We start from the raw sequence: 922,746 nt of genomic DNA, 5'->3' as shown, positions 1-922,746 counted from the left end.
CAATCGCATGCGCCACCATGAGGCGCATGGCGATAGCGGGATGGTCGAGCAAGGTGGCGCGCACGGCGGCATGGCGATGCAGATCGACATAGTTCTGCATCGGGCCGGTGAGCTCAGGCCGCGACGGTTTGACGACCTGTTCGTCCGGCTCGCCGCCCTCGCCATCGGCGCGGGCGCGCCGCGCTTCCTTGCGCGACAGCCAGCCCTCGTGACACTCGACCTCGCCGCGATGCGAGACGGTGATGACGACCTTGCCGCCCTTCTTCTTCGGGGTTTTTTCGTGGTCCCAAGAATGGAAATACTGCCCCGGTTCGAGCAGCGTCACTTCGCTCCATCCGGCCTCGATATAGGCGTCGCGTCTGGCCGCGATCGCCTCGTTCTGCTTGAGCCAGAACAGGTCGGCATCGCCAAAATAGCTGTCCTCACCGAAGAGATCAGAGACGATGAGGCCGGGATAGTCCTCGATGGCGAAAAGCGCCACCTTGGTGGAAATCGACTGGCCGCCGAACAGCCATTGTTTCAGCTGGTAGCCGCGCGGCGCGTATTGCTCGGGGTCGGCATAAAGCGCCAGCCAGTCCTTCTGCTGCGCTTTCGAAGCCATGGTGAGATAGCGCGCCGTCTCGGCGTCGAGTTCCTCGCGGCGGTAGGCTTCGCGGATTTTGGGCAGAAGCTCGCCAAGTGCCAGGATGCGCTTCACCTGAAGCTCGCTGACGCCGAAGGTGGCGGCGATGTCGGCAATGGAGCGGCCTTCTTTGATCAGCCGCGAGAAGGTTTCCCATTGCGAGACCTCGTCGGGGTCGAGGCGCGCGATGTTTTCGATGAGCGAGGCTTCGAGCGCATCGGCGTCGTCGCCGTCCTCCATGATGGCGCAGGGCAAGGCGTCGCTCTCGCCGCGCTCGTCGGCGAGCGACTTGGCGGCGAAATAGCGTCGCCGTCCGGCGACGATTTCGAAGCTTTCCGGCGTTCCGTTGGGCCGCACCAGAAGCGGCACGAGAACGCCGCGCGCGCGAACGGACGGCAGGATGTCAGAGATATCCGGCGCGCGTTTGCCGTGGCGCATGTTGAGGGCGGAAATGTTAAGCCTATCAAGGGGAATATGAGCAAGCTGCATGATCTGTCTCCTTCGGTCTGGTTGAGGTTTTCCCGCCGCAAAGGCCGCAAGGCCGGCGCGGCGGGACGGTTTTCGCGCCCTAGCGGCGCGTCTGTTCCGCCGTGTCAGGCGGAAGCTCGGAATGGGGGCTTGCAAGCGCGTCTGCTGCCTGCCGCAGCAGCCGCTCATCCTCGGTAATGCGGCAACACAGCCGAGCGGCTTCGGCGTAGACGGAGAGCGGAAACTCGGCCTTGAAACAGCGGTCGCGCTCGATGCCGAGGCCAAGCCGGCCCTTGACGCTTTGCAGTTCGGCAAGGCTGACGCTGCCGAGTTCGGGAAAGCCGAAGCCGAGATCGCAAAGGCCGAACAGCGTGTCGCCGTCGGCGTCCAGTTCGCTCAACAGCCAGGTTGCTGCCCCGGTCGGATCGAACAGTTTTACGACCGGAACATGGTCGGTCTCGGTGTCGGAGGCGCCATTGGCGAGGAGACGGGCGCAAAGGTCGTCGGTGATCAGGATCATTGCGGAATTCCTCCAAAACGGTTCGGGTTGATTGAGAGCGGCTTTTTTGAAACAGGCGGATGCGAGCGGCTTCTGCGCCGAGCGCGCGCGCTCGGCGCGCCGTCAGAAGCGCAAGGCGGTCGTGCATGGCCAATCGAGCGCGCTCATGCGGCAATCTCGTCATGGGGCTTGCCTTCGTCGCCGGCGTTGAGGCCAAGCAGCAAATCGGCGGCTTTCGTGGCTTGGCTGGCGGCGCGGAATATGGCGCGGTTGTCCTGGCGCAGCACGGCGAGCCATGAGCCGATGTAGTCGGCATGGCGCACGGTCGGCTCGATGCCGAGAGAGCTGCAGACGAAGGCTGCGCAGATTTCTGCGACCAGTTCCTCGCGCGCATAGGCCTTCGAGCCGAAGGAGCCGGAAAGGTCGCGCGCAAGCCGGGTTGGATGGCCGGTCCAGTGGCCAAGCTCGTGGAAACAGGTGCGGTAATAGTCGATCTGGTGAAAGAAAGCGGGCTGCGGCGGCACTTGAATGAAGTCGCTGCCCGGCATGTAAAAAGCGCGATCGCCGCCGATGCGGAAGTCAGCGCCGCAGCTGTGAATCAGCGCCTCGGCCTGCGGGATGATCTGGCGCTCGGGCAGCGGCTCGGCGGCGGCATAGAGATGTTCGGGCAGGTTGTCGCATTGCGCGACATTGAAGACGGTGAAGCGCTTCAAAAAGGGGACGGCGTGCGGCTCATCGCCATCCGTCTTGGCGCGTTCCTTTTCTTCCTTGGGAACAAAGCGGTCAGCGTGGACGATGGTGGTGCCGTGTTCGCCCTTCCTGACATTGCCGCCAAGCGCGAGAGCCTGCCGGAAGGTCAGCCAGCTCTGGCTGGCATACCCGCGCTCGAAGACGGCGCCCCAAAGGATCAGGATGTTGATGCCGCAATAGCGGCGACCGGTGGCCGCGTTGCTGGGCAGGCCGAGACCGGCCTTCGCACTGCCCCATGGCTTGACCCATGGCACTGTGCCGCGCTCCAGCTCGGCGATGATGCGATCTGTGATTTCCTGATAAAGGCTCGCGCCCGTGCGCCCGCTCTTGCCTGAGCCAGCCTCTCGGCTACCGGAACGCTTGTATTTTGCACCCATCGTCTGGTCCTCCGCTCTTCAATCCCGCGCCCTCCCCGGAAGATCCCATGGGCGGTGGAGGCAGCGCTCGATCCCGATCTCGCGTGCCTGCCCCCGTGAGTGGGGTGGGCGGCAGAACGCGACTGGCTTGGCCCGCTGAACGAGGCAGGCCGCACCCGAAGGGCCGGAACGGAGTGGAGGATGTGAGCGGAGCGAACATTGCGGCCTGCCGCAGCGGGCCTAGAAAGGAGCGTCGCCCACCCCGCGAGCGGGGGCAGGCAACAACCAAAACCACATCGCGAAGCGATGACTGCAGCTGCGATCAACTCGCTTTGGCCGGCGTATTGCTCATGAACAACTTGGAGGGATAGAACACATGAAAGCTGAAAACGTGACTGAGATTGAAACCGATGCGGTCCATACGACACTCGGCGCTATCTTCCTGTCCCTGGAACTCAGTCGCTCGAGCTGGTTGGTGACAAGCTTGTTGCCGTGCAACGGAGAGAAGATGTCAAAGCGCGTCGTCAAGGCAGGCGATACGGCCGGATTGTTCGACCTTATCAGCCAGTTGAAGTCGACGGTTCGGCGCAGAACGGGCCGTGACGTGCCGATGATCGCAATCCAGGAGGCTGGCCTGGACGGCTTCTGGATACATCGGATCCTTGAGCGTGACGGTATCGAAAGCCATGTGGTTGATGCAGCATCCATTGCCACGTCACGCAGGAAGCGCCGGGCGAAGACGGACAAGCTGGATGGCGAGACCCTCCTTCGCGCCCTGCTTGCCTACAAGCGCGGCGAGCCGCGGGTATGCGCCATGGTCGTTCCGCCATCGCCCGAGCAAGAGGACCGAAAGCGCAACAGCCGTGAGCGACGCGCTCTCATCGCGGAGCGGATCAAGATCGTGAATCGGGTCAAGGGGCTCTTGTTCTCGCAGGGCATCGTTGGATTTGAGCCGCTGAAGCGGGACCGCCGCACTCGACTGGAAGAACTTAGGACCGGAGACGGTCGTGAACTACCGTCTAATCTCAAAGCGGAGATTGTCCGTGCACTGGACCGGATCGAGCTCGTGCTTCGGCAAATCAAGGACGTGGAAGCAGCGCGTGACGAAGTGGCTCGCAATGAATGCGACCCATCAAAAGTCGCCAATGGAATGTCGATGCTCAAGCAACTGCGCGGCGTGGGAGCGGACTTTGCCGAGGTGCTTTGGTCCGAGGGTCTGTATCGCGAATTTGCGAATCGAAGGCAGCTTGCCTCCTATGCCGGTCTGACGCCGACACCGTGGCAAAGCGGATCGATCAGCCGGGAACAGGGCGTATCGAAAGCGGGCAATCCGAGGCTGAGGACCGTGATGGTGCAATTGTCGTGGTTCTGGCTTTTGCATCAACCTCGATCGGCTTTAGCACAATGGTTCCAGGAGAGGGTCGCGCTCGACGGTGGCAGGCGCCGGAAGCCGGCCATTATTGCGCTCGCGAGAAAACTTCTGATCGCGCTATGGAAGTATGTTCATCATGGTGCTGTCATTGAGGGCGCTGTCATGAAGCCGGCATGATCAACGTACTCTTTTCCATCCGCCGGGATTGATCGCTCCCGGCTGATCCTGGGCGAACGAACCTCCCACCCCACTTGGCCTAAAATGCCGTCCGGAAGATTGGTCGCGTTCCCCTGAGCCTTACCGACGAAAGCGGGATGTTGGTGCAGCTGCCACAGCGCAGCGACCGTATGTGAGTTTGGACCGGTGTTATCACCGCGCCAAGACGACAGGCTCGGACCTAGGATCACAACGCATTGAGGTAGATATGCGAAGACAGCCTTGACGACAAAGTCCCCATGTGAGCGGGGTGGGCGGCGAAAGCGACCGGAAAGGCCCGACGTCCAAGGCGGGCCGCATCCGAAGGACCGGAACGAAGAGGAGGACCCGAAGCGTCAAGCGAAGGGTTGCGGGACGCCGCGGCGGGCCTAGAAGGGAGTGCCGCCCACCGCGCGCCACCGGGGAAGGCCAGTACAAGAAACGACGCCGGCCCATGGGCCGGCGACCGTCAGCAGCCGAGAGGCTGCCCGCGCCAGGGGGCGAAGCCGCATGGCCGAGACCGCCTGAGCTTGCCGAAGAAAAAGCGGGCTCGGTTCACGAGCACCCGACGCGCGCCTTCAGGCGCGCGGGCGCTGAGCAGTGCCAACGGCGTGAAGTCGACCGCTGCGAATTCGACCCCTTTGGCGGCCTTCAGGAACTTGCGGATTGTCGGCGAGGGGCGAAGCGGGGTGGTTGAGGAGTGCGGCGCGAGTTGGCCAGCCGCTCCCGGCCGTTTCGCCGCGCGGGCAATGTTCATGCGCGAGCAGAGAGCTGTGAGCAAGCCGTGAGCGTCACCGCAATCACCATTGCGCGCGATTGCCCACGCAGTGGCGATGAAAACGTCCGCTTGACCACGGCTTCGGCCGATATCTGGGGCCGCTGACGTGGAAGCGGGCGAAAACCTCGAGGCCTGCGGCGCTGAACATCGAGCAGCATGAAGAGGCCGGGTACGTCAACGGCTGTGACCATCAACCGGAGCCAGCCAAACCTGTTGCGTTGGTTGCCTGGCACGGCTCAAAGACGCTTTAGCTTACCGTGCGAGCGACATTCGCGCGCTCTCGCCACCGACATTTCTGCGCGACGCCAAGCCCAACGTCCACACTAGCCATCACGCCAGATGTCTCGAGTAGGTCTGTCGGCTTTGCAACAAAGTCAGAGGTCCGTCGGACATAGGGCGACTCACAATGTTGTAATTGAAAGCTTTTTCCTTTGGCAAGCTTCCTGCAACAGATGATCCTCAAACGTTGCAGGCAACAGCGACACACCGATGGCCGAATGCCGCCATCGGTCGCGCTGTCGATTTGTCTGGCGGCCAGACACAGGAACAGATGGAAGCAGGACTAATATCATTACGAAGTCGACCATACAAACCGGCCTTCCTCAAGAGCGAGCAGAGCGTGTTTTCACGTGGGAAAGGCTGAGCCCCAGCTTGAATACAGTTGCGACGCCTAATGCAGGTCGGCGGCGAAAAGGCAAGTATAGGCTGTGCGAATAAGACTGGCCGATCACGGTGGTCCGATGCAGAAGGAAAAAACTCGCAATGTCGATTCCGCGGGCTGAAGAGCGACACACCACCGTAAGCCAGCCGGCTTGGCTCGAACGCATCGAACTAGACAGAGGACAATGTCTGCCAGAACGTTCGGATCAGAAGCGGAAGTTAGGCGGCTCAATGGTGCTGACTTGTACAAAGGAATTCTCGCGATTTTCATGATCTGGCGGGACTGTTTCGTTTTTCAGCGACGCCGGGAGGCGAGCCGGCCGAGTGTGAGGTCGGGCTCTGGGCCGTTCGGGAAGACGACATGAACGGCAGGTTTTCGCGGCGCCAGTTCATAGCGGCGGCTGCCGGCGCGGGGATATCGGTCAAGATCGGGTTTCTGGGTCGGCCTGCGGCGGCGCTCATTGCCAATCGGTCGGACGGTTTGCCGAACTGGATCGGACCGGCTGGTCGGCCGCGCTTCCGGATCGACGCCGTAGCCAAGGTCACCGGCGACAAGACTTTCACCCGCGATTTTCGAGCCCGCGACGTGGCCGGCTGGCCGCAGGAACAGAGCCATGCTTTCCTTATTCGTGGAACTCGGGCCAACGCTCCGTTCGACGGACTGGACCTCTCATTGCTCGGCGAGGATCTCAAGCCCGACCGGCTCGTGCTTGGCGAAGACCTTGTCCGCGATGGCCTTGTGCCGCCGGAAACAGCGGCCCCGGGCTTTTACGGCGACATGTTCCTGGTGACAAAGGGATGCACGCCGCGTCTGCTCGGTCAGCCCGTTGCGCTCTTGATCTACAAGGATTTCGCGCGATTCGACGCCGCGAAGCGGCTGGTCCGTGTCGCCGAGGGGGTCGTGCGCTGGGGCGCGGTCGGCGGATACTGCACGCCGCCGCATTACGGCGCCGGCCGTGTCGTGCGCATCGTCGGCGCGACATCGGACGATGCCAACATTTTTGCTCCACTCGAAAAAGGCACGACGATCTACGGCGATTTCGACGGAGATCAGGTCGTCTGGCCGAAGCCGGATCAGAGCGGTGATGCCGAGGCCCGTGCCATGTGGGCGGCTGGCGAGATCGAGCGCGAGATCGCGGCCACCGGCGCCGACGCGTTGATCCTGAAGCGAAGTTATTTCTCGCAATCGATCGACGCCTCGGCGATGGAAGCCGACAACGGCAATATCTGGTTCGAGCCGGGCAGTTCGACGTTGCACGCAATCCTCGCGACCCAATCGCCTTACGAGGTGGCGACCTCGACGCTTGAAATGCTGTCGAAATCGCGGTTCGCAGTGAAGGCGCTCGATCTTTCGATCGGCCATACGGTCGGGTACGGCACTAAAAACCATTCGATCTTCCCTCACTACGCCGTCCTGGCAGGCCTCTATGGCGACGGGCGGCCGGTGCGTCTTGCCAACGATCGGTTCGAGCAGTTCCAGATGGGGTTGAAGCGCCATGCCTTCTGGATGGAGAACACGCTGGTCGTCGATCGCTCCACGCACGCCTTTCGCATCATGAAGGGGAGCTATCGCATGGACGCCGGCGGGCGGCGCAATGTCTCGCCCGATGTCGGCAATGTCGGCGCCAACGCGGCGCGCAGTATCTACTACGTGCCTAAGAGCGATTTCTCTGTCGAGGTCCGGGCCTCGCGCGCCGTTGACGCCGGCTCGACGCGTGGATACGGCGCGCTCCAGACCTTGGCAGCGACCGAGATGATGGTCGACGAGGCGGCCGAACTGCTCGGCATCGATCCGATCGAGCTTCGCCTCAAGAATGCGTTCAAGACTGGCATGAAGAACTCGCAGGGCGCCCGTCCCGGCGGGGTCCTGAGGACGGAGGAAATCCTGGAACGGGCCCGTGCCCATCCGCTCTGGAAGGGTCGCGCCGCGAAGAAAACGGCGTTCGACACCGCCAATCCGGGCAAGCGCTATGGCGTCGGTTTCGCGCAGGTGCAGAAGGATTACGGGACCAGAGCGGACGCAGCGGTGACCACGCTGTCGCTCGATCCGTCCGGCCAGCTCACCATGCGGCAGAACGGCAACGACATCGGTACGGGCCTGACCACGTCGCAGGCGGTCATGGTCGCCGACATCATCGGCCAGGTGCCGGACGACTGCGCCTTCGGCGTGGTCGAGTGGCCGGAAATGCCGCTCGTTTCTACCGAGGAGCCCTATACGACGCCACAGGACGAGGAGGACGCGCTGGCGCAGAACCCGCGCTGGACGCCCTCATTCATTTCACCGATGAGCGCCTCCAGCAGCGCGTGTTTCATCGGCCACGCAACGCGCACGGCGGCCCGCGCACTGCTGCGCCTGTCGCTCTGGCCGGCGGCAATCGCGCTCTGGTCGGGCGGGCCGGGTGGCGGGCAGGCGCGTCCGCTCGCGATCGATATCGCCGATGCGCGAGTCCTCGACGGCAAATTGACGGCAGATGGAATGGAGCCGCTTGGACTGGATCAGCTCGCGGCAGTGGCGCACAAGCTCGGTCTGGTCACCGGGGTCAGCGTCCATGTCTTCAATCGCTGGCAATGGGCCGAGGCGGTGTTCGACGTGCCGAACGTCGGCGCCGTCCGGTTGCCGGTCGATGCGCTTTCGGTCTGCTATGGCCGAAGCGCGCCAGCCGAGTTGAAGGCGCTGATGACCTCGGGCGGGTTCCATTTTCTCGACCGGCGCCAGGTCTTCTATCCGCCGCAGTGCCAGAACGGTGCCGGCACCTGTTATACTGGCATGGCGACGATCGCAGAGGTCGCCGTCGACACCTCCTCGGGCGACGTGAAGCTCCTATCACATCATTCTATCCTTGAATGCGGCACTCAAATCGTACCGGAACTCGTCTCCGGCCAGATCCAGGGCGGCCTCGCGATGGGAGTCGGCCATGCCTTGCTCGAGGAGTTGCCGCTCTATGAGGACGGCCCCGGTGACGGCACCTGGAACTGGAACCGCTATCGCCTGCCGCAAGCGACCGATGTCGCGGTCTGGACGCAGACGTCGGAGGTGCTGCCGCCACTATCTGAAACCGATCCGCCGAAGGGCATGGCCGAGGTCGTGATGATTGCGATCGTTCCGGCGGTTGCTAACGCCCTAAACCATGCCATCGGCAAGCGCTTCTATCAGACACCGATCACGCCCGAGAAGATCCTGGAGGCCCTGCTGTGAGCCTCGCCACGCGACCACTCTCCATGATCGTCAACAATCGCAAGGTCGGCCCGGTCGATGTGCCGGACGATCTGATGATGATCGACTTCCTGCACGAATATCTGAACCTTACAGGCTCGCGGCTCGGCTGCGGGGAAGGCATGTGCCACGCCTGCGCGATCATTCTCGATGGGCCGGACGGAAGTTCCCGCGAGATCCGGACCTGCATCACCGGCGCGCATTTGTTCGAGGGCAAGTCCGTCCGCACCATCGAAGCGCATGCCGAACGCGGCGCGAATGGCGATGTCATCCGGCTCTCCGCGATTCAGCAGGCCTTCGTCGAACATTTTTCGTTCCAGTGCGGCTATTGCACGCCGGGTTTTGTCACTGGTGCAACCGTGCTGGTTGAGCATCTAATGAGGAAGCCGATCCGCAGGGCCGAAGTCGAACGCACGATCGAGCAGGCGCTTGCGCAGCACATTTGTCGTTGCACCGGTTATGTCGGCTACTATGAGGCGGTTCGCGACGTGATCCTGAGCACGCCCGGACTGGTTCGGGGCTGAGTTTCGGGCGATGAGGCGCGCCTGGCGATTTAGCCTGCGGCATTTTCTCCTTCTCTTGCGGCCCTGGCGGTGTTCCTCGGTCGGTTCGAAAGGACCGCCGTCGGTGCGGTAATGAACAAACAGTAGTTGACAAGCCGCTGTCCGGTAATCTTGCCCAAGCGGCCGACTGGGCCGCCTGCCATATGGCGCCCGGCGCCGCGTCCGGCGCCGGTGGCCTAGCCTTCAACCACACTCATTCGGCGCCGCCGGAACACGAGCCGGGCCGATTGGTGCGCAGAGACTGGTCGCCGCGCCGATCAAGTCGGACACGTCGGCCCCGGTCGTCGCGAAAGAGGTGACGAACCTCACGATTCCGGACTGCCAGCGATCATGGTAGAAGCAGAATCCCATGTCGAGCAGCCCCCGGATCAGGGGCATGGGAAGCCGGCAGAACAATATATTGGCGTCGGGACGCTGCTGGATCTTTACAGCCGGCAGGGGAGCCAACCCCTGCGCGAGCTCCGACGCCATCGCATTGGCATGGGCCGCGTTGCGAAGCCAGACACCATCTCTCAGATAACCGTCCATTTGCGCCGCCATGAAGCGCATCTTGGAACTCAACTGGCCGGCCCGCTTTCGCCGAAAGGCGATCGTGCTCGCGAGATCTTTGCGGAACGAGACGACCGCATCGACCCCAAATGTTCCATTCTTCGTGGCGCCAAACGACAAAAGGTCGACGCCGGCTTTCCAAGTCATCTCGGCCGGCGAGCAGCCGAGAGTGACGAGAGCATTGGCGAAGCGGGCACCGTCCATGTGGAGCGGCAGGTTCGCCGACCGGCAGATATGGCCGATCGCCTTGATCTCATCAAGAGCGTAGACCGATCCGACCTCGGTCGCCTGCGTGATGCTGACGCTGGATGGCTGGACCGAGTGGACGTCGCCCACCATGCGCGTGGTACTGGCCGCCAAGGCGTCGATGTCGATTTTGCCGGCCTCACCCGGGAGCTGCACCAACTTTGCTCCCGCAGTATAGAACTCCGGCGCGCCGCACTCGTCGCGGTGGATGTGTGCATCGGCGTGCGAGAGGATGCTGCCCCATGGCGGCGTAATCGCCGCGAGCGCCAGTGCGTTCGCCGCAGACCCCGTCGAGACCAGGAACACGTCGACCTCATGCTCGAACATTGCGGCGAGCTGGCGCTCGACCGTGTGCGTCAGCTCATCATTGCCGTAGGGAAGCGCCTGACCCGAAGCGCACGCCGTGATTGCTGCGATAACCTCAGGGGAGGCTCCGGCGATGTTGTCGCTGGTGAAGCCGCGAGGGCGGGTCTGCTTGCTGTCGCTCATGGTCTTGACGCTCGTTTCATCCATTGAGCGTCCAAGTTAGACGGGTCGCCGAGCGCTTTATTGAACGATATTCAAATTGAGAGGTAACGTGCCGGCGTCACCCCCAATACGGCCTTGAACTGTCGGGTCAGGTGGCTCTGGTCTGCGAACCCGACCGCCACGGCTACCTCGGCGACGTTCTGACCTCGCCTCAGCAGCCGTCGCGCCTCGTCGATGCGGACCTGGATCAGGTAGCGGGTGGGAGGCACCCCGAAATGGGCCTTGAAGCCGTCGATCAGCGTCGCTTTGGAGCATCCGGCGAGGGCGGCAAGGGCGGCGAGCTGCAGGACTTCATCGGAGTGGGCATGGATGAAGTCGCGCACGTCGCGGAATCTGGGTGGCACGGATTTGCGCTCAGCAACGCGCGACCTGCCGACCTGTGCGAAGATGTAGGGCAGGCAACGGATCAGATGCTCCTCTATCTCCAGTGCCGAGCTGTGCTGATGTTCAAGCTGGCGCCAAAGCGCGCTGAGGCCGCGCGCAACTGCGGCATTCTCCTGGAACGGGCTCTTGAAGTCGATCGTTCCGGGTTCGGTTTGGCCGCTGTCCTCAAGCACCTGCCTGACAAGGCCTTCGGGTAGGTAGAAGATCTTCTGACTCCAGCCAAGATCGTCACCGGCACCCCCGAAATGCGGTTCGCCGGGCGCGAAGGTCGCGATGGTGCCGCTGCCGGCGTGCCACGTCTCGCCCCGGCACCAGACGTCATGGACGCCCCGCTCGATCAGGCCTACCAGATACTCGTTGTGGACGTGCCTGGAGAAGTCGTGCCGGTGATAATCCGCCGCGAGGTAGTCGAGCCCGCCAAGGACATCGGAGTGCTTCATCACCGCACGGTTGTGCGGCGGCCGACCCCGAAGAGAGGAACGGCCACGCACCTTTTGCCCATACTCGCCGGCGGTATTGGCCACTTATTGATCATCCAGCTTTCGCTCATCGTCGTGCATCAACCGGGCCAGTCGCCCGTGGACATGGCACGCATATTCACAGCATGGATGCAATATATCCAAACAATCAAGTTTACCGATGGGGCCTCATATTGCATAGCGCATTGCTTGAAAGCCTATGTTCCGTGCTTTCCATCTCACGTTTCCTCGGCTGTTCTAAGTTGTTCCACAGCTAACTTTGACATGGATCCATAATGCGAATTTGCGGCATCAAGCTCACGCACGACGGGGCAATCGCTGTCGTCGAGGACGGCCGATTGGTCTTTTGCATCGAGCAGGAGAAACTCGACAATAATCCACGATATCAATCGATCGATCGTCTTGAAACGATTGTTGCCGCCTTAGCGGAACATGGCCTGGATCCGCGCGATGTTGATCGGTTCGTCATCGATGGCTGGGACGGTGAGATCGAGTCGCAATTCCAGGTTGTTAGTGAGGGCACGCCGGTCACTCTCAACGGGGCACCATATATGGAGCGGGATCCTAAAAGTCCCCTGACAGCTTGTCACGGCTCAGGCCTCGTGCTGGGCGGCGGAGTATTTTCTTATGAAAGTTATCCGCATGTCCTTGGCCACGTAGCTTCCGCATACTGCACCAGCCCATTCGCTAAAGCCAAAGAACCTGCCCTTTGCCTGGTATGGGACGGCTTCATCTTTCCGCGGCTTTACTACGTGGAACCAAGCGGAGTGCGGTTTATCGAATGCCTGTTTCCGATGATGGGTCATGCCTATGCCGCCGCGGGCCAACACTTCGGTCCTTACAGGCAGGAAACGAGGACCGGCTGGAATCTGGATATTGCCGGCAAGCTGATGGCCTATATCGCGCTCGGATCTGTCAACGAAAAGATCGAGACAGTATTTGGGGAGCTTTACGACCAACATTTCGCTGGTGACACGAAGCGTGCAATTGAATATAGAAACAACAGCCGCTCCGAAGACGCATTACTCACGGCCGTGCATGATTTCTTCGATGCAGCCGAGTCACGGCTGGTCGCCGAGACACCTGAGGACATACTTGCTTCGTTTCATGCCTTTCTCGAGCGTCTTCTCGTTCGCGAGATGGCAATCGCGCTGCGTGGGCTCTCGGTTGCCGGAACGCGAAACCTGTGCATCGCCGGCGGATGCGGGCTGAATATCAAATGGAACAGCGCACTTCGGGCGAGCGGTTTGTTCGACACAGTTTGGGTGCCTCCGTTTCCAAACGACAGCGGGTCGGCGATCGGTGCTGCTTGCTGCGCGCTGTCTGCCGACAAAGGCCTCGTTCACCTCGATTGGTCGGTCTACAGCGGACCAAACATTAAGGATGGCCCTGTGCCTCCGGGATGGCAGGCTGCTCCATGCAGCGTGGCAGAACTGGCCAGCGTGCTCGCCGACGGCAAGCCCGTCGTTTTCCTCACCGGCCGTGCAGAGCTTGGTCCACGAGCCTTGGGAGGCAGAAGCATCCTGGCAGCCGCGACTTCGCCGCAAATGAAGGACCACCTCAATAAAGTGAAACGTCGAGAGCACTTCCGGCCGGTAGCGCCAATATGCTTGGAGGATCGTGCACATGAGATATTCGAACCTGGCACGCCGGATCCTTACATGCTGTTCGATCACCGAACACGTTCGGAGTGGAAAGAGAAAATCCCGGCAGTCGTTCATTTAGACGGGACGGCACGATTACAGACAGTGTCTAGAAAATCTGATCACCCTATTGCAGAGCTCCTGGAGAAATATGAACAACTCACCGGCATTCCGCTGCTCTGCAACACCAGTGCCAACCTTAACGGACGTGGGTTCTTTCCGGATGCCGCGGCGGCGTGCGAGTGGGGATGCGTGGACCACGTTTGGAGCAATGGGTTGCTGTTGACTAAGACAGGTTAGTCGCCGCTCCCGTCGTCAATAGCGCTGGCTGGGTCTACGGGGACGATCGCGCCCGGTTTGGCGCATACATGCTGTAGCATCGGGCAGCGTCACATGCCCGTGGCGATAGGGCATCAAGGCTCTCGTCGCGGTGTTTCGCGTCAGAATTCGACAGCGCCACGCCGTCTAATCGTTGGCCAATCACGGCTGAGCTTTATGAAGCACTGCTGACGTCTTCACTGACAAAATTGTCGAGGAAGTGATTGCCGTGTCATTTGCCTTTCATGCCCCCGTACGGGCAGACCGGCCGTGGCGATCTTTTGGTCGCTCTTGCGACATTCTCGTCCGCCTTGGGACACAACAACGTTTCCGGATAGGCGCACGGCCGAGCCGCGGGCAAACCGGCGCGCGCGGTGCTGATGGGGGGAGGCGTCAAAGACCCTCCTCGATAGCGGGAGCAGCAACAACGCGATGGTAGAGGTGCGATGCCCGCGTCCTCCAAGATCGGCGGCCTTCGGACGCAATTGCCCGCTAGAGACAAAGCCTTACGCGGTCGATGCAGGGCGGCGTGCGGCAATGCATCGGGCTCGGTGCCTTCCCGAGCCGGTGCCCGGCCAATACGCTCTTTTGATCGGTTCGGGTGACGAAATCGATGTGCGGCGCACTCGGTCTAGGTCAAGGCACCGCAGCCCTGCTCAAGCCAACAGGAATTCGGCAAAGACAGTCCGATTCGGTGCCTCCAAGCGAAATGGCATGGCGCTTGCTGTCACCCGTTAGAGCCCATCAACGCACGTAGAACAACAGAACCATGGCAAAACGCGAGCGCCCAAGGACCGTGCACATTTGCGCCGAACGTTTGCGTATCGCGAAGCGATGAACACCCCCTGCGTGCAACGCCCGAGCGGAAGGCCCTTCTGGCGTCAATGCGGGAGCGCAGCCTCGCCGATGTTGCAGCACGTCGAAACTGGAGACCCTGTTCATGACCGATTCGGCGACAGGCTTCATGGGCGGCGTTCTGCATGACCCGGAACAGCCAAATCAACGGGCGGGCCCCGCATGGGGTGCGGTCATTTCGCTTGCCTTGGGCACCTTCGGGCTTGTGACGGCAGAGTTTCTGCCTGCCAGCGTGCTGACGCCGCTCGCGCATGATCTCGGTATCACCGAGGGTGCAGCTGGACAGGCGCTGACAGCGACTGCAATCGTCGGTGCCGTCGCGGCGCCGATGATGGCCATCATCACAAATCGCCTGGACCGCAGGATCGTCATGTGGGCGATGACGCTGCTGCTGATCCTGTCGAACGTTCTGTCGGCCGTAGCGGGGTCGCTGCCGGTTCTCCTGACTGCCCGCGTCGTGCTCGGAATAGCGATTGGAGGCTTCTGGTCGATGTCGGCAGCGCTGGCGATGCGGCTCGTTCCAAGTGACCTCCTGCCGCGAGCCATGTCGATTATTCTCACCGGCGTTACCGTCGCTAACGTTTGCGCGGCTCCAATTGGCGCCTATGTCGGCGACATCTGGGGATGGCGAAGCGGCTTCATGCTCGCTGCAGTCGCAGGCGCCGCTACACTGGTAGTGCAACTCGTGACGCTTCCGAGGCTGCCTCCGATTGGAGCGGCCAGCTTTCGCAGTCTGCTGGATGTGGCCAGGACCCCGACCATCAAAGTCGCGATTTTGGTGGTCCTGCTGGCCGCTTCCGGGCACTTTGCCGCCTTCACCTATATCCGCGCCTTCCTTGAGGATGTTCCCGCGCTCGATATCGAGACAATCTCGCTCGTGTTGCTCGCCTTTGGCATCGGCGGCTTCTTCGGCAATCTAGCCGGCGGATTCTTGGCCGAGCACAGCCTCAAGGCAGTCGCGGCCCTGGCGCCCCTGATCATAACGACGGCCGCTGTCTCGCTGCTTACGCTGGGAGCATGGGCCTGGACCGCGGCGATTGCGGTTGCAGTATGGGGCTTCGCCTTCGGCGCGGTGCCGGTGGGACTGCAGACATGGATGGTGCTGCGCGCTGCTCCCGAGCAGGCGGAGAACGCCGGTGGGCTGATGGCCGCAACGTTCCAAGTGGCCATCGCAGCCGGCGCGGCTTTCGGCGGACTGCTCGTGGACACTGCCGGAGTGGCCAGTGTTTTTGCCTACAGCGCCGTAGCCTCGTTCCTCGCCGCCTTGACGGTGTTCTTGCTTGGCCCGAAGCGCGAACCCTAGACCGCTTGAAAGAGGCCGTCAGTGCAGTGCGGGGAAGATGCAAACACATCAGCCGCGCGGTCCGATCCTACGCACGATTTTTGGCGGTTGCAGGCTTGGTCTCTGCTAACGGCGGTATCTCAATCGCCGCCTGATCTTTCGGGAAGCACCCGGCTGCAGCGTCGGGAAATCAGCACCACACCTGGTCATGCAAAATCATCGAATCTCAGTCAGACCCGGTTTTTGCGGGTCGTTTGCACCCTACGAGGCGCTGAGTACCATCTGGACTTAGACCAGGAGCGCCCGCGACTTCACATGCGGGATGCCTCCTGCAACATTATCTGCCGCATCCAGGTGCTTGCCGGATCGCTGTTGTGAAGGGTGGGCCACTGGACGGCCTCGGTGAATGTGGGTAGTGGCCGCGGAAGTTCGACGATCCGCAGGGGGAAAGTCTTTTTGAAATGCTGAACCAGCCGGAATGGTATGGACGCTATACGAGATGTGCCTGAGACCATCGGCGGGATCATGCTGAAGGCCTGCACGATGATCTCCACACGTCTCTTCAGGCCATGCTCAAGCAAAAACCGTTCCTCGATGGAGGGCATCTGCGCACGGCCGAGCCTGAAGGCAACATGCCTCATCGACACGTACCTCTCGAATGTAATCTGCCCCGGCAGCTGCTTGTTCGTGGGGCAGCCTACGCACACGAATCTTTCGTCGAACAGCGGCGCTCTTGGATGCGCGCTCGACATGAACAATTCCGGAAGGATCAGGAAATCGACGTCACCGCGCCGGAGAAGGTCATCCGGATCGTCGTCGAGCGGCAGCAATTCGAAGCTGACGGCGGGTGCTTCGCGTGCAACACGCTCCACGACCTTTTCAAAAAACACGAGTGTGACGAAATCCGATGCCGTGATCCGGAAGCGGCGATCGGATTGAGCCGGTTTAAACGGCTCCCAAGAAATAATCGAGCACTGGATGTGCAGGAGTGCGCCGCGAACCGCGGGGGCGAGTGTTTCCGCACGTGGGGTTAGAACCCGTTCGCGGCCGCTCATCGTAAACAGTTCATCGTTGAAGTAATTACGCAGCCGGCCGACGGCGGCGCTCATGGCCGGCTGACTAAGGTTGATGCTGTTTGCCGCCGCCGTAAGGTTGCGCTCGGTCAGCAGCGCATCGAGCACGACGAGGAGGTTCAGATCAAGGCCTTTGAAACGCATGCCCTATCCGTCCGTAACGTGGTTGCTTGTCATCGCGACCATCGTGTGCGTTCGCGTACGGTCCAACTCAGAGGTGTTGTATCTCGACCTGCCGCCCACGCGTGTGGAGGACGTGCTCGTCGTGTTCATGCCGATTTCGCGGCAGATGAGCGAATGGCCGACATGAACAACAGTTGATCGGATAGGTCCGGAGCGATGAAAAGAATTTTTCACGTGGCTAGTTGCTTACAGATTGAGGTTTGAGCAGACTTGGGCGTGGCGTCGCTCCGACAACGGTGCGCGACACATATCCAAGGTCGCGCGCAATCTTTCGAATTGCCATCGCGATCAGGACGATGGCCACTCCAAGAACACCTGCGAACGCGATTCTGGTCGTGAGATTCCAGGCTTCCCCAAACTGTATAAAATCCGTGAGGCGAAACACGGCACCCTGAACCAGATAAAGCAGCAGCGTGCTCTGACCAAGCTCGACCGCGACAAAGCGAGCTATTCTGGTCGAATGGACATTTCTCCAGCATTGAAACATAAGCTGCACTGCCACTCCAGAAGCCGACACAGAGCCGGAAAACATCAGCAATACTTGCTTAGCTGACAGTTCATCATTGATGAACACGTGATTGTTGAAGGCGTAGGTCTGCTTATCCCACCATAGGAGGCATATGAGAGCTGCTATCGAGAGTAAAAATAAGAAAATTGATTTATTCGCCCAGATGATACTCTCCTGCCAGCCTTTAGATTGAGCAAAAAAGAACCCAAGACAATAAAATGGGTAAGTGTATCTTATCGACGGGATTATCGATGATGTGATGGGGGCGATTGCGATCGCAATTGCAGATGCGCCTATGATCCACATCGATAGACGATTGAAAGTTGTAAAAAACTTAACCAGGATGAACGAAATAAACGCAGCCCATATGAACCAGTATGTTCCAATGACCTCGGTTAACAGTCCCAAGAATCCATCAGTTACACTCTTCGGCGGAACCATCACGGTGGACTTTAGCGTCCAAATCAACGCACACCAGAAAAGCATTGGCAGCAGTAACTGGGTTGCTCGATCGCTGACCGCTTGAATGAACGGTTTTCGCAAAATTGCCCTGGAAGAGAGATAGCCGCTTATCGCCATAAAGAGAGGCATGTGAAATATGTATATCGACTTGTAATACGGCGACAGCCAAAAGGCGTCAGTGCCGCGGTAAATACAATATTGCAATAGGTGCCCAATTATCACCAAAGTAATGAGTATACCTTTGGCGAAATCAAAGCTTAGGTCTCGGTTGTTTACTCCTGCTCGGCGCGAGCCGCGTGCCTCCGCTCCGACTGTTATGTGATCAAGCATCAGACCTCAGCCTATCTATCGCAGTTGCTACTTGCCGCTTACGGGCACGGCGAGTGCGCCAGTTTCGGTGCAAAGGATCGAAATTGACGCGGATCGCGGGGTGGATTTGAGGGCCGACCGGGTGCAAGCGGACAAGTGCCTGATCGCAATCTCGACCGCAGTGGCGGTCGCGATCATGTGTGGCGACGCAGACGCCCGGCACTACGCCGTCTGTGCAGAACCTCTCAAGATGGTTCCGCGGCGCGTGCCGAACCGTGCCGAAGGCGAATGGAATGCCGAACTGCTGCAGCACCGGGCGCATGACGCGGATAGAATGGCTCATTCCGAGTCTCTCAAGATCCGGATGCACCGTGTACAATCCGAGTTCGCCTACCAAAAAATCAACCTCGCCAGCCGTGAGGAAACGGCGCAGCAGGTCCAAGTGAGCGGCTACGCCGTGCAGTGGCGTGATCGGTTGCATCTCAGGTGTCTATGCAGCGCCATGGAAGTTTGGTAAAATCGATTGTTTAGATCGCGAGCATCCACGCTATGGATAATTGAAAGCCATGCGCTTCAAGGGTCTTGATCTGAACCTCCTCGTCGTGCTCGACGCGCTGCTGACCCAGCGCAACCTCTCGGCGGCCGCAAACAGCATCAACCTAAGTCAGCCGGCCATGAGCGCGGCCGTCGCCCGGCTGCGCGATTATTTCAACGATGAACTGTTTACGATGAGCGGCCGCGAACGTGTTCTAACAGCGCGTGCGGAAACACTCGCCCCGGCAGTTCGCGGTGCACTCCTGAAAATCCAGTGCTCGATTATTTCCTGGGAGCCGTTTAACCCAGCTCAATCCGATCGCCGCTTCAGGATCGTTGTTTCCGATTTCGTCACACTTGTGTTTTTCGAAAAGGTCGTGGAGCGTGTTGCACGCGAAGCACCCGCCATCAGCTTCGAATTGCTGCCTCTCGACGACGAGCCCGATGAGCTTCTCCGGCGCGGCGACGTCGATTTTCTGATTTGTGCGGAATTTTCATGTCGAGCGCGCATCCAAGAGCGGCGCTGTTCGACGACACATTCGTATGCGTAGGCTGCCCCACGAACAAGCAGCTGCCAGGGAAGCTGACATTCGAGAGATACATGTCGATGAGGCACGTTGCGGTCAAGTTCGGGCGACTGCTGAAGCCCTCCATCGAGGAACGGTTCTTGCTTGAGCATGGCCTGAAGAGACGTATCGAGGTCGTCGTGCAGGCCTTCAGCATGATCCCGCCGATGGTTTCAGGCACAGCTCGTATAGGGAGCATGCCCTTCCGGCTGGTTAAATATTTCGAAAGAACCTTGCCCCTGCGGATCGTCGAACTGCCGCTGCCACTACCCACGTTCACTGAGGCCGTCCAATGGCCCGCCCTTCACAACAGCGATCCGGCAAGCATATGGATGCGGGAGGTATTGTTACAGGAGGCGTCTCGAATGACTTCTCTGCAGGACGCCAAAAGGCGTCGCAGGCACGCCTAATTTACTCCCGCGTCTTACGCCGCCACTCGCGTCAATAGTCCGTGTCGGACTAGATCAATGCTCGCTGCAAGTGAGCCTGCGAGGTCCTCCAGCGGGTCGGTTGCGTCGACAAAGGATGCCAATGAGAAGGGCCCCATAACCGCCATCAAGCAGGGCCCGGATCTGGCTGCCATTGTCGGAACCGGCTAGGACGCGATCCGGGTAAATCCAGTGAATTGGATCGTTCACTCTTGAAATGTGCACAAGACCGGTCAGGTCGCAGGAGAAGAACGTCTCCCCGGCGAGCGTGTGGTGGAACGTGTCGTGCACGAGGCGGAAGACTGACTGGCCATCAATCGCGGCAATGGCCTTAGCCGCTTCGTGCTTCGATCGAAGCGAGCAGGTTTGGAAGCCCAGCGGCTCGATGAGACCGATCAGACCGCGCGACTGGAGGATCGGCTTGAGCGCCTTCAAGGCGACGCGGAGATCGCCTCGGCGCTCGCCATTGGCAGGCCATGAGCCGTCGTTGACCGGCACTAACATGAGCATCTTGGCTCCGCAGGCCGCCGCATAATCGGCGAGCTTGCTCGCCTCGGCCTTGCGGGCGGGTGTCCACTCATTGAAGCGCTGCAGGGCATTGACGGAAATAATCCCAACGCCCGCCTCGGCGGCGGCAGACCGGACGTCTGCAGCGGGCATGCCGAGTGCAATATCGTTACCGCACAGCTGGCTGCGGATCTGGACATCGGTCAGGCCCTGGTCGCGGGCAAAAGCGAAAAGTGCCCTGACGTCAAGTCCGGGTGTCGCCATATGATCGAGTGCAAAGCGGGGCGATGCTTGGCCCATGGGCTGGTTTTCCTTCCATGAACGGGTTTCATTCTGGGCTGACATGGCTTTTACCGTGCGTTGATTCACGGCGAGTCAGTCGAACTCACGCTTGTCTAACTGTGGTGCCGCGCCTGCTGAGACATCGCCTGGTGCAATGACCGAAGCTGGTTCGCGGCCTTCCATCTGCTTCCGCAAGCTCACCCGCCTACACGGAGAGATGCCCAACCGATCGGATTCAAAGTTCAGCAGGAGGGTGCTTCGCGAGAGCCGAGGCCGACGCACAGCGCGACCATCGCGCCGCCCGACGCTTGCCTCAGGCGGCGGATCAACCCGGGACGCGCTGCCGCACCCTCTTGAATGCCGCTAGCCACGAAGGCAGCCCTGCGCCGTTGGTCGCGAAGGCACCTTGTGCTCGTCGCGGAAAGCGGTAGGGTCTACATCGCGAAACTCCTTGCGTTACCAGTCACATACCGGCAAGCTCGGCCTGCTGAAAACAGCCAGTCAGAAGCTATCGACGTGGTCCAGTTATGCTTGCACGTGATGCGCGCGCCTGGCTTGCTGCCGAAACGCTGTCTCGGGCATGCCCAGGTCATCACGACCTTCAACCTGCCCGTTGATCACGCAGGCCGGCAATTTACAGCTCCGCGAATTGTGCCATCGTGCTGTCGAACACGCGCTTTGCCATTTCATCGAGGCCCAGTTTGCGGTGGCGTGCCGACAGGATTTCTGTCCCGTAGACGCCTTTGTAACCAGCGGCCCGAATTTCTCGCAAGAACGCCGGGACATCGAGCTCTCCCTCACCGCAGAGTTCGCGATGATGGATGGTGTCTTCCCAAAGGTCGTCAACCGGCGGCACTTTCATGGCGTCGTCAACTTCTACCGCTTTGATAAAGCGGGTCGGGATCTTGCGGATATCGCTGAACGGAATCCCCCGCGTGCCAGATGCCAGATGTCGACAAGCAGGCCGCCGTTCGGTTGGTCTGCCTCGCTTACAATGGCAAGGCCAGTCTCGATCGTGCGAACGTTCGACCAAGGCATGATCTCCAACACGATATCTGCGCCATAGACCGCCGCCTCTTGGCACAGTTTTGCGAACTCAGCCGCCATAAGCGGGACATCCGCAGTCTGTTCGTGAAAACCGGGGCCGATCTTGATATCGCGCATACCGAGCTCTGCGGCGACATCGAACAACTGGCGGCGGAATTTATCCGACTCCTTCCGCTTCTCGTCGTTACGATACCAGTTCAACAAGAACTCGATTTCGAGATATTTCATCCCGTTTGCGTTGAGGATGCGCTTCATCTCGGCAAAGCCAATTTTGCTCTGCGTGGCTATCGTGTCCTCATAGTGAAGTCCGAAGCCTTTGAAGCCGGCTCGCGCTGCTGCCTCTACCCTGTCCTTGAATGGAAACGGGCTGATCTCGACAGGGCCGAGAGGATAAACGTCGCCCGAAAGGGCAAAATACGAGATCAGGAGTTCAACGTCTTGAGCCACGATGTTGCATCCTATCATTGAAATTTTGGCAGCCCCGTCCCGCCTGCCCAAGGGAATATCATGCCGAATTTAGAAAGAAAGGGAAGCGTTTAAGAAACACTTTTGCAGTTTTCGCAATAAGCGGTGTGGCGGGGGGTGGCCGGGGACTGCCGACGCCAGTGGCCGCCCGACACTAACCGCCTACTCCTCAGGCCTTTCTGTGGGCTTTTTGCGTTGGGAGCAACACTGTTTCCCTATCCATCGCCTTTATCCCACCTGATGGGAATGGCATGAATCTAGAGCCATCAAGGGAGGTAGATTGTGAATAAGCTGCACAGATCAATGCTCACCACGACGCTGCTCGTCTCAGCGGCTGCATTCGCGTCGCAATGTTATGCGGCCGAGAAAATGAAGCTCGGCCTCTCAATGCCTACGCTCAACACTCCGTTCTTCACCGTTCTGGTGAACGCAGCCACCGATGGGGCCACGTCGGTCGGTGGAGAGGTCGTGCAAACGACGAACGCAAACAGGGACGCGAGCCAGCAGGTAACGGATTTCCGCAACCTGATCAGTGCTGGCGCAAACGTGATCCTGGCCGGCGTCGTGGATCGCGCCGCCATCAAGCCAGCGCTCGACTACGCAAAGAGCCGCAAGGTTCCGGTGGTCATCGTCGACGATAAGCCTGCCGCCGGCGAGGTTTACGCCGTTGTGCGTGCCGACAATCTCGAGATGGGAGCGCGCGCAGCTGAAGCTCTCAAAGCCGCCATGGGCGACAAGAAAGGCACTGTTCTACAAATCACCGGAGCGCTGACGACCACCAACGGCCGCAATCGCAAGGACGGCTTCGACAAGGCGTTCAAAAAAGCCTCCGACGCAAAAATCATTGAACAGACCGCCAACTGGGACGGTCCGACAAGCGCGAACGTTGCGCTCACCGTCATGAGCGGCAATCCTGACATCGCCGGCATCTATCTGGCAACGGACACCCTCTACTATGATCCGGTTTCTTCGGCGCTGAAGTCCCGTGGCCGCCTCGTTCCGGCTGGCGAGTCGGGACACATCGCCATGGTTGCCATCGACGGCGGCTCGGGTGCCCTGAAGGCAATTCGCGCGGGTTTCCTGGACGCCACCATTTCTCAGCCTGTCGTGGACTACGCCAAGCACGGCGTCGAGTATCTCAATGCTGCACTCGAGGGAAAGCCGATGAAAGAAGGCCCGACCGATCACGGCAGCACGGTCGTGAGGGACGGCGCGTATTTCGTCGACGAACTGCCCTCGCCGATTATCACCAAAGCAAATGTCGACGACAAAACCCTCTGGGGCAACGCGAAGTAGTCATGGCCGCCCGCCCCGAATATTCGAATGCGTCGGCGGCGTCCGAGCAGATCGTCAAGATCGACGGCGCCGTCAAACGCTTCGGCGGGACCACCGCTCTCAATGGGTTGTCCATCGAGATTAGACGGGGCGAGTCGCATGGCCTGATCGGCCGCAATGGCGCGGGCAAGTCTACCCTCGTATCAGTCCTCACGGGCCTGAGGGCGATCGATTCCGGGACCTTCTTGCTGAATGGCTCAGCGCCGCCGGCGCTGAGCGATCGAAATGCGTGGCGCGAGGCGGTAGCCTGCGTCTATCAGCATCGAACTCTCGTTCCAGACCTCAGCGTCGCCGAGAATCTCTACCTTGGGCGCTACCAAGGCAAACGGATGATTTCCTGGCGCGCCTTGAACCGGGAAGCTGCAGCGGCCCTGGAGAGCTGGAACATTCCCATCCTCCCCACTACGCAGGTCAGAGACCTCGGCGTCGGGGAAGCGCAAATGGTGGAGATAGCGCGCGCCCTCAGCCAGGGGTCGCGGTTCGTTATCCTCGATGAACCGACTGCTCAGCTTATCACAAGCGAGATCGATCAGCTTATAACGCGGGTTAATGAACTTCGAGAGCGAGGGGTGACCTTCCTTTTTATCTCGCACCACTTGGATGAGGTGCCGCGCGTCTGTGACGCCGTGACTGTGCTCCGCAACGGTCGCGATGTTTTGCATGGAGACGCGCAAAAGCTCTCTACTGGCCAGATCGTGTCAGCCATGGTAGGGGATGAGGCGACCGGCATCGCTTTAACGGCCAGCGAGCACGTAGCGCGGCCGGCGCTCCCCCCCAAGACCCCTGTAGTGCTCAAGGCGCAAGTTAAGGTGGGCGCTTGCCAGGATGCCCTTGATCTCTCGCTCCGCGCTGGAGAGGTCGTCGGATTGGCCGGACATTCTGGCTCAGGTTCTCGCCATATGGCGCTCGCATTGGCGGGACACGTTTCGAGGTGGTCGGGCGAGATTGTGCTGAACGGTAAAACCGTTCCCAAGCCTTGGAATCCTGGGACAGCGGTCGCGCGAGGCATGGCGCTTTTGCCGGAGGATCGCATCAAAACCGGCCTCGTCGGCTCAATGTCCATCGAGGACAACATCACTCTACCGTCCCTCAAAGCATTTTCGAAACGCGTTCTCATTGACCGGCGGGCTCGCAAAAAATTTGCGGAAGACAATCGCGCAGATCTCGGAATTGTCTGTCATTCGATCAAGCAAGGCGTCGGAGAATTGAGTGGTGGCAACCAGCAAAAGGTGTTGCTGGGGTCGGCGCTCAGCAGCAACCCATCCGTGCTGATCCTCTTCCACCCAACCGCCGGCGTCGACATCGCCTCGAAGGCCACCATCCTCGAGATTGTCGAACGGCACCGTCGGGAGGGATTGGCCGTTGTCCTCGTCAGCGACGAACCCGAGGAACTTGCGTTCTGCGATCGTGTCCAAGTCTGGGTTCGCGGGCGAAAAGTCATCGAAAAAAGCGGGATGAGCGAGGAAGAGCTCGTGTCCGCAATGGAAGGGTTCCATCTGTCTCCGGAGTTACCATGACACACAACCCAATCGCAGGCGCGGTCGCGCCAAAAAGGGTTCTGAGCGATCTGCTCCAGCCGGAATGGGCAATCTTGCCGGTCCTGGTCGTCGTCATGATCGTCGGCGCCGCGCTGAACTCGTCTTTCCTGTCTTACGACAATTTTTATGGCGTGGTGCAGCAGGCCAGTGAGCTTGGGATTCTCACCATGGGCCTGACCGTGGTTCTCATCGCCGGCAAGTTCGACTTGTCGCTTGAATCCACTTTTGGGCTAGCGCCTATGGTCGGCGTCTATTGCCTTCTCGATGCAGGCGGTAGTGGCCTGAACCTCGCAGGCTCTCCGTTCCTGGCGCTTATCGCAATTTTCCTAACGGGCGCAGTGATCGGTGCATTCAACGGCATCTTGGTGGTCTATCTCAAGTTCAACGCCTTCATCGCCACCTTGGCCACCCTGATCCTGCTGCGCGGCATCAGCCTCGGGCTGACACGTGGCGAAACTCTTTCTGATTTGCCTCCGCTTCTGACATATCCCGGAGAAGCGACTGCTCTGGGAGCGCCGGTCTCCTTCTTGGTCGCCGTCGGCTTGCTGATCATTCTCACCGTATTCATGTCCCGGCACAGGATCGGGAGGATGCTCTACGCGGTTGGCGGCAACCCACAGGCAGCTCGGGTCGCAGGTATCCCGGTGGAGCGAATTCTGATGGGCGTATTCGTGGTAGCCGGCGTCCTCGCGGCGCTGGCAGGGTTGCTGCAGGCAGGACGAATTGCGTCAATCCCGTCATCTCTCGGACAGAACCTGATCTTCAATGCCTTCGCAGCCGCTGTCTTGGGCGGAGTAAGTTTGAACGGCGGGCGCGGTACCATCGCTGGCGCGTGTGGGGGTGTGCTTCTCCTTGTTCTGATCCAGGACGTGTTGGTCCTGTCCCAAGTCCCCGCATATTGGATCAATGCCACGACAGGCGGGATCATCCTCGTTGCGCTCTTCATCAGCAAAATAAGCGGAGCCGACAAGGCCAATTGAAACGGTCCACGGCACGACACGGGAGAAAAGACGATGCGTCTTAGGGACAAGGTGGCACTCATAACCGGCGGAGCACGAGGTATAGGCAAGGCTACTGTGGAGCTGTTTGAGAGGGAAGGCGCGAAGGTCCACGCATGCGATCTCAGTTTCGATGACGAACCCACCGGCAAGAGCGTGGTTCGACACAAGCTCGACGTTACAGAGTTTGAGAATTGGACTGCCGTCGTGGAAGCCATCATCGCTGAAGACGGCAGGATCGACATCCTTTTCAACAATGCGGGGACGGTTCTGTCCTACGAGGGGATCGCAGAGATCGCGATCGAGGACTGGAACAAAGTCATTGCCATCAATCAAACTGGCCCATTCTACGGAATGAAGGTCGTCATCCCTCACATGAAGGCAAATGGCGGCGGGTCAATTATCAACACGTCGTCGATCTGGGGAATTGCCGGAGCGGCAGGCGTGTCCGCCTATACCGCGTCCAAGGCCGCTGTCCGGCATATGAGTAAGAACGCGGCTCTGACCTATGTGGGCGACGGTATACGCGTCAATTCAATCCACCCGGGGATTATCAGCACGCCGATGATCGACGCCCAGGATTCGAGCATCACGGCGGCCATCGTCAATATCACACCCATGAAGCGGCTCGGGAGACCAGAAGAGATCGCCTACGGCGCATTGTTCCTGGCCAGTGACGAATCCAGCTTCATGACTGGCGCCGAGCTCGTCATTGATGGCGGCTACACTGCGCCATAGACCGATCGAAAACTCGGGAGATACAAGTTGCTCTTTGCCGTTCACTGCCTTGACCATGCAGATGCACTTCCGCGGCGTCTTGCAAATTACGACGCGCACAAGGCGTACCTTGCGAGCGGTTCCGTCGCGACCGTGATTTCCGGGCCGTTGGTCGCGCAGGACGGTGTGACCATGATTGGATCGCTCTTCGTTTTCTCGGCCAACGCTATCGACGACGTAAAGGCCTTTAACGCTGCAGATCCATTCGCTTCGGCCAATGTCTGGCAGAGCGTGAACATCCATCCCTTTCTGATGCGTGTGGACAACCGCCTCTGACGCGAAAGGAATGACAATGAAGACGTTCGTCTATAACGGCCAACCTGCTCGAGTGATCTTCGGCTCCGGCACGATCTCGACCCTGCCGGAAGAGGTCCAGCGGATGGGCCTGCAACGCGTTCTCGTGCTGGCGACCCCGCCGCAGGAGGCCGATGCCTTACGTCTTTCAGAGTCAATCGGGGAACGGGCTGCTGGTGTCTATGCAAAAGCAACAATGCATACGCCAGTTTCGGTCACGGAAGAGGCGATGCGCACGGTGGCCGATCTCAATATCGACGGGTTGGTTGCAGTTGGAGGTGGCTCAACCACGGGACTCGCCAAAGCAATCGCGCTGCGCACCGACTTGCCGCAGATCGTAGCCCCAACAACCTATGCTGGCTCGGAGATGACCCCGATCCTTGGTGAGACCAAAGACGGTGCGAAGATTACCCAATCGAGCCCGAAGGTCCTGCCAGAGGTTGTCATCTATGACGTGGAGCTCACGATGACACTTCCCGCCGCTATGTCTGGAACAAGCGGCATGAACGCGATTGCACACGCGGTTGAGGCCCTCTATGCCCGGGAAAGCAATCCGGTAATCAGCTTGATGGCGAAAGAAGCGATTGGTGCTCTCGCTGACGCTTTGCCGGTCATTGCGCTACGGCCGCAAGACCCAGAGGCGCGGTGGAAAGCGCTGTATGGCGCCTGGCTCTGTGGCATATGTCTTGGCTCGGTTGGAATGGCGTTGCATCACAAGCTCTGCCACACTTTGGGAGGCACCTTCGACCTGCCACATGCGGAGACCCACACGATCGTGTTGCCGCATGCGCTAGCCTACAACGCTCCTGCCATTCCGACGGTCGTCGACAATTTGCGTGCGATCCTGAAGGCCGATCCTGCGATGGCGCTCTATGACCTCGCCGGACAGATTGGGGCCAAACGTGCACTTTCGGACATCGGCATGCCGCAGAGCGGAATCGATATCGCAACCGACCGTGCGCTCGCAAATCCGTATTGGAATCCGCGCACCTTGGAGCGCGGTCCAATCAGGGAACTGATCGCCCGGGCCTATGCCGGAGAACCACCACAGGCTTGAAAAGTGTGGGCCGATCCTCCCTCGCCTTCGCGAGAGCAAGCCCGGTCCAAGAGGAGATGGTATGGACAAAACTATCGCGTCTCTGCGCGAAGCGGTGAGGGGCATCGAAGACGGCATGACGGTGATGATCGGCGGCTTCGGAGGGTCCGGGGCACCGATCGAGCTGATCCACGCTTTGATCGACCGTTTTGTGCAAACCGGCCATCCGACGAACTTGACGGTTGTGAACAACAACGCTGGCAACGGGCATGTCGGGCTCGCAGCCCTCATCGAACAGGGAATGGTGTCTAAACTGATCTGCTCGTTCCCGAGGTCGGCCGATCCGCGGGTTTTCACTGACCTCTATTTGGCCGGCAAGATCGAACTCGAACTCGTTCCGCAGGGCACACTCGCCGAACGTATTCGTGCGGGAGGCGCCGGCATCCCGGCCTTCTACACGCCAACAGGATACGGAACGGACCTTGCAAAGGGCAAGCCGGTCGAGGAGTTCGAGGGACGCGGCTACATCAGGGAGCGTTGGCTGAAGGCGGACTTCGCATTGGTGAAGGCGCATCTTGGCGACACGTTTGGCAACCTCACCTTCAACAAAGCCGCGCGAAATTTCAATCCGCTGATGTGTATGGCAGCCCAGACCACAATAGCCCAGGTCTCCAGCATTGTTCGCCCGGGAGACATCGATCCGGAGACCGTCGTTACTCCCGGCATTTTTGTGCAAGGCCTCGTGGAGGTTGCGGAGCCGGCGCAGGAGGAGACGCTTAACCGGGCAAATGCCGTCTACCCGGAGGCCGTCCAATGAACAAGTTGAACCCCACCCAGATCGCGTGGCGGGCTGCCCAGGACATAGCTGATGGCGCATACGTGAACCTCGGCATAGGGCTCCCTGAGCTCGTCGCGCGCTTTCAGCCGCCCGGACGCCAAGCGATCTTTCATACCGAAAATGGAATCCTGGGTTTCGGCGAAGCTCCTGCAGCAGGACAAGAGGACTGGGATTTGATCAATGCAGGTAAGAAGGCAGTGACACTGAACCCAGGGACCGCCTTCTTCCATCATGCCGACAGCTTCGCGATGGTTCGTGGCGGCCATCTGGATGTCGCTATTCTCGGTGCCTACGAAGTGGCTGAAAATGGCGATCTGGCAAATTGGTCGACCGGGCCAAGAGGTGTCCCCGCCGTCGGTGGGGCCATGGACCTGGTCCATGGCGCCAAACGGGTAGCGGTGATAACCGACCACATCACCAAGGATGGTAAGGCCAAACTCGTCAAGCGATGCAGTCTGCCGCTTACCGGTGTCCAGTGCGTGACACGCATCTACACCAGCCTGGCATTGATCGACGTCGAGGACGAGCACTTCGTGCTTCGTGAAAAACTGTCCTCCATTTCAATCGACGAATTGCAGGCGCTGACCGGCGCTGAATTGCACGTTGTCGGCGGGGTCGCCGACCTTATCGTTGCGGATGTTTGACATGAGCGAAGCGTTTATCTGCGACTACATTCGCACGCCGATCGGCCGCTTCGGCGGCGTGCTTTCGTCGGTGCGAGCTGACGACCTCGGAGCTGTTCCGCTGAAGGAACTGATGAAGCGACACGGGTCCCTCGACTGGCAAGCGGTGGATGAGGTGATATTCGGCTGCGCGAACCAAGCAGGCGAAGACAATCGCAACGTGGCAAGAATGTCGTTGCTGCTAGCCGGACTACCTGAAACGGTGCCCGGAACGACGATGAACCGCCTATGCGGCTCAGGCATGGATGCTCTGATCACCGCGGCCCGCGCTATCAAGGCAGGTGAAGCAGACCTTGTGATCGCAGGGGGCGTTGAGTCCATGTCGCGGGCGCCGTTCGTATTGCCCAAAGCAGAAACGGCATTCTCTCGACATGCAGAGGTCCACGACACGACGATCGGCTGGCGCTTCGTCAATCCAGCGATGGCGGGGCGCTACGGTGTCGATTCGATGCCGCAGACTGGCCAAAACGTTGCGGACGATTTCGGGATCAGCCGGGAGGATCAAGACCTGTTTGCGGTAGCTTCGCAGAACAAGGCGGCAAATGCTCAGTCGAATGGGCGCCTGGCGCGAGAAATCACGCCTGTCGTTATTCCCCAGCGCAAGGGCGACCCTGTGATGGTCGACCGCGACGAACATCCTCGCGCCACTACCTTCGAAACCCTTTCCAAACTGAAGCCGCTCTTCAATGGTGGCAGCGTGACAGCTGGCAACTCGTCAGGAGTAAATGACGGGGCCGCGGCCTTGATCATCGCAACCGAGACCGCCGCCAAAAAGAATGGACTGGCACCAATCGCGCGCATCGTGGCCGGCGCTACCGCGGGCGTTCCACCGCGGATCATGGGCATCGGCCCCGCGCCAGCATCTCAGAAGTTGATGAGCCGTTTGGGGTTAGTGGCGGACGATTTCGACGTCATCGAACTCAACGAGGCTTTTGCCTCGCAAGGTCTGGCGACGCTTCGTGAGCTAGGGGTAGCTCTGAATGATGATCGGGTTAACCGCAATGGCGGTGCGATCGCACTGGGTCATCCCTTGGGCATGTCGGGCGCCCGCATTGCCGGCACGGCAGCAATCGAGATGTCTCTGTCGGGCGGCAGGCGAGCCCTTGCTACCATGTGCGTCGGTGTCGGACAGGGGATCGCGGTGGCATTGGAGAGAACATAGGCAGTTGCCGCCAATGCCGGGCGTTCGTGCGACCCGAGGCACCAACACACGCTTAACTCGTCCAAATTTTTTCGTATTCGCCGACGCGGAAGCGTTCGACCAGGAAATCTATGAACAGGCGGGTTCGTGTTGGAAGCATGACCTTGGTAGGAAACGCGATGTTCATGGTAAGGCGGGGCAAGTCCCAGTCGTCCAAAACCCTGACGAGACGCCCGGCGTCCAGATCGGCCTGTATGATGTAGGCTGGCTGGGCCAGAATTCCCAACCCGTTTCGCGCAGCCACGCAGATCAACTGGCCATCATTTGCATTGATGATGCCGTCCACGTCGATCCTTAGTTGGTCGGCGCCCTTGCGGAAATTGAACTGGTTCCAGTTGTCGGCGAGTGTGTAGAGAATGAGATCATGATCGGCCAGATCACTGGGATGCTGGGGCGTGCCACGACGCTCCAGGTAGGCTGGAGACGCCGCCAAAAGACGCCGCGTCTCGGCTAGGCGTCTGATTGTGATGGAACTGTCCGCTTCTACACGGCGCGTTCTGATTGCGAGATCGAGGCCATTCTCGACGATGTCATAGTATCGGTTGGACGACACGATATCGATAATGACGTTGGGGTATCGATCGCGAAACTGTTGTACGACAGGCATCAGATGCAGCAAGGAGAATGAAAGAGAGGCTCCGACCCGCAGTCGACCATTCGGGCTAGCCGCTTTGGCTGACACGTTTGCTTCAGCATCGAGAAGGTTGTGGATGATTTCCCGTGCCTGTTCATAAAACTGCTCACCCTCGCTGGTGAGGCTCAATTGGCGGGTGGATCGCTGGACCAAGCGAACGCCGAGGCGTGTCTCCAAGTTCATCAGGTTGCGGCTTACGCTCGAAATAGACATTCCGAGCGTCTCGCCTGCTCGAGTTAGGCTCGCTTCCTCCGCGATCCTTACAAACACGTCCAGTTCGGTCCAGCGATCCATTTTTGCGCCCAGCGGGAAGGTGTTTTCTCGTTGGCAGTCTTTATCGTCTCTACGGCAAATGCAATTCCTGCTGACGATAATCAGTTGTCACACGCCTGAGAGGGTCGGATGGGTCTCCCCAGCATTGAAAACCGAACTGTTGGCGACTGTATAAAGCACATCGTCATGTGGAACGTTGCTGGCGCGAACGAGACCGAGAAGGATCAGGCTGCCGCTATAATAAAATTGAGGTTCGAGGGCCTCAGGGGCCTCATTCCCGGGCTCCTCCATCTGGAAATCGGTGTGGATTTCAGCCGGGTATCCTATGCCTGCGATGTGGTCCTGTATTCCGAGTTCAGCAGTAAGGAAGCACTTGCTGCATACGCGACCCACCCAGCTCATTTGAAAGTCCGAGATGAGTTGGAGGGTATGCGCATAGCGAGGCACCAAGTTGACTACGTCCAGGACGTAGAGGCAGTCGCCTCCTCTTCCAGGAGCGCGCTCTCAAGCACTGGTCGATCGCACAACGCCGTCGAATAGGCTTGAATCGCTTAGCCTTGCCGATCGCCGTTCGAAGTTGGAGGATATACATCAATGCCAACGCTCACCTTCGGATTGCCCGACCTAATCGTCGTTACCGGCACCGCGTCCGGGCTTGGGAGCGAGATCGCGACTTTGCTGCTGGATTGTGGATCGAAGGTCGTCGGAGTGGATCTGACGTCCTCCCGATTGTCTGAACGTGAAGGCTACACCCAGGTTCTAGGTTCTGTTTCCGACCGGAGCACCTGGACAAAGGTGAAAGACGCCATCAATTCCACGAGCTCCGGGAAGCTAGGTCTGGTTACCTCCGCAGCGATCCTCGACACAGGTTTCATACCGGACACAACCCCCGAGATTATCGCGCGTGCGATGGACGTGAACGTCACGGGCACTGCGCTTGCAATGGCCGCGTTGATCCCGCTGATGGAGAGGAGAGGGGGCTCAGTCGTTGCAGTAGCATCGGTAAATGCAGGTTTGGCCGAGCAGCAATTGGCTGTCTACAACGCAACCAAAGCTGCGGTAAGGCAACTTGCACGAACTGCAGCCCTGGACCATGCTCGCGCCGGTGTTCGCATCAACGTCCTCAGCCCCGGCCCTATGATGGCTGGACTGTTCAAGCGCCACCTCGAATCCGCGACCGACGGCGACAAATTCCTGGCGACGCGCTCCAACAGGCAGCCGGAGGGAAAGATCCTGGAGGCGGTCGAAGTCGCTCGAGCAGCGCTGTTCCTTTTGTCTGACGGCGCCCACGCGATCTTGGGTGCAGACCTCGTCGCAGACGGCGGCCTGACTGCTGGCTTTGACTTCCGCACCGGGGCCGAAGGGGCTTCAATCTAAGCGGGACCATATGGAGGAAGACAATGGAAACTGGTCTCAAAGGTAAAGTCGCGTTTATCACTGGCGGTGCGAACGGAATTGGTCGGTCCACGGCTATAGCGTTCGCGAAAGAGGGTGCGCACGTCGGCATCCTGGATATCGATGAGGCCGAAATGCAAAAGGTAGCCGAGGCTGCCAAGGCTCTCGGAGTCACGGTGCACACCGCGGCCGGAGATCTTTCGACCGCGCGCGGCGTATCCGATGGTATGGACACGTTACTCGCCGCCTTCGGCAATCGCATTGATATTCTGGTGAACAATGTCGGGTCGGGGGCCATCCGCTCCTTCGACGACGTCGATGATGCTGCTTGGGATGCTACCCTGGCCCTGAACTTCATGAGCTACGTGCGGGCCATCCGCAAAGTGTTGCCAATCCTTCGCGAAAAGGGCGGCGTGATCGTCAACAACGCATCCGATCTTGCCAGGCAACCTGAACCGGTGCCGATCGACTATTCGGTGTCGAAGGCTGCTGTGCTCTCCCTGACCAAAGCCCTTGCTCGCGCCGAAGGCCCTAAGATCCGCGTTAACGCAGTGGCACCCGGTCCCATCTGGACGCCGTTCTGGACAAAGCCTGGTGGATTCGCCGAGACGATGGGCAAGTATCACAAGATGGAGCCGCAAGCCGCCGTGGAGCATGAGATGAAGCTCCGCCAGCTGCCACTCCAGCGACTTGGCGATCCCGACGAGGTCGCAAATGTCCTCGTCTTCCTCGCTTCCGACCTTGCGAGTTTCGTCACTTCGGCCGTCTGGGGTGTCGATGGTGGATCGATCCGGTCGATTGTTTAACGACTAGAGCCGGCCGAGCAACAATGCGCCGCCGGTTGCTGGAACGGAGGCTCCGCATCTCCTTCGGCGAATTCGTGGAGGATACCTGACATGAAAGCAGCTCGGTTTCACGCGAAGGGCGATGTTCGCGTCGAGGAAGTAGAATTGCCAGCACAGCTCGCTCCCGACGAAGTTCTCGTTCGAAACCAACTCTGCGGAATCTGCGGGACCGACCTTCATGAGTTCGCTGCCGGTCCGATTTTCATCTCGCCTCAACCGAATGCATTTTCTGGCGCCTCTATTCCGCAAATCCTGGGACATGAGTTCAGCGCGATCGTCGAGAAGGTAGGCGGTGAAATCACCCACCTGAAACCCGGCGATCGCGTTTCGATCCAGCCCCACATGGGACCGCTTGATGGCTATTTTGGCGTTCGCGGATTGCATTTCCTGGGCACGCGCGGGGCCGCCACCGGACTAACCTGGCCTTGGGGCGGCTTCGCGCAATATGCGGTGATGAAGGGTTACGCCACCGTGAAAATGCCCGAGAAGCTGACGTTTCGCCAGGGCGCCCTGGTCGAACCCGCGGCTGTCGCGGTGACCGCGGTTGATCGAAGTGGACTACAGCCTGGGGGGTCGGTTCTAATCACTGGGGGCGGCCCAATCGGAGCGCTGACTGTCTTGGCGGCCCACGCCGCCGGAGCAGCGAAGATCTTCCTTAGTGAACCCAATGCATCAAGGCGTCGCCGCATAGAAAACCTCGGGGTTCCGGTTACGACGATCGACCCGACGCAATCCTCTCTGGCCTCGTCGATCAGCAGACAAACGTTCGAAGGGCTCGGTTGCGACGCCGCGATCGAATGCGCCGGCAACCCACGCGCGATCTCCGATTGTCTATCGGCCGTCCGACCGCAGGGAACAGTGGTGTTGATCGGCCTCACGAATGGCAAGGTCGAGGTCTCACCATTCGACCTCATTGTGCGGGATATCCGGCTGCAGGGCTCACTGTGTTACCCGACCTCGATGTGGCCACGGGTATTCTCGATGATAGAAAGCGGGCGGCTTCCAGTCGATCAACTGGTTGATGAGGTCATCTCGCTCGACGAGCTTGTGGACAAGGGTTTCCAACCACTGTTGGACCCGAGTGGAACGAAAATGAAAATTCTTGTAGACCTCAACGCCTAATCCCGAACGAGGCGTTCTACGCCGGGCGCTCTGACGACCTGACCTTAGAAGCAACGGTGCAATAGCCGTCGATCACGGTGGTGGTCGGCCGGGCTTCGCTTGCGCGATGCCCTTGCTTTGCAGCTCGCACGAAAGATCAAGTCAGGAAAAGCTTTTTGCAAGTAGTGCAAGACTGTTTCCTTGATTGCCCCGTTTATCCCGATTGCCGCTATCTGCATAAATGAACATACGTTGGACCTGGCAGCCGGGCTGCCCGGACAGCGGGGAGGTCGCTTCAAGCAACGTTGGGCAGAGCGACAGCAAGATTCCACCAGGGAGGATCCAATGAAATCTTCATTCAAGAACGCACTGCTTTCGGCCGTATTCACCGTCGCCACCGTCGGTTGGAATGTATCCGCTCATGCGGATGGCGAGAAATACGTCCTCATCGAGCATTCGCCCGATAGCGAGACCTTCTGGAACACCGTGAAGAACGGCGCCAGCTTGGCGGCTAAGGAAGTGGGAGCGGAGGTTACGTTCCGCAATCCGCCGACCGGCGATCTTGCCGACATGGTTCGCATCATTCAACAGACCACTGCAGAAGCGCCGAGTGGGATCATCGTAACGATTCCCGATGCCGACCTCGTCGGCGGCCCCATCGCTGATGCGGTCGCCAAGGGCATTCCGGTGGTGACGATGAACACCGGAACGGCCGAACAGTCGAAGAAGCTCGGAGCGCTTCTGCATGTGGGGCAACCAGAGTTCGACGCGGGCGAGGGCGCCGGTGAACGAGCGAAGGCTGCAGGCATCAAATCGTTCCTCTGCGTGAACAGCCTGTTTCCGAATGTCGCCGGCGAGCAGCGCTGCCAGGGCTTCGCGAAGGGTCTTGGCGTAGAACTCGGTAAGCAGATGATTGACTCTGGCACCGATGCCGCGGAGATCGCCAACAGGGTGAAGGCCTATCTCTCTGCCAACCCTGATACCGGCGCCGTCCTGGCGCTCGGCCCGATGACTGCGCTCCCGACCATCCAGGCCCTGAAGGACAACGGAATGGCGGGACAGATCTTCTTCGCGACCTTTGACTTGAACCCCGACATCTCCAAGGCCATCAAGGATGGCGTCATCAATTTCGCCATTGACCAGCAGCCCTTCCTGCAGGGCTACCTGCCGGTGATCACTCTGACCAACTACCTCCGTTACGGCGTCGTTCCGGCGAACTCGGTCCTCTCCGGACCCGGCTTCGTGACCAAGGACAACATCAAGTTGGTTGAATCCCTCGCGGGTCAGTACCGCTAGGGCAATCACCATCGAGCACGGCGGAGGCATGTGCTTCCGCCGCAGCTTTGCGGCAGGAGTTGGAATCATGACGAACGTCCAGACCAACGAGGCCCCACGGCCTACGCTCCCTAAAGACGAGCGCGTCAAAGAGCTGCATCGCCTCCACAAGGCGCTCATCCGCCCGGAGCTCGGGGCAATCTGTGGCACGATCGCGGTCTTTGTATTCTTCATGATCCTTGCTGGCGGCACGCAAATGTTCGCCCTCGAGGGAGTGATGAATTGGGGCACGGTTTCGGCTCAGTTCGTCGTGCTTGCAGTAGGTGTATGTCTTTTGATGATTGCGGGTGAATTCGACCTCTCGCTAGGCTCGATGGTCGGCTTCTCTGGGATGATATTTGCACTTCTTGTCATGAAGCTCGGCATTCCCGTTTGGGGAGGAATCCTGCTGACGATGATGCTCTGCGCTAGCCTAGGCATGATCAACGGCTGGCTTGTCATCCGAACCGGGCTGCCATCGTTCATCGTCACACTCGCTTTTCTTTTCATTCTTCGCGGCGCCACGATCTGGAGCGCCATTACATTCAACCGTCAGCCCGTTGTTTCGGGCGTTGGCGAAGTCGCGGCCGGAGATCCGATCGCCTGGCTCTTTGGAGGCGAGGCGTTCACAGGACTATTCCAGTGGCTTGGCCAGCAAGGCGTCATCGCGACCTTCACCAAGGGCACCCGCATGGGGCAGCCAGTCGTGAGCGGCATCCCCATGTTGATGGTCTGGGCCATCGTTTTCGTGCTTGTCGGGCAATGGGTTCTCACCCGGACCCGCTTCGGAAACTGGATTTTTGCTGCAGGCGGTGATCCGGAAGCTGCCCGATACGTTGGTGTTCCAGTTGCTCGCGTGAAGATACTCATGTTTATGGTTGCGGCCCTTTGTGCCGCGTTCCTCGGCATCGAGCAAGTCATCGAATTCGGTTCGGCAGCCTCTGATCGGGGAATCATGAAGGAGTTCGAGGCCATCATCTGCGTGGTGATCGGCGGCGCACTTCTGACCGGTGGCTACGGCTCTGTGGTCGGCGCCGCGCTGGGCGCGATTATTTTCGGTGTCGTCCAGCAAGGCCTGTTTTTCACCAACGTGGAGAGCTCGCTTTTCCGAGTGTTCCTAGGGAGCATCCTGCTTGCCGCGGTCCTGGCCAATACGTATGTCCGCCGCCTGATCACGGGAGAGAAGTGATGGCTGCCCCGATCCTCGAAATGGTCGACATTCGCAAGCAGTTTGGCCACATCATAGCCTTGTCTGGAGTGTCTTTCGGCGTGCAGGCTGGCGAGTGCCATTGCCTCCTCGGAGACAACGGCGCAGGCAAGTCGACTTTGATCAAAACTATGTCCGGCGTGCATGTGCCTTCCCAAGGGGAGATAAGAGTCGGAGGGCAGGTCGCCCACTTCACCACCCCTCGAGACGCAATGGCGGCGGGCATCGCAACGGTCTATCAGGACCTCGCGATGATCCCTCTGATGAGCGTCGCGCGAAACTTCTGGATGGGCAGGGAGCCCCAGAAGGGTTTTTGGCCTTTCCGTTGCTTCGACCTTGAAACGGCCGACACCATAACTATGCAGGAAATGCGGCATATGGGCATCAGTCTGCGCGAGCCTGGCCAGGCAGTGGGAACCCTTTCTGGCGGCGAGCGCCAAACCGTTGCCATCGCGCGCGCGGTTTACTTCGGTGCGAAGGTTCTCATTTTGGACGAGCCCACATCAGCCCTTGGGGTCCGGCAGACGGCCAATGTCCTCACCACCATCGATCATGTCCGAAAAAAGGGCATCGGTGTCGTGTTCATCACGCATAATGTTCGGCACGCACTTGCAGTCGGAGACCGCTTCACGGTCCTCAATCGGGGCAAGACCCTGGGGACAGCTGACCGGGGTCATATCAGCGCCGAAGAGCTGCAAAATTTGATGGCCGGCGGACAAGAGCTTGCCCAGTTGGAAGCATCACTGGGGGGAACGGTCTGACTTGGTCGACCAACGAGCAAGCGCGCAAATGGGAAGAGTGGAACATGGCGAAGTATCTGAACGAACACAACTCAGCCGAAACGGTCAACGCGCGTATGGGCAACAACGCCAACCCGCGCCTCCGCCAGGTTATGGGCTCCCTCGTTGCCCATCTGCACGCTTTCGTCAAAGACATCGAACCAACGGAAGAGGAATGGGGCCTTGCCATCGAATTCCTCACACGGACCGGGCAAATCTGCAGTCAATCGCGGCAAGAGTTCATCCTGCTCTCCGATGTGCTCGGCGTTTCAATGCTGGTTGACGCGATCAATCACCGGAGACCGAGCGGCGCGACGGAAAGCACTGTGTATGGCCCATTCCATGTTGATGGCGCCCCCGAAAGGCAGATGGGCGACAGTATCAACCTAGATGGCTTGGGGGAGCTTTGCCTCTATGAGGGGCGTGTTATCGACCTAGACGGAACGCCCATTGAAAACGCCTGCATTGACGTATGGTCTGACAATGAAGAGGGCTTTTACGATGTCCAGCAGCCGGACATCCAGCCGCCCTTTAACAACCGTGGCATCTTTAGGACCGGAGCGGACGGTCGCTATTTCTTCCGCGGCATCAAGCCTGTCTCCTATCCGATCCCCGACGACGGACCAGTCGGCCAGATGCTGGAGAAGCTGGGCCGCCATCCCTACCGGCCGGCACACGTGCATTTCCTATGCGGCGCGCCTGGGTATGATCGCGTTTGCACGCATATCTTCGTCGCGGGCGACCGCTATATCGAGTCGGATGCGGTGTTCGGCGTAAAGGATTCGCTGATCGTGGATTTCGTCAAGGTCGATGAGGGGGACGTCAAATGGAAAGCGCAGTTCGATTTCGTGCTGAAGAAGCAGTGACCCGCCCAGCGGAAGCCGATCGCGAGGATATCTCCCCCTCGCTCGAACTCGGCCCTTCGATAAAGAAGGCAGAAAGGTGCTCGGTGTTGTCCGCTCGCAGCGCTCGGTGCGGGTGTCTTGAACAATGTCGAGTTCAGACTACGACCGATAATTTTCTTCAGGCGGGGGTATGACTGCGGTCGGTCTGCGCCTTTCAAATTGCGTTATCTCAAGGCCAAAGCCGCTCCCCCCAAGTATTCTGGAAACACCGCCCGATGTGTGGTTCTTCCGCGCCGCCCCACATGAGCGCCAACATCAGCAAGCGCTGGTGCCCTGATGTGCCGGTCAGGCTTCAATAACGAGGAAGTGGGAGGACGGCGCGTTCGCGGGGGTGTGTCGCCGGTCTGGCGCGGGACGATCGTATACTATCCGACACTGTTCTGTCGCTTTTGTCGGGTCCCTGCCACCGGTCTTTTTCGCGGAGCTCTTGTCTGGCCTCACGCTAATCGGCTGAAAACAATCACAATGTTTTTTCTTCTGTCGGGTCGGCCAAATTGGCACGAGTTTTGAAACTCCTTCGTTGGGAGCCGGGGGCCGCCGACCGACCTTCATTCGTGGATGACACCGCGATCGGTGGAACGAAGAAAGAAAAGCAAATGTCAAATCCCCATCAGATAGCATTCTATGGCAGGGCGGCCTCGGCGAGACCGCCCCGTACCCAAACAGGCGCCGCCCTTGCCGACCCTTGCGCACGAAATCTTGATGGCCGGCTGCCACTCAAAGGCCGGCCTACCACACTCGCTTTATCCTGACATCAAAGGCGCAGGATGAGTTCTGCATCTCGCCCCGCGCGGTGCCTGCACAGTTATACCTTGGCCAATCTTGATAATCGCGCCGGCTACGCCGCGGAGGACGTCTACATGCCGTCTTACGTCATTCGCTGCCCGCAGCGCCTTCCGCCCTTCCATCGCTTAGAGAAGTGAAGTGCCACCATGTCCGAACACTCCTTGCCGACGCTGCCGATGTGGCGCGTCGATCACATCGAGCCCTCGCCCGAGATGTTGGCGCTACGCGCCAACGGTCCGATCCACCGCGTGCGCTTCCCGTCCGGGCACGAAGGCTGGTTGGTGACAGGCTACGACGAGGCCAAGGCGACGCTTTCCGACGCGGCGTTCCGACCCGGGGGAATGCCGCCGGCGGCATTCACCCCGGATTCGGTGATTCTCGGTTCGCCGGGGTGGCTGGTCTCCCACGAGGGGGCCGAGCACGATCGGTTACGTACGATCGTGGCGCCGGCCTTCAGCAACCGCAGGGTGAAGCTGCTCGCGCAGCAGGTCGAGGCGATCGCCGCGAAGTTGTTCGAGACGTTAGCTGTCCAGCCCCAGCCCGCCGACCTGAGGCGCCACTTCTCCTTTCCGCTTCCGGCCATGGTCATCAGCGCGCTGATTGGGGTGCTCTATGAGGATCACGCCTTTTTCGCCGGGCTGTCCGACGAGGTGATGACGCATCAGCATGAAAGCGGTCCGCGCAGCGCGTCTCGCCTGGCCTGGGAAGAACTGCGCGCCTACATTCGCGGCAAGATGTGGGACAAGCGCCAGGATCCGGGCGACAACCTGCTGACGGATCTGCTCTCGGCGGTCGACCAGGGCAAGGCGACCGAGGAAGAGGCGATCGGCCTGGCGGCGGGCATGCTGGTGGCTGGGCACGAGAGCACCGTCGCGCAGATCGAATTCGGCCTGCTGGCCATGTTCCGCCATCCGCAACAGCGCGAACGCCTGGTCGGCGATCCATCCCTGGTGGACAAGGCCGTGGAGGAAATCCTGCGCATGTACCCGCCGGGCGCGGGCTGGGACGGCATCATGCGCTATCCGAGGACCGACGTGACTATCGCGGGCGTGCATATCCCCGCGGAGAGCAAGGTGCTCGTCGGCCTGCCGGCGACGTCGTTCGACCCGCGCCATTTCGACGACCCGGAAATCTTCGATATTGGACGCGACGAAAATCCGCACCTGACGTTCTCGCACGGGCCGCACTACTGCATCGGCATGGCGCTGGCCAGGCTAGAACTCAAGGTGGTGTTCGGTTCGATCTTCCAGCGCTTTCCCGCGCTGCGCCTGGCCGTGGCGCCCGAAGCGCTAAAGTTGCGCAAGGAGATCATCACCGGCGGGTTCGAGGAGTTCCCGGTGCTCTGGTGATTCACCGACGCCGCCGGGAACCGCGATCTTAACTTGCCGGCGCCCCTGGCGCGCGCCGGTCAGATCTCCAGCCAACAGGTAACCAAGATGGACGTGCAAGAAACCATGGCAGCATGCCGGGACGCCTTTGCCGAACTGGCATCTCCAGCGTGCATCAACGACCCGTATCCATTCATGCGGTGGTTGCGCGAGCACGATCCGGTGCATCGCGCGGCGTCGGGCCTCTTTCTGTTGAGCCGCCACGCCGACATCTACTGGGTGCTCAAGGCCACGGGCGATGCGTTTCGGGGACCGGCTCCGGGCGAACTGGCGCGCTATTTCCCGCGCGCGGCGACCAGCCTCTCGCTCAGTCTGCTGGCGTCAACGCTGGCGATGAAGGAACCACCGACGCATACGCGTCTGCGCCGGCTGATCTCGCGCGATTTCACCATGCGCGAGATCGACAACCTGCGGCCGACCATCGCGCGCATCGTCGCAGCGCGCCTGGACGCCATGGCGCCCGCGCTGGAGCGCGGGGAGGCGGTGGACCTGCATCGGGAATTCGCTCTGGCCTTGCCCATGCTGGTCTTCGCCGAACTGTTCGGCATGCCCCAGGACGACATGTTCGGGCTCGCCGCCGGCATCGGCGCCATTCTGGAAGGCTTGAGCCCGCACGCCAGCGATCCCCAACTCGCCGCGGCGGACGCGGCCAGCACCAAGGTGCATGCCTACTTTGGCGACCTCATACAGCGCAAACGCACCGATCCCCGCCACGACATCGTGTCGATGCTGGTCGGCGCACACGACGACGATGCCGACACGCTGTCGGATGCGGAGTTGATCAGCATGCTGTGGGGCATGCTGCTGGGCGGCTTCGCCACCACTGCTTCGAGTATCGACCATGCGGTCTTGGCGATGCTGGCGTTTCCCGAACAGCGGCACTGGCTGCAGGGGGACGCCGTGGGAGTGAAGGCATTCGTCGAAGAAGTCCTGCGCTGCGACGCGCCCGCCATGTTCAGCTCCATTCCGCGTATCGCCCAGCGCGACATCGAACTGGGCGGCGTGGTAATCCCAAAGAACGCGGACGTGCGCGTGCTGATCGCGGCCGGCAATCGCGACCCGGACGCCTTCGCCGATCCCGACCGCTTCGATCCCGCGCGGTTCTACGGCACCAGTCCTGGCATGTCGAGCGATGGGAAGATCATGCTGAGCTTCGGCCACGGCATCCACTTCTGCCTCGGTGCGCAACTCGCCCGGGTGCAGTTGGCCGAGAGCCTGCCGCGGATCCAGGCGCGCTTCCCCACGCTGGCATTGGCCGAGCAGCCGACCCGGGAGCCCTCCGCGTTCCTTAGGACGTTCCGCGCGCTGCCGGTGCGGCTGCAAGCGCAGGGGGGCTGAGATGCGCGTCGTGGTCGACCAGGACCTGTGCGGAACCACCGGGCAGTGCGCGCTGACGCTGCCGGGCACCTTTCGCCAGCGCGAACCGGACGGAGTGGCCGAACTTTGCGTGGCAACGATTCCGCAGGCGCTGCACGCCGCCGTGCGACTCGCAGCCAGCCAGTGCCCAGTCGCCGCCATTCTGGTCATCGAAAGCGACGCTGGCGATGAGGAGCTCGCCAGCGCCGACCCTGCGCCTTCTCCGGTGGAGGTCGAGCGGCATGCCGCGAAAGACCAACGCAATCCAGGAGGACACGATGGGACGGTTTGAGGGCAAGGTGGCGGTGGTGACCGGCGCCGGCGCCGGCATCGGCAAGGCATGCGCCCTCGCCATCGCGCGCGAGGGCGGCAGAGTGGTGGTGGCCGACATTGATGCCTCGGCGGCCATCGCCTGCACCACGCAGATCGGGGCCGAAGCAGACCACACGCTGGCCCTGGCCATGGACATCGCCGATGCGCAGGCGGTGGCAGCGCTGTTCGAGACGGCGCAGCGGCACTTCGGTGGGGTCGACCTGCTGGTGAACAACGCGAGCGCCATGCATCTGACCCCGCGCGACTGCGCGATCCTCGACCTGGACCTGGCGGTCTGGGATCAGACCATGGCGACCAATCTGCGCGGCACGCTGCTCTGCTGCCGACAGGCCATCCCATTGATGATCGCCCGCGGCGGTGGTGCGATCGTCAACATGTCGTCGTGCCAGGGGCTCAGCGGTGACACCGCGCAGACGTCCTACGCCGCGTCGAAGGCGGCGCTGAACATGTTGTCGGCCTCGCTCGCCACGCAGTACGGTCATGCGCACATCCGCTGCAACGCCGTTGCGCCGGGTCTCATCATGACCGAGCGTCTCCTCGCCAAGCTTGACGAATGCATGCAACGGCATCTGCGCCGGCACCAGCTCCTGCCGCGTGTCGGCCGCCCCGAGGACGTGGCCGCGCTGGTGGCGTTCCTGCTCTCCGATGATGCTGCATTCATTACCGGGCAGGTCGTGTGCATCGACGGCGGCATGCTGGCGCATGTGCCGACATACGCTGACGGAGGCAACAGCGCCGCCGCGCGGCCTCCCGGCGGCATCGCCGAAGCGGCCGAGGAGCAGCACTGCTGATGGACATGCTCCTCAACCCCCTGAACCGTCGGCGCCGGTTGCGGCAAAACATCCCGGTCATGCCCGGCGCTTTCCCGCTGATCGGGCATCTTCCCGCCATCATCTGCGACCTGCCGCGCCTGCTGCGGCGCGCGGAACTGACGCTGGGCAGCCACTTCTGGCTGGATTTCGGCCCCGCCGGCCACCTGATGACCTGCATGGATCCGGATGCGTTCGCACTGCTCCGACACAAGGACGTGTCCTCGGCGCTGATCGAAGAGATCGCGCCCGAATTGCTTGGCGGAACGTTGGTCGCCCAGGACGGCGGCGCGCACCGGCAGGCGCGCGATGCGATCAAGGCGGCGTTCCTGCCGAAGGGGCTGACCCAGGCCGGGATCGGCGACCTGTTCGCGCCCGTCATCCGAGCGCGGGTGCAGGCGTGGCGCGACCGCGGCGACGTAACCATCCTGCGCGAAACCGGCGACTTGATGCTCAAGCTAATCTTCAGCCTCATGGGAATCCCCGCGCAGGACCTGCCGAGATGGCATCGCAAGTACCGGCAACTGCTGCAGTTGATCGTCGCGCCCCCCCTCGATCTCCCCGGACTGCCCTTGCGGCGCGGCCGCGCCGCCCGCGACTGGATCGACGCGCAGTTGCACCAGTTCGTCCGCGACGCGCGCGCGAATGCCGCGCGCACCGGGTTGATCAACGACATGGTGAGCGCCTTCGATCGCAGCGACGATGCGCTCTCCGATGACGTACTGGTCGCCAACATCCGCTTGCTGCTGCTCGCCGGTCACGACACCACCGCCTCGACAATGGCCTGGATGGTGATCGAGCTGGCGCGGCAGCCTATGCTGTGGGACGCCCTGGTCGAGGAAGCGCAACGCGTAGGCGCGGTGCCGACCCGGCACGCGGACCTGGCGCAGTGTCCGGTCGCCGAGGCGCTGTTCCGCGAGACGCTGCGAGTGCATCCGGCGACCACGCTCCTGCCGCGTCGCGCGCTGCAGGAACTGCAGCTCGGCCAACGGCGCATTCCCGCGGGCACCCATCTGTGCATCCCACTGCTGCATTTCTCGACCTCGGCGCTGCTGCACGAGGCGCCTGATCAGTTCCGCCTGGCACGGTGGCTGCAACGCACGGATCCGATCCGTCCGGTGGACATGCTGCAGTTCGGTACCGGCCCACACGTCTGCATCGGCTACCACTTGGTATGGCTGGAAATGGTGCAGTTCTGCATCGCCTTGGCGCTGACCATGCACGAGGCCGGAGTGCGGCCGCGTTTGCTGAGCGGCGTCGAAAAAGGCCGGCGCTATTACCCGACCGCACATCCGTCCATGACAGTCCGCATCGGTTTCTCATGAGCTGGCATGGCATGCCCCGTGTGGCGAGGCAGCGGCGCCGGCGACGGGCAGCATTGCAGCACTCGGCGCAACCGCTCGGCGCCGGCGACACTGCGGCTCGGCGCTCGCAGTGGCCGTGTCAGGTACAAGGACTATGAACAGCATGCAGACCGGTTCCACGCTACACGACGACCGAACTGGCGTTTCCGCGCTCGGCGGATTGGGCGCGCAGTCGCGCGGCGCATCCGGCGCGCTACCGCCGGAGATCTGGATGCAGGACGGCGCAAAGCGCGTCGAACAGGCGCTTGCGCGTCTTCTCTGCGCCGAAGATGACGGTGAGACCGAGCTGATGGCGGCCATGCGCTACGCCACCTTGCACGGCGGCAAGCGCACCCGCGCCTTGCTCTGTCTGGCTGCCGGCGCACTGGCCGATACGCCGGCGCACATGCTCGACGACGTCGGAGCCGCCATCGAGATGATGCACGCCTGTACCCTGGTCCACGATGACCTGCCCGCGATGGACAACGACGTGCTTCGCCGCGGCCTTCCGACCGTGCACGTCAAGTTCGGCGAAGCCACTGCGATCCTGGTCGGAGATGCGCTGCAGGCGCACGCCTTCCTGACCTTGGCGAGGCTGGATGCGCCAGGTAACAACCGTATAGCGATCGTGCGCGAACTGGCGCAGGCGGTGTCCGCCCAAGGTGCCGCAGGGGGGCAAGCCTTGGATCTGTCGCTAGTCGGAAAGCACGTCGAGCTGGACAGGATCGTGGCGATGCACCGGATGAAGAGCGGAGCGCTAGTACGCGCGTCCGTTCGCATGGGCGCGCTCTGTGCCATTGCGGAGGATACCCTGCACGCTGCGCTGTACTGTGCGCTCGATCGCTATAGCGCCTGTTTCGGACTCGCCTTGCAGGTGGTCGACGACATTCTCGACGCGACAGCGGATGCCGCGACGCTGGGCAAGACCCCTGGCAAGGACGCGGCGGCGCAGAAGCCGACCTGCGCGTCGATCATGGGGCTGCCGGCAGCGCGCCAGTTCGCGCTGGATCTGTTGCGCGACGCCGGGGAGGCCATCGCCCCGCTGGGGCCGCGTGCGGAACCGTTGGCGCAGATGCTGCAGCGGGCCAAAGCGTATCTCTTCAAGCACGCGTCATGCGCATGAGCGCGCCCGTCCGCATAAAGTCGCCCCTGTGCCGCTGCGATCGGCCGGGGCCACCGGTGCATGCTGCGCTGCGTCCGCGTCCGCGGCGATGGTCAGCGCTTGCCCAGCACGGTCGCGGCACACCGGCGCTCTGCGCGCAAGCCTATGCAGCGCACCGGCGCCAGCATCGGGGCGCGTCGCCGCGCCGCAGCAGGGCGGCCGCACGGCGTTGCACATGCGCCGGGCCGCGACGGGCCTGCGGCGAGGCGCGCGGCGTCTGCCCGATCTTGATTCTCGGTAACCGTCTGCCGAAGGAACATCCCGCGTGAACGCGCTGTCCGAACAGGTCCTTTCCGAACTGCGCCAGCTGCTGAGCGAGATGAGCGACGGCGGCGCCGTCGGTCCGTCCGTATACGACACGGCGCGAGCTCTGCATTTCCACGGCAACGTCACCGGTCGGCAGGAGGCCTACGCGTGGCTCATCGCGCAGCAACAGGCCGATGGCGGATGGGGAAACGCGGACTTCCCGCTGTTCCGCCATGCGCCCACGTGGGCGGCGTTGCTGGCACTGCAACGTGCCGATTCTATTCCCGACGCTGCCGACGCAGTCCAGGCTGCAACCCGATTCCTCGAGCGCCAGCCCGATCCCTACGCGGATGCGGTGCCGGAAGACGCGCCGATCGGGGCGGAGCTGATTCTGCCGCAGTTATCCGGCGAGGCTTCATCCCTGCTGGGCGGCGTGGCGTTTCCGCGCCACGCGGCGCTGTTGCCGTTGCGGCAAGCGTGCCTGGTCAAGCTGGGGGCGGTGGCGACGTTGCCGAGCGGCCATCCGTTGCTGCACTCCTGGGAAGCCTGGGGGACGTCGCCGACCACCGCATGCCCGGATGCCGACGGCAGCATCGGCATCAGTCCGGCGGCCACCGCCGCGTGGCGTGCGCAGGCCGTGAGACAAGGGAGCACGCCGCAAGTCGGGCGCGCCGACGCGTATCTGCAAACGGCATCGCGGGCGACACGCAGCGGCATCGAAGGTGTCGTTCCCAACGTCTGGCCGATCAATGTGTTCGAGCCATGCTGGTCGCTGTACACCCTGCATCTGGCCGGGCTGTTCGCGCATCCCGCGCTCGCCGAGATGGTGCGCGTGATCGTCGCGCAGCTCGAGGCCCGCCTGGGCGAGCGCGGTCTGGGCCCGGCCCTGCAGTTCGCGGCCGATGCGGACGACACCGCCGTTGCGTTGTGCGTCCTGCGCCTTGCAGGCCGCGACCCGGCGGTCGACACGTTGCGCCATTTCGAAATCGGCGAGCTATTCGTGACCTTCCCCGGCGAGCGTAATGCTTCGGTCTCGACCAACATCCATGCCCTGCATGCGTTGCGACTGTCGGGCAAGCCCGCCGCCGGCGCCAGCGCCTACGTCGAGGCCAATCGCAACCCGCACGGTCTATGGGACAACGAAAAATGGCATGTTTCTTGGCTGTATCCCACCGCGCATGCGGTCGCTGCGCTGGCGCAAGGCAAGCCCCACTGGCGCGACGAGCGCGCGGTGGCGGCGCTGCTGCAGGCGCAGCGCGACGACGGCGGCTGGGGCGCCGGTCGCGCGTCCACATTCGAGGAAACCGCCTATGCGCTGTTCGCGTTGCACGTGATGGACGGAAGCGAAGAGCCGATAGGGCGCCGACGCATCGCGCAGGCCGTGGCGCGTGCGCTGGAGTGGATGCTCGCCCGCTATAGGGCGCATGCATTGCGGCAGATGCCGCTGTGGATCGGCAAAGAACTGTATTGCCCAACCCGGGTGGTGCGCGTGGCCGAACTCGCCGGGTTGTGGCTGGCGCTTGGTTGGGGGCAGCGCGTGCTGGCCGAGGGAGCAGGAGCGGCGCCATGACCCAGACCGAACGCGCGCTGCAGCAGGTGCTGGAGTGGGGGCGTTCCCTGACCGGGTTCGCCGAGGAGCATGCCGTGGAAGCGGTCAGGGGCGGCCGGTACATCCTGCAGCGCATCGACCAGAGCCTGCGCGAAACCAGCGCCCGCACTGGCCGCGATCCGCAGGATGAAACGCTGATCGTGACGTTCTATCGCGAACTGGCGCTGCTGTTTTGGCTCGACGATTGCAATGACCTTGGGCTGATCGCGCCGGAGCAGCTCGCCGCGGTGGAGCAGGCGCTGGGGCAGGGCGTACCGTGCGCACTCCCAGGATTCGAGGGCTGCGCTGTGCTAAGCGCTTCGCTGGCCGCGCTCGCCTACGATCGTCGCGACTATGCTCAGCTTCTCGACGATACCCGGTGCTACTGCGCGGCGCTGCGCGCCGGAGAGGCGCAGGCAGCAGGGCGGAGCGCTGGTCCTACGCCGAGTACCTGCACAACGGCGTCGATTCGATCGCCTACAGGAACGTGTTGTGTTGCCTGTCGTTGTTGTGGGGGCTGGACATGGCTACTTTGCGCGCGCGTCCGGCGTTTCGCCAGGTCCTGCGGCTCATCTCCGCGATAGGGCGCCTGCAGAACGATCTGCATGGACGCGACAAGGACAGGTCGGCCGGCGAGGCCGACAACGCGGCGATTCTGCTGCTGCAGCGCTATCCGGCTATGCCTGTGGTGAAGTTCCTCAACGACGAGCTGGCCGGCCATACGCGCATGCTGCACCGAGTGATGGCGGAAGCAGGCTTTCCCGCGCCGTGGGGACCGTTGATCGAGGCCATGGCAGCCATCCGCACGCAGTACTACCAGACATCGGCAAGCCGCTACCGCACGGACACTGCGGGGGAGGCCAGGGACACTGCGGGGGAGGCCAGCGTGGGCCGGCCTGAAGGCGCGGGAGGCGGCGACGTGCGCGCGCTGCCGTCAGTCCGATCCGACGCAACGCCGTCGCCCGATGCGACCGATGGAGCGAGCATGAACGACACCACCCTGAGCCGCCGCAAGGACGACCATCTTGGCATCGTGCTGGATCGGCGAACGGCGCCGGCCACGGTCGCCGCCGGCTGGGAGTATATCCGTTTCGAACACTGCGCATTGCCCGAGTTGGACCTGACGCAGATCGACCTGCGCGCCTCGCTGCTAGGCAAGACCATGCGCGCGCCGCTGCTGATCAGCTCCATGACCGGCGGCACGCCGCGCGCCGAGGCCATCAACCGGCATCTGAGCGAGGCAGCTCAAGCCTTGGGGATTGCGATGTGCGTCGGTTCCCAGCGCGTTAGCCTGCAATCCCGCAACTCCCAAGGGCTGACGCGCGCGCTGCGACACCTGGCCCCAGACATCCCCCTGTTGGCCAATATCGGCGCCGCGCAACTGCGCGAGGCCGACGGCCTGGACTTGGCGCGCCGGGCGGTTGATGCGCTGGAGGCCGATGGACTGATCGTCCATCTCAATCCGCTGCAGGAATCGGTACAGCCGGAGGGCGACCGCGACTGGCGCGGCGTCCTGGCGCAGATCGCTCGTGCCGCGCGCAGCGTGGGCGTGCCGATCGTGGCCAAGGAAGTGGGGTCGGGCCTGTCCGCCTCGGTGGCCTCTGCGCTCGTCGAGGCGGGCGTGGCGATGATCGATGTCGCCGGCGCCGGCGGCACCAGTTGGGCCGCGGTGGAGGGCGAGCGGGCCCGCGATGCCGCCGACCGTGCAGTGGCGATGTCGTTCGCCGACTGGGGGATTCCGACCCCGGCCGGCGTGCAGGCGGTGCGTCGGGCGCTGCCAACGGTGAAGTTAATCGCGTCGGGCGGTATCCGAGACGGCGGCGACGTGGCCAAGGCCATCCGCCTGGGCGCGGACTTCGCCGGCCAGGCGGCCGGCGTGCTGCCCGCGGCGATGGTGTCCACCGAGGCGGTTGTCGCGCATTTCGAGATCGTCATCCGCCAGCTGGCAGTCGCCTGCTTCTGCACCGGCTCGGCTGATCTGGCGGCGTTGCGTCAGGCGCGCTTGTTGCCCTCGGCGCATCTGCCCGCCGGTTAATGCCGGCGTAGTCCGCACGTGGTTAAAGGCGGTGTTGAGCAGCTATCCAATTCTGCGCCGCCTGACTTCCATCTCGAACGGTGCGGGGAACGCCAGCGCGCGGGCTGCTTAGTGTAGCAGTTGCACTGCGCATGCTGTGTGGAGCTTCTCCAGTGCCTGCCTAATGTCATCTCCGGCGTTGTCCGGCAACGGCAAAATAGGGCGCGGTGGCTCGACGTGCGCCAGACCGAGGTATTCGGCGATGATGAACATAACGCGGAAGCTGCCGTAGTGCTTGAACAAGGTCCAGAGCGGCTCGAAAGCGCGGTTCAACCGAGCGGACTCCGCCACGTCGCCGGACTGCGCCGCACGCGTCAGCGCAAGCGCCGGGACCGCCAGCAAACCTGCCGCAACGCTGTACCAGGTGTCACATCCGGCGAGCAGGGCATCCGCCGCGCCCCAATCGCCGCTGTATCCGATTGTGAACGTGTCAGGCGTCATCGACCGCAAGCGTGCCAGTTCTCCCGTGTAATCCTCATTCGCCGCCAGAGGCATTTTCACGGCGACGATGTTGGACACCTCTGACAGCCGGGCGATCAATGCGTCGCTGAATGTGAAGCGCGTGGTGCTTGGATTGTTGTATATGCACAAAGGCAGTTCCCCCGCCTCGGCAACCGCGACGAAGTGCTGGAAGACTTCATCCTCATTCAGGGGAACGTAGGACATGGGTGCCAGGAGCAGGCCGTCAGCGCCAGCGGATTTTGCATCGCGCGCCAGAGCCTGAGCTTCGTCGGTACGCAATGCACCCACCCCCACGAAAAGAGGCGTTTTGCCGCCAATGCATTCCACGGCAGCCTGAACGGCGCGCTTGCGTTCTTCCCTCGTGAGGTAAGCATAGCCGCCCGTGCTCCCCAAAAGGCCGATGGAGTCTGCTCCCGCTCGTTGAATACGCTCGAGAAAACGAGCCAATGCCTCGGTGTCGACATGCCCTTTCGCATCGGTTGGCGTGAGGGGGAACGCCGACATGCCGCGAAACAAAGTCATCATCCATTCCTTTCGAAACTACATAGGGGAAAGCAGCATGCGCAGCCCGGCGAATACGAAGAACATTGCCAGCAGACTTTCGATCCAACGGCGACAGCGGCGATACAGAGCCACCATCGGCGGTGTGGAGAAGACAATGGCGTAGCCGCAGAATATCGTGACACTTAAGACGGCGCAGCCACCCAATATGGCCGCCATGGTCTGCCACGACGAATTCGGGCCGATTCCCAGTGTGACGAGCGCGATCCATGCCAGCACGGATTTTGGGTTCGCCAAATGCATCAGGAGGCCCCTTCCATAGAGCTTACCCCGTGAAAAAGCGACTTCGTCGGTCGAGGCGCGCACCGCCAGCTTCTCGTTCGACGTAAGCGCCGACCGTCCCGCCCTGAAGGCGAGTAATAGCAAGTAAAGGCCCCCGAAAACCTGCAGGACGAGTAGTGCCTGGGCGTACCTGGCCAAGAGGGCGGAGATGCCGGTCGAGGCCATAAAACCCCAGAAGATCGAGCCGCTGACGACGCCAGACGCGAGTATGAGCGCGGCACCCCTGCCGCGCGACATGGCAACCCCCATGATGCGCATGTTGCTCGGGCCGGGGCTCCCTGCGGCAATGACATATGCAGCAAAGACGATGAGTAACTGATGGAGATCGACATTCATTCTCTCAGCCCTTCATAATCTCGATCGGATCGATCGCACCGGATTGCCACGACCATGGATCCCTCGACCGGAAACGTCATCCGGGGGCAATTTCTTGGCTCGCATTGCATCAAGCATTCAATCTCCGACCAGGGCATTCGTCGCCTCCGCCAATGCGTCGTCCGGCACGGTCACCAACGCAGGTGACGCAAATGTCGTCGCGCCATCGTTGACTGCCTCTCCGTTCATCATTGTGTCGGGCATTCCACTCCCGTCAGAAGTGGCATCGACGTGGACGCTCACGGCTCTTAATCCCGGCGCAATATTCTCGATTCGACGTCGATGATGGGACCCTCAAACATCCAGGCAACTCCATCAATTCAAGCGCAAAGCATCCAAGAACGACGCGACCCGGTCCCGATCGCTTCCATGACTACAAGCCAAAATCGCAGTTCACTGGTTCAAGATAAACTGCCACTTTCTGAGATTTTCAGCGGTCCAGTATAGGAGGTTTCTCGCAGTACGGGAGCGACCGGTCCAATTAGCAATCCCTGCTCAAGAATGCGCCGCAAGAGCGGTCGCAGGTGGACAGCGCCATCACCCGCAGCGGCCGGGGTTTATTCATCCATAGCGTGGATGATAGCCATCCTAACAATCAATTTTACTGATCTCACTGGATTTCATTAGAAGATTCTAACTGAGCACGCCGGGCGCGTGTTCGTCCTCGTCTGCGTCGGCTGCCGGGAAGAATTCGGAGAAGAACATGTGCGGGATTGTTGGCATCGTTGGGCAACAGCCGGTGTCGGAGCGCCTGGTCGACGCGTTGAAGCGTCTGGAATATCGCGGCTATGATTCGGCCGGCATTGCGACGATCACCGAGGGCACCTTGCACCGCCGGCGCGCCGAGGGCAAGCTCGTCAATCTCGAGACGAGACTGAAGGAAGAGCCGCTGAGTGGCACCATCGGCATCGCCCACACCCGCTGGGCAACCCATGGGCCACCGACGGAACGCAATGCACACCCGCACTTCACGGACGGTGTGGCCGTCGTCCATAACGGCATCATCGAGAATTTCGCCGAACTGAAGGACGAATTGGCGGCGACGGGAACCGAGTTCCAGACCGACACCGACACTGAGGTCCTTGCGCATCTCTTGGCAGGACACCGCCGGGCGGGCATGGGGCGCGGTGAGGCGGTGCATGCCATGCTGAAAAGCGTCAGGGGTGCCTACGCGCTTGCCATCCTCTTTGAAGATGATCCGTCGACCATCATTGCGGCGCGCAATGGACCACCGCTGGCGATCGGTCATGGCGACGGCGAGATGTTCCTGGGCTCCGACGCGATCGCGCTTGCTCCATTCACGAATGAAATCACCTATCTCGTCGACGGCGACTGGGCCGTTGTCAGCAGACGGGCGCCGACATCTTTGATCAACGGACGGCTCGTGGCCCGGGCCGTCGTCCATAACGGCATCATCGAGAATTTCGCCGAACTGAAGGACGAATTGGCGGCGACGGGAACCGAGTTCCAGACCGACACCGACACTGAGGGTCCTTGCGCATCTCTTGGCAGGACACCGCCGGGCGGGCATGGGGCGCGGTGAGGCGGTGCATGCCATGCTGAAAAGCGTCAGGGGTGCCTACGCGCCTTGCCATCCTCTTTGAAGATGATCCGTCGACCATCATTGCGGCGCGCAATGGACCACCGCTGGCGATCGGTCATGGCGACGGCGAGATGTTCCTGGGCTCCGACGCGATCGCGCTTGCTCCATTCACGAATGAAATCACCTATCTCGTCGACGGCGACTGGGCCGTTGTCAGCAGGACGGGCGCCGACATCTTTGATAACGACGGCCTCCCCGTCGCGCGTCCGCGCCAGACCTCGATGGCTGCGGCCACTCTGGCCAACAAGGGCAACCATCGCCACTTCATGGAGAAGGAAATCCTCGAGCAGCCCGAGGTCATCGCCGATGCGCTCGGTCAGTATACCAATCTCATAGAAAATGGCGCCGATGCGGCATTTGGCATCGACTTCGCCAGGATCCCGAGCTTGGCGATCTCTGCCTGCGGCACCGCGTATCTCGCGGGACTGATCGGAAAATACTGGTTCGAGCGCTATGCGCGCCTGCCCGTCGAAATAGATGTTGCATCCGAATTCCGCTATCGCGAGATCCCGCTGTCTGCGCAGTCTGCGGCTCTTTTCATTTCACAGTCGGGCGAAACCGCCGATACGCTGGCATCGCTGAGGTACTGCAAGCAGCTTGGGCTGAAAATTGGCGCCGTCGTCAATGCGCGCGAATCGACCATCGCTCGGGAGGCCGATGTGGTCTTCCCGATCCTTGCCGGCCCGGAGATCGGTGTCGCCTCCACCAAGGCCTTCACCTGCCAGCTTGCCGTACTTGCAGCACTCGCCATCCACGCAGCCAAGGTCCGCGGAACCGTGACCGAAGATGAGGCGCAGGCGTTCGTCGGGAGCTTCACGGAAATGCCGCGCCTCATGAGGCAGGTGCTGAACAGCATCCAGCCGCAGATTGAGCTTCTGTCGCGCGAACTGTCAAAGTGTCATCATGTCCTGTACCTCGGCCGTGGCACAAATTTCCCACTCGCGATGGAAGGTGCGCTGAAGCTCAAGGAAATTTCCTACATCCACGCCGAGGGCTATGCGGCAGGTGAATTGAAGCACGGTCCTATCGCATTGATAGACTCGAACATGCCAGTGATCGTCATCGCGCCACATGATCGCTTTTTCGACAAGACCCTCTCAAACATGCAGGAAGTGGCCGCCCGCGGAGGGCGCATTATCCTCATCACCGATGGCAAAGGGGCAGCCGCATCGAAACTCGATACGATGCACACGATCGTGCTGCCGGCCACCGACGAGATTGTCGCGCCGATGATCTTCTCGCTGCCGATACAGCTTCTTGCGTATCACACGGCCGTCTGCGTGGGCACAGATCTCGACCAGCCACGCAACCTGGCGAAATCAGTCACAGTCGAATGATTGGGAGCCTTTCATAGGTCGCAACGCTCGCACCGTTGGGAAAACTCCAAGCCCTTCAACCGGCGCAAGCGCGCACCGCCTTGGTGGAGCATGCCGGTTAGCAACGATTGGTTATCCCTTTGGCCGCCCCTCACGCTGCTTGGCTGTGCCTACGGGCAACCCCGCCAGCGACGTGAACGGCGCCTTGACGTAAGTGATCTGCTTGTCCGAAGGATCCTGCGCGGCGAGCGCGGTCACGCCGGCGGCGGTCAGCGCGTCGAGGTCTTTGGACGCCAAGGTTGCATTGGAGTCGCCGCCCGATCCGGTCGATATCGAAGCTGGGATACTGGCCGAGCCCGCATCCGACTAGTCAGATGCGGCATGCCGCCTTCCAGCAGCGTCTCCTCGCCCAGGCGGACGCTGAAGGGAAGGGGATAAGATAGTAGCCCCAAACGTGTGCACGATCCTCTCGACGGGAAACCCATGGCGCTTGTCGCTGACCAGCGCGTCCTCATACCGTCGCTGTCCAGCCAAGGCTGAACAGCGCTTATCGCTGCGAATCAGACCGAAAGCGGAACGGCCTGATATAGCGCAAAGACACAGGAGAGCGCAGTGGTAAGGATGGAAGGCATCAACATGGGACGGTAACTATTGCAGACCACAAAAGATCGCGAGGTCCGCCTGCCTTGGTACACCATCTATCCGACTGTCTCGGAGTTCTCTGGGGCGGTCGGCGCCGAGGCTTATGAGGAATGGCTCAGGAACCTACCGACTGACGATCCGGCGTCACTTTACTTGCACGTTCCGTTCTGCCGATCAAAGTGCTGGTTTTGCGGCTTTCCCACCGCAATCACTCGCCATGATGCGCCGATCTTCAATTATCTGGCGGCGCTGCATGACGAGATACGTTTGGTCTCGGAGCACGCGCCGCAGGCGCTGCCCGTCAGCGATGTGCATTTTGGCGGGGGAACGCCAACTCTCATGGGGCCAGTAGAGTTCCTCGCCCTGATGGAGTTGCTGCGCCGCCGCTTTGCGCTCGAAAAAACGGCTACGATCGCCGTCGAGATCGACCCACGCACGTTCACGGCCGACATGGCCGAAGCCTTGGAAGCAGCAGGCGTGAACCGCGCGAGCCTCGGCGTGCAGAGCTTCGATCCCATTGTTCAAAAAGCGATCAACCGGGTCCAAACTGAGGCGCAAACCGCGGCTGCCGTCGAAATGCTGCGTCGGCATGGAGTGAGAAGCATCAACTTCGACCTCATCTTTGGTCTCCCGCATCAAACGGTGCAATCTTGCGTCGAGACCACGAGAGCGGCGGTCGCCATGCGCCCCAACCGGCTTGCGGCGTTCGGCTACTCCCACATCCCGTCCTTTATTAGGAATCAGCGCCTCATCGAGGAGGCATCTCTTCCAGGCAGCGCTGCCCGCGCCGAACAGGATGCGGCCATTGCTGTGACGCTGATTGCCGCCGGCTACCGAGAGATCGGGCTCGACCATTTCGCCTTGCCGGACGACGATCTCGCCCTGGCACAGAAAACCGGTCGCCTGCGGCGCAACTCGCTGGGTTACTCGGCCGACACCTGCAAAACCGTGATCGGTTTCGGCGCGTCGGCTATCGGGCGTGTCGGCGAGGGTTACGTCCAGAACGAGGTTACACGGGATTCCTACAGCCGGCACATCGCAGCTGGCCGTCTGGCGACGTCAAAGGGCTACCGTCTTACCGACGAAGACCGCGCGCGAGCCGCAATCATCGAGCGATTAATGTGCGATCTCGAGGCCGATGTGCCGGCAATCTGTGCCGCCCACGGGTCTGATCCGATCCATTTTCTCGAATCAGCTGAACGCTTGGCGATGCTTACTAAGGACGGAATTGTGGACATCGAAAAGGGTTTTGTCCGCGTATCGCGGCAGCATCGCTTTGCGATTCGCTCTGTTGCTGCCGCATTCGATGCTTTTCTCGACCGGGGTGCCCCGCGAGTCAACCAACGAGTGTGAGGGAGGCCAAGGCGACGCCGAAGGGAAAGTCGAAGCACATGCGGTTTGCCTTCTTGTAGGTCAGGATTTCTTAGCCGTCGCCGGCGTAGCGGGGCTCAAGCGGCTTCCCGCCCTCGAAGAAGGCCACGGTAAGGGCCCAACGAGCCTCGAGATCTGCGTCCGATAAGCGGACGGCTGCAGAGGCGAGGCGCAGATTGGCGAAGCGGCGCGGAAGCAAAAGTTTCTCAAGAGTGGTGCAGAAGCCGGGCCTCGTTAACGCCCGTGAGCGCCCCTCAGGAGCGGCAGCCAAGGAGCAGCCGTCTGTCGGCGGTCGACTAAAACGATCGGCGTGTGGAGTTGGTCGACACCTGTGAACAAGCCGTGTGCGACATTGCAATAATCCATCTAATGGCTCAACTGCCCACATGGCCGTGAATGAACTGGATTTGTTGGTTTTCCAGATGGCAGTGGAAAGCGTCCGCTCACTCTGCTTGAGCTTCAATGACAAAGCGGCGGAAATAGCAGCGAGGAGCCGCGGAACCCTGCTTTTCGACGCGCGGGTCGACGATGACGCCGACATCCAGCGGATCGCGGCCATCCGATATCGAGACGACCAGATGGGTGTGGTGGCGTTGGACAGACAAGGCCTTGTTAGCCGCTACTGCGTCGTAAATGGTACCTTTTCCCGCTTCATTGTGCCGTTGGAAACTTGGGCCAGCATGCCGGTGTCAATGCAGGCCAAAATCGATGTCACTCACCTAGCTAGCCTGTTCCTAGAGGCGTTGCGAAATGCGGGTCATATGCTTTGCAACTAGCGCTTGGCGGAACGCGTCTGTGGACATCCGCGTGGGCGTTGAAACGGTGGCCCATCGAGATTCTGCAGCGCGCCGATGTGCCACGGCCGGGGAGTGATCGCGGCCTCTGTTCGACAGCATCGCCGGCGAACCTTGCCACACAATGAATGTCGTCAATTCGGCGTCCGATAAGATCGCCCAAGATACACTCAGCGCCCAATATGTCCCAGCTCGCCTGAGAAATTCCCGTGGCGGGCAGCCGACCTCGCGAGCCGACCTCGATAGGCCTGTTGTACCTCAGATCGGGTTCGATGTTCAGGATTTCCTCAGCGGCTTGCCCGCACGCTACCGCCAGCTCCCCGACCAAATATCCGACGTGCTCACGAGAGCACGAACGATACCGGCCCCCCTCTGACACAGCAGTCAAGACTTGCTCGGGAATGCCCGAATATCGATACCCACCTCGAAGGAGAGCAACGGCGCGCCAAACCCTCTCATCGCACCAAGTCGTACATAGAGTGCATTCCTCTTCCGCCCGCCCCGGGCGATGCTCGATCCACCTCTCCAGAACAGCGGAGCAATCCAATGACGCCCACAAAGCTTCTGATTGGGCAGATCGCCATTGTGTTCGCCATCGTTCTGATCGGCGTGTGGGCTGCCACGCAATGGTGCGCTCAAATGCTGGCCTTTCAGGAACAACTCGGCGCGCCATGGTTTGTCGCGGCTGGCTGGCCGATCTACGAGCCGTGGAAACTGTTGGAATGGTGGTTCCAATTCGATGCCTATGCGCCCGAGGTATTCGACAAGGCGGGCATGCTTGCGGGCACCAGTGGATTGATGGGCTTTGCCGCTGCAATCGCTGGTTCCCTGTGGCGCGCGCGCCAGCGCGGGTTGGTTACTACCTATGGCTCCTCTCGATGGGCGGCGACGCGGGAGATCGACAAAGCAGGGCTGTTTCAGCCGGCCGGCGTCTTCCTTGGCAAACTGCAGGATCGGTATCTGCGTCATGACGGGCCGGAGCACGTCATGGCGTTTGCGCCGACACGTTCGGGCAAGGGCGTCGGACTGGTTGTCCCAACTCTTCTCTCCTGGTCCGGATCGGCCGTCATTCACGACATCAAAGGCGAGAACTGGCAGCTGACCTCCGGCTGGCGGTCGAAGTTCTCGTATTGCCTATTGTTCAATCCGACTGATCCGCGATCGGCCCGCTACAACCCACTCTTGGAAGTGCGCAAAGGTCCGAACGAGGTCCGCGACGTTCAGAACATCGCCGACATCTTGGTCGATCCTGAGGGCGCGCTGGAGCGGCGTAATCATTGGGAGAAGACCAGCCATTCACTCTTGGTCGGCGCCATCCTGCACGTCCTCTATGCCGAGGAGGAAAAGACACTCGCTCGGGTCGCCACGTTCTTGTCGGACCCGCAGCGCTCATTTGTTGCAACGCTACAGCGGATGATGACGACCAACCATCTGGGCGCGGCGGAAAGGCCTCAAGTACACCCCGTTGTGGCTTCTGCGGCGCGCGAGGTGCTGAACAAGTCGGAGAACGAGCGTTCAGGCGTCCTCTCGACCGCCATGTCTTTTCTCGGGCTCTACCATGATCCGACCGTGGCTGCAGCCACTTCGTCTTGTGACTGGCGGATCGCCGACTTGATGGATGCCGCGCGGCCTACATCGCTCTATCTGGTCGTGCCGCCATCTGACATTTCGCGCACCAAGCCTTTGGTGCGGCTGATCCTGAACCAGATCGGCAGACGGCTCACGGAGCGCCTCGAGGGTGACCCAAAGAAGGGTCGCAAGCATCAACTGCTCATGATGCTGGATGAGTTTCCGGCGCTCGGTCGCCTCGACTTCTTTGAGACCGCGCTCGCCTTTATGGCCGGTTACGGAATTCGCGCCTACTTGATCGCGCAATCGTTGAACCAGATCTCCAAAGCGTATGGCGAGAACAACGCCATTCTGGACAATTGCCATGTGCGAATTGCCTTTTCCTCCAACGATGAGCGCACGGCCAAGCGAATCTCGGACGCGCTTGGCACGGCCACGGAATTGAGATCGATGCGCAACTATGCGGGCCACCGGCTGGCGCCCTGGCTCTCGCATGTCATGGTGAGCCGCCAGGAAACCGCCCGGCAGCTGCTGACACCTGGCGAGGTGATGCAATTGCCGCCTTCGGACGAACTGGTGCTCGTTTCGGGATTGCCCCCCATCCGCGCCAAAAAGCTGCGCTACTACGAGGATCAGAATTTCACCGAACGGATGCTGCCTGCGCCGGTGCTGCATGACACTCTCTACGCAGACTCCCCTGCGCCGCGCCAAGACGACTGGACTGGCCAAGTACGCCGAGTCGACCGTCGTCTTGCCTCCGACGACGAAAACGCTGGCGCCGCGCTTGCCGACGAGGGAGGTGTTCAGCAGCAGCGCCATCCCGGCCTGCCCGAAGAACATACCGCCGTCACCCGGGAACCGGACCAGGACGATCTGTCCCCACCCGCAGATGATGATAGCGAGGCGATGGCCGACAAGCGCGTCATGGACCGGATCTCCACCGTCGGGCGTGCCTATGGCATCAACGAGGGAAGGGGCGACGACAAGGACATCGTGCCCGGCTTCTGAACGCCGGCGCGTAGCCGGCGTACTTCAGCGTAGATAACGGCCATAAGCGATTTCGGGGGTTTGGCCGATGCTTGTTCCCGTCGCCAACGCAACGCCGGCCCGTCGGAACAAGCCGCATGAAGACCCCCCGCATTCGTCACCAGTTTCTGCTCGAACCCGAATTGAGCGAGAGGCTGGAGAACCTCAGTCGCGATCCCTCGACGACCAAATCAGCCATTGTGGCCAAGGCGGTTGAGGCTTTTATCGAGCGGCGTGGCGAGAACGAGCTCGACCGGCGCTACGGTGTGCGGCTCGATCGTCTTTCACGCGACCTCGTTCAAGTCCGGCGCGATGCCGAAATGATCCTGGAGAGCCTGGCGCTCTTCATTCGCTTTTCGATCACGCTTCACGCGCACACGCCTGTCCCAGACAAGGCGACGCAAGCCATTGCCCAGGACCGTTTCGACAAATTCGTCGAGCAGGTCGGTCGCCAGATTGCTTCCGGGAAACGGTCGCTCGGCAAGGAGAACGGCAGGGGAGGGGAACGATGAGCTCTCATCCGGAGGCCGACCATCGTCGCCGCGCGATGCTGCGCACCGCCATGGGCCCTGCGATCACCGAGGCGCTCTCCGATTCATTGGTTATCGAGGTGATGGTCAATCCCGACGGCGCGCTGCGGCTCGACCGGTTGGGCGAAGGCCGGGTCGATACCGGCGTGCACATGCATCCTTCGGAGGCGGAGCGCATTATCCGCCTGGTCGCGTCCCATATGCGCGCCGAGGCCCATGCCGACAACCCGATCGTCAGTGCGGAACTGCCGTCGGGCGAACGATTCGAAGGACTGCTGCCGCCTGTGGTGCTGGCGCCGTGCTTCGCCATTCGCAAACCAGCGGCAAAACTCTACACGCTGGCCAACTATGTCGCCGACCGCATCATATCGCCGCTGCAGGCCGATGCGCTGAGGAAGGCAGTGCGCGAGCGGCGCAATATCCTGGTCGCAGGCGGCACGTCCTCGGGCAAGACGACCCTTGCCAATGCGCTGCTCACCGAAGTCGCCGACTGCGACGAGCGGGTGATCCTGATCGAGGATACGCGCGAGCTGCAATGCGCAGCAAAGGACTGCGTTGCCTTGAGAACGAGGCGTGGTTCTGTGACGCTTGCCGATCTCGTGCGCTCCACGCTCCGGCTCAGACCCGACCGCATCATTGTCGGCGAAGTGAGGGGCGCGGAAGCGCTCGATATGCTCAAGGCATGGAACACGGGCCACCCCGGCGGCATCGCCACGGTTCACGCCAATTCGGCGCGCTCCGCTCTTTACCGTATTGAGCAACTCGCTCAGGAGGCCGTCGTCACCGTTCCTCGACGCCTCATCGCCGATGCGATCGATCTGATCGTCTTCATCGCCGGGCGCGGATCATCGCGCCGCGTCGACGCGATTGCTGAGGTCACCGGTCTCGACGGCAGCGGCGATTACGCCGTCACCCAGCTCACGCCTCCTCAACTCCAGCAGCTTTGAAAGGTCACTTCATGCTCAAGAAGCTCCGCTTTCTTTCGTCCACCGCGCTCGCGCTTCTAGTCACCGCCCCGGCATACGCGGCTGGTTCCGGCATGCCCTGGGAACAACCGCTGCAGCAAATTTTGGAATCTGTGCAGGGCCCGGTCGCCAAGATCGTCGCGGTGATCATCATCATCACCACCGGCCTGACGCTCGCCTTTGGTGACACGGCAGGCGGTTTTCGCCGGCTTATCCAGATCGTCTTCGGGCTGTCGATCGCATTCGCGGCATCGAGTTTCTTCCTCTCCTTCTTCTCCTTCGGCGGCGGGGCACTCGTCTGATGGCCACCGGAGAACAGCATATCGAAGGCTTCGAGGTGCCGGTTCACCGCGCTTTGACCGAACCGATCCTGCTGGGCGGGGCGCCGCGAGCGGTAGCGATCCTCAACGGCACAGTTGCCGCAGCCATCGGGCTCGGCCTTCAGCAATGGATAGCGGGGCTGGTGCTCTGGACTGCCGGCCACACGCTGGCGGTCTTTGCCGCCCGCCGCGATCCGGACTTTGCCAGCGTGCTTGTCCGGCACCTTCGTCTGAGGGGGTGGCTGGCATGCTGAACCTTTCGGAATATCGCGGGAAGGCCGACCGGCTTGCCGACCATCTGCCCTGGGTCGCACTCGTCGCGCCGGGCATCGTGCTCAACAAGGACGGCAGCTTTCAGCGGACGCTGCGGTTCCGCGGCCCCGATCTCGAAAGCGCGACGGAAGCCGAACTTGTTGGCATTTGCGCGCGGGCAAACAATGCGTTGAGGCGACTTGGTTCCGGCTGGGCATTGTTCTTCGAGGCCGAACGCGTCGAAGCGTTGGGCTATCCTCAATCGCGTTTTCCCGACCCTGCCTCATGGTTGGTCGACGAAGAACGCCGCGCGGCCTTTGAGGGCAAGGTGGCGCATTTCGAAAGCCGCTATCACCTGACCTTGCTGTTCATGCCATCGCCCGACAGCCAAGCGCGGGCGGAAAGCGCGCTCGTCGACTCGCATCATTCCGAAGGCGAACGAGACTGGCGCCAGGAGATGACGCGGTTCCGTGATGAAACCGCGCGTGTGCTGGACCTTCTCTCCGGCTTCATGCCCGAAGTGCGCGGGCTCGAGGATGCCGAGACGCTAACCTACCTGCACGGCACAATCGCGACCCGCCGCCACCCGGTCACAGTGCCGGAAACGCCGATGTATCTCGACGGCTTCCTCGTCGACGTGCCGCTTACCGGCGGCCTGGAACCGATGCTGGGCGATCAGCATCTGCGTACCCTCACCATCCTCGGCTTCCCGAACCTCACCCGGCCCGGGATCCTCGACGCCCTCAATAATCAGGATTTTGCCTATCGCTGGGTGACGCGGTTCATTCCGCTCGACAAGACTGCCGCCACGAAGACGCTGACACGGTTGCGGCGGCAGTGGTTTGCCAAGCGCAAGTCAATCTCGGCCATCCTGCGCGAGGTTGTAACCAACGAGCCGGTCCCGCTGGTCGACAGCGATGCTGACAACAAGGCGCACGATGCCGACGAAGCCCTTCAGGCGTTGGGTGGCGATCACGTCGGCTTCGGCTATCTCACCACTACCGTGACGGTGTGGGACGAGGACCGCCAAGCCGCCGCGGAAAAACTTCGCGCCGTCGAGCGCGTCATCAATGGACTCGGCTTCACCACCATCCGCGAAAGCGTCAATGCGGTCGAGGCCTGGCTCGGCTCGTTGCCCGGTCATGTCTACGCCAATATTCGCCAGCCGCTCGTTCACACCCTGAACCTTGCCCACCTCATGCCGCTGTCGTCGGTGTGGGCCGGCCCGGCGACGAACGAGCATGTCGCGAAAGTCACCCAGACCGACGCCCCGCCGCTTCTCTTCGCCGAGACGAGCGGGTCAACTCCGTTCCGGCTTTCCACCCATGTCGACGATGTCGGTCACATGCTGATCGTCGGTCCGACCGGCGCCGGCAAGTCGGTGCTGCTTGCGCTGGTAGCTCTGCAGTTCCGACGCTATGCCGGCGCGCAGGTCTATGTCTTCGACAAAGGCAATTCCGCTCGTGCCGCAACGCTCGCCATGGGTGGAGAACACCACGCATTGGGGGCGGACGGTTCTCTTGCCTTCCAGCCGCTTCGCAATATCGGCGACCATGCCACGCGCAGCTGGGCCGCCGAATGGATCGCCGGCCTCATTGCTCATGAGAACGTAACTCTCACGCCCGAAGTGAAGGAGGCGGTCTGGTCGGCTCTCAGCAGCCTTGCCACTGCGCCAGCGCAAGAACGCACACTGACGGGCTTATCGGTCCTGCTTCAGTCAAACGCGCTAAAGTCCGCGCTGATGCCTTACACACTCGACGGTCCCTTCGGCCGGCTGCTCGATGCTGATGACGATCTGTTGGCCTTGTCGGATGTGCAGTGTTTCGAGACCGAGCAACTGATGCACAGCCAGGGCGCCGTCACGACGCCGGTGCTCACCTATCTCTTTCATCGTCTTGAGGAGCGGTTCGACGGACGGCCGACACTGCTCATGCTCGACGAGGCGTGGGTCTATCTCGACAATCCGTTCTTCGCCGCGCGGATCCGCGAATGGCTGAAGGTGCTGCGCAAAAAAAACGTGTCGGTCATCTTCGCCACGCAGTCGCTTGCCGATATCGCTGGTTCTTCAATCGCGCCGGCAATCATCGAGAGCTGCCCACAACGGATCTTTCTCCCCAACGATCGTGCCGTGGAACCGCAGGCGAGGGCAGCCTACGAACGCTTTGGTCTGAACGAACGGCAGATCGAACTGGTCGCCCGCGCTACGCCAAAGCGTCACTACTATTTGCAATCGCGCCGCGGTAATCGCCTCTTCGAGCTTGGCCTCGGTCCCATCACGCTTGCGCTTTGCGGCGCGTCCGATCCGGCCACGCAGACGCTCATCGATAGCGTGCTGTCCAAGCACGGGCAGGACAGCTTTGCCTCCCGATTCCTCGGTGCACGCGGCCTCGATTGGGCCGCCGAGCTTCTCCGGCAATTCCCTCAATCTGACATGGAGCAATCGTCATGATGCGACGCCGCTTTCTATCCAGCCTGATCACTCTTTCCCTGATCGCCAAGCCGATGGCTGACTATGTCCAGCCGGCTTACGCCCTGATCGTGTTCGATCCCTCCAACTATACGCAGAACGTACTCTCGGCGGCGCGCGCATTGGAGCAGATCAACAACCAGATCCAGTCGCTGCAAAACCAGGCCACCATGCTGCAGAACATGGCGCGCAACCTTCAGAGGCTGGATTTTTCCTCGGTCGGCCAACTTACCGGTTCGCTCCAACGGATCGACGGTTTGATGGACCAGGCGAGCGGCCTGAGCTTTGATCTCGGCAAGCTCCAGGACCAGTGGCGAGAGCAGTATCCGGAAAGCTACGATGCCACCATCAAAGTGAGCGATGCGGCCACCGCCGCACGTGAGCGTTGGCAGAGCGCCATGCAGGCATTCCGCCAGACCATGGGTGTGCAGTCGCAGATCGTCGAGAATGTCCGCGGCGACGGCGACCTGCTTGCCGATCTCGTCCGCCGCAGCCAAGGCGCGGCCGGTGCGCTTGAGGCAAGCCAGGCCACCAATCAGCTGATCGCGCTTTCGACCAAGCAGCAGATGCAGATCCAGACGCTGCTCGCGACGCAGTTCCGGGCCGAGGCCGAGGATGCCGCGCGCAAGGCGCAGTCCGAGGAAGCAGCCCGCCAGACGACGAAGCGCTTCCTGGGCACCGGCACGGCCTATCCGGCAACTGATCACTAGCACTTCAACATGAGGAAGGCGGCGGCATGAACGACCTTGGCGTCATCGATCGCTTCATGGAGACTTTTATCCGCTATATCGATAGCGGGTTCGGTCTGCTTTCGGTCGACGTCGCCTTCCTCACTACGATTCTAATTGGCATCGACGTCACCCTGGCAGGCCTCGCCTGGGCATTCGGGGGCGAGCCCAACATTCTCGGCCGCCTCCTCCGCAAGGTGCTCTATGTCGGCGTCTTCGCCTTCATCCTGAACAATTTCAAAACCCTTGCCGACATCATCTATCGGTCTTTTGCCGGTCTCGGCATCAATGCTTCTTCCGGCAATCTATCGGCCGACAATCTGCTGCATCCAGGCCGCATTGCCGCGACGGGCTTCGAGGGCGCGTGGCCGCTTCTCGATCAGGCGAGCCAGCTTCTTGGCTTCCCCGAAATTTTTGGCAACGCCCTCACCATCTTCGTGCTGCTCTTGGCCTGGTTCCTGGTCATCATCGCCTTTTTCATTCTCTCCATCCAGCTCTTCATCACCATCCTGGAATTCAAACTCACGACGTTGGCAGGCTTCGTTCTCGTGCCCTTCGCGCTGTGGAACCGCTCGTCGTTTCTCGCTGAACGCGTGCTCGGCAACGTGATCTCGTCGGGCATCAAGGTGATGGTGCTCGCCGTCATTGTCGGTATCGGCTCCACGCTCTTCGGCGAGTTCGCTTCGGCGCTCCAGGGCAAGGAGCCCGACCTGGCGGCGGCCATGTCACAGGTGCTGGGCGCGCTGGCGCTGCTTGGGCTCGGCATTTTCGGGCCTGGGATCGCCTCGGGTCTTGTCTCCGGCGCGCCACAACTTGGCGCGGGCGCAGCACTTGGGACTACCGCGGCGGCAGCCGGTGCGTCGCTGGTGGCCGGAGGTGCGGCATTCGCCGGCGCGCGCATGGCAACTGGCGGCGGGCTTACCGCCATCCGAGCCGGTACGACCATGGGCTCGGCGGTTTCCTCGGCGTGGCAGTTGGGACGAGCAACCTCGCCCGAGACCGGCCTGTCCGGCGTGGCTGCTGGAATGCAGGGCGTGGCGGGTGCCGCCAGCGGTACCGCGATGCGAGCGGCACGATCTGCTGGCGGAAGCTTCCGGCGCAGCGCTGATGCCGGACGCGAAGCCGCATGGACCGCCACCGGCGGCGCGCCGACCCCGTCGATGACCGGGGGCCCGTCCAGTACGGCCGCTGGCACCGCGCCCAATTGGGCAAAGCGCTTGCGTTCTGAACAGACTGCTCGTGCTCATCGCCACGCCGCCGTGCAAGCCGTCCGTGACGGTGACAGGCCTGGAGGCAGCGCCAATCCCTCTCTCAACGACAAGGACGACTAGATGCTCTTCAAGCGACCCGTTCAACGTTACGGCAAGACGCCCGAGCCGGTCACGCCGTATCAGAAGGCCGGCCAGCTCTGGGATGAGCGCATCGGCTCATCGCGGGTGCAGGCCCGGAACTGGCGCCTGATGGCTCTTGGCTGTCTGGCCATGGCGACTGGGCTCTCCGGCGGCCTCGTTTGGCAGTCGATGCAAAGTCGCGTTGTGCCTTACATCGTCGAGGTCGACCGCTTCGGCGAGGCGCGTGCCGTTGCGCGGGCAATCCGGGACTACGAGCCCACCGACGCGCAGATCGCGTGGCATCTTGGCCGCTTTATCCAGAATATCCGTTCCGTTTCCACCGATCCGGTGCTGGTGCGCCAGAACTGGCTGGCAGCTTACGATTTTGCCACCGACCGCGCCGCACGCTTCCTCAATGAGTATGCCAAGGCGGACGATCCCTTCGGTCAGATCGGCATGCGCAGCGTGTCGGTGCAGGTGACCAGCGTGGTCCGGGCTTCCGACAGCTCGTTCCAGGTCAAATGGACCGAGCAGGTTTTTGAGCGCGGCAGTCTCGCCAGCACGACGCGCTGGACTGCGATCCTCACCGTCGTGATCCGCCCGCCAAGCAATACGGACCAGCTGCGCAACAACCCGCTCGGCGTCTTCATCAACGCAATCGACTGGTCGCGCGAACTCGACAGCGTCGCGCCGACACCCGTTTCCCCGAAGGAGCCCGCCGATGACAAATAGAGCACCATCGTTCCGTGCAGCACTGATCCTGTCCGCGTCAGCAGTCGTCCTCTCCGCCTGCGCGTCGAAGCCGGTGCCGCCGCCTCAGATTTCCTATGACACTGCCGACTTCAAACCGGCTGCGGTCGAGAAACCGCCGGAGAAGCCGGTCAAGATCGTCGAGGTACCAAAGCCCCTGCCGCTGCCAGGCCAGTTGCAGCCTGACCCTGGCAAGATTGTCGACGACAAACGCTCTCCCGAAGAACGCGTCGCCGACGCCAACCAGGCGGCAACGCAGCAACCCACCAAGTATGGCTATGTCAATGCGGTTCAGGTCTATCCCTTCACAGATGGCGCGCTCTATCAGCTCTATGCCGCGCCGGGGCGTGTCACCGATATCGCCCTACAACCGGGCGAGAAGCTAACAGCCGTGTCGGCCGGCGACACGGTGCGCTGGGTCATCGGCGACACCGTCAGCGGCACCGGTGACAATCAGCGCACCCATGTGCTGGTCAAACCGTTCGCCCCGGCGCTTAGCACCAATCTGGTGATCACCACGGAACGGCGCACATACCATTTGCAGCTTCAAAGTACCGAGAAGACTGCCATGGCGGCGATCTCCTGGACCTACAGCGAAGACCAGATCATCGCGTTACGCCAGCGGAATACGCAGGCCGACGCCGCCATGCCGGCAGCTTCAAATGTGGCGCTCGAAAACATTCGCTTCCGCTACTCGATCAGCGGTGACACGCCGCCTTGGCGGCCGACGCGTGCCTTCGACGACGGCAACAAGGTTTACATCGAATTCCCGCGTCGCATCGATCAGGGCGAGGCGCCGCCACTCTTCATCGTCGGAGCCGACGGCAGCAACCAGCTCGTCAACTACCGCATGCGCGGCAACTACTACATCGTTGACCGTCTGTTCGCCGCGGCCGAACTGCGCCTGGGCAGCAAGCAGCAGCAAGTGGTCCGCATCATCAGGGTCGACGGCCGGCAACCGCCGCGGCGAATACCGCTCTTTGCGCGGTCCAGCAGGTGAGGGGAGCACTCATGACCGACAGTTTCCGACCAGATGCACCGCCGAAACTCGATCCCGAGCAGCTGCAGTTGCGGGCTTCTCCTCGCCGCGCGGTGCGGTTCAGGCGCGGCGTGATCGTCGCCATCGCTGCACTTGGGTCTGGCGCAATTCTGGGCGTCACGATGATAGCGCTTCAGGGGACGGCGTTGCGTATCAAAGAGCGGGCGGAAGACCTCTACAACACCGAGCGTAAGCCAACCGCAGAGGGACTTGAAACGCTCCCCAAGGATTATTCCGTAATGAAGCCGAAGCCTCCCGTGCTTGGGCCACCTCTGCCCGGCGATCTCGGCCGCCCCATTCTTGAACGCCAGCGACAGCTTGGCACCGCCCCGGGGCAGGCGGCCTCCGCCGAGGAGCAGCGGCTTGCCCAGCAGGCGATCGAGGCACGTGAGTCGCAAGTGATGTTCCGGATCGAGATCCGGCCCGGGGACACGAAGGTCGCCGACAATGCGCAGGGAGCGCGGCCGCCGTTTGAAGCACCACTTGCGCAACCCGATATGAAAGACGCAAGGGCTTCCGTTGCACCGGCTGAGGGTGATCAGAACAATCAGCAGCGCAAGCTCGACTTCGTCAGCCAGCAGAGCACAAATGGGATCTATAATCCGCACGCGCTGCAGACTCCGGCTTCGCCCCACCAGCTGATGGCCGGCAGCGTGATCGCCGCAAGCCTCATCACCGGGATCAATTCCGACCTGCCTGGCCTCGTGGTTGCACAGGTCACCGAGAATGTGGACGACACAGTCACCGGCAACACCTTGCTCATCCCGCAGGGCTCGCGGCTCATCGGCACCTATGACAGTGTCGTCGCTTTTGGACAGAAGCGCGCGTTGCTAGTCTGGCAGCGCATCGTGATGCCCGACGGGTCGTCGATTGAAATCGACAATCTGCCAGCGACAGATACTGCCGGCTATGCAGGGCTGGAGGACCAGGTGGATTTCCACACCTGGCAGCTGATCAAGGGAGTTGCTCTAGCCACGGTGTTGGGGGTCGGCACCGAGTTGAGCTTTGGGGACAACGAAAGCGATCTGCTCAAGGCAATCCGCGAATCCACTCAGCAGAACGTCAGTCAAGCTGGCCAGCGCATCACCGAAAAAAACCTCAATATTCAACCCACCATTATCGTCCGTCCTGGTTGGCCGCTGCGCGTCATCGTGCACAAGGACATCGTGCTACGACCATACACAAATTGAATAGGAGCCGCTCATGGCGAACCTGAAATTAGGAAAGCTTCCGGACCGGACGCCTTCCAAGATCACCATTACCGTCAGCGCGGGCCTCAGCCAAGCACTGAAGGACTACGCGGCGCTGTACCGTCAGACCTACAATGAGTCCGAGACAGTAGCTGAGCTCATTCCGTTCATGCTGGCCGGCTTCTTGGAAGGCGATCGCGCGTTTGCCAGGGCCAGAAAGGAAAGCTTGCCTGCCGCCGGCATGTCAGAGAAATCGCGACGCGTGTCAGGTTCAGGTTCCGAGTAATCGAAGGCTGAGTAGCGGACGCCGCAATCAGGGGTGCGTCGCTGACATTCAGTGAAAGAATGGCCCGAACAATCCAAGCTCCCGGGCGGACACAAACTGGAGCCCTGCCTGCGGGTTCCGGCGGGCCTCCTCTGCCATGCGACCCCCTATTGGGAAATACACGGCTCGTCACAGGATCATAAGTGGCGCCATATGTCTCGCCAAGCCTGGCAGCTAATTCCGGTCTCATTTGGTGGTCCGTGGTTTTTGCCTCCCCGGAAGTCTGGACTCGGTCGAAGAGTCAAAGCCCTGATTTCGGTCAGCCTCCAGGACGGACAAACTGCCGCAAGGATTTCTCTGCCATCGCTTGCTATCCTGCCGAACTTGGGATCGATGGCGCGAGCGTAATGACAGTACAGCAGGACATTCACAGTTCCGGCATTCCCGTTCTTTGCCTGTCTTGCGCCGCACGGCATCGCGGGATCTGTGGTGCGCTCGATCGAAACCATTTGGTTGGGCTCGCCAAGACTTCGTCTCGGCACAAAATCGAGCCGGGGGTCGAACTGATCGCCGACGCCGCGGCTGTCGACAGCTATTCAAACATGCTTTCAGGCGTTGTGAAGCTGACGAAGTGCCTTTCGGACGGCCGCCAGCAGATTGTCGGTCTTCGGTTCGCACCGGATTTTCTGGGCCGGCCCTTCAAGGTGAAAAGCACGATCAATGTGCAAGCGGCAACCTCCGTCTCGCTGTGCTCGTTTCCGAAGGCGGCCGTTGAACGGATAATGAAGGAATCACCGGAACTCCAGCTTCGCTTGCTCAAGCAGACGCTGAACGAACTCGACGAGGCACTTGAATGGATGGTGACGCTCGGGCGCAAGACCGCACCTGAGAAGGTGGCGAGCTTTCTCCTCATGATCGCCCAGAATATGGATTCCAGTATCGACCCGGCGGCTAGGTCCTCATGCTTCGACCTGCCCCTGACACGTGCCGACATCTCTGATTTCCTTGGACTGACGAACGAGACCGTGAGCCGCCAGCTTACGCGATTGCGGGCTGACGGCGTGATCCGGATCAAGAACAACCGCCATGTAACGGTGGACAGCATGAGCCGGCTGGAGCAGCGCTGCGGCGGCCGAGGCTCGCGGCAACCGGCCTTTGAGACCTAAGCGCCTACGTCGCTTATTGCGATCCGCGGCAGGACGTGCTCGCGTTCGAAAGCGATGTGTCGCCGCAAGCCTTCGAAGAAGCCTCGTAGCATGAACCCGACAGCTTCCGGACTCTCTATCGGATTACCATGACCTATCGCTAGGAGCGTTTCGGCCACCTCGCTAGCGAAGCATTGATCCTCAAGGTGCTCGACGCGCAACCGGCTGGTGGAGGCAAGTTTGGCCTCGGCCGGCGTCAACTGCGCCTCATACGCAGGGAAAATCACCGTCTCCTGAAGCCCATGAATGTCACGGAGCAGCGGAACGATTTTCTTGGCCGTTCCAAGACATTTGAGGCGGTCGACGTTCGGCAGTGCATCGGCAATGCTTTCCAGCGAGTCGCAGAGATTCAGCTACTCCCGATGGGCACGCTTCATGACCTCGCCCGGAATCGCCTCTGTGCCGGCCCGACGCGAGGAAGCTGCACTTGTCCATGAGTGGGGTGGCCCGTGCTGCGTCTCCTTGTTCAAATCGCCACCTTCTGATTCACCGAACTCGATGCTGCCCGAAGCAAAATCGTGCGGCTCTGACATGGATCAGGGCGAGCAGGCGGCAACTAGGGAATTAATGCATCGCGGATTTAGCGTCGCGCATTGGAATCCTGGTCGGGGACATGTCATGAAATTCGGCACGGAGATCATCCTTTTAAGCCTGTTTGCCTTTGCGGCCCTGGTGGCTGCCGGCTTCGGCGTAGAAGGGCCCTTCCGCCAGCACATGTGGGTTTTGTTCTTCGCACTGACTGGCTTCACCGCGATCTTGCTGCGTAATTGGGATTTCAAGCCCGCGGCGCCGAACCGCTCCGCCTACATGGATGGTCCGCTCCGCTATGGGGCCATCGCAACGGTGTTTTGGGGTATCGTCGGCATGCTGGTCGGCGTCATTATCGCGCTTCAACTCGCCTTCCCCGACCTTAACATCCCACCCTGGTTCAATTTCGGCCGTTTGCGCCCGCTGCACACATCGGGAGTCGTCTTCGCCTTCGGCGGCAACGCACTGCTTTGCACATCGCTGTATGTTGTCCAGCGCACCTGCCGCGCCCGGCTGTTTGGCGGCAATCTGGCCTGGTCTGTGTTCTGGGGTTACCAGCTGTTTATCGTCATGGCCGCGACCGGCTACCTGCTCGGCATCACCGAGGGCCGGGAATATGCCGAACCCGAATGGTATGTGGACCTCTTGCTGACCATCGTCTGGGTCGCCTATCTCATCGTGTTCCTCGGCACCATCCTGAAGCGCAAGGAACCGCATATCTACGTCGCCAACTGGTTCTATCTATCCTTCATCGTGACCATCGCGATGCTGCATGTGGTCAACAACCTGTCGATGCCGGCCTCTTTCCTCGGCTCGAAGAGCTACTCCGCCTTCTCCGGCGTCCAGGACGCCTTGACGCAATGGTGGTATGGCCACAATGCGGTCGGCTTCTTCCTGACGGCCGGCTTCCTCGGCATGATGTATTATTTCGTGCCCAAGCAGGCGAGCCGGCCGGTCTATTCCTACCGGCTGTCGATCATCCACTTCTGGGCGATCATTTTTCTCTACATCTGGGCCGGCCCGCACCACCTGCATTACACCGCCTTACCCGACTGGGCGCAGACGCTCGGGATGGTGTTCTCGATCATGCTGTGGATGCCATCATGGGGCGGCATGATCAACGGCCTGATGACGCTGTCGGGCGCCTGGGACAAGCTGCGCACTGATCCGATCATCCGCATGATGGTGATGGCAGTCGCCTTCTACGGCATGTCGACCTTCGAGGGTCCGATTATGTCGATCAAGACGGTCAATTCGCTGTCGCACTACACGGACTGGACCATCGGGCACGTCCACTCCGGCGCGCTCGGCTGGGTCGGCATGATCTCGTTCGGCGCGATCTACTACATGGTGCCGAAACTGTGGAACCGTGACCGACTCTATTCGCTGCGGCTCGTCACCTGGCATTTCTGGCTGGCAACGCTGGGTATCGTCGTCTACGCGGCGGTGATGTGGGTTTCCGGCATAATGCAGGGCCTCATGTGGCGCGAATACGACGAGCAGGGGTTCCTCGTCTACTCCTTCGCCGAAACCGTCGCGGCCATGCATCCCTACTACGTCATGCGTGCCATCGGCGGTGCGATGTACCTCTCCGGTGCCCTGATCATGGCCTGGAACATCACCATGACCATCCTCGGATACCAGCGCGAAGAACAGCCATTGCCGGGTTCCGAGCCCGCCCTCCGGCCTGCCGAATAGGGAGCCAGACAATGGGCTTGATCGACAAACACGCGATCATCGAGAAGAACGCCACGCTTCTCCTCGTTGGCTCGCTGCTCGTGGTGACTGTCGGCGGCATCGTCGAGATAGCGCCGCTCTTCTATCTCGACAACACAATCGAGAAGGTCGATGGCATGCGGCCCTACTCGCCGCTCGAACTCGCCGGACGCAACATCTACGTGCGCGAGGGCTGCTATCTCTGCCATAGCCAGATGATCCGGCCATTCCGCGATGAAGTCGAGCGTTATGGCCACTACAGCCTGGCGGCAGAGTCCATGTACGACCACCCGTTCCAGTGGGGGTCCAAGCGGACGGGACCCGATCTCGCGCGCGTCGGCGACCGCTACTCCAACAGCTGGCATGTCCAGCATCTCAGCGACCCGCGCTCCGTCGTGCCGGAGTCGATCATGCCCAACTATGCCTTTCTGAAAGACAAACCGATAGAGGTGAAGGACTTCTCGACGCATCTCATCGCCAACCGGCGCGTCGGCGTCCCCTACTCCGATGACATGATCGCCAATGCCAATGTCGACCTGATGGCGCAGGCCGACCCGAATGCCGACAGCTCCGGCCTCGAGAAACGCTATCCGAAAGCCAAGGTCGGCGACCTGGACGGTAACCCGCAGCAGGTGACCGAGATGGATGCCCTCGTCGCGTATCTGCAAATGCTGGGAACACTGGTCGATTTCAAGACCTATGACGATGCAGCCGGCTACCGCTGAGGGGGACGCGATGAGCTATGATTTGATGCGGGAATTCGCCGACAGCTGGGGTCTGCTTGCCATGGCGCTCTTCTTCGTCGGCAGCATTGCCTTTGCCTTGCGTCCAGGCGGCAAAACACAGGCCGAGCGAGCCGCCCAGATTCCACTCAAGGGCGACCGATCATGAGCGATGAGCACATCGACGAAGTCTCGGGCATCTCAACGACCGGTCATGAATGGGACGGGATAAGGGAGCTCAACCACCCATTGCCCCGATGGTGGGTGATAACCTTCTACATCACTGTCGGTTGGGCGGTGGCTTATACAATGGCGTATCCGGCTTGGCCCATGCTGTATTCTGCGACCAAGGGTGTGCTTGGGTATTCCAGCCGCAACGATGTCAAGAATGAACTGGCGGCGGCGGAAGCGGCGAAAGGCAAATACGCCGCGGCGGTGGAGTCGAAAAGCGTCGCTGAAATTACCTCGGACTATGCCTTGCGCGAATTCGCGGTCGCGGCCGGCGGCGCCGCATTCAAGGTCAACTGCACGCAGTGCCATGGCTCCGGCGCCGAAGGGTCGAAAGGTTTTCCAAACCTGAACGACGATGACTGGCTGTGGGGCGGCACGACCGAGCAGATCCAGCAAACGATCGCGCATGGCATCCGCTTCGCGTCAGATCCGGACACGCGCCTGTCGGAAATGCCGGCCTTCGGCGACGTCATCACCGCCGATCAGATCGCACAGGTGAGCGCCTACGTTGCCAGCCTGTCCGGCAAGGTCCGCGATGCAAGCCTTATTGAACCCGGCGCCAGGATCTTCGCCGAAAACTGCGTCGCCTGTCACGGCGACAATGCGAAAGGCAACAAGGAACTCGGCGCACCCGACCTGACGGACGCGATCTGGCTCTACGGGTCCGGCGAGACAGCCGTCGCCGTCCAGGTCCGTGCGCCGAAGCACGGCGTCATGCCGGCGTGGATCGGGCGTCTCGGCGAGACCAAGGTTAAGGAACTTGCGGTTTATGTTCATTCGCTTGGCGGCGGAGAATAGGAACGGAAGCCTATTCTCAGCCCTCCCCCGCCAAGCGACGAGGCCCGGCTTTGCCGGGCCTCGACACCATTCCGGCATGGGGCGATTGACCCTGCAAGGTGGCGCGGCCCCATTCGGCGAAGGGCTCGCTGCAGACCGGACGCCTGTCGACGCAGACAAGTCCGTCGCACAACGATGTCATAGGTCGCGGGCAAGTGGAGATACAGGTGCCGGATAAAACGCAGATGGAGCGGCTCGAGGCAAAGGTGGTTAACTCCGCCAAGACAACACGACAGCCGCTCTATGCACCGCGCAAGAAAATCTTCCCCAAGCGCGCCTCGGGTAGCTTCCGCCGCTTCAAGTGGCTGGTGATGGCCATCACGCTGGGCATCTACTATCTGACACCCTGGCTGCGCTGGAATCGAGGTCCGTTCGCTCCTGATCAGGCCGTGCTGATAGATCTTGCCAACCGCCGCTTCTACTTCTTCTTCGTCGAGATATGGCCGCAGGAATTCTACTATGTCGCCGGCCTTCTGGTGATGGCCGGCATCGGCCTCTTCCTGATCACGTCCACCGTCGGCCGCGCATGGTGCGGCTATATCTGCCCGCAGACTGTATGGGTCGATCTGTTCGTGGTGGTGGAGCGGGCAATCGAAGGCGATCGCAACGCCCGCATAAAGCTCGACGCCGGCCCATGGACGGTGCGCAAACTGGTACTGCGCCTAGCGAAGCACGCCATCTGGCTGGTCATAGCGGCAGCCACCGGCGGCGCTTGGATCCTCTATTTCGCCGACGCGCCAACGCTGATCAGCGAGGTATTCACCGGCACCACCGCACCGGTCGCCTACGTCACCATAGCGGTGCTGACAACGACCACCTACACGTTCGGCGGGCTGATGCGCGAGCAAGTCTGCACCTACATGTGCCCGTGGCCGCGCATCCAGGCTGTCATGCTCGACGAGAATTCGCTCACAGTAACCTACAATGACTGGCGCGGCGAACCTCGTTCGAGGCACGCCAAGAAGGCCCACGCGGCGGGGCAGCGGGTCGGCGACTGCATCGATTGCAACGCCTGTGTCGCGGTGTGCCCGATGGGGATCGACATTCGCGAAGGCCAGCAGCTCGAATGCATTACCTGCGCGTTGTGTATCGACGCCTGCGACCGCGTCATGGACAAGCTCGGCAAGGAGCGTGGGCTGATCTCCTACGCGACGCTCTTCGATTACAACGCCAACATGACGCTGGCGACGTCAGGCGGCTCCAGTTCGATCAATCCGTCGCTGGTCAGGACTGCTGTCGGCACCTTCTGCGATCAGGTGGTGTATTTTCACATTCGCAAGATCTTTCGGCCGCGCACTTACGTCTACATGGGCCTGTGGTCGCTGATCGGGCTGGGCCTGCTCTATTCGCTGCTGACGCGCGATCGGCTCGAACTGAACGTGCTGCATGACCGCAATCCACAGTTCGTCACGCTGTCCGACGGTTCGATCCGCAACGGCTATACCGTCAAACTGCTCAACATGATCCCCGAGCCAAGGACAATAATTGTCGCGATGCAGGGCTTGCAGGGAGCCGAAATGAGCGTCGTCGGCAGTGATCTGCCGCCAGACCGCTTCTTCGGCATCGCGGTCGAACCCGACCGGCTGAAGATGCTGAAAGTTTTCGTGCGCCAGCCAGCGGGTGAGGTGCGGCATCCTGCACAAACCTTCAAGTTCCGGGTCGAGGACAAGGCGAACTTCGAATCGGACGAATACACGGCCACCTTCAACGCACCGGAGATCGCCAGATGAGCACCAATACGCAAAAGACGCGCGAGTTCACCGGCAGGCACATGCTGCTCACCATTCTCGGCTTTTTCGGCGTGGTCATCGCCGTCAACCTGACCATGGCGACGCTCGCCAGCAAAAGCTGGACCGGCCTTGTCGTCGAGAACACCTATGTGGCCAGTCAGCAATTCAACAAAAAGGCCAAGGAAGGGCGCGCGCAGGCGGCACTCGGCTGGACCGGCAACCTGACGATCGCTCGGAGTGAGGTCCGCTACAGCTTGAGTGATGCCACCGGCAAGCCGGTGACCTTGCATGGCGTGAAGATACTGTTTCGTCATCCCGCTTATGAGGCCGAGGACAAGTGCATCACTCTTGCCCTTGCTTCGGCTCAGGAGTTTGCAGCACGGGACGTGCCCAAGGATGGCGTCTGGATCGTCGAAGTCGATGCCGACGCCGGTCTCGCCGAGCTCTATCGCGACATTCGCCGGATCATGATTTCGCAAGGAGCGCTGCAATGAGCTGCTGTGCACCCGGCGCGGAACTGGCGCTGGATTTGACCGGTACCACATCGGTCCTGCCGTCTGGCCAGGAGATCAGGTTGGCGAGCCGCTTTGTTGGCGATGGTCTTCGCCAGACCGACCTTTCGGTTCCGACGGTTCATTGCGCAGCCTGCATCCAGACGATCGAGAAGGCGTTGGGAAATCTCGATCGCGTCGAGAGCGCCCGCGTCAACCTGTCGACGAAACGGGTCTCGGTCAGGTGGCGTGGTGACGAGGTGCCACCGTTCGTCCGCGCGCTTGGACGGCTAGGCTATCAGGTGCATCTGTTCGACCCCGAGGTCGGCGGCAAAAACAAGACACTATCCGAACTGATCCGCGCGGTCGCGGTTGCTGGTTTTGCGACGGGCAACATCATGCTGCTTTCGGTCTCGGTCTCGGTCTGGTCCGGCGCCGAAGGCGCGACCCGCGACTTATTCCACTGGGTCTCTGCGCTGATCGCGATCCCGGCGCTTGCCTTCGCCGGGGGCATTTTCTTCCGCTCGGCCTGGAACGCGCTGCGCCACGGCCGCATGAACATGGATGTGCCGATCGCGGTCGGGATGTCGCTCGCCTACGCCATGAGCCTCTATGAGACGATCAATCACGGCGATCACGCCTATTTCGACGCGTCGGTATCGCTGCTGTTCTTCCTGTTAATCGGCCGTACGCTGGATCATGTCATGCGCGAGCGGGCCCGAACCGCCGTCAACGGCCTGTCGCAGCTGGCGGCGCGTGGTGCCATGGTGCTGCGCGGCGAGGGCGCGCGCGACTATCTGCCGGTTGCCGAGATCGAACCGGGAATGCAGCTGCTCATCGCAGCGGGCGAAAGGATTCCTGTCGACGGAAAGATCATTCGGGGATCATCTGATCTCGACTGCTCCCTGGTCTCCGGCGAAAGCACGCCCAGAAACGTGGCGCCAGGCATCCCCGTGCAGGCTGGGGTACTTAACCTTACCGGCTCGCTCACGATTGAGGCGACAGCCGCCGCGAAGGACTCGTTCCTGGCGGAGATGGTTCGATTGATGGAGGCGGCGGAGGGCGGCCGCTCGCCCTATCGACGCATCGCCGATCGCGTCTCCGCCCTCTATGCGCCGGTGGTCCATCTCACAGCTTTAATAACATTCATCGGTTGGATGGTTGCGGTTGGCGACTGGCACCTGGCAATGACGACTGCAATTGCCGTTCTCATCATCACGTGTCCATGTGCGCTCGGCCTCGCGGTGCCGATCGTGCAGGTGGTCGCGGCGCGGCGTCTGTTCGAAAGCGGCATCATGGTGAAGGACGGTTCGGCCATGGAGCGCCTGGCGACGATCGATACGGCGGTGTTCGACAAGACCGGAACGCTCACGCTCGGACAGCCCCGGCTCGTCAATGCGTCGTCGATCGACCCGGCCGTGCTGGCAATCGCCGCCGATATGGCCGCGCATTCGCGTCATCCGTTTTCAAAGGCCGTAGCCGGGTTTGCCGCTGCTGGCGGGCAGCACAAGTTCGATGCCGTCACAGAGCATCCGGGGTTTGGAATCGAAGCCACTGTCACTGGAAGTATCTGGCGACTGGGCCGGCGCGGGTGGGCTAGATGGAAGGCCCTAACCGATAGCGAAAGTGGGCATGGCGGAACAGTCCTGACGAAAGACGGCGGCATTGTCGCATCCTTCGTTTTCGAGGATGCGTTGCGGCCCGATGCCCGGGCCGGCTTGGCGCAGTTGAATGATGCCGGGGTCTCGGTCGAAATGCTGTCGGGCGATACCGCAGACGCCTGTGGCGATGTCGCAAGAATATTGGGAATCGACCGTTTTGTTTCGGCGCTGCTGCCGTCCGGGAAGGCTGAGCGGATCGAAGTGCTGACCAAGGCCGGCCATAAGGTCCTGATGGTGGGCGACGGGCTCAACGACAGCCCAGCGCTGGGCGCGGCGCACGTCTCGATCGCTCCAGCCACCGCCGCCCATGTCGGCCGCAACGCCGCCGATTTCGTGTTCCTGCGTGAAAGCCTTTCGGCGGTACCCCTTGCGCTGGACGTCTCGCAGAAGGCAAGGCGGCTGATCCGCCAGAACATAGCAATCGCGATCATCTACAACGCCGTTGCCGTTCCGCTCGCCATCCTCGGCCATGTCACACCGGTGATCGCGGCAGTCGCGATGTCCGCCTCATCGCTGCTGGTGATCGGAAACGCGCTGAGGCTGCACCGCTTTATGCCCGCCGAGCTGACAAGGGCTTCTTCGGCAACGCGTTCCGGCATACGCTCATCAGCGCGGCCGTCATGACGACACTCATCTACCTCATACCAGTCGCGCTATCTTTGGGCGCACTGGGGCTGTCTGGCTTCCTATGGGCGTTGAGAAGTGGCCAATATGAAGATCTTGATGGAGCCGTTGAGCGCATCCTCATCGACCAGGACGACAAGCCGGGACGCTGAGCCAGATCGCTGTCCCGACGCTGTGCGCATGCCGGCCATCAGCCAACACGGAAGAACGATTGAGGCTCCGCAACCAGCTAAACCACCCGTGACGTAGGTTTGTGAAAAGCCCCGTCGCTCGAAGGACTGCGTCGCCGGTTCCTCCCCACCAAAACAAATCGGGCTAGACCAAGTCCCTCACGCTCGCGCTTCTTGCACCCACCTATTCCCCCTAATCGATCTTTGCCTCGGGCGACCAAAATCCCGGGACTTCCCGGTTTGGTCGGTAGAATAGCTGAAAGTACCGCAGAGACTTTGGCTATTGATGTCGTGTGGGACCTCTTTCGATCAACAGCGAGATAGGTCTTATCATAGGGTTTCACTATGACGTCGAACGAGGTGAGCACGAAGACTTCAAGGCATCCGCCGAGAATGCCGAACGTGCGAGCGGCCAGAACAGCTTCCGGCCGAAATTGCGGTGGTAGTGATGCGCCGTGCCGGAAGCGGCCGTGGTGAATATTTCCGCCGCGTGCACCGCGGCGGAAGCCTGCGCCGGCGGAACACCGAAGGAGAGCAGCACGGTGGAGGAGATCGGGCCCTAGTCCATGCCTAATGCGCCGTCAACCGCCTCGGCGGGAAGCCGACCATGGCGAACAGAATGAAGTCAGTCATTGGTGTCCGCAGTGAATGTGCCGCCGTATGTAGCCTTGTGGATGGGCGATCGGCTTGGCTCCGCGTCAGAGAAAGGGCGGCATCGCTGCCGCCCTCGAGATTGTTGAGGTGCGTGGACCTTAGAAATCCATACCGCCCATACCACCCATGCCGCCGCCGGGCATGCCGCCAGGCATGCCCCCGCCAGCCGACTCCTTCTTCGGAGACTCGGCGATCATGGCTTCGGTGGTGACGAGCAGGCCGGCGACCGACGCCGCGTCCTGGAGAGCGGTGCGAACGACCTTGACCGGGTCGACAATGCCCATGACGATCATGTCGCCATACTCGCCGGTCTGGGCGTTGAAGCCGAAGGTAGCGCCCTTGTTCTCCAGGATCTTGCCGGCAACGATCGAAGCCTCGGCACCGGCGTTGGCCGCGATCTGACGGGCCGGAGCCTGCAGCGCGCGACGAACGATGGCGATGCCGGCGGTCTGGTCGGAGTTGGCGCCGTTGACAGTGAGGGCCAGCGAAGCGCGCAGCAGCGCGACGCCGCCGCCGGGAACGATGCCTTCTTCCACGGCCGCCCGGGTCGCGTTCAGAGCGTCGTCAACGCGGTCCTTCTTTTCCTTGACCTCGACCTCGGTCGCGCCGCCGACGCGGATCACGGCAACGCCGCCGGCGAGCTTCGCCAGACGCTCCTGCAGCTTCTCCTTGTCGTAGTCCGAGGTGGTCTCCTCGATCTGCTGCTTGATCTGGGCGACGCGGCCCTGGATTTCTTCTTTCTTGCCAGCACCGTCGACGATGGTGGTGTTTTCCTTCGAGATCGACACCTTCTTGGCACGGCCGAGCATGTTGAGGCCGACATTCTCGAGCTTGATGCCGAGGTCTTCCGAGATGACCTGGCCGCCGGTCAGGATGGCGATGTCTTCCAGCATGGCCTTGCGGCGGTCGCCGAAGCCCGGAGCCTTGACGGCGGCGATCTTCAGGCCGCCGCGCAGCTTGTTGACGACCAGCGTGGCCAGGGCCTCGCCTTCGACGTCTTCCGAGATGATGAGCAGCGGCTTCGAGGCTTGTACGACGGCTTCCAGCACCGGCAGCATGGCCTGCAGGTTGGAGAGCTTCTTCTCGTGCAGCAGGATGTAGGCGTCTTCCAGATCGGCGACCATCTTGTCGGCGTTGGTGACGAAGTAGGGCGAGAGATAGCCGCGGTCGAACTGCATGCCTTCGACGACTTCCAGCTCGGTCTCGGCGGTCTTGGCTTCCTCGACGGTGATGACGCCTTCGTTGCCGACCTTCTGCATCGCTTCCGCGATCATCTTGCCGACCGACTCGTCACCATTGCCGGCGATGGTGCCGACCTGGGCAACTTCCTCGGAGGTCTTGATCTTCTTGGCGGCCTTGCCGAGAGCGGCGACGACTTCACCGACGGCGAGGTCGATGCCGCGCTTGAGGTCCATCGGGTTCATGCCGGCGGAAACGGCCTTGTTGCCTTCCTGAACGATCGCCTGGGCGAGAACGGTGGCGGTGGTCGTGCCGTCGCCGGCGATGTCGTTGGTCTTCGAAGCGACTTCACGCACCATCTGGGCGCCCATGTTCTCGAACTTGTCCTCAAGCTCGATCTCCTTGGCGACGGTGACGCCGTCCTTGGTGATGCGCGGGGCGCCGAACGACTTGTCGATGACGACGTTGCGGCCCTTGGGGCCCAGCGTGACCTTCACCGCGTCGGCGAGGATGTTGACACCGCGCAGCATGCGCTCACGGGCGTCGCGGGAGAATTTTACGTCTTTTGCAGCCATGGTTAAGCTCCTGACAGGGGCTCGGGAAGAGCCCGAAAACTCAATTGATGGAGAGGCCGATGATCAGCCGATGATGCCCATGATGTCGGATTCCTTCATGATCAGAAGGTCTTCGCCATTGAGCTTGACTTCAGTGCCCGACCACTTGCCGAACAGGATGCGGTCGCCGGCCGTGACGTCCAGCGGCACGAGCTTGCCGGCTTCGTCACGGGCGCCGGAGCCGACGGCGATGATCTCGCCTTCCTGCGGCTTCTCCTTCGCCGTATCCGGGATGATGATCCCGCCCGCGGTCTTGGATTCGGATTCGACCCGACGAACGACCACGCGGTCATGCAGCGGCCGGAAATTCGACTTTGCCATTTTGGATATCCCTGGTGCGGAGGTTGAAAGGTTCTTCGTTGCCGGAGCCCGGTTAGCACTCGCCAGCGGGAAGTGCTAACCTTGCGGTGAGATAGGCTGTAGGTTCGTGCTGGTCAAGACGGATGAGCGGACAGCCGAAGAGCAAAAAGACTTGGAATCGACACGAAAGCCTGGCCTTCATTACGCGCGATCCCACTGCATAAGCGCGTTTTCGGCCGTCAGCTCGGGGCTGACTTTTGTGTCTTATTTGGAATGTGAAATTATGTGAAATTAACGGCCGAGCCGTCGGCGGCATCCATGAACTTGGGGTGGCAACGAGCGCCTCATCGCTTCGGCAGGCTCTTGCAGAGCACATTGGAATGTCTTTTTCTGAGGACGATGTTCCACCGGCAGCTTGCGCGGGTGCGCCAGCCGGACGAGCCTGCGCCAGATCGGGACGACCGACCCGTATGCTTGGAGAAATGGCAGGTCTCCAACGGTTATGGCAAACGCTCGCTGGTCGAGACCGCCATAGGGCGATACAAGTCCGCCATCGGGCGGCGTTTGCGGGCACGGTCGCTTCCCGTTCAGAAGACCGAAGTCGCCATCGGCTGCGCCGTCCTCAACCGCATGCTTGCCTGCGCACGCCCCGAAATCCGCCCGCCGCAAGGCGGCCACGGCATAGTCTGCCGCTTCAAAGATCGACATCCGATCAAGTCCGGACCCCATGCACCAACGCCTCGTTCATGGCGTATCGCTCTCTTTGAGAGGTTCTGGCAGGCTTCATCACCCGCCTCGATACGCCGCTCTCCTCAAACCGTCATCACCCAGTTTCCGCCATAGCTCCGGGAAGACACCAGCGATGCCGCAATGGCAGCCGTTGTCCGAAGGAACGCCACAAGCGTTGACGGCACTCATCGTGCGGCTGCTGGTGGACCCACGTCAACGGCGAGCGCCTCCAGTCGAAAGGGAGCGAAGGCGACAGGATCCGGTCGGGTGGCTCATTGCAGCATTTCGTGTCGATCTTCTCCGCCGTCCGAAACCTCTTCGTCCCATCCCAGACCAACCGCCCCGCGGCACAAATTCGAACCCATCGACCCCAGGCAATGGCCGCGTGGGAAGCCGTGAGTGCACGCCCCGCCTGAAAAGCGCAGGCTCGGCCTCACCTGGCCACATTTAAACAACGTGACAATGCCGCTAAAAGCTTAGCGACCTCGACTTGAGCGTTCTCTGCTTCTCATGGAAGACGCTAAATCCGCTCGTGCGTCACTGCCGGCTAGCAAAGGCTGCGGGGCGGCGGTGAGGGAGTCGAGGGGCGGCGGGCGTTCCGCTTCACCCAATGTTGCCGCCGGCGCCTGGATGGTTTCCACGACGCCCTCCCCGCAATTGGGATGATCACCGTGCAAGCACTGCGCTGTTGGGGACATGCTGGTGGCGGTGCCGGAAGCACGGGAGACATGTGATATCTCGGCAGCTGGCAATGCGGCTTTTCTGTCGCTGCCCAACGTTTCCCAATCTTCGATCTCCTCGCACCCCGGCGGCGAAGCCACGCGACTGAAGGCCTCCTGCGCGGGTGCCTGCAGTTCCCTCTGATCAGCCAGTGGAGCGCCCTTCATCTCCAGCGCATGTTTGCGCTTGTATAGATCATGGAATTGCTCCTTGAGCGCGAAGGTCTGCGGTGTATGGAACTGGATTTCCCAGAGCGCGCCTTTGGGACTGCGCAACGTGACGTTGACTGCCTTGAATGCCTGCCTGTGCTTCGTAAACGTGTTGGTCAACTTGACGCGCACATGCCCCTGATCGTCCAGCGAGGCCAGCACGCCACGCAGGCCGACGGTGAAGTCCTCCGGATTCAGTGCCACGCTGTAGCGCAGCGCGTCGTTTACGCCGGCCGTCGCTTCTTCCAGGGTCTGCTTTTTCAAAGCCATCTGCTGCTTGAGCTTTTCCTTCAGCGAGCCGTGCGACTTCAGTTGATGCTGTGTTCCCACCAGTCGCCCACCATAGGGCTGGGCCGCACGCTTCAGCATATCGGTGACCACGGGCTCCATATCGCGGGCGCGTGTCAGCAGGGATACGGCGTTAAGCGTGATGTCCTCGGTCCTTATGTCGCGCAGGCGCTCGACCGGTGGCGGTGGCGGACCGATCAGGCCCGCCTGCTGCAGCGCGTGCAGCGCATCCTGCATCACACCCGCGGCCATTGTGGGCATGTGCTGCAGGAGCCCCTTGGTCTGCTCAGCATCAAATCTTCCATCGTGCATGGCCCGGGCTGTCGCCTTGCTGTACGGCACCACGCGCACCCGCTCGGCGAACCCCCGCTCGGATCGTTCGCACGCCTCCACGATCTTGGCGAACAGCGCCGTGCCGGTGTCGGATTTCAGCGCATCGGTGCCTACCTTGATCGCAATGGTGAAAAGGTTGCGCATGGTCAGTTCCGGCTCGCCGGGGATGAGCCCCGGTTGTCCGGCAGGGAATTGCGCATGTGAGAGCCTGCACACAGGGTAGTTGTCGAGGATGGCGTGGATACGTGCCTCAGCAGAAGGCGCAGCAACGTACGCCTTGGCGAGGTTCGGGAAGGCCTCCGCCAGCGCATCGGGCAGCTGCGGCACGTCAGCGGAGGACACCCGCGGGTCAAGGCGAAACAGTTGCGCGTGCAGGAGTTGGGCGGCTTCACGCGCCTCAGGCATGTGGGCGCGTTCAATCGCATCGCCCGCATCGGCGCGTAGTTTCGCCAACACCTGTGGATCGCGGGCGTCACCTTCGAGTACCTCACGCAAGCCGGTGCGCAGATCGCGCTCAATGCCATCGTAGGTGCCGAACATCATGTTGCGCGCCATCGCCTCGCGTAATTGGTCGGGTTGCGCCATGAAGCGCGCCGCCAGGGTGCTGGCAGCGCCCATGATCTGACCGCCACGCCGCAGCGACATGATCTCGGACAGCCGCCCGGCCTTGTAATGACCGGTCTCACCATCAATGGCCGGCGTGGCCGTCTTCGGCGGCTTGAAGGACTGCGGCTGGCCGCGCCTGTCCTCACGATCGGCCATCTCGCGCGCGATCAGCGCCGCCAGCCTGGGGTAGCCCGCGTACACGAACGCGTCGTCGCCGTCGGTATCCATGTTGCGCTTGCGCAGCTCCCGAATCGGCAGTGCGCCCATGCGCCCGGGCTCCACGATGTCCTTTAGCCGCAGGCTGCCGGTGCTGAGCATGTCACGCGGCACGGCACTGCGGTCGCGCCCGGCCGTCCAGCACGACAGCGTCTTGAGGTCCTCCTTGGAGCAGACCAGGTCTGTGTTCACAAAATCGGCCGGCCAGTTCTTCTCCGGCACGATGATAAGCATGCCTTTGCTGTGCAGCATCTGGGCATCGTCGCCCGATCGGTCGTCGAATCCGGTGTAGCTGTACTGAATGCCGAAGGATTGCGAGAGGAACTCGGCGGTGGCATCCCCCTTCGCCACGGTCGCCACGCGTTCCTCTGGCACCGGTAGCAGATTCTCTTTGTCGTAGGGTGGCTTGCCGATCAGCAAGGGGCCGCCTGCGGCGTCGAAGGCCTGGCTGCGCTCGCGCGGCAGATGCACCTTGTCGTCGGCGGAGGGCACCGCCCGGACTCGCTGGCCCTGGTAGCCGCCACTGGTGGCCAGCTCGAATAGCGTGAGTTGGCTGAGCTCTGGCGGCAGCCCCTCAAGCCGGTGCCGCATCGCCTCATGCGCCTCCTGCAGCGCCGCCTCGTCGCGCGGGAAGTGCTGTAGCGCCTGCGGTGCCAGCCGCGTGGGGCCCTTGTCGTTTGCCAGAAGGTCACGCTGCTCTTCGCTGGCCTGACCAGCCTGCACTGCTTGCCAAGCATCATAGTGCTTGCGGAAGGCGGGGATGCACAAGGCTACCTCTAACTTTAAAAATCCGCAGCCATCGTTGGGGCACAGCGCCAGGGGCCGTCCGTCCACTGCCAAGGGTTTGAACGGGTGTGCAGGACCGCTGACGTCTTCAAAGAATCCCAGACGCAGTGTGCCCTCAATAACGTGATCGCTCGGTACCATCTCCAGTAGTGAACGCTGCATGCGCGACCAGTCTTCGCGCTGCGGGGCAAGCTTGGCGACGAGCGTCATCAAGCTACTGCCCGGCGTGGTGTCGGCGTAGCGAATTGCCGGCAGCAGCGACGGCGCCGCGGATGTGCCGGACAACAGCTGGGCGGGGCGGCTCATGTTGCCGCGCGTGGCGCGGCTGCCGCCGAACAAGTCGAAGCGCCAGGGCTCACCCTGATAGTTGAACGTACGCGCGAGCATGAACGTCGAAATCGCCCCGGGCAGCTGGACCTCCACCAGCGGCAGACCCGTCAGCCGCGCAAACAGCGAGTACTGCTGGTTCGTCTCAGTCGCATTGTTCGATACCTCCTTGCCCTGCAAGTCGACCACAAGATGGTTCGTGCTGCCGTTGCCGGGTGCCGGCACACGAGGCTGGCCGGGAACCGAGTGCATGCTCAAGCGCCCAACGTCCAGGTCGAAGCTGGTCGGTGGGTGGGCCTGAGTAATCGTCGGCGCCTCCTTCGCCATGCGCAGATCCAGGGCGTCAAACGTCTGGTCACCGGCCTCGATCTGCGCGATCAGGTTCCAGCTCATCTCGCCGAGGTCCGCCTCGATGGCCTCGCGCGTACGCTCCAGCGTCCGGTCCACCCATGTCGCCAGTTGGTCGCGGCGCTGGCGCAGTTCCTGGTGAGTGCCTTCGACGTGGCGCGGCTTCCATTGCCGGGACACCATGCTGTAGGCCTTGAGTACCTGGAAAAAGGTCAGTGCCGGGCATCGCGTTGCGTGCTGATCAATGTCGGTCGAAGACTGCGAATCACCGTCGGTCAGGTACAAGTCGATCTTGCGCTCGACGATAGGCTGCAACGTGTTGAACACCCGTAACGCGTGGCCCCGATGGCGAGAGTTCAGCTCCGGACTGCGAATCAACGGCAACAGTCCCATGCATAGGTTGCCGATACCCTCGAGGTTGGTCTCACGTAATCTGCCGTCCCCCACAAGGACCGAAACCCGCTCCAGCGCGGGCCGTGCCAGCGGACGCATCTGGCGATGAAGCCGCGCCGCTGCAAGGGCCTTGAAGAGCATCCCAATCTCCGGGACCGAGGCGGACTCAAAACGCTCGCGGTGCAACTCCAGGTGCCCGGCTATCGCCTGCAGCTTGGCGCCACCCAAGGTCTGGAGCTGTTCCTCGTCAGGGTGCAGCAGGCGGGACATCGCGTTGGCCACCATGGCGATCTCACCCATCTCGAACTGCTGCCATGGAAGTTCGGCCAAGCCTGCGCGCTCTGCGAGCAACAGCCCTGCTGTTTGGCACGCCGGCCTTCCGAGACATCTGCTAAGCGCATTGAGCGACACGCCCACCTGTTGCGCATCCATGGCTTGTCGCAGATCGTGGTCCTTAGCCAGCCGGCTGGCCAAGACGTCGATGGCATTCTCGCAGTTCGCACGTCGAGGCCATTTGCTCAGGGCGTTGAGCCCGGTGGCGACTTCTTGCGCGTTGAGGGTGTTGCGCAATGTGGGCTCGTCGACCAGCCGCCCGGCCAGTGCTTTGGCGGCCTCCGCACAGACGGCCGTGTCGGGCCATTTGCTCAGGGCGTTGAGCGCGCTGGCGACTTCTTGCGCGTTGAGGGTGTTGCGCAATGTGGGCTCGTCGACCAGCCGCCCGGCCAGTGCTTTGGCGGCCTCCGCACAGACCGCCGTGTCTGGCCATTTGCTCAGGGCGTTGAGCGCGGTGGCGACTTCTTGCGCGTTGAGGGTGTTGCGCAATGTGGGCTCGTCGACCAGCCGCCCGGCCAGTGCTTTGGCGGCCTCCGCACAGACCGCCGTGTCGGGCCATTTGCTCAGGGCGTTGAGCGCGTTGGCCACGCCTTGCGGGTCCAGGGCCTTGCGCAACCCGGGCTCGTCGGCCAGCCGCCCGGTCAGTGCTTTGGCGGCCTCCGCACAGACCGCCGTGTCGGGCCATTTGCTCAGGGCGTTGAGCGCGCTGGCCACGCCTAGTGGTTCCAGGGCCTTGCGCAACCCGGGCTCGTCGGCCAGCCCCCCGGCCAGTGCTTTGGCGGCCTCCGCACAGACCGCCGTGTCGGGCCATTTGCTCAGGGCGTTGAGCGCGTTGGCCACGCCTTGCGGGTCCAGGGCCTTGCGCAACCGGGGCTCGTCGGCCAGCCGCCCGGTCAGTGCTTTGGCGGCCTCCGCACAGACCGCCGTGTCGGGCCATTTGCTCAGGGCGTTGAGCGCGGTGGCCACGCCTTGCGGGTCCAGGGCCTTGCGCAACCGGGGCTCGTCGGCCAGCCGCCCGGTCAGTGCTTTGGCGGCCTCCGCACAGACCGCCGTGTCGGGCCATTTGCTCAGGGCGTTGAGCGCGTTGGCCACGCCTAGTGGTTCCAGGGCCTTGCGCAACCCGGGCTCGTCGACCAGCCGCCCGGCCAGTGCTTTGGCGGCCTCCGCACAGACCGCCGTGTCGGGCCATTTGCTCAGGGCGTTAAGCGTGTTCGCGACGCTCTGCGCATCCATCGCATGACGCAGGCGGCTTCCGCTGGCGAGAAGCGCGGCGAGCGAGTGCGCCATGGACTGGCAGTCCGGGTTATCGAACCACTTGCTGAAGGTATTGAGTGCCAGGCCGATGTCCTTCGAGTCCAGAGACTGTCGGGCCTGGTCGTCACGTTGCAGGTAACGTGCCAAACGAGCCACCGCGCGTTTACACCTGCCACTGTTGATGTTCTTGGCGAAGGCGTTCAGGAGTAGGACTGACGGGTAGCCACGCAGCCCCGATAGATCATCGGCCTGCTCGAGCTGTCCGGCGATCCACGCGATTGCATCCATGCACGCTTGCTGGTTCGGGTGCTTGCTCAGCTTGTTGCCCACATGAGCCAGCTGCTTCAGCGATACACCTTCGAACCACCCGGTCTCGCAGAGATACTGCGCCGCGAGCGCGGTGCAACGATCGAGATCGCGGTGCGTTATGCCTGCCCCCGTGGCCCGCCTCGCATTGACAATCATCTGAAGGTACTTGTCGAGCCGCTCTGCGTTGGTTTGCGCGTTGACGCTCCCTTCCAGGAAGGGCAATGCCAACCCGCCAGCGATGCGATGCGCCAGCTCGTTGTCCTTTGCCATGGACACGCACAGGCCGGCGTTATGGTTCTGAGCTATTCGGCTCAATTGTCGCTGATACCGCTCTCGCTCTGCCTGCAGCCTTTTTTTTGCCGCCGGGCCCAGCTGATGTTCGGCCAGGCGGAGATCCGCCGCCGTCAACTCCAAGCGATGCATCGGTCGCTTTCGCTGCCTGTACGGCTCTTCCCGCAGTCGTTTTCCTGCGGTCCGGTCGGACTGTTGTTCCGTCAGGCGAAGATCTGCCGTCGCCTCCAGACCATACGTTGGTCGTTGTGGCCCACGATGCGACGACGAAACGCTACCGTCAGCGGGCATTCTGTCCGGGCGCCGCTCGGGCGCGGTACCGCGTCGTTCGGTGGGATCATCGCGCCGGTGCGAGTGGGTGACCGCGTGTTGGCGAACGAGACTGTCCCATGCGCCTTCGCTGGCTACGCTTCGCGGATTCACAGACAAGGGTTGGCCGCGTCGTGTCGACGTCCCAGGTTCATCCGGCTCTATCCGCCGCCGTTTGGCCGGCGGCCGTCCAAGTGATTGATGGTTGCCCCTGGTGCTGGCTGCTGCCTCATCCTCTGTTGGCCTGGGCTGTTCCTCTTGAGAGTGAGGCCAGTTTGTAAGCAACGAGTTTGGATTGTCGTTAGAGGTTTTCATGCCTGAACTTTAGTCAATCCGCCTGCCAGCGGCCTGCTCGATACGAAGCCTTGAATCGCCCAGCTTTTGGCCCGTGCGCACCAAATTCACGATCTCCTGCTCTTGGCGCGCCTTGAGCTTGGGGCGGCGCCCCGCCAATGCGGCCATCCTTTCGTGCGGCGTCCAGACCATATTTTGTGCGTTCACGCAACTTGGCGCGCTCGAATTCGGCGAACGCTCCTACAACTGCATCATCATGCCCTCTTCCGGCGACGTGGTGTCGATCGCTTCCGTCAAACTCTGAAAGCCTGCACCGACGTACTGGATCTTCTCCATCAACGTGGCGTTGGTGCATGGGTCCGGACTTGAGGGATGTCGATCTTTGAAGCGGCAGACTATGCCGTGGCCGCCTTGCGGCGGGCGGATTTCGGGGCGTGCGCAGGCAAGCATGCGGTTGAGGACGGCGCAGCCGATGGCGACTTCGGTCTTCTGAACGGGAAGCGACCGTGCCCGCAAACGCCGCCCGATGGTGGACTTGTATCGCCCTATGGCGGTCTCGACCAGCGAGCGTTTGCCATAACCGTTGGAGACCTGCCATTTCATCCGGCCGTCTCTGCCGATTGCGGCGATATGCTGGTCCCTTTGGCCGGAAGGTCTATCGTCGAATGGTTCGACCGCGTTGACGCGAGGCGGAATGACGATTGCGGCGGCAGCGCTATGATCGATGACTGCGTCGTAAGTCGGTTTTCCGTCATAGGCGTCGTCAGCAGTAAACTGTCCGATCGGACCGCCAATCTGGTCGAGTAGTGGCTCAACTTGAGAGACATCGCCTGATCAGTCAGGGTATGGGCAATGATCTCGCCGCTGTCGGCATCCAGTGCCAGATGCAGCTTGCGCCAACTGCGACGGGATCTGGCGCCGTGGTTCTCCTTGAGCCACTGACCCGCGCCGTAGACCTGCACGCCGGTGCTGCCGACAAGAACATGCACTGGTCCCTCCGGCGGAACCTGGCGATCATGCCGTTTGTTGGGCGATTGCCATGTCCGCGCCCGACGGCTCAGGGTGGTATGATCGGGGACAGCGAGCGCCAGCCCCATCAGTTGCAGCACCGATTCCAGCAAGCCTTCTGCCTGGCGCAGCCGCAGGCATGGCCGCTCGATCCGCTCGCCAAGTCTGGGTCAAACGCATACGGCTCGCTGCAATCGTTCTAGCGCTGGTCGCCGCGGTTCTTGTGGTCGCAGTCTTCAGTGTGTTGCCGCACTGAATTGAGCCTATTCCGCGAAGGCCTGACGAAGGTTCATGGGCAAGGCGTCGAGCTTCTAACAGGGAATCTGGATTACCGAGGTTCCGTGCGGACCTCCTTTTCGATCGGATACCTTTTGGACATCTCGTGCGGCCTTGGCAGCATCGTCAATGCCACACCAGAATCTCATCAGATTAACTTGTTGTGTCGGCCATGGTCCGGAAGAAAAATCCCTATTAAACTGATCGGTGGAATATTCAGCAATTATTGAACCTTTACATTTATCCGGGTAATCAAAGGCGCCGTCGTCGGCCGGGTTCTGGGTATCACGGTCAGCCGGGATGCCGTGCGGAAACGACAGGAGCGGCGTAGCCCACGTCCAGAAGGAATGCAGGACAGAAAAGGTCAAGCCAGCGAGAGCGGCCGACGCCGCAAAGATCGCGAACCGGATCGTCTGGGCCATTTTTTCGTCGCTTGCGCCTCTGGGCGACTTGGCCCGGGTGCTGCGTTTCCCAAAGCTCAACGTCTCGTGCTGGTTCGATGGCAGTGAGCTCGTCGCGATCGAGCACTGGGGCTATCGCCGGCCGCAGTGGTGCATGAAGCACAGGCCAGCCGACTGGCAACCGCTGCCCGACGTCTATCGGCTCGAGCGGGAGCGCGCAGCAGGAAGCGCTCGACCGGGTGCGCATCGCCGTGCAGGCGCGAATGGTTGCCCAAATTCAGGCCGCCGGCAGGAGCGCGCCGGACGCTTCAGCGGTGTAGGACAGCGGCGAGAGGAACTCACGCCAATGTGAGTTGCCGCTGCAGCGAGGAACCCCGTTTCTGTCTCATGCGCTCGTCGACGTTTTTCATGTTGGTGCTCGCAACCCTGTCAGTGGCCGTCAAGCCTCCCATGGCTGGAGCGGCAGGATTGGCGTTCATACAGCCGGCTGGTACCTTATGGCAGACACCATCGGTGCTTAGGGCCGTGTCGCGATCACCCGTAGGGGCCCTGGCGCTGGCCAGGGAAGCCCACCAGAGGCGATCGAGGCGAGGGCGGCGTAGGATTCAGGTGAGCCTTCTCGGCCTATCCTTGCCTTCGCCTTCGGCCAGGAAGGCGGCCAGCGCGCCAACCAATGCTTCGGCGCTGTCCCTCTCGAGGTGAAGCTCGATCTCTTCGTCATCTTCCGTGATCAGCAGCAACTTGCCTATCAGCGGGTCGCGCGAGATGACCACTATATCATCATCCTGAAAGTCGGCTCCCTTGGGCATAGACGATCCTTGCTCTTTGATTGCGCCAGCATGCAGTGGGCCACAGGGAAGCGCCAGAGCGCACCGGACGCGGAGGCGGTGTAAACGCGCCTCTCCTAGTCGTAGATGATCTGGCTACGCTGTCCGTCCAACGTATACAAACTTGATATGGCGCCGATCTCGGTCGAACTCGCAGGCGCCGATCGGTCGACCTGGAGAACGCAATTTGTTGCGGGTCTCAACTCGATCGTCACGGTCGGCGGATCTCCCTGCTGTGTCGCCTTGATGAGGCTGTATTTCAGCCCTCCATGAAGGGGGAGCACGAACACGCGCAGGAAGCTTGTGCAACGTGCGATGGGGGTCTTGGCCGGCCCTGAGTGAGCCGGGGACAGCATCAGCGCATAAGCACATAGCGCAGCCATCAGGAGCCACGCCGCGCACCCAAGGAAGCTACCACGGCGAAAAGACCAGATCGCGCTGGCGAGCATCGCAAGGCCGATTGCGGCGATGTAGAGCGGGACGGCCATGGGCTGATTAATTATGCACTCCATGCGAACCCATTGTTGTAAGCTGTTATCTCCTCGGTCTCATCGGGAGAGCCCATTACCGGGAGGGCAGCCATGTCGACGGTTTTCGCCGAAGGCATAGATCCCACCAGCGCCAGCAGTTGCTGATTGCACTGGAACGCTATCATTCTGGCGATCACGTCGGGGCGGCCGCAATTAGTTGGCAGTATCTTGTTCATGGCGGCGGCAAGACAGGCTTCATAAGCCTCTTTCGGCGTTTCGGAGTGCGCCGCGCGGGCTACAGTCACCGCGGCGATGACCGAAGGCGCCATGCGCAGAAGACGAGCGCTCATTTTCCCCACCATCGAGTGCCGACACCAAGTTCATCAGGGATTGTAGCGGATTCATGGACAAAGGTGTCCCTCGCCCTAGGGAAGCCCGCCGGAGGGCGATCGAGGCGAGGGCGGCATAAGGCAGTGGCGGCAAAGATCGCGGTCAGTCGAGCGACCTTCTTTCCCATTAGGTGTCGCGTGTCACTCGCGAACTGAAGCGTTGCCTTCACACGCTCCATTTGGACTTTCGGGGCGATCGCTCGGTGGAGGGAACGCACAACTGTGAGACTTTCGTCCGTGAAGGGCAGCACCAAATGATAACCCGCGGGGTAGCGAAAATCGTGCAGCTTATTCATCGGCTCCATCTGCGCTACCAGTTCGCAAAGCAAATTGACCTCGGGCAGCCCCTTGGTCTTGCACCGCTTGAGTATCCTTTTGAGCCGGTGTCCCAGATCGAAGATGTCGGCCTTTGACGTCCCGCTGGCTGCAAGGAACGACTTCAGGGCCAACTCCAAGGAGTGAGCCAAGAGGAAGTGGCTCGCGAAATGGCGCACGGGCTGCGCAGGCTCCACCAGCACTTCGAACGCATCCAGGTACTCGACGCTGCGAATGAGGAGATCGCCAGCGAACAAGCCAAGGGGCTGAGGGATTTCAACGTCTGGCCGTCTCACTGCCGTTTATCTAAATCCGCGAAATATGCTTCGATGATCTCACCGCCTGCTTTGTCAATCTGTTCCGACGCCAGGTTGCGATACACCTTGATGTCATCTTTGTGATCGCCGCCATCTCCTCCCCGATCTCATCAAGCGGCGGCTCCGCTTTGCGCAGCCGGAATTCAGCCTGCAGATCGCAGATGGCCGGTAGTCTATCGACTCGTCACGGCTGGCGGCAGCGGCCATAGATTTGAACACGTCGATATAACCTGCCTTCAGTGCCGGCCGGCAGACTCTCATGCGCTCGCCCGGCTTCCACGTACGTCTTCACGTCTTCCATCTCACTCTTTGCGAGCGAGTGCTCCGCACTCTCACTCTCTTGGCGGGGCGTTGCCGGGCAGCCGGACCCGCAGAAGGGGGCGGCCGAGACCGCAGGCTCGGGCGCAGGCGACGGCTTTCCCCGCAAATCCGTGGCGTCGTTAATCCGCACAGCAGGATTTCGGGGCGCGAACGCGCCCTATGAAGCGCCTTACGCCACATCGGTGACGATCCTGCCGAATGCACGTCGATCGACATGTTCGAGAGCTGTGGCAAGTGCCGAGAGGGGATCGGAACAATTGATTCCGTTGAACACCGGACGCGCCGGATCATGACGGGCGAACGCTCCGGCAGACCGAGCACGCGGAAGCGCGATGACTAGACCGCGGGGAGACCTCGCGCGGTGACCTGTATTCGGACGTCTTCATTTCGCGCCTGTTCGCCGAACAGCCAAAGGCGCGCGCGAGCTGCACTTTCATAATTCAGGTCGTCGACCTCGAATGACTTGGCGGTCGTACTGTCGATGTCCTTGTCGTGGCGTTTGACCGAACTCCAAAGCGTGAGCGTGTGTGGAATCCCGCACGTTCCATCGGGCGATCGAGGAGGAAAGGCGTGGGCCTTTCGCTCCTCGCGCCGTCCCGTGCCCTTATCGAGAGCAGCCCTTATGCGGGAACACGCGGCTTTTTGGCAGGCGACTTTGCAACCGATGACTTAGTTGCTGCTGCCGCGGTACGGCCTCCGCTTTTTTTCTTGGGCTCATCGAGCGGTCCTGAAGGCTTTCGGCCCAGCCCGGCTGCTTTTGCCAGTGCAGAGCGGGCTGCAGCGTAGTTCGGTGCCACCATTGGATAATCAGAAGGCAATTTCCATTTCTGCCGATACTCATCCGGAGTGAGATTATAGTGGACGTTGAGATGGCGTCGCAGAGATTTGAATTTCTTTCCGTCCTCAAGGCAGACGATATGATCCGGTGTCACCGATCTCTTTATCGAAACCGCCGGCTCCTGCGGGGTGGCAGTCTCGGCATCAGGCGTACCGATCCGCTGTAAGGCAGCGTGAGTATCACCGATCAGATTTGGCAGTTCCGCTACTGGGACCGGATTGTTCGACACATAGGCCGAAACTATGTCAGCGGCGAGTGATATGAGATCGCCGTTCTCTTGCTGCTGAACGGATGTGGTCATGCTGCTTTCCCTTATTGTTCATCAGTTCCAGTGATCCCCCGTGTTGTGCAATCTGTGCAGGTACATTGTCGAGGCGATTTTCTCAATGACCAATGGCACCGGTTTAGTGGGTTTTCCAAATCCCTGATTGATTGCTTGGGTCACGCCGCGCATTATCGCGTTGGGTGGGGCTATGACAGAATTGCCGAACGTTGCTGGATTCAACTTTCTGGTGGAGGTTCCGCCACAGTTCGATAGATACGTCGCATCAGCAATGCTTCGGAACGCCATCGGAACCACGGTTCGAACCAGGCGACTGCCGCCGCTAAGCTGGAACACGAGTCCGCCGCAGATCGCCTGTTGGTAGAAGGACCGAAGGAGTTGGCAGGCAAACGTGGCGAGCGGCTCAAATGGACACCTATCGCTGTGGCGATACGAGCTACAAAGCCGGCCGCCACGCCGCGTTGGTCTGTAAAAGCGCTTTGACCGTTCGTACGCGTCCGGTATTCCGAGCTCCTTATCCTTTGGCCTGCCCCATGCGGCATGTACATGCAGCGAGTTCGGCCCCCATGAGCAGCAGGGTCACATAGATGCGAGTTTCTCGCTCGTGCCGGTCCGACCGGTAGCCGTTTCTTTTCGGCGAGGTTCCCCGCGACCGCCAAGTTCGAGCTTCACCCATGGGCAAGGAAATCTGTTGCAAATTTCGTTTGTACACGCGAACGCTTTGTCGCACTTCAGAGGGGGCATCCATTCATGAAATCGCTGGTCGACAACAAGCATATTGAAGAATTCAAGGCGTTGCTTTCCAAACCCGGCCGACAAGAGAACGCCATACAGGCTTTCCTCGAGCAACATACGACCTTTCTGCCGACGCCCGGTTTGCTCAACCACCGTCTTCACCTGAACAGCATTATTTCCAAATTCCCGATCGGGGAGCGAATTGCCGATTATGCCTATCTGGCGAAATCGTCGGATGAATGGAAACTCGTTCTTGTGGAACTCGAAGACGCAGGTAAGAAGCTCTTCACCCAATCCAGCAAGCATGTCGGCTTCACCGCTGAGATGAACGACGCGATCGCGCAGGTCGACGTATGGCGGGAATTCTGGAACGAAAACCGCCGAACTGTTCTGGACTCGCTTGAACATCTGCTCGTTCCGCCCGGCATGCGCCGGAACGCCGTATCGCTCGAATGTGTCCTGGTCATCGGCCGTTCAGCCGAAAAAGACAGCAACGAAGCCCGGCGAAAGCGTCTGGCCGCCTTGCGCGCCGACAAACAGATCCAGGTCATGACTTACGACACGATCCTGCGTGCAGTAGGCGCCGGCTTCGGCGAGGCACGCGCGATACTGACGAAGACCGGCTCTGGCTTCCGCCTCCGCTCCGTCGAAGGACTACCCAGCAACCTGTTCACCTATCTCCTGCCAGAGCATCTTTCTGTAGATCCGGATGTCGAAGTCACTTTGCCGGCTGAGGGATACGACATGGATGCGTGGCTGGCGAACTATCCGTTGGCCGTCAATGAGAAATGGCCGGATAAGGGTGCTTGGAAGCGTGCCGAGGAAGCAGGGATGCATCCCAATGTCGTTCGGCTGCTGAAGAGCTCGGAAGAACGGCGACGGGGATCGGAACCAGCCTCCTGACGGCGGGCTGGCTTCATTTAGAGACAATCGATTGTGCAGTGGGGGTAATGTGGGAAACTCGGGATCGCGATGGCTCCGGTGGGAGCCACATATTCATGCGCCGGGGACGGTGCTCAATGACCAGTTCAAAGGCTCGGACACCTGGGACCAATATCTTTCGAAAATCGAGGCGACAACGCCTGCGATCCGCGCGCTGGGTGTGACCGACTACTATCTGCTCGATACCTATAAGCGAGTTCGCGATGCGAAGTACCGTGATGGGCGTCTCGCCGGCGTCGATCTCGTATTTCCGAATGTCGAGCTGCGTTTGGCTTTCGGGACGGTGAAGGGCAACTGGGTTAATTGCCATCTTCTCGTCAGTCCCGAGGATCCGGATCACATCGGCGCGACACAGCGGTTCCTCTCACAGCTGACTTTTGAATATTCCGGAGACAGGTTCGCCTGTACGCCCGACGAATTGGCGCGCCTCGGTTCGAAAATCGACGCCGGCCTGGCGGGACGAGCCGCGCTCGCCCGCGGGGCACCCAATTCAAGGTCAGCTTCGAACAATTGGCGGAACTCTATCGCGCCATCGACTGGGCCAAAAACAACATTCTCATCGCTGTTGCCGGCAGCGAACATGACGGTACGTCCGGCATGCGGGGTGAGGCGGAGGGCGCTCAAAGACAAGAGGTCGAGCGGTTCGCGGACGTCATCTTCGCCAGCAGTGCCACTCAACGCGATTTCTGGTTGGGCAGAAAGGCAAGCGCCAGCCCCGATGATATCCGTTACCGGTATGGAGCTCTTAAGCCATGTCTGCATGGCAGCGACGCGCACGAGACAGGGAAAATCGGCGCGCCGGATGGCGATCGTTACTCCTGGGTTAAGGGCGGAGCGCATTTCGATTCTTTACGCCAAGCCGTGATTGACCCAGCTGGGCGAGCGTTCGTCGGCGCGGCGCCTCCCATTCGGGCGACGCCGTCGCAGGTGATTTCCCGCGTGGCGATCCGAGATGCCGCTTGGGCGGTGACACCAACGATAGAGCTCAATCCCGGCCTGGTCGCGATCATCGGTGCTCGCGGATCCGGCAAGACCGCGCTTGCTGACGCCATCGCCGCCGGCTGCGATGCGGCCTCCTAACATCTCAGCCCCGCTTCCTTTCTCGTTCGCGCCGGAGACCTTTTGAACGGCGCCAGTGTTAAGCTGGATTGGGGAAGTGGCGATCCTTCGTCGCGCGATCTGCTCGACTATGAATACGATCCAGAACTGGACGGACGGTTTCCCCGGGCACGATATCTTTCACAGAAGTTCGTCGAGGAACTTTGCTCAGCCGATGGCATAACCGATGCCCTGCTCAGAGAGATCGAGCGCGTAATCTTTGAGGCGCATCCAGAGAAGGATGGGACATTCCGGTTCGATCAGCTTCTCGATCTGCGCGCCACACGACATCGTCTGGCTCGTGAGCGCGAGGAAGAGGCCATCGGAACCTTGTCGGATGGGATCGGTCTCGAGCGTGAAAAAAGGCGCCAGATTCCGGGGCTCAAGCAGCAGCTCACCCAAAAGGAACAGACGGTCAAGGGCTTGGAAGCGGATCGGGACAAGCTCATTGTCAAAGGCAGCGAAGCGCGCGCCGACCGTCTCACCATCATCGCCAACGCGGCCGAAAAGGTCCGTTCCTATCTACGCTTCTTCGCAAATCAGGAAACGTCTCTTCTCGCCCTTCAGGATGAGGTGAAAGCGTTCCGGCAGAATAAGGCGCCCGAAGCGCTCCGCCAGACCAAGGCGAGTTTCGTTGCTGCTCGACTGGATGACGCCGACTGGAAGGCGTTCCTTCTCGAATATCATGGTGACGTCGATGCTGCGCTTGCGGCCCGGATCGACACCGCGCGCAAGAACGCGGCTGGTTGGCGCGGCGTTGCGCCAACGCCTCTGACCGACCCCAACCAATCATATCTCGCGGCGGATGCCGATCCCGAGAAAATGCCACTGGCAGTCCTTGAGGCAGAGGCAGTGCGATTACAGGCGCTCATCAACATCGACACCGAGACAGCGACCAAGTTCGGCAACCTTGTCAAGCGGATCGCGGAAGAAAATACGCAGATCGAGAACACGCGCCAAAGCCTATCGGATTGCGAAGGGGCGGCGGAACGGATGGCTGAACTAAGCAAGCAGCGGCGGGAAACCTATCTTCGCGTGTTGGGTTCGATCATCGCCGAAGAACAAGTCTTGCGCGACCTTTATAAGCCATTGGTTGATCGCCTTCAGACCGCGAAGGGCACGCTGCAGAAGCTCTCCTTTTCCGCAAAACGGCATGCCGATGTGAAGCAATGGGCTTCGCTTGGCGAGAAGCTCTTCGATCTTCGCCGCGCCGGTGATTTCAAGGGCAAGGGCACACTCGAACAGTGGGCAAACACCAATCTGCGGAAGGCGTGGGAGGAAGGGGACGTCGCCGTGGTTGACGAAGCGATCCAGCGCTTCACCGAGGCCTGGCAGGACGAGTTGCTCGCTGTCGCCAACGTGGCGTCCAATGATCAGGCGGCATACCGAGCCTGGCTGATGCGGTTTGCCAAGTGGCTGTTCAGCACCGATCACATTCAGATCGAGTACGGGATCGACTATGAGGGTACGGACATCACCAAGCTCTCGCCGGGCACACGCGGCATAGTCCTGCTGCTGCTTTATCTCGCGCTCGACGAAAGCGATCATCGGCCCTTGATCATCGATCAGCCGGAGGAAAATCTCGATCCGAAATCCATCTTCGATGAACTCGTCAGCCTGTTCATGTCGCCAAAGCGAAGCGCCAGGTCATCATGGTCACGCACAATGCCAATCTCGTTATAAACACGGACGCGGACCAGATCATCGTTGCAAATGCTGGCACCCACACCCTCGGCCAATTGCCGCCAATCACCTATGTTTCCGGCGGCCTCGAAGATGCCGACATGCGCAAGCAGGTCTGCGACATTCTGGAAGGCGGCGAGGAAGCCTTCAAGGAACGGGCGCGGCGGTTGAGGGTGAGGCTGGAGCGGTGAATTCGGCGGCGAAGGCCGAGGTACGTTTAACAGCGCGGCGAGACATAGTGAGCGAAGAGGGCTGTTAGGAACGCCGCTCGGCGCATGATGTTCCGGAGAAGTGAGTGTATGGACGAGCGTGATGTCGGCACAATAGGAGAAAACCAGTTTCTCAGCTGGTGCCAGCCGGAAGGGTTTCGCGCCCAGAAGTCCGCGGTCGACAGATTAGGTTGGGATTTTCTTCTCGAACGGGAACCTGTGCGAGCGTCGGACCGGCCGCTCGACGGACAAAACGACCTTGCGAAGTTTCTCGTCCAGGTCAAATCGACGGATCGGGCCGGGGAGGCACCCCGCATCAAGCTCTCGGCTTTAAAGCATCTGGTGGACGCAGATCTTCCAGCTGCCATCGTCGTGCTTGAATTCGGCGGCGGGAGCAGACTGCCGACCCGTAGTATGATCGTTCCGGTGGATGAGGTTATCATCCATAAAACATTGCGCCGGGTCAGACGGGAAGAGTCCCGCGGCAACCGCAAGCTTCACAAGATAACCGTTCCCGTACCCCTCGATCGTGCCGTTGAACTGGGGAACGCCGGCGAGGGATTATCGGACGCCCTCAATGTAATGATCTCGGGGTCGTATTCTACTTACATAGAAACAAAGATCCGCGAGCGGCAGACGTGTGGCTTTGAAGATGGCTCGATCCTCGGCAGTTTTTTTGTTCCCGGAGAGGATGGGCACGATAAGATTCACGACCTATTCCTGGGCAAACGGCGGGAAATCGATATCGAGCATCTGACCCTCGAGCGCCGGCGGTTTGGCATACCCCTCGACAACGATACCGATTTCTTCCAAAGGGCGATCCTTGAGTTTGACGCGCCACCACTCATGGCCGCATCGATTGAACTTCAGGACATCGAGGATGGAACTTGGACCAAGTTTGCGGTCAAGATGTATGTGGTGCCGCCCTTCGTCGAAGGGGGACAGAAAGCTCCAATACGACTTGCCAACAACTTCTTTGAGGTGAACCTCGATTTCGCGAACGAGCGGGCAGGTATCATTTTTGACTATGACGGATCCCGCTCTGTCGGATTGGACGAGGCAGTCACGATGATCGAGGTCGGTGCGATACTAGCGCGCTCGAAGAAAAAATTGAAGATCGAAGTTGGATCCGCAAGCTTGGAATTGCCGGCCGCAGAGGGTGAAAAGGGACCATTCCGAAACTGGATTCCGGTTGCTCCCATGCTTCGTCGGATGGCATCTGCTATCGATCGGCACAACAGGACGAGAAAGCCTAGACTTCTCCTGTCCGATTTCTATGACTGGATCGAAAGATACCAAGACTTCCTGGCATTAGGCTCAACTCCAGGTGCGAACCTCTTCATCCCACGCTGGGAGGACGACGCCGTCGTGGATAGGCAGGACACCCTTCTTGCGCCTCTCACGTTGGAGCTGGCTGCGGCTCAGTATACTGCTTTGATCGAGGTACCCATCGAGACAATAAAACGTGATGATCGGGAGTTCAGCATCATCGGGGGCCAGCCGCGGGTCGTCGACGATATCGCCCGTGCGCCGGGCGCAAGCACCATGGACTTCATCGACCGGGCTATCGAGAGATCGAAACGCGAGCGCCGAGCCATCGGTCCTGCACTCGTCGCCGCAGCATTTGAAAATTGGGCGATCGCGTCGGCATAGTGCTCTCTCAGCGACTGTTCTCCCGGCGTCCTTTAGCCACCCGGAACTTGTTCGAAGACGGCAATTGGCCGGACCTGGTTTCACAGCTTTCGTATCTTCGGTGATCGAAGGCGGTGTAAATCCATCTGAGATGGATGGTATCCGTGCAAAACTCAGGGAGCTCGGCCTTGAGCCCTATGACTGCCTCTCGGCACTCATGGATGTTATCGCGACATGGATGGCAAAGAAAAACGGCGTGCTGCGTTGATGAGAAGGGCGGGCTGGAGCGATCCGACCCGCCAGCTTATTTCTCTTTTTGTCAGCTACCGACCTGGAGATATTTCCTCGAAAAGCGCCAGCATGCCTGACTCGAGATGACGAGCTGCCGAGATTCCGCGTGGCGCTGACCTTCGGCAGGCCGGGTATTCCGCGAGATCGGTGCTCGGCGGCCGACAGTGGCCGTATCAAGGGGAGGGTATAGCACGATATAGACGCTGCATGCGCAAGGAGTTCAAGCAGAACTATCCCAACAAGCACCACTTCCTTCCGGTGTTCTACCTGAAGGAATGGGCTGGTGCTGATGGGCGCGTCGTTCAGTTCAGTAGGCCGAGGCCAAACGACAAGGAGGTCAAGGCCTTGCGCCGACATCCGAGTGCCGTTGGTTACATCAACGGCCTCTATGCCGTGGAGGGTTTGCCGGAGAAGGTCGCGAACCTCTTCGAGACAGAGTTCACTCGACCGGTCGACACGGAAGCGGCGGCTGCTATGCGGCGTCTGATGATGGGGAGGTTTGATAGCGATGCGACGCCCAAGGAAGCGGTAGCGTGGATCAAATACCTGCTTTCGCTGATGATGCGCATGCCGGCTGATATCAGACGGCTAAAGCACTACGTCAAGCACGATTGGTTTTCGGATCTCCCAAGCTTGCAGGCCGCTTTCAAGCGGTCCGGAATGATGGGCAACCCCCAAACGGTGGAGGATTATCTAAGGCTGCTCGGGCCGACGTTTGACGAGAGGGCTGCGATGATCGCGTTAAGCGGCATGATCCAAGTCGAAGCTGCGATTAAGGCCATAGGGCAATTGCAGTGGACGGCGAGCAATGTCTATGGCGAGCGTGAATTCGTCACCTCAGATCGTCCGATAATTGCCTCTGTCGGGATGACCGGCCCTAAGGCGCACATTATCCTGCCCATTGGCCCCCACCGGGTCTTCATAGCCACGAAGACGGAAGAGTTCAGGCGACATCTGTTTGATAAGCGGCCGTGGGACTTCGTGACAGCGGTTAATAAGCACATTGTGAACAATGCCACCGACTACGTGTACGGCAGTAACGCAGCTGCTTTGAGGTTCGTGCAGAAACACATGGGCGAGGGTCGAGAGGAGACCTTTCTAGAGAGGATCAACAAACTTCGCATGGCTGAGATTGCGAAACCTGCGTCGGAACGCGTTGATCTCGATCTCTAAGACAACAAATCGCAAAAGGGTTTTGGTTTCATTCAGCAGATCAGGGCGGCCCGGATGTATTCGTGCATATTTCTGCGGTGGAGCGCTCCGGCCTACGTGGCTTCAAGACAGGCAGAAGGTCAGTTACGAACTGGTGCAGGACAAACGTTCCGGAAAAACGTCGGCCGGCGAGCTTCGGGTGATCTGAGGGGCTGACCGGCTGCGCGCGGGTCGGTCATGCCTTCCACATTGTCGAGCGGAGAAGCGCCGGGACATGTTCCGGGTCGAGTTCGCCGCATATCTCGACTCCAGCAGATCCGGCCCTAGCCAAGCGATCACCCTCCTGAGCGGCCAGTAGGCGTGGGCCAGCTAGGGCCCCTTCCTCGGCTCGATTGGCTCTGTCGCAGTCGCGGGCTGCTTCCGCCATTTCGTGTTGCGCATCAGTCAGCTCTCGTAGTTCGTTGATGCGGCGACTTATCTCGGACGTGGTGAACTCTCCTCTTTGTTTCCTGGGCGGCACGTTCGGACGTCAGCAAAGACCTGCACCAAACACGAGCGTCATGCGTTAACGTCGGATGCAAAGCTCGTCCTTGGCCATTCTCTGGGAATGGGAACAAAAAGGGCGACGATTCGTTCATTTGTTTCGGTTATTTCGGATATTGCGATTGCTGATTCGTGGTGCTATATCCGTGGAACACAGGGAAGACGACCATGACTACGCTGCTCGAACGACCGATATTGCCTTCGGCCGACGATGCCGAATTGGCTGCGGAGGCCAGCCGCCACCTTTCTAGAGCCAAGCACGAGGATGCTGAATTGCGCATCCAAGTGGATGGGGGAGAGATGCTGCGCCTGCCTAAGGCAGTGAACGATCTTCTCTATCATTTGCTCACCGAAATGGCACAGGGTAATGCCGTTACCCTGTTCCCAATCCATGCCGAGCTGACCACACAGGAGGCTGCTGACTACCTGAATGTGTCACGTCCTTATCTTGTTCGACTCCTCGAGGAGGGTAAGGTCAAGTTCCATATGGTAGGAACTCATCGACGGGTCAAATTCCGAGATTTAGATGCATTCCGTAGGTCAACTGAGGAAGAGCGTCAGCGCGTAATGGATGAACTCGCAGCCCAAGCGCAGGATTTGGGGATGGGCTATTAGGGAGTCCAGTTACACCGTCATTCTCGACGCTTGCGTATTATACCCGGCCCCGCTGCGAGACTTCCTGATGGAGCTTGCAGCGGGAGGGCTATTTCGCGCGAAATGGACTGAACAAATCCATGACGAATGGATTCGCAACGTGCTTAAGAATCGCGAGGACCTTAAGCCCGAGCAGCTTTTGCGGACAAAACAACTGATGAACCAGGCAGTGCCTGACTGCACGGTTGAAGGCTACGAGGACCTGATTGAGGGTCTAAAACTACCTGACGGTGACGACAGACATGTTCTCGCAGCCGCTATCCATGCGGCTTGTGACGCCATCATCACTTTCAATCTGAAAGACTTTCCGCGTGACTATCTCGCCAAGTTCCAGATAGAGCTTCTGCATCCGGACGAATTTCTGTTCCATCAGTTTGGCCTGAATACAGCCGCCGTCGTGGTAGCGGCCCAGCGTTGTCGTAAACGTTTGAAAAACCCTCCGAGAACGGCAGAGGAATACCTCGATACCCTCGAGCGGCAAGGGCTCACCAAAACGGTGACCGAACTCCGAAACTACGCCTCGGTCATTTAGCCCCAGCGGCGCTCTGCAGAAGCCAGGAAGGCATGAGGTTCTTCGGTGGCGAAGGCGCATCGCTCTATCGAGCTTCGTCTGTGCGTTATTTCACGGCCGCAGCCGAGCAGGGGAGCTTTCGCAAGCCAGGTTTCGCGCTCGGCATTCAGGTATCGAACAATCAGGCGGCGCATCCGTGACCCTTTAGAACCAAACAACCTCTACATTCTGCCGTACGGGAGGCTGGCACGGTAGAGGGCGAGGCGGTGATCGCTGCCCCTGGATCATTGCCAAGATCGCGTTCTTGACGGCCGGCCAAAATGGTGCCCGGCAGGCCATATACGCGAGGCAGAGCATCCCGGTACTTTGCACCGATTGCGGACGTTGACTCGCTGCCCAAAAGCGGACCGGCCTCCAGATCCGTTCCACGGTGGGAAACGAACAAACTTGGACGCCACCGCTCAATCTTCATCTTCGAGTGGCCTGTTCCGCGGCGCTATCTGCTCTGCTATGGTCATGTTTGGCCACGCTACGGCCGGCACGGGCCGTGCGGGATGGCAATATCGATAACCGCAGCCACGATACGTTAGGATCACTTGAATAGGGTCCAAGTGTGCTCAAATCTCGACGGCAAACCATTTCTAACAGCTGCATATCATGAAATGCTGCACCAAAGTGACATTCGATTCCCTTCCAGGTGGCGCCCGACGCTGGTCAAGGCCCTTTTCAACCGCTAGCTGTGATGCTGACAAGACGATTGCAAGAATTGCTGAATGAAGTCAGAAGCGCGGGGGGAGAGCTATTCTCAGGCATAGGCGTGCTGGTGAGCAATGCTCCCGACGATTTGCCCATCATGCCACTCCGCCCGGCGTTCGAACCGTCGAACGATACGTGCACAACTAAGATTCTTACCGAAATCTCGCGCTTGACGTCTGATTACCATGACGGGTTTCATGTGCTCTCGTCTGATTTCCGCGTGTTGAGACTATCCGTCTACTTCTCACCACCGATAGCGCACGAAGCCGCAGCGGGGCCACGGGTGCATGGGGGCGGGCGCTATTGGGCTGCTCGATTCGGTTCGGCGTTACCGGCTGTCCTCGCGGCGGGCGTGGCTAGTACGCATTACGGCGTGGCGGTCTTCGAGAGAGGCCGCGAGGTTCACAACTTTTGACAAGGCGACCGATGAGCCCGAATAATAATGGTTCTGTGGTGCACGCGTTGGGCGATGCAAACCTTCCGAATATTGCTGGCCGCTGGAGCATGAACATTACATGGCAGCGTGGGGAGAAAACCGGCGATGTCAAAGCCGCCGCAATCATTCGCGAAGACTCAAACGGGATCAGCATGGAGGTGCAATCCAAGAACTCGGACTCACGCACAATCTTCGCACGCTACGGACGTGAGGGTTCGAGTGGTCCAGTACTTCATTATTTGTACGAAGTTGAGCCTAAGTTTCTTGAAGTGAACAATGATGGCCCGTACAAAGGCGCGGCTATATTGAGGTTCTACGAAGATGGTAACGAACTCCGCGGAAATTATTGGACGAGTCAATTATCAAAGGGGCACTTCCGGCTCCGACGTTGGACGCAAGCGGAGAGCGAGGTCATAGCCGGGGAGCGGACGGATGTTTTGCTGATTACAGCGATAGAGGAAGAGTTCGTAGCTGCAAAAGTCGCATTTACGGCGCTCATGCCGGGGCACAACGGCGTGCGCGAGTGGCGCCTTCGCGAGGATTCCAGTTCCTGCCATCTCGCTGGAACCTTCTTTTCGGGTGGTGAACCACTGTTCACTCTGGCTTTGGCAAAGCCCACGAGAATGGGGGCCAACCGGACAGGCGCCTTGGCGATGATGTTGGCGGAGCGCTTACGACCAAGGTATTTGGTGATGTGCGGCGTGTGCGCGGGTAACCCGGCGGATTTAGCGCTGGGCGACGTGGTTGTCTCCGAAATGACGTACCAGTATGACGAGGGCAAGGTCGATCAGTGCGGCTTCACCGGCGATCATCGACAGTCGCCTGTTTCTATTGACTGGCTACGGGCAGCCGATGCGCTCTCCGCCGAAGCGACGCCGAGCTACGGACGTCCGACCGATGCCGATGCACGCTTCTGGATCATGGAACGCCTCAATGGCGGGGGTGACCCAAAGAGGCATCCTGCTCGGCGACGCTATTTCGAACCGGGCAAATGGCGCGCTGCCGTTGAAGCGCTCGAAGCCGATGCGCTTGTCGTTGTAGAGGGCGACGCTCTTCGGCTAACCAGCAAAGGTGAGAACGAAGTTCGACGCTCGATACTCATGGATGTGGACCCGCCCGCGCGGTTGCCGTTTGCCATCAAGCGGGGCCCAATTGCGAGTGGAAATGTGGTTGTCAAGGACGGCCTAACCTGGGACATGCTCGCCCGCATGGGCGTGCGTTCGGTTCTCGGGCTTGAAATGGAGGCGGCTGTCATCGGAGAGGTGGCCCGAAGCGCCGGAATCGAGCGGTGGATCGTGATCAAAGGCGTCATGGACCATGCCGATCCGAAGAAAGATGATAGGTTCAAACCGTTCGCAGCTCGGGCTTCAGCTGAGGTCCTCCGAGTGTTCTTGATCGGCAGGTTCTCCGCATTGTCAGGTCACTCGGCCAATAGAAAAGGCCCGTCAGCCAGCCAGTCTGGTATCGACAAGTGAATAGTCCGAATGTGGATATTCTTCGTGTTCGGAAAGGGTCCGGCCGTCGACGGCGGAGCGCCCTCGTCCGTCAGGTACAGGATGATTTGCCCGATGGCATCCCCCTGCAGCCCATGGAATTTCAGCCCCTCGACTCACTTATTTTGTCAGGTGAATGCTGGGGTTTCACCGGTGGACATGAGAAACTTACCTTTCTGTTCCACGCCTCCGGTCGGCTCCGCCTCCCTCCGGCCCGTCACCGACGGAACAAACCTTCAACCGACATCATGAACCCGATGGGGGGCAGTTCTTCATGACACAAAGGGGGCAGTTCCGGATGGCGTTTGACAGGCGATGTGAATTTCAGCCTTTTCCGCATCGGCATATTGGGTGGGCAGAACTGTGCCGCGGCAACCTAGACCGGCCCAATATCCCCGTCTGCCTACAATCAGGAACAAGACGGGACCTTCTCGGTGGTGCCGCATCACATTGCTCCAGGTTCTGAGGTCGAGTCCTGATGGGGACGGATAGTCCTCTGGATGGGTATGCCATTCCCCGACGTAGGTTTCCGTGCGCTGGCTCTTCCGCCACGCCTCCTTGGCGGCCCGGTCATGGCCTGTATCCAATCGGTCGAACATGTAGCGCAGGCGTCGGTCTGCGGGCATTGGCACGGTACATTCGCAAATATCAATATGGCGGCCGCGATAGCTTCCGATAAGGATGCCGCCGGCCTCAGCTGCGTCCCTCCCTGTCTGCGCATGTGCGGATACCGCGTCGATGACATGATTTTCAACTACGACCAAGGTGTCGCGCGCGAAGCTCAGGATCAAGTCAGGCCTCCTGGCCGCAAGCTGGACAATTCGCAGCCTTAGCGGGGAGAGCGTCTTTCACCATGAATGCCTTATGTCGATCCAGCGTCGCCGATCGGAAGGTTGGCTCCCTCACACCATTCACCCAATCAATTGCGGCCTCGCAAGCCAGCGAAGCTGCTGCGACCGACCGCGACACGGGAAAGGGTACATATCGAGCATCGCCGCACGCCAGGTTGCGTTCGACCTCGGTCTCCACGCCCTTCTTAAGCGTGCGGAATCGAGGTTCGCCATTCAGTGCCGGCTTCAGGCATTTGAAGCAGGCACCGTCCGGGCCACAGACGAGTAGGCACTGCGCGGCGGCTCCATTGCCGATAAGCCAAACGAACAAGGCCGCAGGTGCATGCGGCCGCGAGCGAACGATTTTGTCGTTTATAGCGATCGACAAGGCCTCCTCTCCAGTTGCATCGACGAGCAGGTCGAAGCGGTTGAATGCCAAGTCCCTGTCAAACACGTCGCCGGCGGCTGCGCTGACCGACAACATAGGCAGTTGATCATAGAGGAAAGCGGCGCAGCCTTCCGCTTTGTTTTTCCCAAGATAGGGCGCTCCAAGCAGGTGCCGCCCCAGATTTTCCGTTTTCAAGGTATCACGATCGACGAGCGTGAGCTTTCCGCCTTGCGCCCCAGCGCCCGCCTGAGCAAGCTGATGCGCCAGAAATCCGCCGATGGTTCCGCAACCGATCAGTAGGATACGTTTGCCACTGAGATTCTTGATCCTGCTCATGTTGCGTCCGAATACGTATTGCGGGTCAGCCCGGTAGCCACTCGTCCTGTCCACCCCGATCTTGCTTGCGAAGCGCTCCAAGAGATAAGGGAGCGCCGCTCGCCGGGTTTTCAAAAACTCAGGCGTTCGGAAGCCCTTTGGCAATTCGATCCGGGCAATGAACACACCGTTCGCAGCGGCGATGGCGAGATATTGAACGCTGCCGTGGGACTGTCGGAGCGCTATCTCGATAGCGCCCACTAGACCCGGGTCGACCCATCTGAGCCAGACGTTTAAGTCCGCGAGAGTGTCAGGCGGCCAATGACCGTCCGGATTGATGGTGAGGCGCTTTTTCGTTCTCACGACCCGGCATGGCAAACCCTCGCTCGGCTTATACCTGCCCTTGCCAGGATCCGGCGCCTTTGTCAGCCAACTGGCTCCGCGCGTCAGGACGATCTGGGCCTCGCCCCTCCCGTCCGGCTCGCTGACGTTGATTTTGGCGTCCCCAGTGAAGCCCACGGGCAGGTCAATCATCACCGGAACCAGTCCCCAGTAGACCTGAAACTCATCGGCGAAATCGGCGTCAAGGCGACCCCGCATACCGTCGCGGAGTACTTTGTCGGCCTGCTCCAGGCACTGCAGCACGGTGCCAGTTGGATTGTAACGGTCGAGAATGACGGCACCCTGTTCGAAATAGCAAAGCGACAAATCGCTGCTCAGCAGGTGAGGTATCGTCCGCTTGATGTCTGCTTGATCTGCGAGCCGGATCGTCGGTGCACGCACGAAGTTGAGGTCCGTTACCTCGACTGTGGCCGATATCTTGAGGTCGGTCGGATCGAGCAATCCTACGTAGGTACCGCTGCCCCAATCACGCTTGAACTCCCGCTGGGAAAAGGCGTCATGAATGCGGCGCCTAATATCCCTTTCATCAGCCACTAGTGGAACGGCCCACAGTCGGAGCAGCCACGATCTTCGGCGCGTGGGAACGCACCTCAGCGCGAGCCGCTTCAGCGATGTTCACGAGGTCGGGGCGGTTAGGAATCCGGTCACCGAATGCCTCCTGCATGGCGGCGACAGCCTCCTGGCAGTTCGCCGAGTGATGAACCGCTTCCCGGACGTTAGCGTGCAGGCGCCGGGCTTCTGCGATGGCGACTTCGCGCTGCTCGCTGTCAAGCTTCGCATCTAGCTTCTCGCTACGATCGGCAGGGTTGAGCACCGGTCCTTCGAGCAGCTTTGGCAGCCGCTCGACGACCGTGAGCAACGCCAAATCCTCCCGCGTGGGCATATCGCGACGCCCCATCTCCTCAAATACCTCGAAAGCACAGGCCATGAGAATGATAGACGACACGCCATCAAGGGTCGGATGATTATAATCCCGCCAGCCCTTGAGGTAGCGGCACACTCGCCGTAGGATTTCGCCGTGTACCTCGACGGCGTCGACGAACCACTTCCTAATTTTCCTCGGATCGGATGCAATCCAATCCTTCTCGCGGTGAGCCAATAGGACACTGTCGGCCGGAAGGTCCTCCCACTTCAGTGCCGTGTCCCCGGCCGCCATCCGCTTAGTGACCATGTCAGCGCTGGCATGCGCCGCCTTTTCCAGCGTTTGAAATTCTCGGTCGGGAATGGCGTATAGGGGAATGTCCACGTGAGCGTCATCTGCGATGACGAGCCGGCAACACGTCGGTTTCTCGACGAATCGCCAGCCCTTTTCCTTCGCTAGATGGCGCAGCGCTTCATCGATGAATGCGAAGAAGAGGGTTGCCGCGTCGCTCGGCTGAGCACCGCGCACGAAGTTAAGTGGCAGATAGCACCCATCGTCCATGTCCATCTGCTGCTTGGGCACATAGATCGGATAATTGATGGTTTTGTAGGATACGCTCCCTTGAGTGAAGAATCTGGGTTCGATCACGAAGCCCAGCCCCTGCCGACTCCGCGCGGCGAACCATTCCTTGAGAAAAGCCCGGACATAAAGACGCGCCTCTCGAAGCTTCTCGACGTCCGACGTGTCGAGCGTCAGGTTCTCCAGAAATGTCTCCGGGTCGGTGGTCGTATGGAGCAGTTTCGATACATTTGCCAAAGGTGAACCCCACTGTCGGCGATCGTCTGATGGATCGATTGCGAAGGAACCCGAATCGTTGGTTAATCTTACTCGGATCCGCGGCATCTATGAAGAACATATTACGAACATAGGCTTCTTCTCCACGGATAAACGAGAAGCCGAGTGCAGGGAAAGAGATGCCATTTCAGATTCTTGCCCTGAGCGGCGGAGGCTATCGCGGGCTGTTCTCGACGCACATTTTCTCCAAGCTCGAGGAGCAAGCCGGGAGGCCAATTGGCGAGTGCTTCGACTTGATCGCTGGAACGTCCATCGGTGGCATTATCGCAATCGGCTTGGCGCTCGGAAAACCGGCTAAGGAAATTCGGGACGTCTTCGAGGAAAAAGGCGAGGACATTTTCACTAGAGGCGAACCAACTCGGAACCAATCAGGAACTCCTGGCGGTTCCTTCGGGGGATCGTAAAGCCCAGGTACGATGGGACCGAACTTCGTAAGGCTATCGAGGCCGTAGTAGGTGCGGACACATTGATAGGCGACGCCAAGACGCGTCTTCTGGTCCCCACGGTCAACATGACAAAAGGCAGTGTGCAGTTATTCAAAACCGCGCACCACCCCAACTTTATCAACGACTACAAGGTCAAGGCGATCGACGTGGCCATGGCGACCTCGGCGGCGCCGACCTTCTTTCCGATGGCCAAAATCGGTGCGAGTTACTTCGTCGACGGCGGCGTAGTGGCGAATACACCGGACCTTTGTGCGATCCATGAAGCCACTCATTTCCTTGGGATAGAAATCGACGACATTCGGGTGTTAAGCATCGGCACCATCACGACCGGGTTCTCTTTGCCAACTTCGCTTGGAGGCAATTTCGGCGCGAGTTCATGGATGAAGAACCAGCGATTGATCTCGATGATTTTTTCGTCCCAGCAGCAACTCGTCGATGTCATGGCTCGGCACCGGCTCGGTGGCCGCCATCTGAGGATGGATGACAAGCCGGGCCTGGAACAGAGTTCTGATCTCGGGCTTGACATAGCCTCAAAGAAACGACGGGAGACACTACTTGGGATGGCAGATGGCGTTCACCAGCAGTTTGGGGGTAGCGCCGAGATCCTCGCGATGTTGGACCACCAACCGATCAGACCGACCTTTTACAAACATAGAAAACCACTTCCTTAGAAGAGAGCAAGCCTCAGCAGTCGACCAAACTCCGAACTCGCAGCCAGTTGTCGAACCGGATATCCCAACATCGGACGTTCCATACGGGCGCTAAGGCCACTTCCACCCTAGGCTTCCACCGGCGGTGTGTCCGCTTCTCGTTGAACACTCCAACAGCGGGCTATCCGCTACCGGCCCAACATTGCCGTTGGCACAAGCGAGAGCCAGGGTAGTTGGCGCAGCCAACATTGGGACAGACGTTGTGGAAATCCCTGGCACGTCGGGGGCTTCAGGCTGAATGAGCCGCGGAACCATTTGGAACGATACGGGAAGCTCTCGATTTATGCCCGCGAAAAAGACAATAAAATCAGCGGCTTGAGTACATCCTCCGGGCCCACCAAATCCATCGCAACGACCCGGCCTATCGATCGTCGGGACGTTGCAAAATAGCCATACGCAGGGTGGGAAAGCCTGAATCAACCAAGAAGCACGGAGCCGCCTCGACGTTGCGCGGTGGATTGTCGATGCCTTAGGCCTAAGCAGCGGCAATCGCCAACTGCGAGGGTGCTACAATCTGTGACGCCTATTGTGATACAAATAGGACGCCGAAAAGGAAAAACTGAAGCAAAAACAATGGTATAGGCAACTACCCGATCCCAGCCAACGGTACCATCGCCTTCTAGCGTAAGTAACTGATTTTTCGATTTAAATTGGAAAGTTCGATCGTAAGCTCGCATCTGCTTGCGATTTTCCCCACAAATTGTGCTCCCCATTTTGGTGCAAACGGATGGTAGGGACGAACGCGCGAAGAGCGCGCTTTGGTCGCTGCATCCTCCTCCATCATAGTGGTCTACTGCGATCGCGCACCTTTCGATCCGGATTTACACGTCGCCGCCCATGGAAGTTCTCGAACAGGACGCGTCATAACGTGGACGGATCACGTTCGTGAAGCTCTCTTACCGCTGGCGGCGATATGGCCTTCATGCGCCCAGCAGGCGAGCCAGGGATGATGCGGCCCCGGTTCCGGCCAAGCCAAGGTCGCGGACGCTGCTCATGTGGTTGGCCCCTGCAAGGCTTGTGCGCGAGACGGCAAGCCCTTGCCCTTCGAAACGCTCCGCAAGCGTGGCGGCCTGGCTGTGGAAGGGCGGCGTTTCCTCGGCGCCGACGGATATCTCAACCGCCACGTCCGGATCGAAGCGATGATTTATCGGCGAGAACCGCTCAACCTCGTCGTCGGTGATCGCGATTTCGGCCGCGAGAAACGACTCCTGCAACGGTCTTAGATCGTAGACACCGCCGAGCAGGAGCGCGCCTTTGATGCCTGAAGGCCGGGTGTTGTCGTCAAAGAGCATTGTCGCGAGATGCGCCCCCGCGGAATGGCCGCTTACCGTCAGGTGGTCGGGATCGCCGCCATAGCTCGCGATATGGTCGTCTATCCATTGCCTCGCGCGGCGTATTTGATCGACGATCGTCGCCATTCTCACGCTCGGCATCAGTGCGTAATCCACGACGACGGCAATCGCTCCGGCGTTGGCGACGGTGTCCGCTACGTAGGAATAGTCGCGCTTGGAGAACATGCGCCAGTAGCCGCCGTGAATGAACATGTGCACCGGCAGGTGATCGCGTTTGCCCTGCGGGAAGAACAGGTCGACGGTCTCCGTGCCGTCCGGTCCGTAAGGCACGTCGGCGGCCATCGGTACCTTGGCCCTGGTCTCGGCGCTGCGCCGGACGATCTCGGCGACGATGTCGTCGAACTCGGGGACATGGTCGCGAATACGGAATGGATCTTTCGCCATCTGTCTCATCAGATCGTCACGGCGATGTATTTCGCCTCCATGAACTCGGCAATGCCGTGCTTCTGGCCGCCCTCGCGCCCAAGCCCGCTCTGCTTGACGCCGCCGAAGGGCGCGGCAGGGTCCGACATCAGGCCACGATTGAGCGCGATCATGCCGGACTCGATCTTCGACGCCATGCGCATGCCTTTCGCAAGATCGCGCGTGTAGATATAGGCGGCAAGGCCGTATTCGGTATCGTTCGCCCTTGCGATGACCTCCGCCTCGTCCTCGAAGCGGCTGATTGGCGCCACGGGACCGAATATCTCCTCATGAGCCATGGCGGCGTCGGCCGGCACGTCGCTCAGCACCGTGGGCGGATAGAAAAATCCTCGGCCCTCGGCGACCGCGCCGCCGCACAGAACCTTGGCGCCACGCGCGACCGCGTCCTGGACGAGCCGATCGATCTTGTCCACGGCTTTCCTGGTGATCATCGGTCCGCATTCGGTTTCCGAATCCGTGCCCGGGCCGATGGCGAGCGCCGCCATGCGTTTGCGCAGGCCTTCGGCGAATGCGTCATGGATGCCCGCCTGGACGTAGAGCCTGTTGGCCGCCGTGCAGGCCTCTCCGGCGTTGCGCATCTTGGCGATCATCGCGCCGTCGAGCGCCGCCTCGAGATCGGCGTCGTCGAGCACGATGAACGGCGCATTGCCGCCAAGCTCCATCGAGCAGGAAATGACGTGCTTCGCCGCCTCGGCAAGGAGCAAGCGGCCGATGCCGGTCGAGCCGGTGAAGGAGAGCTTGCGCACCCGCGCGTCGGCCAGCATGGCCGCAGTCACCGGCCCTGGATTCGAAGTGGTGATGACGTTGACGACGCCCGGCGGCACGCCGGCTTCCTCGTAGAGGGCGGCAAGCGCGTAGGCCGTCAGCGGCGTCTCGCTGGCCGGCTTCAGGATGACGGTGCAGCCGGCGGCAAGCGCCGGCGCGATCTTGCGCGTGGCCATCGCCGGGAAGTTCCACGGTGTTATCAGAACGCAAATGCCGATGGGCTGGAAGTCGACCACGATCCGGTTCGCGCCGGACGGCGCAAGGCCGAACTCGCCGCTGATGCGAACCGCTTCCTCCGCGTTCCAGCGGAAGAACTCGGCCGCATAGGCGACTTCGCCGCGCGCGTCACGCAGGGCCTTGCCGTTCTCCAGCGAAATCAATGCGGCCAAAGTCTCGGCACGTTCGGTCATCAGCTCGAAGCAGCGCCTCAGGATCTCCGACCGCTTGCGCGGCGGGGTCTCGCGCCAGCCCGCCGCCGCCTGTGCCGCCGCCTCGACCGCTGCCGCGGCGTCGGCGAGCGTCGCGTCCGGAATCGCGGCGATCACAGCCTCGGTCGATGGGTCAACCACTTCGATGACGCGGCCGTCGGAGGAGGGTCGCCATTTCCCGCCGATGTAAAGGCCTTGCGAGAACGGGATGTATTCGGACATGTCGGAATCCTGATCAACTGTTAGGTGGGAAATGTTCATTGCAATCGGGCTCCTTCCCTCACATTGCCGCGGCCGACATGTCGCCGCTGTAAGCAGCCCTGACCAGGCGCTGCATCGCGGGCAGGTCGAAGGGGCGGGGATTGTTCTTGATCAGCCGGTCGATGCCAAGCGCCTGTTCCGCCGTCCAGTCGATCTTGTCCTCGGCAAGACCGAGGTCAGCCAGCGTCCGGGTGATACCGATGGCGTTGAACAGTCGCGCGACTTCCGTGATTGCGGCATCGGCCAGCTGACCGGCATCGCGGTCCTGGCGCGGCAGGCCAAGCGCAATGCCGATTTCTGCGATCTCCGAGGTTGCCGCCGACAGGTTGTAGCGCATCACATAGGGGAGCATCGTGGCGACGCCCAGGCCATGCGGCGTGTGGGTGAGCGCGCCGACCGGATACTGCACCGCATGGGCGGCGGCGGTTCCCGCCGTGCCGAAGGCGCAGCCGGCGGCCAGCGCTCCCATCATGACATCGGCCCGTGCATTTTCGTTCGACCCATCGCGATAGGCTGCTTCGAGGCTGCGGCCGAGGAGCCTGATCGCCAGAAGGGCGAAATGATCGGTCAGCGCGCTCTTGCCGACGAAGACATGGTGTTGCGCCAGATCGGCATCGGCGCCGCGCCTTGCCGCGGTGAAGGCCTCGATCGCATGCGTCAGCGCGTCGGCACCGGCGATGGCGGTCAGTGATGGCGGGCAGGTCGCTGTCAGGTCCGGGTCGCACAGCGCAACCGCGGCGATGAGATGTGGGCTGGAGATACCGACCTTCAGCGTCCGCTCCGGGTCGGAGATCACCGCGACGGGAGTAACTTCGGAACCCGTGCCGGCCGTGGTCGGCACAGCGATAAGAGGAAGGGTAGGGCCCGGCACCTTGAACTCACCATAATAGTCCTGGAGCTTGCCGCCATGGCTGATGAGCAGCCCGGCGCATTTGGCCATGTCGAGGCAACTGCCGCCCCCGACGCCGATCACCATGTCCGGCCTGAAATCCTTCGCCTCCGCGATACAGGCGCCGACGCTGTCGCGCGGCACATCCGGCAAGGTGCGGTCGTGGACGAGCGTGTCGATCCCGGCAGCCTTCAACCCATCGAGCATCTCGATGAACTCAGGCGTGCCGGCGAGCCTTTCGTCGGTGCAGATGAATGCGCGCTGGCCATGCCGGCCGGCAATGGCAGGCAGCGCATGGCGCTGGCCTTTGCCGAAGAGGATTTCGCGCGGGAGGCGCGCGGCTGCAAAGAGGGTCATGGATCGAGATCTTTCGAAAGAGACTGATGAAAAAACGTCGTGATCATCGGTAGGGGCCGCCTTCAGTTCGCAGGCCGGTGATTTGTCGGCTTCTTGCCCGCGTCATTGAGTGCGGAGTGCGGTTCATAGCCCATCCGTTCGTATCCTCTATAAAATCGTATAGGATATCCTATTGAATTGGCCGGAGCATCATGTTAGGCCTTGCTCCTGTCAAGAGGTAACCGATGGAAAATCCCGACCTGACGGTTGAAACCGAAGCTCGCTCAAGCGGCCGCATCCAGCGCGCCAACAGCTTGGCGGGCGATGTTTACGAAGCAATCTTCGCGCAATTGATGTCGCTGAAGATTCCGCCGGGATCGCGCATCACCGTCGACAACCTCGTCAGGGAATTCGACGTTTCACACACGCCCATCCGCGAAGCGCTCGGGCGGTTGGAGGGGGAGGGCCTGGTGGTCAAAACCCACCTGATCGGCTATCGCGCCGCCCCGCAAATCACCCGGCGCCGGTTTGACGAGCTTTACGAGCTGCGCCTTCTGTTGGAGCCCGCTGCCGCCGCCAAGGCTACGGCAGCGCTGGACGAAGAGCGCCTCGCGGTGTTGCAGGAAGCGGCGGGCGTGATGGCGCGGCGGGTGGGGAAGGACGAGCGCCTGCGCTATTCCAATTTCGCGCGGCAGGACGCGATCTTCCACGACAAGATCATGGAGTTCGCGCAGAACGAGCTCATCCGCGAGACGCTGAACCACCAGCATACGCATTTCCACATTTTCCGCCTGATGTACCACTCGCGCGTCACCGAAGAAGCGCTGGATGAGCACGAGGCGATTCTCGCTGCTTTCGCGGCCGGCGACGCGCATGCCGCCGAGAAGGCGATGCACGTGCACATTGAGAATTCGCGGGACCGCCTCCTGCCCGCCTTCGAGTAACCGCTCCCATGTCCATTGCCGCCCGCATCGACGGAGATAGCGCTGTTGCGCCCGCAGCCGGCCTTCCGGTTGGCCCCGCGGTGCTGTGCGCCGAGGGGCTGTCCAAGCAGTACGGCGCCGTCACCGTGCTGTCGGATGTCACGCTCGACATCCAGCCCGGCGAGATCCATGCGATCATCGGCGAGAACGGCGCCGGTAAGTCGACATTCATGCGGCTGCTGTCCGGTTACATCGAGCCGACCGAAGGCACGTTGTCCATGGCGGGGCACCGGGTGCGCTTCAGCAGGCCGGACCAGGCTCAGGCCGCCGGCATCGCCCTGGTGCATCAGGAGATCCTGCTCGCCGATGCGCTGAGCGTCACCGACAATCTTTTCCTCGGCCGCGAGCTCACCAAGGGTGGCCTTGTCGATGATGCGCGCATGCGCCGCCTCGCTGCGGCAAAGCTCGCGGAGCTGGGCTGCGAGGTCTCGGCCACGTCTCTCGTGCGCGACATCTCGTTGGCGGATCGCCAACTGGTGCAGATAGCCCGTGCCTTGCTCGACGAGCATCGGGTGGTCATCTTCGATGAGCCGACAGCCGTGCTGACGGGGGGAGAAGTCGAGCGTCTCCTCACCATCATCTTCGAACTCAAGGCACGCGGCATCGCGGTCCTCTATATCAGCCACCGGCTCGACGAGGTGCAGCGGCTGGCCGACAAGGTCAGCGTCCTGCGCGACGGCAAATTGGTTGGCACCTATCCGGGCCATACACTGACGCAGATCGACATGGCGCGGCTGATGGTGGGCCGCGAGCTCAACGCGCTTTATCCCCAAAAGCAGGTGACGCGGACAAACGAGCCGATGCTGAGCGTCCGCAACGCCGTGGTTCCAGGCTTCGTCGAGGACGTGTCGTTCACCGTGCACAAAGGCGAGATTCTGGGCTTCGCCGGAATGATCGGCGCCGGGCGAACGGAGCTGTTCGAAGGAATGCTCGGACTCCGGCCGGGAATCGCTACGGTCGAACTCAACGGCGCTCCGGTTCGGATACGCTCCCAGCGCGAAGCCATAGAAGCCGGCATCGGTTATCTGACCGAGGACCGCAAGGGCAAGGGCCTGCTCCTGCAGGAGCGTCTCGGGCCGAACCTCACTCTGTCCGCCCTCGCCAGCTTCCATCCCGGTCTCATCGTAAGACGCGATCGCGAAGCGCGGGCCTTGGCGCAGGCAATCTCCAGCTACGACATTCGCCTGAAGAGCCTTGGCGCGCGGGCCGGGCAGCTCTCCGGCGGCAATCAGCAGAAGCTTCTGCTCGCCAAGGTGCTCCTGAGCGATCCGTCCGTCGTCATCATCGACGAGCCGACCCGCGGCATCGACATCGCCAACAAGGCGCAGATCTACGGCTTCATCCAGGATCTCGTGAGGCAGGGCAAAGCCTGCATCGTCATTTCCTCGGAGATGCAGGAACTGGTGGGCATCTGTGACCGCGTCATCGTCATGCGCGAGGGCAGGATCAGCGGCGAAGTCTCGGGCGAAACGATGACCGAGAGCAACATCGCGCTGCTGGCAACCAGCTCGCGTGCGCACGTCGCCCAGGGAGGAACAAAGTGACAGCGCTTACCCAGTCCGCGCCGGCGCGAAGCGAGCGGCAATACCAATTCTCATGGGCCGACGCCGGCCCGTTCCTTGCGCTTGCGGCGCTGCTTGCGCTGGGATTCCTGGTCAATCCCGACTTCCTGTCCGCAACGAACCTCAGCAACGTGATCACGCGCAGCGCCTATGTCGCCATCATCGCCGTTGGCGCGACATTCGTCATCTCGTCGGGCGGCCTGGACCTGTCCGTGGGCTCGATGGTGGCTTTCATTGCCGGCATCACCATCATGTTCATGAACATGATGGCGCCGAGCCTCGGCCTCTGGGCCATTCCGGCTGGAATGGCGATCGCGGTCGTGACGGGGCTGCTGTGCGGCCTGGCGAATGGCGTCATCGTCACCGTGGGCAAGATCGAGCCGTTCATCGCCACGCTCGGCACCATGGGCATCTTCCGGGCGCTTATCACCTACATGACCAACGGCGGCACGATCCCGATCGACAAGTCGCTGCGCGAGGCATACCGGCCGGTCTATTTCGGAACCCTGGGCGGGATCCCAATTCCTATCCTGATCTCCGCGATCGTCGCGGTGCTTGGCGCCTTTGTCCCTACAAGACCAAATATGGCCGCAGATGCGCCGCCGTTGGCGCCAACGAGGACGTGGCGCGCTACTCCGGCATCTCGGTCATCAAGACGCGCACCATTGCCTATGTCATCCAGGGAGCCTGCGTCGCCATCGCGGCCATCTGCTATGTGCCCCGGCTCGGCGCCGCCACACCCACCACAGGACAGCTCTGGGAGCTGCAGGTCCTCACCGCCGTCGTCATCGGCGGAACCGCGCTTCGCGGCGGCAAGGGGCGCATCTGGGGCACGATCGCCGGCGCGGTGATCCTGGAACTGATCGCCAACCTGATGGTGCTCTCCGACTTCGTTTCCGAATACCTCGTCGCCGCGGTTCAGGGCGTCATCATCATCATCGCCATGCTCGTGCAGCGCTTCTCCAAATAATCCGTCTCGGGACCGGGCGGATGCCTGTGTTTGATTGGTCCTCATCTCTGGGAGGTTTGTAATGTTCAGTAGAAAATGGTTTGCGGCCGTGGCCGTCGGCGCGTTGGTGGTCGCCGGCCAGGCGCTGGCGGCCGACAAGAAGGTGGTCGCCGTGTCAATCCCGGCGGCGGACCATGGCTGGACGGCTGGCGTGGTCTATCACGCCCAGGCCGCCGCCAAGGAAATCAACGCGGCCTTTCCCGATGTCGAGGTGGTGGTGAAGACCTCGCCGTCCGCGGCCGATCAGGTCAGCGCGCTGGAGGACCTTTCAGCCAGCCGCAAGCTCGATGCGCTGGTCATCCTGCCCTACACCTCGGAGGAGCTGACCCAGCCGGTCAAGGCGATCAAGGACATGGGCACCTTCATCACCGTCGTCGACCGCGGCCTGACCGATGCCTCGATCCAGGACCTGTACCTGGCCGGCGACAACATCGCGGTCGGCGCCAACACCGCGAAGTTCATGATCGACAAGCTCGGCGGCAAGGGCGACGTGGTCGTGCTGCGCGGCATCCCGACCGTGATCGACGACGAGCGCATCAAAGGTTTCCAGGACACGATCAAGGGCACCGGCATCAAGGTGCTCGACATCCAATACGCCCATTGGAACAGCGACGAGGCGTTCAAGCTGATGCAGGACTACCTCGCCAAATATCCGCATATCGATGCCGTCTGGGCCAATGACGACGACATGCTTCTCGGCGTGCTCGAGGCGGTCAAGCAGTCGGGCCGCACCGACATCAAGCTGGCGCTTGGCGGCAACGGCATGAAGGACATCGTCAAGAAGGTGATCGACGGTGACGCCGTGACGCCCGTCGAGACGCCTTATCCGCCTTCGATGATCAAGACGGCCGTCTACATGACTGTGGCCAATCTGATCGGCCAGGCCCCCGTTCGCGGCCACGTCAAGCTCGATGCGCCGCTGATCACCCAGGCCAATGCCAAGGAATACTACTTCCCGGATTCTCCCTTCTGACAATCGGCAAACCGAACTTTGCGACAGCCAGGGCGCGGCAGCGCCTTGGCATTCCCAAAATCGAAAGGACAAGTCATGCCAGCCAAGAAAATACTGATGCTGACCGGTGAGTTCACCGAGGAATACGAAATCTTTGTCTATCAGCAGGCTATGGAAGCCGTCGGTCACACCGTGCACGTCGTTTGCCCCGACAAGAATGCCGGCGACGTAATCAAGACCTCGCTGCACGATTTCGAGGGCGACCAGACCTATACCGAGAAGCTCGGCCACTATGCGCTGATCAACAAGACGTTCGCCGACGCGGAGAAGCAGCTCGATCAGTACGACGCCGTCTATTGCGCCGGCGGCCGCGGACCGGAATACATCCGCACCGACAAGCGCATTCAGGCGATGGTGCGTCATTTCCACGAAACGAAGAACCGATCTTCACCATCTGCCACGGCGTGCAGATCCTGATCGCGGTCGATGGCGTCGTACGCGGCAAGAAGGTCGGTGCGCTGGCGGCCTGCGAGCCGGAAGTGACGCTCGCCGGCGGCACCTATATCGACCTGTCTCCGACGGAGGCTTATGTCGACGGCACGATGGTTTCGGCCAAGGGCTGGACGGCTCTCGCCGCCTTCATCCGGGAATGCCTGAAAGTGCTCGGCACGGAAATCCGGCACGGGTAAAGCATGTCTCCCGAAAGTGGGAACCGGTTTCGGGATATAGACATGCGCAAATCAAAAACCTAAAGCGCACGGAGCGAATCTGAAAGATCGCGACGCGCTTTAGGATCCGGCGGGATGCAGAAAGACTTGGAGCGGGTGGCCGGTTCTGGATGGAAGGTTCGCCGCTCCAAGTGCCCAACGATTGCAATCCTTCATCTGTCGAAGAATGACCATTCTTCGACAGCAGCGGAACCGGGAATATCGAACCCTGGAATCTGGCCAGCCTTCCGGCCAACCAAATCGATGCTTGACCCGTCGTCGTTCAGAGCCGACAGATTCTAGACACCTGCAGCAAATCTCTCGCTTGCGACCCGGATATGCCGCTTCGCGCGGTCCATCGAACTCCGGATTGGAGTAGCTGGAGACAGTTGCAGGGAAACGACGCCTCATGACATCGGCCAATATTCTGATCTGCGATTTTGTCGGCCTCCGGTTTGGGGCCGATGGCAATCCCGACCATAGCGAGGTCAAGGCCTACATCGAGGCCAAGGGGGGCGTGTTCCACCAGACAGGCATCGCCAAGGCCGGCGCGCTTGACCCCGGCAAGCTGCATTTCTTCTACCAGCCGCAATTGAGCACGCGCGACGAATTGCTGGCCGAGGCCGGCGACGGCCGCTACGACGCCGTCATCGCCGCCGCGACGTTCATTCCGGCCGAGACCAGATTCCGGCTCGGCGGGGTGCGCATCGGCGCCGGCACCGGCAATATGGGCTCGGCATCCTGGGGCGGCGGCAGCGGCGAAGGCGGCGAAGCGCCGCTGATGAACACGCCCGGCATCAACAGCCGCGCCACCGCGCAGATGGCCATGAAGGCGCTGCTGAAAGTCAGGCCTGACCTTCCAGTTGACAAGCTCAACGCCCTCGTTGCCGGCGGGCAGTTCGATACGGGAAAGGACCTGCGCCATTACCCGACCGAGAAGCTCGAAGGCAAAAGACTGGCGGTGATCGGCTATGGCAATATCGGCCGGGAATTCGCCAGGCTCGGCCAGGCCTTCGGCATGCGGGTCGCCATTCATGCGCGGCCCCGTCACCAAAAATGGATCGAGCTGGAAGGCTTCGACTACGCCGCGACCATGGAAGACGCGGCGCGCGGCGCCGACGCTCTTTCAGTCCACCTTGGCCTCGGTGCTTTCGATCCCGGCGCGCAACGATACGCCAATGCCGGACTGATCGGAGATGAAGTCCTCTCCCTCCTCAATCACGGCGCCGTGCTTATCAACTATGATCGCGGCGAGCTGGTCGATGTTGCAGCGCTGGAGCGCGCGCTGGCGTCAGGGCGCGTTTCCCATGCGGCGATCGATGCGGACCTGTTCAAGAACGGCGGCAAGCTTTCAGGACCAATGCTGCCCTATCTCAAACTGGTCGAAGCCTATGGCCCGCGTCTGGAGCTCCTCCCGCATGCCGCGGCCGACACCGATCATCCCTCTCGCGTCGCCGGCGCCAAGCAGGCGGTCGACCAGATCCACGCGGTCATCACCGAGCGTCACGTCACCAATCTGAAAGGCTCGTTGCCTCCGGGTTTCGTCGATATGGGTGCGAAAGTCCCTCCCGGTATCGGCGGCATTACGCCCCGGCACCTCGCGGCACTCGCCGCGGACCAGGCGGTTGCCGCCGACTTGGCCGGTGCGGGCGCTGTGGTGGCCGGATTCTGGGAGCGTCTCCTGGCTGCATCCGTGCAAGAGCGGGAGGCGTTGCTCTCTTCGGAGGGCGAGGTTTTCGCCGAAGCCGCGAACCGGCTCTCTACCTTGCTGCGTAACCATCATCTTTCCGGGCCGTTCACGTCAAAATAATCCTTAGGTTTCGCTCTCAGTCTCCAGCGAGCACCAACTCGTCCTGGATGTGTTGCTGGCGCGCGACTCCGAACACGCCAGCGCTGGCATGCTGACGCATCTGAGGACCGTCGAACCAACCTTTTGGGGAGGTAGCCGCCCGGACGGCGGAGCCCCGAGTCGACATTGCAAGAGGATGTCACTATATAGCGCCTGCTCCGGCTCGGGCCGGGGCAGCGTTGACCGGGAAGCCGCGATACGGTTTGTGATGCAAATGCGCTGTCGAAATTAGAAAAAGGCAAGTAAAAACAACGACGACGGCCTTCTGTCGATCCCGGCCCATCATTCCATCATTCTCAATGATCTGAACGTGCACCTCGAACCCTTCCATTCCTGCGGCTCTGCGTCTCATGGCCAAGATGTCTTGTCTCATGGCCAAGATGTCTTGCCGGTCGGGGGCGACTCGGTTCGAATAGCGCATGCATCCTTTGCAGGGTGCGGACGTTCATGGCTACCAACCGGCTTTGCCGCCAGGGAAGAAGCAGTATGAGTGAACATGCGATCGAGTTCTTGCGCGGATGGATTGGCGAGAAAGTCCAATGCCAGCATTCGCCGATCCAGATCGAGCAGGCCGAGACTCTCGCCAAGGAGTGCTGCGCCAAAGCCGCCGAGGCAGGCATTCTGCTCGAGGACATCCAGGAAGAGGTCGGCGACATCCAGGAACTGATCGCGTCGCGCCTCGAGGAGGCCGCCGAAGAGGGCAACAGCGAAGCAAGGCCCGACAAGCCGGCGGAGTGAAAACGTGCCGGCGCGGGCAGACGGTATTTCTTAGCCGAATTTCTCCTTTAGCCAGTCCTTCGGCAGCGCCGGCACGAAATTGCCGTCGCGTCCCGTCATGTCCTCATTGGCGGTGAGCGCGTTGAGGATCGCCTCCTCGACGCCTTGCACGACCGCGTCGAAGAACGGATCGATGTCGACATCGGGGATGAACTCCGCGCGTCCGATGCGCCCGGAAGCGCCAAGCGCCGCCTCCGGATTGGCGGTCGAGAACGCCAGAAAGATATCGCCCGAACTGTGGTAGCCATAGCCGCCGGTCATGGCGATGCCGAGCGGCACGCGCCGGGCGAGCCGCTTCATCTGATGCGGTAGGAACGGGGCGTCGGTGGCGACCACGGCGATGATCGAACCCTTTTCGGCGCGCGCCGTCGCCTCGCGGATCGCCGGGTCGACAAGCTCCTGCCCGATGCGCCGGCCGCGAATGGTGAAATTGTGCCTCTTGCCGAAATTCGACTGCACGAAGACACCCAGCGTGTAGCGCTTGTCTTGCCATTCGACGATGCGCGAGGCGGTGCCTGATCCGGCCTTGAAGCCGAAGGTGATCATCCCGGTGCCGCCGCCGACGCTGCCTTCCTCGATGGCGCCGCCGCCGGCCCTGTCGAGCGCGGCGACGACATGCTCCACGCTCACATGATGGCCATTGATGTCGTTGAGGAAGCCGTCATAGGTCTCGGCCGCCACCGGCAGGCCCCAGCCTGTGTCGAGCGCGGCTGGCAGCACCTTGTGCATCCAGCGCAGCGTGGCGTCGCGGGTGACGCCGCAGGAATGCGTGTTGGTGATGGTGACCGGGAAGTTGAAGGCGCCGGTCTCCTCGATGATATGCGTTCCTGTCAGCTCGCCATTGCCGTTCTGGCTGAACACGCCGGCGAAAACCGGCGTCGCGAGTTCCTGAACCGGCCTTGGCAGGATCGCGGTGACGCCGGTGCGCACCGGTCCGTTGCCGACACGCAGCGGACCATCGCCGGAAATCAGCGTCGTGTAGCCCACCGACACGCCTGGAACGTCGGTGATGGCGTTGAAACGGCCTGGCGTGCCGTCGAGCGCGATGCCGAAGGAGCGCAGGCGCGGCTTGCCGGAAGGCGTGCGAAGATGCGGGTCGTGACTGCTCATGCGGTCCTCAGAACAACGAGCCCTGATTGCCCGGCTCCCTGGCCTTGGCGGACGGCTTCGCGGCCAGCTTCGGCCGCGCGACGCCGCTGGTGGCGATGGCCTCGGCAGTGCCGTCGGCGAATTCAAGCTGCAGCGCCGCGCCCGGCGCCAATTCCGCGACCCGCTTGATGACGGCGCCGTCGGCGTCCTTGACCAGCGCGAAGCCGCGCGCCAGCACGGCTTTGTGCGAAAGAGTGGATAGCAGCCGGTCGGCCTGGGTCAGCGCCGCGCGAATCCGGTCGAGCCGCCGTGCCAGCGCCTGGTCCTGCCTGCGCGACAGTCCGGCCAGCGCGTCGGCCTGCAGCTTCTGGCGCCGGGCGATCGGAGCCGGCGACAGGCGCGTCGAATTGCGCTGGAAGCGCTGGCGCCGCTCGCGCACGATGGCGAAGAACGCCGCCCGCGCCCGCGCGATGTCGCGGCCGGTCAGTGTGCGGGCCTCGTTGACGCGCCGCGACAGGGTCGCCGGCGTCAACCTTTGCCGCTCCAGCGTCGCCCGCTTGCGCTCGATATTCACCGTCAGCCCGCGGCCGAGGCGGCAGGTCGCATCGTCGAAACGGCGGCGCGGCAGCGCCAGCAACTGGTCGGGCGAGGGGAGCGCGCGCGCCGCCGCGCGCACCGCCTGGCGTTTGCGCTCCAGATGCCGCGAAGCGCAGGCATTGAGCCGCGCGCCAAGGCTGGCCAAGGTAGCCTCCAGGTCCGCCCTGACCGGCACGGCGATCTCGGCCGCGCCCGTCGGCGTTGGCGCGCGCCTATCGGCGACGAAGTCGATCAGAGTCGTATCGGTCTCGTGCCCGACGGCCGAGATCACGGGGATGGACGACGCCGCGACGGCACGTGCCAGCCCTTCGTCGTTGAAGCCCCAGAGGTCTTCGAGGCTGCCGCCGCCGCGCGCCACGATCAAAACGTCGGGCTGGCGGATAGGTCCGTCCCAAGTCAGCGCGTTGAAGCCGTTGACGGCCGCGGTGACTTCCTTGGCCGTCGTCTCGCCTTGGACCCGCACCGGCCAGACCAGCACATGGAGCGGAAACCGGTCCTTGATGCGATGAATGATGTCGCGGATCACCGAGCCCGTCGGCGAGGTGACGACGCCGATGACCTTGGGCATGAAGGGCAGCCGCCGCTTGCGGCCGGCGTCGAACAGGCCTTCGGCCTGCAGCCGGCGCTTGCGCTCTTCGAGCAGCGCCATCAGCGCGCCGGCGCCGGCCGGCTCAAGATTGTCGATGACGATCTGGTAGTTGGATTTGCCGGGATAGGTCGTCAGCCGGCCGCTGGCGATCACCTCCATGCCTTCCTCGGGGCGGAATTTCAGCCGCGCCATGGTGGTCTTCCAGACCACGGCATCGATCCGCGCCCGGTCGTCCTTCAGCGCGAAATAGGCGTGGCCGGACGAATGCGGGCCGCGATAGCCGGAAATCTCGCCGCGCACCCGCACATTACCGAAGGCGTCCTCGACAGTGCGCTTCAGCGCGCCGGAAATCTCGCTCACAGTGTATTCGGTGGCGTTGCTGCGTGATTCGGTTGCTGTTTCATTCATCGCCGGATTGGGGAACGCTTATCGGCTCGCGTCAAGCCGGGAGAACCCCTGCTAATATTATAACGTGATTTTAAGCCCGATTTGCTTTCACTGACGGCACAAGAGCCGGCCAGGAAACGCGATGAGCGCACGCCACGACAGCAGCCCGTTGCCGCACCAGGTCACGTTGACCGTGCTGACGCTTGCCGCTTTCGCGTTGGCGATTGTCGTCGGCTTCGGCTTCTACGCCGCCAATCAGGCCGACGAGGCTTCACTCGAACGGCAGAAGATTTTCATCGCCGATGGGCTGAACGACCAGATTGCCGCGGTCCAGCGCGAGCAGGAAAGCGTGACGGTCTGGGATGACTCGGTAACCAATGTGAGGGCGGGCAATCAGGCCTGGATCGAGGAAAACCTCAGCACCTGGATGTACAGCTACTACGGCCACAACCGGGTCTACATCCTTGACGCCGCCAACCATGCGATCCACGCCATGCGGGAAGGCAAAGTCGTTGCGGCGTCGGCTTTCGGCGAGGACGAGCCGGAATTGCGGCCGACCATCGACAAGCTGCGCCACATGTTGGGTGAGCCGCTGAAAGCCGACGCCTCCGGCCAGCCGGCCAAGATGGTCGCGCAGGATCTCGTCTCGCTCCAGGGAAAGCCCGCTATTTTGAGCGTCATGCCGCTGGTGCCGAGCTCGGATCGCGTCAGCCAGGCGCCTGGCACGGAATATCTGCATATCTCCGCCGAGTTCATCAACGATGCCGTCATCGGCAAGATCGCGGCAAAATACCTGCTCGATGGCGCGCGCCTGGTGCCGTTGTCCGAGCCGGTTGGCCCGGCCGCCGTGCCGCTGGTCGATTCGCGTGGTGTTATCCTCGGCTATATCGGCTGGGACCAGTTGCGGCCCGGCCTTACCTTGGTGCGCAAGATCGCTCCGGCCTTGGCGATCGCGCTGCTCGTGGCGGGCGGCGTTCTGGTGTTCCTGCTGCGCCGATTGCGTCGCGCCTCAGCCGCGCTGCAGACCAGCCAGGACCAGGCGCAATATCTCGCCTTCCACGACACGCTCACCGGCCTGCCTAACCGGGCGCTGTTCGAGGACCGGTTGCGGCGCATGCTGCTCTTCGCCGGCCAGGACGGAACGCACGTTGCGCTGCTTTACCTCGACCTCGATCGCTTCAAGCACATCAACGACACGCTCGGCCATCCGGCCGGCGACGAGCTCGTGCGCCAGACGGCGGCGCGGCTCAAGCATACGATCCGCGAAGCCGATACTGTCGCGCGGCTCGGCGGCGACGAGTTCGCTGTGATCCTGCTCGACATTCCCGACGCCGGAAGCGTCGAAGATATCGCCGAAAGGCTGCTTATGAAGCTGCGTGAGCCGTTCAGGCTCATTGGCGACCAGGTCTTCGTCGGCGCGAGCATCGGCATCGCACTCTCGTCCGGACCGGATACGGATGCCGACGACCTGCTGCGCAAGGCCGACATCGCGCTTTACGAGGCCAAGAAGAACGGTCGCGGCCGCTACGAGGTGTTCGCCGGCGACATGGACGATCTCTTGTTGCGCAAGCGCAAGGTCGAGTCGGAACTCCGCAAGGCGCTGGACGGCGACGGCGGCATAAAGCTCGCCTATCAGCCGGTTTTCGCGGCCGACGGCCGCCGGATTCTCGGGGCCGAAGCGCTGATCCGCTGGGGGCATGAGGTGCACGGCGCGTTGCCCGCGGCGCAGTTCATCGCGATTGCCGAAGAGCGCGGCCTCATCGGCGAGCTCGGCAAATGGGCGCTGAGCGAAGCGTGCCGCTTTGCCGCCGGGACCGAACTTCCCTGGATCGCCGTCAACATCTCGCCGATGCAACTGCGCGATGCCGGCTTTGCCGAACAGATCGCCGGCATCCTGAAGGAAACCGGACTCGACCCGTCCCGCCTGCAGCTCGAGACCACCGAGAGCGTTCTGCTCGAGCACAATGACACGATTGGCGCCGTGATTGCCGCGCTGCGCCAGTCCGGCGTGCGCATCGTGCTCGACGATTTCGGCACCGGCTACTCTTCCCTTAGCTATCTGCGTCGCCAGTCGATCGACAAGCTGAAGATCGACCGCTCCTTCGTGCGTCTGCTCGACGAGGACGAAAGCGCCCGCGCAATCGCCAAGACGCTGATCGAGTTGGCGCTGGCGCTCAAGGTGGAAGTGACCGCCGAAGGCGTCGAGACCGACGCGCAGAAGGCCTTGCTGGTCGGCATGGGTTGTCACCAGATCCAGGGCTATCTGCTGTCGCCGCCATTGGAGCCCGGCCAGTTGCTTGCGCTGCCGGGTGTTTCGTCAGCCGGCCCGGAGCGTTCCGTCGCTCGGGCCTAGAGCAGTTCGTCATTTCACGGAAACGGCGAACTGCTCTATCTATTTGTTTCAACGCAATTCCTGACGGAAAACCGCTTCACACTTTTCCTGGAATTGCTCCCGCCTTACCAGCCAGGCATGATCTGGTTTGCCTTGACCCTTTTCATCTTGGCAAAGGCGAGCGCGGCGAAGTCGAAGCTTCCCGCCTCTTCGCTCACCGGCACGGAAATGTTGTCGAGGCTTTCGGCGATGTGACGGGCCAAGGCGTCGACGATCTCCGGCTGTGAGGTCTGGCCGCGCATGATGCCGATGCGGCAGTCCGGCAATTGGCCGAAGCCGTCGGCCTCGCCGAGCACGCGCATGCCGGGCCTGAGCGCGCATTCCGGCAGCACCGAGACCGCCAGGCCTGAAAGCACGGCCGCGGTGATCACGGTGGCCGAGAAGCTGGAGAACAGCACGCGGTAGTCGCGGTTCTGCCGGTCGAGCACGTCGACAGCCGCACGCCGCCAGATGCAGTTCGGCCGGCCGAACGCCATCGGCAGGGTTTCCTGTTCATGCGTGGCGTGGTTGGCCGAGGTGACCCACAAAAGCGGCTCGCGACGCACCACTTCCGACTGGCCGCGCGTGTCGTTATGCGTGACCAGCGCGAGGTCGAGATTGCCGCGCTTGATGTGTTCGACAAGCCCCGGCGTCGGCTCGCAAACCACCGTCAGCTCGACACGCGGATTGGAGCGCGAGAAACGCGCCATGATCTCGGGCAGGAAGCGGTCGGCATAGTCGTCCGGCGTGCCGATGCGGATCGTACCTTCGAGGCGCTGGTCGTCGAAGGCCGCGAGCGTCTCGCGGTTGAGGTAGATCAGCCGCCGCGCGTAGGAAAGCAGCCGGTCGCCCTCCTCGGTCAGCTTGTTGGTGCGGCCGTCCTTTTCGAACAGTGGCTTGCCGATCCGCTCCTCCAGCCGCCGCATCTGCATCGACACGGCCGACTGCGTCCGGTGCACCTCCTCGGCCGCGCGGGTGAAGCTGCCGGTGTCGGCGATCGAGATGAAGGTTTGCAACTGATCGAGGTCAAGCGGCGCTTTCATCGGTCCAACCTATCATTGATGTTGATGCTAGAGATTAAAAACATTCGTTGGATTAATCAATCGCGCGATGGCAAATTGTCATTGTCCACATGAGAACAGTGCATGTCGCCCAGAAGTGGTTCCCGGTTCTGGGGACAACGACATGCATCACATCAATGAATGGAAACCGGAACGGCGCTTCTCCCAAGGCGCCGATTGGCTGGTTTCGTCCGCTCGACTCCTGGAAGGAGAGACTGAAATGACCACGATTGAATTCGCCTCCGAGACTCCGCGCATCACCACGCGTCCGGCCGTTGCGACGCTTGTGGTCAATGCCATCGCCAACAGCTACCGCGCCTGGAAAAACCGTCGCGCCTTCTATCGCCTCGGCGAGATGTCCGACGCCGAGCTGGCCGATATCGGCCTGACGCGCGCCGACCTCCATGTCGCCATCGGCGTGCCCTTCGGCCGCGATCCGACGGCGAAGCTGCGCGTGATCGCCAGCGAGCGCGCCGACACGATCGAGGACCTTGCTCGTAAGGTAGGCTGAAGGGCGGCGTTTCCTCGGATTTCCCGTCGCGCTGAACCTTTTCACGGCTCGGCGCGACCAAGCTTCATGCAGGCTCCCACACTCCCTGCCGGTTCCCCGCCGGCCAGCCTGCACATTGCCCGGTTCTCCTCCAGGACCGGGCATTTTTTATTTGCTTCGACACATGACGGAAGCGTTGGTTTCCGCCACACGCAATTTGGTGAAACCAGCAAGGCCGTTTAGGGACGCAGGCTCTAGTCTGGCGCCATCTGGCAATCGGGGCCGACCCACTTACCCGTGGTAATATCCAGCTCGGCATCCATGTTTGCGGCGCTGCACACGGGATAACGATCGTCACCCTGTCGGGCCTTGCTGCGGCTTCTGTATTGATTGACGAGGGTATCGTGGTCGGGCTGCTGCGAGCCTCCCTGCCGCAGTGAAAGCTGCATCATGCAATTGGCGAAAGCATCCGTACCTTGTTCAAAACCGAAGCCAACGCATTGCGCCTCGTTCTTCGAGCTTTGGCCGGCGTTTCCGTTGCTTGTTGTGCAGCCCATCAGCGATGCGGCAAACATCAGTAGCAACATAGAGGACGAAGGGCGCATCCCGCTTTTCCTTGTGATCCAGAATACTCGGTAGTGAGTTGTGGTCGAAAGCCCCTGCAAGCAGTCGCGGCGAGGATTGCGGCGCATCTGCTTGGGTCTCTTGCTCGCGGAACGCCGCTCCGGCGGCGTTCAGGGTTCACCGCCGGTCCATGTCGCGCTTGAACTGGTCGAAGATCGTCTCCAGGCCCTTTTGATATTCGTCGCGCTGCTGCGCACCGGTCTCGAACATCTTGCCGAAGATGTCGTCGAACGGGTTTCGCGGACGGCCGCTCGGGTTGGTTTGCGGCTGTTGCGGCGCGCTCTGCTGCGGTTGGCGCTGTTGCGGCTGCGGCGCCGGCTGCCCGCCGGGCACGCCGAAGCCGCCACCGCCCTGGCGCAGCATCTCCTCGAAGATCTTGCCGAGCGGATTGTCGCCATAGGGGCTTTGCGTCTGCTGCGGCTGGCCTTGCGGCTGCGCGCCGCCGCCGAACATGTCCTGCAACACCTTGCCGAGCGGATTCTCGCCATAGGGATTGGGCGCGGGTTGCGGCGTCTGGGGCGCTGGCGCGACGCCGCTTTGCCGCATCATCTGCTCGATGATCTCGCCGAGCGGATTGCCGCTGCCGCCGAAGCCGCCGGCGGCCTGCATCTGCCCCCCAGTCAACTGATTGTTGGTCTGCTTGAACAGCCCGCCCATCATCATCGAGGCCATGGCCGGCAGCATCTGCTGCAACACCTGCTGGCTGAGCCCCGTCGCCTGCGCGGCCTGGTTCGCCACGGCGCGCGACAGGTCCTTCGAGCCGAACAGATGGCCGAGAATGCCGTTGCCCTCATCGATGCCTTGCGGCGAAAAGGCTCTTGTCGCGTCCTCGAAATATTTGGCGTGCTGCCCACTCGCCATCGCCGTCATGAAGGCGCCCATCCCGTAGGGATCGGCGGTGTAGCGCTGGAGCCCCTGTGAGAAGGCGGGCAGCAGCGCCTGGACCGCGGCCTGCGTCTGCTGCATCGAAAGCCCATATTGCTGGGCCAGCGCCTGCATGCCGGCGCCATTCTGGGCTTGGGCAAAAATGTCGAACAGGGAAGGCATTGGGTTCTCCTCCGACAATATCCTCGTCGGAGAGCCTAGTTCGTTTCCATCACCGATTGAAGCGGCTTTTGCTGCCCAACCGCTCGGCGTACACCGGACAGTTAATAGGCATATTCCATGAACACCGGCTCGATCGAGCCGCCCCAGCGCGTGTGGTAGGCCGACAGCATCTCCTCGGCGCTGGTGGTGCCGCGCGAGACGACCTCGTCCAGCGTGTTGAGGAACGACGTCTCGTCATAACCGTCGCGGTTCTTCTTGCCGCGGTTCTTCAGGCCCATGCGCGAGATGGCGAGCACGTCGCGGGCGACGTCGCGCAAGGTGGCGTTGCGGAACGGCGCCGCGATGCCAAGCTCCGGCACGGCATTGCGCATCGCCAGCGCTTCCCGATAGGTCCAGCTTGCGGTCAGCGCCTCGACGGCGTCCAGCGCCTGCTCGTCATAGAGCAGCCCGACCCAGAAGGCGGGCAGGGCGCAGATGCGACGCCACGGGCCGCCATCGGCGCCGCGCATTTCGAGGAAACGCTTCAGCCGCACGTCGGGGAACAAGGTAGAGAGATGGTTCGCCCAGTCGCCCATGGTCGGCAGGCCGTCGGGGATTTCATTGCGCGCCGCACCCGCCATGAACTGGCGGAAGGTGTAGCGCGTCATGTCGTGATACTGGCCGTCGCGGATGACGAAATACATCGGCACGTCGAGCGCCCATTCGACATAGTCGGCAAAGCCGAAATCGGGCGAGAAGCAGAATTCAAGCATGCCGGAACGCTGGTTGTCGGTGTCGCGCCAGATGTCGCCGCGCCAGCTCTGCAGCCCGTTCGGCCGGCTCTCGGTGAAGGGCGAGTTGGCAAACAGCGCCGTCGACAGCGGCTGCAGCTTCAGCGACACCTGCATCTTGCGGCGCATGTCGGTCTCGCTCTCGAAGTCGAGGTTAACCTGGATCGTGCAGGTGCGGTACATCATGTCGAGGCCCTTGGTGCCGACCTTCGGCATGTAGCGCGTCATGATCTCGTAGCGCGATTTCGGCATTTTCGGCGTGTCGGCCAACGACCATTTCGGGCTGCCGCCAAGGCCGAGGAAGCGGATGCCGAGCGGCTCGGCGATCTCGCGCACCTGCGCCAGATGCGCGTTGCCCTCGCGACAGGTCTGGTGGATCGATTCCAGCGGCGCGCCGGAAAGCTCGAATTGGCCGCCTGGCTCCAGCGAGATCGCGCCCTGGCCGGTCGGCTCGACCAGGCCGATGATACGGCCGGCATCCATGATCGGGTCCCAACCAAGCTTTTGCTGCATGCCTTCCAGGATGGCGCGGATGCCGCGCTCGCCGCCATAGGGCACCGGCGCGTGGCCGTCGACATAGAAGGGGAATTTCTCGTGCTCGGTGCCAATGCGCCATTTGTCGCGCGGCTTGTTGCCGGCGGCCAGATAGCCGACCAGTTCGTCGGTTCCTTCGATGGGCTGGGTATCGGTCGTGTCGCGCGCCATGAGGCCCCTCCGAGCGCTTTGCCCCGGAAATCGGCATCGACTTCCGCCAGGCGTCCTGCACAGTTCCTAAGTGTTACAGCGCCCTTCGTGCGTCGAAAAGCATGCGCGGTGCTGCAGAGGCCGGACGGCCGCCGGCGCTAGATGGACGAAATGCCGGCAGCCGATCAAGCAAAAAATCCTGAGCCAGGCCTCAATGGGATTTGATTTACCAGTCGCCGATCGTCACCTGGATGGCGGCAAGCGCCGCCACTGCCGCCGTGTCGGCGCGCAGGATCCGCGGCCCGAGCGGGATGGCGGTGACGAAAGGCAAGGCCCTCAGCATCCTGCGCTCGTCCTCGGAAAATCCGCCTTCGGGACCGACCAGAAGCGCAAGTTTCTTCTCCCTTACCGCCTGCAGGGCCGGCAGCGGATTGTTGGTCGAAGCGTCCTCGTCGCAGAAGATCAGCCGCCGCTCCCTGTCCCAACTGGCGAGCAGCCGCTCCAGCTTCTCTGCTTCACGCACGTCCGGCACCGCGAGGATGCCGCATTGCTCGGCCGCCTCGACGACATTGGCGCGCAGCCGCTCGATGCCGGGCTTCGCCACCTGCGTGTGCTGGGTGATGACTGGCTGCAGCACGCCGGCGCCCATCTCGACCGCCTTCTGCACCAGGTAGTCGAGCCGCCCCTGCTTGAGCGGCGCGAAGCAATAGACGAGGTCGGGCAGCGGCGGCTGCGGCCGCTGCAGCTCCAGCACTTTCAACCGGACAGCCTTCTTGGATCTAGCGGCGATCGCAGCCGACCATTCGCCGTCGCGGCCGTTGAAAAGCAGCACCACGGCGCCTTCGCCGAGCCGCAGCACATGGGCGAGGTAATGGCTCTGCTGCTGTCCGGCATCGAATTCGACGCCTGAGCCTAGATCGTCCGGCACGAACAACCGCTGCATTTTGTAGTTGGCGCGCATGGCCCAGGCAGGTCCCGCAAAAGTGTCCCCGCGGTTTTGCGATCAGAACCTGCGAAAAACAAGGGAATCTAGGCAGATATTTGCGGGCCATCCCGCGAATATCTGCCGAGCAATGGGCGAGGCGATGGATATCGTCAAGTGTCGGCGGTCGGATGCCAGACAGGCGCAAAGCCTTGCCGCAGCACCGCGATGGTGGTCGCCGGCGTCAGCAGGCGCAGCGATCGGCCGGTGAAGCGATCGAAGCCGGTTTGACCGGCGAAACCCGCGAAGGACCATTCAAGTGCCTTTCCGGAACGCAGCGCGTAGGCGGTGTCGCCCTGCGCGATCATCGCTCCATCAGGCAAGCCGTCAAGCTCCGGCACGGTTACGCGAGGGGGCCGTCCACCCGAAGCCAGCCGTTCCCTGTGCAGCCGTTTGTCGACCATCGGCGCGCGGGGCTCTGCGATGCCGAAGGCCTTGCCGAAGCGGCCGACGAAATCGGTCGCCCGTTCGCGTCGGCAGAAGAAGCAGGGCCGGTGGCCGGCGGCCAACGCCGTCACCTCGTCAAGGAAGAACAATTCGGTCCAACCAGCCTTTCCTCCCCTGTTGCGGCCCATCGGCTCGCGCCGCACATTGCGGAACTCGCACACACAGATGATCCAGGCCGGCAAGGCCCAGCGCTTCCTCAGCAGAGTCTTGGTCTCCGGATCATGGATGATGCCGCGATTGCCGGTGAACAGGCCGCGTTCCGGCACGGCATGGATGGCGCCGAAGGGATCGACCCGGTTCTGCAGTGGCATAGCTTTCTCTCCCGCCGCGCATCTTGGCTGAAACACGGGCCGCATGATATCGCTCGCCCCAGCCTTTTCATGTCAGCAGGATTCTCGTTGCGCGTGCTGGTGGTCCAGAATTACGACAATACCGGCCTCGGTCAGGTCGGTGCCGCTCTGGCCGAAGCGGGCGCGGATGTCGACCTGCGGCGCCCATACCAGGGCGATACGTTGCCGCAGGACGCAGGCGGGCACGATGCGATGGTCTTGCTGGGCGGCGGGCAGAATGCGCTGGCCGACGAGGACTATCCCTATTTCCCGGCGCTGCTCGAGTTGACCCGCGATTTCGCCGATAAGGACCGCTCGGTGCTCGGCATCTGCCTCGGCGGTCAGCTCCTTGCCCGCGCATTTGGTGGCGACAACCATATCGGCGGCGCCACCGAATTCGGCTGGCACAAGGTCTCGCTGACGCCCGCCGCGAAGTCGGATCCGGTCCTGGCGGCGCTGCCCGAACAATTTCCGATCTTCGAATGGCACGACGACACTTTTGCGCTGCCTCAGAATGCCGTGCGGCTCGCCGGCAGCGCGGTCGCCGAAAACCAGGCCTTCCGCCTCGGCCGCGCCGTCTATGGCTTTCAGTTCCACTTCGAGGCCGACACGCCGATGGTGCGCCACTGGAGCACCTCCTTCGCGGCAACGATAGCCGAGCGCCATCCCGACTGGAACGACCGGCTCGACGACGAGTTGGCCGGTAACGGCCCCGAAGCCGATGCCGCCGGCCTGGCGATCGCCCGCGCCTGGGTGGCTACCATCTAAGGTACGTTGATATTCAGGTAAGGCCGGCCTGACCTGCATCTCGACACATCCGCGCGGACGCAGCGTGGCATAATTGGCACGCCTCAGCGCCTGCGCCTGGGGATAACGCTCTTCTTTCTTGGTTTGTGTCCGGCTGCTCCCCTAAGAGGGCGCGCTTTGTATCGCCGGTGCAACCGCCATGAACCTTTTGTGTGATCCAGCCGACACACCGGCGAAACAGAATCTGCTTAGAAGCGCGAAATCGTCGAAACATTGAGACGCATTTTATCGTTTCAACGCATTGGTAACCGCCTCGTGCCCAGATGCAGAAAGCTTAACCAGAGATGACGTCCGTGAAAGCAGCACTCCTGTCTTTTGTCATGCTGTCTGCCATCGTGCTCTGCGGCCTGGGCATCTATGCCGCCGACGCAGCAACCAACCACCGGGCCGTCGACGGCTACGGCGTGACGGCCTCGCTCGACTGAGCCCAATCAAAAATCGGAAGCGCGCCCGCGCCGAGATTGCGCCGAAGGCGTGTTGAGATTCAGGTCAAGGCCGAGTCGAAAATGGTGGTTTCCGAGAACCGGAGCGGAGCGTACTTAACGTACGTGAGCACCGGAAGCGCAGGAAAACACCATTTGCAGGCCGGCCTCACCTGAATATCAGCACGCCTTAAAGCGCTTTGCCTTGCACGTCGATGATGCGCTTGTCGCCGCCATTGACGGCGAGCGCGCTCAGCGTCCCCGATTTCCAGGCGAGCGTGTCGACATTGACGCGGTTGGCCTTCACTTCGGCCTCCGGGACGGGCGTGTGCCCGTGCACGATCACCTTTGAAAAAAGCTCCTGGTGATCGTGGAAGGCATCGCGGATCCAGATCAGGTCCAGCAGGTTCTGGCGGTCGAGCGGCACGCCCGGCCTTATCCCGGCATGGCAGAAGAAGAAGTCGCCGAAACTGACCGAAAACGTCAGCGACTGCAGGAAATCGACATGGCTGCGCGGCACCGCTTTCACCAGCGCAGCGTGTCCGCGCGCGATGGCTTCCGCCTTGCCGTACCAATGGGCGTCGCGGACAAGGTCCACGCCATAGGACTGCGCGGTCTGCACGCCGCCATAGTTCATGAACAGGCCGTCCGGCTCGGCATCGGCCAGGAATTCGAGCATGCCGATATCATGGTTGCCGGCCAGCATGATGTAGCGCGGATCGCGCTTGCGCGCCTCGATCAGAAAGTCGATGACGCTCTTTGAATCCGGGCCGCGGTCGACATAGTCGCCGAGATGGATGATGCGCCAGTCGGAGGCGGGCGCATGTTCCAGTTGGCTTTCGATGCGCCGGTGCATGGCGGCGAGCAGGTCATGGCGTCCATGTACGTCGCCGATGGCGTAGAGCCGCATGCCGTCCGGCCCGCGCCCGTCGAGATAGTGGATGCCGGTTTCGGTCAAGGTGAACATGTTCCCAAGGCACAGTTGGAGCCAAGCCTAGTGCCGATCGATGAACAACGCCCTAGCGACGCAACCGATCCGTGCGATCTTGGCTACTGCGTCCTAGCGGCGGAGCTGGTCCTTGCCCATGTCGGCGACGAGGCGCTTGCCGCACAGCGCCAGCGTGACGTCCATCTCCTTGCGGATGATTTCGAGCGCCTTGGTGACGCCGTCCTTGCCCATCGCGCCGAGGCCGTAAAGGAACGGCCTGCCGATATAGGTGCCCTTGGCGCCGAGGCAGAGCGCCTTGAGCACGTCCTGGCCGGAACGGATGCCGCCGTCCATATGGACTTCGATCCTGTCGCCGACCGCATCGGCGATCTCTTCCAGCACGGAGATCGAGGAGGGGGCGCCGTCGAGCTGCCGCCCGCCATGGTTTGAGACCACGATCGCGTCCGCCCCGGTCTCGGCCGCCATCAGCGCGTCTTCCGTGTCGAGGATGCCCTTCAGGATCAGCTTGCCGCCCCAGCGTTCCTTGATCCAGGCGACGTCCTTCCACGACAGGTGCGGATCGAATTGCTCATTCGTCCAGGACGATAGTGAGGAGACGTCGCCCACGCCCTTGGCGTGGCCGACGATGTTGCGGAAAGTGCGGCGCTTGGTTCCTGCGATGCCCAGGCACCAGCGCGGCTTCAGCGCAAGGTCGATGATGTTGGCAAGCGTCATCTTCGGCGGCGCCGAAAGCCCGTTGCGCACGTCCTTGTGGCGCTGTCCCAGGATCTGCAGGTCGAGTGTCAGCACCAGCGCCGAACATTTCGCCGCCTTGGCGCGGTCGATGAGGTTGAGCACGAAATCCTTGTCGCGCAGCACGTAGAGCTGAAACCAGAACGGCTTCTTGGTCACCGAGGCGACATCCTCGATCGAGCAGATGCTCATGGTGGACAGCGTGAACGGAACGCCGAACGCTTCCGCCGCCTGCGCCGCCAGCATCTCGCCGTCGGCATGCCGGTCAGCCCGGTCGGCGCCAGCGCCACCGGCATCGCCACCTTCTGGCCGATCATGGTCGATTCCAGCGAGCGGTTGCTCATGTCGACCAGCACGCGCTGGCGGAACTTGATCTTGCCGAAGTCCTCCTCGTTGGCGCGGTAGGTGCTCTCCGTCCATGCGCCGGAATCGGCATAGTCGAAGAACATCTTCGGCACCCTCCGGCGTGCCAGGTCCTTGAGGTCGGCGATGGTGAGGATTTCGCTCATGATGGGTCCCCGCTAAATCTGTGCTTAGGAGCGTTTGCGTGTGGGTTCGATATCGCCGGCATCGGAGCGCTGTCTCAGCCTCAGCCGGGAGACGCGCTGCCAGTCGCCGCTGCGCTCGGCTTCCGCCATCGAGCGCTCGACATAGGTGATGTGGTCCATCGCGGCCTTGCGCGCCGCGATCGGATCGCCGGCCTTGATCGCGGCATGGATCGCCCGGTGCTGCTCGAGCAGCGCCTCGCGCGCGCCCGGCACGCCGAACACCAGAAGCCGGTTCTGGAAAACGCCTTCCGACAACAGCCGGTAGCAGGAGCGCAGCGTGTGCAGCAGGATGATGTTGTGCGCGCATTCGCACACCGCATGATGGAATTCGACGTCGATCTCCGCCTCGTCGTCGAAGTCGCCGGTCCGGTGCGCCTCCTCCATGCGCGCCATGATGCGGTCGAGCAGCGCAAGGTCCTCCGGCGTCGCCCGCCGCGCCGCATATTCGGCCGCCACCGCCTCGATCTCGCGCCGGTACTCCAGATAGTCGGTCACCGCCTTGCGGTGCGTGGAGATGAGGTCCGTCACCGGCTTGGTGAAGAGCTGGCCGATGACGTCGGCGACATGCGTGCCGCCGCCGGGGCGCGTCGTCAGCAGTCCGCGTCCCTCCAGCGCCTTCAGCGCATCGCGCAGGATCGGCCGCGACACGTCGAACTGGCGCGCCAGCTCGCGCTCGCCCGGCAGCCGGTCACCGGTGCGCAGAACGCCTTCGAGGATCAGGCTCTCGATCTGCTGCACCACCTCGTCGGCGGTGCGCGAATGCTCGATCCTGGAGAAAATGTCGCTCAACGGAGACGCCTGGAGCTGGAACGGATGTCGCCCAGATTAAAGCGTCTGTCGCCAACTGGTCAAATTATTTATCCAATTCGCCCAATGTGGTCGGATCGCCTGCCGCGCGCCGTCATCGCCGGATGCTAATATTTGCTGTTTACGCGTCTCGCCGATTGCCGCAAGACCACCGGGTTGCACGAAGGGTCGAAAACAGGGGGACCAGCCGTGTCCGACGAGATGTCCAGTCTCGAATTCCAGCCGCGCGCCCAAGGCAGCGTCATGGGCTTTCCGGCGCATGAGGGGCGGCCCGGCGCGATCGGCGAGGTCCATGCCCGTCCGCACCCGCTGATCGAAAAGCCGCGCGTGCTGATCCAGCTTTCCTTCATGACCGAGGCCGGCGCCGCGGTCGACCATGCCGTGCTCTCGGAGCTTTCGCGGCGGCTGGGAATCGCAGCGCCTGAGCGGAACGCGCGCCACCATGCCATGAAATGGGGCAAGGGCTCGCTGCGTTGGGAGCGGCATACGGAATTCTCGACCTATCTGTGGGAAGGGCCGCTGGCCGAGAATGGCCGGGGGCAGGAAGATTCGCCCTTCGGTAACGGCTTCTCGCCCCCAGGCACGGTGATTTCCGGCATCCGGCTCGAAATCCGCAAATGGACGCAGGCGAGCGAAAGGCTGATCGCCGGCTTCGACCCCACCAGCCTTTGCTACTCGCTGGTCGAAAGGGGCGCCGCCGCCATCATCACCGATTTCCGCCAGGACGGCGACGGGCTGACCCGCATGCTGGTGCTCGATCGCGGCCTGACGCCGGCCAGCACCGGCGCTCTGTCGCAGCGGCTGATCGACATCGAGACCTATCGGACGCTGGCCATGCTCGGCCTGCCGCTGGCGTTGACGCTGTCCGGCCGCGCCCGCCGCATTGAGGACCGCCTGGCGCAGACCACGCTGGAAATGAAGGCCGTCGAAACTCGTGACAGCCAGACATTGCTCGCCGACCTCACCGAGCTCGCCGCCGAGCTCGAGGCCGACGCCGCATCCAGCCTCTACCGCTTCGGCGCCAGCCGCGCCTATGACGGCATCGTCACCGAAAGGCTGGAGGCGCTGGATGAAGAGCCGGTGCAGGGTTTTGATACCTGGGCGGGCTTCCTGCTGCGGCGCATGGCACCGGCCATGCGCACCTGCCGCTCGGTCGAGGAGCGCCAGGCCAACCTGTCGCGAAAACTCACCCGCGCCACCACGCTCTTACGCACCTGGGTCGACGTCGAAGTCGAGAAGCAGAACCGTGACCTGCTGGCATCGATGAACAACCGGGCCCGGCTGCAGCTGCGCCTGCAGCAAACTGTCGAAGGCCTGTCCGTGGCCGCTGTGTCATACTACGTCGTCGGCCTTATCGGCTATGTAGCCAAGGGCGCCTCGATCTTCGGTCACGTCTTCGCGCCAGAAGTCGTCACCGCAGCCTCCGTCCCCGTTGCCATCCTGCTGGTCTGGTGGGGTGTGCGCCGGGTGCGCAAGATGCATTCCGAGCCGGCGAAGCATCCGGGCGAGTAATCTTCCCCTCGATGCGAGGAAGCAGCGGCAGATTGCCGCTGCGGAAGCTGGGCATTACGGTCGCCGCCTTATTTGACCAAAGCAGCGTTTGCAACAAAACGGTCAAGCTGGTAAAAGATTTTGACCAGTCAAGCGGGATAACCGATGTCCGGCCTAGCCATGCCCAAGCCAGATGCCGAAACGCTGCGTCGGCGCGCCGAGATCGTCGCCGACATGCGCATCATCGTGCCGGGCGAGGGCGTCGTCGATACGGCCAATGAAATGCGCGCCTTCGAAAGCGACGGCCTGACCGCCTACCGGCAGTTGCCGCTGGTCGTCGTGCTGCCGGAAACGGTGGCTCAGGTCTCGCGGGTTCTCAAATACTGCAACGAGCGCAATATCCGCGTCGTGCCGCGCGGTTCCGGCACCTCGCTCTCCGGCGGCGCGCTGCCGCTGGAAGATGCGGTGCTGCTGGTGATGAGCCGCTTCAACCGCATCCTGGGGGTCGACTACCCGAACCGCATCGTGGTCGCTCAGCCGGGCGTCACCAATCTCGGCATCACCACCGCCGTCGAGCAGGAGGGCTTCTACTATGCCCCCGATCCATCCTCCCAGATCGCCTGCTCGATCGGCGGCAATGTCGCGGAAAATTCCGGCGGCGTGCACTGCCTGAAATACGGGCTCACCGCCAACAATGTGCTGGGCATCGAGATGGTCCTGATGAACGGCGAGGTCGTGCGCCTCGGCGGCAGTCATCTTGACCAGGAAGGTTACGACCTGCTCGGCGTCATGACCGGCTCCGAAGGCCTGCTCGGCGTCGTCACAGAGGTCACGGTGCGGATCCTGAAGAAGCCGGAGACGGCGCGCGCGCTGCTGATCGGCTTCCCGACCAGCGAACAGGGCGGCCAATGCGTCGCCGACATCATCGGCGCCGGCATCATCCCGGGCGGCATGGAGATGATGGATCGCCCGGCGATCCACGCGGCGGAGGATTTCGTCCAGGTGGGCTATCCGCTCGATGTCGAGGCGCTGCTTATCGTCGAGCTCGATGGGCCGAGTGTGGAGGTCGACCATCTGATCGGTCTCGTCGAGGCGATCGCCTACAGGAACGGCTCGACCACCTGCCGCATCTCGCAGTCCGAGCAGGAGCGGCTGAGCTTCTGGGCCGGCCGCAAGGCGGCTTTCCCGGCGGTCGGCCGCATCTCGCCCGACTATTACTGCATGGACGGCACTATCCCGCGCAAGGAACTGCCGCGCGTGCTCGCCGGCATGCGTGATCTCTCCGAGAAATATGGCCTCGGCGTCGCCAATGTCTTCCACGCCGGCGACGGCAATCTGCACCCGCTGATCCTCTACGACGCCAATGTGGCGGGCGAGCTCGACAAGGCCGAAAGCTTCGGCGCCGACATTTTGCGGCTTTGCGTCGAGGTCGGCGGCGTCTTGACCGGCGAGCACGGCGTCGGCGTCGAGAAGCGCGACCTGATGCCGGAAATGTTCAACCAAATCGACCTCGACCAGCAAATGCGCGTCAAATGCGCCTTCGATCCCAACCACCTGCTCAATCCAGGAAAAGTGTTTCCGCAGCTGCGCCGCTGCGCGGAGCTGGGAAGGATGCATGTGCATCGCGGGCAGGTGGCTTTTCCGGATATTCCGAGGTTTTGATGGGGGCTGAGGATCAAAGTTCCTCGCCCCCGCAAAGCGGGGGAGAGGTGGCTCGGGCGAAGCCCGAGACGGAGAGGGGGGACGCCCTCTCAGCCAAGCCGCCGCTCGCCCGAAAACATCGCTCGTGCGCGCGAGCTTCGCCATGGGGACAATCAGGCGGAAGCGACCCTCTGGAACGAGCTAAAGGCAAGAAGGCTGGGCGGATTACAAATTCGTTCGCCAGATGCCCATCGGTCCATACTTCGCGGATTTTGCCTGCAGGAGCCAAAAGCTGGTCGTGGAACTGGACGGCAGCCAGCACGCGGACAGTTCGTACGACAGGCGGCGGGATGAATTCATGCGGGGCGAGGGCTTCTCGGTTTTGCGGTTTTGGAATTTTGATGTGCTGAAGAACACGAGGAGTGTTTGCGAGACGATCCTCGCAGCGCTGGAAGGGCAGCTTGCTAAAGACGTCGTTGCTGCCGACCTTAGGTTTGTTTTTGCAGCCAGGAAGACGGGAGACAGCGCTCTATGACGGCCCCCTCTCCGTCTCGGGCTTCGCCCGAGCCACCTCTCCCCAGCCTTGCGGGGGCGAGGAACCCAGGCTTTTCAAGGTCGCGACGTCGGCGGTTGGCGTTTCCTCGCCCCCATGAAATGGGGGAGAGGTGTCCGCGTAGCGGGCGGAGAGGGGGCAGCGCTGCCGTATGCGATTGTCCTGGCCCTGCGCGGGCGAGGAACAAGGCCAAGCCATGACCACCTTCACCCCCTCCACCTCCGCCGAAGTCCTCTCCACCGTCCAATGGGCGGCAGCCGAAGAGACACCCCTCGAGCTCTTCGGCCATGGCTCCAAGCGCGGCATCGGCCGCCCACTGCAGACCGAACACACGCTCGACCTCTCCAGGCTCACCGGCGTCACCCTCTACGAGCCCGCTGAGCTGGTGCTGTCGGCCAAGGCAGGCACGCCGCTCGCCGAGATCGAAGAACTGCTTGCGGAAAACGGCCAGCAATTCGCCTTCGAGCCGATGGACTACGGTCCGTTGCTCGGTGGCGAGCCAGGCAGAGGCACCATCGGCGGCGTGCTGGCCTCGAACCTGTCCGGCCCGCGCCGTCTCAAGGCGGGAGCCGCGCGCGACCATATCCTTGGCGTCGCCGCCGTCTCGGGCCGTGGCGAGGCCTTCAAGTCGGGCGGGCGCGTAGTCAAGAACGTCACCGGCTACGATCTCTCCAAGCTGATGGCGAACAGTTGGGGCACGCTGGCCGTGCTCACGGATGTCACGTTCAAGGTGCTGCCGGCCGCCGAAACGGAAGTGACTTTGGCCATCCGCGGCCTGCTCGACGATGCGGCGGTCGCCGCCATGGCGCTGGCGCTGGGCTCCAGCGCCGAAGTGTCGAGCGCGGCGCATCTGCCGGAGCGCATCGCCGCACGGGTCGCCGGCGGCAAGCACGGCAGCGATGCCGCGACGTTGCTGCGCGTCGAAGGTTTTGGCCCCTCGGTCGTCTATCGCATCGAGGCGCTGCGCAAGCTGCTCGGCAAGGCCGGGCCGCTGGAAGAGATCGCCGGCGAGGCGTCGAAAGCCATCTGGCGCGACATCCGAGACTGCCGGCCTTTCGCCGACGGCGGCGCGCGGCCGGTCTGGCGTGTCTCGATGGCGCCGTCCGTGGCGCATCACATGGTGATGGCGCTGCGCATGCAGGCGGCGGTCGATGCGTTCTACGACTGGCAGGGCGGTCTGGTGTGGCTGTCGATGCGCGAGGACGATCCCGAGGCCGACCTCTTGCGCGGCTTGATCCGCAAGCATGGCGGCGGCCATGCGACGCTGGTGCGCGCCTCCGCTCCGCATCGCGCGGCGCTGCCGGTGTTCGAGCCGCAGCCGCCGCATCTGGCGGCGCTCTCGGCGCGGCTCAAGGCCGAGTTCGATCCGAAGAATATCCTCAACCCTGGCCGCATGGCGCCGGGCTCCGGCTCTGCTACTCTCGCCCGATCAACACAGGGAGCAGCATCATGAGCAATACCGACCCAGGACCGAGCAGCGCGCCACGCCAGACCGATCGCTGGCTGGAGCCGGGCCAGACCAACGCGCTGGTCATCTACATTCTCTACCTCGCCGGCCTCGTCATCGGCATCACCGGCATTGTCGGCATCGTGCTTGCCTACATCAATCGCGGCAAGGCCGGCGGCTTCGTCGAAAGCCACTATACGTTCCTGATCAGGACGTTCTGGATCGGCCTTCTCTCGCGCTGATCTCGGTGGTCCTGATGATGCTTGTGATCGGCTTCGTGCTGATGTTGGCCGCCGCCGTCTGGTTTATCGCCCGCTGCATTCTGGGCATCCAGGCGCTGCAGCGCGGCGAGCCCGTCAGGAACCCGCAAAGCTGGCTTCTGGGACAGTAAGGATTTTTGCGTGCAGACCAATTTCTCCCTTGCCCAGCTTGCCGACCCGCATGTCGCGGAATCGGAGAAGATCCTGCGCAAATGCGTGCATTGCGGCTTCTGCACCGCCACCTGCCCGACCTATGTGACGCTCGGCAACGAGCTCGATTCGCCGCGCGGCCGCATCTACCTCATCAAGGACATGCTGGAGAACGGCCGCCCGGCGGATAAGGAGATCGTCACCCATATCGACCGGTGTCTCTCCTGCCTTGCCTGCATGACGACATGTCCGTCGGGCGTGAACTACATGCATCTGGTTGACCACGCCCGCGCCCACATCCAGCAGACCTATAAGCGGCCGCTGCTCGACCGGCTGACGCGCGCCGTGCTGGCCTTCGTGCTGCCTTATCCCAGCCGCTTCCGCGCCGCGCTGAAACTGGCCGGTCTCGGCCGGCCTTTCATCCGCCTGTTCGAGAAACTGCCGGATCTGAAGCCGGTCGCAGCCATGCTGAAGCTGGCGCCGTCCGCGGTCCCGCCGGCATCGCCGATGGCGAAACCAGGCACGCATACCGGGCAAGGCACAAAGCGAGGCCGCGTCGCGATCCTCACCGGCTGCGCGCAATCGGTGCTCGATCCCGCCATCAATGAAACGACGATTTCTCTGCTGACCAGGCTTGGCGTCGAGGTCGTGGTGCCCGAAGGCGAGGGCTGCTGCGGCGCGCTCGTCCATCACATGGGCCGCGAGGATCAGGCTCTTGCCTCGGCCAGGCGGAATGTCGACGCCTGGACGCGCGCGATCGACCAAGGCGGGCTCGACGCCATCATCATCACCGCGTCAGGCTGCGGCACAACGATCAAGGATTACGGCTTCATGCTGCGCCTCGATCGGGCCTATGCCGAAAAGGCCGCGCGCGTCTCGGGGCTGGCCAAGGACATCACCGAATATCTCGCCAGCCTCGACCTGCCCGAGCCGGTGCGCAAACCGGGCACCGTCGTCGCCTACCATTCCGCCTGCTCGATGCAGCACGGCCAGAAGATCACGCGCCAGCCGAAGGAGCTGCTCGCCAAAGCAGGCTTCGTCGTGCGTGAGCCGCGCGAAGGGCATCTGTGCTGCGGCTCGGCCGGCACCTACAACATCCTGCAGCCGGAGATTTCAGCCAAGCTCCGCGACCGCAAGGTGGGGAATATCGAGGCGACCGGCGCCGAAATCGTCGCCACCGGCAATATCGGCTGCATCACCCAGATCGCGTCCGCCGCCAAGCTGCCGGTGGTGCACACGATCAAACTGCTCGACTGGGCCTATGGCGGTCCGAAACCGGAGGGCGTTTCCGACGGCGGGTTGATTGCTGCGGAATAATTACTCCGCCGCGAGCTGATCCGCCACGCCATAGGTCGCGCGATAGAGCGCGCGCTGGCGGTTGAGTGCCACCATGGTGTTGCGCAGCAGGATCGCGACGGTGAGGGGGCCAACGCCGCCTGGCACCGGCGTGATCCAGGACGCCACTTCCTTGACGCTGTCGGTGTCGACGTCTCCAACGATGCGGGTTTCGCCGTCGGGCCCGACCTCGGAATTGATGCCGATGTCGATGACGGCGGCGCCCGGCTTCACCATGTCGGCCTTGATCAGCCGCGGCTTGCCGACCGCGACGAACAGCGCGTCGGCGCGCCGTGCATGCGCCGCCACCGAGCGCGTCATGTGGTGGCACACCGTCACCGTGGCGCCTTCGCTCATCAGCAGGAAGGCGATCGGCTTGCCGACGATCTCGGAATGGCCGACGACGACCACTTCGAGCCCCTTGAGATCGAGGCCGGTCTCCTTCAGCAGTTCGACCGAGGCTGCCGCCGTGCAGGGCGCCAGATCGAGCTGGTTGTAGACGATGTTGCCGATCGAGGCCGGGTGCATGCCTTCGACATCCTTCAGCGGATGCACGGCGGCCTGCAGCGTCTTGATCGGGATATGCGCCGGCACCGGCCGCTGGATGATGATGCCGGTGACGCGCGGGTCGGCGTTGAGGCCGTGGATCGCGGCTTCCAGTTCGCCGGCCGTGATGTCGGCGGCAAAGCGCCGCTCCTCGAACCCGATGCCGGCAAGGGCTGCCTTGGCGCGCTGGTTGCGCACATAGACATCGACCGCTTCGGTATCGCCGACGGTGATCGAGACCAGCTTTGGCGGAAAACCTTCGGCCGTCGCGATCAAGGCATCTTCGCGCACCGACGCAATGATGCGCTGGGCAACCGGGCCGCCGTTCAGATAGCGGCTGTCGTCGGTCCGGGTCATGGCTGGCACCTCTGCCTTCTGGGCAATTCGAGGAAATCGCGTAAGCAGCGTTGCGTCCAGAATTGCGTGACGATCAGGATTTGTGCACTGCAATAGCAGAGGAGCGCCGGGAACTCAGCCCCGAAAGCGAATCCGTCTGTTTGCGGCGCGACTTGCCGCGCCACGCGTCAAAGAAGCCTCAAAAACGAAAAGGGCAGCGCGGTTGCCCACGCTGCCCTTTCGTGACCGGCCGTATCCCCACACGGCCCGTCCCCCGTAAACTCGACATCGGTTTAAGCACATCCCACGGGATCGCACTATGACTTGACGGCAACAGCTGGACTAAAAGTGCTGCGCCGTCTAACCGGCTGGTTCGCAGAAACTAGATCACCTCGACCGTGGTTCCGACATTGACGCGCTCGTAAAGGTCGACGACGTCCTCGTTGCGCATGCGGATGCAGCCGGAAGACACAGCGCCGCCGATCGTCCAGGGCTGGTTGGTGCCGTGGATGCGGTATTCGGTGGTGCCCAGATAGAGCGCGCGCGCGCCCAGCGGGTTTTCCATGCCGCCAGCAAGATAGGTCGGCAAATAGCGGCCCTTGGCCGCCTCGCGCTTGATCATCGCCGCCGGTGGGCGCCAGTCCGGCCACACCTTCTTGTCGGTGATCTTGTGCGTGCCCGACCATTCGAAGCCCGGCTTGCCGGTGCCGACGCCGTAACGCCGCGCCTTGCCGTTCTGCTCCACCAGATAGAGGAAATTCTGGTGCGTATCGATGACGATCGTGCCCGGCTTCGCCGGCCCGTCATAGGCGACTTCCTGCGGCAGGTAGATCGGGTTGATCTGCGGTCGCATTACCATGCGCTTGGCCGGCTGCTGCACGGCTGCCGTCCTCTGCCGGTCGGGCTGCGCCTGGAACAGTCGCTGCAGCGGCTGCTGCGTCGCTTGCCGGACCGGGCGCACGATGCCCGGCGCACGGCCAAGTTGCAGCACCCAGGGCGCCGAAAGGTCGGGGCTCACCGTCACCGGCGGCATATCGGCGTAGCGGTCATTGGCAAGGGAGGTGGTGGCGCCGGCGGCAAGGATCGCCGCCGCGCCGAGCAGGTAACAAAACGCTGTCTTCATTGGAACGCACCTTGATCGAACTCATCCGGGGCGGAGAGGACGCCCTCGGTTTCGCGATCCTTGGCGCGCAGCGGCAAGCAAAACATGAATCGGAATGCGTAAAATGCCGCTTTGTCAGTAAACCTTTTGGTGTGGTTACCGGCCGGTTCAGGAATCTGGTAAAGCCACGGTAAAAGCGGCGCCGAGGCGCATTAACGAATGGATTTGCTGACGATGGCAACGGAAAATAGCGGCATTCTCGATGGTCCCGACGGCAGGGCGCGCTGCTTCTGGCATGGCAATTTGCCGGACTATCTTCACTATCACGATCGTGAATGGGGCCGGCCGGTAACGGATGATCGCCGGCTGTTCGAAAAGATCTGCCTGGAAGGATTCCAGTCGGGCCTGTCGTGGCTCACCATCCTGCGCAAGCGCGAGAATTTCCGTGAGGCCTTCGCCGGTTTCGACTTCGACAAGGTGGCTCAATTCACCGAGAAGGATGTCGAGCGCCTGCTCGGCAACGCCGGCATCATCCGCCATCGTGGCAAGATCGTCTCGACCATCAACAACGCCAAACGCGCCCGCGAGATGGTCGACGAGTTCGGCTCTTTAGCCGCCTGGTTCTGGAAGTTCGAACCGGGTCCGGACGAGCGTCCGGGAATCGTCGACCTCGCGCATCTGCGCGCCAATCCGACGACGGCCGTGTCTGTCAGGATATCGAAGGAGTTGAAGAAGCGAGGCTGGAGCTTTGTCGGCCCGACGACGGTCTATGCCTTCATGCAGGCCATGGGCCTCGTCAACGACCACCTCGAGGGCTGCTATTGCAGGGCGGAGGTGGAGAAAGAGCGCAAGAAGCTCAAAAGGCCGAAGTAGAGCGCGCTCTTTCCTTCTCCCCGTTCACGGGGAGAAGGTGCCCGAAGGGCGGATGAGGGGCAGCGCCGGCCTTCGAGATTTCTCGGTAGACCTCAAGTCAAACGCTGCCGGCGCCTGCCAAAAACAACCCCGCCAGGATCGCCGCCACAGCCGCGAAAGCCGGGTAGATTACCAAAAGCCCGGTGACCAGCGCGTCGCGGGCGCTCGGCTTGGTCGCCGCAGCCTCGAACGGCCCAGCCGGCTGCTGCGCCGGCTTCAGCGCCGGAACCCCGGCAGGCCTCAGCCTTGCAGTCTCGCCCTCGATGATATCTTCAGCCGTGGTCATGGCCCTGAACCCCTTGTTTCGGCGCGTTTATGGTCGCGGATTGTGTCGGCAGCATGCCGCGCTGGTGGCGGAATTGTTTCGTATTTGCGCTGATTGTTTCGAAGTTCTTGGAGGCCCTCAACCCTCTAGGGTGGGATATTGAAGTCTACTTCTTTGTTAGTCGGCGCCGCCCCTCATCGCCCTGCCGGTCACTTCTCCCCTTATAGAGACGGGGAGAAGGACGCTGGCGCCGCGGGTTTGGCCAGTCGGCAACGCTGGAGCTGTCGCGCCGGCGCTTCCTCCTTCTCCCCGGTCACTACACGGGGAGAAGGTGCCGGCAGGGGGACGAGGGGCGGCGCGGCGCCTGCAAACTATCGAACTGTTTCCTGCAGGTCTGCAAACGCTTGCCGCACCACTTGGCATGGGTTAGGACACGCCCGCTCCCGATAAGCCAGTGTTTACTTAACGAAAAGACCGACCCCATGGCCGACAAATCCGAAAAGACGAAAGCGCGGCTGCCGCGCGGTTTTGCCGACCGCAGCGCCGAAGACATCCGCGCCGTCGAGAAGATGATGGCCACCATCCGCTCGGTCTATGAGCTTTACGGCTTCGAGCCGGTCGACCAGCCGATGATCGAATACACCGATGCTCTGGGCAAATTCCTGCCCGATCAGGACCGGCCGAACGAAGGGGTGTTCTCCTTCCAGGATGATGACGAGCAGTGGCTGTCGCTGCGCTACGACCTGACCGCGCCGACGGCGCGCTTCGTCGCGGAAAATTTTGACAAGCTGCCGAAGCCTTATCGCAGCTACCGCTCCGGCTGGGTGTTCCGCAACGAGAAACCGGGTCCCGGCCGCTTCCGCCAGTTCATGCAGTTCGACGCCGACACGATCGGCACGCCGGGCGTCGCCGCCGACGCGGAGATGGCGATGATGATGGCCGACGTCATGGAGGCGCTCGGCATCAAGCGCGGCGACTACGTCATTCGCGTCAACAACCGCAAGGTGCTCGACGGCGTGCTGGAGGCCATCGGGCTCGGCGGTGAGGATAACGCCGGCCGCCGGTTGACCGTACTGCGCGCCATCGACAAGCTCGACAAGCTCGGGCCGGAAGGCGTCAGGCTCCTGCTTGGCCCCGGACGCTGGGACGGTGGCAAGGAAGGCGAGGGCGATTTCGCCAAGGGCGCCGGATTGAAGGATGCGCAAGCCGAGGCGGTTCTTCTGGCAACGGCCAGGAACGGGCAGGCCGCCCAGGACGCCAGCGTCAATGCCAATGCTGTCTATCAGGAAGGCGTTGGCGAACTCGCAACGATCGAGGCCCTGGTTAGAGCCGCGAGCTACGGCGAAGACCGCATCGTGATGGACCGCTCCGTCGTGCGCGGCCTCGAATACTACACCGGCCCTGTCTTCGAGGCCGAGCTGCTGGCCGAGATCCCCAACGACGAAGGCCAGATCGTGCGTTTCGGCTCGGTCGGCGGCGGCGGGCGCTATGACGGGCTGGTCTCGCGCTTTCGCGGCGAGCCGGTGCCGGCGACCGGTTTTTCGATCGGCGTCTCGCGGCTGATGACGGCGCTGAAGAACCTCGGCAAGCTGGATACCTCCGATGTCATCGCCCCGGTCGTCGTGCTGGTCATGGACAAGGATACGGAAAGCCTCGGCCGTTACCAGAAGATGGTCGCCGATCTGCGCGCCGCCGGCATCCGCTCGGAAATGTATCTCGGCGGCGCGGGCATGAAGGCGCAGCTGAAATATGCCGACCGCCGCGGCAGCCCTGTCGCCATCATCCAGGGCGGCGACGAGCGCGCCAAGGGCGAGGTGCAGATCAAGGACCTCATCGAAGGCGCGCGCCTGTCGGCCGAGATCACCGACAACGCCGAATGGCGCGCGGCACGCCCGGCGCAGGTGACGGTCGCGGAGGGTGACCTGGTGGCTGAGGTGAAGAAGATACTCGCGGCGCAGGCCGCCGACCGCGCGAAGGGTGGCGCTTGAGCCCCCCTCTCTGTCCTGCCGGCCATCTCCCCCTCAAGGGGGGAGATCAGATGTCGCGCATGCTTTCGCCAATTTTCAACGCTGCAGGAGGAGGCGCGGCGTCCGAGCTGCCAATCTCCCCCCTTGAGGGGGAGATGGCCGGCAGGACAGAGAGGGGGGCCTCGCGCCCAACTTATCCATGACCTCCCGCCCCGCCATCGCTGCCGACATCGCGAAACTCTTCGCCGCCCGCGGTACGCACGCGGTCGAAGTCGCCGTGCTGCAGCCGGCCGATCCGTTCCTCGATATGGCGGGCGAAGACCTGCGCCGGCGCATCTTCCTGACCGAGAGCGAGACCGGCAAGACGCTGTGCCTGCGGCCCGAATTCACCATTCCGGTCTGCCTCGACCACATCGCCAGCCAGGCCGGCACGCCGCGCCGCTATTCTTACCTGGGCGAGGTGTTCCGCCAGCGCCGTGAGGGTGGCAACGAGTTCTTCCAGGCCGGCATCGAGGATCTCGGCGACACTGACATCGCCGCCGCCGATGCCCGTTCGCTGGCCGAGGCGCATGCGCTGCTGTCGCTGGTGCTGCCGGGACGGCCCCTCGCCATCACGCTTGGCGACCAGACCCTGTTCGAGGCGGTGCTGGCCGCGCTCGGCCTGCCGCGCGGCTGGCGCATGCGGCTGGCCCGCGCCTTCGGTTCGGCGCCGATGTTGGAAGCGGCCCTTGCCGATCTCGCCAACCCGCCGCGCAACAGCCAGCTCTCCGGTCCCGTCGCCTTGCTGGTGCTCGACGGCGATCAGGAAGGCCTCGCCGCGCACATTGCCGAAGGCATGGAGCAGGCCGGGCTGTCGGCTTCCGGCGGCCGCTCGCCGGCCGACATTGCGCGCCGGCTGACCGAGAAAGCACAGTTGCGCAGCGTGCGGCTCTCCGATGACGCCTTCTCGGCGTTGAAGGGTTTTCTCGAGATCGACGTCGCGCTCAGCGGCGCGACCGCGGCGCTGGAAAAATTCGCCGCCGATGCCGGCCTGTCGCTGGGGCCGGCGCTGGAGAATTTCTCCGCCCGCGCCAAGGCGATCGAGGCGCATGGGCTGTCCTCGGCGCAGATCCGCTACGATGCCGCTTTCGGCCGCCCGCTCGACTATTACACCGGCCTCGTCTTCGAGATCGCTGTCCAGGGAGGCGATCGCCCGCTTGTCGGCGGCGGCCGCTACGACCGGCTGCTGACGCTGCTTGGCGCCAAGAAGCCGATTCCCGGCGTGGGTTTTTCGGTCTGGCTCGACCGGATCGAAGCCTTGCGGGAGAATGCCAAATGATCACGCTGGCGATCCCGTCGAAAGGCCGACTCAAGGAACAGTCGCTCGAAGTGCTGGCCAAGGCAGGGCTGGCCGTTACCTTGCCCGAGGACGACCGCAAATACCGCGCGCGTATCGACGGCCTCGACAATGTCGAGGTGGCCTTCCTGTCCGCGTCCGAGATCGCCGGCGAGATCGGGCAAGGGTCGGTCGATCTCGGCATCACCGGCGAGGATCTTTTGCGCGAGAATCTCGCCGACTGGGAAGCGCGCGCCGAGATCGTCGCGCGCCTCGGCTTCGGCAATGCCGACGTCGTGGTGGCCGTGCCCGACATCTGGCTCGATGTCGACACCATGGCCGATCTTGATGATGTCGCCGCCGATTTCCGCCAGCGCCACGGCCGGCGGCTCAGGATCGCCACCAAATATTGGCGGCTGACGCAGCAGTTCTTTTCGCTCAAGCACGGCATCCAGGTCTACCGCATCGTCGAAAGCCTCGGCGCCACCGAAGGCGCGCCGGCCGCCGGCCTGGCGGACGTCATCGTCGACATCACCACCACCGGCTCGACGCTGCGCGCCAACCACCTCAAGGTGCTGGGCGACGGCACCATCCTCAAGTCGCAGGCCTGTCTGGTCGCGTCGAGGAAGCAGCGCGACGCGGCGGATGAGGCACGGTTGCGGGCAATCGCAGCCAAAATGGGCGCCTTGGTCGCTTAGCCCTCCCTACCTTCGGCGGGTTTCCACCGCCTTTGCAGGCTGATAGGCTCAATCATCTCGGGAGGAGACGGCGATGGCGATCAAACTCGACGAGCTTATGAACGCCACCAATTTGCGCGGGCATCGCGCGAGCGGCACCTTTATTGCCCCGGCCGGCGGCAAGGCGCATGTCTCGGGCGATCGCTTGGTGCCTTTGCTCGACAAGACCATTCCGGAGCTGTTCTCCGATACGGTGAGCAAATACGCCACGCTCGACGCCGCCGTCTTCGTCGGTCAGGACAAGCGCTTCACCTGGAGCGAGCTGTCGGATGCGGTCGACGCCCTGGCCGCCGGTTTCCTGGCGCTCGGCCTGGAAAAGGGCGACCGCGTCGGCATCTGGTCGCCGAACCGCTGGGAATGGCTGGTGACGCAGTTCGCCACCGCTCGCATCGGCCTGATCCTGGTCAACATCAACCCGGCCTATCGGCTGACCGAGCTGGAATATGCGCTCAACAAGGTCGGCTGCAAGGCGCTGGTCACGGCGGCCCAGTTCAAGACATCCGATTACCTCGGCATGATCGAGACGCTCGCGCCGGAGATCGCCAAGGCGGAGCCCGGCAAGCTCAAGGCGAAAAAGCTGCCGGCGTTGAAGATCGTCATCCGCATGGGTGACGACAATTCGCCCGGCATGTTCAATTTCGGCGATGTGCTGGCCATGGCCGGCCGCGACGAGCACGACAGTCTCGACCGCATCTCGGAGAGCCTGAAGCCCGCAGATGCCATCAACATCCAGTTCACCAGCGGCACGACCGGCGCGCCGAAGGGGGCGACGCTGACCCACGCGAACATCGTCAACAACGGCAATTTCGTCACCTCGGCCATAAAACTCACCGTCGATGACCGGCTCTGCATCCCCGTGCCGCTCTACCATTGCTTCGGCATGTCGATGGGCACGATGGGCTGCGTGTCGAAGGGCGCGACCATGGTCTTCCCTGGCGAAGGGTTTGACGCCGGCGCGACGCTGAAAGCGGTCGCGCAGGAGCATTGCACCGGACTCTACGGCGTGCCGACCATGTTCGTCGCCATGCTCGACCATGCCGATTTCGCCGGCTTCGACCTCTCCAGCCTGCGCACCGGCATCATGGCCGGCTCGCCATGCCCGATCGAGGTGATGAAGAAGGTGGTGTCGCTCATGCATATGAGCCAGGTGACCATCGCCTATGGCATGACCGAGACCAGCCCGGTCTCCTTCCAGAGCAGCGTCGACGACCCGCTTGAAAAGCGCGTCTCCACCGTCGGCCGCATCCACCCGCATGTCGAGGTGAAAGCGATCGGCGCGGATGGCGCGACCGTCGCGGTCGGGGAGCCTGGCGAGCTTTGCACGCGCGGCTATTCGGTGATGAAGGGCTATTGGGACGACGCTGACAAGACCCGCGAGGCGATCGACGCCGAGGGTTGGATGCACACCGGCGACCTCGCCACGATAGATGCCGAGGGCTATTGCAACATCGTCGGGCGGGTAAAGGACATGGTCATCCGCGGCGGCGAGAACGTCTATCCGCGCGAGGTCGAGGAGTTCCTCTACCGCCATCCAAAGGTCAAGGAAGTGCAGGTCTTCGGCATTCCGGACGACAAATATGGCGAGGAACTCTGCGCCTGGATCGTGCTGAAGCCCGGCCAGATCGCCACCGCCGAGGAAATCAAGGCCTTCTGCGCTGGCCAGATCGCGCATTACAAGGTGCCGCGCCACATCCGTTTCCGCACCGAATTGCCGATGACGGTGACCGGCAAGCCGCAGAAATTCCTGATGCGCGAAGCGATGGTGGAGGAACTCGGGCTGGTGGCGCAGAAGACGGCGTGAAACGGCATTTATGGACAACGAGTTTCCCAATTTCGCGGCGCTGAGGGCCGCCAAAATCGAAAACGTGGATTATCGCATCGTCGTCCGCCGAGGCGCGCGAACGGGCGGCGCGATCGTCATGGCTCCGCATGGCGGCAAGATAGAGCCCCGCACCTCCCTGATCACCGAGACGATAGCCGGCGACGATCTCGACATGTATTGCTTTGAAGGGCTGATGCCGGAAAGCAACCGGGAGCTGCACATAACGTCCAGGAACTTCGACGAGGCAACCGCGCTGGACCTGTTGCGGACCAAGTCCACTGTCGTCGCCATCCACGGCCGTCAGGATCGCGACGATCTCGCGACGGTCTACCTGGGCGGCAAGGACGCCGCATTGGTTTCGGAGATAGCCTGGCGCCTGCAGGAGGCCGGCTTCCAGACGCAAAAGGACAACCATCCGTTTCCGGGCATCCAGGATTCGAACATCGTCAATCGCGGATTGACGGGAAAAGGCGCACAACTGGAAGTCCCCTTCTCGCTGCGCCGCCGGCTGGGCAACGAGCCGGACCTTCTGGAAAAATTCTGTGGGGCGGTTCGCAGGGCCATCGAGACAAGCGACGCCCAAAATGGTGCCTGGTCCCCAATCCTATTTTGAATGCTGCAAAGTGCTCGGGACGTGCTCCCCACGCGCTTTTCCGCTAAGGTCGAAAAAACGCATGGTGTAGACCAAGGGGGGTGGATGACGAGTTACGCCCGGTCGGGAACGTCCTACACGATGCCGCTGGCCGCGCTGGCGATGGCTCTCGCGGTCAAGGCCAGCGGCCTTTCGGTTGACGAAGGGTCGCTAAACGTCAGGATCCTCGTCGGAGCGCTGTCGAGCGCCATCATGTTCGTCACCATTTTCGTCGTGCTCGATCATGCCGAGGCGCTCGCCCGGCGCGTAGGGGAGCCCTACGGAACATTGGTGCTGACCTTCGCGGTGACGGCGATCGAAGTGTCGATCATAGTCTCCATGATGCTGCATGGAGAAAACAACCCGACGCTGGCGCGCGAGTCCGTTTTCTCGACGGTGATGATCACCTCCACCGGCGTTGTGGGCATCTGCCTCACGCTTGGCGGCTGGCGCTATCGCAAGCAGGCGATCGTCCGGCAAGGGACCAGCGCCTACCTGTCGGTCCTGATCGCGCTGACCGTGATGACGCTTATTCTTCCGACCTACACCCGAACCACGGACCCCGGCACGTTTTCGGCGGCTCAGCTTGGTTTCGTGAGCGTCCTTTCGGTGCTGCTCTATGCGAGCTTCGTGTTCGCCCAGACCGTTCGTCACCGGGAGGACTTCGTCCAGGGACAGGCACACGACGCACCGATGCGAACCGCCTCCCACGACAGCATTTCCGTCAGCGCCGTGCTGCTGTTGAGTGGGCTCATCGGCATTGTCCTGCTCGCCGAGCAGGTCGCCGCGAGCGTGGAGGACGCGCTCGCCGCCTACCAGGTGACCCAGGCCGACAGTATCGTGGGCGCGTTGATCGCGGCGCTGGTTTTGATGCCGGAGGCCATCTCAGCGATCCGCGCCTCGTTCAGGAACGAGCTGCAGCGCAGCCTCAACGTCGCGATGGGGTCGGCCTGCGCCACGATCGGTTTGACGATACCGGCGGTCGCGGCCGCCAGTCTGCTGACGGGCAGGGGACTGACCCTGGGGCTTCCGGCCTCCGATGCCGTGCTTCTGGTACTGGCGCTCTTCATATGCAGCGTCAGCTTCAGCACCGAAAGAACGACGTTCCTGACCGGGATGGTCCATGTCGTGGTGTTTTTCACCTATGTGTTTCTGATCTTCGTGCCGTGAAGGGTGTCGCGAGCCGAGCATCGGGCGCAGGGTTAGCGCCGCCTCGAGAAGCGCTTCACGCCGCGAGCACCGCCCGATCCAGTCCGCGTATGATCCGCGCCAGTTCCACGCACTCGTCCTGGCGCACCTTGTTCTTCCGCCAGGCCATGCAGATCGTGCGCTGCGGCATCGGCTCCTGGAACGGCACGATCCTCAGATCCGGCAGGGCGCCAGCGGCACTTGCTGCCATTTCCGGCACCAGCGTGACGCCAAGCCCGTGCGCGACCATCTGCAGGAGCGTGGTGAGGCTGGTCGCGCCATAGCTTGCCATCGCCACCGGCCGCACACTGCCGCAGACGGCCAAAGCCTGCTCGCGCAGGCAGTGGCCTTCCTCCAAGAGCATCAGGCGCTCCAGCGCCGGGCTTTCGGGCGGCACCGGCGGTGAGGCGAAGGCCGGATCGCCGGCGGGCACGGCGAGGAAGAAGCGGTCGGCAAAAAGCTTTTCGGTGACGATCGCCGGCTGATCGAGCGGCAAGGCCGCGATGAAGGCGTCGAGCCGGCCAGACGTCGCTTCCTCGACCAGCGACGCGGTCACCGCCTCGCGCAGCTCGAGCTGGAGGGAAGGGTAGTGTTTTTTCAGCTCCGGCAGCACATGCGGCAACAGGTAGGGCGCGACGGTCGGGATGATGCCCAGCCGGAAGCGTCCTTCCATGCTCGGGCGGCCGCGCCGGGCAGTCGTCTCGACGTCACGTATGTCGGCCAGAATGCGTTCGATACGCGGCTGCAGGGCAAGCGCCTCGTCGGTCATGCGCACCGTCTTGCCACCGCGCTCGAACAACAGGCAGTTCAGCCGCTCTTCCATCTCGGCGATCTGCGCGGAAAGCGCCGGTTGGCTGACGCCGGCAAGCTTCGCGGCGCGGCCGAAATGCAGCGTCTGCGCCAGCGCGTCGAAATATTGCATCTGTCGGACAGTGAGGCCAATCATAAGAAAATCCTATCAAATGAAACAGGAAAGGCAATTTGTCTTTATCGGCCGGCCGGCCTAGTCTGGAATCATTCCAGGTTGGCGCGGCCAATGGCTGCCCCTGGGAAATTCCGGGAAAATCAACCTCGGCAAAATTCAACCACGGCAAAACCTCGGCAGAATCGGGAGACCCAAGATGGACGCGAAAACCGACGACAACAGCGCTGGCAAATGCCCGGTGGCGCATGGATCCGCACGGACCAACCGCGACTGGTGGCCGAACCAGCTCGACCTTTCCGTTCTCCACCAGCAGTCGAACCTGTCGGACCCGATGGACGAAGACTTCGACTACGCCAAGGAGTTCGCGACCCTCGACCTCGATGCGGTGATCGCAGACCTGCACAAGGTCATGACGGATTCGCAGGATTGGTGGCCGGCCGACTTCGGCCATTACGGGCCGCTCTTCATCCGCATGGCCTGGCACAGCGCCGGCACCTATCGCATCGGCGACGGCCGCGGCGGCGCCGGTGCTGGTCAGCAGCGTTTCGCGCCGCTGAACAGCTGGCCGGACAACGCCAACCTCGACAAGGCGCGCCGGCTGCTGTGGCCGGTCAAGCAGAAATACGGCCGTAAGATCTCCTGGGCCGACCTTCTGATCCTCACCGGCAACGTCGCGCTGGAATCGATGGGCTTCAAGACCTTCGGCTTCGCCGGCGGCCGCGCCGATGTCTGGGACCCGGAGCAGGATGTGGACTGGGGCTCCGAAGCGAAGTGGCTCGGCGACGAGCGCTATTCGGGCGATCGTGAGCTTCGCGGCCATCTCGGCGCCGTGCAGATGGGCCTCATCTACGTCAACCCGGAAGGCCCGAACGGAAAGCCGGATCCGGTCGCGGCGGCTCGCGACATCCGCGAGACCTTCGGCCGCATGGCGATGAACGACGAAGAAACCGTGGCGCTGATCGCCGGCGGCCACACCTTCGGCAAGACCCATGGCGCCGGCGATGCCTCGCTGGTGGGCGCCGAGCCGGAAGGCGCCGGCATCGAGGCGCAGGGCCTCGGCTGGTCGAGCAAATATGCCTCCGGCATCGCCGGCGACGCCATCACCTCGGGTCTCGAGGTCACCTGGACGACGACGCCGACCAAGTGGAGCAACAATTTCTTCGACAACCTCTTCAACTACGAATGGGAGCTGACGAAGAGCCCGGCCGGCGCCCATCAGTGGACGCCGAAGGGCGGCGCCGGCGCGGGCACGGTTCCGGACGCGCACAATCCCTCCAAGCGCCACGCGCCGGCCATGCTCACCACCGACCTCGCGCTGCGTTTCGACCCGGCCTATGAAAAGATCTCGCGCCGCTTCCATGAGCATCCGGCTGAGTTCGCCGATGCCTTCGCTCGCGCCTGGTTCAAGCTCACCCACCGCGACATGGGTCCGGTCGTGCGTTATCTCGGCCCGCTCGTGCCGAAGGAAGAGCTGATCTGGCAGGATCCGATCCCCGCCATCGACCACGAGCTGGTGAGCGAAGCCGACATTGCATCGCTCAAGGCCAAGATCCTGGCCTACGGCCTCTCGGTCTCCGAGCTGGTCTCGACCGCCTGGGCCTCGGCCTCGACCTTCCGCGGCTCGGACAAGCGCGGCGGCGCCAATGGCGGCCGCATCCGTCTGGCGCCGCAGAAAGACTGGGAAGTCAACGAGCCGGCTCAGCTCGCCAAGGTGCTTGCCAAGCTGGAAGCCATCCAGAAGGAGTTCAACGCGGCCCAGACCGGCGACAAGAAGGTCTCGATTGCCGATCTCATCGTGCTTGGCGGCGCCGCCGCGGTTGAAAAGGCGGCGAAGGACGGCGGCACTGAGGTGAAGGTGCCCTTCACCCCGGGCCGTATGGACGCTTCTCAGGAGCAGACAGACGTCCACTCCTTCGCGGCCCTGGAGCCCAAAGTCGACGGCTTCCGCAATTACAGCAGAGGCAGGCTGCCGATGTCGGTCGAGGCGATGCTGGTCGACCGCGCCCAGCTGCTGACGCTGACGGCGCCGGAATTGACTGTGCTGGTCGGCGGCCTGCGCGTCCTCGGCGCCAATGCCGGCGGTTCCAAGCACGGTGTTTTCACCGACAGGCCGGGCCAGCTCACCAACGACTTCTTCGTCAACCTGCTCTCGATGGCGACCGTCTGGGATCCGGCGGCCGGCTCCGAGCCGGGTTCCGATGAAGTCTACGAAGCGCGTGACCGCAAGACCAGAGAAGTGAAGTGGACCGGCACCCGCGCCGACCTGATCTTCGGCTCGCACGCGCAGCTGCGCGCGCTCTCCGAGGTCTATGGTTCAAGCGACGCCAAGGCGAAATTCGTCAAGGACTTCGTCAAGGCATGGACCAAGGTGATGAACGCCGACCGCTTCGACATCGCGAAGTAAGGTCGTACCTCTCAAGCAAAAAAGGCGCGGGTCATGCCCGCGCCTTTTTTGCGTTTCTCCGGAGCTGTCAGTCTTTTTCGAAGATGCCGGCCTTGGCGACGACGCCGGCAATCGCTCCGCCGATCAGCGGCGCGGCGATGAACAGCCAGAGCTGGCTGAGCGCGGCACCCCCCGAAAACAACGCCGGGCCGATCGAGCGCGCCGGGTTGAGCGACGTGCCGGTAACCGGGATGATGGCGAAATGCAGCCCGGCCAGCGTCAGGCCGATCACCAGGCCGGCAAAGGCGGTGGTGTGCTTGGCGTTGGTGACGCCGAGGATCACCGTGACGAAGGTGAAGGTGCCGATCAGCTCCCACAGCAAGGCCGAGCTCATGCCCCATTTCGCCTCGTCCCAGCCATTGGCGCCGAAGCCGCCGGTGTGGCCGCCGGCCTGGCCGGAAACGATGATCCACAGCGCCAGCGAGGCGATGATGGCGCCGATGATCTGCGCGATCCAGTAGGGAACGACGTCCTTGGCCGGCATCCGCCCTGCCAGGAACACGCCGAGCGTCACCGCCGGATTGAGATGCGCGCCCGAGATCGGGCCAATCGCATAGGCCGCGGCGATCAGGCCGATGCCGAACGCCAGGCCGATGCCTTCCTGTCCGAGCGGCAGCGCGCCGCCGAAACCGCCCGTGACCACGGAAGCCGTGCCGATGAACACCAACAAAAACGTGCCGAGAACTTCTGCCAGATAAGTCTTCATTGCCCTCTCCTCATTGGATCCGTCGAAACCACGTTTCCCGCGTCGCGAATCACTGGCGAAGAGTATTCCTGCCGGAAACACTTGGAAAGCTGAGAGATTAAGCCGGCAGGCTTGCTTGTGTATGTCAGGTAAGTACATTAGAGATCTTTCATATTCTGGTTGATTGTTCTTGTTTTTTCCGTAGCGCCGCTTGCGATCGAAAGACCGTTTGGGGAAATTGCGTCGCGCTGAAACCCTGTTTCACCGGCAAGCCGAATAGAATTGTTTCAATCCTGGCCTGAAAGGCTTTAAGAGCGGCTGGAACCGATTTGCAGGAGCTACGGAAAACGGGATGCGATTGGGCGGAAGGCTGGCGGCGGCCATAGACGTTCTCGAAGACATCGGCCGGCGCCACCGGCCGGTGGCCGACGCTTTGCGCGACTGGGGCCTCTCGCATCGCTTCGCCGGCGGCGGCGATCGCGCCGCGATCGGCAACATCGTCTATGACGCGCTGCGCCGCAAACGCTCGGCCGGCTGGCTGTTCGACGAGGACACGCCGCGCGCCATCGGCTTCGGCGCGCTTCTCTTGGAGTGGGGGCAAACGGCGCAGTCGCTCAACGAAGCGCTGAACGGTGACAAGTTCGCGCCGCCGCTGCTCAGCGCCGCCGAATTGAAGGCAGCCGCCGAGCGCAGGCTTGCCGATGCGCCCGATGCCGTGCGAGCGGATGTCCCGGACTGGTGCGCGCCTTTGCTCGAGCAAGCCTATGGCGACGCCTGGGTCGAGGAAGGCGCTGCGCTCGCCCGGCGTCCGCCGCTGGACCTCAGGACCAACACACTCCAGGCCGATCGGGCCAAGGTGCTGGCCGAGCTGCAGGGCACCGGCGCGGCACCCGCGGCGATCGCGCCGCACGGCATCCGTATCCCGCCCATCGATGGCGACGGCAGACATCCGAACGTGCAGGCCGAGCCCGCTTTCCAGAAAGGCTGGTTCGAAGTGCAGGACGAGGGCTCGCAGCTCGCCGCGGCGCTCGCGGGCGCCGAGCCCGGCATGCAGGTGCTAGATTATTGCGCCGGCGCCGGCGGCAAGACGCTGGCACTGTCGGCCGAGATGGACAACAAAGGCCAGCTCTTCGCCTATGACGCTGAGAAGGTGCGGCTGGCGCCGATCTTCGAGCGCATCCGCCGTTCGCACAACCGCAACATCCAGGTCGTCAGCAAGCCGGCGGAGCTTGCGCCTCTTTCAGGTCATATGGACCTCGTGCTGATCGACGCGCCCTGCACCGGCAGCGGCACCTGGCGTCGCCGCCCGGACGCCAAATGGCGACTGACCGAGCGGCAGCTTGATGCCCGCAAGGCAGAGCAGCAGGCGATCCTCGACACGGCCCAGGCCTTCGTCAGGCCGGGCGGTCTGCTGGTCTACATCACCTGCTCGGTGTTCGACGCCGAAAACGGCGAGCAGGTCGCGGCGTTCCGCGAACGCCATGCAGGCTTTGCGCCGGTCGATCATCGCCAGCTCTGGGAGGGCCGCTTCCCCGGCCATGAAGGCGCCGCGCGCATTGCCGGCAACGGTGGTATCTCGCTGTCGCCGGCGCTGAGTGGCACCGACGGGTTTTATTTCCACGCCTTGCGCAGGGGGGCCTGAGAGCCGCGCGATTTTGCTGCGCTGCAACATAAAAGATTGCCTGTGCTGCCTGCCTCTGCAATAAGCTTCGCCAGCAAAACGTGAGGCGGAGACCATGGCAGCCAAGATCGTACCCGCTCCCGACTTCGAGGAACGCGTCAGGACGTCCTTTGCCCGGCAGAAAGCCATGGCCACCATCGGCGCGGAGCTGACGCTGGTAACGCCCGGCATCATCGAAATCGAGATGCCTTACTCGGCTTCGCTCACCCAGCAGCACGGTTTCCTGCATGCCGGCGTCATTTCCACCGCGCTGGACTCGGCCTGCGGCTACGCGGCCTTTTCGCTGATGCCCGAAAATTCCGGCGTGCTGACCATCGAGTTCAAGGTGAACCTTTTGGCGCCGGGCAGGGGCGAGCGCTTCCTGTTCCGCGGCTCCGTGACGAAGCCCGGCCGCACCATCATCGTCGCCGACGGCCAGGCCTACGCTTTTGCCGCCGACGGCGAGGCCAAGCTGATTGCCACGATGACTGGCACGATGATGACAGTGGTCGGCCGCGACGGAATCGAGGGATGAGAAGCGGTCCGCGCAGCGGACGAAAAGCCCCCAAATGGGCTTTCGAGCGAGCCATAGCAAAGGGCCGGCAGACGGCGTTGCCGCTTTCCTTTTCGTAGTGGTAACAAACAGGGGTGGAGCCGCCATGACCGTCGAAATGTCGGAAAAATCCGTTCTCTTCGTGATGGCGGTGGAGGCCGAATACGGCCCGCACCTGAAAAACCTGTTCACGCCGCTGATGACTGGTGTCGGTCCGGTCGAGGCTGCTGTGCGGCTGAGCGCCGAACTCGCGGCGTTGAAGGCCGAAGGAGCGCTCCCGGACCTGATCGTCTCGCTGGGCTCGGCCGGCAGCCGCGAGCTGGAACAGACCGAAATCTACCAGGCCGTGTCGGTGAGCTATCGCGACATGGACGCTTCGCCGCTTGGCTTCGAGAAGGGGGCGACGCCTTTCCTCGACCTGCCGGTGACGGTGCCGCTGCCTTTCGTCGTCCCGGGCATCAAGACAGCCTCGCTCTCTACCGGCGGCGCGATCGTCTCCGGCGCCGCTTATGACGCCATCGATGCCGACATGGTCGACATGGAGACCTTCGCCTGCCTGCGCGCCTGCCAGCTCTTCGGCGTGCCGCTGATTGGGCTGCGCGGCATTTCCGACGGCGCGGCCGATCTCAGGCACGTCAACGACTGGACGGAGTATCTGCACGTCATCGACGAGAAGCTCGCCGCGGCCATTGGGCTACTTGAGCAGGCGATCGAATCCGGCGCGATCCGGCTGGCATAGGCGCAAAAGGACGGAAGGCCGCAGCGCTGAGCCCATTGCGCCGACTCGTTTCTTTCTCTAAAGGCTCGCCATGACGACAGCCAATCATCCCGACACCGTTCTGCCCAACACTGTCCTGATCATCGATTTCGGCAGCCAGTTCACGCAGCTCATCGCCCGCCGCATCCGCGAGGCCGGCGTCTTTTCCGAGATCGTGCCGTTCCAATCGGCCGAAGCGGCCTTCAAGCGCATCAATCCCAAAGCGGTGATCCTGTCGGGCGGTCCGGCCTCGACCACCGACATCGGCAGCCCGCGCGCGCCGCAGATCGTCTTCGACGCCGGCGTGCCGGTGCTCGGCATCTGTTACGGCCAGATGGCGCTCTGCGTGCAGATGGGCGGCGTCGCCGAAAGCTCCAATCACCGCGAATTCGGCCGCGCCTTCGTCGAGATCGAGAAGGAGAGCCCGCTGTTCGAGGGCCTCTGGGCGCCCGGCCAGCGCCACCAGGTGTGGATGAGCCATGGCGACCGGGTCATCGAATTGCCGCCGGGCTTCAAGGTGCTCGGCAAGTCGGAAAGCTCGCCCTTCGCCATCTTCGGCGATATCGAGCGCAAGATGTACGGCATCATGTTCCATCCGGAAGTGGTGCACACGCCGGACGGCGCGAGGCTCTTGAGAAACTTCGTCCACAACATCGCCGGCATCGAGGGCGACTGGACGATGCGCGCCTATCGCGAGCACGCGGTCGAAACGATCCGCAAGCAGGTCGGCAAGGGCAAGGTGATCTGCGCGCTTTCGGGCGGCGTAGACTCCTCGGTTGCCGCACTTCTGATCCACGAGGCGGTCGGCGATCAACTGACCTGCATCCTCGTCGACCACGGCCTGATGCGCAAGTATGAGGCGCAAAGCGTAGTGGAGATGTTCCGCCAGCACTACAACCTGCCGCTGATCCTGGTCGATGCGTCAGACCGTTTCATCTCGGCGCTGGAAGGCGAGGCCGATCCGGAGAAGAAGCGCAAGACCATCGGCCGCCTGTTCATCGAGGTATTCGAGGAAGAGGCGAAGAAGCTCGGCGGCGCCGATTTCCTGGCGCAGGGCACGCTCTATCCCGATGTCATCGAGAGCGTTTCCTTCTCGGGCGGCCCGTCGGTGACGATCAAGTCGCACCACAATGTCGGCGGCCTGCCCGAGCGCATGAACATGAAGCTGGTCGAGCCGCTGCGCGAACTGTTCAAGGACGAGGTGAGGGCGCTGGGCAAGGAGCTCGGCCTGCCCGAAAGCTTCATCGGCCGCCATCCCTTCCCAGGCCCCGGCCTTGCCATACGCTGCCCGGGCGGCATCACCCGCGAGAAGCTGGAGATCCTGCGCGAGGCCGACGCCATCTATCTCGACGAGATCCGCAAGGCCGGCCTCTACGACGCCATCTGGCAGGCCTTCGCCGTGCTGCTGCCGGTGCAGACAGTCGGCGTCATGGGCGACGGCCGCACCTATGAATTCGTCTGCGCGCTGCGCGCCGTGACCTCGGTCGACGGCATGACGGCCGACTTCTACCACTACGACATGAACTTCCTCGGCGCCGCCGCCACCCGCATCATCAATGAGGTCAAGGGCATCAACCGCGTCGTCTACGACGTGACCTCGAAGCCGCCAGGCACCATCGAGTGGGAATGATTCAGACCCACTCCAACGTCGCCGGAAATACGCCAAACTGCGACGTAACGTACTGAAAACAAAAATAAATCCTTTCGGGGGCAATCGGCGACAATCGGTACGCAGAGATTGGCTTTGACGGACCGCTTGACGGACCTTCCACATATTGCCCACCCGAATTTTTCTAAGTACCGTCAGAGCCGATGAGGCTTATGACGGTACTTTTTTGTGCCTTAAGGCATTGAAGAAAAAAGGAAATTTTCTGTCACGGAGTCTCGAAATTGTACTGACGGTACTTTTTAGGAGGCAATAGGGATGCTGACGGATGCCGCCCTTAAGGCACTGAAATCAAGAGAGAAAATCTACAAGATTGCTGACCGTGACGGCATGTATGTCCGGGTGATGCCCAGTGGGGCGATCTCGTTTCGGCTCGATTACAGGCTCAACGGTCGTCGGGAGACGGTCTATCTGGGCAAGTATGGGGCGCGACGGCATCTCGCTTGCCCTGGCCCGGGAGAAGTGTCTCGACGCGAAGCGCGCTATCGCCGAAGGACGATCTCCGGCGATTGAGAAGCAGCGCGAGAAACGCCGCCTGAAAGAGGCTAAGAGTTTTGGCGAGTTCGGAGAAAAGTGGCTCACCGCGGCGCCGATGGCAGACAGTACACGTGCCATGCGACGCTCCATCTTCGAACGGGAGCTTCTTCCGGTCTGGCGCAATCGCCTCCTGACGGAGATCACTCCGGACGATCTAAGAGCCCACTGTGGAAGCATCGTCGAACGTGGTGCTCCGGCGACCGCCATCCACGTGCGAGACATCCTGAAGCAGATTTACGGCTTTGCGATCCTGCATGGGGAGAAAGTGGCCAACCCAGCCGATGACGTAGGGCCCGCATCGATTGCTACGTTCGTGCCAAAGGACCGCTCGCTCTCGCCGTCGGAAATTCGCGTGATGCTAAAACAGATCGAGCATGTTGCCACACTTCCCACGATCCGTCTGGGAATGCGACTTTACCTGCTCACGATGGTGCGTAAGAGCGAGCTGCAGGACGCGGTCTGGGATGAGGTCGACTTCGAGAATGCGGTCTGGACGATCCCGAAGGAACGGATGAAGCGCTCCAAGGCGCATAACGTGTACCTGTCGCGCCAGGCGCTCGACATAATGATCGCCCTGAAGACCTGTGCGGGAAATTCCAGATACCTTCTTCCGTCGCGCTACGATGCGGATGCCCCGATGTCGCGCGCCACCTTCAACCGGGTCACTTACGCTGTCGTCGAGCGCGCGAAGTCCGAAGGGTTGCCTCTGGAGCCGTTCACGGTCCATGACCTGCGACAAACCGGCTCGACGCTGTTGAATGAACTTGGCTTCAATAGCGACTGGATCGAGAAGTGCCTAGCGCATGAGGACGGACGTTCATCTCGGGGCGTCTACAACAAGGCCGAGTATGAAGTGCAACGCCGCCCCATGATGCAGGAGTGGTCGGATACCGTGGAACGCGTGGGTCGATGGAAAGAAGTGGATCCCGACGCTTATCCCGCCTTCGATGCCGCTCCTGGGGCCTGATCCCTCTCTCTGACCGGTCGGGTTCGACGCTGCTTCAGGTCCGGTTTGGGAGCGCGCAGAATTGGTTTTGAGCGGCGCGCTGCAAGCCATGCTTGAATCTCGCTCAAGTCCCAAACCACACATCTTGGGGTCAAAGCGAAGCGTCGCGGAAACTCGCCCCGCTGTTCCATTTCATAAATAGTGCTGTCGGCAAGCGGCACCATTTCTCGGAGTTGATGCCTCCTAATCGTACGGCGCAGTACTTGTTCATTTGATCGGACCATCTTCTACTCCTTAGTGGCGAGCTGAAATTGAAGACGACTGCGTTCGATAGGAAAAGAGCTTCGGGCTCGGCGTCGTATCACGGGCGGGGTTAGACCGGTGAAAGGGACAGGTCTAACGTTCCACAACCTACGTAGCACGCGAGTGGTTGCTGTGCCTCCCAGGGGGCCAGTCTGCTCATGCTGCTTCGTCTGCAAGCGCCGAAGCATCTCGATGATGTAAAGCTTGATGCCCAAATCTGTCTGGGCGGGTAGCAAGCCGGAGCACATTACATGCCGCTGGTATCAACTGTAATCCCCGCTTAGAGACGGAATTGCTTTGCATGAGCCTGATCTTAACGTAGCCATGATTGCCCACTTTGAGGCGAGTCCCTCCGGGCCCACCATTATCGTTATTTATCAATGCTTTATATGGTGGTTCGCCACGAGGTTCGCCAATAGGTTCGCCAAGCATCGGCTTGCGCGTTACGAGGCGTACGACTCGATCCATACCCTGTACCGCCAGCCGAACCTGCGATGCCTCGCGTGAGTAAAGCTCCGCATGGTCGATCCATGAGCTGCCGGGTAGAGGCCTCGGCTTCCGCCAGATAAACTCCAAGTGACTTCCTCAGCCCGTGCAACGTCAAGCCCTTGGGCAGGCCGGCAAGCTTGCACCAATGCGCCATCATTCCAGTCAGCGATTTGGCGGAGAACGGCTCCCCATAGCCGTTGACTAGGACGGTCTCGCCGCGCCTGTCGGCCGCATCCAGGATATCGGAGAGCATTGGTGTGATCGGCACAAAAAGTCGCTTGCCGCCAGTGCGTCCCTTGTTCTTGGCCTGAACGATATCAAATCCATCGAAGTGACGCTCGACGCCGTCGATGAAAACACGGCGGGTAACCCTCTGGTCCCAACGCAGGCCCGCGACGGCCGTCGAATGGCGGCCCGCCTATGCCGGCTGGAAAGCATGGTCGCGCGAGGGTCATGGCGCAATTCGAAAACCGTTGGCAGCTCGGCACCGCGGCACGCACTTGCTACGGTTTGGCACTTTGGCTCGGCAACCGCCGCGGTGACGACCTTTGGAGCCGCCTTTCAAAGATTGAAGATCTCAGTCAAATGGCTGGCGCTAGACGAGGCCAGCAAGCGCAAAAACACGCGGCTGATCGAAGAATTTTTGGAACTGCGGGTGGTCCCAGATCACCCGCTCATCTGGCGGAACGTGCCGGTTAGGAACCTTCGACGCATCCATGTTGAAGAGCTTCTTGGCCGCTTCATCGCCACGCCACACAAGGCCAAGCACCTGCTGGTGGGCATACGCAAGCTGGTCTATGTCGCGCTGCGGCAAGACTGGATTGAAATCGACCCCACAGCTGCCGGGCAGAGCAGCTCCTGGCAATTGAACGACGGGGGCCTTTGGGACTTTCCGGCCCGCGACCGCTGCTTGGTAGGCATCCTTGAAACCGGGTTGGTTTGGCGCCGGCAGACTGACAACACGATCCTTCGTCCGATAGCGCCAGCGGAGTTTGCCGTGGCGATCGGTGTAGGACGAGAGGCCGGGATATTTGTCGCTCATAGCAGAAATAAGTCTATTCCCTGCGATGATTCCCTTGCAACAGGAAGTCGACGATATTCTCGTCATCGTCTCCAGGTAGTTCGGAAAACGCAGCTTCGAGCTTTATAATGCGATCCCAGATCACGCGGCTGTCAACCTTCTTCGGCTTTGGCATGCGGTGGTCAGCGACCATTTGGTCAAATTTGGTAATGCCCACGCCGACATACCGGGCGGCTTCTTCGCGTGAGAGACCGCGAGGCGGATAGGAGAGGAAGTCGCTTTTCATGAGGTCGCCCCCTGGCATCTTCGCGCGACACAAGTGCGAACTTCCCTGCAGCAATCAGGATTTAGTCTGTGCGAGCGACGATCGAAAGATACGTCCTCGACCTCTTCGGCCAACTGCGGTCAAGGAGTGTGAACGGGATGGTCTGCGGGTCCGTGTGTGACCCACAGAGGTCGATCAAATCTGCTGCCGCCACCGCCGACAGGCGGGGCAACCCCCCTGGACCTCAGATGATCACACCATTACCGTTCCGGCTGTCGGTTAAACTTTTCGGGTTGCCCGAACCACGAAGTTCTTAAATTCGCTGCCGTGCGGCCGGTCTAGCGTTGCGGGGTTCCAAGCTAATGCATATGGCTCGGAGAGAGCCATCCAACAATCACACGCCACCACTAGCCTCCCACTCGCAATTTCACTGGCGACAAGCGAGGCCTGTCCCAAGACGAGACCAGCCCCATCAATCGCTGCGTCGATCGCAGTACTCGAGAGTGAGAATGAAATCCCGCAGGACGGCTCGAGTTGCGTCAAACCAAAGCGGATCGCCCAGTCGGACCACGATGGCGGTGACTGATAGGGGTTCTTCCATTCGATTCCAATGAGAGGCCACCTCATAACATCGGCCGGATTTTCAATTGGATGCGCTTCCAAGAATGATGGAGAACACACCGGTGCAACCCGATCAACGAACAAGTCGGTGAAATGCGCGTATTTAAGGCGAGCGGTTCCGTAGGAGATACGGAAATCAACCTGCTCATCCTCGAATACAGGTTCGTGATCATCGCCAAGTAGTCTTACGCTAACGCCGGGCGTTAGGTTTTGCCATTCTCCGAGCAATCTGCGCACCCATCGGATAGCTAGGGACGGCGGCGCGCTCATCACGATCTCGGATTTCAGCCGGGCGCGCTGCAGAACGTCATTTGCCGCACGCAGGTGGTCGAAACCGTCACGCACGCTGCGAAGGTAGATTTGCCCCCACGACGTCAAGGCCAGACTGCGTCCCTTCCTCTCGAAAAGGGCCACCCCGACCTCTTCCTCGAGCCTGCCGATGTGTTGGCTGACCGCTCCCGGCGTCAGGCCGAGATCACGCGCCGCGATTGCGACGCTTCCCGAGCGACCGACGGCCTCGAAGGCCTGCACTCCCCGGAGGCTCGGCAGGCGTAAGCTCATTGTGGCACCCTCCTCTTTTCTTTAGGAAAACTAAATAGAAATGCACGTTTTGGCCAATTGACCCATAACTTCTCCTTGAAAAAGCTGGCTATTGCCGAAAGGCCCGTCAATCGCATCCACTGGAGTTCCCCTTTACACCGCGGGGAAGCGATTGCGCTGCATACGCCACCCCGGATTGGCCGCACTTCTCCTGCCTTCGCCTCGGTACCCAGCGGCGGGTTGCTTGTTCGTGCCCGCCTGAAAGCGACTACGTTGAAGTTTGCATCCATCATATTTCTCCTTTCCGCCACTCGCCAATCGGGTGTCGAAACGACGGACGATCCGCCGCTTTGAGTTTCGAACCATCAAGCGCGGTGTTCAGCGGTTGCCGAAGAGATCCCGCCGCCGCTCGACCATCGGATCCTGAGAGGTGGCTGCGTTAGCGCCGGGATTGAGCAGTGCGTAGCCGGCGTCGTGCCGGACCGAGGAGGTATGGGCGTTGTCGACCTGCGCCTTCGCGATCGCGTTGATATCAGAACCGCCGACATTCGGGTTTTCGGCGAACGCGCTGCCGCTGACGGCTAATAGCGCGGCGGTGTAAAGAGCGATCTTTTTCATGGAAGTCTCCTAAGGTTGAATTGTGGCCCTGGCTCACGAACAGGTTCTCGCCCGTTCGCGAAGACGGTGCATCTTCGGATGGCTCGTGATAATCGTCGAAGATTGGGAAAGATCATCCGGCGCGAGCGATAATGTGCTCACGGTCAGTCGCGCTGATTCAACACCGCTCCAGAATGCTATTGTCCAAGGGAACGTCTCTTGGTGCCGACCGGCTTTGTCAGATGCTCTAGGAGATCCCGCGCGGGCGCCGTCAATTCCTCTTCATTGCGCACACAGAGTGACAGCCGACGTCTAGTCCATCCATCGGAAAGGGGAACGAACGCGATGCCTGCCGGCTTGGCGCAGCGGCGCGCTGCTGTTTCAGGCACGATGCCGAGACCAACGCCAGCCGCCGCCATCTGGCAGATGCCTTCGAAGGTGCGCATGCGCACCCGCGTCTTCAGCCTGACGCCTAACCTTGCCGCATGGGCATCGATGTGATCCTGCAGGGCACCACCCGCCAAGCCAACAAAGTGCTGATCGAGGATATCGGCGAAGGCGACGCGCTTCTGCGCTGCCAAACCGTTATCGCGCCAGAACACGACGACCAGGCGGTCAATGGCGAAGGGACGCAGTTGCAGGTTGGCGGTGTCGACTGCGGACGAAAGGATGCCAATTTCCGCCAGTCCGGCCGCGACAGCCCTCACGATCTCGAAGCTTTGTCGTTCTTTAAGTTCGATATCGATTTATGGCCGCGCGGCCATCCATGATGCCAGCCGTTCCGGCAGAAATTCGGTGAAGGTGGCGGTGTTCACGCAAAGCCGGATGGTCGAACGCAAGGCGCTAGCGTGCTTGCCGAGTTCGCCGCGCATCTGCGCCATCTGACGCTGAATGAGGCGGGCGTGATGTGCCAGCGCTTCACCGGCTGGCGTCGGCAACACGCCGCGGCGGCCGCGCTCAAGCAGCTTGACCCGGCCAGCGGCTTCCATGTCGCGCAGACGCTCGCTGGCCGCGGACAACGAGAGCCCGACGTCCGCTGCGCCTTGAGTAATGCTGGCCGCGTCCACGACGGCCAGGAACAGGCGAAGGTCTGTCAGATCGAAACGCACGGGTGGTAGGGTATCCGATAGCCAGCCTTCGGACCAGCCGAAGCCTGACAGCGGATCATCCGCATTGTGTCTGTCGCCAAATACTTTACGCCAACGCCATGGATCACTCCACGTTGCTCGTCGTCGCGGCAGCCGCGACCTTCTTCCTCGCCGGCACCGTAAAGGGTATCACCGGCATGGGACTACCTACGGTTTCCATGGCGGTGCTCGGTTCGCTAACGTCGCCGCTGAGCGCGGCCAACCTGCTGATCGCTACTTCGTTCGTGACCAATGTCTGGCAGCTTCTGGCAGGCCGAAGCATCGGTGTCCTTGCACGCAGGCTCTGGCCGATGATGCTGGCGCTGGCAGCAGGAACGATTGCCGGATCATCATTGCTGGCCAGCGGCAGCGCCGCCGTCACGACGAGCGCGCTGGGGGGAGCCCTTGTGCTCTACACCGGTTACACCCTCATCTCTCGTCAGCTTCGCGTGCCCGCGAGGCTGGAACCCTGGCTTTCGCCTGTCATCGGCGTCGCGACCGGCGTGGTTACCGGAGGCACCGGCGTCCTGGTCATCCCCGCCGTGCCCTACCTTCACGCGCTCGATCTCGATAAGGACGATCTCGTGCAGGCGCTTGGCCTTTCCTTCACCATTTCCACTATTGCCCTGGCGGCCGGCCTTGCATGGCGGGGTGCCTTCCGGATCGACGAATTTGTTGGATCTGGGCTTGCCATTATTCCGGCGCTTGCCGGCATGTGGGCCGGTCAGATGATCAGAAGACGCATCAGCGCCCAAATCTTCCGGCGCTGGTTCTTGATCCTTCTCTTTCTCCTCGGCACGGAAATGCTGGCGAGGCCCTTCCTATGAATTCCTGTCAATCGCACACGCCTCAGTAGTTCATCTCCATCCATCTGCGGTGATCCGCAAAGCGCTCAGCCAGGAGGTCGATGAAGCTTCTGACCTTGGCCGACACATGGTGACGATGCGGATAGAACGCGTTGATCGCGAACTCGACCCCTGAATAGTTCTCCAGTACACGGACGAGGCGGCCTGAACCGAGGTCGTCGGCCACGATAAAGGGCGGCGGTATGAACAGGCCGCGACCATCGATGGCGAGGCGCGTAAGCGTTTCCTGGCTGTTGGTGATCAGGTTGCCACTGATCCGAACAGACGCGGTCTCGCCGTCCGGGCCTTCGAAACGCCACTCATCACCGAATGGGTACGAGGCATGGCGCATGCAATTGTGACGTACAAGGTCACCGGGATGAAGCGGCGTCCCATTGCGTTCGAAGTAGGCAGGCGAGCCGCAGACGATGTTGCGCCACGATGTCAGTCGCCGCACGATCAGGCTTGAATCAGGAAGTGGCAACGAACGCATGGCCAGGTCGAACCCTTCCTCCACCATGTCGACCATCCTTTCGCTGACGGTCAGATCGACCGAAACGGTCGGATAAAGATCAACGAACTCTGAAATGACCGGGGCCAGGAAACGAACGACGCTCATGCTGGAGTGAAGGCGAAGCTTGCCTTGTGGCGTTGCCTGGAGCGCCCTGGCGATGCGGTCCGCCTCGTCGAGGTCGGCGAGGATCTGCGAGGAACGCTGGTAGTAAGCTTGGCCGATCTCGGTCAGACTTACCTTGCGGGTCGTGCGATTGAGAAGTCGAACGTTTAGCCGGTCTTCCAGCGCCTGGACGTGGTTGCTGACCATCGTCGTCGACATGTTGAGCCGTCGGGCTGCCGCGGAAAATCCGCCGCATTCCACAACACGGCCAAACACGATCAGGCTTGTGAGTCTGTCCATCGAGCGGATTGTCCCCTGCCAATGGATGATCCTTCCATTAGTCCGCTGATTATCACATCCATGGTGCTAACGCATACTCCTCGAGTGAGCCGGCCATGCTCCCGCCGAAAAGGAGATCGCGATGAACGTAACCGTCAATCCAGCCATCCTGGAGCTCGAGGCAGGGGAAGCGCCGCGGTCACGAGGACGGATCGTCAAGCGAGTTGCAATAGCGATGGGCCTGGTGACTGGCCTCGCCGCCGCGGCATCCTACGGTTATGACTACTGGACAGTTGGCCAGTACCTCGAATCGACCGACGATGCTTATGTGAAGGCCGACTATACGATCGTGGCTCCGAAGACCTCTGGCTACATCGCCCAGGTGCTCGTGGAGGACAACACGCGCGTCAGGGCAGGGCAGGTCCTCGCCCGCATCGATGATCGCGATGCCAGGGCCGCGCTAGACCAGGCGCAAGCCAACGTCGAAGCAGCGGAGGCAGCGCTGCGCAATCTGGACGCTCAAATCGCCCTGCAGAATTCGGTGATAGAACAGCAAAGGGCGAATGTCGCCGCGACGCAAGCGAAGCTCACTTTCGCGCGACAGGAGAACGATCGGTACAAGACCTTGCTGAGCAGCGGGTATGGCACCGGCCAGAGGGCACAGGAGGCTGTGGCTGCGCTCGGCGAGAACGAAGCCCAGTTGCAGCGCGATCGCGCCGCGCTGGCTGCGGCAGGCAAGGCGATCGACGTGCTCGCGAGCGAGCGCGGTAAGGCCTACGCAGAAGCGGATCGCAGCCGCGCAGCGCTGCGCCAGGCGCAGCTCAACCTCTCTTACACCGTGATCACCGCGCCGGTCGACGGCACAGTCGGGGCTCGCTCGCTTCGCGTGGGCCAGTACGTGCAGGCCGGAACCCAACTCATGGCTGTGGTTCCACTGGATGCGGTCTATGTCGTGGCGAATTTCAAAGAGACACAACTCGCCCATGTGCGCAGCGGACAGCCGGTCGAACTCGCAGTCGACGGCTTCCCCGGTGTGGCGCTCAGGGGGAAAGTCGACAGCCTGTCGCCAGCAAGCGGGCTCGAATTCGCCCTGCTGCCCCCCGATAACGCCACCGGCAACTTCACCAAGATAGTCCAACGTATTCCGGTGAAGATCGCGATCGAGGGCGGCGGGCTCGCCGGATTGCTTCGGGCCGGCATGTCGGTCGAACCGACTATCGACACGAAATCAGCCTTTCGCGCCGCACAGCGCGAATTGGACGGCGGTCGCCGGATCATCGTCAGCCGATGATCGGCACTGCTGAGCGGATCCCCCTCCCGTCAGCTCGCCGGCCGCCGTCCAACATCTTTGCCTGTTGGTTCCCTAGTACCAAGGAGTCCGACCGTGCCTGCAACTCTAACCACCCACTCCGCACGCGAAAAAACGCCGAGTCGAGCCCAGCTCGAGGGCCAGTCGGCATCTCTTAAATCCTGGGTCGCGGTCATCGGCTCGACGCTTGGAGCCTTCATGGCGGTAATCAATATCCAGATTGTCAATGCTTCGCTCGCCGACATTCAAGGCGCCATAGGCGCCGGTATCGACGATGGAGGCTGGATATCGACCGCCTATCTCGTCGCGGAAATTGTCGTCATTCCGCTCACCGGATGGCTGTCACGGGTCTGCTCGATCCGTATCTATCTGCTGGCCAACGCGATCTTGTTTCTTGCTTTTTCCGTCGCCTGCGCCTTCGCGCAAAACCTGCAGGAAATGATCGTCCTGCGAGCCTTTCAGGGCTTTTGCGGGGGCGTCCTGATCCCGGTTGCTTTCACCATCACCATAACTCTCCTGCCCAAGGCGAAGCAGCCGATCGGGTTCGCGCTGTTTGCGTTGTCGGCGACCTTTGCTCCGGCGATCGGACCGACGATCGGGGGTTATCTCACCGAGAACTGGGCTTGGCAGTACATCTTCTACGTCAATCTCGTTCCCGGTGCGCTTATGGTCGCCATGCTGTGGGGGTCCCTCGAAAGGACGCCAATGCAACTCTCGCTGCTGCGTCAGGGTGACTGGGCGGGGATCACCACAATGGCGATCGGGCTCGGGGCGTTGCAGACCGTGCTTGAGGAAGGAAACAAGGACGACTGGTTCGGCTCACCTTTCATCGTGCGGCTGTCGCTGATCGCCGCCGTCAGTCTTTCGCTCTTTCTGTGGATCGAGCTGAGAAGCGAAAGGCCCTTGCTCAACCTCAAGCTGCTCGCGCGTTGGAATTTCGGTTTCGCCATTCTGGCCAGCTTCCTGCTGGGAATAGCGCTTTACGGCGCGGTGTTCATCCTCCCCGTCTACCTTGCGCGCATCCAGGGCTATAATGCCGAGCAGATCGGCATGGTGCTGGCCTGGACGGGTTTGCCCCAATTGGTGCTGATCCCTCTGGTGCCCCGCCTGATGCAGCGTTTTGACCTGCGCATGATCGTCGCCATCGGCTTTGCGCTGTTTGCGGCGAGCAACTTCATGAACATCGAGATGACGGCGACCTACGCGTCCGACCAGCTTTTCTGGCCGAACACCGTGAGGGCCTTTGGTCAGGCCCTCGTCATGGTGCCGCTTTCCGCTATCGCTACCGCCGGGATCGAGCAGGAGAATGCAGGCTCCGCCTCAGCGCTCTTCAACATGATCCGAAATCTCGGCGGCGCCGCCGGCATAGCCATGCTCCAGACGTTTTTGACGAAACGCGAGCAATTCCACTCGAACGTGCTGGTTCAGTCGGTGTCGCTGTTCGAGCAAAGCACCCGCGCGCGCATCGACCGTTTGACTGGATATTTCCTGGTCCATGGCATCAGCGATCGCTCCGCCGCGACCCACCAGGCCATCGTCGCCATCGCAAGAGTTGTGCAGAAGCAGGCCTATATCATGGCGTTCAGCGACATGTTCTACCTGCTCGGGGCAGCCCTGGTGGCAGCACTCGGCGCCAGCCTGATGCTTCGGAAACCGGGCAAGATCGAGGGTGGCGGCGGTCACTGAGATGTCGAAAACCGGCATTGAGTGCCGACGACCCGGCGACCGGAGGATGAGAATCATGCAACAGGGATTTGACTTCCAGACGGCGGAGAGCGCTTTCGATGCTGTGAATGCGATCCGGACCTTGGAAGAGGCGGTCAAGAATTGCGGCTTCGAACAGAGCCTGATCGTGCTGGTGAAGATGCGTGCCTCCCAGATCAATGGCTGTGCCTGCCGCATCCATTCGCACATACGCAACGCCCGCTTGCATGGCGAGACGGAAGAGCGGCTTCGCGTGCTCCACGCCTGGCGTGATCCGGCAATGCCATTCAGGGCGCGCGAATGCGCCGCGCTCGCCTGGACGGAGGCTCTGACCGTGCTGTCCACGACGCACGTGACCGATGCCATCCACCAGCAAGCTCGGGAACAATTCGATCGCGACGAACTCGCCAAGCTGACCTTGCTCGTCGGCACGACCAATCTCTGGGATCGTCTCGCCATCGGCTTCCGATCGGTTCTCCATGCAGCCGGGGAGACGTGTTCCGACGCCTCAACGGGTTGCACATGAAGCGCCACGATCGTCCCTGTCGATGTGAGATACGCAGCGACGGTGAAAACAGCCCGCGCCAAGTCGTACATGAAGATCGGCATGGACCGAGTGGGCGATCATTGCCCAACTTTCTCTTCGAATGAAAAAGGAGACCAGCCATGATTTCCAACCCCGAACTACGCCAGCGCGGGCTGGCTTATTTCGAGCGGCTGTTCGGAGCCGGAGCCGGCGAGGCTCTTGTGCGCGACATGCAAGACCTTTGTCCGGACTTCACGGACATGTCTATAGAATGGGCCATTGGCGGCATCACCACCCGCCCCGGTCTCGATTACGTCACCCGTGAACTCGTGGTGATCGCTTCGTGCGTCACACACACCGTCACGCAATTGCGGGCGCATACTCAAGCCGCGCTCAGGGCGGGCGCAACCCGCGAGGAGATCGTCGAAGCGATCCTGCAACTTACTTTCTACGCCGGAGGGGCCGCGGTTCGAAATGCGCTGGTCCATGTGAAGGACATACTCAATGGCGCCGTCGATGATGCGGATGAACCGCAAGCTCTTCGCCCTTAAGCGTTCGCTCCATGGAGGTAATCGGCACCAGCGCTGCGAGAGCGGCGCTGTTGTTTTTCCAACCTGTTGTGCCAGCAAATAGAGAAGAAGCAAGAAAGGAGATAAGCATGCAATTCATAGTCCTGACCCGCCTCCGCTAAGGAGGTTGCCTATGTCACCGCGGGACGCCTGATCCGGCGATATCAAGACTTTTGCCTTTCAAAGGGCATCAATTTCACACGTTTTGAATCCGTACAGCCGCACGACGAAACCACGCTTTTCTGCAGCGCTGGAATGCAGCAGTACAAATCGTTCTTCTCGGATCCCTCCTACATTGGAACCGTCGCCAACAGCCAGGCATGCTTGCGCATGGGCGACCTCGACGAGATCGGAGACGGAACCCACTTTCTCAATTTCACCATGCTCGGCCTTTTCTCCTTCAGGGAGATGACCGTCGGCGAAGCAATAGATTTCTGGCTCGAGTTTCTGGAAACGCTCGGGCTGGTTCCAGATCACGCGACCATTCATCCGGACCGACTGACCGAATGGAGCCCGCTCTATCGCGGGCGCGTGCCGATTATCCCGGATTCGGAATGCACGTGGAGCGATGGCAGTATCAGTGGATACTGCACGGAGTTCCACAAGGGTGTGGTCGAGATCGGAAACATCGTCAATCCGCTCGGGACCTGCATCGACGCCGGCTTCGGCCTTGAGCGCCTCGACATGATCGTCAACGGCATCCCGGCTGACAACGCACTCACCACGTTGCGCGATACAGCGATGAAGGTGATTGAAAGCGGATATCGACCTGGCAACAAGGAGCAGGGATACGTTCTGCGAAAGCTGCTTCGCCGCATTTGCGTAATGGGCGGCATGCTGGATCACCCTTTCTTTGAGGAAGAGGTCGAACGCCAGAAGCGGCTTCGCGCCAAGTACGTGCGGCTTCGCGACCGGCATGCCGACAAGAGTCCGGAATGGTGGTTCGACACGCACGGTGTCGATGTCGCAGAAATGCGCCAATTGGATCGCGGGTGAAAAATTGAAAAGAGGCGGCTGTGCGATGATCTCCTTTTGACCCCCAAGGCCACCTTGTCGAGGGGCCGAGCCCCAATGGCGTCAAAAACGAATGTGGGGAACGATGGTAGCGGTAGACCGCTACATCGTAAGACCCACTATTGAGGGGGCGTTCTTTTGCTATCGTCGGCATGCAGGTCGAGGGCCGACAAAGGCCCGGACAGTGTCGCTGCGCACCCGTCGGGTGCGCATACATCCGCAACGCTTACCCCCACAGCCTTATCCAGTCATCAAGCTGAGTGGCAGGTGCCTCACGACACGTCATACTGCTGCGCCAGCGAGTCGGAAAGCTGGTCGGCGAAACGGGCAGCGGCCACCGGCAGGGTGCGGCCCTTGAGTTGGCCGACATAGAGCATGCCAGCGGGCACGTCGCGCGGGTCGAGCGGCCGGGAGATCATATCACCGGTCATCGTCTGGTGGGACAGGCCAATTGGGAAATGGAAGGTGATGATATCCTCCGAAATAGCGTGGTTGCGCAGGAATACGAAGCTGTCCGATTGAATTACCGGCTCCAGCTGCAGCGATGACGATTGCGCCCCGATGTCGAGCAGGTAGCGCACGCCGTAACTTGATGTGGGAAGCGCGATTGGATAGTCGAGGCAAGCGCGCAAGCGCACCGTCTCATGAGAAGCCAGCGGATGATCGGGCCGCATAACCGCATGCACCGGCTGGTGCACCCGCATCAGAGTCATGAAAGCAGCCAGCCGGGTTGGCTCGTAGACGATGGCGATGTCGGCCGTGTGATCGACCAAGGCACGCTCGGCCTCCTCCCGGTCGCGCAGGTGCACTCCGAAGGTCACATTCGGATGTTCCTTGCGGTAGAGTGAGATCTGCATCGGCAAATGGTAGGGCAACAGTGCCTGGCTGCAGGCGATCGCCACATGGCCACGCCGGGCGCCAGCAAGGTCTGCAATCTGCGATTTCACGTGCTCCATATCGGATAACTGGTTGCGCATGTGCTGCACTAGAAGTTCGCCGGCGCTGGACAATCGCACGCCGTGAGGCAGTCGCTCGAAAATCGCAACGCCGAGTTCGGCCTCCATCGCCAATATACGCCGGTTGAGCGCCGTCGAGGTTATGGCGAGCAATTCTGCGGCGGCGCGGATTGACCCGGTCTTGGCCACCACATCGATATAGTGAGCGGAGTTCAGGTAACGCATCGGCAGCCTCTGGCACCACCGCTGCAATTCTTGCAGCAGGCTGAACAAAACATAGCACAAGACAGCAGCACCGTCATCGACATAATTAAGCCCTGTCGATATATGAGTGAAGAAGTATCTTCAAGCGACATCGATCATTCAGAACTGATAGAAGGTGGAGCAGTGGATTTGTTCCAGATCATACAGTAACATTTAACCAAAATGAACAACTATGCGCTACACATCAATTGTAAGACTGGCCTCTCTCGGCCTTGTTGCCCTGCAAATGTATCGCGATTGCTTCTGAACAATGCGGCGACGTGACCGCGTCATCGCGACTACCAGATTATGCTAGACAATGTACTGTGGCCTCCAAGGTTAGCATCGATGAAAGTGCCTAGCGGATGTCGGCGAGCATAAAAGCCGCGGCTCTTCGCAGCGGAAATAACGATTCGCTAAGTAAAGAGAAACCCGAAACTTGAAATCGCTTGTGCGGAATTCTCGTTGGGCGTGAGTGCGCGGGTCGCGCGTACGCGAGTCGAAAGTACCATCACTTTTTCGCCCGCCGACCGCTGCCGCCTTCTAGCTAGTCATGGCACAAGGTTCTTGAACAGATCTTGGTTACGTCAAATGTCATGTTTCTATTTCTGGAGAAGCGAACCGTAGATGCCACTTCAACCTGAAGGAACCACTAGATGACGTCGACAACTTCTTCCAGACTTACCTTCCTTGTATTCGCCGCCGGATGTATCGCATTGGCTTTACTCTTCCGCTACGCACCGGCTGGGGATTTTCCCTCGAAATATGCCAGGACCGCCCCGGGGACGCTGGGCGCGCAACCGACGCGCATAGACATGGACAACGAGGCGCACGCGATCCGCTTCTACATCGACGGCAACCAAGTCGCCGTGCTCGACGCGACTGGTTTCAAGCCATGAGGCCACAGAGCCAGAAGAGCAAAACCGTCAGGAAATTCGTCATGTCAGGGCTGTTCGTCGTGCTTGCCCTGTCGCAGACGGCGGAGGCCCAGAAGAAGGTCCCGGTGACGCAGGAAGTTGCCGCCAAGGCCGAGCGGGCCAAGCCGCCGCTGGACAACATGGCCACAGGCGGGGTCAAGCCCGCGGCGCAGGCAAATGTGTCGGCCACCGACGGGTCGCAGTATCCGCCGGCACTGTATTTCAATTTCCAGTAGGTCGTTGCTTATCGGGGGAAGTGGCAGAACGGCGGCGACATCCTCCTGATCATCAAGGACATTGCGCCGCATCGGCTCGTGTGAGGCGAGCGGCGTTATGCCGCCGCTGCGAGAGCGGCGAACGTCTATAGCTGCTAGGAAGGCGCGTGCCTCATCTTCCACCGGACGGTTGCTCAGGGGTTGCGGGTCCCGCAACCAATTTTATCATAAATCAATAGCCGTCCCGGTCTAACCGGGACGGCTAACGCGTTGGAAGGGCACGCCATCGTCGCTGCGAGCCATAGGGCGCATCACTGCGCCGGGAAGTTGCGCGAAACGGGAGCGCCCGCAAGTTAGCGCGCCTAAGCGTGGTATTACCGCGCCCTCAACGGGAAGCCATCATTGTTGAAGGTTACCAGTTGCTGGCAAAAGAGAGGCGCCAAGCCGTGATGTAGGAAATGACAGCTTTGCGCCTATTGAAGCCCATGCGCACCGCATCGACCTCCGCCGAAAGCGGTCATTCGATCCGCAGGCGGAAATCGACGGTTCCGCACTCCATTTGAGATGTACAACCGGACGATGAATGCGCATCAACCCTCGTCGGTCATGGGAGGGGGGCGCCCTGCGCAATCAATCCGCTGTCTCTGAGGTCGGTCCACAAACTGGATGGGATGTCCTCGCGCAGATAGGCAAGGTTCTGCTTGAGCTCGTCCGCCGACCGGGCGCCGGGAATGACGCTCGACACCAACGGATGGCCGAGTGGGAACTGCAGCGCCGCCGCCGGCAACGAAACCTTATGGCGGGCGCAGATCGCCTCGATCCGACGCACCCGCTCCAGCACCGGTTCGGGCGCCGGCCGGGTGTTGAAGGTCGCGCCCTTGACCGCCCCCGTCGCCAGGATGCCCGAATTGTAAGGACCGCCTATGATGATCCTGGTGCCGCGCTGCTCGCAGAGCGGCAGCAAAGTCGCCAGCGGCTCCTGCTCGAGCAGCGTGTAGCGGCCGGCGAGCAGGAAATAGTCGAATTCTCCTGCAACAACGAAATCAGACAGCATCTGCCACTGGTTGATGCCAACGCCGACCGCCTTGATGACGCCCTGCGACCGTAGCTCGTCGAGCGCGGGATAGGCGCCGTCCATGGCCTCGCGAAAACGGCTCCTGGCGTAGGGGTCCTCGCCGGGGCCGAAATGGATTGCCTCGTCCGGATCGTGGATCGAGACCATGTCGACATAGTCGGTGCCCAGCCGCTTCAGCGTGCCTTCGAGCGAACGCATCACGGCATCGCGCGAATAGTCGAACTCGGCGCGGAAGGAGCCCGGCTGGTCCCACAGCGCAGGCTTCAGCTTCTCGGGCGGGATCGGCACGAGGTCGTAGCCGATCTTGGATGAGATGACGATGTCGGCGCGGGGTAGCGATTGGATCGCAAGGCCCAACCGCGTCTCGCTGACGCCGAAGCCGTAGACAGGGGCGGTGTCGAAATAACGGATGCCGCTGTCATAGGCTGCGTGCACGGTGTTGACCGCGGCATCTGTATCGACGGCGCGATACATGTTGCCGAGCCCCGTGCCGCCGAGTCCGATCGTCGTCACCTCGAGCCCGTTCTTCGCAACAGTCCTGAACTCGATTTCAGCCATCTTTGCTTCCCTTGATCCCTGTTTTTGTCCGAGCCGGCTTGCCGCGGCGATATCGCCCGAGAGCCCGCCATCGATCCGCGTCGAAAGGCCATTGACACCTAACTTATCATATAACAATGTAACCACATGACACACAAGCGGGTAAGCCCGCAAAAAGGGAGGAAGCGGTGAACGACGAAACGAAGAACCACATGGACTTGGGGAACGCCGCGATGAGCCGGCGCGGCGCCTTCGCGCTGGCCGGCAAGCTCGGCATCGGCGCCGCCGGCCTTGCCGGCGGACTGGCGGGCATCAGCGCGGCAAAAGCAGCTGATTCATCGGCTGGCCTGCCGAAGAAGCCCTACAAATTCCATTTCGTCTGCCATGTGACGCTGGACCAGTTCTTCACGCCGACTGTCTATGGCATCCAGGACGCCTGCGCCGCCTTCGGCTGCAGCTACCAGTGGACGGGTTCGCAGAAGAACGTCGTCTCCGAAATGGTCAGCGCCATGCAGACGGCGATCGCGCAGAAATCAGACGGCATCGCGGTGTGCCTGGTCGATCCGACGGCTTTCGACGCCGCCACCGAAATGGCGGCTCAGGCCGGCATCCCAGTGGTCGCCTTCAATGCCGACGTGCCTGTCGGCAGTCCGAACAAGCGGCTTTCCTATGTCGGCCAGCCGCTCTATCAGTCGGGCTACAACTCGGCGCTGAAATGGCTGAAGCTGATCCCCAAAGGCGGCCACGTCATGCTGTCGATCGGCGTGCCTGGCTCGCTCAACACTCAGCCGCGCCTCGACGGCTATATCCAGGCGATCAAGGACTCCAACAGCGGCGTCACTTACGACGTCGTCAACACCGGCCCGGATCCGGCAACGGAAATCTCGCGCGTCGAGAGCTATTATCTCAGCCACAAGAACGTGAACGGCATGTTCGGCACCGGCGGTTCGGACACCTATGCCTGCGGCTTTATCTCCAACAAATACGGCCTGGTGAAGGGCGGCGGCGCGGTCGCCGGCTTCGACCTGTTTCCGCAGACGCTGGACTTCATCAAGTCAGGCGACGTCAACTTCACCACCGACCAGCAGGCCTATCTGCAGGGCTTCCTGCCGGTGCAGCAGATGTATCTCTACAAGCTCTCCGGCGGTCTCGTCGGCCCGGCCAACAGCGACACCAGCCAGGCCTATGTGACCAAGGACAATGTCGACGCCTATGTCGGCAAGACGCGCTTCGAGGGCCGCAGCGATGCCGAGCCGACCTGAGCCCTAACGGCTCTCTGCCACCGCCCTCGCCATCTCATCTCGCGATGGGGCGGCGACGGCATCGGCCGCGGATGCATAGCCCGCTACCGATGAACTTGCCTCGCATCGAACCAGGAAGACAAGCTTGCCGCCCACCGCAATACAGCCAGCGAAGAAGAACGCCGTTGGCGTCAAGGTCCCCCGGACAATGCGGGAGCAGCTGCTCATCCTGTTGTCGCGCTACCGCGAGGCCAGCATCGCCGTCGTCGCCATCGTGCTGGTGATCTATTTCCAGCTCGGCAGCGACGGAGGTTTCCTGTCGCCCTCGTTCATGAGCGTGGTGCTGCGCGACACCGGCCGGCTGGGCTTGATCGCCACGGCCGAAGTCATGCTGATGATCACCGGCGAGATCGACCTGTCGCTCAGCGCCATCTTCTCCATCGCGCCCTACATCATGGCGCTGCTGTCGGTGACCTACGGGGTGCCTTTGGCCGTCGGTGCGGTGATCGGTGTGCTGATCGGCATCCTCGTCGGTGCCATCAACGGCATCGTCACAGTGCGCTTCAAGGTGCCGTCCCTGATCACCACCGTCGGAACACTGTTCTTCCTGCAAGGCATCGTGGTGTCGATCTACAACAGCCAGCCGATCGTGGCGCCGGTCGAGCAGCCTTTCAACGCGATCTTCGGCCAGAGCCTCTACCAGCCGACGGATGCGCTTTTGTCCTGGCACGGCGTCACCGCTTTCACACCCTTCCTGTGGGCGGTGCTGGTCGTGCTGGTGCTGGCCCTGGTGCTCAATCGCACCACCTTCGGCCTGCACACGATTGCGACCGGAAGCAACATCATCGGCGCGCGCGAGATCGGCGTGCGCACCGACCGCATGAAGATCTATAATTTCATGATCGCCGGCGGCTGCGCCGCCTTTGCCGGCATCATCAACACGGCGCAATTCACCTCGGCCGACCCGCAGGCCGGCAGTCCCTTCCTGACGTTGCAGGCGATCGCGGCGGCGGTCATCGGCGGCACGTCGCTGCTGGGCGGCTCGGGCACCGTGATCGGCGCGCTGATCGGCGCCTTCGTTGTCGCCTCGCTCAACAACGGGCTGGTCATGATCGGCGCCCAGGCGACCGTCTCCGACATCTATCTCGGCGCGGCAATCATCGCCGCCATGATCCTCTCTATCCAGGTCGACCGCCTGCGCACGCGGAGGCGCGTATGAACACGCAAACTATTCCGCCGCTGGCGCCCGATGCGCCTGTCGTGCTGGAGATGACCAACATCTCCAAGAGTTTTGGCGCCGTCACCGCGCTGGTCGACGTCTCGATCAGGCTGCGCCAGGGCGAAGTGCTGTCCCTGGTCGGCGACAACGGCGCCGGCAAGTCGACCCTGATCAAGATCCTGTCCGGCTTCCACCAGCCCGATACCGGCACGATCGTCTCACAAGGCAAGGAGATGCGTTTCGCCTCGCCACGCGACGCCCGCGCGCATGGCATCGAGACCGTCTATCAGGACCTGGCGCTGATCGGTGACCTCAGCGTCTTCCACAACATGTTCCTGGGACGCGAGTACCACAAGCGCGTACTCGGACTGAACCTGCTCGACAACAGGAAGATGCGCGAGCAGGCGCGGCTCTATCTCGACACGCTGGGCATCTCGATCCCCTCGGTCAACAGCACCGTCGACCTTCTGTCCGGCGGCCAGCGCCAGTGCATCGCGGTGGCCCGCTCGATCTATTCGTCGCCCAAAATCCTGGTTCTCGACGAGCCGCTGGCCGCGCTCGGCGTGCGCGAGAGCGCGCATGTGCTGGGTCTCATCCAGAACCTGCGCCAGCAGCGCCAGGTCTCGGTGATCCTGATCGTGCACAACTACAACCAGATTTTCGAGGTCTGCGACCGCATCAACTTCCTGCATTCGGGCGAGATCGCGCTCGACGCCTCGACAGCCGATACCAGCGAGGAGGAGTTGATCCGTATCGTCAAGTCGGGCCTCGGCCGCAAGGCGATCGACGCCGCCGCGGCGCAAGTGCGGCCCGGCCCCGCATGAAGCCGCGATAGTCACCGCCAGAACAATCCCAGCCGGCTCGACACCCATCCGCCGGCCCTTGCATGGAGCACACCCTTTGACCTTCTCTCCGACCGAACTGATGAAATCCCTTGGCCGCGGACTGCTGTCCTTTCCGCTGACGTTCTTCGACCGGAACGGCGCCTTCAACGAAGACGGCTATCGCGCCCATGTCGCCGCTCAGGGCGCCGCCGGAGCGAGCGGGCTTTTTGCCGCCGGCGGCACCGGCGAGTTCTTTTCGCTGACGCTCGAGGAGTACAAACGCGTCGTGCGCTCGGCCTCGCACGCAGTGCCCAAGACCCTGCCGCTGCTCGCCGGCGTCGGCTATGGCACGCATATGGCGGTGGAGTTCGCCAAGGCGGCCGAGGCCAATGGCGCCGATGGCCTGCTGGTGCTGCCGCCTTATCTGGTCAAGTCCGAGCAGGAGGGCCTGCGCCGCCATCTCACCGCCATCTGCCGCGCGGTCGGCATCGGCGTGATCGCCTACAACCGCGACAATGCCATTCTGACGCCCGAGACGCTCGAGCGCGTGGCGCAGGATTGCCCTAACTTGATCGGCTTCAAGGACGGCTTCGGCGACATCGAGCTGCTCACCGCCACGCGCTATCGCATGGGCGACCGGCTGGTCTTTATCGGCGGCATGCCGACGGCCGAGGTCCATGCCAGCGCGGCGGCGGCGATCGGCATGACAACCTATTCCTCGGCCATCTACAATTTCGCGCCCGAGGTCGCGCTGCGTTTCTTCAACGCCTTGCGGGCAGGCCACAAGGCCGAGGTCGACGATCTCATCCGCTCGTTCTTTCTGCCCTATCTCGCCATCCGCAACCGGCGCGCCGGTTATGCCGTGTCGATCGTCAAGGCGGGCGCGCGCATTGCCGGCATCGACTGCGGACCGGTCCGCTCGCCGCTGCTCGACCTGACAGCGGATGAGGAACGCCAGCTCGCCGCCCTTATGCAGGTCTGCAAGATGCCGGTGGCCGAGATGGCTTAGGTCCCATGGATCCTGTGTTACCGCCTTGCCGGACCGTCGACCATGCGGCGATAGCGCTCGCGGCCAGCTTCCAGATGCTCGCGCAAGGTGAAGCGGGCGGCTTCGACATTCTGCCGCTCGATCGCCTGGTAGATGCGGCGGTGCTCCGTCTGGACCTGCTCCAGATACAGCCGCCGCTGCTCAGGCGTTTCGTCGCGCGGGCGCATCAGCTGGCGCGGAATGATGACGGGTCCGAGGAAATGCATGAAGCGTTCGAAATAGGGGTTGCCGGTTGCGGATGCGATCGCCCGGTGGAAGGCGAAATCCGGCTCGATGGCGCTCTCGCCGGCCGCGATCGAAGCGTCGATAGCATCGAGGCAGTTGCGCATGCGGGCAAGGTCGTCGTCACTGCGTTTCTCGGCGGCGATGCCGGCGGCTTCCTGCTCCACCGCAAGCCGAAGCTGCAGCACGTTCTGGACTTCGGTCAGCGAGGTGAGCTCGTCGGAGATGATGCGGAAGGTGGTGGCGGCCTGATGATCCGCGACGAACACGCCCGCCCCCTGGCGGCTGACAACAAGCCCTTCCGAGCGCAGCGAGGCCATGGCTTCCCGGATTACCGTGCGGCTGACGCCGAATTGCGCGATAAGCTCCTGCTCCGTCGGCAGTTTTTCGCCGCTGGTCAAGTGACCGGCACGTATTTCTCGCGCAAACCAGTCGGCAACCTGGGCCGTGCGACTGATCTGCGGGGGAAGGCCAAAGGAACGTCTCATCGTCTTAAAGCAATAACCGAACCGCGTTTGTAGGCAAGCCATAATTTGTCTGGTGATATGATGATATTTGCACCGGTCGTGCCGCAGGCGATCTTTGCTCGCCTTAGCTGGCGCGAACTAACACCCGGGCGGCGGCCAAGAAAGGGGAGGGGCTGATGGTTCCTACCAAACCTGTGTTGTTGACCGGAGCTTCCGGCACGATCGGGCGGCTGCTTTCAACGAGATTGGCAGCCATGGGCTGGACCTTGCGGCTAACCGATATCGCGCCCTTGCCGATCCCGCTGCCGGACAGAGCGAGTTTCAGGACAGCCGATCTCGAGGACCAGAAGGCGGTGAACGAACTGGCCAAGGGCTGTGGGCTGATCCTGCATTTCGGCGGCATCTCCACCGAGCAATCCTTCGAGACCGTGCTCGGCCCGAATTTCCGGGGCGCCTATCATGTCTACGAAGTGGCGCGCCGGGAGAAAGCGCGCGTCGTGTTTCCGTCCTCCGTTCATGCGGTCGGCCTCTACGAACGCACGCAGATCCTCGACCAGGATTGCCTCTTGCGGCCCGACGGCTACTACGGCCTTTCGAAAGCCTATGGCGAGATGCTGGCGCGGCTCTATTTCGACAAGCATGCCGTCGAAAGCGTGCTGATCCGAATCGGTTCCGTGCTGCCGGAAGTGCCCGACGAGCGGATCCTCTCGACCTGGATCTCGCATGACGACTTCGTGCGCCTGATCGAGCGCTGTGCTGCGGCGGAGCGCGTCGATTGCTCGGTCATCTGGGGCCAGTCCAACAATAGCCGCGGCTTCTGGCGAAAGGATGCAAGGCTTAAGCTCGGCTGGACGCCGCAGGACAGTTCCGACGGCCAGGCCGAGCGTGTGCGCGGCAACGTGACCGACAACCCGGTGGTCGAGCGCTACCAGGGCGGCAAGTTCATCGTCGTCGACTACAGCCGCGCGGATTTTCCGCCACGCGAGATGTTCGAGGACGAGTGAGCTATGCCGCTGGTGTCTTGCCGATGGTCATATCCGCCGCCTTCTCGGCGATCATGATCACCGCTGCGTTGGTGTTGGAAGAGACGATGCGCGGTATCACAGAGCTGTCGCAGACGCGCAGGCCGGCAAGACCGCGCACACGAAGCTCGGGATCGACGACGCTCTCGGCATCGCCGCCCATGCGGCAGGTGCCGACCGGATGGTAGGCGCTGCGCCCATGCTCACGGGCAAAGGCTTCGAGCGCCGCGCGTCCTTGCGTGGCCGCTCCAGGCAGATACTCGCGGCTGATGTATTTGGCGAAGGCCGGCTGAGAGAGAATCTCGCGGCTGATCTCGATGCCGTCGATGGCGCGCTCGAGGTCGTAGCGCTCGGCAAAGGGATTGGGATCGATGACCGGCGCATCGCGCAAATCCGCCGAGCGCAGCGTGACGCTGCCGCGCGAACGCGGCCGCACATGGTAAGAATTCAGCGTGCAGCCATTGCCGCCGGGGACCGAGCCGATGCCTTCCTCGACGCCGGCGCCGGGCAGGAAATGGAACTGGATGTCCGGCGTCTTCTCGGAGCGGTCACCCCACCAGAAACCGCCGGCCTCGACGATGTTGGAAGCCACCGGTCCCTTGCCGAACAGCGCGTATTCGAGACCGGCAATGGCCTGCCAGCGCTTCTTCTTGTAGCGGTCGATGCTGTGCGGCCCGTTGAGTTCGGCGACGACGTCGACGTCCATGTGGTCGTGCAGGTTCTGGCCGACGCCGGCGAGGTCATGCACCACCTTGATGCCATGCTGGCCGAGATGCGCGGCCGGGCCGATGCCGGACAGCATCAGGAGTTTCGGCGAGCCTATGGCGCCGGCGGTGACGATCACCTCGCGCTCGGCGCGCATGAGCTCGGTGCGACCGTTGGCGACGATCTCGACGCCAATGGCGCGTCCGTTCTCGACGACGACGCGGCTGACCGTGGCGTCGGTGCGCAGCGTCAGATTCCTGCGGCCGATCGCGGGCTTGAGATAGGTGACCGCGGTGCTCGAGCGTTTGCCGTTGCGCGTCGTGGTCTGGTAGAAGCCGGCGCCTTCCTGCTCGCCGGCATTGAAGTCGGCGCGGAAGGGCAGGCCGGCCTGCTGCGCCGCCTTGACGAAGATCCGAGTCAGCGGGTGCGGCGCCCCGCTGGAAACCCCCAGCGGACCCTCGATGCCGTGCTGCGGACCGGCAAAGGTGTCGTTGCCCTCGGACCGGACGAAGTAGGGCAGCACATCGGCGTAGCTCCATCCCGCGCAGCCGAAGTCAGTCGCCCAGTCGTCATAGTCCTGCGGGCAGCCCCGCGTGAACACCTGAGCGTTGATCGAGGAGCCGCCGCCCAGCACGCGTGCCTGCGGATAGACCATGACGCGGCCGTCGATCTCCTTGCCGGGCGCGGTGTCATAGCCCCAGATCAGCGGTCCCGACGTCATCTTGAAGAAGCCGACCGGCATATGGATGTAGCGGTCCGTGTCGGGCGGACCGGCCTCGAGCAGAACCACCGACAGGTCGGGGTCCTCGCTCAGCCTGGCGGCAAGAACGCAGCCGGCCGAGCCGCCGCCAACGATGATATAATCCGCCATTCTCGCTCCCTTGCCGAGGCGAAGTCAATGCCTCGCTCTTCGTGCGCGGGACGATCTCAAGTCGCTTGTGCCGCGTCAAGAGAAAGAGTATGGTTGCCGTGTTGAAGGGTTGTCATACAAGTAGAGGAGATCGACGACCCTCGCTGGAGGACCCGGCCGCGCTTCCTGCGCAAGCGCCGGGCGGGAAACAAATTCAATCGGGAGGTTCGAAATGAAGGACAGCAATGGTCTTGTTTTTTCCGGCAGGGTCAGCCGCCGGACGCTGATGGTGGGCGCCGCCGCCGGCGCGGTGACGCTGGCGATGCCGAACATATTGCGCGCGGCCGACAAGCCGACGCTGGTGACGTCGATCCGCTCGTTGTCCAATCCCTATCACGCGGTGTGGAAGACCGGCGCCGAGGCCTATGCCAAATGGGCCGGGCTGGAGCATGTCACGCTGGTTTCGGAAGGCAACAGCGAGAAGGGCATCGCCGACATCAAGGCGATGCTGGCCAAGACCAACGGCAACATGGTGCTCAATTCCGACCCCAACGACACGCCTGACGCGCGCCCCATCGTCGAAGCCTGCGCCAAGGCCGGCGCCTATGTGGTGACGCAGTGGAACAAGCCGGCGGACCTGCATCCAAAAGACTTCAACCCGAACTATGTCTCGCATATCGAGTTCGACGGCATCGCCAGCGGCAAGACCATCGCCGAGATCCTGTTCAAGACGATGGGCGGCAAGGGCGGCATCGTCGCGCTCGGCGGCCTGATCTCGACCACGGCCGCGATCGAGCGCAAGAAGGGCCTCGATGCGGCGCTTGCCGCCAATCCCGACATCAAGCTGCTCGACTTCCAGGTCGCAAACTGGAAATCGACCGAGGCCTTCGACCTGATGGGCAATCTGCTGACCCGCTTCGGCGACGACATCAAGGGCATCTGGGCCGCCAATGACGACATGGGCTCCGGCGCGCTCGAAGCGCTGCGCGCCGAGAACCTCGCCGGCAAGGTGCCGATCGTCGGCGTCGACGGCATCAAGACGGCAGTTGACGCGGTGCGCACAGGCGAGTTCGCCTGCACGGTCACCTCGGATCCGTTCTGGCAGGGCGGCATGGGGCTTGCGATCGGCTACAACGCCAAGATCGGCAAGTTCGATCCGGCCAAGGAGCCGCCGGAGCACCGCGAATTCTACGGCAAGGCGGTGCTGATCTCGCACGACAATGTCGAGGAATATTACAAGACCAATGTCGAGTCGAAGCCCGAGATTGACTGGAACGATCTGTGGGGCCGGGTGACCGGAGCGATCCGCGCCTGACCCGTTGGGGCGGGCCGGCTTCTCCCTGGCAGCGGCCCGCTCCCTTTTTGCCGGCGTCTTGCGCCCGTGGCCACGACGCCTGTCACCAGCAGACGGGAAGCGGTTTCTTGACAATCCAGACAGAACCCCTGAAGTCCGTTTCGGACATCGAGCGGACGACGCTTATGACATTCCTCCCCGGCCGCATCGCCAGCATGCTCGGCGGCAGGCGCTGGCGCAGGCTCGCGCCGCTGGCGGTGCTGGTCGTGCTGTGCATTCTGATCACCATCGCCAATCCCAATTTCATCGAGCTGCGCAATCTGGTGCGACTGGCGAACTCCGCCGCCGTGCCGCTGACACTGGCGATGGGGCTGACCTTCATCATCCTGATGGGCAGCATCGACCTTTCGGTCGAGGGCACGCTGTCGGTGGCGGCGATGGTGGTGGTGCTACTGGCCGCCAATGACAGCAACGGCAACGATTATGGCTGGTGGGCGGTGCTGGCGGCGGTCGCCGCGGGCACGATCATGGGGCTGATCAGCGGCCTCGTGCAGACGATGCTGCGCATCCCATCCTTCATGGCGACGCTCGGCATGTGGTTCATCGGGCTCGGCCTGTCGGTCTACATGCTGGGCGGCTCGGCCATCCGCCTCAATGACGCTTCGATCCGCGACCTCGCCTTGCATCGTTTCCTCGGACTGCCGCTGGCGGTTTGGGTCGCCATCGGCGCGTTCGCCCTTGCCGCCATTATCCAATATTACACAAGGCTCGGCCGCCACATATTGGCCATCGGCGGCGACGAGGACGTGACCAAGCTCTCTGGCGTCAACGTCACGCGCGTGCGCATCGCGGCCTTCGCGCTGGCGGGTTTCTTCTTCGGCATTGCAGGCGTGCTCGCCGCGGCCCAGCTCGGCCAGTCGCATGCCGTCATCGGCGACGGCAGGCTGTTTGCCGCGGTCACGGCCGTGGTCGTCGGCGGCACGGCGCTGACCGGCGGCGAGGGTGGCGTCGTCAATACGCTGATCGGCGTGCTGATCGTCACCGTTTTGGCCAACGGCATGATCCTGCTCGGCATCTCGCCCTATATCCAGCAGACGGTGCAGGGCCTGATGATCATCGCCGCCGTGGCGCTGTCGCTCGACCGCGTTCGGCTCAAGATCGTGAAGTGACCGCCATGCTGCAGGCGTCGAACATCATCAAGAATTTCCCCGGCGTCCAGGCGTTACGCGACGTCTCCATAGAGGTGCGGCCAAACGAAGTGGTGGGGCTGATCGGCGAGAACGGCGCCGGCAAGTCGACGCTGATGCGGCTGCTGGCCGGCGGCTACCGGCCGGATGGCGGCTCACTTACGCTGGATGGGGAGCCGCTAAAGCTGCGCAATGCCCGCGACGCGGCCAGGCACGGCATCGGCATGGTGTTCCAGGAACAGTCGCTGGTGCTCAACCTCACTGTCGCCGAAAACATCTATCTGGGGGAAGAAGACGGTTTCACCCGCTTCGGCCTCGTCAACTGGCGTGCCATGAACGCGGCGGCGCGACGGCAGCTCGCCAAGATCGGCGTCGACATCGACGTCACCGCGCGCACCTCCGAGCTGACCTTCGCAGCGCGCCAGATGGTCGAGCTCGCCAAGGCGCTTACGCTGGAGGAGATGGTCGAGCGTCCATTGCTCATCCTGCTCGACGAGCCGACCTCGGTGCTCAACGCCGCCGATATCGAGGTTCTGTTCGCGCGGGTGCGCTCGCTGAAGTCCCGCGCCAGCTTCGTCTTTGTTTCGCACCGGCTCGACGAGGTGCTGTCGATTTCCGACCGCGTCTACACGATGAAGGACGGCGCGGTCGTGGCCGAGCACCGCGCCACGCAAGTCACCGCGCCGGAGCTGCACGAGATCATGGTGGGGCGCGGGCTGCAGGCCGAATATTACCGCGAGGCGCGCCAACAGCCGCCGGGCGACAAGATCATGGTCGAGGCCAAGGGGCTGGGCGCTAACGGCTTCTATCACGGGGTCGATCTTTCGATCCGCGCCGGCGAGATCGTGGGCATCGCCGGCGTCGTCGGTTCCGGCCGTGAAGAGGTGACCCGCACCATCGGCGGATTCCTGCCGCATGACGCCGGCGAGATGAAGATCGCCGGCGAGCCGGTGCGCTTCGGCTCGCCGGAACCGGCGGTGCGCAGGGGTATCGGCTATGTGCCGCGCGAGCGCAGGCTGGAAGGGCTGGTGATGTTCCTGTCGATCGCCGAGAACATTTCGCTGGCGGATCTCTCGAGCGTCATGCGCAACGGCGCCATCGACTACGGCAAGGAGCGGCGGCTTGCCGCCGACTGGATCAAGCGGCTCAGCATCAAGGCGCCCGGACCGGACGCCGCCTGCCGCAAGCTCAGCGGCGGCAACCAGCAGAAGGTGGTGCTGGCGCGCTGGATGACGGCCGGCTCGCGCATCCTGGTGCTCGACCATCCGACGCGTGGGCTTGATGTCGGCGCCAAGGAAGAGGTCTACGAGCTGGTGCGCGATCTCTCTGAGGAGGGCGTGGCGATCCTTCTGATCTCCGATACGCTGGAAGAGACGATCGGCTTGTCGCACCAGGTGCTGGTGATGCGCGACGGCGAGATCACGGCGCGCTTCGACGCCAGCCCGGGCAACAAGCCCAAGCAGGTAGACCTCTTGCGAGCGATGGTGTGAGCCGATGAACGAGGGTTTTTCCATCAGGCAGGTGTTCGAGGGCAAGTGGACGCAGGGCGCCATACCGCTGGTCCTGCTCGTCGCCTTGCTGCTGATCATCGAGATCGCCGCGCCCGGCTTCCTGACCGGCGAGACGCTGGCGCTGCTCTTCGCCAACACCGCCGTGCTGTTCATCCTGGCCACCGGCGTCACCTTCGCGATCCTGCTCGGCGGCATTGACCTGTCGATCCAGGCGGTCGCCTCGCTGGCAAGCGTGATGCTGGCGCAGCTCTTGCCTACGCTCGGCTTCGCCGCCTTTCCGGTGGCGATCCTGTCCGGCCTCGCCTTTGGGCTGCTGAGCGGCATCGTGCATGTCAAGCTACGCGTGCCGTCCTTCGTCGCGACTTTGGCCACCGGCGGCGTGGTCACGGGCCTGGCGCTCTGGGTTTCTAACGGCCGCGCCATCACCATCGAGGAAGCGGGCCGCGAAAAGACCGCCTGGATCAACGCCACGATTTTTGGCCTGCCGATGGTGGTGCTGATTTCGGCGCTGATCGGCATCGTCAGTTTCCTGGTGCTGCGCTATACGCGCTTCGGCCGTCAGGCGATCGCGGTCGGCGCCGGCGAACCGGCGGCCTGGGCGGCGGGCATCAATGTAGACCGCACCAAGATCATCGCCTTTGCCGCATCGGGGATGCTGGCGGCCATCGCCGGCGTCGTGCTGGCGGCCAGGCTGTCGAGCGGTTCGCCGGTGCTCGCCAACCAGCTCCTGCTGCCGGCCATCGCGGCCGTCATTGTCGGTGGCACTGCGATCACCGGCGGGCTGGGTGGCGTCGCGCGCACCGCGGTCGGCGCGCTGATCATCTCGATCGTGCGCATCGGCATGACCTTCGTCGGCGTCAATATCTTCCTGGAGAACATGGTGTTCGGCGCGGTGCTGATCGCCGCCGTCGCAATCACCATCGACCGCAGCAAGATAGCGGTCATCAAGTGACGGACCGATCCGCACCGCCTCCCAAGCAAGCGCGGACGCAGGGGGACCGCATCGGCGCGAGGCCGGTGCAGTCCGGGCTGAATTTACTGCATAGTGTCCAGACCGATCAGCTCGATCTTGTAGCCGTCCGGGTCCTCGACGAAGGCGATGTGGGTGGTGCCGTGCTGCATCGGTCCGGGCTTGCGCGGGATCTTGGCGCCGCGCTTTTCCAGCTCGGCGCAAACGGCGTAGATGTCGTTGACGCCGAGTGCCAGATGGCCGAAGCCGGTGCCTATCTCATAGGGTTCCTCGCGGCCCCAGTTCAAAGTCAGCTCGACGACCGCTTCCTTGTCCTCCGGCCCGTAGCCGACAAAGGCATTGGTGAACTTGCCGCCGGGATAATCCTCGCGGCGCAGCAAGGTCATGCCGAGCACTTCGGTGTAGAAGGCGATCGACTTGTCGAGGTCGAGCACCCTGATCATGGTGTGCATATAGCGAAAGCCGGGGGCGTCGCTCATTGGGAAAGTCCTCCGAATTCAGTGATTTGCCGGTCTGACCATCCACATCAAACGGCTTCGGGAAGCATGGCGTCGCTTGATGTTCTAAATCAGGGTTGTATGATAACACGACAAGATTGGTGGTTGTCCAGTCGTTTTCCGGAAGGGTCCAGGTTCAGTTCATGAATGCCGTGCCGCCCAATTCCGCATCTCTGATCGCCGCCCTCACCGGCGTGCTGTCAGATGGCGGGTTACTGACCGAGGCAGAGGACCTTGTCCGCTACAGCCGCGACTGGTCGGGCGACCATTTCGGCCGCCCGCTGGCGGTGGCGCGGCCCAGCTCGGTGGAAGAGATGTCGGCGCTGATGAGGCGCTGCCATGCCGAGAGGATCCCCGTCGTGCCACAGGGCGGGCTGACCGGCCTTGTCGGAGCGGCGGTGGCGGCTGACGGCAACGAGGTCGTCGTCTCGTTGGAGCGCATGAACAGGATCCGCTCGATCAGCCCGATCGACTTCGCGATGGTGGTCGAAGCCGGCTGCATCCTCGAGGATGCCAAGCGCGCGGCCGAGGAGAGCGACTGCATCCTGCCGATCACCTTCGGTGCGCAGGGCAGCTGCCGCATCGGCGGCAATGTCGCCACCAATGCCGGCGGCTTCAACGTGCTGCGTTACGGCATGACACGCGACCTTGTGCTCGGCCTCGAAGTTGTGCTGGCCGACGGCCGGATCTGGAACGGACTGAAGGTCCTGCGCAAGGACAACCGCGGCTATGATCTGAAGCAGGTCTTCATCGGTTCGGAAGGCACGCTCGGCATCGTCACCGCCGCTGCGCTGAAGCTCTTCCCCAGGCCGACGCAGATCGAAACGGCGCTCGTCGGCCTGCGTTCGGTCGAGGACGCGATGGCGCTCTATGCGCGGGCGCGGCGCGGCTGCAGCGACCTGCTCACCGCCTTCGAGCTGATCCTGCGCGGCGGCATCGAGATCACCATGCGCGAGGGCAAGGATTTCCACGAGCCGCTCGGCAAGCCTTACCCCGCCTATGTGCTGATCGAGGTTTCGTCCGGAGGACTGATCGACCTCAAGGATATGCTGTTGAGTTTTCTCGCGGGCGTCGAGGATCTCGTCGAGGACGGAATCGTGGCATCGACCCGGGCGCAGGGTGAGCGCCTGTGGCTCTACCGCGAGATCATGGTCGAGCGGCAGGGGCGCGGCGGCCGCTATCTGCGCACCGACGTCTCCGTGCCGATCTCGAAGCTTGCCGATTTCGTCACCGATGCACTGTTCGAATTGGGGCGGGCGAGACCCGACGCGCTGCCCGTCACCTACGGCCATGTCGGCGACGGCAACATCCATCTCAACGTCGTGCCGCCGGAGGGCATGGCGGCCGAGGCGATCGAGCATCTGTTCGAGGAGGCGGAAGCGGAGATTTTCGCCGTCGTCGACCGCTATGGCGGCTCGATCAGCGCCGAGCACGGCATCGGCCGGGTCAAGCAGCGGGCCTTCCTCGACCGCGTCGATCCGGTGGCGCTCGATCTTGCGGCAGGCATCAAGGATGCGATTGATCCGCGCCATATATTGAGCAACGGCCGCATTCTGGCGTCCGCATCCGCGCTCGACTATAGGTGAGCGATGACGCTGAAGCTCGACAAGGTCAATCGCGGTCCGCACCTCTCCACGCTCGTGGCGAGTTCCATCTCGCGCGAGATCGCGCAGGGGCGGCTGAAGCCCGGCGATCAGCTTCCGACCGAACAGGCGCTGGCGACCACGTTCGGGGTCAGCCGCAACGTGGTGCGCGAAGCGATCGCAAGGCTGCGCTCCGAAGGCCGCATCTGGTCGCAGCAGGGCAGGGGCGCCTTCGTTGCCGACGCTACCAACGCGACGGTGCTGACGATCGACTATGAAACCTTGCAGCGGGCGGATTCCTTCCGCAACCTGTTCGAACTGCGCGGCATGCTGGAAGTGCAGATCGCCGCACTGGCCGCGACCCGCCGCTCCGATGCCGATATCGTGGCGATGGAACAGGCACTCGACGGGATGCGCACGGCTCCCTATGGCAGCGTCGCCTGGCTGAAGAACGACCTCGGTTTCCACCGCGCCGTCGCCGAGGCGACCCAGAACCCCTATATGGGCCAGTTCCTCGTCTTCGTCTCGGAACGGGTGCGCGAGAGCATCCTGGCCGCCGGCAACCAGCAGAAATCCGACGACATGGCGCGCACGACACTGGGCGAGCACGAGCGCATCCTGGCGGCGATCAAGGCCGGCGACGCGAAGGGCGCGAGCTCCGCCATGACGCGGCATCTAGCAGGTGCGGCTTCTCGCGTAGGACTGCCGGGAGGCGAGGCCTCGGCGAAGCCAGCGTCGACGGCGCGGCATTCGCGGCTGCGGAAGGCTGTGCGCGGGCAGGCGGCGGGGTAGGCAGCGGCTCAGCCCGCTCGGTCAGCGGCAGCCAAAACGGAGAGGAGCGCCCTGTGCGATTTCACTCAGCCGCCGGCTCAACCAGCGACACCCCGTTCAACCCCGCGACGATATCCGACAGCGCCGGCACGAATTTTTCCCCGTGCCCCGCGGCCACCGCCGTGGCAAAACCGTTGCGGACCACGGCGCCGACCGGGTTGGCGATGCCGGCGGCCTGGGCGAAGGAGGCGAGGTAGGTCATGTCCTTCAGCGCATTGGCGATGGCAAAGCGCTGGGCGTTTTCGTTGCGGTTCAGTACGAAGTCGAAGAAGGCCTGGTAGAAGCCGCAATCCATGCGGCTGCCAGAGATGACGCTGTTGAAGACCTGTGGCGTCAGCCCGGCCTTGGCGCCGAGCGTCAGCGCCTCGGAATAAATCGCGGAATAGCCCATCGAGACGAAATTGTTGAGCAGCTTCATAGTGTGGCCGCTGCCGGTCGGGCCTGTGTGGACGACGCGAGCGGCGAAGGCTTCGAGGACAGGCCGCGCGCGGGCGACCGCTTCCGCCGCGCCGCCGACCATGACGTCGAGCTTGCCTTCGGCAGCTTCCTTGGGCGTGCGCGCCAGAGGCGCGTCGATCAGCGTCACGCCCTGAGCAGCAAGCTCGGCAGCGAGCGCGATCGTCGAGGACGGGTTGGAGGTCGAGCAGTCGACGATCAGCAGTGGTTTGCCGGCAGCCGCAAGCCCCTCCGGTCCCTTCACGACCGCTTCCACTTGCGGCGAGCCGGTGACGCAGAGGAGAACGATGTCGCAGCCTTCGGCGAGCGCACGCGGTGTGGCCGCCTGGCGGGCACCGGCGCCGACCAGCTTCAGCGCCGCCTCCTGGTTGCGGTGCGCCCAGACCGTCAGCGGCCAAGCCTTGGCCAGAAGGTTGGCCGCCATGCCCGAGCCCATCGCGCCAAGTCCAATAAAGCCGATTTGCCGCTTCATGTTGGTCTTCCCTTGCTGTTGGGGTTGCTGTCCTGATGCATGCCGTTGTCCTAGAACCGCTGTTCACTTGGGCGACATGCATCTTTGCTTGACGCATGTCGTTCTCCCAGAACCGCGCGCAATTCTGGGCGACATGCGTTGGAAACGAGAGATTGCCGTTGCAACCAAGCGGTGCGATCCTTGGCGCAAGAATCGATTTAACGGGCCGGTTTTCCAATGACGGATCGCGAGGGAGCAATGTTCGGCGCCATTCGCCAGTCCCCCAACCTCAGGGGCGAGCTGGTCGACAAGTTTGCCGCGCAGATCGAGGCCGGCGATCTTGCGCCGGGACAGCGGCTTCCCACCGAGCAGGAGATTGTCAACGCGACGGGCGTCAGCCGGACGGTGGTTCGCGAGGCGCTGGCTTCGCTCCGCGCACGAGGGCTGATCACGACACGGCAGGGCCTTGGCGCCTTTGTGGCCCAGGAGCCGCCGCCGAAAACCTTTTCCATCGTGCCGACGGATGTCGAATCGATCGACGAGATCCTGGCGGTGCTCGAGCTCCGCATGGGCGTCGAAGCCGAAGCGGCGGCGCTGGCGGCCACGCGCCGCACCGCCAAGGACCTTGCGCTCATGGCCAAGCAGCTTGGCGCCATCGACCGGGCGATCGCCGAGACGGGTCTTGCTGCGACCGAGGATGCGGCTTTCCATCGGGCGATTTCGCTCGCCTCGCACAACGCCTACTTCAGCCGGCTCTTCGACACGTTCGGCACCGCGATGATCCCGCGGCAGTGGACGCAATTCGACCGGATGGAGCCCGCCGAGCGCGAACGGCATTTCGAGCGGACGCGGCGCGAGCACCGGGCGATCCATGATGCCATCGCAGCACGCGACGCCAAGGCGGCGCAGCGCGCGATGCGGCTGCACTTGACCCGTTCCTACAAGCGCTTCGAGCAGCTCCGCGACAGTGCCGGGAAGTAAATCGGGCAAGGCCGCTCGACCGGTTCGTGGCTTGTATCGATCAGCGGCGGCGGCGGCTTGACGGTCCAGGTCGGGTTGGCATCGATCGCCGACACGCGCCAATGCCAGGAACCTGCTGTTGCCCTCCAGCTTGCCGGTAGATTCAAGGCCGCCGCTTTTTGCCATCACCTTTTGCATGCTTACAGGGTTGTCATACAACTATCCGGTCTGATATTCCTGCGGGCACGACCCGTCAAGACGACGTTGGCTTTGAGGAGTGAGTTTCCATGCATCAAAGGCGATTTGGCCGCACCGGCTGGCAAGTGTCGGAAATCGGCTTCGGCAGTTGGGCGATCGGCGCCGACTGGGGTGACGTCGAGGAGAAGGACGGCATCGCGGCGCTGAATGCGGCGCTCGATTCAGGCGTGACGATGATCGACACGGCCGATGTCTATGGCGACGGCCGGGCGGAAAAACTGATCGCGAAGACGCTGAAGGGGCGGGGCGGCGCGAGGCCGATGGTCGCCACCAAAGCCGGCAAGCGGCTAAACCCGCATGTCGCTTCCGGCTACAATCGCCAGAACCTGACCAGCTTCGTCGAGCGCAGCCTGCGCTATCTCGAGGTCGACGTGCTCGACCTGGTCCAGCTCCACTGTCCGATGACGGAGGTCTTCTACCAGCCCGAGACGTTCGAGGCGCTGGACAGGCTGGTCGAGGAGGGCAAGATCCGTCACTACGGCGTCAGCGTCGAGAAGGTCGAGGAAGGCATCAAGGCGCTGCAATATCCAGGCGTCGTCAGCGTCCAGATCATCTACAACATGTTCCGGCAGCGACCCGCGGAGCTGTTCTTCGACATGGCGCGCCAGAAGGATGTCGCCATCATCGTCAGGGTGCCGCTGGCCAGCGGGCTCTTGTCCGGCAAGTTCAAGAGCGATTCCAGTTTCAGTGCCAAGGACCACCGCAACTACAACCGGCAGGGCGAGGCCTTCGACGTCGGCGAGACATTCTCCGGCGTGAACTATCAGGAAGGCCTGCAGGCGGTCGAGGAATTGCGGCCGCTGCTGCCGCCAGGCGCGACAATGGCGCAATGGGCGCTGCGCTGGATACTGATGAACCCGGCGGTGACGGTGACCATTCCGGGCGCCAAGTCCGTCCGGCAGGCGCAGGAAAACGCCGCCGCGTCCGACCTGCCGGCGCTGTCGCCGCAAGTGATGGAGCGCATCGCCGACATCTATGAGCGGCGCATCAAGGCCGCTGTGCACCAGCGCTGGTGACCGCCATGGTGATCGACGGCCATCAGCATTTCTGGGATCCGGCGGATGGCTCCTGCGGCTGGATGACGGAGGATTACGCTTCCATACGCCGGGTGTTCTCCCCCGACGAGCTCATGCCGGCGCTCGCCGCGGCCGGCGTGGACAAAACCATCCTTGTCCAGACTTGGCATTCGCTCAACGAGACGCTTGTGTTCCTGGAGACCGCGAGCCGGACCGACTTCGTCGCCGGCGTCGTCGGATGGGTCGACCTCACCGACCCCGAGGTGGCGGCCACCTTGTCCGAGCTGAAGGCGCGGCCGGATGGCCGCTATCTGGCCGGTATCCGTCACCTCGTCCATAACGAGGCGGATCCGAACTGGCTGCTGCGCGCGGACGTCCAGCGCGGGCTGGCTGCGGTCGCCGAAGCGAACCTCGCCTATGACCTGCTGTTGAAGGAGCCGCAAATCCCCGCGGCCCTGGAGACGGTGGAACGGCATCCCAATTTGCGTTTCGTGGTCGACCACATCGCAAAGCCGCGCATTGCGCAGCACGCCATGGAGCCATGGGCCGGATTGATGCAAGGTTTCAAGGCGCATCGCGACCACGTCTGGTGCAAGCTGTCCGGGATGGTCACGGAGGCCGACTGGCGGCATTGGAAAAGCCAGGACCTGCAGCCCTATGTCGACGCGGTGCTTTCGATCTTCGGGCCGTCGCGATGCCTGTTCGGCTCGGACTGGCCGGTCTGCCTGGTCGCCGCCGACTATCAGTCGGTCAAGCACGCCCTCGGCGATTGCCTCTCCGGGTTGACGGAAGAAGAACGGTCGCAAATTTTTGGCGCTTCCGCCATTGAGGCGTACCGCTTGTCGCTGTGACTGTGGCAAGGCTCTGCGCCCTCCGCCTTGGCGTTGCCGGGCCACTTTCATCATCACAATGACCGCGGCGCATGTCTCTGCGTTGGGCATCCTTGTCCGGCGCCTCGCACGATGAACTTCCCAACCCAAGCTTAGATCGGAAACAGACGAACGAAAGGGGTGACACGACGCCACCTGTTCGATCGCCGTCAGGCCGGAGTCAAGTTGACAGCCGTGTTACATGGTAATAGGGTTGTATGACAAGTTGGCCATGTAACGGGAGGAACATGCATGAGACAGCTAGGACTTGGATTGGCCATGGCAGCCGCTGGGCTCGCCATGGCTTTGCAGACGGCACGTGCCGACGAGGAACTGCCCATCGGCGTCATCGCCGCGCAGTCGGGCTCGTTCGTTTCGGCCGGCAACACCATCGTCGGCGCCGCCAACCTGGCGGCGCAGCAGATCAACGACGCCGGCGGCATCAAGGTCGGCGACAAGACCTACAAGATCAAACTCTATATCCGCGACAACCGGACGGATGTGAACGTCACCATCGCGTCCGCGCGCGAGCTGGTCAACGACATCGGCGTCAAGGCGATCTGGGGCACCGAGACGCATGACTTCTCCGTGTCGATGGCCAAGATCACCGGCCCGGCCAAGGTCCTGCAGTTTTCCGGCAACAGCTCGCTCGGCGCCGTGCTCGACGACAAGGCCGTCGCCGAGGACGGCTGGCTCCACTACGCGTTCCAGAGCGAGCCGCAGGAATGGCAGCGCAGCGGCAGCACCGCCAAGGGCGTGCTGTCGCTGCTCACGCCGCAGCTGAAGTCGCCGCCGAAGCATTCGGTGGTGTTCGTCGGCAATGACGCGACCGGACAGTATCTGTCGTCGCACTATGTCAAGGCGCTCGAGGCGGAAGGCCAGAAAGTCGACCTCGTGCAGTATCCGCCGGATACGACCGACTTCTCGCCGCTGCTCACCCGCATCAAGGGCATGAAACCCGATATCGTGCATTTCTGGTACAACGGCGATTCAACCCTCACCGCCTTCCCGCAAGCCCTCAAGCTCGGCGTGGCCCCGTCCTATTTCCTGTTCGGCGTCGATCCGGGCATCTATCAGGAGCGTAGCCTGAAGGCGAACGTGCCGGTGACGATGAGCTGCGTGCCGGTCTGCTGGGGTTCCTCGCCATACCCCGAGGTGAAGCAGTATTTCGACAAATATTTCGGCCTCGGCGCCGCCAAAGGCCCGCAGTCCTCCGTTTCGCTGCTCTATTACGATTACTTCTTCTGGTACGCCAAGGCGCTGGAGAAGGTCGGCAAGATCGATGATCCGGACGCGGTGGTCGCAGAGCTCCTGAAGTCGGACTACAAGGGCGTCGTGTCGCCTGTGCCGCTTGTGTTCAACAAGCATCATCAGGTCACCTTCGCGACCGAGGTCTGCATGGTCGAACCCAACACATCCGACAAGTTCAAATGCGCGGTCGAGCAGCCGCCGGCCGCACCGCCGCCCGGCGACAACGGCGGCTGAGCCGGCCCTCGACAAAATCCAAAATCGGGATGGGCGGCTATGTTCCGCCCATCTCCTTCCCAGCAGGTTCGCCACCCGGATTTGATGATGGACATTTTTGTGCAGCAACTGGTGAACAGCCTCTCGGTTGCCAGCGTCACCATTCTCATTGGCATCGGCATCACGCTGATCTTCGGCCTGGCCGGCATCGTCAATTTCGCTCATGGCGAGTTCCTGATGGTCGGGGGCATGGCGACCTGGTTCATGGTCGGCACCGGCATGAACTTCTTCGTCGCGCTGGTGTTGGCCGGCCTGCTGGTTGGAGCGCTCGGCTTTGCCGCCGAAAGATGCCTGTTCCGCTTCACGCTCAACCGGCCGATGAACGGCTTCATCATGTCGATCGGCCTCAGCGTGATCCTGCAGCACGCCGTCATCCGCGTCTTCAACGAGTTCCAGAAGAGCATCACCGACCCGGTCGGCCTGGTCTGGACGATCGGCGGCGTGGATATCATCGCCATGCGCGCGATCGTCGTCGCGGTAACGGCCGTGATCGTGGCGATAACTTATTTCGGCATCTCGCGCAGCCGCTATGGGATGGCGTTGCGGGCGAGTGTTTCGGACCGCGACACCGCCGAGCTGATGGGCATCCCGGTGCGCCGCTATGTCACCGGCGTCTTCATCTATGGCAGCCTGCTTGCCGGCATCGGTGGCGCGCTGATGATCTCGCTGTTTCCGATCACGCCCTTCACCGGCAGCGTTATCATCATCCGCGGCTTCGCGGTTTCGCTGATCGGCGGTCTCGGCAATGTCGGCGGCGCCGTCGTTGGCGGTCTCGTGCTCGGCCTGGTCGACGGCCTCAGCGCTGGTTACGGATATCCGGAATGGACCGACGCCTATTCGCTGGTCGTGATGATCCTGATCCTGGTGCTGCGGCCCCAGGGTCTGCTCGGCGGCACGCTCGGCCCCAAGGCATCGTGAGATGTCGATGCCCATGACCGACACCAGCGCCGACAAGACGGGCGCCGCGCCGGAAGGCAGCAGAGCCCGGGATCGCCTCGCGCTTCTGACGGCGGACAACGCGTCGGTTCCCCTGCCGGCCGGCGTTCAGGCGATAACGGCAATCCTGCTGGCGGGGCTGCTCATAGCTTTGCCCTGGCTCGGCCTCGGCTACCGCTTCCTGTCGATCGCCATCACCACGCTCTATACGGCGATCGGCCTCTACGGCCTCGGTCTGCAGTTCGGCCAGGCCGGCATCATGTCGGTCGGCCATGCGGCGCTGATGGGGATCGGCGCCTATGCCTCGGCGATCCTCTCCGTGCAGCTCGACCTGGGCTTCTGGACGTCGCTCCCCTTCGCCATGGCCTTGTCGGCGATCGTCGGCGGCGTCATCGGTCTGCCGACGCTGAGAGTGGGCGGACAACATTACATCATCATCACCTTCTGCTTCTGCGCCCTGTTCGTCATCGTGCTCACCAATGGCGGCACCTTCACCGGATCCGCCACCGGCCTCGATGTCGGGTCGGTCACGCCCTTGCCCGGCATCAATTTCGACAAGCTCTCCAACAATTATTACCTGGTCTTGGCGGCGCTCCTCCTGGCGCTCGCCGCGACCTATCTCATCGGCAATTCGCGCTACGGCCGGACGTTGCGGGCCATCCGCGAGAACGAGCAGCTGGCGCGTTCGGTCGGCATCAATGTCGACCTGCACAAGCTTGGCGTGCTCATGGTTTCGGGCCTGTTCGCGGGTCTGGCCGGGGTGCTGCAACTCTATTACCTGCGCCACATCTCGCCGACCCTGTTCGGCGCTTTCCCGAGCCTTTACCTGGCGCTAATGGTCATGCTGGGCGGCGCCCGCTATCTCTACGGGCCGCTGATCGGCGCGGTCGTCGTCAATTTCCTGCCCGAGGTGCTGAACCTCGATCCGGTCGATTCCCGCATCGCCTATGGCGTCTGTCTGCTTCTGGTGATCCTTCTGCTGCCGGGCGGAGTCGGAGCCGGCATCAAGAACGTCTACTGCGTGGTTCGCGGCGGGTTCGAAAAGCAAGGCGGAGGCTCGAATGGCGGCGCTTGAGGTGAGGGGGTTGCGCAAGCAGTTCGGCGGTGTCGTCGCGCTCAACGGCATCGATCTCGACATCGACACCGACCAGGTTGTCGGCATCGTTGGTCCCAACGGCTCCGGCAAGACGACCTTGTTCAACGTCGTCACCGGAGTCCACCCGGCGACCGCCGGCACGGTATCGTGGCAAGGGCAGGACATCACCAATATCGGCGCGCACCGCATCGCGCGAAAGCGGCTGGTGCGGACGTTTCAGCAGGCGATGTCTTTCCCGGGCCTGACCGTCGACGAGAATGTCCGCATCGCCTGGGAGCAGGGCAGGAGGGGCGGCAGCCGCTGGGCGTCGCCCGCGATGATCCTGGACTTCGTCGGCCTGGCGCCGCTCGGCAGGGCGATCGCCGGATCGCTGCCTTTCGGCAGCCTCAGGCGTCTGGGCCTGGCCGTCGCGCTCGGCGTCTCGCCCGAACTCCTGCTGCTCGACGAACCCGGCGCCGGGCTCAACGACAGCGAAGCCCAGGCCTTCGCGGCGGTCATCGCGCAACTGCCGCCCCAAGGCATCGGCGTCTGCCTCATCGACCACGACATGGACATGATGTCAGACCTATGCGATCGCCTTATCGTGCTCGACTTCGGCACCAAGATCGCGGAAGGCCCGCCGGCCGAGGTGCTCGCCGACCCCAAGGTGCGCGAGGTATATCTCGGTCCCGACAAGAAGGCGGTCGCATCATGAGCCTGCTCGTCGTCGAGCATGTCGATACCGGCTATGGGCCTGTCGCGGTCAATCGCGACGTCTCGCTTACGGTCGGGCAAAACGGGATAGTCACTATCCTCGGCCCCAACGGCGCCGGCAAGACGACCCTGCTGCGTTCCATCGCCGGTCTGGTGAAGCCGCGCCGCGGCACGGTGACCTTCGATGGCCGCGATGTCACCGCACTTCACGCTGATGAGAAGGCCACGCTCGGCGTCGTCATGGTGCCGGAAGGCCGACACGTGTTCGCCGATATGAGCGTGCGCGAGAACCTTTTGCTCGGCGCCTACTGCCGTAAGGACCGGGATGCGGTCGAGGCCGACATCGCCTTGATGGAGAACTATTTCACCATCCTCGCCAAGAAGCGCGGCGCCAAGGCGGGCACGCTCAGCGGCGGTCAGCAGCAGATGCTGGCGATCGCGCGCGGCCTCATGGCCAGACCGCGCATCCTGTTGCTCGACGAGCCGTCGCTCGGACTGTCGCCATTGCTGGTGTCCGAGTTACAGGGGATCATCGTTGACGTGCGCGAGAAATTCCGCGCGGCGGTGCTTTTGGTCGAGCAGAACGCCGGGCTGGCGCTTTCGGTGGCCGAGCAAGGCTATCTGATGAATTCGGGGCGCATCGTGGTGTCAGGCGGCATCGAGGAGTTGAAGCAGTCGTCGGTCATGCAGGAACTCTATCTCGGCAAGAGGGCACAAGCAAAAGGAGCCCTGTAAAACGACTCCGCCACAGCACCGGCTCGAACCACCCGCTAGCCACGTATCCACGATGTCAGGGTTTGAACTTCAGCCACCCCGGTTGCTGTGCGGCGAGGCAATTCGCTGCACTCGATTGAGAGTAGCTACCTTGCTGAGCTCTCGTGCTGGAAGAACTGCAGGAACAATTCGCGCTCGGTGGTGATGTCGAGCTTTTCATAGATGCGGCGGCGGTGGTTCTTCACCGTGCCGACGGTGATGCCGAGCCGCTCGGCGATGTTGGCTGTCGGATGGCCGGCCAGGATAAGCTGCACCAACTCGCGCTCGCGCAAGGAAAGTTCGGGCCATAGGCCCTCCGGTATTCTGGGCCTCTGCTGCGGTGAGGCGCCCGGGCCGCTCGGAGCCGAGGTGCGGGAAAATTCTGAGCCGCGCGCCTTGATGTCCAGCGCATGCAGCGCCTCGAACACCGGCAGCCGTTCGGTGAGCAGCGCGATCTCGCTGTCCCTGAAGGACACGGTCGAGCGATCAAGGAAGATGCCGAGGCACCAGTCACCGCCGTCGGAAAGCATGATGCCAACCTCGTCGCAGATCTCCGACTGCGCGAGGAAGCCGGCTATGTACTGGCCGCGCTTCGCTTCCTCGTCGGCCAGTCCCTTGAGCGGGATGATGCCTAGCCGGCGCTGGCTGCGCCATGAGGCGTAGAAAGGGTCGAAGACGTAATAACTGTCGAGATAGCGCCGCACCATCTCATCGGAGAAGCGCCGGTGCTTGACGAATTCCGGGGTCCTGGTCGCCGAATAGCGCGTCACCGTCACCAGATCATGCGCGATGTCGGCGCCGATCAGGTCGATCAGGCAGTCGACATGCCGGTCGGTGCCGGTGGCGGCGATCGCCCTGGCCAGCGGCGCCCAGATGTTGCCCATGCGCATGCCCTTTTCTCGGCGAACCGCGCCGCCCGGTCATTGTGTCTTTAGGCATATGGCGCGATCCGGCTCCGGGAATCTAGCCTGTGGTCATTCTCGGCAAGGGAAAGCGACCGTGGACCAGATCACCACCAATCCAATCGTCATTGGGATCGACGCCGGCGGCACCATGACCGATACGATCCTTGTCGATCAGGACGGTCACTTCAAGATCGGCAAGTCGGCGACCACGCCAAAGAACGAGGCGGAAGGCTTCCTCGCCTCGGCGGAGGACGCGGCGGATGCCTGGGGCATCTCGCTGCAGGACCTGTTCTCGGGCGTCAACGTGGTGCTCTATTCCGGCACCGGCATGCTCAACACGCTGTTGTCGCGCACCGGCCGCAAGCTCGGGCTGATCACCACCAAGGGCCTCGAGGACATGATCCTGATGGGCCGCGGCCTGCAGGCCTGGGCGGATTATTCCTATGCCGACCGCCTGCATGCGGTCACCCATCACCATCCCGATCCGCTGGTGCCGCGCCGCCGCACCCACGGCGTGACAGAGCGCATCGACCAGTTCGGCGATATCATCCTGCCGCTCTACGAACACGAAGTGCACGCGGCGGCCAGGAAGCTGATCGCTGACAAGGTCGAGGCGATCTGCATCATGACTGTTTTCTCCCACGTCAATCCGGCGCATGAGAAACGCATCGCCGAGATATGTCGCGAGGAGATCGCCGCCGCCGGCGCCGACATCCTCGTCTACACCAGCCATGAGGTGCGTCCGGTCATCCGCGAGCAGTCGCGGCTGAACTCGGTGCTGATCGAGGCCTACGCCACCTCGCGCGGCCGCAAGCAGTTGAAGGGCATCGAGGACGTCTCAAAGAAATACGGCTTCAAATATGGCGTGCAGACGCTGCTCTCCTTCGGCGGCCTGACCTCCATCGACCATCCGCGCCTGCACGAGACGATGATCTCCGGGCCGATCGGCGGCATCCTGGGCGCGGCCTATGTCGGCAAGCTGATCGGCAACGACTCGCTGATCTGCTCGGACATGGGCGGCACGTCCTTCGACATGGGCGTCATCACCCGTGGCCAGACGCGGATCGAGAACGAGCCGCTGATGGACCGCTTCAAGCTCAACGTGCCGACGCTGCATCTCGACACGATCGGCGCCGGCGCCGGCATGATCCTGAAGGTCGACCCGCTGACCAGGAAGGTTTCGCTCGGACCGGAAAGCGCCGGGTCCGATCCCGGCCCGATCTGCTTCGCCAAGGGCGGCACCGAGCCGACCATCGCCGATTGCGATGCCATCCTCGGCCGTTTGAACCCGCATTACTTCCTCGGCGGCAAGGTCGTGCTTCAGGTCGAGAAGGCGCGCAAAGCCTTCGAGGAGAAATGCGCCCGGGTGCTCGGCGTCGGCGTCGAGGAAGCCGCCGAAGGCATGATCGACATGCTGGAGGCCGACGCCAACAACGCTTTGCGTCGCGTCATCTCCGGACAGGGCATTCACCCATCTGAATTCACGCTCCTCTCCTACGGTGGCTCCGGACCGCTGCATTTGGCCGGCTGCTCCAGGGGCATCGGCTTCAAGGACATCATCACCTTCCAGTTCGCCGCAGCCTTCTCAGCCTTTGGCTGCACCACCGCCGACTTCATGCGCCGGCATTCGGTGTCGACGCAGATCGATATTGGCGCGCGCGCCAGCGACGACGAATTGCAGGCCTTCGGCGCAAAGGTCACTTCCGTCTGGGATGACCTGACCAAGGCCGCGGTCGACGAGATGGTTGCCGACGGCCATGCGCTCCCAAAGATCAAGACCGTGCCGTTCCTGATGATGCGCTACACCGGCCAGCTCGAGGACGTCGAGGTGGTGGCGCCACTTTCGGCGGTCGGTTCGGCCGACGATATGCGCGAGGTCATCGCCGAGTTCGAGGCGGTCTACGCCAAGGTCAACCACCGCGTCTCGCGCTATGGCGAAGCCGGTTTCTCGATCACCGAGCTAGGGCTGATCGCTACCGCCGACAAGGTCAAGCCGATGCTGGTCAAGCGACCGCTCGGCAAATCCGACCCGGCGTCGGCCCATAAGGGCGTGCGCGAGGCCTATATCGGCGGTCGCTGGCACAAGGCCGATCTCTACGAGATGGATTTGCTGCAGCCCGGGCATGAGGTCACCGGCCCGGCGATCATCGAACACCCGGCGACCACGCTGGTCGTCCATCCGCAGGATCGCGTCCATGTCGATGAATGGACGCTGCTTCACTACACCCACGCTTGAGAAGGGCGAACGCCATGCTGGACAAACCCGCCTCTGCGCTCCGCATCCGCGAAAGGCTGCTCGAATCCGAACGGCTGATGGAAGAGACCGGCTGCTATGACGGCATCACCGAGCTCAAGCTGCGCAACCAGGACCCGCTGAAGTTCGAGACGCTGCACACCAAGCTGCGCGCCTATTGCGTGTCGGCGCGCGAGATGGCGCGTCGCATCTCCGCCTCGCCCGGCGTGCGCGAGGTCGGCGAGATGGTCGTCGCCATCTACACGTCGGAAGGCGACGCCATCGCGCTCTCCAACGGCATCATGGTGCATGTGCACACGATGAGCCGCTTCATCAAATGGATGATCCGCAACGGCTACGAGGAGAACCCGCAGATACGCGACGGCGACATCTTCGCCAACAACGACGCTTTCATCGGCACCGTGCAGGTGCCGGACGTGATGGACGTGGTGCCGATCTTCCACTCCGGCAAGCTGGTTGGCTGGGCGGGCGCCGTCTGCCACGAGTTGGAGGCCGGCGGCATCACGCCGGGCGGTGACGTGGCGCTGGCGCAGGAGCGCTTCACCGAAGGCCTGTTCGTCTGCGCCGAGAAGGTCGGCGAGAATAACGAGCTCAGGCGCGACTACGTCATCCGCTGCGAGCGCAATCTCCGCATGCCGATCTACTGGGTGCTGGATGAGAAGGCCAAGGTCGCCTCCTGCATCGACATGCGCGAAAGCGTCAAGGCGCTGATCGACGAGATCGGCCTCGACTACTGGATGCAGGTGTCGAAGGAGTTCATCGAGGAGGGCCGCCGAGCTCAGCTCGCCCGCACGCGCCAGCTCACCGTGCCCGGCATCTATCGCGGCCACACCTTCTACGGCCACGTCACCAAGGGCAAGCCGGGCTATCAGCCGCTCGGCGATCCCGACTGGCTCTACAACATCCCGATCGAGATGGAGATCACCACCGACGGCAAGATCGTCATGGACTTCGAGGGCACGCAGCCCTGGGGCTACCATTCGATGAACTGCACGCCGGCCGGCATGGATGGCGGCATGTTCGTGACGCTGACCCAGCACATGAATTTCGAGGGCCTGGTCAATGATGGCGCCTGGATGGCCACCGAGCTGAAGCTGCCGCACGGCACCTGGACCAATCCTGACAACGAGATGGTTGCGACGGCCACCTCCTGGGCGCTGCTTCTGCCGGCCTATGGCGTGTTCCAGCGGCTCTTGTCGCGCTCCTTTATCGCGCGCGGCTTTGTTGAGGAGGCCTTTGTCGGCCAGGTCAACAGCCCGATGATCGAGATGGGCGGCACCAGTCAGTACGGCACGCCCTTCGGCATGGCGCATTTCGAATGCGCCGCCGCCGGCTCCGGCGCGTTGGCCATCAAGGATGGGCTCGACACCGCCTATGTCGGCTGGAATCCGGAATCCGACATGGGCAACATCGAGATATGGGAGCAGAACATGCCGATGCTCTATATCGGCAGGTCGATCGTTCCCAACTCCGGCGGCGCAGGCAAATATCGCGGCGGCTGCTCGTTCCTGTCGACCTGGCTGGTCTCGAAGACCGATCATCTGCGGCTGGTGACGTCCGAACATTCCTCGCGGGTGTTCGACAATGGCGGTCTCTGCGGCGGCTATCCCGCGCCGACCTGCCAGAAGCATCGCGCGGTGCGCCACTCGAACATCTTCGAGCTGGCAGAGAATGGCGCGCCGCTGGCGCATCATACTGGCACCAATCCGTATCGTTCGGAGCTGGAAGTTCGGCTGGAAGGCGAGCATGTGACGATGGAGGGTCCATATATCACCGCGCCGCATAAGACCGGCGATGTCTTCACCCATTCCTACAATGGCGGCGGCGGTTACGGCGACGTGCTGGAGCGCGATCCGGTGAAAACCGCCTGGGATGTCGAGAATGGTTTCCTCACCAAGGAAGCCGCCGAAGGCATCTTCGGCATCGTGCTCGACGAGGACGAGGAAGGTTTTCCGGTCGCCAATCTGGACGCCACCAAACGCCATCGCGCCGAGATGCGGGCAAAGCGGCTGGCGCGTGCAAAACCGGTTTCGGAGTGGATTGCCAAGGAGCGCGAACGCGTGAAGACGTCCGATTTCGCGCCTGAGGTGAAGAAGATGTATGCCAGAGCGATCAAGCTTTCTGCGCGCTTCGCCAGGGATTTTTCGACTTTCTGGGATGTCGACGCCAAATCGACCCTCGGCGTGGAGTAAGAGACCATGACCTCATACAGCAAGGAAGTCATCGCCGATCTGGTTTCCGGCACGCTGCCCTGGCCGCAGACGCGCCGCATCATGAGCGCCTACAAGGATGACGACCGCTTCTTCAAATATGTCGCGGTCCTGCAGGAACGTGTCGGCTGGAAGGATCCGATCCTGCTCCCCGTCGGCGACCATCTCTTCATCTGCCAGAGCGGCGACGAGCGGGTGACGAAATGCGAATGCGGCCACTCCTTCGGTGACTATCGCAAGAACTGGAAGCTGAAGGCGGCGATCATCGTGCGAGACACAGAGGAATCGCTGCGCGAGATCTATCCCAACAGCGACCTGCCGGATCCGGACTGGATGGAAATCCGCGAATTCATCTGCCCGCAATGCGGCACACTGCACGAGGTCGAGTCGGCCGCCCCCGGCTACCCCATCGTGCATGATTTCGAGCCCGATCTGGAAGGTTTCTACCGCGATTGGCTGGGCAGGCCGTTGGAGCCGTTGAACAAGGGAGGCTGATGCCGCAATGGGCCGCGTGGCAGGCAAGGTGGCGTTCGTTACCGGGGCCGGTCTCGGCCTCGGACGGGCGTCGTCGCTCTTGCTGGCATCGGAAGGCGCCAGGCTGGTCGTCAGCGACATCGACGAGGCCCTCGCCGGCGATACGGCGGCGGAGATCGCCAAGGCTGGCGGCGAGGCGTTGGCGCTGCGCCACGATGTCTCGAAGCCTGAGGATTGGTCGTCCGTCATGGCGGCGATCGAGCAGCGCTTCGGGCGGCTCGACGTGCTGGTCAACAATGCCGGCATTGCGATTGCCAAAAACATCGAAGACACCTCTATAACCGAATGGCGGCGCACCATGGCGGTCAATCTCGACGGCGTCTTCCTCGGCTGCCAGGCAGGCATCAAGCTGATGAAGAAATCCGGCGGCGGCTCGATCGTCAACCTGTCCTCGATCGACGGCATCATCGGCGAGGCCGATCTTGCCGCCTATTGCGCCTCCAAGGGCGGCGTGCGCACGCTGACCAAAGCGGTCGCCGTGCATTGCGCCGAGCAGCGCTACGGCATCCGCTGCAACTCCATCCATCCCGGCTATGTCTGGACGCCGCAGACCGAGAATTATCTGCGCGACCTGGGAAAACTCGAGCAGGAGAAGGCCAAGGCGCTTTCCCGTCACCCGATTGGCTTCCTCGGCGAGCCCAACGACATCGCTTACATGGTCCTCTATCTCGCCTCAGATGAATCCAAATTCGTCACCGGTTCCGAAATGGTCGTCGATGGAGGCTATCTTGCAGTGTGAACACGGAGACCGCTTGCGATGACCAACCTCACCGGCCGCAGCGCCATCGTCACCGGCGGCTTTTCCGGCATGGGCTTTGCGATAGCGACGGCGCTTGCCGAGGCCGGCGCCAATATCGCGGTCGGCTCCTATGTTGCGCCGCCACAGGCCGGCAGGACGGACGCGGCCTATTATCCCGGCGCGGAGGAGATCGAGCGCGTCCGCGCGGCACTCGGGGCGCACGGCACCAAGGTCCATGCAGCGCATCTCGACGTCCGCGACAGCGCGCTCACCAACCTCTTCTTTGCCGAAGCCCAGGCGGACGTCGGTCCCGCCGACATCCTCGTCAACGCCGCCGGCACGACCGCCGAGCAGCCCGTCTGCGGCCATTCCGACGAGCTCTGGGACAAGATCGTCGACACCAATCTCACCGGCGCCTTCCGCACGACGCGCGCCGTGCTGCCCGGCATGATCGAGCGCGGCTGGGGCCGCATCGTCAACATCGGCTCGACCGCGGCGTCCGTCGGCTGGAAGGACAATCCTGCCTATTGCGCTTCCAAGGCCGGCCTGCTCGGCCTGACCCGTTGTGTTGCGCTGGAAGGTGCTGCGCACGGCGTCACTTGCGTCATGATCAGCCCGACCTGGGTAGAGACCGAGCTGATGCGCCGCAACGTCGCGCAAGTGGTGGCGCGCGAGGGCAACGGCCGCAGCGTCGAGGAGGCGATGGACGAATTCCGGAAAGGCAATCCCCAAGGGCGCATGCTGCAGCCTGAAGAGATCGCGGCGCTTGCCGTCTTCCTCTGTTCGGATATCGCCAAGGGGATCACCATGGAAAATATCCAGATCACCGGCGGAGCTTTATGGTGACGTCCAATCCGGCAAGGAGCGTTTTCAACCGCTCGCTGCCGGCGAGGGGGTCGACAGGGATGTCACGCCGCCTGCGGCTGAAGCCGCTTCAGCTTCGACACCATACCCGCGCCAAGCATCTTTTCCGAATATTCGACGAGCAGCGCTCTCGCCTCCAGATGCGAGATGTCGTCGTCGGAATGGCCGCGCCGCAGCCAGAAGCCGTCCAGCATGGCGGCGAAGCCGCGCACGAAATGGTCGATCTCCTCTCTCGACCACAGCGGCGAAAGCGCCGAGCCGATGTTCGACCGCAGCCGCTTGTAGAACAGCTCCTGCAGCCGGGCATAGCGCGGATTGTGCGCGGCTTCCGCGTAGAAGGAAATCCAGGCGTTGGCCGTGCTGCGCTCGAATTTCTCCGCCGGAAAATTGCCGTCGACGATGGCCGTCAAGCGATCCCAACGGGTCTCGGCCTGGCGCAGATTGACCACCACCGCGTCCATCAGGACACGGTTGGCGTACCGCACCATCTCGAACAGTACCTGGTCCTTGTTCTTGAAATAATAGGTCAGGATGCCCTGCGACATGCCGGCCTCATGGCAGATGCGGGTCGTCGTCAGGCCCTTGAGTCCGTCGCGCAGGAAGATGCGGTGCGCCGCCTCGATCAGCTCGACCCGCCTGATGTCCTCGATGCGGGTGCGTTGTTTTTTCGTCCTGGTCGCCATGGGTTTCGTATATCCGACGAGAATCTGTACGCTCTAACAAATTTTTGTATTGTCATATGATTTTGACAGGCCTAGGCTGCGAAGGCAAGCAGATGCCGGACGGACTATCGATGACGTCGCACACACAAACGATGCGGGCCGCGGTCCTAGGCAGCTATGGCGAGCCGCTCGAGGTCACCAGCGTGCCGCGTCCCGTCGCCGGCCCCGGTCAGATATTGGTACGGCTTCAGGCTTGCGGCGTCTGCCATACCGACGTGCATATCTGGCGCGGCGAGAGCATTCCGCTGCACGCGCCTTCCCCCTTCGTCATGGGTCATGAGGGCATCGGCCGCGTCGAGGCGATCGGCGAGGGCGTCGGCGGCTGGTCGCTCGGCGATCGTGCAGGTGTGCCCTGGATCCACGACACCTGCCGCCGTTGCGATGAATGCCTGGACGGCTACGAGTCCTTTTGCCAGCATCATCGCGCGCATGGCTTGAACGTGCCCGGCGCCTTTGCCGAATATGTCGTCTGCGACGCGAGCTTCGCGGTGGCGCTTCCCGAAGCCATCGATCCGGTGACCACCGCGCCGGTGATGTGTGCCGGCGTCACCGCTTACGGCGCTGTGAAACGGGCGGGGCTGAAAGCTGGCGAAAAATGCATCGTCTTTGGCTGCGGCGGCCTCGGCCTCTATGCCGTGCAGATTGCCGGCCGGCTCGGCGTCAGCGTGTTCGCGGTTGATCGCGATCCGGCGAAGCTGGAGATCGCTCGCCGCTACGGTGCCGTGGAAACCGAAATCGCCGACAGCGGCCTGCCCTCGCGGCTGGCGGCGAAGAGTGAAAAATATCACGCCTGCATCAACTTCGCGCCGACCACCGCCACCTGGGACGCCATGGTCGCGGGCATCCGGCCGCGCGGCAGGATCATCGCCGCAGCCATGGTCTTCCAGCCGGTGCCGCTCATCCAGGAATGGCTGACGGCCACCGGCGTCCTCATCACCGGCACCAGCGTCGGCACAAGGCAGGAGATGCGCGAGCTGGTCGCCATGCACGCGGATAAGCCGCTTGAAACGACGGTCGAGGTCATCGCGCTGGAAGACGTGTCGGCAGGACTTGTCGCTCTCGAACGGGGCCAGTCGAAAGGGAGGTACGTCATCAGCTTTGCGCGATAACGGAATTCTCCGCGGCCAGGGGAGTGGCGCGGAAAGAGGCTAGCGGCAGCCTCGCCATCAAGGATGAAACTCGAACCACAACATCCAGACAGGGGAACGATCATGCCGAATAGAATTAACAGACTGAGAAATGCAGGAATTGGCCTGGCTCTGGCGTTTGCCGCCACGACGCCCGGCCTCAGCGCCGAGCTCGGCGCCAAGGAGGAGCCGATCAAGCTTGCGATGCTGGAATGGACCGGCGCGCATGTCTCCACCCACATTGCCGGACAGCTCTTGGAGAAGCTCGGCTACAAGGTCGAATACGTCACCGCCGGCAACTTCCCGCAGTTTTCCGGTCTCGCCGACGGCTCGCTCAGCGCCTCGGTCGAAGTGTGGATGAACAATGTCGGCGACATCTATCCGAAGACGCTCGCCGCCAAGCAGATCGAGGATATCGGCAAGCTCGACCTGAAGACGCGTGAGGGCTGGATCTACCCCAAATTTATGGAGACGATTTGCCCCGGCCTGCCCGACTGGACGGCGCTCAACAAGCCGGATTGCATCAAGGTGCTGTCGACGCCGGAAACCGCGCCCAATGCGCGCTTCCTCGACTATCCGGCCGACTGGGGCTCGCGGGCCGCCACGATCCTTGCCGACAACAACATGCAGTACACCGCCGTTCCCTCCGGTTCCGAGGGCGCGCTCGTGGCCGAGCTCGAAGCCGCTGAGGCGGCCAAGACGCCGCTGGTGATGATGTTCTGGGGGCCGCATTATGCGCTGGCCGAAAACGACGTCGGCTGGGTCACCATGCCGCCCTGCAAGGAGCAGACCAACGAGCACTGCATCACCCCGCCGGATGTCGACAAGATCGTCTGGTCGGGCTTCGGCGCCAAATGGCCGGCCGCCTATGCCTTCCTCAAGGCATTCAAGATGGACGCCAGCGAGCAGGAGAAGATGATGCTTGCCGTCGACAAGAAAGGCGAGGACCTCGACGCCGTGGTCAAGGCTTGGATCGACAAGAACGAGGCAGTGTGGAAGCCTTGGGTCGACGGCGCCAAGGGCTGATCGACCTGATGCCTCGATAAGGCTGAAAGGCAATCGATGCCCGGCTTCCGCGGCGCGCGGAGCCGGGCAAGCAAGTCGCATGGATAGCTCCGATGACCCCCGCCTCACGTCCGATAAAGCTTGCCTGCCGCAATGTCTGGAAGGTCTATGGCCGGCGTCCGGACTATTATTTCGACTCGCGCGGCTATGTGATCGACCCCGATGCGCTGGCCGAGCGTCTGCGCGCCGAGGCGCATCTGCCGGCCGTGGTCGATGCCAGCTTCGAGGTGGCGACCGGCGAGATCTTCGTCATCATGGGCCTGTCCGGCTCCGGCAAGTCGACCCTGGTGCGGTGTCTGTCGCGCCTGGTCGAGCCGAGCGCCGGCGAGATCCTGCTCGACGGCAGGAACCTGCTCGCCGCCAGTGGCAAGGAGCTCACCGAGCTGCGCCGCCACGCCATGGGCATGGTGTTCCAGAATTTTGGCCTGCTGCCGCATCTGAGCGTGTTGGACAATGTCGCCTTCCCGCTGAAGATCCAGGGCAAGCCGGCGAAGGAGCGCGAGGCCCGCGCCCGCGAAATGATCGCGCTGGTCGGGCTCGAAGGCCGCGAGACGTCCTTCCCGCACCAGCTTTCCGGCGGTCAGCAGCAGCGCGTCGGCATCGCCCGCTCGCTCGCGGTGGGGCCGGAGCTGTGGTTCCTCGACGAGCCGTTCTCGGCGCTCGATCCGCTGATCCGCAAGCAGATGCAGGACGAGTTCCTGCGCCTGCAGCGCATGCTGAAGAAGACCATCATCTTCATCACCCACGATATCGCCGAGGCCTTCCGCCTGGCCGACCGGCTGGCGATCATGCGGGCGGGCAAGATCGTGCAGATCGGCCGCCCGGCCGACATCGTGCTCAACCCTGCCGACGACTATGTCGCGCAGTTCACCGAGGACATGCCGCTGCTGCGCGTCATCACGGCCGGCGACATCGCCACGCCGGCCAATGGCGCGGCGCTGCCGGAGCGCAGCGTCGCCGCCGACACCAGCCTCGAGGCGCTCATCCCGCAGCTTGCCTCCGGCGTGGGTGCCTTCGCCGTTCCCGGTGCGGTTGACAGCCCGCCGGCGGTGCTCAGCGCCGGCGCGGTGCTTGCGGTGCTGCAGCGCGAGCAGGCGAGGCGCAAAAGCTCATGACGGCGCCGGCCGCGATCGCACCATCCGCGCAAAGGTTCGTCATCGCGCCGGCCCTTGTTCCCTGGTGCGCGCTGGCCGTGCTGACGGCGCTTTGCCTGATTTTGAAAACCGAGTTTCCCTGGCTAGTCAATTTCCCCAAGGAATGGACGCTGCCGCTGGCCTCCTACATCAACGCCGTGACCAACGTGGCCGTCGCCGTCATCCAGCCGGGGTTCCGGGCGCTCTCAGCCTTGCTCGATGCGCCGATGCGCGGCGCGCGACTGGTTCTCGCCTGGCTGCCCTGGCCGGCCGTGATGCTGGCGATTGCCGTCCTTGCGCTGAAGTCGAGTGGCGAGCGGCTGGCGATCTTTGCGCTCGCCACGCTCGCCTACATCCTGCTCGCCGGCTACTGGCCGCAGAGCATGAACACGCTTGCGCTGGTGCTGCTGGCGGTGCCGATCTCGACCGTGCTCGGCTTCCTGCTTGGCGTTCTGGGTTACGCTCTTCCGCGCTGGCGTCCGGTGCTCAACGGCGCGCTCGACCTGATGCAGACGGTGCCGGCCTTCGCCTACCTCATCCCGCTGCTCTTGCTGTTCGGCTTCGGCCCGGTGGTCGGGCTGATCGCCTCGGCGATCTATGCGACGCCGCCGATGGTGCGCAACACGATGCTCGGATTGGACCGGGTGCCGGCGGCGATCAGCGAGGCCGGCTTGATGAGCGGCTGCACGCGCCGCCAGCAATTCTGGCAGGTCGAGGTGCCGACGGCGCTGCCTCAACTTCTCGTCGGCTTCAACCAGACGACGATGGCGGCGCTGTCGATGGTGATCGTCGCCGCCATCATCGGCGGCTTCGAGGATATCGGCTGGGAAGTGCTGTCCTCGATGCGCAAGGCCGAGTTCGGCCAGAGCATCCTGTCCGGCCTGGTGATCGCACTGCTCGCCATCCTCATCGACCGCCTCACCATCGGCTTCGCCAAGGCGCCGGAAACCGGACCGACGCGCGTCATGCGCTGGATGACGCCGCGCTGGCTGGTGCTGTCTCTGACGATCGCGCTGGCTCTGGCCGTCGTCATCCGGCTGGCCGCGCCCGATGCGACGCTTTTGCCGGAAACGGGGCTGCGCATGCAGATGGGCGCCGTGAACCAATGGCTGCTGGGGCTGGTGCGTGACTATGCCTGGTTCTTCAACGGCGTTCGCAACGCCGTGCTTTACTGCTTGCTTCTGCCGATGCGCGTCGGCATTTCGGGTTCGGCGACGCCGGCAATGTGGGGCTTCTCGCTGCCACCGTGGGCCCTGGCCGTCTATGTCGTCCTGGTACTGGCCTTGGCCGTTCTGGCCGCGCGCCGCCTCGGCTGGCGGGCTGCGGTCGCGGTGGCCGCCGCCGGCCTCGTTCTCTACACCGGCTTCCTCGATCTGCCGTGGCCTGTCTTTATCCTTGCCGTCGCCTTGCTTGCCGCCCAGGTAGGCGGGCCGCGGCTCGGCCTCTTCGCGGTGGCGGGCTTCGGGCTGATCCTGGTCAACGGCCTATGGCCGCAACTGGTGCAATCGCTCTACCTCTGCACGCTGGCGGTGCTGCTTTGTCTTCTGGTCGGCGGCGCGCTTGGTGTTTGGGCGGCGCATAGTGAGCGGGTCTCCCGCGCCCTGAAGCCGATCTGCGACGCGCTGCAGACCATGCCGCAATTCGTCTTCCTCATCCCGGCGCTGATGTTCTTCAAGGTCGGCGAGTTCACGGCGCTGATCGCCATCATGCTCTACGCCATCGTGCCGCCGATCCGCTATGTCGAGCATGGCTTGCGGCATGTGCGCGCCGATGTCGTCGAGGCGGTCGAGCAGATGGGCGCGACGCCGCTGCAGACGCTGCTGCAGGCCAAATTGCCCCTCGCCTTGCCGGTCGTCATGCTCGGCCTCAACCAGACCATCATGGCGGCGCTGTCGATGCTGGCCATCGCCGCTCTTGTCGGCACGCGCGACCTTGGCCAGGCGGTCTATGTCGCGCTCGGCAAGGCTGATGCCGGCATGGGCCTGATCGCCGGCCTGTCGATCGCCTTCCTGGCGATCCTCGCCGACCGACTGATTCAGGCTGCCGTAGCGGGGACGACCTCTACCGTCTGGACGGCACACATGCCATAACGCCGACATGCAGCGCCGAGCCATGATTGTGGTGTTAGGAGCGCCTCGATTACCACCACTCTTGGCATAACGGGGCCAGCGCCACGTCGGCTTCATCCGTCCACCTCTGCTTCCGGCCCGAAAGCAGACTGACTGCCAAGCGCCTCACCACAGCCATTGGAGCGAGCCCGCCGGGGTCCTAGAAGCGGACCATTAGAACGGTCCTAGCCAGCTCATGGACGCCGTTGCAAACCGCTGCTGCTTTCGAGAGCGGTTAATAGAAAGCCTTTTCCCTCGACAAATGAAATCCAGCGGACCGCATCCGGACATCAAACACCTCGGCGTGAAATAAGACCCCCTCCACGACATAATGTTCCATCGTTGAGCTTCGTCGGCCCCAACGAATTGCCCAAGCGCGACACTGGTTTTGACAATGCACAGCCTCTCTTGCAGGAGAGGAAGGACAACGAGAACGCGCGCTTCGAATCTCTCTCGCGTCAGCAGCTTGAAGGTGGCAAGGGCCTTATCTCAAGGCGGAAAGGGCAGGATATGGAGAAAGCACAGATGGCCGCCTATCGCTCCGCCGCCACTTGGATCGAAACGGCTCTTGACTGCTTTGTCGAGGCCGCTGAGCGGATGCCCGAATATACATTTCTCGCCGAGCACCACTCTGCGCATGACGCGCCGCGTACACCGGCCGGCGACTTGGTGGCAGGCGTGCTGGAAAGGGAAAGGTGCCGCAGCTTTCCTGAGCGTCGGAATGACTGACTGGCTGATGCTTTCAGAGACCAACCGTCCAGTTGGCCCTTGGCATCCTCATCGGCCGGTCACGCTCGAGCGACACAGCTTCGATCACCTCGGCCGCTGCCTTCAGAACCAGATCTGCAGAGCGCTCGACCTCATCGAGCCGCCTCATAATCCGGAGGCGGAGACGCACGAGTTGGTGAAGCTCGGAACGCCTCTCGCCAATGGTCAAAGCTTCAAAACGCAAAACACTTACTCGGCACGCGGTACAAGCGGCTATGGTCGCTCAGACCAGTCGCCACCGCGAGATCGCCATCTGGCGAAACGCCTCCACCCTTTAGCGTACTCCGAGAGCCGATGGGCGTCACAGCCCGAGCGTTTCGAAACCGTTGCACGGTCGATGCCTGATCGCTCGAGTTCATTCAGAAAGCCGTCGCGGCGGCCTGCTCTACATCGTCCTGTGTGAAGAAAGAGCGGATTTAAAACTGACGGGTCTACCAACCGTTTATGAAGATGACGATTGCCGCCAGATTTTGACGCGCATTGGCGTGCCGGCAAACGTCTGGCTGATCTTCCGAAGCGATCCGCTGCTCACGTCGCGTTCGAAAACCACCAACGAACTGGTGCCCTGATTGGCAACAATCAAATATCGCACCGACGATATGATAGCAAAGTTGCGCGGCAATTCTCCGCCCGAATAGATGTTTTCTTTTAGCGCAAACATGGCTCGTTTCGTGGTCAACTTCAAATACGGCAATACTATTATGCCCTCTATTGGAAAAATACAAGAAACGCTCATCTGGAGATAGGTGAATATCCGCGCTGCTATTTTGACCACGGAAGCTTGCCGGCAAAGTGCTTGCCGTCATGCGTCGATTGAGTGAACCGTCCAATGAATCAAAATCGTATTGGCTTACACTGGACGCGATCTCATCAACAACATAGCCCGTCATCCCATCTTTTCGAAAAATGAAGTGGCGGGGACCTGAGCCTTTTGGGGTCGATACGAATTGCTTCGGTGTCTCGCGAAGACGACCCCAGTCCAGCCTCGTCGCGCTTGGTCGCGGAATTTCGAGCAGTGGCTGTTCAGCGCAGACCATATCGGCCTGCGTTACGGAATCGATTGCGAAGAGGCGCAATCACCAAAGCTTTCTCCCGGTATGCGCGGAATCGTGCTTCTGCTCCTCTGCCTTAAATTGGACGATGCTGACGATCTCTCGCTTATTGTCGACCAGCCGGAGGAGAATTCCGATCCGAAACCCATTCTGGATGAACTGGTCGGCCTCTTCCAGGCGTCGAAGGCGAAGTGGCAGGTTATAATCCTCAAGCTGTTTCAGTCAGCGCATCTCGTCGGGCAGCAGAGGCCTCCGCAAGAACTCCGGCCAATCTGGCTCTGGATGGAGAATTGAGCGAACTGCCCCGTGAGAGGCTCGGAGAGATCGCCGCGCTGGATGCGCGCGTATTCGGAACAGACCGTGCGAGATACTTGCGTTGCTCGCATAGGATGCCCCCAATTGGCACATTGAGCCGTGGCGGAGATTGTTGGCTATTCCAAGTGTCGCGAGTTCGGGCGCGGCTTTGTGATTGACCTCGTCGTACCCCGAAATGACCAGCGCACGGTGTCTCGCGGCCGCCCATCTGCAAACCCTTCGGCGCCCTGGAGGTGCTTAAGGGCGTAAGCTTCGACGTACGCAAGGGCGAAGTGATCTGCATTATCGGCCCGTCCGGCTCGGGCAAGTCGTCGCTGATCCGCTGCATCAACGGGCTCAACAACATCCAGAAGGGCTCGATCAAGGTCGAAGGACAGGAGGTGAACGACCCGAAGCTAGACCTCCTCGCGCTGCGCAAGAAGGTCGGCATCGTCTTCCAGCAATACAACTTCTTTTCACACAAGACATCATAATGGCACCGGCCCTGGTGCTGAAAGAGCCGAAGAGGGAACGTAGAGGAACGCGCCCGTGCGCTGATCGCCAAGGTCCGCCTGCAGGGCAAAGAGGATACCTATCCGGGAGAGCTTTCGGGCGGTCAGCAGCAACGCGTGGCGATCGCGCGCAGTTTGGCCATGCGTCCGGCCGTCATGCTGTTCGACGAGGTCACGGCAGCGCTCGATCCGGAGACGGTGAAGGAGGTGTTGCTGACGATCAGGGAACTCGCGGCCGAGGGGATGACCTGCATCCTCGTCACCCATGAGATGGGCTTCGCCCGCGAAGTCGCTGACCACGTCTATTTTACTGATCACGGCGTAATCGTGGAGCACGGGCCGCCGACTGAGTTCTTTACCAAGGCGAAATATCCGAGAACCAGACAGTTCCTCAGCCAAATTCTATAAGACCGTAAAGTTTGGGTTCCACCGACAAGGTTCGATCCAGCCGGCCTGATTGGCGAGCGGACTAATCCCAGGGCCTATCCAACCCAAGGCTGACGCGGTCAGTCCCGATATCCTGGCGATACCGCGGTTCAGCAGCAGGTACAGTGCCGCCGAAAGGCCAATGAGGAGGCCGCCTGATAGCGGCCAAACGACGTTGAGGTCGGACATAGGAGCCAGTTCGTTAGGGGAAGCGGACGACGACTGATGACCGCCGATCTTGAGCTTGAGCCCCTCCCTCGTTGTGGCGGAGATGATTTGCGTCGTGGATCATCCAAGACCATAGCCGGAGCACCTTTCTCTCCAGTACCCTCAAGAACTCCACATTTGCATGTTCACGATCGCCGACGCTCGTTGAAAGCGAATAAGAGGTACCGTGCCATCAGGGCCAGTTCTAGTGCAATTGTCGGAAGACCGTAAACAGTTCGGCCTTCTTTTCAAAGCCGACACCTGGAATATCCGGTAGCCCGAGATAGCCGTCTTCCACGGCAATGCCGTCGGCAAAGCCGCCAAAGGGCTGGAAAACGTCCGGATAAGATTCGTTGCCGCCCAGATGCAGGCCCGCGGCGATGTTAAGCGACATCTGATGGCCGCCATGCGGCACTACGCGTCGTGAGGACCAGCCAAGCGCCTTTATGATCTCCAGCGTGCGGAGATAATCAACCAGGCCGTAGGAGAGGGCGCAGTCGAACTGCAGATAGTCGCGGTCGGGCCGCATGCCGCCATGGCGCAGGAGGTTACGCGCATCCTGATGCGAGAAAAGGTTCTCGCCCGTCGCCATCGGGCCGTCATAGTGGCGCGTCAGTTCCGCCTGTAGCGCGTAGTCCAGCGGATCCCCAGGCTCCTCGTACCAGAACAGGCGGTACGGCCGGATCGCCTCGGCATAGGCGATGGCGGTCTTCAGGTCGAAGCGTCCGTTGGCATCCACAGCCAGATATTTGCCCTCACCGACCACCTCCAGAACGGCCTCGATGCGGCGCAGATCCTCATCCAGCGGCACGCCGCCGATTTTCATTTTCACCACCTTGTAGCCGCGGTCCAGATAACCTCGCATCTCCGCCTGAAGCTTCGAGTGGTCCGTGCCAGGATAATAATAACCACCGGCCGCGTAGACCCAAACCTTCTCGTCCGCCACGCCTGCCCGGTAACGGTCCGCCAGGAGGCGCCACAGCGGAACGCCGGCGATCTTGGCGACGGCGTCCCAGACGGCCATGTCTATGGTGCCCACCGCCACGGACCGTTCGCCGTGGCCACCAGGTTTCTCGTTGGTCATGAGAGTCTTCCAGATTGCGAACGGGTCGAGGTTATTCTGCTGATGGTCAATGAGCGTTTCCGGATCGGCGCCAAGAACTCGCGCGAAGAAACGGTCGCGCATTAGGGCGCCCTGTCCATATCGGCCATTCGAATTGAAACCGTAGCCAACCACAGGTTTGCCGTCACGTACGACGTCGGTGATCACGGCGACGGCCGAGCAAGTCATTTTGGAAAAGTCGATGTAAGCGTTGGCGATGGGGGAGGCAATCGAGACTGTCTTTTCCCTGATGTCCACGATGCGCATGTTTGGTCCTGTCCTTCGAGTGGCGCTGCCGCCGCCTTGCAGTAAGTGGCTGCCTGCGAAATCGCCTGTGCAGTTGGCTTCGTTCTTCGATGGCTTCCGCGATGGCTCGGGCAGCCTCCTCGTAAGTCCTCGAGCATCATCCAGACGTCCAGACCTTCCGATCTAACTGGCGCCCTCAGATGTCGCCGTTCTTGTCGGTGAGGCCGTGGATCAGCAACATGACCAGGATGATTGCGCCGAAGACTATTTGGCGTGCGGCGGGGGGCATCTGCATCACGGAAAGGATCGACGACAGAAGCGTGATGAAGAGAGCCCCGACGAAGGTGCCGATATAGTTGCCTCGACCGCCTTGAATCGAGGTTCCCCCGATTACCACGGCCGAGATGACCGGCATGAGATAGGGGTCCCCCATACCCTGATAGGCCTGGTTGGTGTAGCCTAGCAGGAGGATGGCGCCGAAACTGGAAAACAACCCTGCAAGGACGAAGGTTGCCACTCTCACCAGATGAACCCGTGCCCCGGCAAGAAACACGGCACGTCGCGAATTGCCGAGCGCATAAAGGTAGTTTCCATAAACGGTCCGTTTGAGCATCCAGACGGTGATCGCTGCAAGGACGGCCCAAACGAGAAAAGCATTGGGGACGCCGAAGCTCCTGCCGGTCGCCGCCTGGGTTGCCAGCCAGGGGACTTCACCGTTGGGGCGGCTGTTGCCGGTGTAGAAAACCGCGGCGCCCAGCAGCATGGCGTTGACGGCCAGCGTCCAGACCATCGCAGGAACGCGAAAGATGGCGACACCGATGGCGTTCAAAAAGCCGACCGCCATGCCGAGGCACAGACCCAGCGGAATTGTCAGGCTGGCGACCAGGGGATTGGAGCTGCCGGAGGCCGAGATGACGACAATCGCCGTCCCCGTGATGGTCCACGGTACTGAAAGGTCGATCTCGCCGAGCAGGATCACCATCATGGCGCCGGTGGCGATGATGCCAAGAAAGGCGGCGATCTGAAGCTGCTGCAACAGGTAGCCGGGCTTCAGGAAGCCGGGATACAATAGCGAGCCGCCCAGAAGCAGAGCGACGCAGCCTAGGGCGATCAGCAGGACCGACATCCGGTCCCGGTTGAGCCAGCGGGGTGATTTGCGTGGCGTAACGGTTCGCTCGGTTGCATCAGTCATCAGCGGTACAGCTCAAGCCGGCTGCGGCACCCGGAAAACGCCAAGCGCGCCGAGTGCAATTGCGGTTGCCAGGATCAATCCCTCGAAGAACGGTTGCGCCAATGGGGGCAGTCCGGAGAAGAACATCAGCGACGAGATGGTCTTCAGGATCAAAGCGCCGATCACGGCGCCGATGGGGCTACCCGCGCCACCGCTCAGCGCAACGCCGCCCAAAACGACGGCGGCAATCGAGTTCAGCGTGTAGGACGGCGCGATGTTGGGATCACCAGTGAGCGTGACCATGCTGACATAGATCCCGGCAAGGGCCGCGATGAAGCCGCTGCTGCTATAGGCGACGAGCTTGAGCCGATTCACGCGAAGGCCGGTCATGTAGGCTGACTGTTCCGACGACCCGACGCCATAGAGGCCCAGCCCGACGGTCGTGCGGCGCAAAAGGACCAGCAATACGACGAGGACGACGGCAAGAATGACCGCCGAGACGGGGATGCCCGCCACCGCATAGGTGAGCGCGTCCGACATCGTCTCGTCGATTCTGCCTCCAGGCGTTGGCCGCAGAAGCAGGGCGATGCCGCTGAAGATGCCACCTGTCGCCAGGGTGGCGACAATCGGCTGCACCCGGCCATAGACGACCGCGATCCCGTTCACCAGCCCGCAGGCCGCCCCGACAGCGAGCACAGCCACCATGCCAAGGGCAATCGACGCTGGAGACGCGTTGAAAACGAAGGACGCCACCACGTTGGTCAGCGCAACGACGGATCCTACCGACAGGTCGATCCCCTTGACCAGGACGACAAAGAACTGGGCGATCGCGGCAAGCCCAAGCAGCGTCCCCTCGTTCGACCAGATGGTAACCACATAGGTTGAGAAGCCGCGTGGATGAATGGCGATATAGACGGCGAAAAGCACCACGAGAGCGAGCTCGGCAATTGCTTCCCTTGCATTTTGACGAAGCCAGGTCATGACATTTGGGCCCGAGCGTGAAGATGCACGTTCATTGAGGCGGCGATGAGCGCGTCGGCGGACAGCTGATCGCCCTTCAGTTCCTTTGCCACGCTGCCCCGGTAGAAGACATAGACCCGGTCGCACAAATGGATAAGCTCCTCATAGTCGGTCGACTGCAGGATCACCGCCATTCCTTCGGCCGCCAGATCGGTGAGCAGCCTGTAGATCTGGGCCTTGGTCCCGAGGTCAATGCCGCGCGTCGGGTCCATCAGCAGCAGACATTTGGGCGACAGCACCAACCATTTGGCCAGCACCACCTTCTGCTGGTTGCCGCCCGACAGCGTTGCAACGGGATCCTCGAGCGAACCATAGGTCAGGGCCAGGCGTTCGATGAGTTGCCGCAGCCGCGCATCGCTGTTGCCGTTCAGGTCGAGCAAGCCGAATGGCGCCCGCCCGAGAGCCGCCAGACGCATGTTCTGGGCAACCGACATGCTGGGGATCAGCCCCTCTGTCTTGCGATCCTCGGGCACAAGCGCCAGACCGATATCGGATTGTTTCAGCCTCGGCGGCTTCAGCCCGTTCAGTCGCTTGCCATTGAGGTCGATGCGGCCCGTCACTCCGCGCAACACACCGAAGACGGCATGCATGATCTGCTGCTGGCCCTGCGCGTCCAAACCGCCGAGCCCGACGATTTCACCGGCGCGCGCGGCCAGCGATACATTGACGAGCTGGCTTTGCCAGCTCACGTCAGATACATCCAGAACGGTGATCGCTGTGTCGGGCACAGGTGGGCGACGCGGCGGGAAGAGTTCTTGCAGCGAGCGGCCAATCATGAGGCCCACGATCTGATCCGTCGTGCGCGCGCCGACGTCGAAGGTCTCGATATGTCTGCCGTTGCGGAAGACGGATATGCGGTCGGCGATGGCGTAGACCTCATGCATGCGATGTGAGATGAAAAGGATCGCGACACCCTGCGCCTTCAGCATCCTGAGGACACCGAACACCGTTTCGACGAGCTCGCTGGTCAACGCCGAGGTCGCCTCGTCAAGAATAAGAAGCTTGGGCTTGCGGAACACGGCTTTCGCGATTTCCACCAGCTGTCGCTCCGACAGGGAAAGGCCAGAAACGCGAGCGCCGAGCGGGATTGACGTGGCACCAACCAGGTCCAACGCCTCGCGCGCCTCTCGATAGACGCCACGCTCCACCAGTCCCATCCGGGTGCGCGGGGCGGCAAGCACGATATTGTCGCCAACCGAAAGGTGCGGCATCAGCGACAGTTCCTGGAACATGCAGACAGTGCCCTGTTTGGCCGCGTCGCGCGGGGAAGAGAAGCGCACCGTCTGCCCGCCGATGGAGATCGTTCCGCTGTCCGGCTGGATGACGCCAGCCAACAATTTCATCAGCGTCGATTTGCCCGCGCCGTTCTCGCCGAGAATGGCGTGCACGCGTCCCGGTTCGCAGCGGAAATCCACCTTTGTCAACGCCGGGACGCCGCCATAGGATTTCGACACCGATTTCAGTTCGACATAGCGATCGGCCATGCGCGCTCCGTTGCCGCACGATCTGGCCGGCGCAATGCCGGCCAGATCGTGTCACGGCTCAATTGGCGTTGTCGGCCGTCTGGCCCTGCAGCTCATCCGGCGTGAACACAGGGAAGCACTGCGGAAAGCCGGTGGCCGTGTAGAAGGTCTTCGGCAGGTCGGGGAAGAAGTCCTTGCCTTCGGCCAGATCGGCATTGTTCTTCTGGGGGATCGGCAAGAACACCTTCTGCGGCAACGCGTTGCCCTCCAGCAGCACGACTGTCGAAGCGGTGAAGTCCGGCGAACTGCTTTTCGACATCGGCGGTCATTGGCTTCAGGGCGGCTTCGCGCTGGTCACCCTTTTCGACCAGATCAAGGGCATTCCGGTGCCGCCTGGTGCCGACAACGTCAAGCTGAAGCTGCTGCCGCTGACCAAGGATCGGGTCGCGCAGTTTGAAAAGGATTTTCCAGGCGGCGTGCCCGCCTATGATTTCCGGCAGCACTCCCGCTTCTACAACAAGGACGCCAAGCCAGCCGTTTTCGAGATGCAATACAGCAACTGAACGGACGTTCGGCCTGCCTGCCGCCTTATGGTTGCAGGCAGGCCTCACCCTGATATTGGACGCGTTCGGTTCATGACGCTTACCGCGAGCAATTTGCATAAGAGCTACGGCCAGACACGTGCTGTGCATGACGTCTCGATTGAGCTGCGGCCGGGTACGGTTCACGCCATCGTGGGCGAGAACGGAGCCGGCAAATCGACGACCCTGCGCATGCTTGCCGGTGCCGAACGGCCTGACGGCGGCGAAATGACCTTGGATGGCGCAAGATACGCCCCACGAAGTGTCATCGGCGCGGCGGCCCTTGGCGTGTCGCTCGTCTACCAGGAAATCACGATCAACCGCTCATTGTCCGTTGCGGAGAACATCTTCATCGACCGCCTGCGGATGTTCGCCGGCCGCCTCGGTTTCATCGACCGCAGACGCATGGAATCGGCGGCGCAGGCGATCCTGGAGCGGATCGGCGCGCAGATATCGGTCTCATCGGATACAGGCAGTCTCAATCTCGGCGAGCTGAAATGCATCGAGATCGCTCGAGCTCTCTCGACAAGTCCGAAAATTCTCCTCCTCGATGAATCCACCGCCTATCTGGATCATCGGGAGGTTCAAGCCGTCCTTCGCGTCATCGGCGAACTCAAGGCGCAGGGGATGACGATAGCCTTCGTTTCCCATCACCTCGACGAGGTGCTGGCCGTCGCGGACGAATTGACGATTCTCAAGGACGGCCAATTTGTCGGAACGTATCGCACGAGCGAGATCGTGCCGCGTGAAATTCATCGCCGCATGGTGGGGCGCGGGCTTGCGAAAAGCATCTATCCGCCACGGCCGGCAAAAGACCCGGGCAAGACCGAGCGGGATCCCGTCGTTCTCGAAGTCAGCGACGTCGCGGTTGGACGCGAGCTGAGCAACATCAGCCTGGATGTTCGCGCTGGCGAGATCCTCGGCCTTGCCGGATTGAAAGGCGCCGGCGCCGAAGCGCTGTTTGCGGCCATTTGCGGCGACTTGCCTTTGCGCCATGGCTCCATGAAGCTCGCTGGCGCCCGCTACGCGCCGTCGAGCCCGACTTTCGCATGGCGGCAGGGCGTGGCTCATCTGCCGGGCGACCGCAACAATGAAGGGCTGATTGCCGAGTTCAGCGTACTCGACAATCTGGTGATGGCCCGCCCGCCGCGTCATGGGCCGGTCTTCGATCGCGCCGCCGCAATCGCCATCGCGGGCGATCTCATCGCCCAGATCGGCATCAAGGCGCAAAGCGTCGATGCGTCCTGTCGTTTGCTCTCGGGAGGTAATCTGCAAAAGGTGGTGATCGGCAAATGCCTGGCCGTCCAGCCACGCCTGCTCCTGCTCAACAATCCTACGCGTGGGGTCGACATCGGCGCCCGCGCGGAAATCTACCGCATCATAAGGCAGATGGCGACGCAGGGCCTCGCCATAATCCTGTCCTCGGAAGACATGCCTGAACTGATCGGAATGTCAGACCGGCTGCTGGTGCTCCGACAGGGATATGTCACGCATCGCATCGAGACGGCAGCCGATGCCACCGAACACGACATCATTGGACATATGGCCTGACCATGGAAACGAACGAGACAGCCGGGACAACGGCGATGCCGAACGCGAGCGGCGAGCCGATCCGGAACGCAGGCAGGCTCGAACTCGTCAAGCGCAGCTTTCCGCTTGCCATGCTCGTTCTGCTGATTGTGATTTTCTCGATATTGTCGCCACGCTTCCTGACCTTCAGCAACCTTCTCATCGTGCTTCAACAGGGCACGGTGCTGCTGGTCGCGGCGCTGGGCATGACCTTCGTCATCATGGCGGGCTCGATCGATCTTTCGGTCGGCTCAATCGTCGCCCTCGCGGCATTGGTGACGGCGCTGACCGCAGATCGTCTCGGCGCCGCGGCAATCGTCCCGGCCATTGCCGTTGGCGCGGTTGCCGGCTGGATCAACGGCATGCTCCTCGCCAAGGGCAAGGTCCCGTCCTTCATAGCCACCATGGGAGCGATGGTGGTCTATCGCGGCATCGTGCTCCTTTTCACGCGCGGCGCTCCGGTGTCGATAGAGGACGAGCAATTCCTCAACGCCTATGCCGAACGCACTTTCGGCATTCCCCATTCGGTGATCATCGGCTTGGTGCTGACCGTGTTTGCCTATGGCATCATCAACAGGACAGTGTTCGGACGCGAGGTCCGCGCCGTCGGCGGCGGGGAACGCGTCGCTATGTTGACAGGCATTCAGGTCGCCCGCGTGAAGATCCTCATGTATGTGCTTCTAGGGACCCTGTGCGGCATCGCGGGATTGCTGCAGGGCGCGCGCGCCATGGCCGCCACCGCGCAACTCGGGGAGGGGCTTGAACTGGACGTCATTGCAGCTGTCGTGGTCGGCGGAACGCCTTTGACCGGGGGCGTGGGCAGTGTTGTCGGCACCATCCTGGGCGTTCTGATCATCACGCTGCTGTCGAATGGCATGAACATGACCGGCGTCGATCCATACCTTCAGAATATCGTCAAGGGGACGGTTCTGGTTTGTGCCGTCTTCGTCACCATCGATCGCAAGAAGATCGGTATCATCAAGTAGAGGCAATCGGCTTCGGATGGGCCGAAGATCACATCAGCTATCGTTGTCTTTGCGCGCCTCGTCTCCAGGCCATATCTTGTGGGGCCTCTGGAAGAACCGCGAGCATCATTGCATCATTCCGCGCGCCGCTACAGGAAAGACGCATTCGACCCGTTTGCCGCTCATGCCGACATACCAGTCATAGCGGTCGACCGTTGGATCGCAATGGCCGGGAACGAGGCGTAGCGTTTCTCCGATGGCAAGGCTTCCGGGATCCGAACGCAGGATGAGCGAACCGTGCTCATCCGATGCGCCGGCATAGTCGATATCCTGTCTGGCGTGAACGAGAGGAAGCCCGCTGTCGATGGCAATTCCCTTGTGGCCGCAATCCAGAACCGCGATGCCGGGACGGGCAGCACTCATGACGGTGCTCAACACGAACAGCGATTGTTCGAAATCGGGAGCGGGGCGATTTCGTGCATAGTCGGCATCCATGAACGCATAGGACCCAGCCTGCAACTCGTTGTAGACGCCGCTGGCTGCCTCGTGGGCAAAGGTACCCGTGCCTGCGCCGCCTATGATAGCGCATTCCAGCTTTTGCCGCCTGATCGCGGCGACAGTATCCGCCGTTCGCGCGGCAGCCTGGCCGATTGCGTCGCGTCGCTCCTGTTCGGTGCGCAGGTGCTGGGCGCGCCCTTGATAGGATTGCAGGCCGCCGAACACCAGATGGCGGCTTCTCGCTATGCGTACCGACAGCGCCGTGGCCGGTTCGCCGGGCTCCACACCGCAACGGCCGCCGCTGACGTCGATCTCGACCAGCACGGTCAACCGCGTGGCAGAGGATTCGGCAACTGCTTCGATCTGGTCGACCACGATCGCGCTATCGGCACAAATCGAAATCTTCGACATGTTGGTCAACGCGGCCAGACGCGCCAGCTTGCGGGAGGAAACGACCTCGTTGGAAACGAGGATGTCGCTGACCCCGCCCCAGGCAAGAACCTCGGCCTCCGCTGGTTTTTGCGCGCACTGGCCGTCCGGATGTGCCCGCCGCTCTGCCTGGCGATGGCGGATGTCGATGAGGTCGTGGACCGGTTCGAAAGAAGCTTCGCGGCTATCAGGACCCAGTGAGCTTCACCCCGTTTGGTAGCGGCACTGAGCCATGATAGAAGCGAACGTAAGCAGCCCGGTCGCAGTCGGGGCGTCAGGCACGTCGTCTTCACCTGTTGAATGTCCGTTATAGGTGAAGGGGCCTAAGACGCAGTCGGTCCGCTCTCCTCTTTATATTCAAGAAGGCGTCCGAAACCTTTAGGCTGCTGCATTTCCGATCGGGAAATTCACAATCCGAGCTGCCCAGCAAACCGTGTCGACGGCGTCCTCGCCGTCGCCGACTTTCCATGGCATAAAGCCCTTACCGGGCCGGTTGGTCAATTTCGTCATCGAGCATGCGGCGAATGGTGCATATGGCGTAACTTATTCGCAAGCTGCGGGCCTTGGCAGTCAGCGGGGCATGTTGTGTCAATTACATCAGTGACACCTAGATGTTTATGAGCCGCGAAAGGCGTAGCTTTTCAGGGTATCCAAGCCGCGACGAAGCATTGCACGACGGGCATCCGAAATACGCTATGCGCTTAAACCAAGTCCCTTTCCGAACGATTTGATGTCCGCACTGGAGACACTCCGAATGTGAGATATTCATTGTCTAGTTCGTCAGGGATCGGCAATAATACACCTTTGTACCGATTGGTGCCCGCCGATTCGCAGGTCTCAGCGGGCACCCATTGAACCAGCGATGAAGGGACTATGCTCGCCGGCGAGAAGCTCATCCTCGTCCCTCAGCCCGGCCGAGTAATTTGCCGGGTGACAGTGTTGACGGCGAGCCGCTGGATGCCTTGCTGGTTCGCTTGTTAGGCTCTAAATGAGGCGCCCGGTTTAGATATCCTGGGCCTTCAGTATTGGTGCTTTCGCGGATTGGCCAGTAACCAGCCCGCCCGGCCACGACGCCGAGGTGTTGGTTCGGGGTGTGGTCAATGGCGGCACCGAATGGCTATCACATGATGGCAGCCGGACGCTCCGCTGCCGGCCAACTCCCTATGTCAATTGAGATTTCGAGCTGATTGATTTCATGCTAATCGAAGGCAGGGCCTAAGCATTTCACTGATTTGATGGCCCCTATCCCTGGTGACCGACGGCATCCCTCCGCCCCCCGCCCGAGACCGTCGGTCGCCAATTTACTCTCTGACACATCCATTTTCGGCAAGGCCAGCGCCACCGAGGGCCGCTGCCTCAAATAATTCTATTCGTGCAGGAACAACGCGGCTGGCCCTAAGTTAGCGCCTACTAACGAAAGGAAGCGCAGGAATGAGATTCGTCGTCGTTCTGGACCCGGCCGACCAATGGCTGGTCCTCGACCGGTCTACTAACCTGCCTGCCGAAGTGGGTGACAAAGTGCTCATTGGGCTATCGCATTCGGAAGCCGAACGGCTTGCACGCGAGGCCAATGCTCAGAGCCGTTGGCCGCCTAGTTTTGCCTCTCCTCAGTGCTGCCGTCTTGGAGGCCAGGGATACCGCCGCTGAAGTTTTCGGGTTCATCGATCTGTCTACCCATGCTGAGGCAAAGATCGGCAGAATCCGCCTCGGGGAAGCTATCCACTTCGTGGCGAATGGTCTTTTACGGCGAGCCGAGAACCCCAAGCCTCAGCGCCAGCCGACGCTTTCGTGTACCGGACCCAAATCCTCGTATGCTTCGGCCGGTAGATTTTTTGAGGCGGGAGGTTCGCGGGGGCGAAGATGCAATGGCTTGAGCGCGTGAAGGCGGGCATGTCCGCCGAAGCGCGCTACGAAAGCGCAGCCTATCGCGCGCAGGCCGCTCATCGGCCGCCATGCCGGACTACACGTTTGATGCTGGATCTCGTGCCGTTTCTGCAGCGCGTTGCCGACGCACTGGCACCGTTCGTTGCAGACAAGGCTCCATTTAACTCTCGCGCAAGCTTCAGCTAATATTCTTGTCCTCGCCACTGTTTACGGGAGGCCGATTTGAATCAGCCCACTAGGCTTGAGAACCTACAATTCACTCAATCCATGCTGAAAGAGGTGCGCCGTGTGTTAGACGGATCAGGCGAGACACTTCTGACGTACCTTCTCGATATGGCAACGGTTGAAGCTGAGGAACGCGCCAACTCGATCCAGTACAGCGATTAGACCATCTACAACTATGAAATCTAGATCGGGCCGCGTCGACCTGGAATCCCGCCGGCAGGAGCCCACGGGACTAAAGGCAGGGCAAAGGCAATCAAGCCGGCTGAACGGGCCAGGACCCACAGGCGACGGAGCCGGCAGAATCGACGGGCCGCCACCTGCCGCGATGCTCACGCTTCGTCAAAACTGGCTTCTCATCCGCCTTCTTCATGGGTATCCCCGGTTGATCTCTCAAACGCGGGGAAGCTGTCTGTGCGACGCTGGTTTCAAGCACACAAAAAACCCGCCGGCCGGAGCCAGCGGGTGAAGTTTAAGGTTGGTCTCGGCCCCACCAGGGTCGAGCATCCATAAGGGCACATTCCGGGGCGACCTGCTCCCTCAAATGTTAAATGCTATAGGCACCGGTCGAGTCTCGGGCTGCTGAGCTTCGAGCTTTGTCGATCGGCTCGACGGCAAAATCGAGCCGCCAGCAACCAGCATCAAATAGGCGTCTCGCTGCGCCTGGCTGAAAGCCTCTGCACGTGCCTCGCTATAGGCATCGGCTTCGCCATCATCCATGCCTTTGCCGGTTAGCTCAGCACTATCTTCGGATCGATGTAGAACGTCGCCGACGGCTTGGCGGCGCACACCCCCACGAAGATCCATCCCTTCTGTTGTGGGGTGAAGGTAGCTGCGAGCTTGAACAGCGCCGTCTATCCACCCCAGGTCGACGAGCTTGATGTGACGCGGCCGCTGCAAGAGTTTCGGCGGGACACGTCCTGACGAATGAGGATTTCGGCGACGAGGACGAGCCCAGATATTCGACCTCTATCCAGATTTCATCGTTGTTCGGCAGAGAGGCGGCAATGCCTTCTAGGGGGTGCTGCGACTGATGATCGACAGCGCCTCCGCTGCAGGGCGAGGTACCGGACGCGGGCGCTGCCGACCGTTTCCTCGCCAAGACACGCGTTCAGACCGAGCACATCGACGCCAACGACTTCCTGTACTCACTAAGGTCGTCGTTTAGCTTTGATACAGGGCTCAACTCTCCACGATCGTGACCAAGGTCTTCGCATTAGGAGCTCGATAACGATTCGGTAATAAAAGGCTACGGATGAGAGGCTGGCCCTGATTCACCAACGAGACGGCGTTGTCGCCGGTGGGACTGCCATGCGCATTAAAAGCCTGATTATCATCAGCATGGTGAGCGCGGCCGCACTCATCGGATTGGTTGGCGCGGTCGCCGTTGTCACGCAGGTGACGGCGGCCAAATATCTGGGGCTGACGGAAGCGACCAATGTCGCGCGTGAGCTGGCCGACACCATCGTTTTCACACCCTCCGACGGCTCGCCCTCGCTGCTCGATCGACCCGATGCATTGAAGGAATACCTCGAGCAGCAACATCGCCGCGCGCGCCGCGATTTTATTATCGTCGACCGCAGCAAGCGGATTGTCGCCCATGCCGCTGACGAGGAGCATAAGACCGGCGAGACATTCGATCACGATCCAGGCAACGAGGTGGGCCTCACGCTGCAAGACGGTGTTCCGCGCCGGTTCGTCGATCCGAGGGAAGGGAACGCCATTCTTGCCGTTCCGATCGAACAGAACGAGGACACGATCGTCGGCGCCGTGCTTCTGGAATATGACCCGGTGCTGACCGCCGCCGAGCAGCGGACCAATGGTCTGCTCTGGCTCGTCGGCCTCAGCACCGCCGTCGCCATGCTGATCGCCGCGGGTTTTGCCTGGGTTCTTCTCAGCCGTTTCGGTTCAGGACTTAAGGATATGATGCGCGGTATGCAGGCGCTGGCGAAGGGCGAAGCCATGACGCGCATAGGCGATGGGCGCAACGATGAGTTCGGGGAGTTGGCAGATGGCTTCAACACGATGGCCGACCAACTCGCGGCGGCGCGGGCGCATATCGAAGACATTGTCGAGGCAGCTGCCGAAGGCATCGCGGTGCTCGATGCCGAGGGCCGCATCGCCAGGGGCGCAATTCGCTGATATCGTTAAGGGTCAGCACAAGCCCGCCGTTGGACCGGCTGAGGGGACTGCAACTGGCGATGACTGGCGTCTGCGAGCCGTCCAGCCTGACGAGACCGCCGAAGGGGTCGTCCACGAACGCGCTGACCAGCTCGCCATTCTCAATCGCGAGCTGCACGAGAAGTCGGAAACCACGTCCCGTCTGGTCAAGCTCGGCGAATTGCTGCAGGCCTGCGTGACCTTCCCCGAGGCCTTCTCGGTGGTCGGAACGGCGATGACCGAGTTTCTCGGCGGCCTGAGCGGGAGCGTCCACCTGACCAGCGCCTCGCGCAACCTGGTCGAGGAGAGGGCGCATTGGGGCGACGTGCGTTCGAGCGTCAATCAATTCGCGCCCGAAGACTGCTGGGCGCTGCGTCGTGGCCAGGAGCATGTCGTCGGTCCGGGAATGCTCACGCCGCGCTGCGCTCACATCACTGAGAACGGCAAGAAGGGGTACGTTTGCATGCCGCTTGCGGCGCAGGGCGAGACGCTAGGGCATCATGCATCTGTGCGAACCGAATGCCGCCGAGAAGCCGCAATGGCTGACCGAACGGCAGCAGATCCTGCGCGGCGTCGTTGACACGCTGGCGCTGGCGCTGGCCAATCTGCGCCTGCGCGAAACGCTCAGGCAGCAATCGATCCGCGATCCGAACACTGGCCTGTTCAACCGGCGTTATCTCGAGGAAACCAGCAGCCGGGAATTGAGGCGCATGGAGCGCTCGAGCCAGCCGCTGGCAGTCATCATGCTCGATGTCGACCACTTCAAACAGTTCAACGATACTTTCGGGCACGAGGCTGGCGACCTCGTGCTGAAGCAGGTTGCCGCGACGCTGATCGAGCATGCGCGCGACACCGATGTCGTGTCGCGCTATGGCGGCGAGGAATTCGCGCTCGTGATGCCGGGCTGCTCGCTCAAGGAGGGAGCCAAGCGCGCCGAAACGCTGCGCCAGGCGATCAAGCAGCTGCATCTGGCGCATCGCGGCCGCACGCTTGGCACTGTGACGGCCTCTTCGGCGTCGCCGCCTATCCCGAGCATGGCTCGGGCTGGGCCGAGCTCACCAATGCCGCCGACCATGCGCAATATGATGCCAAGGCCGAGGGGCGAGATCGGGTCGTGGTCGCCAGGGCCACCCCGCCGGGCGAGCGCGCCGCAATCAAGCTTGTTCCATCGAAGAAATCGGAAGCAACGTGACGCCATGCCGGCCGCGGTCACCACTGGCGAAAGCCGTCTGAACGGCTTGCCGGCGCGTCACTTGTTGCCCTTTGCGCGCCCTCGACGTGGAAGGGAGGGAGATCGGCGTTTAACCTTGACGCGAGGAGGCCATTGACTCGACGCGTTGCGATCGCGACGTCGACGAGGGGCAGGCTGGCGGGCATGATCATCGAACCCGTCCAGGGCTATGGCCTCATCGTTCCCATACCGAAAGCTATATTGCTGGCGTGTTCGAGTGCGTGCGCGCTAAGGCGCCCCATTCACGAGCGCGTCGTCAGCGTCGACAGTTGGTCTGTATCGTAGCGGTTTCGCAGATCGGCGAGTGCTTTTGGATCGGGCGCCCCATGCGCCGTCAGCTCGGCCAGTTTTTCGAAATAATGCTCGTGGCCGGGCGGAGAGACGGTCATCAGCACGCGCGCAGGCTTCTCGCTGACATTGGTGATGTTGTGCGGCACCCCTGGCGGGATGAACAGGAAGGTTCCCGGCGTTGCATGGATCGTCCTGTCGCCGACGTGCCATTCACACTCGCCTTCGAGTAGGTAGAAGGTCTCCTCCTGCACCCGGTGAACATGTCGCCCGGTGGCGAACTCCGGCGGGATCGTCCAGTCGAACATGCTCGTATGCCTGGTATTTTCGTCGGTGACGAGGAAAGCCATCGGGTGGCCACGCAACATGACGCCCTTCTTCTCGTCGGGCATGCGGATGACGGCATCAGCGCTCATTTGATCCTCCTCTGACAGGCGCTTACTCTGGCAAGCGTTCGCTCAACATCGGCCGCTCACGCGGGAAAGTCGTGAACTCGTTGCCAAAAATCTGCTAAAAGACTCCAATGATAGTCAGGCGTGAGGTCCACCGCTTTGGGTCTTTTCACCTCGATCCGCAGGTGGGCATTCTCTTTTACGGAGATGAGCCGACCATGCTTGGGCGGCGCGCCGTCGCGCTGCTGCGACTGCTGATCCAGAACGCTGGCCAACCCGTCTCCAAAGACGCGCTGATCGAGGCCGGCTGGGGCGGATCGGCGGTTGCCGATAACAATCTGACGGTTCAGATCGCAGCCTTGCGCCGGACATTGGCTGACGCGGCGAATGGAGCAAATTGGATCGAAACATTGCCGCGCCGTGGCTATCGCTATGTCGGACCCGCCGTAGCCACCAACGGTCCCGATACCTCGGTCGTCACCGGCGCCACGTTGGGACCGAGCTTGCCTGAGAAGCCGTCCGTCGCGGTCCTACCGTTCTCGAATTTGAGCGGCGACCCCCAACAGGAGTATTTTGCCGATGGGATGGTGGACGACATCATCACGGGCCTGGCACGGATCAAATGGCTGTTCGTCATCGCCCGAAACTCGACCATTTCGTACAAGGGTCGCGCCGTCGACGTGAAGCAGATTGGCCGCGAGCTGGGCGTTCGCTATGTGCTCGAAGGCAGTGTGCGCAAGGCCGGCCGTAGCGTGCGGGTTACGGCGCAGATGATCGATGCCTCGACCGGCGCCCATGTCTGGGCCGAGCGCTATGATCGCAGCTCCGACGACATCTTCGCGCTCCAAGACGAGATCGCGCTGGCAGCAGTGGGCGCGATTGCCCCAAGCGTGCGGAAGGCCGAGATCGAACGTGTCAGGCGCAAACGGCCCGATAGCCTCGATGCCTACGATCTCGTGCTGCAGGCCCAGCCCAATGTCGATTCAGGCATGCCGGAACAAGTGACCAGAGCGTTGGCACTTCTCGAGCGCGCGATCACACTCGAGCCAACCTATGCGCTGGCGCATGGCAACGCCGCGATGTGCCATCACTGTCTGTTTCTTCGCGCCGGCCTGCAGGAGATTAACCGCGCATCTTCGATCAGCTACGCGCGGTCGGCCATCGTCCACGGACAGGATGATGCTCTCGCCCTGACCTGGGCTGGCTTTTCGATCGGAATGGATGCGCATGATCGCGCCGCAGCGTTCGCTGCCTTGGAAGCCGCCCTCGCTATCAGCCCGTCATCAGCCCTGAGCTACATCCTTGGCAGCGTCATTCTCGGGTGGAGCGGCGAAGCGGAGCGAGCGATAGAATGGAGCAAGCAGGGTTTGCGGCTGAGCCCATTCGATTCGTGGGCCTGGGCCACTTTTGACGCACAGGCAATGAGCCATTTGTTGCGCGGCCGTTTCGAAGAGGCTTGCCGTGCTGCCTACAAGTCCGTCCAGGCCAATCCGGCACATAGCATCACCTATGTGCAATTGGCGGCCGCGCTGGCCAAGCTTGGCCGGTTGGACGAAGCAAAGGCAGCCGCCGCTCGCGTTATCGAGCTTCAGCCGGGCTTTCGCTACAGCCGCCAGTTTGCCGGCGTGAATTGCGCGCCCGCGCTCGCGGAGGCTCTTGGCACCGCGCTACGGGCAGCCGGATTGCCGGAGTAGCTCGCGTCTGAGCATTCGAGAATAACGAACCCAATCATCGGCGTACCCTCAAGCCAGGGTTCGTATAAAGACCTCCGGTCTGTCGACGAACCCGCGTTCCATTTGCCAATCGTGCCTGCTCGCGTAGTTCCGAAATACCTCGAAAATTAGCCTTGCCGCGTATATCGAACCGATTGACCGGGCATTGAAACGGTCGGTGTAGCTCCGAAGGCGGCGCTCATCACCCGCACTTAGCGTGGGAGTTGCACCGTCGACAGGTTGCGACGCCACTTCACGCAGCTTGGTTCGCCCTCGACGCAGTTCCGGTTTGATGGCGGCGACCGTGCCGCCTGTTGTCTCTGAACTGGATGCGCTGAAGGCAAGCGGCGTCGATTGTCCGATAGGCGCGGGAACGCCCTCGCTGTTCACTGAGTTCAACCGCAACCCGCCGACCGGCAGCGCAGATTTCGTCTTCTTCGGCAACAGCGCCATCGTGCACGCCGCTGATGAGCAATCGATTGTGGAAACCCTGTCGGTATATCCGGCCGTGATGGAGACGGCGCGGCATCTATGTCCAGGCAAGCCGATCTGGCTCGGACCTTGCACGATCGGCATGCGGCACAACCCCTATGGTCAGTCGGTTGCGGCCAATTCCGGATTCAAGCGGGTGCCTGCAGCCGGCACTGACCCGCGTCAACGGGCGTTGTTCGGGGGCGCGTTTGCAGTCGGCTTAGCGGAACAGGCCGCTAAAACCGGAGCTGATCGATTGATATTGGCAGCACCCACCGGACCTTTCGGGCTTTTGAATGAGGATGGCACTCTACGACCGTTGCAAGCCGTCCATGCCGAGCTTGCAACTGCTGCCGGTTCGGAACGTTACGGGATATCGATTGATCGGCCGGGAGTGGCAGCCATTGCCTTTCGTGTTGGGGAGGCTATCCGCGTCCTAGCGGCAAACCTGACTTCGGCGCCGATCGAGGTGAAGCTGGGTCCGAACGCGAAAGTGAGGGGCGTTGCAGGTGATGAAATGAAGTCACTAGGCTTCCACCCAACCAGCCACATCGTAGGGCCGTTCGGCACTGTCACGTTCCGAGTTGCCTAATAGTCGATCAACGAAGGGTTGACTCAGGTCAGGCATGCCCCTGTGATGCCAACCTTCGATTGGTAAGACTTGCCCTGAAAAGCAGACTGTCGGCTAGCCTCAAAAGACGACATGGCTGGTTTGCGCCGCTTCCAGTCATTATTTGGCCGTCCCACACTTCCTGGAACCAGATGTAGCGCTCAGCCGACCAGGTTACAGCCGATCTCCAGAACCGTACATCGAACCGCTTGCTTCGAGAGGCTGCCGACCGAACGGTGCGGACTTCCAGTCGCGCATTTAGCAAATTGGAATATGTCACTCCAGATGGAAAGCCGCCACGCAATGTAAGCTCGGGCCAGCAGTCACTCGACGCCGGGCGGAATTCCCAAAAGCTTGCCCAGGTGGATCGGCAGCCGAGTTGACGCGTGTATCTCGGCACAGCTTTCTTTCCATTTCTGGAGATATTCACCGATAGGAATCCGGCTGCGGCCCGGCCAGCGGTTGAGCGCGCCAAGTGCCTCAACACAGTCCGGGGCCTGCTCATATTCCGAGAGTATGGTCAATGACATTGCTTGCGCGAACGGATTGAGGCTCGGAACTTCGATCTCGCTTCGGTGCTTGGCAAACCATGCCGGCGGGTCGCCGGCGAGGCCTTGAAAGTCGGCAAGCGACTGATAGCCGTTGATGATGTTTTCGCGATATTTGGCAATGAGATCGCCGAACGCGTTGTCGCCGGGGAAGGGCGGGGTGTGTTTCCAGCTCTTCGCCAGACGCCACAGGCCCCGCAGCGAGAAGGCCTCCACCATTGCTTCCTCCAGCCATTGGCATGGCGGCGCAGGCTTGGCATCGGCCTGCCAGCTGTTGGCAAAAACATGCCCGAGTTCGTGCCCGAACTGGTAGGCGAGCTTCGACCAATCCCGCTCGCCGATGTCGACTATGGTCCATGCCATGCCGCTGGCGTCCGGATGCAGCCAGATGGCGGGCGGACCGGATGTGTGCTCCTCGACACGCAATCGCGTCGGCTGGCGATCGGAGAGAAGGCGCACACCGTCGAGGCAGGCCTGCCGCATGCGTTCGATGACCAGAATGGCAGCGCCTTCAAGCATGCGGCCCCAATCGCCGGCGAGTTCTATCGGGGCAGTGAGAAGAGACGTCGAGGGCGCAACTGGGGCTGATTGAGCAGACACCACGGCGGACCTTGTTTCACGAACGACTGACACAGCGGACCCTGCCAGCGCCAGACCCCAGGCAGGGGAGCCTGCAAGCAGTGTTAGGAAATGCCTTCGCCTCAACTTTCGTTCCTCGATGCGTGTGAAGCAATGTCGGATCGGTCCGCCTCTAGCGCAGCTGCCGGACCGCAATAAAGGCCGGAGAGCCGGCGCAAGGTCGAATTCTGTCGAGCGTTCGATTATCAGTTGGGCTCGTCAATCAGGCAAAAACAAGAGCTCATGCGCAGGGGCGCGATCCTGGTCGCTTAGTCCCTTTTAGGCCTCAAGACGCTGAGTACCCTCTTATAGCGCTCCAGATTGCCCCCGCTTTGCAAATGGATCGCATCCCCCTCGGAGGAATAGGGAAGCGAACCCGTCGGGTAGAATGGCTCTGTCTCGGAAGGCGAATTCCATATGAAAATAGGAATTCTGCGAGAGGCAAAATAGAGCGAAAGGACTATATCGTCACTATGTCGACAATCCATGTCGTTCGATGTTTCTCGTACATATTCCAGGAAGTCGTCACCCACGCATGCGGGAGGATACAGAACCGTGCCGAATCCTTCGAACATCGATACCCGCATTTCTCCGTATTTGAACGTGATGCTGCCGTCTGGATTGAAGTCCCCGCCGTGCCGCGCCAGGATGCGATATTCAGTTTCGCGGTGCCCTTTGCAGAGGAGGGCAAGCTGATTTTTTGGATAGGCAAAGTCGTCGTCAACCGACCAGATGTAGGTTTCTTTCTCATCCCCATGGCGCAGTAGGGTCGGGGCGATCTTTGTGATCGGCCCGTAGTCCTCTGTACGGAAAATCTTCACCCGTTCCATTTCCGTCAGCCATGTCGGCAAAGTGTAGGGTTCGTTCGTCCGCACGCACACGTGTGGAACGTTCAATTCAATATGTTCCACCGCAACCGTCTGGCCGAGCACGCTTTCAAGCGCCGGGCCAATTCGGTCAATCCGCGATGGGATGGTGGTCATTGAGGCGACTATTCGCATGGCCTTCCTATCTGTACAGACCGATCCATACTGCCCGATGCTGGCGCATAATCTCCGTATCGTTGTCGCCTTTGCCAAGAAATAGCAAATGCGCTTACACTTACGCGGGATCGAGCGGGGGTCACGGTCGTGATCGGCAATCTGGCTGGCCAACTCTTTACATCGCACGGAACGATCGTGTTCGTCGATCCGTCATCCGGAGAGGTCCGGCACGGAACGTTTGAACACAGTCCACAAAATACCCTGTTAGTTCAACAGGGTGCGCTGGCTCGCCTGAAGTTCACTGAAGCCGGCATCGACAAGGAAATAGTATATCTTCGCGATTATTCGGCCATTGTTGGCTCAAAGAAGTTTGATAGTCCCGATGTGCTTAACATACTCCCGGGCACTCTGACACCAAAAATTTTTCGAGGGCGGGAATTTGGACTTGAGAAGGGCGGTAAATTTCTGTGTGCGGAGCCCGATGGCCGAATTACGCTATCAAGACCCGCGTGTGAGACTTGGGAATTGTTTCACCTTCGCGAGGATGCTAAAGAATCAAGTGGAACTATAACAAGCCATCGGATTGATGGAAAAATCATCAGCTTTTTCATCACGAATAGAGTGGATTACATACAATCATCCCTTATAAGGGGCGACTTCTACGAGCGAGACGAACTTGAATTGATCAAACGCCTTGCGCCGCCCGGAAGGGCGTTTGTGGACATTGGTGCAAATATAGGAAATCATTCCATATTTGTATCGAAATTTTGCAGCCCATCTGAGATAATAATATTTGAGCCAAATCCAAATGCTATAGATATACTTAAAATAAATCTTTCGTTGAATGCTTGCTCGAATGTAAATATTGACTACCTCGGCGTGGCTCTGAGTTCGGAACCGAAAATTGCGAACGTATTTTATCCCATTTCAAATAACATGGGCCAAGCGCAAATGCTTGAGGCCGATCACGGAGTGATCAAGTGCTTGCCTGGTGACCTTTTCCTGCGTCAGAAACCTGTAGGCTTCATTAAGATCGACGTGGAAGGCGCGGAATTCGATGTGCTCAAGGGAATTCAAGGAACGATCGAGCTATGGCGTCCCGGCATACTTATCGAAGTATGGCCGGAGCGTCACCAAGACCTCTCCTCTTGGTGTGATGCCTTTGGCTACGCGGTCCGGGAGACATTTCCGTTGGACAACAATTTTTTTGTAGCACCTGTCGAGGGATAAACCCCTTGGCGCCCGCCCGGCTATCAGCAGCAGTTTCACTTCTTGTCCGTCGCTACTCGATCGGAAAGTTGCTCGTCGTCCACGATCACCAGCGGCGGCATGCAGATGTAGCCCTGCATCGACCCATATGCGGCGCACATCGCGCAGTCGATGCCAGTATCCTCGATGATTACGTCCGTCCCAGGAAATGGGATGAGGCGGTGTCGCAGCGGCAGGCACTTTTCCAGGAGAATGCGCGCGCCTCTTGGCGTGATCGTGTAGGCTTGCAGCCCAAACGAATGCTCTATCCGGATGAGCGATCTGGGGAATTTGTCGGACTGAAACAGCGCTGTTCTGTTGGTGTAGCGACGATCGTAGAACTCCAGCTTGGCTTTCGAAAGACCAAAGTCCAACCAGAGAAAAGACGGATCGATGATATAGCCCCACTGTATCATGTCCCAACCGGTCGGCGCCCGGGACATGATCTCTGCGGATTCCTCGATAAATCGAAACGATGCTCGGACGTCGTCCTCAAAGACCGTTATCGTCCTGTTCTCCGATACCGCACGCTTCCACAGATCGATGTGCGACAAAGCGCATCCCAGCGTCCCCGGGGGGTACCGACAATCACCGGTGATAAGGCCTTCCTCCATGAGCGCGGCCCTGTCCAGGGAGGTGCCGTCAACGGCCGATATGCGAGCCGTATTGTGCATCAGATGCCAATTGTGACTTTGATACCGGTTCCAGCGATCGACGCTGCGGTCAAGGTTGATCAGATGGATCTTCAGCGAGTCCGGCAACTCGGGCCTCGCCAACAACGGAGCAGGCGCCGAGGCCGTTGCGCCAAGCAATTGCGGCACGTCGCCCGCGTCGCGCAAAAGCTCTCTTGCCCGTTCGATCCCGCCGCTGACATGGTATTCGTGATCGCCGAAAGTAATGTAGCCGTAGACCTGCCGGTTATCGATGTACTGGACGATGCCGGCCCTCCTGGCACTGTCGGCGAATACGACATATTCGTAGCGCGATGTGCCGTCGTCATAGGTAAGTTCGGTCAGCACATCGGCACGTACAAGATAGGTGCAGTGCACGAGCGGCATCTCGATAACGCCGCGTACATGGCGGTTGAGCACCCAGCCATATTGGTCGCAGTGTTGATAATATCCGTTCGCATCGACCTCGGCGTGATAGTTCGAATAATATTGGCCTGGCGAGATGGAGCGCAGCAGGGGCGCGACGATCGGCAGGTCCAGCGCAACAAGCTCCCGCAGCGTCGCCGGCCGCACGAAATTGTCGACGTCGACGACGAAATAGAAGTCGCAATTGTGCTCGAGAGTTTTCCGCAGGCTGATGTTGCGGATTCGGCCAAGCACCTTGAAGCGTGTCTCGTTCCATTCGTGCTCGCGAAACTGCTCGACCCGGTCATTGACGTCCGAAGTGTCGAGCTCGACCGCCGCATAAAGGTGGCCGACGCGCTCCAGCCACTCGCGCAGGATCTGCTCGGTCTTGTCGGTGTTGTTGTTGGTGCGGATGTAGAGGACGATCGATTCTCTCGGGTAGTCGAGCGACTCGATGCACGCCAGGTAAAGCGGCAGCGCTGGCTCTTTCTGTTTGGCCAGTATCGCGACCAGGACACGCGGCACGACCTCCAGCCGCGAACGCAACGATCGCTGCGCAATCAGCGCGTGCTGCTCGACCAGGCTTTCCGCGCCAAGTCTTCCCAATACCGATGGCTCGCGGACCTCGAGCTTCTCGGTCGCGAAACGCGCATTGGCCACCACCCGCTTTAGCATGTCCGGCGGCAATTTGTCGGAGGCAAGCAGCTTCAGGCACGCGTCGAGCGACTCGCGATATGCGCCCGCCCAATACGCGTTGATCGAAAACTCGTCGAGCAGCCCGTAGTCATAGACCCAGGGCTGGACGAAGAGACCGGTCGGCTCCGTGAGGTCCAGGCCGCGACGCGCGAATTCCTGTCCTTGCGCGTTCCGGCCCTGGCTGCGGCAATAGAGGCTTGCCGCGTGCAGCGCCTCTGCGCGTGCCGGCACTGTCTGGGTCGCACGCTCATAGACCGCGACGACCTCTTCGAAGGGCTTGCCGAGCGCGGCCATCAGATTCCCCGCCTCGAGCAGGCTCACATAGACCTCCTCGTTCCAGAAACCCAGCTCTGCTCGCTTCAGATACTGTTCCAGCGCCTTCTCGCGTTCACCGAAATCGCGATAGCTTTGCGCGAGATAGAAGGTGTAGCGCGATATCAGGAACGGATCGGTCTCGGTTGCGAGCACGTTCTCCAGCACCGCCGCGTCGTCCTGGTATTTTCGTGGGTTTTGGCTGCGCGCTCCCCCACGTCCCGTGGCAATGCGAAATCCCTCGGCGTTCTGCCGTGTGATGGGGCCAGGCGGAGCCTCCAGATATTCGTGCAGCACGCCCTTGAAGGAAAAGGGTAGGCGGTTGCGGCAGATCTGCGGGCGATAGAACGAGATATTTCCATGGGATACTTCGACATCGTAGAGATCGTGTTCCATCCGCGACTTGAACACGGCTGGCTCGAAGTCACGATCCAGGATCAGCGTATCGTCGGCATCGATGATCATTGCATAGTCGACGGTCTGGACTTCGCGCAGCCGCTCGAGAGCGAAGCTGCGATTGTATGCAAAGTCCCGCCATGGCTCGTCGATGACGGCTCCCTGGACATTGTTCTGCGCGAGAAAGCCTCGGATGAGGTCTTGCGTGCCATCGGTAGAACCCGTGTCCACGATGAGCACATAATCGACAAGAGGCAGGGCGCTGGCGAGGCATTGCAGGATAACCTTCGCCTCGTTCTTGACGATCATGCACAGACCGATGGTGCTCACGCCGATCCCCCGCCGACGCAACTATAGTTGCACTGCTGTACCATCCAGGACAGCAATCCTTTCAGATGAGGACTCATCCAACCCTCATGCCCCATCCCGCGCCCGTGAAGCCTCAACCATTTGTATGATGGTGCTCAATTTTTAGCGAGCGAAATGGCCGGATTTAAGCCTCGGATTTTCAAAGGGTTCGGGTCCCCGAGCTGTCATTTCGAAGACGCCAGGCGAGACTCTACCAAGCGAACTTCCGTTCATAAAGTGTAAACCAAGCCATTTACAATTTTATAAATTTCGCATTTACTAATATCTAATGCAACTGAGAGTAGCCTCGGATTGGGCGGGAGGACCGCCTGTCCGCGCGTGTCCGCAAAGCTAGGAAAGGATCCGGGAGCAAAGCCACTTCACCCGTGAGGGCGCGGTGCTTGTGGTGTCGAGCGAACGTTCCGCCGATTGGCCTGAAATCTGTGGTCCAGGCCTCGATCTCCCGAGTGATATTCCGTTGCGAGTGGTCGGCTCCTTGCATTTCGTCGTCGAGAAATCGCGGCACGCGTGATGGAGTTGACAGTGGTCCGGTTAGTATCGCCCGCCAAGCGGCGTCGCGTCGACGCGAGTTCCCGCTTCGACATGCCCCAGGCTCATTCGAACCAAGCTGCCCGCGTCGGTCGCTCCGCCACCGCTAGCCACTTGCCCTCAGGGCATCCCGGCACGGGAGCGCTTTCATGAACTTGGACGACCTTTTGTTCCCGCCACCGTGGTCAGCAGGGACTCGCCGCGGGTGCTCGGCTACTGACTGAAACCCAAAGCTACGAAACGAAAGAACGGCGGCGCGAGCCGCAACGGATCGAGGAGGACGTGATGAGCTATACAGCAGGCTTTGCCGTCATGGATGTCGCTGTTCGGGGTGTCTTGCCCATCGGCGACGATACCGGGAACGTGACATATTTCGTGCTCGACACGACCAAGAGCGCCATCGTCGGTCAGGTCAACCTCCCCAAGACGGTCAAGCGAAGCCTCGCTGTCTCCCTTAACGTCAAGGTTCCGAGCACCGCCGGCTCGTTGGCGATCGGCACGTTTGACGACGGCGGCAATTTCCAGGTCGCCAGCTTCCTGCGCGTGGAAACACCTGTCGTTCCGCGGCCCGGCGGTGCCGTCGGGCCGTCAGCGAGGTGATCGCGTCCAATCTCATTGTTCCCTCTCGCCTGCCAAACCGGTGGGCGGTTTCCCCTTGAATTGAATTCAAAGCCAACAGGAGCCAGTTATGGCCCGTGCCTCTGAAATTCTTTTTGTGGATCCTTCAATCTCCGACCTGCAGACCGTTCTCGGCAATTTGAGGCCTGAAGTCCGGGCTGTCGTGCTCAACAGCGGCCGACCGCCGGCGCAGCAGATCGCCGCCGCCCTCGATGGCCACAAAGGGCTCGACGCAGTCCACATCATCGCTCACGGCGCGCCGGGACGGGTCCAATTCGCCGCAGGGGAGTGGTCCGCCGCCACGTTGAAGGAAAGCGACCAGGATTTCGCCGCCATCGGCAAAGCGCTCGCCGCGGATGGCCAACTGCGGCTATGGAGTTGCTCGGCGGCATTGGGGAATGTCGGCGAAAGGTTCCTCGAGGCATTGGAAGAAGCCGTAGGCGCCGAGGTTTGTGCATCCAGGTCGCTGGTTGGCGCGGCGAATCTGGGTGGGTCTTGGGGACTCCCGCACTATGCGACCTCGCCCTTGCCGCCGATCACTTCAGCTGGCGTAGCAAATTACTCAGGGGTACTTGAATCGGGCGACCTTACACTCGCCGGTTTTACAGATGCTGGCAGCAGTAAAAGTATTAATACATACTATCTTATCGATACAAATAATACAGCAACTATTGCTGACGATACGATCGTCGGCACATTTGTTCTTAATTCCTCCGCTAACGGCGTAGCGCCGAATTTTGCCGTAACCATAACGGTTCCGGATATTACTCATACTTATCTTATCTATGATTCGGGCTTTCGCCAATACGGCACGCTGAGTCCCGTCGCCGACGTTGACCTCAACACCGCGGGTGACCAACCAGGTTACGATTTCGACACCGCTCCCATCAACCAAGTCGGCGCTCCGGGCAACGATGGCAATCACTTCAATGGTGGCCTTTTAACAATCACAAGTTCTGGCTCGGTGGGCGCAACGGGCCCTGCGGGTGCGACGGGCGCTACTGGCGCCACGGGCGCGACCGGAGCAACGGGTGCTACGGGCGCAACCGGGGCAACTGGTGACACGGGTTCGACCGGTTCCACGGGTTCAACTGGCTCGACTGGTTCGACCGGATCCACTGGCTCGACTGGTGCGACCGGCGCAACTGGTGACACGGGCGCAACCGGGGCAACAGGCGATACAGGCGCGACTGGAGCCACCGGTGCGACTGGTTCCACGGGCTCGACAGGCGCGACCGGCGCAACTGGTGCCACGGGCGATACGGGCGCGACTGGAGCCACGGGTGCGACTGGAGCAACAGGCGATACAGGTGCTACAGGGACCACGGGCTCCACGGGCGCGACTGGTTCCACGGGCTCGACAGGCGCGACCGGCGCAACTGGTGCCACGGGCGATACGGGCGCGACTGGAGCCACGGGTGCGACCGGAGCAACAGGCGATACAGGTGCTACAGGGACCACGGGCTCCACGGGCGCGACCGGTGCCACGGGCTCGACAGGCGCGACCGGCGCAACTGGTGCCACGGGCGACACGGGCGCGACTGGAGCCACGGGTGCGACCGGAGCGACCGGAGCAACAGGCGATACGGGTGCTACAGGGGCCACCGGCTCCACGGGCGCAACCGGTGCCACCGGTGCTACGGGTTCGACCGGTGCCACGGGTGAGACCGGTTCAACTGGAGCGACAGGTGCCACTGGCTCGACGGGCGCTACGGGTTCGACCGGAGCCACAGGCTCGACTGGAGCAACGGGTGCGACTGGAGCGACTGGTTCGACCGGAGCCACTGGCTCGACGGGCGCTACAGGCTCGACCGGTGCCACAGGTTCGACCGGAGCCACTGGTTCGACGGGCGCTACAGGCTCGACCGGAGCAACGGGTGCGACTGGAGCAACGGGTTCGACCGGAGCCACCGGCTCGACGGGCGCTACGGGTTCGACCGGAGCAACGGGTTCGACCGGAGCAACTGGCGCGACCGGAGCGACTGGCTCGACCGGAGCAACGGGTGCGACTGGAGCGACTGGTTCGACCGGAGCCACAGGCGCAACTGGAGCCACCGGCTCGACGGGCGCTACGGGTTCGACCGGAGCAACGGGTTCGACCGGAGCAACTGGCTCGACCGGAGCAACGGGTGCGACTGGAGCGACTGGTTCGACCGGAGCCACAGGCGCAACTGGAGCTACGGGCTCGACTGGAGCCACGGGTGCGACCGGAGCCACAGGTTCGACCGGAGCCACGGGTGCAACCGGAGCTACTGGATCGACCGGAGCCACAGGCGCAACTGGAGCTACGGGCTCGACTGGAGCCACGGGTGCGACCGGAGCCACAGGTTCGACCGGAGCCACGGGTGCAACCGGAGCGACTGGATCGACCGGAGCCACTGGCTCGACGGGCGCTACGGGTTCGACCGGAGCAACGGGTTCGACCGGAGCAACTGGCGCGACCGGAGCGACTGGCTCGACCGGAGCCACGGGTGCGACTGGAGCGACCGGTTCGACCGGAGCCACAGGCGCAACTGGAGCTACGGGCTCGACTGGAGCCACGGGTGCAACCGGAGCGACTGGTTCGACCGGGTCGACTGGCTCGACCGGTGCCACCGGTTCGACCGGAGCCACAGGTGCAACAGGAGCCACCGGAGCGACGGGTTCAACCGGAGCAACGGGCTCGACCGGTGCCACAGGTGCGACTGGAGCCACCGGGGCGACTGGAGCGACGGGGTCGACTGGAGCCACAGGCGCGACCGGAGCCACCGGGGCCACAGGCGCGACTGGAGCCACCGGGGCGACTGGAGCAACGGGTGCGACCGGGGCCACAGGCGCGACTGGAGCCACCGGGGCGACTGGAGCAACGGGTTCGACCGGAGCTACAGGTGCGACCGGAGCCACCGGGGCGACTGGAGCAACGGGTTCGACGGGTGCCACCGGTGCGACCGGAGCCACCGGAGCGACGGGTTCGACCGGAGCAACGGGTGCCACCGGCTCGACCGGTGACACTGGAGCGACTGGCGCGACTGGAGCCACCGGAGCCACAGGCGCAACTGGAGCCACCGGAGCGACGGGTTCGACCGGAGCAACGGGTGCCACTGGCTCGACCGGTGACACTGGAGCGACTGGCGCGACTGGAGCGACCGGTGCGACCGGAGCTACAGGTGGAACGGGAGCCACCGGAGCCACGGGTGCGCCTGGTCCGACTGGCGCAACCGGAAGCCACGGAGGCGGGACCGGCCACACCGAGCATGGCAACAATGGTGGCGGCAATGATCCAGACGGAAGCGACAGCAGCAACCCCGGCAAGGGTCACGACAATGACGGCACCGACAACGACGGCGCGCCTGGCCACAGCGGCGGTGCCAACGTCACGGCCAGCACGCTGGGGCTGACGGACACCAAGCAGTTCCTGCAATCCGGCTCGGACGGCAATGGCGGCTCCGGTTCGTTCAAGGACCTCGTCAGCCAGGCCGTCGGTTCGGCGACGACCGATCTCTTGAACGTTCTCAACACGGTCAAGGGCTTCGGCCAGAACCAGAACAAGCCGTCCGGCGCGACTTCCGACCTGACTTCGGACAAGGGCAAGCAGGGTGCCGGCTACGGCCAGACCGACGATACGCTGAACAAGGCTTTGAAGGATATTCTGAAGCCGAATGGCTGAGTGTTGTTCGAAAACAATGCATGCGGGTCCCGCGGAAACGCAGGGCCCGCATACGCACGTCCGGGACAGGGGCCAAGGGCTCGTCCTCCAAGACTGTTCAGGCTATGATGGAACTTGCCGGAAGCTCTGGCCGAGGCGGTGTGCCGGGAGCGTCCACGAACCCTCGCTTGTGGGTCGCAGGGGGAGTGCATGGTAAGCGTGCCTCGAAACACCGAAGCCCAGCCGGTCCCGATCCGTGCGGACGTGAAAGCGGACAGGGACGGCGGGATTGAGAGCGCGGCGAAGCGGATCCCCGGCGGGCCCCCCGCGTTTGACGGCATCGGGCCGCGCCTCAAGGCAATGCTGCAGGTCGCCCGCTATCACGGCGTCGAGCTTGACCCGAACGAATTCAGGGCGACAAGCGCGGCCTCGGTTCCAAACGCCTCCGATCTCTCGCAATGGGCGCAGAACGCCGGAATGTGGTCGCGCGCGCTCCGCATACGCTGGTCACATCTCTTGCGCTTCGAGCACACTGGTCCGATCGTCCTGCTGTTCAATGATGGCGGAGCCGGTCTCCTCATCGGAGCGAGCGCCGAGCAAAATGTCGTTCTGCTCAGAAGCGTCGATGCGCCCGATGACGCGGACGCCGTGCCGATCGACGAGCTCCGCCTGCTGCAGGTATGGTCGGGCGAGGCGATCCTGTTGCGGGCGGCGCGCTCCTACATTGCGGCGGACGCGCCATTCACCTTCGCCTGGCTGGTCGATCTGGTGCGACTCGAGAGCCGGCCGCTGCGCGACATCGGCATCGCCTCGTTCACGCTGAGCATCCTCACCATTCTGCCGCCCCTCATCGTCATGACGGTGGTCAACAAGGTGCTGCAGTTCAGCAGTGTCTCGACCCTAGTCCTCCTCTCCGCGGTCATCGCCGTCGTCTTCGCCTACGAGACGCTGCTCGGCCATGCGCGACGATTGATCATCAACGTCGTCGGCGCCCGCCTGGACACCAAGCTCAATCTGCATGTCTTCGGCAGGCTGCTGCGTCTGCCGCTCGACTATTTCGAGCGTCACCCGGCGGGTGAGACGATGTACCACCTCGCGCAGATCTATCGCATCCGCGAGTTCCTGACCGGAAAGCTGCTCAGCACGTTCCTGGACCTGATCACGCTCTGCGTCCTGATCCCGGTGATATTCTACATCAACGCGACGCTCGCGTGGATGGTGCTCGCCTGCGCGGTCGTGATCATGGCGATCATCTTCGCCTTCCTTGCGCCATTGCGCCGACGCTACCAGAGCGTGGTCGACGCCGAGACCTGGAAGGCAGCCGCGCTCGGCGAAACCGTCGTCGGCATCAAGACCGTCAAGGCGCTCGGTCTCGAGCCGCAGCGCAAGGCGCTATGGGACGAACGCGTGGCCGACGCAGGCAAGGCGCGTCTCGCCTTCGGGCAACTGGCGAACTGGCCGCAGACCCTGGTCACGCCGATCGAACGTGTCATGGTCCTCGGCACTATGCTGATCGGCGCCTATCTCGCGATGAGCGATGGGTCGGGCTATATGGTCGGCAGCCTGTTCGCCTTCATGATGATCGCACAGCGCGTCGCCCAGCCGCTGGTCGGCCTGGCGCGGCTGGTCGAGGACTATGAGGAGGTGGGCGCGGCAATCGGCGAAACCGCTTCGGTCCTCAACCGCCCCTTGGAAAGCAGTTCCAATTCCGCCGGTTTGCGGCCAAAGCTGGTCGGCGAGATCAAATTCAACGATCTGACCTTCAGCTATATCGGCACCAAGACACCGGCGCTCGACCGTGTCAACTTCGACGTTCCGGCCGGCACGATGTTCGGCATTGTCGGCCGCAGCGGTTCGGGCAAATCGACGATTGCCCGGCTGTTGCAGGGGATCAATCGCGACTACAGCGGCTTCCTCAAGCTCGATGGGGTCGACCTCAAGGAAATCAATCTTCGTCACCTTCGCCAGGGACTGGGCGTCGTCCTCCAGGACAATTTTCTGTTCCGCGGCTCGATCCGGGACAACATCATTGCCGGCCGTCCCGGCCTGACGCTGTCCGACGCCATGCGTGCCGCTCAACTGGCGGGCGCCGCCGAGTTCATCGAACGCATGCCGAACGGCTACGACACCTATATCGAGGAAGGCTCCCCCAACCTCTCCGGCGGCCAGAAGCAGCGGCTGGCAATCGCCCGCGCGCTGATCCATGATCCGACCATCCTGATCCTCGACGAGGCGACGAGCGCGCTCGATCCGGAGAGCGAGGCCGTGGTCAGCTCTAATCTCATGCGAATCGCCAGCGGGCGCACGATGATCATCGTTTCCCATCGGCTCGCCTCGCTGACCGAATGCGACCAGATCCTGGTCATGGACCAGGGCAAGGTGCTCGACGTCGCGCCGCACGCGACACTGCTCGAACGATGCGCACTCTACCGCCAGCTTTGGCTGCAGCAAAACCGACATCTTGACGGTCGGCACGGCCGCTTGGCGGCCGTTCCGCCCAGGCTTGCTTAGATTGGGCCGGCCATGAGCAGCACAACCTATTCAACCCTTCCTGTCCGCCGGCGCCGGCGAGAGGCCGGCGATCCGACGGCGCCTGCCATCCTCGAATTCCAGTGGCCATCGACGGCGGTCGTCAACGCGCCCATTCCACGGGTCGCACGCAGCATCGTCTGGATCATCTCCAGCATGGTCGTCGCCTTGATCGCGCTCGCAGCGCTGATCCCTGTCGACCAGGTTGTCACAACACGGGGGCTGGTAGTCTCGCAATCGCCCAACATCGTCGTCCAGCCCTTGGAGACTGCGATCGTCCGCTCGATCGAGGTGCGCGAGGGGCAGCGTGTGAAGGCGGGCCAGTTGCTGGCGCGCCTCGATGCCACCTTCGCCTCGGCGGACCTTACCGCGCTGGCCACCCAGGTCGCCACGCTCGAAGCCGAAGTGGCGCGCCTGAGGGCGGAAGCCGACGGCAAGCCGTTCAGCTATGATGGACTAGACCCAAGCTGGACATTGCAGGCCTCGATCTTCGATCGGCGCAAGGCGGTCTACGATGCCAAGCTGGAAAGCTTCGACCGGCAGCGTGACGAGTTGAGCTCCGTCATCTCGCGCTCCCAGTCCGATGCAGACGGCTATCGGCAGCGGCTCGCCGTCGCAGCGTCGATCGAAAAGATGCGCCAGCAACTCGAAGAAAGACAGGTTGGGAGCCGTCTCAACACGCTTCTCGCCGAGGACAATTCGGCGGAGATGTCACGATCGCTCGCCAACGCCGTGCAGACGACCGAGGCCGCCAAGCGCCAGCAGGCAGCGGTCGATGCAGAGCGCAACGGCTACATTCAAAGCTGGCGTGCCGACGTCTCGCAGAGCCTGTCGGAAGCCCACTCGCGCATGTCGGATGCCCGCGAGCTTTTCAACAAGGCGAAGCTGCGCAAGCAGTTGGTGGAGTTGAAAAGCGAGGCCGACGCCACGGTTCAATCGGTGGCCAAGGTTTCCGTCGGCGCGGTCCTGCAGTCCGGCGAGCGCTTGATCACGCTGGTTCCCGCCGATGCGGTGCTTGAGGTCGAGACCAACATCGTCGGACGCAGCAGCGGCTTCGTCCATGTCGGCGATCCCGTGGCCATCAAATTCGATACCTTCCCCTATTCGCAATATGGCGTGGCTCACGGCACTGTTCGCACAGTCAGCCCGGATTCATTCTCGGCCAGGGAGCAGGCACGCGATCCAAACAGCTCGCTGGCCATGCTTCCGGCGGATACCGATCAATTCTATCGCACGCAGATCTCGATCGACGATGTCGCCCTCCACAGCCTGCCAGCTGGTTTCGCGATCAGCCCCGGCATGCCTGTCACCGCCGATGTCAAGGTCGGCCGGCGTACCGTGCTGAAATACATGCTTGGCGCCATGCTGCCGATTGGACAGGAAGCGATGCGGGAGCCCTAGGATGGCTATCCTCGACCGCCTGACTGGACGCTTCCGTCCCGCGCTGGCGCTTCGCCGGGCGATCCAGCTTTCCGACAGCGGCAGGCTTGCGGAGGCATTTGCGCTGATGGCTATCGCGGCAGGCGCCGGCATTGTGGAGGCACAATATCGGGTCGGCCGTTGCTACTTGGAGGGCACCGGCGTCCCGCCGAGCCACTCGGAAGGGGCGCGTTGGCTGCGGCGAGCGGCCAATCGCGGCAGTCCCGATGCGCAGGCGCTGCTTGCCGCGCTGTGCATAGCAGGGCTTGCAGGCAAGGAATCAGGTTCCGAAGGCTTGTTCGAACGGGATTCCTCGCGAGAGTCGGACTTCACGGCAGCGCTCGAACTCGCGCGGAAGGCCTCTGAGGCGGGCTCTGCAACAGGGCAGGCACTAATTGGCTACATCCTGAGCAAAGGGCCCAAGGCGATGCGCGATCTCGATGCAGCGCATGGCTGGTACGAGAAGTCCGCGGCGGCCGGCTGTCCTGAAGGATGCCTCGGCTTTGCCCTTTCCTTGGCCCGGCTGCGGCAACCGGAGCAGCGAGCCAGGATTGCCGCCGAGGTCCGGCGCGCCGCGGATGCCGGCCTGCCGACTGCGCTCTATCTGCTTGCCATCCTCAGCGAGCACGGAGTGGGCGTGCCCGTCGATCTGGAAGCGGCTCAGAGACTCTATCGAGAGGCCGCAGAGAATGGGCACGCATCCGCTCAATTCCGGCTCGCGCTAGCCCTGATCGAGGGTAGCCTGGTGGATCAGGATGCCGTCGCTGGGGAAGCCTGGATGCGCCGCGCCGCGCTGACGGGAAATGTCGATGCCGCTTATCGCGTCGGCGAACTCTATGCCGGCAACCCCCAGCGGGACTATGCCGAGGCCGCGACGTGGTACCGGCGGGCCGCGGATGCGGGCCACCAACCGGCCGCCCGGGCCTTGGCATCGCTCTATCTGTCGGGCAATGGCGTGGCTAAGGACGCCGAGGAAGGTGCACGCTTGCTGCGTGCCGCCGCCGCCAGCGGCAATCGTGAATCCCAGGTTGATCTCGCAAACCTGGTTCTTGACGGTGGGGGCGAACCAGATGATGAAATCAGCGTAGCTGGATGGTTCGGGGCAAGTGCGTCATCGGGCGACCTGGTCGCTGCGTTCAATCTCGGTCTCTGCTTCGCCAACGGGCTTGGTGTGCGCAAGGATCAAGAGCGCGCAGCGCATTGGATAGCCCGCGCGGCCGAGGGCGTGGCCGAGGCGCAATACATGTATGCCCGAATGCTACAGGATGGTCGGGGCATGGCGGCCGACCAGAGGGAGGCCCGCCTCTGGTTTGAGCGGGCGGCCGGGGCAGGCATCGTCGATGCGCAGGTGGCTCTTGCCGAAATGCTCTACAACGGCCGCGGCGGAGAACGCTCTTTGATAGCCGCGGCACATCTCTTCAAGCAAGCCGCCGCCGCAGGCCATGCCGGGGCGATGTTCGCGATCGGCGCATTGTATGAGACCGGGCAGGGCGTGTCGCTCGACTACAAAGCGGCGCAGAAGTGGTTTGCAGCCGCCGCCGAAAGGGGCCACGGACATGCCCAACTCATGCTTGGCCGCTATCTCTCCAGGGGCATTGCCGGCGATCAAGACCCGGCTGCTGCTCGCATTTGGCTCGAACGGGCTGCTGCACGCGGTGTCGAGGAAGCCTCTGATGAGCTTGCCGGGGCATAGCAGAGGTATGCCTGGCTAGAAGCACCCAAACTCTATCGGCAGCAGTTGACCATTCCGGCTTAGGGCTGGACGCCGCCCCCATTTGCGGCTGATGGGCAGCTTCTTGCCGCAAAGCAACAAAAGTAGCGTAACGGCAGCTTTGCGCCTATTTCAGCCGTTGAGCCCGGCTTTGCCATCGCCGGAAAGCAGACGACCACTGCCCCGCGGTCCATCCTAGCGACGCGGCGATGCGCCAGTTTGCAATCAGCAGGCGGTTTTCCGTCACCCCAACCCGCCATTCGCGAATACGGTTTGAGCGTCGATCCAGGCACCGTCCTGCGAGCAGAGAAGCGCGATGACGCTGGCGATGTCTTCCGGCAGGCCCAGGCGACCGAGGGGGGTTTGTTCGGGAATTCCGCGAAGCGCTTCTTCGCCGTGCTGACGGAGGAGTTGCGTGTCGACGGCGCCGGGCGCCACTGCGTTGACCGAGATGTTGCGACCGGCCAGTTCCTTCGCAAGGACGCTGGAAAAGAGCACCTGGGCGCTTTTTGTGGCGGCATACGCGCCCGTACCTGGAGGTGGCGTCTTGATGATGCTTGAGGCCAGGCTGATGATCCGGCCGCCGTCACGCGTACGTCGCGCCGCTTCGCGCAGCACGTTGAAGCTGCCTTTGACATTGGTGGCCATCATTCGGTCGAAGGCCGCGTCCGTCATCTGGGCGAAGGGGCCGACGTTCATGACACCAGCGTTGTTGACCACCACATCGACGCCCCCGAACGCTTGGTCGTTGGCGTCGAAAAGAGCCTTGACCGCTGCGGGATCGGCGACGTCGGCCTGGCGAGCGATGGCGCGCCCCCCCGCGGGCGGCGAGTTCCCGGTTCGTGAGGTAGTTAACGGTGACGGCAAAACCATCGCGCGCCAGACGCATGGCGGTGGCAGCGCCGATGCCTGGCGACGAGCCGGTGACGACGGCCGCCCTGCCGGCGCCTGGGAGAGCGGCTGGGCTGCCCATGGCTGCCTGCGCCGAAGCCGTGCTTGCCAGGGCGAGAGCCACAGGAGCGGCGGCCGCGAGGGCCATGAAGGCGCGGCGTGAGCTGTCAGCATTGGACATTTCGACGGTCCCTTTGTCGATACGAGTGGTTTGCTTTGCGATATTTGCGGCCACGCCCGGCGATTCGCGGGCCAGGGCTTGTCGGCCGGTCGGGAGGAGATGAGAGTCACCGCCTTCCCAGCGAGGCGGCAATGCGCCGGTTTGCGACCAGCAAGGCGATGCCTGTCAGGACGCTAGCGATCGGGACGACCAGCAGCCCAAAGCCAAGGCCATTGGGCCCCTGCGCAGTTGCCACCGCGTCGCTGACCATGCCGACGATGAGAGGCCCGAGCGCCGGCCCAAGAAGGCCGGAGCCGATCATCACGAGGCTGGACGCCTGCGCTTGCTTATCCTCGCCGGCCACGAGATGGGCAGCGCCGAAGGCCCATGGCAGCATGAACGAGAAGGACAGCATTCCCGGCACCAACAGGGCGATCGACAACCAACCGGCCGGCGCGAACAAGGCTGCACTTGTGGTTGCGCTGGCGATCAGGAGGAGAATGGCAGGCGGTCCGAGCACCCTTCCAGTGCCTGAGCTCACCGCGCGGTCGAACCAGCGTCCGCCCAGGAGCGTGCCGATAATACCCATCAGGCCCTGCAAGAGGCCAAAGGCCAGTCCCACCTCGCTCGCGCTAAACCCGTGCGTGCGGATGAGAAACGGAGCGGAGAAGGCGTAGAAGGGTGTCGCGGCGAAGCCGAGGAAAATGGCGCCGATGAACAGCCAGCGAAACGCCGGGGACGCCAACAATCGGAGACTGGATTCTACGAAAGGTTCGCTATTTGCGACCGTGCGATCGAGCTTCGGGGTCGGCCCCACGATAACCAATGCCAACAGGGCGATCAGCCCGCCGATCGCTCCGGCGCCGATCATGGCCGTGCGCCATCCTAGCGTATCGCCGATCGCCCCGCCGGCGGCGAAGCCGACCATGGTGCCGAGTGGGATGCCCATCGCGAAAAGACCGATCGCCAGGCCCCGGCGCTCGGGCCGGATCTTTCTGGCGATCAAGGCATGGCCGGCAGGCACAGCGCCGGCTTCTCCGAACGCGACGCCGAAACGCGCGAGCGCCAGCAGCAGAAAGCTTGCGGCAAACCCGCCAAGCGCCGTCATCGCGCTCCAGAGCAGAATGCACGAAACCAAGACGAAGCGAGGCGATCCGCGATCTGAAGCCCGGGCGAGAGGCAACGACAGCAGCGAATAGCAGACTGCGAAGGCGAGACCTGTAAGTAGGCCCATCTGGGTGTCGCTCAACCCGAGGTCCGACTTTATAGATTCAGCAAGGATGAAGGGAAGTATTCTGTCGATCTGTGAGAAAGCATTAATAAGAAGCAGTGCCATGAAAATCGCGACCACGCGCCAACCGCGCACATATTGATTTGAGCGATTCTCTGATAGGAGCGGAAAATTTCGCTGTATGTCTATTGACCGCGCAGCGGCTTCTGTCATGTTCCACGCACTCCTCGCTTGGTTCGCATCCTCAAGCTAGATGGAGTGTCTGATGATCAGAATGCCGGAAGCCTCAAAAAACTTGCCCAATCCTGCAGGCGACGATAGGTTGTCAATTGAGGGCCATGTGCTGCGCTGGCCTCGCAACCCTCCGGAGGTGCGTGTGCCGCCATCGCTGTTCGGGGCAATCACCGCCTATATCGAGGCCCAGGGCGGTGGGCAGGGCGTGTTCCCGACGCCGATCGACAGCTTCAATATCGTCCGTTCCTTCAAGGAGAGAATGCGGATGCGGCAGGTTTACAAGCCGTCGATCTGCATCGTGCTCCAGGGGGCGAAGGAAATCATCCTCGGGGAGGACACGCTTCGCTATGGCGCGATGGAGTGTCTGGCGGTCGGCATGACGCTGCCGGCGACTGGGCACATCGTCGAGGCAAGTCCCGATGCACCGTATACCGGTTTAACGCTTGAACTGGACGTGGCGATGATCCGCGACGTGCTGGAGCAGCTCGAAGCGCCGCCGGCGCCCCCCGCCAACTCCGGTCCATGCCTGTTCGTGCGGCAGGTCGATGACCCTCTGGCCGAGTGTGTTCTTCGCCTTCTGCGGATGTGTGACACGCCCAAGGCGGTCCCGATCCTTTTTCCGTCCGTCATGCGCGAGATCTGCTACTGGCTCCTGACCGGCCCGAACGGCGGTGAACTCTGCAAGTTGGCTGAGCCTGAGTCGAACGCTGCGCGGATCGCGAAAACCCTCCACCTCATGCACGAAGATATCGCCCGGACGCTGCGTATGGAGGAATTGGCGGAAGTGGCGCGAATGAGCCTTTCGTCGTTCCATCAGCACTTCAAGGCGATGACTTCGATGACGCCGCTGCAGTTCCAGAAGCAGTTGCGCCTTCTCGAGGCGCGACGCCTGATGGTGATGGAAGATGCAAGCGTCGCCGACGCCGCCTATCAGGTCGGCTACGAGAGCGCGTCCCAGTTCAGCCGCGAATATTCCCGGATGTTTGGCGTTGCTCCGAAGCGTGACGTCATGAATCAGCAGCGCATGTATAGCGAATATGTCGGTCGCAGGGTGCAGACGGCGTAGCTGTCTCACTTTGTGCTGAGAGGGACTGCTCCCGGCAACTGCCAGGAGCAGCTCTTTTGGTGGTCTGATCGCTTGTCAAGTTGCGCGGCATCTCGGAGCTGTCGGGCGATGTCCTCCAGCTAGCTGCGGGTCCTACGCCAAGCGCGGGCTTAACATCAGCTTGTCCCGCAGGGATTGATAGACAGTCCGCACAACGGGCTGGAAAACCAGGACTGCGGGTAATCCTCGATCTACGCATTGACGGCGGCCAGACGGACCGACGTCATGTGGGCCTCCAGTCGTCTGTGCGGCCAAAGCTGCACCTGACCTTCCGAAGGTATCCCCCATCTGCAGGAACAGGCAAGTTTCTTGAAGGTTCGGATATTCTGATCATCGGGCACTCTCTTTAGCTTGGATTTCCGGTCGCCACCTGCGCGTTGCCGGTTCGGCACTGATGCCCGAACGGCAGCGTCAGGCCGAACCTGTCAATGACCCCAGATCCGAGCTTGGTATGCTTACACTCATTGAAGATGCACTCGATAGCTTCCTGAAAGAGGACGACGGACAAGCCATCGTCATGTTGAATCTCCTGCGGTTCCGAGAGGACGGCGGCAGGGAGCGATACGCGGACTACCTCGCTGTCGCCACACCTATCGTCGCTCGTTTCGGAGCGGAGATAGTCTATGTAGGCAATGGCCTCACGGCTCTTTCGGCAGAGCCCGGACAGGCCTGGGACGGGGTTGCTCTCGTCCGCTACCCCAATCGGCAGGCATTTGCCGATTTGGCGAGGGATGCCGACCACCGGGACAAGGCGGCACCGATGCGCGAGGCGGCGCTTGCGGAGGCCGTGTTGCAGCCTCTCCAGACGGTTTCCTTCTAGAGGCAACGAAAGGATTCCGGATGCGAAAGAATTGGACCACCCAGGACATGCCGTCCCAGAACGGCAGGACTATCGTCGTCACGGGCACCGGTGGCCTCGGCTTCCAGGATGCACTTGCGCTTGCGCGCGCCGGCGGCGACGTCATTATCGCCGGGCGAAACCTCGCAAGGGAAATGAGGCCGTTGCCCGCATAAGACAGTCGGTGCGACAGGCAAGCGTGAGCTTCGAGCCTGTTGATCTCGCAGATTTGGCCTCGGTCGCCGCATTCGGCCACCGCTTGCGCGAGAGCCGGGAGCGGATCGACACCCTGATCAACAATGCCGCCGTCATGACGCCGCCGCAACGCCAGACCACGGCGGATGGCTTCGAGCTTCAGTTCGGGACCAACTATCTCGGCCACTTCGCGCTGAGTGCGCATCTTTTGCCTTTGCTCAGGCGTGGGCGGGATCCTCGTGTGATCACGCTGTCCAGTATCGCCGCGCGCCGGAATGCAGCTATCAATTTCGATGATCTTCAGGCCGAAAAGGCTTATCAGCCAATGCCCGTCTACGCGCAGTCCAAGCTCGCCTGCCTGATGTTCGCGCTCGAACTTCAGCGCCGCAGCGACGAAGCCGGCTGGGGCCTGACGAGTATTGCTGCCCATCCCGGGATTTCGCGAACCGATCTTCTTCACAACGCACCGGGGCGATACAGTGCCCAGGGCCTTTTGCGATCGGTTTTGTGGTTTCTGTTTCAGCCCGCGGCACTGGGAGCACTGCCCACATTGTTCGCGGCGACCTCACCTGATGCTCGCGGCGGCAGGTACTACGGTCCCGACAGGCTTTCGGAGACACGCGGCTATCCGAGCGAGGCGGCAATTCCGGCGGCCGCATTGGAACCGCATGTCACCCGCCGGCTTTGGGATGTCTCGGAAAATCTGGCAGACGTCGATTTCGGCGCTGCAGCGACGACGCCTCTTCATGCCATTCCGATCCAGGAGGCCTGACGGATGGACCCGCTCGCAAGCCTCGTCGACTGGATCGCTTTTTACGGGATGCTCGGTTTGTTCGCTGCCGGACTGGCTGAACGCTTCATCCCGGCTCTGCCTTCACATGGCTTGCTGGTTGCAATCGGCATGGCCGCGGCCGGAGGAAGTTGGTCGCTGCCCGCCGCTTTCATCATGACTACCTGCGCTAGTGTAGTCGCCAGTATTGCACTGTTTCTGGTCGTCCGGACAGTCGGACAGGGTGTGTCCGCCAAGCTCCTGTATGGAACCGGGCGACTCCTGGGTCAGCCATCGACGCGCATCGACGGTATGCTGACCTCCTTTCGAGCGCGCGGAAGGGGCCTGTCCCTGATTGCCCAGATCGTGCCTACAGTCCGCTTCGTAGCGCCGCTGGCCGCTGCCGTTGTTCGCCTGGACACGTGGCGCTTTGCCGCCGGCACTCTGCTGGGTGTCGCGCTATGGAATGGCACGTTCCTCGCCGCGGGCTACACGGCCGCACGGTCGATCCCCGACGTCAACGCATCTGCCTTCGCGCTTAAGCTCCTGCTCCTGGTTCTTGGCGTGGAGACGTTGTCCATGCTGGTCTGGCGGCTGTTCGGGCGAAGCAATTGGCGCCGGACTTCCTCCGAGGATCGAGCATGCTGAACAGGTCATCAGAGACCCTTCAGTTCTTCCGGGCATGGCTATCAGAACCGCTCAGGGTTGCGGCCGTGACACCATCCGGACGGGCGCTCGCGGCCTTGATCGTGTCGGAGATTTCCCCGGCGACCGGACCGGTGCTCGAGCTCGGTCCCGGAACGGGCGTGTTCACGCGCGCTCTGTTAGGGCGTGGGATCGCCGAAGAAAACCTCGCGCTCATAGAATTGGGAGCCGAGTTTGCCGCGAAGCTGAGCGCCGATTTCCCGCGCGCAAAGATCTTGTGCATGGATGCGGCGCGCTTGCGCGACATCGAGCTTTTTGGTGACAGCCCGGCAGGGGCCGTGATCAGCGGCCTGCCGCTTTTGTCGATGCCACCGCGAGCGGTCTATTCCATCCTGCAAGGAGCCTTCGCGCATCTTCGCGCGAACGGTGCGTTTTATCAGTTCACATATGGCCCGCGCTGTCCGGTATCGCGACCGCTGCTCGACCGCTGGGCCTCGAGGCCAGCTATCTGGGCGGCACCTTCGCAAACTTGCCTCCTGCCGCCGTCTACCGCATTCAGCGTCGTAAGACTCCGCGTGTCCCCGAAATCCGGGTACGTCCCACGACGGCGGACAATCGCTGACACGGCAGCCCATAGTTGCCACGAGGATCAAGCCTTGCGCTGGATCCCATGACCAATCGTAGTGGTGATATGGTCCCAGCCAGACAGGGCGATTTCCGCGACGGCTGCGAGCTCAGCGCGATCTGCTCCATCACGGGCGCGGATCGCCATGCCGCTTTGTACAGTCTGCACGAACCTCGCCAGCTTGGTCGTGTCTGCCATGGCCTGGAGATCCCCGTCGCCTTTGGCTTTGTCGAAGCGAGCTTTGAGGAGATCGAAACCACCCGCGCGTGTCGCCCGCATGAGTTCGCCAAGTTCGGAATGCCCTTCGCTGCCCACGGTAGCGAGCGTCGCCATGCACCCATGGGGCAGATCGCAATCTCCACCCGTCATGGCCACGGCGGAGTCCTGAAGAAATGCCAGCGCCGCCTCTCGTGCCGTCGAGGCCTTCCGGAACCGCGTCCAGACCAAACCCTCATAGGTCGTGTAATAGTATCGGAGCGCTTCCGTGTAGAGCGTGTCCTTCGAGCCAAAGGCCGCATAGAGGCTCTTTGTTCCGATCCCCATCGCATCCGTCAGATCGGCGATCGAGGTCGCCTCGTATCCCTTGATCCAGAACAGCCTTGTCGCGGCTGCGAGCGCGGCCAGGCGATCGAATTCCCGCGGCCGGCCGCGTGTGGGGCGTGTCGGCATTGGGCTGTTCAGAGGAGCTTGAGTCTTATTATACATCGATCACTGCATAAATCAGTTGACGGCGCTTTGCAACGAGCCTATCGATTTATGCAGCGATCGCTGCATAAAAGGAACGGATGATGAATTTGCTTGGAAAACGGGCTCTGGTGAACGGTGGCTCACGGGGAATAGGGGCTGCGATCGCGATTGCGCTTGCCGAGCATGGGGCTGATGTCGCCGTTACCTATCAGCGCTCTGCCGATCGGGCCGCGACCGTGGTCGGTTCGATCGAGGAGAAAGGACAGCGGGGGCTCGCCATTCAAGCCGATAGTGCCGACCCGGAAGCTATCAGCCGTGCCGTCACCGAGACTGTCGATGCGTTTGGAGGCCTCGATATTCTGGTCAACAGCGCGGGCGTCGGAACGGCTGGAATGACGGCGGACCTGTCGCTGGTCGACCTGCAGGCCATGCTGGACGTTAATGTTCGCGCGCCAGTCCTCTTTGCCCAGGCAGCGATCCCGCACCTCTCATCAGGAGGCCGCATCGTCTCCATCGGCTCCTCGCTTGCCGAGCGTGTTCCATTCCCAGGGGTGACGGCTTACGCCATGTCGAAGTCGGCACTGCTGTCGTTCACGCGAGGCCTCTCGCGCGAACTCGGCCCTCAGGGCATTACCGTAAATTTGGTTCTGCCGGGTTCGACCGATACGGAGATGAACCCGGCCAATGGCGAGAATGCTGATTATCAGCGGAGCCTGACGTCGCTGGGCCGTTTTGGCGAGCCCCGTGAAGTCGCGAGCGCCGTCGCGTTCCTTGCCGGTCCCGCTGCAAGTCTGATTACGGGTGCGGTCCTGAATGTAGATGCCGGCTTCAACGCCTGAGCTGACCCTGCCGACATCTGCCAGTTGCCGGCGGCGCTGCGTGACGTGGCGCAGGTTCGGCAGCTGAGGCCCTTTGCTTGCGGTCAAACTACGAAGTCGAAACGGCCGAACCGTCCGTCGCGGGTTTGCTTCATGTCGAGGACGAGTGTTTCGTGAAAGACTGATCTCCGACATTTCGGGGCTCTCCGGGAAAGTAGAGCTGGGTTGTGAGGACGCGGCCGCCAGGACGCTGGACCTTGAAATGGAAGTGACGCGTTCGGCCGGGATAAAGCGCGGGCACGATGGTGTTGAACCACCAGCGCCCCTGCACATCCGTGAACTGGTGGCCGCGCAGCCGGAAGCCGATGCTGTCATAGGCGCCGTTTTCATCCGCATGCCAGATTTCGACGAGGCTGCCGGCGAGGGGCCGGCAGCGATTGTCGAAGACGAACCCCGCGACGGTGATCCGCTCGCCACCGGGCGCGCCGGGATAAAGATCGCGTTCGAGCGGCGAGTTCGGCCGGAAGAAGGGGCCGGCCTCCCTTTCGATCGTGAGGTCGTCCCCATCGTCGTAGGAGAGTGTCAGCGGCAATTCGGGTGCGGCTTGCGCGAACGCCCTCATCCTGGCGGCATCGATAAGAGACAGTGTCAGAAAGGCCGTCAGAAGAGAGCGTCGGGTGGAGGGCAAGGTCGGTCTCCGGGATTCGATGAGGTTGCTGATGAACCGGCCGGGGCGGTTATTGCAGCCGCTGCACGGCGTTGGCCTGCGCCTCCGTGATGAGGCCGGAGTACATGTTCTCCTTGCCTGGATACCAGGGCATCGAGCCGATGGAGCCAAAGCCGGGGATCGTCTCCATATGCGCGACCATACGGGCGCGCATACGCGTGTCGGGAAGCGGGCCGGTCATCGCCTGGACATTGTCGCTCATATGGTCGGGATTCGACGTGCCGCACAGCACGCTGGAGACCGCGGGATGCGCCATGACCCATTTTAGGAAGAACTGGGCCCAACTCGTCGCGCCGAATTCCTGGGCGAAACCGGGAAGCGGCTGTCCTTCGACGACCTTCATCAGGCGTGCCTTTTCAAGCGGCAGATTGATCAGCACGCCGACGCCTTTTTCGGCGGCCACCGGAAGCAGGCGGCGCTCGGCGTCACGATTGAAGATCGAGTAGTTGGTCTGGATGAAATCGACGTCACCGCGTTCGACGATCGCCAGCAGTTGCTCCTGCGCAGCCGACTCGTGATGGGTCACTCCGACGTGGCGGATCAGGCCGTCCTGCTTCCAGGATTTCATCAGCGGGATGACAACCGGCGCGTTGGTGATGCTGTGGCACTGCATAAGATTGATCGTATCGCGCCAAGTGCGCATCCGGGACTGCCGGAAGCTTTCTAACGCATGGCTTTCGTCGCCGAGATATTCACCCGTGGCCCAGACTTTGTTGGCGAGAAATATCTCGTCCGAGCCTTCGAACTCGCCCATGAACTGGCCGACGCTGACCTCGGCCGAGCCATAGAGCGGCGAGGTGTCGATCACACGACCGCCTGCAGCTGCATACCTTTCAAACACCTGCCGAAGGTCCTCGCGGCTATCGCCGGGCTTCAGGTCGAAGGTGAGGAAGGTACCGAGGCCCAGCGTGGTCACCCGTTCACCGGTGCGGGGCAGGGTGCGGGTCAGCACCTCGGGATTGGAGCCGGAGGCCGCCGAGCTTGTATCCTGGGCCTGCGCCGCAACGGTGGTCTGGGCGGCGAACGCCAACCCGGTTGCAGTTGCACCCAATGTGCCGAGGAACCCGCGGCGATTTATTCTTGAGGGGGCCATGAGCGGCTTCCTGTTCGATTATCGTTGAATTCAAAACTGCCAGTTGGCGGGTATCCAGGCGTAGCCGCCGTCGGTCTTCAGCATCCGGCCGAGGCCAGGGAACGGAAAGTGGAAGCCAAGCACCGGGGATGCGGTCGGTTGCCGCCCTGTCGAAGATGCGCCGGCGGGAGGAAAGCGCGGTCTGCTTGTCACGGTCGGGACCCGGAAGCCAGGGATTGTCCACGTTGACGACCGGGTGGTAGGCAAGGTCGGCGGTCAGAAGCAACTGGTCGTTTCCGGAGTGGACCAGGAAGGTCGCCATGCCCGGCGTGTGGCCGGCGGCGGCCAGCGTCGTGAGGCCCGGCACGATCTCGGCGCCGGCTTCGTAAAGCTCCACATCGTTCATGACGGGTTCGAGGCTATTCTCGATGTTGGCGGCGAAGCGGATGCGGAACTCCTCGGGCACCGGCATGTAGGAGAGATCCGGATCGGTGCGGACGAAGAAATCCCAGTCCGCCTTTGGCACGAAGACCGTGGCGCGGGGGAAGGCCTTGCCGCCATCCGCGGTTCTGAGATTGCCGACATGGTCCGGATGGGTGTGCGAGATGACGATCGTATCGATGTCCGCCGCGCTCAGGCCGATCGCCGCGAGGTTGTCGAAGATCCGGCCGCCATGCGGCCCCATCGTCGAGCCGGCGCCGGCCTCGATCAGTATCCGGCGGCCATCGGTTTCGATCAGAAGCGTATTCAGGTTGAGCGTCAGGTGGTCGGTCGGAAGGAATGCTCGCCGCAGCACCTCCTCAAGCTCCGCTTCGGGCGCGTCGCTGGCATAGACACGAGGGCCGCCGATGACGCCATCGCTCAAAACAGTAGCGCTAATCTCGCCGACGCGGAAGTGGTAGTGACCCGCGTTGCCAGCCAACGACGACGCGGCCTGGGCATTAGCGTTGCCGGCGCTCAGGCTTGGGATGAGCATGCTTGATGCGCCTGCGACAGCGGACAGCATGATAGCGCGTCTATTGAGAGTGAAGGCATTCATCATCGGTTTCCCTTCTTCGTGGGGCACCCTCCCGCGCCTTTGACAAATACGAGTCCGGAAATGACCGGCGGAAGGAACTGGGGAGGCGCGATAGCTGAACCTTTTGCCCACCATGACATGGCACAATTAATTCGATAAGTTGCGCATCCATGATTAGCTTGGTTAGAAATTCTTACCAATGAACTCTCTTCGCCTGGACAGTTTTGATGTCTTCGTCTCTATCGTCCGCTGCGGTGGCTTCCGGGCGGCGGCGCTCGAGCGTGGCGTGTCTTCGTCGGCCCTGAGCCAAACGATGAATGCGCTCGAAGAGACCCTCGGCATCCGGCTCCTCAATCGCACGACGAGAAGCGTGTCTCCGACCGAAGCCGGGAAACGCCTCCTTGAACGGCTAGCGCCAGCATTGAGTGACATCAGGCTGGCGATCGCGGAAGTCGACGAGTTGAGAGACACTCCGTCCGGAACGCTTCGGATCAACGCTCCGGCGCCGGCCGTCGATCATTTTCTTTGCCCGTTGGCCTTCGACTTCATGGACGCCTATCGCGAGGTGAGGATTGAAATCGTCAGCGATGCGGCGGTCGTCGACATAGTGGAACAGGGCTTCGATGCCGGCGTCAGATTCGGCAAACAATTGGCGCAGGATATGATCGCGCTCCCGCTTGGCCCCGCGCTTCGCTATGCGATCGTCGCTTCACCGGACTACATCGAAAAGCACGGCCAACCCCAGGTACCAAAGGATCTCGTCGGTCATGATTGCATCAAGCGCAGATTTCCTGGGGGCACTTTGGTTACCTGGCGGTTTGCCGACGGAGACGAAGAGATAGAGGTCGCTCCCACGGGCCGCCTGATGGTCAGTTCGGCGCACAACGAACTGCAGGCGGCGCTGGCCGGCAGAGGAATAGCCCATATTTTCGATGATTATGCCAAACCCCATATCCTGAATGGCGAACTCATTGAGCTCCTCTCCGATTGGAGCCTGATATTGCCACACTGGTTTCTGTACTATCCGAGCCGCCGCCTCCCGAGCGCTACCATGCGGGCATTTCTCGATTACGTTAGGAGCTACGACTGGCAGGCCCGCACGTGACGGCGTCCCGTCGGACCAGTCGTTCAAGTCGGTTGCACAAACCCGCCATGCAGAGCTTCGATGCTTTAGACGACTTCGGCCCTTTAAGGTACCTCGATGCCGTGGCCGAAGAGATCTCCACCACAAGAGGGCTGGGAGGTCCAGCAGGGTATTGGTAGTTCAGCTTCCTGCGCAAACAGGCATGCGTCTCAATGGCAGCTTTGCGCCTTCATCTCAGATGTACAGGCTGGCATCACTCTCGCGCGGAAGCAGACCTTGGCGCGACGACGTTCAACTCTGATGCGCGACTGCGGGCTGCCCCGCATGAAACCAGGTGTCGTTCGATAAGGAAATTCCACCCTCTAGCCACGAAATAGAAAATACAATCTCTACAGATGAATAGAGTTATGCTTGATGACCCGCAGGTGGGGCCATTCGCGCCGCCTGTCACAAACTCATTCGTCTCATTGAACAGGACGGACATGGCTTCCGAAAAAGCCAGTGCTTCGCAAGAGAGAGCGCCTTGGAACGATTTCCGCCCAGGTGATCATCATCTCGGGGCCGGTTGAGCCGTTGTAACCGGCTCAACATCAATGAAGCCCGTCGGCCGCGGTCGGCGGGCTTGTTTATTTCAGGCCTTGATGCTCGGCGTGCCATCGAAAGACAGTCGCTCCACCGTGGCTACATCGCCACCGAGAGTGCCTCAGCCTCATCCAGTAGCGTCGGGCCATAGTGCCCATTCACCTGCTCTTCGCTCATCAGCACGCCGGGCGGGCAATGCTCCTCGATCGTCGCGCGGATCAGGCGCAGCGCAGCGCGGCACTCGGTGATGTCGATCGTCTCCATGACGAACAAACATTCGCTTTAGCTAAAATGTTCCCGTAAGCAAAGACCAGTTGCGACCGTGGGTGAGCCAGCCACGTACAACGCGACTACAATAGGGCTGGAAAATGGCGCGGACGACAAGGCCAGCTAATCAGTCGTCTTAACCGGGATTTGAAATCGATAGATTATACCGCGCTCGCTGTCCGTCACTCTAACCCATTTCTCGTCGGCGCTGGCTTCCCAATCTTCTGTTACCACAGCGTCGCTGATCACGCGGGCGACCGCCTCTTCAGGCGTCTCCGCAGTAATCTCGCGGCCCGCCATCGGCAAATCGCCGTCCATCTCTTCGACGAAAAACTTTTTGGACACGTGGGTCCCTCGCTGGTTACCTCGGAAGGTAACGACCGCAAATTGAAGATGCTTCCGGATGCACCAAATTGGCGTAAGGCAACGCGGCCCGCAGGAGAAGGTTCAAGTCCAAAAATATGAGCGGAACCTAATATACCGCCTCTTGCTTATGGGATAATGAGCACACGCGGCGCCAATTTTCTCGAGCGTTGGATGGCAGAGCATCTGCCCAAGGCGGGGACGGATGACCCTGCCGCGATAAGCGATTTGACCGACCGAGCAATGGAAGCGGCCGATGTAGAAGGGATCGAGGTCCGCGAGATCTACGAGGAAGGCGGCAGCGTCTTCGAGGTGATTGCGGCGGCTATGCAACACCGCGACGGCAGTTTGCCGGACAATGATCTCACCGAATTCGACCTTCTTGCTAGCCGACTTTCACGAGAGGCGAATCTCACAGAAGCCCAGGCTCGCAATCTGATTGAGCGCTTCGGCACGGATTGGGAAAAACTCCTGAATGAAGCCTATTTCCTGAAAGAGCTTGAAGGTCGGCTTGGGCAGGAATAAATCCCTCATCGGTGCGGCGATCCTTTTCACCACAAGGATCGCCATGGGCAAAGAATATCTGTTTTCAGAGAGCACGCTCGGTGACAAACTTGCGGCCGGCACGGGATTGTCGGTCCACTGCTTCGGTTGTCAGCGCCGCGCGGTTCTTGATGTCGCCGAACTGGTGCGGCGGTTAGGGCCTGACCACGGCTGCATGCATTGGGACTTGTTGAAGGTGCTGTACTGCCACGAATGCCGCGGCGCAGGGCGGGACGATCGGAACCTGCAGTTCACCAACCACGCGTTGACGCCCGAGAAACGAAAGGGCTGGACGCCTTGTCCCTAGGTGCCCAAAGCCCCCTCCGTCGCCGCTGGTACATCCGCAGTCGGCGACGGAGTTCGAGGAGCGGCCCGGCAGGCTGGCAGGGTAGGCCAGCAAGCGCCGGGCCTAACCGGGGGACTTCGGCTCGCGCAAATATATCCCTTTGCCGGAATAATAAGCACGTATCCATAAGGACGAACGTGGGAGTAGCCCCACAGGCTGTCTCATCTCGGGACCGAATTGCTGGCATCAATTTTGCGCCGGGTCAAAAACAATCGAGTGGGAGTGATTTTGCCCATCCGGGCATATCGGCCGGCGCCGCGTCGCTGGAGAACCATCCTGCTCAGTTCTCGTCCTGCCACCTGCGAAGATCCGTCTGGTCATGATAGGCCATGCGATCCGGCGTGGTGATGAATTCCATCGTCGTTCCCCACGGCATGCGGCAGTAGCAGACCTTGTTTCCAGGACCTTTTTCGGTTGCATAGGGAATAGCGCGCGGCGCGGTGAGGGGTGTGCCTCCCGCCTTCTCGAAGCGCTCTACCGATGCGTCGATGTCGTCGGTGTAGACACCGAAGTGCGTAATGCCGAAGTCGCTCGCCCGGATCGGCTGGGCTTGCTCGGGACCGTGCATTTCGAAGAGTTCGATATCGGGTCCGGTTCCGATCTTGACCATCGCCTGCGCACGCACGACCGTTCCGGGGAACGCGCCGACGGCCCGCTCGAATTCGGGTCCCTGTCGCGGCGGGTCCTGCGGTCCGAAGGACTGGTAGATCACCTGGCCGCCGAAAGCTTCCACCAGGAACGATTTAGCTGCTTCGATGTCGGGCACCGTGATGCCGATATGATTGACGCCGCGAATGACGGGTGCGGTCATGACAGTCTCCATTCTTATTTAGGCGATCCGCCCGGCCCACGACGGCGCGGGCGCCTAGTTTCAATTGGTCTTGAGGAAATCGATCAGAGCGGCGGCGACTTCGTCCGGCCGCTCGTCCGCGACATAGTGGCTGCACCGGGCGATCGAGCCGCCCGTCACATTGGTGGCGAACTCCTTGAGCATGGGGACCATCTGCGCACCGAAGCGCTGGTCCCCACCCAAGCCAAGCACCGGTATCTCGAGCGGCTGCTTCTTGTACTCGAGCGCGGCCGCATGGTCGGCAGCGAGGCTGCGATACCATTCCATGCCGCCGCGCGTGCGGCCAGGAAGAGCCATTGCTTTCGCGTAGATCGCGATGTCCGCCGGATCGAAGGTGCTGTGATCGTAGAACCGCTCTGCCATGAAGGTCGAAACATAGTCATATTCACGGCCATGGATCAGGCGCTCGGGCAGATCCCGGTTCATATGGAAGCTGAAGTGCCAGAGCCTGGCGGTTGTCGTCTCCCATCCGGTCCAGCCGGGAAGCGGAACATCCAGGACGGCCAGGTGGGTAACAGCCTCCCGATAGATGGCGGCCTGCGGCAACGCCACCATTCCGCCAATGTCATGGCCGCACACGACGTAGCGTTCATGCCCAAGGGCAACCATGACCTCGTGCGCGTCCCGCGCCATCGTGGCCTTGTCATAGCCGTCAAGCGGGCAGTCGGAAAAACCCGCGCCGCGCAGATCCATGGCCACCACGCTGAAATGCTCGGCGAGCAGCGGCATCACATGGTGCCATTCCCACCATGTCTCCGGCCAACCGTGAAGCAGAAGGATCGGCGGGCCTGAGCCCCCCGTGACGGCGTTGATCTTGATGCCATTCACCGGCACCATCTGCTGGGTAAACCCTTCCAAAGTTGCGATCATGATCGCTTTCCAATCGATGTTGACGTTCAAACAGAGCTCGCGGCCAGCGCTTAGGGCTGGCCGAAATCGGTGGCGATCGTGATGTCGCGCCAGGCGTCGATATCGCTGCGAAAGGAAGCCAGCTTTCGCTCGGCGATCGCATGTGCGATCGGGCCGAGCGGCAGATGAAGCGGGGCGTCATCGGCATCGACTGCCTGCAGGATGACCGCGATCGCCTTGTCGGGATCGCCGGCCTGATTGCCGTTGTTGGTTTCGCGATAGTGCCTGCGCGAGCTCGCGGCGTATTCCGGCATCTCGTTGGCCGCCATCGTGATCGAACGGCCAAGGAAATCGGTGCGAAACGGCCCAGGCTCGACGATCAGCACGCGAATGCCGAACGGCTTCAGCTCGCCGGCGAGCGCTTCGGAAATCCCTTCCACGGCGAATTTGGCGGCATGGTAATAGCCTCCGCCGCCACGGCCCTCGATGCCCGCGCCGGACGACATATTGACGATCGTTCCGCCCGAACGTCGTAGGACGGGCAAGGCGGCTCTGGTGGTTTCGATCAGACCGAAGACGTTTACCTCGAACATCGGCCGATATTCCTCGGGCGTGCCTTCCTCGATCGCGCCGAACAGCGCGTAGCCGGCATTGTTCACGAGCACGTCAAACCCGCCAAAGGTCTCGACCGCCTTTGCGACCGCTGCCTTGGCTGCCGCCGCATCCGTCACGTCGAGCGGCAAGGTGATCATGCGGCCGCCGAAAGGCTCGGCCATTTCCTCGATCATCTTGACATTGCGGGCCGTCGCAATGACCCGGTCGCCACGCTGTGCTGCGGCGAGCGCGAGCCGCTGGCCGAAGCCGCTTGAGCAGCCTGTGATGAGCCAAGTTTTCATTACTTCTTCTCCGAGTTGTTTTCAGACGACGCCACGCTGCCGTCGCCGCGAGCCGTCATGTCGGCCATGACGACCAGTCCTTCTCCCCGAGGCCCGCCGAGACAGCTTTGTTCAGCTCCCCGCGGACAGCTTCAAGCATCGGGAGACCCGCGCCGATGAGTTGGACGGTCGCGATGCCGAAGCCACAGGGGTGGCTTCGGGGCATGGGTCACGAAACTTCCGCAGCCCTGAGCCTGAACATCAGGGCATCGGCTTCATTTGCTCGCCGCTTCGGCGATGACATCGGCGACTTCGCGCGGATGCGAGATATAAACCGCATGGCTGGCACCGGGCACCTCGGTGACCTTCGCACTTGCCCGCTTGTACATAGACCGCTCCGCCTCGGCGCTGATAGCCATGTCCAGCCCGGCCACGATGCCGTAGCTTGGCTTGGTCTTCCAGGCCGCGTGCTGCGTCTTGGTTCCGAGGATCTTCGCCGAAACCGGCACCTGCGAGTCGGTCATGAAATCCGTCTCGGCTTTGGACAGGTCAGCGGCGAATCCCGCCCGGAACTTCGCGGGGTCGAACAGCAGGAAGCCGTCAGAAGTCGCCTTGAACGCGTCCGCGGTCGGACTCGGCCACTTCTCAAACACATCACCTACGCCCTCGCCAACATCCGGGACGATGGCCGCGACATAGACAAGTGCCGAAACCTTCGGGTCGACGCCGGCTTCGGTGATGATCTGACCACCGTAGCTGTGGCCGACGAGGACGACCGGCCCATTTTGCTGCTCGATGGCGCGGTGAACCGCCTGAACGTCATCCGCCAGCGAAGTGTTCGGTTCCTGAACGACCGTGACTTTCAAGCCCTTGGCGACCAAGCGCTCATAAACGCCCTTCCAGCCGCTGCCATCGACCAACGCGCCATGGACCAAAATCACATTTTGGGCCGGCTGCGCGAAAGCGGAGGGCGCGCCGAACACCACCGCAAGAGCCGCAGCACCGAGATAGAGAGACTTGAGAGACATTTGCCGATCCTTCCGAATGACATGGGGTGATACACGAGAGACGGTCCGACCGACCGATGGTGGGAATCTAGGTGCTTAGATTTGTTCTTTAACTGACATAAATGTATTCTCGGCGTTCAGTTTTGTGTGGGCGGTCTCATGGAATGGAGTGACGTCAGAATCTTTCTTGCTATTGCGCGATCCGGCACGCTAGGCGGCGCCGCGCGTTCTCTTCAGACAAGCCATCCGACCGTCGGCAGGCGCCTTCGTGCACTTGAGCAGGCGATCGGTCACACGCTTTTCCAGCGGACTGCGGACGGTCTTGTTCTGACCGACGAGGGCCACGGGATCATCGCGCTGGCGGAGCAGATGGAAGAAGGCGCGCTGGCCATGGAGCGCCGGCTTGCGGGGCAGGAGCAGAATCTCAAAGGCAGTCTGCGCATTTCGTCAGCGGACTGGTTCGGGGCCTATGTCCTGCCTCCTATCCTGGCGGATTTCTCCAGGGCCTATCCCAATGTAGACGTCGAAATCCTGACCGGCACACGCCTGTTCAACCTCGCCCAGCGGGAGGCCGACGTCGCTTTTCGCATCGTTCCGTTCGACACTGCCGATGTCGTTCAGCGGCGGCTCTTCAGGCTCGAATACGGCGTCTACATTGCCGAGGAGGCGCCTGATCCCAAATATGGCGATGGGACCGGTTTCCGGCTGATCACCCATGACACATCCACGGGCCATTTCCCTGACATCGCGTGGCTCATCGAGAGTTTCCCCAACGCGAGACCGGTCCTGCGGTCGAACAACCGCAACGTCCAGGGGCGTATGTGCAGGCAAGGCGTCGGCATCGCCGTCCTGCCCCGCGTGGTCGGCAATCAGATCCCGGGTATCCGCAGGCTGGAACTGCCGACGTCGCCGCCAGCGCGAGACATTTGGATGGGATACCACCGGGACCTACGGCGTCTTCAGCGTCTTCGCGCGTTCATCTCGACGGTATCGGACCATCTCGTGAACGCGACCGCATGATGTGCGGCCCTGAAATGGCTCAACGTTCCCGGTGCCGAGGACCACGTCTTTCCCGGTTGGGAGTCTGAACCGGTGCATCAGCACAAAAGCACCGCGTCAGACCAGGGCGCACACCGTCTTCGTCTCGAGATAGTTCTCCAGGCCGGGCGCGCCGTTCTCGTAGCCCCAACCGGACTGCTTGTGACCACCCTTGGGCAGCTCCGGCGAGAAGTAGGAATGGCAGTTGATCCATACGGTGCCGGAACGGATGCGCGCAGACAGACGATGCGCGGTGGAGAGATCGCGCGTCCATAGGCTGGCGGCGAGGCCATAAGGCGAGTCGTTCGCAAAGGCGATTGCTTCGTCGGGATCGTCGAACGGCGTCACGGCGACGACGGGTCCGAAAATCTCCTCGCGCATCATGCGCATCCGCGGCCTGACGCTTGTGACCACGGTAGGCTCGAAGAAGGTGCCCGTTCGCTTTCCGCCGACAACGATGTCGGCGCCGGCTTGCTCGCCTTCCGCGACATAAGCCGCGACGCGTTCGGCCTGGACCGCGTTGACCAGCGGCCCGAGATCGGTATCGGGGTCGAGCCCGTGACCGAGCCTCAGCTTCTTCGCTTCCGCCGTCAGCCCCTCTATCAGGCGGTCGCAGATCGAGCGATGGGCGTAGACGCGCGAGCCGGCGACGCAGACCTGGCCGGCATTGGCGAAGATGCCGCGCGCGATGCCGGGGATCGCGAGCTCCATATCGGCATCGGGCATGACGATGGCCGGCGACTTGCCGCCGAGCTCGAGCGTGAGCTTCTTCAGATTGCCGCTAGCGGCAACGACGATCAGCTTGCCGACCTCGGTTGAGCCGGTGAAGGCGACCTTGTCGACACCCGGATGCGCGGCAAGCGCGGCGCCGACCGTCTCGCCCGGGCCGGTGACGATATTCACGACGCCGGCCGGCAGGCCGGCCTCGATCAGGAGCTCGCCTAGCCTCAGCGCCGTGAGCGAGGTCTCCTCCGCCGGCTTCAACACCACGGTGCAGCCGGCAGCCAGTGCGGGCGCGAGCTTCATCGCCGCCATCAACAGCGGCGAGTTCCACGGCGTGATGGCCGCCACCACGCCGATCGGCTCGCGCGTCGTATAGGCGAAGATATTCTTTCCCACCGGCTGGTGCGAGATGGAGGTGGGAATGGTCGTGCCCAGGATCTTGGTGGCGCAGCCGGCGAAGTAGCGGAACTGCTCGGCGGCTGCCGGTATTTCGCCGAAGCGCGCGGTCTTCAGCGATTTGCCCTGGTCGAGGGTCTCGAGCTCAGCAAGCTCGTCCGCTTGGCGGTCGATCGCCTCGCCGATCCGCCACAAGAGCTTGCCGCGCGCGGAGGGCGTCATGCCGCGCCAGGCATCGCTCTCGAACGCGCAGCGAGCCGCCCCTACGGCCCGGTCGGCATCCTCCGCGGTGCCTTGCGCAAGCTTGGCGAGAAGGCGTCCGCTGGCGGGATCGGTGGCCGGCATGGTCGCGCCATCGGAAGCGTCGTACCATCGGCCGCCGATCAGGTGCTGCAGGCGTTGTCGCGCGAGAAAGGCCTTCACGCCTTCGTGCCTGGGATCGCTGTTGCGGATGGCGATGGTCAAGGCCCGGGTTCCGTTTTTCAGCCGTGTGTCGGTTGCGGAGCGCTGCGGTCCGCCATTGCCCTGGCGGCGGCGAGCGCTCCACGGATGATGGAGTGATAGCCGGTGCAGCGGCAGATGTTGCCCTCGAGCGCCGCGCGGATGGCGGGCTCGTCGGCGTCGAGGTGCTCACGCAGCAGCGCCGTGAGCACGATCGTGAAGCCCGGCGCGCAATAGCCGCACTGGAAGGCATTCTCCTCGGCAAGCGCGCTGCGGACGATGGCCGCCTCGGGCAGGGCGTCGAGACCTTCGGGCGTGAGGATGTCCGCGCCGACGATCTGCCATGCCATCAGCAGGCAGGAATTCACCGGCCGCCCGTCCATCAGCACGGCGCAGGCGCCGCAGCGGCCGATGCCGCACGCCTTCTTGTTGGCCGTCAGGCCCAGCCGCTCGCGCAGCATGTCGATGAGGCGCATGTCCGGCGGAACCTGCATCGCCGTGTCCGCGCCATTGAGGCGAAAGGCGACCGCAATCGTCTCGATCATGCCGCCGCTCCCAGCGCGTCGAGCAGCCTTTCGGCATCGAAGGGCGCGGCGTGCGGCCAGACGCCGGTCGCGTCGGCAACCGCATTGGCGATCGCCGGCGTGACCGCGCCGATGCCGAGCTCGCCGGCGCCGCGCGGCCCGAACGGGTCGCCGGGGTCGAGGTCCTCGAGCGCGCAGGTTGCGACGGATTCGGGCGCGTCGGCGATGCTGGGCATCATGTAGGTGTCCAGGTTGGCGGTGACGTAGCGGCCGTCCTGCATGGCGGCGTGCTCGGTCAGCGTGAAGCCGACGCCCTGCAGCCCGCCGCCTTCGATCTGGCCGAGATAGGCGGCGAGATCGAGGATTGGCCCGGCGGCGGTATGCTGGCTGAGATCGAGCACACGCACCTGCCCAGTGATGCGGCTGACGGCCACTCGCGCCAGGGCCACGCCGAAGGCGAAGATCATTCGGGCATTGCCCTCGAAATAGTCAGACTTGGGAAACTCGAAACTCGTTGCCGCGAACGGCAGTTTTTCGGGATCGAGCCCTTCCGCCAGCGCGGCGAAGCTCAGCAGCAGCTCGCCGCTGTTCGAATGGCGCTCGACGATGCCGCCCGGTGCGATCGCCACGGTTGCAGGCTTCCGGCCGAGGCGTTCGGCCGCGCGAGCGAGGATGCGCTCGGCCAGCACCGGAGCCGTCTCCGCCGCGACCTTCCACACGACGAAGGCGCCGCGCGACGCCGTGGTCGAGCCGGATTCCAGGGTCCGGCCCGTATCGCCGGTCACCGGCCTGATGTCGTCGCGGCCGCAGCCCAGCGCGGCGGCGACAGCAGACCTGATCGAGGTCAGCAGGCCTTGGCCCATCTCGTCCAAGCCGTAGAGCGCCTCGATCGCGCCGTCGGCAGCGAGCCGCAACGCGCCGCCTGCGGGGTCGGGCGGCAGCGTGCCCAGCCCGTTGCCCTGGTAGCTCATCGCCATGCCGGTGCCGACGATCTCGGAACCATCATCGGACGGGCCGCGAGGCTTTTGCCAGATCGGGTCGGCCGCGGCGGCCTTGAGCATTTCCTCGAGGCGCTCGGACGGCGCGACCACCTGGCCGAGATAACCCCGCGTGCCAGGCTTGCGCATATTCCTGCGGCGGATTTCCAAGACATCGAGTCCGCATTCCGCCGCCAGCCGGTCCATCTGGCATTCGACCGCGAAAGCCATCTGGTTGGCGCCGAAGCCACGGAAGGCGCCGCAGACCCCGTTGTTGGTATAGGCGAGCCTGCCCGACGTGCGAACATTCCGAACCACATAGGGCCCGCAGGCGTGTTCGAGCGCAGTTTCCAGGACCGCGGGCCCAAGCGAGGCGTAGGCGCCGGCGTCGGAGATCACATCCACCCATTGGGCAAGCAGCAAGCCGTCCGCATCGCAGGCCGTGCGCATGCGGATATTCATCGCGTTGCGCTTGGCGCCGGCAAGGACGGATTCGGCGCGGTCGAGTTGCAGGCGCACCGGCCGACCGGTCCTGAGGGCGAGCAAGGCGAGCGCCGGCTGCACGGTCAGCTCGTCCTTGCCGCCGAACGCGCCTCCCGTCGGACTGGTCACGACCCGGATCTTCTCCTCCGGCAGGCCGAGGACGCGCGAAAGCTGCAGCCGGTCGCGCAGGCCGTACTGGCCGCCGGCACAGACGTTCAGCGTTCCATCCGAATCTACGAGGGCATGGCCGCCTTCGGTCTCCATGAAACCGTGCATCTGGCGCGGCGTTTCGTAGACGGCCTCGACGACGTGGGCGGCGCGGGCAAAACCCTCGGCGATGTCGCCGCGTTCGAAGCCGAGGGAGGTTTGCAAATTGCCCGCCGAGTGCACGGGCTCGGCGTCGGGTGAAAGCGCCTGCTCCGGATCGGAGACGACGGGCAGCGGCGCATAGCGCACCTGGATGAGGCCGAGCGCGCGCTCGGCGGTCTCGGCATCGACTGCCGCCACCGCCGCGACGGCATCCCCGACATAGCGGACCTTGTCGAAGCAGAGCGCCGGCTGGTCTTGCACGACAATGCCGAAGGCGTTGCTTCCGGCGATGTCACGATACGTGACGACTGCCGCGACGCCGGGCAAGGCATCAGCCGCGCTTGTGTCAATGGCGAGAATCCTCGCGTGGGGAATGGCGGCGCGCAAGATCCGACCCACCAGCATGCCCGGCTGGCGATGGTCGGTCAGGTATCTCAGCTTGCCCTCGATCTTAGCCGGCCCGTCTGGGCGTATGTGCCAGCGTTCTCCGGCGGTGGAGCGCGTCAGCCGGATTTCGCCGGCCGGCGGCGTGGCGGGGCGGGCAGCCGGAGTGGAGGGCCTGGAGGGTTGCGCGTCAGTCTTGCCGCCACCCAGCCCATGCACGAGTGCGTTGGCAGCAACCTTGCGGCGATAGCGGGCGGAACGGAAGGCATCGTCCGGCGCGACGATCTCGCCCTCGATCGCCGCCCGCAATGCGTTCCAGTCGACGCCGGGAAACGGCTGGCCGACGAGCAGGGCCTCGGCTCCGCCGAGCCGGGCCGGCGTCACCATGCCTCCGCCGACGGCCAGGCGTGCGGCTGCGACACGGCCGTCGACGATCTCGATCATGCCGGCGGCGCCGATCACGCTCGGCGTGAAGGCGGCGCGTAGACCGATTTTGCGATGCGTCCAGCGGACATGTGCATCGGGAACCGGGACCGTGATCGCTTCGATGATCTCGCCACCGGGCTCCTGACGCAGCCATTCGGAAAGCGGCAAGGTCCGGCGTCCCACCACGGAGGAGCTTTCGACACGGGCGTCGAGCGCGAGCAGGGCAGGGAGCAGGCAGCCGGTTCGGCCGGCAACGTTGCCGCCGGCCGTCGCCAGATTGCGGACCGCCGGGCCTGCGGTCGCGCGGAGTGCCGCGGCGAGCAATGGCAGCTCTTCGCGCACGGTCGCGTCACGCTCCAAAGCGCCCAGCGTCGTGAGTGCGCCGATCCGGAGCCCGTTGCCGGCAAGGGTAATCCCCTTCAATCCGCCGATCTGGCCGATGTCGACAAGGCTGCGCGGCTTCGGCAGGCCTTTCGCCCACTCCAGCTGGAGCGCGGTTCCGCCGGCGACCAGTCTCGCATCGCCGCCGGCAAGCATGGCCAGCGCGTCAGCGATCGATGCCGGGCGAAGCACCTGCACGGTCAGTGCGCTCCCGTCGTTCCGAACCGCAGGCCCTTCTCCTTGAGCCAGCGACGATAGGCGACCGAAGAGCCGTCCGCCCGCGTCGGGATCTCCAGGCGCGGTTCGAGCGGCAGCAGGAGGGGACGCTGGTTCTCGACGATGATCCGGTCCTGCAGGAAGATCACCTGCTCGAAATTGAGCAGCGCCGTGTCGGTCGAGGTCGCGTCGACGAGGTACATGACAGGCTGCGCGCGGCAGAGATCCTCCTCGATCGGCTGGATGAAGAGGGCGATGGCATCGAGGCGGTCCGGCGCGCTGGGGCAGACGCGGTAGAGCATCACCACGAAGGGGCTTGGCACGCGGTAGGTGAGCCGCACGAAATCGCCGGAGCTTTCCGTCGCCGCGATGCGCGGCTGGAAGAAGGTGCAGTTGGTGGCCCAGACCTCGTCCACGTCGCGGCGGATCTCGCTCAGATAGCGCGGCACCTCGGTGTGCGGCTCCGAGCCGAGTATGTCGGTGTGCACGAAGGGGAAATGCGCCATGTCGAGGAAATTTTCCACGACGCGCAGGCCGGAGGCGCGCATCCTGACCCAGCCGCAGGGCACGAAGCGGCGGTCCGCCTCATGGCTTTCGGCGATGTCGAAGATGTCCTTGTTGGGCCGGCCGAGCGTCGTCCAAATGCAGCCGTAGCGCTCCTGCGCGGGCAGGGCGCGGCTTCTTCCGCCGTCGTTCAAGATTTCACGGATGACCGGCACTCCGGCCTCGTCGCGGCAGAGCTCGATGTCCTGGCCGAGCAGGCGTGTCACGACCGGAGCTTGTCCGAGTTCCGCGGCGGTCGCCACCGCGTACCATTCGTCGAGCGCCGCCCTGTCGGTCGTCTTCATGGCTCCGCTCCGTTCAGTCGGTCCATTGCCGGATGCCGCCGGCATTCTCGGCGAGGAAGGCCGCTCGCCGGGCAAAGAGGCCGGGCGCCACCTTACGGACTTCCGCGATGATTTCACCCAGATCGGCGGTCTTGAGCTCGCCATCCTCGACGACGATCTGGCCGTCGATCATCGTCATAGCCACGTCGCTGCCGCGCACGGCATGGACCAGATTGTGCTGCAGGTTGAAGTAGGGGCCTTCGCCGTAGAGGGGCGTCATGCGCGGCGTGTCGGCGCGGACCGCGATGATGTCGGCGCGTTTGCCGGGCTCGATCGAGCCGATCTCGGCGTCGAGCCCGATCGCCTTTGCCCCGGTGATCGTCGCCATGCGCAGCACCTGCCAGCTGTCCATGGCGGCGGCGTCGAGGTCCTTGAGCTTGCCGAGCAGGGAGGCGACCTTCATCTCCTCGAACATGTCGAAATTGTTGTTCTCCTTCTCGCCGTCCGTGCCGATGCCGACCGCGACGCCGGCGGCCAGCATCTCGCCGACCAGCGCGATGCCGCTGGCGAGCTTCATGTTGGAGACGGGGTTGTGCGCGACCGACACGCGGCGCTTCGCGATGAATTCGATCTCGGCGGAATCGAGCCATACGCCATGCGCGATCATGGCGAGCGGCGTTTCGAAGAAGCCGAGATCGTCTAGCACGTACATCGGCCGCTTGCCGTAGCGTCTCTCGAATTCGGCGAGCTCGATCCGGGCTTCGCTGCAATGGGTGTGGAAGCCGGTGCCGTGCTTCTTCGCCAGCTCCACGGCGCGGCGCTGCCCAGCCTCGTCGGCATAGAAGAGATGCTCGAGACCGACCCATACGTTGACGCGGCCGCCGGCCTTGCCATGCCACGTCTCGATCATCGCCTCGTTCATGTCGAGCGTGTCGAAATAGTTGTAGTCCGGATGCTCGCCGACATAGGGCACGGCGACGAGCCGGTTGCCGATCGCTTCCGCCGCCTTGGCGCTGCCCTCCATGAAGCGCCACATATCGACGACCGCGGTCGTGCCGCCGAGCACGGATTCGGCGTAGCACAGCCACGAGGCGGCTTCCGCCTCGTGCGGCTGCAGCACCCTGTGCATCGGGTTGATGTGCAGCGTCAGCCAGTCCCAGACCGGCAGATGCTCGGCCGTGCCGCGCAGGAAGCCGGAATGCGCATGCGCGTTGACGATGCCCGGCATCAGCACGCTGTCGGCGATTTTTTTCACCGGCGTCGACGGGTTGTCGGCCGAGATCTCCCGCAGCTTGCCGACCGCGGCGATGCGACCGTCCTCGATCAGCACGGCGCCGTCGGCGATGACGCTGTTGGTTGCGTCCATGGTGAGCAGATGGTCGCCTGCCAGGATCATGCTTTCACTCACTACGTTCCCCGTATCCGTTCGTGCCTCGTCCTCACAGCCAGGCAAGTTTCAGGCCGCCTGCAGGATGAAGTCGGCCGCGCGTTCCCCAATCATCGTTGCCGGCGCATGGGTGTTGCAGCTCGGTATGATCGGGATCACCGACGCATCGGCGACGGTGAGTCCGCCCATGCCGCGCACCGCGAGGCGGCTGTCGACCACGGCCTCCTCGTCCTCGCCCATGCGGCATGTGCCGCAGGTGTGGAAGAAGGTCGAGCAGGCGTCGCGGACGAAGGCAACCGTCTCCTTCCGCGACAGCCGCCGGTCGGGCGCGGCGAAGCCGGCGAAGACATGCGCGTTGGCGCGCGCGGCTGCCATCTCGATAACGGCCTCGACCGCCGTGACCATCGCCTCCAGATCCTCGGGCTCGGCGAGGAAGTTGGGCTGGATCTCCAGTGCGCCGCCTGGCCGGGCTTCCAGCAGGCGCAGATGGCCGACGCTCTTCGAGCGCATCACGCCCGCGCCGAAGGAGAAGACGTCGCCCGAAATCTCGTAGCGGGCGCGGATCGCCGGCTCGGCGCTGTTGCCCTGCACCGGGAAGGCATGAAGGTCGGCCTGTGGCAGGTCCGATCGCGATTTCCAGTTCACCATCGAGCCGCCGCTATTGCCGGTCACGGGCCCGAGCGGCCGTTTCGCCCGGAAGACGCAGGCCTGCGCCAGCGGATGATCCTGGAGGTTGCGGCCGACGCCGGAAAGCGCGTGAACGGTCGGGATGCCGATCCTGCCGAGCTCGGCCGGGTCGCCGATGCCAGCGAGCATCAGCAGGCGCGGCGTGTCGATGGCACCCAGCGCCAGCACGACCTGTTCTCGCGCGCGGTTCTCCCGCTCCGCTCCGCCGACGAGATGGCGCACGCCGGCGCACCGGCCGTTCTCCACCGTCAGCCCGACGGCAAGCGATTCGGTCAGGACGGTGAGGCGCGGATGGTCGAGGATCGGCAGCAGGTAGCCCTGCACGGCGCTCCAGCGCCGGCCGCCGGCGATGTTGAAGTTGGCGGGGGCGGCGCCTTCGTTGTCGGGACCGTTGGGATCGTCGATGACCGGGATGCCCAGCTCCGCCGCGCCGTCGATGAGCGCCTGCGCCACGGGGTGCATTTCGGCCGCGCGCTCGATGCGCAGCGGTCCGCCCGCGCCGCGCCATTCGCTGGCGCCGTCCCGCCAGTCTTCGCAGCGGCGGAAGTATGGCAGGCAGTCGGCGAAGCTCCAGCCCTTCGCGCCGGCGTCTTCCCAGGCATCGTAGTCGCGCGGATGGCCGCGATACCACATCATCGCATTGATGGCGCTGGAGCCGCCCAGCACCTTGCCGCGCGGGATGCCGATGGTGCGGCCGTTGACGTGGGGCGTGGGTGCGTAGTCGTAGCCCCAGTCATAGGCGCCGCGCCCAAGCGGCACCCATTGCGCCGGATCGTCGATCTCGGCGATGCCGATGCCGGCCGGCCCTGACTCGATCAGCAGCACCTCGGCGCCTGCGTCCACCAGCCGCCGCGTCACCGCTGCGCCGCCGGAGCCCGCGCCGACCACGATGACGTCGTAGGAAGGTTTGAGCGGCCTGGGGGGAATGGCTGGGGCGGAGGCGATCATGGGCCGACTTCAGTTGTGCTCGCTCGGACCCATGATGGTCATGCCTTCGGTCGCCTCGACATGGCGCACGAAGATGTATTTGTCCTCGCGGCCGTCGCTGTGCTTGCGCTTGATGTCGGGCTGCACCGTACCCGACACCTTTGCGACGATGATGTACGGCTTCCCGGCGGCCAACCCCGCCTTGCAGTGGGCGTCGAACTCGTCGAGCGTGCGCACCAGATAGGCGTCGTCGACCCCGGCGCCGCGGGCGATCGCGGCGAGGTCCACCCGGCCGAAGGCGGTGTGGGTCGGCGGGCCGCCGATCGACAAATACTGCTCGTTGTCCCAGACGACGACCAGCAGGTTCTTCGGCTGCTCATTGCCGAGCGTGGCGAGGATGCCGAGATTGAAGAGCAGGCCGCCGTCGGTGTCGAGCGAGACGATGCGGCGGTGCGGCAGGCCGGCCGCCAGCCCGAAGGCCTGGGGCGTCACGCAGCCGAGCTGCTGCTGGAAGAGGCTCGCCTCGCGCATGTGCGGCGCGGCGTTGTACCATTCGTCGACACTGCCGCCGAGCGACAGGATCACCAGCTCGTCCTTCAGCCGGGCAGCGAGCGCCTTCATGCAGTCGAAGCGTTTCATCGCACCACCTCGCCGCCGAGCGCGACCGCCGAATGGTAATAGGACGCGTAGGACCAGGAGTAGGCGTCGGCGATCGCCCGTTCGATCTTTTCCTCCTCGCGCACGACGCGGTAGGGGATGCGCAACGCGTCCAGCACCGGCTCCATGGTGATGCCGTGGGGGATGGCCCACCAGTTGTTCTCGCCGAGCTCGCCGCGGTAGCTCATTAGCATCACGACGGGGATGCCGGCGCCCAGGCCCATGCGCGCCAGCGGCTCGACCGAGGCCCTGAGTCCCGAGTTCTCCATCACCAGCGCGGCCCGCTTGCCCGACAGGAACACGCCGCCGCAGATGGCCGCGCCCTCGCCCTCATTGGTGACGCGGATCGTCCTGATGTCGGGATCGGCGTCGAGCGCCGGGTAAAGTTCCTTGAACAGCGAATCCGGCAGGTAGCAGACGATCGACACTCCTGCTCTTTTCAGACCGCGAATGACGGCGTACACCGCGCTTTTCTTCATGCGAATTCTCTCCTGCCGGCGCAGGTTCGCAGAAAAGGAGATGTTCCGAATAGTGCAAAAGCAAGCCGCAATACGATGCGCAAAACGCAACAACTGGCCGCGGTCGTCATCGACCGTTTCCGAGCCGCTCTACCGTCCGCGCCAGTTGCGTGGCAAAGGCGGAGGCCGCGTCCGACATCTCGCGCTCCGGCCGGGTCAGCAGCATCAGCCGGCGCGGCGGTATCTTGGCATCATGCAGCGGGACGAAGATCAGTGTGCCGTCGGCGACCTCCGCCTCGACGCCGATGCGCGTCTGCAGCACTGTGCCGAGATTGAGCTTGGCCAGCTCGATCATCAGTCCGATCGAATTGGTTCGGGAGCGCCGTGTCAGATCGATGATCGAGCGGCTGATAGCCTCCTCCACCGAAAGCCCCAGCGCCAGGCTGCCGTCTGACAGGATCACGCGCTCGCCGGAAAGGTCGAACAGCTTCAGCTCTTTGCGGCCGGCGAAGCGGCTGTCCGGATGCGCGACCACGCCGAGCGGCAGCGTGGCTGCCGCGATCTTGCGCACGCTGCGCGGCACCTGCACGTCGAAGGCGAGCGCAAGCTGGCAGTCGCCCTCCGCCACGGCATCGCACGCCTGCTGCGAACCCGCGACCCGCACGTCGACCGTGATCAGCGGGTGACGCTCCCAGAACTCCTTCAGCGCGGCCGGCATCAGGCCACGCGCGACGCTCTCGACCACGGTCACGGAGACGCCGCCGCGGTTGAGGCCGCGCAGGTCGTTGATCTCCGACCAGGCGCGGCCAAGCTCGGAGGTGCTCACCTTGGCGTGGTAGAGCAGCAGCTCACCCGCGCTGGTCAGCTTCAGGCGTTGCCGCACCCGCTCGAACAACGGCGTGCCGATCTCGTCCTCCAGCGCCTTGATGAGGCGGCTGATGGAGGACGGCGCGACGTTGAGCACCTGCGCGGTCTGCCGCACCGAGCCCAGCCGCGCCACCAGCTGGAAATAGTGGATACGCGGCGAGACGAGGCCGAGGCGATAGGGATCCACTCAGGCCGCCTCGAAGGCCGGCACGATTTCCATCTCCGGCACCAGCACGAGGCCCTTGTCGGTGATGCGTATCTCCGGGATCACGGAGAGCGGGATGAGGTTGAAGCCCATATAGGGGATGGAGCAGCCGGCCGCTTCCCATTCGCGCTTCAGCACCTTCATCTCCTCCGCAACCTCGGTGACGCGCTTGTCCGACAGAAGCCCGGCGATCGGCAGGTCGACCATCGCGGTCACCTTGCCGTCATGGACCACGCAGACGCCGCCCTGCTTCTCCTCGAGCGCGCGCAGCGCGACCTGCATGTCGGCCTCGTTGACCCCCGCGACGATAATGTTGTGGCTGTCATGCCCGACCGAGGATGCGACCGCGCCGCGCTTCAGCGCGAAGTTGCTGAGCAGCCCGTGCGCGACATTGCCGGCGGACTTGCCATGCCGTTCCACCACGGTCACGAAGCAGAGCCCGTGCCGGTCGAAATGCGTCTGCCAGTCGTTCGCCGGCTCGAGCGTGATCCGCTCGTGGCCGAGCGTGATGCCCGGCAGCTCGGTCCGGATGGTGTGCGCCACGACCTTTTCGGTCGGAAGGTCCGGGGTGAGCTTGATCGCCTTCGGCAGCTTCACCGTGTGGTAGGCCGCCTCGGGATAGCGGTAACGCTGCGACAGCGCTTGGTCGAGGACCGGCGTGATCCTGCGGTCTTCGACGACCAGTTCGCCGCCGTACCAGGTGTTCACCGGCTTGTAGGAATCGTCGAGCAGCATGAGGTCGGCCCGCCGCCCACCGCCCAGGCCCCCGATCTCGCCTTCCATGCCGAAGCGCGTGGCACCGTGCAGCGAGCCCATCGCCCAGGCCTGTTCCGGTTTCATGCCGGCTCTCATCGCCTCGCGCGTGACCCAATCGAGGCCGAAGAGCAGCAAATCGTCGGCATCCCGGTCGTCGGTGCACACGGCGACGCGCTTGTGCGAGGCGCCGAGCTCGGTGATCGTCTTGATCGCCTGCGGCAGCGAGTGCCACGGCGTCGTCGGCGGGCCGCCGCGCAGGAAGAGCCAAATGCCGGCTTCCAGCATGTCGTCGGCGATCTCGCGGTCGATCGCCTCGTGCGTGTCGGTCACGCCGGAAGCGGCATAGGCCGCCACGAATTCGCGGCCGTAGACGTGCCCTGAGACGGGGCGGCCGCGCTGGAGCGCCGCGGCGAGGATCGCATGGCTGCGCTCGTCGCCCATCGCCACCTGCACGAAGTCCATCTTTTCGCCGAGCGCCACCGCTTCCGGCCATTTGTCGAACAGCGCGCCGATCTTTTCCGCCGTCAGGTCGCCGCCGGCCGTTTCGAGTTGCGGTGAGGTGGCGGGCACTGTGCTGGGCACCGTCAGGAAGATCGACAGCGGCGCCTGGCGGGCATCCTCCAGCATCGCTTCGACGCCGGCCACGTCCATCACGTTGCCGATCTCGTGGCTGTCGCAGAAGATGGTCGTGGTGCCGTTGAGCAGCGCGGCCTCGGCATAGGCGCAGGCCGTCACCATCGACGATTCGATGTGGATGTGCGGATCGACCAGTCCCGGCGCGACGATGCCGCCCTTGGCCTGGTAGACCCTGGCGGCGGTCCCCTTGTAGGTGCCGGCGGGCTTCACCGCGGCGATGCGCCCGCCCGAGATCCAGACTTCCCGGTCTGCCAGGATGCGTTCGGAATAGGTCGACAGCACGCGCGCCCCGGCAATGACCAGGTCGGGCTCCTGCCTGCCGAAGGCGACGTCGGCCAACCTCCGCGTCATGGTAGAGAGCGGCTGTACCGAGAAGCGGCTGAGAGTGTTCATGACTTTTCTGCCTTCTGCCTTGGCGCCTGCGCTTCAATAATAGTCCGGGATGCCCGGCATGGTCACGAAACCGGGGAGCGAACGGACGCGCCGTCCCCAGCGCCGCAGCCCGGCATATTCATCGTGGTCTATCCCGAAATCGCGGCTGAGCGCGAAGGCCGGAAAAAGCGCGATGTCGGCGATCGTGGGATGGCCGGCCGCGAACCAGTCGAGGCCCTCGTAGCCGCGCGCGATCATGTGGTCGTCCATGATGCGCAACAGCTTGCCCGCCGATGCCTGCAGCGCCTCGCCGTCGCCCGGCGTGTCGAACAGGGAGTTGCGGCGCGCCTCGCCCGCGACCGCCAGCGCGCCGGCCGAAAAGACGAGCCACTGCATGACGCCGGCGAAGTCGGCGCCCTCCGCCGGCAGCCATCTGCCAGCGGCGTCATTGGCGCGGGCAAGATGCGCAAGGATCGCTTCGGCGCCGAACAGGGTCAGGTCGCCGTCCTTCAGAATTGGCAGTGTGCCGAGGGGGTTCATGGCGAGGAAGGGCGGCGTCGTCTGCTCGTTGCCAGGGAAGGCGTTGACCGCGATCGGCTCCCATTTGAGGCCGAGCATCGAGAGCGCGAGCCGCACCTTGTAGCAGTTCTCGTCGAGCTCGTAGTTGTAGAGGACGATGCCGGCCATCACGCGGCCACCGCTGCTGCCGGCTGCGTCTCGATGCGGTGGCGCAGTTCGGCCGTCCAGGCCAGGAAATGCGCCTGTCCCTTGCCGGCATAGCGTGCGGCAGGTCCGGCGATGACGACATGCAATGCCGTGCGCTCTCTGGAAAGGCTATGCAGGCCGAGGAGCAGCATGTCGTTGCCAACGGTCAGCGCGTAGAGACGGCCGTCGATCTGGCGGAGGACGGAGGCTGCAGCCTCGTCGCTGAAAGGGCGCGACGGTGTCGTCTCGATCGCAGCCAGCACCGCGTCAATGGCTGCGCCGAAAAAGACACTGCGCACCGGGACGGTCTCGCCGGCCTCCTGCGGGGCAGGGGGCGCGGACTCAGTCGGCTCGGTGGCCACCCAGATCATGCCAGCCACCTCGACCGTCTGGAAGACCGGCACCCTAATGCTCCCCGGCACGTCCAGCTCAGGATGAGCCGGGATGTAGCGGCACTGCCCGGCCGTGTCGTACTGCCAGCCGTGATAGAGGCAAGCGATGTGGTCGCCACGCACGAAGCCGAAGCTGAGCTTCATGCCGCGATGCGGGCAACGGTCTTCCCACACATGCGGTGCGCCTCTGTTGTCGCGCCAGACGACGAACTCCTTGCCGTCGATATGCGTGCCGGCCGAGCTCCCCGGCTCAATCGAGGCCGACAGTGCGACCGGATGCCAGACACCCGCGGTGGTCATCGTTCTTGTTCCCCATTGGAAATGCTGTGGAGTCTGGTGCGCTCATAGTCGAGCACGAGGCAATCGAGCGGGCCGAGACTGCACGCCATCTCGAACGCGTCGACGAGGTCGGGCTGGCCCGAGACTTCGACGGTGAAGCGGTCGGCGGCGACGCTCCTGATCGCCATCTTCAGGTCGAGCTTCTCCGCCCGCCGGTCGCAGAACTCGGCGAAGCTGGGCGGCACCAGCCGTCCGATGAAGGACAGCCGGGCGGTTTCGGTCGAGACCGCCTTCACTCCAGTCCTCGCTGCTTCATCGCACCACACACGCTGCCTACAATCCCAGCCATTTGCACAATTTTTAGGCAATATTGCTTTCTGTCTAATTAGGCATCATTTTGGGGCTTGTGCAAGCCAAATTTCCCTGACATCTGTTGCGTAAGGGAGAATTGAAGGCACGGAAAACGACGAAATAGTCGAACAACTTCGTGTTGAGTGGGTGTCCCGCAACGGCCTGAAAGAGCCGGAAGGGAAATGAGGCAGATGGCGCCGTTGGCGACATTGTGCCTCGCAATGGGGAAGGCTGATGTCTTTGGCGAGCTTCGTTCAGCAGCTGCCCAAGGTCGAGTTGCATCTGCATCTCGAGGGCGCCGTTTCCGCCTCTACCTTCGCCGATCTCGCCGCTTTGAATTCGGTCGCGCTGCCCAAGCCGACAGCCGAGCTGTACAGCTACGACAACCTGCCCGATTTCCTGAAAATCTACGACCTGGTCTGCGCCTCGATCAAAAGCGCCGCGGACTTCTCGAGGATCACCTTCGAGGCGCTGGAGCGCTGCGCGATCGCCGGCGCGCGCTACGTCGAGCTCTTCTTCAGCCCGCATGCGCATCTCGCCCACGGCGTTTCCTACTCCACCATGCTCGGCGGCGTCCTCGACGGGATGCCGCGCGCCAAGGAAAAATATAGGGTCGTCTGCAAGCTCATTCCCGCGCACAGCCGCGAACTCGGACCGGAACGCGGCGAGCAGTTCCTGGATATCGTGCTCGCCGAGCGCGTGCCCGACGTGATCGGCATCGGCCTTGACTACAACGAGGCGCCGTTTCCGCCGGCTCCCTACGCGAAGATGTACGAGCGCGCGCGCTCAGAGGGGCTGAACGTCACCGCCCATGCGGGCGAATCCGGCCCGGCCGAGAACGTTGCCGACAGCATCGACCTGCTCGGCGTGCGCCGCATCGACCACGGCTACCACGTGGTCGACGATCCCGCGCTGGTCGAGCGCTGCAAGGAAGCCGGCATCGTCTTCACCTGCTGCCCCAGCACGACGTTGGCAACCACGGTCTGGCGCGACCTTGCGGCTCCTCGCCACGCGATTCGGCGCATGATCGAGGCTGGCCTCAACGTCACCATCCATTCCGACGATCCGCCGATGTTCGCCACCACGCTCGACCGCGAATACGCGCTGGTTTTGGACAATTTCGCGCTCTCGCCGGAGGCGCTGAAGAAGATCGCGCTCGCCGGCCTCGAGGCCGCATGGCTCGACAACGAAACCAAGCAGGCATGGATGTCCGAATGGTCGGCGGAAATCGATGGCCTGCTGAAGACCGAACTCCTCCCAAACTGACCGCCGTGTATCGCGCAAAGGATAGAACATGATCAGTATCGAGAAGCTTTCCCGCCGTGGATTCCTCAACATGGGCGCCGCCGCCGCCGCCTCGCTCCTGCTGCCCAGGACGGGCCTGATCGGCGCCGCGCGCGCCGCGGCGCCGCTGCCTGCCGTGGCCGAGGAAGATGCCGTAATCGGCTTCGGCCATGTAGGCCCGGTCACCGACGAAGGCTGGACCTGGGCGCATCACCAGGGCGTGCTGGCCGTGCAGAAGGCGTTCCCCAAGCTGAAGAAGGTGCTTGAGGTGGAGAACGTGCCGTACTCGGCGGATGCCACCCGTATCTACCGCCAATTCGTGAGCGAAGGCGCCAATCTCATCTTCGACACATCCAGCACCGGCGACTTCCTGCACGAGGTTGTGAAGCGGGCGCCCGACGTCGGCTTCATGGAGTGCGACGGCCGCACCACGATGGACAATCTCGGCTGGTACTATCTCAACCATTGGTACCCGACCTATGTGGTGGGTGTTGCCGCCGGCCATCTCAGCAAGTCCGGCAAGCTCGGCTATGTCGCCTCCTTCCCGGTTCCGTCGGTGTTCAGCGGAACCAACGCCTTCCTGATGGGCGCGCGTTCGGTCAATCCGAATGCCACGCTGCAGGCGGTCGTCATCAACTCCTGGTTCGACCCGCAGGCCGCCGCGCAGGCCGGCACCGCGCTCATCGACAATGGCTGCGACTTCCTGTTCGGCATCATGGACGAGGCCGCCTATCTGCAGGTCGCCGAGAAGCGTGGCGTCTGGGCAGCGATGTGGAACACCGACATCCGCCGCTACGGTCCGAACGCCTACGTCTCCTCCATCATCATCGACTTCAAGGCCTTCTACGTCGACCAGGTGAAGAAGCGCCTGGCCGGCGAGTGGACGTCGAGCGAGAACCTGTTTGCGATGGGCAAGGGCATCGACCGCGACGCATGGGGCGAGAAGGTCCCAGCCGATGTCGCCAAGGCGGCCGATGAGGTCCGGCAGAAGATCATCAACGGCTGGTCGCCCTTCGCCGGCGAGATCAAGGACTCGACCGGCAAGGTCCGCGTCGAGGCCGGCAAGACCATGACCGACCTCGATCTCTACTACTGGGATTGGTCGATTGAGGGCGTCTCGGGCCTCAGCGCCTGATGACCTGCCATAACGCAGCGCATTGCGGCAGACCGGCATGAACGCCACGCAGGACCGCTACATCGCGGCGCCGGGAACGGCGCCGCTGGTGCAGCTGAAGGGTATCGCCAAATATTTCCCGGGCGTCGTCGCCAACCAGGACGTCGATCTCGACGTGCTTCCGGGAGAGATCCACGCGCTGCTCGGCGAGAATGGCGCCGGCAAGTCGACGCTGATGAACATTCTCACCGGCATCTACCAGCCCGATGCAGGCGAGATCACCATCGACGGCTACGCCAAGGAGTTCGCCACGCCGCTCGACGCAATCGCGGCCGGCATCGGCATGGTGCACCAGCATTTCAAGCTGGTGCAGGCCTTCACCGTGGCCGAGAACATCCACCTCGGCTGGAGCGAGACGCCCCGGCTTGCCTCCGCTCGTAAGCTGGAGGCGCGGACGAAGGCGCTGGCCGAACGCTTCAACCTGCATGTGCGTGCGGACGTGCGCATCAACGAGCTTTCGACCGGCGAGCAACAGCGCGTCGAGATCCTGCGCGTGCTCGCCCGCCAGGCCCGCATCCTCATCCTCGACGAACCGACGGCAGTGCTGACTCCGGCCGAGGCGCGCGAGCTCTTCAAGGCGCTGCGTGAATTCACCTCGCGCGGCAACGCGGTCATCTTCATCAGCCACAAGCTGGACGAGGTGCTGGAAATCTCCGACCGCATCACCATCCTGCGCGGCGGCCGCAGGATCGCGACGCACGACACATCCGAGTGCAACCCCCGGATGCTGGCGCGGCTCATGGTCGGCCGCGACATCGTGCTCGCCGACATGCGGCAGCGGCCGCCCGGCGCGGCGCCCCGGTCGGCGGAGCCGATCCTGAGGCTGGAAAGCGTCTCGGCGCTCGACGACGGCGGAAAAACTGCGCTCCACGACATCACCCTCGACATCCATGCGGGCGAGATCGTCGGCATTGCCGGCGTCGCCGGCAACGGGCAACGCGAGCTCAGCCACGTGCTCACCGGACTCCGGCGCATCGCCTCGGGACGCATCGTCGTGGACGGCGCGCCGCTCGGGGCGGGGGATGCTGCTGCGTTCAGCGAGCTCGGCATCGGCCACATCCCGGAGGACCGGCTGCGCAGCGGGCTGGCCCCGGCGATGAGCGTCGCCATCAACGCCGTGATGCGCGAATACAAGAAGCCGCCCATCGGCTCCGGCGGGCTCTATCGCTCGGGCGCCGCGACCCTGCTTGCGCGCGAGATCGCCAAGGCCGCGGACGTCGCCGTGCCGGACTTCGCCATGCCGGTCCGCAACCTGTCGGGCGGCAACCAGCAGCGTCTGGTGGCGCGCCGCGAGATGCGCATCGCCCACAAGGTGCTGGTCGCCGCCTATCCCAGCCGCGGGCTCGACGTCGGCGCCATCAACACGATGCTGCGCTACATCGTCGAGCTGCGCGACGCAGGCGCCGGCATCGTGCTTATCTCGGAGGACCTGGAGGAACTCCTCAACCTCTCCGACCGCATCGCCGTGCTCTATGAAGGCCGGCTCATGGGCGCGCTAGACAACGACAAGATCGACGTCGAGCAGATCGGCCTGCTGATGGGCGGCCGCATCGTGCGGAAGGAGGCGGCGTGATGCTGCAGGGCCTGCGCCTCCAGCGGCTGCCATCCGTCCAGCCTGGCATCGCGCTCGCCATGCGCGCGCTGGCCATTGCCATCGTGGTGCTGGCCGCATCCATCGCGCTGCTGGTGGCAGGCGAAGACCCGCTCGCGCTGGGCGCGCAGCTCGTCAGCGCCACCTTCAGCTCCACCTTCGGGATGGAGGATTTCGGGCTGCTCGTGATCCCGCTGATCCTCACCGGCCTGTCGGTGGCGGTCGGCCAGCAGATCGGGACCTGGAACATCGGCGCCGAAGGACAATTCCTCGTCGGCGCCTTCGCAGCCACCGCGGTCGGACTGTTCGTGCCCGGCCCTGCCTGGCTCATCCTGCCGCTGATCATTGCCGCCGGCGCGCTCGGGGGCGTCGTCTGGATCCTGGTCCCCACACTGGCGCGCGCCTTCGTCGGCGTGAACGAGCTGATCACGACGCTGCTGCTCAACTTCGTGGCCGCGCTGCTCGTCTACTACGTCTCGACCGGCCCGTGGCGCGACCGCGTCGGCATGTCCAACTCCTCGACGCCGCGGATCACGGTCGAGATGCCCGAATTCTGGGGGCTGATTCACTGGGGCCTGCCGATCGCCATACTGATAGCGCTGGCCGCCGCCGCGATCCTCGCCTTCTCCCGCTGGGGTTACGAGGTGCGGCTGTCCGGCTCGAACCCTTCGGCCGCGGCCTATGCCGGCATCGCGGTGGGGCGCCACATCATCACCGTGATGCTGCTGTCGGGCCTGATCGCCGGCGTCGCCGGCGCCTTCGAGCTCGCCGGCACGGTGCACCGCCTGCAGGGCGGGATTTCCAACAACTTCGGCTATCTCGGTATCATGGTCGCGGTGCTCGCTCGCAACTCCTGCGTCGGCGTCATCTTCACCGGCATACTCATGGCCTTCATCCTCAACTCCGGCATCATCCTGCAGACACAGGGCATCACCACCTCCGCGGTGCTGGCGATGACCGGGGCGATCCTGTTCCTGACGGCGATCGGCGACGAGCTCGCGCATTACCGCATCCTCCGCACCGCGTCGACGAGAGCATAGAGCGAGACCGACATTGGACCTCTTGACCGGAATTCTCGCCACAACCTTTCTCGCCGGCGGCGTGCTGGCGCTCGCGGCCATGGGCGAGGTGCTCGCCGAGCGCGTCGGCGTCGTCAATCTCGGCGCCGAAGGGCTGATGGCGATGGGCGCGATCACCGGCGTAGCGACCGTCGCGGCCGTTCCTTCGCCGGCGCTCGGCTTTGCCGCGGCGCTCGTGGTCGGGGCGCTGTTCGGCATGGTCTTCGCTTTCGCCACGGTGACCGTCCGGGCGAACCAGGTTCTCTGCGGCCTGGCGCTGACGCTGATCGGCACCGGGCTCGCCAACACCATCGGCCGCAGCTACTCCGGCACGCCATCGGCCGCGGTCTTTGAGCGTGTCGAGGTGCCGCTGCTGAGCGACATCCCGATCCTCGGGCCGGCGCTCTTCTCGCAGAACGTGCTGCTCTACCTCATCTACATCGTCCTGCCGCTCGGCCTGCACTATCTGCTGTTCCACACACGGCACGGGCTCAACATGCGCGCCGTCGGCGAGAACCCGGCCGCCGCCGACGCCGGCGGCATCCCGGTCGGCCTGATCCGCTTCGCCTATGTCACCGCGGGCGCGGCGCTGTGCGGCGGCGCCGGCGCCTACCTGACGCTCGCCTTCGTGCCGGCCTGGTCGGACGGCATGGTCGCAGGGCGCGGGTGGATCGCGGTCTCGCTCGTCATCTTCGCCGGTTACCGGCCGGTCAACGCCGTGCTCACGGCGCTGCTGTTCGGCCTCATCACGTCGATCGGCTTCGTCGGTCAGGCGCGCAACTGGCCGGTGGCCGCGCCGTTCCTGTCGATGCTGCCCTATCTCGGCACCATCGCACTGATGATCGTGCCGGTGCTCGCCTGGCAGAAAGTGCGCCGCCTGATGGCCGCGCCGGCCGCTCTCGGCGAGCCGTTCTACCGCGATGTACGCTGATGGGCGGCCGGTGACGACGCTTCTGGTCAAGAATATCGATCATCTCGCGACGTTCGACGACGCGCGCCGCGAGATCTCGGGCGGCGCGCTGTTCGTCCGCGACAATGTGATCGACAAGGTCGGCACGACGGCCGAACTCGCAGGGTTTGAGGCCGATGCGGTGCTCGACCTCTCCGGCCATGTCGTCATGCCGGGCATGGTGAACACCCACCACCACATGTACCAGAACCTGACGCGCGTCATGGTGCAGGAGGACGAGCTGATGGTCTGGCTGAAGACGCTCTATCCGATCTGGGCGGAGCTTGACGATGACGCTATTGGCGTCTCCGCCCGTATCGCCATGGCCGAGCTCATCCATTCCGGCTGCACGACCAGCTCGGACCACCTCTACATCCTGCCCAACAACTGCACGCTGGATTCGACGATCGAGGCGGCGCGCGAAATCGGCCTGCGCTTCCATGCGGCCCGCGGAGCGATGTCGCGCGGCGAGAGCCAGGGCGGACTGCCGCCGGACCGCTGCGTGGAGAAGGAAGACGCCATCCTCAAGGATGCGGAGCGCCTGATCCACACCTATCACGACGCGTCGCGCCACTCGATGGGCCGCATCGTGCTCGCGCCCTGCTCACCCTTCTCGGTGACGCCGGAGCTGATGCGCGACGCGGCCGCGCTGGCGCGGCAGCATCCCGGCGTGAGCCTCCACTCGCATCTGGCGGAAGAGCTGTTCGAGGAGAAGTACTGCCACGAGATCTATGGCATGCGGCCGGTCGAGTTCGCTGAGTCTGTGGGCTGGCTCGGCGATGACGTCTGGTTCGCCCACTCGATCTTCATGACGAGCGGGGAGATAGACCGCTTCGCCGAGACAGGCACGGGCGTCGCGCATTGCCCGTCGGCCAACATGCGCTGCGGACAGGGCATCGCGAAAATCCGTGAGATGCTGGACAAGGGCGTGAAGGTCGGCCTCGGCGTCGACGGCTCGGCCTCCAACGACACGTCTAACATGTTCATGGAGGCGCGGCTCGCGCTGATGCTGCAGCGCGTCGCGCCGCACCACTACCTTTCCGAGAAGCCGGGCGGGCGCGGCGGCTTCGGCGGCACCCCGACCGCGCTTTCGGCACGCGAGGCGCTGGAGATGGCGACGCGCGGCGGGGCGGCGCTGCTCGGCCGCGACGACATCGGCCATCTCGCCCCTGGCATGAGCGCTGATTTCATCGCGGTGAGGCGCGACCAGCTCGGCCTGTCGGGAACCGGACGCGACCCGCTCGCGGCGCTGGTGCTTTGCGGGCCCTTCCGCGTCGACTATTCCTATATCAACGGCAGGGAGATCATCGGCAAGGGCGCGTTCCGGTCCTTCGACGTCGAGGAGGCTCTTGCCGACCACCGCGCAGTGATGAACAGGATATACAACCAGTAGAGGGAGACGGGCATGGCCATGCAAGCCGAGAAGGCTGCTCTCGACCAGTGGTACTGCATAGAGGCGCTGGACGACATTCCGGTCGGCGCGATGCGCAACAGGTTGCTGGGCGTCGATCTCAGCGTCAGCCGCGATGCCGGCGGCAAGGTTGTCGTCACGCGCGCGGGCGACAGCGAGGCTTTGCCGATACGCGAACGCTACGGCTATTTGTGGGTGACGCTCGGCGCGCCCGAACGCGACGTCCTGCCGATCCCCGAGACGCAAGAGGACGACCGGCGCTGGGTGATCTGCGGCGCGGTCTCGGTCAGGGCCTCGGGGCTCAGGATCGTCGAGAACTTCCTCGACATGGCGCATTTCCCCTTCGTTCACACCGACATCCTCGGCGCCGAGCCGCATACGGAGGTGCGGCACTACACGACAGAGATCCGTCGCGACGTCGACGAGGTCTGGGCGACCAATTGCGAGTTCTTCCAGCCGCAGGCGGCGCTGTCCGCGACCGGAGGCATCATGACGCAGTACATGTACCGCGTCGCCAATCCCTTCGCGGTCATGCTCTACAAGACATGCCCGAACTCGGCGAACCGCTGGGACGTCATCTGCCTGTTCGTCCAGCCGGTCGAGCCGGACCGCTGCCGGGCTCATCCGGTGATGTTCCTGATCGATGACGTCTCGACGACGGCAGCGCTCGTCCAGTTCCAGCAGCTCATCTTCCTGCAGGACCGGATCATTTTGGAGAACCAGCGGCCGCGGCTTCTGCCGCTCGAGCCCCGCGCCGAAATCCCCACCCGCGCGGACGCCTCCTCGGTGGCCTACCGCCGCTGGCTGAAGGAAAAGGGCATCGTCTACGGCACCACGGCCATGGCCGCGTGAGCGGCAGCCTGGCCGCGCGAAGGCAACATGACCGACCTCAAGGGCAAGACATTGCTCGCCTCCGGCTTCCACGCGCCGGAGCGCGGCAGCATAGACGAGCTTCGCGACGCGCTGATCGCGGTTCGCGAGGACGGCGTCATCGCCTCCGTGCTGAGGCCGGGCGACGAAGCCTATGAGGCCGCCGTCAGCGCGGCGGCCAGGGCAGGGACGCTCGTCCGGCTGCCGAAGGGCCACTATCTGCTGCCCGGGCTTGTCGACCTGCACGTGCACGCGCCGCAATACCCTCAGCTCGGCCAGGCGCTTGACGTGCCGCTGGAGGTCTGGCTGCACAAGTACACCTTTCCGCTTGAGGCGCGTTACGCCGACGTCGCGTTTGCCCGGCGCAATTACGGCCTGCTGGTCGAAGACCTGCTCGCCAACGGCACGACGACCGCGCTCTATTTCGCCACCATCCACCGCGACGCGACCCGCATCCTCGTCGACGCCTGCCTAGAGCGCGGCCAGCGCGCCCTGGTCGGCAAGGTGGTCATGGACAACGCCGACCAGTGCCCCGACTACTATCGCGACGCCTCCGCGCAAGCGGCGGTCGACGGCGCGGCCGAGCTGATCGACTATGTCCGCGCGCACCCGGACAACGGGCACGGCCTGGTCCGTCCGGTGGTGACACCGCGTTTCATCCCCGCATGCACGGATGCCTCGCTCGTCGAGCTGGGAGCGCTCGCGAAGAGCTGCGGCTGCCATGTGCAGACGCATTGCTCGGAGAGCGACTGGGAGCATGGCTACGTGCTGGAGCGGTACGGCGTGACCGACACCGCGGCCCTCGACCGGTTCGGGCTGCTTGGCCGATTGAGCGTGCTCGCGCATGCCAACTTCATCACGCCGGACGACATGGACACGATCCGGGTGCGCCGTTCGGCGGTCGCCCACTGCCCGCTCTCCAACGCCTACTTCGCCAATGCAGTCTTTCCGCTGAAGGCAGCGCTGGAGAAGGGGCTCATTGTCGGGCTCGGAACCGACATTTCGGGCGGGCCGAGCGCCTCGCTCTTCGACGGCATGCGCGGCGCGGTCATGGCATCACGCATGCTGGAGACCGGCACCGACCCCGACGTGCCGCCGGAAAAGCGGAGCAGCCGGAGGGCCGCGCGGATCGATTTCCGCGACGCCTTCCACCTCGCAACCGCCGCGGGCGGGACCGCGCTCGACCTGCCGGTCGGGCAGTTCGCGGCGGGCTATCATTTCGATGCCTGCGTCATCGACACCCAAGCCGTGGGCGGCACGATCAGGCTGCTGCAGGAAGACCTCGACCGTGGCGAAGGCATCCTGCACAAGATCGTCTACACTGCGTCCAGGACGAACATCGCAATCGTCTGGGTAGGCGGCCGCGCTGTGGCCGGCGGGTTCCCTTCGTAGATACGATTTCAATTCTGTAGCCAATATCGGATGGAACGGATACCCAATCGACCCGCTGCTTCAATGGGTTACAAGACGTAATCGCGCCCGACCAGTTCACGGCCTCGATCACACGGTCGCAGACCGATTACTGCACCTTCTTGAACAACTTCTGGAAGATGAGCTGGCCCCAAGCGCGGCCACGTGCCTGCACCAGCGCTCCGCCTCGTTGAGCTTTCCTAACGTCTCGTCTTGCGCCACGCCTCATACTCACCGCGGGCATCATCGTGCAGCGGATAATAGCGCTGCAAGGGCGCGCCCTGCATGAGCTTCTCTCGGGAAAACTCTTCCCAGTCATGATGCTTCTGCGCCTCCTCGATCACCATGGGCGCCATCGAGACGGGAACCACTACGGCCCCGTCATCGTCGGCGACGATGATGTCGCCGGGGATCACCGTGACGCCGCCGCAGGCGATCGGGACGTTGACGGCATTGGGATAGATGCTGGTCTGCACATGATAGTTGGGCGTCCAGCCGCGCAGCCATAGCGGCAGGTCGAGCTTCTCGACATTGGGCCGGTCGCGCATGCATCCGTCGATGACAATGCCCGCGCCGCCCCGGCCCTTGAAATAGGTCGACATCATGTCGCCGAAGACGCCCGATCTCATGTCGCCGCGCGCGTCGACCACGACCACGTCGCCTTCCTGCGCGTGGTAGAGCACATGCCGGTGCAACTGCGTTTCCGGATCGGCATATTCGCCTTCGTTGAAGAGGTCCGGCCGCTGCGGCAGGAACTGCAGCGTCAGCGCCGGTCCGACGATCGACTTGCCGTGGTTCTGCGCCACCGGGCCGACCATGTGCGGGCTGCGGAAGCCCATATGGCCTAGCGTGCCGGCAACCGTCGCGGCGCCGATCTCCTTCAGCGCTTCGATCAGGTCCTTGGACGGTCGCGTGATGTCGGTTGTATGCGTCATTGTCGGACTCCGGGTGAGATGGACTACCAGTTGGTGACGGAACCGTCGCGGCGCTTGAGATGCGGCGCCTCCCAGAAGCGAAAACTCTGCGCCTGGATCGCCGCCTCGTTGACCTCGACGCCCAGCCCCGGCAGATCGCCGACAGGGTAATGGGTGCCGTCCAGCCGCGGTTGCACGGGAAAAAACTCGGAATTGTCGAAGCCCAGCTTCCTTTCGGGCACCCTGGTTTCGAGCCAGGCGAAGTTGGGCACCGCGGCGCCCAGATGGATGGTCGCGGCCGTGCACACCGGGCCAAGCGGATTGTGTGGCATCAGGTCGACATAATGCGCTTCGCTCCAGCCGGCGACCTTCATCGTCTCGGTGAGCCCGCCGACATTGCAGACATCGAGTCGGTTGAATTGGTGGATGCCGCGCTCGATATAGGGCAGGAACTGCCACTTGCTGGCAAACTCCTCGCCGATGGCGAAGGGGATGTCGGTCATCCCGCGCAGGCTCTCATAGGCCTCCGGCGCTTCGTCGCGGATCGGCTCCTCGAGAAAATCGAGCACGCCGCGGCCAAGCTTGCCGCAGAAGCTCGCCGCCTCGGCCACCGACAGCCGATGATGATAGTCGATGCCGAGCACCACGTCGTCACCCAGCGCCTCGCGCGCCTTGTTCAGCATGCTAGCGGTGGGACCTATCGACTCGCGCGGCTCGAAAATGTCCCTGCTGCTTTGTCCGGCGGGGAAGAAGCGGATCGCCTGCCATCCTTCGGCATGCAGTTCGCGCGCTCGTTCGATGGCGGCGTCGCCCTCGGCCTCGTCTCCGGTCGAGGCGAAGGTGGGGATGCGATCACGCTGCTTGCCGCCGAGCAGCTCGTAGACCGGCACGCCTAGCGCCTTGCCCTTGATGTCGTGAAGCGCGATGTCGATCGCGGAGATCGCCGCCTGCAGAACCCGCCCGCCTTCGAAATACTGGCTGCGATAGAGTTCTTGCCAGATCCGGCCGATCTGCATGGCGTCGCGGCCGATGAGAAATTCGCGATAGTGCTCGACCGCACCGGCCACGGCCTTCTCGCGACCGCTCAGGCCGCTCTCGCCCCAGCCGAAGATGCCCTGGTCGGTCTCAACCTTGACGAGCATCTGGTTACGGGTCCCGACCCACACCGGGTAGGGCTTGATCGCGGTGATCTTCATCTTCGTCGTCATTCCCCCTCATGTCTCATGCGTTCGCCGTCTCAACTGGCCTCGAGCGCCATTTCCGTTTCGCTGTCGAACAGGTGCATGCGCTCCTGGTCGAACTCGAGCCAGATCTGCTCGTCGGGTGCGACGGCGACGTTGGGGGACACGCTGATATTGACGATGGCGCCGGAGAGGAACGCCTGCACGAAGGTGACGTCTCCGGTCGGCTCCACCGTATAGGCCTTGGCCGGAATAGCGCTGGGAACCGCGCTCTTGTGCAGCTTGATCGTCGAATGTCGCGCGCCGAGCACGACCTTCCTGGTGGTCGCTTTCTGGACCTTGCGCGCATTGCGTTGCGACAGCTCAAGACTCCAGCCTTCCGCGCTCGTCAGGACGGCGCCGCCATTTGCCGTCGACCCCTCCAGCGGAATAAGGCTCATCGCCGGACTGCCGACGAAGCTCGCGACGAACATATTGGCGGGATGGGCGAAAACCTGCGCCGGCGAATCATATTGCTGCAGGTAGCCGCCATTCATCACCGCCATCCTGTCCGCCATGGTCACGGCCTCGAGCTGGTCGTGCGTCACATAGATGATCGTCGCCTTGAGGTCCTGGTGGAACCGCTTGATCTCGGATCGCATCTGCACGCGCAGCTTGGCGTCGAGATTGGAGAGCGGCTCGTCCATCAGGAACACCGCAGGATCGCGCACGAGGGCGCGTCCGAGCGCCACGCGCTGCTGTTGCCCGCCTGAAAGCTCGCGCGGCTTGCGTTCGAGCAGCTGCGTCATGTCGAGGACCCGCGCTGCTTCCCTGACTTTTCTGTCGATCTCGTCCTTGGGCAGCTTGCGCATCTGCAGTGGGAAGGCGAGGTTCATATAGACCGACTTTTGCGGATAGAGCGCGTAGTTCTGGAACACCATGGCAATGTCCCGGTCCTTGGGGTCGAGGTCGTTGACCACCCGGTCGCCGATGACGATGTCGCCCGATGTGACCGAGATCAGGCCCGCGACGAGATTGAGCGTGGTCGTCTTGCCGCAGCCGGAGGGCCCGACAAGCGCAACGAACTCGCCGTCATTGATTGTCAGCGAAACGTCGTTGACGGCTTTGAAGCTGCCATAGGTCTTGACGAGATCTTTGAGGACCACATGGGCCATGCAGGCAGCTCCCTAGAGCATGATGCCGAAAAGTGTGAAGCGGTTTTCGGACGACATCATGCTCTATCTCTTTGATTTAGAGCCGGATTCAGATTTCAGGTCGGTTCGACCTGAAATCATCCGGCTCTAGTGCTTGACCGCGCCTTCCGTGAGGGCGCGCACGAAGTATCGTTGCAGGAGGAGGAACAGCACCACGACGGGCACGCTCATCATGAAGCTGGCCGCCATCAGGCCAGGAAAGTCCGTCGTGTTCTCCGAGAAGAAGCGCTGGATGCCGACGGGCAGCGTCAGCTGTTCGTTCTTGGAGAGGAAGGTGTAGGCGTAGATGTACTCGTTCCAGGCGCCGATGAAGGAATAGATCGCGGTGGCGATGATGCCCGGCGTCGAGAGCGGCATCACGATCAGCATGAAGGCCTGGAACCGCGTTGCGCCGTCGATGCGCGCCGCCTGCTCGAGCTGCACCGGGATGTTGTCGTAAAAGCCCTTCAAGAGCCAGATCGCCAGCGGCAGGCCGAAGGTGAGGTAGGTGAGAACAAGCGAGCCATGCGTGTTCACCAGTCCGATCGCGCGCATCAGGATGAAGAGCGGCACCAGGAAGATCACCGCCGGGAACATGTTGCGCAGCAGGACGGCGAAGAAAAGGAAGTTCCGACCTGGGAAGGTGAAGCGCGAGAACGCGTAGGCCGCGGGAACCGCCACGATCACCGAAAGGATCGTCGTGGCGGTCGAGACGATGAGACTGTTCCAGAAGAAGCGCAGGAAATCCTGGCCGACGCTGTTCTGCGGATCGAGCAGTTTCTGGTAGCTGTCGAGTGTAGGTTGGTCAGGCCACCATTGCGGCGGAAACTGCATCGCCGCGAAGCCGGACTTGATCGAGGTGAGCAGCATCCAGATCATCGGCAGCGCGGTGTAAAGGAGCATGAACAGCAGAAAGGCGCGCCCGCCCCATCGCCATCCGTCAATCCGCACCCGGCGGACGGACCGGCCTCGTGAGATTGTCTCGGAAACCGTGCTCATGCGCTGCCGTCCTTCCGCTCGTTGCCGCTCAGCGCGCGGACATAGAAGTAGCCGAGCGTCATCAGGATGATGAACAGAAGCACCGAATAGGCCGATGCCACGCCCCAGCGCTGGCGGCCGAAGGCAAGCTCATAGATATGGGTGATCCAGATATGCGAAGCGTTGGACGGGCCACCGCCGGTCATGATCCAGGGAATGATGAAGGAGTTGAAGTTGGCGACCGCGAGCAGCAGGATCGTCACCGTCGAGACATTGCGCAAATGCGGGAAGGTGACGTGCCAGAAGCGTTGCCACGCATTCGCCCCATCGACTTTCGCGGCGCGCAGCAACTGCTCGGGCACGGTCTGCAGACCGGCCGTCATCATGATCATGGCGAAAGGGAACTCGCGCCAGATGTTGACGACGATCAGAGAGGGCAGCACCGTTGAGACGCTGTCGATGAAATTCGGCGGTCGCTCGGCCCATCCGAGCTCGACCAGCACCGCGCCGATAATCCCGAAATCCGAATGGTAGATCCACTTCCAGATATAGGAGGCGGCGACCGCGCTGATGACCCAGGGAATGATCAGGATGGCGCGCAGGACGCCGCGGCCGACGAAATCGCGATGCAGCGCCAGCGCGGCGGCAAACCCCAGGGCGAAGGAAAAGAAAGTGGATGCGATTGTCCAGATCAGGGTGTTGAAGGTGACCTGCCAGAACACCCCGCTGGTCAGGATGGCCGTGTAGTTGTTGAAACCGACGAAGATCTTGTCGCGGAGCTGCAGGCCGGGCGGCGTGTTGAAGAACGACAATTCGATCGTGTAGTAGATCGGATAGGCGATGACGATGAGCATCACGGCAATCGCCGGAAGCACATAGGCATAGTCGGCGCGATGCTCCCACATCTTGCGAAGCACATCGGACCTGGCGGATTGCAGTCTTCGGCGAGCCTCGGCCTTGCCGCTCACGATCGTCACTGGCGTGCCCTTGTTCATCGGAACGAACCGGCTGCGTTGTCGGCGCAGCCGGTGAGATCGCAGGTCAGGCTAGGGCTAGAGTCCGCCGCCCATCAGGTCTTTCACCTTCTTGGCCGCGTCGTCCGCCGCCTGGTCGACGGTCATCGCTCCGGTCAGGGCATTCTGCAGCATGTCCGGGACGATGATGTTCATGATCTCGGGCGACTGCGGCAGGGCCGGGAACGGAATGCCGTATGGCAGCATCGACGTCGTGACATCGAGGAACTTGATGCTGTCCAGACGCTCCTTCATCCATTTGGTCTTGAAGCCGTTGAGGTTGCCGGGGTTCGAGCCGGCGTAAGCCATCTTCAGCGACCATTCCGGGCTCGTCCACATGCAGATGATGGCCTTCGCCGCCGGCTCGTCCACCTTGCCGCCCTCTACATATTCGGGCTTCAGGATGTGGATGTTCGAACCGCCGAAGACGACGGCGCGCTTGCCGTCGGGACCGGTCGGAATGAGGCCGTAGCGCATATTGTCGATGACGGTCTGCGCCTTGTCCTTGTCAGTGCCCGTCGCCTTCTTCTGCAGGTCGAGCATGACGTTGTAGTCGGACGGATGCGAGATCATCATGCCGAGCTGGCCGGCCAGGAACAGCGGCTGGTTGTCGGCCTGCTGGTTGGTGAGCGCCGAAACCGGAACCGATTTGTCGCGGACATACATGTCGTAGGAAGCCTGCAGCGCCGCCTTGCTCTGCGGGCTGTTGAGCTCGATGTCCTTGTAGGTCGGGTTTGCCGCGGCTTCGTCGAAAACGCCGCCGCCATACGCCCATAGCTGCGGCATGAAGCGGTAGGGCGTGTTGCCGGCATTCTTGCGCGCCACGAGGCCGTAGCCGGCAATGCCGAGCTTGTCGTGGATCTGCTTGGAATATTTGACCACGTCGTCCCAGGTGGCCGGCGGCTTGTTCGGATCGAGGCCGGCGCGCTTGAAGATGTCGGCATTCCAGATGAAGGCCATCGTCTCGTTGTTGGTCGGAATGCCGTAGGTCACGCCGTCCCAGGTCACGGCCTTCATGGCGCCGGGCCAGAAATCCTCGGTCGAATAGCCGACGTCCTCGGGTTTCAGCGGCTGCAGATAGCCCTTCGAGGCGAACTCGGTTCCGCCCAGGATTTGCAGGCGGACCGCCATCGGCGCCGCGTTGCCGAGGAGCGCGGTGCGAAACTTGTCGAGCAGGTCGTTATAGGTGAGGGCCTGTTCCTCGAGCTGGATGTTCGGGTAGGTCTTGCGGAAGGTTGCGAAGAAATCCTTGTAGTACTGGCGCAGGAGGTCGGGGTCGCCCTCGAACACGCCCTGATACCAGAAAGTCAGTCGCCCCTTGTAGTCGAGCGGGGTGACCTTGGCGCAATCGCCTGCCGTGTCGAAATCCTGCGTGCCGGCAATCGAGCGCACATATTCCGGCGACCACTTGCTCAGGTCGACCGGGGGCGCGGCAAGCGCCGGACCCGACATCAGCGATATCGTCAAAGCAGTGGAAACGGCGCCGCGCAGAACGGCACCGCCGACTGTGATCCTCCTCATAGGTCTCCTCCCAGGTTCTCCTATGCCGCTCTGCGCCTAGGCAAAGCGGTCCTTGCTCGTTTCGATCGCGGGGATATTTCTCCGCCCTAATGTATCCCTTCGATCACTTCATACGTTTTCAGATCGCAGAATAGCTGTCAACGCAACAAATCGTACATTGTTTGTCGAAGATGTGCGTGATATCGGTCAGATCGTGTATTGGACTAGGGGACGGCGATGGCGGAAACGAGTGATTTCAAAGCAGAGCCACCCGAGGGGATTGACGCTCTCGGGGCATCGAGCGAGGGCGCCTCGCTTTACGAGCAGATAAGGGAGGACATCATCGAGGGACGGCTGGCTGCCAACGAGCGGCTCGTGGTCACCGATCTCGCCCGCCGTCACGGCACCTCGACCAATCCCGTGCGCGAGGCGCTGCAATTGTTGCGCGGCGAGGGCTTCGTCACCTTCGTTCCCAACCGGGGCGCGCGCGTCCGGCCCATAGATCAGGATTTCGTGCGCGATATCTACGAGATCGGCGTTCTCATCGAGCCCGCCCTGACGCGCTGGTTTGTGGGAATGGCGACCGAGGAGGACATCGCCGAACTCGAACGTCTCCAGGGCCTGATCGAAGAGAACAACTTCGCCGACACGTTCAGGCACAGCGAGCTGGATACCGCCTTCCACACCGTGATGTACCAGCGGCACTACAACCGCCATGCCGCCGAGCTCTGGTGGAAGCACCGAGAGGTGCTGCGGGCGGTCAGCCGGCGTTTCAATTTCACGCTTGCCCGCCGCGCCGCGATCATCCGCGAGCACCGCGAGCTCATCGCGCTCGTCAAATCGGGCGAGGCCGACAAGGCGGCCGAACTCATCGCTCGCCATGTCGAGGGCTCCGGCCGGCATGTCCTCGAACACATGCGCGCGCGCAGCGCCGCCCGGGCAGGGTAGCGGACCCGCAACATCGTCAGCCTGGCCATTCAGGGAGGATAGTCCAGATGAAAATCACGAGCATTCGGCCTTGGCTGGTCAAGTCCGACGCTTCCTATTGGGGAGAGTACCTGTTCGTGGAAGTGACGACCGACGAGGGGATCAGCGGCTGGGGCGAGATCACCACCACGACGAAGCTCGCCAACCGCGCGCTCTGCACGATCCTGCGCCAGATCGGGCTTGCCGTGGCAGGCGAGGATCCGGCGCGCATCGAGCATCTGTGGCACAAGGTCTTCCGCAGCTTCACCTATATGGGCAGCCGCGGCGCCGCCGTGGAATGCGTGAGCGCCATCGACATAGCGCTTTGGGATATCCGCGGCAAAGTTCTCGGCAAGCCGATCTATGAGCTGCTGGGCGGGCCGGTGCGCGATGAAATCTCGCTTTACACCCATCCCAACCAGGCCAAATTCACCAGCAAGGAAGCGGTGGTCCGCGAAATTCGCGACATCGTGGAGTCCGGCCACACCGGGCTCAAATTCGATCCGTTCCCGCACCAGGGTCCCAGCGTCGATGGCGTGGCCCGCGAAAGACGGGACGGCTATCTCGACGGCAGCATGACCCGCAAGGACGAGCGCGAAGCTGCCGAGCTCACGGCTCTCATCCGCGAGACGGCGGGGCCCAATGTCGACATCCTCATCGATGCGCATGGCCGCTTTGACGTTCCCACCGCCATCCGCCTGTGCCGCAGCCTCGAGGAGGCCGGCCAGATCGACTGGTTCGAGGAGCCTTGCCCGCCGGAAAGCCTCAACGCGCTTAAGCAGGTGCGCGACAAGGTCAGTGCCCCCATCTCCTGGGGCGAGCGCGGCCACACGAAATGGGATTTCGTGCCGGTGCTCGAGAACAAGCTCGCCGACTACATCATGCCCGACGTCACCTGGACCGGCGGCATCACCGAGCTCAAGAAGATTTCCGCCCTTTGCGAGGCCTATTACATCCCGGTCTCGCCGCATGACGCCGCGGGTCCGATCAATGTGGTCGCGGGAGCGCAGGTGATGATGACCGTTCCCAACTTCTACAAGCTCGAAACGTCGGAGTGGGACCTCTCCAAATACGATCACCTCATCGACAAGCCGCTCGACGTGTCGAACGGCAACCTCAAGCTGACGTCGAAGCCGGGTCTCGGTGTCGAGATGAACCGCGACTATCTGCAGGCCCACGAGATCGAGCTGGGCTAGCACTGTTTAAAGCAGGCCCGGCGGGCGGGGCCACTCCCAGCGGAACGAGGACAAATCATGCCAAAAACGGATGGAGCCGACGAGGCTCTCGATCGCATCAACACGAATTCCAGGCCCTCCGAGCTGCGCATTACCGACATGCGGGTGGCCGAGATCGTCGGCGCGCCCTTCACTTCGGCGCTGCTCAAGATCTACACGAACCAGGGCATCGTCGGGCTCGGCGAGGTGCGCGACGGCGCCAGCGCCACCTTTGCGCTGATGCTGAAGAGCCGGCTGCTCGGCGAGAACCCCTGCGATATCGACCGCCTGTTCCGCCGTATCAAGCAGTTCGGCGGCCATGGGCGGCAGGGCGGCGGCGTCTCGGCGGTCGAGATTGCGCTCTGGGATCTCGCCGGCAAGGCCTATGGCGTGCCGATCTACCAGATGCTCGGCGGCAAGTTTCGCGACCAGGTGCGCGTCTATTGCGATACGGACGCCGAGAAGCCGAGCGGCACCGAGACCGGCAAGCGCCTCAGGGCGCGCATGGAGCGCGGCTTCACCTTCCTCAAGATGGACCTGGGTCTGATGCAGATCGCCCACATTCCGGGCGCCGTGACGGCGCCCGCCGGCGCGCTCGAAGGGTTCCGCGCCAACCCGCGCGGCCGCGGCGGCACGCTCGAGGAGCGCAAGGCCCGCAATCTCGCCTATGATGCGCAGAACGTGCAGCACCCGTTCACGGGCCTGCATTTCACCGAAAAGGGCATCGACCTGCTGGAGCAATATATCCACGAGGTCCGCGAGGTCATCGGCTACGAGATTCCGTTAGCCATCGACCATGTCGGCCACATCTCGCTGCAGGACGGCATCCGCCTGTCGCGCCGTATCGAGAAATACGTGCCGGCATGGCTCGAAGACGTGATCCCCTGGCAGTACACCGAACAGTACCGGCAATTGCAGCAGGCGACGTCGGTGCCGATCTGCACCGGCGAGGATATTTATCTCAAGGAGGGCTTCGAGCCTCTGCTGAGGAGCGGCGGCCTCTCCGTTATCCATCCGGACCTGCTGACCAGCGGCGGCATCCTCGAGACAAAGAAGATCGGCGACATGGCGCAGGATCACGGCGTCGCCATGGCGATCCACATGGCCGAAAGCCCAATCGCGGCGATGGCCGCGGCGCATGTCGCGACCGCGACCGAAAACTTCATGGCGCTCGAATACCACTCCGCCGATGTCGACTGGTGGGATGATATCGTCACGGGCCTCCCCAAGCCGCTCGTCAAGGACGGCTTCATCACCGTGCCCGGCAAGCCGGGGCTGGGGATCGACGACGTCCTCGACGAGGTGATCTCGCAGCATCTGCAGCCCGGTGTCACAGGGATATGGCAATCCACCGAGCATTGGGACAATGAAAATAGCTGGGACCGGACCTGGAGTTAGCCCGGACGCCCCTGCCTTAATCCCCAAGGTCACAGAGCCACCCACCGACCATTCGTGTCGACCTCTCCCACGGGAGAGGCGGAGAAAGAAACGGACGAAACCATGATCTACGAAATGCGCATCTATGACTGCCTGCCGGGCAGGCTGCCGGCTTTGCTCAAGCGCTTTTCCGAGCAAACGCTGGCCATCTGGGAGAGGCATGGCATCCGCCAAGCCGGGTTTTTCACCACGGTGATCGGCGAGAACAACAATCGCCTCACCTATTTCCTCGCCTGGGAATCGTTGGCCGAGCGCGAGGCGAAATGGACGGCTTTCGTCACCGATCCGGTATGGCACAGGGCCCGGGACGAGTCTGAGCGCGACGGGCAGATCGTTGCCAATATCAGCAGCCAGCTGCTCACGCCGACAGCTTTCTCGTCTGTGAAATAGGACTGTGTCATGAAGATCACCGACCTGCGCTGCGCCGTCATCGGCAAGCACCCCATCGTCCGCGTCGTCACCGACGAGGGCCTCTATGGTCTGGGCGAGGTCGAATACACAAAGACCTACCTGAAACCCTTCGTGCTGCATTTCCGCGAGGCGCTGATCGGCGAGGATCCGACCGACGTCGAGCGGGTGATGCTGAAGATCCGCCAGCGCGGCTCGTTCAAGCCCTATGGCGCGGCGGTGAGCGCTATCGAGCACGCGCTGTGGGACATCGCCGGCAAGGCCGCGGGCGTGCCGGTTTACAAGCTGCTTGGCGGCAAGGTGCGTGACAAGGTGCGCGTCTACAACGGCTCGATCCGTCGCAAGCGCACGGGCGACCGACCGGAGGATTATGCCGCCGACGTCAAATGGATGATGGAGCAGCCCCAGAATTTCTTCATGGTCAAGCAGGGCATCTCGTTCCACTCCAACATGAAGGACTCCATTGAGGGCTTCCATTACGGCGTTACGCAGAAGAAGGCCGGCTATCACGGCGCCATGGATCAGGGTGTGATCAGCGAGCGCGGTTTCAATCACATGCTCGACTGCGTGGCGGCGATGAAGGAGGTGCTGGGCGACAAGGTCAGCCTGGCGCTCGACTGCGGGCCGGGCTGGATGCTGCCCGATGCGATCAAATTCGCCCGCGCCGTCGAGAAGTACAATCTGATGTGGCTCGAGGACATGCTGACCGGCGACTATGTGCCCTGGGTCAATCCGCAAGCCTATCGCGAGCTGACCACGTCCACCTCGACGCCGATCCACACCGGCGAGCAGATCTATCTGCGGCACAATTTCAAGGAGTTGATCGAGACGCAAGCGGTGCGGGTCATCGGCCCCGATCCCGCCGATATTGGCGGCATCGCCGAGCTGAAGTGGGTCGCCGAGCACGCCTATATGCACTCGATCCTGATGGCGCCGCACGGCACCGCCAACGGCCTGCTCGGCCTCGGCGCGCTGATCAACGTCTGCGCCACCTTGCCCGCGAACTATATCGCCTTCGAATATCCGAGCGCTTCCGACCCTTGGTGGGAGGACCTTGTCATCGGCCTGCCGAAACAGATCGTGAGGGACAGCATGGTGGACTTGCTGGAGGCGCCGGGGCTCGGCCTCGACATCGACGCCGAGGCGGCGAGAAAATACCTCAAGGAAGAGGATACGGGCTTCTTCGACTGACCTTGTCGCCGCTCGCCTTTGAGCGACAGGCATTGAGCTGACCCGTAAGGATCAGCTCACTGTGTCCGCCAGTCATGCTCTTGCCGGAATCCGAGGACATCGCGCAGCTTCCGGTTTGAGATCGGTCCCTCGAATGCGTCCATGGTCCGAGTGACCGGTATGTCGGGCGCATGCTTCCTGAGGAACTCCGCCGTCGGCAATTCGGACACGATGTTGTCGTTGACGGCGTTGAATATCTGGAAGCCCAAACCGTCCTTCTCGACGCACAGGTCGACGATCTGGCCGAGATCGCGCGCGTCCATATAGGTCCAGGCGTCGCGCCGCCGCTTCGAAGGATCGGCCAGGAATTCCGGAAAGCGGGCATAGTCCTTCGGCTCTACGACGCCGCCGATCCGCAGCGCATAGATGTCGGTTCCCGTGCGGGAGGCGAAAGACCGCGCGATCTTCTCGCCCAGCAATTTGGAAAGGCCGTAGCTGTCGGTCGGATCGGCGTCGTGCTCCTCATCCACCGGGAAGGATGAGAAGTCGCGTTCGCCTTCGGCAAAGCAGATGCCGTAGACCGTTTCGCTGGAGGCCGTGACGATCTTGCGGATGCCGAGCTTGGTGGCGGCTTCGATCACATTGTAGGTCGACTGCACATTGGCGGCAAACATGGCGTTGTCCGGCCGCAGGAATATCCGCGGAAGCGCTGCGAAATGGACGACGGCGTCGACCGGGCCGCGGCCCTTGCCGCCGAAATACTCGCTGAACCCGAAATGCAGCGTCAGCGCATTGTAGGCTTCGCCCGCGTCCGCAAGGTTGGTGATGACGGTATCGACCCCAGGCACATCCAGCGGCGTCAGGTCGAGGTTCAGAACCTGATGCCCGCGTTTCAGCAGATAAGGTATGACGTGCCGGCCGATCTTGCCGCTGCCGCCGGTGAAGACAATCCGCTTGCCCATGGCTTCCTCCGAGCGAATTTGTTTGATCGAGCAGCGAACCGGCCGGTCGTCCGCTATTCAAATATGCCGAAGCCGGGCACGGCATGTTTGTGGACACCGTCCATGTTGAGCTCGACGCCGATGCCTGGCACATCAGGCACCGCGATGTGGCCGTCTTCGACGATGGACTTGGCGCCATTCGGCAGGCGCACGTAACTGTCCCAGGCGTCGCGCTCCTCCAGCGCGTGCCATTCCAGCACGAGGAAGTTCGGAACGCTGGCGCAGACATGGCAGGTCGCCATCGTGCCCAGCGGCGTCGACACCAGATGCGGCGCGAAAGGCACGTAGTACATCTCGGCGAGGTTGGCGATCTTGCGGCTTTCGGCAAGGCCACCGCATTTCGGCACGTCTGGCATGACGACATCGGCGCCGTAGTTCTGGAACAGCTCCCGAAAACCCCAGCGCAAATAGAGGTTTTCGCCGACGCAGATCGGCGTCTTGGTCCGCATGCGGATCTGCTTCAGGGCCTCGACATTTTCCGCGGGGATCGGTTCTTCGAGCCACAGAAGATTGAAGCGCTCCATCTCGGTGGCGATGCGGCTGGCGCTGAGCACGTCATAGCGCGCATGCAGGTCGATGCAGAGATCGACGTCAGGGCCGGCTGCTTCGCGCACCGCCGCGACGCGCTCGATCATCGAACGCAGCTCGGCGCCGTTGATGGTGTGGTTCACCGCATCGAACTTGCCCGGGTGGCGCAGATTGTCGATGTCGAATTTCAGCGCCGTGAAACCTTCCGCAACCATGCGGCGGGCGCGAGCCGCGCATCCCTGCGGCGATCCCGATTCGTCGTCGCCGTCGCCGCAATCGGCATAGAGCCTGATGCGGTCGCGGAACTTGCCCCCGAACATACGGTAAAGCGGCTGGCCGGCGGCTTTTGCCGCCACGTCCCACAGCGCCATTTCGAGCCCGGTGAGGGCGATGAGAAAGATGCCGGCCTGCGCGCCGGAGAAGACATGATCGCGGCGGATCTTGTCCCAGCAATATTCGACATTGCGCGGATCCTGGCCGATCAGTTCCGACTTCAGTTCCGAGATCAGACCGACGATTGCGGCCGCGCCTGCGTCGGGATTGGCCTCGCCATAGCCGGAAATGCCGGCGTCCGTATCGATCCGGATGAGGGTCGCCTTGCCGTGATAGGCCACGACCGCCGTTTTGATGTCCACGATCTTCATCGGATCCCTCTCCCGTGATGGCGCGCGCTCACAAGTGCAGAATTCTGCCCATGGGCCAAACTTGTCTAATAAGCATACAAGAATGACCAATGCGCCGTAAACCCCCTTCGATGGATTTTGCATCTGCGGACGTTCGAAGGTGCCGGTGCTCGTTGTTTTGCTTGGGAAATTCAGAGGCGTGTGCCAAGAATCCCGAAACTCAAACTTCACACTTGTTAGACGAGTATATAAGCGTATAAATTGGGCGACCACAGAGCTATGGCTCATGCGTGTCGCCAATCGGGAGGAACAGGATGCAACAGCGACAGCTCGGATCGTCGCCGGTGAAGGTATCGGAAATCGGCCTCGGGACTTGGGGGATGTCCGGCGCGTTTTGGGGCGCGGCTGACGACGAAGAGTCGATCCGGGTGATCAGACGCGCGCTCGATCTCGGCATCACGCTGATCGACACGGCCGAAGCCTATGGACACGGCCATGCCGAGGAGGTCGTCGGACAGGCGCTGGCCGGCCGCCGCGACAAGGCCGTGATCGCGACCAAGGTCGCGCCCAATCATCTCGAACCCGCCGCGATCGAGGCGGCGCTCGACGGTTCGCTGAAGCGCATGCGGACGGAATATGTCGACGTCTATTTCGTCCACTGGCCGAACTCGGATTTTCCGATCGGGCCGACCATGGAGATGATGGAGCGGCTGCGCGCGTCAGGGCGGATCAAGGCGGTCGGCGTCTCGAATTTCAGCATCGCCGACATGGACAGCGCCCGTCAGCACGGCGTCATCGACGTGCTGCAGCCGCCCTACAACATGCTGTGGCGCGAGGTTGAAGCCGAGACGCTGCCCTATTGCCGCAAGCACAATGTCGGCGTCATGCCATACAGCGGTCTCGCCCAAGGACTGCTCACCGGAACGCTGTCAACGGACACCAAGTTCGTCGAGGGCGATGAGCGGCGCACGACGGTGCTGTTCCAGCCGGGCACCTATGAGCGGGCGGTGAACGCCGTCGACATGCTCAAGCCGATCGCGGCGCGCTACGGCAAGACGGTTCCGCAACTTGCGATACAGTGGCTCACCAGCCGGCCAGGCGTCAGCTCGCCGCTGGTCGGCGCCCGCACCGTCAAGGAACTGGAGGAGAACGTCGAGAGCGCCGGCTGGACGATTTCCGACGCGGACATCGCCGCTATCGACAGGATCACTGCCCCGGTCTGGGCGGAAATCAAGGACAAGGGCGACATGTTCGGTTTCCGTGCACGCCAGCGCCAGGAACAACAAGCGAAGAGAGCATAGTGCACTTCCGTGGGATTGCTCCACGTCAAGCCCTGTCCTCCCGGCACGCTACGGCGCGGCCAGCGCAAATGCTGGCTGCGCCGCTTCTTCAGCGAGGCAGGCCGACCGCGGTGGTCTTCTTGAGGTGCCGGCGCATCGCTTCCTCGGCCCGCTTTTCGTCGCGCGCCACGAGCGCCTCGTAGATAGCCCTGTGCATTTCGGTTGCGGAGGGCAGCGCATGGGGCATCTGGTTGCTGATGCGCCTGCTCGCCATCTGCCACCACCGGGACGAATACATGAAACGGTCGAGGATCCTGTTCTGCGCCGCCCGGCAAATCTCCATGTGGAAATCCAGATCGAGCTTCAGATAGGCGTCGGGATTGTCCTCGCTGGCCGACATCGCCGCCAGCAAAGTGCCAAGGCGTTCGAGATTTTCCTTGGTCATGTGCTTGGCCGCGATGGCGGCGATGGCCGGTTCGATGATGATCCGGGTCGCATGCGCTTCGGCCAGGATCTCGCGCATCTGCTCATGCGGCAGCCAGTCGATGAGCAGTGGGCTGAGATAGTCCCACTCCTCGGCTGGACGCAGCACCACGCGCCGCCCTTGAGCGATCTCGATCATATCGAGCGACGCGAGGATCTTCAGCGCCTCTCGCGCGACCGCGCGCGAGACTCCGAATTCCTGCAGGATCTGCTGTTCCGACGGCCCCTGGGCGCCGGCGACACCGCTGCCGGCGATGCGCCGCGCCAGCACGCCCGCCACCTGCTTGGGCAAAGTTTGAAGCTTGACCTCGACGGTATCCATCACTAACATCCACTTGTCTGATAAGCTTATAGGCTGATAGCTAGATATGCAGTCAACTTATCTCATAAAAACGCTCACTAGCCGATAACACGGCCTGCGGGAAGGGAGCATCGAGCGGTGTCCAGCCGCCGTGCCCCGTTGCCGCCGTCCGAGGTCACGATCGATACGCCTGCTACCGAGCGAGGCGTGTTGGAGCGCAAGTGCCGATCGCCCGGAGGCTCGCAAGCGTCGTTCGGGAACCAATCCACGCAGTCTAGCGGCGGGAGGAGCACGCCGCAGCTGCCGAGGCTGAAAGTCGTCGGCCGTCCCTGGATGGACCGACCAGTCAAACCAGGAGGAGATTGTGATGTCCGGAACCTTATCGAGACGTAAATTCCTTGCCGCGAGCGCGGCAGTGACGGCCGGCTCGCTTGCCGCGCCGTGGGTTGCCAAGGCAGACGCCAAAGAGATCACCGCATTGCTGATCACGGGCGGCCCGCTCTATCCCAAATACTGGGAGAAGATCGTTCAGGACTTCACCGCCAAGACCGGCATCAAGGTTCGCTACGACCTTCTGGAATTCACGCCCCTGACGGCGAAGGTGGTCACGTTGAGCGCGGCGCGGTCGAGCCAGTACGACGTCTACAGTACCCATACGGCGCAGATCGATTCCTACTTCAACCATTTCGCGCCGCTGAACAGCTATTTCAGCGACTCCGAGCTGGCGGACTTCTATCCCGTCGCGGTCAAATACCTGCGCGATCCCAAGACCGGAAATCTGGCGGCGATTCCGCGCAACATGGATGCGCGCGTTCAGTACTACCGCAGCGACATCTATCAGGAAAAAGGCCTGAAGCCGGCCGAAACCTGGGAAGAACTGGTCGATGTCGGTCTGAAACTCACCGGCGACGGTCACTATGGCCTTGTCGTGCCGGGACAGGGCGATCCGGCGCAACGCACCTTCAGCGACCTGCTCTGGCAGGCAGGCGGCGACTGGGTCGACCAGGCCAACAAGCCGGCCTTCAACTCCGAAGCCGGCATAAAGGCGCTCACCTTCTATCGCGATCTGATCCAGAAGCACAAAATCGTGCCGCCCGACGCCGTCGGCTATCAATGGAACGAGAACTCGACCGAATTCTCGTCCGGCACGGTCTATGCCACTTTCGATTGGCCGGGCGCCTTCGCCACCCTTTCCAATCCGGAAACCTCGCGCGTCGTCGGCAAATGGTCGACGGCGCCCTATGTGCGGGACAAGGCGGCGATCTCATGTGCCATCTCGCATGCCATGGCGCTGAATGGCCAGTCCGGACGCAAGGAACCCGCCGTCGCGTTCATCAAATACACGGTCAGCACCGACGCCCAGCGGCTGCAGTTCGATCAGTTCACCAACTTCCCGAGCAGCCAGAGCCTGGCCAAGGAAGTGATCGCCGCGGCCAAGGGCCCCCAGGCGACATGGCTGCAACAGCTCGAGACGACGATCGCCAACGGCAAGGAGTGGCCCAAGCTTGCCGGCTTCTCGAAGGTCTGCACCTTGATGTTCTCGGCCATCGAGCAGGCCCTGTCCGACCAGGCTTCCCCCGCCGACTCGCTTAACCAGGCGGCGACCGAGGCGGAGGACATCATGCGCCGGGCCGGGGCCTACGATTGAGCATGGCGCCCGTTGCGCAGACGCGGGTGTCAGGGCGCCGGCGACGTTCGCCGCTGCCCTACACCTGGCAGAGAGGATACCTGCTGGCCAGCCCGGCGCTTTTCGTCATGCTGGCCATCCTCATCTATCCGCTCGGATACTCCTTCATCATGAGCTTCTTCCGCTGGGACCTCAGCGGATCGGCGCCATTCGTCGGAACGGGAAACTACACCGACGAGCTGTTCGGCCGCCAGTTCAACCAAGCGCTCCGAAACCAGACCATCTTCAGCGTCGTTTCCATCACGATCGAAGTGGTGGCCGGCATGGCGATCGCTGTGCTCGTCAACGGCAAACTGCGCGGCATGCGCCTCGCGCGCACCTTGCTCCTGGTCCCGCCGATGATCGCGCCCGCCGTCGTCGGCCTGAATTTCCGCTGGCTGTTCAACACCCAGTATGGGCTGGTCGACGCGCTGCTGCGCATCTTCAACCTGCCCGACATTCCGTGGCTCACCCATCCGGCCTGGGCGCTCGTCTCGGTGATCGTCGCCGATGTGTGGCAGAACACGCCGCTGATGGTGCTCCTGTTTCTTGCCGGCCTGCAATCCTTGCCGCAGGAGCCGCTCGAGGCGGCCACAGTGGACGGCGCCACGCCATGGCAGCGCTTCTGGCATATCGTGCTGCCGCTGATGCGTCCGGTCATCATGATCGCGCTGATGCTGCGCATCATCGACACGTTCCGCACCTTCGACGTCGTCTGGCTGATGACGCAAGGAGGACCGGGCGGCGCCACTAACCTGCTCACGGTCTATTCCTACCTGCTGGCGTTTCAGGCGGTGGATTTCGGACACGCGGCGGCGGTCTCCTACATCGCGCTGGGCATGTCGCTGTTCGTGCTCGGCCTGCTTTACGGAGTGCCGTGGCTCATCGCGAAACGGAGGGCGATATGACCGAAGCCGTCATCGTCGGCGCACGTTCCATGCCAAAGCGCCGGCGCCGCCGGTTCACGGCGGCGATCGCCGGTCGGTATTTGGCGCTGGTCCTGACCGTCGCGCTCACCGTTTTTCCGCTGGTGTGGCTGTTCCTGACCTCGATCCGCAGCTCGGCCGACATCTTCTCGGTTCCGGTGCACATCATCCCCGAGACCGCGACGCTGACGCAGTATGTCGCGGTCTTCGCCCAGTACGACACGATGGGCTATGTCTGGAACACCGTCATCGTCTCGGTGGCGACGGTCGTCCTCGTCCATCTGCTGGCCATCCCCTGCGCCTATGCGCTGTCGCGCTTCAGGATGCCGGGCGCCATGCTGATCTTCGGGCTGCTTTTGATCATGCGCATGATCCCTGTCATCGCGCTTGCCATCCCGCTCTTCGCCGTGTTCGCAGCCATGGGCCTGCTCGACACCGTCTGGGCGCTGATCCTCAGCCATACCGCGGCCAAGCTGCCGGTCGCCATCTGGCTGCTTCTGGGCTTCATTCAGGATGTGCCGAAGGAGATTGAGGAGGCCGCCCAGTCGGACGGCGCCGGCACCGTGCGCACGCTGGTCCAGATCGTCGCGCCGCTGATTGCGCCGGGCATCGGCGCCAGCGCCGTGATCACCTTCCTCTTCACCTGGAACGACCTCTTGCTCGCCTTGACCCTGACTTCGAGCAAGGCGGCGCAGACGCTGCCCGTCGGGCTCACCAATTTCGTCTCGCAGTATGGCATCGACTGGGGCGCCATGTCGGCCGCCGGCGTGCTCATGGTCATCCCGACCTTGGTGTTCGTCTGGTTCGCCCAGGGGCTGCTGGTCAAAGGCCTGACGACTGGTGCGGTTCGCGGTTGAACGGCTGGAACGATGGTTGAACGCAACTGAGTGACGATCGCTGAGGCTTGCGCCTCAGCGCAGATTGGAGGAACGGAATGCAAGCTGACCAGATACCGGCGATACCGGACATTTCCCGGCCGCCACGAGAACTGGTCGACGCGCTGGCGGCGATCGGTTCGGCGACGCTGGCCAGCGAGCTCTACCACAAGATGGGCATTCGCGACCCGCAGATCCGCGGGCCGCGTCCCTTGCGTTCCGGCAGCACGGCGGCAGGGCCAGCGCTGACGCTCCAGTGCATGCCGAAGCGCGAGGATCTGTACAACGAGACGGAGTATGAGGAGCCTGAGCGGCAACTGCACCGCCACGTGCTTTATCCCACCCAGCCCGGCGACATGGTGGTGGTCGATGCCCGCGGCGATCTGGGCAGCGGCATTTTCGGTGAGATGATGCTGACCTATTTTGCTGGGCGGGGCGGCGCCGGCGTCGTTGTCGACGGCTGCATTCGCGATTCCGCCCAGGCGGCGGCGCTCGATATCGGCATCTGGGTGAGGGGCGTCACGCCGAATTTCCACGCCCAGACCAACATCGTCCCCTTTGCCGTCAACGTTCCGATCGCCTGCTCGAACGTCCTGGTCATCCCGGGCGACATCATCGTCGCCGACGACGATGGCGTTGTCGTCGTGCCGGTCGCCCTTGCCCCCAGATTGGTCGAGCTCGCCGGCGCGCATATCGAGTGGGAGGAGTTTTCGCGCGCGCGGCTCGCGCAAGGAGGAGACCTGCGGAAATACTACCCGTTGAGCCCCGAGGGCGAGGCCGAATACCGCGCATGGCGGCAGGCCCAAGGAAAATGAGCCGCGCCGGTACGGGAGAAGAATAGGTGTCCGCAATCGAGATAGAACAGCTCGGCAAGAGCTTCGGCGCGGTGGAAGTTCTGCGCGACGTCAACATCGAAATCGCCAGCGGCGAGTTCGTGGTCCTTGTCGGTCCGTCGGGCTGCGGCAAGTCAACGCTCCTGCGCATCATCGCGGGACTCGAAGAGCATACGACTGGTGAGATCCGCATCGGCGGGCGCGTCGTCGACGAGATGCCGGCCAAGTCGCGCGACATAGCCATGGTCTTCCAGAGCTACGCGCTCTATCCGCATATGAGCGTGGCCGACAATATGAGCTTCGCGCTTCGGCTGGCCAAGGTTCCCAGGGAGGAGATCGTCTCCAGGGTGAAGGCGGCGGCCGAAATCCTCGGTCTGCAGGACCTGCTCGGCCGCATGCCGCGTCAGCTGTCCGGCGGCCAGCGCCAGCGTGTCGCCATGGGTCGCGCGATCGTGCGCGCGCCCTCGGCCTTCCTGTTCGACGAGCCGCTCAGCAATCTCGACGCCAAGCTGCGCGTGAAGATGCGTGCCGAGATCAAGAAGCTGCACCAGCGGCTCGGCCGCACCAGCATCTACGTCACGCATGACCAGACCGAGGCGATGACGCTCGCCGACCGAATCGTGGTCCTGAACAAGGGCCGCATCGAACAGATCGGCACCCCTTCCGAACTCTACGAGAAACCGGCCAATCTGTTCGTCGCGGGCTTTATCGGCTCCCCGGAAATGAATCTCATCGAAGGTCGCGTCGACAACGGCGCGTTCGAAGCCGGTTCAGGCCTTCGCCTGCCATTGCCCAAAGGTCTGGAGTTCCACGGCGCACAAGAGGTGATTTACGGGATCCGTCCTCAGCACATCATCGTCGGGGGCGATCACGCGAGGGCCAGCGTCCAGGTGGTGGAGCCGACAGGAGAGGCTCAGGAACTGACGTTGAGGACAAGCGGGGTCGAGCTCGTGGCCGAAGTTCGGGATCAGCAGCCGTTCAAGCCCGATCAAGAGGTTGGGTTAGAGGTGATGGTTTCGAAGGTCCACCTATTCGACGCGCGAAGTGGCATGAGGATAAATCAGGACGAACTCGTCAGAGGGTAGGGGGAACTGCTCGCCCGTGGAGCTCGCGTTTAAGCGGCCGAGGCCGCGAATGGGTGCACTCGGCCGGATCGCGCGCGACCAATGGCGACCGAACCAGCTCAGCCGACTGCGCCGGCTGAGCTCGCGTTCCGAGGGTTACAGCCGGCGCCTCAGGCCCGCTTCTCATAATCAATGACGATGCGGCCCTGGATGTCACCCTTGTGCATACGGGAGAAGATGTCGTTGATGTTCTCGAGCTGTTCGGTCTCGATTGTCGCCTTGACCTTGCCGTCCCCCGCAAAGTCCAGCGCTTCCTGCAGGTCGAGCCGTGTCCCGACGATCGAACCGCGGACCGTCACGCCGTTGAGCACGGTATCGAAGATCGACAGCGGGAAATCGCCTGGCGGCAAACCGTTGAGCGACACCGTTCCTCCGCGGCCGACCATTCCGAGCGCCTGCTCGAAGGCTTTCGGCGACACGGCGGTGACAAGAACCCCCTGGGCGCCGCCGACCTCCTTCTTGACGAAGGCGGCGGGATCGGCCTGGCGGGCGTTGACGGCCAGCGCGGCACCGAGGCGTTTGGCGAGGTCGAGCTTCGCATCGTCGATGTCGACCGCAATGACGTTCAGCCCCATCGCCTTCGCGTATTGAACCGCCAGGTGGCCGAGCCCGCCGATACCCGAGATCACCACCCATTCGCCAGGCTTGGTATCCGTGACCTTGAGGCCCTTGTAGACGGTGACGCCCGCGCACAGGATCGGCGCGATCTCCGTGAATGATATGTTGCCCGGCAGATGGCCGACATAATCGGGATCGGCAAGGACGTATTCGGCAAAGCTGCCGTTCACCGAATAACCGGTGTTCTGCTGCTCCTCGCAAAGCGTCTCCCATCCGCCGAGGCAATGTCTGCAGTGGCCGCAGGCGGTATAGAGCCAGGGCACGCCGACGCGATCGCCTTCCTTGACGTGCTTGACGCCTGATCCAACGGCCACGACATGCCCGACACCCTCATGGCCGGGAATGAAGGGCGGCTTAGGCTTCACCGGCCAATCGCCTTCGGCGGCGTGCAGATCGGTGTGGCACACGCCCGTGGCCGCGATCTTGACGAGGATCTGGCCTGCTCCGGGCGTTGGCACCTGAACCTCTTCGATCACGAGCGGCTTGCCGAACTGGCGAACGACGGCTGCTTTCATAGTCTTGGGCATGGAATACTCCTGGGTTGTGAGTGGGTCCTATTTCAGGAACTGGCGGAAGCGCCGCAGCGAGAACGCAAACAGGAGCGTGCTGATGACCAGCAGCGCCGCGAGCTGCGGCCACACGACATCGAGGCCCGCGCCGCGGAACAGCACCGCCTGTGCCAGCATGACGAAATGTGTGTTGGGCGCGGTGAACATGATGGCCTGGATGGCCATGGGCATGCTCTCGCGCGGCGTGACGCCGCCGGACAGCACCTGCAGGGGCAGGAGCACCATCATCAGCAGCAGGCCGAATTGCGGCATGGAGCCGGCGACGGTGGCAAGGAATATCCCCAGGCAGGTCATGGCGACGATGTCGAGCGCCGCGCCCACCATGAATAGCGCGATCGATCCGTTGATGGGGACCGACAGCAGCCCCTGGATGACGACGACGAGTGCAAGGCCGGACGCCACGAGCACGACAATGCCCATCGACCAGATCTTGCTCGTCATGATCTCGAATGCGGTGACCGGCATCACCAGAAGATGCTCGATCGTCCCGTGCTCGCGCTCGCGGATCAGCGCTGCGCCGGTGAGCACGATAGACAGCATCGTGATCGAGGAGATGGCATTGGTGATGGCGCCGAACCAACCCTTGTTGAGTTCAGGGTTGAAGCGCGCCCGCAGGTCGAGGTCGACGGGCAGGGAGGCCTTGGAACGATAGCGGTCGAGGAATTCGTTCACTTCTCCCGAAACGATCGACTGGATGTAGCCTCCGCCGGTAAAGGCCTGCGACATCCGGGTGGCGTCGATGTTGAGCTGGACCGCCGGCGAGCGGCCGGCCAGCAGATCGCGCTGGAAGTTCGGCGGAATATCCAGCGCGAAAGTATCCATGCCTGAATCCATGCGGCTGTCCATCTCCGGCTGGGAGATGAGCAAAGGCGCGGTGAAGTAGGGCGGATAAAATGCCGTGACGACGCGCGACGAGACCGGCGACTGATCCTCATCGACGATGGCGATCGGAGCGTGATTGAGCGTCTCGGGCATCGCCTTCGAGGCGGTGTAGATGGCGGCGGTGAAGGCATAGACGATCAGCACGAGCATCATCGGGTCCCGCATGAGACCGCGCAGTTCCTTTATGCCGAGATTGTATATGTTGGCGATGCGCATCAGCGGGCCTGTTTTTTCAAGAATGCCGCTCCAAGGCCGAGCAGCACCGGGATGGCGACGAGCATCGGCACGAACGCGCCGGACAGGTCGGCAAAGCTGAGCGCCTTGGAAAAGACGCCGCGCGAGATCGTCACGAAATAGGTGGTCGGATAGATCCGGCCGACGAATGCGCCGACGCCCAGGAGCGACGACACCGGGTCGATCATGCCCGAATATTGGGTGGCGGGGATCATGGTGATCAGCGCGGTTCCGAAGATCGCCGCGATCTGGCTGCTCATGAAGGTCGACAGGAAAAGCCCCATGGCCGTCGTGGCCGTGACATAGACAAGGGCGGCGGCGGCGAAAGCCGGAAGGCTGCCGGTCAGCGGCACACCGAAGAGGAAGACGGCGAAGCCCGTCAGCAGCACGAAGTTGAGCATCGCGAGGGCGACATAGGGAATCTGCTTGCCGATCAGGAACTCCAGCCGGGTGACGGGCGTGACGTAGAAATTGATGATGGAGCCGAGCTCCTTCTCCCGCACCACGCTGAGCACGGCCAGCATTGCCGGGATCGCCAACAGAAGCATCGGGATAACCGCCGGAACGATGGCATCGAGACTGCGGACGTCGGGATTGTAGCGGTAGCGGATGTCGAGCTGGAAGGCGCTGGCGGTGGCGGCGTCGCCATAGAGTTCACGCGCCTTCCGCGTCAGCCAGCCGGCATGCATTCCCGAAACATAGCCTTGCACGGTTTCGGCCCTGTAGGCATAGCGCCGTCGATCCAGGCGCCGATCGTGACGTCGCGGCCGCGCGCGAGGTCGCGCCCGAAGCCGGGCGGGATTTCGATTGCGAGGCTGAGTTCCCCGTCCTCCATGCGCCGGTCGAGATCGGCATAGTCGATGATCGGCGCCTTCTCGGTGAAATAGCGCGAGCCGGCGATCTGCAGCACATAGTCCCGGCTGATCGTCGTGTCGTCGTGATCGAGGACGGCGAAGGAGAGGTTTTCGACGTCCATGTTGATGCCGTAGCCGACGACGAACATCAGGATGAGGCTGCCGACGGTCGCCAGCGTGGCCCGGATCGGATCGCGCAAGAGTTCAAGCGCCTCGCGCCGCGTGTAGGCGAACATGCGGCGCAAATCGAAGGAACGGCCTGTGCCGCTCCTGCCGGGGCGACTGGCCTGCGCTTCCTGGACCGGCATCGTCCCGGCCGTCATGCTCGGCGTTTCTGCCTGCTTGCCTGTCGCCTCCTCGAGATATCCGACGAAGGCTTCCTCCAGCGTTGCCGCCGACCGGCTTTTGACGATCGCGGCCGGCGTGTCGCTGACCAGGACCTTGCCGGCATGCATGAGCGAGATGCGGTCGCAGCGTTCCGCCTCGTTCATGAAATGCGTGGACACGAAGATCGTCACGTTCCGCTTGCGCGAGAGGTCGGCAAGAATCCGCCAGAACCCGTCGCGGGCAACCGGGTCGACGCCGGAGGTCGGCTCGTCGAGGATCAGTATCTCCGGAGAATGGATCATCGCCACAGCCAGCGACAGCCGCTGGCGGATGCCGAGCGGCAGCGCTTCGGGCAGCGTGTCGACATTGTCGGCGAGGCCGAATTGCTGCGCGACCTCCTCGACCCGGGGCGGGATCGCCGCATCGGCCATGCCGAAGAGGCGGGCATGGAGCTCGAGATTCTGCCGGACCGTCAGCTCAGAATAGAGCGAGAATCCTTGCGACATGTAGCCGACGCGCCGCCGCACCTCGATGTCGCGGGGGTCGATCTCGCGCCCGAACAGCCGTGCCTTGCCCTCGGACGGCTCGAGCAGCCCGGTCAGCATCTTCATCGTGGTCGTCTTGCCGCAGCCGTTCGATCCGAGGAAGCCGAAGATCTCGCCGCGGCCAATGCGGAAGCTCGCGTCGTCGACGGCGGTGAAATCGCCGAAGCGCATGGTGAGGTGTTCGGCCTCGATGGCAGGTTCGCTGTCGGCGCCGGCGGGCCGCGGAGGGATCACCACAGGCTCGTGGCTGTCCCGCTTCTCCGGCGGGAGAAGGGCTATGAAGGCGGCGTCCAGGTCGGGCGCGCCGGTTCTTTCGAGCAGGTCGGCCGGGGTTCCGGAGGCGAGCACGCGGCCCGCGTCCATGGCCACCAGCCAGTCGAAGCGCGCGGCCTCTTCCATATAGGCCGTGGCGATGATGACGCTCATGCCCTCGCGACCCTTGCGGATTTCGCCGATCAGTTCCCAGAACTGGCGGCGCGACAACGGATCGACGCCGGTGGTCGGCTCGTCCAGGATCAGGAGGTCCGGATCGTGGATGAGGGCGCAGCACAGGCCAAGCTTCTGCTTCATGCCGCCCGAAAGCTTGCCGGCCTGCCGCTCGGCGAAAGGCGCCAGCCCCGTTCGCTTCAGAAGCTCGCCGATGCGGCGCTCGCGCTCGCGCCGATCATGCCCGAACAGGCGGCCGAAGAAATCGATGTTGTCGAAGACCGACAGCGTCGGATAGAGGTTCTTGCCCAGGCCTTGTGGCATATAGGCGATCCTGGGGTAGGCGCTCTGCCGGTGGCCGAGATCGGCCATGTCGCCGCCCAGCACCTCGACATGCCCCTGCTGGATCGTCCGTGCTCCGGCAATCAGGGAAAGCAGGCTGGATTTGCCGACGCCGTCCGGCCCGATCAGGCCGACCATGCGGCCGGCCGGGAAATCGAGCGTTACGGCATCGAGAGCCCTGACCTTTCCGTAAGCGTGGCCGACATTCTCCAGCCGCGCCACGTAGCTTGACGGAAGGCCCGCGCCGGCGTCCGGCCGCGCATTCATTGCACGAGCTTTCCCTTGAGGCTCGCCGGCCATGAGGCCTGCGGATCGAGCCGCACATAGGCCACGCCGGGCAGGCCGGTTTTCACCTGCTGGATATATTTGCGGAGCAGCTCCGGTGCGATGTGCGCCTTGATCCGGAACATGAGTTTCAGGCGCTCCTCCTCCGTTTCGACCGTCTTGGGCGTGAACTGCGCGACGTCCGCGACGAAGGTCACCTTGGCGGGGATGATGTATTGCGGCGCCGCGTCGAGCACGAGACGCACATCGGAGCCGATCGCGACGCGCCCGGCCTGAGCGGTCGACAGGAAGAAGGTCATGTAGACATCGCCGAGGTCGACGAGGTTGAGCACGCGCCCGCCGCCCGCCAGCACCTCTCCGGGCTCCGCCACGCGGAACTGGATGCGCCCGTCGCGCGGCGACGCCAGCGTGGCGTCGCCGATATCGGCGTCGATGCTTTCGATCGCGGCCTGCGCCGCGTCGACCGTGGACTTGGCATCGACCACCTGCGCCCGCGCGGCGTTGATGGCCGCTTCACTGGCGGCGAGTTGGGCCTGCGCGGCGGCGACGGCGGCTTTCGCGCTCTGCTCGGCCGCGCGGTCGTTGTCCAGGACCTGCTGGGAGACGGTGTTGTTGACCGCAAGCTGCTGCGAGCGCGCCAGGGTCCGATCGGCGGCGTCGAGCTCGGCTTCGCGCTGCGCGACGACAGCGCCGGCCGCCGTCTTTTCAGCCTCGCGCTGCGTCACCAGGCTGCCAGCGGTCTCGACCCCGATGGTGGCGCGCTGAAACTGCGCCTCGGCCTGGCGGCGCTGCGCCTCGAGCTGCGCGGTATCCATGTGGGCAAGCACCTGGCCGGCCTTGACGAAATCGCCTTCGCCGACAAGGATTTCCTTGATCCGCCCCGCCGCCTTCGTCGAGACGTCGATCTCGACCGCCTCGATGCGGCCGTTGCCGCTGGCGATGCCTTCCGGCAGCTGCCCGTCCTTGGAACGCTGCCACGCATAGTAGCCGGCTGCTCCGATGGCGATCAGGGCGCCGAGGATCAGCCATCGCGGGGAAACCTTCATAGCCGGCCTCCGGTGTTGCGCGATACGTCAGGTTCGGCTGGCGCCAAAAGCGCCCCCTCGAGATGGACTGGCGCCGGAGACAGCGGCCCCGAAGCGGAGAAGGGAAGGAACCTTGCCGAGGCAATTTCCCGCCGCCAGGCGCCGATCTGTTCGGCACTTAAGGTAATGCCGTCCATGTCAGGGGAACTCCGTTCAGGTTGCCAAGTTGGCGCGACCAAAACAGAGACCGGCTGCGGCGACCTTGATCGATGTCAATTCTGGGAGAAGGGGTCGCTGTGAGCGTCGGGACCAGGGCCTGAACGTTCGCCGGGCTTCTGATCGGTCAATGCATTATGGCGAGGACGATACCGTGCCGACGCGGTCGAGAGGAGCTGTTCGGCGGCCGGAGCGTCAGACAAATCGCGGGAAAGCGTCCGCATCGGGCGCGTTCGCCCAGCTTTGCAATGTCTGTCCGCCGTCGAGCAGCCAGTCGACGCCGGTGACGTGGCGGGCATCGTCCGAGGCCAGGAAGGCGACGGCGGCGGCGACATCCTCGGGCTGGCCGATACGGCGCAGCGGAATGCGGTCGGCGAAACGGCGAATGCCGGCTTCATAGGCTGCCTGGTCCCGCGCCGGCACGCCCAGCCGGGTCTCGATGACCCCGGGGCAAATCGCGTTGACGCGAATGCCATAGGCAGCGGCGTCGAGGCCGCGATCCTGGTCAGGCCGACCACGCCGTGCTTGGTCGAGGCATAGCCGGCGCCACCGGACAGCACGTCCCAGCCGGCCATGGACGAGCCCATATTGACCACCGATCCCTTGATCTTGCCAGCGATCATGGTCGCCACCGTCGCGCGCAGGACGTAGAACATGCCGTTGAGGTTGATGCCGACGATGCGTTGCCAGTCCTCGGTGCTCAGCTCGTGGACCGGCGCGACCTTTCCGGAAATGCCGGCATTGTTGAATAGCACATCGATACGGCCGAAGCGTGCGGCCACCGCCTGGACCATGCCTTCCGCCGACGCCGGGTCGGCGACGTCCACCGCGAAGGCTTCGTCGCGATCGCCGAATGTCGTTGCCAGGGCCTCTGCACGGGTCCCGTCGAGGTCGGCGACGGCGACTGTCGCGCCTTCCTCGACGAAGCGGCGCACCGCCGCGGAGCCGATGGCGCCGGCGGCGCCCGTCACCAGAACGATCTTGTCCTTGAAGCGCATCTCTTGCCTCCAAAAGCCGGATGCCGGTCAGCGATAGTCGCGCCATGAGAAGCGCGGCTCGAATCCCAGCGCCGCTTTGGCCGCCGAGGTGTCGATGAAGGCGGCGTTGCCATCCAGCGGACGCGTGATCGGAACGTCCGGATAGGCTTGCGCCGCGAGCGTTGCGCTGGGCACGTCCATATAGCTGTCCCACACCGATGCCGACACCGATCCTCTACGACTGCGATCCCGCCACGACGCTGCCATTGCGCTGGTCATGGCGCATCGCTCGCCCGACATCGAGCTTCTCGGCGTCACCACGAGATGTGGCAACGCGGAGCTCGAGAAGACAACGGACAACGCGATCCGCGTGCTTGATTTCCTCGGCGCCGGCGATGTGCCGGTCGCCGCCGGCTGCGCGCAGCCCCTGGCGCGGCCGCTGGTTCTGGGCACCGCCGATGGCCCGAGCGGGCTCGAAGGCTCGCCCTATCTGCCGCAGCCCTCGCGCGGGCCGATCAAGCAGCATGCGGTGGACTTCCTTGCCGAGAAGCTCGCGGCATCTCCGGAACCGCTGCTGGTGGTGGCGACCGGCCCGCTCTGCAACATCGGCCTGCTCGTGCTCAAGCACCCGCACGTGCTGCCCAAGATCAAGGAGCTGATCTGGATGGGCGGCGTGTTCTATCGCAAGAGCGAGATCATCACGCCGACCGAGTTCAACGCCTTCTGCGACCCCGAGGCCCTGAAGCTGGTGCTGGACGCCGGGGTGCCCATCACCATGATAGGGCTCGACGTGACCATGCAGGTGCTGATCGAGGCGCCGCAATACGAGGAACTGGCCAGGATCGACACGCCGCTCGGCCGCGTGGTCATGGACTGGCTGAAATTCTACGAGAAGCTGCACCGCAACTCGATGGGCGTCGGCGGCGCCATGCACGACCCGCTGGCGCTGGCGCTGGCGATCGATCCGACGCTCGTCCGCACGCGTCCGGCGCATATCGGCGTCGACCTGTCCGGCAGCTACACATTCGGCGCCACGGTGGCCGATTTCTGGCATGAGCGCGGTGAGGAGGACAATGCGCGCATCGCCTATGAAGTCGATGCCGACCGCTTCTTCAAGCTGATGTTCGATTTGCTCCGCTAAAGCATGTCTCCCGAAGTGGGAACCGGTTTCGGGATCAAGACATGCGTAAATCAAGAACCTAAAGCGCATGGAGCGAATCTGAAAGATCGCGACGCGCTTTAGGCCGTCGGAAGGCTCACCGCTCCAGGCAGATCGCGACACCCTGGCCGCCGCCGATGCAGAGCGAGGCCAAGCCCTTCTTCGCTCCACGCCGGACCATCTCGTGCAGCAGCGTCACCACGATGCGGCAGCCGGAGCCGGCCAGCGGATGGCCAAGCGCGATGGCGCCGCCGCTCATATTGATGATGTCCTCGTTCCAGCCCATCTCGCGATTGACGGCGATGGCTTGCGCGGCGAAGGCCTCGTTGATCTCCATCGCGTCGAGATCGGACGCGCGCCAGCCGGCCTTGTCGAGCGCGCGCCGCGAGGCCGCGACGGGACCGAGGCCCATGTCCATCGGCTCGACGCCGGCAGAAGCATAAGAGGCGATGCTGGCGAGGGGTGTCAGGCCGAGTTCCTTCATCCGCGCCTCCGACATCACAAGCACCGCGGCGGCGCCGTCGTTGAGACCGGATGAGTTGCCGGCCGTGATCGTCCCCGCCGCATCGAAGACCGGTCTCAGCCGGCCAAGGCCTTCCATCGTTGTGGAGGGGTTGGGATGCTCGTCACGCTCGATGACGACATCGCCTTGCCTGGCCTTGATCGACACAGGCGCAATCTCGTCGTCGAACCTGCCAGCCTGGATGGCGGCGTCCGCCTTCTCCTGCGAGCGCAGCGCGAACCTGTCCTGTTCCTCGCGGGTGATCTGGTAGCGCTGCGCCAGCGCTTCGGCGGTGACGCCCATATGCACCTGATGGAAGGCGTCCCACAGACCGTCGGTGATCATGGAATCCTTCACCGTACGGTCGCCCATGCGGATGCCGGCGCGCACCCCGTGAATGACATGTGGCGCCGAAGTCATCGAATCCTGTCCGCCGGCGATCACGCAGTCGGCGTCGCCGCAGCGAATGGCCTGGGCGGCGAGATGGATCGACTTCTGCCCGGCGCCGCAGACCTTGTTGACGGTCATGGCGGGCACCCGACCGGCAGGCCGGCCTTGAGAGCAGCCTGCCGGGCTGGATTCTGCCCGGCGCCGCCGGTCAGCACCTGGCCCATGATCACCTCGCCGACGGCATCGGGCGCAAGCTGCTTTTCGGCCAGCATCGCCTGGATAAGCTGCGCCCCCAGCTCCGCCGCCGACAGACCGGCGAACGCGCCGTTCAGCTTGCCGATGGGCGTCCGCTTCGCGGCAACGATGTAAAAGGCGTCCATGTCTGTTCCTCCGGCAGCGCGGTCCGCTTGGGCGTGATCGCCGCTTGACATTCTGGTTATAACCAATAATCATGAAATGCATCGGCAGGCAAGGTCGCGGCAAAGAGCCCGGCCTGCATTGCGGGAGGAAATCCATGTCATCCGTGCTTTGGACGCCGGCGCCGGCCGCGTTCCAATCGTCCAATCTTGCGCGCTTTTCGATGGCCAACGGCTTCGATCCGCGCGACTACGAGACGCTGCATCGCTGGTCGATCGGCGATCCCGGCGCCTTCTGGCGGGCGCTGTGGGATTTCGCCGAGGTCATTGGAGATCCGGGCGGGATCGCCTTCCTGCGCGACGACAATGCGCCGATGACCGGGAGTCGCTTCCTGCCGGAAGCGACACTCAATCTCGCGGAAAACCTGCTGCGCGGCGATGAGGAGAGGGTTGCTCTCATCGAGGTCGACGAGAGTGGCCATTTCCAGACCATCACACTGGGCGAATTGCGCCGGCTCGTCGCCAGGACGGCGCATGGCCTGCGCGCGGCCGGCGTCGGCAAGGGCGATTGCGTCGGCGGTATCCTGCCCAATCGCGTCGAGGGCCTCGTGGCGCTTTTGGCGACGCTTTCCGTCGGCGCCGTCTGGTCGTCCTGCTCGCCTGATTTCGGCGCCGCGGCGATCGTCGACCGCCTCGGCCAGATTGGCGTCAAGGTGCTGTTCGCCGCGCCGCGCTACCGCTATGCGGGCAAGGAGCACGACATCTCCGCCAGGCTGGCCGAGATCGTCGCCGCGATGCCGACGGTGACGACGCTGGTGCTGACCGGCGAACCGGGCACCAAGCCGGATTGCGCGGCGGATCGCATTTCGTTCGACGATTTCGGCCGCGACGCTCCTCTCAGTTTCGAGCGCGTGCCCTTCGACCACCCGGCCTATGTGCTCTACACCTCCGGCACGACAGGCGCGCCGAAGGCGATCGTCCATCGCGCCGGCGGCGTGCTGCTCCAGCACCTGAAGGAGCACCTGCTCCACGGCGACGTCCGCCCGGGCGACGTCATGAGCTGGTACACCAACACCGCCTGGATGATGTATCACTGGCTGATCTCAGGTCTGGCCTGCGGCGCGAGCGTGGTGCTCTATGACGGCGCGCCGATCCTGAAATCGGCCGATCGCCTCGACCCCAGTCCGCTCTGGAAAATGGCCGAGCGCGCTCGCGTCACGCATTTCGGCACCAGTCCTAAATACCTGGCGACACTTGCCGCCGAAGGTTACGCGCCGGGGCGCCTGCATGATCTCTCGTCGCTGCGTTCGCTGCTGTCGGCCGGTGCGCCCGTCTCACCCGGGCAGTTCGACTGGGTCTACGATCATGTGAAGCGCGACATGATCTTCGCTTCGATCTCCGGCGGCACCGAGATCATCGGCTGCTTCCTGCTGGGATCGCCGATCCATCCTGTGCGGCGCGGCGAGCTGACCGTGAAAGGGCTCGGCCTCGCCGTCGGCGTCATGGACGAGCGCAATGCGCCGGTCATCGGCCGGCAGGGCGATCTCGTCTGCACCGAGCCGTTCCCGTCCATGCCGCTGGCCTTCTGGGGCAAGGACGGCGACGCGCGCTATCACGCCACCTACTTCGCCGCACGCCGCGAGATCTGGACACATGGCGACGTCGCCGAGATGACGGCTTACGGCTCTGGCGTCATCCACGGCCGCTCGGACACGACGCTGAAGCCCGGCGGCGTGCGGATCGGCACGGCGGAAATCTACGCCGCCTGCGAGAATTTTGCCGAGATCGAGGATTGCCTGGTCTTTGGCGCGCCCATCGAAGGCGACGAGGAGATCGTGCTCTGCGTCAAGCTCAACGACGGCTTTGCGCTGACCCCCGAGCTCGCCATGCGAATTCGCAAAGCGATCCGCGAAGGCGCCTCGCCCCGTCACGTGCCGCATCGCATCCACGCGGTGCAGGCCGTGCCCTATACGCTGAACGGCAAGCGCGTCGAGGGTGCCGCCCGCGCCACGCTCGAAGGCAAGCCGGTCAAGAACATGGCTTCGCTCGCCAATCCCGCCTGCCTCGACGAATACCGCGCGCTCGACCGGAGCAAGGCGGCATGAGCCGGGCAAAGGGAGCGGTCGTCGGCATCGGCGAGTTGAAGCCGCAGCGCCTGACCAGCGGCGTGACGACGCTGGAGATGATCGCCGAGGTCTCGCGCCTGGCGGTGCTCGACGCCGGGCTGGAGCCGGCGGCTATCGACGGGCTGCTGGTCGGGCCGCAGGTCGGCGAGACGCCGCAGCATGTTCCGGCGACCATAGCCGAATATCTGGGACTCGCGCCGACCATGGCCAATGTCGTCGATCTTGGCGGCGCGTCCGGCGCAGGCATGGTCTGGCGCGCGGCGGCCGCGATCGAGGCCGGCATGTGCGAGGCGGTGCTGTGCGTGCTCGCCAACAACCGCGAGGAGGTTGCACCCCGCTCGCCCAACCGCAATCCGATCCGCGAGTTCGACGTGCCTTTCGGCGCTTCGGGCGCCAACATCTCCTATGCGCTGCTGATGCAGGCGCATATGGCGGAATACGGCTCGACCGCGCGAGATTTCGCGCTGATCGCCGCGGCGGCGCGCGCCAGCGCGCAGCTCAACCCCGACGCCATCTTCTATGGCAAGCCGGCCGATGTCGAAGCGGTGCTTGCCTCGCCGATGATCGCCTCGCCGCTGCATCTCCTCGAAATCGTCATGCCGGTCGCCGGCGGCGAAGCGGTCGTCGTCACCTCGGCCGAACGCGCGCGGTCGTTGCGCAGGCCACCTGTCCATCTGCTCGGCGCCGGCGAGAAGGTCACGCACCGCGCGGTCAGCCAGGCCCCACACCTGACTTCCGGTCCGCTGAAGAGCGCAATGGCAAGGGCCTTCGCTCAGTCCGGCACGAAGGCTGACGAGATGGACCTTCTGTCGCTCTACGACTGCTACACGATCATGGTTGCGACGACGATCGAGGATGCCGGCCTCTGCGCGCCGGGCCAGTTCGGCGCGTGGCTCGGCGACCACGACCTTTCGCACAAGGGCGACAAGCCGCTCAACACACATGGCGGCCAGCTCGGCTTCGGCCAGCCCGACCTTGCCGGCGGCATGACCCATGTCGTCGAAGCGGTACGCCAGCTGCGCGGGGAGGCGGGTGAACGCCAGATCGGCAAGGCCTGGCTCGCGCTGGTCACCGGCAATGGCGCGACGATGAGCGAAGCGACCGCCCTGGTGTTGGGGGCCGCCTGATGTCCGTCGATCTCAACACCCTGAAAACCCCTGGCCCGACGATCACCGCGCTGTCCAGGCCGTTCTGGGATGCCGCCGCCGAGGGCCGGCTGACCATCCAGCATTGCGAGGGTTGCGGCAAGGCCGTCTTCTATCCGCGCCCGATCTGCCCGCATTGCTGGAGCAAGCGGCTGGTCTGGAAAGACGCATCGGGCAGGGGACGGCTCAAATCCTTTTCCAAGGTGCATAAACCCGGCCATCCCGGCTGGCTGCCCGCGGCACCGTATGTGGTCGGCCTGGTCGAATTGGCCGAAGGCCCGACGATGCTGAGCTTCATCCTGCCCGGCACACGGCCGCAACAGATCGGAGACATGCTGTTGCTTGCGCCGACCGCCATCGGCGGCCGTGTCCTGCCGGCCTTCAGACCAGTCGAACCCAGAGCAGAGGAGAAGCCGCAATGAGCATCGAAACGAAGGACGGTTGGGTGGGTGTCGTGAAAGGCCGTCCGCAGGTCGGCGCCTTCGCCGAGCGCACGCGACGCACAAGGATGAGCGACATCGAGGCCTTCACCGGCATCACCGGCGATCGCAATCCCCTGCACTACGACCGCGCGCTGGCCGAGAAGTCGGTGTTCGGCAAGCTCATCGTGCAGGGCGGCGTCACCTCCGGCATCCTCAACGCGTTGGTCGCCGAGGATCTGCCCGGCCCCGGGACCGTGTTCCTCGAAGTGGCCTGGAAGTTCGTCAAGGCCGTTGGCGTTGACGAGGAGATCACCGGCCGCGTGGAGGTCAAGGAAGTGCGCCCCGACAAGCCGATCTGCAAGATCGAGACCAGCGTGCGCAACGGCCAGGGCGAGCTTTGCCTGACCGGCACGGCCACGGTGTTCACCGTACCGCTGCAAGGCGCATGAGCACGGTCGGGGGCGGCCGGCTTGGCATAGCGGCCGACAGCGAGCGCTGGCGCGTGCTGTCGCTGCTTTGCCTGGCGGTCGTCCTGTCGCTGACCACGTGGTTCTCGGCGACCGCAATCCTTCCCGAATTGAAGCAGGAGCTGGCGCTGGGCGCCAGCGCCGAAGCCTGGCTGACCAATGGCGTCCAGGTCGGCTTCGTCATCGGCGCGCTGGTGGCGAGCCTGGTCAATTTGCCGGACCTTGTACGGCTGAGCCGCCTGATGGCGGCAGCAGCCCTCGTCGCTGCTTTAGCCAACGCGACGCTGCTCTTCCATCCCGGGCCGGGCGGTGTGATCGCCGCGCGCATCGTCACCGGCGCCGCACTTGCCGGCGTCTATCCGCCGGCGCTCAAGCTGGTCGCCACCTGGTTCGCGCGCGACAGGGGACTGGCGCTCGGCGCGGTCATCGGCGCGCTCACAGTCGGTTCGGCGCTGCCGCATCTCTTCCGCGCCGTCTCGACCGTGCTCGACTGGCGGCCCGTAGTCGCCGCGGCAAGCGTGGCCACCGCTGCGGGCGCGCTGCTCTTCCTGCTGTTCGCGAAGGAAGGACCCTATCCCTTCGGCAAGGCTATCTTCGAGCCCTCGCGCATCGGCCAGGTGTTTCGCGAAAAGCCGCTGCTCCTCGCCAATCTCGGCTATCTCGGCCACATGTGGGAGCTCTATGCCATGTGGGCCTGGCTGCTCGCCTATACGCGCGCGGCCTTCGAGGCGCAGGCGATCGGAACAGCCGCCACAGCCTCGCTCGCGACCTTCTTCGTTGTGGCATCCGGCATTCTGGGATGTCTGCTCGGCGGCTATCTGTCGGACCGGATCGGCCGCACCGCCACCACCGCCGGCATGATGCTCGTCTCGGGAAGCTGCGCGCTGCTGATGGGCTTTCTGTTCACCGGACCGCTCTGGCTGTTCATGCTGGTGGCCATCGTCTGGGGCGTGTCTGTGATCGGTGATTCGGCGCAGTTCTCCGCCGCCGTCACCGAGCTTACCGACCGCCGCTTCGTTGGTACCGCTCTGTCCGTGCAGCTCGGCGCCGGTTTCGCGCTGACGGTGCTTGCCATCTGGCTGACGCCGCGCTTCGCCGACTTCATCGGCGGCTGGCGCTGGGCCTTCCTGCTCCTGGTTCCCGGACCGCTTCTGGGGGCCGCCGCCATGCTATGGTTGCGAAACTTGCCGGAGAGCGTGAAAATGGCGGGCGGCCTCCGGTAGGGAGGCGCTGCCGCTTTTTGAGTCGCGGCAAATGATTTGCGGCGGGACCCGAATGGAACAGGCAACCAGAACGCGCGGGCGTCCTCGTTACGACCAGGAAGATGCCGAGGCGGCCGAGGCTTTCCGCTCGATCGGCTCCAAGGTTCAGCTCAACCGCGACGAGGCGGCCCCGCTCTGGGTGCAGCTGCGCAACCAAGTCGAGGAGGCGATCAACACCGGTCTGCTGGCAGCCAATTCGCGCATTCCCTCGGAACAGGCGCTTTGCGATTTCTTCGGCGTCTCTCGTCCCGTCGTGCGCGCCGCGATCGGATCGCTCTCCAATGAAGGCCGCATCATCAAGATGCCGCGCAAGGGCATGTTCGTCGCCGCTCCCCGCGAGCATGTCGACTTCATGACCGCCAATCTCGGCGTGTTCGACGATTTGACCGCGAAGGGCCACAAGGTCTCGACCCGCACGCTGGAGATCTACCGCTGCCCGCCGAGCGAGAAGGAGTCCAAGGTCTTCGGCATTCCCGCCAATGGCAGCGTGGTCCGCATCAGCCGCGTCTACATGACCGACGGCACGCCGATCACCATGACGCGTATCAGCCTGCCGGGGCATCGGGTCCCGGGGCTGGAGAACATCCTGTCGGAAAACCAGTCGATCTTCGGCACCATCCGCGCCGTCTTCGGCCTGACGGTGAAGCGTGCCGACCGCTGGCTGCGTGCCGCGCTTCCCACCAAGGAAGAAGCCGATCAGATGGGTGTCGCCGCCAACACGCCGCTGATCGAGATCGAGTCGATCGCCTATGATTCCGACGGCGCCGCGCTTGAATATTACGAGGCCTTCTACAACTCCTCTGTCGCCCGCATCCACATGGCGGTCGAGCAGCCGTCGGCGACGGTGAACGGTGTCGATCGCACCTGAATTGCGCACATCCAAAAAAGATTCCGTTTTCTGGTTATAACCAGATTGACGGACCCGGGAAGCTTCTGTAACGTCCCTGTCATGGGGTCGGGAGGAGCCTGACCCCGGAGGCATTATCAGGACGGCCGGCTTGCGGCGCCGCTTCGGCGGCGAGGGCAGCGTTTTGCCCGCGCTCAAGCCTGTCCTGATGGAGGACGTGCATGGATTACCGGTCGCAATTCGACCTGACGGGCGAGGTTGCCGTCGTCACCGGCGGCGCCAGCGGCATCGGTCTCGAGGCCGCCAAGGCGCTGGGGACTTGCGGCGCGAGGATCGTCCTGCTCGACATGAATGCGGATGGGCTGAAGGCCGCTGCCGAGGCGCTCCAGGCCGCTGGCGTCGCGAGCGTCGATGGCCGCGTGTTGAACGTTACCGATCCGCAAGCCGTCGAGGCGACGGCAACCGCAGTCGCCGCGGATTTCGGCCAGGTCGATATCCTGGTCAACAGCGCCGGCATCGCGCGCCTCAACACCGCGCTCGACACGCCGGACGAAGAATGGCGCCTGGTGATGGATGTCAACGTCAACGGCGTCTACTGGGCCTCGCGCGCCTTCGGCCGTTCGATGGTCGACCGCAAGAAGGGCTCGATCGTCAATCTGGGTTCCATGTCGGGGCTGATCATCAACCGTCCGCAGACCGCGCCGTCCTACATGGTGAGCAAGGGCGCCGTGCACATGATGACCAAGGCGCTTGCGGTCGAGTGGGCGAAGTCAGGCGTGCGCGTCAACGCGCTGGCGCCGGGCTATGTCGGCACCGACATGACGCTGAAGATGCGCGAGCGTCCCGAACTCTTCAACACCTGGATCGACATGACGCCGATGGGCCGGCTGGGCACGCCGCAGGAGATCGCTTCGGCGATCCTGTTCCTGGCGTCGCCGGCCTCGAGCTACGTGACGGGCGCGATCCTGTCGATCGATGGCGGCTACACGGCCTGGTGACGGACTGAGCAAGGATTGGAATATCGCATGACCGTTTCGGACCGAGATGTGCGCCAGGCCATCATCGACGCCTGCATCGAGATGAACGCACTCGGCATCAACCAGGGCACATCAGGCAACATCAGCTGCCGCCATGGCGAGGGCATGCTGATCTCGCCGACGAGCACGCCATATGACACGCTGGTGCCCGAGGACATCGTCTTCATGAGCTGGGACGGCGAGGTCGACGGACGCCTGCCGCCATCCAGCGAATGGCGTTTCCATCTCGACATCATGAAGGCGCGGCCCGAGATCAACGCAGTCGTCCACGCGCATCCGACCTATTGCACGACGATCGCCATCATGGGCCGGAAGATACCGGCGATCCATTACATGGTCGCGGTCGCCGGCGGCAGCGACATTCGTTGCGCACCCTACGCCACCTTCGGCACGGCGGAGCTTTCGGCGCACGCGGTGGAGGCATTGCGCGGCCGCAAGGCCTGCCTGCTTGCCCAGCACGGCATGATCGCCGTCGGGTCGAGCCTCGCCCAGGCGATGTGGCTGGCCGTCGAGGTCGAGACGCTGGCGCGCCAGTATCACGGCGCCCTGCAGATCGGCGAGCCGCCAATCCTGTCCGACGAGGAGATCGAAAACGTCATCAAGCGCATGGCGAGCTACGGCCTGCGCGACAATGACGCCGCTGCCTGAGCGGAGGGCTCTGCCCGAAGCGACCAACAAAGGGCTGGAGCAGCAACTGACTGTTTCGCATATCCTCCGGGAAGGCCCGGAGCGATCAACAAGGGAGGAAATGAAATGACAAATTCGATGAAAGGCCTCGTCAAGGCGCTCGCTCTGGGGTTGGCGGCGGCTTGCAGCCTGGCCGCCATCTCGGGCGCCAGCGCTGAGGAACTGTCGCTCAAAGGCAAGCGCATCGGCGTCTCCGCCATCGGCACCGACCATTATTGGGACCTGATGGCCTTCAAAGGCATCCAGGACCGCGTCAAGGAGCTCGGCGGTGAAGTCATCGCGCTCGACGCCGGCCGCAAGGACCAGCAGCAGATCGCGCAGCTGCAGACGCTGATCGCGCAGAAGCCGGACGCGATCATCGAGCAGCTCGGCAATCTCGAAGTGCTGAACCCGTGGCTGCAGAAGATCCGCGACGCCGGCATCCCGTTGTTCACGGTCGATACCGCGACGCCGCACGCCATCAACAACACCACCTCCAACAACTACAATATCGGCGCCGAGATCGCGCTGCAGATGGTCGCCGACATGGGCGGCAAGGGCAATGTGCTGGTCTTCAACGGCTTCTACAGCGTGCCGGTCTGCAAGATCCGCTACGATCAGCTGAAATATGTGCTGACCTCGTTCCCGGATGTGAAGATCGTCGAGCCCGAGCTGCGCGACGTCATTCCGAACACGGTGCAGAGCGCCTATTCCAACGTCACCGACATGCTGACCAAGTCGCCCGAGAAGGGTTCGATCGGCGCGGTCTGGGCCTGCTGGGACGTGCCGCAGATCGGCGCCACGCAGGCGGTCGAAGCCGCCGGCCGCAACGAGGTCAAGACCTACGGCATCGACGGCAGCCCTGAAGTCATCAAGATGGTGATGGATCCGAAGTCGCCGGCCGGCGCGGTCGCGGCGCAGCAGCCCTATGAGATCGGCAAGACCTCGGTCGACAATGCCGCGAAATATCTGGCCGGCCAGAAGGTGCCGCCCTTCACTTTCGTGCCTTCGGTGCTGATCAACAAGGAAAATGCCGTCGAAAAAGGAAAGCCGTTCCTCGACGCCGCCGAGAAGGCTGGCGTTAAATAGGACGGAACGAAACGGCGGGCAGCCGCGCCCATGTGGCTGCCCGTCACATCCAACCAGGATTGACGGCCATGCAGACAGCAAAGCGTGACATTGCTGTATCGATGACAGGCATTTCGAAACGGTTCGGTCCGGTACGCGCCTTGGAAAACGCGAACCTCGAGATCGCGCGCGGCTCGATCCTCGGCCTTGTCGGCCAGAACGGCGCGGGCAAGTCGACCATCATCAAGGTGCTGGCCGGCATCATCAAGCCGGACAGCGGCTCGATCCTCATCAACGGCGAGACCGTAACTTCGCTGACACCGGCCTCGGTCGAAAAGCTCGGCGTGCACTTCATCCACCAGGACAGGCTGCTGGTGCCTACCGCGACGGTCGGCGAGGCCGTGTTCCTCGGCCATGAGATCGGCCTTGGCCCGTTCGTAAGCCGCCGCGCCATGGAGCGCAGGGCCGCGGACCTGCTGAAGCGCTTCTTCGGCATGGAACTGCCGGCCGGAACGCTTGTGAAAGATCTCACCACGGCGCAGCAGAAGGTCGTGCAGATCACCCGCGCCTTGGCGCAAAAAGCCTCGGTGCTGGTGCTCGACGAGCCGACGGCGGCGCTCGTCAAGCGCGAGGTCGACAGCCTGTTCGACGTGCTGCGCCGGCTGCGCGACGACGGCATCGCCGTGGTCTTCATCTCCCACTACATGCAGGAAATCGAGAAGCTCTGCGACCGCGTCACCGTGATGCGCAACGGCACCGATGTCGGCACGGTCGACCCGCGTCAGACGCCGATCGACGAGATCATTGCGATGATGATCGCCCGCGATGTCGGCGAGATGTTCCCGAAGCGCTCGGTCAATTTAGGCGCGCCGGTGCTGGAGGTTTCCAAGCTTCGTCTCGGCGGCAGCTTCGAGAATATCGGTTTCAACGTCCGCGCCGGCGAGATCGTCGGCCTCACCGGCCTGCTCGGCTCAGGCGCCAAGGAGATCGTCCAGTGCCTGTTCGGCCTCAAGACTGCCGAGGGCGGCCGGGTCAAGGTCGAGGGGAGGGAGCTTGCCCTGTCGACGCCCGTCAAAGCGGTGCGCGACGGCATCGCCATGCTGCCGGAAGACCGCCGCGCCCATGGCGTGGCGCTCGGCCTTTCGGTGCGCGAGAACATTTCCCTGGCCAGCCTGCGCCGCTATTCCAAGAGCGGGTTGGTCAGCCGCGGCAGCGAGAACCAGGCGGTGGACAGTCTGATCAAGGAGCTGTCGATCAAGACACCGCATCGCGACGCGCTGGTGCGCGAGCTCTCCGGCGGCAACCAGCAGAAGGTGGCGATCGCCAAATGGCTGAGCTGCCAGTCGCGCGTCTATGTGCTGGACGAGCCGACGGTGGCCGTCGATGTCGGCGCCAAGGTCGAGATCTACAATCTTCTCAATCGGCTGGCGGGCGAGGGCGCGGCGATCCTGCTTCTGTCCTCCGACCTGCTCGAATTGGTCGGCGTCTGCGACCGCGTGCTGGTCGTCTATCGCGGCCGGCTTGCCGGCAGCTTCTCCGGTTCTGCGATGAACAGCGATGTGCTGCTGGCGGCTTCGTCGGGCGCACGTTCGACCATGGATGGAGTGGCTGCATGAGCGCGACTGTCCTCCACACAGACGTCGGTGTTTCCGACGAAAAGCAGGCCGCGGCCAAGAGCGCCGGCCGCCGCTTCGGCGCGCTCGTCGTGCGGCTCGGCGCGATCGCCGCCTTCGCCGCGATCATGGCTTATTTCGTCGTCTTCGCGCCGGGCTTCACCTCGACCTTCAACCTGATCAACGTCGTCGAGCAGTCGGCGATCCTGGGCGTGCTCGCCTATGGCATGACCGCCGTCATCATCGGCGGCGGCTCCGACGTCACCGAAGGTGGCATCGACCTTTCGATCGCCGCCAATATGGGGCTTTGCGCCGCGATCTATGCGACGCTTCTGTCGATGGGCTATGGCGATTTCCTCTCGGTGATCGCGGCCATTGCCGTCGGCATGGCGGTCGGCGCGCTGAACGCCCTTGCCGTGGTCGGGCTCGGCATCCTGCCGCTGCTCGCAACACTTGCCGTGCTCAATGTCGCGGCCGGCATGGAACTCACCCTCACCCAGAACACGGTCGTCGGCGCATCCTCCCCGCTGCTCGGCGTGCTGGTGTCGGGCAGCTTCCTCGGCATCTCCGCGCTTGCCTGGGCGCTGATCGTCTTCTCCGCCATCATGATCGTGGTCGTTCACGGCACGTCGTTCGGGCTCAGGCTCTACGCCGTCGGCGGACACCCGGAAGCGGCGCGCGCGGCGGGCATCAGCGTGCCGTTCTACGTGTCCTTCACCTATGTGCTGAGCGGCTTCTGCGCGGCGGTGGCGAGCATCCTCACCGTCTCGCGCCTGTCGGCCAGCACGCCCGGCTCCGGCGAGCTGCTTCTGTCGGTGCTGGCGGCGGCGCTGCTCGGCACCGTCTTCTCGCGCCGCTTCGTGCCGACCATGGGGGGCACGCTGCTCAGCGTGTTGTTCATCGGCTTGCTCGCGAACGGCTTCCAACTGCTCAACGTCTCCAGCTACTGGGTCAACGGCGTGCAGGGCGCGCTGATCCTGCTGGTGGTGGCGATCACATCCTTTGCCCGCGGTTCGGAGGGTTCGCGATGAGCATCTCGGCCAATGAAACCACCGCCAAGGTGAGCCTGCGCGGCTTCCTCGCCAAATACAGTGTGCTCATCGCCTTCGCGGCCATCGTCATCTTCTTTTCGGTGGCGAGTCCGACTTTTCTCACGCCGGCCAACCTCTTCAACGTGCTGGTCAACAATGTCGTCATGCTGGCGATCGTGGCGCTCGGCCTCACCATCGTCATCTCGTCGGGCGGCATCGATCTCTCGGTTGGCGTCTCGGTCGACATGGCAAGCATGATCTTCGTCATGCTTCTGGCCGCCGGCTATAGCGGCATCGTCGGCGTCGCTGGCGGACTCGGCGCCGCTTTGATCGTCGGCATCCTCAACGCGATCCTGATCACCAGGCTTAACATCAGTCCGTTCCTGGCGACGCTCGGCGTCCTCTTCATCGGCCAGAGCACGCAGCAGCTCGCCACCAGCGGCGGCCAGCCGATTTATCTCACGAGCGGCTATGCAGCGGACCAGTTCAACGCCATCGCCCGCACCGCTCTGTTCGGCGTACCGACGCCGGTCATCGTGCTGATCGTCCTTGTCTTCGCCGTTCATGTCCTGCTGCATCGCTCGGTCTTCGGCCGCTATGTCCAGGCGATGGGCGCGCAGCCGGGCGTGGCCTGGTATTCCGGCATCCGCGTGCCGCGCGAATTGTCGATGGTGCATGTTCTGTGCGCGCTGCTTGCCGGCGTCACCGGCATCCTCTTGTCGGCGACGGTGAAGTCCTACGTGCCGCTCTCCGGCAATGCCTTCCTGCTCGACGGCATCGGCGCCACCTTCATCGGCACGACGCTCAGTCGCGAGCGCAAGCCTTCGGTCATCGGCACGCTGCTCGGCGTGCTGCTGCTCGCCATCGTCAAGAACGGGCTGCTTTTGGTCGGCTGGAATTTCTACTGGCAGCAGGTCGGCATCGGCGTGCTCGTCTTCCTGGTGCTGGCCGCAAGCTTCGGCCTACGTCGCGCCGCCCATTGAATTCGAAAGGTCAAGTCAGCCATGCCCCAATTCGACGTCAGCTCGATCGGCTTCTACGTTCTCGACATCCTCGGACGGCCGGTCTCGCGTATCCCCGAAGGCGGTCGCGCCGACTATATCGAGGAGATCCGCATGACGGTCGCCGGCACCGCCGGCGCGACCGGCATGGACTGCGCCATCCTGGGCCTGAAGACCAGGGCCGTCACCACGCTCGGCACCGACGACATGGGCGACTGGTTTCTCGCCAAGCTGAAGAAATACGGCCTGGAGACGAGCCTCGTTCGCCGCGACGGCAGCGTCCAGACCTCGTCCACCATCCTGCCGGTGCGGCCGAACGGCGAGCGGCCGGCATTGCATGTGCCGGGCACTGCCACCTTGTTCGAGGTCGCCGATGCCGATCTCGATGCCGCGCTCGATGCGACCGTCGTCCATGTCGGCGGCACCGGGCTCCTGAAGCGCTTCGATGGCGAACCGACCGTCAGGCTGTTGAAGCGCGCCAAGGAGCTTGGACGCGTCACCACCTTCGATCTCATCCAGGCGACGCCCGAGACGTGGAAGCTGGTCGAGCCGTGCCTTCCTTACATCGACTATTTCGTGCCCAGCATCGACGAAGCCGGCGAAATGGCGTATGACCGCGATCCGGCCCGCGTCGCGGCCTTCTTCAAGGCGAGAGGCGTGAAGAACTGCATCATCACGCTGGGCGCCGACGGCGTTCATGTCTCGCCCGAACATGGCGAAGATTTCCATCTGCCGGCCTTCGAGGCCGAGGTCTTCGACACAACGGGCTGCGGCGATTCCTTCACGGCGGGCATCATCGTCGGCGTCGTCAGAGGTTGGGACCTCAGGCAGTCCGCGCGTTTTGCCAGCGCGGTCGCCGCCAAGGTGGCGATGGGGCTCGGTTCCGACGGCAAACTCGTTTCATTCGACGACACGGTCGCGGCGATGAATTCGCTTCCGGTCAAGACATCAAAGGTGGAAGCAGCATGACCATTCTTCCTGAAGCCAAGGGCAAGACGGCTCTCGTCACCGGCGCCAGCCGCGGCATCGGCAGGGCGCTCGCGAAGGGGCTTGCCGAAGCCGGCTTCGATGTCGCCATCACCGATCTGCCGTCGCAGGCGGCGGAACTCGACGTGACCAGGGGCGAGATCGAGGCCGCGGGCCGCAAGGCCTATGTCTATAAGATGGACGTCAGCAAGAAGAAGGACATCGAGGCGACCGCGCAGGCCCTGCTTGAAGAGGCAGGCAGCATCGACGTGCTGGTCAACAACGCCGGCATCCTCAAGCCCAGCCTGCTGCAAGATCTCGACGAGGCCAATTGGGACGCGCATTTCGACGTCAACGCCAAGGGCGTGCTGATGATGTGCCAGGCGGTGCTGCCGCATATGCGCGCCAGGAAGTCGGGCAGGGTGATCAACATCGCTTCGATCGCCGGCCGGCAGGGCGTGCCGACGCAAGGCCACTATGCGGCGACCAAGGCGGTGGTGATCACGCTCACCCGCGTGCTGGCGCAGGAGGTCGGCATGGACGGCGTCACGGTCAACGCAATCTGCCCCGGCATCATCCTGACCGAGATGGGCAAGAACAATCTGGGAAGCGAAGCCGCGATCCGCCATTGGGAGGACGTCGCGGCGCTGAAGCGCCTCGGCGCGCCCGAGGATATCATCGGTCCGGTGCTGTTCTTCGCCTCGGACCTGTCGGCCTTCGTCACCGGTCAGGCGCTGAACGTCGACGGCGGTATCTACTACCACTGAGGCTTGCAGCGGTGGCCTGGAGGCTCGCTCTACAGCCGCGGCCCCGCCACCATGCGCGCGACGCGCGCCATGTCGGCGCTCATCTCGCGGTCGTCGTCGAGCGGGGCGACCAGCGCCCGCACGGCTTCGTAGCTGCGCCGCGGTCCTTCGCCCATCGAGTCCAGCACGCCGCGCAACTGCACGCCGGTGGCCGCGAAGATCAGCTCCATCGCCACCAGATAGCGCAGGCGCTCGATGATGCCTGCCGTCTTGGCCACGACGCGCGGCGCCATCGACGACTGGTCCTCGACGCCGTCCGAAATGGCCAGGGGGCTGAGCGACATCGGATTGGCGAGGTGCCGGATCTCGGCTTCGAGCGCGGCGACCGGCTTCTGCAGTTCCGCAAAGCCCTGGCGGCTGCCGCCTTTCGCCGACAGGAAGCGCGGCAGTTCCGCGACCGTCGGCGACATCAGCTTCATCGAGCGGTTGGCGGTGCCGACCGCGCAATGCGCCAGCGCCTGGCCCAGATTTTCCCAGGTCAGCGTGAAGGCGGTCAGGTCGAAATTGCCGTTGGAGACGACGCGCTCGGCCTCAGGCAGGATGACCGGATTGTCGCCTGAATGGCCAAGCTCGATCTCCGTCGCCAGTTTCGCCTGCTCATAGGCATGGAGGAGCCCGCCCCACACTTGCGGCACGCAGCGGAAGCTGAGCGGATCCTGCAGGCGCCGCGCGGCGTTGTCGTGCCACAGCCCGCTGCCCACAAGCTCGGCCCGCAACCGCGCGCCGATCTCGACTTGGCGGAAGGCGGGCCGCGCCGCAAGCGCATCCTCGTCGATGGCCTTGAGCGACGCCCGGAATGCCTCGTAGTTCAGCGCCACCGCCGCCAGCGACCAGTCGATCAGGCAAGCGACCTCCTCAAGCGCGAGGCACGCCGTTCCGGTCGAAAGGCTGTTGGCGACGATGATGGCGTGGCCGTCCTTCTCGCGCAGGTCGAGCGGTTCGAGCCCGGCGAGCTTGAGCGCCTCGGCCGATGGCATGATCCTGCCCTGATATTCGCTCTCGCCGTCGCCGCGCAGCGCCCGCGCCAGATGGCCGAGCGGCGCGAGGTCCGCTGCGCCCACCGAACCCCAGCTTGGAATGACCGGATGGACGCCTGCGTTGAGCGCCGCGAGCAGGCCGAGCACCACACCCTCCGAGGTGCCGGTGCCGCCCGCCGCCATGCCGCAGATGCGCGCGACCATCAGCGCCCGCACCGCCTCGGTCGGCAGCGATGGACCGGCGCCCATCGAATGGCTGAGCGGCACACTGTGCTGGAACGCGATCAGGTCCGCCTGCGCCAGCGGCGTGTCGACACAGGCGCCGAGCCCGGTGGTGACGCCGTAGAGGGGCTTGCCGAGTTGGGTAAGATGTTCGATCAGCGCCCTGCTTGCGCGGATGCGGCGCATGGCTTCCTCGCCGAGCACGAGCCGGGCATTGCGCCGCGCGATCTCGGCGACATCTTCCGTGCTGAGCGGCTTGGCGTCGAGAACGATCACTCTGGCTGTCATCGGGCTATTCCTTGGGCCTCCGGGAATGGTGGCCGAACGAATGCAGGATATCCGGCATCGCAGCCGGCCATTGTCGAAAATCCGCCGTCGCGATTGCCGTTATCTTTCTTCAGCTAGCGGCGCGGCGGCGACAAATGCCCGGTACGGGAAACTTTTGCGCGACTGGTGATTTTGGATATGCTGCGGATCCAAACTGCCAGAAGGTTGCCGTCGATGATGAAGTACCTGACCCTCTCTGCGCTCGTGCTGGCCACGGCCGCGACCGTGTCCGCCCAAGCGGTTGCGGGCGAAAGGCATCATCATCGCCATTATCAGCCGGTCGAGCGCGAGCGCTACGTTCCGGCCAGCGACGATCTTCTCTATCAGCTCTTCGGCGGTCCGCGTTACTACGACCGGCAGCTGTTCACCACCGCCGCTGGCGCTTGCTCCTACGGCCGCGTCGCGCCGGACGCGAATGCGATCAACAAGATCAACGACCACCATTGCGGGAAGTAGCCTTCGACCCATACTGACGGGTGCACACATTCTCGCGAAACATTGTATACAATACCTAAGAAAGATGTTGACAATCCGCCCTAGGCGGTTTCCCTTAACGCTATCCGCGCAGCCTTTGAGCAAAACACAAAGCGCGATAACAAGGGGAACTACTGATATGATCAACCGTCGCTCGACTCTGAAATCCATGGCGCTCGGCGCCGTCTCGACCCTGGCCATTGCCGCTGTCGGCATTTCGTATGCGCAGGCTGAAAACAAGGAACTGAAAATCGGCTTTGTCGGCGTCACCAGCGGCCCGGCCGCCGCCTGGGGCACCTCGAATGTGCGCTCGATGCAGACGCGCGCCGCCTGGTTAAACGAGACCGGCGGCGTCAAGATCGGCAACGACACCTACAACATCAACATCGTCACCTTCGACGACCAGAAGGACCCCAAGCGCGCCATCGCCGGCATGGAGAAAATGGCGCAGGAAGGCATCCACTATGTCGTCGGCCCGAATGTCGATGACGGCGCCGCCGCGGTGCGCCCGGTCGCCGAGGCCAACGGCATCATCTATTTCCCCTACGCCTTCCCCAAGGCGCTCTACCAGAAGCCGGCTTCCAATGCTGTGCTGGGCATGATCGCCAATTACCAGTCCGGTCCGGCGATCTATAGATATCTGAAGGAAAACAAGGGCGTGAAGAAGATCGCCTTTGTTGCGGCGAATGAATCCGACCCGCTCAGCCAGCGCGACTCCGGTGTCGAGGCGGCAAAGGCTCTCGGGCTGGAAGTCGTCGCCCAGAACGACACCTACCAGAACGACACGCGCGATTTCACCCCGGTGCTGACGCCGATCGTCGCCCTGAAGCCCGATCTGCTCGTCCTGTCGGGCGTTGCGCCCGCCAACGCGCCGCTGCTCATCCGCGCCGCGCGCGAGCTTGGCTATGAAGGTCTGATCTCGACGGAAACCGCGCAGGACGCCAAGGTGCTGGAAGAGGGCGCCGGCGAATACGCCAACGGCTTCATCTCCGTCGGCGGCGCCTCCACGCCGGAGATCGCTTCGGACGAGATGAAGGAATTCGTCACCCGCTACACCAAGATGTTCGGCGAATACAACGACGAGTCCAACACCAAGGTCTACGCGCTGGAATACATCCTCGACACGCTGAAGGCCAATCCGGCGGCCATCAGCGATGTCGCCGAATTCAAGAAGACCATGGACACCTTCACCGCGCCCAATCCCTTCCTGAAGGGCGACGCGAAGCTCAGCTATGTCGGCGCGACGTCCTTCGGCCAGAAGCGCCAGCTCTCGGTGCCGATGGTGGTCAACGAATACAAGGACGGCGCTTTCCAGACCCTGTTCGTCGGCTCCGTCGACTAGCGTAACCTTCGAGCGTATTTCCTCAAGCTTGCCATGGGGTCCGGTCGATAGGCCGGACTCGATGGAAGATCGAAGGTATCCATGGAACAGGTCATCGCCAACGGATTGTATCTCGGTGCCCAATATGCGCTGATCGCGCTGGGGCTGACCCTGATCTTCGCCCTGATGAACGTGCTCAATTTCGCCCACGGCCAGATGTATGTGCTGGGCGGGTTCATCACCTACACCGTCTACGGCCAGCTCGGCCTGCCTTTCGTGGTGGCGCTGCTCGCCTCGGGCGTGACGCTCGCCGTCATCGGCGCGCTGATGGAGAAATTCCTCTTCCGAACCGTCATCCGGCGCAGCCATCGCGAGGAAAGCACCATGCTACTGGCCGCCGCGACCGCCTTCTTCTTCGACGCCGTCATCCTGCTTCTGTTCGGCGAGAAGCAGCGCGGCGTTCCCAAAATCGTCAAGGGCGTGTTCAACGACGTTGGCATCATCATGCCCTACGACCGCATCGTCGTCGGCGCGCTGGCGATAGTCTTCATCGCGGCGTTCGTGCTCTACATGCAGTACAGCCGGGTCGGCCGCGCCATGCGGGCGCTTGCACAGGACCGTGTCGCCGCCCAGCTTATGGGCGTCCGCGTTGACCGCTATTCGATGATCGGCTTCGCCATGGGCGCCATGCTAGCGGGCGTCGTCGGCGGGCTGCTGGTCACCATCACCGGTGTCAATTCAGGTATTGGAGGGCCGATCTCGATCAAGGCTTTCCTGATGGTGATGATCGGCGGCGCCGGCGTTGTCGGCGGCGCGATCGCCGGCGGTTTCATCCTCGGCATGATGGAGTCGGTCGGCCTCACCGTGCTGCGCGAATATGGCGACGTCACCTATCTCGTCATCTTCGCCGCCCTGATGGTGTTCCTGTCGGTCCGCCCCAACGGGCTGATGGGCAAGCCCTGGGGTTGATGGCGCCATGACCGTCAATCGCAACACCAGGATCGCCGCGGTCGTCGCCTTCCTCGCGATCGTCTTCATCGCCGTGCCGGCTGCGATCTCGTCGAGCGGCCGCTTCGACCTCTACTACACGCTGACCTCGGTGGCGCTGCTCAGCATCGCCAGCGCCGGCGTCTGGCTCACCTTCTACATCGGACGCATCAATATCGGCCAGGGCGCCTATGCGCTGATGGGCGGCTATGTCTCGGCCATACTGGTGATGAACCATGGCTGGTCGTTTTGGCTGACGCTGCCAGCCGCAGGCCTGTTCTGCGCCGCCGCAAGCGTGCTGATCGGCCTGCCGATCCTGCGCCTGCGCGGCGTCTATTTCGCCATGGTCACGCTGGTGCTGACCGAGGTTGCGCGCCTGCTCGCTCTGGCGCTGCCGATCACCAACGGCGCCAAGGGCATCGTCAGCATCCCGCTGCCCGGCGCGCTGTCGGTCTTCGGCATCACGCTCATCCCCGATTTCGCCACGCTGCAGAATTCGCGGCTCGCCTTCTACCTGCTGGCGGTTACGCTGATGGTGGTCTGCTTCGCCATCATGTACCGGCTGGTCAATTCGCGCATTGGCAAGCTGTGCCAGTCGCTGCAGCAGAACGAGGAGCTCGCCTCCTCGATCGGCGTCAACATCGCCTATCTGCGCGTCATCGCCTATGCCGTCTCGTCCTTCTTCGGCGGCGTTTCCGGCGCCATCTTCGCCGCCATCTCGCAGTCGATCTACCCGTCGAGCTTTACGGTCACCGATTCCGTCAACTTCATGCTGAACTGCTTCCTCGGCGGCCTCGGCTATGTGTTCGGTCCGATGCTCGGCACGCTGGTGCTCTATTTCGGCTGGGACCTTCTGTTCCAGACCGGCCAGTTCCAGCTGCTCATCTATTCCGCCCTGATGATCGTCCTGATGCTGGTGCTGCCCAACGGCCTGCTCAGCCTTGCCGAAACGACCCGGAAGAAGGGTTGAGCCATGGCCGAAATGCTCGAGGTCTCGCGTCTCACCAAACGCTTCGGCGGTCTGGTCGCGGTCAACGACGTCTCCTTTTCGGTGCGCGAGAAAGAGATCCTGTCGGTGATCGGTCCGAACGGCGCCGGCAAGTCGACTTTGTTCAAGCTGATCTCGTCTTTCCTGCGCCCGACGACAGGCGAGGTGCGCCTGAAGGGCGAACGCATCTCCGGCCTCGCGCCGCACATCGCCGCCCGCAGGGGCGTGGTGCGCACCTTCCAGGAAACCACCATCTTCAAGAACATGAGCGTGCGCGACAACGTCATCATCGCGCACCATCTGCGCTCCAAGGCGAGCCTGTTCGGCTTCTTCCTCGGCACCGGCACGGCAAAAGCCGACGAAGCGGCTTTCGGCCAATCGGCCGATGAGATTCTGGCGCTGCTCGGCCTCTCCTCGCTAGCTTATGAGATTGCCCGCAACCTGCCGCATGGCCATTTGCGGGCGTTGGGCATCGCCATCGGTCTCGCCACCAATCCTTCCATCCTGCTGCTCGACGAACCCTTCGCCGGCATGAACCATGACGAAACGATGCGCATGGTCGAGATGGTGCGGCGTCTGCGCGAGCGTGGCCTGACCATACTTCTGGTCGAGCATGACATGCCGGCTGTGATGAAGATTTCGGACCGGCTCGTGGTGCTCAATTTCGGGCAGAAGATCGCCGAGGGAACGCCGTCGGAGATCCAGGCCAACGACAAGGTGATCGAGGCCTATCTCGGCAGCGAAGACGAGGCGATCGGCCTATGAACCAGATCCTGAACTTCGCGAATGTCGAGCTCTATTACGACCACGTCTACGCGCTGAAGGGCGTCTCGCTCGAGGTCAACGAGGGCGAGACCGTCGCGCTGATCGGCGCCAACGGCGCCGGCAAATCGTCGATCCTTCGCGCCATCACCGGCCTGCGCAAGATCCGGTCCGGCGAAATCCATTACAGCGGCAAGCGGATCGACGGCGCCGCGCCTGACGAGATCGTCAAGATGGGTATCGCCATGGTGCCGGAGGGACGCCGCGTCTTCCCCTATATGTCAGTCAGGGACAACCTCCTGATGGGCGCCTTCACGCGCACCAGCAAATCCGAGATCGCCGCATCGATGGAGATGGTGCTGGGCCGCTTTCCGCGGCTCAAGGAACGCTTCTCGCAGGCCGCCGGCACGATGAGCGGTGGCGAGCAGCAGATGCTGGTCATCGGCCGCGCGCTGATGGCGAAGCCGAAACTGTTGCTGCTCGACGAGCCGTCGCTGGGCGTCGCGCCAAAGCTCGTCCAGGACATCGCCCGCTCGATCGTCGCCATCAATCGCGACGAGAAGGTCAGCGTGCTCCTGGTCGAGCAGAATTCGCGTATGGCGCTGCGCATCTCGCAGCGCGCCTATGCGCTGACCACCGGCAGTGTTGCGCTGAGCGGCAACTCCGCCGAACTGCTGACCGACGACCGGGTCAAGCGTCTTTATCTCGGCGGCGAGATCTGAGGCTGATTGGCATGCGCATTCTCGTCATCAACCCCAACACCACCCAGTCGATGACCGCCAAGATCGGCGAGGCGGCGGCAAGCGTCGCCTCCGGCCCGACAGAGATCGTCGCCGTCAATCCCGCCGACGGCCCGCCGAGCATCGAAGGTTATTTCGACGAGGTCTTCGCGATACCCGGCATCATCGCCGAGATGGGCAAAGCACAGGCCGACGCCTATGTCATCGCCTGCTTCGACGATACCGGCCTCGATGCCGCGCGTTGCGCCACCGAGGCTCCCGTCATCGGTATCGGCGAGGCGGCGTTTCATATGGCGAGCCTTGTCGCGGGCAAGTTCAGCGTCGTCACCACGCTTGCCCGCTCGGTGCCGGCGATCGAGCACAATCTGGCCAAATACGGCCTCGCCTCGCGCTGCGCCAAGGTGCGCTCATCGGATGTCGCCGTGCTTGAGCTCGAACGTCCGGGTTCGAATGCAAGACATCGGATATCGCAGGAGATTGCGCGCGCCATTCGCGAGGACCATGCCGAGGCGATCGTGCTCGGCTGCGCCGGCATGGCCGACCTGGCGCGCAGCCTGTCCGAGGAGCATGGCGTTCCGGTGCTGGACGGCGTGGTCTGCGCCGTCACGCTGGCCGAGAGCCTGTTCAAGGTCGGCTTGAAGACATCGAAGATCGGCGGCTATGCGGCGCCGCGCGGCAAGCAGTTTGCCGGTATATTCGCCTCGCTGTCGCCGGCCGACTGAGACAGGTCGTGTAAGGCTGGTTGCCCGGGATTGACCACCGCGCAAGCCATATTAGATTGAACCGACCTCTACCAATGGAGGCAAATCAGGCGTGCTACGCCTGCGCGTTGAAGAGCATGTTGACGGTACTCAGGGAAGATGATCGAGAAGACAAGCCGGCGGCACGCTGGTCGCCGATCTATTATGGGCTGAGGGACGCCATCGTCAGCCATCGCCTCGCGCCGGGCACGAAGCTGCCGGAAGACGAGCTTGCCTCGATTTATTCGGTGAGCCGCACCGTCGTTCGCGCCGCTCTGCAGGCGTTGGCGCACGACCGCTTGGCACGGCTGGAGCCCAATCGCGGCGCCTTTGTCGCGCAGCCGTCGAAGATGGAGGCGCGCGAGGTGTTCGAGGCTCGGGCGCTGATCGAGCCCAAGGTGGCGGCGCTTGCCGCCAGGGCGGCGGTGCCGTCGGACATCGTGCAATTGCGCCTCCATCTCGAAAAGGAGCATGAGGCGCTGCATGACGGCCGCGACAGCGACGCCATCATGCTGTCGGCGCGCTTCCATGTCGGCATCGCCGAGATCGCGGCGCATTCGGTCTTCACCAACTTCGTGCGCGATCTCGTCTCGCACTCCTCGCTGATCATCGCTCTTTACTGGAAGCGCCGTGACGCAACCTGCGAGAAGCACGCCCATCACGCCCTGGTCGACGCGATCGAAGTCGGCAACAGCGCCGACGCGGCCGCCTTGATGAACAGCCACTTGGTCGACCTGCTGTCGGGACTCGATCTCACGGACAAGGTTGAAAAATCCGACAGTTTGGCGGATCTGTTGCGCGCCTAACCCAACTGGGGACGTTGAGGCGGTTCAGCTTGGTTGCCGAACCGCCCCGGGGAGCCATCTATGCCGTGGCGGCTTGCGAATAGTCCATCTGCTTAAGGTCGGCGATGAGCCCGGGTCCGGTCGGCTGCCAGCCGAGATGCGCGCGCGTCCATTCGCTCGACGCCGGCAGGTCGAGGCCGGCGAACATGGCGAGCCACCCGAAATGGTCCGCTGCCTCGTCCTGCGACAGCGAGACCACCGGCACGTTGAGGCCGGCGCCGATCACTTCCGCGATCTCGCGCATCGGGATGCCTTCCTCGGCAACGGCGTTGTAGCGCACGCCGGCTTCCTGCTTGTCGAGCGCCAGGCGGTAGAGCTTGGCGACATCGAGCACATGCGCCGCCGACCACCGGTTGCGGCCTTCGCCGAGATAGGCCGACACGCCCTTGGCGCGCGTCTGGGCGATCAGTGGCGTGATCAGGCCCTGCTTCACCGTGTCATGCACCTGCGGCAAGCGCACCACCGACACCTTGACGCCCTTCTCGGCCATCGCCGCGCCGGTAAGCTCCGACAGGATGCGCGGATTGGGATGGTCGGTGTTGAAGACGTCTTCTCTCGCCGGCTGTCCGTGTTCGGCGGAGCCCATGCCGACACCCGACGTGATGATGAGCAGCCGGTCCGAGCCGGCCAGCGCGCCGCCCAGCGCTACGATGACCCGCTTGTCCTTCTCGCAATTGGCGACGAAATTCGAGAAATTGTGGTCGAAGGCGGTGTGGATCACCGCATCCGATTTCACCGCGCCGTCGCGCAGGCTGTCGAGGTCTTCGAGGTCGCCGCGATGGGGCTCGGCGCCGGCGGCGATAAGCGACCGCGCGCCGGCCTCGGAGCGGGTCAGGCCAAGCACCTGATGGCCGGCGGCGAGAAGCTCAGGCACGATTCTGGAACCGATGAAACCGGTCGCGCCGGTAAGGAATACACGCATGGGAGTCTCCTGTGGTTGTTCGGAGGCCTTATTTGCGCTATAACTCATTCTGTTAAAGTAGTGACTTTATCATGGTATAATAGCCAACAGGATGGCAATGTCCCTAGCGACCGCCAACAAGGAGACGACCAACAAGCTGGGCGCCTTTCTTCGTGATCGCCGCATGCGTCTCGATCCGGCGGCCTTCGGCTTCGCCACGGGTCGCCGGCGCACACCGGGGCTGCGGCGCGAAGAGGTGGCGCAGCGCGCCAATATCTCCCCCACTTGGTACACCTGGCTGGAGCAGGGGAGGGGCGGCGCGCCGTCCGCCGATGTGCTGAACCGCATCGCCACCGGGCTGATGCTGACCGAGCCCGAGCGCGAGCATCTGTTCATGCTGGGTCTCGGGCGGCCGCCGGAAGTTCGTTACAAAAACGTCGACAGCGTCACGCCGCGCCTGCAGCGCGTCCTCGATGCCTTGGACCCCAGCGCGGCAATCATCAAGACCGCGACATGGGATGTGGTGGCCTGGAACCGGGCCGCGGCAGCGATGCTCACCGACTATTCCAAGCTGCCGCGCGAGCAGCGCAACATCCTGCGCCTGATGTTCGGCAATCCGCGCGTGCGCGACGCGCAGGACGACTGGCGGAGCGTCGCGCGTTTCGTGGTCGCGTCCTTCAGGGCGGATGCCACCAGGGCCGGCGCAGGAGCGGAAATCACCCAGCTCGTCGAAGAGCTTTGCCGGATCAGTCCGGAATTCGAGGCGCTATGGCGCGACAATGACGTCGTCCCCCCGCATGGCGAAGGCCTGAAGCGTCTGCGGCATCCCGAGATCGGACTGATCGAACTGGAGTTCTCGGTGTTCGCGGTTGACGGCCGGCCGGAGCTCGGCATGATCGTCTACAACCCCGCGACGCAGGCGGATGCGGAACGCATTCAATCGCTGATCTCATCGCGCGCCGCAAAGTGATGGTCACCATGTCCGGAACTGCGCCAAAGTGCGGCGGCGAAGCGGAAACAGGGGCACAAAGGCAATCCGGTTAGGGTAATATCCGCCGTCCGACTCCTTCGTGGAAGATGTTTATGACCTTGAATGAGCCCAGTTGGTCGCCCTCCGCGCGCCTTAGCGCCTGCGGCGGTTGGCCAAAGCTCCTCATGAAAGCGCGACGCATGCGGCCGAGATCGCCGAAGCCGGTTTCCCCGGCGATGCGGTCGAGTGGCGCGTCCACAGCCTGCGCGCCGCTTCCAACCATGCATGCAGCTCAAATATCTCGGACACAGCCGGCTCAGTAAACCGTCGGATTTGAAGCGTCAGCTTTGCCGCTGCCTGCCCGATCGCTTCGCGGAAGCCTCGGCGCCGCCCGGCTGCCTGATGTGGTCGATGAAAGCGCGCAACTTCGGCAGCACCTGGTGCCGTTCCGGATAATAGAGAAAAACGCCCGGCGTGGTCACCGCGAAGCGGCCGAGCAGCGCCTGCAGGCGCCCATCGGCGATCGGCGCCTCGGCGATCGGACCAGGCACCTGCGCCAGTCCGATGCCCTGGATCGCCGCGCCGAGCAGCGAAGGATAGTCGTGCGCGATCAGCGGTCCGGAGACGATCGCCTCTATCGTCTTGTTGCCGTCGACAAAGGACCACGGCGCGACCGAACCGTTGGAGCGGCGTAGGCGCAGGCAGGCATGGTCACGCAAATCCTCGATGCGCTCCGGCGCCGCGCGCCGGCGCAGATAGTCGGGACTGCCGACCACTACCATCGGGAAGGACGGCGTCAGCCGCACCGCGACCATGTCGGGCGCGATCAGATCGCCCATGCGAATGCCGGCATCGAATCCTTCGGCGGCGAGATCGGCCAACTCGCCGCTGGCGACGATCTCCAGCTCGATCTCTGGATAGGCCTGGCAGAAGGAGGCGATCATCGGCTCCAGCAACACCGGCACCACGGCCGGCGGCACCGAAAGGCGCAACAGCCCGGCCGGCCGCTCGCCCATCCCGCGCGCGATCTCGCTCGCGGCGATCAATTCCTCGAAGGCCGGCCGGGCGCGGGCGAAAAAGCGCTCGCCGGCTTCGGTGAGACCCACGCTACGCGTCGTGCGGATGAAGAGCGCGGCGCCGATGCGCGCCTCCAGCGTGCGTATCGCCTGGCTGATCGCTGACGGGGTGACGGCAAGCTCGGCCGCCGCCTTGCGGAAATTGCGGTGTTTCGCGACACTCAAGAAGGCCTCGACGCCGTCGAGGGCGCCATGCCTGACTGTGAAGTTCTGCTTCATGACCCATCGACATTATCGCGGATAGTGGTTCGCAGAAAGCGGTTGTATTTCTTCCATGAGCTTGGAAGCCTGAAGGGAATTGGCAATGACCGACGAACTCGATCGCGTGCGCGATCACTATCGCGCGACCGGCCTGACCGATCGATTGAAGACGGCGCTGGCGGTCTTTGGGCCTGAGGAAGAGCGGCTGAAGCCCGAGCAACTGGCGGCGCTAGACCAGTTCCACACCCGCGGGCTGGCCGCGACCGCCGAGCTCGCCGAACTTGCCGCCATCACCACCGGCATGTCGGTGCTCGACGTCGGATCGGGCGTCGGCGGGCCAGCTCGCTTCCTGGAGGCGACCTATGGCTGCAAGGTGACCGGCGTCGATCTCAGCGAGCCCTTCGTCGAAGCCGCGCGCTATCTGACCGCGCGGACCGGGCAGGACGGCAGCGTGTCGTTCGAGACCGGCAGTGCGTTGGCGCTGCCCTTCGAGGACGGCCGCTTCGACGCCGTGCTTCTGCAGCATGTGGCGATGAACATCGCCGATCGGCCGCTGCTCTACCGCGAGATCAAGCGCGTGCTGAAACCCGGCGGAAAATTCGCCACCTTCGACGTCGTGCTGAATGGCGGCGATCCTCTTTATCCGGTGCCGTGGGCGAAGACGCCGGGCGAAAGCTTCCTGCTGACCGCAGAAGCGACTTGCGAGGTGGTTGAAGCCGCCGGCTTCGGCACGCTGGTCCGCCGCGACGACACGGCCATAGCCAAGGCCTGGTTCGCCGAACTCCGCGCCTCCGGTCCGCCGTCGCTCAATCTCGGCGTCGTCATGGGGCAGGGTTTCGCCGAACTCACCACCAATCTCGGGCGCAATCTCATGGAAGGGCGGCTGGGCATTCTGACAGCAGTGTTCGAAGCCGTTCCCCCCAAGGCTTTATAGGAGGTGCGGATGTCACCGGCGATGATCCTGAACATCCAACTTGGGCTCGGCTACGTGCCATGGCTTCTTTGCTTCACCGCCTATATCTGGCCGAGGCTGAGATCGATGGAGCCGGTAGAAGCGCAGCGCGCGATCGCCACGCTGCACAGCTTTCGCTTCTTCGGGCTCGTCTTCCTGATCCCGGGCGTTGTCGGCCCCGACCTTGCTCCTGGCTTCGCAAGCTTCGCCGCCTATGGCGACTTCGCCACCGGCCTGCTCGCCATGCTGGCGTTGCTCGCGGCGAAGCGGCCCGCGATCTTCTGGCTGCTCGTCGTCGCCTTCAATGTCGTGGGCGTGATCGACCTTGTCGGCGATTACTATCATGGCGTCATGCTCGACCTTCCTGGCCATGCCGGCCAGTTGGGCGCGACCTACGCGATCCCGGTCATCTACGTGCCGCTGCTGATGATCACGCATGTCGCGGCCTTCTATCTGCTGGCGCGTTCGAGGCGCCATCAGCCGGCAACGGCCTAATACATGGGATTTGCCATATGCTTGGGCGCAGGCCATTCGCCCGTGATTTCGGGCTGCACCGGGCGCTCGAGATAGGTCGACAGCACGACGTAGCTGCGCGTCGAGGTGACGCCGGGCGTGTCGTAGAGACGGGCGAGCAGGCCTTCGAGCGCCCGCGTGTCCTCTGTGCGCACCTTGAGCAGCATGCAGGTGTCGCCGGCGACCGTGTGGATCTCCTCGACCTCCGGATATTTGGAGACCGCCATCAGCTCCGGCGTCTTGCCCCAGCCCCTTGTGTCGATATGCACGAAGGCGAGCAGCGGCTTCTTCACCGCCCTTGGATCGATGATCGCCGAGGTGGCGCGGATGGCGCCGCTGCGCTTCAGCCGCTTGACCCGCTCATGCGCCGCCGGCGGCGACAGGCCGACTCGCTCGCCCAGATCGGCGTAGCTGATGGTCGCGTCCTCGACGAGAACGCCTAATATCTTTCGGTCGATCGGGTCGATCTCGCGGGCCGGTTGCTTGTTCCGCTGAATGTCATCTGTTTCTGCGTCCATATGGAAATTCTCCTTTGATGCGGAATTTAATTCGGTCATTATGATGATATGTCGAACAGCAATCAATCAACTTTTATAACCTTGGCGCCGCGCGCGCCGATTCCGGCCGCCGCCTATCTGCTGACCGGCTGCATCGCCGTCATCGGTTCTAATTCGCTGGTTCTGGGACCGATCGCGCCTGCCGTCGCGGCGTCGTTCGGCGCCAGCGTGCCGGCGGTGATGACGGCTGCCGCCGCCTTCGGCCTCGGCACATCGGCCAGCGCGCTCTTCCTTGCCCGCTATATCGACCGCATCGGCGCGCGCCGCATGTTGCAGGGCGCGTTGCTGCTTCTGGCCATCGCGCTGGTCGCCAGCGCGTTGGCGCCGACGGTGACGACGTTGGTGGCGGCCCAGCTCGTCGCCGGCATTGCCGCCGGCATCGCCATGCCGGCGATCTACGCCAGTTCGGCCGCGATCGCGCCGCCCGGCCGCGAGAGCGGCACCATCGGTGTCGTGCTGACCGGCTGGACGCTCTCGATGGTCGCCGGCGTCTCGCTGTCCGCGGTGCTCGCCGATCTCATCCATTGGCGGGCCGTCTTCGCGGCGGTGGCGTTGCTGGCGGCAGCAGCTGTTGCCGGCCTGGCGATGAGCTCTCTGCACGACACTAGGAAAAGCGGTCCCGCGCCGTCGCCGCTCGGCGCGCTCGCTGTTCCCGGCATTCTGCCGCTGCTCATTGCCTGCGGCGCCTTCATGATCGCCTTCTATGGCGTCTATGGCTATCTTGGCGATCATCTCCATGAAGCCCTCGGCGAGCCGGTAAGCGCCAATGGCCTGGCGGCGGTCGCCTATGGCCTGGGCTTCGGCGCGGCCGCCTTGCTGGATGGCGTCATCGATCGGCTCGGGGCGCGCCGCGTCATGCCCTTCGCCTATCTGCTGGTCGCCGCCGTCTATGTCGCGATCGCGCTGGCCAGCACCGCCTTCGGCCCCTTGATCGCGACGATCGCCGTCTGGGGCTTGGCCAACCATCTCGGGCTGAACGTGCTGGTCATGCGCCTCACCGCGCTCGACCCGTCGCGGCGCGGCACCATCATGGGACTGAACAGCGCGGTCACCTATCTCGCGGTCACCGTCGGCACGGCAGGCTTCGGCCCGCTCTACACGAGCCTCGGCTTCGCCAACAGCGCCCTGGTCGCCGCTGGATTGATGCTGGTGGCGGCGGGCGCGGCGGCATGGCGGTCGTCCACCCGGCAATAGGCTTGCATCTGCGTTCACACCTTCGCTAAGGCTGGCTTGTGAACCGGAGTCGCAGCCGATGAAGACGACGCTCGAGATCACCGCCGAGCCCCTGCCGCGGGACCTTGCTTTCCTGGGCGAAAGTCTCACCGCTTTCAATGATGATGACGTCGGCCCCTCAGGCAGGAAGCCTCTCGTTGTCTTCGTGCGCGACGAGCATGACGCCGTCATTGCCGGCATATCCGGCTACACCGCCTGGGGCTGGCTTTACGTGCAGTGGCTGTGGGTCGACGAAAGGCTGCGCGGAAAAGGCGTTGCCGCCGGCATGCTCGACGCCGCCGAACAGGAAGCTGTCGCGCGCGGGTGCCATGGCGCCTGGATCGACACGTTCAATCCAATTGCCGAAAAGGTCTATCGGCGTGAGGGCTATCAGCCGTTCGGCGAATTGCCGGATTTCCCGATCGGCCGCCGGCGCGTCTTCCTGCAGAAGAAGCTGCCTTAGAGCAATTCCAGGGAATTGTGGAGCGGTTTTCCGTCCGGAATTGCGCAAAACAAACTAGTTCCTCAACACATTGGTTTTGAAACATTGCAGGCTTGTCGGTCAAGGCTATCAACGTCCGCTGGGGTAGTCGGCGCAAACGTTGGCGATGAGCTGGAGGCTTCTGAACCTCGTCATTCTAGGGCGGAGCAAGGAGCGCAGCGACGCGCGCAGACCCTAGAATCCATGCCGTTACCTGGACCGAAGTGTGCAACGGTGCAGAATTTCTGGACCGCCGCGGCGCTTCCAATTCACGGCATGGATCCTCGGGTCTGCGCGCGTCGCTTCGCTCCTTGCTCCGCCCGTGGATGACGACCGCGACAGGCGTCTCGGCCAATCGCCAAGGCGTGGGATCTACCAACGCACCCTAACCAACCGGTCAAAACTTCTGTGTTAAGGAACTACCCCGCGAGCTTTCCGCCGCGCAGCGGCTCTGGCGCGCCGGTGGTGCTCGGAAAGCTGATCGGAAGGCCGCGCAGCACGCGTACGGCGAGGAAAGCAAAACATTCCGCTTCCACCGCGTCGCCCTTCCATCCGAGCGTCTCGGCCTGCACCACTTCGACCCCGGCGCGGCTTTCGAGCATCGCCATCATCGTCGGGTTATGGCGGCCGCCGCCGCTGACCGCCAGCCGCTTCGGCCGGCGCGGCAACAGGTCGAGCGCCTTGCCCACGGCCGACACAGTGAAGGCCGTCAGCGTCGCCGCGCCGTCCTCGGCGTTCAGCCCCTCGGCCATCGCCGCGGTGAAGTCGAAGCGGTCGAGCGATTTCGGGTAGGGCTTCGTCAGGTAGGGATGCTGCAAGAGCCTGGCGAGCCGTTCCTCATCGACCCTGCCGGCAGCCGCCAGCCTGCCGTCGCGGTCCATCTCGCCGAGGCGCTTCGCCTTGATGAAATCATTGACCGGCGCATTGGCCGGCCCGGTGTCGAAGGCGACGATATTGTCCTTGCCGTCCCACCAGGTGATGTTGCCGACCCCGCCGAGATTGAGCACGGCGGTGTTGCCGCTCGGATCGGCTTCCTTGAGCAGCGCTGCATGATAGGCGGCCGCAAGAGGCGCGCCTTGCCCGCCCGCCGCGACATCCGCCGAGCGGAAGTCATAGGCCACCTTGGTGCCGAGCAGCGAAGCCATCAGCTCGCCATCGCCGAGCTGGCGCGTGCGACCGATCCGCCCCGGCTGCGGCGCGCGATGCAGCACCGTCTGGCCGTGGAAGCCGACGACGCCGATCTCGGCCATGCGCATGCCCTGGCTCTCGACCAGATCCTTGACCGCCGCCGACTGCGCCCGCGTCAGCGCCTCCTCTGCCTCGCGAAAAATCGCCGGCTCCGCTCCCTCGAAATTCCAGGCGCGGGCTTGGCGCAGCGTCTCTTCGAGCAAGGCGCGGATTGATTGCGGGTAAGGGGCCAGCGTGTATGTGCCGGTGTCGGCGATGCGCTCACCATCCGTCTTGATCAGCGCCACGTCGATGTTGCCGTCGAGCACCGTGCCGGTCATCAGCCCGACGGCCCAGATTGGTTCCATGGTCTTGTTCCCTAATCGTCGTCCAACCACGTGTCGGACGGATCGGCGCGGCAGGCAAGTCTTTCGGCTCGCCCTTGCCGGCGGCCTTTTGCGCCAAATGGCGAAAATCGAGCAACCACGTTCTTGCCTCTTGCCGCCGAAGGCGCGAGCCTGCACGACCGTTGCCGACCTGTCTCAAGGAGAAAATGCCATGGCAGCCAATATCGCAGTGATCGCGGGCGCCGGCTCCGGGCTCAGCGCCTCGCTGGCGCGGCTTCTCGCCAGGGAGGGCTTCCGCGTCGTCCTTGCCGCGCGCAATGTCGACAAATTGGCGACGCTGGCGAAGGAAACCGGCGCGCTGGCCGTCGAAACCGATGTGTCGGACGCGGCCTCCGTCGAGCGGCTGTTCGAGACGGCCGACAAGGCAGGCCCGCTCGAGATCGCGGTCTTCAACGCCAGCGGCCGCACACGCGGGCCGATCGCCGACCTCGATCCCGAGGCGGTCAAGCAAGCTTTGCTTGTCGGCGCTTATGGCGGCTTCCTGGTCGGCCAGCAGGCGGCGCACCGGCTCTTGGCGCGCGGCTCGGGGTCGATCCTGTTCACCGGCGCCACGGCGAGCCTCAAGGGCTTTTCCGGCTCGGCCGGCTTCGCCATGCCGAAATTCGGCCTGCGCGGGCTGGCGCAATCGATGGCGCGCGAGCTTTCCCCGAAGAACATTCATGTTGCGCATTTCATCATCGACGGCCAGATCGAGCCGGCCGGACAGGCGCCAGAGCCCGACCGCCCGGACCGCCGCCTCTCGCCCGACGCGATCGCCGAGACCTACCTTGCGGTCCATCGCCAGCATCGCAGCGCCTGGAGCTTCGAGGTCGAGCTGAGACCTTGGGTCGAGACGTTCTGACGACCCACTACAGGACTCTTCAACAACGCGCCCCGCCGCGAGCTGCGCTATTTTAGAAGATCTGCATATTTGATGATGCCATTTTAGCGATCTGCAATGTAAAAAGGGGAAAAATAAAAGATACCTTTACTTAACTTCGGCGTGCATACTGCGGACTGGTCAGATCTGTTGTCCGGCTCTCCTGCGCGAATTGAGAATGGGCATGCCGCTTACACGTCGCACGCTGTTTGCAGCCGGAGGCGGAGGGCTGCTGGTCGCGCAGGCGCAAGCCATGGCCACGCCGGCCAAGGCGCAAGACGCTCCAAAACCCATCGTGAGCGACAACAAGCTGCGCATCGCCATGCCGGCTTTCGCCTCCGATCCTTTCTTTCCGGCCGACGGCTCAGGCGACAAGGGTATCGACATGGACCTTGCGCGCGGCATAGCCGCCGAGCTTGGCGTCGAATCCGTGTTCGACCGGTCCGCCGTGACCTTCGATGGCATGGTGCAAAAACTGATCTCCGGTCAGGCGGACCTGGCAATCGGCAAGCTCAGCCGCACGCTTCAGCGCGGCCGCTCGATCCTCTATTCACGCCCTTATGCCATGCTGCATCAGGGGCTGCTCGCCAATCGCGTGAACCTGGCGCGCATCACGCAAGGCAAGCCGCCCGAACAGATCATCCGCGATTTCTCCGGCGATCTCGGCGTGATCGAAGGCTCGTCCTTCGCCACGTATGCGGCGGCCACTTTCCCGCACGCCACGATCCAGCGCTTCGCGGGCTGGAACACGGTCATCGACGCGATCCGCAATGGCACGATCGACCTTGCTTATCGCGATGATTTCGAGATCAAGAAGCTGATGGTCGATGACCCGTCGATGACTGTCGTCGCGCGCTCGATCACGCTGACGGACAAGGTCGACACAATCGCGGTCGGCGTTAGCCCGGCCAATCCGCATCTCGCGGCCTTTGTCGATCTCTATCTCGATCTGGCAAGGGGTCAGCAGGTCCTCAACACCGACGAGATCATTGCGCGCTATCGCCAGGGGAGCAAAGCCTGACAATGGCCGTCTCGGATGCAGCCGCACCCATGCCTCTCGATTGGCGCCTGGCGGCAAAGCGCATCTTGCGCTCGCCGTTGACGACGATCATCATGATCCTGGCCGGGATTCTGTGCGGACTGTACTACCCGACCTTCGCCCATGCGATCAGCCCCGTGGCGCAGGTCTACCTGAATTTCCTCAAGATGGTCGTCCTGCCTTACCTGGTCTCGTCCGTCATCTTCTCGATCACAGCCATGGTTCAGGACCCGAAATCGGTCCGCTATCTCGGTAAGGTGGGTATAGCCGTGTTGGTCGTGTCATTTCTCGCCGTGCTGGTCAGCGGCACCTATTCGCTGATCCTCAAGCCGGGCCAGATCGAGAACCCACAGTCGCGCATCGAGCTCGGCGAATTCATCAATTCGCAAGGCAGCGTCTCCACCGATCTCGCCTTCCCGTTCCAGCCGCCACCGCCCACCGCCGATCCGAACGGCGGACATTCGATCTTCCTGGACCTGGTGCCGAACAACGTTTTCAACGCGCTGGCCTCGGGCCAGACCATCCAGGTCCTCTTGTTCTGCCTGCTTTTCGGGCTGGCGATGGGCAAGATTCCCCAGCCCTCGTCGCTGAGCCTCTCACAGGCGCTCAACGCGGTGTATCGGGCCTGCACGGTGCTGACCAACTGGTTCGTCTGGGGACTGCCCTTCGCAACCTTCGTCCTGATCGCCGACCAGACCGCGTCGACCGGCACCAAGCCGCTGATGCTGATGGGCGGCTATCTGCTGGTGATGGGCCTTTCCTGCCTGACATTCCTCGCCGGCGCGTTCGCGATTATCGCCATCAGGTCGCGGCGAAGCTACTGGGCCACGATCAAGACCCTTCAGCCGCTTCTGATGGTTGCCATCACGACGCGCTCCACCGTCGCGTCGCTGCCCTGGGTCATCAATCTTTTGAGCGAGCGGCTGCGCTTCAACCTGGTGGTGGTCGAGCTGCTCGTGCCGCTGCAGGCGGCGCTGCTGCGGACCGGGCCGGCGCTGGTCTACACATCCGGCGCCCTGTTCATTGCCCAGCTCTACGGCCATCAGCTGGCGATCCCGGACCTCATGCTTGTCGGCGTCGTCTCCGCGCTTCTGGCGCTGACGACAGGCGGCATGGGCAGCCTGCTCATCCTCTCGCAGATGTCCATCGTCTGCGGCTATCTGAAGCTTCCCTTCGAGGCGGCGTTCGCCCTGTTCGTCGCGGTGGACGCGGCCGTGGACACGCTGATGACGCTGTCCAGCGTCTCCACCGTGGCGGCAAGCACGGCAATGATCGCACCCAGCCATCGGGAGACGGTGCAGAGCGCTGAAACCGTCGCGCAAGATCTCGAAGCCGAGCCCGCCCGATGATCGACGACGCCATCCGTCCGCAGCTCGGCATCATCGGCGGTCTCGGGCCGCTGGCATCGGCCGACTTCTACGTCAAGCTGACGCGGATGACCGAGGCGCTGCGCGACAACGAGCATGTGCCTTCCGTCATCCTCAGCGTGCCGCAGCTGCCCGACAGGACCGAAGCGATCCTCAGCAACCATGACGGGCCGCTGGCCCCGCTGACCGCTGCGGTCTCGACGCTCAACGCGCTCGGCGTTGCCTGCATCGCCATGCCCTGCAACACCGCCCATCATTGGTACGACAAGCTGGCGGCGAACTCGTCAGCCGAGATCATCCATATCGGCGACGCGGTGGTGGCGGAAATCCGCCGCGGCCTGGACCGGGGCAGGGTGGCGAACCTCGCAACCCCGGGCACCCTGGTTTCCGGTTTCTATCAGCACAGGATAGCGGCGGCGGGCTTCGACCTCTGCCTTCCGCAGGATGCCGAGTTTCAGGAACGCGTCGACAGCGCGATCATGCTCGTCAAGGCCGGTTCGATCGCGCAAGCCGCGGCCGAGACCGAGCGCGCGCTTCATCTCGCGCAAATGGCCGGCGCAGATGTCGCCCTACTTGGCTGCACCGAACTGTCCGTCGTGGCAGCCAGCCTCGGCGACACGAACGGACTGGTCGTCGTCGACAGCAATGCGGCGCTGGCGCGGGCCAGCCTGCAACGGTTGGGCTACCCTGTGCAGGAAGCGCGAGGCCTGCCCACCGTCTCGTCGCTGCCGGCAGACGGCCGGCCGTCCTTGCGTGTCACACGGCGGGCTTCCTAATGCATGGCGCCCAGAACTGTGCAGCGGTTCTGGGACAACGACATGCATCAAACAAAGACTTAAGGCCGCGTCGCCAGAATCCGGTTCGGCGCGACGAGCTTTAGACGCGCAAGTTTCCATCGCCTTGCCGTCGATATCCGCTTGCCAGCGGCCGATGTGCTCCAAGTCATAAAATCTTTGAGAGAATATTTTCCGCCTCCCGTCCGAGAGGAAATGCGCTTCTTTGCCCGAGCCGGCAGCATTGGTGATGCTTGATATCAAGGCTTCGCATCCCGCCAGGCCCAAATGATTTCAGGATTGCAAGGAACGCATCATGTCCGAACCCGGCAACGCTTCAAATTCTCTCGTTACGTCAATCACCAGGCGCGCCGGACTGGCGGCGCTTCTCGCCACGACATTGGCCGTCATCGGCCTCAACGCGCCGTCGTCGTCCTTCGCCGAGGAGAAGAAGGCGATCAAGGTCGGCATCATCAGCGGCGAGGATGAGGATGTCTGGCGCGTCGTCACCGCCGAGGCGGCCAAGAAAGGGCTGACCATCGAGACAGTCGTCTTCAACGATTACACCCAGCCCAACGAGGCGCTGGAGCGGGGCGAGATCGACGCCAACGCCTTCCAGCACAAGCCCTATCTCGACAACCAGATCAAGACGCAAGGCTATCATATCGTGCCGGTCGGCTATACCGGCGTCTGGCCGATCGGGCTCTATTCGAAGAAGCACGCCAAGGTCGCCGACCTGCCGGAAGGCGCTGTCATCGGCCTGCCCAACGACCCGTCCAACGAGGGCCGCGCGCTGCACGTGCTGGAGCATGAGGGCCTGATCAAGCTGAAAGACGGCACCGGCATCCTGGCGACGACCGCCGACATTGCCGACAACCCGAAGAAGCTCGAGATCAAGGAGCTCGACGCCGGCATCGTCGGCCGCTCGGTCGACGATCTTGACGCCGCGGTCGTCAACACCGACTGGGCGCTGAAGAGCGGCCTCGGCCCGGAAAACCGCATCGCGCAGGAGCCGGTGGCCGACAATCCCTACCGCAACTTCATCGCGGTCAAGATCGGAAGCGAGAACGAGCCCTGGGTGAAGACGCTGGTCGCCTCCTACCAGAATGAGACGGTCAAGGCCGAGTTCGACAAGGTCTACAAGGGCACCGGGATCAGCGCCTATTGACCGGCGCATGGTTGGCAGAAATGGGCGGTCCGCTGTTGAGCGGGCCGCCGTCGCGTTTGCGTGACACTGAAACGGAAACAGAGATGAACCAGCATGTCACCGCCGGACTTGCCGACCCGGTCCGCGTCGAGCCGACCGGGCGGGAAGACGTTGTCCGCCTCGTCGATCTGAAGCGCCGCTTCGGCGCGACGGCGGCGCTCGACGGCGTCTCGCTGACCGTGAAGAAGGGCGAGATCCTCGGCATCATCGGCCGCAGCGGCGCCGGCAAGTCGACGCTGATCCGCTGTCTGAACGGGCTGGAGCGGCCGGATTCCGGCGAGGTCTTCATCGAGGGGCGCGAGATCAGCCGCCTCGGCGAGCGCGAGTTGCAGCCGCTGCGCCGCCGCATCGGCATGGTGTTCCAGCATTTCAATCTCTTGTCGGCCAAGACCGTCGAGGACAATGTCGCGCTGCCGCTCAAGATCGAAGGACGCCCGCGCGCCGAGCGTGTGGCCCGCGCGGCCGAGCTGCTGCAACTCGTCGGCCTGTCGGAGAAAGCCAAGGCCTATCCCGCTTCGCTGTCGGGCGGCCAGAAGCAGCGCGTCGGCATCGCCAGGGCTTTGGCCGCACGGCCGGCGCTGCTCTTGTCGGATGAGGCGACATCGGCGCTCGATCCGGAAACTACGCGCTCGATCCTGGCGCTGCTCAAGGACATCAATTCCAGGCTCGGCCTCACCATCCTGCTGATCACGCATGAGATGGAGGTGATCCGCTCCATCGCCGATCGAGTGGCGGTGATCGATGCCGGCCGGATCGTCGAGGAGGGCGCCGTCTGGCAGGTCTTCGCCGATCCGAAGTCGGAGATCACCCGCAGCCTGCTCGGCGGCATCCGGCCGCAACTGCCGCCCGAGATTGCCAGCCGGCTGGTTCCGGGCGAAGGGGCGGAAACGATCCTCCGGATCGACGTCGCCGGCGAGGCGGCGCGTCGCCCGCTGCTGTCCGAGCTTGGCGCCAGCGTGCACGGCGCGTTCCGGCTTGTGCATGGCGGCATTGACCATGTGCAGCAGCAGCCGGTCGGCACGTTGTTCGTGGCGCTCCCTGGAGCCGACGCTGCCCATCTGGCGGCGGTTATCGCTTTCCTGAAGAACCGCGGCGCGCGGGTGGAGGTGCTTGGCCATGTCGCCGGTCCTGTTTGAACTCCTGCTTCGTTCGATCTGGGAGACGGTGCTGATGACCGGCGCGTCCGGTCTGATCTCGCTTGTCTTCGGCCTGCCGCTCGGCCTCGCTCTGGTCGCCACCGATCGGGGCGGCATTGCCGAAAGTCTTTGGATCAACCGCCTCCTCGGTGCCGTTATCAATGGCTTCCGTTCGGTGCCGTTCATCATCCTGCTGGTGGCTCTGATCCCGGTGACGCGGCTGATCGTCGGCACCTCGATCGGCACCTGGGCGGCGATCGTGCCGCTGTCGATCGCGGCGACGCCCTATTGCGCGCGTATTGCCGAAGTGTCGCTGCGCGAAGTGGACCACGGGCTGATCGAGGCGGCGCGCGCCATGGGCGGCAACCGCTGGACGATTATCCGCGAGGTGCTGGTGCCGGAGGCGCTGCCGGGCATCGTCGCCGGCTTTACCGTGACACTGGTGACGCTGGTCGGCGCCTCGGCCATGGCCGGCGCCATCGGCGCCGGCGGTCTCGGCGATCTCGCCATCCGCTACGGCTATCAGCGCTTCGAAACCAGCGTCATGGTCGCCGTGGTCATCGTGCTCATCGTGCTGGTCTGCGGCATCCAGTGGATCGGCGACCGGCTGGTCGCTCATCTGGATCATCGTGGATGATGTGCGGCATCCGAACGCAATTTGCCGCAAAAGCCGGGAATTGAGCGCCGGTATGCTGCGTTTGCAATGAGATTGGTCGGTGTGTTTCTTCACCGGCAATGACACGCATGTCATCGTGCGATGGGGAGCTAAAACAAAGAGTTGCCGCCAACAGGAGCCTGACCATGCCAAGAATAATTCCGGTGCTCGATCTCGACCGCCTGGAGCAGGGTCCATCCGAACTTCGAACTTTCTTGTTTGATCTACGCACCGCCGCCCGCGATGTCGGGTTCTTCTATCTGAGCGGCCACGGCATCACCCAGCCGGAGATCGACGCGGTGCTGGGCGCTGCGCGCGGCTTCTTTGCCTTGCCGGAAGCCGACAAGCTCGCCATCGAAATGGTGAAGTCGCCGCAGTTCCGCGGCTATACGCGCGCCGGCGGCGAACTGACCAGGGGCAAGGCCGACTGGCGCGAGCAGCTCGACATCGGCGTCGAACGCGCGACCATTGCGCAAGGGCCGGGCGTACCGGCCTGGACGCGGCTGCAGGGCCCGAACCAGTGGCCGGCCGCGCTCCCCGATCTGAAGCCGGCGTTGCTTGCCTGGCAGACCAAGGCGACCGATGTGGCGATCAGGCTGCTCAAGGCCTTCGCGCTGTCGCTCGACCAGCCGGAGGGCGCCTTCGATGCCATCTATCGCGGCGAGCCGAACCACCGCATGAAGATCGTGCGTTATCCCGGCCGCGACACGACCGGCGACGACCAGGGCGTCGGCGCGCATAAGGATGGCGGCTTCCTCACCCTTCTGCTGCAGGACGAGAACAAGGGGTTGCAGGTCGAGTATGACGGCAGCTGGGTCGATGTCGACCCGATCCCGCGAACGCTGGTCGTCAACATCGGCGAACTGCTTGAACTCGCCTCGAACGGCTATCTCAGGGCAACCGTGCACCGCGTCGTCACCCCGCCCGCCGGCGTCGAGCGGATTTCGGTGCCGTTCTTCTTCAGCGCCCGGCTCGACGCGACTATCCCGCTGCTCGGCCTGCCGGAGGAGCTGGCGGCCGAGGCGCGCGGCCCGGCCAGCGACCCTGACAACCCGCTGTTTCGCAACGTCGGAACCAATGTGCTGAAAAGCCGGCTGAGGTCACATCCCGACGTAGCGCGGCGCCATTATACGGACCTGTTGGAAAAAGCATCGGCCGCCGGCTGACGACTTCACAATGATTAAGCGAGATTTTTTCGCGATCTCGGTATTTTTTGGAATTTCGTTCGTGGAAAATACGCCGCCGAGACCCCAAATAGGCAGCATCGCTCGGTGTTTTCCTCCCATTGCGCCGGGCGATGTTCCCCTCTGAAGGTTATGACCTTCATGCTTGGCCGGGCTGCTTTCGCGCCCGGCCTTTTTCTTTCAAATGCTTTAGAGATGCCTTGATCAGGCGAAGGCGATACTGATCGCGCCAAAGTGGCCTAGAGCATGTCTCCCGAAAGTGGGAACCGGTTTCGGGATAAAGACATGCGTAAAAACCAAAGACCTAAAGCGCATGGAGCGAATCCGAAGGATCGCGACGCGCTTTAGCTCGTCAGCTTCGGCAATCCCGCCGCCAGCGCGTCGATGGCCAGCCGCACCTTCAACGGCAGATGCGGCATCTGGAGCCAGAGTGCGTGGCAATCGTAGAGATAGTCCGGCTTGTCAGGCAGCACGCGGATGAGCTTGCCTGCTTCGACACGCTCACGCACCAGCCAGTATGGCAGCCAGGCCAGCCCCATGCCTTCGCTCGCCGCGTCGGCGATGGCATCGAGATCGTCGAGACGCAATCGACCGACCGGCGCGAACTCTGCGACGGAACCGTCATCGCGCGGGAAGAGCCATGGCTGCAACACATGGCCGAGCCGCCGGTAGACGATCGCCTGATGGGCGGCGATATCCTCAAGATCGGTGGGCTTGCCGAAGGTCTCGATGTAGGACGGCGAAGCGCAGACGACCATGCGCTGGCGCGCGACTCGGCGCCCGATGATGCCAGCCCGATCATCCAGCGCGCCGGTACGGATCGCAAGGTCGAAACCGTCCTCGACGAGATCGGCGAAGCGGTCGCTGAGCGACAGGTCCAGCTCCAGCGTTGGATGGCGCCGCGCGAGCGCGAGCAGGATCGGCGTGACGCAGTGCCGGCCGAAATGCGCCGGCATCGTCACCCGCAGTTTTCCGCGCGGCTCGGACAATTGGTCGGCCGCCAGCGCATCGGCCGCCTGCGCTTCCGCCAGCACGATCCTGCAGCGCTCATAATAGGCGCGCCCGAAATCGGTCAGGCTCTGCCGGCGCGTGGTGCGGTTGATGAGGCGTGCGCCGAGCCGCTCCTCAAGGAAGCGGACATGCTTGCCGACCATCGGCCCCGAAAGGTCAAGAGCCGCCGCGGCGGCCGTGAACGAGCCGAGGTCGATGGCTTTCACGAACACTTCCATGCTTTCGAGGCGATCCATTGAAAACCTGCCGTTTCGACTGTTCTGCCTGAGCAGCGATTTATCGGCTCTCCACGCCCTTGCATAGTTCCATTCCATCGATTGGATTTGGAGTTGCATGGATGGCAAGGATTGTTCGCTTTCACAGTCACGGCGGTCCCGAGGTGCTTCGCATCGAGGAAACAGAGGTTCCGTCGCCAGGTCCTGGCGAGGTGCGGATCCGCGTCAGGGCATTGGGCCTGAACCGCGCCGAAGCCTCGATGCGCAACGGCACTTACATCGAAACGCCGTCGCTGCCGTCAGGCCTCGGCCTCGAAGCGGCGGGTATTGTCGAGGCGGTCGGCGCCGATGTGGAGGGCCTCGCGACTGGCGATGCGGTCAGCATCATCCCGCCGCGATCGATGGCGCGCTGGCCTGCCTATGGCGAGCTTGTGACCTTTCCGGCCGAGTTCGTCGTCAAGCATCCGCCGTCGCTTTCGTTCGAGGCCGCCGCGGCGACATGGATGCAATATCTCACCGCTTATGGCGCGCTGATCGATATCGCCCATCTGTGCCGTGACGAGCCCGTCGTCATCACCGCCGCTTCGAGCAGCGTCGGGCTCGCCGCCATCCAGATCGCCAATGGAATTGGCGCCGTGCCGATCGCCGTCACTCGGACATCGACCAAGAAGGCGGCTTTGCTCGATGCCGGCGCCGCGCATGTGGTGGCGTTGGCTGAGGACGATCTCGAGGCGCGGCTGAGAGCGATCGCGCCGCAAGGCGTGCGGGTCGTGCTCGACCCGGTCGGCGGCCCGATCTTCCCGCCTCTTGCGGCCGCGATGGCGCACGGCGGCATTCTCATCGAATATGGCGGCCTCAGCCCTGAGCCGACGCCGTTCCCGCTGTTCGAGGTCCTGGCGAAGACGTTGACCCTGCGCGGCTACCTTGTCCACGAGATCACCGGCGATCCCGGCCGGCTGGAAACAGCCAAGCGCTTCATCCTCGATGGCCTCGCATCGGGCGCGCTGAGGCCGATCATCGCCAGGACGTTTCCGTTCGAGGCGATCGCCGAGGCGCACCGCTTTCTCGAGGCGGGCGAACAGTTCGGCAAGATCGTCGTGACTGTGTGAGGGCCTGAAAGGATCGGCGCCCGATCGAGCGGCGCGCCCGATCGATCATGCCGCTCGAATTACGGAGACCGTCGCTAGCCGCGCTTTTCGATAACCGCGTAGAGCACGTTGCGGTTCTCGCCATAGAACACCTGCGCGTCGACGGTGTTGCGGTCGACGCTGGCATTGATGATGTTCCACATGTCGGCTTCCGAGCGCAGTAGCAGCACCCAGTCCATGAATGTCTCGCGATAGCCGGCGTCGGGAGTGCCTTCGGCATAGTTGGCGAACAGGAACCTGCCGTTCGGCTTCAGCATCTGCAGGCACGTCTTCGTCAGCTTAACCGCGACGTTGTGCTGAAGATAGTCGTAAAGGCCCGAAGCATAGATCAGGTCGAACTTGCCGAGCTTGTGTCCTCTGGTGAGCACGGTTCGCACCGAGCCGTCCACGGCCTCGATCGCGGTGCCCTGGAAATCGCGCGCGATCAGACCGACGCTCTGCGGATCCTGGTCGAGCGCGACCCACCGCTTCAGCCTGCCCTCGGCAAGCGCGGTCGAGCGGTTGGCCTCGCGCAGATGGCCGGCCGCGATCGCCAGCACCTCGGTGTCCGGGGCGTTCATTGCGGCGGTCTCGTCGACATAGCGGGTCAACAGGTCGCGCCGTTCCCGGGCCGCGACGCATGATGGTACGTTCTGGGTGTGGCTGTAGAGCGCTTTGCCGATCTCCGAGGCGTTTGCCACGTCCTCGGCCACATGCGGGTCGCAGTAGATGTAGTCGAGCAGCTGCGCGTCGCCGGAATAGCCTCTGGGCTTGGTGAAGGACCAGTGCGTAAGCGGATCCTGGAGGAAATATTGCAGGATCGCATGGTTCTGCGCCACCGGTATCAAGGCCTGCCAGACATCGGGATGGACCCTGGAACGCAGTGCATTGAGCACTGACAGCAGCCGGCGAACGATCTCGGCGGGATCCTTCCGCAGCTCGATCTGCTGCTGCGTCGTCAACAGGATGAGCGCCAGCTCCGCGCGCGCCGCTTCGAACGCCTCGCCGTGGCGCTCAGGCTTCCCTCGATGCAGACCGGCCGCAATTGTCTTGGCAGTAATCAGGCTTTTGCCATCAAAAACGGTCTGCACTGGATACTCCGTGGTTAACAGTCATTTAACTTATTGCGTAGAATGTCGGATTTGCCAACGGTGGTCGTTAGCATTTTAATGATATGATTAATTTCCCGCTAACCATCTCGCTTCATTAGATATTTTGCGGGTCGGAATTCGGGTTCGAGTTAACGCAAACTTGTCTCCCGCCGTGGCATTTTATTGCTCGGCAAACCGTTGTTTCCCTAGGAGCGGGCCCGCGTGGGGGCAGGAGCGAGAAAAGAGTTCGAAAGGCAAAAACCCTTTGAGCAGGGGGTCATTGCGGACGAACGCGTCGCGTCCAGATTGGCCGATATGGCGCATGTCGAGCCCTACGAGCCGCGTCCCGGCCCGGGGCCGAACGAGCTGCGCGTCCTTTATCGCGAGGAATCGCAGGCGAAGCGGCGGCGGGAAGCCAGGCCCGGGCTTTGGATGGCCGTCGCCATCTATGTGCTGTTCTCGGCGACGGATCTGCTGCTGATACCGGATGTGGCGCTCTACACGATCACGGCGCGCTTCGCCGTCGGCCTGACCGCGCTGCTGACGCTGGAGGGCCAGCTTCGCCGCGGCGTTGCCACGCAATGGCTCGACTTGACCTGCGCGGCCGCAATCATCTTTGGCTATATCGGCTGGCTGTGGCCTACATCCTGGGGAGCCGACCGGGAAACCGTCGCCTACTACATGGTGTTCGGCACGATCTTCATGATGAGCGCCAACCTCTTTTTCACATTCAGCTTCAAGGTTTCGATCATCACGTCGACCATAATCCTGTGCATTCTGTACGTGGTGAATTATTTTGTGCCTGCTTCGCTGACGTACAAAATGGTGTTCGGAACCTTCTACGTCTCGTGCTTCACTTTCACCTCCTATGTGAACTGGAAGCTGAACGAGGAGCGCTACAACGTCTTCCTCAACGCGCTCGAAGCCAAGATCCAGCACAAGGAGGCGACGGAGCGCGGCAAGGCCTTGCTGAGACTATCGCGGACGGATCCGCTGACGGGCCTGGAGAACCGCCGCGCGATCGACGAGAAGCTGCGCGAATACTGGAGCGACTGGCAAAAGCTCGGCAACCGTTTCGCGGCGATCCTCATCGACGTGGATTTCTTCAAGAAGTTCAACGACTGCTATGGCCACCAGGAGGGCGACCGTTGCCTGATCCATGTCGCCAACGCGCTGGGCGAGCTGGTCACGCGACACAACGGCTCGATCGGGCGCTATGGCGGCGAGGAATTCATCGTGCTCGCCCGCATGAACGACAAGCAACAGGTCGCCGATCTCTCGGAAGCCATTTGCCGCACGGTGGAGGATCTGGCGCTGACGCACGAGCTGCGGCGCGACGGCACCTCGATCGTGACGGTGAGCGTCGGCGCCGCCTTCACCAGGACGCAGGCCGGCGCCAAGTTGGAGAAGATCATCCACGAGGCCGATCGCGCGCTGTACCTGGCGAAAGCCGGCGGCCGCAATTGCGCGCGCCTGTTCGACCCGACCGATCCGCAGAGCAGCGACGAGAGTGAGAACATCGCGGCCTTGCTCAAGATCGCAATCGACAGGAATCTCGTCTCCCTGGTCTATCAGCCGATCCAGGAAATAGCCTCGGGCCGGGTCGAGGCCGTCGAGGCGCTGATGCGCCTCAAGATGCTCGACGGCATACTGGTTCCGCCGAGCCTGTTCATTCCGGTGGCCGAACGCACCGGCGCCATCCTGGAGCTCGGCCGCTGGGCGATAAGGACGGTGTGCACCGACGTCCTTGCGCATGACGACGTCCGCGTGGTCAGTGTCAACGTGTCGCCGATCCAGCTCAAGACGCCCGGCTTCGCGACGTCCGTCGCCGGCATCCTCGGCGAAACCGGCGTGGCCGGCAGCAGGCTTGCCTTCGAGATCACCGAGGGGCGCGAGTTGGAGATGGACTCCGACATCCTGCGCTGCATCAGCGACCTGAAGCTCCTGGGCATCAAGATCTGGCTCGACGATTTCGGCACGGGCTTCGCCGGCCTGTCATGGCTGCGCCTGATCGATTTCGACACGGTCAAGATCGACCGCTCGTTCCTGCATGACTGCGGCACGCCCAAGGGCATGGCCATGCTCCAGGACATCATCGCGCTGGTCCGCAACCGCGGCCACAAGATCCTGGTCGAAGGCGTGGAGACCGACGAGCAAATGGCCCTGATGCGCGAATTCGGCATCGACAAGGTCCAGGGCTACCACGTCGGCCGCCCGATGCCCGCCGCAAGCTTCCAGGCAAAGCAGCAGGTGCGGAAGCGCCCGTTCACGGTGCTGAAGTCGGCATGATACGGCATTCGAATCGAAACTGCAGGTAAAGGCATTTCCGAGATCGAGTCTGAGGCGCGGACTGGGGAGCAGTTCCTACTTGCTGCCCGCCAGCCGTCCTGTCCCGAACAGTTCGGCAAGGTGGTGGTCGTGGTTTGAGGCGCGCTTACCTGTTTGCAGGCTGCGGCCCCGCTCAGCAAAAGGGTTAATAGGCCGCGGCCGAGCCGGGTATAGCCTGAAGGCGCTCGATGTCCTGACGGGGCGGGGCGCCGAACAGGCGCCGATATTCGCGACTGAACTGGGACGGGCTGTCGTAGCCGACCGCGAAACCGGCGGTGCCGGCGTTGGCCCCGTCGGCCAGCATCAGCCTTCGCGCTTCCTGCAGGCGTAGCTGCTTTTGATACTCGAGCGGGGTCATACGTGTGATCGCCTTGAAGTGGGCGTGAAGCGACGACGCGCTCATGCCTGAGGCGGCGGCAATCTCGTCGATCCGCAACTGCGTGTGGAAGCCGGTGCGTATCGTGGCGATGGCGCGGCTCACCTGGTTCAGGTGGCTGTCGACGGTTCCCATTTGGCGAAGCGTTGCGCCGTGCGGACCGGTGAGCAGACGGTAGAGGATTTCGCGCTCCACGAGCGGGGCCAGGACATCGATGGTTTCGGGGCGATCGAGCAGCTTCACCAATCGGCATGCGGCATCGATCAGGTCAGGATCGCTTGGATAGACGGCAAGCACGGGCAAGTCCTTCTCGGAAGAAACCCGCTGCTCGGTCACAAGCAGGTCGGCAAGTGCCGCGGGGTCGAAGTCGATCTTGCAGCAAAGATATGGCGCGGCCGGACTGGCCTCGAGAACATGGCCGACCAGAGGCAGGTCGACCGAAACAAGAAGATAGCTCGATGCATCATAGACCACGCTCTGGCCGGCCAGCGAGACGCGCTTCGACCCTTGGGCGATTATGCAAAGCGAAGCTTCATAGACGGCCGGCACCGGCGCGCTGGGATGGTCGGCGCGAATGAGCGACAGCCGGGGCACAGCGGTGCCGGACATGTCGGAAACCGGTGCGAACCGCGAGATCAGCTGAGCCAGGTCGGCAATTTTGTTCATGCCGCATAAATCTGCATCGCGCGCAATGTTGCAAGGCTTGGTCGGCTTATTTGGAGGATCGTGCAAACTCTTTGGACGATCACGCTACCGCTCTCCGCCTTCGCGCCACCATTTTTCGACCCGTCACCGCAAGCGAAAAGGAAACGATCATGACGGGACTGAAAGACAAGGTTGTATTGATCACCGGCGCCTCGAGCGGCATCGGCGAAGCCACGGTTCGCGAGCTCGCCTCGGCGGGCGCCAGGCTGTTTATCGGCGCCCGACGCGGCGCGCGTCTGAAGGCGCTGGCCGAGGAAATCGGTGAACGCGTCGCCTGGCGCGAGCTCGACGTAGCGAAGGCCGAGAGCTTCGATGCGTTCGCCGATGCCGCGCACGCCGAATTTGGACGGATCGATGCGCTGGTCAACAATGCCGGCGTTATGCCGCTGTCGCCGCTTGCCGCGCTGAAGCGCGATGAGTGGGCGCGCATGATCAACGTCAACATCTTCGGCGTGCTGAACGGGATCGCGTCGGTGCTGCCGCGCTTCGTCGCGCAGAAGAACGGGCACGTAGTCAACGTGGCGTCCGTCGGCGCGCATCTCGTGCTGCCCACCGCAGCGGTCTACTGCGGCACCAAATATGCGGTATGGGCGATCACCGAAGGCCTGCGCCAGGAGCATGACGATATCCGCGCCACGATCATCTCGCCCGGCGTGACCGCGACCGAACTGGGCGACGACATCAGCGATCCCCAGGTGGCCGCGGCTTTGAAGGAGTGGCGGCAGAAATCACTGACGCCGGACGCCATCGCCCGCGCGATCCGCTTCGCCCTCGAACAGCCCGACGGCGTCGACGTCAACGAAGTGATCGTGCGCCCGACGGCAGCAAATATGTAGACGTTCGTCTGCCAAGATGCCGGTTGTCAGTGAATGACGGGCAGGCCGGCCTGAACGCCGGCCTGCTCCAGCCCTTGAGGTCAAGCAGCCTTGACCTTCAGCTCTTCCTCGCCGCGCACCATCCGGGTCACGCCGGCGAAGTCGAGCTTGCCGGAACCGAGCACCGGCACTTTCGGCACGACGCGCACCTCGGCCGGCACCATCAGGTCCATGGCGCCGTGCGCCTTGGCAAAGGCGAGGAAGTCCGCGCGGGTCGCGCCGGAAGCTTCCGTGATCAGGATGAGCTTCTCGCCCTTGCGCGCGTCCGGCACCGTCGCGACGGCCGCCGGCGAACCTTTCCAGAGCTCGCCGGCCAGCGCCTCGACCGCGGCCAGCGAGATCATCTCGCCGCCGATCTTGGCGAAGCGCTTGGCGCGGCCGCGGATCGAGATGAAGCCCGCGTCGTCGACGGTGACGACATCGCCGGTGTCGTGCCAGCCGTCCTTCACCGGCTCGATCACGCCGGGGTTTTCGGCGCGCAGATAGCCGGCCATGACGTTCGGGCCGCGCACGAAGAGCCGGCCGCCCTCGTCGACGCCGGGCACCGGGTCCAGGCGATACTCCATGCCGGGCATGATTTTTCCGACGCTGCCCGACTTGTTGTACATCGGCGTGTTGATGGCGATCACCGGGGCTGCTTCCGTCACGCCGTAGCCCTCGAGAATGCGCAGGCCGAACTTCTCCATATAGGTGGTGCGCGTCGCGGCCTTGACCGGCTCGGCGCCGGCGAAGCAATAGCGCACCGAGCGGAAATCGTAGGGGTGCGCGGTGCGCGCATAGCCGGCGAGGAACGTATCGGTGCCGAAGATGATCGTCGCGTTCGACCCGTAGATCAGTTCCGGCACGATGCGGTAGTGCAGCGGCGAGGGGTAGAAATAGACCGGCACGCCCGAGATCAAGGGCAGCACCGTTCCCGCCGTCATGCCGAAGGAATGGAAGATCGGCAGCACGTTGAACACTTTGTCGCCCGAGTGGAAGTCGATGCGCGAGGCCGCCTGGGCGGCGTTGGCCAGGATGTTGCGGTGGGTCAGCACCACGCCCTTTGGCGTGCCCTCCGAGCCCGAGGTGAACAGGATCGCGGCCGGATCGTCCGCCTTGCGCGCCACCCGCGGCGTCGTCTTGCGCAACAGGCCGAGCAGCTTGTCCTTCAGGCCGATCGTGGCGCGCAGGTCGTCGAGCCAGACGATGTCGACCGAGCGGCCGATCTCCTCTATCACTGGCCCGAGCTTGGCCTGCTCGACGAAGGCACGGGAGGTGAGCACGGTCTTCACCTCGGCCGCCTTGCAGGCCGATAGGATGTTGGCCGCACCCGCGGTGAAGTTGATCATCGCCGGCACCTTGCCGGCCGACATGACGCCGAGCAGCGTCGCGCATGAGCCGTTGGCGTTGGGCAGCATGATGCCCAGCGTCTCTTGTCCCGCATAGAGATGCTCGAACTTCTCGCCGAGCACCGCGGCGGCGGTGAGCAGCTTGCCGTAGCTCAGCGAGCCGGTGACCGGATCCTGCACGGCGAGTTCCTTCATGCCGCGCTCATGGGCCGTCTCGATGATCTTCTGAAGCACTGTCTTGTCGATATTCTGGGTGCGGAAGACGAGGTCCGACATCACCTGGTAGAGCGCGGAGCCAGCCGCGGCCCGGCGCTGGCGCCCCTTCAACTCCTGGGGGACTTCGAGCTTCACCGGCTCCAGGATGGTCACCTTGACCTTCGGGAACAGGCGATGCCGCACATGCTGCGAGGTCAGCCGCGAGAAGTAGCTCTTCTCCAGGCCCTCGATGCGCACCGGCACCACCATCGAGCCGGTCTTGTCGGCGACCATGGCGGCGCCGTCATAGACCTTCATCAGGCCGCCGGTGACGGTGATGCGGCCCTCCGGGAAGATGACCAGCGGATCGCCGCCCTGCACGATCTTGATCAGCGTGCGGGTCGACATCGGCTTCGCCGGATTGAGCGGCAGCGCGCGGGCGAGCTTCATGAAGGGCTTCATCCACCAGGCCTGGGCGATCGTGTAGTCGATGGCGAAGACCGGCTCCTCGTCGGTCAGCGTCAGCGCCAGCGGACCGTCGAGGAAGCTGACATGGTTGAGCGCCAGGATCGGCGCCTTGCCGGCCGCCTTGAGATTGTCCAGCCCCTCGACCTCCAGCCGCAGGAAGGCGCGGAACAGGATCGAGACGAAATCGCGGAAGGGATTGGTCGGCAGGAATTTCAGCATCAGCCAGGCGGCAATCGCGTTGGCGACGACGAGGCCGAACAGGATGCCCGCGATCGAGACGCCTGCCGCCTGGATCGCGGCGACAAGGATGCCGCCGACCGTCATGAAGCCGGCATTGACGATGCTGACCGCGGCAACGACTCGGGCGCGGCGCGCCTCCGGCGACCAGGCCTGCACGGCGGCGAAGGTCGGCACGACGAGGAAGGCGGCGGCAATGGCCATGCCGGCGAGGTCGATGGCCACACGGATGGTGTTGGGGCCGGCGAAGAAGGTGGCAAGCGTCTCGGCCTGGGGCGAGGGCTGCATGCTGCCGATGGTCCAGGCCAGGTGCAGCCCGAACAGCGCCATCAGCGCGGTGCCGACCGGCGCGGGCAAAAGCACCATGCGGCCTTGCGACATCCAGGCTGCGATAGCCGATCCGATGGCAATCGAGACGGCGAACACCGCGAGATAGGCGGTGACGGCGATCTCATTGCCGCCGAGTGAATCCTTGATCATCGCCGGCAGGATCGAGAGCACGATGGCGCCGACCAGCCAGAACCAGGAGGTCATCAGGCCGGCGCGCCAGATGCGCGTATCGGTGCGCAGGTCGGCGACCTGCCGCCAGGTCGAGCGCAAGATGTTCCAGTCGATGGTGAGGTTGGGAGCAGCCGAACCGGTGGACGGGATGTAGCGGCTGACGAACCAGCAGCCGGCGGCCAAGGCCATCATGATCGGCCCGAACACCGCAACGCCGATGCCGTCGGCTGAAACGACGCCGCCGGCAATCGTGCCGCCGAGGATCGCGGCGAAAGTGGCCGACTCGATCCAGGCATTGGCCTTTGGCAGTTCCTTGCGCTCGAGATGGTCCGGCAGGATGCCGTATTTGATCGGCCCGAACAGCGCCGAGATGATGCCGAACATCAAGAGCGCCGTCATCAGCACCGGGATCGATGACAGCGCGATGCCGACGACGGCGACGGCGGCCGCGGCGATCTCGGTGAATTTCAGCCGCCGCGCGATCAGCGCCTTGTCGAAGCGGTCTGCGATCTCGCCGCCAAGCGCCGAAAGCAAGAGGAAGGGCGCCATGAAGACAGCGCCGGCCAGCGTCACCAGGGACGCGGCCTGATCCTTCGCCAGCGTGAACAGAATGAGGAACACCAGCGTGTTCTTCAGGAAATTGTCGTTGAAGGCCGAGAGGAATTGCGTCCAGAAGAGAGGCGCGAAGCGCCGCGACATCATCAGATGGGTGTTCATGGCAATTTCCATTGGGCAAGTCTGGCTGGCAATCCGATTGGACTGAGCGGACACTTGCGCGGTTTGAGCCTCGTTGTATCAGGAAGAGGTTAAACTTCGTTACTGCGGTTCAATCCGATCCATTTGTTTCTTGGTCTTGGCGCATGGAATCTGTCGTCCATGATCGGCTTCCAGGCCTTCCAGCCACTCGACTGCTTGCGGGCTTGGTTGTCTGCGAGCATCGATATGATCCTTTCGTTTCAGCATTAGGCCGGATCGGAGACGGCCTGTTTCAGGCCGGATACAATCCAATGAACATTGTTCATAATCGCAGCATAGCACATCTTGAACGACGTTCAAGAGCAAAATGAACAGCGTTCACGGATCGAACTGTTGAATGACGACATGCTGGATGCGAGCTTCGCGCGACCGGGCCTTCAGGAGAACAACGGAACGTTAGACAAGCTCTCGATTTTCCGGCGAATGGAGCTACACCAGCCGGCCGCAAACGGCTATCAATCGTCGCGAAGTCATGCTTCGGGGTGGTGAGAGGCGCGCGGCTTGCAGCTGGATTTGAAAACAGTCGAGGCTTTGGCCCCCGATCAGGCCTCGCTTGGCGCAGCCGCCAAGCTGACCAAGCGATCGAACTGGCCCAGGCTTGAAGCGCATGAACAGCTGCCGCTGATCTGGGGCGAATGCCAGGGCTCGGGCTCCAACCCCTACCGGGTCGCGTTCGACACCTCCGACCACGGCTACAAATGCACCTGCCCGTCGCGGAAATTTCCGTGCAAGCACATTCTGGCGCTGGCCTGGATCGGCGCCACGGCACCCGACAGCTTCACCCGCGTCGACCAGACGCCCGATTGGGTGAACGACTGGCTCGGCCGGCGCCGCAAGCCAGGGCAGCCGCCAACCCAAGCGCCAGCTCGCGCGGAAGGCAAAAGCATAGACGAAGCATCGCGGCCGGAAGAGGCACCTCCTGTTGAGGACGCCGCTGCGGCCGAACGCCGCGAGGCGGCGCAGCGTAGGCGGGCGGAGGACACGCGCAGCGCGGTCTCGGCCGCGCTCGACGAGCTCGACCAGTGGATCGCCGACCAGTTGCGGCTCGGCCTGGCCGGCTTTGTCGATGCCTCGAGCGAGCGCTGCCGCCGCATCGCCGCACGGCTGGTCGACCTGAAGGCGACGGCGCTCGCCGGGCGCATTGACGAATTGCCCGCGAAGCTGATGGCGCTGCGCGGCGAGGAGCGGCCGGACGCCGCGATCCGCGAGCTGGGCAAGCTGGTGCTGCTTGCCAAGGCCTGGCGCGCGGCACCCGATGATGCCGAGCTGAAACGCCTGGTCTCGGCATCGGAGACGCGCGACCAGATCCTCGCCAACCCCGATGCCGTTCAGGTCGAGAGCGACTGGGAGGTGCTTGGCGAAAAGATCGAGACCCGCCGCGACGGCCTCGTCAGTCACGCGACCTGGCTGCTCGACCTGAAAAGCACGACGCCGCGATTTGCGGTGCTGCTCGATTTCTTCCCGGCTTCCGCCGGACGGCGCTCCGGCGCCTTCGCGGCGGGCGACCGCTTCAGAGCGAGGCTGGTGTTCTATCCGTCGCGCAATCCGCTGCGGGCGCTGGTCGCCGAACGGCTGGGCGACGTGGCGCCCGGCGCGTGGCCGACATTCGTCCCGGATGCAGCCGGCGATCCGCTGGCCGCCTACGCCGCCTTCCAGGACGGCGCCCCATGGCTGTCGGACTGCCCCATCATCCTGCCCGCCGGCGCGATCGCGTTGGACGAAAAGGACGGCGCCTGGTGGCAGGCGGCAAACGATCCGCACGGCATCGCCTTGCCTGTCGCCGGGTCCGTCCACCAGACCTTGCTCGGCATCGATCTCGCGGCGACGGCGGCGCTCTGGAATGGCGCCAGGCTCGAGCTGCTGGCCTCGCAAAGCAGCATCGGGAGGCTCGATCTGTCATGAACGAACTCGACCAAGCAGGGCTGGCGCGGTTGCGCGACGGCTGGATTTCCGGCGGCGCCATGTTCGAATTCGCCCCGGTCGAGTGGAAAGAGGTAGCCACCGCTTTCAGCCCGGACGAGCAGGAGCGGCGGCTGTTGGCCATCGCCGGGCAGGCACTGGATGTCGCGCTCCGCCCCGCGGCGCCGAAGAGCTTGAAGCGGCGCCCGCCGCTGCCGGTGCTGGCCTTGCCGATGCTGCCTGAACGCCTGCGGCCGTTGCTGCGTGCCGCATTGAAATATGCGGCCGATGCAAGGCTCAAGACCCGCGTGGCCACGCTCGTCGCCAGCCGTGGCTTCGTCACCCATCCGATGGACTGGATGCCGGCTGCGTCGGATCAGAATGGTCCGGAGGTCTACGCTCCCTGGGTCGACTGGCAGGCGGGCGCGGATGGCGAAAAACAGCTCCGCCGCGAGCATCTGACGGCGGAAACCTGGGATGATTTCTATCCCGCCGCGCGCCGTAGCGCACTGATCGATTTGCGGCGCTCCGCACCCGCCTTGGCGCGGGCCCTTATCGAGACCAAGGGAGCGAGCGAGCCCGCCGAGGTCAGGCTTGCGCTCATCGAACTCATGCGCTTCGGCCTTGGTGCCGATGATGTGCCATTTCTGAAGAGCCTGTCCGCCGATCGCTCAGGAAAGGTGCGCGAAATGGCCGGCCGACTCCTGGCAAGACTGGGAGAACGTAGCATCACTGAAGGCCAAACCGAAGATCCGGCGATCGAGCTATCCGCTTTCATCGAGGAAGGCAAATCCGGTTTCATCCGCCGCCGCTCCACCTACGCGCCGATAAAACCCAAGTCACAGGCGCAGCAAGCACGTCGCGCCGACTTGTTCGCCACCTGTTACTTCGGCGATCTCGTCGGCCACTTCGGCAAGACGGAGAGCGATTTCATCGGCGCATGGCAGTTTGGTGTCGATGACGGCGCCGATCTCTTTCTGGTTCGAATGGTCGCGGCGTCCGGCGGCGACGCGGCGGTGGCCTCTCTGGCGGATCTGCTTGCCGCAGCCGGCGGCAGGCTGGCGATTCTCGGCCTCCAACTCACGGCGCGTTTGGACAGCGGCAGGAAGCGTGTCCTGATTAGGCAGATCCTGAACGACGCGCAAAATCTGGCCGCGCTCAACATGGTCGAAGGCGCTGAGGCAGGCTGGCTGGAGTGGGGCGACCTTGCAAAGGGCAAGACGCTTTCCGCGTTGCGATCCGCCGTCTCGGGCGACAACGACGTCGTGAAACGAAACGCCGAGCAGTATCTCGAAGCCATAGGCTTTCTGGCCAGTCCGGCGACGGCCGAAAAATTGATCAGCGAGGTCGTCGCCGCCGGGCTGCCGCCTGCATCCCCATCGCTTAGCCTGTTGCGCCTCAACGCGGCGCTGGGCGGAAATCCAACCAGATGATCAACCCGGAGAAGATCGCATGAACGCAGCCATCCGCCTTCCGGCCGAACAGGTCTACGCCGCCGAACTGCAGGCGCTGGCGCGCGGCGACGACCGGCAAAAGCCTGCCGGCTGGAGCCTGTCGCCGAAAGCCGTGCTCACCTATCTGATGGGCGGCAAGGCGAGCGACGGCACGGTGATTTCGCCGAAATATGTCGGCCGCCGGCAATTGATGGAAACGGCGGTCGCCACGCTCGCGACCGACCGCGCGCTGCTTCTGCTCGGCGTTCCCGGAACGGCAAAATCCTGGGTCTCGGAACATCTCGCCGGCGCCATCATGGGCAACTCGACGCTGGTCGTGCAATGCACTGCCGGCACCGACGAGAACCAGATCCGCTATGGCTGGAACTATGCCCAGCTCCTGGCAAAAGGGCCGAGCCAGGAAGCGCTGGTGCCGACGCCGCTCTATCGCGCCATGCAGGACGGCAAGCTCTGCCGGCTGGAAGAGCTGACGCGCATGGGCTCCGACGTGCAGGACACGCTGATCACCGTGCTGTCGGAAAAGATGATGCCGGTGCCGGAGCTGAACACCTCGATCTATGCCCAGCGTGGCTTCAACATCATCGCCACCGCCAACAACCGCGACAAAGGCGTCAACGAGTTCTCCTCGGCGCTGAAGCGCCGCTTCAACGTCGTGGTGTTGCCTTTGCCGGACGATATGGCGGAGGAAGTCTCGATCGTCTCCCGTCGCGTCGGCGAGATGGCCGGCGGGCTGGAGCTGCCGGTGCCGAAGAATGTCGGCGAGGAGATTGCGCGAGTGCTCACCATTTTCCGCGAGCTGCGCTCGGGCGCAACCGCCGACGGCAAGGTGACGCTGAAGACGCCGTCGGGCTCGCTCTCCACCGCCGAGGCGATCGCCACCATGGTCAGCGGGCTCAGCCAGGCGGCATGGTTCGATGACGGCAAGCTGCATGCCGAAGGCCTGGCGCCGAGCCTGGTCGGCGCCATCGTCAAGGACCCGGTGCAGGACAAGGTGGTGCTGGAGGAATATCTGGAGACGGTGCTGAAGAAGCGGCCGGACTATGCCGGCTATTATGCGGCGCTCAACGCGGCCATCTGAACCATGACCCAAGGCGGCATCAGCTATTTCGGCATCCGCCACCACGGCCCGGGCTCCGCCGGGAGCTTGGTCAAGGCGTTGCAGGAATTGCAGCCGGTCGCCGTGCTGATTGAGGGGCCGGTGGATGCCTCGCCGCTGCTGCCGCTGCTCGCCAGCCCCGACATGAAGCCGCCGGTGGCGCTGCTCTGCTATCCGGAGGATGATCCCGCCGCGACCAGCTTCTGGCCTTTCGCTGAATTCTCGCCGGAATACCAGGCAGCACTTTGGGCCGTCGCCAACAAGGCGGCGCTGCGCTTCATCGACCTGCCGTCGGCCGCGCGGCTTGCGGAGAAGGCGGCTGAAGCGGCAGCGGACACCGAAGCAGCCGAGGCGGAGGCCAAGGACGAGCAGGGCGAAGAACCCACGCGCGTCCAGGATCCGATTGGCACCCTGGCGCGTGCCGCCGGCTACGAGGACGGCGAGAGCTGGTGGTCGGACATCATCGAGCAGAATCCCGAGCCCGGCCCGATCTTCGCGGCCATCGCCGACGCGATGACGACGCTGCGCGACGGCGAGGGTTCGATCGGCAGGTTAGAGGCTATGCGCGAGGCACATATGCGCCTCGAGATCGCCGCAGCGCGGAAGGAATTCGACGGCCCCATGGCCGTGGTTTGCGGCGCCTGGCATGTGCCGGCCCTTCAAGCAGGGCATACGCAGAAGAGCGACCAGGCGCTGCTCAAGGGCATCGGCCGGCGCAAGACCACGATGACCTATGCGCCGTGGACCGGACCGCGCCTGGCGCTGGGCTATGGTTATGGCGCCGGCGTCGTAGCGCCGGGCTGGTGCAAGCATCTGTGGCAGACACGTGGGCAGGACGACGCCTCGGTCCTGTGGTTGGCGCGGATCGCCTCGGTGCTGCGGGCGAAGGGCCACATGATCTCCACCGCATCGCTGATCGAGGCGGAGCGCCTGGCGCGCGCGCTTGCCGCCATCCGCGAACGGCCGAAGCCGGGCTTCGAGGAGCTTCGCGATGCCTCGGTCTCGGCGCTCTTCAACGGCGAGGCCCTGCTGTGGAAGATGGTCGAGGCCGAGCTGCTGCTCGGCGCCGATGTCGGCGAGATCCCGCCCGACACGCCGCTCGCGCCGCTGATCGACGATCTGCAGCGCAACCAGAAGGCTGCAAGGCTGAAGCCAGAGGCACTGGAGCGGGAACTTTCCGTCGACCTGCGCAGCGAGAGCGGTCTCTTCCGCTCGACATTGCTGCACCGGCTGAACGTGCTTGGCGTCGACTGGGGCAGGCTGACCGATGTCGGCCGCAGCCGCGGCACGTTTCGCGAGCGTTGGATGCTCGCCTGGCAGCCGGAATATGCCGTCCGCCTTGTCGAGAACCTGGTCTACGGCCCGACCATCGAGAAGGCCGCCAATGGCAGGCTCATCCAGATGATCGGCGCCGCCGCGACGCTCGATGCTTTGGCTACGCTGGTGCAGAGTGCGATCACCGCCGCCCTGAGCGAGGCGTCCGCCGCCGGTCTTGCAGCGCTCGAGGAAAAGGCGGCGCACAGCAGCGAGTGCCTGGAGTTGTTGGCCTCGGTGCCGCCGCTTGCCGACATCATCCGCTACGGCGAAGCGCGCAAGACCGAGAGCGAGCGACTCGCCGGCCTGCTGGAGCGGCTGATCATCGAAGGCTCCATCGCGCTGCCTTACGCGGCGCGCGATCTCGACGCGCAGGCCGCGGCCGCGCTGATGCGAGCGCTGCGCAAGGCCGATGAGGCGATCAAGCTGGTCGAGCCGGACGAGCATGTCCTCGAAGCCTGGCGCAACGGGCTGGCGGCCGTGCTGGATTCGTCACGCTCCACGGCGCTGGTTGCCGGCTGCGCCGCGCATCTGCTCTACGACGCTGGGCGGCTCTCAGCCGACGAGACCGCCGATCTCCTGGCAAGGCGCCTGTCGCCAGGAACGCCCGTGATTGATGCCGCCGCCTTCTTCGAAGGTTTCTTCAGCGGCGCCGGCCAGCGGCTGATCTATGACGAGGGCCTGCGCGGCGCCGTCGATGCCTGGCTGGCCTCGCTCGACGAGGAGGCTTTCGTGGCGCATCTTCCGCTGCTGCGCCGCGTCTTCTCCAATCTCGACAGCATGGAGCGTCGTCGCCTCATCGAGGCCGTGCTTGGCAAGAGAGCGAGCCTGCCGGCCGGGCTGATCCCGGCGCCGGATAGTGGCGCGGCATGGAACAGGCATTTTGGCCTTCTCGCAAAGCTGCTGGCAGGGGAGGCCAATCATGGCTGACGAAACGACCGGGCGGGATCTCGAAGCGGCAACGGACAATCGCGAGCGTCGCTGGCGGCTGGCGATCGGGGCCGACGACGAGACATCGTCGGCGCTGTCGGCCGAGGACCGAAAACTGTCGGCGGCGCTCGATGCGCTTTATGGCGACGGCAGCGGCGACACCGCCGGCGATCCGCGCAAGCGGCGCGGCGGGCTCGGCCGCTCGGCACCCCGCGTCGCGCAATGGATGGGCGACATCCGCTCCTTCTTCCCCGAGCAGGTCGTCCAGGTCGTGCAGAAGGACGCCTTCGAGCGGCTGAACCTGAAGCAGATGCTGATGGAGCCCGAGTTCCTCAAGGCGATCGAGGCCGACGTCAATCTCGTCGCCGACCTCGTCTCGCTGCGCTCGGCGATGCCGGACAAGACCAAGGACATCGCCAGGTCGATCATTTCCGACATCGTCGCCAAGCTGATGCAGCGCCTGGAGCAGAAGACCGCGGAGGCGATCCGCGGCGCGCTCGATAAGTCGCGGCGCACCAACCGGCCGCGCCAGCGCGATATCGACTGGCCGCGCACGATCACGGCGAACCTTCGCCACTACCAGCCGGACCATAAGACCGTGGTTCCGGAAAAGCTGGTCGGCTTCATGCGTCGTCAGCGCCGATTGGTCGACCTCGACGAGGTGACGCTCTGCGTCGACCAGTCCGGCTCGATGGCAAGCTCGGTCATCTATGCCTCGATCTTCGCCGCCGTGATGGCCTCGCTGCCGGTGGTGCGGACGAAACTCGTCTGCTTCGACACGGCGATCGTCGATCTGACCGAAGAACTCAGCGATCCGGTCGAGGTGCTGTTCGGCGTCCAGCTCGGCGGCGGCACCGACATCAACCAGGCGGTCGCCTATTGCGCCGAGCGCATCGAACGGCCGACCAAGGCGCATTTCGTCCTGATCACCGATCTCTACGAGGGCGGCAACGGCAAGGAGCTCCTGCAAAGGCTGGCAGCACTTGTCCGGTCGGGCGTCAACGTCGTCGTGCTCTTGGCGCTCACCAATCAGGGCCGTCCCGGCTACGATCCGTCGATGGCCGGGTCGGTCGCCGCGATCGGCATCCCGGTCTTCGCCTGTACGCCCGACCATTTCCCCGACATGATGGCGGCGGCGCTGCGTCGCGAGGATATCGGCGCCTGGGCGGCGGGCGCGGACATCAAGCTCGTCCGTGCCGACGCGGAGACGCCGAACGCCGCCGAATAGCGCTCGGCGGCGTTCGCTATGACCTTTTCCGCGACCTGATCATGACAGGTTATGCGGATGCTGCTTAGCCGAATTTCGGGTCGAGGCTGCCCGACTTGTAGTGCTTGGCCATCTCCGCCAGCGGAATCGGCTTGATCTTCGGCGCGTTGCCGGCGGTGCCGAACTGCTCGAAGCGCTCCTTGCAGAGCTTCTTCATGGCAGCCATCGCCGGCGTCAGATATTTGCGCGGATCGAACTCCGACGGGTTCTCGGTCAGCACCTTGCGGATCGCGCCGGTCAGCGCCATGCGGTTGTCGGTGTCGATGTTGATCTTGCGCACGCCATGCTTGATGCCGCGCTGGATCTCCTCCACCGGCACGCCCCAGGTCGGCTTCATCTGGCCGCCATATTTGTTGATGATCTCCTGCAACTCTTCCGGCACCGACGACGAGCCATGCATGACCAGATGCATGTTGGGCAGGCGGCGATGGATCTCCTCGATCACATTCATCGCCAGCACCGCGCCGTCCGGCTTGCGCGAGAATTTATAGGCGCCGTGGCTGGTGCCCATGGCCACCGCCAGCGCATCGACATGCGTATCCCGCACGAACTGCTCGGCCTGCACCGGGTCGGTCAAGAGCTGGTCGTGGCTGATCGCGCCTTCGACGCCATGGCCGTCCTCCTGCTCGCCGCCGCCGCTCTCAAGGGAGCCAAGCACGCCGATCTCGCCCTCCACCGACACGCCGCCCCAATGAGCCATGTCGACGACGCGGCGGGTGATGCCGGAATTATAAGCGTAATCGGCCGGAGACTTGCCGTCCTCCTTAAGCGAGCCGTCCATCATCACCGAGGTGAAGCCATACTGGATCGCGGTGACGCAGGTCGCTTCGTTGTTGCCGTGGTCGAGATGCATGCAGACCGGGATATCGGGATGGATCTCGACCAGCGCGTCGATCAGCTTGGCCAGCACCACGTCATTGGCGTAGGCGCGCGCGCCGCGGCTGGCCTGCAGGATGACTGGCGACTTGGTCTCCTCGGCCGCCTCCATGATGGCGAGGCCTTGTTCCATGTTGTTCATGTTGAAGGCAGGCACGCCATAGCCATGTTCGGCGGCATGGTCGAGCAATTGTCTCAGTGTGATGCGAGCCAACGAATAGTCTCCCGTATCTGTTGAAAGCGCGATTTAGCAGGTTGGGCCGAAACCCGGCCCAACTGCTTCTGGCCGGATTTCCGACGGACCGCAACCCACTCAGGTCGCGGTCCTGAAATCCAAATCGGTTTAGTTCTGATGCGCTGCTCGCGAAGCGGTTCAGGCCGCGATTCTGGCACGCGCGGCGAGGATCTCGACGCAGGCCTTCGCCGCCTCCTTGCCCTTCACGGTGAAATGCTCGTGGAAGAAGCGGTAATGCTCGGCGCTGTCATGGTAGTTGTGCGGCGTCAGCACCGCCGACAGCACCGGCACGCCGGTCGCAAGCTGCACATTCATCATCCCGTCAATGACGGCGCTCGCCACGAAGTCATGCCGGTAGATGCCGCCATTGACAACGAAGGCGGCGCCGAGGATCGCGGCATAGCGGCCGGTCTCGGCAAGCGTCTTGGCGTGCAGCGGAATTTCATAGGCTCCGGGCACGTCGAAGACCTCGACGGCAAAGCCGCCGAGCGCTGCAAGCTCGGCCTCGAACGCCGCTGCGCATTGGTCGACGATATCGGCATGCCAGCGCGCCCGAATGACGGCGACGCGAAGGGTAGTTTGGTCTTTAGGGAAATGCTGATTCATGGGTCCTTCCTTCCGTTTCGAACCAGAATCAGGACGCACGACGCAAAAACACGGCCCGCGCGAGCGGACCGTCTCCTGCGGCCGTTCTCTTCCATCCGGACTGTAACCGTCGGCTCCGGAATCGCACCGGATCTGCTGACCCTTCCACTAGAGCGCCACGCGTCCTTTTGGACGCGTAAAGGACGCTCTAGCACTTAAGAATCCACGCATTAATGCGTGGACTGGAAGGCGCTCGCGGGCTTGGGTCGAGACCCTTACCGCCGGTGGGGACTTTCACCCCGCCCTGAGAACATTAACGCGGGTTTTATGGGAGAGGAGGGTGGCGCTGTCAATCGGCCACGACATTTCGGTCGTCATCCTAGGGCGGAGCAAGGAGCGAAGCGACGCGCGCAGACCCTAGGATCCATGCCGTGACGCTAAGGCGTTGCAACGGCTCCAGAATTCTGCACCGTTGCACTCCTTGGCGAACGTAACGGCATGGATTCTCGGGTCAAGCCCGAGAATAACGAAGTGCCGAGGGGAGATCAGCTAATCACCCCGCTCCGGAAACATCGCCTTCAGCCCCTCTCGCGAGGCCTTGGCCACGCCGCGCTCGGTGATTAGCCCCGTCACCAACCTTGCCGGCGTCACGTCGAATGCCGGGTTTGCCGCCGGCGTCGCATCGGGCGAGACGCGCACCTGCGCGACCTTGCCGTCAGCCGTCTTCCCCCAGACCAGCGAGACCTCGTCGCCGGAGCGTTCCTCGATGGGGATTTCCTTCAGCCCGTCGGCCACCGTCCAGTCGATGGTGGGCGAGGGGAGCGCGACGTAGAAGGGCACCTCATTGTCGGCCGCGGCCAGCGCCTTGAGATAGGTGCCGATCTTGTTGCAGACGTCGCCATTGGCGGTGGTGCGGTCGGTGCCGACGATCACCATGTCGATGTCGCCATGCTGCATCAGATGGCCGCCGGCATTGTCGACGATCAGCGTGTGCGGCACGCCGTGGCCGGCCATCTCCCAGGCGGTCAGCTGGGCGCCTTGGTTGCGCGGCCTGGTCTCGTCGACATAGACATGGACAGGAATGCCGGCCTCGGTCGCCAGATAGATCGGCGCGGTGGCCGTGCCGTAGTCGACCGTCGCCAGCCAGCCGGCATTGCAGTGGGTGAGGATGTTGACGGTCTCGCCCGGCTTCTTCTTCGCCGCGATCTCCTTGATGATGGCAAGCCCGTTCTCGCCAATGGCGCGGTTTAAGCCCACATCCTCGTCGGCGATCTCGGCGGCCCGCTTGTAGGCCGCTTCGGCACGCTCCCCTGGCGCGAGGTGCTTGAGGTGCCGGCGCATCTCGTCCAGCGCCCAGCGCAGGTTGATCGCCGTCGGCCGCGTCTTGTTGAGCGTTTCCCACACCGTATCGAGCGCTTCGTCCGACGGGTCGTCCATCATCTGGATGGCGACGCCGTAAGCCGCGGTGACGCCGATCAGCGGCGCGCCGCGCACCCACATGTCGCGGATGGCAGTGGCGATGCCGGCGACGGTTCCGATCGACTCGATGCGGAATTCATGCGGCAGCCAGCGCTGGTCGATGATCTCGACCGAGCGCTTGTCGTCGCTGAGCCAGATGGTGCGGTAGTGGCGTTCGCCGACGTTCAAATTCTGTTCTCCTGTTCGATCAGCGCGGCCAGATTGTTGACCTCGTCGATGCTGTGGATCCGGCGCCGGTTGACGGCAATGTGGCGGCCGAAGCGCAAAGCCTTGGCCTCACATGTGGCGCGCAGGTCTTGATCGGCAATGGTTTCGAAATCGGCATTGTGGGCCAGCCCAAGGATGCGCCGGTGCACCTCGATGCCGGCAAAGCCGAGCAGGTCGGTCCAGATGGAATGCAGCATGTGGTCGAGCGCCTGCTCGGCGCCCAGCCTGTCGCCCTGATCCTCGAACAGGCTTTTCTGGTAGAGCATGCCGGTGCGCTCGCTGCGCCACAGATGCGAGAACTCGGCGCGGAAGGTTGCCCAGGTCTCGGCGGTGACGCCGAGCAGATAGGCGCGCATCGAGTCCCTGCTGCCTTTTTCCTCGTGTCCGCGCTGCGAGAAGAAGGCGATCCAGAAATTGGCAAGCAGCATGCCGACATCGAAGGCGATCGGGCCGTAGAAGGCGAACTCCGGATCGATCATCCGGGTCTCTGTGTCCGTCACCATGATCGAGCCCGAATGCAGGTCGCCATGCAGCAGCGTTTCGGCATTGGCGGCGAAGAGATGCTTCAGCCGCTGCGCCTCGACCTTGAGGTCGCGGTCGGCGCGCAATTCGGCAACCAGGCCGTCGAGCTGCGGCGACGTATGCCGGTTCATCTTGGCATCGAAATAGGGATCGGAAAACACCAGATTCTCGGTGATGTCGCAGAGCTCGACATTGTCGGCGAACAGCGCCAGATCGGCCTTGCGCTCTTTCGTGGCCATCGACAGATCCGAGCCGCGGAACAGCGTGCGGGCCATGAACAGGCCGATGTCACGCGCGATGTTCGGCAGTTCGCGGCCGTCGATCAGAGCGCGCCTGAGGATGACGTGCGGCGGCGCCAGATATTCCATCACGATCAGCGCCTGGGTCTCGTCAAAATGGTAGATCGCCGGCACCGAGCCGGGCGCCCGGCGCTCCTGCCTGGTCAGCGCATGATATTCGAAGAACGAGCGCTTCAAGGGCAACGGCCAGCTGTCGCCGACCAGCCGCACATAGGGCAGCGCCTGCTTCACCACCGCCGCACCTTGGTCGCCCTCGACGATGAAGACGAGGTTCAGATTGCCGTCACCGACCTCGCGTACTTTCCAGTGGCTGGCGTCCTTGCCGATGCGCTCGGTCAGCGCCGCGGTCTCGCCAAGGCGCTTCGGCAGCGTCTCCACCGACAATGCTTCGAACTTCCCGGTCATTCTCTCCCCTCCTGCTCGTGGTGTCCGACGATAGCGGAGCCACGGCGGCGGGGCCAAGCTAGGAAGCGCTCTGGCAAATGTCAATCGTGTTGACAATTGACGAATGAACCCATAGCGTCAGGAACCAGGGAGGAAGGAATGGGCGCAGATGCCGTGTTCCATGTGGAGGGCTTGAGGAAATCCTTCGGCCAGAACGAGGTGCTTGGCGGCATCTCGCTCGAACTGCATGCGGGCGAGGTCACCGTGCTGATGGGCGCCAACGGCGCCGGCAAGTCGACCCTGGTCAAGATCATCAGCGGCGTCTATGCGCGCGGTGCCGGCACGATGCGGCTGGCCGGCAACGCATTCGACCCGCAAACCCCCGCCGAAGCCATTCGCGCCGGCGTCGTCACCGTGCACCAGAACATCAATGACGGCGTGGTCGCCGACCTCGATGTCGCCACCAACCTGACGCTCGACCGGCTGAGCGGCAAAGGCGCGTCGATGCTGTTCAAGCCCGCCAATGTCCGTGCCGAAGCCAAGGCCGTCGCCGACCGCATGGGGCTGGCAATCGACCTCAAGGCGCGCGTCAGCGATCTGTCTCTGGCCGACCGGCAGATGGTGGCCATTTCGCGGGCCATGGCGCACCAGCCCAAGGTGCTGATCCTCGACGAGCCGACCTCCTCGCTGTCGAGCGCCGAGGCCGACCGGTTGTTTTCGCTGATCGACCGGCTGCGCGGTCATGGCGTTGCCATCCTCTATATCTCGCACCGCATGTCCGATATCAGGCGGCTCGCCGACCGCATCATGTCGATGCGCGACGGTGTCGTCTCCGGCGTCTTCGATCAAAAACCGCTTGATTACGAGGGCGCCGTCAACGCCATGCTCGGCCGCAAGATCCGTCTCGACAGGGTCGTTGCCAGAAGTTCCGTCAGCGCGGTCTTCACTGCAGAAGGCCTGCGGATCGCGCATGGCGCAAAACCGATCTCGATGACGCTCGGCGCCGGCGAGGTGGTGGCGATCACCGGCCTCGTCGGCGTCGGCAAGACGGCCTTGGCCGAAACGCTGTTTGGCGTGCGCAGAGCGCTTGCCGGCGCCATGCATATGGACGGCAAGCCCTACGCGCCGGGCTCGGCGCGCGAGGCGATCGCCGCCGGTGTCTTCCTGGTCGCCAAGGATCGCGCCGAGAGCGGCATTGTCGGCGGCTTCAACATCGAGCGCAATATCAGCCTGCCGTTCCTCAGGCGCATGTCCAGCCTTGGCGTCATTAAGAAGCGCGCCGAGCGCGTCGCCGCCCGCCGCCAGATCGACGAGCTCGGCATCGTCTGCCGTTCCGAGAAGGACGAGCTTTCGTCGCTCTCTGGCGGCAACCAGCAGAAGGTGATGGTGGCGCGCTGGATGTCGCAGGCCTCGCGCCTCTTCATCCTCGACGAGCCGTTCCAGGGCGTCGACATTTCGGCCCGGCGCGATATCGCCGCGAAGCTTCGGGCCAGCGCCGACGGCCGCGCGACGCTGATCTTCGTCACCGAGATCGACGAGGCGCTGGAAACCGCCGACCGCATCCTGGTGATGTCGGAACACACGATCGTCGGCGAGCACAGGAACGCCGATATCGACCTCGACCGGCTGCTGGCGGAAGTGGCCGGCGGACCGCTGCATGATGTTGCGTGAGATCGTGCGGATGACGAGACTTGGAGTGCAGGCATGAGTTCTAGTTTGGCAGAGAGGACAACAGCGCGGGAGCGTTCGATGACATTGCGCGACTATGCCATCCGCTACGGCTTCATCGTCCTGCTGGTCGGGTTGATCGCCTATTTCGCGATCGCTGCCGACGGTTTCGTTTCGCCGCAGAGCGCGGTCTTTATCTTCCAGTCGGTGGCCATTACCGGCGTGCTGGCGCTCGGCGTCACCGCGACGTTGGTCGTCGGCGGTTTCGACCTGTCGATCGGCTCGGTCGCCACAAGCGCCATGATGGCGGCGTCCTATGCCATGGTCGTGCTGGAGCAGAACGCCATCGTCGCGGTGATCTCCTGCCTGGTCATCGGCGTCATCGTCGGCCTGATCAATGGCTGGCTGATCGTCTATATGCGCGTGCCCGACCTGCTCGCGACGCTTGGCATGATGTTCCTCCTGCTCGGCCTGCAGCGCATCCCGACCGAAGGACGCTCGATCGCCACCGGCATGACCATGCCCGATGGCTCGGTCGCCAACGGCAAGTTCTCCGAAGCCTTCCTGGCGCTCGGCCGCCACCGCATCGACTTCTTCATCCCGAACCTGATCCCGGTCTCTGTGGTGGTGCTGGTGGTGCTCGCGCTGCTGATCTGGTTCTTCCTCGAATACACCCGTTTCGGCCGCATGATGTATGCCGTCGGCAGCAATGAAACGGCGGCCGAGCTCGCCGGCGCGCCTGTCAAGGCATACAAAATCTGGGCCTATGTCATTTCGGGAGTTTTTGCCTCGATCGGCGGGATTTTGCTCGCCGCGCGGCTTGGACGCGGCGACATCGCCTCGGGTAATAATCTGTTGCTCGACGCAGTCGCCGCGGCGCTCATCGGCTACGCGGTGCTCGGCGCCGCCAAGCCCAACGCCTTCGGCACCGCCGTCGGCGCGGTGTTCGTCGGCGTCCTGCTGCAAGGCCTGACGATGATGAACGCTCCTTACTACACGCAGGATTTCGTCAAGGGCGCGGTGCTCGTCGTCGCCCTTGTCTTCACCTTCGCCCTTTCCGGCAGGGGCAAGAGATAGTTGCGACCGGGACATTGATGAGAACACAAACGGAGGAAAAAGTGAGCATCACAAGGAGACTTTTGGGGAAGGCGGCACTCGGCCTCGCCGGCGCGGCGCTGCTGATGCAGGGCACGGCGTTGGCGGCGGACCGCCCGGCGCCGTTCGACAAGCCCGGCGTCAAGATCGCGCTGGTGCGTTATCTCTCGACCGGTGACTTCTTCCAGGCCTATCTCTCGGGCGTCGAGGCGCAGGCCAAGGCGCTCGGTGTCGACCTGCGCGTGCTGGACAGCCGCCAGGACGCCGCGCTCCAGGCCGACATGGTCGACCAGGCGATCGCGCTCGGCGTCCAGGGCATCATCATCCAGCACGGCCTGACGGAATCGATGAAGGACGCCGCCCAGCGCGCGGTCGACGCCGGCATCAAGGTCGTCGCCTTCGACGTCAATGTCGAGAACCCGAAGATCCCGCAGATCGAGCAGTCGGACAAGGATCTCGCCAAGCTGGCGCTCGAACAGGCGGTCAAGGACAATGGCGAGAGCTGGAAGGCCGGCTATGTCTATGTCGCCGGCATCGCCCCGCTCGACCGCCGCAACGAGACCTGGGTGGATGTGAAGAAGAAATATTCGGGCATCAGCGAGGTCGCCCAGTTCGGCACGCTCGACAACCCGATCGCCAACTCCGTCGCCAACCAGGCGCGCTCGGTGCTGCAGGCGCATCCCGACATCAAGGTGATGTTCGCGCCCTATGACGAGTTCGCCAAGGGCGTGAAGATCGCCGTCGACGAGGCGGGCCTGAACAAGGGCATCAAGATCTACTCGGCCGACATCTCGACCTCGGACATCGCCGCCATGCGCGAGCCCGACAGCGCCTGGGCCGCCACCGCCGCCACCAACCCGGCCGTCGTCGGCCAGGTCTCGGTGCGCGCGTTGGCGCAGCTGCTCGCCGGCGAGGATCCCGGCCACAACGTCATCGTGCCGCCGACGCTGATCACCCAGAAGGAGCTGATCGACAAGGACATCAAGAACATGGAAGACCTGTCGGCCAAGCTGCCGCAATTCGCCCATGCCGATGTCGCGATGCCGGCCTGGATGCCGAACCCCAACGCCAAGTAAGAGTAAGGCAGTCACGAAATGAAGAGAGCGGTCCAGCGGGCCGCTCTCTGTCTTTGTGAGGGCTGCTGTTGCGGCCTCACCGCTGCCAGAAGGGCAGTTTGGCGATCTCGGCCTCGACCTCTTTTTTCGTCAGCCCGATATCGTCGATCAGATGCGGATTGTCCCTCGCCATCCGCTTGAGCTCAGCGCGAAAATAGGCCTGCTTGCGGTGCTCCGCGATGAGGCTGCGCAGAGCCGCGAGGCCATAGCGTCGCCGGCCCGTGTGCATTGCTGGTGCCGCCGCCAGACATGTTGAAGGCGCAAAGCTGTCGTTCATGGCAACCTCCATCGAAATGAGGGTTCCGAAAGCCCTCGACCTGATTGAGATTGCACTGTGCCGCAGGCGGCGAGCGGCGTAATTAAGCTCTCCCAAATAGTTCTCAAAACTTCCAAATCGGGTAGACGGGTTCGCCGTTTCACGGAAACGGCGAACCCGTCTATCCCTTTGTTTTTACGCAATTCCGGGCGGAAGGTTACGGCGAAGGCGCCGAACTTAACCGCTCACACTTTTCCTGGAATTGCTCTATAGATCGCCGCATGCAGGGATCGCGCTTTGCTTTCGGACCGTTCGTGCTTGATCCGGGCGCGGGAACGCTGCTTCGGGGCGATGTTCCCGTTGCCGCCGGCTATCGCGGGCTGAAGCTGCTGGAAGCGCTCGTCGCGCGTCCTGGCGAAATCCTGGCCAAGGCCGAGCTGATGGACGCGGCCTGGCCGGGCACGGCGGTAGAGGAAGGCAATCTCACCGTCCAGATCGCGCAATTGCGCAAGCTGCTCGGTCCGGCGGCCGGTGGTGGCGAGTGGATCGCCACGGTGCCGCGTGTCGGCTATCGCTTCACCGGTACCGTCGAACAGGCCGACGCCACGCGCAAGCCCTTGCCGCTGCCCGACAAACCGTCGATCGCCGTGCTGCCCTTCATCAATCTGAGCAACGATCCCGAGCAGGAGTCTTTCGCCGACGGCCTGACCGAAGACCTGATCACCGATCTTTCACGGATTCCGGGCCTCTTCGTCATCGCGCGCAATTCGGTGTTTGCCTACAAGGGCAAAGCGATGGACGTGCGCGCCATCGCCGGCGAACTCGGCGTGCGCTATCTGCTGGAGGGCAGCGCCAGGCGCGCCGCGGGGCGTGTGCGCATCAACGCCCAGCTGATTGACGCGCTGAGCGGCAAGCATCTGTGGGCCGAGCGGTTCGATCGCGCCCTGGAAGACATCTTCGCCGTTCAGGATGAGGCTACCGCCAAGATCGTCGAGGCGCTGCTCGGGCGGCTGCGCGCGCCGCCGGAGCGCAATCGGCCGAAGAACCTCGAGGCCTATGATCTCGTCGTGCGGGCACGCAAAATGTTCGACGAGTCGCCGCAGATGGCGCGCGAGGCGCATCTGATGCTGACGCGCGCGATTGCGCTCGATCCGGACTATGCCGAGGCTTATCGCTGGCTTGCCATGAACCACTGGATGGGATGGGTGCATTGGGGCGAGCCGTTCGAGCCTGCCCGAAGCACATCTCTTGAGCTGGCGCGCAAGGCGGTGGCGATCGACTCCAACGACGCTGGCTGCCGCTGGGTGCTGGCGAACCTGCTTGCCTATGAGCGCGATTTCGAACAGGCCGAGATTGAGTTCGCCAAGGCGATCGAGCTCGATCCGAACGAGGCGGATATCTGGGCGACATTGTCCGACATCGAGGTGCTGGCCGGCCAGGTGGACTTGAGTCTCGAGCACATCCGCAAGGCGTTCCGGCTGAATCCCTTTCCGCCGAGTTGGTATTATCTGACGCTCGGCCAGGCACAGTATGCGGCTCGCGACTATGAAGCCGCCGTCGAGACGCTGCGCCGCGACGAGACCTACCGCACCAGCTCGCGCCGCTTCCTGGCGGCAAGCCTCGCGCAGCTCGGCCGCCTCGACGAGGCGCGCACCGAGGTCGCGCTGTTCCTCGTCGGCAATCCGCATTTCTCGACGCAGCGCTGGGTCGACACGGAGCCGTTCCGTGACGACGCGACGCTTGAGCATTTCGTCGAGGGTTTCCGCAAGGCCGGCCTGCCGGAGTGAGGCCGACGTAACCTCAGCGGCCGGCGCGCGCCAGCCCATGCGCCACCAGCCGGTCGATGACCTCCGGATAGCTGACGCCGCTCGCCGCCATCGCCTTGGCGTACATGCTGATGTTGGTGAAGCCCGGAATGGTGTTGAGCTCGTTGATCAGGAAAGTCATGTCCGGCATCAGGAAGAAGTCGACGCGGGCCATGCCGTCGCAGCCGAGCGCCCGGAACGCCTTTGCGGCCATGTCGCGCATGGCTTCTTCGACCTGCGGCGGCAATTCCGCCGGCACTATGAGCGCAGCGCCGTTCTCGTCGATATATTTGGCGTTGTAGTTGTAGAAGCCGTGGCTCTCAGCGGGCACGATCTCGCCTGGACGCGAGACGAAGAGCTCGCCGGCGGGACTCTCCAGCACGCTGAATTCGATCTCGCGGCCACGAACGAATTCCTCCGCCAGCAGCTTGCTGTCGTGCTGGAACGCCTCCGCGAGGGCCCGGTCAAATTCCTGGCTGGCATTGACCTTGGCGACGCCGACTGACGAACCCTGCCGCGCCGGTTTGATGAAGATCGGCAGCCCGAGCCGGTCTTCCAGTTCGGCAAGCGTAGGCGCCGCACCCTCGTCGATGGTCACCGAACGTGCGACGGGCACGCCCGCCGCCTTCAGCAGCCGCTTGGCGATGTCCTTGTCGAGCGCCGTGGCCGACCCCAATATGCCGCAGCCGGCGAGCGGCACGCGCGCCACTTCGGCCAGTCCCTGCGCCGCGCCGTCCTCGCCATGCAGGCCGTGCAGCACCGGAAACAGGATATCGATGGCGGGCAGGTCGTGGGGCGCGCCGCTGGCGGGTATCGCCAGCATCCGTCCATGCCCGCCCGGCGCCAGGCAGACCTGCGTGCCAACCGACGGCGTCGCCAGCGCGCCGTTCTCGAAGCTGCTCAGCAGCCATTGCCCTTCGCGCGTGACGAAGATCGGAACGGCATCGTATTTCGCCGGGTCCAGCGCTGCCATGACGTTGGCCGCCGAAAGCAGCGACACGTCATGCTCGGCGGAGCGTCCGCCGAACAGCACACCGATACGAAGTCTTTTTGCGGGCATCGACAACTCCACCAATGATCAAGGGTTGGAGCTCGCATGCGAAACACCAGGCATCCCCTTCAACCGTAGTAAGCGGACGATTGGAGTGGGACTTTGACCGGTTGCAGCAGTTTTTCAGCAGAAGCGCGAAGGGCCTTGCGCCGGAACAGCATCAAAACAAGGACATGGGTGGTTCGTCGCTCGCCAGCGCTTGCTGGAATACCGCCGGTCCCGACCTTACTCGTTGAAGAGGTCCGAATGCGAGCCGGTTCGTGCAAGCTGCAGCTCTCCATTCGCCACGCGATAGATCAAAAGCCAATCCGGTTCGATGTGAGCGTCACGATAGCCCTTCCAGTCGCCTTTCAGCGGATGGTCTTTGTAGATCGGCGGCAGTTCATGCTCGCCGATCAGGTGAACTAAAATCTGACGCAACTTGCCAAGATCCTTGCCACGCTTCTCCATACGCTTCACATCCCGGCGGAATTGCCCGGAGCGAACGGGGATCAACATGTCAGATTTCCAGATCGTTGAATAGCTCGTCGGCCGAAGCGAACCGCTTGCCCTTGCCCTTCTCCAATTCGGCCATGGCCTTTCGCGTGGTTGTGTTCGGGACTTTCACCGGAAAGGGAAATTCTTTGTCCGCGGCGACACGGACCAACAGCAGGCGAATGGCGTCGGAAACCGACAACCCCATGGCCGCCAAGGCTTCCGTAGCCTGATCCTTCGTTGCGGTATCGATGCGAGCGCGGACTACCGTATCTGATGCCATGTGCGACTCCTCTGGAGCACAATGTAGCTACAGAGGAGCATTCCTGCAAGCAGGTACCCTGTGCTTTACAGGACAAGCATCACCGCAGCGCCGCCGCGATGTTGCCGCCGTCGACGGTGGTCACATCGGCGGTGGTACGCTCGGCCAGCGCCTGGTGCAGGAAGGCCTGCGCCACGTCGTCGGCTGTCACTTCCTGCCCGAGCAGATTGCCGGACATATATTCCTTCTCGGACACGCCACGCGCGCCGGACCGGCTGGCGATCATGGCGTCGGTCAGGAGGCCGGAGCGGATGCGGTCGGCGTTGACCGCGTTGGAGCGGATGCCATAGGCGCCGTAATCCAACGCATATTGCCTGGACAGGAACAATGTCGCCGCCTTCGGAATGCCGTAGGCGCCGAATTTCGGGCCGGGATTGATCGCCTGCTTCGAGGTGTTGAAGAGCAACACGCCGCCAGTACCCTGTTCCAGCATGATGCGCACCGCGTTCTGCGCCGCCGACTGGTGGGCGAAGAAGTTGAGCTCGAAGCTCTTGCGCAGAGTGGCGTCGTCGAGCTCCCCGATACGGCCTTCCCAGGCGGCTCCCGCGTTCGAGACCAATATATCGACGCCGCCATAGACCGCGATCGCCTTGTCGAAGGCAGCGCGCATCTCGGCCGGCTTGGTGATGTCGGCACCGACGCCGATCGAGTTGTTGCCGGCCGCCTTCGCCGCGTTCGCGGCCTTGGCTGCGTCGACATCGACGATCACCGCATGGGCGCCGTTGGCGGCGAACAGCTTTGCCGTCGCGACGCCGATGGCGCCGGCGCCGCCGGTGATCAGCACCACCTGGCCGGTCAGCGGCTTCGGCTTGTTGGAGGCAAGCTTGGCCTGCTCCAGCGACCAGTATTCGAGCGGGAAGAGGTCTGCCTTGGAGAGCGGATGAAAATTGCCGATAGCTTCGGCGCCGCGCACCGCCTCGATCCACATCTCGCCGACATCGGAGGCGATCTTGGCATCCTTCAGCGTGCGGCCATGGCCGAACATGCCGAGACCCGGCACCAGCGTCAGGCGCGGCATCGGGTCGAGCATGGTGCGGTTGACCTCGTCCAGCGCGTCATTGGTCTCGAAATAGGCGGTGTAATCCTTGACGAAGGCCTCGACATGGCTGCGCACCACGGCCTTGTAGTCGCCGAGCTTGTCGGCGTCGGGCGCTGGCACCGCCATCGGCCCGGTCTTGATGCGGATCGACAGATCGGGCGTCGACACGCCGCGGGCGGCATAGTCGGCGATCTTCGCCGAGTTGATGAAATCGACGATTGCGTCCGAGGTGCGGAAGTCGCTGATCATGCGGTCGAAACGGCCTTCGCCGCGCGCCACGGCAACCGCGCCGCGCAATGTCGGCGCGATGTCGCTCGGCTTGGCGAGCTTTGCGGGCAGCGCCGCCTTGGCCGCCCGCGGCTTGCCTTTCCTGGCGACATACTCCTCGGCGACATTCACATAATGGATCATGCGGTCATAGGCCTGCCTGGCATCGTCGCCGAAGGTGAAGATGCCGTGCTTGTCGAGGATCAGGCCTTCGACACTCGGGTCGGCATCGAAGACTTCCGCGGCCACCTTGGCGAGGTCGAAGCCCGGCTTGATGTAGGGCACGTAACCTAGTCTGTCGCCGAACACGGTCTTGATCAGCGGTTTGCTGTCCTCCTGGTCGACAATGGCCAGGATCGCGGTCGAATGCGTGTGGTCGACGAATTTGTGCGGCAGGAAGGCGTGCAGCAGCGTTTCGACCGACGGGTTGGGGGAGGACGGATTGATCAGATTGGAGCGCTGCAGCGCCACCATGTCCTCGTCAGAAAGCTTGTCCAGCGCGCGCGCCTTGAGCAGCGCGCCCATCTTCACCGCCGGCAGGCCTTGCGGCTCGATGACGGCCATGTCCCAGCCGCTGCCCTTGACGCAGAGCACATCCCATTCGTCGCCGAGGAGATCCGTGGCCTTGGTCTTGCAGGACGTGTTGCCGCCGCCATGCAGCACCAGCCGCGGCTCTCCGCCGAGCAGGCGGGTCGTGTAGACGCGCAGCGCAAGGTCGCCGCCGACGCCCTTCCTGGCGTAGTCTGCAACCATCTTCTCCGCGTCAGCGTCGTTCCAAAGGTTCTTCATGTCGTTGCGTCCGATACTCGTCTTTTTGCTCATGAACAGAAAGCCGCGACGCCTTTATGACAGAAGCGGCGAGGGTGGTTTCTAAGAGGCCTTCTTGGTTGCCGCCTCGGCGTATTGGAGCAGGCGCTCGGCCATATGCGCGCCGATCACCAGATGCGTGCAGAGCCCGCCGGCGATGGCCGCAAGCAGCGGCTCGAACTTCGTATCTTCCTGCACCACCATCAGCCGCTTCTCGATGGCGCGCAGCGAGGCGAGCGCGGCGGAGATGACGCGCCGGTTGTAGCTGCAGTCGAGCACCTCGCCCCTGGCGTCGATGATCTGCCCGGCGATGACGCCGGCCGCACCCTGGCTGCGCAGCGCCTCCATCTCGGCCGGCGACAGCGCGCCACATTTCACCAGATGGCTGTCGGCGTCGACCGCGCCGACGGAATAGAGCGCCAGATCGCAGTCGGCGATGCCGGCGAGCTGCTCGCGGATCACCGGCTCGGCGCGCAGGCTCTTCGCCAGCTCTTCCGTCGACAGCACCAGCGGCGCATAGAAGTTCAGGCCCTTGGCGTTGAGCCGTCGCGCGATCTCCATCGTGCACTGGTCGGGCCGATAGGAATAGGGCGCGCCGAGATTGCCGCAGAGCTGCACCACGGTGACGTCCTGCAGGTCGGCGAAGGACATGATGTCGGCTATGGTGTAAACGGTGCGGCCCCAGGCGACGCCGATCCGGTCGCCCTTCTTCACCAGCTCGAGAAAGACGCTGGCCGCGAGCACCGCGATGTCGGTTGAGGGATCGGCGAGATAGGCATTTTCCGGCGCGATCCAGACGGCGTCGAGCTCGAAGGCGTCTTCAACCTTGCGTGCCATAACATCGTCGGTGAAGAGCTGCGTCGAGGTCGAGATGTTGACGATGCCGGTCTCGCGCGCCTTGCGCAGATACATGGCGACCGAGGCCCGCGAAATGTTGAGCTGGCTCGCCACTTCGTCCTGGCGAAGGCCATGCGCATAGTAAAGCCAGGCGGCCTTGTGGATGAGCTGTTCTGCCGGTCTGATCGCCATGCCGCCTCCCTGGCTGACATTAGTCACGGCTCTCGACAAAAGTCAAACCTGAGTGAGCGGAGGCGTTTACCTGTCGGCAGGGCTCAGCGTGGATCGCCGTTCTGTCAAGCGACCGGATCATAGCATTTTCAGCTATTCGGAGGGATAGCGTGACAGCGGGCCTGAGGTTAGAAGGTTCGAAAAGAACTTGGGGAGAACGGGATGGCCAATCCCTACGAACAGGATCTCGACAGGAACGCCGCCAATTACCAGCCGCTGACGCCGCTCACTTACCTTGAACGCACTGCCAAGACCTATCCCGACCATGTCGCTATCATCCATGGCAGCCAGCGCATCACCTATCGCGAGTTCTGGCGCCGCTCGCTGAAGCTTGCATCGGCGCTTGCGCGGCACGGCATCGGCAAGGGCGACACGGTGACGGTGATGCTCTCCAACACGCCGCCGATGCTGGAAGCGCATTTCGGCGTGCCGATGGTGAAGGCGGTGTTGCATTCCCTGAATACCCGCCTCGACGCCGCCATCCTCGCCTTTCAGCTCGATCATGCCGACTCGAAGGTGCTGATCGTCGACCGCGAATTCTCGGGCGTGGTCAAGGAGGCCTTGGTGTTGGCCAAGGCCAAGCCGTTGATCATCGACTATGATGATCCCGATTATGCCGCCGACGCTCCCTACCCGAAGGGCGAGCGGATCGGCGTGCTCGATTATGAGGACTTCGTCGCCGCGGGCGACGAGGCGTTCGCATGGTCGATGCCGGACGACGAATGGGAAGCCATCTCGCTCAACTACACGTCCGGCACCACCGGCAACCCGAAGGGCGTCGTCTACCATCATCGTGGTGCCGCCCTGATGGCCTACACCAACACCATCCATGCCGGCATGGCCAGGCACGCGGTCTATCTGTGGACGCTGCCGATGTTCCATTGCAACGGCTGGTGCTTTCCCTGGACGCTTGCCGTCCAGGCCGGCACCCATGTCTGCCTGCGCTGGGTGCGGGCGAAGCCGATATATGACGCGATCGCCGATCACGGCGTCACCCATCTGTGCGGCGCGCCGATCGTCATGTCGGTGCTGATCAACGCGAAGGACGAGGACAAGCGCCAGTTCCCGCAGACCGTCACCTTCAACACCGCCGCCGCGCCGCCGCCGGAAGCTGTGCTTGCCGGTATGGCCGACGCCGGCTTTGCCGTCACCCATCTCTACGGCCTGACCGAGACCTACGGTCCGGCCGTCGTCAACGAATGGCACAATGAGTGGGACGCGCTGGAGAAGGGGCCGAGGACGGCGAAGAAAGCGCGCCAGGGCGTGCGCTATGCCGCGCTGGAAGGGCTGACGATCATGGACCCCGAGACGATGGCGGAGACGCCGGCCGACGGCGAGACCATTGGCGAGGTCATGTTCCGCGGCAATATCGTCATGAAGGGCTATCTGAAGAACCGGAAGGCGACCGACGAGGCCTTCGCCGGCGGCTGGTTCCATTCCGGCGACCTCGGCGTCATGCACCCCGACGGCTATATCCAGCTCAAGGACCGCTCCAAGGACATCATCATCTCGGGCGGTGAGAACATCTCCTCCATCGAGGTCGAGGACGCGCTCTACAAGCATCCGTCGGTCGCCTCCTGCGGTGTGGTGGCCCGCGCGGATGAGAAATGGGGCGAGGTGCCGGTCGCCTATGTCGAGCTGAAGCCCGGCAAGACCGCGACCGAAGCCGAGATCATCGAGCATTGCCGGGGGCTGCTGGCCCGCTTCAAGGTGCCGAAGGCGGTGGTGTTCGCGGAAATCCCGAAGACGTCCACGGGGAAGATCCAGAAGTTCCGGCTAAGGGAAATGGCGAAGGGGGCGTAGTACGCTCCTCCCGCCATGACCGCGACGTCGACAGCTTGCGCTAGCAACCGCGACTTCGTCATCCACGGGCGGAGCAAGGAGCGAAGCGACGTCGCGGAAACCCTAGGATCTATGCCGTGACCATGCGGCCGCGCTCCGGCGGTTGAGAGTAGCCGTCAGCGACGATATCGTCGTAACCTTGATCCGCCTTCGTTCTTCGGCCTACGTCACGGAATGGATCCTCGGGTCTGCGCGCGTCGCTTCGCTCCTTGCTCCGCCCGTGGATGACGACGCCGCCGGGGCAAATGGCTAATCGTAAACCCCGGCCCTCGCAACTGTCACCATCTGTCACCAGTTATACGCGTACGTCGATTTTGCGTTGACTCCTCGCTGCTTTCGTTTTACGACTGACGAAAATTGAAATTCGTCACTCGTCAAACCGAAAGCGCCATGTCCGAAGCCGCCAACATCGTGGCAGACCCCACCAGACAGGAGAATGTGACCCGCATTCTCGACTGCGCCGAGCGGCTGTTCCGTCACTATGGCTACGGCAAGACCAACGTCGCCGACATCGCCCGCGAGCTCGGCATGTCGCCGGCCAACATCTATCGTTTCTTTGCCTCCAAGGTCGAAATCCACCAGGCCGTCTGCGGCCGCATGCTCGGCGCCAGCTACAAGATGGCCTATGAGATTATGCACCTGCCGATCAGCGCCGAGGAACGGCTGCGGCGCTACATCCATGCCCAGTACAAGATGACGCTGGAGGTCATGCTCGACCAGGAGAAGGTGCATGAGATGGTCATCGTCGCGCTGGAACGCGACTGGGGCGTCATCGACAAGCATGTCAACAGCATCCACGACCTCTTCGCCGAAGTGATCCGCGAGGGCATCGAGGCCGGCGAGTTCAGGGAACAGGATCCCGAGACGGCCTCGCGCTGCTTCGGCGCCGCGACCATCATTCTATGCCATCCGCAGATGGTGGCGCAGTGCCTTGCAAAGACCAACCGGGCGATGCCCGACGAACTTATCGACTACGCCATCAGAGCCTTGAAATAGAAGCCGCCCGCCGGGTGCGGTCGACGATCATCTCCAGTTCGGGAGTGCTAAGGTGTCTTTGTCCAATTCCATCCTCCGCAAGCTGCCGGCCGCCGGCCTCCCAACCGCCGCCGTTATCGCAGCAGTGCTTGGCCTTGCCGGCTGCAGCCAGGAGAAGGCCGAGGTCGTCCAGGAGGTCGTCCGGCCGGTCAAGGTGGTCGAGATCGGCGAGGCGCAGACCACCCGTCAGCTTGACTATTCCGGTTCGGTGCGCGCCCGCACCGAGATGAATCTCGGCTTCCGCATCGCCGGCAAGGTCACCGAGCGCCTGGTCGACATCGGTCAGCACGTGGATGAGGGCGACGTCCTCGCCCGCATCGATCCGGCCGATTACGAATTGTCGGTGAAGAGCGCCGCGGCCAGCCTCGACGCGGCCGAGCGCCAGGTCGAGACCGTCGACCTTGCCAGGAAGCGCGCCGAGCAACTCTATGCCAAGAATTTCGCGCCGAAGTCGCAGCTCGACCAGGTGCGGCTGACCTACGACCAGGCCGTGGCGAACCGCGACGCCGCTCGTTCGACGCTGGCCCAGGCGCAGAACCAGGTTCAATACGCCGATCTGAAAGCCAGCAAGAACGGCATCGTCACCGCCATCTCCGCCGATGTCGGCCAGGTGGTCGCCGCCGGCACGCCGGTGATGACCGTCGCGGTTGACGGCGAGAAGGAAGTTTCGATCGCGGTGCCGGAGATGGATATCGCGGGCTTCAAGCCCGGCAAGGAGGTCAAGGCGAGCTTCTGGTCTGACGAAGGGCTCACCCTTGACGGCAAGGTCCGCGAGGTCGCCGGCAGCGCCGATCCGCAGTCGCGCACCTTCGCCGTCCGGGTGTCGCTGCCCAACGATCCGCGCGTGCTACTCGGCATGACCGCCAATGTCCAGGCGATCGTCGGCAGCAAGGCTGAGCTCGTCTCGATCCCGCTCACCGCGATGACCGAAAAGGACGGCAAGCAGATCGTCTGGACAGTGGACCGCGCCTCCGACACCGTGCATCCGCGCCCGATCAAGGTCGCCAACTTCACCGCCGACGGCGTCACCGTGGCCGACGGCCTGAAACAGGGCGATGTCGTGGTCGCGGCAGGCACCCAGTTCATGACCGAAAACCTGAAGGTCAAGCTTTCCGGCGACGCCCAGCAATCCGCCTCGGCGGCAGAGGATGTCGCAACCACCGGCAGCCTGCACTAGCCAGGCGTAACAGACGCCTTTCCCGCTCTCGCTGCTTCGAGCCACGAGCCGGGGAAGGGCATGGGTTCCGGGCGGCGAACACCCGATCGCGGGATGCCGGCATGTTGGCTCCCCCCGCGGCAGTGCCGCGTCCAGCGCGATTTGCGAGTCTCTCTCCGCTTGAGGGTCTCGCCGCCCGGAAACCCGACCGAGAATTCACGGGCAATGCCAGCTATGCATTGCCGGCCAATTGGACTGGACTTGCGCCATGACCACCACGACCGACAGCAGCACTGAAAAGCGCCCCTTCAATCTCTCGCGCTGGGCGATCGGACATCCGAGCATCGCGCGCTTCCTGTTCGGGTTGATCATCCTGGCCGGCGCGATGGGCCTGATGCGCATGGGCCAGAAGGAAGACCCGGACTTCACCTTCCGCATCATGGTGGTGCAGGCGATCTGGCCCGGCGCCTCGATCCAGGACATGGAGGACCAGGTCGTCAACAAGATCGAGCGCAAGCTGCAGGAAACGCCGCATCTCGATTTCGTGCGCTCCTACACGCGTGCCGGCAGCACCATCATCATGCTGCAGGTGAAAGGCGACACCAATGCCGAGGAGGTGAAGGACGCCTTCTATCAGGTGCGCAAGAAGGTCGGCGACATTTCCAATGAGTTGCCGCAAGGCCTGCTCGGTCCGTATTTCAACGACGAGTTCGGCGACACCTTCATCACCTTGCATTCGATCAGCGGCGACGGCTTCACCTATCCGGAGCTGAAGAAGTTCGCCATCCAGGCGCGCGATATGCTGTTGACGACGCCCGGCGTCGAGAAGGCCGTCATCATCGGCGACCAGCCGGAGAAGATCTATATCGACGTCTCGTCCAAGGCGCTGGCCGAGCGCGGCCTGACCATCGTCGACTTGCAGAACGCCGTGAAGGGGCAGAACGCTGTCGATCCGGCGGGCTCGGTCGACACCGGCCTGCGCTCGGTGCGCATCTCGGTCGAGGGCGACGTCACCAAGGCCGCGGATATCCGCGAGCTCAGGCTGCGCTCCGGCAATCAGGTGACGCGTCTCGGCGATATCGCCACCGTCTCGTCCGGTCTCGAAGACCCTTATGAGCGCAAATACCGTTTCAACGGCCATGAGAGCGTCCAGGTCGGCGTCGTCATGGCCAAGGGTTTCAACGTCAGGGACGTCGGCAAGGATGTCGAGGCGACCTACCAGCGCTTCGAGGCCGGGCTGCCCTACGGCGTTTCGGTCGACCAGATCTCGGATCAGCCGGAGGTGGTCAAGGACGCGGTGAGCGAATTCATGGAAGCGCTCGGCGAAGCGCTGCTCATCGTGCTCGCCGTGTCGCTGCTGTCGATCGGCTGGCGCTCGGGCCTGGTGATCGCCATCGCCATCCCGCTGGTTCTGGCCGCCACCTTCGCCATCATGTACGAGATCGGCATCGACCTGCAGCGCATCTCGCTCGGCGCTTTGATCATCGCGCTCGGTCTCCTGGTTGACGACGCCATGATCGTCGTCGAGATGATGGAACGAAAGCTCGAGGAAGGGCTGGTCAAGATCGAGGCGGCGAGCTTCGCCTATACATCGACCGCCTTCCCGATGCTCACTGGAACGCTGATCACCACGGCGGGCTTCATCCCGGTCGGCTTCGCGGCATCCACTGCCGGCGAATATGTGCGCACGCTGTTCTATGTCGTCGGCATCGCGCTGATCGTGTCGTGGTTCGTCGCGGTCTATTTCACGCCGTGGCTGGGCTACATGATCCTCAAGCAGCGCAAGCATGCCGGCACCCACCACGATGTCTTCGACACTGGCTTCTACCGCCGCCTGCGCGCGACGGTCGCCTGGGCCGTGCGCCACCGCATCATCGTTCTGGTGATGACCCTGGTCACCTTCGCCACCAGCCTGTGGGCCTTCCAGTTCATCCCGCAGAATTTCTTCCCGCAATCCTCGCGTCCGGAAATCCTCGTCGATCTCTGGCTGCCGGAAGGCACCTCGATCAAGGAGGTCGAGAACCAGGCCAAGGCGCTGGAAGCGAAAATGATGGACGATCCCGACAAGCGCTTCATCGCCACCTATATCGGCGAAGGTGCCCCGCGCTTCTTCCTGCCCCTCGACCAGCAGCTCAGGAATCCCAACTTCGCCCAGCTCCTGGTGATGGCCAAGGACGAGCCGGCGCGCGAGCGGCTGATCGTCAAGATGCGCGGCATCCTCGCCAAGGACTTCCCCTCGATCCGCGGCAAGGTCGACCGCCTGTTCCTTGGACCGCCGACGGGCTGGCCCGTGCAGATGCGCATCATGGGTCCGGACCGCAAGGAGGTGCGCCGCATCGCCGACGAGGTGAAGGCGAAGTTCCAGGCCAACCCGCTGCTCGGCGCCATCCATGACGATTGGCTGGAAACGGTGCCGGCAATGAAGCTGGTGATCGACCAGGATCGTGCTCGCGCCCTTGGCGTAACCTCGCAGCGCATCCGCCAGGTGCTGCAGGCCACCATGTCCGGCGCGGCGCTCGACGACTTCCGCGACGGCGAGGAGACGGTGTCGATCGTCGCCCGCGAGCCGGAGGCGACCCGCCATCTCCTGTCTTCGGTCGACTCCGTCTACATCCCAACCGACTTCGGCGGCTCGGTGCCGCTCTCGCAGGTGGCCAAGGTCGTGCCGGTCATGGAGCAGGGCGTCGAATGGCGACGCGACCGCCTGCCGACGATCAGCGTGCGCGCCACGTTGCCGGACGGCGTGCAGTCGAACGACGTCGTCACCAAGATGTACAACGACATGAAGGACCTGCGCGCCGGCCTAGCGCCCGGCTACAAGATCGAGATCCAGGGCGGCGCCGAGGATTCGGCCGAGAGCCAGGCTTCGATCGCCGCCAAGGCGCCGATCATGCTGGCCATCATCGTCGTGCTGCTGATGGTCCAGCTGCAGCATTTCGGCAAGTCGATGCTGGTGCTCGCCACAGGTCCGCTCGGCATCATCGGCGCCGCCGCGGCGCTGCTGATCAGCGGCGCGCCCTTCGGCTTCGTCGCCATCCTCGGCGTCATCGCGCTGCTCGGCATCATCATGCGCAACTCGATCATCCTGGTCGACCAGATCGATCAGGACATCGCGGCAGGCATGGACCAATCGGAAGCGATCGTGGGTGCGGCGGTGCGCCGCTTCCGGCCGATCATGCTGACGGCGCTGACCGCCGTGCTGGCGCTGATCCCGATCTCGCGCGCCGTCTTCTGGGGACCGCTCGCCTACGCCATGATGGGCGGCATCCTGGTCGCGACCGTGCTCACCATTCTGGTGCTGCCGGCCGGCTACGCGCTGTTCTTCGGCCGTGCGCCGAAGAAGGCCAAGACCGACGAGCAGGCGCCGGAGCCGGAGAAGATCGAAGGCATCGAACGGCCGCAGCTGGCACTGGCCGCGGAATAAAGCATGATCCCTAAAAGTGCATAGCGGTTTTTGCTGCGCTGACCTTCGGTTCAAAAGAGATCATGCTCCAACGATAAGGTGGCAACCTTGGATCATCCGCCATCGGCGAAAGCCGGTGGCGGATGATCCGCATAAAGGCCAGCCGGGCGAAAATGCTCCGCGGCAGGGCTTCGGCAAAACAGAATTCCTTTTCAGCGGCGCGATGCAGGCCGATCCTGCGCTAATATCGGAGCGGCAACGCTCGTCATCGCTGGATCATTCCTCATGTCAGAAAAACGGCAATTGCGGCTCGGCGCCTTCATGCGCCCCGTCAGTCTTCACACCGGCGCCTGGCGTTACCCGGGCGCTTATCCCGACGCCAACTTCAACTTCGCGCATCTCAAGCGTTTCGCGCAGACGCTCGAGGCGGCCAAGTTCGACGCCTTCTTCATGGCCGATCATCTGGCGGTGCTCAACATGCCGATCGAGGCGCTGCGGCGCAGCCACACGGTAACGTCCTTCGAGCCGTTCACGCTGCTCTCGGCGCTTGCCGCCGTCACCGACCACATCGGCCTGGTCGCCACCGCTTCGACCACCTTCGACGCGCCCTATCACATCGCCCGCCGCTTCGCCTCGCTCGACCATATCAGCGGCGGACGCGCCGGCTGGAACATCGTCACCACGTCCAATCCCGACGCGGCGCTGAATTTCGGCCTCGACGAGCATGTCGAGCATGACGAGCGCTACCACCGGGCGCGCGAGTTCTACGATGTCGTTACCGGGTTGTGGGACAGTTTTGCCGACGACGCCTTCATCCGCGATGCGGAGAGCGGGCTCTATTTCGATCCGGCGAAACTCCATGTGCTCGACCACAAGGGCGAGCATCTGTCGGTGCGAGGGCCACTCAACATCGCCAGGCCGGTGCAGGGCTGGCCGGTCATCGTCCAGGCCGGCGCGTCTGACGTCGGACGCCAACTGGCCGCCGAGACGGCGGAGGTGATCTTCGCTGCGCCGCCCGACCTGGCATCCGGCCAGCGCTTCCTTGCCGACGTGAAAGGCCGAGCGGAAAAACTTGGCCGCGCGCGCGACGACATCAAGATCCTGCCCGGCGCCTTCGTCATCGTCGGCGACAGTGTCGAGGAGGCGCGGGCCAAGCGCGCGAAGCTCGACAGCCTCGTCTATTACGAGAGCGGCATCGCCTCGCTGTCGATCGCGCTCGGCCACGACGCGTCCGGTTTCGATCCGGACGGACCGTTGCCAGACATTCCGGAGACCAATGCCTCGAAGAGCAGCCGCGAACGCGTCATTGAACTGGCGCGCAGTGAAAACCTGACCGTTCGCCAGCTAGCGCAGCGGCTCGGCGGCTATTCCGGACTGGCTTTCGTTGGTACCCCGAAAACCATCGCCGACGAGATGGAGGAATGGCTGCTCACCGACGGTTCCGATGGCTTCAATGTCATGTTCCCCTATCTGCCCGCCGGGCTCGACGACTTCGCCGAGAAGGTGGTGCCCGAGCTGCAACGTCGCGGGATCTTCAGGCGCGACTATGAAGGATCGACGCTGCGCGAGAATCTCGGCCTGAAGCGGCCGCCGAACCGGTTCTTTGAAGAGGAGGCCGTCCGTAAGGCCGGCTGATCTCTGCTTCGACCAACTCGCAAAAGAAAACGGGCGCGCCGAGGCGCGCCCGTTTCGTTCGGGTTGCCACGTCAGATGACGAACACCCAGTTGGCGATCAGCATCACGATCACGCCGGCGGCGAGCGTCAGATAGGGCAGCATGCCCGCCTTCTTGACCGAGAGGTCGGCCCCCGCCATGCCGAGGTCGGCCATCATATGGTCGGGGAATTTGCCGCCATCCTGGATGTAATGGCGGAAGCAGAACACCGGGATGATCAAGGCAGCCGTGATCAGGCCGGCCCACAGCGCCATCGGGTTCCAGACCTTGGCGCCGGCGCCCATGAAGATCGCGTTGACATAGGCGAAGATGGCGCCGATGCCGAGCAGCCAGGTCGGCGCCCGCCACGGCCGCGTGATGTGGCCGTTGTCGATGCGGTGGATCCAGCCGGCATTGAGGTTGAGGAAGTTGAAGATGATATAGCCGCAGTTCGACACGGCGAGGATGAAGAAGAAGCTCGTCGCATCGGCCGAGGCGATGGCCAGCACGATCAGGTTGAAGATCAGGTCGGTCCACATCGCCCGCGTCGGCGCGCCGTGCTCGTTGACATGGCTGAGATAGCGCGGCAGCCAACCGTCGACCGAGCCCTGGTAGAGCGTGCGCGAGGAGCCAGCCATCGCCGTCATGATGCAGAGCACCAGCGCCAGGATCATCAGCATGACCAGCAGGCTGTGGATCAGCTTGCCGCCGCCGACCATGCCGGCCAGCGCGTCGGCGACGCCCGAGCCGTCGACGATCGGCGTCGCCAGCATGCCGTTCAGGCCCAGAACGCCCTGGAAGGTGAAGGGCACCAGGATGAACAACAGCATGCAGAGCAGGCCGGAATAGAAGATCGCCTTGAACGTGTCGGTGCCGGGGTTCTTGAACTCCGACGTGTAGCAGACCGCGGTCTCGAAGCCGTAGGTCGACCATGCGGCGATGAACATGCCGCCCAGCACGAGTGTCCAGCCGGCGATGTTCCACGACCCGGGGTCGGGCGCATAGGCCGCCGCCAGCGGCACCAGCGGCGAGAAGTTGGCGTAGTCGATCTGGCCGGTGATGATCGGCACCACGCCGACGATCAGCATCGGGATGATGACCAGCAGGCCGATATATTTCTGCACATTGGCCGTGCCGAGGATGCCGCGATGCTGGATGGCGAAGATGACCAGCATCAGCACCGTGCCTATGAAGAAGGTGGCGTTGAGCGTGAAGGAGACGGGTCCCAGCGTATGGCCCCACAGCGTCCAGGTGCGGATCGCCGGCGTCGCGGCGGCCGTCACCGCCGCGATGGCGTCGGCAGGGGCCGTCCCCGCATGCGCGGCGATATAGGCGACGACCTCCGGCGAGGTCTCGGAGAAGACCGGGATCGGCGCCAGGGCGTTGAGGATATAGGCGGCGGCGATGGAGCAGCCGAGCGACAGCACCGGCGACCAGGCGAACCAGTTGCACCACACCGACAGCGGCGCGATGAATTTCGAATAGCGCAGCCAGGCGGTAGCGCCGTAGATCGAGGCGCCGCCCGACTTGTTCGGGAACAGGCCGGCAATCTCCGCATAGGTGAAGGATTGCAGGAAACCCATGATCATGGACACCGTCCAGATCAGGAAGGCCAGGGTTCCAGTCGTGCCGGCAATGCCGCCGATCGAGAACAGGACCAGCGCCGGAACGCCGCTCGCCACCCAGAAGGCGCCACGCCAGTCGATATGCCTGAGCAGCTTGCTTTCGGCAGGCTGCTCCAGGGCCGTGCTTATCGTGCTCATATCTTGTGTCTTCCCCTTTTTTCTGTTCCCCGCCGGCGACGCTTCGGCTCTCGCGAAGCTTGCTCCCCGGCCACTATGGCCCAACCGTCGTGTTTCCACTCAGTCGTATTTTTTTCTTTAGAGTGAAGATTGATCCGGCGCGCTTTCGCGTCAAGCGTTTTGTGGATGTCATGCACATCACGCTTGCGAAACATCGGCTCTTTCCTCCTCCCCTTGTGGGGTGAGAAGCGGTCGCGCAGCGAACGAAAAGCCAATTGCTTGGCTTTTCGAGCTTCGAACGCCCTGAGTCTGCGAAGGGCCGGGGGCCGATCCACCTCCCGGTCCCCGCTGCTTCGCAGCGTCCTGGCGTTCGCTGGCATTTCATCGTGCCAGTGGCACGATGAACTCGCCTTCGGGGAACCGGCTGCTCACCCCACAAGGGGAGAAGGCAAGGGCTGCCGCTATCAGGATCTCGGCTTGGTCTTCTGCGGATCGTAATGCGCGAAGGCCACGACGCGCGCCGGCAGCCGCTTGGCGTGGCCGTCGAGCTTGCCGATCTCGACCTCCGTGCCGATCTCGGCATGGGTGACGTCGAGCCGTGCCAGCGCGATTGTCTTGCCGAGCACCGGCGAGCGCATGCCGGAGGTAACCACGCCGATCTGGGCGCGGCCGACATGGACGCAGTCGCCATGGCCAACCGGGATGTTGGCGTCGATGTCGAGGCCGACGAGCCTGTGCTGCGGATGCTCCTTGCGCCGGATCAGCGCGTCGCGGCCGATGAAGTCGTCGGCCTTGGTCTTCAGCGGCACGGTGAAGCCGATGCCGGCCTCGAACGGATCGGTCTGGTCGGAGAATTCGTAGCCGGCGAAGATCAGTCCGGCCTCGATGCGCACCATGTCGAGCGCCTGCAGGCCCATCGGCTTCAGCCCGTGCGGCTGGCCGGCTTCCCAGACGGCGTCGAACACTTTTTCGGCGTCGCGCGGATGGCACCAGATTTCATAGCCCAGCTCGCCCGTATAGCCGGTGCGCGAGACCACCACCGGCACGCCGTTGCCGCCGCCGATGCGGGCGACGGCGAAGCGGAACCATTCGAGCTCGCCGATCGAGGGCTGTACCGGCGAGGTCCAGACGACCTCCTTCAAGATGTCGCGGCTCTTCGGTCCCTGCACGGCGATGTTGTGCATCTGGTCGGTGGAAGAGCGCACCAGCACGTTCAAGCCGAGTTTCTTGGCGGTCTCGCGCAGCCATTCGCCTGAGAAATCGTCGCCGCCGACCCAGCGGAAATTGTCCTTGCCGAGCCTGAGCAGCGTTCCGTCGTCGATCATGCCGCCATGCTCGTAGCACATCGCCGTATAGACGACCTGGCCGACGCCGAGCTTCTTGACGTCGCGTGTCAGCGTGTATTGCAGCAGCGCCTCGGCGTCCGGTCCGGTGACCTCGAACTTGCGCAGCGGCGACAGGTCCATGATCACGGCGTCCTGCCGGCAGGCCCAGTATTCGGCGATGGGACCTTCCTTGGCGAAGGAATTGGCCAGCCAATAGCCCCTGTATTCGACGAAATCGCGCGTGTGCTTGGCAAAGCTCGAATGAAAGGCTGTCTCGCGGGTCATTTTCGGTTCCGAGTCGGGCTTCATGCGTCTGGCGATCGCTCGCGAGAATTTGTGCTGGCCGGAATAGGTCCGCACATGGATGTCGGTGAGGTCCCAGCCATTGGCGGGCGTGGTGTCGTCCGGGCAAGCCGAGGACACGCAGACGATATCGGTCAGGGCGCGCATCAAAACATAGTCGCCCGGCCGCGACCAGGGTTCGTCCGACACCATCACGCCATGCGCGTCGATCGCCGTGTTGAAGAAGAAGTTGATGGCCATCCAGCCGGCGCGGGGCGTGACACCCTTGTCGGCAAGCGCCTTGTTGAAGTTCTCCGAGCAGTTGGTGTGGCCCGGATAGCCGATGTCGTCGTAATATTTGGCGGCGCAGGCGAGCGCGAACGCATCGTGCCGGCCGCATGTGTCCTGCACCACCTCGACCAGCGGCTCCATGTCCTGATCGTAATATTTCGAATGCAGGCCGGGCATCGGATAGGCCGAGCCCATCAGCGTGCGCGTCGTCGTCACGTCGAGCGGCAGGTCGTGCCCCTTATCCAGTTTGCGCGCCGAAAAGCACTGGAAATCGGTGCACTGCCGGCCGTCGACGTCGATGATCTGCAGATAGTCGCCGGCCCTGACGAAATAGGATTCGGCGGTCGCCGAATGCACCCTGAGATCGAGCACCGGATCGGCGAGCGGATCGGCAAGCTGCCCTCTCGTCTTCAGCCGGATCGTGGCGCGGCGCACCAGCACGGTCACCGGCGTCGCCGTGTTGTGGCCGTCGACCAGCATAGGCCCGCCGGGCGCCGCGATCAGCAGCGCGCCGTCGCGCTGCACGGAAAAACTCTGCTCGGTGCCCGCCGGCGTGGCGCCCCCGAACACGCGCACGGCCTTCGGCTGGTCGAACTCCACCTTGCGGCGCTCGAGGCTGAGGCGAACCGCCGAGAGACTGTCGTCCCCTTCGGCAAGGAGCGCCTTGATGCCGGCCGCATTGCTGTTCGACCTCTCACCGAAAATGCCGGGATCGGTGATCCCCGTTTTATCCCAGGCCAGCAATTCGCAAGGCTGCCCGCCCTCGACATTGGTCACACTGACGCTGTCGCCCGCCTCGACGTCGATCAGCACCGCGCCATTGCCCTGCACGGTGTAGCGCTCCAGGCCCGGCGGCAGGCGGATCTCGCCGGGCCTCAGGATCAGGCTGGGCTTGGGCGGCCCGGACAGGACGGCGGGGTAGGGCGACTGGCTCATCTCAAACCCTCCTCCGAGCGAGAAACAAGTTTGCCTGTGTGTAAAATTATTTTCGCTGAGAGAATAGCAGGGGAGATGGATTTGGCAAGAAGGTGTGGTGCTCTGGGTGCGATCGCCGCGAGGTGGTTTGCCGACATGCTTGTCCTTCGAACGTCGGCGCCGCCCCTCATCCGCCCTTCGGGCACCTTCTCCCCGTGAACGGGGCGAAGGACGCTGCCGCCTTCGATTTCGCCAATCGCCAACGCTGCGGATCGGAGTGCCGTCGTTGCGGCCAGTGTCCAGCGGATAGATGGGTAACACTTTGAACCGGATACATAGGTAACAGTTTTCTCTCCCTATGATGCGGTCGCCGCAGCGCCAAGCGGTCGGCTTGGCGCGGCGCTGCGGCGAACCAGTTTCATGTGCTTCTCATCGATGAAGCCGAGCGGATGGGTGTGGAAGCGCATCGTCCACTCGCCATCCTCGGTCTCTTCAATGGCAATCGGTTCGCCGGCCAACGTGGCCGAGACATAGATCTCGGTGCCCCGCCATTTGACCGCGCCGTTCTGGCGCACGCCGCGCACCGCTGCCTCGGTCGGATAATCGGGTTCAGGGGCTGTCTTCGGCATCGGTCGGGTCGAGGGGCGGTAATGCTGTGCCGGGGTGTCCATGCCCAGCGCCTCGTGCGGACGCTCCTCATTGTAGCTGCGCCGGAAGTTCTCGAAGGCCCTGGCTTGAGCCGCTTTGTCAGCCTTCGGTGCATCGGCCATCGGCAGCATGGTCAGATGGAAACGCTCATGGCGCCCGTTCTGCTGCGGCTTGCCTGGCTGGATGCGCTCCAGGGCGATGCCGAGCTTAATGAAGCGCACTGCCAGCGGCGTCAGCCCTGTGACGCCGGCCGACGCAAAGGGTGGGCCATTGTCGCTTCGAATGCGATCCGGCAGACCGTTTTCCTCAAACAATCGCTCAAACACCGGCCACGCCTCCTCGTCGGCCGTCGAGCCCGTCGCCTCGAGCCCCAGCAGGTAGCGGCTCAATGCATCCATCACCGTCAATGGCTCGCAGCGCCAGCCGTCACGGGTCCGGAACCAGCCCTTGTGGTCTACCGTCCACACCGCATTCGGCGCCGCAGGCTCCGGCCATGGCCCATTGCCCACAGCCCGCCAGCGCCGGCGCCGGCGTCCCACAAGACCATGCCGCTTCAGGATCTCGCCAGCTGTCGAGACTGCCGGCCAGCCACAACTGGGCTCCGCCCGCTTCAGCCGCGCCATGATCTTCTTCGGCCCCCACAGCGGATGCGCTTCCTTCTCCGCCACGATCCGCTCCACCAGCTCGGCTGCCGTTGCTCGGCCGTGATCGAGCGGCGCCCGCGGCCGGTCGTGCAGGCCTTCCGGCCCGGTCTCCCGGTAACGCCCAAGCCATTTGTAGCCGGTCTTGCGTGAGATCTCGAAGGCCGCGCAAAGCTGCGTCATCGTCTCCTCGCCAGCTAGGCATTCAACAACAAAACGAAGCCGCTCATCCATGATGCCAGTCTCTCGCCAAACCATCGCCGGTCCTCCCGGCTGGCAAGAAAACTGTCACCCATCTAATCGGTCCATTCTGTTACCTATCTATCCGGTTCGGACACCAGCCCTTCTCCCCGTCACTATACGGGGAGAAGATGCCGGCAGGCAGATGAGGGGCAGCGCCGAGTTTTGGCGGTTGACCGCTAAAGGTCCTCGGAATGGCCGATGGTCACGCCATACTCAGCAGCGGAATCCAGCACAGTGTGCCAAAGGCTCTCGGCAAAAGTCGCAAACACCAGCAGATTGAAAACAGCCAGTCCGTTGCGATCACCACCGCGCCACAACGTGACGCTCGTATGATCCATCGAGGTCGCCGCCGCCGCACCTACGCCAAATACATCGGGATGCAAATCGATCGACGACAGCTTGGCGAGCATCGCGCGCGCCTTGTCGCCGGAGATGCTGATCAACGCCCGCGCATGCGATTGGTCGGACAGCGAAGCCGAACCGGCAAAGCCAGGGGCAAGCACCTCAATCGAATGCTTGCCGTCCTTGGACAGCACAAGGAACTGGTCCGGTCCTGACCAGATCAGCGACGCGTCCGACGTGCCGATAGCCTTGGGCGTCTCCGGCGCGGCAACGCCGAAGTGCGCCTTCGCAGCGGCGATCATCTCGCCGGCCTTGCCGCGCCGCGCCATGACCTGCACGAGGTCGAAATTGCGGATCTCGGTCAGCGTCACGCCGGCTTCGCCCTGCGCGCCATAAGCGCCGCCGACGAGCGCGCGGTCGAGCGGGCTGCGGACATCCCAGGAAAAATCAGCCACGCTGGCGCCCTCCATCCGGATCGTAGAAGACGGGACTGCAGAGCTCGACATCGTAGTCCTCTGAGCGCAGCGGATCATGCGCGCGCACGGTCTCGCCGATGCGCTCGCGGCCGCGCTCGACGAGGCCGAGCCCGATCCACTGGTCGAGCACCGGCGAGAAGCACACCGAGGTGACATAGCCCTGGTCGTTCTCGGGGCCGGGCGTTTCGCCCTTCGGGATGATATGCGCGCCGGAGCGCAGGCGGCGCGCCTTGTCGGTCGGCTTGATGCCGACGACCACCTGCCGGTTCAGCGCGACCAATGCCTCGCGGCCGGCCATGACGCGGCCGATGAAATCCTTTTTGGTCGACATCATCTTGCCGAGGCCGAGATCGCCGGCCGTGGTGGTGCCGCTGAGCTCGGGTCCGGCGACGTGCCCCTTCTCGATGCGCATCACACCGAGCGCTTCGGTGCCGTAAGGCGTCACGCCGAATGGCTCGCCCGCAATCATCAAATTGCGCGCCATCGCTTCGCCATAACGTGCCGGCACCGAAATCTCGAACGCCATCTCGCCGGAGAAGGAAATGCGGAACAGCCGCGCTTTCAGGCCGCCGCGCAGCTTGACCTCGCGCGCGCCCATGAACGGGAAGCCTTCGTTCGACAGGTCCTCGGCCGGATCGACGATCTCCTTCAAGAGATCGCGGGTCTTCGGCCCGGCGATCGAGAACTGCGCCCACTGATCGGAAACCGACGTAAGCTGCACATCGAGCTCGGGGAACAGCACCTGGCGGCAGAACTCCAGATGCTGCATCACCAGCCCGGCTTTCGCCGTCGTGGTGGTCAGGAAATAATGGTCCTCGGCGAGGCGGGAGGTCGTGCCGTCGTCATAGACGATGCCGTCCTCGCGCAGCATCAGCCCGTAGCGCGCCTTGCCGACGGCGAGGCTGGAGAAAGCGTTGATGTAGACGCGGTCGAGGAAGGCGCCGGCGTCGGGCCCGTGCACGTCGATCTTGCCGAGCGTCGAGACATCGCAGAAGCCCACGCTGCTGCGCACCGCCTTCACCTCGCGCGTCACCGATTCCAGCCAGTCTTTCTCGCCCGCGCGGGGGTACCATTGGGCGCGCTTCCAAAGCCCGGTGTCGACAAACACCGCGCCTTGTTCGGCCGCCCAGTGATGCGACGGCGTCAGCCGCGTCGCATGAAAATTCTCGTCGCGGTGATGGCCGGCGAACGCGCCGATGGCGACCGGCACATAAGGCGGCCGGTAGATCGTCGTGCCGGTCTCGGGAATGGATTTGCCGCTGACCGCCGCCATGATGGCGAGGCCGGCGACATTGGAGGTCTTGCCCTGGTCGGTCGCCATGCCGAGCGTGGTGTAGCGCTTCAGATGCTCGACCGATTGAAAACCCTCGCGCTGCGCCAGCTCGACATCGGAAGCCGTGACGTCATGCTGCTGGTCGACGAAGGCCTTGCCCTTGCCGGCGACATGCCAGAGCGGCGTTAGCGAGAAAGCCGCGTCGTCAGCGACCGGCATCGAGCCGATATTGCCGCCGCGCCCGGCATCGCGCGCCGCGGCAGCGCCGGCTTCGAACCCTTCGCGCAGGCAGGCCCCGAGACCGAAAGCGCCATTGGCGGCGCCCGCGGCGACCATGCCGGGCGGCGCGCCGTCCGGCACGAAGGCGGCGATGTCGTCGCGCCATTTCGGCCGGCCGCGATGATAGGAGGTGAGGCCGACGGCCGGGTTCCAGCCGCCCGAGACGGCGAGCCCGTCGGCCTCGACCTCGGCGCGTGCGCCGCCGGTCAGTGAGACGGAAATCTTGCGCACGCCGGTCTTGCCGCCATCGACAGCGGAGACCGAGCCGTGCAGCACCGGAAAGCCGCCCTTGCTGGCCAGCGAGCGATGCGCCGGCGAAACATCCGGCCGCGCATCGATCACCGCCGCCACTTGCAGCCCGGCGGCGATCGCCGTCTCGGCCGTGCGCCAGCCGTCTTCATTGTTGGTGAAGACCGCGATGTGTCTCGCCGGCGTAGCGGCGTAGCGGTTGATGTAGCTGCGCATGGCCGACGCCATCATCACGCCCGGTGTGTCGTTGCCGGCAAAGACGATGGGACGTTCGATCGCGCCGGCGGCAACCACGCAGCGCTTGGCCACAATCCGCCACAGCCGCTGCCGCACCTGATGCTCCGGCGGGACCGGCAGATGGTCGTTGACGCGCTCGATCGCGCCATAGGTGCCGCCGTCATAGACGCCGAACAGGGATGTGCGCGTCATGATGCGCACATCGGGCATCACAGTCAGTTCGGCAACCGCGCGCGCAACCCATTCGGCGGCGGGCAGTCCGTCGATCGGACCGCCATCGGCAAGCAGCCGCCCGCCAAGGACGAAATCCTCCTCGCACAGGATGACGCGCGCGCCGCTGCGGCCGGCGGCAAGGGCAGCCGCCAGACCAGCCGGCCCGGAACCCGCGATCACCACGTCGCAATGCGCCCAGGCCTTGTCATAGTGGTCGGGATCGGAAACGCCCGCCGCGCGACCGAGGCCGGCGGCGCGGCGGATCGCCGGCTCGTAGATTGCTTCCCAGAACTTCGCCGGCCACATGAAGGTCTTGTAGTAGAAGCCGGCGACGAAGATCGGCGCGAACAGCTGGTTGACCGACATGACGTCGAAATTGAGCGACGGCCAGCGATTCTGGCTGGCGGCTTCGAGGCCTTCATAAAGCTCGGCGGTGGTCGCCTTGGTGTTCGGCTCGCGCCTGGCGCCGCTGCGCAATTCGACCAGTGCGTTCGGCTCTTCCGACCCTGCGGTCAGGATGCCGCGCGGGCGGTGATATTTGAACGATCGGCCGACCAGCTTGACACCATTGGCGACCAGCGCCGAAGCCAGCGTGTCGCCCTTGAAGCCCAAAAGAGTCTTTCCGTCGAAGCGGAAGCTGAGCGCGGTCGAGCGATCGATGAGGCCGCCGGATGTGAGACGGTTTGCCTGATCGCCGGCCATCACGCACCAACCTTGGCGGCGCCGGCGCCTGCAGCCGCCTCGACCGCCGAAATCTCATGCGTCAGCGTGTTGCGAGTGACCTTCAGCCACGCCCGGCAACCGCCGCCATGGTACCAGTGCTCGCTCATCACGCCGGCGATGTTGTCGCGCAGATAGACATAGTCGTAGACCGCGTCCTCGCCGGCATCGGCCGCGGGACGTTGCGGCTTGGCGTCGCCGAGATAGGTGAACTCGCCGAGCTCGCGTTCGCCGCAGAAGGGACAGGTGATACGCATGGTCTTCTGGCGGCCTCAGTGCAGGTTCGGTTGGGCGCCCTGGCCCTTCTCGTCGATCATGGCGCCGCGCTGGAACCGGTCGAGGCGGAAAAGCGCGGCTTCCTTGTGCGATTGATCGCGGGCGAGGAGATGGGCGAAGACGAAGCCCGAGCCCGGCGTCGCCTTGAAGCCGCCATAGCACCAGCCGGCATTGATGTAGAGGCCGTCGACCGGGCTCTTGTCGATGATTGGCGTGCCGTCCATCGACATGTCCATGATGCCGCCCCATTGGCGCAACAGCCGCACGCGGCCGATCATCGGGATCAGAGCCATGCCGCCTTCGCAGACATCCTCGACCACCGGCAGATTGCCGCGCTGCGCGTAGGAATTATAGCCGTCGATATCGCCGCCAAAGACCAGCCCGCCCTTGTCGGACTGGCTGACATAGAAATGTCCGGCGCCGAAGGTCATGACGCCGGGGATCAGCGGCTTGATCGCTTCGGAGACGAAGGCCTGCAGCACATGGCTTTCGATCGGCAGGCGAAGCCCCGCCATAGCCGCGACGCGTGACGAGGAACCCGCCACCGCCATGCCGACTTTCCCAGCGCCGATCTTGCCGCGCGACGTCTCGACGCCGGTGACCTTGCCGTTGGCGTCGCGCGTGAAACCGGTGACCTCGCAATTCTGGATGATGTCGACGCCAAGCGCGCTCGCCGCATGCGCATAGCCCCAGACTACGGCGTCGTGGCGGGCCGTGCCGCCGCGGCGCTGCAGCAGCCCGCCCTGGATTGGAAAGCGCGCATTCTCGAAATTCAGGAATGGCAGCATCTTGCGCAGCGCCGCCTGGTCGAGCAGCTCGGCATCGATGCCGTTGATGCGCATCGTGTTGCCGCGCCGGGCGAAGGCGTCGCGCTGCGCGTCGGAGTGATAGAGGTTGAGCACGCCGCGCTGGCTGACCATGGCGTTGTAGTTGAGGTCCTGCTCCATCCGCTCCCACAGCTTCATCGAAAGCTCGTAGAATCCGGTGTTGCCGGGGAGGCCGTAATTGGAGCGGATGATGGTGGTGTTGCGGCCGGCGTTGCCGGAGCCGATCCAGCCTTTTTCGAGCACCGCGACGTTGCGGATGCCGAACTCGCTGGCGAGGAACCAGGCGGTGGCGAGCCCGTGCCCGCCGCCGCCGATGATCACCACGTCGTAGCGATCCTTGGGTGCCGCGTCGCGCCATGTCGGCTGCCAGTTCTTGTGCCCGGAGAGAGCGGCGCGGGCGAGCGAGAAGATCGAGTATTTCATAAAATCATTCCGAGGCCGCTCACCCTCAACGCTGGATGCTAGATATCCAGCGTGTGGTCGCGCTCCCACTGCGTGAAGTGCGAAGCATAGGAATTCCATTCCTGCTGCTTCAGCTTTAGATATGCCGACGAAAATTCCTCACCCAGCGCCGCCTTGAGCGATTTGTCGTTGTCGAATTCGCGCAACGCGTCGAGCAGGTTGAGCGGCAGTTTCGGCGCATCCGTGACGGTATGGCCGAACTGGTACATGTCGATGTCGTAGCGCTTGCCGGGGTCGGCCTTGGAGCGGATGCCGTCGAGGCCGGCGGCGATGATCACCGCCTGCAGGAGATAGGGGTTGGCGGCGCCGTCCGGCAGGCGCAGCTCGAAGCGGCCGGGCCCCGGCACGCGCACCATGTGGGTGCGGTTGTTGCCGGTCCAGGTCACCGTGTTCGGCGCCCAGGTCGCGCCAGAGATGGTGCGCGGCGCGTTGATGCGCTTGTAGGAGTTGACCGTCGGATTGGTGATCGCGGCAAGCGCCGACGCATGTTTCATGATGCCGCCAAGGAAGTTCCTGCCCTTGGCGGAGAGGCCAAGCTCTTCCGAATTGTCGGCAAAGACATTGGTCTTGCCGGCCTCGTCCCACACCGAGATATGCGCATGGCAGCCATTGCCGGTCAGGCCCTGGAAGGGCTTCGGCATGAAGGTCGCGCGCAGGCCGTGCTTCTCGGCGATCGACTTGACCATGAACTTGAAGAAGGAGTGCTTGTCGGCGGTCGCCATCGCGTGGTCGAAGGTCCAGTTCATCTCGAACTGGCCGTTGGCGTCCTCGTGGTCGTTCTGGTACGGGCCCCAGCCCAGCGCCAGCATGTGGTCGCAGATCTCGGCGATCACGTCGTAGCGGCGCATCACCGCCTGCTGGTCGTAGCAGGGCTTCGAGGCTGTGTCGTATTCGTCGGAGATCGCCTTGCCGTCGGGCGAGATCAGGAAGAACTCGGCCTCTACGCCGGTCTTGACATGCATGCCGTCGCGGGCCGCTTCGTCGATCACCCGCTTCAGCGTGTTGCGCGGCGCCTGGTCGACGAGCTTGTCATCCATCACGCAGGTGGCCGCCACCCAGGCGACGTCTTTCTTCCACGGCAATTGGATGACCGAATCCGGGTCCGGCACCGCCAGCATGTCCGGATGCGCCGGCGTCAGGTCGAGCCATGTCGCGAAACCGGCAAAGCCGGCGCCGTCCTTCTGCATGTCGGCGATCGCCTGCGCCGGCACCAGCTTGGCACGCTGGCCGCTGAACAGGTCGGTGTAGGAGATCATGAAATATTTGACGCCGTTCTCCTTGGCGAATGCGGCGAGATCGTTCCCCATTATAGTTCCTCGCTTATGTGGTCTTGGAAGTTGTCCTAGAAGCCGTTCTTTCCCGGTATCCAGTTGGTGCCGGCCAAAGGCACCACGGCCATGGCGGCGGCTTCGATGGTAAGCGCAACGAGATCCTCGGGCTCCAGATTGTGCAGGCTGTTCTTGCCGCAGGCGCGGGCAATCGTCTGCGCCTCCAGCGTCATCACCTTGAGGTAATTTGCCAGGCGTCGTCCGGCCGCGATCGGGTCGACCCGCTTCATCAGTTCGGGGTCCTGCGTGGTGATGCCGGCCGGGTCGCGGCCCTCATGCCAGTCGTCATAGGCGCCGGCTGTGGTGCCGAGCTCATTGTACTCGGCCTCCCAGCGCGGATCGTTGTCGCCGAGCGCGACCAGCGCCGCCGTGCCGATCGACACCGCATCGACGCCAAGCGCCAGCGCCTTGGCGACGTCGGCGCCGTTGCGAATGCCGCCGGAAACGATGAGCTGCACCTTGCGGTGCATGCCGAGGTCCTGCAGCGCCTGCACCGCCGGCCTGATGCAGGCAAGCGTCGGCTGGCCGACATTCTCGATGAACACTTCCTGTGTCGCGGCCGTGCCGCCCTGCATGCCGTCGACCACGACGACGTCGGCGCCGGCCTTCACAGCGAGTGCCGTATCGTAATAGGGCCGAGCGCCGCCGACCTTCACATAGATCGGCTTTTCCCAGTCGGTGATCTCGCGCAGCTCGAGAATCTTGATCTCGAGATCGTCCGGCCCGGTCCAGTCGGGATGGCGCGAGGCGGAACGCTGGTCGATGCCCTTGGGCAGGGTGCGCATCTCGGCGACGCGGTCGGAGATCTTCTGCCCGAGCAGCATGCCGCCGCCGCCGGGCTTGGCGCCCTGGCCGACGACCACTTCGATGGCGTCGGCGCGGCGCAGGTCGCGCGGGTTCATGCCGTAGCGCGACGGCAGGTACTGATAGACCAGCCTCTTCGAGTGGCCGCGTTCTTCCTCGGTCATGCCGCCGTCGCCTGTGGTGGTCGATGTCCCGGCGATCGTCGCGCCGCGGCCAAGCGCTTCCTTGGCGGGACCGGAAAGCGACCCAAAACTCATGCCGGCGATGGTGATCGGGATCTTTAGCTCGATCGGCTTTTTGGCATGGCGCGAGCCGAGCACTACCGAGGTGTCGCAGCGTTCGCGATAGCCTTCGAGCGGATAGCGCGAGATCGAGGCGCCGAGGAACAACAGATCGTCGAAATGCGGCAGCTTGCGCTTGGCGCCGGCGCCGCGGATGTCATAGATGCCGGTCGCCGCCGCGCGGCGGATTTCGGAAAGCGTGTAGTCGTCGAAGGTCGCGGATTTGCGCGGCGTCGTGGGAGGATTGTGATAGGCCATTTCTGTCCTCAATACGCGTCGGCGTTGTCGATGTTGAAATTGTAGAGTTTGCGGGCCGAGCCGTAGCGCTTGAACTCCGATGCCTTGACGCCGGTCACGCCGGCCTTGTCGAGCAGGCCCTGCAGCAATTCGATGTGCTCGGGCCGCATCTCCTTGGCGATGCAGTCGGCGCCGAGGCTCTCCACCTTGCCGCGCACGAAGAGCCGCGCCTCGTAGATGGAATCGCCCAGCGCGTCGCCGGCATCGCCCAGCACCACCAGGTTGCCGGACTGCGCCATGAAGGCCGACATGTGGCCGATATTGCCATGCACGACGATGTCGATGCCCTTCATAGAGATGCCGCAACGCGACGAGGCGTTGCCCTCGATGACCAGCAGGCCGCCGCGGCCGGTGGCGCCGGCATACTGGCTGGCATCGCCCTTGATGACGATCGAGCCCGACATCATGTTCTCGCCGACACCCGGGCCGGCCGAGCCATGCACGGTGATCGCGGCGCCGTCATTCATGCCGGCGCAGTAATAACCGACGCTGCCGCGCACATCGATGGTGACCGGCTGGTCGACGCCGACGGCGACCGAATGGCTGCCTTTCGGGTTGAGCACTTCCCAGGCGGTCTCATTCGAACCCGGCGCGAGCTTGTGCAGCGCCTCGTTCAATTCGCGCAGCGAATGTTGCGAGAGGTCGAAGATCCTCGCACCGCCCTGGTCGCGTTCGGCCTTCGACATTGGGGTTGCCGGCATCGGCTCAATGCTCCCAGAAATAAACGGTTGCGGGCTCCGGCTCCCAGACCCGCGCATTGTCGATGCCGGGCAGCTTGGTCAGCGCGCGATATTCCGAGCCGAAGGCGACATACTGGTCGGTCTCGGCCATCACGGCCGGCTTGCAGGCGATCGGGTCGCGCACCACGCCGAAGCCGTTCTTCGTGCCGACGACGAAGGTGAAGAAGCCGTCGAGGTCGGAGAGCGTGCCTTCCAACGCCTCGCCCAGATTCTTGCCATGCGCCATCCGGTTGGAAAGATAGGCCGCGGCAACTTCGGTGTCGTTCTCGGTCTCGAACTTCATGCCGTCGCGGATCAGCTCGCGGCGCACATTGTTGTGGTTGGAGAGCGAGCCGTTATGCACCAGGCACTGGTCGGCGCCGGTCGAGAACGGATGCGCGCCCATCGTGGTGACCGCCGATTCCGTTGCCATGCGGGTATGGCCGATGCCATGCGTGCCGGTCATCGAGCGCACATGGAAGCGATCGATGACGGTCTCCGGCAGGCCGACCTCCTTGTAGATTTCAACCGCCTCGCCGGCGCCCATGATGCGGATGTCGGGCCTGAGCGTCTGCAGCGCTTCACGCGCGGCATCGACCTTGTCCGGCGTGGTCCTGATGACGGCGTGCGTCGAATTCACCGCCACGCTCACCGGCGCGCCGATCGCCTTGGCGAGTTCGGCGTCGAGGCCGCGGAAATCGCGGTCTGCCTTCGGTGACTGCACGGTGATCTTGGCCTCGTTGCCGGTGGCCGCGCCATAGATGGCGATGCCGGCGCTGTCCGGGCCGCGGTCGCTGAGCGACACCAGCATCTCCGACAGCATGGCGCCGAGCTTCGGCTCCAGCGCCTTGTCCTTCAAGAAAAGTCCGACGATTCCGCACATGCCAGCCTCCAACGTTTTTTGGCTCTCAGATGATGTACTCAATGAGCGAGCCGAATTCAATTGCTATGAAAGAAATTTTCCTGTGGTTACATGTTGGGCGGCACATCGCCTGCGGCACTATCGCCGCCCGGGCGCGCCTTGTGAACCCAGATCGCATGGCGGACACGTGCGATCTTGTAGGCGTCGAGGATCGAGAAAGCATAGATCAGGAAAGCGCCGGCATGGCGGCCGATGAAGCTGGCATCGGCCGGCGCCAGCTTGGTCGTTATCCAGCCAAGGATCACCATGAAGAACAGGAACTGCAGGCCGCGTACCGGCACGCCGAGCATGACGTGGCCGCTTGCCGGTAAAATGACCGCCGCGCCGAGCGCGAGATAGGGATTGACGGGAGCAGGGGTGGCGGTTCCGTCGCTCATGCCGCCTGCCTTTCGTGCCGGTTGATGGCTTGGCGAAGCGTGGAGGCGGCCTCGAGCAGCCTTTCGATCAAGGCCGGATCGAGCCCGGCATCTCCGAACGCGGCCTGCCGGAAGACGCCGTAGCGCGCGCGCTCGGCCTCGGCCAGCAGCCAGACGATGCGCACGCCGTTCGGCGTGATCAGCAATTCCTTGGCGCGCCCCTCGGCAAAGATGTCGATATGCGCGGCGATCAGGTCCTGCGGGAAGGCAACGCCTCTGCGGTCCGTCTTGAGCACCGCGTCGGCGGGAAAGCCGAGCACCTTCGGGAGCGTGTGCGGCAGATGGTCGAAATTGGAGAACGTTGTCGCCGAATTCGGCCGCATCATCATGTCGAAAATGCCCGGCACGGCGACCGGCTCAGTGATCGAGACGCTGAGCCAGCGCGTCGGCAGCTTTCGCGTCGCCAGCGTGTCGACGATGGTGCGCAGCTGAACGCGCTGGCCGTTCCACGTGCCGGCCCAGGTGACCACGCCGGCCGTGCCGCCGGAAATGTCGGCGGCATCGAGAACGACGCTGCAGACGCTCGCCGTGTCGGCGGCCAGAGCCGCCTTCGCCCTGTTGCGGCTGGCGCGCGCGAGCCAGGCAATATGGGCGACGACCGCCAATGCGATCGCTCCGGCAAGCAATACTGACGTCAGTTCCGACATTTCGACACGCCACGGCCCGCCGTCGAGAGGCGGGCCTTCACTCCACTCAATAACCCTGCGGCTTCGGCCACGGCATGGAGAACTGGTCGCCGCGCCGCACGAACTTGTAGCGATAGAAGTGGAACCACAGCGAGATCAGGAAATAGAACACCGTCATCGCGATCAGCTGTGAGCCGAAGCCCAGGAAGATGGCGAAGAACGTTACCATGCAGAGGCAGAAGAGCACGATCGCCGGCAGTGGATGGAAGGGATGCGTGTAGCCGCGGCGGATCGAGCCCAGCGGCCATTTCTTGCGGAACATCATGATGTTGATGCTCATGAAGGTGTATTGCAGCACGCCGGACAGGATCGAGAAGGTGATCGCCTGGTTGAGGTCGGCGATGAAGGCGAAGGCGAGCGCGATCGGCAGCAGGAACAGGATCGAGCGATAGGGCGTGCGGTATTTCGGATGCACCGCCGAGAACCAGCTTGGCAGGTAGCGGTCGCGGCCGAGCGAGAACCAGGCGCGCGCCGCGTCGTTGATGCAGCCATTGGCCGAGGCGAGCGCCGCCAGCAGCGTCGCGATGAACAAAAGGTTCTCCAGCAGCGGGCTGCCCGTGAGCTTGCCGGCGTCCCACAGCGGATAATAGGTGATGCCAAGATATTCCCAGGGCATCAGCGAGGCGCAGACATACCAGGTCATGGCGGCCGCGATCAAAAGCGTGATCATGCCGGCCATGGTGCCGTAGGGCAGGGAGCGCGCCGGCGAGCGCACTTCCTCGGCCGCCTGCGTGGTGCCCTCGATGCCGAGATAGTACCAGATGCCGAACTGGAAGGCGGCGATGACGCCGATCCAGCCATAGGGCAGCGCGTTGCCGGGGGTGACCAACTCGTTGAGCTTCAGCACCGCGCCCTGCGTCCACGGGCTGACGGAGAAGAACAGGATGACGATCGAGACATAGGCGATGGCGGTGATGACGAAGTTGACGTTGAGCGTCATCAGCACGCCGCGATAGTTGAGCCAGGCCAGCACGACTATGGTCGCGGCGATGAAGGAATTGTGCGTCAGCCCTTCGACGCCGGCCTTGGCGACGATGGTGTCGCCGAGCAGGATGGCGTCCGACACTTCGAGCATCGTGTAGGCGAACACCAGGAACAGCGCGACGTTGAAGGCCATCAGCGGTCCGACAATGTGCTTGGCCTGCGCGTACTGGCCGCCGGCGGCGGCCACGGTCGAGGTCACCTCCGAGTCGATCATGGCGACCGAGGTGTAAAGCAGTCCGACGATCCAGCAGACGATCAGCGCGGCCAGCGCGCCGCCCTTGTCTGCCGCGAAATTCCATCCGGTGAACTCGCCGACCAGCACGATGCCGACACCGAGCGCCCAGACATGGGCGGGGCCGAGCACCCGAAGCAGCGAGACCCTGTCGCCGTGGATCGTCGTCGTCAGTCCCGTTTCAACCGCAGCGGTCATCGTCAGTCCCCACTCAGATCCGGTGTTTCTCGGAAACGGCTTCAAGCTCGCCTTCGCGCGAGGAAGTCAGCACGTCCTCGGAATAGGTCGTGTCGATCTTGAACCAGTCGTAGAGCATCCAGAGCGCAAGCAAGACCGAGATGCCCCAGCAGGCGTAGTTGATTGCCATCCACATGGATCTTGTCCCCGAATTACTTGTCGTCGAATCTTTCGTTGATCACCTCGCGATACTCGCGATCGGAGGCGCGGAACAGGAAGACGAAATAGGCGACCAGCACGATCGCCATGATGATCAGCGTCGGCCAGTCGATGATGTAGTGGAAACGGTTCTGGATGATGTCGTGCGCGGTCTCGGGCGTGTAGCCGAGCTTCTCCCAGATCGACGCCATGGTCGCATTCTGGCCGAGCGCGTCCCAGGTCTTGGCGTCCAGGGGATCGATGGATTTCGCCGCGCCGGCAAGGCCGAGCTTCAGCGGCAGCCACAGCGCCACGAAGATGGCGACCACGACGACGGCGATGTCGAAAATCTGGCCGGCCTTGCTCTGTTCCGGCGGGATGTAGCGGGACATGGTCTTTCCCCCTCAGGACTTGCTGTTGCGGAACGCGTCGGCGTTCTTGATGTCGAGGCCGTAGATGAAGTCCTTGTCTTCCTTGTAGTGGTTGAGCATCGCCAGGATGGCGGCGGTGTTGAAGATCAGCACCGCGGCAGCCGCGATCACCACCACGAGCTTGATCCCGCTGTCGGGGATGTAGGCCCAGGTCATCAGGAGGACGAAGAGGATCGTCACCCACAGGCAAACGATCAAGAGCACGGATCCGCGCACGTCGGAACGATACAGCGCTTCGATGCGCTGCTGCAGGTCGGACATCGGTTTTTCCCCTTCTGGCGACGTCCGGCCCCGAAATCGACCGGGCGTCCACTCTTTCTAGAGAGTGAAATTTTTTTCATAAATTCCGACCGATCTTCGAAATTGTCAAGCCGGATTTACGCTCCGTAAGCTATTTGTCCCCGGGCAAGAAATTTAACTGACAATGAAATTATTTGCTTCAAGGGGATTGCAGGGCTCCGCCGTTTGCGATCAATATTCGAGCAAGCTCCGCCGCCAAGCAGGAGCAGGGAACAGCAACCGCTTAAGCGACCTAATCGCACGGAGGACGATCGGATGACGGCATCCTGGAGATTCTCGACCCTGGCGGATCGCCATCGCGCGCTCGGCTCGAAACTCGAGGACTGGAGCGGCATGGGCACCGCCTGGACCTATGACAAGGACGCCGACGAGGAATATATCGCCATCCGCACCAAGGCCGGGCTGATGGACGTCTCCGGCCTGAAGAAGGTCCACATCACCGGGCCGCACGCCTCGCATCTGATTGACCTCGCCACGACGCGCGACGTGGAGAAGATCTATCCCGGCAAGTCGGCCTATGCCTGCATGCTGAACGAGGCCGGGAAGTTCACCGACGACTGCATCCTCTACCGCATCAGCCCGAACTCGTGGATGGTCGTGCATGGCTCCGGCACCGGCCATGAGGAGCTGCAGCGGGCTGCCATGGGGCGCGACGTCTCGCTGCGCTTCGATGACAATCTGCATGATCTGTCGCTGCAAGGGCCGACCGCCGTCGACTATCTGGCCAAGCATGTGCCCGGCATCCGCGACCTTCCCTATTTCCACCATATGCAGACGCAGCTCTTCGGCTTGCCCGTCATGATCTCGCGCACCGGCTACACCGGCGAGCGCGGATACGAGATCTTCTGCCGCGGCCAGGACGCCGGCACGATCTGGGACAGGATCCTCGAGGAGGGCAAGAGCGCCGGCATCATCCCGTGCCGCTTCACCACGCTCGACATGCTGCGCGTCGAGAGCTATCTGCTCTTCTACCCCTACGACAATTCCCAGAAATATCCGTTCGAGAACGAAGGCCCCGGCGACACGCTGTGGGAGCTCGGCCTCGACTTCACCGTCAGCCCCGGCAAGACCGGTTTCCGCGGCGCCGAGGAGCATTATCGGCTGAAGGGCAAGGAGCGCTTCAAGATCTATGGCGTGCTGCTCGACGGCAAGGAGCCGGCGGACGAAGGCGCGCCGGTCTACCGCGACGGCATGAAGGTGGGCGTGGTGACCTGCGCCATGTATTCGCCGCTGGTCGAGAAATCGATGGGCATCGCCCGCCTTGACGTCGACTGCGCGGTCAAGGACACCCGGCTCGAGATCCGCAACAGAAGCGGTTCGATCAAGGCGACGGCGCAGCCCTTGCCGTTCGACGATCCGAAGAAGACCAAGCGCACCGCCAAGGGTTGAGGCATCATCAACGGGGAGGGGTTCGAGGCACTAGAGCATGATCCCGAAAAGTGGGAACCGGTTTTCGGAAAAGATCATGCTCCAACTGATCTAAGGAAGAATGGCAGCCAAGACGATCATCAGCAGGCCCATTTACGGAACCCTGTCTCCACAGCCTGGCAAGCATCACCTCTTCATCGCCGATGCCGAAGGCGCGCTGGCGATCACGGATATGGCCGGCAAGGCGCCGCCCGGCTTTTTCGACGGCGCGGAAATCGACTTCATTCCAGGCTCGGAGGGCAAGCACATCGCGGCCCTGGAAGCATTGAAGCCGGCGCAGCTCCACATCGCGCCGTCCTTCGCCAGCCTCCTGCCGCGTCTCAAGCAGACGCTGGCCAACGCCCATATGGGATTGCGTCTCTATCTTGCCGGCACCGAGGGCCTGATCGGCCAGGCCATGCAGGCAGCGCTCGAAGCCGGCATGGACCACACCTCCATCCAGACCGAGCATCGCGGCTCGCTGGCGCGGCGCATGCAATGCGTGCACTGCAAGGGCATCACCGAGAACGTTACGACGCAGCCGGCGCTCTGCTCGCATTGCGGCCTGCTGCTCCTGGTGCGCGATCATTATTCGCGGCGCCTCGCCGCCTTCCAGGGCGTGTGCATCAACGCCGAGGATCGCTCCGAGATTCCTCCGATGGAGGAGGCCTTCCCATGAGCACCGGCACCACCAAGCTCGATGTCGTCGTCAGTGACGTCGTCCCCGTCAACCATCTCGTCACCCGCTTCCATTTCCGCCGCCGCGACGGCGGCCTGCTGCCGACTTTCTCCGGCGGCGCCCATGTCGTGGTCGAGATGCGCGACAGTGATCGCACCAGGCTCAACCCCTATTCGCTGATGGGCTCGCCGCTCGACACGCGCGAATACACGATCTCGGTGCGCCGCGACGATGTCGGCCGCGGCGGCTCGCTGTTCATGCACCGACAGGTCAAGCCCGGCCTGGAGATGGTGATCAGCTATCCGGTCAATTTGTTCTCGCTGGATCTCAGGGCGAAAAAGCATCTCATGCTGGCCGGCGGCATCGGCATCACGCCCTTCATGGCGCAGACCTCGCAGCTGGCGGGCGCCGGCGGCAATTTCGAATTGCATTACACCTGCCGCACCGCTTCGCTCGGCACCTATGCCGATGTCTTGCGGCAGCGCTACGGCAACCGCGTCAGGCTCTATCACGACGACCGCGAGGAGCGCATCGATCTCGACCGGCTGTTGTCCTCGCAGCCGCTCGGCACGCATCTCTATGTCTGCGGCCCGGCCGGCATGATCAACTGGGTGCGCGACCGCGCCGCGGCGCTCGGCTGGCCGTCGGAGACGGTGCATTTCGAGCATTTCGCGGCGCCCCAGCCCGGCGCGCCGTTCGACGTGACCTTGGCCCTCAGCGGCAAGACGATCCGCGTCGGCGAGCAACAGAGCCTGCTGGAAGCCATGGAAGCGGCCGGCGTCGACCCGCCTTATCTCTGCCGCGGCGGCGTCTGCGGCCAATGCGAGACCAATGTGATCTCCTCCGACGGGAAGTTCATCCACAACGATCACTGGCTGAGCGAGGAAGACCACCGTTCCGGCTGCAAGATCATGCCTTGCGTCTCGCGCTTCGAGGGCAAGTCGCTGGTCCTGGAAAGATAGGAGGCGTCAATGGGCATCACCTTTCGCAAGGAAACTTTCCGCGACGACTACACCTTCAGGAACAGCCCCGAGCACATCAGGCGCTTTCCGTTCCCGTTCAACGAAGACGCCTACATGTACGCGGTCAACATCGAGCCGCATGTCGTCGGCCCGAAGGGCTCGGTGCTGGAAAACCTGATCGACGTCGACGAGCACTATGTCGCCGAGATGCAGGACCGCGCCTTGGTGCTGGCGGAGGATCCGCTGCGCTGCCAGTCGCTGCCGCATATGACGCTGGCCGGCTGGGACCTGCTCGAGCTTTTGATGGAGCAGCAGGCGCTCGGCTATCCCGAGCATTTCACGCTGGAGCGCGATGGCGACCGCTGGCGCTGGATCAACCGGCCGCTCGGCATCGACGACACCTTCACCTTCGGCGACACCTCGACGTTGCCCTATGGCCCGATGGAATACATCACCCGCCAGAGCCAGGGCGATTTCTGCATCCTCGACCAGCGAGACGGCAATCTGTGGATGGATGCCGGCATGGTCACCACCCAAGCCGACTGGTCGCTCGATTTCGACATCGGCATGAACTTCTTCGAATGGCACGCGCCGGTCCCGCTGGCGCACGAGAAGGGCATCTTCACCCGTGCGCTGAAATTTCTCACCAACATCCAGCAGGGCAAGCCGGCGCGGCGCCTCAACTGGACGATGACCATCAATCCGCGCCTCGACACCAGCCCCGAGAACTATCACAAATGGGGCCCGGACCGCGCCACCGTCACGCCCGAGAATGTCGGCCAGAAGGTACATCTGCGCGTCGAGCTGCAAAGCTTCTGGCGGCTGCCGCGCTCGAACGCCATCGTCTTCCCGATCCGCTGCTACCTGATCAAGATGGACGAGCTGGTCACCCAGCCGAAATGGGCGCGCCGCCTGCACCGCGTCATCCGCGACCTGCCGGAAGAACTCGCCACTTACAAGGGGCTGACGCGGTATCGGCCGACGCTGGTGGAGTGGCTGTCGAAGCTGGATGATGGCAGCCCGACTTCACCGGGATTTGGGCCGGACTGAAGACTTGGGTTCCTCGCCCCCGCAAAGCGGGGGAGAGGTGTCCGCGAAGCGGACGGAGAGGGGCCTTCGTAGGGCGCTCCCCTCTCCGTCTCGGCTTCGCCGAGCCACCTCTCCCCACTATCGTGGGGCGAGGAACAACGTGTCACCCCGCACTGTTCTGCGGATAGCAGATGATCGACAGATACCGCATCGGCAGTTGCGTCAGCTCTTCCGGTCCGTGCGGCGCGTCGGCATCGAAGAACAGGCTGTCGCCCGGCTTCATCGGGTAGAGGTTGTTGCCGTGCCGGTAAACCACCTCGCCCTCGAGCATGTAGAGGAACTCCATGCCGGCATGCTGGAAGGTCGGGAACACATCCGAATTCTCGGTCAGCGTGATGAGATAAGGCTCGACCACGACGCCGCTGGTGTTGGCGCCGATATGTCCCAGCAGATTGTACTGGTGGCCGGCGCGCGTGCCGCGCCGCTCGACATCGACACCTTCGCCCGCCTTGACAAAGACGGCGCTGTGCTCTTCCTCGAAGCGGCGGAAGAAGGCGGTCACCGGAACGCCCAACGCCCGCGACAGCGCCTGAAGCGTCGTCAGCGATGGCGAGGTGATGCCGTTCTCGATCTTGGACAGCATGCCGAGCGAGATGTCGGTGGCGGCGGCGAGATCGGCGACGGTGATACCGAGCTTCTTGCGGAACGCGCGCACCTCATGGCCGATCGCCACTTCGAGTACCTTCTCGCGCGTGTCGCGGATGGCGTGCGGGTTTTGGGTCAATGGCGTGCGGATCGAGCGTCCGTCGGCCGAAACGCGTTTCGGCGGCGCCTTGTCCTTGGCGGCCGCAGCGGCGGGCTTTGTGTCAGAAGTCTTGTTCGGCATGTCGCCCCCGAATCCGCGGATTTATTTCACTCTAGGTGAACATATGCGGTGGCGATACAGGAGCGCAACCGCAAGGGCAAGCCATCGAATGTCGCGGCAATTCTTTATGGCGGTTTCCGTTTTCCGCCGAAATCCGTTCGCGGCAAAGCCCTTGCCCTCAGATGCCTGTTGACAGCACCGAAGACCCAATTACTGTCACTGTGAGTGAAATTTGTTTCGTGAGAGCAATTCCAGGAAAAGTGTCGAACGGTTTTCCGCCCGGAATTGCCTCAAGAAAAAGTCGAAATCAAAAAGGAGGTCCGCAATGAAATCTCGTGTCGCCGTCATCGGAGCCGGACCGTCGGGCCTGGCCCAGCTCAGGGCCTTCAAGTCGGCCGCCGACAAGGGCGCCGAGATCCCGGAAATCGTCTGTTTCGAAAAGCAGAGCGACTGGGGCGGCCTGTGGAACTACACCTGGCGCACCGGCCTCGACGAGCATGGCGACCCGGTGCATGGCTCGATGTACCGCTATCTGTGGTCGAACGGCCCGAAGGAATGCCTCGAATTCGCCGACTACACTTTCGAGGAACATTTCGGCCGGCCGATCGCCTCCTATCCGCCGCGCGCCGTGCTGTGGGACTATATCAAGGGCCGTGTCGAGAAATCCGGGGTGCGCAAATGGGTGCGGTTCAACACGCCGGTGCGCATGGTCACCTACTCCGACGAGACGAAGAAATTCACCGTCACCGCGCATGACCGCACCAACGACGTCACCTATTCGGAAGAGTTCGACAATGTCGTCGTCGCCTCGGGCCATTTCTCCGTGCCGAACGTGCCGTATTTCGAGGGCTTTTCCACCTTCAACGGCCGCATCCTGCACAGCCACGATTTCCGCGATGCCACGGAGTTCAAGGGCAAGGACATCCTGATCATCGGCCGTTCCTATTCGGCCGAGGACATCGGTTCGCAATGCTACAAATACGGCGCCAAATCGATCACCACCAGCTACCGTTCCAAGCCGATGGGCTTCAAATGGCCGGAGAACTGGAAGGAGGTGCCCCTGCTGCAGAAGGTCGTCGGCAAGACGGCGCATTTCAAGGACGGCACCACCAGGGATGTCGACGCCATCATCCTGTGCACCGGCTATCTGCACTCCTTCCCCTTCCTCACCGACGATCTCAAGCTCAAGACCGCCAACCGCATGTGGCCGCTGGATCTCTATGAGGGCGTCGTCTGGGAGAAGAATCCGAAGCTGTTCTATATCGGCATGCAGGACCAATTCTACACCTTCAACATGTTCGACGCACAGGCCTGGTACGCCCGCGACGTCATCATGGGCCGCATCAAGCTGCCCTCGGCCGAGGCTATGGCCGAGCACAGCGCCAAGTGGCGCGCGCGCGAGGAGACGCTGGAGGATGCCGAGCAGATGATCTGGTTCCAGGGCGACTACACCAAGGAACTGATGGACCAGACCGACTATCCGGGCTTCGACGTCGAGGCGGTCAACCACACCTTCATGGAGTGGGAGCACCACAAGATGGAAAACATCATGACCTTCCGCGACAACGCCTACCGCTCGCTGATGACCGGCACCATGGCGCCGGTCCACCATACGCCATGGCTGCAGGCGCTGGACGATTCCATGGAGAGCTATCTCGAGGTGAAGGGCGTGGCGGCGGAGTAGGACAGCGCGCCTCCGCCCGCATCCGTCAAATCAGCAAGGTGGGCGTCTCTCGAGACACCCCATCAGCCTACCAGCACACGTAGCCGCCATCGACGATCAGGTCGAGGCCGGTCACGAAACTGGACGCACGGCTGGCCAGGAACACGGTCGGCCCGACCATCTCTTCCGGCGCCGCCATACGCCCCATCGGCGTATCGCGCTTGAAGATCTTTATCTCCTCCGCGACCTCCGGCCGCTTGTTCATCGGCGTCAGCGTGTAGCCCGGGCTGACGACATTGACGCGCAGGCCACGATCCGCCCACTCCATGGCGAGGCTCTTCGACATGTGGATGACGGCGGCTTTGGATGAGTTGTAGTGCGCCTGCGTCAGCCCGCGGTTGACGATGGTGCCCGACATCGAGGCGATGTTGATGATGGAGCCCGCACGCCGGGGAAGCATGACGCGTGCCTCGGCCTGACAGGACAGAAACACACCTGCGACATTGACCTCGTGCACCTTGCGCCATTTTTCCAGCGGCATGGTCTCGGCCGCTTCCGATCCAGCTATGCCGGCATTGTTGACGGCAACCGTCAGCGCGCCGAGTTCGGCTTCAACCCGATCGATCGCCGCGGCGAGGTCGGTCTCGGCCGTCACGCTCCCCGTCAGCATCAGTGCCTTGCGGCCGAGCGCCTTGATCTTCTCGGCAGTCTGCTCAAGCCCGCCATTCGAGGCATGACCGAAACAGGCGACATCGGCGCCGGCCTCGGCAAGCCCGATCGCGATCGCCTGACCAATGCCGCTGCCGGCGCCCGTCACCAGCGCCACGCCGCCGTCCAGTTTGAAAAGATCCATCGCACCCTCCCTGATTACCGGAAGGTATGCGCTGAATGACGCCTCGATCAAGCGGCCTGATCTGGCCGGCCACAGGGCTCGAGGTTCAAAAATATCCGTCCGACGCCGCCGTCGCTTCCTTCGGAATTTCCACGCCGTCGACCAGAATCTTGTCGACCAGCTCGTGATGAAAGCACACCAGCGCCTTGATGCGCTCGGCCTCATGCACCGGCTCGGGATAATACCAGACCAGGTTCTCGTGCCGTTTCTTCGGCGTCGTCACATGGTAGTAGTTGGAGATGCCCTTGTAGGGGCAGCGCGAGATGTAGCGGCTGGGCGCAAACATATCGAGGCGCGTGTCCGAGATCGGCAGGTAGTGCCGAACCGGATGTCCGGTTTCGAACAGGAACACGCCGCGTCGTGAATCGGCCACCTGCTCGCCGTCGAGGATCACCTGCACGCGCCGCGACGAAGGCAGGCAGTCGACGCGGCGGAACGGGTCGCGGGCATGGACGAAGATCTCTTCGTCCTCTTCAAACCAGTGCGTCATCTTCGGCCAGTAGAAGGAGATGTAGTCCTGGATCGGCGGGCAGCCCTTGACTGGATCGAGGTAGCGCCAGGCGCCGTCCTCGACCAGCGTGATGCCGGTGTTCAGCGAATAATGTGTGGCGACACCCTTGAACGGATCCTCCGTCTTCGTGCGGCTGGGCAGCAGGAACTCCTCGCGCACGTCGCTCATCGGGAAGTAATAGACCGGCAGATGGTCGCTCTCCTGGAACACCAGCGCCTTGGTGGTGTCGGCGACGATCATCGGCCCGACCTGCACCCTGATCCGCTTGGGCGAGGGCATGGTGAAGGCGACATAGCCCGGTTCGAACTCGTACTGCACGATGCCGTCGAGGATCGGGAAATGCGGCCCGCGGCCGCGCAGATGGGGCTTGCGAATGGTCGTCGTCCTCTTCTCGTCGTTTGCTGCCGGGTTCTTTCGCGCGGTCACGGTCATGACGCCACCGATACGCGATCGAGCAGCAGGCCGGCGGCGATCGGCGGCACGCCGCTGACAGTCTTGCGCACGGGTACCAGCAGGTCCGGGAAATAGCTGAAGATCACCGGCGTCTCATCGAGCAGCAGCTTCTGGATGTCGGAAGCGGCCTTGCGCTGGGCGTCGAGGTCGAGCGCCTTGAGGTAGCCGGTGACCAGCCCGTCATAGGTCGCGTTCTTGAAATGCGCCGCGTTCCACGACCCGTCGCTGACCAGCGGGCTTTTCAGGAACACGTTCGGTACGCTGCGATGCGCGTAGTCGGTGATGCCGAGCGGGCTGTCCAGCCAGTCCGACTGGCCGAACACCGCCTTGCCGTAATATTTGTCCTGGTCCTCGATGTTGAGCGCGATGCGCGCGCCGATTTCCTTGGCGAAGTTCTGGAACAGCTGCGCATAGCCCGGGATGTCGGAATAGCGCAGCGTCGTCAGCGTTATGTCGAAGCCGCTGCCAAGGCCGGCCGCTTCCATCAATTGCTTGGCCTTGGCGATGTCCTGCGTGCGCTGGGCAATCGATTTGTCGGTGACCGGGAAGGCCGGCGCGAACGGGCTGTCATTGCCGGTCGCCGCCATGCCGCGGCAGAGTCCGTCGACCAGCTTGGAGCGGTCGATGCACAGAGCCAGCGCCTGGCGCACGCGCTTGTCGGTGAAGGGCGCCATGTCGCAGCGCATATGCAGCTGGCGATGCGCGGTGGACGCCACGCGCAGCACCGTGATGTCGGGATTGCCGAGCACCACCTGGCTGACGTCGAGCGGGATGGCGTCGAGCACGTCGACCTCGCCCGCCTGCAGCGCGAGAATCCGCGGCTGCACGTCGCCATAGAACTTGAATTCCAGCCGGTCGGGCAGCGCCTTCTCGCCCCAGTAGTCGGCATTACGCACGAAGGTCGCGCCGACCTTCGGCGTGTAGCTTTCTAGCCGGAACGGACCGGTGCCTTCGAAGGTCTTCTCGTAGTCGCCCTTGTAGCTCGCCGGCAGGATGACGGCGTTGTAATTGTCGATCGACACCGAATAGGGGAAACTGCCGTTCGGCGCGTCGAGATGGAATTCGACCGTGTGGTCGTCGACCTTGCGCGTGCCGCCCTTCGACAGCAGGCCCTTGAACACCGAGAGAGCGTTGGAGGGGCCGTTCGGATCGGCAAGGCGGTCGAAGGTCGCCACGACGTCGTCGGCCTTGAAATCCTCGCCATTGTGGAATTTCACGCCCTTGCGCAGCTTGAAGGTCCACACGCTGCCGTCGGCATTGGGCGACCAGCTTTCCGCCAGCACCGGCTTCAGCGTCAGGTCGGGCTGCGTCACACACAGGAACTCTGACGTCTGGAAGGCGAGCTGGTAGCTGCCGCTGTCGTAGAAAGTCACCGGATCGATGGCGCCGCCGGGCACGGCGATGCCGGCGCGCACCGTGCCGCCGGGCTTGCCCTCGGCGCGTGCTTGCGGAGCGCCGAGGCCGACAGCCGAAGCGATGCCGCCGAGGAAGGGCAGCGACAGGCCGAGCACGCTGCCATGGCGCAGGAATTCACGCCGGCCGATCCTGCCGGAGAGCAATTCGTCGATAGCGGAATTTTCGATTGCGCTGAGGGTTTTGCGAGCGGCGTCGATCGTCCTGAAATGCTTCGGCATGACGGCATACCTTGTTTTGTCGCAGGGGCTTTGGCATTTAGGCCATTGTTGACCGCGACCGGAAAGCGATATTTTCTGATCGAGGCCATCGAAGATTTCGATGGCGGTAGCTCACGGGGCAGGGGACCATGGATACCGAAAATCTGCGCAGTTTCCTGGAGGTCGCGGCGCATGGCAGCTTCACCGTGGCGGCCCATCGGCTGAACCTCGCCCAGTCGACCATCAGCGCGCGCATTCGCGGCCTGGAGGAACAGCTGGGGCGAAAACTGTTCGTGCGCGACAGCGACGGCGTCACGCTGACGCCGGCCGGCCGGCAGTTCCTGCCGCATGCCTCGACGATCACCCGCACCTGGGAGCAGTCGCGCCAGGACATCGCCGTTCCCGATGGCTACGAGACGCTGCTTAGGCTGACCGCGCCCGCCTATCTCTGGGACAGCATCACCTCGCCCTGGATCGACTGGATGCGCGCGAAACGGCCGAACGTGGCGCTCAGGCTGGAAGGCAGCTTCCCGGATCTGGCGATCGACCAGATGGCCGAAGGCCTGCTCGACATCTGCATCCTCTATCTGCCCAGGCCGCATCCGGGCATCGTCTATGAGACCTTGGCCGTTGATCAGGTGGTTCTCGTCCAGCACAGGGATCAGCTCGGATCGTGGACGAATAACTACATCCTGATGGACTGGGGGCTGGAGTTCCGCGTCGAGCACGACCGCGCCTTTGCCGGAATGGTGAAGCCGGCGATCTCGGCCGGGCTGGTCTTCATCGGCCTGCAGCACGTCCTGTCGCAGAAAGCGGCCGCCTATCTGCCGCTGAGTGCGGTCAGCACTCATATCCAGCGCGGAGAGTTGAGACGCGTCGAGGACACGCCGGTATTCCAGCGCCCGATCTATCTTGCCTATCCGGAAAACCCCGCCTCTTCCGACGCCCTCGACATCGCGCTCACGGGCCTACGTACGCTCGCCAGGAACCTGTCCAACGATCAGGCTTTCGCGGAGAGCGACCGCGCCTTCAGTATGTTAAGGCATGTCTCCTGAAAGTCGGGGCCGGTTTCAGGATAAAGACATGCGTCAAATCAAAAACCTAAAGCGCATGGAGCGATCTGAAAGATCACGACGCGCTTTAGGCGCGGCGGCATTCTGATCACGCCGGCTCCACGGCCTTCGGCTTTTGCAGCCTTGCCAGTTCGTCGTAAGGGATATGGCATCGGATGGTATGCCCGGGCTGGGCCTCGGAAAGCTCCGGCTCTTGCGTCTCGCAGATCGCGCCGATCTTGCGCGGGCAGCGTGTGTGGAAGACGCAGCCCGTCGGCGGGTTGGCCGCGCTCGGGATCTCGCCGTCGAGGCGGATGCGCGAGCTCTCGGTGCGGTCGAGCTTTGGAACCGCCGATAGCAGCGCTTCGGTGTAGGGATGATGCGGCCCGGAGAACACCGCTTCCGAAGGTCCGAACTCCATGATGCGGCCGAGATAGAGCACGGCGATCTTGTCGGAGAGGTAGCGCACCACGCCGAGGTCGTGCGAGATGAAGATGTAGGAGACATCCTGCCTCGACTGCAGGTCGGCAAGAAGATTGAGGATCGCCGCCTGCACCGAGACGTCGAGCGCCGAGGTCGGTTCGTCGCAGACCACGATGCGCGGATCGCCGGCAAAGGCGCGCGCGATCGCCACGCGCTGCTTCAGGCCGCCTGACAGCTGGCGAGGCTTGACCGCCAGATGCCGGTCGGTGAGCCGCACCGAGCGGACCAACTCTTCGAGGCGCGCGTCCAGTTTCTTGCCGGTGAGCCCGCCCAGCCGTTTCAGGGCGCGGCTGAGGATATGGCGGATCGAATGCGAGCGGTTGAGCGCGGAGTCCGGATTTTGGAAGACGATCTGCACCGCCTTGACCTGATCCTCCGAGCGGCTGGCAAGCCGTGGCGCCAGCTTCTTGCCTTCCAGCTCGATCGAGCCGCCGTCGTCGGGCGGGACAAGGCCGAGCAGGAGCCTCGCGAAGGTCGTCTTGCCGCTGCCGGATTCGCCGACCAGGCCGAGCGTCTCGCCGGGTCTCAGGCTGACCGAGACATCCTTCACCGCCCGCAGCGGACGGCCGTGGCTGGCATAGGTCTTGTTCAGCCCTTCGACCTGCAGCACCGGCGGCGCCTGCTTCGGCGCGACAGCGGGAATCTCGGCGGGCGTGGCACGCGGCAACGACTGCGCGTTGTCATGGTAGTGGCAGCGCGACAGCCGGCCCTCGCCGAGATCGTAGAGCGGCGGCGGCTCGGCGCGGCAGCGTTCGGTGGCCAGCGCACAACGGTCGGCGAAGGCGCAGCCGGTGATGGTGGCGCCGATGCCGGGCAGGAAGCCGGGGATGGTGTCGAGCCGGCCCTGGTCCTTGCGCTGGCCGCCGCGCGGCAGGCAGCGCAGCAGCGCCACGGTGTAGGGATGGCGCGGATCGTTGAAGACGTCCTTGGTCGTGCCTTCCTCGACCAGCATGCCGGCATAAAGCACGCCGACCCGGTCGCACATGTTGGAGACGACGGCGAGATTGTGGCTGATGAACAGGATCGACGCCGACAACTCGCGCCGCAACTGTCCGATCAGGTCGAGCACCTCGGCTTCCACGGTGGCGTCGAGCCCGGTCGTCGGCTCGTCGAGGATCAGCATCGAGGGGTCGTTGGCGAGCGCCATGGCGATCGCCACGCGCTGTTGCATGCCGCCGGAGAGCTGGTGCGGATAGCGCTGCATGACGCTTGCCGGATCCGAGATGCGCACCCGGTTCAGCATGGCGAGCGCCTTGTCTTCAGCCGTCTGTCCGCTGATGCCCGCAAGCTCGAAGATCTCGGTCAATTGCCGGCCGATGCGCAGCGACGGGTTCAGTGCCTTGCCGGGGTCCTGGTAGACCATCGACACGCTGTCCGCGCGGGCACGCCGCAGCGCCTCGCCATCGAGCTTCATTACGTCCTTGCCGTCGAGCGCGATCGAGCCGCCGGTGATCGAGCCGTTGCGCGGCAGATAACGCACCACGGAAAGCGCCACGGTGGATTTGCCGCAGCCGGATTCGCCGACCAGCCCGTAGGCTTCGCCGGCCTTGATGGTCAGGTTGACGTTGCGCAGCACCGCGCGATCGCGGCGGCCGACGCGATAGGCGACCGAAAGGTCTTTGAGTTCTAGCGCGTTGGCGGCTTGGTTAGTCATTGAACGCTCCATGCACGCCGTCGGCCACCAAATTGACGCCGATCACCAGCGAGGCGATGGCCAAGGCATCGAACAGCACCGTCCACCAGAAGCCGCCGCCGATCATGCCGTAATTGGAAGAGATCGACAGGCCCCAGTCGGGCGAGGGCGGCTGGATGCCGAAGCCCATGAAGGAAAGCGTGGCCACGGCGAAGATGGCGTAGCCCAGCCGCACCGTCGTCTCGACCAGGATCGGCGGGATGACGTTGGGCAGGATCTCGACGAACATCGTGTGCAGCGCGCCTTCATGGCGCAGCTTTGCCGCGGCGACATAGTCGAGCTCGCGTTCGGCCAGCACCGCCGAGCGCACCGTGCGGGCGATGATCGGCGCGAAGCTCAGGCCGATGACGACGATGACGGTGATCTTCGAGGTGCCGAGCGCGACGATGGCGAGCAGCGCGATGATGACCACTGGGATCGCCATGAAGGCTTCCAGCACGCGGCTGACGATGTCGTCGACGATGCCGCGGAAATAGCCGATGACCAGGCCGAGCGCGGTGCCGGCGATAGTCGCAAGGATCGTCGCCAGCGGCGCCACGGTCAGGATGTCGCGGGAGCCGACGATGACGCGTGAGAAGACGTCGCGGCCGAGCTGATCGGTGCCGAACCAGTGGTCGGCCGATGGCGGCGCAAGCGTGTTGATGATGTCGGCGTCGAGAGGATCGTAGGGCACGAAATGTTCGCCGAACAGCGCGCAGATGACCCAGAACAGCAGGATGCCCAGGCCGGTCAGGAACGTGGGGGACCTCACGAGCGAATGCAGCACCTCGCCCCAAGCGCTGCGCCGCGCAACAGTATCCTGGACTGCGGGAAGGGACGGGCCGTCCGTCGCGCTCATTGCTCTGCCCCCAGCCGAATGCGCGGATTGAGCACGGAATAGAGGAAGTCGGCGACCAAGGTCGCCACCGCATAGACGATGCCGATGGTGAGAATGCCGGCTTCCAGCATCGGAAAATCCTTGCCGCGCGCGGCGGTGAAGATCAGCGAGCCGATGCCCTGGTAGCGGAACAGCGTCTCGATCACCACCAGGCCGCCGATCAGATAGCCGGTCTGGGTGGCGATCACCGTGATGGTCGGCAGCAGCGCGTTGCGCAGCACATGGCGCCAGATCACCGTCCGCCAGGGCAGGCCCTTGAGCACGGCGGTGCGCGTATAGTCGGAATCGAGCGCCTCGATCATGCCGGACCTGGCCATGCGGGCAATATAGCCGAACAGCACCAGGAACAGCGGCAGCGAGGGCAGGATAAGGTAATAGATCTGGGTGAAGAAGCCGGCGCCTTTCGGCCATGCGGCGGCGATCGGCAGCCAGCGCAGCCACACCCCGAAGATCAGGATCAGGATGATGCCGGTGACGAATTCCGGCAGCACCGTCACCGACAGGCCGCCGAGGCTGATGATGCGGTCAAGCGGCCGGTTGAGATTGAGCGCGGCGATGACGCCGCCCAGGATGCCGATCGGCACCACCAGCACAAAGGCGATCAATGCCAGCTTCAGCGAATTGCCCAGAGCATCGATGACGAAGGGGGCGACCGGCGCGCGGAAAATGTAGGACGTGCCCATGTCGCCATGCAGGAAATTCCAGATCCAGGTGCCGTACTGGACGAGCAGTGGCCGGTCGACGCCGAGCGAGTGGTTGAGCGCATCGACGGCGCGCTGGTCGGCGAACGGCCCCAATATGGCGCGCCCGACATTGCCCGGCAGCACCTGGCCGCCAAGGAAGACCATGACGCTGAGCAAAAACAGCGTGACGAGCGACAGAGCCAGGCGCCGGACAAGGAAGACGAGGATGGCGAATACTCCTATTGGAGCCGGCTCTCCGTGGAGAGCCGGCCGTCAGGGATATGCTTGTTCGCTCTCGTCAGGCCTTCGACGCCTTGTCGAGGAACAGCTGCGACATGGCGGTGGGCTGCACACCGGTCACGCCTTTCGCCGTCGCCGTCAGATAATCGTAGAAATAGCCGAAGACCACCGGCGTTTCCTCGAGCAGGAGTTTCTGGATCTTGCCGGCAGTGGCCTTCTGCGCCTCGAGGTCGAGGGCCGCGATATAGCTCGCCGCCATCTGGTCGTAGTCCTTGTTCTTGAAGTGGGCGGCATTCCAGGTGCCGTCGCTCTTCAAGGGGGCCGCCAGATAGACGTTGGGCACGCCGCGGTGGCCGTAGTCGGTGATGCCCATCGCCGAATCCAGCCAGTTCGACTTGCCGAACACGGCATCGCCGTAATAGGCGCCCTGGTCGAGGATGTTGAGCTCGAGCTCGATGCCGATTTCCTTGACCCAGTTCTGGATGAGCTGGGCGTATTCCGGGATTTCCAGATAGCGCTCGGTGGTGAGCGTCATTTTGAAGCCCTGGGCGAGTCCGGCCGCTTCCATCAGCTGCTTGGCCTGGGCGATGTCCTGCTTGCGCTGCGGCACGCTGGTGTCGGTCGAGGGGTAGACGGCGGCGAAGGGGCTGTCGTTGCCGAGTGCCGCGCGTCCCTTCATCAGGCCTGCGGCGAGCTTCTCGCGGTCCAGGCAGAGCGCGATGGCGCGGCGCACGCGCGCGTCCTTCGTCGGACCTTCGTCGCAATGCATATGCAGTTGTTGATGAGCCACCGACTTCAGGCTGATGATCTCAAAATTCGGATCGTTGAGGAGCGCAACGCCCGCCAGCACCGGCATCTGGTTGATGATGTCGATCTGGCCGCCCTGCAGCGCCAGGATCTGCGGCTGGATGTCGGTAAAGAAGGTGAACTCGGTGCGATCCGGCAGGGCCTTGTCGCCCCAGTAGTCGTCGTTGCGCACGAAGGACGCACCGACCTTGGGCGTGTATTTTTCCAGCTTGAACGGACCGGTGCCGTCGAAGCTCTTCTCGTAGTCGCCCTTGTAGCTCGCCGGGATGATGACGGCGTTGTAGTTGTCGGACGACACCATATAGGGGAAGTTGCCGTTCGGCGCATCGAGATGGAATTCGACCGTGTAGTCGTCGACCTTCTTGGTGTTGCCCTTCTGCAGGATGCCGCTGAACACCGACAGCGCGTTGGACGAGTTGGCCGGATCGGCGAGCCGGTCGATGCTGGCCACCACGTCTTCGGCCTTCATCTCGCCGCCCGAGTGGAACTTGACACCCTTGCGCAGCGTGAAGGTCCACACCGTGCCGTCGGCATTCGGCTTCCAGCTTTCCGCCAGCGCCGGCTTCAGCACCAGGTCCGGGCCGTCGACGCAAAGAAATTCTGCCACTTGCTGCATGACGAGCAGGCCGCCGGCGTCGGCGATGGTGACGGGATCGATCGCCGCGGCCGGCACGCTGCTGCCGACGCGAATGGTGCCGCCGGCAGCACCTGCGGCGCGAGCGAGCGAAGGCGTCGCGCCGAAGCCGGCGGCCATGCCGATGCGGCCGAGCAGCGGCAGCGACAGGCCGAGCAGGCTGCCGTGGCGGACGAATTCGCGGCGGCTGAGGCGGCCGTCGACAAGGCCGTCGATCAGATGGTTTTCGAGGGGCGTGCGGCCACGCCGCAGCAGATCGAGAATGCGATAGTTCTTGCTCATGGGTCTATGCCCTTTCCCCAGTTGTTGTGGTTGGCGAGTGCATTCCAACTGATGAGTTCCGTGGAGTTCTCCTGTCCCGGCACTCATCAGTATCGGTCGATATACAGTAGCATGCGGTTCCGACCGATCCATCCGCTGGTTGGGACGGAAAAGTCAGATTTTCTTGATGAATTGTCTGTCGGCCAGGCGACTTGTGGCCGCCTTTTTCCGGATAAGTCCTGCTAGCTTTTCGACATCCTCCTAATTCAGCGGCAGTCTGCGATAGGCCTCGGGCTTTTCCGGGTCGTGATATTTGTTGCAGGGGCCGTTCTCGACGAAATCGCGATGGCAGGCGGCGAGCCTTTCTTGCGACAGCGTGACCCCGAGGCCATGGCCTTCCGGCACCGGCACGGTGTTGTTCTTGGGCGCGAACGGGCCTTCTTCGATGATGTCCATCGGCTGCATGCGAAACAGCGACTGGTTGGGTTCCCTGATCCAGCCGAGCGCGGCGCACAGATGCAGGTAGCAGGCGCTGCCGATGCCAGTGTCGCCGCTGTAGCACCAGTAGTCGATGCCGGCATGCTCGCAGGCGCCAACGAAGCGCAGCATGCGGTTGATGCCGCCATGCGCCGTCGGGTTGCCGACGAAGGCATCCGGCACCTTCAGCTCCATCGCCCGCGCGACGTCGATGTTATGGGTCGAGAACGGGATCGAGGTGTGACGACGCAGCTCGCGCATCTCCTTGATGGTCGCGACCGGGTCCTCCCAGTTGCGTACGCCGAGCTCCTCCAGCGGCCGCGCCAACTGCCTGGCGGTCGCCAGCGAATAGGCCTGGTTGGAATCGATGCGGATCATCGCGCCGCCGCCAAGCTTCCTGCGGATCAGCTCGACCATCTTCATCGAAATTTTCGGATCATGCGTCGAGAACTTGCCCTCGAAGAAGGTCGTGCCGTGGCGCTCATAAAGTTCGACGCAATAGTCGGCGACTTCCTCCGGCGTCTTCTCGCCCTTGACACTGGCGCCATCACCGCGCAGCGAGAAATAGTCGGTGAAGGGGATGTCCTTGCGCACCGCGCCGCCGAGCAATTGGTAAAGCGGCTGCTTCCACGCCTTGCCGCGCAGGTCCCACAGCGCCATCTCGATGGCGCCGAAAGCCATGATGCGGGTGCGGTCGTTGGTCGACTGCACGCCGCTCCAGAATGGCAGGCAGACTTCCTCCGCGCCGGCGATGTCGAAGGCGTCACGGCCAACAAGCCTCGGCGCCAGCACGTCGTTGACAATGGCCGCCGCGCCCGGCGCCGGCGCCTCGCCGATGCCGACAAGCCCGTCCTCGGTCTCGACCTCGACGATGGTCGGCGAAAAGCCGTCGAGCTCGCCGAAGACCCAGACATAAGGGGCCTCCAGCCGGTAATTGATCGGGGTTGCCTTGACGCGCCTGATCTTCATGTCAGCCGATCTCGAAGAAGGGTTCGCCGAGCAGGCCCGGATCCACGTCGATGCCGAGGCCGGGGCCGTCGGGAATGCCCATATGGCTGCCGGTCACCGGTGGCGCGTTCCTTGCCGTGCGCACCGTGACCCATTCGTGGAAGGCGATGGCATGCAGCCGGCGCTCTGCCGGTGTCGACAGCGACAGATGCGCCACGGCGGCGGTGTCGATCTCGGCGCCGCCTGTGTCTTCCACGGTGATCATGAAGCCGAGGTCCACGGCGACGTCGCGGATCAGCCGTGTCTGTGTCACGCCGCCGAGCCGCGAGATCTTCAGCGTCAGCCCGTCGGCGGCACCTCGGCGGTGGATTTCCAGCATCTCGCCGAGGGACGTGACGGATTCGTCCAGCACCATTGGCTTGTCGAGCATGCGGCGCACCGACATGTTCTCATCCAGAGTGGTGCAGGGCTGCTCGAACGTGTAGTCGATGCCTCGCGTGGCGTCGGCGAACTGGCGCGCCTGGTAGGGCGTCCAGCCGGCATTGGCGTCGCAGAAGATCACCGTGCCCTTGGGCACCGCCGAGGCGACAGTCGTCACCCGCTCGATGTCGTCATGCACATTGCCGCCGACCTTGACCTGCAGACGGCGGCAGCCCTCGGAAAGGATCCGCTTGGCCAAAGCCGCCATCTGATCGAGCGTGCCGTGGGTGACGACCCGATAGGTCTCCGCCATATCGCTTTCGCGGCCGCCGAGCATGGTCACCAGCGGCATGTCGGCCGCGCGAGCGGCGAGATCCCAGCACGCCATGTCGAGCGCCGACTTGATGTAAGGGTGGCCCTTGAACACCGTGTCCATCAGCCGGCCGATGCCGGCAAATCCGCGCGGATCCTGGCCGATGAGATGCGGCGCGATTTCCGGCACGCCCGCGCGCGCTCCCGCCGGGAAGGCGGCCGAATAGAAATTGCCGAGCGGCGCCATCTCGCCCCAGCCGGTCACACCGCTGTCGGAGGTGATGGCGACGATCACCGCATCGAAACAGTCGGCGACGCGTCCCTTGGACATGCGGTAAGGCCCGTCCACGAAGGGCTGGACGACATGGTAGGCCTTGATGCTCTCGATCTTCACTTTGCTGTCCGTCTGTCAGTTCTTCGATGTGCGCTTTTCGAGGCCGCGCGCGTATGAAAGCAGCTCTTCGAAATCGAGATCGATATGCTCGCGCGCATGGCGCTGGGCGGCGCGCATGTCGGCGCCTTTGAGCAGCGCCACATAGGTTTCGTGCACATCCTCGGCCGGCACCGGTTCGTTGCGCGCCCGCTGATGCAGGGCGAAGTACATCTGCAGCCGGCTCGTCAGCCGCTGCCAGGTCTCGAGCAGCACCGAATTGTCGGCCCACTCGTAGATCAGCCCGTGCAGCTGCAGCGCCGTCTCGATCTGGCGCGTGGTGTCCACCGCCCGCGTCGCCTGCTTCACCGCCTCGTGGCGGCGGTCCAGCTCATCCAGGAAGCGTGGGTCGCGCTGCGGCCAGGCAAGCTCGATGGCGAATTCATCGAGCACCTTGTTGAGCGAATAGGCATCGATGATGTCCTTGGCCGTGACGTCGATGACGAAGGTTCCGGCATAGGGGATGCTGGTCAGGATGCCTTCCTGCACCAGCTCGCGCATCGCCTCGCGCAGCGGCGCGCGGCTCACCCGCATCTGTTCCGAAATCCTGAGCTCGTTGAGCTTCTGCCCCGGTTCCAGCTGTCCGGTCAGGATGGCGCGCCTGAGCAGGGCGACGATCTCCGCCCTGCGCGTCGTATCCGCGATCGGACCGAAATCCAGCTTTGCCATAGGTCGACCCCCGGGAGGAATTTCTGCAAGACAAGCAGATTGTCGACAATCTAACAAGAGCTTTTTGACCGAGATCGGCGAGTTGTGGAAACTGTTTCAAAATCGCTCTGGCGAGTCTCAAGCGGCACGGCCGTAGAAGCCGATCCGCTCCTCATCGGTGAACATCACGCCGGGACGTTCGTAGTAGGAGAACACCGCGATCATTCGCTCGCGATTGCCCTCGACCGTGGTGACGCGATGCGCGGTGTTCTTGCCGCGGAAGACGTTGAGCGTGCCGGCCTTGATGCGCAGGATTTTTGCTTCAGGGTCGCGCCCCTCGAGCAGCTTGGCGACCCCGTCATAATTCGGGTCGCAGTCCGAGCGCAGGTCGGTGCGGTACTCGAAGTCGCCGCCGCGCTCGGGCGCCTGCAGCAACAGCGTCGTGGTGAATTCCGAGCGGTCGAAATGCCAGTTGAGCGCTTCGCCCGCCCGGTAGCCCATGACGTTGGCCCGGGCCAGCGGATCCTGCATGACATGCAGTTTCGGCTTGTCCATCGTCGCCGCCAGGAACCGCACCAGCGGCTCGTATTCATAGATCGAAAGCACAGTGCTGCTGGCGATCTGGTCGGCGCAGACCGTATGGCTGATCGTCTCGACCTTGCGCAGCGCCGGATGGTCGGGCGCCAATTCCGGGATCGACGGCTTGAAATAGATGTTGTGCATGCGCCTGTGGACATGCGAGCGCGTGTCCATCACCGGCCGGATCTCGGCGACGGCCTTCTCGGCGATGCCGGGGCGCAGGAGCCCTTCCAGGTTGAACATGCCGTTGGCCGCAAGCGCGGCCTTGGACTCGTCGACCAGCCGTTGCCATTCAGGGCTGCCCTCGCGGTGCAGCGGATAGCGGTCCAGGTCGAGAATGGTTTCGATCATAGCGTCCTCCAAAATCTGAGGTCACTACACCGCAAGGAAATCTTTGCGGCAACGGGGAAAATTGTTAGGCTCTCCCAAGAAAATCTTTCGAGGATGGTGCGTGGAAAAGCTTCCGCCTTTGAATGCAATGCGGGCCTTCGAGGTCGCGGCCCGCGCCGGCTCCTTCACGCTTGCCGCCGGCGAGCTTGGCGTCTCCTCGGCCGCAGTCAGCCAGCAGATCCGCAACCTGGAAGACTGGTTCGGCAAGCAGCTCTTCGTGCGCAACGGCAACCGCATCGCGCTGACCGATGCCGGCCACGCCATCTATCCGCAGACGGCGCATGCGCTGGGCGAGATCGCGGCGGTCGGCCGGCGCATGCTGGAAGGCGGCTTGCGCACGCGTCTCGTGGTGAGCGTGCCCTTCTCGCTTGCCGAGCTTTGGCTGGCGCCGCGACTGGCGGTGCTGCTCGACGGCTTTCCGCAAATGGCTATCGATGTCCGCGTCGAGGACGATCCCGTCGATGTGGTGCGCCAGAACATCGACCTGCGTATCTCATATGGCGATTACCACTATCCGGCGCTGAAAATGGTCAGGCTCGTCCATGACGAGGTGCTGCCGGTCGCAGCCCCCGACTTCTGGCAGCGCTACGGGAACGGGTCGCCCACCCTCGCCGATGTGCATGAGAGCCATTTCATCCACACCAACTGGGGGCCGAACTACGCCTCGCATCCGAGCTGGGCGGATTGGTTCGCCGCCGCGGGCGGCAACCGCGCGCCCGACCCGTCGCATGGCCGCCGCGTCGGCCTGTCCAGCCTGGCGATCGGCGCCGCGCGGCTGGGGCTGGGGATAGCGCTCGGCCAACGGATCATGGCGAGCGCCGATCTCGAAGCAGGTCGGTTGATCGCGCTGTCTGCCGTCTCCGTCCGCCTCGGCCAGCCCTATTGCGCCTTCATGCTGCCGGCGAAGGCGGAACGCGCCGACATTGCCGGCCTGGTCGAATTGCTGGCGAGCAGTCCCGGCAGGCCCCGTACGGAACCGGCATCGGGAACCGACTGAACCCTCATAACAAAACGGCGCCCTCGACGTGGGAGTCGAGGGCACCGTCGGACCGGAAACTGATGGGGGTTATCAGCTGGCCGGTTTCGGTTGCGGCAAGGGAGAAACCGGCATTCCGGGTCCGATCTTCTGCAGATTGCCCGTGATCACCTGGTCGGTCTCGGAGATGCCGGAGGTCACGGAAATCAGGTCGCCGTCGGTCGGCCCAAGCGACACCAGCTTCTGATCGACGGTGTTGCCCTTGCCGATGACATAAAGGTACTTGCCGAGCTGGCTGGAACCCAGCGCCACCTGCGGCACCATCAGCGTGTTGGGCTGCTCCTTCACATGCAGCCGCACCCGCACATATTGCCCGGGCAGCAGCGTGAACTTGGCATTGCCGATCGTGGCGCGCGCCGTGATCGTGCCGGTCGAATGGTCGATCGTGTTGTCGATGAAGGTCAGCTCACCCTTCTGGCTGGGCTTGGTCTCGCCGGGCAACAGCACGTCGACGGCGATCGGACCGTTGGCCCTCGCCTGCTCGATCTGCACGAGATCGGTCTCGCTCGGGTTGAAGGTCACATAGATCGGGTCGAGCTGCACCAGCGTGTTGAGCACCGTGCCGGCGACGCTGACCAGCGTGCCGACCGAAGCCTGGTTGCGGCCGATCCGGCCCGAGAATGGCGCCTTGATCTCGGCATAGCCAAGGTTGAGCTCGGCTGTCCGCACCGCCGCCTGGTCGACGGCAAGGGCGGCCTGGGCCGTGCGCAGATTGCTGGTGCGCTGGTCGAAGCTGTCCTTGTCGAGATAGCCGGCCTTGGCGAGGTCGGTGCCGCGGCCGAGATTGGACTTTGCATATTCCAGCGTCGCGGTATCGCGCTGCACTTGCGCCTTCGCCTGGTCGAGCGCGGCCTGATAATCCTCCGGCGCGATCCGGTAGAGCAGGTCGCCCTGCTTGACGTCGCTGCCGTCGGCCGCGGTCTGCTCCTGCAGATAGCCCGGCACACGCGCCTGCAGCGTGATGCTGCGGATCGACTCCACCCGCGCGGCGTAGTCGAGATAGATCGGCAGCGTCTTCTTCACGACATTCACCACCGGCACCGGCATGACGAAGGCCGCCGGGGCGGGCGCCGCGCCCGCCGTGCCGCCGCCGAGATAGCCCGGATTCAGCAGGTGGACGCTTGCAACCGACACTGCGCCCACCGCGACGGCGGCGCCTAAAGCGATTTTCCATCTACGCATTTTGCTCTCCAATCCTATTCGGCCGCCTGGGCGAGCGGCTGAAGCGCCGGCTCGGCGGTCGGTTCAATTTCCTTTGGCTCAGGGGCGTCGTGGTGTCCCTCGGCTGGTTCCTTTTCGCCGCGCTCGCGCAGCTGTTCGATCACCGCGTAGAAGACAGGCACGAAGACCAGCGACAGGATGGTCGCCGCCACCATGCCGCCGAAGACGGTGGTGCCGATCGACTGCCTGCTGGCCGCGCCCGCGCCCGTCGCGAACATCAGCGGCAGCACGCCGAGGATGAAGGCGAAGGCGGTCATCAGGATCGGCCGCAGCCTCAGCCGCGCAGCCTCCATCGAGGCCTCGACGATAGTGAGGCCTTCCTCGCGCCGGCGTCTGGCGAACTCGACGATCAGGATCGCGTTCTTGGCCGCGAGGCCGATCAGCATGACGAAGCCGATCTGCGAGTAGACGTCGATCTGCATGCCGCGCAGCAAAAGCACCACGAAGGCGCCGAACAGAGCGAGCGGCACGGCGAGCAGCACCATGAAGGGCATCGCCCAGCTTTCATACTGCGCCGCCAGGATCAGGAAGACGAAGACGATCGCCAGCCCGAACACGACCGAGGCGATCGATCCGGCCTTGAGCTCCTGGAAGGTGATGCCGGTCCATTCGTAGCCGAAGTCGCGCGGCAGCACGTTCGCTGCCGCCCGCTCCATGGCCGCCACCGCCTGACCGGACGAGAAGCCGGGGGCAGCACCGCCATTGATCAGGGCCGAGGCATTGTTGTTGTAATGCGGCACGGTCTCGGGTCCGACGATCGGCACCAGCTTGCCCAGCGTGCTCAGCGGCACCATGCCGCCCGACGCGTTGCGCACATAGAGCCTGGAGATGTCGGTGGCGTCGGCGCGCGCGTCCTTGTCGGCCTGGATGGTCACGCGGAAGGTGCGGCCAAACAGGTTGAAGTCGTTGACGTAGAGCGAGCCGAGATAGATCTGCAGCGTGTTGAACACATCGGGCAGGTTGAGGCCGAGAAGCTTCGCCTTGCTGCGGTCAAGGTCGTAGTTGAACTGCGGCGTCGAGGTCGAGAAGGACGAGAACAGCTGCTGCGGATTGAGCTCGGGCTGCTTGCGCGCCTCCGCGATCAGCGCCTGCGTCACATCGTTCAGCGCAGCGCTGCCGCGTCCCGACAGATCCTCCACCTGGAACTCGAAGCCGCCGGTGGTGCCGAGGCCCGGGATCGACGGTGGATCGAAGGACAGCGCGAACGCATCCGGCATCTGCAAGAGCTTGCCGCGCACCTGTTCGACCAGTTTCGAGGCGCTCTGGTCAGGCCCGCGCTCATCCCAGGGCTTCAGGATGGCGAACTCCACCGCCGAGTTCGACTGCGCGGCGCTGGTGAGGAAGTTCAGACCGCTGATCGAGCCGACGATGTCGACGCCGGGCGTGTTCTGCAGGATGTCGCGCGCCTTCTGCGCCACCGCGTCGGTGCGTTCGAGCGAAGCGCCGTCCGGCAGCTGGATGACGACGAAGAAATAGCCCTGGTCCTCCACTGGGAGGAAGGTCGAGGGCAATTTCTGCCAGACGAAATAGGTGGCGACGAGGCCGGCCGCGAACAGGCCGAGCATCGCCCAGCGCAGCTTGATCAGGATGCGCACGCCGTGGGCATAGGCATGGGACAGCCAGTCGAAGCCGGCGTTGAACCAGCGGAACAGCACGAACTGGGTTTCGCCGCGATGGCGCAGGAAGGCGGCGCTCAGGGCAGGGGACAGCGTCAGCGAGTTGAAGGCTGAGATGCCGACCGAGATCGCGACGGTGAGCGCGAACTGGTTGTAGAGCCGGCCGGAGACGCCCGGGATGAAGGCGACGGGAATGAACACCGCCATCAGCACCGCCGTAGTGGCGATGATCGGTCCGGTCACTTCGGCCATCGCCGCGCGCGTCGCGGCAAGCGGCTTCAAGCCCGCTTCCAATTGTCGCTCGACATTCTCCACCACCACGATTGCGTCGTCGACGACAAGGCCGATCGCCAGCACCATGCCGAGCAGCGAGAGCATGTTGAGCGAGAAGCCCAGCATATACATGATCGCCAGCGTCGCGATCAGCGATACGGGGATGGCGATGGTCGGGATGATGGTGGTGCGCCAGCTCTGCAGGAAGATGAACACCACCGCCACGACCAGCACCAGCGCCTCGCCGAGCGTGATCAGCACGTCATGCATCGAGGCCGACACGAAGCGCGTCGTGTCGTAATGCATGGCGTAGTGGACGCCCTTCGGGAAGCGCTGCGACAGCTCCTGCATCTTGTCCTTGACCCGCTGCTGCAGGTCGAGCGCGTTGGAGCCGGGCATCTGGTAGACGGCCAAAACCACCGTCGGGTCCTTGCCGAAGAAGGCGGATGACGAATATTGCAGCGCGCCGAGCTCGATGCGGGCGACGTCCCGCAGCCGCACAAGCGAGCCGTTCTGGGAGTTGGCGCGCACGACGATGTCGCCGAATTCCTTCGGGTCGCTCAGGCGGCCGACGGCATTGACCTGCATTTCGAAGGCGGTGCCGGCCGGCGCCGGCGACTGGCCGATCTTGCCGGCCGCGACCTGCACGTTCTGCTCGGCGATGGCGTTCTGGACGTCGACGGCGGTGATACCGAGATTGGCGAGCTTGTCTGGGTCGAGCCAGACGCGCATCGAATAGCGGCGCTCGCCGAAGATCTGCACGTCGCCGACGCCCGGCAGGCGCTTCAGCGGATCGACCACCTGCAGATAGGCAAGGTTGCTCAGCGCCACGGGATCGACCGAGCCGTCCGGCGAGGTGAGGTCGACGATCAGCACGAAATTGGGGTTCTGCTTCTTGATCGTCACGCCGCCCTGGTTCACGATTGCCGGCAGGGAGGACGCCGCTTGGCTGACGCGATTCTGCACGTCGACGGCCGCCGTGCTCAGCGGATAGCCGACGTCGAAGGTGATGGTGATGGTGGACGAGCCGTCATTTGAGCTCGTCGACGACATGTAGGTCATGCCCTGCACGCCGTTGATCTGCTGCTCGAGCGGCGTGGTGACCGTATCGGCCACGACCTGCGCGCTGGCGCCCGGATAGTGGGCGCTGACCACGACCTGCGGCGGCGTGATGTCGGGGAACTGCGAGACCGGCAGCAGGAAATAGGCGATCGCGCCGGCGAGCACCATGATGATGGCGATCGCGGACGCGAAGATCGGGCGGTGGACGAAGAAGTTTACCATGATGCGCATGCCTCGACGAAGGGCTTTGCGAAATGACGCAGGCGCCGGGTCCGGCCGGAACCGGAATCCTGCAGGAAGGAAGGCAGGATTTCATCATCCGGCGCCTGTTTCGCCGCGCGCTGGCGCAGCATCCGTTCGAAGGCTTTGGGGTCGATTCCGTCCGCCTTCATCACCAGCCGGATCATCGGATCCCGGACGGCTTCGTCGATCGTCAGGTCTTTGCGCTTTTGCATAGGAGCGGCTCCTTGCTCGGTCCGCATCGATTGATCACGGACCGCTTTTCTCTTTTTCACCGGCCGAAGCCGCATGACAGGCTGCTTTTTCGTCCTATCTCACTCTGGCAGGCTATCGGAGGGCCTTGTCGTTTGACGGGGAGTGATATAGGTGTTACCAGTAAGTAACATCTAAAAGTTACAGACCGGTAACACCCTAGTCAAGAGGTGGCGACGGTTTTTTTGGAAACGACGAAAGGAGATCATCATGAGTGACGGCGTCGCGGAGCGTTCCCGTCCCCGGGATCGGATCCTGGAGACGGCGCAGGACATGTTCCACAAGCACGGCATCAAGGGCGTTGGCGTCGACGCCATCACCGAGGCTGCCGGCACCAACAAGATGACGCTTTACCGCCATTTCGAGTCCAAGGACGAGCTGGTCGTTGAATGCCTGCGCGCCACGGCGGCGAAGGCTTCAAGGATCTGGGACGAGTTCGAGGCCCAGCATCCCGGCGACAAGCTCGCCCAGTTGCATGCCTGGGTCCAGAAGGCTTCGGAACTGCTCAGCGCCGACAGCCGCGGCTGCGACATGGCCAATGCCGCCGTCGAGCTCACCGAGGCCGACCACCCGGCCAGGCGCGTCATCAAGGAACTGAAGGAAGCCCAGCGCGAGAAGCTGGTAGCGCTTTGCCGCGATGCCGGCATCGGCCAGGCCGAACTGCTTGCCGACACGCTGTCGCTGCTGCTCGAAGGCGCCCGCGTCTCGATGCAGAGCGTCGGCGCCGAAGGCCCGAGCGCGCAATTCGTGCGCATGGCCGAAAGCCTGATCGCTTCATTCCGGGCGCGCTGACTCGGGGCTTACGGACTCCCCCTCATCCGGCCGCTTCGCGGCCACCTTCTCCCCGAGGAGGGTTTTGCATGGGAGTCGATATTTAGCGCACGAGGCGGATGGGCGTTTTTTGAAAGGCGCTCTGGCCGCTTTGGCGGGTTATTTTGCCTCGCTCTTGGGGCCTCAGGCCGCCTTGGCAGTGGATTTTGGGCGGACTGCGCCTCATGCCGGCTTCCTCTTCGGGAAAAGGACTGCGGCCGCTCGCTGCAGATTGTAGCCGCAGCCGGCAAGCATGCACTGCGTCCTGTTGGTGGCAAGGTTGAAGAAGCGCAGTCGCCGCATGCCGTAGCGCTGTTTGAACACTGCAAACGGCCGCTCCACTGCCGCCCGCACCTTCGAGATCAGCCGGTTGCGCTGCTTCTGACGCGGCGTCAGCGGATGGTGCTTGTTGGCTCTGTGCATCAGCCGGTCCTTGATGCCGGCCTGCTTCAGCCGGGCATGGCGGGCATGGGTGTAGTAGGCTTGGTCGCCATAGGCCGCCTTCTCGTCCCCGATGATCAGGCCGTCGGCCGGCTCGGTATCGGTGACCGATACATCCGTGAAGTCCATGCGCCGGATCAGCGTATGAGCATCGTCGACGCCGTTGTGCACCTTATAGCCGAACACGGTCTTGTTGCCCTTGCGTCCCCAACGTGCCTCGCCATCAGCCGATGGCCGCGCCGTCGCCTCCTCACCCTTCTTCGGCTTCGCCGGCGGGCGCGCGGCGGCCTGCATGAAGGAGGCATCAATCAACGTGCCGCGCTTGACGATCAGCCCCTTCTGCTCAAGCTGCCGCGTGATCTCATAAAACACCCGGTCGATCAGCCCATCGCACTTCAGCTCCTCGCGGAAACGCCACAACGTCGAATGGTCCGGCGTGGGGTCCGACAGGCTGAAACCGGCAAAGCGGCGGAACGACAGCCGGTCGCGCAGTTGTGCCTCCAGCGAAGGATCGCTGAGATTGTTCCACACGCCAAGCAGCAGACAGCGCAGCAAGGCCTCGGCCGGATAGCTAATATTGCCCCGTCCTGGTCCGCTGCGCTGACCAAGAAGCGCCTTGATCGGCACCCAGTCGATCACTCGCGAGATCTGGTCAAGCTCCGTCACATCCGACCACACCAGCCCATCCGCAAGGCTCAGTTGTCCAAGCACGCGATCGACCATCCGAATCATCTCCCCTTCATGCCGGACATACGGAATCACCAACTCAGTTCCGTGCAAAGCCCTCCGAGGGGAGAAGAGATTGGGGTCGGCGCCGACCGTCTCCTCTCCCTTGGGGAGAGGTCGGATTGCCCCGAATTGCCCTTCGCAATTCGGATGGCAATCCGGGGGCTGGAGCGCCGCCTTATTGCGCACAAAGAAAAAGCCCGCTGCCGGGAGGAGGTGGCAGCGGGCTTGATTACGAATACGGCACGGGAGGAGGTGTACCGCACTCAGCGCCGGTGTCTGGGAGGAGGAAGACATCCGACAGGTTCATAAATACGAGTTGCCCAACGATTCGGCAATTGCGAAACGTGCATAGCTGCTGTGCAGAATTGCGGGATCAATTATCAGACAAATCCGAATAGGCACCCGCCGGCACCATTGCCGGCCTACTGCACCGGCACGTTTTCCTTGAAGATCAGCCGCGGCTCGATGAATTTCTTGGTCAGGTAGGGCGCCGAGGAGGCGATCGAGCCGAGCAGGCGGATCACCGACTGTTCGGCGATCAGCCGCGCATTCTGGTCGATGACGACATCGGCGAGGTCATCGACGAGATAGCGCCGTGTCTCCTTGGTCAGGTCGTGGCAGATGAAGACCGGCTTCCTGCGCGGCTTGGCTTCCAGCAACGCCCTGGCGACGCCGGAGCGTCCGCCGCCGACGCAGTAGATGCCGAGCAGATCCGGTTCGTCGTGCAGCGCCTTGATGGTGGCGCGGTAGCTGGCGTCTGGCTCGTCGTTGATCTCGACGGCGCTGGACACGGTGAGATTGGGGAACTCCTCGCTCAGCACCGAGCGGAAGCCCATCTCGCGCTCTTCATGGCCGCGATAGGAGCGCGAGCCGACCATCATCGCCAGATGCCCGGTGCGGCCGCCGAGGAAGCGCCCCATCAGCAGCGCCGCTGTGCGGCCCGCCACGCGGTTGTCGATGCCGACATAGGCCGAGCGGGGCGCCGCTGGCACGTCTGAGACCAGCGTGACCAGCCTGATTCCCGCCTCGACCAGCTCGCGCAAGATGTTGCGCGTGCGCGGGTGATCGACGGCGATGACGCCGACGCCATTGGCCTTGAGCGACAGATTCTCCACAGCGCTCTGCAGCGCGCTGGGCGAAATGCCGGCAAGATTGTGGATGCGGCACGACGCGACCAGGGGCAGGCGCGCCGCATAGTCCTCGATGTGATGGGCAAGATCGGCCATGAAGGCGTTGGACCCGATCGGCAGGAAGAATTCGAGATGCGCCGGCTTCGAGGGCAGCACGACCTGGTCGAGTGTCGGCAGATAGCCGAGCTGCTTGGCCGCTTCCATCACGCGCTGCCGGTTGGCGGCACTTGCGCCCGGACGGTTGTTCAGCACCCTGTCGACGGTCGCGGTCGACAGGCCGCAGCTCCTGGCGATGTCGGCTACGGTGGCTTTCATGGGTCCAGTCATAGGATGGGATGCGAGCCCCTGTCACGCCAAGTCAAAGTCTGCCGAAATCAGCCATGCGATTCCCGGCCGTCGGTGATCGCATCCCGGATTTCCTTGTCCGACATGCCGGTGATGACGCGCTCGACCTCGGCCACCGTCGTCTTCTTCGGATCGATGTCGTCGGCCACCACCTTGCCCCGGCGCATCACCACGATGCGGTCGACCACCTGGAAGACGTGGTGGATGTTATGCGCGATGAAGATGCAGGAATGACCGGAGTCGCGGGCGCTGCGCACGAAGCTCAAGACACCTTGCGTCTCGGCGACGCCGAGATTGTTGGTCGGCTCGTCGAGGATGATGAGATCACTGTCGAAATGCATGGCGCGCGCGATTGCGACCGCCTGCCGCTCGCCGCCCGACAGCGAGCCGATCGGCGTCGTCGGCGGGATGTTCTTGGTGATGCCGACTTGCCGCAGAAGGTCGCGCGCCACCGCGTTCATCGCCTCCTGGTCCATGCGGTTCAGGAAGCGCGGCGGCTTGATCGGCTCGCGGCCGAGGAACAGGTTGCGCGCGATCGACAGCTGCGTGACCAGCGCCGAGTCCTGGTAGATCGTCTCGATGCCCTCAGCGATTGCGTCGCTGGTGCTGCGGAAATTGACCTTCTTGCCGCGGACGAAGATGTCGCCGCTGGTCAGCGGCACGGCGCCCGACAGCACCTTGATCAATGTCGACTTGCCGGCGCCGTTGTCGCCGAGCAGGCCGACGATCTCCTTTTCGTTGACGTGGAAATTGGCGTCCACCAGCGCCTGCACGCGCCCGTAGGACTTGCGGATGTTTGCCATGCGGATCAGAGGCTCGGCCATCGTCTTAAGTCCCTGCCTGGTGCCGGCGTTCGAGCCACGAATGCAGCGCCATCATGCCGAGGATGATCGCGCCGATGAAGATGTTGTAGGCAAGCCCCGGCACCCCGATCAGCACGATGCCGTTGCGCATGACGCGCAGGATCAGGATGCCGAGCACCGTGCCGATGATGGTGCCGCGTCCCCCCGTCAGCGCCGTGCCGCCGATCACCACCATGGCGATAACCTCGAGCTCATAGCCGGTGCCGCTGTTGGGGTTGGCCGCGGAGGTGCGCAGCGACGAGATCACGCCGGCCAGCGAAGCCATCACCGCCGACAGGACGAACAGACCGACCTTGACGCGGTTGACGTTGACGCCGCGGGCGCGCGCCGCATTGGGATTGCCGCCGGCGGCCTGGATCCAGTTGCCGGTCCGGCTCTGCGTCAGCACATAGCCAAGGATGATCGCGGCGCCGATGAACCAGAAAAGCGAGGCGTAGATGCGGAACGGCCCGACATAGAAGTCGCCGACGAGGATATCGGCCAGCCAGCTGCCTTCGGCGCTCCAGGTCCGCTGCGGGAAGCCGTCGGTGACGAAGAGCGCCGTGCCGCGCACGACCAGCAGCATTCCGAGCGTGACCAGGAAGGACGGGATCTTGAGCTGGGTGACGAACCAGCCATTGACCAGCCCGATCAGCGCGGCAACGATTAGCGCGATCAGCAGGCCCACCTCCAGCGAGGTGACGCCGCTGTTGAACAGCGTCCACATCAGCACTGGCGAGAAGCCGAACAGCGAGCCGACGGAAAGGTCGAATTCACCCGATGTCATCAACAGCGTCATCGCCAGCGCGATCAGGCCGAGCTCGACGGTGAAGGCCAGGATGTTGGAGATGTTCTGCGGCGAGAGGAAGTCCGGATTGATGGCCCAGAACACGACCAACTCGACGACGAGCAGGACAAGGGGGCCGAATTCTGACCTGCCGATCAGGCGCTGGACGAAGGAATGATTTTCCACGAGATACCCGTGACATGATTGAAACTGGCCGGATTTCGCGCCGGGTATGGCGGCGGGCGCCGGCGGCGGTAGCATCCAGCGCCGCGCTTCAGGTGCAAAGCGCGGCGCTGGTCAATCGCGCGGGAACTTATTTGCCGGACAGGATCTTGTCGTAGACGCCGGCGGTGTCCTTCTCGTAGAGCGCGCCGGTGATGACATTGAAGCCCGGGGGGATGCCGCTGGCGGCCATGTTGGCGAGCGACAGCGCCACATAGCTGGTCGCCTGCGGGTCCTGCCACTGCGCGGCGTTGACATAGCCGTTCAGCACTTCCTGCGTGGTGTCGAGCGAATTGCCCCAGCCAACGACCGGGATCTCGCCCGCCTTGACGCCGACCTGGTCGAACACCCGCTTGATCGAGCCGGTGACGAGGTCGCCGAGGCCGATGATCGCCTTCACCTTGCCCTTGTGCGCGGTGAGATAGTCGGCCATGCGGCTGATCACTTCGGCCTGGTCGAGCGTGGCCTCGGTGATTTCATAGGTGATGCCGAGCGGCTCGAAGACGCTCTTGATGCCTTCCTCTTCCTGCACGCCATAGGTGGCGCCGGGAACCTCGACCGGCATCCAGACGAAGTCGCCTTTCTTCACAAGGCCCTTGTCGACCAGGTATTGCGCCCAGTGCTTGCCGAAGGTGACGTTGTCGCCGCCGACATAGGCGTTGAAGTTGGCTTTCGGGTCGGGTGTGTTGAAGTTGATGATCGGGATGTTGGCCGCGCGCGCTTCCTTGGCGAGCTCGATCAGGCTGCCCGGATCGGGGCTGGTGGTGACGATGCCGTCGGCCTTGGCCGAGATGGCGGCGCGGATCGCCTCCTGCTGCGAGGCAACGTCGCCATTGTGGAACGACGTGTTGACCTTATTGCCGGTGTCGCTTGCCCATTGCTTGGCGCCGGCCAGGAAATAGGTCCAGACCGGGTCGGCCGGGCCGCCATGTGAAATCCAGTAGAACGTCTTGGCCTCAGCCATCGCCGGAATGGCGATGAGCGCGATCAAGCCAAGCACGAGCAGTCTTAGCCGCGAAAGCATTCGATTTCCTCCCATGTTGAAACTCTCCTCCTGGATCGGCGCGACGCGGCCTTTGTCCACGTCTCCTGCCAGCGCCGACCGGAACGTCCAGAGCATTCCCTTTTTCAGACGATGGCAAGCCTCCATCGCCAATGGATGTTGGCACAGCTTCGCGCGCCATCAGCAATCCCATCAGATTGCATCAGTTCAGGCGCTATTTTCTCGGGCAGGCGTTGCCGTTAGCGCTCGCTCTCTGCGGCGGGGTTGGACAACGTCGCCTCGGTTGGGCGCTAGAGAAGATTGGCCTTCGCCAGGTCGCGCATCAGATGGCTGGCGCCATAAGTCCAATGCGGACAGTCCGGCGACAGGCGCACGCGGTTGGTGAGAGCGCCGAGCTTTTCCGACGAGATGGTGACGATATCGCCGACCTTGTGGGTGAAGCCCTTGCCCTTCTCGCCGCGATCCTTCGACGGCACGAACATGGTGCCGAGATAAAGCGCCAGCCCGTCCGGATACTGGTGATGCGGCCCCATCGCCGCCTTGACCAGTTCTTCCGGCGAACGGCTGATTTCGGCCATCGAGCTGGCGCCTTCCAGCGAGAAGCCGTCCTCGCCCTCGACGCTGAGTCGCACCGTGGCGCGCTTGACGTCGGCGATCGAGAAGGTCTCGTCGAACAGCCGGATGAACGGTCCGAGCGAGGCGGAAGCATTGTTGTCCTTGGCCTTGCCGAGCAGCAGCGCCGAGCGCCCCTCGACATCGCGCAGGTTGACGTCGTTGCCAAGCGTGGCGCCGACGATGCGACCCGAGCTGTCGGCTATCATGGCGATCTCCGGCTCGGGATTGTTCCAGGTGGAGACGGGGTGCAGGCCGACATCGGCGCCGAAGCCGACGGACGCCATCGGCTGGCATTTGGTGAAGATTTCGGCGTCCGGGCCGATACCCACCTCCAGATATTGCGACCAGGCCCCGCGCGAGATCAGCTTGGCCTTGATTTCCATCGCTTCCGGCGAACCGGGCTTGAGCTTCGACAAGTCATGGCCAATCAGGCTGGCGATGTCGGCGCGGATGGCGTCGGCCTTTTCCGCCGAGCCGCGCGCCTGCTCCTCGATGACGCGCTCGAGCAGGCTGACCACGAAGGTGACGCCGGAGGCTTTGATCGCCTGCAGATCGACGGGCGAAAGCAGGATGGGCTTCGCGGCGTCGCGCTTGGCCTCGAAGCTGTTTGCCGCGATGTCGGCGAGCACGCCGATCGCCTTACCCTTGGCTGAGCGCAGGTAGTCGGCGGGATCCTTCAACTCGCAAAGATCGCGCACCGTCGGCGCCGCGCTCGAGGTGATGTCGATCACTTCGCCGTCCCGTGCCGTCACCACCAGCGGATGAGAAGCGGCGCTGGTTCTGGCGCGGCCGACGAAAAGTCCTTCGGCAGGCAGGCGGGTCGGATCGGTCATGGCATCATTCCTCTCGATTGTCGCGCGGCACTTTCCCCGGATTTAGCGCAAACGTCTATCCCGTCGATGCCAAGGTTTATGGGCCATGGCTGTGCTGTCACATAGCCAGGATTTGTCTGGCCTATCGAGCGCTCTTTCAAATTCATGAAATTGACAATAGGATTTTCACGAAGTTTCAGCGCCGAGGTGATCTTTGCCCGCAGCCTTCTTCGATCCGGTCTGGCGGAAACCCCAAACGGCGCCGGCCTTCCGGTCCGAACTGTCATCCGGCGGCACGTTCGACGCGATCATTGTCGGCGGCGGCATCATGGGCCTGTCGACCGCGCTGCATGCGGCGCGGGCCGGCCTTTCCGTTCAGGTGCTGGATGCTGGTGCGATCGGGCAGGGCGCTTCCGGTCTCAATGGCGGCCAGGTCATTCCCGGCCTCAAATACGATCCGGAATGGCTGATTGAACATTTCGGCAAGGAGCGTGGTGAAGCCCTGGTCGCGTTCGCCGCCTCGACGGCCGATGCCGTGTTCGACGTGATCCGCGACGAGAAGCTGGCAGTGCCGTTTACGCGCAATGGCTGGATCCAGGCGGCGCACACCGAGACAGCGCTGAAGGCCGCCGCCAACCGCGACCGCCAATGGCGCTCGCGCGGCGCCGACGTCAAGCTGCTCGACCAGGCCGAGATCGCGGCGATGACCGGCGCCAGGGGCTATCTCGGCGGCTGGCTCGACCGCCGCGCTGGAATCATCGATCCGCTGTCCTATACGCTCGAACTGGCCCGCGTCGCTTCGGCCGCCGGCGCCGGCATCGCCGAGCAGCAGCGAGTGGTGAAGCTCGCCAAGGAGGCCGGCGTCTGGCGGGTCTCGACGCAAGGCGGCGCCGAGTTGCGGGGCAGATCGGTCGTACTTGCCATCAATGCCTATACGGATGGCCTGCTGCCCGGGCTTGCCCAGACCATCGTGCCGCTGCATTCCTTCCAGATCGCCACCGCGCCGCTACCGGCGGAGCTTGCCGCCGGCATCCTGCCTGGCGGGCAGGCCGTTTCCGATTCCCGTCGCATCCTGGTCTACTACCGCCGGAGTCCCGATGGCCGCATGGTGCTGGGCGGCCGCGGCCGCATGGCGCGGCCCTCAAGCGCCGCGGACTGGGCGCATCTCGAACGCGCGCTCACCCGCCTCTATCCGGCGCTTGCCGGCATCGCCATCGAGAAGCGCTGGTTCGGCCGAGTGGCGCTGACGCCGGATCACCTGCCGCATCTGCATGAACCGGAAAAGGGCCTGCTTGCCGTCGTCGGCTGCCAGGGCAGGGGCGTCGGCCTGATGAGCGCGCTCGGCAAGCGCATGGCGAACTACCTCGCCAGCGGCGATGCCAGGCAATTGCCCTTCCCGCTGTCGCCGATCCGGCCGATCCCGTTCCACGCCTTTCGGCAGATCGGCGTTGCCGCGGCAATTGCCTGGTATCGCATGCTCGATGCCTTTGAGCGCTGACGCCGAACGTGTGCAGCGCACAAGCGATTCAGCTTGACAGTTTCATGAATATGAAAAATCATTAGGCGATTTCAGAATTCCGATGGGCAGTTCAATGTCGTCGACCGTCGTTGCAGCACGGCCCTTGCCGGAAAACCGCATCTCGCCGGTCTTCCGCTTCGCCATGCTGCTGCCGGGCGGGCTGGTCACATTCTTCCTGATCCTCTTTGCGCTCGGCCTTGTGGTCTTCCTCGCCTTCAGGGGCAATGACGGCTCGCTGCTTGGGGTCGGCCTAACGGCGGAGAATTTCCTCACCGTCGCCACCGATCCGCTCTACTGGACGGTGACGCTGCGCTCGCTGGTCATTGCCGGCCTGGTCACGCTTGCGACGGTCGTTACCGCCTATCCGGTCGCCTATTACCTCGCCTTCCATGCCGGCCGCCGCCGCAACCTTTTGCTTTTCCTCGTCACCCTGCCGTTCTGGACCAGCTACCTCTTGCGCGTCTTCGCCTGGAAGATCGTGCTCGCCTATAACGGCGTGCTGAATTCCGCCTTCATCGAGACCGGCCTCTGGAAGGAGCCGACGCTGGCTTTCCTCAACACGCCGGCCGCGGTGGTGGTCACGCTCGCCCATGCCTACGCCCCCTTCGCCATCCTGCCGATCTATGTGGCGCTCGACACGATCCCGAAATCGCTGCTCGAAGCCGCCTCCGATCTCGGCGCGCGGCCCTTCACCAGCTTCCGCCGCGTCGTGCTGCCCAATTCCATGCCGGGCGTGCTGGCCGCCGCGCTCGTCGTCTTCGTGCCGACGGTCGGCGACTATGTCACGCCGGCCATGGTCGGCGGTCCAGCCAGCACCATGATCGGCACGCTGATCCAGTCGCAGTTCGGCAAGGCCAATGACTGGCCGTTCGGCGCCGCGCTCTCTGTCTGCGTCATGCTGGTGATCCTGTGCGTGGTGCTCGTCGCGCGCGGCGCCGACCGCAGGTTCGGCAGCCGCACATGAGCGGGCGGGCCGACATCAACGCAGGCGGCGGCTGGCTCGGCCTCTATGTGCTCGGCTATCTCGTCTTCCTCTATTTGCCCGTGCTTTTGATCCCGCTGTTTTCCTTCAACAACTCCATCCAGGCGGCGTTTCCGCTGCAGGGTTTCACGCTTGAATGGTATGAGACGCTCTACGGCAATCCGGCGCTGTCCGGCGCCTTGGGCAACAGCCTGGTCATCGGCGTCATCGCCGCCTGCGGGGCGACGCTCTGCGGCATCACCGTCTCCTATATGGACCTCTACGGCCGCTCCCCACTCGCCGCCACGATCAGCGCCATCGCCCGGCTGCCAATCCTGATCCCTGGCGTCATCGTCGGCATTTCGCTCTTGATTCTGGTCAACCTCATCGGCCTCGGCCCCTCGCGCGTCTCGATCGTGCTGGGCCACATCCTCGTCGCGCTGCCGACAACGGTGGTGGTGATGCGCAGCCGCTTCGCCGCCATCCCGAAGACGATCCGCGAAGCCGCGCTCGATCTCGGCGCTTCCGACTGGACGACGTTCCGGCGTGTCATGCTGCCGCTGAGCGCGCCCGCCGTGCTGTCGGCCTTCATGCTTTCTTTCCTGATTTCCTTCGACGAGTTCATCGTCGTCTTCTTCCTCGCCGGCACCGAGCCGACGCTGCCGCTCTACATCTGGAGCCAGCTGCGTTTCCCGCGCTCGCTGCCGACGGTGATGGCGCTGGGAACGGCGATCCTTACCGTGTCCTTCATCATCGCCGGAACCGCCGAAATCCTGCGCCATCGCGGCCTCGGCGCCGCGCGCCGCAATCCAGCCTGAAGCACAACAAAGAAGAGGAGAACGAAAATGACAGTACACCTGAAATCGACAACCGGGGCCCTGGCGGGTCTCGCGGCCCTGGCCATGGCGCTGTCGTCGACGGTCGCTTTTGCCGCCGACAAGCTGCAATATTTCACCTGGTCGGGCTACGAACTGCCGGACTTCAACAAGAGCTTCCTCGCCGCGCATCCGGACGGCGTCGAGGCGACGATCTTCGGCGACGACGACGACGCCTTCACCAAGGTCAAGGCCGGCTTCCGGCCCGACATCGCGCATCCCTGCTACGACAAGGTGGCGCGCTGGAACAAGGAAGGCCTGCTGCAGCCGATCGACACCAAGCGCATCAAGAACTGGGATTCGGTCTTCCCGGTGTTCAAGAACCTGCCCGACCTGCAGGCCGGCGACGGCAAGGTGTGGATGGTGCCGTGGGACTGGGGCAACACCTCGATCCTCTACCGCACCGATCTGGTGAAGAACCCTGAGGCGAGCTGGAACCTTTTGTGGGACAAGCAATATGCCGGCCGCATGGCGACCATCGATGCGGTCCATGACACGCCGATCGTCGCCGCTCTTCTGGCCGGCGTGAATCCCTTCGACATGACGCCGGACCAGATGGAGAAGGTCGCCGAAAAGCTGCGCGAGCAGCGGCCGCTGCTCTCCAGCTACACCACCGACATGACCTCGGTCGAGCAGGCGCTGGCGAGCGGCCAGCTGGTCGCCGCGATGACCTGGAACGCGTCGGCCACCTCGCTGAAGAAGCAGGGCGTGCCGGTCGAGTTCATGAAGCCGAAGGAAGGCATGCTGACCTGGGCCTGCGGCTTCGTCATGCTCAAGGACGCCAAGAACGTCGATCTCGCCTATGACTTCATAAACAGCCGGCTCGACGCCGACTCGGGCAAGTTCCTCATCCAGTCCTACGGCTATGGCAGCTCGCTCTCGACTGCCTTCGCCGGCGTGTCGAAGGACGAGCTCGACAAGCTGCAGCTGCCGGCGGACCCGGACGTGATGCTGAAGAGCACGATCTTCACCGGACCGATGAAGCAGAATGACGATATGGCCAAGATGTTCGAGAAGGTGAAGGCAGGGGGTTGAGGGCCAATTGCCGAAGGTGGTGCTGCCCCTCACCTGCCTGCCGGCATCCTCTCCCCGTATAGTGACGGGGAGAGGGGCGCTGTCGCCGGCGATTTCGCCAATCGCCGGCGTTGCAGGAAACGAGCCAGCGCCGCAGTCAGCCTCTTCTCCCCGTCTCTATACGGGGAGAAGTGCCCGGCAGGGCGATGAGGGGCGGCGCCACCGTCTGGCAAGATAAGAACCTAGTCACGAAGCCGAATTGGTCAGAAGCCGGCTTGCTTGACTGCAACAGGGACGAACGAATGGACATTTTTGACGAAGCGGCAACAAAACCGAAAGACGATGCCGACATCCGCGTCGGCCGGCGGGTGCGGGCATTGCGCCTGGAGCGCAACCTCTCGCTGGCCGACTTGGCCGCCAAAGCCGGCATCTCCATCGGCGCGCTGAGCCAGATCGAACGCGGCATGTCCTCGCTGCGCGTCAAGGTGATCTGGCCGCTGGCCGCCGCCCTCGACATCGAGCCGTCGGCGCTGATCACCGACGGCAATGAGGCGGTCAACGACCTCTACTGCGTGCGCGCCGATAAGCGTCGCGCGATCCCGGTGAAGTCCGAGGGCATCGCCAAGGCGCTGCTGTCGCCGCCCGCCGCCACGCTCACCGGCATGCTGGTCACGGTCGAGGCCGGCGGCGGCACGGCGGAAGCCTACGCCCATGCCGGCCACGAATTCGGCTTCGTCATGACCGGTGAGGTCGAGCTGGTGGTCGACGCAACGACCTATGTGCTTAAGGCCGGCGACAGTTTTGCCTTCAAAAGCACGCTGCTGCACGCCTTCCGCAATCCGGGAGCGGAGCGATGCCAGATCCTGTGGGTCAACACGACAAAACCGTCCGAGGTGCGCGATGGCGCCTGATGCGCTCGTTCGGTTGCAGAAAGTCTCGAAAGTCTTCCCCGGCGGCATTGTTGGTCTTGATAGCGTCGATCTCGACATCGCTCCGGGCGAATTCCTGACGCTGCTTGGTCCCTCCGGCTGCGGCAAGACGACGAGCCTCCGCGTCATTGCCGGCTTCGAAAGCCCAACCAGCGGCAATGTCCTGCTCGAAGGCCGCGACATCACGGGCTTGCGGCCCTTCGACCGGCCGGTGAACACCGTCTTCCAGGACTATGCGCTGTTCCCGCACATGGATGTCGCGGCCAATGTCGGCTTCGGACTGTCGCTGCGCAAAATGTCCGGCACCGAGCAGGCAAAACGCATCCGCGAGGCGCTCGACATGGTTGGCCTCGCCGACAAGCTGCGCGCCCGCGTCTCCGAATTGTCCGGCGGCCAGCGCCAGCGCGTCGCGCTAGCTCGCGCCATTGTCTGCGAGCCGCGCGTGCTCCTTCTCGACGAGCCGCTGTCGGCGCTCGACGCGCATCTGCGCGAGCAGATGCAGGTCGAATTGAAACGGCTGCAGTCGCGGCTCGGCACCACCTTCGTCATGGTTACCCACGACCAGACCGAGGCGCTGTCGATCTCCGACCGCATCGTCGTCATGAACAAGGGCCGCATCGAGCAGATCGCAGCGCCGGCAACGCTCTACGACCGGCCCGCGACGCGCTTCGTCGCCTCCTTCATCGGCACGATGAATCTCTTGCAGTCGCTCTTCGTCGGCCGAGACGGCGAACGCCTGCGCTTCGCCGCCGGCGAGCTGCCGCTGGAGGCGACCTCAGACAGCAGCGAGACGCCGGCCGCCGGCGACACCCGCACCATTGGCGTGCGCCCGGAAGATCTTCTCGCCGCCAGCGAATCCGGCGAGGGCACCGCGCCGGCGCGGGTCAGCGGTGTCGTCTTCCACGGCCGCACGCTGCGCCTGCATGCCGAGCTCGGGCAGGGGACTGCGATAGTCATCGACGCGCCGCGGCGCGCCGACGGTTTTCAATTCAGCGTCGGCGACGTGGCGCATGTCAGTCTGCGGCGCGGCGCCAACTGCCCCATGCTTTCCAGCTGACGGACAGGGCTCAAGACTCAAGAAGCCTTGGCGAAGAATCCCTGATAGTCGGACTTGGCCTGCAGCAGGCGCAGGATGTTCTCGCGTGAGCCGCGCACATGCGCGCGGGCGCGCTCGCCGGCCAGAGCCACATCGCCGGCGCAGATCGCGTCGACGATGCCAGCGTGCTCCTCGCGGGTAAGCTTCCATTCGTCCAGCCACAGAAGCTCGGTCCAGACATATTGCTGGCACTTGTCGAGGATGCCGCAGAGCATGCCATGGAGCATCTCGTTTCCGCCGATTTCGGCGATCACCCGGTGCAGGTCGATGCCGACCTGGAGCTCCTCGAATTTTTCGCGCGTGCTGCGATCCGGGATCGCCGCCAGCCTTTCGCATTCGGCGAGCATCTCGCGCAATTTCGCCTTGTCGGCGGCGCTCGCATTGGCCGCGGCCAGCTCGGTCGCGCGGCCATCAAGCAATTCGCGGATGTCGAAGGCCTCGCGGAACATGGTGATGTTGAATTCGGCCACCACATAGCCCTGGCGCGGCCGGCCGATCACCAGCCCGTCGCGTTCCAGCCGGTTGAAGGCTTCACGCACCGGCGTGCGGCTGACCTTGAGGCGCTCGGCGATCTCGTTTTCCGTCACGCGGCCGCCCGGCGGGATCTGGCCGGTGATGATCAACGCCTTCAGCTTCTCGAAGACCGAGTCGCGCAGCGTGTTTTTTCTTTCCTTGCTCAAACGTCCCGCCTCCAACGGTCAGTCATGGAATCGCAGTCTAGTGCCTTTTAGCGCCCGCTTGAACAGACCCTGTCGCGTGCGCGGCCGCTTCGAACTGTCCCGCTTCTCCACCATCAAAAACCTGAAGCCCATGTTGACATCGGCTTCCGTCGAATTACACTCAAAATTGTATACAAATTAGCATACCAAATCAACGATAACGGGAACACCGGTTGGAGAAGCGAAAATGACGAAGAGACTTTTTATTCACGGCCTGGCGATTGCCGGGCTGCTGGCATCGGCCGCCGTTCCGGCGTCGGCCGCCGACACCATCACCGTCGCCTCATGGGGCGGCACCTATCAGGAAGCGCAAACCAAGGCCTTCTTCGATCCGACGGCCAAGGAACTCGGCATCACCATCAAGCAGGACACCACCAACGGCCTCGACGACGTGCGCCTGCAGGTCACCGGCAACGCCGTCAAATGGGATATCACCGAGCTTGGCGCCGACGAATGCGCGCGCGGCTCCAAGGAAGGCCTGTTCGAGAAACTGGACTACAATGTCATCGACAAGACCGGCATCAATCCCAAGCTCGTGCATGACGACTGGGTCGGCATCTCCTACACGTCCGTCGTGCTGATCTACCGGACCGATGTCTTCGGCGACAAAGGCCCGAAGACCTGGGCCGATTTCTGGAACGTCGAGAAATTCCCCGGCCGCCGCGCGCTCTCCGGCAGCCAGGCGACGGAGACGCTGAGCGTCGCCGCTCTCGCCAAGGGCATTCCAATCGACAAGGTCTACCCGGTCGACATCGACGGTGCGCTGCAATCCGTCGACAAGATCAAGGGTCATATCGATGCCTGGTGGACCTCCGGCGCACAGGCCATGCAGCTCGTCAAGGACGGCGAGGTCGATATGGCCAGCATCTGGAACGGCCGCGCCGGCACACTGAAGAAGAGCGGTGCGCCGGTCAGCTTCTCCTTCGACCAGGGCGTGCTGACCGCCGACTGCATGGTCATCCCGAAGGGCTCGAAGAACAAGGACATCGCCATGAAGGCGCTGGCCAAGTTCGTCAGCCCCGATCTCCAGGCCAACTTGCCGCTCTATGTCGACAACGGCCCGGCCAACGAGAAGGCTTTCGAGACCGGCAAGATCCCGCCCGAGCGCATCAAGGACATCAATTCCTCACCCGAGAACGTCAAGAAGCAGGTGCTGCAGGACCCGGCCTTCTGGCGCGACACCCTCGTCGAGGCGACGGAGAAGTTCAACAACCTGATCCAGCAATGAGGATCGTACCGGAGTGGCGTCCTTGCGGCGCCGCTCCGCATCGTTTCGCAAAAATGATCCGGAGTTGAAGGAGATGCTGTTGTCTCTCGCGCAGTCCGCGCTGCCCATCGGCATAAGCGGGATTGAGAAGCGCTTCGGCGCGGTCTCCATCCTCAGCGATCTCAGCCTCGATGTCGCGGCGGGCGAATTCCTGACGCTGCTCGGGCCGTCCGGCTCGGGAAAGACGACCTTGCTGATGATCCTGGCCGGCTTCGTGCGGGCCAATGCCGGCTCGATCAAGGTCGGAGGCGAGGAGATCATCACCATGCCGCCGCACAAGCGCAACATCGGCATGGTGTTCCAGAACTATGCGCTGTTCCCGCATATGAACGTCTTCCACAACATCGCCTTTCCACTCAAGCAGCGCCGCGTGTCGGCCGCGGAAACAGCTGAACGCGTCGAGAGGGCGCTGGACCTGGTGCAACTGAAGGGCCTCGGCGAGCGCCGTGTCGACCAGCTCTCCGGCGGCCAGCGCCAGCGCGTGGCCTTGGCCCGCGCCATCGTTTTCGAGCCGCGCATCGTCTTGATGGACGAGCCGCTGTCGGCGCTCGACAAGAGCCTGCGCGAGCACATGCAGATCGAATTGCGCAACCTGCATCGCAGGCTCGGCATGACGACGGTCTACGTCACGCACGACCAGCGCGAGGCGATCACCATGTCGGACCGCATCGCCGTCATGAATGCCGGGCGCATCGAACAGATCGACCAGCCGGAAGTTCTCTACGCCAGGCCGCGGACGAAGTTCGTCGCCGGCTTCATCGGCGAGTCCAGCTTCATTCCCGTCGAGAGCCGAAATGGCAGCGTCTGGTACGAGGACAGGAAGTTACGGATGAACGATGCGGCGCCGTCCACTGGTCGGCATCTGATGGTGGTGCGGCCGGAAAAGCTGCGCCTGGTTGCCGACGTCGGCGAGACCGGCGTCAACCTGCTGCCAGCAACCGTCGGCGACGTCATCTACCAGGGCGACAGCTTCGTCTGCTACGCCACGCTCAAGGACGGCCGGCAGGTGACCCTGCGCGACTATTGCCGCTCCGATGTGCTGGCGAAACTGCCGGCGCCGGGCGAGCCGATCACGCTCGGTATCGATGCCCAGGACGTCGTGCTGGTGGCCGACCAATGAGCCTCGCATCCGCCAGTCTCGGTCATGCCTCCCGACGCGATGGGGCGCTCAATGCCGATGCGCTCAACGCCGACGCGCGATGGGAAGCGCATGGCATGCTCGCGCTGCTGTCGCCCGGGCTCTTCCTGGTCTTCGCCGTCATCATCGTGCCGATCGGCTGGCTGTTCTGGCTTTCGCTGTTCGATGAGAGCGGTCAGCTCAGCGCCGCCAATTACGCGCGCTTCTTCGAGCAGGCATCCTACATCAAGACCTTCGTCACCACCTTCAAGGTGGCCTTCACCGTCACCGGCGCCTGCGTGCTGCTCGGCTATCCCTTGGCCTACATGCTCTCGCAGCTGCCGCGTCGCGCCGCCTCCATCTGCCTGATCTTCGTCATCCTGCCGTTCTGGACCTCGGTGCTGGTGCGCACCTATGCCTGGCTGGTCATCCTGCAGCGCAAGGGACTGGTCAACACGTGGCTGATCGATCTCGGAATCATCTCCCAGCCGCTGCCGCTCGCCAACAATTTCGCCGGCGTCATCATCGGCATGACCCACATCATGCTGCCCTTCCTGGTGCTGCCGCTCTATGCCTCGATGAAGACGATCGACGTCGACTGCCTGCGCGCCGGCATGAATCTCGGCGCGAGCCCCGCCGCCACCTTCCGGCAGATCTTCTTTCCGCTGTCGCTGCCGGGCCTGGCTTCGGGCCTGGTCATCGTCTTCGTGCTCTGCCTCGGCTTCTTCGTCACGCCGGCGCTGATGGGCGGCGGCAAGGTGATCATGTGGGCGATGCGCATGGAGCAGACCACCAGCCTCTATTCCAACTGGGGCGCGGGCGCAGCACTTGGCGTCGTGCTGCTCGCCGTCACGCTGGCGCTGCTCGGCCTTTTCCACTGGCTGCTCGGCACCCGCGCGACCGGGGTCTGGAGCAGGCGATGAGCATGGAAAACGCCCTGCCGATCTCGCATCGGCAACGCCTCTGGCTCTACGCGCTCGGCGGCCTCGTCATGCTGTTCCTGATCGCCCCGTCGGTGATCATCGTCATCATGTCCTTCTCCGGCTCCTCGCTCTTGGAGTTCCCGCCGCAGGAATGGTCGCTGCGCTGGTACGAAAGCTATTTCGGTTCCCTCGAATGGCGCGACGCCACCATCGTATCGGTCAAGGTAGCGGTGATGACGGCGATCGTCGCGACGCTGCTCGGCACCGCGGCGGCCTACGCCATCAACGCCCGCACGCTCAGGATGACCGGCTTGATCAACGCGCTGCTCACGGCATCGCTGATCATTCCGGTCATCCTGATCGGCATCGGCACGTTCTTCCTCTATGCCCGCATCGGCCTCAACAATACGCTGACCGGCCTCGTCATCGCGCATACGGTGCAGGCGCTGCCGCTGGTCGTGCTGACCGTGCTTTCGGGGCTGCGCTCCTACGACATGAACCAGGAGATGGTGGCGCGCAGCCTCGGCGCCGGCCGCTTCTCCGCCTTCTTCCAGGTGACGATGCCGCAAATAAGATTCTCGATCGTCTCGGGCGCGCTGTTTGCCTTCATCACCTCCTTCGACGAGGTGGTGGTGTCGCTATTCATCTCGGGCGGCGAGACCACGACGCTGACGCGGCGCATGTTCAATGCGCTGCGCGACCAGATCGATCCGACGATCGCCGCCATTTCGACTTGCCTGATCGTGCTATCGATCGTCTTGTTGTCCGCCGCCCAGCTTTTCGGCCGCGGACGTTGATATAGGATACCAGAACCAGCATGCGTGACTTCCAGTTTCCCGGCCGCTCGCCGGTCCGCGCCACCGAGGCGATGGCCGCGACCTCGCATCCGCTTGCCACCCTTGCCGCGATCGACATGCTGCGCGCCGGCGGCAATGCCATGGACGCCGCCGTCTGCGCGGCCGCGGTCCAGGCGGTGGTCGAGCCGCAATCGACGGGCATCGGCGGCGACTGTTTTGTGCTCTATTGCCCGAAGGGGCAGGGCGAGGTGATCGCCTTCAACGGCTCTGGCCGCGCACCCGCCGCCGCGACCGTCGACTGGTACCGGGACAAGGGCTTCAGCGAACTGCCACTGCATGGCCCGCACGCGGTCACCGTTCCAGGCGCCGTCGATGCCTGGTGCCGGCTGCTGGAAGACCACGGCCGCAAGGGTTTGGCCGATGCGCTCGCTCCGGCCATTCGCTACGCGGAAGAAGGCTATGTCGTGCACGACCGCGTCGCCTTCGACTGGCACGACCCCGAGACCGACCTGTCGGCCGACGAGGTTGCGACGCGCATCTTCCTGCCCGGCGGCAGGCCCCCGAAGGCGGGGGACATCCATCGCCAGCCGGAGCTGGCGGAGACGTTGCGCATCATCGCGAAAAAGGGCCGCGCCGGATTCTACGAAGGCGCTGTCGCGGGCGATCTGGTCGGGCGGCTTCGCGCGCTTGGCGGCCTGCATACGCTGGAAGACTTCGCCGCGACCAAGGGCGATTACCGCACCCCGGTCAGCACCTCCTATCGCGGTCACGACATCCACCAGATGCCGCCCAACAACCAGGGCCTGACCGCGCTTCTGATGCTGAACGTGCTTTCGGGCTTCGACCTCGGCAGGCTCGATCCCGAGGGTGCCGAGCGTCTGCATCTGGAGATCGAGGCGGGCCGCCTGGCCTATCAGGATCGCGATGCGTTCTTCGCCGACCAGGATCACGTCGACGTTCCGGTCCAGGCGTTGCTTTCCAGCGCCTATGCCGACAGCTTGCGCGCCGCGATCGATTCCGAGCGCGCCATGACCCATCTGCCGCGTCTCGATCTTCCCGGCAGCGACACGGTCTATATCAGCGTCGTCGACCGCGACCGCAACGCGGTCAGCTTCATCAACTCGACCTATTATTCCTTCGGCAGCGGCGTCGTCGGCCCGAAGACCGGCGTCGTGTTGCAGAACCGTGGTTCCAGCTTCCGCCTCGATCCGAAGCACCCAAACGCGATAGCGCCAGGCAAGCGGCCGATGCACACGATCATGCCGGGTATGATGACGAGGAACGGCCGCGCTATGATGCCGTTCGGCGTCATGGGCGGCGGCTACCAGCCTTTCGGCCATGTGCATCTCGTGACCAACATGATCGACTTCGGCATGGACCCGCAGCAGGCGATCGACGCGGCCCGCGTCTTCTACAACCACGACGTCGTCGAGGCCGAGCGCAGCGTGCATTCCGATGCCGTCGAAGGCCTGCGCCGGCGAGGTCATCGTGTTGTCGAGCCCGACCACCCGCTGGGCGGCGGACAGGCGGTGCTGATCGATTGGGAGAAGGGCACGCTGACCGGCGCGTCCGATCCGCGCAAGGACGGCTTGGCGCTCGGATTTTGAGCAGCGCTGGACATCGGCCGATCGTTCGAAACATAGTCTGGAACCATGACAAACAGCGAAAACGCCACCGATCTCGCCCATCGTCTTGCCTCCGGCGCCGATGACGCGCCGGCCATCGCCGCGCCCGAACGGACGGCCCTCTCGCATGGCGGATTGCGCAAGCTGATCCGCGATACGGTGGCGCGGCTCAACGCGCTGGGCATCGGCCGTGGCGACCGCGTCGCCATCGTGCTGCCGAACGGCCCGGAAATGGCGACGGCCTTCATCGCTGTGGCGGCGGCCGCGTCCACCGCGCCGCTCAATCCGGCCTACCGGGCCGACGAGCTCGATTTCTACCTGACCGACATCGGCGTCAAGGCGATCCTCGTCGGCAAGGATGAGGCAGGCCCCTCGGTCGAGGTCGCCGCGCGCCTCGGCACCCCGGTGCTGCGTTTGGTCGTGCCTGAAGGCTCGCCCGCCGGTATCTTCACGATCGAGGGCGCTCCGGTCGGGCCACCGGTTTCCTCAGGATCGGCCGAGGACGGCGACGTTGCGCTTCTGCTCCACACCTCCGGCACCACCTCGCGCCCGAAACTCGTGCCGCTCAGCCACGCCAACCTTGCGGCGTCGGCCGCGCATATCGGCGCCACGCTCGGCCTGACGCCGGCCGACCGCTGCCTCAACATCATGCCGCTGTTTCACATCCATGGCCTGATCGCCGCGGTGCTTTCCTCGCTCGCCGCCGGCGGCAGTGTCTTCTGCACGCCGGGTTTCAACGCGCTGCGCTTCTTCCAGTGGCTCAGCGAAGCGAGGCCAAGCTGGTACACGGCGGTACCCACCATGCATCAGGCGATCCTGCCGCGCGCCGCCCGCAATCCCGAGCAGCTTGCCGAAGCGAAGCTGCGCTTCATCCGCTCTTCTTCGGCTTCGCTTCCGGCGCAAGTGATGGCCGAACTCGAAGCGACCTTCGGCTGCCCAGTGATCGAATCCTACGGCATGACCGAGGCCGCGCATCAGATGGCGTCCAACCGCTTGCCGCCCGGCCTGCGCAAGCCCGGCAGCGTCGGTGCGTCCGCCGGGCCTGAAGTCGCCGTCATGGCGCCGGATGGGCGATTGCTCAAAGCCGGCGAGATCGGCGAGATCGTCATTCGCGGCCCGAACGTCACCGCCGGCTATGAGAAGAACCCGGACGCCAATGCCAGCGCCTTCGCCCATGGCTGGTTCCACACCGGCGACCAGGGCGTGCTCGACGAGGACAACTACCTGCGCGTCACCGGCCGGCTGAAGGAGATCATCAATCGCGGCGGCGAGAAGATCTCGCCGCTCGAGGTCGACGACGTGCTGATGGACCATCCGGCGGTGGCGCAGGTCGTCACCTTCGCTATGCCGCATGACAAGCTCGGTGAAGAGGTGGCGTCCGCTGTAGTGCTGCGCGAGGGCCAGAGCGCCAGCGAGGCCGACATCCGTGGTTTCGCCGCCACCCGGCTCGCCGATTTCAAGGTGCCGCGCAAGGTGGTGATCCTCGACGAGATTCCGAAGGGCGCCACCGGCAAATTGCAGCGCATCGGCCTCGCGGCAAAGCTCGGGCTCGGCTGATGCGCATCACGGTCTTTGGCGCCGGCGCCATCGGCGGCTATCTTGCCGCGAAGCTCGCGATCGCCGGCTCGGTCGATCTGTCGATCGTGGCGCGCGGCGCGCATCTGGACGCGATCAAGGCCGGTGGCCTTCGCCTGATCGAGGATGGAAAGGAAACCGTGGCGCGGGTGAACGCGGCTGCGCGCGCCGAGGAACTCGGCGTGCAGGATTATGTCGTGCTGGCGCTGAAGGCGCATTCGCTGGCGCCGGCCCTTGACCGGATAGCACCGTTGCTGGGCAAGGGCACCGCCGTCGTCACCATGCAGAACGGCGTCCCCTGGTGGTATTTCCACAAGGCGGGCGGCGCGCTGGAGGGCACGCGGCTCGGCGCTGTCGATCCCGGTGGCGAGATCTGGCAGCGCATCAGGCCCGAGCGCGTCATCGGCTCCGTCGTCTATCCGGCCGTCGAGGTCGACGCGCCCGGCCTGATCCGCCATGTCGAGGGCACGCGCTTCTCGCTGGGCGAGCCGTCGGGCGAGAAGAGCGAGCGGGCCACCGCCTTGGCGCGCGAAATGGTCAAGGCCGGGCTGCAGGCCCCGGTGCGCGAGGACATCCGCTCTGAGATCTGGGTGAAGCTCTGGGGCAATCTCTCCTTCAACCCGATCTCGGCGCTGACCGGCAGCACGCTGGCGGCCATCGTCGCCGACGAAGGCACGCGTGCGGTCGCCCGCGCCTTGATGCTGGAGGCGCAGGCGATCGGCGAGCGCATCGGCGTGCGCTTTCCCGTCTCCGTCGACCGTCGCATCAAGGGCGCCGGCGATGTCGGCGAGCACAAGACCTCGATGCTGCAGGACCTCGAGCGCGGCCGCCCGATGGAGATCGACGCGCTGGTCACGGCGGTGCAGGAACTCGGCCGCCTGACCGGCCAGCCGACGCCCACCATCGACAGCGTGCTGGCTCTGGTGCGGCGGCTGGCGATCGAGCGCGGGTGTTATTAGAGGAACGCCGGTCCTGAAGCTCCGTCACTCCGATAGCTCTAACTGCCACAATGAACAAAAATAGAACAAAAGGGTTTTGCTTGAATTGACTCCGCGAGGAACACTTTCCTATTTCGTAGGGCATGCCGGAGCCGAGCAGCAGATCCCGACGCGTCGTTCAGACGCTAAGCCGTGCCCATGAAATCGGGCAGTTAATCCGCGTCCGGTGCATCAACTGCAACATCACCCATCACTACCTCCCCGGAGATCTCCTCAAGCTCATGGGGGACATTCCGTTCTGGGACGTCGAGCGGCACATGCGGTGCGAGCGCTGCAAGCGGCGGGAGTTCGACGTGGACATTTTGCTGCCCAGCGCCGTCCAGGGCGTGAAGATACGCGTGAGGCGCCTTGTGGGGGTGCGTATGGTGCGGCGGGTGATCTGGCGAGACGAAAAAGATTGATAGATCATCTCCTCGCCGGGTCAGAGCCGGGTCAAAGTAATGACATTTGGCCACCCGCCGCATCCCCGGCATTTGGGAACTTGATTTGTGTGGCCGGCTTCTCGACGATCACCAAGGCATCGTCGGGGGCTGTCCGCTGCATGTGCCGCGCTTCGGACCACGGCGCGGTTAGCCACATGTCCACCTCCTCGCGCGTAGTCAGGATCACCGGCATGGCCTTGTCGTGGATGGGCGCTATGAGGGCGTTCGGCTTGGTCGTAAGGAAGCCGTAAAGCTCGAAGTCTCCAGCCCCGTCCTTGACCCTGCGGACCCCCTGCCAGCGCGTCCACATGCCAGCGAAGAAAAACAGCGGACGGTCCCCGCTTCGCGCAAACCAGTAGTTCCGCTGTATGCCCGTCTCAGGGTCCTTGTCGTTGGGCGTGGGGCTGGGCTCCGCGAAGCTTGTAACGGGCACCACACAGCGGTTCTCCACGCCAACATATTGCTGCCAATGGGCGTACTGCGGATTGCGGATGTTGGTGGTCCCGTAGTCCGCCTTGCCCTTCACCCGCTCTGCCGGCGTTGGCATGCCCCACAGCAGCTTGGCAAGCTCACGCTGGCCATCGGGGGCATTGCGGACCACTGCGCCGGGCATGTTGGGATAGACGTCCAGCGAGGGCTCAAGGTTGCCCATGATGTCCCGCATGGCGCGGGTCCACTCGCGGATGGCGTCCTGGCTTGTGGTGATGTTGTAGAGGTTGCACATGCCATAGGATGCCCCAGCGATCGCTCGTAATCCAGAAACAAAAAATGGCCGACGGACCTGTACTGGTCCGTCGAACATGCCTGCATCTCGAACTCTCCAACGCTGAATCGTTGACCTCTTGGCACGGCATCGTGATCCTGACACGAATTGTCACCTGCCGAGCGACGCACCGCTGGCAGGCGAACGATCGGTTCCTACTTGATGTCTGGTCCAAACGGCCTAGGCTTCCGCCGGATTCGAAACCCCACCCGACAGAGGCCCGCCTTGACCATCACCATGTATGGCATCACCACCTGCGACACGATCAGGAAGGCGCGCGTTTGGCTGGAAAGCCACGGCGGGCACTATCGCTTCCATGACTACCGGGCCGAGGGGATCGAGGCTGGGAAACTGGACGGCTGGGTCGGCAAGGTCGGCTGGGAAAAGCTGCTCAACAAGGGCAGCACCACCTTTCGCGAGCTGCCGGAGGCGGACAAGGCCGGGCTGGACGAGAAGAAGGCGAAGAAACTGATGCTCGCCATGCCGACGATGATCAAGCGGCCGGTGCTCGAGGTGGGGGAGCGGGTGTTCGTGGGGTTCAAGGCGGAGGTTTACGAGGAGGCGGTGGGCGGAAAGTAGGCTCGACTACTTAGGCAGCGTTCCTTCGCCCCCCTCTCTGTCCTGCCGGACATCTCCCCCTCAAGGGGGGAGATTAGCCGTCACGCCGGCTTTCGCTAATCGCAGGCGTTGCAAGACAAGCGCCTCGCCAAAGCTGCCAATCGCAGACGTTGCAGGACGAGCGCCGTCGCCAAAGCTGCCAATCTCCCCCCTTGAGGGGGAGATGTCCGGCAGGACAGAGAGGGGGGCGAAGGAACTCGACCTCTCAACAATTAGCTTGGGCTTCCAAATACCCCGCCAGCGCCACCGCGTTGTTGTGCGCCTCGTCATGCGCGCCATAGAGCAGCGTCACCTTGCCCCGCGCATCAGACCACGCAGTTGCGCCACCGCCTCGCCATTCGCGTCAAGCTCCGCCCGATACCGCTTCTGGAACTGCGCCCAGCGCTCCGGCTCATGCCCGAACCATTTGCGCAACGCGTCGCTCGGCGCGATCTCCTGCAGCCAGAGCGTCAGCGCGGCGTGCTGCTTGGCGACGCCGCGCGGCCAGATGCGGTCGACCAGCACGCGCTGGCCGTCGGCTTTCGCCGGCGGCTCATAGACGCGCTTCACCGCTATGTCGAAGGCCATCACATCTCCGCTGGCGAGGAGGTTATGCCCACTCGCCCTTGCGCATCACCGGCACGCGGTTGCCGTCCTTGGCCACGCCGTCGATGTCGATCTTGTCCGAGCCGATCATCCAGTCGATGTGGATGAAGCTCTTGTTGCCGCCGCGCGCGGCGATCTCGTCCTGGCTGAGCGAGGCGCCGTTGACGAAGCACTTCGAGTAGCACTGCCCGAGCGCGATGTGGCAGGCGGCGTTCTCGTCGAACAGCGTGTTGAAGAACAGAAGCCCGCTCTTCGAGATCGGCGAGGAATGCGGCACCAGCGCCACTTCGCCGAGACGGCGCGCGCCCTCGTCGGTGTCGAGCACCTTCTTCAGCACGTCCTCGCCCTTCGAGGCCTTGGCCTCGACGATCCGCCCGCCCTCGAAGCGCACCGAGATCTCGTCGATCAGCGTGCCCTGGTAGGAGAGCGGCTTGGTCGAGGAGACGTGACCCTCGACGCGCCTGGCATGCGGCGTGGTGAAGACCTCCTCGGTCGGGATATTGGGATTGCAGGTGACGCCGTTCTTCGCCGTCGAAGCGCCGCCCATCCATTCATGGCCATCCGCCAGCCCGACGGTGAGATCCGTGCCCGGCCCGGTGAAATGCAGGGAATGGAAATTGTGCTCGTTCAGCCATTTCGTGCGCTCGGCCAGCGCCGCGTTGTGCGCCTTCCAGTTGCCGATCGGGTCATCGACGTCGACCCGCGAGGCGGAGAAGATGGCGTCGGCGAGCTTCACCACCGCGACGTCGTCCGGCTCGCCCGGAAACACTTGGCGAGCCCAGGCAAGATCGGGATAGGCGACGATGTTCCAGTTGATGTCGAAGCCGGTGATCTTCTCCAGCGCCGGCTGATAGGCCATCGAGTTCGCCTTGTTGGCGCGCGCCACCTTGGCCGGGTCCTGCGAGGAAAGCAGCGACGGATCCTCGCCGCGCACCGCGAGCCGCGCGGCATTGTTCGAGAAGGCCTTCGCCATGCCCTCGTAGAGCCAGCCGGCGGCGCGGTCGAAGCCGGCATCGGCGCCGTAGCGAAAGCGCGCCAGCGTGATCTCGTCATCGTTGAAGATCGGCGTCACCAGCCCGGCGCCAGCCTTGTAGGCATGCTCGACGATGCGCCGCGTCAGCGGCAGCGCCGCGATCGACGAAGTCAGCACCAGATCCTGACCGGGCTGCAGTTGCAGCCCGACCTTGATGGCGACTTCCGCCAGCCTGTCGAGCTTCACCGGATCGATGCTTGCCAAAACGCCGCGCGAATGTGTGGTCATGATCCTGCCTGCCGTTATGTTGGGGTTCTCATCCTTACATAGACCGCTGCGATTGACCTTTCCACCGCGATTGACTGGGCATGATTTCAGGCAGCGCTGTCCAGCGCGCGAAACTGCGCCACCGTCACCTCGATCTCCTCGCGGATCCAGGCCTTGAAATCGCGCACCTTGCGGCTTTCACTCTTGGTGGCCGAGGTCACCAGCCAGTAGCCGAGCCCGCTCTCGGCCCTGATCCCGAAGGGCGCGACCAGTCGGCCGTCGGCCAGCGCGTCGGCGGTCAGCAACTGCCAGGCAAGCATCACGCCGTGACCGGCGATCGCCGATTCCAGGCAAAGCATCGGATCGGTGAAGCGCGCGCCCTTCTGGAAGGTGACCGGCTCGACGCCGGCGGCCTCGAACCAGCTGTCCCAGCTGAACATCGCCCGCTCGTCGGTGATGGCGCAGGTCTGCGCCAGATCGCCGATCGAGTGCAGCCTGGCCGCGATCGAGGGCGCGCAGACCGGAAACACCTCCTGCGCAAGCAGAAGCTCGGCGCGGTCGCCTGGCCATTTGCCGTCACCGAGCCGGATGGCGATATCGATGTCGGAGCGGTCGAGATCGGCGACCTTGGCCGAGGCGTCGATGCGCAAAAGCACGTTCGGATGCCGCGCGAAATGCCGCGACAGCCGGGGCAGCAGCCATTTCGAGGCGAAGGCCGGCGCCACCGAGACGACCAGCGTGCATTCATTGGCCTCGTCGGCCAGCGCCACCGCTTGCGCGAGCTCGCGGAAGCCGGTGCTGAGCCGCGCCGTGAAGGCGGCGCCGAATTCGGTCGGCACCAGCCCGCCAGGCGTGCGTTCGAACAGCGCCTGTCCCAGCTGCTTTTCCGTGCGCTTGACCTGCTGGCTGACGGCGCTGACCGAGACGTTCAGCTCGGCGGCGGCTGCCGCCAGCGATCCCAGCCGGGCGACGGTTTCCACGGCGCGCAGGCCGTTGAGATGGACGCGGTTGAGCATAGCCATTCAGTTTTTCTAAATGGCGTCGATCGAAATCTCAATTGAATCCCGACGGGAAAGCGCAGAATTTAACACGAATAGCCTTGAGCCACGAGTAGTCCGATGAAGATTTTATCCTTGCTGAAAGGGTTTGCCGGGACCGAGGCGAGGTCGCGCGACGATGGCGAGATCGCCCGCTGGATCACCGATCCGCTGTCGCATCCGGTGCTCGACACGATGTCGGAGCGCGAACTCGGCGACATGCCGTTCCGGCTGACGGCCCGCCGGACGGCCTACGAGACGGCAGGGGCGGGCTGTCGCTAGTTATTGGCCTTTCGGCGGCGCTCCCCCTCATCCGGCCGCTTCGCGGCCACCTTCTCCCCGGTGGGGAGAAGAAGTTGGCGCCGGCGTCGACAATCTCCTCTCCCCAGCGGGGAGAGGTCACCCGAGCGAAGCGGAGGCTGGGTGAGGGGACGTCTACGCCTGGGGCGCGTCCCCGCGCTGGCCCAACGCAAGCGCATTGTTTCGCGAGCGCACATTCTTATTGTGCGCCGCAATGAACGCCTCGCCATCTCCCGTGCGTCTTGCCTTTGCCGGCATGGTCGCGCTTGCCGTCGCCCAGGGCATCGGTCGCTTCGTCTACACGCCGATCCTGCCGGGCATGATGGAGGGACTGCACCTGACCCCGGCCGATGCCGGCTGGATCGCGGCCGCCAACTATCTCGGCTATCTCATCGGCGCTTTGGCCGCGGCCGGCGGCTGGGCGCATGGCCAGGAGCGCCTGCTGATGTTCGCCGGCCTGGCCGCCAGTGCCGTGCTCGCAGGGCTCATGGGTCTCAACGAGACGATGGCCGCTTTCCTGCTTCTCCGCTTCCTCGCCGGCCTCGCCAGCGCCTTCGTCATGGTGTTCATGGCCTCGATCGTCTTCAGCCATCTGGCGGAAGCCGGACGCGGCGATCTGCAGGCGCTGCATTTCGGCGGTGTCGGCCTCGGCATTGCCGTCTCCTCCGCACTGCTCGCGATCCTCGTCTCCGAACACGCGGATTGGGCCGCGGGCTGGCTCTGGTCCGGAGCGCTTTCGGCGGTTGGCTTGCTGATCGTCATGCTGCTTGCGGGCTCGGCCACGCCGGCCAATGGCGTTGACGGGCGTGAGCCGGCGCTGCCGAAAGACCGGTCGCTGGCGAAGATGATCGTCGCCTACGGGCTGTTCGGCTTCGGCTATGTGGTGACGGCCACCTTCCTGGTCGCCATCGTTCGCCAGGGCGGCGGCGGCCGCGTGTTCGAGGCTACCGTCTGGATGGTCGCCGGGCTTGCCGGCTTTCCCTCGACCTGGTTCTGGCACAAGCTCGCCGCCCGCATCGGGATCTACGCCGCTTACGCTGCGATCTGCCTGATCGAGGTGGTCGGCGTCACCGCCAGCGTGGTCGTCAAAGGTGCCGCCGGGCCGCTGATCGCCGGTGTCCTGCTCGGCGGCACCTTCATCGCCATCACGGCGCTGGGGATACAGATGGGCAGACAGCTCGCGCCGCGGGCGCCACGCCGCGTCTTCGCAGTGATGACGGCGGCCTTCGGCCTTGGCCAGATCGTCGGCCCGGTCGCCGCCGGTCTGCTCGCCCAGGCGTCGGGCAATTATACCCTTGCCTCTATCATGGCGGCGGTTGCCCTGTTGCTCTCCGGCGTCATTGCCTGGTCGGCCGCGCCAAAATCGCCATGATTTGCGGCCTTGTTCGATGCCGGGCATCGGGCAGGGCATTTTCTTTCCCCCTAATGTGTGACCTTATGCCCGCCGAACAGCAACGCCGCTGATTTGCGGTCAGACCGAGGAAACCCGCCACAGTGTTCGTATCTTTCTTCCCGCAGCCGAAGCTCTTCTTCACCTCGGCCGCCCTCTGGAGCCTTGCGGCGATCCTGTTCTGGTTCTTCGGTGGTGAGCAACTGGGCGCCGTCTTCGGCTTGCCGCCGGCAGCGGCCGGCACGCCGCCCATTATCGGCATCGCGGTGCTGTGGTCGAAGCCGTTCCTGTGGTTCTATATCTACTTTGTGGCCTGCGTGGCGGTCTTCTACGCCTTCTGGAGCTGGTACGCCCCGCACCCGTGGCAGAACTGGTCGATCCTGATGACCGCCGTCATCCTGTTCTTCATCTACTTTAACGTTCAGATCTCGGTTGCGGTCAATAATTGGTATGGCCCCTTCTTCGACTACGTCCAAGGCTTGATGTCGGGAACGACTCCCTCGACCAACATAGAATTCTACAAAGGGCTGGCCGATTTCTCCTGGCTGGCGCTGGTCGGCATGAATGTGCAGGTGGTCAACGCCTTCATCGTTAGCCACTGGATCTTCCGTTGGCGCACCGCGATGAACGATTACTTCATGGCCAATTGGGGCCGGCTGCGCCACATCGAGGGCGCCTCGCAGCGTATCCAGGAAGACACGATGCGTTTCTCGCAGATCATGGAAGATCTCGGCTCGACCTTCGTTCAGTCGATCATGACCCTGATCGCCTTTCTGCCGGTCTTGATTCAGCTACAGGCTCACATCACCGAATTGCCGATCATCGGCGCGGTCCCTCAACCACTGGTCGTTGCGGCATTGGGCTGGTGTCTATTCGGAACGATCTCCGTCATGGTGGCGGGTCTTAAGCTCCCGGGCCTGCAGTTTCGAAACCAGCGTGTCGAGGCAGCTTATCGCAAGGAGCTTGTCTACGGCGAAGATCATCCCGACCGGGCTCAGCCGGCGACGACGACGCAATTGTTCAACAACGTCCGCCGCAATTATTTCAAGCTCTATTTCCACTACATCTATTTCAACGTAGTTCGTTACACCTACCTGCAGGCCGACAACATCTTCTCGCTGCTGATCCTCGGGCCTTCGCTGGTCGCGCACAAGATCACGTTTGGCGCGCTGAATCAGATCTCGAACGCGTTCGGCAAGGTGACGAACTCGCTGCAGTTCCTGTTGAATTCTTGGTCGACGATTGTCGAGCTGCAGTCTGTGCACAAACGTTTGCGTGCCTTCGAGGCGACGCTGCAAGGCGAACAACTGCCGGTTATCGATCAGCATTATCTGGAACGCGAGCAGGCTGGCATGCGTCCCGAAGATCAGCCGGTAAGTTAAAGCAGCCTCCCGAAAGTGGGAACCGGTTTCGGGATCGAGACATGCGTAAGATCAAACCTAAAGCGCATGGAGCGAATCTGAAAGATCGCGCCGCGCGTTAGGGCGCGGCTGGGTCCAGTCAGCCGCCCACACTCGCCTGCGCGCGTCCGGCGCGCTGCCGCGAGACATAATCGCGAAAGCTGATGCACTCGACGTCGGCTTTCACGCAGACCTCGTCGGCGAAGCGCTCCAGCGCGTCCCAATAGGCGCCGCCGTTCATCAGCGTGAAGTGGAAGCCGAGCTCCAGCGGCAGGCGCTTGCTGATGTACTCAGCCTCGAAGGCGGTGAGGAACGCCTGATAGGCGCGCTCGGTGAATTCGCCCGCCATCGCCGGTTTCTCGGCGCCGTCTGAATGGCGGACATAGAGATTGTAGTCCATGGCGACCACCGGCCTCGCCTTGGGCCCCTCCGGGATGAGCGGCAGGGCGAAACGGATTGTGCCGTCGCGGGCCGGCGGTAGTTCGGGGCCGTTGGAAACGCCGCTCGCGTCATATTGGAAGCCCGCCTCGGGCAGCGCTTCGTAAAGCGCCTTGTTCGTTGAAAGATACGGCGCGCGAAACCCGACCAGCGCATGAGCCGCGAAATCGTGCCAGTCGGCCGGTTCGGGGATGCCGTTGATCGCATAGGCGTTCTCGAAGATGCGCCGCACGGAGGCGAACTCGGCCAGCCAGTCGGCCTTGCTCCAATCCTTGCCGTCGAAATGGCCGCAGGCATGGCTGCCGATGTCGTGGCCCTCGGCAGCCGCCAGCCGGACCTGCTCGAGCCGATCCGCGACGTCCTGTTTCGAGGCGCCGAAGCCGACATTGGATTTGCCGGCGGTCTTGCCGGGGCCGGCATATTGTTGTCGCGTGTCCGGCGAGAGCAGGAAGACGCAGGACAGGAAATAGGTGAAATGCGCGCCGGTGCGCTTTGCCAGCGCCCGGCTTCGCTGCCATTGCGAGATCTCGCGGGCGGCATCGAAAGAAATCAGCACGACCTGCTTGGGCCTGGCCGGCGAAACGGCTGGCGGTTTCGGCGGATCGGCGAGGGCGGCATTGGCTGAGGCCAGCGAAGCAAGGCTGTAGGCGAGGACGCGGTACGAACGAAGCATTGGCAACCTTCTGGCAGGACCCTTCGGGCCGATCGGAAGCCGGCTATCGCGCAAATGTGGCGTCGATGCGATCCGGCAAGCCCCGTGCGGCATCTGGCGTTCTCAGCCGATTTTCCGGCCCGCCCCCTTCCATGCCGACAAATTTTCGCTAAAACGCGGGCTCAAGAAGCGCCCCCCTCTGGGGCAATAATGGTTTTTGATTGATGTCGGACGACAGTTTTATCCGCGAAGTCAACGAAGAGATTCGTCGCGAGCAGGCGCAGGCGCTGTGGGATCGTTTTGGCCCGGCCATTCTGGGCATCGCCATCCTGATCGTGCTGGGCACTGCCGCCGTCGTCGGCTACCGCTACTGGGACGAGAGCCGCGCCAACCGCTCGGGCGACGCCTTCTCGGCGGCCCTCAAGCTCGCCAATGACGGCAAGAACGACGAGGCGATCGCCGCTCTCGACCAGCTGGAGAAGGACGGCTACGGCGCCTATCCGCTGCTCGCCCGTATGCGCGCCGCGACCGTCAAGGCCGACAAGGGCGACGTCGACGGCGCGGTCAAGGATTTCGATGACGTCGCCGCCGACAACGCCATCCCCGCCGGCATCCGCGACATCGCGCGGCTGAGAGCAGCTCTGCTGCTCGTCGACCACGGCTCCTTCGCCGATGTCTCCAGCCGCGTCGAGGCGCTCACCGCCGACACCAATCCGCTGCGCCATTCGGCGCGCGAGGCGCTTGGCCTTGCCGCCTGGAAGGACGGCAAGTCGGCCGATGCGCTCAAACTGTTCGACCAGATCTCTTCGGACGAGGCTGCCCCGCGCAATGTGCGCCAGCGGGCGCAGCTGATGTCCGAGCTGATCCGCGGGTCGGGCAACGCGTCGTGATTGCATGTCGCCCAAAAGTGCGCAGCGGTTTTGGGGCAAACGACATGCAAAATAAACGGTAGACTGGATGTCGTTCAAAGTCGCCATCATCGGCCGGCCTAACGTCGGCAAATCGACTCTTTTCAATCGGCTGGTCGGAAAGAAGCTGGCGCTTGTCGACGACACGCCGGGCGTCACGCGCGACCGCCGCGTCCATGCGGCGAAACTCTACGATCTTTATTTCGATGTCATCGACACCGCCGGTTTCGAGGATGCGGCCGCTTCGACGCTGCCCGGCCGCATGCGCCAGCAGACCGAGATCGCCATTCGCGAGGCCGACCTCATCTTCTTCACCGTCGATGCCAAATCCGGCCTGATGCCGGACGACCGCACCTTCGCCGACGTCGTGCGCAAATCCGGCAAGCCGGTGGTTCTTGTCGCCAACAAGGCCGAGGCGCGCGGCGCTCAAGGAGGACTGCTGGAGGCCTGGGAGCTCGGCCTCGGCGAGCCGATCCCGGTCTCGGCCGAGCACGGCCAGGGCATGCCCGACCTGCGCGATGCGGTGGTCGAAGCCTTGGGCGAAGAGCGCGCGCTCGGCGAGGAGGAAGACGACAGCGACGAGATCGCCGCCAGCGAGGTGTTGATCGGCGAGGACATCGCCGACCCGGATGCCGAGCCCGCCTATGACGACACCAAGCCGCTGCGCATCGCAGTCGTCGGCCGCCCGAATGCCGGCAAGTCGACGCTGATCAATGCGCTGATCGGCGAGGAGCGGCTGCTCACCGGCCCGGAAGCCGGCATCACCCGCGATTCGATCTCGGTCGACTGGGATTGGCGCGGCCGCCGGATCAAGCTGTTCGACACCGCCGGCATGCGGCGCAAGTCCAAGGTGCAGGAGAAGCTGGAAAAACTCTCGGTGCAGGACGGGCTGCGCGCCATCCGCTTCGCCGAGATCGTCATCATCGTGCTCGACGCCACCATCCCCTTCGAGAAGCAGGACCTGCAGATCGCCGACCTCATCATCCGCGAGGGCAGGGCGCCGGTGATCGCCTTCAACAAATGGGACCTGATCGACAACCCGCAGGAGCTTTTGGCCGAGCTGCGCGAAAAGACCGAGCGGCTCTTGCCGCAGGTGCGCGGAATCCAGGCGGTGCCGGTCTCGGCCGAGACCGGGCGTGGCCTCGACAAGCTTATGGAAAGCGTCATCAAGACGCACAAGGTCTGGAACAGCCGCGTCTCCACGGGCAAGCTCAACCGCTGGCTGGAAGGCATCCTGGCGCATCATCCGCCGCCCGCCGTCGCCGGCCGCCGGCTGAAGATCAAATATGTCACCCAGGCAAAAACCCGGCCGCCGGGCTTCGTCGTCTCCTGCTCGCGGCCCGACGCGATGCCGCAATCCTATGTCCGCTATCTCACCAACAGCCTGCGCGAAGCCTTCGACATGCCCGGCGTGCCGATCCGCATGGCGCTGCGGACGTCGGACAATCCTTTCGCGGGCCGCGCGAAAAAGCGGTGACGGTCCGTGATTGTCGCGAACGCCAGTTCCCTCGTCATCCACGGGCGGAGCGACGCGAAGCGGAGCGCAGACCCGAGGATCCATTCCGTTACGTCGGCCGAGGAATGCAGCGGTGCAGAATTCTGTACCGTGGCGACGCTTCTAAGTCACGGCATGGATCCTCGGGTCTGCGCGCGTCGCTTCGCTCCTTGCTCCGCCCGTGGATGACGAACCGCGCGGTACCTAAGCCACTCTAAGCAATCCTTTCGTTTCCGCCCCTCCGGCAATGTCTCCAGTGCCGCCTGCAAAAGAATCTCCGCCAGCCGCGCCGCGACCGGGTCGAGCTCGGCGTCCTTCTGGTGTAGATGCAGCGCCATCATCGGCAGGGCGGGAAGCCCCAATACGCCCGGCGCGATCGCCCTGACATTGGCGGGCAGGCCGATATCGGTTCGGATCGTCAGGCCGAGGCCGGCCGCCACCGCCGCCCAGATGCCGCCGAGACTGGGGCTGGAGAATGCCATGCGCCAGGGCATGCCGGCGCGGTCGAGCGTTTCCGTCGCGACAGTGCGCAACAGGCACGGCGCCTCGAACACCACCAGCGGCAGCGGCTCGCCATTGCGCGGACCGACCTCGATCGGCTTTGCCGGGCCGATCCAGCGCGACTGCACATCGGCGACGTGGCGGCTGTAGGGCAGGGTGGTGCCGTCATGCCAGGCGAGCGCGATGTCAAGATTGCCGGACAGGACGCGTTCGACGAGGTCGTGGCTGCGTCCGATCCGCGCCTCGATGCGCACCTTGGGATGGGCGCGGGCGAAGCGGCCAAGCACGTCGGGCAGCACGGCCTCGCCGAAATCCTCCTGCAGGCCGAGCCGCACCCAGCCTTCCAGCTCGACGTCGCGAATGGCGGAGGCCGCCTCGTCGTTGAGCTCGATCAGCCGCCGCGCATAGCCGAGCATGGTTTCGCCGGCTTCGGTCAGCGCCAGGCCGCGCCCCGCCTTGCGGAAGATCGGCGTATCCGCCTGCTCTTCCAGCTTCTTCAATTGGGCGCTGGCCGCTGATGTCGAGCGTCCCAGCCGTTCGGCCGCCTTGGCGAAGCTGCCCAGCTCCATGCCGGTGACGAAGGTTCTGAGGACATCGAGGTCGAACGTGACGCGGCGCATGAGATTGTCCCGATTTTCAGGAGTGTCGATCAAAAACTTCCTGATTTTATGGATGAAGCTATGGCGCTACATCCGGTCCGTCAAGCCGCCAGCCGGCCGTCACGGGAATGGATCATGTCCGCCATCGTCACACGCAGCGACTGCCAACAGCCTAATGCAGCCGCCGTCACCTCCGCGCGCCGCGCCTTCGGTCCCAACCATCGCTGGAAGGTGCTCGGCATCGGCGTTGCGGCCAATGCCGGCTTCTCCGCCACCTTCTCCGGCATTCCGGCGACTGCGGTGGCGATGCGCCAGGGCTACCACCTCGACAATGCCTCGCTGGGCCTCGCGCTTGGGCTTCTCGGCCTCGGCGTGGCGCTGAGCGAACTGCCCTGGGGCGTGCTCACCGACCGCTGGGGTGACCGCCGCGTGCTCCTGACCGGGCTCGGCGCGACGGCTGCATGGCTTCTCATCATGGCGCTGCTCGTCGTGCCGACGAAAATGGCCGTTCCCGGCGTCACGCTTCTGTCGGTGAGCCTGCTTGTCGCCGGCTTGCTCGGCGGCAGCGTCAACGGCTCCAGCGGCCGCGCCATCATGGGCTGGTTCGGCGAGGGCGAGCGCGGCTTCGCCATGAGCATCAGGCAGACGGCGGTGCCGCTCGGCGGCGGGCTGGGCGCGCTTGTCCTGCCGTCGCTGGCGCTGGCCCTGGGCTTTACCGCGGTCTTCGGCCTGCTTGCGGCCGTCTCCGCGCTCTCGGCCTGTTTCGCCTGGCGCTGGCTGCACGAGCCGCCGGTGGAAGGCGGCAGTCACGCCGCCGCGGCGACAACCGGCCCGGCGCCTTTGCGCAACATCGAGGTCTGGCGCATTTCGAGCGCCATTCGGCTGCTTTGCTTCCCGCAGGTCGCGGTGCTGACCTTCGCCTCGGTCTTTCTGCATGACTTTGCCGGCATGGGCACATGGGTGACCAGCACCAGCCTCGCCGCCGTGCAGACTGGCGCCATGGTGATGCGCGTCTGGAGCGGCCGCTTCACCGACCGCCACGGCAACCGCCGCCCGTTCCTGAAAGTCTGCAGCGCGCTGAGCGCATTTGCCTTCCTGGTGCTGTGGCTGCTGGTGATCGGCACCGCCGCAATCCCCACGCTGCTGCCGCTGCTGCCATTGGCGGTCGTCGTCGCCGGCATATTCGTCTCCGCCTGGCACGGCGTCGCCTATACCGAGCTTGCCACACTTGCCGGCGCCGGCCATGTCGGCACCGCGCTCAGCCTCGCCAACAGCTTTGTGTTCGTCGGCTTCTGCCTGGTGCCGATCGCCATTCCGTGGCTGCTGGTGGCTTTTGCATGGCCCGGCGTTTGGCTCGCGGCCGCGATCTGCGCGGCGCTCGCCTGGCCGATCTTCCTGCGCCAGATCTGATTCATCCAAACCCGACGCACCCGCCAGGCCCGATTCTTCACCGGCTTGCTGTGGAAACAGCGAGCCGGCTTCTCTCAAACATGAAAAGAACATGATCGATGTCGTTAACCCCGCATCAAGGTTAATGCTTCATTTTGGCTCTCCGGGGTCAGTAGTGTTCTGGAGAGTTCCGTGCATCGACGCATTTCCATGCGGCTTGCCGCCGCCGCCGTTGCGAAAAGACGTTCCTTCCTTTCTCCTTTGGTGCTCGGGCTCGGCATGTGGATCGGCTTTCCGTCGGTCGTCGCCTATCAGGATATGACCAGCCTGATCACCGGCCTGGAGTCGCCCAGCGCCCGCTGGAACGCCTATATCGAGAAATCCGCCGCCGGCTCCGTGCATGCCGCAGAAATGCCGTTCATCGATTCCACCGCCACCGGCTCGATCTCCGGCTCCGGCGTCAATCTGCCGGGCGTGGGCACCGTCGCCTTCCGTGGCAAGGGCATCGCCGCGGGCGTCACGCCCGATGAAGATCGAGTCGTGCGCGCCGACAAGAAGGGCCGCCTCGTCCAGGTCTCGCCCGTCGCGCCGCCCAAGAATTTCAGCGCCGGCTCGATCTTCGAGCGCACCTCCTCGCTGCTGCGTCCCTCGATGGACAGCGGCCTGAAGCTCACCTTCGCCAAGCCCGGCATCAAGGGCAAGGAAGTCCAGATCGCCCAAGCCTTCCATCTGCGCGAGGACAAGAAGCCGGATCCGGATCTGCCGGCAGCGCTCGTCGCCCTCGTCAACAACGACAAGCCGGACATCCTCGCCACCGCCTATGCCCAGTCCGCGCCCGACTATGCCAAGGCGTCGCCCTTCGAGGCGCTGCTGCAGGACGATCCGAATGACGGCCGTTTCATCCCGCCGATGGGCAAGGGCGACCATGCCTGGCTGCAGAACCCGCTGCCGGCCAGCGTCTTTTCCAAGCCCGAGCAGGCCTGCCTTGCGAAGGGCATCTATTTCGAGGCGCGCAGCGAGCCCGTCCGCGGCCAGGCGGCGGTCGCCCAGGTGATCCTGAACCGCGTCCGCAACCCGGCCTATCCGAAGACGATCTGCGGCGTCGTCTACCAGAACGACGACTGGTTCAATCGCTGCCAATTCTCCTTCGCCTGCGACGGCAGGAAGAAGACCATCACCGACCAGGCTTCCTACAAGACCGCGCAGGAGGTCGCCATGGCGGTGACCGCCGGCAAGATCTTCATTCCCGAGGTCGGCTCGTCGACGCATTACTATGCCAACTACGTCCATCCCGGCTGGGCGCGCGCCATGCAGCGCATGACCAGGATCGGCCTGCACATCTTCTACCGCACCTATGGCGGCGGCTGGAGCTGAGCCGGTTGGGCGGCTCGAGCCGAGCCGCCTAAACGACGCCCCCGGCTGTCCTTCTTTCGGCGCCCGGCATGCCCCGGCGAACGCGGCTTGTCGCCAGGATTCGCACCGTCACCTCACGCGGGCGTGAAGGGCACGATGTCGCACCTCGATAAATCATTGTTTTAACAGCGAAAAATACATCGCTTGGAAGTTCGGCCCGTGGCTTGACGGGCGCGGACCCTCTAACTATGTTGCCGGCGACTTTAGAAGCGGACGGACGGCAATCGTCTGCCCGGGCAGGGGGGGTTGCGATGGCCGACAAAACCGGGCCAGACGGAACCGGAGAAACCGGCCGCGGCAGGCAGCCAGAAGCCACCATCCGCGACGACGAACTTGAGCGCCGCCGGCGCGATCTCGAAGCATCGCTTGCGACGAGGCGCACGGACCGGCTCGAGGGGAAAGACGAAGCAAAAGCTGCGGCCGGTTACGGTCAGGCGCTGAAACTGTCCAGCGAGTTCATCGCCGGAGTGGTGGTTGGTGTCGGCTTGGGCTGGATCATCGACCGCCTGGCGGGAACAGCGCCTTGGGGTCTGATCGTGGGCCTGCTGCTTGGCTTCGGCGCCGGTATACTCAATGTCCTGCGTTCGGCGGGGCTTGCACCGGAATTCGGTCAGGGCGGCAAGCCGCGCGAGCCGAAAGAATGAAGTGGGCGCCCCCTCGGCGCTGAAGTGAACTTAAGAAGCCGATTGTGGCTTTGACGGGGATTTAAAGTGGCTGCTGCTGACAAGGTCGATCCGATCCACCAGTTCCAGATCCATCCGATCATCCCGCTGCATATCGGCGGCTACGACGTCTCGTTCACCAACTCCTCCCTGTTCATGGTCGTCACGATCGTGCTGGCCTCGGCTTTCCTCTATTGGAGCACGGCCAGCCGCGCCTTGATCCCGGGGCGCCTGCAGTCGGTCTCCGAAATGGCCTATGAGTTCGTCGGCAACATGCTGCGCGATGCCGCCGGCAAGCAGGGCATGCAGTTCTTTCCGCTGGTGTTCTCGCTGTTCATGTTCGTGCTGGTCGCCAACCTGATCGGCCTGTTCCCCTATTTCTTCACCGTCACCAGCCACATCATCGTCACCTTCACGCTGGCAATCATGGTCATCGGCACGGTCGTCGTCTACGGCTTCGCCAAGCACGGTTTGGGCTTCCTCAAGCTGTTCGTGCCGCATGGCGTGCCGGGTCTTCTTCTGCCGCTGGTGGTGGCGATCGAAGTCATCTCCTTCGTCTCGCGTCCGGTCAGCCTCTCGGTTCGTCTTTTCGCCAACATGCTGGCCGGCCACATCACGCTGAAAGTGTTCTCGGGCTTCGTCGTCAGCCTCAGCGCGCTCGGCGCCGTCGGCATCGCCGGTTCCATCCTGCCGCTCGCCATGGCGGTCGCATTGACCGCCCTCGAGCTGCTGGTCGCCTTCCTGCAGGCCTACGTTTTCGCGGTGCTGACCTGCATGTATCTGAACGACGCGCTGCACCCGAGCCACTGATCGATTTTCACCGGCGCCGCGGCGCCAGCATACCCAACGTACCAACCGCAACGAACAAGCAAACCACAGGAGTTTTGAAATGGACGCAACTGCAGCAGCTGCTATCGGCGCTGGTATCGCCTGCATCGGCATGGGCGGCGCGGGCATCGGCCTCGGCAACATCTTCGGCAGCTACCTCTCGGGCGCGCTCCGCAACCCGTCGGCTGCCGACGGCCAGTTCGGCCGCCTGATCTTCGGCTTCGCCGTGACCGAAGCTCTGGGCATCTTCTCGCTCCTGATCGCTCTGCTCCTGGTCTTCAAGTAAGATTGAGAGCTGACGAAAGGGGCCGCATGGTGCGGCCCCGTTCCATGGACAGGGGAATGAGATGTTCGTGACATCTGCCTATGCGCAAGAAACAGCGCCGGCCGCGGCCGAGGGCGATACGCATGCGGGCACTGCAGTGCCTGCCGCGGAGCATGAAGCGTTCCCGCCGTTCGACGCCAAGACCTTCCCGTCGCAGATCCTGTGGCTGGTCATCACCTTCGGGCTCTTCTACCTGTTCCTGAAGCGCGTTGTGATGCCGCGTCTTGGCGGCATCATCGATGTCCGCAACGATCGCATCACCCAGGACCTCGACCATGCCGCAAGGCTGAAGGGCGAGGCGGATGCCGCCGTTGCCGCGTATGAGCAGGAACTGGCGGAGGCCAAGGCCAACGCCAACAAGATCGGCCAGCAGGCAAGCGACGCCGCCAAGGCGGACGCCGAAGGCACGCGCAAGAAGCTCGAGGCCGAGCTCGAGAAGAAGCTTGGCGAGGCCGAGGCGAGCATCGCCTCGATCAAGGCCAAGGCGATGAAGGAAGTCGGCACGATCGCCGAGGATACCACGTCGGCCATCGTCGAGGCGCTTGTCGGCGGCAAGGCCGACAAGTCCGAGATCGCGGCCGCGGTCAAATCCGCGAGCCGGTGAGGAGCGGGATCATGGACGCCACATCACTTGCCACGCTCTGGGCCACCATCGCCCTGATCATCTTCCTCGGCGCCATCATCTATCTGAAGGTGCCGGGCATGCTCACCAAGTCGCTGGACGGCCGCGCGGCCAAGATCAGCGGCGAGCTCGAGGAAGCCCGCAAGCTTCGTGAAGAGGCCCAGCAGCTGCTTGCCCAATACCAGCAGAAGCGCAAGGAAGCCGAGAAGGAGGCCGCCGACATCGTCGCCGCCGCCAAGCGCGAGGCTGAGCTGCTTGCTTCCGAGGCGGCCAAGAAGACCGAGGACTATGTCGCCCGGCGCACCGCGCTTGCCGAGCAGAAGATCAGCCAGGCCGAGCGCGAGGCCGTCAGCGAAGTGCGCGCCTCGGCCGTCGACATCGCCGTCGAGGCCGCCCGCGTGCTGCTCGCCGCCAAGGTTGACGCCAAGGCCGGTGCCGACCTGTTCAAGTCGGCGCTGGATGACGTCAAGGCCAAGCTGAACTGAGCTGACTTCGAAGTTTCGAAGTCAAAGCCGCCTGGGCAACCCGGCGGCTTTTTTGTTGTAGCACGCTCGTCATCCTAGGGCGGAGCAAGGAGCAAGGAGCGAAGCGACGCGCGCAGACCCTAGGGATCCATGCCGTGACGCTAAGGCGTTGCAACGATTACAAAATTCTGCGCCGCTGCGCCCCACGAAAGAGGTCACGGCATGATCCTCGGGTCAAGCCCGAGGATGACGAAGGATCGAGGCAGTCGCCGTCACTCCAACCCGGCCAAGCTCTCTTCCTCGACCACCTCGGCGCCACCCAGTCTGAACGGCGCGAACGAGGTCCGGTGCAGCCTCGCCACCGGGCCATGCGCCTCGATGGCGGTGCGGTGCCGGACCGTCGCGTAGCCCATATGCACCTCGAAGCCGTAATGCTCGTGATGGCCGCCGCAGCCGCACATCATGCGGTCGCGCATCACCTTGGCGACGATCGAGGCGGCGGCGATCGACTGCGAGCGCTGGTCGCCCTTGATCAGCGCGCGGCCTTCGCAGGCGAGGCCTGGCGGGATGTCGCGGCCGTCGGCCAAGGCGAGTTTCGGCTGCAGCGAGAGACCCGCGGCGGCGCGGCGCATCGCCTCGAGACTCGCTTTCAGGATGTTGCTGTTGTCGATGCCTTCGGCGCTGATCGAGGCCATCGAAACGCTGAGCGCCGAGCCAAGGATCTTCAGGAACAGCGCCTCGCGCTGCAAATGGGTGAGGCGTTTAGAATCGTCGAGGCCTTCCGGGATATTGGCGGGGTTAAGCACCACCGCCGCAGCCACCACTGGACCCGCGAGCGGACCGCGGCCAGCTTCATCCATGCCGGCGACCGGCCACAGCCCGTCGGCCATCGCCTTGGTCTCGATCGAGAAGTCGGGCTTCTCGACCATTTCAAAGAGAAGCGGAGAATCGGAACGCACGCGAGCCATGGTGCGGCGAGGTTCGCATCGGCTCCGATTCTCCGCAAGTCCCTCCGGGTCGGGTGGGGCGCCGGACCGGGAGGGCACCGTCTCACGGCCGGGGGACAAGGGCCGGACGGAATTCTTGAAACAAGAGCAATTCTAGACGGAAAACCGCTTTGCCTGGAACTGCTTGGCGCCGGCCGTCAGGGTCGGTGCCATCTTCACAGCAGCATCAGCTGCTCGCCGGCGCCGGAGCCTGCGACGAATTGATCGATGCGAAGCTGCCGCCGTTCGACATTGAGGCCGAGGCGCTTGGCCGCTATCTCGAAGCGCCGGCCGATCTGCCAGGCATAGGGTCCGGCGCCCTTCATGCGCTTGCCCCATTCGGAATCGTAATCCTTGCCGTCGCGCATCGAGCGGATCAGCGACATCACATGCCGGTACCGGTCCGGATAATGCCGCAACAGCCAATCCTTGAAGATCGGCGCCACTTCGAGCGGCAGGCGCAGGATGACGTATCCGGCCTCCCGGGCGCCGGCGGCCCGCGCCGAATCGAGGATGCGCTCCATCTCCGGATCGTTGAGGCCGGGAATGATCGGCGCCACCATCACGGAGGCCGGGATGCCGGCATCCGACAATTGCCTGATCGCCTCTAGCCGCTTCGTCGGGGTCGACGCGCGCGGTTCCATGGTGCGGGCCAGCATGCGGTCCATCGTGGTCACCGACAGCGCCACCTTGGCAAGGCCACGCTCCGCCATGCGCGACAGGATGTCTAAGTCGCGCGTCACCAGCGCCGACTTCGTCACGATGCCGACCGGATGTCCGCGCGCCTCCAGCACCTCGAGGATCTCGCGCATGATCCGGTACTGCTTCTCGATCGGCTGGTAAGGATCGGTGTTGGTGCCGATGGCGATGGTGCGCGGCTGGTAGCCCGGCTTCGACAACTCTCTGTCCAGCATGCGCGCCGCATCCGGCTTGGCGAACAGCTTCGATTCGAAATCGAGCCCCGGCGACAGGCCCATGAAGGCATGCGTCGGCCGGGCGAAACAGTAGACGCAGCCATGCTCGCAGCCGCGATAGGGATTGATCGAACGGTCGAAGGAAATGTCGGGCGACTCGTTGCGGGTGATGATGGTGCGCGGCTTCTCGACCTGCACTTCCGTCTTGAACGGCGGCAACTCCTCCAGCGAGTTCCAGCCGTCATCGAAGACATGCCGGCTGACCGGCTCGAACCGACCGGACGGATTGATGCCGGCCGACCGGCCGCGATTGCGGTCGGGCCGCACGCGCATGCCGCTCTGCTCGATCATCGCGTTCGCCATCTCGGCTCTGCCTGCTCCGAAAGCGGCAATGTCGGCGCGCACGATCTGTTCCATTTTCGCCCTTTCCCAGGGACTGTCGGCAGGCTGTCGAATCGCTCTGTTCATGAAACTATTCCTATTTTGCCGATGAGAACAAAGCAAGAACTTTTTCGACTGGAAGCGTAAACTGGCGCTAGCCTCCGCTTTCCGCTATTCGGCTAGGCATGCTCAGCGTTCTCATCGAAACCCGCAACGACGAAGAGGGACTTGCCCGCACGCTCGCCTCGCTGGTCGGCGGCGCGGTCGAAGGCGTCGTGCGCGACGTCATCGTCTGCGATCAAGGCTCGACCGACCAGACGCATCGGGTCGCCGAACATGCCGGCTGCCATTATGTGAGCGGTGGGCTCGGCGCCGGTATCAGCCAGGCAAAGGGCGATTGGCTGCTGCTTGTGGAGCCCGGCGCCCGGCTGGCCGAAGGCTGGATCGACGAGGTTGTCGCGCATACGGCAAAGCAAACGATGCCGGCACGCTTTTCACGCGCTCGGGCCGACCGCGCGCCTTTCCTGGCGCGTGTTTTTTCGGGCAATCGGGCGCTGGCAGAGGGTCTCGTCATCAGCAAGCGCCAGGCCTCGGCTCTGGCAAAGAGCGCTCGCGGTGCGGAGGCCCTGGCTCGGGGTCTCGCGACCAGGCGGTTGAACGCCGAAATCTGGGTGGCGCCGCCGAAGTGACGCCTGCGCCCCTTACTAAGTGGGCTTGCCGCCCCGCCTGAGATGCTCGTCCAGCCGCGGCATGATCTCGACGAAGTTGCAGGGCATGTGACGGTAGTCGAGCTGCGCCTTGATGATGCCGTCCCAAGCGTCCTTGCAGGCGCCGGGCGAGCCCGGCAGCACGAAGACGAAGGTGGCGTTGACGACGCCGCCGGTCGCCCGGCTCTGGATCGTCGAGGTGCCGATCTTGTCGTAGGAGATGCGGTGGAAAACTTCCGAAAAGCCGTCCATGCGCTTTTCGAAGATCGGCTCCAGCGCCTCCGGCGTCACGTCGCGGCCGGTGAAACCGGTGCCGCCGGTGGTGATGACGACATCGATGCTGTCGTCCTTCGACCAGCCGAGGACCTTGTCGCGGATCTTTTCGCGGTCGTCGGTGACGATGTCGCGCGCGGCAAGCGCATGGCCGGCTTCCGCGATGCGGTCGGCCAGCGTCTGGCCGGATTTATCGTCGGCAAGGCTGCGCGTGTCGGATACCGTCAGCACCGCGATGCGCACCGGAATGAAGGGTCGGCTCTCGTCAAGCTTCGCCATCGCTCACCTCCATGCTGCGCGTGGCGGCCACGAACCAGTCGGGATGACGCGCGCGGATCTCGATCGCCGCACGCTTGGCCACATTGCCGGTCTCGAACAGGCCGAAGCAGGTGGCGCCCGAGCCGGACATGCGCGCGAAGGCGGCGTCGGCGCGCTTGAGCGCCTTGAGCGCCTCGCCGATCGCGGGCTGAATGGCTTGAGCGGCGCCTTCGAGATCGTTGCGGGTCGTTTCCAGCCAGTTACGGATGGCGTGGAAGTCGAGGCGCCTTGGCAGCGGCGGCAGCGCGTCATTGTCGCGACGAGAGAGCGCCTTGAACACGTCCGGTGTTGAGACAGCGACGCCCGGATTGACCAGGACGAGGCCAAGCGCCGGAAACGCGGAGAGCGGCGACACTTCATCACCGATGCCGCGCGCGACCAGCGGCTTCGACTTCAGGCACATCGGCAGGTCGGCTCCGAGCGAAAGCCCGATCCGCGCCAGCGAAATCTCGTCGATATCGAGCTTCCAGAGCCGCGCCAGGCCGTTGAGCGCGGCTGCCGCGTCGCTGGAGCCGCCGCCGACGCCCGAGGCGACCGGCAGGTTCTTCTCCAGCCGGATGGCGACCGGCGGCGTGCGCTGCACGCCGGCTTCCCGGCGCAAGGCATCGCGCGCCTTCACCACCAGATTGCCGTCGTCGAGCGGCAGGCCGGCGGCATATCGGCCGAACACCGAGAATTCGTCCTGCTCCGCCGGCTCGATTTCCAGCCGGTCGCCGAAGCGTGTGAACACGGCAAGGCTCTCGATGAGATGATAGCCGTCGTCGCGCCTTCCTGTGACATGCAGCGCCAGGTTGATCTTGGCCGGCGCAAGCCATGTCCGGACCTCTGTGCCGGGCTCCAGGATGTCGGCTGCTGGCGAGATGGGATCAGTCCTTGGCGAGACGATATTCGCCGGTCTTGGGATCCTTGACCAGCGTGCCCATCGTGCCGTTCGCCGCCTGTTTTTCGGTGCGCCGGATCTTGGCTGTCACGCGCTCGGCCTCGCGCACGAAAGCGCGGTAGCCGAAATAGGCGGCGGCGCCGACAACAGCGAAGAAAATGATCTGCGGCATATCCAAACTCCTCCCGCGTTGTCGCGGCAAGGCCGGCCGATGGGTCGGTCAAGCGGGCATGCTAGACGCAATCATGGCTTTTTCAAAGCCCGAAGCGCGCCCACAGCGCGCGTTCTTCCGCCGCATCGAGGACGCCGTTTGCGGCGGCAGCGGCGATATCGGGCGCCGAGAAGCGCGAGCCGAACAGGCCGAAACGGCCGAACAGCCCGCGCGGCGCGCTGATCAGTTTGAGCTGCGTCTTGTCGCCGAAACGGGTCTTGAGCACGCTGCGCATGTCGCCCAGCGCATCGACAAGGCCGAGCTCGAGGCCGCGCTTGGCGGTCCAGAACAGGCCGGTGAACAGGTCAGGGTCGTCTTTCAGCTTGCTGCCGCGCCGCTCCTTGACGAGGTCGATGAAGGTCTCGTGCACTTCGAGCTGCAACGCCTTCAGCCGCTCCACGTCCTCCTTCTTCTCGGGCTTGAACGGATCGAGCACGGCCTTGTTCTGGCCGGCGGTGTGGACGCGCCGCTCGACGCCGATCTTCTTCATCAGCTCGGGGAAGCCGAACGAGGCCGAGACCACGCCGATCGAGCCGACGATCGAGGACGGATCGGCGAAGATCTCGTCGCCGGCGACCGCGATCATGTAGCCTCCGGAAGCCGCGACATCCTCGACGAAGACCAGCACCTTTTTGTTCTTCTCCGCCGCCAGGTCGCGGATGCGCTTGAAGATCAGCCGCGACTGCACCGGCGAGCCGCCCGGCGAGTTGATCGAGATGGCGACCGCCGGCGCGTCGAAGCCGAACGCCTTTTCGATGAGGCCGGCCGTCGAGGCGAGCGACAGGCTCGGCCGGAACTGGCCGCCGCCGGCCATGATGGTGCCTTGCAGCCGGATGACCGGAATGGTGACGACTGTCGAGCGCCAGGATTTCGGCAGCAGGCGGTTGAAAAGGCGTTTCACGAACGGGTGTCTCCGGACAAGATGCAAAGGAGCAGGGTGAGATCAGGCAAGTCGGTAATGTCTTTCGGGCGCGATGTCACCTTGCCTGCCATGTAGGCATTCGCCGGCCAACGGCAATGCCGGATCGCCGGCCCAGGATCAATCGCCGAACAGCGATGCCAGGCCGTTGTTGATCATTTCCGTCCGCTCCGTCGGCGCGTTGCCGGATGGTCCGTGCAAGGCGAGCGGCGGGCGGATCGACAGTTTCCCGCGCGCCCCGAGCACCGCCCTGACGACGATGCGGATCGCCGCCGCGTCCGGACGCGGATGCACGCAGAGCAATTCGGCGTCGCCGAAGCGCCCTTCGATTGCATCGAGGATGGCAACGAGCTGCTCGGGCCGGGCGATGACGGCCAGCCCGCCGCGCGGCCTGGCGACGGCGGCGGCGCTCCTGATCCAGCTTTCGAACAGCCCATCCTCGCCCACATGCGCCTGCCGGCGCAGCGCGTCTGGCGTCGAGCGATCCTCGGCGGCGTTGAAAGGCGGGTTCATGATGACGAAGTCGAAGGAATTTTCGGGAAGCCCGGCCTCGGCCCGCGCCCGGCCGGTCAGCGTCACGTCGGCCGTCAGCACCGAGGCGCGGTTGCCGAGATGCGCATTGCCGGGATGCGAGAGCGTGGCGGCGGCGAACCCCGCCATTTCGGCGGAGCGCTCGACGAGCACGGCCTGCGCCGACGGACACCGCGACAGCACGGCAAGCGCGGCAGCACCAGCCCCGGCGCCGAAATCGGCGAGCCGGCCGGAAAAGCGGGACGGCACGGCGGCCGCCAGCATCATGGCGTCCATGCCGGCTCGATGACCGCCCTGGCTAGGCTGCACCAGCCAGAAGCGTCCGCGATGGAAGGCATCGACCGTATGCGCCGGCGTATCTGGGGCGGTTGTCGCTGCCATTATTTTTGGCGGATCTCGTTTTCGATGCCGGCATCCTTGAGGATGCGGCGCGCCACGTCGGCCTTGTCGGCGTCGACCATGACACGCTTCTGCAAAAGGCCGATGGACCCTTCCAGCACGCTCATATTCAGGTCGGCGACGAAACAGGCGATGCCGGCGTCGCGCATCAGCGATTCGACAAAGGAGATCACGACGGCGTCATTGGTGCGGACAAGCTCGATCATGGAACGAAAATCGCAGGTTGCGGCGTTCATGTAAACGTGCGGGTAAACACAGCGTCGGCAGAGCGCGCCAATTCGCCTCTTGCCGTGTCCGGTTGTGCCGCCCTAGAGTCGGCGCGGGATCAAAGGGTGCCGTGGGTGCGCGCTGCTCGTGCGCGTCAATGTAGACGGGAGTTGTCGTGGTGGGTGTCGTTCTCAACATCGAAGGAAAGCGGGAACCCGCTTCCATCAAGGATCTGATCGATCTGACGGCCGCCGACATGGGACGCGTCAACGAACTGATCCTGTCCAAGGCCGGCTCCGACGTCGAGATGATCCCGGAGATCGCCAACCACCTGATCTCTTCCGGCGGCAAGCGGCTCAGGCCCATGCTGACGCTCGCCGCCGCGCAGATGTTCGGCTATTCGGGCGAAGGCCATGTCAAGCTCGCCACCGCGGTCGAATTCATGCACACGGCGACGCTTCTGCATGACGACGTGGTCGACGAGAGCGCCTTGCGCCGCGGCAAGAAGACGGCGCGCATGATCTGGGGCAACCAGGCGAGCGTTCTGGTCGGCGATTTCCTGCTCGGCCAGGCCTTCCGCATGATGGTCGAGGTCGGCTCGCTGGAAGCGTTGGACATCCTGTCGACCGCCGCCTCCATCATCGCCGAGGGCGAGGTGATGCAGCTTGCCGCCGCCAAGAACCTCGACACCACCGAGGACGAGCATTTCGCCGTCATCAAGGCCAAGACCGCGGCGCTGTTCTCGGCCGCCGCCGAAGTCGGGCCGGTGATCGCCCAGGCCTCGCGCACCGACCGCGCCGCATTGCGCTCCTACGGCATGAATCTCGGCCTTGCCTTCCAGCTCATCGACGACGCGCTGGATTATGGCGGGTCGAGCACGGATCTCGGCAAGAATGTCGGCGACGATTTCCGCGAGGGCAAGGTGACGCTGCCGGTGATCCTCGCCTACCGGCGCGGCACCAAGGCCGAGCGCAGCTTCTGGAAGCGCGCCATCGAGGAAAACGTCACCGACGATGCCGGGCTCGAAAAGGCGATCGGCCTGATGGCCCGCCACGGCGCCATCGCCGACACGATCAGCCGCGCCCGCCATTTCGGCGAGATCGCCCGCGACGCGCTGGCGCCGCTGGAAGCGACGCCGCAGAAGTCGGCGCTGCTCGACGTCATCGATTTCTGCATCAGCCGCGTCAACTGAGCCTGTCTGTCTTCCTGGGACTTGGCTGGCATTCGCCGGGCAGGGCGCCTGTGAATCCCGCTTTGGCCGTCTCGACAAAGAGCGGCCCGGCAAATTATCTATAAATATGGCCAGCACAGAAGACACGATCGCCGTCCGCATCAGCAAGGAACTGGCGGACCGCATCATTTCGGGCGCGATCGAGCCCGGCTCGCGGCTGCGCCAGGACCATGTCGCCGAGGAATTCAAAACCAGCCACGTCCCGGTGCGCGAGGCCTTTCGCCGCCTGGAGGCGCAAGGCCTGGCGATCAGCGAGCCCAGGCGCGGCGTGCGCGTCGCCTCCTTCGATCTCGGTGAGGTAAGGGAGGTGGCCGAGATGCGCGCGGCGCTGGAAGTGCTGGCGCTGCGACATGCCGCGCCGCATCTGACGGCGTCGATCCTCGACCAGGCCGAGGAAGCGACCAAGGCTGGCGACAAATCCCGCGACGTCCGCTCCTGGGAAGAGGCCAACCGCACCTTCCACCGGCTTATCCTGGCGCCCTGCAACATGCCGCGCCTGCTCTCCACCATCGACGACCTGCACGCGGCGAGCGCGCGCTTCCTGTTCGCCGCCTGGCGCTCGGAGTGGGAAACCCGCACCGACCAGGACCACCGGGCGATTCTCAGCGCGCTGCGGCAAGGCAACACCGAATCGGCCGCCGCCACGCTCGGCCGCCACGTGCAATGGATCGGCCAGAAGCCGGTCAAGACCGCCTCCGGCCGCACCCGCGACGCCTTCGCCATCGTGGGGTAGTGACGGGCGATTGGCAATTAGCCGAGGCCTCTCAACTTCGTCATTCCAGGGCGGAGCAAGGAGCGAAGCGACGCGCGCAGACCCTGGAATCCATGCCGTTACCTTCGCCGAAAAATAGAGGCGGTGCAGAACATAGCGCCGTTTTGCATCGTCCCGACGCCCATGCGTCACGGCATGGATCCTCGGGTCTCCGCGTCCGCTTCGCTCCCGCTCCGCCCGTGGATGACGAACCTGCAGGCTTGCTATCCGTTTCAAAATATGGATTCGATAATAGATGAAGTCGCAAAATTATCTATAATTTCATACCAACCAGGGAAGACACCGTGACCAACGCAACCGTTTCGATCGACAAGCCGTCCTTCAGCCCGCTCAAGCTGCACAGCCGTTCGCTCGCCTGGCAGATCGGCGCCGTGATCATCGGCTCGCTGTTCTTGGCGCTGTCCTCCTACATCGAGGTGCCGATGGTGCCGGTTCCGGTGACCATGCAGACCTTCGCCGTCACGCTGGTCGGCGCGCTCTACGGCTGGCGCTTCGGCGCGCTGACCATCGCCGCCTGGTTGGTTGAAGGCGCGGCCGGCTTTCCGGTTCTGGCGGGCGGCGCCGCCGGCGTGCAGCATTTCGTCGGTCCGACCGGCGGCTACCTCTTCGCCTTCCCGGTCGTCGGCGCCGTCGTCGGCTGGCTGGCCGAGCGCGGCTGGAACGGCAACCGCGTCATGCTTGCCTTCGCCGCCATGCTCATCGGCAACCTGCTTTGCCTGGTTCTGGGCACCGTGTGGCTTGCCGTCATGATCGGCGCCGAGAAGGCGATCACCTTCGGCTTCCTGCCCTTCATCGTCGGCGGCCTGCTCAAGTCGGCGCTGGGTGCCGCGACGCTGAAGCTGTTTTCGGGCAACCGGCCGGCCGATCCTCGGTAAGCCGCCGGGCGGATGACCGAACCCGACACCAGATGACCGTCAGGCTGCGTGCCCATCATCTGCTTTGCCTGCTGACCTATGTCGGCAAGGGCTACTCGCCGGCCTTCACCGCCAACTACGACGTTGTAGTGAAGCGCCTGGCCGGCGGCGAGGATATCTTGATCGTTTCCGGCCCTGACGACATCTGCGCCCCGCTGCTGAGTGAGAGCGAGCCGCACTGCCTGGGCGAAAGCGCTGCCGGGCGCGATGACGTCGCGGCTCGCGATGTCGCCGGTCTTCTCGGCCGGCCGCTCCCGGCCGGCGCTTGGCTCGAGCTCGATCCCTCTACCCTCGCGCGCATGCGCGAGGCCTTTTCTTCCGGCCTGACGCGCAAGGCGTGCCCGGGCTGCGAGTGGTTCGAGCTGTGCGGCGCGGTCGCGGCGAGCGGCTTTTACGGAACGCGCCTTTAGCCCGCTTATGTCAAAATTCGGCCGCCGATCCGCATATTTTCGCTGACTGGCATCGTTTTTTAAGCCGGATGATTGCATTGTGATTCGCTCGGCGATTGAAGCCCGACCCCAAAAAGGCCATGCTTTGGCCGGAAAAGATCGAGTCTGTGGGCGGTCCGCCAAGGGCGGGATCGCGTCTGGCTGAAAGGGATACGATGCGGCAAGGACGTGCGCGCTGGCTGACGAGGCTGGCATTTTTGACCGGAGTGGCGCTCTGGGTGCTGCCGGTCCAGGCCAAGGAAGAAGCCCAACCGCTGCAGATCACGTCTTTCTCGGGCGCCTATCTTGCGGCCCATATCGCCGAAAGCGACAACGACCTCGACGACGCGATCGCCTATTACAAGCAGGCGCTGGCCTTTGCCCCTGATGACAAGGACCTGCAGCAGAGCCTGATGCTGGCGCTGGTCTCGCAGGGCCGCTTTGAGGAATCGCTGGTCTATGCCGACAAGCTGAAGGAAGTGCCCGATGTCGAGCGCTTCTCGCGCTTGGCGCTGGCCATCGATTCCTTCCACAAGAAGGACTACGCCAAGGCGCAGTACTGGCTGAAGCTGTCGCTCGAATCCGACCTCGACCGGCTGCTTTCCGGCGTCATGGACGGCTGGGCCAAGCAGGGCGCCGGCAACGCGTCCGAGGCCATGGATGCCATCGACAAGCTGAAAGGCCCCGATTGGTTCGGCCTGTTCAAGTCGTTCCACCGTGCGCTGATCGCCGATGCCGCCGGCCTCAGCGACAAGGCCGATGCGATCTACGCCGCCACCTTGGCCGACACCGCGGCCGGTGGCTCCGCGCCCGAAACCTGGATGCGCAATGCCCAGGCTTATGCCTCCTTCCTCGCCCGCAAGGGCGACAAGTCGAAGGCCGAGGCGGTGTTGAACCAGGCGGAAGCCTTCGCCCCGGGCAAGCTCGAGATCACCACGCTGCGCGACCGCATCGCCAAGGGCGACAAGATCGAGCCGCTGGTCGCCCGCCCGGCCGACGGCGCGTCCGAAATCCTGCTCGACCTTGCCACCGCGCTCAACCGCGGCGGCGGCGAGCCTTTCGTGCGGCTTTACCTGCAATACGCGCTGGCGCTGAAGCCGGACAGCGACGCGGCCCTTGTGCAGCTTGCCGCCGTTGCCGAGCAGCTGAAAGATGGCGAGGGCGCGGTCGCGCTCTACCGCCGCATTCCGGAATCCTCGCCGCTGAAAGAGCTCTCCGACCTGCAGATCGGCCTCAACCTTGCCGATCTCGACAAGCATGACGAGGCGATTTCCCACCTCAAGGCCTATCTCGACAAGCACCCGGACGACATGCGCGCCTATCTGGCGCTCGGCGGCGTCTATGGCTCGAAGGAAGATTTCCGTTCGGCCGCCAATCTCTACGACAAGGCCGTCGAGCAGCTGAAGTCGCCGACCGCCGCCAACTGGAACATCTTCTACCAGCGCGGCATCGCCTATGAGCGGCTGAAGGAATGGCCGAAGGCCGAACCCAATTTCCGCAAGGCGCTGGAGCTGCAGCCCGACCAGCCGCAGGTCATGAACTATCTCGGTTATTCCTGGGTCGATATGAACATGAACCTCAAGGAGGGCCTGGCGATGATCCAGAAGGCCGTGGATCTGCGGCCGAACGACGGCTACATCGTCGATTCGCTGGGCTGGGCCTATTTCCGCATGGGCCGCTTCGACGACGCCGTGCGCGAGATGGAGCGCGCCGTCTCGCTGAAGCCGGAAGATCCCGTCCTCAACGACCATCTCGGCGACGCTTACTGGCGTGTCGGCCGCAAGCTCGAGGCCACCTATCAGTGGACCCAGGCGCGCGACCTGAAGCCGGACCCGGATGTGCTCGCCACCCTGCAGCAGAAGCTGCTCAAGGGCCTGCCGCCGATCGAATCCAACACCGCGCAGGAAACCCCGAAGGTGAAGCCGGATCCGACGCCCGCGCCGAAGGGCTGAGCGGTGTGCTATTGATTTCTGGCGGGGCCCTTCGGGGCCCCGCGGCATTTTCAGAACATCTTTCTGTACACCACGAACCCGGACTTCTCGGCGACCTTGTCGTAGAGCTGCATCGCCGCGTGGTTCGTCTCATGCGTCAGCCAGTAGACGCGGTTCGCGCCCGCTTCACGGGCGCGTTCGTAGACGTCTTCGATCAGCGCCCTGCCGACGCCCTGGCCGCGCGCGGCCTGCGTGGTGAAGAGATCCTGCAGATAGCAGCTCGGCGCGATCGACGTCGTGGAGCGGTGATAGAGATAGTGGACTAGGCCGAGCAGACTGCCTTCGCGCTCGGCCACCAGCGCATGCACCGGCTCATAGGCGTCAAAGAAGCGCGACCAGGTCATCTGCGTGATCTCGCCGGCAAGCGCCGTCGGGCCGGAGCGTCCGTAGAACGCGTTGTAGCCGTCCCAGAGCGGCAGCCATTGCTCGTAATCCTGCCTTGTGACGGGGCGGACGGCAAGTTGACCAGACATGGCGAAACCTCTGTCGTTGACGTGGAACGGAGCAAACCGCGGCCGCCGCTCGACAGCAATGGGCCAGCCTGCCGCAAAGCTTCCGCCTTGCCGGATGTGGGCCGCTGCCTTGACGCTCGGCGGCCCGGCAACTAGGGAAGCGTCATCCTGCGCTTTCCGAGGCCGCCGTGACCATCGAGATCCCTGCCCATATGCATCCCAGCCGCTCCTTCCAGGGGCTGATCCTGACCTTGCACAATTACTGGGCGGACTATGGTTGCCTCATCCTGCAGCCCTACGACATGGAAGTCGGCGCCGGCACCTTCCATCCGGCGACCACCTTGCGCGCGCTTGGTCCGCTGCGCTGGAACGCCGCTTACGTGCAGCCCTCGCGCCGGCCGAAGGACGGCCGCTACGGCGAGAACCCGAACCGTCTGCAGCATTATTACCAGTACCAGGTGATCCTGAAGCCCAATCCGCCGAACCTGCAGGAGCTTTATCTCGGCTCGCTGGAAGCGATCGGCGTCGATCCGCTGCTGCACGACATCCGCTTCGTCGAGGACGATTGGGAAAGCCCCACGCTTGGCGCCTGGGGGCTCGGCTGGGAATGCTGGTGCGACGGCATGGAAGTCTCCCAGTTCACCTATTTCCAGCAGGTCTGCGGCATCGAATGCGCGCCGGTGGCGGGCGAACTGACCTACGGCCTGGAGCGGCTCGCCATGTATGTGCAGGGCGTCGACAATGTCTATGACCTGAATTTCAACGGCCGCGAAGGCGCCGAGAAGGTCACTTACGGCGATGTCTTCCTGCAGGCCGAGCAGGAATATTCGCGCCACAATTTCGAATTCGCCAACACCGCGATGCTGCTGAGGCATTTCGAGGACGCCGAGGCCGAGTGTAAGGCGCTGCTCGATGCCGGCACGCCCAAGCCGAGCGACAATCTTCCGATGCACCGGATGGTCTTTCCGGCCTACGACCAGTGCATCAAGGCAAGCCATGTCTTCAACCTGCTCGACGCGCGCGGCGTGATCTCGGTCACCGAGCGGCAAAGCTACATCCTGCGCGTGCGCAATCTGGCCAAGGCGTGCGGCGAGGCGTTCCTGAAGACGCGGGCTGGCGGGCTGGCAGCGGCTTAGAGCAATTCCAGGAAAAGTGCGTAGCGGTTTTCCGTCCGGAATTGCGTCAAAACAAGATAGAGCGAATTCGCAGTTTCAGTGAAACGGCGGCTTGCTCTAAGCCGGTACGGCTTTCACGGTCTCGGCGGCGGCGCCGACCGGCAACACGACCTGCGCCGTTGCGCCATCGATCGTGCGCATGGCCTGCCTGACCCCCGGCATCGTGATCACGCCATGCATCTGCGCGGCGAAGCAGGCGCTGAGCGCCAGGATCTGCAGGGTTCTCGATGCCGTCTTCATCGTCGTTCAGCCAATAGGTCTCTGCCTGAGCGTTTGTCGCTTCAGCGCCGCGTTCGGTTCATGGGAAGGTTTGCTCCAAGGATGACCGACCCTGAGCCGTCCCGACAGTTGGCTGAAAAATTCCGTGAAATCGCTTGAAGAGGCGATCTCCTAGCGGGGTGACAGCGGCCGGCCGAGTTGCTATTTCCCGCCCATTCGTGACGGCGCTGACGCGCCGGCCCTCCCCATCAAGGGGAGGGTGGGAGCCTAATCATGCCTGACCTACTGCTAGAACTTCGCTCGGAAGAGATTCCCGCCCGCATGCAGCGCAAGGCTGCCGGCGACCTCAGGAAGATGCTGACCGACGGTCTGGTCGAGGCGGGTCTCACCTATGAGGCGGCGTGCGAATATTGGACGCCGCGCCGGCTGGCGCTCGACATCCGTGGCCTGACGGCGCGCTCCAAGGACATTCGCGAGGAGATCAAGGGTCCCTCGACCACCGCGCCCGAGCAGGCGGTGCAGGGTTTTCTGCGCAAGGCCGGCCTGTCGTCGATCGCCGAGGCGCATGTCCATTCCGATCCGAAGAAGGGCGACTTCTACGTCGCCCACATCTCGAAGCCGGGCAGGGCGGCCGAAGAGATCATCGCCGAGCTGGTGCCGGGCATCATCAAGAGCTTCCCCTGGCCGAAATCGATGCGCTGGGGGCCGGCCTCGGCAAAACCCGGCTCGCTGCGCTGGGTGCGCCCGCTGCAGTCGATCGTCTGCACCTTCGGTCCGGAGACAGAGGAGCCGGTCGTGGTCGATTTCGAGATCGATGGCATCCGCGCCGGCAACGTCACCTATGGCCATCGCTTCCATGCGCCGGGCCCGATCACGGTGCGCCGCTTCGACGACTATGTGGCGAAGCTCGAAGCGGCCAAGGTCGTGCTCGATGCCGACCGGCGCAAGGAGATCATCCTTCACGACGCCCGCAATCTCGCCTTCGCCAATGGCCTCGACCTGGTCGAGGACGAGGGCCTGCTGGAGGAAGTCTCCGGTCTGGTCGAATGGCCGGTCGTGCTGATGGGCGAATTCGAGCGGGATTTCCTCGCCATTCCGGGCGAAGTCATCCGCCTCACCATTCGCGCCAACCAGAAATGCTTCGTCACCCGGCCGCAGGGCGCCGGCGAGGATCTCTCGAACCGCTTCATCCTGGTCGCCAACATCGAGGCGAACGATGGCGGCAAGGAGATCGCCTATGGCAACGGCAAGGTGGTGCGGGCGCGCCTGTCCGACGCGCTCTATTTCTGGAAGACCGACCAGAGCGGCCTGCCGGACCTCGACCAGCTCGCGGAATCGGCGGCGAAGTTCGGCCTGGATCTGAAGAAGCCGCTCGACCAGCGCATGGCGCGGCTCGACCACCTCAACGTGACCTTCCATGCCAAGCTCGGCACGCAGGGGCAGCGCGTTGAGCGCATCAGGCGGCTCGCGCAAGAACTGGCCCCGATCGTCGGCGCTGATAGCGCTTTGGTCGCCCGCGCGGCCGTGCTCGCCAAGGCCGATCTGCAGACCGAGGTGGTAGGCGAGTTCCCCGAACTGCAAGGGGCCATGGGTCGCAAATACGCGCTTCTGCAGGGCGAGGATGCATCCGTAGCCGCGGCCGCCGAGGAACACTACAAGCCGCAGGGTCCTTCCGACCGCGTGCCGACCGATCCGGTGTCGGTTGCCGTCGCGCTTGCCGACAAGCTCGATACGCTGACCGGCTTCTGGGCGATCGATGAAAAGCCTACGGGCAGCAAGGATCCGTTCGCTCTGCGCCGAGCAGCACTTGGCGTGGTCAGGATCCTTATAGAGAACCGTATCCGTCTGGCGTTGACGTCCCTCTTCGCCAAGGCCTTCGCGAACTTCAAAGGCGGCACAGATCAGTCGTCCGATCTCCTCGCCTTCTTCCACGATCGCCTGAAGGTCTATCTGCGTGAAAGCGGTGCACGCCATGACTTGATCGATGCCGTGCTGTCAGCGGGTTCGCGCCCAATCTCTCCCCTTGTGGGGGCGATGTCGGCGAAGCCGACAGAGGGGGGCGCTGTCCCGCCGGCCTCACATTCTGTCGCGCCCCCCTCTGCCCTGCCGGGCATCTCCCCCACAAGGGGGGAGATCGGCCAATCGCCGAACGACGATCTCCTTCAGATCGTGCGTCGCGTCGAGGCGCTGGGCTCCTTGCTCGACACCGACGAGGGCAAGAACCTGCTCGCCGGCACCAAGCGCGCCGCCAACATCCTGGCCGCCGAAGAGAAGAAGAAAACGCTGGTCGCCGAGACCGTTGAGCCGGCTCTGTTCCGCGAAGACGCGGAAAAGAAGCTCTATGCCGCGGTGAATCAGGCCGAGAAGGAAGCCGGCCAAGCGATTCAAAACGAAGATTTTTCCGCCGCCATGCTGGCGCTTAGCGTGTTGCGCGAACCGGTTGATTCATTTTTTGAAGGCGTTCTCGTGAATGATGAGGACCAGGCCGTGCGCGCCAACCGCCTGGCGCTGCTTGCCCGCATCCGCGCCGCCACCGACCAGGTCGCGGATTTTTCAAAAATCGTCGGCTGACGGCTCGAAACGTCGCACATTTGGACCTACCCGCATCCGCTAGGATGCGGGTAGGCTTCAACAATTTTGCGCTCGAAAATTAGTACCCCGGAGCCGGCTTACAGTCATACGGCGATGACCTCCGCGTGGGAGAACCGATGCATGTCGCCCGGAACTGCGCAGCGGTTCCGGGACAACGACATGCATCAGACAAAAGACGTTCCCCAAACACGGAGGCATGCCATGAATTCCGTTGACGATATCGACCTGATTGAAGAGACCCCGGCCGCCGCCGAGGCCGTCGAACCCGCTTCCGACGACATCCTCGACCATGCTGCCGCCGCGGCGGTCGAAGCCACGGACCTGTCCGAGTACGATGAGGAAGACCGCGAGGATGAAGACGGCGACGACGAAGACGACGATAAGGAAGAAGCGGCCTGAGCCGTCTGCAGTCGTTTGAAGAATGAAGGGCGGCGCGTTTCGCGTCGCCCCTTTTCGTCAGGCTAGCCGGATCAGCCTTCCAGGGAGAATCGCCCCGTCGATCAGGAAGATTGACGCCTCAATCTTCCACGATGCTGACGCGCACGCTGTCGGAAAAGACATCCACCTCGATCAGCGGCTCGCCATTGACGATGGCGCGCCTTGTCGCGCTGCCCATGGCGCCGCCGCGTTCCAGCATGCGCTGCAGGTCGGCGCGCGAGCCGTCGCTGCGGAACCAGGGATCGCCCTGGTCATCGCTGTCGCGCCGATGGAACTTGTGCCAATTGGCGCGGTCCTGCCGCACCATCTGCGCCGCGCTGCTCAGCGGATAGCCGTCGCTGGCGCGGTGATCGCGATCGGAAATCCGCGCGACGTAAGAGCCGAGCATGTCGTCGGCTCGCGCCGAACCCGTCACCAGTGTCGCCGCCACCACCAGTCCGGCAACGGCCATTGCTTTCGAAACGGTCATGAAATCCCCCTTTTTGAAACGTCAGCGCCATCGTGCCCGATCCCGATGACGGGGATCGAGCCAAGCGGTTAGCACATTGAAGCGGTATTGAGTGTGATCTACATCGCCTTGCCGACGCGCGGCAGCGGCTGGGCATTTTTCGGCTGCGCGCCGCCCGACGCATTGGCTGTCGCGGTGGGCTGGCTGCCGGCCTTGTCGTTGCCCTTCGAAGCGGAGGCGGTGCCGTTGGCAGGCGTTGCCGGCGAAGTGCCGTTTGCCGGCGCGGCCGCGGTTGTGGTTGCCGGTGCCGTGGGCTTCGCCGCCGCGGGCGTTGCGAAGGCGCCGCCGACAATGCCGCCGCGGATGATCATCGGCGCCGGCTGATGCCCGGACTTTTCGGGAATAGCCGCGACCTTTTCGTCGGTGACGGCGGGCACGGGATCGCCCAGCGCAATCATCGATGGCGCGGAGAGCGCCGACAGCTTGGCCGGATCGATCGCGTCCAGCCTGACCACCGAAGGCGTCGACGTCGAGGGTCCGACTACGACGATCGACGACGCCTGCGCCGCGCCGTTCATTGCCAAAAGGCCGATGCCGAACGCTCCGAGCAAACGCATTACAAAAACTCCCCAGCCGGTAACCACCGGTCCGCACCTTAAGGCCGGCAAATTGAAGCGGGCTTGCGCGGAAACTTAACATTTTAGGGATTGATAAATCGCCAATGCCCGCCCTTGCCCGATGGAAGCCGTCGTATTACGGGACCGGCATGTTTGAGACTGGTGGCAAATTTGGCTGAGATATTGGCGGTTGGCGAGGCGCTTGAGCGGGCTTTGGCGTTGCTTAAAGCCGGCGACGTCGTCGCCATCCCGACCGAGACGGTTTACGGCCTGGCTGGCGATGCCACCAACGGCGTTGCCGTGGCGCGCATTTTCGAGGCGAAGGGCCGGCCGCGCTTCAACCCGCTGATCGCCCATGTCGCCGATCGCGCGATGGCGGACCACATTGCCGGCTTCGACCCGCTCTCGGCAAAACTCGCGCAAGCCTTCTGGCCCGGCCCGCTGACGCTGGTGCTGCCGCAGCGCGCGGACAATGGCATCCATCCGCTGGTCACCGCGGGGCTGGATACGATCGCGCTGCGCATGCCGCGCGGGTTCGGCGGCGAGCTGATCGCGCGGCTCGGCCGGCCGCTTGCCGCCCCCAGCGCCAATTCCTCAGGCAGGATTTCCGGCACGACGGCGCAGGCGGTCGCCGCCGATCTCGGCGACAGGATCAAGCTGGTCGTGGATGGAGGCGCGACGCCCGTCGGACTGGAATCGACCATCCTCAAGGTCGAGGACGGCAAATTGCGGCTGCTCAGGCCGGGCGGCATCGGCGCCGAGGAGATCGAGGCCGCCGCCGGCGCGAAACTGGTGCGCGGCGCTACCGGCATCGAGGCGCCGGGCATGCTTGCCTCGCATTACGCGCCGGGTGCGGCGATGCGGCTCAATGTTCAACAGATCGTGAGGGGCGAAGCATTGCTTGCCTTCGGCCGCAACCGCGCCGAGGGCTGGCAGAATGCGGCTGCTATGCGCAATCTCTCCGAGGCCGGCGACCTGCGCGAGGCGGCCAGCAACCTTTTTGCCGCCATGCAGGCGCTCGACCGCAGCGGCGCCGCCACCATCGCCGTCGAGCCGATCCCTTTCGAGGGGCTGGGCGAGGCGATCAACGACCGGCTCGCGCGCGCCGCTGCCCCCCGTGACAAGCAGGCCTGAGCGCCATAGGTTCTTGCCGCCATGAACGATCAGCCCTTCGACCTCGACCCTGCCGTCATCGACCGCTTCGCGGCAATCGTCGGCGACAAATATGCCTTGCGCGACCAGGCCGACATCGCGCCCTACATCACCGAGCGGCGCGGCCTCTGGCATGGCCGCACGTCGCTGGTGCTGAGGCCCGCCAGCGTCGAGGAAGTGAGCCGCATCATGCGGCTTGCGACCGAGACTGGTACGCCGATCGTGCCGCAGAGCGGCAACACCGGGCTGGTCGGCGCGCAGGTGCCGGACAAATCCGGTCACGACATCGTGCTGTCGCTGTCGCGGCTGAACCGCATCCGCGAGATCGATGTCTTGTCGAACACGGTGACCGTCGAGGCCGGCGTCATCCTGCAGACGCTGCAGGAGGCGGCCGACGCCGCCGACCGGCTCTTTCCGCTCTCGCTCGCCGCGCAAGGCTCCTGCCAGATCGGCGGCAATCTCTCCTCCAATGCTGGCGGCACGGGCGTGCTTGCCTATGGCAATGCGCGCGAGCTCTGTCTCGGCGTCGAGGTGGTGCTGCCGACCGGCGAGGTGTTCGACGACCTGCGCAAATTGAAGAAGGACAACACCGGCTACGATCTGAAGAACCTCTTCGTCGGCGCCGAAGGCACGCTCGGCGTCATCACCGCCGCGGTGCTGAAACTGTTCCCGAAGCCGAAGGGCAGGGAGGTCGCCTTTGCCGGCCTGCCGTCGTCCCCGAAAGACGCGCTTTCGCTGTTCACGCTGGCGATGGACCGCGCCGGAGCTTCGCTCACAGCTTTCGAGCTGATCGCCAGAAGGCCTTATGATTTCACGCTGAAGCACGGGCAAGGCATCACGCGGCCGCTGGCCGACGACTGGCCGTGGTATGTGCTGATGCAGATTTCGTCCGGACGCTCCGAGGAGGACGGCAAGGCGCTGATCGAGGAGATCCTGTCAGCCGGCCTCGAGCAAGGCATCGTCGGCGACGCGGTGGTGTCGGCAAGCCTGGCCCAGGGCGACGCCTTCTGGAATTTCCGCGAGACGCTGCCCGAATGCCAGAAGCCTGAGGGGGCCTCGATCAAGCACGACATCTCCGTGCCGATCGCCTCGATCCCCGACTTCATCGATAAGGCGGCCGGCGTGGTGGAAGGCGTCTGCCCCGGCGCGCGTGTGGTCTGCTTCGGCCACATGGGCGACGGCAATCTGCACTACAACATCTCGCGTCCGGTGGATTGGCAGGACGAGCCGTTCCTCGAGCTCTATCACCCGATGAACAAGGCCGTGCACGATGTCGTGCGCTCCTTCCACGGCTCGATCTCGGCCGAGCACGGCATAGGTCAGCTGAAGCGCGACGAGCTGATCGCCACGGCGCCGCCGATGGCCATCGACCTGATGCGCCGGGTGAAGGCCGCCTTCGATCCCGCAGGCATCATGAATCCCGGTAAGGTTATCTGATCCTTCCCATATCTGGTGGACGGTCGCATTCCGATAACCATCCCTGAGATCAGCAAAATTTAACCGACTTTCTTAAGCGCGCCGGTAAGAAGCCAGCGCTAACATTTCTTCCCATAACGAGGCCGGAAAAACCGGCCCTGAGAGAACCGGAAAACGGCCCTCAGGAGTAACAGGGAAGACATCGATGAACACTGGACTGAAGCCAGTCTGGGCCGGGCGCAACATGCGTCTCGACCCATTTCGCCTGCCGCAGATGGTGAGCTACGCCACCCGCGACGACTATGGCGATGTGACCTTCACCATCGACCAGCGCGGCGCCGTCATCCGCCGCATGCTGGAGATGAGCGGTTTGCCGGCGATCATCGCGCTGCCCGCCAAGGCGTTCCGCGGCGTTGCCGCGCGCGCCATGGAGGATCCGGACGGCAACGTCACCGTGACGCTCGAGCTCCTGCACAATGATCCGATGCTCTCGGTGCCGCTGCTGGTCGCCGACGATCTCGAGGACGTCGCCGCCGACTGGCGCGCCTGGGCCGACGCCTATCGCCTGCCGATGCTGCTGATCGAGGCCGACGGCATTGCCCGCACGCTGGAAGAATCGCTCGGCGCCGCCATCAAGGCGCTGCCGCCGCAGGAGCGCCGCAAGGGCCGCGTCTCCACCACGCGCCGCCCGCGCTTCCTCGCCCGCCGCAAGGCCGGCAATCTGGGCCTGAGGCTCGTCATCGACGGCCAGGAGATCATTGCAAGGGAGTAGGTTTCTTCTCCCCGTCTCTATACGGGGAGAAGTGCCCGGTGTCCGAACCGGATAGATAGGTAACAGAATGGACCGATTAGATGGGTGACAGTTTTCTTGCCAGCCGGGAGGACCGGCGATGGTTTGGCGAGAGACTGGCATCATGGATGAGCGGCTTCGTTTTGTTGTTGAATGCCTAGCTGGCGAGGAGACGATGACGCAGCTTTGCGCGGCCTTCGAGATCTCACGCAAGACCGGCTACAAATGGCTTGGGCGTTACCGGGAGACCGGGCCGGAAGGCCTGCACGACCGGCTGCGGGCGCCGCTCGATCACGGCCGAGCAACGGCAGCCGAGCTGGTGGAGCGGATCGTGGCGGAGAAGGAAGCGCATCCGCTGTGGGGGCCGAAGAAGATCATGGCGCGGCTGAAGCGGGCGGAGCCCAGTTGTGGCTGGCCGGCAGTCTCGACAGCTGGCGAGATCCTGAAGCGGCATGGTCTTGTGGGACGCCGGCGCCGGCGCTGGCGGGCTGTGGGCAATGGGCCATGGCCGGAGCCTGCGGCGCCGAATGCGGTGTGGACGGTAGACCACAAGGGCTGGTTCCGGACCCGTGACGGCTGGCGCTGCGAGCCATTGACGGTGATGGATGCATTGAGCCGCTACCTGCTGGGGCTCGAGGCGACGGGCTCGACGGCCGACGAGGAGGCGTGGCCGGTGTTTGAGCGATTGTTTGAGGAAAACGGTCTGCCGGATCGCATTCGAAGCGACAATGGCCCACCCTTTGCGTCGGCCGGCGTCACAGGGCTGACGCCGCTGGCAGTGCGCTTCATTAAGCTCGGCATCGCCCTGGAGCGCATCCAGCCAGGCAAGCCGCAGCAGAACGGGCGCCATGAGCGTTTCCATCTGACCATGCTGCCGATGGCCGATGCACCGAAGGCTGACAAAGCGGCTCAAGCCAGGGCCTTCGAGAACTTCCGGCGCAGCTACAATGAGGAGCGTCCGCACGAGGCGCTGGGCATGGACACCCCGGCACAGCATTACCGCCCCTCGACCCGACCGATGCCGAAGACAGCCCCTGAACCCGATTATCCGACCGAGGCAGCGGTGCGCGGCGTGCGCCAGAACGGCGCGGTCAAATGGCGGGGCACCGAGATCTATGTCTCGGCCACGTTGGCCGGCGAACCGATTGCCATTGAAGAGACCGAGGATGGCGAGTGGACGATGCGCTTCCACACCCATCCGCTCGGCTTCATCGATGAGAAGCACATGAAACTGGTTCGCCGCAGCGCCGCGCCAAGCCGACCGCTTGGCGCTGCGGCGACCGCATCATAGGGAGAGAAAACTGTTACCTATGTATCCGGTTCAAAGTGTTACCCATCTATCCGCTGGACACCGGCAGGGCGATGAGGGGCAGCACCGACCTGGGTGTCTGGCCACCTCACAAACCCGATCAGACGCTGTATCGCCGCTACAATTTGCCTCCAAAGGTTGGCGCTGCCCCTCATCCGGCTGCCGCCACCTTCTCCCCGTAGAACGGGGAGAAGGGAGATCACACCAGCGGCTTCAGCCATATCCACACCGAACCGCCGATCAGCCCCAGGAAGATCAGCCAGCCGACCTGGTTGTTCGACTTGAACAGCTTCAGGCACTGGTCCGGATTGTTGATGTCGAGCCGGATGATCTGGCGCCCCATATGCACGCCTGCGGCGATCAGTCCCGCCAGCGCCACGATCGGCACCTGCGCCGAGGCGAAGGCGATGGCGAAGCAGATCAGCGCGCCGCCATAGAGCCCGCTAAGCCACATCTTGGTGTTGTCGCCGAACAGCCGTGCCGTCGAGCGCACGCCGACGATGGCGTCGTCTTCCTTGTCCTGATGCGCATAGATCGTGTCGTAGCCGATCACCCACAGGATCGAGCCGATATAGAGCATGATCGCCGGGTCATCGATGTCGCCGAACTCGACCGCCCATCCCATCAGCGCGCCCCAGGAGAAGGCTAAGCCCAGCACGAATTGCGGCCAGTTGGTGATGCGCTTCATGAAGGGATAGACCGCGACGATCACGAGCGAAGCGATGCCGAGCGGAATGGCGAAGCTGTTGAACTGCAAGAGCACGGCCAGGCCCACCAGCGCCTGGATGATGACGAAGATCCATGCCTGGCGGCGCGTCACCTTGCCGGCCGGCAGCGGCCGCGAGCGGGTGCGCTCGACCTGGTTGTCGATGTCCTCGTCGGCGAGATCGTTATAGGTGCAGCCGGCGCCGCGCATGGCGACGGCGCCGACGAAGAACAATACCAGATGCCAGGGCGCCGGAAGCAGCGTCAGCAGCGGGTCGGTCGGACGCGGATAGGCGCCCGCGGCAAGCGCTGCCGACCACCAGCAGGGCCATAACAGGAGCTGCCAGCCGATCGGCCGGTCCCAGCGCGCAAGCTGCGCATAAGGCCAGAGCCAGCGCGGCAGCACGCGGTAGACCCAATGGCCGCTCGGCGCATCGGCGACGCGGCCCTGGATCGCTTTCGACTGGACGGTTTCCATCACGCTGGAGTGGCAGCAGCAGGCAGCGCCGTCAAGCGGCCGTGGTGTCGCTCAAGCGCTGAAAACTCAGGCGGTGAAAACATCGTGACCGGCAAACCATGCCTTGGCGACCTCGATGAAAGCCACGGCCGCCTTGGACAGGCGCTGGCGCGTGTCATGCGTCAGGATGATGCGCTGCATCGGCAGCGGATCGGAGAGCGGCTTTACGACCAGCGGCAGGCCGTCATAGCTGCGGTCGCCATGGGGCCTGGTATAGCTGACGGCGACGCCGAAGCCGTTGGCCACCATGGAGCGCTGCAATTCGAACGAGCTCGTCGTCGCCCGGGCTATCGGCGACAGGCCGCGGCTGAGAAAGAGGTCCAGCATGTGCTGCCAGCTGTGCGGCTGGTCGGTGGTGATCAGCGGATGCTGCGCGAGCTCGGCCAGGCTGACGGCGTGCTTGTCCGCCAGCACATGTCCGGCCGGCAGAAGCGCGTGCGGCCGCAATTCATGCAGCAGGACGCGTTTGAAATGCCCTGGAAGCCCGAGATCATAGGTGAGGCCGAGATCGACGGCGCTGTCGGCCAGGCGCCGCCCCAGCGTCTCGAAGGTCTCGTCGCCGATGACGACCGTGACGGCCGGGCAGCGCTCGGCGAAGGCGCGCATCAGCGCCGGCGCGAAATAGGGCGCCAGGTCCTCGAAGCAGCCGAGCACCAGCTCGCCGCCGACATCGGCATCGCGCGAACCGAGCGCCGCCAGCTCGTCCGCCTCGCCCAGCACTTGCCTTGCCTTGGCGACGGCCCTCCGGCCAAAGGACGTCAGCGCAACGCCGCTGCCGCGCTGGCGCACGAAGATTTTCTGGCCGAGCGCGTCCTCGACATGGTCGATCGCCACCGAGATCGACGGCTGCGACACGTTCAGCGCCTGGGCCGCCATGGTGACGCTGCCATAGCGGGCGACGGCGACGACGTAGCGCAACTGGGTGAGTGTGAAGCATCCCGGAATTCGTCAGGATTGTCAGGGAATCGCCTGCGGCAGAACTCGCGGCCGCCGTCATGCAATCGCGCAGCGCCCAGTTCTTCCACGACCACGTCCTGGTCAAGGAGCCCGGCACGCAGAAGCCGACGCCCTGGCACCAGGACATTCCCTATTACTTCGTCGATGGCAGCCAGACGGTGAGCTTCTGGATCCCGATCGATCCGGTGAAGGAAGCGACGCTGCGGCTGATCGCCGGCTCGCACAAATGGGAAAAGATGGTGCTGCCGGTGCGCTGGCTGAACGACGCCAATTTCTATGCCGGCGAGGGCGACTATTTGCCGGTGCCCGACCCCGACAACGATCCCTCGATGAAGGTGCTCGAATGGGAGATGGAGCCGGGCGACGCCATCCTGTTCGATTTCCGCACGGCGCATGGCGCGCGCGGCAATTTGACCTCGGCGCGGCGCCGCGCGCTGTCGCTGCGCTGGGTCGGCGACGACGCGCACTACGTCGAACGCCCTGGCCGCACCTCGCCGCCCTATCCCGGCCACGACATGAAGCCGGGCCAGAAACTGCGCGAGGACTGGTTCCCCGTTATCTATCAGAGCTGAGCGGCCCTGCCTCGTCATCCACGGGCGGAGCGGGAGCGAAGCGGACGCGCAGACCCGAGGATCCATTCCGTGACCTTCGCCACGGCGTGCAACGGAGCAGAATTCTGGACCGCGGCAACGCTTCGAAGTCACGGCATGGATTCTAGGGTCTGCGCGCGTCGCTTCGCTCCTTGCTTCGCCCTAGAATGACGAGGTTCGGGAGGCTTCAGCCAATCCTCGGCGTTTGCGCTGCTTTCCCGTGCGCAATTGCCGCCAAAATGCCAAGACGGCTTGACCGGTCGCCTGCGGACCAATAGCGGGTTCGGGGAGACGATCAGCAAGAGGTGGCCATGAATGTTCTTCTTCTCGGCTCGGGCGGCCGCGAACATGCGCTCGCCTGGAAGACCTCCGCCTCGCCGCTGCTGACGAAACTTTATGCCGCGCCCGGCAATCCCGGTATCGGCCGTGTCGCCGAACTGGTGAAGCTCGACGTCGCCGACCATTCCACCGTCGCCGCCTTCTGCCAGGAAAAGAAGATCGACCTCGTCGTGGTCGGCCCGGAAGGCCCGTTGGTCGCCGGCGTCGCCGATGATCTGCGCGCCTGGGGCATCCGCGTCTTCGGCCCCTCCAAGGCGGCGGCAAGGCTTGAGGGCTCGAAAGGCTTCACCAAGGACCTTTGCGCCAAGTTCAACATTCCGACCGCCGCCTATGGCCGCTTCGGCGATCTCGCTTCGGCCAAGGCCTATGTCGAGAAGGTCGGCGCGCCGATCGTCATCAAGGCCGACGGGCTTGCCGCCGGCAAGGGCGTCACCATCGCGATGACTTCTGATGAGGCGAACGCCGCGCTGGAGGCTTGTTTCGAGGGCGCATTCGGCGCCGCCGGCGCCGAGGTCGTGGTCGAGGAATATCTGACCGGCGAGGAGGCGAGCTTCTTCTGCCTGTGCGACGGCGCCACGGCGCTGCCCTTCGGCACCGCGCAGGACCACAAGCGCGTCGGCGACGGCGATACCGGGCCGAACACCGGCGGCATGGGCGCCTATTCGCCGGCGCCGGTGATGACGGCCGAAATGACCGAGCGCACCATGCGCGAGATCATCGAGCCGACGATGCGCGGCATGGCCAATCTCGGCGCGCCTTTTGCCGGCATCCTCTTCGCCGGCCTGATGATCACCGACCAGGGCCCCAAGCTGATCGAATACAACACCCGCTTCGGCGATCCCGAATGCCAGGTGCTGATGATGCGGCTGAAGGACGATCTGCTCGTCCTGCTCAACGCCGCTGTCGACGGCCAGCTTGCGCATATGTCCATCCGCTGGAGCGACGAGACGGCGCTGACCGTGGTGATGGCCGCGAGGGGCTATCCCGGCACGCCGGAAAAGGGCTCGGTCATCCGCGGCCTCGACGAGGCCGAGCGTGATGGCGCCCAGATTTTCCACGCCGGCACCGCCATCAATGGCGGCGCGCTGGTCGCCAATGGCGGCCGCGTGCTCAACGTAACCGCGCTCGGCAAGACCGTCGGCGAGGCGCAGGCCAAGGCCTACGCGGCGATCGAGCACATCGACTGGCCGCAGGGCTTCTATCGCCACGACATCGGCTGGCGCGCCGTCGAGCGCGAGAAGACCGGCACGTAACCCAGCTTCAGGCGGCCGCGCTCTTTCGTCCGCCACGCGCCCAGGCGGGCAGCCAGTCGCCATGCGCGGCAAGCAGGTCGTCGACTAATGACCAGATCTGGTCGAGGTCGAGCTCGGCGGCGGTGTGCGGGTCCATCATCGCGGCATGATAGATGTGCTCGCGGTTCTCGGTCATGAGCGCCCGCACCGTCAGCTCCTGCACATTGATATTGGTGCGGATCAGCGCCGTCAGCTGCGGCGGCAACTCGCCAATGTAAGTGGGCTGGATTCCGGAAGCATCGACCAGGCACGGCACTTCCGCCGCGCAGTCGAAAGGCAGCGAGGTGATGCAGCCATTGTTGCGGACATTGCCGTAGATCACCGACGGCTCTCCGGTCCACACCGAGTTCATGATCGAGGAGGCATATTCCCTCGATTGCTCGACCTCGATCCGGTCGGCCGAGCGATAGGCCTCCGCTTGTCCTTTCCAGCGCTCGATCTGCTCGATGCAGCGTTTTGGATATTCGTCGAGCGGAATGCCGTATTTCTCGATCAGATCGCCGCGCCCCTCCTTGATGAAATAGGGCGTGTATTCGGCGAAATGCTCCGAGCTTTCGGTGACGAAATAGCCGAGCCGGGTCAGCATTTCGTAACGCACCTTGTTCGGGCAGCGCGGGTTCCAGCCCGGCTTCGGCGCGCGGCCCTCGCGATAGGCGCGCACGAGATCAGGATAGAGGTCGCGATAGGAGCCGTCCGCCTGGCGGTGCTCGAACTTGAGATAAAAGGCCATGTGGTTGATGCCGGCCGAGCGGTAGCGGATTTCTTCGTAGGGAAGGTCGAGGTCGTGCGCCAGTTCCATCGCCGTGCCTTGCACCGAATGACAGAGCCCGACCTGCTTGATCGTTGGGTATTTCTCGGCGATCGCCCAGGTGTTGATCGCCATCGGGTTCACATATTGCAGCATGATCGCCTCGGGGCAGACGGCGAGCATGTCCTCGCAGATCTTCCACAGATGCGGCACGGTCCTCAGGCCCCGCATGATGCCGCCGACGCCGAGCGTGTCGGCGATGGTCTGGCGCAGGCCGTATTTCTTCGGCACCTCGAAATCGGTGACGGTGCAGGGCTCATATCCGCCGATCTGGAAAGCGACGACGACGAAGTCGGCGCCGGCAAGCGCCTTGCGCTGGTCCGAATAGGTCTCGGCTTTCGCCTTGACGCCGAGCGTCGCGATCAGCTTGTTGACGACGATGGCGCTCTCTTCCAGCCGCTGCGGGTTGATGTCCATCAGCGCGATCGTCGCGCCCGACAGCGCCGGCCGCTGCAGCACGTCGCCGACGATGTTTTTCATGAACACCGTCGAGCCGGCGCCGATGAACGCGATCCTGGGATTTCTAGCCACTGTAAGCCTCCGGCACTTGTCTACGCCACCTCGAAAGCGGCCCTGACGAGCCGTTCGGTGTAGGCGGTCTTGGGATTGGACAGGACCTCGTCGACGGGTCCCTGTTCGACGATTTGACCATGCTGCATGACGATGACGCGATGGCACAGCGCCCGCACCACCTTGAGGTGGTGCGAGATGAAGAGATAGCTGAGACCGCGCTCGTCCTGCAGCTTGCGCAGCAGGTCGATGATCTGCGCTTGCACCGAAAGATCGAGCGCCGATGTCGGTTCGTCGAGCAGGATGAATTCCGGCTCCAGCGCGATCGCCCGCGCGATCGCGATGCGTTGCCGCTGGCCGCCGGAGAATTCATGCGGGAAGCGCGACAGGATGTTGCCGGGCATGCCGGCGCTGACCAGCGCCTCGCGCACCCGCTCGACCCGTTCGCGCCGCGTCGCGCCCAGCCTGTTGACGACCAGTCCTTCCTCGATGATCTGGCCGATCGTCATGCGCGGGTTGAGAGAGGAGAACGGGTCCTGGAAGACGATCTGCATGCGCGAACGCAGCGGCCGCATCTCGCCGCGCGACAGCTTCTCGATCGGCCGGCCGTCGAAGCGGATTTCCCCGCGCTTGGCGTCCTGCAATCTGAGCAGCGCCTGACCGAAGGTCGTCTTGCCGGAGCCGGATTCGCCGACCAGCCCCAGCGTCTCGTGGCGGCAGAGCTTCAGGTCGAGATCGTCAACCGCGACCAGCTCGCGCCAGTCGGGTTTCAGGAACGTTCCGTGGCGCAGCATGAAGCATACGCGCACGCCGTTCGCCTCGAGGATGGTGCCGCTGCCTTCCGGCAGCGGCTTCGGCTGGCCATGCGGTTCGGAAGCGAGCAGCCGCTGCGTGTAGGGATGCTGCGGATTGGCAAAGAGCCGCTCGGTGACATTGTGCTCGCGCATCTCGCCATGCTGCATGACATAGACATAGTCGGAGAATTTGCGCACCACGGTGAGGTCGTGGGTGATCAGGATCACCGCCATCTTCAGCTCTTTCTGAAGATTGCGGATCAGGTTCAAGATCTGCGCCTGCACCGTGACGTCGAGCGCCGTTGTCGGCTCGTCGGCGATCAGCACGTCGGGGTCGTTGGCCAAGGCCATGGCGATCATCACGCGCTGCCGCTGGCCACCGGAGAGCTGATGCGGATACTGCTTGAGTCTGGCCTCCGGCTCGGGGATCTGGACATGCTTCAGGAGCTCGAGCGCCCGCGCCCAGGCTTCCCTGCGGCTCACCCTGCGGTGGACCCGGATCGCTTCGACGATCTGGCTGCCGACCGTGTAGATCGGATTGAGCGAGCTCATCGGTTCCTGGAAGATCATCGAGATGCGGTTGCCGCGCAGCTTGCGCCGGGCAGCCTCGGGGAATTCGAGGATATTTTGCCCGCAATAGTCTACGCTCGAGCGTGGCGACACGGTCGCACGCCGCGACAACAATCCCATCACGGTGCGCGCCGTCACCGATTTGCCGGAACCGGATTCGCCGACGATGGCTATGGTTTCGCCGCGGTAGAGCTGGAACGAGACGTCCTTCACCGCCTCGACGGTGCCGTGCTCCACCTTGAACGCGACTCCGATGTTGCGGGCGTCGATGATGGGCTGTTCATGGCGCGCGGCGTGGTCGAGCCGGACGGCCGGTGCGAAATTGTCTGCGAGCGCGATCGTCGTCATCCCGGCCACCTCAATACGGATCGACGGCATCGCGCAGGCCGTCGCCCAGCGCATTGAAGGCAAAGACGGTGACCAGCACGAAGCCGACCGGCGACAGGATCCAGGGATAGGTGCCGATGACCGAATAGGTCGCCGTGTCCTGCAGCATCAGCCCCCAGGAGATCAGCGGCGGCTTCACGGCGAAGCCGAGGAAGCCGAGGAAGGCTTCGAGTAGCACCACCGTCGGGATGGCGATCGTCACGGCGACGATGACGTGGCACATCACATTGGGAAAAATGTGCTGCATGATGATGCGCCGGTCGGTGGCGCCGACCGCCATGGCGGCGCGTACATAGTCGATCCGCGCCAGCGCCAGCGTCTTGCCGCGCACCTCGCGCGACATCTGCGCCCAGCCCAGCGCCGACATGACGACGATGACGAAGGCGAGGAAGACATTGGTCGGCGCGGTGACCGGGATCAGCGTCGTCAGCGCGAGATAGAGTGGCAGCTGCGGGAAGGCGAGCACCAGCTCGACGAAGCGCTGCATCCAGACATCGAACTTGCCGCCGAAATAGCCGGAGACCATGCCGACGATGGTGCCGATGACGGTGATGATGAAGACCACCGTCAGCGCGATCATCAGCGAGACCCGCGAGCCGTGGATGGCGCGTGAGAGCACGTCGCGGCCGAACTTGTCGGTGCCTAGGAAATGCACGGGCTGGCCGTCCATCGACCCGAACAAGTGCCGGTCCGCCGGGATCAGCCCGAAGAGCCTGTAGGGCGCACCCTCGACGAAGAAGCCGAGCAGCCGCGGATGATCGTAGTCGGGGCCGACGATCGGCTGGAAGGTGACCGGATCGAGATCTGCCGAGTCGGCCAGCGCATAGATCCTTGGCTGGAAGGTGAGATTGCCGTCCTTGTCGTGAAAGCTCGGCACCTGCGGCGGCGCGAAGGCGACGTCGGTCGCCTTCGGATCCGAAGGTGCGATGAAATCCGCGAACACCGCCATGACGAGCAGAAGCACGACCAGGAAGAGCCCGGCCATGCCGGTCCAGGAGCGCTTTAGCCGGCGCCAGACCAGCGCGATATAGCTCTCATTGCCGTGCGCCGGCTCGGCTATGGCCACGCCTTCGGCTGGCGGCGGCGGGGAGGGGTCGCGCGCCAGCATCTAGCGCTCCCCGAATTGGCGGATGCGGGGATCGAGCAGCACGAGCAGCATGTCGGCGATGATGTTGCCGATGATCAGCGTCGCCGACAGCACCATCATGAAGGTGGCCGTCACATAAACGTCGCCCACCGCCATCGAGCCGACGATCGCCGGCCCGACGGTCGGCAGCGCGAAGATGATCGCCGTCTCGATCTCGCCGGTCAGCATATAGGGCAGCACCACGCCCTGATACATCACCAGCGGATGCAGCGCATTGGGCACGGCGTGCCGCATGACGACGGCGCCGCCGGTCAGGCCCTTGGCCTTGGCCGTCTCGACATATTGCATGTTCAGCGTGTCTAGCAGGTTGCCGCGCATGACGCGCATGTTGTAAGCGAGCCCGCCGAAGGTCGCGATCGCCACCACCGGCCAGACATGCTTGACCAGGTCGACGAACTTCGCCCACGACCACGGCGCGCCGCCATACTGCGGCGAGAAGAACGAGCCGATCTCCGAAACGTTGAACTGGAAGACCAGCAGATAGACGATGATCAGCGCCATCAGGAAGCGCGGCACTGTCATGCCGAGGAACGAGATCGCCGAGAGCGTGGAGTCGATCCAGCTATACTGCCTCGTCGCCGCCCATATGCCGAAGGTGATGCCGAGCACCGAGGCGAGCAGGTGGCAGACCAGCGCAAGCAGCAGCGTGCGCGGCAGGCGTTCGCCCACCACATCGGCCACCGGCTTGTTGTAGTAGAGGCTGTAGCCGAAATCGCCGCGCGTGATGATGCCGCCGATCCAGTTGAGATACTGGACGGGCAACGGCTTATCGAGGCCATGTTCGATACGATAGGCCTGTGCCTGCGCGTCGGCTTCGGCATAGGAGGCGCCGCCCTGGTTGATCAGCTGCGATTTGATGTAGTCGGCATAGTCGCCAGGCGGCGCCTGGATGATGGCAAAGGTGACCAGGCTCAGAATGGCGAGGACGGGAACGGCCGAGGCGATGCGCATGAGCAGGAATCGCAACATGGACGGTCTATTTCCTTTCTGGCCGGTCGCGCATTCGATGCATTTGGAGGAATTGCTTTGTCCGGCCGCGCCGCAACGCGGCCGGACATCTCTTCGTCAGGGGAGGTAAAGCTTAATCCATCGGTCCCTTATCGCCAGGCTTGCCGGGCAGTTCGTTGGGGAACAACTCGTATTTTGCCTGCTTGTCCGCCTTGACGAACACGCGCTCGCGGATGATCGAATCCTCGGCCCAGTTGAACATGAAGATCGGCGTGCCCTGCGGAATGTTGGAGAAACGCTTGTTGACGATCAGCGCGCCCGGATATTCCGTCAGGCCGACATTGTAGACATGCTCGGTCGAGATCTTCTGGAACTTTCGCATCAGCTCGGCACGCTGGTCGTTGTCCTGCGTCGACACGAATTTGTTGACGATGTCGACGAGATCCTTTTCGAACGGCATCATGTCGACCTGGCCGCTTTCCGGCGCGCGATGGTTCCAGCTGGTCTTCGGGCCGACCGGCGCCAGCTGCTCGGTATTTTGAACGACGGAGGTGAGCTCGGTTTCGTTTCGCCGGATCAGCCAGTCGAAGCGGCCGGAATATTGTGTGGCATCGCGCTGCGTGCCGTTAAGCCCGTTGAGCACGACCCTCAGGCCGAGCTTCTCCATCTGCGCGACCACGCCTTCGGCAAGGCTCTTGTCGGTGGTGTAGTCGTTGTTGACCAGCATCACGATCTCGACATCCTTGCCGCCCGCGGTGCCGGCCGGGAAGTTCACAATGCCGTCGCCGTCCGTATCCTTGAGGCGGGCCTTGGCGAGCAATGCTTTGGCGCCTTCGAGATCGAACGGATAATAGACCGTCGACTTGCGGTCATAGAAGCTGGTGCCGGATGAGAAGCCGCCCGGATAGATGGCGGTGAACGGGCCCTTGACCAGCGAGTCGCCCAGCGCCTTGCGGTCGAGCGCCATGGTGACGGCCTTGCGGAAATCCTCGTTGCGGTTCAGCTCGCGGATCGCCTGGCCGCGTTCGTCCGGGTTGCCCCAGCCATTGGCGGAAAAATTCATGCGCAGATTGTAGCCGATGAGACGCGGCCCGAAGGCGAGGCGTGCCGGTGCATTCTTGTCAGCAGCACGCTTCAGCGAGGCGACGAAGTTCTCCGGCTGTTCGAGGTTGGAGAAATCGCCCGAGCCGGCAACAGCCTGCACGTCGCGGTCGGCCCAGGTCGAGAGCTTGTATTGCAGCTCGTTGAGATAGGGCAGCTGGTTGCCCTTCTCGTCGACCTTCCAATAATAGGGATTGCGGCGCATGACGATGATGTCGTCCGGCCGGTATTCGACCGGAACCCAGGCGCCCATCACCGGCATGTTCATATATTCCGGCGGGAAGGCGTTCTTGAACTGGTCGTAGGTGTTCTTCGAATATTTCGGATGCTGCGGCTTGAGGATGTGCGAGGGGCCGGGGCAGAAAGTGCCATAGGCCATGGCATAGAGATATTGCCGCGGGAACGCCTCCTTGAACGTCCACTCCACGGTGTAGTCGTCGATCTTCTTCAGCGTCGTGCCGACGCCGAAAGTCTCCGGCGTGGCGCCGTTGAGCGGCGAGACGTTCGGATCGACCACCTCGTCGTCCCAGTAGAACATCACGTCGTCGGCATTGAAGGGCGCGCCGTCGGACCATTTGGCGCCTTCGATCAGATGCATGGTCAGCTTGTGGCCGTCGCTCGACCAGTCCCAGCTCTTGGCGAGGTTGGGCAGCGGCTCGGTGTCCTTGGCCTCGACCTGGAACAGCGGCGCCGTGCGCGTTAGGCATTCGGAAAGCCCGATGTCGATGCCGCCCCAGCCTTGCGTCTGGCCGGCGCCGTAGTTCCAGCCTTCCGGCCTGCCGCCGATGACATGGCGCATCGTGTCGCCATAGACGCCGATGCCATCCGGCATGTTGGCCGTCTTGAAGACCAGCGGTTCCTTCGGCAGCCTGTCCTTGACCGGCGGCAGCTTGCCGGTCTTGACGTATTTCTCCGTCACCCAGTCCGGCTCGTGATATTCCGGCAGCGCCTTGAACTCCAGGATGGAGTCGCGCGCCACATAGTGGATCTTGCCCTCGGCCGGGAATGTCGCAGGCTGCGGCGGGATCGTCGGCTCGGAAGCGAAGGCGTTGAGCGCATGGACTGAAACGCCGAGCATCAGCCCGGCGGCAATGCCAGTTCTACGAAAAGTCCTCATAGTCTCCTCCCAGATGTTTTTGGACGTCTGCTGCTGCCCGCCTCTTGTGAATTTCTTGCCGAGCTGCCTCCTGCGACCCGGCCTGCTTGCCTTTAGGCTCAACCGGCCTGTTTCAGCGCCGCCTTTTCGGCGCGCAGTTCCTCGATCGAGCGCACGTTGCGCCGCGCGGCGCCCGCCCATTCGCGGGTCTTGACGTGTGCTTTCGAAAGCCGCTCCTTCGCCGCCGGAACGGCGTGCGCATATTGCGGCAGCCATGCGGCTTCAGCGACCACCATCTCGTCCACCATCTGCCAGACCTCTTCCGGCGTCGACACCGCACCCACCAGCGGATCGTGCAGCACGGCGAGCTTCAACAGATCGATGTCGCCGACGATCGCCGCATGCACCGACATGCGCTGCACGTTGATCGAGGCCATGCAGGTTGCCGCACAGGCTTCCGGCAGCGTGATGCCGGCCGCCATGTTGATGCCGAAACGGTCGACGAAGCCGGGCGATTCGATGATCGCGTCCTGCGGCAGGTTGGTGATCACGCCATTATTCTTGACGTTGAAGTGACCGCGATAGACGCGGTTGGTCTCCAGCGCCTCGAGGATGTGGCTGGCATGCTCGTTGGAGCGTTTTGACGGATCGATCGGCTTCGACGCCGCTTCGAGGAACTGCGGATATTCCGTCTCGAACCAATTGCGGGTTTCGGTCGAGTAGCGCAGATAGCCGCCGGTCTCGCCATGGATCCAGTCCGACATGTCGATCCAGCGCGTGATCTCGTCGGGGCGCTTGCGGTACCAGGGGAGGTATTCGGAGAGATGCCCGTTGCTTTCGGTCGAATAGACGCCGAAGCGCTTCAGCACGTCGATCCTGAGCTTTTCCTGCTTCGAATAGACCGGGTGCGCCTCGAAGGCGGCGACCAGTTCGTCCTTGCCGATCGGCCGGCCGTTCAGCTTGAGCTCGATGAACCAGGTCTGGTGGTTGATGCCGGAGCAGACATAGTCGAGCTCTCTGGGCGATTTCGCGCCGAGCACTTCGGCGATCTGTTCGGCGCCGTGCTGGACGCCGTGACAGAGCCCGACCGTGTCGACCTTGCCGTATTCGATCGCCGCCCAGGTGTTCATCGCCATCGGGTTGGCATAGTTGAGGAATTTCGCGCCCGTCGCGGCGACCTCGCGAATGTCTTTGCAGAAGTCGAGGATCACCGGAATGTTGCGCTGGCCGTAGAGGATGCCGCCGGCGCAGATCGTGTCGCCGACGCACTGGTCGATGCCATATTTCAGCGGGATGCGGATGTCGTCGGCATAGGCCTCCAGCCCGCCGACGCGCACGCAGCTGATGATGTAGCGCGCGCCCTCCAGCGCCTCGCGGCGATTGGTCGTCGCCGTCACTTTGGTCGGCAGTTTGTTCGCCTCGACGATCCGGTCGAGGATCGCCTTGATCATCCCGAGATTGTGCTCGCTGATGTCGGTCAGCGCGATTCGATGTCCTGGAATTCAGGCACGCACAGAATGTCGGTGAACAGCTTCTTTGTGAAGCCGACGCTGCCGGCGCCGATAATAGCGATTTTGAAGCTCATCACCTTCACCTTGATCCAACTGAATGCCAGGCAAGGAGCGACAAAGGAGGATTTGGCCACGCGCCATCGCGCGCCAGCCACTCAAAGCCGGAAATCCGGCTCTTTCTCCTCCCGCCCGCTCCTCGACCGCGGGTCTTTCGCGTTCTGAGAAGTTGGATTATGCCTTATTGGCGGGCACCGCCAGAGAAGGATTATGCTTTCGAGGGTAATTTTGTGCTGCGGGACCTGATCGCCAATGGAAAGCTGATGCGGACGATTTCGCTGCCGCGCGGGCGCCAGCGGCTGCATGCCATGCCGACAAGCACCGGCTATGAGGTGCGCGAGGACGAAACCTATGACTGGGACGGGAGAAAGCGTGGCCAGACCCCGTTCACGGTGCTCCAGCACACGATCAGCGGCACCGGTCAGCTGCGCTACGAGAACCGCAACTACCGTCTGCAGGCGAACGACACGCTGCTGGTTCTGGTGCCGCACAATCATCGCTACTGGCTGGGGCAGGGCGACCGCTGGGAATACTTCTGGATCTCGATGAACGGTGAGGAAGCGCTGCGCATCCACAAGTCGATCCTCAGCGTCTCCGGCCCGGTGTTCCGGCTGCAGCCGGCGACCGTCGATCACCTTGCCGATTGCAGCCTGCGACTGATCAAGGGAGCGGGTTCGCCTGGTGCGGCCTCCGCGATCGCCTATGAGGCGGCGATGGCGCTCTACGACGATGTCTTCGGCTCGCATGCCTTCGCCGAGAAGCAAAGCGCCATGCAGCCGGTCATCGACCATATCAACGCCAATCTCGACAAGCCGCTGCCGGTGGCGGAGCTGGTCGAGATCAGCGGCCTCAGCCGCGCCCATTTCTCGCGCTGCTTCGCCGAGAGCGAAGGATTGCCGCCTGCCGAATTCGTGCTGCAGCAACGCCTGCAGCGCGCGGCCAAGCTCCTCACCAAGGCCGATTTCCTGCCGGTCAAGGAAGTGGCTGTGCTCTGCGGCTTCGAGGATGCGAACTATTTCTCGAAGGTCTTCCGCCGTTTCTACGGCATCACGCCGACGCAGTTCCGCACCACCGGCATGTATGCCAGCCTCGGCAGCCACCGCTGATGCCTGGGGAATCAGTGCCGCCTTTGGTCGAGAGCGGTCGAAGCGGTCTTCACCGGATCGGCGGCGGCGAAGGCCGCGTCGATCTGGTCGGGCGTGCGCTGCCCGGTCCGCTTCCAGGCGACATATTGCACGATGCCGAAGCTCGGGCGCTGCGGCACCGTCTTCACCACCGGCATGCGGAAGCCGTCGCGGAATTTCTCCCAGCGCGCGCCGAGCACCGCGACCATTTCTTCCACCGTCGGCGGCGTCGCCACATCGGCATAGGTGATGGTGACCTTGCCGGCCAGCGCCTTTTCGCGCGAGAGCGGCACCGGGATCGAAGCGAGGTAGTCGGCCGGCACGTCGAGCAGGCCGCCAAAGGCCCATTGCTGGCGCAGCTGGTCAGCGCTCATCGGCGCGACGCTGACATCGATGTCGTTGGGCGTGCCGGGCACCCGATAAGGGCAGCGGAAACGCCCGCAATTGGCCTGCGCCGAGAATTGCCACAGTGCGTAGCCCTGCCAGTTGCCCATCGGGAAATGCACCTCGATGTCGGGCTTGTAGCGCGCATACCAGAGCGGCAGCCGCGACAGCAGACGGTACTGGTAGCGATTGTCGGCGATATACTGCGCCGTCTTGCCATTGACATAGAGCACCGGGAAACGGCCGACGCGGCGGTGCACCTGGCGCACGAATTCCTCGGCGTCCTCCAGCGACATCCATTGCATCGGATCGATGCCTTCGATGTCGAGAGCCATCAACTCGTCGGGCGCCGGCTCGGCGAAGTCGATGAAGTTGTTGGCCTGCTCGACCGGGTTGCCGGGACGGGCCAGGTGATAGGCGCCCCATTTCAGGCCGAGCGCCTTGGCCACCACCTTGCGCGTCTGGAACAATTCACGCGTCACCGCATAGCGCTTCCACTGCGCCTTGCAGAGTTTCACGTCCGCCTCGGCGCCGAAGCAGAAGTAGGGCGGCGGCAGCCCGTCGGACGCCTTGTTGATGAAGCCGGCGACGCGCTTGTCGGTGACGAGCTGCTGCCAGTCGATCGAATTGTATTCATAGGCGTCGATCACCAACGGGCGGGCGGCATTCTTCCACGGCTCGGAGAAATCCGAGGCCTTTGCCGCCGTACCCAGCACAACCGCCGCAGCGAGAAGCGCCAGGCGGCGAAGAGGGCGCGCCGGCTTTTTCAATCAGGGTGTCCCCACTGACCAGGGGACGATCCTGAACCGCTATGGTTAAGGAAGTGCTTTCACAACATCGGCTTGCTTCGGTCCGCTCCAAAACGTCAAAAAAGTATCGCTTGGGTGGACAAGCCGTGGTGGCAGGGGCTTCAATTGCCGCCTAAGCTTTCAATCACGGCGGCCAGTGGGAAGAGACGGGCCCGCCTGACGAAGCGCAGCAACCGGTCACAAGACCGGACCCGCGCGGGGAGGAAATGAACATGAATCCGGACCTGGAAGTCGTCCAGATCAGACAGGGAGAGTCGTTCAAGGCCTGGGCCCACGGCTATCCTTTCCGCACCGTGCGCTGGCACTTCCATCCCGAATACGAACTGCATCTGGTCGTCGCCACCACTGGCCGTTATTTCGTCGGCGACTTCATCGGTGAGTTCGAGCCAGGCAATCTGGTGCTCACCGGGCCGAACCTGCCGCACAATTGGGTCAGCGACGTGCCGCCGGGCGAGACCGTGCCGCTGCGCGGCCGCGTCGTCCAGTTCTCCGAAGAATTCATCGCCAGCGCTTCAGCCGCCTTGCCCGAACTTGCCGCCTGCGCCGGTATCCTTGAAACCAGCCGCCGCGGCGCCCTGTTCTCGCCGGCGACGGCCGAGCTTGCGGCGCCTCTGCTGGCGGAGTTGACCGAGGCGCAGGGCGTGCGTCGCCTGTCGCTGTTCATGGCCGTGCTCGACATCTTGAACCGCGCCGGCGACGTCCGCACGCTGGCCAGCGCCGGCTATCTGCCCGACCCCTCCGGCTTCATGTCGGCAGGCATCAACCAGGCGCTCGCCTACATCAATTGCCACCTGACCGAGCCGTTCAGCGAAGGGACGCTGGCCGAGATCGCCGGGCGCAGCCCGAGCGCCTTCTCGCGCAGCTTCCGCCGCCACACCGGCATGGCGCTGGTGCAATATGTCAACCGGCTGCGCATCAACCTTGCCTGCCAGCTGTTGATGAGCGAGGCGCAGATGTCGATCACCGAGATCTGCTACGCCGCCGGCTACAACAACATCTCAAATTTCAACCGCCAGTTCCTGGCGCAGAAAGGCATGTCGCCTTCGCGCTTCCGGGCCTTGCTGGCTGAGAACATCAACGCGGAGATTGCCGCCTAACAGGGAGGAAACCGGGAGGAGCTCAAAGCAATTCCAAAAGGAATTGCGTCAACACAAAAGAGACATTCAGGGAAGGAAGAACGCGGGGTGTAACGCACCCGGTGCTGGAGATCGTTTGTTGTGAAATCCAGCACTTCAGGAGGATGTTTGCGCGGCTTTACCAGGATCGGATCGATCCTCAGCCGACTGATCATACTCCTTTCAACAGTTCGACATGCAGTCAAGGCCTGGCGCGCCGTTCACCGCGCAGGCCCCGTGAAACCATTTCTCGAAAGGGAGACATTCGAATGACCAGACATGCTTGGAAATCGCCGTTTGCCTTGAAATCGACCATCGCGGCCGTTTTCGCCGTCTCGCTGCTCGGCAGCACGGCAGCCTTCGCCGACACCGTCACCGACGCCACGGTGGCCTTCCTGATGCCCGACCAGGCATCGACCCGCTACGAGCAGCACGACTATCCGGGCTTCGTCGCCGAGATGAAGAAACTGTGCCCCGGATGCAAGGTGATCTACCAGAACGCCGATGCGGATGCGGCTCGCCAGCAGCAGCAGTTCAATTCGGTAATCTCGCAAGGCGCCAAAGCGATCGTGCTCGATCCGGTCGATTCCACCGCCGCCGCCTCGCTGGTCAAGCTGGCGCAGAGCCAGGGCGTCAGGGTGATCGCCTATGACCGGCCCATTCCGACGGCGCCCGCCGATTTCTACGTGTCCTTCAACAATGAAGGCATCGGCAAGGCGATCGCGGATTCGCTGGTCGAGCATCTCAAGGCGCTCAAGGTCGACCCGGCCAATGGCGGCCTGCTGCAGATCAACGGCTCGCCGACCGACGCGGCCGCCGGTCTCATCAAGAAGGGCATCCACGAAGGCCTCGACAACAGCGGCTACCCGATCCTGGCCGAGTTCGACACGCCGGAATGGGCGCCGCCGAAGGCCCAGCAATGGGCGAGCGGCCAAGTCACGCGCTTCGGCGCCAAGATCCTCGGCGTGGTCGCCGCCAATGACGGCACCGGCGGCGGCGCGATCGCGGCCTTCAAGGCGGCCGGCGTCGATCCGGTTCCGCCGGTGACCGGCAACGACGCGACGATCGCGGCTCTGCAACTGATCATCGCCGGTGATCAGTACAACACCATCTCCAAGCCGAGCGAGATTGTCGCGGCCGCCGCGGCCAACGTCGCCGTCAAGCTCCTGTCGGGCGAGACGCCGAAGGCCGAGATGACGCTCTACGACACGCCCTCGCAGCTCTTCACGCCAGCGGTGGTGACGCAGGAGAACCTCAAGGCCGAGATCATCGACAAGAAGATCAACACGGCGGCCGAGCTCTGCGTCGACCGCTATGCCGAAGGCTGCAAGAAGCTCGGCATCACCAACTGATCAAGTGGCATCCGGCCGCCCATGGGCGGCCGGATGCCAGGCAACGACTGTCAAGAAAGGCGGCGCATGAGCGAAAGTCCTGAAGGGTCGGCATCCGTCGGCGAGCTGGTGCTCAGCCTGCGCGGCATATCGAAGAATTTCGGCGCCGTCTCGGCGCTGACCGATATCGACTTCGACGTCCATGCAGGCGAGGTCGTCGCCCTGGTCGGCGACAACGGCGCCGGCAAGTCGACACTGGTCAAGATTCTGGCCGGCGTGCATCAGCCGAGCTCGGGAACGATCAATTTCCGGGGTCGGCCGGTCACGCTGCCCGACCCGCGCGCGGCGCTGACGCTCGGCATCGCCACGGTGTTCCAGGACCTCGCGCTTTGCGAGAACCTCGATGTCGTCGCCAACATTTTCCTCGGCAACGAGCTCAGCCCGCTTCGGCTGGACGAGGTGGCGATGGAGATGCGCGCCTGGACGCTGCTCAACGAATTGTCGGCGCGCATTCCAAGCGTGCGTGAAGCGGTCGCCTCGCTGTCCGGCGGCCAGCGCCAGACGGTCGCCATAGCGCGCTCGCTGCTGCTCGAGCCGAAACTCATCCTGCTCGACGAGCCGACCGCCGCCCTTGGCGTCGCGCAGACGGCGGAAGTACTCAACCTCATTGACCGCGTCCGCGCGCGCGGTCTCGGCGTCGTCATGATCAGCCACAACATGGAGGATGTCCGCGCCGTCGCCGACCGCATCGTGGTGCTGAGGCTCGGGCGCAACAACGGCGTCTTCGAACCCGACGCCTCGAACCAGGATCTGGTCAGCGCCATCACCGGCGCGTCCAACAACGCGGTGTCGCGGCGCGCCGAGCGCCTGCGTATGGAACGCGATCACAGCGCACAGGCGGGGGAGCAGCGCCCATGACGGAGCAAGGCAATTCGGCTCCTCTGGCGCTCGACCGCGCCGATGCGCGCGTCAAGCATGAGGCCGGCATTGGCGGGGCGGTCCGCGCCTTTCTCGACCGCGTGCGCAGCGGCGACCTCGGCTCGCTGCCGGTCATCGTCGGTCTACTAGTGATCTGGACGGTCTTCACCAGCCTCAACCCGGTGTTCGTTTCGAGCAGCAATCTGGTCAATCTCCTGTTCGATTGCTCGACCGTCGGTGTGATCGCGCTCGGCATCGTCTGCGTGCTGATGGTCGGCGAGATCGACCTGTCGGTCGGCTCCATCAGCGGCTTCGCCTCGGCGATGGTCGGCACGCTGTGGGTCAACCAGGGCTGGCCGGTCGCGCTGGCGATCCTGGCCGCGCTGGCCTTCGGCGCCCTGATCGGCTCGCTCTATGCCTTGCTGTTCAACCGCCTCGGCATGCCGAGCTTCGTTTCGACGCTGGCCGGCCTGCTCGCGGTGCTGGGCATGCAGCTCTACATCCTCGGCTCCACCGGCTCGATCAACCTGCCCTATGGCTCGCCCCTGGTGATTTCGGCCAGCTGATGGTGATGCCGAAATGGGTCTCGCACACGCTTGCCGCGATCCCGGGTTTGGCGATGCTGGTCAGCGGGCTTCGCACCTTCGCGCGCCGACGCGCGGCCAATCTGTCGACGCCGTCCGTGGCCGGGCTCGTCCTGCGCGTCGCCGCCATAACGATCAGCCTCGAGCTGATCGTCGCGTACCTCAACCAGTCGCGCGGCATCCCGTGGATGTTCGGCCTCTTCGCTGGCCTAGTCGTGGCGATGAACTATGCGCTGACCCGGACCAAATGGGGGCGTTCGATGACCGCCGTCGGCGGCAACCGCGAGGCGGCACGGCGTGCCGGCATCAAGGTGCGCGCCATCTATCTCAGCGCCTTCGCCCTGTGCTCGCTGTTCGCCGCGCTGGGCGGCGTGCTTGCAGCCGCCCGGCTCGCTTCCGCCAGCCAGCAGGCCGGCACCGGCGACGTCAATTTGAACGCCATCGCGGCCGCGGTCATCGGCGGCACCAGCCTGTTCGGCGGCCGCGGCAGCGCCTATTCCGCGCTGCTCGGCATCATCGTCATCCAGTCGATCGCCAGCGGGCTGACGCTGCTCGATCTGTCCTCGTCGCTTCGATACATGATCACCGGTGCCGTTCTGGCCATCGCCGTGATCGTCGACTCCCTCGCGCGCCGTTCCCGTGCCTCGCACGGCCGCGCCTGATCCGTTCAAACGAGAAGGGTACACATGGCTCAAGATCTTTCGGGAAAAGTCGCCGCGGTCACCGGCGCGGCATCGGGCATCGGCCTCGAATGCGCCAGGGCGATGCTTGCCGCCGGCGCCCGCGTCGTGCTGGTCGACCGCGCCGAGGACCGGCTGAAGGAGGTCGTCGCCGAGTTCGGCGACGGCGCGATCCCACTGGTGATCGACCTCACCACCCCCGCCAGCGTGGCGACCATGCTGCCCGGCATCCTCGACAAGGCCGGCCAGCTAGACATTTTCCACGCAAATGCCGGCTCCTATGTCGGCGGCGAGATCCTCAACGGTGATCCGGATGCCTGGGACCGCATGCTGAATCTCAACATCAACTCGGTGTTCCGTTCGGTGCATGCGGTGCTGCCACACATGGTCGGACGCAAGACTGGCGACATCATCGTCACCAGCTCGATCGCCGGGCTGGTGCCCGTCGTCTGGGAGCCGGTCTACACGGCCTCCAAGCACGCCATCCAGGCCTTCGTCCACACGCTGCGCCGTCAGGTCGCCAAGCACGGCCTGCGCGTCGGCGCCGTGGCGCCCGGCCCGGTGGTGACGGCGCTGATCAGCGATTGGCCGAAGCAAAAGCTTGAGGACGAGCTGGCGGCCGGCGGGCTGATGCAGCCTGTCGAGGTCGCGGAAGCCGTCCTGTTCATGCTGACGCGGCCGAGAAACATCACCATCCGGGATCTGGTGATCCTGCCGCAGAGCAATGATTTGTAGTGAGTAGGAGTAGGGGAGTAGGGGAGTAGGGGAGCAGGTAAAAAGACCTCTGCCCTTGCGATCGACTGCTCACGACTGACAATCTTCCTACTCCCCTACTCCCCTACTCCCCTACTCCCCTACTCCCCCGCTTCTGAGGTTCCCCAATGCCTTCCCACTTCCTCGGCATCGATGTAGGCACCGGCAGCGCGCGCGCCGGCGTCTTCGACGAGCGCGGCGAGTTGCTCGCTTCGGCCAAGCGCGACATCGCGCTCTTCGTCGAGCCTGGCGAGATCGCCGAGCAGTCCAGCCGCGACATCTGGCAGGCGGTATGCGCCAGCGTACGCGAGGCGGTCGCGAAGACGGGCGTCGATCCCAGGGAGATCGGCGGTATTGGCTTCGACGCGACCTGTTCCCTGGTGGTGGTCGGCGACGATGGCGAGCCGCTGCCCGTGGGCCGTTCCGGAGACAGCGATCGAAACATCATCGTCTGGATGGACCATCGCGCCCTGGATCAGACCAGGCGCATCAATGCCGGCCACCATCCCGTCCTCGACTATGTCGGGGGCGTCATCTCACCAGAGATGGAAACGCCGAAGCTTTTGTGGCTGAAGGAAAACCTGCCCGCGACTTTTACCAAAGCGCGGCATTTCTTCGACCTTGCCGATTACCTGACCTGGCGCGCCACCGGCAGCCTCGCCCGTTCGGTCTGCACCCTTGCCTGTAAATGGACCTATCTCGGCCATGAGCGGCGCTGGGACGACAGCTATTTTCATTCCGTAGGGCTCGGCGAGCTTGCGGATGAGAGATTTGCCCGTATCGGCACCGAAGTGGTCGACCCAGGCACGGCGGTGGGCGCCGGCCTGACGGAGAAGGCCGCGGCCGAGCTGGGGCTGGTCGCGGGCACGGTCGTCGCCGCCGGGCAGATCGATGCCCATGCAGGCGGTGTCGGCACGGTGGGTGCTGCCGGCGATGCCGGCACCATTTCCTCGCGCATGGCCTATGTGCTGGGCACCTCGGCCTGCACCATGGCGAGCAGCCAAGATCCGGGCTTCGTGCCCGGAGTCTGGGGGCCCTACTTCTCCGCCATGGTGCCTGGGTTCTGGCTGAGCGAGGGCGGCCAGTCGGCCGCCGGCGCGGCCATCGATCTCCTGGTGCATTTTCACCCGGCGCAAGCCGAGGCTTCCGTGCGCGCCGCGGCGGAAGGCAAATCGCTGGTCGACTGGCTGGCCGCGGCCGCCGCGGCGGCTTCGCCCGACCTGTCGGCGGCCGCCAAGCTCGCGGGAAGCATCCATGTCGTGCCCGAATTCCTCGGCAACCGCTCCCCCTTGGCCGATCCGGACGCGCGCGGCCTGATAGCGGGGCTCGGCACCGACCGCTCCGTCGACAGTCTCGTCGGCCTCTACGTGGCCGGGCTTTGCGGTCTGGGCTACGGCGTGCGCCAGATCGTTGCGGCGATGGCGTCGTCCGGCCTTGCCGTCGACACCATCGTCATCAGCGGGGGCGCCGGGCAGTCGCCGCTGGCGCGCCAGCTGCTCGCCGACGCCGCCGGCCTGCCGGTCGCCGCCTCGCAGTCGCCGGAGCCGGTGCTGTTGGGCGCCGCGATGCTCGGTGCCGTCGCGGCCGGGCATTACCCTGACCTATCGAGCGCCATGCCTGCCATGTCCCGGCTTGGCGAGGTTTTTACACCTGCGTCCGGTGACATCCGCGCTTGGCACGACCGCCGCTACGAAGCCTTCCTGGCGCTGCAGGCGGTGGGCCGCAGCATACGCTGAGGATCGATCAGCGCCTAAACAGCGACGGGACCTTGAATGGATCGGGCGCTGGCTCCCGCTCCGCCGCGGATAGCGGCGCCTATGCAAAATCCGCGTGACAAAGTTTGACGTTTACGTAAAAAGAAGGTGCGAAATGGACGCATGGTTTCGCGTCGGCCATGCGTTACGGTTGGCTGGGTCGGAGGAGGAGCAGACATGTACCGCGCGCCGGTCGAGGACATCGCCTTTACGCTCAAGCACGTGGCGGGGCTGAAGCCGGCGCTGGATGCCGGCATTTTCGGTGACCTCGGCGAGGACTTGGTCGACGCGATCCTGGCCGAAGCGGGGCGTTTCGCCCGCGAGGAGGTGGCTCCGCTCTACAAGGTCGGCGACGAGCATGGCGCGGTGCTGAAGGATGCGGCCGTCACCACGCCGCCAGGCTGGAAGCAGCTTTACCGCCGCTGGATCGAAGGCGGCTGGAACGCGCTGTCGGGGCCGGAGGAGTACGGCGGCCAGGGCCTGCCGACCATGCTCGGCGTCGCCGCGCTCGAAATGTGGAACTCCGCGGCCATGGCCTTCGGCATCGGCCCGACGCTGACCATGGGCGCGGTCGAGGCGCTCGACAAACACGCCTCGGAGGAACTCAAGGCCAAATATCTCGCAAAGCTCGTCTCTGGCGAGTCGATGGGCACGATGAACCTGACCGAACCGCAGGCGGGCTCGGACCTCGCGGCCTTGCGCGCCCGCGCCGAGCCGGTTGGCGACGGCACCTACCGCATCTTCGGCCAGAAGATCTTCATCACCTATGGCGAGCACGATTTCACCGACAACATCGTGCATCTGGTGCTGGCGAGGTTACCCGACGCGCCGGCCGGCACGCGCGGCATCTCGCTGTTTCTGGTGCCGAAATTCTTCGTCAATGACGATGGCTCGCTTGGCGCCCGCAACGACGTCTTCTGTTCCGGCCTCGAGCACAAGCTCGGCATCCATGCTTCGCCGACCTGCACGATGATCTATGGCGACGGTTTCCAGGGCGCCAAGCCCGGCGCCATCGGCTGGCTGATCGGCGAGGAGAACAAGGGGCTCGCCTGCATGTTCACGATGATGAACAACGCCCGCCTTGCCGTCGGCATGCAGGGCGTGGCGGTGGCCGAGACCGCGACGCAGAAGGCGATCGCCTATGCCAATGAGCGCCGCCAGGGCAAGGCTTCCGCCTATGCGGGCTCCGGCATGGCGCCGATCGTCCATCACCCGGACGTGCAGCGCAATCTGCTCACCATGCGGGCGCTGACCCAGATCGCCCGCTCGATCAGCTATTCCTGCGCCCATGCCATCGACCGCGCCCGCGTCGGCGAGGGCGAGGCAGGAGCGAAATGGCATGACCGCGCCAGCCTGCTGACGCCGCTGGCAAAGGCCTTCTCCACCGATGTCGGCGTCGAGGTCGCCTCGCTGGGCGTCCAGGTGCATGGCGGCATGGGCTTCATCGAGGAGACGGGCGCTGCCGCGCTTTATCGCGACGCTCGCATCGCGCCGATCTATGAAGGCACCAACGGCATCCAGGCGATCGACCTTGTCTCGAGAAAGCTGCCGCTCGGCGGCGGCGAGCATGTGCATGGTTACATCAGCGAACTGAAAGCGGTGGCGGAAGCCGTGCGCACCTCCAACATCGAAGGCTTCGGCCGCACCGCCGACAATCTCGACCGCGCGCTGGCCGATCTCGACGAAGCGACGCGCTTCCTGCAAAAACTGCTTGCCGACGGCAAGGCGGACGCCGCGATGGCCGGCGCCACGCCCTATCTGCGCCTGATCTCGCTCGCCGCCGGCGGCGCATATCTGGCGCAGGGTGGCCTGGCAGACCGTAGCCGCATCGCGCTTTGCCGCTTCTTCGCCGAAAACCTGCTCGGCGAGACCCGCGCCTTGAAGGAGCGAGTCATCGACGGCGCCGAAAGCCTCGTCGCCGCTGGCAAGGCACTGATTTCCGCTTAAGCACCCCGACGCTCAAAGGACCAACCGTGACAGACCATATCCTCGTCGAGCGCCAGGGCGCCGTGCAGATCATCCGCATCAACCGCCCGGACAAGAAGAACGCGCTGACGCGCGCCATGTACGCGAAAATGTCGGCGGCGCTCACCGAAGGCGACGCCGATCCGGCGGTCCGCGTGCATGTCTTCCTCGGCGTTCCGGGCGCCTTTTCCTCCGGCAACGACCTCGCCGATTTCCTGGTCATCGCCACCGGCGGCGAGGGTGGCAATGAGGTATGGGATTTCCTGATGGCGCTGGCCATGTCGCAGAAGCCGATGGTGTCCGGCGTCGACGGCATCGCCGTCGGCATCGGCACCACGCTCAATCTGCATTGCGACCTGACCTTCGCCACGCCGCGCACGCTGTTCCGCACGCCCTTCGTCGATCTCGGCCTGGTGCCGGAAGCCGGCTCCAGCCTGATCGCGCCGCAACTGCTGGGACGGCAGGGCGCCTTCGCGCTGCTCGGCCTCGGCGAGGGCTTTTCGGCCGAGCGCGCCAAGGCCGCCGGCCTGATCTACGACGTCGTCGCCGAAGAGGCGTTGGAAGGCACGGTGCTGGCCGCCGCCAAGGGCATCGCCGCCAAGCCGCCGCAGGCGCTGAAGATCGCGCGCGACCTGATGCGCGAGCCGCGCGAAGCGCTCATCGCCCGCATCAAGGTCGAAGCCGAGCATTTTCGCGAGCGGCTGACCTCCGAAGAGGCCCGCGCCGCGCTGACCGCTTTCATGACGCGCAAGAAGAGCTGAACGCGTCGCCCGCCCTCAGGGATAAAGCCTGGTCTTGTCCCAGCCGCCGGCGGCGTTGCGTGAAAACACGACACGGTCATGCAGCCGGAACGGTCTGTCGTGCCAGAACTCTATCGTCTGCGGCACGATGCGGAAGCCCGACCAATGTTTTGGCCGCGGGATCTCGCCGATGGCATAGCGCGCCGTGTATTCGGCCACCGCCTTCTCCAGCGCGAAGCGGCTCTCCAGCGGCCGCGACTGTTTCGACGCCCAGGCGCCGATGCGGCTGCCGCGCGGCCGTGTCGCGTAATAGGCGTCGGCCTCGGCGTCGCTGACGATCTCCACCGGCCCGCGCACCCGCACCTGGCGGCGCAGCGACTTCCAGTGGAAGCACATCGCCGCCTTCATGCTGCCAAGAATCTCGCGGCCCTTGGCGCTCTCGAAATTCGTGTAGAAGACAAAGCCTTTTTCGTCGAACCCTTTGAGCAGCACCATCCGCACATCCGGCATGCCGTCGGCGTCGACGGTTGCCAGCGCGACCCCATTGGGATCATTGGGCTCGCTCTTCGTGGCGTCCTCCAGCCATACGGCAAAGAGCCGGAACGGCTCCGCCGCTTCGGTGAAGTCACTGCTTGTTAACTCGGTTTCGTTCATAGTTTTCCAAATTTTTAACATTGCGGGAGGAGTTCGCCGATTGTCGCGTATCGCGCAAGCTTTTGACAGCGGGCAATGGAGCGTTATCGCTTCGGCCAGTGCCAAGGCTGCGCTGCTGACCTTGGCGCTTCCCCTTGCCGCCTGCGGCGCCGGCGGGTTCAGCCTGCAAAAGGCCGAGGTCGACCGCTCGATCATCACCGCCAGCGCGCCGTCCTCGCCAACCGCGCCGGCTATCTCCGACCAGGACTCCGACCAGACCACCATCGGCAACGCCGTTTCTTCCGCCGACATCAAGGAGCTTGGCGGCCAGACGGTGCCTTGGGCCAATGCCGCCACCGGCTCGCGCGGCGCGATCACCGAGCTGGTCGAGCTGAAGGACGGCGGTCTGACCTGCCGCCGCTTCAGCGCCACGCGCGAGAGCTTCGATGGCGTCGCCCTCTACAAGGGCGAGCTGTGCCTGGCCGAAGCCGGCGGCTGGCGCATGCAGGAGTTCAAACCGCTCTGATTTTGGGCCCCTGATTTTCGGGCGCTAATTGCCCTTGCGCCACTGGAATTTCTTCCTATGCGAGCGCATATAGGGGGCGACCACAATTCCAATCTCTCTAGCAGGCAGGAAGCATGCGCGACCCCTATGAGGTGCTGGGCGTTGCCAAGAACGCATCGGCCAAGGACATAAAATCGGCCTACCGCAAGCTCGCCAAGAAGCATCATCCGGACCAGAATCCGAATGATCCGAAGGCGAAGGACCGTTTTGCCGCCGCCAACCAGGCTTACGAGATCGTCGGCGACGAGAAGACGCGCGCCGCCTACGATCGCGGCGAGATCGACGCCGAGGGCAAGCCGAAATTCCAGGGCTTTGAAGGCGCGGCCGGCGGCGACCCGTTCGCCGGCTTCCGCCGCCAGCAGGGCCCGGGCGGCGCGCATTTCGAATTCCGCACCGGGCGTCCGGGCGGCGATCCGTTCGACGGCAACAGCGACATCTTCAGCCAGATCTTCGGCGATGCCTTTTCCGGCGCCCGCGGCGCCGGCCCAAGGGGAGCCGGAACAGGCGATCGCCGCCAGCCGGTGCAGGCGGCCGACCTCAACGTCACCATGGACATCAGCGTCGAGGAGGCGGCCACGGCCGATAAGGTGACGGCGATGTTCCCGGACGGCCGCAAGGTCGCGGTCAAGCTGCCCTCCTATGTCGAGGACGGCCAGACGATCCGCCTGAAGGGCCAGGGCGAGCAGGGGCCTGGACAGCCGGGCGACGCGCTGGTCAAGATCCACATCCGCCGCCACCCGCGCTACCGCATCGAGGGCCGCGACCTGCATGTGGATCTGCCTGTCGATCTGGCCGACGCCGTGCTCGGCGCCAAGGTGGCGGTCGAGACGCCGACCGGCAAGCTCGCGGTCAACGTACCGGCATGGTCGAGCTCGGACAAGGTGCTGCGGCTGAAAGGCCGGGGCTTGCCGGAAAAGGCCGGCGGTCACGGCGATCTCTATGCCCATGTCCGGCTGATGCTGCCGGAGGGCGGCGATGCCGAGCTTGAGGCCCTGATGCGCCGCCAAAAAGGCTGATCGAGGGAATCTTGTTCCCGTTACAGTGTCTTTTGAGCGCTTGAAGGGGCTCTGTGCCTGTGCGATAGGGCTCTCCACAAAGCAGATATTCTTGCGGAGAGCTTGCACATGGCAGGTGGACAGGGCCTGATGGCCGGTAAGCGGGGCCTGATCCTGGGCGTCGCCAACAATCGGTCGATCGCTTTCGGCATCGCCAAGGCTTGCGTCGATCACGGCGCCGAAATCGCGCTGACCTATCAGGGCGAGGCCTTCAAGAAGCGCGTCGAGCCGCTGGCGGCCGAGCTCAACGCGCATGTCGCCGGCCATTGCGACGTCACCGACCCGGAAAGCCTTGATGCCGTTTTCGCCGACATCGCCGAGCATTGGGGCAAGCTCGACTTCCTTGTCCATGCCATCGCCTTCTCCGACAAGGACGAGCTCACCGGCCGCTATGTCGAGACGACGCGCGACAATTTCCTGCGCACAATGGACATCTCGGTGTTTTCCTTCACCACCATCGCCAAGCGCGCCGAGCCGCTGATGACCGATGGCGGCTCGCTTTTGACGCTGACCTATTACGGCGCCGAGAAGGTGATGCCGCATTACAACGTCATGGGCGTCGCCAAGGCGGCGCTGGAAGCGAGCGTGCGCTATCTCGCCGTCGATCTCGGCGCCAAGAAGATCCGCGTCAACGCGATCTCGGCCGGGCCGATCAAGACGCTCGCTGCCTCCGGTATCGGCGATTTCCGCTACATCCTGAAGTGGAACGAGTACAATTCGCCGCTGAAGCAGACGGTGACACAGGAAGAGGTCGGCGATTCCGGCGTCTATTTCCTATCCGACCTGTCGCGCGGCGTGACCGGCGAGGTCCATCACGTCGATTCCGGCTACCATGTCGTCGGCATGAAGGCGGTCGACGCGCCGGATATCTCGACCGTCAAGGACTAATCCGCTCCGCCTATCAAGCGTCCAAGCAATTCCAGGAAAAGTGCGAAGCGGTTTTCCGTCCGGAATGCTTGCAAAAGCAAATAGCGTCCGACCTTGGAAGACCTGATGTACCCGCTCGTCTACATCGCGCGCCACGGCCAGACCGAGTGGAATACCCAGCGTCGCCTGCAGGGTCAGGCCGACACCGACATCAATGAGCTTGGACGCCAGCAGGCGACTGCCAACGGACGGCGCCTGGCCGCGTTGATCGGCAAGGGTGAGGATTTCGACTTTGTCGCAAGTCCGATGCGGCGCACATGCGAAACCATGGAACTGATGCGCGCGGCAATGGGGCTCGACCCGCTCGCCTACCGGACGGAGCCGCGTCTGGTGGAATTGAGTTTCGGCGAATGGCAGGGTTTTACGTTTCGGGAGCTCGAGGCCCGGCATCCTGGATCCACGCGTGGCCGCCGCGCCGCCAAATGGGATTTCCAGCCGCCCGGCGAGGGCGCGGAAAGCTACGAGATGCTGCTCGAACGGGTGAAGCCTTGGTTCGATGCGCTTGACCGGCAGACGGTATGCGTCACGCATGGCGGCGTCATGCGCTGCCTTTTCCGCTTCGTCGAAGGCATATCCAAGAACGACGCGGCCGCTCTGGAGATCCCGCAGGACCGCCTGCTCCGGCTGGAGGGCCGGAGTTTGGAGTGGTTATAGGTCCGGGTGCGGCCGTGAAAGTCGTCATCCTTGGGCGCAGCGACGCGAAGCGGAGCGAGGACCCATGGATCCATGCCGTGACATTCGCCGAATAGTAAAAACGGTGCAGAAAAGGTCGTTCTGCACCGCTGCAAAGCTCTGACATAACGGCATGGATTCCAGGGTCTGCGCGTCGCTGCGCTCCTTGCTTTGCCCTGGAATGACGAAGCTTAGGCGTTCAAGCCCCTGGCCGGAAAAGTTAGTTCTGGTCGCTGTCGGGCAACTGCATATCGGTGACGACATTCTCGCCATTGCTCACGTCATAGGCGATGACGATGTCCATGCCCGGCTTCAGCGAGTCGATGTCGGTCTCGGCGTTAAGCTTGTAGGCCTTTCCGTCGTCAAGCGTCAGCGTCAGCGTGTCCTTATCAACCTTCTTGATCAGGCCTTCGGTCTGGCCGGCAAACGCGGCGGCGGTGGAAATCATGAGCATGGCGCAGGCGGCGCCAATCAGGGTACGCATCGTCGTCCTCTTTGGTCATTGCGCCGGCTGGTCAGCGGCGGGTCCTCAACGGCGGATGGGAAGAGAGCAGAAACCAACCGAATGTGTCAAAACTAAATCCGCCAGATCACAGTTTGATGCAGCCGTTTGACCACCGTGGAAAACGCCAATAGAAGGCAGCCGTAACCGGATTTCCTCACCGGCAGGGCGTTTTTCATGTCTCACAACACATTCGGCCATCTCTTCCGCGTCACCACCTGGGGTGAAAGCCATGGCGCCGCGCTCGGCTGCGTTGTCGACGGCTGCCCGCCCGGAATTCGCTTCAAGCGCGATGACATCCAGGCCGAGCTCGACCGCCGCCGCCCGGGGCAGTCGCGCTTCGTAACCCAGCGCCGCGAGCCGGACGAGGTCAAGATCCTGTCGGGCTTCATCCTCGACGAGGATGACGAGACGATGATCACCACCGGCACGCCTGTGTCGATGCTGATCGAGAATGTCGACCAGCGCTCCAAGGACTATGGCGAGATCGCCCGCCAATACCGGCCGGGCCATGCCGACTACACCTACGATGTCAAATACGGGTTGCGCGACCATCGCGGCGGCGGCCGCTCTTCGGCGCGCGAGACGGCGGCGCGGGTCGCGGCCGGCGCGCTGGCGCGCAGGGTTGTGCCCGGCATGACGGTGCGCGGCGCGCTGGTCGCGATGGGCGAAAAGTCCATCGATCGAGCCAACTGGAACTGGAATTTCGTCGGCGACGCCGAAAACCCGTTCTTCACCCCGGATCCGGCCTCGGTCCCGGTCTTCACCGCCTATCTCGACGGCATCCGCAAGGCCGGCTCCTCGGTCGGCGCGGTGATCGAGATCGTCGCCGATGGCGTGCCGCCCGGCCTCGGCGCGCCGATATATGCCAAGCTCGACCAGGACATCGCATCCGGCCTGATGTCGATCAACGCCGTCAAAGGCGTCGAGATCGGCAATGGCTTCGAGGCGGCCCGCATCACCGGCGAACAGAACGCCGACGAGATGCGCATGGGCAATGACGGCAAGCCGGTGTTTTTATCCAACAATGCCGGCGGCATATTGGGCGGCATCTCGACCGGACAGCCGATCGTCGCCCGCTTCGCCGTCAAGCCGACCTCGTCGATCCTGACGCCGCGCAAATCGATCGACAAGGACGGCAAGGATGTCGAGGTGATGACCAAGGGCCGCCACGACCCCTGCGTCGGCATCCGCGCCGTGCCGATCGGCGAAGCCATGGTTGCCTGCGCCATCGCCGATCATTATCTGCGGCACAGAGGACAAACGGGGAAGGGAGGGGAGTAAGGCAGTAGGGCAGTAGGGCAGTAGGGCAGTAGGTTAATGCTGCCGCCCGCAGCCCGCCAAACTTTTTCCTTTTCCCTACTCCCTTACTGCCCTACTCCCCTGCGAGCGAAGCGAGCACTTATGCCTTACGACCAGAAGAAGATCGTCGAAGCGATCCGCGCCTTCGAGCGCGGCGAGATCGTTGTCGTCATGGACGATGACGGACGCGAGAACGAGGGCGACCTGATCGTCGCCGCCGTGCACTGCACGCCGGAGAAGATGGCCTTCATCGTGCGCAACACCTCCGGCATCGTCTGCACGCCCATGCTGCGAGAGGACGCAAGGCGCCTGAATCTGGCGCCGATGGTGGCGGACAACGATTCCGCCCACACCACCGCCTTCACCGTCAGCGTCGATTTCAAGCATGGCACGACGACAGGCATCTCCGCCGACGACCGCACGCTGACCGTGCGCAACCTCGCCAACGGCAATGTCGGCCCGTCGGATTTCGTTCGCCCCGGCCACATCTTCCCGCTGATCGCGCGCGAAGGCGGCGTTCTGATGCGTTCCGGCCATACGGAGGCCGCGGTCGACCTCTGCAAGCTCGCCGGACTGCCGCCGGTCGGCGTCATCTCCGAGCTGGTCAATGACGACGGCACGGTCAAGCGCGGCCCGCAAGTTCAGGCTTTCGCCGAGGAGCATGGCCTGAAGCAGGTGTCGGTGGCCGACCTCATCGCCTACCGCCAGCGTAAGGAAACGCTGGTCCAGCGCGTCGCCTGTTCCGACATCGAAACGCCCGGCGGCAAGGCGCAGGCCTTCACCTACACGCTGCCATGGGATTCCATGCACCACCTGGCGGTCGTCTTCGGCGACATCCGCGACGGTGAGGAGGTCCCGGTGCGCCTGCATCCGGAGGATGTCGTGACCGATGTCTTCGGCACCAGCCACCGGCTCGACGGCATCATGAAGGCGATGGGCGAGCGCCGGCGCGGTGTCATCGTCTATCTGCGCGAAGGCTCGGTCGGCGTCGCCCATCAGGAGCGCAAGCGGCCGCTAAGCGGCGACCGCGAAGATCACGAAGAGGCTCGCCGCCGCGAGAACGAGTGGCGCGAGATCGGCCTCGGCGCCCAGATCCTCAAGGATCTCGGCATCTCCTCGATCAACCTGATCGCCTCGCGCGAGCGCCACTATGTCGGCCTCGAGGGCTTTGGCATCCACATCGCCAAGACCGAGATTCTGTAGTTCGTCAGGGTTGACGCCGAAGGTCTATGGCAGCCTGCCAGCGTTGCTGACCGACCGAAGCCTCCCGGACATGGGCGCTTGGCCGAACCCTCCGCAACGCAGGCGATTGGCCGAAACCTATCCGACGTCGTCATCCACGGGCGGAGCAAGGAGCGAAGCGACGCGCGCAGACCCGAGGATCCATTCCGTGACTTTCACGCGTTGCGACAGTGCAGAATTCCGCTCCGTAGCGTCCTACGATCAAGGTCACGGAAAGGATCCTCGGGTCTCCGCTCGGCTGCGCGTCGCTTCGCCCGTGGATGACGACGTCGCGTAGGTCTCGGGCTAACCGCAACGTCGGCCAAATAACCGTCACTCCGCAGGCGCCACCGCTTCGCCTCTGTCCACATCGCAATCGTCCGTGGCCAGCCGGCATTGGCCAGCAAGCACGGTGACCAGTGCGATCGCGCCTGCAGCCACCGAGACCCAAAATCCGTTCTGTGGACCGAAAGTGTCGACCATCCAGCCGGCGGCGAAGGAGCCCAGCGCCATGCCGATGCCGATGCCGGTCGTCACCCAGGTGACGCCCTCGGTGAGCATCGCGGCCGGCACGTGGCGCTCGATCAGGCCGAAGGCGGTGATGAAGGTCGGCGAGATCGCGACGCCGCTGACGAAGACCGCCAGCGCCAGCGTCGGCACGGTGTCGACGAAAAGCAACGGCAAAGTGGTGAGCGCGATCACGGTGACCGCGAGCGCCAGTTGCCGCTGCAGCGGCGCCTTCAGGCTGAGCGCGCCGACGATGATTCCAACCACGAAGGATCCCAGCGCATAGACGCCGATGACAAGGCTCGCCGCCTCGGGCTGGCCGAGCGCCTTGGTGATAGCGACGGTGGTGACTTCCGTGGTGGCGAAGGTCGCGCCGACGAAGATCAGCGCGAAGGTGATAATCTGGACCGCGCGCAGGCGGATCGCCGAACCGGTCGCGCCATGTTCGGCCGGGCGGATGGGTGGTTCGGAAGAGCGCTGCAGCAGGAATGCCGCCGAGCCCAGCGCAAGCAGCAGTGTGCTGACGACCATGCCGGCTTCGGGAAACAGCGCTGCGCTCAACCCCACCGACAGTGAGGCGCCTGCGACATAGACCAGCTCGTCGGCGGCCGATTCGAAGGCGAAGGCGGTGTTCAACTCCGGCCGATCGTGAAAGATCTCGGTCCAGCGCGCCCTGACCAGCGCCGGGATGCTGGGCATGGCGGCGGCGAGCAGGGCCGAACCGAACAAGGTCCAAGCCGGCCAGTGCCGGTTGGCCGCGATAATCAATGTCGCGAAGGCAAGCGCCGAGACAAGCGTCATGGGTGCTGCGATCGTCGTCTGGCCGCGGCGGTCCATCAGCCGCGATACCTGCGGCGAAAGAAAAGCGTTGACCAGCGCATAGGTGGCCGAGACGGCGCCGGCCAGCCAATATTCGCCATGCGTCTGCGACAGCATCGCCACGATGCCGATCGGTGCCATGGCGATCGGCAAGCGCGCGACGAAGGCGGCTGTGGCGAAGCCTTTCGTGCCAGGAGCCCGAAAGATGTCCGCATAGGGGTTTCGCATGATCCTGCTCCTCGACAAGGGTGCATACCACAATTACATACGTTGCGTATGAATGTGAGATAGTTCATACGCCGCGTATGTAAATTGGCATACGAAGCGTATGTGAATAGGGCCAGAGCCATGCACAGACCGCGCAAGGAGATGATCGCCGAGACGCGCGCCAAGCTGATCGCGGCCGCCCGCCACGCCTTCGGCACGGTCGGCTATGCCGAGTCCTCGATGGACAATTTCACCGCGTCGGCCGGCCTCACGCGCGGCGCGCTCTACCATCATTTCGGCGACAAGAAGGGGCTGCTGCAGGCCGTGATCGCCGAGATCGACCGCGAAATGGCCTTGCGCGTCAACGAGGTGGCCTCGAGGGCGCCGACGCGCTGGCAGCATTTCGTCGACGAGTGCACCACCTATATCGAGATGGCGCTGGAGCCGGAAATCCAGCGCATCATGTTCCGCGACGGCCCGGCGGTGCTCGGTGACCCGGCGCAGTGGCCGAATGCCAGCGCTTGCATCGCCTCGATGACCGACCACCTGACGAAGCTGCAGGAAGAGGGCGTGGTCGTCACCGATGTCGACCCTGAGACAACCTCGCGGCTGATCAATGGTGCCAGCAGCCAGGCCGCGCAGCGCATCGCCAATTCGAATGATCCGGAAGCCACCTCGAAGAAGGCGATCGCCGCCTTCAAGCAACTGCTCGAAGGCTTACGCCAAAAGCCCTGAGGCACGCTTGGGTAACCAAGCCACCGCGTTGTGCACCGGTTTCGGGCCGGTGCAACCCTGCCGCGATTGACAATCTATGGGGCGAGCGCATCCTCCTGCGCCATCTCTTGGGGCGTGGAGAGTCGGGGCCATGTGGGACTTCAGCATTGGCCGGTCTGTGTCCATCATGATGCGGACATGGCCGTTCATCGTCTTTCGCATGATCGTCTATTTCGGCATCACAGTCGCCTACATCATGGCGACCGGCACGGGCGCCAGCGTCGGCTACGGTGTCGGTCATATCTCGACCGATCCGGATGGACCGATGTCCTTTGCGCTGTGGGGTGGCGTGGTCGGCTTCGGCATTGTGTCGATCGCCGTCTACTGGATCCGCGAATACATCCTTTATGTGCTGAAAGCCGGCCATATCGCCGTCATGGTACATCTGATCGACGGCCATGACGTGCCCGACGGCCAGGGCCAGATCGCCTATGCCAAGGAAGTGGTCAGCCAGCGTTTCGCCGAGGCCAACATCCTTTTCGTCGTGGACCAGCTGGTCAAGGGCGCCATCCGCGCCATCACCGGCCTGATCGGCGGCGTTGCCGCCTTCCTGCCCATTCCGGGCCTGAGCGGCCTAGTCAGCTTCATCAACACGGTGATCCGCCTGTCTCTGACCTATGTCGACGAAATCATACTCGGCTACAACATCCGCATCAATTCGAACTCGCCCTTCGAGACGGCCCGGCAAGGCGTCGTGCTGTACGCCCAGAACGGCAAGCACATGGTCAAGAACGCCGTCTGGCTGGCTGCGATCATGTGGGGCGTTTCTTTCGTGATTTTCCTGTTGATGCTGGCGCCTGCCGCCGCGATCCTCTGGGTCATGCCCGGACAGCTTGCCGGCTGGGCCTTCGTGCTGGCCATCGTCTTTGCCTGGGCCTTCAAGGCGGCCTTCATCGAGCCCTTCGCCATCGCCTCGCTGATGCAGGTGTATTTCGAGACCATCGAAGGCCAAGTGCCCAATCCAGAATGGGACAACCGCCTCGCCGAGGCGTCGTCCAAATTCAGGGAGCTGCGCGACAAGGCGCTGGGCTCCTTCGGCGGCTCGCGCTGGGATACGCCCCGGGCCGCTTGATCACTGCTGGCGACCTAGCCTTGCAATCGCCGATTTGAGCGGCGCCTCGCCGGCGCCGCGAAACGTCTCGCTCATCACCAACTCGGGCAGCGGCAGGCGCTTGCCCCAGCCATGCGCTTCGAGGTCCGGCTTCGGCGCGAATGCCGAGACGCGGCCGACGCAGAGATAGGCGATCGGCGTGACATGCTCGGGGATCGACAGAAGCTTCTTCAGCGCCTCCGTCTCGATGATGCTCACCCAGCCGACGCCGACGCCCTCGGCGCGTGCCGCCAGCCAGAAATTCTGCACCGCGCAGACGGTGCTGTAGAGATCCATCTCCGGATTGTGCCAGCGCCCGAGCGGTGAGTCCTTCGACCGCTGCCGGTCGCAGGTGATGCAGAGATTGAGCGCGCTTTCGCAGATGCCTTCGAGTTTCAGCTTCCGGTAGAGCGCCTGCCGTTCCGCCTCGATCGCCGGCAGTTCCTGCTCGCGCGCGGCGAGGAACAGGTCGCGCACCTGTCTGCGCCGCTCGGCATCACGGATGACGATGAAATTCCACGGCTGCATGTAGCCAACAGACGGCGCATGGTGCGCGGCGGTGAGAAGCCGCGCCAGCACACAGTCATCCAGATTGTCGGGGACAAAATGGCTGCGCACGTCGCGCCTGGTGAACATCGCCCGGTACACCGCGTCGCGCGCCAATTGGTCAAAGTCGTCGCCACACGCGGCGATCGCTGCTGCCGTCATCGCTTTTCCCCTTGCGACAAGCAGTCCCCCGCCTGACCAAGCGGAAAACCATGTCTGCCGGGCCGGTCTTCTGGCTCGGGATCGTCCCGCTCCGGCGCCTTCCCGTCATCGACAGTGGCATTTGCCGGCGCGGTCCCCCTCACAGCGTTGGGCACGCCACGGAATAAAACCGTGTTCCCGATTCTCCCGCGTCGCGGGCACCAGGCAGCGGGACGACCTTACCGCGAAGTTCGGCACCCGCCAATGGCGCGGACGACATGGGCTGGCGCAATTTCCCCAGCCATTCGGCTTTTCAAACATGGTCATTACGGCCGCGGGTGCCTAGATTAGGCGCCATGGCCACCCGTCTCTACACGCACCCAATCTTCCTCGAACACCTCACGCCGCCCGGCCACCCCGAGCGGCCTGACCGCCTGCGCGCCATCGAGCGCGTGCTGGACGACGAGGCGTTTTCGGCGCTCGACCGCGTCAAGGCGCCGGAAGGCGATGAGAAAACCATCGTCTATGCGCACCCCGAGACTTTCGTCGAGCGCGTGCGTGCGGCGATCCCCCGGACCGGCATCGTCTCGATCGATGCCGACACCAGCGCCAGCCCGAAAAGCTGGCAGGCCGCGGTGACGGCGATCGGCGCGGCCAACGCGGCGGTCGACGACGTCTTCGAGGGCCGCGCCTCAAATGTCTTCGTCGCCGCCCGCCCGCCGGGACATCATGCCGAAAAGGCTACGGCGATGGGTTTCTGCCTGTTCAACACGGCGGCCATCGCCGCCCGCTATGCGCAGAAGAAGCATCAGGCCGAGCGCGTCGCCATCGTCGATTGGGACGTCCATCATGGCAACGGCACGCAGGACATCTTTTGGGACGACCCGTCGGTGCTCTACTGCTCGACCCACCAGATGCCGCTTTACCCGGGCACCGGGGCGAAGAGCGAGACCGGCGCCGGCAACATCGTCAACGCGCCGCTCGCGCCGCGGACCGGCAGCGACATGTTCCGCGACGCCTTCCTGTCGCGCGTGCTGCCGTCGATCGATGCGTTCGCGCCGGACCTGATCATCATTTCTGCCGGCTTCGACGCGCATCACCGCGATCCGCTGGCCGAGATCAATCTGACCGAGGACGATTTCGACTGGGCGACCGGCCAGTTGATGGAACGCGCCGGCCGCCACAGCTCCAACAGGCTCGTCAGCCTGCTGGAAGGCGGCTACGATCTGCAGGGACTGGCATTTTCAGTCGCCGCCCATGTCGGGCGGCTGATGAAGGGATAGGGTATGGCAGTGGAAGGCAATGAGGACGTCAAGGCGATGAGCTTCGAACAGGCGCTCGACGCGCTGGAGAAGATCGTCGACGATCTGGAGCGCGGCGACGTCCCGCTCGACCAGTCGATCAAGATCTATGAGCGCGGCGAGGCGCTGAAGGCGCATTGCGACCGACTGCTCAAGGCGGCTGAGGACAAGGTTGAGAAGATCAGGCTGTCGCGCGACGGCAAGCCGGTGGGAACGGAGCCGCTCGATGCGGAATAGTTTGGGTGGGCAGAGCAAGCAGGTAAGGAGTTCAAGCCATGTGCCGCAACATCAAGACCTTGGCCAATTTCGAGCCGCCGGCGACCAATGACGAGGTGCATGATGCAGCGCTGCAATTCGTGCGTAAGCTGAGCGGCTCGACGAAACCGTCCAAGCGCAACGAGCATGCTTTCTATCACGCCGTGGAAGCGATCGCCGCCGCCGCGCGCGAACTGATCGATTCGCTCGAAACCAGCCAGGAACCGCGCAATCGCGAGGAAGAGGCCGCCAAGGCGAAGGCCAGGTCGGCGTTGCGCTTCGCCTAAGGGATAATCATGAGCTTTTTTCCCGGAAACGACCCTGAGCCCGGCGATGCCTTCGCCTGCGACCAGATCGAGCTGATGGTCATCCCGAACGCCAAGGACATCGGCGGCTTCGCGGTGCGCCGCGCCTTGCCGACGGCAAAACGCCGCCTGGTCGGGCCGTTCATCTTCTTTGATCGCATGGGCCCGGCCATCCTGCGCGCCGGCCACGCGCTCGATGTGCGCCCGCACCCGCATATCGGGCTCTCCACTGTCACCTATCTGTTCGACGGCAAGATCAGGCATCGGGATTCGCTCGGCACCGAAATGGTAATCGCGCCGGGCGACGTGAATTTGATGACCGCCGGGCGCGGCATCGTTCATTCCGAGCGCACCCCGGAGGAACTGCGCGGCGCGCCGATGTCGGTCTCCGGCCTGCAGACCTGGCTGGCGCTGCCGGACGGCAAGGAGGAGATTGCCCCGGTGTTCGCCAACACGTCGGTGGCCCGCTTGCCTGAGATCGATGCCGGGGGCGTCAGCGGCCGCATCGTCATCGGCGAATTCTCCGGCCTGCGCTCGCCGGTCGCGACCGCATCGGACACGCTTTATGCCGATCTGCGCCTGGCGGCGGGCGCCAGCGTGCAAATTCCGGCCGATGCCGAAGAGCGCGCCATCTACACGCTGGAAGGCGACGTCTCGATCGCCGGCGATGTTTTTCCGGCCGAGCGGCTCCTTGTGTTCAAGCCGGGCGAGGAGATCGTCGTCTCCTCCGAGCGCGGCGCGCATTTCATGCTGTTCGGCGGCGCTTCGCTCGGTTCCCAGCGCTACATCTGGTGGAATTTCGTCTCGTCCTCGAAGGAACGCATCGAGCAGGCCAAACAGGAATGGAAGACTGGCCGCTTCGATATCGTTCCTGGCGATGAGGAAGAGTTTATCCCGCTGCCTGAGGGTTAGTTCTCGAGCACACAGAATTTTTAACGGCTCGGATATGCGTTTCTAGGTGCATGCCTTGGCGATTGGCCGAAACGTCCCTTGCGTCGTCATCCTATGGCGGAGCAAGGAGCGAAGCGACGCGGCGCAGACCATAGGATCCATGCCGTGACTTCCAAGCGTTGCAACGGTGCAGAATTCTGCTCCGCTGCGCTCTTCGGCCAGAGTCACGGCATGGATTCCAGGGTCTCCGCGACGGAGCTTCGCTCCTGCTTCGCCCTGGAATGACGACGTTGGGGGGGCTTCCGCCAATTCCAGCCGTTTTCGATGGCTTGCCAAAACAAGCAGCGCCACGCGTCACTGGCGCGCATTTACATTCGCCCGGCGGCGGCCTATGCCGCGCATGATTAAGGCGCAATCTGCTGGTAGCGCCGTGTTCGATCAATTGAGGCAGGACGCGCCCGAGTGAAGCCAGACACGCCGCTGCTCGACAAGGTCCGCATCCCGGCGGACCTGCGGAAGCTCGATGAGGGGCATTGCCGCAGCTTGCCGCCGAACTCCGCGCCGAGCTGATCGACGCCGTTTCGCAGACCGGCGGCCACCTTGGCGCCGGTCTCGGCGTGGTCGAGCTGACGGTTGCGCTGCATTATGTCTTCAACACGCCGGACGACCGGCTGATCTGGGACGTCGGCCACCAGGCCTATCCGCACAAGATCCTGACCGGCCGCCGCGACCGCATCCGCACGCTGCGCCAGGAAGGCGGCCTTTCCGGTTTCACCCGGCGGGCCGAGAGCGAATACGACCCATTCGGCGCCGCACATTCCTCGACCTCGATTTCGGCCGGTCTCGGCATGGCCATGGGACGCGACCTGTCGGGTGGCCGCAACAATGTCATTTCCGTCATCGGCGACGGCTCGATGTCGGCCGGCATGGCTTTCGAGGCGCTGAACAATGCCGGCGCGCTCGATGCTCGCCTCATCGTCATTCTCAACGACAACGACATGTCGATCGCGCCACCGACCGGCGCCATGAGCGCCTATCTGGCCAGGCTTGCCTCCGGCAAGGCCTATCTAGGCTTACGCGATTTCGGCAAGAAGCTGACATCCTATCTCGGCAAGCGCGCCGACCGCGCCATCACCCGCGCCGTCGAGCATGCGCGCGGCTATGTCACCGGCGGCACCCTGTTCGAGGAGCTCGGCTTCTACCACATCGGCCCGATCGACGGGCACAATCTGGAGCATCTGATCCCGGTGCTGAAGAATGTGCGCGACAACGGCAAGGGCCCGGTGCTGATCCATGTCGTGACCCAGAAGGGCAAGGGCTACGCGCCTGCGGAGGCCGCGGCCGACAAATATCACGGCGTCAACAAGTTCGACGTCATCACCGGCGCGCAGGCCAAGGCGCCGGCCAACGCGCCCGCCTACACCAAGGTCTTCGCCGAGAGCCTGATCCAGGAAGCGCGCGAGGACGAGCGCATCGTCGCCATCACCGCCGCCATGCCGAGCGGCACCGGCCTCGACCTGTTCGGCGAGGTGTTTCCGTCCCGCACCTTCGATGTCGGCATCGCCGAGCAGCACGCGGTGACCTTTGCCGCGGGCCTCGCCACCGAAGGCTACAAGCCTTTCGCCGCTATCTATTCGACCTTCCTGCAGCGCGCCTACGACCAGGTCGTGCACGACGTGGCGATCCAGAAGCTGCCGGTGCGTTTTCCCATCGACCGCGCCGGCTTCGTCGGCGCTGACGGCGCCACCCATTGCGGCGCCTTCGACACGACCTTCCTCGCGACGCTGCCGGGCTTCGTCGTCATGGCCGCGGCCGACGAGGCGGAGCTTCGCCATATGGTGCGCACGGCGGCGTCCTATGATGACGGTCCGATCGCCTTCCGGTATCCGCGCGGCAACGGCGTCGGCGTCGACATGCCGGAGCGCGGCTCGGTGCTCGAGATCGGCAAGGGCCGTGTCTTGAAAGAGGGTACCAAGGTCGCGCTGCTTTCCTTCGGCGCGCGGCTGCAGGACTGCCTGCTGGCGGCCGAGGAACTCGGCGCCGCGGGCCTTTCCACCACCGTCGCCGACGCCCGCTTCGCCAAGCCGCTGGACGAGGATCTGATCCGGCGCCTCGCCCGTTCGCATGAGGTGCTGGTGACCGTGGAGGAGGGCGCCATCGGCGGCTTCGCTGCCCAAGTCCTGCATTTCCTTGCCCATCAAGGCCTCTTGGAAAGCGGCCTCAAGGTGCGCCCGCTGGTCTTGCCGGACGTCTTCACCGACCACGCCAAACCCGAAAAGATGTATGCCGATGCCGGCCTGGATTCGGCGGGCATCGTGCGCACGGTCTTCGCGACGCTCGGCCATGGCGTGCAGGCGCAGCGCGCCTGAATCAGGACTTCAACACGCTGAATCGGTTTGCCGGCTTCCGGCCGTAAGCTTTTGTTAACGCTTCCGTTTGGCGGTTCGCTTACCCTGTCTCTTGGCCGATTTTCAACGGCGCCCTGCTAAGACCTTGGCCCCAGAGCAATTAAGGAAAAGAGTGAGCGGTTTTCCGCCCGGAATTGCATAAAAACAAAGGGATAGAGCGGTTCGCCATTTCGCTGAAACGGTGAAACGCTCTAGGCAGGGGATAAGAACAATGAAGTCGTTTTTTTGCGGCACGGCCTTGCTGGCCGCCATGGCCGCGCCGGCGACAGCCGAAACGCGTTACGACCGCAATATCGAAAAGGCGGCGATGGACATCGTCGCCGCCAAGATGGGCAGCATCCGCGGCGGCTTCTCCTACAAGCAGAGGCCTCAACTCGTCATGCCGCCGGATGCTACGCCCGTCGCACCCACTCCGGTTGAACCGCCGCGCAAGGAAGCCTCCGGCAATGACGGCCTGACACCGGCTGTCGAGCGCCGCGTCTCCCGGACCGTTTTCTAAAACCACACATCGCGCACGCAGCGGCCGTCGCGCGGCAGGTCGTCGAATGTGTCGAGGCCATCGAAATGGTCGATCGGCAGGTGGGCGACTTCCTCCGGCGGCGCCAGCCTGACATTGACGGCGATGCGCGTGCGGCCGCTCTTGGCCGCGCGCAGGCCGCGCCAGGCGACCACGCAGGCGCAGGTCGGGCAGAACAGGATTTCCAGCGCGGGCTCCGTCACCTCGGCGCGCGTATAGGACTTCAGCGGTCCCGCGATGCGGATGCGCTCGTCGAGATAGTCATACGCCCAGAGGGCGCCGTAGCGGCGGCAAAGCGTGCAGTTGCAGGCGGTGATCCCACCGGGATCGCCTTCCAGCGTCCAGCGGGCCGCGCCGCAATGACAAGTTCCCTTCAGCATCGACACCTCCGATCGACAGCCTGCGTGGCGGCATTCTGCAGCCTCTTGCGCCGTATTCAAACCCATTGCGTTCGCGCCCGGCTTTCGCCAATGAAGGCCGATGAGTTCCCCTTTGCCATTAAGCCGGCGCCAGCGGCTCGACGAATTGCTCGTCGGGCGCGGCCTGTTTGCCAGCCGCTCGCGCGCCCGCGACGCGATCGAGCGCGGCACGGTGACGGTTGACGGCACAATTGCCCGCAAGCCCGGCCAGCCCGTTGCACCGGACTGCCTGGTCGCCATCGACGATCCGGCCCAGGCCTATGTGTCGCGGGCGGCGTTGAAACTGATCGCCGGCCTCGACCGTTTCGGCCTCGATCCTTCCGGCGGCGAGGCGCTCGACATCGGCGCTTCGACCGGCGGCTTCACCCAGGTGCTGCTGGAGCGAGGCGCGGCGCATGTCACCGCGATCGATGTCGGCCACGGCCAGATCCATCCCGAGATTGCCGGGGACCCGCGCGTGACGATGATCGAAGGGCTGAACGCCCGAGAATTGACGGCAGCCGATCTCGGCGGCCGCGTTCCGGATTTCCTTGTCTGCGACGTCAGCTTCATCTCGCTGAAGCTGGCGCTGCCGCCGGCGCTTGAGCTGGCGGGCGAGGGCGCCAGGGCAGTCCTTCTGGTCAAGCCGCAATTCGAGGCCGGCCGCGAGGCGATCGGCAAGGGCGGCATGCTGAAGGATCCAGGCGATGCCGAGCGCATTGCCGGGAATCTGCGCGATTGGCTCGCCGGCATTCTCGGCTGGCGCGTGCTGGGACTTCACCCGTCGCCGATCGAAGGCGGCGACGGCAACCGCGAGTTCCTGCTCGCCGCCATAAAGGACGCCGGTTCGGGATGAGCACACGCTTCACCATCGCCAGGCTGGGCTCCCAGGGCGACGGCATTGCCAACGCCGAGGGCGGGGAGGTTTTTGTCCCGTTCACGCTGCCGGGCGAGACAGTCACCGCCGCGCGCCAGAAGGACCGCGCCACGCTGATGTCGGTGCTGGAAGCCTCGGCGCTCAGGACCGACCCGGCCTGCCGCCATTTCACCGAATGCGGCGGCTGCGCGCTGCAGCACTACGAGGCCGCAGCCTATCAGGAATGGAAGCGCGAAAAAGTCGTGCAGGCGCTGAAGGCCAAGGGTATCGCTTGCGAGGTCGCCGCGCTGGTGCCGTGCGCGCCGCACAGCCGCCGCCGTGTCACCTTCAGCGCCCGGCGCACCGAGGCCGGCATGCTGCTCGGCTTCGTGCGCGCTTTGTCTTCGGAGATCATCCCGATCGAGGAATGCCCGATCTCGCTGCCGGCGATCGTCTCGGCGCTCGCTAAGTTGCGCGCCCTGGCCGGATTGGTCTGCGCCACGCCGAAAGCCTTTCATATGACGGTGACCGTCACCGCTTCCGGCCTCGACATTGCCGTCCATGAGGCCGGCATGCTTGGCGACCACCAGCGGCGCATCGCCTCCAACTTCGTCATGGCCGAGGGCCTGGCGCGGCTTTCCGTCGACGGCGAGATCGTGGTCGAGCCGAAGAAGCCGGTGGTGCAGTTCGGACCGGTCGCCGTGGCCGTGCCGCCTGGCGCCTTCCTGCAGGCGACGGAAGCCGCTGAGCAGGCGATGGCCGGCCTAGTCGGCCAGCATCTGTCGCGCGCCAAGAAGGTCGCGGATCTGTTTGCCGGCTGCGGCAGCTTCGCGCTCCGGCTGGCGGCAAAATCCGAGGTTCATGCCGTCGAAGGCGAAGCCGCGGCACTTGCCGCGCTCGATCGCGCCTACCGCTTCGCCACCGGCCTGAGGCGGGTGACCAGCGAACGCCGCGACCTGTTCCGCAGGCCGCTGACCTTCAAGGAGTTGAACGCCTTTGACGGCCTGGTCTTCGACCCGCCGCGCGCCGGCGCCGAGGATCAGTCGAAGCAGATCGCCCGCTCCGACGTACCGCTGGTCGCCGCCGTGTCCTGCAATCCGGTGACGCTGGCGCGGGATTTGCGCATCCTTCTCGACGGCGGCTATACGCTGAAAAGTGTCACCCCGATCGACCAGTTCCTGTGGTCGTCGCATGTCGAGGCCGTGGCCTTGCTGGAGAAGCCGAAGCGGCGGCGCTAGTCGACTGCCGGAGGTTCGCTGGAAAAATTGTGAAGTCTCTGTTCTTTCGGTGAAATCGCGCCCTAAAGCCGCCTTTTTGCCGGACCTTAATTTCGCTGTTAGGGAAACATTCCTGCCTCCCCGGCGTTATCGCGTGGGATGGATGGCGAACAAGGATGGCGAATTGCTATGCTCTCGCTTCGGAAAGTCATCGGTCTTCTCGTTCTTCTCATCGCGTTCACCGTCGCCTCCGCGACCGATGTGCTCGCGCAACAGCAGAAACGTCTCGCTTTCGTCATCGGCAACGCCGCCTATCCGTCCGATGCGTTGGTCACCTCCGCGAACGACGCCGGTCTGATCGCGCAGACCCTGCAAGCAGCCGGGTTCGATGTGGTCGGCGCGCGCGATGTCGACCAGGAATCGCTGCGTGGCGCGCTGCGTGATTTCCTTGCGAAAGTTTCCGCCGCCGGTCCGGACGCTACCGTTTTCGTGTACCTCGCCGGCCGTGGCGTGCAGTTCGAAGGCGAGAACTACTTCTTGCCGGTCGATGCCCAGATCGCCAATCCGGCCGACGTGCCGCTCCAGGCCATGCGGCTCTCCGATATCACCAAGTCGCTGGCCGGACTGCCGACGAAGGTTAATATAGTCGTCCTCGACGCGGCCCGGCCGAATGCCCTCCCAAAAATGAGCCAGCCGCTGGCCAGCGGGCTGGCGCTGGTCGACCCCGAGCCCAATATGCTGATCGCGTTCAACGCCGCTCCCGGAACGGTTGCGCCGGAAGGTGAGGGCCCATACGGCGCCTATGCCCAGGCGCTCGCCGAGATGATGCGCGACGGCGGCTTGTCGCTCGATGAGGTTTTCGACCGCACGCGGCTGCGCGTCAACGAGGTGACGCAGGGCGCCGAAATCCCATGGGATGTCTCGAAGATCGACGTGCCTTTCGTCTTCTTCGAGCGCGCTCCGGACGCGCCGCCGCCGAAGGTTTCCGAGGCCGAAGAACGGACTAACCGGACCAGGGCGATCCGCGACTTCAATGCGCACGACGCCTATCTCGCGGCACTCGATCGCGACACGATGCGCGGCTACGAGGATTTCATCGTCGCCTATCCGCACGACCCAATGGCCAAACGCGTGCGCGCCATCATCGCGGCGCGGCGCGAGGCGATCACCTGGCGTGAAACATGGCTGCGGGACACGCCTGAGGCCTACTGGTCCTATCTCGAACGCTATCCGCACGGGCCGCATGCCTGGGACGCGCGGCGCCGGCTGGAGCATTTCGACGCCGAGCTCGAGCCACCGGCGAGCTTTACAGTCATCGTGTACGATGTGCCGCCGCCGCCGGAGGAGGAAATCGTCTATGTCGATAGGCCGGTGCTCTATTTCGACGATCCCGATTTCGATTTCGAGCCTCCGCCGCCGGTCGACGTGATATTCCTACCTCCTCCACCGCCGGACTTTGTCGTGCTGCCGCCGCCTCCGCCGCCAGTCGATGTTTACGTCCTGCCGACGCCGGTCTTCGTCCCCGTGCCGGTCTGGGTCAGGCCGCCGCGTGACATCGTGCCGCCGCCGGACAACATCATTTTCAACAACATCCACAACACGACCGTCATCAACAACATCAATAACACCACGATCCGCAACGAGACCGCCAATCAGGCCGGGCAGCCAGACGGCAATGCAGAGGGCGGCCTCACCACCGGCCAGAAAATGACCGGAGCTGCCATCGGTGCCGGCGCGACGCTGGCGGCCAGGATCGCGCTGCCGCCGCTCTTGAAGAAGAGGGCGGCCGTATCCGGTCAGGCCCAGTTCAACCAGAATCAGGGCGCCTTGCCGCTGAAGCCCGGTCAGGGTGTGACGCAGGGCCAGCAGCCTGGTGCTGCGCGTCCGCTGTCGAAGAACCTGTCCACCCGCAAGCTCGGAACCGACCACGCCTTGCCGGGAGCCGATGGCAAAACGCTGCCGCTCGTCAACGGCAAGCCGGTGCTCAACGGCCGGAATCTGCTCAACGACAGGTCGAGGAAGCTGCTTGGCAAGCAAGGCATTGTGGAGGGCAACCAGGAGGCGACGGGAAATGCCGGCGCCGCGGCGACCGGAGTGCAGGGCACGGATCAGCGGAAGGGCAAGAAATTCCGCAAACTGCCGACCGTCAACGGCTTACCGGCCGACAACGGACTCAACTCACGGGAGAAGTTAAGGAAGAACAATCCCAACGCGTTGTCCGACCAGGGCAACGGCAAACCGAAAAGGCTGATGCGCAAGGATTTGTCAGCCGGCCGGTCCATAGTCGAGCCAGGCGATCAGGGCTCGGCCAACAGAAACGACAAAGGCAGAAAATTCGGCAAGCTGCCGACCGTCAATGGTGAGCCGGCTGACAACCGGCCGAGCGTGCGGAAGCACCTGAGGAGGAACAATCCGGACGGGTTCTCCGACCAGGGCTCGATCGACAGGAACGTCAAGAAGGTCCGCAGACCGCCGACCGTCAATGGTGAGCCGGCCGACAATGGGCCGAGTATGCAGAAGCGGCTCAGGAAGAACAATCCGGATGTCTTCTCCGGCGAGAATCAGGGCTCCGCCGGCGGGAACGACCGGGCCAGGAAGTTCCGCAGGCCGCAGAACGAGGAAGGTTCCGTCGGCCCCGAAGTCAACGTCCAGCGCAACTTCAAGGTCAACCGACCGAACGAGAATGTGCAGCGCCAGCTCAAGCTACAGGAAAACCCCAACGCTCAGGCGCGGCGTCTGCCACAACAGCCCAAGGAACAACCGCCGCAGGGTAACAACAAGAAATTCGCCTGCGGCAAGCCGGGCGAGCCGCCCTGCAAACAATAGCGGCAGGGTTGGACAGCAATTCTCCGTCGATGGGCCGGGGTTTCCCGGCTCATCGCCTGCAAATCAAGAGATCGCTGGCTCGCGGCGCTTCAGCCGATGCTGGCTGAACGGGACAGGCGGACAATCCGACCTATGAGCTCGGCGATAGCCGCTTTGCAGTGCCGCCACGCTGGTTGATCGAAACCCAGGTGTTCGGGTTCTGCTGCGACTGCCGTTTCAGGAAATAATAGCCAGTTGCGTTCCAGGGCCTGACCTCGTCGACCAGATTGTCAAGGATGAGATCGCCCTTGTCGGTCTTCACCGTCAGGATGGTATGGCCCTCGTTGTGCAGGTCGCGAACCACCGTCATCAGCAATGCCTGCCGGGGAAATCCTGCTTCCTGAAGAAGCTTGCGCTTGTAGAGCGCGTAAATCTTGCAATCGCCCTTGCCGTCCACGGGATAGTCCCAGTGGTCCATCATCGTGCCCCAGTGATCGTAGTTGCTGACGGGCTTGATCGAGCGGTTCGCCTTCTGGTTCACCCGCTTGAGGATGCTCATGTTCCGCGCTGTCAGCTTGACGCTGGCGGCCGGCAGGGCAGGCACCTTGCATTCTTTCGGCCGACGATGACAGAAGTCGAGCCAGCCATAAGGAACGCTGGTGCTTGCGCCGACAGTGGCGGAACTGGCGGCAGGTCGTGTCGACGCTAGCTTGAACAGCGACGATTGCGCCGCCGCAGGGCCTGCTTGTAGCGAAGTCGCGCCGATCAACGCAAAACCAAGGAAGAGGGAAGAGGTCAGGACGCCTGGGGAATGCTGCACTACCGACACCACCGCAACGAGAAGACTGGCCGCAGGCTAATGCGCAAAGGCAGGCCAAGGCAACTGAACAATTAATAATGTTCTAACGCGATTGTGTTTTGCGTTGGGCGAAGGCTGCCGCAGACCGGTCTCAAACGGCAGTTTGGCGCCGCTGCGCTTCAGCTAGCAGGGCGGTGTCGATATCCTCCAGCGTTTTTGGCTTGCCAGGGGGGCCGTAGGCTACCAAACACGTCCTTTGGCCGCGTCGGGGCAAAGGGCGTTGCCGGTTTCAGATCAGCGCCCTCTGATGGGCTTTCGGATTTCGACATTGTGGACTCCGTGGGGTGAGCACCGCAGGCACGCGAGAATAGCGGGACGTGCCCAGCGCCTCAAACCCTGGTGCCGCCCACCGTCATCTGGTTCATCCGCAGATGCGGCTGGCCGACGCCCACCGGCACGCCCTGTCCTGCCTTGCCGCACATGCCGATGCCGTTGTCGAGCTTCATGTCGTTGCCGACCATGCTGACGCGGTGCATGGCGTCCGGACCGTTGCCGATCAGCATCGCGCCCTTGATCGGCTGTGTCACCTTGCCGTTCTCGATCATATAGGCCTCGGTGCAGCCGAACACGAACTTGCCGGACGTGATGTCGACCTGGCCGCCGCCGAAGGAGACGGCGTAGATGCCGTTCTTGACCGAGGCGATGATCTCTTCCGGCTCCATGTCTCCGGCGGTCATGTAGGTGTTGGTCATGCGCGGCATCGGCTGGTGCGCATAGCCCTCGCGCCTTCCGTTGCCGGTCGCCTTCATGCCCATCAGCCGGGCGTTCTGGCGGTCCTGCATGTAGCCGACGAGCTTGCCGTCCTCGATCAGCACGTTGCGCGCCGAAGGCGTTCCTTCGTCGTCGACGGTGAGCGAGCCGCGCCGCTCGGGGATGGTGCCGTCGTCGACAACCGTGACGCCCTTCGCCGCCACCTGCTGGCCCATCAGGCCGGCGAAGGCCGATGTCTTCTTGCGGTTGAAATCGCCCTCGAGCCCGTGGCCGACCGCTTCATGCAGCATCACGCCCGGCCAGCCGCTGGAGAGCACGATGTCAAACGTCCCGGCCGGCGCGGGAACCGCCTGGAGATTGACCAGCGCCTGCCGCAGCGCCTCGCTTGCCGCATGCTTCCAGCTTTCCTCGCTGACGAACTCGCCGAAGCTCTTGCGGCCGCCCATCCCGTAGGAGCCGCTCTCCTGCCGGTCGCCGCTGCCGACCACGACCGAGACGTTGATGCGGACCAGCGGGCGGATGTCGCGCACGATCTGGCCGTCGCCGCGCACGATCTCGACATGCTGCCAGGATGCTGCCAGCGAGGCCGTCACCTGCCGCACGCGCGGATCCTTCGCGCGCAGCCAGCCGTCGATCTCCTGCAACAGCTTGGCCTTGGCCTCGAAGGACGGCGAGGGGATGGGGTTCTCGTCGCCATAGAGATGGCGGTTGGTACGGGCGGGTGCTCCGGCCAATGTGCCGGAATAGCCGCCTTTGACCGCCGAGACGGCGTCGGCCGCGCGCAGCAGGGAGGCTTCGGAAAGATCGCTGGAATGCGCATAGCCGGTGGCCTCTCCGGCCACGGCGCGCAGGCCGAAACCCTGATCGGTGTTGAAATTGGCCGTCTTCAGCCGGCCATTGTCGAACATCAGCGCCTCGCTTTCGCTGTATTCGAGGAACAACTCGCCGTCGTCGGCGCCCTTGATGGTCTCGGTGACGATCTCCTTGACGCGATCATCGGAAATATCGAATTGGCCGATCAGGCTGTTCATGGCAAATCCATTCGTGGAAACAAATCTTGCACCGGATGTAGGCGCGAAGCTGGCCTCAGACAATCGCTAACGAGTTGAAGCCGGCGATTGCGACGCCGTCACCTGCCGTTGACGAAGTCCTTGATGTTGCCGGCCATCGCGTTCCAGTTGGAGAACTGTTCCTCGAGATTGGCCCTGGTGATGCCGCCGGCGAAGCTGACATCCATCTTGAAGTTCGAGCCGTCGCCCGAATAGGCCTTCACCCAGCGGTATTTTGCGTTCCAGGCATTGGCCTGGTCGACGGTCAGCGGATCGGTGTAGCCGGTCGAGAACTGCAGCGACTTGCAGTTCTCGTGGTCTTCGCAGCCGTAGAAATAGATCAGGTATTTGACGCCCTCGACGCGGCCGGAAATCATCGGGTCGCCATTGTCGTCCTTGCCCATCCTGGCCGAGCCGAAGCCCTTGGCGATATCGAGAACCGTCGCGGGGTCCGGCGTCTGGAGGATTGCGGCATCCTCGGCCCGGGCCGCCGAGGCCACGTAGGCAAGCGCCAGACCTGCAATGGAAATGGATAACGTCGCGCGCATCAAGCCTCCTGGCCGTCAACCGCATCACCACCGCGCCTCAGCCTGAGGGGCGGCCGCTGCGCGTGGACGGCAAGATCAAGGTAGGGCGGCGAAGCCTTCCGCAAAGCCCTTGAGGTCGACGGGAATGCCGATGCCTTCTTCCGGCGTCTGGAAGACGATGAAGGTGGCCGAGGTGCCGCTCTTCAACGTGTCGAGCAGCGGCTTTTCGAGGATCACCTCGGCATAGCAGCCATCCTGGAAGCAGCGCACGAAATAGGCGCGGCCGATATCCTTGCCGTCGACATTGAGACCGAGGCCGTTGGGCAGGAGAACGCCGAGCGGCGCCAGCACGCGCAGGATCTCGGCCTTGTTGTCGGCGGTGCGCAGCACCACGACCGAAAGGCCCATTTCAGGACGATCCTCGGCGACGACATTCTGCATCATCACGCATTGCTCGGAGGTCGCTCCCGCCGGCGTATCGCAGATGATCGACCATGCGCCATGCGTCGACTTCACCGTGCCGCTGGGTGGCGTGGCGTTGTTCGGCGAGGCGGCGGCGCCAACGGCTATGCCGACGCCGAGCAAGGCGACGGCAAGAACGACCTTCGCCAAGGTTCTCGAAAGCCAGGAAGTCATGACGGCTCCATTGCGAATCACGGCACTTTAAGCTGCGCCCGGGCCAAGTAAAGGACGAGACCGTCGCCGGTGCGCCCCGATACCGGCAATTGCGTGCTTTTCCAAAGCAAATTCGCCCGAATTGGGGCCGCCCGGCATATAGCATGGCGAGCGCTGAACACGGCCTTCGGGCTGCGCGCAAAAATGCCGCACGGTTTCCTCCGCTCCTTTCTTGCGGAGGGAAAAAGAGTATGGTTTGAACCACCCAGGGACAGACCGGGATTCCCAATCCCGGCATCGTCCGCTATTGGTGCGACAAGATCGCGGGAAGTGGGAGACGAGAGGGCGATGAGGAAATTCCTGGCAAGCGCTAAATTCTTGGCAGGTACGGCAGCTTCGGCCGTGCTCTTCTCCGGTGCCGCGGCCCGTGCCGACCAGCCGCGGGAATGGGAGGTGAGCTTCCAGGCTCCGGCCACCGACATGATGCGGCAGATCGAGCGGTTCGGGAACTACACGATGTGGTTCATCGTCCCGATCACCGTTCTCGTGCTGGTGCTTCTGCTGGTCTGCATCGTTAAGTTCCGCGCCAGCGCCAATCCGGTGCCGTCAAAAACCAGCCACAACACGCTGATCGAGGTGATCTGGACCGTCGGGCCAGTGATCGTGCTCTTGCTCATCGCCATTCCCTCCTTCCAGCTGCTCACCGCGCAATATACGCCGCCGGAAGAAGCCAAGCTCACCGTCAAGGCGACCGGCAACCAGTGGAACTGGGATTACGAGTACCAGGTCGACAAGACCTTCTCCTTCAACTCGGCGGTTCTGCAGGATGGCGACCGCGCCAAGGCCGGCAAGGAGGATCGCGCCCTCTATCCGCGCCTGCTCGCGGTCGACAACGAGCTGGTTGTCCCGGTCAACACCACGACCCGCGTGCTGATCACCGCGACCGACGTCATCCACTCCTTCGCCGTGCCGTCCTTCGGCATCAAGATGGACGCCGTTCCCGGCCGCACCAACGAGACCTGGTTCAAGGCGGAGAAGGAGGGCCTCTACTACGGCCAGTGCTCGCAGCTCTGCGGCAAGGACCACGCTTTCATGCCGATCGCGGTCCGCGTCGTTTCCGATGCGCAGTTCAAGACCTGGCTGGAAACGGCCAAGACCGATGTGCCCGCCGCCAACAAGGCGCTGATGGCCGAGATCGATGGTACCAACAAGGTAGCGGCCGCCGGCAACTGATGCCGCGGGTTAGCAAGATTTAGGGAACGGAGCGGAACATGGCAGAGGCTGCAGCTCACGATCACGACGACCACAGGCCGCATGGCTGGGTCCGCTGGGTCTACTCGACCAACCACAAGGACATCGGCACGCTCTACCTGATCTTCGCGATCATGGCCGGCATCATCGGCGGCGCGCTCTCGGTCGCCATCCGCATGGAGCTGCAGGAACCGGGCATCCAGATATTCAGCGGTCTGGCGCAGATGGTCTACGGCATGCAGGGCGACGCCGCCATCGATGGCGGCAAGAGCATGTACAATGCCTTCGGCGCCGCGCACGGCCTGATCATGATCTTCTTCATGGTCATGCCGGCTCTGATCGGCGGCTTCGCCAACTGGATGGTGCCGATCATGATCGGCGCGCCGGACATGGCCTTCCCGCGCATGAACAACATCTCCTTCTGGCTGCTGCCTCCGGCCTTCATCCTGCTGCTCTCCTCGATGTTCGTGCCGAGCGCGCCAGGCGCCTTTGGTGTCGGTGGCGGCTGGACGATCTACCCGCCGCTCTCGACCTCCGGCCAGCCCGGCCCCGCGATGGACCTTGCGATCCTGTCGATCCACATCGCCGGCGCGTCGTCGATCCTCGGCGCCATCAACTTCATCACCACCATCTTCAACATGCGCGCTCCCGGCATGACGCTGCACAAGATGCCGCTGTTTGCCTGGGCCGTGCTGATCACCGCCTTCCTGCTGCTTTTGTCGCTGCCGGTCCTGGCGGGCGCCATCACCATGCTGCTCACCGACCGCAATTTCGGCACCGCCTTCTTCGTGCCGGACCAGGGCGGTGACCCGCTGCTCTTCCAGCACCTGTTCTGGTTCTTCGGCCACCCCGAAGTGTACATCCTGATCCTGCCGGGCTTCGGCATCATCAGCCACATCGTCTCGACCTTCTCGAAGAAGCCCGTCTTCGGTTATCTCGGCATGGCCTACGCCATGGTCGCGATCGGCGCGGTCGGCTTCATCGTCTGGGCGCACCACATGTACACGACCGGCCTGTCGCTCGACACGCAGCGCTATTTCGTGTTCGCCACCATGGTCATCGCGGTGCCGACCGGCGTGAAGATCTTCTCCTGGATCGCCACCATGTGGGGCGGCTCGATCTCCTTCAAGCCGCCGATGCTGTGGGCGCTGGGCTTCATCTTCCTGTTCACCATCGGTGGTGTGACCGGCGTCCAACTGGCCAATGCCGGCCTCGACCGTTCGCTGCACGACACCTATTTCGTGATCGCCCACTTCCACTATGTGCTGTCGCTGGGCGCCGTGTTCGCGATCTTCGCCGGCTGGTACTACTGGTTCCCGAAGATGACCGGCTATATGTACTCGCCGGTGATCGCCAACACCCACTTCTGGGTCACCTTCGTCGGCGTCAACCTGATCTTCTTCCCGCAGCACTTCCTCGGCCTCGCCGGCATGCCGCGCCGCACAGTCGACTATCCTGACGCGTTCGCCGGCTGGAACATGATCTCGTCCTACGGCTCCTATATCGCGGCCGTCGGCGTCGCGATCTTCCTTTACGGCGTGTTCGAAGCCTTCCAGAAGAAGCGCGTCGCCGGCGCCAACCCGTGGGGCGAGGGTGCCACGACGCTCGAATGGCAGCTGCCTTCGCCGCCGCCGTTCCACCAGTGGGAACAGCTGCCGAAGATCAAGTAAGGCAGCCCTATCACGAGATCGCCGGACAGCCGGCGGTCTTGGCCAACGGAATGATGGACTTTAAGTACGCATGGCCCTTGCCGACCACAGATTGATGAAGGACGCGGGCTTTCGCATCTCGGAAGCGACAGCGGGCGATTACTTCGCCCTGTTGAAGCCGCGCGTTATGTCGCTGGTCGTCTTCACCGCCTTTGTCGGCCTGGTCGCCGCGCCCGTCGCCATCAATCCGCTGATCGCTATGGTCGCCATCCTGGCAATCGCCATAGGCGCCGGCGCCTCCGGCGCGCTCAACATGTGGTACGACGCCGATATCGATGCGGTGATGACCAGGACGGCATCCCGCCCGGTGCCGGCGGGCCGCGTCACGCCAGGCGAGGCGTTGACCTTCGGGCTGGTCCTGTCGGTGCTGTCGGTGATGACGCTCGGCGTGCTGGTCAATTGGCTGTCGGCATCGCTTCTCGCCTTCACCATCTTCTTCTATGCCGTCATCTACACGATGTGGCTGAAGCGCTGGACGCCGCAGAACATCGTCATCGGTGGCGCCGCAGGCGCCTTCCCGCCGGTGATCGGCTGGGCCGCCGTGACCGGATCGGTCAGCCTCGAAAGCGTGATCCTGTTCCTGATCATCTTCCTGTGGACGCCGCCGCATTTCTGGGCGCTGGCGCTGTTCAAGTCCGATGACTACGCCCGCGCCGGCATCCCGATGATGCCGAATGTGGCCGGCCAGGCCCCGACGCGCCGGCAGATCTTTGCCTATGCGCTGATCCTGGCGCCGATCGGCGTGCTGCCCTGGGCGCTCGGCTATACCACCGCCGGCTACGGCGTGGTTTCCGCGCTGCTGGGCCTAGGCTTCGTCTGGTATGCCTGGAAAGTGCTGGGCATGGCTGACGGCGACCGCGCGATGAAGCCGGCCAAGGCGCTCTTCGGCTATTCGCTGCTCTATCTCTTCGCCATCTTCGCCGCCTATCTCGTCGACTGCGTGGTCGGGCGCGCCCTCGTCATGGGGGGGATATGATCGTGGCCGACAAGAAGATCGAACTGGTCACGCTCACCGAGCGCCAGCTGAAGGCGCGCCGCAATCGTTCCGCTGCCATCGGCTTGGCGCTGGCCGCATTGGTCATCATCTTCTACGTCGTCACCATCGCGCGCTTCGGCCACCATGGCGCGAGCCTGACCGGCTCGGGTCTGTTCGGAGGCGGCTGATGGGCGGCGACGTGAGCAAGCCCCGCAAGGTGAACAACGGCATCGTCGCCGCGGTCTGCCTCGCCTTTTTCACCGGCATGGTCGGCATGGCCTACGCTGCCGTGCCGCTCTACAAGATGTTCTGCCAGGTCACGGGCTATGGCGGCACCACGCAACGCGCCGAGAAGCAATATGCCGGCCGCGTGCTCGACCGCGACATCACCATCCGCTTCGACGCCAACACCAACGGCATTCCGTGGCAGTTCGAGCCCGTCGCCCGTTCGGTAACGATCAAGATCGGCGAGACGACGCAGGCGCATTACAGCGCCACCAACAAGTTCGACCGCCCCATCACCGGCCGCGCCTCGTTCAACGTGCAGCCGGAAATGGCCGGCGCCTACTTCAACAAGGTGGAGTGCTTCTGCTTCACCGACACGACGCTGAAGCCCGGCGAGACGCTGGACATGCCGGTCGTGTTCTATGTCGATCCAGACATCGTCAACGTGCCGGAACTCAAGGACTTGAAGACCATTACCCTGTCCTACACGATGTTCCCGGTCGAAAAGAAACAGCCGGTCGCTTCGTCGGCGCCGGCCGCTGGCAGCAGCAACAAAATTCCAGATTCCGAAGCAAGCCTCGGGGGTTGATATGGCAGACGCGCACGCAAAACCACACCACGACTACCATCTCGTCAACCCGAGCCCCTGGCCCTTCCTGGGTTCGGTCGGCGCGCTGGTCACCGCCATCGGCGGCGTCTGCCTGATGCAGTATCTGAAGGGCGGCAACTTCCCGGTCTTCGGTCACAACATCGCCAATCCGTGGCTGTTCTTCATCGGCATGATCATCGTGCTCTACACGATGTTCGCCTGGTGGTCGGACACCATCAAGGAAGCGCATGAAGGCTACCACACGCGCGTCGTGTCGCTGCATCTGCGCTACGGCATGATCATGTTCATCGCTTCCGAGGTGATGTTCTTCGTCGCCTGGTTCTGGGCCTTCTTCGACGCCAGTCTCTTTCCCGGCGAGGCAAACCAGTATGCCCGCACCGCCTTCACCGGCGGCGTTTGGCCGCCGAAGGGCATGGAAGTCCTCGACCCCTTCCACCTGCCGCTTTACAACACCATCATCCTGCTCCTGTCGGGCACGACGGTGACCTGGGCGCACCACGCGCTGCTGCATGGCGACCGCAAGGGCCTGGTCAACGGCCTTGTGCTGACCGTCGGCCTCGGCATGCTGTTCACCATGGTGCAGGCCTACGAGTACATGCACGCGCCCTTCGCGTTCAAGGAATCGATCTACGGCGCCACCTTCTTCATGGCGACCGGCTTCCACGGCTTCCACGTCATCATCGGCACCATCTTCTTGGCTGTCTGCCTGGTGCGCGCCATGCGCGGCGACTTCACGCCGAAGCAGCATTTCGGCTTCGAGGCGGCCGCCTGGTACTGGCACTTCGTCGACGTGGTCTGGCTGTTCCTGTTCAGCGCCATCTATGTCTGGGCGTCGAACGGCGCGCTGATCGAAGGCCACTGATAGAGGGCAATTCAGGGAAAGCGCGTAGCGGTTTTCCGGAATTGCTTGGAGCGACGGGCGGCCGCGGCGACGTGGCCGCCTTATCTTTTCAAGCGAAAGGGTCTACGGTGCCGGTATGAGCGAAGACAAGGCGATCTGGCCCCCATTGACCCGATCTCGGCCGGCCTGCATGGCCGCTGCCCGCGCTGCGGCGAGGGCAAGCTGTTCTCGGGCTTCCTCACCGTCGGCAAGCGCTGCTACAATTGCGGGCTCGACTATTCCTTCGCCGATGCCGGCGATGGGCCTGCGGTGTTCGTCATCCTGATCATCGGCTTCCTCGTCGTCGGCCTCGCATTGTGGATGGAGGTGACGTTCAGCCCGCCGCTTTGGCTGCACTTCATCTTATGGATACCGCTGGCGCTGGTGCTCTGCTTGACGGCGCTGCGCCTGATCAAGGGCGTGCTGATCACCTTGCAGTACTCGAAGAAGGCCTCCGAGGGCAGACTGGAATCCCACGAATGACCGAGGCGACCGGTTCGGCGGCCGGCCGTTCGCGGCCGCGTTCGGCGTTGCTCATCGGCCTCGGCCTTGTCCTGTTCGCCATCCTGATCGGGCTCGGCACCTGGCAGGTCCAGCGCCTGCACTGGAAGGAAGACCTGCTCGCCACCATTGACAAGCGCACGCATTCCGCGCCGTTGCCGCTGGCCGACGTCGAGCAGCAATTCGCCGCCTCCCGTGATGTCGATTACACCCCGGTGACGGTGACGGGCACCTTCCTGCACCAGGGCGAGCGGCATTTCTTTTCCACCTGGGAAGGCGAAAGCGGCTTCAACGTCTACACGCCCCTGCAACTCGAGGACGGCCGCTTCGTGCTCGTCAACCGCGGCTTCGTTCCCTACGACCTCAAGGATCCGGCCAAGCGCCGACAGGGCGAGGTCGCCGGCAAGGTGACGGTGACCGGGCTTGCGCGCAATCCGCTTCCCGCAAAACCGTCGATGATGCTTCCTGACAATGATGTCGCCAAGAACATCTTCTACTGGAAGGACCGCGATGTCATGGCGGCGACCGCCGGCCTGCCGGCCGGGTTCGTGCTGGTTCCGTTCTTCATCGATGCCGACAAGACGCCGAATCCCGGCGGCCTGCCGGTCGGTGGCGTCACCATCATCGACCTGCCGAACAACCACCTGCAATACGCGGTCACCTGGTATGGCTTGGCCGCCGCTCTCGCCGCCGTCCTGATCCTGAGTCTGCGCCGCCCGGCGAAAGAAGCGTGAAACGGCCGCTCTTGACAGGGCAGGGGTGCGCACCTCATTTCCCTCCAGCTTTCCGACTGAACCGGCCTGAATTTGATGATTGAGAAAAAGCCACCGCTGACGATCAGGCTCTGCCAGCCGCGCGGCTTCTGCGCCGGTGTCGACCGCGCCATCCAGATCGTGGTGCTGGCGCTGAAGAAATACGGCGCGCCGGTTTATGTCCGCCACGAGATCGTGCACAACCGCTACGTCGTCGAAGGGCTGCAGAGCCTCGGCGCCGTCTTCATCGAGGAACTGTCCGAGATTCCGCCGGAGCATCGCCAGTCGCCCGTGGTCTTTTCCGCGCATGGCGTGCCGAAATCGGTGCCGGCGGATGCCGAGGCGCGCAACCTCTTCTACCTCGACGCCACCTGTCCGCTCGTCTCCAAGGTGCACAAGCAGGCGATGCGCCACCAGCGGCTTGGCCGCCATGTGCTTCTGATCGGCCACGCCGGGCATCCGGAGGTGATTGGCACGATGGGCCAGTTGCCGGAAGGCGCCGTGACGCTGATCGAGACCGAGGCCGACGCCGCGCGCTTTGTGCCCGTCGACGCCTCGGCGCTGGGCTTCGTCACCCAGACGACCTTGTCGGTCGAGGACACCGCCGGCATCATCCGGGCTCTGCAGGAGCGGTTTCCCGAACTGCACGCGGCCGCGGCCGAATCGATCTGCTATGCCACCACCAACCGCCAGGAAGCGGTGAAGGAGACGGCCGCCGGTGCCGATCTGTTCCTCATTGTCGGCGCGCCCAACTCGTCCAATTCGCGTCGTCTTGTCGAAGTGGCGGAGCGCGCCGGCGCCACCATGTCGCTTCTCGTGCAGCGCGCCGCCGAAATTCCGTGGGATGAGATCGCCGGGATCAGGACGCTTGGCCTGTCGGCCGGCGCCTCGGCGCCGGAGATCATCGTCGACGAGATCATCGATGCGTTCCGGCAGCGTTTCGACGTCACCATCGACCTGGCGATAACGGCCACGGAAACGGAGGATTTTCCGGTGATGCGGGTACTGCGCGATGTCGAACTGACGGCGGCCGACATGGCCTTCGTCAATGGAGCGGCGTGAAACCGGATGGCCGTCTACACCGACGTCAGCGAAGGCGAATTGACCGCATTCCTCAAAGCCTATCCGGTGGGGGAACTGCTCTCCTACAAGGGCATCGCCGAGGGCACCGAGAATTCCAATTTCCTGGTCCACGCCTCCACCGGCTCCTACATCCTGACGCTTTACGAGAAGCGCGTCGACAAGGCCGATCTGCCGTTCTTCCTCGGCCTGATGGGCCATCTCGCCAGGAAGGGCATTTCCTGCCCGCTGCCGGTCACGGCGCATGACGGCACCGTCATCGGCACGCTCGCCGGCCGTCCGGCCGTCATCATCACCTTCCTCGAAGGCCTGTCGCTCAGGCGCCCGACCGCCGCGCATTGCGCGGAAGTGGGCAAGGCGCTCGCCAGCCTCCATATTGCCGGCCAGGATTTCCAGATGAGAAGGCCGAACGCGCTGGCGATCGATGGCTGGCGCAAGCTCTGGGCGGCCTCGCGCGAGCGGGCCGACGAGGTCGAGCCGGGCCTCGCCGCCGAAGTCGATGCCGACTTCGCCGATTTCGAACGCAACTGGCCGAACGACCTGCCGCAAGGCATCATCCACGCCGACCTGTTCCCGGACAATGTCTTCTTCCTCGGCGAGAAGCTGTCCGGGCTGATCGACTTCTATTTCGCCTGCGACGATCTCTACGCCTACGATGTCGCCACCTGCCTCAACGCCTGGTGCTTCGAGAAGGATTTTTCCTTCAACCTGACCAAGGGGACAGCGCTGCTCGCCGGCTACCAGTCGGTGCGGCCGCTTGGAAACGACGAGAAGGCGGCTATGCCGATCTTGGCGCGCGGCTCGGCGCTGCGCTTCATGCTGACCCGCCTCTATGACTGGCTGACCATCCCGGATGGCGGACTGGTGATGAAGCGCGACCCGACCGAATATATCCGCCGCATGCGCTTCCACCGCGCGATCAGGTCGCCATCCGAATACGGGCTGACATGAACAAAAAGATCGAGATCTTCACCGACGGCGCCTGCTCGGGCAATCCCGGGCCGGGCGGCTGGGGCGCCGTACTGCGCTACAACGGCGTCACCAAGGAACTGTCCGGTGGCGAGGCCGAGACCACCAACAACCGCATGGAGTTGCTGGCCGCCATCACCGCGCTCAATGCGCTGAAGGAACCTTGCACGGTCGACCTCTACACCGACAGCAAATACGTCATGGACGGCATCTCCAAGTGGATCCATGGCTGGAAGAAGAACGGCTGGAAGACCGGCGAGAGGAAGCCGGTCAAGAATGGCGAGCTCTGGCAGGCGCTCGACGAGGCCAACCGGCGCCACAAGGTCACCTGGAACTGGGTGAAGGGCCATGCCGGCCACCCGGAGAACGAACGCGCCGACGAACTGGCCCGGCAAGGCATGGCGCCGTTCAAGCCGAAGCTGGCACGGCCTGCGCCGGTTGCGGCAGCGCCACAGAAAGCCGCTCCAACCGGCAAACGCGCACCCCGGCGCTCTACGCAGAGCTACTGACGCGAGACTTCTACAGCTAACGGATCAGAAGCGCCGTCGAGAACATGCCGAGCGCGAACACCGTATGCGCCACGAGGTTCAGCGCGCGCACCTTCGTCGGATTGGGAAGTTTTGATGCCGCCCAACCGGCGCCCATGCCCGGCGCCAGCAGGAACCATCCGGCGCCGACCGTGACGATGCCGAGGATGAAGGCGGGCAGGAAGGTCGGCGCGGCCAGCCAGCCCGCGCCGGCGAGCACGACCAGGATTACGCCGTAGAGCATGCCGACGAGGTAGTGGAAGACCCAGCCTAGCGCCTTTTCATGCGCATAGGGCGCGGCCTTGCCGATATCGTCGTGAAAGACCTTTTCGGGCAGATGCCGGACCCAGCGTCCGACCATGCCCCAATTGGGCAAGGGCTGGCCGACCGCCTTGTTGAGGATGATCGCCCAGATATCCATGAACACCGTGGCGCCGATGCCGATCGCGACCGCGCGCCAGGCGATGTCGAGCATTAGAGCTGCCCGAGGATATGAGCCGCGCCGCTCTCGTCGACGCCCGGCTTGGTTTCGACATTGAGCGCGGTGACCTTGCCGTCGTCGACGATCATCGAGAAGCGCTTCGAGCGCAGGCCCATGCCGGCCGCGGAAAGATCGTTGTCGAGGCCGACCGACTTGGCGAAATCGCCGCTGCCGTCGGCGAGGTAGAGGATCTTGCCTTCCCCGCCGGTGAAGTGCGCCCAGGCGCCCATGACGTGGACGTCGTTGACCGAAACCACGGCGATCGTGTCGACGCCGCGCGCGAGGATGGCGTCATGGTTCTCGAGATAGCCGGGCAGGTGGTTGTTGCTGCAGGTCGGCGTGAAGGCGCCGGGGACGCCGAACAGCACCACCTTCTTGCCGGCGAAGATCTCGTCGCCGGTGATCGGCTTGGCGCCGTCGGCGGTCATCACCTTGAAGTTCGATGCGGCAGTTTTTCGCCAACCGAAATGGTCATGGGTTCCTCGCTTGCGAGATGGGGAAGATTGATGCTTTCGATATCGGACCGGACAGTTTCCCGCAACCGTTGCGCTAATGCTGGATCAAGGGAAAGGCAGCAACCCGTCGACCGAACCCTCGGCGCTGGTCAGCGTGTAATACAGCCCGCCATCGCTCGGCGTCGCCGACGGCCGGTCGAGGATCGGCACGGTGAAGACGAGCTTGCCGTCCTTCTGGCTGCGCACCGGCGCGCCGAACATGTAGTCGCGCTCGCCGGCGATGAAGAAGTCGACCGATTCCGGATCCCCGGGCGACTGCGCCTGGACGACAAGGGTTTCGTGGTCGCCGGGCAGCACGTTGATGCCGAAATCGGACCGGGCCGGGGAAGGCAGCGTCGCAAGCGCGGTTTTTACCAGCGCGGCGTCGGTCGCATTGTCGGGATCGGAGCCGGGGTCGACGCTGAGCCGGGTCTGCACCGGAATGCAGATCGTCTCGCAGATGCCGAGGAAGACATGAGCGTCAATCGTCGCAGGTTGGCCGGGCGAAGACACCGTGAAGGTCACAGGCAGCGACACCGGACGATCATAGCCGGCCCATTTTCCGTAGCCGTCGTCATGCCGCTGCGGCGGCGGGAACGACAATTGCGCGTCGGCGATGTTGGTGCTGCCCGATATGTCGAGCTGCGGCGGCACGCCGGCATCGCCGGGATCCCGCCAATAGGTCTTCCAGCCCGGCTTCAGCGCGATGTCGAGCACGCCGCGGATCTTGCCGGCCTCGTCGGGCTTGCCGGTGGTCACCAGCCGGACCTTGCCGCCCTCCGAATTGTACCAGATCGAGGAAGAGGCCTCGGCCGGGAGGCCCGTAGCCCATCCGAAAACGATCCCGAGAACCAATATCTTCATGTATCGCATGGCGGTGATTTGACCGTCCGTTCTTGGCCGCGCAATGGCCTCGTCGCTCCTCCGGTATCATATTTGCGTGACATCGGGGACTGACACCATCTTTTCGGCGCAGCCGAAACGCGTTACGCTCAACCCATGGACTTGCTGCGCCACAAGAAGGCGGCCGCCGGACGCGGCTTCCTAGACGACCAGTTCCTGATTGCCATGCCCGGCATGAAGGACGACCGTTTCGCGCGCTCCGTCATCTATATCTGCGCCCACAGCGACGAGGGCGCGATGGGGCTGATCATCAACCAGACGCAGCAGATGCTGTTTCCGGATCTGCTGGTGCAGCTCGGCATCATGAACGAGCAGGAAGCGATCCGACTGCCGGCGCATACGCGCGATTTCGTCGTGCGCAATGGCGGGCCGGTCGACCGCAGCCGCGGCTTCGTGCTTCACTCCGGCGACTATCGCGTGGAATCCTCGCTCAACGTTTCCGACGATATCTGTTTGACCGCGACCGTCGACATCCTGCGCGCCATCTCCACTGGGCGCGGCCCCCGACATGCGCTGATGGCGCTCGGATATGCCGGCTGGGGCGCCGGCCAGCTCGAAACCGAGATCGCCGAGAATGGCTGGCTCACCTGTCCGGCGACGCAGGAGCTTCTGTTCGATGCCGATATCGAGCGCAAATACGACCGTATCCTGGCCTCGATCGGAATCGACCTCGCCCATCTGAGCGCCGCCGCCGGGCACGCGTGACGCTCGCGACGTCGGTCGGAACCGTTTGCATCGGATCATCGCAAACCTTCGAGGTTGGCCGAGCCGCCCGTTGTGGTCGTCATCCTAGGGCGGAGCAAGGAGGAAGCGACGCGCGCAGACCCTAGGATCCATGCCGTTACGCCGACCGTAGAGTGCAGCGATGCAGAATTCTGATACGTTTTCAACGCTTTAACGTCACGGAATGGATCCTCGGGTCAAGCCCGAGGATGACGATGTGATGGATGTCACGGCCAGTCGCAGAGGGCCTTGCTACTCCACCGGAACGGCAGGCCGCATCACGGTGCCCAATTAAGCCTGGGTCAGCGGATACTGTTCCCTCAGCGTCTTCAGCACCTGGTCGCCGGGCATCGGCGCGCCGAACATGAAGCTCTGGACATATTCGCAGCCCATCTGGCGCAGTTCCAGCGCGTCGCTTTCGTCCGAGATGCCTTCGGCCACGACCGACAGCCCCAGCTCATGCGCCATGTTGACCATGGATTTGAGCAGCACGGCGCGCTTGGGCGTCGCGTCGTCAACAAAACTCTTGTCGATCTTGATCGTATCGAAGGGGAAGCGCGTCAGGTAGGAGAGCGAGGAATAGCCGGTGCCGAAATCGTCGAGCGACAGTCCGATGCCGAGCTGCTTCAGCTTAGTCAGCACATGCGCGGTCTGCTCGGGATTGTCCATCACCAGGGATTCGGTGAGTTCGAGCCGGAAGCAGCGCGGCTTCAGATTGGCCCGCGCGATGACAGAGCGGACATCGCTCACCAGGTCGCGGCGGATGAGCTGGCGGCTCGACAGGTTGACCGAAACCGACAGCGGCGCGTCGCCGATCTGCTTCTGCCAGCCCGCGAGGTCCTCGGCCGCCTGCTGCATGGCGAACAGGCCGAGCTGCACGATCAGCCCGCAATTCTCGGCCACCGGGATGAAATCCCCCGGCGGGATCATGCCGCGGCGCGGGTGGTCCCACCGCAGCAGCGCCTCAAAGCCGGCGACGCTGCCGTCCTCCAGCCGCACGATCGGCTGGTAGGCAAGCGTGAACTCGCGCCGCTCGATGGCGCGGCGAAGGTCGGATTCGAACTGCAGGCGATCGGTGCCGACGGTGCGGAAGGCAGGCCGGAACGGCTCGATCCTGTCGCCGCCGAAACGCTTGGCCTGGTGCATGGCAAGCTCGGCGTCCTTGACCATGTCCTCGGCGGAAGTCTGCGCCGTCGTCCAGGTGATCAGGCCGATCGAGGCGGTGAGCACGATCTCGCGCTTGGCGAAGGTGATCGGGTTGTTGATCGCGTGCTTGATGGCGTCGGCCATGGCCGCGATGCGGGCAGGGTCCTGCTCGGAAAGCAGCATCAGCGCGAACTGGTCACCGGCAAAGCGCGACAGCGAATCCTTCGGCTTCAACAGCCGGTGCAGCCGGCGCGCGACGGTGAGCAGAATGGTGTCGCCGGCGGAAATGCCAAGGCCGTCATTGACCTGCTTGAAGCGGTCGATGTCGATGATGAAGACCGTCGGGCGCACCTTGTCCTCGGTGCGGGCGATCGAGATGATCGCCTCCAGCCGGTTCATGAACAATTCGCGGTTCGGCAGGCCGGTGAGGTTGTCGTGCACGGCGTCGTGCAGCAGCCTTTCCTCGGATTTCTTCTGCTCGGTGACGTCGACCATGGTGCCGACGCAGCGGATCACTTCGCCGTCGGAGCCGATCACCGGGCGCGCGCGCAGCGAGAACCAGTGGTAGTGGCCGTCGGCGCCGCGCAGGCGGAAATTCTGCGCCACCTTGCCGCGGCGGTGCTCCAGCACCACGTCGAGCGTGGTGCGGAATGTGTCGCGGTCGTCGGCGTGCAGCACCGGCAGCCAGTTGCGGGCGGCACCCCCAAGGCTGTTCGGCGCTAGGCCGAGCTGCAGGCTGATGTCCGGCTTGGTCACCACGCGGTCGCGCAGCACGTCCCAGTCCCAGACGATGTCGCCCGAGCCGGCCACCGCCAACGCCTGGCGTTCGAGATCGGAGAACAGGCCCTGGTGCAGCGCGCCGCCGGCAAAGGCGTGCTGCATGACGGTGAAGCCGATCAAAAGGATGATCAGGATCAGCCCGCCGCCCAGCGCCGGCTGAGCGATGTCGTTGTCCAGCATGCCGGTGGTGGCCATCCACGACCCGCATAGCCAGAGCAGCACCATCACCCAGCTCGGCACAAGCATGATCGCTCGGTCGTAGCCGCGGATGCCGAGGAAGATGATCAGGCCAATGCCGGTGAGCGCGGTGGCGGCGAAGGAGATGCGGGCGATGCCGGCGGCGACCGCGGGATCGACGATGGCGACGCCCGCGATCAAGAGCAGCCCAAGGATCCAGACCAGCGCTCCGTAACTGAAATGGCCGTGCCACCGGTTGAGGTTGAGATAGGCGAACAGGAACACCACGAAGGTTCCGGCAAGCGCCACCTCCGTGCCGGCTCGCCATATCTGCTCGTTGCCGGGCGATATTTCGATGATCTTGTTGAGGAAGCCGAAGTCGACGCAGATATAGGCCAGCACCGCCCAGGCGAGCGCTGCCGTTGCCGGAAACATCGAGGTTCCTTTAACCACGAACAGGATGGTCAGGAACAGCGCCAGAAGGCCTGAGATGCCGATGACGATGCCGCGGAACAGCGTGTAGGAATTGACCGAGTCCTTGTAGGAATCCGGCTCCCAGAGATAGACCTGCGGCAGTTTCGGCGAGGCGAGCTCGGCGATGAAGGTCACCACCGTTCCAGGGTTCAGCGTCACGCGGAACACGTCGGCGTCGGGGCTTGTCTGGCGGTCGAGCGCGAAGCCCTCGCTGGGCGTGATCGCGGCGATGCGCGTCGAGCCGAGGTCGGGCCAGAAGATGCCGGAGTTCACCAGGCGGAAATGCGGCGCGACGATCAGCCGGTCGAGCTGCTGGTCGGTGGTGTTGGCCAGCGCGAAGACGGCCCAGTCGCCGCTGGAGCGCGCGTCATTGGCCTCCACCTCGATGCGCCGCACGATGCCGTCAGGGCCTGGCGCGGTCGAGACCTGGAAGTTCTCGCCCTGGTTTCGGTAGATTTGCACGGCGCCGGAAAGGTCGAGCGCCTTGTCGTCGCGCGCAATCTTGATGGGCTCGACGGCGAAAGCCGGCATGGCCGCAAAAAACGTGACGACGACCGCCAGGATAAGGGCGAACAGCGACGCTAATCGCGAAAAATTCGTCACATTCAGCCCTTCGTTCCATCACCCGGCGGATCGTCCGCGATCCGGGCGTAGAGGTAGTGATCCTGCCAGATGCCGTTGATCCTGAGATAGGATCGGAGAAGTCCTTCGCGCCGGAATCCGGCTTTTTCAAGCACGCGGATCGACCGGGCGTTTTCGGGAATACAGGCAGCCTCGATCCGGTGCAACCTCAGCGTATCGAAGGCGAAGCGCGACACCAGCTTGACCGCCTCGGTCATCAGGCCGCGGCTGCCGAAGCGTTCGCCGATCCAGTAGCCGATATGGCCGCTCTGCGCGACGCCGTGGCGGATGTTGCCGAGCGTGATGCCGCCGGCAAGCTTGCCGCTCGATTTCTCGAAGATGAAGAAAGCGATGGCCGTGCCCTGCGCGTAATCCTCGCGGTACCGGCTGATGCGCAGCCGCCAGGCGGTGCGGTCGAGCTCGTCCGGCTGCCAGCGCGGCTCCCAGGGCTCGAGGAAGGCGCGGCTTTCGCCGCGCACCGTCGACCATTCGCGATAGTCATTGGTCAGCGGCACGCGCAGCGTGACCTTTTCGCCCTTCAGTGCCGGCAGGTCGCGGCGAAAGAAAGGGAGCGCGAACACGGCTCTGGAACGGAGCTAGACGGCGAGCCTGCGGGCCGTCGTCTGCGGACCCGCAAGCGATTCGAGGATCGCCTCGTAGGGCGCAAGCGTGCCCACGGGGCCGACCGCAGTCAGCGTCGGCTTGGTCGAGAACAGCCGCGAGGAGAGGTCGGTCAGCCGCTCGACGGTCAGCGCCGAAAGCCGCTCCATCAATTCCTCCTTGGCGATCGGCCGGCCGAACAGGAGCATCTGCCTGGCGATCTGAGATGCGCGGCTGGCCGGGCTTTCGGCCGACATGATGAGGCCGGCGCGATATTGCGCGCGCGCCCGGTCGAGCTCTTCCTGCTGGATGCTCTGGCCGGCCTTCTGCAATTCGTCGATGATCACCGGCACCAGCTTGGCGATGTCGCTCTGCCCGGTGGCGGCGTGCACGCCGAAGATGCCGGTGTCGGAAAAACCCCAGTGGAAGGCATAGACCGAGTAGCAGAGGCCGCGCTTCTCGCGCACTTCCTGGAACAGCCTGGACGACATGCCACCGCCCAGGATCATCGACAGCACCTGCGAGGCGTAGAAGTCGCGCACATGATAGGCGCGGCCCTCGAAGCCGAGCACGATCTGCGCATCCATCAGGTCGCGGTCCTCGCGGAAGTCGCCGCCGACATATTGCGCGTATTGCGGGATATTGCCCGCCGCCTTGGCGCGGAAGCCGCCGAGCTTCTTCTCCACCTCACGCACGAAATTGTCGTGCTTGATGTCGCCGGCCGCCACGAGGACCATGCGCTCGGCATCGTATTGCCGCTCGATGAAGTCGTGCAACTGTCCGGAAGTGAAGGACTTGACCGTCTCCGGCGTGCCCAGGATCGAGCGGCCGATGGTCTGATGCCGGAAGGCGGTTTCGGTGAAACGGTCGAAGACGATGTCGTCGGGCGTGTCGTGGGCGGCGCCGATCTCCTGCAGGATCACATGCTGCTCGCGCTCCAGCTCGTCGGGATCGAATTCGGATTCCTGCAGGATGTCGGCCAAGATGTCGACCGCCAGCGGCACGTCGTCGGAAAGCACCCTGGCATAATAGGAGGTCGTCTCGACGCTGGTGGCGGCGTTGATCTCGCCGCCGACATTCTCGATTTCCGAGGCGATCTGGAAAGCGCTGCGGCGCTTCGTACCCTTGAACGCCATGTGCTCGAGCAGATGGGCCATGCCATGCTCTTCGTCGCGCTCGTTGCGGGCGCCGGACTTCACCCAGGCCCCTAGGGCAACCGATTCGATGCTTGGAAGGGTTTCGGTGGCGACTGTCAGGCCGTTCGACAGACGGCTTACCTCAACACCCATATGGCAAGTACTCCCTAACGCGCCGCCCGCGAGTGGCGGTTCACGTAATCTTCCACCATTTTCAAGTCGGATGGAAGTATCGTGTATTTTTCGTCGGCTGTCATCAAGCCGCCTAGCCATGCGGGCAGGGCAGGGGTGACGCCGCTCGCTGCCTCGACCGCGGCCGGGAATTTCGCCGGATGCGCGGTGCCGAGCACCACCATGGGCACCGGACCGGAAGCGTGGGACGCGGCGACATGAACGGCGGCGGCCGTGTGCGGATCGAGCAGGTAGTTGCTTTTCTCGAGCGTCGCGCGGATGGTGGCCGCGACCTCGTCCACCGTGGCGCGGCCGGCGTCGAACTCGGCGCGGATGCGCTCAAGTTCGCCTTCCTCAATGGTGAAGGCGCCGGACTGCTTCAGCCCGTTCATGTAGCGGCGCACCGTTTCGGCGTCGCGGCCAGCCGCCTCGAAAAGCAGGCGCTCGAAATTCGACGACACCTGGATGTCCATCGACGGCGAGGTCGTGGCGAACACGCCCCTGGTCCGGTATTCGCCGCTCGCCAGCGTGCGCGCCAGGATGTCGTTGTCGTTGGTGGCGATGATCAGCCGCTCGATCGGCAGGCCCATGCGCTTGGCGGCGTAACCCGCGAAAATATCACCGAAATTGCCGGTCGGGACGGTGAAGGAAACCGGCCGGTCTGGCGCGCCGAGCGACAGAGCGGACGAGAAATAATAGACGATCTGAGCCATGATGCGGGCCCAGTTGATCGAATTGACGCCCGATAGCGACACCCTGTCGCGGAAAACGTGGTCGTTGAACATGTCCTTCACCAGGCCCTGGCAGTCGTCGAAATTGCCTTCGACCGACAGCGCGTGGACGTTGGCAGCGCTTGACGTCGTCATCTGCCGCTGCTGCACCGGCGAAACCTTGCCATGCGGGAAAAGGATGAAGATGTCGGTGCGGTCGCGGCCGGCGAAGGCGTCGATCGCGGCACCCCCGGTGTCCCCCGAAGTCGCGCCGACGATGGTGGCGCGCTGGCCGCGGTCGGCAAGCACGTGATCCATCAGCCGCGCCAGCAACTGCATCGCCACGTCCTTGAAGGCCAGCGTCGGGCCGTGGAACAGCTCGAGGATGAAGATGTTCTTGCCGGTCTGCACCAGCGGGCACACGGCCTCATGCCGGAAAGTGGCATAGGCCTCGCGCACCAGCCGCTCGAAGACGGGCGCCGGGATCTCGCCGCCGAGGAAGGGCGTCAGCACGCGGATGGCAAGGTCCGGATAGGCAAGCCCGCGCATGGCGCGGATGTCGGCGGGCGAAAACCGCGGCCATTCGCGCGGCAGGTAAAGCCCGCCGTCGCGCGCCAGCCCGGCCAGCACCGCGTCTGAAAATCCAAGCGCGGGCGCATCGCCGCGGGTACTCACATATTGCATCGTAAAAGGCCCATTGCTGCCGGTCGCGTCATCCACGGCAATTGGTTAATTTTCCGAGCCGGCTCAGTCGCATTTTTGCCGCGCCGTTGCTATACGTCACCGGCTTTGTGAGAGGGAAGTGCAGTTTCATGGCGTTTTTTTCGGTCAACCGTCGCTTTGTCGCGGGTCTGGCGCTCGCCGGCTTTATGCTTGCCGCCGCCGGCTGCCAATCGAGCGACAATGGCATATTGAACCTCGGCATCGGCAAGAAACCCGATCCGACAGCTCCGATACCGCCGCAGGACCCCAAGATACTCGCCAGCCAGTTGCAGGCCTATTGCCCGAAAGTGACGCTGCGCGACGGGACAGCCTTCTTCAACACCTATGCCAAGGGCACGGCGGCGAAGCCGAAGAAAAAGAAGGTTGACGCCGCGGCCGACGCTGAAGCCGAGGTGGCGGCCGCCGCAGCCCAGACCGTCCCCAACGGCCAGCCGGTCGATCCCGCTCACGATCCGTCCAAGATCATCTACCAGGCCTCGATCGCGGACATGACGCGCGATTGCACCCATGCCAACGGCCAGCTGTCGATGAAGATCGCGGTCGCGGGCAAGGTCGTGCCGGGCCCGATGTTCGCGCCCGGAACCGTCATGATGCCGATCCGCATCGCCGTCCAGCGTGGCGACGAGGTGCTTTATTCGCAGCTCCATCAGTACCAGGTGCAGGTCACCGATCCTTCGGCCGCAACCCAGTTCGTCTTCACCGATACCAATGTCGTGGTGCCGGAGCCTTCCGCAAAGGATTACCAGGCCTATGCGGGCTTTGACGAAAACACGCCGGCCGCCCCAGCGGACAAGTCGAAAGGCAAGCGGAAGAAACGCGCTCCGGCGACGAACTGAGCAGGGCTGGGATCGGAACGGATTTAGGCGTCTTCCGACCACTCCGAGAGCGCCGCAATCGTGCTGTTGAGCTCCGCCCAGCGCCGGATGACCGTTTCGGCGCCGGCCTCGGTCAGCGCGTCGGCGTGGCCCGGATAGCTGTGCCCGGCGCCGGTGAAGCCGATCACGCGCATGCCGGCCGCCCTGGCGCCGGCGATGCCGTGCACGGAGTCCTCGATGACGAAAGTGTTCTTCGGGTTGGCGCCGAGCTTCTCTGCGGCGTAGAGGAACACATCCGGCGCCGGCTTGGTCTTCTTGCTGGGTATGTCCAGGCCCGAAAAGATACGGCCGGCGAAGAACGGCAGCAGCCGCACCCTCTCCAGCATGAATTCGACCCGCTCGGTGCGTGAGTTGGAGCAGACGGCGCGCGGTGCCGTGACGGCCGCAACCGCCTCCCGGGCGCCGTCGATGATGCGCACGTCGCTGCGCAGCTTGCGGTCGACCAGCTCCTCGGCGCGGTCGATCAGCGAGGCCTGGAACGGAATGTGCGACTTCTCCTCGAGCCGCAGCATGATGTCCTTGAAGGTCAGCCCCGCATAGGTCTCGGAAATCTCCACAGCCGAAATCTCGAAGCCGGCCGATGTCAGAAGCTCGGCCTCGACGCGCGCGGCGATGATTTCGGAATCGACGAGCACGCCGTCGCAATCGAAAATGACAAGATCTGGCTGGGGCATGGCAATCTGGGTCGTTGGGGGAGGAGCCTGACTGGCTTAAGCGGCGCGGCATACACCAACGGGCCGGCCTGCGCAAACCGCCGAGGGTCAGGCGTCGGGCCTTCACCGAATGTTTACGCTGATCGGTAACCATAACAGCCAGTAAACCGTAACGCGTTTGTTTGGGTGTTTTGATGTCTGCCGTGCGTCTTCTCGACGAGCTTTCCCACGCCCCTCTTAAGTCCGAATGGCTGGACACGATCCTCAAGGGCGATTGTGTCGCCGCCCTCGACCGCCTGCCGGAAAAGTCGGTCGACATCATCTTTGCCGACCCGCCCTACAATCTGCAGCTCGACGGCGACCTGCACCGGCCCGACCAGTCCAAGGTCGACGCCGTCGACGATGACTGGGACCAGTTCGAGAGTTTTGAAGCCTATGACGCCTTCACCCGCGCCTGGCTGCTCGCGGCGCGCCGCGTGCTGAAGCCCAGCGGCACCATCTGGGTCATAGGCTCCTACCACAACATTTTTCGCGTCGGCGCCCGCATGCAGGATCTCGGCTTCTGGATCCTCAACGACATCGTCTGGCGCAAGACCAATCCGATGCCGAATTTCCGCGGCCGCCGCTTCCAGAACGCGCATGAGACGATGATCTGGGCCTCGCGCGACCAGAAGGCCAAGGGCTACACCTTCAATTACGAAGCGCTGAAGGCCTCCAACGACGATCTGCAGATGCGTTCCGACTGGCTGTTTCCGATCTGCACCGGCGGCGAGCGCCTGAAGGACGAGAACGGCAACAAGCTGCATCCGACACAGAAGCCGGAAGCGCTGCTTGCCCGCATCATGATGGCCTCGACCAAGCCGGGCGACGTCGTGCTCGATCCCTTCTTCGGCTCGGGCACCACCGGCGCGGTCGCCAAGCGCCTCGGTCGCCATTTCGTCGGCATCGAGCGCGAGCAGGCCTATATCGACGCAGCCAATGAGCGCATCGCCGCGGTGCGCCCGCTGGAAAACGCTGATTTGACAGTGCTTTCGGGCAAGCGCGCCGAACCGCGCGTCGCCTTCATCAGCCTGATCGACAACGGCCTTGTCGCGCCCGGCGCCACGCTCTACGACGCCAAGAAGCGCTGGGCGGCGAAAGTGCGCGCCGACGGCACGCTGGCGATCGGCGACAGCGCCGGCTCGATCCACAAGATCGGCGCCGAGGTGCAGGGGCTGGACGCCTGCAACGGCTGGACCTTCTGGCACTATGAGCGAAGCGGCGGCCTGACCCCGATCGACGAGCTGCGCCGCATCGCCCGGCTCGGCATGGAGCGGGCAGGGGCCTGAGCCGCCGGTCCGCTCTTGAAACGACGCTTCAACGGATCGCCGCAAGCGATTCAGTTCAGGCCACAATCCCGAGCCGTTCAAGATCCGCTTTAAGCGTCGGGGCGTCGGTGAACAGCAGCGCCTGCCAGCCGGCGGCCTTGGCGCCGTCGACATTCTTCTGGCTGTCGTCGATGAATAGCGAGGCCGACGGATCGAGTTCGAACGACACGACGTGATGGTCGTAGATGGCGCGGTCGGGCTTGATCAGGCCAATATCCCCGGAGACGGTGACGCCCCGCGGCTTTTCCAGGAACGGAAAGCGGGCGCGGGCCTCGCGGAACGTGTCCGAGGCCCAGTTGGTGAGCAGCGTCACGTCGTGGCCGTCCTCGATCAGGCCTTCCAGCAAAGCGACGCTGTCTTCATAGGCGTGCGGCGCCATCTCGTGCCAGTAGCGGCGGAAATTGCGGATGTTCTCGGCATGGTCGGGATGCTCGGCGATCAGCAGCGCCTCGGCTTCTTCCCAGGTCCGGCCGCGATCCTGCTCGAGATTCCATGCGCTGGTGCAGACATTATCGAAGAACCATTTCCGCTCCCCGGCATCGGGGATCAGGCGGCTGAACGGAATGTCCGGATCGTAATGGACCAGCACCTTGCCGATGTCGAAGACGATATGGCGGATTTCGGTCATTGCATGCCTTTCGGTCTCTTGGTCGCGCCCGGTATGGCCGCTTCGATTGCCTTTTTCATGACAGTCGGCAGCGCCTCCCCGGAAATCTCGTGGGCCAGCGACCAGAAATGCCCGGATGGCGCGGCGCCGTTGACGCGGGCGTGGAAGATTTCGAGCTCGAGCGCGAAATGGGTGAAGACATGGCCGATCTGCCCGGCGCGCCGCCAATCGGCGGGAAAGGGCGCGGCGCCGGCTGTCGTGGCGCCGTCGATCCGCGCCGTCCAGCCCGTGGTCGGCACCTCGGTCATGCCGCCGAGCAGGCCTTTCTCCGGCCGTTTGCGCATAAGGATGGCGCCGTCGGCGCGCTCGGCGACGAACGCAGCACCCCTGCGCAGCGGCTTGTCGTCCTTCGGCAGGCGGACCGGGAAACGCTCGGGATCGCCCGTGAGAATGGCGCTGCAATCCTCGCGGACCGGGCAGAGCATGCAGCGCGGCCGCTTCGGCGTGCAGGTCGTCGCGCCGAGATCCATCATCGCCTGGGCGAAATCGCCGGGCCTGGCCTGCGGCACCAGCTTTTCGACCAGTGCGCGGATTTCGGGTTTCGCTTCGCTGAGCGGGGCTTCGATCGAATAGAGCCGGGTCATCACCCGCTCGACATTGCCGTCGACGACTGCCGCCGGCCGGTCGAAGGCGATCGCCGCGATCGCCGCCGCCGTATAGGCGCCGATCCCCGGCAATTCGCGCAGGCCGGCCTCGGTGTCGGGAAAGCGGCCGCCGCGCAGCGCGACGAGGTCGGCGCAGGCCTTCAAATTGCGCGCCCTGGAATAGTAGCCGAGCCCGGCCCAGGCTTTCATCACGTCTTCGGCGGGGGCCGCCGCCAGCGCCTCGACCGTCGGCCATTTCTCGACGAAATTGCGGAAATAGGCCTTTACCGCCTCGACCGTGGTCTGCTGCAGCATCACCTCGGACATCCACACGCGATAAGGATCGGCCCTCACGCCGCGCGCAAACGCAACCGGCGTGACGCGCCAGGGCAGGTCGCGGTGATGCGCGTCGTACCAGGCAAGCAGGCGGGACGCGATGCCCGTGTCTTCGGACGCGGCTTTCTGTGATGCCTTGCGGGTCTGGTCGAGCGGTGCCATTGATCGGATGAATTGGGGAATGGAGAACGCACATGGCAGGGAAAAGGCCCTTCGGCAATCCCGTTCCGGTGAGCGATCTCGCCACCGAGATCCTCGACCCGGTGCTGAAGAAGCGCGCCGGCATCTCGATCGGGCTGGTGCAGTCCTGGGAGGAAATCGCCGGGCCGCGCCTGGCCACTCATTCGCGCCCGGAAAAAATCCAGTGGCCGCGCCGGCTGCATGAGGACGACCCGTTCGAGCCGGCGACGCTGATCATCGCCTGCGAAGGCATGGCGGCTCTGCATCTGCAGCACGAGGCCGGCGAGGTCATCAACCGCGTCAACGCCTTCCTGGGCTTCAACGCTATCGGCCGCATCAAGATCCTGCAGAAACCGGTGCTTTCGCAAAAGGCGCGGCCGAAGCCCGCGCCGCGACCCTTGACCGAGGCCGAGAAGGCAAAGCTTTCGCATCTGGTCGGCAAGATCGAGGACGACGGCCTGCGCGCTTCGCTGGAGCGGCTTGGCGCCACAATTTTGGGTGAAAGGAAGCCCAAAGGGTCGTAAGAAGCGTCATGAATGCGTCACCAATCTCGCGCATTCGTGATGCTCGTGATCAAGTTTCGCGATTGGATTGGGGATCGGGATGCCTTAATTCGCGCCAACTCTCGCCTTTTCTAGCCCTTGCATTGCAAAATCCAACCGATATCAGGTGATTCGCATGAACCGTGCCCCGTTTGGCAATAGCTTGTCCCGCAGAAACCTTCTGACAGCGCTGGCCGCTGTTCCTGCGGTGGCGCTGCTTGCCGCATGCAGCGACTCCGGCGAGGAGGCCAAGGCCGCCGACGTGAAGCCCGCCGACCCGTCGACGCCTGCCAAGCCCGCCGCCACTCCGGCGGCCGCCCAGGTGCCGGAGGCACAGGGCACGGTCGACATGGCGGAACTGCTCAAGCCCGGCGCGCTGCCCGAAAAGCAGCTCGGCAAGGACGACGCCAAGGTCACCATCGTCGAATACGCCTCGATGACCTGCCCGCATTGCGCGCATTTCGCCATGACCACCTTCCCCGAGCTGAAGACCAAGTATATCGACACCGGCAAGGCGCGTTACATCCTGCGCGAATTCCCGTTCGACCCGAGCGCCGAGGCCGGCTTCATGCTGGCGCGCTGCTCCAAGGACAATTACTTCGCCATGGTCGACGTGCTGTTCAAGCAGCAGCCGAGCTGGGTCGGCGTCAACAACACCAAGGAAGCGCTGCTGCAGATCTCCAAGCTCGCCGGTTTTACACAGGAGTCCTTTGAGTCCTGCTTGACGGACCAGAAACTTCTGGACGATGTGAGAGCAGTCCAGAAACGCGGAGCGGACGAGTTCAAGGTCGACTCGACGCCGACCTTCTTCATCAACGGAAAGACCTACAAAGGGGCGATGTCGATTGAGGAAATGTCGGCCATCATCGACCCTCTGCTCTGACATCCAGGCCGCGCCGAAGCGGTCAGGCTTTGGCGCGATGGCCTGTAGTGTAGGGCGGCGCGAATGAAATTTTCGCGCCTTCGCCTTCTCGGTTTCAAATCCTTCGTCGAGCCCGGCGAGTTCGTCATCGAACGCGGGCTGACCGGCATTGTCGGGCCGAACGGCTGCGGCAAGTCAAACCTCGTCGAAGCTTTGCGCTGGGTGATGGGCGAAAGCTCCTACAAGAACATGCGCGCGTCCGGCATGGACGACGTGATCTTTTCCGGCTCCGGCGCGCGCCCGGCGCGCAACACCGCCGAAGTCACGCTTTTCCTCGACAACACAGACCGCACGGCGCCGGCCGCCTTCAACGACGCCGACGAATTGCAGGTCTCGCGCCGCATCGAGCGCGAGGCCGGCTCGCTCTACCGCATCAACGGCAAGGAAGCCCGCGCCAAGGACGTGCAGTTGCTCTTTGCCGACCAGTCGACCGGCGCCCGCTCGCCCTCCATGGTCGGCCAGGGCCGTATCGGCGAGTTGATCCAGGCGAAGCCGCAGGCGCGCCGCGCGCTGCTCGAAGAAGCGGCCGGCATTTCCGGCCTGCACACGCGCCGACATGAAGCCGAGCTTCGGCTGAAGGCCGCCGAGCAGAATCTGGAACGGCTGGACGACGTCGTCGGCGAGCTGGAAGGCCAGATCGAAAGCCTGAAGCGCCAGGCGCGCCAGGCCTCGCGCTTCAAGAACCTGTCGGCCGATATCCGCAAGGCCGAAGCGACGCTGTTGCATCTGCGCTGGACGCTGGCAAAGACCCAGGAAGGCGAGGCGCGCTCCGCGCTTGCCGTCGCCACCACGCTGGTCGGCGACCGCGCCGCCGCCCAGATGGCCGCCGCCAGGGAGCAGGGCATCGCCGCGCACCGGCTGCCGGACCTGCGCGACGCCGAAGCCGCCGCGGCCGCCGCCTTCCAGCGCCTGTCGATCGCCAAGACGCAGATCGAGGAGGAGGCCGGCCGCATCCGTGCCCGCCAGACCGAGCTCGAACGCCGTCTGCAGCAGCTCGACGCCGACATCGCCCGCGAGGAGCGGATGGTGCGCGACAATGCCGATATCCTCGAGCGCCTGCGCGTCGAGGAAGCCGAGCTCAATTCGGAAAATGCCGGCGCCGCCGAGCGCGAGGCGACCACGCGCGCCGCTTTCGAGCAGGCAGGTGCTACGCTGTCGCAGAGCGAGGCAAGACTTGCCGCGCTGACCGCCGAGCGCGCCGAGGCGGCGGCCTCGCGCCACCAGATCGAGCGCTCGTTGCGCGAAACAGCCGAGCGCCGCGACCGCTTCGCCCGCCAGCTCGCCGACGTCGACCGCGAGCTTTCCGACATCGTCGCGCGCATTTCCGGGCTGCCGGATCCCGCTGAAAAGCGGCTGCTGGTCGAGGATGCGCTGGCCAGGCTTGAAGAGAGCGAGGCCGGCGCCATCGCAGCCGAGCAGGCCGTCGCCGAGGCGCGCGCGGCCGAAAGCGCCGCAAGGCCTCCGCTGCAGGATGCCAGGGCGGAACTGGCGCGCATCGAGACCGAAGCACGCACGCTGGCAAAAATCCTCAACGCCACCAGCGGCGGCGATCTTTTTCCTTCAGTGCTTGAACAGATCAGCGTCGAGCGCGGCTATGAGACGGCGCTTGGCGCGGCGCTCGGCGAGGACCTCGACGTCCCGCTCGACCGCAGCGCCCCGGTGCATTGGGGCGAAAGTGCGGTTCAGCCGGGAGATGCCGTATTGCCCGAGGGTGTGAAGAGCCTGGCAAGCGTGGTGCATGCGCCGTCGCAGCTCGCCCGCCGCCTGGCGCAGACCGGCGTTGTCGAAGCCGCCGACGGTCGCCGGCTCCAAGCGCTTCTGGCTCCTGGCCAGCGGCTGGTCAGCCGCGATGGCGCGCTCTGGCGTTGGGATGGCCTCACCGCTAGCGCCGACGCGCCGACTGCCGCCGCGCTGCGGCTGGCGCAGAAGAATCGACTGGCCGAGCTCGATGCCGAAGCCGTGCAGGCGACGCGCGTCGTGCGCGAGGCGGAGGAGGCGCTGGCGCGCGCCGAGCAGGCGATGCGCCAGGCAAGCGAGGCCGAGCGCAATGCGCGCCAGGCCGGCCGCGACGCACAGCATGCGTTGGATGCCGCCCGCAATGCGCTGGCCGACGCCGAGAAGGCCGGCGGCGAGCTGGTGAGCCGCCGCGCTGCCTTGGACGACGCCCGCGCGCGCATCGTCGAAAGCCATGAGGAGACGCAGGCTGCCTTCCTCGAAGCCGAGGAGATGCTCAAGGACGCGCCCGATCTCGGCGATCTTCAGCGGCAGCTCGAACAGGCTTCGGCCAATGTCTCGCGCGACCGCGCTACGCTTGCCGACGCGCGGGCCGTGCATGAGGGGCTGCGCCGCGAGGCCGAGGTGCGCATGCGCCGGCTCGACGCCATCGGCGCGGAGCGCAGGAACTGGGTGGAGCGCGCCGAGAACGCCTCGACGCAGATTGCCGCGCTTGGCGAGCGCAAGGCCGAGGCCGAGGCCGAACGCGAGCGGTTGGCCGATGCGCCGGACGAGATCGATGCCAAGCGCCGCGCTTTGCTGACGCAGCTTTCAGAGGCGGAGGCGTTGCGCCAGACGGCGAGCGACCGCCTGCAGGAGGCGGAGAACAAGCAGGCCGAGCTCGACAAGGCGGCCACCGCGGCGATCCAGTCGCTCGCCGAGGCGCGCGAGACCCGCGTGCGCGCCGAGGAGCGGCTCACCGCGGCGGACGAACGCCGCGCCGAGGTCGAGGCGCGCATCCAGGAAGCGCTGAACACGCCGCCGCATCTGGTCTTCCAGCATACCGGGCTCAAAGCCGACGATCCGATGCCCGACATGGCCGAGATCGAGCGACAGCTCGACCGCCTGAAGATCGAGCGCGAGCGGCTTGGCGCGGTCAATTTGCGCGCCGAGGAAGAGCAGCGGGAGCTATCGGAGCGGCTGGAGACCATCGTTTCCGAGCGCGAGGACATCATCGAGGCGATCAGGAAACTGCGCCAGGCGATCCAGAGCCTCAACCGCGAGGGCCGCGAGCGGCTGCTGTCCGCCTTCGAGGTGGTCAACGGCCATTTCCAGCGGCTGTTTTCGCATCTGTTCGGCGGTGGCACGGCCGAGCTGCAGCTGATCGAGTCGGAAGATCCCCTGGAAGCTGGCCTTGAAATCCTCGCTCGCCCGCCCGGCAAGAAGCCGCAGACCATGACGCTGCTTTCCGGCGGCGAGCAGGCGCTGACGGCGATGTCGCTGATCTTCGCCGTCTTCCTCACCAACCCCGCGCCGATCTGCGTGCTCGACGAGGTCGACGCGCCGCTCGACGACCACAATGTCGAGCGCTTCTGCAATTTGATGGAAGAGATGGCGAAGACGACGGAAACCCGCTTCGTCATCATCACCCACAACCCGATCACCATGGCGCGCATGGATCGCCTCTTCGGCGTCACCATGGCCGAGCAGGGCGTCAGCCAGCTGGTCTCGGTCGACCTGCAAGCGGCCGAAGCGATGCGCGAGGCGAGCTGAGCTCACCTCTCAGGTTCGACGACCAATCCTACTTTTCCGGAGCTGTCGCAGGCGCCGTATACCTGCGCCGCACGGCGTCGATCACCAGCTTGCGGCTTTCCTCGGCCGACAACGCCTTGTTCTTCTCCGCCTCCGCCGTCTCTCGGGCGAGGTCCTTGTCCCTGATCTGCTGGCGGAACCATTTGGAATAATCGCCGGCGCGCAAATGGTGTTCCCATGTCTTGTCGTCGATGCCTTCCGCCATCTGCGCGAAGATGATGAGGTTATGGGCTCTGAGGTTCATCGCCTTCTTCGGTCCGGTGAAATAGAAGCTGCCCTCTTCGTCGAGCTCGCCCTCGGCATATTTGCGGCTGTGGCGCTTCAGCGACTGGGCGGGCTCGATCGCCTTGACCGAGAACGGCGCCTTGCCGTCATGCGGGCGCCAGAACAGCACGCGGTCGCCCTTCGGCGATGGAATGTCCTTCGGCGCCGGGAGTCCCGTTTCCTTGCAGAAGGTCTTGATCACGCCCTTCGCCTGGGGGCCAAGCGCGATCACCGCCGTCACCAGGCCGAGCGCGTCGGTGGAGATTGCTTCGGGGTGGACGGTGATCAGCACCGTGCCGGGCAGCTCGATCGAAAGCACCGAACGCGTATCCCCGCGCCGCTTGGGCATCAAGTGATGCGCCTCGTCGATGATCAGCCAGTGCGGCCTTGCCGTCCGGTAGCGGATATTGCCGAGGCCGGGCAGCAATTCGGCGAAGAAATCAGGCCGCTCGTCCACCTTCAGCGCCAGGCCGTTGACCACGACATTGTTCTGCGGCTTCTCGATCAGTTCCAGCAGCTGCTCCTTGTTGGGCGCGGTCGAGCCGTTGCCGAGCGGCACCGCGCCTTTCAGCCCGTCATAGTCGCCCTCGGGGTCGAAAATGCAGAACTGCAAACCCTTCTCGACCAGCCGCTCGGTGAGCGCCGTGGCCAGGGTCGATTTGCCGATGCCCGAGCTGCCGGCGATCAGCACTGTTTCGGTCGGCGACAGATAGATGTCCTTGCCGCGCGAAGTTCCGAGCAGCACGCCGCCCAAGCGCTTCTTGGCAATGAGGTGGTCGTGCTTGATCAGCTTGCGGATCAGTTCCTCGACGCCCTTGCCGCGCACCTCCTTGGTGACGAGATCTGCGGTTTCCTTGACGGCGGGCAGCGCGTTGGCCACCGCGACGCTGCAGCCCGAGGCCCTGAGAAAAGCGTGGTCGTTCTCGGCGTCGCCGACCGCCACGACATTGTGCGCCGACAGTTTCAGGTCTTCGAGCGCCGCCGCCAGCCCGGTCGCCTTGTTGACGCCGGAAGGCAGGATCATCACCGCGCCCTTGTTGAAGATGATTTCCAGCTCCAGCCCGAGCTTCTTGATGACATCGAGCACGGTCGCCTGATGCGGTTCCCAGGTGGCGACGATCGATCGCCCGACCGAGAGCGGCTTCACGCCGCGCTTCTTCAGCCTGTCGACGAGATCCGCGGAAGGCGAGGGCGAGATCGTGCGCTCTTCCTCGCTCGCCGGCGTGTAGATCAGCGCGCCGTTTTCGGCCACGACCTTGTCGAACAGCGACAGTTCGGGAAACACCTCCTTCAGGTCGGGCAGCTCGCGCCCGGTGACCAGGATGAGCTTTCGCCCGGATTTCTTCAGCTTCTCCAACGCCGAGATCGTGCTCGCGGTGACCAGGCCATCATGCGCCAGCGTGCCGTCATAGTCGGTGGCCAATGCCATGAAATACATCGGTTGAGCCTCTCCATCGTCCGTTTTGCCGGTCGCCTGGAAAACCGGCCGGGTGGACAACAACGCCTGTTGGTGGAAAAGGTTTAGGCCGGGCACTGGATTTGTCGGGCTGGCGCCAGGTCCGTCCTGCATCGTGGCGGCCAACTCGCCGATACCAATGGAACGATCGGGCGCCAGGATCTCGATCCGCCCACTTGCCCCGCGGCAACGCCTTCGCTACTGCCATTCCATGGCAACGCACAGGCTCATCAACAGCACGTGGCACAATGTCCTCGGGACGGTCGCGCCGGCGCTCACAATTGCATCCGGCGATGTCGTGATCACAGAGACGCTGGACGCCAGGGGCTTCGACAAGAACGGTGCGCGACCGGCTCATGGTCCAAACCCGATGAACGGCCCGGTCTTCGTGACGGGAGCCGAACCGGGCGACGCGCTCCGCGTGGACATCCTGCGCATGGATCCTATCCGCCCCTCCGGCTGGACGATCTCGTCGCTGGCCGCGAATGTTGTCGATCCCGAGGCTGCTCGCCAATTGCCGGCGCGCGACAGAGCCGACTGGCTGGTCGATCTGGAATCGCGAATCGCGAAGTTGCAGGAGCCGCCGCCAGGCCTTGAGAACTTCGTGCTGCCGCTCGAACCGATGATCGGTTGCTTTGGCGTGGCGCCCGCGATGGGCCAGGCTTTCTCCACCGCGACAAGCGCGGAGAATGGCGGGAACATGGATTATCGCGGCTTTCGGCCTGGCGCGACCGTTTGGTTTCCCGTCGCCGTGGAGGGTGCGCTCTTCTTTGCGGGCGATTGCCATGCAACGCAGGGCGATGGGGAGATCGTCGGAACCGGGATCGAGACCTGTTTTGAAGTGCAGCTACGCCTTAGCGTGGAAAAGAACAGGCGGTTGACATGGCCTCGCGGTGAAAACGAAACGCACATTTTCTCGGTCGGCAACGCGCGGCCGCTGGATCAGGCCCTTCAGCATGCGACCACGGACATGCTCAACTGGCTGACCAGCGATTATGGATTGTCCGCCGCCGCCGCATCGCATCTGATGGGACAGGTTGTCCGGTATCACGTCGGAAACGTCTTTGATCCTGCCTACACGATGGTCTGCCTTGTCGAAAAGCGATGGCTTCCGGCATCCGTCGGCTGAGGAGCGCACGCCCCAAGGTGCGCCAACCGGAACCCGCTCCGTGGCTCCGGGCGGCATACATCAGACTGTCTGTGACGGCATGAAGCGGACGCTTGCCGAGCGGCTCTCGCCAGGCGCGTAGCACCATGCAGCCTGTGTCTTCGTCCAACCGGTTGAAGGCGTCGGTGACGTTGCTGACCGGCTCGGCGCAGAAGAACGGCTCGCCTGGCGGTGTGTAGAGCACCAGGAAATCGAGCTGTGCTTCGGCCTCGATGTCCAATAGCCGTTCCTCATCCGGCCAGGTGATGCGGGCACGGCGTGTCCATCCCGTGAAGACGGTGTCGAATGCGGCCTCGGCGACGTCGAAGCCCGTTGTCGGATCGGCGCCCGCGGGCGGCGAAACATGGCGTGTGGGCAGAACCTGGGCGTCGGTTTCCCACATCCCGGTGACATCGGCCTGGATATGCGTCCACGGCGTGGCGGGAAAATAGGGATGAAGCCCGAACCCGCCCGGCATGGGCGTGTCCGAGAGGTTGCGCAGCGAGATCCGGATGCTCAGGCAGCCCCGTACGAGTCCGATCCTCTGCTCGGCCTCGTAGCTCCAGGGCCAGGAATCGGCATCGTGGCGATAGCGCAGGATCGCCCTGGCTTGCTGGTGTCCGGCCAGCGTCCACGGCAGTCGCCAGCCATGGCCGTGCTCATAATGCGGGTCGTCTGGTCGCGTCGGCAACTCTATGGTCCGGCCGGCGAAGCTGAAGCGGCCGCCCCTTACACGATTGGAGTAGGGGACCAGCGGAAAGCAGGCCATCGCGCCCGCGTCGCGGCTGTCGAACGCGGCGGGCAGGGCGGGGCGTAGCCAATCGACGGCATGCCCATTTTCCGCCAGCGATATGACGCCAGCGCGCCGCCGGCGGCCGGGGCGATCTCGACCGTCGCCAGACCGTCGGTGATCGTGACCAGGCCGTCCGCGCCTCTTGTCTCAAAATTTCCATCCATCCTCTCTCCAGCGGCTTGACTCTCAACTATGGCTGGATAAAGACATATCATATGAATAGTATGAAGAATACAAAATCCTTCAGCACCGCACGCACGTCGCGGGTCGTCGCGGCGGTCGCCAGCGGCTCGACGGCGCTGCATGCGACGGTCGTCGAGCAGATCGGGCTGCGCATTGTCCAGGGCGATTTCCTGCCGGGCGAGGCACTCCCCAATGCCGATGATTCCAGTGAGATGCTGGGCGTCAGCCGCACCGTGCTGCGCGAGGCCATCAAGGTCCTGGCGGGCAAGGGGCTGGTCGAGTCGCGGCCTAAGACCGGCACCCGGGTGCGCCCACGCTCCGACTGGAATTTCCTCGATCCGGACGTCCTTTCATGGCGCTACGCGGCGGGCGTCAGCGCCGAGGACGTCACCGCCCTTTTCGAGCTGCGCCGGGCGATCGAGCCGATGTCGGCCGCGCTTGCGGCCAAGCGCGCGACGCCGGCGCAGCTTGCCGATCTCAACGCCGCGCTCGCCGAAATGGAGGTCGTGGGCGACGACGGCGACCGCTTTGCTAAGCCCGACCTCATCTTCCACCAGACCATCCTGCGCATGACGGGCAACGAACTGATCGGCTCGCTGGCAGCGCTGGTGGAAACGGCCCTGATGATGAGCTTCCGTCTCTCCAACGACAATCCGGAGGGGCAGCGCCACTCGCTGCCGCTGCATCGCGAGGTGGCCGAGAAGATCGCCGCCGGCGATGGAAGCGGCGCGCAGCAGGCGCTTCTCGTCCTCATCGACAATGCCGAGGAAGACGTTCGCCGCAGCGTCGAGAACCGCAACAGGCGCCGTAAGGAGCAGAGATCGTGAGCGAAAGACGAAAGCTGCGGTCGACAGCCTGGTTCGGCGGTGAAGGCAAGAACGCCTTCATGCACCGCAGCTGGATGAAGAACCAGGGCATTCCGGACGATGCGTTCGACGGTCGCCCGGTGATCGGCATCTGCAACACCTGGTCGGAACTGACCCCGTGCAATGCGCATTTGCGGGCGCTTGCCGATCACGTCAAGCGCGGCGTCTATGAGGCCGGCGGCCTGCCGGTCGAATTTCCCGTGACATCGCTCGGCGAAAGCAACATGCGCCCGACCGCGATGCTGTTCCGCAATCTGGCGAGCATGGACGTCGAAGAGTCCATTCGCGGCAACCCTATCGACGGCGTCGTGCTCATGGTCGGCTGCGACAAGACCACGCCGTCGCTCCTTATGGGAGCGGCGTCCTGCAACCTGCCGACCATCGCCCTGTCGGGCGGCCCGATGCTGAACGGCAAGTTCCGCGGTCAGGACATCGGCTCCGGCACCCATGTCTGGAAATTAGCCGAGGACGTGAAGGCCGGGCGCATGAAGGTCGAGGACTTCCTCGCCGCGGAGCAGGGCCAGAGCCGGTCGGCCGGCAGCTGCATGACCATGGGCACCGCTTCCACAATGGCCAGCATGGTCGAGGCGCTGGGCATCGGCATGCCGGACAATGCCGCCATACCGGCGGTCGACTCGCGCCGTGGCGTGCTTGCGCAGCTTGCCGGGCGGCAGATCGTCGATCTTGTGCACCGGGACGTGACGATTTCGCAAATCCTCACCCGGCAGGCCTTCGAGAACGCCATCCGCGTCAACGGCGCCATCGGCGGATCGACCAACGCGGTGCTGCACCTCATAGCGATCGCGCATCGCGTCGGCGTCGATCTCAGCCTCGACGACTGGGATCGCCTCGGCCGCGATGTGCCGACCATCGTCGACCTGATGCCGTCGGGCCGGTTCCTGATGGAAGATTTCTACTACGCCGGGGGGCTGGCTGCGGTCATGGCGTCGCTGGATGGGGCGGGGTTTCTCCATCGCGACGCCATGACCGTCAGCGGAAAGACGATCGGCGAGCTAGTCGACGGTGCGCCGAACTACAACAGCGAGGTAATCCGGCCGCTCGACCGGCCGCTGACCAGGGAAGGCGGCATATCGGTGCTGCGCGGCAACCTTGCGCCCAACGGCGCCGTCATAAAGCCGTCGGCGGCGACCCCTGCGCTGATGCAGCACCGGGGCAGGGCGGTGGTCTTCGAGAATATCGAGCACTACTACGCCCGCATCGACGACCCGGACCTCGACATCGATGCCTCGTCGGTGATGGTGCTCAAGAATTGCGGGCCGCGCGGCTATCCCGGCATGGCCGAGGTCGGCAACATGCCGCTGCCGGCCAAGCTCCTGAAACAGGGTGTTTCCGACATGGTCCGCATCTCCGATGCGCGCATGAGCGGCACCGCCTACGGCACCGTGGTCCTGCATGTTGCTCCCGAGGCTGCTGCGGGTGGCGCGCTTGCCCTGGTTCGCGACGGCGACCTCATCGATCTCGACGTGGCCGGCAGGCGTCTCGAGTTGCTGGTTTCCGAAGAGGAGCTTGCCGCCCGCCGCCGCGACTGGAAGCCGCCGGCGCCACCCGAGGGCGGCTACCAGAGCCTCTATGTCGAGCGCGTGCTGCAGGCCGATCGGGGCTGCGATTTCGATTTCCTTGTCGGGCGCCGCGATGCCGGCATCCCCCGCCATTCGCATTAGGTGCCGCAATGAGCGACGAGACCGGGAGCTATGCGATCTACCCCAGCCTGCGGGGCCGCAGCGTCTTCATAACCGGCGGCGGCAGCGGCATCGGCGAGAGCCTCGTGCGCCATTTCTGCGCGCAAGGCAGCCGCGTCGCCTTCGTCGACCTGGCGGTGGAGCCGTCCCGACAGCTGGTGGCGGCGGTCGCGGCGCAGGGCCATCCCGAACCGCTGTTCATTCCCTGCGACCTGCGCAATGTCGAGGCCCTGCAGGCGGCGGTCGAGCAGGCGAGGGACCGCAACGGCCCCATCCAGGCTCTCTGCAACAATGCCGGCAATGACGACCGCCATCAGACCGCCGATGTGAGCGTCGCCTATTGGGACGACCGTATGGCCGTCAACCTGCGCCACCAGTTCTTCGCCGCGCAGGCCGTGCGCCCGCAGATGAAGGCCCTTGGCGGCGGCTCGATCATCAATTTCGGCTCGATCACCTGGATGGTCGGCGACCCGGATTGTCCCGCCTATGTGACGGCGAAGGCGGCCGTCTACGGCATGACGCGGGCGCTTGCCCGCGAACTCGGGCCCGAGCGCATCCGCGTCAACTGCATGGTGCCGGGCTGGGTGATGACGGAGCGCCAGATGCGTCTGTGGCTGACGCCGGCCGGCGAGCGCCAGATCGAGGAAAGGCAGTGCCTGCCCGACCGGCTGCAGCCATCCGACATTGCGCGCATGGCGCTGTTCCTGGCCGCCGATGACAGCCGCATGTGCTCGAGCCAGCAATTCATCGTCGACGGCGGCTGGGTGTGACCCGGCGAGAAGGAAAAAGGTAGGTTCATGCGTCTCGTTCAGTTCAACTTGCCCGATGGCAGCCGTCATGTGGGCTGCGTCAGCGCCGACGGCGATCAGCTCCACATCCTTCTCGGCACCGACACGGTTCTCGAACTTGCCACTGCGGCTGTCGCCGAGGGCAGGTCCATCGCGTCGGTCGTCGAGGAGCGGAACGGCGGCGAGAAAGTCGATTACGACCAGCTGCTGCGCGAAGGCCGGGTTCTCGTTCCGGTCGATCATCCGGAGCCGGCGCGTTTCCTTATCACCGGCACCGGCCTGACGCACACGGGGAGCGCTGCCGCGCGCGACAAGATGCATGTGCTGACCCATGGCGAGGACGCCGGCGAATCCGATTCGCTGAGAATCTTCCGCATGGGGCTGGAGGGTGGCAAACCCGCGCCGGGAGAGCTGGGCGTCCAGCCGGAATGGTTCTTCAAGGGCGTCGGCACCTGCGTCGTTCCGCCTGGTGCCGCGCTGCCGCTGCCGGCCTTCGCCAAGGCGGGTGCCGAGGAGGCTGAGATCGTCGGCCTCTATCTCAACGGACCGGACGGCCGCCCCTATCGCATCGGCTACGCGCTGGGCAACGAGTATTCCGACCACGTGACCGAGGCCGAGAACTACCTCTACCTCGCGCACTCGAAACTCCGCTCCTGCTCGATCGGCCCCGAGCTGCTGATTGGCGAGCTGCCGGCGGAGGTGCGCGGGCATTCCCGCATCCGGCGGGACGGCGCCGTCATCTGGGAACAGGAATTCCTGTCGGGCGAGACGCACATGTCGCACTCGATCGCCAATCTCGAGCACTACCATTTCCGCTACCCGATGCACCGCCGGCCGGGCGACCTGCATGCCTATTTCTTCGGCGCGGCGGTGATGAGCTACGCCTCCGGCATCAAGACGGCGCCGGGCGACGAATACGAGATCCAGGCGCCGGAATTCGGAAAGCCGTTGCGCAACCGGATGCAGGCGGTGCCGGACGAGGGGCTGGTGGCCGTCACCCCGCTGTGACGGCAAGACCCGCGGACTGAGATCATCACAAACAACAAATGGGAGAATGATCATGCTACTGAAGAGACTGCTTCTAGGGATAGCGGGTGTCGGCCTCGGCATCGGCCTGATGGCGTCGTCGGCGCTCGCGGCGAACCTGCGCGTGCTGGCCTGGGATGGCTATGCAGACGCCGATTGGGTCAAGGACTTCACCGCCGAGACCGGCATCGGCGTCGATGTCGTCTTCATCGGCAGCGACGACGAGATCTGGGCCAAGATCAAGGGCAGCGAGGGGCAGGACTTCGATGTCTTCGCCGTCAACACCGCGCAGCTGCAGCGCTACATCCAGGCCGACCTCGTCACGCCGATCGACCTGTCGAAGCTTCCCAACCAGAAGGACACGCTGCCGCGCTTCCGCGACATAACAAAGGTCAGCGGCGACACCAAGGACGGCAAGGTCTACGGCATCCCGTTCTGCTTCGATTCCATTGGCCTGATCTACGATACCGACAAGGTGAAGCCGGCGCCGACATCGATGTCAGTGCTGTGGGATCCGGCTTACAAGGGCAAGGTGCTGGCCTATGACAATGGAGAGCACAATTTCTCCTTCACGGCGCTGACGCTGGGCTACAAGGACCCGTTCAACCTCAGCGCCGAGCAGATGGCGGCGGTCAAGGCCAAGCTCGTCGAGCTGAAGGGCAATGTGCTGAGCTTCTACACCACCGCCGACGAGGCCCAGCAGATCTACCAGAACAACGACGTCGCCCTGATCTGGGCCAATTACGGCCAGCAGCAGGTCAAGGCCTTGCAGAAGATCGGCGCCCACGTCGCCTACATCAATCCGAGCGAGGGCGCGCTCGCCTGGCTCGACAACTGGGTCATCTCGAAGGGCGTTCGCGACAAGGACGCGGCCGAGAAGTGGATCGACTTCATGCTGAGCAAGAAGGTGAGCGGCGCCTTGTCCGAGCGCACCGGCTTCGGCAACACCGTGGTCGAGTCGAGCAGCGCCGGCAGCAACGACAAGCTGGTCTGGCTCAACAATGTCGAGGACCCGACCAAGCGCTCCGACCTGTGGAACGAGATCAAGGCGGCGCCTTGACCCGCCCTCGCGATCCTTGAGGACCTGGCGGTCCGGGCCGGACCGGACCGCCGACACGCTATTCTTGGAAGTCAGCCATGAACCAGACCAGCGACCTTCTCACGCTGCGCTCCGTCTCGAAGTCCTATGGCACCGTTCCCGTGCTCTACGACATCGACCTTGCGATCCGCGATGGCGAGTTCTTGACCGTGCTGGGACCGTCCGGTTCGGGCAAGACCACGGTGCTCAGGCTGATCGGCGGCCTGGAGCCGCTGACTTCGGGCGAGATCCGCCTCGACGGCCAGGACATCAGCGGCATGCCGATCAACCGGCGGCCCTTCAACACCGTGTTCCAGGACTATGCGCTGTTCCCGCATCTTACCGTCGCCGGCAATGTCGGCTACGGCCTGTCGGTTCGCCACGTGGCGCGCAAGGAGATCGCGCGCCGCGTCGCCGAGGCTCTGGAATTGGTGCAGCTCGGGCGGTTCGCCGACCGCTTTCCAGCCCAGCTCTCCGGCGGCCAGCGCCAGCGCGTGGCGCTCGCTCGCGCCCTGATCTGCCAGCCCCGGCTCGTCCTGCTCGACGAGCCGCTCGCGGCTCTCGACCTCGAACTGCGCCGGCAGATGCAGGAGTTCCTGAAATCCATCCAGCGCGAGGTCAAGACCACCTTCCTGTTCGTCACCCACGACCAGGAGGAAGCCATCGGCATGGCCGACCGGATCTGCGTCATGCAGGCCGGCCATATCCGCCAGCTCGGCAGCCCGCACGAGCTTTATTACAAGCCGAACTGCGAGTTCGTGGCGCGCTTCTTCGGCGAGAACAATCTCGTGGGAGGCAGGCTCGCTGAGACGCAGGGCGAATTCCGCGCGATCGAGACGGCGCTCGGCCGGCTGGTCTGTTCGGTCGCTGGCCAGCCGCATCTCAAGGCCGCGGCGACCGGCGCCAGCGGCTTCGCCGCCTTCCGCCCCGAAGCGCTGCGACTTGCCGGCGACGGCGATGCCGGGAACCGTCTTTCCGGCATCGTCGCCGATCTTGCCTTTGCCGGCTCCTCGACGGTCGCCACCATCACGGCCGGCGGCGATGCCGCGCATCGCCTCAGGCTGCGCTTTCCGAGCCGGGTGGACGGCAGCGCGCTCAGGACCGGTGAGACCGTGGCGCTTTCCTTCGCGCCGCACGAAGGCCATCTGGTGCTGGCATGAAGAGCGCTGGCCTGGCGCGTCCCGTCGCCATCCGCTGGTCGCCGCTGGTCACCGCGCTTGCCTTTGCGTTGCCGGTGGTGTTCGTCCTGGTGCCACTGGCGATCTTCCTGGTCTACAGCTTCTTCAGCGTCGACCAGGGCCAGATCGTCTATGCGCCGACGCTCGCCAACTATCTCCGCTTCTTCACCGATCCCGTCTTCCTCCCGGTGTTCTGGCGCACGATCGTGCTCTGCCTGTCGGTGGCGGTGATCTCGATCCTGCTCGCCTATCCGACAGCCTATTTCCTGACCACGCTGCGCGGCCGCTGGCGTTACGCGCTGCTGATGCTGCTCATGGTGCCGCTCTTGATGAGCTACGTCATCAAGATCTACGCGATACGCAGCATTCTCGGCCTCAATGGTTTTCTCAACAAGGCGCTGGTCGGACTTGGCATTCTCGCCGAGCCGTCGACGCTCTTCGTCTTCAACATGAACGCTATCCTGCTCACGCTGACGCTGCTTTTGATTCCCTTCGCGATCCTGCCGATCTTCCTGGCACTGGAGCGCATCCCGCAGGTGCTGTTGCGCGCGTCCGACGATCTCGGCGCAAGCAGCCTGCAGACGTTCCTGCGCATCACCTTGCCGCTGTCCCTGCCCGGCGTCGCCTCGGCGGCGAGCTTCGTCTTCGTGCTGGCGATCGGCGATTTCCTGACGCCGCAGATGGTCGGCGGCATCAGCGGCTTCACCTTCGGCCGCATCCTCTACAGCCAGTTCGGCACCGCCTATAACTGGCCCTTCGGCGCCGCTCTGTCGGTGGCGCTGGCCGTCGTGGTGATCGTCGCGATCCTTCTCGGCGAGCGCTTCGGGCGCAATCGGGGGACCTCGCTTTGATCGCAGCGCCGCGCCTCTCCACCATCCTTCTCGCCGCGATAACCGTCCTGGTCGCGGCGCTGCTCTACAGCCCGCTTTTCGTGCCCATCGCGTCGTCCTTCTTTCCCGTGGCGCGCGGCGAGGTCGACTGGTCGTCACCGACGGTCGAGACCTATGTCGCATTGGCTGGGAATCACGAGATTCTGGCCGCCCTCCGCACCACGCTCGTCGTCGGCGTCTGCACGGTCGTCCTCTCGGTCGTGAGCGGCACATTGCTGGCCCTCTACTATCATGGCCGCCGCGCCGGCCGCTCGCTGCTGCAGTTCATCGTCTTTCTGCCGTTCCTGATGCCGCCCATCATCAGCGGCCTGGCGCTGTTGATCTTCTTCCGTGAGATCGGGCTCGAACGCTCGCTGCTGACGGTCGTCATAGGCCATACGGTCTTCGTGCTCGCCATCGTCTATCGCACGGTGCTGACGCGCCTGCAGTCGATGAGCCGCACGCTGGTCGAGGCCTCCTACGACCTCGGCGCGACCAAATGGCAGACCTTCTGGCGCGTCATCCTGCCCAACCTTTCGAGCGCGACGGTGGGCGGCGCCATCCTGGCTTTCGCCCTGTCATTCGACGAGACCATGATCACCATTCTGGTCACCGGCACCCAGACGACGCTGCCGGTACGCCTGTGGGCGATGATGCGACTGGGTTTCTCGCCGGATATCAACGCGCTGGTGGCGCTGATCCTGATGTTCACCATCTTGCTCTGCGCCCTTGCGGCCAGGTTCCTGGTTCCGAGGCAGATCGCCACGCAGCGCAGTTGAAACAACGCTGATCCTGCGCTGGGCGATGCCCGGGGCGGAGCTGGTTGGCAATGTGAGGGATGGCTGGGGCGCCAGGATCCTGACTTTTCATTTTTTGCTTCCATTTTTACGTATAATATCAGACACTTAGGAAAGTGCCGCTCTGTCGTCAAGATTCAGTTGTAGCGTCAAGTTGGGGCGTGCTCTTCGACCTTATTCCAAAGTCGGTCGTCAGTCAGATAGACTCCTCGCTGATCAGGTCCGCGCATTCGTCTCGAAGGTAGAACCGTTGCCATAGAGCTGCGCAAGCCTGTTGCTGGCTCGATGGGATCTTCGAGGCTAGCCGCTCAAGCCAATAGGCGTAAAGACTCAACCGGCAGACTCCTTTACCCAGAGCAGCACCACTGTTGGTTTAGTCAGTAGCTGACTTAAAGATCACGTCCGCGTTTCCTGGAGGGGAATGGCCGCTTACCATCAGGGAACAGGCTGTGTAACGATGCCGATCGCAATGTACACTACGCGGCTGTTGAAGTTGCTGGAGTTCCCGTGCGTCTAAGACTCTTGTTTAGTTCGCTTTTCATCCAACTCTGTCGATACTCCAGAAGACGCTTATACGGAGGTGCCTCGCGGTCCACTAACACCGCAAACTCCCTTTCGACATCCTCGACCCAGGGGTGTTCGGCCGCTAATGACTTCTCGTGAACATCGTTCGAGTAGCGATCTAGGAATGCGGCCATCACGGTCTCCCGTGGCGTCGACCCATCGACGAGTAGTTCGGCGAACTCCTTAGGATCGCAGAGTTGGAGGAATGGAACGCCCTGCAGGTTGCCTTCTTTCTCTCCGTAGTTGTTAAGGCGGAGAGCTGCCCGCTGATCGAGTCGTAAATCCGCCAGGAAAGCTGGGAGCATGTCAGCCAGTTTCGCGTCCCGAACTTTCCCGACACCCTCACGGACCAGGTGCCTCAGCATTTGGAATTCAGGGGTGTCATTCTCCGGGTAGACCAGACCGGCATGCGAGCCAGAGCTGAATCCGAACAATTCTGTCAAAGGCTGAAGCCGCCGGTCGGCAACCACCTCATCGACATACTGTCTGAAGTAGGCGTCTGGATCGGCCCCGTTGATCAGATCGTCACCAAATTTGCGAAGTCGCAGAACCTCGCCGATTGCATGGAGAAGTTCTCCGGGATGGAGGATCGAGCGATTGGCAAGTTGCCCTACCAAAAGGTCCCGAAAATAAACGTACTGTGCCCTCGACAAAGAGGTCCAGTCCCATAGGGCTCTCCAAGGGGCTAGATTTTGCGGTGGGGCAACTGCTGGGTGCGACTGAACCCGACTTATAAGTTCTTCGATTGCGATTGTTCCGGCTTTGAGCAGCGTTGCCACATGCTCGGGCGGGATGATCGGATCATTCCAAGACACCATCGGGTAGGACGCCAGCAGGCGAACTCCAGTCCCGCTCGGACCTTTGCCAAGCAGGCTCGACCAGCGTTCTGAACGCAGCGCGCGGATGCCTTCGACCGACATCCCGTTGGTGCCGCCGCGAAACTCCATCTCAACCGCAACGAGATAAACCAGGATCGCGTCCACTGCCTTGGGGTGTTCCCTCAGCGTCGCTTCGAGCATGCCGACTAAGTGATCGAAGTCCTCAATGGCCTGGCGGAGGCTTCGAAGATTCTGCATTTTGGACGCTCGGAACACGCCCAAAACTGTTTCCGTGGAACGTTCCACGCACGCCTTCGCAGTCGGCGACGTCATCCGCGCAGTGAATAAGGGCAAGACTACTTCCGGGTCCGAACCAACTCTTATCGTCTTGCTGACGAATTTCTCCTTCTGCCGTTCGTAGTCCGATCGGGCGGGCTCAGCCTCCTCGGGGATCTTATTGATGTTGCGCACCGGCGACGCTATTTCCTCCTCGTTCGCAATGACGATGACTTTTACACCGTCCTTTGCGAACGAGTACACGAGCGCCAACGCTTCAAGCACGGGCATCGAGGAACGTTCGAGATCGTCGAACACTAGCACTCGTTCGCGCGGATCGAGCATGGCGCGACGGATTTTCGCTGCGTCTGCTGGCGTGCCTACCGTATTCTTCGAAAAATAGGCGCTGGCACGCAGCGCAATCTCCGTGGCGATCCGGCCGGACTTACCATGTTCGGATGCGAAGAACTGCTCGTAGATTTGATTGACATTGCTAACTCCGGCCAGCGACGCGTACCAGTAGCGGCCGCTCGCACTCAAAGGATCCCAGTTGAGCACTGCAGCGTTGCGCCGATCCAGGAACGATTTCAGGAAATAGGTCTTGCCCGAGCCCCATGGACCGTCGATCATGACAGCATAATCGGTCCCCTCCGCTGCAAGGTATCGGCTGAGGTATTCCTCCGCCTCTCGGTGGCTCGCTCTAGCTACAGTCTCGTCCATCAACTCGTTCCTTAATCTGCGTGCAGGAAGACCGACACTGCGTTCGTGGCATCAATTTTTGTTATGCCCAAACACTTTCTGACGCTGTGCAGGCGTACATTTCGGGCTGTAAGCAAATTGTTCGACACCGGTGCGGATCAGGGGAGCTTTCGATCGAGACGTTCTCTCCGTTGCAATGTAGCTCACGCCGCGCCGCCTCAAGCCGGACACAGGGTGGAAAACTCTCTGAAATGGTGCCATGTTCGCCAAAGCGGCATTTATTCACTCAACGGCATCGGTCGGAAATGCCACCATTGTTCTCACGGCGCGGTCAGCGAAGACGTATCAGCGTCGAGTGCCGCAACTCAGTGCGTGGCGCCGGTCGCAACGTCGACCACCCATGTAATGCCGAAACGGTCGATCAGCATGCCAAAGAGCGGGGACCATTGCGTCGGCGCAAGATCTTGCAGGATCGTGGCGCCTTCTGCCAATCGCGACCAGCGCGCCCTATTGTCTTCAAGGCTCGATCCGCTGAGCGACACATAAAAGGCGTTCTTGCCTGCATTGTATTCCTGCCCCGCCCGCACATCGAAGGCCATGATCCGGAAGCCCTCTTTGGAGATGACCTGGCCCCAAATGATGTTGTCAGGCGCGGCGGCGACTTCGGCCTGGCCCATCGCCTCATAGGTCATCAAAACCTGCTCTCCGTCGAATACTCGGACATAGAAGTCGAGCGCAGCGCGAGCCTGTCCATTAAAGTTGAGATGGGTCGTCACAGTAAAGGTCATTATTTGCTCCTGGTTGACGCTGGCGGCGTTGGCTTTCGTCGCGCCTTGGCTGTATAGCGCAAGGCAACTGCCAATTTCCGTCAGCAAACGATGCCGCGCTCTGATCGTCTTCTGCGCCTGCTCCAGCTTATCCGCATGATGTCGCCGCCGATCACCGCGGCGCGTCTCGCCGAGGACACAGGCATATCCGTCCGGGCGCTTTACCGCGACATCGACGCGCTTCGTGCGGCGGGCGCACGGATCGAAGGGCAGCGCGGCTATGGCTACAAACTGATCGAAGATCCGTCACTACCGCCGCAATCGTTAGATCGCGACGAGATCGAAGCTCTTGCGCTGGGTCTAGCCGAGGTTGGTTCCTGGGGCGATCCGATGCTGGCGAGGGCGGCCGCTTCTGTCCTCACAAAGGTTGCGGCCACGCTGTCGGATGAACGCGGGCGGCAACTTGTCCATGCGATCGCGCGCGTTTTCCAGCCCGAGCCGCGATATGCGGGCGATATGGATCTTGCACCTCTACGCGATGCTTGCTGGCAGGAGGTGGCAGTGAAAATCGGCTACCGCGATTTGCAGGACCGCGACAGCGAGCGCGAGATCCTGCCGCTTTCCTTGGTCTATAATGAAGACTGCGTCACCGTTCTCTCCTGGTGCTGCCTGCGCGACGATTTCCGAATGTTCAGGACCGACCGGATAATCGAGATCCGATCAACCGGTCGCAGCTTCCGCCCGCGGCGCGTCGTTCTATTGCGGAGATATCTGGAACAGCTGCAGGAGCAGCTGAACGCCGGAGCGGCCGCGAGACGAGCGCGATCGAGTGATGCGTCGTAATCACACCGCACCATCCCCCATCATCTGCAGGCCGGATCAGCTCGCTCTGAACCAACCTCGGACAGGGCTTCGGCGTAACGGCCGGGCCACTTGTCGTGCACTTTTCTCTCCGCCGCTCGTGGCGAGAGCCCTGCCTCAGAGGCGCTTCGTCCGCCATCGCACCAGAGAATGATGCCCGTCGTCCAGCGCGCTTCTTCAGACCGTAGGAAAGCGCCGACCGAGCCATGTCCTCGGGTTAGCGATGCAGTTCACAGGCATCGCAGCAGCCATTTGCTCGCGCGCTTCGACATTCGGTAGGCCCGAAGTTGGGGCGGGAGATTTCAGAAGGTTGCCGCCAATCGGCTGGTCGGCGGTTGGTCAGGCGATCACCCCACGGAAGGAGATGATCGCCTGCCACATTGCTCGGAATTGCGGTCCGAGGTTTCAGGACGGCGGCGCTTTAAACCTGCATCTCTTTTTCCCACCAGCCGCGGGTATTCACGTTAGCGGCGCCGGCGAGAGCTTCCAGCTCCGCGATGTTGTCGCTGGTGAGCGTGATCTTGCTGGCTCGGACCAGACCATCGATGTGGTTGGGCTTGGTGACGCCGACGAGCGGCGTCGTGCCCTTGGCGATAGCCCAAGCCGTCGCGACATCGGGTGCTGCTGCACCCTGCTTCTGGCCGATCGAGGCGAGCTTGTCCGTCAGGGCCTTCAACTGAGGAAGTATGCCATTGTAAGCCTTCGCCCGATTGGTGCCTTCCGGTAGCGGGTTCTCCGGACTGTACTTGCCGGTCAGGGCGCCCTGTTCAAGCACCATATAGGCGAAGAATTGGATGCCGTGGTTGTGGCAGTAGTCCAGGATACCGGCTTCCTCGGAGCTGCGGTAGAGGAGGCTATAGTGGTTCTGGATGGCCTCGACCCGGAACCCGGCTTCGCCGAGGATCTGGTTCGCGAGTTCGATTTCACTCAGGTTGTGATTCGAGACGCCGACATGTTTGATTTTCCCGCTCTTCAGCAACGGGATCAGGTGGGGCGTCCACCGCGCCACATCGGTTGGATTGTGAATCCAATAGAGGTCGATGTAGTCGGTGCCGAGGCGTGCGAGGCTCTGTTCCAGCATGTCCGCCATCGGGTCGTCGCCGGTTCCCGCGGCTTGCGGGGTGAACTTCGTGGAGAGCTGGTAGTCGCTGCGGGCGTAGCGCTTCAGGACCTCCCCGAGCACGGTCTCTGAACGGCCCATGCCGTACACAATGGCGGTGTCCCACAGGGTGAGCCCGGCCGCATGTGCCTTGTCGGCGACCTCTTCCAGGGTAGCCTGGGTGAGGCTGCTGCCGAAGTAGCCGTTGCCAATCTCGCCGCTGTCACCCCAGGCCCAGGTGCCCAGTGCGACAGTGGGGGTTTTCAGTTTATCGATTGTCATGTTTGCTCCTACTTGTTCTGCGGCCAGGTTGCTGTGACCCAAGCGCTGCTGACATTGTGGTACGCGGCGACATCGAACCGTTAGCCCGATACGCCGGATTCACTGCCCAATCCTCCAGAAATTGCGAGTTCCCGTTGCCACCCCTCCCGCGCACGTGCGATGGTCAGTTCATGGAAATCATGGATAAACTGACCGAAATCGCAGGCGTCATTGCCCGTCACGTCTCGAAAGATGGCTTCCACGCCACTCCCATCGAGCGCGTTACGCTTGTTCGATCCTCCACGGTGACGATGCCGATGCCGAATGTTTACCGGCCGCAGCTGTGCCTCGTCGCACAGGGACACAAGGAGGTCAGGCTGGGCGACCGTGTGTTCAAATACGGACCGGGGCGCTATGGGATCGTGACCTACGACCTGCCGGCGACGGGCCATGTGGTCGAGGCGACGCCCGACAAGCCATATCTCTGCCTGTACCTCGATTTCGATCCGGTCATGCTGGGGGATTTGGCGCTGCGCGTGCCCCCGCCGCCGGGAGCGCCGTCCCCACCGATTGGCAAGACGGTGTCTGACGCTGGCGCCGGCCTGCTCGATGCGACGCTGCGCTTGCTGCGCCTGCTCGATGATCCGGCAGCGCTGCCCGTGCTTGGGCCGCTCGCCGAGCAGGAAATTCTCTATCACCTGCTCGCTGGCCCGGACGGTGCCAGGATGCGCCACATCACCTCCAGCCAGGGTCGGGTGGCCCAGGTCGGTCGCGCCATCGCTTGGATCGGGAAGAACTTCCGGGAACGGTTCAGCATCGAGCGGCTCGCCGCGGAAGTAGGCATGAGTCCGTCGAGCCTGCACGAGCATTTTCGTGCCGTGACGGCGCTGACGCCGCTGCAATTCCAGAAGCAGCTCAGGCTGCAGGATGCGCGCAGCCTGATGCTGGTCCAGGATATCGACGCCACGACTGCCGCCTTCCACGTGGGTTACGAAAGCCCGTCGCAGTTCAGTCGCGAATATCGCCGCCACTTTGGAGAACCGCCGGCACGCGACATAGCCCGCTTGCGCGCTGCGCCGGGCTTGGCAGTCGTCGCTTGAGTTCAGCCTGGGGATGTCGCGCATTAATGTCTTTCCGAATATCGCCGTTGAGCGACGTGGCCCAAAAATGCAACGTCATCTCCGAACCGGCGCTGAGATGCGGTACGCGTCCAATTGATTTCAGCGGCCGATCAAACATGCCCGCTGCGGGAAAGACGGACCGGCCGTCAGGTCGGGAGGGAGACCGTCAGGCCGATCCGCAAAGGCGGCGTCATCAATTGATCATGACCGACCCGCCGTCGACGGCCAGCGTCTGGCCGGAAATGAAATCGCTTTCCGGCGAAAGCAGAAACATGACCGCTCCATTGATATCCTCAGGCTCCTGGTCACGGGGCGCGATGCAATTGACGCGCACGCCGTCGCCACCGGCCTCGCGGGCGACGACCCGCGTGAGCGCGATCACTGCTCCCTTCGACGCAACATAGTGCGCCATTCCGGGTGAGCCCTTGAAGAAGGTGCCGGAGGAGATGTTGACGATCTTGCCATAGCCTCGCGCCCGCATGGAGGGCAGCACCGCCCGGCACATCTCGAAGACACCGCGGATATTGACCCTCATGACCAGATCGAACTCGTCGGGGTCGATGTCCTCGAAGGGCTTGTTCATCAGGGAGGCGAAGACGGCGGCATTGTTCACGAGGCCGTCCACGCAACCGAACCGGTCGACCGTCTCCGCCACGAAGCTGGCAACCGAGTCCCGGTCTGAAACGTCGCACGTGCGTCCCCAGGCCTTGTCGCCGACCTCCGCCACGATCGAGGCCGCATCCAGGACGTCACAGACCGCGACGTTTGCGCCTTCCGCCGCTGCCGCTCGCACATAGGCTGCGCCGAAGCCATGCACACCGCCGGTGATGATGACCGTTTTTCCGTCGAGCTTTCCCATTGCGTTTCCTTGATTGGAGCGCGATTCCCGGCAGGGCGACCAACAGCACGCTGATCCGCATCAGGGCACTGAAGAATAAGGGTATTCTGCAATGGACATCCGCCAACTGGCGGTGACCAACTTGGCGACAGTCTCATTCGGACACGGTCGACCAGAGCATGGCGATATGGATGCTCGTCACATTGGCGGGCCGGACTTTTTGCGGCTCGGGCGTGATGAGGGCCTACCTGGCCCCTCTTCTTGTCGAGCTGAAAATGCCGCTTGTTCACGCAGCGGCCCTGCCGATTCCCGCATATTTCATGTCGCGGACGGCAGATGCGTATGGAGCAGGGGCGACGGTGCACCGCACCTCATACTGACGGTGACGCTCCACCTGCGGCTTGCTTGTGCCGCCGTCGGGTTCTCCCCACACGAGGGTGACACTGGTGCCGGGCTGAGCATGCGCTTCTTCGACGACGGCCAACGACACCATCGAGGCTTCGTTGACCGTGGATCCCGCAAAGCCCGCCATGCCAATCAGTCTGCCACCGCTATCGAGAACGGCGTCGGCCTGGGGAAAGCCGTAGGAGGCTGTCGGCAACTCGATATATTTGCAAGGCAGGCCCGGCCGGAAGATCGAACTCTGGATCGCGGCGACATCGTCCGGGTTCCAGACAAGGGTCACCTTCTTGCGATGCGGTTTGGCGACCATGGCCTCCAAGGCCGCGCGTCCGACGAAGTCATGGTCGAACTTCATCACGCGGTTCACGCCGGTTTCCCAGGGGGTGAGGTGGTAGCCTTCCACCGAGTCGCAGACGAGACTGCCGGAGAGTTGGGCCTGCGCGCCCCAGGATGTGTCGGGAAGCCATTCACGAAACGCCCGCAGTTCCGGATCAGTGTAGATGGCGGGGAGCGGGTAGGCCCACCATCCGGACTCGCTGCTGACGCTGAAATAGGCGAGGCGTCCGCCCGGCTTGAGGCCATATTTCGCGCCGACGGAGAGCAGCTTGTCGCGCACCTTCTGGCACTCAGCATAGGGCCCGGATAGCTCGACGCCCTTGTGTCCAGCCATGCCGTGGCGCAGCGCCATGACGTTGACGCCGGCGATTTTGACTATCGCGGTGCGGAAGAACGGGATGTCGGGCGCCTGGCCTTCAACGACCTCCTGGAAAATCTTCTCCGCGTTGGGCCCGTCCATGCCGAAGCGGAAATTCGTTCGCCCGTCGGGCCCTTTCGGGTTCTGCGCGGTCTGCAGGTCGCGCGTCACCGTAACGTTATAGCCGCCCGTTTCGGCGTTGAACTGGATCCAGTCCTGCAGCTGCATTCCCGAAATCAGCTCGAAGTGATCCTCGGCCAGCCAGTGAAGCACCGATTCCCCGATGATCTGGCCTTTGTGATTGCAGCCGATGAACTGCTTGGCTCGTCCAGGCCCCCAATTTTCGAAGCTGTTGATGCCGACATGCGAAAGCAGCTTCAACGCATCCGGCCCCTTGAGAAAGAGCTCCGGCATGTGATGGGACTGGTCGAACAGAATGGCGGTTTCTCGCCAAGCCCGCTGCTCTTCGCGCCAGTTTGTGTGCTCTGCGGGAAGCGGTGCGCTGCTCGGGCGGTTGCGCGCATGCGGCGACACCGGGTTGTTGCGAAAATATCTGACGAGATCCGGGGTCTCATCGATAAGGTCCTGCAGGGACCGGTTCTTGGGGAATGGATGCATTGAGACGGGACCTCCTTATGCGCGGCGCTTATCGCCGCCAGCCTCCTCAGCCGACTTGCCAGAATGTTTTTAACGTCAATCCGAAAGGCAGACAACAGAAAAAACATTTTCCAGTGTAATCAAAATTTTTTGTGAACTAGGTTTGCCGGCTGCGGCTCGCCAGCCCAAGGGCAACGAGGGCCAAGCGCTCCGGCCAAACGCCCTCGATCGGCGCTTTCTGTAGATAGTCCGCGGAGCCAGCAGTGACCATCGATCGTTTTTGTTTCCGTGGCTCTGCCACGCCAAACCAGCCATGGTCGTCATCTCAATGGAGCGCCACCGCTTTCAGCTCGTTGTTCCGCTCGGTAGGCGACAACGAGCGCAGATCCAGGCTGAGCTAGGGCAACATCACCTAGTCTTCATGGCGAAGAGTGGCTCCGGTGTTGGCAAGCCGGGGTCGATGCAATGGAACGGCCTGATGGACGTCGGGCGCTAACGAGCATCACTCATGGCGAACTCTGCGCAATCACGCCCTGGATCTTTCCACGCGATCGCATCAGTTCTGTCTCGATCTGAGAGCGGTCAAACAGCGAGATGTCGCGTCGACGTATGATCAGCGTCAGACTTCCAAGCGGCACGGCATCGGCTCCAAGCACGGCTGTCGCGACGGCAATATTGTCGGGATTGATCTCACCTTCGGTCCAGAGGAAAGAATCGCGGTCCCAAGTCCGCACCGTCCCTAAAAACGCGTCCCAGCTGCCACCCAATCCGGCCTGGCGTATCGCGTCGGTGTTCGCTTCGAAGATTCGCTTAAGCTGGCGCCACGGAAGAGCACCAAGGATTGCCTTTCCCGTGCAGCCGTAAAAGAGCGGCACAACCTGGCCGCGTTCATATCCGATGCTGACATTGCGGTCGCCCTCGACATGGCCGAGTCCGATGATGGAGTCAAAATATAGCCTGGTTAGCGTAACCGTAACGCCAGTCACCTTAGCAAGCCGCTCCATTTCGTCGATGCTTGCCTTGAGGAGCGGTGTGCCAAGCCGTGCGACCCGGTCGAGGATGCTGATCTGGCCGCCCAGGATGAAGCGCTCGCCTGGGACGGTCTCGACAAGCCCAAGTTCCCGCAACTTCTTCAGATCACGATACGTTGTGCTGAGCGTCGCACCCAGGCGCTGGGCGATTTCTTCGGCCGACAGGGAATTCTCCTCTTCCGAGAAGAGGAGAAGAAGGCTGAGAGTTCGTGTTTTGCCTATCATCTAGTCTAGTTAGACAAAGTGGCTCTCCGAAGCAAAGGCAGCCATCCGCCGGGCTCTTGCCTCAGGAGGACGAGACGACCTTTTGCTCAATGGCCCCGAAAATTGAATCGCCTTGCCGGTCCAGCATCTCGATGCGGACGGTGTCGCCCGGCTTCATGAAAGGGGTATCCGTCGCGCCTTTCTCGATGATTTGAATGGTGCGACGCTCTGCGAGGCAGGAAGAGCCTACTTCGTGGTGGTTGTTGTTCGAGACCGTGCCCGAACCGATGATCGTGCCGGCGGCAAGGTCTCGCGTCATGGCGGCATGCGCAATGAGAGCCGGAAAATCGAACGAGAGATCCTTGCCGGCATCGGGCGAGCCAAACCATTTGCCATTATAGGTAGAGATGAGCGGCAGGCAGAGCTTCCCGCCATCCCAGGAAGCGCCGAGTTCGTCCAGCGTCACACATACCGGCGAAAACGCACTGGCGGGCTTGGACTGGAAGAAGCCGAAACCTTTCTGCAACTCTGGGCGCATGACCTCGCGCAGCGAGATGTCATTACAAAGCATGACCAGCTTGATGTGGCTTTTCGCTTCCTCTGCGCTCGTGCCGCAGGCGACGTCATCGACGATGACGGCGACCTCGGACTCGAAGTCCAGGCCCCATGATACATCGCGGATCAAGATGTCGTCTGTTGGACCCAGAAAGATATCTGAGCCGCCCTGGTAAACAAGCGGATTGGTTTCGGCGTCAGGCGGAACTTCGGCGCCGCGAGCCTTGCGCACCAGGCGCATGTGACTGAGATAGGCGCTGCCGTCCACCCATTGGAAAGAACGCGGCAGCGGAGATGCCATTTCGATTGGGTCGAACGCCACGGCGCCGGCAATCGCCCCATTGGCCAACTCTGTCGCGCGGCCGCGCAATGCTGGCTCGACTGTCGACCAGGACTCGATCGCCTCCCGCAATGTCGGCACTATGTCAGAGGCGTCAATGCGTTTCGAGAGATCGGTCGAAACGATCACCAGCCTGCCATCACGGCCGCCTACCTTCAAACTTCCAAGCTTCATGATACCCCTCTTCGCTTGATGTGCCGCACCGGCAGGCGAATCCGCGCTTAAATTGATTGCAATATTCGCAATATATGCTAATTTGGAAATCAAGACAACCAGACCCGATCGGTTCGGCGCTGGCGATTCTTAGAAGGGAAGACGATGAACATCCTTTCGCTCGGCTATGTCGGCATCAGCACTGATCGTCTTGATGATTGGCTGGACTACGGTGTGAATCTGCTGGGCCTACAGCAGGTTGATCGTTCCAGACGTGGTGTCGCGTTTCGCATGGACGATCGGTTGCAGCGACTGCATGTCGAGGATGACGGCCTCGAGGGTTGCCGCTTCTTCGGCTGGGAACTGCCGGGCGCGGAAGCGCTTGACCACGCGGCAGCCGACCTCGAGGCCCAAGGCATCAGGGTGAACCGAGGTTATCCTGCGCTTGCTGCCCAGCGACGGGTGGCGGATCTTATTTATTTCTTCGATCCGGCCGGCAACCGCGTCGAGCTTTTCCATGAAGCGGAGGTGGCCGACACTCCATTCAGTCCGGGGCGTGCAATCTCAGGTTTCCGAACCGGTCCCTTGGGTCTGGGCCACGTCGTTCTCACGGCAGAGCGCATAGAAGACATCCTTCCCTTCTACCGTGATGTTTTGGGCTTCCAGCTTAGCGACTATGCCCTGAGGCCTTTCAAGGCGTTCTTCCTTCACGTGAATGCTCGTCATCACAGCTTGGCTTTTGTGGAGACTGGCAGGAGGGGCGTGCATCATCTGATGATGGAGCTCATGAATTTCGATGACGTTGGACAAGGCTACGACCTGGCGCAGATGAGGTCTGGCAATATCGGCGCGACGCTTGGCCGTCATACCAACGATTTCATGACGTCCTTCTATTCCTGGACGCCGTCGAAATTCATGGTCGAGTATGGCTGGGGTGGCCGGGAAATTGACCAGGCGGCATGGCAGCCCGAGGAGCTTGTCTACGGTCCGAGCCTTTGGGGCCACGATCGGACATGGCTCGACGATGCGCGGCGGGCAGAGGCCCGGGAGATGCGGCTCGATGCGGCCCGGGCGGGCCGTCGCGAGCGCGTTCAGGTGCTCGAAGGAAATCACAGTGTGATGTCCGGGCAATGCGCCTGGTGGGATGCAATGAAACAATCCGGCTGAGTTGAGCAGCGATGCCGCCCTGATGGCGGCGCCCGCAATAGAACAGGCACGATTTCGGCATCATGGCCAAGTCGAAGGAGGATGACATGGAAATGAAGGGTTCTCAGACGGTCGGCGCTCCTGTGGGCACGGTCTGGTCCCGGCTTCTCGACCCTTCAGTGCTCAAGGAATGCGTTCCGGGATGCCAGGAGATGCTCGGCAGTCCGGAAGAAGGCTTTGAGGCGACGGTCGTTCAAAAGGTTGGTCCGGTTAAGGCGACGTTCAAAGGGATGGTGACCCTGGACAAGATGCATGAGCCCGAGAGCTTGGTCCTGCTTGGAGAGGGGAAGGGGGGTGCTGCAGGTTTCGCCAAGGGTGGCGCGAAGGTACGCCTCGTCCCGCAGGGGCACGCCACCGTGCTGGAATACGCTGTCGAAGCGCAGATCGGCGGCAAATTGGCTCAGCTCGGCAGTCGCATAATCGATGGCTTCGCAAAGAAGATGGCGGATCAGTTCTTCGAGAAGTTCAAGCACGTGGTCGAAGGGCAGGGGGCAGGCATTAGCCCCGCCCCCGAGGTGGTGCCGTGAAGAGGCTGGTGTCACTGACGGTCAATGGCCATGAGAGGCAAGCGGAGGCAGAAGGCCGTACCTTGCTCGTCCACTTCCTCAGGGAGACGCTGGGGATGACGGGCACCCACATCGGGTGCGACACCAGCCAGTGCGGCTGCTGCGTTGTCCACCTTGACGGCAAAGCGGTGAAGAGTTGCGCGGTCCTGGCGCAGGACGCTGATGGCGCTCGGGTGACAACCGTCGAGGGACTGGCAGGGCCGGATGGCACGTTATCGGCGGTACAACAGGCTTTTATCGATAACCATGCCCTCCAGTGCGGATTTTGCACACCCGGCATGATCATGAGCACGTCCGCGCTGCTGGATGACAATCCAAAGCCGACGGTCGAGGAGATCCGCTCGCATCTTGGGGGGAACCTGTGCCGGTGCACTGGTTACCGCAATATCATCAAGGCTGTGCTGGCAGCATCCGGCCAACCGATGGGTGATCTCGCGTCCGAACATATCTAGTTGCCGCTGAGGTGGGCTATGTACGAATTTGAATTTATTAAGCCCAGCACGGTCGGCGAGGCGGTGGCTGTCGTTTCCGAGGATGGCGAAGCAAAATATCTGGCCGGTGGCCAGACCTTGTTGCCGACCATGAAGCAGCGATTGGCTTCTCCTTCGAAGCTGGTCAGCTTGAGCGCGATCCAGGACATGAAGGGTGTGAGCCGGGTACGCGAGGAGCTTGTGATTGGGGGCGGGACCACTCATGCGATCGTCGCTCGCGAGGCCAAAGACGCCTTTCCCGCGCTGGCGAGTCTGGCAGGCCGCATTGGAGACCCTGCCGTGCGCAACCGCGGCACAATCGGTGGTTCGCTTGCCAACAACGATCCGGCCGCTTGCTACCCATCGGCGGTCCTTGCTTGCGATGCGACGATCATCACCAACGGGCGTGAGATTGCAGCGGCCGATTTTTTTCAGGGGCTGTTCACAACCGCTCTCGAGGAGAGCGAGATCATAACGGCTGTCCGCTTTCCAGTGCCGGAAGCTGCTAACTACCTGAAGTTCGTTCAGCCCGCCTCTCGCTTTGCCTTGGTCGGCATATTCGTGGCCAAGTTCGCGAGCCGCGTTGGCGTTGCCATAACAGGTGCCTCAGAAGACGGGGTGTTCCGCTGGACGGAGGCCGAGGAATTGCTGGCCGAATCGTTCAACCCCGCCGCTGTGGAGGAATTGGTTGTCTCGCCAGATCCCATGATAGGCGACGTATTTGGTTCGAAGGATTTCCGCGCCTACCTCATCCCCGTGCTGGCGGCTCGTGCCGTCCAGACGATCCAATCGTGCCAGGTCTCCTGACCATGCGCCAATCTGCGACGTGGAAGAATGCGAATGGCTGAGAGATCCGGAACAGCCCAGGTCCCGCTTGACCTTGAAGCCAAGGCTCTCGTCGCTGGCCAGGGACAATATACCGACGACTTGGCGCCAAGCGACGCACTTGTCGGTATTTTCGTAAGATCCTCGGTGGCTCACGGCAAGATCAAACGCATTGACGTTGACGCGGCCCGGCAAGCGCCCGGCGTGGTCGGGGTGTTCACCGCGAAGGACCTCGATGCGGCAGGCTGCAACCCGATCACCTTCATGGTGCCGTTAATGACGGTCGACGGCAAGGCCGAGGTGCCTTATCTGCGCACGCCGCGTCCTGCGCTGGCGGCGGACAGAGTGCGTCATGTAGGGGAAGCCGTCGCGCTGGTTGTTGCCAAATCCCTCGGGGCTGCTCAGGACGCTGCAGAACTTGTCGAAGTTGATATTGAAGATTTGACCCCCTTTACGTCGCGCGAGGTTGCCGAGGTGTCGCTGGAGGCTCCTATCTGGGATTCAGCGCCGACCAATCAAAGCTATGTCTGGGTTTGCGGCAACCTAGAAGCGGTCCAAACAGCATCGTCGAGCGCCACACACACTGTTAGCGTCAGCCTTCGCAACCAGCGTGTAGCGGGAAGCCCACTCGAGCCTCGCGCCTCTGTCGCAAGCTATGACGAGTCAAACCAGCGCTACACGCTTTATTGCGGCAGCCAGGGCACCACAAACCTGCGCAAAGGCCTTGCCGACGCGCTCGGCGTCCCGGTCGAAGCGGTTCGCGTCATCAGCAAGGATGTGGGCGGCGGCTTTGGCCTAAAGGTCTATGCCTATCCCGAATATGTCGCAACTGCCGTGGCGAGCAGGCTTCTCGGTAAGGCGGTACGCTGGACCGCTACGCGCTCGGAAGCGCTCATGGCCGATCAAGGTGGGCGCGACAGTTTACTGAACATTGCCGGGTCGTTTGATCAGGATGCGCGGCTCACAGGGATCCACTGTAACATCGTGTCCAACATCGGCGCTTATGCCATCGGGATCGGACCACGCGTGCAATCATCTTGTATCGCCGAAAACCTAGCCGGCCCCTATCTTGTGCCAGCGATCGCCTTGAAGACCGTCGGCGTCCACACGAATACCATTTCGACGGCACCGTACCGCGGCGCAGGGCGACCGGAAGCGGCTTATATGCTTGAGCGCCTGATGGACAAAGCCGCCCGGCAGATTGGGATCGATCGGATCGAACTGAGACGCCGCAATCTAATTCCTCGAGATCGCTTGCCCTATGTCGGGCCGATGACACTGCTTTATGACAGCGGGGATTTTGCGGCTGTGCTGGAGAAGGCGGTCGAGGCTGCCGATTGGCGAGGGTTCGAAAAACGCCGCGACGATGCGCAACAAAGGGGCCTTTGTCGCGGTATCGGTTGCTCCCTCTTCGCCGAGACGGCTGGTGTCAATTTCATCGAGCCGCTGGATTTTCGCGTCACGCAGGACGGCTTTGTCGAACTGCGCATCACAGGTGTTTCTTCTGGGCAGCGGCATAGGTCGACACTCGTCCACCTTGTGAAAGAGCGACTGGGGATCGGGCACTCTAATATCAGGATCATCGCTGGTGATTCCGACGACGTTCCTGTTGGATCGCCGGCGGTCGGCTCCCGCGTAGCGCAGATGACGGGGTCGGCGGCGGTACAGGCGGCGGACAATGCAATTGCCCGAGGGCGCGCCATCGTTAATGCGATCTGCGATGGCCGATACAACGACATCGAATACGCGGACGGTCACTACACCGTGGTCGCAACAGGAGAAAGAATAGCGTTCCTCGACATACCCAAACGCATTGCGATGTCGAGGGCGGAGGGCAAGACGATCGACGAGACGCTTGATGCTGTAGAGATATTCCGATCGCCTGGATTCTCGTTCCCCAATGGCTGCCATATCTGTGAGGTCGAAGTCGATTCTAAAACCGGTGCGCTGCAGATCCTTCAATATGTGGCGGTGGACGATTGCGGCACTGTCATCAATCCGCCCGTCGTCGAGGGCCAACTTGTCGGGGGAATAGCCCAGGGCATTGGACAGGCGCTGATGGAAGAGGTCGTCTACGACAGCCGAGGTCAGCTGTTGACAGGATCGTTCATGGACTACGCCCTACCTCGCGCGGAGGACATGCCTCATTCGATGAGAATCGTAGACCTTCCCGATCCGACCCCTTCAAATCCGCTCGGCGCAAAGGGGGTTGGCGAATCGGGAACGACGGGCTCTCTCGCGGCGGTGGTCAACGCGGTTGAAGATGCCCTAGCGCCGCTCGGCGTAACGCATATCGAGATGCCCCTGACTCCGGGAAGGGTCTGGGAGGCCATCCGAGCTGCGAGGACTTAGCAGCAAAGATACTTCCGCCCGTTGTGATCGCGCAGAGTGCGTCGCGAGCTCGCCAAAAGCGCCATCATCTCCTTAGCTGGCTTAGGTGACGTGATCGCACAGAAGTTGAAGGGCCTGAACCTGAACCTAGCCCCGGACCCGTGATGACCGACGATAGCGATGCCTCAATGTTGGTCCCGCTGCCTGACCGATTCCACAAAGCCGGATCCGGTGTCGATTGGAGGCAACGCGCGATGCGGGCGCCGACCGACGAGCTGGGTTCACGCAGCTCGTCGTTCGGCTCTGTAAGGTCGCTTCAGAGAGGGTTGGCTGTTTTGCAAGCTGTCAACCAGCACAACGGCTTGACGTCGTCGCAAGTTGCCCGATCTGCCGGGATCCCCCGACCAACGGCGTATCGTCTGCTGGAGACGCTCGAAGGTCTGGGGTTCGTGGTCAAGGGAGTATCCGATGAGACCTGGCGCCCAACCCTGCTCACGAAGTCGCTGGGGTCCGGCTATCGCGAGGAGGACTGGGTAGCGCAGATCGCGGCTCCCAAGATGGCCAAGCTCGGCAAGGAGGTTTTGTGGCCGATCGATCTGGTTACTTTCCGCGACTATGCGATGGAGGTCCGCGCTTCCACGCATGGTACCAGCCCATTTTCACTGGACCACGGGATGGTTGGCAGGAGGCTGCCTGTCTTGGAGACATCCGGCGGACGTTCTCACCTGGCATTCTGCACCAAGGTTGAGCGCGACCAGATCTTGGAAGGGCTAAGAAAGAAGCGGGGAATAAGTGGCGAGATATGCTTGCCGGATGGCTGGCTGTCCAAAATACTCCGACGCTGCCAAAGCTTGCGCGTCGGTTATCGAAGCACAGGTTTCAACAGCCGTACCATGAGCATCTCAGCGCCGGTCATGAAAAATGGCAGGCCGATCTCGTGCCTAACGATGATCTGGATCGCGTCTGCGCTGGATTTCGAGAAGGCAATAGAACTTTATAGGGACGCTCTCATTTCGACTGCCGACGAGATTTCAGAGGAACTGTCCGGATTGGAGCTGCCCAGCAGCGTCCTGTAGTTGGTGAGCCCATGCGGGAGGTCTTCGGGCCAGAAGGCTGCGGCGCAATAGCGATCCGGTCGCACGAGCAATATCTGATCCCTGTGTGTTCGAATTGGTCGGGCGGTGCTGAAAGGGCGGGCCTTCTCGACTGTTTCGGCCGGCAGGAAAACCTTCGCTAGAGACAGACCGGCAAAACCGTTGAGGGGAAGGGCTTCGAGCGCTTCAGCGCCGCTCTTGTCTTGAGCGACGAGTGCAAAGCCATCCCCCAACATGTCGTCGAGGCGGAGCTTGTTCCCATCAATGTCCAACTCGGGCTGAGGGATCATTTCGCCCACCAATGAAGCGTCGAATTCGGGCCGATCGAGGTCAATATAGAGACCACCGCCGTGGCGCGGCTTCGGCTTGAATCGCATTTGGACCAGATAGTCGCGCACGGCCGGAAAGGGCTGCAAGGCGGTAAGGAGTTGGTTTCGAAAGGCGATCTGCTCGACCGAGAGCGGCATGACGAAATCGCCCATGACCACTGCAAGCTGGATCATGTCCCAGGCGGGCTTGCGGCGTTCGCTCTCGTAGCTGTCCAGTATCTTCGCATCAGCGCCGCCACGGATGGTCGCAGCCACTTTCCAAGCAATGTTGTGTGCGTCACGCAGGCCCGCATTCATGCCCTGACCTGCGAAGGGGGGCGTCATGTGAGCAGCATCACCCATAAGGATCACGCGTCTGTCCAGCAGTTTTTCTGCCATGCGGGCATGGAAAGTATAAACGGTCTTTCGCAGGATTTGCGCCTCGTCATATGGCCTATGGGGTTTCAGAAGCGAGGCGAGGAAATCCGGCTGGAGGACCTGCTCCCTGGTCTCACCCGGAAGCAGCATGAATTCATATCGGCGACCCGTATTGGGCGCAGGTATGCTCACCATAGGGCGGGTGTTGCTACAAAAGAACTTGGAAAAGCGAGATGTATCGGGGTCGCCAATCGTGTCGAGCACGATCCAGTCCTGGGAGTACGTATTCCCAGCCATCTTGATGTTCAGTGCTTCTCGAATGGGGCTACGGCCGCCGTCACATGCAAGCAGCCACTGTGCCTCGATCGTATAGGTCTGCCCGTTCGCATGGCGCGCCTTGACGGTCACTCCGTGCAGGTGGTTTTCGAAGCTGACGACCTCGGAAGAAAATTGAAGTGTGCCGGGCGCCCTTTCCTCAAGGTGCGTTCTCAAAGCGTCTTCCAGTTCGGGCTGGTAGATGTATTGCCGCTTCGGAAAGCCATAGTCCTCCGACCCGGCCCCCGTCTCCGCAAAAACCGTCCCGTCATCCGCGATGTATCTTGCGCCGACGGCAGCAAGCGACTTCTTTGCATAGCTTTCGTGAAGACCGAACGCTTGCAGCGTCCTCATGCCTTCATCATCCAGGACGATCGCGCGGGGCAGATTCAAGGGCGCGGCCTCGCGCTCGAGCACTACACAGTCCACGCCATACGATGCAAGCAAGTTCGCTGTGGTCAGGCCTGTTGGTCCGGCACCGGCGATTACGACAGAGATTCTCTTTGGATAGCCCACGGTCGTCGCTTCCCAGTTCTCGATCTACGCAAATCATAGGTACACAGCGCTTCAGCCGTCCAAGCCGCGCAAGGATATGTCCATAGCGCGGACAGAAGGCTTACCAAGTCGCTGAACATCGCAATTATCAAAACCAGCGCCGACCGCCGGCTTAAGGGCCTTCGACGATCGCCCATATCCTCTTAGCGGTTCTGGCCTCACGTCCGTGCGAGCAGCCAGTCTCGGCAGGATCTCCTATAAGCTTCCGCCTCTGGGCTACCGTCGCAGAGGATATTGTCCTGAAGCTTGCGGCCCATCTGCAGCAAGCGAAAGCCTATAAACCGATAGGGTTCCGGGATTGCCGAGAAGTCGGTCTCTGACATCATGCGGTCGAATGAGTCACTTGGGATGACCGGATCGAGGCGGTCCTTTTCATAAACGGCGACACGACGCGCAATTCTCCAGCGACCGTCTCGTCGAACAAGCCGGTCGATAAACCTTGCGTAGGAGACGTTATCAACAGCCACGGCCGACAGCGTAAGCCTAGCCAGGATCTGAACGCTTGTCTCGGCGACAGCTCGTTCGCCGTAGAGATCGACGGCTGGCTGTCCAACGACGTGCTTTCCTCGAGGTCCGACTTTCAGGAAAGATTTCTTGCAAGCTTCGATGAAGCCGCCAACGGTTCCGGAATACCAGGTGACATGCATCTCGCCATCTGGCGTGTAGCAATCGGCAAGCGACTCCCAGCGTCCTTGGTCCCGGCTCAAGCCCCACACCTGCATGAGGTGAGCGATCTCTACAATGCTGGGAAAGTCCATAATTTCGTTCTCCTAATTCTGGCCCTAGCGATAGCATTTAGCCGTTCACGCTTCAGCCTATTGCGCGCCGATGTCCACGGCACGGACAGGTTCAGGTCATGTCGGTGTCGCGACACCGACTCTGCGCGCGGAGAAAAACACGACAACAGGCTAGGCAATGGACCTGCTGGCCACCTTCAATGCCGCCACCAACGGGTGCAAGCGCTCTTCAAATTTCCACTGCCCACGCCTCAGAACTTTGGCGGCTCAATCCTCGCCATGCGGCAGGCCGAGATGAGCGTGTTGGCCATCAGCATGGCGATGGTCATCGGACCGACGCCGCCGGGCACCGGCGTGATCGCACCGGCACGCTCGGCCGCGTTCTTGTAGTCGACGTCGCCGACCAAGCGGGACTTGCCGTCGCCCTTCTCGCGGGCCGGGACGCGGTTGATGCCGACGTCCACGACGGTGGCGCCGTCCTTGATCCAGTCGCCTTTGACCATCTCCGGTCGCCCCACCGCGGCGACGAGAATGTCCGCCGTACGGCAGAGTGCGGGCAGGTCTTTGGTCCGCGAATGAGCGATGGTGACTGTACAGTTGGCGGCGAGAAGCAAATTCGCCATTGGCTTGCCGACGATGTTGGAGCGACCGACGACGACGGCGTTGAGGCCGGAGAGATCGCGGCCGCGCACGCGTTCAATCAACAGCATTGAGCCCGCTGGCGTGCAGGGCACGAACGCGGTCGCAGTTTCGCCGGTGCCCAACTTGCCAACATTGATGAAGTGGAAGCCGTCGACATCCTTGTCGGGAGCGATTGCCTGGATGACGGCGCCGGAATCGATGCGGTCAGGCAACGGAAGCTGAACGAGGATGCCGTGGATGGCCGGATCGGCGTTGAGCTCGGCGATGAGCGCAAGCAGCATAGCCTGCGACGTCTCGGCCGGCAGCGTATGCTGGACCGAGTGGAAGCCACATTCCTCGGCTTTTCTCGACTTGGAAGCGACGTAGACTTGGCTGGCGGGATCCTCGCCGACCATGACCACCGCAAGGCCGGGCACGACGCCCTTTGCCTTCAGCTCTGCCGAAGAGTTCGCAACTATCGCCACGACATCTTGCGCTACCTGCTTTCCGTCGATGATTTCAGCCATGCGGACGCGTTCCCTCCCGATAGCTCGGCGGCCTGACGAATTGCGCTGTCAGTGCCACCAGTTTTCGAAAAAGCGCGCTGATGGATCTTCATCGCCACGACCAGCCGGCTGACCGTCCGGGTAAGGGGTTTCGGGGCGGGGCTGAGGCTCGGAAGTGTCGGCCGCGACAGGATCGGTCCGCACTATGTCGCCCACGAGCAGGCGGTGGACAATTTTCCATTCGCCGTTCCGGCATTCCCATTGATCCAGGTAACGCGAAAGGCGTGTGACGTCGACCAATTTGCCTTCACGGTTTGCCCGGAAAAGACACAATGTGCGCGCCTCCGACTTTGCCCTGTTGGTTGGCAGATCAAGCTCGACATGGATGTTGGTGATTATGTGGTTGATCGAAACAAAGTTCTTGCAGAGCCTGACGACAGCCTGCTCGAGGAATGCGTGTGCCGGGCCATTGTAGAAACCATGATTGTCGATCGCATCGTCGAAGAAGCAGGATTTCAGGAGAGGCAGGTCGCCGCGATCCATGCCGCGGCAATACCGGATAAGAATGTCTTCGATGTCCCTCCGAGCCTTGAGCTCTGATAGGGTCGAGGATTCGCTGGTGATCATCAGACTGCCTTTCGTGAGCTCAATGCATGACCGAGCCGCCGTCTACCACGAGGGTCTGGCCTGAGATGAAGTCGCTGTCGGCCGACAGCAGGAATACCACGGCGCCGTTGAGATCTTCCGGCATCTGATCGCGAGGAAGACAGCGGCTAGCCAATGTCATGGTGCTGAGGACATTTAGTTCGTCCGGATCGCGCGACTGCACGCCGTCGCTCAGCGTGAAGCCCGGCGCGAGGCAGTTGACGCGCACGCCGTCGCTGCCAGCCTCGCGGGCGATAACCCGGGTGAGCGCGATCACCGCTCCTTTTGAACTCACATAGTGCAACATATTCGTGATGCCCTTGAAGACGGTGCCGGACGAGGTGTTCACGATCTTGCCGTAGCCCTGAGCGCGCATCGCAGGCATGACCGCACGGCAGAACTCAAAGGTGCCGCGCACATTAACCTGCATGACCCGGTCGAATTCTTCCGACTCAATTTGCTCGAACGGCTGGCGCTTCAGCGAGGCGAACAAGGCTCCGTTGTTCACGAGGCCATCGATGCGGCCGAAACGGTCGAGCACGCGCGAAGTGAAGGCCTCGACAGAGGCTCGGCTTGAAACGTCGCAAGTGCCGCCAATTGAATTCCCGCCGATCTCGGCCACGATATTGCTGGTGTCCAACACGTCGCAGGCGGCTACGTTCGCCCCTTCTGCAGCCAGCGCGCGCGCATAGGATGCGCCGATGCCTCGCGCGGCCCCCGTGACGATGACGGTTCTTCCCCTGAGACGATCCATGTTCAGTGTCCTTTTTCAGATGATTGGAGGTGGACGGCCAGCGGATGAAGGGTCCGAGGGTCCAACCCTGTTAGAGCGGCCAGGTTCTAATTGTATTGCCTTGTTTCTCGGCGAAACCACTATCGGTTGAGGGTTGGATAAAGCCGGCGGAGCGCTTGTAACCCCGCATACCGGCCGCCAGGAACGGTCGGTTCAACGGCAGGAGATCAGCTCTATCTTCCTCTCGCGTGGGCCTTTACTTGGGTCGGGTTGAGAATGTATATTCAATCGATAAATGCATTATAATCAAGTGTCAAGCCGGACTGAATTCAAGCTCCTTTGGGGCTTGCGGGAACAGCCTCGCCTCCGGCCGCCGATAGTCGCCTGGCAGCCGGACCTGAAAAAGTATGCATGCTGGAGATACGTCATGGTTGCAGACATAGTCACTCTCTATCCGGGAAAGTCATGCGAGGAACTGGCAAAATGCCCGTCTGGCCCGAGCGTGAACAAGCGCCCGGACACCGTGCCCTCCATCGCCGATCTTATTGCGCGGTTTCATGAGAAATCGGGTACGGCAGAGCCTCCGCGACAGGTGGCGTCGCTTGCCGTCCTTGGAAGAATATACTTCTTATAGTCGATCGCTGTGCGCAGGATGGACTGGATAGAAGCATCAGGCGCGGCAGGCATCGGCACCAAAACGCGCGGCGAAGTCCGTCACGATTTCCGCGAACGGCGTGGGAAAGCTCGAGACCCGCTGCACGGTGTCCGAACCAAATTATTTCCCGTTTGTGCGTACAGACAAAAGCGGACCCACCGGACGAGTGCGCCCGCTATGCGGTGACTACAGCAACGCGAGTCGCACTGGCAGCCCCGGAACCCCGACACGGCAGGTGTAAAGCCCACCTGCCGTCGGCGCTGCTTCCAGCTCTTCCGGCGTATGGCGCAATCTGAGTGTTGTGATGTAGAGGGTCATCATGTCTGGGCCGCCAAAGGCGAGGCAGGTCGGGCCTTTGACGTCCAGCTCGATCTGCTCGAGCAATTTCCCGTCCGCAGAGATGCGCACCACACAGCCACCGAATGCGCGGGCGCTCCAATAGCACCCTTCCACGTCGAGCTTGGCTCCGTCGGGAGCACCGGGGGCGATGTCGCGGTCGGCGAACGGGGTCAGCTCGCGCCAGTTCGCGAAGCCATTTGTTAGCGAAAAGCGGCGGATGACCCCGTCGCGTGTATCAGTGAGATAAAGCACCGCCCCGTCGGCGGAGATCGCAAGGCCGTTGCTGACAGTGATGCCGTTGAGTAGCTTTTCTAGCCGCCCGGACGGATCGAGGCGATAAATCGAACCCGCAGGCTTCCAGTCGCGGTTGTCCATGGTCCCGAAGACAATGCCACCCTGATGGTCGACTGTTGCATCGTTGACCCGGGTTTGCGGGAGGTCTGGTTCGACCACGGCCAAAGTGTCGAACTGAGTCATGTCCGCGTTGGAGCTGACGATGCGATCGAGAAATCCGAGGACGAAACCAGGACGGCGCCGGGGCAAAATAAATGCAGCAGGCTGCGGTAGGTTAAACCGGTGAACTCGCCCGATTTCGTCCAGCCTGTAGATGCGGGCTTGTTCGATATCCGTCCAATAGATGCAGTTATCGCGCGGGTCGCAAAACACGCTTTCGCCCAGCGTGTTCTTGCAGTCCACGAGGCATTCCGCCCGCTTTATCATATTTGTGGGTTCCTCGATCGTGGAACTGCCGATCGCGATGCCATGCACTGATGCATCAGATTTGTCGACGCAGTTTGAGCTCTGTGTCCGCCTGCCGAACACCCCCAGCCGAGCGGCCTTGGCAGTTGTTAAGCGGCTGCGGTCGGTGCATCTACCAAAGGTACTTCGCCGGCCAAGACGGCATGGCGGCTTGACCTCGGAGGGGCGGAGCGAACCAAATGTCGGATGAGTGTCCGGCTCTTGCCTGACCGCAGCTCAAGGCCGGTTGTCGGCGATAATCATCTCGGCCCCCCTTAGCGCGATCATCGCGGTGGGGGTATTGGTGTTGCCTGACGTGATTGTGGGCATCACAGACGCGTCGATCACGCGCAGGCCATCGAGCATAAGGACACGCAGACGTTCATCCACGACTGCCATCGGATCCGTCGACCGGCCCATTTTGGCGGTACCCACTGGATGGAAGATGGTTGTCCCGATATCGCCGGCGGCCTTGGCCAGCGATGCATCGTCATCTGCGACATTTGGGCCGGGCAGGTACTCTTCAGGTCGATACGGTGCGAGAGCCGATTGCGCCATGAGGCGTCTCGTTACGCGGATTGCGTCGGAGGCCACTTTTCGATCCACATCGGTACTGAGATAGGCTGGTGCAATGTGAGGTTTTGCGTCGGGGTCTGGCGAAACGACTTTGACTTCACCGCGAGACGTCGGGCGCAGGTTGCAAGCGCTTACTGTTATTGCAGGGAAGGGGTGCAGGGGCTCCCCGAACTTATCGAGCGACAGGGGCTGAACGTGGAACTGAATGTTCGCTCGATCCTGGAATCGATCGGAGCGTGTGAAGATGCCTAGCTGGGATGGCGCCATAGTTAGCGGCCCACGCCGGCGAACCAGGTAATCCAAACCCATCATCCCGCGCCGGAACAGGCTTTGGTATTGCTCGTTCAGTGTGCGACCATGCCCGACTTTGTAGATCGCCCGTTGTTGAAGATGATCCTGCAGGTTCCTGCCGACGCCGGGAAGATCGACCAGGTTTGGGATGCCAGCAGCACGAAGCCATTGTGCAGGACCGACCCCGGAGCGATGAAGGATTTGGACGCTGCCGATTGCGCCGGCTGAGAGAACAACTTCCCTGCGGGCTCGCACTGAAATTCTCTGGCCGCCCACCATCAGTTCGATGCTGCTGGCACGACGATTCTCGAATACCACCTTGTCGACGATCACATTGGTGCGCAGTTCGAGATTGGGACGGCTGAGCGCTGGCTTGAGGAAGCCGCGGGCAGATGACCATCGCCTTCCGAGCTTTTGATTGACGTGAAAATAGCCGACACCTTCATTGTCGCCAGTGTTGAAGTCCGGGCTTTCGGGAACCCCCATTTCAATTGCTGCGCTCTTCACCGCGTCCAAGATCCGCCATGAGACACGCGGGGCTTCAATTCGCCAACCGCCGCCAATCCCGTGAAGCTCGCTCTCTCCCAGAAAATGGTCTTCGAGCCGTTTGAAGACCGGCAGGACGTCGTCCCATCCCCACCCCGCAAGGCCAAGCTGACGCCAGCCGTCGTAGTCGAGCGACTGACCCCGCATGGAAATCATCGCATTGATGGCCGACGAGCCACCGATCACTTTGCCGCGCGGATAGGCCAGCGACCTGCCGTTCAATCCGGGCTCCTCGACCGTGCGAAACATCCAGTCTGATCGCGGATTCCCGATGGTGAAGAGGTAGCCGACGGGAACATGGAACCAGATCCACCGATCATTGCCACCTGCTTCGATGACGAGCACACGGTTGCGCGGGTCCGCGGAAAGCTGGTTGGCAACGATGCATCCTGCGGTTCCGGCACCGACGACGATATAGTCGTATTCTTCCGTCATGGACCCGGTGTCCTCCCAAATATCGTGGGTAAAGCGGGCTGGTCTGACCCGACAGCCTGTTTTCTATCAAGCATCAGCCAGCGCTACGCCATAGCGGCGCTCTATCCTTGTCAACCAGCATCGCGCGAACCCCTTCGGAGAAGTCCGGGTGGGTGATCGCGATCCGCGCGGCCTTCAGTTCATTGTCGAGACACTGACGAAGGGAAGCGTTCCTGCCAGCGTCAAGCAGCTCAAGGATCAGCGCATGGCTGTGAGGCGAGCCAGCTGAAAGCTGAACCATTGCTTCATCGCGCAAAAGCGACGGCTCGCGTCTTAGCGCATCGAGAATATCAGTGATTGATCGGCCGCTAAAAGCTCGTTCCGCGAAACTGATCCATTCGGGATCCGGGCCATTGCGGTGTGCTGAGCGGAGATCCAACAAAGCACTATCAACCTGCTCATGGGCCGTCGCGCACAAGATGGAAAAGGCGTCATCGACTTGCTCCGGCCGGATCACATAGTCGACCAGCCCAAGTGACGCCGCCTCTTGGCCGTCAAGTCGCCGTCCCGTGAGCCCCAGCCAAGCCCCCATTCCCGCAGGCAGTCTGGATAGGAAATATGTCGACCCGACATCCGTGACATAGCCGATCGCGGCTTCCGGCATCGCGAACAGGCTGTCTTGCGTGGCGACGCAAATATCGCCGTGCATTGACAGTCCCATTCCTCCTCCCATGCAAATACCTTTCACAAGGGAGAAGACTGGCTTTGCATTATTGCCGAGAGCCAGGTTGAGAGCAAACTCAGCGCGGAAGAATTCCATCGCTTCATCGAACCGGCCCTCAAGGCACAGTTCCCGGATGGCGCGCACGTCGCCGCCGGCACAGAAAGCTTTCGGGGACGTCGAGGCAATGACCAACCTATCGATGCCGGCGTCCTCGTTCGCCATGGCCAGGCAGCGCGCGATCAGCATTATCATTGGGGGCGTGAGCGCATTGAGCGCCCCCGGACGGTCAAGCCATATGACACCGGCCCGCCCAATCGGTTCGTAGGAGACCGCTTCGCTGGAGTTCATGGACATCGGGTCGGTGCTCAGGGCAGGGGTTGGCCGATTGCCAACGACACTTCGAACAGAAGCCGCGTAAGGACGTTCGCGATCTCAAGGCGGTGGTCGCCGACAAGGCGCTCGAGGTTTGCGACGAAGGAGGTCGCGTGGGATGGGCGGCGCTTGACCACTGGACTGCCTTTAGAAGCTGCTTGGCGCGTGGGATTCTGCGTGCCAGCGAAGCAGGCGCTGGCGCAGCATTGCCATGCCTCTGATAAGGACAAAGCCGATGAGCCCTATTTCGATCAAACCCGCGCAAACACCGGTGATATCGGCGAAACGTGAGGCATTCATCATGCGAGCGCCGATGCCAGTCCCTCCCATCAACATCTCGCAGACCACGTTCACGATGAGCGCTATAGGCAGTGCCACCTGGATGCCAGTAACGATGCTTGGCGTAGCAGCTGGCAAATAGACGTCGGTCAGCAGTCGCGTGCGCGAGGTACCTATGCTGCGGGCGGACCAGGTCAGGAACTTATCAACACTGTTGATGCCCACGATGGTCGCGGTGACCACCGGCAAGATTGAATCAAAGACGATCATGAAAATCTTGGTTGTGTCATAGACGCCAAGCCAAAGGATGAAGATTGGCAAGAAGACAATCTTAGGCATGGGGAATGCGATCGAGACGAGTGGATCGAGGAACCAGCGCACGGGCCGCATGGTGACCATCGCTATCCCAACCATCAGTCCGAGAATGCATGCGATTGAGAACCCGGCGATCGTCCGGTAGAGGGTGCTGATCAGGTCGACATGCAGCGCGTCCTGGAGGAGGTCGCTCCATATCCGTCGCAGCACAGTACTGAATGCCGGGAGGTAGAACGGCGACAGAAATCCGAAGGCCGACGCGGCCTCCCAGGCGAGGAGGAGCACCGCGATGCTCGCGATGCTGACAACCGAACCGTGTGCGAATGCTCTTCGCATCGTCGTGAGTGATCTTGTGGTCATGCTGTCTGCCACCTCAAGGCCCTAGCGGTGATGGCAAGGAATATGCGGTCGGCCGCAAAGCCGAGGATGGCGACAGTGAGCGCCACGGCAAACATTGCCGAATACGCTCCAGTCCCCCCAAGGAAGCTTATCAGGCAGCCGAAGCCGTCACGGGCGACGAGCAACTCCGAGCCGACGACAAGCATGAAGGAAAGCGCCAGTGCAGTTCGTATGCCGTTCAAGATCTCGCCGAGCGAGCTGGGAACGATCACATCGCGGATAACACGAGGCCATGAGGCACTCATGCTCCTAGCGGACCAGATGAGGAACTGATCGGTGCCTCTCGCCCCGTTATAGGCGCTGAGCGTAATCGGCAAGATGCAGCCCAGGAACACGACGAGGATCTTTGAGCCGTCTCCAAACCCCAGCCAGATGGCCGCGATCGGAATCAGCGCCACCTTTGGGATTGGGTAGAACAGTTCGAGAAAGGGCGAAACGATCAGTCTCAGCGGAGCCCAGACAGCCATGCCCACGCCGAGCAGGACCCCGACGGCGGTCGCCGACAGGAGACCTATCGCCACGCGGTAGAGCGACACGGCTGCATTGCTGGTGAGTTCGCCCGAAGCCACCATCTCTAGCCACGATTGACCGATCTTGAACAGTGGCGGAAAGAGATCGCTCGAGAAGGCTCCGGAGCGTGCAACGGCCTCCCAGGCTGCCAACAGAATGAGGATCGGAAGATAGCGGACGATGTCCGTGACGAGCTTGAACCCCATTTCGCCACCTAATGTCCGACGGCGTCAGATTTGAGGTAATCCCAGATCTCATCTACACGCCGGATGAACTGCGGTTCCCGGTGGCGATTGGGATCCGACTTGTCAAACAGGTTGTCCATGACGGAGACGATACGACCAGGACGCGCCGACATAAGCGCGATCTTGTCGGAAAGGAGGACGGCCTCCTGCACATCATGAGTGACGAAAATCACCGTCTTTTTTGTCCGCTGCCAAATCGACAGCAGTTCCTCTTGAAGCACGCCCCGCGTTTGCGCGTCGAGCGCTCCAAATGGTTCGTCCATAAGCAATATTTGAGGGTCGAGCGCCAATGTCCGTGCAATGGCGGCGCGCTGTCTCATGCCGCCGGAAAGCTGTGAGGGGTAGCTCTGCTCAAAGCCAGCCAGTCCTACAAGCTCGAGGAATTTCTGGGCGTGCGCGCGCGCCTCATTCGTAGCCATCCCCTTCAGCCTTAGTCCATATTCAACGTTGGCCAGGGCAGTCTTCCACGGGAAGAGCGCAAAGTGCTGAAACACGATTCCGCGATCCGGGCCTGGGTCGATCACTTTCTTCCCGGCAACCGTTATCGTGCCCGCGACAGGGCGAATGAATCCGCCAAGCAGATAGAGCAGCGTTGATTTTCCGCACCCGGATGGCCCCAACAGCGAGACAAATTCGCCATCCGCAACGTCCAAAGAGACCCTGTCAAGCGCAAGAACCGACCTGCCATGTGATGGCCGGTATTCAAGTGTAACGTCTTTGACCTCGACCTGAGGCTGCGCTGCCATTCTATTCCTCCCAAAGGCGGCCCCGCGAAATCCTCCGGCGCCTCCTCCAAACGCGCCCAGCATGAGCACTTGAAAAAAACTATTTCTTCGCTACAAATGCATAATCCATTGAGGGTTGTCAACACGGCTGATGCTGGTGGGACGATGCTCTGTGGAAGGATAGCGCCGTCAGATTTAACGGCAGAGAATGCGCCTCCGTGCAGTTTTTGGGAGGCAAACAGGAAACCCCCAGGAGGAACAGGTAATGTATCTGACAGGCGCCGACGAAGGGCTGCAACGGGAGATCGATGCGTTCGTCGCGATCGACAGCCACGCCCATCCGCAACCCCTTGGCGCGGAGCCGGCCGGCGTGGCTGAGTCACCGATTCAACCCTATGAGTTTGAGCTCCCGAAGCGGATGCGGCCGTACAATCCCGAATATCTCGACGCTTGGTCGGCCCTTTGGGGATACGAGCACCGCGATTTCGAGCCTGGCCATCTCGCCAATTTGATGGAGACGAAGGCATCCATCATGGCCTCGCACGGTTTGGCCTACAATCCGTGGGTGCTGGATCGCCTCAATCTCAAATCGATGGTCAATATAAATGCGGACATCCAAGAGACGCTGCCGATGGCGCGGTTTCCTTGGTGCATGCATGCCGAATGGATGCTCTGGCCCTTCCTTTGCGATCCGATGCCGGACGGACCGTCCCGCCGCCTTTTCGATACGATGGTCCGCAAGCTCAAGCAATTTGACCGCGAGGATGTGCCTGGGACCGTCGACGCTTATCTGGAGCAGGTCGTGTTCGCCTCGCTGCGCAGCGGCAAGGAGAGCGGCGCGATCGGAATCAAGTTCAACACACCCTATTCACGCGATCTGAGCTTCGGCAGTTACGACCGGGCTGACATTGAACCCCTCTATGCAAAGGGACGGAGGGGGCGCAAGCAGGGCACCCTGTCGCCTTCCGAACATAAAGCGATTCAGGACTACGTGTTCAGGGCCATTGCGCTTGAGGCGGGCAGGCTTGACTTGGCGGTCCAGATGCATACCGGCATTGGCGCCAAGCGGCAGTTCCGAGTTTCGGGTAGCAACCCGTTGCTGATGGAGACGGTGTTCCGAGAAGCGTCTCAAACCCGCTTTCTCTTGCTCCACGGAGGGTGGCCTTTTGTGACGGAGACCGTCACGCTGACCTCATATGCCAATGTCTATACTGACTTTTCCTGTGCTGATCTCTTTCAATATCCCCGCTCCCTCTCGAACCAGATCAGGCAGGCGCTGGAGTGGTTCCCAGAGAAGCTGATGTACGGCACCGACGCATATTCGGATGTGGCCTTTGGAATGTTGTCGGGCGTTCCCGTAAGGGCCAATCCGTTGCATGGCTGGGAGGAGAAGGCTTGGATGATGGACCGCACCGGCCGGCAGGCGCTCGGTTTGGCGTTGAGCGGTATGATGGCCGACGGTCACATTTCCGGGCGCGAGGCGGAAGCCTATATCGGCATGGTCATGCGTAACACCGTCAAGGAATTTCACAGGCTGGAGGGTTAGCGAGAGGCAATCCGAATCCATGCCTCCGCATTGCGGACCTTCACCGTCTGCCTTCTGAGCCAGGCGGCTTTCACCCGATTCGAAGCCACGGCGTCGCTCGCAATAAGGATGAAAGATTTGCTTGCGTGTAATACATTTCACAATTAAAAATGCATAATCCGACGGTCCATAGGGCCCGCCGCGTAGAAGGCGCTTTCAGCGCGTCACAAAGGAGGAGAAGGTGAGGAAATATTTCCACAGGACAAGTCAGCCAGTCGTCGCCGTCATGGCGGCGCTGGCTATGATTGGCCTATTTACGGCTGGCGCGATTGCCGAGCCGGTCAAGCTCAGGGTGAGCTGGGTTTCGGCCCCCTCAAACCTGATATCCCTCATGATGAAGAAGTCGGACATACTCCTCCATGCAGGGAAGAGCTATGTCGTGGAGCCGGTTTATGTTGCCGGCTCCTCGCCCACCATCACCGCATTGCAGGCGGGGGAGCTCGACATCGGCACGCTGAATTACGTTAGTCTGCCGCTTGCTGTGCAGAATGCCGGCCTGACAGATCTGAAGGCATTCTCGCTCGAGAGCTTGGATGGTGGTGAGGGTTGTTTCTCCGCTGAGTTCAGGGTTCGCAAGGGCTCAGGAATCAAGACCGTTGAAGACCTGAAGGGCAAGGTAGTTGCCACCATCGGCCGTGGAAGTGGGGTGCATCTGTCGCAGCTGGCCATGCTGAAGAAACACGGCCTGGAGGAAAACCGCGACTACACGCTCATCGAGAGTCCCTTCCCCACGATGAAGGCCCTGCTCAAGGATGGCAAGGCTGACCTCATCGCCTCGACGTCGGTCACCTCGGCGGATCCGGAACTGCAAGAAAACTCCGATACGCTCTTCACGACCCGCGATGCCTTTGGCGGGCCAGTCGCACTGTCATTCTGGGTGGTGAGTCAGAGCTTCCTTGATAAGAATCGCGCCGCTGTCGTCGACTTCATGGAAGACTTTCTTCGCGTCAACCGCTGGTATACCGATCCGGCCAACCGCCAGGAGGCACTTAAGATATTCTCGGAGGCCACCAAGCTGCCGACGTCCGCGATCGACGCCTATGTCTTCAAGCCTGGCAAGGACTTTTGCCGCCCGCACAACCTTGCCTTGGATCCGGCGCTTCTCCAGAAGAACGTCGACGTGGTTCGCGGACTTGGGGTTGTGAAGGCGGATTTCGACGCCATGCAGCATTTCGATCCGACCATCGTCAACGAAGCGGCCGCAAGACTTCAGTAGCAGTCAATGATTGTAGGAAGCCAGCGGCTAAGCCGCAGCCACTGGCTTCCGGTTCACCGCTCTTATCCGATACCGATCTGAACTGGCGCACCCATGCGTAGCCAGTCCGACCGACCTGCCAAAGAGATGCAACGATGCCACTGGACGCCTACACCCATATTTTCCCAGAAAAATACCTCAACGCGCTGATCTCCCGTTCGACTGGGCTCGGCAATAGCGCTGCACGGTTGAGGGGGGTGCGCTCGCTGACAAACCTCGATGCCCGCTTCCGAGAGATGGACGTCATCGATGGCTACAGCCAGGTGATCGCTTCCCCGCATCCCGTGCTGGAAGAGATCGCCACTCGGGAGAATGCCACCGAGCTGGCACGCATATGCAATGACGAGATGGCGGAACTGGTGCGCCTCCACCCGGACCGTTTCCCCGCCTTCGTAGCCACGGTGTCGCTTCTCGACGTGGACAGCGCCGTTTCGGAGATACGGCGCGCCGTCACCGAACTCGGCGCGCGCGGAGTGCAGATCTACACGAACATCGTCGGTCGGCCACTTGATCTGCCGGAGTTCGAGCCGATCTTCGCGACCATGGCCGAGCTTGACCTGCCTATCTGGCTCCATCCGGCGCGCACGGCCGCAATGACCGACTACAAGTCCGAAGCGAAATCCCGCTATGAGATGTGGTGGTGTTTCGGCTGGCCTTACGAAACATCAGTGGCGATGTCTCGGCTGGTCTATGCCGGCGTCCTCGACCGTTATCCGAATCTGAGGATCATTACCCATCATTTGGGTGGGATGATCCCGTTTTTCGACGGAAGGGTCGGGCCTGGCATGGAATTCCTCGGCAGCCGGACTGCTGACGAGGACTACAGCGGCGTTCTGCGCTCACTGAAGAGACCCCACCTGGACTATTTTCGCATGTTCTATGCCGATACCGCTCTCTTCGGCGGCACGGCGGGGCTCCCTTCGGGCCTGAAGTTTTTCGGCGCGGAGCACGTTCTCTTCGCGACCGATATGCCGTTTGGCCCAATCCTGCCCACCTACGCGGCTCTCGACACGGTTGACCTCGAAGCAGGGGACCGGGAGAAGATACTGGGTGGCAACATCAAGGCGCTGCTCAGGCTGTAGTCGATATCAATTCGGCAACCGGCGGGAACGGCAAGACCGTTCCGGTTTGTTTGCCGGGGGCGGGTTTTGCTCGATTGGGGGCGGGCCATCAGAGCGCAACCCGCCCCGCCATATCCTCGCTTCCTCGGCCGAGTTCTGAGACCACCCGTTTTGCGCCGCCCGGGCATGTGAAATCTCCAGCCGAGCTAGGGCGTGCTCCCATGAGCGGCCGTCACAGGGGCCAAGGGCGTGGGACGTTCAACTCCCTTCGAGCGGTAAGGCCACGTGCCTTTGACGGTCGGCCATTTTGCGGCTGAGCGTTGGCCGAAAATCGGCTATACCTACGCAGCGCGCATCAGTCCTCAGAGAATGGGATTCGCGACTTCAGAAGGATGTCGGTCGTTCGGCGCAGGTGTGCAGCCATGTGACGAACGGCAGCCTCAGTATCGCGGATGATCGCTGCCTTGGCGATCGCTTCGTGCTCTGCTGAGACGTCACGACCTTCCTCGTCGAGCGGGCCGGAGAGACGGCGATAGCGCTCGGACTGGATGAATAATTGTTGGCGCAGCTTTTGCCACCAGGTGTTGGGGCAAAGCGACGTTAGTTCGGAATGGAAAGCAAAATGGAGCTGATGCCATTGCTGACCTTCCCGGGAACCGGGAACACGAGCCGTGTGTTCCAAAGCACGAAGCTGGTGCTGCAGCGAGAGGATCCTGCCTTCCCATTCTATCCCTGCAGCCGCAATCGTATCGGCCAAGCATCTGCATTCGATCTGCACACGCACTTGGGTCAGGTCCTCGAGGTCGCGTCGCGAGATCGGCGCGACCACGAAACCTTTCTGGGGCTGCGCCACGACGAGCCCTTCCGCGGTCAGGCCCGACAACGCCTCGCGCACGGCTCCCGAACTTGAGTCGAATGCCTCACTCAACTGGTCGATTTTGAGCTTGTCACCCGGGGCATACTTCGCCTCGACGATCGCTGCTTTCAGCAGGTCGAATGTGCGCGCAGTCTGGCTCTTGTAGCTGGCCACAGTGCTCATCGCGGGTCCCGTGCAAGAAACTATTCGGATATCGAATATACATTTTATGTTGCATAATCAAGTTTTTTACGACATAGAGTGGCTCAAAAGTATCCGATTGAAAGCTGGAGAGGACGATGCGTTTTAGGAGCTATTCGCTCGATGGGAAGCTCGGTCTGGCCGTCAGGACCGAAGACGGTTGGCGCGGCTTAAATGAAGGTGCGTTGGCTTGGCCAGGCAGCCTCGATCAGATTGTCAGGGAGGGCAGCTATGAGGATGCCTTCCTGGCCCTCTCGAAGGGAGATCTCATCGACATGGCGCGCGTCGCCTCCGACCTGCCATTCCGTCATGCCGGCAAGGTGCTGTGCGTGGGGCTGAACTATGCCGACCACGTTTCCGAGAGTCGAATGGAAGTACCGTCCTTCCCGACGGTGTTTGTCCGGTTCAACGAAAATCTCGTCCCTCATGGGGCGAGCCTCGTTCGACCGAAGGTCTCGTCGTTGTTCGACTATGAAGGAGAACTCGTCGCTGTCATTGGCAAGGCTGGGCGCGCGATCCCAGTCGAACGCGCCCTCGAGCATGTTGCCGGTTACACGGTCTTCAACGACGGCTCCATTCGCGATTTCCAGCTGCAGACGAACCAATGGACCATTGGCAAGAATTTCGATTCTACCGGCTCCATTGGGCCTGAATTCGTCACTGCGGACGAATTGCCCGCCGGTGCAAGCGGGCTGCGCATCCAGACGCGGCTCAACGGAGAGGTGCTGCAGGATGCGAGCACCGCTGATCTGATCTTCCCGATTGCCGAGCTGGTCGCCAAGCTGAGCGTTGGCATGACCCTCAACCCGGGCGATCTGATTGTCAGCGGCACACCGTCCGGCGTCGGCAATGCACGAGATCCGAAGATATTCATGAAGCCAGGAGACGTCTGTGAGGTAGAGATTGAGAACATCGGGACCCTCTCTAATCCCGTGGTCGCGGAAGCCTGATCCGAGGACGCTGGCTAATGGACAATCGCGACGCGGATGTATTGATCATAGGCGGTGGCCCGACCGGCCTCGCCCTCGCCACCGAACTGACGATGCGCGGAAAGCGTGTATGCGTTGTGGAGCGGAACGAACGGACCGGAGTACAGCCGCGCGCGAAGACCACCAATGTGCGCACAATGGCGCATATGCGGCGCTGGGGTCTTGTACCGGAGGTACGCCGTCGCTCGCCCTTGCCGCAGGGTTTTCCGCGCCGCGTCCTCTTCCAGCATACACTTTTCGCCAATCCGATCGTCAGCTTCGACGATTCGTTTTGCGCGAGTCCGCAGCGCCGCGATGAATTTCCCGAACATGCCGAGTTCATCCCCCAATATGTGATCGAAGGCATCCTTGCCGAAAAGGTCGCATCGGAGCCCCTCGCGACGGTGATGTTTGGATGGGAGCTCGTATCCTTTGCCGAGGAGTCCGAGGGCGTCGTCGCGCGCGTCCGAGGACGCGACGGAGCCGAGCGGGAACTGCGGGCGCCTTACATCATCGGAGCCGATGGCGGGAGGAGCTCCGTCCGCAGGCTCCTCGGGATCGAGATGCGGGGCAAGAGCAATCTGACCACCTTTGCGACCTTGATCCTTCGCATCCCCGGTCTGATCGAGCGCAACGGCCTGCCGAGGGGGCTTTTCCACTTTATCGTGCGACCCGACGCCGCGAGTATCATCGGACCACTCGATCAGGGTGACGTTTGGTATTTCTCGCGCGTCGCTCAAGCGGAGGTGCCGACCGAAGACATCCTGAATGTCGCCCGTCGCGCGATCGGATGCGAGGTGGAGATTGAAGTGCTGGCCCGCGATAATTGGGTAGTTCACAGCCTCCTGGCGGATGGCTACCGGAAAGGCCGCGCATTTCTCGCCGGCGACGCCTGTCACCTGCATTCGCCCTTTGGAGGTCACGGGATGAACCTCGGGATCGGCGATGCCGTCGATCTGGCGTGGAAGCTGGCTGCCGCGCTTGGCGGATGGGCGGGCGAGGGCCTCCTCGACAGCTACGCAGTCGAGCGCGCGCAGGTCCACAAGGCCGTTATCGACAGCGCGACGCGCAATGTCGGAGCGCTATCGGAGAACTTCGCCGATCCGATCCTTGGCGAAACCGGCCCGGAGGCGGATGCCGCCAGGACTGCGGCAGCGGCGGAAATAAGAAAGCTGAAAACGCCCGAATTCCATTCGCTCGGACTTGTCCTCGGCTACCGCTATACTAACTCGCCGGCGATCGCGCCGCCGGATCGGGAAGGTCCGCCCCTCGAGGTAAGTCGTTATGTACCGGACGCTACGCCTGGTCACTTGGCGCCGCATTTCTGGATCGACGAGACGATTTCGATCTACGATCTTTTCGGCATCGGCTTCACCTTGATCGTGGGCGAAGGGCAACGCGACGTCTCCGCCTTGGTGGAAGACGTGGAAGCAACAGGGATTCCGCTCAAGGTGCTGCGGTTGGACGAAGCTTTGATCGACCGCCACTTTGAAGCGCCGTTGGTGCTGGTGAGGCCAGACCAACACGTCGCATGGCGAGGAAACGCGATCCCTGAAAGCCGACGTCTAATTGAGATAATGCGGGGAGAACGTCGCTCCCAATCTGAGCCTGGGAAATCCGAATGAGACATGGAGGCTGGTTTACGAGGCTGAAGCCGACTTTGCCTGGCGGAGGTTCGTCGGCCGTGACCTTCGGTTGGGCTCACTAATGCCGCGGCCGATTTCGCCGCAGGTCGTGCTCGGCATCGCCATCCTGCGGTTCCTCTCGCCAGATCGATGCGAACGGGACACGTGCGGAACTGGTGGAGCATAGCATATTCGGCTGAGCGGATTTTGAATTCGGCCGCTCAGCGGTCCCGAAGCCCTCAAGGAGCCAAGCATGTGCAATGTCTACAAACCAGCCAGGAGGCGATCCACCCATCGCCCGACCTGCGAAGAAGCGATGTTTTGATGAGCGAGGTTTGAGCGGCCTAGACGTTTTTCCGGAGGGGGAGCCACGGAATGACCAAATCACCTGACACAGTAACGCAATCCCGGCAGTACGAGCTCTCAAGCCTTGTGGCGAAGGAAGTCCAGCGCGTCCTGGTCCGCTTCGGCGAGGTCATGGAGGAGCACGGTCGCTGCCCGCCCTGCGTGGCGGATTGCAGGATCGCTCCCGACAGGGAGCAATCGCCGGCGAGCCGGCAGGCGATCCAGGACGACTTGGTAGCCCTAGCCTCGGGCTTCGTCGACAGGCTCGCGGCCGAGGCGGCCCGGCGCCTCGATGCCGACGTCGGCGAGGAGGCGCTGCCAGCAGCGTTGGTCGAGGCAACAGCAGGCAACCCAGCTGCAAGGGCGGAGGACGGCAAGGGCGACTTCCTGCGCATCCAGGAGTGGGCCGGGCAAGTCGCCGGGCCGACATACCTGGAGGATCAATATGGTATACCGCGGTCCACGCTGCACTGGTGGCAACGTCACAACGACGTGGTCGCGCTGCGCAGGGGTGCGCGCAAGCATGTGTTTCCCCTGGCTCAGTTCGTGGATTGCAGGCCGGCACCCGGGATACGGCAGGTGCTCGCCTCGATCGCCAATCCCCGGCTTGCATGGCTCTGGCTGACACGCCCGTGCCCTCTCCTGGATGGCCGGGTGCCCATTGAAATGCTCAGGCAGGATTTGGCCGAGGAGGTCATCTCGGCCGCGCGAAATCATGGCTCGAGGTAAGGTTGCACTGGCCAGATGATTGAGGCCGAACAACTTGCCGAAATGAACCGGCGTACCCGTTGGACCAGTGTTGCCGAACAGAGGTAACCCTTTGCGTGCAGCCCCATAGCGTGGATGGCAAGCGAGGCTGCACATTGAGAGCGTCGATTGCGGAGCCAAAGGAGCAACTCTGCCCGTCAACGCACACGTAGGGTTTTCCCCATCGCTTGATCCTCCGCTGGAGACAGCCATTCGCTGCGAGGCCATGCGGATTCAGCCACGGGGACATCGTCGCGGGAACGGCACGTTGCCGTAACTGCGCTCGCCAAGAGAGCATTCGGACGACCGGGGCAGGCGACGCCTGGGGTCCAGGTTGCGCATTCAACGTAGAGCGACCTCACATAACCTCAGCTGGTCGATGCCCTTCTCCCCCCTTCGCTCAGCCGATTTTGCCAATTTATCCAGATTGTACAGATTGTTCCAATTGCGTTGTTTGTACTATTAGTGCAAGTTATACTTACGTCTTTGTGACATAATCGCAACTATACAATAAATCATGGTTTTCTAATAAGCTTTATAGCTTGAATTATTGAGCGTGATCGATAGCACTCAGGGCGCGAGTAAGCGGCGTGATGCTGGTTGCGCGCTTCCGGGGAATGGGAGGGGACGTAGTCGGTCAAGAACGACAGCCTGGCCCTTTTTTAATCTTTTGAGTGGAGATCAAAATGAATATCAAGAGCCTTCTTCTCGGCTCCGCGGCGGCTCTGGCCGCTGTCGGCGGAGCCCGCGCAGCTGACGCGGTCGTTACTGCAGAGCCCGAGCCAGCCGAGTACGTCAAGGTATGTGACGTCTACGGTGCCGGGTACTTCTACATCCCGGGCACCGAGACCTGCCTTCGCGTCGGCGGCTATATCCGCTATGACATCAAGGGAGGCGATCTCGGCAGTTTCGACGGTGCCCAGGCCATCGACGTCCAGGACGGCAGCATCAACGATACCTGGGCCAAGAACGCACGCTTCACGCTGAAGACCTGGACCGGCCAGGAAACCGAGCTCGGCACGCTGAAGACCTACACCGAGACCCGTTTCAACTTCGGCAACACCGCCAAGAGCGGCCTCGGCCTCGATCCCAATGGTGTCGGTGCCTTCAACAAGCCCTTGTCACTGAAGTTCGCGTGGATCCAACTCGGCGGATTGCGGGTCGGTAAAGATGAATCGGCCTTTGATACCTTCATCGGCTACGCCGGCAATGTCATCAATGACACTCTCGTCCCGTACGGCTCGTTCGATACCAACGTCATCCAGTACTATTTCGATGCCGGAAACGGCTTTTCCGGCGTGGTATCCCTCGAGGAGGGCTCCGCGGCATTCACGATCGACAGTTATGTCCCCCATGTCGTCGGCGGCGTGAAGTACAAACAGGACTGGGGTGCGATCACTGGCGTTGCTTCCTATGACAGCAACTACGAAGAGTTTGCCGGCAAGGTTCGCCTGGACGTGGTCGCCACCAGCCAACTCTCGCTCTGGATTATGGGCGGCTATGGCACCGACAACAACCTGTCGGACTTCCTCGGAAATGGCGGGCGAGGCTTCTACAAGCCGTGGGCTGGCCATTGGGCGATCTGGGGTGGCGGCACCTACAAGTTCAACGACAAGACGTCGTTGAACACGCAGATCTCCTATGACCAGGGCAAGAATCTCGGCATCGCAGCGAACGTTGCGTACACCATTGTGCCCGGCTTCACGATCACGGCAGAACTCGACTACCTGAACGCAGGGAAGTTCGGCGATGCGGACTTCAGCAATTGGACCGGTGCCGACAAGAAGAGCAGCATCGGCGGCGTCCTTCGCTTCCAGCGCTCGTTCTAGCCGGGGCAGAGAGCTTGGTGCCCGCAGCGTACGCTAGCGGGCACCAAGCCTCGCCGGGCCGGTTGGGGTGCGCGAGTGACGAAACAAACATTGCCTGTCGGGGGTGCCTCCTAACACCGGTAGTGTCGGCGCCTCCTTGGCACAGGCATGCCGCCGGGTGCGAATTGCCCGTTGACCTTCCTCAGCGCGAGGCGGAAGACCTCATCCGCCCCGCAAGAGCCCGTGTTGAGATCAACGTTGCCGGCGAAGAGGGGGCGCTGGGCGGCGATTCCAATGTCTCCTCGCATGAGGGCACCGGGAGCCTGGTCGCCGTCATTGGAAAGTCGGCGAATGGCGCGGCTGAGCCGCCTGAGGAAACCGAGCACCAAGGAGTGAAGCCGCTGCCTGGGCGGCACTTCGTCGGTCTTACCGCGAAGTGGACCCGGCGCTGCAGCAGCGCACTCGGCGGCGACACCGACGTCGCCCCCTTGATGGTCTCATGCTGCAAGTCCTCTGCTGCCTTTACCTCGCCCAGACACCTGCCTGAGATTAGGTTGATGAGCGCGAGGCTTCAGCGAGCTCCGAGTTCTCGTCGGCACTCCTTGGGTGTTGGGGCGCCACGAGACTGCGACATGCGGCGATGCGGATCCCCGTAGCCGTAGTGTCTGGGGAGTGCGAACTCGACCTATCCTCGCTCGACATGGCGCCAGCGAACGGCACGCAAGTTCCTCAAGCTTGATCCCTGACCCTGCGCAGCTCCAGCTCGGGTCTATGCGGCACTGTATCATCGTTCAGAAGTCGCGGTCGCTCTCTCCAGGTCCCGGCATGCCCCGCATTATGAAACCGGCGAATCCATTCGACGCATGGACCGATGCCTCCTAACGGGAAGAAGTGCATGCATTCGATTGCGCTTGCAACCTCTCCCGTCATGCGGGCAAAATCGGTCAATACATCGGTCGGCTCGTACGGCAGGGCAAGTTTTGTGACGTCCAGAGCGCGTCTCTGTAGGATCTTCATGGACGGCCCTATTCCGCAGGCGATCGCGTATTTGATCAGGGTCTGCAGCCTGGCGGGTCCTGCAATTCCAACGTGGATGGGCAGATCGATATGCTCCCGTCCCAGTCGCTCGATCCAGCTCTCAACCGGCCTTGCGTCGAAGACGAATTGGGTGACGATGCCCATCTTCGCGTCGGTGCGCTCGGCAAAATCCCGCTTCCACTGAAGAGCGGCGAAGACATTCCGGTCGCCCCCGTCAGGGTCTATGTCCCCATTGCGTTCCGGATGGCCCGCGACATGCAAGCGGCGGAAGCCGAATTGGTCGAAGAGCCCCGTCTCGAGCAACTCGATGGATGAGGTGTAACCTCCATGCGACTTTGTCCCGCCCGCGAGCACGAGCGCTTCGGTTACGCCGGCCTCATCCCGGTAGCGCGTAAGCCAGCTCCGGAACTCGGACCTGTCGCGGATCATCCGAGCTGGAATATGCGGCATCGCGGTATAACCCGAGTCGTTTAGCCGGCGCGCCGCGGCGACCATGTCGGCTATGTCCGTGCCTGCAACGCAGGCGATGTAGACGCGGGTGCCTTTCGGCAGAAATCCTTCAATGTCGTCCACGCGGGCCAGGGTCTTTGGCATGACCTCAAGCGAAAAGTTGTAAAGCAGATTGGCTAGTGAGGCAGTTGTACCGATCGCGCGGGGCCGGAGCCACCGCGCCAAGACGTCTTTGAGCATGATTCAAACCCGGATTTGTCTAGAGCTGCCGACCATTTGTGGAACGATCCCAGAGGCAGCTACCTGAGATCGCGTGGGGGGCGCCGGCAGACACAAACAAAGCTCCGGTTAGCGGACGAGAAGCCTCGCAGCAGCGATTGAACCAGCTGCAAGCGAGTGTATCAGCGTCTTCCGCGAGAGCAAAGGAAAAAACATTTTACATCATGAAAAGAATTTTGCTAATGTGACTCAACGGCCGTTCAGCCTTATCCGACAGGGAGAACCCATGAAAAAATTCGATCCGAAAGTGTGCCATCTCGGATATGTCTCGATGGGCGTCACGGATATCGCACGGTCATTCGACTATTATGGCAAGACCCTCGGCTTGGTTGAGGCGGACAGGGAAAGCGACAGCGCGTTTCTCTCCGTGGGCGCGGAGCACCACAACATCATCCTGCGCAGGGCGAGCGAGAAGTCGTTCTTGGGTCTCGGATATCAACTTCAGCCAGGAACGGATCTTGAGAGCTTTGCGAATGCAGCCCGGCACTTCGGTTTGACTGCTCAAATCAAGTCCGATAGCCAGCCGGAGATTCCCCAGCTGGTAGAGGTGGTGGGCCCTGGCGGCCATGTCTTCGAGTTTTTCGATACCGCCCTCAACGGCGGCCCCGGATTCGGGCTGACCGGAATTCGTCCCCTACGGTTGGGGCATGTTGCCGTCATTTCGCCTGAGACGAAGAAGCTTCGATCCTTCTATGAAGATTTTCTCGGTTTCCACTACACCGACGACATCGGTGGGGTGGCAACCTTCATGACATGCAACCGCGATCACCACGTGGTCAATTTGACGAACGCGCCAGAGTCGCGGCTACACCATGTCGCCTTCGAGCTGTCGGACAACGCGGACCACGTCAAGGCGTCCGACATCCTGGCTTCGGCCGGCATACCGACGCTCTGGGGGCCATCGCGGCATTGTGCCGGGCACAACCTTGCCGCATATCACTTTGATCCCGACAAGGTGATGATTGAGCTGTACACCCAGATGGACGTCTATGTTCCAGCACTCGGATCCTTCGAGCCTCGGCCCTGGCACGAGCAGAACCCGCAAGTTCCGATGAGTTGGGGCATCGACAAGATGGCGAATTGGGAAACCGGGTTCACATTCGATCTGGTCAAGGCCTGACTAGGGCGAGTTCGGCCCGCCGCAGATCGGCCTCATCGGACTCCGCTTCTTGGAACGGAATCGACGAATTCAATAGGACTTCGGTGGTAATCTCCAGGTGCCGCTTCATGGCGGCCTTGGCCGCTTTTGCGTCACGTGCAAGCGCTGCGTCGGCGATCGCATTATGCTCTTGCTCGACCGAGCGTCCGCTTCCCTCGACTGGGCCTGACATGCGGCGGTAGCGCTCTGAGCGTATATAGAGCGCCTGCCTTATCTCCAGCCAAACCTCGTTCCGGCACGCCGACACCAGGGCATCGTGAAACTCCATATGGAGCACGGGCCATTTCTTGCCCTGATCCGTCTCGGGGTGGAGCCGCGCCTTGGCGAGCGCATTGAGCTGGTGCCGCGTGGAAAGAACGCGCGCCTCCCACTCCACCGTGCCGTAGCGGATCGCTTCTTGGAGGCAAAGACCTTCGACCGTGATTCGAACTTCGGTCAGCTGGATGAGATCTTTTCTGGAGATTGGGGCGACCTCAAATCCTTTTTGCGGCTCCGCTTTCACCAGCCCCTCGGCTGTTAGCCTGGAAAGCGCTTCCCGTACGGCCCCCGAACTGGCTTCAAAAGCGGCGCTGAGGTCATCGATCTTCAGACGTTCCCCTGGCAGCAACCTCGCTTGCACGATTGCGTCGCGCAAGTTCCTGTACGTTTCAGCTGTCCTGCTTGTCGACGATGGCTTCAGAGGCATTATCCCAGCCGCGCGTTAGAAATGTATTTTCGTTTGCAATGTGCATTCCGAGGGGCTAAGAATACACCTGAGGGTTATTATACGCAATGGGCGCGCCGGTGCATATCATCGCTGGAGGCGGTTATCGCCGATCGGCGGTGAAACGGCGCCCGATTAGGGCGCGGATTTGGCGGATGGAGAGGCAATATCCGGCTGTCTGACGAGCCGGTTCGCAGCGGCGGCCATGCCATGGCGGTGAGATGTTAAGCCACGCCAGCCGGTCGGCGGCATAGAAATCGAACACATAAGAGTCTGGCGGAACCCGGTTAGGGCCGAAGCATTCGTTTGCTTCGGAGCCTTCCGCTCACCCGACACTTGGATCTGGGATAGGCAAATGGCTTCCAGCAGGAACAGAAAGACCATCATCACATGTGCCGTGACCGGCGCGATCCACACGCCCACCATGTCAGACGCCTTGCCCTATACGGCTGACGACATCGCCAGACAGGCCATCGAGGCTGCGGAGGCCGGCGCCGCGATCCTGCACCTCCACGCGCGCAATCCGGAAGACGGCAGTGTGTCGATTGAGCTCGGTGACTTCAACGCCTTCCTGCCGCGAATAAAGCAGTCGACCGATGCGGTCGTGAATATCTCAACCGGCGGGGATATTTCGAAGACGGTTGCCGAACGCCTTGGTCCCGCGCTCGCCTTCTCGCCTGAGATGTGTTCCCTCAACATGGGTTCCGTCAATTTCGCCTTTCACAGAATGGCTAGCCGCTACGACAAATGGAAGTTCGACTGGGAAAAGGCCTATGTCGAGCGGTCGGAGGGCGCAATCTTTCGCAACACTTTTAAAGACCTTCGGGAAGCCGCGGATGCGCTGCGGCCGCATAGGGTCCGCTTCGAGCATGAATGCTACGACATAGGACATCTCTACAACTTGAAATTCGGGTTGGATCAGGGCTGGTTCAAGGCGCCGATTTTCATCCAGTTCGTGATGGGCATTCTCGGCGGCATCGGTCCCGAAGTAGATAACCTCGTGTTTATGAAGAGGACTGCGGATCGCCTGTTCGGTGATCAATATCACTGGTCGGTGCTCGGTGCGGGTGCGGCCCAGTTGCCGCTGGCAGTGACGGCCGCTCAGCTCGGTGGCAATGTCCGCGTCGGCCTGGAGGATTCCCTTTACATTTCGCGCGGCCGTCTTGCCTCCTCCAACGCCGAACAGGTCAACAAGATCCGTCGCCTTTTGGAAGATCTCGGGCATCAGATCGCCACTCCAGACGAGGCTCGCGAAATGCTCGGGCTGAAAGGCGGCGATAGCGTCGCCTTCTGAAATCGGGCGCCCCGCCCGTCCACAACAATCAAGACCAGGAAATCAGAATGACTCAGCAGTCGGAACGTTCATCTTCAGTCGCCCAGGCTGCGTCAAAACTCCCGACCTTCCTTTTGAACCTGACATGCAAGAACGAGCCAGGCATCGTAGCAGCCGTTACAACGGCATTGGCTAGGCTTGGAGGCAACATTGTCGAGGCGCACCAGTTCGACGATTCCTCCACAGGCAATTTTTTCATGCGCGTTCAGTTTGAGTTTGCTGGCCAGATTCAAGAGGTCCGGAGCGCGCTCAAGGACGCCACCGACCAGTTCGCCATGGAACTCACAATCCGGCCGACTGGGCAGAAGCGCAAGGTGCTGATCCTGGTCTCCAAGTTCGATCACTGCCTAGGCGATTTGTTGTACCGCATGCGGATCGGCGAATTGGCCATGGATTGTGTTGGAATTGTCTCAAACCACTCCGCCGAGACCCTCGATCTCGTTGGCCACCACGGTTTGCCGTTTCACCACCTCCCAGTGACCAAGGACACCAAGCCGCAGCAGGAGGCGCAGATCAAGACGATCATCGAACAGACAGGAGCGGAGCTGATAGTTCTCGCGCGTTATATGCAGGTCCTGTCCGACGATCTCTCTCGTTATTTGAAGAACCGCTGCATCAACATCCATCACTCCTTCCTTCCAGGCTTCAAGGGTGCCAAGCCATATCACCAGGCCCACGAGCGAGGCGTGAAGATTATCGGTGCGACCGCGCACTACGTAACCTCTGATCTCGATGAGGGGCCGATTATCGCCCAGGATGTGGAAGTGGTTTCGCATGCTGACTCGCCCGATGACCTGGTGCGCAAAGGTAGGGATATCGAGCGACGCGTTCTGGCCCGCGCTGTCAGTTATCATCTGGAGGATCGCGTGCTGCTTAACGGCACGAAAACGGTCGTGTTCAGTTGAGCTGACAGTTTTGCCCGTTCTGAAGCGCAGAGCATGCACATCCCGTAGCCCATCGAGGGGAGCACCCGGATAGGCTCTCGCTTGACAGCCTCACAAATGCATTATTTATTTCATAATATATTTGAGGCGGCCGAGGAATGATCAGAGGGGGCGCTTGCTAAGTCCCCGAAGGCTCTTTTTTGCCCTGGAAGGGGTCGCGATTTGTTGGCGCACGCTTACGAAAAACTCATGGGAGCTATGAATGAAGAGCTTGCAGGACCTCGTTGAGTCGAAGCCAAAGCTGGTGGATTATTTCTACAACGACACCATATCGCCGTTTTATAAATCGCGGACCGAGCTCTTTTCACGGCTCAATTTGATCGAGCAGGAGTACACGAACTGGCGCGACGAGCAGCGCGCAGCGCACGAGACCTGCATTCTTACCAATCAGTCCCACCACATGCCTGTGTTGATCGTAAGAGGGTCGGATGCGCGCAAGATGCTGCAATACCTTACTCCGATCAGTCTGGCGAATATTACACAAGATCGTGCCAAGCAATATTTCTCGGTCACGCCTCGAGGATATCACATCGGTGACTGCCTGATGTATTATCATGGCGAAGAGCAAGGCTATGAACTCATCAGCGGGATGCCAGTGCTCAATTGGGTCCGCTATCATGGCGAAAATGGCGAGTATGATGTCGAGGTCGAGTTCGAGCCTACGACGCCCTTCAATCCTACAGGCAAACGCAGCAAGTTTCGCTTTCAGATCGAGGGACCAACAGCATTCGACGTTCTAAACGACGTCGTAGAGGGTGGTTGGCCCGAGTTGAAATTCTTCCACATCAAGCCCGTCAAGATTGCAGGGGTTGAAGTCCTTGCTCTCAGCCATTCGATGGGCGCCGGTGGAAGGGCGGGCGCGGAACTTTCGGGCGACTACCAGCACCTGGATACGGTTCGCGAAGCGATCATTAAAGCCGGCGAAAAGCATGGGATCCGGCTTGGCGGTCTGTTGCTGTACTTCAGTCACGGTCTGATAGGCGGCTGGATCGCTTACCCGCTGCCCGCGATATATACTGGCGACGACTTGCGCCCGTACCGCGAATGGCTGTCGGCTGACAGCTGGGAGGCAAACGCTCAGATCGGCGGCAGCCTCTACAGCGAAAATATTGAGGACTACTACTGGACGCCTTCAGCCCTCGGCTATGATCGTCTCGTCAAGTTCGATCATGATTTCGTCGGTAGAGAGGCGCTCGAGAAAGGCATGATCGAGCCGCGTCGAGTCAAACGCATTTTCGTGTGGAACCGCGAGGATGTTCAAAAAGTAGTGGGTTCGCAGTTCTGCAGCGGCGACAGATACAAGGCGATGGAGTTGCCCATTCCCGCCTACGGCTGGCCCCAGGCCGACGAGCTGCGGTCCAAGGACGGCGACCTCATCGGCATTTCACAACATGTCGGATACTTCACTTTCGGTCCCGACGTGATTTCTCTGGGCTCTGTTGACGGGGAATATGCCAAGCCAGGAACCGAACTCGTACTGATTTGGGGTGAACCGAATGGGGGTTCGCGAAAGCCGCATGTGGAGCCTCACATGCAGGCCGCAATTCGCGTTCGGGTAATTGAACCGCCTTACTCGCCGGACAAGAATTTTCCCGACTAGGGCGTGGGCCCTAAGGGTATTCAAACCTAGCTGCGTTGGTCAGCAACTGTGTTTGCGGCGGCGCTGTTCACTGCACACGGCTCGGGACCGGCTCCTTTGGCCTCGAAGATCGGGCCTAGGCAAACGGATCAGGGGCACCTTCCGGCAGTGGGACGTGGAATGTCTTGATGGTCATTGAGATGAAGCCATAGTAGCCGAGAATCCCAACAAGCTCGACTGTCCCTCGGGTCCCCAATAGGCGGAGCGACTCTCTATAGGTGTTGTCGCTGACATTCATGGTGCGGTGAAGCTCAGTCGCGAATCGATAGACCACCCTTTCGGCCGCGTCGCCGAACGAGGGCTCCTTACCCAGCCTTATCGCATCAATGACAGCGGCATCAATCCCGGCCCTTTCAGCAATAGCCGCATGGATCACCCATTCAAAGCCGGCTCTCCAATGGGCACCAGTGAGGAGGATCGCCAGCTCCGACAGCCGTGGTCCCAGAACGGTGCCATAACGGCAGAATGCACCCAGTTCTTGTGCCTTGTCGGCCAGTTCAGGGCTCTGAAGCCACACCCGCAGCGGTCCTTCCACCACGCCACGCGGGCCAGCCTTGATGGCTTTATAGACGTGTGCCTGCTCTGGCGTTAGCAAGTTCTCGTCGAGGGCAGGGGGGCGATCAATCGGTGTGGGCATGTACCCTCCAGCTGCTACCATTTCGATAGGACGGTATTTCCGCCGGCAAATCCTCAGGTTTCCAACGCGGACGTTAAAAGCTACTCGGACGCTTCGTAGTTTACGATGAAGTCGTCTGGTGCGGTCGGACCCCAGACATAGTGCGCATCCTCGGCGTTATGGTCGTCGGCCGCCCAGTCGTGATCGCTGGAGATGTAGTCGATGTCGGCTGAGTATTCGGCGTAACTGCCCCAGGGGTCGCGGACGTAATGGAAATAGTTTGATCCAAGCACGTGACGGCCAAGGCCCCAGCCTTTGGAGTAACCCTTGTCCAACATCTGCTTGGCACCCAGGCCGATCTGATCAATCGATTCGACATCCCAGCTACAGTGGTGCAGGCCTGGCCCATTGGATTTGGCAAACGCAATCATATGGTGATCGCTTCCATGGACCCCATGCATGAAAGCGATACCGTCTCCGGAACGGTCGGAGAGGCGCAGTCCGAGCACGGTGCTGTAGAAGGCGATTGCCTTATGGACGTCGCGCGTGAACAACAGGACGTGTGCAAGTCGTCGAGGATGAACCATCCGGGCGGCGGAGCGCGAAGGCGCCCCACGGACATTTGCCGGCACGGAGATGTTTGACACCTGCGCCTTGGAATTCGGCGATGTCTTTTCCGCGACCTTGATCTCGACGAGATTGTTGTCATGGTCGCGAAACCAGAAACTGTTATTCTCGAAACCGGAGGGTGGATCGAGCAGCTTGACGCCTTGCTTTTCCACGTAGCGGCGAAAAGGCTCAAAGTCGTCTTCGAAGACGCCGAAGGAAAGAAAGTTGAACTTTTTGTTCTTCCCTTCTACCAGACTCACCCAGCAATGATCGTTGCCTTCAGTGTAGAGGCCAAGAGCGTTCCCCTCATCACGAACGATCAAGCCGAATGCGCTGTAGAACTGTTCGGCCCGTTTCAGGTCCGGCACGATCATGTTGAAGGTGTCCATGGAGTGGACCCCGAGAACACCCTCGCGGCGGCTTGGTGCGATGAAGCCATTGATACGCGTCATATTCAACCTCGGAGATCACTGACCTGGTCGACAGTCCCATTTCGGAAAGCTCCCAAGTTATCGACCTCAACACTCGCTAAGTTTCGGTGCTCGTCAAACGGCGAGATAGCGTAACCGATGAGGCCCGAGCCATGGTTCTCGAGACGGCAGCCCCGATCGAGTAGGTGGGTCTGCCTGTAGCAGGCGATCGAGGCTCAGCTCTGGGACCGCTTCGCTGCGAATCTTGCGGGCAGCAAGCATCGACGCCCGACCTCCCACGGCCGTCAACCGTCGCATTCAGCTATCCGTCGGAAAAGACTATTTGTCAACGTAAAATAGATTTCCTTGATGTAAGTCGTCGCCGTCGGACTCCCGCTCTACGCAGGGGAGGGCACTACGAATTGCTGCCTTGCAGAAACCACGAAGAGCAGAGCGTTGCGTGTATCCCAGATAACCAATCGCCTTCCAGGTGTCCGCCAGGTTTCGAATCCGGTTTTCTAGCATCTCCTCGCGATGCCGTGCGCCAAGGCGATACCGCTAAAGCAGGTGTTCGATGCGGATAGGCATGTCCCGCAGCCGTCTGCCCGTGGCGTGAAAAATTGCGTTGGCGATCGCGGGTGAAGCCCCGACCATTGCAACCTCGCCAAGGCCCTTGAGCCCCATGGAATTGGCGAGGGGATCGGGTTGGTCGATGAAACCAACGTCGATATCGCCAATGTCTGCATTCACCGCAACGACATAATCGGCGAGATCGTTGTTGAGATAGCCGCCGTAACGTGGATCGATTTCTGTGGCTTCGCGGAGCGCGGCGCTGAATGCCCAGACCACTCCGCCGCGCACCTGGCTTGCCGCCGTTCGTGGGCTGATAACACGCCCGCAGTCGGCGATGCTGACAACGCGCGGCACGCGAATTCGGCGCGTGGTGGGCTCGATCCGGACCTCGACGAAATGGGCGATGTAGCTCATCGTGGTAAAGGTTGGATATTGGGGACCGGCAACAGCAAAGCCGCCCCGGCGCAGCGACTGGAGCGCCTCGGGCCCCTGGCCTGGCGCGACCTCGGAAACCTGGATCCGCAGGAATGGGCGACGCACGGTCGCAAGTTGCCGGTGTAGATTTCCAGCGATCCGACGTCCGGCAAGAAGTTCCGCAATCGCCTCGCGCATCCGCGCGACTGCCTTGGCTGTCGCCGGGACGGCGCCAGCAGTGCCCCATGAGCCGGCGGTCATGTGTTGGGGAGCGGCGGTGGTGTCCCCGATGACTATTTCCAGCTTGTCGGGATCGATGTCCAATCCCTCGAGCAGCACCGTGGCAATCGCCGTTCGGATGCCCTGGCCCATCTCGTGGCCGGAGACGGTGTAGCGGGTTCGACCGTCCGCGCCGATGCGCAATGTCGCAACCGCCGCGGCCATCATGGACGGGTATGCGCCACAGGCGACCCCCCAGCCGACAAGGCTGCCGTCAGAAGCGCTCATCGAGCGCGGCTGCAGCGTCCGCCGCGACCAACCGAACCGTCGCGCTCCTTCGTCGAGGCACTCGTTGAGGAAGCGTGAAGAATAGGGATGACCGGTGCTGTGATCGACACCGCCATTATTGGCGAGCCGCAGTGCGACCGGATCGCGACCGAGCTTGAAGGCAAGTTCGTCGACCGCACTCTCGAAAGCGAAGCAGGCAGCCTGGGGATGGGGCGCCCGCATCCAACCCGGAGGCTGACGATCGAGCCTTATGTCAGCGGCGGTCCCGCGATAGTTCTCGATGCCGTAAAGGCGGCTAGGCGCCTCGTGATAGTCGGCCGACGGGAAGTAGCCGTTCCGCGACTGCTCCTGCTCAGCGTCATATAGCGCCGCAATCATTTTGCCGTCGGCGCTTGCGCCCAGGCGAACCCGATGGCGGCTGTTCGGCCGATAGGTGGCCAGATGGAATATCTGCCCGCGTGGAGTGACGATCTTCACGGGCCTGCCAAGCAGCATCGCCGCCCGGGCGACCAGTGCCGTCTGACGCTGGCCCATACCGCCTTTCTGTCCGAACCCTCCGCCGATATAGGCGCTCTTGACGTCGACGACCGCCGGATCGAGCCATAGTGCGTGCGCCGCCATACCTTTGGTACCCGCGCTGTCCTGCGTGCATTCGTGGATCGTCAGGCGTCCGTCTTCCCAGATAGCCGTGGTCGCAAGAAGCTCGATCGGATTGTGGTGCTGTGTGGGTGACGAATAGCTCGCGTCGATGGTTACTGCAGCGCCGCGAAGCGCCTCTTCGGCGTTACCGAACGTCACGTCCTCGGCGGAGTCGCGCGAGCTGCCCTCGCTGTCCAAAACCGCTGCGAACGGTTCCGATTCGTAGGTCGGCTGGACCGCCTCGGCTCCCTCGATCGCCGCTTCGAGCGTTTCGGCGACGACAAGCGCAACCGGCTGGCCACGATAGGCGATCTGCCACTCAAGAGTGGGCGGCGGGGGCAGCGCGTGCTTGCCGACGGGTGGCGGCGGGGGAAAGTCATCCGGAGTTAGCACGCGCACGACAGCGGGGACGCGCATGGCCGCAGAGGTGTCGAGCGCGGTCATCGTGCCCTTGGCGATTCGCGAAGGCACCGTCATGGCATAGAGCACCCTCGCGACGGGAACGTCGCCGGGAAAGAGGGTCGCGCCGCGCACTTTGTCGCGCGCGTCCACCCGGGCGCGGTCGGGAAATGATGCGGCACTCATGAACGGCTCCTTTCTGCGGCGATCAAAAGGGCGTCGGCGATAGTCCGTGCGCCGAGATCCAACTTAAAGCCGTTGTGCCGGCCGGGCTCCGCGGAGCGGAACGCCGCACGCCCTGCCTGCAGGGCTGTTTCAGACGTGAGGCGCTGGCCAACGAGCGTCTCCTCGGCTTCGGACGCGCGCCACGGGCGCGTTGCGACCCCTCCAAGCGCAATGCGGGCATGAACGACCCGGTCGCCTCGCATCTCGAGCGCGACGGCCGCCGAAGCGAGTGCGAAGGCATAGGATTCGCGGTCGCGAATTTTGTGATAGGTCGAGCCACGTCCTGCGGCCGTCCGCGGAACCTCGATCGCAGTGACCAGCTCGCCAGGCGCTAAAGCGAACTCGAGGTGCGGCGTCTCTCCGGGTAACCGGTAAAGCTCAGAGATGGGTGTCCGGCGCGCGCCCCCGGGGCCGACGATCTCGATGCTGCCATCCATGGCTGTGAGCGCGACCGGCCAATCACCGGGGGAGACAGCGTTGCACGCCCGGCTGACCCCGAGCACTGCCTGTCCACGGTCGAGGCCGCCAACCGCTGCGCAGCCGCTGCCAGGTTCGCGTTTGTTGCAAGGATAAACGCCGCCGGCGCCGTTGCGAAAATACATGCAGCGGGTGCGCTGAAGAAGGTTCCCGCCGACTGTCGCCATGTTGCGAAGTTGCTGCGATGCCGCCTTCCACAGGGATTCAGCTAGGACCGGATAGTCGCGAGCTATGGTCGGTTCGGCGGCGACCTTGCTCATCGGAGCAAGCGCGCCGAAACGCAGTCGCTCACTGCCAATCTCGATGACGTCCAGCCCCTCAATTGCAGTGACGTCGATCAAAAATGGCGGCTGCTCGATATTGAGCTTCATGAGATCGTAGAGCGTGGTGCCTCCGGCTATGTAGCGCGCTCCAGCCGCTGCTCTGGCGAAGGCATTCACCGCTTCCTGAGCGGTGGTCGGACGGACATAGTCGAACGACTGCATCAGCCCCTCCTCATCTTGGAAGCGGCGTCCTCGATTGCGGCGACGATCCCGACGTAAGCACCACACCGGCAAATGTTCCCGCTCATGTATTCCCTGATGCGGTCCGGAGATGTCGCGTTCCCCTCGGCGACGCAGGCTACGGCCGCCATGATCTGGCCGGGCGTGCAATAGCCGCACTGCAAGGCGTCGTGGTCAATGAAAGCCTGTTGCATGGGATGCAGGTCTTCGCCGCCGGACAGGCCCTCGATCGTGAGGATCTTTCGACCTTCGACTTTGGCTGCCAGGGTGAGGCAGGAGGCAACGCGCCTACCGTCGACATGGACAGTGCAGGCACCGCATTGGCCGTGGTCGCAGCCCTTCTTCGCCCCGGTTAGCGCTAGCCTTTCTCTGAGCAAGTCGAGCAGCGATGTACGCGTGTCAATGTCGCCGTCGACTGCTTCGCCATTGACAGTGGTGTGCACGCGCAATCCGCGGCTCGGCTCTGCATGTAAAGGCGATACACGAGGCGGAGCGGCTTCGCTGGTGCTCATGCTGTTGGCCGCAAAGATCGCCGCGGCAATGGCCGCGCTTCCTTTCGCTGTATCGCGACGAGAAATGCGAAGCGCACTGCCGGGGCGCGAATACGGCTTATCGACCACACCGTCGTCTGCCATGACGTCTCCTCCAGCCGCCAACACCCAGGCAACGGTCTGACTGTCGTTGCCCGCTGACGTGCCGTCTCCGGGGTGTTGCTTTCATTGACCAAAGCGGCGCGATGTTGAGACTTGCACCTGGCTCATTCGCGCTCACCATCCCACCAGTTCCGCCCTGGATGGTGACCCCAGCCGTAGCATGGCGAGCGCTCGGCCCGCTTGCCGCCTACTGCGAAAAACTTGCCTGATACTCGGGAGATGGGTAACTCAGCGTATCCAGGAACGCGGCTGCAACAGCGGTGCGCCGCCCACCGGCGCTTTTCGCTACCGCAGTCTGTCAGGATGACGTGAAAAATGTCCCTGCATCGACGTGCGTTAGATCTGATCCAGACGCACATCGTTTCGTTCGCGTGGCGACATCTTGCCGACCAACGGGCGATCTTCTGTGCATCCGCCGACGTCGCTATGTTGTACACCACCAGCCTGAGATCTGCGCCCCCATGCAAGGGCGCCTAGCGCTGGGTGACGTATGTGCTTAACGGCTTCACTGTGAGGCGCCGGGGCATCGACGCGGAACACACCCACGATCTGCCGTGGCACGCTCTCCCGGAGTGGGCCGGCTCGGAAAACCTGCGCGTGGATCATTTGCCAGCGAACGCGACCGTGTAAGGAGACGCAGTTTTTTCCGCGATTTCCTTTAGCGTGACGCCATCTGCCAACTCTATCAATCGTAGCTGCGGGTCGCCCGCAACCTCGCATTCGAATACGCCGAGATCTGTGATGATCAGATTGGCGACCCGCTTGCCGGTAAGCGGCAGCGTGCATTCCGGTACGATCTTGGACTCACCCTTGGCCGCATGCTCCATCAGCACCACGACGCGCTTGACGCCGGCTACTAGGTCCATCGCGCCGCCCATTCCCTTGACCATTTTGCCCGGAATCGTCCAGTTGGCGAGGTCGCCATTCGTGGCGACCTGCATGCCGCCGAGGATCGACAGATCGATGTGCCCGCCGCGGATCATGGCGAAACTGTCGGCGCTCGAAAAGAAGCTCGTCTCGGGAAGCGTCGTCACCGTCTGCTTGCCGGCGTTGATCAGATCGGCGTCTTCCTCGTCCTGATAGGGGAAGGGGCCCATGCCGAGCATGCCGTTTTCGCTCTGGAGGCGAACGTCGATGCCCGCGGGGATGTAGTTTGCTACAAGCGTCGGAATGCCGATACCGAGATTGACATAAAAGCCATCCTGCAGCTCATTTGCCGCCCGGGCGGCCATCTGATCCCTTGTCCAGGCCATTAGACTGCCTCCACTTCGCGGGAGCGCACGGTGCGCTGTTCGATATGTTTGATCGGATCTGCGATATGAACGATCCGGTCAACATAGATGCCCGGCGTATGGATCTGGTCGGGGTCCAACGTACCGGTCTCGACCAGTTGCTCAACTTCCGCGATAGTCACCCGGCCGGCCGTCGCCATTATCGGATTGAAGTTCCGCGCCGTCATCCGGTAGACAAGATTACCTTCGCGATCGCCCTTCCAGGCATGGACTATGGATAGGTCCGCGACCAGGCCTGTTTCCATGACAAACTCCGAGCCCTCGAAGGCGCGAACTTCCTTACCTTCAGCAATCAGCGTGCCGACACCGGTTTTAGTGAAGAAAGCCGGGATGCCGGCCCCGCCGGCGCGAATGCGTTCGGCGAGCGTGCCCTGGGGATTAAATTCGAGTTCCAGTTCGCCGGAGAGGTATTGTTCGGCGAAGAGCTTATTCTCGCCGACATAGGACGAGATCATCTTTCGGATCTGGCGGGTGCCGAGCAGTCGCCCTAGACCCTTGCCGTCGACGCCGGCATTGTTGGAGATGACGGTCAGGCCTTTTGCACCGGACTGCTCGATGCCGAGGATCAGGCTTTCTGGAATGCCGCATAGGCCGAAGCCGCCGGCCATGATGACCATCTCGTCTTTCAAAACATCTTTCAGAGCGTCGGCGACGCTGTCGCGCACCTTGCGCATAGGCTCCTCCCTACGAGTTTTGAGGAAACCTAGGCCTTGCACAGCATCAGGCACGAGCAGTATTTCTACGGCATGTCTGCGCTGAACTTCCAACTGACCGACATGCCATTGCCGATGGTCTACGCGACACATCGCATCATCCGGGATTGCAACACGGAGTTCGCCGAACTCTTCGGCTATGGCCGCGACGAACTGGCAAACACGACCTTCGCGAAGCTCTATCCGGATCTAGCCGACTTCATACGCGTCGGCAGGATGTGGCGACAGCACATGTCCGGCGGCGCGGCCTATTACGACGAGCGTGTCATGGTGAATTCAAGTGGCATGCGCTTCTGGTGCCGCGTGAACGGACGCTCCCGCAACGCGACGGATCCTTTCGCTGCGGCGCTATATTGCTTCGAACCGTTACAACGTCCGCTGACCGCTGAATTGACGGGACGGCAAATCCAGATTCTGACGCTGGTTGCGCAAGGCAAGACGAACGACAAGATCGCCAAGGAGATCGGCCTGTCCCGTCGAACGGTTGAATCGCACCGGGTTCGGATCGCCAGGTCTGTCGGCGCAGCAAATTCGGCTGAGCTCGTCGCATGGTTTCTTGGATATCGCCAAAATGAATCAATAGGTTAGTTCCATGAATCCATTACGCGGTTGGGGGAGCGGGCATTTCGCAATGCGAACCAGCCACGGCCCACGCGGCGGTTGTTTTCGGCTGCTGAGCCTTGCGCGAGCTGCCGGTGCTTGAGCAATGCGAGGATCTCGTGAGCGTCGAGCAGGGGCGCGCCGGCGATAGGCAACGAGGCCGACGCGATAGCCTCGTATTCTGAGTAACGGGCGAATTGCCACAGACGAATATGTTGAGATTCGAATTCGAACGCGGCTGAACGTTCAGGGACGGTCCCTACAGCAATTTCTTCAGCCGGGTCGCCCAAGCTTGCGGCGGTAGATGGTCAATAGATCGTCATAGATCACTGCGGGAACTTGCCGGCTTGGTTTTGCCACCGTCTCTCCAAATTCGCCAAATCCATCAAGGGTAGGTGCCGGCATATCGACGGACATTTCTTTAGGTTGAAAAGTTACAGACGCGCCGAAGGAAAGAAACCCAATTTTGAAATTAAATTCCGCTTTTGCATAAGGCTTGAAGGTAAAAGTCATATTTTCGTCAGAGTCGATCGTGGCGATTACATCACCAAAAGTCGACTGAAGAGTATGCACTGAATACCGACCATTCTTATCAAAATCAGTTTTGGATAAGACCGTGTTTCTATGGCCAATTGAAAATGACAACGTCTTATTTTCGTTTTGATAGTAAATTTCATCTAACCGAGCACCTGAAATGGCCGCATTATGGAAGTGCGACTGTACGTATAGGTCGGTAGTCCGTAGGTTAAGCGCTCGTTCAACTGCGTTGAGTATCTTTGAAACCTCTTTATCATGCAGGCATTTGCGTTCAAGAGATTCGCATTCGGCAAATTTTTTTCTTGCACGATTTAATGGCGTCAGAATAGCGGCGACTGGGTCAAATACCGAATTTTCCTTCTCGCGGTTGCAGTGGCGACAGGCAGGCAACCAATTAGCGTAGCTATTGATTGAAAAATCTTTCGGCAGGCCATATTCTCGCAATATATACTGCAATCTACCCGGATCGTCGAGGAGGCTTTCAGGAATTATATGGTCCACCTCCATATCTAGCAAATTGATTGGATGTCCGCGTAAGTAACATTTAGAGCCGTGGATCGAGAAAACGACCCACCGTTCTACTGCCGAAAAGCGGTACTTTCTGCGGGACATAAATTCGACAATTTAAAGCGGTTCAGATCAGCTGATGGCACTATACTCGGCTAACACCGTTTTTCCAAGAACGGAGCGGTAGTTGAAAGCCTGGCAGAGTCCGAATTTTGCCTTTTTCTACGATTGAAACCTTTTCAGCTCGGCATTGGTGATCGTCCCACGAGCACGGCTACTCTGGTGTTGCGTCCGTGTCGATCGTGCCAGGCGCGGAAGAAAGCCGAGTAGCAGGGGCGGGTTTGATGAACTTTCGGGTCGCGGCCAAGCGACTGCTCGGCGGTTCCCGCGATGCCGTGGCACCCAGCCAGTTCGCGCCAGGCTCCCAAAGGCTCAAAAGGCAATATAGCCAGATGAGCTTTGCTGGTTTCATGCGCGCCCGCCGCGGGAGGGTCCGCCGGGCGCTACCTGCTAGGGCGCCGAGCGCCGTGGTGGCGGGCAGGACGGCGAAGCAGTTACCACGCCAAAGAGCGATGCCGCAGCATCCACGTCGTGGCAAATCTGGCGTACGTCAGGCCAGCCTCTCCGGAATACCATCAGGTGTGAGCCGGCCTTCTACCCGGGCCGGTGCGCCATTGGTGGCGCATGCCGCGGAGAGCAAAGGAAGCAGATCATGTCGCAACCTCTTTGGACGTCGCGTAGCGCTTGAGGAGCGACGAGGGGCAGCGCAAACGTCCGCCGCTTAATATGCCGCGGCTGAAGGCGAGCTGGGCTGCCTTTGAGACGCCGTAATGCATCATCTCTGGTGGTATTGCCGCGCCCGTCTCGCTGGAGCGTTGATCATCCTGCCCGGCTATTGCGAGCATGAACTTCAGGTAATACTGCGCTTGCCGCACGCCGTTGCGGGCGCCAGCGGCAAGCTATATCCCAGCTGCATTTTGCCGGACGAACATGGTTGCGTCAGGCAAACCCGTAGGCCGTCGGATTTCTAGCGAAATAGCGCTTAATCCCTGCATAGAGCTTCGTATCGGCATGTAAGCGTTCGACGATTGGTTCGAGCTCGATAACCGCAGCGTGTTTGCCCTGCTTTTTTGCGTTTTCCCGCATTTCAAGCACGGTGATGAAATCCTTCAGCGCCTCGAGGCGCGCACGTCGCAATCGATAGAGATTTAACCTGAGGATAGTTATCGTCACCGGTGCTTTGACGCTGCCCGTGGTGGCAAAGACAGTTCCGTCAGGAAGGTAGCCGAAATGGGGTTCGGGATTCTCTTTTGCTGGATTGATGAGTAGCGGCGCTTCCCTAGAGAGCGCATCAGCAGGGCTCATCGCTCGTTTTGTCTCGTCCGACAGAGGAAACTGGTTCATTTTGCCCCCGGCGGGCATCACAGCCGCAACCCGATAGATCGGCTTTTCCCGTCTGCTCTGATTGCAGTAGGTACAGGCAGGTAGAAGATTGTCCCAGTCGTAAGCGAGCCAGTAGTAGCCGGGGTGATTCACCGCGCCCTGGACGGCGCCTTTCGGTCTGTAGTGCTCAACGTCCCAGTCAAATTGAGCTATAGGAGTTTCGCAGTAGGCACATTTGTAATAGGTAAGTTCTTCGAGGGCCGCCCGGACGTCATCGTGCCCATAGAGCTGCGAGCTCACCACATGGGTGGGTCCATCGGCGATCGCTTTCACCTTGCCGTCTCGAGACAGCTTTGCCCAACGCTTTCCGGGATGGACACGCTCGCCGTTTGGCCGCTTCCGCCACAGTCTAATCATGATAGCCCTTAAAGACCGTATTTCTCTCTGAGTGCCTTCAGGTCATTGACCAGATTTGCCTCATCCTCGTCCACTGCGCGATGAGAGGCCTCTTGCCCGTCCGGAGTCGACCTACCAGTTAGGCCACGGAGTCGCGAACTCAGTTGGGCGAGTTCTTTCCGCTCGTCAGGCTGCAGGTCGTCGTCATCTCGTTCGGTCAATTTCTTATACTGGTCCAACATCGCCTTATCGCTGACGCTGCGAGCGTCGGTGTCAAAAATTGCTTTGTCCGTGAGTATGTCCTCTGCTGTAAAGCCTACGAACGATGACGGGCCAAGCTCAGCATTGACTTTGCCTAAATGGTCGCGTTTGAGGACAACCAATTCCGAAGGGTCCGTGCCCAACACCACGAGTGGACTGTGTGTGGTGGCAATGACCTGAAGCTCTGGCCAGAGCTTTTTCAATTCAATAACCAACGTATCCTGGATGTTTGGGTGTGTGTGCTGCTCAATCTCGTCAAGCAGCAGCAGGCCTCTGAGTGTTCCGTCTCTCGTTAGCGCATCGGCCGCCATCGCGGCACCGAAGAAATCCGCTATCCAAGTGAAGTTTAATCTATATCCATCTGCCCAGTGCTCCAACCGGTGAGGAGCTCTATCGGGCCCGGATCGGATCTCCACTCCGCCGCCAGCTGGAAAGCTAATCTCCGTGTGAGGCGGAAGGTCGAGCGCCTCGATGAGGTTCCGCATAGCGAGATCATATTTTTCCGTACCGACGAAATCTTGGAGGCGGCGCATTGTCAGTTCGACGGGTGTCAAAAGTGAATCGTAAAAAAATAGGGTTTCGGCGGAATCAATGAGACGCCGTGGTCGAACGCTGTCTCTGCCTGTTCTGATACGAGCAACACCATAGCCAGCAACGAAGGCCTTCGAGGCCCAGCTTGGCAGTTTGCGTATAGTGCGTACGGCCTCGTGGTCGTCCACCCAGTCGATGATCGTTTCAAGAATCTCGAAATTCTTATCGTCTCGCTTTTCAGAGATCTCGAGATGGATGGAAGCTGGCCTATTCTGATCGTTGATCATGCGCGCCAGAGGGGACGCAATCATTGCATTGGCATCTGCCTCTGAGGCAAAGCCAAGCGCTACCGCGCGTAGCAGAGTGGTTTTACCCACGCCGTTGCCCCCAACAAGCAGCGTCCAAAGGCGGGCTGATTTGTCGTCCGGATTCTCAAAATTGACTTCAAAGTCCGAAAAATCGCGAATGTTGTTTAGCATTATTCTTCGGAGGTACATTCTCGAAATCCTATGAAGCCAGCCTACAAACGCGCATGTTTTGATGGGTTTTCACGAGGAGAGTACCTCGTCCAGACATATTTTCAACAACACAAAACACGGTGAAGCGACCGGGCCGGGGCGCAGCCATTTGCGGCGAGAGGTCTGGCGAGACGGGCGTTTTGCCTGGCGCAAACGGTTTCCTGTTGAATACCTTAGAAGCGCGCTACAGCGGGCCTCTCATGGCGCGCAGGCACGGTGAAAAGTTCAGTGATATCACCTCCGCCAAGCAACTCAAGGGCGCTACGATATGCATCCTTGCCGGGAGCATTGAAGCGAAAGCTGAAAGCTGGGCGAGCCTGAGGATCAGTCGCCTTACTAGAAGCCAAAACCGCTATTCCAATCAGTACGAAGATCGGTGTTATCAGCTATGCCGCATCTGCATACGCGGGTAGTCGATTGAGCTTGTGCCAAAGCACAGGGTTTGCCGTAAAAATTTCAGTGACCTAATACAAGGAGACTTGATTGTAGATAGATGAAATGTAACGGTAACAAAAGACCACGAAGTTGGTCATTATGGGGAAGATCGGGGGGCGGCGTGCTATGCAGGGCGGTCGGCGGGCAGGTGTTTGTCTTTCAATAAGTTGTTTGCTTAGCTCGTGTGCGGTGCACCCTGTCGTCCATGACATGACGCGATACTATGCCCCAGAGATCGTTCGGAAGGTCCGCTGTGAAGCCAGGCAGGCCATTGCGGATAAGATCGCAGCGTGGCTTATCGACAATAAGGACGACAAGTACGGTGTCGAGATATCGGAGAAAATAAAAGATAGAAAAATAAAGCTGAGTACCATTGATTGGAAAAAGCTTGATCCTCGAGACTACGCATATATTGAGTATTTCTTTCCAACGGCGATCGCTTACAATTTCAATCTTGATATCACAGAATCGAATGACGCGAGTGTTGATTTGAATTTCCTGGCAGCGGTTACCAAGGGAACCGTTTCCATTCCGATCAAGAGCGGCGTCGACAGATCCAGGAACAATGTACAGACTTTCACGATTGCGGACAAGTTCGGCTACCTGTTGAAGGACCTTCCAGAGTACTATTGCGATCCACGTGAGGTGCCGCCCGGATTCTTTTCGACGCACTCCAATTATGTGTACCCGATCGCCGGAAAGATTGGAGTGGACGCAATGGTTGATGACTTTGTCGACCTCACGCTCTTCGGAGCCTTGGCCGGTGAAAAGGGCGAGTCGAAACCAGCAATGGCCTATGCGCAGCAGTTCACAACCAAGGTTTATGGCGATGTCTCGCCAAAGATTACGATCGTCTCATCCGCATCGTTCAAAGATGGTACGCTTGGCTTCTCGAATTTCAGAGAAGACAAGCACAAAATCGTCGTCGGCTTCTCGTTGGCTGTCAGTCCGCAATTTGCGAAAGAGGACGAGAAGGTGGGAACCTACGTCAACTTGGAAGGTGATGCGACGACGCGTCGAGCGGTAAGTGCGATTGACCAGCTCATACTCCGTACTGAGCGAAATTTCGTTCTCGTTGAATAGGAGGAGGCAATGGCAAAAAACCCGAAAAACCCTGAAGATGCGCAGGAGAGGATCAAATTGTTCCCTCCACATCGCAAGTGGGTGGATATGAATGCCTACACATTCGCCAAGATCGTTTTAGAGGCACAAAAGCACGGTCAGTTGGATGGACTGATGTCTATCCTTGAACGGGACCACGTGACCGTGAAGGCGGAAACGGTGAATGCGACCAAAACGCTGTTTCATGACAACAATGTCGACACGAAAAGCCCCTTTGCCCGAACCGTCCTTCGCCTCGATCCTTCACGCTGCAAAAAACGTCCAACTTCGCCGAAGATAGGTTAGCGCCACAGCGCGACTTGTTGCGTTTATCATCACGCACTGCCTGGGGGACTCACTGGCATGATGGCCAAGGTCCTGACCGCGGTTTCGCGATCTTGTGTTGCACAGTCAACGAGTTGACTCAGGTTGATACCTCTCCATGCCGTGGCCATAGAAGCTGTCATTCGCTATATGCCCCGAACAATGGTCATTGGCAGGGGCATGGTTATGACGGGATCTGTGACCGACTTGCAGCAGCTGAGCACCCATCGCCGCTCTTTTTATTCCGACGAAGTCGCGGGCTTTTTGCGAACAACCACCGATACCATCGTTGGTAGGTTGTCCACCCGCCATGTCGCCTTCCACGCGTCTGCAGAAGCAGAGCAAGTCCGAGCGTGGGAGCGTGAGATCGAGATACTAAAGATGTCGCTCCGTGAGGTCGGGGAGCGAGCTGAACGCTGGTCGATACTGATTGAGGTGCCTCTTTTGCGGTTAGCGAAGAGGCTGGACGTTATTCTCCTCACTACGGGATGCGTAGCGGTCATAGAATTTAAGACCGGAGCAGGCAGCTTTGACGGAGCTGCGGTTTTGCAGACTGAGCGCTATGCACAATCGCTGCGAGACTTCCACGAAGCATCTCGTTCCCAACTGATCGTGCCGATCCTTTGTGCCGAAAATGCCGTCAGCAAGCCGCTCGCTATAGAGCATTTTGACGGCGTGGCGCGAATATTACTCACCAACGCATCGTCGATTTCTCAGGCATTGGCGATGCTCGCTGATGTAAATGCAACGGCCTCGCACCTTGATGCGCTCACATTTCAGTCGTCCGCTTATCGACCAACGCCGACGATCGTCGAAGCGGCCCAGGCGCTATATGCAGGTCATCAGATCGAGGACATTGGTCGCGGCGACGCGGCTGATGCCGAATTGCAGGCCGCGGCCCAAATCTTGCAGGGTATTGCGGCAAAAGCCGAGGCGGAGAAGGCTCACATCGTCTGCTTCGTGACAGGCTCTCCCGGGTCAGGCAAGACGCTTCTGGGTTTGGATCTTGCGCTCAAGAGCCGCTCGGGAACCCGTCCCGCCGCACTGCTATCCGGCAACCGACCGTTAGTGCATGTGCTCACTGAGGCATTGGCACACGACAGCGCAGTTCGGACAGGGGGATCAAAGGCGGATGCCAAGTACCAAGCCGACGCTGCGATTCAGAATTTGCTGGGCTACCTCAAAGAACATACTGACGGAGCAGCCCCGCCGGAGCACGTGATCATCTTCGACGAAGCTCAACGGGCATGGGACGAGGAGGTCGGCCAAGAGCTGATGGGGAGGCCCACATCAGAGCCCCAACTGTTCCTGGACATTTTATTTCGATTGGATTGGAGTTGTCTCGTCTGCCTGGTCGGACCTGGGCAAGAGATCAATAGGGGCGAGGGCGGCCTGGCGCTTTGGGGCGAAGCCCTTAGCCGATCAGCGGCAGCGGGAAGAGGGTGGAAGGTCGTTGCGGCACCTGCCGCGATTGACGGAGGGCCAGAGGTCTCCGGCGGTGGTATTTTCAGCCGTGCGAAAAGGGATGGGATCACCATTCAAATTGAACCGAAGTTGAACCTATCCAATGCAATTCGGGCCTATCGAAATCCACAGCACGGTGAATGGGTCGCAGCCCTATTGGACAGCCAGATAGACCGGGCCAGAGCAATCGCAAAGCGAATGGGCGACGCTCCTGCTGTAGTTACCCGCGACATTGATGCGGCCAAAGAATGGCTTAGAGCACGCCGCCGAGGGGGCCGATCAGTCGGTTTGATGGCTAACTCTGCCGCGGTTAGATTGATAGCGGAGGGGGTTCCTCCAGCACCACGATCGAATGAGCTCGGTCCAATCGGCCATTGGTTTCTCAAGCCCCAGACGGACTTTCGAAGCGCCGGAGCTCTGGAATTGCCAATGAGTGAATTTGGCTGCCAGGGATTGGAGCTTGACTATGTCGGGCTTTGTTGGGGCGGCGATCTGATATGGGCGACCGATCAGTGGGTGCCCCGTATGATGAGGGCGCCGAAATGGCAGATCATTCGGGAGGCAGGCAAGCAGCAGTTCCGATTGAACGGATATCGAGTTCTGCTTACTCGCGCTCGCGCTGGCTGCGTGATCTATGTTCCGCGAGGCAGTGCGGAGGACCCGACACGTTCACCGCGAGAATTCGACGGCATCTTCGAAGCACTCCAGTCTGCAGGATGTTACCTTCTTTGAAGATGCCCTTAGCCGCGCGTAAGCAGCAGATCGCTACCGACTGTTCCTGCCTTTAGCTGGAGTCTTTTTTGAAGCTGCACTCTTGCGACCAAGTCCTGACGATCTTGCCAGATTGGAGCGGCTTTCGGAATAGCTGGGAGCAACCATGGGATAATCGTGCGCGAGACCCCATTTTTGGCGGTATTCGTCGGGCGTAAGACCGAAATGGGTCATTAGATGGCGCTTCAGCGATTTGAACTTTTTGCCATCTTCGAGGCAGATGATGTAGTCGGCCGTCACCGATCGCTTTGGGTTGACGGCGGGAGCCTGAACGGGCTTTTCAGCTTCGATGGGCTGACCAATTCGCGCCAACGAGGAATTTACGCTCTCAATGAGCTCAGCTAGAGAGGAAACTGGAACGGCGTTTTTGCTGACATAGGCTGATACGATATCGGCTGTGAGCTCGATCAGTGATCCTGCGTGGGTGTGGGTTTCATCAGCCAATTTTTTCTTACTCCATATTACGGATGCATTGATCAGAACCTTCTAGTCGTCTCTGGCAAAAAAGCCAGTGGACCTGTACTCGATTTCGTCCCGCTTTGGGTCGGAGCTGCAAATCAAAGCAGGTCTCAACGCATGGTATATTGCCCTGCCAATCAGTTCGCGTCCCGTGATGCAAACGCGTAGCCACTAATTTGTTGACATTAGGCCAAGATCCCAGCTTATCCAAGGCAACGGTGTCGAGGCACGAATCGTAATGTTGGTCGTTTGTGTATAAGCAGGCGAGTTGGGAATGGATGCGGGTTCGTGCTCGGCTCCGGGTTACTTCTAGACATTTCGCTTTGCTACCGAATAGGGTGGGGAACATGCGGTACTATCCATACGGTCCATTCGAACTCACACGTTCGGACGACAATTTTCTGTTTCTGGAAGACCGGGAGAGGGCTGTTTTCTGGTCGGAAGTCGATGAAGAAATTCCGGGGCTTTCACAGGCTTGCGGATGCTACGTATTTGCCCTTGGATCGGGTCCGGTCCCAGTTCCTTGGTATGTCGGGAAGGCTGAACGCCAAAGCTTCCGGCAAGAGTGCCTGACCGACGATAAAGTCAGCAAATTTAACAGCGTCCTTGAAGGCAGGAGACGCGGCCGTCCCTATCTCTATCTCTACGCCCGCACGACATCAGGTGCGAGAGCGTTCTCAAGACCAGCCCGTGGTAGGCGCACCGATGTCGGTTACCTAGAGCGAATGTTGATCACGTTCGCGCTCGATCGCAATAAATACCTTCTCAACAAGCAGGAGACTGCGATGTTGAGAAATATCGTTGTGCCTGGGTTGATGAACTCACCAGCTGGCCAAATTAGTGCCGCGGCTAAGGAATTGCAGTCTGTACTCGGCTATTGACCTACGTCTGATTAGCGAAAGCTCCCGCTGCACACCGAGCTCTTGACATCGCCGCTTGCAGGCTCCGGGCGGCAAGCCACTGATGGAACAACTGATTACTGAAAATAAGTATGGGGGGAATATTCTCCCCATGAATTCCTCTCTTGATTAGAATAGGATAGGTAAGTACTATTTTTTGCTTGGGAGGACTGTCGCGTCGCGCGTTGCGCGGCGTTCGTTTTTACTTTCCGGCGAATTTGACGCCATCTGACTAGGTTCCCGGTTCGTGCCGGCCTAGGTCTGCGACGCTTCTCGCGAAGTGTCGGAATCAGAAAGCTTCATTTGGGTTTGCGGCCGCTCAATTCGGCCGTCGTCTGCAGGGGGTGTGGATTGGCCAAACAAAGCGAAATCAGCCAGAAGAAAGAAGTGCTCAAGGCACAGCTCACTGCTGCCGAAATGAGAGATGTTTATGCGTCGCGGCGGTTCTTGGACGGCGCGACCCAAAGGAAGCTGGGGCTCAAAATCCCTATAGATACCTACTATAAGGATCCACTTGTTGCGAAAGAAAATCCGGGGCTTGAAATCGACAGCGATTTCTATGTGCCTTGGGAGCCCCGCATCGGTGATGGGCCGACAAGCGCCAGGTTTGCAATTGTCGATTACGACAGCACGGCAAACAAGTTGGAAAAGCCGGCCGAATGGAGCCGCGATGAGAAAGCCTTTCTCGATCCAAAGGGGCGGAAGATCGACAAGTCGCTGAAGGACACGGTCCATTTTCGACAGGTCAGCACCTGGGCAATCTTGCAAAGCACGCTCGACTTCTTCGAGAGCCCAAGTGGGCTTGGCCGGCGTATTTCTTGGGCCTTTGAAGGCAACCGGCTGCTGGTGACGCCAAATGCCGGTTATGCCGCAAACGCCTACTATGACCGCGAGAGCAAGTCGCTCCAATTCTATTATTTCGATGACGAGGAGGGGCAGCGGATTCACACCTGCCTTTCAAGCGATATCGTTAATCATGAATTCGGTCATGCCGTCTTGGACGGCATCAGGCCCTACTATTTGGAGGCGGTTTCACCGCAAACAGGCGCCTTCCACGAATTTCTTGGCGACTTGACTGCAATCTTGATGACCCTGCGGAACAACTCCTTTCGGCGGGAGCTGGCTGTCCGAACGAAAGGCGATCTGAAGACAAAGACCGGCCAGCAGCTCATTGGAGCCGTTGCGGCTCAGTTTGGCCAAGCTGTCAATGGACAGCCCTACCTGCGTAGCGCCGCAAATCCGAGCAGAATGAGCGACTACAAGGATCAAATTGAGCCGCATGAGCTATCGCAAGTGATGACGGCTTCGATGTTCGACATCTTCGTGGCGCTAACCGAGCAGTATCTGAAGCGCGAAAAAACCAGCGGAGATACGCTTACCCCGGCTCAATCGCTTCAATACGCTTCGGCTCGCATGCAGGTGATTGCCATTCAAGCGCTCGATCTGTTGCCGCCGGTTGAGGTGACGTTCAATGACTACGCCCGCGCTGTGTTGCGCAACCTTGCGATCGCCGATCCGACCGACCCGCACGGTTACCGCAAGATGATTGCCGACATATTTGTCGCGCGAGAGATCATCAGCTGTGACGAAGGCAAGGCTCTGCTCGAGCCTGCTCCTTTGTACGACCGTATGCCAGGAGCGATTGCTCATGATCCCGAACTTATAGGCAGCTCGAGAGCCGAGGCGTACCGGTACCTTGATGACAATCGAGACAAGCTTTTCATCCCTGATCATGTCGACATCATCGTGGATGAGGTCTTTTCCGCGCGAAAAATGGTCGGCATGGGGCTTTTCCAGCCCAAGCAGATCATTCTTCAATATCTATGGCGTGAAGAACTCATCCTCGATGGAACTCGTTTCGGTGCTTTTAGCGGCAAGACAACCAGCCTGCTGTGCGGCGGGACAATGGTTTTCGATGTGAACGGCAGCTTACTTTACTGGACGCGCAAGCCTGGGAGTGAGCCTTCCACCCCCTCGCTTGTCGCGATGGAAAGGCGGGCAAAGCGTAAGAAGCTCTTTAAAACTGATGAAGACGCGTTAGCCGAACTGGATGCGGGAATTAAGCGCAGAGGATCGTATCTCGATGCGCTGACTCGCAGAATTGAAGAGGGGATGGTCGGGCAGGAGCTAGGCGGACCTGAAGGTCTTGTTGGCGAGCTTACGCCACCGTTGATCGCGCGGGAGGTCGAGGGATCGATCCGTTTCGAGCTTTCTCCCCATTTTCACATTGATGACGATGATCCAAACCTTGGAGCCCTGAGATGGCAAATGAGCTCCTAATCCGTCTCTATGACGTTGGCCTAGGCGATTGCATTTACGTGCGCATCCCAGGCGAGACTGATGCGAATGAGAAAGCTTTTCATATGCTGATCGATTGCGGTACCTGGAGCGACGGGGGGCTGCTTACCAAAGCGATTGAGCAACTGAAGAGTGAACTTCCAACCGAAGGTAGCAAGAAGCGTCTCGATCTGGTCGTCGTGACCCACGAGCATAAGGATCACATTGCGGGATTCGACCCCAAGATTTTCGAAGATGTCAAAGTAGGCGCCGTTTGGATGAACTGCGTCATGAACCCAAAACACCCTCAGGCGGGCAAGACGCGCAAAGTCAGAGCTGTTGCGCAGAAGGCGATGCAGAGCCTGGAAGCTCTTGGCAAAGATCTAAGCCCGCGCGTCGCCGAACTGCTATCGGTATTTCAGATCAACAATAAGGGCGCGATGGAAACGTTGCGCAGCACGCTGCTCAAGGGAGCTGAGCCCACCTACGTCAGTGCCGGTGAAACAAATCTCACGCACGACATCAAATTGCACAACGCAACGATCAATGTGATCGGTCCGGAGTCTGATTTCGATGGCTTCTATCTTGGCAAGACCGCTGAGAACGCCCTGCGGGGGGTAATTGGTCCGACCGCGTTTGACGCAGCCGACGACGACGCCGAGGATGGCCAACTCAAAGAGGTAGCCTTCACGTCAGCGGATGCGCCTTTGCCGGGCAACATCAGTCCGGCGTCCTTTCGCTCACTTCGCGCGCGTATGCAGTCAAACGGACTCGCCTTTGCCGAGCTAGACGGCAAACTTAAGAACAATTCGAGCGTCGTTCTTTTGATCGAATGGAGCGACAAGCGCTTGTTGTTCGTGGGCGACGCTGAATGGAGCAGCGATTTCAAACTGGGCAAGATGAATGGTTCCTGGAACGTGATGTGGAACAAGCGCAAGGAAATCCTGGGCAAGCCAGTGGATTTCCTGAAAATCGGCCATCACGGCAGCGAGAATGCAACGCCGTGGGACATGGGTAATAAAAAGAAGACCGAGGCTGTCGACATTCTAGAAGCGATACTGCCACTGCCGAAAAACGGTGAACAAGCCAAGGCGACAGCTGTTGTCTCCACAGAGCGTGGCAAGTACCCCACCATACCCCGAGCGTTGCTAATGACTGAAATTGCGCGGCGCATCCGCGACCCGAGGATCTACAAACCTTTCTTGAAGGATTTCAAACCCAAAGATCCAGCCGACTTTGCTGCCTATGAGGCCGACTGGCTAAACCAGGCTCAGCCGCTTCGTACCGATTTTGAGCGGATCAGAAAGGCGACGGGCTATATCGATGTCCTCTTCCAGTAGGGGACATGTCGCGTGACACGGCGGCAAAAGGCACCCGGCCTCGTATCGAGCCATTGCGCTCTATCCTGGTATTCAAACAATGGCGGCGGATCGGAAGCGGATGGGTAAGAACATCGTTGTTCTCTGTGATGGCACGGGGAACCAGGTCGAGGGTGACCTCTCCAATGTGCTGAAGCTGTTTCGGATAGCCGTCAAAAACGAGCAACAGATTGTCTACTATAATGCCGGTGTCGGCACGATCGGACTAAGCAGTGAATGGGGACGGGTCTTTCAGGACGCCAAGGCGATTTTCGGGCTGGCGACGGGCTACGGACTGGATGACAACATCGCAGATGCGTACCGCTTCGTCTGTGAGCACTATCAAGAAGGCGACAGGATATTTTTATTCGGCTTCAGTCGCGGTTCCTACACGGTGCGGGCGGTCGCGGGCATGATCCACATGGTTGGTTTGCTCCGGCCGGCGCAGCTAAATGTGGTCAGCTACGCATTGACGGCCTACAAACGAGCAAGCCAGGACAACAAACTGAAGATCGCCTGGGACTTTGGCCGCGTCATGGGTGCGCGGCACGCCACGATCCATTTCTTGGGTGTTTGGGATACTGTGGCGTCGATGATCGTGCCGCGTCCGGATCGGCTCTATCTGCCAAGCCTACGTACTTTGCCGTACACGCGCAAAAATCCAAGCGTTCGCTGTTTTCGCCACGCCGTGGCGATTGACGAACGTCGTCGTATGTTTCGCCTTAACAAATGGGAACCAGACCAAATTTATGAACCGCTGCCCTTCGCGAATCCACCATCCAAAATCGCACAGGACGTCGTAGAGATGGGGTTTGCAGGTGTGCATTCTGATGTTGGCGGTGGGTACCCCGAGGAAGAGAGCGGACTTTCGAAATTTCCGCTAGCGTGGCTCATCGAAGAGGCTATCGGCCAGGGTCTCCTTACAGACACCGTCATGTATGAGTGTCTGGTGAACGGCAAGCCACTGCCTGACGGAAGGAAGTTTTATGTGGCGCAAGATGCAACAGCCGAACTGCACAATTCGCTTACATGGGCGTGGTGGGTTTTGGAGCTGCTTCCAAAATGTGTGAGATGGCGAGAATGGAAGCGGTGCTCAATCTTGGGCTGGTACCTGCCGCAGGCAGAACCAAGGCGGTTACCTGAAAACCTGCTTGTCCACTCTTCGGTCGATAAACGGCACGCTCTCGTAAGCGACTATCGCCCGGCCAACATTCTATTTTCCAACACGGGTCCGGCTACGCCGGAGGCCCCCAAGAGTTCAGCCGGATCAATGTCTGGGCGCAACTGAGCTCACGGCTGTGATGCGCTAATCCGCAGCCAACTCTCGGCGGCGCTTCTCCGCTAGGAGGCTGCCGATGGTGGCGCCTTTGGCCCCACCGACGTTCCTTGCATCGTCTAGCATACGACGCATACCGGCAAATTTCTCCGGCTGACTGCGGCGCGCTTGTGTGTGTTCTTGCAGCCAGGCTTCAACCTCTTCGGGCGTAGCGTCATTTATCGCCTTACGGTCATAGCGCAGTTTGCCGTCCGGGCCGCGGTTTTTGACGGCAATGGTTTGCCAAATGCCGGAATAAGCACCGAAAAGCTCGCCCTGACCTGGCACCTCTCGGACGCGGCGACGGGCAACTTCGTTAACAATCTTGGTCAACGCGATGGTTTCGAGTTCTGACCGCGCGGCCGAAATGACGGCGGCATGATCTTTTCGCAAGGCGTCGATCAAAGCCTTGGTGCCGATATCCGTGCCGCTGGCGGCGGAATTGATCATCGTGTTGATGGTAGTTCGAACTTCCAACAAGGACATCAAGAGCCTCCTTTGCTGAAATGGCGAACAACCTCTTCGACGGCTGCAGCGGCGACTTCGTCGGGATTCTTTGACGTCATGCGAATGGCCTGAGGCCGGACCTTTTCGATCACAGCCGTCACATGGTGGCCTGCCGCTACTCGAAAGGTCTCGTTTGTGTCACGCTCTGGGCCGAGTGGAATGGCATGGTCCAACTCGGTGATTATGAGCATATCGTAGCGTGTGGCACGGGCAGCGACGATTGTCTGCAATTCTGACAGTCGTTCCCCACTGATCTCGCGCGATGAAACCTCCAGCGCCGCCTTGAGGTATCCCAAGGCGTCCGGAACGGGACGATCGACCAGAACGACGTCGTTGGTAAGCAACGCCTCGGCCTCCTGCCGCATCCCTTCGGCGATGATCCACAAGGTGCTTTCGTACGTGTGATCAGTGAGGATAGGAAAACCCGCTTCGCGTGCCTTGGTGGCGAGATCACCGATCTGGCCTACGCTGAAGCCGCGACCTTCAAGTGTTTGGGCTGCTTTGGCGACAAAGGTAGATTTGCCGGTTGAATGTGTTCCAGCGATTCCGATCATGAAGGGAGGCTTCTTCACAACAGCACCCCTTGGCGATTGTTGAGGATATCGGCATCCATCAAAGCGGCCATTCTTGAGGCGGCAGGAATGCTTGAGACGAGTTCGATGAATAGAAGCGCGGTGACTACTGTATCGAAGGCCGCCGAGTGATGGTGTCCTCCGGTAAGTCGTTCCGCTTCTTCTGAAATGTGCAAAGCCTGACTGAGATTCTCGAGCCCATAGGACCGCATCCCCGGACGAGTGGCCTTCGCCAACCGAAGCGTGTCAATTGCCATCGAAGGCCTCCAGTCGGGGATCGACCTGGAAATGATTTCGAGCTCGACGCGCACATTGTGGCCAACGACTCTCTGTCCATCCGTCCAAGTCATTATCTCGCCTGCGATGTCGTCAATCGAAGGCGCCTCAGCAACGTCGTCTAGCGTGATACCGTGGATTCGCGTTGCAGCGGCGGCTATTGGTCCGTTTGGTTGCACGCGCCACTCCCACCGCCGCGCTCCGATTTTGAGGTCGTTGATTGGGGTGATGGCAAGCTCAACGATTTCAGGTGGATTGGCTCCGCTCCCTTCGACGTCTATGACGAAAAAAGTCTCGTGCTCTATTCCCATCCGACTTCTGCTCTGCCGTGTCTGCCGTGGTGGTGCGGCTGCGCTCGATCATGCACCTGATAATTCAGTGCATGCTGCATAAAGTACCGCTGCTGCTCCTGGCTACCGAGAACTTCGATGTTACGTTCGCTGATGCGAATATCGGAGGTGTCCAAACCGACTGATGCCGCAAGGGCTGCGACAGTTTCGGGGTCTGGTCTCACATGATGCCGCGCGCACACCGCCAATTGGCTGGCCGGACAAATGTCGCAAACTTCTCGAATGCCAAAATGGCCATTGTAGTCCGCGGTGCCATGGGCGAATGCGACTGCACATGAAGTCTTTCGGAACAAGGGCCGCACTCCGAAGGCGGCGATCAACTTCAGCTCCAATTCTCGCGGTAAGATCTTGCGGCGTGCAATGGTGTCATACATTTCGGGCACGCCTGCGGCCTCAAAGTGGGCTCTTATCTGCTCTCTATAGAAAAGGCCGGTAAAGGCGGTGGCATCTGCCATTTCGGCTAACTCACTTGCGCGGCGCAGATGCCGATCGGTGTCGTTTATTCCCGCTATCAATGGTCTCCAATAGAGGACCGACTTAGTTCGCGTCTTATGGTTGGCAAGGGTGGCTAACGACCGCTCAGCGATTGCGCTGTCGACGGGTTCTATGCGTTGGTCATCAATGCCGGACCAAGTGATCAGGACAGTCACACGCAGGTTGGATAGACGTTCAAGTCGAGCGACATCGTCTGGTGCGATATGCCAGCGTGTGATTACCAGCACAGGGTTGGACAGGCCCCTGGCATCTAACGCCTCGAGGCAAGCAAAGAGGTGATCTTTGACCCCAGTCAGAAAGGGGTCGGTCGCTCTGTTGAAGATCTGAACCGGCGTAGTGTCTGCTCGAAAAGCCCAGTGGGCCACCAATGTTTCGACCGCATCGTGGTCTGACATGACAAGGTGCGGTTTCTTCATGTCGTAATTATCGAACAAATGTCGCACGCAATAACCGCAGTCCAGGGGGCAGCCTACGACGTGATTCAGGCTCAAGCCTGATTTTCTGTAGTCAACGACATCCCTCAAAACTGCCGGCAAATTCTTGCCGGCCATACGAAGTTTAACCAATCACCCCTCCACCCCAAAAGGCCGACGAATCCGCCGAATAGAGCGAGCGTAGCTTGGTCTGTCATTGGAAAGCAACATTCCGCTCACACTAAGAAGCAGCATTGTCTAGCATGGATTGAGTACTTAAGGCCCATCGGTCCTCTCCGTACCGTCCGCCAGTTAAGATGCCCGAAGCAAAAAGAGCCGTCCGAGGCATGCAGGCCGATATCCGGGATTGTGGCGCTATGGGCAGGCCAGCCTGCGAGATCCATCAACGCCGGCTGCGGCATTAGCCGCTCCAGTGGTCAGGACTGCCTTCACGACCGACTGTGTTGGAGTGTTACAATCATCCCAGCCACTGCCAGCGGCATCCGCGGCGCATGCAGCACATCATTCGAGCGAAGTTAGTTGTGGCCTCTTGGCTTCAGGTATCCTCAGGAGCTGAGAACGAAGGGCCGCGAATCCGGCGCGTTCAGGTATCTGGAACTTGACTAAGAATCGATCGATCCTTTCGACGCCGTAGCTATTGCACAAATGCGTCAGGCGCATCATGGCGGAGGGGAAGATCGGCGCACTTTGCGCCAGCTTCCATATCAGCGGGCTGAGGTTCTCGCCATCTTCATGCTCGACCAAAATGCCGAGCAACTCATCGCGAGCAGAATGGCTTTCGGGCTTTACGTTGACCAGCGTGGAACCACCAGCAAAATAAATAATGGGTCGACGTGCATTTGCCTGTTTGGAACTGGCGAATTCACGCGCCAACGGCATCAGCGGTTGAAGCATACCTAAAGCCGCACCTCTATAGAGGAGCGTCTCAAGGGCAAGTGAAGCAGAGACCCCGAGTCCAGATGAAGCCGCGTCGCGGAGCACCTCTGTCACGTCACTCCATTCGTCGATCTCAAAAAGACCAGCAGGCATCATCTCAAGCAAGTTAGACGATGAGCGGCTGAGCTCGGCAGGGCTGAAGCGTTGCCTCAGAAGAGAGATCTTTTGGCGGGGCAATACCCTTAGCCCATGCCAGAAGGCTTCGTCGTCGACATGCTCCCAAAGCGCTGAGAGCCGATTCTCGCAGTCGGGGTCGGATGTCGCCAAGAGCTTTGTGATGAGCATGCGCACGATCGTCGGCTCATCGTCGAGTTGATGAAGGAGGTTATCCGCCGACGAGGCCAGACTGCGCCCAAAGGCCTCGTCGTTGCGAGTAGGCCGTGGCACCTGCTTGACTAGTGACCAAAGTCGCTCGGCCGCGTCTGTTCGATCAGCTGATGAATTGGTGATCGAACCAAGGAGGCGTGCCATTGAGTCCGGCTCGACACTGGCAACACGGTCTAAAAGCCAGTCAGAACTATCGCGGCGGCGCCAGCCAATGGCTGCAGCGTCATCCGGTGCTCCAGAGATAGCGAGATAAAGAAGGCCTGATTCCACGGATTCGTAGTCGTCGATCGGGGAATCGGTGAGAGTCGCGTCATCGAACAGCTGGATCAGGTAGTTAAGCGCTGCCCTGGGGTCTGCGGCAATGGCGCGAGCCGCGGCATGACCAAAACCTGTGATCCGTCGCGACTGGACCAAGTCATCGTCGTAGAAGTATTTTCCGCGCCAGTCGGAAACGTCTTCGCTAGGGGCCAGCCTCATCGCCAATTTTAGGCGTTCGAGCGGGGGAAGGGCGATTTCGTCGAGCATAGGTACGAGCGGCGAAAGGGAGAGCAAGAAATTCAAGCCATCCCAATCGTCGAGCAGCGCGCTAGCTAGCTCACGAGCAAGATCGGGGCTCTTGAGCTCGGTGACCGCACGCGCTGCTGCAGCCAGAGACGCGCTCCTGAAATCCGCACCATCACGCAGCGCATGGATTGCGCCTCTCACCTCATTTGCACCAGATGCCTCAAGGCGCGCGGCCGATAGGGCTGCAGCTCCGATCGCAAGATCAGAGCTGATTTGGTCCACCAATTTTCGGGCACCCGCGGGGTTGAGCCGGCGTGCCATGAGGAACTCAATAAGGTCGTCGGGTTCAACACGAATCGTTTCGTCTTCCTCTGACGCAAAACCTGAGTCGATTGCGGCGTCTAGGGCAGGGACCAGCTCTGGAGAGCCAGCACGAAAGACGGGAGCATCGATACGGCCCATGCCATTGTCGACGAGGAGATCGCCAAGCTTGTCTGTCAGAAGTTTGAACTGCTGCGTGCCAACCTTGTTTTGGCGGTAAAGCCCTCGTTGAAGCTCGTCCAAACTCTCCAACAGGACCGCCAACCGCGTACCGACGAGATGCTTGTTGCCCTGGCGCACGCCGGCTTCCATGGCAATTAGGCCTGGTGTACGGAACGATCGCGCCCCAGGAGCAGGCGCCGGTAGTCCATACGCTAGATACGTCGCAGCAATTTCCTGCTCGTCGAGCGGGCCAAGCTCTAGCGCTGGAAAGCGGATGTTAGACTGGGACTTGGGAATATGGACCAGCGATGGGTCCACCGTGATATCCGGAGAGATCATAGACCAAGTGAGTTGACGCGACGTGATCACAAAGCGCGTCGAACCACCCGTTGCAATAGCGAAGCTGTGCGTTAACCAGTCGTCCAGCCGCCGCGACGGCGAGCGATCCAAGCCATCGATTATGAGAAGTCGGCTTGAATCATTGATCCAATCGAAGATCCCCTGCTTAAGTGGGACGCCGCTTAGTTGGCCAAGTTGGCGACTTTCGAGCATATGAGCGATTGTATCTACAATATGCAGATGACCGTCCCTGATGTCCTCGCCCCGCACAATGTCTACCGTCGTCGCTAGGGGGGATTATCGCGAACCCAGCGAGCCCAACTCGATTTTCCCTGACCTGATGTGCCGACGACAGCAAACAGACGCGCCGGCGATGCCATGAACCGTTCGAACTCCGCGGTTAGAGCTGATCTAGCGACATACAGATTTGCGTTTACTAAACCACTCGGGAACGCTTGCCGCGCCATTTTGAGAAGCCGAGCAATATCGCCTGCAACGGCATGGCTTTTTGCATCGCCAGGTCCACGGAAAAACCGTCGCCGAATTTGTTCGTTGTCGGCAAGTCGCGACTTGATATCGACAGGGCCGACAGCTTCAAATGCAAATTGCGAAATCAAGGCGACCGCTGCTTCGTTCTCAGCGTCGGCCTCTTTCGAGTTGCTGGTAACGAGCGCAGCGACGCCCTTTCGCGCATTTGCAGCCATTTGGAGCAGCTGGCTGCGGTTGTCGCTGATGTAGGTTTTTGGCGCGTCAAAGAACTTGATTGCTGGTCCTGTTAGGCTTCCAGCTGTCCACAGCTGATAGCTGAAATCCTCCGCTTTAGGGACCAGGCCTTGAACTCGAACTGCAAGCATCGCGAATCGTAAAAGCTCGCGAAGGACGGACGGACGGTTGAATGCATCTTCGTAGCGCTTGCATTGAATGACACCTCGGACTTCTTCGCCCTTCAACAAAAGCACATCGCGTCCTTGGTCCGCCCCATCTCGCAACAGCGTTGCCCGGGTGAAGGGTGTCGAGCCTTCCTCGATCTGTTTTTGTATCAGGCTGTAAGCAAGGATCTCAAACGTACGATCTTGCAATCGGGTAAGCGGAAGGTCGGGAAGCTCGGTCTCGAAATAGCTGAGGGGGCGATCCTGGTCGATTTCTCGCGAGATTTCCGCCTCGCTGACACTTTCCGTCGCTATGCTCACTTCGCCCTCGACCACATTTGACTGTCGGGTCGTTTATGCCTCGCGTTGTCGAGCAATACGATAGTCAGGCCGGCAGCCGTGCACTATTTCAACAGCTTGTGATTGCGTGGCCACAAATCTGTTGTGCTCCAGCACATCGATGCCCTATGGGTCCGCAGTTGACGTTCGTTATCGACGTCTAGCGGCCGACTGACGCAATTTCGGCTGTTTTGGGGTACGCATGGGTAACTAGAAGAGCACGATCTCATTCACATTGATCTGCCCAACGGAGCTAAGAGACAGTGACCCAAGCCAGCACCTGTCTCCACGCCAACATCGCGTGCCTCAACGAACACGAGCTGATCCGTAAATATCGCTGCGCTGGCTGCGATGCTGTCATGATGTGCGCATGCGACGAAGCTTTTGGCCGACGCTTTCTTGCGCATCAACTAGAAGAAGGCGTCGAGCTCCTGTCGCAGAAGCGACTATCAGTCACTCACGGCTTTCAGTCCGCTGTCTGCAATCGCTGTCGCGGGCTGCCCCTTCAGCCTGCCCCTGCCGCAGCGATCTATGGCCGGTCCAGTAAGATCAAGCGATTCTACTGGCGCGAGCTCTTCTTTCGCGAGACTGAGAGATTTGGCGATTGGGAAGAGGGGAACCCCGAAGCCTTAGAGGCAGAGGCGAAAGCAGAGCGTCAGCGCATCCAGCGCGAAGTTCTCGAAGAAATCAAAACTCTTCATCAAACAGCTCCGCTCTACGACATGCGTGAGCCTTCCCAAGCGGACGTGCTTACCCGCTACAAAGTTGAGGTGCAGTCATTTCACCCGACCTATGCGGAGAATGCGGAAAGGGGCGCAGTGGTAGTGCTAGAAGGCGAAATTGTCTCACCTGAAGCATTCGTGGCCAAGCAATACGAATTGCAGGGCTGGACTGCGATGGCGTTGGAAAGTGTGCCATTGCATGCCCTGTTTTCCGTCATGATGTGGCTGTTGATTGAACATCCATCGGACGAAAGAAATCGGATGGCCGGGTTTGGTTCGCGCTCAGCGTTCGAAAACGGAATACCGGCTGAGATGATCTGGATCCAGCTCCCCGAAGATTTCGGAACACCAGCTTACGGACGGCGTCGAAAGGAAGCGATCGACGAGCATATCGATTTCTTTCTCAAGCCAGATGGATTCGCCCAGCGTGGTCATCTTCTGGAGCTTTTTGATTATTGGCGCGGAGCAAGCGGGCGGCTGCGTCAATATCTTTGGGCGCACCGCGACGCGGATGTTGATCGGGCTCGCAAGCTAATTGAGCTTCTTCCGCCCGAAAAGATCGTGACGATCCTGCGATATCTGGTCGCCAACTATTGGAACCACTACCTGGGATGGCCCGACCTGTTGCTTTGGCGCGGTGAGGATTATCTCTTCGTGGAGGTCAAGTCCTCCTCGGACCGTCTTAGCGCCGATCAGATGCGCTGGATCGCCGACAATCACGAGCAGATCAAGTTGCCATTCGGCGTCGTCAAATTGCATCGACCATCGCGTCAGATCCCGTGATGAGAATCCAACCAAAACTTAGGCCCCAAGAGGATCTCAGACCTGGCTACGGCAGCCGCCTCGAGTGTCGCAACCACAGTCTTGCTCTTATCGATATCCTAGTGCCGCACGTATTGCTCGATCTTCTACGGCTGACAGACGATGTAGCCAATCGCTCCTATCTCAGTGCATGCTGAAAAGAAGCCTGTGAGAATCCAATAGAGTTGCACAAAGTTGGGCCGCAGAGGCTGGCCGTTAGCTGCGCGCGCAAAGCATTCTGCAACGTCCGTGCGGCTTAGAGAGGACGTGACGATGAATACCCGTCGCAGCACGTCCGGCGCGCCGGCGGCGTCGCCAATCTTGCTTTCAACATCGGCGCGATCGCCCCCTCGCATGTATCGGCTTATAGCGGTCTCGGCACCGCCATTGCGATAGACGTCTTCCCAGCTCTCGTATTTTGCGACCATCATGTCGCCAGCGAGTGTAAGACGGCCGAGATTCTTAATCCCCTGGCCAATCGCATCGTGAAACATCGATGCGCTAAGTGAGCGGCTACCGTGCTTCGCATGATAGAAGCTGATCATCGCAGGTGCGGTCTGAGTCGACACACCGATGAAGTCGGCCCATTCATCGCCAAGATCGTCGCAGATAAGCACATCGTCGCTCGCAACATGGTCGACGACGACGCGGAACACGGATCCTTGTGCGAAGTCGCCCTGGCCCGCAGCAAATTCGCCTTTTTCGCTCGTTGCGGTCGCGAGCTCGTTTATGGGAAGCAGATGGCGCATAAAGGCTGTACCGCCGCCGACCAATGCGTCATCTCGGAACATCGAACCATCGACATACGCCAAAGTTAGATCGCTGAAGAGAATGGTGAACATATCCTCAGCGTCGAGATGGTGAGCCAGCAGCACACGATTTGGATCCGCGCCCAGCGCCAGCGCGGCATCTTCGACAAAAACGTCGGCAATCGGCAGCCTTTCCAACTGCCTAAGGGCGATGCGCGTTTTGCCCATTTTCAGCGAGCCGATGGCCTGATCCTTGTCGAATATAACGAGGCTTGAACCATCGACCACTATGTCCAACGGCTGATCGAGGTCGGCGATAATCGCATCGATCTCTGATTTCGATAGCTGCTGCCATGTCTCTCCGACCTGCCGCACTAAGCGGATAGGCTCCTCTGCCTCGAATATCGCGTCAGCCAGCGCCATCGTATCGACTGCAAAAAACGTGGGGAAAACGTCGGCACTAATTAGTGAAAGATCTACAAAGCGCGCGAAGTTGCGGATGAAGGCAGATGTCTCACCATTGTCATCCTTGAGAAGTTCGATGATCTGGCAAGCCCATTCGACGATCGCACTGTAATCCGCCTTGTCCGCACGAATTGCGATCCTTCCTGTACTCGGCGTCGCCGAGTAGCTCCCGTCGGGACGGCGAACCCGATACCCTTGGGGGATATAGCGCGATGCGCTAGAGGCCGCGATGGCATTTTCAAGGTCGCGCGCCTCGAGTGTCTTCGATCGCAATGCGAAGCGCGAGGTTGTCATATTGCGCAGGCTGAGCCTCTCGAAGACCGCGTCGTGTCGCGCGATCGCTCGCTCGACCCGCGATCGACCGATAGGGTCGAGATAGGCTCGTCTGAAGCTGCCTGTCAGATCCAGCGCCGACTTGAAAAGCGCGACTATCTCGTCCTTTTCAACAAGTAGAAGGAAACCATGAACTCGGTCCGTCGCTCCGCCTTCGAGAAACGATACGGGGCGTTCGTAAGAAAAGCAGATCGCCGAATAGCGCGCATCGCCAAATTTTGCACGCTCTACCCGAAAGATGGGCCTGGAAGGGTTCACCGTCTCGCGCTGTAATTGAACGAAAAGGGTCCGAATCGCCTCGTTTGTTATCCTGGCGCGGCGTCGGAAGAAATAAGCGCCTCTGGGGGCTCGAAGCTGTTCGATCATAGATCCAGGTCACAGGAATCAATTTTTGAACAACGAGATTATAGACAGTAGACAGGAAAATTGAACTTACTTTTGGGCAGCCTGGGGCGTTGGTGACACTCTAGTTTCGAGCTATCAGTTAGTTCCTTATGACGACTCGAAGCGAGTGGGTGCTTGACAGCCTCTCTCCCTGCCAAGGCCGTTGTTCCATTATCGGCACCGCGTGGGCCGTTCGAGGGGATCGTGGCGAACAACCTCGTCCTAGCCATCGCCAGTAGCCAAGCGACAGTACTCTGCCAACCTGGATGGCAGAGAGACGTCTTCGTTTCGAAATTCCTCGTCTAGTTGCCATAGAATCCGATCCCTAGCACGGGGCATTCCGGGATCTGGTCATTTGCCTTGGAATGAGCATCAGGTTCAGGTGATGGAGACTGTCGCACGGCTCCTTGTGGGGATATGGGCGTACCGGCTATCTGGTATGGTAGCTGTGGTCGTCAGGAGGCCACGCGTCAATTTCAGCGTCTTCAGCGCATTGAGAATATAGCTTCTAGGGTTCGAGAATGGACGTTTTTGACTCCGGACCGCGTCTCGGCTCACCTTATGGCGATCCCACTCGCCAAGCCGTCGATGCATTGCGTGGCTATGGGTACCAGCTCTATGCGTCAGGCCTTGCTTGGGTAGGCTTGGCCGACGGGGAACTCCTTCATCTTGAGGTCGCGGAGGATTATTCCGTCATCACACGTCAGGCCTTGGCCGGCACCCAAGTCAAGGACACCGCGGCTAGCGGCAAGATAACTTTGCAGTCAGCGGATGTGCGCTCGGCAATCGACAATTTTGTCGACATGGTCGCGCGCAATCATACACGTGTTGTTTCCCTCCATTATCTGACCACCGCTGAGATCGGCCTCGAGCGCCGCAAAGATCAGCGCGTCGACAACCGATCTGCACTGCACTACTGGCGTCAAGCTGCCGCCGGTGCCGACGTTGCGCCGTTGCGCAATCTGCTCGAGGCTCTCGATTTGAAACCCGCGACCAAGGCTTATGTCTTGGCGCGAAATGACGAGCTTTTGCGATCAGACCTGCTCGCTCGGATCCACTGGCATTGCGGTGCATCAAGCTTCGAGGAACTTCGAGAGGAACTCGAATCGGGCCTCATTGAATTTGCCGCCTCGGCGCGCCGCTTATCGAGCCAGGTGGCTAAAAACCTCTTGCCGGCAATGGTCGAGCGGCTTTTGCAGACTGCAACGTCCAAAAGTTCTCGCCAATTGCGCCGTGCCGATCTGCTTAGCCTGGTTGACAGCGTATCTATGGTGTCAGTGCCAGTGGATCAACTGGCTGCCGCCTTCAGCGGATCAGGTGGCGCCTTCACACGTACCTCCTTGCTGGTTTCGACGAGCGAGCTGCCTTTGCCCGCCCTTGTCGCGCCACGCAAAGAATTGGTGGCGAAAGTTGATGCAGTTCGTTGCAGGACGGGCATCGCAATTGCCACTGCGGCGACAGGCGTTGGAAAAACACTTGTGGCCAGGCTTGCCGCCTCAGCGACCAACGGCCATTGGGTTATCGTCGATTTTCGCGACCTTGGCCCCGGGGAGACGGCCTCTCGGCTCTCTGTCGCCTTGGGTGAGTTGGCGTCGCGCCCGCCGGTGCATGTCATTCTGGATGATTTGAATGAGATCGATCATCCGGCCGTGCGCGACGCTTTTCTTCGCCTGATGACAAGCCTGCGCCGTCGCGATGCGACCGCGATAGTGACGACGTATCGAGCGCCGACGCCAGCGACGCAGCACCTACTATCCCCGCAAGAATCGCCTGTTGTTGAGGTCCCCTATTTTAGCGACGGTGAGGTGTCAGCCTTGGTCAGCTCGATTGGCGGAGACCTCAAGTATGCTGATCCCGTTTATCGTGCGGCATCTCTGGGCCACCCGCAGTTGACGATGGCAATCCTTCTGCACCTGTCGGCGGCGACTTGGTCTCGAGCATCTGTGGCGGCTCTGCTTGGTGGGGGTCTCCAAGCCGAAATGGGTGCAGAACGACGCGCGATGCGGCAGCGGCTCGTCGCGGCGATTCCGGTCGATGCGCAATCGCTGTTCTTTCGAACCAGCCTGATTGGCGGCACATTCAATCGTGGACTGGCTATGACACTTGGTGAAGTCGCCCCACCCGTTAGCCGTACAGGTCTGGCACTTGATCGGCTCGTCGGCGCCTGGATCGAGCCAATGTATGGAGACCGACTTCGCGTATCGCCATTGCTTGAAGGGGCAGGATTGGAGGTGTTCGCTCCGGGAGAATGCCGGGCCATTCATCGGTGCATCGCCGACGTCTTGATCAGCAGCAGAACTCTTTCAGTAATTGATGCCGGCACAGCCATGCGCCATGCACTAAAAAGCGAAGAGGCAGCGCTCGTTGTCGCCTTCGCTGATAGCGTGATCCGTTGCAACGCTGAAACGCTCGAGCTTGTCGCTCCCTTTCTCGGCGAACTTGGTTCGTTTCAGACGGATATCCCGATATTCCCCGCCAATCTCTTCGCATCCGTGATGATGCGGTTTGCGCAGCTACTGTCCCTGCTGCCTTACGGATCGGTCGCACGCGCACAGCAATGCTGGGAGGCGCTTGAACGCGAGCGAGTTGATATCAAGGGACAAGTTTTGTTCGAAGGCTCGATACTATCAAAGCTGTTGGTGCAAGAGCGTGCCGGTGCGCTGTTTCCCTCCTGGATCGAGCTTCTATTGCGCTTCGACCGTTTGGCTGAGACCGATGTCCGCTTGGCCGAGATCAGCCGAGGCTTCCAATCTCAGAGCGGCGGGAACCCTCACGTGACCGGCGTCCTGTTTGCCAGCCAGATGCGCAACATAACGACTGTTGCAGCTTTCCGTGCATTGCTTGAGCGGCTGGATCAAGAGCCCGCCGCACTTCGGGAACGGCTTTTTTCGTCCTTTCAGCCCGGTCGCGGCGATCTGTCGATCCTGGTCACGCATCCATGGCTGAAGGAGTCGCGTGCGGAAGGTTTCGATTGGGAAGCGGCGGCCGGCCAGTACAGCGCCTGCGCGGATATCGCGATACGATGGAAGAATCCCGCGCTCGCGATCCGATGCTCGATAGCCCAGTCGATCTGTCTCGATGAAAGCGGCGATGACGCGGAGCGAGCCTTTGCTTGTCTTTCGGACGCGGAGAGGCGGTTTGGGTTCGACATTGCGCTGGTGCGTGCGCGCGCGAAGATCCATTGGCGGCGGCGCGATCATTCCGCAGCGCTGCCCTTGCTCGCCACTGCCGCGCGCGCGGGCGGCCAAGACGCGATCGAGCGCGCCTATATAGCCAGGGAGGCAGGCATCAGCGCCGCTGAATTAGGCAACTGGGCCGAGGCAGAGCACTGGTTTGAAAAGGCACAGACCGAGGCCTCGGACCTGAAGCTACCATCGGTCCGCGCGATGGCGATCGGCTTGCTCGCCGATACTGCGCATGCAGCGTTTTGCGACGGGCGTGCTGACGTTGCCGTTGTGAAATTACGCGAGGCACTGGCGCAATTGCCGACGATAAACCCCGATGGAACGCTCGCTGAAGTCTATTGCCATCGTGTCATAAGGCACGCGGTTTTGTGGGTGTTCAATGAACTGACCCATAGCGTGCCGGCGGAAGTTCAAGACATTCGCTACGCTCCTGGATGCGCCAGCAACCTAGACCCGCCGGAATCAATCCGGTCACATCCGCTGGGCGATATTGATTTTGCTTACTACATGCTTGCTGACGCCGACGAGGCTTTGACTCGGCCGACAGGATTCCACCTGGAATTTCGGCGAGCTCTGCTCAAGGGACCGATTCTTTCGTCGGAAATTTCTCGGATTATTTCGGCCGGTCGCAAGGCTATCGTCAGTCACGACGCGACTGACTTTGTGCCGCTGCTGCGTCATCACGCGGCGATGGCCGCAATACTGGCGGCTGGCGGCGGACGCGACCATGGTCAGCAGTTGCAAAATCCCGAGCGTGGTCTGGTCCCCCTCGCGGTCATAGACAACGACGCGGATCCGGAGCTCTTGCGTGGAGGTGAGGATATGCTGCTAAGTTTCGCGATCGCAGCGGCGCTTGCGGGCTCGTTCGACGCAGTAGACACCGTCATTCAAGCCGGCTTGGGTTCACCGGAAATTGCTTGCTTGCACCCCCTTCTTGAGCGAATGGCTGGCAGGCTGAATACAATCAGCACGGATCGCCAGGGGGCCGCACTGGCCGTTGATTCGCTTCGGCGGGACGCGACTGGTGAGCCCGTTCTCTTTTGGTGGGCGGGCGCATGGATGCTTTTTCATGTCCGCGCCTCCAAGCTCCGAAGCGGAGTGGCCGAGCCGCTGGTTTCCTGGATCTTCGATAAGTGGTCTTATCTTGCAGGGGAGGGTCGCTTCCGGCTGGCGGCACCTAACGTCAATGTGCCGCCGATCGAGGTAATCCTCTCGGCTTGCGATCGCTCATTGGCGAATGCCGCGCGCCTCCTTCTTGCGGCTGTGCCGGCTGCGTCGATTCGCATTCGGGCCGACGTGCGGGAGAATCTGGAATTGCTGGCAAATGGTGACCACTGACAGCCGATGCGCAAATGGCCAGCCACGAGTGGTGAGAACGGCCTCTTCGACGAGCTTCACCTCCCCTCGGACAAGTCTGTCGGACGGCAAGAGTGAGCTCGCTAGCGCCGCAAACCTGCCCCTCCGTTCCTAGACCACTGACCGGGCTACGGATAGTCTGCTTGCGGCCCAAACCGGACAGTCTTGCGCCGTCGTAAATTAAGAGCGCTCACCGTGATACTGCCGGCCAACTCCGGCGCGGGGCCAGTGCCGTCAGCCAATGGAACAGCAGAACTAGCCCTCATCTACGAAACTACGGCTCAGAGTGCGTCGAGGACACAGGCCGCGCTGGCCGCCCAGCGACTGGCCAACCTGCCAAATAAGGCGCTCCCAACCGCCAATTGAGGCGTCCGCCGATGCGATCTAGCTGCGCGGTGCATGTGCCGCGCAGCTAGATCCAGAGCTCCAAAGTGGCTGAGCCGTCATTGGAATTGCCTACTTCGACTCGGCGCCAAGCCACCAACGTGATGCGTGGATGTCAAGGGGTGACGCCAAGCATCGCGGGCAGTGAAACAGGTTCGCGGCAACCTCAACTCCGGTAGACGAACCGTCGCAATGTAAGCAAAACCAAATGTGGCTGACTTCGTGACGCAAGGGGTGCTCGGTTCGGCCGGAACCGTCCGGGACGGTGGAGCGGCGTGGCCAATCTGAGGCGATCCGTGCATGGACCAGTTTGCGCCAACCCGAGGTGATCTCGATCGCAGCATTACGGAAGTTCGCGTCCTCAATCGGGTTCGCTTTGATCCGGCGATCGGTGACGCGAATGCGAGGGGCAGCTAAGGGAGCCTCTGGTAAGATCACCTCCCAACCCCTACCCCACATGCGAACATCATCCGATAGAGTGCTTATTCGGTACTTGTGTCCCTGCAATTCGCCCTCGAACTTGTCAGGGCCCAGCGCGCTCCAGGGATCGGTGTCGATAGAAATCAACGGGTTTTCGGTAAGGGCCAAAGCCCCCGCTATGGCCAGGTGTTCCACGGTCGGGCGCCACCCCTTCCTTTCCGCGCTAGTGAGGGCGTTCCAGTGCGAGTAGCCCAAGGCTTGTGCAACCATATCAAGCGCGCCGACGTGATGGATGCGCTTGGCGCGGGCAATGTTTCGTGCCGCGGTCTTCAGTTCTTTCAGTTGATCGCTATTGGTCATGATCCATTCCTATCGTGGTAACGGATCCAACATGTGCCCACTGCTGATGAACCCGTCCCAGGAGGGAATGGCTGGTTTTGACTTAGCGCAGCGCACTGCGAGGCTTTGCATGATGGGCACACTGGCCTGTGCGGGAGGCCGACTCCAAGTTGCGCTCGAAAGAAAAAAACGTCAAGCCACGTTGCTGATGTTCGAAATCATGGCTGCCACCTCCTAGTCGTGCGTGACATAGACCTGCAACTCGCTGCACTGGCGAAGGCATCGAACACGCGGTTCACACGATACGCAGACGACATCGTTTTTTCGTGCTCCGACAAGAGGAAGCGCGTCATCAAGGACGCGGTCAGGCATCAACTTCACTACCTGAGGCATCCCAACTTCGGACCAGTAAAGCACGCCGGCAGCAGAGGGCGTCCCCCATCGCTCCCTGATGGCCTAGAACTATTCGACACCGCGTCGGCAAATATTCGTTGGAAACGCGACCGGAACTCCTTGAAGCGCCCGTGCGGATACATAAATTCGAGCTAGTTCCCGAGGCCGTGAGATTGGGCACGGAAGGGAACAGACAGTCAGGCAACTAGCGCCCTTTGGAGGGGTCATGGACGCTTTTACCGATTCGATCACGCCACAAGCTGAGCGGCACCTTGAAGCACTGGCTGAAGAGCTGGAGATCCCGCCCAGCCGCTACGAGGCGGCCGAGCGCAGCTACAAGTCCTTTGGCGATTGGCTTCATCGGCCAACCTCAACGGTGCTGACATATGATCCTCAAGTCTACGTGCAGGGGTCATTCCAGTTGGGGACCGCGATCAAGCCGATAAGTGAGGCTGAAGACTATGACGTGGACTCCGTTTGTGAATTCAAGGCGTTGGGAAAGTCCTCGCTAAGCCAGCGGCAGCTCAAAGCGAAGCTGGGTAGCGAGGTCAAGGCGTATGCCCGGGCGCAGGGCATGAGCAAACCTGTTGAGGAAGGGCGCCGTTGCTGGAAATTGCAATACGCCGACGGTGCGCAGTTTCACATGGATATCGTTCCCGCTCTTCCGAACGGCAGCAGCATGCGGCTGCTGCTCGAGCAAAGACGGCTGGATACGCGCTGGGCCAATACCGCCATCGCAATTACCGACAACGAGCACCATTCCTACGAGCTAATCACGGAGGATTGGCCGCGTTCCAATCCCAAGGGATATGCGCAATGGTTCCGCACCAAGGTTGTGGAATTCAAAACCCGTAGCCTGAATGAAGAGCGGGCACGGGCAGAAGTCGAGGCGATGCCGACCTACAAGATCAAGACGCCGCTGCAGTCCGCAATCATGATCCTTAAGCGGCATCGGGACTTGATGTTTGCGGACCGGTACGAAGAACGTCCCATTTCGATCATCATTACCACCCTGGCTGCCCACGCCTACCAAGGCGAGGATACCATCGCAAGGGCGCTGGTTTCGATCCTGACCGACTTGGAGCGCCACATTCGATGGGACGCCCAGGGCAACGCGGTGATCGCGAACCCGACCGACCCCTTGGAAAATTTCGCTGACAAGTGGCCACTGCACCCGGAACGCAAGGATGCTTTCTTCGAATGGTTGACGGCCGCTCGGCATGACTTCTTCGAGGCAGCCAAGCAGTTCGACCGGCGCAAGATCACCGATGCAGTTGCACGTGGCGCTGGGCGCGCCATTGCCGAGAAGGCGGGCGAGAAGGCGTTTGGCGTTGCGGCCCCGACCGTCCTGACCTCCGGCTTGGTCGGCTCGGCGGCCCAGGCAAAGGAGAAGGCAGTGAGGCTCGAGGGTGGCGGACGAAACGCATAGGGCGCACACTTGGCTTCGGAATCGTCATCGGAAGGCACTGCTTGAGGTCGAGGACTGGCTTTATGCCAATTGCTCTGGCGTCACGCTGCTCCAGCGAGAAGATGTAAGCCGCATTCGCGTCGGCATGGTAGGCGGGTGGCGCCTTAAGTTGGAAACGGCCGGCGCGCCCCGGGTAATCGACATCATGGTTCCGGCGTCGTTCCCCTTCCAACCTGCCCGCCTGCGGCTTGTCGATTTGCCCGAGGATGAAGACTGGCCACACGTGGAAAAGGACAACGTTCTTTGCCTCGTGCCCGAGACGGCTACATTCGACCCGGAGGACCCCGCCGGCGGCGTCATCGCCTTGTTGAACATGGTCGTGGATCTCGCCGACCTGGTCGCGAACGGCGGTGCGGAGGAAGAGTTCAAAAGGGAGGTCTTGTCTTACTGGGACAACCGCGTGCTCGGTGGGCCGAAATCGATCCTTAGCCTGATCAAGCCAGCACCGACTTCGAGATTGCTTACTGTCTGGGACGGCCCGCTTCGGCAGATCATCGCGGATAACCCTGACGATCTGCAAATTTGGCTCCGCAACCGCTGTCTCGGGGTCCGGAAACTTCGCATGGGTGTCGGTGCGCTCATCTGGATAGGTGATCCACTGACACCGGGCCGTTTTCCAAAGACTGCTGGCGATATGTTTGAACTGGCCAAGTCCGTTGGCGCGGAGGATGTCTTGGTTAAGGCTGCAGCCTCCGCTTCAGGCAATCTCACCGTCTCCTTGGGCATGGAGACCGACAATGGCATAGCCATCGCCGGATTGATCGTTCCACGCCCGCGCACAGTTCGAGGCCGTGATCCGATTTATGACGGTTTCCGCATCGGAACGGCACCGCAATGGCTTGTGGCGCGGAGATTTTTCGGCTCGGAGGTGATACTTCGTGCAGATCTGAAGCGGCTCGACCATTCGTGGATACATGGTCGCGACCAGGACAGTCGTGCCCGAGATATTCGGGACAAGACCGTCGTTGTTTTCGGCTGCGGGTCGCTTGGCGCGCCAGTGGCCATAGCTTTGGCGCAGGCCGGCGTCAGCAAGTTCATTTTTGTCGACCCTGATGTGCTCAACCCGTCCAATCTGAGCAGGCACCCGCTGGGCGCGCAATATTTGGGAAAGTCCAAGGCCGAATCTTTGGCAGCCAAAATAAATCAGGATCTGCCACACGTGTTAGCTCGGCCCATTGCGAGTCGAATGGAAGACGTTCTCTTGAGCGCAAAAGATCTGGTCAACGTGGACCTAATCGTATCGGCAGTAGGCGATTGGGGAGCGGAAGCTATGCTCGACGATTGGAGCAAGGCCAATGGTCGGCCAGTCCCTATCGTCTACGGTTGGACGGAAGCGCATGCCTGTGCCGGTCATGCGGTCGCGGTGATGAGAGGAGGGCGGTCTTTCAGGGACGGGTTTGATGCCACCGGGTTGCCTCACCTGAGGGTTGCTGAATTTCCCTACCCGACCGTGAGGCAGGAACCTGCGTGCGGAGCTGTCTATCAGCCATACGGACCCATTGAACTTCAGGGTTCGGTGTCGGTGATCGCTGAACTAGCCCTCGATGTTATGTTGCAGCCGCCGTCTCAGTCAGTCCATCGTCTGTGGATCGGAAGAGAGCGTTATCTGCGGCAAATGGGCGGCAGGTGGTCGCCAGCTTGGGCCAAATTGATGGGGGGCCATAAAGAAGGCGGATTTCTCCATGATCGCCCGTGGGCTTCGAACCTTGAAGGCAGGTCGTTGGCGGCGTGATGAGATATCCAATCGGCTGCTCCGGCCAAGACCTCGTCTTCACGCAAGACGTAGTTGCCCATATCGAACGTCATCGCCAGCTTCGATTTTGGCAAGCCGAGGCCGGCGGCTCCCTTTTCGCGCGCTTCAGCGACAGAGAGGTTATCATCGAGGTCGCGACGGGGCCCAGGAAAACCGATTGCAGAACTCGGTTCACCTACCATCCCGATCGCAAGGCCGAACAGAGAGAAATCGATGAGATGCATCCCAAGGGGCTGCTGTTCGTGGGGACATGGCATAGCCACCCGGAACCCGTGCCGACCCCCTCTACAATCGACCTGCATTCGCTCGCGGAATCCTTCCTGATGTCGCGACATCACTTGAACGCATTTGTCCTAGCCATTATCGGTCAGCGGCAAGCTCCTCAAGGTCTGCAAGTCGTGCTTGGCGACGGGCAGAACGTCATTCCTCTTCGCCCGGCGAATACCTCCGGTGCGGCCGCAATTTCAAAATTGGAGCGCGACATTGTCTAGTTCATATATTCCGGCCAAAACGCAGACCCAGCTTTGGGCTTTGGCGGCCGGCCGGTGTGAATTCTCCGGATGCAACAAATTTCTCGTCGGCGATCTTGTTGCCGGCAAGGAGGACGGCAAGTTCGGCTTCGTCGCCCACATTGTCGCTGACAGCGAGAACGGCCCCCGAGGTGACAAAATTCGCTCGCCACAACTCGCAAGCGAGATAAGTAACCTGATGTTGATGTGCCCCATCCACCACAAAGAGATCGACGTCGATCATGTCGACGATTACCCCGAGAATGTGCTCATAGCGATGAAGCGCGAGCATGAATCTCGGATCGAGATGGTCACGGACATGGATGCAGACCGAGCCGCGCACGTACTTCGCTTCGCGGCCACGATTGGGCAAATGGATTCGCTGGTATCAACCAAGGCAATCTTCGCTGCTATGCCGCCTGACAGGCATCCTGCCGAGCGGCGGACCATCGACATCGAACTTAACTCGGAGGTCAAGGATGACGAGCCATCCTTCTGGGAAATGCAGAGCGAGCATCTGCGTCGCCAGTTTGCGCGGAAGGTCAAGGAACGGATCGAACAAAAGGATATTTTGCAGCTCAGCGTATTCGCGCTTGCCCCCCAGCCGCTTCTCATCGAACTGGGCACGCTTTTGGGCGATATCATGCCTGTGACCGTTCACCAGAAATACCGCGAACCGTCCGGTTGGAAATGGCTACTGCACCAGCCGGCGATAAACTTCAAGGTTGGCGAACACTCGGGCCCAAAGGATGTTCCGGTTGCGTTGAAGCTAGCGATCAGCGCGACGATCGATGATCAGCGAATCCGGTCGGTCTTGGGGGCAAACACCGCGATCTGGTCAATCACTGCCGACGAGCCTCACAATGACATCATGCGTCGGCCAGAAGATCTGGCGATCTACAAGACGCACCTTCGGCGACTCCTAGATCGCATCAAGGCGCACCACGGAGAAGATGCCTCAATAAATGTGTTTCCTGCAGTGCCCGTCTCTGTTGCGGTTGAGACGGGACGGACTAGGATGCCGAAAGCTGACTTGCCGCTGATCATTTACGATCAAAGTTCGCAAAAGGGATTCGTGCGAACAATCAAGATTGGGAATCAGTTCAAAATAGTGGCCTCAAAATATTGAGAAACGTCAGCATCGAGAGAGTTATTCTCTAGTTCATTTCGGGTAGACGTTAGGATTATCGCCATGGCTACGGAGGTTGAGAAGAAGCTCCACTGCTCTGCGCTCGCCTATTTCGTGTCCGTCGCGAATGAAGGATCATTTCGAGCGTCCGCACGGAAGCTAAAATATTCTATAGGAATTATGGTCGCGGCATACTCCTTGGCCTTCTCCAGGCTTTCGGCCTGGAATTCGATTTCGTAAGTAGGCGCGCGTCGTGACGCCGATGCGAAATGAGAACTCGATCATGGTCCGGGCCGTCGTCATCATCGGCCAATGCTTCGCGTTCGCGCGCCGCCCACCAATCCACGAAGCTGTCAGTGGTTTCGCCAGCTGCGACTGCGTCAACCCATGCTTGCCTTGAAGAGTCGACCATCAGATTTTGCCCTGTGCCTTGAGGTTGTGCCAATCGCGTTCCCGAGCCGTCCGTGCTGCAGCCATCGCGGCGTCGTGCTTGGCTGCCAGTTGGCCGAAATGGCTGGCCTGGTCGTATGACTTGTTCTTAGCGTGGCGGGCCGCGCCTTTTGCGGACGAGAGGGCAAGACGTGTCTTGTTCGCGGCGCGCAGGGCTCCAGCTACCTTCAGGCAGTCACGCGCAAAAGCCAGCGCCTCGACAGCGGCCCGCGCCGCTTCGACTGCATCCTTGGGAACGGTTGGCGCCATTTCGACCACATCGTGGTCTATGGCCCAGGACGTGTAGGGACAACAGCTCGCCATCGCCGCCGACAAGTCTCCGTCGAAGAGCGCCTTGAACTCCTCCATGGCCGCCGCACCCAGATGCTGGCCATGGCCGAAGGCGTTGTCCCAGAAGTACTGGTCGATTTCGACTTGCGTGGCTCGGACGATGGACGCGCTGCCGTGCCGGCTCTCGTCGTAGCCGTGATAGACTCGGAATTTCATGGATGGTTTCCGTCAGAAGCCCAGTTGCGGTTCTATGGCGGAGGCGGCGATAGCGCGATCGCGTGGAGTGCGAGCGCACTGTCACCAACGTGCCGATAGGGGAGAAGGGACGTGTTAATTTGGTTTGGTGATCCTGATGATTTTGGTGTTCACCTTGGCCGTTGCGAAAGTGTCGGCCGGGAGGACCTCAAGCGTTTCCGCGTCGGAATGTGCGAAGGTGATCGGCACCAACGCTACCAGGACCGCGGGTAGGTCATGACCGCCGCGTCCGAGCAATGGTAGTGCGGCCGCGACGTGTTTGCGGACCTCGCTGAAGGGCGGGTTCATTATGATGCGCGGGTATTCGACGCGCCCTGTAACCTCGGCAGCCCACTCAAGAAAGCACCGGTTGATGACTGGGCCGAATTGATGAAGTCCGCTCGCCAGCCTGGTGTGTCGTTCGACCTGCGTGAGTTCGTATCGACTGTGACCGGAGGCCAGTAAAGCCTTGGTGAGTTGTCCGGTACCGGCACTGGGTTCCAGCGTCAGGTAGTCGCCCTGCGGGCCAAGGTAAGCGACCATGCGGGAGGCCACGTCGTCGGGTGTGACATGGCACTCAGTGAGCTTGTCGACGATGACGGGCTCGTTGATCCGGATGGGTTCGAGCTTGCCATAGCTGTCACGGCGCTTGACGGAGATCCGCATCGGCTTGTCGGGGCGGGTGTAGACGGCGCGCTTCATTGTGCGCCATCCAAGTTTTCGAGCGTGGCGACGCTGTCGGGCATTGGGTGGGCCTTTGCGTCTGTGAAGAAGACTGCCACGAAGGGCGCCAGGTGGCGTGGTTCATGGTTGGGGTCGATGCAGATGCGGAAGCGAAAGCCGCCGCAAAAGGACAGCCGACATCCACGCTGTTCAAGATGAAACTGGGCATATTTTGATTTGGTCATTTCGACCACGCGGAAGGTTTGTACCTGGTCGCGGTGATAACGATGCCACGAGCGGAGTACCTTTGTCTTGAGGTTCAAAATTGGCGGCAGGGCATCCTTCTCCCGAGGGACCTCGTAGCCGGCGGACTGCATGAGATCGCGCCATTGTTCGGCGGACAATGAAAGCTTCGTGTCGTTGGCGAGGTGGAGGGGGAGGGTGGCTTCGCTTTCGAGCATGAAGGTTTCAGCGTCGACCGCGCGTGCCTGGGGTTTGTGTGCGCCATGCTCGCGGGCGAAGGCCTGTAGGATGACCGGAGTGAGGTCACCGTCGTATCGACGAACTGGCCCGAGCAGTTCTCGTTCGTAGCTCAAGCGGTTGAGGGTGTGTTCGATGTAGCGGCGGCGCTTGTCGCTGGAGATCGATCCTGTCGCGGCGTCGATGCAGTGTAGCCGCGCGTCCTGTGCCGAGATATCGCCACGTTCGACCTTGCCCCACATGTCCCAAAGCGCCAGTGGGCCTGTCGGGAGGCTGCGGCCGACCGCGATTTTGATGGTCTCGTCCTGGGTGATCTTTTCCCAAGCCGCGAGGCAAAGGTGGGCGTGGTTGATCTCGCGCTGCATATCGCGAAGTTCGGCAAGCAGCGTTCTTATGCGGTTGGCGCGCACGCGGGGGTCGTTTTTGTAGTTCGCATGAAGTTGGACGCCTTCGGCCCGATAGAGCCAGTAGTTTGCGAGCTTTGCGGCCTTGTTGGCGTTGGTCATGGCCGATTGCATGCGCTCCCGGGTTTTCCGTGCTTTCCGTTCCGAATGGTGGCCGACCAGGATAGGCTGACCAAACGCGAATGCTTCGGAGAGATCCTGCGCCGCGCGCTGAAAGGCATTGGCCTCGCGGTGGCGCCGGCCGGCAAGTTCGTCAAGGCGATGGGCCTTCGCCTGGGCTCGTTCCGCAAGGGTCATTTCTTCAGCTTCGATCTCACCGCCCAGTTCGATGGCCAAGTCGTCGCGGCTTGGCGACCACTTCGGGGCGACGAATAGTTCCTGCTTTGGCGCCCAGACGAAGCCGGCCTCCTTGACGCGTTGGTAGGTCTCGCTGTCCAGGCGAGCTGAAGGATAGAGGCGAAGCTTGTGGTCTTCAGGGGAATAGGTTGCGCTGATTTTCATGGCGATCTCGCTGGTCAGGAACTGTGGTTCAGACATGGTCCGCCCGCGCGCAACAGACGGCGTTTCAGCCGCGCGGTTGCGGAGTAGAACGGTGTTCGTTCAATGGGTTAGGAAGTTTACCTGACTCAGCCTTACAGCGCTCTCGCTCGGGATCGCGTCAGCTCTGCGGGTCGCGATACGCGAGAGAGGAGTGACGTTGCGCTGCGCAGCAATGGGTCACGGGTTGGCCGCAGTCAGCTTGGAACAGAAGGCGTCTTCAGGACTGAGGATGAAGGTTCTATGTGTCGTATGAACGTGTCGGCCGAGCGGGGTCGCGTTGTTAGAACGGGTTCTGGACCGGGTCGGACGGACCGAACACCTGGGGCCACAGAAGTGCGTAGGCACGTTTCTCGGTCGCGCATTCCCCTTCGGTCATGTCGGATAGCTGCGCGGGTGCGCGTTCCTGGATCGTTTTCCAAATCTCGTCTTTTCGTTGTTGCGACAAATCCATCGTCGCGAATGTTTCCTTTAACGTGGCTTGCAATCGGTCGACTTCATCCGATGTGAAGAACGCGTCATGGTCGGCGCAATATTTTGCGACGTAGAACCGTAGGGAAAATTGAAAGAATATACCGGCCTGTTCGGCTTCTCGTTCCGATACGGGCGCTGAGGTAGCTGTTGGTATATCTGGGCCCGTGGTTGTGGCGCCTTCGCCTTCAGCCGCGTTTGCCTTCTCCACGAAGATCTTATCCCGCGCCGCGTTTACAACTTGTTGTATGGCCGGAGGGGTTGAAGGCCAGCCATAGGATTGTACGAGGGCGGTGATTTCCGCGAGTTTTTGATCCGGGGTGGAGGAGCTTTCGGTGATCGCCGAGAGCTTCTCCATGAAGATTGGTGAAACACCCGGCACGACTTGGTTCTCTTCTTCTTCGTTTTCGTCGCTCTGCGCCACTTCAGCGGAAGGGGACAACGGTTGGGCATCGGAGACTGTGATCAGGTCTCTTAGAGACAAAGCCGCGCCGGGCTTCAAAACGAGCATCACTGCACCCACTAAGCCAGCGCAGATGATCATTGTGACGACGCTTCGGACGACTGCTGTTGAAGCAGCGCGAAAGTGGCCTCGGGCAAGTCGCATGGTCTGCCTCTTAGCATGTTGGAAAAAGAAATAGGATGGCTATAGCCACTGGTTTGAATTGCGGCAAGCTGCGTCTTTGCTGCCATGAAGGGAAGGGCGCTTCTGGCTTGGAATTTGCGACGGATTCGAGTGGATCAAGGCTTGTCCCAGGACCGGCTGGCGGCAGACACTCAGGTCGACCGAGCCTATTTGGGTGGTATCGAGCGCCAGACCGAAAATCCGTCGCTCGACTTGATGGACCGACTGGCCACAGTCCTTGGCGTAAGTCTGGCCGAATTGCTGCGACAGCCGGCACCGGACGAAGAGCCGCCTAAGCCTTTGCGCAGCGGACGTCGCGGCCGCAGGGCTGGTTGAATTTCCGAGTTTCGATGAGACTGAAGCAAGCCGCGCCTTTCTGCCAAGTGGTGCAGAGCGATAACCCTTCATTTCTTTTCCTACTCGCCAGTTTGAAAAACTGAACAAGGATTCGGCCGAGCGTTGCGAAGGTTGCTTGCATTTCGTTCAGACGCAGCAGGGCTTTGGGGTTTCATCTCGCGAACTGGATGATGGCTAGCTGGATAGGTCGGGATGAAGGCCTGCTGGGTGGGTCGCTACCTGCATGGATAACTCCTTCGTTCGGGGCGCATCACCGTACGCAGCGAGGCACTTTGTAGAGTATACTCCGTGGTGAAATACTCTTCAAGACGTTGCTCTCGAGTCCATGGAAATTCGAGAGATTTTTGCCCGAAACTTGCGGATTCTGCGGAAGGCCAAAGGCTTGTCGCAGGAGGAGGTGGCGCATCGGGCCGGCATTGACCGTACTTACATCAGCGCGCTGGAGCGCAGCGTCTATAACCCGAGCATCGATGTCCTCGCCCGGTTGGCCGACGTGCTGGGAGTGGAGCCGTCAGAGTTGTTGAGGCGAAACGACGGCTCCTAAAAGGGTAAGTCATCTGGCACGAGAACGATCGTTAGGTTGGCTTCCTTTCCTTATGTCGTCCTGGAACCTTAAGCCCCACTGCGGCCTTGCATTCTTCTAGCAGGGCGATGAAGTGGTCGATCCCCTTCAGTTCGATCCGCTTCTCTCCATCTTGAGTGATCGTGCCCCTGTCTGGGTAGAAATTGTACGGTCCGACTTTCAGTTGGTGGGGTGATTTCCTCGACACGCCGTATCCGTTGCTGACCAGACGTTTGATGGCGCGTTGCATCTGGTTGGAGTCATCGGGCCGGTGCAGAGGAGATTTCATATATCTTTTCATTGGCGGTCTGGCTTTGTGGTTCTCGGATTGAGGGGAGGGAAGGGATTGAGGGATCGATCGAGGGAAGATCGATCAGGGAAGGAAGGAAAGAAGCGGCTGCATAATGTAGCGCTTTGACAGCCGTTTGAGCATCAATCAGACGCCTAGTGGTGTAGCGATTGAAGCGGTCAGCCCGCGGGGTGGATGTACCACTGCGCGGGCTGCATTTGGTCTCAGCGCTGGAATGAACGGGTCAGGCTTCGACCTGCGCATCTAGGTTGGTTTGGTCGAATGCTTTCCCTGCCGGGGTAGTTACGATCGTCTCCATCACGTGCCGGACGACGCGATGAAAATCGCAGTACCGTGCCCAAAGCAGCGAGGCGTACTCCCCTTCACCCGCGTCCGCGATTGCGCGAATGATGGCCTCGAGCGTGAAGGCTTCGAAACCCACGCGCTCGCGTCCGTCGTCGTGCTGGGTTTTGCCTAAGGCGTCCTGGAGCTCGGCGGCGTACATCGTGCTCGACGCGATTGCGCGTCGGTTCAGACGAGGCGCGATTGTGATGAACTTGCCTCGTGCGGCCAGGCCGTGGTCGACCATAAGCTGAGCCATAACATGTTCGCGACGAAGCTGTTCGAACCCAGGGCGCCGAAGCAGCGGATCCTCGGGATCGTGGTAGAGCCCGGATGCGCGGGTAGTCTCGTCGTACCGCTCTCGGTGGCGGGCTGCGGGAGCGAGCATTTCTTCGACATATTTCATCTCTGTCGCGACGAAGGCGATTTCCCCTTCCGGTGTGACAACTTCCGCCACAACATCGAAGGCCGTGCCATCGCCAAAGTAGTTTTCCTGGAAGCGGCCTGGGCTGTGTTCAAAGCGGATGCGGGTGACGGTCTGGACGAAGTCGGGGAGCAGACTTTTCCAGACGGCGCTGGCCAGGGTGAGGTCGAACGCCATGGGCGCCCAGAGATTGACCGTCAGCGCCTGGGAACTGAGCAGGTTCGTCCAGAGCCGCTCTTCGTCCCAGACGGAGCCCGGTTCACGAAACAGGAGCTCCGCCTTGGCAAGGGCCATGACGTCGCTGGTCATGAAGTTGGCACCGGCCCGGGCCGCCGCAGGGGATATTCGGGATCCGAGCCTGATCCTTCGGGTATCGCCCTTGGTGCCGACAATGAATGCGCCGATTGGGAGCTTTTGCTCTTCCCGCCACAAGGCGCTCAGGAGCCGGGCGGCGGCGCCGAAGCGGTTGTCCGTGGAGACGAAGACCTGCTTGGCCCGGCGGACAAAGTCGGGGATCAGCGGTGGATGAATAAGCGGTCTTTCGAAGACGGTGCGGGCTCGGTCGGTGCTGCCGAAGGTAGGTTCGATGTTGGTGAGAGATGGTGCCGTTTCCATATGAACTCCTGTCAGTGACACAGGGAGATTCAATGAAGGGGGGCAGCAATTTCTGGAGACCCGCTAGAGGGTAAAACATCGATGGGAAATTGGACCGCCGAGCCTCAGATAGGTGGAGGCCCTAGGTTTGGTTGGAGTAGGGGAACCTATTCCGCCTTAGGTGTCATCATTGGATTTTGGTTTTGGGAGTTCGTCTTGGGGAGTTCGTCTTGGGGAGTTCGTCTTGGGGAGTTCGTCTTGGGGAGTTCGTCTTGGATCGTCGTAGTTCTACGTACGTCTTCATCCGGGAATAATAATAGACTTTGAATCAGCCGATTCACATTCGCTATGCGGCCTGGGGCTGAGCGATTTTGTAAGATTGGTCGCAGGAAATCGTCTCATGCTGCACGTCCGCAGCCGCTTTATCCTCGCGCAAGCCGATAAAGCTCGCGCCGCGCACGCAACCACCCGAGCTCAGTTCGAGAAACTCGACTTCGGCGACGAGTTTCGGGGGCAAGAGCCGGATGTCGCCCTCCACAGGAGGGAGAGACGATGGCAAGCCGAATGTGCTCGATTTTGAGAAGAATTCAGCTAGCTCACTTCGTTGGCGAACAGAAAAGCCGGTGCCCACGCTACCTCGTAGCGTAAGGGCGCCATTGTCCATGGTCGCAACCACGATGGATTTGACCACGCCGGTTTTCCTATCTGGTCGCCATCCGGCGACGATGAACTCCTGACGCCGTGTGAATTTGATCTTCCGCCACGCCGGCGATCGAGCACCCGGCTGGTATGGCGAGTTTCGATCCTTCGCCATCACGCCTTCCCAGCCCGCGCTCTTCAGCACTTCGGCCAGTGCGTTGCCATCTCCGGTGTGCGCGACGAGCTTGACGCTCTCAATGCCCAGTGAGGAGATGACTTGGGCGAGACGTTTTTTCCTGGCGTGCAACGATAGGGGGGTGACGCTTTCGCCCGAAGAGGCAAGCAGATCGAACGCAAAGTAAGTGAGCGGCACGCTTCGGTCGGAAAGAGCCTTGCAAAGCAGCCCAAAATCGGGCCGACCGTTTTGATCGAGCGCACAGATTTCGCCATCCAGAGCGCAGTCGAGCGTCTCGCAGACGCGTTCCGGAAGAGAGCGGCCGAAGCGCTCTGTCCAATCGAGGCCGTTGCGGGTGAAGAGCCGCAGTTTGCCGTCCCAGACCACGAGCTGACAGCGATAGCCGTCGAATTTCGGCTCGAAGATCCAGTCCTCGCCGACTGGGAGAACTCGAGCCTGGGAGGCAAGTTGGCAGGGAATGAAACGCATGGCGGGCTCCTGGGCTAGGTCAGCGATTCATCGATCGATTGTTCGTCTTGCTGCTAACGCGAAGCGATCGCGGACACGCCGGTCCGTTGGGACGTGATGTCGAAAAGCCAGTCAGTTGCGCGTGAAGCTTGTGTGGCGGCAGTGAAGATCGCGCGCGGATCTTTTTGGAGGAGCGGCAGCCAGCTCGCGACGTAGCGCGCATGGTTGGGATGAGGCGTATTGGCCAAGCCAAGCCCAGCGAGTAGGAACGCCGAGCCGATTTCGGCGACGAGCTCCTCGGCGGCATAACCCAATTCGCCGTATCGAGCGGAGAGATCGCGCGATAGTCTGGACTTGGCGCCGGTCCAGTGCAAAAGCTCGTGGCCTACCGTTGCCGTATAGCCTTCTGGGGTCTTGAAGCAGTTTAGGGGCGGTAGGTGAATTTCGTCCCGAACCGGGCAGTAGAACGCTTCGTTGCCGCCAAAGCGTAGGGCGGCGCCCGTTGCCGCCATAAACTCATCAAAGGTGTCGGTCGACAAGGTTACGGGTGGGTTCGGGGAAGGCTCGCGAGTTAGCCCGTCAACTTGGTCAGCGTTGAAGACAACAGATGTCCGCATGATGTAGCGGCGATGCGTCTGCGCGGACTGATCGCGGCTCTCGGCTCTGTCTTTCGAGTTATCCGCGTCGCGGAAGAAGTGAACGAAACTGCCCTTTTCCCCACGTCGAACCTGAGCGCCGAGCGCCTGCCATTGGCGGTAGGTAGCCCAACGTGCGTCGGCAAAGCCGAACCGTCGGGCGGCGCACCAAAGGCCGAGGATGTTGATCCCGCGATATTTGAAGCCGGTCTTTCCGTTTTTCGGAAGCCCGCCCGTGCGGTGCCAGGGACAGGTCCATTCTTCGGGATTGGCGCCGTCGATCTGCGCCAACAGCGTCTCGGTGACGCGTTGATAAATGCTTCTGGCCATAAGGCGAACCTCCGACTTTCGACCGTCGGAGGTTCGCCTTAAAGGTCTCGGGCTTTACAGCCCGAAACCGGGTCTAGATTCTGCTATTTGCAAAAAAACTAAATAAAATCAATTACTTAGAAATTTTGACCTCAGGATCACCATTAGAAAAGTGCATAAAAAGTTTCGAAAACGCGAGGCAATAAATTCGAAATCATCGCTTTCGAATTCGATCGTCCCTGCTGTCGAAATTGGAGAGGTAGGCCTCGAACGCGTCTTCAGGGCATGAAAACCTCATCCCATGCGCACAATGTGCAAGAGTAATGCCCTTCGAGGCGCCTCTGGTGGGCGCGAAAATCTCAGCAAAGACCCTCGAGAACGAGGTGAGGTCGATCGCGCCCCATTCCGAGTTCTCGGTCTGACTATCCGGCATCGCGGGTAAGGCGACCCAATCGTGCACCACTGGTCCCCTTGTCACGTTGAACCTCAAGGAACCCTCCTCAAGCCTTACATGGGCGATGTGATACTTCTCAGGCGCAACGCCCTGGCGCCGGGCCCGCACCCTCCAATGTTCCATCAAGGTCTCGGCCACCAGGTAGGTTTTCTTTAAGTCCTGGATGTCCCCAGTGACCACGCACTGTGCGGGAAATCGCTCACGCATGTCGCCGACGACAGGGACCTCAGCCTTGGCCGTCTTGATGGCCAATTCAAGGATGCCGTCAGTAACGATCACGGCCGAATCCGAGACGTACACCTTAGCGATCTTCATGTTCTGGATCGCCAGGCCAATTTTTTTGGATTCGCCGAGCGGCACGGGTATGGGGAGGGCGGATAGTTCAGGATTTCTAATAAGAACGACAGCTGTACGGCTGTAGCCGGTCGCGAGGCCGTTCTCGATTGAGATGCTGCAATCGGGCTTGCCAACCGTTGTCCGCGCGGTTCGGCACAATTTGATCGCTTTTGACATTGCAGATGTCGAGGCAATGTCGTGGGAGAACGACCGCGTGCCTTGGAGTAGGCTAGGTGCGTCGCTATCAAAGACGCTTAGCCGCAGATTAAGATTCTGAGCCACTCCGTGCCTGAACTCCTGCACCTCTAGAAAATCCTCCTCCTCGCCGCCGATCAGCGCAAAATTCAACTCGTCGCCCTTCTGACCACATTTGGCCAGGCGTACCAACTTCGACAGTTCGATGCCGAAAATGACGCCGCCGGGCCTCTCGGCCGGCAAAAATGTCTCCACGTGCAGATTGGCGCGGGCGGTAATCTCGGATGAGGAGGTCGAGATCCTCACCACTCCCTGGGTGACCTCGACCGTCGCAGCGAGAAATGTTTCAAACGTTTTGCCAGCCACTTTCGCAAGGGTCGCCGTGGTCATCAAAGCCTTCAGGGAAAGGGCGCTCACCGCGAACCCTGCCTTGATGTTCTCAACGCTTTTAAGATGAAACGGCGCCGAATTTCCGGCGGCAAGCACAAGCCCGCTCTCCGCAAGAGCACGCTCCTGCATCTCGTCTTCGAGCCGCTCGGCGTCGTCGGCTGATATGTCTTGGGAATCGTCCACGGTCTACTCCTGTTCGGTTGGAAAAAATGGCGTTATGTGTTGTAAGTCATCGCCAAGAAGGCTATGTATATGCCCAGGAGTGATTTTCAATGTCTCGATCTTTGCTGACCAGGGCGCAAAATTCCGCGGCGAGCAGCCTCACCAGGCGCAAGGTGTTCGACCTCGTCGTCGAGCACCGAGATGATCTTGTGGCGGCTGCCCGAGACGGTGTTGTCCCCGTATCAGTGATAAGCGGCCGTTTGCGCGAGGTTCTGGGTTCGGAGTTGGATAATCCCACCCTCCGGCAATATGTTGGTTTGTGCGTTGTCGCCGTCTTAGAAGACGCCGGATTCAGCGTGACAAGACCAAGGGTTCGGATTCCACAGGATCCGGTGTTCGGAGTAGGCGCGCTGTTCAGCCGCGAGAGCACTAAAGGCGGTAAGCCTGAGCCAACCCTTCTTCAGCGTTTCGTGGACGCCCTCTCGATGGAAGAGTTGAAGGAGGCCCAGACCCTGGTCCATGCTCGGCTGACGCTCTCCCCGGCGCGGCGTCCTAAGCAGCATTCATAGTGGCATGCCCGGCCGGTGGAGAAGCTTACCAGGAAGTATCGACCACAGATCTATTCCGAAGTGGTGGGGCAGGACGAAGCGATCCGCCACCTCCTTCCGCTCGTCCGTCGTCAAGAACCTCATCATTTTCTGTTTTCCGGCGGGAGCGGGACAGGCAAGACCTCGTTGGCACTGATGACGGCGCGTGCCTATCGCTGTGAAGGCGACGGCGGGTCGGCGCTACCCTGCTTGGAGTGCGCATCGTGCAAGACCACCGGAAAATGGCAAGGGGTCGAGCAATATTCGGCGTCGGGGTTGTCGATGCCGGAACTGGACGAAATCATCGAGCACGCGCCCGTTGGTGGCTGGGGCAGGATCAAGTTTGTCTTCATCGATGAAGCGCATGCGCTCAGGGAGGACAAGCAAGACCGGCTACTCACCGTCCTGGAAAAGGTCGGCTCCTGCAGCTTCATGCTTGCTACTGATAGACCTGAGAAACTGGCTGGGCGCCTCCTTGATCGGGTCAAACACATCCAGCTTCGTCCGCTTGATGCCGAAGCCGGCATCCGGCATCTACGAGGTGTCTGTGCGAAGGAAGGGCTTAAGTACGACGATGAGGCGCTCAGTCTGCTGGCGGACTTATCCGACGGCAGTGCCCGCAAACAGCTTCAGGCGCTGGACGATGTAGCCTGCGTCGGCGAGCGGATAACTGCATCCCTCGTCAGGGCCACCTTAAATCTTGATCGGCTAAAGGCTTATGTCCCGGTTCTCGAGTCATTGCTCGATGGAGACCTCGCAAAAGCATTCGCCGAATTGAACGGCTTCTATGAGACGGCCGCTACCCAGGCCGAGGCCCTGCGAGATCTCGTCGTACAGATCTACGAAAACGTCGAATTGCGCCTTGCGCGCCCGAGGCTCGGGATCGTTGGCGTTGCTCGCGCCACTCGCGCCTCGATCGCCGACGCAATTAAAGGGATCGCTGACAAGAAAGGCGTCGAGGCAGCCCATATCTATTACCACCTTTCGACCCAGTTGGAAGCGGAGGGATCTGCAAGAATAACGGACAGCTGGCTGAGGAGTCGGTTGATCGGTCTCAAGACCTTTCTGCATTCGGCGCCGCCGGTACAACAACCTCGGCAGGCTCCTTCAAGACTGCCCGGTCGCGCTTTAAAGCGAGCGCAGAGCCGATGGTCCGCTGACGAGAAGGCATACCTTCCAAAGCGCAAGATTGTTTCGATTTTGGATGCCGCATCCTTCCTCGCGCAGACACAACGAAGGCTGTTGAATTTTAGGCTCGTTTTCTTCCACGACGAGCTTCAGCTCGATCAGACACAAGGCGCTGATCTCGTCGCCGCATGCCTGCACGAACTCGGAATGAGGATAAAAAGTTGGACCCGGGGCAGGGACGCCCTGCACTACATTTACCTCCATCAGGTCAGTGGCAAGCTTGGCTTCACCAGCACGGTAGCGGGCAACATCTCCGAAGATTTCACTCATGAGGTAGGCGAATGGCTCGAGGGTTTCTTCCGCAAGTCTTCGCACTTTAGAGCCGCGCCGCACGCGGTGCGGTTGAAATTCCATCGCGTTGTCGACGCAGATGCGAAGGTTCGACAACATTGGCGCTTTCTGCGCGCCCTTTGCAGAAACCTCGATCCTGACGTGAAGGTAGACGCAGGTCGCGGGTCGGAAGTCATCCTGGATCTTCTCAAAATCAATGTGAGGCTACGAGAGCCTTTGGGCACTCTAGATGTCGCGCATCCCATAAGGATGTCGTCTTCACTATCCGCAACGGCAATGCGCAAGACGCCTCTGCCTGCTTTATCCGCGGCCCGCGATGGAGCCTGGGACCGCCTTCAGTCGGGATGGGAGCTGCTGGAGCACCTTGATCGAGTTCGCGAGTTGAAAAAGTTCGAGGCTGAGACGCGCCGTATAAACGAAGAGTTTGTCAACGACACCAATCTACGTGATCACGAACTTGAACGCCTTCGCCAAGGCATATCGACCGATCCGCATGACAGAGAGCGGACATGGCCGATATGGCGTACCAGATAGAGGTGGAGCGGCAAGTGGGCGGGGAGACCCACGCGGTCAACCATCGCTCCGTCCTGGAAGGGTCCGTCGCTGTTTTCTATACCTGAGTCGCGGGCGAACGAAGGCTTTCATACCCGGCTTAGCCTGCAGCAGGGATACGATGTCGAAGCCGATATCGATCGAATTGATGGCTGACTGCAGCTGTACCAATGCCGACGCCTTAACGTAGCGGCTCGTTTCGCCTGGCGTCGAATGCCCAGTCACATGGTCCAGCACGGCGCGTTCGATGCCCGCTTGGTGCATCGAGGTGCTAGCCGAATGGCGAAAGGAATGGAAATCCAGACCTTTGCGGTACACGCCGATGTCGCGGCGATACCGGGTAAACCACTTCGAGAAGGAATGCCCAAGGCGATTGTCTGCACCGCCTGGCTTCAAATTTGGGAATAGTCGCACCTGGCGGAATTTGCGGCACTGGTCCACATATTCCAGAAAGCCGAGCCTAATGAGCGTGGCGTGCAGAGGCACTTGCCGAGCCGCATTCGCATTCTTCAGCATCCGAGGCGGCTTATCGTTTATATCGAAGAAGGCGACGCCATCGGCTTCCTTGACATCTTCTATGTGCAACTGAGCGATCTCTTCCTGACGCATTCCTGAAAAAATCGCGATCAAGGGGAGCCAGTAGCGCTCGTCCTTGAGGACCAGCGACCCAGGCTCGGCGCGACGCAATTCGGACTTGCACCCAGTGTAGAGAGGAGACGAAAACAGGGTCTCCAATTCAGGTGCCGTCCATGCGTCCCGTTGCTCCGAGGCCTTCTTGGATGACCCGAATCGGAAGCCACTGAATATGTTCTGGCTGACTGTTCCAGCTGAAACAGCTGATCCCCAAAGCCCGCTCAGCGCGGAGAAATGTCTTTTGACAGTGCGCTGAGTGATTGGCTGAATGTCCCTCGTTTTGGCTTGCGACTCGGCAACCTTCAGGATCTCGTCGACCGATCGATTTCGATAGGCAGGCGCCTTCGAGTAGTCCCATGGGAGACGCTGGATCTTTTTGCGGAACTCGTCGGCATCTCCCCGAGTGTATTCCTGGAGCGGCTTATCGCCACAAACCTCAGCAAACAGACGGTATGTGGCCCGAGCCTGTCCGGCCGTTTGCTGATCCCAAATCTTGACCGCGACCTGGTCAGACCGAAACGCCTCGGCAATCTCTGAAAAAATCGGCCCGCCGCTTGCCGCCGGCGGAGAGGGGAGCGCCAAAGTGGCCGCGGCCTGGCTTGGCAGCACCGGCATGGCGCTCGCTCCGCCAAGGGCATCTTTAAGCAGTCTGTCGCGAGGGTCGTGATTGAAGTCACCGTCCTGGCGCGCCCTCAGCTCACTTATGATATCGATACTGGCTCGTAGGATCGCTTGACGGATTTGATTGTATTCGCCGGGACCGAGGTCGCCCTCGGCCAGCTTGCTACGCGCCATCACCACCTGAGCCGCCGGGTTGGCCTTCTCGAAATCATTCTTCCGCAGAGCGTCACGCTGCTCGGCGAGCGTATGATCGAGATAATCCGATCGCGCTTGATGGTCTTCCTCGGACCACGGTTGCTCCGGGAATAGCCGGCGATGGTCGTCAATCGTCAGGGTAAGCTGATAAAAGTCTTTCACCAGCCGGGCAATTTCATCGGATGAGAGCATGGAGGCGGCGGCCGCGAAAAGTCCTTCAGAATGTCTATAGAGCAAATCAGCGCGCATTCTGGCAGAGGCCACGGCATTTGTGGATAGGCTCCGGACCAGTTCAGAACGTCCAATCCGAGATCGCAGCGGCGAGGGTACGACTCGCCGGAAATGAAACACGCCATCTCGTCGAACCACGTTGAGCAGACGACGTCCCCGCCCTGATTTGTAGCAATCAATTGTAGCAAGGGGGTGTTCGGCGCCTCCCTTCGGTGAAGAAAGTGAGTCAGAACAATCTATTACGGGTTTGTTGGCTGGGGCGCCAGGATTCGAACCTGGGAATGTCGGTACCAAAAACCGATGCCTTACCGCTTGGCGACGCCCCAGCAGGCGGGGCATGCCCGCTTGCGCGCGGCCTTATAGGACGGGGCGAAGCAAAGCTCAATGCCGCAACATCAACTAAAAGCGGCTGCGATACGGGTCGCTATTGCTGCCAGTTCGTCGCTTGATCGCCAGCGGCTCATCCCGGGCCGCCCGCTGCCGCACGCCTGCTTCGCTCGCCTGGCCGACATCGGGGCAATCCTGCTTCCGCGAAGCCGACGACGCTGCTTTGCTCACGCCTGGGCCACACGTGCACGGCAATCCTGCAGGACCGCCGCAAGCGTCTCCTCGAAAGAATGCTCGGGCGCCCAGCCAAGCAGGGTCCGGGCGCGGGTCGCATCGCCGACGATGCATGGCAGGTCGCTTGGCCTCATCCGCAAAGGATCCTGCTCCACGACGATCTTGACGCTACTTTGCGCCAGCAGCAGATCCAGAATATCTGCCATCCGCCAGGAGAGGCCGGACGCAAGGTTGAAGATGGTGTTCGGCGCAAGCTTGTTGCTGTTCAAGACCGCGCGCGCATAGGCATTGGCAATGTCGCGCGCGTCCAGAAAATCGCGCCTGGCGTCGAGATTGCCGACGCGGATGAGCGGCGGAGCGAGGCCTGCTTCGATCCGCGCGATCTGCATGGCGAAGGCCGGCACTGCGAATGCCTCAGTCTGGCCCGGTCCCGTATGATTGAAGGGACGCATCCGAACGCATTTCAACCCCCGGTACGACAGCGCGCCGAGCGCGAGGTCGGCCGCGGCCTTGGTTGCGGCGTAGTCGTCGACCGGGGCAAGCAGCGTGCTTTCGTCGAGCGGTCGTCCGGTCTTCGCGCTTTCGCCATAGACCAGACCGGATCCGACATGGACGAGCCAGCAGTCCGGAGCCGTGTTGAGGATGGCATTGGCCACGTTGAGCGCGCCGTCCACGTGGATGCGCCACGTGTTTCGTGGATTCGCCTGGGCGGCATCGGGGGCCGCGACCGCCGCCAGGTGGATGACATGCGTTGGCCGATGACGGGCCATGGCCTCATGGACGGCGGCCGTATCCGTCACGTCCAGCTCTTCGACCTGGCCGAAAGCGGGGTGCGGGCCCCCATCCTTGGAGGTCGCGGCAATGACGACCTCAGGGCCGCAGATCTTGCGCAATGCCTCGCCGACATAGGGGCCGACGAAACCGTTGGCGCCGGTCATCAAAACGCGCATGCCGGCCTCACGAACCATGAAGCGTTGTCCGGATGCGGATGCGTGGCGGAACGCGGCGTCACAACGGCTTCCCTTTCAACGCCTGGCGGCTGCGTGGCGCGCGAGATCGGCGTCCACCATCTCGCGGATCATCTCTTCCAGGGAGATCGTCGCTTCCCATCCGAGCTTCGCCTTAGCCTTGGCCGGATTGCCGAGCAGGATCTCGACTTCCGCCGGCCTGAACAGGTCTGGATCGATGACAAGATGGTCGTTCATCTTCAACCCGACATGCTCGAAGGCGATCCTGCACATGTCGCGCACCGTCGTCGTCCTGCCGGTGGCGACCACATAGTCGTCGGGCTTTCCCTGCTGCAGCATCAGCCACATGGCGCGGACATAATCCCTGGAGTGGCCCCAGTCGCGCCTGGCGTCGACGTTGCCCAGGCGCAGCTCCCTCGCCAGCCCCATCTTGATGCGCGCGACGGAGTCCGTGACTTTGCGTGTCACGAATTCGATGCCGCGAAGCGGCGATTCGTGATTGAACAGGATGCCGCTCGAGGCATGCAGGCCGAAGCTCTCGCGATAATTGACGGTGATCCAATGGCCATAGGCCTTGGCCACCGCATAGGGCGAGCGGGGATGGAAAGGCGTGGTCTCCGACTGCATCGGCTCCTGGATAAGGCCGTACATCTCCGACGACGAAGCCTGATAGAAACGCGCCCCGGGCACTTCAAGACGCAGCGCCTCCAGCACATTGGTGACGCCGATGCCGGTGACGTTGCTCGTCAGGATAGGCTGCTGCCAGGACGATTTGACGAAAGACTGCGCGGCAAGGTTGTAGACCTCGTCAGGCCTTACGTCGCGCATGGTTCGGGTCAGGCCCGACAAGTCCGTGATGTCGCCATCCACGATCCGCACGTCGTCCTCGATGCCCAGCCATTTCAGCCGCATCGTATTGACGTCGGCCGTGCTCGACCGTCGCGCCAACCCGTGGACTTCATAGCCCTTCGAAAGCAGGAGCTGCGCCAGATAGGCGCCGTCCTGCCCGGTAATGCCGGTTATCAATGCTGCTTTTGTCATCAATGGTCCGGTGATCGGGCGAGATGCAGGGCGCAAATCCCCATCGTTGCTGAATTGGCCGCTCTACGCCTGCGGCAACCGCCGGCACCGCTGTCATTATACAGCCCCGGCCTGATCCGCCAGTGCGGTATCCCGGGCCCGTTCCAGCGCCATTTCCACGATTTCGCTTGCCCTTTCATGGCTGGCGGCCTCGGCATAGCAGCGAAATTCGGGAGCGTTGCCGGAAGGCCGCAGATGGATGATCTCGCCGCTGGTCATTCGCGCTCTCAGACCGTCGGTCTCGTCTACATCCGCCACCGTGCCGAAGGGCGCCAGGAACCGCTGCAACGCGTCGCGGTCGGCGAGCTTGCGCATCAAGCTGCGCGATGTCTCGACCGGGAAGTTCTCGAGCCGCTCGCTGGCGCAGACCGGAAGATTCCAGGTTTCACGCAGGTTGGAGAGCGTTTTGCCGGCCGATGCCACCGTGCCCAGCACCGCCAGGATGGGCAGGAACGAATCCCGCGTCGGCAGCGCCGACAATATTTTGCCATTCACCAGGCCGTCGGATCCCAGCAGAACCCCGCCATTGGCTTCGAAGCCGACGACGATGCCGCCCGCCGCCTGCCGCGCGGCGTCCATTCCCTCGATGACGAAAGGCGATCCGACCTTCGTTCTCTTGACGCTGAACCCGAACGCTTCGGCTATGCCCGAGTTGGAGGTGACCGGCGTCACCACGACATCGGCCTTGAGGAAGAGCGCCGTGGCCAGCCCGATCAGGTCGCCGCGGAACAATTCGCCATTTTCGTCGATGACAAGAGGGCGATCGGCATCGGCATCGGCCGAGACCACCGCGTCGAGTTTGAACTCGCGCACCCAGTCCCGCACCATCGCCAGCGTTTCCTGGCTGACGGCCTCGGTATCGACAGGCACGAAAGTATCTGTTTTGCCGACGACGATCACATCGGCGCCGAAGGATCGCAGGACCTCGACCAGCAGCTCCGCCGCAACGGTGCTGTGCTGGTAGACGCCGAGCCTCATTCCGGAAAGGGCGCCAGGGGGCAGAATTGCCTCCACACGGTCTCGAAAGGCCGCGAGCGCCTGTTCATGGCCGGCTTGCCTGTCCGCATAGGTCGGCGGCCAGGGATATTGATCGGACAGCTCCGCGACAGAAAGGGTGATCGCGGCCTCGTCCGCCTTGTCGATCTCGCCCTTCGGTCCATAGAACTTGATGCCGTTGCGGTCGGCGGGGATATGCGAGCCGGTCACCATCAGCGCCGCGGCGTTGTGCCGGCGGGCATAAAAGGCAAGCGCCGGTGTGGGGATCGGACCGCAATCGACCGGCTGGAAGCCGGATGCGGCCAGCGCCGCCATGCAGTCCTGTGCGATCGCCGGGCTGCTGTCGCGCAAGTCCCGGCCCACGAAGACCTTGCCTTGCTGATATCCAATCGCCCGCAAGCGCCGGGCGAAGCCCTCAGTGTAAAGTCCGCTTGGCCTTCCGGCCAAATCGGAAGCCAAACCCCGGACACCGCTTGACCCGAATTTCATCAGCCTGCTTTTGCTGTTAGAAGGTTGCCGCTGCTCATTTGAATGAGCCCCGCGGCCCACTGCCTGTCAACAGCAAAAAACCTCGAAACCCGCGTCCTTTCTAATGTCCCCACACCGCCAGTTCGTTGCCGGCCGGATCGGTGAAGTGGAACCGTCTGCCGCCGGGGAAGGAAAAGATCGGCTTGACGATGGTGCCCCCGGCGCTCTCGACCGCGTCCAGCGTCTCCTCGAGGTTTTCGGAGTAGAGCACGGGCAGCGGTTTGGCCGGCGCTTCCCCGGCATCGGCCTGGAAACCGCCATCGAGCCCTTCGGCGAAAGCGGAATAGGTCGGGCCGTAGTCGGTGAACGACCATGAAAAGGCGGCGCTGTAGAAGGATTTGACGCTGTCCAGCGTGCCACCTGTCGCCGGCAGTTCCAGATAGTCGAGTTTCCCGTTGAGTTTCATCACGCTACTCCACTATGTTCTCTTTATGTTCTATATCGCACCATGCCTCTCCGGCAAGTCTTTTTGACGCAGCTTTGCTTAATCGATTGTAGTGGCGGCGAGCGCTGCCGGTACCTTGCCTTTCGCACTGCAGCATCCTATCGCTCGGACCGGGGAAGCGGGGAACCGGGCCATGGTCCGGCTGTTTCTATCTTCCACGAACTGGAGGGCAAGCATGACCAAGTGGGTTTACACCTTCGGCGACGGCGCCGCCGAAGGCCGTGCCGGCGACCGCAATCTTCTCGGTGGCAAGGGTGCCAATCTGGCCGAGATGTGCAGTCTCGGCCTGCCCGTGCCGCCCGGTTTCACCATCACCACTGAAGTCTGCAACGCCTATTACGCCAACGGCCGGGCCTATCCCGATGGGCTCGAGGCGGATGTCGTCGCCGCTCTCGACCATATCGGCCGCATCACCGGCCGCCGCTTCGGCGATCCGTCGAAGCTGCTTCTGGTCTCCGTCCGCTCCGGCGCCCGGGCGTCAATGCCCGGCATGATGGACACCGTGCTCAATCTCGGCCTCAACGACGAGACGGTCGAGGCTTTGGCCGCCGATTCCGGCGATGCGCGCTTCGCCTATGACAGCTACCGCCGCTTCATCCAGATGTATTCCGACGTCGTCATGGGCCTCGATCACGAAGTGTTCGAGGAAATCCTCGAGGACCAGAAGGCCAGCCTCGGCCACGAGCTCGACACCGAGCTGACGGCCGCGGAATGGCAGGGCGTCATTTCGCTCTACAAGGCCAAGGTCGAGGAAGAGCTTGGCAAGCCGTTCCCGCAGGACCCGCACGAGCAGCTCTGGGGCGCGATCGGCGCCGTGTTCTCGAGCTGGATGAACAGCCGCGCCATCACCTATCGCCGCCTGCACGACATCCCGGAAAGCTGGGGCACGGCGGTCAACGTCCAGGCCATGGTGTTCGGCAATATGGGCGACACCTCCGCGACCGGCGTCGCCTTCACCCGCAATCCCTCGACCGGCGACAGGCAGCTCTATGGCGAGTTCCTGGTCAACGCCCAGGGCGAGGACGTGGTGGCCGGCATCCGCACGCCGCAGAACATCACCGAGGCGGCGCGTATTGCCGCCGGCTCCGACAAGCCGTCGCTTCAGAAGCTGATGCCCGACGCCTTCCAGGCCTTCGTCGACATCTCCGACCGACTGGAAAAGCATTACCGCGACATGCAGGACCTCGAATTCACCATCGAGCGCGGCAAGTTGTGGATGCTGCAGACCCGCTCCGGCAAGCGCACCGCCAAGGCGGCGCTGAAGATCGCCGTCGAGATGGCGAGGGACGGCCTGATCACCAAGGAGGAGGCGGTCGCCCGCATCGATCCGGCATCGCTCGACCAGCTCCTGCACCCGACCATCGATCCGAAGGCGGCGCGTGATGTCATCGGCATGGGCCTGCCGGCCTCGCCCGGCGCCGCCACGGGCGAAATCGTCTTCTCGTCCGCAGACGCCGAGGACGCCAGGGCTCAGGGACGCAAGGCGATCCTGGTGCGCATCGAGACCAGCCCGGAGGACATTCACGGCATGCATGCCGCCGAAGGCATCCTCACCACGCGTGGCGGCATGACCAGCCACGCCGCGGTGGTGGCGCGCGGCATGGGCAAGCCCTGCGTGTCGGGCGCCGGCTCGCTGCGCGTCGACTACAAGGCCGGCACGCTGGTCTCGATGGGCCAGACCTTCCGCAAGGGCGACGTCATCACCATCGATGGCGGCAACGGACAGGTACTGAAGGGCGCGGTCGCCATGCTGCAGCCGGAGCTTTCCGGCGATTTCGCCGCCATCATGGAATGGGCTGACGCCGCGCGCCGCATGAAGGTGCGCACCAATGCCGAAACGCCGCTCGACGCGCGCATGGCGCGCTCCTTCGGCGCCGAGGGCATCGGGCTTTGCCGCACCGAGCACATGTTCTTCGACGGCGACCGCATCGTCGCCATGCGCGAGATGATCCTGGCCGATACCGAAAAGGACAGGCGCTCAGCGCTCGATAAGCTGCTGCCGATGCAGCGCTCGGACTTCCTCGAGCTGTTCGAGATCATGGCCGGCCTGCCGGTGACGATCCGCCTGCTCGACCCGCCGCTGCATGAATTCCTGCCCAAGACCGAGGCCGAGCTTGCCGAGGTGGCGAGCGCCATGAATGTCTCGGCCGACAAGCTGCGGCAACGCACCGAGGCGTTGCACGAGTTCAATCCGATGCTCGGCCATCGCGGCTGCCGGCTCGCCGTCTCCTATCCGGAGATCGCCGAGATGCAAGCGCGCGCGATCTTCGAGGCGGCGGTCGAGGCCGGACGCAAGGCCGGCGCGCTGGTGGTGCCGGAAATCATGGTGCCGCTGGTGGGGCTGGTGAAGGAGCTGGAATACGTCAAGGCGCGCATCGACGCGGTGGCGCAAAGCGTCATGCAGGAGACCGGCACCAAGATCGATTATCTAACGGGCACGATGATCGAGCTGCCGCGCGCGGCGATCCGCGCTCATGTCATTGCCGAAGCCGCCGAATTCTTCTCCTTCGGCACCAATGACCTCACCCAGACGACCTTCGGCATCTCGCGCGACGACGCGGCGTCCTTCCTTGAAACCTACCGGCAAAAGGGCATCATCGAGCAGGATCCGTTTGTGTCGCTCGATGTCGATGGCGTCGGCGAACTGGTGCGGATCGCTGCTGAAAAGGGCAAGGCGACCCGGCCCGGCATCAAGCTTGGCATCTGCGGCGAGCATGGCGGCGATCCGGCTTCGATCCGCTTCTGCGAGGAGGTCGGGCTCGACTATGTATCGTGCTCGCCCTACCGTGTGCCGATCGCCAGGCTGGCGGCCGCGCAGGCGGCCGTGGCGGCGGCGAAAGGCGCCGCCAAACGCGCCTGAGACGTGCATTCCGGGGAGCGGCACCCCAAGGGACCTTACGGTTTTGTATGGAATGTCACGCGAACGTGCGCGTGACAGCCCTGAATCTCGACACCGTTTCGAGGGAGTTTCCGACACCGAACTTTTTGGTGTCAGAAACCCATGTTGCAGATTGCCCCCACTCCTTTCCGGTCGATCCTTGTCCTGCAGACCAAATTTATCGGCGACATCGTGCTTGCCTCGGCGCTGGCGAACAACCTGCAGCTCGCATGTCCGGGCGTCAGGATCGTGTTTCTCTGTGAAACGCATTTGGCCGGCTTCCTGACGGCCCACGGCATTGCCGCCGAGGCTATCCCCCTCAGCCGCGCCAGGATGCGTGGCATGCCGTTCGAGCGGGGACGCGAGCTCTTCCGCGTGGTGCGGGAATTGCGGCGGCGTCGCTTCGACATGACCATCGACATCACCGACTCGAAAACCTCGCGTCTTATTTCCGGGCTGGTCAATGCTCCGGTCCGGGTCGGCTATTCTCCGACGGAGCGGCCTCTGCGCTGGCATGAACGCCAGCCCGCCAATGTCAGGATGAAGCCCTTCGGATTTGGCAAGAAGCACTTTCTCTACCGCTATCTGTCTCCGTTGGAGGCGCTCGGCGTCGACCTGCGCGTAAAAGCCCCGGCCATTCGACCGCTGCCATTCGAGACGATCCGCGTCCTGGCTTTGCTGGCCCGGCACCACATCCTCCCAAACGCCTTTGTCGCGGTTCATGCCGGAGCAAGTTTCGCCGGGCGTCGCTGGCAGCCGGAGCGCTTTGCCGAGGCAATCGACAGGATTGCCGGCGAGACAGGCTTGCGCGTCGTCCTGGTCGGCGGCCCGGACGAAAACGAGGCGACCGACAGGATTGTGGCCGCGGCGAAGACGCCTGTCGTCAATCTGGCGGGCGCGCTGCGGCTGGAAACCCTGCTTGCGCTGCTCAGGCAGGCGCGGCTGTTTCTCGGCAACGAAAGTGGGCCGATGCATATGGCGGCCGCGGCCGGCACGCCGGTTGTCGGCCTGTTCGGCCTGACCAATCCGGTCCGCTGGGCGCCGGTCGGCGTGCCCAGCATCTCGTTGCGGCCATCCGTGCCCTGCGACTGCGTCGGCGGCGACCTGTGCAGCCGGACCGATCCGAGCAAGGCCTGCTGCGTCTGGCGCCTGGAGGTTGATCCGGTGGTCGAGGCGGTGCTGGAGCTCCTGGCGCGTACCGAGGCGGTCCTGGAAGCCGCGGTCTGACACGCGGGGAGATTCTCGTGCCGTCGTCGTCCGCATTGCAAACAGCGAAATCCGGAATTTCACTATTTCCATGACCGTGAAACGATCTGCCGGCACGTGCAAGTCACTCTGGCCCACGACCTTGTCGTCTTGTATATGAGGGCCACGTGAAACATGCGCGTGGCGGCCCCGGATGTCGACGTCTCAACTCAGTTCTGGTGCCCGGACACGGATGTTGCAGGGGCCCTTCGCAGGCGTCCGGTCGATCCTGATTCTGCAAACGAAATATATCGGCGATCTGGTTCTTGCCTCGACGCTGGCGAAGAATCTGAGGATCGCCTATCCGGAGGCCAGAATTGTCTTCCTGTGCGAGGCTCGCTTCGCAGGCTTCCTGACTGCTCACGGGATCGCAGATGAGACCGTAGCTTTCAAGCGCTCGAGCGCGCGTGGCACGGTAATGCAGCGCGGCCTGGAACTCTACCACGTATTGCGAAAGCTGCGTCGTTTGGCTTGCGATATGACCATCGACTTGACCGATTCAAAAACGACGCACTTCGTCGCCATGGCGCTCAACGCCAGGATCCGCGTTGGCTATTTCCCGACCGAGAGGCGATTGGGCCGGTTCGAGCGCCAATCCGCAAACGTCAGGGCCAAGCCCTTCGGCTATGGCGAGAGGCATTTCCTTTATCGCTATCTTTCTCCGCTGGAGGCGCTAGGGGAAGATCTGCGCGTGCGGGTTCCCTCGATCGAGCCGCTGCCATCGGAAACCGCGCGGGTCCTGACATTGCTGGACAGCTGCGGTCTTCGCCGCAAAGCCTTCCTGGTGGTGCATGCCGGAGCAAGCTTTCCGGGCCGCCGGTGGCAGCCCGAGCGTTTCGCCGCGGCCGTCGACACGATATCGAGCGAAACCGGTCTCTCCGTCGTCCTGGTCGGCGGACCCGACGAAGCCCAGGCGAACGACCACATCGTGGCCGCGGTCAAGGCGCCGGTCGTCAATCTGGTAGGTAAGCTATCGCTCGAAACGTTGATGGCGCTGCTCAAGGAGGCGCGGCTCTTCCTCGGCAACGAAAGCGGCCCAATGCATATGGCCGCCGCAGCAGGCACGCCGGTCGTCGGCCTGTACGGCCTCACCAACCCGGTTGCATGGGGTCCGGTTGGCGCACCCAGCATCTCGCTGCGGCCCCCAATGCCTTGCGAGTGTGTGGCCGCCGACATGTGCCACCGGACCAATCCAGCCAAGGCATTTTGCGTCTGGCGCCTGGAAGTGGACACGGTCGCCGAAGCAGTGCGCGAACTGCTGGCGCGGACGGACAGACCCATTAAAACCGCGGTGTAGACGAAAGCAATTTTTCGCGATTGCTCCTTTTGCGCTGTTGGACGTCCCCATTTTCGCCTAGATGCCGGTCTGTTGGGACGAGCGGAGGCAAGTTTTCTTTGGCGCGATGCGGCAACTGGCCGTGCGTGCCGGGTTGGAATGGATGATGGGTCTGCTTCGAAATTCTCTTTGCGTGCTCGCGCTGTCGCTCTTGGCGGCGTCGGCCGGCAATGCCGCAACGCTTCTCGAGCCGACGCTGCATCTGAAGACCCAAGCCCCGGAAGGGCGTGGGCGAGTCGCCCTGACGCTCGACGCTTGCGGGGGAAAGACCGACACAAGAATACTTTCGGCTCTTGTCGACAATCGCATACCGGCGACCATCTTCGTTACCGGCATCTGGCTCAAGCGCAATGCCGCGGCCGCCGAGATCATGCGAGCCCATCCTGATCTGTTCGAGCTGGAAAACCATGGCGGCCGCCACATTCCCGCGGTCGATACGCCGCGGAAGATTTACGGCATAAGCAGCGCCGGCAGCCCGGACGCCGTGCAGGCCGAGGTTGAATCCGGCGCCGCGGCGCTCGCCAGCGCGGGCGGACCGGCGCCCAAATGGTTTCGCGGCGCCACCGCGGAATACAGCCCATCGGCGATCGCCATGATCCGCAAGCTGGGCTTCAAGATCGCCGGCTTCTCGGTCAATGGCGACGGCGGCTCGCTGCTCGGCGCCAAGGAAACGGCACGCCGCATCGGCGCCGCCAAGGACGGCGACGTCATCATCGCCCACATCAACCAGCCGACGCATGCGGCCGGCGAGGGCGTGGTTCAGGGGCTGCTCGCCTTGAAGCAGAAAGGCATGACATTCGTGCGCCTGGACGATGCCGACGGTATAGGCAACGACGGCACCACCGATTGAGCGTGCGGTGCGGCGGCTGAATTTTGGCAGCCACATCCTTCCGAGATTGACGTGAACGCCCATCCCTCCGCCCTGGGATGACGACGCTTGGCCTTCGCCTGCCTCGGATCGCAGCGACGACCCAGCCCAATCGAAAACTCAGCCCGGTTCGGCTTCGACCGTTACCTTGCTCGTGTAGAACGCGCCGTGGTTGCGGATCTCGGTCATTTCGTCGATCGGATTTCATAAGCCCACATGGCGTTCGTGCCGGCTTCGCCGGCCGCCTGGACGCTCCAGTAGCTGGCATCGCCCTTGTAGGGGCAATGCGTCGAGTGCTCGGTGCCGGCGAGCTTGCTGAAGTCGATATCGTCGAACGGGATGTAGAAGGCCGCCGGGTAGGGTGGTTCTGAAAGCACCTTGGCCCGGGTGGATCTTGCGATGACGGTATCGCCGGCGCGCACGGTGACACTGCCGCGATAGGGTTCGACGGTGATCACCTTGTCGGGATTGCGCTGGAAGCCGGGGGCAGGGTTGGCGGGCTTGTCCATGAATGGTCTCCTGGAGCAATTCCAGCAAAAGTGCGAAGCGGTTTCCGTCCGGAATTGCGTCAAAACAAAGAGAACGGTTTGCCGTTTCCATGAAACGGTGAAACGTTCTCGCGGCAGACTTACATGTGTCGGGTGAGTGCGTCGCGCAAGCCCGCGCGGCGCGAGGCTCCATCACCATTCATTGAACGTCTGCTGGCCAGCCGTCAGGCGGCTGTCTTGAAGGCATCCATGAGGCCGGCATAGGCGGCGGCAATGCCGGCCACCGGATTGGTGCTTCTTGCCGCGGTTTCGACCTTGAGCGCGCCGCCGCTGGTCGGCAGCGTCAGCAGCAGGAACTGGCGGTTGCCCGCGTCGCCGATGCAGGCGGCGGCGACATGCTCGCCATTCTCGCCGTTTTCGACGCGCATCTTGAACAGCAGCGTCCCGCCGACGGCTTCAAGCGCGCCGCCGACGACTTCGGCAAATTCATCTTCGGAAACGGTTTTGATGTCCGGCGCCAGATCGTCCAGACTTTCGGCAAGCGTGCTTTCGAGGGCTTTTTCGTCGAGCTGCGCGTCCATGCGAACCACTCCATTCGCCAATCTCACCCAGCCCGTTAACGAAACTTAACGGCGAGGATGGCCGGATTATGGCGGTTTTCCCGGTTCTTCGATCCATCCACGGGCTTCGACTTATGGCGGCTGGACAATCCGCCGGTTCGTTCCACAATGTGCGGAACAAACGACGCGAATGCGCAAAGGGGAGGAAATAGATGCTCGGATTGATGCAGGAATGGCCGCTGCTTTGCCACAAGCTGATCGACCACGCCGAACGCCAGCACGGCAGCCGGGAGGTCGTGTCGCGTTCGATCGAAGGTCCGATCGTGCGCACTACCTTCGCCGAAATCCATCGCCGGTCGCTCAAGGCGGCGCAGCGGCTGGAGCGTGACGGCTTCGTGCTCGGCGATCGCATCGCGACCCTTGCCTGGAACACGACCCGCCATATCGAAGCCTGGTACGGCATCATGGGCATCGGCGCTATCTACCACACGCTCAATCCGAGGCTATTTCCCGAGCAGATCGCCTGGATCATGAACAATGCCGAGGACAAGGCGATCTTCGTCGACCTCACCTTCGTACCGCTCCTGGAAAAGATCGCCGGCGCGGTGAAATCGCTGCGCCGGGTGATCGTGCTGACCGACCAGGCACATATGCCGCAAACCTCTCTGGCCAATGCCGTCGCCTACGAGGAATGGCTGGCCGAGGCCGACGGCGATTTCGCCTGGAAGACGTTCGACGAGAACACCGCCGCCGGCATGTGCTACACCTCCGGAACGACGGGCGACCCGAAAGGTGTGCTTTACAGCCACCGCTCCAATGTCCTTCACGCCATGATCGCCGCCATGCCCGACGCGATGGGCCTGTCGACGCGCGATGTCGTCCTGCCTGTGGTGCCGATGTTTCACGCCAACGCCTGGGGCCTCGGCCAGAGCGGGCCGATGATCGGCACCAAGCTGGTGATGCCGGGCTGCAAGATGGACGGCGCCTCGATCTATGAACTGCTCGACACCGAAAAGGTGACGTTCAGCGCCGCGGTGCCCACCGTCTGGATGATGCTGCTGCAATATCTGGAAGAGACCGGCAAGAAGCTGCCCTATCTGAACAAGGTCGTGATCGGCGGGGCGTCCTGTCCGCGCGCCATCACCGCAAAGTTCCAGGATGATTACGATGTGCAGGTGGTGCATGCCTGGGGCATGACCGAGATGTCGCCGCTGGGGACGCTCTGCACGCTGAAGCCGCAATATCAGACGCTGACCGGCGAGGCGCGGCTGGATGTCCAGGGCAAGCAGGGTTTTCCGCCCTTCGGCGTCGAGATGAAAGTGACCGACGACGATAACAACGCGCTGCCCTGGGACGGCAAGACCTTCGGGCATCTCAAGGTGCGCGGTCCGGCGGTGGCCCGCGCCTATTATGGCGGCGCCGGCGCCGAGCAGTTCGATGCCGACGGCTGGTTCGACACGGGCGATGTCGCCCATATCGACGCCAGCGGCTACATGCAGATCACCGACCGCGCCAAGGATGTCATCAAGTCCGGCGGCGAATGGATATCGACCATCGACCTGGAGAATCTCGCCGTCGGCCACCCGGACGTGGCGGAGGCGGCGGCGATCGGCATCCCGCATTCGAAATGGGGCGAGCGGCCCTTGCTCGTTGTCGTGCGCAAGCCCGGTCGGGAGCCGAGCAAGGGCGACATCCTCACCTTCATGAGTGGCAAGGTGGCGAAATGGTGGATGCCCGACGACGTCGCCTTCGTCGGCGAAATTCCGCACACCGCTACCGGCAAGATCCAGAAGACCAGCCTGCGCGCCCAGTTCAAGGATTACCGCCTGCCGACGGATTGACGAAAATGTTCGATCTTCCGGCTTCAAGCCCGCGCCAAAAACCGCTAACTCTCGGCCCGGGTTGGGACGATACGGCGAAGAATGGCATCTATTCCTGAACGGCAGACGTCGAGGGCGGCCGGCTGGTCGCGGCGGATCGGGGCATTTTCCCTCGTCCTTCTGCTCACCGCCGTTGCCGGTTACCGACTCGGATTCGTCGAGACGCCGCCTTTCCTGTGGGTGCTTGCGGTCGTCGCGCTGCTGGCGGCGCTCGCCCTGTTGATGGCGGGTCTCGGCCTGTCGAGGGTCTGGAGCTTCGGCGATCGCGGTGGCCGCGATCTCAGCGTCGGCGCGCTGCTGGCGCTGCTGGTTCTGGCGCCCTACGGCGTCGCCGTCTACTGGGCCACGATCTACCCGCCGCTGCGCGACATCTCGACCGATCTCGACGACCCGCCGGTCCTGGACACCAGCGACCGGACAAGCGACATGAACGAGCTGTCGCCGCCGACCCCTGGCGAACAGAGCCTGCAGGCCGATACCTATCCGCTGGTCAGCGGCCACAGCTACAATCTGCCCTTCGAAACCGTCGTCGACGCTGTCGAAACCGTGCTCGACCGCCGCGACTGGCAGCTGACGGCGCCTTATCCCGACATCAACGGGCAGAGCGAGGCGACGATCAATGCGCTGGCCAAGGGCTTTGTGCTCGGACTGCCGGCCGACGTCGCCATCCGCGTCACCGACGATGGCGAGCAGGTCATCGTCGACATGCGCTCGGCCTCGCGCTACGGCCGCTACGACCTCGGCGACAACGCCGCCCGCATCACGGATTTCCTCGGCGAGCTGGACCAGGAAGTCGCCGGGCAGGTTGGCGCGGCGCCGGCCGAGTGATCAGCCGGCGGGACTGAAAATGCCGTCGATCGCCGGGTCGCCTTCGGTGGCGATCAGGCCGCGCGCGGCCAGATCCTCGAGATGGGCGAGCACCGACAGCCCCGCGGCGCCGTGCAGGCGGGGGTCGGTGTCGCGATAGATCGCTGCGACCATCTCCCTGATCGTCCGGTCGCCAGCGCGGATGCGCTCCAGGATCGCCCTTTCACGCATCTTGCGATGCGTCTTCAGGCCGCGCATGAACCTTTGGGGCGCGGTCACGGGCCCGCCATGGCCCGGCAGCAGCAGACGATCCTCGCGCGCCAGCAGCCTGTCGAGGGAGCTCATATAGTCGGCCATGGCGCCGTCCGGCGGCGCGACGATCGAGGTCGACCAGGCCATGACATGGTCGGCCGAAAACAGGATGCCGGTTCCCTCGAGCGCAAACACGGCATGGTTGGCGGTGTGGCCGGGCGTCAGCATGGTGCGGATCGCCCAGCCGTCTCCCTCGGTCAGGGCATTGTTGGCCAGCGCGATATCGGGCACGAAGGCCAGGTCGGCGCTGGCGTCGAGCGGATTGACCTCGCCGATGCGCAAGGGCCGTGCCGGCCGGTGCGGGCCTTCGGCAAGCGTCGGCGCGCCGGTGCGCTCCTTCAGCCGTGCCGCCAGCGGCGAATGGTCGCGATGCGTGTGGCTGACGAAGATGTGGCTGACCGGCCGGCCAGCGATCGCCGTGAGCAGCGTTTCGAGATGCGCGTCGTCTTCCGGCCCCGGATCGATCACCGCCAGCGTGTCGCGACCGACGAGATAGCTGTTGGTGCCGTGGAAGGTGAACGGACTCGGGTTTCCGGCAGTGATGCGCAGCACATCCGGCGCAACCGTGACCGCCCGGCCGTAGGCCGGGTCGAAGCTGGTATCGAACTCAAGCGCCATGCCGGATTCCTTTGCAATGCGGCAAAATGATTGCCGCCCGATACGGAAGCCAATATAGGAAATTCAATGCATGTCGCCCAAAAGTGCGCAGCGGTTTTGGGACAACGACATGCATCAAGAAAGTTTTTGAGCATGTCGCCCAAAAGTGCGCAGCGGTTTTGGGACAACGACATGCATCAAGAAAGTTTTTGAAGCCAGCAAATCAGCCACCCAATGAATCAGCCAGAATGAGGAAGACCATGGCAATTGCAACCACGATGCGTCCGCTCGTTTCTCTCACTCTGCCGGAGCGGGGCGCCGCGCGGCTCGCGACCCAGCTCTTCCTGGCGCTTGCCGGAACCCTGCTGCTCACGCTTTCGGCCAAGACCAAAGTGGTGCTCGGCCCGGTCGACATTTCGCTGCAGACGCTCGCCGTGCTGCTGATCGCCTCGGCCTTCGGCCTGCGGCTGGCCGTCGCGACGCTGCTTCTCTACCTTGCCGAAGGCGCTTTTGGCTTGCCGGTCTTCCAGGGCACGCCGGAAAAGGGCATCGGCATCGCCTATATGCTGGGCGCGACAGGCGGCTATCTCGCCGGTTTCGTGGTCATGGCCGCGATCGCCGGCTGGGCCGCCGACCGCGGCTGGGACCGCAGCCCGTTCAAGCTGTTCGGCGCCATGCTGACGGCGGAAGTCGTCATGATGGCCATGGGCTTTGCCTGGCTGGCGATGCTCATCGGACCGGAAAAGTCCTGGCAGTTCGGCGTCCTGCCCTTCATCGCCGGCGACCTGATCAAGGTGGCCCTGGCCGCCAGCCTGGTGCCGGCCGTGTGGGCGTTGCTCAAGCGCGGCTGATCGCGATCGACGAAAGAAGGGCCGGCGGGCGACAAGCGCCCGCCGGCCCTTTTTCATGCCGCAGTCGGATTTCGCTCGAAACCACCGCGTGCCGGATGATAGAAAGTGGAACCAGCGTCAGGAAGGAAGCAAACCCGACATTGACAAGCCGGTGCCCGAAACCTAAGCACGGGCAACTTGGCATCGAGGCGGGGGCCGCGGTAGTTCAAGGAGAGCTTGTTGAAAGGAATTATCCTTGCGGGCGGCAGCGGAACACGTCTTTATCCGCTAACATTAGCTGTATCTAAGCAAATACTGCCGATCTACGACAAGCCGATGATCTACTACCCGCTTAGCGTGCTGATGCTCGCGGGAATCCGCCAGATCCTCGTCATTTCAACTCCGCGCGACTTGCCGGTGTTTCAGGCTTTGCTGGGCGATGGTTCGGAATTCGGCCTGGAGCTCTGCTATGCCGAGCAGGCGGAGCCCAATGGTCTCGCCGAAGCCTTCATCATCGGTCGCGACTTCATCGGCAAGGACAGCGTGTCGATGATTCTCGGCGACAATATCTATTTCGGCGGCGGCCTGTCGCAGCTCTGCGGCGAGGCGGCTGCGCGCGACGGCGGCGCCTCCGTCTTCGCCTACTATGTCGACGATCCCGAGCGCTATGGCGTGGTCTCCTTCGACAAGGTCACCGGCAGGGCTTTGACGATCGAGGAGAAGCCGCAAAAGCCGAAGTCCAACTGGGCCGTGACAGGTCTTTATTTCTACGACAACAACGTCGTCGACATTGCTTCGACCATCCGCCCTTCGGCGCGCGGCGAGCTCGAGATCACGGCGGTCAACAATGTCTATCTCGAGCGCGGCGAGCTGCATGTCCACCGCCTCGGCCGGGGCTATGCCTGGCTGGATACCGGCACGCATGACAGCCTGCTCGAGGCCTCGTCCTTCGTGCGCACGATCGAGCATCGCCAGGGCATCAAGATCGCCTGCCCCGAGGAGATTGCGCTGGAGCAGCGCTGGATCAGCGCCGACGAGGTCCTCGATCGCGCGGCGCGGCTCGGCAAGAACGAATATGCGGCCTATCTGCGGCGGCGGGTCGCCGATCTGATGGAGGATCAAGGTGCTTGAGGTCAGGACGCTCGGCCTGGAGGACGTGCTGGAGATCGTGCCGAAGCGGCATGGCGACGCGCGCGGCTATTTCTGCGAGACCTGGAATGCGGAGCGCTTTGCCCAGGCCGGTATCGACCTGACCTTCGTGCAGGACAACCATTCCTACTCCGCGGCCGCCGGCGTCCTGCGCGGCTTGCACTATCAGTTACCGCCCCGCGCCCAGGACAAGCTGCTGCGCGTCGTGCGAGGCAGCGTCTTCGATGTCGTCGTCGACATCCGCCGGTCTTCGCCGACTTTCGGAAAATGGTCGGCTTTGGAGGTGTCGGCCGAGAAGGGAAACCAGATCCTGGTGCCGAAGGGATACGCGCACGGCTTCGTCACGCTCGTCCCGGACACCGAGATTCTGTATAAGGTCACCGATACGTATTCGCCGGAGCATGACCGGTCGATCCGCTTCGACGACCCCGCCATCGGCATTGCGTGGCCGTCGCTTGCCGGTGACTTCCAGCTCTCGGACAAGGATCGCAAGGCGCCACCGCTGAGCGAGGCAGAGGTTTTCGCGTGAGGGAAGAGGGCAGGCTGAATTTTCTGGTCACCGGCGGCGCCGGCTTCATCGGCTCGGCCGTGTGCCGGCACCTGTGCGCCAACCCGGCCAACCGCGTCACCAATCTCGACAAGCTCACCTATGCCGGCAATCTCGCGTCGCTGCGGCCGATCGAGAACGCGCACAACTATCGCTTCGAGCAGGGCGACATCTGCGACGAGCGCGCGGTGCTGGAGATATTGCGCCGCGACGACATCGACATCGTCATGAATCTGGCCGCCGAAAGTCATGTCGACCGCTCGATCGACGGCCCCGGCGCCTTCATCGAGACCAACATCGTCGGCACCTACCGCATCCTCAATGCGGCGCTGGAATACTGGCGTGGGCTGTCCGAGGAGCGCAAGGCGGGCTTCCGCTTCCACCATGTCTCGACCGACGAGGTCTTCGGCGACCTGCCTTTCGACGGCGGCATGTTCGTCGAGGAGACGCCCTATGCGCCGTCCTCGCCCTATTCGGCGTCGAAGGCGGCGTCGGACCACCTGGTGCGGGCCTGGCACGAGACCTACGGCCTGCCGGTGGTGCTGTCCAACTGCTCGAACAATTACGGCCCCTACCATTTCCCCGAGAAGCTGATCCCGCTGGTTATCCTCAACGCGCTCGACGAGAAGCCGCTGCCGGTCTACGGCGCCGGCGCCAATGTGCGCGACTGGCTGTTCGTGGAGGATCACGCGCGGGCGCTGGAACTGGTGGCCACCAAGGGGCGGCCGGGCGAGAGCTACAATGTCGGCGGCAATTCCGAGCGCACCAATCTCGGCGTGGTCGAGGCGATCTGCGATCTTCTCGACCTGAGGCGGCCGCGCGCCGGCGGCAAGCGCTATCGCGACCTGATCACCTTCGTTACCGACCGTCCTGGACATGACCGCCGCTATGCGATCGACGCCTCCAAGATCGCGCGCGATCTCGGCTGGGCGCCGCGCGAGAATTTCGACAGCGGCCTGGCCAGGACCGTCGACTGGTATTTGGACAACAAATGGTGGTGGGGGCCGATCCGCGAGCAGCGCTACGCCGGCGAGCGGCTGGGCCACGGTGCGGCCGCAAACAGCCAGAACAGTCCGGTTGCAGGCAACCCGGCCGGGATCGCGGCCGAGAGCAGGAAGGTGACCACGTGAGGCTTGCCGTCACCGGACGCGAGGGCCAGGTCGCCGCAAGCCTGGTCGAGGCGGCGCGGGGCCGCGAAGGCGTGGAAGTCGTCGCCGTCGGCCGCCCGGGGCTCGACCTTGCGCGGCCCGACACAGTGCTCGCGGCATTGGAAGCGGCAAGGCCGGACATCGTCGTTTCCGCCGCCGCCTACACCGCCGTCGACCAGGCCGAGGACGATAAGGACCTGGCCTTCGCGGTGAACGCCACCGGCGCCGGCAAGGTGGCCGAAGCCGCGGCAAGGCTCGGCGTCCCCGTCATCCATCTGTCGACCGACTATGTCTTCGACGGCGCCAAGGACGGCGCCTATGTCGAGACAGACGCCACCGCGCCGCTCGGCGTCTACGGCGCCTCCAAGCTCGCCGGCGAGGAGGCGGTGGCCGCCGCCGATCCGCGCCACATCATCCTGCGCACGGCCTGGGTCTACAGCCCTTTCGGCAGGAACTTCGTCAAGACGATGCTACGGCTGGCGGCCGATCGCGACGAGATCGCCGTCGTCGCCGATCAATGGGGCAATCCGACCTCGGCGCTCGACATCGCCGACGCCATCCTGCATGCGGCGGCGAGGCTGCGGGACGACAGGAATTTCGCCGCCTTCGGTGTCTACCACCTGGCGGGCGAGGGCGACACCAACTGGAGCAGCTTTGCCCGCCACATCCTCGACACAAGCCGGGCGTTGGGTGGCCCCTATGCGAAAGTGCGCGATATCGCCACGGCGGATTATCCGACCAGGGCGAGGCGCCCGCAAAATTCGCGGCTGTCGAGCGCGAAGTTTGAGGGTGTGTTCGGGTGGCGAGCGCCGGGGTGGCGGCAGGCGACGGAGAAGGTTGTTCGGCGGCTGGGGCGCAGCGAGACGAAACAGGCATTGAGTGCATGAACGAAAATCCATCACCGGAGCAACTGCGCGATGCGACCGCGCAGCCGGCGGACCAAGCGGCGCCAAAGAAGCGCGCTAAAGCCAGGTCAGCGAAGACGAAGCCGGCGAAGCGCATATGCGTCATGGTGCTCGGCATGCATCGCTCGGGCACGAGTGCGCTGACGAGGGTGATCAGCCTAGTTGGCGCCGAGCTACCGAAGAACCTAATTTCAAAAGACAGCAACAATGCGACTGGTTACTGGGAACCGGCAGCATTGAACGCTCTCAATGATCAGATGCTTGCGGAAGCCGGTAGTCGCTGGGATGATTGGCGCGCCTTCGACGCGGCCAACCTTGGCAAGCCTCGTGCCCAATTCTACCGCGCGGAGATCGCTCGCATCCTGGAGGAAGAATACGGTGAAGCTCCGCTCTTCGTACTGAAGGAACCGCGGATATCTCGTTTTGTGCCGTTCTACGCTGACATCCTGAAGGCGATGGAGATCGATGTTCGCTATGTATTGACTGGGCGTAACCCGCTTTCGGTCATTGCCTCGCTCGGCAAGCGAGATGGCTTCACACCGGGGTTTGGGGCGCTTCTATGGTTGCGCCACGAGTTGGAGGCTGAATCCGCCACACGCGGCAAGCCGCGTGTCTTCCTCTCCTACGAAGCGCTTATGCAGGACTGGCGTCCTGAAATCCGGAATATAGCGGATGTGCTGGCCATCGGCCAACCATGGACTGTGGACGACATTGCGGCCCATGTGGATGCCTACCTCTCGCGAGAGCATCAGCACCATATCGCAGGCGGTGCACAACTTCTGGCCGACGAACGCATCGCCGACTGGGTCAAGGACACCCATGCCGCCTTGACCGCGCTTCGTAACGACGGACAGGACGCTGAGGCGCTTGCCACGCTCGATAGGGTAAAGGCCGAATTCGACGCAGTATCGCCGATCTTCGGGGACGCATTCTTTCCCGAGCTTGAGGCACGACAGCGGATCTCGGCGCAAGCGCAGGCCGACCTGCGAATGGTCGCAAACGACAGCGCTGAACTGGCCCGGCAACGTGCCGACGAAATTGAGACTTTGACCGCTCTGGAGCGGCAAAGACAAGCCGACTGGGGCGAGCGCGAGGCACAGTTCGCTGGAGAGAAGGCTGAACTTCATCGCTTAATTGGCGAGCGCGACGCCGAAGTCACGCGGCTCGTGCCAGAGGCCGAGCAAAGCATGGCCGAGATTGAAAGGCTTGGTGAGGAAACCGCGCACAGATTAGAGCTCCAGGAATATCAGACAGCTTTTGCCAAGGAATTGGCGGGTCTGAAGTCTTTGGCTGATCAACGCGCGCTCCAGATCGAGCAGCTGCAGAACCAAGCTAGCCAGGCAGCGACTATACAGTCTCATCTGCAGGCCGAGCACGACAGATTGCGTTGGCAGGCTCACGAGAGCACAGCCAGATACGAGGAACTTGAGCGCGAGAACGCCGCTCTTCGCGCCAACGCAACCGGGCTGGAGATGGACCGCGATCACGCCCGTGCCGAGGAAAAGCGGCTGCATGATGTCCTTGACGCGGTGTATGGCAGTACGTCTTGGCGAACGACGCAGCCAGTTCGTGCTATCGGATACGGTATCGCCGCGGTTGCGCGTATTCCTGTGTCAGGTCGTAAGCGTTTGAGCCGGGCAGCCTACGCCTCTTGGCATCGGCTTCCTATGCCGACGGCCGCAAAGCAGAAGTTTAAAGGCGCTGTTTTCCGTTTCTTTCCGTTTCTTTTCAAAAGGACGACCGCCTATAGGGCCTGGCGGAGTTCCAACTCTTATGATGGTGGATTAGCGGCAATTGCCAGCACAGCACCTGTCGGCTTGGGCGCGCCGAAGCCCACACACGTTCCGCTGCTGAATGCCGAGCCAGTGGCGAATAAGCCGGTGCGCGTAATTGCCTTCTATCTTCCGCAATTCCATCCAATCCCGGAAAATGACGAGTGGTGGGGTCAGGGTTTTACGGAATGGGTCAATGTCAAACCCGCGCAGCCACAGTTTTTGGGACATTGTCAGCCCCATGTGCCGGGTGAGCTTGGCTACTACGATCTCAGAGACAAAGCGGTGCAACGCCGCCAGATCGAATTGGCGAAGTTATACGGAATTGAGGGCTTCTGCTTTTATTTCTATTGGTTTGCAGGAAAAAGGCTACTCGAAAAACCATTGGAGAACTGGCTCAACGACAGGGATTTGGATCTTCCATTCTGTTTGTGTTGGGCCAACGAGAACTGGTCCCGCCGGTGGGACGGGCTCGACAGCGAGATCCTCATAGCTCAGAATCATTCGCCAGCGGACGATCTCGCTTTTATAAAAGAAGTGGCGCCCTATCTGCGCGACCCTCGATATATCCGAATTGACGGCAAGCCGGTGCTTTTGGTTTACCGGCCGAGCTTGCTGCCGGACGCCAGCGAAACGGCCTCGCGCTGGCGCCAATGGTGTCGTGATAACGGCGTCGGCGAAATCTATCTCGCTTACACTCAATCCTTCGAGAAGAACGATCCGAGACACTATGGCTTCGATGCCGCAGTCGAATTTCCGCCGAACAACTCCGCGCCCCCGAACGTGACCGGTCAAGTCGTGGGCCTACGTGACGACTTCGCGACGACTGTCTATGACTGGGCTGTCTTTCCGGAGCGCAGCGAAGCATATCCTCCGCGTGAGTACAAGCTGCTCCGTTCCGTCTGCCCAGGCTGGGATAATACCGCCCGTCGCAAGAATAACGGAACGGCTTTCATCAACAATACGCCAGATCTCTACAAGCGATGGCTCGAAAACGCCGCTAAGGACACAATAAACTGCATCGACGAGCCGAGTGAAAGACTGGTCTTTGTCAATGCCTGGAACGAGTGGGCAGAGGGCGCGCATCTCGAACCGGATGCGCAGACAGGCTATGCTTACCTCCAGGCGACCCGCGATGCATTGGAGGCAGTGGGTCGTGAAGGGAAAAGCATCGTTGTAGTCTCGCACGACGCACACCCACACGGCGCGCAAATGCTCGCTATGAACATGGCACGAGGTTTCGGTGAGCTTGGCTTCAAGTCCGAGTTGATCACCCTGGGCCACGGCAATCTGCTTCCTCGCTTCGCGGAAGTGGCCAATGTGCATATAATCGACCTTGCGGCGGAACCCGAGGCAAAGGTGTTGGAGCGCCTTAAGGCTATCCGACGCGGCGGGGCCGAGATGGCGGTGGTCAATACGACGGTCTCCGGGCTTCTCGTTCCCTTGCTGAGGAGAGCAGGCTTTTGCACCGTCTCGCTTATTCACGAACTGCCGGGCATCTTGAAATCCCACGGGCTTGAGCGGAATGCTGCCGCGATCGCGAAACACGCCGACGTTTTGGTCTTTCCCGCCGAAATTGTTCGATCCGGGTTTGAGAATTTCGTCGGCAGGTCAACCGGGCGAGCGGTGACTCGTCCGCAGGGTTCCTATTTTCGCACGCCATTTCGAGAAGAAGATCGCGTTGCGGTGCGGGATCGGGTGCGCAAGAGACTCGGCCTACGCGAGGACGCCCGCATCATTCTGTCGGTCGGATACGGGGACCACCGCAAAGGGCTCGATCTTTTCGTTGACGCCGGGCTCAAGATAACAAGGGCTCATCCGGATGCAGCTGCCGTCTGGGTCGGTCATGTCGATCATGCCCTGCAAGCATTTCAAATGCAGCGAATAAAGGATGCCAGGCTTGAGGATCGTTTTGTCTTTATAGGCTTGGTCGAGGATCCCAGAGATTACTATTTCTCGGCTGATATATATGTCTTGACGTCGCGCGAAGATCCATTTCCTTCGGTAGTGCTTGAGGCACTGGACGCGGCAGTTCCGGTCGTCGCCTTCGAAGGTGCTGGAGGCTTCCAGGATCTGTTAAAGCGCGATTGTGGTATCCTTGTCCCCAAGTTCGACACGGATGCGATGGCTAGGGCTGTTTGCAGCCTCCTCGACAATTCGGAAGAAGCTGAACATCTGGCAAAGATCGGCCGTGAAATTGTCCGCCAGGAGTTTGGTTTCAGTCACTATCTCCATGATCTGCTGGCCTATGCCGGAAGGCCCTTGCCGCGGGTATCCGTCGTGGTGCCGAACTACAACTACGATAGATATCTCATCGAGCGTCTCAATTCGATCGTGAGGCAGACGGTACGACCTTATGAGTTGATTGTGCTCGACGATGCCTCGACGGATGACAGCGTCAAAACCATCGAGCAGTTTTTGGCCACCTGCGATATTCCAGCCAAGTTGGTCAGGAACGAGCGGAATTCAGGCTCGGTATTCCGTCAATGGATGCGTGGCGTTGAAGCTGCGCGCGGCGATTTCGTCTGGATCGCCGAAGCGGATGATCTCGCCGATCCCGACCTCCTGGAAAAACTTCTGCCCGCCTTCGAACGACGCGATGTCGTCATGAGCTACTGCCAGTCACGGCAGATGGACGGCGATGGGCGAATCTTGAGCGAGGACTATCTGGACTACGTATCCGATATCGACCGGTCTCGTTGGGCCAAACCCTACGTCGTCGACGGACGCCAGGAAATTGCCGAGGCACTTTATCTCAAAAACACGATCCCCAACGTCAGCGCGGTACTGTTTCGTCGAGCGCCGCTAATTGAGGTTCTCCAGGGGGAACTCGAAGAGATCGCTTCCTATCGGGACGCCGGCGATTGGGTCGCTTACCTGCGGCTGCTCGAGAAGGGAGGGGTCGCGTTCGATCCCCGGCCACTGAATTCGCATCGCCGTCATCAGTCGAGCGTCACCCGCTTCGATGGCAGGCACTTGCAAGAGATCGCCAAAGTGCAAGCGGAGACGATCGCGCGTTTCCACCTCGGGGCGTCAGCGCAAGCTGCGGCTGCCGCATATGTGCAGAGCCTGTATGAGCAATTCGGCTTAAGGGCCCTGAAATAGTGCGAGCAGAATGACCGCGCCCGGGATCGCATTCCTTTTCGTCGAAAGGGACGAAGTCCTGGCTTCACAATAGACCGGCATCAAGTAAACGAATGCGGCCCACTCTTGCAAGAAATCCGGTCACTCTTGCCCTAGCCGACTGTTGCAAACTGAACCATCCGCGTTCTGGCTCATGCCGTCGCTCAAAAAGGAAATCTTCTTGAAAGCCGGGGCGAAAGTGCGGCCGGTAGGAAGGCAATGCATCGCGCATCTGGTCGATGCAGTACCTCACATTTTTCGCAGTCAGCGGATACTCTCCCGGCTCGCTTTGGATCGTCCGAAAAAGTTCGACAAGCAGGCGGTGTTGGTCGGCAGAAGGGCGTGCGATATTCACTTGCCGAAGGGCCTCGATCAGAGGGTAGGGCAGTGATCCGTTCCCTTCAACTTGACTGTGGTCGAACCCATCGCCAGGAACGCCGATCATGGTGAGAAAGTCCTTGAATAACGAACCCTCAACCCACTGCGCTCGATCATAGGGGGCCAGCGTCAGATTTGGCACTTTCAACCAGCGCCTAAGAATGTCCAACTGCGACGGGTCATAGGCGAAGGGCTGCTCGTTCAGCGGGCGAGTCCAGCGCGTGTCATAATGCCGGACCACCTCATTGAAAGCTGAGACTACGATGTCGCTTGGGTGACGTACATAAGCGATGACCCGAATGTCGTGCCCCTCGAGGCATGATAGAAACAGATCGAGATCTACCCCCGCCTCGCAAAGCATTTCCGAGCTGATGAGCAGCGTTTTGCCTTCTGCCTCTGCCAGCGTCATTGCCAGCCGTGTCGGGCCATGATCGTTTGACCCTGGCATGAATGCCACAGCCAATGGGTTATGATTTGGCCACTCGGAGGTTGTCGGCTTGTAGAAGACTCCGTGCTGCAAAAGCAAAGCAGCGTTTCGAGCTAAAAAAGCTTGAAGCGCACTCGTGCCCGTCTTGTGGACGCCGATATGGAGGATGATCGTCATGAAGTCGACCTCTCAGCGGAAGTCTGCAGCTTCGATCACCGAAGCCATAATGTCATTAGCGATTCATGATTTTCCAACGGATTCAGGAGCGAACACGAGCTTGTTGCCACAAAATGTTGCAAGGCTTGCTGTGCTAAAGCATGTCTCCCGGAAATGGGAACCGGTTTCGGGATAAAGACATGCGTAAAATCAAAAATCTAAAGCGCGTGGAGCGAATCCGAAGGATCGCGACGCGCTTTAGTCTAGAGGCGCGACCCAGCTCGTCGATGTCCGAGGTCCCGGCCGATCGTTGGTCACCCTATCCCGGCTTCCTCAGAACATAGACCTCGGTCATGGGGCCAAGGACGGCAACGTCCTTTGACTGCATTCTTCTCACCTCGACGTCGAACCCCGTGCGCCTCTGAATGAGCAGCGGCAGGTCGTATCCGTAGCGCCACGTTACGAGCGAACCCGACGGGTCCTGCGGGTTCCCGTGATATTCGGGCTCTCCGAAAATGCGGACGCCATCTGAGGATTGGAATGCCACCTGTTCCGACTCCGTGCGTTCGGGATAGGTCGGTGCGGTGAAAATGCATATGCCGCCAAAAGTCCAAGGTCCGAAAAATCTCCGCCAGGGCTTTGAAAGGTTCAAACAGGTGCTCCATCACGTCCAGGTGCACGACCAGGTCGAAGCATCTGTCGGGGAAGGTTTGCGCCTCCAGGTTCTCGTTCCTGATATGCCCGACCATCGTCCCGAAAGGCTTGTCGGGATAGTAGCCGGAGAAGACTTTTTTCGTGATATTGTACCAAAGCCAGAGCGATAAACCTCGCTCGCCAGGCGCCGCCTCATGAACCCGAAGTTCCTTAAGCTGCTCTCGTGAGAACATTGAAAAAAGGACTGCTGCTGCAGCCCTTTCTCGCGTGACGCAATCGTTGAGCGGGCAACCGATTGCCTTTAGCCCGTCTCTGCAACCGGCATAGTCGTCAGGCGCGACGAAGGTTCGTTTCTCCGAGCAAATCGGGCACGTGGCTTGAAATCTTTGATCCATCTGAAGCCTATTCCAAGATCTCGGTGTTTATGGTCGATTCCCTGATTTGGAGAACCCGGCACTGGACATCGGCACGATCAATCAAAACAATCTCGGCGGCGTGATCAACTCGCGCAGCATCGAAGGAGTTTCACATGAGCCTTGCCGCGTCCTTCAGCGGTTGGCGACCCTTGCGAGTGCCTGTTGGTTTGCGTAGCTCGGGCCCTCGCCAAGCCGGATCAATACAATGTCGCCTTGTATTTCCAGGCTGCCAGGTGCGGGCCATACAGGCATCGTCGAGAGCCGGACAATTGTTTGATCGACTTGCTGGTCCGTCGGACCGTTCAGATTGGAGTAGCCGAGCAGTTTCATATAGTAGGTGATGCGCCAGGCATTGCCCCCGTCCCACTCGAAGAACGAGTACCCGACGGTTGAACTGGGGGGCCTTGGATAGTTGGTGGTAAACGGCAGCCCGCCGAACACGCTCAGAGCGTAGGAGCGCTTGGCGTCAAAGCCGGGCATGGACGTCAGCCTCCCGTAGATAGCCGCGGCCAGGAGTGTGTCGTGCTTGTCGACAAGATAGCTGGACGCCTGGCGATAGTTTTGGATCACCTGGATCTGGAAGATCACCACGCCAAGCAGGATTGCCGACACGATGCCGATCCTCGCATTGCTGCTTGTCACCCCAAGGTAGACGAAGAGCCAGACCGCTATCGGCAGACCTACGAGACTTCTGACGGGCATGGTGCCTGCCGCCAGAACGTGGACGCCGAAAGGAATGAACAGGCAGACCAAAGCGGCTGCCAGCAGCAGCAACCTTGAGCGTGACGACTCCTTGAAAAGCGTCCAGCCGCCGAGGGCCATCAGCAGCGGAACTGCCCACAAAATAACACCGTAAGTGCCGCGGTCCAGGCCAAGCGCCCCTCCGAGCGCTTCCAGCACCCGGCCCGTCACCACGACCGGATGCTGAAACAAGAAGCCCGGCTGGAAAAGCGACTCGAAATACTCACTTCTTTTGGAGGTGAACGATTTGAAGATTGCATTGCCGACGGCGTAGAAAATCGCCGAGCCCGCTACCAGAACGCCGGCGCGGGTCAGGTCTTTCGGCAGCGAACTTTCAATGCCGGCCCGTGCCCGCAGAACGCAGACAACAATGCCGAAAACCAGGATTGCCGGTGCGAAACTCTGATAGATCGAGATCGCAAAACCGCCGGCAACGATCGCAACGAAGAAGCGCGAACCATCTGCCGGGATATCTTTCTTGTTGATCAGCCAAATCGCAAGAGCACTGGCAGCCAGGCCGATCCCGACCGCGGCGATGTTGGAGTAGAACTCTACGATGAAGAACCAGGTCGGGAAGGCACAGAAGATCGTGAAACAAGCATATTCGGCGATGGAAAGCCTATGCTTGTCGATGATGTCCATAACGAGCAGGTAAGCGGCAACGCATCCGGCGCCGAAGATGGCCGGCGCCAGCAATGGCATTACAGGATTTGGGATAAGGAACCTCTCGATCAGGTAGGCCCCCCAACGCCCCTGGGCAATCCAGATCGAAGAATCGGTTCTGAAGGCGGCTACCTCTTCGTCGATGGACAGCGAAAAGGAGGCCAACTCGGAAAAGTACATTGCGACAAAGATCGCAAAGAGATTGATGGCCGCCCGGATCGAAGAGGGGCGTATCAGCATCATCGGCGCAGTATCCATCGAGAAACCAGAAAGTTGAGCATCGTCGTTGCGGCCAGCGTTGCAAAGAATGCCGCTGCATGGCTTTGCAACACCCGCTCGAGAAAATGAAGGATCGCCAACCCCGCTGCAAACACCACCGCGACCGACCCGCCGACCGCCAGCCGATCCGCGAAGCCGGCGCGCCCGCCTGGAAAAACCCGATCCGGATAGAACACCATCACGAATACGAGGCCTGCCAGCCAGGCAATTGTGTAGGAGATTGCTGACGGGAGCACAGTCAAGCCGGCAAAGTAGACGGCGCTCGTCAGCGCGGTGTTCAATCCGCCGGCCACAAGAAAGCGGATTGCGTCTGAGCCTATCCGGTCAATGGCCATCCGGTCTGACCGTGGCGAGGAAATCCGAATAATCCCTGATGTAGTCGCTTGCATCATAGGGATGCGAAGCCATGACGAGCAGCGCGGTATCCGGCTGGAATTTGTACTGAATGCCCCACACTCCGGGAGGCAGGTAAAGACCGATTGAGGGATCTGCCAGCGACACTTCCTTTCTGTCGTGCCCGTCATCGACGACCACCGACAGGCGTCCATGGGCGGCGATCAGGAATTGATGGCACTGGCGGTGCGCATGCTCACCTCGGACTTTGTCCGAAGGTACGCCGTAGACAAGAAACGACCGCAAGGGCTTGAAGGGCAGGTTCTGTCCGAACTCAAGCGGGGCCAGTTCGCCGCGCAGATCACTAAAGTGCGGCAACCGCCACAGCTCACATCCGCCAACGCCAAGCGCCATCCTGTCACCGGCAGCGCCGGGGGTCGCCTGCGTCATCACGGGCTCGACCTGCGGACCGGTCTGATAGCCGACGATGACGGCCGGATTTCCCACCACCACGGCGTTGGCCGGCACGTTCTTGGTCACCACAGCGCCGGCGCCGATCATCGCCTGGCGACCGATCGTTATCCCGGGCAGGATGGTTGCGTTGGCGCCGATCGACGCGCCGTCCTCGACGATCGTCTGGAGAAACGATTCCGGATAGTGTTTCGAACGCGGGAAACGGTCGTTGGTAAAGGCGGCATTCGGACCGACGAACACGCGATTGCCCAGCCGGACGCCGTCCCACAGCTGAACGCCGCTTTTGATCGTGACGTCATCGCCGACCGTCACATCATTTTCGATGAAGACATGATCGCAGATATTGCAGTTCGCGCCGATCACCGCCCCTGGGAGGACATGGGCAAACGCCCATACGCGTGTGCCATTGCCGACGCTCGTGCTTTCGCAGATGCCGTGCTGGTGAACAAAGAAAGTCTTGTCGTTCATGCGGACGTTCCGTCGACAATGCGGCTTATTATCCGCAATGGGCGCGATTTGGTGTTTTCAACGGCTCGCCAGAGATAACACCCAAGGATGCCTTGCACCGCGAGAATCGCTGACCCAAATCCCACGATAAGCAGCACCAGTGTCGTGTATCCGGCAGAGTCGATCCTGCCCAGCAAGCGGGCGATTACGGTCACTGCGGCAAACACAAGGCTGAGGATGCAGCCCGCGATCCCCACCCACAGTGTAAGCACGATCGGAAAGTCGGAAAACGAGAAGATCGAGTCCATCATATATCTGAGGCGGCGCCCCATGCCCCAGGCGCTTTTTCCGTGCTCCCGTTCGCGACGGTGATACGGCACGAATTCCCGCCTGAAGCCCACCCAGAAGAGTTGCACGACCAGCGAGCTGTTAGGCTCCGCGATCGACAGGATCGCTTCCAGCACCTGGCGGTTGCAGCCAAAAATATCGACGCCGCCGCTGGGCATGCTTGGCAGTATCAGCCTGCGGTAAACGCCCCAAAAAGCCCGGGACAGAAACCGCGTCACAAACGGATCGTCTCGCCCCGCTCTGCGGCCGAAGACGACGTCCGCAGCGTCTTTCTCCAATATCGAAAAGAACTCGACAATCAGTTCCGGCGGCTCTTGAAGGTCGGCCGCCATGGCAGCCACATAGTTGCCCGATGCATGCTCAAGCCCGGTCCGAATGGCGGTAAAGGAGCCAAAGTTCCGACTGTGAAAGATGATCTTGTAGTCGTAGCCGGTATCCTTCAAAGCCGTGACCAGCAGCGCGCCGGATGCATCTGGCGATCCATCAATAACGAAGACAAACTCGATATCGCCCCTATACCTGCCGTGAAAGCCGGCAACTGCCTGCATCAGGGCGGGGATATTCGCCTCGTTTCGATAGATGGGAAAGACGATGGAGCGCGCCGTCACAATGCCTCCCATTCACCGAGAGCCTTGCACACTTGCTCGATCTCGTCGCTCGTCAGGTCTGGGTGGCACGGAAGGGAACAAAGACGACCGATACTTGCCCTGGAGACCGCGAGATTTTGGGTCCCTTTCATGGGCAGGTCAGCCCAGCCAGCCTGATCGCAATCGAGTACGGGATAGTGGACATCGGTATCGACTCCGCGGGCCTTCATGAACACCCGGAATGCATCCCGATCGTCGCAGAGTAGGACCGCAAGGTGCGCGACGGCGCCGCTGCCTCCGTCGACGAACCGGAGCCGGCTCCCGGCAGCAGACTTGAATCGGTCGAGGATGGCGCGGCGCTGTTCATTGCGACTGTTCAAATCCGGAAGAAGGATATCCAAAATCGCGGCCTGGACCTCATCCATGCGGGAGTTGCGCCCTCCCGGCAATCCCACATGATATTTGGAGCTCCAGCCATATTGATGAAGCTGACGAACGCGGTCTGCCAGCCTGGGATTGGAGGTTAGGACCGCGCCGCCATCCCCCATCGCGCCGAGATTCTTGGTCGGATAGAAGCTGAAAGTGGCGATGTCACCAAGCGATCCGACCGTTTCATCCCCGATGCGTGCACCATGTGCCTGGGCGCAGTCCTCGATGACCGGTATGTGCGACATGCCCACATCGATAAGTCCTGCCCGGATAGCGGGAACATCGACCACACCTCCGTAAAGGTGGGTAACGACGATCGCAGCGGTGTCGGCACCCACTGCCTCCAGCACCGCTTGGATGCTTGCAAGCTGGCTGGCGGGTTCGATGTCGACATAGTGTGGAACGAGGTCGTTGTGCCAGCAGGCGCAACTGGCATATCCCCCGGCATTGGCCGCCACGATCACCTCGCGTCCATGCGAAGCGTTGAGCCCGACGACCGAGCGCAGAGCAAGCTCGAGGGCGTCTGTTCCGTTGGCGACGAGGATGCAGTCAGAGGCTCCCACAAATTTCGCAAAGTTTGCCGCGAATCGCTTCCCGGCCGCGCCATTGAGCCACCATCCGGATTGCAACGTGCTCGTTACTTCGCGCGCAATCTTGACCTCGTAGCGCTGATACAGGCGCTTGAGATCGTTCATCGGAACGGCATTCGGCTTCGTCATCAACAACTCAACAGCGTATCTTTATTGATCCCGGCCTGCTCGAACTGCAAAACACCCAGAAAATTCAGGTAGTTCTAATATAAAGTATCTGAGATACTGCCGTCACGGGCAGAATGGAAAGCCGGAACCACGGGCACAACTATTGAGATTCCGGCCTAGCCGCAACAGCTACGCGTCATTTTGCAAAACGTTGCAAGCCTAAAGCGCGTCGCGATCCTTCGGATGCGCTCCCATGCGCTTTAAGGTCCTTGATTTTACGCATGTTCTTTATCTCGAAACCGGTCCCCATTTTCGGGAGGCATGCTTTAGGGGCGGGCCAACGCGGCCTCGACAGGTTTGACCGGCACCGCTGTCAGCGACTCCACTCGGCCGCCTTTGAGCGTTAGCCTCTTCGTGCACACGCTTTGAATAAGACTCTCGCTGTGGCTCGCCAGAACGATTATGCCTGCCTTTTCGGCCAGTTCATCCATGCGCTTCTTGGCCTTTTCCTGGAAAGAGGCATCCCCCGCCCCGATCCATTCGTCCATGAGCAGGATTTCGGGGTCGAGCGCCGTCGCCACCGAAAAGGCGAGCCGCGCCGCCATACCCTGGCTATAGGCCTTGAAAGGCAGGTCGATGAAATCGCCGAGCTCGCTGAAGGCAATGATGTCTTCCATCTTTTCTTCAATCTCGGCTTCCGACCATCCGTTGATCAAGCCCCGCAACACAATGTTGCGGCGGCCGGTCGCTTCGCGGCGAAACCCTATGTTGATGTTGAAAAGAGCGTCGACCTTACCTTCGATCGCGACGCTCCCTCCGGAAGGCTCGTAAATGCCGTAGAGGACCTTCAGCAGTGTTGTCTTACCGGCTCCGTTCGGGCCGACAAGACCAAGCCGGTCGCCGGCCTTGAGTTCGAAACCGACGCCGTCGAGCGCCTGAACAAACTGCTTTCGGCCGGAGCCTTCTATTCGACCGCCAGTCGCGCTTAAACGCCGATCCGGCGCCGAAAGCGTCAGTTTTTCGTGCAGCTTGTAGATCAGGCTGACGTTGTCCAGCTTTATGGAAACCATCACAAACTCAAATCAAAAAGACGACCTGGCGGCGGTAGCTGCCAAGCAGCAGCAGCGCGATCGTCCACGTGACCAACGCTGTGGCGCCGGTGATGGCGAAGGCGTTACTCGGAAACTCACCCCCGAGGATCGGAATGCGCGCAACGTCCAGGAAGTAAGAGAACGGGTTCCAGAGATAGGAGTATCTCTGTATAGCGTCTTGGCCATTATAGACCCAAAAGACGGGTGTGAAGAACATCCCAACGCGCATCAGATTGCCGACGATGAATTCGCTATCTGGAAAGAATGCGCCCAAAAACGCGAAGACCGTGATGAGGGCTGGTGTGGTCAACAAGATCAACAGCAGTCCAGCAAGCGACCACAGCCACGCAGGCGTCAGCGAGGGCCCGCTGATCAGCAGGATAATGATGCATCCGACAACTGCATAACCGGCCCGGATCACCGACTGTACCGTCAGCCGCATCACATAGACGAACAGCGGCAGCGTCGTACCTTCGATGAAGCTCTCTTCGCGCTTGAAGAGTGGGACGCTCAGGGAGATGATCTCCATGAGGTAAAACCACACCATAAGGCCGATGGCGACGTAGGCGCCATAGCCTGCCGCATCCTTGCCAATCGGTTGAAACACGAAAACGAATGTTCCCGCGAAGGCAAGATAGTTGACGAGAAGCCAAAGTGGTCCGAGCGTGGTGCGCCGATGCTGGTCTCCGATATCCTCATGAGCCAGGGCAATCCATACCCTTCGCAGCTTCATGGTTCGGGAGATGTCGTCGAGGGCGCCATTCAGTACCGAGATCATAGTCGTGGTGTCACAGTTTTTGTTCCGGTGATTCGCCTCTCGCCCCGCACGCCCCCCCTACACCTCTTTCATAGCTATTGCGACAAGCTTATGGCAGCGCGCTGCGGCTTAGTGAAGCCGGATCGTCATGCTATGATTTCCATTAGCAGAATCTGTTGGATGCTGCGGCAGTTTTCCTGAAGAATAACAGTCCAGTCTGAGTCGTTGCTGCTTTGAGACAAATCGTCAGCAAGATGATATCCGCCCAAAAAACCTCTGGCCCTCCCGCTCGCTCCGCGCTAAGGCGATAATTGGGCGACGGGGTTGGGGATTTGCAATCCAGAGTGGCGGCGGACGATGTTTTGTCCTGCGCGGTTCTGATAGAGTGTCCCTACGCCTGGAGTTCAGTACTACCCAATGACCGCCTATGTAGAAGCCGTATCGGGCATTCGACCGAAGATGCGGCGCGCCATCATCATGGTTCAGGACCTCGTCATGGTTCTGGTCTCGGTGGCGCTCAGCCTCACGCTTTCTCAGTCGAGGCTTTCCTTCGATGCCTTCTCCACCGGCGGGCTGGCCTGCTGGGCGGTCATCGTGCTCGTCGCCCATCTGCTGTTTCGCGCTAGCGGCCTCTACAGCACCGTCTGGCGCTTTGCCTCCACGCCCGATTTCTTCAACATCCTCAAGGGCTGCGGCAGCCTGACTATCGTCCTCTATCTGGCTGCGGTCGCCTTCCGCTCCTTTTTTCAGCCGGTCGCCGGCCTCAACGAGCGCCAGTTCATCGTCTTTTTCCTGGTCTCCTTCACCATCATTTCGGCGCCTAGACTTTACTATCGCTTTCTCCGCGACGGCGCCTCTTGGCGCATCTTGCGCCGCGCTGCCAGCGACCCTTCGATCAAGCAGGCGCTGTTCATCGGCCGGTTGAGCGAGGCCGACGTGATCGTCCGCTTTACGCGCACGTCCGTGCCGGCCGAATACGCCATCGCCGGCATCATGGCGACCGAGAGCGAGGCGCCGCTCGGCGCCCGGATCCAGGGCGTCCCGGTCGTGGCGCTTCGGCCGCGCCTGGTCGAGGTGCTGGAGGACTATGTCAAGGGCACGGAAAACCTCGATCTCCTGATTTTCGGCAATGGCGCCGAGCGCGACATCGAGGACTATGCCGAGCTGGTGCGCGTCGCCCGCCACAGCGGCATCGCCGTCGTCCAGTTCTCCGGCCTGTCGGAGCTGGGGCAGGGCGGCAGGCTGGTTCTCGACACCGTCGAGATGGAAACCATCATGCGCCGTTCGGCGGTTGCCACCGACACGACGCGCATCGGCGCCTTCGTCGCCGGCAAGCGGGTGATGGTCACCGGTGGCGCTGGCTCCATCGGCCGCGTGCTTGTCAAGCGCGCGCTGGAGCTGGGCGCCGAGTCGGTGCTGGTGGCCGACAATTCCGAATTCGGCATTTTCCAGCTCGATCAGCTGATGGACGAGAAGCACCGCGACCGGCTGACGAGCCGCATCGTCGACGTCACCGACCGGCCTCACATGATGCGTCTCGTCAGCGAGTTCAAACCCGCGATCCTCTTTCATGCCGCGGCGCTGAAGCACGTGCCGCTGCTGGAAGAGAACTGGGAAGCGGCGATCGAGACGAATGTCTTCGGCACGCTCGCCTGCGCCGAGATCGCCGCCGAATGCGGGGTGCCGCAATTCCTGCTGATCTCCAGCGACAAGGCCGTCGCCCCGACTTCGGTGCTCGGCGTCACCAAGCGGGCGGCAGAGCAGATCGTCTCCTCGCTGCATGAGGCCCATGCCGCGCCATCATCCTTGCATGCCGCCGCGGCGAACGGTCATGGGGCCGGCCTCTCAAGCGCGCATCGTTCCGGCACCAAGTTCATCGCCGTGCGCTTCGGCAATGTCTTCGGCTCCAATGGCTCGGTGGCGACCATCTTCCAGGCGCAGATCGAGGCCGGCGGCCCAGTCACCATCACCGACCGGCGCATGACCCGCTATTTCATGACCGTGGCCGAGGCGGTCGATCTGGTCATCATGTCGGCCGCGGATGCCGAGCAGCGTCAGGGCAAGGACGACTACGCCATCTACATGCTCGACATGGGCAAGCCAGTGCCGATCCTCGAAGTCGCCGAGACCATGATCCGCATGGCCGGCAAAAGCCCCTACACCGACATTCCGATCCGCTTCACCGGCATCAGGCCCGGCGAGAAGCTGCACGAGACGCTGCATGGCGAGAATGAAGAGGTCGTCAAGCTCGACATCGCCAAGATCTTCGGCCTCAGGAGCGACGTCGTGCAATGGTCCAGGATCGAGGCCGCGCTGCCGGCGCTGGTGGCCGCGATGCACGATCGCGACAAGGCCGCGGCGCTTGCCGTCTTGGGCGGCTTATACCAGGCCGAGGCAGACCTCGGCGCGCACGGCCAGGCTGTGCCGAAAACGGCCGCACAGATCGGTTAGAGCAGTGCCACCCGCCCGAAATCGGCCGTTGAAGCCCGTTCGAATGCGCCCGCGGGTTCAGACACCGTGACCGCGAAAGTTCGGCGCGTGGCCGTCCTCATGGGCACGAAGGATGGCGCGGCATTCATCGGCGAGCAATTGGAATCACTTTTCGCGCAGTCCTGGCCCGCGGTCGATCTGTGGGTTTCCGACGATGGCTCGACGGACGCCACGGTCGCAATCGTCGAGGCTTGGCGATCCCGCTGGAACAAGGGCTCCGTTACGTTGGTGGAAGGCCCGCGAAAGGGTTTCGCCGCCAATTTCCGCTCGATGATCATCGATCCCCGCATCGATGCCGATTACTATGCCTTTTGCGACCAGGACGACATCTGGGAGCCGGATCGGCTGGAGAGCGCCATCCGCTGGATGGAGGGAGAGAATAGCGACATGCCGCTCCTGTTCTGCTCGCGCACGGCGACCATTTCGGAGGCCGGCATCCCAGCAGGCTATTCGCCGCTGTTTCGCCGCCCGCCGTCTTTCCGCAACGCGCTGGTGCAAAGCATCGCCGGCGGCAACACCATGCTCTTCAACCGCAAGGCGCGCGACCTCCTGGCGAAAGCATCGGCAAGGACCGAATTCGTCAGCCATGACTGGTGGGCCTATCTCATCGTCACCGCCGCCGGCGGCAAGGTCCGCTACGAGCCGCGGCCGCTGGTCAGATACCGGCAGCACGCGGCGAACCTCGTCGGCGCCAATGTCTCGTGGAAGGCAAGGCTTTCACGGCTCGGACGGCTGTTTCAGGGCCAGTTCGCCACCTGGACCGACAGCAATCTCAGGGGCCTTGCCGTCAACCGCGACCTCATCGCGCCCGATCCCGCACTCTGCCTTCGCCTGTTCATCAGGGCGCGCAAGGGCAGCACCTTCAGGCGCTTCCGCCTGCTCGGCAAAAGCGGCGTCTACCGGCAGACATTGATGGGCACGCTCGGGCTTTACCTTGCTTTCCTTTCGCGCCGGATCTGAACCGTGACGGCAAAGCGGGTCCTTGATCTGGTTGTCGGGGCGGTGATGCTGGCGCTAACGTCGCCGATCGTGCTGGTCGCGATGCTGGCGATCCGGGCGACGTCGGCCGGCCCGGCCATCTTCTCGCAGACCCGCGTCGGCCGGGAAGGAACCCTCTTTTCCTGCCGCAAGCTGCGCACGATGCGTCGCGACACCCCCTCCTTGCCGACCCACCAGGCGCCGGCCAATTCGGTCACCGCGGTGGGCAAGGTGCTGCGCGCAACCAAGATCGACGAGTTGCCGCAGCTCTGGAACGTGCTCAAGGGCGAGATGAGCCTGGTGGGACCGCGTCCGTGCCTGCCGACGCAGACGGAACTGATCGAACGGCGCAAGCAACTGGGCGTGCTTGCCGCACTTCCGGGCATAACCGGGCTGGCGCAGATCAAGGGGATCGACATGTCGGATCCAAAACGCTGCGCCGAGACCGACGCGGCCTACGTCCAGGCTGCCACGATTCGCCTGGATATCAGGATATTGCTGGGCACGTTCTACCGCGCATAGAGCGTGACGCCGAAACGATGAAACGCTCCTGGTTTGGGCGGAAACCGCCTGCGCTGGAATTAACCGGCCTGCCGCGCCAGTTCCTCGAGCCGGCCGAGCGTGTCGGCTTCCGGCATCCAGCCTTCCGAGGCCAGCAGCGACGAATCGCAGACCTGCGTCGCCACCAAAGCCTGCCACGACGCTTGTCGGCCACTGAGCGTCGCCAGCAGCCGGAACGGCCAGGCCGGCATGGGCACCAGCCGGGCTGGCCGGCCGTATCCGCGCCGGAACGCGGTGATGATTTCGGCCATAGCGACGGGCGAGGCATCGCCCAGCACATAGGTGGGGCGCGGCGGCGTCGGACGGGCCAGGAGATGCGTCACGGCGCCAGCCACCGCGTCATGCGAGACCAGCGAACGAACCGCGGTCAAGGCGGCTGCGGGCAGCGGCAGGCCGGTGGCTGCGAGACGCATCAGCCCGCGCAGATTTCCCTTCATGCCTTCGCCATAGACCGGCGGCAGCCGCAGCGCCGTCGCGCCCGCATGTCCGGCGGTCGCAAAAGCCTCCAGCATTGCGATTTCGCCTTCGCGCTTGGAACGCCCATAGGCGCATCGCGGGGCAGGGGGCGTGGCCGCGTCGATCGTGCCGCTGAAATCGGCCGCCACGACGGCGCGGATCGAGGAGAGATAGATGAAGCGCCCTTCGGCGCGCTTGGCGGCCGCCTGGGCGAGCCGCCCGGTCAGTGTCGCGTTGACAGCCCGCAAGTCGGCCTCGCCGGCGCCGCGATCATTGTTGAGCGCCGCGCAGTGGACGACATGCGTCACGTCGCGCATCAACGCCAGATAGGCTTCCTGGGGCGCATCGGCGCCGGGCAGCGCGACGGCATCGTCCGCGCCTGCCAGCCGCTGCGGCAGGTGCGAAGCGGTCCGTATGTCGAATCCGGCTTGGCGCAACCGGCCGACGACCCGGCGCCCGATGAAGCCTGTCGCGCCGGTGACCAGGACCTTCATGGTTGCCGGCTGGCGCCCGGCGCCACCGCAGGCGCGTCTTTGCCGGTCGGCGCCACCGTCCGCCCGGACGCAAGGTAGGTTCCGGAAACCAGGAACACCATCAGCGTCGCGTCGAGAATGTCGTGGCCGACGAGGATGCCGGCCATTCCGCCGATGAGATAGGTGATGACCGCGACAAGGACCATCGTCGCGCCGAACCGCTCCACCGGATCGACGCTGAGGCGCAGCGTCCTTGCCGCGTTCCATGCGGCAACGATGAAAATCGAGGCTAGCGCCAGCCCCCCGAGCAGCCCGGCTTCGACCATCGCGGTCAGGAAGCCGTTGTGAAAATGGCTGAAGCCCGCGCTCAGACCGAACTGCTCATGAAAACCCTGCTTCATCAGGGCGCGGCTGGCCGTGATGCCATGGCCGAAAATCGGCATCTCGCGAACCGCGGCAAGGCCGATCTCCCACATTGCCACGCGCAGGCCGAGCGCCGTCGAATGATCGCCATTGGCGTTCAGCGCATCCCAGTCGCTGACCAGGAAGTCGGCTCGATCCATGATGGCGCGAGAGCCGATGGCGGCGATCGCCAGGGCTACCACGACGCCGATCACTGCCAAGCGCGCCATGCTGGCGTTGGTGAACCGACGGCGGTTGACGAGAAGCACGACGATACCGGCAATCGGCACCGCCACCCAGATCATGCGTGACCCGGAATAGACGATCGCAATCGTTCCGGCGATCGCCGCCAGGACCAGCAGCTTCGAGCGTTTCTCGATGCCTGACAGCGCGCCGGCGAGGCATAGCATGACGGCAAGGCAGGTAACGGTTGCGAAGACGATCGCGTTTCCGGCCCCGCCCTCGGCCCTCGTGCCCAGCCAGTGATACTGGACGATGGCGATCGCCAACGCGCCGAAACAGGCCGCGGCGCTGGCCAGAACGGCGATGCGTGCCAGCGCGGTCTTCTCGGTAATGCTCCAGGTCGAATAGGAGATCGGGAAAAGCAGGAAGGTGATCAGCGGCAGGAAGAACCGCAGATCGGCGGCCAGCGTGCCATTGACGATCGAAGCGAGAACCATGGCCGCGCAATAGGCGTAGATCGCCGCGGTCAAGGCGAGCATCGGCCCGTCGATGTTGAAGCGCCGCCGCTTCGCGGCCAGCAGCATTGCCGACCACACGCCGCCGGCATTGAAGGTGATGCTGACGAGCGAGCCGAGCACCGGCGCCGAAAAAAAGCAGACGATCGAGAAATAGAAATTGATCTGTGCGGGCGTGAGCTGGCGCCGGAGCTTTGTAAACGGGTTCAAATGCTTGCTTCGCAGTTTCCAGGTTGCGCCCGGATCCGTGATACCAGCTGATGGCTGGCTGGACGTACCCGTTTGCCGCGCCTTGCCCGTTCCCCGAGCCCATATAGCTGCTGGCGTCGTTCCGCGATAGGCCGGTTGACGATGTTCCGACAGAAATCCTTGGTTCGGAGCGGCCGCATCGGAACTTACGGTCCTCTCCCTGCTTCCGCGTTGCGCCCTGGCAGGATTTTCCGCTTTCTCGGCCTCGCTTGGAAAATTCGTTCCCTAATCATCGTGCGTCCGGCGCGTCCCGCATTGTTATGAACGGCGCCGATCTGTTAGAACGCCCGCACGAAACAGTTTGTCCAAGTGAGATTTGCGCCCGGGCGGCATGGAATTGCGCCTGCAATGCAAGATTTCCGCTCGACGGCACGAGAGAACGCTCGACAGTCCATGAATATCGCGCTCACGCATCTGCAGCGGCTCGAGGCCGAATCCATCCACATCTTCCGTGAGGTTGCGGCCTCCTTCTCCAAGCCGGTGATGCTCTATTCGGTCGGCAAGGATTCCTCGGTGCTGATGCATCTGGCGATGAAGGCCTTCTATCCCGCCAAGCCGCCTTTCCCGTTCCTGCATGTCGACACCACCTGGAAGTTCCGCGAGATGATCGCCTTTCGCGACCAGATGGCGCAGAAGCTCGGCTTCGACCTGCTGGTCCATGTCAACGAGGATGGCGTGCGCGACGGCATCAATCCCTTCGACCATGGCTCCAACACCCATACCCATGTGATGAAGACGGTGGCGCTGCGCCAGGCGCTCGACAAATACGGTTTCGATGCGGCCTTCGGCGGCGCCCGCCGCGACGAGGAGAAGTCGCGCGCCAAGGAGCGCATCTTCTCCTTCCGCAACGCGCAGCATTCCTGGGACCCCAAGAACCAGCGGCCGGAAATGTGGAAGATCTTCAACACCCGCATCGCGCCGGGCGAGTCGATCCGCGTCTTTCCGCTGTCCAACTGGACCGAGCTCGACATCTGGCAGTACATCCTGCAGGAGAACATCCCGATCGTGCCGCTCTATTTCGCCAAGGAACGGCCGGTGGTCGAGCGCGACGGCATGCTGATCATGAAGGATGACGACCGCATGCAGCTGCGTCCCGGCGAGGCGATCGAGAACCGGCTGGTGCGCTTCCGTACACTGGGCTGTTACCCGCTGACCGGCGCCATCGAATCGGAAGCCGACACGCTAGAGGCCATCGTCGGCGAGATGCTGACCGCCCGCACCTCCGAGCGCCAGGGCCGCCTCATCGACCGCGACGAGGCGGGTTCGATGGAAAAGAAGAAGCGCGAGGGTTATTTCTGATCATGCGCCACATCATGGCCAAGAGCCTCGCCCCGACCGCTTCTATCCGCGACTATATGGCCGCGCAGGAGAAGAAGTCGCTGCTGCGCTTCCTCACCTGCGGCTCCGTCGATGACGGCAAGTCGACGCTCATCGGCCGCCTGCTCTCCGACACCAAGCAGATCTTCGAGGACCAGCTGGCGGCACTGGAGAAGGATTCGCGCAAGCACGGCACCACCGGCGACGATATCGACTACGCGCTGCTGGTCGACGGGCTGGAGGCGGAGCGCGAGCAGGGCATCACCATCGACGTCGCCTACCGCTTCTTCGCCACGCCGAAGCGCAAATTCATCGTCGCGGACACGCCCGGCCATGAGCAATACACGCGCAACATGGCGACGGGCGCCTCGACCGCGGATCTTGCCATCGTGCTGATCGATGCCCGCCAGGGCGTGCTGCGCCAGACCCGGCGTCATTCGATCATCGCCTCGCTGCTCGGCATCCGTCACATCGTGCTGGCGGTCAACAAGATCGACCTTATCGGCTTCGACAAAGCTGCGTTCGACCAGATCGTCGCCGACTATCGCGAGTTCGCAAAACAACTCGGCTTCGTCAGCGTTGTGCCAATCCCTATGTCGGCGCGCTTCGGCGACAACGTCACCAGCCGCTCGGAGCGCACGCCCTGGTATTCCGGTCCGTCGCTCATCGAGCATCTGGAAACCGTGTCGGTCGACGAGGCGGTGGTCGAATTGCCGTTCCGCTTTCCCGTCCAATATGTGAACCGTCCGAACCTCGATTTCCGCGGCTTCGCCGGCACCATTGCGTCGGGGACGGTTTCGCAGGGCGACGAGGTCGTCGTCGCCAAGTCCGGCAGGGCGTCCCGGGTCAAGCGCATCGTCGCGCAGGGCGGCGATCTCGATCAGGCGGTCGCCGGCCAGGCGATCACGCTGGTCCTCGAGGATGAAGTCGAGGTGTCGCGCGGCAACATGCTGGTGTCGCCGGCGGCACGGCCGCAGGTCGCCGACCAGTTCGCCGCCAACATCGTGTGGTTCGACGAGCAGGCGCTGCTGCCCGGCCGCTCCTACATCCTGCGCACGGAGACCGATCAGGTCAGCGCCACCGTCACCGACCTCAAATACCGGGTCAACGTCAACGATTTCGCGCATGAGGCGGCGAAGTCGCTCGACATCAACGAGGTCGGCGTCTGCAATCTCTCGACCCGCGCGCCGATCGCCTTCGATCCCTTCGCCGAGAACCGCACCACCGGCGCCTTCATCCTGATCGATCGCATCACCAACGCCACCGTCGGCGCCGGCATGATCCTGCATTCGCTGCGGCGCGCGGAAAACATCCACTGGCAGTCGCTCGACGTCGGCAAGCGCGGCCGTTCCGACCTGAAGAACCAGCGCCCGGCGGTGTTCTGGTTCACCGGGCTCTCCGGTTCCGGCAAGTCGACCATCGCCAACCTGTTCGAGAAGAAGCTTTTCGCCTCCGGTCGTCACACCTACATCCTCGACGGCGACAATGTCCGCCACGGGTTGAATCGCGATCTCGGCTTCACCGACGCCGACCGCGTCGAAAACATCCGCCGCGTCGCCGAAGTGGCCAAGCTGATGGCCGATGCCGGGCTGATTGTCATCGTCTCCTTCATTTCGCCATTCAGCGCCGAGCGCCGCATGGCGCGCGAGCTGATGGCCGAGGGCGAGTTCGTCGAGGTGTTCGTCGATACGCCGTTCGAGGAATGCGCAAGGCGTGACCCGAAGGGCCTTTACGCACGCGCCCTGAGCGGTGAGATCAAGAACTTCACCGGTGTCGATTCTCCCTATGAGGCACCTGAGAATCCGGAAATTCATCTTCAGACCCTCGGCAGGAGTCCGCAGGAGATGGCGGAAGCCCTCGAACACTGGCTGATCGAGCGCGACATTGCCGAGGAGCAGTATGACAATGGCGGCGGTATCTGACGACGACGCGATGCTGGGCGTCTTCGAGCGCCTGGCGCTGGAAGCGGGGCGCGAGGTGATGCGCGTCTTTCACGAAGGCTGCGCCGTCGACAGCAAGGCGGACTCTTCGCCGGTGACGGAAGCCGACCGCGAGAGCGAGAAGATCATTCTTGCCGGCCTGCGCGCCGCCTATCCGGATATCCCATGCGTGGCCGAGGAAGAGGTGGCGGCGGGCATCGCCACGCCCGACCTCGACGGCGCCTTCTTCCTGATCGATCCGCTCGACGGCACTAAGGAATTCGTCAACCGCCGCACCGATTTCACCGTCAACATCGCGCTGGTGCGCCATGGCGTTCCGGAAGTGGGCGTTGTCTACGCGCCCTGCACCGGGCGCTTCTTCATTGGACGGCCTGGCAAGGCTGAGGCGCTGGAGGTCGATGCCGATTATCGCATTACCGGCCGCCGGCCGATCACCGTGCGGGCAGGGGGCACGCCACTCGCCGTCGTCGCCAGCCGTTCGCACAACACGCCTGAAACCGACGCCTTCATCCGCGACCTCGGTCCCGCCGAGATTGTCTCGATCGGCTCGTCATTGAAATTCTGCCTGCTCGCCGCGGCGGAGGCGGACGTCTATCCGCGCTTCGGCCGCACCATGGAGTGGGACACGGCCGCGGGTGACGCAGTGCTGCGCGCCGCGGGTGGCATGACGCACACTTTGGACGGCCAGCCGCTCGTCTACGGCAAGCGCAACCAGGCGACTGACAGCGATTTCGCCAACCCGCATTTTATTGCGAGCGGGAAGGGCGCGTAGTCGCAGCGTTGCCAAATGTAGACGCTGGCGCGAGACCCCCCTCTCTGTCCTGCCGGACATCTCCCCCTCAAGGGGGGAGATTGGCAGCTTCAGCGCTCAGCGCATTCTTCAACGTTGAAGGTTGGCGAAAGCCCGCGTGACATCTGATCTCCCCCTTGAGGGGGAGATGCCCGGCAGGGCAGAGAGGGGGGCTTTGCGCGGACCTTTCAGGCCGCCGCGACATGCGCCGAGTTCGATCCGATGTAATTGCGGATCGTCTCGATGACGCGGTCCTGGTCGGCTTCGCTGAGATAGGCGTGCATCGGCAGGCAGAGGATCTGCTTCGGCAGCGTTTCGGAGACGGCAAGGCCGGTCGGCGTGCGGGGATAGTCCTTGTAGGCCACCTGCTCATGCAACGGCTTCACATAATAGATCACCGAAGGGATGCCCTTTTCGCCGAGATGAGCTTTAAGCCCGTCGCGCTTCGGCGTCTCGATCGCGTATTGCGCCCAGGCCGAGCGGCCGTGGCCCAGATTGCGCGACGCCTTGACGATGTCGCCGAGGCCCTTGGCATAGCGGTCTGCGACCACCTGGCGGGCCACCATCTCTTCTTCGAGGATGGCGAGCTTCTCGATCAGGATCGCCGCCTGCAGCGTGTCGAGGCGCGAATTGATGCCGACGCGGACATTGTCATATTGCGTCTCGCCCTTGCCGTGGAAGGCGAAGGAACGAAGCTTGTCGGCCATCGCACCGTCATTGGTGAACATCGCGCCGCCATCGCCGTAGCAGCCAAGTGGCTTGGCCGGATAAAAGCTGGTCGAGCCGACATGGCCGAAGGCGCCGCACATCTTGGCGTCGGCGGAACCGCCGATCGCCTGGACGTCGGCGGAACCGCCCATCGACTGCGCGGCGTCCTCGATCACGAGAAGGTTCTCGCGCTTGGCGATCGCCATGATCGCCTCATAGTCGGCGGCAAGGCCGAACAGGTCGACGGGGATGATCGCCTTCGGCTTGAGGCGGCCTTCCTTCCTGATCATCTCGATCGCCGCTTCGAGGCTGGCGATGTCGATGTTGTAGCTATCAGGGTCTACGTCGACGAAGATCGGCTCGGCCTTGGCCAACGCCACCACTTCGGCGGTCGCGGCGAAGGTGAAGCTCGGTACGAACACCGCGTCGCCCGGGCCGATGCCGGCGGCAAACAGCGGCAGAAGCAGCGCATCGGTGCCGTTGGCGCAGGCGACCACATGCTTGACGCCGATATAGGCAGCGAGCTTGTTCTCGAATTCGGTGACCTGGGGTCCCAGGATATAGCGGCCGTCCTCGACGACGTGGTCGATCGCGACCTTCAGCCGGTCGCGGATTCGTTCGCGCTGCGCGCCAAGATCGATGAACTGCATGTCGGCCTCGAATGCCAATAAAATCGGCCCGCTGGTATCAGACTTGGCGCGGTTGAGAAAGCCGACCACGGCGAGGGCGAATTGCCTATGTGTCGCAGCCTGTTACCGCTTTTGCCGGTGCAACGCCCGAAAAAGCCGGAAATCCATGCTTTGCGAGGCGCTTGCGGCCTCCCTTGTCGCGGCGCCCCGTTATCGGGAAACATAAAGTGATCGGCCGGGAAGGGCGATCCGGCAACGGATCAGGCGATTTCGTGCCGCCATGGCGGGTTGGCGCCGGCCCGCGACACCGTTACCGCCGCCGCCCTGGCGCCGAGTTCCAGCGCCTTGCGGATGGCGTCTTCGGACAGGCTGCCGATCGCCGCCTTGGTGAGCAGACCCTGCTCATGCAGCGAGGCCAGGATGCCGGCATTGAACGTATCGCCCGCGCCGACCGTATCGACCACCTTGACCTTCTGCGGCATGATCGTGACCTTATGCGCCTTGCTGTAGCCGACCGCGCCTTCGCTGCCGTGGGTGACGACGATCAGCTTCGGTCCGCGATCCAGCCAGTTGCGCACGACATCCTCATGCGAGCCCGCCTCGTCGAACCATTTGAGGTCCTCGTCGGAGAGTTTGACGATGTCCGCCATCGCCATCATCTCGCGGATGCGCCGCAGGTGCTTGGGCTTGTCCGGGATGAAATTCGGCCGGATGTTGGGATCGAGCATCATCACGCGGCTTTCGTGCTCGCGCCGCATGAACTCCTCATAGGCCGATCCGGCAGGCTCCGAGATCAGGCTGATGGCGCCGAACAGCATCGCCTCGATCTCGGCGCCGAGCTTCGGCAGGTCCTCGATGGTCAGCATGCGCCCGGCGGTGTTCTCGTCATAGAAGGTGTAGGTCGCCTGGCCGTTGGTGAGCCGCACGAAGGCGAGCGTCGTCGGACGAGGGGACGTATGCGCATAGGTGGAGCTCACCTTGCTGGCGCCGAGCGCGTCGCGGAACTGGCCGCCGAACAGGTCAGAGGAGAGGCCGGAGAAGAAGCCGGCCGGGGCGCCCAGCCGTCCAAGCGCGATCGCGGAGTTGAACACCGCGCCGCCAACATAGGGGGCGAAGGCGGCTTCGCCTTCCGTGGTGATGCGCGGCAGCATGTCGATCAGGGCTTCGCCACAGCAAAGGATCATGTCGTCTTGGTCTCCGGCGGATCAATCACGCCCTTGCGGATGATGATGTTGGCAAAGAGCCTGGGTTCGCTGGTCGCGACGATCGCATGCGCGGCCTTGACGCGTGCATAGAAGTCAGGTCCGGCCAGCGCAACCACCTTGTGGCCCGGCGCGCGTCTGGCGCAAACCGCTTCCATCTCGCGATGCACAGGGTCGGCCAGTGCCGGGTCGCCCTTAACCGAGGCGCGGAACAGCGCTTCCGGCACCGCCTCATCCACCGGCAGCACGCTGAGCACGGCGTCAAGCACTGGGATGACGTGATGGCCATCCACGCGGATCAGCCGGCGCGCCTGTTCCTCGGCCGGATAATTGCCGTCGACGATCGCGATCTCGTCGCCATGGCCCATCGCCCTGAGCGTTGCCAGGAACTGCGGCCCGAGCAGCGAGGGGATGCCGATCAGCATGGTCAGGCGCCTCCGGTCGTGTTCGGTCTGACCAGGAAACGCTCGGAAAGCGGCAGGCTGGCGCCGCCCAGCGCCCGCGCATGGATGCCAACGGTGCCCTCGCGCACGAAGGGCAGCTTCAGTCCCTCGGCATCGATGCCGGAGATGGCTTGCCGGATCGCCTCGACAAGACGGCGCCGCACATCGAGCGGCATCCAGCCGTCGATCACCGCCGCTTCGAAATCGATGACCGACGAAGCCGCAACGATGGCATAGGCAAGCGCGCGCGAGGCGCTGACGATCCACTCGTCGAGCTCGGGGCCGATGTCGCCCCATTCCTGCGGCGAGGTCCAAAGATAGGAGCCGTCGATGCCCTTGGCGGAAAGCGCCTTCTCCAGCATTGCAATCGAGGCGACGTCGATGAGCTGCGTCGGCTTGCCGTCCGGCCCCGGCACCGGCATCGATCCGAGCGCGCCGGCGTTCCCCTTCGGCCCGCTGTAAAGGCGCCCGTTGAGCACGATGCCGCCGCCGGCAAAGGCGCCGATATAAAAATAGACGAAGTCGCGCGCCGCGCCCGCCTGGCCGAAAACAAGCTCGGCGCCGCAGGCCGAGGTCGCGTCGTTCTGCAGGTAGACGGGGAACTCGCACTGCGCCTGGATGTCGGCGCGTATGTCGCGATGGCGCCATTCATCCATGACGTCGCGCGGCGCGCCGGCCGTGTCGGCCCAGTTCCACAGCTCGAACGGCATGGCGATGCCGAGTCCGGCGATGCGCTTGTCCTGCGCCGGCGTCAGCTCGCCGCGCATCGTCTTGATGCCGGCGGTGACGAATTCGACGGTCTCGCGCGGCGCGGGATAGCGGTAGGAATGCTGCAGCATGGCGCGCACATTGCCGAGAAAGTCGATCAGCACCAGCTCGGCGCTGCGGCGACCGATCTTGAGGCCGATGAAAAAAGCGCCTTCCGTATTGAGCGCCATCGGAATCGAAGGTTGGCCGATCTTGCCGCGCAGCGGCGCCTGGCGCACCAGCAGCTTGTCTTCCTCGAGCTCGCGCATGATCACCGACACCGTCTGCGCCGACAGCCCGGTCATGCGCGCGATATCGGATTTGGCCAGGCTGCCGTGCTGGCGCACCAGGGACAGCACCAACCGTTCATTGTGGTCGCGCATGCCGCTTTGGTTGGTGCCGCGATGCAGCCGACTCTCCAAAGCCTCGGGCGAACCGTGCCTCGCAATGCCGGTCTCCACCCTGTTCCTCCCGTTTGTTTCCCCGCGATGCTTTTCGTTCAGAATGAGTGAACGACGCAAGAGTGTCAATAATAAATAAGAGTGATTTAATTATTGACAGCCGTTCTGTCCTGGTGTTTTTTGAGATGTGTCCACGCTGGGAGAAAAGGTGGATGCGCTTGGGACGCCGGGTGGCCGGTGTCCGCAACAGTTCCATTGGGAGGAAATCGTGACCAAGAAATCACTGCTGAAGTCTACCGTGTTTGCGGCCGCAGGCTTGGGCCTGATGGCGTTCGCTTCGTCGGCATCGGCCGCCGGCGTCGGCGCCTGCCTGATCACCAAGACCGACACCAACCCCTTCTTTGTCAAGATGAAGGAGGGCGCGACCGCCAAGGCCAAGGAGCTTGGCGTCGACCTCAAGACCTATGCCGGCAAGATCGACGGCGACAGCGAAAGCCAGGTGGCGGCGATCGAAAGCTGCATCGCTGACGGCGCGAAGGGTATCCTGATTACCGCGTCCGACACCAAGGGCATCGTGCCGACGGTGAAGAAGGCGCGTGACGCCGGGCTGCTGGTCATCGCGCTCGACACGCCGCTCGATCCGATCGATGCCGCCGACGCCACCTTCGCCACCGACAACCTCGAAGCCGGCAAGCTGATCGGCGCCTGGGCCGCCGCCACGCTTGGCGACAAGGCCAAGGACGCCAAGATCGGCTTCCTCGACCTCACCCCCTCGCAGCCGACCGTCGACGTTCTGCGCGACCAGGGCTTCATGATGGGCTACGGCATCGACGTGAAGGATGCCAACAAGATCGGCGACGAGGACGATCCGCGCATCGTCGGCCATGACGTCACCAACGGCAACGAGGAAGGCGGCCGCAAGGCGATGGAGAACCTTCTTCAGAAGGACAACACCATCAACGTCATCCACACCATCAACGAGCCCGCCGCCGTGGGTGCCTATCAGGCGCTCAAGGCCGTCGGTCTCGAAAAGCAGGTGCTGATCGTCTCGGTCGACGGCGGTTGCCCAGGCGTGAAGTCGGTCACCGAAGGCGTGATCGGCGCCACCTCGCAGCAATATCCGCTGCAGATGGCCGCGCTCGGCATCGAGGCCATCGCCAATTACGCCAAGGACGGCACCAAGCCGAAGCCGACCGAAGGTAAGAACTTCTTCGACACCGGCGTCAACCTCGTGACCGACAAGCCGGCCAACGGCGTGAAGTCCATCGACACCAAGGAAGGCCTCGCCAAGTGCTGGGGCTGATGCCCGCCTGAGCGCACAAACCTCGCGGCTGGGGACTTGATCCCCGGCCGCATCGGGTGGACGATGCATTTTCGTAAGCGCTGATAAGCCCGGCGACAGACCGGAATGCGTAAACGCGGCACGGAGCCAACGAAGTTCCGTGAGACGGGAGGAGATATGTCCCAAATCCAGGAATTCGAGAAGGTTCTCTCGGGCAGCGATACCAACGTCGCCGCCTTCGAGGAGCACGGCAAATCGTTTGTGAAGCGCGCCCAGCATTTCCTGCATTCCACGCCGGCGGCGGTGCCGCTGATCGTGCTGGTGCTGTCGATCATCATCTTCGGTGTCGCCATCGGCGGCCGCTTCTTTTCGTCCTACACGTTGACGCTGATCCTGCAGCAGATCGCCATCGTCGGCATCCTGGGCGCCGCCCAGACGCTGGTCATCCTGACCGCCGGCATCGACCTTTCGATCGGCGTGATCATGGTGATCTCGGCCGTGATCATGGGAAATTGCGCCATCACCTACGGCATGCCGACCATCCTGGCCGTGCTGCTCGGGCTTGCCGCCGGCGCGGCCTGCGGCCTGCTCAACGGCCTGCTCGTCGCCTACATGAAGCTGCCGCCCTTCATCGTCACGCTCGGCACCTGGAACATCGTCATGGCGACGAATTTCATCTATTCGGCCAATGAGACGATCCGCGACGCCGACGTCGACGCCCAGGCGCCACTGCTGCACTTCTTCGCGCTGAGCTTCCGGGTCGGTTCCGCAGTCCTGACGGCCGGCGTCATCGCCATGGTGCTGCTGGTGATGTTGCTCTGGTATGTGCTGAACCACACCGCCTGGGGGCGCCATGTCTATGCCGTCGGCGACGACCCCGAGGCGGCCAAGCTTTCCGGCATCCAGACCAAGAAGGTGCTGATGGCCGTCTACACACTTGCAGGCCTGATCGCCGCCTTCGCCGCCTGGGTCTCGATCGGCCGCAATGGCTCGATCTCGCCGTCCGCAGCCGTCACCGACTACAATCTGCAGGCCATCACCGCCACGGTGATCGGCGGCATCTCGCTCTTTGGCGGCCGCGGCTCAATCCTCGGCACGCTGTTCGGCGCCATGATCGTCGGCGTCGTCTCGATGGGTCTCAACATGCTGGGCGCCGACCCGCAATGGAAAGTGCTGCTCACCGGCGTGCTGATCATCGGCGCCGTCGCGGTCGACCAGTGGATCAGAAAGGTTTCGGTGTAATCATGAGCCAAGTGCCTGTTCTTACCGCGCGCGGTCTCACCAAGCGCTACGGCCGCGTGACGGCGCTCAACAGCTGCGACTTCGATCTCTATCCGGGCGAGATCCTGGCGGTGATCGGCGACAACGGCGCCGGCAAGTCGACGCTGATCAAGGCGATCTCGGGCGCGGTGATCCCCGACGAGGGGACGATCGAGCTCGACGGCAAGCAGGTGCTGTTCCGCTCGCCCATCGAGGCGCGCGAGGCCGGCATCGAGACCGTCTATCAGAACCTCGCTCTGTCGCCGGCGCTGTCGATCGCCGACAACATGTTCCTTGGCCGCGAGATCCGAAAGCCGGGCCCGCTCGGCAGCTGGTTCCGGATGCTCGATCGTCCGGCGATGGAAAAGCGCGCCCGCGACAAGCTGACCGAGCTCGGCCTGATGACCATCCAGAACATCAGCCAGGCGGTGGAGACGCTTTCCGGCGGCCAGCGCCAGGGCGTGGCGGTGGCGCGCGCCGCCGCCTTCGGCTCGAAAGTGGTGATCATGGACGAACCGACCGCGGCGCTCGGCGTCAAGGAGAGCCGGCGCGTGTTGGAACTGATCCTCGACGTCAAGAAGCGCGGCCTGCCGATCGTGCTCATCTCGCACAACATGCCGCATGTCTTCGAGGTGGCAGACCGCATCCACATCCACCGGCTCGGGCGCCGGCTCTGCGTCGTCGATCCCAAGCAGATTTCAATGTCGGACGCCGTCGCGCTCATGACCGGCGCCAAGAAGCCGCCGGAGGATGCGCTGGCGGCTTGATTCCAGGATAGGTCAACTGCAGCAGGCAGGCTGCTGGCTCGATCACTAAATCGATTGAACGCATGCTGCAATGCGATAGGATGGGCTGGGAGAAACGGCGAAAGCCGCTATGATCAGGCCAACTGAACGAGAGGCGAAATGACATCCGCCATGACGATCGAAGCACCTGTCCTCGACCATCCCGATCCCAAGACGCTTGCCGAAGAAGTCCTGATGTCGCTCAAATACCGGGTCGGCAAGGACACCACCGTCGCCACGCCCTATGACTGGCTGACCGCCTCGATCAAGGTGGTGCGCGACCGCATCGTCGACCACTGGATCCAGGCGACCAAGGAAGCCTACGACCAGCAGGAAAAGCGGGTCTATTACCTCTCGCTCGAATTCCTGATCGGCCGCCTGATGCGCGACGCCTTCTCCAATCTCGATCTGATGGAGAACATGCGCGAGGCGCTGTCCTCGCTCGGCGTCGACCTAGACCTGATCGCTGGCCTCGAGCCAGACGCAGCACTTGGCAATGGCGGTCTCGGCCGTCTCGCCGCCTGCTTCATGGAAAGCATGGCGACCGTCGACATCCCCGCCCACGGCTACGGCATCCGCTACGCCAACGGCATGTTCCGCCAGGAAATCCAGGGTGGTTGGCAGGTCGAATTGCCGGAGACCTGGCTCGACCACGGCAACCCGTGGGAATTCGAGCGGCGAGAACGCTCCTTCGAGGTCGGCTTCGGCGGCTCGGTGGAATCGATCACTTCGAAGGACGGCCGGCTCGAGCGCCACGTCTGGAAGCCGACCGAGCATGTGCTGGCGGTCGCCTACGACACGCCGGTGGCCGGCTGGCGCGCCAGGCGCGTCAACACGCTGAGGCTCTGGTCCGGCATGCCGATCGACCCGATCCTGCTCGACAAGTTCAACGCCGGCGACCACATCGGCGCGCTGGCCGAAAGCAACAAGGCCGACGCGCTGTCGCGCGTGCTTTATCCGGCCGATTCCCACGTGGCCGGCCAGGAGCTTAGGCTCAGGCAGGAATATTTCTTCTCGACCGCTTCGCTGCAGGACATCGTCCAGCGCCACCTCAGCCAATATGGCGACTTGAAGTCTTTGCCCGACAAGGCGGCGATCCATCTCAACGACACGCATCCCGCGGTGGCGGTGCCGGAGCTGATGCGGCTGCTGATGGACGTCCATGGCATGGATTTCGACCTTGCCTGGGACATCACCAAGCGCACCTTCGGCTACACCAACCACACGCTGCTGCCCGAGGCGCTTGAAAGCTGGCCGGTGCCGCTGTTCGAGCGGCTTTTGCCGCGCCACATGCAGATCGTCTACGCCATCAATGCCCAGGTGCTGCTGGAGGCTCGGGCCACCGGAAAATTCTCGGGCGACCAGATCGCACGCATCTCGCTGATCCAGGAAAATGGCGACCGCCGCGTGCGCATGGGCAACCTGGCCTTTGTCGGCTCGCATTCGATCAACGGCGTCTCGGCGCTGCACACCGAACTGATGAAGGAGACGGTGTTCGCCGATCTCCACAAGCTCTATCCCGATCGCATCAACAACAAGACCAACGGCATCACGCCGAGACGCTGGCTGATCCAGTGCAATCCTGGCCTCACCGCGCTTGCCCGCGAGGCCATCGGCGACCGCTTCATGGACGATATTGAGAGGATCAAGGATCTCGACCCCTTGGCCGACGATGCCGCCTTCCGCGAGAAATTCGCCGCCGTGAAGCGCCAGAACAAGGCGCGGCTCGCCAAGCTCGTAGCCGACCGTCTCGGCATCAGGCTCGACCCGTCGGCGCTGTTCGACATCCAGGTCAAGCGCATCCACGAATACAAGCGCCAGCTGCTCAACATCCTGGAGGCGATCGCGCTCTACGACCAGATCCGCTCGCATCCCGAGCGGGACTGGATGCCGCGCGTGAAGTTCTTCGGCGGCAAGGCGGCGCCGAGCTACCACAACGCCAAGCTGATCATCAAACTGGCCAACGACGTCGCGAAGGTCATCAACGGCGATCCGTCGGTGCGCGGCCTGCTGAAAGTTGTCTTCGTGCCGAACTACAATGTCAGCCTGGCCGAGGTGATGATGCCGGCCGCCGACCTCTCCGAGCAGATCTCGACCGCCGGCATGGAGGCATCGGGAACCGGCAACATGAAGTTCGCGCTCAACGGCGCGCTGACCATCGGCACGCTCGACGGAGCCAATGTCGAGATCAAGGAACATGTCGGCGACGACAACATCTTCATCTTCGGCCTCACCACCGCCGAAGTCGCCGAGCGGCGCAACAATGGCTACAACCCGCGCGAAGTGATCGAGGCCTCGCCCGAGCTGTCGCAGGCGGTGTCCGCCATTTCCTCCGGCGTCTTCTCCCCCGACGATCCCGGCCGCTATCGCGACCTGATGAACGGCCTCTACCAGAGCGACTGGTTCATGGTGGCGGCCGACTTCGATTCCTACGCCGCCTGCCAGCGCGAGGTCGACGCCGTCTGGCGCAACAGCCCCGACTGGCACGCGCGCGCAATCCACAACGTCGCCCGCGTCGGCTGGTTCTCGTCCGACCGCACGATCCGCCAATATGCGAAAGACATCTGGAACGTGCCCGTCTGATATGATTGCATGAGCCACCAGGAATGTGGCCCGGTGCATGCCGCCCAAATCACGGCATGTATCAAGACTAAGTTAGTGCATGCCGCCCAAAAGTGCGTAGCGGTTTTGGGATCGCGACATGCGCCAAGACAAAGAACGGCGCGTGCCGCACCAAGGCATGCGCCAGAACAAGATGCCCGGGGAGGGCGACCGCTTGATGAGGAAGCCGCGCGCGACCGCTGCGACAAGCGGGCCGGACGGACTGGCGCCTGCCGGCGATGTCGCGGCGATTGTCGCCGGGACGCATGGCGATCCTTTCGCGGTTCTGGGCGTGCAGGAGGCCGGCAAGGGCTTCGTCGCCCGCTGCTTCGTGCCCAACGCCGAATTCGTCACCGCCTATACGCTGACCGGCAAGGAGGCCGGCGAGCTCTCGCGCCGCGACGATGCCGGCTTCTTCGAGGGCAAGGTCTCGATCCGCAAGCGCCAGCCGCTGCGCTATCACGCCAGGAATGCCGGCGGCGACTGGTGGTTGACCGATCCCTATTCCTTCGGCCCGGTTCTGGGACCGATGGACGACTATTACATGGCCGAAGGCTCGCATCTTAGGCTCTTTGATAAGCTCGGCGCCCACATCATCGATCATGAGGGCGCCACCGGCGTGCATTTCGCGGTCTGGGCGCCCAATGCCAGGCGCGTCTCCGTGGTCGGCGCCTTCAACGACTGGGACGGGCGCCGCCACACCATGCGCGACCGCAAGGACACCGGCATCTGGGAATTGTTCATCCCCGATCTCGCCGCGGGCCAGCCCTACAAGTTCGAGATCATCGGACCGGACGGCGTGCGCCTGCCGCTCAAGGCCGACCCGTTCGCCTTCGAATCGGAACTGCGCCCGGCGACCGCCTCGGTGACGGCGCCGCCGATGGCGCATCAGTGGGGCGACGAGGCGCATCGCGGCTACTGGCGCAAGGCCGATCCCCGGCGCGAGGCGATCTCGATCTACGAGGTCCATGCCGGCTCCTGGCAGCGCCGCGACGACGGAACGTTCCTCTCCTGGGACGAGCTCGCCGCGCGGCTGATCCCTTACGTGGTCGACACCGGCTTCACCCATATCGAGTTCCTGCCGATCTCGGAGCATCCTTACGATCCGTCCTGGGGTTACCAGACCACCGGCCTTTACGCGCCGACGGCCCGTTTCGGCGACCCCGACGGCTTCGCCCGCTTCGTCGACGGCGCGCATCGCGCCGGCATCGGCGTCATTCTTGACTGGGTGCCGGCGCATTTCCCGGTCGACGAGCACGGGCTGGCGCAATTCGACGGCACCGCGCTCTACGAGCATGCCGATCCGCGACAGGGTTTTCACCCGGATTGGAACACCGCGATCTACAATTTCGGCCGCCGCGAGGTGGTGTCGTTCCTCGTCAACAACGCGCTGTTCTGGGCCGAGAAATACCATGTCGACGGATTGCGCGTCGATGCGGTCGCCTCGATGCTCTACCTCGATTATTCGCGCAAGGCGGGCGAATGGATCCCCAATGAGAAGGGCGGGCGCGAGAACCTGCATGCCGTCAGCTTCCTGCAGAAGATGAACAAGGAGCTCTACGGCCACCACCCCGGCGTGATGACGATCGCCGAGGAATCGACCTCATGGCCGAAAGTGTCGCGTCCCGTGCATGAGGGCGGGCTCGGCTTCGGCTTCAAGTGGAATATGGGCTTCATGCATGACACGCTGGAGTACCTTTCCAAGGAGCCGATCTTCCGCAAGCATCACCACAACGACATCACCTTCGGCCTGGTCTACGCGTTCTCGGAAAACTTCGTGCTGCCGCTCTCGCATGACGAGGTCGTGCACGGCAAAGGCACGCTGCTCCACAAGATGGCCGGCGACGACTGGCAGAAGTTTGCGACGCTGCGCGCCTATTACGCCTTCATGTGGGGCTATCCCGGCAAGAAGCTCCTGTTCATGGGCCAGGAATTCGCCCAGCGCCGCGAGTGGAGCGAGGCGCGCGCGCTCGACTGGAACCTGCTCGAATTCGCGCCGCATCGCGGCGTCTGGCAGACCGTGCGCGACCTGAACTACCTCTACCGTTCGCGCCCGGCCCTGCATGCGCGCGACTGCGAGCCGGAGGGCTTTTCCTGGCTGATCGTCGACGACCGCGACAATTCGGTCTTCGCCTGGCTGCGCAACGCGCCGGACGGCAACCCGGTCGCCGTCATCTCCAATTTCACGCCGGTGCCGCGCGAGAACTATCGCGTGCCGCTGCCGAAGGCGGGAAAGTGGCGCGAAATCATCAATACGGATGCCGCCGACTATGGCGGCTCCGGCATGGGCAATGGCGGCATGATCGAGGCGAGCGGGGAAGGGGGCGGCGTATCGGCGACGATGCTGCTGCCGCCGCTGTCGACGATCATGCTGGAATTCGTCACGGACTGAAGCAGATGATGTCTCATCCTGCCCTTGCAACGGTCCGGGCAGCTTGTTTGGGAGGGTAACAAAATGGCAGAGATCAAAAGAACCCAGCCGCTGGCGCGCGACGCCATGGCCTATGTGCTGGCCGGCGGCCGCGGCAGCCGCCTCAAGGAACTGACCGATCGGCGCGCCAAACCCGCCGTCTATTTCGGCGGCAAGACGCGCATCATCGATTTCGCCCTCTCCAATGCGCTGAACTCAGGCATCCGCCGCCTCGGCGTCGCCACCCAGTACAAGGCGCATTCGCTGATCCGCCACCTGCAGCGCGGCTGGAACTTCCTGCGTCCAGAGCGAAACGAGAGCTTCGACATCCTGCCGGCGTCGCAGCGCGTTTCGGAAACGCAATGGTATGAAGGCACTGCCGACGCCGTCTACCAGAACATCGACATCATCGAGGCCTATGGGCCGGAATACATGGTCATCCTCGCCGGCGACCACATCTACAAGATGGACTACGAACTTATGCTGCGCCAGCATGTCGATGCCGGGGCCGACGTCACCGTCGGCTGCCTGGAAGTGCCGCGCCTGGAGGCGACCGGCTTCGGCGTCATGCATGTCGATGCCAAGGACAACATCATCGCCTTCGTCGAAAAGCCTGCCGATCCGCCGGGCATTCCGGACAAGCCGGAATTCGCGCTCGCCTCGATGGGCATCTATGTTTTCAAGACCAAGTTCCTGATGGAGCAGCTGCGCCGCGACGCCGCCGAGCCCGGCTCCAGCCGCGACTTCGGCAAGGACATCATCCCCTATATCGTCCAGCACGGTAAGGCGATCGCCCACCGCTTCGCCAAATCCTGCGTGCGCTCCTCGCATGAGTCCGAGCCCTACTGGCGAGACGTCGGAACCGTCGATGCCTATTGGGAAGCCAATATCGACCTGACTGATATCACGCCCGAGCTCGACCTTTATGACCGCGACTGGCCGATCTGGACCTATGCGGAATTGAAGCCGCCGGCAAAGTTCGTGCATGACGAGGATGGCCGCCGCGGCGAGGCGATCTCCTCGCTGGTGTCCGGCGACTGCATCGTCTCCGGCGCCTCGCTGCGCCGCAGCCTGATCTTCACCGGCGCGCGCATTAATTCGTATTCGAAGCTGGAGGAGGTGGTGATGCTGCCCGACGTGACTGTCGGCCGCAACGCGCGCCTCAAGCGCGTCGTCATCGACCATGGCGTGCAGATCCCCGAGGGGCTGGTGGTCGGCGAGGATCCGGCCCTCGACGCCAAGCGTTTTCGCGTATCGGAAAAGGGCATCTGCCTGATCACGCAGGACATGATCAACAAGTTGTCGACCCCATAGGGGTCGATCAATAAGCTGTCGACCTGCCGATCAACCCTATCGGGTTGACGGCTTGATCAACAGATTGTCACTTTGACCTGTCACGTTGAGATCGGAATGTGGAGCGCATGCAGGTTCTGTCGGTCACGCCCGAAATCTTCCCGCTGATCAAGACCGGCGGGCTTGCCGACGTGACCGGCGCCCTGCCGATCGCGCTGGCCGGGAAGGGCGTGGCGATGCGCACGCTGGTTCCCGGCTATCCTGTCGTGATGGCTGCCTTCGCAAAGAAGAAACCCGTGTACCAGTATCCGTTGCTGCAGGGCGGCAAGGCTTCGATCCATGCCGTCAAGATCGGCGACCTCGATCTCTTCGTTTTGGACGCGCCGCATCTCTTCGATCGCCAGGGCGGCCCTTACGGCACCGCATCCGGCGCCGACTGGCCGGACAATTGGCGGCGCTTCGCGGCGCTGAGCCAGGTCGGCGGCGACATTGCCGGCGGCGCGATCTCTGGTTACCAGCCGGACATCGTTCATGCCCATGACTGGCAGTCGGCGATGACGCTTGCCTATATGCGCTACGGCAAGGCCGTCGGCCTGCCGTCGCTGATCACCGTGCACAACCTCGCCTTCCAGGGGCAGTTCGGGGCTGGAATCTTCGGCGAGCTCGGCCTGCCGGCCGTGGCCATGCAGCTCGACGGCGTTGAATATTATGGTGGCGTTGGCTTCCTCAAGGCCGGTCTGCAGGCGGCCTGGGCCATCACAACGGTGAGCCCGACCTATGCGCAGGAAATCCGCTCGCCGGAGTTCGGCATGGGCCTCGACGGCCTGATCAACATGCGGGCCACCGACCTCTACGGCATCGTCAACGGCATCGATGTCGACATCTGGAACCCTCAGACGGACAAACATCTGGTCGCCAATTATTCGGCCGAAACGCTTGCCGCCCGCGCCAAGAACCGCAAGGCCGTCGAGGAGCGCTTCAGCCTGAAGGCGGATGGCAGCCCGATCGTCTGCGTCGTCAGCCGGCTGACCTGGCAGAAGGGCATGGACATACTGGCGGCGGTCGTCGACGGCATCGTCGCCGCCGGCGCGCGCCTCGCCATTCTCGGCTCGGGCGATGCCGGCCTCGAAGGCACGCTGCTTGCCGCCGCCGCGCGGCATCGCGGCCGTGTCGGCGTCGTCGTCGGTTACGACGAGGGGCTGTCGCATGTCATGCAGGGCGGCTGCGACGCCATAATCATACCCTCGCGTTTCGAGCCCTGCGGGCTGACCCAGCTCTACGGCCTGCGCTACGGCTGCGTGCCGGTCGTCGCCAGGACCGGCGGCTTGGCCGACACCATCATCGACGCCAACGAGGCGGCGTTGTCGGCTGGCGTCGCCACCGGTTTCCAGTTCGCGCCCAACAATGGCGGCGCGATGCTCCATGCGATCCAGCGGCTGGTCGAGCAGCATGCTCGCCCGGCGACCTGGGCTTCGATCCAGCGCCAGGGCATGAAGGCCGATGTCTCCTGGGACAAGAGCGCCGAAAGATACGTCGAACTCTATCGCTTGCTGCATTCGAAAAGGGCTGCCTGAGGCATGATAAAAACCGTCCCCACCAAACCCTATACCGACCAGAAGCCCGGCACGTCCGGCCTGCGCAAGAAGGTGCCGGTGTTCCAGCAGGAGCACTATGCCGAGAACTTCATCCAATCGATCTTCGACGCGCTGGACGGTTTTGAGGGCAAGACGCTGGTGATCGGCGGCGACGGCCGCTTCTACAACCGCGAGGTCATCCAGAAGGCCATCGCCATTGCCGCCGGCAACGGCTTCGGCAAGGTGATGGTCGGCCGGGGCGGCATTCTCTCGACGCCCGCCGCCTCCAACGTCATCCGCAAATACAAGACATTCGGCGGCATCATCCTGTCGGCCAGCCACAATCCCGGCGGCCCGCACGAGGATTTCGGCATCAAATACAATGCCGGCAATGGCGGCCCGGCGCCGGAGAAGGTCACCGACGCGATCTTCGCCAGGTCGAAGGAGATCAAGAGCTTCAAGATCGCCGATATCGGCGAGATCGACATCGACACGATCGGCACCGTCAAGGCGGGCGACATGACCGTCGAGATCATCGACCCGGTCAAGGACTATGCCGAGTTGATGGAGAGCCTCTTCGACTTCGAGGCGCTGAGGAAGCTCTTTAAGTCCGGCTTCCGCATGCGTTTCGATGCCATGCACGCGGTGACCGGTCCCTATGCCAAGGAGATCCTCGAACGCCGGCTCGGCGCGCCGGACGGCACCTGCCGCAACTTCAAGCCGCTGCCCGATTTCGGCGGCCATCATCCGGATCCGAACCTGGTGCATGCAAAACATCTCTATGACGAGATGATGGGACCCGACGCGCCGGATTTCGGCGCGGCCTCAGACGGCGACGGCGACCGTAACCTGATCATCGGCAAAGGCATCTTCGTCACGCCCTCGGATTCGGTCGCGATGCTCGCCGCCAATGCCAAACTGGCGCCGGGCTACAAGGACGGCCTGAAGGGCATCGCTCGCTCGATGCCGACCAGCGGCGCCGCCGACCGCGTCGCCGAAAAGCTCGGCATCGGCATCTACGAGACACCGACCGGCTGGAAGTTCTTCGGCAACCTGCTCGACGCCGGCATGGCGACGATCTGCGGCGAGGAAAGCGCCGGCACCGGCTCCAACCATGTGCGCGAGAAGGACGGCCTTTGGGCGGTGCTTCTATGGCTCAACATCCTCGCCGCGCGCGGCGAGAGCTGCAAGCAGATCGTCACCGAGCACTGGGCGACCTACGGCCGAAACTACTATTCGCGCCACGACTATGAGGAGGTCGAGAGCGACCGCGCCAACGCGCTGGTGGATGAGCTGCGCGCCAAGCTCGGTTCGCTGCCCGGAACGAGCGTGCGCGGCTTGAAGATCGCCAAGGCCGACGATTTTGCCTATCACGATCCGGTCGACGGCTCGGTGAGCAAGAACCAGGGCATCCGGATATTGTTCGAAGGCGGCTCGCGCGTCGTGCTGCGCCTCTCCGGCACCGGCACCTCTGGCGCGACGCTGCGCGTCTATATCGAGCGCTACGAACCGGACAAGGCCAGGCACGACCTCGACACGCAGGAAGCACTCGCCGACTTGATCGCCGCCGCCGACGACATCGCCGGCATCAAGAGCCACACCGGCCGCAACAAGCCGAGCGTGATTACTTGAGGGTGGCGGGGCGCGCCTTTCCTTCCCCCCTTGTGGGGGAAGGTGGATCGGCGCGTAGCGCCGAGACGGATGAGGGGTGCTGGCCGGATCGCCGTCGTCGCCAAGCTGGAGCACCCCTCATCCGTCGCCTTCGGCGACACCTTCTCCCACAGGGGGAGAAGGGGGAGCCTACATGACCCTCGGCGCCACCATCACCGCCGAAGGCATCCGCTTTGCCGCCTGGTCCTCATCGGCGCGGCGCCTCTGGGTCTCGCTTTTCGACGACAGCGGTGCGCGCGAGATCGACCGGCTGGAGTTGAAGTCGGAAGGCGAGGGCGTGCGCGCGCTCCTTGTCTCCGGCCTTGGTAGCGGCTGCCGCTACGGCTTCCGCGCCGATGGCGACTATGCGCCGGAACGCGGCCTGTGGTCCGATCCCGACAAGCTGCTCACCGATCCCTACGCCGTCGAGATCGATCGTCCCTACCAATACCATTGGCGGCTTGCCGCCAAGCGCAACGAGGGCGCCGACACCGCACCCCTGATGCCCAAGGCGATAGTGGTGGCGCCGCTTGAGGCGGTGGCGCCTTTGCCGCCCCTCTTCAATCCCGGCGGCCTGATTTACGAACTGAATGTCCGCTCCTTCACCAGGCTCCATCCCGACATCCCGGAAGCGCAGCGGGGCACCATCGCGGCGCTCGCCCATCCCGCCATCATCGAGCACCTGAAGCGTCTCGGCGTCTCGGCCGTCGAGCTGATGCCGGTCACCGCGTCGATCGACGAGCGGCACCTGCCGCCATTGGGCTTAAGCAACGCCTGGGGCTACAACCCCGTTACCTTCATGGCGCTCGACCCGCGCCTGGTGCCGGGTGGTCTGAGGGAGTTGCGCGACACCGTCGCCGCGCTGCGCGAGGCTGGCATCGGCACCATACTCGACCTCGTCTTCAACCATACCGGGGAGAGCGACCGGCTCGGGCCGACGCTGTCGCTGCGCGGGCTCGATGCGCTGGCTTACTACGGGCATCAGCCGGATGGCCAACTGGTCAACGACACTGGCACCGGCAACACGGTAGCCTGCGATCATCCGGTGGTGCGCGAGATGGTGCTCGACACGCTCCGACACTTCGTCCGCTTCGCCGGCGTCGACGGCTTCCGCTTCGATCTGGCGCCGGTGCTCGGTCGCGTCGATGGCGCCTTCGATCCGGAAGCGCCGCTGCTGCAGGCTATAGCCGGCGATCCCGTGCTCGCCGACCGCGTGCTGATCGCCGAGCCCTGGGATATCGGCCCGAACGGCTACCAGCTCGGCAATTTCCGCCCGCCCTATCTGGAATGGAATGACCGTTACCGCGACGATGTCAGGCGCTTTTGGCGCGGCGACGCCGGCGCGATCGGTGCGCTGGCGACACGGCTTGCCGGCTCCTCCGACGTCTTCGGCAGGGACAGCCGTCCGACGACCCGAACGGTCAACTTCATCGCCGCGCATGACGGCATGACGCTCGCCGATATCGTCGCCTATGAGCGCAAGCACAACGAGGCCAATGGCGAACAGAACCGCGACGGCCATAACGACAATCTGTCCTGGAACAACGGCACCGAAGGCGAGACGGACGACGAGGCGATCAGCCTGGCCCGCTCCAACGACCGGCGCGCGTTGCTCGCCACCCTCTTTGCCTCGCGCGGCACCATCATGCTGACGGCCGGCGACGAGTTCGGCCGCACGCAGCTAGGCAACAACAACGCCTATGCGCAGGACAACGCCATCACCTGGCTCGACTGGGCCGGCCGCGATCAGGCGTTGGAGCAATACACAGCGTCGCTTGCCGCGCTGCGCCGGGCCTTTCCTGCGCTGGCGGGCACACGCTTCCTAACCGGTGAGCCCGCCGATGGTGGAGAATTTCCCGACGTGGCCTGGCTCACCGAGACCGGCGTACCGCTCGGCGAGTCCGACTGGAACGAAGCCGGCCGACATCGCCTCGTCATGCTGCTCGGCGATAGCCAGGGCGAGCGCCTCGCGATCCTCGTCAATGGCGACCGCCGCCAATGCGTCTTCTCCTTGCCTGCGCGCGAGGGTTTTGAATGGCGCCCCGCAATCGAAGCGCAGCCTGACGACATCGCGCGACCGCTCTCCGGACGCAGCGTCAATTTCATGATCGAGCAACGTGCCGCTAAAGCGCGCAGCAGGAAGGGTTCTAATGGCTGACGAGAATGCGGAGCGGGGGAGTGAATGGTGGCGCGGCTGCGTCATCTACCAGGTCTATCCGCGCTCCTTCCAGGACACGACCGGCAACGGCAGCGGTGACCTCAATGGCATCACGGCCAGGCTTGCGCATGTCGCCTCTCTCGGCGCCGACGCGGTCTGGTTGTCGCCCTTCTTCAAGTCGCCGATGGCCGACATGGGCTATGACGTGTCCGACTATCGCGACGTCGATCCGATGTTCGGCACGCCAGAGGATTTCGACGCGCTCATCGCCGAGGCGCACCGGCTCGGCCTGAAGCTCATCATCGACCAGGTGATCTCGCATTCTTCCGACAAGCATGAATGGTTCGTCGAAAGCCGCGCCAGCCGCGACAATGCCAAGGCTGACTGGTACGTCTGGGCCGATGCGAAGCCGGACGGCAGCGCGCCCAACAATTGGCAATCGCTATTCGGCGGCCCCGCCTGGGAGTGGGACGCCACCCGCCGGCAGTACTACATGCACAATTTCCTCGCCGCGCAGCCGGATTTCAACTTTCACAATCCGAAGGTCCAGGATGCGCTGCTCGACACCGTGCGCTTCTGGCTGGAGCGCGGCGTCGACGGTTTTCGGCTGGACACCGTCAACTACTATGTCCACGACCGCTGGCTGCGCGACAACCCGCCTTTGGCCGCGAGCGTCGCCGGCACCAACGGTGCGACCAGCACCTATGCCTTCCAGGAGCATCTCTTCGACAAGACGCGTCCCGAGAATCTCGACTTCCTGAAACGCTTCCGCGCGCTGCTCGACGAATATCCGGACCGCGCCGCGGTCGGCGAGGTGGGCGACGAGGAGCGTTCGCTGCAGACGCTCGCCGCCTATGTCTCCGGCGGCGACAAATTGCAGATGTGCTACACTTTCGACCTGCTCAGCCCGCAATTTTCCGCCGCCCATGTGCGCGGCTGCGTGGAGGCGTTCGAGACGACCGCCCCGGACGGCTGGGTCTGCTGGGCCTTCTCCAACCATGACGTCGTGCGCCATGTCAGCCGCTGGACGCGGCCCGGCGAGAGCCCGGACGCGGTGGCGAAGTTCTCGATCGCGCTGCTGTCATGCCTGCGCGGCTCGATCTGCCTCTATCAGGGCGAGGAACTGGGGCTGGAGGAAGCCGAGCTGGCTTATGAGGATCTGCGCGATCCCGTCGGCATCCGTTTCTGGCCGGGCGTGAAGGGCAGGGACGGCTGCCGCACGCCGATGGTCTGGCAGGCGGAGGCGGAAAATGCCGGATTCTCGACGGCCAAGCCCTGGCTGCCCGTGCCGCTGGCGCATCGCGGCCGCGCGGTCGACATTCAGGATGGCGAAGGCGGTTCCGTGCTCGCGGCCTACCGTTCGATCCTTGCGCTGCGCAAGCGTCATCCGGCACTGATCGCCGGCTCCATCCGTTTTCTCGAGGCCGAGGGCGATGTGCTGGCCTTCATCCGCCAGCAGGAAGACGAGAGATTGCTGTGCGTTTTCAACTTCGCCGCGGAGCCGGCGAACTGGGCGCTGCCGGCCGAGATCGGGGATGTCGAGATAACGGCTCTTGCCGTTGATGTCGCGGGCGTTCTTGGCGGCGTTGTCGAGGAGAGCGCGCTGGCGTTGCCGCCCTTGGGCAGTTTTGTCGGAAGGATTGGCTGATAGCGGCCTACTGGACGAGGACCGAGCGGCCGCATGTCGCGCCGGTCACGCGCACATCGGCCTCGCCGACATGCACGCCCAGTGTCCCAAGCACGTTGTAGACCAGGCTGTCGACCGGCGCGGTCACGCCGTTGAGCAGCGTTGTCACCGCCGGCTTGACCGCGCCGAGCAGGGCGGTCACATCGAGGCCGAGCCCCAGCGCGTTGACCGACAACGACAGTTTGTTGATCAACGATGTCGTCAGCGACTGCGTCAGGTTCCTTGTCGACACCGTCTTGATCGCCTTGTTGGCGATGTCGGTGGCACTATAGGTCAGCGTGGTCGGCGCCATGTTGGTGATTGAAAAGGCCGACGATCCTTTGATCTGCAGCAGGTTGAGGTTGATCAGCAACAGCTTGAGGCTGACATCCGCGATCTCGGCGTCGGAGAAGGATTGCGGCTTGGTGAAGTCCGCGAAACCACTGGCGTTGCTGTCGGCCAGATGAGCCTCGACGACTCCTGGTTGCGTGGCGATCGAGACCTTGATGCTGGAGGGGCCGGTCGGACAGGTGATATCGGTCAGCTTGGCCTCGGCATAGGCGACCTCGACATTGAGCGGCAGGTTGACGGCAAGCAGATTGATGCCGCCGCCGAGATTGGAATTGCCGACGGTGACGCTGGCGTTGAGCTTGATGCGTGTCTGCGCCGTGCGCACCACGGTGCCTGATTCCCCCACCGCGAGCCAGGGCGAGTTCTGCATGGGCTCGCCGATGGCGATGGCAAGCGTCGTCGATGCCAGCCCCGGTATGGTAGCGCCGAGATTGACCGCGACCTGGTTCGTGCCGTTGGCCAAAGCCGCCGCCGCCGTCAACATGCTGAGCGCGCTGGCCTCGACCGACAGCCCGGCGGGTTTCTGTCCAAGGCCCAGGCCGCCCACCGGGCCAAGGTCGACGAGAGTGCTGAGCGGAATCTTGACAGTATTGGTGGCGCTGGAAGCCATGGTCTGCAATGCGATCTTGGCCGTACGGTCCAGCCCCGGCACGTTGGCCATGGCGGTGGCGATCTGGCCGACCGTCGCCTTCGAGGCGAGCACGTCCGAATAGGAAACGCCGGTCAGCCTGAGCTGCACGGCAAGTTGGTCGACGAAGGAGAGCACGTCGACATCGGCCGAGATCAGCGAATTGTAGTCCATCACGCTGAGCGAGATGTTGCCGCCGAGAAGGCTGCCGATAAGCGCGTTGAGAATGCCGCCATTGAGACTGGCGAGTCGCGAGCCGACCGAGAAAGCTGCCTGCGGCTGCGCGCTGGCGATGGCCGTCGTGCCGAGTGTGGGCGGCGCCATGATCGAGCCGGCGAAATAGAGCGTGCCTTGCTTCTTCAGCGACACCTGCACGGCATTGTAGGGCAGCTTGCCCGCCTCGAACCGGTTGCCGGCGGCAATGGTGCTGACGCCGGTGTAGCGCCCCGGCACGATCTGGACGACCGCCTTGGTGGCGGTTGGCGCCACGTTGGTGCCTTGTTGCTGCACCGCGACCGAGGTGATGCCGTTGTCGGCGAGCGTCGTCAGCACCGCCTGCTGGGCATTGGGGATGTTCGAGGCCGCGGTGATGGCGGCGAGATCGACGATCGACTGCGCGGCACGGCGCTCGTTGTAAAGGGAACCTTCGTCGATCGCGAAGGCGGTCAGCGCCAGCGCGACTGGCGTGCACAGCGCCGTCATCACGGCGAAATTCGCGCTACGGTCGGCGACGAGCCTCCTCGTCGCCGCCATCAATCCCCCCTTGATGGACATCATATGCCTCCGACACGAATCGTCGACTGGCGCTGTATCGTCGTACCCGGCAGCGGCAGCGTCCTGAACAGGTTCCAGATCGGCAGGTTGCGCGCATCATAGGTGACGGAGACGACGAACTGGCTGCCATCGGCGACACTGTCCTTTGCATTGACGGTCAGCTTGTTAGGATCGACGAAGGGGTAGCCGGAGACGTCATGCGCGATGAAATCAGTGACCAGTGCCTGCCGCTCGGTCTGGTTGAGGCCGGCGATCGCCGTTCGCGCCGCATCGGCGGCGATCTGCTGCACAGAATGGCTGGCGCCGAAATAGATTCCGTATGCAACCATGCCGAGCAAAAGCAGGATGAAGACCGGCGCAAGCATGGCGAATTCGACTGCCGATGTGCCCGTGGCATCCGCCCGGAAACGACAGCACGAAGCAAGGAATTTTCGGTTTTTCAGCATGTTGCGGAGAATGCCAAACCCCGCCTGCAAAAACAGAAAACGCGTCGAACAACCGGCGGGTGTGCCAAGTTGAAGGTAGGTTTATAACGTTAGTTTTCGCTGTTTTAGCGTGATGACGTTCACTTTGCGTCAAGCAGGCAATGGTTGAAATAAGATTCCGCTCTGTCTAGTCTCCAGCCACCAGCAGCCGGAAGGGACCGGCGGCACGCCTGAAAGGGGCCGTTTCAACGGGTCCGGGGCGTCAACACTTAAGGCGCGGCTGAGGGGCTGCGCCGACAGGGAGAACTTCATGCTGAAAAACATGCTGAAGGCGACGGCGTTCGCCACCACCTTGGCTCTGGCCACGGGCTCCTTTTACACCCATGCTTTCGCCGAAACCGTCTACAACCGCGGCAGCGCCGCGGAGGCGGAGACGGTCGATCCACACAAGACGTCGACGACCTACGAAGCCGATATCATACGCGACCTGTTCCAGGGCCTCGTCATGCACGACCAGAAGACGAACCTCATTCCGGGCGCCGCCGAAAGCTGGACAGTGTCCGACGACGGCACCGTCTACACCTTCAAGCTGCGCAAGGACGGCCTCTGGTCGGACGGCACCCCGGTGACGGCGGACGACTTCGTCTATTCGTTCCATCGGCTGGAAGATCCGGCCACCGCCGCGGAATACGCCTCGATGCTCTATCCGGTGAAGGGCGCCGAGGACTTCAACACCAAGAAAGGCAAGGCCGAGGATATGGGCGTGAAGGCGATCGACGCCAACACGCTTGAAGTCACGCTGAAGGCGCCGACGCCTTATTTCCTGGAGATGCTGACCCATCAGGCGACCTATCCGGTCAACAAGGCTTCCATTGACAAGCTCGGCGCCGATTGGATCAAGCCCGGCAAGCTGGTTTCCAACGGCGCCTATACGCTGGCCGAATGGGTGCCCAACGACCATCTCAAGATGGTCAAGAATCCGAAATTCTGGGACGCAGCGAGCGTCAAGCTCGACGTGGTGAACTACATCCCGACCGAGGATCGCTCGTCGGCGATGAAGCGCTTCGAGGCTGGCGAGCTCGACAGCTATGGTGACCTGCCGACCGAGCAGCTCGCCGATCTCAAAGCCAAATTTGGTGACCAGGTCCGTGTCGGGCCATATCTCGGCACCTATTATTATGCGGTCAAGACCGACAAGGCGCCGTGGGACAATGTCGAGCTGCGCAACGCCATCTCGATGGCGATCGATCGCGACTTCCTGGCCGAGAAGGTCTGGCAGAACTCGATGCTGCCTGGATATTCAATGGTGCCTCCGGGCATCGAGGGCTACACGCCGTCGCTGGCCAAATACGCCGACATGCCGCAGATCGACCGCGAGGACGCGGCCAAGAAGATCCTGGAGAAGCTCGGCTACACGCCCGAGCATCCGCTGAAGATGGAAATCCGTTACAACACCTCGGAAAACCATAAGAATACGGCGGTTGCTATCCAGGAACAGCTGAAGCCGCTCGGCGTCGAGGTCACGCTGCTCAACACCGACACCAAGACCCACTACGGCTTCCTCGAGCAGAAGGGCAATTACGACGTCGCTCGCGCCGCCTGGATCGCCGACTACAAGGATCCTGAGACCTTCCTCGGCATCTCACGCAAGGCGAGCGGCAACAACTACTCGAACTACAACAGCTCGGCCTACGAAGCCGCGATGGACAAGGCGGCAGCCGCCGGCGGCAAGCCGGAAGAGCGCATGAAGGACCTCGCTGAGGCCGAGCGCATCCTCGTCGACGACGTCGGCCAGATCCCGCTGCTCTACTACAGCTATCACGACATCGTTTCCTCGAAGCTGCATGGCTTCGATGACAATGTGATGGACATTCATCCGTCCCGCTTCATCTCCAAGGACTGACAAGTAACCTTGGCCGTGCCGCCGCTCTCTTTTTGAGGGCGGCGACACGGTCTGTCGTCGTGCCGGGCCGAAAGTCGGATTGGATTTTCGACTGCCCCGGTGCGAAGATCAGAGATGCCAGCGCGCCACGATCTCGTCTGGAGAGCCGTCGCCCTGGCTCAAGCGGGGCGCCGATGCTGCGTTATGTCTTCCGGCGGTTGTTGACCGCCATCCCGACGCTGTTAGTCATCGTGACGGTGGCGTTCTTCCTGATCCGCGTCGCCCCTGGCGGCCCGTTCAACCAGGAGAGGGGCCTGAGCCCCGAGATCAGGGCCAATCTCGAAGCCCAGTTCGGCCTCAACGATCCGCTCTGGCTGCAATATCTCCACTATCTCGGCAATCTTTTGCGTGGCAGTTTCGGCCCGAGCTACAACCTGCCGGATTTCACCGTCACCGAACTCTTCGCCAAGGGTCTGCCGATCTCCGTTCAGCTCGGCACGTCGGCATTGGTGCTGGCGCTGATTGTGGGCTCGATCCTGGGTACGATCGCGGCGCTCAACCAGAACAAAATCGCCGACTATTCGGTGATTGCGCTCGCCACTGCCGGCAGCACCATCCCGACCTTCGTCATCGCGCCGGTGATCCAGCTTGTCTTCGGGCTGTCCTGGAAGCTCCTGCCGATCGGCGGCTGGGGCGACGGCGCCTTGATCAACAAGGTCGGCCCGGTGCTGACGTTGGCCTTGCCGCAGATCGCCATCGTCGCCCGCCTGATGCGCGGCTCGATGATCGAGAGCCTGCGCTCCCACCACATCCGCACCGCCCGCGCTCTCGGTCTCTCCGACTGGTCGGTGGTGGTCAAGCACGCGCTGCGCGGCGCCGTGCTGCCGATCGTCTCCTTCACCGGCCCGGCAGCCGCGGCCCTGCTCACCGGCTCGATCATTGTCGAGACGATCTTTTCCATTCCCGGCGTCGGCCGCTATTTCGTCGATGCCGCGCTCAACCGCGACTACACGCTGGTCATGGGAACCGTGGTGGTGATCGCGCTCTTCACCATCGTCTTCAACCTGATCGTCGATCTTCTCTACGCGGTGGTTGATCCGAGGGTGCGCTATGACTGATCTCGCCGTCGCCGTGCCCGAGCCGATCGTCGGCCGTTCGCTCTGGGGCAATGCCTGGGCGCGGCTGAAGCGCAACCGCGCCGCGATGTTCAGCCTCTACTACCTGGCTTTCATCACCGTCATCAGCGTGTTCGGCCCAATGGTCGTGCCGCACGAATACACCACCATCTACGGCGACTATGTGCGCATGCCGCCGAGCCTGTCGGCCTATCCGAAGCCCGACATGATCCAGGGTGCGCTCACCGATGCCATCAAGCGCATGCGCGCCAACATCAAGGAATGGCACCAGGACGGCAACCGCGTCATCGTCACCGTCACCTCGACCAAGCCGATCGACGACCGCAACATCCGCTATCTCGACCGTTCCGACGCCTTCGACGACACCAGGATCGAGAACAAGTCGGCCGATGGGCTCGAAGTGACGATGAGCTCGGCCATCAAGCAGCAATATTTCTACTTCGGCACTGACAACACCGGCCGCGACCTGCTTTCGCGAACACTGATGGCCGGGCGCATTTCGCTCGCCATCGGCCTGCTCGCCGGCGTCGTCGCCGGTGTCATCGGCGTCATCTACGGCGCGACCGCCGGGTTTGCCGGCGGCCGGGTCGACGAGGTGATGATGCGCATCGTCGACGTGCTCTATTCGCTGCCCTTCATCTTCTTCGTCATCATGCTGGTGGTGTTCTTCGGCCGCAACTTCGTGCTGATGTTCCTGGCGGTGGGGGCTGTGCTGTGGCTAGACATGGCGCGCATCGTGCGCGGCCAGGCGCTGTCGATCCGAAGGCAGGAATATGTCCAGGCGGCGGAAGCGATGGGCGTCGGTCAGCGCGGCATCCTGCTGCGCCATGTCATCCCCAACCTGCTTGGCCCGGTCGTCATCTACATGACGCTGCTTGTGCCGCAGGTCATCATCCTGGAAAGTTTTCTTTCCTTCCTTGGCCTCGGCGTGCAGGAGCCGATGACCAGCTGGGGCGTGCTGATCTCGGTCGGCGCCAAGAACATCGGCTACGCCAACTGGCTGCTGTTGTTCCCGGCTTTCTTCCTCGTCTCGACGCTGTTTGCCCTGAACTTCGTCGGCGACGGCCTGCGCGACGCGCTTGATCCGAAGGACCGCTGACATGGCCACCGAAACGATCCTCAGCGTCAAGGACCTGCGCGTCCGCTTCCAGACCCTCGACGGCACGGTGGAGGCGGTCAAAGGCATTAGTATCAACGTGAAGGCGGGCGAGACCGTCGCCGTCGTCGGCGAATCCGGCTCCGGCAAGAGCCAGACGATGATGGCGGCGATGAACCTCTTGTCCTCCAATGGCGAGGCGACCGGCCATGTCGACTACCGTGGCCAGAACCTTCTGACCCTGTCGAAGAGCGAGCTCAACAAGGTGCGCGGCCGCAAGATCAGCATGATCTTCCAGGAGCCGATGACCTCGCTCGACCCGCTCTACACCATCGGCAACCAGCTGATCGAGCCGATCCGCCGGCACCGCGGGCTCTCCGGGCCGGCGGCGCGCGAAGAAGCGCTGAAGCTGCTCAGGCTGGTGCACATCCCCGATCCCGAGCGGCGCATGAAATCCTACCCGCACGAAATGTCGGGCGGCCAGCGTCAGCGCGTCATGATCGCCATGGCTCTCGCCAACGATCCCGACATCCTGATCGCAGATGAGCCGACGACAGCGCTCGACGTCACCATCCAAGCGCAGATCCTGATGCTGCTGGCCGAACTGCAGCGCAAGCTCGGCATGGCGATCGTCTTCATCACCCACGACCTCGGCATCGTGCGCCGTTTCGCCGACCGGGTCTATGTCATGCGCCAGGGCGAAGTGGTGGAGGAGGGCGCGGCGGAAGCGCTCTTCGCCAATCCGCAGCATGCCTACACCAAAATGCTGCTCGCGGCCGAGCCGACCGGCAGCAAGGCGGCGCCGCCGGCCAATTCGCCGGTGCTGCTCGAAGGCCGAAATGTCGAAGTCGTCTTCAAGATCGGCGGCGGCTTCCTCGGCGGCGAGCCGCTGATGCTGCGCGCGGTGGACAAGATCTCGGTCAGGCTGAAGCGCAACCAGACGATCGGCATCGTCGGCGAATCCGGTTCGGGCAAGTCGACGCTCGGCCGCGCGCTGCTCAGGCTCTTGCCCAGCGACGGCGTCATCCGCTTCGGCGACCGCGACATCTCAGGAGCCGATCGCCAGGCGATGCGGCCGCTCAGGCGCGAATTGCAGCTCGTCTTCCAGGACCCGTTCGGTTCGTTGTCGCCGCGCATGACCGTCGGCCAGGTGATCACCGAGGGCCTTCTGGTGCATGAGCCTTCGCTGACCGGCAAGCAGCGCGACCAGCGCGCCGTCGAGGCGTTGCGCGAGGTCGGCCTCGATCCCAACGCCCGCAACCGCTATCCGCACGAATTCTCCGGTGGCCAGCGCCAGCGCATCGCCATTGCCCGCGCCATGATCTTGAAGCCGAAAGTGGTGGTGCTGGACGAGCCGACCTCGGCGCTCGACCGCTCGGTGCAGAAGCAGATCGTGGAATTGCTGCGCAAGCTGCAAGCCGACCACGAGCTGTCCTACCTCTTCATCAGCCACGACCTCGCTGTGGTGCGCGCCATGGCCGACTACATCATCGTGATGAAGCAGGGAAAGATCGTCGAGGAAGGACCGACGCAGGAAATCTTCGACAACCCGCGCGAGGCCTACACGCAGACGCTGATGAACGCGGCGATCGATTCAACACGGTTCCGCATCAGCGCTTGAGGCGGGGCGAGCCCGACCGGGCGCCGGCTCACTGCGCGGAGGGGCACCTTTGCTTTCTGGCCGTGACGATCACCTGCTGCTGTTGCTGCAGCCGTTCGATCCGGACGGTTTCGCGATTGGCAACCACTGCCTTCACACGTTCGCCGCCGAGCAGCCAGTTCGGCACGCTGGTATTGGCGACCTTGCCGCGGGCGATTGCGGTACGCGAAATATCCGTGGCGGTGTCGCCCACCGCATTGTTGAGCTCGGCGCAGTTCATCTTGTCGTATTTCGCCGGGCTGATCGACGCGGTGGTCGATGAGCAGCCTGCTGCCAGAAGCAGCGTCGCGATCAAAATGGCTGTAGGCTTGAATGTCATTCTCTCAGCCGCTCTGCGGGTTCCGCGCTCCACGAACCCAGGACAGTACGCCATTAGGTCAAAGTAAGGGCCGGCTGTCGAGCACAATAGGCGGCACAAGCCAATCGGCTCACTGTTCCACGAAAAAAGTCAACGAGGCGCGCGGGATTGCAAGCATCCAAGTGCTTGTTTCTTCTGGTCGGAGTGGCAGGATTTGAACCTGCGACCCCCTCGTCCCGAACGAGGTGCGCTACCAGACTGCGCTACACTCCGTGACCAGACGGCGGGCTTATAGCCGCCGCTTTTCGATACTGCAAGCGGCAATGGCAGCACTTCTGTCGCATTTCGTCGGCTTTCGTCGCGCCGGTCGGGACGGCAGCGGGTTGAGGCAGTTCGTGAAAGGCGAGTTCCAGCCTTGTGTGACCAACCATGACGCCGCTAAAACGAGTTCTCCGGCCGCCTGGAGTCCCGAATCTTGCCTCAGCGCATCGTCAGTTTCGTCATGAGTGGCGGCGTCGGGTCGCGGCTATGGCCGCTGTCGCGCGAGGACAACCCCAAGCAGTTCCACGATTTTTCCGGCGATGGCTCGATGCTGGCCAGGACCTTGCGCCGGCTGGCGGCGCGGCCGGACGGCGAGACGCCGATCTTCCTGATCGCCGCGGAACGTCACGCCGAGCGCGTCCATGCCGACCTTGCCGGCGTTGATCTCAAGGGCGGCGGACCGTTGTTCGAGCCGACGGGCCGCAACACGGCCGCCGCCGTCGCGCTGGCAAGCCTGCGCACGCTCTCCGAATATGGCGACGAGCTGGTGCTGGTGGTGCCGTCCGACCATGAGATCTCGACGACCGCTCAGTTCTGGCAAAGCATCGAGGCGGGCGCGGTCGCGGCAAATGCCGGGCGGCTCGTGGTGTTCGGCCTGAAGCCAACCCAGCCCGAGACCGGCTACGGCTATATCGAGGTTGGGGCGGACAGGGCGGGCGTGTTCGACGTCTCGCGCTTTGTCGAGAAGCCGGATCTCGCCACCGCGCAGGCCTATCTCGACGCCGGCAATTTCTACTGGAACACCGGCATCTTCCTGTTCCGCGCCGGCGCCATGCGCGACGCCTTAGCGGCCTATGAGCCGAAAATCTGGCAGGCGACCGAAGCTGCCTACAAGGCGGCAACCAGCGATCTCTCGGGCCTTTACATGGCGCTGGAACTCTACTCGGCCATCCCGTCGACCTCGATCGACTACGCCATCATGGAGCGCGCCAAGGACATTGCCATGGTCCCGGCCGGCTTCCGCTGGAACGATCTCGGCTCGTGGCAGTCGCTGCTCGATGTCGGCCCGTCCGACAAGCACGGCAACGTCATCATCGGCGATGTCGTCGCCATCGATTGCGAAAACTCCTATATCCGCGGCGATGGCCGCCTGCTTTCGGCGATCGGCATGAAGGATGTCGCTATCGTTTCGACGGCTGACGCAACCTTCGTCGCGCCGGTCAGCCACAGCCAGCACGTCAAGAAGATCGTCGAGCAGCTGGAGAAATCCGGCCGGCTGGAGACGAGATTCACGCCGGCGCATGACCGTGTCATCGAGAGCGGCGCCTGGCGGCGGCGCGTGCGCCACTGGCTGTTCGAGGAGACGCTGCCGCTGTGGTCGACGGTCGGCGTCGATGAGCGCCATGGCGGCTTCCACGAAGCGCTCGGCTTCGACGCCGCGCCGTTGATGAAACCCAAGCGAATGCGCACGCAGGCGCGCCAGGTCTACGCCTTCGCGGTGGCCAAGGAGCGTGGCTGGGACGGTCCGGCGGAAAGGCTGATCGCCCACGGCATCGACTTCATGGCTGGTCAGGGCCGAACGAAGCGCGGCGGCTGGGTGCGCACGCTCAACATCGATGGCTCGGTCGCCGATCCTGTCGAGGACGCCTACGATCATTCCTGCGTTCTCCTGGCGCTGGCGCACGCCCACATGTCGGGCCATCCAGATGCGTTGCGGCTCGGCGAGGAAACGTTCGCCTTCCTCGACGCGCATTTGGAAGACAGCCGCATGACCGGTTTCCTGGAAACCTCGGATGGGGCGGAGGAGCGGCGCTCCAACCCGCACATGCATCTGCTCGAGGCCTTCCTCGCCTGGCACAAGGCGACGGGCGAGCGCGCCTATCTGCGCCGCGCAGCGCGCATCATCGACCTCTTCCGCAGCCATTTCTTCGATGCCGAAAGCTGGACCATCGGCGAGTATTTCGACGAGGGCTGGAAGCCGGCCGCGGGCGAGAAGGGGAGCTGGACCGAGCCTGGCCATCATTTCGAATGGGCCTCCCTGCTGGTCGATTTCGCCGCCCGCAGCGGCCAGAACGAACTTCCCGCCTTCGCCCGCAAGCTTTATGCCTCGGCCATTGCCAACGGGCTCAACCGCGCAACCGGCCTCGCCTACGGCGCGGTCTCGCGCCAGGGTCTGCCGCTGGATACCGTCTCGCGCGGCTGGCCGCAGGCCGAGGCGATCAAGGCGGCGATCGCGCTGGACGGCTCGGGCGGGCCGGACCTCAAGCCCGAGATCGAGGCGCGCGTCGGCCGCCTGTTCCGCTGGCACATCGATCCGGCACCGCTCGGTCTGTGGATCGATCGCATCGACGAGCGCGGCCGCTCACTGGCGACCGAGGTGCCGGCCAGCATCTTCTACCATCTGGTCTATGCGCTGACGCAGTATCTGGACGGGACGGCGCAGATGGGGTGAGCCGGTTCCGGCACGGCCTGACCAGACATCGTCGTCATGGCGTCGCATTCCCCCGGACGATCAGAGCCAGCAGCGCGACGACCGGCGGCGCCGCGAATGACCAGACACCGACTGCACATGGAGCAGCGCGGCCGTTCCGCATCCGAGAGCGAAGACGGCCACCATGCCCGACATCCGCGCGAGGCGCGACCGTGACGCGGCAGTATCCTCGGCGGACGAGCCGTAGATCAGGTCGGCCAGGTCAAGCATGATCTGGGTCGTGGTGCCCGTCATCAGCGTCGAAGGCGGCAGGCTGGCGAGATGGACGCGATGCGCGGCGTTCTGCACCGCCATGGCCGAAACCAATATCATTCCCGTTACGATGGCGGCCCAATGGTCGCCATCCGGGAAAGGCCCGAGCCGGACCGTCAGAACGGCGGCTGCGATCAGCAATACGAGCTTGATCGTCAGCAGGTAACGAAAGACCGGCGCTTCCCGGTGTCTCAGCGCGTTCGACAACAGCCGGCTGAGGATGACAACAGCGCAAAAGACCGGCAGCGCAAGCAGCTTCGACAGGGCGCCTGACGTGCCGAGCGCCAGGGAGGCGCCGAGCGTCACGAAGTTGCCGGTGACATGCGCGGTAAACAGCCCCTGGAGCGCCAGGAAACCCATCGTGTCGACATAGCCGCCGTTGAAGCCGAGCAGTAGCGGCAACACGACGGCTCGGTTGTCCTTGGTTTCACCCGCCATCTTGGCCTCCTTTGCCTCCGGCAAGGTTGTGGCAAACCGCGGCAAGGAGAACAGCGCGATGATCTGCCGAAACGGATCGCGACATCAATAAGGCGCCGCCACGTCACCCGTCTCGACATAAACCGCCTTGAGCTGCGAATAATGCGCCAGCGCGGCCAGCGAGTTCTCGCGGCCGATGCCGGACTGCTTGACGCCGCCGAAGGGCATTTCGACCGGGGTCAGATTGTAGGCGTTGATCCAGCAGGTGCCGGCCTGCAGCTCGGCGATCACCCGATGCGCACGCGGCAGGTCGCGCGTGAACACGCCGGCCGCCAGCCCGAACTCGGTGTCGTTGGCGCGCTCGATCACCTCGTCCTCGCTGTCGAACTTCAAGACGCTCATCACCGGTCCGAAAATCTCCTCGCGCGCGATGCGCATGGTGTCGGTGACATTGGTGAACACGGTCGGCTCGATGAAGAAACCGCTCTCGAAACCTTGCAGCGACGGCACGTTGCCGCCGCAGGCGAGTGTCGCTCCGTCCTGCTGGCCGGCTTCGATGTACGAGACGACCTTGCTCTGCTGCGCCTTGTTGACCAGTGGGCCCATCTGCGTCTCGGGATCGAGCGGATCCCCGATGCGGATCTTCTTGGTGCGCTCGACCAGCCGCTCGACGAAGCGATCATGCAGGCCTTTCTGCACGAAGACGCGCGTGCCGTTGGAGCAGATTTGCCCGGTCGAATAGAAATTGCCGAGCATGGCGCCGCCGATGGCATTCTCGAGGTCGGCATCGTCGAAGACGATGAGCGGCGACTTGCCGCCGAGCTCCATCGTCGCATGCTTCATCTTGGAGCCGGCGAGCGACAGCACCTTGCGACCGGTCGGCACCGAGCCGGTCACCGAAACTTTTGCCACCACATCATGGCCGACGAGGCCGGCGCCGACATCGCCATAGCCTTGCACGACATTGAACAGCCCATCGGGCAAGCCGGCCTCCGAGTAGATCTCGGCCAGCGCCAGGGCCGAAAGCGGCGTGTTCTCCGAAGGCTTGAACACCATGGCATTGCCCATAGCCAGCGCCGGCGCCGACTTCCAGCCGGCGATCTGGATCGGGTAGTTCCAGGCGCCGATGCCGACGCAGACGCCGAGCGGCTCGCGGCGCGTGTAGGCGAATGGTCCGCCGAGATCGATCATCTCGCCGTTGAAGGCGGCGACCGCTCCGGCGAAATATTCCAGGCAGTCGGCGGCGGAAGGGGCGTCCGCCACCAATGTCTCCTGGATCGCCTTTCCGGTGTCGAGCGTCTCGATGCGCGCCAGGTCGGCGTTGCGCGCGCGCAGAATATCGGCGGCGCGGCGCAGGATGCGGCCGCGCTCGACGGGCTTCAGCCGCGCCCAGGCCGGCTGCGCGGAGCGGGCCGCCTCGATCGCCAGCTCCAGCACGTTCGGCGTCGCCGAATGCAGGGTGGCGATGGTCTCGCCGGTTGCCGGATAGATCACCGGCAGCGGCGTGCCGCCCTCATCCTCGATATAGCGGCCGTTGACATAGTGCGATGCGGTCGGCTGGGCGCGCATGGCTTTCTCCAAGTCTGTTCGCCGGGAGGGCGGTCAGCCCGACAATGCCCTATCGGTCCGCCACCTGCCAGCGAGGATTGATCCAGGGTTCCTGGTTGGATGGCGCCAGCGGCGTGCGGCCGAGGATATGGTCGGAGGCTTTTTCGCCGGTCATGATCGACGGCGCGTTGAGGTTGCCGTTGGTCACACGCGGGAAGATCGAGGAGTCGGCGACGCGCAGTCCTGCGACGCCGATTACCCGGCATTCCGGATCGACGACGGCGGTTAAATCGTCGGCACGGCCCATCCGGCAGGTGCCGCAAGGGTGGTAGGCGCTCTCGGCATGGTCGCGGATGAAGGCGTCGAGCTCGTCGTCGGTCTGCACATGGCTGCCCGGCGAAATCTCCTTGCCGCGGAAGCCGTCGAAGGCCTTCTGCCCGAAGATCTCGCGCGTCAGCCGGATGCAATGGCGGAACTCGCTCCAGTCGTCCGGATGTGACATGTAGTTGAAGCGGATCACCGGCTTCGCCTTCGGGTCGGGCGAGCGCAGCGTCACCGAACCGCGCGACTTCGAGCGCATCGGCCCGACATGCGCCTGGAACCCATGCGCCTTCGCCGCCGCCTTGCCGTCATAGCGCACCGCCGCGGGGATGAAGTGATACTGGATATCGGGGTAGTCGACGCCGGCCTGCGAACGCACGAAGGCGGCCGCCTCGAAATGGTTGGTGGCGCCAAGCCCGCTCTTGAAGAACAGCCACTGCGCGCCGATCAATGCCTTGGAGAAAGGATTGAGCACCGAGTTCAGCGTGATCGGCCTAGTCGATTCCTGCTGGATATAGAGTTCCAGATGGTCCTGCAGATTGGCGCCGACACCCGGCCTGTCGGCGATCACCTTTATGCCGTTCTCCTGCAGATGCGCGCCTGGGCCGATGCCGGACAACATCAGGATCTTCGGCGAGTTGATCGACGACGCCGCGACGATCACTTCACGCCGCGCCTTAACGACCTGAATCTTTTTGTCAGCTTCGATCTCGACGCCGAGGGCGCGTTGATTCTCGATCACCACGCGCCGGGCGAAGCCTTTGACCAGACTCACATTCTTGCGTTTGAGAGCCGGCTTCAGATAGGCGTTCGCCGCCGACCAGCGGCGGCCGCCAAGAATGGTCTGCTCCATCGGCCCGAAACCTTCCTGCTTCGAGCCGTTATAATCGTCGGTGAGCTCGAAGCCCGCCTGGCGGCCTGCTTCGACGAAGGCGCCATAGAGCGGGTTCTTCCGTGTGCCGCGCTGCACATGCAATGGTCCGCCGTGGCCCCGCCAGCCATCCTCGCCGCCGTCGGAATCCTCCATGCGCTTGAAATAGGGGAGCACGTCGGCGAAGCCCCAGCCGGTCGCACCCTGTTCCGCCCAATGGTCGAAGTCGTGTGCATGGCCGCGCACATAGACCATGCCGTTGATCGAGGACGAGCCGCCGATCACCTTGCCGCGCGGCGTCGCCAGCACGCGGCGGCCGAGATGCGGCTCCGGCTCGCTGGCGAAACCCCAGTCGTAGAGGCTCATATTGAGTGGGATCGACAGCGCCGACGGCATCTGGATCAGCGGCCCCATATCGGTGCCGCCGAACTCGATGACGATCACCGAGTGCTTGCCGTCCTCCGACAGCCGATAGGCCATGGCCGAGCCGGCGGAGCCGGAGCCGATGATGACGAAATCCGCTTCAAGCATTGTTCATATGCGCCATAAAATCGGCGAGCGAGACATTGCCGCCGGTTGCAACCACAAGGACAGTCTTGTCCTTCACATCCACCTTGCCGCCGAGAAGGGCGGCCAGTGATGCCGCGCCCGAGGGCTCCAGCACCAGCTTCATCCGCTCGAAGGCGATCTTCATCGCCCGCCGCACCGAGGCGTCGTCGACGGTGACGCCGCGCACGCCGGCGGCGCTGACGGCCGCGAAAGGCGCGTCGCCGGGCTTGCGCGCCATCAGCCCGTCGCAGATCGATTTCGGCCCGATCGGCATCGTCTCGATCGCGCCATGCGCGAGCGATGAGCCCATGCCGTTGAAACCCTCCGGCTCGACGGCGATGATCTCGGTCTTGGGCGACAGATAGTGGAAGGCCAGCGAAACGCCGCCGATCAAGCCACCACCGCCGACCGAGCAGAACACAAGGTCGGCATGCTCCTTCTTAGCCGCCAACTGGTCGAGCGCTTCCAATCCGGCACCCGCCTGGCCTGCGACGATTTCCGGATCGTCGAAGGGGTGCAGCAAGGTGAGGTGCTCTGTCTCGGCGATCTCGCGCGCCTTGGCGGCAGCCACCTCCTCACGGGCGCGATCGCCATGATCGGTCAGCACCACGCGCGCGCCATAGCCGGCGGTGGCATCGCGCTTGGCGGCCGGCGCGTCGACCGGCATGACGATGGTGACGGGAATGCCGAGCGCCTGGCCGGCGGCTGCCAGCCCCTGCGCGAAATTGCCGGAGGAGTAGGCCACCACGCCCTTCTTCGCTTCATCCGGCGAAAGCCGCTTCAGCCGCCAATAGGCGCCGCGCACCTTGAAGGAGCCGGCCCATTGCAGCGACTCCGGCTTGACGAAGACGCGCGCCGCGCCGGTTTCCCTGGCCAAAGCCGCCGACTCCAGGAGCGGCGTCACCTGCGTGGCCGTCGAGGTGACGGCGTAGGCGTGCCTCAGATGATCAAGTGGTGGGACGAGAATGTCTGCCATCATTCGCCTCTCGGATACCGTTTGCTCTCTTCGAGATTGTCGAGGTTCATGTGGTTGCGCATGTAGCGTTCCGACGCCTTCTGCAGCGGCTGGAACTCCCAGGGGTAGTAAGCGCCGTTGCGCAGCGCCGGGTAGACGACCCAGCGGCGCGCCTGGCTTTCACGGACTGCGGCGTCGAAGCCTGCCATGTCCCAGCGCGCGCGGACCTTTTCCATGAAGGCCGAGACCAGATCGGCGTAGGCCGGGTTGGTCGCGAGATTGTCGAGCTCGCGCGGATCGGCGACGAGATCGAAGAGCTGCGGCGGATCGAGCTCGCAATGGACGAATTTGTGTTTGCCCTCGCGGATCGCCACCATCGGCGCGTAGGAGCCTTCAGCCGCATATTCCATCAGCACCGGCGCCGAGCGCTCCTTGCCGGCGGCAAGCGGCAGCAGCGACAGGCCGTCCGTCCACGGCGCGATCCCGCTCATGTCGATGCCGGCGAGGTCGCAGAGCGTCGGCGCCACGTCGAGATTGGAGGCAGGCGTCTCGATCAGTCCGGCCTTGATGCCTTTGCCGGACATCATCAAAGGCACCCGCGCCGCCCCTTCGTAGAAGCACATCTTGAACCACAGGCCGCGCTCGCCCAGCATGTCGCCATGGTCGGAGCAGAACAGAATGATCGTGTCGTCCAGCATGCGCGTGCGCTCCAGCACCGACAGCAGCTCGCCGATCTTGTCGTCGAGATAGGAGATGTTGGCGAAATAGCCGCGCCGCGAGCGGCGGATCTGCTCGGGCGTGATGTCGAAACTGTCGTAGTCGGATGCCTTGTAGAGCCGCTTTGAATGCGGATCCTGGCTGTCGTAGGGGATGAAGCCCACCTCCGGCTCCAGTGCCGGGCAGTCTTCGTAAAGGTCCCAGTATTTGCGCCGCGCGACATAGGGATCGTGCGGATGGGTGAAGGAGACGGTCAGGCACCAGGGGCGCCGGTCCGCGTCATCCGACACGCGCGCGAACTCATAGAGCTTTTGCGTCGCATGGAAGGCGACCTCGTCGTCATACTCCATCTGGTTGGTGATCTCGGCGACGCCGGCGCCGGTCACCGAACCCAGATTGTGGTACCACCAGTCGATACGCTCGCCGGGCTTGCGGTAGTCCGGCGTCCAGCCGAAATCGGCCGGGTAGATGTCGGTGGTCAGCCGCTCTTCGAAACCGTGCAGTTGGTCGGGGCCGACGAAATGCATCTTGCCGGAAAGCACCGTGTGATAGCCGGCGCTGCGCAGATGATGCGCGTAGGTCGGGATCGAGGAGGCGAATTCCGCGGCGTTGTCATAGACTTGGGTGCGCGACGGCAGCTGGCCGCTCATGAAGGAGGCGCGGCCCGGTGCGCAGAGCGGCGAGGCGGTATAGTTGTTGGCGAAGCGCGCCGAGCGCTGGGCAAACGCCTTCAGATTGGGCGCGTGCAGGAACTCGGCCGGGCCGTCCGGGAAGAACGTGCCGTTGAGCTGATCGACCATGACGATCAGGAAATTGGGTCGCCGGGTGGTCAAGGCAGGCTCCGTCCGTTGAGCTTGGTTTCGAGATAGTCTTCCACAAGCGCGATCGCGGTCTGCGCGTCGGGCACGCCGTCCTTCAGCGCGCGGCGGATGTAGAGCCCGTCGATCAGCGCCGCGGTCGCTTCCGCCACGCGGTCGGCCTCTGTCCGCGGCAGGATCCCGGTCAGCCCGCTCATTAGGTTCGAATGCAGCCGCCGCGCATAGATGCGCAGCAGCCGCCGCAGCTCGGTCGATTTCTGCGCCTCGACATAAAAGGCAAGCCAGGCGGCGATGATCTCGGCCTGGAACTGGTCATCGGAGAAGCTGACCGCGACCACGGACGAGACGCGCTCACGCGCTGTGCCGGCGGTGTGAAGCGCGTGCCTGGTGTCGATGTTGAGCTCCGTCAGGATGTGCCGCATCGTCGCGAAAAGCAGCTCGTCCTTGGCGCCGAAATAGTGATGCGCCAGCGCCGACGACACACCGGCGCGTCCGGCGATCTCCGACATCGTCACGTCGAGCGATCCGCGCTCGCCGATCGCCGAGATCGTCGCGTCGATCAGCGCCTTGCGGCGCACGGGTTCCATTCCGATTTTCGGCATTTTGGGGGTCCGGTTCGGGTCGAGATTATTTTTTATTGACGCGTCAATCAATAAAAAATCGACACCGGGATCAACCGATCGTGTCGTTCTGGCCCATGCAGGGGGCTGGAAAACGGTTCATTGTTGAACAATATTGAATCACGTGCCGCTAAGGATCGTGCTAGGCTGCGGCGCAAATGGAGGTTGCCATGACCGCATGCATCGTCGGCTGGGCGCATTCGCGCTTCGGCAAGCTCGAAGGCGAGACGCTGGAGAGCCTGATCACCAAGGTTGCCGTCGAGGCGCTCGACCATGCCGGCATCGGCCCCGACGATGTGGACGAGATCGTGCTCGGCCATTTCAACGCCGGCTTCTCGCCGCAGGATTTCACCGCGAGCCTCGTGCTGCAGGCCGATGACCGGCTGCGCTTCAAGCCGGCGACGCGCGTCGAGAATGCCTGCGCCACCGGGTCGGCCGCGGTCCGGCAAGGTATCCGCGCCATCGACGCCAACGCCGCCCGCATCGTGCTGGTGGTCGGCGCCGAGCAGATGACGACCACGCCCGGTCCCGAGATCGGCAAGAACCTGCTCAAGGCATCCTACCTTCCGGAAGAAGGTGACACCCCGGCCGGCTTTGCCGGCGTCTTCGGCAAGATCGCGCAGGCCTATTTCCAGCGCTATGGCGACCAGTCGGACGCGCTGGCCATGATCGCTGCCAAGAACCACAAGAACGGTGTCGACAATCCCTACGCGCAGATGCGCAAGGATTTCGGCTATGAGTTCTGTCGCCAGGAAAGCGAGAAGAACCCCTTCGTCGCCGGTCCGCTGAAGCGCACAGATTGCTCGCTGGTGTCGGACGGCGCCGCGGCGCTGGTGCTCACCGACACCGCGACGGCGTTGAAGATGCGGCGCGCCGTGACCTTCCGCGCCAACGAGCATGTCCAGGATTTCCTGCCGATGTCGAAGCGCGACATCCTAGCCTTCGAAGGTTGCGAGCACGCCTGGAACCAGGCGCTGAAGAAGGCCGGCGTCACGCTCGACGACCTTTCCTTCGTCGAGACGCATGACTGCTTCACCATCGCCGAATTGATCGAATACGAAGCGATGGGCCTGGCCAGGCCCGGCGAGGGCGCCAGGCTGGCGCTGGACGGCACGACGGCCAAGGACGGCCGCCTGCCGGTCAATCCTTCGGGCGGCCTGAAGGCCAAGGGCCATCCGATCGGCGCCACCGGCGTTTCGATGCATGTGCTCACCGCCATGCAGTTGACCGGCGAGGCCGGCGGCATCCAGGTGCCGGGCGCGAAGCTCGGCGGCATCTTCAACATGGGTGGTGCTGCCGTCGCCAATTACGTTTCCATTCTCGACCGCATCAGGTAGAAGCTGCCCGCACTAAAAGCAGCGCCCTCTGGCGCGTGCGGGAGGCAGCATGTCCAATCCGGTTCTGGTCGAAGTCACGCGCGGCGCGGTGGTCGAAAGCAGGCACCGCGGCGCCATCAGCGCGTTCGACGCCGACGGCAAGACCGTCTGGGAGATCGGCGACACGGATCGCCCGGTTTTCCCGCGCTCTGCGGTGAAGGCGATCCAGGCGCTGCCGCTGGTCGAATCGGGGGCTGCCGACGCCTATGGCTTCGGCAACCGCGAACTGGCGCTGGCCTGCGCCTCGCATTCGGGCGAGCCCGCCCATGTCGAACTGGCGCGGGCGATGCTCGCCAAGGCCGGTCTCGACAAAACCGCTCTCGAATGCGGCGCGCATTGGCCCAACCATGAAGCCACCCTAGCGCTCGCCCGCGCCGGCGCTGTGCCGAGCGCGTTGCACAACAACTGCTCCGGCAAGCATGCCGGCTTCCTCTGCACCTGCGTGCATTCGGGCATCGCCCATCGGGGCTACGTCAAGGAGGGACACGCGCAGCAGGAGATGGTGCGCGACGCCATGCAATCCGTCACCGGCGCTGCCCACAACACCGGCAATAGCGCCATCGACGGCTGCTCGATCCCGACCTATGCCGTGCCGTTGAAGAGTTTTGCGCTCGGCTTTGCCCGCATGGCGACGGGCAGGGGCTTCTCGCCCGAGCGCGCAAAGGCGGCGAAGCGTCTGCTTTCGGCCTGCATGGCCGAGCCGTTCCTCGTCGCCGGCACCGGCAAGGCCGATGTCGCGCTGATGCAGGCAGCACCGGGCCGCATCTTCGTCAAGACCGGCGCCGAAGGCGTCTATTGCGCGGCCTTGCCCGAGCTCGGTCTCGGCATCGCGCTCAAATGCGATGACGGCGCCGGCAGGGCGGCAGAGGTGATGATCGCCGCGGTGCTTGCGAAACTGCTGCGTGGCGATGAGGCGGTAGCGGTAAGGCTGACCCAGCTCGCCCATCCCGCAGTCGAAAGCCGCATCGGCGCCAAGGTTGGTTCGCTGCGGCCGACGGCGGCACTCAATTAGCGCATGATCCCGAAAGTGGGGACCGGTTTCGGAAAGATCATGCTCCAACAAAAACTAGGTCAGGATGACGTTTCAACGAAACGTCATCCTGACCTAGCCGTCTTCAGCGACAGCACCAAAGTCATCGGATTCTTTGGCGAAGCCTGGAAGCCATAGCGTTCATAAAACGTCTTGGCTTCATCCGATATGGCATGAACCAGGAGACCGCGAATGCCGAGAATGGCGGCCGCTTGGCTGGTCCGCAGCACCGCGTCCTGAAGCAGGGCGACGCCGGGGCCCTTGCTCTGCCAGTTTGCATCGACAGCCAAACGGCCAAGCACAGCCATGGGCACGGGATCCGGCATATTGCGCCGGATCGAACCGGGAGCATCTGCGAGATCAAGTCCACCTGATGAAAGGCAATAATAGCCAACGACGCGCGTGCCTTCCGCAATCACATAGGTTCTGGACGCGCCGCTGACCTGATTGGCACGCGCCCGCCGTCGAAGCCATTGATCGAGGCTGTCGGTCCCGCTTTGAAAAAGGTCGAGGTCGTGGCTATCGGCGAGAAGGACCGGTGCCGATAGCATCAGTCCTGCCAGGGCTTGGGCGCATTCATCAGCCGGGCAAATCCCTCGCCGCGCGGCGGCTGGTCGAGGATATCGAGATAATGCTGATAGCTTTCGGCATCGACCTTGACGAGCGTCTGGTCGAGCAGCGTGTCTTCGGCCGCGCGGTAGGCGGCCTCGATCATGAAGTCGGAGCGGGTCTTGCCGCGTATCTTCGCGGCGCGGTCGATCAGGCTGCGGACATCCTCGCGGATGCGCAGGTTGACGGGCTTGGCGTGGCTGTCCTGGTTTTTGGTGGCCATGGCGATGGTTCCTTCGTAACGCCATATAGCATTTCTGCATACACAATGTGTATCTAAATTTGAGATCAGCGAATTTCGTCGCTCTTGACCCGGAAGAACGCTCCCCTAACAAACTGAGCAGCAACGAGTTCATCTTTTTTGCTAGTCTCCTCCGTCAACGAGCGCCGGGTACTGGCCATGCTGGAAGCGGACAAGGTGTTTGCCGGGTCGATCCCGGAAAATTACGATCGCCATATGGTGCCGCTGATTTTCGAGGCTTATGCGGTGGAGGCCGCACGGCGGGCGGCTTCTTTCTCGCCCTTGGCCGTATTGGAAACCGCCGCGGGCACCGGGGCCGTCACCCGTGCCCTGGCGCCAAAACTGGATCCCGGCAGCACCTATACTGTAACCGATCTCAACCAGCCGATGCTCGACTATGCGGCGTCGCGCCAGGGCCGCACAGCCTCATTACCTGGCGCCAGGCGGATGCCTTGAAGCTGCCCTTCGACGACGCTGCCTTCGACCTCGTCTGCTGTCAATTCGGCGCGATGTTCTTTCCCGACCGCGCCGCCGCTTATCGCGAGGCAAAGCGCGTCCTGAAGCCTGGCGGGCATTTCCTGTTCAGCGTCTGGGACCGCATCGAGGAGAATATCTTCGCAGACGACGTGACCAATGCCCTGGCCAGGATCTTTCCGCATGATCCGCCGCGCTTCCTGGCGCGTACGCCGCACGGTTATCACGACAAGGATTTGATCCGCGCCGATCTGGCTGCCGCCGGATTCTCCGACGTGGCGATCGATACGAGGGCCGAGCAGAGCCGCGCATCCTCGCCGCGGGTTCCGGCCGTCGCCTATTGCCAAGGAACGCTTCTTCGCAACGAGATAGAGGCGAGGGAGGCCGGGAGCTTGGCGTCCGCGACCGATTATGCGGAAGCCGCGATCGCCGACAGACATGGCCGCGGCGCGGTTGCCGCCAAGATCCAGGCGCACATTATCGTGGCTTCGGTCTAACTGACCTTGTTGCGCTCAACGGTGAGATGCGCGTAGCCCGTATCGGTTGACTGGGTGAGGTCCCCGGTCACCGGATCGGCCCAGCGCTGGCCGATGATGGCGCCGTTTTTCGCGCCGTCGATGACGTTGTCCGAAATGACGGCCGTGCCGGACCCTTCGACGACCGAAACGACGATGCCAGTGCCTGCCTTACGGATGATATTGCCGGTCGCCACGACATTGCGCAGATACGGCCCCCACCCGAGCTGCATGCCATAGAGCGGCGCGTTCTCGACGACATTGCCGGAAACCGTCGTGTCGGCCTCGGCGCTGATGCCGACGCCGAAACCTGGTGGGTCGGCGGTGTAGGGTCCAACCGTCGTCAGGTTGCGCACGATATTGTTCGAGCAGACGGCCATGCGGCCGCCTTCGTTGAAATTGACGATCGAGATGCCGTTGGCGGCGCCGTCGACGAGATTGTTGCTGAGGATCGCGCCTTCGAAGGAGAATTCCGAATAGATCCCGGTCTCGCCGGAGCGCGAGCAGGTGTTGCCGGTGATCTGCAAATTGCTGGCGCTGTTGGCGCGGATCGCGGTGAAGGCGCAGTCGGAGACGACGTTGCCGGAGATGATGACGTTGCCGGCGCGGAAGGCGTTGATGCCGTTGCCGTTCTGGCCGGTGCCGCCGCTGCGCGCGCCGATCCTCTGGACGCGGTTGCCGCTGACGATGGTACCATCCTCCGCCGCCTGCCAGCGATGCACGAGGATGCCGCCATTGGCGCAGTCGGACACCGAGTTGCCGGAGATCTCCAGCCCGCCGGCCTCGATCGAATAGATGCCGGCGTCCGCCGCGCCGGAAATATCGCAGCGGCCGATGCGGCCGACAGCGTGCTCGAGCGCCAGCCCGTTCTTGCCGCTGCCGGTCACCTGGCAGTTGTCGATTGTCAGATGGGCGACGCGGCGCAGGTCGAGCAGCCCCTGCGCGTAGTCGGCCAGCCAGCGGTTGCTGCCGTCGAAGACCAGGCCGGTGAGCTCGATATGCTCGGCCTGTTCCGCCATCATCAGATGGCCGTTGCCGCCATAGACGATGCGCGTCGCGCCGGGCACGCCCGACAGGCGCACGCGGGCAGGCAGCTTGAGGTTCGACACGAGATAGGTGCCGGGCGGCAGGAACACCGGCTGGTCGCGATCGCTGGCCTCGGCCAGCATCCTGGCGAAAGCCTTGCTCTGGTCGTCGACCGCGCCTGGCTGCACGCCGATCTCGGTGGCATCGATCGAGCCGCGCATCGCGGCCATTTCGATGCCGGGCAGCGACTTCGCCGATGCCTTGCCGGCAAAGACGCCGGCGGCGGCGAAGCCGGCGGCCTGGGCAAGCAGCGTTCGTCTGTTCAACATCGGCACAGGTCCTGGCGTTTCGCCCTGTCTGTCGCAGGAATCGTGCCAGCATGGCCTTACCGGCAAACCGCTTGTGCAGTCGCCTCGCCAAGCCTAAGTTCATTTGTATGAGCAGAGCTTTCACCCGCGAAGAAGACAGCGAAAACGCCATTGCCGGCGTCGGCGAACGCCCGGTCAGCACGCACCGCAATCTGGTGACGGAGCGCGGCCTTGCGATGATCGAGGACAACCTCGCCGACCTGCGTGATATGCTCGCCAAGGCCGAACGCAAGGGTGACCGCGAGCGCATCGCGGTGGTTTCGCGCGACCTGCGTTACTGGACCGCGCGGCGCGAGAATGCCGAGCTTTCGGTGCCGGAAGCCGGCAGCGACGTGGTGCGCTTCGGCATGGGCGTCACGCTGGAAGGCGACGACGGCAAGAAGGTGCACTGGCGCATCGTCGGCGAGGACGAGGCCGACCCGTCGAAGGGCTCGATTTCCCATGTCTCGCCGATGGCCGTGGCGCTGTTCGGCAAGAAGGTTGGCGAAGTCGTCACCGTCAATGGCAAGGAATGGGAAATCGTCAAGCTCTCGGACAAGGCCGAGAATTAGTTCCTCAATACAGAAGATTTGACCGGTTGGTTGGTGTGCGTTGCAGGTCCCCTGCCTTGGCGATTGGCCGAGACGCCTATCGCGGTCGTCATCCACGGGCGGAGCAAGGAGCGAAGCGACGCGCGCAGACCCGAGGATCCATGCCGTGACTTGGAAGCGCCGCGGCGGTCCAGAATTCTGCACCGTTGCACATTTCGGTCCAGGTAACGGCATGGATTCCAGGGTCTGCGCGCGTCGCTTCGCTCCTTGCTCCGCCCTGGAATGACGAGGTTCAGAAGCCTCCAGCTCATCGCCAGCGTTTACGCTGACTATCCCGGCGGATGTTGATAGCCTTGCCCTTAAAGCCTGCAATCTTTCGAAATCACTGTGTCGAGGAACTAGCCGTTAGCCAACGTTGAAAGCTTGCGCAGTGCAGCCTCGTATCTGTCCATGACGTCGCGAGCAGCGTTCATTTGCCGTTTGTGGTCGTCATGGCGGATTGGCTTTAGAATGAGGCCGTCGTCGCTTTCGATCATCTGGAGCTCGTCACCGACCTGAAGGTCCAGGCTGTCAAGCATTTCGCGTGGCAGCAGCAACGCTCCCGATCCGTCATCAAGCCCGTGGATAGTTGTCTTGAACATCATCGCGCCATGGTTGTGTCTATTTCCATAGAACAACCTTTCAGCCAAACCGGCAAGCCCTCATTGATCGGACAGCAACCGGTCCATCAGCCGGTTCGCCGCTTCCGGGATCACCGTCCCCGGCGGGAAAATCTCCGCAGCGCCCGCCGCCAGCACCGCGTCATAGTCCTGTGGCGGGATGACGCCGCCGGCGACGATCAGCATGTCGGCATGGCCGAGCTTCTTCAGCGCTTCCTTGAGCTCGGGGATCAGCGTCAGATGCCCGGCGGCTAAGGAAGAGGCGCCGATGATGTCGACGTCGTGCTGCACCGCAAGCTTCGCGATCTCGTCCGGCGTCTGGAACATCGGCCCGACGGTGACGTCGAAGCCCAGATCGGCAAAGGCGCTGGCGATCACCTTCTGGCCGCGGTCATGGCCGTCCTGGCCCATCTTGGCGACAAGGATGCGCGGCTTGCCGCCGGATTTCTTTTCGAACGCCTCGATCTTCTCCTGCAACCGGTCGAGCGCCGGGTTGTCGCCGAGCGCGTCGCGATAGACGCCTGAGATCGTCTGGACCGCAGCCGTATGCCTGCCGAACACTTTTTCCAGCGCCAGCGAAATCTCGCCGACGGTCGCGTTGGCGCGCGCCGCGCGGATCGCGAATTCGAGCAGGTTCTCGCCGCTCTCGGCGGCACGCGTCAGCGCCGCCAGGGCGTTTTCCAGGGCCGCCACATCGCGGGTGCCTTTGAGCCGCTGCAGCTTCGCCAATTGCCGGGCTTTCACCTCGGCATTGTCGATCTTCAAGACATCGACTTCGATATCCGTCTGCGGCCGGTGCGCGTTGACGCCGACCAGAATTTGCTCGCCGGAATCGATGCGCGCCTGGGTGCGCGCCGCAGCTTCCTCGATGCGCAGTTTGGGGATGCCCTTTTCGATCGCCGCCGCCATGCCGCCGAGGCTTTCGACCTCCTCGATATGGGCGAGCGCCCGCGCCGCCAGATCATGCGTCAGCCGCTCGACATAGGTTGAGCCGCCCCACGGATCGATCATGCGCGTGGTGCCGGATTCCTTCTGCAGGATGAGCTGCGTGTTGCGGGCGATCCGCGCCGAATGGTCGGTCGGCAGCGCCATCGCCTCGTCGAAGGAGTTGGTGTGCAGCGACTGGGTGTGCCCCTGCGTCGCCGCCATCGCCTCGATCATCGTGCGGGTGATGTTGTTGTAGGGGTCCTGCGCCGTCAGCGACCATCCGGACGTCTGGCAATGGGTGCGCAGCGACAGCGAGCGCTCATCCTTCGGCGAAAAGTTCTTCTGCATCAGGCTTGACCACAGCAGCCGCGCGGCTCTGAGCTTGGCGACTTCCATGAAAAAATTCATGCCGATCGCCCAGAAGAAAGAAAGGCGCGGCGCGAAGCGGTCGATGTCGAGCCCGGCGGCGACGCCGGCGCGCGCATATTCGATGCCGTCGGCGATCGTATAGGCAAGCTCGAGGTCGGCCGTCGCGCCGGCTTCCTGCATGTGGTAGCCGGAGATCGAGATAGAGTTGAACTTCGGCATGTGCCTGGAGGTGTAGGCGAAGATATCCGACACGATCCGCATCGAAGGTTTCGGCGGATAGATGTAAGTGTTGCGGACCATGAACTCCTTCAGGATGTCGTTCTGAATAGTTCCGGCCAGATCCTTCTGCGCGACGCCCTGTTCCTCCGCCGCCACGATGTACAAAGCCATGATCGGCAGCACCGCGCCGTTCATCGTCATCGACACGGTCATCTCGTTGAGCGGAATGCCGTCGAACAGTTGCCGCATGTCGAGAATGGAATCGATCGCGACGCCCGCCATGCCGACATCGCCGGCGACGCGCGGATGGTCGCTGTCATAGCCGCGATGCGTGGCAAGGTCGAAAGCGACCGACAGGCCTTTCTGCCCGGCCGCGAGATTTCGCCGGTAGAAGGCGTTGGATTCCTCGGCCGTCGAGAAGCCGGCATATTGCCGGATTGTCCAGGGCTGCTGGACATACATGGTGGGGTAGGGGCCGCGCACGAAGGGCGGCAGGCCCGGATAGGTATCGAGATTGGCAAGCCCCTTGAGGTCGCCCTGCGTGTAGAGGTGTTTTACGGCGATGCCTTCCGGCGTCATCCGCTGGCCCTTGAGCTCGACCGATGCGCGACGCGGCGCCGACCAGCCGATCTTGCTGAAATCCGGGATCATGATCCGGCTCCGATCGACTGATCGATGCGCACCGGAAACAGCGGCTCGCAGGTCGCCACGCCTTCCGTCAACGCCGGGCGCCGCTCCTGCGGCAGTGTCTCGACCGGGCGCTCCGTGCCGGCGCGGTACAGCGTCGTGCCTACAATGCCGCGTTCGCCGGCCCGGTAGGCGCCGTTGCGCTTGGCCGCCGCCGTCTGCACGCGGTTCTGGATATAGCCCTGCTGCAGGCTGGCGAGCACGCCGCCCTCGGCCTCGATGCGCTGGAATTCTTCCCAGGCAGCAGTGCAGAGATCGTCGGTCAGCGCCTCGACCGCGCCCGAGCCGCTGGCGGGGTCGGCGACTTGGCCGAGATGGCTCTCCTCGGCCATGATCAGCTGCGCGTTGCGGGCGATGCGGCGGGCAAAGCCGGCCGGCAGCCCATGCGCGATCGTGTGCGGCAGGATCGAGATCGAATCGGCGCCGCCGGTTGCCGCCGCGAAGGCCGCGATCGCCGTGCGCAGGATATTGGTCTCCGGGTCGGCCATCGTCATCATGCGGTAGGAGGTCTCGGCATGGATGCTGGCGGTCGAGGCCGGGATCGAGCAGGCTTCCTGGATGCGCGCCCACAGCTTGCGTAACGCCCGCACCTTGGCCATCGACAGGAACTGGTCCTGGTCGACGCTGAGCGCGAAGCCGATATACGGTGCCGCATAGACCAGCGGCTGGCGCGCCTTCTCGAACATCCTGAGATAGGACACGACCGAGGCCATCATCGTGCCGAGCTCCTGCGCCTCGGTGGCGCCGGCATTGTGGAAGACGCGGCCGTCGGCCTCCAGCAGCACGCCCGGCACGCCCATCGAGAAGAAATGCGCCAGCGACTGCGGCATCGATTCCTGCAGCGCCTCGATCGAGGTGCGCAGCCGTCCGGTGCCGGCGAAGATCGCCGCTGGGTCGATACCGAAGGACAGGTTTAGCTTGGTCGGATCGGAGCGGCGTTTGCTCAGGAAGGCGAGCAGCCAGTCGGCCACGGCGCGGCTCCAGGGATGGGCGTCGATGCGCACCTGCACGCGGTTGAGCGGCACGCCGTCGAGCACCCTTTCCAACGCTTCCGCGGTGCGCGGCAGGCCGTAGCCGAAGGCATTCGGCGCGCCCTCGAAGACAAGCGACAGGCCGGTGGCGCCATGGGCGATGTCTTCCAGGGCTTGCGCGCTGGCCCGGGCGATGTCCGGGTCGTCGACGCGCTGGCTGACGATCCAGGGCGTCGCCGGGTTTGTGCGCGGCCATGGATCGGCGGCCGTCGAGCGCTGGCTGAGCGGCTCGATGCGGATGCCGTCATCGGTACGGGAAACGAGCTTTTCCTCGAAGGAACCGCCGGCAAGGGCCTTCTCCGCCAGCGCCTGCCAACGCTTGGCATCCGGGTTCGGAAGGTCGACATCCCTGGTCATGGCGCCGGCGCCCATCGCTCTCCTCGCTTCTCGGCCGCATCAGCCGGGTCCAGCCAATCTAAGGTCGGGAACCGGATATCACAATGCGTTATCCGCCCGGGTTTTCCCGCGGCCAGCCAATCGATTGCCAAACATGCGCAAAATCCGCAAGCGCCAATGGCCAGATTCCGGGCCGCTCCCAAATCGATACTGGCCATTGCCGCATGCGACGCGCGTTACTATACCTCCGGGTGAGGCCCTTTGAGCGGAACAGATTGCGGAGACCGGACATGGTTGACGAGACCAGCATCTTCATCGGCGCCAGCCGCAAGCCCGACGATTCCTATCAGCGCGCCGAAGAGCTGCTGCTGCGCTACGGCAACCGCCACGGCCTCGTCACAGGCGCCACCGGCACCGGCAAGACGGTCAGCCTGCAGATACTGGCCGAGGGTTTTTCGAATGCCGGCGTGCCGGTGTTCTGCGCCGACATCAAGGGCGACCTTTCCGGCATATCCATGATGGGCGAGGCCAAGGATTTCCTGGTCAAGCGCGCCGGCGAGGTGAAGCTCGATCCCTACCAGTTCCAGGAATTCCCGGTCATCTTCTGGGATCTGTTCGGCGAGCAGGGCCATCCGATCCGCGCCACCATCTCCGAGATGGGGCCGTTGCTGCTCTCGCGGCTGATGAACCTCACCGAGGCGCAGGAAGGTGTCATGAACATCGCCTTCCGCATCGCCGACGAGGAAGGCCTGCTGCTGCTCGACCTCAAGGACCTGCAGGCGTTGCTCGCCAACATCGCCGAGCGCGCCGACGAGCTCAGCGCGCGCTACGGCAATGTCACCAAGCCTTCTGTCGGCGCCATCCAGCGCACGCTCCTGGTGCTGGAACAGCAGGGCGCCGCCAACTTCTTCGGCGAGCCGGCGCTGCGCATCGCCGACATCATGCGCACCACGCGCGATGGCCGCGGCGCGATCAGCGTGCTCGCCGCCGACAAGCTGATGATGAATCCCAGGCTCTACGCCACCTTCCTGCTCTGGCTGATGTCCGAGCTGTTCGAGGAACTGCCCGAGGTCGGCGATCTCGACCAGCCGAAGCTGGTCTTCTTCTTCGACGAGGCGCATCTTCTGTTCGAGGACGCGCCGAAGGTGCTCATCGATCGCGTCGAGCAGGTGGTGCGGCTCATCCGCTCCAAGGGCGTCGGCGTCTACTTCGTCACCCAGAACCCGCTCGATATCCCGGAAAAGGTGCTGGCTCAGCTCGGCAACCGCGTCCAGCACGCGCTGCGCGCCTACACGCCGCGCGAGCAGCAGGCGGTGCGCACCGCGGCCGAGACCTTTCGCCCCAATCCCGATTTCGATTGCGCCACCGCCATCACCCAGCTCGCCACCGGCGAGGCGCTGGTCTCGATGCTTGAGGACAAGGGCGTGCCGGCCATGGTCCAGCGCACGTTGATCCGGCCGCCGTCATCGCGGCTCGGCCCGATCACGACGGACGAGCGTCGCAAGATCATCGCCGAGAGCCCGGTCGCCGGCCAGTACGATCAGGTCGTCGATCGCGAATCGGCCTTCGAGATCCTGCAGAAGAAGACCAAGGAGGCGCAGGACGCCGAGGCGCAGGCACAGCAGCAGAACAGCGGCGGCTCGCGCTGGACCATTCCCGGATTCGACGATGTGCTCGGAACCGGCAACCGGCGGTCCTCCAACCGCCAGACGGTGGCCGAAGCCGCCATCAAGTCGGTGGTGCGCTCGGTCGGCTCCTCCGTCGGCCGCGCCATCGTGCGTGGCATCCTGGGGAGCCTCTCGCGAGGGCGGTAGGCACCGTCTCATTGTCAGTTGGCGGGTGTTTTCAGCCGACCTCGATGTTCATCTCGGCGATCAGCCGCTCGCGTCCGGCCAGCGAGCTCAGCGCCTTGTCGCCAAGCTCGCGGGCGACGAGGTTGAGCAGCGCTTCGCAAAACACGACATAGGCGCCCATGCTGTTCGAATAGAAGCTGCTGGCATGCGGGATGAAAAACGCATGCTGGGCTGGGGGAACAAGTGGCGAGGATCGGGAGTCGGTGATCGCGATCACCTTCTGGCCGTTTGCCGCAGCAATGCGGCCAACCTCGGCGACGCTGCGCGTATAGGGCGCGCAACTGGCCGTGATGACGACGTCGCCCGGCTCGAGCTGCGATAGCGCCTCGGCGACGCCGAGCCGAGGCGCATCGAGCAGAGCCACGTCCGAGCGTACCATGCCCAGGCAATAGGTGAGGAAGCTCGCAAGCGAATGGAACTGGCGGACGCCGTGCACGCGCACGCGGCGTGCGCCGGCCAGCAGCGCGGTCGCGCCCTTCAACGAAGCGCTGTCCAACTGGCCGAGGAAGCCGTCGACATTCGTCGCCGTTTCGCGCGCCAGCCGCTCGAAGACTTCGACCTCGGCGCCGCCCGCCGACGGCGTCGTCATCAGCCTTCCGGCCTGGCGACTGTAGAAATATTGCTGGTCGTCGGCGATCGCCTTGCGGAAGACGGCCTGGAAATCGCTGAAACCCTCAAAGCCGAGACGCTTCGCCAGCCTGGTCAGCGTCGACGGATTGATGCCGAACTGATCGGCGAGCTCCGAGATGGTGCGGACGGCCGACTGCTCAGGCGCCTCCACCAGCTTGGCGAAGACGTCATGCGCCTTGGAGCCGAGGGAAAAGCCTGCTTCGTCTCGGCCGACCGAGAGCGCCAACGTCCTCAGCTCCTCGATGGTGCGCGGCGGCTCCGCGACGGCTTCGTCTGGCATCGTTTCCCGTTCACCCCGTGACAGGGACCAGCCCATCCCGAATGTCGAAGCGCGCTGCTTCGTATGCCGCATCGTAGACAGCCCACTCGACGTTGTCAGCCCCGACGCGGAAGACGGCGCTGGCAAGCGTGTTCTCGACATCGCTGTCGGCCGGGTCCGTGCGGTAGATCGGCAGCTCCGGGTCGGCCGCGTCCCACAAGATGCCGAGCGCACGGCGTTGCGGCTCGGGCTGAGGCGTCTGTTCCAGCAGCGCTTCGCCGCGTCGCTGGCGTACGCCGGACGAACCGGTGACGATCTGCGACATGCGCCCGGTGTCGGCATGGATCAAGTGGTTCGAGTGGACACGCGCCGATACGAGGCGATCAACCGACAGGGCCTGCGCGGTGAACTCGACGCTGAGCAGCCGCTCGTCGCCGGCCTGCGCCAGGGTCAGGTGAAAGGCGCCGGCGCGGGCCACCGAGTTGAGCAGGGTCAGCGCCGCGTCAAGGTCCGGTGCGTCGAGCACGGCGCGCGCCAGCACCATGCGCGGCGCCCCGGCGCCGCCGGCCAGCGGCCTGGTGTTGTTGACCGTCAGCACGAGCCCCGCCGACGTGGCAGCGAATGTGTGGCCGGGCAGCGAGCCGGGATAGACGAAGGCGGTGAATTGATTGCCGCCTCCGGACGTCACATGGGCCAGCGCGCAATGGCCGGCGAAATCCGGGTCGCCGTCCTCGTTGTGGCCGATGACATGCGGGGACCCCGGTAGCTGCACCGTCGTGCAGCCATCCGGCGCCATTGCCCAGATGTCACCGCGGCAGTTCCACAGGAAGACGTCGTCGAAAGCCAATTCAAGTCCGGCGGCGAGGCCCTGCAGCTCGGCCCAGTATCGGGGGAACCGCTCCCGCACGATCGTCGCCATCATGCCGATGCGTGGATCGGCGCGCCGAGCGTTTAGCTCGCGCCATGCGGCGGACGTCTGGAAATGGTCGTTGAGCGCCGCTCGGCCGAAGTGCCCGAGAGCAGCCCCGACGTCGTAGGGCGACCCCGAGACATCGATGAAGGAAAGCCGGCGGCCGGCGTCATGCGACATGCTGCAGAAACTCTTTCAAGCGAGGATTTTGCGGGTTTGCAAGCAGCTCCCGCGGTTCTCCGTCAACAGCGATCTTTCCGCCTTCCATGAAGATCAGCCTGGTCCCGACCTTGCGGGCAAAGGCCATCTCATGGGTGACAACGATCATCGTCATGCCTTCCTCGGCCAGCGCCTGCATCACGCGTAGCACTTCGTGCCTGAGTTCGGGATCGAGCGCCGAGGTCGGCTCGTCGAACAGCATCAGCTTCGGTTTGACGGCAAGCGCACGCGCAATGGCGACGCGCTGCTGCTGGCCGCCCGAAAGCTCGCTCGGATAGTGATGCGCCCGGTCGGCAAGGCCGACCTTGGCGAGCATTTCCAGCGCCTGCTTGCGTGCCTCCTGCCGCGTCTCGCCGCGCACGCGGAGCGGGCCGAAGGCGACGTTTTCCAGCGCCGTCATCTGCGGAAACAGGTTGAACTGCTGGAAGACCATGCCGGCTTCCTGGCGGATCAGGCGGACCTTGCGGCCGCCGGATTTGACGCTGATGCCGTCAACGACGAGGTCGCCGCCATTGATCTCCTCCAGCGCGTTGATGCAGCGAAGAAGCGTCGATTTGCCGGAGCCGGAGGGGCCGATCAGGACGACCTTCTCGCCGGCCTTGATCGAGAGATCGACCTGATCGAGGATGGTGACCTGGCCGAAGCGCTTGGTGACTTTGTTGAACGCCACGATGCTCACAGGATGCGCATCCTCTTTTCGGTCAGCCGCAGGATGAGTGTAAGCGTGCCGGTCATGATCAGGTAGAACATTGCCACGGCCGACCAGATCTCGACGGCGCGGAAGTTGGCCGCCATGATTTCCTGGCCTTGCCGGGTGAGCTCGCCGACGCCGATGACGATGAACAGAGAGGTATCCTTCAGACTGACGATGAACTGGTTGCCGAGCGCCGGAATCATGCGGCGGAAGGCAAGCGGGCCGATGATGTAGAAAAGCACTTTCCAGAACGGCAGGCCGAGCGCCAGGCCGGCCTCGCGTAAGCCGCGATGGACGGAAAGGAAGGCGCCGCGCACGATCTCGGCGATATAGGCGCCCGCATTGATGATGATCGCCATGATCGCCGCCGCCAGCGGATTGATGCGGACATCCGCCAGGATCGGCAGCGCGAAATAGATGAACATCACCTGCACGATGATCGGCGTGCCGCGAATGATCTCGACATAGACCATGGCGATGGCGTTGAGCACGATGTTGCCATAAGCGCGCGCCAACCCGGCAGCGAAGCCGATGACAAGGCCGCCGGCGAGACCGGCGAGCGCGATCAGCACGGTGAGGCGGGCGCCTTTAAACAGCTCGGGCAGGGCCTGCCAGATGACGGACCAGTCGAAATCCATGATGGCCATCCTTCAGGGAAGGCACGCCGGCCATGCCGGCGCGCCAGGAGATCCAACGGGAAACCGGTGGATCAGCTCTTCGGGGGCTCGGTGCCGAACCACTTCTTGTAGATGGCCTCGTAGGTGCCGTCGCCCTTCAGCTTGGCGATCGAAGCATTCACCTTGGCGACGAGCGGGCTGCCCTTCGGGAAGGCAATGCCATATTGCTGAGCCATCATCTGCGGGCCGACGGTCTTCACTTTCCCCTGGCCGTTGGTCTTGATGTAGTAGAGTACGTTCGGGGTGTCGTGCATGGCGGCGTCGGCGCGGCCGGTCGCGACCTCGAGATAGGCGTTGTCGCTGTTCGGGAACAGGCGCAGCTCCGTGCCCTTGAAATGCTCCTTGGCATAGTCGGTCGCCGACGTGCCGGTCTTCACGGCAAGCGTCTTGCCGACGAGATCGTCCGGACCCTTGATCGTGCTGTCGACCGGCACCATCAGAAGGAAGCCGCTGTCGTAATAGCCGTCAGAGAAGTCGATGACCTTCTTGCGCTCGTCCTTGATGGTGATGCCGGCCAGGCCGACATCGACCTGCTTGGTCTGCAGTGCCGGGATGATGCCGTTGAAGTCCATCGGCTGAAGTGTGTAGGTCACGCCGATATCCTTGGCGATCGCGGCCCACAGGTCGATGTCGAAGCCGACATATTTGTCGCCTTCCTTGAACTCAAACGGAACGAAGGCGGTGTCGGTCGCCACGATCAGGTCGTCGGCGAAGGCCGGTTGGCCGAAAGCGAGCGTTGCCGCGACGGCCGCGGCGGCGGTGAGGCTTGCGAGTGCGAACTTCATTTTCGGGTTCCCCTTTTTGTTGGATTGCTCAGCAAGCGTAACACCGTCGATCTGGAGGCGCAAATCAAAAATGCATGCTAATATAAAATGCACTTCATATTTGCACAATGCCGACGCATTAGGCATCCGACCACTGGCTTCGCAACGCGTCCGCGTCGGCGAGCGTGAGCCCGCAGGCTTCGACTGCCAGCCTTGTGGCCACGACGAGATCCTGGTTTCCGGAAGCCAGCGTCCCGTCAGGGAGAAAAAGATTGTTCTCGAAACCAACGCGTGCATGTCCGCCGAGCAGAGCAGCGGCCGTCACGCAGGCCGCTTCCTGGTCGCCGAAGGCACAGACCATCCAACGCCTCGCCGCGGGGATGCCGGGCGCCAGGAAGGGGAGCAGGTCGGCGGGCTGCGACGTCTGCCCGAACGTGTAGCGGCCGAGGACATAGAGAACCGGCAGATTGTCGAAGGGGATCAGGCCGCGACCCGCCAGCGCCGCGAAATAGCTCGCCTCCTCGGGCGTATAAAGGATGATCTGCGGCGTGACTTTTTCCACGCGCAGCGTTTCGAGAAACGAGGCGAAGGTCGCTTCATGTGTTGGGTCGGGCACGAGTTCGCGCAAGGCAAGCGAAACCGCCTCTGGCTGCGTTTCCAGCACCACCCGCATCTGCTCTTCGGGCCGATAGAGGCCCAGCGCCTCGCTGGTGATCTGGAGAACGAGCCTGTCGCCGACGCTGGCCCTGATCGCCGCGGTCGCGGCCCGATAGGCATCGGCGTCGAGCAGATGGCGTCCGTCGCGGTCGCGGACATGGACATGGATCATGGCGGCGCCGGCCTCGAGCGAGGCGGCGGCCACATCAGCCAACTCATCTGGGGTGATCGGCAAGGCCGGGTGATCGGCTTTGGTGCGCCGGCCGCCATTTGGCGCTACTGCGATGACGACGCGATTTTGGTTCGGCATCGACTGCTCCATTTGTTGCATAGTGATAATTTATGCAACATGTATTGCATGATCATGCGTTCGCGTCTATCGTCGTGGCATGATCCGCGCGCCGCTTACCGATGCCATTGTCGAGGCCTTCGACAGTCTGCCCTCGCAGTTGCAGGACGCTGCCCGCTATCTTCTGGACAATCCCGAGGACGTCGCGTTGTTGTCGATGCGCGAGCAGGCGCGCCGCGCCGGCCTGCAGCCCTGGACGATGGTGCGTCTCGCCAAGCGGCTGGGCTTCGAAGGCTACGAGTCGCTGCGTTCGCTTTATGCCAATGCCATGCGGCAGGGCGAACTCGGCTTCGCCGGCAAGGCGAACACTCAGCTAGCGCACCAGCAGGAGGTTGGCGACCGGGCGTTGGCCGGCGAGATGGTGCGGTCGCTGGCGGAGCAGATCGCAGGGCTTGGCGAGCCCGAACAGCTCGACGCGCTAGCCACGGCGGCCGAGCGGCTCTACACAGCACGCCGAATATTCTGCCTCGGCCTGCGCTCCAGCCATCCGGTCGTTGCGCATTTTTACTACGTCATGTCCTTCCTCGGCGAGAAGGCGGTAATGCTGGACGGTGCCTCGGGAACTGGCACCGACGCCATCCGCCTCGCGACCTCACAAGACATCCTGTTCGTGGTCAGCGTCGCGCCCTATACCAGGCTGACCGTCGATCTTGCCCGCCGCGCCGCGGCGGATGGCGTGCCGGTGATCGCGCTGACCGATAGCGCCGTGTCGCCGCTCGTCGGCCTCGCAGCCCTGTCGGTGCTGGTGCCGACGGAAAGCCCGTCCTTCTTCCATGCCATGGCGCCGGCCTTCGTCGTCGGCGAGATCCTCGTGGCCCTGGTCGCCGGCAAAGGCGGGGACAAGGCGCTGGCCGCCATCCGCCGCACCGAGGACCAGCTGTCGCAACTCGACATCCACATCTTGCCGCCGCGCGGCCGGAGGAAATCATGACCCATATCCTGCATCGCCAGATTAACGCCGTGCTGCCGGTCGCCAGCGGCGGTAAGGGCATCGAGCTCTTCGACAGCAATGGGCGCGCCTATATCGACGCGTCGGGCGGAGCAGCGGTATCCTGCCTCGGCCACGGCCATCCCGATGTTATCGCCGCCATGCACCGGCAGGCCGACACGCTCGCCTATGCCCACACCAGCTTCTTCACCAGCGATGTTGCCGAAGCGCTTGCCGACCGGCTCGTTGCCGACGCGCCGGCCGGCATCAGTCATGCCTATTTCGTTTCTGGCGGCTCGGAAGCGGTCGAAGCGGCGCTCAAGATGGCGCGGCAATATTTCGTCGAGATCGGACAACCGCAGCGCCGCAACATCATCGCGCGCAAGCAGAGCTACCACGGCAACACGCTTGGCGCGCTGGCGACCGGCGGCAACGAGTGGCGCCGCGCCCAGTTCCGGCCGCTGCTCATCGAGACGCACCACATCGATCCCTGCTTCGCCTACCGCTTCCAGGAGACCGGCGAGACCGACCAGGACTATGCCGCTCGCGCTGCGCAGGCGCTGGAGAACAAGCTCATCGAGCTCGGACCGGAGACGGTCATGGCCTTCGTCGCCGAGACGGTGGTCGGGGCGACAGCGGGCGCGGTGCCACCGGTGGCGGATTATTTCCGACGCATCCGTGAGATCTGCGACCGTTACGGCGTCCTCCTGATCCTCGACGAGGTGATGTGCGGCATGGGCCGCACCGGCACGCTGCACGCGTGCGAGCAGGATGGCGTCGCTCCCGACCTGATGACAATCGCCAAGGGGCTTGGCGGCGGCTATCAGCCGATCGGCGCGGTGCTGCTCAGCCGCAAGATCTTCGACGCCTTCGCGAATGGTTCAGGCCTCTTTCAGCACGGCCACACCTATATCTGCCATCCGATGGCCTGCGCCGCGGCGCTCGCCGTTCAGGACGTCATTGCCCGCGACAGGCTGCTCGACAATGTGAAGACGATGGGTGCGCATCTGGCGTGCAGGCTCGGTGAGCGCTTCGGCAACCATCCCCATATCGGCGACATTCGCGGGCGCGGCCTGTTCATGGGCATCGAGCTGGTGGAGGATCGTTCCACCAAGCAGCCTTTCGATCCGAAGCGGAAGCTGCATGCGCGCATCAAGAAGGCGGCCATGGCGAACGGCCTTCTGGTCTACCCGATGGGCGGCACGATCGACGGAGCCAGTGGTGACCACGTGCTGCTCGCGCCACCCTTCATCTGCGATGTCGCAGCCATCGACGCGATCGTCGAGCGTCTCGGCGATGCCATCGGCCAGGCATTGCGAAGCTAACCAATCAGCCGATCAGTTCGTCGGGCCAAGCCGGTCGCGCGGTTCACAGCGGGATGAGCGGCGCGACCTCGCGGTCGGACGGCCGCTCGCTCGCCGCCAGGCCGGCAAGCACGCCGGCGCGATCGGCTGCGTTGCGGTTCTGGCTCATCTTGCGCTTGCCTTCGAGCTTCGTGATCGGCATGCGCAGGCCGACTATGCCCTTCAACTGCGACTGGATGAAATCCGCAGGCGCGTCCGACACAGCCCAGGGGGCGGCGCGCTCGCCTTCATGCAAATTGGTCAGGCGGGTCACCACCTCGAGCAGCCGGTCGGCGTCCTCGAAGAATTCGATCGGCCCATGGGCGTGGACGGCGATATAGTTCCAGGTCGGCACCACCTTCCCGGTCTCCTGCTTGGTCTGGTACCAGGCCGGCGTCACATAGGCGTCCGGTCCCATGAAGATCGCCAGGCCGTCGCCCAGGGCCGGCACGCGCCAGTGCGGGTTTGCCTTCGCGACATGCCCGTAGATGACGCCGTGCTCGCCTTCGCTGTCATCGAGGAAAAGCGGCAGCGGCGTCGCCAGCGGCCCTTCCGCCGTGGCGGTGACCAGCGTCGCCAGCCGCGCGGCGCGGATCGTCGCCTTGAGGCTTTCCTTGTCTTCGTCACGGAAGGCGGGCGGGATGTACATGGCGAAACTCCTTGCGGGCATAAAATGCCTGAAGTCCGGCCCGCTTAGAACATCCCGTCGCGGAAGTTTTGTTTGGTCCAGTCTGGCTGGAGGCCCGGGGCTGATAACCGATTTTCGTCCCGGCGCCAGGCCGCGGTGCCGGCCGCCATATTGGCCAAGCACCGCTGATGGATCGACGTCGTTAGAAAATCTCGTTGGTGAGCCGCTTCACCGGGCCGAGTAGGATCGAGCCCGTCGGCACGCCATTGTCGATCGGTATCGCCTGGCGATCCGGCATGTCCTCTTCCGGCGCGCCGATATTGGCCGTCACGACGACCGGGGTCTTCGTGGGCACACGGTCGTAAAGGTCGATGATGTCCTGGTTGATCAGGCGCACGCAGCCCGACGACACCGACTTGCCGATCGACCACCATTCGGGCGAACCGTGCAGGCGGTAGAGCGTGTCCTGGTTGCCCTGGAAGAGATAAAGCGCACGCGCGCCGAGCGGGTTCTTCAGTCCGCCGGGCATGCCGCCATTCTTGGCGCTGTATTGCGTCAGCTCCGGCTGGCGCGCGACCATCTCGTCCGGCGGCGTCCATTTCGGCCATTTCTGCTTCCACTGCACGACCGCGTCGCCCGACCATTCGAAGCCGGCGCGGCCGAGGCCGACGCCGTAGCGGATCGCCTGGCCGCCCTCGCGCACCAGATAGAGGAAGTGGCCGGTGGTATCGACAACGATGGTGCCCGGGCGCTGCCCGGTCGGATCGGGAACGATCTGGCGCAGGAATCTGTGATCGATCTTGTTCACCGGAATGGCCGGCAGGTCAAAACCATTGTCCGACATCGCGCCATACATCGTCTCATAGTCGCCGAGCGGCGGCTCGACAGGGGCCTGAGGCGGCGGCGTCTGGATGGGTGCTGGGCCTTGGTCGCTGGTCGTGGTGCAGGCGGATAGGGCAGCCGAAGCAGCGCCGAGGGCTGTGAAATTGAGGAAGCCGCGGCGGCTGATGCGGAAGGAAGCGTCTGACATGGTTCCCTTTTCTAGATCAGAACGGCGGTTCGTTGAACCGCCGTTCTGATCTAACTCTTTGTTGGAGCATGATCTTCTCCGAAAACCGGTTCCCAATTTTCGGGATCATGCTCTAGGTCTCAATTCGCAAGAAAGCATGAATGCGAGGGTCCGTCGCCGGCGCCATCCATAACAGTCGGGGCGATAGGCGGTTCCAATTCTGGCCTGAGGGTGGACAGAAAAAGGCGAAGCTGTGACCACGCCACAGCTGTTGCGCTGCAGCAACAGCGGGGTCAGGGCGGTTCGCCACTTCACGGAAACGCCGAACCGCCCTTTCTTTTGTTTTGACGCAACTCCGGACGGAAAACCGCTTCACACTTTTCCTGGAATTGCATCAGACACCTGCCAGCAGGCCGTCGAGCGACGGCAGGATCAGCCCTGGCGGAAAGTCGCGGTATTCATCCGGCTGGTTGGTCCGGTTGATCCAGACTGTACGGAAACCGAACTTCGTCGCGCCCGCTATGTCCCAGCGGTTCGACGACTGGAACGACACCGCGCCCGGATAAAGCCGCCAGCTGGTGACCACCATGTCGTAGACTGACGGGTCGGTCTTGAAGCGTTTGACCTGGTCGACCGAAAAAACGTTGTCGAGGATCTGGTCGAGCGCGGCGGATTTGACCGCGGCGTCGAGCATTTCCGGCGAACCATTGGAGAGGATTGCAAGCTTCGCGCCGGACGCCTTGAGCGCCTTCAGCACGGCCGGCACCTCCGGATAGCAATCGAGCCGCCAATAGGCTTCGAGCAGCTTCGTCCGCAGCGCCGGATCGGCCGAGGGCACCTTGCGCAGCGCAAAGTCGAGTGCCTGCTCGGTCAGTTGCCAGAAGTCGGCGTAAGAGCCCATCAGCGTCCTGACCCAGGAATATTCGAGCTGCTTGGCGCGCCAGATGTCCGACAGCAACTGGCCATCCGGCCCGATCTCGCCGGCATGGCGGCGCACGGCGGCGTGCACGTCGAACAACGTGCCATAGGCGTCGAAGACATAGGCCGCATGATGCATGCTTGAGTTTTGCGGCGCGCAGGCCTGCCATGCAAGCATTGATTGCAGTCAAGTGCCTCTGGCCTCAACGATTTTTCCCGATGTCGGTTGACGACGGCCGTCAAAGCATCGTCCTATGCCGGCCTGAAGTCATCGATCTGGACGGCAAACATGACACTGGCGACGGCGGCGCAAACCGCGACATGCACCTATGTGGACGGCGACTGGTACGAGGGCAACGTTGCCATTCTCGGACCGCGCAGCCACGCCATGTGGCTCGGCACCAGCGTCTTCGACGGCGGCCGCTGGTTCGAAGGCGTGGCGCCCGACCTCGAGCTTCACGCCGCCCGCGTCAACGCTTCCGCCACGGCGCTCGGCCTGAAGCCGTCGATGACGACGGAAGAGATCGTCGGCCTGACCTGGGACGGCCTGAAGAAATTCGACGGCAAGACGGCGGTCTACATCAGGCCGATGTATTGGGCCGAGCATGGCGGCTATATGGGCGTGCCGGCCGATCCGGAGTCGACCCGCTTCTGCCTCTGCCTTTACGAGGCGCCAATGATTCCGCCCTCCGGTTTCTCGGTCACGGTGTCGCCGTTCCGCCGCCCAACCATCGAGACCATGCCGACCAATGCCAAGGCCGGCTGCCTCTATCCCAACAACGGCCGCGCCATCCTGGAAGCCAAGAACCGCGGCTTCGACAACGCGCTCGTGCTCGACATGCTGGGCAATGTCGCCGAGACCGGCACCTCCAACATCTTCCTGGTCAAGGACGGCCATGTGATGACACCGGCGCCAAACGGCACGTTCCTGTCGGGCATCACCCGCTCGCGCACCATCAACCTGCTTGGCGACTACGGCTTCAGGACCATCGAGAAGACTCTGTCGGTTCGCGATTTTCTGGACGCCGACGAGATCTTCTCGACCGGCAACCACTCCAAGGTCGTGCCGGTCACCCGCATCGAGAGCCGCGACCTGCAGCCCGGGCCCGTGGCCAAGAAGGCGCGCGAGCTCTATTGGGAATGGGCGCATTCGACGTCTGCCGCCTGAGCCGCCGGAGTTTCAGTGTTTCACGGAACGGCGACCCACCCTTTCTCCTGTTTGGCGTAATTCCGGACGGAAAACCCTTTCACACTTTTCGGCGAATTGCTCTAAAGTCGCTCGGCGCTTCATTCCGGAGTTGCCCCAACCCATTCCAGACCTATCTAAGTTCGGCAGTTTCACCGGATTTTTTCCTCGAGGGAGTACCATCCATGGCTTTTGAGTTGCCCGCCTTGCCTTACGACTACGAGGCGCTTCAGCCCTATATGTCGAAGGAGACGCTGGAGTATCACCACGACAAGCACCACAAGGCCTATGTCGACAACGGCAACAAGCTGGCCGCTGAAGCCGGCCTTGGCGACCTGTCGGTCGAAGAGGTGGTCAAGCAGTCCTTCGGCAAGAATGCCGGGCTCTTCAACAATGCCGCCCAGCACTACAATCACATCCATTTCTGGAAGTGGATGAAGAAGGGCGGCGGGGGCTACAAGCTGCCCGGCGCGCTGCAGAAGGCCTTCGACAGCGATCTCGGCGGCTATGACAAGTTCAAGGCGGATTTCATCGCCGCCGGCACCACCCAGTTCGGCTCCGGCTGGGCCTGGGTCTCGGTCAAGAACGGCAAGCTCGAGATTTCCAAGACGCCGAACGGCGAGAACCCGCTGGTGCATGGCGGCTCGCCGATCCTCGGCGTCGACGTCTGGGAGCACTCCTACTACATCGACTACCGCAATGCCCGGCCGAAATATCTCGAAGCCTTCGTCGACAGCCTGATCAACTGGGACCACGTCCTGGAGCTGTACGAAAAGGCCCGCGCATGACCCCGAAAATCGTGATCGATTTTCGGAAAGGATCATGCGCAGAATCAAAGCGTTACAGCGTCCTTTGCGCGCCGAAAGGCGCGCGGCGCTGTAAAGGCTGATCAATCTTACTGAAAAGCCCCGGCATGCCGGGGCTTTTCTTTATCTGCCAACACAGCAGATTGATCGCGAGCGGCAAAATCGTGACGGCACCGGGGGAATATTTCCATGGTCGGGTCCGTTAACGTCCGGAGCTTTTCCAGACGAGATGTGGAACAGTTTTCCGTCCGGAATTGTGCCAACCAGGAGATAGAGCATTTCGCCGTGAAACGGTGAATGCCGCAGTCGCGAAATTTTTTCACCACGGAGCCAATTGAATGAGAAAGCTTGTCCTTGCCATCTCTATGCTCGCCTTTGCCGGTTCGGCCGCCTTTGCCGATCCGATCCAGGAGCGCCAGGCGCTGATGAAGGAGCGCGGCAAGCTCGCCGGCCAGTTGTCCAAGGTGGTCAAGGGCGAGGAGGATTTCGACGCGGCCGCCGTGCTGACGACGCTGAAGGCCCTGCAGGCCAATGCCGAAAAGTTCGATGCCGAAAAACTGTTTCCGGCCGGCTCCGACAAGGGCGACACCACGGCAGCACCGAAGATCTGGGAAGACATGGCCGGCTTCAAGGCCGCCGAGGACAAGTTCCTGGCCAACACCAAGGAAGCGGTCGCCTCGCCGCCGGGCGATGTCGATGGTCTGAAGGCGCAGCTCAACACCCTGGGCGGCGATTGCGGCGCCTGCCATCAGAGCTACAGGATCAAGAAGGGCTGATCGCCTGATATGGCTTGGCTGAAGAAGCTCGTCGGCGCCGCCATCGTGCTTGGCGGAGCGGCGGCCGCCGCCGGCTGGGCCCTGTCGGCGCCGGTCAGGCTTGACGCTGGGGCCATCGCGCAGCTCGGGCCCGGCGACGCCGCCAGGGGCAAGCGCATCTTCTATGCGGGCGGCTGCACCTCCTGCCATTCGAAGTCTGGCGCCCAGGGCGACGCCCGGCTGCAGCTGGCCGGCGGGCTGGAGCTCAAGACGCCGTTCGGCACCTTCGTTCCGCCCAACATCTCGCAGGACCGGAAGGACGGCATCGGCGGCTGGAGCGAGGAGGACTTCGCCAACGCCATGCTGAAAGGCGTTTCGCCTTCGGGCGAGCATTTCTATCCGGCCTTTCCCTATGCCTCCTACGCGCGCATAAAGCCGGCCGACATCGCCGATCTCTACGCTTTCATGAAGACGCTGCCGGCGGTCGCCGGCAAAGCGCCGGACCACAAGCTTTCCTTCCCCTTCACCATCCGCCGCGGCATCGGCCTGTGGAAGCTTCTCTATCTCAGTCCCGAGCCGGTGATCGCGCTGCGCGACGGCACGCCGGACAAGGTGCTGGCCGGCCGCTACCTCGTCGAGGGTCCCGGCCATTGCGGCGAATGCCATACGCCGCGCGATTTCGCCGGCGGCGTCAAGAAGGGCGAATGGCTGGCCGGCGCCGTGGCTGCCGAGGGCACCGGCGTCGTGCCCAACATCACACCCGACGGGAAGAGCATCAAGGACTGGTCGGAAGCCGATATCGCCAACTATCTCGAGACCGGCTTCACGCCCGATTTCGATTCCGTCGGCGGCGCCATGGTCGAGGTGCAAAAGAACATGGCGCAGCTGACCGCCGATGACCGCGCAGCAATCGCCGCCTATCTCAAGGCGATCCCGCCGCACCCCAACGGCTATCCGGCGCGCAAGCCGGCGAGTTGACCTTTATCTTACGGGTGGCGGTCGCCCAGGAAATCGAAGCCGTCTTCGAAAAAGTGGTTGTAGTCGCAGGTCAGTTCCTCGCCGGGCGCGATATCGCGCAGCGCGTAGGTTTCCTCGGGCGAGGAGACGTCGCAGTTCGGCTCGTCGGCGTGGTTCATGTAACGCGCGTCGTCCGCCTCGAACACGATGTAGTTTGGATCGCGCCGGTCCGGATAGGAATAGCGGTCGAGATATGACTTTACCGGCCCGCTCTCGCCCTCATAGGTGTCGACGGGAATGCGCCGGTCGAACCTTGGGTCGAGCTTCCAGATCAGCGTGCCCTTTGCAATGCGGTGTTTGGCGAAGACGCCGATGCCCTGGATGGGCGATTTGTCGAGATAGACGTCGACGAGCAGCATGACGAACCTTGTGAATGAGCAGTCGGCGCGGTCCAAGGGCCACGTCCAAAAACGCAGAGCATTGCGTAACGCGCGCCCTTGTCAATTGCGAGTGGAAAATCAGGTCTTCCCGGTCACTTTCAGGGCATAGGCGTAAATGTAGGCGATCTCTTCCAGCCGGGAGAAACGCCCCGAGGCGCCGGCGTGTCCGGAATCCATGTTGATCTTGAACAGGACCGGGTTGCCACCTGCTTTGCGTTCGCGCAGCCGCGCCACCCATTTTGCCGGCTCCCAATAGGTGACACGCGGATCGGTGAGGCCTGCCAGCGCCAGGATCGGCGGGTAGGCGAGCGCCGCGACATTGTCATAGGGCGAATAGGCGGCGATCGTCTTGTAGTCGTCGGCGGACGCGATCGGGTTGCCCCATTCCGGCCATTCCGGCGGCGTCAGCGGCAGGCTGGCGTCGAGCATGGTGGTGAGCACGTCGACAAACGGCACCTCGGCGACGATGCCGCCGAAGCTTTCCGGCGCCATGTTGGCGATCGCGCCCATCAGCATGCCGCCCGCGGAGCCGCCTTGCGCGACGATGCGGTCGTGCCGTGTGTAACGCTCGGCGACGAGATGGCGGGCGCAGGCGATGAAATCGGTAAAGGTGTTCATCTTCTTCGCCCGCTTGCCGTCCTCGTACCAGCCATAGCCCTTGTCCTTGCCGCCGCGCACATGCGCGATGGCGTAGACGAAGCCGCGGTCGACCAGCGACAGGCAGTTGGTGTTGAAGGCCGAAGGCACCGTGATGCCATAGGAGCCGTAGCCGTAGAGCAGGCACGGCGCCGAGCCGTCCAGCGGCGTGTCGCGATGGTAGAGCAGCGAAATCGGCACCAACTCGCCGTCGGCGGCCGGCGCCATCAGCCGGCGCGTGACATAGTGCTCCGGATCGTGGCCGGAGGGCACTTCCTGCGTCTTCAGGAGCACACGCTCGCGGCTGCGCATATTGTAGTCGAACACCTGCACCGGCGTTGTCATCGACGAATAGGTGAAGCGCATCGTCTCGGTGTCGTACTCGTAGGAGCCGGAAAGGCCGAGCGAGAAAGCCTCCTCGTCGAAGGAGATGAAATGCTCCTCGCCGCTGGCGCGCTCGCGCACGACGATGCGCGGCAGGCCGTCCTTGCGCTCGAGTCTCACCATGTGATGCTTGAAACCGAGCACCGAGAGGATCAGCCGGCCGGGCTCGTGCGGCACCAGTTCCTGCCAGTTGGCGCGGACCGGATTGTCGACCGGCGCGGTCATGATCTTGAAATCCTTGGCGCCGTCGGCGTTGGTCAGGATGAAGAAGACGTCGCCGCCTTCTTCCAGGTCGTATTGCAGCCCGGACTCGCGCACCGCCACCAGCCGGGGCGCCGCTGAAGGATTATCGGCCGGCAGAAGCCGGTACTCGGACGTCTCATGGTCGTTGATGCCGACCAGGATCCAGTCATTGGCGCGCGTGCCGCTGACATCCATGAAGAAGCCCGGATCGGTCTCCTCATAGATGAGGCGGTCGTTCTCCAGCTTGTCGCCGAGCTTGTGGAAGAATACTTTCGACGGGCGATGGTTGTCGTCGAGGCGGGTGTAGAAGAAGCCGTCATCGCCGGCATTCCAGACCCCGCCGCCGCCCGTATCCGGGATCTGGTCGGCAAGGTCGGTGCCGCCGGCAACATCGCGCACGCGTAGCGTGAAGAATTCCGAGCCCTTGTCGTCGAACGCCCAGATGAGCTTCTTGTGGTCCGCGGAATGGTCGACGCCGCCGAGCCGGAAATAGGCCTTGCCCTCGGCCTCCGCGTCGCCATCGAGCAGGATTTCCTCGCTGCCGCCATCGCGCGAGGTGCGGAAATAGCGCGGCTGCTCGCCGCCCTGCCGGAAGGACGAGCCGTAGGCATAGGGCCGTCCTTCATCGGCACCGTTGAGTCGTCCTCCTTGATGCGTCCCTTCATCTCGGCAAACAGCTTGCCGCGCAGATCCGCGGTGCCGGCCATCAGAACGGCCTGATAGGCGTTCTCGGCCTCCAGATAGGCGCGGATCCGGCCGTCAAGCAGGGAAGGATCCCGGAACACGGCCTGCCAGTTGTCGGCCCGCATCCAGGCATAGCCGTCGCTGCGGGTGATGCCGTGATGCGTGTCGGAAACAGGATGTTTCTCAGGCGTCGGCGGGCTGGCGGCCGGGAAGGCGGGAGTCAGGGCGGAAGTGCTGGTCATTACGTCTCGCTGCGGAATTTGCTTGAATGACGAATGAACACGCCACTCAGCGGCGGTTCAAGGGGCACGGCTCAAGATGGTCGACAGAAGCCAAGTCGAAGGGGAAAAGATGAAATCCTGTGTTGCTACCGCTATGTCTGTCGCCGTCCTCGCGGCGGGTCTGACTTTTTCCAGTCCGTCTCATGCAACCGTCTTTGCCGCCTGGCAAGTGGCGGGCGTGCCGTTCGGCGACACGCTCAACGCGCGAAAGTATCCCTCCAACGCATCGCAAAAACAGGCCGCCTATCCGAACGGCACCGTGCTGCAGATGACCGGCCGCTGCACAGGTGGCGTAAATCTGCTCGATATCGCCGGGCAGCCGCAATGGAAGCAGCGCCAGGCGATCCGCTATCGCTGGTGCGAGGTGTGGCACGACCCGGCGCAGAATGGCCATTTCGTCACCGGCTGGGTCTACGGCAAATATATCGCGCCTTATTGACGGACCGTCGGCTCGCCTTGTCGGGCCGGCCGGCAGGGCAGCTACGTTGCGCCATAGGATTCATCGTGCTGGCGCAACAGGCATCCAAGCATTGGTCAAGCATCGCGGGCCATGTCGTGCGGCGATCGGATGTCTAACACGCCAGTGACGCAGCGTCATGGCATGCTGGTCTGGCCAGAAAAATCTCGCGAAGTTACACGCCGCACGAATTTTTGAAGCTGAAACGGCAATATTTGATGAATATCGGCCAATATAAGTCAATATGCGAATTGACTTACTTGCGATGCGGCGTCATTAAGATGACCGACGCGAATCGCAGGGTTTTCCTGAATGAAATTCGCGCGATGCCCGACCTCGGAAAAAAGGGCGCAATTTTAGAAACAACTCTCGTTGGGGCCTGAGCACTATGGAAATCGTCGAAACACCTTCGAAAAACGGTGATGCGCTGATCGAACTGACCGCCGATGTCGTCGCCGCCTATGTCAGCAACAACCCGGTGCCCGTTGGGGAATTGCCGAACCTAATCGCCGACGTCCATGCCGCGTTGGGCCGTGTCGGTGGTTCGCCGGAGCAGCCATCGGCCGAGAAGCAGAAGCCGGCCGTCAATCCCAAGCGCTCTGTCCACGACGACTACATTGTCTGTCTGGAGGACGGAAAGAAGTTCAAATCGCTGAAGCGTCACCTGATGACCCATTACCATCTCACGCCGGAGGAATACCGTGAGAAGTGGGGGCTGGACGCCAACTATCCGATGGTGGCCCCCAACTACGCGGCTGCCCGCTCGCAGCTCGCCAAGAAGATGGGTCTGGGCCGCAAGCGCAAGGGCCGCTGATCGGCTTCGTTCCTCAGGCAAAGTTCGACGGCGCCCTTGCGGCGCCGTTTTGCTTTTCCGGATAGCGAAGGCGATATGGACCGGATCAGGCCGTCTGCTTCAGCGCCGCTTCCGCGTCGCGCTTGATGCGCTTGACCATCGAACGCAGGCCGTTGGCGCGCTGCGGCGAAAGATGCTCGTCCAGCCCGAGCTCCTTTAGCGTCGCCTCCGCGTCCGTGCTCTGGATCTCGCTTGCCCGCCGGCCCGAAAACAGCGCCAGCATGATGGCGACGAGGCCGCGCACGATGTGGGCGTCCGAATCGCCCTGGAAGCTGATCACCGGATCGGCGCCCGCTCCCTGCTCGGTGGTGAGCCACACCTGGCTGACGCAGCCGGGCACCTTGTTCGCGGCCGTGCGTTCGTTCTCGGGGAAAGGCGGCAGGCCCTCGCCGAGCTCGATCACATAGCGATAGCGGTCCTCCCACTCGTCGAGCAGGGAAAAGTCGTCGCGGATCGTCTGGATCGGGGTGGTCATGGCCCGCATATAGTGGCGCGGCACCGTCGCGTCACGGAAAAAGAAAGCGCCGCGGGCGTCGAGAGGTCGGACGGGCCCGCGGCGTAGCCAAGTGGCGGCTGAAGATTGTCTCAGTTCTTGGAAGTCAACAGCACTGGTATGTTGACCTTGGCGGGCAGCACGATGTCCTCGGCGACGCTGCCGGTGGTCATCTTGGCCGTGTCCGCAACCTTCGTCTCGGCCGCGCCTGCCTGCTCTGATTTGTCGTCGATCATGGCGGCGGCGATCTTGGCCGTTTCCTGGGCCCGGACTGTAATGGTGTACATGGCAGATTTGCCGGTTTCGCAGACATCGGGCTTGCGCTCGCAGAGCCCTGCAATGTCGCCCACCGCCTCGCGCGCCGCGAACAGCGCCTGGATCGGCCCGACGCTCTGCTGGCCGTCCTCGCCCGGGCCGACGCCGAGCGGCAGCGCCAGCAGCACCAGCGAAAACCAGAAAGCCATCCTGATCAGAAAGCCCATCTCACTTGCCTCTCGTGCGGGATGGATCCTGCATCCATCCGTGACGGGTCATGCATCCATCGGCATGACCTCTTTTATGGGCACGATAATGGCACGGTCACGCAAAGGACGGCTTGCCTCGAAGCCGCGAATTTGTCTCAAATTTTAGGCGAATTGGAAAGGAATTGGTTTTGAAGCGGACTTGTGTCGAATCTCATCGACAGCATTAACTTTACGATAACCATATATCGCATTGTAATTATTCGATTTTATTCGCAACAGAAATTAGCCGCGTCAGGTTTAGGCCCGTTTTGGCACAGGCCTCGCGGCTAACGCGCCGTTTACCATGACGCCAACTCGGCGCGCTTTGCGGTGCCGGCATCACAATATTTGCCTTGGGGCGGTCGCTGGCACCCGCCAGCCTTATCCATTCCTTAAACGCTGGATGCGAGTTTCAAGTCATTGATTGAGTCACCTGCCAGGCAGGATGTTTTTACCACCGGGTACGCGTGCGTTGAGTTCGATTTCAGCCAGATACGTTCAATTGCCCGGCGCGGTTGCCGCCGGCTGCGAACGCTTGGTTCACCCCACCGTGACGAGTGAGGCGGAACGCCTGCGCCAGCGCCGCTTCATCGGCGTCATGCTCGCCGCGCCATTCCTTGCCGCGGGTGCCGCGGTGACGCTGGTCACCTCGAGTCTCGGCGCGGCCGTCACCATGGCCGCCATCTTTGCCGCTTTCGGCTTGTGCTGGTTCGCCGCGCTTCTGGTCGCCGCCACCGGCCACATGGCGCTCGCCGGCCGCATGGCGGTCGCCTTGGGCGGCCTTGCCCTTGCCGGCGCAATAGCGGCGGCAGGGGGATTGGCCTCGCCGGTCGCGCTGCTGGGCTTGGCATTGCCGGTCGAAACCTGGTGGGTTTCCGGGTCGCGGCGCGCCGCGCTGTCGAGCGTGCTGGCCGCGGTCGCCGCGATCGTTCTCCAGCCCTTTGCCGGCCAGCTCCTGCCGCCTGGCGAAATCGCCGCCTGGCACTGGCTGCTGCCGCTAGCCTGGGCGCTGACATTGTTGCCGCGTGCCGCCGCCTTCGCCGATCCTGCCGGCCTGCGGCCGGCGGAGCCCGCCGGCGATCGTCTCGAGGACCTGATCGACGCCGTCGTGCTGCGCGTCGGCCGCCAGGGCGAAGTGCTCGACGCGTCCGCCAAAGCGCGTTCGGTCCTGAAACTGGCGCCGGAGCTCCTGCTTGGCACCGGCCTGTTCGAGCGGGTCCATCTGTCCGACCGCGTCGCCTATCTCACCGCCTTGGCGGACATGCGCGAGGGGGCGCCGAAGCGCCGGCTTGAGTTGCGCATCCGCTTGCCGCGCGAGGGTTCCGGCGCTGCCGATAATTTCCGTCCGTTCAGTCTCGACTTGCTGCGCGGCGAAGCCGAACGCGACGTCTTCATGCTGGTGCTGCGCGAGAACGACGATGTCGCGGAGCTGCGCGAGGAGCTTGCGGAAGCCAGGGAGGCCGCCGCGGCCGCCGAAGTGGCCAAGGGCCGCTTCCTGGCGGTGGTCAGCCACGAGCTGCGCACGCCGCTCAACGCCATCATCGGCTTTTCCGACATGCTGCTGCATGAGATGTTCGGCGCCTTCAAGGACCCGCGCCAGAAGGAATATGTCGGCCTGGTCAGGGAGTCGGGCCAGCATCTTCTGTCCGTCGTCACCTCGATCCTCGACGTCTCGCGCATCGAGGCGGGCGCCTATGCGACCGAGCTGGAGACGTTCCGTTTCGTCGAGGCCGTCGACATGTGCCGCTCGATGATGCGGCCGCTGGCCGACGCCAAGGGCATCGTTCTTGCCACCCAGATCGCGCCGGATGCCGGCGAGATCAATGCCGACCGTCGCGCGGTGCAGCAGATCCTGATCAATCTCGCTTCGAACGCCGTCAAGTTCACGCCCGATGGCGGCAGCGTGGTGATCGGCGCCAAGCGCGTCGGCTCGCGCCTGCATTTCTGGGTCAGCGACACCGGCATCGGCATCGCCGAGGAGGATATGGCCAATCTCGGCAAGCCTTTCATGCAGATCCAGAACGACTACACGCGCCGTTTCGAGGGAACCGGGCTCGGCCTGTCGCTGGTCAAGGGCCTGGTGGCGCTGCACGACGGCACGATGTCGATCGAGAGCGCGCCGGGTGAGGGCACCACGGTGACGATCGGCCTGCCGGTGAGCGGGCCGAAGCGGCATTCCGTTGCGCAACCCGGTGTGCTGGCCATGCCGGCGGCGAAGCCGAAGGGGGATAGAGATGGGGAGGGGAATGGCTCGCTCCGCAAAACGGCGTAAGGTGGTCGAACCCGAGCGCGGCGTCCTTGCCGAAGGCGCGGCCGCGGTCGGCCAGCTGATCGCAAGCAACCCGGTCCTGGTCGGCGGTTCGACCGCCTTCCTGGTGACGCTGTTCTATGTCTCGGCCAATGCGCTCTGGTATCAGCCTTTTCCGCATACCGGCGCCTTCTTTGCCACCCGCAGCATCGAGAATTTCCCGCATACCGTCTCCAACGAGCCGGAGACCACCATCAACATCGTGCGCCAGCCGCCGGCACAGCCGGTGGCCAAGCCGGATCCGATCGTCCAGCAGGTGCAGGGCATCCTGAAGGACCTCAACTTCTATGACGGCACAGTCGATGGTCTGACCGGACCGGCGACCCGCAAGGCGATCCAGGCTTACCAATTGAAAGTCGGGCTGCCGGGCTCGGGCGAGATCGACGGCGCGCTGCTCGACCAGCTTGGCACGCGCCAGACGACGGCGGCGATTCCACATCCGGCGCCGCGGCCGGCCGACGCGGCAGCAGCCACGCCGTCCGCCAAGCCATCGGTAATTCCCGTCTCGGCCCCGGCCGATGGCGCCACGCAATCGCCCGATGCCCGCATCGTCAAGATCCAGGCCGGTCTGAAAGCTTTCGGTAACAACGACATGCAGCTCGACGGCAAGGTCGGCGCCCGCACCAAGGCCGCGATCAAGGAATTCCAGGCTCTCTTCGGCCTGCCCGAAACCGGCGAGCCGGACGAAGCGGTGTACGTCAAGATGCGCGAGATCGGTCTGACGAACTGAGTGGCGGCGGCGCCAATCTAGTTTTGGGCTGCGCGTTTAGCCTTTAGAGCGCGGAAGAAGGCATTGCGGTCCACGCTCTGGCCTTCACCGCTCGCCATGCCTTCAGCATATGCACGCTTGAGCTGATTCAGTTCATGATCGGTTAGGGGTCGGATTGTCGCTTCCATGCGCAACGATAGCATTATCCGGTGCATTCACGAAATTTGCCAATTGTCGGAGCCGGCGCCGCCCCTCATCTGCCTGCCGGCATCTTCTCCCCGTGAACGGGGGAAGGGGCTGGCCGCGGCGCCGGCGCTCTTCCTGCAACGTCTGAGATTGGCGAAATCGTCAGCGCAAGCTTCCTTCTCCCCGTCACTACACGGGGGGAAATGCCCGGCAGGGCAATGAGCGGCAGCGCCGACCTGTCAGGCAAAGCAACACCACCGTCAGGGGACGCGGGACCACAGCAATCCAAACCTGTCGCTGCCCGGCGCTCGCGGACAAGCCGGAATCTCGTTAAACAATCGGCATGTCATCCGGAACGATCCCATGCGCGTAACCACCGATCTCTGGGTTTCGGCCCTTGTACGCCGCGTTTTCGGCGCCGGCGGTTTTGCCGCCGTGGTTAAGCGCGGCGCCACCGAGGCGGGCGCCGTCTTCGTGTTGTCGCGCGGGCGTCTGGGGGAGGTCGTTCTTTACGGGCCGGCGCCGCAGACGAGTTACGATTCAGCCAAGCCGGATGAGCGCTTCTTCACCTTGCTCGATGCCGGCGACGATAGCGCCGCCTTCGATGCGCGGTTGGAGCGCGAGAAGAAATTCGATCCCGACATCTGGGTGGTCGAGATCGAGGCAGGGACTGTACCGGTCGAAGAGCTTCTTTCGGTGAAGGCCGACTAGGGCGTTTCGCCATTCATGGGACCGGAATCGCGATGAGAGCAAGAGCGCTGGGCGAGAAGGTTCATCATGCCGCTTCCCCCTTCTGGACGGGAAACCGGGTAGCGAAGACTTCCTTGGCCGCAAACAGCCCGTTGAGCGCCGCAGGAAAGCCGGCATAAACCGTCATCTGGATGATGGTTTCGATAATTTCGTCCTTGGTCAGCCCGACATTGAGCCCCGCCTCGATATGGACTTTCAGTTGCGGGGTCGCGGTTCCCATCGCAGTCAGCGCCGCGATGGTCGCGATCTCACGGGCGCGCAGATCGAGGCCGGGGCGGCTGTAGATGTCGCCAAACGAGAACTCGAACACGTAGTTCGCGAAATCGGGGGCAATGTCCGCCAGGGCGGCGATGACATTGCGGCCGGCTTCGCCATCTATTTCAGCGAGCGCCCGCTTGCCGCGTTCCAGCCGGCTTTCGCTGACGTTCGGGGATTGATGCGTCATAGTCCTTCATCCTCTTTTCAACGCCGGCATATCCGGCAATCTTGGTGTCGAGGACGAGAAGGCAGGCTTGCAGTTTGGCCAGATGCGCACGGACACGCTCGCGGTGCTGCTCGAGCAACGCGCCGCGCTCCGCTTCCGTGTTGACGCCGCGCTCCCGCAAGGCCGCGTAACGCAGCATTTCCCGAATAGGCATCCCTGTCGTTTTGAGGCGATCGAGAAATTCTATCCAGGTCAGGATTGATACGTCGTAGTCACGTTGGCCCGATTGGTCCCTGTCGGCATGGGGAAGCAGCCCGATCCGCTCGTAGTAACGGATGGTGTAGGCAGACAGTCCCGAACGCTTCGCCAGCTCGCCAATCTTCATCACGCTCTTCTTTCGTCACGACGCGCAGAAAGCTACGAGTTAGAGTGAGCTCTAAGTCAAGAGGCTGTGTCACTTCGTCGTGTCGCGGAAATGCTAACTTTCGCGACGACATCTGATCGTTGATTTTAGCTGATAAAACGAATGCTTAAAGCGCATCCCCTTAATCCTTTCAAGCGCGAGGCGCTTGAAGCCGGTCAGGATGCCTTGAGGCTGGAGCTCGCGTCGTCGCCGTTCGACGCGTCGCGTCGCTCGCCACCGATCGTGTCGGCCGCTTTGTCGCGGATGGCACGCGAAAGGGTCTCCGCCTTCCAGGCGCGCACCTTGTCCAGCGCCGCCTCGCGGTGCAGCAGCCGGTAGCGGTCGAGGAACAGCCGGATCGCCTGCGGGTGCGGGAACTCGCCGGGATAGACCGCGACCGCGATCAGGAAGGCTCTGTCCTCGCTGAGGTCGAGGGCGCGCAGCGCCGCAAGCAATGCGGCATAACCCGACTGCCCGGTCACCGAGCGGGCCGTCGCGAAGTCGATCTCCAGCGCATCGGCAAGTGCGGTCTGGAAGAAGGCCGCGTTGCCGGTCAGCGCCGTCTCGCGCAGCCTCACATAGGCTGACTGGCCGAGGAAGGTGTTGACGTCGGCAGTATCGCCGGCCGGGCGCATCATCGACCGCAGGCGGCGGCGCGCGTTCTCCGCCGCTTCGCCGGATGCGGCGCGGTCGGCGTCCGCCTTGGCCACCGGCTCCGATTTCGGCGTGAGCTTGGTGACCGTTTCCGGCGGCCGCGTCTTGACCAGCGTCGGTCTTTCCAGCGCGCGGATCAGGTCGGCGATCGTCGGATTGAGCTCTTTGCGGCGCGCAATGGCGCGCGCATGCGGCAGCCCGTGCCGGCCGATCAGCGCGATGAGGTCGATGTCGCTCAGCGCATTGGAGCGGGTGAGCAGGGGCGCCGCAATCTCGACCGGCTCCTCGGCCAGCCGCCGCACCAATGCGGTCGGCGCGTATTCGCATTCGGAAAGGGCGGCGGCGACATAGCGGCGCGATTCGACCGACACCTCGTCGAACAGCGGCAGCGTCAGGTCCTCGAGCTGGGCGATCTCGCGTCGTGAAGGGCGCGTCAGCGAGCAGAAGGCCGAGACCGCGGCGCGGAACAGCCTTTCGGCCTTTCCCGCTTCGGTCCGGATAGCGATTTGCCTGAAATCCGAAGATGACACGGAGGATACGCCCGACACTCGACACAACTCCTGAACCCACGCAATCCGGCCGGGCCGGTTCGCATCTTCAGGAAAACAAACATCAAATTAGCCGCGATCCGTTAGCGCTCCGTTAACCCTCTACGCCCCTTAATCAACTTGGAGGCGTTGCGTTGTGCTCCGGTCAAACCGAGAGGAATGCGCGAACCATGGGCATGGTCCTGTCTTTTGTGCCGCGTGCGGCACCTGTAAATCGAGCAAGTCACGACACCCCGACGGCGGCGGCGGTGATAATTTTCCCCGGCGTCCGTTACGAGTTGCATCCTGCCAGTGAGGCTCAGCCCGGCAGCAGCAGCCCAGAAAAGCCCGGCTCGCCGCCACCCGCCAAGCCGCATCACTGATCGAATGGCTTCTCAGTCGTCCTGCAATTCGCAGCTGCTCTGCTCGAGGAAGCGCGACACGATCGGCTTCCAGCTCTCGTCCGGCACGAAGGCGCGGACGACGAAGATGCCTTCCTCGATCGGCGCCTCGACAAAGATCGCGCCTTGCAGATCCTCCGGAAGGTCGCGCCGCACATCGATCATCTGCGCCGGGGTCAGCACCACCGTATCGAGCTTCTCGCCATTGGCGTTGTGATCGTTGAAGGAATAGATGTTGTGGCCGCCGCGGTCATAGACCGAGGCCGACCAGAACGGCACGTCGCCGGGCGCCTTGATCCGCACCAGGCCGTCGGCAAGGTCGAAGCGGCAGGCGGCGGCATAAAACAGCGGATCGACCGATTTCACCACCGGCGCGCCGCCGGCTTCGGCGTCAAGCCGCGTCATCTTGTAGAGGTCGGATGCCATCGCCAGCCGCGACCAGGCATCGCGCTCGGAAAATTCCGGTACCAGGAACAGCACGACGATATGCACGATGCCGGCGCCGAGCAGGCCGACGATGAGGGCATGCAGCAGTCTACGCATTGCAGCCCGCCTTCAGAATGCGCGGCAGCGTCACATCGGAGAGGCCGGTGCTGGACGCGATCGGCGTGTCGTAGAAGGTCAACACGAAATACATCTTGCCGGATCCGCCGGTGAGCAGCCAGTTGCCGGGGGCAGGGTGATTGCCGACCGAAATGACGACGGAATTGTCGGGCCGGCGCAGCACTTCGTAAGACTGCAGCGCCGCCTGCCTCGGCTTGCCGGTATCGATCACGCCAAGCGACTGGTCTGCGGCATAGAGCGTCCAGAAACGGGCGGTCGGGTAGCTGCCTTCGATCGTGTAGGTGCATTCGCGTCTCAGCGGCTCGCCTGCATCGTCGCGCTCGGCGACGAAGGCCAGCCCCTCGGCCCGGCCGAGCGCCAGCACGCCCTCGCGCGCCACGCGCGCCTTGGAGTAGGGGTCGGCGTCTAAAGTCCCGACTTCGGGGAAGGCGGTCCATTGGCCGATGCGGATCGCCCCGACGCCGTCCTGCGCGTTGAGCGCATACCAGACGCTGTAGCCGCCAAGCCCAATGGCTATGGCAAGCGAAAGCAGCGTCAGGATGGCGTTCTTGAGCATGAGAGCCGCAAACAGAGGAGGTTGCCCGGGATATCGCGGCGCGGGGTGCCGTGGCAAGCCGGCTTCACGCGAGGGGTGGCTAGATCAGGACGACGTTTCGCTGAAACGTCGTCCTGATCTATTTTTTTGATGGAGCATGATCTTATCCGAAAACCGGTTCCCACTTTTCGCTATCGCGGTCCTTCGGTTCGGGACCATGCTCTAAAGCGCCGAAAGTGCTTCCGGCAGGGTGGGCGCTTCGAGCACGGGCGCGGCCTGGAACGCCTTGGTCATGTCCCTCAGCGTCTGGGTGGTACGGCTGGAAAGCACCGGCGGCCGTTCGGCCTCGGCCTGCGCCTCTGCGGCGTCGGCTTCCTTCTTGGCCGCCTCCTCTGCCTTGGCCGCGACCTCTGGGTCGACGAACGGGTGGTCGAGACCGGGGATAGGCTTCAGGTCGATGTTCTGGTGCGCATAGACCATCAGGCGCTGCCAGACCATCGCCGGCAGCGAGCCGCCGGTCATCTTGTTGGTTGCGGTGAAGTCGTCATTGCCCAGCCAGACGGCCGCCGTGTAATTGCCGGTGAAGCCGACGAACCAGGCGTCGCGGTAGGACTGCGTGGTGCCGGTCTTGCCGGCAACGACGATGTTCGGGAGCTGGGCGCGCCGTGCCGTGCCGATCACCGGCACCGCCGCCAGCATGGTGTTCATGTATTTCAGCGCCCTTTCCGACAGCACGCGGTGTGGTGGCGGCGCGTCCTTGGCCCAGTCATAGACCACCTCGCCGGTGCGGGTGACGAGCTGGGTGATGCCATGGCGCGAGCCGACGAAACCGTTCTGGGCAAAGACGCTGTAGCCGGTCGCCTGGTCCATCACCGTCATGCCGGATGTGCCCAGCACCATGGTCTTGTGCGCTTCCAGCGGCGATTCGACACCCATCGATTCGGCCATTGCCTTGATCGGGCCGATGCCGAGGTAATCCTTGGCGAGCCGCACCGGCACCGTGTTGATCGACTTGGCGATCGCCGTGAGCAGCGTGACGTTGCCGGCCGATCCGCCGCTGTAATTGTGCGGCGACCAGTTGCCCCAGCTGATGGCGCCGCCCGAAACCACCGAGTCCGGCGTGAAGCCATGCTCCATCGCGGTGGCATAGACATAGGGCTTGAAGGATGAGCCGGTCTGGCGCAGCGCCTTGGTGGCGCGGTTGAACTGGCTGGCGCCATAGTCGCGGCCGCCGACGATGGCGCGCACCGCGCCATTGGTCTCGATCACCACCACCGCGCCTTCGGTGACGTTGTATTCCTTGCCGAATTGCCGCAGATGGAACTCGACCGACTCCTCGGCCGCCTTCTGGATGTTGGCGTCGAAGGTCGTGTGGGCGACCAGCGAATGCTGGCCGGGCTTGGCGATCTTCTTGACCTCGTCGAAGGCCCAGTCGAGGAAGTAGTCCGGGCTCTTCTGCTCGCCGCGGTCGACCACGTCGGCCGGGTGCAGTCTTGCCTGCAGCACCTGGCCCTCGGTCATGAAGCCGGAATCGACGAGGTTGGAGAGCACCACATTGGCGCGCGCGCGCGCCGCCGGCAGGTTGATGTGCGGGGCGTATTTGGTCGGCGCCTTGAACAGGCCGGCCAGCATTGCCGCCTCGGCGAGGTTCAGGTCCTTGACGCTCTTGCCGAAATAGAAATCCGCCGCCGCCTCGATGCCGAAGGTGCCGCCGCCCATATAGGCGCGGTCGAGATAGAGCTGCAGGATCTCTTTCTTGGAGAGGTTCGCCTCCAGCCACAGCGACAGGAAGGCTTCCTTGATCTTGCGCTCGAGAGTGCGCTCGTTGGACAGGAACAGGTTCTTGGCGAGCTGCTGCGTGATGCTCGACCCGCCCTGGACCACCGAATTGGCGCGCACGTTCTCGAAGATCGCGCGCGACAGGCCCAGCACATCGATGCCGTAATGGTCGAAGAAACGCCGATCCTCCGTCGCCAGCACCGCCTTGATGACGATGTCCGGCATCTCGTCGACCGGCACGGAATCGCGCTGGATGATGCCGCGCTGGCCGATTTCGTTGCCGTAGCGGTCAAGGAAGGTGACGGCGAAGTCGCCCTGGTTGCGCCAGTCGCCGGTGGTGATGTCAAAGGCGGGCATGGCAAGCGCGAGCAGAACCACGAAGCCGCCGGCGCCCATGGTGAAGCCCTCGCTCAGCACCTCGACGATGGCGCGGCGCCAGCCCTGCACACGGAAGCGGCGGGAAAAGATGGTCGCCGCTTCCCAGAATTCGCGCGCCTTGAAACCGATCTCGTAGAGCGAAGTATCGAGCCACGCATCCACGGCGAGCAGCGCCGAAGCGATCCGGCCTCTTCTCCTGCGTGGTTTAGAGGGATTGTCCATTCCAGAATTCCACCCCGGCACTTCCGCCCGAAACAGCCGTGGCAGTTCCGGGGCGCCCTCCCTGCCAAACTAATCGACCATTTTAGCACCACTCACAAGGGCAGCGAAGCCACACCCAGGCTTTGTTGAACGCCATGGTTGATTGTGCCCCGAGCCATTCCAGGAAAAGTGAGCACTTCCTAGAAAAGTGAGCAGCGGTTTTCCGTCCGGAATTGCGTAAAACAAATACTGAGAGCGATATCACCGCGCCGCGATGAAGCGCATGAAATGCGTCACATCCGCCTCGCTCGGCTCCAGTCCGGTGAAGGAGCGCAGATAGGCGGCGAGATGGCTGACGCGCGCCTCGACAGGTTCCTTGAGGTCGAGCACGTAATAGCCGATCTGCATGTAGTAGAGGACGCGGGCGCGGATGAAGGCGTCCTCGCTCTCGTAGCCGTGCCGGCGGTACATGTCGCGTATGGCCAGCAGTCGCTCCTCGTCGGCCTTGTCGATCATGCGCCGCACGTCGTCCGAGCGCCTTGCCCATTCGCGAACGGCGAAATCGAGCCTGGGATCGAACAGGCGCTCGTCGGCCCAGCATTCGAAGACGTTCATCACACCCATGATGATGGTGTCGGCCGGCCGGCGCGCCCGCTCGACGATCGCCGTGGTGTTGGTCTCGTGCCAATGCTCGAGCAGCTGGTCGAGCAGGTCCTGCCGGCTTTCGAAATACCAGTAGAAGCTCGAGCGCGAGACGCCGAGCTTCTGTCCCAGCGTCAGCACGCGCACGCTCTCGACACCGTCGGAAATCAGCGTCTGCAGCGCGAGGTTGATCCAATCCGCGCGGGTTACCTTGATGTTGCCGGGCGCCGGCTCGTCCTGGGGAGCGGTCATGGTCATGAGCCAACAAGTGGCATGGCGCGGAGCAGCGCGCAAGCTCTGGACAGAAGTGTCTAGACACATGTGTACGGGGCGTATATCTTGAGAGCCTCCAACGAGAGGGGAGAGGCTCGTGAAGTCGCATTACCGGGCGGTGGTCATCGGCGGAGGCGTGGTCGGCGCCTCGGTGCTCTATCACTTGACGCGCTTTGGCTGGAGCGACGTGGCGCTGATCGAGCGCGCCGAGCTGACGGCGGGCTCGACCTGGCATGCGGCGGCCGGCTTCCACGCGCTCAACGCCGATCCCAATGTCGCCGCGCTGCAGGACTACACGATCAAGCTCTATCGCGAGATCGAGGCCGAGTCCGGCCAGAATGCCGGGCTGCACATGACCGGCGGCGTCAACATGGCGAGCGACCCGCAGCGCTGGGAATGGCTGAAATCGGCCTGGGCGGTGTTCCAGTCGGTCGGCATCGAGACGGCGCGGCTGGTGACGCCGGAGGAAATCAAGGAGATCTGCCCGATTGTCGATGTCAGCGGCGTGCTGGGTGGCCTCTATGATTCCAACGAGGGCCATCTCGACCCTTATGGCACCACGCATGCCTATGCGGGCGCCGCCAGGAAGCGCGGCGCCGACGTCATCCTGCGCAACCGCGTCGTCGAGCTGAAACAGCGCGCCGACGGCGGCTGGGACATCGTCACCGAGAAGGGCACGATCGTCGCCGAGCATGTCGTCAACGCCGGCGGTCTCTGGGCCAAGCAGGTCGGGCTGATGGCCGGCGTCGACCTGCCGGTGACGCCGATGGAGCATCATTATTTTGTCACCGAGGACATTCCGGAAGTCGCGGCGCTAGACAAGGAGCTTGGCCTTGCCGTCGATCTCGATGGCTTCTCCTATCTGCGCCAGGAGCGGAAGGGCGTGCTGCTCGGCGTCTATGAGCAGAACCCGAAACACTGGAACATGGACGGCGCGCCCTGGGATTACGGCATCGAGCTGATCCCCGAGGATATCGATCGCATCAGCCCCGAGCTTGCCAAGGCCTATGAGCGCTTTCCCTGCCTGGCCACGGCCGGTATCCGCAAATGGGTCAACGGCGCCTTCACCTTCACGCCGGACGGCAACCCGCTGGTCGGCCCGGTCAGGGGGCTGAAGAATTACTGGGTCGCCTGCGGCGTCATGGCCGGCTTCAGCCAGGGCGGCGGTGTTGGCAAGTCGCTGGCCGAGTGGATGATTTACGGTGAGCCGGAAGCCGACATCTTCGGCATGGACAGCGCTCGCTACGGCGCCTTCGCCGCCAACCGCGAGTATCTCAGGCGCACGACGGGCCAGTTCTATGCCCGCCGCTTCGTCATGACCTTCCCCAATGAGCGCCTGCCGGCGGGCCGGCCGCTGAAGCGCCCCGGCGCCTATGATGGCATGAGCGCCGCCGGCGCCGAGTGGACGGCGTCCTGGGGCCTGGAGATCCCGGCCTATTTCGCGCCGATGGGGTTCCGCGAGGAGACGACGCTGAAGCGCTCCAACGCCTTCGAAATCGTCGGCGACGAGGTGCTGCAGGTGCGCCGCGCCGCCGGCCTCGTCGATACCACAGCCTTCTCGCGCTATGCCGTGTCAGGCCCGGGCGCCGAGGCGTGGCTCGACCGGCTGCTCGCTTGCCGGCTGCCGAAGCCTGGCCGCGCCAAGCTTGCGCCGATGCTTGGGCCCAATGGCCGGCTGAAGGGCGACCTCACCGTGCTCAACTGGGGCGGCGGCGAATACTGGATCATGGGCTCCTACTATTTGCGCGAATTTCATATGCGCTGGTTCGAGGCGCACATCGCCGAAGGCGTTTCCGTCACCGACATTTCCGATGCCACATCCGGCTTCCTCGTCACTGGACCGAATGCACGAAAGATCCTCGAACGCACCACGCATCAGGACATCTCCGCCAAAACCCTGCCGTTCATGGCTTGCGGCGAGTTCGATATCGGCATGATGCGAGCGCGCGTTGCCAGGCTGTCCATCGCCGGCGAACTCGGCTTCGAGATCAACTGCCCGGCCACCCTGCATGCGACGCTGCGCGAAACACTGCTTGCCGCCGGCCAAGACCTCGGCCTTGCCGAGATCGGCTATTACGCGCTGAATTCGCTCAGGCTGGAAAAGAGTTTCGGCATCTGGTCGCGCGAGTTCACGCAAGGCTACACGCCCGGTCAGACCGGGCTCGACCGCTTCATCGCTTTCGACAAGGCCGAGTTCATCGGCCGCGACGCGGCGCTGAAAGAGCGCGACGCCGGTGCCTCGCGACGCATCGTGACGCTGGAGGTCGACGCTGTCCACGCCGATGCCAGCGGCTTCGAGCCGGTCTGGTCCAAGAGCCGGCGCGTCGGCTTCGTCACCTCCGGCGGCTACGGCTATACCCTCGGCAAGAGCGTCGCCCTGGCGTTGCTCGATGACGGTTTCGCCGGGGAGGGGACAGAACTTTCCATACACATTGTCGGGGTCGAACGGCCGGCGCGTGTCATTGCCGCCTCGCCCTACGACCCTGAAGGCAAGGCGATGCGGCAATGAGGAGGAACCGCCATGATCGATGAGGCCGCACGTGATCTCAGACGCGAGCGCCGGCGGGGACGCACCGGCGAGGCGGGCAGCGAATCCAGCCGCCGTCCGAACTACCGGTCCCTGAAGAACCCGTTCCTGCCGCAGCCGATCTTTTCCGAAGACCAGGTCGCCGCCATCCACGCTGCCGCGCTGCGCGTGCTGGAAGAACTCGGCATCAAGGTGCTGCTGCCCGAGGCCCGCGCCATCTACGCCAAGGCCGGCGCCTTGGTCGACGAAGACAGCCAGATGGTCAGGATCGGCCGCGACATGGTCGAGGCAGCACTTGCCTCGGCGCCGCGCTCCATTCCGGCACTTGGCGGCGACCGCTCGCGCGACCTGACGCTTGAGCTCGGCTCGATGGCTTTCCTGGCCGGCTCTGGCGCGCCCAACGTCACCGATCTCGAGCGCGGCCGCCGGCCGGGCACGCTCGCCGCCTTCGAGGAATTCATCAAGCTGATCCAGCATTTCGACGTGCTGCACATGCTTGGGCCCTGCGTCGAGCCGCAGGACATCGACAACCGCTTCCGCCACTATGCCGTCAACCGGGCGCAACTAACGCTGTCGGACAAGTTCCCCTTCATCTTTGCGCGCGGCACGCCGCAGGTCGAGGACGGGTTCGAGATGATCCGCCTGGCGCGCGGCCTCTCCGAGGACCAGTTCCGCGCCGGCGCCCATTGCTACACCGTCATCAACACCAACTCGCCGCGTCAGCTGGATATCCCGATGGCGCAAGGCATCATCGACTTCGCCAGGGCCGGCCAGGTCCTGATCATCACGCCCTTCTGCCTGGCGGGCGCGATGGCGCCGATCACGGTTGCCGGCGCGCTGACCTTGCAGCATGCCGAGGCGCTGGCTGGGTTGACGCTTGCCCAAATCGTGCGCCCCGGCGCGCCGGTGGTCTATGGCTCCTTCTCCTCCAATGTCGACATGAAGTCCGGCGCGCCGGCCTTCGGCACGCCGGAACATATCAAGGCGACGCTTGGGGCGGGACAGCTCGCCCGCTACACTGGGTTGCCGTGGCGCTCCGGCGGCGGCAGCGCCGCCAATATTTCCGACGTGCAGGCGGCACACGAGACGCAGTTCGCGCTGTGGGGCTCGGTGCTGGCTGGCGCCACCGTCTGCATCCACGCCGCCGGCTGGCTGGAAGGTGGCCTCAGCGTATCCCTGGAAAAGCTGATCACCGACGTCGAGGCGCTGCAGACCGTCGCCGAGCTTTGCGCCACGACGCCGGGCGACGAGGATGCCATCGGCTTCGAAGCCATCGCCGAAGTGCAGCCCGGCGGCCACTTCTTCTCGGCGACCCACACCATGACGCGCTACCGCACCGCCTTCTACGAGCCGCTGGTGGCCGACTGGTCGAATTTCGGCAACTGGACGCAATCCGGCGGCAAGACCGCGACCGAGCGCGCCACCGGCATCTGGAAGCGCATTCTTTCCGACTTCCAGCCGCCGGCCTCCGCTGCCGCCACCGCTGGCGTGCTCGACGAGTTCGTTGCCAGGCGCACCGAGGAGGGTGGCGCCGCGCCGGTCTCGTGATTTGACGAAAACGTAATAAATTCGAGACCTTCGCCCTTCACGCTATAGTCAAAACGATTCGCGATCTGGCATCGGATCGCGAGCGCGGCTACGTTGCCGGGCAGCGTGAGGAGATATGTATTGGCGATGGATGGTAAATGACGGCGCCTGGCGATTTGATGCAGGCCTTGTTCCTGAGGCTGAAGACCGATGCGTCGCTGTCGGCGCTGCTTGGCGGCGCCGGCCTGCTCGAGCAGGCGAGCGACAAGGCCGCCTTTCCGAACGTGACTTACGGCCGCACCAGCGCCTTCGACCTCGAGACCGGCGCCGACAACGACAGCGACCAGTTGGTCACCTTGCATATCTGGTCGAAAGCCCAGGGCGAGGCCGAGACACGCCTCATCATGGACAGCATCAGGGCGCGGCTCGACGGCGCGGCATTTTCGATCGGTTCGCGCGGCCAGACGCGCCTGTCGCTGGAATTCGCCGAGGCCCGCTATGACGAGGATCTGGCCGTCCATCATGGATTGCTGCGCTTCCGCGCGCTGACGCAGGAAGCCGCCTGAGAGGCTGCGCCGATACATGTCGCCCAGCAGTAGAGCTGGCGGCTCCGAAATATTCATCAAAACAACGGTTTAAGCGCGGCGTTTGAATCGGTTTCACGCGAAGCGCCTTGGCCTACAGCTGCGCCTGGATGGCGGCCTTGTCGATGACCGACCAGACTTCGCGAATCCGCCCGTCATGGAACTCGTAAAAGACGTTCTCGGCGAAGGAGACGCGCTTGCCGTGGACAGGCAGGCCGAACAGCACGCCCTTGGGCCGGCAGTCGAAATGCAGGCGCGCCGCCACGCGCGGCGGCTCCGAGATCAGAAGCTCGATATTGAAGCGCAGGTCGGGAATGGCCTCGAAATCGCCTTCCAGCATGCGGCGGTAACCCGAAAGCCCGATCGTATCGCCATTATACTGGACCTCCTCGCCGACGAAGCGGCCGAGATTGTCCCAATCCTGCTCGTTCAGGCAGGCGATGTAGCCCCGATAGAGACCGGCAATATCCTCGCGCGTCATCGCATCCTCCATGGCCGTCCGGCGTTTCTACACTAGCTAGCGCAGTGCGCGGTGAAGGCAGGCCAAAAAGCGTAGCGGATCAAGTGCTTTTCCGGCTATGAATTCGAAGCCGGGCTTGAGGGAGCCTTGGCACCGCCAGGCGCGGGGGAATGGCGGGCATGATTTTCGATCGTTCACCGTTCATTTCACGTTCAGCCCATATGCGTTAGAACCGTGATCATGAAAAACCTTGGCTCACATCTTCGCAAAGCAGTGCTGGCGCTTGCCGCGGCCGGGCTTGCGTCGCAGGCGATCGCCCTGCCGGCCATCGAGCCGTCGGCCGATCAGCCGGTGGTGCTCGCCGCCAGCGATTGCTACGCCATCGGCCAGCAGGTCGCCGCGCAGAACGGAGGCACGCTCGCCAAGGCGTCGCAGGCGACGCGGGGCGGCCAGCAGGTCTGCGTCATCGTCGTGCTCGTCCCCGGTAAGGACGGACAGCGGCCGCGCCGCTCGGAAATCGTCGTCCCGATGGGCTGACCCCTCTCGTTTCCCAGGCCGGCGGAATCGGCCTATACGTCTATCCAGCAACAGGCTTCAACCCATGCGCGTGCTCGTCGTCGAGGATGACAAGGATCTCAACCGGCAACTGGCCGAGGCGCTGGTCGATGCCGGCTATGTCGTCGACCGGGCCTATGACGGCGAGGAGGGGCATTTCCTCGGCGAGACCGAGCCTTACGATGCCGTGGTCCTCGACATCGGCCTGCCGCAGATGGATGGCATCAGCGTCGTCGAGCGTTGGCGCCGCGGCGGCCGCAAGATGCCGGTGCTGATCCTCACCGCCCGCGACCGCTGGAGCGACAAGGTTGCCGGCATCGACGCCGGCGCCGACGATTATGTCACAAAGCCCTTCCATATCGAGGAGGTGCTCGCCCGAGTGCGGGCCCTGATCCGCCGTGCGGCCGGCCATGCATCTTCGGAGCTCACCTGCGGCCCGCTGCGCCTCGACACCAAGGCGTCCAAGGCCGACGTCAATGGCATGCCGCTGAAGCTCACCTCGCACGAGTTCCGGCTGCTCGCCTATCTGATGCATCATATGGGCGAGGTGGTGTCGCGTACCGAGCTGGTCGAGCATCTCTACGACCAGGATTTCGACCGCGATTCCAACACCATCGAGGTGTTTGTCGGCAGGCTTCGCAAGAAGATGGGCATCGACATGATCGAAACCGTGCGTGGCATGGGCTATCGCATGCGAGAGCCGGAGGCGTGACGCGGAACCGCTGAAGCCAGCGATGGGAAGGTGGATTTCAAGGCTGCGGCTCTGGCCGCGCTCGCTGACCTTCCGCGTCATCGCTTTCTCGACCATCTGGGCGATCCTGACGCTGGTCGTCATCTTCACCCTCATCACCACGCTTTACCGCCAGGCCAGCGAGCGCGGCTTCGACAGCCTGCTCTCGGCTCATCTGTTCAACCTGATCGGCTCGGTCGGCATTTCCGACAACGGCGCGCTGACCGGAGCGCCCGACCTTGGCGATCTGCGCTTTTCCGAGCCGAATTCCGGCTGGTACTGGTCGGTGGAGCCTGCCTCCGAGGGCGTGCATGGCGAAATCCATTCTTCCTCGATGACGACCTCGCTCCTGTCGCCGAGCGTCGCGGAGGTCCCGTTCAACGCGAACTTCCAGCGCAGCTACTCGATGGAAGGCATCAAGGGCGAGCAGCTCGAAGTGTTCGAGAGCGAGTTCGTGCTGGACGCCAAGAACCGCGCCGCCCGCTTCCGCGTCATGGGCAATCATAGCGAGCTCGAGCAGGAGATCGCCAGCTTCCAGCGCCGCCTGCTCACCTATCTGTCGCTGTTCGGGGTCGGCATGATCGCCATCAATGCCATCGCCATCCTCTTGGGCCTCCAGCCCTTGCGCCGGGTCCGCAATGCGCTCGCCATGGTGCGCGAAGGCACGGCCCAGCGCCTCGACGGCAGCTTCCCGGCCGAGATCGAGCCGCTGGCCAACGAGACCAATGCGCTGATCGAGAACAACCGGCGCATCGTCGAGCGCTCGCGCACCCAGGTCGGCAACCTCGCCCATTCGCTGAAGACGCCTCTAGCCGTGCTGATCAATGAGGGCCGCGCGCTCGGCGGCGCCAAGGGCCAGCTGATCGCCGACCAGGCGGCTTCCATGCAGAAGCAGGTCGATCATTACCTGCAGCGCGCCCGCGTCGCCGCCCAGCGCGACAGCGTCGTCTTCCGCACGCCAGTTTCGCCGCTGGTCGAGCGCATGGTGCGCGTTCTGCGCAAGCTCAATCCGCAAACGCGGCTGACGCTGTCCCTGCCGCCGGCCGAGATTGTCTTTGCCGGCGAGCGCGAGGATCTCGAGGAACTGCTCGGCAATCTGCTCGACAATGCGATGAAATGGGCAAAGAGCGCTGTTGCCGTGACGATCGCCACTATTTCGGGAAGCGGCAACCTGTTTGAAATCGTTATAGAGGATGACGGTCCGGGCATTCCCGAAGACAGCGCGCGAGAGGTGTTGAAGCGTGGCAAGAGACTGGACGAGACGAAGCCGGGAACGGGGCTTGGCCTTGCCATTGTCGCCGACCTCGTCAACGAGTATGGAGGCTCGCTGGCGCTGGAACGGTCGGGCATGGGCGGCTTGAGGGCGGTAGTGAGATTGCGGAGCCTTCAATGATGTTTTTTATCGATTTGCGAGCAGTGGCTGACGGCCAAATTTCCGACAAATATCAACACTATGGCCAGGATGCTTCCCTGATGGCGCGGTCGCCTAACCATCTCTCTCAAGAAGTCCATTTCGCTCAAGAAGCTCATTCCGCTCAAGAGAACCGGTTGTTGGCATGAAGATCCGCGTCGCGCTCGTTTCCGCCCTGCTCGCCGTTTCCGGCTGCACGACACTCGGCAGGGGCGGTCCAACCTCCCCGGTCACGCCTGTTTCGACGCCGCCCTCCGGCGGCAAGGTGTCGACCAGCATCGTCGCGGCGATGAATGGCGGGCTTATCGGCGGATCGATCGGCTCGGGTCTGAGCGACGCCGAAAAGCGCAAGGCGCTGGAGGCGGAGTACAAGGCGCTGGAATACAACACCAGCGGCCAGAAGGTGACGTGGAAGGGCGACAACGCCTCCCATTATGGCGAGGTGGTCGCGGCCCAGCCTTATCGGGTCGGCTCCCAGGATTGCCGCCAGTACACCCACACCGTCTTCAACGGCGGCGCGGGCGTCACCGCGCGCGGCACCGCCTGCCGCAACGCCGACGGCAGTTGGACGCCGCTGACCTGATAAATCGGCCCATTTGATATACATCAAGGCCGGACAGAGCATCCGCCGTCAAAGCGTCGCAGTATGCTTGTGTTGGCAGGGCAGGGCTCTGCCTTTATTGGAAGAGCCATGCTGTTCTGGGTCATAGCCGCAATCCTCACGCTGGGCGCCAGCCTGGCGGTGCTATTGCCGCTCACCGGCGGCATGAAGGGTGCATCGGCGCCTGGCGACCACGACCTCGAAGTCTATCGCGACCAGCTTTCCGAATTGGATCGCGACGTGGCGCGCGGCCTGATCCAGCCGGGCGAGGCCGAGGAGGCGCGCGCCGAGATCGGCCGCCGCATCCTGCGTCTCGGCGCGGCCGAGCGGCCGGCCTCCGCCAGCGCCTCCTCCTCCCGCGGCATCAGGTTGATCGCCAGCCTGGCCGTGCTTGCCGTTCCGCTACTGAGCTGGGGGCTGTACGGCGTGCTCGGCTCGCCCGATCTGCCTTCGCAGCCTCTGGCCGAACGTCTCGCCAAGAATCCCGCCGATTCCTCGGTCGACGAGCTGGTCGCACGCGCCGAAGCGCATCTCGCCGCCAATCCGTCGGACGGCAAGGGCTGGGACGTGCTGGCGCCGATCTATCTTCGCCTGCAGCGCTTTCCCGACGCGATAACCGCCTACCGCAACGCCATTCGCCTCGACGGCGACAGCGCGGTGCGCCAGGCTGGTCTCGGCGAGGCGATCGCGAGCGCTGCCGGCGGCATCGTTTCGGCCGATGCGCAAAACGCCTTCGAGGCGGCTCTCAAGCTCGATCCGGCCAATGCCAAGGCGAATTTCTACCTGGGGGTAGGCCTTGCCCAGGAAGGCAGGAAGGACGAGGCTGTCGCCGCCTGGCAAAAGATGCTCGGCCAGCTTCCGCCGGATTCGCCTTGGCGCAGCGCCGTCCAGCAGGCGCTTGCCGAGGCTGGCCAGACGGCGGTCGCGGCGGGCGCGCCGGCGAGCGGGCCGGATGCCCAGCAGATGGAAGCCGCGCAGCAGATGTCGCCGCAGGACCGGCAGGCGATGATCGAAACGATGGTCGCGGGCCTCGATGACAAATTGAAGCAGAATCCCCGCGACGAGGAAGGATGGATGCGCCTCATTCGTTCCTATGCCGTGCTCGGCAAGCCCGATCAGGCGCGCGAGGCGCTCGGCCGCGCTGTCGCCGCCTTTGGGGCCGACAGCGAGCAAGCCAAGAAGTTCACCGCCTTCGCCGCCTCCCTCGGCGTGACGGCGACGGAGTAAGAGATGACGCGCAAGCAGAAGCGATTGTCGGTGATCGTGGCGGGGTTGGCCTTCCTCGCCGCGGCCGCCGGACTCACCTTCTACGCGCTCGGCCAGAAGGCCTCCTATTTCTACATGCCGGCAGAACTGGCGACGGCAAGCGTCCCGCCCGGACAGCGCATCCGCCTTGGCGGCCTCGTCGAAAACGGCACCGTCGTGCGCGGCAGCGGCGCAACTGTCGCCTTCTCGGTCACCGATAGGCAGAAATCGGTGAAGGTGACCTATACCGGCATCCTGCCCGATCTCTTCCGCGAGGGGCAGGGCGTCATAACCGAAGGCGCTTTCGGTCCGGACGGGGTTTTCGTCGCCGACAGCGTCTTGGCCAAGCATGACGAGCGCTATATGCCGAAGGAAGTCGCCGACGGCCTGAAGGCCAAGGGCGTCTGGGTGGAAAGCAAGAGCCAATAATGGTTGAGACCGGACATTTCGCCCTCGTGCTCGCCTTCGCGCTGTCGCTGGTGCAGATGCTGGTGCCGCTGGTCGGCGCCCGCACCGGCAATCAGCGGCTGATGGCGGTCGGCGGCCCGGTCACCGTCACCGGCTTCGCGCTTACGGCGCTGTCCTTCACGGCCCTTGCAAGCGCCTATGCCGGTTCGGACTTCTCGGTGGCCAACGTCTGGGAAAATTCCCATTCGCTGCAGCCGATGATCTATAAGATCACCGGCACCTGGGGAAACCACGAAGGCTCGATGCTTCTGTGGGTGCTGATCCTGACCTTCTTCGGCGCGCTCGTCGCCGTCTTCGGCAACAATCTGCCGGCGACGCTCAAGGCCAATGTGCTTGCCGTGCAAGGCATGATCGGCGCGGCCTTCTTCCTGTTCATCCTGACGACCTCCAACCCGTTCATCCGCCTCAATCCGGCGCCGGTCGAGGGGCGCGACCTCAATCCGGTCCTGCAGGACCTCGGCCTCGCCATCCACCCGCCGCTGCTCTATCTCGGCTATGTCGGCTTCTCGGTCTGCTTTTCCTTCTCGGTCGCGGCGCTGATCGAGGGCCGCATCGACGCCTCCTGGGCGCGCTGGGTGCGGCCATGGACGCTGGTCGCCTGGATGTTCCTCACCGGCGGCATCGCCATGGGTTCCTACTGGGCCTATTACGAGCTCGGCTGGGGCGGTTTCTGGTTCTGGGATCCGGTCGAGAACGCCTCCTTCATGCCCTGGCTCGCCGGCACGGCGCTGCTCCATTCGGCCATCGTCATGGAGAAGCGCTCGGCGCTGAAGATCTGGACGCTGCTGCTTGCCATCCTCACCTTCTCGCTGTCGCTGCTCGGTACTTTCCTGGTGCGTTCGGGCGTGCTGACCTCCGTGCACGCCTTCGCCACCGACCCGGCGCGCGGCGTCTTCATCCTGTGCATCCTGACTTTGTTCATCGGTGGTTCGCTGGCGCTGTTTGCGTTGCGCGCCTCCAGCCTGACGGCCGGCGGTCTGTTCCACCCGATCTCGCGCGAGGGCGCGCTGGTCCTCAACAACCTCTTTCTCACCACCGCCACCGCGACGGTGCTGGTCGGCACGCTCTACCCGCTGGCGCTCGAAGCGCTCACCGGCGGCAAGATCTCGGTCGGCGCGCCCTTCTTCGACCTAACCTTCGGCCCGCTGATGCTGCTGCTGCTGGCGATCGTGCCGTTCGGCCCGCTGCTCGCTTGGAAGCGCGGTGATGTGATTGCCGCCTCGCAGCGGCTGATGGCGGCCTTTGCGCTCGCGATCGCCGCGATGCTTGTCACCGGCCTGTTCATCGACGGCGCCTCGGTTTTTGCAGCACTTGGTGTCGGCCTCGCTGTCTGGCTCGTCGCCGGCGCGCTGACCGACCTTGCCGTCAAATCCGGCGCCGGCTCGGTGGCGCCGGCCGCCATGCTTCGCCGTTTCGCCGGCCTGCCGCGCTCGGTCTTCGGCACGGCACTGGCCCATCTCGGCCTTGGGCTGACCTTGCTCGGCATCGTCGGCACGCTCTGCTTCGGCAGCGAAAAAATCCTCACTATGCGGCCTGGTGAGACGGTGGAACTCTCCGGTCACACGCTGCGCTTCGAAGGGCTTTTTCCCCAGAAAGGTCCGAACTTCACCGAGGATCGCGCCCGCTTCCTGCTGATCGGCGCAGACGGCAATGCCAAGGGCGAGATCTCTTCGGCAAAACGCTTCTTTCAGGCCCGGCAGACGGCAACGACCGAGTCCGGCATCAGCACGCTCGGCTTGAGCCAGCTTTACCTATCGCTCGGTGACGAGGGTAATGACGGCTCCGTCGTCGTGCGTCTCTGGTGGAAACCGCTGGTGACGCTGATCTGGGGCGGTGCCCTGGTGATGATGGCGGGCGCGGCCATGTCGCTGGCCGACCGCCGCTTGCGCGTCGGCGCGCCCGCGAGGCGCCGCAAGCCGGCCGCCGCGTTGACGAGCCCGACATGAGGGCAAGGTTTTCGCTCGCCTCGCTGATCCTTCTGCTCGCCTTGGCGTTTACGGGCGCCGCGCAGGCGGTGAAGCCTGATGAAGTGCTGCGGGACCCGGCATTGGAGGCGAGGGCGCGTGCGCTGTCGGAAGGCCTGCGCTGCATGGTTTGCCAGAACCAGTCGATCGACGAATCCGACGCCGATCTGGCGCGCGACCTGCGCATCCTCGTGCGCCAGCGCCTCGTCGCCGGCGACACCGACCAGCAGGTGATGGATTACATCGTCTCGCGCTATGGCGAGTTCGTGCTCTTGAAGCCGCGCTTCAGCCTGCGCAACGCGCTTTTATGGGGCACGCCGGTGCTCCTGCTCCTGGCCGGCGGCCTCTTCATCGTGCTGAGCGCCCGCTCGCGCCGCCCGACGTCGGACAGCACTCTCAGCGCCGAGGAAAAGGCGGCGCTGGACAAGATGCTAAGCGATTAGCGCCATCACCGTGCTTGGCGATTGACTGCAACCGTCTTCGGGCGCTCCGCACGTCCGTGGTCCTCGTCGCCAGTCACCAACATTACAAAACTTTCATGTACCGGAAATGGCGCCGTAATGTGCGCCTCTCTAATCCTCTTGCCCGAGGATGCTTCGCCTGAGCGCATCCGCATCGATAGAGGATAAGAAACCCGATGAATAATGCCCCCAATTCATATTCCCGCACCCGAAAGCGCCTGATGGCCGCCGTCGCTTCCCTGGCCGTTGTCGGCACGATCGGCGCGGGCATGCTCGCGACCGGCACCGCCCCCGTGCTGGCCGAAGCCGTGCGCGTCGAGGCCCCGCAGATGCCGAGCTTCGCCGATGTCGTCGAGCATGTCTCGCCGGCAGTTGTCAGCGTCAAGGTCAAGGCCAAGATCCAGCCGACCGCCGACGACGGCTCGGACGATCAGGGCGGTTTTGACAACCTGCCCGACAACCCGCAGCTGCGCCGCTTCTTCAAGGAATTCCGCGGCTTCGGCGACCAGGGCCAGGGCGGCCAGTTCGGCATGCGCCGCTTCGGCCATCGCGACCATGGCAATGGCGAGCCACGCCCGGTTGCCCAGGGCTCGGGCTTCTTCATCTCGGAGGATGGCTATCTCGTCACCAACAACCATGTCGTGTCGGAAGGCTCGGACTTCACCGTCGTCACCAATGACGGCAAGGAACTCGACGCCAAGCTGATCGGCACCGATCCGCGCACCGACCTCGCGGTGCTGAAGGTCGATGGCGGCGGCAACAAGTTCACCTATGTCGACTTTGCCGACGATTCCAAGGTCCGCATCGGTGACTGGGTGGTTGCCGTCGGCAATCCGTTCGGCCTTGGCGGCACCGTCACCGCCGGCATCGTCTCGGCCCGCGGCCGCGACATCGGCGCCGGGCCCTACGACGACTTCATCCAGATCGACGCGTCAGTCAACCGCGGCAATTCGGGCGGTCCGACCTTCAACCTCAACGGCCAGGTGATCGGCATCAACACCGCCATCTTCTCGCCGTCGGGCGGCAGCGTCGGCATTGCCTTCGACATCCCGGCCTCGACCGCCAAGCAGGTCGTCCAGGACCTGATGAAGAGCGGCTCCGTCCAGCGCGGCTGGCTCGGCGTCGAGATCCAGCCGGTCACCTCCGACATCGCCGAGTCGCTCGGCCTGAAGTCGGACAAGGGCGCGCTGGTGTCGGGCGCCCAGGACGCAGGTCCGGGCAAGAAGGCGGGCATCACCGCCGGGGATGTCATCACCCAGGTCGACGGCAAGGACGTCGCCTCGCCGAAGGAGCTCGCCCGCATGATCGGTGCGTTTGCGCCGGGCAAATCGGTCGATGTCACGGTCTGGCGTAACGGCAAGGACGAGACGGTCAAGGTCGATCTCGGCACGCTGCCCGCGAGCGACAAGCAGGCCTCGAACGACGACAACAGCAAGCAGTCGGCGCCTGCCGCCAAGCCCGACACGCTTGCCGATCTCGGCCTGACCGTCACCAAGGCCGAAAACGGCAAGGGACTCGTGGTCACCGATGTCGATCCCGACAGCGACGCGGCCGACCGCGGCATCCAGCCCGGCGACGTCATCACCTCGATCAATTCGAACGAGGTGAACACCACCGACGACGTCTCCAAGGCGATGACCGATGCCGCCAAGGCCGGCCGCAAGGCCGTGCTGATGCAGATCACCCGCGACGACTCGAACCGCTTCGTCGCGCTGCCGGTCGGCAAGGGCTGACATGCCGCGCATGACCCCGGAAATCCCATGGGGGTTTTCGGAAAGGACCATGCGCCACTAGAAGACGTTCAGCTTTCCCCATGGCCGTATCAACACCCCCGAGCCGCCGTGGGGAAACATGGGGCCGAGCACGTAAGTCAGTCACCGTGTTTCGCTCCTGGCGGCAGCGGGTTTCCCATCACCCGCTGCCGCTTTATCGCATGTCGCCCAAAAGTGGTTGCCGGTTTTGGGAAGAAGACATGCGACTAATGAAGGCAAAGCAGGACGCAATGACTGCCCCTCAAACCTCCGATGAAATCGCGTATAACGGCTCCATGAAGATTCTCGTCATGGAAGACGATCGCGAGGCGGCGGACTACTTGCAGAAAGCCTTCGTCGAGGCAGGCCACACCGCCCATGTCGCCGGCGACGGCGAGACCGGCTTCGCGCTGGCCGACGCCGGCGACTATGACGTGATGGTGGTCGACCGCCTGATGCCGCGCCGTGACGGCCTGTCGGTGATCGCCGCGCTTCGCTCGCGCGGCAACACCACGCCGGTCTTGATCCTGTCCGCCCTGGGCGAGGTCGACGACCGCGTCACCGGCTTGCGCGCCGGCGGCGACGATTATCTCACCAAGCCCTACGCCTTTTCCGAATTGCTCGCCCGCGTCGAGGTGCTGAATCGCCGTGCCGGCGCGCGCGAATCCGAGACCGTCTACCGCGTCGGCGACCTCGATCTCGACCGGCTGTCGCATTCGGTCAAGCGGGCGGGGCGCGAGATCACGCTGCAGCCGCGCGAGTTCCGCCTGCTCGAATATCTGATGCGCCATGCCGGCCAGGTGGTGACCCGCACCATGCTTCTGGAAAATGTCTGGGACTATCATTTCGATCCGCAGACCAACGTCATCGACGTCCATGTCTCGCGCCTGCGCGGCAAGATCGAAAAAGGCTTCGACAAGCCGATCCTGCACACGATCCGCGGCGCCGGCTACATGCTGAAAGGCGGTTAAGGAGCAAAATGGCTCTTTCCCTGCCGGCCATCATGAAGACGACGGCGGCCCGGCTCTCGGCGCTCTATCTTCTGCTTTTTGCGCTTTGCGCGGTGCTGCTCGTCTTCTACATGACGTCGCTGTCGGCGCGCATGCTGACCGCGCAGACGCAGGAGACCATCAACGACGAGGTGCTGGGCCTCGCCCGTGCCTATCAGCGCGGCGGCCTGCCCGTGCTGGTGCGCGTCGTCGAAAACCGCTCGCGCCAGCCCGGCGCCAACCTCTATCTCATCGCCGACGCCAACGGCCAGATCCTGACCGGCAACGTGCAGAGCCTGGAGCCCGGCGTCATCGAGACCGAGGGCTGGACGACCGAGCCCTTCTCCTACCAGCGCTTCGGCGAAGGCGAGCTCGACCGGTTGCGCAGTGGAGCTACCGACCAGTCCGCGCCCCAGGCCGGCGACAACAGCACTCCCCAATCGACAGGCGAAAAGGGCCACAACGCCATCGCCTTGGTGCTGCGACTACCAAACCAGATGATCATGCTGGTCGGCCGCGACCTCGGCGAGCCCGAGCGCTTCCGCGCCGTCATCAGCAGGGCACTGACGCTGGCGCTCGGCATGATGGGCCTGGGCGGGCTCCTGATCTGGTTCTTCGTCGGGCGCGCCGCGCTGAAACGCATCGACAGCGTGTCCGATGCCAGCCGCCGCATCATGGGCGGCGACCTCAGCGGACGGCTGCCGGTCACCGGCGCCGGCGACGAATTCGACCGCCTGTCGGAAAACCTCAATGCGATGCTGGCCAGAATCGCCATGCTGAATGAGGGGCTGAAGCAGGTCTCCGACAACATCGCCCATGATCTGAAGACGCCGCTGACCAGGCTGCGCAACCGCGCCGAGGCGACGCTTGCCGGCAGGCACAAGACGGAAGACTACCGCCAGGCGCTGGAAGGCACGATCGCGGAGTCCGACCAGCTCATCAAGACGTTCAACGCCATACTGATGATCTCGCGACTGGAGGCCGGCTATTCCTCGGAACAGACCGGTCCGGTCGATCTCGCCGCAACGGTGAGCGACGTCGTCGAGCTCTACGAGCCGGTGGCGGAGGAAGCGGGTGTCACGCTGGAGGCGACCGTCCCCGAGGCCTTCACGATCAACGGCAACCGCGAGCTGATCGGTCAGGCGCTGTCCAACATCGTCGACAACGCCATCAAATACTCGACCGACGCCGCCGAGACGCCGAGAGTGCGTGTGGCGCTGGAGCGCGCCGGAAGCGAAATCAAGCTTACCGTCACCGACAATGGCCACGGCATTCCCGACGACGCCGATCGTGCCCGCGCCACCGAGCGCTTCGTGCGCCTGGAAAAGAGCCGCTCGCAGCCGGGCTCGGGCCTCGGCCTCAGCCTCGCCAAGGCCATCATGACTTTCCACAACGGCAGGCTTGATCTTTTGCCCGCCAATCCAGGATTGTCCGTGGTCATGAGTTTTCCGTTGCGGGAGACGCATTGATGGTTCGGACAAATGGCGAAGAAGAAAATCGAATCCGAATTCCGGCTTAGCCCGACATTGGCGCTCCAGCCCCTGGACACGGAGCATGCCCGGCGCGAATTGTCGGAGATCGCCGACGCCGCCGAGGAGGAGGGCTTTCCCGCCTCGCTGGATTCCTGGCGGGCGAGGGGCCGCCGCTGGACCTGCTGGCGGCCGTGTTCGATCTCTCGCCCTTCCTGCGCGATGTCGCGCGCCGCCGGCCGGCAATCCTCGACACGCTGTTCGATGGAACGATCGAAGCGCGGCTCGGCGCCATCGGCGAAGCGATCAGCGGCGCGGCCAAGTCGGACGACGCCTCGGAATCGAGCCTGATGATGGCGCTGCGGCAATGGAAGACGGAAGCGCATTTCCTGATCGCGATGGCCGATCTTTCGGGCGAGGCGGAGACCTCCGTGACGGTGCGCCGCCTCAGCGATTTGGCCGACGCCTGTACAAACGCCGCCGTCGATTTCCTGCTGCTCGACGCGCACCGGCAAGGCAAGCTCAAGCTGCCGAAGCCGGCGGTGCCGGCAAAGGATTCAGGCTGGATCCTGCTCGGCATGGGCAAGCTCGGCGCGCATGAGCTGAATTTTTCCTCCGATATCGACCTCGTCGTCTTCTTCGATCCGGAAGCGCCGGCCGTCATCGACCCGCTCGACGCGACCGAGCTGTTCTCCAGGCTCACCCGGCGGCTCGTGCGAATCCTGCAGGACCGCACCGAGCACGGCTATGTCTTCCGCACCGATCTCAGGCTCCGTCCCGATCCAGGCTCGACGCCGCTGGCGATCCCGGTCGAGGCCGCGCTTCGCTATTATGAGGCGCGCGGCCAGAACTGGGAGCGCGCCGCCATGATCAAGGCGCGCCCAGTTGCCGGCGACCTTGCCGCCGGCGCCGCCTTCCTCAAGGAATTGCAGCCCTATGTCTGGCGCAAATACATGGACTATGCCGCGATCGCCGACGTCCACTCGATCAAGCGCCAGATCCATGCCCATAAGGGTCATGGCGAGATCGCGGTGAAGGGCCACAATGTGAAGCTCGGCCGCGGCGGCATTCGCGAGATCGAGTTCTTCGTCCAGACCCAGCAGCTCATCGCCGGCGGCCGCTTCCCGGAGCTGCGCGGCCGCGAGACGGTGCCGATGCTGGGTGCGCTCGCCGCGCGCGGCTGGATCACCGCCGATGCGCGCGATGCGCTCACCCGGCAATACTGGTTCCTGCGCCGTGTCGAGCACGCCATCCAGATGGTGGCGGACGAGCAGACGCATATCCTGCCCGACAGCGACGAGGGGCTGGAACGCATTGCGCTGATGCTGGGCTTTGCCGGCGAGGCCGATTTCACGCAGGCCTTCCGCGCCTCGTTGCAGCAGGTCGAGCGGCACTATGCGGCGCTGTTCGAAACCGCTCCCGAACTGTCGGCCGGTATCGGCAATCTGGTCTTCACCGGCGATGTCGACGATCCTGACACGCTGCAGACCTTGCATCGCCTGGGCTTTCAGCGGCCGAGCGACATCTGTCGCGTCATCCGCGGCTGGCATTTCGGCCGCTACCGCGTCACCCAGTCTGCCGAAGCGCGTGAGCGGCTGACCGAACTGACGCCGGCGCTGCTCAAAGCCTTTGGCCAGACGCGACGCGCCGACGAGGCGCTGATCCGCTTCGACGAGTTCCTTGCCGGCCTGCCAGCGGGCATCCAGCTCTTCTCGCTGCTGCAATCGAACCCGGCGCTGCTCAAGCTGATGGCGACGATCATGGGCGCTGCCCCACGGCTGGCGGCCATCATCACGCGCCGCCCGCATGTTTTTGACGGGCTGCTCGACCCGGCGCTGCTCACCGAATTGCCGGATCGCGCCTATCTTTCGGCCCGCCTTGCCGCCTTCATCGAGGGCGACCACGCCTATGAGGACGTGCTCGATCGCCTGCGCATCTTTGCCGCCGAGCAGAAATTCCTGATCGGCGTGCGCTTGCTTGCCGGCTCGATCGATCCGGCGCGGGCGGGGCGTGCCTTTTCCGATCTCGCCGACCTCACCATCGAGGCGGCGCTTCAAGCGGTGATCGCCGAATTCGCGCAGCGCCATGGCAGCATCGCCAGGGGTAGGGTGGCGCTGCTCGGCATGGGCAAGCTCGGCAGCCGCGAGCTCACCGCCGGCTCCGATGTCGATCTCATCCTGCTCTATGACCATGACGCGGATGCCGAAGAGTCCGACGGCGACAAGCCGCTGGCGCCGTCGCATTACTATACCCGCATGACGCAGCGCCTGATCGCCGCCGTCTCGGCGCCGACCGCCGAAGGCGTGCTCTATGAACTGGACCTTCGCCTGCGCCCCTCCGGCAACAAGGGGCCGGTCGCCACCCATATCGACGCGTTCAAGAAATATCAGCGCCAGGATGCCTGGACCTGGGAGCACATGGCGCTGGCGAGGGCGCGCGCCATCGGCGGCGATGCCGAACTCTGCGCCGAGCTCGACGAAGAGGTGGCGGCGGTTCTGGCGCAGCCGCGCGACGCCGCCAAGGTGAAAGCCGAAGCCTCGGAGATGCGCGCGCTGATCGAAAAGGAAAAGCCGCCGCGCGACCTCTGGGACATCAAGCTGATCCCCGGCGGACTGATCGATCTCGAATTCATCGCCCAAGTCGCGACCATCACCGGCAATGTCGAGCCCGGCCGCCGGGTGACGGCGACAGCCGACATTCTGGCGCGGCTGGCTCCGGGTTTCGCGGGGGCGACATCCGCGAAGAGCTTGGCGAAGCCTACCGGCTTTATCTGGCCCTGACCCAGATGATCAGGCTTTGCCTCACCGGCGAGTTCCAGCGCGACGATGTCCCGCCGGGCCTCTCGGACCTGCTGCTGGCGGTCACCGACCTGCCGGATTTCGCTGTGCTGGAAGCGCATCTCAAGGAGACGTCGCGGAAGGTCAGGAGAGATTTTGATCGTCTGCTACGCGCGGGAGTGTTGCCATCAACCGTATCGTCGCCATGAGATTCCCGGGTGGCATATTAGTCACAGTTAATATTAATCGGCGATCCGGCCTTGCGCCATTGGCAGAGGCGTCCCGTAATGGGTCAATGGGTCTGGCACCGCAATTGCACTGCAGCAATGCCGGGGTCAATCATCACCCCGACGAAGGGGGGCCTCGCCGCTCCGCAAATGGAGCGGCGGGTTCTTTCAACGGCTGACTTGAAAGCCCCCCAAAATCGCCAAAACCTGGGGCGCTGGGCAACTATGGATCTTCAGAAATTCTTGGTGGGCATGTTCGCGGCGTCATTCATGGTGGCGATCTGGGCTGACATGGAAACTGGTTCCGTCTGGACGGCGCTCGGATGGGCAATGCTGGCCATGGTCATTCTGCAGGTCGGATATTTCGGTCTCGTCGTCGGCTTGGTCTATAGACGGGCATCGAAACGCGCCGAGGCGAGCCCGGCGTCGGCAGCCGTAAACGATCTAAACCCTACTAGCTCAGTTTAGCGGCCCAGTTCGTTGGGGTGGGTTCGACCAACCGCCGGGCCTGACCGGCGCGGGGGCAAGCCGGCTGAGCCAATCGTAATATTAGCAATTCTGCAATAGAACCCGAAGTGGACGTTTTCCCCTGTTTTGGGCAGCACAGCGGGCGTGGTCCGCCGGTGAACCGCTCTGACCTAAGCCGCGACCTTCACCGTGGCCGGCGCCTTCTTCAGCGGGATGCGCACCGACACGATGGTGCCGACGCCTTCGGTCGAGCGGATCTTCAGCGCGCCGCCCTGCAGCTCGGCCAGCGAGCGCGAGATGGCGAGGCCAAGGCCTGAGCCGGTGTGGTTCTTGGAGAACTGGTTCTGCACCTGCTCGAACGGCCGCCCGAGCTTGCTCAGCGCATGCTTGGGGATGCCGCAGCCATTGTCCTCGATGGTGAGCAGTAGCGCTCCCGACGTGTTGCGTGCCCGGACCGTGATCTTGCCGCCCTGGCCGGTGAACTTCACTGCATTGGAGAGCAGGTTGATGGCGATCTGCTTGATCGCGCGGCGGTCGGCGTAGACCCGCATCGCATCGGCGATGCGCGTCTCGACATTGATCGACTTTTCCGCCGCCTGCAGCGAGATCACCCGCACCGTCTCCTTGATCAGCGGGCAGAGGTCGATCTCCTCGCGGTCGAGCGAGAACTGGCCGGCCTCGATCTTCGACATGTCGAGGATATCGTTGATGACGCCGAGCAGGTATTTGCCGCTGCCGTTGATGTCGGTCGCGTACTCTTCGTAGCGCTCCGAGCCGAGCGGCCCGAACAGGCCCTGCTGCATCAGCTCGGAGAAGCCGATGATCGCGTTGAGCGGCGTGCGCAGCTCATGCGACATGTTGGCGAGGAATTCCGACTTGGCGCGATTGGCCGCCTCGGCGCGCTCGGTCTCCTTCATATATTTGCGGTTGAGCTCGACCAACTCGCTGGAGCGTTCCTCCTCGGCGCGGCGGGCGAGGCTGAGATCGTGGATCGTCGCCATCAGCCGGCGCTCGCTGTCGACCAGCTTCTCCTGATGCAGCTTGATCTGGGTGATGTCGGAGCCGACCGAGACGATGCCGCCGTCGCGGGTCCTGAGCTCGTTGACCTGCAGCCAGCGGCCGTCGGCAAGCTGGCGCTCCAGGGTGACGCCGCCATGCGGACCGTTGGCGTTGGCGAGCCTGCGCTCGGAGGCGAAGGCCAGCATCCGCTCCTCGAGCGCATCGCGACCGACGCCCGGCACGACGTCGCGGTCCGAGAGCCCATTGTCCTTCTGGAACTTCGAATTGCACATGATCAGCCGCTCGGAGGCATCCCACAGCACGAAGGATTCGTTGATGTTCTCGATCGCGGTTCTCAGCCGCATGTCGGCCGCTTCCGAACGCAGCGCCAGGTGCCGCTGCTCGGTGACGTCGACGGCGATGCCGATCAGCTGGATCTCCGGCGCTTCCGGGTCGATCACCTGGGCACGGGCCCGCATCCACACCCATTGTCCGTCGGCATGGCGCATGCGGAAGACCTGGTCGATATGGTCGATCTCGCGTTCGACGATGCGGTTGGCGAGCTCGAACAGGTCGCCGTCGTCCGGATGGATAATCTCGTCGACCTCTCCGAAGGAGAGCATCGTATCGCAGGGCTCGTAGCCCAGCATGTCGTACATCGAGCGCGACCAGTACATCTTGCCGCGCACCATGTCCCAGTCCCACAGCCCGCAGCGGCCGCGCACCAGCGCCATGTCGATGCGCTGATGCGCCTCGAGATAGATGCGGTCCGCCGCCTGGGCGCGCGCGGCCTGGCCGAAATAGGCATAGAGGATGACGATCAGCACGCCCGCCGTCAGCACGAACAGCGTGACGTTGAGCGACATCGACTTGCGCCAGCTGTCGAACACCGCTTCCTGCGGCACCAGCACGGCGGTCGCGTGCCCGCGGTCCCCGGTGAGGCTGACTGCGGCGAACCAATCCTTTCCGGCGATGCTGACATCCATCACGCCGGCGCGGTCGCCGAACATGAACAGCGGCTGGCCGCCAAGGACCAGACTGTCCAGCGTGCGGCCCTGCCAGCCGGTCGAAAGCGGCGAGACGGCGATGACCTTGAAGTTGCCGTCGGTGATGGCCAGCACATGGGCGCGGCTCATGGCGCCCTGGCGGCTGGTGCTTTCCAGCAGGCTGACGGCGTTGGCGCCCGCAACGTTGGGATCCGCCGTGATCGCCTGCGCCATCTGGCCGGCGGCTAAAGCCAGCACCGCCTTGGCGTCGCGCTCGATCTCGTCATGCTCGTTCATCAGTGACAGGAAGCGCAGCGCCGCGATAACGGCGAGGAAAATAACGATCAGCGCCGGGATCGACCGGCGAAGAAACGGCTCGGCGGCCAACAGCCGCTGATAGGTGGGTTCGGCGATCAGGCGCGCATTGCCGGCAAGTCCATCGCCCCTTGCCTTGCGACGCGCAAAAGCCTTCCCTCCGGGCGCGCCCCACGCGTCCGCCTTGGCCATAAATGGCACTCCCCGATCTGCCGTATACTGGATGATCCGGATACGCCGCACGCCCGAATCGCCATTAAAGAATCAAACGTGATTCGCCTTGTCCAGAGGGCCGGGCGAAAAAGATTAAAAGTTGATTGAAATTTAGCTGATCTCCCCCACGAGGAGGGAGATCGCTAGTCAAGCCAGCGTCCGCTCCACGATATCCCGCAGATCCGCCGACAGGTTCTCTACCTTCGCCATATCGAGCAGCGCCTGCTTGGCCTTGGCCTGGCGTCCGGGCTCCAGCGAGCGCCAGGAGCGCAGCGCGGTCGCCAGCCTCGCCGCCACTTGCGGGTTGCGCTTCTCGACCTCCAGCACCGTCTCGGCGAAGAGGCGGTAGCCTTCGCCGTCGGGGCGGTGGAAGCCGGTCTGGTTGGCGCTGGAGAAGGTGCCGATCAGCGAGCGCACGCGGTTCGGATTGGCGATCGAGAAGGCGGGGTGCAGCATCAGCGCGCGCACCTTGTCGACGGTCTTCGCGCCAGGCACGCCGGCCTGGATCTGGAACCATTTGTCGAGCACCAGCGCGTCGCCGCGATAGCGGCCCTCGAAGGCTGCCAGCGCCTCTTCGGCCTCGGCCGTGTCCGAATGGCGATGCGCCAGCACGGCCAGCGCCGCGGCACGGTCTGTCATGTTGGTGGCGGAATTGAAGTGCCGCGCGGCGAGGGCGCCGCCGCCCGGCAGCAGCGAAAGATAATCGAGCAGGATGTTGCGGAGCGCCCTGCGTCCGGCGCTCGCCGCGTCCGGGCTGAACGGACCCTTGTCGGCGAGGCTGTCATAGAGAGCGGAAAAGGCATCGCGATTTGTCCCGGCGATCGCCCGCGCCAGCGCCTCGCGCGCGGCGAAGATGGCGTCGGGGTTGATGCCCTTCCCGATGTCGCGGGCAATGTCGGCTTCACCAGGAAGCGTGAGCGCCAGTGCCCGGTAGGCCGGCTCCAGCGCCTCGTCGCCGGCGATCCTGCCGGCAAGCTCAGCCAGCCGTCCTGCGAAGGCCGGCTCCTTGCCGCCGAGGATCTGGCGGAAGGCGGCGATCAGCGCGTCGGTCAAAAGCGTGTTGAACGCCTGCCAGCGCGCGAAGGGGTCGCTGTCATGCGCCGCCAAGAAGAACTGGTCGTCCGCCTTCTGCTGCACCGAAAGCGTGATTGGCGCCGAGAAGCCGCGGTTGAGCGATACCGACGGCCGCTCCGAAACGCCGGAGAAGCGCACCGTGTGCCGGCGCTTGCGGATATGGATGACGCCGTCATCCACCGTCGCGCCCTCGACGGCCGTCCAGGTGACAGGCTGGCCGCCTGCGCCCACCAGGCCAAAGGCCAAAGGAATGTGCATCAGCCGCTTGCGGCTTTCCGACGGCGTCGGCGGCACCGACTGCTCGATCTCCAGCGTGAACTCCCTGGCCGCCGCATTGTGCGTGGAGCTCACCGTCAGGTTCGGCGTGCCGGCCTGATGGTACCAGAGCGCGAATTGCGCGAGGTCTCTGCCAGAGACGTCCTCGAAGACTTTCAAGAAGTCCTCGATCGTCGCGGCCTCGCCGTCATGCCGCTCGAAATAGAGGTCCATGCCGGCACGGAAGAGTTCCGGCCCGAGGATGGTGCGGATCATGCGCACCACTTCGGAACCTTTCTCGTAGACGGTCGCCGTGTAGAAATTGTTGATCTCGCGGTAGCGCCGCGGCCTGACCGGATGCGCCAGCGGCCCCTGGTCTTCCGGGAATTGATGCGCGCGCAGCGTGCGCACCTCGGCGATGCGCTTCACCGCCCGCGAGCGCTGGTCGGCGGAGTATTCGTGGTCGCGGTAAACGGTCAGCCCTTCCTTTAGGCAGAGCTGGAACCAGTCTCGGCAAGTGATTCTGTTGCCTGTCCAATTGTGGAAATACTCATGCGCGATGATCGCCTCGATATTGGCGAAGTCGGCATCCGTCGCGGTCTCCTCGTCGGCCAGCACATATTTGTCGTTGAAGACGTTGAGGCCCTTGTTCTCCATCGCGCCCATGTTGAAGTCGGACACGGCCACGATGTTGAAGACGTCGAGGTCGTATTCGCGGCCGAAGGCGTCCTCGTCCCATTTCATCGAGCGCTTCAGCGCGTCCATCGCATAGCCGGCAAGCCGCTCCTTGCCGGGCTCGACATAGATGCCGAGCTCGACCTCGCGGCCGGACATGGTGGTGAAGCTGCCCGCCACCCTGCCGAGCGCGCCCGCCACCAGCGCGAAAAGGTAGGAAGGCTTAGGGAAGGGGTCGTGCCAGACCGCGTAGTGCCGGCCATTAGCGAGCGCGCCGCGCTCGACGGGGTTGCCGTTGGAAAGCAGCAGCGGCGCCTCATTGTGCGGGGCTTCGATGCGCACGGTGTAGACCGACAGGATATCGGGTCGGTCGAGGAAATAGGTGATGCGGCGAAAGCCCTCGGCCTCGCATTGCGTGCAATAGACGTTGTTGGAGCGATAAAGGCCCATCAGCGCCTCGTTGCGCGAAGGCGCGATCTCGGTCTCCAGACGAAGCTCGAAACGCTGTGCCGCCGGCAGCTTCAGGATCGTCAGCCGGTCCGGCGTCGCCTCGTAGTCGCCGGCAGCGAGCGCCTGCCCGTCGATGGCTAGGCCAAGCAGCGTCAGCCCATCGCCGTCGAGCACCAGCGGCGCCGCCGGCGCGACGCCCTCGCGCCGTTCGATGGTGAGCAGCGCCGTAACATGGGTCGCGTCCGGCGACAGGCGGAAGTCGAGGCCGGTCCTCGGGATGAGATAGTCGCTGGGGCGATAGTCTTCGAGCTTGAAGACATGGCCGGTATCGGTGCGCATTCCTTGGGCTTTTCCTGTCGATTTCGGTCGGGAGCCAGCGTGGCCGGTCCAGGAATTTTGAGATGCGCGCTCTTTACACGAAACCGTCACGCGACAAAACCGCGGGATAGGGTGTGTTTCGCAATTCCGATTGCACACTTTTCCTGGAGTTGCTCTTAGGCTATTGGGCGGCTTCGTTTTCCGACATTCTGACGAGGCAAGATGACCGTCGATCATGCCGTCGGCCACAGCACGCTGCGCGGCATCACACTGAAAATCGTCTCGGTGACGGTTTTCGTCGGCATGCAGACCTGCATCAAGGCGGCCGGCGACGTGCCTGCCGGGCAGGTCGTCTTCTTCCGTTCCTTCTTCGCCATCTTCCCGATCATCGCCTTCCTGGCCTTCAAGGGCGAGCTCGCCACCGCCTTCACGACCAGGCGGCCGTTCAACCACATCGCGCGCGGCCTTGTCGGCGTCGGCGCCATGGGGCTCGGCTTCTTCGCGCTGACCAGATTGCCGTTGCCCGAGGCGATTACCCTCAACTACGCCCAGCCGCTGCTGGTCGTCGTGTTTTCCTCGATCTTCCTCGGCGAGACGATCCGCGTCTATCGCTGGAGCGCGGTCGTCGTCGGTCTTGCCGGCGTGCTGGTCATCTCCTGGCCCGAACTGACGCTGCTCAATTCCGATCAAGGCCTCGACGACAAGGAGGTGCTTGGCGTTATGGCCGCGCTGATCGCCGCCGCGATCTCGGCGGTCGCCATGCTCCTGGTGCGCAATCTCGTGCAGACGGAGAAGACGGCGACCATAGTGCTGTGGTTCTCGTCCACGGCTTCGGTGTTGTCGCTCTTCACCCTGCCTTTCGGCTGGCAGGTGCTGACGCCGCTTCAGGCGGCACTGCTTGTCTTCGCCGGCTTCTGTGGCGGGCTCGGCCAGATCCTGATGACGGCGGCCTACCGCCACGCCGAAGCCTCGGTCGTCGCGCCATTCGAATACACCTCGATGATCCTCGGCGTCGTCATCGGCTATTTCGTCTTCGGCGACGTGACCTCGCCCAACACGCTGGTCGGCGGCGTCATCGTGGTCGCCGCCGGCATCTTCATCATCTGGCGCGAGCGGCAGCTCGGCCTGGAGCGCACGCGCACCAGGACAGCCGCGCCGCCGCAGGGGTGATCGAAATCGCCGGCATCTAGACAAAGGTCACGGATGTTTCTCAGTCCATTAGGAATTTAAAATGAATGACAAAGAGCGACCTTACGTCCTTCACACCAACCGCGAACTGGAGATGATGCTTGCCCGAGCCAAACCGATGGCTGTGTTTGCTCACGAGAAAGTGGATGGCTTTGAGAAATCCGACGCACTGGCCAATCAGGACTTCGCGCCACACGTCGCCGCCGGGACGCTTTCGGAGCACTTGAGGACCAGAACGATCTCCCTGCCAAGCGGTACTGCGGTGGATATCGACTACTGGTTCTACACGCTCAAGGGCGAGGAATGGCGGGTCGAAGCATATTGGCTGCTTATCGATTTCCTCCACGACAGGGGTTGGTGCCCGCAATTCGAATGGCTGCAAGGAAAGCTGCTTGGGTACACCGATCAGGAGAATACCCATCATCTTTTGCGGACCTATCCGGCAGACCTGTGGGTTGCCGAGATTTGCAAGTCGCAGGATGCCGGATCGGCCGAAGCTTAGCTGCTCGTCGCATTGGCCCGCTCTTTCGCCAGCCGCACCAGCACCGCGCGTGTCTGCTCATCGGCCGGGAAAAAGGATTCGATCGCCAGTTCCGACAGGGTGACGTCCAGCGGCGTGCCGAACACGGTGATGGTGCTGATGAAGGAAAGCACCTGATCGCCATGCGCGAGCCTGAGCGGATGCACGATGCCGCTCGGCTCGACCGGAGCCGGCCGGCTGCTTTTCAAGCCGGACGGATAGGCGCGCAGCTCGCGCTCCAATTCGATCAGCACCGGATCGCCGGTCGCGTCGTTCTGGTGCTTCAGCCGCTCCAAGAGATGCGCGCGCCATTCCGCCAGATTGACGATGCGCGGCGCCACGCCACCGGGATGCAGGCTCAGCCTCAGCACATTGACCGGGGATTGGAGCAGCGACTGTTCGGAGATATCGGCGAGGAATGGGGCGATCGCTGCATTGGCGGAAACAAGATTCCAGTGCCGGTCCACCGCCAGCGCCGGAAAAGGCTCGTGGCCCTTGAGCACGGTCTCGACGGCGGCCACCGCCGGTGCCAGCGTGGCGTCGGTCAGTGGCTTTTCGCTGAAGCTCGGCGCGAAGCCTGCCGCAAGCAGCAGCTGGTTGCGCTGTCGCAGCGGGATCGACAGCTGCTCGGCCAGATGCAGCACCATCTCGCGCGACGGCTGCGCGCGGCCGCTTTCGACGAAGGAGAGATGCCGCTGCGAGATATCGGCCTCCATAGCGAGATCGAGCTGGCTCATGCGCCGGCGCGTGCGCCACTCGCGGATCAGGCTGCCGGCGGAGGGTTCGGGTGTGGTCATGAGGGGATGATTAGGGCGGCGGCTGAGCGTTTCAACTACCTGGGAGGTTATGGCTCCCCCTTCTCCCCTTGGGCAGGGCTGTCCGGGGAAAGTTAGACATAGTCGAGGCTCATCTGATCGGGAGAGCAGCGGGGGTACCTTCGACTTGGATTGACGGGCGGCGGTTTGTCGATGGCGGCGATGTGGCGCCGCTCGAACAGGCATCGTGTCACCAGGTCGGTGAAGCGCAGGATCGGCAGTGCAACGCGATATGCGCGCGCTGCAATGCGCAACAGCGCATAGGCGATCATGGCGGCGAAGAGCTGCAGGCGGATGGCGTTGTCATTGTTGCCGAGGAACTTACGGATCTTGAGGTGCTGCTTGATCCAGCGGAACAGGAGCTCAATCTGCCAGCGCCCCTTGTAGAGGGCTGCTATGTCGGCGGCCGAGCGCTCGAGATCGTTGGTCAGCAGCGTGATGGTGTCGCCTTCGTCTCGCTTCACGATGATGCGACGCAAGCGGATCGGCAGTTTGGAATCGCCTTTGCTGGCAAAGCTCACCTCGGCATCCTCAAGCACGGTGAAGCCATCGCCGTGCATGGCTGCGAGGGGACGATCGCACACCAGCTTGAGCCCCATGTTGGTTTTGGGCCGGGTGACGAAGAAGGCTTGCGCCGCCGCGATCGCCGTCCACCAGCCGTAGTGGCAGTAACCCTTGTCGAACACGTAGGTCGCACCGTCTTCGATAGAGATGGTGCGGCCGATCTGGGCGTCGTTGACGTTGGCATCGGTGATGTCGAGGACGCGCGGACAGTCGCTGTCTGGATCATAGACGATATGCAGCTTCATGCCGCGGATGCGGCCGTTCGACTTGGCCCAGTCGCAAAGCTTGCCGAGCGGGATGGGCGTGGAATCGATCAGCCGCAGCATGGCACTGCCTTCGCGACGCATCTGCCGGTCGAGTTGGCCTGCAAGCAGGGCGAACGTCTCGGCGAAGACGGCTACAGGGCGGCGCCGGTTGGCGTCCGACAAGGTCGAGCGCCGCAACAGGTCGCTGCCGAGGTGGTAATGGTGCTGGCAGTTGGCGTTCCAGCCGGCTTGCAGGCTGCGAAGGCTCGTCGCGCCGCTGAGCTGAGCATAGATCAACACCACGAGATGGTCCCAGCTCTTGAACGACTTGTCATAGGCATCCCCATCATGGCTATCCACAATCGTCTGGAAGCGGCGACGATTGATCGGTTCAACCAGCTTGCCAAGAATGCTAGGCGTAAAGCGCATGCCCCGTTCCCTTTCTGAGTCTCGACAACCAGAAGGTAGACGGAAAATCCCCGTCTTACGGGGCATGCACATGCGGCATTTCGATTCACCCGAACCTTTCCCCGGACAGCCCTGCCCCTTGTGGGGGAAGGTGGCCGAGCGAAGCTCGGTCGGATGAGGGGTGTTCCAGCGGAGTGAGACGCTGGCATTCCCTGGAGCACCCCTCATCCGGCCGCTTCGCGGCCACCTTCTCCCACAAGGGGAGAAGGGGAAGGCGCCAACGCCTGCAACTTCGCCTTGACCTCGAGAAAATCCCGCCAGGCCAGCTTCTTGTGCGCTGGCGTCCGCAACAGATAGGCCGGGTGCAGCGTCGGCATCGCCGGAATGGCAATCCCGGAAGCCGTCGTGTGCACACGCCAGTTGCCGCGCAGGCGCAGGATGCCTTCGGCCGTGTTGAGCAGCGTCTTGGCCGACGGACCACCCAGATTGACCAGCACTTTCGGATTGACCAGCTCGATCTGCCTTTCGATAAAGGGCCGGCAGATTTCGGTCTCATGGGGCGTCGGCGTACGATTGCCCGGCGGCCGCCACGGGATGACGTTGGCGATATAGGCCGAGGCCCGGTCAAGGCCGATCGCCGCCAGCATGCGATCGAGCAGCCGGCCGGAGCGGCCAACAAAGGGCAGGCCCTCCAAATCCTCGTCGCGGCCCGGCGCCTCGCCGACCAGCATAAGGTCGGCGTTGGGATTGCCGTCGGCGAAGACCAGGTTCTTGGCGGTGAATTTGAGGTTGCAGCCGTCGAAGGCGGCCATCTGTTGGCGCAGCTCATCGAGCGTCGTCGCGCGGGCGGCAAGCTGCCGCGCGAGCAGGACCTGCCCCTCGTCGGGAACGGCCGCGGCTGCAGGCGGCCGGGCGGGTGCGTCCGGAATATTGCTGGCATCGAGGCCGGAGAAGGGCGCCGGCGGGTTCTCAGCTTGTTCGGGAGCCTGCTCGGGTACCGTTCGGCTCTCGGGCGCGGCTTCGCGGCGCGGCGCGGCCGGCGCGCGCTCGGCAGGCCTGCGTTCGGCCGGCCCGCGTCCAGGTGGCATTGCCGCCGCTTCGGCAAACCGATTGATAGGCTCGTCTTCGAGCGCGTCCTCGACGCCGGCGCTGGCATAGAAGGCGAGCAGTTCGGCGATCTCGGCTGGCGTTCTGGGGGAGGCGGCAGTCATGGCGCCACCATTGTCCGCGCGGTTCGAATTTGCAACCGTGGTCAGACTTTTAGCCGGTCGGTATGCGCGGATCCTGCACGATGTAGAACGTCCAGCGCGGCGTGTAGTCGGTGATCAGGAAATCGAAGGTTGCTGACTTCAGCGGATCGACCTTGCCGTTTTTGAACAGCAACTGGTCATAGGGTTCGAACTTACGCTCGAAATCGGCGAAATTGCTGGAGATGATGTTGTCGGGCGTCTTGTTGCGCTGGTCGAAGGATAGGCCATCGCCGAACACGCTCGGCTGGTCGAGGATTTCCTGCAGCTCGAACTGGAACTCCACCCAGGGGAGCGCGCTGTTGTTGAGCACGTCGATGCGCATATACATCACGCCGTTGGCGACCTCGCCGGCCTTGCCGAAGGGCTCGATCGGCTTGGTCGCGCGGATGGTCAGCGTCACCGGCGTCGCCGTGTTCAGCTCCTCCTTGATGACCAGCGGATCTTCCTTGGTGCCGATGCCGGACACGCTGGTAATACGGAAGCCGCCCAGCTCGTCGGAGAAGGAATAGGCGCCGGTGGTCCAGACCTTCACCGGATCGGCCTCAGCTGGCAGGCTCAAAAAGAGGAGCGGAAGAACCGCGCGCCAGGCCAGGCTCGGCGTGAAGAGTAAGCGCTTCGATGGAAAGCCGGAGGGCTCTGGACTGCGCATGGCGCGAAGTATTGCCGATAACCAAGCCGCCGAACAATTAAAAACATGCAGGCGCCGCCTGGCCTGCCAACATGCCGGGTCTGGCCTATGCTTGGCCATGGCCTGTGCTGCTGCCGTTTCGTAGGAAAACCGCGACTTTTTGTCGAAATCGGCGTTGTCACGTCAGCGCCGGTTTCGCGTCGCGAATTGATGCGCTATGCAGCGCGTGAGCCAGCACAATGCGAGAATGCGGCAAGCGATAGAGGGGTCGATGAGCGATATCGAACGCGAAAGCATGGAATTCGACGTGGTGATTGTCGGCGCCGGTCCCGCCGGCCTTGCCGCGGCGATCCGCCTGAAGCAGCTCAACCCTGAGCTCTCCGTCGTCGTCCTGGAGAAGGGCGGCGAGGTCGGCGCGCACATCCTGTCCGGCGCGGTCGTCGATCCGATCGGTATCGACCGGCTGCTGCCCGGCTGGCGCGAGGAGGGCGATCATCCGTTCAAGACGCCGGTAACGGCGGACCATTTCCTGGTGCTCGGCCCCGCCGGCTCCTTCCGCCTGCCGAACGTCCTGATGCCGCCGCTGATGAACAATCACGGCAATTACATCGTCTCGCTCGGCAATGTCTGCCGGTGGCTGGCGACCAAGGCCGAGGCGCTGGGCGTCGAGATCTATCCGGGCTTCGCCGCGGCAAGCCTCGTCTATAACGACGCCGGCGCCGTCACCGGCGTCATCACCGGAGACATGGGCGTCGAGAAGGACGGCACGCATGGCCCGGCTTACGCGCCAGGCATGGCGCTGATGGGCAAATATGTGCTGATCGGCGAGGGCGCGCGCGGCTCCTTGGCCAAGCAGCTCATCGCCAAATACCAGCTTGCCGACGGCCGCGAGCCGGGCAAGTTCGGCATCGGCCTCAAGGAACTGTGGCAGGTCAAGCCGGAGAACCACAAGCCGGGTCTGGTGCAGCACTCTTTCGGCTGGCCGCTCGACATGAAGACCGGCGGCGGCTCCTTCCTCTATCACCTCGAGGACAACCAGGTGGCGGTCGGCTTCGTCGTCCACCTCAACTACAAGAACCCCTATCTCTCGCCCTTCGAGGAGTTCCAGCGCTTCAAGACGCATCCGGCGATCGCCGGCACCTTCGAAGGCGCCAAGCGCATCGGTTATGGCGCGCGCGCCATCACCGAGGGCGGCTGGCAGTCCGTGCCGAAGCTGTCTTTCCCGGGCGGCGTGCTGATGGGCTGCGCTGCCGGCTTCGTCAACGTGCCGCGCATCAAGGGTTCGCACAATGCGGTGCTGTCCGGCATGCTGGCGGCCGAGCATGTCGCCGACGCCATCGCCGGCGGCCGCGCCAATGACGAGCTCGCCTCCTATGAAGAAGCCTGGCGCGGCAGCGATATCGGCAAGGACCTGAAGAAGGTGCGCAACGTCAAGCCGCTCTGGTCGCGCTTCGGCACCATCGTCGGCGTCGGCATCGGCGGCCTCGATATGTGGCTGAACACGCTGTTCAGCTTCTCGCCCTTCGGCACGCTGAAACACGGCAAGGCCGACTATTCGACGCTCGAGCCGGCCTCCAAGCATCAGAAGATCGCCTATCCGAAGCCGGACGGCGTCTTGACCTTCGACCGGCTCTCCTCGGTGTTTCTGTCCAACACCAACCATGAGGAAAACGAGCCGGTGCATCTGATCGTCGGCGACATGGCGCTGCAGCAGCGTTCCGAACACGACGTCTTCGCCGGTCCCTCGACCCGCTATTGCCCGGCCGGCGTCTATGAATGGGTGGACAAGGACGGCAACGCCGCCGCCGATCCGTCGGCCAAGGACGTGCGCTTCGTCATCAACGCGCAGAACTGCGTGCACTGCAAGACCTGCGACATCAAGGATCCGAACCAGAACATCAACTGGGTGCCGCCTCAAGGCGGCGAAGGCCCGGTCTATCAGGGCATGTGAGCCGCTTCATCGACCGGCAGCGGTTTGCGGTTCCGGTCAGCGGGTTCCTTACGCTTGAAATTGCAGACGGCTTATAGTTCCTTCTCTGCGGATAGGGAGCAAATGGGCCATGCGCCTGGCGGTTCTTACATGCCTCATCATGCTCGGCGGCCTGTGCGGCGGCGCCCCGCAGGCCCTGGCCGGCACCAAGGTGCTGGTCACGACACGCAGCTATGACGTTGTGGGCACGACGGGCGCTGCCCTGGTCGAAGCGATGAACCGCAAAGGTCCCAAGCACGGCTTCATGACCCGCGCCATCGCCGACACCGGCTATGTGGTGAACTGGAAGCTCGATGTGGACCGCACCGACGGGGTCTGCAGGTTGCGAGGCGCCGACGGAACGATGGAGCTCACCTACACTTTTCCGCGCTTGGCTTCGCCGCCGAAACCCGAGCTCGAGCGGCGCTGGCGGCGCTTCCTCGCCGGCGTCCACGCCCACGAGCGTCATCACGGTCGAATCGCCGAGGCCATGATGCGGGCCACCGATAAGTCCATTGCCGGCCTGAAGCTGGCCGACAATTGGTTCTGCACCGCCACCCATCGCGAGGCCAGGCGCCGGATCGACGCCGTCTACGCGCAATATGAAGCGAAACAGAACACTTTCGACGCGCGCGAGCACCGCGACGGCGGCCATGTCGACCGGCTGGTCAATGCGCTGATCGGAAAGAACTGAAAAACTCCAGCCCGGTTCGCCTGCCAGGGCAGGGCGTCAGCTGCGCGGTCCGTCCGGCGCGTCGTTCGCCGCCAGTGCCGACTTGTGCGCGTCCTCGGGCGGGTCGCTTGCGGGCGGCAGCGTGAATTCGACCAGCACCGGCAGATGATCGGAGCCCGTATCCTCCAGCCGGGCCGACGACAGGATCGTCACCCCGCCTTTGCTGAACACCTGATCGATCGGCAGGCCGGCGTAGCGGCGCAGGACGTCCGGCAGGGTGCGGTGGAGCCAGGTCGGGCCGGCCGAGGGCATCAGCGTCATGCCGCGGAGCCGCGCCACCCGCCGCACCGCCGCGCTCCACGGCACGGCATTGCAGTCGCCGGCCATGATGGCGGTCTCGCCGAGCCCGGCCAGCGGCTCCGCCAATTCGCCGATCTGCCAGGACTGCTCCATTGGCCAAGGCCAGCTCAGATGGATCGCGGCGACGTCGACCGGAACGCCGTTGAAATCGATCGTTGCGGTCGCCATCGCGCCGCGCGGCTCGCAACGCGGCGCGGTGCCGGCGGCGAACGGACGGCGTGACAAGAGCGCCACGCCGAATATGCCGTTGGGATAGTCGCACAGGATGCGATAGGGATAGGCGCCGGCAATATAGCCGAGCTCCTTCGCCCACATGCCGGACACTTCGTCGAGCGTGATGACGTCTGGATTGGTCCGGCCGATCAGCGACAGCACCTTCTTCGGCGTCGGGTTGTTGAAGCGCAGGTTCATCTGCAGCAGGCTGTAGACGATCCGGTCGGCCGGCTTCGCGACCGCCTGCTGCGTCGACAATCTGGGCAGCGCGCTCGTGGTCGTGGCGAGGCATACAATGGCGAAGACCAGCGCCGCGACCGCCTGCAGCCGGTAGGAACCGGCAAGCAGCGGCAGCGCGAGCAGCGCCGTCAGCACGCTCAGATGCATGCGGAAATGCGAGAAGGAATCGAAGGCCGGATGCAGCGCGCCGAAGAACCCGGCCAGCAGCGCGGCCGAGAATGCCGTCATCGCCAGGAATGTCAGCTGAGACATCATGCTCAAGCGCGCGCCGCCCGTAGTCATCTGCTCCGACCCGCCCAGGACACCGTTCACGGAAACGCCGGAATGTCCTGTCTCCTTATTCCGACGCATCCCTTCGGACGCTTATCGGCCAAATTGCGGCCCTGCCAAGACGACCGATTGCCTCGGACCTGTGTCGTTACCGCAACGTTCCGCCCTGACTTGTTTCAAGCCAAGGCGGCTACTGGAACGCCGTCTCCGAGAAACTTCTGAGCTTGCGCGAATGCAGCCGCTCCATGGGCATTTCGGCAAGCTTCTCCATCGCCTTGATGCCGATGGTGAGATGCTGCGCCACCTGCCGCTTGTAGAACTCGGTCGCCATGCCGGGCAGCTTCAATTCGCCATGCAGCGGCTTGTCGGATACGCACAGCAGCGTGCCGTAGGGCACGCGGAAGCGGAAGCCGTTGGCGGCAATCGTCGCCGATTCCATATCGAGCGCGATGGCGCGGGACTGCGACAGGCGCTGCACCGGTCCGCGCTGGTCGCGCAGTTCCCAGTTGCGGTTGTCGATGGTGGCGACGGTGCCGGTGCGCATGATGCGCTTGAGGTCGTAGCCGGAAAGTCCAGTGACTTCGGCCACGGCTTCCTGCAGCGCCACCTGGATCTCGGCCAGCGGCGGGATCGGCACCCAGACCGGCAGATCGTCGTCCAGCACATGGTCCTCGCGCACATAGGCATGCGCCAGCACATAGTCGCCAAGTGCCTGCGTGTTGCGCAGGCCCGCGCAGTGGCCGAGCATGACCCAGGCATGCGGCCGAAGCACCGCGATATGGTCGGTGATCGTCTTGGCGTTGGAGGGGCCGACGCCGATATTGACCATGGTGATGCCGCCATGGCCGGGCTTCTTCAGGTGGTAGGCCGGCATTTGCGGCAGCCGCTGCGGCGGCGTGCCGTCCGAGGCCGTTGCGCCATTGGCGGTCACGACATTGCCGGGCTCGACGAACTCGACATAGCCGCTGTCGCCCTTGGCCATCAATTCGCGAGCCCGCGCCACGAACTCGTCGATGTAGAACTGGTAGTTGGTGAACAGCACGAAGTTCTGGAAATGCTGCGGGCTGGTCGCCGTGTAATGCGTCATGCGGTGCAGCGAATAGTCGATGCGCTGCGCGGTGAACGGCGCCAGCGGCCTCGGCTCGCCGAACGCCACCTCGAACGTGCCGTTGGCGATCTGGTCGTCGGTGCCGTCGAGATCCGGCACGTCGAACAGGTCGCGGATCGGCCGCTTGATGCGCTCGGCGGCCGCGCCGTCGACATAGCTGCCTTCCAGGAAGGCGAAATGCAGTGGAATGGGCGTCGTCGATTCCGACACGGTCACTGTCACGCCGTGGTTGCGCATGATGAGACGAAGCTGCTCGATGAGGTAGTTCTCGAACAGCTGCGGCTGGGTGATGGTGGTGGCGAAATGCCCGGGCGTCGGCATATGGCCATAGGCCTGGCGCGAGTCGACCTGGCTGAACGAGGTCGTGGTGACGCCGATCTGCGGATAGAAGGCCCGATAGCGCTTGCTCTCGTCGGCGCCCGCGGCAAGCGCCGCGAAGGAATCACGCAGGAATTTGGTGTTGCGATCATAGAGCGCCTGCAGCGCCGCGACGGCCTTTTTGGCGTCATGGAAGCTCTGCGCGCCGAAAGGCTCCGGCATCACGACCGATTCAATGGCTTGGGGGTAGATTCGCTTTTCCATGTCTCAATATAGAGATTCAGGATGGCGCTTGGGAGGGGGATGTGGGACCGCGAGAGCCGATAGCGTCGATTTTCTTCGGATGTGTTTAATGCATGTCGCCCAGAAGTGTGCGCGGTTCTGGGACAACGACATGCAGCAAAACAAAGACTTAAAGCGCCTCGCCTGAACCCGGTTCAGCGCGACGCGCTTTAAGGCGCGCTGGCTACGAGCCAGTCGCACCGTTCGACACTCTATAAAGCTTGTCCGCGCTGCAGGCTGATCAGCAGCACGAAGCCGACGCTCCTGTTCTTATTCGCCGGCGCCTCGATCCTGTGGCCCGCATCGGCGCGCATCATCGGCACAGCCAGCACCGGGGCGGCGAGCAGCATCAGGATGAGCGTCGCCCGCGGCAGCAGCCTCAGGATCTTCGTTGTGGTGGCGGCGATGCGGTTCATTTTGGTGGTGTCCCGATTTTCAATGTGGTCGATTTTCAACTTTGTCGTTTCAGCGCGTCACTTGGTTCACGGAGCCGAGAACGCAGCCACGGGCCGTTCCCACAAGCGGGCCGAGTGCCCGCCCTCGGCCACCAGGATGGCGAAGAGCATGCCGAACAGGCTCATCAGCAGGCAGACGATGGTGAAGCGACGGGCAAGCATTTTCTCTCTCCTTCAATGCGGGAGAGAATGCCGCAATGCCTCTGAACCGGTTATGAGACCGGTATTCATCTGCGGTTCAAAATGATTGACGAGGTCTCAAGCCGCCGTCGGCGACAAGACCGTTCGGCGGAGCGCCGCCGCCGCAAAAGAAAACGGGGCCGCTCGGGGCCCCGTTTCGGATGATCTCGGAAGGTCAGTTACAGCTTGTGCCAGGTCTGGCTCTTGCAGATCAGGCCGCCGAGCACGCAGCCGCTCATCTTGAGCGATGTGCCCGACAGCGTCGCCTTGCCGGAATAGGTCTTGTCGGTTTCCGGGTCGGTGATGGTGCCGGTGTATTTGTTGTCGCCAGCGGCCTTGAAGGAGCCGATCGTCTTGCCGGAGTACTTGCCGGATTTCAGCGTGATGGAGAACGCATCGCTGCCAGCGATCGCCGCCGTTGAGCCGGCCTGCGTCTTCCAATTGCCTTCGATCGGGTCGGCCCACGCGGCGCCCGCCATGATCAAGGTCGCCGCCAGGGCCAGGCTCGTCTTTCGAAACATCTTGTGCTCCTCCCAATGGGTATGCGGCGGGCTCCGGCCCGCCTTCCAGTCCCTTACGCAAAGGTAAAGCTAATCCAGCTCCCGCCAAAACAAAAGCGGTGCCGCCACGGAAGGTTGTAGCGGTTTTCGCCGTGCGCATGGCCGAAAATGAACGGCACCGGAAAAATGCTTCGGTTCCCGTGGTTAGCGAAGTCTTGATTCCGCTCCCGCCAATTTTCATCGAATTTGACGCAAGACCGCGCAAACGCTGGATTCCCATGCTTAACGGTTTCCCGCGTTTACCTCTTGTTTTAGCTTTGTTTTCCGCAAATTAAGCAAGCCATTTAACGACGGATTCAAAGCCAGGCTTCATCCTCGAAAGCATCGAAAGAGCGGCCCGCCCCGAGGGAAATCAAGGGACAGAAGGAGGCAGCTCTCGGGAGCCAGACAGGGGATTGAAATGGCACGTTTTGAAATGCTTGAAGACGGCTTCGGCGCCATGGGGGCAACTGCCCAGGCCGACATTCTTTTCGAACTGGGCATGATGTATGCGACCGGCCGCGATTGCGAGACCGATGTCGTCGCCGCCCACAAATGGTTCAACATCGCCGCGATCAAAGGTTCGGTCCGGGCCGCCGAGCTGCGCTCGGAACTGTCTGCCACCATGTCGAAGGTGGAGATCGCCATGGCGCTGCGCGAAGCCCGCGAATGGATGACGATGCACTGATCCTGCGCGCAGCGCTGAGAAGTTGATTTGGACAAGGCCGCGAAAAGACGGCCGGCCCACAAGACCAAGAACGCGGCAGGTAAACAAACTCAGCCGCGCGAAAAAACAGGGAAGCGAGCGGGTTTCAGGCGCGGGGCGTCTGGGGAGCTCGACTGCAAAAGCCGCGACCGACCGAAACAAGGTCGGCGCGGCTTTTTGCATTACGCTAGGTAATCACGCGGGCGCGTGGCCCAAGAAATCCTCGCCGGAATGAACCAAAACCGGCCGTACTGTCCTCTCGACAGTCTCGGCGAAGGGTGAAATTGTCCCGGCTCTGTGAAAGAAGCGCGGCCATGCCGCCGCGCGCAAGTGGAGGAGTTCTGATAGCCATGAAAAGATTGGGTATTTTGAGCGCGGCCGCATTTGGCCTGATGATGAGCGCCCCGGTTGCCTTTGCCGACGACATCACCATTTCGGTGGTCGGCCCGATGACCGGCCAGCTCGCCACCATCGGTGACCAGTTCAAGCAGGGCGCGCAGGCTGCCGCCGAGGCCATCAACGCCGCCGGCGGCGTCAACGGCTCGCAGATCAAGCTCGACATCGAGGACGACCAGTGCGATCCGAAGCAGGCGGTGTCGGTTGCCAACCGCATCGTCGCCAACGGCGTCAAGTTCGTCGACGGCCATGCCTGCTCGGGCTCGAGCATTCCGGCCTCCGCCGTCTATGCCGAAGCCGGTACGCTGATGATGAGCCCGGCCTCGTCGAACCCGGTGTTGACCGATGCCGCCGCCAAGTCCGGCTGGCCGACGATCATGCGCCTCTACACGCGTGACGACGCGCAGGGCGCCTTCATCGGCCCGTGGATCGCCAAGAAATATGCCGGCAAGAATGTCGTCGTCCTGCACGACAAGAGCGCCTACGGCCAGGGCGTTGCCGACGCCGTCAAGGCGACGATGAATGCGGGCGGCCTCAAGGAAGTCGATTACGAAGGCATCAACGCCGGCGAGAAGGATTACTCGGCCCTCGTCACCAAGCTGAAGGAACTCAAGGCCGACGTCGTCTATTTCGGCGGCTACCACCCCGAGGCTGGGTTGATCCTGCGCCAGGCGGCGGAGCAGAACGTCAAGTTCCAGCTGATCATGCCGGATTCGATCGCATCGCCGGAATTCTGGCAGGTCGCCGGTCCAGCCGGTGAGGGCACGCTGTTCGTCTTCCCGTCGGACCCGCAGGCCAAGCCCCAAGCGAAGGACGCGGTCGCCAAGATCAAGGCCGGCGGCTTCACACCTGAAGGCTTCACGCTGTTCTCCTATGCCGTGATCCAGGCCGTCGCCGAAGGCGTCAAGCGCGCCGGCACCGACGATCCGGCCAAGGTCGCCGAGGCGCTCAAGGACGGCAAGCCCATCAGCACCGTCGTCGGCGACGTCATCTTCGACGAGAAGGGCGACCTCAAGAACGCCAGCTACGACATCAACCAGTGGCACGACGGCAAATACGCGCCTATCCAGCAGTAATCGCTCCTGTTTGTGTGAAGGTGGCCGGGGCTCGTCCCGGCCACTTTCGTTTTATCGCTGGTCCTCCGCGAACCGCACCAGCACCGTGCCGTCGCTGACCTGAGCTCCCTCGGCCGCGATCTCCGCGATCACCCCGTCATGCGGGGCGGCGATCATGTGCTCCATCTTCATCGCCTCAAGGATCAGAAGCGGCTGGCCCTTGATCACGGCATCGCCCACTGCTGCCCGCACCAGCTTGACCAGCCCCGGCATCGGCGCGCGCAGGCTGCCTGAGGCGGCTCCCGCCTCGTCGGCCTTGGCGAGCGGGTCGCGAACCGTGAAGGTGTAGCCGACGGCGCCCTCGAAGACCGTGACGTGGCCGGGCCAGCGGACGGCGCGCGGCATGGTTCTCAGATCATGCGTGTTCACGGCATCATGCGGCGCCTCCAGCGCCACCTGGAAGCGGCCGTCCGGCCGCGCCGAAACCCGGGCCAGAATGTTCTCCTCGCCATGGCGCAGGCGGATGCGGCGCGCGAGCGTGTGGAAATGGGCATAGCCTGAGAGCGTCGACCACGGATCTGCGGCGGCACCTGGCGCGCCGGCGTCGGTCGCGGCCAGCGCCGCGGCGGCAATCGTCTCGTCGCTTGGCGCGGGGATGGCGGTGAGCGCCTCCTGATGCCTGCCGATCAGCCCGGTATCGACATCGCCGGCCGCGAAATCGGCGTCCGCGGCAAGCGCCGCCAGGAAGGGGGTGTTGACTGTCGAGCCGGCAACTTCGGTCTCGGCGAGCGCACCGCGCAATGCCGCAAGGGCGGCGTTCCTGTCCTTGCCGTGCACCACCAGCTTGGCGATCATCGGGTCATAGAAGGGCGAGATCGCGTCGCCGGCGCGTACGCCGGTTTCGACGCGCATCGCAGCACCCTCCGGCGCCGCGTCTGGGAATTTCAGATGATGCAGCCTGCCGGTCGCGGGCAGGAACCCTTTCGCAGCGTCCTCGGCATAGAGGCGCGCCTCGAAGGCGTGGCCGGAAAGCGCGATCTCGCCTTGCGTCTTCGGCAGCCTTTCGCCGGACGCGACGCGCAACTGCCATTCGACAAGATCGACGCCGGTGACCATCTCGGTGACGGGGTGCTCGACCTGCAGCCGCGTGTTCATCTCCATGAACCAGAAGCGGTCGGCTTTGAGCCCCTGGGAGGCGTCGACGATGAACTCGATGGTGCCGGCACCCGAATAATTGATCGCCTTGGCGGCCTTTACGGCTGCCTCGTTCATCGCCTTGCGCAGCGCAGGCGTCATGCCGGGGGCGGGGGCTTCCTCGATCACCTTCTGGTGGCGGCGTTGCGCCGAGCAGTCGCGTTCGAAGAGATGCACGGCATTGCCGAAATTGTCGCCGAACACTTGGCACTCGATATGGCGCGGCTTGTCGACATATTTTTCGACCAGCACCCGGTCGTCACCGAACGCCGCTTTCGCTTCGCGCCGCGCGCCCGACAGCGCTTCGGAAAAATCGTCGGGATGGTCAACGCGGCGCATGCCCTTGCCGCCGCCGCCGGCGCGCGCCTTGATCAGGACGGGGTACCCGATCTCGCGCGCCTTGGAGGCGAGCAGCACGATCTCCTGCGCTTCGCCATGATAGCCGGGCACGACGGGCACGCCGGCCGCCTCCATCAGCCGCTTGGCGGCGTCCTTCAATCCCATGGCGCGGATAGAGGCGGCGCTCGGCCCGATGAAGACGAGGCCTGCCGCGGTCACCTGGTCGACGAAATCCGGATTTTCCGACAGGAAGCCGTAACCGGGATGGATCGCCTCGGCGCCGGTGGCGAGCGCCGCGGCAACGATCTTGTCGCCGCGCAGATAGCTTTCGCCGACAGGCGAGGGCCTATATGCACCGCCTCGTCGGCCATCTCGACATGCAAGGCGCGGGCGTCGGCGTCGGAATAGACGGCCACGCTGCGCACGCCGAGCTTGCGGGCCGTGCGAATGACGCGGCAGGCGATCTCGCCGCGATTGGCGATCAGGATCTTGCCGAACATGGAACCTCCGCAGCCAGAGTATGCTTTGAGCGAGGTCGGCGTTCCTTCGCGCCCCCCTCTGTCCTGCCGGACATCTCCCCCACTTGGGGGGAGATTGGATGTCGCCGCCGCCTTCGCCAACTATCGACGTTGCAAAGGAGCCGTCCGCAAAGCTGCTGATCTCCCCCCTTCTGCGGGAGATGCCCGGCAGGGCATAGGGGGGCGCTGTCCCGCCAGCGCTTCGGGACAAGCATTCGTCCGAAATCATAGACCTCTCCCTCGCCAAGGGAGTGCTCTGCCGAGGTCGCCTCTTGGGCAGTTTTGGTCATCAAGGTCCGCTCCTTCCAACGGCAGCGGCGGCCCGCCGGTAGATCTCCGCCGTCTGCTCATCGAAACAGCAGAAGGTAACTGCATCCGGCACTGCATTCTGCCGCAGAAAGTTACTGACTGTGTCGACGGCAATCCCAGTCGCTTCCTCCTTCGGAAAGCGGTAAATACCGGTCGAGATCGCCGGAAACGCCACCGTCCGGCAATCATGGCCGAGTGCGATTTCGAGCGAGCGCCGATAGCACGAGGCAAGCAGGCTCGCCTCGCCCTCGCCGCCGCCCTGCCAGACCGGACCGACCGTATGGATGATGAAACGCGCCGGCAGGCGGTAGCCCCTGGTCAGCTTGGCGTCGCCGGTCTTGCAGCCGTTGAGCGTCCGGCACTCGGCAACCAGCTCCGGCCCGGCCGCGCGGTGGATGGCGCCGTCGACGCCGCCACCGCCGAGCGATGAGGAATTCGCTGCGTTCACGATGGCATCCACCACGAGTCGGGTGATGTCGCCGGTGTGGATGCGGATCCTGTCGCCGAGAGCACCCATCGTCACATCCTGAACACGCCGAACTTCGTGTCCTCGATGCCGGCATTGAGCGCCGCGGAGAGGCTGAGCGCCAGCACGTCGCGGGTTCTGGCCGGATCGATGATGCCGTCGTCCCAGAGCCTCGCCGAGGAATAGAGCGGGTGGCCCTCATGCTCGTATTTCATCAGGATCGGCTTCCTGAATTTGGCTTCCTCCTCGGCACTCCATTCACCACCCTTGCGCTCGATGCCTTCGCGTTTGACCATGGCAAGCACGGTGGCTGCCTGCTCGCCGCCCATCACCGAGATGCGCGCGTTGGGCCACATCCATAGGAAGCGGGGCGAATAGGCGCGGCCGCACATGCCGTAATTGCCGGCGCCGAACGAGCCGCCGATGATGACGGTGAGCTTCGGCACCTTGGCGGTGGCGACGGCCATGACCAGCTTGGCGCCGTCCTTGGCGATGCCGCCGGCCTCGTATTTTCGCCCCACCATGAAGCCGGTGATGTTCTGCAGGAAGACCAGCGGAATGCCGCGCTGGCAGCAGAGCTCGATGAAATGCGCGCCCTTGAGCGCGCTTTCGGAAAACAGCACGCCGTTGTTGCCGAGGATGCCGACCGGCATGCCGTGCAGATGCGCGAAGCCGGTGACCAAGGTCGTGCCGTAATTCTGCTTGAACTCGTCGAACTCCGAACCGTCGACAAGGCGCGCGATCACCTCGCGCACGTCATAGGGCTGGCGCAGATCCGTCGGCACGATGCCGTAGAGTTCCTGCGGATCGTAAAGCGGTTGGATCGGCTTCTGCAGATTCAGGCTCAGGGCCTTGTTCCGATTCAGATTCCGGATGATGCGCCGGCAAATGGCCAGGGCGTGCTCGTCGTCCATGGCGTAGTGGTCGGCGACACCGGAAAGCCTGGTATGGACGTCCGCGCCGCCGAGCTCCTCGGCGCTGACATCCTCCCCCGTCGCCGCCTTCACCAGCGGCGGGCCGCCAAGGAAGATGGTCGCCTGGTTGCGCACCATGATCGTCTCGTCCGACATCGCCGGCACGTAGGCGCCACCCGCCGTGCAGGAGCCCATCACGCAGGCGATCTGCGGGATGCCCGCCGCCGACATGTTGGCCTGGTTGTAGAAGATGCGGCCGAAATGCTCGCGGTCGGGGAAGACTTCATCCTGGTTCGGCAGATTGGCGCCGCCGCTGTCGACCAGATAGACGCATGGGAGGTTGTTCTGCAGCGCGATCTCCTGCGCGCGCAAATGCTTCTTCACCGTCAGCGGATAATAGGTGCCGCCCTTCACCGTCGCGTCGTTGACGACGACCATCACCTCCCGGCCCTCGACCCGGCCGATGCCGGTGATGATGCCGGCCGACGGAATGTCCTCGCCATACATCGACCAGGCCGCGAACTGGCCGACCTCGAGGAAGGGCGAGCCGGTGTCGAGCAGCTGTGCCAGCCGCTCGCGCGGCAGAAGCTTGCCGCGTGAGACATGGCGTTCGCGCGCCTCGTCGGAGCCGCCGCGCTCGACGCCTGCCGCCTTCTCGGAAATGTCGTCGACCAGCGCCCGCATGCGTTCGGCATTGGCGCGGAAAATGTCGGAGGAGGGGGAGATCTGGGTTTGCAGGGTGGCCAATTTGTTCCTCACACCTCTTGATGCCGTAGCGGAACCAGTGTAACAGCCCGCGCCCGGATGCAGCGTGCCAACCGTGGCATCTTTTGTACGTATGACACCCTCAAGAGGCGACGATGGAAAGCATGGATATGCGTTTCACCAGATGTCTCCCTTCGGCCATGGCCTGACGCCGCCGAAGGGCGGCTGTCCACGTCCCGAATCTGAGCAAGAGGAACACGGCGCCCGCAGGCGCTGTGGGTGTCATCATGTATTTGCGGTTTGTAACGCCGCTGATCCATCCGAACAGCCGGGTGGAGACCGGCTTCTTCCACGCGTCCTGGTACCTGTACCGGAACGGATGCCCGGACTGGATCCATGACGAATTGGACGATCAGTTCGACTGGTTCAACCGGCATCTGCCCATTCCAGGCCGGGTCGGCCGGCATTTCAAGCGCCGGAATTCGATCTGGGGCATCTGCTGGTTCCATCCGGACGCCAGGGAAGCGATCAGTCGTGCGCGTTATTGCGCCTGGCTGATCGAAGAGGGTGGTTTGCCGGTGCGCCCGATCACGGCGGCCCGTCAGCGCGAGATCCTGTGGCGCGACGCGCATCAGATCGTCGCCAAGCCAACCGACGACCTGCCCAAGGCGTTCGGCTGAGATGGCGGAGAGGGGCATCACGCCCCCTCCGCCATGATCTCGCGGCCGATCAGCCAGCGGCGGATCTCGCTGGTGCCGGCGCCGATCTCGTAGAGCTTGGCATCGCGCAGCAGCCGTCCCGTCGGGTAATCGTTGATATAGCCGTTGCCGCCGAGCAGCTGGATCGCGTCGAGTGCCATCTGCGTCGCCTTCTCGGCCGCGAAGAGCAGGCAGCCGGCGGCGTCCTTGCGCGTGGTCTCGCCGCGATCGCAGGCGGCCGCCACCGCATAGACGTAAGCCCGCGCGGCATTCATCGTCGTGTACATGTCGGCGAGCTTGCCCTGCACCAGTTGGAACGTGCCGATCGGCTGGCCGAACTGCTTGCGCTCATGCACGTAAGGTACGGCGACGTCGAGGCAGGCCGCCATCAGCCCGATGGGGCCTCCGGAAAGCACTGCCCGCTCATAGTCGAGCCCCGACATCAGCACCTCGACGCCGCGCCCTTCCTCATGCAGCACATTCTCGAACGGCACCTCGACATTTTCGAAGACGAGCTCGCCGGTGTTGGAGCCGCGCATGCCGAGCTTGTCGAGCTTCTGCGCCACCGAAAAGCCGGCAAAAGTCTTTTCGACGATGAAAGCGGTGATGCCGCGCGAATGGCGCTCCGGATCGGTCTTGGCGTAGACCACCATCGTTCCGGCGTCGGGGCCGTTGGTTATCCACATTTTCGAGCCGTTGAGCACATAGCGGTCATTGCGCTTTTCGGCGCGCAGCCTGAGCGACACCACGTCGGAGCCAGCGCCCGGTTCCGACATCGCCAGCGCGCCGACGGTTTCGCCCGAGCAGAGGGCAGGCAGGTATTTCTCCTTCTGCGCCGGCGTGGCCCAGCGATTGATCTGGTTGACGCAAAGGTTGGAATGCGCGCCGTAGGAGAGGCCGACAGAAGCCGATGCGCGCGAAATCTCCTCCATGGCCACGACATGCGCGAGATAGTTCATGCCGGTTCCGCCGAAATCAGGATCGGCGGTGATGCCGAGCAGGCCGAGCGCGCCGAGCTCGCCCCACAGATGCGCGGGAAACTCGTTGGAGCGGTCGATCTCCGCCGCGATCGGCGCGATCCTGTCCTGAGCGAAGCGCCGTACAGTGTCGCGCAACGCCTCGATGTCGGGATCAAGTCCGAAGCTGAGCGTGTTCGTGTACATGCCGTTCCTCCCTGCGCACGCCCCGGTCTTCGCGGGGATCATGCCCGTATCAGAGTGCCACGGCGTTCCCGGCTCGCCCGGAAGGACGCGCGGTGCCATGGCTGATTGTCGCGCCGACCAGGCGCATTGTCATCGAAAGATATGATGCCGTGACTTCGGCGAGCGACAGCCGTTCGCCCGGACGGAACCAGACGATCACGCCGGTCATCATCTGGATCAGCGCCATGGCGGTCAGGCCCGTATCGTCGATCTCGAACGCGCCTGCTTCCACGCCGTCGCGCAGGATCGTGCGCAGCTCCTTCTCATAGGCTGTGCGCATCTTGAGGATCTGCGTCAGTCTTTCATGCGACAGGCTGCGCAATTCCATGTTGGAGACATGGGTGGCGTGGCGCCGCTCGATGTGGAAGGCGATATGGTTCTCGACATAGGCGGCAAGCCGGGTGACCGGATCGGCACTTAACGGCCGCGCCGCGTCCCAAGCCTTGAGCAGACCCTCCATATGCTCTCGCATCAAGGTGAAAAGCAGATCTTCCTTGGTGGGGAAGTAACGGTAGAGCGCTGCCGCCTGCACGCCGACCTCAGCCGCCAGCTGCCGCATCGACATCGCCTCATAGCCCAGCCGCGCGATCAGGCTGACCGCCGCCTCGCGGACGGCCGCCTCGGTCTTTTCCCCGTCTGAGCCTGTGGTGCGCGCCATTTCGCCTCCAGCAGCACTAATAAAACGAACGTTCAATTAATTCAAGCGCCAAATCTCCCCCCCCTTGAGGGGGAGATGTCGCCAAAGGCGACAGAGGGGGTCGTCTCGCGTGAAGCGCCAACGCCCTTTGCGGCAAGAAGCCCACGCTGGAGACCTACGTGAGACGACCCCCTCTGGCCTGCCGGCCATCTCCCCCTCAAGGGGGGAGAGACCAACTCACACGACAATCCTGAAATCCACGGGCGCGTCGTCGCCCGCTTCCTCGATCTCGACCTTCGAGACGAGCGCGCCACGCGGCCCTTGCCACAGACGTTCGGTCATCGCCGTGACAGCGGCATCGGCGCCGGCAATCAGAGCGGTGACCGAGCCGTCGCGCTCGTTGCGCACCCAACCCGTCAACCCGAGACGCAGGGCTTCGCCGCGCGTCCAGACACGGTAGCTCACGCCTTGCACCGTACCGGAAACACGCACCCGAACGGCTTTTTGCTCACCTTGCATCGTCCGCTCCAGAATCTTCCCCATCAATCTGGAGCGCGAACGGGCAAATGCAACCGGTTCAAAGGATGGGTGGTATGGCGATTAAATAATTGACTCAGTCAACCAACAAGGAAATTATCGGATGTAATGTCTCCGAGGAGGGTCGGCATGCCGCATGAAGCCCTGGTCCATGAGATTCGTCGCTTCAACCGGTTCTATACCGGGCTGGTGGGGTTGCTCGATGAGACCTTGATGCAGAGCCCCTACACGCTGGTCGAAGCCCGCCTGCTGTTCGAGCTCGGGTGCAAGCCTAGACCCGTTGGACCGGCTGGTCTGCTGGCGCGCATGTTTCATCTCGACCTCGCGCCGGTGGCATCCGAACTGGCTGGAGAACTCAACCTCGCCCCCGCCTATCTCATGCGGGTGCTTCGGAGGTTCACTGCCACGGGGCTGGCTGAAATGCGCGACGACCCGGAGAACGGGCCGCCCGTCCTTGCGCTGACCGAGCGGGGTAAGGCCGCGCTGGCCGATCTCGAGGCAACGACGAACCGCGATCTCGCCCGCCTGATCGTCAAGCTCGAGAACGGGCAAGCCGCTGAGCTTTCCGATGCGCTGAACCGCGTGACGCGTCTGCTGGCAGCCGCGGGACTGTGAATCGCCCAATTAGCTCCCTGGGAAGCAGGGGCTGGGGTCCGGTCAGTTCCCCCGCGCTGCCGCGAGCGCGCCCGGCAATTCCTCGGCGAAGATGTCGAGCTCGTGGTCGAGGCCGACGCTGACCCTTATGCAGCGGTCGAGCCTGGGGACCATCGGCTTGCGGATGAACACGTCGCGCGACAAGAGGCCCTGCATCACCTTCAGCGCGAAGGCGCCGTCGCGGCCGCAGTCGATGGTGACGAAATTGGTCGCCGACGGCAACGGTTTCAGGTCGTTCTGCCTGGCGACGGTCGAAATGCGCTCGCGGCCAGCCGCCACGCGCGCCACCACCGTGCGCAGGTAATCCTGATCGGCAAGCGCCTCGAGACCGGCGATCTGCGCCATGCGGCTGACGCCGTAGTGGTTGCGGATCTTCTCGAAGTCGCGGATCACCTCGGCCTCCGCCACGGCGTAGCCGCAGCGTATGCCGGCCAGGCCGTAAGCCTTGGAGAAGGTGCGCATGCGGATGACGTTCGGCCGCGCGACATCGATCGCCGGCAGCGCCGTGGCCGGGCCAAGCTCACCATAAGCTTCGTCCAGCACCAGCATGGTGGTTTCCGGCAGCGCTTCGATGAAGCGGACGACATCCGGCGCCTCCCACCAGCTTCCCATCGGATTGTCGGGATTGGAGAGATAGACCAGCGGCGCCTTTTCGCTGACGACCTTGGCGAGGAGCCCGTCCAAATCCTCCTTGTCGTTGGCATAAGGCACCGTGACCAGCCGGCCGCCGACGCCGGCGATGTGGAAATTGAAAGTGGGGTAGGCGCCGAGCGAGGTCACCACCGCATCGCCCGGCGCGACATACATACGTGCCACCAGGCCGAGCAGGCCGTCAATGCCTTCGCCGACGACCACGTTTTCGACGGCGACGCCGTGATGCGCGGCCGCCGCAACCTTCAGCTCGTAATTGTCGGGATCGCAATACATCCACTGGTCGCGCGCGACGCTCTCCATGCGCGCAATGACGCGCGGCGACGGGCCGAAACTGCTCTCATTGGCGCCGATGCGGGCGCGAAAAGGCCGCCCGCGCTCGCGCTCCTGCGCCTCCGGACCGACGAACGGCACCGTGGTGGGAAGCGCGCCGATGATCGGGGTGAGGGAAGGGCGACGAAGCATGGCATTGGCTCGCTTGAGAGGAGCTTCTAGCTAGCCTGTGCGACCGGCGGGCGCAAGTTGGCGGCCGCCCGGAGAGCCGATGCCATGCTTCGCAATGAATGTGGACGACGACGTATCGGCCCCCGTAGGGCTGGTAATACGTGCTGCCACAGTGCCACAGCACGGTACCGTTGATCGAAGTTTTCACGCACGCTGCCGGTAGTCTGGTCACATAGATGGTCGAACGGCGGATCGTACGGCGCGTGGTGCGCCTGGCAACCCCAGCTACGCTGCCTGGAGTGAGCGGGTGACCGACGCGGGCCTGCGCAGGGCTGACGAAAAGGGCGAAGGGTGTAACGGCATCGGCGATTCCCGCAAGCATCAATGCGAATGCTATCCCGGCAGTGCCGGTCGATCTCAAGCTCGATTTTTTCATTTGCATCCTCAAAGAACTCACAACTTGCCTGCGTTCAAATCCGTAGCCGATGAGGTCGCTCACCTGACGCAAACCCGGACCGCCGCCCCCGGAGGCAACATATTTTAGAGAATACTAATTATATAATCGGGCTTCTATTCGGATTGCGCAATTTCCGTCGAACTGCCTGCATGACGACTGGCGCCAATTCCGCGACCGAGTTTCACCCTCGTTGTCATCTTCTGGCACGTTGAAGTGTGTCCTTCGGGGACTCACCGAACAGCATGCGATAACTCGCAGCGAAACGGCCAAGATGGGTGATCCCCACCTCCATCGCGATCCTTGTGACGCTCAAGCCATCCGGTCCCCGCGCAGTGAGCAATCGCCTCGCTTCATTGAGGCGAACCGCCCTGATGAATTCCAGCGGGCTGAGAGCAAAGGCGGCGCGAAAGGCATACTCCAATTGTCGTCGGCTGATGCCGATTTCCTTGCACAACCGGATGATGGGGATGTCTTCGCGGATGTGCGCGCGAATAAAATCCTCGGCCGCCCATGCCTGTCGGAGGTGGCGACTGGAGGACCGATCTGTTTCGACGTTGCCACGGGCGCCAGCGAACGCGTTGGCTATGCCCCCCAAATATTCCGCCAACGCGATCGGAGTATGCTCCGGCAAGGCTGAATCGCTTGCGGCTTCCCCGAAGCGGTATGCCATCGCCTCCATCTGGCTGCGGAACATTTGCGCATCGCTGGCGGTGAGCCGAACGGCATTTGGATGGTCGGCCGCCCGATCCAAGATCGTGCCGGCGGAAAGTGCCTGGATTTCCACCCAGATCGACGTCGGAACAACGGCGCCCGTGTAGCGAAGGCCGGGCTTGACCGTCGCTGCGACGCTCGTGCCGGCGGGAATTGCCACGATCATGTCGTCCTTGAGCGGAATGCCGCAGATCGTCGAGTCCCGGGCCCGCTCTACAGCCACGATTGCCACGGAACCTGGATCAAAGCCGCCGTTGGCACGGAAGGCGCAATTGAATTCAGCCAGATCGAGCGCCCACTTGCCGTGGGACTGGATTTGCCGGAGGCGCGACGGCATTTGCCCTGGCGAAAGCCTGTCAACCTTCACGGGCAGCCCAGAGGCGGCATCGCCGAGCGCGTCTGGGCCAAGTTGCACGTCCCTGTGCGAAGTCGTTGGAGGCCACGCGCTCAAAAATGCGTCCTTTGCGCAAAGTGGATATCACAACACTTGTATTAGGTGTAGCTTAAACGCAAATTGCGCGAGATCAATTCGCCGCAAAATATCGCCGACTCACGGCTCTGGGGACGATGGACGAAGCAGATCTACTTATTGGGGAGGCGCCAGGCGTCTTGGCCGTACGCATCGCGTTGACGGCGTCAGCATCGCACGTTGGATCAAAGGCAATTTGACAGAGGGCAGGACCTGAGACGGCGCGGGACATGATGCGGGCGCGCACGCGCCGGCTAAGTATAGCAAATCGAGGAGCACCTTGAGGGGATGATCGTGAAAAGATTTCGTTTGGTAGCCTTGGGAACGGCCGTGATATCGGTACTTTGTGCCGTTGACGCATCTGCGGCGGACATCGCCAAGCAGCGGGATGAGGGCTGGACGTTCACTGTCGCCCCGTATCTCTGGGCCTCGGGAATCAAGGGCGAGAGCGGAGTCTTCGGATTTCCGCCTCAGGATGTCGATGTGAGCTTCAGCGACGTGCTGCACCACCTTAAATTCGGCTTCATGGGGCTTACGGAAGCTCGCAACGGGCCTTTCACAATCAGCACGGACATAGTGTACGCCAAGCTCGACGCCAACATAGGCACCCCGAAGGGAATCCTCGCGTCCAACATTGATGCGACGGTGAGCACTTTCATGGGTACGGCGCTGGGTGGTTACAGCGTTTACTATCAGGATGGGACGAATTTCGATCTTGTCGCCGGTGCCCGCCTCTGGTCGGTCGACAACAGTTTCGACTTCCACGGAGGTGTGCTGGATGGCAGGTCAGCGAGCGACGGCGATACGTGGGTCGATCCGGTGATCGGCGCCAAATTCAAGGCCGATGTCGGTGACGGGATCTACTTGGCTGGCTGGGGCCTCGTCGGCGGTTTCGGCGCAGGGTCCAAGTCAATGTGGGATGTGATGGGAGGGGCCGGTTATCAGTTCAACGACAAGATGTCGATTTTCGTCGGCTATCGGGCCGTGCACGACAATTATAGCCACGACGGCTTCGTGAACAAACTCACTCAGCAGGGTCCGATTCTGGGGCTCACTTATCAATTCTCGCCAGCCCATCCGGGATAATAGCGGATTGAGATGACGTGGTTGGTTCTCTGCGGCGCCTGCATTCGGTATTGGGCTGCTGAGCGATGGCGGAGCCAGGCATCGCCCGCCGGCGTTCGACGGCGCATTTCTGCAGCCGGCGGTAAAATGGAATTCCGTTCCACAGCACGATCGTATCGGCAATGGTCTGCACCAGCAGACTAGAGTGGATTGGCAAGGCGCTTACGGTGGGCCAAGGCGCCCAGGCAAGCGAAAGGTGACGTGCGCTCGGGGGCGCGTCTGAGCCGCCCGCGTGACGAGCCACAGCAAAGCATCTCCCGGGACGGCGACGCAGGTCAGGACGCCAAAAAATGCCTCCTTTGCGCAAAGTGGATAGCGGCACGGTTCTATTAGCAATAACTTAAGCGAAAACAGCGCGAGGCCAAATAGCGCGGAAATACCGCCGACGCACGGCGAGTGGGGAGCATGAACAGGCAGGGCTATTCGCAGGTGTGCGCAGAGGGCATTGAGCGCGCCGCAGCAACGGCAGCGGCAGACGTGGGTGCTGAGCCGCCGCGCCTTTGGATTCCAGGCAAATGATTGGCGCCAGAACACCAGACGCGCCGCGGTATTGAGCAGAACGGCGTGAATTAGCAGAGCAGGGGCATAATATGAGCAACGATCGAGACTTCCCGGCCGAAGCCGGTGCAACCAACAGAATCACGCGACGGGACGCTTTGATGGGCGGCACTGCGGCTGCGGTTTCGCGATTTGCAGCACCTGTCGGCCTTTCCGGCGCGCTCGCCGGCCTTGCGGGCGTCCAGACGGCGGCGGCCCAGCCCTCGCAGCCGAACATCGTCTTCATCGTTGCGGACGATCAGGGATGGAAAGACGTCGGCTATCACGGCTCGGACATCAAGACGCCCAACATCGACAAGCTTGCCGCGGAAGGGACGAAGCTCGAAGAATATTACGTGCAGCCGATGTGCACACCAACGCGCAGCGCCCTCATGACCGGCCGCTATCCGCTGCGCTATGGCATGCAGGTTGGCGTTGTCCCCGCAGCGGGAACCTATGGCCTTCCGCTCGATGAGACACTTCTTTCGCAAATCCTAAGAGACGCGGGCTACCAGACGGCGATGAGTGGCAAATGGCATCTCGGCCATGCCAAGACGGACTACTGGCCGAAGCAGCGTGGATTTGATTCATTCTACGGGGCGACGGTCGGCGAGATCGACCATTTCAAACATGCATCGCATGGTATCGCGGACTGGTACAGGAACAACAAGCCGATCAAGGAGCCGGGCTTCGACAACACGTTGTTCGGTCAGGAAGCTGTCCGGGTCATCAACGCTCACGATCAGAAGAAGCCGCTCTTTCTCTACCTCGCTTTCACCGCGCCCCATACGCCATTCCAGGCTCCGAAGGAATATCTCGACCGATATAAGAACATCGCCGACGAGAACCGCAGAGCCTATGCCGCAATGATCTCGGTGATCGATGACGAGATCGGCAATGTCGTTGCCGCCCTTGAGAAGAAAGGGATTCGCGACAATACCCTGATCGTCTACATGAGCGACAACGGTGGCGTCGTTAACTCGATGTTTGCGGGCGACTCGAAGGTGGGTGGCAAGCTGCCTGCGGATAACGGCCCCTATCGCGAAGGCAAGGGCACCCTCTATGAGGGCGGCACCCGCTCGGTCGCCTTCATGAACTGGCCCGGCAAGGTCAAGCCTGGCGTCTTCAATGGCCTCATGCATGTCGTCGACATGTTGCCGACACTGGCTGGGCTGGCCGGCGCCAAGCCTGGCAAGGATAAACCGCTGGACGGCGTGGATATGTGGCCGGCCATCAGCGAGGGCAAACCTTCGCCGCGCACAGAGATCGTCTACAATGTCGATCCGATGGCCGGTGCGGTGCGCGAGGGCGAATGGAAATTGTTGTGGTCGGCAACGTTGCCGCAAAAGATAGAGCTGTTCGATTTGTCGCAGGACAAATCGGAGGCCACTAACTTGGCTGATAAGTATCCTGATAAGGTCAAGGTGTTGCAGGCAAGGATCACCGAGCTCGCAGCCCAGATGAAACCCCCGCTGTTGCTTATGGAGGCAGTGCGGCTGACCTACTTCACGCCGCTGGTGACACCAAGCCCGGAGGAAATGTTCGCTGCGGGGGATTGAACGGCGGATGCGCTCTGCCGTTCAGACGAGACCAGCCGATGACTGAAGCGCGACCTGCAGCAAAGCCAACGGATTCGTCAAACGCCGATATGCTTTGGATCCCCGGCGGCGAATTCCTGATGGGCTCAGACAGCCACTATCCGGAAGAGGCGCCGGCGCATCGCGTCGTCGTCGGCGGCTTCTGGATGGATCGCGCGACGGTCACGAATGCCGAGTTCAGCCGCTTCGTCGAGGCCAGCGGCTATGTCACGCTGGCCGAGCGTCCAGCGAATGCCGCGGACTATCCCGGCGCCAGTGCAGAATCATTGGCGCCGGCTTCCGCCTTGTTCGTGAGGCCTTCGCGCGGCATCGATCGCAACAATCACTATAATTGGTGGGCTTACGTCCGTGGCGCGAACTGGAGGCACCCACGCGGCCCCGCCAGCGGGCTGAAGAGGCTCGACAGCCATCCCGTCGTGCACATCGCCTATGAGGACGCGGAAGCGTATGCGAACTGGGCGGGGAAGGCTCTGCCGACCGAGGCCGAGTGGGAGTTTGCCGCGCGCGGCGGGCTGGAGGGCGCCGAATTCGTTTGGGGCGCCGAGCTGACGCCCGGCGGCCAGCATATGGCCAACACCTACCAGGGCGAGTTCCCTTTCCGCAACGATTGCGAAGACGGCTACGAATGGACTGCGCCCGTCGGCTCGTTTCCGGCAAATGGCTACGGGCTCCATGACATGGCCGGCAATGTTTGGCAGTGGACCACCGACTGGTACCAGGAACATCGCCGGATCGAGAGCCCTTGCTGTACGATGGAAAATCCGCGCGGCGGCGAGCGTGAGGCGAGCTTCGACCCGCTGACACCCGACATCAAAATTCCACGCAAGGTGACCAAGGGCGGGTCCTTCCTGTGCGCCCCCAGCTATTGCCGACGGTACCGGCCGGCCGCTCGCATGGCGCAGCCCGTGGATACGTCCACTTGCCACCTGGGTTTTCGATGCATCGCGCGTCCGTCATGAGAGGAGGGCGCAGCGCCCTCCATGGGCATCGCGGCGCCGGGAGGTCCAAACCGGCGCGCTGGCGGGTTGCAGCAGCCATATCGGCCATATTCCTTACGCTCACGGCGTGCGGAACTGGACCCGAAGGGGTTCTGGCGCCGATCCCCGCGAGCTTGGTTTCGCCGGCGGCATCGGATGTGACGATGTTGGTCGCGACCAGCCGCAAGCCTTCCGGTGACCCGGCGACCTTGTTCACGGGCGAGCGCAGCCCGGCGCTTTCGTTGACCGACCTGACCATCTCGATTCCGCCGAACCGTGCGCCGGGCACGGTCGAGTGGCCGAAAAAGCTGCCGCCAAACCCCCAAAAGGATTTCGCGGTTCTTGCCGCAAGAAACCTGTCGGTTCCCGAGGCTCACAAATGGCTGCATGCTCACAATTCGAACGGCCATGTTCTCGTCTTCGTGCATGGCTTCAACAACCGGTATGAGGACTCGGTCTTTCGCTTCGCGCAGTTCGTGCATGACTCGCGGGCGAACGTCGTGCCGATTCTCTTCACATGGCCGTCGCGCGCCAGTGTGCTTGGCTACAACTACGACAAGGAAAGCGCGAATTTCTCGCGCACTGCGTTCGAGCGGACATTGAAGGCCTTGGCCGACGACCGCAGCGTGACCGACGTCACCGTCATGGCCCACTCGATGGGCACCTGGCTGGCGATGGAATCGCTGAGGCAGATGGCGCTGGAGGATGGGCGCGTTTCGCCCAAGATCAGGAACGTCATCCTTGCGTCTCCCGATCTCGACGTGGATGTCTTTGGTCGCCAGTGGACCGAGCTTGGGCCGAAAAAGCCGAAGTTCACCATCACCGTCTCGCGGGACGACCGGGCGCTTGCCGTCTCGCGCCTGATTGCGGGCAATGTCGACAGGGTGGGGCAGGCCGACCCGTCGAAGGAGCCGTACAAATCGAAGCTCCAGGCAGCTGGAATAACCGTGCTTGATCTGACCGACGTAAAGACCGCAGATCGCTTGAATCACAGCAAGTTCGCTGAAAGTCCGGAGATCGTCCAATTGCTCGGCGCGCAACTTGCTTCCGGCCAGACCTTGACGGATTCGAGAGTGGGGCTTGGCGACGAACTCGGCCTTGTGGTTGCCGGCACGGTCGACACGATCGGCAACGTCGCGGCAAGCACGGTCAGCGCGCCCGTCGCGGCCATTGAAGGAAAAACGAACAACGCCCCGCCAGATGAGCTCGAGACGATCCTGAAGGGCGATGCGACGACCCAGTGATCGTGTTAGGTGGCGTAAACGGCGGGGCGATTGGGAGGTGACCTGCCTTCAGCGCCCGAGAGGCTGGATTCTGTTGCCCCTTTTTGCAAGCCAGACACGATGAACAACCGGCTGCCGCCCGCCTGGTCCAAACACCTGAAAGATCCGTCGGGAAAGAGAATTCCACAACCCAAGACCGGACAGCCGAAAGCAAGGCCGCTATCGATCGCGCGCGACGCTCTCCATGCGCGCGATAACGCGTGGCGAAGGCCCGAAACCGCCTTCATTGGCGCCGATGCGGGCGCGAAAAGGCCGCCCGCCTCGCGCTCCTGCGCCTCCGGCCCGACGAACGGCACAGTGGTGGGAAGCGCACCGATGATCGGCGCGAGGGAAGGGCGCTGGCGCATGGCAATGGGCTTGGTTGAGAAAGGGGGCTTCTTGCTAGCGTGGGCGGGGAGTGGGTGCAAGTTGTCGAAAGGGGCAAATAGCGCGGGTCCGTTGCCGGTTGCACCACGGCTGGATTCCCGCGCCTCTTTTTGTTAGCGAGGCGGGATGAATAACCGACCGCCCCTGGCTGGTCCAAGCATTTGAAGAGCGGACCCGCGCCAAAGCAGACTGTAAAACAGCCAACACTCAAGCAGCCGAAGGCGAAGCCGCGTATGCAGGCCAATGAAATGTTGCTGGAACTTCAGCTGGCGGGCAGGTTGCCCGAGGCCGAGGAACTGTGTCGTCGCGTTTTGGCAAGGACGCCCGAGCACCCGATGGCTTTGTACATGTTGGGGACGCTGGGACTGGGCGTCGATGATAAGTTGTCCATCAAATACCTTGCTCGGGCGGTCGACCAGACGCCACTCGACCCATGTTTCCACTTCAGTTTGGGCGATGCTTATCTGACGGTTGGCGAACACGCACTTGCCATCAGGCACCTGCGGCGCGCTTAAGGCACCGCGGGTCTTCACCTCGCAACCAAATGAAAAACCCGGCGATCGCCCGCCGGGTTTCGATTTCGATCAGGCGACGCCTGTTAGAACGAGCGCTGGAAGCGGAGCAGACCGCCGACGCTGTTCTTCTTGTCGGCGCCGGTGAAGTTGACGACGTCGGCACCCGAAACCCAATCATCGAACTTGCCGAAGTGATCCCAATCGACTTCGGCCGTGACCGTGAAGCCGGGTACGATGTCATAGGCGACGTTCGCCGCCACGCCATAGTTCTTGTCCTGATCACCCGACACCTGGAGATTGAACGAGGTCTTCTCGTTGAACTTGTAGGTGCCGCCGGCCCAGAATGCCCAGTTGCCGCCCCAGATTTTATAGAAGCCGCGACCACCGGCCCCGATGGCATAGGTCGGGTCGTTGAGGTTGTCGTCGCTGCCATAGCCGAACATGCCGAACAGCGACAGTTCGTTGGTGACATTCACATCCAGGCGAACCTTGCCGGCAACTTCCTCGTAGTTGCTGTCGTAAGCAACGACGCCGGTGATGGCGCCCCACCCTTGAGTCCACTTCACGCCGCCGACGACATGCGGAACGTAGCTGTCGATCGTGCCGACGACGCCCGAACCTTCTTCCAGCGAGACCACGGCCGAGAAGCCGTTGCCGGCGTCGAAATAGTACTGGACGACGTTGGTGTCGAAGTCGCCATAGGGGACGATCGTATCCTGGATGACGTTGCCGGCGTAGCCGATGAACGTATCGAAGGCTGATTCGTCCTTACCGACGCGGAGGCCACCGAGCTGGATCCAGGCGAAGTTCAGCGAAACGTTCTTGTTGCCGGCAGGATTGCTGTTGAATTCATCCGCTGCCGTGGTCGGATCGTCTGCCGATGGGTAGCCGTTGCGGTTGCCGAAGTTGAAGCGGGTCTCGGTGTAGGTCTTCAACGTGCCGAGCTCGGTCTCCTGGCCGGTCCAGGTCTTCAGCGTGAAGCGGGTATTCTTGTAGAAGGTGCTCTGCTCATCGCCGTCCTCATGGTCGAAGGACTTGGCGCCGTCGAACGAGCCGACATCGCCGACGCCGATGTCGTAACGGACATAGCCGCCGACGCGCAGGCAGGTCTCTGTGCCGGGGATGTAGAAATAGCCCGAGCCGTAGACGTCGCAGATCTTGACGTATTCAGCCGGTTCCGGCTCGGCGACGGTCACAGCGTCGGCGGCGCGGGCGCCCGAAACTGCGATGAGGGCCGCAGCTGAGCCGAGAAGAAGGCTCTTGATGTTCATTTTCTGACCTCCAGTCAGAATCGGATGGAAGCGATGCGGACTTTCGATCGGAATTATGGGCATGCCTTGTTATTGCGCACTTTTTCGCCCCCGTGCGGCGGAACGAGGGCGTCTGCCGGGTGATTGCGAGTACGGTTTCCGGTCTACGAGGGCGCTCCAATGAAGGCGCTCTGCTGGCTAGAAAGGCCGCATAAGTCACGATTCGCCACGTCTGGGCCGATGCGATGCCGATGCTCCACCGCTTTCCCAAGTTGCCGGCCTAACGATTTTTCGGCGATTATGGCGCCGGCTTGTTGATTGTGCCCACGCTTTTCTTTATCCAGCGGCGCGACGGAGAGGTGGCCGAGTGGTCGAAGGCGCTCCCCTGCTAAGGGAGTAGAGGTCAAAAGCTTCTCGTGGGTTCGAATCCCATCCTCTCCGCCATCCTCCCTGCGCTGTGCGCAACAAGCTTCCCTTCGCAAGGCGATTCTGCGGCAAGAACCGGACAGAGCGACTCGCCGGGACGCCGCAATTCAGCCGGCCGATCGCCGGATTCGCCTGGATTCGAGGCTCGCGGCCTCGATGGTAACGAGAGCTTCGGAGTGAGGCCAATTCGTGTCATTTGTGCAACAACATCCGGGATAGCGTCTGGATCGGGCTTTCGCCGATACGATCGTGGTTGAACGCCGCCGCCGCCTGGGTAAAGGTCACGTTCGAAGAGCGGCGCGGTGCGCATCTTTTCGGTAGTGGGGATGGGCAGGAACGCTGTCCTTCAGCAAAAATACCCAGACCCGTTTTTAACTTTTGACTGGAGGTCAGAAAATGAACATCAAGAGCCTTCTTCTCGGCTCAGCTGCGGCCCTGATCGCAGTTTCGGGCGCCCGCGCCGCCGACGCGGTGACCGTCGCCGAGCCGGAACCGGCTGAATACGTCAAGATCTGCGACGTGTACGGCTCGGGCTACTTCTACATCCCCGGCACCGAGACCTGCCTTCGCATCGGCGGTTATGTCCGTTACGACATCGGCGTCGGCGACGTCGGCTCGTTCGACGGTGCGACGTCCGCTGATGTCGAGGACGGCGACAGCAACGACACCTTCTACAAGAATGCCCGCTTCACGCTGAAGACCTGGACCGGCCAGGAGACCGAGCTCGGCACGTTGAAGACCTACACCGAGACCCGCTGGAACTTCGGCAACCGCAACGCCGATCTTGGTGACCCGACCAATGACGATTATGGCCCCAATGCGGCCTTCAACAAGGGCACGTCGCTGAACTTCGCCTGGATCCAGCTCGGTGGCCTGCGCGTCGGTAAGGACGAATCGGCCTTCAACACGTTCATCGGTTATGCCGGCAACGTCATCCAGGATACGCTGGTTCCCTACGGTGATTTCGACACCAACGTCGTCCAGTACTACTTCGACGCCGGCAACGGCTTCTCGGCCGTGATCTCGCTCGAAGAAGGCGCGGGCGGCGGCACGGACGGTTCCTACGGCGTGGGCACGATCGACAGCTACGTTCCGCATGTCGTCGGCGGCGTGAAGTGGACGCAGGGCTGGGGTGCCATCACCGGCGTTATCGCTTACGACAGCAACTACGAAGAAGTCGCCGGGAAGGTTCGTTTGGACGTGAACGTCAACGACGCCATCTCGCTGTTCATCATGGGCGGCTATGGCTCCGATGACAACCTGTCGGATCCGACCTATGCCTTCGCAGCTGGCGGTCGCGGCTTCTACAAGCAGTGGGACGAAAACTGGGCAGTGTGGGGCGGTGGCACCTACAAGTTCAACGAGAAGACCTCGTTCAACGCTCAGATCTCGTATGACGAAGGTGAGAACCTCGGCATCGCCGCCAACATCGCCTACGACATCGTTCCCGGCTTTACGGTTACGGCCGAAGTTGACTACGTCAATGCAGGCAGCATCGGCGAAGCCGATACCCGTGGCACGAACCACAACTGGACCGGTATTTCTGCTGGCGAAGACGACGCCATCGGCGGTCTCCTCCGCTTCCAGCGCTCCTTCTAAGGGCTGGACCGCAACTGAAATCCGGCCCGGGCGTCTCCACGCCCGGGCCGTTTTGTTTTCGCGATTGGTCGAAGCAAACGAAAGGATGGGGGTGAAACGGTAAGCTGATCGGGTCTGTGGAGCGACTTTGTGGGATCCGCCACCGGCGGATGTGGTTGGCCGCAAGATTCGAAAACTCTTGAAAGGACATCTCCGAACGGTTAGGGCTGAAGGCTTAACCACAGGGGGTGTGGCTAAAAATGTCGAACGAAGCGATTCAAGAGGGAGAACCCTCTGGTCATTTTGCGGTATTTTCTTCTCAGAACTCGAAGTTTAGGTACACCTTCAACAAGATCCGGGAAGTAAAATCGCACAGGATCGGGGAACTCTTTGCAGCATACCGGGATATACTCTGGGATGATGGGCGGCATAAATACAATGTCAGCTCTTTCATCGGTGAAATAGACGAGATCCTTCTCGGAGAGCGTTTCAGCACCTTTGACCAGAACACCCTGGACAATCTTATCGGTACCTTGCGCCAGCGCGGGAACAGCAACGCAACCATCAATCGCAAGATGGCTGCACTCAGCAAGCTGCTGCGCAAGGCTCACAAGATGGGAGATATCCACAGCCTGCCTGAGTTCCGCCGCCAGAAGGAGCGGGCAGGACGGATTCGTTTCCTAGAAAGGGACGAAGAGGCAAGGCTGTTCGCCGCCATCAGGAGCCGCAGCGAGGATGCTTACAGGCTCTCCGTCTTCCTGGTCGATACCGGCTGCCGCCTCGGCGAGGCGCTCGGCCTGATCTGGAACGACATCCAGGAGCATCGCGTCTCCTTCTGGATCACCAAATCCGGCCGCAGCCGCACCATTCCGATGACCGAACGGGTCAAGGAGGTGATTAAGCTGCCGCCGAACACCGAAGGACGCCGGCCGAAGGGCCCGTTCACCAAGCTCAGCCAAGCGCAGTACCGCGCGATCTGGAACGAGGCGAAGACGGAAGTCGGTCTCGGCGCCGATGAGCAGGTGGTGCCGCACATCCTGCGTCACACTTGTGCTTCCCGCCTCGTTCAGGGCGGTATCGACATCAGGCGCGTCCAGATGTGGCTTGGCCACCAGACGCTGTCGATGACCATGCGTTACGCGCACCTCGCCACCAACGATCTTGATGGCTGTGTCGTCGTTCTCGAGAAGCCGCGTGCCGATCAGGCGCCGAGCGCCGCGGAGAACTCCGTCTTTGCCTCTCCCCTGACCGCGCCGTCACCTGGCAAAGCCGCTCGCAAGGAGAGCGGAGCGGAGCCGGCAAAGGCGCGGCGCAAGAGCTCCAAGGGCAAATAGGCACGCGCCGCGTGCCGGAGAATATATATTTTATTGACAAGCCCGAGGTTGAATTAGTCTCGGGCTTTACTTTGTTTTGATTCGCGCTCTGCCCGATCGAGGAAATCCGCAATCTCCCGCAGCAGAGTGCCGGTTTCCAGAAAGGGAGCGTGTCCCTGACCTTCGACGGTGATCGTCTCCATGCCGGGATGACGTCTTCCCATCTCCTCGACGCTCGCAGCTGATAATAGTTTTGAATTGCCGCCGCGAATGGCAAGCAGCGGCACGGCGGCCAAAGCATCGAACTGCGGCCACAGACGCGGCAACGGCTTGCTGAAATCGATGCCGGCCAGCGTGTCGACCAGGGCTGGATCGAAATCCGGCACCCAGCCGGCCGCCGTCTCACGGCAGATTGCCCGCACCATCCGGGCCCAGTCGGCGTCGGTAAGCGCCGGGAAATCGGCGCCATGCACGCGCCGCTGGGTATCCACCGCCTCGGCGAACGTCTTCGGTTTCGGCGCACGGTCGAGATAGGAGCGGATATGGGCTAGACCCTCCGTCTCGATCACCGGCCCGATATCGTTCAGCACGATGGCCTTCAGCACGGCCGGCTTCAGCGCGCCGAGCACATGGATGATCAGGCCGCCACGCGACGTGCCGACGAAGGCTGCCTGCTCGACGCCGAGCGCCGACATCCCGGCAAGCACGTCGCCGGCCTCGACCCCGACATTGTAGTGGCCGATATCGGGATCGTGGTCCGACTGGCCCCGGCCGCGGTAGTCGAACGCGATGACCTTGCGGGGGTTCTCCACCTTGCTGGAAAGATGGAGCGCCAATTCATGGAAGTCGCGGGCATTGCGGGTGAGGCCCGGCAGGCAGATGACCGGCCAGCCGCCGGTGTTCGCCTCGCCATAGATCCGGGCATGGAGCTTCAAGCCGTCAGCTGCGGGATAGAAGAAGTCGGAGAAACCTTCGTCGCTCGCCATGCTGTCCTCGCTTGGGGGGTGACCGACAGCTACAGGCGAGGGCAGGGATCGTCAAACGGGTAGCTCTTTCCTTCTCCCCTTGTGGGGTGAGAAGCGGCCGCGTTAGCGGACGAAAAGCCAATTGCTTGGCTTTTCGAGCTTCGAACGCCCTGAGCCTGCGAAGGGCCGGGTGGTGGCCGATCCCCGGCCGGGTCCCCGCTGCTCCGCAGCGTCCCGGCGTTCGCCGGCCTTTCATCGTGCCACTGGCACGATGAATTCGCTTCGCGAACCGGCTGCTCACCCCACAAGGGGAGAAGGGAAGGACGCCGGCTCAACTCCGCCCGTTCACAAGGTCCCCCACGATGTCGTACTTCCCCGAAATACGCATCTTGTAGACCTCGTAATTTTCCATCACGCGCTGCACGTAACTTCTTGTTTCCGTGTAGGGAATCCGCTCGATCCAATCGACCACCGCGTCCACGTCCTTGCCGCGCGGATCGCCGTATTTCGCCACCCACTGGGCGGCGCGGTTGGGGCCGGCATTGTAGCCGGCGAAGGTTAGCACATAGGAGCCGCCGAAGCGGTCGAGCTGCTCGCCGAGGAAAGCCGAGCCCAGCGTTGCGTTATAGCCGGCATCGCTCGTCAGCCGCGCCTGCGAGAAACTCATGCCGGTCTTCTTCGCCAACTGCTTGGCCGTGCCCGGCATCAACTGCAGCAGGCCGCGCGCGCCGGCGCTGGAGACGGCGCCGACATTGAACTCGCTTTCCTGGCGGGCAATGGCGTAGGCGAGCGCCTTGCCGGATCCGGAAATGTTGGCCGAATCGGGAATGACGCCGAGCGGATGCGACAGCGCGCCAACATCGATGCCGCGTTGGGCGGCGATCTTGCCGACCTTCAGCGCCATGAAATGGTTGCCTTGCTTTTCCGCCAGCACCGCAAGCAGCGCCAGCTCGCCCGGGCTGGTCAGCTGTCCGGCAAGGTCGCGATAGAGCGTCTCGGCATAGCGGTCATAGCCCGCCTCCTGCAGCCGCTTGATCGCGCTCACCGCCTCGCGGCCATCAAAACTCAGGCGGTCGGCCGCGCTCGGTTTCGGATAGGCGATGTTGAGTGTCCTCAACCCCACGCGCTCGCCGGCGAGCTGGCCATAGAAGGTCGTGCCGTAGCTGGCCGCGCGCGTGAAATAATCCTTGGCGCTGCCCGGACCGCCGACTTCCGCGGCGCGGCCGAGCCAGTAATAGGCGCGCGACAGCGACACCGGTCCCTGCGCGAGCTCGGTGATCTGCTTGAAGTGAGTGGCGGCGGTCGCCGGATCGTTGAGGCCGCGCAGCCCGTACCAGCCGGCATGGAATTCGGCCTCGGCGGCATTGGCCGGGCTTTCGGCCGCATGCATGGAGACGATTCTGTAGGCGGTCTTCATGTCGCCCTGGTCGACCAGCTCGCGCGACAACACGCGGCGCTCCACCCACCAGGCATCGGGGTCGACCAGCGAATCGCGGTCGGTCGGCGCCTTCATCACGACAGCAGCGGCTTCAGTGAATTTCTGCTGCTTGCGCAGATATTCCGCCTCGGCGAAGAAATAGCCGGCCGAGCGTTGCGCCGCCGGCACCGCCTTCAACAGTTTGGCGGCGTTCTTGTCGCCCTTGTCGGCCGCCGCCCACGCATCGGCCAACGGCTGCGCCCCGGCGAGCCCGGCGACCCGCAGCGCGGAGGACGGCCGGTCGGCATAGAACATGCGCTCCATGCGGTAGCGATGGTCGGCCGCGGGGATCAGCGCGCCGAACTCCTTGATGATGGCGTTCTCGTCCTTGGCTTCCAGCTTTTCGCTGCGCCAGAACGGCACCAGCACCGCGCGCGCCGCGGCCTGGTTGCCGAGCGCTACCTGCGAGCGGGCAAGGATGATCACGCCCTCCGGCGTCAGTGGCTGGCTGCGGCCGAAGGCCTGCACCACCACTTGCGGCGGCGGGTTTTCGCGATAGAGCGCGCGTTCGCTGTTCTTGCGCAGGGCGATCGTGCCCGGCCAGCCGGGAAGCATCTTGGCGGCATCGGCAATCTCGCCGCTCGGCACCTGGTCGCCGCCATAAAGCGCGATCGCCCAGGCCAGGATGTGCCGGTCGAGCGAAGTGGCGGGCAGCGTGTCGCGGGCATTGCGCGCGCCGGCAATGTTGTTGGCGGCAAGCGCGTCGAGGCCGCTCTTCAGTTGCGCGATGTCGGTGGGTAGGACGGCCGGCATCTGGCCAGGCGCTTGAGGTACGTCTGGCGCCGGGATGGAAGCCGTCACGCGCGCGTCGACGCTGCCGCCGATCGCCATGGTGGGCGTCAGCGCGACGATCGCGCCGAAAAGCGCGAAGAGATGAGGCCGCCTCGTCGGCATGGTTGCAATCCTAGCACATCGTCAGCAGGCGCGGGCACTAGAGAACCCGATGCAAAGCCTAGACTTAGGTCGTGAAGGGCTCGTAAACAAAAGGTTATCGAGGCCGTTCGAATTGCGCTTGCTGGCACTACGCCGATGCTTGCCGCTAAACCATGTCGAGACTATGGTGCGCGGCTTCGCTTTCGGTTAGAAGGCGCGCAAACAAAACAGACGCATGTCGCCCAAAAGTGGGAACCGGTTTTGGGATAACGACATGCGTAAACAGACAAAGTTCCAAGGAGTTTGGAAGATATGCTGAGAGGCTCGCTGACCGCGCTCGTCACACCGTTCGAAAAGAGCGGGCGTTTCGACGAGAAAGCCTTTCGCGCTTTCGTCGAATGGCAGATCGCCGAGGGCACCACGGGCCTCGTCCCGGTCGGCACCACAGGCGAGTCGCCGACGCTGTCGCATGAGGAGCACCGCCAGGTCGTGAAGGTCGCCATCGAGGTGGCCAAGGGCCGTGTTCCGGTCGTCGCCGGCGCCGGCTCCAACAACACCGAGGAAGCGGTCGGACTAGTGCAATATGCCGAGAAGGCCGGCGCCGATGCCGCCCTTGTCGTCACCCCTTACTACAACAAGCCCACGCAGCGCGGCCTTTACGCGCATTTCGCCGCCGTCGCCAAGGCGACCAGGCTGCCGATCATCATCTACAACATCCCGCCGCGCTCGGTGATCGACATGACGCCGGAGACGATGGGCAGGCTGGCGCACGACTTCAAGAACATCGTCGGCGTCAAGGATGCGACAGGCAAGGTCGAGCGCGTCTCCGAGCAGCGCATGACCTGCGGCAAGGACTTCATCCAGCTCTCGGGCGAGGATGCCTCCGCGCTCGGCTTCAACGCCCATGGCGGCGTGGGCTGCATCTCGGTGACGTCGAATGTCGCGCCGCGGCTCTGCGCCGAATTCCAGGAAGCGACACTCTCCGGCGACAGTGCCAAGGCGCTCGAGCTGCAGGACCGGCTCTTGCCGCTGCATAAGGCGATCTTCATCGAACCCGGCCTGTGCGGCGCCAAATATGCGCTCTCGAAGCTTGGCAAGGTCGAAAACGTGGTGCGCTCGCCACTGGTGACGATCGAGGCCTCGACGGCCGAAAAGATCGACCAGGCGATGAAGCATGCCGGCTTGATTAATTAGGGATGAGGCGCCACCTCTCCGCATTATGAATCAAGTCAAGAAAGCCGACCCGAACAACAGGACGGTCGCCGAAAACCGCAAGGCGCGCTTCTCCTACGAGGTGCTCGACACGATCGAGACCGGCCTGGTGCTGACCGGCACCGAGGTCAAGTCGCTGCGCCAGGGCCAGGCCAACATCCAGGAATCTTACGCCTCCGCCGAGGGCGGCGAGATCTGGCTGATCAATTCCTATCTGCCGGAATACCTGCAGGCCAATCGCTTCAACCACGAGCCGCGCCGGCGCCGCAAATTGCTGGTCTCGAAGCGCGAGATGGCCAAGCTGTCGCAAAGCGTCGAGCGCGAGGGCATGACGCTGGTGCCGCTGAAGATCTATTTCAACGACCGCGGCCGCGCCAAGCTGCTCTTGGCGATCGCCCGCGGCAAGAAATTGCACGACAAGCGCGAGACCGAAAAGCAGCGCGACTGGTCGCGCGAGAAGGGCCGACTGCTGAAGGAGCGCGGCTGAGCTTTCGCCGCTGGCGGAAAAAGCCACCGGTCAGCTTCTTGGTTCAGGCCTAACAGCATTTCGGACGGGGGGTGGTCTTGGGCAAGCGGATCGTTTTCTGGGGCCTGGCCAGTGTGGTTGTCGCCTGTGCCGTCGCGGCCGGCGCCTATTTCTGGTTCCGTGGCTTTTCGCCGGATCGCGAGGAATTCCCGATCCGGGGCATCGACGTCTCGCATCATCAGGGCAAGATCGACTGGCGGCGCGTCGCGGCCGACGATGTCGCCTTCGCCATCATCAAGGCCACCGAAGGCGGCACCCATGTCGACACCCTGTTCGCCACGAACCTACGCGAAGCCCGCGCGGCCGGCCTCGCGGTCGGCGCCTATCACTTCTTCACCTTCTGCCGGCCGGGCGCCGACCAAGCGAAGAATTTTATCGCTGTGGTGCCGCGCGGCGAACCGCTTTTGCCGCCGGTGGTCGACATCGAGTTCGGCGGCAACTGCCCGCAACGGCCGTCGCCCGAGCAGTTGAACACCGAGCTTGCCGCTTTCCTCGGCCCGGTCGAGGCGGCCTTCGGCAAGCAGGCGATCTTCTACCTGACCGATGAAGCGGCCGACGCCTATTCCGCAACCATCATCGCGCGCCGGCGCTGGCTGCGTTCGCTGGCGATCAGGCCGCGCGAAAACGACTGGATCTACTGGCAGTATCACAATATGGGCCGCGTCGACGGCATCGAAGGCGATGTCGATCTCAACGTTCTCAAAGGCAGCCGCGAGACGCTGGCCGAGTTGTTCGCGCCGACGCCTTCAACTGCCGGCCCTTGAAGTGTGTTTGCCGCGCGGCCGAAGGCTCACGATCCTCCCGGCGCCGGTTCACTGAGACGTCTGCTGGCAATACGCCCTCCGATCGCTGACAAGCCCATCCCGGCGGCCATGATGGCTATGGCTGCGACCTGGATCGTCATCGGCGTTTCGCCGAGTACGGCCATGCCGACAACCACCGTGGCGATCGGTATGCCGGGCAGGAACAGCGATGCCGCCTGCGGCCCCAATTGCCGGACGATGTAGGTATAGAGGAACATGGCCGCCGCGCCGGCCAGAATCCCCTGGATCACGATCTGACCGATGATTTCCCCGACGGCCGCTGCATGGATTTGGCTTGGCGCCAAGAGATAGAGAACCGGCAGCGGCAGGCAGGACAGGAGCACCACCGCGGCCGTCGCCGGGACGGGATCGGCATGCCAGCGCCTGACAAGAACGGCATAGGTCGAAAACATCAGCCCCGATCCGATGAAAAGCATGTCGCCGAAGAGAACGCTGCCTGTTCCTCGCGCCGGCGCGAGGAACAGGAACAGGCCGGCGATGATCGCGAGGACGCCGATGGTCCGTTGCCGCGAAGCGCCGTCATGGAACACGATGCGCGACAGCAGGAACGAGAAGAAGACGATTGATGCTGGGCAGAGCGCCGCCGCATTAGCGGCAGGGGCATAGGTCAGACCCCAATTGATGATCAGCGGATAAGGCAGTCCGGCCAGCGCCGCCAAGGCCAAGGCTCGTCGCCAGCCAAGCGCTCTCATGCCTGCGAAGCCACCGCGCCAGGCGATCGGCAGAAAGACCACCGCGGCGCCGCCAAAGCGCAAGACGGCTAGGTCCGTCGCCGTCAGATGCTCCCGGAGGCTGAAGCGGGCGGCGACGAATTGGATGGCATAGATGCCGATCATGGTCAGGCCGGCGAAAATCGCCAGTGTCGTGCTTCCCGAGTCTCGTTCGCTTGCCACACTGTCACCCATATGTCGTCCGGGCGGACCACCGGCACGATGAAAGTGCAGGCTATTGTTCAGTTCGCTGTGTTGAAATACGCTCCTTTTTGGAAATCGTAGCGATATTCACGCTATAAGGGGCGTTCTGAAGTGAATCCGGAAGCCAGCGATCTCGACGCGGTCGACCGCAATCTTCTTCGACTGCTGCAGGAGGATGGGCGTCGCACCACACTTGATCTGGCGGCGCGTGTCGGCCTGTCGCCGACCGGCACCAGCCTGCGCGTAAAGCGGCTGTTTCGCGAGGGTTACATCACCGCGGTCAGGGCCGTGCTCAATCCGGCAAAGATCGGGCGTGGCACGCTCGTCTTCATCGAGGTTCGTCTCGACCATACGGCGCCGCATATTTTCGAGCGGTTTGCCGAGGCGGTGATCAAGTCGCCAGAGGTGCTGGAATGCCATATGGTCGTCGGCGGCTTCGACTATCTGGTGAAGGCGCGCATCTCCGAAATGGCCGCCTATCAGGATTTCCTGACCCGGGTCATCCTGCCGCTGCCCGGCGTGAAGGAGACGCACACTTACGCCTCGATCGGCGACGTGAAGCCGGATGCGCTGCTGCCGGTATGAGCGGGTGGGCAGCGCACCTAAGGTGATTTGGGTCTAGCCCCTCAGGAACGCTGCGATCTCGCTGAACACGCTGACGAACATCTGTTCCGTCAGCACGCCCGTATTGGTGTTGTAGCGCGAGCAGTGATAGCTGGAAAACAGCGCGATGCCGCCGGCCTCCTGCTTTCCGCCATGGCGGAACGGAATGGCCGCGACGCGCTCGCCCAGCGCCCGCACCGTGGACTGATGCGCGATCGAGCCCAGCGTCAGAATGGCGCGCAGATTGGGGAAGCGCGCGATGGTGGGTTTCAGAAAAGTCCGGCAGGTGGCGATCTCGGCGCCGACCGGCTTGTTCTCCGGCGGCACGCAGCGCACCGCATTGGTGATGGCCGTGCCGACCAACTCCAGCCCGTCATCCGGCCGTGCCTTGAACTCGCCGCGCGCCAGGCCCTGCGCGATCATCGTGCCGTAGAGCAGGTCGCCGGCATAGTCGCCGGTGAAGGGGCGCCCCGTCCGGTTGGCGCCGCGCAGACCGGGCGCAAGCCCGACGATCAGCAGGCGGACCGAGGCTTCACCCTCGGGCGGCAGGAAGGTCGGCACCGGCGCGTTGAACCAGCCCGGCTCGCGCTCGCGCCAGGCGGCGATGAAATCATGCAGCCGCGGGCAAAGCGGGCAGTCGCGGCTGGGTTCGGGGGAGGTTGTGGCGGTCAAGGCCGCCGCCCGTCAATAATCGTCCTCGTCGACTTCGGCGGGTTCCGGCCGGCGCACCGGCCGCTCGGACGGATCGCGGCCGACGTCGCTCTTCAGCGTCATCAGGTCGATGAAGTGGTCGGCCTGGCGGCGCAGATCGTCGGAAATCATCGGCGGCTGCGAGGCCATGGTCGAAATGATCGACACCTTGCGTCCGCGCCGCTGCAGCGCCTCGACCAGCGTGCGGAAGTCGCCGTCGCCGGAGAAGATGACATAGTGGTCGACGACGTCGGCAAGCTCCAGCGCATCGACGGTCAGCTCGATGTCCATGTTGCCCTTGATCTTGCGGCGGCCGGTCGAGTCGGTGAATTCCTTGGCGGGCTTGGTCACCACCTTGAAACCGTTATAATCAAGCCAGTCGATCAGCGGCCGGATCGAGGAATATTCCTGGTCCTCGACCAGCGCGGTGTAATAATAAGCGCGTAAGAGATACCCGCGCTTCTGGAAACTCGACAGGAGCTTGCGGTAGTCGATGTCGAAGCCCAGCGCGCGGGACGTGGCGTAGAGATTGGCGCCGTCGATGAAAAGAGCGATCTTTTCACGGGGATCGAACATTGAAAAACATCCCTTTCAAAAATTTCTGTCGTCTTAAAAGCGTCGACGGGCAGGTCCACAAATGCGCTTGCTACCCGTCATATCCGAGATAACGCGCAATTTATGGATATCCAAGGGCACGGCCCACATTGCAAGCAATTGTGATCGCGACTATGTGAGCCGCATCATGGCGTGGCGCGATGATGAGCCGGGCAACGGCCCATAAGCTGGCGCCGCCGCCAAAAAGCTTGTATTTCGGCCGCGCCCGCGTTATGGAGCGCGCCAGCTTTCCATCAAATCCATCGCATGAAAGGGGCAGTCCATGGCCCGCGTAACCGTTGAAGATTGCATCGACAAGGTCGACAACCGTTTTGAACTCGTGCTGCTCGCCGGCCATCGCGCCCGCCAGATCAGCCAGGGCGCGCAGATCACCGTTCCGCGCGACAATGACAAGAACCCAGTCATCGCGCTGCGCGAGATCGCCGACGAGACGCTGTCGCCTGACGACCTCAAGGAAGACCTGATCCACTCGCTGCAGAAGCATGTCGAGGTCGATGAGCCGGAAGCCGAGGGCGAGGCGATCACCGACCAGACCGGCGCGACCGCGGTCGCGGCCGACGCCGACGATGCCGAGGAGAACATCGCTTTCGACCGCATGAGCGAGGAAGACCTGCTCGCCGGCATCGAAGGCCTGGTGCCGCCGGAAAAGAGCGACGATTACTAAGAGCTTTTGTCCGGGTTGGATCAACCATCCAGGACTTCCGTATCTCAGGTTTCGTGGCTATCTATGAGATGCGTCGTACGCCAGTGCGGCGCATCAATCATTTCAGCACCGCGAGATCCCGCCCATGATGCGTCAGTATGAGCTTGTCGAGCGCGTCCAGCGCTACAAGCCTGACGTCAATGAGGCACTGCTCAACAAGGCCTATGTCTATGCCATGCAGAAGCATGGCCACCAGAAGCGCGCTTCGGGCGATCCCTATTTCTCGCATCCCCTCGAAGTCGCCGCCATCCTCACCGAGATGCACATGGACGAGGCGACCATCGCCGTTGCCCTGC

778 protein-coding genes, 3 tRNA genes, 52 pseudogenes and 2 riboswitches (2 of these 835 only partly in view) are annotated in these 922,746 nt (G+C 62.9%); of the genes and pseudogenes, 467 read left to right on the top strand and 366 right to left on the bottom strand.

Annotation, left to right across the window (positions count from 1 at the left end; genetic code table 11):
- The 3 genes from EJ072_RS06035 to EJ072_RS06025 form a co-directional block, all read right to left on the bottom strand.
- Positions 1-1,111, bottom strand: partial view of a ParB/RepB/Spo0J family partition protein gene (locus EJ072_RS06035; protein WP_245467211.1) — the 5' portion only. It extends 128 nt beyond the left edge of the window; the window shows 1,111 of its 1,239 coding nt (coding positions 1-1,111); it begins with the start codon at positions 1,109-1,111; its stop codon lies off the left edge, out of view.
- Positions 1,112-1,190: 79 nt separating this feature from the next.
- The gene (locus EJ072_RS06030; RefSeq protein WP_126078959.1) at positions 1,191-1,610 is read right to left on the bottom strand and encodes a DUF2958 domain-containing protein; all 420 of its coding nucleotides are present in this window, start codon (positions 1,608-1,610) and stop codon (positions 1,191-1,193) included.
- 143 nt (positions 1,611-1,753) lie between these two features.
- Positions 1,754-2,716 (bottom strand): zincin-like metallopeptidase domain-containing protein, encoded by a 963-nt coding sequence (locus tag EJ072_RS06025; protein WP_126078958.1) that lies wholly within the window; start codon positions 2,714-2,716, stop codon positions 1,754-1,756.
- A 355-nt stretch (positions 2,717-3,071) separates the two neighbouring features.
- Here EJ072_RS06025 and EJ072_RS06020 point away from each other — a divergent pair, with 355 nt between their 5' ends.
- From EJ072_RS06020 to EJ072_RS06010, 3 genes are all read left to right on the top strand, one after another.
- The gene (locus EJ072_RS06020) at positions 3,072-4,244 is read left to right on the top strand and encodes an IS110 family transposase (protein ID WP_189343228.1); all 1,173 of its coding nucleotides are present in this window, start codon (positions 3,072-3,074) and stop codon (positions 4,242-4,244) included.
- 1,817 nt (positions 4,245-6,061) lie between these two features.
- Positions 6,062-8,896, top strand: coding sequence for a molybdopterin cofactor-binding domain-containing protein (locus EJ072_RS06015; protein ID WP_126078957.1), 2,835 nt, complete (start codon positions 6,062-6,064; stop codon positions 8,894-8,896).
- Positions 8,897-8,919: 23 nt separating this feature from the next.
- On the top strand, positions 8,920-9,438 hold the full coding sequence (locus tag EJ072_RS06010) for a 2Fe-2S iron-sulfur cluster-binding protein (protein ID WP_126083518.1): 519 nt from the start codon (positions 8,920-8,922) through the stop codon (positions 9,436-9,438).
- 222 nt (positions 9,439-9,660) lie between these two features.
- On the opposite strand, the gene EJ072_RS06005 is transcribed toward EJ072_RS06010, so the two are convergent.
- Positions 9,661-10,785, bottom strand: coding sequence for a low specificity L-threonine aldolase (locus EJ072_RS06005; protein WP_245467210.1), 1,125 nt, complete (start codon positions 10,783-10,785; stop codon positions 9,661-9,663).
- A gap of 47 nt (positions 10,786-10,832) precedes the next feature.
- Positions 10,833-11,708, bottom strand: coding sequence for an AraC family transcriptional regulator (locus EJ072_RS06000; RefSeq protein ID WP_126078956.1), 876 nt, complete (start codon positions 11,706-11,708; stop codon positions 10,833-10,835).
- Positions 11,709-11,938: 230 nt separating this feature from the next.
- Here EJ072_RS06000 and nodU point away from each other — a divergent pair, with 230 nt between their 5' ends.
- Together nodU and EJ072_RS05990 are read left to right on the top strand one after the other, a co-directional pair.
- Entirely contained in the window at positions 11,939-13,606 is a 1,668-nt protein-coding gene (gene nodU, locus EJ072_RS05995; protein WP_126078955.1) for a nodulation protein NodU, read from the top strand.
- Positions 13,607-14,564: 958 nt separating this feature from the next.
- Positions 14,565-15,782, top strand: a complete 1,218-nt coding sequence (locus tag EJ072_RS05990) for an MFS transporter (protein WP_126078954.1) — start codon at positions 14,565-14,567, stop codon at positions 15,780-15,782.
- A gap of 290 nt (positions 15,783-16,072) precedes the next feature.
- Here EJ072_RS05990 and EJ072_RS05985 read toward each other — a convergent pair whose 3' ends face one another.
- Complete coding sequence (locus tag EJ072_RS05985; RefSeq protein WP_126078953.1) at positions 16,073-16,978, bottom strand: LysR family transcriptional regulator; 906 nt, start codon at positions 16,976-16,978, stop codon at positions 16,073-16,075.
- Between EJ072_RS05985 and EJ072_RS36550 the strand changes: the two genes are divergently transcribed.
- Positions 16,890-17,144: a hypothetical protein gene (locus EJ072_RS36550; protein ID WP_126078952.1), complete on the top strand. Its 255-nt coding sequence runs from the start codon at positions 16,890-16,892 to the stop codon at positions 17,142-17,144. The genes EJ072_RS05985 and EJ072_RS36550 overlap by 89 nt on opposite strands.
- A 51-nt stretch (positions 17,145-17,195) precedes the next feature.
- Here the strand turns inward: EJ072_RS36550 and nolL are convergent, their stop codons facing one another.
- Entirely contained in the window at positions 17,196-18,317 is a 1,122-nt protein-coding gene (nolL, locus tag EJ072_RS05975) for a nodulation factor fucose acetyltransferase NolL (protein WP_126078951.1), read from the bottom strand.
- A gap of 178 nt (positions 18,318-18,495) precedes the next feature.
- A pseudogene (locus EJ072_RS36545) lies at positions 18,496-18,753 on the bottom strand (acyltransferase); the annotation flags it as partial.
- 109 nt (positions 18,754-18,862) lie between these two features.
- Between EJ072_RS36545 and EJ072_RS05965 the strand changes: the two are divergent.
- Positions 18,863-19,806, top strand: a pseudogene (locus EJ072_RS05965) (LysR family transcriptional regulator).
- A gap of 14 nt (positions 19,807-19,820) precedes the next feature.
- Here the strand turns inward: EJ072_RS05965 and EJ072_RS05960 are convergent.
- The 3 genes and pseudogenes from EJ072_RS05960 to EJ072_RS05950 all read right to left on the bottom strand — a co-directional run bounded on the left by EJ072_RS05960 (position 19,821) and on the right by EJ072_RS05950 (position 22,107).
- A pseudogene (locus EJ072_RS05960) lies at positions 19,821-20,631 on the bottom strand (TIM barrel protein).
- Between the two features lie 616 nt (positions 20,632-21,247).
- Positions 21,248-21,475 carry a hypothetical protein gene (locus tag EJ072_RS36320; protein ID WP_210211630.1) on the bottom strand — a complete coding sequence of 76 codons (228 nt, stop codon included), beginning with the start codon at positions 21,473-21,475 and terminating at the stop codon, positions 21,248-21,250.
- Between the two features lie 14 nt (positions 21,476-21,489).
- On the bottom strand, positions 21,490-22,107 hold the full coding sequence (locus tag EJ072_RS05950) for a sugar phosphate isomerase/epimerase (protein WP_210211629.1): 618 nt from the start codon (positions 22,105-22,107) through the stop codon (positions 21,490-21,492).
- Between the two features lie 321 nt (positions 22,108-22,428).
- On the opposite strand from EJ072_RS05950, the gene EJ072_RS05945 reads away from it, so the two are divergent.
- From EJ072_RS05945 to pcaF, 9 genes are all read left to right on the top strand, one after another.
- On the top strand, positions 22,429-23,421 hold the full coding sequence (locus tag EJ072_RS05945; protein WP_126078949.1) for a sugar ABC transporter substrate-binding protein: 993 nt from the start codon (positions 22,429-22,431) through the stop codon (positions 23,419-23,421).
- Between the two features lie 2 nt (positions 23,422-23,423).
- Positions 23,424-24,977 (top strand): sugar ABC transporter ATP-binding protein, encoded by a 1,554-nt coding sequence (locus EJ072_RS05940; RefSeq protein ID WP_126078948.1) that lies wholly within the window; start codon positions 23,424-23,426, stop codon positions 24,975-24,977.
- Entirely contained in the window at positions 24,974-25,978 is a 1,005-nt protein-coding gene (locus EJ072_RS05935; RefSeq protein WP_095811598.1) for an ABC transporter permease, read from the top strand. Before EJ072_RS05940 ends, EJ072_RS05935 begins: the two co-directional genes overlap by 4 nt.
- Positions 25,979-26,011: 33 nt before the next feature.
- Entirely contained in the window at positions 26,012-26,734 is a 723-nt protein-coding gene (locus EJ072_RS05930; protein ID WP_126078947.1) for an SDR family oxidoreductase, read from the top strand.
- Between the two features lie 27 nt (positions 26,735-26,761).
- Complete coding sequence (locus EJ072_RS05925; RefSeq protein ID WP_095811600.1) at positions 26,762-27,049, top strand: YciI family protein; 288 nt, start codon at positions 26,762-26,764, stop codon at positions 27,047-27,049.
- Between the two features lie 16 nt (positions 27,050-27,065).
- Positions 27,066-28,124: a maleylacetate reductase gene (locus EJ072_RS05920; protein ID WP_095811720.1), complete on the top strand. Its 1,059-nt coding sequence runs from the start codon at positions 27,066-27,068 to the stop codon at positions 28,122-28,124.
- 61 nt (positions 28,125-28,185) lie between these two features.
- On the top strand, positions 28,186-28,920 hold the full coding sequence (locus EJ072_RS05915) for a 3-oxoacid CoA-transferase subunit A (protein ID WP_095811601.1): 735 nt from the start codon (positions 28,186-28,188) through the stop codon (positions 28,918-28,920).
- Positions 28,917-29,585, top strand: coding sequence for a 3-oxoacid CoA-transferase subunit B (locus EJ072_RS05910; RefSeq protein WP_095811602.1), 669 nt, complete (start codon positions 28,917-28,919; stop codon positions 29,583-29,585). Before EJ072_RS05915 ends, EJ072_RS05910 begins: the two co-directional genes overlap by 4 nt.
- Before the next feature lies 1 nt (position 29,586).
- On the top strand, positions 29,587-30,786 hold the full coding sequence (gene pcaF, locus EJ072_RS05905) for a 3-oxoadipyl-CoA thiolase (protein WP_126078946.1): 1,200 nt from the start codon (positions 29,587-29,589) through the stop codon (positions 30,784-30,786).
- A 52-nt stretch (positions 30,787-30,838) separates the two neighbouring features.
- Here the strand turns inward: pcaF and EJ072_RS05900 are convergent, their stop codons facing one another.
- On the bottom strand, positions 30,839-31,753 hold the full coding sequence (locus EJ072_RS05900; RefSeq protein WP_095811603.1) for a LysR family transcriptional regulator: 915 nt from the start codon (positions 31,751-31,753) through the stop codon (positions 30,839-30,841).
- A 108-nt stretch (positions 31,754-31,861) separates the two neighbouring features.
- Here EJ072_RS05900 and EJ072_RS05895 point away from each other — a divergent pair, with 108 nt between their 5' ends.
- The 17 genes and pseudogenes from EJ072_RS05895 to fni all read left to right on the top strand — a co-directional run bounded on the left by EJ072_RS05895 (position 31,862) and on the right by fni (position 50,324).
- Positions 31,862-32,272 (top strand): Dabb family protein, encoded by a 411-nt coding sequence (locus EJ072_RS05895; RefSeq protein WP_095811604.1) that lies wholly within the window; start codon positions 31,862-31,864, stop codon positions 32,270-32,272.
- A 54-nt stretch (positions 32,273-32,326) separates the two neighbouring features.
- Positions 32,327-33,109, top strand: coding sequence for an SDR family oxidoreductase (locus tag EJ072_RS05890; RefSeq protein ID WP_126078945.1), 783 nt, complete (start codon positions 32,327-32,329; stop codon positions 33,107-33,109).
- 23 nt (positions 33,110-33,132) lie between these two features.
- On the top strand, positions 33,133-33,933 hold the full coding sequence (locus EJ072_RS05885; protein WP_095811606.1) for an SDR family oxidoreductase: 801 nt from the start codon (positions 33,133-33,135) through the stop codon (positions 33,931-33,933).
- Positions 33,934-34,023: 90 nt separating this feature from the next.
- A complete protein-coding gene (locus EJ072_RS05880; protein WP_095811607.1) occupies positions 34,024-35,094 on the top strand; it encodes a zinc-binding dehydrogenase in 1,071 nt (356 codons plus the stop codon).
- A 324-nt stretch (positions 35,095-35,418) separates the two neighbouring features.
- Positions 35,419-36,369, top strand: a complete 951-nt coding sequence (locus EJ072_RS05875) for a sugar ABC transporter substrate-binding protein (protein ID WP_126078944.1) — start codon at positions 35,419-35,421, stop codon at positions 36,367-36,369.
- A gap of 67 nt (positions 36,370-36,436) precedes the next feature.
- The gene (locus EJ072_RS05870) at positions 36,437-37,576 is read left to right on the top strand and encodes an ABC transporter permease (protein WP_095811609.1); all 1,140 of its coding nucleotides are present in this window, start codon (positions 36,437-36,439) and stop codon (positions 37,574-37,576) included.
- Positions 37,576-38,355 (top strand): ATP-binding cassette domain-containing protein, encoded by a 780-nt coding sequence (locus EJ072_RS05865; protein ID WP_126078943.1) that lies wholly within the window; start codon positions 37,576-37,578, stop codon positions 38,353-38,355. Before EJ072_RS05870 ends, EJ072_RS05865 begins: the two co-directional genes overlap by 1 nt.
- A gap of 44 nt (positions 38,356-38,399) precedes the next feature.
- Positions 38,400-39,239, top strand: a complete 840-nt coding sequence (locus EJ072_RS05860) for an intradiol ring-cleavage dioxygenase (RefSeq protein WP_126078942.1) — start codon at positions 38,400-38,402, stop codon at positions 39,237-39,239.
- A 971-nt stretch (positions 39,240-40,210) separates the two neighbouring features.
- Positions 40,211-41,413, top strand: a complete 1,203-nt coding sequence (locus tag EJ072_RS05855) for a cytochrome P450 (protein WP_126078941.1) — start codon at positions 40,211-40,213, stop codon at positions 41,411-41,413.
- A gap of 87 nt (positions 41,414-41,500) precedes the next feature.
- On the top strand, positions 41,501-42,790 hold the full coding sequence (locus tag EJ072_RS05850) for a cytochrome P450 (protein ID WP_126078940.1): 1,290 nt from the start codon (positions 41,501-41,503) through the stop codon (positions 42,788-42,790).
- Between the two features lies 1 nt (position 42,791).
- Positions 42,792-43,100: a ferredoxin gene (locus tag EJ072_RS05845; RefSeq protein ID WP_095776552.1), complete on the top strand. Its 309-nt coding sequence runs from the start codon at positions 42,792-42,794 to the stop codon at positions 43,098-43,100.
- A complete protein-coding gene (locus EJ072_RS05840) occupies positions 43,087-43,932 on the top strand; it encodes an SDR family oxidoreductase (RefSeq protein WP_126078939.1) in 846 nt (281 codons plus the stop codon). Before EJ072_RS05845 ends, EJ072_RS05840 begins: the two co-directional genes overlap by 14 nt.
- The gene (locus EJ072_RS05835) at positions 43,932-45,275 is read left to right on the top strand and encodes a cytochrome P450 (protein ID WP_126078938.1); all 1,344 of its coding nucleotides are present in this window, start codon (positions 43,932-43,934) and stop codon (positions 45,273-45,275) included. The genes EJ072_RS05840 and EJ072_RS05835 overlap by 1 nt, the downstream gene beginning before the upstream one ends.
- Before the next feature lie 133 nt (positions 45,276-45,408).
- Positions 45,409-46,416, top strand: coding sequence for a polyprenyl synthetase family protein (locus EJ072_RS05830; protein WP_189343227.1), 1,008 nt, complete (start codon positions 45,409-45,411; stop codon positions 46,414-46,416).
- A gap of 304 nt (positions 46,417-46,720) precedes the next feature.
- Positions 46,721-48,271: a hypothetical protein gene (locus tag EJ072_RS05825; protein WP_126078937.1), complete on the top strand. Its 1,551-nt coding sequence runs from the start codon at positions 46,721-46,723 to the stop codon at positions 48,269-48,271.
- Positions 48,268-49,136, top strand: a pseudogene (locus EJ072_RS05820) (hypothetical protein); the annotation flags it as partial. The gene EJ072_RS05825 and the pseudogene EJ072_RS05820, both read left to right, overlap by 4 nt.
- Before the next feature lie 138 nt (positions 49,137-49,274).
- Positions 49,275-50,324, top strand: coding sequence for a type 2 isopentenyl-diphosphate Delta-isomerase (gene fni / locus EJ072_RS05815; protein ID WP_095811723.1), 1,050 nt, complete (start codon positions 49,275-49,277; stop codon positions 50,322-50,324).
- Positions 50,325-50,432: 108 nt separating this feature from the next.
- Here the strand turns inward: fni and EJ072_RS05810 are convergent, their stop codons facing one another.
- Together EJ072_RS05810 and EJ072_RS05805 are read right to left on the bottom strand one after the other, a co-directional pair.
- Complete coding sequence (locus EJ072_RS05810) at positions 50,433-51,347, bottom strand: dihydrodipicolinate synthase family protein (protein WP_126083515.1); 915 nt, start codon at positions 51,345-51,347, stop codon at positions 50,433-50,435.
- A gap of 18 nt (positions 51,348-51,365) precedes the next feature.
- Positions 51,366-52,004, bottom strand: coding sequence for a LysE family translocator (locus EJ072_RS05805; RefSeq protein WP_126078936.1), 639 nt, complete (start codon positions 52,002-52,004; stop codon positions 51,366-51,368).
- Between the two features lie 742 nt (positions 52,005-52,746).
- Here EJ072_RS05805 and EJ072_RS37485 point away from each other — a divergent pair.
- Both EJ072_RS37485 and glmS read left to right on the top strand, forming a co-directional pair.
- Positions 52,747-53,388: pseudogene (locus tag EJ072_RS37485) on the top strand (glutamine--fructose-6-phosphate aminotransferase); the annotation flags it as partial.
- A gap of 48 nt (positions 53,389-53,436) precedes the next feature.
- Positions 53,437-54,983 (top strand): annotated as a pseudogene (glmS, locus tag EJ072_RS05795) (glutamine--fructose-6-phosphate transaminase (isomerizing)); the annotation flags it as partial.
- Between the two features lie 111 nt (positions 54,984-55,094).
- Here glmS and EJ072_RS35830 read toward each other — a convergent pair.
- A complete protein-coding gene (locus tag EJ072_RS35830) occupies positions 55,095-55,259 on the bottom strand; it encodes a hypothetical protein (protein ID WP_189343226.1) in 165 nt (54 codons plus the stop codon).
- A 354-nt stretch (positions 55,260-55,613) separates the two neighbouring features.
- Here EJ072_RS35830 and hemN point away from each other — a divergent pair, with 354 nt between their 5' ends.
- From hemN to EJ072_RS05715, 15 genes are all read left to right on the top strand, one after another.
- Positions 55,614-56,957 (top strand): oxygen-independent coproporphyrinogen III oxidase, encoded by a 1,344-nt coding sequence (gene hemN / locus EJ072_RS05790; RefSeq protein ID WP_126078935.1) that lies wholly within the window; start codon positions 55,614-55,616, stop codon positions 56,955-56,957.
- 404 nt (positions 56,958-57,361) lie between these two features.
- Positions 57,362-57,751, top strand: coding sequence for a hypothetical protein (locus EJ072_RS05785; protein ID WP_126078934.1), 390 nt, complete (start codon positions 57,362-57,364; stop codon positions 57,749-57,751).
- Positions 57,752-58,315: 564 nt separating this feature from the next.
- A complete protein-coding gene (locus EJ072_RS05775) occupies positions 58,316-60,346 on the top strand; it encodes a conjugal transfer protein TraG (protein ID WP_126078933.1) in 2,031 nt (676 codons plus the stop codon).
- 116 nt (positions 60,347-60,462) lie between these two features.
- The gene (locus EJ072_RS05770) at positions 60,463-60,876 is read left to right on the top strand and encodes a CopG family transcriptional regulator (protein WP_126078932.1); all 414 of its coding nucleotides are present in this window, start codon (positions 60,463-60,465) and stop codon (positions 60,874-60,876) included.
- Positions 60,873-61,841, top strand: a complete 969-nt coding sequence (gene trbB, locus EJ072_RS05765; RefSeq protein ID WP_126078931.1) for a P-type conjugative transfer ATPase TrbB — start codon at positions 60,873-60,875, stop codon at positions 61,839-61,841. The genes EJ072_RS05770 and trbB overlap by 4 nt, the downstream gene beginning before the upstream one ends.
- A gap of 11 nt (positions 61,842-61,852) precedes the next feature.
- On the top strand, positions 61,853-62,161 hold the full coding sequence (locus EJ072_RS05760) for a TrbC/VirB2 family protein (protein WP_095776539.1): 309 nt from the start codon (positions 61,853-61,855) through the stop codon (positions 62,159-62,161).
- Entirely contained in the window at positions 62,161-62,433 is a 273-nt protein-coding gene (locus EJ072_RS05755; RefSeq protein WP_126078930.1) for a VirB3 family type IV secretion system protein, read from the top strand. The genes EJ072_RS05760 and EJ072_RS05755 overlap by 1 nt, the downstream gene beginning before the upstream one ends.
- On the top strand, positions 62,427-64,880 hold the full coding sequence (gene trbE, locus EJ072_RS05750) for a conjugal transfer protein TrbE (protein WP_126078929.1): 2,454 nt from the start codon (positions 62,427-62,429) through the stop codon (positions 64,878-64,880). The genes EJ072_RS05755 and trbE overlap by 7 nt, the downstream gene beginning before the upstream one ends.
- Positions 64,877-65,608 carry a P-type conjugative transfer protein TrbJ gene (trbJ, locus tag EJ072_RS05745; RefSeq protein ID WP_095811626.1) on the top strand — a complete coding sequence of 244 codons (732 nt, stop codon included), beginning with the start codon at positions 64,877-64,879 and terminating at the stop codon, positions 65,606-65,608. Before trbE ends, trbJ begins: the two co-directional genes overlap by 4 nt.
- Before the next feature lie 26 nt (positions 65,609-65,634).
- Positions 65,635-66,957 carry a P-type conjugative transfer protein TrbL gene (gene trbL, locus EJ072_RS05740; protein ID WP_126078928.1) on the top strand — a complete coding sequence of 441 codons (1,323 nt, stop codon included), beginning with the start codon at positions 65,635-65,637 and terminating at the stop codon, positions 66,955-66,957.
- Positions 66,958-67,689 (top strand): conjugal transfer protein TrbF, encoded by a 732-nt coding sequence (trbF, locus tag EJ072_RS05735; protein WP_126078927.1) that lies wholly within the window; start codon positions 66,958-66,960, stop codon positions 67,687-67,689.
- Complete coding sequence (gene trbG / locus EJ072_RS05730; protein WP_126078926.1) at positions 67,679-68,707, top strand: P-type conjugative transfer protein TrbG; 1,029 nt, start codon at positions 67,679-67,681, stop codon at positions 68,705-68,707. The genes trbF and trbG overlap by 11 nt, the downstream gene beginning before the upstream one ends.
- Before the next feature lie 11 nt (positions 68,708-68,718).
- Positions 68,719-69,936 (top strand): TrbI/VirB10 family protein, encoded by a 1,218-nt coding sequence (locus EJ072_RS05725; RefSeq protein WP_126078925.1) that lies wholly within the window; start codon positions 68,719-68,721, stop codon positions 69,934-69,936.
- 13 nt (positions 69,937-69,949) lie between these two features.
- Complete coding sequence (locus EJ072_RS05720; RefSeq protein ID WP_095811631.1) at positions 69,950-70,222, top strand: DUF2274 domain-containing protein; 273 nt, start codon at positions 69,950-69,952, stop codon at positions 70,220-70,222.
- Between the two features lie 386 nt (positions 70,223-70,608).
- Positions 70,609-71,367, top strand: coding sequence for a Crp/Fnr family transcriptional regulator (locus EJ072_RS05715; RefSeq protein ID WP_095811632.1), 759 nt, complete (start codon positions 70,609-70,611; stop codon positions 71,365-71,367).
- Here EJ072_RS05715 and EJ072_RS05710 read toward each other — a convergent pair.
- Positions 71,364-71,759, bottom strand: coding sequence for a hemerythrin domain-containing protein (locus tag EJ072_RS05710; RefSeq protein ID WP_245467339.1), 396 nt, complete (start codon positions 71,757-71,759; stop codon positions 71,364-71,366). The two genes, EJ072_RS05715 and EJ072_RS05710, sit on opposite strands and share 4 nt — an antisense overlap.
- A 265-nt stretch (positions 71,760-72,024) precedes the next feature.
- Here EJ072_RS05710 and ccoN point away from each other — a divergent pair, with 265 nt between their 5' ends.
- The 8 genes from ccoN to ccoS all read left to right on the top strand — a co-directional run bounded on the left by ccoN (position 72,025) and on the right by ccoS (position 80,098).
- A complete protein-coding gene (gene ccoN, locus EJ072_RS05705) occupies positions 72,025-73,632 on the top strand; it encodes a cytochrome-c oxidase, cbb3-type subunit I (protein WP_126078924.1) in 1,608 nt (535 codons plus the stop codon).
- 11 nt (positions 73,633-73,643) lie between these two features.
- Positions 73,644-74,375 (top strand): cytochrome-c oxidase, cbb3-type subunit II, encoded by a 732-nt coding sequence (gene ccoO, locus EJ072_RS05700; protein ID WP_095811635.1) that lies wholly within the window; start codon positions 73,644-73,646, stop codon positions 74,373-74,375.
- A 10-nt stretch (positions 74,376-74,385) separates the two neighbouring features.
- Positions 74,386-74,541 carry a cbb3-type cytochrome c oxidase subunit 3 gene (locus EJ072_RS05695; RefSeq protein ID WP_095811725.1) on the top strand — a complete coding sequence of 52 codons (156 nt, stop codon included), beginning with the start codon at positions 74,386-74,388 and terminating at the stop codon, positions 74,539-74,541.
- Positions 74,538-75,401 (top strand): cytochrome-c oxidase, cbb3-type subunit III, encoded by an 864-nt coding sequence (gene ccoP, locus EJ072_RS05690; protein ID WP_126078923.1) that lies wholly within the window; start codon positions 74,538-74,540, stop codon positions 75,399-75,401. The genes EJ072_RS05695 and ccoP overlap by 4 nt, the downstream gene beginning before the upstream one ends.
- 206 nt (positions 75,402-75,607) lie before the next feature.
- Complete coding sequence (ccoG, locus tag EJ072_RS05685) at positions 75,608-77,170, top strand: cytochrome c oxidase accessory protein CcoG (RefSeq protein WP_126078922.1); 1,563 nt, start codon at positions 75,608-75,610, stop codon at positions 77,168-77,170.
- On the top strand, positions 77,167-77,664 hold the full coding sequence (locus EJ072_RS05680; RefSeq protein ID WP_126078921.1) for a FixH family protein: 498 nt from the start codon (positions 77,167-77,169) through the stop codon (positions 77,662-77,664). Before ccoG ends, EJ072_RS05680 begins: the two co-directional genes overlap by 4 nt.
- On the top strand, positions 77,661-79,946 hold the full coding sequence (locus EJ072_RS05675) for a cation-translocating P-type ATPase (protein ID WP_126078920.1): 2,286 nt from the start codon (positions 77,661-77,663) through the stop codon (positions 79,944-79,946). The genes EJ072_RS05680 and EJ072_RS05675 overlap by 4 nt, the downstream gene beginning before the upstream one ends.
- A complete protein-coding gene (gene ccoS, locus EJ072_RS05670; protein ID WP_126078919.1) occupies positions 79,943-80,098 on the top strand; it encodes a cbb3-type cytochrome oxidase assembly protein CcoS in 156 nt (51 codons plus the stop codon). Before EJ072_RS05675 ends, ccoS begins: the two co-directional genes overlap by 4 nt.
- A gap of 329 nt (positions 80,099-80,427) precedes the next feature.
- Here the strand turns inward: ccoS and EJ072_RS36540 are convergent.
- The 3 genes and pseudogenes from EJ072_RS36540 to groES all read right to left on the bottom strand — a co-directional run.
- Positions 80,428-80,749, bottom strand: a pseudogene (locus tag EJ072_RS36540) (TSUP family transporter); the annotation flags it as partial.
- Positions 80,750-80,868: 119 nt separating this feature from the next.
- Complete coding sequence (gene groL, locus EJ072_RS05660) at positions 80,869-82,524, bottom strand: chaperonin GroEL (protein WP_126078918.1); 1,656 nt, start codon at positions 82,522-82,524, stop codon at positions 80,869-80,871.
- A 63-nt stretch (positions 82,525-82,587) separates the two neighbouring features.
- On the bottom strand, positions 82,588-82,884 hold the full coding sequence (groES, locus tag EJ072_RS05655) for a co-chaperone GroES (protein WP_095811641.1): 297 nt from the start codon (positions 82,882-82,884) through the stop codon (positions 82,588-82,590).
- Between the two features lie 459 nt (positions 82,885-83,343).
- Here groES and EJ072_RS05650 point away from each other — a divergent pair.
- Positions 83,344-83,517, top strand: a pseudogene (locus EJ072_RS05650) (IS5/IS1182 family transposase); the annotation flags it as partial.
- A gap of 551 nt (positions 83,518-84,068) precedes the next feature.
- Here EJ072_RS05650 and xopAD read toward each other — a convergent pair.
- The 9 genes and pseudogenes from xopAD to EJ072_RS05600 form a co-directional block, all read right to left on the bottom strand.
- Entirely contained in the window at positions 84,069-90,629 is a 6,561-nt protein-coding gene (gene xopAD / locus EJ072_RS05640; RefSeq protein WP_126078916.1) for a XopAD/skwp family type III secretion system effector, read from the bottom strand.
- Between the two features lie 13 nt (positions 90,630-90,642).
- A complete protein-coding gene (locus tag EJ072_RS37480) occupies positions 90,643-90,963 on the bottom strand; it encodes a recombinase family protein (protein ID WP_348639277.1) in 321 nt (106 codons plus the stop codon).
- Positions 90,964-91,034: 71 nt separating this feature from the next.
- Positions 91,035-91,753: pseudogene (locus tag EJ072_RS05630) on the bottom strand (IS5 family transposase); the annotation flags it as partial.
- A gap of 174 nt (positions 91,754-91,927) precedes the next feature.
- The gene (locus EJ072_RS05625; protein WP_126078915.1) at positions 91,928-92,314 is read right to left on the bottom strand and encodes a hypothetical protein; all 387 of its coding nucleotides are present in this window, start codon (positions 92,312-92,314) and stop codon (positions 91,928-91,930) included.
- A gap of 584 nt (positions 92,315-92,898) precedes the next feature.
- On the bottom strand, positions 92,899-93,102 hold the full coding sequence (locus tag EJ072_RS05620) for a hypothetical protein (RefSeq protein WP_095811644.1): 204 nt from the start codon (positions 93,100-93,102) through the stop codon (positions 92,899-92,901).
- A 95-nt stretch (positions 93,103-93,197) separates the two neighbouring features.
- Positions 93,198-93,608, bottom strand: coding sequence for a hypothetical protein (locus EJ072_RS05615; protein ID WP_126078914.1), 411 nt, complete (start codon positions 93,606-93,608; stop codon positions 93,198-93,200).
- Positions 93,609-93,619: 11 nt separating this feature from the next.
- Positions 93,620-93,940 carry a hypothetical protein gene (locus tag EJ072_RS05610; protein ID WP_126078913.1) on the bottom strand — a complete coding sequence of 107 codons (321 nt, stop codon included), beginning with the start codon at positions 93,938-93,940 and terminating at the stop codon, positions 93,620-93,622.
- Positions 93,937-94,551 carry a hypothetical protein gene (locus tag EJ072_RS05605; protein ID WP_126078912.1) on the bottom strand — a complete coding sequence of 205 codons (615 nt, stop codon included), beginning with the start codon at positions 94,549-94,551 and terminating at the stop codon, positions 93,937-93,939. Before EJ072_RS05605 ends, EJ072_RS05610 begins: the two co-directional genes overlap by 4 nt.
- A gap of 1,001 nt (positions 94,552-95,552) precedes the next feature.
- A complete protein-coding gene (locus EJ072_RS05600) occupies positions 95,553-96,071 on the bottom strand; it encodes a MucR family transcriptional regulator (RefSeq protein WP_126078911.1) in 519 nt (172 codons plus the stop codon).
- Positions 96,072-96,803: 732 nt separating this feature from the next.
- Between EJ072_RS05600 and EJ072_RS05590 the strand changes: the two genes are divergently transcribed.
- The 10 genes and pseudogenes from EJ072_RS05590 to EJ072_RS05550 all read left to right on the top strand — a co-directional run bounded on the left by EJ072_RS05590 (position 96,804) and on the right by EJ072_RS05550 (position 108,170).
- On the top strand, positions 96,804-97,691 hold the full coding sequence (locus EJ072_RS05590; RefSeq protein WP_126078910.1) for a Shedu immune nuclease family protein: 888 nt from the start codon (positions 96,804-96,806) through the stop codon (positions 97,689-97,691).
- Between the two features lie 49 nt (positions 97,692-97,740).
- Positions 97,741-100,702: pseudogene (locus EJ072_RS37475) on the top strand (TrlF family AAA-like ATPase).
- 108 nt (positions 100,703-100,810) lie between these two features.
- Positions 100,811-102,373: a hypothetical protein gene (locus EJ072_RS05580; RefSeq protein WP_126078909.1), complete on the top strand. Its 1,563-nt coding sequence runs from the start codon at positions 100,811-100,813 to the stop codon at positions 102,371-102,373.
- Between the two features lie 67 nt (positions 102,374-102,440).
- Positions 102,441-102,620 (top strand): annotated as a pseudogene (locus EJ072_RS05575) (aldehyde-activating protein); the annotation flags it as partial.
- A gap of 230 nt (positions 102,621-102,850) precedes the next feature.
- Positions 102,851-103,816, top strand: a complete 966-nt coding sequence (locus EJ072_RS05570) for a DUF4238 domain-containing protein (protein ID WP_126078908.1) — start codon at positions 102,851-102,853, stop codon at positions 103,814-103,816.
- 8 nt (positions 103,817-103,824) lie between these two features.
- Positions 103,825-104,003, top strand: a pseudogene (locus EJ072_RS05565) (cold shock domain-containing protein).
- A 503-nt stretch (positions 104,004-104,506) separates the two neighbouring features.
- Entirely contained in the window at positions 104,507-104,953 is a 447-nt protein-coding gene (locus EJ072_RS05560; RefSeq protein ID WP_126078907.1) for a helix-turn-helix domain-containing protein, read from the top strand.
- Positions 104,910-105,524: a PIN domain-containing protein gene (locus EJ072_RS05555; RefSeq protein WP_126078906.1), complete on the top strand. Its 615-nt coding sequence runs from the start codon at positions 104,910-104,912 to the stop codon at positions 105,522-105,524. The genes EJ072_RS05560 and EJ072_RS05555 overlap by 44 nt, the downstream gene beginning before the upstream one ends.
- Positions 105,525-105,556: 32 nt before the next feature.
- A complete protein-coding gene (locus EJ072_RS35825; protein WP_189343225.1) occupies positions 105,557-105,703 on the top strand; it encodes a hypothetical protein in 147 nt (48 codons plus the stop codon).
- Between the two features lie 982 nt (positions 105,704-106,685).
- The gene (locus tag EJ072_RS05550; RefSeq protein WP_126078905.1) at positions 106,686-108,170 is read left to right on the top strand and encodes a hypothetical protein; all 1,485 of its coding nucleotides are present in this window, start codon (positions 106,686-106,688) and stop codon (positions 108,168-108,170) included.
- A gap of 290 nt (positions 108,171-108,460) precedes the next feature.
- Here EJ072_RS05550 and EJ072_RS05545 read toward each other — a convergent pair whose 3' ends face one another.
- The 3 genes from EJ072_RS05545 to EJ072_RS05535 are packed head-to-tail and all read right to left on the bottom strand — an operon-like array spanning position 108,461 to position 111,801.
- Positions 108,461-108,979, bottom strand: a complete 519-nt coding sequence (locus EJ072_RS05545) for a Mov34/MPN/PAD-1 family protein (RefSeq protein WP_189343224.1) — start codon at positions 108,977-108,979, stop codon at positions 108,461-108,463.
- Position 108,980: 1 nt separating this feature from the next.
- Positions 108,981-110,657 carry a ThiF family adenylyltransferase gene (locus tag EJ072_RS05540; RefSeq protein WP_126078903.1) on the bottom strand — a complete coding sequence of 559 codons (1,677 nt, stop codon included), beginning with the start codon at positions 110,655-110,657 and terminating at the stop codon, positions 108,981-108,983.
- A complete protein-coding gene (locus tag EJ072_RS05535; RefSeq protein WP_126078902.1) occupies positions 110,650-111,801 on the bottom strand; it encodes a cyclic GMP-AMP synthase DncV-like nucleotidyltransferase in 1,152 nt (383 codons plus the stop codon). The genes EJ072_RS05540 and EJ072_RS05535 overlap by 8 nt, the downstream gene beginning before the upstream one ends.
- A 158-nt stretch (positions 111,802-111,959) precedes the next feature.
- On the opposite strand from EJ072_RS05535, the gene EJ072_RS05530 reads away from it, so the two are divergent.
- Both EJ072_RS05530 and EJ072_RS05525 read left to right on the top strand, forming a co-directional pair.
- Complete coding sequence (locus EJ072_RS05530) at positions 111,960-112,244, top strand: patatin-like phospholipase family protein (protein WP_126078901.1); 285 nt, start codon at positions 111,960-111,962, stop codon at positions 112,242-112,244.
- Positions 112,208-112,957, top strand: coding sequence for a CBASS cGAMP-activated phospholipase (locus EJ072_RS05525; RefSeq protein WP_348639284.1), 750 nt, complete (start codon positions 112,208-112,210; stop codon positions 112,955-112,957). The genes EJ072_RS05530 and EJ072_RS05525 overlap by 37 nt, the downstream gene beginning before the upstream one ends.
- Before the next feature lie 959 nt (positions 112,958-113,916).
- Here the strand turns inward: EJ072_RS05525 and EJ072_RS05520 are convergent.
- The 3 genes from EJ072_RS05520 to EJ072_RS05510 are packed head-to-tail and all read right to left on the bottom strand — an operon-like array spanning position 113,917 to position 117,471.
- Positions 113,917-114,732 carry an alpha/beta hydrolase gene (locus EJ072_RS05520; RefSeq protein ID WP_126078899.1) on the bottom strand — a complete coding sequence of 272 codons (816 nt, stop codon included), beginning with the start codon at positions 114,730-114,732 and terminating at the stop codon, positions 113,917-113,919.
- Between the two features lie 8 nt (positions 114,733-114,740).
- Positions 114,741-116,225, bottom strand: coding sequence for an NAD-dependent succinate-semialdehyde dehydrogenase (locus EJ072_RS05515; protein WP_126078898.1), 1,485 nt, complete (start codon positions 116,223-116,225; stop codon positions 114,741-114,743).
- A gap of 19 nt (positions 116,226-116,244) precedes the next feature.
- The gene (locus EJ072_RS05510; protein ID WP_126078897.1) at positions 116,245-117,471 is read right to left on the bottom strand and encodes an iron-containing alcohol dehydrogenase; all 1,227 of its coding nucleotides are present in this window, start codon (positions 117,469-117,471) and stop codon (positions 116,245-116,247) included.
- Positions 117,472-117,695: 224 nt separating this feature from the next.
- On the opposite strand from EJ072_RS05510, the gene EJ072_RS05505 reads away from it, so the two are divergent.
- The 7 genes and pseudogenes from EJ072_RS05505 (at position 117,696) to EJ072_RS05470 (ending at position 125,250) form a co-directional block, all read left to right on the top strand.
- Positions 117,696-118,394 carry a GntR family transcriptional regulator gene (locus EJ072_RS05505; protein WP_126078896.1) on the top strand — a complete coding sequence of 233 codons (699 nt, stop codon included), beginning with the start codon at positions 117,696-117,698 and terminating at the stop codon, positions 118,392-118,394.
- Between the two features lie 8 nt (positions 118,395-118,402).
- Positions 118,403-119,977 carry a sugar ABC transporter ATP-binding protein gene (locus tag EJ072_RS05500; RefSeq protein ID WP_126078895.1) on the top strand — a complete coding sequence of 525 codons (1,575 nt, stop codon included), beginning with the start codon at positions 118,403-118,405 and terminating at the stop codon, positions 119,975-119,977.
- Positions 119,974-120,965, top strand: a pseudogene (locus EJ072_RS05495) (ABC transporter permease). Before EJ072_RS05500 ends, EJ072_RS05495 begins: the two are co-directional and overlap by 4 nt.
- Positions 120,966-121,026: 61 nt before the next feature.
- Positions 121,027-121,977, top strand: coding sequence for a substrate-binding domain-containing protein (locus EJ072_RS05490; protein WP_126078894.1), 951 nt, complete (start codon positions 121,027-121,029; stop codon positions 121,975-121,977).
- A gap of 75 nt (positions 121,978-122,052) precedes the next feature.
- A pseudogene (locus EJ072_RS05485) lies at positions 122,053-122,645 on the top strand (DJ-1/PfpI family protein).
- Between the two features lie 427 nt (positions 122,646-123,072).
- Positions 123,073-124,473, top strand: coding sequence for an NAD(P)-dependent oxidoreductase (locus tag EJ072_RS05480; protein WP_126078893.1), 1,401 nt, complete (start codon positions 123,073-123,075; stop codon positions 124,471-124,473).
- Positions 124,474-124,998: 525 nt separating this feature from the next.
- Positions 124,999-125,250 (top strand): DUF768 domain-containing protein, encoded by a 252-nt coding sequence (locus EJ072_RS05470; RefSeq protein ID WP_042640970.1) that lies wholly within the window; start codon positions 124,999-125,001, stop codon positions 125,248-125,250.
- A 30-nt stretch (positions 125,251-125,280) separates the two neighbouring features.
- Here the strand turns inward: EJ072_RS05470 and EJ072_RS05465 are convergent, their stop codons facing one another.
- On the bottom strand, positions 125,281-126,399 hold the full coding sequence (locus tag EJ072_RS05465) for a P1 family peptidase (protein WP_126078892.1): 1,119 nt from the start codon (positions 126,397-126,399) through the stop codon (positions 125,281-125,283).
- Between the two features lie 7 nt (positions 126,400-126,406).
- The gene (gene xseA, locus EJ072_RS05460) at positions 126,407-127,972 is read right to left on the bottom strand and encodes an exodeoxyribonuclease VII large subunit (RefSeq protein ID WP_126078891.1); all 1,566 of its coding nucleotides are present in this window, start codon (positions 127,970-127,972) and stop codon (positions 126,407-126,409) included.
- Between the two features lie 121 nt (positions 127,973-128,093).
- On the opposite strand from xseA, the gene EJ072_RS05455 reads away from it, so the two are divergent.
- Positions 128,094-130,304 (top strand): EAL domain-containing protein, encoded by a 2,211-nt coding sequence (locus EJ072_RS05455; protein WP_126078890.1) that lies wholly within the window; start codon positions 128,094-128,096, stop codon positions 130,302-130,304.
- Positions 130,305-130,408: 104 nt separating this feature from the next.
- Here EJ072_RS05455 and EJ072_RS05450 read toward each other — a convergent pair whose 3' ends face one another.
- On the bottom strand, positions 130,409-131,365 hold the full coding sequence (locus EJ072_RS05450; RefSeq protein ID WP_042640974.1) for a LysR substrate-binding domain-containing protein: 957 nt from the start codon (positions 131,363-131,365) through the stop codon (positions 130,409-130,411).
- 238 nt (positions 131,366-131,603) lie between these two features.
- Between EJ072_RS05450 and EJ072_RS05445 the strand changes: the two genes are divergently transcribed.
- Positions 131,604-131,894, top strand: a complete 291-nt coding sequence (locus EJ072_RS05445) for a DUF1127 domain-containing protein (RefSeq protein ID WP_126078889.1) — start codon at positions 131,604-131,606, stop codon at positions 131,892-131,894.
- A 233-nt stretch (positions 131,895-132,127) separates the two neighbouring features.
- Here EJ072_RS05445 and EJ072_RS05440 read toward each other — a convergent pair whose 3' ends face one another.
- From EJ072_RS05440 to EJ072_RS05420, 5 genes are all read right to left on the bottom strand, one after another.
- Positions 132,128-132,565 carry a hypothetical protein gene (locus tag EJ072_RS05440; protein ID WP_126078888.1) on the bottom strand — a complete coding sequence of 146 codons (438 nt, stop codon included), beginning with the start codon at positions 132,563-132,565 and terminating at the stop codon, positions 132,128-132,130.
- A gap of 49 nt (positions 132,566-132,614) precedes the next feature.
- On the bottom strand, positions 132,615-133,544 hold the full coding sequence (locus EJ072_RS05435) for a DUF937 domain-containing protein (protein WP_126078887.1): 930 nt from the start codon (positions 133,542-133,544) through the stop codon (positions 132,615-132,617).
- 101 nt (positions 133,545-133,645) lie between these two features.
- Entirely contained in the window at positions 133,646-135,019 is a 1,374-nt protein-coding gene (locus EJ072_RS05430; RefSeq protein WP_126078886.1) for a glutamate--cysteine ligase, read from the bottom strand.
- A 205-nt stretch (positions 135,020-135,224) separates the two neighbouring features.
- The gene (locus EJ072_RS05425) at positions 135,225-135,959 is read right to left on the bottom strand and encodes a 16S rRNA (uracil(1498)-N(3))-methyltransferase (RefSeq protein WP_126078885.1); all 735 of its coding nucleotides are present in this window, start codon (positions 135,957-135,959) and stop codon (positions 135,225-135,227) included.
- A gap of 134 nt (positions 135,960-136,093) precedes the next feature.
- Positions 136,094-136,738 (bottom strand): hypothetical protein, encoded by a 645-nt coding sequence (locus EJ072_RS05420; protein ID WP_126078884.1) that lies wholly within the window; start codon positions 136,736-136,738, stop codon positions 136,094-136,096.
- Between the two features lie 87 nt (positions 136,739-136,825).
- Here EJ072_RS05420 and EJ072_RS05415 point away from each other — a divergent pair, with 87 nt between their 5' ends.
- Together EJ072_RS05415 and EJ072_RS37245 are read left to right on the top strand one after the other, a co-directional pair.
- A complete protein-coding gene (locus EJ072_RS05415; protein WP_126083514.1) occupies positions 136,826-137,524 on the top strand; it encodes a type 1 glutamine amidotransferase in 699 nt (232 codons plus the stop codon).
- Between the two features lie 332 nt (positions 137,525-137,856).
- Complete coding sequence (locus EJ072_RS37245; RefSeq protein WP_263498119.1) at positions 137,857-137,988, top strand: hypothetical protein; 132 nt, start codon at positions 137,857-137,859, stop codon at positions 137,986-137,988.
- Positions 137,989-138,175: 187 nt separating this feature from the next.
- Here EJ072_RS37245 and EJ072_RS05405 read toward each other — a convergent pair whose 3' ends face one another.
- The 3 genes and pseudogenes from EJ072_RS05405 to EJ072_RS05395 all read right to left on the bottom strand — a co-directional run bounded on the left by EJ072_RS05405 (position 138,176) and on the right by EJ072_RS05395 (position 141,003).
- Positions 138,176-138,943: a metallophosphoesterase gene (locus tag EJ072_RS05405; RefSeq protein WP_126078883.1), complete on the bottom strand. Its 768-nt coding sequence runs from the start codon at positions 138,941-138,943 to the stop codon at positions 138,176-138,178.
- Positions 138,944-139,045: 102 nt separating this feature from the next.
- Positions 139,046-140,175: pseudogene (locus EJ072_RS05400) on the bottom strand (alpha-hydroxy acid oxidase).
- A gap of 24 nt (positions 140,176-140,199) precedes the next feature.
- Complete coding sequence (locus tag EJ072_RS05395) at positions 140,200-141,003, bottom strand: FCD domain-containing protein (protein ID WP_126078882.1); 804 nt, start codon at positions 141,001-141,003, stop codon at positions 140,200-140,202.
- 207 nt (positions 141,004-141,210) lie between these two features.
- Between EJ072_RS05395 and EJ072_RS05390 the strand changes: the two genes are divergently transcribed.
- From EJ072_RS05390 to glcF, 7 genes and pseudogenes are all read left to right on the top strand, one after another.
- Positions 141,211-142,533, top strand: coding sequence for a DUF3422 family protein (locus tag EJ072_RS05390; RefSeq protein WP_126078881.1), 1,323 nt, complete (start codon positions 141,211-141,213; stop codon positions 142,531-142,533).
- A 144-nt stretch (positions 142,534-142,677) separates the two neighbouring features.
- Complete coding sequence (locus tag EJ072_RS05385; protein WP_126078880.1) at positions 142,678-144,174, top strand: FAD-linked oxidase C-terminal domain-containing protein; 1,497 nt, start codon at positions 142,678-142,680, stop codon at positions 144,172-144,174.
- A 6-nt stretch (positions 144,175-144,180) separates the two neighbouring features.
- Positions 144,181-144,507 carry a DUF559 domain-containing protein gene (locus EJ072_RS37470; RefSeq protein ID WP_348526976.1) on the top strand — a complete coding sequence of 109 codons (327 nt, stop codon included), beginning with the start codon at positions 144,181-144,183 and terminating at the stop codon, positions 144,505-144,507.
- Complete coding sequence (locus tag EJ072_RS05380) at positions 144,398-144,688, top strand: DUF559 domain-containing protein (RefSeq protein ID WP_348526974.1); 291 nt, start codon at positions 144,398-144,400, stop codon at positions 144,686-144,688. Before EJ072_RS37470 ends, EJ072_RS05380 begins: the two co-directional genes overlap by 110 nt.
- A 214-nt stretch (positions 144,689-144,902) precedes the next feature.
- The gene (glcE, locus tag EJ072_RS05375) at positions 144,903-146,159 is read left to right on the top strand and encodes a glycolate oxidase subunit GlcE (RefSeq protein ID WP_126078879.1); all 1,257 of its coding nucleotides are present in this window, start codon (positions 144,903-144,905) and stop codon (positions 146,157-146,159) included.
- A pseudogene (locus EJ072_RS05370) lies at positions 146,156-146,544 on the top strand (DUF4870 domain-containing protein). The gene glcE and the pseudogene EJ072_RS05370 overlap by 4 nt, the downstream one beginning before the upstream one ends.
- 10 nt (positions 146,545-146,554) lie before the next feature.
- Entirely contained in the window at positions 146,555-147,880 is a 1,326-nt protein-coding gene (glcF, locus tag EJ072_RS05365; RefSeq protein ID WP_126078878.1) for a glycolate oxidase subunit GlcF, read from the top strand.
- On the opposite strand, the gene EJ072_RS05360 is transcribed toward glcF, so the two are convergent.
- Together EJ072_RS05360 and EJ072_RS05355 are read right to left on the bottom strand one after the other, a co-directional pair.
- Positions 147,881-148,801, bottom strand: a complete 921-nt coding sequence (locus EJ072_RS05360) for a bifunctional 5,10-methylenetetrahydrofolate dehydrogenase/5,10-methenyltetrahydrofolate cyclohydrolase (protein WP_126078877.1) — start codon at positions 148,799-148,801, stop codon at positions 147,881-147,883.
- 361 nt (positions 148,802-149,162) lie between these two features.
- Positions 149,163-149,903: a L,D-transpeptidase gene (locus EJ072_RS05355; protein WP_126078876.1), complete on the bottom strand. Its 741-nt coding sequence runs from the start codon at positions 149,901-149,903 to the stop codon at positions 149,163-149,165.
- A 213-nt stretch (positions 149,904-150,116) separates the two neighbouring features.
- Between EJ072_RS05355 and EJ072_RS05350 the strand changes: the two genes are divergently transcribed.
- Positions 150,117-150,755, top strand: coding sequence for a DNA-3-methyladenine glycosylase I (locus EJ072_RS05350; protein ID WP_126083513.1), 639 nt, complete (start codon positions 150,117-150,119; stop codon positions 150,753-150,755).
- 97 nt (positions 150,756-150,852) lie between these two features.
- Here EJ072_RS05350 and EJ072_RS05345 read toward each other — a convergent pair whose 3' ends face one another.
- Positions 150,853-151,080 (bottom strand): hypothetical protein, encoded by a 228-nt coding sequence (locus EJ072_RS05345; RefSeq protein WP_126078875.1) that lies wholly within the window; start codon positions 151,078-151,080, stop codon positions 150,853-150,855.
- A gap of 461 nt (positions 151,081-151,541) precedes the next feature.
- Between EJ072_RS05345 and hisS the strand changes: the two genes are divergently transcribed.
- From hisS to EJ072_RS05305, 6 genes are all read left to right on the top strand, one after another.
- Positions 151,542-153,047 (top strand): histidine--tRNA ligase, encoded by a 1,506-nt coding sequence (gene hisS / locus EJ072_RS05335; protein ID WP_126078874.1) that lies wholly within the window; start codon positions 151,542-151,544, stop codon positions 153,045-153,047.
- A 178-nt stretch (positions 153,048-153,225) separates the two neighbouring features.
- On the top strand, positions 153,226-154,344 hold the full coding sequence (locus EJ072_RS05325) for an ATP phosphoribosyltransferase regulatory subunit (RefSeq protein WP_126078872.1): 1,119 nt from the start codon (positions 153,226-153,228) through the stop codon (positions 154,342-154,344).
- Complete coding sequence (gene hisG / locus EJ072_RS05320) at positions 154,341-155,039, top strand: ATP phosphoribosyltransferase (RefSeq protein WP_126078871.1); 699 nt, start codon at positions 154,341-154,343, stop codon at positions 155,037-155,039. Before EJ072_RS05325 ends, hisG begins: the two co-directional genes overlap by 4 nt.
- Before the next feature lie 73 nt (positions 155,040-155,112).
- Positions 155,113-156,879 (top strand): AMP-binding protein, encoded by a 1,767-nt coding sequence (locus tag EJ072_RS05315; protein ID WP_126078870.1) that lies wholly within the window; start codon positions 155,113-155,115, stop codon positions 156,877-156,879.
- Between the two features lie 10 nt (positions 156,880-156,889).
- The gene (locus EJ072_RS05310) at positions 156,890-157,513 is read left to right on the top strand and encodes a poly-gamma-glutamate hydrolase family protein (RefSeq protein ID WP_126078869.1); all 624 of its coding nucleotides are present in this window, start codon (positions 156,890-156,892) and stop codon (positions 157,511-157,513) included.
- Positions 157,514-157,597: 84 nt separating this feature from the next.
- Positions 157,598-158,701, top strand: a complete 1,104-nt coding sequence (locus EJ072_RS05305; protein WP_126083512.1) for a calcium:proton antiporter — start codon at positions 157,598-157,600, stop codon at positions 158,699-158,701.
- 55 nt (positions 158,702-158,756) lie between these two features.
- Here the strand turns inward: EJ072_RS05305 and EJ072_RS05300 are convergent, their stop codons facing one another.
- Positions 158,757-159,665 (bottom strand): hydrogen peroxide-inducible genes activator, encoded by a 909-nt coding sequence (locus tag EJ072_RS05300; protein WP_126078868.1) that lies wholly within the window; start codon positions 159,663-159,665, stop codon positions 158,757-158,759.
- A 175-nt stretch (positions 159,666-159,840) separates the two neighbouring features.
- Here EJ072_RS05300 and katG point away from each other — a divergent pair, with 175 nt between their 5' ends.
- Positions 159,841-162,048: a catalase/peroxidase HPI gene (gene katG, locus EJ072_RS05295; RefSeq protein ID WP_126078867.1), complete on the top strand. Its 2,208-nt coding sequence runs from the start codon at positions 159,841-159,843 to the stop codon at positions 162,046-162,048.
- Between the two features lie 67 nt (positions 162,049-162,115).
- Here the strand turns inward: katG and EJ072_RS05290 are convergent, their stop codons facing one another.
- A complete protein-coding gene (locus EJ072_RS05290) occupies positions 162,116-162,793 on the bottom strand; it encodes an aquaporin (protein ID WP_126078866.1) in 678 nt (225 codons plus the stop codon).
- Between the two features lie 331 nt (positions 162,794-163,124).
- On the opposite strand from EJ072_RS05290, the gene EJ072_RS05285 reads away from it, so the two are divergent.
- The 5 genes and pseudogenes from EJ072_RS05285 to EJ072_RS05265 all read left to right on the top strand — a co-directional run bounded on the left by EJ072_RS05285 (position 163,125) and on the right by EJ072_RS05265 (position 168,925).
- The gene (locus tag EJ072_RS05285; RefSeq protein ID WP_126078865.1) at positions 163,125-164,414 is read left to right on the top strand and encodes an RsmB/NOP family class I SAM-dependent RNA methyltransferase; all 1,290 of its coding nucleotides are present in this window, start codon (positions 163,125-163,127) and stop codon (positions 164,412-164,414) included.
- A 94-nt stretch (positions 164,415-164,508) separates the two neighbouring features.
- A complete protein-coding gene (locus tag EJ072_RS05280; RefSeq protein ID WP_040997552.1) occupies positions 164,509-164,967 on the top strand; it encodes a PaaI family thioesterase in 459 nt (152 codons plus the stop codon).
- Positions 164,968-165,091: 124 nt separating this feature from the next.
- The gene (locus EJ072_RS05275; protein ID WP_126078864.1) at positions 165,092-165,724 is read left to right on the top strand and encodes a 5'-methylthioadenosine/S-adenosylhomocysteine nucleosidase; all 633 of its coding nucleotides are present in this window, start codon (positions 165,092-165,094) and stop codon (positions 165,722-165,724) included.
- Between the two features lie 70 nt (positions 165,725-165,794).
- Entirely contained in the window at positions 165,795-167,372 is a 1,578-nt protein-coding gene (gene guaA, locus EJ072_RS05270) for a glutamine-hydrolyzing GMP synthase (protein WP_126078863.1), read from the top strand.
- A 294-nt stretch (positions 167,373-167,666) separates the two neighbouring features.
- Positions 167,667-168,925, top strand: a pseudogene (locus EJ072_RS05265) (tyrosine-type recombinase/integrase).
- On the opposite strand, the gene EJ072_RS05260 reads toward EJ072_RS05265, so the two are convergent.
- The 7 genes and pseudogenes from EJ072_RS05260 to EJ072_RS05220 all read right to left on the bottom strand — a co-directional run bounded on the left by EJ072_RS05260 (position 168,879) and on the right by EJ072_RS05220 (position 173,836).
- Positions 168,879-169,175 carry an AlpA family phage regulatory protein gene (locus EJ072_RS05260; protein WP_126078862.1) on the bottom strand — a complete coding sequence of 99 codons (297 nt, stop codon included), beginning with the start codon at positions 169,173-169,175 and terminating at the stop codon, positions 168,879-168,881. The pseudogene EJ072_RS05265 and the gene EJ072_RS05260 overlap by 47 nt on opposite strands.
- Positions 169,176-169,641: 466 nt before the next feature.
- A pseudogene (locus tag EJ072_RS05255) lies at positions 169,642-170,071 on the bottom strand (tyrosine-type recombinase/integrase); the annotation flags it as partial.
- Positions 170,072-170,278: 207 nt separating this feature from the next.
- Positions 170,279-170,725 (bottom strand): hypothetical protein, encoded by a 447-nt coding sequence (locus tag EJ072_RS35820; RefSeq protein ID WP_189343223.1) that lies wholly within the window; start codon positions 170,723-170,725, stop codon positions 170,279-170,281.
- 13 nt (positions 170,726-170,738) lie between these two features.
- Positions 170,739-170,990, bottom strand: coding sequence for a hypothetical protein (locus EJ072_RS05235; RefSeq protein ID WP_126078861.1), 252 nt, complete (start codon positions 170,988-170,990; stop codon positions 170,739-170,741).
- A 258-nt stretch (positions 170,991-171,248) separates the two neighbouring features.
- Complete coding sequence (locus EJ072_RS05230; RefSeq protein WP_126078860.1) at positions 171,249-172,151, bottom strand: LysR substrate-binding domain-containing protein; 903 nt, start codon at positions 172,149-172,151, stop codon at positions 171,249-171,251.
- A 357-nt stretch (positions 172,152-172,508) separates the two neighbouring features.
- Complete coding sequence (locus tag EJ072_RS05225; protein WP_126078859.1) at positions 172,509-172,748, bottom strand: DUF680 domain-containing protein; 240 nt, start codon at positions 172,746-172,748, stop codon at positions 172,509-172,511.
- Between the two features lie 176 nt (positions 172,749-172,924).
- Positions 172,925-173,836 (bottom strand): annotated as a pseudogene (locus tag EJ072_RS05220) (LysR family transcriptional regulator).
- 98 nt (positions 173,837-173,934) lie between these two features.
- Here EJ072_RS05220 and EJ072_RS05215 point away from each other — a divergent pair.
- Positions 173,935-174,681, top strand: coding sequence for a sulfite exporter TauE/SafE family protein (locus tag EJ072_RS05215; protein ID WP_126078858.1), 747 nt, complete (start codon positions 173,935-173,937; stop codon positions 174,679-174,681).
- A 22-nt stretch (positions 174,682-174,703) separates the two neighbouring features.
- On the opposite strand, the gene EJ072_RS05210 is transcribed toward EJ072_RS05215, so the two are convergent.
- Entirely contained in the window at positions 174,704-175,615 is a 912-nt protein-coding gene (locus EJ072_RS05210; RefSeq protein ID WP_126078857.1) for a LysR family transcriptional regulator, read from the bottom strand.
- A gap of 121 nt (positions 175,616-175,736) precedes the next feature.
- On the opposite strand from EJ072_RS05210, the gene EJ072_RS05205 reads away from it, so the two are divergent.
- The 5 genes and pseudogenes from EJ072_RS05205 to EJ072_RS05185 all read left to right on the top strand — a co-directional run bounded on the left by EJ072_RS05205 (position 175,737) and on the right by EJ072_RS05185 (position 180,698).
- Positions 175,737-176,885: an HlyD family secretion protein gene (locus tag EJ072_RS05205; protein WP_126078856.1), complete on the top strand. Its 1,149-nt coding sequence runs from the start codon at positions 175,737-175,739 to the stop codon at positions 176,883-176,885.
- A gap of 174 nt (positions 176,886-177,059) precedes the next feature.
- Positions 177,060-178,589 (top strand): annotated as a pseudogene (locus EJ072_RS05200) (MDR family MFS transporter); the annotation flags it as partial.
- Between the two features lies 1 nt (position 178,590).
- On the top strand, positions 178,591-179,133 hold the full coding sequence (locus EJ072_RS05195; RefSeq protein WP_245467201.1) for a carboxymuconolactone decarboxylase family protein: 543 nt from the start codon (positions 178,591-178,593) through the stop codon (positions 179,131-179,133).
- 140 nt (positions 179,134-179,273) lie between these two features.
- Entirely contained in the window at positions 179,274-179,684 is a 411-nt protein-coding gene (locus EJ072_RS05190) for a carboxymuconolactone decarboxylase family protein (protein WP_126078854.1), read from the top strand.
- Positions 179,685-179,852: 168 nt separating this feature from the next.
- Positions 179,853-180,698 carry an alanine--tRNA ligase-related protein gene (locus EJ072_RS05185; protein ID WP_126078853.1) on the top strand — a complete coding sequence of 282 codons (846 nt, stop codon included), beginning with the start codon at positions 179,853-179,855 and terminating at the stop codon, positions 180,696-180,698.
- A 290-nt stretch (positions 180,699-180,988) separates the two neighbouring features.
- Here the strand turns inward: EJ072_RS05185 and EJ072_RS05180 are convergent, their stop codons facing one another.
- Positions 180,989-181,897 (bottom strand): LysR family transcriptional regulator, encoded by a 909-nt coding sequence (locus tag EJ072_RS05180; RefSeq protein WP_126078852.1) that lies wholly within the window; start codon positions 181,895-181,897, stop codon positions 180,989-180,991.
- A gap of 674 nt (positions 181,898-182,571) precedes the next feature.
- On the opposite strand from EJ072_RS05180, the gene EJ072_RS05175 reads away from it, so the two are divergent.
- On the top strand, positions 182,572-182,814 hold the full coding sequence (locus tag EJ072_RS05175) for a hypothetical protein (RefSeq protein ID WP_126078851.1): 243 nt from the start codon (positions 182,572-182,574) through the stop codon (positions 182,812-182,814).
- A gap of 41 nt (positions 182,815-182,855) precedes the next feature.
- On the top strand, positions 182,856-183,068 hold the full coding sequence (locus tag EJ072_RS05170; RefSeq protein WP_245467200.1) for a hypothetical protein: 213 nt from the start codon (positions 182,856-182,858) through the stop codon (positions 183,066-183,068).
- Between the two features lie 583 nt (positions 183,069-183,651).
- Here EJ072_RS05170 and EJ072_RS05165 read toward each other — a convergent pair.
- Entirely contained in the window at positions 183,652-184,680 is a 1,029-nt protein-coding gene (locus tag EJ072_RS05165; RefSeq protein WP_126078849.1) for an aldo/keto reductase, read from the bottom strand.
- A gap of 167 nt (positions 184,681-184,847) precedes the next feature.
- On the opposite strand from EJ072_RS05165, the gene EJ072_RS05160 reads away from it, so the two are divergent.
- From EJ072_RS05160 to kdgD, 4 genes are all read left to right on the top strand, one after another.
- Complete coding sequence (locus tag EJ072_RS05160; protein WP_126078848.1) at positions 184,848-185,921, top strand: sugar ABC transporter substrate-binding protein; 1,074 nt, start codon at positions 184,848-184,850, stop codon at positions 185,919-185,921.
- A 124-nt stretch (positions 185,922-186,045) separates the two neighbouring features.
- On the top strand, positions 186,046-187,119 hold the full coding sequence (locus EJ072_RS05155) for an ABC transporter permease (protein WP_126078847.1): 1,074 nt from the start codon (positions 186,046-186,048) through the stop codon (positions 187,117-187,119).
- Positions 187,116-187,943, top strand: coding sequence for an ATP-binding cassette domain-containing protein (locus tag EJ072_RS05150; RefSeq protein ID WP_126078846.1), 828 nt, complete (start codon positions 187,116-187,118; stop codon positions 187,941-187,943). Before EJ072_RS05155 ends, EJ072_RS05150 begins: the two co-directional genes overlap by 4 nt.
- Before the next feature lie 76 nt (positions 187,944-188,019).
- Positions 188,020-188,952 (top strand): 5-dehydro-4-deoxyglucarate dehydratase, encoded by a 933-nt coding sequence (gene kdgD, locus EJ072_RS05145; protein ID WP_281061014.1) that lies wholly within the window; start codon positions 188,020-188,022, stop codon positions 188,950-188,952.
- Between the two features lie 17 nt (positions 188,953-188,969).
- Here kdgD and EJ072_RS05140 read toward each other — a convergent pair whose 3' ends face one another.
- Complete coding sequence (locus EJ072_RS05140; RefSeq protein ID WP_189343222.1) at positions 188,970-189,701, bottom strand: FadR/GntR family transcriptional regulator; 732 nt, start codon at positions 189,699-189,701, stop codon at positions 188,970-188,972.
- A gap of 155 nt (positions 189,702-189,856) precedes the next feature.
- Between EJ072_RS05140 and EJ072_RS05135 the strand changes: the two genes are divergently transcribed.
- Positions 189,857-190,684, top strand: coding sequence for an NAD(P)-dependent oxidoreductase (locus EJ072_RS05135; RefSeq protein WP_126078843.1), 828 nt, complete (start codon positions 189,857-189,859; stop codon positions 190,682-190,684).
- Position 190,685: 1 nt separating this feature from the next.
- Here EJ072_RS05135 and EJ072_RS05130 read toward each other — a convergent pair whose 3' ends face one another.
- Entirely contained in the window at positions 190,686-192,278 is a 1,593-nt protein-coding gene (locus tag EJ072_RS05130; RefSeq protein ID WP_126078842.1) for a GMC family oxidoreductase N-terminal domain-containing protein, read from the bottom strand.
- A gap of 211 nt (positions 192,279-192,489) precedes the next feature.
- Here EJ072_RS05130 and EJ072_RS05125 point away from each other — a divergent pair, with 211 nt between their 5' ends.
- The 4 genes from EJ072_RS05125 (at position 192,490) to EJ072_RS05110 (ending at position 197,201) form a co-directional block, all read left to right on the top strand.
- Entirely contained in the window at positions 192,490-193,572 is a 1,083-nt protein-coding gene (locus tag EJ072_RS05125; RefSeq protein WP_126078841.1) for a sugar ABC transporter substrate-binding protein, read from the top strand.
- 107 nt (positions 193,573-193,679) lie between these two features.
- Positions 193,680-194,720, top strand: a complete 1,041-nt coding sequence (locus tag EJ072_RS05120; RefSeq protein WP_245467196.1) for an ABC transporter permease — start codon at positions 193,680-193,682, stop codon at positions 194,718-194,720.
- Between the two features lie 5 nt (positions 194,721-194,725).
- Positions 194,726-196,228: a sugar ABC transporter ATP-binding protein gene (locus EJ072_RS05115; RefSeq protein WP_126083509.1), complete on the top strand. Its 1,503-nt coding sequence runs from the start codon at positions 194,726-194,728 to the stop codon at positions 196,226-196,228.
- A gap of 4 nt (positions 196,229-196,232) precedes the next feature.
- Entirely contained in the window at positions 196,233-197,201 is a 969-nt protein-coding gene (locus tag EJ072_RS05110) for an ABC transporter permease (protein WP_126078840.1), read from the top strand.
- Positions 197,202-197,284: 83 nt separating this feature from the next.
- Here the strand turns inward: EJ072_RS05110 and gloA are convergent, their stop codons facing one another.
- Positions 197,285-197,698, bottom strand: coding sequence for a lactoylglutathione lyase (gloA, locus tag EJ072_RS05105; protein ID WP_095080570.1), 414 nt, complete (start codon positions 197,696-197,698; stop codon positions 197,285-197,287).
- Positions 197,699-197,859: 161 nt separating this feature from the next.
- Between gloA and EJ072_RS05100 the strand changes: the two genes are divergently transcribed.
- Positions 197,860-199,302: an FAD-binding oxidoreductase gene (locus tag EJ072_RS05100; RefSeq protein ID WP_126078839.1), complete on the top strand. Its 1,443-nt coding sequence runs from the start codon at positions 197,860-197,862 to the stop codon at positions 199,300-199,302.
- A 3-nt stretch (positions 199,303-199,305) separates the two neighbouring features.
- Entirely contained in the window at positions 199,306-200,091 is a 786-nt protein-coding gene (locus tag EJ072_RS05095) for a FadR/GntR family transcriptional regulator (RefSeq protein ID WP_126078838.1), read from the top strand.
- 61 nt (positions 200,092-200,152) lie between these two features.
- Here EJ072_RS05095 and EJ072_RS05090 read toward each other — a convergent pair.
- Positions 200,153-201,076: pseudogene (locus EJ072_RS05090) on the bottom strand (NAD(P)-dependent oxidoreductase); the annotation flags it as partial.
- Between the two features lie 198 nt (positions 201,077-201,274).
- On the opposite strand from EJ072_RS05090, the gene EJ072_RS05085 reads away from it, so the two are divergent.
- The 8 genes from EJ072_RS05085 (at position 201,275) to EJ072_RS05050 (ending at position 209,124) form a co-directional block, all read left to right on the top strand.
- Positions 201,275-202,018: an FCD domain-containing protein gene (locus tag EJ072_RS05085; protein WP_126078836.1), complete on the top strand. Its 744-nt coding sequence runs from the start codon at positions 201,275-201,277 to the stop codon at positions 202,016-202,018.
- Positions 202,019-202,284: 266 nt separating this feature from the next.
- Positions 202,285-203,271 (top strand): aldo/keto reductase, encoded by a 987-nt coding sequence (locus tag EJ072_RS05080; RefSeq protein ID WP_126078835.1) that lies wholly within the window; start codon positions 202,285-202,287, stop codon positions 203,269-203,271.
- 5 nt (positions 203,272-203,276) lie between these two features.
- Complete coding sequence (locus tag EJ072_RS05075; RefSeq protein WP_126078834.1) at positions 203,277-204,122, top strand: amidohydrolase family protein; 846 nt, start codon at positions 203,277-203,279, stop codon at positions 204,120-204,122.
- Positions 204,123-204,419: 297 nt separating this feature from the next.
- Positions 204,420-205,625 (top strand): ABC transporter substrate-binding protein, encoded by a 1,206-nt coding sequence (locus EJ072_RS05070; RefSeq protein ID WP_245467195.1) that lies wholly within the window; start codon positions 204,420-204,422, stop codon positions 205,623-205,625.
- Positions 205,626-205,709: 84 nt separating this feature from the next.
- The gene (locus EJ072_RS05065) at positions 205,710-206,582 is read left to right on the top strand and encodes a branched-chain amino acid ABC transporter permease (protein ID WP_245467194.1); all 873 of its coding nucleotides are present in this window, start codon (positions 205,710-205,712) and stop codon (positions 206,580-206,582) included.
- 7 nt (positions 206,583-206,589) lie between these two features.
- Positions 206,590-207,675, top strand: a complete 1,086-nt coding sequence (locus tag EJ072_RS05060; protein ID WP_245467193.1) for a branched-chain amino acid ABC transporter permease — start codon at positions 206,590-206,592, stop codon at positions 207,673-207,675.
- A complete protein-coding gene (locus EJ072_RS05055) occupies positions 207,662-208,390 on the top strand; it encodes an ABC transporter ATP-binding protein (protein WP_126078832.1) in 729 nt (242 codons plus the stop codon). The genes EJ072_RS05060 and EJ072_RS05055 overlap by 14 nt, the downstream gene beginning before the upstream one ends.
- Positions 208,387-209,124: an ABC transporter ATP-binding protein gene (locus tag EJ072_RS05050; protein WP_126078831.1), complete on the top strand. Its 738-nt coding sequence runs from the start codon at positions 208,387-208,389 to the stop codon at positions 209,122-209,124. The genes EJ072_RS05055 and EJ072_RS05050 overlap by 4 nt, the downstream gene beginning before the upstream one ends.
- A 125-nt stretch (positions 209,125-209,249) precedes the next feature.
- Here EJ072_RS05050 and EJ072_RS05045 read toward each other — a convergent pair whose 3' ends face one another.
- Positions 209,250-210,032, bottom strand: a complete 783-nt coding sequence (locus EJ072_RS05045; protein WP_126078830.1) for a helix-turn-helix transcriptional regulator — start codon at positions 210,030-210,032, stop codon at positions 209,250-209,252.
- A 109-nt stretch (positions 210,033-210,141) separates the two neighbouring features.
- Here EJ072_RS05045 and EJ072_RS05040 point away from each other — a divergent pair, with 109 nt between their 5' ends.
- From EJ072_RS05040 to EJ072_RS05020, 5 genes are read left to right on the top strand one after another with little or no spacing between them, the layout of a single operon-like run.
- Positions 210,142-212,283 carry a hydantoinase/oxoprolinase family protein gene (locus EJ072_RS05040; protein WP_126078829.1) on the top strand — a complete coding sequence of 714 codons (2,142 nt, stop codon included), beginning with the start codon at positions 210,142-210,144 and terminating at the stop codon, positions 212,281-212,283.
- A 14-nt stretch (positions 212,284-212,297) separates the two neighbouring features.
- Entirely contained in the window at positions 212,298-214,493 is a 2,196-nt protein-coding gene (locus EJ072_RS05035) for a hydantoinase B/oxoprolinase family protein (RefSeq protein ID WP_126078828.1), read from the top strand.
- Positions 214,494-214,499: 6 nt separating this feature from the next.
- On the top strand, positions 214,500-215,006 hold the full coding sequence (locus tag EJ072_RS05030; protein WP_126078827.1) for an acetone carboxylase subunit gamma: 507 nt from the start codon (positions 214,500-214,502) through the stop codon (positions 215,004-215,006).
- 7 nt (positions 215,007-215,013) lie between these two features.
- Positions 215,014-215,784 carry a glucose 1-dehydrogenase gene (locus EJ072_RS05025; RefSeq protein ID WP_126078826.1) on the top strand — a complete coding sequence of 257 codons (771 nt, stop codon included), beginning with the start codon at positions 215,014-215,016 and terminating at the stop codon, positions 215,782-215,784.
- Between the two features lie 18 nt (positions 215,785-215,802).
- Positions 215,803-216,630, top strand: a complete 828-nt coding sequence (locus tag EJ072_RS05020) for an SDR family NAD(P)-dependent oxidoreductase (protein WP_126078825.1) — start codon at positions 215,803-215,805, stop codon at positions 216,628-216,630.
- A 62-nt stretch (positions 216,631-216,692) separates the two neighbouring features.
- Here the strand turns inward: EJ072_RS05020 and betI (EJ072_RS05015) are convergent, their stop codons facing one another.
- Positions 216,693-217,331, bottom strand: a complete 639-nt coding sequence (gene betI / locus EJ072_RS05015; RefSeq protein WP_126078824.1) for a transcriptional regulator BetI — start codon at positions 217,329-217,331, stop codon at positions 216,693-216,695.
- A 110-nt stretch (positions 217,332-217,441) separates the two neighbouring features.
- Between betI (EJ072_RS05015) and EJ072_RS05010 the strand changes: the two genes are divergently transcribed.
- The 5 genes from EJ072_RS05010 to EJ072_RS04990 all read left to right on the top strand — a co-directional run bounded on the left by EJ072_RS05010 (position 217,442) and on the right by EJ072_RS04990 (position 223,532).
- Positions 217,442-218,479 (top strand): alcohol dehydrogenase catalytic domain-containing protein, encoded by a 1,038-nt coding sequence (locus EJ072_RS05010; protein ID WP_189343221.1) that lies wholly within the window; start codon positions 217,442-217,444, stop codon positions 218,477-218,479.
- Positions 218,480-218,581: 102 nt separating this feature from the next.
- On the top strand, positions 218,582-219,523 hold the full coding sequence (locus EJ072_RS05005; protein ID WP_126078822.1) for an ABC transporter substrate-binding protein: 942 nt from the start codon (positions 218,582-218,584) through the stop codon (positions 219,521-219,523).
- A 92-nt stretch (positions 219,524-219,615) separates the two neighbouring features.
- Positions 219,616-220,677 carry a betaine/proline/choline family ABC transporter ATP-binding protein gene (locus EJ072_RS05000; RefSeq protein WP_126078821.1) on the top strand — a complete coding sequence of 354 codons (1,062 nt, stop codon included), beginning with the start codon at positions 219,616-219,618 and terminating at the stop codon, positions 220,675-220,677.
- Complete coding sequence (locus tag EJ072_RS04995) at positions 220,674-222,785, top strand: ABC transporter permease subunit (protein ID WP_126078820.1); 2,112 nt, start codon at positions 220,674-220,676, stop codon at positions 222,783-222,785. Before EJ072_RS05000 ends, EJ072_RS04995 begins: the two co-directional genes overlap by 4 nt.
- A gap of 360 nt (positions 222,786-223,145) precedes the next feature.
- Complete coding sequence (locus tag EJ072_RS04990) at positions 223,146-223,532, top strand: hypothetical protein (RefSeq protein WP_126078819.1); 387 nt, start codon at positions 223,146-223,148, stop codon at positions 223,530-223,532.
- 470 nt (positions 223,533-224,002) lie between these two features.
- Here the strand turns inward: EJ072_RS04990 and EJ072_RS04985 are convergent, their stop codons facing one another.
- Positions 224,003-224,608, bottom strand: a complete 606-nt coding sequence (locus EJ072_RS04985) for a beta-propeller fold lactonase family protein (protein WP_245491011.1) — start codon at positions 224,606-224,608, stop codon at positions 224,003-224,005.
- Here EJ072_RS04985 and EJ072_RS37465 point away from each other — a divergent pair.
- Both EJ072_RS37465 and EJ072_RS04975 read left to right on the top strand, forming a co-directional pair.
- Positions 224,561-224,860, top strand: a pseudogene (locus tag EJ072_RS37465) (hypothetical protein); the annotation flags it as partial. The gene EJ072_RS04985 and the pseudogene EJ072_RS37465 overlap by 48 nt on opposite strands.
- A 311-nt stretch (positions 224,861-225,171) precedes the next feature.
- Positions 225,172-225,837: pseudogene (locus EJ072_RS04975) on the top strand (amino acid ABC transporter ATP-binding protein).
- An 81-nt stretch (positions 225,838-225,918) separates the two neighbouring features.
- On the opposite strand, the pseudogene EJ072_RS36520 reads toward EJ072_RS04975, so the two are convergent.
- The 6 genes and pseudogenes from EJ072_RS36520 to EJ072_RS04945 form a co-directional block, all read right to left on the bottom strand.
- Positions 225,919-226,044 (bottom strand): annotated as a pseudogene (locus EJ072_RS36520) (YeeE/YedE family protein); the annotation flags it as partial.
- A gap of 223 nt (positions 226,045-226,267) precedes the next feature.
- Complete coding sequence (locus EJ072_RS04965; protein WP_126078816.1) at positions 226,268-227,431, bottom strand: mandelate racemase/muconate lactonizing enzyme family protein; 1,164 nt, start codon at positions 227,429-227,431, stop codon at positions 226,268-226,270.
- A gap of 175 nt (positions 227,432-227,606) precedes the next feature.
- Complete coding sequence (locus EJ072_RS04960; RefSeq protein ID WP_126078815.1) at positions 227,607-228,602, bottom strand: ABC transporter permease; 996 nt, start codon at positions 228,600-228,602, stop codon at positions 227,607-227,609.
- 12 nt (positions 228,603-228,614) lie between these two features.
- Entirely contained in the window at positions 228,615-229,562 is a 948-nt protein-coding gene (locus EJ072_RS04955; RefSeq protein WP_126078814.1) for an ABC transporter permease, read from the bottom strand.
- Positions 229,559-231,085: a sugar ABC transporter ATP-binding protein gene (locus EJ072_RS04950; RefSeq protein ID WP_126078813.1), complete on the bottom strand. Its 1,527-nt coding sequence runs from the start codon at positions 231,083-231,085 to the stop codon at positions 229,559-229,561. The genes EJ072_RS04955 and EJ072_RS04950 overlap by 4 nt, the downstream gene beginning before the upstream one ends.
- 58 nt (positions 231,086-231,143) lie before the next feature.
- Complete coding sequence (locus EJ072_RS04945; protein ID WP_189343220.1) at positions 231,144-231,302, bottom strand: hypothetical protein; 159 nt, start codon at positions 231,300-231,302, stop codon at positions 231,144-231,146.
- Between the two features lie 22 nt (positions 231,303-231,324).
- Between EJ072_RS04945 and EJ072_RS04940 the strand changes: the two genes are divergently transcribed.
- The 3 genes from EJ072_RS04940 (at position 231,325) to EJ072_RS04930 (ending at position 234,200) form a co-directional block, all read left to right on the top strand.
- Positions 231,325-231,627, top strand: coding sequence for a hypothetical protein (locus tag EJ072_RS04940; RefSeq protein ID WP_127409642.1), 303 nt, complete (start codon positions 231,325-231,327; stop codon positions 231,625-231,627).
- A 72-nt stretch (positions 231,628-231,699) separates the two neighbouring features.
- Positions 231,700-233,196 carry a sugar ABC transporter ATP-binding protein gene (locus EJ072_RS04935; RefSeq protein ID WP_189343219.1) on the top strand — a complete coding sequence of 499 codons (1,497 nt, stop codon included), beginning with the start codon at positions 231,700-231,702 and terminating at the stop codon, positions 233,194-233,196.
- A gap of 35 nt (positions 233,197-233,231) precedes the next feature.
- Complete coding sequence (locus EJ072_RS04930) at positions 233,232-234,200, top strand: ABC transporter permease (RefSeq protein ID WP_189343218.1); 969 nt, start codon at positions 233,232-233,234, stop codon at positions 234,198-234,200.
- Between the two features lie 105 nt (positions 234,201-234,305).
- Here EJ072_RS04930 and EJ072_RS04925 read toward each other — a convergent pair whose 3' ends face one another.
- Positions 234,306-235,250, bottom strand: a complete 945-nt coding sequence (locus EJ072_RS04925) for a DSD1 family PLP-dependent enzyme (RefSeq protein WP_245467337.1) — start codon at positions 235,248-235,250, stop codon at positions 234,306-234,308.
- Between the two features lie 1,716 nt (positions 235,251-236,966).
- Here EJ072_RS04925 and EJ072_RS04915 point away from each other — a divergent pair.
- Positions 236,967-237,176 carry a hypothetical protein gene (locus EJ072_RS04915; protein ID WP_126078807.1) on the top strand — a complete coding sequence of 70 codons (210 nt, stop codon included), beginning with the start codon at positions 236,967-236,969 and terminating at the stop codon, positions 237,174-237,176.
- Positions 237,177-237,752: 576 nt separating this feature from the next.
- On the opposite strand, the gene EJ072_RS04910 is transcribed toward EJ072_RS04915, so the two are convergent.
- Complete coding sequence (locus EJ072_RS04910) at positions 237,753-237,932, bottom strand: hypothetical protein (RefSeq protein ID WP_126078806.1); 180 nt, start codon at positions 237,930-237,932, stop codon at positions 237,753-237,755.
- A 591-nt stretch (positions 237,933-238,523) separates the two neighbouring features.
- Between EJ072_RS04910 and EJ072_RS04905 the strand changes: the two genes are divergently transcribed.
- The 3 genes from EJ072_RS04905 to EJ072_RS04895 are packed head-to-tail and all read left to right on the top strand — an operon-like array spanning position 238,524 to position 240,700.
- Positions 238,524-239,354, top strand: a complete 831-nt coding sequence (locus EJ072_RS04905; RefSeq protein WP_126078805.1) for a HAMP domain-containing protein — start codon at positions 238,524-238,526, stop codon at positions 239,352-239,354.
- Complete coding sequence (locus EJ072_RS04900; protein ID WP_126078804.1) at positions 239,317-239,952, top strand: hypothetical protein; 636 nt, start codon at positions 239,317-239,319, stop codon at positions 239,950-239,952. Before EJ072_RS04905 ends, EJ072_RS04900 begins: the two co-directional genes overlap by 38 nt.
- Complete coding sequence (locus tag EJ072_RS04895; RefSeq protein ID WP_126078803.1) at positions 239,873-240,700, top strand: GGDEF domain-containing protein; 828 nt, start codon at positions 239,873-239,875, stop codon at positions 240,698-240,700. Before EJ072_RS04900 ends, EJ072_RS04895 begins: the two co-directional genes overlap by 80 nt.
- 145 nt (positions 240,701-240,845) lie before the next feature.
- Here EJ072_RS04895 and EJ072_RS04890 read toward each other — a convergent pair whose 3' ends face one another.
- The gene (locus EJ072_RS04890; RefSeq protein WP_126078802.1) at positions 240,846-241,307 is read right to left on the bottom strand and encodes a cupin domain-containing protein; all 462 of its coding nucleotides are present in this window, start codon (positions 241,305-241,307) and stop codon (positions 240,846-240,848) included.
- A gap of 107 nt (positions 241,308-241,414) precedes the next feature.
- Between EJ072_RS04890 and EJ072_RS04885 the strand changes: the two genes are divergently transcribed.
- Both EJ072_RS04885 and EJ072_RS04880 read left to right on the top strand, forming a co-directional pair.
- Positions 241,415-242,977, top strand: a complete 1,563-nt coding sequence (locus EJ072_RS04885; protein ID WP_126078801.1) for a winged helix-turn-helix domain-containing tetratricopeptide repeat protein — start codon at positions 241,415-241,417, stop codon at positions 242,975-242,977.
- 307 nt (positions 242,978-243,284) lie between these two features.
- On the top strand, positions 243,285-244,058 hold the full coding sequence (locus EJ072_RS04880) for a hypothetical protein (protein ID WP_126078800.1): 774 nt from the start codon (positions 243,285-243,287) through the stop codon (positions 244,056-244,058).
- A 341-nt stretch (positions 244,059-244,399) separates the two neighbouring features.
- Here EJ072_RS04880 and EJ072_RS04875 read toward each other — a convergent pair whose 3' ends face one another.
- Together EJ072_RS04875 and EJ072_RS04870 are read right to left on the bottom strand one after the other, a co-directional pair.
- Positions 244,400-245,107 carry a hypothetical protein gene (locus EJ072_RS04875; protein ID WP_245467192.1) on the bottom strand — a complete coding sequence of 236 codons (708 nt, stop codon included), beginning with the start codon at positions 245,105-245,107 and terminating at the stop codon, positions 244,400-244,402.
- A gap of 404 nt (positions 245,108-245,511) precedes the next feature.
- Positions 245,512-246,225: a hypothetical protein gene (locus tag EJ072_RS04870; RefSeq protein WP_126078799.1), complete on the bottom strand. Its 714-nt coding sequence runs from the start codon at positions 246,223-246,225 to the stop codon at positions 245,512-245,514.
- Between the two features lie 147 nt (positions 246,226-246,372).
- On the opposite strand from EJ072_RS04870, the gene EJ072_RS04865 reads away from it, so the two are divergent.
- Entirely contained in the window at positions 246,373-247,455 is a 1,083-nt protein-coding gene (locus EJ072_RS04865; protein ID WP_189343217.1) for an FkbM family methyltransferase, read from the top strand.
- Between the two features lie 35 nt (positions 247,456-247,490).
- Here the strand turns inward: EJ072_RS04865 and EJ072_RS04860 are convergent, their stop codons facing one another.
- Positions 247,491-250,262, bottom strand: coding sequence for a glycosyltransferase family 25 protein (locus EJ072_RS04860; protein ID WP_245467191.1), 2,772 nt, complete (start codon positions 250,260-250,262; stop codon positions 247,491-247,493).
- An 873-nt stretch (positions 250,263-251,135) separates the two neighbouring features.
- On the opposite strand from EJ072_RS04860, the gene EJ072_RS04855 reads away from it, so the two are divergent.
- A complete protein-coding gene (locus tag EJ072_RS04855; RefSeq protein WP_126078796.1) occupies positions 251,136-251,450 on the top strand; it encodes a hypothetical protein in 315 nt (104 codons plus the stop codon).
- A gap of 88 nt (positions 251,451-251,538) precedes the next feature.
- Positions 251,539-251,982 (top strand): annotated as a pseudogene (locus EJ072_RS36515) (DUF4347 domain-containing protein); the annotation flags it as partial.
- 48 nt (positions 251,983-252,030) lie between these two features.
- On the opposite strand, the gene EJ072_RS36310 reads toward EJ072_RS36515, so the two are convergent.
- A complete protein-coding gene (locus EJ072_RS36310) occupies positions 252,031-252,393 on the bottom strand; it encodes a hypothetical protein (protein WP_210211627.1) in 363 nt (120 codons plus the stop codon).
- Positions 252,394-254,949: 2,556 nt separating this feature from the next.
- On the opposite strand from EJ072_RS36310, the gene EJ072_RS36510 reads away from it, so the two are divergent.
- The 4 genes from EJ072_RS36510 to EJ072_RS04835 all read left to right on the top strand — a co-directional run bounded on the left by EJ072_RS36510 (position 254,950) and on the right by EJ072_RS04835 (position 260,734).
- Positions 254,950-255,114 carry a hypothetical protein gene (locus EJ072_RS36510; protein WP_210214170.1) on the top strand — a complete coding sequence of 55 codons (165 nt, stop codon included), beginning with the start codon at positions 254,950-254,952 and terminating at the stop codon, positions 255,112-255,114.
- A gap of 189 nt (positions 255,115-255,303) precedes the next feature.
- Positions 255,304-257,604, top strand: a complete 2,301-nt coding sequence (locus EJ072_RS04845) for a peptidase domain-containing ABC transporter (protein WP_126078795.1) — start codon at positions 255,304-255,306, stop codon at positions 257,602-257,604.
- Between the two features lie 12 nt (positions 257,605-257,616).
- On the top strand, positions 257,617-259,023 hold the full coding sequence (locus EJ072_RS04840; RefSeq protein WP_126078794.1) for an HlyD family type I secretion periplasmic adaptor subunit: 1,407 nt from the start codon (positions 257,617-257,619) through the stop codon (positions 259,021-259,023).
- Position 259,024: 1 nt separating this feature from the next.
- Positions 259,025-260,734: an SEL1-like repeat protein gene (locus EJ072_RS04835; RefSeq protein WP_126078793.1), complete on the top strand. Its 1,710-nt coding sequence runs from the start codon at positions 259,025-259,027 to the stop codon at positions 260,732-260,734.
- Positions 260,735-260,995: 261 nt separating this feature from the next.
- On the opposite strand, the pseudogene EJ072_RS04830 reads toward EJ072_RS04835, so the two are convergent.
- A pseudogene (locus tag EJ072_RS04830) lies at positions 260,996-261,824 on the bottom strand (SDR family oxidoreductase).
- Positions 261,825-261,930: 106 nt separating this feature from the next.
- Positions 261,931-263,247, bottom strand: a complete 1,317-nt coding sequence (locus EJ072_RS04825; protein ID WP_126078792.1) for an MFS transporter — start codon at positions 263,245-263,247, stop codon at positions 261,931-261,933.
- 163 nt (positions 263,248-263,410) lie between these two features.
- On the opposite strand from EJ072_RS04825, the gene EJ072_RS04820 reads away from it, so the two are divergent.
- The 6 genes and pseudogenes from EJ072_RS04820 to EJ072_RS04800 all read left to right on the top strand — a co-directional run bounded on the left by EJ072_RS04820 (position 263,411) and on the right by EJ072_RS04800 (position 267,442).
- Positions 263,411-264,334, top strand: coding sequence for an AraC family transcriptional regulator (locus EJ072_RS04820; protein ID WP_126083506.1), 924 nt, complete (start codon positions 263,411-263,413; stop codon positions 264,332-264,334).
- 490 nt (positions 264,335-264,824) lie between these two features.
- On the top strand, positions 264,825-265,193 hold the full coding sequence (locus tag EJ072_RS04815) for a DUF1330 domain-containing protein (protein WP_126078791.1): 369 nt from the start codon (positions 264,825-264,827) through the stop codon (positions 265,191-265,193).
- A 20-nt stretch (positions 265,194-265,213) separates the two neighbouring features.
- Positions 265,214-265,387: a hypothetical protein gene (locus EJ072_RS37460; RefSeq protein WP_348526526.1), complete on the top strand. Its 174-nt coding sequence runs from the start codon at positions 265,214-265,216 to the stop codon at positions 265,385-265,387.
- Between the two features lie 23 nt (positions 265,388-265,410).
- Entirely contained in the window at positions 265,411-266,178 is a 768-nt protein-coding gene (locus tag EJ072_RS04810) for an SDR family oxidoreductase (RefSeq protein ID WP_348526525.1), read from the top strand.
- Positions 266,179-266,181: 3 nt separating this feature from the next.
- Complete coding sequence (locus tag EJ072_RS04805) at positions 266,182-266,823, top strand: VTT domain-containing protein (RefSeq protein WP_126078790.1); 642 nt, start codon at positions 266,182-266,184, stop codon at positions 266,821-266,823.
- Positions 266,817-267,442 (top strand): annotated as a pseudogene (locus tag EJ072_RS04800) (phospholipid methyltransferase). Before EJ072_RS04805 ends, EJ072_RS04800 begins: the two are co-directional and overlap by 7 nt.
- 27 nt (positions 267,443-267,469) lie before the next feature.
- On the opposite strand, the gene EJ072_RS04795 reads toward EJ072_RS04800, so the two are convergent.
- Positions 267,470-268,114: a TetR/AcrR family transcriptional regulator gene (locus EJ072_RS04795; protein ID WP_126078789.1), complete on the bottom strand. Its 645-nt coding sequence runs from the start codon at positions 268,112-268,114 to the stop codon at positions 267,470-267,472.
- 116 nt (positions 268,115-268,230) lie between these two features.
- Between EJ072_RS04795 and EJ072_RS04790 the strand changes: the two genes are divergently transcribed.
- Positions 268,231-268,971, top strand: a complete 741-nt coding sequence (locus EJ072_RS04790) for an SDR family oxidoreductase (protein WP_126078788.1) — start codon at positions 268,231-268,233, stop codon at positions 268,969-268,971.
- A gap of 83 nt (positions 268,972-269,054) precedes the next feature.
- Here EJ072_RS04790 and EJ072_RS04785 read toward each other — a convergent pair.
- From EJ072_RS04785 to EJ072_RS04775, 3 genes and pseudogenes are all read right to left on the bottom strand, one after another.
- Positions 269,055-269,638, bottom strand: a pseudogene (locus EJ072_RS04785) (intradiol ring-cleavage dioxygenase).
- Positions 269,639-269,687: 49 nt separating this feature from the next.
- A complete protein-coding gene (locus tag EJ072_RS04780; RefSeq protein ID WP_126078787.1) occupies positions 269,688-270,770 on the bottom strand; it encodes an aldo/keto reductase in 1,083 nt (360 codons plus the stop codon).
- A 30-nt stretch (positions 270,771-270,800) separates the two neighbouring features.
- Positions 270,801-271,788, bottom strand: a pseudogene (locus tag EJ072_RS04775) (MBL fold metallo-hydrolase).
- Between the two features lie 178 nt (positions 271,789-271,966).
- Between EJ072_RS04775 and EJ072_RS04770 the strand changes: the two are divergent.
- The gene (locus EJ072_RS04770) at positions 271,967-272,872 is read left to right on the top strand and encodes a LysR family transcriptional regulator (protein WP_126078786.1); all 906 of its coding nucleotides are present in this window, start codon (positions 271,967-271,969) and stop codon (positions 272,870-272,872) included.
- A 660-nt stretch (positions 272,873-273,532) separates the two neighbouring features.
- On the opposite strand, the gene EJ072_RS04765 is transcribed toward EJ072_RS04770, so the two are convergent.
- Positions 273,533-273,697: a hypothetical protein gene (locus EJ072_RS04765; protein ID WP_245467189.1), complete on the bottom strand. Its 165-nt coding sequence runs from the start codon at positions 273,695-273,697 to the stop codon at positions 273,533-273,535.
- A gap of 126 nt (positions 273,698-273,823) precedes the next feature.
- Complete coding sequence (locus EJ072_RS04760; RefSeq protein ID WP_126078785.1) at positions 273,824-274,045, bottom strand: hypothetical protein; 222 nt, start codon at positions 274,043-274,045, stop codon at positions 273,824-273,826.
- A gap of 192 nt (positions 274,046-274,237) precedes the next feature.
- Here EJ072_RS04760 and EJ072_RS36505 point away from each other — a divergent pair, with 192 nt between their 5' ends.
- Positions 274,238-274,588: a hypothetical protein gene (locus EJ072_RS36505; protein ID WP_245467188.1), complete on the top strand. Its 351-nt coding sequence runs from the start codon at positions 274,238-274,240 to the stop codon at positions 274,586-274,588.
- Positions 274,575-274,913 (top strand): hypothetical protein, encoded by a 339-nt coding sequence (locus EJ072_RS04750; RefSeq protein WP_126078784.1) that lies wholly within the window; start codon positions 274,575-274,577, stop codon positions 274,911-274,913. Before EJ072_RS36505 ends, EJ072_RS04750 begins: the two co-directional genes overlap by 14 nt.
- A 319-nt stretch (positions 274,914-275,232) precedes the next feature.
- On the opposite strand, the gene EJ072_RS04745 is transcribed toward EJ072_RS04750, so the two are convergent.
- The 4 genes from EJ072_RS04745 to EJ072_RS04730 all read right to left on the bottom strand — a co-directional run bounded on the left by EJ072_RS04745 (position 275,233) and on the right by EJ072_RS04730 (position 278,509).
- A complete protein-coding gene (locus tag EJ072_RS04745) occupies positions 275,233-275,763 on the bottom strand; it encodes a VOC family protein (RefSeq protein WP_126078783.1) in 531 nt (176 codons plus the stop codon).
- Positions 275,764-275,823: 60 nt separating this feature from the next.
- Positions 275,824-276,672 (bottom strand): alpha/beta hydrolase, encoded by an 849-nt coding sequence (locus EJ072_RS04740; protein WP_126083505.1) that lies wholly within the window; start codon positions 276,670-276,672, stop codon positions 275,824-275,826.
- Between the two features lie 50 nt (positions 276,673-276,722).
- Positions 276,723-277,547 carry an oxidoreductase gene (locus tag EJ072_RS04735; protein ID WP_126078782.1) on the bottom strand — a complete coding sequence of 275 codons (825 nt, stop codon included), beginning with the start codon at positions 277,545-277,547 and terminating at the stop codon, positions 276,723-276,725.
- Between the two features lie 254 nt (positions 277,548-277,801).
- Positions 277,802-278,509 carry an alpha/beta hydrolase gene (locus EJ072_RS04730; protein WP_245467186.1) on the bottom strand — a complete coding sequence of 236 codons (708 nt, stop codon included), beginning with the start codon at positions 278,507-278,509 and terminating at the stop codon, positions 277,802-277,804.
- Between the two features lie 183 nt (positions 278,510-278,692).
- Here EJ072_RS04730 and EJ072_RS04725 point away from each other — a divergent pair, with 183 nt between their 5' ends.
- Entirely contained in the window at positions 278,693-279,553 is an 861-nt protein-coding gene (locus EJ072_RS04725; RefSeq protein ID WP_126083504.1) for a LysR family transcriptional regulator, read from the top strand.
- 96 nt (positions 279,554-279,649) lie between these two features.
- Here EJ072_RS04725 and EJ072_RS04720 read toward each other — a convergent pair whose 3' ends face one another.
- The 13 genes from EJ072_RS04720 to EJ072_RS04660 all read right to left on the bottom strand — a co-directional run bounded on the left by EJ072_RS04720 (position 279,650) and on the right by EJ072_RS04660 (position 294,282).
- Entirely contained in the window at positions 279,650-281,155 is a 1,506-nt protein-coding gene (locus EJ072_RS04720; protein ID WP_126078780.1) for an aldehyde dehydrogenase family protein, read from the bottom strand.
- A gap of 17 nt (positions 281,156-281,172) precedes the next feature.
- On the bottom strand, positions 281,173-281,676 hold the full coding sequence (locus EJ072_RS04715; protein WP_189343215.1) for a (2Fe-2S)-binding protein: 504 nt from the start codon (positions 281,674-281,676) through the stop codon (positions 281,173-281,175).
- Positions 281,673-284,813 (bottom strand): molybdopterin cofactor-binding domain-containing protein, encoded by a 3,141-nt coding sequence (locus EJ072_RS04710; RefSeq protein WP_126078779.1) that lies wholly within the window; start codon positions 284,811-284,813, stop codon positions 281,673-281,675. The genes EJ072_RS04715 and EJ072_RS04710 overlap by 4 nt, the downstream gene beginning before the upstream one ends.
- 2 nt (positions 284,814-284,815) lie before the next feature.
- The gene (locus EJ072_RS04705; protein WP_126078778.1) at positions 284,816-285,679 is read right to left on the bottom strand and encodes an aromatic ring-hydroxylating dioxygenase subunit alpha; all 864 of its coding nucleotides are present in this window, start codon (positions 285,677-285,679) and stop codon (positions 284,816-284,818) included.
- A gap of 13 nt (positions 285,680-285,692) precedes the next feature.
- Positions 285,693-287,066: an amidohydrolase gene (locus tag EJ072_RS04700; protein WP_126078777.1), complete on the bottom strand. Its 1,374-nt coding sequence runs from the start codon at positions 287,064-287,066 to the stop codon at positions 285,693-285,695.
- 48 nt (positions 287,067-287,114) lie between these two features.
- A complete protein-coding gene (locus EJ072_RS04695; protein ID WP_126078776.1) occupies positions 287,115-288,680 on the bottom strand; it encodes a GMC family oxidoreductase N-terminal domain-containing protein in 1,566 nt (521 codons plus the stop codon).
- 9 nt (positions 288,681-288,689) lie between these two features.
- On the bottom strand, positions 288,690-289,298 hold the full coding sequence (locus tag EJ072_RS04690; protein ID WP_126078775.1) for a thiamine pyrophosphate-dependent enzyme: 609 nt from the start codon (positions 289,296-289,298) through the stop codon (positions 288,690-288,692).
- A complete protein-coding gene (locus tag EJ072_RS04685; RefSeq protein WP_126078774.1) occupies positions 289,295-289,795 on the bottom strand; it encodes a thiamine pyrophosphate-binding protein in 501 nt (166 codons plus the stop codon). Before EJ072_RS04685 ends, EJ072_RS04690 begins: the two co-directional genes overlap by 4 nt.
- A gap of 106 nt (positions 289,796-289,901) precedes the next feature.
- Positions 289,902-290,828, bottom strand: a complete 927-nt coding sequence (locus EJ072_RS04680) for a LysR family transcriptional regulator (RefSeq protein WP_126078773.1) — start codon at positions 290,826-290,828, stop codon at positions 289,902-289,904.
- Complete coding sequence (locus EJ072_RS04675) at positions 290,829-292,631, bottom strand: adenine deaminase C-terminal domain-containing protein (RefSeq protein WP_126078772.1); 1,803 nt, start codon at positions 292,629-292,631, stop codon at positions 290,829-290,831.
- A 33-nt stretch (positions 292,632-292,664) separates the two neighbouring features.
- A complete protein-coding gene (locus EJ072_RS04670; protein WP_126078771.1) occupies positions 292,665-293,297 on the bottom strand; it encodes a glutathione S-transferase family protein in 633 nt (210 codons plus the stop codon).
- Positions 293,297-294,007, bottom strand: coding sequence for a Rieske (2Fe-2S) protein (locus tag EJ072_RS04665; protein ID WP_126078770.1), 711 nt, complete (start codon positions 294,005-294,007; stop codon positions 293,297-293,299). The genes EJ072_RS04670 and EJ072_RS04665 overlap by 1 nt, the downstream gene beginning before the upstream one ends.
- A complete protein-coding gene (locus EJ072_RS04660) occupies positions 294,004-294,282 on the bottom strand; it encodes a hypothetical protein (protein WP_245467185.1) in 279 nt (92 codons plus the stop codon). The genes EJ072_RS04665 and EJ072_RS04660 overlap by 4 nt, the downstream gene beginning before the upstream one ends.
- Before the next feature lie 289 nt (positions 294,283-294,571).
- Here EJ072_RS04660 and add point away from each other — a divergent pair, with 289 nt between their 5' ends.
- Genes add through guaD form a run of 8 tightly spaced genes read left to right on the top strand, consistent with a single transcriptional unit; the run spans position 294,572 to position 304,066 of the window.
- Entirely contained in the window at positions 294,572-295,603 is a 1,032-nt protein-coding gene (gene add, locus EJ072_RS04655) for an adenosine deaminase (protein ID WP_126078769.1), read from the top strand.
- A gap of 28 nt (positions 295,604-295,631) precedes the next feature.
- Entirely contained in the window at positions 295,632-296,756 is a 1,125-nt protein-coding gene (locus EJ072_RS04650) for a BMP family ABC transporter substrate-binding protein (RefSeq protein ID WP_126078768.1), read from the top strand.
- 37 nt (positions 296,757-296,793) lie between these two features.
- A complete protein-coding gene (locus EJ072_RS04645; RefSeq protein ID WP_126078767.1) occupies positions 296,794-298,368 on the top strand; it encodes an ABC transporter ATP-binding protein in 1,575 nt (524 codons plus the stop codon).
- Positions 298,368-299,426 (top strand): ABC transporter permease, encoded by a 1,059-nt coding sequence (locus EJ072_RS04640; RefSeq protein ID WP_126078766.1) that lies wholly within the window; start codon positions 298,368-298,370, stop codon positions 299,424-299,426. The genes EJ072_RS04645 and EJ072_RS04640 overlap by 1 nt, the downstream gene beginning before the upstream one ends.
- Before the next feature lie 13 nt (positions 299,427-299,439).
- On the top strand, positions 299,440-300,375 hold the full coding sequence (locus EJ072_RS04635; RefSeq protein ID WP_126078765.1) for an ABC transporter permease: 936 nt from the start codon (positions 299,440-299,442) through the stop codon (positions 300,373-300,375).
- Positions 300,376-300,385: 10 nt separating this feature from the next.
- Positions 300,386-301,786, top strand: a complete 1,401-nt coding sequence (locus EJ072_RS04630; protein WP_126078764.1) for an 8-oxoguanine deaminase — start codon at positions 300,386-300,388, stop codon at positions 301,784-301,786.
- An 18-nt stretch (positions 301,787-301,804) separates the two neighbouring features.
- The gene (locus tag EJ072_RS04625; RefSeq protein ID WP_126083501.1) at positions 301,805-302,656 is read left to right on the top strand and encodes an aromatic ring-hydroxylating dioxygenase subunit alpha; all 852 of its coding nucleotides are present in this window, start codon (positions 301,805-301,807) and stop codon (positions 302,654-302,656) included.
- A 27-nt stretch (positions 302,657-302,683) separates the two neighbouring features.
- Positions 302,684-304,066, top strand: coding sequence for a guanine deaminase (gene guaD / locus EJ072_RS04620; protein ID WP_126078763.1), 1,383 nt, complete (start codon positions 302,684-302,686; stop codon positions 304,064-304,066).
- 127 nt (positions 304,067-304,193) lie between these two features.
- Here the strand turns inward: guaD and EJ072_RS36500 are convergent.
- From EJ072_RS36500 to EJ072_RS04585, 7 genes and pseudogenes are all read right to left on the bottom strand, one after another.
- Positions 304,194-304,271: pseudogene (locus tag EJ072_RS36500) on the bottom strand (NADP oxidoreductase coenzyme); the annotation flags it as partial.
- 13 nt (positions 304,272-304,284) lie between these two features.
- Positions 304,285-305,019 (bottom strand): ribonuclease activity regulator RraA, encoded by a 735-nt coding sequence (locus EJ072_RS04610; protein WP_126078762.1) that lies wholly within the window; start codon positions 305,017-305,019, stop codon positions 304,285-304,287.
- 23 nt (positions 305,020-305,042) lie between these two features.
- Entirely contained in the window at positions 305,043-306,206 is a 1,164-nt protein-coding gene (locus EJ072_RS04605) for a mandelate racemase/muconate lactonizing enzyme family protein (RefSeq protein WP_126078761.1), read from the bottom strand.
- A 29-nt stretch (positions 306,207-306,235) separates the two neighbouring features.
- A complete protein-coding gene (locus EJ072_RS04600) occupies positions 306,236-307,333 on the bottom strand; it encodes an ABC transporter ATP-binding protein (RefSeq protein WP_126078760.1) in 1,098 nt (365 codons plus the stop codon).
- A gap of 126 nt (positions 307,334-307,459) precedes the next feature.
- A complete protein-coding gene (locus EJ072_RS04595) occupies positions 307,460-308,350 on the bottom strand; it encodes a carbohydrate ABC transporter permease (RefSeq protein ID WP_126062425.1) in 891 nt (296 codons plus the stop codon).
- On the bottom strand, positions 308,347-309,306 hold the full coding sequence (locus tag EJ072_RS04590) for a sugar ABC transporter permease (RefSeq protein ID WP_126083500.1): 960 nt from the start codon (positions 309,304-309,306) through the stop codon (positions 308,347-308,349). The genes EJ072_RS04595 and EJ072_RS04590 overlap by 4 nt, the downstream gene beginning before the upstream one ends.
- A 75-nt stretch (positions 309,307-309,381) precedes the next feature.
- Positions 309,382-310,863, bottom strand: coding sequence for a sugar ABC transporter substrate-binding protein (locus EJ072_RS04585; RefSeq protein ID WP_126078759.1), 1,482 nt, complete (start codon positions 310,861-310,863; stop codon positions 309,382-309,384).
- A gap of 216 nt (positions 310,864-311,079) precedes the next feature.
- Between EJ072_RS04585 and EJ072_RS04580 the strand changes: the two genes are divergently transcribed.
- From EJ072_RS04580 to EJ072_RS04560, 5 genes are all read left to right on the top strand, one after another.
- Positions 311,080-311,790 carry a GntR family transcriptional regulator gene (locus EJ072_RS04580; RefSeq protein ID WP_042638774.1) on the top strand — a complete coding sequence of 237 codons (711 nt, stop codon included), beginning with the start codon at positions 311,080-311,082 and terminating at the stop codon, positions 311,788-311,790.
- A gap of 47 nt (positions 311,791-311,837) precedes the next feature.
- Positions 311,838-313,004 (top strand): mandelate racemase/muconate lactonizing enzyme family protein, encoded by a 1,167-nt coding sequence (locus EJ072_RS04575; RefSeq protein ID WP_126078758.1) that lies wholly within the window; start codon positions 311,838-311,840, stop codon positions 313,002-313,004.
- Between the two features lie 57 nt (positions 313,005-313,061).
- Positions 313,062-314,420, top strand: coding sequence for a mandelate racemase/muconate lactonizing enzyme family protein (locus tag EJ072_RS04570; protein WP_126078757.1), 1,359 nt, complete (start codon positions 313,062-313,064; stop codon positions 314,418-314,420).
- A 102-nt stretch (positions 314,421-314,522) separates the two neighbouring features.
- The gene (locus tag EJ072_RS04565) at positions 314,523-314,849 is read left to right on the top strand and encodes an NIPSNAP family protein (protein WP_126078756.1); all 327 of its coding nucleotides are present in this window, start codon (positions 314,523-314,525) and stop codon (positions 314,847-314,849) included.
- Positions 314,850-314,858: 9 nt separating this feature from the next.
- Entirely contained in the window at positions 314,859-316,058 is a 1,200-nt protein-coding gene (locus EJ072_RS04560; RefSeq protein ID WP_126078755.1) for a mandelate racemase/muconate lactonizing enzyme family protein, read from the top strand.
- Between the two features lie 56 nt (positions 316,059-316,114).
- Here EJ072_RS04560 and EJ072_RS04555 read toward each other — a convergent pair whose 3' ends face one another.
- Together EJ072_RS04555 and EJ072_RS04550 are read right to left on the bottom strand one after the other, a co-directional pair.
- Positions 316,115-316,999 carry an NAD(P)-dependent oxidoreductase gene (locus EJ072_RS04555; RefSeq protein ID WP_126078754.1) on the bottom strand — a complete coding sequence of 295 codons (885 nt, stop codon included), beginning with the start codon at positions 316,997-316,999 and terminating at the stop codon, positions 316,115-316,117.
- A gap of 53 nt (positions 317,000-317,052) precedes the next feature.
- Positions 317,053-318,210: a mandelate racemase/muconate lactonizing enzyme family protein gene (locus tag EJ072_RS04550; RefSeq protein WP_126078753.1), complete on the bottom strand. Its 1,158-nt coding sequence runs from the start codon at positions 318,208-318,210 to the stop codon at positions 317,053-317,055.
- Positions 318,211-318,503: 293 nt separating this feature from the next.
- Between EJ072_RS04550 and EJ072_RS04545 the strand changes: the two genes are divergently transcribed.
- Positions 318,504-319,490 (top strand): aldo/keto reductase, encoded by a 987-nt coding sequence (locus EJ072_RS04545; RefSeq protein ID WP_126078752.1) that lies wholly within the window; start codon positions 318,504-318,506, stop codon positions 319,488-319,490.
- Between the two features lie 88 nt (positions 319,491-319,578).
- Here the strand turns inward: EJ072_RS04545 and EJ072_RS04540 are convergent, their stop codons facing one another.
- Complete coding sequence (locus EJ072_RS04540; protein ID WP_042638970.1) at positions 319,579-320,274, bottom strand: FCD domain-containing protein; 696 nt, start codon at positions 320,272-320,274, stop codon at positions 319,579-319,581.
- A gap of 346 nt (positions 320,275-320,620) precedes the next feature.
- On the opposite strand from EJ072_RS04540, the gene EJ072_RS04535 reads away from it, so the two are divergent.
- The 5 genes from EJ072_RS04535 to ugpC all read left to right on the top strand — a co-directional run bounded on the left by EJ072_RS04535 (position 320,621) and on the right by ugpC (position 325,638).
- Positions 320,621-321,901, top strand: coding sequence for a sugar ABC transporter substrate-binding protein (locus EJ072_RS04535; protein WP_126078751.1), 1,281 nt, complete (start codon positions 320,621-320,623; stop codon positions 321,899-321,901).
- Positions 321,902-321,903: 2 nt separating this feature from the next.
- Positions 321,904-322,827, top strand: coding sequence for a sugar ABC transporter permease (locus tag EJ072_RS04530; RefSeq protein ID WP_126078750.1), 924 nt, complete (start codon positions 321,904-321,906; stop codon positions 322,825-322,827).
- The gene (locus EJ072_RS04525; protein WP_126078749.1) at positions 322,824-323,702 is read left to right on the top strand and encodes a carbohydrate ABC transporter permease; all 879 of its coding nucleotides are present in this window, start codon (positions 322,824-322,826) and stop codon (positions 323,700-323,702) included. The genes EJ072_RS04530 and EJ072_RS04525 overlap by 4 nt, the downstream gene beginning before the upstream one ends.
- A gap of 92 nt (positions 323,703-323,794) precedes the next feature.
- Positions 323,795-324,535 (top strand): ribonuclease activity regulator RraA, encoded by a 741-nt coding sequence (locus EJ072_RS04520; protein ID WP_189343333.1) that lies wholly within the window; start codon positions 323,795-323,797, stop codon positions 324,533-324,535.
- A 26-nt stretch (positions 324,536-324,561) separates the two neighbouring features.
- On the top strand, positions 324,562-325,638 hold the full coding sequence (gene ugpC / locus EJ072_RS04515; protein ID WP_126078747.1) for a sn-glycerol-3-phosphate ABC transporter ATP-binding protein UgpC: 1,077 nt from the start codon (positions 324,562-324,564) through the stop codon (positions 325,636-325,638).
- Positions 325,639-325,787: 149 nt separating this feature from the next.
- On the opposite strand, the gene adhP is transcribed toward ugpC, so the two are convergent.
- The 6 genes and pseudogenes from adhP to EJ072_RS35805 form a co-directional block, all read right to left on the bottom strand.
- A complete protein-coding gene (gene adhP / locus EJ072_RS04510; protein ID WP_126078746.1) occupies positions 325,788-326,822 on the bottom strand; it encodes an alcohol dehydrogenase AdhP in 1,035 nt (344 codons plus the stop codon).
- 27 nt (positions 326,823-326,849) lie between these two features.
- Positions 326,850-327,962: an ABC transporter permease gene (locus tag EJ072_RS04505; protein ID WP_126078745.1), complete on the bottom strand. Its 1,113-nt coding sequence runs from the start codon at positions 327,960-327,962 to the stop codon at positions 326,850-326,852.
- A pseudogene (gene rbbA / locus EJ072_RS04500) lies at positions 327,962-330,741 on the bottom strand (ribosome-associated ATPase/putative transporter RbbA). Before rbbA ends, EJ072_RS04505 begins: the two are co-directional and overlap by 1 nt.
- Positions 330,738-331,805 carry an HlyD family efflux transporter periplasmic adaptor subunit gene (locus EJ072_RS04495; RefSeq protein ID WP_126078744.1) on the bottom strand — a complete coding sequence of 356 codons (1,068 nt, stop codon included), beginning with the start codon at positions 331,803-331,805 and terminating at the stop codon, positions 330,738-330,740. The pseudogene rbbA and the gene EJ072_RS04495 overlap by 4 nt, the downstream one beginning before the upstream one ends.
- Before the next feature lie 390 nt (positions 331,806-332,195).
- A pseudogene (locus EJ072_RS04490) lies at positions 332,196-332,998 on the bottom strand (SDR family NAD(P)-dependent oxidoreductase).
- 27 nt (positions 332,999-333,025) lie between these two features.
- Positions 333,026-333,178, bottom strand: a complete 153-nt coding sequence (locus EJ072_RS35805) for a hypothetical protein (RefSeq protein WP_189343214.1) — start codon at positions 333,176-333,178, stop codon at positions 333,026-333,028.
- Positions 333,179-333,195: 17 nt separating this feature from the next.
- On the opposite strand from EJ072_RS35805, the pseudogene EJ072_RS04485 reads away from it, so the two are divergent.
- Positions 333,196-334,118 (top strand): annotated as a pseudogene (locus EJ072_RS04485) (nucleoside hydrolase).
- Positions 334,119-334,233: 115 nt separating this feature from the next.
- Here the strand turns inward: EJ072_RS04485 and EJ072_RS04480 are convergent.
- Positions 334,234-335,408: pseudogene (locus tag EJ072_RS04480) on the bottom strand (acetyl-CoA C-acetyltransferase).
- A gap of 134 nt (positions 335,409-335,542) precedes the next feature.
- Between EJ072_RS04480 and EJ072_RS04475 the strand changes: the two are divergent.
- The 14 genes from EJ072_RS04475 (at position 335,543) to EJ072_RS04410 (ending at position 349,802) form a co-directional block, all read left to right on the top strand.
- The gene (locus tag EJ072_RS04475; RefSeq protein WP_126078743.1) at positions 335,543-337,489 is read left to right on the top strand and encodes an acetoacetate--CoA ligase; all 1,947 of its coding nucleotides are present in this window, start codon (positions 335,543-335,545) and stop codon (positions 337,487-337,489) included.
- Complete coding sequence (locus EJ072_RS04470) at positions 337,486-338,637, top strand: thiolase family protein (protein WP_126078742.1); 1,152 nt, start codon at positions 337,486-337,488, stop codon at positions 338,635-338,637. The genes EJ072_RS04475 and EJ072_RS04470 overlap by 4 nt, the downstream gene beginning before the upstream one ends.
- Complete coding sequence (locus EJ072_RS04465) at positions 338,637-339,077, top strand: zinc ribbon domain-containing protein (protein ID WP_126078741.1); 441 nt, start codon at positions 338,637-338,639, stop codon at positions 339,075-339,077. The genes EJ072_RS04470 and EJ072_RS04465 overlap by 1 nt, the downstream gene beginning before the upstream one ends.
- Positions 339,074-339,526 (top strand): MaoC family dehydratase, encoded by a 453-nt coding sequence (locus EJ072_RS04460; RefSeq protein WP_126078740.1) that lies wholly within the window; start codon positions 339,074-339,076, stop codon positions 339,524-339,526. The genes EJ072_RS04465 and EJ072_RS04460 overlap by 4 nt, the downstream gene beginning before the upstream one ends.
- Entirely contained in the window at positions 339,523-340,767 is a 1,245-nt protein-coding gene (locus EJ072_RS04455; protein ID WP_126078739.1) for an MFS transporter, read from the top strand. Before EJ072_RS04460 ends, EJ072_RS04455 begins: the two co-directional genes overlap by 4 nt.
- Before the next feature lie 52 nt (positions 340,768-340,819).
- On the top strand, positions 340,820-341,674 hold the full coding sequence (locus tag EJ072_RS04450; RefSeq protein ID WP_126062400.1) for a GntR family transcriptional regulator: 855 nt from the start codon (positions 340,820-340,822) through the stop codon (positions 341,672-341,674).
- Between the two features lie 200 nt (positions 341,675-341,874).
- Positions 341,875-342,651: an SDR family oxidoreductase gene (locus EJ072_RS04445; protein WP_126078738.1), complete on the top strand. Its 777-nt coding sequence runs from the start codon at positions 341,875-341,877 to the stop codon at positions 342,649-342,651.
- 27 nt (positions 342,652-342,678) lie between these two features.
- The gene (locus EJ072_RS04440) at positions 342,679-343,338 is read left to right on the top strand and encodes an L-fuculose-phosphate aldolase (RefSeq protein WP_126078737.1); all 660 of its coding nucleotides are present in this window, start codon (positions 342,679-342,681) and stop codon (positions 343,336-343,338) included.
- Between the two features lie 105 nt (positions 343,339-343,443).
- On the top strand, positions 343,444-344,445 hold the full coding sequence (locus EJ072_RS04435) for a sugar ABC transporter substrate-binding protein (protein ID WP_210211625.1): 1,002 nt from the start codon (positions 343,444-343,446) through the stop codon (positions 344,443-344,445).
- A 68-nt stretch (positions 344,446-344,513) separates the two neighbouring features.
- Positions 344,514-346,040, top strand: a complete 1,527-nt coding sequence (locus EJ072_RS04430) for a sugar ABC transporter ATP-binding protein (RefSeq protein ID WP_189343213.1) — start codon at positions 344,514-344,516, stop codon at positions 346,038-346,040.
- Positions 346,037-347,068 (top strand): ABC transporter permease, encoded by a 1,032-nt coding sequence (locus tag EJ072_RS04425; RefSeq protein WP_126078736.1) that lies wholly within the window; start codon positions 346,037-346,039, stop codon positions 347,066-347,068. Before EJ072_RS04430 ends, EJ072_RS04425 begins: the two co-directional genes overlap by 4 nt.
- Positions 347,065-348,051 carry an ABC transporter permease gene (locus tag EJ072_RS04420; RefSeq protein ID WP_126078735.1) on the top strand — a complete coding sequence of 329 codons (987 nt, stop codon included), beginning with the start codon at positions 347,065-347,067 and terminating at the stop codon, positions 348,049-348,051. The genes EJ072_RS04425 and EJ072_RS04420 overlap by 4 nt, the downstream gene beginning before the upstream one ends.
- A gap of 21 nt (positions 348,052-348,072) precedes the next feature.
- On the top strand, positions 348,073-349,038 hold the full coding sequence (locus EJ072_RS04415; RefSeq protein WP_126078734.1) for a sugar kinase: 966 nt from the start codon (positions 348,073-348,075) through the stop codon (positions 349,036-349,038).
- The gene (locus EJ072_RS04410; RefSeq protein WP_126078733.1) at positions 349,035-349,802 is read left to right on the top strand and encodes an SDR family NAD(P)-dependent oxidoreductase; all 768 of its coding nucleotides are present in this window, start codon (positions 349,035-349,037) and stop codon (positions 349,800-349,802) included. Before EJ072_RS04415 ends, EJ072_RS04410 begins: the two co-directional genes overlap by 4 nt.
- A 29-nt stretch (positions 349,803-349,831) precedes the next feature.
- Here EJ072_RS04410 and hutH read toward each other — a convergent pair whose 3' ends face one another.
- Positions 349,832-351,328 carry a histidine ammonia-lyase gene (gene hutH, locus EJ072_RS04405; protein ID WP_126078732.1) on the bottom strand — a complete coding sequence of 499 codons (1,497 nt, stop codon included), beginning with the start codon at positions 351,326-351,328 and terminating at the stop codon, positions 349,832-349,834.
- Positions 351,329-351,541: 213 nt separating this feature from the next.
- Between hutH and EJ072_RS04400 the strand changes: the two genes are divergently transcribed.
- The 8 genes from EJ072_RS04400 (at position 351,542) to EJ072_RS04365 (ending at position 358,185) form a co-directional block, all read left to right on the top strand.
- Positions 351,542-351,823 (top strand): hypothetical protein, encoded by a 282-nt coding sequence (locus EJ072_RS04400; protein ID WP_126078731.1) that lies wholly within the window; start codon positions 351,542-351,544, stop codon positions 351,821-351,823.
- Positions 351,824-351,980: 157 nt separating this feature from the next.
- Positions 351,981-353,183 (top strand): ABC transporter substrate-binding protein, encoded by a 1,203-nt coding sequence (locus EJ072_RS04395; RefSeq protein ID WP_126078730.1) that lies wholly within the window; start codon positions 351,981-351,983, stop codon positions 353,181-353,183.
- An 81-nt stretch (positions 353,184-353,264) separates the two neighbouring features.
- The gene (locus EJ072_RS04390) at positions 353,265-354,131 is read left to right on the top strand and encodes a branched-chain amino acid ABC transporter permease (protein ID WP_042638857.1); all 867 of its coding nucleotides are present in this window, start codon (positions 353,265-353,267) and stop codon (positions 354,129-354,131) included.
- Positions 354,132-354,138: 7 nt separating this feature from the next.
- On the top strand, positions 354,139-355,119 hold the full coding sequence (locus tag EJ072_RS04385; protein WP_126078729.1) for a branched-chain amino acid ABC transporter permease: 981 nt from the start codon (positions 354,139-354,141) through the stop codon (positions 355,117-355,119).
- Between the two features lie 3 nt (positions 355,120-355,122).
- A complete protein-coding gene (locus EJ072_RS04380) occupies positions 355,123-355,902 on the top strand; it encodes an ABC transporter ATP-binding protein (RefSeq protein ID WP_126078728.1) in 780 nt (259 codons plus the stop codon).
- Positions 355,899-356,621, top strand: a complete 723-nt coding sequence (locus EJ072_RS04375; RefSeq protein WP_126078727.1) for an ABC transporter ATP-binding protein — start codon at positions 355,899-355,901, stop codon at positions 356,619-356,621. The genes EJ072_RS04380 and EJ072_RS04375 overlap by 4 nt, the downstream gene beginning before the upstream one ends.
- An 11-nt stretch (positions 356,622-356,632) precedes the next feature.
- Positions 356,633-357,361, top strand: coding sequence for an aspartate/glutamate racemase family protein (locus EJ072_RS04370; RefSeq protein WP_126078726.1), 729 nt, complete (start codon positions 356,633-356,635; stop codon positions 357,359-357,361).
- A gap of 116 nt (positions 357,362-357,477) precedes the next feature.
- On the top strand, positions 357,478-358,185 hold the full coding sequence (locus tag EJ072_RS04365; RefSeq protein ID WP_189343212.1) for a GntR family transcriptional regulator: 708 nt from the start codon (positions 357,478-357,480) through the stop codon (positions 358,183-358,185).
- Positions 358,186-358,243: 58 nt separating this feature from the next.
- Here EJ072_RS04365 and EJ072_RS04360 read toward each other — a convergent pair whose 3' ends face one another.
- Positions 358,244-359,146 carry an SDR family oxidoreductase gene (locus EJ072_RS04360; RefSeq protein ID WP_126078724.1) on the bottom strand — a complete coding sequence of 301 codons (903 nt, stop codon included), beginning with the start codon at positions 359,144-359,146 and terminating at the stop codon, positions 358,244-358,246.
- 97 nt (positions 359,147-359,243) lie between these two features.
- Here EJ072_RS04360 and EJ072_RS04355 point away from each other — a divergent pair, with 97 nt between their 5' ends.
- The gene (locus tag EJ072_RS04355) at positions 359,244-360,095 is read left to right on the top strand and encodes a helix-turn-helix transcriptional regulator (protein ID WP_126078723.1); all 852 of its coding nucleotides are present in this window, start codon (positions 359,244-359,246) and stop codon (positions 360,093-360,095) included.
- A gap of 70 nt (positions 360,096-360,165) precedes the next feature.
- On the opposite strand, the pseudogene EJ072_RS36495 reads toward EJ072_RS04355, so the two are convergent.
- Both EJ072_RS36495 and EJ072_RS04345 read right to left on the bottom strand, forming a co-directional pair.
- Positions 360,166-360,345 (bottom strand): annotated as a pseudogene (locus EJ072_RS36495) (hypothetical protein); the annotation flags it as partial.
- 91 nt (positions 360,346-360,436) lie between these two features.
- On the bottom strand, positions 360,437-361,390 hold the full coding sequence (locus EJ072_RS04345) for a LysR family transcriptional regulator (protein ID WP_126078721.1): 954 nt from the start codon (positions 361,388-361,390) through the stop codon (positions 360,437-360,439).
- An 85-nt stretch (positions 361,391-361,475) separates the two neighbouring features.
- On the opposite strand from EJ072_RS04345, the gene EJ072_RS04340 reads away from it, so the two are divergent.
- Positions 361,476-362,306, top strand: coding sequence for a class I SAM-dependent methyltransferase (locus tag EJ072_RS04340; RefSeq protein ID WP_126078720.1), 831 nt, complete (start codon positions 361,476-361,478; stop codon positions 362,304-362,306).
- Between the two features lie 9 nt (positions 362,307-362,315).
- The gene (locus EJ072_RS04335) at positions 362,316-362,819 is read left to right on the top strand and encodes a hypothetical protein (RefSeq protein ID WP_126078719.1); all 504 of its coding nucleotides are present in this window, start codon (positions 362,316-362,318) and stop codon (positions 362,817-362,819) included.
- Here the strand turns inward: EJ072_RS04335 and EJ072_RS04330 are convergent.
- Positions 362,816-363,355 carry an Lrp/AsnC family transcriptional regulator gene (locus EJ072_RS04330; protein ID WP_126078718.1) on the bottom strand — a complete coding sequence of 180 codons (540 nt, stop codon included), beginning with the start codon at positions 363,353-363,355 and terminating at the stop codon, positions 362,816-362,818. The two genes, EJ072_RS04335 and EJ072_RS04330, sit on opposite strands and share 4 nt — an antisense overlap.
- Before the next feature lie 48 nt (positions 363,356-363,403).
- Between EJ072_RS04330 and EJ072_RS04325 the strand changes: the two genes are divergently transcribed.
- Positions 363,404-364,588 (top strand): MFS transporter, encoded by a 1,185-nt coding sequence (locus tag EJ072_RS04325; protein ID WP_126078717.1) that lies wholly within the window; start codon positions 363,404-363,406, stop codon positions 364,586-364,588.
- A 58-nt stretch (positions 364,589-364,646) separates the two neighbouring features.
- Positions 364,647-365,069, top strand: a complete 423-nt coding sequence (locus tag EJ072_RS04320) for a GNAT family N-acetyltransferase (protein ID WP_126078716.1) — start codon at positions 364,647-364,649, stop codon at positions 365,067-365,069.
- A 437-nt stretch (positions 365,070-365,506) separates the two neighbouring features.
- On the opposite strand, the gene EJ072_RS04315 is transcribed toward EJ072_RS04320, so the two are convergent.
- Positions 365,507-366,622: an anhydro-N-acetylmuramic acid kinase gene (locus EJ072_RS04315; RefSeq protein WP_126078715.1), complete on the bottom strand. Its 1,116-nt coding sequence runs from the start codon at positions 366,620-366,622 to the stop codon at positions 365,507-365,509.
- A 190-nt stretch (positions 366,623-366,812) separates the two neighbouring features.
- On the opposite strand from EJ072_RS04315, the gene EJ072_RS04310 reads away from it, so the two are divergent.
- The 8 genes from EJ072_RS04310 (at position 366,813) to EJ072_RS04275 (ending at position 374,863) form a co-directional block, all read left to right on the top strand.
- Complete coding sequence (locus tag EJ072_RS04310) at positions 366,813-367,502, top strand: SDR family NAD(P)-dependent oxidoreductase (RefSeq protein WP_126078714.1); 690 nt, start codon at positions 366,813-366,815, stop codon at positions 367,500-367,502.
- A gap of 202 nt (positions 367,503-367,704) precedes the next feature.
- The gene (locus tag EJ072_RS04305; protein WP_189342594.1) at positions 367,705-368,541 is read left to right on the top strand and encodes a transporter substrate-binding domain-containing protein; all 837 of its coding nucleotides are present in this window, start codon (positions 367,705-367,707) and stop codon (positions 368,539-368,541) included.
- A 29-nt stretch (positions 368,542-368,570) separates the two neighbouring features.
- Positions 368,571-369,908, top strand: coding sequence for a cation:dicarboxylase symporter family transporter (locus EJ072_RS04300; protein WP_245467180.1), 1,338 nt, complete (start codon positions 368,571-368,573; stop codon positions 369,906-369,908).
- Entirely contained in the window at positions 369,905-370,702 is a 798-nt protein-coding gene (locus tag EJ072_RS04295) for an amino acid racemase (RefSeq protein WP_126078712.1), read from the top strand. The genes EJ072_RS04300 and EJ072_RS04295 overlap by 4 nt, the downstream gene beginning before the upstream one ends.
- 313 nt (positions 370,703-371,015) lie before the next feature.
- Positions 371,016-371,867, top strand: a complete 852-nt coding sequence (locus EJ072_RS04290) for a MetQ/NlpA family lipoprotein (RefSeq protein ID WP_126078711.1) — start codon at positions 371,016-371,018, stop codon at positions 371,865-371,867.
- A gap of 83 nt (positions 371,868-371,950) precedes the next feature.
- Entirely contained in the window at positions 371,951-373,042 is a 1,092-nt protein-coding gene (locus EJ072_RS04285; protein WP_126078710.1) for a methionine ABC transporter ATP-binding protein, read from the top strand.
- Positions 373,023-373,679 carry a methionine ABC transporter permease gene (locus EJ072_RS04280; RefSeq protein WP_126078709.1) on the top strand — a complete coding sequence of 219 codons (657 nt, stop codon included), beginning with the start codon at positions 373,023-373,025 and terminating at the stop codon, positions 373,677-373,679. The genes EJ072_RS04285 and EJ072_RS04280 overlap by 20 nt, the downstream gene beginning before the upstream one ends.
- A 164-nt stretch (positions 373,680-373,843) precedes the next feature.
- Positions 373,844-374,863: an isopenicillin N synthase family oxygenase gene (locus tag EJ072_RS04275; protein WP_126078708.1), complete on the top strand. Its 1,020-nt coding sequence runs from the start codon at positions 373,844-373,846 to the stop codon at positions 374,861-374,863.
- A 362-nt stretch (positions 374,864-375,225) separates the two neighbouring features.
- Here the strand turns inward: EJ072_RS04275 and EJ072_RS04270 are convergent, their stop codons facing one another.
- Positions 375,226-376,128 carry a LysR family transcriptional regulator gene (locus EJ072_RS04270; protein WP_126078707.1) on the bottom strand — a complete coding sequence of 301 codons (903 nt, stop codon included), beginning with the start codon at positions 376,126-376,128 and terminating at the stop codon, positions 375,226-375,228.
- Between the two features lie 101 nt (positions 376,129-376,229).
- On the opposite strand from EJ072_RS04270, the gene EJ072_RS04265 reads away from it, so the two are divergent.
- Complete coding sequence (locus EJ072_RS04265) at positions 376,230-377,216, top strand: zinc-dependent alcohol dehydrogenase family protein (RefSeq protein ID WP_126078706.1); 987 nt, start codon at positions 376,230-376,232, stop codon at positions 377,214-377,216.
- A gap of 74 nt (positions 377,217-377,290) precedes the next feature.
- Here the strand turns inward: EJ072_RS04265 and EJ072_RS04260 are convergent, their stop codons facing one another.
- Positions 377,291-378,325: a class I SAM-dependent methyltransferase gene (locus EJ072_RS04260; RefSeq protein ID WP_126078705.1), complete on the bottom strand. Its 1,035-nt coding sequence runs from the start codon at positions 378,323-378,325 to the stop codon at positions 377,291-377,293.
- Positions 378,326-378,640: 315 nt separating this feature from the next.
- Here EJ072_RS04260 and EJ072_RS04255 point away from each other — a divergent pair, with 315 nt between their 5' ends.
- A complete protein-coding gene (locus EJ072_RS04255; RefSeq protein ID WP_126078704.1) occupies positions 378,641-380,614 on the top strand; it encodes an EAL domain-containing protein in 1,974 nt (657 codons plus the stop codon).
- Positions 380,615-380,798: 184 nt separating this feature from the next.
- On the opposite strand, the gene EJ072_RS04250 is transcribed toward EJ072_RS04255, so the two are convergent.
- Positions 380,799-381,695: an AraC family transcriptional regulator gene (locus EJ072_RS04250; protein ID WP_126078703.1), complete on the bottom strand. Its 897-nt coding sequence runs from the start codon at positions 381,693-381,695 to the stop codon at positions 380,799-380,801.
- 149 nt (positions 381,696-381,844) lie between these two features.
- On the opposite strand from EJ072_RS04250, the gene EJ072_RS04245 reads away from it, so the two are divergent.
- Positions 381,845-382,570, top strand: a complete 726-nt coding sequence (locus EJ072_RS04245; protein ID WP_126078702.1) for an SDR family oxidoreductase — start codon at positions 381,845-381,847, stop codon at positions 382,568-382,570.
- An 80-nt stretch (positions 382,571-382,650) separates the two neighbouring features.
- Here EJ072_RS04245 and EJ072_RS04240 read toward each other — a convergent pair whose 3' ends face one another.
- Positions 382,651-386,055, bottom strand: a complete 3,405-nt coding sequence (locus tag EJ072_RS04240; protein WP_126078701.1) for an acyl-[ACP]--phospholipid O-acyltransferase — start codon at positions 386,053-386,055, stop codon at positions 382,651-382,653.
- Positions 386,056-386,379: 324 nt separating this feature from the next.
- Here EJ072_RS04240 and EJ072_RS04235 point away from each other — a divergent pair, with 324 nt between their 5' ends.
- The 6 genes from EJ072_RS04235 to EJ072_RS04210 are packed head-to-tail and all read left to right on the top strand — an operon-like array spanning position 386,380 to position 394,015.
- Positions 386,380-386,583 (top strand): hypothetical protein, encoded by a 204-nt coding sequence (locus EJ072_RS04235; protein WP_126078700.1) that lies wholly within the window; start codon positions 386,380-386,382, stop codon positions 386,581-386,583.
- Positions 386,584-386,595: 12 nt separating this feature from the next.
- The gene (locus EJ072_RS04230; RefSeq protein ID WP_126078699.1) at positions 386,596-387,996 is read left to right on the top strand and encodes an SWIM zinc finger family protein; all 1,401 of its coding nucleotides are present in this window, start codon (positions 386,596-386,598) and stop codon (positions 387,994-387,996) included.
- A complete protein-coding gene (locus tag EJ072_RS04225) occupies positions 387,993-389,426 on the top strand; it encodes a DUF5691 domain-containing protein (protein WP_126078698.1) in 1,434 nt (477 codons plus the stop codon). Before EJ072_RS04230 ends, EJ072_RS04225 begins: the two co-directional genes overlap by 4 nt.
- 19 nt (positions 389,427-389,445) lie before the next feature.
- The gene (locus EJ072_RS04220; RefSeq protein ID WP_126078697.1) at positions 389,446-390,525 is read left to right on the top strand and encodes an AAA family ATPase; all 1,080 of its coding nucleotides are present in this window, start codon (positions 389,446-389,448) and stop codon (positions 390,523-390,525) included.
- Between the two features lie 3 nt (positions 390,526-390,528).
- Positions 390,529-392,787: a DUF5682 family protein gene (locus EJ072_RS04215; protein WP_126078696.1), complete on the top strand. Its 2,259-nt coding sequence runs from the start codon at positions 390,529-390,531 to the stop codon at positions 392,785-392,787.
- Positions 392,780-394,015 (top strand): VWA domain-containing protein, encoded by a 1,236-nt coding sequence (locus tag EJ072_RS04210; protein WP_126078695.1) that lies wholly within the window; start codon positions 392,780-392,782, stop codon positions 394,013-394,015. The genes EJ072_RS04215 and EJ072_RS04210 overlap by 8 nt, the downstream gene beginning before the upstream one ends.
- A 64-nt stretch (positions 394,016-394,079) precedes the next feature.
- Here EJ072_RS04210 and fba read toward each other — a convergent pair whose 3' ends face one another.
- From fba to mtnK, 4 genes are all read right to left on the bottom strand, one after another.
- The gene (gene fba, locus EJ072_RS04205; protein ID WP_126078694.1) at positions 394,080-395,144 is read right to left on the bottom strand and encodes a class II fructose-bisphosphate aldolase; all 1,065 of its coding nucleotides are present in this window, start codon (positions 395,142-395,144) and stop codon (positions 394,080-394,082) included.
- 159 nt (positions 395,145-395,303) lie between these two features.
- The gene (locus EJ072_RS04200; protein WP_126078693.1) at positions 395,304-395,771 is read right to left on the bottom strand and encodes a 6,7-dimethyl-8-ribityllumazine synthase; all 468 of its coding nucleotides are present in this window, start codon (positions 395,769-395,771) and stop codon (positions 395,304-395,306) included.
- Positions 395,772-395,850: 79 nt separating this feature from the next.
- A riboswitch (FMN riboswitch) is annotated at positions 395,851-396,066 on the bottom strand.
- Positions 396,067-396,299: 233 nt separating this feature from the next.
- Entirely contained in the window at positions 396,300-397,397 is a 1,098-nt protein-coding gene (gene mtnA / locus EJ072_RS04195) for an S-methyl-5-thioribose-1-phosphate isomerase (RefSeq protein WP_126078692.1), read from the bottom strand.
- Positions 397,394-398,662, bottom strand: coding sequence for an S-methyl-5-thioribose kinase (mtnK, locus tag EJ072_RS04190; protein ID WP_126078691.1), 1,269 nt, complete (start codon positions 398,660-398,662; stop codon positions 397,394-397,396). The genes mtnA and mtnK overlap by 4 nt, the downstream gene beginning before the upstream one ends.
- A gap of 138 nt (positions 398,663-398,800) precedes the next feature.
- Between mtnK and EJ072_RS04185 the strand changes: the two genes are divergently transcribed.
- From EJ072_RS04185 to EJ072_RS04175, 3 genes are all read left to right on the top strand, one after another.
- Positions 398,801-400,312, top strand: a complete 1,512-nt coding sequence (locus EJ072_RS04185) for a sugar ABC transporter ATP-binding protein (protein WP_126078690.1) — start codon at positions 398,801-398,803, stop codon at positions 400,310-400,312.
- Between the two features lie 78 nt (positions 400,313-400,390).
- Positions 400,391-401,386 carry an ABC transporter permease gene (locus tag EJ072_RS04180; protein WP_126078689.1) on the top strand — a complete coding sequence of 332 codons (996 nt, stop codon included), beginning with the start codon at positions 400,391-400,393 and terminating at the stop codon, positions 401,384-401,386.
- A gap of 41 nt (positions 401,387-401,427) precedes the next feature.
- Positions 401,428-402,480 carry a substrate-binding domain-containing protein gene (locus EJ072_RS04175; RefSeq protein WP_042638932.1) on the top strand — a complete coding sequence of 351 codons (1,053 nt, stop codon included), beginning with the start codon at positions 401,428-401,430 and terminating at the stop codon, positions 402,478-402,480.
- A gap of 76 nt (positions 402,481-402,556) precedes the next feature.
- Here the strand turns inward: EJ072_RS04175 and EJ072_RS04170 are convergent, their stop codons facing one another.
- Positions 402,557-402,748 carry a DUF1127 domain-containing protein gene (locus EJ072_RS04170; RefSeq protein ID WP_126083496.1) on the bottom strand — a complete coding sequence of 64 codons (192 nt, stop codon included), beginning with the start codon at positions 402,746-402,748 and terminating at the stop codon, positions 402,557-402,559.
- A 308-nt stretch (positions 402,749-403,056) separates the two neighbouring features.
- Between EJ072_RS04170 and EJ072_RS04165 the strand changes: the two genes are divergently transcribed.
- Positions 403,057-404,562, top strand: coding sequence for a winged helix-turn-helix domain-containing tetratricopeptide repeat protein (locus EJ072_RS04165; protein WP_126078688.1), 1,506 nt, complete (start codon positions 403,057-403,059; stop codon positions 404,560-404,562).
- 13 nt (positions 404,563-404,575) lie between these two features.
- Here the strand turns inward: EJ072_RS04165 and EJ072_RS04160 are convergent, their stop codons facing one another.
- The 5 genes from EJ072_RS04160 to EJ072_RS04140 all read right to left on the bottom strand — a co-directional run bounded on the left by EJ072_RS04160 (position 404,576) and on the right by EJ072_RS04140 (position 409,569).
- Positions 404,576-405,640: a D-alanine--D-alanine ligase family protein gene (locus EJ072_RS04160; protein ID WP_126078687.1), complete on the bottom strand. Its 1,065-nt coding sequence runs from the start codon at positions 405,638-405,640 to the stop codon at positions 404,576-404,578.
- Between the two features lie 216 nt (positions 405,641-405,856).
- Positions 405,857-406,129 (bottom strand): type II toxin-antitoxin system YafQ family toxin, encoded by a 273-nt coding sequence (locus EJ072_RS04155; protein ID WP_126078686.1) that lies wholly within the window; start codon positions 406,127-406,129, stop codon positions 405,857-405,859.
- A gap of 1 nt (position 406,130) precedes the next feature.
- Entirely contained in the window at positions 406,131-406,388 is a 258-nt protein-coding gene (locus tag EJ072_RS04150) for a type II toxin-antitoxin system RelB/DinJ family antitoxin (RefSeq protein WP_126078685.1), read from the bottom strand.
- 79 nt (positions 406,389-406,467) lie between these two features.
- Positions 406,468-408,522, bottom strand: coding sequence for a bifunctional aldolase/short-chain dehydrogenase (locus tag EJ072_RS04145; protein WP_126083495.1), 2,055 nt, complete (start codon positions 408,520-408,522; stop codon positions 406,468-406,470).
- A gap of 81 nt (positions 408,523-408,603) precedes the next feature.
- Entirely contained in the window at positions 408,604-409,569 is a 966-nt protein-coding gene (locus tag EJ072_RS04140) for a sugar-binding transcriptional regulator (RefSeq protein WP_126078684.1), read from the bottom strand.
- Between the two features lie 201 nt (positions 409,570-409,770).
- On the opposite strand from EJ072_RS04140, the gene EJ072_RS04135 reads away from it, so the two are divergent.
- From EJ072_RS04135 to EJ072_RS04115, 5 genes are all read left to right on the top strand, one after another.
- Positions 409,771-411,411 carry an acyl-CoA synthetase gene (locus EJ072_RS04135; RefSeq protein WP_126078683.1) on the top strand — a complete coding sequence of 547 codons (1,641 nt, stop codon included), beginning with the start codon at positions 409,771-409,773 and terminating at the stop codon, positions 411,409-411,411.
- Positions 411,412-411,840: 429 nt separating this feature from the next.
- Positions 411,841-412,446, top strand: coding sequence for a TetR family transcriptional regulator (locus EJ072_RS04130; protein ID WP_126078682.1), 606 nt, complete (start codon positions 411,841-411,843; stop codon positions 412,444-412,446).
- 52 nt (positions 412,447-412,498) lie between these two features.
- Positions 412,499-413,662 carry an efflux RND transporter periplasmic adaptor subunit gene (locus tag EJ072_RS04125; protein WP_126078681.1) on the top strand — a complete coding sequence of 388 codons (1,164 nt, stop codon included), beginning with the start codon at positions 412,499-412,501 and terminating at the stop codon, positions 413,660-413,662.
- Positions 413,663-413,909: 247 nt separating this feature from the next.
- On the top strand, positions 413,910-417,065 hold the full coding sequence (locus EJ072_RS04120; protein ID WP_126078680.1) for an efflux RND transporter permease subunit: 3,156 nt from the start codon (positions 413,910-413,912) through the stop codon (positions 417,063-417,065).
- Between the two features lie 264 nt (positions 417,066-417,329).
- Positions 417,330-418,679: an LLM class flavin-dependent oxidoreductase gene (locus tag EJ072_RS04115; RefSeq protein ID WP_126078679.1), complete on the top strand. Its 1,350-nt coding sequence runs from the start codon at positions 417,330-417,332 to the stop codon at positions 418,677-418,679.
- Positions 418,680-418,750: 71 nt separating this feature from the next.
- Here EJ072_RS04115 and EJ072_RS04110 read toward each other — a convergent pair whose 3' ends face one another.
- The 17 genes from EJ072_RS04110 to EJ072_RS04030 form a co-directional block, all read right to left on the bottom strand.
- Positions 418,751-420,460, bottom strand: a complete 1,710-nt coding sequence (locus tag EJ072_RS04110; protein ID WP_126078678.1) for an APC family permease — start codon at positions 420,458-420,460, stop codon at positions 418,751-418,753.
- 443 nt (positions 420,461-420,903) lie between these two features.
- Positions 420,904-423,273 carry an aminomethyltransferase family protein gene (locus EJ072_RS04105; RefSeq protein ID WP_126078677.1) on the bottom strand — a complete coding sequence of 790 codons (2,370 nt, stop codon included), beginning with the start codon at positions 423,271-423,273 and terminating at the stop codon, positions 420,904-420,906.
- Positions 423,274-423,608: 335 nt separating this feature from the next.
- On the bottom strand, positions 423,609-424,799 hold the full coding sequence (locus EJ072_RS04100) for an integrase core domain-containing protein (RefSeq protein WP_126078128.1): 1,191 nt from the start codon (positions 424,797-424,799) through the stop codon (positions 423,609-423,611).
- A 161-nt stretch (positions 424,800-424,960) separates the two neighbouring features.
- Entirely contained in the window at positions 424,961-425,581 is a 621-nt protein-coding gene (locus EJ072_RS04095; protein WP_126078676.1) for a sarcosine oxidase subunit gamma family protein, read from the bottom strand.
- Entirely contained in the window at positions 425,574-428,555 is a 2,982-nt protein-coding gene (locus EJ072_RS04090; RefSeq protein WP_126078675.1) for a sarcosine oxidase subunit alpha, read from the bottom strand. The genes EJ072_RS04095 and EJ072_RS04090 overlap by 8 nt, the downstream gene beginning before the upstream one ends.
- On the bottom strand, positions 428,555-428,830 hold the full coding sequence (locus tag EJ072_RS04085) for a sarcosine oxidase subunit delta (RefSeq protein ID WP_126078674.1): 276 nt from the start codon (positions 428,828-428,830) through the stop codon (positions 428,555-428,557). The genes EJ072_RS04090 and EJ072_RS04085 overlap by 1 nt, the downstream gene beginning before the upstream one ends.
- Positions 428,831-428,845: 15 nt before the next feature.
- A complete protein-coding gene (locus EJ072_RS04080; RefSeq protein WP_126078673.1) occupies positions 428,846-430,099 on the bottom strand; it encodes a sarcosine oxidase subunit beta family protein in 1,254 nt (417 codons plus the stop codon).
- A 38-nt stretch (positions 430,100-430,137) separates the two neighbouring features.
- On the bottom strand, positions 430,138-431,445 hold the full coding sequence (glnT, locus tag EJ072_RS04075; protein WP_126078672.1) for a type III glutamate--ammonia ligase: 1,308 nt from the start codon (positions 431,443-431,445) through the stop codon (positions 430,138-430,140).
- 35 nt (positions 431,446-431,480) lie between these two features.
- Positions 431,481-432,809 (bottom strand): FMN-binding glutamate synthase family protein, encoded by a 1,329-nt coding sequence (locus EJ072_RS04070; RefSeq protein ID WP_126078671.1) that lies wholly within the window; start codon positions 432,807-432,809, stop codon positions 431,481-431,483.
- Between the two features lie 8 nt (positions 432,810-432,817).
- Positions 432,818-433,549, bottom strand: a complete 732-nt coding sequence (locus tag EJ072_RS04065; RefSeq protein WP_126078670.1) for a GXGXG domain-containing protein — start codon at positions 433,547-433,549, stop codon at positions 432,818-432,820.
- Positions 433,550-433,553: 4 nt separating this feature from the next.
- Positions 433,554-434,450, bottom strand: a complete 897-nt coding sequence (locus EJ072_RS04060; RefSeq protein WP_126078669.1) for a glutamine amidotransferase family protein — start codon at positions 434,448-434,450, stop codon at positions 433,554-433,556.
- Positions 434,451-434,536: 86 nt separating this feature from the next.
- Positions 434,537-434,866 carry a hypothetical protein gene (locus EJ072_RS04055; protein ID WP_126078668.1) on the bottom strand — a complete coding sequence of 110 codons (330 nt, stop codon included), beginning with the start codon at positions 434,864-434,866 and terminating at the stop codon, positions 434,537-434,539.
- A complete protein-coding gene (locus EJ072_RS04050) occupies positions 434,863-435,552 on the bottom strand; it encodes a hypothetical protein (protein WP_189343211.1) in 690 nt (229 codons plus the stop codon). The genes EJ072_RS04055 and EJ072_RS04050 overlap by 4 nt, the downstream gene beginning before the upstream one ends.
- Before the next feature lie 46 nt (positions 435,553-435,598).
- The gene (locus EJ072_RS04045; RefSeq protein WP_126078667.1) at positions 435,599-437,005 is read right to left on the bottom strand and encodes an amino acid permease; all 1,407 of its coding nucleotides are present in this window, start codon (positions 437,003-437,005) and stop codon (positions 435,599-435,601) included.
- Between the two features lie 13 nt (positions 437,006-437,018).
- Positions 437,019-437,180, bottom strand: coding sequence for a hypothetical protein (locus EJ072_RS04040; protein WP_042645899.1), 162 nt, complete (start codon positions 437,178-437,180; stop codon positions 437,019-437,021).
- A 16-nt stretch (positions 437,181-437,196) separates the two neighbouring features.
- Positions 437,197-437,574: a hypothetical protein gene (locus tag EJ072_RS04035; RefSeq protein ID WP_126078666.1), complete on the bottom strand. Its 378-nt coding sequence runs from the start codon at positions 437,572-437,574 to the stop codon at positions 437,197-437,199.
- A gap of 12 nt (positions 437,575-437,586) precedes the next feature.
- Complete coding sequence (locus EJ072_RS04030) at positions 437,587-437,874, bottom strand: hypothetical protein (protein ID WP_042645897.1); 288 nt, start codon at positions 437,872-437,874, stop codon at positions 437,587-437,589.
- Positions 437,875-438,168: 294 nt separating this feature from the next.
- Between EJ072_RS04030 and EJ072_RS04025 the strand changes: the two genes are divergently transcribed.
- The 4 genes from EJ072_RS04025 (at position 438,169) to EJ072_RS04010 (ending at position 442,011) form a co-directional block, all read left to right on the top strand.
- Positions 438,169-439,302 (top strand): aminomethyltransferase family protein, encoded by a 1,134-nt coding sequence (locus EJ072_RS04025; protein ID WP_126078665.1) that lies wholly within the window; start codon positions 438,169-438,171, stop codon positions 439,300-439,302.
- A gap of 100 nt (positions 439,303-439,402) precedes the next feature.
- Positions 439,403-439,999 carry a dimethylamine monooxygenase subunit DmmA family protein gene (locus tag EJ072_RS04020; RefSeq protein ID WP_126078664.1) on the top strand — a complete coding sequence of 199 codons (597 nt, stop codon included), beginning with the start codon at positions 439,403-439,405 and terminating at the stop codon, positions 439,997-439,999.
- Positions 439,996-440,961 (top strand): PDR/VanB family oxidoreductase, encoded by a 966-nt coding sequence (locus tag EJ072_RS04015; RefSeq protein WP_126078663.1) that lies wholly within the window; start codon positions 439,996-439,998, stop codon positions 440,959-440,961. The genes EJ072_RS04020 and EJ072_RS04015 overlap by 4 nt, the downstream gene beginning before the upstream one ends.
- 9 nt (positions 440,962-440,970) lie before the next feature.
- The gene (locus EJ072_RS04010) at positions 440,971-442,011 is read left to right on the top strand and encodes a DUF3445 domain-containing protein (protein ID WP_126078662.1); all 1,041 of its coding nucleotides are present in this window, start codon (positions 440,971-440,973) and stop codon (positions 442,009-442,011) included.
- A gap of 142 nt (positions 442,012-442,153) precedes the next feature.
- Here the strand turns inward: EJ072_RS04010 and EJ072_RS04005 are convergent, their stop codons facing one another.
- On the bottom strand, positions 442,154-442,876 hold the full coding sequence (locus EJ072_RS04005) for an XRE family transcriptional regulator (RefSeq protein WP_126062322.1): 723 nt from the start codon (positions 442,874-442,876) through the stop codon (positions 442,154-442,156).
- Positions 442,877-443,180: 304 nt separating this feature from the next.
- On the opposite strand from EJ072_RS04005, the gene EJ072_RS04000 reads away from it, so the two are divergent.
- Positions 443,181-444,539, top strand: coding sequence for an NAD(P)/FAD-dependent oxidoreductase (locus EJ072_RS04000; RefSeq protein WP_126078661.1), 1,359 nt, complete (start codon positions 443,181-443,183; stop codon positions 444,537-444,539).
- Between the two features lie 67 nt (positions 444,540-444,606).
- On the opposite strand, the gene EJ072_RS03995 is transcribed toward EJ072_RS04000, so the two are convergent.
- The 3 genes from EJ072_RS03995 to EJ072_RS03985 form a co-directional block, all read right to left on the bottom strand.
- Positions 444,607-445,371: an SDR family oxidoreductase gene (locus EJ072_RS03995; protein WP_126078660.1), complete on the bottom strand. Its 765-nt coding sequence runs from the start codon at positions 445,369-445,371 to the stop codon at positions 444,607-444,609.
- Between the two features lie 85 nt (positions 445,372-445,456).
- On the bottom strand, positions 445,457-446,353 hold the full coding sequence (locus tag EJ072_RS03990; protein ID WP_126078659.1) for a DUF427 domain-containing protein: 897 nt from the start codon (positions 446,351-446,353) through the stop codon (positions 445,457-445,459).
- Positions 446,350-448,008 carry an ABC transporter substrate-binding protein gene (locus tag EJ072_RS03985; RefSeq protein WP_126078658.1) on the bottom strand — a complete coding sequence of 553 codons (1,659 nt, stop codon included), beginning with the start codon at positions 448,006-448,008 and terminating at the stop codon, positions 446,350-446,352. Before EJ072_RS03985 ends, EJ072_RS03990 begins: the two co-directional genes overlap by 4 nt.
- 128 nt (positions 448,009-448,136) lie before the next feature.
- Between EJ072_RS03985 and EJ072_RS03980 the strand changes: the two genes are divergently transcribed.
- Positions 448,137-449,042 carry a LysR family transcriptional regulator gene (locus EJ072_RS03980; protein WP_126078657.1) on the top strand — a complete coding sequence of 302 codons (906 nt, stop codon included), beginning with the start codon at positions 448,137-448,139 and terminating at the stop codon, positions 449,040-449,042.
- A 106-nt stretch (positions 449,043-449,148) separates the two neighbouring features.
- Here EJ072_RS03980 and EJ072_RS03975 read toward each other — a convergent pair whose 3' ends face one another.
- The 8 genes from EJ072_RS03975 to EJ072_RS03940 form a co-directional block, all read right to left on the bottom strand.
- Positions 449,149-451,176 (bottom strand): ABC transporter ATP-binding protein, encoded by a 2,028-nt coding sequence (locus tag EJ072_RS03975; RefSeq protein WP_126078656.1) that lies wholly within the window; start codon positions 451,174-451,176, stop codon positions 449,149-449,151.
- Positions 451,169-452,053, bottom strand: coding sequence for an ABC transporter permease (locus EJ072_RS03970; protein WP_126078655.1), 885 nt, complete (start codon positions 452,051-452,053; stop codon positions 451,169-451,171). The genes EJ072_RS03975 and EJ072_RS03970 overlap by 8 nt, the downstream gene beginning before the upstream one ends.
- Positions 452,050-453,003 carry an ABC transporter permease gene (locus EJ072_RS03965; RefSeq protein WP_126078654.1) on the bottom strand — a complete coding sequence of 318 codons (954 nt, stop codon included), beginning with the start codon at positions 453,001-453,003 and terminating at the stop codon, positions 452,050-452,052. Before EJ072_RS03965 ends, EJ072_RS03970 begins: the two co-directional genes overlap by 4 nt.
- A 70-nt stretch (positions 453,004-453,073) precedes the next feature.
- Complete coding sequence (locus EJ072_RS03960) at positions 453,074-454,738, bottom strand: ABC transporter substrate-binding protein (RefSeq protein ID WP_126078653.1); 1,665 nt, start codon at positions 454,736-454,738, stop codon at positions 453,074-453,076.
- A 240-nt stretch (positions 454,739-454,978) separates the two neighbouring features.
- A complete protein-coding gene (locus tag EJ072_RS03955) occupies positions 454,979-456,163 on the bottom strand; it encodes a mandelate racemase/muconate lactonizing enzyme family protein (RefSeq protein WP_126078652.1) in 1,185 nt (394 codons plus the stop codon).
- A 1-nt stretch (position 456,164) separates the two neighbouring features.
- Entirely contained in the window at positions 456,165-457,268 is a 1,104-nt protein-coding gene (locus EJ072_RS03950; RefSeq protein ID WP_126078651.1) for a mandelate racemase/muconate lactonizing enzyme family protein, read from the bottom strand.
- A 15-nt stretch (positions 457,269-457,283) separates the two neighbouring features.
- The gene (locus EJ072_RS03945; RefSeq protein WP_126078650.1) at positions 457,284-457,973 is read right to left on the bottom strand and encodes a GntR family transcriptional regulator; all 690 of its coding nucleotides are present in this window, start codon (positions 457,971-457,973) and stop codon (positions 457,284-457,286) included.
- 117 nt (positions 457,974-458,090) lie between these two features.
- Positions 458,091-458,882, bottom strand: a complete 792-nt coding sequence (locus tag EJ072_RS03940) for a 2OG-Fe(II) oxygenase (RefSeq protein WP_245467176.1) — start codon at positions 458,880-458,882, stop codon at positions 458,091-458,093.
- Positions 458,883-458,982: 100 nt separating this feature from the next.
- Between EJ072_RS03940 and EJ072_RS03935 the strand changes: the two genes are divergently transcribed.
- Positions 458,983-459,918, top strand: a complete 936-nt coding sequence (locus EJ072_RS03935; protein ID WP_126078649.1) for a LysR substrate-binding domain-containing protein — start codon at positions 458,983-458,985, stop codon at positions 459,916-459,918.
- 72 nt (positions 459,919-459,990) lie between these two features.
- On the opposite strand, the gene EJ072_RS03930 is transcribed toward EJ072_RS03935, so the two are convergent.
- The 3 genes from EJ072_RS03930 to EJ072_RS03920 are packed head-to-tail and all read right to left on the bottom strand — an operon-like array spanning position 459,991 to position 464,659.
- A complete protein-coding gene (locus EJ072_RS03930; RefSeq protein WP_126078648.1) occupies positions 459,991-461,139 on the bottom strand; it encodes an efflux RND transporter periplasmic adaptor subunit in 1,149 nt (382 codons plus the stop codon).
- A gap of 14 nt (positions 461,140-461,153) precedes the next feature.
- A complete protein-coding gene (locus EJ072_RS03925; RefSeq protein ID WP_126078647.1) occupies positions 461,154-464,351 on the bottom strand; it encodes a multidrug efflux RND transporter permease subunit in 3,198 nt (1,065 codons plus the stop codon).
- Positions 464,345-464,659 carry a hypothetical protein gene (locus EJ072_RS03920; RefSeq protein ID WP_245467175.1) on the bottom strand — a complete coding sequence of 105 codons (315 nt, stop codon included), beginning with the start codon at positions 464,657-464,659 and terminating at the stop codon, positions 464,345-464,347. Before EJ072_RS03920 ends, EJ072_RS03925 begins: the two co-directional genes overlap by 7 nt.
- A gap of 172 nt (positions 464,660-464,831) precedes the next feature.
- Here EJ072_RS03920 and EJ072_RS03915 point away from each other — a divergent pair, with 172 nt between their 5' ends.
- Positions 464,832-465,413 (top strand): TetR/AcrR family transcriptional regulator, encoded by a 582-nt coding sequence (locus EJ072_RS03915; protein WP_126078646.1) that lies wholly within the window; start codon positions 464,832-464,834, stop codon positions 465,411-465,413.
- Between the two features lie 201 nt (positions 465,414-465,614).
- On the opposite strand, the gene EJ072_RS03910 is transcribed toward EJ072_RS03915, so the two are convergent.
- From EJ072_RS03910 to EJ072_RS03885, 6 genes are all read right to left on the bottom strand, one after another.
- Positions 465,615-466,595, bottom strand: a complete 981-nt coding sequence (locus EJ072_RS03910) for an IS5 family transposase (RefSeq protein WP_189343210.1) — start codon at positions 466,593-466,595, stop codon at positions 465,615-465,617.
- A gap of 428 nt (positions 466,596-467,023) precedes the next feature.
- Positions 467,024-468,046, bottom strand: coding sequence for a LacI family DNA-binding transcriptional regulator (locus EJ072_RS03905; protein WP_126078644.1), 1,023 nt, complete (start codon positions 468,044-468,046; stop codon positions 467,024-467,026).
- Positions 468,047-468,105: 59 nt separating this feature from the next.
- A complete protein-coding gene (locus tag EJ072_RS03900; protein ID WP_126078643.1) occupies positions 468,106-468,900 on the bottom strand; it encodes an ATP-binding cassette domain-containing protein in 795 nt (264 codons plus the stop codon).
- A gap of 4 nt (positions 468,901-468,904) precedes the next feature.
- The gene (locus EJ072_RS03895) at positions 468,905-469,891 is read right to left on the bottom strand and encodes an ABC transporter permease (RefSeq protein ID WP_126078642.1); all 987 of its coding nucleotides are present in this window, start codon (positions 469,889-469,891) and stop codon (positions 468,905-468,907) included.
- Positions 469,892-470,018: 127 nt separating this feature from the next.
- Positions 470,019-470,951, bottom strand: a complete 933-nt coding sequence (locus EJ072_RS03890; RefSeq protein WP_095818957.1) for a substrate-binding domain-containing protein — start codon at positions 470,949-470,951, stop codon at positions 470,019-470,021.
- A 269-nt stretch (positions 470,952-471,220) separates the two neighbouring features.
- The gene (locus EJ072_RS03885; RefSeq protein WP_126078641.1) at positions 471,221-472,378 is read right to left on the bottom strand and encodes a fumarylacetoacetate hydrolase family protein; all 1,158 of its coding nucleotides are present in this window, start codon (positions 472,376-472,378) and stop codon (positions 471,221-471,223) included.
- A 193-nt stretch (positions 472,379-472,571) separates the two neighbouring features.
- On the opposite strand from EJ072_RS03885, the gene EJ072_RS03880 reads away from it, so the two are divergent.
- From EJ072_RS03880 to EJ072_RS03850, 6 genes are all read left to right on the top strand, one after another.
- A complete protein-coding gene (locus tag EJ072_RS03880; RefSeq protein ID WP_126078640.1) occupies positions 472,572-473,855 on the top strand; it encodes an FAD-dependent oxidoreductase in 1,284 nt (427 codons plus the stop codon).
- Between the two features lie 94 nt (positions 473,856-473,949).
- Entirely contained in the window at positions 473,950-474,840 is an 891-nt protein-coding gene (locus EJ072_RS03875) for an ABC transporter permease (RefSeq protein WP_126078639.1), read from the top strand.
- Entirely contained in the window at positions 474,837-475,655 is an 819-nt protein-coding gene (locus EJ072_RS03870; protein ID WP_126078638.1) for an ABC transporter permease, read from the top strand. The genes EJ072_RS03875 and EJ072_RS03870 overlap by 4 nt, the downstream gene beginning before the upstream one ends.
- 27 nt (positions 475,656-475,682) lie before the next feature.
- A complete protein-coding gene (locus EJ072_RS03865; RefSeq protein ID WP_126078637.1) occupies positions 475,683-476,747 on the top strand; it encodes an ABC transporter substrate-binding protein in 1,065 nt (354 codons plus the stop codon).
- A 281-nt stretch (positions 476,748-477,028) separates the two neighbouring features.
- Positions 477,029-477,637, top strand: a complete 609-nt coding sequence (locus EJ072_RS03855) for a cupin domain-containing protein (protein ID WP_126078636.1) — start codon at positions 477,029-477,031, stop codon at positions 477,635-477,637.
- Positions 477,627-478,712 (top strand): ABC transporter ATP-binding protein, encoded by a 1,086-nt coding sequence (locus tag EJ072_RS03850; RefSeq protein ID WP_126078635.1) that lies wholly within the window; start codon positions 477,627-477,629, stop codon positions 478,710-478,712. The genes EJ072_RS03855 and EJ072_RS03850 overlap by 11 nt, the downstream gene beginning before the upstream one ends.
- A gap of 17 nt (positions 478,713-478,729) precedes the next feature.
- Here EJ072_RS03850 and EJ072_RS03845 read toward each other — a convergent pair whose 3' ends face one another.
- Complete coding sequence (locus EJ072_RS03845; protein ID WP_189343208.1) at positions 478,730-479,431, bottom strand: GntR family transcriptional regulator; 702 nt, start codon at positions 479,429-479,431, stop codon at positions 478,730-478,732.
- Between the two features lie 226 nt (positions 479,432-479,657).
- Between EJ072_RS03845 and EJ072_RS03840 the strand changes: the two genes are divergently transcribed.
- The 7 genes from EJ072_RS03840 to EJ072_RS03810 all read left to right on the top strand — a co-directional run bounded on the left by EJ072_RS03840 (position 479,658) and on the right by EJ072_RS03810 (position 487,733).
- Entirely contained in the window at positions 479,658-480,698 is a 1,041-nt protein-coding gene (locus EJ072_RS03840; protein ID WP_126078633.1) for an ABC transporter substrate-binding protein, read from the top strand.
- A 79-nt stretch (positions 480,699-480,777) separates the two neighbouring features.
- Positions 480,778-481,857 (top strand): ABC transporter ATP-binding protein, encoded by a 1,080-nt coding sequence (locus EJ072_RS03835; protein ID WP_126078632.1) that lies wholly within the window; start codon positions 480,778-480,780, stop codon positions 481,855-481,857.
- Positions 481,854-482,777 (top strand): ABC transporter permease, encoded by a 924-nt coding sequence (locus EJ072_RS03830; protein ID WP_126078631.1) that lies wholly within the window; start codon positions 481,854-481,856, stop codon positions 482,775-482,777. Before EJ072_RS03835 ends, EJ072_RS03830 begins: the two co-directional genes overlap by 4 nt.
- Positions 482,774-483,574: an ABC transporter permease gene (locus tag EJ072_RS03825; protein ID WP_126078630.1), complete on the top strand. Its 801-nt coding sequence runs from the start codon at positions 482,774-482,776 to the stop codon at positions 483,572-483,574. The genes EJ072_RS03830 and EJ072_RS03825 overlap by 4 nt, the downstream gene beginning before the upstream one ends.
- A gap of 20 nt (positions 483,575-483,594) precedes the next feature.
- The gene (gene ggt / locus EJ072_RS03820) at positions 483,595-485,181 is read left to right on the top strand and encodes a gamma-glutamyltransferase (protein ID WP_126078629.1); all 1,587 of its coding nucleotides are present in this window, start codon (positions 483,595-483,597) and stop codon (positions 485,179-485,181) included.
- A 45-nt stretch (positions 485,182-485,226) separates the two neighbouring features.
- On the top strand, positions 485,227-486,756 hold the full coding sequence (locus EJ072_RS03815; protein ID WP_126078628.1) for an acyl--CoA ligase: 1,530 nt from the start codon (positions 485,227-485,229) through the stop codon (positions 486,754-486,756).
- A complete protein-coding gene (locus EJ072_RS03810; RefSeq protein ID WP_126078627.1) occupies positions 486,756-487,733 on the top strand; it encodes a 2-dehydropantoate 2-reductase in 978 nt (325 codons plus the stop codon). Before EJ072_RS03815 ends, EJ072_RS03810 begins: the two co-directional genes overlap by 1 nt.
- 471 nt (positions 487,734-488,204) lie before the next feature.
- Here EJ072_RS03810 and EJ072_RS03800 read toward each other — a convergent pair whose 3' ends face one another.
- Positions 488,205-488,918 carry an SOS response-associated peptidase gene (locus tag EJ072_RS03800; RefSeq protein WP_126083491.1) on the bottom strand — a complete coding sequence of 238 codons (714 nt, stop codon included), beginning with the start codon at positions 488,916-488,918 and terminating at the stop codon, positions 488,205-488,207.
- 264 nt (positions 488,919-489,182) lie between these two features.
- Between EJ072_RS03800 and EJ072_RS03795 the strand changes: the two genes are divergently transcribed.
- Entirely contained in the window at positions 489,183-489,536 is a 354-nt protein-coding gene (locus tag EJ072_RS03795) for an ArsC family reductase (RefSeq protein WP_126078626.1), read from the top strand.
- 244 nt (positions 489,537-489,780) lie between these two features.
- Here EJ072_RS03795 and EJ072_RS03785 read toward each other — a convergent pair.
- The 3 genes and pseudogenes from EJ072_RS03785 to EJ072_RS03775 form a co-directional block, all read right to left on the bottom strand.
- Positions 489,781-490,142 (bottom strand): annotated as a pseudogene (locus EJ072_RS03785) (DUF488 domain-containing protein).
- 22 nt (positions 490,143-490,164) lie between these two features.
- Entirely contained in the window at positions 490,165-491,421 is a 1,257-nt protein-coding gene (locus EJ072_RS03780; protein WP_126078625.1) for an aminopeptidase, read from the bottom strand.
- 86 nt (positions 491,422-491,507) lie between these two features.
- Complete coding sequence (locus tag EJ072_RS03775) at positions 491,508-492,422, bottom strand: LysR substrate-binding domain-containing protein (RefSeq protein ID WP_126078624.1); 915 nt, start codon at positions 492,420-492,422, stop codon at positions 491,508-491,510.
- Positions 492,423-492,518: 96 nt separating this feature from the next.
- Here EJ072_RS03775 and EJ072_RS03770 point away from each other — a divergent pair, with 96 nt between their 5' ends.
- The 3 genes from EJ072_RS03770 to sbmA all read left to right on the top strand — a co-directional run bounded on the left by EJ072_RS03770 (position 492,519) and on the right by sbmA (position 495,509).
- A complete protein-coding gene (locus EJ072_RS03770; protein WP_126078623.1) occupies positions 492,519-492,719 on the top strand; it encodes a hypothetical protein in 201 nt (66 codons plus the stop codon).
- A 232-nt stretch (positions 492,720-492,951) separates the two neighbouring features.
- Positions 492,952-494,109 (top strand): YbfB/YjiJ family MFS transporter, encoded by a 1,158-nt coding sequence (locus EJ072_RS03760; RefSeq protein WP_245463216.1) that lies wholly within the window; start codon positions 492,952-492,954, stop codon positions 494,107-494,109.
- Positions 494,110-494,231: 122 nt separating this feature from the next.
- Positions 494,232-495,509 carry a peptide antibiotic transporter SbmA gene (gene sbmA, locus EJ072_RS03755; RefSeq protein WP_126078622.1) on the top strand — a complete coding sequence of 426 codons (1,278 nt, stop codon included), beginning with the start codon at positions 494,232-494,234 and terminating at the stop codon, positions 495,507-495,509.
- A 118-nt stretch (positions 495,510-495,627) separates the two neighbouring features.
- Here sbmA and EJ072_RS03750 read toward each other — a convergent pair whose 3' ends face one another.
- Positions 495,628-496,638, bottom strand: coding sequence for a polysaccharide deacetylase family protein (locus tag EJ072_RS03750; RefSeq protein WP_126078621.1), 1,011 nt, complete (start codon positions 496,636-496,638; stop codon positions 495,628-495,630).
- Between the two features lie 203 nt (positions 496,639-496,841).
- On the opposite strand from EJ072_RS03750, the gene EJ072_RS03745 reads away from it, so the two are divergent.
- Entirely contained in the window at positions 496,842-497,507 is a 666-nt protein-coding gene (locus EJ072_RS03745) for a tetratricopeptide repeat protein (RefSeq protein WP_126078620.1), read from the top strand.
- 67 nt (positions 497,508-497,574) lie between these two features.
- Positions 497,575-499,002: a ribosome biogenesis GTPase Der gene (der, locus tag EJ072_RS03740; RefSeq protein ID WP_126078619.1), complete on the top strand. Its 1,428-nt coding sequence runs from the start codon at positions 497,575-497,577 to the stop codon at positions 499,000-499,002.
- A gap of 146 nt (positions 499,003-499,148) precedes the next feature.
- On the opposite strand, the gene EJ072_RS03735 is transcribed toward der, so the two are convergent.
- Positions 499,149-500,141 (bottom strand): LysR substrate-binding domain-containing protein, encoded by a 993-nt coding sequence (locus EJ072_RS03735; RefSeq protein ID WP_245467173.1) that lies wholly within the window; start codon positions 500,139-500,141, stop codon positions 499,149-499,151.
- Between the two features lie 114 nt (positions 500,142-500,255).
- Here EJ072_RS03735 and EJ072_RS03730 point away from each other — a divergent pair, with 114 nt between their 5' ends.
- The 7 genes from EJ072_RS03730 (at position 500,256) to EJ072_RS03700 (ending at position 505,844) form a co-directional block, all read left to right on the top strand.
- The gene (locus EJ072_RS03730; protein WP_126078618.1) at positions 500,256-501,530 is read left to right on the top strand and encodes an MFS transporter; all 1,275 of its coding nucleotides are present in this window, start codon (positions 500,256-500,258) and stop codon (positions 501,528-501,530) included.
- 171 nt (positions 501,531-501,701) lie between these two features.
- Entirely contained in the window at positions 501,702-502,883 is a 1,182-nt protein-coding gene (locus EJ072_RS03725; protein WP_126078617.1) for a cell wall hydrolase, read from the top strand.
- Between the two features lie 290 nt (positions 502,884-503,173).
- Positions 503,174-503,566 carry an AtpZ/AtpI family protein gene (locus EJ072_RS03720; RefSeq protein ID WP_126078616.1) on the top strand — a complete coding sequence of 131 codons (393 nt, stop codon included), beginning with the start codon at positions 503,174-503,176 and terminating at the stop codon, positions 503,564-503,566.
- A gap of 66 nt (positions 503,567-503,632) precedes the next feature.
- Complete coding sequence (locus EJ072_RS03715) at positions 503,633-504,394, top strand: F0F1 ATP synthase subunit A (RefSeq protein WP_126078615.1); 762 nt, start codon at positions 503,633-503,635, stop codon at positions 504,392-504,394.
- A gap of 79 nt (positions 504,395-504,473) precedes the next feature.
- Entirely contained in the window at positions 504,474-504,698 is a 225-nt protein-coding gene (locus EJ072_RS03710) for a F0F1 ATP synthase subunit C (protein ID WP_027164582.1), read from the top strand.
- A gap of 61 nt (positions 504,699-504,759) precedes the next feature.
- A complete protein-coding gene (locus tag EJ072_RS03705; RefSeq protein ID WP_126062275.1) occupies positions 504,760-505,341 on the top strand; it encodes a F0F1 ATP synthase subunit B in 582 nt (193 codons plus the stop codon).
- A gap of 11 nt (positions 505,342-505,352) precedes the next feature.
- Positions 505,353-505,844 (top strand): F0F1 ATP synthase subunit B, encoded by a 492-nt coding sequence (locus EJ072_RS03700; RefSeq protein ID WP_126078614.1) that lies wholly within the window; start codon positions 505,353-505,355, stop codon positions 505,842-505,844.
- Between the two features lie 251 nt (positions 505,845-506,095).
- Here EJ072_RS03700 and EJ072_RS03695 read toward each other — a convergent pair whose 3' ends face one another.
- Positions 506,096-506,791 carry a ribonuclease HII gene (locus tag EJ072_RS03695; protein WP_126078613.1) on the bottom strand — a complete coding sequence of 232 codons (696 nt, stop codon included), beginning with the start codon at positions 506,789-506,791 and terminating at the stop codon, positions 506,096-506,098.
- Positions 506,792-506,985: 194 nt separating this feature from the next.
- Positions 506,986-508,140: a PA0069 family radical SAM protein gene (locus tag EJ072_RS03690; RefSeq protein WP_126078612.1), complete on the bottom strand. Its 1,155-nt coding sequence runs from the start codon at positions 508,138-508,140 to the stop codon at positions 506,986-506,988.
- Positions 508,141-508,289: 149 nt separating this feature from the next.
- Between EJ072_RS03690 and EJ072_RS03685 the strand changes: the two genes are divergently transcribed.
- Positions 508,290-508,793 (top strand): glycosyltransferase, encoded by a 504-nt coding sequence (locus tag EJ072_RS03685; protein WP_126078611.1) that lies wholly within the window; start codon positions 508,290-508,292, stop codon positions 508,791-508,793.
- 15 nt (positions 508,794-508,808) lie between these two features.
- Here the strand turns inward: EJ072_RS03685 and moaB are convergent, their stop codons facing one another.
- From moaB to EJ072_RS03655, 6 genes are all read right to left on the bottom strand, one after another.
- Positions 508,809-509,363 carry a molybdenum cofactor biosynthesis protein B gene (gene moaB / locus EJ072_RS03680; protein ID WP_126078610.1) on the bottom strand — a complete coding sequence of 185 codons (555 nt, stop codon included), beginning with the start codon at positions 509,361-509,363 and terminating at the stop codon, positions 508,809-508,811.
- Positions 509,350-510,243: a 4-(cytidine 5'-diphospho)-2-C-methyl-D-erythritol kinase gene (locus EJ072_RS03675; RefSeq protein ID WP_126078609.1), complete on the bottom strand. Its 894-nt coding sequence runs from the start codon at positions 510,241-510,243 to the stop codon at positions 509,350-509,352. The genes moaB and EJ072_RS03675 overlap by 14 nt, the downstream gene beginning before the upstream one ends.
- Positions 510,244-510,268: 25 nt before the next feature.
- Positions 510,269-510,454: a membrane protein gene (locus EJ072_RS03670; RefSeq protein WP_027164591.1), complete on the bottom strand. Its 186-nt coding sequence runs from the start codon at positions 510,452-510,454 to the stop codon at positions 510,269-510,271.
- An 82-nt stretch (positions 510,455-510,536) separates the two neighbouring features.
- On the bottom strand, positions 510,537-511,394 hold the full coding sequence (locus EJ072_RS03665; protein ID WP_042641437.1) for a S49 family peptidase: 858 nt from the start codon (positions 511,392-511,394) through the stop codon (positions 510,537-510,539).
- Positions 511,395-511,532: 138 nt separating this feature from the next.
- The gene (locus EJ072_RS03660) at positions 511,533-512,324 is read right to left on the bottom strand and encodes a methyltransferase (RefSeq protein WP_126078608.1); all 792 of its coding nucleotides are present in this window, start codon (positions 512,322-512,324) and stop codon (positions 511,533-511,535) included.
- Positions 512,324-512,548 (bottom strand): DUF2007 domain-containing protein, encoded by a 225-nt coding sequence (locus EJ072_RS03655; protein WP_126078607.1) that lies wholly within the window; start codon positions 512,546-512,548, stop codon positions 512,324-512,326. Before EJ072_RS03655 ends, EJ072_RS03660 begins: the two co-directional genes overlap by 1 nt.
- Positions 512,549-512,727: 179 nt before the next feature.
- Between EJ072_RS03655 and EJ072_RS03650 the strand changes: the two genes are divergently transcribed.
- The 5 genes from EJ072_RS03650 to EJ072_RS03630 all read left to right on the top strand — a co-directional run bounded on the left by EJ072_RS03650 (position 512,728) and on the right by EJ072_RS03630 (position 517,846).
- On the top strand, positions 512,728-513,741 hold the full coding sequence (locus EJ072_RS03650; RefSeq protein ID WP_126083489.1) for a polyprenyl synthetase family protein: 1,014 nt from the start codon (positions 512,728-512,730) through the stop codon (positions 513,739-513,741).
- A 106-nt stretch (positions 513,742-513,847) separates the two neighbouring features.
- Entirely contained in the window at positions 513,848-514,513 is a 666-nt protein-coding gene (locus EJ072_RS03645; protein ID WP_126062266.1) for a GntR family transcriptional regulator, read from the top strand.
- A 323-nt stretch (positions 514,514-514,836) separates the two neighbouring features.
- Positions 514,837-515,427 (top strand): biotin transporter BioY, encoded by a 591-nt coding sequence (locus tag EJ072_RS03640; RefSeq protein WP_126078606.1) that lies wholly within the window; start codon positions 514,837-514,839, stop codon positions 515,425-515,427.
- A 32-nt stretch (positions 515,428-515,459) separates the two neighbouring features.
- The gene (locus EJ072_RS03635) at positions 515,460-515,876 is read left to right on the top strand and encodes a DUF1284 domain-containing protein (protein ID WP_126078605.1); all 417 of its coding nucleotides are present in this window, start codon (positions 515,460-515,462) and stop codon (positions 515,874-515,876) included.
- A 194-nt stretch (positions 515,877-516,070) separates the two neighbouring features.
- Complete coding sequence (locus EJ072_RS03630; protein ID WP_126078604.1) at positions 516,071-517,846, top strand: tetratricopeptide repeat protein; 1,776 nt, start codon at positions 516,071-516,073, stop codon at positions 517,844-517,846.
- A gap of 50 nt (positions 517,847-517,896) precedes the next feature.
- On the opposite strand, the gene EJ072_RS03625 is transcribed toward EJ072_RS03630, so the two are convergent.
- Positions 517,897-518,358, bottom strand: coding sequence for a GNAT family N-acetyltransferase (locus tag EJ072_RS03625; protein WP_126078603.1), 462 nt, complete (start codon positions 518,356-518,358; stop codon positions 517,897-517,899).
- A 191-nt stretch (positions 518,359-518,549) separates the two neighbouring features.
- Here EJ072_RS03625 and EJ072_RS03620 point away from each other — a divergent pair, with 191 nt between their 5' ends.
- Positions 518,550-519,473 (top strand): glycine--tRNA ligase subunit alpha, encoded by a 924-nt coding sequence (locus EJ072_RS03620; protein ID WP_189341644.1) that lies wholly within the window; start codon positions 518,550-518,552, stop codon positions 519,471-519,473.
- Positions 519,474-519,569: 96 nt separating this feature from the next.
- Here the strand turns inward: EJ072_RS03620 and EJ072_RS03615 are convergent, their stop codons facing one another.
- Entirely contained in the window at positions 519,570-519,752 is a 183-nt protein-coding gene (locus tag EJ072_RS03615; protein ID WP_126078602.1) for a hypothetical protein, read from the bottom strand.
- A gap of 252 nt (positions 519,753-520,004) precedes the next feature.
- On the opposite strand from EJ072_RS03615, the gene glyS reads away from it, so the two are divergent.
- Positions 520,005-522,302, top strand: coding sequence for a glycine--tRNA ligase subunit beta (gene glyS / locus EJ072_RS03610; RefSeq protein WP_126078601.1), 2,298 nt, complete (start codon positions 520,005-520,007; stop codon positions 522,300-522,302).
- Between the two features lie 141 nt (positions 522,303-522,443).
- Positions 522,444-522,722 (top strand): hypothetical protein, encoded by a 279-nt coding sequence (locus tag EJ072_RS03605; protein ID WP_245467172.1) that lies wholly within the window; start codon positions 522,444-522,446, stop codon positions 522,720-522,722.
- A gap of 118 nt (positions 522,723-522,840) precedes the next feature.
- Here the strand turns inward: EJ072_RS03605 and EJ072_RS03600 are convergent, their stop codons facing one another.
- Positions 522,841-523,230 (bottom strand): hypothetical protein, encoded by a 390-nt coding sequence (locus EJ072_RS03600; protein ID WP_126078600.1) that lies wholly within the window; start codon positions 523,228-523,230, stop codon positions 522,841-522,843.
- A gap of 98 nt (positions 523,231-523,328) precedes the next feature.
- Positions 523,329-523,826: a hypothetical protein gene (locus EJ072_RS03595; protein WP_126078599.1), complete on the bottom strand. Its 498-nt coding sequence runs from the start codon at positions 523,824-523,826 to the stop codon at positions 523,329-523,331.
- Between the two features lie 171 nt (positions 523,827-523,997).
- Here EJ072_RS03595 and EJ072_RS03590 point away from each other — a divergent pair, with 171 nt between their 5' ends.
- From EJ072_RS03590 to EJ072_RS03575, 4 genes are all read left to right on the top strand, one after another.
- On the top strand, positions 523,998-524,960 hold the full coding sequence (locus EJ072_RS03590; RefSeq protein WP_126078598.1) for an L-threonylcarbamoyladenylate synthase: 963 nt from the start codon (positions 523,998-524,000) through the stop codon (positions 524,958-524,960).
- 21 nt (positions 524,961-524,981) lie between these two features.
- Positions 524,982-526,415: an FAD-binding oxidoreductase gene (locus EJ072_RS03585; RefSeq protein ID WP_126078597.1), complete on the top strand. Its 1,434-nt coding sequence runs from the start codon at positions 524,982-524,984 to the stop codon at positions 526,413-526,415.
- 184 nt (positions 526,416-526,599) lie between these two features.
- Positions 526,600-527,166, top strand: coding sequence for a DUF6101 family protein (locus tag EJ072_RS03580; protein WP_126078596.1), 567 nt, complete (start codon positions 526,600-526,602; stop codon positions 527,164-527,166).
- Positions 527,167-527,284: 118 nt separating this feature from the next.
- On the top strand, positions 527,285-528,475 hold the full coding sequence (locus EJ072_RS03575; protein WP_126078595.1) for an integrase core domain-containing protein: 1,191 nt from the start codon (positions 527,285-527,287) through the stop codon (positions 528,473-528,475).
- Between the two features lie 217 nt (positions 528,476-528,692).
- On the opposite strand, the gene ubiA is transcribed toward EJ072_RS03575, so the two are convergent.
- Both ubiA and EJ072_RS03565 read right to left on the bottom strand, forming a co-directional pair.
- Positions 528,693-529,676, bottom strand: coding sequence for a 4-hydroxybenzoate octaprenyltransferase (gene ubiA, locus EJ072_RS03570; RefSeq protein WP_126083487.1), 984 nt, complete (start codon positions 529,674-529,676; stop codon positions 528,693-528,695).
- Positions 529,677-529,742: 66 nt separating this feature from the next.
- Entirely contained in the window at positions 529,743-530,633 is an 891-nt protein-coding gene (locus EJ072_RS03565; RefSeq protein WP_281061013.1) for a LysR family transcriptional regulator, read from the bottom strand.
- Positions 530,634-530,650: 17 nt separating this feature from the next.
- Between EJ072_RS03565 and EJ072_RS03560 the strand changes: the two are divergent.
- Positions 530,651-531,244, top strand: a pseudogene (locus EJ072_RS03560) (phytanoyl-CoA dioxygenase family protein); the annotation flags it as partial.
- Between the two features lie 329 nt (positions 531,245-531,573).
- Positions 531,574-532,854 carry a phosphoribosylamine--glycine ligase gene (gene purD / locus EJ072_RS03555; RefSeq protein ID WP_126078594.1) on the top strand — a complete coding sequence of 427 codons (1,281 nt, stop codon included), beginning with the start codon at positions 531,574-531,576 and terminating at the stop codon, positions 532,852-532,854.
- Positions 532,855-532,861: 7 nt separating this feature from the next.
- Here purD and EJ072_RS03550 read toward each other — a convergent pair whose 3' ends face one another.
- The 6 genes and pseudogenes from EJ072_RS03550 to EJ072_RS03525 form a co-directional block, all read right to left on the bottom strand.
- Entirely contained in the window at positions 532,862-534,232 is a 1,371-nt protein-coding gene (locus EJ072_RS03550) for an alpha-glucosidase/alpha-galactosidase (RefSeq protein WP_126078593.1), read from the bottom strand.
- A 20-nt stretch (positions 534,233-534,252) separates the two neighbouring features.
- A complete protein-coding gene (locus tag EJ072_RS03545) occupies positions 534,253-535,923 on the bottom strand; it encodes an ABC transporter ATP-binding protein (protein WP_126078592.1) in 1,671 nt (556 codons plus the stop codon).
- A 10-nt stretch (positions 535,924-535,933) separates the two neighbouring features.
- On the bottom strand, positions 535,934-537,070 hold the full coding sequence (locus EJ072_RS03540; protein ID WP_126078591.1) for an ABC transporter permease: 1,137 nt from the start codon (positions 537,068-537,070) through the stop codon (positions 535,934-535,936).
- Positions 537,071-538,078 carry an ABC transporter permease gene (locus tag EJ072_RS03535; protein WP_126078590.1) on the bottom strand — a complete coding sequence of 336 codons (1,008 nt, stop codon included), beginning with the start codon at positions 538,076-538,078 and terminating at the stop codon, positions 537,071-537,073. It lies immediately after the preceding gene.
- A 112-nt stretch (positions 538,079-538,190) separates the two neighbouring features.
- Complete coding sequence (locus EJ072_RS03530) at positions 538,191-540,275, bottom strand: ABC transporter substrate-binding protein (protein ID WP_126078589.1); 2,085 nt, start codon at positions 540,273-540,275, stop codon at positions 538,191-538,193.
- Positions 540,276-540,373: 98 nt separating this feature from the next.
- Positions 540,374-541,839 (bottom strand): annotated as a pseudogene (locus tag EJ072_RS03525) (alpha-glucosidase/alpha-galactosidase).
- Positions 541,840-541,998: 159 nt separating this feature from the next.
- Between EJ072_RS03525 and EJ072_RS03520 the strand changes: the two are divergent.
- Positions 541,999-542,928, top strand: coding sequence for an AraC family transcriptional regulator (locus EJ072_RS03520; protein ID WP_348526449.1), 930 nt, complete (start codon positions 541,999-542,001; stop codon positions 542,926-542,928).
- An 11-nt stretch (positions 542,929-542,939) separates the two neighbouring features.
- Here EJ072_RS03520 and EJ072_RS03515 read toward each other — a convergent pair whose 3' ends face one another.
- Positions 542,940-544,070, bottom strand: coding sequence for a glycoside hydrolase family 25 protein (locus EJ072_RS03515; protein ID WP_245467335.1), 1,131 nt, complete (start codon positions 544,068-544,070; stop codon positions 542,940-542,942).
- A gap of 281 nt (positions 544,071-544,351) precedes the next feature.
- On the opposite strand from EJ072_RS03515, the gene EJ072_RS03510 reads away from it, so the two are divergent.
- From EJ072_RS03510 to EJ072_RS03475, 8 genes and pseudogenes are all read left to right on the top strand, one after another.
- Positions 544,352-545,236: an AraC family transcriptional regulator gene (locus EJ072_RS03510; protein ID WP_042641694.1), complete on the top strand. Its 885-nt coding sequence runs from the start codon at positions 544,352-544,354 to the stop codon at positions 545,234-545,236.
- A gap of 287 nt (positions 545,237-545,523) precedes the next feature.
- Positions 545,524-546,606 (top strand): sugar ABC transporter substrate-binding protein, encoded by a 1,083-nt coding sequence (locus tag EJ072_RS03505; protein ID WP_126078586.1) that lies wholly within the window; start codon positions 545,524-545,526, stop codon positions 546,604-546,606.
- 66 nt (positions 546,607-546,672) lie between these two features.
- Positions 546,673-547,503 (top strand): ATP-binding cassette domain-containing protein, encoded by an 831-nt coding sequence (locus tag EJ072_RS03500; RefSeq protein WP_126078585.1) that lies wholly within the window; start codon positions 546,673-546,675, stop codon positions 547,501-547,503.
- Positions 547,500-548,749 (top strand): annotated as a pseudogene (locus tag EJ072_RS03495) (sugar ABC transporter permease). Before EJ072_RS03500 ends, EJ072_RS03495 begins: the two are co-directional and overlap by 4 nt.
- A gap of 24 nt (positions 548,750-548,773) precedes the next feature.
- Complete coding sequence (locus EJ072_RS03490) at positions 548,774-549,502, top strand: SDR family oxidoreductase (protein ID WP_126078584.1); 729 nt, start codon at positions 548,774-548,776, stop codon at positions 549,500-549,502.
- A gap of 146 nt (positions 549,503-549,648) precedes the next feature.
- The gene (locus EJ072_RS03485; RefSeq protein ID WP_126078583.1) at positions 549,649-551,256 is read left to right on the top strand and encodes an FGGY-family carbohydrate kinase; all 1,608 of its coding nucleotides are present in this window, start codon (positions 549,649-549,651) and stop codon (positions 551,254-551,256) included.
- A gap of 195 nt (positions 551,257-551,451) precedes the next feature.
- Positions 551,452-553,221: an acyl-CoA dehydrogenase family protein gene (locus EJ072_RS03480; protein WP_126078582.1), complete on the top strand. Its 1,770-nt coding sequence runs from the start codon at positions 551,452-551,454 to the stop codon at positions 553,219-553,221.
- Positions 553,222-553,247: 26 nt separating this feature from the next.
- Entirely contained in the window at positions 553,248-554,000 is a 753-nt protein-coding gene (locus EJ072_RS03475; RefSeq protein ID WP_126078581.1) for a crotonase/enoyl-CoA hydratase family protein, read from the top strand.
- Positions 554,001-554,015: 15 nt separating this feature from the next.
- Here the strand turns inward: EJ072_RS03475 and pdxH are convergent, their stop codons facing one another.
- The gene (pdxH, locus tag EJ072_RS03470) at positions 554,016-554,633 is read right to left on the bottom strand and encodes a pyridoxamine 5'-phosphate oxidase (protein WP_126078580.1); all 618 of its coding nucleotides are present in this window, start codon (positions 554,631-554,633) and stop codon (positions 554,016-554,018) included.
- 40 nt (positions 554,634-554,673) lie between these two features.
- Between pdxH and EJ072_RS03465 the strand changes: the two genes are divergently transcribed.
- The 4 genes from EJ072_RS03465 to EJ072_RS03450 all read left to right on the top strand — a co-directional run bounded on the left by EJ072_RS03465 (position 554,674) and on the right by EJ072_RS03450 (position 557,813).
- The gene (locus tag EJ072_RS03465; RefSeq protein ID WP_126078579.1) at positions 554,674-555,138 is read left to right on the top strand and encodes an RT0821/Lpp0805 family surface protein; all 465 of its coding nucleotides are present in this window, start codon (positions 554,674-554,676) and stop codon (positions 555,136-555,138) included.
- A 113-nt stretch (positions 555,139-555,251) separates the two neighbouring features.
- Positions 555,252-556,193 (top strand): J domain-containing protein, encoded by a 942-nt coding sequence (locus EJ072_RS03460; RefSeq protein WP_126078578.1) that lies wholly within the window; start codon positions 555,252-555,254, stop codon positions 556,191-556,193.
- A 108-nt stretch (positions 556,194-556,301) separates the two neighbouring features.
- Positions 556,302-557,120: an enoyl-ACP reductase FabI gene (fabI, locus tag EJ072_RS03455; protein WP_126078577.1), complete on the top strand. Its 819-nt coding sequence runs from the start codon at positions 556,302-556,304 to the stop codon at positions 557,118-557,120.
- Between the two features lie 105 nt (positions 557,121-557,225).
- Positions 557,226-557,813, top strand: a complete 588-nt coding sequence (locus EJ072_RS03450) for a histidine phosphatase family protein (RefSeq protein WP_126078576.1) — start codon at positions 557,226-557,228, stop codon at positions 557,811-557,813.
- Positions 557,814-558,051: 238 nt separating this feature from the next.
- Here EJ072_RS03450 and EJ072_RS03445 read toward each other — a convergent pair whose 3' ends face one another.
- Positions 558,052-558,315, bottom strand: coding sequence for a DUF1344 domain-containing protein (locus tag EJ072_RS03445; protein ID WP_042641719.1), 264 nt, complete (start codon positions 558,313-558,315; stop codon positions 558,052-558,054).
- Positions 558,316-558,510: 195 nt separating this feature from the next.
- On the opposite strand from EJ072_RS03445, the gene aroC reads away from it, so the two are divergent.
- Both aroC and ribB read left to right on the top strand, forming a co-directional pair.
- Entirely contained in the window at positions 558,511-559,617 is a 1,107-nt protein-coding gene (gene aroC, locus EJ072_RS03440) for a chorismate synthase (RefSeq protein ID WP_126078575.1), read from the top strand.
- A gap of 120 nt (positions 559,618-559,737) precedes the next feature.
- Positions 559,738-560,838: a 3,4-dihydroxy-2-butanone-4-phosphate synthase gene (gene ribB / locus EJ072_RS03435; protein ID WP_126078574.1), complete on the top strand. Its 1,101-nt coding sequence runs from the start codon at positions 559,738-559,740 to the stop codon at positions 560,836-560,838.
- A gap of 351 nt (positions 560,839-561,189) precedes the next feature.
- Here the strand turns inward: ribB and EJ072_RS03430 are convergent, their stop codons facing one another.
- Positions 561,190-562,410, bottom strand: coding sequence for an MFS transporter (locus EJ072_RS03430; RefSeq protein WP_126078573.1), 1,221 nt, complete (start codon positions 562,408-562,410; stop codon positions 561,190-561,192).
- A gap of 120 nt (positions 562,411-562,530) precedes the next feature.
- Between EJ072_RS03430 and EJ072_RS03425 the strand changes: the two genes are divergently transcribed.
- Both EJ072_RS03425 and EJ072_RS03420 read left to right on the top strand, forming a co-directional pair.
- Entirely contained in the window at positions 562,531-563,124 is a 594-nt protein-coding gene (locus EJ072_RS03425; RefSeq protein WP_126078572.1) for a TetR/AcrR family transcriptional regulator, read from the top strand.
- 130 nt (positions 563,125-563,254) lie between these two features.
- On the top strand, positions 563,255-564,235 hold the full coding sequence (locus EJ072_RS03420) for a hypothetical protein (protein ID WP_126078571.1): 981 nt from the start codon (positions 563,255-563,257) through the stop codon (positions 564,233-564,235).
- On the opposite strand, the gene bluB is transcribed toward EJ072_RS03420, so the two are convergent.
- Positions 564,236-564,961 (bottom strand): 5,6-dimethylbenzimidazole synthase, encoded by a 726-nt coding sequence (gene bluB, locus EJ072_RS03415; protein WP_126078570.1) that lies wholly within the window; start codon positions 564,959-564,961, stop codon positions 564,236-564,238.
- A 42-nt stretch (positions 564,962-565,003) separates the two neighbouring features.
- A riboswitch (cobalamin riboswitch) is annotated at positions 565,004-565,181 on the bottom strand.
- A 115-nt stretch (positions 565,182-565,296) separates the two neighbouring features.
- Here bluB and EJ072_RS03410 point away from each other — a divergent pair.
- From EJ072_RS03410 to EJ072_RS03385, 6 genes and pseudogenes are all read left to right on the top strand, one after another.
- Entirely contained in the window at positions 565,297-566,223 is a 927-nt protein-coding gene (locus EJ072_RS03410) for a histone deacetylase family protein (RefSeq protein ID WP_126078569.1), read from the top strand.
- Positions 566,224-566,226: 3 nt separating this feature from the next.
- Positions 566,227-566,478, top strand: coding sequence for an exodeoxyribonuclease VII small subunit (locus tag EJ072_RS03405; RefSeq protein WP_027164646.1), 252 nt, complete (start codon positions 566,227-566,229; stop codon positions 566,476-566,478).
- Between the two features lie 38 nt (positions 566,479-566,516).
- Entirely contained in the window at positions 566,517-566,783 is a 267-nt protein-coding gene (locus tag EJ072_RS03400; RefSeq protein ID WP_042641736.1) for a DUF2277 family protein, read from the top strand.
- Between the two features lie 9 nt (positions 566,784-566,792).
- A complete protein-coding gene (locus EJ072_RS03395) occupies positions 566,793-567,713 on the top strand; it encodes a pirin family protein (RefSeq protein ID WP_126078568.1) in 921 nt (306 codons plus the stop codon).
- Positions 567,714-568,154: 441 nt separating this feature from the next.
- Positions 568,155-570,061, top strand: a pseudogene (gene dxs, locus EJ072_RS03390) (1-deoxy-D-xylulose-5-phosphate synthase).
- Positions 570,062-570,311: 250 nt separating this feature from the next.
- Entirely contained in the window at positions 570,312-570,599 is a 288-nt protein-coding gene (locus tag EJ072_RS03385; RefSeq protein WP_126078567.1) for a hypothetical protein, read from the top strand.
- Here the strand turns inward: EJ072_RS03385 and EJ072_RS03380 are convergent.
- Positions 570,596-570,997: a GFA family protein gene (locus EJ072_RS03380; RefSeq protein ID WP_126078566.1), complete on the bottom strand. Its 402-nt coding sequence runs from the start codon at positions 570,995-570,997 to the stop codon at positions 570,596-570,598. The two genes, EJ072_RS03385 and EJ072_RS03380, sit on opposite strands and share 4 nt — an antisense overlap.
- Positions 570,998-571,097: 100 nt before the next feature.
- Between EJ072_RS03380 and EJ072_RS03375 the strand changes: the two genes are divergently transcribed.
- The 3 genes from EJ072_RS03375 to EJ072_RS03365 all read left to right on the top strand — a co-directional run bounded on the left by EJ072_RS03375 (position 571,098) and on the right by EJ072_RS03365 (position 575,914).
- Entirely contained in the window at positions 571,098-571,871 is a 774-nt protein-coding gene (locus EJ072_RS03375; protein ID WP_126078565.1) for a TlyA family RNA methyltransferase, read from the top strand.
- Entirely contained in the window at positions 571,868-573,109 is a 1,242-nt protein-coding gene (locus EJ072_RS03370; protein ID WP_126078564.1) for a class I SAM-dependent RNA methyltransferase, read from the top strand. Before EJ072_RS03375 ends, EJ072_RS03370 begins: the two co-directional genes overlap by 4 nt.
- 168 nt (positions 573,110-573,277) lie before the next feature.
- Positions 573,278-575,914: a caspase domain-containing protein gene (locus EJ072_RS03365; protein WP_126078563.1), complete on the top strand. Its 2,637-nt coding sequence runs from the start codon at positions 573,278-573,280 to the stop codon at positions 575,912-575,914.
- 130 nt (positions 575,915-576,044) lie between these two features.
- On the opposite strand, the gene EJ072_RS03360 is transcribed toward EJ072_RS03365, so the two are convergent.
- The 4 genes from EJ072_RS03360 to EJ072_RS03345 form a co-directional block, all read right to left on the bottom strand.
- Complete coding sequence (locus EJ072_RS03360) at positions 576,045-576,713, bottom strand: transglutaminase-like cysteine peptidase (RefSeq protein WP_189342220.1); 669 nt, start codon at positions 576,711-576,713, stop codon at positions 576,045-576,047.
- Between the two features lie 368 nt (positions 576,714-577,081).
- Positions 577,082-578,494 (bottom strand): metalloprotease TldD, encoded by a 1,413-nt coding sequence (gene tldD, locus EJ072_RS03355; RefSeq protein WP_126078562.1) that lies wholly within the window; start codon positions 578,492-578,494, stop codon positions 577,082-577,084.
- A 98-nt stretch (positions 578,495-578,592) separates the two neighbouring features.
- Positions 578,593-579,060 carry a YbjN domain-containing protein gene (locus tag EJ072_RS03350; RefSeq protein ID WP_126078561.1) on the bottom strand — a complete coding sequence of 156 codons (468 nt, stop codon included), beginning with the start codon at positions 579,058-579,060 and terminating at the stop codon, positions 578,593-578,595.
- Positions 579,061-579,135: 75 nt separating this feature from the next.
- Positions 579,136-579,675, bottom strand: a complete 540-nt coding sequence (locus EJ072_RS03345; protein ID WP_126078560.1) for an invasion associated locus B family protein — start codon at positions 579,673-579,675, stop codon at positions 579,136-579,138.
- Positions 579,676-580,002: 327 nt separating this feature from the next.
- Between EJ072_RS03345 and coxB the strand changes: the two genes are divergently transcribed.
- The 11 genes and pseudogenes from coxB (at position 580,003) to rnhA (ending at position 589,116) form a co-directional block, all read left to right on the top strand.
- Positions 580,003-580,887 carry a cytochrome c oxidase subunit II gene (gene coxB, locus EJ072_RS03340; protein ID WP_126078559.1) on the top strand — a complete coding sequence of 295 codons (885 nt, stop codon included), beginning with the start codon at positions 580,003-580,005 and terminating at the stop codon, positions 580,885-580,887.
- A gap of 38 nt (positions 580,888-580,925) precedes the next feature.
- Entirely contained in the window at positions 580,926-582,575 is a 1,650-nt protein-coding gene (ctaD, locus tag EJ072_RS03335; RefSeq protein ID WP_042641760.1) for a cytochrome c oxidase subunit I, read from the top strand.
- Positions 582,576-582,645: 70 nt separating this feature from the next.
- Positions 582,646-583,590: a heme o synthase gene (locus EJ072_RS03330; RefSeq protein WP_126078558.1), complete on the top strand. Its 945-nt coding sequence runs from the start codon at positions 582,646-582,648 to the stop codon at positions 583,588-583,590.
- On the top strand, positions 583,587-583,778 hold the full coding sequence (locus EJ072_RS03325; protein ID WP_126078557.1) for a hypothetical protein: 192 nt from the start codon (positions 583,587-583,589) through the stop codon (positions 583,776-583,778). Before EJ072_RS03330 ends, EJ072_RS03325 begins: the two co-directional genes overlap by 4 nt.
- The gene (locus EJ072_RS03320; RefSeq protein WP_126078556.1) at positions 583,778-584,404 is read left to right on the top strand and encodes a cytochrome c oxidase assembly protein; all 627 of its coding nucleotides are present in this window, start codon (positions 583,778-583,780) and stop codon (positions 584,402-584,404) included. The genes EJ072_RS03325 and EJ072_RS03320 overlap by 1 nt, the downstream gene beginning before the upstream one ends.
- 1 nt (position 584,405) lies before the next feature.
- Positions 584,406-585,287 carry a cytochrome c oxidase subunit 3 gene (locus tag EJ072_RS03315; protein ID WP_042641766.1) on the top strand — a complete coding sequence of 294 codons (882 nt, stop codon included), beginning with the start codon at positions 584,406-584,408 and terminating at the stop codon, positions 585,285-585,287.
- 115 nt (positions 585,288-585,402) lie between these two features.
- Positions 585,403-585,788, top strand: a pseudogene (locus tag EJ072_RS03310) (DUF983 domain-containing protein).
- Positions 585,785-586,540 carry an SURF1 family protein gene (locus tag EJ072_RS03305; RefSeq protein WP_189343206.1) on the top strand — a complete coding sequence of 252 codons (756 nt, stop codon included), beginning with the start codon at positions 585,785-585,787 and terminating at the stop codon, positions 586,538-586,540. Before EJ072_RS03310 ends, EJ072_RS03305 begins: the two are co-directional and overlap by 4 nt.
- A 75-nt stretch (positions 586,541-586,615) precedes the next feature.
- Positions 586,616-587,620 (top strand): 4-hydroxy-3-methylbut-2-enyl diphosphate reductase, encoded by a 1,005-nt coding sequence (gene ispH, locus EJ072_RS03300; protein WP_042641772.1) that lies wholly within the window; start codon positions 586,616-586,618, stop codon positions 587,618-587,620.
- Between the two features lie 6 nt (positions 587,621-587,626).
- A complete protein-coding gene (locus EJ072_RS03295; RefSeq protein WP_126078555.1) occupies positions 587,627-588,589 on the top strand; it encodes a homoserine kinase in 963 nt (320 codons plus the stop codon).
- Positions 588,586-589,116, top strand: a complete 531-nt coding sequence (gene rnhA / locus EJ072_RS03290) for a ribonuclease HI (protein ID WP_126078554.1) — start codon at positions 588,586-588,588, stop codon at positions 589,114-589,116. Before EJ072_RS03295 ends, rnhA begins: the two co-directional genes overlap by 4 nt.
- A 16-nt stretch (positions 589,117-589,132) precedes the next feature.
- Here rnhA and EJ072_RS03285 read toward each other — a convergent pair whose 3' ends face one another.
- The 3 genes and pseudogenes from EJ072_RS03285 to EJ072_RS03275 all read right to left on the bottom strand — a co-directional run bounded on the left by EJ072_RS03285 (position 589,133) and on the right by EJ072_RS03275 (position 590,982).
- Positions 589,133-589,609 carry a DUF2938 domain-containing protein gene (locus tag EJ072_RS03285; protein WP_126078553.1) on the bottom strand — a complete coding sequence of 159 codons (477 nt, stop codon included), beginning with the start codon at positions 589,607-589,609 and terminating at the stop codon, positions 589,133-589,135.
- Positions 589,609-590,090: pseudogene (locus tag EJ072_RS03280) on the bottom strand (peroxiredoxin). The gene EJ072_RS03285 and the pseudogene EJ072_RS03280 overlap by 1 nt, the downstream one beginning before the upstream one ends.
- Before the next feature lie 85 nt (positions 590,091-590,175).
- Positions 590,176-590,982, bottom strand: a complete 807-nt coding sequence (locus EJ072_RS03275) for a protein-disulfide reductase DsbD domain-containing protein (RefSeq protein ID WP_126078552.1) — start codon at positions 590,980-590,982, stop codon at positions 590,176-590,178.
- Between the two features lie 126 nt (positions 590,983-591,108).
- On the opposite strand from EJ072_RS03275, the gene EJ072_RS03270 reads away from it, so the two are divergent.
- Entirely contained in the window at positions 591,109-591,717 is a 609-nt protein-coding gene (locus tag EJ072_RS03270) for a YqgE/AlgH family protein (RefSeq protein WP_126062202.1), read from the top strand.
- A 309-nt stretch (positions 591,718-592,026) separates the two neighbouring features.
- Here the strand turns inward: EJ072_RS03270 and EJ072_RS03265 are convergent, their stop codons facing one another.
- From EJ072_RS03265 to thrC, 4 genes are read right to left on the bottom strand one after another with little or no spacing between them, the layout of a single operon-like run.
- Positions 592,027-594,915, bottom strand: a complete 2,889-nt coding sequence (locus tag EJ072_RS03265) for an EAL domain-containing protein (RefSeq protein WP_126078551.1) — start codon at positions 594,913-594,915, stop codon at positions 592,027-592,029.
- Between the two features lie 2 nt (positions 594,916-594,917).
- The gene (locus tag EJ072_RS03260; protein WP_042641788.1) at positions 594,918-595,514 is read right to left on the bottom strand and encodes a GNAT family protein; all 597 of its coding nucleotides are present in this window, start codon (positions 595,512-595,514) and stop codon (positions 594,918-594,920) included.
- Between the two features lie 15 nt (positions 595,515-595,529).
- Complete coding sequence (locus tag EJ072_RS03255) at positions 595,530-596,822, bottom strand: pitrilysin family protein (protein ID WP_126062200.1); 1,293 nt, start codon at positions 596,820-596,822, stop codon at positions 595,530-595,532.
- 14 nt (positions 596,823-596,836) lie between these two features.
- Positions 596,837-598,234: a threonine synthase gene (gene thrC / locus EJ072_RS03250; RefSeq protein WP_126078550.1), complete on the bottom strand. Its 1,398-nt coding sequence runs from the start codon at positions 598,232-598,234 to the stop codon at positions 596,837-596,839.
- Positions 598,235-598,362: 128 nt separating this feature from the next.
- On the opposite strand from thrC, the gene EJ072_RS03245 reads away from it, so the two are divergent.
- Positions 598,363-599,109, top strand: coding sequence for a hypothetical protein (locus EJ072_RS03245; protein ID WP_126078549.1), 747 nt, complete (start codon positions 598,363-598,365; stop codon positions 599,107-599,109).
- A 23-nt stretch (positions 599,110-599,132) separates the two neighbouring features.
- Here EJ072_RS03245 and EJ072_RS03240 read toward each other — a convergent pair whose 3' ends face one another.
- The gene (locus EJ072_RS03240; RefSeq protein ID WP_126078548.1) at positions 599,133-599,822 is read right to left on the bottom strand and encodes an HAD family phosphatase; all 690 of its coding nucleotides are present in this window, start codon (positions 599,820-599,822) and stop codon (positions 599,133-599,135) included.
- 173 nt (positions 599,823-599,995) lie between these two features.
- Here EJ072_RS03240 and EJ072_RS03235 point away from each other — a divergent pair, with 173 nt between their 5' ends.
- Positions 599,996-601,129, top strand: a complete 1,134-nt coding sequence (locus tag EJ072_RS03235) for a site-specific DNA-methyltransferase (protein WP_126062194.1) — start codon at positions 599,996-599,998, stop codon at positions 601,127-601,129.
- Between the two features lie 55 nt (positions 601,130-601,184).
- On the opposite strand, the gene EJ072_RS03230 is transcribed toward EJ072_RS03235, so the two are convergent.
- The gene (locus tag EJ072_RS03230; protein ID WP_126078547.1) at positions 601,185-601,796 is read right to left on the bottom strand and encodes an HAD family phosphatase; all 612 of its coding nucleotides are present in this window, start codon (positions 601,794-601,796) and stop codon (positions 601,185-601,187) included.
- Complete coding sequence (gene mutY, locus EJ072_RS03225) at positions 601,793-602,917, bottom strand: A/G-specific adenine glycosylase (RefSeq protein ID WP_126078546.1); 1,125 nt, start codon at positions 602,915-602,917, stop codon at positions 601,793-601,795. The genes EJ072_RS03230 and mutY overlap by 4 nt, the downstream gene beginning before the upstream one ends.
- A gap of 32 nt (positions 602,918-602,949) precedes the next feature.
- Here mutY and EJ072_RS03220 point away from each other — a divergent pair, with 32 nt between their 5' ends.
- From EJ072_RS03220 to smc, 3 genes are all read left to right on the top strand, one after another.
- Positions 602,950-603,459 carry a DUF721 domain-containing protein gene (locus tag EJ072_RS03220; RefSeq protein WP_126078545.1) on the top strand — a complete coding sequence of 170 codons (510 nt, stop codon included), beginning with the start codon at positions 602,950-602,952 and terminating at the stop codon, positions 603,457-603,459.
- A gap of 154 nt (positions 603,460-603,613) precedes the next feature.
- On the top strand, positions 603,614-604,360 hold the full coding sequence (locus tag EJ072_RS03215; RefSeq protein WP_042641803.1) for a DsbA family protein: 747 nt from the start codon (positions 603,614-603,616) through the stop codon (positions 604,358-604,360).
- Between the two features lie 63 nt (positions 604,361-604,423).
- Entirely contained in the window at positions 604,424-607,885 is a 3,462-nt protein-coding gene (gene smc, locus EJ072_RS03210) for a chromosome segregation protein SMC (RefSeq protein ID WP_126078544.1), read from the top strand.
- A 28-nt stretch (positions 607,886-607,913) separates the two neighbouring features.
- Here smc and EJ072_RS03205 read toward each other — a convergent pair whose 3' ends face one another.
- Positions 607,914-609,626: an HAD family hydrolase gene (locus tag EJ072_RS03205; RefSeq protein WP_126078543.1), complete on the bottom strand. Its 1,713-nt coding sequence runs from the start codon at positions 609,624-609,626 to the stop codon at positions 607,914-607,916.
- Positions 609,627-609,855: 229 nt separating this feature from the next.
- On the opposite strand from EJ072_RS03205, the gene EJ072_RS03200 reads away from it, so the two are divergent.
- Positions 609,856-610,773 carry an acetamidase/formamidase family protein gene (locus EJ072_RS03200; protein WP_126078542.1) on the top strand — a complete coding sequence of 306 codons (918 nt, stop codon included), beginning with the start codon at positions 609,856-609,858 and terminating at the stop codon, positions 610,771-610,773.
- Between the two features lie 214 nt (positions 610,774-610,987).
- Here EJ072_RS03200 and EJ072_RS03195 read toward each other — a convergent pair.
- Positions 610,988-611,596: pseudogene (locus tag EJ072_RS03195) on the bottom strand (aldose 1-epimerase); the annotation flags it as partial.
- A gap of 212 nt (positions 611,597-611,808) precedes the next feature.
- Between EJ072_RS03195 and EJ072_RS03190 the strand changes: the two are divergent.
- The 8 genes from EJ072_RS03190 (at position 611,809) to EJ072_RS03155 (ending at position 620,051) form a co-directional block, all read left to right on the top strand.
- The gene (locus tag EJ072_RS03190) at positions 611,809-612,594 is read left to right on the top strand and encodes a FadR/GntR family transcriptional regulator (RefSeq protein WP_126078541.1); all 786 of its coding nucleotides are present in this window, start codon (positions 611,809-611,811) and stop codon (positions 612,592-612,594) included.
- Positions 612,588-614,315, top strand: a complete 1,728-nt coding sequence (locus EJ072_RS03185; protein ID WP_126078540.1) for an IlvD/Edd family dehydratase — start codon at positions 612,588-612,590, stop codon at positions 614,313-614,315. Before EJ072_RS03190 ends, EJ072_RS03185 begins: the two co-directional genes overlap by 7 nt.
- Before the next feature lie 8 nt (positions 614,316-614,323).
- Positions 614,324-615,103: an SDR family oxidoreductase gene (locus EJ072_RS03180; RefSeq protein ID WP_126078539.1), complete on the top strand. Its 780-nt coding sequence runs from the start codon at positions 614,324-614,326 to the stop codon at positions 615,101-615,103.
- Between the two features lie 27 nt (positions 615,104-615,130).
- Positions 615,131-616,129: an AraD1 family protein gene (gene araD1, locus EJ072_RS03175; protein ID WP_126078538.1), complete on the top strand. Its 999-nt coding sequence runs from the start codon at positions 615,131-615,133 to the stop codon at positions 616,127-616,129.
- 52 nt (positions 616,130-616,181) lie between these two features.
- Positions 616,182-617,207, top strand: a complete 1,026-nt coding sequence (locus EJ072_RS03170; protein ID WP_126078537.1) for an ABC transporter substrate-binding protein — start codon at positions 616,182-616,184, stop codon at positions 617,205-617,207.
- Positions 617,208-617,284: 77 nt separating this feature from the next.
- A complete protein-coding gene (locus EJ072_RS03165; protein WP_126078536.1) occupies positions 617,285-618,385 on the top strand; it encodes an ABC transporter ATP-binding protein in 1,101 nt (366 codons plus the stop codon).
- Positions 618,382-619,254, top strand: a complete 873-nt coding sequence (locus EJ072_RS03160; protein ID WP_126078535.1) for an ABC transporter permease — start codon at positions 618,382-618,384, stop codon at positions 619,252-619,254. The genes EJ072_RS03165 and EJ072_RS03160 overlap by 4 nt, the downstream gene beginning before the upstream one ends.
- Positions 619,251-620,051, top strand: a complete 801-nt coding sequence (locus EJ072_RS03155; protein WP_126078534.1) for an ABC transporter permease — start codon at positions 619,251-619,253, stop codon at positions 620,049-620,051. The genes EJ072_RS03160 and EJ072_RS03155 overlap by 4 nt, the downstream gene beginning before the upstream one ends.
- A gap of 494 nt (positions 620,052-620,545) precedes the next feature.
- Here EJ072_RS03155 and EJ072_RS03150 read toward each other — a convergent pair whose 3' ends face one another.
- Both EJ072_RS03150 and EJ072_RS03145 read right to left on the bottom strand, forming a co-directional pair.
- A complete protein-coding gene (locus EJ072_RS03150) occupies positions 620,546-622,447 on the bottom strand; it encodes a P-loop NTPase fold protein (RefSeq protein WP_126078533.1) in 1,902 nt (633 codons plus the stop codon).
- A gap of 344 nt (positions 622,448-622,791) precedes the next feature.
- On the bottom strand, positions 622,792-623,214 hold the full coding sequence (locus tag EJ072_RS03145; protein WP_126078532.1) for a VOC family protein: 423 nt from the start codon (positions 623,212-623,214) through the stop codon (positions 622,792-622,794).
- A gap of 90 nt (positions 623,215-623,304) precedes the next feature.
- On the opposite strand from EJ072_RS03145, the gene EJ072_RS03140 reads away from it, so the two are divergent.
- Entirely contained in the window at positions 623,305-624,036 is a 732-nt protein-coding gene (locus EJ072_RS03140) for a YafY family protein (RefSeq protein WP_126078531.1), read from the top strand.
- A gap of 439 nt (positions 624,037-624,475) precedes the next feature.
- Here EJ072_RS03140 and EJ072_RS03135 read toward each other — a convergent pair whose 3' ends face one another.
- Positions 624,476-625,435: an aldo/keto reductase gene (locus tag EJ072_RS03135; RefSeq protein ID WP_126078530.1), complete on the bottom strand. Its 960-nt coding sequence runs from the start codon at positions 625,433-625,435 to the stop codon at positions 624,476-624,478.
- Between the two features lie 170 nt (positions 625,436-625,605).
- Between EJ072_RS03135 and EJ072_RS03130 the strand changes: the two genes are divergently transcribed.
- The gene (locus EJ072_RS03130) at positions 625,606-626,514 is read left to right on the top strand and encodes an AraC family transcriptional regulator (protein WP_245467170.1); all 909 of its coding nucleotides are present in this window, start codon (positions 625,606-625,608) and stop codon (positions 626,512-626,514) included.
- A 214-nt stretch (positions 626,515-626,728) separates the two neighbouring features.
- Here EJ072_RS03130 and EJ072_RS03125 read toward each other — a convergent pair whose 3' ends face one another.
- From EJ072_RS03125 to EJ072_RS03110, 4 genes are all read right to left on the bottom strand, one after another.
- Positions 626,729-627,394 (bottom strand): SDR family oxidoreductase, encoded by a 666-nt coding sequence (locus tag EJ072_RS03125; protein ID WP_126078529.1) that lies wholly within the window; start codon positions 627,392-627,394, stop codon positions 626,729-626,731.
- Positions 627,395-627,659: 265 nt separating this feature from the next.
- Positions 627,660-629,087 carry an aminomethyltransferase family protein gene (locus EJ072_RS03120; protein WP_126078528.1) on the bottom strand — a complete coding sequence of 476 codons (1,428 nt, stop codon included), beginning with the start codon at positions 629,085-629,087 and terminating at the stop codon, positions 627,660-627,662.
- Between the two features lie 485 nt (positions 629,088-629,572).
- Positions 629,573-630,322 (bottom strand): helix-turn-helix domain-containing protein, encoded by a 750-nt coding sequence (locus tag EJ072_RS03115; protein ID WP_126078527.1) that lies wholly within the window; start codon positions 630,320-630,322, stop codon positions 629,573-629,575.
- A gap of 61 nt (positions 630,323-630,383) precedes the next feature.
- A complete protein-coding gene (locus EJ072_RS03110) occupies positions 630,384-631,370 on the bottom strand; it encodes a fumarylacetoacetate hydrolase family protein (RefSeq protein WP_126083482.1) in 987 nt (328 codons plus the stop codon).
- A 144-nt stretch (positions 631,371-631,514) separates the two neighbouring features.
- Between EJ072_RS03110 and EJ072_RS03105 the strand changes: the two genes are divergently transcribed.
- The 6 genes from EJ072_RS03105 to EJ072_RS03080 all read left to right on the top strand — a co-directional run bounded on the left by EJ072_RS03105 (position 631,515) and on the right by EJ072_RS03080 (position 637,823).
- Positions 631,515-632,516: a VOC family protein gene (locus tag EJ072_RS03105; protein WP_126078526.1), complete on the top strand. Its 1,002-nt coding sequence runs from the start codon at positions 631,515-631,517 to the stop codon at positions 632,514-632,516.
- 86 nt (positions 632,517-632,602) lie between these two features.
- On the top strand, positions 632,603-633,082 hold the full coding sequence (locus EJ072_RS03100) for a carbon monoxide dehydrogenase subunit G (protein ID WP_126083481.1): 480 nt from the start codon (positions 632,603-632,605) through the stop codon (positions 633,080-633,082).
- A gap of 8 nt (positions 633,083-633,090) precedes the next feature.
- Positions 633,091-633,573, top strand: a complete 483-nt coding sequence (locus tag EJ072_RS03095; RefSeq protein ID WP_281061012.1) for a (2Fe-2S)-binding protein — start codon at positions 633,091-633,093, stop codon at positions 633,571-633,573.
- A gap of 18 nt (positions 633,574-633,591) precedes the next feature.
- Positions 633,592-634,398: a xanthine dehydrogenase family protein subunit M gene (locus EJ072_RS03090; protein ID WP_126078525.1), complete on the top strand. Its 807-nt coding sequence runs from the start codon at positions 633,592-633,594 to the stop codon at positions 634,396-634,398.
- Positions 634,399-634,431: 33 nt separating this feature from the next.
- Complete coding sequence (locus tag EJ072_RS03085) at positions 634,432-636,768, top strand: xanthine dehydrogenase family protein molybdopterin-binding subunit (protein WP_189343205.1); 2,337 nt, start codon at positions 634,432-634,434, stop codon at positions 636,766-636,768.
- 143 nt (positions 636,769-636,911) lie between these two features.
- The gene (locus EJ072_RS03080; protein ID WP_245467168.1) at positions 636,912-637,823 is read left to right on the top strand and encodes a helix-turn-helix domain-containing protein; all 912 of its coding nucleotides are present in this window, start codon (positions 636,912-636,914) and stop codon (positions 637,821-637,823) included.
- On the opposite strand, the gene EJ072_RS03075 is transcribed toward EJ072_RS03080, so the two are convergent.
- From EJ072_RS03075 to EJ072_RS03025, 11 genes are all read right to left on the bottom strand, one after another.
- Positions 637,742-639,358 (bottom strand): bifunctional 3-(3-hydroxy-phenyl)propionate/3-hydroxycinnamic acid hydroxylase, encoded by a 1,617-nt coding sequence (locus EJ072_RS03075; protein ID WP_126078523.1) that lies wholly within the window; start codon positions 639,356-639,358, stop codon positions 637,742-637,744. The genes EJ072_RS03080 and EJ072_RS03075 overlap by 82 nt on opposite strands.
- 197 nt (positions 639,359-639,555) lie before the next feature.
- Positions 639,556-640,155, bottom strand: a complete 600-nt coding sequence (locus EJ072_RS03070) for a nuclear transport factor 2 family protein (RefSeq protein WP_126078522.1) — start codon at positions 640,153-640,155, stop codon at positions 639,556-639,558.
- A 230-nt stretch (positions 640,156-640,385) separates the two neighbouring features.
- The gene (gene folD, locus EJ072_RS03065; protein ID WP_126078521.1) at positions 640,386-641,282 is read right to left on the bottom strand and encodes a bifunctional methylenetetrahydrofolate dehydrogenase/methenyltetrahydrofolate cyclohydrolase FolD; all 897 of its coding nucleotides are present in this window, start codon (positions 641,280-641,282) and stop codon (positions 640,386-640,388) included.
- A 48-nt stretch (positions 641,283-641,330) separates the two neighbouring features.
- Positions 641,331-641,888, bottom strand: coding sequence for a nuclear transport factor 2 family protein (locus EJ072_RS03060; protein ID WP_126078520.1), 558 nt, complete (start codon positions 641,886-641,888; stop codon positions 641,331-641,333).
- 19 nt (positions 641,889-641,907) lie between these two features.
- Positions 641,908-642,660 carry an SDR family oxidoreductase gene (locus EJ072_RS03055; RefSeq protein ID WP_126078519.1) on the bottom strand — a complete coding sequence of 251 codons (753 nt, stop codon included), beginning with the start codon at positions 642,658-642,660 and terminating at the stop codon, positions 641,908-641,910.
- Positions 642,661-643,480: 820 nt separating this feature from the next.
- On the bottom strand, positions 643,481-644,401 hold the full coding sequence (locus EJ072_RS03050) for an SMP-30/gluconolactonase/LRE family protein (RefSeq protein WP_126078518.1): 921 nt from the start codon (positions 644,399-644,401) through the stop codon (positions 643,481-643,483).
- Between the two features lie 207 nt (positions 644,402-644,608).
- Entirely contained in the window at positions 644,609-646,219 is a 1,611-nt protein-coding gene (locus EJ072_RS03045; RefSeq protein WP_126078517.1) for a GMC family oxidoreductase N-terminal domain-containing protein, read from the bottom strand.
- Between the two features lie 73 nt (positions 646,220-646,292).
- On the bottom strand, positions 646,293-647,276 hold the full coding sequence (locus EJ072_RS03040) for an enoyl-CoA hydratase/isomerase family protein (RefSeq protein WP_126078516.1): 984 nt from the start codon (positions 647,274-647,276) through the stop codon (positions 646,293-646,295).
- A gap of 165 nt (positions 647,277-647,441) precedes the next feature.
- Positions 647,442-648,248, bottom strand: a complete 807-nt coding sequence (locus EJ072_RS03035; RefSeq protein WP_126078515.1) for an ABC transporter permease — start codon at positions 648,246-648,248, stop codon at positions 647,442-647,444.
- Complete coding sequence (locus tag EJ072_RS03030) at positions 648,245-649,003, bottom strand: ABC transporter permease (RefSeq protein ID WP_126078514.1); 759 nt, start codon at positions 649,001-649,003, stop codon at positions 648,245-648,247. The genes EJ072_RS03035 and EJ072_RS03030 overlap by 4 nt, the downstream gene beginning before the upstream one ends.
- Positions 649,004-649,011: 8 nt before the next feature.
- Positions 649,012-649,788 carry an ABC transporter ATP-binding protein gene (locus EJ072_RS03025; protein ID WP_126078513.1) on the bottom strand — a complete coding sequence of 259 codons (777 nt, stop codon included), beginning with the start codon at positions 649,786-649,788 and terminating at the stop codon, positions 649,012-649,014.
- 244 nt (positions 649,789-650,032) lie between these two features.
- On the opposite strand from EJ072_RS03025, the gene EJ072_RS03020 reads away from it, so the two are divergent.
- The 3 genes from EJ072_RS03020 (at position 650,033) to EJ072_RS03010 (ending at position 653,689) form a co-directional block, all read left to right on the top strand.
- Positions 650,033-651,313, top strand: coding sequence for an amidohydrolase family protein (locus tag EJ072_RS03020; protein ID WP_189343204.1), 1,281 nt, complete (start codon positions 650,033-650,035; stop codon positions 651,311-651,313).
- Between the two features lie 220 nt (positions 651,314-651,533).
- A complete protein-coding gene (locus tag EJ072_RS03015) occupies positions 651,534-652,568 on the top strand; it encodes an ABC transporter substrate-binding protein (protein ID WP_126078511.1) in 1,035 nt (344 codons plus the stop codon).
- 134 nt (positions 652,569-652,702) lie between these two features.
- Entirely contained in the window at positions 652,703-653,689 is a 987-nt protein-coding gene (locus EJ072_RS03010) for an amidohydrolase family protein (protein ID WP_126078510.1), read from the top strand.
- A 334-nt stretch (positions 653,690-654,023) separates the two neighbouring features.
- Here EJ072_RS03010 and EJ072_RS03005 read toward each other — a convergent pair whose 3' ends face one another.
- Positions 654,024-654,707 carry a GntR family transcriptional regulator gene (locus EJ072_RS03005; RefSeq protein ID WP_126078509.1) on the bottom strand — a complete coding sequence of 228 codons (684 nt, stop codon included), beginning with the start codon at positions 654,705-654,707 and terminating at the stop codon, positions 654,024-654,026.
- A 116-nt stretch (positions 654,708-654,823) separates the two neighbouring features.
- Here EJ072_RS03005 and EJ072_RS03000 point away from each other — a divergent pair, with 116 nt between their 5' ends.
- From EJ072_RS03000 to EJ072_RS02985, 4 genes are all read left to right on the top strand, one after another.
- Entirely contained in the window at positions 654,824-655,675 is an 852-nt protein-coding gene (locus tag EJ072_RS03000; protein WP_126078508.1) for a fumarylacetoacetate hydrolase family protein, read from the top strand.
- 17 nt (positions 655,676-655,692) lie between these two features.
- On the top strand, positions 655,693-657,318 hold the full coding sequence (locus EJ072_RS02995; protein WP_126078507.1) for an FAD-dependent oxidoreductase: 1,626 nt from the start codon (positions 655,693-655,695) through the stop codon (positions 657,316-657,318).
- Between the two features lie 375 nt (positions 657,319-657,693).
- Entirely contained in the window at positions 657,694-658,392 is a 699-nt protein-coding gene (locus tag EJ072_RS02990) for a hypothetical protein (protein WP_126078506.1), read from the top strand.
- Between the two features lie 704 nt (positions 658,393-659,096).
- On the top strand, positions 659,097-660,239 hold the full coding sequence (locus tag EJ072_RS02985) for a porin (protein ID WP_126078505.1): 1,143 nt from the start codon (positions 659,097-659,099) through the stop codon (positions 660,237-660,239).
- Positions 660,240-660,947: 708 nt separating this feature from the next.
- On the opposite strand, the gene EJ072_RS02980 is transcribed toward EJ072_RS02985, so the two are convergent.
- On the bottom strand, positions 660,948-661,946 hold the full coding sequence (locus tag EJ072_RS02980) for a methylenetetrahydrofolate reductase (protein ID WP_189343203.1): 999 nt from the start codon (positions 661,944-661,946) through the stop codon (positions 660,948-660,950).
- A gap of 265 nt (positions 661,947-662,211) precedes the next feature.
- Here EJ072_RS02980 and EJ072_RS02975 point away from each other — a divergent pair, with 265 nt between their 5' ends.
- Positions 662,212-663,105: a VOC family protein gene (locus tag EJ072_RS02975; RefSeq protein ID WP_126078504.1), complete on the top strand. Its 894-nt coding sequence runs from the start codon at positions 662,212-662,214 to the stop codon at positions 663,103-663,105.
- Here EJ072_RS02975 and EJ072_RS02970 read toward each other — a convergent pair.
- Positions 663,095-663,829, bottom strand: a complete 735-nt coding sequence (locus EJ072_RS02970; RefSeq protein WP_126078503.1) for a GntR family transcriptional regulator — start codon at positions 663,827-663,829, stop codon at positions 663,095-663,097. The genes EJ072_RS02975 and EJ072_RS02970 overlap by 11 nt on opposite strands.
- A 373-nt stretch (positions 663,830-664,202) precedes the next feature.
- Between EJ072_RS02970 and EJ072_RS02965 the strand changes: the two genes are divergently transcribed.
- The 3 genes from EJ072_RS02965 to EJ072_RS02955 all read left to right on the top strand — a co-directional run bounded on the left by EJ072_RS02965 (position 664,203) and on the right by EJ072_RS02955 (position 667,724).
- The gene (locus EJ072_RS02965; protein WP_126078502.1) at positions 664,203-665,141 is read left to right on the top strand and encodes a 3-keto-5-aminohexanoate cleavage protein; all 939 of its coding nucleotides are present in this window, start codon (positions 664,203-664,205) and stop codon (positions 665,139-665,141) included.
- A 47-nt stretch (positions 665,142-665,188) separates the two neighbouring features.
- The gene (gene purU / locus EJ072_RS02960; RefSeq protein ID WP_126078501.1) at positions 665,189-666,085 is read left to right on the top strand and encodes a formyltetrahydrofolate deformylase; all 897 of its coding nucleotides are present in this window, start codon (positions 665,189-665,191) and stop codon (positions 666,083-666,085) included.
- A gap of 241 nt (positions 666,086-666,326) precedes the next feature.
- The gene (locus EJ072_RS02955; RefSeq protein WP_126078500.1) at positions 666,327-667,724 is read left to right on the top strand and encodes an aminomethyltransferase family protein; all 1,398 of its coding nucleotides are present in this window, start codon (positions 666,327-666,329) and stop codon (positions 667,722-667,724) included.
- A 115-nt stretch (positions 667,725-667,839) separates the two neighbouring features.
- Here the strand turns inward: EJ072_RS02955 and EJ072_RS02950 are convergent, their stop codons facing one another.
- From EJ072_RS02950 to EJ072_RS02920, 7 genes are all read right to left on the bottom strand, one after another.
- Entirely contained in the window at positions 667,840-668,400 is a 561-nt protein-coding gene (locus EJ072_RS02950) for a carboxymuconolactone decarboxylase family protein (protein ID WP_126078499.1), read from the bottom strand.
- Positions 668,401-668,480: 80 nt separating this feature from the next.
- Positions 668,481-669,440 carry a VOC family protein gene (locus tag EJ072_RS02945; protein ID WP_126078498.1) on the bottom strand — a complete coding sequence of 320 codons (960 nt, stop codon included), beginning with the start codon at positions 669,438-669,440 and terminating at the stop codon, positions 668,481-668,483.
- Positions 669,441-669,956: 516 nt separating this feature from the next.
- Complete coding sequence (locus tag EJ072_RS02940; protein WP_126078497.1) at positions 669,957-672,116, bottom strand: xanthine dehydrogenase family protein molybdopterin-binding subunit; 2,160 nt, start codon at positions 672,114-672,116, stop codon at positions 669,957-669,959.
- Positions 672,113-673,117: a xanthine dehydrogenase family protein subunit M gene (locus EJ072_RS02935; RefSeq protein WP_126078496.1), complete on the bottom strand. Its 1,005-nt coding sequence runs from the start codon at positions 673,115-673,117 to the stop codon at positions 672,113-672,115. Before EJ072_RS02935 ends, EJ072_RS02940 begins: the two co-directional genes overlap by 4 nt.
- Positions 673,117-673,770 (bottom strand): (2Fe-2S)-binding protein, encoded by a 654-nt coding sequence (locus EJ072_RS02930; RefSeq protein ID WP_189343201.1) that lies wholly within the window; start codon positions 673,768-673,770, stop codon positions 673,117-673,119. The genes EJ072_RS02935 and EJ072_RS02930 overlap by 1 nt, the downstream gene beginning before the upstream one ends.
- Positions 673,771-674,390: 620 nt before the next feature.
- On the bottom strand, positions 674,391-675,041 hold the full coding sequence (locus tag EJ072_RS02925) for a CoA transferase subunit B (RefSeq protein WP_126078495.1): 651 nt from the start codon (positions 675,039-675,041) through the stop codon (positions 674,391-674,393).
- A complete protein-coding gene (locus EJ072_RS02920; RefSeq protein WP_126078494.1) occupies positions 675,041-675,754 on the bottom strand; it encodes a CoA transferase subunit A in 714 nt (237 codons plus the stop codon). Before EJ072_RS02920 ends, EJ072_RS02925 begins: the two co-directional genes overlap by 1 nt.
- 36 nt (positions 675,755-675,790) lie before the next feature.
- Between EJ072_RS02920 and EJ072_RS02915 the strand changes: the two genes are divergently transcribed.
- Positions 675,791-676,381 (top strand): PAS and helix-turn-helix domain-containing protein, encoded by a 591-nt coding sequence (locus tag EJ072_RS02915; RefSeq protein ID WP_245467167.1) that lies wholly within the window; start codon positions 675,791-675,793, stop codon positions 676,379-676,381.
- Here EJ072_RS02915 and EJ072_RS02910 read toward each other — a convergent pair.
- From EJ072_RS02910 to EJ072_RS02895, 4 genes are all read right to left on the bottom strand, one after another.
- Positions 676,378-676,683, bottom strand: coding sequence for a hypothetical protein (locus EJ072_RS02910; protein WP_126078493.1), 306 nt, complete (start codon positions 676,681-676,683; stop codon positions 676,378-676,380). The genes EJ072_RS02915 and EJ072_RS02910 overlap by 4 nt on opposite strands.
- Positions 676,667-677,431, bottom strand: a complete 765-nt coding sequence (locus tag EJ072_RS02905; protein ID WP_189343200.1) for an HNH endonuclease domain-containing protein — start codon at positions 677,429-677,431, stop codon at positions 676,667-676,669. Before EJ072_RS02905 ends, EJ072_RS02910 begins: the two co-directional genes overlap by 17 nt.
- A 1,005-nt stretch (positions 677,432-678,436) precedes the next feature.
- The gene (locus tag EJ072_RS02900; protein WP_126078491.1) at positions 678,437-679,153 is read right to left on the bottom strand and encodes a hypothetical protein; all 717 of its coding nucleotides are present in this window, start codon (positions 679,151-679,153) and stop codon (positions 678,437-678,439) included.
- A 92-nt stretch (positions 679,154-679,245) separates the two neighbouring features.
- A complete protein-coding gene (locus tag EJ072_RS02895) occupies positions 679,246-680,505 on the bottom strand; it encodes an AAA family ATPase (protein WP_126078490.1) in 1,260 nt (419 codons plus the stop codon).
- A 666-nt stretch (positions 680,506-681,171) separates the two neighbouring features.
- On the opposite strand from EJ072_RS02895, the gene EJ072_RS02890 reads away from it, so the two are divergent.
- The 3 genes from EJ072_RS02890 to EJ072_RS02880 all read left to right on the top strand — a co-directional run bounded on the left by EJ072_RS02890 (position 681,172) and on the right by EJ072_RS02880 (position 684,582).
- Positions 681,172-682,044, top strand: coding sequence for a hypothetical protein (locus EJ072_RS02890; protein WP_126078489.1), 873 nt, complete (start codon positions 681,172-681,174; stop codon positions 682,042-682,044).
- A 9-nt stretch (positions 682,045-682,053) separates the two neighbouring features.
- The gene (locus tag EJ072_RS02885; protein WP_126078488.1) at positions 682,054-682,368 is read left to right on the top strand and encodes a hypothetical protein; all 315 of its coding nucleotides are present in this window, start codon (positions 682,054-682,056) and stop codon (positions 682,366-682,368) included.
- A 216-nt stretch (positions 682,369-682,584) separates the two neighbouring features.
- Positions 682,585-684,582 carry a DNA/RNA helicase domain-containing protein gene (locus tag EJ072_RS02880; RefSeq protein ID WP_189343198.1) on the top strand — a complete coding sequence of 666 codons (1,998 nt, stop codon included), beginning with the start codon at positions 682,585-682,587 and terminating at the stop codon, positions 684,580-684,582.
- Between the two features lie 33 nt (positions 684,583-684,615).
- On the opposite strand, the gene EJ072_RS02875 is transcribed toward EJ072_RS02880, so the two are convergent.
- A complete protein-coding gene (locus EJ072_RS02875) occupies positions 684,616-685,065 on the bottom strand; it encodes a MucR family transcriptional regulator (protein WP_126078486.1) in 450 nt (149 codons plus the stop codon).
- Positions 685,066-685,427: 362 nt separating this feature from the next.
- On the opposite strand from EJ072_RS02875, the gene EJ072_RS02870 reads away from it, so the two are divergent.
- The 4 genes from EJ072_RS02870 (at position 685,428) to EJ072_RS02855 (ending at position 690,902) form a co-directional block, all read left to right on the top strand.
- Positions 685,428-685,961 carry a hypothetical protein gene (locus EJ072_RS02870; RefSeq protein ID WP_126078485.1) on the top strand — a complete coding sequence of 178 codons (534 nt, stop codon included), beginning with the start codon at positions 685,428-685,430 and terminating at the stop codon, positions 685,959-685,961.
- Between the two features lie 369 nt (positions 685,962-686,330).
- Positions 686,331-688,259 carry a serine protease gene (locus EJ072_RS02865; RefSeq protein WP_245467166.1) on the top strand — a complete coding sequence of 643 codons (1,929 nt, stop codon included), beginning with the start codon at positions 686,331-686,333 and terminating at the stop codon, positions 688,257-688,259.
- A complete protein-coding gene (locus tag EJ072_RS02860; protein ID WP_126078484.1) occupies positions 688,241-689,596 on the top strand; it encodes an MBL fold metallo-hydrolase in 1,356 nt (451 codons plus the stop codon). The genes EJ072_RS02865 and EJ072_RS02860 overlap by 19 nt, the downstream gene beginning before the upstream one ends.
- A gap of 100 nt (positions 689,597-689,696) precedes the next feature.
- Positions 689,697-690,902 carry a DUF2235 domain-containing protein gene (locus tag EJ072_RS02855; RefSeq protein WP_126078483.1) on the top strand — a complete coding sequence of 402 codons (1,206 nt, stop codon included), beginning with the start codon at positions 689,697-689,699 and terminating at the stop codon, positions 690,900-690,902.
- Positions 690,903-690,920: 18 nt separating this feature from the next.
- Here the strand turns inward: EJ072_RS02855 and EJ072_RS02850 are convergent, their stop codons facing one another.
- From EJ072_RS02850 to EJ072_RS02825, 6 genes are all read right to left on the bottom strand, one after another.
- Positions 690,921-691,415, bottom strand: a complete 495-nt coding sequence (locus EJ072_RS02850) for a hypothetical protein (protein ID WP_126078482.1) — start codon at positions 691,413-691,415, stop codon at positions 690,921-690,923.
- A complete protein-coding gene (locus EJ072_RS02845) occupies positions 691,415-691,990 on the bottom strand; it encodes an AAA family ATPase (RefSeq protein ID WP_126078481.1) in 576 nt (191 codons plus the stop codon). The genes EJ072_RS02850 and EJ072_RS02845 overlap by 1 nt, the downstream gene beginning before the upstream one ends.
- Before the next feature lie 14 nt (positions 691,991-692,004).
- Entirely contained in the window at positions 692,005-692,595 is a 591-nt protein-coding gene (locus EJ072_RS02840) for a 3'-5' exonuclease (protein ID WP_126078480.1), read from the bottom strand.
- Positions 692,586-693,680 carry a radical SAM protein gene (locus tag EJ072_RS02835; RefSeq protein ID WP_126078479.1) on the bottom strand — a complete coding sequence of 365 codons (1,095 nt, stop codon included), beginning with the start codon at positions 693,678-693,680 and terminating at the stop codon, positions 692,586-692,588. The genes EJ072_RS02840 and EJ072_RS02835 overlap by 10 nt, the downstream gene beginning before the upstream one ends.
- Positions 693,681-694,064: 384 nt before the next feature.
- Positions 694,065-696,365: a hypothetical protein gene (locus EJ072_RS02830; protein ID WP_126078478.1), complete on the bottom strand. Its 2,301-nt coding sequence runs from the start codon at positions 696,363-696,365 to the stop codon at positions 694,065-694,067.
- Positions 696,366-696,439: 74 nt separating this feature from the next.
- Positions 696,440-697,342 carry a restriction endonuclease gene (locus tag EJ072_RS02825; RefSeq protein WP_189343197.1) on the bottom strand — a complete coding sequence of 301 codons (903 nt, stop codon included), beginning with the start codon at positions 697,340-697,342 and terminating at the stop codon, positions 696,440-696,442.
- Between the two features lie 281 nt (positions 697,343-697,623).
- On the opposite strand from EJ072_RS02825, the gene EJ072_RS02820 reads away from it, so the two are divergent.
- Entirely contained in the window at positions 697,624-698,865 is a 1,242-nt protein-coding gene (locus EJ072_RS02820; RefSeq protein WP_126078476.1) for a VRR-NUC domain-containing protein, read from the top strand.
- 125 nt (positions 698,866-698,990) lie between these two features.
- Here EJ072_RS02820 and EJ072_RS02815 read toward each other — a convergent pair whose 3' ends face one another.
- The gene (locus EJ072_RS02815) at positions 698,991-700,796 is read right to left on the bottom strand and encodes a hypothetical protein (RefSeq protein ID WP_126078475.1); all 1,806 of its coding nucleotides are present in this window, start codon (positions 700,794-700,796) and stop codon (positions 698,991-698,993) included.
- A 539-nt stretch (positions 700,797-701,335) separates the two neighbouring features.
- Here EJ072_RS02815 and EJ072_RS02810 point away from each other — a divergent pair.
- The gene (locus tag EJ072_RS02810; protein ID WP_126078474.1) at positions 701,336-705,337 is read left to right on the top strand and encodes an ATP-binding protein; all 4,002 of its coding nucleotides are present in this window, start codon (positions 701,336-701,338) and stop codon (positions 705,335-705,337) included.
- A 474-nt stretch (positions 705,338-705,811) separates the two neighbouring features.
- Here EJ072_RS02810 and EJ072_RS02805 read toward each other — a convergent pair whose 3' ends face one another.
- Complete coding sequence (locus EJ072_RS02805) at positions 705,812-706,519, bottom strand: hypothetical protein (protein ID WP_126078473.1); 708 nt, start codon at positions 706,517-706,519, stop codon at positions 705,812-705,814.
- Between the two features lie 598 nt (positions 706,520-707,117).
- Between EJ072_RS02805 and EJ072_RS02800 the strand changes: the two genes are divergently transcribed.
- The 4 genes from EJ072_RS02800 to EJ072_RS02785 are packed head-to-tail and all read left to right on the top strand — an operon-like array spanning position 707,118 to position 711,750.
- Entirely contained in the window at positions 707,118-708,320 is a 1,203-nt protein-coding gene (locus tag EJ072_RS02800; RefSeq protein WP_126078472.1) for a nucleotidyltransferase, read from the top strand.
- A complete protein-coding gene (locus EJ072_RS02795) occupies positions 708,301-710,091 on the top strand; it encodes a ThiF family adenylyltransferase (protein WP_126078471.1) in 1,791 nt (596 codons plus the stop codon). The genes EJ072_RS02800 and EJ072_RS02795 overlap by 20 nt, the downstream gene beginning before the upstream one ends.
- Positions 710,091-710,603: a Mov34/MPN/PAD-1 family protein gene (locus EJ072_RS02790; RefSeq protein WP_245467165.1), complete on the top strand. Its 513-nt coding sequence runs from the start codon at positions 710,091-710,093 to the stop codon at positions 710,601-710,603. The genes EJ072_RS02795 and EJ072_RS02790 overlap by 1 nt, the downstream gene beginning before the upstream one ends.
- Entirely contained in the window at positions 710,596-711,750 is a 1,155-nt protein-coding gene (locus EJ072_RS02785; RefSeq protein WP_126078469.1) for an SAVED domain-containing protein, read from the top strand. The genes EJ072_RS02790 and EJ072_RS02785 overlap by 8 nt, the downstream gene beginning before the upstream one ends.
- Positions 711,751-712,161: 411 nt before the next feature.
- On the opposite strand, the gene EJ072_RS02780 is transcribed toward EJ072_RS02785, so the two are convergent.
- The 4 genes from EJ072_RS02780 to EJ072_RS02765 all read right to left on the bottom strand — a co-directional run bounded on the left by EJ072_RS02780 (position 712,162) and on the right by EJ072_RS02765 (position 715,770).
- On the bottom strand, positions 712,162-712,686 hold the full coding sequence (locus tag EJ072_RS02780) for a hypothetical protein (RefSeq protein ID WP_126078468.1): 525 nt from the start codon (positions 712,684-712,686) through the stop codon (positions 712,162-712,164).
- 114 nt (positions 712,687-712,800) lie between these two features.
- The gene (locus tag EJ072_RS02775; protein WP_126078467.1) at positions 712,801-713,406 is read right to left on the bottom strand and encodes a methyltransferase type 11; all 606 of its coding nucleotides are present in this window, start codon (positions 713,404-713,406) and stop codon (positions 712,801-712,803) included.
- A complete protein-coding gene (locus EJ072_RS02770) occupies positions 713,403-714,788 on the bottom strand; it encodes a DUF3560 domain-containing protein (RefSeq protein WP_245467164.1) in 1,386 nt (461 codons plus the stop codon). The genes EJ072_RS02775 and EJ072_RS02770 overlap by 4 nt, the downstream gene beginning before the upstream one ends.
- Positions 714,789-715,071: 283 nt before the next feature.
- Positions 715,072-715,770, bottom strand: a complete 699-nt coding sequence (locus EJ072_RS02765) for a hypothetical protein (RefSeq protein WP_126078466.1) — start codon at positions 715,768-715,770, stop codon at positions 715,072-715,074.
- Between the two features lie 180 nt (positions 715,771-715,950).
- Here EJ072_RS02765 and EJ072_RS02760 point away from each other — a divergent pair, with 180 nt between their 5' ends.
- Both EJ072_RS02760 and EJ072_RS02755 read left to right on the top strand, forming a co-directional pair.
- Positions 715,951-716,220: a helix-turn-helix transcriptional regulator gene (locus tag EJ072_RS02760; protein WP_126078465.1), complete on the top strand. Its 270-nt coding sequence runs from the start codon at positions 715,951-715,953 to the stop codon at positions 716,218-716,220.
- A gap of 346 nt (positions 716,221-716,566) precedes the next feature.
- Complete coding sequence (locus EJ072_RS02755) at positions 716,567-716,785, top strand: helix-turn-helix transcriptional regulator (protein ID WP_126078464.1); 219 nt, start codon at positions 716,567-716,569, stop codon at positions 716,783-716,785.
- Positions 716,786-716,816: 31 nt separating this feature from the next.
- On the opposite strand, the gene EJ072_RS02750 is transcribed toward EJ072_RS02755, so the two are convergent.
- The 5 genes from EJ072_RS02750 to EJ072_RS02730 form a co-directional block, all read right to left on the bottom strand.
- The gene (locus EJ072_RS02750) at positions 716,817-717,092 is read right to left on the bottom strand and encodes a hypothetical protein (RefSeq protein WP_126078463.1); all 276 of its coding nucleotides are present in this window, start codon (positions 717,090-717,092) and stop codon (positions 716,817-716,819) included.
- A 244-nt stretch (positions 717,093-717,336) separates the two neighbouring features.
- The gene (locus EJ072_RS02745) at positions 717,337-718,473 is read right to left on the bottom strand and encodes a hypothetical protein (protein WP_126078462.1); all 1,137 of its coding nucleotides are present in this window, start codon (positions 718,471-718,473) and stop codon (positions 717,337-717,339) included.
- 325 nt (positions 718,474-718,798) lie between these two features.
- Positions 718,799-719,755, bottom strand: coding sequence for a non-homologous end-joining DNA ligase (ligD, locus tag EJ072_RS02740; protein ID WP_126078461.1), 957 nt, complete (start codon positions 719,753-719,755; stop codon positions 718,799-718,801).
- Positions 719,756-719,808: 53 nt separating this feature from the next.
- Entirely contained in the window at positions 719,809-720,699 is an 891-nt protein-coding gene (locus tag EJ072_RS02735) for a zincin-like metallopeptidase domain-containing protein (RefSeq protein WP_126078460.1), read from the bottom strand.
- A gap of 193 nt (positions 720,700-720,892) precedes the next feature.
- Positions 720,893-722,236 carry a hypothetical protein gene (locus EJ072_RS02730; RefSeq protein ID WP_126078459.1) on the bottom strand — a complete coding sequence of 448 codons (1,344 nt, stop codon included), beginning with the start codon at positions 722,234-722,236 and terminating at the stop codon, positions 720,893-720,895.
- An 89-nt stretch (positions 722,237-722,325) separates the two neighbouring features.
- On the opposite strand from EJ072_RS02730, the gene EJ072_RS02725 reads away from it, so the two are divergent.
- Positions 722,326-722,784 (top strand): hypothetical protein, encoded by a 459-nt coding sequence (locus EJ072_RS02725; protein WP_126078458.1) that lies wholly within the window; start codon positions 722,326-722,328, stop codon positions 722,782-722,784.
- Positions 722,785-722,799: 15 nt separating this feature from the next.
- A complete protein-coding gene (locus tag EJ072_RS02720; protein WP_126078457.1) occupies positions 722,800-724,815 on the top strand; it encodes an AAA family ATPase in 2,016 nt (671 codons plus the stop codon).
- A 36-nt stretch (positions 724,816-724,851) separates the two neighbouring features.
- On the opposite strand, the gene EJ072_RS02715 is transcribed toward EJ072_RS02720, so the two are convergent.
- From EJ072_RS02715 to EJ072_RS02690, 6 genes are all read right to left on the bottom strand, one after another.
- A complete protein-coding gene (locus tag EJ072_RS02715; protein ID WP_348639276.1) occupies positions 724,852-726,651 on the bottom strand; it encodes a site-specific integrase in 1,800 nt (599 codons plus the stop codon).
- A 113-nt stretch (positions 726,652-726,764) separates the two neighbouring features.
- Positions 726,765-726,839: transfer RNA gene (locus EJ072_RS02710), tRNA-Gln, on the bottom strand.
- Between the two features lie 228 nt (positions 726,840-727,067).
- On the bottom strand, positions 727,068-728,012 hold the full coding sequence (locus EJ072_RS02705) for a GDP-mannose 4,6-dehydratase (RefSeq protein ID WP_126083473.1): 945 nt from the start codon (positions 728,010-728,012) through the stop codon (positions 727,068-727,070).
- Between the two features lie 87 nt (positions 728,013-728,099).
- Positions 728,100-729,083, bottom strand: coding sequence for a GDP-mannose 4,6-dehydratase (gene gmd / locus EJ072_RS02700; protein ID WP_126078456.1), 984 nt, complete (start codon positions 729,081-729,083; stop codon positions 728,100-728,102).
- Positions 729,084-729,179: 96 nt separating this feature from the next.
- The gene (locus tag EJ072_RS02695) at positions 729,180-730,607 is read right to left on the bottom strand and encodes a phosphomannomutase (RefSeq protein ID WP_126078455.1); all 1,428 of its coding nucleotides are present in this window, start codon (positions 730,605-730,607) and stop codon (positions 729,180-729,182) included.
- Positions 730,608-730,707: 100 nt separating this feature from the next.
- On the bottom strand, positions 730,708-731,052 hold the full coding sequence (locus EJ072_RS02690) for a VOC family protein (protein WP_042641814.1): 345 nt from the start codon (positions 731,050-731,052) through the stop codon (positions 730,708-730,710).
- 214 nt (positions 731,053-731,266) lie between these two features.
- Here EJ072_RS02690 and ppdK point away from each other — a divergent pair, with 214 nt between their 5' ends.
- From ppdK to EJ072_RS02670, 4 genes are all read left to right on the top strand, one after another.
- A complete protein-coding gene (gene ppdK / locus EJ072_RS02685; RefSeq protein ID WP_126078454.1) occupies positions 731,267-733,951 on the top strand; it encodes a pyruvate, phosphate dikinase in 2,685 nt (894 codons plus the stop codon).
- Between the two features lie 141 nt (positions 733,952-734,092).
- Entirely contained in the window at positions 734,093-735,196 is a 1,104-nt protein-coding gene (locus tag EJ072_RS02680; protein WP_126078453.1) for a glycosyltransferase family 9 protein, read from the top strand.
- Between the two features lie 211 nt (positions 735,197-735,407).
- The gene (locus EJ072_RS02675; protein WP_126078452.1) at positions 735,408-736,511 is read left to right on the top strand and encodes a glycosyltransferase family 9 protein; all 1,104 of its coding nucleotides are present in this window, start codon (positions 735,408-735,410) and stop codon (positions 736,509-736,511) included.
- A gap of 145 nt (positions 736,512-736,656) precedes the next feature.
- Positions 736,657-737,400, top strand: a complete 744-nt coding sequence (locus EJ072_RS02670; protein ID WP_126083472.1) for a polysaccharide deacetylase family protein — start codon at positions 736,657-736,659, stop codon at positions 737,398-737,400.
- Between the two features lie 138 nt (positions 737,401-737,538).
- Here EJ072_RS02670 and EJ072_RS02665 read toward each other — a convergent pair.
- Positions 737,539-737,927, bottom strand: a pseudogene (locus EJ072_RS02665) (DUF427 domain-containing protein).
- Positions 737,928-738,130: 203 nt separating this feature from the next.
- Complete coding sequence (locus EJ072_RS02660; RefSeq protein WP_126078451.1) at positions 738,131-738,487, bottom strand: hypothetical protein; 357 nt, start codon at positions 738,485-738,487, stop codon at positions 738,131-738,133.
- Positions 738,488-738,678: 191 nt separating this feature from the next.
- Between EJ072_RS02660 and EJ072_RS02655 the strand changes: the two genes are divergently transcribed.
- The gene (locus EJ072_RS02655; protein ID WP_126078450.1) at positions 738,679-740,307 is read left to right on the top strand and encodes a fatty-acid--CoA ligase; all 1,629 of its coding nucleotides are present in this window, start codon (positions 738,679-738,681) and stop codon (positions 740,305-740,307) included.
- 81 nt (positions 740,308-740,388) lie between these two features.
- On the top strand, positions 740,389-741,174 hold the full coding sequence (locus EJ072_RS02650; RefSeq protein ID WP_126078449.1) for a DUF1499 domain-containing protein: 786 nt from the start codon (positions 740,389-740,391) through the stop codon (positions 741,172-741,174).
- On the opposite strand, the gene EJ072_RS02645 is transcribed toward EJ072_RS02650, so the two are convergent.
- A complete protein-coding gene (locus EJ072_RS02645; protein WP_126078448.1) occupies positions 741,175-742,083 on the bottom strand; it encodes an MBL fold metallo-hydrolase in 909 nt (302 codons plus the stop codon).
- Between the two features lie 239 nt (positions 742,084-742,322).
- Between EJ072_RS02645 and EJ072_RS02640 the strand changes: the two genes are divergently transcribed.
- The 6 genes from EJ072_RS02640 (at position 742,323) to EJ072_RS02615 (ending at position 751,518) form a co-directional block, all read left to right on the top strand.
- Positions 742,323-742,913, top strand: coding sequence for a biotin transporter BioY (locus tag EJ072_RS02640; RefSeq protein WP_126078447.1), 591 nt, complete (start codon positions 742,323-742,325; stop codon positions 742,911-742,913).
- 219 nt (positions 742,914-743,132) lie between these two features.
- Positions 743,133-744,023, top strand: a complete 891-nt coding sequence (rfbA, locus tag EJ072_RS02635; protein WP_126078446.1) for a glucose-1-phosphate thymidylyltransferase RfbA — start codon at positions 743,133-743,135, stop codon at positions 744,021-744,023.
- Positions 744,016-744,570: a dTDP-4-dehydrorhamnose 3,5-epimerase gene (gene rfbC, locus EJ072_RS02630; protein WP_126078445.1), complete on the top strand. Its 555-nt coding sequence runs from the start codon at positions 744,016-744,018 to the stop codon at positions 744,568-744,570. The genes rfbA and rfbC overlap by 8 nt, the downstream gene beginning before the upstream one ends.
- Before the next feature lie 14 nt (positions 744,571-744,584).
- On the top strand, positions 744,585-745,718 hold the full coding sequence (gene rfbB / locus EJ072_RS02625; protein ID WP_189343329.1) for a dTDP-glucose 4,6-dehydratase: 1,134 nt from the start codon (positions 744,585-744,587) through the stop codon (positions 745,716-745,718).
- A complete protein-coding gene (rfbD, locus tag EJ072_RS02620) occupies positions 745,715-746,623 on the top strand; it encodes a dTDP-4-dehydrorhamnose reductase (protein ID WP_126078444.1) in 909 nt (302 codons plus the stop codon). Before rfbB ends, rfbD begins: the two co-directional genes overlap by 4 nt.
- Complete coding sequence (locus EJ072_RS02615; RefSeq protein ID WP_126078443.1) at positions 746,620-751,518, top strand: glycoside hydrolase family 99-like domain-containing protein; 4,899 nt, start codon at positions 746,620-746,622, stop codon at positions 751,516-751,518. The genes rfbD and EJ072_RS02615 overlap by 4 nt, the downstream gene beginning before the upstream one ends.
- 64 nt (positions 751,519-751,582) lie before the next feature.
- Here EJ072_RS02615 and EJ072_RS02610 read toward each other — a convergent pair whose 3' ends face one another.
- The 8 genes from EJ072_RS02610 to EJ072_RS02570 form a co-directional block, all read right to left on the bottom strand.
- Entirely contained in the window at positions 751,583-752,518 is a 936-nt protein-coding gene (locus tag EJ072_RS02610) for a hypothetical protein (protein ID WP_126078442.1), read from the bottom strand.
- A gap of 1,181 nt (positions 752,519-753,699) precedes the next feature.
- Entirely contained in the window at positions 753,700-755,214 is a 1,515-nt protein-coding gene (locus tag EJ072_RS02600; protein ID WP_189343196.1) for a glucosyltransferase domain-containing protein, read from the bottom strand.
- Positions 755,211-755,585: a GtrA family protein gene (locus tag EJ072_RS02595; RefSeq protein ID WP_189343195.1), complete on the bottom strand. Its 375-nt coding sequence runs from the start codon at positions 755,583-755,585 to the stop codon at positions 755,211-755,213. Before EJ072_RS02595 ends, EJ072_RS02600 begins: the two co-directional genes overlap by 4 nt.
- Positions 755,575-756,525, bottom strand: a complete 951-nt coding sequence (locus tag EJ072_RS02590) for a WxcM-like domain-containing protein (RefSeq protein WP_126078438.1) — start codon at positions 756,523-756,525, stop codon at positions 755,575-755,577. The genes EJ072_RS02595 and EJ072_RS02590 overlap by 11 nt, the downstream gene beginning before the upstream one ends.
- Positions 756,522-757,460 (bottom strand): glycosyltransferase family 2 protein, encoded by a 939-nt coding sequence (locus EJ072_RS02585; RefSeq protein WP_210211623.1) that lies wholly within the window; start codon positions 757,458-757,460, stop codon positions 756,522-756,524. The genes EJ072_RS02590 and EJ072_RS02585 overlap by 4 nt, the downstream gene beginning before the upstream one ends.
- The gene (locus EJ072_RS02580; RefSeq protein WP_126078436.1) at positions 757,457-758,587 is read right to left on the bottom strand and encodes a DegT/DnrJ/EryC1/StrS family aminotransferase; all 1,131 of its coding nucleotides are present in this window, start codon (positions 758,585-758,587) and stop codon (positions 757,457-757,459) included. Before EJ072_RS02580 ends, EJ072_RS02585 begins: the two co-directional genes overlap by 4 nt.
- A gap of 305 nt (positions 758,588-758,892) precedes the next feature.
- Complete coding sequence (locus tag EJ072_RS02575) at positions 758,893-759,636, bottom strand: ABC transporter ATP-binding protein (RefSeq protein ID WP_126078435.1); 744 nt, start codon at positions 759,634-759,636, stop codon at positions 758,893-758,895.
- 7 nt (positions 759,637-759,643) lie between these two features.
- Positions 759,644-760,435, bottom strand: a complete 792-nt coding sequence (locus tag EJ072_RS02570) for an ABC transporter permease (RefSeq protein WP_126062044.1) — start codon at positions 760,433-760,435, stop codon at positions 759,644-759,646.
- Between the two features lie 396 nt (positions 760,436-760,831).
- Between EJ072_RS02570 and EJ072_RS02565 the strand changes: the two genes are divergently transcribed.
- The 3 genes from EJ072_RS02565 (at position 760,832) to EJ072_RS02555 (ending at position 764,404) form a co-directional block, all read left to right on the top strand.
- A complete protein-coding gene (locus tag EJ072_RS02565) occupies positions 760,832-762,865 on the top strand; it encodes a nucleoside-diphosphate sugar epimerase/dehydratase (RefSeq protein ID WP_126078434.1) in 2,034 nt (677 codons plus the stop codon).
- 66 nt (positions 762,866-762,931) lie between these two features.
- Positions 762,932-763,864, top strand: coding sequence for a glycosyltransferase family 2 protein (locus EJ072_RS02560; protein WP_281059897.1), 933 nt, complete (start codon positions 762,932-762,934; stop codon positions 763,862-763,864).
- A gap of 3 nt (positions 763,865-763,867) precedes the next feature.
- Positions 763,868-764,404 (top strand): sugar transferase, encoded by a 537-nt coding sequence (locus tag EJ072_RS02555; RefSeq protein ID WP_281059896.1) that lies wholly within the window; start codon positions 763,868-763,870, stop codon positions 764,402-764,404.
- 59 nt (positions 764,405-764,463) lie between these two features.
- Here EJ072_RS02555 and EJ072_RS02550 read toward each other — a convergent pair whose 3' ends face one another.
- Complete coding sequence (locus EJ072_RS02550) at positions 764,464-765,393, bottom strand: NAD-dependent epimerase/dehydratase family protein (RefSeq protein ID WP_126078432.1); 930 nt, start codon at positions 765,391-765,393, stop codon at positions 764,464-764,466.
- A complete protein-coding gene (locus EJ072_RS02545; protein WP_126078431.1) occupies positions 765,390-766,682 on the bottom strand; it encodes an O-antigen ligase family protein in 1,293 nt (430 codons plus the stop codon). Before EJ072_RS02545 ends, EJ072_RS02550 begins: the two co-directional genes overlap by 4 nt.
- Before the next feature lie 432 nt (positions 766,683-767,114).
- On the opposite strand from EJ072_RS02545, the gene cysD reads away from it, so the two are divergent.
- The 3 genes from cysD to cysQ are packed head-to-tail and all read left to right on the top strand — an operon-like array spanning position 767,115 to position 770,750.
- Positions 767,115-768,020: a sulfate adenylyltransferase subunit CysD gene (cysD, locus tag EJ072_RS02540; protein ID WP_245463223.1), complete on the top strand. Its 906-nt coding sequence runs from the start codon at positions 767,115-767,117 to the stop codon at positions 768,018-768,020.
- 2 nt (positions 768,021-768,022) lie between these two features.
- Positions 768,023-769,960, top strand: a complete 1,938-nt coding sequence (cysN, locus tag EJ072_RS02535; protein WP_145965158.1) for a sulfate adenylyltransferase subunit CysN — start codon at positions 768,023-768,025, stop codon at positions 769,958-769,960.
- A gap of 10 nt (positions 769,961-769,970) precedes the next feature.
- Positions 769,971-770,750: a 3'(2'),5'-bisphosphate nucleotidase CysQ gene (gene cysQ / locus EJ072_RS02530; protein ID WP_189343328.1), complete on the top strand. Its 780-nt coding sequence runs from the start codon at positions 769,971-769,973 to the stop codon at positions 770,748-770,750.
- 206 nt (positions 770,751-770,956) lie between these two features.
- On the opposite strand, the gene EJ072_RS02520 is transcribed toward cysQ, so the two are convergent.
- The 4 genes from EJ072_RS02520 to EJ072_RS02505 all read right to left on the bottom strand — a co-directional run bounded on the left by EJ072_RS02520 (position 770,957) and on the right by EJ072_RS02505 (position 774,958).
- A complete protein-coding gene (locus tag EJ072_RS02520; RefSeq protein ID WP_126078427.1) occupies positions 770,957-772,126 on the bottom strand; it encodes a DegT/DnrJ/EryC1/StrS aminotransferase family protein in 1,170 nt (389 codons plus the stop codon).
- Positions 772,127-772,365: 239 nt separating this feature from the next.
- A complete protein-coding gene (locus EJ072_RS02515) occupies positions 772,366-773,289 on the bottom strand; it encodes a carbohydrate kinase (protein WP_126078426.1) in 924 nt (307 codons plus the stop codon).
- On the bottom strand, positions 773,286-773,732 hold the full coding sequence (locus tag EJ072_RS02510; RefSeq protein ID WP_126078425.1) for an RbsD/FucU domain-containing protein: 447 nt from the start codon (positions 773,730-773,732) through the stop codon (positions 773,286-773,288). Before EJ072_RS02510 ends, EJ072_RS02515 begins: the two co-directional genes overlap by 4 nt.
- Positions 773,733-773,734: 2 nt before the next feature.
- Positions 773,735-774,958, bottom strand: coding sequence for an ROK family transcriptional regulator (locus EJ072_RS02505; RefSeq protein WP_126078424.1), 1,224 nt, complete (start codon positions 774,956-774,958; stop codon positions 773,735-773,737).
- A 265-nt stretch (positions 774,959-775,223) separates the two neighbouring features.
- Between EJ072_RS02505 and EJ072_RS02500 the strand changes: the two genes are divergently transcribed.
- From EJ072_RS02500 to EJ072_RS02455, 10 genes are all read left to right on the top strand, one after another.
- Positions 775,224-776,201, top strand: a complete 978-nt coding sequence (locus EJ072_RS02500; protein ID WP_189343327.1) for a sugar ABC transporter substrate-binding protein — start codon at positions 775,224-775,226, stop codon at positions 776,199-776,201.
- 156 nt (positions 776,202-776,357) lie between these two features.
- Positions 776,358-777,422: an ABC transporter permease gene (locus tag EJ072_RS02495; RefSeq protein WP_041005280.1), complete on the top strand. Its 1,065-nt coding sequence runs from the start codon at positions 776,358-776,360 to the stop codon at positions 777,420-777,422.
- A 2-nt stretch (positions 777,423-777,424) separates the two neighbouring features.
- Entirely contained in the window at positions 777,425-778,207 is a 783-nt protein-coding gene (locus tag EJ072_RS02490) for an ATP-binding cassette domain-containing protein (RefSeq protein ID WP_126078422.1), read from the top strand.
- A 138-nt stretch (positions 778,208-778,345) separates the two neighbouring features.
- Entirely contained in the window at positions 778,346-780,808 is a 2,463-nt protein-coding gene (locus tag EJ072_RS02485; protein ID WP_126078421.1) for a glycogen/starch/alpha-glucan phosphorylase, read from the top strand.
- A gap of 196 nt (positions 780,809-781,004) precedes the next feature.
- On the top strand, positions 781,005-783,218 hold the full coding sequence (gene glgB / locus EJ072_RS02480; protein ID WP_126083470.1) for a 1,4-alpha-glucan branching protein GlgB: 2,214 nt from the start codon (positions 781,005-781,007) through the stop codon (positions 783,216-783,218).
- A 63-nt stretch (positions 783,219-783,281) separates the two neighbouring features.
- Entirely contained in the window at positions 783,282-784,550 is a 1,269-nt protein-coding gene (gene glgC / locus EJ072_RS02475) for a glucose-1-phosphate adenylyltransferase (protein ID WP_126078420.1), read from the top strand.
- 107 nt (positions 784,551-784,657) lie between these two features.
- Entirely contained in the window at positions 784,658-786,103 is a 1,446-nt protein-coding gene (gene glgA, locus EJ072_RS02470; protein WP_126078419.1) for a glycogen synthase GlgA, read from the top strand.
- A gap of 3 nt (positions 786,104-786,106) precedes the next feature.
- A complete protein-coding gene (locus tag EJ072_RS02465; protein ID WP_126078418.1) occupies positions 786,107-787,735 on the top strand; it encodes an alpha-D-glucose phosphate-specific phosphoglucomutase in 1,629 nt (542 codons plus the stop codon).
- 172 nt (positions 787,736-787,907) lie between these two features.
- Positions 787,908-789,911: a glycogen debranching protein GlgX gene (gene glgX, locus EJ072_RS02460; protein WP_126078417.1), complete on the top strand. Its 2,004-nt coding sequence runs from the start codon at positions 787,908-787,910 to the stop codon at positions 789,909-789,911.
- Positions 789,904-791,559 carry an alpha-glucosidase family protein gene (locus EJ072_RS02455; protein WP_126078416.1) on the top strand — a complete coding sequence of 552 codons (1,656 nt, stop codon included), beginning with the start codon at positions 789,904-789,906 and terminating at the stop codon, positions 791,557-791,559. Before glgX ends, EJ072_RS02455 begins: the two co-directional genes overlap by 8 nt.
- A 7-nt stretch (positions 791,560-791,566) precedes the next feature.
- Here the strand turns inward: EJ072_RS02455 and EJ072_RS02450 are convergent, their stop codons facing one another.
- Together EJ072_RS02450 and EJ072_RS02445 are read right to left on the bottom strand one after the other, a co-directional pair.
- Positions 791,567-793,309, bottom strand: a complete 1,743-nt coding sequence (locus tag EJ072_RS02450; RefSeq protein ID WP_245467162.1) for a pilus assembly protein TadG-related protein — start codon at positions 793,307-793,309, stop codon at positions 791,567-791,569.
- 20 nt (positions 793,310-793,329) lie between these two features.
- Positions 793,330-793,695 carry a TadE/TadG family type IV pilus assembly protein gene (locus EJ072_RS02445; protein WP_245467161.1) on the bottom strand — a complete coding sequence of 122 codons (366 nt, stop codon included), beginning with the start codon at positions 793,693-793,695 and terminating at the stop codon, positions 793,330-793,332.
- A gap of 370 nt (positions 793,696-794,065) precedes the next feature.
- On the opposite strand from EJ072_RS02445, the gene EJ072_RS02440 reads away from it, so the two are divergent.
- The 4 genes from EJ072_RS02440 (at position 794,066) to EJ072_RS02425 (ending at position 799,490) form a co-directional block, all read left to right on the top strand.
- The gene (locus EJ072_RS02440; protein WP_126078413.1) at positions 794,066-795,658 is read left to right on the top strand and encodes a peptide ABC transporter substrate-binding protein; all 1,593 of its coding nucleotides are present in this window, start codon (positions 794,066-794,068) and stop codon (positions 795,656-795,658) included.
- 173 nt (positions 795,659-795,831) lie between these two features.
- Positions 795,832-796,755, top strand: a complete 924-nt coding sequence (locus EJ072_RS02435) for an ABC transporter permease subunit (protein WP_126078412.1) — start codon at positions 795,832-795,834, stop codon at positions 796,753-796,755.
- Entirely contained in the window at positions 796,748-797,872 is a 1,125-nt protein-coding gene (locus EJ072_RS02430; protein WP_126078411.1) for an ABC transporter permease subunit, read from the top strand. Before EJ072_RS02435 ends, EJ072_RS02430 begins: the two co-directional genes overlap by 8 nt.
- 1 nt (position 797,873) lies before the next feature.
- On the top strand, positions 797,874-799,490 hold the full coding sequence (locus tag EJ072_RS02425; protein WP_126078410.1) for an ABC transporter ATP-binding protein: 1,617 nt from the start codon (positions 797,874-797,876) through the stop codon (positions 799,488-799,490).
- 28 nt (positions 799,491-799,518) lie between these two features.
- Here EJ072_RS02425 and EJ072_RS02420 read toward each other — a convergent pair whose 3' ends face one another.
- Both EJ072_RS02420 and EJ072_RS02415 read right to left on the bottom strand, forming a co-directional pair.
- A complete protein-coding gene (locus EJ072_RS02420; protein ID WP_126078409.1) occupies positions 799,519-799,848 on the bottom strand; it encodes a hypothetical protein in 330 nt (109 codons plus the stop codon).
- Positions 799,849-800,023: 175 nt separating this feature from the next.
- Positions 800,024-800,100, bottom strand: a tRNA-Pro gene (locus EJ072_RS02415).
- 202 nt (positions 800,101-800,302) lie between these two features.
- On the opposite strand from EJ072_RS02415, the gene EJ072_RS02410 reads away from it, so the two are divergent.
- Positions 800,303-802,540, top strand: coding sequence for a mannose-1-phosphate guanylyltransferase/mannose-6-phosphate isomerase (locus EJ072_RS02410; RefSeq protein WP_126078408.1), 2,238 nt, complete (start codon positions 800,303-800,305; stop codon positions 802,538-802,540).
- A 34-nt stretch (positions 802,541-802,574) separates the two neighbouring features.
- On the opposite strand, the pseudogene EJ072_RS02405 reads toward EJ072_RS02410, so the two are convergent.
- The 6 genes and pseudogenes from EJ072_RS02405 to betI (EJ072_RS02380) form a co-directional block, all read right to left on the bottom strand.
- Positions 802,575-803,269, bottom strand: a pseudogene (locus EJ072_RS02405) (YoaK family protein).
- Positions 803,270-803,353: 84 nt separating this feature from the next.
- On the bottom strand, positions 803,354-804,817 hold the full coding sequence (gene betB / locus EJ072_RS02400) for a betaine-aldehyde dehydrogenase (protein WP_126078407.1): 1,464 nt from the start codon (positions 804,815-804,817) through the stop codon (positions 803,354-803,356).
- A gap of 49 nt (positions 804,818-804,866) precedes the next feature.
- A complete protein-coding gene (gene betA, locus EJ072_RS02395; protein ID WP_126078406.1) occupies positions 804,867-806,519 on the bottom strand; it encodes a choline dehydrogenase in 1,653 nt (550 codons plus the stop codon).
- Positions 806,512-807,516 (bottom strand): threonine/serine dehydratase, encoded by a 1,005-nt coding sequence (locus EJ072_RS02390; RefSeq protein ID WP_189343194.1) that lies wholly within the window; start codon positions 807,514-807,516, stop codon positions 806,512-806,514. The genes betA and EJ072_RS02390 overlap by 8 nt, the downstream gene beginning before the upstream one ends.
- A complete protein-coding gene (gene betC / locus EJ072_RS02385; RefSeq protein WP_126078405.1) occupies positions 807,513-809,042 on the bottom strand; it encodes a choline-sulfatase in 1,530 nt (509 codons plus the stop codon). Before betC ends, EJ072_RS02390 begins: the two co-directional genes overlap by 4 nt.
- Positions 809,039-809,629, bottom strand: coding sequence for a transcriptional regulator BetI (betI, locus tag EJ072_RS02380; RefSeq protein WP_126078404.1), 591 nt, complete (start codon positions 809,627-809,629; stop codon positions 809,039-809,041). Before betI (EJ072_RS02380) ends, betC begins: the two co-directional genes overlap by 4 nt.
- Positions 809,630-809,817: 188 nt before the next feature.
- Here betI (EJ072_RS02380) and EJ072_RS02375 point away from each other — a divergent pair, with 188 nt between their 5' ends.
- Entirely contained in the window at positions 809,818-810,984 is a 1,167-nt protein-coding gene (locus EJ072_RS02375) for an acetyl-CoA acetyltransferase (protein ID WP_126078403.1), read from the top strand.
- A gap of 49 nt (positions 810,985-811,033) precedes the next feature.
- Positions 811,034-812,035 carry an asparaginase gene (locus EJ072_RS02370; RefSeq protein WP_126078402.1) on the top strand — a complete coding sequence of 334 codons (1,002 nt, stop codon included), beginning with the start codon at positions 811,034-811,036 and terminating at the stop codon, positions 812,033-812,035.
- Positions 812,036-812,118: 83 nt separating this feature from the next.
- Here EJ072_RS02370 and EJ072_RS02365 read toward each other — a convergent pair whose 3' ends face one another.
- The gene (locus EJ072_RS02365; protein ID WP_126078401.1) at positions 812,119-812,604 is read right to left on the bottom strand and encodes a GNAT family N-acetyltransferase; all 486 of its coding nucleotides are present in this window, start codon (positions 812,602-812,604) and stop codon (positions 812,119-812,121) included.
- Positions 812,604-812,885, bottom strand: coding sequence for a DUF1778 domain-containing protein (locus EJ072_RS02360; protein ID WP_126078400.1), 282 nt, complete (start codon positions 812,883-812,885; stop codon positions 812,604-812,606). Before EJ072_RS02360 ends, EJ072_RS02365 begins: the two co-directional genes overlap by 1 nt.
- A gap of 177 nt (positions 812,886-813,062) precedes the next feature.
- Here EJ072_RS02360 and EJ072_RS02355 point away from each other — a divergent pair.
- Positions 813,063-813,874 (top strand): annotated as a pseudogene (locus EJ072_RS02355) (methyltransferase domain-containing protein).
- On the opposite strand, the gene EJ072_RS02350 reads toward EJ072_RS02355, so the two are convergent.
- Complete coding sequence (locus EJ072_RS02350; protein WP_126078399.1) at positions 813,871-815,247, bottom strand: TIGR03808 family TAT-translocated repetitive protein; 1,377 nt, start codon at positions 815,245-815,247, stop codon at positions 813,871-813,873. The pseudogene EJ072_RS02355 and the gene EJ072_RS02350 overlap by 4 nt on opposite strands.
- 107 nt (positions 815,248-815,354) lie before the next feature.
- On the opposite strand from EJ072_RS02350, the gene greA reads away from it, so the two are divergent.
- Positions 815,355-815,837, top strand: a complete 483-nt coding sequence (gene greA / locus EJ072_RS02345; protein ID WP_126078398.1) for a transcription elongation factor GreA — start codon at positions 815,355-815,357, stop codon at positions 815,835-815,837.
- A gap of 377 nt (positions 815,838-816,214) precedes the next feature.
- Here greA and EJ072_RS02340 read toward each other — a convergent pair whose 3' ends face one another.
- Genes EJ072_RS02340 through EJ072_RS02330 form a run of 3 tightly spaced genes read right to left on the bottom strand, consistent with a single transcriptional unit; the run spans position 816,215 to position 820,080 of the window.
- On the bottom strand, positions 816,215-816,460 hold the full coding sequence (locus EJ072_RS02340) for an AbrB/MazE/SpoVT family DNA-binding domain-containing protein (protein WP_245463225.1): 246 nt from the start codon (positions 816,458-816,460) through the stop codon (positions 816,215-816,217).
- Positions 816,461-816,517: 57 nt separating this feature from the next.
- Entirely contained in the window at positions 816,518-818,641 is a 2,124-nt protein-coding gene (gene scpA, locus EJ072_RS02335; protein WP_126078397.1) for a methylmalonyl-CoA mutase, read from the bottom strand.
- Positions 818,638-820,080, bottom strand: a complete 1,443-nt coding sequence (locus tag EJ072_RS02330; RefSeq protein ID WP_126078396.1) for a methylmalonyl-CoA mutase subunit beta — start codon at positions 820,078-820,080, stop codon at positions 818,638-818,640. The genes scpA and EJ072_RS02330 overlap by 4 nt, the downstream gene beginning before the upstream one ends.
- Positions 820,081-820,334: 254 nt before the next feature.
- Here EJ072_RS02330 and EJ072_RS02325 point away from each other — a divergent pair, with 254 nt between their 5' ends.
- Positions 820,335-821,858, top strand: a complete 1,524-nt coding sequence (locus EJ072_RS02325; RefSeq protein ID WP_126078395.1) for a helicase HerA-like C-terminal domain-containing protein — start codon at positions 820,335-820,337, stop codon at positions 821,856-821,858.
- Positions 821,859-821,889: 31 nt separating this feature from the next.
- On the opposite strand, the gene EJ072_RS02320 is transcribed toward EJ072_RS02325, so the two are convergent.
- The 6 genes from EJ072_RS02320 to EJ072_RS02295 all read right to left on the bottom strand — a co-directional run bounded on the left by EJ072_RS02320 (position 821,890) and on the right by EJ072_RS02295 (position 827,017).
- Positions 821,890-822,807 (bottom strand): MurR/RpiR family transcriptional regulator, encoded by a 918-nt coding sequence (locus EJ072_RS02320; RefSeq protein ID WP_189343193.1) that lies wholly within the window; start codon positions 822,805-822,807, stop codon positions 821,890-821,892.
- Between the two features lie 10 nt (positions 822,808-822,817).
- Positions 822,818-823,876 (bottom strand): C45 family peptidase, encoded by a 1,059-nt coding sequence (locus EJ072_RS02315; protein ID WP_126078393.1) that lies wholly within the window; start codon positions 823,874-823,876, stop codon positions 822,818-822,820.
- Positions 823,866-824,594, bottom strand: coding sequence for a glutamine ABC transporter ATP-binding protein GlnQ (gene glnQ, locus EJ072_RS02310; RefSeq protein ID WP_126078392.1), 729 nt, complete (start codon positions 824,592-824,594; stop codon positions 823,866-823,868). The genes EJ072_RS02315 and glnQ overlap by 11 nt, the downstream gene beginning before the upstream one ends.
- Positions 824,591-825,247: a glutamine ABC transporter permease GlnP gene (glnP, locus tag EJ072_RS02305; RefSeq protein ID WP_126078391.1), complete on the bottom strand. Its 657-nt coding sequence runs from the start codon at positions 825,245-825,247 to the stop codon at positions 824,591-824,593. The genes glnQ and glnP overlap by 4 nt, the downstream gene beginning before the upstream one ends.
- A 71-nt stretch (positions 825,248-825,318) precedes the next feature.
- The gene (glnH, locus tag EJ072_RS02300; protein WP_126078390.1) at positions 825,319-826,071 is read right to left on the bottom strand and encodes a glutamine ABC transporter substrate-binding protein GlnH; all 753 of its coding nucleotides are present in this window, start codon (positions 826,069-826,071) and stop codon (positions 825,319-825,321) included.
- Positions 826,072-826,189: 118 nt separating this feature from the next.
- Positions 826,190-827,017, bottom strand: coding sequence for a 3-keto-5-aminohexanoate cleavage protein (locus EJ072_RS02295; RefSeq protein ID WP_126078389.1), 828 nt, complete (start codon positions 827,015-827,017; stop codon positions 826,190-826,192).
- Between the two features lie 79 nt (positions 827,018-827,096).
- Here EJ072_RS02295 and EJ072_RS02290 point away from each other — a divergent pair, with 79 nt between their 5' ends.
- A complete protein-coding gene (locus tag EJ072_RS02290; protein WP_126078388.1) occupies positions 827,097-827,987 on the top strand; it encodes a MurR/RpiR family transcriptional regulator in 891 nt (296 codons plus the stop codon).
- A complete protein-coding gene (locus tag EJ072_RS02285) occupies positions 827,984-829,309 on the top strand; it encodes an aspartate aminotransferase family protein (protein WP_126078387.1) in 1,326 nt (441 codons plus the stop codon). Before EJ072_RS02290 ends, EJ072_RS02285 begins: the two co-directional genes overlap by 4 nt.
- Positions 829,310-829,352: 43 nt before the next feature.
- Here EJ072_RS02285 and EJ072_RS02280 read toward each other — a convergent pair whose 3' ends face one another.
- The 3 genes from EJ072_RS02280 to EJ072_RS02270 all read right to left on the bottom strand — a co-directional run bounded on the left by EJ072_RS02280 (position 829,353) and on the right by EJ072_RS02270 (position 832,021).
- Positions 829,353-829,976 (bottom strand): FMN-binding negative transcriptional regulator, encoded by a 624-nt coding sequence (locus tag EJ072_RS02280; RefSeq protein WP_126078386.1) that lies wholly within the window; start codon positions 829,974-829,976, stop codon positions 829,353-829,355.
- Between the two features lie 181 nt (positions 829,977-830,157).
- On the bottom strand, positions 830,158-830,985 hold the full coding sequence (locus EJ072_RS02275) for a L,D-transpeptidase (protein WP_126078385.1): 828 nt from the start codon (positions 830,983-830,985) through the stop codon (positions 830,158-830,160).
- Positions 830,986-831,358: 373 nt separating this feature from the next.
- Complete coding sequence (locus tag EJ072_RS02270; protein WP_042642109.1) at positions 831,359-832,021, bottom strand: haloacid dehalogenase type II; 663 nt, start codon at positions 832,019-832,021, stop codon at positions 831,359-831,361.
- Between the two features lie 150 nt (positions 832,022-832,171).
- On the opposite strand from EJ072_RS02270, the gene EJ072_RS02265 reads away from it, so the two are divergent.
- From EJ072_RS02265 to EJ072_RS02250, 4 genes are all read left to right on the top strand, one after another.
- Positions 832,172-833,050, top strand: a complete 879-nt coding sequence (locus EJ072_RS02265) for a branched-chain amino acid aminotransferase (protein WP_126083467.1) — start codon at positions 832,172-832,174, stop codon at positions 833,048-833,050.
- 203 nt (positions 833,051-833,253) lie between these two features.
- Entirely contained in the window at positions 833,254-833,856 is a 603-nt protein-coding gene (locus EJ072_RS02260) for a superoxide dismutase (protein WP_126078384.1), read from the top strand.
- 356 nt (positions 833,857-834,212) lie between these two features.
- Entirely contained in the window at positions 834,213-834,650 is a 438-nt protein-coding gene (locus EJ072_RS02255) for a cytochrome c (protein WP_042641989.1), read from the top strand.
- Positions 834,651-834,659: 9 nt separating this feature from the next.
- Positions 834,660-835,607 (top strand): cytochrome c, encoded by a 948-nt coding sequence (locus tag EJ072_RS02250; protein WP_126078383.1) that lies wholly within the window; start codon positions 834,660-834,662, stop codon positions 835,605-835,607.
- Positions 835,608-835,615: 8 nt separating this feature from the next.
- Here EJ072_RS02250 and EJ072_RS02245 read toward each other — a convergent pair whose 3' ends face one another.
- Positions 835,616-836,005 (bottom strand): SET domain-containing protein-lysine N-methyltransferase, encoded by a 390-nt coding sequence (locus tag EJ072_RS02245; RefSeq protein WP_126078382.1) that lies wholly within the window; start codon positions 836,003-836,005, stop codon positions 835,616-835,618.
- A gap of 99 nt (positions 836,006-836,104) precedes the next feature.
- Positions 836,105-838,215, bottom strand: a pseudogene (locus EJ072_RS02240) (S9 family peptidase).
- A 133-nt stretch (positions 838,216-838,348) separates the two neighbouring features.
- On the opposite strand from EJ072_RS02240, the gene EJ072_RS02235 reads away from it, so the two are divergent.
- The gene (locus EJ072_RS02235) at positions 838,349-838,693 is read left to right on the top strand and encodes an SH3 domain-containing protein (protein WP_189341955.1); all 345 of its coding nucleotides are present in this window, start codon (positions 838,349-838,351) and stop codon (positions 838,691-838,693) included.
- Positions 838,694-839,099: 406 nt separating this feature from the next.
- On the top strand, positions 839,100-839,525 hold the full coding sequence (locus EJ072_RS02230) for a MucR family transcriptional regulator (RefSeq protein WP_126061983.1): 426 nt from the start codon (positions 839,100-839,102) through the stop codon (positions 839,523-839,525).
- Between the two features lie 85 nt (positions 839,526-839,610).
- Here the strand turns inward: EJ072_RS02230 and EJ072_RS02225 are convergent, their stop codons facing one another.
- On the bottom strand, positions 839,611-840,039 hold the full coding sequence (locus EJ072_RS02225) for a SufE family protein (protein WP_126061982.1): 429 nt from the start codon (positions 840,037-840,039) through the stop codon (positions 839,611-839,613).
- Positions 840,040-840,149: 110 nt separating this feature from the next.
- Positions 840,150-840,539: a DUF5330 domain-containing protein gene (locus EJ072_RS02220; RefSeq protein ID WP_126061981.1), complete on the bottom strand. Its 390-nt coding sequence runs from the start codon at positions 840,537-840,539 to the stop codon at positions 840,150-840,152.
- A gap of 556 nt (positions 840,540-841,095) precedes the next feature.
- Here EJ072_RS02220 and EJ072_RS02215 point away from each other — a divergent pair.
- The 3 genes from EJ072_RS02215 to EJ072_RS02200 all read left to right on the top strand — a co-directional run bounded on the left by EJ072_RS02215 (position 841,096) and on the right by EJ072_RS02200 (position 844,474).
- Positions 841,096-842,832: a PAS domain-containing sensor histidine kinase gene (locus EJ072_RS02215; RefSeq protein ID WP_126078380.1), complete on the top strand. Its 1,737-nt coding sequence runs from the start codon at positions 841,096-841,098 to the stop codon at positions 842,830-842,832.
- Positions 842,807-843,598: a peptidoglycan-binding protein gene (locus tag EJ072_RS02210; RefSeq protein ID WP_126078379.1), complete on the top strand. Its 792-nt coding sequence runs from the start codon at positions 842,807-842,809 to the stop codon at positions 843,596-843,598. Before EJ072_RS02215 ends, EJ072_RS02210 begins: the two co-directional genes overlap by 26 nt.
- Positions 843,599-844,126: 528 nt before the next feature.
- A complete protein-coding gene (locus tag EJ072_RS02200; protein ID WP_126078378.1) occupies positions 844,127-844,474 on the top strand; it encodes a DUF1491 family protein in 348 nt (115 codons plus the stop codon).
- 64 nt (positions 844,475-844,538) lie between these two features.
- Here EJ072_RS02200 and EJ072_RS02195 read toward each other — a convergent pair whose 3' ends face one another.
- From EJ072_RS02195 to EJ072_RS02155, 7 genes are all read right to left on the bottom strand, one after another.
- On the bottom strand, positions 844,539-844,958 hold the full coding sequence (locus EJ072_RS02195; protein WP_126078377.1) for a carboxymuconolactone decarboxylase family protein: 420 nt from the start codon (positions 844,956-844,958) through the stop codon (positions 844,539-844,541).
- Positions 844,894-845,322, bottom strand: coding sequence for a MerR family transcriptional regulator (locus tag EJ072_RS02190; protein ID WP_126078376.1), 429 nt, complete (start codon positions 845,320-845,322; stop codon positions 844,894-844,896). The genes EJ072_RS02195 and EJ072_RS02190 overlap by 65 nt, the downstream gene beginning before the upstream one ends.
- A 194-nt stretch (positions 845,323-845,516) precedes the next feature.
- Positions 845,517-846,524, bottom strand: coding sequence for a DUF2336 domain-containing protein (locus EJ072_RS02185; protein WP_126083466.1), 1,008 nt, complete (start codon positions 846,522-846,524; stop codon positions 845,517-845,519).
- 392 nt (positions 846,525-846,916) lie between these two features.
- Positions 846,917-847,465, bottom strand: coding sequence for a DUF1254 domain-containing protein (locus EJ072_RS02175; RefSeq protein ID WP_126078374.1), 549 nt, complete (start codon positions 847,463-847,465; stop codon positions 846,917-846,919).
- Positions 847,458-848,042: a DUF1214 domain-containing protein gene (locus EJ072_RS02170; RefSeq protein WP_126078373.1), complete on the bottom strand. Its 585-nt coding sequence runs from the start codon at positions 848,040-848,042 to the stop codon at positions 847,458-847,460. The genes EJ072_RS02175 and EJ072_RS02170 overlap by 8 nt, the downstream gene beginning before the upstream one ends.
- 201 nt (positions 848,043-848,243) lie before the next feature.
- Positions 848,244-850,400 carry a penicillin-binding protein 1A gene (locus EJ072_RS02160; protein ID WP_126078372.1) on the bottom strand — a complete coding sequence of 719 codons (2,157 nt, stop codon included), beginning with the start codon at positions 850,398-850,400 and terminating at the stop codon, positions 848,244-848,246.
- A gap of 240 nt (positions 850,401-850,640) precedes the next feature.
- Positions 850,641-851,279: a TetR/AcrR family transcriptional regulator gene (locus EJ072_RS02155; protein WP_126078371.1), complete on the bottom strand. Its 639-nt coding sequence runs from the start codon at positions 851,277-851,279 to the stop codon at positions 850,641-850,643.
- A gap of 112 nt (positions 851,280-851,391) precedes the next feature.
- On the opposite strand from EJ072_RS02155, the gene EJ072_RS02150 reads away from it, so the two are divergent.
- From EJ072_RS02150 to EJ072_RS02140, 3 genes are all read left to right on the top strand, one after another.
- Complete coding sequence (locus EJ072_RS02150; protein ID WP_126078370.1) at positions 851,392-853,803, top strand: FAD-dependent oxidoreductase; 2,412 nt, start codon at positions 851,392-851,394, stop codon at positions 853,801-853,803.
- Between the two features lie 12 nt (positions 853,804-853,815).
- Positions 853,816-855,369 carry a trimethylamine methyltransferase family protein gene (locus EJ072_RS02145; protein ID WP_126078369.1) on the top strand — a complete coding sequence of 518 codons (1,554 nt, stop codon included), beginning with the start codon at positions 853,816-853,818 and terminating at the stop codon, positions 855,367-855,369.
- A 137-nt stretch (positions 855,370-855,506) separates the two neighbouring features.
- The gene (locus EJ072_RS02140; RefSeq protein ID WP_126061968.1) at positions 855,507-855,914 is read left to right on the top strand and encodes a DUF3168 domain-containing protein; all 408 of its coding nucleotides are present in this window, start codon (positions 855,507-855,509) and stop codon (positions 855,912-855,914) included.
- 112 nt (positions 855,915-856,026) lie between these two features.
- Here EJ072_RS02140 and EJ072_RS02135 read toward each other — a convergent pair whose 3' ends face one another.
- Complete coding sequence (locus EJ072_RS02135; protein WP_126078368.1) at positions 856,027-856,413, bottom strand: ester cyclase; 387 nt, start codon at positions 856,411-856,413, stop codon at positions 856,027-856,029.
- A gap of 219 nt (positions 856,414-856,632) precedes the next feature.
- On the opposite strand from EJ072_RS02135, the gene EJ072_RS02130 reads away from it, so the two are divergent.
- From EJ072_RS02130 to EJ072_RS36490, 14 genes and pseudogenes are all read left to right on the top strand, one after another.
- Entirely contained in the window at positions 856,633-856,929 is a 297-nt protein-coding gene (locus EJ072_RS02130) for a hypothetical protein (RefSeq protein ID WP_126078367.1), read from the top strand.
- Between the two features lie 64 nt (positions 856,930-856,993).
- Positions 856,994-857,659: a response regulator transcription factor gene (locus tag EJ072_RS02125; RefSeq protein WP_126078366.1), complete on the top strand. Its 666-nt coding sequence runs from the start codon at positions 856,994-856,996 to the stop codon at positions 857,657-857,659.
- Between the two features lie 22 nt (positions 857,660-857,681).
- On the top strand, positions 857,682-859,070 hold the full coding sequence (locus EJ072_RS02120) for an ATP-binding protein (RefSeq protein ID WP_126078365.1): 1,389 nt from the start codon (positions 857,682-857,684) through the stop codon (positions 859,068-859,070).
- Positions 859,067-859,237, top strand: coding sequence for a hypothetical protein (locus EJ072_RS35800; RefSeq protein WP_189343192.1), 171 nt, complete (start codon positions 859,067-859,069; stop codon positions 859,235-859,237). Before EJ072_RS02120 ends, EJ072_RS35800 begins: the two co-directional genes overlap by 4 nt.
- On the top strand, positions 859,234-859,671 hold the full coding sequence (locus EJ072_RS02115) for a hypothetical protein (protein WP_126078364.1): 438 nt from the start codon (positions 859,234-859,236) through the stop codon (positions 859,669-859,671). Before EJ072_RS35800 ends, EJ072_RS02115 begins: the two co-directional genes overlap by 4 nt.
- Before the next feature lie 108 nt (positions 859,672-859,779).
- Complete coding sequence (gene ccmI / locus EJ072_RS02110; protein WP_126078363.1) at positions 859,780-860,916, top strand: c-type cytochrome biogenesis protein CcmI; 1,137 nt, start codon at positions 859,780-859,782, stop codon at positions 860,914-860,916.
- 3 nt (positions 860,917-860,919) lie between these two features.
- A complete protein-coding gene (gene ccmE, locus EJ072_RS02105; protein WP_126078362.1) occupies positions 860,920-861,363 on the top strand; it encodes a cytochrome c maturation protein CcmE in 444 nt (147 codons plus the stop codon).
- Complete coding sequence (locus tag EJ072_RS02100; RefSeq protein ID WP_126078361.1) at positions 861,363-863,348, top strand: heme lyase CcmF/NrfE family subunit; 1,986 nt, start codon at positions 861,363-861,365, stop codon at positions 863,346-863,348. Before ccmE ends, EJ072_RS02100 begins: the two co-directional genes overlap by 1 nt.
- On the top strand, positions 863,345-863,809 hold the full coding sequence (locus EJ072_RS02095) for a cytochrome c-type biogenesis protein (RefSeq protein ID WP_126078360.1): 465 nt from the start codon (positions 863,345-863,347) through the stop codon (positions 863,807-863,809). The genes EJ072_RS02100 and EJ072_RS02095 overlap by 4 nt, the downstream gene beginning before the upstream one ends.
- 194 nt (positions 863,810-864,003) lie before the next feature.
- Entirely contained in the window at positions 864,004-865,560 is a 1,557-nt protein-coding gene (locus tag EJ072_RS02090) for a Do family serine endopeptidase (protein WP_126078359.1), read from the top strand.
- Positions 865,561-865,874: 314 nt separating this feature from the next.
- Positions 865,875-866,549, top strand: coding sequence for a response regulator transcription factor (locus EJ072_RS02085; protein WP_126083465.1), 675 nt, complete (start codon positions 865,875-865,877; stop codon positions 866,547-866,549).
- A gap of 8 nt (positions 866,550-866,557) precedes the next feature.
- Complete coding sequence (locus tag EJ072_RS02080) at positions 866,558-868,036, top strand: HAMP domain-containing sensor histidine kinase (RefSeq protein WP_126078358.1); 1,479 nt, start codon at positions 866,558-866,560, stop codon at positions 868,034-868,036.
- 12 nt (positions 868,037-868,048) lie between these two features.
- Positions 868,049-871,022, top strand: a pseudogene (locus EJ072_RS02075) (bifunctional [glutamine synthetase] adenylyltransferase/[glutamine synthetase]-adenylyl-L-tyrosine phosphorylase).
- Positions 871,023-871,100: 78 nt separating this feature from the next.
- Entirely contained in the window at positions 871,101-871,508 is a 408-nt protein-coding gene (locus EJ072_RS36490) for a hypothetical protein (RefSeq protein ID WP_245467160.1), read from the top strand.
- A gap of 170 nt (positions 871,509-871,678) precedes the next feature.
- Here the strand turns inward: EJ072_RS36490 and EJ072_RS02065 are convergent, their stop codons facing one another.
- Together EJ072_RS02065 and pepN are read right to left on the bottom strand one after the other, a co-directional pair.
- Positions 871,679-874,000: a PAS domain-containing sensor histidine kinase gene (locus tag EJ072_RS02065; protein ID WP_126078357.1), complete on the bottom strand. Its 2,322-nt coding sequence runs from the start codon at positions 873,998-874,000 to the stop codon at positions 871,679-871,681.
- A 168-nt stretch (positions 874,001-874,168) separates the two neighbouring features.
- Positions 874,169-876,814 (bottom strand): aminopeptidase N, encoded by a 2,646-nt coding sequence (gene pepN / locus EJ072_RS02060; protein WP_126078356.1) that lies wholly within the window; start codon positions 876,812-876,814, stop codon positions 874,169-874,171.
- 201 nt (positions 876,815-877,015) lie between these two features.
- Here pepN and EJ072_RS02055 point away from each other — a divergent pair, with 201 nt between their 5' ends.
- Together EJ072_RS02055 and EJ072_RS02050 are read left to right on the top strand one after the other, a co-directional pair.
- Positions 877,016-877,963: a DMT family transporter gene (locus EJ072_RS02055; RefSeq protein WP_126078355.1), complete on the top strand. Its 948-nt coding sequence runs from the start codon at positions 877,016-877,018 to the stop codon at positions 877,961-877,963.
- Between the two features lie 61 nt (positions 877,964-878,024).
- Positions 878,025-878,483, top strand: a complete 459-nt coding sequence (locus tag EJ072_RS02050) for a hypothetical protein (RefSeq protein ID WP_126078354.1) — start codon at positions 878,025-878,027, stop codon at positions 878,481-878,483.
- Here the strand turns inward: EJ072_RS02050 and EJ072_RS02045 are convergent.
- The 4 genes from EJ072_RS02045 to EJ072_RS02030 form a co-directional block, all read right to left on the bottom strand.
- The gene (locus EJ072_RS02045) at positions 878,480-879,298 is read right to left on the bottom strand and encodes a helix-turn-helix transcriptional regulator (RefSeq protein ID WP_126078353.1); all 819 of its coding nucleotides are present in this window, start codon (positions 879,296-879,298) and stop codon (positions 878,480-878,482) included. The two genes, EJ072_RS02050 and EJ072_RS02045, sit on opposite strands and share 4 nt — an antisense overlap.
- 92 nt (positions 879,299-879,390) lie before the next feature.
- Positions 879,391-880,554, bottom strand: coding sequence for an IS4 family transposase (locus EJ072_RS02040; RefSeq protein WP_126078352.1), 1,164 nt, complete (start codon positions 880,552-880,554; stop codon positions 879,391-879,393).
- A 203-nt stretch (positions 880,555-880,757) separates the two neighbouring features.
- Positions 880,758-881,744 carry a uracil-DNA glycosylase gene (locus EJ072_RS02035; protein ID WP_126078351.1) on the bottom strand — a complete coding sequence of 329 codons (987 nt, stop codon included), beginning with the start codon at positions 881,742-881,744 and terminating at the stop codon, positions 880,758-880,760.
- A 49-nt stretch (positions 881,745-881,793) separates the two neighbouring features.
- Positions 881,794-882,432 carry a hypothetical protein gene (locus EJ072_RS02030; protein WP_126078350.1) on the bottom strand — a complete coding sequence of 213 codons (639 nt, stop codon included), beginning with the start codon at positions 882,430-882,432 and terminating at the stop codon, positions 881,794-881,796.
- Between the two features lie 226 nt (positions 882,433-882,658).
- On the opposite strand from EJ072_RS02030, the gene EJ072_RS02025 reads away from it, so the two are divergent.
- Together EJ072_RS02025 and EJ072_RS02020 are read left to right on the top strand one after the other, a co-directional pair.
- Positions 882,659-884,362 (top strand): electron transfer flavoprotein-ubiquinone oxidoreductase, encoded by a 1,704-nt coding sequence (locus tag EJ072_RS02025; protein WP_281059449.1) that lies wholly within the window; start codon positions 882,659-882,661, stop codon positions 884,360-884,362.
- Between the two features lie 109 nt (positions 884,363-884,471).
- Entirely contained in the window at positions 884,472-885,074 is a 603-nt protein-coding gene (locus EJ072_RS02020; protein ID WP_126078348.1) for a DUF922 domain-containing protein, read from the top strand.
- 36 nt (positions 885,075-885,110) lie between these two features.
- Here EJ072_RS02020 and EJ072_RS02015 read toward each other — a convergent pair whose 3' ends face one another.
- From EJ072_RS02015 to EJ072_RS02000, 5 genes are all read right to left on the bottom strand, one after another.
- A complete protein-coding gene (locus EJ072_RS02015; RefSeq protein WP_189343326.1) occupies positions 885,111-886,121 on the bottom strand; it encodes an endonuclease/exonuclease/phosphatase family protein in 1,011 nt (336 codons plus the stop codon).
- A gap of 205 nt (positions 886,122-886,326) precedes the next feature.
- Positions 886,327-887,784, bottom strand: coding sequence for an AMP nucleosidase (locus tag EJ072_RS02010; protein WP_245467331.1), 1,458 nt, complete (start codon positions 887,782-887,784; stop codon positions 886,327-886,329).
- Positions 887,785-888,056: 272 nt separating this feature from the next.
- Positions 888,057-888,260 (bottom strand): hypothetical protein, encoded by a 204-nt coding sequence (locus EJ072_RS02005; protein WP_126078346.1) that lies wholly within the window; start codon positions 888,258-888,260, stop codon positions 888,057-888,059.
- Positions 888,261-888,326: 66 nt separating this feature from the next.
- Positions 888,327-888,461 (bottom strand): hypothetical protein, encoded by a 135-nt coding sequence (locus EJ072_RS37240; RefSeq protein WP_281059457.1) that lies wholly within the window; start codon positions 888,459-888,461, stop codon positions 888,327-888,329.
- Positions 888,462-888,658: 197 nt separating this feature from the next.
- Complete coding sequence (locus EJ072_RS02000) at positions 888,659-889,000, bottom strand: DUF2147 domain-containing protein (RefSeq protein ID WP_126064738.1); 342 nt, start codon at positions 888,998-889,000, stop codon at positions 888,659-888,661.
- A gap of 439 nt (positions 889,001-889,439) precedes the next feature.
- Between EJ072_RS02000 and EJ072_RS01995 the strand changes: the two genes are divergently transcribed.
- Positions 889,440-889,706: a sel1 repeat family protein gene (locus tag EJ072_RS01995; RefSeq protein ID WP_042639605.1), complete on the top strand. Its 267-nt coding sequence runs from the start codon at positions 889,440-889,442 to the stop codon at positions 889,704-889,706.
- Positions 889,707-890,074: 368 nt separating this feature from the next.
- Positions 890,075-891,196: an ABC transporter substrate-binding protein gene (locus tag EJ072_RS01990; protein ID WP_126078345.1), complete on the top strand. Its 1,122-nt coding sequence runs from the start codon at positions 890,075-890,077 to the stop codon at positions 891,194-891,196.
- A 51-nt stretch (positions 891,197-891,247) separates the two neighbouring features.
- Here EJ072_RS01990 and EJ072_RS01985 read toward each other — a convergent pair.
- The 3 genes and pseudogenes from EJ072_RS01985 to EJ072_RS01975 all read right to left on the bottom strand — a co-directional run bounded on the left by EJ072_RS01985 (position 891,248) and on the right by EJ072_RS01975 (position 895,662).
- Positions 891,248-893,208 (bottom strand): annotated as a pseudogene (locus tag EJ072_RS01985) (acetyl/propionyl/methylcrotonyl-CoA carboxylase subunit alpha).
- A 307-nt stretch (positions 893,209-893,515) separates the two neighbouring features.
- A complete protein-coding gene (locus EJ072_RS01980; protein ID WP_126078344.1) occupies positions 893,516-894,052 on the bottom strand; it encodes an O-acetyl-ADP-ribose deacetylase in 537 nt (178 codons plus the stop codon).
- Positions 894,053-894,054: 2 nt separating this feature from the next.
- Entirely contained in the window at positions 894,055-895,662 is a 1,608-nt protein-coding gene (locus tag EJ072_RS01975) for a carboxyl transferase domain-containing protein (RefSeq protein ID WP_126078343.1), read from the bottom strand.
- Between the two features lie 245 nt (positions 895,663-895,907).
- Here EJ072_RS01975 and EJ072_RS01970 point away from each other — a divergent pair, with 245 nt between their 5' ends.
- The gene (locus EJ072_RS01970; RefSeq protein ID WP_126078342.1) at positions 895,908-896,300 is read left to right on the top strand and encodes a hypothetical protein; all 393 of its coding nucleotides are present in this window, start codon (positions 895,908-895,910) and stop codon (positions 896,298-896,300) included.
- Between the two features lie 17 nt (positions 896,301-896,317).
- On the opposite strand, the gene EJ072_RS01965 is transcribed toward EJ072_RS01970, so the two are convergent.
- The 3 genes from EJ072_RS01965 to EJ072_RS01955 all read right to left on the bottom strand — a co-directional run bounded on the left by EJ072_RS01965 (position 896,318) and on the right by EJ072_RS01955 (position 898,676).
- Positions 896,318-897,481: an isovaleryl-CoA dehydrogenase gene (locus tag EJ072_RS01965; RefSeq protein ID WP_126078341.1), complete on the bottom strand. Its 1,164-nt coding sequence runs from the start codon at positions 897,479-897,481 to the stop codon at positions 896,318-896,320.
- A 49-nt stretch (positions 897,482-897,530) separates the two neighbouring features.
- Entirely contained in the window at positions 897,531-898,178 is a 648-nt protein-coding gene (locus EJ072_RS01960) for a TetR/AcrR family transcriptional regulator (protein WP_126078340.1), read from the bottom strand.
- A 216-nt stretch (positions 898,179-898,394) separates the two neighbouring features.
- Positions 898,395-898,676, bottom strand: a complete 282-nt coding sequence (locus tag EJ072_RS01955; RefSeq protein WP_126078339.1) for an acylphosphatase — start codon at positions 898,674-898,676, stop codon at positions 898,395-898,397.
- Between the two features lie 147 nt (positions 898,677-898,823).
- Between EJ072_RS01955 and EJ072_RS01950 the strand changes: the two genes are divergently transcribed.
- Positions 898,824-899,309, top strand: coding sequence for a MarR family winged helix-turn-helix transcriptional regulator (locus EJ072_RS01950; RefSeq protein WP_126078338.1), 486 nt, complete (start codon positions 898,824-898,826; stop codon positions 899,307-899,309).
- Between the two features lie 42 nt (positions 899,310-899,351).
- Here the strand turns inward: EJ072_RS01950 and EJ072_RS01945 are convergent, their stop codons facing one another.
- From EJ072_RS01945 to EJ072_RS01935, 3 genes and pseudogenes are all read right to left on the bottom strand, one after another.
- The gene (locus EJ072_RS01945) at positions 899,352-900,464 is read right to left on the bottom strand and encodes a pyridoxal phosphate-dependent aminotransferase (RefSeq protein ID WP_126078337.1); all 1,113 of its coding nucleotides are present in this window, start codon (positions 900,462-900,464) and stop codon (positions 899,352-899,354) included.
- Between the two features lie 97 nt (positions 900,465-900,561).
- Positions 900,562-900,789 (bottom strand): annotated as a pseudogene (locus tag EJ072_RS36485) (hypothetical protein); the annotation flags it as partial.
- Between the two features lie 304 nt (positions 900,790-901,093).
- On the bottom strand, positions 901,094-901,948 hold the full coding sequence (locus EJ072_RS01935) for a helix-turn-helix domain-containing protein (RefSeq protein WP_126078336.1): 855 nt from the start codon (positions 901,946-901,948) through the stop codon (positions 901,094-901,096).
- Between the two features lie 420 nt (positions 901,949-902,368).
- On the opposite strand from EJ072_RS01935, the gene EJ072_RS01930 reads away from it, so the two are divergent.
- The 4 genes and pseudogenes from EJ072_RS01930 to EJ072_RS01915 all read left to right on the top strand — a co-directional run.
- Positions 902,369-903,166 carry a hypothetical protein gene (locus tag EJ072_RS01930; RefSeq protein WP_126078335.1) on the top strand — a complete coding sequence of 266 codons (798 nt, stop codon included), beginning with the start codon at positions 902,369-902,371 and terminating at the stop codon, positions 903,164-903,166.
- 629 nt (positions 903,167-903,795) lie between these two features.
- A complete protein-coding gene (locus EJ072_RS01925) occupies positions 903,796-905,301 on the top strand; it encodes an arylsulfatase (protein WP_126078334.1) in 1,506 nt (501 codons plus the stop codon).
- An 89-nt stretch (positions 905,302-905,390) separates the two neighbouring features.
- On the top strand, positions 905,391-906,299 hold the full coding sequence (locus EJ072_RS01920) for a formylglycine-generating enzyme family protein (RefSeq protein ID WP_245467159.1): 909 nt from the start codon (positions 905,391-905,393) through the stop codon (positions 906,297-906,299).
- Between the two features lie 182 nt (positions 906,300-906,481).
- Positions 906,482-907,498 (top strand): annotated as a pseudogene (locus tag EJ072_RS01915) (alpha/beta hydrolase); the annotation flags it as partial.
- 267 nt (positions 907,499-907,765) lie between these two features.
- Here EJ072_RS01915 and EJ072_RS36480 read toward each other — a convergent pair.
- Positions 907,766-907,947, bottom strand: a pseudogene (locus tag EJ072_RS36480) (pyridoxal phosphate-dependent aminotransferase); the annotation flags it as partial.
- Between the two features lie 252 nt (positions 907,948-908,199).
- Between EJ072_RS36480 and EJ072_RS01905 the strand changes: the two are divergent.
- Positions 908,200-908,481, top strand: a complete 282-nt coding sequence (locus EJ072_RS01905) for a tetratricopeptide repeat protein (RefSeq protein WP_126078331.1) — start codon at positions 908,200-908,202, stop codon at positions 908,479-908,481.
- 83 nt (positions 908,482-908,564) lie between these two features.
- Here the strand turns inward: EJ072_RS01905 and EJ072_RS01900 are convergent, their stop codons facing one another.
- Positions 908,565-909,752 (bottom strand): porin, encoded by a 1,188-nt coding sequence (locus tag EJ072_RS01900; RefSeq protein WP_126078330.1) that lies wholly within the window; start codon positions 909,750-909,752, stop codon positions 908,565-908,567.
- 332 nt (positions 909,753-910,084) lie between these two features.
- Here EJ072_RS01900 and EJ072_RS01895 point away from each other — a divergent pair.
- The 3 genes from EJ072_RS01895 (at position 910,085) to EJ072_RS01885 (ending at position 913,069) form a co-directional block, all read left to right on the top strand.
- A tRNA-Ser gene (locus tag EJ072_RS01895) sits at positions 910,085-910,175 on the top strand.
- A gap of 378 nt (positions 910,176-910,553) precedes the next feature.
- Positions 910,554-911,756, top strand: coding sequence for a porin (locus EJ072_RS01890; protein ID WP_126078329.1), 1,203 nt, complete (start codon positions 910,554-910,556; stop codon positions 911,754-911,756).
- 239 nt (positions 911,757-911,995) lie between these two features.
- Entirely contained in the window at positions 911,996-913,069 is a 1,074-nt protein-coding gene (locus EJ072_RS01885; RefSeq protein WP_126078328.1) for a site-specific integrase, read from the top strand.
- 53 nt (positions 913,070-913,122) lie between these two features.
- Here EJ072_RS01885 and EJ072_RS01880 read toward each other — a convergent pair whose 3' ends face one another.
- Positions 913,123-914,034 (bottom strand): alpha/beta hydrolase, encoded by a 912-nt coding sequence (locus tag EJ072_RS01880; RefSeq protein ID WP_126078327.1) that lies wholly within the window; start codon positions 914,032-914,034, stop codon positions 913,123-913,125.
- Between the two features lie 310 nt (positions 914,035-914,344).
- Positions 914,345-916,384: a lytic transglycosylase domain-containing protein gene (locus EJ072_RS01875; protein WP_126078326.1), complete on the bottom strand. Its 2,040-nt coding sequence runs from the start codon at positions 916,382-916,384 to the stop codon at positions 914,345-914,347.
- A 291-nt stretch (positions 916,385-916,675) separates the two neighbouring features.
- On the opposite strand from EJ072_RS01875, the gene dapA reads away from it, so the two are divergent.
- The 3 genes from dapA to EJ072_RS01860 all read left to right on the top strand — a co-directional run bounded on the left by dapA (position 916,676) and on the right by EJ072_RS01860 (position 918,865).
- Positions 916,676-917,557, top strand: coding sequence for a 4-hydroxy-tetrahydrodipicolinate synthase (gene dapA / locus EJ072_RS01870; RefSeq protein WP_126078325.1), 882 nt, complete (start codon positions 916,676-916,678; stop codon positions 917,555-917,557).
- 25 nt (positions 917,558-917,582) lie between these two features.
- Complete coding sequence (gene smpB / locus EJ072_RS01865; protein ID WP_041002108.1) at positions 917,583-918,062, top strand: SsrA-binding protein SmpB; 480 nt, start codon at positions 917,583-917,585, stop codon at positions 918,060-918,062.
- A gap of 77 nt (positions 918,063-918,139) precedes the next feature.
- Positions 918,140-918,865, top strand: coding sequence for a GH25 family lysozyme (locus tag EJ072_RS01860; protein WP_126078324.1), 726 nt, complete (start codon positions 918,140-918,142; stop codon positions 918,863-918,865).
- Between the two features lie 26 nt (positions 918,866-918,891).
- Here the strand turns inward: EJ072_RS01860 and EJ072_RS01855 are convergent, their stop codons facing one another.
- Positions 918,892-919,830: a DMT family transporter gene (locus EJ072_RS01855; protein ID WP_245467158.1), complete on the bottom strand. Its 939-nt coding sequence runs from the start codon at positions 919,828-919,830 to the stop codon at positions 918,892-918,894.
- Between the two features lie 120 nt (positions 919,831-919,950).
- On the opposite strand from EJ072_RS01855, the gene EJ072_RS01850 reads away from it, so the two are divergent.
- Entirely contained in the window at positions 919,951-920,424 is a 474-nt protein-coding gene (locus EJ072_RS01850; protein ID WP_126078323.1) for an Lrp/AsnC ligand binding domain-containing protein, read from the top strand.
- A 33-nt stretch (positions 920,425-920,457) separates the two neighbouring features.
- Here the strand turns inward: EJ072_RS01850 and EJ072_RS01845 are convergent, their stop codons facing one another.
- Complete coding sequence (locus tag EJ072_RS01845; protein ID WP_126078322.1) at positions 920,458-921,114, bottom strand: uracil-DNA glycosylase; 657 nt, start codon at positions 921,112-921,114, stop codon at positions 920,458-920,460.
- A 12-nt stretch (positions 921,115-921,126) separates the two neighbouring features.
- Positions 921,127-921,708 carry an NYN domain-containing protein gene (locus EJ072_RS01840; protein WP_126078321.1) on the bottom strand — a complete coding sequence of 194 codons (582 nt, stop codon included), beginning with the start codon at positions 921,706-921,708 and terminating at the stop codon, positions 921,127-921,129.
- Between the two features lie 301 nt (positions 921,709-922,009).
- On the opposite strand from EJ072_RS01840, the gene rpoZ reads away from it, so the two are divergent.
- Both rpoZ and EJ072_RS01830 read left to right on the top strand, forming a co-directional pair.
- A complete protein-coding gene (gene rpoZ, locus EJ072_RS01835; protein WP_042637845.1) occupies positions 922,010-922,411 on the top strand; it encodes a DNA-directed RNA polymerase subunit omega in 402 nt (133 codons plus the stop codon).
- A 124-nt stretch (positions 922,412-922,535) separates the two neighbouring features.
- Positions 922,536-922,746: the start of a bifunctional (p)ppGpp synthetase/guanosine-3',5'-bis(diphosphate) 3'-pyrophosphohydrolase gene (locus EJ072_RS01830; RefSeq protein WP_126078320.1), read on the top strand. The gene runs 2,021 nt beyond the window's last position; the window shows 211 of its 2,232 coding nt (coding positions 1-211); its start codon is at positions 922,536-922,538; the stop codon falls past the right edge of the window.

Source organism: Mesorhizobium sp. M2A.F.Ca.ET.046.03.2.1 (genome assembly GCF_003952425.1).
Taxonomy (GTDB): domain Bacteria; phylum Pseudomonadota; class Alphaproteobacteria; order Rhizobiales; family Rhizobiaceae; genus Mesorhizobium.
Note: the sequence above shows the minus strand (reverse complement) of the source record. Positions and strands in the feature narration are given on the sequence as shown.

Excerpts from the sequence above, each read along its gene's own strand:
- EJ072_RS05140 (WP_189343222.1), bottom strand. The coding sequence starts at position 189,701 with ATGAGACGTTCCTTTGGCCTTCCCCCGCAGATCAGTCGCACGGCCCAG.
- EJ072_RS03385 (WP_126078567.1), top strand. The coding sequence starts at position 570,312 with ATGAAGTCGTTTTTTTGCGGCACGGCCTTGCTGGCCGCCATGGCCGCG.
- EJ072_RS03985 (WP_126078658.1), bottom strand. The coding sequence starts at position 448,008 with ATGCCGAAGCATTTCAGGACGATCGACGCCGCTCGCAAAACCCTCAGC.
- EJ072_RS05060 (WP_245467193.1), top strand. The coding sequence starts at position 206,590 with ATGCCCATGACCGACACCAGCGCCGACAAGACGGGCGCCGCGCCGGAA.
- EJ072_RS05680 (WP_126078921.1), top strand. The coding sequence starts at position 77,167 with ATGAGCACCAATACGCAAAAGACGCGCGAGTTCACCGGCAGGCACATG.
- EJ072_RS02515 (WP_126078426.1), bottom strand. The coding sequence starts at position 773,289 with ATGATCCTTTGCTGTGGCGAAGCCCTGATCGACATGCTGCCGCGCATC.
- pepN (WP_126078356.1), bottom strand. The coding sequence starts at position 876,814 with ATGCGCACCGATACCGGCCATGTCTTCAAGCTCGAAGACTATCGCCCC.
- EJ072_RS05465 (WP_126078892.1), bottom strand. The coding sequence starts at position 126,399 with ATGAGCAGTCACGACCCGCATCTTCGCACGCCTTCCGGCAAGCCGCGC.
- EJ072_RS02845 (WP_126078481.1), bottom strand. The coding sequence starts at position 691,990 with ATGATCGGAATCGCTGGAACACATTCAACCGGCAAATCTACCTTTGTC.
- EJ072_RS02830 (WP_126078478.1), bottom strand. The coding sequence starts at position 696,365 with ATGCTCGAAAGTCGCCAACTTGGCCAACTAAGCGGCGTCCCACTTAAG.
- smpB (WP_041002108.1), top strand. The coding sequence starts at position 917,583 with ATGAATCAAGTCAAGAAAGCCGACCCGAACAACAGGACGGTCGCCGAA.
- EJ072_RS03885 (WP_126078641.1), bottom strand. The coding sequence starts at position 472,378 with ATGACCGATCCGACCCGCCTGCCTGCCGAAGGACTTTTCGTCGGCCGC.
- EJ072_RS02570 (WP_126062044.1), bottom strand. The coding sequence starts at position 760,435 with ATGATCTCGGTACTGAATGGCGCCCTCGACGACATCTCCCGAACCATG.
- EJ072_RS02055 (WP_126078355.1), top strand. The coding sequence starts at position 877,016 with ATGACCGTCGATCATGCCGTCGGCCACAGCACGCTGCGCGGCATCACA.
- EJ072_RS03320 (WP_126078556.1), top strand. The coding sequence starts at position 583,778 with ATGGGCGGCGACGTGAGCAAGCCCCGCAAGGTGAACAACGGCATCGTC.
- EJ072_RS04745 (WP_126078783.1), bottom strand. The coding sequence starts at position 275,763 with ATGACCGCACCCGTCATTCGCGGCGTCAATCATATCGGCATCACGGTG.
- ccoS (WP_126078919.1), top strand. The coding sequence starts at position 79,943 with ATGACGACACTCATCTACCTCATACCAGTCGCGCTATCTTTGGGCGCA.
- EJ072_RS05035 (WP_126078828.1), top strand. The coding sequence starts at position 212,298 with ATGCTGGACAAACCCGCCTCTGCGCTCCGCATCCGCGAAAGGCTGCTC.
- EJ072_RS04460 (WP_126078740.1), top strand. The coding sequence starts at position 339,074 with ATGAGCATCGAAACGAAGGACGGTTGGGTGGGTGTCGTGAAAGGCCGT.
- EJ072_RS03370 (WP_126078564.1), top strand. The coding sequence starts at position 571,868 with ATGAGCACACGCTTCACCATCGCCAGGCTGGGCTCCCAGGGCGACGGC.
- trbL (WP_126078928.1), top strand. The coding sequence starts at position 65,635 with ATGAACGACCTTGGCGTCATCGATCGCTTCATGGAGACTTTTATCCGC.
- EJ072_RS05235 (WP_126078861.1), bottom strand. The coding sequence starts at position 170,990 with ATGAAAAGCGACTTCCTCTCCTATCCGCCTCGCGGTCTCTCACGCGAA.
- EJ072_RS03165 (WP_126078536.1), top strand. The coding sequence starts at position 617,285 with ATGAACCAGACCAGCGACCTTCTCACGCTGCGCTCCGTCTCGAAGTCC.
- EJ072_RS02920 (WP_126078494.1), bottom strand. The coding sequence starts at position 675,754 with ATGCGCAAGGTGCGCGACAGCGTCGCCGACGCTCTGAAAGATGTTTTG.
- EJ072_RS04715 (WP_189343215.1), bottom strand. The coding sequence starts at position 281,676 with ATGATCGAGACGATTGCGGTCGCCTTTCGCCTCAATGGCGCGGACACG.
- EJ072_RS04380 (WP_126078728.1), top strand. The coding sequence starts at position 355,123 with ATGGCCGAAATGCTCGAGGTCTCGCGTCTCACCAAACGCTTCGGCGGT.
- EJ072_RS01885 (WP_126078328.1), top strand. The coding sequence starts at position 911,996 with ATGTCGAACGAAGCGATTCAAGAGGGAGAACCCTCTGGTCATTTTGCG.
- EJ072_RS05455 (WP_126078890.1), top strand. The coding sequence starts at position 128,094 with ATGAGCGCACGCCACGACAGCAGCCCGTTGCCGCACCAGGTCACGTTG.
- EJ072_RS02490 (WP_126078422.1), top strand. The coding sequence starts at position 777,425 with ATGAGCCAAGTGCCTGTTCTTACCGCGCGCGGTCTCACCAAGCGCTAC.
- EJ072_RS03145 (WP_126078532.1), bottom strand. The coding sequence starts at position 623,214 with ATGACCTTTACTGTGACGACCCATCTCAACTTTAATGGACAGGCTCGC.
- EJ072_RS03180 (WP_126078539.1), top strand. The coding sequence starts at position 614,324 with ATGAGCGACGAGACCGGGAGCTATGCGATCTACCCCAGCCTGCGGGGC.
- EJ072_RS03025 (WP_126078513.1), bottom strand. The coding sequence starts at position 649,788 with ATGGCAGCGCAGCCTCAGGTCGAGGTCAAAGACGTTACACTTGAATAC.
- EJ072_RS01960 (WP_126078340.1), bottom strand. The coding sequence starts at position 898,178 with ATGGCGCGCACCACAGGCTCAGACGGGGAAAAGACCGAGGCGGCCGTC.
- EJ072_RS02650 (WP_126078449.1), top strand. The coding sequence starts at position 740,389 with ATGGCATCTATTCCTGAACGGCAGACGTCGAGGGCGGCCGGCTGGTCG.
- EJ072_RS03375 (WP_126078565.1), top strand. The coding sequence starts at position 571,098 with ATGAGTTCCCCTTTGCCATTAAGCCGGCGCCAGCGGCTCGACGAATTG.
- EJ072_RS02750 (WP_126078463.1), bottom strand. The coding sequence starts at position 717,092 with ATGAAATCTCCTCTGCACCGGCCCGATGACTCCAACCAGATGCAACGC.
- EJ072_RS04215 (WP_126078696.1), top strand. The coding sequence starts at position 390,529 with ATGACCCAAGGCGGCATCAGCTATTTCGGCATCCGCCACCACGGCCCG.
- EJ072_RS03810 (WP_126078627.1), top strand. The coding sequence starts at position 486,756 with ATGCGCATCACGGTCTTTGGCGCCGGCGCCATCGGCGGCTATCTTGCC.
- EJ072_RS04145 (WP_126083495.1), bottom strand. The coding sequence starts at position 408,522 with ATGAAGAACCTTTGGAACGACGCTGACGCGGAGAAGATGGTTGCAGAC.
- EJ072_RS02980 (WP_189343203.1), bottom strand. The coding sequence starts at position 661,946 with ATGCTCAAAGACGTCTTGGCGCGGTGGCTCCGGCCCCGCGCGATCGGT.
- EJ072_RS05380 (WP_348526974.1), top strand. The coding sequence starts at position 144,398 with ATGCCCATCGGTCCATACTTCGCGGATTTTGCCTGCAGGAGCCAAAAG.
- EJ072_RS05805 (WP_126078936.1), bottom strand. The coding sequence starts at position 52,004 with ATGAATGTCGATCTCCATCAGTTACTCATCGTCTTTGCTGCATATGTC.
- EJ072_RS04605 (WP_126078761.1), bottom strand. The coding sequence starts at position 306,206 with ATGACGACGAAGATGAAGATCACCGCGATCAAGCCCTACCCGGTGTGG.
- EJ072_RS04465 (WP_126078741.1), top strand. The coding sequence starts at position 338,637 with ATGTCCGTCGATCTCAACACCCTGAAAACCCCTGGCCCGACGATCACC.
- pcaF (WP_126078946.1), top strand. The coding sequence starts at position 29,587 with ATGAGCGAAGCGTTTATCTGCGACTACATTCGCACGCCGATCGGCCGC.
- EJ072_RS03850 (WP_126078635.1), top strand. The coding sequence starts at position 477,627 with ATGGCGCCTGATGCGCTCGTTCGGTTGCAGAAAGTCTCGAAAGTCTTC.
- EJ072_RS02860 (WP_126078484.1), top strand. The coding sequence starts at position 688,241 with ATGGCAAATGAGCTCCTAATCCGTCTCTATGACGTTGGCCTAGGCGAT.
- EJ072_RS03800 (WP_126083491.1), bottom strand. The coding sequence starts at position 488,918 with ATGTGCAACCTCTACAACATCACCACAAGCCAGGACGCCATCCGCGAG.
- katG (WP_126078867.1), top strand. The coding sequence starts at position 159,841 with ATGGACGCGAAAACCGACGACAACAGCGCTGGCAAATGCCCGGTGGCG.
- EJ072_RS03595 (WP_126078599.1), bottom strand. The coding sequence starts at position 523,826 with ATGCGTTTGCTCGGAGCGTTCGGCATCGGCCTTTTGGCAATGAACGGC.
- EJ072_RS03575 (WP_126078595.1), top strand. The coding sequence starts at position 527,285 with ATGGTTTGGCGAGAGACTGGCATCATGGATGAGCGGCTTCGTTTTGTT.
- EJ072_RS05895 (WP_095811604.1), top strand. The coding sequence starts at position 31,862 with ATGGGTCTCCCCAGCATTGAAAACCGAACTGTTGGCGACTGTATAAAG.
- EJ072_RS02320 (WP_189343193.1), bottom strand. The coding sequence starts at position 822,807 with ATGCCAGACGAAGCCGTCGCGGAGCCGCCGCGCACCATCGAGGAGCTG.
- pdxH (WP_126078580.1), bottom strand. The coding sequence starts at position 554,633 with ATGAACGAAACCGAGTTAACAAGCAGTGACTTCACCGAAGCGGCGGAG.
- purU (WP_126078501.1), top strand. The coding sequence starts at position 665,189 with ATGACTCAGCAGTCGGAACGTTCATCTTCAGTCGCCCAGGCTGCGTCA.
- EJ072_RS02295 (WP_126078389.1), bottom strand. The coding sequence starts at position 827,017 with ATGCCGAACCAAAATCGCGTCGTCATCGCAGTAGCGCCAAATGGCGGC.
- EJ072_RS04035 (WP_126078666.1), bottom strand. The coding sequence starts at position 437,574 with ATGTCCCGCTACATCCCGCCGGAACAGAGCAAGGCCGGCCAGATTTTC.
- EJ072_RS04495 (WP_126078744.1), bottom strand. The coding sequence starts at position 331,805 with ATGAAGGTTTCCCCGCGATGGCTGATCCTCGGCGCCCTGATCGCCATC.
- EJ072_RS04320 (WP_126078716.1), top strand. The coding sequence starts at position 364,647 with ATGAAGACGACGCTCGAGATCACCGCCGAGCCCCTGCCGCGGGACCTT.
- EJ072_RS05385 (WP_126078880.1), top strand. The coding sequence starts at position 142,678 with ATGTCCGGCCTAGCCATGCCCAAGCCAGATGCCGAAACGCTGCGTCGG.
- EJ072_RS05360 (WP_126078877.1), bottom strand. The coding sequence starts at position 148,801 with ATGACCCGGACCGACGACAGCCGCTATCTGAACGGCGGCCCGGTTGCC.
- EJ072_RS03940 (WP_245467176.1), bottom strand. The coding sequence starts at position 458,882 with ATGATCGAAACCATTCTCGACCTGGACCGCTATCCGCTGCACCGCGAG.
- gloA (WP_095080570.1), bottom strand. The coding sequence starts at position 197,698 with ATGAGCGACGCCCCCGGCTTTCGCTATATGCACACCATGATCAGGGTG.
- EJ072_RS04070 (WP_126078671.1), bottom strand. The coding sequence starts at position 432,809 with ATGGCCTATCACAATCCTCCCACGACGCCGCGCAAATCCGCGACCTTC.
- EJ072_RS02595 (WP_189343195.1), bottom strand. The coding sequence starts at position 755,585 with ATGGCCATTGACCGGATAGGCTCAGACGCAATCCGCTTTCTTGTGGCC.
- EJ072_RS04610 (WP_126078762.1), bottom strand. The coding sequence starts at position 305,019 with ATGACGCATACAACCGACATCACGCGACCGTCCAAGGACCTGATCGAA.
- EJ072_RS02590 (WP_126078438.1), bottom strand. The coding sequence starts at position 756,525 with ATGAACGACAAGACTTTCTTTGTTCACCAGCACGGCATCTGCGAAAGC.
- EJ072_RS03490 (WP_126078584.1), top strand. The coding sequence starts at position 548,774 with ATGGCTCAAGATCTTTCGGGAAAAGTCGCCGCGGTCACCGGCGCGGCA.
- EJ072_RS03960 (WP_126078653.1), bottom strand. The coding sequence starts at position 454,738 with ATGAGCAAGAACTATCGCATTCTCGATCTGCTGCGGCGTGGCCGCACG.
- betI (WP_126078404.1), bottom strand. The coding sequence starts at position 809,629 with ATGCCGAAAATCGGAATGGAACCCGTGCGCCGCAAGGCGCTGATCGAC.
- EJ072_RS06015 (WP_126078957.1), top strand. The coding sequence starts at position 6,062 with ATGAACGGCAGGTTTTCGCGGCGCCAGTTCATAGCGGCGGCTGCCGGC.
- EJ072_RS03170 (WP_126078537.1), top strand. The coding sequence starts at position 616,182 with ATGCTACTGAAGAGACTGCTTCTAGGGATAGCGGGTGTCGGCCTCGGC.
- EJ072_RS04030 (WP_042645897.1), bottom strand. The coding sequence starts at position 437,874 with ATGTCCGACCTGCAGCAGCGCATCGAAGCGCTGTATCGTTCCGACGTG.
- EJ072_RS02965 (WP_126078502.1), top strand. The coding sequence starts at position 664,203 with ATGGCTTCCAGCAGGAACAGAAAGACCATCATCACATGTGCCGTGACC.
- EJ072_RS02995 (WP_126078507.1), top strand. The coding sequence starts at position 655,693 with ATGGACAATCGCGACGCGGATGTATTGATCATAGGCGGTGGCCCGACC.
- EJ072_RS04705 (WP_126078778.1), bottom strand. The coding sequence starts at position 285,679 with ATGAAGACGACCGACAGGGCGGCGCTCGACGAATGGTACGCGGTGGCG.
- ctaD (WP_042641760.1), top strand. The coding sequence starts at position 580,926 with ATGGCAGAGGCTGCAGCTCACGATCACGACGACCACAGGCCGCATGGC.
- folD (WP_126078521.1), bottom strand. The coding sequence starts at position 641,282 with ATGGCTGAAATCATCGACGGAAAGCAGGTAGCGCAAGATGTCGTGGCG.
- EJ072_RS05180 (WP_126078852.1), bottom strand. The coding sequence starts at position 181,897 with ATGCGTTACCTGAACTCCGCTCACTATATCGATGTGGTGGCCAAGACC.
- EJ072_RS05620 (WP_095811644.1), bottom strand. The coding sequence starts at position 93,102 with ATGCCCAAGGGAGCCGACTTTCAGGATGATGATATAGTGGTCATCTCG.
- EJ072_RS03580 (WP_126078596.1), top strand. The coding sequence starts at position 526,600 with ATGAACACTGGACTGAAGCCAGTCTGGGCCGGGCGCAACATGCGTCTC.
- EJ072_RS05450 (WP_042640974.1), bottom strand. The coding sequence starts at position 131,365 with ATGAAAGCGCCGCTTGACCTCGATCAGTTGCAAACCTTCATCTCGATC.
- EJ072_RS04900 (WP_126078804.1), top strand. The coding sequence starts at position 239,317 with ATGCCGAGGGCCGCATCGCCAGGGGCGCAATTCGCTGATATCGTTAAG.
- EJ072_RS03070 (WP_126078522.1), bottom strand. The coding sequence starts at position 640,155 with ATGGACTTTCCCAGCATTGTAGAGATCGCTCACCTCATGCAGGTGTGG.
- EJ072_RS05030 (WP_126078827.1), top strand. The coding sequence starts at position 214,500 with ATGACCTCATACAGCAAGGAAGTCATCGCCGATCTGGTTTCCGGCACG.
- EJ072_RS05845 (WP_095776552.1), top strand. The coding sequence starts at position 42,792 with ATGCGCGTCGTGGTCGACCAGGACCTGTGCGGAACCACCGGGCAGTGC.
- EJ072_RS02210 (WP_126078379.1), top strand. The coding sequence starts at position 842,807 with ATGGCTCGCTCCGCAAAACGGCGTAAGGTGGTCGAACCCGAGCGCGGC.
- EJ072_RS05065 (WP_245467194.1), top strand. The coding sequence starts at position 205,710 with ATGATGGACATTTTTGTGCAGCAACTGGTGAACAGCCTCTCGGTTGCC.
- EJ072_RS04160 (WP_126078687.1), bottom strand. The coding sequence starts at position 405,640 with ATGCCCGCAAAAAGACTTCGTATCGGTGTGCTGTTCGGCGGACGCTCC.
- EJ072_RS01875 (WP_126078326.1), bottom strand. The coding sequence starts at position 916,384 with ATGCCGACGAGGCGGCCTCATCTCTTCGCGCTTTTCGGCGCGATCGTC.
- EJ072_RS02325 (WP_126078395.1), top strand. The coding sequence starts at position 820,335 with ATGGTTGACGAGACCAGCATCTTCATCGGCGCCAGCCGCAAGCCCGAC.
- EJ072_RS02275 (WP_126078385.1), bottom strand. The coding sequence starts at position 830,985 with ATGTCAGACGCTTCCTTCCGCATCAGCCGCCGCGGCTTCCTCAATTTC.
- glnH (WP_126078390.1), bottom strand. The coding sequence starts at position 826,071 with ATGAAGTTCGCACTCGCAAGCCTCACCGCCGCCGCGGCCGTCGCGGCA.
- EJ072_RS05715 (WP_095811632.1), top strand. The coding sequence starts at position 70,609 with ATGACAGTACAGCAGGACATTCACAGTTCCGGCATTCCCGTTCTTTGC.
- EJ072_RS02940 (WP_126078497.1), bottom strand. The coding sequence starts at position 672,116 with ATGAGTGCCGCATCATTTCCCGACCGCGCCCGGGTGGACGCGCGCGAC.
- betB (WP_126078407.1), bottom strand. The coding sequence starts at position 804,817 with ATGCGCGCCCAGCCGACCGCATCGCACTATGTCAACGGCCGCTATATC.
- EJ072_RS03005 (WP_126078509.1), bottom strand. The coding sequence starts at position 654,707 with ATGAGCACTGTGGCCAGCTACAAGAGCCAGACTGCGCGCACATTCGAC.
- EJ072_RS02735 (WP_126078460.1), bottom strand. The coding sequence starts at position 720,699 with ATGGCCAGAAGCATTTATCAACGCGTCACCGAGACGCTGTTGGCGCAG.
- EJ072_RS04780 (WP_126078787.1), bottom strand. The coding sequence starts at position 270,770 with ATGGCCCCCTCAAGAATAAATCGCCGCGGGTTCCTCGGCACATTGGGT.
- EJ072_RS02925 (WP_126078495.1), bottom strand. The coding sequence starts at position 675,041 with ATGGCCTGGACAAGGGATCAGATGGCCGCCCGGGCGGCAAATGAGCTG.
- EJ072_RS05225 (WP_126078859.1), bottom strand. The coding sequence starts at position 172,748 with ATGAAAAAGATCGCTCTTTACACCGCCGCGCTATTAGCCGTCAGCGGC.
- EJ072_RS05000 (WP_126078821.1), top strand. The coding sequence starts at position 219,616 with ATGACCCCCGCCTCACGTCCGATAAAGCTTGCCTGCCGCAATGTCTGG.
- EJ072_RS03235 (WP_126062194.1), top strand. The coding sequence starts at position 599,996 with ATGTCTGCCGTGCGTCTTCTCGACGAGCTTTCCCACGCCCCTCTTAAG.
- EJ072_RS02050 (WP_126078354.1), top strand. The coding sequence starts at position 878,025 with ATGAATGACAAAGAGCGACCTTACGTCCTTCACACCAACCGCGAACTG.
- adhP (WP_126078746.1), bottom strand. The coding sequence starts at position 326,822 with ATGCCCAAGACTATGAAAGCAGCCGTCGTTCGCCAGTTCGGCAAGCCG.
- EJ072_RS04090 (WP_126078675.1), bottom strand. The coding sequence starts at position 428,555 with ATGGCCGGCGATCAGGCAAACCGTCTCACATCCGGCGGCCTCATCGAT.
- EJ072_RS03510 (WP_042641694.1), top strand. The coding sequence starts at position 544,352 with ATGAATCCGGACCTGGAAGTCGTCCAGATCAGACAGGGAGAGTCGTTC.
- EJ072_RS03150 (WP_126078533.1), bottom strand. The coding sequence starts at position 622,447 with ATGGACGAGACTGTAGCTAGAGCGAGCCACCGAGAGGCGGAGGAATAC.
- EJ072_RS02495 (WP_041005280.1), top strand. The coding sequence starts at position 776,358 with ATGTCCCAAATCCAGGAATTCGAGAAGGTTCTCTCGGGCAGCGATACC.
- EJ072_RS04935 (WP_189343219.1), top strand. The coding sequence starts at position 231,700 with ATGACGCTTACCGCGAGCAATTTGCATAAGAGCTACGGCCAGACACGT.
- EJ072_RS02670 (WP_126083472.1), top strand. The coding sequence starts at position 736,657 with ATGGGTCTGCTTCGAAATTCTCTTTGCGTGCTCGCGCTGTCGCTCTTG.
- EJ072_RS06030 (WP_126078959.1), bottom strand. The coding sequence starts at position 1,610 with ATGATCCTGATCACCGACGACCTTTGCGCCCGTCTCCTCGCCAATGGC.
- EJ072_RS04815 (WP_126078791.1), top strand. The coding sequence starts at position 264,825 with ATGCTTACACTCATTGAAGATGCACTCGATAGCTTCCTGAAAGAGGAC.
- EJ072_RS03865 (WP_126078637.1), top strand. The coding sequence starts at position 475,683 with ATGACAGTACACCTGAAATCGACAACCGGGGCCCTGGCGGGTCTCGCG.
- EJ072_RS03605 (WP_245467172.1), top strand. The coding sequence starts at position 522,444 with ATGTCGCCCGGAACTGCGCAGCGGTTCCGGGACAACGACATGCATCAG.
- EJ072_RS03315 (WP_042641766.1), top strand. The coding sequence starts at position 584,406 with ATGGCAGACGCGCACGCAAAACCACACCACGACTACCATCTCGTCAAC.
- EJ072_RS04385 (WP_126078729.1), top strand. The coding sequence starts at position 354,139 with ATGACCGTCAATCGCAACACCAGGATCGCCGCGGTCGTCGCCTTCCTC.
- cysN (WP_145965158.1), top strand. The coding sequence starts at position 768,023 with ATGCGCCACATCATGGCCAAGAGCCTCGCCCCGACCGCTTCTATCCGC.
- EJ072_RS04225 (WP_126078698.1), top strand. The coding sequence starts at position 387,993 with ATGAACGAACTCGACCAAGCAGGGCTGGCGCGGTTGCGCGACGGCTGG.
- EJ072_RS02025 (WP_281059449.1), top strand. The coding sequence starts at position 882,659 with ATGCGGCAAGCGATAGAGGGGTCGATGAGCGATATCGAACGCGAAAGC.
- EJ072_RS03705 (WP_126062275.1), top strand. The coding sequence starts at position 504,760 with ATGTTCGTGACATCTGCCTATGCGCAAGAAACAGCGCCGGCCGCGGCC.
- EJ072_RS02640 (WP_126078447.1), top strand. The coding sequence starts at position 742,323 with ATGGCAATTGCAACCACGATGCGTCCGCTCGTTTCTCTCACTCTGCCG.
- moaB (WP_126078610.1), bottom strand. The coding sequence starts at position 509,363 with ATGGCGAAGCTTGACGAGAGCCGACCCTTCATTCCGGTGCGCATCGCG.
- EJ072_RS02155 (WP_126078371.1), bottom strand. The coding sequence starts at position 851,279 with ATGACCATGACCGCTCCCCAGGACGAGCCGGCGCCCGGCAACATCAAG.
- EJ072_RS03010 (WP_126078510.1), top strand. The coding sequence starts at position 652,703 with ATGCCACTGGACGCCTACACCCATATTTTCCCAGAAAAATACCTCAAC.
- EJ072_RS04430 (WP_189343213.1), top strand. The coding sequence starts at position 344,514 with ATGCAGACAGCAAAGCGTGACATTGCTGTATCGATGACAGGCATTTCG.
- EJ072_RS04295 (WP_126078712.1), top strand. The coding sequence starts at position 369,905 with ATGATCGACGACGCCATCCGTCCGCAGCTCGGCATCATCGGCGGTCTC.
- EJ072_RS05890 (WP_126078945.1), top strand. The coding sequence starts at position 32,327 with ATGCCAACGCTCACCTTCGGATTGCCCGACCTAATCGTCGTTACCGGC.
- EJ072_RS04625 (WP_126083501.1), top strand. The coding sequence starts at position 301,805 with ATGCAAGCCGAGAAGGCTGCTCTCGACCAGTGGTACTGCATAGAGGCG.
- EJ072_RS03855 (WP_126078636.1), top strand. The coding sequence starts at position 477,029 with ATGGACATTTTTGACGAAGCGGCAACAAAACCGAAAGACGATGCCGAC.
- EJ072_RS04025 (WP_126078665.1), top strand. The coding sequence starts at position 438,169 with ATGACGGCATCCTGGAGATTCTCGACCCTGGCGGATCGCCATCGCGCG.
- EJ072_RS04300 (WP_245467180.1), top strand. The coding sequence starts at position 368,571 with ATGCCTCTCGATTGGCGCCTGGCGGCAAAGCGCATCTTGCGCTCGCCG.
- EJ072_RS01880 (WP_126078327.1), bottom strand. The coding sequence starts at position 914,034 with ATGGCGAGCGACGAAGGTTTCTCCGACTTCTTCTATCCCGCAGCTGAC.
- EJ072_RS05440 (WP_126078888.1), bottom strand. The coding sequence starts at position 132,565 with ATGCGCCGCAATCCTCGCCGCGACTGCTTGCAGGGGCTTTCGACCACA.
- EJ072_RS05170 (WP_245467200.1), top strand. The coding sequence starts at position 182,856 with ATGTCAGGGCTGTTCGTCGTGCTTGCCCTGTCGCAGACGGCGGAGGCC.
- EJ072_RS05580 (WP_126078909.1), top strand. The coding sequence starts at position 100,811 with ATGGACGAGCGTGATGTCGGCACAATAGGAGAAAACCAGTTTCTCAGC.
- EJ072_RS02780 (WP_126078468.1), bottom strand. The coding sequence starts at position 712,686 with ATGAAATTCCGAGTCTATCACGGCTACGACGAGAGCCGGCACGGCAGC.
- EJ072_RS03660 (WP_126078608.1), bottom strand. The coding sequence starts at position 512,324 with ATGGCAGCGACAACCGCCCCAGATACGCCGGCGCATACGGTCGATGCC.
- glyS (WP_126078601.1), top strand. The coding sequence starts at position 520,005 with ATGCCTGACCTACTGCTAGAACTTCGCTCGGAAGAGATTCCCGCCCGC.
- EJ072_RS02200 (WP_126078378.1), top strand. The coding sequence starts at position 844,127 with ATGCGCGTAACCACCGATCTCTGGGTTTCGGCCCTTGTACGCCGCGTT.
- EJ072_RS05560 (WP_126078907.1), top strand. The coding sequence starts at position 104,507 with ATGACTACGCTGCTCGAACGACCGATATTGCCTTCGGCCGACGATGCC.
- EJ072_RS04960 (WP_126078815.1), bottom strand. The coding sequence starts at position 228,602 with ATGACTGATGCAACCGAGCGAACCGTTACGCCACGCAAATCACCCCGC.
- EJ072_RS01900 (WP_126078330.1), bottom strand. The coding sequence starts at position 909,752 with ATGAACATCAAGAGCCTTCTTCTCGGCTCAGCTGCGGCCCTCATCGCA.
- EJ072_RS04310 (WP_126078714.1), top strand. The coding sequence starts at position 366,813 with ATGGCAGCCAATATCGCAGTGATCGCGGGCGCCGGCTCCGGGCTCAGC.
- EJ072_RS04470 (WP_126078742.1), top strand. The coding sequence starts at position 337,486 with ATGAGCCGGGCAAAGGGAGCGGTCGTCGGCATCGGCGAGTTGAAGCCG.
- EJ072_RS02340 (WP_245463225.1), bottom strand. The coding sequence starts at position 816,460 with ATGATGTTCAAGACAACTATCCACGGGCTTGATGACGGATCGGGAGCG.
- EJ072_RS02975 (WP_126078504.1), top strand. The coding sequence starts at position 662,212 with ATGAAAAAATTCGATCCGAAAGTGTGCCATCTCGGATATGTCTCGATG.
- EJ072_RS01945 (WP_126078337.1), bottom strand. The coding sequence starts at position 900,464 with ATGCTTCGTCGCCCTTCCCTCACCCCGATCATCGGCGCGCTTCCCACC.
- EJ072_RS03020 (WP_189343204.1), top strand. The coding sequence starts at position 650,033 with ATGTATCTGACAGGCGCCGACGAAGGGCTGCAACGGGAGATCGATGCG.
- EJ072_RS02885 (WP_126078488.1), top strand. The coding sequence starts at position 682,054 with ATGGCAAAAAACCCGAAAAACCCTGAAGATGCGCAGGAGAGGATCAAA.
- EJ072_RS05025 (WP_126078826.1), top strand. The coding sequence starts at position 215,014 with ATGGGCCGCGTGGCAGGCAAGGTGGCGTTCGTTACCGGGGCCGGTCTC.
- EJ072_RS05675 (WP_126078920.1), top strand. The coding sequence starts at position 77,661 with ATGAGCTGCTGTGCACCCGGCGCGGAACTGGCGCTGGATTTGACCGGT.
- EJ072_RS04080 (WP_126078673.1), bottom strand. The coding sequence starts at position 430,099 with ATGAAATACTCGATCTTCTCGCTCGCCCGCGCCGCTCTCTCCGGGCAC.
- EJ072_RS03000 (WP_126078508.1), top strand. The coding sequence starts at position 654,824 with ATGCGTTTTAGGAGCTATTCGCTCGATGGGAAGCTCGGTCTGGCCGTC.
- EJ072_RS03710 (WP_027164582.1), top strand. The coding sequence starts at position 504,474 with ATGGACGCAACTGCAGCAGCTGCTATCGGCGCTGGTATCGCCTGCATC.
- EJ072_RS04285 (WP_126078710.1), top strand. The coding sequence starts at position 371,951 with ATGAACCAGCATGTCACCGCCGGACTTGCCGACCCGGTCCGCGTCGAG.
- EJ072_RS03625 (WP_126078603.1), bottom strand. The coding sequence starts at position 518,358 with ATGTCTGGTCAACTTGCCGTCCGCCCCGTCACAAGGCAGGATTACGAG.
- EJ072_RS02350 (WP_126078399.1), bottom strand. The coding sequence starts at position 815,247 with ATGTTGAACAGACGAACGCTGCTTGCCCAGGCCGCCGGCTTCGCCGCC.
- EJ072_RS04690 (WP_126078775.1), bottom strand. The coding sequence starts at position 289,298 with ATGAAACGCTTCGACTGCATGAAGGCGCTCGCTGCCCGGCTGAAGGAC.
- EJ072_RS05300 (WP_126078868.1), bottom strand. The coding sequence starts at position 159,665 with ATGATTGGCCTCACTGTCCGACAGATGCAATATTTCGACGCGCTGGCG.
- EJ072_RS04085 (WP_126078674.1), bottom strand. The coding sequence starts at position 428,830 with ATGCGTATCACCTGTCCCTTCTGCGGCGAACGCGAGCTCGGCGAGTTC.
- EJ072_RS04550 (WP_126078753.1), bottom strand. The coding sequence starts at position 318,210 with ATGAAGATCGTGGACATCAAAACGGCGGTCGTGGCCTATCACGGCAAG.
- EJ072_RS05865 (WP_126078943.1), top strand. The coding sequence starts at position 37,576 with ATGGCTGCCCCGATCCTCGAAATGGTCGACATTCGCAAGCAGTTTGGC.
- EJ072_RS03160 (WP_126078535.1), top strand. The coding sequence starts at position 618,382 with ATGAAGAGCGCTGGCCTGGCGCGTCCCGTCGCCATCCGCTGGTCGCCG.
- EJ072_RS04535 (WP_126078751.1), top strand. The coding sequence starts at position 320,621 with ATGTCCGGAACCTTATCGAGACGTAAATTCCTTGCCGCGAGCGCGGCA.
- EJ072_RS03700 (WP_126078614.1), top strand. The coding sequence starts at position 505,353 with ATGGACGCCACATCACTTGCCACGCTCTGGGCCACCATCGCCCTGATC.
- EJ072_RS03365 (WP_126078563.1), top strand. The coding sequence starts at position 573,278 with ATGCTCTCGCTTCGGAAAGTCATCGGTCTTCTCGTTCTTCTCATCGCG.
- EJ072_RS36505 (WP_245467188.1), top strand. The coding sequence starts at position 274,238 with ATGGCAGAGCATCTGCCCAAGGCGGGGACGGATGACCCTGCCGCGATA.
- betI (WP_126078824.1), bottom strand. The coding sequence starts at position 217,331 with ATGGCGACCAGGACGAAAAAACAACGCACCCGCATCGAGGACATCAGG.
- EJ072_RS04330 (WP_126078718.1), bottom strand. The coding sequence starts at position 363,355 with ATGGACGCAGAAACAGATGACATTCAGCGGAACAAGCAACCGGCCCGC.
- EJ072_RS02510 (WP_126078425.1), bottom strand. The coding sequence starts at position 773,732 with ATGCTGATCGGCATCCCCTCGCTGCTCGGGCCGCAGTTCCTGGCAACG.
- EJ072_RS02090 (WP_126078359.1), top strand. The coding sequence starts at position 864,004 with ATGAATAATGCCCCCAATTCATATTCCCGCACCCGAAAGCGCCTGATG.
- EJ072_RS02675 (WP_126078452.1), top strand. The coding sequence starts at position 735,408 with ATGTTGCAGGGGCCCTTCGCAGGCGTCCGGTCGATCCTGATTCTGCAA.
- EJ072_RS04040 (WP_042645899.1), bottom strand. The coding sequence starts at position 437,180 with ATGTGGATGGCAATCAACTACGCCTGCTGGGGCATCTCGGTCTTGCTT.
- EJ072_RS06010 (WP_126083518.1), top strand. The coding sequence starts at position 8,920 with ATGATCGTCAACAATCGCAAGGTCGGCCCGGTCGATGTGCCGGACGAT.
- EJ072_RS02440 (WP_126078413.1), top strand. The coding sequence starts at position 794,066 with ATGCTGAAAAACATGCTGAAGGCGACGGCGTTCGCCACCACCTTGGCT.
- EJ072_RS02455 (WP_126078416.1), top strand. The coding sequence starts at position 789,904 with ATGGCTGACGAGAATGCGGAGCGGGGGAGTGAATGGTGGCGCGGCTGC.
- cysQ (WP_189343328.1), top strand. The coding sequence starts at position 769,971 with ATGCTGGGCGTCTTCGAGCGCCTGGCGCTGGAAGCGGGGCGCGAGGTG.
- ccoN (WP_126078924.1), top strand. The coding sequence starts at position 72,025 with ATGAAATTCGGCACGGAGATCATCCTTTTAAGCCTGTTTGCCTTTGCG.
- EJ072_RS04475 (WP_126078743.1), top strand. The coding sequence starts at position 335,543 with ATGTCATCCGTGCTTTGGACGCCGGCGCCGGCCGCGTTCCAATCGTCC.
- EJ072_RS04050 (WP_189343211.1), bottom strand. The coding sequence starts at position 435,552 with ATGTCGGAACTGACGTCAGTATTGCTTGCCGGAGCGATCGCATTGGCG.
- EJ072_RS04565 (WP_126078756.1), top strand. The coding sequence starts at position 314,523 with ATGATCTACGAAATGCGCATCTATGACTGCCTGCCGGGCAGGCTGCCG.
- EJ072_RS03975 (WP_126078656.1), bottom strand. The coding sequence starts at position 451,176 with ATGACTAACCAAGCCGCCAACGCGCTAGAACTCAAAGACCTTTCGGTC.
- EJ072_RS02220 (WP_126061981.1), bottom strand. The coding sequence starts at position 840,539 with ATGGGCTTTCTGATCAGGATGGCTTTCTGGTTTTCGCTGGTGCTGCTG.
- EJ072_RS05520 (WP_126078899.1), bottom strand. The coding sequence starts at position 114,732 with ATGGCGAAAGATCCATTCCGTATTCGCGACCATGTCCCCGAGTTCGAC.
- EJ072_RS04870 (WP_126078799.1), bottom strand. The coding sequence starts at position 246,225 with ATGACCACCATCCCATCGCGGATTGACCGAATTGGCCCGGCGCTTGAA.
- EJ072_RS03840 (WP_126078633.1), top strand. The coding sequence starts at position 479,658 with ATGACGAAGAGACTTTTTATTCACGGCCTGGCGATTGCCGGGCTGCTG.
- EJ072_RS02430 (WP_126078411.1), top strand. The coding sequence starts at position 796,748 with ATGACTGATCTCGCCGTCGCCGTGCCCGAGCCGATCGTCGGCCGTTCG.
- EJ072_RS01890 (WP_126078329.1), top strand. The coding sequence starts at position 910,554 with ATGAACATCAAGAGCCTTCTTCTCGGCTCAGCTGCGGCCCTGATCGCA.
- nodU (WP_126078955.1), top strand. The coding sequence starts at position 11,939 with ATGCGAATTTGCGGCATCAAGCTCACGCACGACGGGGCAATCGCTGTC.
- EJ072_RS04005 (WP_126062322.1), bottom strand. The coding sequence starts at position 442,876 with ATGCCGAACAAGACTTCTGACACAAAGCCCGCCGCTGCGGCCGCCAAG.
- EJ072_RS02280 (WP_126078386.1), bottom strand. The coding sequence starts at position 829,976 with ATGTACATCCCGCCCGCCTTCCGTGACGAAGACAAGGAAAGCCTCAAG.
- EJ072_RS02080 (WP_126078358.1), top strand. The coding sequence starts at position 866,558 with ATGGCTCTTTCCCTGCCGGCCATCATGAAGACGACGGCGGCCCGGCTC.
- EJ072_RS02990 (WP_126078506.1), top strand. The coding sequence starts at position 657,694 with ATGACCAAATCACCTGACACAGTAACGCAATCCCGGCAGTACGAGCTC.
- EJ072_RS02835 (WP_126078479.1), bottom strand. The coding sequence starts at position 693,680 with ATGGCCGGCAAGAATTTGCCGGCAGTTTTGAGGGATGTCGTTGACTAC.
- EJ072_RS02045 (WP_126078353.1), bottom strand. The coding sequence starts at position 879,298 with ATGACCACACCCGAACCCTCCGCCGGCAGCCTGATCCGCGAGTGGCGC.
- EJ072_RS05110 (WP_126078840.1), top strand. The coding sequence starts at position 196,233 with ATGAACGAGGGTTTTTCCATCAGGCAGGTGTTCGAGGGCAAGTGGACG.
- EJ072_RS05130 (WP_126078842.1), bottom strand. The coding sequence starts at position 192,278 with ATGGCGGATTATATCATCGTTGGCGGCGGCTCGGCCGGCTGCGTTCTT.
- EJ072_RS01955 (WP_126078339.1), bottom strand. The coding sequence starts at position 898,676 with ATGCAAGGTGAGCAAAAAGCCGTTCGGGTGCGTGTTTCCGGTACGGTG.
- EJ072_RS03240 (WP_126078548.1), bottom strand. The coding sequence starts at position 599,822 with ATGCCCCAGCCAGATCTTGTCATTTTCGATTGCGACGGCGTGCTCGTC.
- EJ072_RS03615 (WP_126078602.1), bottom strand. The coding sequence starts at position 519,752 with ATGAAGACGGCATCGAGAACCCTGCAGATCCTGGCGCTCAGCGCCTGC.
- EJ072_RS03080 (WP_245467168.1), top strand. The coding sequence starts at position 636,912 with ATGACCGACGATAGCGATGCCTCAATGTTGGTCCCGCTGCCTGACCGA.
- EJ072_RS05075 (WP_126078834.1), top strand. The coding sequence starts at position 203,277 with ATGGTGATCGACGGCCATCAGCATTTCTGGGATCCGGCGGATGGCTCC.
- EJ072_RS04545 (WP_126078752.1), top strand. The coding sequence starts at position 318,504 with ATGCAACAGCGACAGCTCGGATCGTCGCCGGTGAAGGTATCGGAAATC.
- EJ072_RS02680 (WP_126078453.1), top strand. The coding sequence starts at position 734,093 with ATGTTGCAGATTGCCCCCACTCCTTTCCGGTCGATCCTTGTCCTGCAG.
- EJ072_RS04105 (WP_126078677.1), bottom strand. The coding sequence starts at position 423,273 with ATGAGCCAGTCGCCCTACCCCGCCGTCCTGTCCGGGCCGCCCAAGCCC.
- EJ072_RS03750 (WP_126078621.1), bottom strand. The coding sequence starts at position 496,638 with ATGCTTCGTTCGTACCGCGTCCTCGCCTACAGCCTTGCTTCGCTGGCC.
- EJ072_RS02775 (WP_126078467.1), bottom strand. The coding sequence starts at position 713,406 with ATGAAGCGCGCCGTCTACACCCGCCCCGACAAGCCGATGCGGATCTCC.
- coxB (WP_126078559.1), top strand. The coding sequence starts at position 580,003 with ATGAGGAAATTCCTGGCAAGCGCTAAATTCTTGGCAGGTACGGCAGCT.
- EJ072_RS02125 (WP_126078366.1), top strand. The coding sequence starts at position 856,994 with ATGCGCGTGCTCGTCGTCGAGGATGACAAGGATCTCAACCGGCAACTG.
- EJ072_RS05490 (WP_126078894.1), top strand. The coding sequence starts at position 121,027 with ATGTTCAGTAGAAAATGGTTTGCGGCCGTGGCCGTCGGCGCGTTGGTG.
- EJ072_RS35805 (WP_189343214.1), bottom strand. The coding sequence starts at position 333,178 with ATGGACGTGCCCAGCGCAACGCTCGCGGCGCAAGCCTATCCGGACGTT.
- EJ072_RS05230 (WP_126078860.1), bottom strand. The coding sequence starts at position 172,151 with ATGAGCTTACGCCTGCCGAGCCTCCGGGGAGTGCAGGCCTTCGAGGCC.
- EJ072_RS02175 (WP_126078374.1), bottom strand. The coding sequence starts at position 847,465 with ATGCGTAGACTGCTGCATGCCCTCATCGTCGGCCTGCTCGGCGCCGGC.
- EJ072_RS04905 (WP_126078805.1), top strand. The coding sequence starts at position 238,524 with ATGCGCATTAAAAGCCTGATTATCATCAGCATGGTGAGCGCGGCCGCA.
- EJ072_RS03825 (WP_126078630.1), top strand. The coding sequence starts at position 482,774 with ATGAGCATGGAAAACGCCCTGCCGATCTCGCATCGGCAACGCCTCTGG.
- glnP (WP_126078391.1), bottom strand. The coding sequence starts at position 825,247 with ATGGATTTCGACTGGTCCGTCATCTGGCAGGCCCTGCCCGAGCTGTTT.
- guaA (WP_126078863.1), top strand. The coding sequence starts at position 165,795 with ATGACGACAGCCAATCATCCCGACACCGTTCTGCCCAACACTGTCCTG.
- EJ072_RS05770 (WP_126078932.1), top strand. The coding sequence starts at position 60,463 with ATGAAGACCCCCCGCATTCGTCACCAGTTTCTGCTCGAACCCGAATTG.
- EJ072_RS04650 (WP_126078768.1), top strand. The coding sequence starts at position 295,632 with ATGATCAGTATCGAGAAGCTTTCCCGCCGTGGATTCCTCAACATGGGC.
- cysD (WP_245463223.1), top strand. The coding sequence starts at position 767,115 with ATGAATATCGCGCTCACGCATCTGCAGCGGCTCGAGGCCGAATCCATC.
- EJ072_RS02445 (WP_245467161.1), bottom strand. The coding sequence starts at position 793,695 with ATGCTTGCGCCGGTCTTCATCCTGCTTTTGCTCGGCATGGTTGCATAC.
- EJ072_RS04770 (WP_126078786.1), top strand. The coding sequence starts at position 271,967 with ATGAACTCTCTTCGCCTGGACAGTTTTGATGTCTTCGTCTCTATCGTC.
- EJ072_RS04335 (WP_126078719.1), top strand. The coding sequence starts at position 362,316 with ATGTCACCGGCGATGATCCTGAACATCCAACTTGGGCTCGGCTACGTG.
- EJ072_RS04420 (WP_126078735.1), top strand. The coding sequence starts at position 347,065 with ATGAGCATCTCGGCCAATGAAACCACCGCCAAGGTGAGCCTGCGCGGC.
- EJ072_RS02870 (WP_126078485.1), top strand. The coding sequence starts at position 685,428 with ATGCGGTACTATCCATACGGTCCATTCGAACTCACACGTTCGGACGAC.
- EJ072_RS04130 (WP_126078682.1), top strand. The coding sequence starts at position 411,841 with ATGTCCGAAGCCGCCAACATCGTGGCAGACCCCACCAGACAGGAGAAT.
- EJ072_RS04665 (WP_126078770.1), bottom strand. The coding sequence starts at position 294,007 with ATGACCACCGCGGGTGTCTGGCATCCGGTCGCACTGTCGGCCTCGATT.
- EJ072_RS05590 (WP_126078910.1), top strand. The coding sequence starts at position 96,804 with ATGAAATCGCTGGTCGACAACAAGCATATTGAAGAATTCAAGGCGTTG.
- EJ072_RS02160 (WP_126078372.1), bottom strand. The coding sequence starts at position 850,400 with ATGGACAATCCCTCTAAACCACGCAGGAGAAGAGGCCGGATCGCTTCG.
- EJ072_RS04805 (WP_126078790.1), top strand. The coding sequence starts at position 266,182 with ATGGACCCGCTCGCAAGCCTCGTCGACTGGATCGCTTTTTACGGGATG.
- EJ072_RS02745 (WP_126078462.1), bottom strand. The coding sequence starts at position 718,473 with ATGGAAACGGCACCATCTCTCACCAACATCGAACCTACCTTCGGCAGC.
- EJ072_RS04455 (WP_126078739.1), top strand. The coding sequence starts at position 339,523 with ATGAGCACGGTCGGGGGCGGCCGGCTTGGCATAGCGGCCGACAGCGAG.
- EJ072_RS05285 (WP_126078865.1), top strand. The coding sequence starts at position 163,125 with ATGCGATTGGGCGGAAGGCTGGCGGCGGCCATAGACGTTCTCGAAGAC.
- EJ072_RS03130 (WP_245467170.1), top strand. The coding sequence starts at position 625,606 with ATGGAAATCATGGATAAACTGACCGAAATCGCAGGCGTCATTGCCCGT.
- EJ072_RS02315 (WP_126078393.1), bottom strand. The coding sequence starts at position 823,876 with ATGTCGCATGACGCCGGCCGCCGGCTTTCCTTCATCGATGTCTCGGGG.
- EJ072_RS03720 (WP_126078616.1), top strand. The coding sequence starts at position 503,174 with ATGGCCGACAAAACCGGGCCAGACGGAACCGGAGAAACCGGCCGCGGC.
- EJ072_RS04740 (WP_126083505.1), bottom strand. The coding sequence starts at position 276,672 with ATGATCGCAACTTTGGAAGGGTTTACCCAGCAGATGGTGCCGGTGAAT.
- EJ072_RS04725 (WP_126083504.1), top strand. The coding sequence starts at position 278,693 with ATGGAATGGAGTGACGTCAGAATCTTTCTTGCTATTGCGCGATCCGGC.
- EJ072_RS04265 (WP_126078706.1), top strand. The coding sequence starts at position 376,230 with ATGGCAAGGATTGTTCGCTTTCACAGTCACGGCGGTCCCGAGGTGCTT.
- EJ072_RS03285 (WP_126078553.1), bottom strand. The coding sequence starts at position 589,609 with ATGCTCGACATCGCCTGGCGCGCGGTCGCGATCGGCATCGGCGCCACG.
- EJ072_RS02805 (WP_126078473.1), bottom strand. The coding sequence starts at position 706,519 with ATGACCAATAGCGATCAACTGAAAGAACTGAAGACCGCGGCACGAAAC.
- EJ072_RS05260 (WP_126078862.1), bottom strand. The coding sequence starts at position 169,175 with ATGGTCCGATCAAATGAACAAGTACTGCGCCGTACGATTAGGAGGCAT.
- EJ072_RS04185 (WP_126078690.1), top strand. The coding sequence starts at position 398,801 with ATGGGCGCAGATGCCGTGTTCCATGTGGAGGGCTTGAGGAAATCCTTC.
- EJ072_RS04540 (WP_042638970.1), bottom strand. The coding sequence starts at position 320,274 with ATGGATACCGTCGAGGTCAAGCTTCAAACTTTGCCCAAGCAGGTGGCG.
- EJ072_RS05530 (WP_126078901.1), top strand. The coding sequence starts at position 111,960 with ATGCCATTTCAGATTCTTGCCCTGAGCGGCGGAGGCTATCGCGGGCTG.
- EJ072_RS04120 (WP_126078680.1), top strand. The coding sequence starts at position 413,910 with ATGACCACCACGACCGACAGCAGCACTGAAAAGCGCCCCTTCAATCTC.
- purD (WP_126078594.1), top strand. The coding sequence starts at position 531,574 with ATGAATGTTCTTCTTCTCGGCTCGGGCGGCCGCGAACATGCGCTCGCC.
- EJ072_RS03100 (WP_126083481.1), top strand. The coding sequence starts at position 632,603 with ATGGAAATGAAGGGTTCTCAGACGGTCGGCGCTCCTGTGGGCACGGTC.
- EJ072_RS01920 (WP_245467159.1), top strand. The coding sequence starts at position 905,391 with ATGCTTTGGATCCCCGGCGGCGAATTCCTGATGGGCTCAGACAGCCAC.
- EJ072_RS02230 (WP_126061983.1), top strand. The coding sequence starts at position 839,100 with ATGGAAATCGTCGAAACACCTTCGAAAAACGGTGATGCGCTGATCGAA.
- EJ072_RS01930 (WP_126078335.1), top strand. The coding sequence starts at position 902,369 with ATGATCGTGAAAAGATTTCGTTTGGTAGCCTTGGGAACGGCCGTGATA.
- EJ072_RS05610 (WP_126078913.1), bottom strand. The coding sequence starts at position 93,940 with ATGAGCGCTCGTCTTCTGCGCATGGCGCCTTCGGTCATCGCCGCGGTG.
- EJ072_RS04315 (WP_126078715.1), bottom strand. The coding sequence starts at position 366,622 with ATGGAACCAATCTGGGCCGTCGGGCTGATGACCGGCACGGTGCTCGAC.
- EJ072_RS04210 (WP_126078695.1), top strand. The coding sequence starts at position 392,780 with ATGGCTGACGAAACGACCGGGCGGGATCTCGAAGCGGCAACGGACAAT.
- EJ072_RS05420 (WP_126078884.1), bottom strand. The coding sequence starts at position 136,738 with ATGCCACTGCAGAACCGGGTCGATCCCTTCGGCGCCATCCATGCCGTG.
- EJ072_RS02465 (WP_126078418.1), top strand. The coding sequence starts at position 786,107 with ATGATAAAAACCGTCCCCACCAAACCCTATACCGACCAGAAGCCCGGC.
- EJ072_RS04640 (WP_126078766.1), top strand. The coding sequence starts at position 298,368 with ATGCTGCAGGGCCTGCGCCTCCAGCGGCTGCCATCCGTCCAGCCTGGC.
- rpoZ (WP_042637845.1), top strand. The coding sequence starts at position 922,010 with ATGGCCCGCGTAACCGTTGAAGATTGCATCGACAAGGTCGACAACCGT.
- EJ072_RS03530 (WP_126078589.1), bottom strand. The coding sequence starts at position 540,275 with ATGAGGACTTTTCGTAGAACTGGCATTGCCGCCGGGCTGATGCTCGGC.
- EJ072_RS02950 (WP_126078499.1), bottom strand. The coding sequence starts at position 668,400 with ATGCCCACACCGATTGATCGCCCCCCTGCCCTCGACGAGAACTTGCTA.
- EJ072_RS02005 (WP_126078346.1), bottom strand. The coding sequence starts at position 888,260 with ATGAACCGCATCGCCGCCACCACAACGAAGATCCTGAGGCTGCTGCCG.
- EJ072_RS03055 (WP_126078519.1), bottom strand. The coding sequence starts at position 642,660 with ATGGATCGTCTCAGGGGAAGAACCGTCATCGTCACGGGGGCCGCGCGA.
- EJ072_RS02485 (WP_126078421.1), top strand. The coding sequence starts at position 778,346 with ATGACATCCGCCATGACGATCGAAGCACCTGTCCTCGACCATCCCGAT.
- EJ072_RS05125 (WP_126078841.1), top strand. The coding sequence starts at position 192,490 with ATGAAGGACAGCAATGGTCTTGTTTTTTCCGGCAGGGTCAGCCGCCGG.
- EJ072_RS01925 (WP_126078334.1), top strand. The coding sequence starts at position 903,796 with ATGAGCAACGATCGAGACTTCCCGGCCGAAGCCGGTGCAACCAACAGA.
- EJ072_RS05555 (WP_126078906.1), top strand. The coding sequence starts at position 104,910 with ATGAACTCGCAGCCCAAGCGCAGGATTTGGGGATGGGCTATTAGGGAG.
- ppdK (WP_126078454.1), top strand. The coding sequence starts at position 731,267 with ATGACCAAGTGGGTTTACACCTTCGGCGACGGCGCCGCCGAAGGCCGT.
- EJ072_RS04280 (WP_126078709.1), top strand. The coding sequence starts at position 373,023 with ATGTCGCCGGTCCTGTTTGAACTCCTGCTTCGTTCGATCTGGGAGACG.
- EJ072_RS03925 (WP_126078647.1), bottom strand. The coding sequence starts at position 464,351 with ATGGTAAACTTCTTCGTCCACCGCCCGATCTTCGCGTCCGCGATCGCC.
- EJ072_RS05010 (WP_189343221.1), top strand. The coding sequence starts at position 217,442 with ATGACGTCGCACACACAAACGATGCGGGCCGCGGTCCTAGGCAGCTAT.
- EJ072_RS03685 (WP_126078611.1), top strand. The coding sequence starts at position 508,290 with ATGCTCAGCGTTCTCATCGAAACCCGCAACGACGAAGAGGGACTTGCC.
- EJ072_RS05695 (WP_095811725.1), top strand. The coding sequence starts at position 74,386 with ATGAGCTATGATTTGATGCGGGAATTCGCCGACAGCTGGGGTCTGCTT.
- EJ072_RS03425 (WP_126078572.1), top strand. The coding sequence starts at position 562,531 with ATGCACAGACCGCGCAAGGAGATGATCGCCGAGACGCGCGCCAAGCTG.
- EJ072_RS03345 (WP_126078560.1), bottom strand. The coding sequence starts at position 579,675 with ATGACTTCCTGGCTTTCGAGAACCTTGGCGAAGGTCGTTCTTGCCGTC.
- ispH (WP_042641772.1), top strand. The coding sequence starts at position 586,616 with ATGATTGAGAAAAAGCCACCGCTGACGATCAGGCTCTGCCAGCCGCGC.
- EJ072_RS02255 (WP_042641989.1), top strand. The coding sequence starts at position 834,213 with ATGAGAAAGCTTGTCCTTGCCATCTCTATGCTCGCCTTTGCCGGTTCG.
- EJ072_RS04250 (WP_126078703.1), bottom strand. The coding sequence starts at position 381,695 with ATGAACAAAATTGCCGACCTGGCTCAGCTGATCTCGCGGTTCGCACCG.
- EJ072_RS04735 (WP_126078782.1), bottom strand. The coding sequence starts at position 277,547 with ATGAAAACTTGGCTCATCACAGGCTGCTCAAGCGGCTTCGGCCAGCGG.
- hisS (WP_126078874.1), top strand. The coding sequence starts at position 151,542 with ATGGCCGACAAATCCGAAAAGACGAAAGCGCGGCTGCCGCGCGGTTTT.
- EJ072_RS04015 (WP_126078663.1), top strand. The coding sequence starts at position 439,996 with ATGAGCACCGGCACCACCAAGCTCGATGTCGTCGTCAGTGACGTCGTC.
- EJ072_RS04595 (WP_126062425.1), bottom strand. The coding sequence starts at position 308,350 with ATGAGCACGGTTTCCGAGACAATCTCACGAGGCCGGTCCGTCCGCCGG.
- greA (WP_126078398.1), top strand. The coding sequence starts at position 815,355 with ATGAGCAGAGCTTTCACCCGCGAAGAAGACAGCGAAAACGCCATTGCC.
- EJ072_RS03545 (WP_126078592.1), bottom strand. The coding sequence starts at position 535,923 with ATGACGACGATCGCGCTCGCAGACAATTTCGCACCGGCCGTCCGGCTC.
- EJ072_RS02970 (WP_126078503.1), bottom strand. The coding sequence starts at position 663,829 with ATGCCTCTGAAGCCATCGTCGACAAGCAGGACAGCTGAAACGTACAGG.
- EJ072_RS02115 (WP_126078364.1), top strand. The coding sequence starts at position 859,234 with ATGAAGATCCGCGTCGCGCTCGTTTCCGCCCTGCTCGCCGTTTCCGGC.
- EJ072_RS03230 (WP_126078547.1), bottom strand. The coding sequence starts at position 601,796 with ATGACCGAAATCCGCCATATCGTCTTCGACATCGGCAAGGTGCTGGTC.
- EJ072_RS05860 (WP_126078942.1), top strand. The coding sequence starts at position 38,400 with ATGGCGAAGTATCTGAACGAACACAACTCAGCCGAAACGGTCAACGCG.
- EJ072_RS05190 (WP_126078854.1), top strand. The coding sequence starts at position 179,274 with ATGATTTCCAACCCCGAACTACGCCAGCGCGGGCTGGCTTATTTCGAG.
- EJ072_RS04270 (WP_126078707.1), bottom strand. The coding sequence starts at position 376,128 with ATGGATCGCCTCGAAAGCATGGAAGTGTTCGTGAAAGCCATCGACCTC.
- EJ072_RS04065 (WP_126078670.1), bottom strand. The coding sequence starts at position 433,549 with ATGCCGGCAACCCCAATGTCGAAGGCCGAACGCGACCAGGGCGGTGCG.
- EJ072_RS05070 (WP_245467195.1), top strand. The coding sequence starts at position 204,420 with ATGGCAGCCGCTGGGCTCGCCATGGCTTTGCAGACGGCACGTGCCGAC.
- EJ072_RS04910 (WP_126078806.1), bottom strand. The coding sequence starts at position 237,932 with ATGGATGATGGCGAAGCCGATGCCTATAGCGAGGCACGTGCAGAGGCT.
- EJ072_RS02895 (WP_126078490.1), bottom strand. The coding sequence starts at position 680,505 with ATGTACCTCCGAAGAATAATGCTAAACAACATTCGCGATTTTTCGGAC.
- EJ072_RS05080 (WP_126078835.1), top strand. The coding sequence starts at position 202,285 with ATGCATCAAAGGCGATTTGGCCGCACCGGCTGGCAAGTGTCGGAAATC.
- EJ072_RS03270 (WP_126062202.1), top strand. The coding sequence starts at position 591,109 with ATGGACTTGCTGCGCCACAAGAAGGCGGCCGCCGGACGCGGCTTCCTA.
- EJ072_RS03535 (WP_126078590.1), bottom strand. The coding sequence starts at position 538,078 with ATGTTGCGATTCCTGCTCATGCGCATCGCCTCGGCCGTTCCCGTCCTC.
- EJ072_RS03505 (WP_126078586.1), top strand. The coding sequence starts at position 545,524 with ATGACCAGACATGCTTGGAAATCGCCGTTTGCCTTGAAATCGACCATC.
- EJ072_RS05505 (WP_126078896.1), top strand. The coding sequence starts at position 117,696 with ATGGAAAATCCCGACCTGACGGTTGAAACCGAAGCTCGCTCAAGCGGC.
- EJ072_RS02690 (WP_042641814.1), bottom strand. The coding sequence starts at position 731,052 with ATGAAACTCAACGGGAAACTCGACTATCTGGAACTGCCGGCGACAGGT.
- ubiA (WP_126083487.1), bottom strand. The coding sequence starts at position 529,676 with ATGGAAACCGTCCAGTCGAAAGCGATCCAGGGCCGCGTCGCCGATGCG.
- EJ072_RS04440 (WP_126078737.1), top strand. The coding sequence starts at position 342,679 with ATGACCGTTTCGGACCGAGATGTGCGCCAGGCCATCATCGACGCCTGC.
- EJ072_RS05055 (WP_126078832.1), top strand. The coding sequence starts at position 207,662 with ATGGCGGCGCTTGAGGTGAGGGGGTTGCGCAAGCAGTTCGGCGGTGTC.
- EJ072_RS35820 (WP_189343223.1), bottom strand. The coding sequence starts at position 170,725 with ATGAGCGACAAATATCCCGGCCTCTCGTCCTACACCGATCGCCACGGC.
- EJ072_RS05310 (WP_126078869.1), top strand. The coding sequence starts at position 156,890 with ATGGACAACGAGTTTCCCAATTTCGCGGCGCTGAGGGCCGCCAAAATC.
- EJ072_RS03915 (WP_126078646.1), top strand. The coding sequence starts at position 464,832 with ATGAGTGACGGCGTCGCGGAGCGTTCCCGTCCCCGGGATCGGATCCTG.
- EJ072_RS02120 (WP_126078365.1), top strand. The coding sequence starts at position 857,682 with ATGGGAAGGTGGATTTCAAGGCTGCGGCTCTGGCCGCGCTCGCTGACC.
- EJ072_RS04915 (WP_126078807.1), top strand. The coding sequence starts at position 236,967 with ATGCAATGGCTTGAGCGCGTGAAGGCGGGCATGTCCGCCGAAGCGCGC.
- EJ072_RS03105 (WP_126078526.1), top strand. The coding sequence starts at position 631,515 with ATGAACATCCTTTCGCTCGGCTATGTCGGCATCAGCACTGATCGTCTT.
- add (WP_126078769.1), top strand. The coding sequence starts at position 294,572 with ATGTCTTTGGCGAGCTTCGTTCAGCAGCTGCCCAAGGTCGAGTTGCAT.
- EJ072_RS02065 (WP_126078357.1), bottom strand. The coding sequence starts at position 874,000 with ATGGCCAAGGCGGACGCGTGGGGCGCGCCCGGAGGGAAGGCTTTTGCG.
- EJ072_RS03215 (WP_042641803.1), top strand. The coding sequence starts at position 603,614 with ATGAACCGTGCCCCGTTTGGCAATAGCTTGTCCCGCAGAAACCTTCTG.
- EJ072_RS02190 (WP_126078376.1), bottom strand. The coding sequence starts at position 845,322 with ATGAAGATTGGCGAGCTGGCGAAGCGTTCGGGACTGTCTGCCTACACC.
- der (WP_126078619.1), top strand. The coding sequence starts at position 497,575 with ATGTCGTTCAAAGTCGCCATCATCGGCCGGCCTAACGTCGGCAAATCG.
- EJ072_RS06005 (WP_245467210.1), bottom strand. The coding sequence starts at position 10,785 with ATGGATGAAACGAGCGTCAAGACCATGAGCGACAGCAAGCAGACCCGC.
- EJ072_RS03295 (WP_126078555.1), top strand. The coding sequence starts at position 587,627 with ATGGCCGTCTACACCGACGTCAGCGAAGGCGAATTGACCGCATTCCTC.
- EJ072_RS02085 (WP_126083465.1), top strand. The coding sequence starts at position 865,875 with ATGAAGATTCTCGTCATGGAAGACGATCGCGAGGCGGCGGACTACTTG.
- mtnK (WP_126078691.1), bottom strand. The coding sequence starts at position 398,662 with ATGACCGGGAAGTTCGAAGCATTGTCGGTGGAGACGCTGCCGAAGCGC.
- EJ072_RS05150 (WP_126078846.1), top strand. The coding sequence starts at position 187,116 with ATGAACACGCAAACTATTCCGCCGCTGGCGCCCGATGCGCCTGTCGTG.
- EJ072_RS03045 (WP_126078517.1), bottom strand. The coding sequence starts at position 646,219 with ATGACGGAAGAATACGACTATATCGTCGTCGGTGCCGGAACCGCAGGA.
- tldD (WP_126078562.1), bottom strand. The coding sequence starts at position 578,494 with ATGAACAGCCTGATCGGCCAATTCGATATTTCCGATGATCGCGTCAAG.
- EJ072_RS02580 (WP_126078436.1), bottom strand. The coding sequence starts at position 758,587 with ATGACGAAGCCGAATGCCGTTCCGATGAACGATCTCAAGCGCCTGTAT.
- EJ072_RS05500 (WP_126078895.1), top strand. The coding sequence starts at position 118,403 with ATGTCCATTGCCGCCCGCATCGACGGAGATAGCGCTGTTGCGCCCGCA.
- EJ072_RS03970 (WP_126078655.1), bottom strand. The coding sequence starts at position 452,053 with ATGAGCGCGACGGACGGCCCGTCCCTTCCCGCAGTCCAGGATACTGTT.
- EJ072_RS02425 (WP_126078410.1), top strand. The coding sequence starts at position 797,874 with ATGGCCACCGAAACGATCCTCAGCGTCAAGGACCTGCGCGTCCGCTTC.
- trbJ (WP_095811626.1), top strand. The coding sequence starts at position 64,877 with ATGATGCGACGCCGCTTTCTATCCAGCCTGATCACTCTTTCCCTGATC.
- EJ072_RS03125 (WP_126078529.1), bottom strand. The coding sequence starts at position 627,394 with ATGGGAAAGCTCGACGGAAAAACGGTCATCATCACCGGCGGTGTGCAT.
- EJ072_RS03955 (WP_126078652.1), bottom strand. The coding sequence starts at position 456,163 with ATGAAGATCAGGCGCGTCAAGGCAACCCCGATCAATTACCGGCTGGAG.
- EJ072_RS02360 (WP_126078400.1), bottom strand. The coding sequence starts at position 812,885 with ATGGCCACCAAAAACCAGGACAGCCACGCCAAGCCCGTCAACCTGCGC.
- EJ072_RS01840 (WP_126078321.1), bottom strand. The coding sequence starts at position 921,708 with ATGTTCGATCCCCGTGAAAAGATCGCTCTTTTCATCGACGGCGCCAAT.
- EJ072_RS04875 (WP_245467192.1), bottom strand. The coding sequence starts at position 245,107 with ATGCGGCAGGCCTGCCTCGACGGTGTGCGCCTTCTCTCCGATCGCCAG.
- EJ072_RS05480 (WP_126078893.1), top strand. The coding sequence starts at position 123,073 with ATGACATCGGCCAATATTCTGATCTGCGATTTTGTCGGCCTCCGGTTT.
- EJ072_RS02270 (WP_042642109.1), bottom strand. The coding sequence starts at position 832,021 with ATGCATCATGCGGCCTATGTCTTCGACGCCTATGGCACGTTGTTCGAC.
- trbE (WP_126078929.1), top strand. The coding sequence starts at position 62,427 with ATGCTGAACCTTTCGGAATATCGCGGGAAGGCCGACCGGCTTGCCGAC.
- EJ072_RS04555 (WP_126078754.1), bottom strand. The coding sequence starts at position 316,999 with ATGGGCAAGCGGATTGTCTTCACCGGCGGCAGCGGCAAGATCGGCCGG.
- EJ072_RS04505 (WP_126078745.1), bottom strand. The coding sequence starts at position 327,962 with ATGCGCATCGCCAACATATACAATCTCGGCATAAAGGAACTGCGCGGT.
- EJ072_RS35825 (WP_189343225.1), top strand. The coding sequence starts at position 105,557 with ATGAGGTTCTTCGGTGGCGAAGGCGCATCGCTCTATCGAGCTTCGTCT.
- EJ072_RS03945 (WP_126078650.1), bottom strand. The coding sequence starts at position 457,973 with ATGGCAAAGCTGGATTTCGGTCCGATCGCGGATACGACGCGCAGGGCG.
- EJ072_RS04370 (WP_126078726.1), top strand. The coding sequence starts at position 356,633 with ATGCGCATTCTCGTCATCAACCCCAACACCACCCAGTCGATGACCGCC.
- EJ072_RS02760 (WP_126078465.1), top strand. The coding sequence starts at position 715,951 with ATGAAGGGAAGGGCGCTTCTGGCTTGGAATTTGCGACGGATTCGAGTG.
- EJ072_RS02365 (WP_126078401.1), bottom strand. The coding sequence starts at position 812,604 with ATGCTATCGGCACCGGTCCTTCTCGCCGATAGCCACGACCTCGACCTT.
- EJ072_RS37460 (WP_348526526.1), top strand. The coding sequence starts at position 265,214 with ATGCGAAAGAATTGGACCACCCAGGACATGCCGTCCCAGAACGGCAGG.
- EJ072_RS05775 (WP_126078933.1), top strand. The coding sequence starts at position 58,316 with ATGACGCCCACAAAGCTTCTGATTGGGCAGATCGCCATTGTGTTCGCC.
- EJ072_RS05215 (WP_126078858.1), top strand. The coding sequence starts at position 173,935 with ATGGATCACTCCACGTTGCTCGTCGTCGCGGCAGCCGCGACCTTCTTC.
- EJ072_RS02370 (WP_126078402.1), top strand. The coding sequence starts at position 811,034 with ATGTCCAATCCGGTTCTGGTCGAAGTCACGCGCGGCGCGGTGGTCGAA.
- EJ072_RS03245 (WP_126078549.1), top strand. The coding sequence starts at position 598,363 with ATGGCGTTTTTTTCGGTCAACCGTCGCTTTGTCGCGGGTCTGGCGCTC.
- EJ072_RS05785 (WP_126078934.1), top strand. The coding sequence starts at position 57,362 with ATGGCCGTGAATGAACTGGATTTGTTGGTTTTCCAGATGGCAGTGGAA.
- EJ072_RS03635 (WP_126078605.1), top strand. The coding sequence starts at position 515,460 with ATGACCGTCAGGCTGCGTGCCCATCATCTGCTTTGCCTGCTGACCTAT.
- EJ072_RS02660 (WP_126078451.1), bottom strand. The coding sequence starts at position 738,487 with ATGGACGCGCAGCTCGACGAAAAAGCCCTCGAAAGCACGCTTGCCGAA.
- EJ072_RS05470 (WP_042640970.1), top strand. The coding sequence starts at position 124,999 with ATGAGTGAACATGCGATCGAGTTCTTGCGCGGATGGATTGGCGAGAAA.
- EJ072_RS05445 (WP_126078889.1), top strand. The coding sequence starts at position 131,604 with ATGACCACGATTGAATTCGCCTCCGAGACTCCGCGCATCACCACGCGT.
- EJ072_RS02225 (WP_126061982.1), bottom strand. The coding sequence starts at position 840,039 with ATGACCACCCCGATCCAGACGATCCGCGACGACTTTTCCCTGCTCGAC.
- EJ072_RS02500 (WP_189343327.1), top strand. The coding sequence starts at position 775,224 with ATGGCGTTCGCTTCGTCGGCATCGGCCGCCGGCGTCGGCGCCTGCCTG.
- EJ072_RS02600 (WP_189343196.1), bottom strand. The coding sequence starts at position 755,214 with ATGATGCTGATACGCCCCTCTTCGATCCGGGCGGCCATCAATCTCTTT.
- EJ072_RS05290 (WP_126078866.1), bottom strand. The coding sequence starts at position 162,793 with ATGAAGACTTATCTGGCAGAAGTTCTCGGCACGTTTTTGTTGGTGTTC.
- EJ072_RS04375 (WP_126078727.1), top strand. The coding sequence starts at position 355,899 with ATGAACCAGATCCTGAACTTCGCGAATGTCGAGCTCTATTACGACCAC.
- EJ072_RS01905 (WP_126078331.1), top strand. The coding sequence starts at position 908,200 with ATGCAGGCCAATGAAATGTTGCTGGAACTTCAGCTGGCGGGCAGGTTG.
- EJ072_RS04415 (WP_126078734.1), top strand. The coding sequence starts at position 348,073 with ATGCCCCAATTCGACGTCAGCTCGATCGGCTTCTACGTTCTCGACATC.
- ccoO (WP_095811635.1), top strand. The coding sequence starts at position 73,644 with ATGGGCTTGATCGACAAACACGCGATCATCGAGAAGAACGCCACGCTT.
- EJ072_RS02765 (WP_126078466.1), bottom strand. The coding sequence starts at position 715,770 with ATGCTCGTTTTGAAGCCCGGCGCGGCTTTGTCTCTAAGAGACCTGATC.
- EJ072_RS05305 (WP_126083512.1), top strand. The coding sequence starts at position 157,598 with ATGACGAGTTACGCCCGGTCGGGAACGTCCTACACGATGCCGCTGGCC.
- EJ072_RS04985 (WP_245491011.1), bottom strand. The coding sequence starts at position 224,608 with ATGGTCTGCGCTGAACAGCCACTGCTCGAAATTCCGCGACCAAGCGCG.
- EJ072_RS02235 (WP_189341955.1), top strand. The coding sequence starts at position 838,349 with ATGTCTGTCGCCGTCCTCGCGGCGGGTCTGACTTTTTCCAGTCCGTCT.
- EJ072_RS05045 (WP_126078830.1), bottom strand. The coding sequence starts at position 210,032 with ATGCGCATGGGCAACATCTGGGCGCCGCTGGCCAGGGCGATCGCCGCC.
- mutY (WP_126078546.1), bottom strand. The coding sequence starts at position 602,917 with ATGGCACCGCTCGACCAGACCCGCAAGGCATCACAGAAAGCCGCGTCC.
- EJ072_RS03910 (WP_189343210.1), bottom strand. The coding sequence starts at position 466,595 with ATGGTCGATCGCGTGCTTGGACAACTGAGCCTTGCGGATGGGCTGGTG.
- glgX (WP_126078417.1), top strand. The coding sequence starts at position 787,908 with ATGACCCTCGGCGCCACCATCACCGCCGAAGGCATCCGCTTTGCCGCC.
- nolL (WP_126078951.1), bottom strand. The coding sequence starts at position 18,317 with ATGCTTGATCACATAACAGTCGGAGCGGAGGCACGCGGCTCGCGCCGA.
- EJ072_RS05195 (WP_245467201.1), top strand. The coding sequence starts at position 178,591 with ATGTCGAAAACCGGCATTGAGTGCCGACGACCCGGCGACCGGAGGATG.
- EJ072_RS02420 (WP_126078409.1), bottom strand. The coding sequence starts at position 799,848 with ATGACATTCAAGCCTACAGCCATTTTGATCGCGACGCTGCTTCTGGCA.
- EJ072_RS03220 (WP_126078545.1), top strand. The coding sequence starts at position 602,950 with ATGGCAGGGAAAAGGCCCTTCGGCAATCCCGTTCCGGTGAGCGATCTC.
- EJ072_RS01965 (WP_126078341.1), bottom strand. The coding sequence starts at position 897,481 with ATGTACACGAACACGCTCAGCTTCGGACTTGATCCCGACATCGAGGCG.
- EJ072_RS03695 (WP_126078613.1), bottom strand. The coding sequence starts at position 506,791 with ATGGCTCGCGTGCGTTCCGATTCTCCGCTTCTCTTTGAAATGGTCGAG.
- EJ072_RS04100 (WP_126078128.1), bottom strand. The coding sequence starts at position 424,799 with ATGGTTTGGCGAGAGACTGGCATCATGGATGAGCGGCTTCGTTTTGTT.
- EJ072_RS02725 (WP_126078458.1), top strand. The coding sequence starts at position 722,326 with ATGTCTCGATCTTTGCTGACCAGGGCGCAAAATTCCGCGGCGAGCAGC.
- ggt (WP_126078629.1), top strand. The coding sequence starts at position 483,595 with ATGCGTGACTTCCAGTTTCCCGGCCGCTCGCCGGTCCGCGCCACCGAG.
- EJ072_RS05135 (WP_126078843.1), top strand. The coding sequence starts at position 189,857 with ATGGTTCCTACCAAACCTGTGTTGTTGACCGGAGCTTCCGGCACGATC.
- EJ072_RS04325 (WP_126078717.1), top strand. The coding sequence starts at position 363,404 with ATGTCGAACAGCAATCAATCAACTTTTATAACCTTGGCGCCGCGCGCG.
- EJ072_RS02855 (WP_126078483.1), top strand. The coding sequence starts at position 689,697 with ATGGGTAAGAACATCGTTGTTCTCTGTGATGGCACGGGGAACCAGGTC.
- EJ072_RS03190 (WP_126078541.1), top strand. The coding sequence starts at position 611,809 with ATGAAGAATACAAAATCCTTCAGCACCGCACGCACGTCGCGGGTCGTC.
- EJ072_RS05885 (WP_095811606.1), top strand. The coding sequence starts at position 33,133 with ATGGAAACTGGTCTCAAAGGTAAAGTCGCGTTTATCACTGGCGGTGCG.
- ccoP (WP_126078923.1), top strand. The coding sequence starts at position 74,538 with ATGAGCGATGAGCACATCGACGAAGTCTCGGGCATCTCAACGACCGGT.
- EJ072_RS05205 (WP_126078856.1), top strand. The coding sequence starts at position 175,737 with ATGAACGTAACCGTCAATCCAGCCATCCTGGAGCTCGAGGCAGGGGAA.
- EJ072_RS03770 (WP_126078623.1), top strand. The coding sequence starts at position 492,519 with ATGAAGATTTTATCCTTGCTGAAAGGGTTTGCCGGGACCGAGGCGAGG.
- EJ072_RS04585 (WP_126078759.1), bottom strand. The coding sequence starts at position 310,863 with ATGAGGAGGATCACAGTCGGCGGTGCCGTTCTGCGCGGCGCCGTTTCC.
- EJ072_RS05870 (WP_095811609.1), top strand. The coding sequence starts at position 36,437 with ATGACGAACGTCCAGACCAACGAGGCCCCACGGCCTACGCTCCCTAAA.
- EJ072_RS04890 (WP_126078802.1), bottom strand. The coding sequence starts at position 241,307 with ATGAGCGCTGATGCCGTCATCCGCATGCCCGACGAGAAGAAGGGCGTC.
- EJ072_RS05900 (WP_095811603.1), bottom strand. The coding sequence starts at position 31,753 with ATGGATCGCTGGACCGAACTGGACGTGTTTGTAAGGATCGCGGAGGAA.
- EJ072_RS03030 (WP_126078514.1), bottom strand. The coding sequence starts at position 649,003 with ATGGGGTTCAAGCTCGTCACGGACATCGTCCGCTATCTTCCGATCCTC.
- smc (WP_126078544.1), top strand. The coding sequence starts at position 604,424 with ATGAAATTTTCGCGCCTTCGCCTTCTCGGTTTCAAATCCTTCGTCGAG.
- EJ072_RS04140 (WP_126078684.1), bottom strand. The coding sequence starts at position 409,569 with ATGGCGATCAGACCGGCAGAACAGCTCATCCACAAGGCCGCCTGGCTT.
- EJ072_RS02450 (WP_245467162.1), bottom strand. The coding sequence starts at position 793,309 with ATGGCGGCGACGAGGAGGCTCGTCGCCGACCGTAGCGCGAATTTCGCC.
- ligD (WP_126078461.1), bottom strand. The coding sequence starts at position 719,755 with ATGCGTTTCATTCCCTGCCAACTTGCCTCCCAGGCTCGAGTTCTCCCA.
- EJ072_RS05920 (WP_095811720.1), top strand. The coding sequence starts at position 27,066 with ATGAAGACGTTCGTCTATAACGGCCAACCTGCTCGAGTGATCTTCGGC.
- glcE (WP_126078879.1), top strand. The coding sequence starts at position 144,903 with ATGACCACCTTCACCCCCTCCACCTCCGCCGAAGTCCTCTCCACCGTC.
- EJ072_RS04645 (WP_126078767.1), top strand. The coding sequence starts at position 296,794 with ATGAACGCCACGCAGGACCGCTACATCGCGGCGCCGGGAACGGCGCCG.
- EJ072_RS36320 (WP_210211630.1), bottom strand. The coding sequence starts at position 21,475 with ATGAAAGTGCCGCCGGTTGACGACCTTTGGGAAGACACCATCCATCAT.
- EJ072_RS02040 (WP_126078352.1), bottom strand. The coding sequence starts at position 880,554 with ATGCGCTTTACGCCTAGCATTCTTGGCAAGCTGGTTGAACCGATCAAT.
- EJ072_RS05830 (WP_189343227.1), top strand. The coding sequence starts at position 45,409 with ATGAACAGCATGCAGACCGGTTCCACGCTACACGACGACCGAACTGGC.
- trbB (WP_126078931.1), top strand. The coding sequence starts at position 60,873 with ATGAGCTCTCATCCGGAGGCCGACCATCGTCGCCGCGCGATGCTGCGC.
- EJ072_RS05275 (WP_126078864.1), top strand. The coding sequence starts at position 165,092 with ATGACCGTCGAAATGTCGGAAAAATCCGTTCTCTTCGTGATGGCGGTG.
- EJ072_RS04000 (WP_126078661.1), top strand. The coding sequence starts at position 443,181 with ATGAAATCTCGTGTCGCCGTCATCGGAGCCGGACCGTCGGGCCTGGCC.
- glgC (WP_126078420.1), top strand. The coding sequence starts at position 783,282 with ATGGCAGAGATCAAAAGAACCCAGCCGCTGGCGCGCGACGCCATGGCC.
- EJ072_RS02010 (WP_245467331.1), bottom strand. The coding sequence starts at position 887,784 with ATGCCGGAGCCTTTCGGCGCGCAGAGCTTCCATGACGCCAAAAAGGCC.
- EJ072_RS05880 (WP_095811607.1), top strand. The coding sequence starts at position 34,024 with ATGAAAGCAGCTCGGTTTCACGCGAAGGGCGATGTTCGCGTCGAGGAA.
- EJ072_RS04345 (WP_126078721.1), bottom strand. The coding sequence starts at position 361,390 with ATGAAGCAGAACTTCACAGTCAGGCATGGCGCCCTCGACGGCGTCGAG.
- EJ072_RS05345 (WP_126078875.1), bottom strand. The coding sequence starts at position 151,080 with ATGACCACGGCTGAAGATATCATCGAGGGCGAGACTGCAAGGCTGAGG.
- EJ072_RS04400 (WP_126078731.1), top strand. The coding sequence starts at position 351,542 with ATGATGAAGTACCTGACCCTCTCTGCGCTCGTGCTGGCCACGGCCGCG.
- EJ072_RS04845 (WP_126078795.1), top strand. The coding sequence starts at position 255,304 with ATGGTAAGCGTGCCTCGAAACACCGAAGCCCAGCCGGTCCCGATCCGT.
- EJ072_RS02035 (WP_126078351.1), bottom strand. The coding sequence starts at position 881,744 with ATGACTGCCGCCTCCCCCAGAACGCCAGCCGAGATCGCCGAACTGCTC.
- rnhA (WP_126078554.1), top strand. The coding sequence starts at position 588,586 with ATGAACAAAAAGATCGAGATCTTCACCGACGGCGCCTGCTCGGGCAAT.
- EJ072_RS02015 (WP_189343326.1), bottom strand. The coding sequence starts at position 886,121 with ATGATGTCTCAGCTGACATTCCTGGCGATGACGGCATTCTCGGCCGCG.
- EJ072_RS04340 (WP_126078720.1), top strand. The coding sequence starts at position 361,476 with ATGACCGACGAACTCGATCGCGTGCGCGATCACTATCGCGCGACCGGC.
- EJ072_RS04600 (WP_126078760.1), bottom strand. The coding sequence starts at position 307,333 with ATGGCCCATGTGGTCCTCAAAGATCTCGTCAAGACCTATGGCAGCTTC.
- EJ072_RS02935 (WP_126078496.1), bottom strand. The coding sequence starts at position 673,117 with ATGCAGTCGTTCGACTATGTCCGTCCGACCACCGCTCAGGAAGCGGTG.
- EJ072_RS02000 (WP_126064738.1), bottom strand. The coding sequence starts at position 889,000 with ATGTTTCGAAAGACGAGCCTGGCCCTGGCGGCGACCTTGATCATGGCG.
- EJ072_RS04115 (WP_126078679.1), top strand. The coding sequence starts at position 417,330 with ATGTCAGAAAAACGGCAATTGCGGCTCGGCGCCTTCATGCGCCCCGTC.
- EJ072_RS04020 (WP_126078664.1), top strand. The coding sequence starts at position 439,403 with ATGGCAGCCAAGACGATCATCAGCAGGCCCATTTACGGAACCCTGTCT.
- EJ072_RS02390 (WP_189343194.1), bottom strand. The coding sequence starts at position 807,516 with ATGATGGCAGACATTCTCGTCCCACCACTTGATCATCTGAGGCACGCC.
- EJ072_RS05175 (WP_126078851.1), top strand. The coding sequence starts at position 182,572 with ATGACGTCGACAACTTCTTCCAGACTTACCTTCCTTGTATTCGCCGCC.
- EJ072_RS02195 (WP_126078377.1), bottom strand. The coding sequence starts at position 844,958 with ATGACGCATCAATCCCCGAACGTCAGCGAAAGCCGGCTGGAACGCGGC.
- hisG (WP_126078871.1), top strand. The coding sequence starts at position 154,341 with ATGATCACGCTGGCGATCCCGTCGAAAGGCCGACTCAAGGAACAGTCG.
- EJ072_RS03140 (WP_126078531.1), top strand. The coding sequence starts at position 623,305 with ATGCCGCGCTCTGATCGTCTTCTGCGCCTGCTCCAGCTTATCCGCATG.
- scpA (WP_126078397.1), bottom strand. The coding sequence starts at position 818,641 with ATGATCCCGGATTTCAGCAAGATCGGCTGGTCGGCGCCGCGTCGCGCA.
- EJ072_RS06020 (WP_189343228.1), top strand. The coding sequence starts at position 3,072 with ATGAAAGCTGAAAACGTGACTGAGATTGAAACCGATGCGGTCCATACG.
- EJ072_RS02610 (WP_126078442.1), bottom strand. The coding sequence starts at position 752,518 with ATGACGATCATCCTCCATATCGGCGTCCACAAGACGGGCACGAGTGCG.
- EJ072_RS04275 (WP_126078708.1), top strand. The coding sequence starts at position 373,844 with ATGCCAAGAATAATTCCGGTGCTCGATCTCGACCGCCTGGAGCAGGGT.
- EJ072_RS04955 (WP_126078814.1), bottom strand. The coding sequence starts at position 229,562 with ATGACCTGGCTTCGTCAAAATGCAAGGGAAGCAATTGCCGAGCTCGCT.
- EJ072_RS03460 (WP_126078578.1), top strand. The coding sequence starts at position 555,252 with ATGCGCGACCCCTATGAGGTGCTGGGCGTTGCCAAGAACGCATCGGCC.
- EJ072_RS05840 (WP_126078939.1), top strand. The coding sequence starts at position 43,087 with ATGGGACGGTTTGAGGGCAAGGTGGCGGTGGTGACCGGCGCCGGCGCC.
- EJ072_RS02265 (WP_126083467.1), top strand. The coding sequence starts at position 832,172 with ATGACACTGGCGACGGCGGCGCAAACCGCGACATGCACCTATGTGGAC.
- EJ072_RS03480 (WP_126078582.1), top strand. The coding sequence starts at position 551,452 with ATGTACCGCGCGCCGGTCGAGGACATCGCCTTTACGCTCAAGCACGTG.
- fni (WP_095811723.1), top strand. The coding sequence starts at position 49,275 with ATGAACGACACCACCCTGAGCCGCCGCAAGGACGACCATCTTGGCATC.
- ccmE (WP_126078362.1), top strand. The coding sequence starts at position 860,920 with ATGACGCGCAAGCAGAAGCGATTGTCGGTGATCGTGGCGGGGTTGGCC.
- EJ072_RS03655 (WP_126078607.1), bottom strand. The coding sequence starts at position 512,548 with ATGATCGAGCTTGTCCGCACCAATGACGCCGTCGTGATCTCCTTTGTC.
- EJ072_RS05020 (WP_126078825.1), top strand. The coding sequence starts at position 215,803 with ATGACCAACCTCACCGGCCGCAGCGCCATCGTCACCGGCGGCTTTTCC.
- EJ072_RS05720 (WP_095811631.1), top strand. The coding sequence starts at position 69,950 with ATGGCGAACCTGAAATTAGGAAAGCTTCCGGACCGGACGCCTTCCAAG.
- EJ072_RS03040 (WP_126078516.1), bottom strand. The coding sequence starts at position 647,276 with ATGTCCATGAACTCCAGCGAAGCGGTCTCCTACGAACCGATTGGGCGG.
- EJ072_RS02755 (WP_126078464.1), top strand. The coding sequence starts at position 716,567 with ATGGAAATTCGAGAGATTTTTGCCCGAAACTTGCGGATTCTGCGGAAG.
- EJ072_RS02130 (WP_126078367.1), top strand. The coding sequence starts at position 856,633 with ATGAAAAACCTTGGCTCACATCTTCGCAAAGCAGTGCTGGCGCTTGCC.
- EJ072_RS04305 (WP_189342594.1), top strand. The coding sequence starts at position 367,705 with ATGCCGCTTACACGTCGCACGCTGTTTGCAGCCGGAGGCGGAGGGCTG.
- EJ072_RS02030 (WP_126078350.1), bottom strand. The coding sequence starts at position 882,432 with ATGCGCAGTCCAGAGCCCTCCGGCTTTCCATCGAAGCGCTTACTCTTC.
- EJ072_RS04530 (WP_126078750.1), top strand. The coding sequence starts at position 321,904 with ATGGCGCCCGTTGCGCAGACGCGGGTGTCAGGGCGCCGGCGACGTTCG.
- EJ072_RS04525 (WP_126078749.1), top strand. The coding sequence starts at position 322,824 with ATGACCGAAGCCGTCATCGTCGGCGCACGTTCCATGCCAAAGCGCCGG.
- EJ072_RS05835 (WP_126078938.1), top strand. The coding sequence starts at position 43,932 with ATGGACATGCTCCTCAACCCCCTGAACCGTCGGCGCCGGTTGCGGCAA.
- EJ072_RS04860 (WP_245467191.1), bottom strand. The coding sequence starts at position 250,262 with ATGATCGTCAAGAACGAGGCGAAGGTTATCCTGCAATGCCTCGCCAGC.
- EJ072_RS03500 (WP_126078585.1), top strand. The coding sequence starts at position 546,673 with ATGAGCGAAAGTCCTGAAGGGTCGGCATCCGTCGGCGAGCTGGTGCTC.
- EJ072_RS01970 (WP_126078342.1), top strand. The coding sequence starts at position 895,908 with ATGTATTTGCGGTTTGTAACGCCGCTGATCCATCCGAACAGCCGGGTG.
- EJ072_RS03520 (WP_348526449.1), top strand. The coding sequence starts at position 541,999 with ATGCCTTATTGGCGGGCACCGCCAGAGAAGGATTATGCTTTCGAGGGT.
- EJ072_RS03395 (WP_126078568.1), top strand. The coding sequence starts at position 566,793 with ATGAGCTTTTTTCCCGGAAACGACCCTGAGCCCGGCGATGCCTTCGCC.
- EJ072_RS04435 (WP_210211625.1), top strand. The coding sequence starts at position 343,444 with ATGACAAATTCGATGAAAGGCCTCGTCAAGGCGCTCGCTCTGGGGTTG.
- trbG (WP_126078926.1), top strand. The coding sequence starts at position 67,679 with ATGACAAATAGAGCACCATCGTTCCGTGCAGCACTGATCCTGTCCGCG.
- EJ072_RS02945 (WP_126078498.1), bottom strand. The coding sequence starts at position 669,440 with ATGACGCGTATCAATGGCTTCATCGCACCAAGCCGCCGCGAGGGTGTT.
- EJ072_RS35800 (WP_189343192.1), top strand. The coding sequence starts at position 859,067 with ATGATGTTTTTTATCGATTTGCGAGCAGTGGCTGACGGCCAAATTTCC.
- EJ072_RS03325 (WP_126078557.1), top strand. The coding sequence starts at position 583,587 with ATGATCGTGGCCGACAAGAAGATCGAACTGGTCACGCTCACCGAGCGC.
- EJ072_RS03690 (WP_126078612.1), bottom strand. The coding sequence starts at position 508,140 with ATGGAACAGATCGTGCGCGCCGACATTGCCGCTTTCGGAGCAGGCAGA.
- araD1 (WP_126078538.1), top strand. The coding sequence starts at position 615,131 with ATGCGTCTCGTTCAGTTCAACTTGCCCGATGGCAGCCGTCATGTGGGC.
- EJ072_RS05850 (WP_126078940.1), top strand. The coding sequence starts at position 41,501 with ATGGACGTGCAAGAAACCATGGCAGCATGCCGGGACGCCTTTGCCGAA.
- EJ072_RS02705 (WP_126083473.1), bottom strand. The coding sequence starts at position 728,012 with ATGACCGGCGCCAACGGTTTCGTCGGCCCCTATGTCGGCGAGGCATTG.
- EJ072_RS04410 (WP_126078733.1), top strand. The coding sequence starts at position 349,035 with ATGACCATTCTTCCTGAAGCCAAGGGCAAGACGGCTCTCGTCACCGGC.
- EJ072_RS03600 (WP_126078600.1), bottom strand. The coding sequence starts at position 523,230 with ATGACCGTTTCGAAAGCAATGGCCGTTGCCGGACTGGTGGTGGCGGCG.
- EJ072_RS04245 (WP_126078702.1), top strand. The coding sequence starts at position 381,845 with ATGACGGGACTGAAAGACAAGGTTGTATTGATCACCGGCGCCTCGAGC.
- EJ072_RS03905 (WP_126078644.1), bottom strand. The coding sequence starts at position 468,046 with ATGAAAGCCACCGTAGCCGACATCGCCAGGAGCTGCGGCCTGTCGACC.
- EJ072_RS05425 (WP_126078885.1), bottom strand. The coding sequence starts at position 135,959 with ATGCGCGCCAACTACAAAATGCAGCGGTTGTTCGTGCCGGACGATCTA.
- EJ072_RS05625 (WP_126078915.1), bottom strand. The coding sequence starts at position 92,314 with ATGGCCCAGACGATCCGGTTCGCGATCTTTGCGGCGTCGGCCGCTCTC.
- EJ072_RS03645 (WP_126062266.1), top strand. The coding sequence starts at position 513,848 with ATGGCCAGCACAGAAGACACGATCGCCGTCCGCATCAGCAAGGAACTG.
- groL (WP_126078918.1), bottom strand. The coding sequence starts at position 82,524 with ATGGCTGCAAAAGACGTAAAATTCTCCCGCGACGCCCGTGAGCGCATG.
- EJ072_RS02135 (WP_126078368.1), bottom strand. The coding sequence starts at position 856,413 with ATGACGCGCGAGGATATTGCCGGTCTCTATCGGGGCTACATCGCCTGC.
- EJ072_RS03380 (WP_126078566.1), bottom strand. The coding sequence starts at position 570,997 with ATGCTGAAGGGAACTTGTCATTGCGGCGCGGCCCGCTGGACGCTGGAA.
- EJ072_RS05930 (WP_126078947.1), top strand. The coding sequence starts at position 26,012 with ATGCGTCTTAGGGACAAGGTGGCACTCATAACCGGCGGAGCACGAGGT.
- EJ072_RS04695 (WP_126078776.1), bottom strand. The coding sequence starts at position 288,680 with ATGATCGCCTCCGCCCCAGCCATTCCCCCCAGGCCGCTCAAACCTTCC.
- EJ072_RS02575 (WP_126078435.1), bottom strand. The coding sequence starts at position 759,636 with ATGGTTTCCATAAAGCTGGACAACGTCAGCCTGATCTACAAGCTGCAC.
- EJ072_RS02435 (WP_126078412.1), top strand. The coding sequence starts at position 795,832 with ATGCTGCGTTATGTCTTCCGGCGGTTGTTGACCGCCATCCCGACGCTG.
- EJ072_RS02955 (WP_126078500.1), top strand. The coding sequence starts at position 666,327 with ATGAAGAGCTTGCAGGACCTCGTTGAGTCGAAGCCAAAGCTGGTGGAT.
- EJ072_RS01980 (WP_126078344.1), bottom strand. The coding sequence starts at position 894,052 with ATGGGTGCTCTCGGCGACAGGATCCGCATCCACACCGGCGACATCACC.
- EJ072_RS03420 (WP_126078571.1), top strand. The coding sequence starts at position 563,255 with ATGTGGGACTTCAGCATTGGCCGGTCTGTGTCCATCATGATGCGGACA.
- EJ072_RS02815 (WP_126078475.1), bottom strand. The coding sequence starts at position 700,796 with ATGATCGAACAGCTTCGAGCCCCCAGAGGCGCTTATTTCTTCCGACGC.
- EJ072_RS05570 (WP_126078908.1), top strand. The coding sequence starts at position 102,851 with ATGCGCAAGGAGTTCAAGCAGAACTATCCCAACAAGCACCACTTCCTT.
- EJ072_RS04355 (WP_126078723.1), top strand. The coding sequence starts at position 359,244 with ATGTCCCTAGCGACCGCCAACAAGGAGACGACCAACAAGCTGGGCGCC.
- EJ072_RS03085 (WP_189343205.1), top strand. The coding sequence starts at position 634,432 with ATGGCTGAGAGATCCGGAACAGCCCAGGTCCCGCTTGACCTTGAAGCC.
- EJ072_RS03255 (WP_126062200.1), bottom strand. The coding sequence starts at position 596,822 with ATGGGTGTTGAGGTAAGCCGTCTGTCGAACGGCCTGACAGTCGCCACC.
- EJ072_RS03445 (WP_042641719.1), bottom strand. The coding sequence starts at position 558,315 with ATGCGTACCCTGATTGGCGCCGCCTGCGCCATGCTCATGATTTCCACC.
- EJ072_RS04670 (WP_126078771.1), bottom strand. The coding sequence starts at position 293,297 with ATGGCCGGCATCGTCCTCTACAACTACGAGCTCGACGAGAACTGCTAC.
- EJ072_RS04240 (WP_126078701.1), bottom strand. The coding sequence starts at position 386,055 with ATGAACACCCATCTGATGATGTCGCGGCGCTTCGCGCCTCTCTTCTGG.
- EJ072_RS02170 (WP_126078373.1), bottom strand. The coding sequence starts at position 848,042 with ATGCTCAAGAACGCCATCCTGACGCTGCTTTCGCTTGCCATAGCCATT.
- EJ072_RS02695 (WP_126078455.1), bottom strand. The coding sequence starts at position 730,607 with ATGAAATTCGGGTCAAGCGGTGTCCGGGGTTTGGCTTCCGATTTGGCC.
- EJ072_RS05165 (WP_126078849.1), bottom strand. The coding sequence starts at position 184,680 with ATGGCTGAAATCGAGTTCAGGACTGTTGCGAAGAACGGGCTCGAGGTG.
- EJ072_RS03890 (WP_095818957.1), bottom strand. The coding sequence starts at position 470,951 with ATGCTTTCGCGGCTAAGACTGCTCGTGCTTGGCTTGATCGCGCTCATC.
- EJ072_RS04885 (WP_126078801.1), top strand. The coding sequence starts at position 241,415 with ATGATAGTCAGGCGTGAGGTCCACCGCTTTGGGTCTTTTCACCTCGAT.
- EJ072_RS02020 (WP_126078348.1), top strand. The coding sequence starts at position 884,472 with ATGCGCCTGGCGGTTCTTACATGCCTCATCATGCTCGGCGGCCTGTGC.
- EJ072_RS02850 (WP_126078482.1), bottom strand. The coding sequence starts at position 691,415 with ATGTCCTTGTTGGAAGTTCGAACTACCATCAACACGATGATCAATTCC.
- EJ072_RS04570 (WP_126078757.1), top strand. The coding sequence starts at position 313,062 with ATGCCAAAAACGGATGGAGCCGACGAGGCTCTCGATCGCATCAACACG.
- EJ072_RS03035 (WP_126078515.1), bottom strand. The coding sequence starts at position 648,248 with ATGACCACAAGATCACTCACGACGATGCGAAGAGCATTCGCACACGGT.
- EJ072_RS03775 (WP_126078624.1), bottom strand. The coding sequence starts at position 492,422 with ATGGCTATGCTCAACCGCGTCCATCTCAACGGCCTGCGCGCCGTGGAA.
- xopAD (WP_126078916.1), bottom strand. The coding sequence starts at position 90,629 with ATGAAAACCTCTAACGACAATCCAAACTCGTTGCTTACAAACTGGCCT.
- ccmI (WP_126078363.1), top strand. The coding sequence starts at position 859,780 with ATGCTGTTCTGGGTCATAGCCGCAATCCTCACGCTGGGCGCCAGCCTG.
- glgB (WP_126083470.1), top strand. The coding sequence starts at position 781,005 with ATGAGGAAGCCGCGCGCGACCGCTGCGACAAGCGGGCCGGACGGACTG.
- EJ072_RS03875 (WP_126078639.1), top strand. The coding sequence starts at position 473,950 with ATGTCGTCGACCGTCGTTGCAGCACGGCCCTTGCCGGAAAACCGCATC.
- EJ072_RS03745 (WP_126078620.1), top strand. The coding sequence starts at position 496,842 with ATGTCGGACGACAGTTTTATCCGCGAAGTCAACGAAGAGATTCGTCGC.
- EJ072_RS03630 (WP_126078604.1), top strand. The coding sequence starts at position 516,071 with ATGCGGCAAGGACGTGCGCGCTGGCTGACGAGGCTGGCATTTTTGACC.
- EJ072_RS03485 (WP_126078583.1), top strand. The coding sequence starts at position 549,649 with ATGCCTTCCCACTTCCTCGGCATCGATGTAGGCACCGGCAGCGCGCGC.
- EJ072_RS04685 (WP_126078774.1), bottom strand. The coding sequence starts at position 289,795 with ATGAAGAAAAGCGCGGTGTACGCCGTCATTCGCGGTCTGAAAAGAGCA.
- EJ072_RS03980 (WP_126078657.1), top strand. The coding sequence starts at position 448,137 with ATGGATACCGAAAATCTGCGCAGTTTCCTGGAGGTCGCGGCGCATGGC.
- EJ072_RS05050 (WP_126078831.1), top strand. The coding sequence starts at position 208,387 with ATGAGCCTGCTCGTCGTCGAGCATGTCGATACCGGCTATGGGCCTGTC.
- EJ072_RS05760 (WP_095776539.1), top strand. The coding sequence starts at position 61,853 with ATGCTCAAGAAGCTCCGCTTTCTTTCGTCCACCGCGCTCGCGCTTCTA.
- EJ072_RS03540 (WP_126078591.1), bottom strand. The coding sequence starts at position 537,070 with ATGCTGGCGCGCGACCCCTCCCCGCCGCCGCCAGCCGAAGGCGTGGCC.
- EJ072_RS05005 (WP_126078822.1), top strand. The coding sequence starts at position 218,582 with ATGCCGAATAGAATTAACAGACTGAGAAATGCAGGAATTGGCCTGGCT.
- EJ072_RS02330 (WP_126078396.1), bottom strand. The coding sequence starts at position 820,080 with ATGGGCGCCGGCGCCATGACCAGGGATGTCGACCTTCCGAACCCGGAT.
- EJ072_RS04675 (WP_126078772.1), bottom strand. The coding sequence starts at position 292,631 with ATGAACACTCTCAGCCGCTTCTCGGTACAGCCGCTCTCTACCATGACG.
- EJ072_RS03870 (WP_126078638.1), top strand. The coding sequence starts at position 474,837 with ATGAGCGGGCGGGCCGACATCAACGCAGGCGGCGGCTGGCTCGGCCTC.
- EJ072_RS05600 (WP_126078911.1), bottom strand. The coding sequence starts at position 96,071 with ATGACCACATCCGTTCAGCAGCAAGAGAACGGCGATCTCATATCACTC.
- EJ072_RS05915 (WP_095811601.1), top strand. The coding sequence starts at position 28,186 with ATGGACAAAACTATCGCGTCTCTGCGCGAAGCGGTGAGGGGCATCGAA.
- EJ072_RS02840 (WP_126078480.1), bottom strand. The coding sequence starts at position 692,595 with ATGGGAATAGAGCACGAGACTTTTTTCGTCATAGACGTCGAAGGGAGC.
- EJ072_RS05355 (WP_126078876.1), bottom strand. The coding sequence starts at position 149,903 with ATGAAGACAGCGTTTTGTTACCTGCTCGGCGCGGCGGCGATCCTTGCC.
- EJ072_RS04200 (WP_126078693.1), bottom strand. The coding sequence starts at position 395,771 with ATGAATCAGCATTTCCCTAAAGACCAAACTACCCTTCGCGTCGCCGTC.
- EJ072_RS04045 (WP_126078667.1), bottom strand. The coding sequence starts at position 437,005 with ATGACCGCTGCGGTTGAAACGGGACTGACGACGACGATCCACGGCGAC.
- EJ072_RS02565 (WP_126078434.1), top strand. The coding sequence starts at position 760,832 with ATGACCGCCTATGTAGAAGCCGTATCGGGCATTCGACCGAAGATGCGG.
- EJ072_RS05855 (WP_126078941.1), top strand. The coding sequence starts at position 40,211 with ATGTCCGAACACTCCTTGCCGACGCTGCCGATGTGGCGCGTCGATCAC.
- EJ072_RS04150 (WP_126078685.1), bottom strand. The coding sequence starts at position 406,388 with ATGGCATCAGATACGGTAGTCCGCGCTCGCATCGATACCGCAACGAAG.
- EJ072_RS02985 (WP_126078505.1), top strand. The coding sequence starts at position 659,097 with ATGAATATCAAGAGCCTTCTTCTCGGCTCCGCGGCGGCTCTGGCCGCT.
- EJ072_RS06025 (WP_126078958.1), bottom strand. The coding sequence starts at position 2,716 with ATGGGTGCAAAATACAAGCGTTCCGGTAGCCGAGAGGCTGGCTCAGGC.
- EJ072_RS05725 (WP_126078925.1), top strand. The coding sequence starts at position 68,719 with ATGACCGACAGTTTCCGACCAGATGCACCGCCGAAACTCGATCCCGAG.
- EJ072_RS04965 (WP_126078816.1), bottom strand. The coding sequence starts at position 227,431 with ATGCGCATCGTGGACATCAGGGAAAAGACAGTCTCGATTGCCTCCCCC.
- EJ072_RS03670 (WP_027164591.1), bottom strand. The coding sequence starts at position 510,454 with ATGCCGCAGATCATTTTCTTCGCTGTTGTCGGCGCCGCCGCCTATTTC.
- EJ072_RS04220 (WP_126078697.1), top strand. The coding sequence starts at position 389,446 with ATGAACGCAGCCATCCGCCTTCCGGCCGAACAGGTCTACGCCGCCGAA.
- betA (WP_126078406.1), bottom strand. The coding sequence starts at position 806,519 with ATGCTTGAAGCGGATTTCGTCATCATCGGCTCCGGCTCCGCCGGCTCG.
- EJ072_RS02655 (WP_126078450.1), top strand. The coding sequence starts at position 738,679 with ATGCTCGGATTGATGCAGGAATGGCCGCTGCTTTGCCACAAGCTGATC.
- EJ072_RS05280 (WP_040997552.1), top strand. The coding sequence starts at position 164,509 with ATGGCAGCCAAGATCGTACCCGCTCCCGACTTCGAGGAACGCGTCAGG.
- EJ072_RS05945 (WP_126078949.1), top strand. The coding sequence starts at position 22,429 with ATGCTCACCACGACGCTGCTCGTCTCAGCGGCTGCATTCGCGTCGCAA.
- EJ072_RS04930 (WP_189343218.1), top strand. The coding sequence starts at position 233,232 with ATGCCGAACGCGAGCGGCGAGCCGATCCGGAACGCAGGCAGGCTCGAA.
- EJ072_RS04790 (WP_126078788.1), top strand. The coding sequence starts at position 268,231 with ATGATGAATTTGCTTGGAAAACGGGCTCTGGTGAACGGTGGCTCACGG.
- EJ072_RS03450 (WP_126078576.1), top strand. The coding sequence starts at position 557,226 with ATGTACCCGCTCGTCTACATCGCGCGCCACGGCCAGACCGAGTGGAAT.
- EJ072_RS02615 (WP_126078443.1), top strand. The coding sequence starts at position 746,620 with ATGAACGAAAATCCATCACCGGAGCAACTGCGCGATGCGACCGCGCAG.
- EJ072_RS04290 (WP_126078711.1), top strand. The coding sequence starts at position 371,016 with ATGTCCGAACCCGGCAACGCTTCAAATTCTCTCGTTACGTCAATCACC.
- EJ072_RS03900 (WP_126078643.1), bottom strand. The coding sequence starts at position 468,900 with ATGGCCGAGCCTCTGATCCGCATGGCAAACATCCGCAAGTCCTACGGG.
- EJ072_RS04110 (WP_126078678.1), bottom strand. The coding sequence starts at position 420,460 with ATGAGCACGATAAGCACGGCCCTGGAGCAGCCTGCCGAAAGCAAGCTG.
- EJ072_RS05990 (WP_126078954.1), top strand. The coding sequence starts at position 14,565 with ATGACCGATTCGGCGACAGGCTTCATGGGCGGCGTTCTGCATGACCCG.
- EJ072_RS04575 (WP_126078758.1), top strand. The coding sequence starts at position 311,838 with ATGAAAATCACGAGCATTCGGCCTTGGCTGGTCAAGTCCGACGCTTCC.
- EJ072_RS03200 (WP_126078542.1), top strand. The coding sequence starts at position 609,856 with ATGGCAACGCACAGGCTCATCAACAGCACGTGGCACAATGTCCTCGGG.
- EJ072_RS01995 (WP_042639605.1), top strand. The coding sequence starts at position 889,440 with ATGGCACGTTTTGAAATGCTTGAAGACGGCTTCGGCGCCATGGGGGCA.
- EJ072_RS05985 (WP_126078953.1), bottom strand. The coding sequence starts at position 16,978 with ATGCGTTTCAAAGGCCTTGATCTGAACCTCCTCGTCGTGCTCGATGCG.
- EJ072_RS05940 (WP_126078948.1), top strand. The coding sequence starts at position 23,424 with ATGGCCGCCCGCCCCGAATATTCGAATGCGTCGGCGGCGTCCGAGCAG.
- EJ072_RS03780 (WP_126078625.1), bottom strand. The coding sequence starts at position 491,421 with ATGACCACACATTCGCGCGGCGTTTTGGCAAGCATCGATCCGGTGAAG.
- EJ072_RS04155 (WP_126078686.1), bottom strand. The coding sequence starts at position 406,129 with ATGTTGATCCCCGTTCGCTCCGGGCAATTCCGCCGGGATGTGAAGCGT.
- EJ072_RS04580 (WP_042638774.1), top strand. The coding sequence starts at position 311,080 with ATGGCGGAAACGAGTGATTTCAAAGCAGAGCCACCCGAGGGGATTGAC.
- dapA (WP_126078325.1), top strand. The coding sequence starts at position 916,676 with ATGCTGAGAGGCTCGCTGACCGCGCTCGTCACACCGTTCGAAAAGAGC.
- EJ072_RS03410 (WP_126078569.1), top strand. The coding sequence starts at position 565,297 with ATGGCCACCCGTCTCTACACGCACCCAATCTTCCTCGAACACCTCACG.
- EJ072_RS03120 (WP_126078528.1), bottom strand. The coding sequence starts at position 629,087 with ATGCATCCATTCCCCAAGAACCGGTCCCTGCAGGACCTTATCGATGAG.
- EJ072_RS04825 (WP_126078792.1), bottom strand. The coding sequence starts at position 263,247 with ATGACAGAAGCCGCTGCGCGGTCAATAGACATACAGCGAAATTTTCCG.
- aroC (WP_126078575.1), top strand. The coding sequence starts at position 558,511 with ATGTCTCACAACACATTCGGCCATCTCTTCCGCGTCACCACCTGGGGT.
- EJ072_RS05350 (WP_126083513.1), top strand. The coding sequence starts at position 150,117 with ATGGCAACGGAAAATAGCGGCATTCTCGATGGTCCCGACGGCAGGGCG.
- EJ072_RS03350 (WP_126078561.1), bottom strand. The coding sequence starts at position 579,060 with ATGCGCGCGACGTTATCCATTTCCATTGCAGGTCTGGCGCTTGCCTAC.
- ribB (WP_126078574.1), top strand. The coding sequence starts at position 559,738 with ATGCCTTACGACCAGAAGAAGATCGTCGAAGCGATCCGCGCCTTCGAG.
- EJ072_RS03735 (WP_245467173.1), bottom strand. The coding sequence starts at position 500,141 with ATGCGCCGCGTCACGTTCGACCTCGATGTCCTCAGAACCTTCGTCACC.
- EJ072_RS03830 (WP_126078631.1), top strand. The coding sequence starts at position 481,854 with ATGAGCCTCGCATCCGCCAGTCTCGGTCATGCCTCCCGACGCGATGGG.
- EJ072_RS36550 (WP_126078952.1), top strand. The coding sequence starts at position 16,890 with ATGCTGTTTGCCGCCGCCGTAAGGTTGCGCTCGGTCAGCAGCGCATCG.
- EJ072_RS02550 (WP_126078432.1), bottom strand. The coding sequence starts at position 765,393 with ATGAAGGTCCTGGTCACCGGCGCGACAGGCTTCATCGGGCGCCGGGTC.
- EJ072_RS04445 (WP_126078738.1), top strand. The coding sequence starts at position 341,875 with ATGGATTACCGGTCGCAATTCGACCTGACGGGCGAGGTTGCCGTCGTC.
- EJ072_RS03275 (WP_126078552.1), bottom strand. The coding sequence starts at position 590,982 with ATGCGATACATGAAGATATTGGTTCTCGGGATCGTTTTCGGATGGGCT.
- EJ072_RS02145 (WP_126078369.1), top strand. The coding sequence starts at position 853,816 with ATGATCGATGAGGCCGCACGTGATCTCAGACGCGAGCGCCGGCGGGGA.
- EJ072_RS04135 (WP_126078683.1), top strand. The coding sequence starts at position 409,771 with ATGGCCAATCCCTACGAACAGGATCTCGACAGGAACGCCGCCAATTAC.
- EJ072_RS04895 (WP_126078803.1), top strand. The coding sequence starts at position 239,873 with ATGCATCTGTGCGAACCGAATGCCGCCGAGAAGCCGCAATGGCTGACC.
- EJ072_RS02095 (WP_126078360.1), top strand. The coding sequence starts at position 863,345 with ATGAGGGCAAGGTTTTCGCTCGCCTCGCTGATCCTTCTGCTCGCCTTG.
- EJ072_RS05315 (WP_126078870.1), top strand. The coding sequence starts at position 155,113 with ATGGCGATCAAACTCGACGAGCTTATGAACGCCACCAATTTGCGCGGG.
- EJ072_RS03060 (WP_126078520.1), bottom strand. The coding sequence starts at position 641,888 with ATGATCACCAGCGAATCCTCGACCCTATCAGAGCTCAAGGCTCGGAGG.
- EJ072_RS03330 (WP_126078558.1), top strand. The coding sequence starts at position 582,646 with ATGGCCCTTGCCGACCACAGATTGATGAAGGACGCGGGCTTTCGCATC.
- xseA (WP_126078891.1), bottom strand. The coding sequence starts at position 127,972 with ATGAATGAAACAGCAACCGAATCACGCAGCAACGCCACCGAATACACT.
- EJ072_RS03135 (WP_126078530.1), bottom strand. The coding sequence starts at position 625,435 with ATGACAATCGATAAACTGAAAACCCCCACTGTCGCACTGGGCACCTGG.
- bluB (WP_126078570.1), bottom strand. The coding sequence starts at position 564,961 with ATGACGGCAGCAGCGATCGCCGCGTGTGGCGACGACTTTGACCAATTG.
- glnT (WP_126078672.1), bottom strand. The coding sequence starts at position 431,445 with ATGGGGAACGATCTCGCCGCATTCGCCAAGGAGAACGGCGTCAAATAT.
- EJ072_RS02810 (WP_126078474.1), top strand. The coding sequence starts at position 701,336 with ATGGACGTTTTTGACTCCGGACCGCGTCTCGGCTCACCTTATGGCGAT.
- EJ072_RS04835 (WP_126078793.1), top strand. The coding sequence starts at position 259,025 with ATGGCTATCCTCGACCGCCTGACTGGACGCTTCCGTCCCGCGCTGGCG.
- EJ072_RS05550 (WP_126078905.1), top strand. The coding sequence starts at position 106,686 with ATGAGCCCGAATAATAATGGTTCTGTGGTGCACGCGTTGGGCGATGCA.
- EJ072_RS05515 (WP_126078898.1), bottom strand. The coding sequence starts at position 116,225 with ATGAACATTTCCCACCTAACAGTTGATCAGGATTCCGACATGTCCGAA.
- EJ072_RS37240 (WP_281059457.1), bottom strand. The coding sequence starts at position 888,461 with ATGCTTGCCCGTCGCTTCACCATCGTCTGCCTGCTGATGAGCCTGTTC.
- EJ072_RS02100 (WP_126078361.1), top strand. The coding sequence starts at position 861,363 with ATGGTTGAGACCGGACATTTCGCCCTCGTGCTCGCCTTCGCGCTGTCG.
- EJ072_RS04180 (WP_126078689.1), top strand. The coding sequence starts at position 400,391 with ATGACATTGCGCGACTATGCCATCCGCTACGGCTTCATCGTCCTGCTG.
- groES (WP_095811641.1), bottom strand. The coding sequence starts at position 82,884 with ATGGCAAAGTCGAATTTCCGGCCGCTGCATGACCGCGTGGTCGTTCGT.
- EJ072_RS04855 (WP_126078796.1), top strand. The coding sequence starts at position 251,136 with ATGAGCTATACAGCAGGCTTTGCCGTCATGGATGTCGCTGTTCGGGGT.
- EJ072_RS02790 (WP_245467165.1), top strand. The coding sequence starts at position 710,091 with ATGAGATATCCAATCGGCTGCTCCGGCCAAGACCTCGTCTTCACGCAA.
- EJ072_RS05430 (WP_126078886.1), bottom strand. The coding sequence starts at position 135,019 with ATGGCGCGCGACACGACCGATACCCAGCCCATCGAAGGAACCGACGAA.
- EJ072_RS01990 (WP_126078345.1), top strand. The coding sequence starts at position 890,075 with ATGAAAAGATTGGGTATTTTGAGCGCGGCCGCATTTGGCCTGATGATG.
- EJ072_RS03815 (WP_126078628.1), top strand. The coding sequence starts at position 485,227 with ATGACAAACAGCGAAAACGCCACCGATCTCGCCCATCGTCTTGCCTCC.
- EJ072_RS04840 (WP_126078794.1), top strand. The coding sequence starts at position 257,617 with ATGAGCAGCACAACCTATTCAACCCTTCCTGTCCGCCGGCGCCGGCGA.
- EJ072_RS04950 (WP_126078813.1), bottom strand. The coding sequence starts at position 231,085 with ATGGCCGATCGCTATGTCGAACTGAAATCGGTGTCGAAATCCTATGGC.
- EJ072_RS02770 (WP_245467164.1), bottom strand. The coding sequence starts at position 714,788 with ATGTCTGAACCACAGTTCCTGACCAGCGAGATCGCCATGAAAATCAGC.
- EJ072_RS02375 (WP_126078403.1), top strand. The coding sequence starts at position 809,818 with ATGACCGCATGCATCGTCGGCTGGGCGCATTCGCGCTTCGGCAAGCTC.
- EJ072_RS04055 (WP_126078668.1), bottom strand. The coding sequence starts at position 434,866 with ATGAGCGACGGAACCGCCACCCCTGCTCCCGTCAATCCCTATCTCGCG.
- EJ072_RS03760 (WP_245463216.1), top strand. The coding sequence starts at position 492,952 with ATGAACGCCTCGCCATCTCCCGTGCGTCTTGCCTTTGCCGGCATGGTC.
- EJ072_RS02250 (WP_126078383.1), top strand. The coding sequence starts at position 834,660 with ATGGCTTGGCTGAAGAAGCTCGTCGGCGCCGCCATCGTGCTTGGCGGA.
- EJ072_RS03090 (WP_126078525.1), top strand. The coding sequence starts at position 633,592 with ATGTACGAATTTGAATTTATTAAGCCCAGCACGGTCGGCGAGGCGGTG.
- gmd (WP_126078456.1), bottom strand. The coding sequence starts at position 729,083 with ATGACAAAAGCAGCATTGATAACCGGCATTACCGGGCAGGACGGCGCC.
- hutH (WP_126078732.1), bottom strand. The coding sequence starts at position 351,328 with ATGACAGCCAGAGTGATCGTTCTCGACGCCAAGCCGCTCAGCACGGAA.
- EJ072_RS02140 (WP_126061968.1), top strand. The coding sequence starts at position 855,507 with ATGACGGCGCCTGGCGATTTGATGCAGGCCTTGTTCCTGAGGCTGAAG.
- EJ072_RS02285 (WP_126078387.1), top strand. The coding sequence starts at position 827,984 with ATGACCCATATCCTGCATCGCCAGATTAACGCCGTGCTGCCGGTCGCC.
- EJ072_RS03730 (WP_126078618.1), top strand. The coding sequence starts at position 500,256 with ATGTCCGCCATCGTCACACGCAGCGACTGCCAACAGCCTAATGCAGCC.
- EJ072_RS05810 (WP_126083515.1), bottom strand. The coding sequence starts at position 51,347 with ATGACTTTGTTTCGCGGCATGTCGGCGTTCCCCCTCACGCCAACCGAT.
- EJ072_RS03430 (WP_126078573.1), bottom strand. The coding sequence starts at position 562,410 with ATGCGAAACCCCTATGCGGACATCTTTCGGGCTCCTGGCACGAAAGGC.
- EJ072_RS03405 (WP_027164646.1), top strand. The coding sequence starts at position 566,227 with ATGGCAGTGGAAGGCAATGAGGACGTCAAGGCGATGAGCTTCGAACAG.
- EJ072_RS01950 (WP_126078338.1), top strand. The coding sequence starts at position 898,824 with ATGCCGCATGAAGCCCTGGTCCATGAGATTCGTCGCTTCAACCGGTTC.
- EJ072_RS04765 (WP_245467189.1), bottom strand. The coding sequence starts at position 273,697 with ATGGAGACGATCGACATCACCGAGTGCCGCGCTGCGCTGCGCCTGATC.
- EJ072_RS03930 (WP_126078648.1), bottom strand. The coding sequence starts at position 461,139 with ATGCGTAGATGGAAAATCGCTTTAGGCGCCGCCGTCGCGGTGGGCGCA.
- EJ072_RS02245 (WP_126078382.1), bottom strand. The coding sequence starts at position 836,005 with ATGCTGCTCGTCGACGTCTATCTCGACAAATCGCCCATCCAGGGCATC.
- EJ072_RS04165 (WP_126078688.1), top strand. The coding sequence starts at position 403,057 with ATGCAGGGATCGCGCTTTGCTTTCGGACCGTTCGTGCTTGATCCGGGC.
- EJ072_RS04450 (WP_126062400.1), top strand. The coding sequence starts at position 340,820 with ATGGAACAGGCAACCAGAACGCGCGGGCGTCCTCGTTACGACCAGGAA.
- EJ072_RS04060 (WP_126078669.1), bottom strand. The coding sequence starts at position 434,450 with ATGTGCGGAATCGTCGGACTTTTCTTGAAGGACAAGGCGCTGGAGCCG.
- EJ072_RS03305 (WP_189343206.1), top strand. The coding sequence starts at position 585,785 with ATGACCGAGGCGACCGGTTCGGCGGCCGGCCGTTCGCGGCCGCGTTCG.
- EJ072_RS02290 (WP_126078388.1), top strand. The coding sequence starts at position 827,097 with ATGATCCGCGCGCCGCTTACCGATGCCATTGTCGAGGCCTTCGACAGT.
- EJ072_RS03115 (WP_126078527.1), bottom strand. The coding sequence starts at position 630,322 with ATGATAGGCAAAACACGAACTCTCAGCCTTCTTCTCCTCTTCTCGGAA.
- EJ072_RS37480 (WP_348639277.1), bottom strand. The coding sequence starts at position 90,963 with ATGCACCAACGCCACGTTGATGGAGAAGATCCAGTACGTCGGTGCAGG.
- fabI (WP_126078577.1), top strand. The coding sequence starts at position 556,302 with ATGGCAGGTGGACAGGGCCTGATGGCCGGTAAGCGGGGCCTGATCCTG.
- EJ072_RS05935 (WP_095811598.1), top strand. The coding sequence starts at position 24,974 with ATGACACACAACCCAATCGCAGGCGCGGTCGCGCCAAAAAGGGTTCTG.
- EJ072_RS05615 (WP_126078914.1), bottom strand. The coding sequence starts at position 93,608 with ATGGCCGTCCCGCTCTACATCGCCGCAATCGGCCTTGCGATGCTCGCC.
- EJ072_RS04560 (WP_126078755.1), top strand. The coding sequence starts at position 314,859 with ATGAAGATCACCGACCTGCGCTGCGCCGTCATCGGCAAGCACCCCATC.
- EJ072_RS02890 (WP_126078489.1), top strand. The coding sequence starts at position 681,172 with ATGACGCGATACTATGCCCCAGAGATCGTTCGGAAGGTCCGCTGTGAA.
- EJ072_RS03995 (WP_126078660.1), bottom strand. The coding sequence starts at position 445,371 with ATGGATCTTTTCAAACTGGACGGCGGCGTGGCGCTGGTGACGGGCGCC.
- EJ072_RS03620 (WP_189341644.1), top strand. The coding sequence starts at position 518,550 with ATGCATCCCAGCCGCTCCTTCCAGGGGCTGATCCTGACCTTGCACAAT.
- EJ072_RS03205 (WP_126078543.1), bottom strand. The coding sequence starts at position 609,626 with ATGTATTTCATGGCATTGGCCACCGACTATGACGGCACGCTGGCGCAT.
- EJ072_RS04795 (WP_126078789.1), bottom strand. The coding sequence starts at position 268,114 with ATGCCGACACGCCCCACACGCGGCCGGCCGCGGGAATTCGATCGCCTG.
- EJ072_RS03585 (WP_126078597.1), top strand. The coding sequence starts at position 524,982 with ATGAACGATCAGCCCTTCGACCTCGACCCTGCCGTCATCGACCGCTTC.
- guaD (WP_126078763.1), top strand. The coding sequence starts at position 302,684 with ATGACCGACCTCAAGGGCAAGACATTGCTCGCCTCCGGCTTCCACGCG.
- EJ072_RS05325 (WP_126078872.1), top strand. The coding sequence starts at position 153,226 with ATGACCTCCCGCCCCGCCATCGCTGCCGACATCGCGAAACTCTTCGCC.
- EJ072_RS03990 (WP_126078659.1), bottom strand. The coding sequence starts at position 446,353 with ATGACCGTGACCGCGCGAAAGAACCCGGCAGCAAACGACGAGAAGAGG.
- EJ072_RS04995 (WP_126078820.1), top strand. The coding sequence starts at position 220,674 with ATGACGGCGCCGGCCGCGATCGCACCATCCGCGCAAAGGTTCGTCATC.
- EJ072_RS05085 (WP_126078836.1), top strand. The coding sequence starts at position 201,275 with ATGACGGATCGCGAGGGAGCAATGTTCGGCGCCATTCGCCAGTCCCCC.
- EJ072_RS05910 (WP_095811602.1), top strand. The coding sequence starts at position 28,917 with ATGAACAAGTTGAACCCCACCCAGATCGCGTGGCGGGCTGCCCAGGAC.
- trbF (WP_126078927.1), top strand. The coding sequence starts at position 66,958 with ATGCTCTTCAAGCGACCCGTTCAACGTTACGGCAAGACGCCCGAGCCG.
- EJ072_RS05095 (WP_126078838.1), top strand. The coding sequence starts at position 199,306 with ATGACGCTGAAGCTCGACAAGGTCAATCGCGGTCCGCACCTCTCCACG.
- EJ072_RS04255 (WP_126078704.1), top strand. The coding sequence starts at position 378,641 with ATGGCGCATGTCGAGCCCTACGAGCCGCGTCCCGGCCCGGGGCCGAAC.
- EJ072_RS04425 (WP_126078736.1), top strand. The coding sequence starts at position 346,037 with ATGAGCGCGACTGTCCTCCACACAGACGTCGGTGTTTCCGACGAAAAG.
- EJ072_RS05510 (WP_126078897.1), bottom strand. The coding sequence starts at position 117,471 with ATGACCCTCTTTGCAGCCGCGCGCCTCCCGCGCGAAATCCTCTTCGGC.
- EJ072_RS05115 (WP_126083509.1), top strand. The coding sequence starts at position 194,726 with ATGCTGCAGGCGTCGAACATCATCAAGAATTTCCCCGGCGTCCAGGCG.
- EJ072_RS05755 (WP_126078930.1), top strand. The coding sequence starts at position 62,161 with ATGGCCACCGGAGAACAGCATATCGAAGGCTTCGAGGTGCCGGTTCAC.
- EJ072_RS02520 (WP_126078427.1), bottom strand. The coding sequence starts at position 772,126 with ATGCAGTTCATCGATCTTGGCGCGCAGCGCGAACGAATCCGCGACCGG.
- EJ072_RS05875 (WP_126078944.1), top strand. The coding sequence starts at position 35,419 with ATGAAATCTTCATTCAAGAACGCACTGCTTTCGGCCGTATTCACCGTC.
- EJ072_RS01855 (WP_245467158.1), bottom strand. The coding sequence starts at position 919,830 with ATGGGTGACAGTGTGGCAAGCGAACGAGACTCGGGAAGCACGACACTG.
- EJ072_RS04170 (WP_126083496.1), bottom strand. The coding sequence starts at position 402,748 with ATGCACACGGGCCGGCGACGCTATGGCCTCGCGGCTCTGCGCAGCCTC.
- EJ072_RS05435 (WP_126078887.1), bottom strand. The coding sequence starts at position 133,544 with ATGCCTTCCCTGTTCGACATTTTTGCCCAAGCCCAGAATGGCGCCGGC.
- EJ072_RS02800 (WP_126078472.1), top strand. The coding sequence starts at position 707,118 with ATGGACGCTTTTACCGATTCGATCACGCCACAAGCTGAGCGGCACCTT.
- glgA (WP_126078419.1), top strand. The coding sequence starts at position 784,658 with ATGCAGGTTCTGTCGGTCACGCCCGAAATCTTCCCGCTGATCAAGACC.
- EJ072_RS02260 (WP_126078384.1), top strand. The coding sequence starts at position 833,254 with ATGGCTTTTGAGTTGCCCGCCTTGCCTTACGACTACGAGGCGCTTCAG.
- EJ072_RS03920 (WP_245467175.1), bottom strand. The coding sequence starts at position 464,659 with ATGCGGCTTCGGCCGGTGAAAAAGAGAAAAGCGGTCCGTGATCAATCG.
- EJ072_RS04360 (WP_126078724.1), bottom strand. The coding sequence starts at position 359,146 with ATGCGTGTATTCCTTACCGGCGCGACCGGTTTCATCGGTTCCAGAATC.
- EJ072_RS04010 (WP_126078662.1), top strand. The coding sequence starts at position 440,971 with ATGGGCATCACCTTTCGCAAGGAAACTTTCCGCGACGACTACACCTTC.
- thrC (WP_126078550.1), bottom strand. The coding sequence starts at position 598,234 with ATGCAATATGTGAGTACCCGCGGCGATGCGCCCGCGCTTGGATTTTCA.
- EJ072_RS04365 (WP_189343212.1), top strand. The coding sequence starts at position 357,478 with ATGTTGACGGTACTCAGGGAAGATGATCGAGAAGACAAGCCGGCGGCA.
- EJ072_RS03110 (WP_126083482.1), bottom strand. The coding sequence starts at position 631,370 with ATGAAGCTTGGAAGTTTGAAGGTAGGCGGCCGTGATGGCAGGCTGGTG.
- EJ072_RS36490 (WP_245467160.1), top strand. The coding sequence starts at position 871,101 with ATGGGTCAATGGGTCTGGCACCGCAATTGCACTGCAGCAATGCCGGGG.
- EJ072_RS05100 (WP_126078839.1), top strand. The coding sequence starts at position 197,860 with ATGAATGCCGTGCCGCCCAATTCCGCATCTCTGATCGCCGCCCTCACC.
- EJ072_RS02645 (WP_126078448.1), bottom strand. The coding sequence starts at position 742,083 with ATGGCGCTTGAGTTCGATACCAGCTTCGACCCGGCCTACGGCCGGGCG.
- EJ072_RS04395 (WP_126078730.1), top strand. The coding sequence starts at position 351,981 with ATGATCAACCGTCGCTCGACTCTGAAATCCATGGCGCTCGGCGCCGTC.
- EJ072_RS02930 (WP_189343201.1), bottom strand. The coding sequence starts at position 673,770 with ATGGCAGACGACGGTGTGGTCGATAAGCCGTATTCGCGCCCCGGCAGT.
- EJ072_RS05210 (WP_126078857.1), bottom strand. The coding sequence starts at position 175,615 with ATGGACAGACTCACAAGCCTGATCGTGTTTGGCCGTGTTGTGGAATGC.
- EJ072_RS01935 (WP_126078336.1), bottom strand. The coding sequence starts at position 901,948 with ATGCCGTCGCGCCTCCGGCAAATCCAGTCCCACGGCAAGTGGGCGCTC.
- EJ072_RS04390 (WP_042638857.1), top strand. The coding sequence starts at position 353,265 with ATGGAACAGGTCATCGCCAACGGATTGTATCTCGGTGCCCAATATGCG.
- EJ072_RS03400 (WP_042641736.1), top strand. The coding sequence starts at position 566,517 with ATGTGCCGCAACATCAAGACCTTGGCCAATTTCGAGCCGCCGGCGACC.